This window comes from Methylocystis sp. SC2 (genome assembly GCF_000304315.1).
GTDB lineage: Bacteria > Pseudomonadota > Alphaproteobacteria > Rhizobiales > Beijerinckiaceae > Methylocystis.
The window spans coordinates 2,002,373-2,912,314 of record NC_018485.1; the positions used below are offsets into that span (position 1 = coordinate 2,002,373).

General features: G+C 63.0%; 883 protein-coding genes, 6 tRNA genes, 8 pseudogenes and 3 riboswitches (2 of these 900 only partly in view). Of the genes and pseudogenes, 530 read left to right on the forward strand and 367 right to left on the reverse strand.

The genetic code is table 11. The annotated features are described in order from the left end of the window. From BN69_RS09690 to BN69_RS09715, 6 genes are all read right to left on the reverse strand, one after another. Positions 1-1,377, reverse strand: the 5' portion of a protein-coding gene (locus tag BN69_RS09690) for an acetolactate synthase 3 large subunit (protein ID WP_014891417.1). It extends 396 nt beyond the left edge of the window; 1,377 of the gene's 1,773 nt are visible here — the first part of the coding sequence; it begins with the start codon at positions 1,375-1,377; the stop codon falls past the left edge of the window. A gap of 238 nt (positions 1,378-1,615) precedes the next feature. Continuing rightward, positions 1,616-2,380 (reverse strand): glucose 1-dehydrogenase, encoded by a 765-nt coding sequence (locus BN69_RS09695; protein WP_014891418.1) that lies wholly within the window; start codon positions 2,378-2,380, stop codon positions 1,616-1,618. Between the two features lie 85 nt (positions 2,381-2,465). Continuing rightward, entirely contained in the window at positions 2,466-3,083 is a 618-nt protein-coding gene (locus BN69_RS09700) for a glutathione S-transferase family protein (protein ID WP_014891419.1), read from the reverse strand. 62 nt (positions 3,084-3,145) lie between these two features. Beyond that, a complete protein-coding gene (locus BN69_RS09705; RefSeq protein WP_014891420.1) occupies positions 3,146-3,577 on the reverse strand; it encodes a hypothetical protein in 432 nt (143 codons plus the stop codon). A gap of 144 nt (positions 3,578-3,721) precedes the next feature. Then, positions 3,722-3,916: a hypothetical protein gene (locus BN69_RS09710; RefSeq protein ID WP_041926912.1), complete on the reverse strand. Its 195-nt coding sequence runs from the start codon at positions 3,914-3,916 to the stop codon at positions 3,722-3,724. 230 nt (positions 3,917-4,146) lie between these two features. After that, positions 4,147-5,820, reverse strand: a complete 1,674-nt coding sequence (locus BN69_RS09715; protein ID WP_014891422.1) for an acyl-CoA dehydrogenase family protein — start codon at positions 5,818-5,820, stop codon at positions 4,147-4,149. Between the two features lie 497 nt (positions 5,821-6,317). Between BN69_RS09715 and BN69_RS19195 the strand changes: the two genes are divergently transcribed. Then, positions 6,318-6,683: a DUF3592 domain-containing protein gene (locus BN69_RS19195; RefSeq protein ID WP_148277081.1), complete on the forward strand. Its 366-nt coding sequence runs from the start codon at positions 6,318-6,320 to the stop codon at positions 6,681-6,683. A gap of 200 nt (positions 6,684-6,883) precedes the next feature. On the opposite strand, the gene BN69_RS09720 is transcribed toward BN69_RS19195, so the two are convergent. The 4 genes from BN69_RS09720 to BN69_RS09735 form a co-directional block, all read right to left on the reverse strand. Then, positions 6,884-8,242, reverse strand: a complete 1,359-nt coding sequence (locus BN69_RS09720; RefSeq protein ID WP_014891423.1) for a cytochrome P450 — start codon at positions 8,240-8,242, stop codon at positions 6,884-6,886. A 274-nt stretch (positions 8,243-8,516) separates the two neighbouring features. Next, positions 8,517-9,968 carry a DUF3526 domain-containing protein gene (locus tag BN69_RS09725; RefSeq protein WP_244434908.1) on the reverse strand — a complete coding sequence of 484 codons (1,452 nt, stop codon included), beginning with the start codon at positions 9,966-9,968 and terminating at the stop codon, positions 8,517-8,519. A gap of 8 nt (positions 9,969-9,976) precedes the next feature. Further along, positions 9,977-11,455 carry a DUF3526 domain-containing protein gene (locus BN69_RS09730; protein WP_014891425.1) on the reverse strand — a complete coding sequence of 493 codons (1,479 nt, stop codon included), beginning with the start codon at positions 11,453-11,455 and terminating at the stop codon, positions 9,977-9,979. Continuing rightward, on the reverse strand, positions 11,452-12,168 hold the full coding sequence (locus tag BN69_RS09735; RefSeq protein ID WP_014891426.1) for an ABC transporter ATP-binding protein: 717 nt from the start codon (positions 12,166-12,168) through the stop codon (positions 11,452-11,454). Before BN69_RS09735 ends, BN69_RS09730 begins: the two co-directional genes overlap by 4 nt. A 210-nt stretch (positions 12,169-12,378) precedes the next feature. Between BN69_RS09735 and BN69_RS09740 the strand changes: the two genes are divergently transcribed. After that, complete coding sequence (locus tag BN69_RS09740) at positions 12,379-14,334, forward strand: multicopper oxidase domain-containing protein (protein WP_014891427.1); 1,956 nt, start codon at positions 12,379-12,381, stop codon at positions 14,332-14,334. A 20-nt stretch (positions 14,335-14,354) separates the two neighbouring features. On the opposite strand, the gene ccrA is transcribed toward BN69_RS09740, so the two are convergent. Both ccrA and BN69_RS09750 read right to left on the reverse strand, forming a co-directional pair. Further along, a complete protein-coding gene (ccrA, locus tag BN69_RS09745; protein ID WP_041926913.1) occupies positions 14,355-15,608 on the reverse strand; it encodes a crotonyl-CoA carboxylase/reductase in 1,254 nt (417 codons plus the stop codon). A 138-nt stretch (positions 15,609-15,746) separates the two neighbouring features. Then, positions 15,747-16,727: an acyl-CoA desaturase gene (locus BN69_RS09750; protein ID WP_014891429.1), complete on the reverse strand. Its 981-nt coding sequence runs from the start codon at positions 16,725-16,727 to the stop codon at positions 15,747-15,749. 227 nt (positions 16,728-16,954) lie between these two features. On the opposite strand from BN69_RS09750, the gene BN69_RS09755 reads away from it, so the two are divergent. From BN69_RS09755 to uppP, 3 genes are all read left to right on the forward strand, one after another. Continuing rightward, the gene (locus tag BN69_RS09755; protein ID WP_014891430.1) at positions 16,955-18,934 is read left to right on the forward strand and encodes a protein meaA; all 1,980 of its coding nucleotides are present in this window, start codon (positions 16,955-16,957) and stop codon (positions 18,932-18,934) included. A 231-nt stretch (positions 18,935-19,165) separates the two neighbouring features. Next, positions 19,166-20,887: an OFA family MFS transporter gene (locus BN69_RS09760; protein WP_014891431.1), complete on the forward strand. Its 1,722-nt coding sequence runs from the start codon at positions 19,166-19,168 to the stop codon at positions 20,885-20,887. A 117-nt stretch (positions 20,888-21,004) separates the two neighbouring features. Beyond that, positions 21,005-21,877, forward strand: coding sequence for an undecaprenyl-diphosphatase UppP (gene uppP, locus BN69_RS09765; RefSeq protein WP_014891432.1), 873 nt, complete (start codon positions 21,005-21,007; stop codon positions 21,875-21,877). Positions 21,878-21,967: 90 nt separating this feature from the next. Here uppP and BN69_RS09770 read toward each other — a convergent pair whose 3' ends face one another. The 5 genes from BN69_RS09770 to BN69_RS09795 form a co-directional block, all read right to left on the reverse strand. Next, positions 21,968-23,140, reverse strand: coding sequence for a site-specific DNA-methyltransferase (locus BN69_RS09770; RefSeq protein ID WP_014891433.1), 1,173 nt, complete (start codon positions 23,138-23,140; stop codon positions 21,968-21,970). Between the two features lie 146 nt (positions 23,141-23,286). Beyond that, positions 23,287-24,027, reverse strand: coding sequence for a ribonuclease HII (locus BN69_RS09775; RefSeq protein ID WP_014891434.1), 741 nt, complete (start codon positions 24,025-24,027; stop codon positions 23,287-23,289). Positions 24,028-24,083: 56 nt separating this feature from the next. Continuing rightward, positions 24,084-25,211 carry a PA0069 family radical SAM protein gene (locus BN69_RS09780; RefSeq protein ID WP_014891435.1) on the reverse strand — a complete coding sequence of 376 codons (1,128 nt, stop codon included), beginning with the start codon at positions 25,209-25,211 and terminating at the stop codon, positions 24,084-24,086. Between the two features lie 962 nt (positions 25,212-26,173). Continuing rightward, positions 26,174-27,607, reverse strand: coding sequence for a homospermidine synthase (locus tag BN69_RS09790; RefSeq protein WP_014891437.1), 1,434 nt, complete (start codon positions 27,605-27,607; stop codon positions 26,174-26,176). A 385-nt stretch (positions 27,608-27,992) separates the two neighbouring features. Further along, entirely contained in the window at positions 27,993-31,451 is a 3,459-nt protein-coding gene (locus BN69_RS09795; RefSeq protein WP_014891438.1) for an acyl-[ACP]--phospholipid O-acyltransferase, read from the reverse strand. Positions 31,452-31,655: 204 nt separating this feature from the next. On the opposite strand from BN69_RS09795, the gene BN69_RS09800 reads away from it, so the two are divergent. Beyond that, on the forward strand, positions 31,656-32,282 hold the full coding sequence (locus BN69_RS09800) for a TetR/AcrR family transcriptional regulator (protein WP_014891439.1): 627 nt from the start codon (positions 31,656-31,658) through the stop codon (positions 32,280-32,282). Positions 32,283-32,307: 25 nt separating this feature from the next. After that, on the forward strand, positions 32,308-33,048 hold the full coding sequence (locus tag BN69_RS09805; RefSeq protein ID WP_014891440.1) for a sulfite exporter TauE/SafE family protein: 741 nt from the start codon (positions 32,308-32,310) through the stop codon (positions 33,046-33,048). Positions 33,049-33,066: 18 nt separating this feature from the next. Here BN69_RS09805 and BN69_RS09810 read toward each other — a convergent pair whose 3' ends face one another. From BN69_RS09810 to BN69_RS09880, 14 genes are all read right to left on the reverse strand, one after another. Continuing rightward, the gene (locus BN69_RS09810; RefSeq protein WP_014891441.1) at positions 33,067-33,666 is read right to left on the reverse strand and encodes a DsbE family thiol:disulfide interchange protein; all 600 of its coding nucleotides are present in this window, start codon (positions 33,664-33,666) and stop codon (positions 33,067-33,069) included. After that, complete coding sequence (gene ccmD / locus BN69_RS09815; RefSeq protein ID WP_014891442.1) at positions 33,667-33,822, reverse strand: heme exporter protein CcmD; 156 nt, start codon at positions 33,820-33,822, stop codon at positions 33,667-33,669. It abuts the gene before it with no gap. Next, on the reverse strand, positions 33,819-34,583 hold the full coding sequence (locus BN69_RS09820) for a heme ABC transporter permease (RefSeq protein ID WP_014891443.1): 765 nt from the start codon (positions 34,581-34,583) through the stop codon (positions 33,819-33,821). The genes ccmD and BN69_RS09820 overlap by 4 nt, the downstream gene beginning before the upstream one ends. 49 nt (positions 34,584-34,632) lie before the next feature. Continuing rightward, positions 34,633-35,997 carry a S41 family peptidase gene (locus BN69_RS09825; RefSeq protein WP_014891444.1) on the reverse strand — a complete coding sequence of 455 codons (1,365 nt, stop codon included), beginning with the start codon at positions 35,995-35,997 and terminating at the stop codon, positions 34,633-34,635. Then, positions 35,994-37,346, reverse strand: a complete 1,353-nt coding sequence (locus tag BN69_RS09830; RefSeq protein ID WP_244434910.1) for a murein hydrolase activator EnvC family protein — start codon at positions 37,344-37,346, stop codon at positions 35,994-35,996. Before BN69_RS09830 ends, BN69_RS09825 begins: the two co-directional genes overlap by 4 nt. Beyond that, a complete protein-coding gene (glgX, locus tag BN69_RS09835) occupies positions 37,321-41,541 on the reverse strand; it encodes a glycogen debranching protein GlgX (RefSeq protein WP_014891446.1) in 4,221 nt (1,406 codons plus the stop codon). Before glgX ends, BN69_RS09830 begins: the two co-directional genes overlap by 26 nt. Positions 41,542-41,695: 154 nt before the next feature. Next, positions 41,696-43,156, reverse strand: a complete 1,461-nt coding sequence (gene glgA / locus BN69_RS09840) for a glycogen synthase GlgA (RefSeq protein ID WP_014891447.1) — start codon at positions 43,154-43,156, stop codon at positions 41,696-41,698. Then, entirely contained in the window at positions 43,153-44,415 is a 1,263-nt protein-coding gene (gene glgC / locus BN69_RS09845) for a glucose-1-phosphate adenylyltransferase (RefSeq protein ID WP_041926915.1), read from the reverse strand. Before glgC ends, glgA begins: the two co-directional genes overlap by 4 nt. 225 nt (positions 44,416-44,640) lie before the next feature. Next, complete coding sequence (glgB, locus tag BN69_RS09855) at positions 44,641-46,857, reverse strand: 1,4-alpha-glucan branching protein GlgB (protein ID WP_014891450.1); 2,217 nt, start codon at positions 46,855-46,857, stop codon at positions 44,641-44,643. 219 nt (positions 46,858-47,076) lie between these two features. Continuing rightward, on the reverse strand, positions 47,077-49,584 hold the full coding sequence (locus BN69_RS09860; protein WP_041926916.1) for a glycogen/starch/alpha-glucan phosphorylase: 2,508 nt from the start codon (positions 49,582-49,584) through the stop codon (positions 47,077-47,079). A 118-nt stretch (positions 49,585-49,702) separates the two neighbouring features. Beyond that, the gene (locus BN69_RS09865; protein WP_014891452.1) at positions 49,703-50,557 is read right to left on the reverse strand and encodes an OmpA family protein; all 855 of its coding nucleotides are present in this window, start codon (positions 50,555-50,557) and stop codon (positions 49,703-49,705) included. A gap of 59 nt (positions 50,558-50,616) precedes the next feature. Continuing rightward, entirely contained in the window at positions 50,617-51,735 is a 1,119-nt protein-coding gene (dnaN, locus tag BN69_RS09870) for a DNA polymerase III subunit beta (protein WP_041927287.1), read from the reverse strand. Positions 51,736-52,269: 534 nt separating this feature from the next. Then, positions 52,270-52,563, reverse strand: a complete 294-nt coding sequence (locus tag BN69_RS09875; RefSeq protein ID WP_014891455.1) for a helix-turn-helix domain-containing protein — start codon at positions 52,561-52,563, stop codon at positions 52,270-52,272. Continuing rightward, positions 52,563-52,871 carry a type II toxin-antitoxin system RelE/ParE family toxin gene (locus tag BN69_RS09880; RefSeq protein WP_051013268.1) on the reverse strand — a complete coding sequence of 103 codons (309 nt, stop codon included), beginning with the start codon at positions 52,869-52,871 and terminating at the stop codon, positions 52,563-52,565. Before BN69_RS09880 ends, BN69_RS09875 begins: the two co-directional genes overlap by 1 nt. Positions 52,872-53,140: 269 nt before the next feature. Between BN69_RS09880 and BN69_RS09885 the strand changes: the two genes are divergently transcribed. Next, positions 53,141-55,396: a transglycosylase domain-containing protein gene (locus BN69_RS09885; protein ID WP_014891457.1), complete on the forward strand. Its 2,256-nt coding sequence runs from the start codon at positions 53,141-53,143 to the stop codon at positions 55,394-55,396. 33 nt (positions 55,397-55,429) lie between these two features. Here BN69_RS09885 and BN69_RS09890 read toward each other — a convergent pair whose 3' ends face one another. The 3 genes from BN69_RS09890 to BN69_RS09900 form a co-directional block, all read right to left on the reverse strand. After that, positions 55,430-56,263, reverse strand: a complete 834-nt coding sequence (locus BN69_RS09890) for an FTR1 family iron permease (RefSeq protein ID WP_014891458.1) — start codon at positions 56,261-56,263, stop codon at positions 55,430-55,432. A 2-nt stretch (positions 56,264-56,265) separates the two neighbouring features. Then, positions 56,266-56,607 (reverse strand): cupredoxin domain-containing protein, encoded by a 342-nt coding sequence (locus tag BN69_RS09895; RefSeq protein WP_014891459.1) that lies wholly within the window; start codon positions 56,605-56,607, stop codon positions 56,266-56,268. 123 nt (positions 56,608-56,730) lie between these two features. Further along, positions 56,731-57,072, reverse strand: a complete 342-nt coding sequence (locus BN69_RS09900) for a hypothetical protein (protein WP_014891460.1) — start codon at positions 57,070-57,072, stop codon at positions 56,731-56,733. A 171-nt stretch (positions 57,073-57,243) separates the two neighbouring features. On the opposite strand from BN69_RS09900, the pseudogene BN69_RS18475 reads away from it, so the two are divergent. From BN69_RS18475 to BN69_RS19200, 5 genes and pseudogenes are all read left to right on the forward strand, one after another. Beyond that, positions 57,244-58,433 (forward strand): annotated as a pseudogene (locus BN69_RS18475) (DUF2235 domain-containing protein). Between the two features lie 189 nt (positions 58,434-58,622). Further along, positions 58,623-58,814: a preprotein translocase subunit SecE gene (gene secE, locus BN69_RS09915; protein WP_014891463.1), complete on the forward strand. Its 192-nt coding sequence runs from the start codon at positions 58,623-58,625 to the stop codon at positions 58,812-58,814. Between the two features lie 24 nt (positions 58,815-58,838). Further along, complete coding sequence (nusG, locus tag BN69_RS09920) at positions 58,839-59,369, forward strand: transcription termination/antitermination protein NusG (RefSeq protein WP_014891464.1); 531 nt, start codon at positions 58,839-58,841, stop codon at positions 59,367-59,369. Between the two features lie 150 nt (positions 59,370-59,519). After that, a complete protein-coding gene (locus tag BN69_RS09925; protein WP_014891465.1) occupies positions 59,520-59,867 on the forward strand; it encodes a hypothetical protein in 348 nt (115 codons plus the stop codon). 26 nt (positions 59,868-59,893) lie between these two features. Further along, positions 59,894-59,974 (forward strand): annotated as a pseudogene (locus tag BN69_RS19200) (transcription termination/antitermination protein NusG); the annotation flags it as partial. A gap of 3 nt (positions 59,975-59,977) precedes the next feature. Here BN69_RS19200 and BN69_RS09930 read toward each other — a convergent pair. Further along, positions 59,978-60,238, reverse strand: coding sequence for a hypothetical protein (locus BN69_RS09930; RefSeq protein WP_014891466.1), 261 nt, complete (start codon positions 60,236-60,238; stop codon positions 59,978-59,980). A gap of 99 nt (positions 60,239-60,337) precedes the next feature. Between BN69_RS09930 and BN69_RS09935 the strand changes: the two genes are divergently transcribed. The 7 genes from BN69_RS09935 to BN69_RS09965 all read left to right on the forward strand — a co-directional run bounded on the left by BN69_RS09935 (position 60,338) and on the right by BN69_RS09965 (position 68,006). Next, entirely contained in the window at positions 60,338-60,685 is a 348-nt protein-coding gene (locus BN69_RS09935; protein WP_173370392.1) for a hypothetical protein, read from the forward strand. Between the two features lie 256 nt (positions 60,686-60,941). Beyond that, entirely contained in the window at positions 60,942-61,388 is a 447-nt protein-coding gene (rplK, locus tag BN69_RS09940) for a 50S ribosomal protein L11 (RefSeq protein WP_014891468.1), read from the forward strand. Between the two features lie 4 nt (positions 61,389-61,392). Next, positions 61,393-62,097, forward strand: coding sequence for a 50S ribosomal protein L1 (gene rplA, locus BN69_RS09945; RefSeq protein WP_014891469.1), 705 nt, complete (start codon positions 61,393-61,395; stop codon positions 62,095-62,097). Positions 62,098-62,350: 253 nt separating this feature from the next. Then, the gene (gene sucD / locus BN69_RS09950; RefSeq protein WP_014891470.1) at positions 62,351-63,235 is read left to right on the forward strand and encodes a succinate--CoA ligase subunit alpha; all 885 of its coding nucleotides are present in this window, start codon (positions 62,351-62,353) and stop codon (positions 63,233-63,235) included. Positions 63,236-63,304: 69 nt separating this feature from the next. Then, positions 63,305-66,292 (forward strand): 2-oxoglutarate dehydrogenase E1 component, encoded by a 2,988-nt coding sequence (locus tag BN69_RS09955; RefSeq protein WP_014891471.1) that lies wholly within the window; start codon positions 63,305-63,307, stop codon positions 66,290-66,292. Positions 66,293-66,319: 27 nt separating this feature from the next. Continuing rightward, a complete protein-coding gene (gene odhB / locus BN69_RS09960; protein ID WP_014891472.1) occupies positions 66,320-67,633 on the forward strand; it encodes a 2-oxoglutarate dehydrogenase complex dihydrolipoyllysine-residue succinyltransferase in 1,314 nt (437 codons plus the stop codon). Positions 67,634-67,736: 103 nt separating this feature from the next. Beyond that, entirely contained in the window at positions 67,737-68,006 is a 270-nt protein-coding gene (locus BN69_RS09965) for a BQ00720 family protein (protein ID WP_083858728.1), read from the forward strand. Between the two features lie 69 nt (positions 68,007-68,075). On the opposite strand, the gene BN69_RS09970 is transcribed toward BN69_RS09965, so the two are convergent. Next, entirely contained in the window at positions 68,076-69,386 is a 1,311-nt protein-coding gene (locus BN69_RS09970; protein WP_014891474.1) for a hemolysin family protein, read from the reverse strand. Positions 69,387-69,582: 196 nt separating this feature from the next. Further along, positions 69,583-70,008 (reverse strand): Hsp20 family protein, encoded by a 426-nt coding sequence (locus BN69_RS09975; protein ID WP_014891475.1) that lies wholly within the window; start codon positions 70,006-70,008, stop codon positions 69,583-69,585. A 173-nt stretch (positions 70,009-70,181) separates the two neighbouring features. On the opposite strand from BN69_RS09975, the gene BN69_RS09980 reads away from it, so the two are divergent. The 3 genes from BN69_RS09980 to BN69_RS09990 are packed head-to-tail and all read left to right on the forward strand — an operon-like array spanning position 70,182 to position 71,262. Next, positions 70,182-70,616 (forward strand): hypothetical protein, encoded by a 435-nt coding sequence (locus BN69_RS09980; RefSeq protein WP_041926918.1) that lies wholly within the window; start codon positions 70,182-70,184, stop codon positions 70,614-70,616. A gap of 36 nt (positions 70,617-70,652) precedes the next feature. Then, on the forward strand, positions 70,653-71,060 hold the full coding sequence (locus BN69_RS09985) for a DUF6460 domain-containing protein (RefSeq protein WP_014891477.1): 408 nt from the start codon (positions 70,653-70,655) through the stop codon (positions 71,058-71,060). Between the two features lie 7 nt (positions 71,061-71,067). Then, positions 71,068-71,262 (forward strand): hypothetical protein, encoded by a 195-nt coding sequence (locus tag BN69_RS09990; protein ID WP_041926919.1) that lies wholly within the window; start codon positions 71,068-71,070, stop codon positions 71,260-71,262. On the opposite strand, the gene BN69_RS09995 is transcribed toward BN69_RS09990, so the two are convergent. Next, the gene (locus BN69_RS09995; protein WP_014891478.1) at positions 71,226-72,182 is read right to left on the reverse strand and encodes an extensin-like domain-containing protein; all 957 of its coding nucleotides are present in this window, start codon (positions 72,180-72,182) and stop codon (positions 71,226-71,228) included. The two genes, BN69_RS09990 and BN69_RS09995, sit on opposite strands and share 37 nt — an antisense overlap. A gap of 1,375 nt (positions 72,183-73,557) precedes the next feature. Here BN69_RS09995 and BN69_RS10005 point away from each other — a divergent pair. After that, positions 73,558-74,043: an SH3 domain-containing protein gene (locus BN69_RS10005; RefSeq protein WP_158491307.1), complete on the forward strand. Its 486-nt coding sequence runs from the start codon at positions 73,558-73,560 to the stop codon at positions 74,041-74,043. Between the two features lie 118 nt (positions 74,044-74,161). Here BN69_RS10005 and BN69_RS10010 read toward each other — a convergent pair whose 3' ends face one another. From BN69_RS10010 to BN69_RS10035, 6 genes are all read right to left on the reverse strand, one after another. Then, complete coding sequence (locus BN69_RS10010) at positions 74,162-74,572, reverse strand: DUF2852 domain-containing protein (RefSeq protein ID WP_041926921.1); 411 nt, start codon at positions 74,570-74,572, stop codon at positions 74,162-74,164. 277 nt (positions 74,573-74,849) lie between these two features. Next, positions 74,850-75,170 (reverse strand): cell division topological specificity factor MinE, encoded by a 321-nt coding sequence (gene minE, locus BN69_RS10015; RefSeq protein ID WP_014891483.1) that lies wholly within the window; start codon positions 75,168-75,170, stop codon positions 74,850-74,852. Then, positions 75,167-75,982, reverse strand: a complete 816-nt coding sequence (minD, locus tag BN69_RS10020) for a septum site-determining protein MinD (RefSeq protein ID WP_014891484.1) — start codon at positions 75,980-75,982, stop codon at positions 75,167-75,169. Before minD ends, minE begins: the two co-directional genes overlap by 4 nt. 13 nt (positions 75,983-75,995) lie before the next feature. Then, positions 75,996-76,796, reverse strand: coding sequence for a septum site-determining protein MinC (gene minC / locus BN69_RS10025; RefSeq protein ID WP_014891485.1), 801 nt, complete (start codon positions 76,794-76,796; stop codon positions 75,996-75,998). 105 nt (positions 76,797-76,901) lie between these two features. Then, positions 76,902-77,522 carry a TetR/AcrR family transcriptional regulator gene (locus BN69_RS10030; protein ID WP_014891486.1) on the reverse strand — a complete coding sequence of 207 codons (621 nt, stop codon included), beginning with the start codon at positions 77,520-77,522 and terminating at the stop codon, positions 76,902-76,904. Between the two features lie 43 nt (positions 77,523-77,565). Further along, on the reverse strand, positions 77,566-78,312 hold the full coding sequence (locus BN69_RS10035; RefSeq protein ID WP_014891487.1) for a YebC/PmpR family DNA-binding transcriptional regulator: 747 nt from the start codon (positions 78,310-78,312) through the stop codon (positions 77,566-77,568). Between the two features lie 124 nt (positions 78,313-78,436). Between BN69_RS10035 and BN69_RS10040 the strand changes: the two genes are divergently transcribed. The 8 genes from BN69_RS10040 to BN69_RS10075 all read left to right on the forward strand — a co-directional run bounded on the left by BN69_RS10040 (position 78,437) and on the right by BN69_RS10075 (position 85,874). After that, a complete protein-coding gene (locus tag BN69_RS10040) occupies positions 78,437-79,375 on the forward strand; it encodes an LOG family protein (RefSeq protein ID WP_014891488.1) in 939 nt (312 codons plus the stop codon). Positions 79,376-79,453: 78 nt separating this feature from the next. Beyond that, the gene (locus BN69_RS10045; protein ID WP_473086663.1) at positions 79,454-79,864 is read left to right on the forward strand and encodes a YidB family protein; all 411 of its coding nucleotides are present in this window, start codon (positions 79,454-79,456) and stop codon (positions 79,862-79,864) included. A 210-nt stretch (positions 79,865-80,074) separates the two neighbouring features. Next, positions 80,075-81,058: a GDP-mannose 4,6-dehydratase gene (gene gmd / locus BN69_RS10050; RefSeq protein WP_014891490.1), complete on the forward strand. Its 984-nt coding sequence runs from the start codon at positions 80,075-80,077 to the stop codon at positions 81,056-81,058. A 19-nt stretch (positions 81,059-81,077) separates the two neighbouring features. Continuing rightward, positions 81,078-82,067 (forward strand): NAD-dependent epimerase/dehydratase family protein, encoded by a 990-nt coding sequence (locus tag BN69_RS10055; RefSeq protein WP_014891491.1) that lies wholly within the window; start codon positions 81,078-81,080, stop codon positions 82,065-82,067. Next, positions 82,064-83,491, forward strand: a complete 1,428-nt coding sequence (locus BN69_RS10060) for a glycosyltransferase family 4 protein (RefSeq protein ID WP_014891492.1) — start codon at positions 82,064-82,066, stop codon at positions 83,489-83,491. Before BN69_RS10055 ends, BN69_RS10060 begins: the two co-directional genes overlap by 4 nt. Before the next feature lie 187 nt (positions 83,492-83,678). Next, positions 83,679-84,209, forward strand: coding sequence for a hypothetical protein (locus tag BN69_RS10065; RefSeq protein ID WP_014891493.1), 531 nt, complete (start codon positions 83,679-83,681; stop codon positions 84,207-84,209). A gap of 163 nt (positions 84,210-84,372) precedes the next feature. Continuing rightward, positions 84,373-85,374: an adenosine kinase gene (locus BN69_RS10070; protein ID WP_014891494.1), complete on the forward strand. Its 1,002-nt coding sequence runs from the start codon at positions 84,373-84,375 to the stop codon at positions 85,372-85,374. A 62-nt stretch (positions 85,375-85,436) separates the two neighbouring features. Continuing rightward, positions 85,437-85,874 (forward strand): FKBP-type peptidyl-prolyl cis-trans isomerase, encoded by a 438-nt coding sequence (locus BN69_RS10075; RefSeq protein WP_014891495.1) that lies wholly within the window; start codon positions 85,437-85,439, stop codon positions 85,872-85,874. Between the two features lie 126 nt (positions 85,875-86,000). Here the strand turns inward: BN69_RS10075 and BN69_RS10080 are convergent, their stop codons facing one another. From BN69_RS10080 to ubiE, 4 genes are all read right to left on the reverse strand, one after another. Beyond that, entirely contained in the window at positions 86,001-86,402 is a 402-nt protein-coding gene (locus BN69_RS10080) for a DUF1398 domain-containing protein (RefSeq protein WP_014891496.1), read from the reverse strand. Between the two features lie 28 nt (positions 86,403-86,430). Next, a complete protein-coding gene (locus BN69_RS10085) occupies positions 86,431-86,886 on the reverse strand; it encodes a MarR family winged helix-turn-helix transcriptional regulator (RefSeq protein WP_041926922.1) in 456 nt (151 codons plus the stop codon). Positions 86,887-86,978: 92 nt separating this feature from the next. Further along, positions 86,979-88,538 carry a 2-polyprenylphenol 6-hydroxylase gene (ubiB, locus tag BN69_RS10090; RefSeq protein WP_014891498.1) on the reverse strand — a complete coding sequence of 520 codons (1,560 nt, stop codon included), beginning with the start codon at positions 88,536-88,538 and terminating at the stop codon, positions 86,979-86,981. 125 nt (positions 88,539-88,663) lie between these two features. Next, positions 88,664-89,434, reverse strand: a complete 771-nt coding sequence (gene ubiE, locus BN69_RS10095) for a bifunctional demethylmenaquinone methyltransferase/2-methoxy-6-polyprenyl-1,4-benzoquinol methylase UbiE (RefSeq protein ID WP_173370417.1) — start codon at positions 89,432-89,434, stop codon at positions 88,664-88,666. Between the two features lie 108 nt (positions 89,435-89,542). Between ubiE and mutM the strand changes: the two genes are divergently transcribed. The 6 genes from mutM (at position 89,543) to BN69_RS10125 (ending at position 95,785) form a co-directional block, all read left to right on the forward strand. Continuing rightward, complete coding sequence (gene mutM / locus BN69_RS10100) at positions 89,543-90,412, forward strand: bifunctional DNA-formamidopyrimidine glycosylase/DNA-(apurinic or apyrimidinic site) lyase (RefSeq protein WP_014891500.1); 870 nt, start codon at positions 89,543-89,545, stop codon at positions 90,410-90,412. 40 nt (positions 90,413-90,452) lie between these two features. Next, positions 90,453-91,217, forward strand: coding sequence for an ABC transporter ATP-binding protein (locus tag BN69_RS10105; protein ID WP_014891501.1), 765 nt, complete (start codon positions 90,453-90,455; stop codon positions 91,215-91,217). Next, the gene (locus BN69_RS10110; RefSeq protein WP_014891502.1) at positions 91,214-92,026 is read left to right on the forward strand and encodes an ABC transporter permease; all 813 of its coding nucleotides are present in this window, start codon (positions 91,214-91,216) and stop codon (positions 92,024-92,026) included. Before BN69_RS10105 ends, BN69_RS10110 begins: the two co-directional genes overlap by 4 nt. Before the next feature lie 2 nt (positions 92,027-92,028). Continuing rightward, on the forward strand, positions 92,029-92,757 hold the full coding sequence (locus BN69_RS10115) for a TlyA family RNA methyltransferase (RefSeq protein WP_014891503.1): 729 nt from the start codon (positions 92,029-92,031) through the stop codon (positions 92,755-92,757). Then, positions 92,754-94,022 carry a class I SAM-dependent RNA methyltransferase gene (locus BN69_RS10120; protein WP_014891504.1) on the forward strand — a complete coding sequence of 423 codons (1,269 nt, stop codon included), beginning with the start codon at positions 92,754-92,756 and terminating at the stop codon, positions 94,020-94,022. Before BN69_RS10115 ends, BN69_RS10120 begins: the two co-directional genes overlap by 4 nt. A 338-nt stretch (positions 94,023-94,360) precedes the next feature. Beyond that, positions 94,361-95,785, forward strand: a complete 1,425-nt coding sequence (locus BN69_RS10125; RefSeq protein ID WP_014891505.1) for an FAD-binding oxidoreductase — start codon at positions 94,361-94,363, stop codon at positions 95,783-95,785. On the opposite strand, the gene BN69_RS10130 is transcribed toward BN69_RS10125, so the two are convergent. Together BN69_RS10130 and BN69_RS10135 are read right to left on the reverse strand one after the other, a co-directional pair. After that, a complete protein-coding gene (locus BN69_RS10130) occupies positions 95,782-96,066 on the reverse strand; it encodes a hypothetical protein (RefSeq protein WP_014891506.1) in 285 nt (94 codons plus the stop codon). The genes BN69_RS10125 and BN69_RS10130 overlap by 4 nt on opposite strands. Position 96,067: 1 nt before the next feature. Then, positions 96,068-96,517, reverse strand: coding sequence for an RT0821/Lpp0805 family surface protein (locus tag BN69_RS10135; RefSeq protein WP_014891507.1), 450 nt, complete (start codon positions 96,515-96,517; stop codon positions 96,068-96,070). A gap of 101 nt (positions 96,518-96,618) precedes the next feature. Between BN69_RS10135 and pdxH the strand changes: the two genes are divergently transcribed. The 4 genes from pdxH to BN69_RS10155 all read left to right on the forward strand — a co-directional run bounded on the left by pdxH (position 96,619) and on the right by BN69_RS10155 (position 99,697). Next, the gene (gene pdxH / locus BN69_RS10140; protein ID WP_014891508.1) at positions 96,619-97,233 is read left to right on the forward strand and encodes a pyridoxamine 5'-phosphate oxidase; all 615 of its coding nucleotides are present in this window, start codon (positions 96,619-96,621) and stop codon (positions 97,231-97,233) included. Then, complete coding sequence (locus tag BN69_RS10145) at positions 97,230-97,859, forward strand: TIGR02301 family protein (RefSeq protein ID WP_244434912.1); 630 nt, start codon at positions 97,230-97,232, stop codon at positions 97,857-97,859. The genes pdxH and BN69_RS10145 overlap by 4 nt, the downstream gene beginning before the upstream one ends. Before the next feature lie 197 nt (positions 97,860-98,056). Next, positions 98,057-98,311: a hypothetical protein gene (locus tag BN69_RS10150; RefSeq protein WP_014891510.1), complete on the forward strand. Its 255-nt coding sequence runs from the start codon at positions 98,057-98,059 to the stop codon at positions 98,309-98,311. Between the two features lie 291 nt (positions 98,312-98,602). Then, positions 98,603-99,697, forward strand: a complete 1,095-nt coding sequence (locus BN69_RS10155; RefSeq protein ID WP_014891511.1) for a histidine phosphatase family protein — start codon at positions 98,603-98,605, stop codon at positions 99,695-99,697. Between the two features lie 39 nt (positions 99,698-99,736). On the opposite strand, the gene BN69_RS19655 is transcribed toward BN69_RS10155, so the two are convergent. Together BN69_RS19655 and BN69_RS19660 are read right to left on the reverse strand one after the other, a co-directional pair. Next, entirely contained in the window at positions 99,737-100,237 is a 501-nt protein-coding gene (locus tag BN69_RS19655; RefSeq protein WP_198408137.1) for a cupin domain-containing protein, read from the reverse strand. After that, entirely contained in the window at positions 100,210-100,842 is a 633-nt protein-coding gene (locus BN69_RS19660) for a cupin domain-containing protein (protein WP_014891513.1), read from the reverse strand. Before BN69_RS19660 ends, BN69_RS19655 begins: the two co-directional genes overlap by 28 nt. Before the next feature lie 366 nt (positions 100,843-101,208). Here BN69_RS19660 and BN69_RS10165 point away from each other — a divergent pair, with 366 nt between their 5' ends. From BN69_RS10165 to gcvPB, 7 genes are all read left to right on the forward strand, one after another. Next, positions 101,209-102,540 carry an Nramp family divalent metal transporter gene (locus BN69_RS10165; RefSeq protein ID WP_014891514.1) on the forward strand — a complete coding sequence of 444 codons (1,332 nt, stop codon included), beginning with the start codon at positions 101,209-101,211 and terminating at the stop codon, positions 102,538-102,540. Positions 102,541-102,631: 91 nt separating this feature from the next. After that, positions 102,632-103,675: an HpcH/HpaI aldolase/citrate lyase family protein gene (locus BN69_RS10170; RefSeq protein WP_014891515.1), complete on the forward strand. Its 1,044-nt coding sequence runs from the start codon at positions 102,632-102,634 to the stop codon at positions 103,673-103,675. Between the two features lie 93 nt (positions 103,676-103,768). After that, entirely contained in the window at positions 103,769-104,101 is a 333-nt protein-coding gene (gene hspQ / locus BN69_RS10175; protein WP_014891516.1) for a heat shock protein HspQ, read from the forward strand. A 102-nt stretch (positions 104,102-104,203) separates the two neighbouring features. Beyond that, positions 104,204-104,294, forward strand: a riboswitch (glycine riboswitch). 154 nt (positions 104,295-104,448) lie between these two features. Further along, positions 104,449-105,606, forward strand: coding sequence for a glycine cleavage system aminomethyltransferase GcvT (gene gcvT / locus BN69_RS10180; RefSeq protein WP_051013273.1), 1,158 nt, complete (start codon positions 104,449-104,451; stop codon positions 105,604-105,606). Continuing rightward, the gene (gene gcvH / locus BN69_RS10185; protein ID WP_014891518.1) at positions 105,603-105,977 is read left to right on the forward strand and encodes a glycine cleavage system protein GcvH; all 375 of its coding nucleotides are present in this window, start codon (positions 105,603-105,605) and stop codon (positions 105,975-105,977) included. Before gcvT ends, gcvH begins: the two co-directional genes overlap by 4 nt. A 105-nt stretch (positions 105,978-106,082) precedes the next feature. Then, on the forward strand, positions 106,083-107,423 hold the full coding sequence (gene gcvPA / locus BN69_RS10190) for an aminomethyl-transferring glycine dehydrogenase subunit GcvPA (protein WP_014891519.1): 1,341 nt from the start codon (positions 106,083-106,085) through the stop codon (positions 107,421-107,423). Further along, entirely contained in the window at positions 107,423-108,964 is a 1,542-nt protein-coding gene (gene gcvPB, locus BN69_RS10195) for an aminomethyl-transferring glycine dehydrogenase subunit GcvPB (protein WP_014891520.1), read from the forward strand. The genes gcvPA and gcvPB overlap by 1 nt, the downstream gene beginning before the upstream one ends. A gap of 3 nt (positions 108,965-108,967) precedes the next feature. Here the strand turns inward: gcvPB and BN69_RS10200 are convergent, their stop codons facing one another. Both BN69_RS10200 and BN69_RS10205 read right to left on the reverse strand, forming a co-directional pair. Further along, on the reverse strand, positions 108,968-110,050 hold the full coding sequence (locus BN69_RS10200; RefSeq protein ID WP_041926923.1) for a cytochrome-c peroxidase: 1,083 nt from the start codon (positions 110,048-110,050) through the stop codon (positions 108,968-108,970). Positions 110,051-110,153: 103 nt separating this feature from the next. Then, positions 110,154-110,798, reverse strand: coding sequence for a S24 family peptidase (locus BN69_RS10205; RefSeq protein WP_014891522.1), 645 nt, complete (start codon positions 110,796-110,798; stop codon positions 110,154-110,156). A gap of 166 nt (positions 110,799-110,964) precedes the next feature. Here BN69_RS10205 and BN69_RS10210 point away from each other — a divergent pair, with 166 nt between their 5' ends. Continuing rightward, positions 110,965-112,347, forward strand: coding sequence for an anion transporter (locus BN69_RS10210; protein ID WP_014891523.1), 1,383 nt, complete (start codon positions 110,965-110,967; stop codon positions 112,345-112,347). Between the two features lie 7 nt (positions 112,348-112,354). Here BN69_RS10210 and BN69_RS10215 read toward each other — a convergent pair whose 3' ends face one another. Together BN69_RS10215 and BN69_RS10220 are read right to left on the reverse strand one after the other, a co-directional pair. Next, on the reverse strand, positions 112,355-114,211 hold the full coding sequence (locus BN69_RS10215; RefSeq protein ID WP_014891524.1) for a cation:proton antiporter domain-containing protein: 1,857 nt from the start codon (positions 114,209-114,211) through the stop codon (positions 112,355-112,357). Between the two features lie 235 nt (positions 114,212-114,446). Beyond that, the gene (locus BN69_RS10220; protein WP_014891525.1) at positions 114,447-115,649 is read right to left on the reverse strand and encodes a glycosyltransferase family 4 protein; all 1,203 of its coding nucleotides are present in this window, start codon (positions 115,647-115,649) and stop codon (positions 114,447-114,449) included. A gap of 137 nt (positions 115,650-115,786) precedes the next feature. On the opposite strand from BN69_RS10220, the gene BN69_RS10225 reads away from it, so the two are divergent. From BN69_RS10225 to BN69_RS10245, 5 genes are all read left to right on the forward strand, one after another. After that, positions 115,787-116,605, forward strand: coding sequence for an alpha/beta hydrolase (locus BN69_RS10225; protein WP_014891526.1), 819 nt, complete (start codon positions 115,787-115,789; stop codon positions 116,603-116,605). A 103-nt stretch (positions 116,606-116,708) separates the two neighbouring features. Next, positions 116,709-116,996: a ribbon-helix-helix domain-containing protein gene (locus BN69_RS10230; protein ID WP_014891527.1), complete on the forward strand. Its 288-nt coding sequence runs from the start codon at positions 116,709-116,711 to the stop codon at positions 116,994-116,996. Beyond that, on the forward strand, positions 116,993-117,256 hold the full coding sequence (locus tag BN69_RS20070; RefSeq protein WP_014891528.1) for a type II toxin-antitoxin system RelE/ParE family toxin: 264 nt from the start codon (positions 116,993-116,995) through the stop codon (positions 117,254-117,256). Before BN69_RS10230 ends, BN69_RS20070 begins: the two co-directional genes overlap by 4 nt. Before the next feature lie 32 nt (positions 117,257-117,288). Continuing rightward, positions 117,289-117,804, forward strand: a complete 516-nt coding sequence (locus tag BN69_RS10240) for a hypothetical protein (protein ID WP_014891529.1) — start codon at positions 117,289-117,291, stop codon at positions 117,802-117,804. 6 nt (positions 117,805-117,810) lie between these two features. Then, a complete protein-coding gene (locus BN69_RS10245) occupies positions 117,811-118,683 on the forward strand; it encodes a Kiwa anti-phage protein KwaB-like domain-containing protein (RefSeq protein ID WP_014891530.1) in 873 nt (290 codons plus the stop codon). 604 nt (positions 118,684-119,287) lie between these two features. On the opposite strand, the gene BN69_RS18805 is transcribed toward BN69_RS10245, so the two are convergent. Further along, the gene (locus BN69_RS18805; RefSeq protein WP_083858733.1) at positions 119,288-119,521 is read right to left on the reverse strand and encodes a type II toxin-antitoxin system TacA family antitoxin; all 234 of its coding nucleotides are present in this window, start codon (positions 119,519-119,521) and stop codon (positions 119,288-119,290) included. Positions 119,522-119,934: 413 nt separating this feature from the next. On the opposite strand from BN69_RS18805, the gene metX reads away from it, so the two are divergent. From metX to BN69_RS10285, 7 genes are all read left to right on the forward strand, one after another. Then, on the forward strand, positions 119,935-121,107 hold the full coding sequence (metX, locus tag BN69_RS10255) for a homoserine O-acetyltransferase MetX (protein ID WP_148277249.1): 1,173 nt from the start codon (positions 119,935-119,937) through the stop codon (positions 121,105-121,107). Then, positions 121,104-121,772: a methionine biosynthesis protein MetW gene (gene metW / locus BN69_RS10260; protein ID WP_014891534.1), complete on the forward strand. Its 669-nt coding sequence runs from the start codon at positions 121,104-121,106 to the stop codon at positions 121,770-121,772. Before metX ends, metW begins: the two co-directional genes overlap by 4 nt. 182 nt (positions 121,773-121,954) lie before the next feature. Then, positions 121,955-122,767, forward strand: a complete 813-nt coding sequence (locus BN69_RS10265) for a Crp/Fnr family transcriptional regulator (protein WP_244434913.1) — start codon at positions 121,955-121,957, stop codon at positions 122,765-122,767. Then, positions 122,752-123,537, forward strand: coding sequence for a M15 family metallopeptidase (locus tag BN69_RS10270; protein WP_244434914.1), 786 nt, complete (start codon positions 122,752-122,754; stop codon positions 123,535-123,537). The genes BN69_RS10265 and BN69_RS10270 overlap by 16 nt, the downstream gene beginning before the upstream one ends. Before the next feature lie 50 nt (positions 123,538-123,587). Next, positions 123,588-123,881, forward strand: a complete 294-nt coding sequence (locus tag BN69_RS10275) for a YARHG domain-containing protein (protein WP_014891537.1) — start codon at positions 123,588-123,590, stop codon at positions 123,879-123,881. Positions 123,882-124,051: 170 nt separating this feature from the next. Beyond that, on the forward strand, positions 124,052-124,528 hold the full coding sequence (locus tag BN69_RS10280; RefSeq protein WP_014891538.1) for a hypothetical protein: 477 nt from the start codon (positions 124,052-124,054) through the stop codon (positions 124,526-124,528). 143 nt (positions 124,529-124,671) lie between these two features. Then, a complete protein-coding gene (locus BN69_RS10285) occupies positions 124,672-125,034 on the forward strand; it encodes a DUF1636 family protein (RefSeq protein WP_014891539.1) in 363 nt (120 codons plus the stop codon). Between the two features lie 2 nt (positions 125,035-125,036). Here BN69_RS10285 and ppa read toward each other — a convergent pair whose 3' ends face one another. Beyond that, the gene (gene ppa / locus BN69_RS10290; protein WP_014891540.1) at positions 125,037-125,570 is read right to left on the reverse strand and encodes an inorganic diphosphatase; all 534 of its coding nucleotides are present in this window, start codon (positions 125,568-125,570) and stop codon (positions 125,037-125,039) included. A 152-nt stretch (positions 125,571-125,722) separates the two neighbouring features. Then, on the reverse strand, positions 125,723-126,244 hold the full coding sequence (locus tag BN69_RS10295; protein WP_014891541.1) for a GNAT family N-acetyltransferase: 522 nt from the start codon (positions 126,242-126,244) through the stop codon (positions 125,723-125,725). Between the two features lie 445 nt (positions 126,245-126,689). Here BN69_RS10295 and BN69_RS10300 point away from each other — a divergent pair, with 445 nt between their 5' ends. The 4 genes from BN69_RS10300 to BN69_RS10320 all read left to right on the forward strand — a co-directional run bounded on the left by BN69_RS10300 (position 126,690) and on the right by BN69_RS10320 (position 133,144). Beyond that, positions 126,690-128,267 carry a 2-isopropylmalate synthase gene (locus BN69_RS10300; protein ID WP_014891542.1) on the forward strand — a complete coding sequence of 526 codons (1,578 nt, stop codon included), beginning with the start codon at positions 126,690-126,692 and terminating at the stop codon, positions 128,265-128,267. A gap of 431 nt (positions 128,268-128,698) precedes the next feature. Further along, positions 128,699-130,531 carry a trypsin-like peptidase domain-containing protein gene (locus tag BN69_RS10310; RefSeq protein WP_014891544.1) on the forward strand — a complete coding sequence of 611 codons (1,833 nt, stop codon included), beginning with the start codon at positions 128,699-128,701 and terminating at the stop codon, positions 130,529-130,531. Between the two features lie 18 nt (positions 130,532-130,549). Next, entirely contained in the window at positions 130,550-131,428 is an 879-nt protein-coding gene (locus BN69_RS10315; RefSeq protein WP_014891545.1) for a PP2C family protein-serine/threonine phosphatase, read from the forward strand. A gap of 3 nt (positions 131,429-131,431) precedes the next feature. After that, complete coding sequence (locus tag BN69_RS10320) at positions 131,432-133,144, forward strand: serine/threonine-protein kinase (protein ID WP_014891546.1); 1,713 nt, start codon at positions 131,432-131,434, stop codon at positions 133,142-133,144. Here the strand turns inward: BN69_RS10320 and BN69_RS10325 are convergent. After that, positions 133,119-133,460, reverse strand: coding sequence for a hypothetical protein (locus BN69_RS10325; protein WP_148277083.1), 342 nt, complete (start codon positions 133,458-133,460; stop codon positions 133,119-133,121). The genes BN69_RS10320 and BN69_RS10325 overlap by 26 nt on opposite strands. Positions 133,461-133,812: 352 nt before the next feature. Between BN69_RS10325 and BN69_RS10335 the strand changes: the two genes are divergently transcribed. The 3 genes from BN69_RS10335 to BN69_RS10345 all read left to right on the forward strand — a co-directional run bounded on the left by BN69_RS10335 (position 133,813) and on the right by BN69_RS10345 (position 138,252). Then, positions 133,813-134,853: an alpha/beta hydrolase gene (locus BN69_RS10335; protein WP_014891549.1), complete on the forward strand. Its 1,041-nt coding sequence runs from the start codon at positions 133,813-133,815 to the stop codon at positions 134,851-134,853. A 156-nt stretch (positions 134,854-135,009) separates the two neighbouring features. Further along, a complete protein-coding gene (locus BN69_RS10340; protein ID WP_041926926.1) occupies positions 135,010-137,061 on the forward strand; it encodes a L,D-transpeptidase family protein in 2,052 nt (683 codons plus the stop codon). Between the two features lie 144 nt (positions 137,062-137,205). Then, positions 137,206-138,252 carry a class I SAM-dependent methyltransferase gene (locus BN69_RS10345; RefSeq protein WP_014891551.1) on the forward strand — a complete coding sequence of 349 codons (1,047 nt, stop codon included), beginning with the start codon at positions 137,206-137,208 and terminating at the stop codon, positions 138,250-138,252. Positions 138,253-138,311: 59 nt separating this feature from the next. Here BN69_RS10345 and BN69_RS10350 read toward each other — a convergent pair whose 3' ends face one another. From BN69_RS10350 to BN69_RS10360, 3 genes are all read right to left on the reverse strand, one after another. Next, positions 138,312-138,800, reverse strand: a complete 489-nt coding sequence (locus BN69_RS10350) for a cupin domain-containing protein (RefSeq protein ID WP_244434915.1) — start codon at positions 138,798-138,800, stop codon at positions 138,312-138,314. A 12-nt stretch (positions 138,801-138,812) separates the two neighbouring features. Continuing rightward, positions 138,813-139,514 carry a VIT1/CCC1 transporter family protein gene (locus tag BN69_RS10355; RefSeq protein ID WP_014891553.1) on the reverse strand — a complete coding sequence of 234 codons (702 nt, stop codon included), beginning with the start codon at positions 139,512-139,514 and terminating at the stop codon, positions 138,813-138,815. Between the two features lie 139 nt (positions 139,515-139,653). Beyond that, positions 139,654-140,778 carry an NAD(P)/FAD-dependent oxidoreductase gene (locus BN69_RS10360; RefSeq protein ID WP_014891554.1) on the reverse strand — a complete coding sequence of 375 codons (1,125 nt, stop codon included), beginning with the start codon at positions 140,776-140,778 and terminating at the stop codon, positions 139,654-139,656. 352 nt (positions 140,779-141,130) lie between these two features. Here BN69_RS10360 and BN69_RS10365 point away from each other — a divergent pair, with 352 nt between their 5' ends. The 21 genes from BN69_RS10365 (at position 141,131) to BN69_RS10465 (ending at position 161,092) form a co-directional block, all read left to right on the forward strand. After that, positions 141,131-141,694, forward strand: coding sequence for an SIS domain-containing protein (locus BN69_RS10365; RefSeq protein ID WP_014891556.1), 564 nt, complete (start codon positions 141,131-141,133; stop codon positions 141,692-141,694). A 9-nt stretch (positions 141,695-141,703) separates the two neighbouring features. Beyond that, complete coding sequence (locus tag BN69_RS10370; protein ID WP_014891557.1) at positions 141,704-142,243, forward strand: D-glycero-alpha-D-manno-heptose-1,7-bisphosphate 7-phosphatase; 540 nt, start codon at positions 141,704-141,706, stop codon at positions 142,241-142,243. A gap of 9 nt (positions 142,244-142,252) precedes the next feature. After that, positions 142,253-143,026: a transaldolase gene (locus tag BN69_RS10375; protein WP_014891558.1), complete on the forward strand. Its 774-nt coding sequence runs from the start codon at positions 142,253-142,255 to the stop codon at positions 143,024-143,026. Beyond that, complete coding sequence (locus tag BN69_RS10380; protein WP_014891559.1) at positions 143,023-144,036, forward strand: NAD-dependent epimerase/dehydratase family protein; 1,014 nt, start codon at positions 143,023-143,025, stop codon at positions 144,034-144,036. Before BN69_RS10375 ends, BN69_RS10380 begins: the two co-directional genes overlap by 4 nt. Next, complete coding sequence (locus BN69_RS10385; protein ID WP_014891560.1) at positions 144,033-145,043, forward strand: NAD-dependent epimerase/dehydratase family protein; 1,011 nt, start codon at positions 144,033-144,035, stop codon at positions 145,041-145,043. Before BN69_RS10380 ends, BN69_RS10385 begins: the two co-directional genes overlap by 4 nt. Positions 145,044-145,138: 95 nt before the next feature. Further along, entirely contained in the window at positions 145,139-146,692 is a 1,554-nt protein-coding gene (locus BN69_RS10390; RefSeq protein ID WP_014891561.1) for a PfkB family carbohydrate kinase, read from the forward strand. Positions 146,693-146,696: 4 nt separating this feature from the next. Further along, the gene (locus tag BN69_RS10395; RefSeq protein ID WP_014891562.1) at positions 146,697-147,647 is read left to right on the forward strand and encodes a Gfo/Idh/MocA family protein; all 951 of its coding nucleotides are present in this window, start codon (positions 146,697-146,699) and stop codon (positions 147,645-147,647) included. After that, positions 147,644-148,960: a UDP-glucose dehydrogenase family protein gene (locus tag BN69_RS10400; RefSeq protein ID WP_014891563.1), complete on the forward strand. Its 1,317-nt coding sequence runs from the start codon at positions 147,644-147,646 to the stop codon at positions 148,958-148,960. Before BN69_RS10395 ends, BN69_RS10400 begins: the two co-directional genes overlap by 4 nt. Then, a complete protein-coding gene (locus BN69_RS10405) occupies positions 148,960-149,841 on the forward strand; it encodes an NAD-dependent epimerase/dehydratase family protein (RefSeq protein ID WP_014891564.1) in 882 nt (293 codons plus the stop codon). Before BN69_RS10400 ends, BN69_RS10405 begins: the two co-directional genes overlap by 1 nt. Before the next feature lies 1 nt (position 149,842). Beyond that, positions 149,843-150,499, forward strand: a complete 657-nt coding sequence (locus BN69_RS10410) for a class I SAM-dependent methyltransferase (RefSeq protein ID WP_014891565.1) — start codon at positions 149,843-149,845, stop codon at positions 150,497-150,499. A gap of 32 nt (positions 150,500-150,531) precedes the next feature. Further along, positions 150,532-151,527, forward strand: a complete 996-nt coding sequence (locus tag BN69_RS10415; RefSeq protein ID WP_014891566.1) for a GDP-mannose 4,6-dehydratase — start codon at positions 150,532-150,534, stop codon at positions 151,525-151,527. A 30-nt stretch (positions 151,528-151,557) separates the two neighbouring features. After that, entirely contained in the window at positions 151,558-152,424 is an 867-nt protein-coding gene (locus tag BN69_RS10420; protein ID WP_014891567.1) for a transketolase, read from the forward strand. Beyond that, a complete protein-coding gene (locus BN69_RS10425; protein WP_014891568.1) occupies positions 152,421-153,341 on the forward strand; it encodes a transketolase family protein in 921 nt (306 codons plus the stop codon). Before BN69_RS10420 ends, BN69_RS10425 begins: the two co-directional genes overlap by 4 nt. After that, positions 153,334-153,864: an NUDIX hydrolase gene (locus BN69_RS18480; RefSeq protein ID WP_014891569.1), complete on the forward strand. Its 531-nt coding sequence runs from the start codon at positions 153,334-153,336 to the stop codon at positions 153,862-153,864. Before BN69_RS10425 ends, BN69_RS18480 begins: the two co-directional genes overlap by 8 nt. A gap of 164 nt (positions 153,865-154,028) precedes the next feature. Next, positions 154,029-155,024 carry a class I SAM-dependent methyltransferase gene (locus tag BN69_RS10435; RefSeq protein ID WP_041926927.1) on the forward strand — a complete coding sequence of 332 codons (996 nt, stop codon included), beginning with the start codon at positions 154,029-154,031 and terminating at the stop codon, positions 155,022-155,024. Beyond that, the gene (locus BN69_RS10440; protein ID WP_014891571.1) at positions 155,021-155,953 is read left to right on the forward strand and encodes an SDR family oxidoreductase; all 933 of its coding nucleotides are present in this window, start codon (positions 155,021-155,023) and stop codon (positions 155,951-155,953) included. The genes BN69_RS10435 and BN69_RS10440 overlap by 4 nt, the downstream gene beginning before the upstream one ends. Before the next feature lie 4 nt (positions 155,954-155,957). Then, a complete protein-coding gene (locus BN69_RS10445) occupies positions 155,958-156,653 on the forward strand; it encodes a class I SAM-dependent methyltransferase (protein ID WP_014891572.1) in 696 nt (231 codons plus the stop codon). A 109-nt stretch (positions 156,654-156,762) separates the two neighbouring features. Continuing rightward, a complete protein-coding gene (locus BN69_RS10450; protein WP_014891573.1) occupies positions 156,763-157,992 on the forward strand; it encodes a TIGR04372 family glycosyltransferase in 1,230 nt (409 codons plus the stop codon). A 321-nt stretch (positions 157,993-158,313) separates the two neighbouring features. Continuing rightward, positions 158,314-159,060 carry an electron transfer flavoprotein subunit beta/FixA family protein gene (locus tag BN69_RS10455; protein ID WP_014891574.1) on the forward strand — a complete coding sequence of 249 codons (747 nt, stop codon included), beginning with the start codon at positions 158,314-158,316 and terminating at the stop codon, positions 159,058-159,060. Positions 159,061-159,062: 2 nt separating this feature from the next. After that, a complete protein-coding gene (locus BN69_RS10460) occupies positions 159,063-160,007 on the forward strand; it encodes an electron transfer flavoprotein subunit alpha/FixB family protein (RefSeq protein ID WP_014891575.1) in 945 nt (314 codons plus the stop codon). 203 nt (positions 160,008-160,210) lie between these two features. Continuing rightward, positions 160,211-161,092: a 3-hydroxybutyryl-CoA dehydrogenase gene (locus BN69_RS10465; RefSeq protein WP_014891576.1), complete on the forward strand. Its 882-nt coding sequence runs from the start codon at positions 160,211-160,213 to the stop codon at positions 161,090-161,092. 25 nt (positions 161,093-161,117) lie between these two features. On the opposite strand, the gene BN69_RS10470 is transcribed toward BN69_RS10465, so the two are convergent. Then, positions 161,118-161,660: a Dps family protein gene (locus BN69_RS10470; protein ID WP_014891577.1), complete on the reverse strand. Its 543-nt coding sequence runs from the start codon at positions 161,658-161,660 to the stop codon at positions 161,118-161,120. Positions 161,661-161,771: 111 nt separating this feature from the next. Beyond that, on the reverse strand, positions 161,772-162,479 hold the full coding sequence (gene trmD / locus BN69_RS10475; protein WP_014891578.1) for a tRNA (guanosine(37)-N1)-methyltransferase TrmD: 708 nt from the start codon (positions 162,477-162,479) through the stop codon (positions 161,772-161,774). Positions 162,480-162,586: 107 nt separating this feature from the next. Here trmD and BN69_RS10480 point away from each other — a divergent pair, with 107 nt between their 5' ends. Next, entirely contained in the window at positions 162,587-163,198 is a 612-nt protein-coding gene (locus BN69_RS10480; RefSeq protein WP_244434918.1) for a hypothetical protein, read from the forward strand. Positions 163,199-163,220: 22 nt separating this feature from the next. Here the strand turns inward: BN69_RS10480 and rimM are convergent, their stop codons facing one another. From rimM to BN69_RS10500, 4 genes are all read right to left on the reverse strand, one after another. Next, a complete protein-coding gene (rimM, locus tag BN69_RS10485) occupies positions 163,221-163,757 on the reverse strand; it encodes a ribosome maturation factor RimM (protein WP_014891580.1) in 537 nt (178 codons plus the stop codon). 246 nt (positions 163,758-164,003) lie between these two features. Further along, positions 164,004-164,357, reverse strand: a complete 354-nt coding sequence (gene rpsP / locus BN69_RS10490) for a 30S ribosomal protein S16 (RefSeq protein ID WP_014891582.1) — start codon at positions 164,355-164,357, stop codon at positions 164,004-164,006. Between the two features lie 97 nt (positions 164,358-164,454). Then, a complete protein-coding gene (gene ffh / locus BN69_RS10495; RefSeq protein ID WP_014891583.1) occupies positions 164,455-165,990 on the reverse strand; it encodes a signal recognition particle protein in 1,536 nt (511 codons plus the stop codon). 290 nt (positions 165,991-166,280) lie between these two features. Further along, the gene (locus BN69_RS10500) at positions 166,281-166,580 is read right to left on the reverse strand and encodes a hypothetical protein (protein WP_014891584.1); all 300 of its coding nucleotides are present in this window, start codon (positions 166,578-166,580) and stop codon (positions 166,281-166,283) included. A gap of 129 nt (positions 166,581-166,709) precedes the next feature. Between BN69_RS10500 and BN69_RS10505 the strand changes: the two genes are divergently transcribed. From BN69_RS10505 to BN69_RS10530, 6 genes are all read left to right on the forward strand, one after another. Further along, on the forward strand, positions 166,710-167,006 hold the full coding sequence (locus BN69_RS10505) for a hypothetical protein (protein WP_041927301.1): 297 nt from the start codon (positions 166,710-166,712) through the stop codon (positions 167,004-167,006). Beyond that, entirely contained in the window at positions 167,003-168,577 is a 1,575-nt protein-coding gene (locus tag BN69_RS10510) for a RecQ family ATP-dependent DNA helicase (protein WP_014891586.1), read from the forward strand. Before BN69_RS10505 ends, BN69_RS10510 begins: the two co-directional genes overlap by 4 nt. A gap of 71 nt (positions 168,578-168,648) precedes the next feature. After that, positions 168,649-170,085: an MFS transporter gene (locus tag BN69_RS10515; RefSeq protein ID WP_014891587.1), complete on the forward strand. Its 1,437-nt coding sequence runs from the start codon at positions 168,649-168,651 to the stop codon at positions 170,083-170,085. 91 nt (positions 170,086-170,176) lie between these two features. After that, positions 170,177-172,888, forward strand: a complete 2,712-nt coding sequence (gene acnA, locus BN69_RS10520; RefSeq protein ID WP_014891588.1) for an aconitate hydratase AcnA — start codon at positions 170,177-170,179, stop codon at positions 172,886-172,888. A gap of 154 nt (positions 172,889-173,042) precedes the next feature. Next, the gene (locus tag BN69_RS10525; RefSeq protein ID WP_014891589.1) at positions 173,043-173,324 is read left to right on the forward strand and encodes a hypothetical protein; all 282 of its coding nucleotides are present in this window, start codon (positions 173,043-173,045) and stop codon (positions 173,322-173,324) included. 330 nt (positions 173,325-173,654) lie between these two features. Continuing rightward, positions 173,655-173,888 carry a hypothetical protein gene (locus BN69_RS10530; protein ID WP_014891590.1) on the forward strand — a complete coding sequence of 78 codons (234 nt, stop codon included), beginning with the start codon at positions 173,655-173,657 and terminating at the stop codon, positions 173,886-173,888. A gap of 65 nt (positions 173,889-173,953) precedes the next feature. Here the strand turns inward: BN69_RS10530 and BN69_RS10535 are convergent, their stop codons facing one another. The 5 genes from BN69_RS10535 to BN69_RS10555 all read right to left on the reverse strand — a co-directional run bounded on the left by BN69_RS10535 (position 173,954) and on the right by BN69_RS10555 (position 182,027). After that, positions 173,954-174,430: a hypothetical protein gene (locus BN69_RS10535; RefSeq protein WP_014891591.1), complete on the reverse strand. Its 477-nt coding sequence runs from the start codon at positions 174,428-174,430 to the stop codon at positions 173,954-173,956. Between the two features lie 156 nt (positions 174,431-174,586). Further along, positions 174,587-175,987, reverse strand: coding sequence for a TolC family outer membrane protein (locus BN69_RS10540; protein ID WP_041926928.1), 1,401 nt, complete (start codon positions 175,985-175,987; stop codon positions 174,587-174,589). A 9-nt stretch (positions 175,988-175,996) separates the two neighbouring features. Beyond that, positions 175,997-179,212 carry an efflux RND transporter permease subunit gene (locus BN69_RS10545; protein ID WP_014891593.1) on the reverse strand — a complete coding sequence of 1,072 codons (3,216 nt, stop codon included), beginning with the start codon at positions 179,210-179,212 and terminating at the stop codon, positions 175,997-175,999. 88 nt (positions 179,213-179,300) lie between these two features. Then, positions 179,301-180,500, reverse strand: coding sequence for an efflux RND transporter periplasmic adaptor subunit (locus BN69_RS10550; RefSeq protein WP_041927302.1), 1,200 nt, complete (start codon positions 180,498-180,500; stop codon positions 179,301-179,303). A gap of 216 nt (positions 180,501-180,716) precedes the next feature. Beyond that, a complete protein-coding gene (locus BN69_RS10555; protein WP_014891595.1) occupies positions 180,717-182,027 on the reverse strand; it encodes a replication-associated recombination protein A in 1,311 nt (436 codons plus the stop codon). 307 nt (positions 182,028-182,334) lie between these two features. Here BN69_RS10555 and BN69_RS10560 point away from each other — a divergent pair, with 307 nt between their 5' ends. Next, positions 182,335-183,018, forward strand: coding sequence for an AAA family ATPase (locus BN69_RS10560; protein ID WP_014891596.1), 684 nt, complete (start codon positions 182,335-182,337; stop codon positions 183,016-183,018). Between the two features lie 41 nt (positions 183,019-183,059). On the opposite strand, the gene greA is transcribed toward BN69_RS10560, so the two are convergent. The 3 genes from greA to BN69_RS10575 form a co-directional block, all read right to left on the reverse strand. Then, positions 183,060-183,527, reverse strand: coding sequence for a transcription elongation factor GreA (gene greA / locus BN69_RS10565; RefSeq protein WP_014891597.1), 468 nt, complete (start codon positions 183,525-183,527; stop codon positions 183,060-183,062). A gap of 166 nt (positions 183,528-183,693) precedes the next feature. Then, positions 183,694-184,158, reverse strand: coding sequence for a nuclear transport factor 2 family protein (locus BN69_RS10570; RefSeq protein ID WP_014891598.1), 465 nt, complete (start codon positions 184,156-184,158; stop codon positions 183,694-183,696). A gap of 43 nt (positions 184,159-184,201) precedes the next feature. Beyond that, positions 184,202-185,203, reverse strand: a complete 1,002-nt coding sequence (locus BN69_RS10575) for an MDR family oxidoreductase (RefSeq protein ID WP_041926929.1) — start codon at positions 185,201-185,203, stop codon at positions 184,202-184,204. 287 nt (positions 185,204-185,490) lie between these two features. Between BN69_RS10575 and BN69_RS10580 the strand changes: the two genes are divergently transcribed. After that, positions 185,491-185,898, forward strand: coding sequence for a Ros/MucR family transcriptional regulator (locus BN69_RS10580; protein WP_014891600.1), 408 nt, complete (start codon positions 185,491-185,493; stop codon positions 185,896-185,898). Between the two features lie 84 nt (positions 185,899-185,982). Here BN69_RS10580 and BN69_RS10585 read toward each other — a convergent pair whose 3' ends face one another. Then, positions 185,983-186,348 (reverse strand): TIGR02300 family protein, encoded by a 366-nt coding sequence (locus BN69_RS10585; protein ID WP_014891601.1) that lies wholly within the window; start codon positions 186,346-186,348, stop codon positions 185,983-185,985. Positions 186,349-186,511: 163 nt separating this feature from the next. On the opposite strand from BN69_RS10585, the gene BN69_RS10590 reads away from it, so the two are divergent. The 5 genes from BN69_RS10590 (at position 186,512) to BN69_RS10615 (ending at position 192,953) form a co-directional block, all read left to right on the forward strand. Beyond that, positions 186,512-186,585, forward strand: a tRNA-Gly gene (locus BN69_RS10590). Between the two features lie 652 nt (positions 186,586-187,237). After that, entirely contained in the window at positions 187,238-190,408 is a 3,171-nt protein-coding gene (locus tag BN69_RS10600) for a helicase-related protein (RefSeq protein WP_014891603.1), read from the forward strand. 105 nt (positions 190,409-190,513) lie between these two features. Then, a complete protein-coding gene (locus BN69_RS10605) occupies positions 190,514-191,926 on the forward strand; it encodes a mannose-1-phosphate guanylyltransferase/mannose-6-phosphate isomerase (protein WP_014891604.1) in 1,413 nt (470 codons plus the stop codon). 26 nt (positions 191,927-191,952) lie between these two features. Next, entirely contained in the window at positions 191,953-192,279 is a 327-nt protein-coding gene (locus BN69_RS10610; RefSeq protein WP_014891605.1) for an antibiotic biosynthesis monooxygenase family protein, read from the forward strand. Then, complete coding sequence (locus BN69_RS10615; RefSeq protein ID WP_148277085.1) at positions 192,276-192,953, forward strand: phosphoribosylanthranilate isomerase; 678 nt, start codon at positions 192,276-192,278, stop codon at positions 192,951-192,953. The genes BN69_RS10610 and BN69_RS10615 overlap by 4 nt, the downstream gene beginning before the upstream one ends. A gap of 6 nt (positions 192,954-192,959) precedes the next feature. Here the strand turns inward: BN69_RS10615 and BN69_RS10620 are convergent, their stop codons facing one another. Next, positions 192,960-194,039: a Fic family protein gene (locus BN69_RS10620; protein WP_014891607.1), complete on the reverse strand. Its 1,080-nt coding sequence runs from the start codon at positions 194,037-194,039 to the stop codon at positions 192,960-192,962. Between the two features lie 164 nt (positions 194,040-194,203). On the opposite strand from BN69_RS10620, the gene trpB reads away from it, so the two are divergent. Further along, positions 194,204-195,442 (forward strand): tryptophan synthase subunit beta, encoded by a 1,239-nt coding sequence (trpB, locus tag BN69_RS10625; protein WP_014891608.1) that lies wholly within the window; start codon positions 194,204-194,206, stop codon positions 195,440-195,442. A 55-nt stretch (positions 195,443-195,497) separates the two neighbouring features. Here trpB and BN69_RS10630 read toward each other — a convergent pair whose 3' ends face one another. The 3 genes from BN69_RS10630 to BN69_RS10640 form a co-directional block, all read right to left on the reverse strand. Next, entirely contained in the window at positions 195,498-196,442 is a 945-nt protein-coding gene (locus BN69_RS10630; protein ID WP_014891609.1) for an acetyltransferase domain-containing protein, read from the reverse strand. Next, complete coding sequence (locus BN69_RS10635; protein ID WP_014891610.1) at positions 196,439-197,437, reverse strand: hypothetical protein; 999 nt, start codon at positions 197,435-197,437, stop codon at positions 196,439-196,441. Before BN69_RS10635 ends, BN69_RS10630 begins: the two co-directional genes overlap by 4 nt. 251 nt (positions 197,438-197,688) lie before the next feature. Further along, positions 197,689-198,240 (reverse strand): L,D-transpeptidase, encoded by a 552-nt coding sequence (locus BN69_RS10640; RefSeq protein ID WP_014891611.1) that lies wholly within the window; start codon positions 198,238-198,240, stop codon positions 197,689-197,691. Positions 198,241-198,397: 157 nt separating this feature from the next. Here BN69_RS10640 and mepA point away from each other — a divergent pair, with 157 nt between their 5' ends. Further along, the gene (gene mepA, locus BN69_RS10645) at positions 198,398-199,336 is read left to right on the forward strand and encodes a penicillin-insensitive murein endopeptidase (protein ID WP_014891612.1); all 939 of its coding nucleotides are present in this window, start codon (positions 198,398-198,400) and stop codon (positions 199,334-199,336) included. 2 nt (positions 199,337-199,338) lie between these two features. Here mepA and msrA (BN69_RS10650) read toward each other — a convergent pair whose 3' ends face one another. Together msrA (BN69_RS10650) and BN69_RS10655 are read right to left on the reverse strand one after the other, a co-directional pair. Then, positions 199,339-199,989: a peptide-methionine (S)-S-oxide reductase MsrA gene (gene msrA / locus BN69_RS10650; protein WP_014891613.1), complete on the reverse strand. Its 651-nt coding sequence runs from the start codon at positions 199,987-199,989 to the stop codon at positions 199,339-199,341. Between the two features lie 32 nt (positions 199,990-200,021). Continuing rightward, complete coding sequence (locus BN69_RS10655; RefSeq protein WP_014891614.1) at positions 200,022-200,339, reverse strand: hypothetical protein; 318 nt, start codon at positions 200,337-200,339, stop codon at positions 200,022-200,024. 128 nt (positions 200,340-200,467) lie between these two features. Here BN69_RS10655 and BN69_RS10660 point away from each other — a divergent pair. Then, positions 200,468-200,557 (forward strand) — tRNA-Ser (locus BN69_RS10660). A 176-nt stretch (positions 200,558-200,733) separates the two neighbouring features. Here the strand turns inward: BN69_RS10660 and BN69_RS10665 are convergent. From BN69_RS10665 to BN69_RS10680, 4 genes are all read right to left on the reverse strand, one after another. Further along, a complete protein-coding gene (locus BN69_RS10665; protein ID WP_014891615.1) occupies positions 200,734-201,489 on the reverse strand; it encodes an HvfC/BufC N-terminal domain-containing protein in 756 nt (251 codons plus the stop codon). Continuing rightward, complete coding sequence (gene bufB / locus BN69_RS10670) at positions 201,479-202,594, reverse strand: MNIO family bufferin maturase (protein WP_158491309.1); 1,116 nt, start codon at positions 202,592-202,594, stop codon at positions 201,479-201,481. Before bufB ends, BN69_RS10665 begins: the two co-directional genes overlap by 11 nt. 113 nt (positions 202,595-202,707) lie before the next feature. Continuing rightward, positions 202,708-203,955 (reverse strand): MFS transporter, encoded by a 1,248-nt coding sequence (locus BN69_RS10675; protein ID WP_014891617.1) that lies wholly within the window; start codon positions 203,953-203,955, stop codon positions 202,708-202,710. A gap of 51 nt (positions 203,956-204,006) precedes the next feature. Further along, positions 204,007-204,465, reverse strand: coding sequence for a cupin domain-containing protein (locus BN69_RS10680; RefSeq protein ID WP_148277087.1), 459 nt, complete (start codon positions 204,463-204,465; stop codon positions 204,007-204,009). A gap of 255 nt (positions 204,466-204,720) precedes the next feature. Here BN69_RS10680 and BN69_RS10685 point away from each other — a divergent pair, with 255 nt between their 5' ends. From BN69_RS10685 to BN69_RS10695, 3 genes are read left to right on the forward strand one after another with little or no spacing between them, the layout of a single operon-like run. Further along, the gene (locus BN69_RS10685) at positions 204,721-205,542 is read left to right on the forward strand and encodes a 3-hydroxybutyrate dehydrogenase (RefSeq protein ID WP_014891620.1); all 822 of its coding nucleotides are present in this window, start codon (positions 204,721-204,723) and stop codon (positions 205,540-205,542) included. 32 nt (positions 205,543-205,574) lie between these two features. Further along, positions 205,575-206,711 carry a patatin-like phospholipase family protein gene (locus tag BN69_RS10690; RefSeq protein ID WP_014891621.1) on the forward strand — a complete coding sequence of 379 codons (1,137 nt, stop codon included), beginning with the start codon at positions 205,575-205,577 and terminating at the stop codon, positions 206,709-206,711. Positions 206,712-206,742: 31 nt separating this feature from the next. Beyond that, positions 206,743-207,504, forward strand: a complete 762-nt coding sequence (locus BN69_RS10695) for a peroxiredoxin-like family protein (RefSeq protein WP_148277089.1) — start codon at positions 206,743-206,745, stop codon at positions 207,502-207,504. Here the strand turns inward: BN69_RS10695 and BN69_RS10700 are convergent. The 9 genes from BN69_RS10700 to BN69_RS10740 form a co-directional block, all read right to left on the reverse strand. Continuing rightward, positions 207,466-208,359, reverse strand: coding sequence for a LysR family transcriptional regulator (locus BN69_RS10700; protein WP_014891623.1), 894 nt, complete (start codon positions 208,357-208,359; stop codon positions 207,466-207,468). The two genes, BN69_RS10695 and BN69_RS10700, sit on opposite strands and share 39 nt — an antisense overlap. A 175-nt stretch (positions 208,360-208,534) precedes the next feature. Beyond that, the gene (locus BN69_RS10705) at positions 208,535-209,353 is read right to left on the reverse strand and encodes a rhomboid family intramembrane serine protease (RefSeq protein ID WP_014891624.1); all 819 of its coding nucleotides are present in this window, start codon (positions 209,351-209,353) and stop codon (positions 208,535-208,537) included. A 55-nt stretch (positions 209,354-209,408) separates the two neighbouring features. Continuing rightward, positions 209,409-210,836, reverse strand: a complete 1,428-nt coding sequence (locus BN69_RS10710; protein WP_014891625.1) for a lipopolysaccharide biosynthesis protein — start codon at positions 210,834-210,836, stop codon at positions 209,409-209,411. Further along, positions 210,837-213,971 carry an isoleucine--tRNA ligase gene (locus BN69_RS10715; RefSeq protein ID WP_014891626.1) on the reverse strand — a complete coding sequence of 1,045 codons (3,135 nt, stop codon included), beginning with the start codon at positions 213,969-213,971 and terminating at the stop codon, positions 210,837-210,839. It abuts the gene before it with no gap. Between the two features lie 336 nt (positions 213,972-214,307). Next, positions 214,308-214,583 carry a hypothetical protein gene (locus BN69_RS10720; protein ID WP_014891627.1) on the reverse strand — a complete coding sequence of 92 codons (276 nt, stop codon included), beginning with the start codon at positions 214,581-214,583 and terminating at the stop codon, positions 214,308-214,310. Between the two features lie 64 nt (positions 214,584-214,647). Beyond that, positions 214,648-215,619 (reverse strand): bifunctional riboflavin kinase/FAD synthetase, encoded by a 972-nt coding sequence (locus tag BN69_RS10725; RefSeq protein ID WP_014891628.1) that lies wholly within the window; start codon positions 215,617-215,619, stop codon positions 214,648-214,650. A gap of 17 nt (positions 215,620-215,636) precedes the next feature. Continuing rightward, positions 215,637-216,122, reverse strand: coding sequence for a MaoC family dehydratase (locus BN69_RS10730; protein ID WP_014891629.1), 486 nt, complete (start codon positions 216,120-216,122; stop codon positions 215,637-215,639). A 60-nt stretch (positions 216,123-216,182) separates the two neighbouring features. Continuing rightward, the gene (locus BN69_RS10735; protein WP_014891630.1) at positions 216,183-217,091 is read right to left on the reverse strand and encodes a TIGR01459 family HAD-type hydrolase; all 909 of its coding nucleotides are present in this window, start codon (positions 217,089-217,091) and stop codon (positions 216,183-216,185) included. Further along, the gene (locus tag BN69_RS10740) at positions 217,088-217,804 is read right to left on the reverse strand and encodes a carbonic anhydrase (RefSeq protein ID WP_014891631.1); all 717 of its coding nucleotides are present in this window, start codon (positions 217,802-217,804) and stop codon (positions 217,088-217,090) included. The genes BN69_RS10735 and BN69_RS10740 overlap by 4 nt, the downstream gene beginning before the upstream one ends. Positions 217,805-217,960: 156 nt before the next feature. Here BN69_RS10740 and BN69_RS10745 point away from each other — a divergent pair, with 156 nt between their 5' ends. From BN69_RS10745 to BN69_RS10755, 3 genes are all read left to right on the forward strand, one after another. Further along, on the forward strand, positions 217,961-218,830 hold the full coding sequence (locus tag BN69_RS10745; RefSeq protein WP_014891632.1) for an HpcH/HpaI aldolase/citrate lyase family protein: 870 nt from the start codon (positions 217,961-217,963) through the stop codon (positions 218,828-218,830). Positions 218,831-218,898: 68 nt separating this feature from the next. Further along, a complete protein-coding gene (locus BN69_RS10750) occupies positions 218,899-220,260 on the forward strand; it encodes a COG4223 family protein (protein WP_014891633.1) in 1,362 nt (453 codons plus the stop codon). A gap of 15 nt (positions 220,261-220,275) precedes the next feature. Beyond that, positions 220,276-221,679 (forward strand): heme biosynthesis protein HemY, encoded by a 1,404-nt coding sequence (locus BN69_RS10755; RefSeq protein ID WP_014891634.1) that lies wholly within the window; start codon positions 220,276-220,278, stop codon positions 221,677-221,679. Here BN69_RS10755 and BN69_RS10760 read toward each other — a convergent pair. From BN69_RS10760 to BN69_RS10770, 3 genes are read right to left on the reverse strand one after another with little or no spacing between them, the layout of a single operon-like run. After that, the gene (locus tag BN69_RS10760; RefSeq protein WP_014891635.1) at positions 221,676-222,230 is read right to left on the reverse strand and encodes a Smr/MutS family protein; all 555 of its coding nucleotides are present in this window, start codon (positions 222,228-222,230) and stop codon (positions 221,676-221,678) included. The two genes, BN69_RS10755 and BN69_RS10760, sit on opposite strands and share 4 nt — an antisense overlap. Further along, complete coding sequence (mltA, locus tag BN69_RS10765; protein WP_014891636.1) at positions 222,227-223,342, reverse strand: murein transglycosylase A; 1,116 nt, start codon at positions 223,340-223,342, stop codon at positions 222,227-222,229. Before mltA ends, BN69_RS10760 begins: the two co-directional genes overlap by 4 nt. A gap of 2 nt (positions 223,343-223,344) precedes the next feature. Continuing rightward, positions 223,345-224,046 (reverse strand): Tim44/TimA family putative adaptor protein, encoded by a 702-nt coding sequence (locus BN69_RS10770; protein ID WP_014891637.1) that lies wholly within the window; start codon positions 224,044-224,046, stop codon positions 223,345-223,347. 115 nt (positions 224,047-224,161) lie between these two features. On the opposite strand from BN69_RS10770, the gene BN69_RS10775 reads away from it, so the two are divergent. Both BN69_RS10775 and secB read left to right on the forward strand, forming a co-directional pair. Continuing rightward, positions 224,162-224,623 (forward strand): FxsA family protein, encoded by a 462-nt coding sequence (locus tag BN69_RS10775; RefSeq protein WP_014891638.1) that lies wholly within the window; start codon positions 224,162-224,164, stop codon positions 224,621-224,623. Positions 224,624-224,702: 79 nt separating this feature from the next. Then, positions 224,703-225,179: a protein-export chaperone SecB gene (gene secB / locus BN69_RS10780; RefSeq protein ID WP_014891639.1), complete on the forward strand. Its 477-nt coding sequence runs from the start codon at positions 224,703-224,705 to the stop codon at positions 225,177-225,179. Here secB and dnaQ read toward each other — a convergent pair. The 3 genes from dnaQ to BN69_RS10795 are packed head-to-tail and all read right to left on the reverse strand — an operon-like array spanning position 225,176 to position 227,124. Beyond that, complete coding sequence (gene dnaQ, locus BN69_RS10785) at positions 225,176-225,892, reverse strand: DNA polymerase III subunit epsilon (protein ID WP_014891640.1); 717 nt, start codon at positions 225,890-225,892, stop codon at positions 225,176-225,178. The genes secB and dnaQ overlap by 4 nt on opposite strands. Positions 225,893-225,895: 3 nt before the next feature. Then, positions 225,896-226,486 (reverse strand): dephospho-CoA kinase, encoded by a 591-nt coding sequence (gene coaE, locus BN69_RS10790; RefSeq protein ID WP_041926930.1) that lies wholly within the window; start codon positions 226,484-226,486, stop codon positions 225,896-225,898. A gap of 11 nt (positions 226,487-226,497) precedes the next feature. Then, entirely contained in the window at positions 226,498-227,124 is a 627-nt protein-coding gene (locus tag BN69_RS10795; RefSeq protein WP_014891642.1) for a Maf family protein, read from the reverse strand. 395 nt (positions 227,125-227,519) lie between these two features. Here BN69_RS10795 and hemE point away from each other — a divergent pair, with 395 nt between their 5' ends. From hemE to rho, 3 genes are all read left to right on the forward strand, one after another. Next, positions 227,520-228,551, forward strand: a complete 1,032-nt coding sequence (gene hemE, locus BN69_RS10800; RefSeq protein ID WP_014891643.1) for a uroporphyrinogen decarboxylase — start codon at positions 227,520-227,522, stop codon at positions 228,549-228,551. 2 nt (positions 228,552-228,553) lie between these two features. Then, positions 228,554-228,973: a protoporphyrinogen oxidase HemJ gene (hemJ, locus tag BN69_RS10805; protein WP_014891644.1), complete on the forward strand. Its 420-nt coding sequence runs from the start codon at positions 228,554-228,556 to the stop codon at positions 228,971-228,973. Between the two features lie 265 nt (positions 228,974-229,238). Beyond that, the gene (gene rho / locus BN69_RS10810; protein ID WP_014891645.1) at positions 229,239-230,504 is read left to right on the forward strand and encodes a transcription termination factor Rho; all 1,266 of its coding nucleotides are present in this window, start codon (positions 229,239-229,241) and stop codon (positions 230,502-230,504) included. A 45-nt stretch (positions 230,505-230,549) separates the two neighbouring features. Here the strand turns inward: rho and BN69_RS10815 are convergent, their stop codons facing one another. Together BN69_RS10815 and BN69_RS10820 are read right to left on the reverse strand one after the other, a co-directional pair. Continuing rightward, positions 230,550-231,311 carry a class I SAM-dependent methyltransferase gene (locus tag BN69_RS10815; protein ID WP_041927308.1) on the reverse strand — a complete coding sequence of 254 codons (762 nt, stop codon included), beginning with the start codon at positions 231,309-231,311 and terminating at the stop codon, positions 230,550-230,552. Between the two features lie 504 nt (positions 231,312-231,815). Next, the gene (locus tag BN69_RS10820) at positions 231,816-232,349 is read right to left on the reverse strand and encodes a GNAT family N-acetyltransferase (RefSeq protein ID WP_014891648.1); all 534 of its coding nucleotides are present in this window, start codon (positions 232,347-232,349) and stop codon (positions 231,816-231,818) included. Positions 232,350-232,408: 59 nt separating this feature from the next. On the opposite strand from BN69_RS10820, the gene BN69_RS10825 reads away from it, so the two are divergent. Genes BN69_RS10825 through BN69_RS10850 form a run of 6 tightly spaced genes read left to right on the forward strand, consistent with a single transcriptional unit; the run spans position 232,409 to position 238,169 of the window. Continuing rightward, positions 232,409-232,603 carry a hypothetical protein gene (locus BN69_RS10825; protein WP_014891649.1) on the forward strand — a complete coding sequence of 65 codons (195 nt, stop codon included), beginning with the start codon at positions 232,409-232,411 and terminating at the stop codon, positions 232,601-232,603. Then, positions 232,600-233,898: a tRNA uridine-5-carboxymethylaminomethyl(34) synthesis GTPase MnmE gene (mnmE, locus tag BN69_RS10830; protein WP_014891650.1), complete on the forward strand. Its 1,299-nt coding sequence runs from the start codon at positions 232,600-232,602 to the stop codon at positions 233,896-233,898. The genes BN69_RS10825 and mnmE overlap by 4 nt, the downstream gene beginning before the upstream one ends. A 27-nt stretch (positions 233,899-233,925) precedes the next feature. Then, a complete protein-coding gene (gene mnmG, locus BN69_RS10835) occupies positions 233,926-235,779 on the forward strand; it encodes a tRNA uridine-5-carboxymethylaminomethyl(34) synthesis enzyme MnmG (protein WP_014891651.1) in 1,854 nt (617 codons plus the stop codon). Beyond that, complete coding sequence (locus tag BN69_RS10840; RefSeq protein WP_014891652.1) at positions 235,776-236,411, forward strand: 16S rRNA (guanine(527)-N(7))-methyltransferase RsmG; 636 nt, start codon at positions 235,776-235,778, stop codon at positions 236,409-236,411. Before mnmG ends, BN69_RS10840 begins: the two co-directional genes overlap by 4 nt. After that, a complete protein-coding gene (locus BN69_RS10845; protein ID WP_014891653.1) occupies positions 236,408-237,220 on the forward strand; it encodes a ParA family protein in 813 nt (270 codons plus the stop codon). The genes BN69_RS10840 and BN69_RS10845 overlap by 4 nt, the downstream gene beginning before the upstream one ends. Before the next feature lie 55 nt (positions 237,221-237,275). Next, entirely contained in the window at positions 237,276-238,169 is an 894-nt protein-coding gene (locus BN69_RS10850; RefSeq protein WP_014891654.1) for a ParB/RepB/Spo0J family partition protein, read from the forward strand. A gap of 170 nt (positions 238,170-238,339) precedes the next feature. Here the strand turns inward: BN69_RS10850 and BN69_RS10855 are convergent, their stop codons facing one another. Continuing rightward, positions 238,340-240,040, reverse strand: coding sequence for an OmpW family outer membrane protein (locus BN69_RS10855; protein WP_014891655.1), 1,701 nt, complete (start codon positions 240,038-240,040; stop codon positions 238,340-238,342). A 343-nt stretch (positions 240,041-240,383) separates the two neighbouring features. Between BN69_RS10855 and purL the strand changes: the two genes are divergently transcribed. From purL to BN69_RS10890, 8 genes are all read left to right on the forward strand, one after another. Then, positions 240,384-242,630: a phosphoribosylformylglycinamidine synthase subunit PurL gene (gene purL, locus BN69_RS10860; protein WP_014891656.1), complete on the forward strand. Its 2,247-nt coding sequence runs from the start codon at positions 240,384-240,386 to the stop codon at positions 242,628-242,630. A gap of 1 nt (position 242,631) precedes the next feature. After that, on the forward strand, positions 242,632-242,862 hold the full coding sequence (locus BN69_RS10865; protein ID WP_173370393.1) for a BolA/IbaG family iron-sulfur metabolism protein: 231 nt from the start codon (positions 242,632-242,634) through the stop codon (positions 242,860-242,862). Positions 242,863-242,948: 86 nt separating this feature from the next. Further along, positions 242,949-243,179 carry a hypothetical protein gene (locus tag BN69_RS19205; RefSeq protein ID WP_148042997.1) on the forward strand — a complete coding sequence of 77 codons (231 nt, stop codon included), beginning with the start codon at positions 242,949-242,951 and terminating at the stop codon, positions 243,177-243,179. A gap of 42 nt (positions 243,180-243,221) precedes the next feature. Further along, positions 243,222-243,455, forward strand: coding sequence for a hypothetical protein (locus BN69_RS10870; protein ID WP_041926931.1), 234 nt, complete (start codon positions 243,222-243,224; stop codon positions 243,453-243,455). Positions 243,456-243,486: 31 nt separating this feature from the next. Beyond that, positions 243,487-243,834 carry a Grx4 family monothiol glutaredoxin gene (grxD, locus tag BN69_RS10875; protein WP_014891659.1) on the forward strand — a complete coding sequence of 116 codons (348 nt, stop codon included), beginning with the start codon at positions 243,487-243,489 and terminating at the stop codon, positions 243,832-243,834. A gap of 221 nt (positions 243,835-244,055) precedes the next feature. Further along, positions 244,056-244,292 carry a hypothetical protein gene (locus tag BN69_RS10880; protein ID WP_014891660.1) on the forward strand — a complete coding sequence of 79 codons (237 nt, stop codon included), beginning with the start codon at positions 244,056-244,058 and terminating at the stop codon, positions 244,290-244,292. Positions 244,293-244,442: 150 nt separating this feature from the next. After that, positions 244,443-245,444 (forward strand): 4-hydroxythreonine-4-phosphate dehydrogenase PdxA, encoded by a 1,002-nt coding sequence (gene pdxA, locus BN69_RS10885; protein ID WP_014891661.1) that lies wholly within the window; start codon positions 244,443-244,445, stop codon positions 245,442-245,444. Continuing rightward, the gene (locus tag BN69_RS10890; protein ID WP_014891662.1) at positions 245,445-246,401 is read left to right on the forward strand and encodes a ribosomal RNA small subunit methyltransferase A; all 957 of its coding nucleotides are present in this window, start codon (positions 245,445-245,447) and stop codon (positions 246,399-246,401) included. Here the strand turns inward: BN69_RS10890 and BN69_RS10895 are convergent. The 4 genes from BN69_RS10895 to mltG form a co-directional block, all read right to left on the reverse strand. After that, positions 246,395-246,754, reverse strand: coding sequence for a DUF488 domain-containing protein (locus BN69_RS10895; RefSeq protein ID WP_014891663.1), 360 nt, complete (start codon positions 246,752-246,754; stop codon positions 246,395-246,397). The genes BN69_RS10890 and BN69_RS10895 overlap by 7 nt on opposite strands. A gap of 31 nt (positions 246,755-246,785) precedes the next feature. Then, positions 246,786-247,427, reverse strand: coding sequence for a guanylate kinase (gene gmk / locus BN69_RS10900; RefSeq protein ID WP_014891664.1), 642 nt, complete (start codon positions 247,425-247,427; stop codon positions 246,786-246,788). A gap of 72 nt (positions 247,428-247,499) precedes the next feature. Beyond that, on the reverse strand, positions 247,500-248,387 hold the full coding sequence (locus tag BN69_RS10905; protein WP_014891665.1) for a YicC/YloC family endoribonuclease: 888 nt from the start codon (positions 248,385-248,387) through the stop codon (positions 247,500-247,502). A 75-nt stretch (positions 248,388-248,462) separates the two neighbouring features. After that, positions 248,463-250,151: an endolytic transglycosylase MltG gene (gene mltG, locus BN69_RS10910; protein WP_371212347.1), complete on the reverse strand. Its 1,689-nt coding sequence runs from the start codon at positions 250,149-250,151 to the stop codon at positions 248,463-248,465. 163 nt (positions 250,152-250,314) lie between these two features. Here mltG and BN69_RS19835 point away from each other — a divergent pair, with 163 nt between their 5' ends. Then, entirely contained in the window at positions 250,315-250,788 is a 474-nt protein-coding gene (locus tag BN69_RS19835; RefSeq protein ID WP_244435102.1) for a hypothetical protein, read from the forward strand. Between the two features lie 266 nt (positions 250,789-251,054). Here the strand turns inward: BN69_RS19835 and fabF are convergent, their stop codons facing one another. From fabF to fabG, 3 genes are all read right to left on the reverse strand, one after another. Then, complete coding sequence (fabF, locus tag BN69_RS10915; protein WP_014891667.1) at positions 251,055-252,317, reverse strand: beta-ketoacyl-ACP synthase II; 1,263 nt, start codon at positions 252,315-252,317, stop codon at positions 251,055-251,057. A 93-nt stretch (positions 252,318-252,410) separates the two neighbouring features. Then, positions 252,411-252,650, reverse strand: a complete 240-nt coding sequence (locus tag BN69_RS10920) for an acyl carrier protein (RefSeq protein ID WP_014891668.1) — start codon at positions 252,648-252,650, stop codon at positions 252,411-252,413. Between the two features lie 298 nt (positions 252,651-252,948). Continuing rightward, positions 252,949-253,686 (reverse strand): 3-oxoacyl-[acyl-carrier-protein] reductase, encoded by a 738-nt coding sequence (fabG, locus tag BN69_RS10925; protein ID WP_014891669.1) that lies wholly within the window; start codon positions 253,684-253,686, stop codon positions 252,949-252,951. Positions 253,687-254,109: 423 nt separating this feature from the next. On the opposite strand from fabG, the gene BN69_RS10930 reads away from it, so the two are divergent. Then, positions 254,110-254,883, forward strand: coding sequence for an outer membrane protein (locus BN69_RS10930; RefSeq protein ID WP_014891670.1), 774 nt, complete (start codon positions 254,110-254,112; stop codon positions 254,881-254,883). A gap of 187 nt (positions 254,884-255,070) precedes the next feature. Here the strand turns inward: BN69_RS10930 and fabD are convergent, their stop codons facing one another. Then, positions 255,071-256,018: an ACP S-malonyltransferase gene (gene fabD, locus BN69_RS10935; protein ID WP_014891671.1), complete on the reverse strand. Its 948-nt coding sequence runs from the start codon at positions 256,016-256,018 to the stop codon at positions 255,071-255,073. 101 nt (positions 256,019-256,119) lie between these two features. Here fabD and BN69_RS10940 point away from each other — a divergent pair, with 101 nt between their 5' ends. Further along, entirely contained in the window at positions 256,120-256,695 is a 576-nt protein-coding gene (locus BN69_RS10940) for a nucleoside deaminase (protein WP_148277093.1), read from the forward strand. Positions 256,696-256,818: 123 nt separating this feature from the next. Here BN69_RS10940 and BN69_RS10945 read toward each other — a convergent pair whose 3' ends face one another. From BN69_RS10945 to BN69_RS10965, 5 genes are all read right to left on the reverse strand, one after another. After that, entirely contained in the window at positions 256,819-257,034 is a 216-nt protein-coding gene (locus tag BN69_RS10945; RefSeq protein ID WP_014891673.1) for a hypothetical protein, read from the reverse strand. Between the two features lie 195 nt (positions 257,035-257,229). Then, on the reverse strand, positions 257,230-257,805 hold the full coding sequence (locus tag BN69_RS10950) for an SOUL family heme-binding protein (protein ID WP_014891674.1): 576 nt from the start codon (positions 257,803-257,805) through the stop codon (positions 257,230-257,232). A gap of 141 nt (positions 257,806-257,946) precedes the next feature. Further along, positions 257,947-259,095: a DNA sulfur modification protein DndB gene (locus tag BN69_RS10955; protein WP_014891675.1), complete on the reverse strand. Its 1,149-nt coding sequence runs from the start codon at positions 259,093-259,095 to the stop codon at positions 257,947-257,949. Positions 259,096-259,362: 267 nt separating this feature from the next. Then, on the reverse strand, positions 259,363-261,291 hold the full coding sequence (gene acs, locus BN69_RS10960) for an acetate--CoA ligase (RefSeq protein WP_014891676.1): 1,929 nt from the start codon (positions 261,289-261,291) through the stop codon (positions 259,363-259,365). 137 nt (positions 261,292-261,428) lie between these two features. Continuing rightward, positions 261,429-262,073 carry a Crp/Fnr family transcriptional regulator gene (locus tag BN69_RS10965; RefSeq protein WP_244434919.1) on the reverse strand — a complete coding sequence of 215 codons (645 nt, stop codon included), beginning with the start codon at positions 262,071-262,073 and terminating at the stop codon, positions 261,429-261,431. A 128-nt stretch (positions 262,074-262,201) separates the two neighbouring features. Here BN69_RS10965 and BN69_RS10970 point away from each other — a divergent pair, with 128 nt between their 5' ends. The 6 genes from BN69_RS10970 to BN69_RS10995 all read left to right on the forward strand — a co-directional run bounded on the left by BN69_RS10970 (position 262,202) and on the right by BN69_RS10995 (position 267,891). After that, complete coding sequence (locus tag BN69_RS10970) at positions 262,202-262,717, forward strand: DUF2243 domain-containing protein (RefSeq protein WP_014891678.1); 516 nt, start codon at positions 262,202-262,204, stop codon at positions 262,715-262,717. Between the two features lie 88 nt (positions 262,718-262,805). Then, a complete protein-coding gene (gene leuD, locus BN69_RS10975) occupies positions 262,806-263,411 on the forward strand; it encodes a 3-isopropylmalate dehydratase small subunit (RefSeq protein WP_014891679.1) in 606 nt (201 codons plus the stop codon). Positions 263,412-263,543: 132 nt separating this feature from the next. Then, on the forward strand, positions 263,544-264,533 hold the full coding sequence (gene lptB, locus BN69_RS10980) for an LPS export ABC transporter ATP-binding protein (protein WP_014891680.1): 990 nt from the start codon (positions 263,544-263,546) through the stop codon (positions 264,531-264,533). 322 nt (positions 264,534-264,855) lie between these two features. Continuing rightward, positions 264,856-266,421: an RNA polymerase factor sigma-54 gene (gene rpoN, locus BN69_RS10985; protein WP_041926932.1), complete on the forward strand. Its 1,566-nt coding sequence runs from the start codon at positions 264,856-264,858 to the stop codon at positions 266,419-266,421. Positions 266,422-266,671: 250 nt separating this feature from the next. Next, positions 266,672-267,259 (forward strand): ribosome hibernation-promoting factor, HPF/YfiA family, encoded by a 588-nt coding sequence (hpf, locus tag BN69_RS10990; RefSeq protein WP_014891683.1) that lies wholly within the window; start codon positions 266,672-266,674, stop codon positions 267,257-267,259. Positions 267,260-267,426: 167 nt separating this feature from the next. Further along, complete coding sequence (locus tag BN69_RS10995; RefSeq protein WP_014891684.1) at positions 267,427-267,891, forward strand: PTS sugar transporter subunit IIA; 465 nt, start codon at positions 267,427-267,429, stop codon at positions 267,889-267,891. Positions 267,892-267,903: 12 nt separating this feature from the next. Here the strand turns inward: BN69_RS10995 and BN69_RS11000 are convergent, their stop codons facing one another. Then, positions 267,904-268,182, reverse strand: a complete 279-nt coding sequence (locus tag BN69_RS11000) for a con-10 family general stress protein (RefSeq protein ID WP_014891685.1) — start codon at positions 268,180-268,182, stop codon at positions 267,904-267,906. Between the two features lie 156 nt (positions 268,183-268,338). Then, positions 268,339-269,154 carry a response regulator gene (locus BN69_RS11005; protein ID WP_014891686.1) on the reverse strand — a complete coding sequence of 272 codons (816 nt, stop codon included), beginning with the start codon at positions 269,152-269,154 and terminating at the stop codon, positions 268,339-268,341. Between the two features lie 323 nt (positions 269,155-269,477). On the opposite strand from BN69_RS11005, the gene BN69_RS19840 reads away from it, so the two are divergent. The 8 genes from BN69_RS19840 (at position 269,478) to BN69_RS20075 (ending at position 278,562) form a co-directional block, all read left to right on the forward strand. Continuing rightward, positions 269,478-269,720, forward strand: a complete 243-nt coding sequence (locus tag BN69_RS19840) for a NepR family anti-sigma factor (protein ID WP_244434920.1) — start codon at positions 269,478-269,480, stop codon at positions 269,718-269,720. Beyond that, positions 269,717-270,286, forward strand: a complete 570-nt coding sequence (locus tag BN69_RS11015) for a sigma-70 family RNA polymerase sigma factor (protein WP_014891688.1) — start codon at positions 269,717-269,719, stop codon at positions 270,284-270,286. The genes BN69_RS19840 and BN69_RS11015 overlap by 4 nt, the downstream gene beginning before the upstream one ends. 63 nt (positions 270,287-270,349) lie before the next feature. Continuing rightward, positions 270,350-271,747 carry a class II fumarate hydratase gene (fumC, locus tag BN69_RS11020; protein WP_014891689.1) on the forward strand — a complete coding sequence of 466 codons (1,398 nt, stop codon included), beginning with the start codon at positions 270,350-270,352 and terminating at the stop codon, positions 271,745-271,747. A gap of 288 nt (positions 271,748-272,035) precedes the next feature. Then, a complete protein-coding gene (locus tag BN69_RS11025; RefSeq protein WP_014891690.1) occupies positions 272,036-273,433 on the forward strand; it encodes a M20/M25/M40 family metallo-hydrolase in 1,398 nt (465 codons plus the stop codon). Between the two features lie 44 nt (positions 273,434-273,477). Further along, positions 273,478-273,681: riboswitch (cobalamin riboswitch) on the forward strand. 111 nt (positions 273,682-273,792) lie between these two features. Beyond that, complete coding sequence (locus tag BN69_RS11030) at positions 273,793-276,297, forward strand: TonB-dependent siderophore receptor (RefSeq protein WP_014891691.1); 2,505 nt, start codon at positions 273,793-273,795, stop codon at positions 276,295-276,297. A 79-nt stretch (positions 276,298-276,376) separates the two neighbouring features. Then, positions 276,377-276,970: a DUF7676 family protein gene (locus BN69_RS11035; protein WP_014891692.1), complete on the forward strand. Its 594-nt coding sequence runs from the start codon at positions 276,377-276,379 to the stop codon at positions 276,968-276,970. Positions 276,971-277,024: 54 nt separating this feature from the next. Continuing rightward, positions 277,025-277,579 carry a hypothetical protein gene (locus BN69_RS11040; RefSeq protein ID WP_014891693.1) on the forward strand — a complete coding sequence of 185 codons (555 nt, stop codon included), beginning with the start codon at positions 277,025-277,027 and terminating at the stop codon, positions 277,577-277,579. 326 nt (positions 277,580-277,905) lie between these two features. Next, positions 277,906-278,562, forward strand: a complete 657-nt coding sequence (locus BN69_RS20075; protein ID WP_041926933.1) for a sensor histidine kinase — start codon at positions 277,906-277,908, stop codon at positions 278,560-278,562. Positions 278,563-278,747: 185 nt separating this feature from the next. Here the strand turns inward: BN69_RS20075 and BN69_RS11050 are convergent, their stop codons facing one another. After that, positions 278,748-279,713, reverse strand: coding sequence for a LysR family transcriptional regulator (locus BN69_RS11050; RefSeq protein ID WP_014891695.1), 966 nt, complete (start codon positions 279,711-279,713; stop codon positions 278,748-278,750). Between the two features lie 247 nt (positions 279,714-279,960). Between BN69_RS11050 and BN69_RS11055 the strand changes: the two genes are divergently transcribed. The 4 genes from BN69_RS11055 to BN69_RS11070 are packed head-to-tail and all read left to right on the forward strand — an operon-like array spanning position 279,961 to position 282,846. Continuing rightward, the gene (locus BN69_RS11055; protein WP_014891696.1) at positions 279,961-280,620 is read left to right on the forward strand and encodes a DUF938 domain-containing protein; all 660 of its coding nucleotides are present in this window, start codon (positions 279,961-279,963) and stop codon (positions 280,618-280,620) included. A gap of 25 nt (positions 280,621-280,645) precedes the next feature. Beyond that, the gene (locus BN69_RS11060; RefSeq protein ID WP_014891697.1) at positions 280,646-281,392 is read left to right on the forward strand and encodes an SDR family NAD(P)-dependent oxidoreductase; all 747 of its coding nucleotides are present in this window, start codon (positions 280,646-280,648) and stop codon (positions 281,390-281,392) included. 33 nt (positions 281,393-281,425) lie between these two features. Continuing rightward, positions 281,426-282,049 (forward strand): DUF1326 domain-containing protein, encoded by a 624-nt coding sequence (locus tag BN69_RS11065; protein ID WP_014891698.1) that lies wholly within the window; start codon positions 281,426-281,428, stop codon positions 282,047-282,049. A gap of 17 nt (positions 282,050-282,066) precedes the next feature. Next, a complete protein-coding gene (locus BN69_RS11070) occupies positions 282,067-282,846 on the forward strand; it encodes a DUF2182 domain-containing protein (protein WP_014891699.1) in 780 nt (259 codons plus the stop codon). Here the strand turns inward: BN69_RS11070 and BN69_RS19210 are convergent. After that, entirely contained in the window at positions 282,837-283,094 is a 258-nt protein-coding gene (locus tag BN69_RS19210; RefSeq protein WP_014891700.1) for an ATP:cob(I)alamin adenosyltransferase, read from the reverse strand. The genes BN69_RS11070 and BN69_RS19210 overlap by 10 nt on opposite strands. Before the next feature lie 106 nt (positions 283,095-283,200). On the opposite strand from BN69_RS19210, the gene BN69_RS11075 reads away from it, so the two are divergent. After that, positions 283,201-283,923 (forward strand): L,D-transpeptidase, encoded by a 723-nt coding sequence (locus tag BN69_RS11075; RefSeq protein WP_014891701.1) that lies wholly within the window; start codon positions 283,201-283,203, stop codon positions 283,921-283,923. 78 nt (positions 283,924-284,001) lie between these two features. On the opposite strand, the gene BN69_RS11080 is transcribed toward BN69_RS11075, so the two are convergent. After that, positions 284,002-284,526 (reverse strand): cob(I)yrinic acid a,c-diamide adenosyltransferase, encoded by a 525-nt coding sequence (locus BN69_RS11080; protein ID WP_014891702.1) that lies wholly within the window; start codon positions 284,524-284,526, stop codon positions 284,002-284,004. A gap of 324 nt (positions 284,527-284,850) precedes the next feature. Between BN69_RS11080 and hemA the strand changes: the two genes are divergently transcribed. Continuing rightward, positions 284,851-286,137, forward strand: a complete 1,287-nt coding sequence (gene hemA / locus BN69_RS11085; protein WP_014891703.1) for a 5-aminolevulinate synthase — start codon at positions 284,851-284,853, stop codon at positions 286,135-286,137. A 161-nt stretch (positions 286,138-286,298) separates the two neighbouring features. On the opposite strand, the gene BN69_RS11090 is transcribed toward hemA, so the two are convergent. Further along, positions 286,299-287,603: a UDP-glucose dehydrogenase family protein gene (locus BN69_RS11090; RefSeq protein ID WP_014891704.1), complete on the reverse strand. Its 1,305-nt coding sequence runs from the start codon at positions 287,601-287,603 to the stop codon at positions 286,299-286,301. 173 nt (positions 287,604-287,776) lie between these two features. Beyond that, positions 287,777-290,059 carry an NADP-dependent malic enzyme gene (locus BN69_RS11095; protein WP_041927311.1) on the reverse strand — a complete coding sequence of 761 codons (2,283 nt, stop codon included), beginning with the start codon at positions 290,057-290,059 and terminating at the stop codon, positions 287,777-287,779. A 300-nt stretch (positions 290,060-290,359) separates the two neighbouring features. Between BN69_RS11095 and BN69_RS11105 the strand changes: the two genes are divergently transcribed. Beyond that, entirely contained in the window at positions 290,360-291,283 is a 924-nt protein-coding gene (locus tag BN69_RS11105) for a hypothetical protein (RefSeq protein ID WP_014891706.1), read from the forward strand. Between the two features lie 135 nt (positions 291,284-291,418). Here the strand turns inward: BN69_RS11105 and BN69_RS11110 are convergent, their stop codons facing one another. Continuing rightward, on the reverse strand, positions 291,419-292,459 hold the full coding sequence (locus BN69_RS11110) for a DUF3616 domain-containing protein (protein ID WP_158491311.1): 1,041 nt from the start codon (positions 292,457-292,459) through the stop codon (positions 291,419-291,421). 123 nt (positions 292,460-292,582) lie between these two features. Here BN69_RS11110 and mutS point away from each other — a divergent pair, with 123 nt between their 5' ends. Together mutS and BN69_RS11120 are read left to right on the forward strand one after the other, a co-directional pair. Next, complete coding sequence (gene mutS / locus BN69_RS11115) at positions 292,583-295,264, forward strand: DNA mismatch repair protein MutS (RefSeq protein ID WP_014891708.1); 2,682 nt, start codon at positions 292,583-292,585, stop codon at positions 295,262-295,264. A gap of 241 nt (positions 295,265-295,505) precedes the next feature. Continuing rightward, positions 295,506-295,928: a hypothetical protein gene (locus BN69_RS11120; RefSeq protein WP_014891709.1), complete on the forward strand. Its 423-nt coding sequence runs from the start codon at positions 295,506-295,508 to the stop codon at positions 295,926-295,928. A gap of 26 nt (positions 295,929-295,954) precedes the next feature. Here the strand turns inward: BN69_RS11120 and rsmD are convergent, their stop codons facing one another. Both rsmD and BN69_RS11130 read right to left on the reverse strand, forming a co-directional pair. Continuing rightward, entirely contained in the window at positions 295,955-296,512 is a 558-nt protein-coding gene (rsmD, locus tag BN69_RS11125; protein ID WP_014891710.1) for a 16S rRNA (guanine(966)-N(2))-methyltransferase RsmD, read from the reverse strand. A gap of 3 nt (positions 296,513-296,515) precedes the next feature. After that, a complete protein-coding gene (locus BN69_RS11130) occupies positions 296,516-298,504 on the reverse strand; it encodes a pseudouridine synthase (protein ID WP_014891711.1) in 1,989 nt (662 codons plus the stop codon). 58 nt (positions 298,505-298,562) lie between these two features. On the opposite strand from BN69_RS11130, the gene BN69_RS11135 reads away from it, so the two are divergent. Then, positions 298,563-299,009 (forward strand): nucleoside deaminase, encoded by a 447-nt coding sequence (locus tag BN69_RS11135; RefSeq protein WP_148277095.1) that lies wholly within the window; start codon positions 298,563-298,565, stop codon positions 299,007-299,009. On the opposite strand, the gene BN69_RS11140 is transcribed toward BN69_RS11135, so the two are convergent. Then, entirely contained in the window at positions 298,994-299,854 is an 861-nt protein-coding gene (locus tag BN69_RS11140; RefSeq protein WP_014891713.1) for a patatin-like phospholipase family protein, read from the reverse strand. The genes BN69_RS11135 and BN69_RS11140 overlap by 16 nt on opposite strands. Continuing rightward, positions 299,851-300,735: an alpha/beta fold hydrolase gene (locus BN69_RS11145; RefSeq protein ID WP_014891714.1), complete on the reverse strand. Its 885-nt coding sequence runs from the start codon at positions 300,733-300,735 to the stop codon at positions 299,851-299,853. Before BN69_RS11145 ends, BN69_RS11140 begins: the two co-directional genes overlap by 4 nt. A 206-nt stretch (positions 300,736-300,941) precedes the next feature. Between BN69_RS11145 and BN69_RS11150 the strand changes: the two genes are divergently transcribed. Next, positions 300,942-301,526, forward strand: coding sequence for a carbonic anhydrase (locus tag BN69_RS11150; protein WP_014891715.1), 585 nt, complete (start codon positions 300,942-300,944; stop codon positions 301,524-301,526). Between the two features lie 99 nt (positions 301,527-301,625). Here BN69_RS11150 and BN69_RS11155 read toward each other — a convergent pair whose 3' ends face one another. From BN69_RS11155 to BN69_RS11175, 5 genes are all read right to left on the reverse strand, one after another. Beyond that, the gene (locus BN69_RS11155) at positions 301,626-301,967 is read right to left on the reverse strand and encodes a rhodanese-like domain-containing protein (protein ID WP_014891716.1); all 342 of its coding nucleotides are present in this window, start codon (positions 301,965-301,967) and stop codon (positions 301,626-301,628) included. Positions 301,968-301,984: 17 nt separating this feature from the next. Then, positions 301,985-302,338, reverse strand: coding sequence for a carboxymuconolactone decarboxylase family protein (locus BN69_RS11160; protein ID WP_014891717.1), 354 nt, complete (start codon positions 302,336-302,338; stop codon positions 301,985-301,987). Continuing rightward, the gene (locus BN69_RS11165) at positions 302,335-305,571 is read right to left on the reverse strand and encodes an efflux RND transporter permease subunit (RefSeq protein WP_014891718.1); all 3,237 of its coding nucleotides are present in this window, start codon (positions 305,569-305,571) and stop codon (positions 302,335-302,337) included. Before BN69_RS11165 ends, BN69_RS11160 begins: the two co-directional genes overlap by 4 nt. Continuing rightward, positions 305,568-306,545, reverse strand: coding sequence for an efflux RND transporter periplasmic adaptor subunit (locus tag BN69_RS11170; protein WP_014891719.1), 978 nt, complete (start codon positions 306,543-306,545; stop codon positions 305,568-305,570). The genes BN69_RS11165 and BN69_RS11170 overlap by 4 nt, the downstream gene beginning before the upstream one ends. A 122-nt stretch (positions 306,546-306,667) precedes the next feature. Then, entirely contained in the window at positions 306,668-306,907 is a 240-nt protein-coding gene (locus BN69_RS11175) for a high-potential iron-sulfur protein (RefSeq protein ID WP_014891720.1), read from the reverse strand. A gap of 193 nt (positions 306,908-307,100) precedes the next feature. Between BN69_RS11175 and BN69_RS11180 the strand changes: the two genes are divergently transcribed. From BN69_RS11180 to xth, 12 genes are all read left to right on the forward strand, one after another. Then, positions 307,101-307,460: an ArsR/SmtB family transcription factor gene (locus BN69_RS11180; protein WP_014891721.1), complete on the forward strand. Its 360-nt coding sequence runs from the start codon at positions 307,101-307,103 to the stop codon at positions 307,458-307,460. After that, the gene (locus BN69_RS11185; RefSeq protein ID WP_014891722.1) at positions 307,457-307,657 is read left to right on the forward strand and encodes a YgaP family membrane protein; all 201 of its coding nucleotides are present in this window, start codon (positions 307,457-307,459) and stop codon (positions 307,655-307,657) included. Before BN69_RS11180 ends, BN69_RS11185 begins: the two co-directional genes overlap by 4 nt. A gap of 66 nt (positions 307,658-307,723) precedes the next feature. Continuing rightward, entirely contained in the window at positions 307,724-308,413 is a 690-nt protein-coding gene (locus BN69_RS11190) for a Crp/Fnr family transcriptional regulator (RefSeq protein ID WP_014891723.1), read from the forward strand. A 97-nt stretch (positions 308,414-308,510) separates the two neighbouring features. Next, on the forward strand, positions 308,511-309,794 hold the full coding sequence (locus BN69_RS11195) for an NAD(P)/FAD-dependent oxidoreductase (protein ID WP_014891724.1): 1,284 nt from the start codon (positions 308,511-308,513) through the stop codon (positions 309,792-309,794). A gap of 53 nt (positions 309,795-309,847) precedes the next feature. Beyond that, positions 309,848-310,006: a cytochrome oxidase putative small subunit CydP gene (gene cydP, locus BN69_RS11200; protein ID WP_014891725.1), complete on the forward strand. Its 159-nt coding sequence runs from the start codon at positions 309,848-309,850 to the stop codon at positions 310,004-310,006. A gap of 19 nt (positions 310,007-310,025) precedes the next feature. Then, positions 310,026-311,600, forward strand: coding sequence for a cytochrome ubiquinol oxidase subunit I (locus tag BN69_RS11205; RefSeq protein ID WP_014891726.1), 1,575 nt, complete (start codon positions 310,026-310,028; stop codon positions 311,598-311,600). A gap of 14 nt (positions 311,601-311,614) precedes the next feature. Then, the gene (gene cydB, locus BN69_RS11210) at positions 311,615-312,754 is read left to right on the forward strand and encodes a cytochrome d ubiquinol oxidase subunit II (protein WP_014891727.1); all 1,140 of its coding nucleotides are present in this window, start codon (positions 311,615-311,617) and stop codon (positions 312,752-312,754) included. A 17-nt stretch (positions 312,755-312,771) separates the two neighbouring features. Beyond that, the gene (gene cydX, locus BN69_RS18810) at positions 312,772-312,876 is read left to right on the forward strand and encodes a cytochrome bd-I oxidase subunit CydX (protein WP_014891728.1); all 105 of its coding nucleotides are present in this window, start codon (positions 312,772-312,774) and stop codon (positions 312,874-312,876) included. A 92-nt stretch (positions 312,877-312,968) separates the two neighbouring features. Then, complete coding sequence (locus tag BN69_RS11220) at positions 312,969-313,154, forward strand: YgaP family membrane protein (protein WP_014891729.1); 186 nt, start codon at positions 312,969-312,971, stop codon at positions 313,152-313,154. A gap of 131 nt (positions 313,155-313,285) precedes the next feature. Beyond that, positions 313,286-314,893 carry an urease accessory protein UreH domain-containing protein gene (locus BN69_RS11225; RefSeq protein WP_014891730.1) on the forward strand — a complete coding sequence of 536 codons (1,608 nt, stop codon included), beginning with the start codon at positions 313,286-313,288 and terminating at the stop codon, positions 314,891-314,893. Between the two features lie 70 nt (positions 314,894-314,963). Next, a complete protein-coding gene (locus BN69_RS11230; RefSeq protein WP_014891731.1) occupies positions 314,964-315,515 on the forward strand; it encodes a cytochrome c in 552 nt (183 codons plus the stop codon). A 112-nt stretch (positions 315,516-315,627) separates the two neighbouring features. Continuing rightward, positions 315,628-316,428, forward strand: a complete 801-nt coding sequence (gene xth, locus BN69_RS11235; protein ID WP_014891732.1) for an exodeoxyribonuclease III — start codon at positions 315,628-315,630, stop codon at positions 316,426-316,428. Here xth and BN69_RS11240 read toward each other — a convergent pair. Continuing rightward, positions 316,407-317,222: a sulfite exporter TauE/SafE family protein gene (locus tag BN69_RS11240; protein WP_014891733.1), complete on the reverse strand. Its 816-nt coding sequence runs from the start codon at positions 317,220-317,222 to the stop codon at positions 316,407-316,409. The two genes, xth and BN69_RS11240, sit on opposite strands and share 22 nt — an antisense overlap. 130 nt (positions 317,223-317,352) lie before the next feature. On the opposite strand from BN69_RS11240, the gene BN69_RS11245 reads away from it, so the two are divergent. After that, positions 317,353-318,240: an MBL fold metallo-hydrolase gene (locus BN69_RS11245; protein ID WP_014891734.1), complete on the forward strand. Its 888-nt coding sequence runs from the start codon at positions 317,353-317,355 to the stop codon at positions 318,238-318,240. A gap of 10 nt (positions 318,241-318,250) precedes the next feature. Here BN69_RS11245 and BN69_RS11250 read toward each other — a convergent pair whose 3' ends face one another. Beyond that, a complete protein-coding gene (locus tag BN69_RS11250) occupies positions 318,251-319,273 on the reverse strand; it encodes a tetratricopeptide repeat protein (RefSeq protein WP_014891735.1) in 1,023 nt (340 codons plus the stop codon). A 258-nt stretch (positions 319,274-319,531) separates the two neighbouring features. Between BN69_RS11250 and BN69_RS11255 the strand changes: the two genes are divergently transcribed. The 7 genes from BN69_RS11255 (at position 319,532) to metH (ending at position 329,466) form a co-directional block, all read left to right on the forward strand. Beyond that, a complete protein-coding gene (locus BN69_RS11255; protein WP_014891736.1) occupies positions 319,532-319,909 on the forward strand; it encodes a c-type cytochrome in 378 nt (125 codons plus the stop codon). 159 nt (positions 319,910-320,068) lie between these two features. Continuing rightward, positions 320,069-320,701 carry a 7-carboxy-7-deazaguanine synthase gene (queE, locus tag BN69_RS11260; RefSeq protein ID WP_014891737.1) on the forward strand — a complete coding sequence of 211 codons (633 nt, stop codon included), beginning with the start codon at positions 320,069-320,071 and terminating at the stop codon, positions 320,699-320,701. A 3-nt stretch (positions 320,702-320,704) separates the two neighbouring features. Further along, entirely contained in the window at positions 320,705-321,079 is a 375-nt protein-coding gene (locus BN69_RS11265; protein WP_014891738.1) for a 6-pyruvoyl trahydropterin synthase family protein, read from the forward strand. A gap of 174 nt (positions 321,080-321,253) precedes the next feature. Continuing rightward, the gene (locus BN69_RS11270) at positions 321,254-323,215 is read left to right on the forward strand and encodes an acyl CoA:acetate/3-ketoacid CoA transferase (RefSeq protein ID WP_014891739.1); all 1,962 of its coding nucleotides are present in this window, start codon (positions 321,254-321,256) and stop codon (positions 323,213-323,215) included. Between the two features lie 622 nt (positions 323,216-323,837). Beyond that, positions 323,838-324,848 (forward strand): ArsR/SmtB family transcription factor, encoded by a 1,011-nt coding sequence (locus BN69_RS11275; protein ID WP_014891740.1) that lies wholly within the window; start codon positions 323,838-323,840, stop codon positions 324,846-324,848. Further along, the gene (metF, locus tag BN69_RS11280) at positions 324,848-325,747 is read left to right on the forward strand and encodes a methylenetetrahydrofolate reductase [NAD(P)H] (protein WP_014891741.1); all 900 of its coding nucleotides are present in this window, start codon (positions 324,848-324,850) and stop codon (positions 325,745-325,747) included. The genes BN69_RS11275 and metF overlap by 1 nt, the downstream gene beginning before the upstream one ends. Next, complete coding sequence (metH, locus tag BN69_RS11285; protein ID WP_014891742.1) at positions 325,744-329,466, forward strand: methionine synthase; 3,723 nt, start codon at positions 325,744-325,746, stop codon at positions 329,464-329,466. Before metF ends, metH begins: the two co-directional genes overlap by 4 nt. 278 nt (positions 329,467-329,744) lie before the next feature. Here metH and BN69_RS11290 read toward each other — a convergent pair whose 3' ends face one another. After that, on the reverse strand, positions 329,745-330,788 hold the full coding sequence (locus tag BN69_RS11290) for an IS110 family RNA-guided transposase (protein WP_014889743.1): 1,044 nt from the start codon (positions 330,786-330,788) through the stop codon (positions 329,745-329,747). Between the two features lie 210 nt (positions 330,789-330,998). On the opposite strand from BN69_RS11290, the gene BN69_RS11295 reads away from it, so the two are divergent. Both BN69_RS11295 and BN69_RS11300 read left to right on the forward strand, forming a co-directional pair. Beyond that, on the forward strand, positions 330,999-331,460 hold the full coding sequence (locus BN69_RS11295) for a DUF1810 domain-containing protein (protein WP_014891743.1): 462 nt from the start codon (positions 330,999-331,001) through the stop codon (positions 331,458-331,460). 5 nt (positions 331,461-331,465) lie between these two features. Beyond that, positions 331,466-332,893, forward strand: coding sequence for a multicopper oxidase family protein (locus BN69_RS11300; RefSeq protein ID WP_148277096.1), 1,428 nt, complete (start codon positions 331,466-331,468; stop codon positions 332,891-332,893). Positions 332,894-332,991: 98 nt separating this feature from the next. Here BN69_RS11300 and BN69_RS11305 read toward each other — a convergent pair whose 3' ends face one another. Next, complete coding sequence (locus BN69_RS11305) at positions 332,992-334,542, reverse strand: MFS transporter (protein WP_014891745.1); 1,551 nt, start codon at positions 334,540-334,542, stop codon at positions 332,992-332,994. A 278-nt stretch (positions 334,543-334,820) separates the two neighbouring features. Between BN69_RS11305 and BN69_RS11310 the strand changes: the two genes are divergently transcribed. Together BN69_RS11310 and BN69_RS11315 are read left to right on the forward strand one after the other, a co-directional pair. Continuing rightward, complete coding sequence (locus tag BN69_RS11310) at positions 334,821-336,914, forward strand: carbon starvation CstA family protein (protein ID WP_014891746.1); 2,094 nt, start codon at positions 334,821-334,823, stop codon at positions 336,912-336,914. Then, positions 336,880-337,107 (forward strand): YbdD/YjiX family protein, encoded by a 228-nt coding sequence (locus BN69_RS11315; protein ID WP_051013278.1) that lies wholly within the window; start codon positions 336,880-336,882, stop codon positions 337,105-337,107. Before BN69_RS11310 ends, BN69_RS11315 begins: the two co-directional genes overlap by 35 nt. A gap of 17 nt (positions 337,108-337,124) precedes the next feature. Here BN69_RS11315 and BN69_RS11320 read toward each other — a convergent pair whose 3' ends face one another. Further along, a complete protein-coding gene (locus tag BN69_RS11320; RefSeq protein WP_014891748.1) occupies positions 337,125-339,107 on the reverse strand; it encodes a hybrid sensor histidine kinase/response regulator in 1,983 nt (660 codons plus the stop codon). Between the two features lie 19 nt (positions 339,108-339,126). Then, the gene (locus BN69_RS18490; RefSeq protein WP_014891749.1) at positions 339,127-340,044 is read right to left on the reverse strand and encodes a response regulator; all 918 of its coding nucleotides are present in this window, start codon (positions 340,042-340,044) and stop codon (positions 339,127-339,129) included. A gap of 34 nt (positions 340,045-340,078) precedes the next feature. Here BN69_RS18490 and BN69_RS11330 point away from each other — a divergent pair, with 34 nt between their 5' ends. Beyond that, positions 340,079-341,011, forward strand: coding sequence for a uracil-DNA glycosylase (locus BN69_RS11330; protein WP_244434921.1), 933 nt, complete (start codon positions 340,079-340,081; stop codon positions 341,009-341,011). Positions 341,012-341,143: 132 nt separating this feature from the next. Here the strand turns inward: BN69_RS11330 and ispG are convergent, their stop codons facing one another. After that, a complete protein-coding gene (gene ispG / locus BN69_RS11335) occupies positions 341,144-342,454 on the reverse strand; it encodes a flavodoxin-dependent (E)-4-hydroxy-3-methylbut-2-enyl-diphosphate synthase (RefSeq protein WP_014891751.1) in 1,311 nt (436 codons plus the stop codon). 319 nt (positions 342,455-342,773) lie between these two features. On the opposite strand from ispG, the gene BN69_RS18815 reads away from it, so the two are divergent. Continuing rightward, positions 342,774-343,013, forward strand: a complete 240-nt coding sequence (locus BN69_RS18815) for a type II toxin-antitoxin system TacA family antitoxin (protein ID WP_014891752.1) — start codon at positions 342,774-342,776, stop codon at positions 343,011-343,013. Positions 343,014-343,049: 36 nt separating this feature from the next. On the opposite strand, the gene BN69_RS11340 is transcribed toward BN69_RS18815, so the two are convergent. From BN69_RS11340 to BN69_RS11360, 5 genes are read right to left on the reverse strand one after another with little or no spacing between them, the layout of a single operon-like run. Then, complete coding sequence (locus tag BN69_RS11340) at positions 343,050-343,913, reverse strand: SDR family NAD(P)-dependent oxidoreductase (protein WP_014891753.1); 864 nt, start codon at positions 343,911-343,913, stop codon at positions 343,050-343,052. Then, positions 343,910-345,280: a thiamine phosphate synthase gene (locus BN69_RS20080; protein ID WP_014891754.1), complete on the reverse strand. Its 1,371-nt coding sequence runs from the start codon at positions 345,278-345,280 to the stop codon at positions 343,910-343,912. Before BN69_RS20080 ends, BN69_RS11340 begins: the two co-directional genes overlap by 4 nt. A 3-nt stretch (positions 345,281-345,283) precedes the next feature. Continuing rightward, a complete protein-coding gene (locus BN69_RS11350) occupies positions 345,284-346,078 on the reverse strand; it encodes a thiazole synthase (protein WP_014891755.1) in 795 nt (264 codons plus the stop codon). Between the two features lie 6 nt (positions 346,079-346,084). Then, positions 346,085-346,228, reverse strand: a complete 144-nt coding sequence (gene thiS / locus BN69_RS11355; RefSeq protein WP_244434922.1) for a sulfur carrier protein ThiS — start codon at positions 346,226-346,228, stop codon at positions 346,085-346,087. After that, positions 346,203-347,261 (reverse strand): FAD-dependent oxidoreductase, encoded by a 1,059-nt coding sequence (locus tag BN69_RS11360; protein ID WP_014891756.1) that lies wholly within the window; start codon positions 347,259-347,261, stop codon positions 346,203-346,205. Before BN69_RS11360 ends, thiS begins: the two co-directional genes overlap by 26 nt. Before the next feature lie 311 nt (positions 347,262-347,572). On the opposite strand from BN69_RS11360, the gene BN69_RS11365 reads away from it, so the two are divergent. Together BN69_RS11365 and BN69_RS11370 are read left to right on the forward strand one after the other, a co-directional pair. After that, positions 347,573-348,166: a hypothetical protein gene (locus BN69_RS11365; RefSeq protein WP_014891758.1), complete on the forward strand. Its 594-nt coding sequence runs from the start codon at positions 347,573-347,575 to the stop codon at positions 348,164-348,166. 88 nt (positions 348,167-348,254) lie between these two features. Beyond that, positions 348,255-348,905, forward strand: coding sequence for a glutathione S-transferase family protein (locus BN69_RS11370; protein WP_041926936.1), 651 nt, complete (start codon positions 348,255-348,257; stop codon positions 348,903-348,905). A 104-nt stretch (positions 348,906-349,009) separates the two neighbouring features. Here BN69_RS11370 and BN69_RS11375 read toward each other — a convergent pair whose 3' ends face one another. Beyond that, positions 349,010-349,393 carry a cell division protein ZapA gene (locus BN69_RS11375; RefSeq protein WP_014891760.1) on the reverse strand — a complete coding sequence of 128 codons (384 nt, stop codon included), beginning with the start codon at positions 349,391-349,393 and terminating at the stop codon, positions 349,010-349,012. 1 nt (position 349,394) lies between these two features. Beyond that, on the reverse strand, positions 349,395-349,718 hold the full coding sequence (locus tag BN69_RS11380) for a DUF4164 family protein (RefSeq protein WP_014891761.1): 324 nt from the start codon (positions 349,716-349,718) through the stop codon (positions 349,395-349,397). A gap of 225 nt (positions 349,719-349,943) precedes the next feature. Between BN69_RS11380 and gap the strand changes: the two genes are divergently transcribed. Beyond that, positions 349,944-350,951: a type I glyceraldehyde-3-phosphate dehydrogenase gene (gene gap, locus BN69_RS11385; RefSeq protein ID WP_014891762.1), complete on the forward strand. Its 1,008-nt coding sequence runs from the start codon at positions 349,944-349,946 to the stop codon at positions 350,949-350,951. A gap of 73 nt (positions 350,952-351,024) precedes the next feature. After that, a complete protein-coding gene (locus tag BN69_RS11390) occupies positions 351,025-352,230 on the forward strand; it encodes a phosphoglycerate kinase (protein WP_014891763.1) in 1,206 nt (401 codons plus the stop codon). Positions 352,231-352,285: 55 nt separating this feature from the next. On the opposite strand, the gene BN69_RS11395 is transcribed toward BN69_RS11390, so the two are convergent. Then, positions 352,286-352,771, reverse strand: coding sequence for a peroxiredoxin (locus BN69_RS11395; protein ID WP_014891764.1), 486 nt, complete (start codon positions 352,769-352,771; stop codon positions 352,286-352,288). Positions 352,772-352,940: 169 nt separating this feature from the next. Here BN69_RS11395 and BN69_RS19220 point away from each other — a divergent pair, with 169 nt between their 5' ends. Next, entirely contained in the window at positions 352,941-353,444 is a 504-nt protein-coding gene (locus BN69_RS19220) for a hypothetical protein (RefSeq protein ID WP_148277097.1), read from the forward strand. Between the two features lie 23 nt (positions 353,445-353,467). Here BN69_RS19220 and BN69_RS11405 read toward each other — a convergent pair whose 3' ends face one another. Beyond that, entirely contained in the window at positions 353,468-353,902 is a 435-nt protein-coding gene (locus tag BN69_RS11405; protein ID WP_014891766.1) for a GlcG/HbpS family heme-binding protein, read from the reverse strand. 71 nt (positions 353,903-353,973) lie between these two features. After that, a complete protein-coding gene (gene tlpA, locus BN69_RS11410; RefSeq protein ID WP_014891767.1) occupies positions 353,974-354,702 on the reverse strand; it encodes a thiol:disulfide interchange protein TlpA in 729 nt (242 codons plus the stop codon). Between the two features lie 23 nt (positions 354,703-354,725). Here tlpA and argH point away from each other — a divergent pair, with 23 nt between their 5' ends. From argH to BN69_RS11430, 4 genes are all read left to right on the forward strand, one after another. Then, a complete protein-coding gene (gene argH / locus BN69_RS11415; RefSeq protein WP_014891768.1) occupies positions 354,726-356,111 on the forward strand; it encodes an argininosuccinate lyase in 1,386 nt (461 codons plus the stop codon). After that, complete coding sequence (locus BN69_RS11420) at positions 356,108-356,719, forward strand: thiamine phosphate synthase (RefSeq protein WP_014891769.1); 612 nt, start codon at positions 356,108-356,110, stop codon at positions 356,717-356,719. Before argH ends, BN69_RS11420 begins: the two co-directional genes overlap by 4 nt. 137 nt (positions 356,720-356,856) lie before the next feature. Continuing rightward, the gene (locus BN69_RS11425; RefSeq protein WP_051013285.1) at positions 356,857-357,753 is read left to right on the forward strand and encodes a tetratricopeptide repeat protein; all 897 of its coding nucleotides are present in this window, start codon (positions 356,857-356,859) and stop codon (positions 357,751-357,753) included. Continuing rightward, entirely contained in the window at positions 357,750-358,649 is a 900-nt protein-coding gene (locus tag BN69_RS11430; protein ID WP_014891771.1) for an alpha/beta hydrolase, read from the forward strand. The genes BN69_RS11425 and BN69_RS11430 overlap by 4 nt, the downstream gene beginning before the upstream one ends. A 25-nt stretch (positions 358,650-358,674) precedes the next feature. Here the strand turns inward: BN69_RS11430 and BN69_RS11435 are convergent, their stop codons facing one another. From BN69_RS11435 to BN69_RS11450, 5 genes are all read right to left on the reverse strand, one after another. Next, on the reverse strand, positions 358,675-359,109 hold the full coding sequence (locus BN69_RS11435) for a DUF2023 family protein (RefSeq protein WP_244434924.1): 435 nt from the start codon (positions 359,107-359,109) through the stop codon (positions 358,675-358,677). Further along, the gene (fldA, locus tag BN69_RS11440; protein ID WP_014891773.1) at positions 359,088-359,570 is read right to left on the reverse strand and encodes a flavodoxin FldA; all 483 of its coding nucleotides are present in this window, start codon (positions 359,568-359,570) and stop codon (positions 359,088-359,090) included. Before fldA ends, BN69_RS11435 begins: the two co-directional genes overlap by 22 nt. Before the next feature lie 357 nt (positions 359,571-359,927). Continuing rightward, complete coding sequence (locus BN69_RS11445) at positions 359,928-361,040, reverse strand: M48 family metallopeptidase (RefSeq protein ID WP_014891774.1); 1,113 nt, start codon at positions 361,038-361,040, stop codon at positions 359,928-359,930. Between the two features lie 35 nt (positions 361,041-361,075). Next, a complete protein-coding gene (locus BN69_RS18820) occupies positions 361,076-361,492 on the reverse strand; it encodes an endonuclease domain-containing protein (RefSeq protein ID WP_083858739.1) in 417 nt (138 codons plus the stop codon). 107 nt (positions 361,493-361,599) lie between these two features. Further along, entirely contained in the window at positions 361,600-362,160 is a 561-nt protein-coding gene (locus tag BN69_RS11450) for a LemA family protein (RefSeq protein ID WP_014891775.1), read from the reverse strand. A gap of 169 nt (positions 362,161-362,329) precedes the next feature. Here BN69_RS11450 and def point away from each other — a divergent pair, with 169 nt between their 5' ends. The 3 genes from def to truA all read left to right on the forward strand — a co-directional run bounded on the left by def (position 362,330) and on the right by truA (position 364,758). After that, positions 362,330-362,896 carry a peptide deformylase gene (def, locus tag BN69_RS11455; protein ID WP_014891776.1) on the forward strand — a complete coding sequence of 189 codons (567 nt, stop codon included), beginning with the start codon at positions 362,330-362,332 and terminating at the stop codon, positions 362,894-362,896. Between the two features lie 15 nt (positions 362,897-362,911). Then, complete coding sequence (gene fmt, locus BN69_RS11460; protein WP_014891777.1) at positions 362,912-363,838, forward strand: methionyl-tRNA formyltransferase; 927 nt, start codon at positions 362,912-362,914, stop codon at positions 363,836-363,838. Between the two features lie 179 nt (positions 363,839-364,017). After that, positions 364,018-364,758 (forward strand): tRNA pseudouridine(38-40) synthase TruA, encoded by a 741-nt coding sequence (gene truA / locus BN69_RS11465; protein WP_014891778.1) that lies wholly within the window; start codon positions 364,018-364,020, stop codon positions 364,756-364,758. 19 nt (positions 364,759-364,777) lie between these two features. Here the strand turns inward: truA and BN69_RS11470 are convergent, their stop codons facing one another. The 4 genes from BN69_RS11470 to BN69_RS11485 form a co-directional block, all read right to left on the reverse strand. Beyond that, entirely contained in the window at positions 364,778-364,993 is a 216-nt protein-coding gene (locus BN69_RS11470) for a hypothetical protein (RefSeq protein WP_014891779.1), read from the reverse strand. 187 nt (positions 364,994-365,180) lie between these two features. Continuing rightward, positions 365,181-365,390 (reverse strand): hypothetical protein, encoded by a 210-nt coding sequence (locus tag BN69_RS11475; protein WP_014891780.1) that lies wholly within the window; start codon positions 365,388-365,390, stop codon positions 365,181-365,183. A 108-nt stretch (positions 365,391-365,498) separates the two neighbouring features. Continuing rightward, positions 365,499-366,230, reverse strand: coding sequence for a molybdopterin-dependent oxidoreductase (locus BN69_RS11480; RefSeq protein ID WP_014891781.1), 732 nt, complete (start codon positions 366,228-366,230; stop codon positions 365,499-365,501). Then, positions 366,227-366,850 (reverse strand): cytochrome b/b6 domain-containing protein, encoded by a 624-nt coding sequence (locus BN69_RS11485; RefSeq protein ID WP_014891782.1) that lies wholly within the window; start codon positions 366,848-366,850, stop codon positions 366,227-366,229. The genes BN69_RS11480 and BN69_RS11485 overlap by 4 nt, the downstream gene beginning before the upstream one ends. A gap of 282 nt (positions 366,851-367,132) precedes the next feature. On the opposite strand from BN69_RS11485, the gene BN69_RS11495 reads away from it, so the two are divergent. Further along, complete coding sequence (locus BN69_RS11495; protein ID WP_014891783.1) at positions 367,133-368,143, forward strand: NAD-dependent epimerase/dehydratase family protein; 1,011 nt, start codon at positions 367,133-367,135, stop codon at positions 368,141-368,143. Between the two features lie 78 nt (positions 368,144-368,221). Here the strand turns inward: BN69_RS11495 and BN69_RS11500 are convergent, their stop codons facing one another. Then, a complete protein-coding gene (locus BN69_RS11500) occupies positions 368,222-368,497 on the reverse strand; it encodes a DUF3303 domain-containing protein (protein WP_014891784.1) in 276 nt (91 codons plus the stop codon). 293 nt (positions 368,498-368,790) lie between these two features. Here BN69_RS11500 and BN69_RS11505 point away from each other — a divergent pair, with 293 nt between their 5' ends. After that, on the forward strand, positions 368,791-369,630 hold the full coding sequence (locus tag BN69_RS11505) for an alpha/beta hydrolase (RefSeq protein WP_041927323.1): 840 nt from the start codon (positions 368,791-368,793) through the stop codon (positions 369,628-369,630). Positions 369,631-369,642: 12 nt separating this feature from the next. Here the strand turns inward: BN69_RS11505 and lysA are convergent, their stop codons facing one another. Both lysA and lptM read right to left on the reverse strand, forming a co-directional pair. After that, positions 369,643-370,908 carry a diaminopimelate decarboxylase gene (gene lysA / locus BN69_RS11510; protein ID WP_014891786.1) on the reverse strand — a complete coding sequence of 422 codons (1,266 nt, stop codon included), beginning with the start codon at positions 370,906-370,908 and terminating at the stop codon, positions 369,643-369,645. A gap of 4 nt (positions 370,909-370,912) precedes the next feature. Continuing rightward, complete coding sequence (gene lptM, locus BN69_RS11515; RefSeq protein ID WP_014891787.1) at positions 370,913-371,203, reverse strand: LPS translocon maturation chaperone LptM; 291 nt, start codon at positions 371,201-371,203, stop codon at positions 370,913-370,915. A 417-nt stretch (positions 371,204-371,620) separates the two neighbouring features. Here lptM and BN69_RS11520 point away from each other — a divergent pair, with 417 nt between their 5' ends. The 6 genes and pseudogenes from BN69_RS11520 to BN69_RS11540 all read left to right on the forward strand — a co-directional run bounded on the left by BN69_RS11520 (position 371,621) and on the right by BN69_RS11540 (position 379,636). Further along, positions 371,621-372,097 (forward strand): L,D-transpeptidase, encoded by a 477-nt coding sequence (locus BN69_RS11520; protein WP_244434925.1) that lies wholly within the window; start codon positions 371,621-371,623, stop codon positions 372,095-372,097. Between the two features lie 150 nt (positions 372,098-372,247). Next, the gene (dxs, locus tag BN69_RS11525; RefSeq protein WP_014891789.1) at positions 372,248-374,176 is read left to right on the forward strand and encodes a 1-deoxy-D-xylulose-5-phosphate synthase; all 1,929 of its coding nucleotides are present in this window, start codon (positions 372,248-372,250) and stop codon (positions 374,174-374,176) included. Between the two features lie 132 nt (positions 374,177-374,308). Then, a complete protein-coding gene (locus BN69_RS11530; protein WP_014891790.1) occupies positions 374,309-376,564 on the forward strand; it encodes an alpha/beta hydrolase in 2,256 nt (751 codons plus the stop codon). A 127-nt stretch (positions 376,565-376,691) separates the two neighbouring features. After that, positions 376,692-377,045 (forward strand): annotated as a pseudogene (locus BN69_RS19855) (GIY-YIG nuclease family protein); the annotation flags it as partial. Between the two features lie 204 nt (positions 377,046-377,249). Continuing rightward, entirely contained in the window at positions 377,250-378,743 is a 1,494-nt protein-coding gene (hisS, locus tag BN69_RS11535) for a histidine--tRNA ligase (protein ID WP_041927324.1), read from the forward strand. 74 nt (positions 378,744-378,817) lie between these two features. After that, a complete protein-coding gene (locus BN69_RS11540; RefSeq protein ID WP_014891792.1) occupies positions 378,818-379,636 on the forward strand; it encodes a universal stress protein in 819 nt (272 codons plus the stop codon). Positions 379,637-379,746: 110 nt separating this feature from the next. Here BN69_RS11540 and BN69_RS11545 read toward each other — a convergent pair whose 3' ends face one another. Both BN69_RS11545 and BN69_RS11550 read right to left on the reverse strand, forming a co-directional pair. Next, positions 379,747-380,235 carry an META domain-containing protein gene (locus BN69_RS11545; protein ID WP_244434926.1) on the reverse strand — a complete coding sequence of 163 codons (489 nt, stop codon included), beginning with the start codon at positions 380,233-380,235 and terminating at the stop codon, positions 379,747-379,749. 65 nt (positions 380,236-380,300) lie between these two features. Then, on the reverse strand, positions 380,301-381,296 hold the full coding sequence (locus tag BN69_RS11550) for a 2-hydroxyacid dehydrogenase (RefSeq protein ID WP_014891794.1): 996 nt from the start codon (positions 381,294-381,296) through the stop codon (positions 380,301-380,303). Between the two features lie 226 nt (positions 381,297-381,522). Between BN69_RS11550 and BN69_RS11555 the strand changes: the two genes are divergently transcribed. Next, the gene (locus tag BN69_RS11555) at positions 381,523-382,098 is read left to right on the forward strand and encodes an SH3 domain-containing protein (protein ID WP_014891795.1); all 576 of its coding nucleotides are present in this window, start codon (positions 381,523-381,525) and stop codon (positions 382,096-382,098) included. Here the strand turns inward: BN69_RS11555 and BN69_RS11560 are convergent, their stop codons facing one another. The 3 genes from BN69_RS11560 to irrA form a co-directional block, all read right to left on the reverse strand. Next, entirely contained in the window at positions 382,099-382,473 is a 375-nt protein-coding gene (locus BN69_RS11560; protein ID WP_014891796.1) for a response regulator, read from the reverse strand. It abuts the gene before it with no gap. Continuing rightward, entirely contained in the window at positions 382,470-383,456 is a 987-nt protein-coding gene (locus BN69_RS11565; protein WP_014891797.1) for a sensor histidine kinase, read from the reverse strand. The genes BN69_RS11560 and BN69_RS11565 overlap by 4 nt, the downstream gene beginning before the upstream one ends. A gap of 96 nt (positions 383,457-383,552) precedes the next feature. Then, on the reverse strand, positions 383,553-383,999 hold the full coding sequence (gene irrA, locus BN69_RS11570) for an iron response transcriptional regulator IrrA (protein WP_014891798.1): 447 nt from the start codon (positions 383,997-383,999) through the stop codon (positions 383,553-383,555). A 313-nt stretch (positions 384,000-384,312) separates the two neighbouring features. Between irrA and fabA the strand changes: the two genes are divergently transcribed. The 4 genes from fabA to BN69_RS11595 all read left to right on the forward strand — a co-directional run bounded on the left by fabA (position 384,313) and on the right by BN69_RS11595 (position 387,462). Then, complete coding sequence (gene fabA, locus BN69_RS11580) at positions 384,313-384,837, forward strand: 3-hydroxyacyl-[acyl-carrier-protein] dehydratase FabA (RefSeq protein ID WP_014891799.1); 525 nt, start codon at positions 384,313-384,315, stop codon at positions 384,835-384,837. A 45-nt stretch (positions 384,838-384,882) separates the two neighbouring features. Beyond that, positions 384,883-386,106 carry a beta-ketoacyl-ACP synthase I gene (fabB, locus tag BN69_RS11585; protein WP_014891800.1) on the forward strand — a complete coding sequence of 408 codons (1,224 nt, stop codon included), beginning with the start codon at positions 384,883-384,885 and terminating at the stop codon, positions 386,104-386,106. 227 nt (positions 386,107-386,333) lie between these two features. After that, positions 386,334-387,143 (forward strand): enoyl-ACP reductase FabI, encoded by an 810-nt coding sequence (gene fabI, locus BN69_RS11590; protein WP_014891801.1) that lies wholly within the window; start codon positions 386,334-386,336, stop codon positions 387,141-387,143. Between the two features lie 4 nt (positions 387,144-387,147). After that, positions 387,148-387,462, forward strand: a complete 315-nt coding sequence (locus tag BN69_RS11595; protein ID WP_014891802.1) for a c-type cytochrome — start codon at positions 387,148-387,150, stop codon at positions 387,460-387,462. Between the two features lie 33 nt (positions 387,463-387,495). Here BN69_RS11595 and BN69_RS11600 read toward each other — a convergent pair whose 3' ends face one another. The 4 genes from BN69_RS11600 to BN69_RS11620 form a co-directional block, all read right to left on the reverse strand. Next, entirely contained in the window at positions 387,496-387,843 is a 348-nt protein-coding gene (locus BN69_RS11600) for a four-helix bundle copper-binding protein (RefSeq protein WP_014891803.1), read from the reverse strand. 488 nt (positions 387,844-388,331) lie between these two features. Continuing rightward, positions 388,332-388,544 (reverse strand): alkylphosphonate utilization protein, encoded by a 213-nt coding sequence (locus BN69_RS11610; protein ID WP_148277265.1) that lies wholly within the window; start codon positions 388,542-388,544, stop codon positions 388,332-388,334. A gap of 96 nt (positions 388,545-388,640) precedes the next feature. Beyond that, a complete protein-coding gene (locus BN69_RS11615; RefSeq protein WP_041926941.1) occupies positions 388,641-388,844 on the reverse strand; it encodes a hypothetical protein in 204 nt (67 codons plus the stop codon). Between the two features lie 105 nt (positions 388,845-388,949). Continuing rightward, positions 388,950-390,353 (reverse strand): sensor histidine kinase, encoded by a 1,404-nt coding sequence (locus BN69_RS11620; protein WP_148277098.1) that lies wholly within the window; start codon positions 390,351-390,353, stop codon positions 388,950-388,952. Between the two features lie 502 nt (positions 390,354-390,855). On the opposite strand from BN69_RS11620, the gene BN69_RS11625 reads away from it, so the two are divergent. From BN69_RS11625 to dinB, 5 genes are all read left to right on the forward strand, one after another. Further along, entirely contained in the window at positions 390,856-391,572 is a 717-nt protein-coding gene (locus tag BN69_RS11625) for an RNA polymerase sigma factor (protein ID WP_244434927.1), read from the forward strand. 2 nt (positions 391,573-391,574) lie between these two features. Next, positions 391,575-391,820 (forward strand): hypothetical protein, encoded by a 246-nt coding sequence (locus BN69_RS11630; RefSeq protein ID WP_014891808.1) that lies wholly within the window; start codon positions 391,575-391,577, stop codon positions 391,818-391,820. A 214-nt stretch (positions 391,821-392,034) separates the two neighbouring features. Then, complete coding sequence (locus BN69_RS11635) at positions 392,035-392,400, forward strand: group I truncated hemoglobin (RefSeq protein WP_014891809.1); 366 nt, start codon at positions 392,035-392,037, stop codon at positions 392,398-392,400. A 4-nt stretch (positions 392,401-392,404) separates the two neighbouring features. Next, positions 392,405-393,352, forward strand: a complete 948-nt coding sequence (locus tag BN69_RS11640) for a 2Fe-2S iron-sulfur cluster-binding protein (RefSeq protein WP_014891810.1) — start codon at positions 392,405-392,407, stop codon at positions 393,350-393,352. Between the two features lie 298 nt (positions 393,353-393,650). After that, positions 393,651-394,799 (forward strand): DNA polymerase IV, encoded by a 1,149-nt coding sequence (gene dinB, locus BN69_RS11645; protein WP_148277099.1) that lies wholly within the window; start codon positions 393,651-393,653, stop codon positions 394,797-394,799. 179 nt (positions 394,800-394,978) lie between these two features. Here the strand turns inward: dinB and BN69_RS11650 are convergent, their stop codons facing one another. The 22 genes from BN69_RS11650 to BN69_RS11755 form a co-directional block, all read right to left on the reverse strand. Then, complete coding sequence (locus BN69_RS11650; protein WP_014891812.1) at positions 394,979-395,281, reverse strand: HypC/HybG/HupF family hydrogenase formation chaperone; 303 nt, start codon at positions 395,279-395,281, stop codon at positions 394,979-394,981. Between the two features lie 22 nt (positions 395,282-395,303). Further along, entirely contained in the window at positions 395,304-395,531 is a 228-nt protein-coding gene (locus BN69_RS11655; RefSeq protein ID WP_014891813.1) for a hypothetical protein, read from the reverse strand. Position 395,532: 1 nt separating this feature from the next. Then, a complete protein-coding gene (locus BN69_RS11660; RefSeq protein ID WP_014891814.1) occupies positions 395,533-396,123 on the reverse strand; it encodes a HyaD/HybD family hydrogenase maturation endopeptidase in 591 nt (196 codons plus the stop codon). 3 nt (positions 396,124-396,126) lie between these two features. After that, the gene (gene cybH, locus BN69_RS11665) at positions 396,127-396,846 is read right to left on the reverse strand and encodes a Ni/Fe-hydrogenase, b-type cytochrome subunit (protein ID WP_014891815.1); all 720 of its coding nucleotides are present in this window, start codon (positions 396,844-396,846) and stop codon (positions 396,127-396,129) included. An 11-nt stretch (positions 396,847-396,857) separates the two neighbouring features. Then, positions 396,858-398,729 carry a nickel-dependent hydrogenase large subunit gene (locus tag BN69_RS11670; protein ID WP_014891816.1) on the reverse strand — a complete coding sequence of 624 codons (1,872 nt, stop codon included), beginning with the start codon at positions 398,727-398,729 and terminating at the stop codon, positions 396,858-396,860. A gap of 25 nt (positions 398,730-398,754) precedes the next feature. Next, positions 398,755-399,837 (reverse strand): hydrogenase small subunit, encoded by a 1,083-nt coding sequence (locus BN69_RS11675; protein ID WP_014891817.1) that lies wholly within the window; start codon positions 399,835-399,837, stop codon positions 398,755-398,757. A 216-nt stretch (positions 399,838-400,053) separates the two neighbouring features. Then, positions 400,054-401,505, reverse strand: a complete 1,452-nt coding sequence (locus tag BN69_RS11680) for a nickel-dependent hydrogenase large subunit (RefSeq protein WP_014891818.1) — start codon at positions 401,503-401,505, stop codon at positions 400,054-400,056. Beyond that, on the reverse strand, positions 401,502-402,509 hold the full coding sequence (locus tag BN69_RS11685) for an NADH-quinone oxidoreductase subunit B family protein (RefSeq protein ID WP_014891819.1): 1,008 nt from the start codon (positions 402,507-402,509) through the stop codon (positions 401,502-401,504). Before BN69_RS11685 ends, BN69_RS11680 begins: the two co-directional genes overlap by 4 nt. Then, on the reverse strand, positions 402,506-403,888 hold the full coding sequence (locus tag BN69_RS11690) for a sensor histidine kinase (RefSeq protein WP_041926943.1): 1,383 nt from the start codon (positions 403,886-403,888) through the stop codon (positions 402,506-402,508). Before BN69_RS11690 ends, BN69_RS11685 begins: the two co-directional genes overlap by 4 nt. After that, a complete protein-coding gene (locus BN69_RS11695; protein ID WP_014891821.1) occupies positions 403,875-405,317 on the reverse strand; it encodes a sigma-54-dependent transcriptional regulator in 1,443 nt (480 codons plus the stop codon). Before BN69_RS11695 ends, BN69_RS11690 begins: the two co-directional genes overlap by 14 nt. Before the next feature lie 30 nt (positions 405,318-405,347). After that, a complete protein-coding gene (gene hypE, locus BN69_RS11700; RefSeq protein ID WP_014891822.1) occupies positions 405,348-406,400 on the reverse strand; it encodes a hydrogenase expression/formation protein HypE in 1,053 nt (350 codons plus the stop codon). Further along, entirely contained in the window at positions 406,397-407,542 is a 1,146-nt protein-coding gene (gene hypD / locus BN69_RS11705) for a hydrogenase formation protein HypD (RefSeq protein ID WP_014891823.1), read from the reverse strand. The genes hypE and hypD overlap by 4 nt, the downstream gene beginning before the upstream one ends. After that, a complete protein-coding gene (locus BN69_RS11710) occupies positions 407,539-407,769 on the reverse strand; it encodes a HypC/HybG/HupF family hydrogenase formation chaperone (RefSeq protein ID WP_041926944.1) in 231 nt (76 codons plus the stop codon). The genes hypD and BN69_RS11710 overlap by 4 nt, the downstream gene beginning before the upstream one ends. Further along, the gene (gene hypF, locus BN69_RS11715; RefSeq protein ID WP_014891825.1) at positions 407,760-410,042 is read right to left on the reverse strand and encodes a carbamoyltransferase HypF; all 2,283 of its coding nucleotides are present in this window, start codon (positions 410,040-410,042) and stop codon (positions 407,760-407,762) included. Before hypF ends, BN69_RS11710 begins: the two co-directional genes overlap by 10 nt. A gap of 5 nt (positions 410,043-410,047) precedes the next feature. Further along, the gene (hypB, locus tag BN69_RS11720; protein WP_014891826.1) at positions 410,048-410,968 is read right to left on the reverse strand and encodes a hydrogenase nickel incorporation protein HypB; all 921 of its coding nucleotides are present in this window, start codon (positions 410,966-410,968) and stop codon (positions 410,048-410,050) included. Next, on the reverse strand, positions 410,968-411,309 hold the full coding sequence (hypA, locus tag BN69_RS11725; RefSeq protein WP_014891827.1) for a hydrogenase maturation nickel metallochaperone HypA: 342 nt from the start codon (positions 411,307-411,309) through the stop codon (positions 410,968-410,970). The genes hypB and hypA overlap by 1 nt, the downstream gene beginning before the upstream one ends. Then, complete coding sequence (locus tag BN69_RS18495; RefSeq protein WP_014891828.1) at positions 411,302-412,387, reverse strand: nickel-dependent hydrogenase large subunit; 1,086 nt, start codon at positions 412,385-412,387, stop codon at positions 411,302-411,304. Before BN69_RS18495 ends, hypA begins: the two co-directional genes overlap by 8 nt. Positions 412,388-412,409: 22 nt before the next feature. Further along, a complete protein-coding gene (gene hybE / locus BN69_RS11735; RefSeq protein WP_041926945.1) occupies positions 412,410-412,934 on the reverse strand; it encodes a [NiFe]-hydrogenase assembly chaperone HybE in 525 nt (174 codons plus the stop codon). Continuing rightward, positions 412,918-413,136 carry a rubredoxin gene (locus BN69_RS11740; protein WP_014891830.1) on the reverse strand — a complete coding sequence of 73 codons (219 nt, stop codon included), beginning with the start codon at positions 413,134-413,136 and terminating at the stop codon, positions 412,918-412,920. The genes hybE and BN69_RS11740 overlap by 17 nt, the downstream gene beginning before the upstream one ends. After that, positions 413,133-413,990, reverse strand: coding sequence for a hydrogenase expression/formation protein (locus BN69_RS11745; RefSeq protein ID WP_041926946.1), 858 nt, complete (start codon positions 413,988-413,990; stop codon positions 413,133-413,135). The genes BN69_RS11740 and BN69_RS11745 overlap by 4 nt, the downstream gene beginning before the upstream one ends. 3 nt (positions 413,991-413,993) lie before the next feature. Beyond that, the gene (locus tag BN69_RS11750; protein ID WP_014891832.1) at positions 413,994-414,431 is read right to left on the reverse strand and encodes a thioredoxin domain-containing protein; all 438 of its coding nucleotides are present in this window, start codon (positions 414,429-414,431) and stop codon (positions 413,994-413,996) included. 634 nt (positions 414,432-415,065) lie between these two features. Next, positions 415,066-415,581 carry a DUF1801 domain-containing protein gene (locus BN69_RS11755; protein WP_083858811.1) on the reverse strand — a complete coding sequence of 172 codons (516 nt, stop codon included), beginning with the start codon at positions 415,579-415,581 and terminating at the stop codon, positions 415,066-415,068. 345 nt (positions 415,582-415,926) lie between these two features. Between BN69_RS11755 and BN69_RS11760 the strand changes: the two genes are divergently transcribed. The 6 genes from BN69_RS11760 (at position 415,927) to BN69_RS11785 (ending at position 419,839) form a co-directional block, all read left to right on the forward strand. Beyond that, a complete protein-coding gene (locus tag BN69_RS11760; RefSeq protein WP_014891835.1) occupies positions 415,927-416,271 on the forward strand; it encodes an ArsR/SmtB family transcription factor in 345 nt (114 codons plus the stop codon). After that, the gene (locus BN69_RS11765; protein ID WP_041926947.1) at positions 416,255-417,157 is read left to right on the forward strand and encodes an SRPBCC family protein; all 903 of its coding nucleotides are present in this window, start codon (positions 416,255-416,257) and stop codon (positions 417,155-417,157) included. The genes BN69_RS11760 and BN69_RS11765 overlap by 17 nt, the downstream gene beginning before the upstream one ends. A gap of 164 nt (positions 417,158-417,321) precedes the next feature. Then, positions 417,322-417,729, forward strand: coding sequence for an SRPBCC family protein (locus BN69_RS11770; protein ID WP_014891837.1), 408 nt, complete (start codon positions 417,322-417,324; stop codon positions 417,727-417,729). Positions 417,730-417,740: 11 nt separating this feature from the next. Beyond that, positions 417,741-418,265, forward strand: a complete 525-nt coding sequence (locus BN69_RS11775; protein WP_014891838.1) for an SRPBCC family protein — start codon at positions 417,741-417,743, stop codon at positions 418,263-418,265. Between the two features lie 198 nt (positions 418,266-418,463). Further along, positions 418,464-418,802 (forward strand): antibiotic biosynthesis monooxygenase family protein, encoded by a 339-nt coding sequence (locus BN69_RS11780; protein ID WP_014891839.1) that lies wholly within the window; start codon positions 418,464-418,466, stop codon positions 418,800-418,802. 23 nt (positions 418,803-418,825) lie between these two features. Then, positions 418,826-419,839 carry a sigma-70 family RNA polymerase sigma factor gene (locus BN69_RS11785; protein WP_173370395.1) on the forward strand — a complete coding sequence of 338 codons (1,014 nt, stop codon included), beginning with the start codon at positions 418,826-418,828 and terminating at the stop codon, positions 419,837-419,839. Between the two features lie 12 nt (positions 419,840-419,851). Here BN69_RS11785 and BN69_RS18825 read toward each other — a convergent pair whose 3' ends face one another. Further along, positions 419,852-420,814, reverse strand: coding sequence for an AAA family ATPase (locus BN69_RS18825; protein ID WP_158491312.1), 963 nt, complete (start codon positions 420,812-420,814; stop codon positions 419,852-419,854). A gap of 1,386 nt (positions 420,815-422,200) precedes the next feature. Continuing rightward, entirely contained in the window at positions 422,201-422,578 is a 378-nt protein-coding gene (locus BN69_RS19470; protein WP_158491313.1) for a hypothetical protein, read from the reverse strand. A gap of 114 nt (positions 422,579-422,692) precedes the next feature. Here BN69_RS19470 and BN69_RS19475 point away from each other — a divergent pair, with 114 nt between their 5' ends. The 27 genes and pseudogenes from BN69_RS19475 to BN69_RS11935 all read left to right on the forward strand — a co-directional run bounded on the left by BN69_RS19475 (position 422,693) and on the right by BN69_RS11935 (position 453,344). After that, positions 422,693-423,577, forward strand: a complete 885-nt coding sequence (locus BN69_RS19475) for a sugar transferase (protein WP_158491314.1) — start codon at positions 422,693-422,695, stop codon at positions 423,575-423,577. Between the two features lie 156 nt (positions 423,578-423,733). Beyond that, entirely contained in the window at positions 423,734-424,042 is a 309-nt protein-coding gene (locus BN69_RS20085) for an undecaprenyl diphosphate synthase family protein (RefSeq protein WP_083858745.1), read from the forward strand. A 1,027-nt stretch (positions 424,043-425,069) separates the two neighbouring features. After that, positions 425,070-425,969 (forward strand): tyrosine-protein phosphatase, encoded by a 900-nt coding sequence (locus tag BN69_RS18840; protein WP_014891847.1) that lies wholly within the window; start codon positions 425,070-425,072, stop codon positions 425,967-425,969. A 477-nt stretch (positions 425,970-426,446) separates the two neighbouring features. After that, a complete protein-coding gene (wecB, locus tag BN69_RS11820) occupies positions 426,447-427,634 on the forward strand; it encodes a non-hydrolyzing UDP-N-acetylglucosamine 2-epimerase (protein ID WP_014891848.1) in 1,188 nt (395 codons plus the stop codon). Further along, positions 427,631-427,993 (forward strand): hypothetical protein, encoded by a 363-nt coding sequence (locus BN69_RS18500; RefSeq protein WP_014891849.1) that lies wholly within the window; start codon positions 427,631-427,633, stop codon positions 427,991-427,993. Before wecB ends, BN69_RS18500 begins: the two co-directional genes overlap by 4 nt. Before the next feature lie 12 nt (positions 427,994-428,005). Then, positions 428,006-429,274: a glycosyltransferase family 4 protein gene (locus BN69_RS11830; protein ID WP_014891850.1), complete on the forward strand. Its 1,269-nt coding sequence runs from the start codon at positions 428,006-428,008 to the stop codon at positions 429,272-429,274. A gap of 200 nt (positions 429,275-429,474) precedes the next feature. Next, positions 429,475-431,019, forward strand: a complete 1,545-nt coding sequence (locus tag BN69_RS18505) for a heparinase II/III family protein (RefSeq protein ID WP_158491315.1) — start codon at positions 429,475-429,477, stop codon at positions 431,017-431,019. A 4-nt stretch (positions 431,020-431,023) separates the two neighbouring features. Next, positions 431,024-431,209, forward strand: a complete 186-nt coding sequence (locus BN69_RS11840) for a hypothetical protein (RefSeq protein WP_014891852.1) — start codon at positions 431,024-431,026, stop codon at positions 431,207-431,209. Next, entirely contained in the window at positions 431,206-433,335 is a 2,130-nt protein-coding gene (locus BN69_RS11845) for a bi-domain-containing oxidoreductase (RefSeq protein WP_014891853.1), read from the forward strand. The genes BN69_RS11840 and BN69_RS11845 overlap by 4 nt, the downstream gene beginning before the upstream one ends. A gap of 7 nt (positions 433,336-433,342) precedes the next feature. Continuing rightward, positions 433,343-434,299, forward strand: coding sequence for a glycosyltransferase family 2 protein (locus tag BN69_RS11850; protein ID WP_014891854.1), 957 nt, complete (start codon positions 433,343-433,345; stop codon positions 434,297-434,299). Between the two features lie 14 nt (positions 434,300-434,313). Further along, positions 434,314-435,498, forward strand: a complete 1,185-nt coding sequence (locus tag BN69_RS11855) for a glycosyltransferase (protein ID WP_014891855.1) — start codon at positions 434,314-434,316, stop codon at positions 435,496-435,498. A gap of 2 nt (positions 435,499-435,500) precedes the next feature. After that, positions 435,501-436,664, forward strand: a complete 1,164-nt coding sequence (locus tag BN69_RS11860) for a CgeB family protein (RefSeq protein ID WP_083858747.1) — start codon at positions 435,501-435,503, stop codon at positions 436,662-436,664. Next, positions 436,661-438,166: a hypothetical protein gene (locus tag BN69_RS11865; protein WP_014891857.1), complete on the forward strand. Its 1,506-nt coding sequence runs from the start codon at positions 436,661-436,663 to the stop codon at positions 438,164-438,166. The genes BN69_RS11860 and BN69_RS11865 overlap by 4 nt, the downstream gene beginning before the upstream one ends. After that, positions 438,160-438,642 (forward strand): acyltransferase family protein, encoded by a 483-nt coding sequence (locus tag BN69_RS11870; protein ID WP_014891858.1) that lies wholly within the window; start codon positions 438,160-438,162, stop codon positions 438,640-438,642. The genes BN69_RS11865 and BN69_RS11870 overlap by 7 nt, the downstream gene beginning before the upstream one ends. Beyond that, the gene (locus BN69_RS11875) at positions 438,642-439,355 is read left to right on the forward strand and encodes an O-methyltransferase (protein WP_014891859.1); all 714 of its coding nucleotides are present in this window, start codon (positions 438,642-438,644) and stop codon (positions 439,353-439,355) included. The genes BN69_RS11870 and BN69_RS11875 overlap by 1 nt, the downstream gene beginning before the upstream one ends. Then, positions 439,355-440,077, forward strand: a complete 723-nt coding sequence (locus tag BN69_RS11880) for a class I SAM-dependent methyltransferase (protein WP_041926953.1) — start codon at positions 439,355-439,357, stop codon at positions 440,075-440,077. Before BN69_RS11875 ends, BN69_RS11880 begins: the two co-directional genes overlap by 1 nt. 36 nt (positions 440,078-440,113) lie before the next feature. Then, positions 440,114-440,920: an FkbM family methyltransferase gene (locus BN69_RS11885; protein WP_014891861.1), complete on the forward strand. Its 807-nt coding sequence runs from the start codon at positions 440,114-440,116 to the stop codon at positions 440,918-440,920. 12 nt (positions 440,921-440,932) lie between these two features. After that, positions 440,933-442,057, forward strand: a complete 1,125-nt coding sequence (locus BN69_RS18510) for a glycosyltransferase family 4 protein (RefSeq protein WP_014891862.1) — start codon at positions 440,933-440,935, stop codon at positions 442,055-442,057. A 276-nt stretch (positions 442,058-442,333) separates the two neighbouring features. Beyond that, positions 442,334-443,161, forward strand: coding sequence for a class I SAM-dependent methyltransferase (locus BN69_RS18515; protein ID WP_014891863.1), 828 nt, complete (start codon positions 442,334-442,336; stop codon positions 443,159-443,161). A gap of 148 nt (positions 443,162-443,309) precedes the next feature. Further along, a complete protein-coding gene (locus BN69_RS11900) occupies positions 443,310-444,593 on the forward strand; it encodes an oligosaccharide flippase family protein (RefSeq protein ID WP_041926954.1) in 1,284 nt (427 codons plus the stop codon). An 88-nt stretch (positions 444,594-444,681) separates the two neighbouring features. After that, on the forward strand, positions 444,682-445,680 hold the full coding sequence (locus tag BN69_RS11905) for an FkbM family methyltransferase (protein ID WP_041926955.1): 999 nt from the start codon (positions 444,682-444,684) through the stop codon (positions 445,678-445,680). A gap of 75 nt (positions 445,681-445,755) precedes the next feature. Then, positions 445,756-446,178: pseudogene (locus BN69_RS19865) on the forward strand (asparagine synthase (glutamine-hydrolyzing)); the annotation flags it as partial. A gap of 284 nt (positions 446,179-446,462) precedes the next feature. Next, entirely contained in the window at positions 446,463-447,629 is a 1,167-nt protein-coding gene (locus BN69_RS11915; RefSeq protein ID WP_083858749.1) for an asparagine synthetase B family protein, read from the forward strand. A 259-nt stretch (positions 447,630-447,888) separates the two neighbouring features. Next, positions 447,889-448,713, forward strand: coding sequence for an FkbM family methyltransferase (locus tag BN69_RS11920; protein ID WP_014891868.1), 825 nt, complete (start codon positions 447,889-447,891; stop codon positions 448,711-448,713). Between the two features lie 52 nt (positions 448,714-448,765). Continuing rightward, the gene (locus BN69_RS11925) at positions 448,766-449,629 is read left to right on the forward strand and encodes an FkbM family methyltransferase (protein ID WP_014891869.1); all 864 of its coding nucleotides are present in this window, start codon (positions 448,766-448,768) and stop codon (positions 449,627-449,629) included. A gap of 24 nt (positions 449,630-449,653) precedes the next feature. After that, positions 449,654-450,937, forward strand: coding sequence for a glycosyltransferase family protein (locus tag BN69_RS11930; RefSeq protein ID WP_148277104.1), 1,284 nt, complete (start codon positions 449,654-449,656; stop codon positions 450,935-450,937). 58 nt (positions 450,938-450,995) lie between these two features. After that, positions 450,996-453,344 carry a hypothetical protein gene (locus BN69_RS11935; RefSeq protein ID WP_148277105.1) on the forward strand — a complete coding sequence of 783 codons (2,349 nt, stop codon included), beginning with the start codon at positions 450,996-450,998 and terminating at the stop codon, positions 453,342-453,344. 78 nt (positions 453,345-453,422) lie between these two features. Here the strand turns inward: BN69_RS11935 and BN69_RS11940 are convergent, their stop codons facing one another. From BN69_RS11940 to BN69_RS11965, 6 genes and pseudogenes are all read right to left on the reverse strand, one after another. Beyond that, the gene (locus BN69_RS11940) at positions 453,423-454,445 is read right to left on the reverse strand and encodes an NAD-dependent epimerase (RefSeq protein ID WP_014891872.1); all 1,023 of its coding nucleotides are present in this window, start codon (positions 454,443-454,445) and stop codon (positions 453,423-453,425) included. Between the two features lies 1 nt (position 454,446). Beyond that, on the reverse strand, positions 454,447-455,724 hold the full coding sequence (locus BN69_RS11945) for a nucleotide sugar dehydrogenase (RefSeq protein ID WP_014891873.1): 1,278 nt from the start codon (positions 455,722-455,724) through the stop codon (positions 454,447-454,449). Between the two features lie 53 nt (positions 455,725-455,777). Beyond that, positions 455,778-456,273: pseudogene (locus BN69_RS20090) on the reverse strand (transposase); the annotation flags it as partial. A 554-nt stretch (positions 456,274-456,827) separates the two neighbouring features. Further along, on the reverse strand, positions 456,828-458,138 hold the full coding sequence (locus BN69_RS11955; RefSeq protein WP_014891875.1) for a tetratricopeptide repeat protein: 1,311 nt from the start codon (positions 458,136-458,138) through the stop codon (positions 456,828-456,830). Between the two features lie 44 nt (positions 458,139-458,182). After that, positions 458,183-460,507 carry a GumC family protein gene (locus tag BN69_RS11960; RefSeq protein WP_014891876.1) on the reverse strand — a complete coding sequence of 775 codons (2,325 nt, stop codon included), beginning with the start codon at positions 460,505-460,507 and terminating at the stop codon, positions 458,183-458,185. Positions 460,508-460,526: 19 nt separating this feature from the next. Continuing rightward, positions 460,527-461,285 carry a polysaccharide biosynthesis/export family protein gene (locus BN69_RS11965; RefSeq protein WP_014891877.1) on the reverse strand — a complete coding sequence of 253 codons (759 nt, stop codon included), beginning with the start codon at positions 461,283-461,285 and terminating at the stop codon, positions 460,527-460,529. A gap of 749 nt (positions 461,286-462,034) precedes the next feature. Between BN69_RS11965 and BN69_RS11975 the strand changes: the two genes are divergently transcribed. The 11 genes from BN69_RS11975 (at position 462,035) to phoB (ending at position 472,283) form a co-directional block, all read left to right on the forward strand. After that, positions 462,035-462,481 carry a hypothetical protein gene (locus BN69_RS11975; RefSeq protein ID WP_148277106.1) on the forward strand — a complete coding sequence of 149 codons (447 nt, stop codon included), beginning with the start codon at positions 462,035-462,037 and terminating at the stop codon, positions 462,479-462,481. Positions 462,482-462,802: 321 nt separating this feature from the next. Continuing rightward, the gene (locus tag BN69_RS11980; protein WP_158491316.1) at positions 462,803-463,975 is read left to right on the forward strand and encodes an O-antigen ligase family protein; all 1,173 of its coding nucleotides are present in this window, start codon (positions 462,803-462,805) and stop codon (positions 463,973-463,975) included. A 128-nt stretch (positions 463,976-464,103) separates the two neighbouring features. Continuing rightward, complete coding sequence (locus BN69_RS11985; RefSeq protein WP_014891881.1) at positions 464,104-464,373, forward strand: hypothetical protein; 270 nt, start codon at positions 464,104-464,106, stop codon at positions 464,371-464,373. A gap of 288 nt (positions 464,374-464,661) precedes the next feature. Then, positions 464,662-465,735: a lysylphosphatidylglycerol synthase domain-containing protein gene (locus BN69_RS11990; RefSeq protein WP_041926961.1), complete on the forward strand. Its 1,074-nt coding sequence runs from the start codon at positions 464,662-464,664 to the stop codon at positions 465,733-465,735. Continuing rightward, positions 465,732-466,829 carry an ATP-binding protein gene (locus BN69_RS11995; RefSeq protein WP_014891883.1) on the forward strand — a complete coding sequence of 366 codons (1,098 nt, stop codon included), beginning with the start codon at positions 465,732-465,734 and terminating at the stop codon, positions 466,827-466,829. The genes BN69_RS11990 and BN69_RS11995 overlap by 4 nt, the downstream gene beginning before the upstream one ends. Before the next feature lie 149 nt (positions 466,830-466,978). After that, positions 466,979-468,028, forward strand: a complete 1,050-nt coding sequence (gene pstS, locus BN69_RS12000) for a phosphate ABC transporter substrate-binding protein PstS (RefSeq protein WP_014891884.1) — start codon at positions 466,979-466,981, stop codon at positions 468,026-468,028. 147 nt (positions 468,029-468,175) lie between these two features. Beyond that, positions 468,176-469,165: a phosphate ABC transporter permease subunit PstC gene (pstC, locus tag BN69_RS12005; RefSeq protein ID WP_051013453.1), complete on the forward strand. Its 990-nt coding sequence runs from the start codon at positions 468,176-468,178 to the stop codon at positions 469,163-469,165. Between the two features lie 12 nt (positions 469,166-469,177). Further along, a complete protein-coding gene (pstA, locus tag BN69_RS12010) occupies positions 469,178-470,020 on the forward strand; it encodes a phosphate ABC transporter permease PstA (protein ID WP_014891886.1) in 843 nt (280 codons plus the stop codon). Continuing rightward, positions 470,017-470,802: a phosphate ABC transporter ATP-binding protein PstB gene (gene pstB, locus BN69_RS12015; RefSeq protein WP_014891887.1), complete on the forward strand. Its 786-nt coding sequence runs from the start codon at positions 470,017-470,019 to the stop codon at positions 470,800-470,802. The genes pstA and pstB overlap by 4 nt, the downstream gene beginning before the upstream one ends. A gap of 24 nt (positions 470,803-470,826) precedes the next feature. Next, positions 470,827-471,540, forward strand: coding sequence for a phosphate signaling complex protein PhoU (phoU, locus tag BN69_RS12020; protein ID WP_014891888.1), 714 nt, complete (start codon positions 470,827-470,829; stop codon positions 471,538-471,540). Continuing rightward, positions 471,537-472,283: a phosphate regulon transcriptional regulator PhoB gene (gene phoB / locus BN69_RS12025; protein ID WP_014891889.1), complete on the forward strand. Its 747-nt coding sequence runs from the start codon at positions 471,537-471,539 to the stop codon at positions 472,281-472,283. The genes phoU and phoB overlap by 4 nt, the downstream gene beginning before the upstream one ends. A gap of 18 nt (positions 472,284-472,301) precedes the next feature. Here the strand turns inward: phoB and BN69_RS12030 are convergent, their stop codons facing one another. Beyond that, positions 472,302-472,820 (reverse strand): GcrA family cell cycle regulator, encoded by a 519-nt coding sequence (locus BN69_RS12030; RefSeq protein WP_014891890.1) that lies wholly within the window; start codon positions 472,818-472,820, stop codon positions 472,302-472,304. A 290-nt stretch (positions 472,821-473,110) separates the two neighbouring features. Here BN69_RS12030 and BN69_RS19970 point away from each other — a divergent pair, with 290 nt between their 5' ends. The 8 genes from BN69_RS19970 to prfB all read left to right on the forward strand — a co-directional run bounded on the left by BN69_RS19970 (position 473,111) and on the right by prfB (position 481,083). After that, complete coding sequence (locus tag BN69_RS19970) at positions 473,111-473,239, forward strand: hypothetical protein (protein ID WP_256364781.1); 129 nt, start codon at positions 473,111-473,113, stop codon at positions 473,237-473,239. After that, entirely contained in the window at positions 473,236-474,432 is a 1,197-nt protein-coding gene (locus BN69_RS12035) for an aspartate aminotransferase family protein (RefSeq protein ID WP_014891891.1), read from the forward strand. Before BN69_RS19970 ends, BN69_RS12035 begins: the two co-directional genes overlap by 4 nt. Next, positions 474,432-475,376: an ornithine carbamoyltransferase gene (gene argF, locus BN69_RS12040; protein WP_014891892.1), complete on the forward strand. Its 945-nt coding sequence runs from the start codon at positions 474,432-474,434 to the stop codon at positions 475,374-475,376. The genes BN69_RS12035 and argF overlap by 1 nt, the downstream gene beginning before the upstream one ends. Then, the gene (locus BN69_RS12045) at positions 475,376-476,347 is read left to right on the forward strand and encodes an Hsp33 family molecular chaperone (RefSeq protein ID WP_014891893.1); all 972 of its coding nucleotides are present in this window, start codon (positions 475,376-475,378) and stop codon (positions 476,345-476,347) included. The genes argF and BN69_RS12045 overlap by 1 nt, the downstream gene beginning before the upstream one ends. A gap of 27 nt (positions 476,348-476,374) precedes the next feature. Beyond that, positions 476,375-477,082, forward strand: coding sequence for a fumarylacetoacetate hydrolase family protein (locus BN69_RS12050; RefSeq protein WP_014891894.1), 708 nt, complete (start codon positions 476,375-476,377; stop codon positions 477,080-477,082). 118 nt (positions 477,083-477,200) lie between these two features. Beyond that, positions 477,201-478,697, forward strand: coding sequence for a pyridoxal phosphate-dependent decarboxylase family protein (locus BN69_RS12055; protein ID WP_014891895.1), 1,497 nt, complete (start codon positions 477,201-477,203; stop codon positions 478,695-478,697). A 67-nt stretch (positions 478,698-478,764) separates the two neighbouring features. Next, positions 478,765-479,856: a CorA family divalent cation transporter gene (locus BN69_RS12060; protein ID WP_014891896.1), complete on the forward strand. Its 1,092-nt coding sequence runs from the start codon at positions 478,765-478,767 to the stop codon at positions 479,854-479,856. 98 nt (positions 479,857-479,954) lie between these two features. After that, a protein-coding gene (gene prfB, locus BN69_RS12065) for a peptide chain release factor 2 (protein WP_148277109.1) occupies positions 479,955-481,083 on the forward strand; the annotation gives its coding sequence in 2 pieces (ribosomal slippage) (positions 479,955-480,023 and positions 480,025-481,083; 1,128 coding nt in all). A gap of 6 nt (positions 481,084-481,089) precedes the next feature. On the opposite strand, the gene BN69_RS12070 is transcribed toward prfB, so the two are convergent. Then, positions 481,090-481,479 (reverse strand): PIN domain-containing protein, encoded by a 390-nt coding sequence (locus tag BN69_RS12070; protein WP_014891898.1) that lies wholly within the window; start codon positions 481,477-481,479, stop codon positions 481,090-481,092. Between the two features lie 4 nt (positions 481,480-481,483). Further along, entirely contained in the window at positions 481,484-481,720 is a 237-nt protein-coding gene (locus BN69_RS12075) for an antitoxin (protein WP_014891899.1), read from the reverse strand. A gap of 244 nt (positions 481,721-481,964) precedes the next feature. Here BN69_RS12075 and BN69_RS12080 point away from each other — a divergent pair. After that, positions 481,965-482,054 (forward strand) — tRNA-Ser (locus BN69_RS12080). 263 nt (positions 482,055-482,317) lie between these two features. Here the strand turns inward: BN69_RS12080 and BN69_RS18525 are convergent. The 5 genes from BN69_RS18525 to mutL form a co-directional block, all read right to left on the reverse strand. Beyond that, entirely contained in the window at positions 482,318-482,851 is a 534-nt protein-coding gene (locus BN69_RS18525; RefSeq protein ID WP_256364782.1) for an RNA polymerase sigma factor, read from the reverse strand. Then, the gene (locus BN69_RS12090) at positions 482,835-483,086 is read right to left on the reverse strand and encodes a carboxymuconolactone decarboxylase family protein (RefSeq protein WP_014891901.1); all 252 of its coding nucleotides are present in this window, start codon (positions 483,084-483,086) and stop codon (positions 482,835-482,837) included. The genes BN69_RS18525 and BN69_RS12090 overlap by 17 nt, the downstream gene beginning before the upstream one ends. 232 nt (positions 483,087-483,318) lie before the next feature. Then, positions 483,319-483,993 carry a peptide-methionine (S)-S-oxide reductase MsrA gene (gene msrA, locus BN69_RS12095; protein WP_014891902.1) on the reverse strand — a complete coding sequence of 225 codons (675 nt, stop codon included), beginning with the start codon at positions 483,991-483,993 and terminating at the stop codon, positions 483,319-483,321. A gap of 10 nt (positions 483,994-484,003) precedes the next feature. After that, positions 484,004-484,531 carry a peptide-methionine (R)-S-oxide reductase MsrB gene (msrB, locus tag BN69_RS12100; RefSeq protein ID WP_371212348.1) on the reverse strand — a complete coding sequence of 176 codons (528 nt, stop codon included), beginning with the start codon at positions 484,529-484,531 and terminating at the stop codon, positions 484,004-484,006. A 69-nt stretch (positions 484,532-484,600) separates the two neighbouring features. Next, on the reverse strand, positions 484,601-486,379 hold the full coding sequence (mutL, locus tag BN69_RS12105) for a DNA mismatch repair endonuclease MutL (protein ID WP_014891904.1): 1,779 nt from the start codon (positions 486,377-486,379) through the stop codon (positions 484,601-484,603). A gap of 244 nt (positions 486,380-486,623) precedes the next feature. Here mutL and BN69_RS12110 point away from each other — a divergent pair, with 244 nt between their 5' ends. The 3 genes from BN69_RS12110 to BN69_RS12120 all read left to right on the forward strand — a co-directional run bounded on the left by BN69_RS12110 (position 486,624) and on the right by BN69_RS12120 (position 489,620). Further along, positions 486,624-486,887, forward strand: a complete 264-nt coding sequence (locus BN69_RS12110; RefSeq protein ID WP_014891905.1) for a type II toxin-antitoxin system TacA family antitoxin — start codon at positions 486,624-486,626, stop codon at positions 486,885-486,887. Between the two features lie 3 nt (positions 486,888-486,890). Then, a complete protein-coding gene (locus BN69_RS12115) occupies positions 486,891-487,406 on the forward strand; it encodes a GNAT family N-acetyltransferase (protein WP_014891906.1) in 516 nt (171 codons plus the stop codon). A 123-nt stretch (positions 487,407-487,529) separates the two neighbouring features. After that, the gene (locus BN69_RS12120; RefSeq protein WP_014891907.1) at positions 487,530-489,620 is read left to right on the forward strand and encodes an AAA family ATPase; all 2,091 of its coding nucleotides are present in this window, start codon (positions 487,530-487,532) and stop codon (positions 489,618-489,620) included. On the opposite strand, the gene BN69_RS20095 is transcribed toward BN69_RS12120, so the two are convergent. The 6 genes from BN69_RS20095 to BN69_RS12145 all read right to left on the reverse strand — a co-directional run bounded on the left by BN69_RS20095 (position 489,558) and on the right by BN69_RS12145 (position 494,076). Further along, positions 489,558-490,004 (reverse strand): recombinase family protein, encoded by a 447-nt coding sequence (locus tag BN69_RS20095; RefSeq protein ID WP_371212349.1) that lies wholly within the window; start codon positions 490,002-490,004, stop codon positions 489,558-489,560. The two genes, BN69_RS12120 and BN69_RS20095, sit on opposite strands and share 63 nt — an antisense overlap. After that, positions 489,934-490,236 carry a type II toxin-antitoxin system RelE/ParE family toxin gene (locus BN69_RS12125; RefSeq protein ID WP_014891908.1) on the reverse strand — a complete coding sequence of 101 codons (303 nt, stop codon included), beginning with the start codon at positions 490,234-490,236 and terminating at the stop codon, positions 489,934-489,936. The genes BN69_RS20095 and BN69_RS12125 overlap by 71 nt, the downstream gene beginning before the upstream one ends. Positions 490,237-490,240: 4 nt before the next feature. Then, a complete protein-coding gene (locus tag BN69_RS12130) occupies positions 490,241-490,501 on the reverse strand; it encodes a type II toxin-antitoxin system ParD family antitoxin (RefSeq protein ID WP_014891909.1) in 261 nt (86 codons plus the stop codon). 111 nt (positions 490,502-490,612) lie between these two features. After that, positions 490,613-491,077 (reverse strand): NfeD family protein, encoded by a 465-nt coding sequence (locus tag BN69_RS12135; RefSeq protein WP_014891910.1) that lies wholly within the window; start codon positions 491,075-491,077, stop codon positions 490,613-490,615. Continuing rightward, the gene (locus BN69_RS12140; RefSeq protein WP_014891911.1) at positions 491,078-492,070 is read right to left on the reverse strand and encodes an SPFH domain-containing protein; all 993 of its coding nucleotides are present in this window, start codon (positions 492,068-492,070) and stop codon (positions 491,078-491,080) included. Positions 492,071-492,246: 176 nt separating this feature from the next. Continuing rightward, positions 492,247-494,076, reverse strand: coding sequence for an extracellular solute-binding protein (locus BN69_RS12145; protein ID WP_014891912.1), 1,830 nt, complete (start codon positions 494,074-494,076; stop codon positions 492,247-492,249). Positions 494,077-494,443: 367 nt separating this feature from the next. On the opposite strand from BN69_RS12145, the gene BN69_RS12150 reads away from it, so the two are divergent. The 6 genes from BN69_RS12150 (at position 494,444) to BN69_RS12175 (ending at position 499,987) form a co-directional block, all read left to right on the forward strand. Beyond that, on the forward strand, positions 494,444-495,178 hold the full coding sequence (locus BN69_RS12150; RefSeq protein WP_014891913.1) for an invasion associated locus B family protein: 735 nt from the start codon (positions 494,444-494,446) through the stop codon (positions 495,176-495,178). A gap of 250 nt (positions 495,179-495,428) precedes the next feature. Next, positions 495,429-496,256, forward strand: a complete 828-nt coding sequence (locus BN69_RS12155) for a cytochrome c oxidase subunit II (RefSeq protein WP_014891914.1) — start codon at positions 495,429-495,431, stop codon at positions 496,254-496,256. 115 nt (positions 496,257-496,371) lie between these two features. Then, positions 496,372-498,138 (forward strand): cytochrome c oxidase subunit I, encoded by a 1,767-nt coding sequence (locus BN69_RS12160; RefSeq protein ID WP_014891915.1) that lies wholly within the window; start codon positions 496,372-496,374, stop codon positions 498,136-498,138. Continuing rightward, positions 498,135-498,845 carry a cytochrome c oxidase subunit 3 gene (locus BN69_RS12165; RefSeq protein ID WP_014891916.1) on the forward strand — a complete coding sequence of 237 codons (711 nt, stop codon included), beginning with the start codon at positions 498,135-498,137 and terminating at the stop codon, positions 498,843-498,845. The genes BN69_RS12160 and BN69_RS12165 overlap by 4 nt, the downstream gene beginning before the upstream one ends. An 81-nt stretch (positions 498,846-498,926) precedes the next feature. Then, on the forward strand, positions 498,927-499,586 hold the full coding sequence (locus tag BN69_RS12170; protein WP_244435092.1) for a heme-copper oxidase subunit III family protein: 660 nt from the start codon (positions 498,927-498,929) through the stop codon (positions 499,584-499,586). A gap of 20 nt (positions 499,587-499,606) precedes the next feature. After that, on the forward strand, positions 499,607-499,987 hold the full coding sequence (locus BN69_RS12175; RefSeq protein ID WP_014891918.1) for a cytochrome C oxidase subunit IV family protein: 381 nt from the start codon (positions 499,607-499,609) through the stop codon (positions 499,985-499,987). A 194-nt stretch (positions 499,988-500,181) separates the two neighbouring features. Here the strand turns inward: BN69_RS12175 and BN69_RS12180 are convergent, their stop codons facing one another. The 6 genes from BN69_RS12180 to dgcA all read right to left on the reverse strand — a co-directional run bounded on the left by BN69_RS12180 (position 500,182) and on the right by dgcA (position 509,206). Beyond that, positions 500,182-501,609 (reverse strand): MFS transporter, encoded by a 1,428-nt coding sequence (locus BN69_RS12180; RefSeq protein WP_014891919.1) that lies wholly within the window; start codon positions 501,607-501,609, stop codon positions 500,182-500,184. After that, positions 501,606-502,460: a polyphosphate kinase 2 family protein gene (locus BN69_RS12185; protein ID WP_014891920.1), complete on the reverse strand. Its 855-nt coding sequence runs from the start codon at positions 502,458-502,460 to the stop codon at positions 501,606-501,608. The genes BN69_RS12180 and BN69_RS12185 overlap by 4 nt, the downstream gene beginning before the upstream one ends. Positions 502,461-502,491: 31 nt before the next feature. Continuing rightward, on the reverse strand, positions 502,492-505,053 hold the full coding sequence (locus BN69_RS12190) for a plasma-membrane proton-efflux P-type ATPase (RefSeq protein ID WP_014891921.1): 2,562 nt from the start codon (positions 505,051-505,053) through the stop codon (positions 502,492-502,494). A gap of 120 nt (positions 505,054-505,173) precedes the next feature. Continuing rightward, entirely contained in the window at positions 505,174-506,364 is a 1,191-nt protein-coding gene (locus BN69_RS12195; RefSeq protein WP_014891922.1) for an HlyD family efflux transporter periplasmic adaptor subunit, read from the reverse strand. Between the two features lie 39 nt (positions 506,365-506,403). Then, positions 506,404-507,966 carry an efflux transporter outer membrane subunit gene (locus BN69_RS12200; protein ID WP_014891923.1) on the reverse strand — a complete coding sequence of 521 codons (1,563 nt, stop codon included), beginning with the start codon at positions 507,964-507,966 and terminating at the stop codon, positions 506,404-506,406. A 139-nt stretch (positions 507,967-508,105) separates the two neighbouring features. After that, positions 508,106-508,167: riboswitch (Fluoride riboswitch) on the reverse strand. Between the two features lie 55 nt (positions 508,168-508,222). Then, positions 508,223-509,206 carry an N-acetyl-D-Glu racemase DgcA gene (gene dgcA / locus BN69_RS12205; RefSeq protein ID WP_014891924.1) on the reverse strand — a complete coding sequence of 328 codons (984 nt, stop codon included), beginning with the start codon at positions 509,204-509,206 and terminating at the stop codon, positions 508,223-508,225. A 216-nt stretch (positions 509,207-509,422) separates the two neighbouring features. Here dgcA and BN69_RS12210 point away from each other — a divergent pair, with 216 nt between their 5' ends. From BN69_RS12210 to BN69_RS12225, 4 genes are all read left to right on the forward strand, one after another. Beyond that, a complete protein-coding gene (locus BN69_RS12210) occupies positions 509,423-510,571 on the forward strand; it encodes an ABC transporter permease (RefSeq protein WP_014891925.1) in 1,149 nt (382 codons plus the stop codon). A 7-nt stretch (positions 510,572-510,578) separates the two neighbouring features. After that, entirely contained in the window at positions 510,579-511,436 is an 858-nt protein-coding gene (locus tag BN69_RS12215; RefSeq protein WP_014891926.1) for an ABC transporter ATP-binding protein, read from the forward strand. After that, positions 511,409-512,311, forward strand: coding sequence for an MlaD family protein (locus BN69_RS12220; protein WP_014891927.1), 903 nt, complete (start codon positions 511,409-511,411; stop codon positions 512,309-512,311). Before BN69_RS12215 ends, BN69_RS12220 begins: the two co-directional genes overlap by 28 nt. A gap of 96 nt (positions 512,312-512,407) precedes the next feature. Further along, positions 512,408-513,004 (forward strand): ABC-type transport auxiliary lipoprotein family protein, encoded by a 597-nt coding sequence (locus BN69_RS12225; RefSeq protein WP_041926962.1) that lies wholly within the window; start codon positions 512,408-512,410, stop codon positions 513,002-513,004. A 22-nt stretch (positions 513,005-513,026) separates the two neighbouring features. On the opposite strand, the gene BN69_RS12230 is transcribed toward BN69_RS12225, so the two are convergent. Further along, a complete protein-coding gene (locus BN69_RS12230) occupies positions 513,027-513,833 on the reverse strand; it encodes a methyltransferase domain-containing protein (RefSeq protein WP_014891929.1) in 807 nt (268 codons plus the stop codon). 235 nt (positions 513,834-514,068) lie between these two features. On the opposite strand from BN69_RS12230, the gene BN69_RS12235 reads away from it, so the two are divergent. The 5 genes from BN69_RS12235 (at position 514,069) to BN69_RS12255 (ending at position 517,904) form a co-directional block, all read left to right on the forward strand. Continuing rightward, positions 514,069-514,458: a 2Fe-2S iron-sulfur cluster-binding protein gene (locus tag BN69_RS12235; protein ID WP_014891930.1), complete on the forward strand. Its 390-nt coding sequence runs from the start codon at positions 514,069-514,071 to the stop codon at positions 514,456-514,458. A 189-nt stretch (positions 514,459-514,647) separates the two neighbouring features. Further along, the gene (locus BN69_RS12240; protein WP_014891931.1) at positions 514,648-515,697 is read left to right on the forward strand and encodes an NAD(P)/FAD-dependent oxidoreductase; all 1,050 of its coding nucleotides are present in this window, start codon (positions 514,648-514,650) and stop codon (positions 515,695-515,697) included. 38 nt (positions 515,698-515,735) lie between these two features. Beyond that, the gene (locus tag BN69_RS12245) at positions 515,736-516,422 is read left to right on the forward strand and encodes a 4'-phosphopantetheinyl transferase family protein (protein ID WP_014891932.1); all 687 of its coding nucleotides are present in this window, start codon (positions 515,736-515,738) and stop codon (positions 516,420-516,422) included. Between the two features lie 63 nt (positions 516,423-516,485). Next, a complete protein-coding gene (locus BN69_RS12250; protein WP_014891933.1) occupies positions 516,486-517,073 on the forward strand; it encodes an SRPBCC family protein in 588 nt (195 codons plus the stop codon). Positions 517,074-517,199: 126 nt separating this feature from the next. Continuing rightward, the gene (locus BN69_RS12255) at positions 517,200-517,904 is read left to right on the forward strand and encodes a sulfate transporter family protein (RefSeq protein WP_014891934.1); all 705 of its coding nucleotides are present in this window, start codon (positions 517,200-517,202) and stop codon (positions 517,902-517,904) included. 17 nt (positions 517,905-517,921) lie between these two features. Here BN69_RS12255 and BN69_RS12260 read toward each other — a convergent pair whose 3' ends face one another. Then, positions 517,922-518,953, reverse strand: coding sequence for a complex I NDUFA9 subunit family protein (locus BN69_RS12260; RefSeq protein ID WP_014891935.1), 1,032 nt, complete (start codon positions 518,951-518,953; stop codon positions 517,922-517,924). Positions 518,954-519,138: 185 nt separating this feature from the next. Between BN69_RS12260 and BN69_RS12265 the strand changes: the two genes are divergently transcribed. Then, a tRNA-Leu gene (locus BN69_RS12265) sits at positions 519,139-519,223 on the forward strand. A 158-nt stretch (positions 519,224-519,381) separates the two neighbouring features. Next, the gene (locus BN69_RS20100; protein WP_371212350.1) at positions 519,382-519,510 is read left to right on the forward strand and encodes an Arm DNA-binding domain-containing protein; all 129 of its coding nucleotides are present in this window, start codon (positions 519,382-519,384) and stop codon (positions 519,508-519,510) included. Positions 519,511-519,558: 48 nt separating this feature from the next. On the opposite strand, the pseudogene BN69_RS12270 reads toward BN69_RS20100, so the two are convergent. Next, positions 519,559-519,969 (reverse strand): annotated as a pseudogene (locus tag BN69_RS12270) (type I restriction enzyme endonuclease domain-containing protein); the annotation flags it as partial. Between the two features lie 156 nt (positions 519,970-520,125). On the opposite strand from BN69_RS12270, the gene BN69_RS12275 reads away from it, so the two are divergent. Beyond that, on the forward strand, positions 520,126-520,755 hold the full coding sequence (locus tag BN69_RS12275; RefSeq protein ID WP_014891937.1) for a sensor histidine kinase: 630 nt from the start codon (positions 520,126-520,128) through the stop codon (positions 520,753-520,755). Between the two features lie 166 nt (positions 520,756-520,921). Here the strand turns inward: BN69_RS12275 and BN69_RS12280 are convergent, their stop codons facing one another. The 5 genes from BN69_RS12280 to BN69_RS12300 all read right to left on the reverse strand — a co-directional run bounded on the left by BN69_RS12280 (position 520,922) and on the right by BN69_RS12300 (position 527,536). Continuing rightward, complete coding sequence (locus BN69_RS12280) at positions 520,922-523,015, reverse strand: TonB-dependent receptor (protein WP_014891938.1); 2,094 nt, start codon at positions 523,013-523,015, stop codon at positions 520,922-520,924. Next, positions 523,012-523,332 (reverse strand): hypothetical protein, encoded by a 321-nt coding sequence (locus BN69_RS12285; protein ID WP_014891939.1) that lies wholly within the window; start codon positions 523,330-523,332, stop codon positions 523,012-523,014. The genes BN69_RS12280 and BN69_RS12285 overlap by 4 nt, the downstream gene beginning before the upstream one ends. 38 nt (positions 523,333-523,370) lie before the next feature. Beyond that, positions 523,371-524,588 carry a PepSY-associated TM helix domain-containing protein gene (locus BN69_RS12290; protein WP_014891940.1) on the reverse strand — a complete coding sequence of 406 codons (1,218 nt, stop codon included), beginning with the start codon at positions 524,586-524,588 and terminating at the stop codon, positions 523,371-523,373. A 63-nt stretch (positions 524,589-524,651) separates the two neighbouring features. Further along, a complete protein-coding gene (locus BN69_RS12295) occupies positions 524,652-527,039 on the reverse strand; it encodes a TonB-dependent siderophore receptor (RefSeq protein ID WP_014891941.1) in 2,388 nt (795 codons plus the stop codon). An 83-nt stretch (positions 527,040-527,122) separates the two neighbouring features. Further along, positions 527,123-527,536 (reverse strand): hypothetical protein, encoded by a 414-nt coding sequence (locus BN69_RS12300; protein WP_148277110.1) that lies wholly within the window; start codon positions 527,534-527,536, stop codon positions 527,123-527,125. 262 nt (positions 527,537-527,798) lie between these two features. Here BN69_RS12300 and BN69_RS12305 point away from each other — a divergent pair, with 262 nt between their 5' ends. The 11 genes from BN69_RS12305 (at position 527,799) to BN69_RS12355 (ending at position 544,274) form a co-directional block, all read left to right on the forward strand. Next, positions 527,799-528,491 (forward strand): response regulator transcription factor, encoded by a 693-nt coding sequence (locus BN69_RS12305; protein ID WP_014891943.1) that lies wholly within the window; start codon positions 527,799-527,801, stop codon positions 528,489-528,491. Beyond that, positions 528,488-529,912, forward strand: coding sequence for a sensor histidine kinase (locus BN69_RS12310; RefSeq protein ID WP_014891944.1), 1,425 nt, complete (start codon positions 528,488-528,490; stop codon positions 529,910-529,912). The genes BN69_RS12305 and BN69_RS12310 overlap by 4 nt, the downstream gene beginning before the upstream one ends. A gap of 661 nt (positions 529,913-530,573) precedes the next feature. Next, positions 530,574-531,806 (forward strand): alpha-amylase, encoded by a 1,233-nt coding sequence (locus tag BN69_RS12315; protein ID WP_244434931.1) that lies wholly within the window; start codon positions 530,574-530,576, stop codon positions 531,804-531,806. 97 nt (positions 531,807-531,903) lie between these two features. After that, positions 531,904-532,476 (forward strand): ANTAR domain-containing response regulator, encoded by a 573-nt coding sequence (locus BN69_RS12320; RefSeq protein WP_173370421.1) that lies wholly within the window; start codon positions 531,904-531,906, stop codon positions 532,474-532,476. Beyond that, on the forward strand, positions 532,473-533,621 hold the full coding sequence (locus BN69_RS12325) for a CmpA/NrtA family ABC transporter substrate-binding protein (RefSeq protein WP_014891947.1): 1,149 nt from the start codon (positions 532,473-532,475) through the stop codon (positions 533,619-533,621). Before BN69_RS12320 ends, BN69_RS12325 begins: the two co-directional genes overlap by 4 nt. Before the next feature lie 325 nt (positions 533,622-533,946). After that, a complete protein-coding gene (locus BN69_RS12330) occupies positions 533,947-535,179 on the forward strand; it encodes an NAD(P)/FAD-dependent oxidoreductase (RefSeq protein ID WP_051013295.1) in 1,233 nt (410 codons plus the stop codon). A 1-nt stretch (position 535,180) separates the two neighbouring features. Beyond that, the gene (locus tag BN69_RS12335; protein WP_014891949.1) at positions 535,181-536,935 is read left to right on the forward strand and encodes a NirA family protein; all 1,755 of its coding nucleotides are present in this window, start codon (positions 535,181-535,183) and stop codon (positions 536,933-536,935) included. Further along, entirely contained in the window at positions 536,932-538,521 is a 1,590-nt protein-coding gene (locus tag BN69_RS12340) for a sulfite reductase subunit alpha (RefSeq protein WP_014891950.1), read from the forward strand. Before BN69_RS12335 ends, BN69_RS12340 begins: the two co-directional genes overlap by 4 nt. Before the next feature lie 8 nt (positions 538,522-538,529). After that, positions 538,530-541,310 carry a nitrate reductase gene (locus tag BN69_RS12345; RefSeq protein ID WP_014891951.1) on the forward strand — a complete coding sequence of 927 codons (2,781 nt, stop codon included), beginning with the start codon at positions 538,530-538,532 and terminating at the stop codon, positions 541,308-541,310. Beyond that, positions 541,291-542,553, forward strand: a complete 1,263-nt coding sequence (locus BN69_RS12350) for an MFS transporter (protein ID WP_014891952.1) — start codon at positions 541,291-541,293, stop codon at positions 542,551-542,553. Before BN69_RS12345 ends, BN69_RS12350 begins: the two co-directional genes overlap by 20 nt. 14 nt (positions 542,554-542,567) lie before the next feature. Further along, a complete protein-coding gene (locus tag BN69_RS12355; RefSeq protein ID WP_014891953.1) occupies positions 542,568-544,274 on the forward strand; it encodes a bifunctional protein-serine/threonine kinase/phosphatase in 1,707 nt (568 codons plus the stop codon). Between the two features lie 12 nt (positions 544,275-544,286). On the opposite strand, the gene BN69_RS18850 is transcribed toward BN69_RS12355, so the two are convergent. Next, positions 544,287-545,233, reverse strand: a protein-coding gene (locus BN69_RS18850) for an IS630 family transposase (protein ID WP_148277111.1) whose coding sequence is annotated in 2 segments (ribosomal slippage) — positions 544,287-544,894 and positions 544,894-545,233 — 948 coding nt in all. Because the reading frame shifts where the segments join, the coding sequence is not laid out codon by codon here. Positions 545,234-545,553: 320 nt separating this feature from the next. Here BN69_RS18850 and BN69_RS19480 point away from each other — a divergent pair. Then, entirely contained in the window at positions 545,554-545,697 is a 144-nt protein-coding gene (locus tag BN69_RS19480; RefSeq protein WP_158491317.1) for a hypothetical protein, read from the forward strand. A 48-nt stretch (positions 545,698-545,745) separates the two neighbouring features. On the opposite strand, the gene BN69_RS12370 is transcribed toward BN69_RS19480, so the two are convergent. From BN69_RS12370 to BN69_RS12430, 15 genes and pseudogenes are all read right to left on the reverse strand, one after another. Then, positions 545,746-546,594, reverse strand: coding sequence for a hypothetical protein (locus BN69_RS12370; protein WP_244434932.1), 849 nt, complete (start codon positions 546,592-546,594; stop codon positions 545,746-545,748). A gap of 165 nt (positions 546,595-546,759) precedes the next feature. Beyond that, a complete protein-coding gene (locus BN69_RS12375; protein WP_014891957.1) occupies positions 546,760-548,310 on the reverse strand; it encodes a CYTH and CHAD domain-containing protein in 1,551 nt (516 codons plus the stop codon). A 77-nt stretch (positions 548,311-548,387) separates the two neighbouring features. After that, positions 548,388-548,702 (reverse strand): hypothetical protein, encoded by a 315-nt coding sequence (locus tag BN69_RS19230; RefSeq protein ID WP_014891958.1) that lies wholly within the window; start codon positions 548,700-548,702, stop codon positions 548,388-548,390. A gap of 844 nt (positions 548,703-549,546) precedes the next feature. After that, positions 549,547-551,919: a DUF7024 domain-containing protein gene (locus BN69_RS12380; RefSeq protein WP_014891959.1), complete on the reverse strand. Its 2,373-nt coding sequence runs from the start codon at positions 551,917-551,919 to the stop codon at positions 549,547-549,549. Between the two features lie 63 nt (positions 551,920-551,982). Next, positions 551,983-552,147 (reverse strand): annotated as a pseudogene (locus BN69_RS19485) (IS256 family transposase); the annotation flags it as partial. Between the two features lie 102 nt (positions 552,148-552,249). Beyond that, positions 552,250-552,621 (reverse strand): transposase, encoded by a 372-nt coding sequence (locus tag BN69_RS19240; protein ID WP_014891961.1) that lies wholly within the window; start codon positions 552,619-552,621, stop codon positions 552,250-552,252. A 209-nt stretch (positions 552,622-552,830) separates the two neighbouring features. After that, the gene (locus BN69_RS12395; RefSeq protein WP_014891962.1) at positions 552,831-553,718 is read right to left on the reverse strand and encodes a diguanylate cyclase; all 888 of its coding nucleotides are present in this window, start codon (positions 553,716-553,718) and stop codon (positions 552,831-552,833) included. A gap of 198 nt (positions 553,719-553,916) precedes the next feature. After that, positions 553,917-555,923, reverse strand: a complete 2,007-nt coding sequence (locus BN69_RS12400; RefSeq protein ID WP_041927359.1) for a hypothetical protein — start codon at positions 555,921-555,923, stop codon at positions 553,917-553,919. A gap of 270 nt (positions 555,924-556,193) precedes the next feature. Beyond that, complete coding sequence (locus BN69_RS12405; protein ID WP_014891964.1) at positions 556,194-556,883, reverse strand: response regulator transcription factor; 690 nt, start codon at positions 556,881-556,883, stop codon at positions 556,194-556,196. Continuing rightward, entirely contained in the window at positions 556,880-559,579 is a 2,700-nt protein-coding gene (locus BN69_RS12410; protein WP_014891965.1) for a sensor histidine kinase, read from the reverse strand. Before BN69_RS12410 ends, BN69_RS12405 begins: the two co-directional genes overlap by 4 nt. A gap of 27 nt (positions 559,580-559,606) precedes the next feature. Further along, positions 559,607-560,206 carry a potassium-transporting ATPase subunit KdpC gene (kdpC, locus tag BN69_RS12415; RefSeq protein ID WP_014891966.1) on the reverse strand — a complete coding sequence of 200 codons (600 nt, stop codon included), beginning with the start codon at positions 560,204-560,206 and terminating at the stop codon, positions 559,607-559,609. Positions 560,207-560,217: 11 nt separating this feature from the next. Beyond that, positions 560,218-562,266: a potassium-transporting ATPase subunit KdpB gene (kdpB, locus tag BN69_RS12420; RefSeq protein ID WP_014891967.1), complete on the reverse strand. Its 2,049-nt coding sequence runs from the start codon at positions 562,264-562,266 to the stop codon at positions 560,218-560,220. Positions 562,267-562,278: 12 nt separating this feature from the next. Then, a complete protein-coding gene (gene kdpA / locus BN69_RS12425; RefSeq protein ID WP_014891968.1) occupies positions 562,279-563,988 on the reverse strand; it encodes a potassium-transporting ATPase subunit KdpA in 1,710 nt (569 codons plus the stop codon). Between the two features lie 33 nt (positions 563,989-564,021). Next, complete coding sequence (gene kdpF, locus BN69_RS18860; RefSeq protein ID WP_083858754.1) at positions 564,022-564,144, reverse strand: K(+)-transporting ATPase subunit F; 123 nt, start codon at positions 564,142-564,144, stop codon at positions 564,022-564,024. Between the two features lie 394 nt (positions 564,145-564,538). Next, positions 564,539-565,258, reverse strand: coding sequence for a TetR/AcrR family transcriptional regulator (locus BN69_RS12430; RefSeq protein WP_244434933.1), 720 nt, complete (start codon positions 565,256-565,258; stop codon positions 564,539-564,541). Between the two features lie 268 nt (positions 565,259-565,526). Between BN69_RS12430 and BN69_RS12435 the strand changes: the two genes are divergently transcribed. The 22 genes from BN69_RS12435 (at position 565,527) to murI (ending at position 602,581) form a co-directional block, all read left to right on the forward strand. After that, on the forward strand, positions 565,527-567,215 hold the full coding sequence (locus BN69_RS12435; protein WP_014891970.1) for an efflux transporter outer membrane subunit: 1,689 nt from the start codon (positions 565,527-565,529) through the stop codon (positions 567,213-567,215). Between the two features lie 28 nt (positions 567,216-567,243). Beyond that, entirely contained in the window at positions 567,244-568,386 is a 1,143-nt protein-coding gene (locus BN69_RS12440) for an efflux RND transporter periplasmic adaptor subunit (protein ID WP_198408151.1), read from the forward strand. A gap of 16 nt (positions 568,387-568,402) precedes the next feature. Beyond that, positions 568,403-571,486 carry an efflux RND transporter permease subunit gene (locus BN69_RS12445; protein WP_014891972.1) on the forward strand — a complete coding sequence of 1,028 codons (3,084 nt, stop codon included), beginning with the start codon at positions 568,403-568,405 and terminating at the stop codon, positions 571,484-571,486. Between the two features lie 89 nt (positions 571,487-571,575). Beyond that, positions 571,576-571,749, forward strand: coding sequence for a hypothetical protein (locus tag BN69_RS19490; protein WP_158491318.1), 174 nt, complete (start codon positions 571,576-571,578; stop codon positions 571,747-571,749). Positions 571,750-572,099: 350 nt separating this feature from the next. After that, the gene (locus BN69_RS12450; protein WP_014891973.1) at positions 572,100-572,411 is read left to right on the forward strand and encodes a hypothetical protein; all 312 of its coding nucleotides are present in this window, start codon (positions 572,100-572,102) and stop codon (positions 572,409-572,411) included. Further along, positions 572,408-573,322 carry a hypothetical protein gene (locus BN69_RS12455; protein ID WP_014891974.1) on the forward strand — a complete coding sequence of 305 codons (915 nt, stop codon included), beginning with the start codon at positions 572,408-572,410 and terminating at the stop codon, positions 573,320-573,322. The genes BN69_RS12450 and BN69_RS12455 overlap by 4 nt, the downstream gene beginning before the upstream one ends. Then, complete coding sequence (locus BN69_RS12460) at positions 573,322-575,016, forward strand: EF-hand domain-containing protein (RefSeq protein WP_014891975.1); 1,695 nt, start codon at positions 573,322-573,324, stop codon at positions 575,014-575,016. The genes BN69_RS12455 and BN69_RS12460 overlap by 1 nt, the downstream gene beginning before the upstream one ends. A 306-nt stretch (positions 575,017-575,322) precedes the next feature. Beyond that, complete coding sequence (locus BN69_RS18865; protein WP_014891976.1) at positions 575,323-576,492, forward strand: lysozyme inhibitor LprI family protein; 1,170 nt, start codon at positions 575,323-575,325, stop codon at positions 576,490-576,492. A 162-nt stretch (positions 576,493-576,654) separates the two neighbouring features. Continuing rightward, positions 576,655-584,334 (forward strand): DUF4214 domain-containing protein, encoded by a 7,680-nt coding sequence (locus BN69_RS18530; protein WP_158491319.1) that lies wholly within the window; start codon positions 576,655-576,657, stop codon positions 584,332-584,334. A gap of 533 nt (positions 584,335-584,867) precedes the next feature. After that, complete coding sequence (locus tag BN69_RS12475; RefSeq protein ID WP_014891978.1) at positions 584,868-587,057, forward strand: type I secretion system permease/ATPase; 2,190 nt, start codon at positions 584,868-584,870, stop codon at positions 587,055-587,057. Then, positions 587,057-588,550, forward strand: a complete 1,494-nt coding sequence (locus BN69_RS12480; protein ID WP_014891979.1) for an HlyD family type I secretion periplasmic adaptor subunit — start codon at positions 587,057-587,059, stop codon at positions 588,548-588,550. Before BN69_RS12475 ends, BN69_RS12480 begins: the two co-directional genes overlap by 1 nt. A gap of 10 nt (positions 588,551-588,560) precedes the next feature. Next, positions 588,561-590,057, forward strand: coding sequence for a TolC family outer membrane protein (locus BN69_RS12485; protein WP_014891980.1), 1,497 nt, complete (start codon positions 588,561-588,563; stop codon positions 590,055-590,057). Positions 590,058-590,171: 114 nt separating this feature from the next. Continuing rightward, positions 590,172-591,074, forward strand: a complete 903-nt coding sequence (gene cysD / locus BN69_RS12490) for a sulfate adenylyltransferase subunit CysD (protein WP_014891981.1) — start codon at positions 590,172-590,174, stop codon at positions 591,072-591,074. Then, complete coding sequence (gene cysC, locus BN69_RS12495; RefSeq protein ID WP_014891982.1) at positions 591,074-592,975, forward strand: adenylyl-sulfate kinase; 1,902 nt, start codon at positions 591,074-591,076, stop codon at positions 592,973-592,975. Before cysD ends, cysC begins: the two co-directional genes overlap by 1 nt. A gap of 374 nt (positions 592,976-593,349) precedes the next feature. Beyond that, a complete protein-coding gene (gene rfbD / locus BN69_RS12500; protein ID WP_014891983.1) occupies positions 593,350-594,231 on the forward strand; it encodes a dTDP-4-dehydrorhamnose reductase in 882 nt (293 codons plus the stop codon). Positions 594,232-594,468: 237 nt separating this feature from the next. Next, the gene (gene rimP / locus BN69_RS12505; protein ID WP_014891984.1) at positions 594,469-595,224 is read left to right on the forward strand and encodes a ribosome maturation factor RimP; all 756 of its coding nucleotides are present in this window, start codon (positions 594,469-594,471) and stop codon (positions 595,222-595,224) included. A 2-nt stretch (positions 595,225-595,226) separates the two neighbouring features. After that, the gene (nusA, locus tag BN69_RS12510; protein ID WP_014891985.1) at positions 595,227-596,822 is read left to right on the forward strand and encodes a transcription termination factor NusA; all 1,596 of its coding nucleotides are present in this window, start codon (positions 595,227-595,229) and stop codon (positions 596,820-596,822) included. A 16-nt stretch (positions 596,823-596,838) separates the two neighbouring features. Continuing rightward, complete coding sequence (locus tag BN69_RS12515; protein WP_173370396.1) at positions 596,839-597,492, forward strand: RNA-binding protein; 654 nt, start codon at positions 596,839-596,841, stop codon at positions 597,490-597,492. A 37-nt stretch (positions 597,493-597,529) separates the two neighbouring features. Further along, positions 597,530-600,154 (forward strand): translation initiation factor IF-2, encoded by a 2,625-nt coding sequence (gene infB / locus BN69_RS12520; protein ID WP_014891987.1) that lies wholly within the window; start codon positions 597,530-597,532, stop codon positions 600,152-600,154. A 150-nt stretch (positions 600,155-600,304) separates the two neighbouring features. Further along, positions 600,305-600,733 (forward strand): 30S ribosome-binding factor RbfA, encoded by a 429-nt coding sequence (gene rbfA / locus BN69_RS12525; RefSeq protein ID WP_083858757.1) that lies wholly within the window; start codon positions 600,305-600,307, stop codon positions 600,731-600,733. After that, the gene (truB, locus tag BN69_RS12530) at positions 600,730-601,632 is read left to right on the forward strand and encodes a tRNA pseudouridine(55) synthase TruB (protein ID WP_014891989.1); all 903 of its coding nucleotides are present in this window, start codon (positions 600,730-600,732) and stop codon (positions 601,630-601,632) included. Before rbfA ends, truB begins: the two co-directional genes overlap by 4 nt. A gap of 127 nt (positions 601,633-601,759) precedes the next feature. Next, positions 601,760-602,581, forward strand: coding sequence for a glutamate racemase (murI, locus tag BN69_RS12535; protein ID WP_014891990.1), 822 nt, complete (start codon positions 601,760-601,762; stop codon positions 602,579-602,581). On the opposite strand, the gene smbP is transcribed toward murI, so the two are convergent. Continuing rightward, complete coding sequence (gene smbP, locus BN69_RS12540) at positions 602,578-602,916, reverse strand: small metal-binding protein SmbP (protein ID WP_014891991.1); 339 nt, start codon at positions 602,914-602,916, stop codon at positions 602,578-602,580. The genes murI and smbP overlap by 4 nt on opposite strands. 127 nt (positions 602,917-603,043) lie before the next feature. Further along, positions 603,044-604,306 (reverse strand): cytochrome-c peroxidase, encoded by a 1,263-nt coding sequence (locus BN69_RS12545; protein WP_014891992.1) that lies wholly within the window; start codon positions 604,304-604,306, stop codon positions 603,044-603,046. Positions 604,307-604,610: 304 nt separating this feature from the next. On the opposite strand from BN69_RS12545, the gene BN69_RS12550 reads away from it, so the two are divergent. Together BN69_RS12550 and folE are read left to right on the forward strand one after the other, a co-directional pair. Next, on the forward strand, positions 604,611-605,726 hold the full coding sequence (locus BN69_RS12550; RefSeq protein ID WP_244434936.1) for a hypothetical protein: 1,116 nt from the start codon (positions 604,611-604,613) through the stop codon (positions 605,724-605,726). Between the two features lie 160 nt (positions 605,727-605,886). After that, positions 605,887-606,459, forward strand: a complete 573-nt coding sequence (gene folE, locus BN69_RS12555) for a GTP cyclohydrolase I FolE (RefSeq protein WP_014891994.1) — start codon at positions 605,887-605,889, stop codon at positions 606,457-606,459. A 58-nt stretch (positions 606,460-606,517) separates the two neighbouring features. Here folE and BN69_RS12560 read toward each other — a convergent pair whose 3' ends face one another. The 3 genes from BN69_RS12560 to leuB all read right to left on the reverse strand — a co-directional run bounded on the left by BN69_RS12560 (position 606,518) and on the right by leuB (position 608,930). Further along, positions 606,518-607,231: a hypothetical protein gene (locus BN69_RS12560; RefSeq protein ID WP_014891995.1), complete on the reverse strand. Its 714-nt coding sequence runs from the start codon at positions 607,229-607,231 to the stop codon at positions 606,518-606,520. A gap of 1 nt (position 607,232) precedes the next feature. Continuing rightward, complete coding sequence (locus tag BN69_RS12565; RefSeq protein ID WP_014891996.1) at positions 607,233-607,700, reverse strand: hypothetical protein; 468 nt, start codon at positions 607,698-607,700, stop codon at positions 607,233-607,235. Positions 607,701-607,820: 120 nt separating this feature from the next. Beyond that, entirely contained in the window at positions 607,821-608,930 is a 1,110-nt protein-coding gene (gene leuB, locus BN69_RS12570; RefSeq protein WP_014891997.1) for a 3-isopropylmalate dehydrogenase, read from the reverse strand. Between the two features lie 245 nt (positions 608,931-609,175). On the opposite strand from leuB, the gene BN69_RS12575 reads away from it, so the two are divergent. The 4 genes from BN69_RS12575 to BN69_RS12590 all read left to right on the forward strand — a co-directional run bounded on the left by BN69_RS12575 (position 609,176) and on the right by BN69_RS12590 (position 613,591). After that, positions 609,176-609,655 carry a hypothetical protein gene (locus BN69_RS12575; protein ID WP_014891998.1) on the forward strand — a complete coding sequence of 160 codons (480 nt, stop codon included), beginning with the start codon at positions 609,176-609,178 and terminating at the stop codon, positions 609,653-609,655. A 166-nt stretch (positions 609,656-609,821) separates the two neighbouring features. Then, a complete protein-coding gene (gene secG / locus BN69_RS12580; protein WP_014891999.1) occupies positions 609,822-610,787 on the forward strand; it encodes a preprotein translocase subunit SecG in 966 nt (321 codons plus the stop codon). Positions 610,788-610,903: 116 nt separating this feature from the next. Beyond that, on the forward strand, positions 610,904-612,532 hold the full coding sequence (locus BN69_RS12585) for a CTP synthase (protein WP_014892000.1): 1,629 nt from the start codon (positions 610,904-610,906) through the stop codon (positions 612,530-612,532). 105 nt (positions 612,533-612,637) lie between these two features. Further along, positions 612,638-613,591 (forward strand): hypothetical protein, encoded by a 954-nt coding sequence (locus BN69_RS12590; RefSeq protein WP_014892001.1) that lies wholly within the window; start codon positions 612,638-612,640, stop codon positions 613,589-613,591. A gap of 288 nt (positions 613,592-613,879) precedes the next feature. Here BN69_RS12590 and BN69_RS12595 read toward each other — a convergent pair whose 3' ends face one another. Further along, positions 613,880-614,170: a GIY-YIG nuclease family protein gene (locus tag BN69_RS12595; RefSeq protein WP_014892003.1), complete on the reverse strand. Its 291-nt coding sequence runs from the start codon at positions 614,168-614,170 to the stop codon at positions 613,880-613,882. A gap of 155 nt (positions 614,171-614,325) precedes the next feature. On the opposite strand from BN69_RS12595, the gene BN69_RS12600 reads away from it, so the two are divergent. Next, the gene (locus BN69_RS12600; protein ID WP_014892004.1) at positions 614,326-614,583 is read left to right on the forward strand and encodes an AbrB/MazE/SpoVT family DNA-binding domain-containing protein; all 258 of its coding nucleotides are present in this window, start codon (positions 614,326-614,328) and stop codon (positions 614,581-614,583) included. Positions 614,584-614,633: 50 nt separating this feature from the next. Continuing rightward, positions 614,634-614,966, forward strand: a complete 333-nt coding sequence (locus BN69_RS12605; protein WP_014892005.1) for a type II toxin-antitoxin system ChpB family toxin — start codon at positions 614,634-614,636, stop codon at positions 614,964-614,966. A 336-nt stretch (positions 614,967-615,302) separates the two neighbouring features. Here the strand turns inward: BN69_RS12605 and BN69_RS12610 are convergent, their stop codons facing one another. Next, positions 615,303-615,701, reverse strand: a complete 399-nt coding sequence (locus BN69_RS12610; RefSeq protein WP_014892006.1) for a carboxymuconolactone decarboxylase family protein — start codon at positions 615,699-615,701, stop codon at positions 615,303-615,305. 33 nt (positions 615,702-615,734) lie between these two features. After that, the gene (locus BN69_RS19975) at positions 615,735-615,866 is read right to left on the reverse strand and encodes a hypothetical protein (RefSeq protein WP_256364783.1); all 132 of its coding nucleotides are present in this window, start codon (positions 615,864-615,866) and stop codon (positions 615,735-615,737) included. A 330-nt stretch (positions 615,867-616,196) separates the two neighbouring features. On the opposite strand from BN69_RS19975, the gene BN69_RS12620 reads away from it, so the two are divergent. The 5 genes from BN69_RS12620 (at position 616,197) to BN69_RS12640 (ending at position 620,219) form a co-directional block, all read left to right on the forward strand. Beyond that, positions 616,197-616,499, forward strand: coding sequence for a hypothetical protein (locus BN69_RS12620; protein WP_244434938.1), 303 nt, complete (start codon positions 616,197-616,199; stop codon positions 616,497-616,499). Positions 616,500-616,717: 218 nt separating this feature from the next. Further along, positions 616,718-617,167, forward strand: coding sequence for a baeRF12 domain-containing protein (locus tag BN69_RS12625; RefSeq protein WP_014892009.1), 450 nt, complete (start codon positions 616,718-616,720; stop codon positions 617,165-617,167). 242 nt (positions 617,168-617,409) lie between these two features. Beyond that, positions 617,410-618,627, forward strand: a complete 1,218-nt coding sequence (locus BN69_RS12630; RefSeq protein WP_014892010.1) for an alpha/beta hydrolase — start codon at positions 617,410-617,412, stop codon at positions 618,625-618,627. Positions 618,628-618,763: 136 nt separating this feature from the next. Further along, a complete protein-coding gene (locus tag BN69_RS12635) occupies positions 618,764-619,660 on the forward strand; it encodes a hypothetical protein (protein ID WP_014892011.1) in 897 nt (298 codons plus the stop codon). Positions 619,661-619,718: 58 nt separating this feature from the next. Continuing rightward, positions 619,719-620,219, forward strand: coding sequence for a TspO/MBR family protein (locus BN69_RS12640; RefSeq protein ID WP_014892012.1), 501 nt, complete (start codon positions 619,719-619,721; stop codon positions 620,217-620,219). Here BN69_RS12640 and BN69_RS12645 read toward each other — a convergent pair. The 6 genes from BN69_RS12645 to BN69_RS19245 all read right to left on the reverse strand — a co-directional run bounded on the left by BN69_RS12645 (position 620,216) and on the right by BN69_RS19245 (position 628,552). Then, positions 620,216-621,418: an alpha/beta hydrolase domain-containing protein gene (locus BN69_RS12645; protein WP_083858759.1), complete on the reverse strand. Its 1,203-nt coding sequence runs from the start codon at positions 621,416-621,418 to the stop codon at positions 620,216-620,218. The genes BN69_RS12640 and BN69_RS12645 overlap by 4 nt on opposite strands. Continuing rightward, positions 621,327-621,995, reverse strand: a complete 669-nt coding sequence (locus BN69_RS12650) for a UdgX family uracil-DNA binding protein (protein WP_014892014.1) — start codon at positions 621,993-621,995, stop codon at positions 621,327-621,329. Before BN69_RS12650 ends, BN69_RS12645 begins: the two co-directional genes overlap by 92 nt. 135 nt (positions 621,996-622,130) lie before the next feature. Beyond that, a complete protein-coding gene (locus BN69_RS12655; protein ID WP_014892015.1) occupies positions 622,131-623,888 on the reverse strand; it encodes a di-heme-cytochrome C peroxidase in 1,758 nt (585 codons plus the stop codon). 132 nt (positions 623,889-624,020) lie between these two features. Then, positions 624,021-624,566 (reverse strand): RBBP9/YdeN family alpha/beta hydrolase, encoded by a 546-nt coding sequence (locus BN69_RS12660; RefSeq protein ID WP_014892016.1) that lies wholly within the window; start codon positions 624,564-624,566, stop codon positions 624,021-624,023. Next, complete coding sequence (locus BN69_RS12665; RefSeq protein ID WP_014892017.1) at positions 624,566-626,248, reverse strand: lysine--tRNA ligase; 1,683 nt, start codon at positions 626,246-626,248, stop codon at positions 624,566-624,568. The genes BN69_RS12660 and BN69_RS12665 overlap by 1 nt, the downstream gene beginning before the upstream one ends. Positions 626,249-626,461: 213 nt before the next feature. Continuing rightward, positions 626,462-628,552 (reverse strand): alpha/beta hydrolase, encoded by a 2,091-nt coding sequence (locus BN69_RS19245; RefSeq protein ID WP_014892018.1) that lies wholly within the window; start codon positions 628,550-628,552, stop codon positions 626,462-626,464. A gap of 509 nt (positions 628,553-629,061) precedes the next feature. On the opposite strand from BN69_RS19245, the gene BN69_RS12670 reads away from it, so the two are divergent. Then, entirely contained in the window at positions 629,062-630,354 is a 1,293-nt protein-coding gene (locus BN69_RS12670; protein WP_244434940.1) for a carbohydrate porin, read from the forward strand. 16 nt (positions 630,355-630,370) lie between these two features. Next, positions 630,371-630,571: a hypothetical protein gene (locus BN69_RS19250; RefSeq protein ID WP_148277112.1), complete on the forward strand. Its 201-nt coding sequence runs from the start codon at positions 630,371-630,373 to the stop codon at positions 630,569-630,571. A 338-nt stretch (positions 630,572-630,909) separates the two neighbouring features. On the opposite strand, the gene BN69_RS19255 is transcribed toward BN69_RS19250, so the two are convergent. Further along, positions 630,910-631,347 (reverse strand): hypothetical protein, encoded by a 438-nt coding sequence (locus BN69_RS19255; protein ID WP_148277113.1) that lies wholly within the window; start codon positions 631,345-631,347, stop codon positions 630,910-630,912. A gap of 47 nt (positions 631,348-631,394) precedes the next feature. On the opposite strand from BN69_RS19255, the gene BN69_RS12680 reads away from it, so the two are divergent. Continuing rightward, the gene (locus tag BN69_RS12680; RefSeq protein ID WP_014892020.1) at positions 631,395-632,132 is read left to right on the forward strand and encodes a YkgJ family cysteine cluster protein; all 738 of its coding nucleotides are present in this window, start codon (positions 631,395-631,397) and stop codon (positions 632,130-632,132) included. Positions 632,133-632,163: 31 nt separating this feature from the next. Here the strand turns inward: BN69_RS12680 and BN69_RS12685 are convergent, their stop codons facing one another. The 5 genes from BN69_RS12685 to BN69_RS12705 all read right to left on the reverse strand — a co-directional run bounded on the left by BN69_RS12685 (position 632,164) and on the right by BN69_RS12705 (position 638,998). After that, positions 632,164-633,564 carry an ABC transporter ATP-binding protein gene (locus BN69_RS12685; protein ID WP_014892021.1) on the reverse strand — a complete coding sequence of 467 codons (1,401 nt, stop codon included), beginning with the start codon at positions 633,562-633,564 and terminating at the stop codon, positions 632,164-632,166. Beyond that, entirely contained in the window at positions 633,561-634,868 is a 1,308-nt protein-coding gene (locus tag BN69_RS12690; RefSeq protein WP_014892022.1) for an ABC transporter permease, read from the reverse strand. Before BN69_RS12690 ends, BN69_RS12685 begins: the two co-directional genes overlap by 4 nt. Positions 634,869-634,999: 131 nt before the next feature. Beyond that, on the reverse strand, positions 635,000-636,652 hold the full coding sequence (locus BN69_RS12695) for a hypothetical protein (protein ID WP_014892023.1): 1,653 nt from the start codon (positions 636,650-636,652) through the stop codon (positions 635,000-635,002). A gap of 154 nt (positions 636,653-636,806) precedes the next feature. Then, complete coding sequence (nagA, locus tag BN69_RS12700) at positions 636,807-637,946, reverse strand: N-acetylglucosamine-6-phosphate deacetylase (RefSeq protein WP_051013460.1); 1,140 nt, start codon at positions 637,944-637,946, stop codon at positions 636,807-636,809. 20 nt (positions 637,947-637,966) lie between these two features. Next, positions 637,967-638,998, reverse strand: a complete 1,032-nt coding sequence (locus BN69_RS12705; protein ID WP_014892025.1) for an SIS domain-containing protein — start codon at positions 638,996-638,998, stop codon at positions 637,967-637,969. 176 nt (positions 638,999-639,174) lie between these two features. On the opposite strand from BN69_RS12705, the gene BN69_RS12710 reads away from it, so the two are divergent. Continuing rightward, entirely contained in the window at positions 639,175-640,131 is a 957-nt protein-coding gene (locus tag BN69_RS12710; RefSeq protein ID WP_014892026.1) for an N-acetylmuramic acid 6-phosphate etherase, read from the forward strand. A 3-nt stretch (positions 640,132-640,134) separates the two neighbouring features. Here BN69_RS12710 and BN69_RS12715 read toward each other — a convergent pair whose 3' ends face one another. Together BN69_RS12715 and BN69_RS12720 are read right to left on the reverse strand one after the other, a co-directional pair. Continuing rightward, positions 640,135-641,166 (reverse strand): glycoside hydrolase family 3 N-terminal domain-containing protein, encoded by a 1,032-nt coding sequence (locus tag BN69_RS12715; protein ID WP_014892027.1) that lies wholly within the window; start codon positions 641,164-641,166, stop codon positions 640,135-640,137. 150 nt (positions 641,167-641,316) lie between these two features. After that, positions 641,317-642,552, reverse strand: coding sequence for a DUF3047 domain-containing protein (locus tag BN69_RS12720; protein ID WP_014892028.1), 1,236 nt, complete (start codon positions 642,550-642,552; stop codon positions 641,317-641,319). A 142-nt stretch (positions 642,553-642,694) separates the two neighbouring features. Here BN69_RS12720 and BN69_RS12725 point away from each other — a divergent pair, with 142 nt between their 5' ends. After that, positions 642,695-643,708: an AraC family transcriptional regulator gene (locus tag BN69_RS12725; RefSeq protein WP_014892029.1), complete on the forward strand. Its 1,014-nt coding sequence runs from the start codon at positions 642,695-642,697 to the stop codon at positions 643,706-643,708. A gap of 250 nt (positions 643,709-643,958) precedes the next feature. Here the strand turns inward: BN69_RS12725 and BN69_RS12730 are convergent, their stop codons facing one another. Further along, entirely contained in the window at positions 643,959-644,576 is a 618-nt protein-coding gene (locus BN69_RS12730) for a LysE family translocator (RefSeq protein ID WP_014892030.1), read from the reverse strand. Positions 644,577-645,395: 819 nt separating this feature from the next. Between BN69_RS12730 and BN69_RS12740 the strand changes: the two genes are divergently transcribed. From BN69_RS12740 to fba, 3 genes are read left to right on the forward strand one after another with little or no spacing between them, the layout of a single operon-like run. Continuing rightward, positions 645,396-646,271, forward strand: a complete 876-nt coding sequence (locus tag BN69_RS12740; RefSeq protein WP_014892032.1) for a phosphoribulokinase — start codon at positions 645,396-645,398, stop codon at positions 646,269-646,271. Continuing rightward, on the forward strand, positions 646,268-648,292 hold the full coding sequence (gene tkt / locus BN69_RS12745; RefSeq protein ID WP_014892033.1) for a transketolase: 2,025 nt from the start codon (positions 646,268-646,270) through the stop codon (positions 648,290-648,292). The genes BN69_RS12740 and tkt overlap by 4 nt, the downstream gene beginning before the upstream one ends. 19 nt (positions 648,293-648,311) lie before the next feature. After that, positions 648,312-649,394: a class II fructose-bisphosphate aldolase gene (gene fba, locus BN69_RS12750; RefSeq protein WP_014892034.1), complete on the forward strand. Its 1,083-nt coding sequence runs from the start codon at positions 648,312-648,314 to the stop codon at positions 649,392-649,394. 75 nt (positions 649,395-649,469) lie between these two features. On the opposite strand, the gene BN69_RS12755 is transcribed toward fba, so the two are convergent. Further along, positions 649,470-650,258 (reverse strand): class I SAM-dependent methyltransferase, encoded by a 789-nt coding sequence (locus BN69_RS12755; protein WP_014892035.1) that lies wholly within the window; start codon positions 650,256-650,258, stop codon positions 649,470-649,472. Between the two features lie 243 nt (positions 650,259-650,501). After that, on the reverse strand, positions 650,502-651,164 hold the full coding sequence (locus BN69_RS12760; protein ID WP_014892036.1) for a class I SAM-dependent methyltransferase: 663 nt from the start codon (positions 651,162-651,164) through the stop codon (positions 650,502-650,504). A gap of 197 nt (positions 651,165-651,361) precedes the next feature. Here BN69_RS12760 and BN69_RS12765 point away from each other — a divergent pair, with 197 nt between their 5' ends. From BN69_RS12765 to BN69_RS12775, 4 genes are all read left to right on the forward strand, one after another. Beyond that, positions 651,362-651,544: a hypothetical protein gene (locus tag BN69_RS12765; protein WP_014892037.1), complete on the forward strand. Its 183-nt coding sequence runs from the start codon at positions 651,362-651,364 to the stop codon at positions 651,542-651,544. Then, the gene (locus BN69_RS19870; protein ID WP_244434941.1) at positions 651,534-651,626 is read left to right on the forward strand and encodes a type II toxin-antitoxin system YafQ family toxin; all 93 of its coding nucleotides are present in this window, start codon (positions 651,534-651,536) and stop codon (positions 651,624-651,626) included. Before BN69_RS12765 ends, BN69_RS19870 begins: the two co-directional genes overlap by 11 nt. A gap of 11 nt (positions 651,627-651,637) precedes the next feature. Next, positions 651,638-652,321, forward strand: a complete 684-nt coding sequence (gene rpe, locus BN69_RS12770) for a ribulose-phosphate 3-epimerase (RefSeq protein ID WP_014892038.1) — start codon at positions 651,638-651,640, stop codon at positions 652,319-652,321. 67 nt (positions 652,322-652,388) lie between these two features. Beyond that, positions 652,389-652,463, forward strand: a tRNA-Gln gene (locus BN69_RS12775). A 257-nt stretch (positions 652,464-652,720) separates the two neighbouring features. On the opposite strand, the gene BN69_RS20135 is transcribed toward BN69_RS12775, so the two are convergent. Beyond that, a complete protein-coding gene (locus BN69_RS20135; RefSeq protein ID WP_473086664.1) occupies positions 652,721-652,915 on the reverse strand; it encodes a recombinase family protein in 195 nt (64 codons plus the stop codon). A gap of 138 nt (positions 652,916-653,053) precedes the next feature. On the opposite strand from BN69_RS20135, the gene BN69_RS12780 reads away from it, so the two are divergent. The 4 genes and pseudogenes from BN69_RS12780 (at position 653,054) to BN69_RS12790 (ending at position 657,185) form a co-directional block, all read left to right on the forward strand. Then, a complete protein-coding gene (locus BN69_RS12780; RefSeq protein WP_158491320.1) occupies positions 653,054-654,865 on the forward strand; it encodes a glycosyltransferase family 4 protein in 1,812 nt (603 codons plus the stop codon). A gap of 18 nt (positions 654,866-654,883) precedes the next feature. Then, a pseudogene (locus BN69_RS19875) lies at positions 654,884-655,035 on the forward strand (transposase); the annotation flags it as partial. 146 nt (positions 655,036-655,181) lie between these two features. Continuing rightward, positions 655,182-656,144, forward strand: coding sequence for a PAS domain-containing protein (locus BN69_RS18535; protein ID WP_148277114.1), 963 nt, complete (start codon positions 655,182-655,184; stop codon positions 656,142-656,144). 291 nt (positions 656,145-656,435) lie between these two features. Continuing rightward, positions 656,436-657,185 (forward strand): L,D-transpeptidase, encoded by a 750-nt coding sequence (locus BN69_RS12790; RefSeq protein WP_014892041.1) that lies wholly within the window; start codon positions 656,436-656,438, stop codon positions 657,183-657,185. Positions 657,186-657,336: 151 nt separating this feature from the next. Here BN69_RS12790 and BN69_RS12795 read toward each other — a convergent pair whose 3' ends face one another. The 4 genes from BN69_RS12795 to BN69_RS12810 form a co-directional block, all read right to left on the reverse strand. Further along, positions 657,337-658,413, reverse strand: coding sequence for an alkene reductase (locus BN69_RS12795; RefSeq protein ID WP_014892042.1), 1,077 nt, complete (start codon positions 658,411-658,413; stop codon positions 657,337-657,339). Positions 658,414-658,549: 136 nt separating this feature from the next. After that, positions 658,550-659,302 (reverse strand): hypothetical protein, encoded by a 753-nt coding sequence (locus tag BN69_RS12800; RefSeq protein WP_148277115.1) that lies wholly within the window; start codon positions 659,300-659,302, stop codon positions 658,550-658,552. Positions 659,303-659,558: 256 nt separating this feature from the next. Continuing rightward, entirely contained in the window at positions 659,559-660,053 is a 495-nt protein-coding gene (locus BN69_RS12805; protein WP_244434942.1) for a DUF302 domain-containing protein, read from the reverse strand. Positions 660,054-660,300: 247 nt separating this feature from the next. After that, on the reverse strand, positions 660,301-660,720 hold the full coding sequence (locus BN69_RS12810) for a DUF3617 domain-containing protein (protein WP_014892045.1): 420 nt from the start codon (positions 660,718-660,720) through the stop codon (positions 660,301-660,303). A 156-nt stretch (positions 660,721-660,876) separates the two neighbouring features. Here BN69_RS12810 and BN69_RS12815 point away from each other — a divergent pair, with 156 nt between their 5' ends. Next, positions 660,877-661,530, forward strand: coding sequence for a pentapeptide repeat-containing protein (locus BN69_RS12815; RefSeq protein WP_041927371.1), 654 nt, complete (start codon positions 660,877-660,879; stop codon positions 661,528-661,530). Positions 661,531-661,641: 111 nt separating this feature from the next. After that, positions 661,642-662,514 (forward strand): c-type cytochrome, encoded by an 873-nt coding sequence (locus tag BN69_RS12820; RefSeq protein ID WP_014892047.1) that lies wholly within the window; start codon positions 661,642-661,644, stop codon positions 662,512-662,514. A 1-nt stretch (position 662,515) separates the two neighbouring features. Here the strand turns inward: BN69_RS12820 and BN69_RS12825 are convergent, their stop codons facing one another. Further along, complete coding sequence (locus BN69_RS12825) at positions 662,516-663,493, reverse strand: trypsin-like serine peptidase (RefSeq protein WP_244434943.1); 978 nt, start codon at positions 663,491-663,493, stop codon at positions 662,516-662,518. Positions 663,494-663,711: 218 nt separating this feature from the next. Between BN69_RS12825 and BN69_RS12830 the strand changes: the two genes are divergently transcribed. The 12 genes from BN69_RS12830 to BN69_RS12885 all read left to right on the forward strand — a co-directional run bounded on the left by BN69_RS12830 (position 663,712) and on the right by BN69_RS12885 (position 674,127). Then, entirely contained in the window at positions 663,712-665,586 is a 1,875-nt protein-coding gene (locus BN69_RS12830; protein ID WP_014892049.1) for a methanol/ethanol family PQQ-dependent dehydrogenase, read from the forward strand. 110 nt (positions 665,587-665,696) lie between these two features. Beyond that, positions 665,697-666,602: a methanol oxidation system protein MoxJ gene (gene moxJ / locus BN69_RS12835; RefSeq protein ID WP_014892050.1), complete on the forward strand. Its 906-nt coding sequence runs from the start codon at positions 665,697-665,699 to the stop codon at positions 666,600-666,602. Positions 666,603-666,636: 34 nt separating this feature from the next. Further along, positions 666,637-667,218, forward strand: a complete 582-nt coding sequence (gene moxG, locus BN69_RS12840) for a cytochrome c(L), periplasmic (RefSeq protein WP_014892051.1) — start codon at positions 666,637-666,639, stop codon at positions 667,216-667,218. A 68-nt stretch (positions 667,219-667,286) separates the two neighbouring features. Further along, positions 667,287-667,577: a methanol dehydrogenase [cytochrome c] subunit gene (locus BN69_RS12845; RefSeq protein ID WP_014892052.1), complete on the forward strand. Its 291-nt coding sequence runs from the start codon at positions 667,287-667,289 to the stop codon at positions 667,575-667,577. A 129-nt stretch (positions 667,578-667,706) separates the two neighbouring features. Then, positions 667,707-668,738, forward strand: coding sequence for an AAA family ATPase (locus tag BN69_RS12850; RefSeq protein WP_014892053.1), 1,032 nt, complete (start codon positions 667,707-667,709; stop codon positions 668,736-668,738). Beyond that, the gene (locus BN69_RS12855) at positions 668,735-669,580 is read left to right on the forward strand and encodes a DUF58 domain-containing protein (RefSeq protein ID WP_014892054.1); all 846 of its coding nucleotides are present in this window, start codon (positions 668,735-668,737) and stop codon (positions 669,578-669,580) included. The genes BN69_RS12850 and BN69_RS12855 overlap by 4 nt, the downstream gene beginning before the upstream one ends. 32 nt (positions 669,581-669,612) lie before the next feature. After that, a complete protein-coding gene (locus tag BN69_RS12860; RefSeq protein ID WP_148277117.1) occupies positions 669,613-670,485 on the forward strand; it encodes a nonribosomal peptide synthetase MxaA in 873 nt (290 codons plus the stop codon). Further along, positions 670,482-671,483 (forward strand): vWA domain-containing protein, encoded by a 1,002-nt coding sequence (locus tag BN69_RS12865; protein WP_014892056.1) that lies wholly within the window; start codon positions 670,482-670,484, stop codon positions 671,481-671,483. Before BN69_RS12860 ends, BN69_RS12865 begins: the two co-directional genes overlap by 4 nt. Next, a complete protein-coding gene (locus BN69_RS12870; RefSeq protein WP_014892057.1) occupies positions 671,480-672,088 on the forward strand; it encodes a hypothetical protein in 609 nt (202 codons plus the stop codon). The genes BN69_RS12865 and BN69_RS12870 overlap by 4 nt, the downstream gene beginning before the upstream one ends. Then, a complete protein-coding gene (locus tag BN69_RS12875; RefSeq protein ID WP_014892058.1) occupies positions 672,088-673,092 on the forward strand; it encodes a vWA domain-containing protein in 1,005 nt (334 codons plus the stop codon). Before BN69_RS12870 ends, BN69_RS12875 begins: the two co-directional genes overlap by 1 nt. Next, the gene (locus BN69_RS12880; RefSeq protein ID WP_014892059.1) at positions 673,089-673,613 is read left to right on the forward strand and encodes an SRPBCC family protein; all 525 of its coding nucleotides are present in this window, start codon (positions 673,089-673,091) and stop codon (positions 673,611-673,613) included. Before BN69_RS12875 ends, BN69_RS12880 begins: the two co-directional genes overlap by 4 nt. A 7-nt stretch (positions 673,614-673,620) precedes the next feature. Beyond that, entirely contained in the window at positions 673,621-674,127 is a 507-nt protein-coding gene (locus BN69_RS12885) for a hypothetical protein (protein WP_014892060.1), read from the forward strand. A gap of 118 nt (positions 674,128-674,245) precedes the next feature. Here BN69_RS12885 and BN69_RS12890 read toward each other — a convergent pair whose 3' ends face one another. After that, positions 674,246-674,878, reverse strand: coding sequence for a response regulator transcription factor (locus BN69_RS12890; protein WP_014892061.1), 633 nt, complete (start codon positions 674,876-674,878; stop codon positions 674,246-674,248). A 106-nt stretch (positions 674,879-674,984) separates the two neighbouring features. Here BN69_RS12890 and BN69_RS12895 point away from each other — a divergent pair, with 106 nt between their 5' ends. The 4 genes from BN69_RS12895 to BN69_RS12905 all read left to right on the forward strand — a co-directional run bounded on the left by BN69_RS12895 (position 674,985) and on the right by BN69_RS12905 (position 677,718). Continuing rightward, positions 674,985-676,376 carry an ATP-binding protein gene (locus BN69_RS12895; protein WP_041927373.1) on the forward strand — a complete coding sequence of 464 codons (1,392 nt, stop codon included), beginning with the start codon at positions 674,985-674,987 and terminating at the stop codon, positions 676,374-676,376. Positions 676,377-676,533: 157 nt separating this feature from the next. Next, positions 676,534-676,611 carry a pyrroloquinoline quinone precursor peptide PqqA gene (gene pqqA, locus BN69_RS20105; RefSeq protein ID WP_083858813.1) on the forward strand — a complete coding sequence of 26 codons (78 nt, stop codon included), beginning with the start codon at positions 676,534-676,536 and terminating at the stop codon, positions 676,609-676,611. A gap of 307 nt (positions 676,612-676,918) precedes the next feature. Next, on the forward strand, positions 676,919-677,188 hold the full coding sequence (locus tag BN69_RS12900; protein ID WP_014892063.1) for an usg protein: 270 nt from the start codon (positions 676,919-676,921) through the stop codon (positions 677,186-677,188). 74 nt (positions 677,189-677,262) lie between these two features. Beyond that, a complete protein-coding gene (locus BN69_RS12905) occupies positions 677,263-677,718 on the forward strand; it encodes a hypothetical protein (RefSeq protein ID WP_014892064.1) in 456 nt (151 codons plus the stop codon). Positions 677,719-678,049: 331 nt separating this feature from the next. Here the strand turns inward: BN69_RS12905 and nifA (BN69_RS12910) are convergent, their stop codons facing one another. Continuing rightward, positions 678,050-679,804 carry a nif-specific transcriptional activator NifA gene (gene nifA / locus BN69_RS12910; RefSeq protein ID WP_014892065.1) on the reverse strand — a complete coding sequence of 585 codons (1,755 nt, stop codon included), beginning with the start codon at positions 679,802-679,804 and terminating at the stop codon, positions 678,050-678,052. A gap of 703 nt (positions 679,805-680,507) precedes the next feature. On the opposite strand from nifA (BN69_RS12910), the gene BN69_RS12920 reads away from it, so the two are divergent. Then, positions 680,508-680,714, forward strand: a complete 207-nt coding sequence (locus BN69_RS12920) for a TOBE domain-containing protein (RefSeq protein ID WP_014892067.1) — start codon at positions 680,508-680,510, stop codon at positions 680,712-680,714. Positions 680,715-680,737: 23 nt separating this feature from the next. Here BN69_RS12920 and BN69_RS12925 read toward each other — a convergent pair whose 3' ends face one another. Further along, complete coding sequence (locus BN69_RS12925) at positions 680,738-681,163, reverse strand: group III truncated hemoglobin (protein ID WP_014892068.1); 426 nt, start codon at positions 681,161-681,163, stop codon at positions 680,738-680,740. Between the two features lie 44 nt (positions 681,164-681,207). Further along, a complete protein-coding gene (locus tag BN69_RS12930) occupies positions 681,208-681,645 on the reverse strand; it encodes a response regulator (RefSeq protein ID WP_014892069.1) in 438 nt (145 codons plus the stop codon). 480 nt (positions 681,646-682,125) lie between these two features. Between BN69_RS12930 and BN69_RS12935 the strand changes: the two genes are divergently transcribed. The 7 genes from BN69_RS12935 to BN69_RS20110 all read left to right on the forward strand — a co-directional run bounded on the left by BN69_RS12935 (position 682,126) and on the right by BN69_RS20110 (position 688,469). Beyond that, a complete protein-coding gene (locus BN69_RS12935) occupies positions 682,126-684,642 on the forward strand; it encodes a TonB-dependent receptor (protein WP_041926967.1) in 2,517 nt (838 codons plus the stop codon). Positions 684,643-684,655: 13 nt separating this feature from the next. Further along, positions 684,656-685,339 carry a Fe2+-dependent dioxygenase gene (locus BN69_RS12940; protein ID WP_014892071.1) on the forward strand — a complete coding sequence of 228 codons (684 nt, stop codon included), beginning with the start codon at positions 684,656-684,658 and terminating at the stop codon, positions 685,337-685,339. Positions 685,340-685,344: 5 nt separating this feature from the next. Continuing rightward, a complete protein-coding gene (locus BN69_RS12945; RefSeq protein ID WP_014892072.1) occupies positions 685,345-686,028 on the forward strand; it encodes a Fe2+-dependent dioxygenase in 684 nt (227 codons plus the stop codon). Beyond that, positions 686,025-686,837, forward strand: coding sequence for a tonB-system energizer ExbB (gene exbB, locus BN69_RS12950; RefSeq protein WP_014892073.1), 813 nt, complete (start codon positions 686,025-686,027; stop codon positions 686,835-686,837). The genes BN69_RS12945 and exbB overlap by 4 nt, the downstream gene beginning before the upstream one ends. A gap of 3 nt (positions 686,838-686,840) precedes the next feature. Then, positions 686,841-687,266, forward strand: coding sequence for a TonB system transport protein ExbD (exbD, locus tag BN69_RS12955; RefSeq protein ID WP_014892074.1), 426 nt, complete (start codon positions 686,841-686,843; stop codon positions 687,264-687,266). After that, positions 687,263-688,054 (forward strand): energy transducer TonB, encoded by a 792-nt coding sequence (locus tag BN69_RS12960; RefSeq protein WP_014892075.1) that lies wholly within the window; start codon positions 687,263-687,265, stop codon positions 688,052-688,054. Before exbD ends, BN69_RS12960 begins: the two co-directional genes overlap by 4 nt. A gap of 250 nt (positions 688,055-688,304) precedes the next feature. Further along, on the forward strand, positions 688,305-688,469 hold the full coding sequence (locus BN69_RS20110) for a NepR family anti-sigma factor (protein WP_371212427.1): 165 nt from the start codon (positions 688,305-688,307) through the stop codon (positions 688,467-688,469). Positions 688,470-689,033: 564 nt separating this feature from the next. Here the strand turns inward: BN69_RS20110 and BN69_RS12975 are convergent. After that, a complete protein-coding gene (locus BN69_RS12975; protein WP_014892078.1) occupies positions 689,034-689,231 on the reverse strand; it encodes a CsbD family protein in 198 nt (65 codons plus the stop codon). 383 nt (positions 689,232-689,614) lie between these two features. Beyond that, the gene (locus BN69_RS12980) at positions 689,615-690,079 is read right to left on the reverse strand and encodes a J domain-containing protein (protein ID WP_014892079.1); all 465 of its coding nucleotides are present in this window, start codon (positions 690,077-690,079) and stop codon (positions 689,615-689,617) included. Between the two features lie 225 nt (positions 690,080-690,304). On the opposite strand from BN69_RS12980, the gene BN69_RS12985 reads away from it, so the two are divergent. The 3 genes from BN69_RS12985 to BN69_RS12995 all read left to right on the forward strand — a co-directional run bounded on the left by BN69_RS12985 (position 690,305) and on the right by BN69_RS12995 (position 692,720). Beyond that, the gene (locus BN69_RS12985) at positions 690,305-690,775 is read left to right on the forward strand and encodes an SRPBCC family protein (RefSeq protein WP_014892080.1); all 471 of its coding nucleotides are present in this window, start codon (positions 690,305-690,307) and stop codon (positions 690,773-690,775) included. 57 nt (positions 690,776-690,832) lie between these two features. After that, the gene (locus tag BN69_RS12990; protein ID WP_014892081.1) at positions 690,833-691,936 is read left to right on the forward strand and encodes an aminotransferase class III-fold pyridoxal phosphate-dependent enzyme; all 1,104 of its coding nucleotides are present in this window, start codon (positions 690,833-690,835) and stop codon (positions 691,934-691,936) included. A 133-nt stretch (positions 691,937-692,069) separates the two neighbouring features. Beyond that, on the forward strand, positions 692,070-692,720 hold the full coding sequence (locus BN69_RS12995; protein ID WP_014892082.1) for a cysteine dioxygenase family protein: 651 nt from the start codon (positions 692,070-692,072) through the stop codon (positions 692,718-692,720). A gap of 32 nt (positions 692,721-692,752) precedes the next feature. Here the strand turns inward: BN69_RS12995 and BN69_RS13000 are convergent, their stop codons facing one another. The 3 genes from BN69_RS13000 to mtnC form a co-directional block, all read right to left on the reverse strand. Beyond that, positions 692,753-693,001 (reverse strand): hypothetical protein, encoded by a 249-nt coding sequence (locus BN69_RS13000; RefSeq protein ID WP_244434944.1) that lies wholly within the window; start codon positions 692,999-693,001, stop codon positions 692,753-692,755. Between the two features lie 125 nt (positions 693,002-693,126). Next, positions 693,127-693,456, reverse strand: coding sequence for a 2Fe-2S iron-sulfur cluster-binding protein (locus BN69_RS13005; RefSeq protein WP_014892084.1), 330 nt, complete (start codon positions 693,454-693,456; stop codon positions 693,127-693,129). 59 nt (positions 693,457-693,515) lie between these two features. Continuing rightward, positions 693,516-694,202, reverse strand: coding sequence for an acireductone synthase (gene mtnC / locus BN69_RS13010; protein ID WP_014892085.1), 687 nt, complete (start codon positions 694,200-694,202; stop codon positions 693,516-693,518). A gap of 165 nt (positions 694,203-694,367) precedes the next feature. Here mtnC and BN69_RS13015 point away from each other — a divergent pair, with 165 nt between their 5' ends. Continuing rightward, entirely contained in the window at positions 694,368-694,994 is a 627-nt protein-coding gene (locus BN69_RS13015; protein WP_014892086.1) for a class I SAM-dependent methyltransferase, read from the forward strand. 20 nt (positions 694,995-695,014) lie between these two features. Here BN69_RS13015 and BN69_RS13020 read toward each other — a convergent pair whose 3' ends face one another. Together BN69_RS13020 and BN69_RS13025 are read right to left on the reverse strand one after the other, a co-directional pair. Continuing rightward, the gene (locus tag BN69_RS13020) at positions 695,015-697,042 is read right to left on the reverse strand and encodes a thioredoxin domain-containing protein (RefSeq protein WP_014892087.1); all 2,028 of its coding nucleotides are present in this window, start codon (positions 697,040-697,042) and stop codon (positions 695,015-695,017) included. A gap of 203 nt (positions 697,043-697,245) precedes the next feature. Then, positions 697,246-697,548: a hypothetical protein gene (locus BN69_RS13025; RefSeq protein WP_014892088.1), complete on the reverse strand. Its 303-nt coding sequence runs from the start codon at positions 697,546-697,548 to the stop codon at positions 697,246-697,248. A gap of 347 nt (positions 697,549-697,895) precedes the next feature. On the opposite strand from BN69_RS13025, the gene BN69_RS13030 reads away from it, so the two are divergent. The 12 genes from BN69_RS13030 to BN69_RS13085 all read left to right on the forward strand — a co-directional run bounded on the left by BN69_RS13030 (position 697,896) and on the right by BN69_RS13085 (position 709,154). Next, complete coding sequence (locus tag BN69_RS13030) at positions 697,896-698,375, forward strand: hypothetical protein (protein WP_014892089.1); 480 nt, start codon at positions 697,896-697,898, stop codon at positions 698,373-698,375. Between the two features lie 250 nt (positions 698,376-698,625). Beyond that, positions 698,626-700,410, forward strand: coding sequence for a nif-specific transcriptional activator NifA (gene nifA / locus BN69_RS13035; RefSeq protein WP_244434945.1), 1,785 nt, complete (start codon positions 698,626-698,628; stop codon positions 700,408-700,410). Positions 700,411-700,674: 264 nt separating this feature from the next. Then, positions 700,675-700,869, forward strand: a complete 195-nt coding sequence (locus tag BN69_RS13040) for a 4Fe-4S binding protein (protein WP_014892091.1) — start codon at positions 700,675-700,677, stop codon at positions 700,867-700,869. A 35-nt stretch (positions 700,870-700,904) separates the two neighbouring features. After that, positions 700,905-701,651: a 4Fe4S-binding leucine-rich repeat protein gene (locus BN69_RS13045; protein ID WP_244434946.1), complete on the forward strand. Its 747-nt coding sequence runs from the start codon at positions 700,905-700,907 to the stop codon at positions 701,649-701,651. A 12-nt stretch (positions 701,652-701,663) separates the two neighbouring features. Next, positions 701,664-703,151 carry a Fe-S cluster assembly protein SufB gene (gene sufB / locus BN69_RS13050; protein ID WP_014892093.1) on the forward strand — a complete coding sequence of 496 codons (1,488 nt, stop codon included), beginning with the start codon at positions 701,664-701,666 and terminating at the stop codon, positions 703,149-703,151. A 26-nt stretch (positions 703,152-703,177) separates the two neighbouring features. After that, the gene (sufC, locus tag BN69_RS13055; RefSeq protein WP_014892094.1) at positions 703,178-703,936 is read left to right on the forward strand and encodes a Fe-S cluster assembly ATPase SufC; all 759 of its coding nucleotides are present in this window, start codon (positions 703,178-703,180) and stop codon (positions 703,934-703,936) included. Positions 703,937-703,939: 3 nt separating this feature from the next. Beyond that, complete coding sequence (gene sufD, locus BN69_RS13060) at positions 703,940-705,262, forward strand: Fe-S cluster assembly protein SufD (RefSeq protein ID WP_014892095.1); 1,323 nt, start codon at positions 703,940-703,942, stop codon at positions 705,260-705,262. Between the two features lie 477 nt (positions 705,263-705,739). After that, positions 705,740-707,251 carry a nitrogenase cofactor biosynthesis protein NifB gene (gene nifB / locus BN69_RS13065; protein WP_051013311.1) on the forward strand — a complete coding sequence of 504 codons (1,512 nt, stop codon included), beginning with the start codon at positions 705,740-705,742 and terminating at the stop codon, positions 707,249-707,251. 35 nt (positions 707,252-707,286) lie between these two features. Continuing rightward, positions 707,287-707,511 carry a 4Fe-4S binding protein gene (locus BN69_RS13070; RefSeq protein WP_014892097.1) on the forward strand — a complete coding sequence of 75 codons (225 nt, stop codon included), beginning with the start codon at positions 707,287-707,289 and terminating at the stop codon, positions 707,509-707,511. Positions 707,512-707,522: 11 nt separating this feature from the next. Continuing rightward, positions 707,523-707,861, forward strand: a complete 339-nt coding sequence (locus BN69_RS13075; protein WP_014892098.1) for a HesB/IscA family protein — start codon at positions 707,523-707,525, stop codon at positions 707,859-707,861. 11 nt (positions 707,862-707,872) lie between these two features. Next, on the forward strand, positions 707,873-708,406 hold the full coding sequence (locus BN69_RS13080; RefSeq protein ID WP_014892099.1) for a tetratricopeptide repeat protein: 534 nt from the start codon (positions 707,873-707,875) through the stop codon (positions 708,404-708,406). Beyond that, positions 708,399-709,154 (forward strand): 4Fe4S-binding leucine-rich repeat protein, encoded by a 756-nt coding sequence (locus BN69_RS13085; protein WP_014892100.1) that lies wholly within the window; start codon positions 708,399-708,401, stop codon positions 709,152-709,154. The genes BN69_RS13080 and BN69_RS13085 overlap by 8 nt, the downstream gene beginning before the upstream one ends. A 56-nt stretch (positions 709,155-709,210) precedes the next feature. Here BN69_RS13085 and ygfZ read toward each other — a convergent pair whose 3' ends face one another. Further along, positions 709,211-710,041 carry a CAF17-like 4Fe-4S cluster assembly/insertion protein YgfZ gene (gene ygfZ, locus BN69_RS13090; RefSeq protein ID WP_014892101.1) on the reverse strand — a complete coding sequence of 277 codons (831 nt, stop codon included), beginning with the start codon at positions 710,039-710,041 and terminating at the stop codon, positions 709,211-709,213. A 509-nt stretch (positions 710,042-710,550) separates the two neighbouring features. On the opposite strand from ygfZ, the gene nifH (BN69_RS13100) reads away from it, so the two are divergent. The 9 genes from nifH (BN69_RS13100) to fdxB all read left to right on the forward strand — a co-directional run bounded on the left by nifH (BN69_RS13100) (position 710,551) and on the right by fdxB (position 719,202). Further along, positions 710,551-711,438 carry a nitrogenase iron protein gene (nifH, locus tag BN69_RS13100; RefSeq protein WP_014892102.1) on the forward strand — a complete coding sequence of 296 codons (888 nt, stop codon included), beginning with the start codon at positions 710,551-710,553 and terminating at the stop codon, positions 711,436-711,438. A gap of 78 nt (positions 711,439-711,516) precedes the next feature. Next, the gene (gene nifD / locus BN69_RS13105) at positions 711,517-713,019 is read left to right on the forward strand and encodes a nitrogenase molybdenum-iron protein alpha chain (protein WP_014892103.1); all 1,503 of its coding nucleotides are present in this window, start codon (positions 711,517-711,519) and stop codon (positions 713,017-713,019) included. 66 nt (positions 713,020-713,085) lie between these two features. Next, the gene (gene nifK, locus BN69_RS13110) at positions 713,086-714,645 is read left to right on the forward strand and encodes a nitrogenase molybdenum-iron protein subunit beta (protein WP_014892104.1); all 1,560 of its coding nucleotides are present in this window, start codon (positions 713,086-713,088) and stop codon (positions 714,643-714,645) included. Between the two features lie 78 nt (positions 714,646-714,723). Beyond that, positions 714,724-716,394: a nitrogenase iron-molybdenum cofactor biosynthesis protein NifE gene (nifE, locus tag BN69_RS13115; protein WP_014892105.1), complete on the forward strand. Its 1,671-nt coding sequence runs from the start codon at positions 714,724-714,726 to the stop codon at positions 716,392-716,394. Between the two features lie 4 nt (positions 716,395-716,398). Beyond that, positions 716,399-717,775 (forward strand): nitrogenase iron-molybdenum cofactor biosynthesis protein NifN, encoded by a 1,377-nt coding sequence (gene nifN / locus BN69_RS13120; RefSeq protein ID WP_014892106.1) that lies wholly within the window; start codon positions 716,399-716,401, stop codon positions 717,773-717,775. Between the two features lie 19 nt (positions 717,776-717,794). Next, positions 717,795-718,190 (forward strand): nitrogen fixation protein NifX, encoded by a 396-nt coding sequence (gene nifX, locus BN69_RS13125; protein ID WP_014892107.1) that lies wholly within the window; start codon positions 717,795-717,797, stop codon positions 718,188-718,190. Positions 718,191-718,199: 9 nt separating this feature from the next. Next, positions 718,200-718,670 (forward strand): NifX-associated nitrogen fixation protein, encoded by a 471-nt coding sequence (locus tag BN69_RS13130; RefSeq protein ID WP_014892108.1) that lies wholly within the window; start codon positions 718,200-718,202, stop codon positions 718,668-718,670. 8 nt (positions 718,671-718,678) lie between these two features. Further along, the gene (locus tag BN69_RS13135; protein ID WP_014892109.1) at positions 718,679-718,879 is read left to right on the forward strand and encodes a CCE_0567 family metalloprotein; all 201 of its coding nucleotides are present in this window, start codon (positions 718,679-718,681) and stop codon (positions 718,877-718,879) included. A gap of 23 nt (positions 718,880-718,902) precedes the next feature. Continuing rightward, complete coding sequence (gene fdxB, locus BN69_RS13140; protein ID WP_014892110.1) at positions 718,903-719,202, forward strand: ferredoxin III, nif-specific; 300 nt, start codon at positions 718,903-718,905, stop codon at positions 719,200-719,202. A 55-nt stretch (positions 719,203-719,257) separates the two neighbouring features. On the opposite strand, the gene BN69_RS13145 is transcribed toward fdxB, so the two are convergent. Genes BN69_RS13145 through BN69_RS13160 form a run of 4 tightly spaced genes read right to left on the reverse strand, consistent with a single transcriptional unit; the run spans position 719,258 to position 721,206 of the window. After that, positions 719,258-719,572: a hypothetical protein gene (locus BN69_RS13145; protein WP_173370397.1), complete on the reverse strand. Its 315-nt coding sequence runs from the start codon at positions 719,570-719,572 to the stop codon at positions 719,258-719,260. A gap of 2 nt (positions 719,573-719,574) precedes the next feature. Continuing rightward, complete coding sequence (locus BN69_RS13150; protein WP_014892112.1) at positions 719,575-719,829, reverse strand: hypothetical protein; 255 nt, start codon at positions 719,827-719,829, stop codon at positions 719,575-719,577. Positions 719,830-719,844: 15 nt separating this feature from the next. Beyond that, positions 719,845-720,702 (reverse strand): sulfurtransferase, encoded by an 858-nt coding sequence (locus BN69_RS13155; RefSeq protein ID WP_014892113.1) that lies wholly within the window; start codon positions 720,700-720,702, stop codon positions 719,845-719,847. A gap of 48 nt (positions 720,703-720,750) precedes the next feature. Beyond that, positions 720,751-721,206 (reverse strand): hypothetical protein, encoded by a 456-nt coding sequence (locus BN69_RS13160; protein ID WP_014892114.1) that lies wholly within the window; start codon positions 721,204-721,206, stop codon positions 720,751-720,753. 145 nt (positions 721,207-721,351) lie between these two features. Here BN69_RS13160 and BN69_RS13165 point away from each other — a divergent pair, with 145 nt between their 5' ends. Together BN69_RS13165 and BN69_RS13170 are read left to right on the forward strand one after the other, a co-directional pair. Then, complete coding sequence (locus tag BN69_RS13165) at positions 721,352-722,959, forward strand: flavin monoamine oxidase family protein (RefSeq protein WP_014892115.1); 1,608 nt, start codon at positions 721,352-721,354, stop codon at positions 722,957-722,959. Then, positions 722,956-723,414: a Rieske (2Fe-2S) protein gene (locus BN69_RS13170; protein ID WP_014892116.1), complete on the forward strand. Its 459-nt coding sequence runs from the start codon at positions 722,956-722,958 to the stop codon at positions 723,412-723,414. Before BN69_RS13165 ends, BN69_RS13170 begins: the two co-directional genes overlap by 4 nt. Before the next feature lie 237 nt (positions 723,415-723,651). On the opposite strand, the gene BN69_RS13175 is transcribed toward BN69_RS13170, so the two are convergent. Next, positions 723,652-724,242: a hypothetical protein gene (locus BN69_RS13175; RefSeq protein ID WP_014892117.1), complete on the reverse strand. Its 591-nt coding sequence runs from the start codon at positions 724,240-724,242 to the stop codon at positions 723,652-723,654. Positions 724,243-724,508: 266 nt separating this feature from the next. On the opposite strand from BN69_RS13175, the gene BN69_RS13180 reads away from it, so the two are divergent. The 12 genes from BN69_RS13180 to BN69_RS13235 all read left to right on the forward strand — a co-directional run bounded on the left by BN69_RS13180 (position 724,509) and on the right by BN69_RS13235 (position 731,030). Continuing rightward, the gene (locus tag BN69_RS13180) at positions 724,509-724,829 is read left to right on the forward strand and encodes an iron-sulfur cluster assembly accessory protein (protein ID WP_014892118.1); all 321 of its coding nucleotides are present in this window, start codon (positions 724,509-724,511) and stop codon (positions 724,827-724,829) included. A 64-nt stretch (positions 724,830-724,893) separates the two neighbouring features. Beyond that, a complete protein-coding gene (locus BN69_RS13185; RefSeq protein WP_014892119.1) occupies positions 724,894-725,193 on the forward strand; it encodes a NifU family protein in 300 nt (99 codons plus the stop codon). 12 nt (positions 725,194-725,205) lie between these two features. Continuing rightward, on the forward strand, positions 725,206-726,393 hold the full coding sequence (gene nifS / locus BN69_RS13190; RefSeq protein ID WP_014892120.1) for a cysteine desulfurase NifS: 1,188 nt from the start codon (positions 725,206-725,208) through the stop codon (positions 726,391-726,393). A gap of 36 nt (positions 726,394-726,429) precedes the next feature. Beyond that, positions 726,430-726,645, forward strand: coding sequence for a putative nitrogen fixation protein NifT (nifT, locus tag BN69_RS13195; protein ID WP_014892121.1), 216 nt, complete (start codon positions 726,430-726,432; stop codon positions 726,643-726,645). Between the two features lie 5 nt (positions 726,646-726,650). After that, positions 726,651-727,514 carry an SIR2 family NAD-dependent protein deacylase gene (locus BN69_RS13200; protein ID WP_014892122.1) on the forward strand — a complete coding sequence of 288 codons (864 nt, stop codon included), beginning with the start codon at positions 726,651-726,653 and terminating at the stop codon, positions 727,512-727,514. Positions 727,515-728,023: 509 nt separating this feature from the next. Then, complete coding sequence (locus tag BN69_RS13205) at positions 728,024-728,326, forward strand: nitrogen fixation protein NifZ (RefSeq protein WP_014892123.1); 303 nt, start codon at positions 728,024-728,026, stop codon at positions 728,324-728,326. A gap of 11 nt (positions 728,327-728,337) precedes the next feature. Continuing rightward, positions 728,338-728,577: a nitrogen fixation protein NifZ gene (locus BN69_RS13210; RefSeq protein WP_014892124.1), complete on the forward strand. Its 240-nt coding sequence runs from the start codon at positions 728,338-728,340 to the stop codon at positions 728,575-728,577. A 17-nt stretch (positions 728,578-728,594) separates the two neighbouring features. Then, the gene (locus BN69_RS13215) at positions 728,595-728,951 is read left to right on the forward strand and encodes a DUF3024 domain-containing protein (RefSeq protein ID WP_014892125.1); all 357 of its coding nucleotides are present in this window, start codon (positions 728,595-728,597) and stop codon (positions 728,949-728,951) included. 22 nt (positions 728,952-728,973) lie between these two features. After that, on the forward strand, positions 728,974-729,240 hold the full coding sequence (locus BN69_RS13220; protein ID WP_014892126.1) for a hypothetical protein: 267 nt from the start codon (positions 728,974-728,976) through the stop codon (positions 729,238-729,240). Next, entirely contained in the window at positions 729,237-730,448 is a 1,212-nt protein-coding gene (locus tag BN69_RS13225; RefSeq protein WP_014892127.1) for a DegT/DnrJ/EryC1/StrS family aminotransferase, read from the forward strand. Before BN69_RS13220 ends, BN69_RS13225 begins: the two co-directional genes overlap by 4 nt. A 29-nt stretch (positions 730,449-730,477) precedes the next feature. Continuing rightward, positions 730,478-730,786, forward strand: a complete 309-nt coding sequence (locus tag BN69_RS13230) for a 2Fe-2S iron-sulfur cluster-binding protein (RefSeq protein ID WP_014892128.1) — start codon at positions 730,478-730,480, stop codon at positions 730,784-730,786. A gap of 13 nt (positions 730,787-730,799) precedes the next feature. Further along, on the forward strand, positions 730,800-731,030 hold the full coding sequence (locus tag BN69_RS13235) for a hypothetical protein (RefSeq protein ID WP_014892129.1): 231 nt from the start codon (positions 730,800-730,802) through the stop codon (positions 731,028-731,030). Positions 731,031-731,098: 68 nt separating this feature from the next. Here BN69_RS13235 and BN69_RS13240 read toward each other — a convergent pair whose 3' ends face one another. Then, positions 731,099-731,374 (reverse strand): aldehyde dehydrogenase, encoded by a 276-nt coding sequence (locus tag BN69_RS13240; RefSeq protein WP_148277277.1) that lies wholly within the window; start codon positions 731,372-731,374, stop codon positions 731,099-731,101. 213 nt (positions 731,375-731,587) lie between these two features. Here BN69_RS13240 and BN69_RS13245 point away from each other — a divergent pair, with 213 nt between their 5' ends. Both BN69_RS13245 and BN69_RS19540 read left to right on the forward strand, forming a co-directional pair. Then, the gene (locus BN69_RS13245; protein ID WP_041927378.1) at positions 731,588-732,028 is read left to right on the forward strand and encodes a Rieske (2Fe-2S) protein; all 441 of its coding nucleotides are present in this window, start codon (positions 731,588-731,590) and stop codon (positions 732,026-732,028) included. A 42-nt stretch (positions 732,029-732,070) separates the two neighbouring features. Continuing rightward, a complete protein-coding gene (locus tag BN69_RS19540) occupies positions 732,071-732,232 on the forward strand; it encodes a hypothetical protein (RefSeq protein WP_162137822.1) in 162 nt (53 codons plus the stop codon). 33 nt (positions 732,233-732,265) lie between these two features. Here the strand turns inward: BN69_RS19540 and BN69_RS13250 are convergent, their stop codons facing one another. Both BN69_RS13250 and BN69_RS13255 read right to left on the reverse strand, forming a co-directional pair. Next, a complete protein-coding gene (locus BN69_RS13250) occupies positions 732,266-732,532 on the reverse strand; it encodes a hypothetical protein (protein ID WP_014892133.1) in 267 nt (88 codons plus the stop codon). 24 nt (positions 732,533-732,556) lie between these two features. Continuing rightward, on the reverse strand, positions 732,557-732,799 hold the full coding sequence (locus tag BN69_RS13255; RefSeq protein WP_014892134.1) for a hypothetical protein: 243 nt from the start codon (positions 732,797-732,799) through the stop codon (positions 732,557-732,559). Positions 732,800-732,948: 149 nt separating this feature from the next. On the opposite strand from BN69_RS13255, the gene BN69_RS13260 reads away from it, so the two are divergent. After that, complete coding sequence (locus tag BN69_RS13260) at positions 732,949-733,431, forward strand: hypothetical protein (RefSeq protein ID WP_244434947.1); 483 nt, start codon at positions 732,949-732,951, stop codon at positions 733,429-733,431. 41 nt (positions 733,432-733,472) lie between these two features. On the opposite strand, the gene BN69_RS13265 is transcribed toward BN69_RS13260, so the two are convergent. Beyond that, positions 733,473-733,796 carry a hypothetical protein gene (locus BN69_RS13265; RefSeq protein WP_014892136.1) on the reverse strand — a complete coding sequence of 108 codons (324 nt, stop codon included), beginning with the start codon at positions 733,794-733,796 and terminating at the stop codon, positions 733,473-733,475. A gap of 158 nt (positions 733,797-733,954) precedes the next feature. On the opposite strand from BN69_RS13265, the gene BN69_RS13270 reads away from it, so the two are divergent. After that, entirely contained in the window at positions 733,955-734,383 is a 429-nt protein-coding gene (locus BN69_RS13270) for a Rieske (2Fe-2S) protein (protein WP_041927379.1), read from the forward strand. A gap of 206 nt (positions 734,384-734,589) precedes the next feature. Here BN69_RS13270 and BN69_RS13275 read toward each other — a convergent pair whose 3' ends face one another. Together BN69_RS13275 and BN69_RS13280 are read right to left on the reverse strand one after the other, a co-directional pair. Further along, a complete protein-coding gene (locus BN69_RS13275) occupies positions 734,590-735,303 on the reverse strand; it encodes a dienelactone hydrolase family protein (protein ID WP_014892138.1) in 714 nt (237 codons plus the stop codon). A gap of 157 nt (positions 735,304-735,460) precedes the next feature. Beyond that, positions 735,461-735,829, reverse strand: coding sequence for an SUF system Fe-S cluster assembly protein (locus BN69_RS13280; protein ID WP_014892139.1), 369 nt, complete (start codon positions 735,827-735,829; stop codon positions 735,461-735,463). 225 nt (positions 735,830-736,054) lie between these two features. Between BN69_RS13280 and BN69_RS13285 the strand changes: the two genes are divergently transcribed. After that, positions 736,055-736,405, forward strand: a complete 351-nt coding sequence (locus tag BN69_RS13285; protein WP_014892140.1) for a (2Fe-2S) ferredoxin domain-containing protein — start codon at positions 736,055-736,057, stop codon at positions 736,403-736,405. A 14-nt stretch (positions 736,406-736,419) separates the two neighbouring features. On the opposite strand, the gene BN69_RS13290 is transcribed toward BN69_RS13285, so the two are convergent. From BN69_RS13290 to BN69_RS13300, 3 genes are read right to left on the reverse strand one after another with little or no spacing between them, the layout of a single operon-like run. After that, positions 736,420-736,860: a SufE family protein gene (locus BN69_RS13290; RefSeq protein ID WP_014892141.1), complete on the reverse strand. Its 441-nt coding sequence runs from the start codon at positions 736,858-736,860 to the stop codon at positions 736,420-736,422. Next, entirely contained in the window at positions 736,857-737,327 is a 471-nt protein-coding gene (locus BN69_RS13295; protein ID WP_014892142.1) for an ankyrin repeat domain-containing protein, read from the reverse strand. Before BN69_RS13295 ends, BN69_RS13290 begins: the two co-directional genes overlap by 4 nt. 55 nt (positions 737,328-737,382) lie before the next feature. Then, entirely contained in the window at positions 737,383-737,814 is a 432-nt protein-coding gene (locus BN69_RS13300; protein ID WP_014892143.1) for a response regulator, read from the reverse strand. 374 nt (positions 737,815-738,188) lie between these two features. Between BN69_RS13300 and nifH (BN69_RS13305) the strand changes: the two genes are divergently transcribed. From nifH (BN69_RS13305) to BN69_RS13355, 11 genes are all read left to right on the forward strand, one after another. Next, positions 738,189-739,076 carry a nitrogenase iron protein gene (gene nifH, locus BN69_RS13305; RefSeq protein ID WP_014892102.1) on the forward strand — a complete coding sequence of 296 codons (888 nt, stop codon included), beginning with the start codon at positions 738,189-738,191 and terminating at the stop codon, positions 739,074-739,076. A gap of 72 nt (positions 739,077-739,148) precedes the next feature. Then, entirely contained in the window at positions 739,149-739,850 is a 702-nt protein-coding gene (locus tag BN69_RS13310; RefSeq protein ID WP_014892144.1) for a nitrogen fixation protein NifQ, read from the forward strand. 137 nt (positions 739,851-739,987) lie between these two features. Continuing rightward, positions 739,988-740,308: a HesB/IscA family protein gene (locus BN69_RS13315; protein WP_014892145.1), complete on the forward strand. Its 321-nt coding sequence runs from the start codon at positions 739,988-739,990 to the stop codon at positions 740,306-740,308. Between the two features lie 95 nt (positions 740,309-740,403). Further along, a complete protein-coding gene (gene nifV, locus BN69_RS13320; RefSeq protein ID WP_041927380.1) occupies positions 740,404-741,591 on the forward strand; it encodes a homocitrate synthase in 1,188 nt (395 codons plus the stop codon). A 26-nt stretch (positions 741,592-741,617) separates the two neighbouring features. Further along, positions 741,618-742,385, forward strand: coding sequence for a serine O-acetyltransferase (gene cysE, locus BN69_RS13325; RefSeq protein ID WP_051013463.1), 768 nt, complete (start codon positions 741,618-741,620; stop codon positions 742,383-742,385). Further along, positions 742,382-742,723: a nitrogenase stabilizing/protective protein NifW gene (gene nifW, locus BN69_RS13330; protein WP_014892148.1), complete on the forward strand. Its 342-nt coding sequence runs from the start codon at positions 742,382-742,384 to the stop codon at positions 742,721-742,723. The genes cysE and nifW overlap by 4 nt, the downstream gene beginning before the upstream one ends. A gap of 29 nt (positions 742,724-742,752) precedes the next feature. Next, positions 742,753-743,595, forward strand: a complete 843-nt coding sequence (locus BN69_RS13335) for an electron transfer flavoprotein subunit beta/FixA family protein (protein ID WP_014892149.1) — start codon at positions 742,753-742,755, stop codon at positions 743,593-743,595. Between the two features lie 22 nt (positions 743,596-743,617). Continuing rightward, positions 743,618-744,721 carry an electron transfer flavoprotein subunit alpha/FixB family protein gene (locus BN69_RS13340; protein WP_014892150.1) on the forward strand — a complete coding sequence of 368 codons (1,104 nt, stop codon included), beginning with the start codon at positions 743,618-743,620 and terminating at the stop codon, positions 744,719-744,721. Between the two features lie 11 nt (positions 744,722-744,732). Further along, on the forward strand, positions 744,733-746,040 hold the full coding sequence (locus tag BN69_RS13345) for an FAD-dependent oxidoreductase (protein WP_014892151.1): 1,308 nt from the start codon (positions 744,733-744,735) through the stop codon (positions 746,038-746,040). 31 nt (positions 746,041-746,071) lie between these two features. Continuing rightward, positions 746,072-746,368, forward strand: a complete 297-nt coding sequence (locus BN69_RS13350) for a ferredoxin family protein (protein WP_014892152.1) — start codon at positions 746,072-746,074, stop codon at positions 746,366-746,368. Between the two features lie 40 nt (positions 746,369-746,408). Further along, positions 746,409-747,026: a glutathione S-transferase family protein gene (locus BN69_RS13355; RefSeq protein WP_014892153.1), complete on the forward strand. Its 618-nt coding sequence runs from the start codon at positions 746,409-746,411 to the stop codon at positions 747,024-747,026. Between the two features lie 122 nt (positions 747,027-747,148). Here BN69_RS13355 and BN69_RS13360 read toward each other — a convergent pair whose 3' ends face one another. The 4 genes from BN69_RS13360 to BN69_RS13375 form a co-directional block, all read right to left on the reverse strand. Continuing rightward, a complete protein-coding gene (locus BN69_RS13360; RefSeq protein WP_014892154.1) occupies positions 747,149-747,571 on the reverse strand; it encodes a group II truncated hemoglobin in 423 nt (140 codons plus the stop codon). Between the two features lie 11 nt (positions 747,572-747,582). After that, positions 747,583-748,452, reverse strand: coding sequence for a xanthine dehydrogenase (locus BN69_RS13365; RefSeq protein ID WP_014892155.1), 870 nt, complete (start codon positions 748,450-748,452; stop codon positions 747,583-747,585). Positions 748,453-748,532: 80 nt separating this feature from the next. Continuing rightward, on the reverse strand, positions 748,533-748,847 hold the full coding sequence (locus BN69_RS13370) for a hypothetical protein (RefSeq protein ID WP_014892156.1): 315 nt from the start codon (positions 748,845-748,847) through the stop codon (positions 748,533-748,535). Between the two features lie 56 nt (positions 748,848-748,903). Next, positions 748,904-749,236, reverse strand: a complete 333-nt coding sequence (locus BN69_RS13375; RefSeq protein ID WP_014892157.1) for a monooxygenase system ferredoxin subunit — start codon at positions 749,234-749,236, stop codon at positions 748,904-748,906. Positions 749,237-749,316: 80 nt separating this feature from the next. Between BN69_RS13375 and BN69_RS13380 the strand changes: the two genes are divergently transcribed. The 3 genes from BN69_RS13380 to BN69_RS13390 are packed head-to-tail and all read left to right on the forward strand — an operon-like array spanning position 749,317 to position 750,232. Then, complete coding sequence (locus BN69_RS13380; protein WP_014892158.1) at positions 749,317-749,559, forward strand: hypothetical protein; 243 nt, start codon at positions 749,317-749,319, stop codon at positions 749,557-749,559. Further along, positions 749,556-749,774 (forward strand): type II toxin-antitoxin system HicB family antitoxin, encoded by a 219-nt coding sequence (locus tag BN69_RS13385; protein WP_014892159.1) that lies wholly within the window; start codon positions 749,556-749,558, stop codon positions 749,772-749,774. Before BN69_RS13380 ends, BN69_RS13385 begins: the two co-directional genes overlap by 4 nt. Next, complete coding sequence (locus BN69_RS13390) at positions 749,771-750,232, forward strand: hypothetical protein (protein ID WP_014892160.1); 462 nt, start codon at positions 749,771-749,773, stop codon at positions 750,230-750,232. Before BN69_RS13385 ends, BN69_RS13390 begins: the two co-directional genes overlap by 4 nt. A 120-nt stretch (positions 750,233-750,352) precedes the next feature. On the opposite strand, the gene BN69_RS13395 is transcribed toward BN69_RS13390, so the two are convergent. From BN69_RS13395 to BN69_RS13405, 3 genes are read right to left on the reverse strand one after another with little or no spacing between them, the layout of a single operon-like run. After that, positions 750,353-750,955 carry a DUF938 domain-containing protein gene (locus BN69_RS13395; RefSeq protein WP_014892161.1) on the reverse strand — a complete coding sequence of 201 codons (603 nt, stop codon included), beginning with the start codon at positions 750,953-750,955 and terminating at the stop codon, positions 750,353-750,355. Between the two features lie 16 nt (positions 750,956-750,971). Then, positions 750,972-752,669, reverse strand: coding sequence for an AAA family ATPase (locus tag BN69_RS13400; RefSeq protein ID WP_014892162.1), 1,698 nt, complete (start codon positions 752,667-752,669; stop codon positions 750,972-750,974). Further along, positions 752,666-754,321 (reverse strand): SagB/ThcOx family dehydrogenase, encoded by a 1,656-nt coding sequence (locus tag BN69_RS13405; protein ID WP_014892163.1) that lies wholly within the window; start codon positions 754,319-754,321, stop codon positions 752,666-752,668. Before BN69_RS13405 ends, BN69_RS13400 begins: the two co-directional genes overlap by 4 nt. 275 nt (positions 754,322-754,596) lie before the next feature. On the opposite strand from BN69_RS13405, the gene BN69_RS13410 reads away from it, so the two are divergent. From BN69_RS13410 to BN69_RS13420, 3 genes are all read left to right on the forward strand, one after another. Further along, a complete protein-coding gene (locus BN69_RS13410; protein WP_014892164.1) occupies positions 754,597-755,559 on the forward strand; it encodes a PDR/VanB family oxidoreductase in 963 nt (320 codons plus the stop codon). Between the two features lie 196 nt (positions 755,560-755,755). Beyond that, positions 755,756-755,944, forward strand: coding sequence for a photosynthetic reaction center cytochrome c subunit family protein (locus tag BN69_RS13415; RefSeq protein WP_158491322.1), 189 nt, complete (start codon positions 755,756-755,758; stop codon positions 755,942-755,944). 197 nt (positions 755,945-756,141) lie between these two features. After that, positions 756,142-756,474: a hypothetical protein gene (locus BN69_RS13420; protein ID WP_244434949.1), complete on the forward strand. Its 333-nt coding sequence runs from the start codon at positions 756,142-756,144 to the stop codon at positions 756,472-756,474. A gap of 98 nt (positions 756,475-756,572) precedes the next feature. Here the strand turns inward: BN69_RS13420 and BN69_RS13425 are convergent, their stop codons facing one another. The 14 genes from BN69_RS13425 to BN69_RS13485 form a co-directional block, all read right to left on the reverse strand. Further along, complete coding sequence (locus tag BN69_RS13425; protein WP_014892168.1) at positions 756,573-756,866, reverse strand: hypothetical protein; 294 nt, start codon at positions 756,864-756,866, stop codon at positions 756,573-756,575. Further along, positions 756,863-757,504 carry a cytochrome c oxidase subunit 3 gene (locus tag BN69_RS13430; RefSeq protein WP_014892169.1) on the reverse strand — a complete coding sequence of 214 codons (642 nt, stop codon included), beginning with the start codon at positions 757,502-757,504 and terminating at the stop codon, positions 756,863-756,865. Before BN69_RS13430 ends, BN69_RS13425 begins: the two co-directional genes overlap by 4 nt. Continuing rightward, on the reverse strand, positions 757,497-759,110 hold the full coding sequence (locus BN69_RS13435) for a cytochrome c oxidase subunit I (protein ID WP_014892170.1): 1,614 nt from the start codon (positions 759,108-759,110) through the stop codon (positions 757,497-757,499). The genes BN69_RS13430 and BN69_RS13435 overlap by 8 nt, the downstream gene beginning before the upstream one ends. A gap of 2 nt (positions 759,111-759,112) precedes the next feature. Further along, complete coding sequence (gene coxB, locus BN69_RS13440; RefSeq protein WP_014892171.1) at positions 759,113-760,069, reverse strand: cytochrome c oxidase subunit II; 957 nt, start codon at positions 760,067-760,069, stop codon at positions 759,113-759,115. After that, the gene (locus BN69_RS13445) at positions 760,066-760,734 is read right to left on the reverse strand and encodes an SCO family protein (RefSeq protein WP_244435095.1); all 669 of its coding nucleotides are present in this window, start codon (positions 760,732-760,734) and stop codon (positions 760,066-760,068) included. Before BN69_RS13445 ends, coxB begins: the two co-directional genes overlap by 4 nt. After that, on the reverse strand, positions 760,679-761,239 hold the full coding sequence (locus BN69_RS19880; protein ID WP_014892173.1) for a hypothetical protein: 561 nt from the start codon (positions 761,237-761,239) through the stop codon (positions 760,679-760,681). Before BN69_RS19880 ends, BN69_RS13445 begins: the two co-directional genes overlap by 56 nt. Before the next feature lie 5 nt (positions 761,240-761,244). After that, a complete protein-coding gene (locus tag BN69_RS13450) occupies positions 761,245-762,282 on the reverse strand; it encodes a hypothetical protein (protein ID WP_014892174.1) in 1,038 nt (345 codons plus the stop codon). Further along, positions 762,279-762,764 (reverse strand): c-type cytochrome, encoded by a 486-nt coding sequence (locus BN69_RS13455; RefSeq protein WP_014892175.1) that lies wholly within the window; start codon positions 762,762-762,764, stop codon positions 762,279-762,281. Before BN69_RS13455 ends, BN69_RS13450 begins: the two co-directional genes overlap by 4 nt. After that, complete coding sequence (locus BN69_RS18540) at positions 762,761-763,294, reverse strand: DUF3341 domain-containing protein (protein ID WP_014892176.1); 534 nt, start codon at positions 763,292-763,294, stop codon at positions 762,761-762,763. The genes BN69_RS13455 and BN69_RS18540 overlap by 4 nt, the downstream gene beginning before the upstream one ends. After that, positions 763,291-764,694 (reverse strand): NrfD/PsrC family molybdoenzyme membrane anchor subunit, encoded by a 1,404-nt coding sequence (gene nrfD / locus BN69_RS13465; RefSeq protein ID WP_014892177.1) that lies wholly within the window; start codon positions 764,692-764,694, stop codon positions 763,291-763,293. Before nrfD ends, BN69_RS18540 begins: the two co-directional genes overlap by 4 nt. Then, the gene (locus BN69_RS13470; RefSeq protein ID WP_083858762.1) at positions 764,691-767,573 is read right to left on the reverse strand and encodes a 4Fe-4S dicluster domain-containing protein; all 2,883 of its coding nucleotides are present in this window, start codon (positions 767,571-767,573) and stop codon (positions 764,691-764,693) included. The genes nrfD and BN69_RS13470 overlap by 4 nt, the downstream gene beginning before the upstream one ends. Beyond that, positions 767,561-768,214, reverse strand: coding sequence for a cytochrome c3 family protein (locus BN69_RS13475; protein ID WP_014892179.1), 654 nt, complete (start codon positions 768,212-768,214; stop codon positions 767,561-767,563). The genes BN69_RS13470 and BN69_RS13475 overlap by 13 nt, the downstream gene beginning before the upstream one ends. Positions 768,215-768,373: 159 nt before the next feature. Then, entirely contained in the window at positions 768,374-769,660 is a 1,287-nt protein-coding gene (locus BN69_RS13480; RefSeq protein WP_371212428.1) for an MFS transporter, read from the reverse strand. Positions 769,661-769,663: 3 nt separating this feature from the next. Continuing rightward, entirely contained in the window at positions 769,664-769,957 is a 294-nt protein-coding gene (locus BN69_RS13485; protein WP_014892181.1) for a con-10 family general stress protein, read from the reverse strand. Between the two features lie 550 nt (positions 769,958-770,507). Here BN69_RS13485 and BN69_RS13490 point away from each other — a divergent pair. The 5 genes from BN69_RS13490 (at position 770,508) to BN69_RS13510 (ending at position 776,850) form a co-directional block, all read left to right on the forward strand. Then, positions 770,508-770,873: a hypothetical protein gene (locus BN69_RS13490; protein WP_193787630.1), complete on the forward strand. Its 366-nt coding sequence runs from the start codon at positions 770,508-770,510 to the stop codon at positions 770,871-770,873. Between the two features lie 450 nt (positions 770,874-771,323). After that, complete coding sequence (locus BN69_RS13495; RefSeq protein ID WP_244434950.1) at positions 771,324-771,857, forward strand: sensor histidine kinase; 534 nt, start codon at positions 771,324-771,326, stop codon at positions 771,855-771,857. Further along, positions 771,854-772,474: a response regulator FixJ gene (gene fixJ / locus BN69_RS13500; RefSeq protein ID WP_014892184.1), complete on the forward strand. Its 621-nt coding sequence runs from the start codon at positions 771,854-771,856 to the stop codon at positions 772,472-772,474. Before BN69_RS13495 ends, fixJ begins: the two co-directional genes overlap by 4 nt. A 140-nt stretch (positions 772,475-772,614) precedes the next feature. After that, positions 772,615-773,058, forward strand: coding sequence for a response regulator (locus BN69_RS13505; protein ID WP_014892185.1), 444 nt, complete (start codon positions 772,615-772,617; stop codon positions 773,056-773,058). A 405-nt stretch (positions 773,059-773,463) separates the two neighbouring features. Then, positions 773,464-776,850: a PAS domain S-box protein gene (locus BN69_RS13510; protein ID WP_014892186.1), complete on the forward strand. Its 3,387-nt coding sequence runs from the start codon at positions 773,464-773,466 to the stop codon at positions 776,848-776,850. A 120-nt stretch (positions 776,851-776,970) separates the two neighbouring features. Here BN69_RS13510 and hmuQ read toward each other — a convergent pair whose 3' ends face one another. Beyond that, on the reverse strand, positions 776,971-777,312 hold the full coding sequence (gene hmuQ, locus BN69_RS13515) for a heme-degrading protein HmuQ (RefSeq protein WP_014892187.1): 342 nt from the start codon (positions 777,310-777,312) through the stop codon (positions 776,971-776,973). 374 nt (positions 777,313-777,686) lie between these two features. Here hmuQ and BN69_RS13520 point away from each other — a divergent pair, with 374 nt between their 5' ends. The 16 genes from BN69_RS13520 (at position 777,687) to BN69_RS13590 (ending at position 801,913) form a co-directional block, all read left to right on the forward strand. After that, positions 777,687-779,909 (forward strand): heavy metal translocating P-type ATPase, encoded by a 2,223-nt coding sequence (locus BN69_RS13520; protein ID WP_244434951.1) that lies wholly within the window; start codon positions 777,687-777,689, stop codon positions 779,907-779,909. A gap of 173 nt (positions 779,910-780,082) precedes the next feature. After that, a complete protein-coding gene (locus tag BN69_RS13525) occupies positions 780,083-782,515 on the forward strand; it encodes a TonB-dependent siderophore receptor (protein WP_014892189.1) in 2,433 nt (810 codons plus the stop codon). Between the two features lie 15 nt (positions 782,516-782,530). Continuing rightward, a complete protein-coding gene (locus BN69_RS13530; RefSeq protein WP_014892190.1) occupies positions 782,531-782,818 on the forward strand; it encodes a hypothetical protein in 288 nt (95 codons plus the stop codon). Next, positions 782,815-783,099, forward strand: coding sequence for a hypothetical protein (locus BN69_RS13535; RefSeq protein ID WP_014892191.1), 285 nt, complete (start codon positions 782,815-782,817; stop codon positions 783,097-783,099). Before BN69_RS13530 ends, BN69_RS13535 begins: the two co-directional genes overlap by 4 nt. Positions 783,100-783,114: 15 nt before the next feature. After that, positions 783,115-784,716 carry a PepSY-associated TM helix domain-containing protein gene (locus BN69_RS13540; protein ID WP_014892192.1) on the forward strand — a complete coding sequence of 534 codons (1,602 nt, stop codon included), beginning with the start codon at positions 783,115-783,117 and terminating at the stop codon, positions 784,714-784,716. Continuing rightward, positions 784,713-786,077, forward strand: a complete 1,365-nt coding sequence (gene fes, locus BN69_RS13545) for an enterochelin esterase (protein ID WP_014892193.1) — start codon at positions 784,713-784,715, stop codon at positions 786,075-786,077. Before BN69_RS13540 ends, fes begins: the two co-directional genes overlap by 4 nt. Positions 786,078-786,081: 4 nt before the next feature. Next, a complete protein-coding gene (locus BN69_RS18875) occupies positions 786,082-786,306 on the forward strand; it encodes an MbtH family protein (protein ID WP_083858767.1) in 225 nt (74 codons plus the stop codon). 43 nt (positions 786,307-786,349) lie between these two features. Then, on the forward strand, positions 786,350-793,549 hold the full coding sequence (locus BN69_RS13555) for a non-ribosomal peptide synthetase (protein ID WP_014892194.1): 7,200 nt from the start codon (positions 786,350-786,352) through the stop codon (positions 793,547-793,549). Positions 793,550-793,552: 3 nt separating this feature from the next. Next, complete coding sequence (gene entS / locus BN69_RS13560) at positions 793,553-794,971, forward strand: enterobactin transporter EntS (RefSeq protein ID WP_014892195.1); 1,419 nt, start codon at positions 793,553-793,555, stop codon at positions 794,969-794,971. A gap of 60 nt (positions 794,972-795,031) precedes the next feature. After that, positions 795,032-796,222 (forward strand): isochorismate synthase, encoded by a 1,191-nt coding sequence (locus BN69_RS13565; protein ID WP_051013470.1) that lies wholly within the window; start codon positions 795,032-795,034, stop codon positions 796,220-796,222. Continuing rightward, positions 796,213-797,835 (forward strand): (2,3-dihydroxybenzoyl)adenylate synthase, encoded by a 1,623-nt coding sequence (locus BN69_RS13570; protein WP_014892197.1) that lies wholly within the window; start codon positions 796,213-796,215, stop codon positions 797,833-797,835. The genes BN69_RS13565 and BN69_RS13570 overlap by 10 nt, the downstream gene beginning before the upstream one ends. An 18-nt stretch (positions 797,836-797,853) precedes the next feature. Continuing rightward, positions 797,854-798,741: an isochorismatase family protein gene (locus tag BN69_RS13575; protein WP_014892198.1), complete on the forward strand. Its 888-nt coding sequence runs from the start codon at positions 797,854-797,856 to the stop codon at positions 798,739-798,741. 17 nt (positions 798,742-798,758) lie between these two features. After that, positions 798,759-799,505: a 2,3-dihydro-2,3-dihydroxybenzoate dehydrogenase gene (gene dhbA, locus BN69_RS13580; RefSeq protein ID WP_014892199.1), complete on the forward strand. Its 747-nt coding sequence runs from the start codon at positions 798,759-798,761 to the stop codon at positions 799,503-799,505. Between the two features lie 208 nt (positions 799,506-799,713). Continuing rightward, positions 799,714-800,823: a transporter substrate-binding domain-containing protein gene (locus BN69_RS13585; RefSeq protein WP_014892200.1), complete on the forward strand. Its 1,110-nt coding sequence runs from the start codon at positions 799,714-799,716 to the stop codon at positions 800,821-800,823. 145 nt (positions 800,824-800,968) lie between these two features. Continuing rightward, the gene (locus BN69_RS19885; protein WP_371212429.1) at positions 800,969-801,109 is read left to right on the forward strand and encodes a GCG_CRPN prefix-to-repeats domain-containing protein; all 141 of its coding nucleotides are present in this window, start codon (positions 800,969-800,971) and stop codon (positions 801,107-801,109) included. A 342-nt stretch (positions 801,110-801,451) separates the two neighbouring features. Further along, positions 801,452-801,913: a Ros/MucR family transcriptional regulator gene (locus BN69_RS13590; RefSeq protein ID WP_014892201.1), complete on the forward strand. Its 462-nt coding sequence runs from the start codon at positions 801,452-801,454 to the stop codon at positions 801,911-801,913. Positions 801,914-801,988: 75 nt separating this feature from the next. Here the strand turns inward: BN69_RS13590 and BN69_RS13595 are convergent, their stop codons facing one another. Continuing rightward, a complete protein-coding gene (locus BN69_RS13595; protein ID WP_014892202.1) occupies positions 801,989-802,615 on the reverse strand; it encodes a ParB-like protein in 627 nt (208 codons plus the stop codon). Between the two features lie 804 nt (positions 802,616-803,419). Continuing rightward, positions 803,420-804,190, reverse strand: a complete 771-nt coding sequence (locus tag BN69_RS13605; protein ID WP_014892204.1) for a class I SAM-dependent methyltransferase — start codon at positions 804,188-804,190, stop codon at positions 803,420-803,422. 86 nt (positions 804,191-804,276) lie between these two features. Between BN69_RS13605 and BN69_RS13610 the strand changes: the two genes are divergently transcribed. From BN69_RS13610 to BN69_RS13625, 4 genes are all read left to right on the forward strand, one after another. Beyond that, complete coding sequence (locus tag BN69_RS13610; protein WP_014892205.1) at positions 804,277-805,044, forward strand: helix-turn-helix domain-containing protein; 768 nt, start codon at positions 804,277-804,279, stop codon at positions 805,042-805,044. Positions 805,045-805,222: 178 nt separating this feature from the next. Then, positions 805,223-805,642 (forward strand): MAPEG family protein, encoded by a 420-nt coding sequence (locus BN69_RS13615; protein ID WP_014892206.1) that lies wholly within the window; start codon positions 805,223-805,225, stop codon positions 805,640-805,642. A 150-nt stretch (positions 805,643-805,792) separates the two neighbouring features. Further along, on the forward strand, positions 805,793-805,984 hold the full coding sequence (locus BN69_RS19270; RefSeq protein WP_148277122.1) for a hypothetical protein: 192 nt from the start codon (positions 805,793-805,795) through the stop codon (positions 805,982-805,984). Beyond that, positions 805,981-806,385 (forward strand): VOC family protein, encoded by a 405-nt coding sequence (locus BN69_RS13625; protein WP_014892208.1) that lies wholly within the window; start codon positions 805,981-805,983, stop codon positions 806,383-806,385. The genes BN69_RS19270 and BN69_RS13625 overlap by 4 nt, the downstream gene beginning before the upstream one ends. Before the next feature lie 63 nt (positions 806,386-806,448). On the opposite strand, the gene BN69_RS13630 is transcribed toward BN69_RS13625, so the two are convergent. Beyond that, complete coding sequence (locus BN69_RS13630) at positions 806,449-807,006, reverse strand: carboxymuconolactone decarboxylase family protein (RefSeq protein WP_014892209.1); 558 nt, start codon at positions 807,004-807,006, stop codon at positions 806,449-806,451. 10 nt (positions 807,007-807,016) lie between these two features. Further along, complete coding sequence (locus tag BN69_RS13635; RefSeq protein ID WP_014892210.1) at positions 807,017-808,741, reverse strand: thiamine pyrophosphate-binding protein; 1,725 nt, start codon at positions 808,739-808,741, stop codon at positions 807,017-807,019. A 230-nt stretch (positions 808,742-808,971) separates the two neighbouring features. On the opposite strand from BN69_RS13635, the gene BN69_RS13640 reads away from it, so the two are divergent. Further along, positions 808,972-810,006 (forward strand): ligase-associated DNA damage response exonuclease, encoded by a 1,035-nt coding sequence (locus BN69_RS13640; protein ID WP_014892211.1) that lies wholly within the window; start codon positions 808,972-808,974, stop codon positions 810,004-810,006. Further along, entirely contained in the window at positions 810,003-811,760 is a 1,758-nt protein-coding gene (locus BN69_RS13645) for an ATP-dependent DNA ligase (RefSeq protein WP_014892212.1), read from the forward strand. Before BN69_RS13640 ends, BN69_RS13645 begins: the two co-directional genes overlap by 4 nt. A gap of 68 nt (positions 811,761-811,828) precedes the next feature. On the opposite strand, the gene eutC is transcribed toward BN69_RS13645, so the two are convergent. Further along, positions 811,829-812,614, reverse strand: a complete 786-nt coding sequence (gene eutC / locus BN69_RS13650; protein WP_014892213.1) for an ethanolamine ammonia-lyase subunit EutC — start codon at positions 812,612-812,614, stop codon at positions 811,829-811,831. Positions 812,615-812,616: 2 nt separating this feature from the next. Next, positions 812,617-813,996: an ethanolamine ammonia-lyase subunit EutB gene (locus BN69_RS13655; RefSeq protein ID WP_014892214.1), complete on the reverse strand. Its 1,380-nt coding sequence runs from the start codon at positions 813,994-813,996 to the stop codon at positions 812,617-812,619. A gap of 160 nt (positions 813,997-814,156) precedes the next feature. Here BN69_RS13655 and BN69_RS13660 point away from each other — a divergent pair, with 160 nt between their 5' ends. Beyond that, positions 814,157-815,047, forward strand: a complete 891-nt coding sequence (locus BN69_RS13660; protein WP_014892215.1) for a choline kinase family protein — start codon at positions 814,157-814,159, stop codon at positions 815,045-815,047. Then, positions 815,044-817,491, forward strand: a complete 2,448-nt coding sequence (locus tag BN69_RS13665; protein ID WP_014892216.1) for a GcvT family protein — start codon at positions 815,044-815,046, stop codon at positions 817,489-817,491. The genes BN69_RS13660 and BN69_RS13665 overlap by 4 nt, the downstream gene beginning before the upstream one ends. Before the next feature lie 9 nt (positions 817,492-817,500). Here BN69_RS13665 and rocD read toward each other — a convergent pair whose 3' ends face one another. Beyond that, positions 817,501-818,742 carry an ornithine--oxo-acid transaminase gene (gene rocD, locus BN69_RS13670; RefSeq protein ID WP_041927392.1) on the reverse strand — a complete coding sequence of 414 codons (1,242 nt, stop codon included), beginning with the start codon at positions 818,740-818,742 and terminating at the stop codon, positions 817,501-817,503. Between the two features lie 127 nt (positions 818,743-818,869). Here rocD and amaB point away from each other — a divergent pair, with 127 nt between their 5' ends. The 9 genes from amaB to BN69_RS13715 all read left to right on the forward strand — a co-directional run bounded on the left by amaB (position 818,870) and on the right by BN69_RS13715 (position 832,489). Beyond that, positions 818,870-820,408 (forward strand): L-piperidine-6-carboxylate dehydrogenase, encoded by a 1,539-nt coding sequence (gene amaB, locus BN69_RS13675; RefSeq protein WP_014892218.1) that lies wholly within the window; start codon positions 818,870-818,872, stop codon positions 820,406-820,408. Between the two features lie 78 nt (positions 820,409-820,486). Then, complete coding sequence (gene hglS, locus BN69_RS13680) at positions 820,487-821,938, forward strand: 2-oxoadipate dioxygenase/decarboxylase HglS (RefSeq protein ID WP_014892219.1); 1,452 nt, start codon at positions 820,487-820,489, stop codon at positions 821,936-821,938. 50 nt (positions 821,939-821,988) lie between these two features. Continuing rightward, positions 821,989-822,981: an NAD-dependent epimerase/dehydratase family protein gene (locus BN69_RS13685; protein ID WP_014892220.1), complete on the forward strand. Its 993-nt coding sequence runs from the start codon at positions 821,989-821,991 to the stop codon at positions 822,979-822,981. Then, positions 822,965-824,218 (forward strand): aminotransferase class I/II-fold pyridoxal phosphate-dependent enzyme, encoded by a 1,254-nt coding sequence (locus BN69_RS13690; protein ID WP_083858770.1) that lies wholly within the window; start codon positions 822,965-822,967, stop codon positions 824,216-824,218. The genes BN69_RS13685 and BN69_RS13690 overlap by 17 nt, the downstream gene beginning before the upstream one ends. A 62-nt stretch (positions 824,219-824,280) precedes the next feature. After that, positions 824,281-825,600 (forward strand): cystathionine gamma-synthase family protein, encoded by a 1,320-nt coding sequence (locus tag BN69_RS13695; RefSeq protein WP_014892222.1) that lies wholly within the window; start codon positions 824,281-824,283, stop codon positions 825,598-825,600. A gap of 76 nt (positions 825,601-825,676) precedes the next feature. Beyond that, entirely contained in the window at positions 825,677-826,009 is a 333-nt protein-coding gene (locus BN69_RS13700; protein WP_014892223.1) for an STAS domain-containing protein, read from the forward strand. Positions 826,010-826,038: 29 nt separating this feature from the next. Beyond that, positions 826,039-826,464, forward strand: a complete 426-nt coding sequence (locus BN69_RS13705) for an ATP-binding protein (RefSeq protein WP_014892224.1) — start codon at positions 826,039-826,041, stop codon at positions 826,462-826,464. A gap of 76 nt (positions 826,465-826,540) precedes the next feature. After that, complete coding sequence (locus BN69_RS13710; protein WP_244434953.1) at positions 826,541-829,885, forward strand: NAD-glutamate dehydrogenase domain-containing protein; 3,345 nt, start codon at positions 826,541-826,543, stop codon at positions 829,883-829,885. A 3-nt stretch (positions 829,886-829,888) separates the two neighbouring features. Further along, positions 829,889-832,489 carry a PAS domain S-box protein gene (locus BN69_RS13715; protein WP_014892226.1) on the forward strand — a complete coding sequence of 867 codons (2,601 nt, stop codon included), beginning with the start codon at positions 829,889-829,891 and terminating at the stop codon, positions 832,487-832,489. Between the two features lie 16 nt (positions 832,490-832,505). Here BN69_RS13715 and BN69_RS13720 read toward each other — a convergent pair whose 3' ends face one another. From BN69_RS13720 to BN69_RS13730, 3 genes are all read right to left on the reverse strand, one after another. Beyond that, complete coding sequence (locus BN69_RS13720; protein ID WP_014892227.1) at positions 832,506-832,985, reverse strand: ferritin-like domain-containing protein; 480 nt, start codon at positions 832,983-832,985, stop codon at positions 832,506-832,508. A gap of 87 nt (positions 832,986-833,072) precedes the next feature. Beyond that, positions 833,073-833,978, reverse strand: coding sequence for a ferritin family protein (locus BN69_RS13725; RefSeq protein WP_041927394.1), 906 nt, complete (start codon positions 833,976-833,978; stop codon positions 833,073-833,075). 1,073 nt (positions 833,979-835,051) lie between these two features. Next, positions 835,052-835,453 carry a VOC family protein gene (locus BN69_RS13730; RefSeq protein ID WP_014892230.1) on the reverse strand — a complete coding sequence of 134 codons (402 nt, stop codon included), beginning with the start codon at positions 835,451-835,453 and terminating at the stop codon, positions 835,052-835,054. Between the two features lie 355 nt (positions 835,454-835,808). On the opposite strand from BN69_RS13730, the gene BN69_RS13735 reads away from it, so the two are divergent. Next, entirely contained in the window at positions 835,809-836,117 is a 309-nt protein-coding gene (locus BN69_RS13735) for a hypothetical protein (protein WP_148277123.1), read from the forward strand. A gap of 159 nt (positions 836,118-836,276) precedes the next feature. Here BN69_RS13735 and BN69_RS13740 read toward each other — a convergent pair whose 3' ends face one another. After that, positions 836,277-836,747: a VOC family protein gene (locus tag BN69_RS13740; protein WP_014892232.1), complete on the reverse strand. Its 471-nt coding sequence runs from the start codon at positions 836,745-836,747 to the stop codon at positions 836,277-836,279. Positions 836,748-837,118: 371 nt separating this feature from the next. Between BN69_RS13740 and BN69_RS13745 the strand changes: the two genes are divergently transcribed. Beyond that, positions 837,119-837,607, forward strand: coding sequence for a MarR family winged helix-turn-helix transcriptional regulator (locus tag BN69_RS13745; protein WP_014892233.1), 489 nt, complete (start codon positions 837,119-837,121; stop codon positions 837,605-837,607). Next, on the forward strand, positions 837,591-838,079 hold the full coding sequence (locus tag BN69_RS13750; protein ID WP_041926975.1) for a VOC family protein: 489 nt from the start codon (positions 837,591-837,593) through the stop codon (positions 838,077-838,079). The genes BN69_RS13745 and BN69_RS13750 overlap by 17 nt, the downstream gene beginning before the upstream one ends. 159 nt (positions 838,080-838,238) lie before the next feature. Here the strand turns inward: BN69_RS13750 and BN69_RS13755 are convergent, their stop codons facing one another. After that, entirely contained in the window at positions 838,239-838,508 is a 270-nt protein-coding gene (locus BN69_RS13755) for a hypothetical protein (protein WP_014892235.1), read from the reverse strand. A 175-nt stretch (positions 838,509-838,683) separates the two neighbouring features. Between BN69_RS13755 and ftsY the strand changes: the two genes are divergently transcribed. From ftsY to BN69_RS13785, 6 genes are all read left to right on the forward strand, one after another. Further along, positions 838,684-839,745 (forward strand): signal recognition particle-docking protein FtsY, encoded by a 1,062-nt coding sequence (gene ftsY / locus BN69_RS13760; RefSeq protein WP_014892236.1) that lies wholly within the window; start codon positions 838,684-838,686, stop codon positions 839,743-839,745. A gap of 5 nt (positions 839,746-839,750) precedes the next feature. Next, on the forward strand, positions 839,751-840,353 hold the full coding sequence (locus tag BN69_RS13765; RefSeq protein ID WP_014892237.1) for a septation protein A: 603 nt from the start codon (positions 839,751-839,753) through the stop codon (positions 840,351-840,353). Positions 840,354-840,571: 218 nt separating this feature from the next. Next, positions 840,572-840,715 carry a hypothetical protein gene (locus BN69_RS13770; RefSeq protein WP_014892238.1) on the forward strand — a complete coding sequence of 48 codons (144 nt, stop codon included), beginning with the start codon at positions 840,572-840,574 and terminating at the stop codon, positions 840,713-840,715. A 50-nt stretch (positions 840,716-840,765) separates the two neighbouring features. Continuing rightward, entirely contained in the window at positions 840,766-841,719 is a 954-nt protein-coding gene (locus BN69_RS13775; protein ID WP_014892239.1) for a tyrosine recombinase, read from the forward strand. A 96-nt stretch (positions 841,720-841,815) separates the two neighbouring features. Next, on the forward strand, positions 841,816-842,379 hold the full coding sequence (locus tag BN69_RS13780; protein WP_014892240.1) for a bactofilin family protein: 564 nt from the start codon (positions 841,816-841,818) through the stop codon (positions 842,377-842,379). Positions 842,380-842,453: 74 nt separating this feature from the next. Continuing rightward, positions 842,454-842,529: transfer RNA gene (locus BN69_RS13785), tRNA-Glu, on the forward strand. Positions 842,530-842,541: 12 nt separating this feature from the next. On the opposite strand, the gene BN69_RS13790 is transcribed toward BN69_RS13785, so the two are convergent. From BN69_RS13790 to BN69_RS13810, 5 genes are all read right to left on the reverse strand, one after another. Next, the gene (locus tag BN69_RS13790) at positions 842,542-843,645 is read right to left on the reverse strand and encodes a tyrosine-type recombinase/integrase (RefSeq protein WP_014892241.1); all 1,104 of its coding nucleotides are present in this window, start codon (positions 843,643-843,645) and stop codon (positions 842,542-842,544) included. A 2-nt stretch (positions 843,646-843,647) separates the two neighbouring features. Beyond that, the gene (locus tag BN69_RS13795) at positions 843,648-843,896 is read right to left on the reverse strand and encodes a helix-turn-helix transcriptional regulator (protein WP_014892242.1); all 249 of its coding nucleotides are present in this window, start codon (positions 843,894-843,896) and stop codon (positions 843,648-843,650) included. 154 nt (positions 843,897-844,050) lie between these two features. Further along, the gene (locus BN69_RS13800) at positions 844,051-846,042 is read right to left on the reverse strand and encodes a prohead protease/major capsid protein fusion protein (protein WP_014892243.1); all 1,992 of its coding nucleotides are present in this window, start codon (positions 846,040-846,042) and stop codon (positions 844,051-844,053) included. Between the two features lie 61 nt (positions 846,043-846,103). Continuing rightward, positions 846,104-846,604 carry a hypothetical protein gene (locus tag BN69_RS13805; protein ID WP_041926977.1) on the reverse strand — a complete coding sequence of 167 codons (501 nt, stop codon included), beginning with the start codon at positions 846,602-846,604 and terminating at the stop codon, positions 846,104-846,106. 334 nt (positions 846,605-846,938) lie between these two features. After that, positions 846,939-847,343, reverse strand: a complete 405-nt coding sequence (locus BN69_RS13810; RefSeq protein ID WP_041926978.1) for a hypothetical protein — start codon at positions 847,341-847,343, stop codon at positions 846,939-846,941. 53 nt (positions 847,344-847,396) lie between these two features. Between BN69_RS13810 and BN69_RS18885 the strand changes: the two genes are divergently transcribed. The 3 genes from BN69_RS18885 to BN69_RS13825 all read left to right on the forward strand — a co-directional run bounded on the left by BN69_RS18885 (position 847,397) and on the right by BN69_RS13825 (position 850,487). After that, complete coding sequence (locus BN69_RS18885; RefSeq protein WP_244434954.1) at positions 847,397-847,624, forward strand: ribbon-helix-helix domain-containing protein; 228 nt, start codon at positions 847,397-847,399, stop codon at positions 847,622-847,624. 470 nt (positions 847,625-848,094) lie between these two features. Further along, positions 848,095-849,090: a CBASS cGAMP-activated phospholipase gene (locus tag BN69_RS13820; protein ID WP_014892246.1), complete on the forward strand. Its 996-nt coding sequence runs from the start codon at positions 848,095-848,097 to the stop codon at positions 849,088-849,090. Between the two features lie 2 nt (positions 849,091-849,092). Further along, entirely contained in the window at positions 849,093-850,487 is a 1,395-nt protein-coding gene (locus BN69_RS13825) for a cyclic GMP-AMP synthase DncV-like nucleotidyltransferase (RefSeq protein WP_014892247.1), read from the forward strand. A 45-nt stretch (positions 850,488-850,532) separates the two neighbouring features. Here BN69_RS13825 and BN69_RS13830 read toward each other — a convergent pair whose 3' ends face one another. After that, complete coding sequence (locus tag BN69_RS13830; RefSeq protein ID WP_148277124.1) at positions 850,533-851,198, reverse strand: hypothetical protein; 666 nt, start codon at positions 851,196-851,198, stop codon at positions 850,533-850,535. 697 nt (positions 851,199-851,895) lie between these two features. On the opposite strand from BN69_RS13830, the gene BN69_RS19275 reads away from it, so the two are divergent. Beyond that, positions 851,896-852,942, forward strand: a complete 1,047-nt coding sequence (locus BN69_RS19275; RefSeq protein ID WP_014892250.1) for a hypothetical protein — start codon at positions 851,896-851,898, stop codon at positions 852,940-852,942. Between the two features lie 247 nt (positions 852,943-853,189). Here BN69_RS19275 and BN69_RS13845 read toward each other — a convergent pair whose 3' ends face one another. The 4 genes from BN69_RS13845 to BN69_RS13860 all read right to left on the reverse strand — a co-directional run bounded on the left by BN69_RS13845 (position 853,190) and on the right by BN69_RS13860 (position 855,921). Further along, entirely contained in the window at positions 853,190-854,347 is a 1,158-nt protein-coding gene (locus BN69_RS13845) for a glutathionylspermidine synthase family protein (protein WP_014892251.1), read from the reverse strand. Further along, positions 854,347-854,694 carry a hypothetical protein gene (locus BN69_RS13850; RefSeq protein ID WP_014892252.1) on the reverse strand — a complete coding sequence of 116 codons (348 nt, stop codon included), beginning with the start codon at positions 854,692-854,694 and terminating at the stop codon, positions 854,347-854,349. The genes BN69_RS13845 and BN69_RS13850 overlap by 1 nt, the downstream gene beginning before the upstream one ends. A 1-nt stretch (position 854,695) precedes the next feature. Next, entirely contained in the window at positions 854,696-855,079 is a 384-nt protein-coding gene (locus BN69_RS13855; RefSeq protein ID WP_014892253.1) for a DUF350 domain-containing protein, read from the reverse strand. Between the two features lie 221 nt (positions 855,080-855,300). Then, positions 855,301-855,921, reverse strand: a complete 621-nt coding sequence (locus BN69_RS13860; RefSeq protein WP_014892254.1) for a methyltransferase domain-containing protein — start codon at positions 855,919-855,921, stop codon at positions 855,301-855,303. A gap of 442 nt (positions 855,922-856,363) precedes the next feature. On the opposite strand from BN69_RS13860, the gene sucC reads away from it, so the two are divergent. Further along, entirely contained in the window at positions 856,364-857,566 is a 1,203-nt protein-coding gene (gene sucC, locus BN69_RS13865; protein WP_014892255.1) for an ADP-forming succinate--CoA ligase subunit beta, read from the forward strand. Positions 857,567-857,820: 254 nt separating this feature from the next. Further along, a complete protein-coding gene (locus BN69_RS13870) occupies positions 857,821-859,566 on the forward strand; it encodes a tetratricopeptide repeat protein (RefSeq protein WP_014892256.1) in 1,746 nt (581 codons plus the stop codon). Here BN69_RS13870 and BN69_RS13875 read toward each other — a convergent pair whose 3' ends face one another. The 3 genes from BN69_RS13875 to BN69_RS13885 form a co-directional block, all read right to left on the reverse strand. After that, positions 859,567-859,986, reverse strand: coding sequence for an EVE domain-containing protein (locus BN69_RS13875; protein ID WP_014892257.1), 420 nt, complete (start codon positions 859,984-859,986; stop codon positions 859,567-859,569). Further along, positions 859,986-860,267 carry a YciI family protein gene (locus BN69_RS13880; protein WP_041927397.1) on the reverse strand — a complete coding sequence of 94 codons (282 nt, stop codon included), beginning with the start codon at positions 860,265-860,267 and terminating at the stop codon, positions 859,986-859,988. The genes BN69_RS13875 and BN69_RS13880 overlap by 1 nt, the downstream gene beginning before the upstream one ends. Before the next feature lie 320 nt (positions 860,268-860,587). Continuing rightward, entirely contained in the window at positions 860,588-861,610 is a 1,023-nt protein-coding gene (locus BN69_RS13885; RefSeq protein WP_244434956.1) for a coiled-coil domain-containing protein, read from the reverse strand. Positions 861,611-861,900: 290 nt separating this feature from the next. Here BN69_RS13885 and BN69_RS13895 point away from each other — a divergent pair, with 290 nt between their 5' ends. After that, positions 861,901-862,323, forward strand: coding sequence for a hypothetical protein (locus tag BN69_RS13895; RefSeq protein WP_014892261.1), 423 nt, complete (start codon positions 861,901-861,903; stop codon positions 862,321-862,323). Between the two features lie 39 nt (positions 862,324-862,362). Here the strand turns inward: BN69_RS13895 and BN69_RS13900 are convergent, their stop codons facing one another. Both BN69_RS13900 and cysQ read right to left on the reverse strand, forming a co-directional pair. Beyond that, complete coding sequence (locus tag BN69_RS13900; RefSeq protein ID WP_014892262.1) at positions 862,363-862,959, reverse strand: DUF1134 domain-containing protein; 597 nt, start codon at positions 862,957-862,959, stop codon at positions 862,363-862,365. 126 nt (positions 862,960-863,085) lie between these two features. Next, positions 863,086-863,943 carry a 3'(2'),5'-bisphosphate nucleotidase CysQ gene (gene cysQ, locus BN69_RS13905; protein WP_014892263.1) on the reverse strand — a complete coding sequence of 286 codons (858 nt, stop codon included), beginning with the start codon at positions 863,941-863,943 and terminating at the stop codon, positions 863,086-863,088. Between the two features lie 188 nt (positions 863,944-864,131). On the opposite strand from cysQ, the gene chpT reads away from it, so the two are divergent. Beyond that, on the forward strand, positions 864,132-864,818 hold the full coding sequence (gene chpT / locus BN69_RS13910; RefSeq protein WP_014892264.1) for a histidine phosphotransferase ChpT: 687 nt from the start codon (positions 864,132-864,134) through the stop codon (positions 864,816-864,818). A 183-nt stretch (positions 864,819-865,001) separates the two neighbouring features. Here the strand turns inward: chpT and BN69_RS13915 are convergent, their stop codons facing one another. Next, a complete protein-coding gene (locus BN69_RS13915; RefSeq protein WP_244434957.1) occupies positions 865,002-865,571 on the reverse strand; it encodes a DUF4142 domain-containing protein in 570 nt (189 codons plus the stop codon). On the opposite strand from BN69_RS13915, the gene BN69_RS19890 reads away from it, so the two are divergent. Continuing rightward, complete coding sequence (locus BN69_RS19890; protein WP_244434958.1) at positions 865,543-866,256, forward strand: ribbon-helix-helix domain-containing protein; 714 nt, start codon at positions 865,543-865,545, stop codon at positions 866,254-866,256. The two genes, BN69_RS13915 and BN69_RS19890, sit on opposite strands and share 29 nt — an antisense overlap. Then, positions 866,256-866,450: a type II toxin-antitoxin system RelE/ParE family toxin gene (locus tag BN69_RS13925; RefSeq protein ID WP_014892267.1), complete on the forward strand. Its 195-nt coding sequence runs from the start codon at positions 866,256-866,258 to the stop codon at positions 866,448-866,450. The genes BN69_RS19890 and BN69_RS13925 overlap by 1 nt, the downstream gene beginning before the upstream one ends. A gap of 138 nt (positions 866,451-866,588) precedes the next feature. On the opposite strand, the gene ctrA is transcribed toward BN69_RS13925, so the two are convergent. Continuing rightward, complete coding sequence (ctrA, locus tag BN69_RS13930; RefSeq protein ID WP_018407261.1) at positions 866,589-867,290, reverse strand: response regulator transcription factor CtrA; 702 nt, start codon at positions 867,288-867,290, stop codon at positions 866,589-866,591. Positions 867,291-867,749: 459 nt separating this feature from the next. On the opposite strand from ctrA, the gene BN69_RS13935 reads away from it, so the two are divergent. The 18 genes from BN69_RS13935 (at position 867,750) to dapE (ending at position 882,442) form a co-directional block, all read left to right on the forward strand. Continuing rightward, on the forward strand, positions 867,750-868,343 hold the full coding sequence (locus tag BN69_RS13935; RefSeq protein ID WP_014892270.1) for a TetR/AcrR family transcriptional regulator: 594 nt from the start codon (positions 867,750-867,752) through the stop codon (positions 868,341-868,343). A 63-nt stretch (positions 868,344-868,406) separates the two neighbouring features. Beyond that, positions 868,407-868,676 (forward strand): DUF4242 domain-containing protein, encoded by a 270-nt coding sequence (locus BN69_RS13940; protein WP_014892271.1) that lies wholly within the window; start codon positions 868,407-868,409, stop codon positions 868,674-868,676. 21 nt (positions 868,677-868,697) lie between these two features. Then, complete coding sequence (gene mtoX / locus BN69_RS13945) at positions 868,698-869,981, forward strand: methanethiol oxidase (protein ID WP_014892272.1); 1,284 nt, start codon at positions 868,698-868,700, stop codon at positions 869,979-869,981. Beyond that, positions 869,978-870,661 carry an SCO family protein gene (locus BN69_RS13950; protein WP_014892273.1) on the forward strand — a complete coding sequence of 228 codons (684 nt, stop codon included), beginning with the start codon at positions 869,978-869,980 and terminating at the stop codon, positions 870,659-870,661. Before mtoX ends, BN69_RS13950 begins: the two co-directional genes overlap by 4 nt. Continuing rightward, positions 870,658-871,818 carry a cytochrome-c peroxidase gene (locus BN69_RS13955; protein WP_014892274.1) on the forward strand — a complete coding sequence of 387 codons (1,161 nt, stop codon included), beginning with the start codon at positions 870,658-870,660 and terminating at the stop codon, positions 871,816-871,818. Before BN69_RS13950 ends, BN69_RS13955 begins: the two co-directional genes overlap by 4 nt. 278 nt (positions 871,819-872,096) lie before the next feature. Next, positions 872,097-872,231: a 50S ribosomal protein L34 gene (rpmH, locus tag BN69_RS18890; protein ID WP_083858773.1), complete on the forward strand. Its 135-nt coding sequence runs from the start codon at positions 872,097-872,099 to the stop codon at positions 872,229-872,231. A gap of 32 nt (positions 872,232-872,263) precedes the next feature. Continuing rightward, entirely contained in the window at positions 872,264-872,689 is a 426-nt protein-coding gene (gene rnpA / locus BN69_RS13960) for a ribonuclease P protein component (protein WP_014892276.1), read from the forward strand. Next, a complete protein-coding gene (yidC, locus tag BN69_RS13965) occupies positions 872,686-874,467 on the forward strand; it encodes a membrane protein insertase YidC (protein WP_014892277.1) in 1,782 nt (593 codons plus the stop codon). The genes rnpA and yidC overlap by 4 nt, the downstream gene beginning before the upstream one ends. 74 nt (positions 874,468-874,541) lie before the next feature. After that, positions 874,542-875,204, forward strand: a complete 663-nt coding sequence (gene yihA / locus BN69_RS13970) for a ribosome biogenesis GTP-binding protein YihA/YsxC (RefSeq protein WP_014892278.1) — start codon at positions 874,542-874,544, stop codon at positions 875,202-875,204. Between the two features lie 198 nt (positions 875,205-875,402). Continuing rightward, the gene (gene argB, locus BN69_RS13975; protein ID WP_014892279.1) at positions 875,403-876,269 is read left to right on the forward strand and encodes an acetylglutamate kinase; all 867 of its coding nucleotides are present in this window, start codon (positions 875,403-875,405) and stop codon (positions 876,267-876,269) included. A gap of 174 nt (positions 876,270-876,443) precedes the next feature. Next, positions 876,444-877,139, forward strand: coding sequence for an NAD-dependent deacylase (locus BN69_RS13980; protein WP_014892280.1), 696 nt, complete (start codon positions 876,444-876,446; stop codon positions 877,137-877,139). 115 nt (positions 877,140-877,254) lie between these two features. After that, positions 877,255-877,956 (forward strand): pyrimidine 5'-nucleotidase, encoded by a 702-nt coding sequence (locus BN69_RS13985; protein WP_014892281.1) that lies wholly within the window; start codon positions 877,255-877,257, stop codon positions 877,954-877,956. Between the two features lie 69 nt (positions 877,957-878,025). Next, on the forward strand, positions 878,026-878,997 hold the full coding sequence (locus BN69_RS13990; RefSeq protein ID WP_014892282.1) for a DUF4238 domain-containing protein: 972 nt from the start codon (positions 878,026-878,028) through the stop codon (positions 878,995-878,997). 443 nt (positions 878,998-879,440) lie between these two features. Beyond that, the gene (dapD, locus tag BN69_RS14000) at positions 879,441-880,298 is read left to right on the forward strand and encodes a 2,3,4,5-tetrahydropyridine-2,6-dicarboxylate N-succinyltransferase (protein ID WP_014892284.1); all 858 of its coding nucleotides are present in this window, start codon (positions 879,441-879,443) and stop codon (positions 880,296-880,298) included. Continuing rightward, positions 880,298-880,777, forward strand: coding sequence for a hypothetical protein (locus BN69_RS14005; protein WP_014892285.1), 480 nt, complete (start codon positions 880,298-880,300; stop codon positions 880,775-880,777). Before dapD ends, BN69_RS14005 begins: the two co-directional genes overlap by 1 nt. Positions 880,778-880,849: 72 nt before the next feature. Next, positions 880,850-881,077: a DUF1902 domain-containing protein gene (locus BN69_RS14010; protein ID WP_041927400.1), complete on the forward strand. Its 228-nt coding sequence runs from the start codon at positions 880,850-880,852 to the stop codon at positions 881,075-881,077. Next, entirely contained in the window at positions 881,077-881,271 is a 195-nt protein-coding gene (locus tag BN69_RS14015; RefSeq protein WP_014892287.1) for a type II toxin-antitoxin system HicA family toxin, read from the forward strand. Before BN69_RS14010 ends, BN69_RS14015 begins: the two co-directional genes overlap by 1 nt. Position 881,272: 1 nt before the next feature. Beyond that, a complete protein-coding gene (gene dapE / locus BN69_RS14020; RefSeq protein ID WP_014892288.1) occupies positions 881,273-882,442 on the forward strand; it encodes a succinyl-diaminopimelate desuccinylase in 1,170 nt (389 codons plus the stop codon). Here the strand turns inward: dapE and BN69_RS14025 are convergent. The 3 genes from BN69_RS14025 to BN69_RS14035 form a co-directional block, all read right to left on the reverse strand. After that, positions 882,405-882,860, reverse strand: coding sequence for a protein tyrosine phosphatase family protein (locus BN69_RS14025; RefSeq protein ID WP_158491323.1), 456 nt, complete (start codon positions 882,858-882,860; stop codon positions 882,405-882,407). The genes dapE and BN69_RS14025 overlap by 38 nt on opposite strands. A 36-nt stretch (positions 882,861-882,896) precedes the next feature. Then, complete coding sequence (locus BN69_RS14030; RefSeq protein WP_014892290.1) at positions 882,897-884,114, reverse strand: LL-diaminopimelate aminotransferase; 1,218 nt, start codon at positions 884,112-884,114, stop codon at positions 882,897-882,899. A 203-nt stretch (positions 884,115-884,317) separates the two neighbouring features. Continuing rightward, positions 884,318-885,313: a L,D-transpeptidase gene (locus tag BN69_RS14035; protein WP_014892291.1), complete on the reverse strand. Its 996-nt coding sequence runs from the start codon at positions 885,311-885,313 to the stop codon at positions 884,318-884,320. Positions 885,314-885,677: 364 nt separating this feature from the next. Here BN69_RS14035 and BN69_RS14040 point away from each other — a divergent pair, with 364 nt between their 5' ends. Further along, on the forward strand, positions 885,678-886,703 hold the full coding sequence (locus BN69_RS14040) for a GlxA family transcriptional regulator (RefSeq protein ID WP_014892292.1): 1,026 nt from the start codon (positions 885,678-885,680) through the stop codon (positions 886,701-886,703). A 189-nt stretch (positions 886,704-886,892) separates the two neighbouring features. Beyond that, the gene (locus BN69_RS14045; RefSeq protein WP_148277126.1) at positions 886,893-888,737 is read left to right on the forward strand and encodes an enoyl-CoA hydratase-related protein; all 1,845 of its coding nucleotides are present in this window, start codon (positions 886,893-886,895) and stop codon (positions 888,735-888,737) included. A gap of 269 nt (positions 888,738-889,006) precedes the next feature. Here BN69_RS14045 and BN69_RS18895 read toward each other — a convergent pair whose 3' ends face one another. From BN69_RS18895 to BN69_RS18555, 3 genes are all read right to left on the reverse strand, one after another. Continuing rightward, positions 889,007-889,363, reverse strand: a complete 357-nt coding sequence (locus tag BN69_RS18895; protein ID WP_014892294.1) for a hypothetical protein — start codon at positions 889,361-889,363, stop codon at positions 889,007-889,009. A 274-nt stretch (positions 889,364-889,637) separates the two neighbouring features. Then, positions 889,638-890,528, reverse strand: a complete 891-nt coding sequence (locus BN69_RS14050; protein ID WP_244434959.1) for a tRNA nucleotidyltransferase/poly(A) polymerase-related protein — start codon at positions 890,526-890,528, stop codon at positions 889,638-889,640. A gap of 375 nt (positions 890,529-890,903) precedes the next feature. Next, positions 890,904-891,257 (reverse strand): hypothetical protein, encoded by a 354-nt coding sequence (locus BN69_RS18555; protein WP_014892297.1) that lies wholly within the window; start codon positions 891,255-891,257, stop codon positions 890,904-890,906. 140 nt (positions 891,258-891,397) lie between these two features. Between BN69_RS18555 and BN69_RS18900 the strand changes: the two genes are divergently transcribed. Further along, positions 891,398-892,474 carry a DUF262 domain-containing protein gene (locus BN69_RS18900; RefSeq protein WP_014892298.1) on the forward strand — a complete coding sequence of 359 codons (1,077 nt, stop codon included), beginning with the start codon at positions 891,398-891,400 and terminating at the stop codon, positions 892,472-892,474. 56 nt (positions 892,475-892,530) lie between these two features. Beyond that, a complete protein-coding gene (locus BN69_RS19295; protein WP_014892299.1) occupies positions 892,531-893,400 on the forward strand; it encodes a HEPN domain-containing protein in 870 nt (289 codons plus the stop codon). 10 nt (positions 893,401-893,410) lie between these two features. On the opposite strand, the gene BN69_RS14065 is transcribed toward BN69_RS19295, so the two are convergent. Continuing rightward, positions 893,411-894,379: a beta-ribofuranosylaminobenzene 5'-phosphate synthase family protein gene (locus BN69_RS14065; protein ID WP_014892300.1), complete on the reverse strand. Its 969-nt coding sequence runs from the start codon at positions 894,377-894,379 to the stop codon at positions 893,411-893,413. 117 nt (positions 894,380-894,496) lie between these two features. Here BN69_RS14065 and BN69_RS14070 point away from each other — a divergent pair, with 117 nt between their 5' ends. The 7 genes from BN69_RS14070 (at position 894,497) to BN69_RS14100 (ending at position 901,299) form a co-directional block, all read left to right on the forward strand. Continuing rightward, positions 894,497-894,874, forward strand: a complete 378-nt coding sequence (locus BN69_RS14070; RefSeq protein WP_014892301.1) for a 4a-hydroxytetrahydrobiopterin dehydratase — start codon at positions 894,497-894,499, stop codon at positions 894,872-894,874. 12 nt (positions 894,875-894,886) lie between these two features. Beyond that, the gene (gene folP / locus BN69_RS14075; protein ID WP_014892302.1) at positions 894,887-895,732 is read left to right on the forward strand and encodes a dihydropteroate synthase; all 846 of its coding nucleotides are present in this window, start codon (positions 894,887-894,889) and stop codon (positions 895,730-895,732) included. A 2-nt stretch (positions 895,733-895,734) separates the two neighbouring features. Further along, positions 895,735-896,214, forward strand: coding sequence for a 2-amino-4-hydroxy-6-hydroxymethyldihydropteridine diphosphokinase (gene folK / locus BN69_RS14080; RefSeq protein WP_014892303.1), 480 nt, complete (start codon positions 895,735-895,737; stop codon positions 896,212-896,214). A 577-nt stretch (positions 896,215-896,791) separates the two neighbouring features. Continuing rightward, a complete protein-coding gene (amoC, locus tag BN69_RS14085; protein WP_014890337.1) occupies positions 896,792-897,562 on the forward strand; it encodes a bacterial ammonia monooxygenase, subunit AmoC in 771 nt (256 codons plus the stop codon). Positions 897,563-897,838: 276 nt separating this feature from the next. Then, positions 897,839-898,597 carry a bacterial ammonia monooxygenase, subunit AmoA gene (amoA, locus tag BN69_RS14090; RefSeq protein ID WP_014892304.1) on the forward strand — a complete coding sequence of 253 codons (759 nt, stop codon included), beginning with the start codon at positions 897,839-897,841 and terminating at the stop codon, positions 898,595-898,597. Positions 898,598-898,758: 161 nt separating this feature from the next. Next, entirely contained in the window at positions 898,759-900,021 is a 1,263-nt protein-coding gene (gene amoB, locus BN69_RS14095) for a bacterial ammonia monooxygenase, subunit AmoB (protein ID WP_014892305.1), read from the forward strand. A 315-nt stretch (positions 900,022-900,336) separates the two neighbouring features. Beyond that, a complete protein-coding gene (locus BN69_RS14100) occupies positions 900,337-901,299 on the forward strand; it encodes a nickel/cobalt efflux transporter (RefSeq protein WP_014892306.1) in 963 nt (320 codons plus the stop codon). A gap of 2 nt (positions 901,300-901,301) precedes the next feature. Here the strand turns inward: BN69_RS14100 and BN69_RS14105 are convergent, their stop codons facing one another. Genes BN69_RS14105 through BN69_RS14115 form a run of 3 tightly spaced genes read right to left on the reverse strand, consistent with a single transcriptional unit; the run spans position 901,302 to position 905,510 of the window. Beyond that, positions 901,302-902,177 carry an SDR family oxidoreductase gene (locus tag BN69_RS14105; RefSeq protein ID WP_014892307.1) on the reverse strand — a complete coding sequence of 292 codons (876 nt, stop codon included), beginning with the start codon at positions 902,175-902,177 and terminating at the stop codon, positions 901,302-901,304. Between the two features lie 55 nt (positions 902,178-902,232). After that, on the reverse strand, positions 902,233-904,986 hold the full coding sequence (locus tag BN69_RS14110; RefSeq protein ID WP_014892308.1) for a heavy metal translocating P-type ATPase: 2,754 nt from the start codon (positions 904,984-904,986) through the stop codon (positions 902,233-902,235). Between the two features lie 38 nt (positions 904,987-905,024). Next, complete coding sequence (locus BN69_RS14115; protein ID WP_014892309.1) at positions 905,025-905,510, reverse strand: methyltransferase family protein; 486 nt, start codon at positions 905,508-905,510, stop codon at positions 905,025-905,027. Between the two features lie 144 nt (positions 905,511-905,654). Between BN69_RS14115 and BN69_RS14120 the strand changes: the two genes are divergently transcribed. The 4 genes from BN69_RS14120 to BN69_RS14135 are packed head-to-tail and all read left to right on the forward strand — an operon-like array spanning position 905,655 to position 909,050. Continuing rightward, positions 905,655-905,999: a ClpX C4-type zinc finger protein gene (locus BN69_RS14120; RefSeq protein WP_014892310.1), complete on the forward strand. Its 345-nt coding sequence runs from the start codon at positions 905,655-905,657 to the stop codon at positions 905,997-905,999. Positions 906,000-906,016: 17 nt separating this feature from the next. Then, positions 906,017-907,150, forward strand: coding sequence for an 8-amino-7-oxononanoate synthase (locus BN69_RS14125; RefSeq protein ID WP_014892311.1), 1,134 nt, complete (start codon positions 906,017-906,019; stop codon positions 907,148-907,150). Then, positions 907,147-907,782, forward strand: coding sequence for a dethiobiotin synthase (gene bioD, locus BN69_RS14130; protein WP_014892312.1), 636 nt, complete (start codon positions 907,147-907,149; stop codon positions 907,780-907,782). The genes BN69_RS14125 and bioD overlap by 4 nt, the downstream gene beginning before the upstream one ends. After that, a complete protein-coding gene (locus BN69_RS14135) occupies positions 907,779-909,050 on the forward strand; it encodes an adenosylmethionine--8-amino-7-oxononanoate transaminase (protein ID WP_014892313.1) in 1,272 nt (423 codons plus the stop codon). The genes bioD and BN69_RS14135 overlap by 4 nt, the downstream gene beginning before the upstream one ends. 8 nt (positions 909,051-909,058) lie before the next feature. Here BN69_RS14135 and BN69_RS14140 read toward each other — a convergent pair whose 3' ends face one another. Then, on the reverse strand, positions 909,059-909,942 hold the 3' portion of the coding sequence (locus BN69_RS14140) for an AMP-binding protein (RefSeq protein ID WP_041927401.1). The gene runs 874 nt beyond the window's last position; the window shows 884 of its 1,758 coding nt (coding positions 875-1,758); its start codon lies beyond the right edge, outside the window; its stop codon occupies positions 909,059-909,061.

Here is a 909,942-nt window from a genome sequence, read left to right on the forward strand (position 1 = left end):
TTCCTGAATGCACATCAGAATCGAGGCTTCGCCGGCGATGTCGATCACGAGCGAACCGGGGTGCGCGAGCTGCGCGCCGATCGCCGCCGGCAGGCCGTAGCCCATCGTGCCGAGTCCGCCCGACGTCATCCAGCGGTTCGGCTCTTCGAAATGATAATGCTGGGCGGCCCACATCTGATGCTGCCCGACCTCGGTGGTGACATAGACGTCACGGTCCTTGGTCAGCGCATAGAGCCGCTGCACCGCATGCTGCGGTTTGATCGCCGTTTCCGAATTGCGGAAGGCCAGCGATTTGCGCGCCCGCCATTCGTTGATCTTCGCCCACCATTCATCGAGCGGCTGCTTGTCGGCGCTCATCGCCTCGGCGCGCCACAGGCGCACCATGGCTTCGAGCACGTGGGCGCAATCGCCGACGATGGCGAGATCGACCTTGACGTTCTTGTTGATGGACGAACGATCGATGTCGATGTGGATCTTTTTCGAGCCCGGCGAAAAAGCGTCGAGACGTCCGGTGATGCGGTCGTCGAAACGCGCGCCGACCGCGATCATCAGATCGCAGTCATGCATCGCGTGATTGGCTTCCCAGGTGCCGTGCATGCCCAGCATGCCGAGCCAGTTTTCGCCCGACCCCGGGTAGGCGCCGAGCCCCATCAGCGTCGAGGTGATGGGAAAGCCCGTCAGGCCGACGAGTTCGCGCAGCAGGGTCGACGCCGCAGGTCCGGAATTGATGACGCCGCCGCCGGTGTAGAAGATCGGACGCTTGGCCGCCGCCATCATGCGCACGGCCTGCTGCATCGCCTCCACGTCGGCGTCGAGCTTGGGATGATAGGTCTTGTGCGCGGCGCTGCGCGGCGGGGCGTAGACGCCGCGCGCGAACTGCACATCCTTGGGGATGTCGATGACCACGGGTCCGGGCCGGCCGGACGAGGCCACATAGAAGGCCTCGTGCAGCACGCGCGGCAGATCGGCGATGTTCTTGACGAGATAATTATGCTTCGTGCAGTGGCGGGTGATGCCGACCGTGTCGCATTCCTGAAAGGCGTCGGAGCCGATGAGATGCGTCGGCACCTGGCCGGTGATGCAAACGATCGGAATCGAATCCATCAGCGCGTCGGTGAGGCCCGTCACCGTATTGGTGGCGCCCGGACCCGAGGTGACGAGCAGCACGCCGACCTTGCCCGAGGAGCGCGCATAGCCCTCCGCGGCATGGGCGGCCCCCTGCTCATGGCGCACGAGAATGTGCTGCACCTTCTCCTGTTGGAAGAGCACGTCGTAGATCGGAAGGACGGCGCCGCCCGGATAGCCGAAAAGAATCTCCACGCCCTGGTCCTTCAGGGCTTCGACCACCATTTCGGCGCCGGACATTTCTTTCGACATCATCATTTTCCGTCTTGCTTCTCGCGGCGGGCGACTAGGATGCTTTTCGTCTTCGGGCAACAAAAAAGGCCCTCTTGGGGCCTTGGGTCAAGCGCCATTGGCGGAAGGCCGGGCCTAGCCCTGCTCCGTCCCCGGCGCTTCAAATACGAGAATTGCGTTCATTTACGCGTTCCGCCCCTTTGTTCACGGGCGACGTTACGGGAGGCGCGGCGGAGAATCAAGGGCGGAGCGCGAAACTTCAGCGGGCGATCCATCCGCCGTCGACGACGAGGAGGTGGCCGACGATGAAGCGCGCCTGCTCGGAGCACAGGAACAGCACGGCCTCCGTCAGCTCCTCGGCCTTGCCCATGCGTCCGATGGGAAACAGCTTCCCGGCCTGCTCAGGGCTGATGTGCTCCTTCTCCATCCATTGATGGAAGACGTCGCCGGGGGCGTCGATGCCGCAGGCGCAAATGGCGTTGACGCTGATATTGTCCTTGGCGACCTCGAGCGCGACCGTCTTGGTCAAGCCGTCGACGCCGCCCTTGGAGGCGGCATAGGCGCCTTCGGCCGGATTGCCGGTGAGGCTGCCGGTGATCGACGACTGGTTGACGATGGCGCCGCCGCCGTTCTGGCGCATCTGCCGGATTTCGTGCTTCATGCAGAAGAACACGCCGCGCAGATTGACGTCGATGTGGAAGTTGAAGCCCTCCTCCGTCTCCTCGGCGATGGGCTTGAAGCGCACGACGCCGGCGTTGTTCACCGCGCAGTCCAGGCGACCGTAGGCTTCGACCGTCTTCGCGACCATGGCTTCGACGTCCCGCTCGATCCGCATATCGGCGCGCGTAAAGAGCCCCTCGCCGCCTTCGGCGCGGATCATATCGAGAGTCTCGCGCCCGCCAGCCTCGTCGAGGTCGGCGATCGCGACCCTCGCCCCCTCGCGCGCGAAGGCCAGCGCCGTCACCCGCCCGAGGCCTCTCGCCGCGCCGGTCACGAGCGCGACCTTACCGTCAAATCGAGCCATGAGCCTCTCCCAAGCTTGGCGGCAGTTCACGCTTATCGCGACGATCGTCGCGGTCAAGCTCGCGAGAGGTCGTCGGAAAAGTTTGTCAGGCCCCTTCCGCCGCCAGCGCGCGCTTAACCCCCTCGTCCGCCGCCATCATGTCGTGGTGCTTCTGAACATTGGGGTATTTGGACAGACCGTCCTCAAGCATCGCCGCGGCCCAGCGCTCCATCGGAAAGACGTAGGCGTCGACATAGCTGCGCCTGTCGCCGACCATGTAGCGGCGACCCGACAGATGCGCGTCGAGAATGCCGAACTTCTTGCGGATCAGCGCCTTGGCGGCCTCGCGCACATTGTCGAACTCTTCTTTCTCCCGGGCGCGCGTATAGCGGTCGGGCAGGAACAGCGGGAAAAAGGCCGGGTGGAGATCGCCGGTGATAAAGGATGCCCAGCGGTCGGCCTCGGCCTCGTCGCGCGGCGAACCGTCGGGGGCGATCCCCGAGCGCGGGAAGCGGCCGGCGAGATAGCGCAGCACGGCCGCGGCCTGGGTCAGAATCCAGCCTTCGCCGGTGTCGAGCGCCGGCACTGCGCCCGCGGGATTGATCTTCAAATAGTCCTTGTCGCCGAACTCGACCGCCTTGGTCTCGTAGGGCGCGCCAATCCATTCGAGCGCGATATGCGGCGCGAGCGAACACGCGCCTGTGTGATAGTAGAGCGTGAGCATGAGGGCCTCCCCTTGAGAGCGTCGCTCTTAGAATAGGGCGGCGGCCCGCGGGAGGGTCGCGTCTATTCCTCGCCGCAATCGAGAATCCAGGTCTTGTCGCAGAAGGCGACATAGAGGCGCTCCTGCCCGAGCGCCGCCCCGAGTTCGCCGGCGAGTTCGTTCAGCATCGCCTCGATCTGCGCGTCGGGAAGGCCGCCGAGATAGGCGTGCACGGCTTCGCCGGTGAAGATCGCGACCGGCTCGCGGTCGGAGCCGACCGTGCCGTCGTCCCTGGGCCAGGCGTAGGTGACCTCGCCGCGGGTGAACATGCCGGAGAGCGCGGGCTGGCCCGTTTCGACGCGGCGGCGCATCCAGGCGCGCGCGCAGCGCACCGCCTCGGAGACGTCATAGACGCGGCCCTCGGCCTCCCAGCCCTCGCGGAGCCCGACGGTGATGCGAAAATCCCGCCGCGGCCCGCGCGAGCCGTCAACGAGGCGATAGACGCGCTTGCTCATGAGCGGAAGGTAAGGCGCCGGGCGCCTGCGAGAAAGGCGGTGAAACCAGATGCGCCGCGCCGCCTAAGGACTTCGATTTCGCCCGAGGCGATGCCGAACAGGCGCTTTGCCCATTCGTCGAGCGCGCGGCGGCGCGATGGCTTGTCAGCGCTTGCCCGTCCATGTGGACGCGAGTTTTTGCAGCGCCTTGTCCGCTTCCTGCTCGGCCTCGCGCCTGGTCGCGTAGGAATGCGGGGACCGCAGATGAATCTGTGACCCCTCGCAGACGGTCCAGCGGAACCGCCCCGCGTAGAGGGGGTCGGGCTCGATTCTGGATGTGAAGAGATCTGTCTCGCGCATGGCGGCATTATGCGCGCCGCCGCCGGTTTATTCCAGAGCGCTCACGCAGCGCGATGCAAAGCTTCAGTCTGAGACGGCGGCGAATGAGCGCGCGTGGATGCCCGCGACAAGCGCGGGCATGACGCGGAGGAGTTGCGCTTCTTGATTCAGTCGTCCCGCGTTCATGGCGGCCTTTACGGTCACGGCCGGGCTTTTCCCGGCCACCCACGCGCTATGCGGCGCTAGCCCGCTCACCCCTCCAGCAGCCGTCGCGCGATGACCTGCGCCTGAATCTCCGCCGCGCCCTCGAAAATATTGAGGATGCGGGCGTCGCAGAGCACGCGCGAGACCGGATATTCGAGCGCGAAGCCGTTGCCGCCGTGTATCTGCAGGGCGTTGTCGGCCGCGGCCCAGGCGACGCGCGCGCCCAGGAGCTTAGCCATGCCGGCCTCGAGATCGCAGCGCTTGCCCGCGTCCTTCTCGCGCGCGGCGAAATAGGTGATCTGGCGGGCGACGTGAATCTCGACCGCCATCGAGACGATCTTGTTGAAGACGCGCGGGAAGGAGAACAGCGGCTTGCCGAACTGAATGCGCTCCTTGGCGTATTTCAGGCCGAGGTCGAGGGCGCATTGGGCGACGCCGAGCGCCCGCGCCGCCGTCTGGATGCGCGCCGACTCGAAGGTCTCCATGAGCTGCTTGAAGCCCTTGCCTTCCTCGCCGCCGAGAAGGTTTTCCGCCGGCACTTCGAAATTGTCGAAGCCGATCTCGAACTCCTTCATGCCGCGATAGCCGAGCACTTCGATCTCGCCGCCGGTCATCCCCTTGGCGGGGAAAGGATCGCTGTCGGTTCCGCGCGGCTTTTCCGCGAGCAGCATGGAGAGGCCCTTGTAGCCCTTCTCATTCGGATTGGTGCGCACGAGCAGCGTCATCAGATCGGCGCGCACCGGATGGGTGATCCAGGTCTTGTTGCCAAAGACCTTATAGGCGCCGCCTTCCAGCGTCGCGCGGGTGCGCAGCCCGGCGAGATCGGAGCCATTGTTGGGCTCGGTGAAGACGGCGGTCGGCAGGATCTCGCCGCTTGCGATCTTGGGGAGATATTTCTCCTTCTGCGCCGGCGTGCCGCCGACGAGAATGAGTTCGCCGGCGATCTCAGAGCGCGTGCCGAGCGAGCCGACCCCGATATAGGCGCGCGACAATTCCTCGGAGACGACGCACATGGCGATCTTGCCCATGCCGGAGCCGCCGAATTCTTCCGGAATCGTCAGGCCGAAGACGCCGAGTTCGGCGAGGCCGGAAATCACCTCGAGCGGAATGTAATCGTTCTTCAAATGCCATTCATGCGCATGGGGGACGACAGTGTCGGCCGCGAATTTGCGCATCTCGCTGCGGATCGCCTCCAGCGTCTCGTCGAGGCCGGAGGCGCCGATGGTCTCGGCCGCGGCGTGATGGTCGATGAGTTCGGCGAGGCGGGCGCGGTTCGCCGGCGTGTTGCCGGTAAGGATCAACCGGTCGACGCAAGCGGGACGCCGGGCCGCGATCTGCTGGCCCGTGAGCCCGAAATCGCTGAGCCGGACGATCTCGCCCTGGCTCATCGGAATGCCGCCGTAAACTTGCGCGAGGAATTCGGCGAAGCCGATCCGGTTCAAAAGCTCTTCGGTCTCGCCATAGGCGCCCTCACCGGAGAGGCGCTCGGCGTAGTCGACGAGTTCGCGCAGGCCCTGGATATAGGTCGCGAGCCAGGCGAGCCCGTGCGCGGCGTGCTGGTCGGCCTCGATCAGCTCGCTGGAAAGCTTGCCGTCCTTGGTGACGCGGGCGCGCACGCTCGCGAGCGCGTCCTTGTAGAGCGCCTCGACGGCGGCGAGCGCCTCTTTCGCGTCACTCGTCCAATCGGCGGCTTCAAGTTTCGTCGCGACGGCTGCGGTCATTTTGCTTTCCGAAATTAAGAGCCCCAAAGGGGCGGGACCTTCACACTCCCCTCGCAAACCGGGTGTTCCCGGTTTGCGCATTTTAAATTGGCCAAAGTCGGCAACAGCCGACTTTGGCTGGGGGAGGGTCGAACCGCGTCAGCGGTTCGGGGTGGGGTGATACAGCCGAGCAATCCGGGCCGCCACCCCCACCCGATCGCCTCCGGCGATCGACCTCCCCCATCAAGGGGGAGGTGTTTGCGGCCTACATGCCGACATTTGGCCTGAGACGCAACCGCGCCGGCGGGGAATAGCGCTTTCAATTTGAATTTCGGCGTTGGGGTGAAAAACTGAAACTCTTGATTGGCGGGCGGGACGGCCACTTAGCGCCGCCAAAAGCGAACCATCGCGCTGGCGACCGCTTTGCACCAGGAAGGGATCATCGCCGCTTGCGCTTCTTGTAAACTCAAGACAGGAGCATATTCTGCCTGAAAACCGGCCATGTTTAGGGATGTTACATGAAGGATTTTATCGTTATTTTTGTGTTGTGCATAATTGCCCTCCCCATACTTAAGCGATGGGTATATTTTCGACGGTCCGTAATGGTAAAGGGAACCGTTGTCGATTTTCGACCTGTATACACCGATGATGGCAGAATGTGGTGCCCAAACATCGAATATGTGGGTCTTGATGGAGAGAAGAAAATATTTGAGTCAGGGACAGGCGCAACATATAGAATGTGGAAAATAGGAGAGACTGTTGATGTGGCTCTCGATCCCGTTCGCGATTCGGCTCCAGAAGTTTACTCAATAGGTTTTGAACTAATTATAGGAAGTATATTTCTATTTATCCTATTGGCGGCAGTTTATGATGCGCTAAAATAGCAATCAACCTTGTCCGAAGTTCTCGATGGAGACGCGCCATCCCCACTAAGGCGTCGGCCACAATACGTCCACTTCGGTCATATATAGCCATTCATTATCCACTCGGCAGCCGACTGCGATGGGTCCCAAGCCGAAATTCAAACTGAGGACACTGCTGGCCGCGCTTTATCAAGCCGCTGCCCGATGGTGCAGCAGCGCCCTTACAGCGGCCGGACATGTAGCGGCAGGCCGCCCTTCGCGCGCGTCGTGAAATCGGGCGCCAGTTCGAGGCGGTGGCCGTCGACCGGCGTGAAGCGAAATTCCCGAACGAGCGTCGCAAGGATCGCGACCATCTCCAGCATCGCGAACCCCATGCCGATGCAGATGCGCGGGCCGGCGCCAAACGGCATGTAAGCGCAGCGATGGCGCGTCTTGGCTTTGTCCGGCGCGAAGCGGTCGGGGTCGAAAGCGTTGGGCGCGTCCCAGAGTTTCTCGTGACGATGCAGCGCCCAGAGCGCCGCATAGACCGGCTCGTTCTTCGAGATTTTATGCGGGCCAAGCATCATGTCTTCGCGCGGCTGTCGCCCAATCGCGGCGGCCGGCGGAAAGAGGCGCATCGATTCCTGTATCACCTGCTTTGTAAATTGCAGTTTTTCGATCGTATCGTCGCTGATGTCGGCGTCGCCGGCGATCGCGCGCGCTTCTTCCCGCACGCGTTCCTGCGACGCCTGATCCTTGGCCAGCAGCCACAGGCTCCAGCCGAGCGCGACGGCCGATGTTTCATGCCCAGCGACCAGAAAGCCATAGAGATTGGCGATGAGTTCGGCGTCGGTCATCGACCGGCCGCTTTCGGGGTCCTTGGCGGCAAGCAGCCGATCGATGATCGCCTGCGTTCGCCCGCCTGACGCGCGCCGCGCCGCGAGGAGGCGCGCGGTCTCGTCGTAGAGGTAGCGCATGTCGCGATTGATTTTCGACGAACCGGGAAACGGCAGCCGTGTCGGCAGTCGAAGCAGGATGAAGATTCGCTGCCAGGAGATGGCGGCGAAACTCTCCTGCAAGGCGGCGACAAATTTGCCGCGATCGAAGGCGCCCGTGACGCCAAGCACGGCTTTCTCGATGACCGCGAGAGTGACGTTCGACGTGGCGTTCATCACGTCGACTGGCGTAGCGTGAGGCGAGGCGCGCAAAACCTCCGCCTGGGCTTTGGCGCAATCGACGAATGTCGGCGTGAGCGCCAGAAGATTGTCGTGTCGGAAGGCGGGCGCGAGCGCGCGCCGCTGCCATTTCCAGTCCGCGCCTTCGACAAAGAACAGCGCGTCGCGGTTGATGACCGACGACAGCGCGCCGATTGTGATGAAGTCGCGCGTAAAACTCTCCGCGCGCGTGATCAGCATGTCTTCGATGAGTTCGGGATCAGCGAGATAATGCGTGCGCCCGACGAACGGCCAGAAGCCGTCAAGCGTGAAATAGGTTTCGCGATAGGCGGCGGGCGGCCAGTTTTCGAGAAAATTGCGCTTGGCGGAGCGCCAGGACGGGCGCTCATTGGGCGCAAAGGGCATGAAATCCGGATCGTGAAACATCGCAGGGCCTCCTGCGTCCCGAAGATATTCGCTTCAATGACGCAGACGAACCTGCGCAGGCGGATCTGGCGAATATTGTTCCTCACCCTCATCCTGAGGTGGCCTCGAAGAGGCCGTCTCGAAGGACGAGGGTGAGGAAAACTATGCGAAATCGGGCTTCCTCGTCCTTCGAGACGCGTGCTGCGCACGCTCCTCAGGATGAGGAAGCCCTTCACCCGATCGGCCTGCGAACCTGCGCGAAAAACCGACGCAAAAAAAAAGCGCGCCGCGCCCGTCAAATCCGGCAGCGGCGGAAGCCCCGCCAAGCGAAAACAGCGAGAATCAGCATCGGCAGCGCGACGCCGATGAGCGGGCCGGCAAGTCCGGTCGGGGCGCGCGCCATCAGTTCCTCGTCCGCCTGCGTAAATTTCGGCATGGCCCCGTAGTCCTGCGCCGTCAGCGACGCGCCGGCCTTGGCGCGGGACAGGAAGAACGCGCGCCAGTCTACATGGAAGTCGCGAATGCGGTCGAGAAAGGCGCGATAGCGCGCCTCCCCGGAGCCGGCGATGTCGGCCATCGCAGCATAGATCAGATAGGCAGGCGAGAGATAGCCGAGCCTGTCCGCCATGTCGCGCTGGCGGGCGAGCTGCGCGTCATGTTCGGCGACGATCGCTTCGACCCGCTGAAACGCCGCCTCCTGCGTCGCCAGACGCCGCAGCGTCATCTCCTGTGGGCCGCCCGCAGGCTTGGCGCCGCCGCCATGTTCGTCGGCGTAGCGCGCGAGCGAGGCGTCGCGGGCGCGATCGGCGTCGGTCGAGGCGGCGCGCGCCGCAAGGACCATATCGATGCGCGACGGCGCCGGATGCGCGAAGGCGGCGATACTGTTGATCGCGGCCGGCAGAATCATGGTGATCGCCACCCAGGCTCCGATCAGGGTCAGCGCGTTGAAGGCCGAGCCGCGGCCGAGCCCGTCGACCGCGGCCGCGAGCGCCGCCCAGAAGAGTCCATAGAGCAGCACCCCAATGAGCAATGCGGCGAAGCCCGGCGAAGCGAGCCGCTCCCAGCCGGCGAATATCCAGACGCCCGCCGCGACTGCCAGCAGCATCGCGGCGATCGGCGCGGCGATTCGCGCGGCGAGCTTGCCGGCGAGCGCGGCGCTGGGCCGGCGGGCCGAGGCGAGCGTCATCGCCAAGGTCCCCTGCTCGCGTTCGCCGGCGAGCAGATTGAAGGCCATCGCCAGAATGACGAGCGGATAGACGAAGACCACGACGAAGGCGAGATCGGTCGCGCCCGACATCAGATTGGCGGGATTGTCGATCTCGTCGGCGAAGAGAAAACTGTCCTTCGAGCCCGTCGTCACCCGGATCGCGGGCGGCAGAAGGTCGCTTTGCCCCGTCGCGACGAGCGCCAGGGGCGCGGGGGCGAGTGCGGCCACCGTGGCGGCGGGCCCGCCGCCCATGAAGGCGGCGTTGCGCGGATCGCGATAGGGCGGCGGCTCCGGCGCGGGCTTTCCGGACGCGTCGGCCTGCTGCATTTGCGCAAGAGTCTTCTCAAGGTTTGCGATGCGCTGCGTCTCGTCGGCGCGGGCGGCGGCGATCGCCGCCTGCTGCGCGGCGACGCGCGAGGCGCCCATGGCGAGGGCGAAGAGCGCGACGCCCGCCAAAGCGATGAGCGCGAACCAGATGGCGCGGTCGCGGCGCATCATGCGCGCCTCGAAGCGCAAGCCTGCGAGGAAAGCCGAAGACATGGGCGCGCTCATACCGGGCGCAGACGCCGCGCCGCGAAGAGCGCGAAAGCGCCAGCCAGTGCGAGCCAGCCTAGAAGACCAACGATCGGAAGGATGCTGTGGTCGAGCGCGAAGGCCGCGCCGGGCGCCCGATAGGCGAAGGAGGAGATCTTTCGCCACAGCTCCGGCCCGGCGACGTAATGATTGTCGTGGGCGAAATGGATCATGTTGTCGCTGACCTGATTTTGGATATCGCGCCGATGCGCCTCGGCGGCCGTGGCGAAATCGAATTGGCTGCGGCTGTCGACGCCGGCGAAAGCCATCGAGATCGGCCGCAGCGCGAGAAGCGGAAACAGAAAGCCGGGCGCAGCGCGCAGCGCGTCCTGCCGGTCGAAGGCCGATTGCAGCGCGCCGAAATGGCGGTCGAAGATCGCATAGCCGTTTTCGTCGTCCTTGCGCAGCGTCAGGCCGCGGAAGCTCACCGGCAGATCCTCGATACGCGAAACGCCGTATTTCTTCAGCGTCTCGTCACGAAAGGCGAGGAAGGCGGGATGGCTTTCGTCATGACCGAAGGTCTGCGCTTTGTCCTTCGCGATGGCCGCGCGAAACGCCTGCGAGGTCGGCGTCGGCGCGAAGGCGCGGGCGGCGTCCGTCGCAAGCCGCGGCGCGAGGAAGGAATTGGCGAGCCAGAAGGCGAGCAGCGTCACGAGCGCGGCGCGAGAATTTCTGGCGAGCGCCGAAACGCCGAGCGCGAGGAAAGCGAAGCCGGCGAGATAGGCGGCGTAGGCGCCGCCGAGCGCGGCGAGCCGTATGAATTGATCGGCAAGCGACAGGCGCTCGCGATCGACGAAAAACAAGAGGGCCAGCGCCGCGCCGACGAAGGCCGGCGCGAGCAGCGCGAAGATGGCGCCGATCAAAGCCATCGCCTTGCCGGCGAGAATGTCGCGCGGCCGCGCGCCGACGCTGAGCAGCTGTTTCAGCGTGCCGCTTTCGCGCTCGCCCGAGAAACTTGCGAAGCCCATCAGAATGACGATGAGCGGCGCGATCGTCTGCAGGATGAAGGCGAGCGAGAGCGAACCGAGCCGCGCGCCGACGCCGCCGTCGCGCGCCTGTTTGAACTGGGTCTCGTTCTGCTTATGCGCCTCGAGCCACACCGCCGAGCCGACATAGGCGTCGACGCCGGGATCGGCGAGCGCCAGCGGGCTCAACGGCTTGAAGGCGTATTGGCCGAAATGCGCGGCGGCGTGCGGATTCTTGGCGCTCTGTCCTACCCAGAGTTCGCGATCGGCTTGCGCCGCGGCGTCGCGCTCGCGCAGGATGCGGGCGTTCTCGACATAGCCGAAGGCGAGCGCGGCGAGCATCAGCGCCACGACGAAGGCGCAGAGCCAGACGAGGCGCCGGTCGCGGAACAGCTCCAGCCATTCCTTGCCGGCGACGGCGCGCACGACGCGCCAGCGGCTCTTCGCCGGCGCGGTCGTGGCGAGCGGGGCGAGAGCGAGATCGCTCACGCCGCCGCGCTCGCGAAGAGATCGAGATAGGCGCGCTCCAGCCCGAGATGATCGACGTCGTCAGCGCCGAAGACCGATGCGAGACGCCCCTGCGCCATGATGCCGATCTTGGTGCCGCATTGCTTGGCGAGGAAGAGGTCGTGCGTGACCATGAGGACCGCCATGCCCTCCTTGCGCAGCCGCTCGATGAGCGCGGCGAATTCATTGGCCGCGAGCGGATCGAGGCCGGAGGTCGGCTCGTCGAGCACCAGCGCCTGCGCGCGCCTTGCGAGCGCGATGGCGACGCCGACCTTCTGGCGCATGCCCTTGGAATAGAAGCGCACGGGACGCTGAAAGGCGTCGCTCGGCAGACCGGCGGCGGCGAGCAGCGAGAGCAGCGTCTCGCGCGGCGCCTCGGCGCCGGAGATTTCGGTGAAATATTGCAGATTCTCGATGCCGGTGAGCGCCCCATAGAGCATCACCTGTTCGGGAATATAGGCGAGACGCGCGCGCGCCGCCGAGGGATCGAGGGCGGAGTCGATTCCGCAGACGAGCGCCTGACCTGCAGTGGGTTCGATAAAATTCAGGAAGAGATTGACGGTCGTCGTCTTGCCGGCGCCGTTCGGACCCAGCAGGCAAAACACTTCGCCCGCCGGCACGGTCAAATTCAAACGATCGAGCGCCGGCGCGTCGGCGCCGTCGTAACGCTTGGTGAGATTGCGCGCTTCGAGCATCGCCGCTCCGCCTTACAGCCCCCCGACTCGGCGCGCGTGGCCCCGCGCCTGTCGAGTATGATCTCTGCGTCGAGACTGCATCTTTGCGCGGGGGCGGTCAAGCGCGCCACGCCGCCGTCTCCCGCCTCGTCTTGCATCGAGATCAATTCTACCAAGAATGGATCGAATAGGCGGCGCATGTCCGTCAGCCGATGATCGAGAGAAGACGATATGCATTCGCTCCTCCTCTTGCCGATCGACTATTTTCTTGCCGCATGGTTTGCGGTGACCGCCGCCTGCACGCTCTACGTCGCCATCGACGGCTACAAGAATCCCGAACCGGTCGTGATGAAATGGGGGTTCATTCTCGTCACGCTCTATACGGGACCTTTCGGCCTTCTGCTTTATGTCATCGCCGACAAGGAGCCGCGGCCCGAGGCGCATGAGCAATTCGTGCGGCCGCTGTGGAAGCAGGGCGTCGGCTCGACGATCCATTGCGTCGCCGGCGACGCGACAGGCATCATTCTGGCCGCCGTCATCGTCGCCTGGATGGGTCTGCCGATGTGGCTCGATCTCATCGTCGAATATCTCGCGGGTTTCGCCTTCGGCCTCTTCATTTTTCAGTCGCTGTTCATGAAGGAAATGATGGGCGGCTCCTATTGGGAGAATGTGCGGCGCAGCTTTTTTCCTGAATTCATCAGCATGAATTTCATGATGGCCGGCATGGCCCCGGTCATGAGCTTCCTGATGATGGGCCATGACATGCGCGCCATGGTTCCGACCGAACTCATCTTCTGGGGCGTGATGTCGCTTGGCGTGATGGCGGGCTTCGCCACAGCCTATCCGTCAAATGTCTGGATGGTCGCGCAGGGTTTGAAGCACGGGCTCATGACCGAGCGAAAGCGAGGCGTTCCCTTTGAGAAACCCGGCGAACGTCAGGCGACTGAGCACGTGCGATCGGATGCGGCGAGTCACCAGCATCACCATCACGGCGAACATTCCGGCATCAGCGAGGGCGCCGCGACGCATCCCGAGAATGGATCGCGCGCCGACTCCGGCGCGGCCCCGAAGCATATGCATGCGACGCCAGAGGCGACGAGCGCCCAGATCGCCGCTTTCAGCCTGACGTCGCTCGTCCTTCTCGCCACCGGCATGCTCGCGCCCGCCAATTGGGTGAACATGCGGCTTTCCGCGCATGAGGTGGGCGGGCTCATCATGCCGCCGGGAATGCTCATGTATCGGGACACGACCGCCGACGCGATGCGCGAGATGAGCTTCGCGGATTCTCGGCGCGTGCGCGCGAGTTTTCCTATCGACGCGCGCGGCGATCGGGAGCTGCCCTTTACCATGGACGCCGGCGTCAAGGTCTTTGAACTCGCCGCGTCCGTCATCCGCTGGCGCATCCTGCCCGATGTGGCCGTCGACGCCTATGCCTACAACGGTCAGATACCGGGACCCCGCATCCATATTCGCGAAGGCGACCGCATACGCATCAGGGTGCGTAATGATTTACCCGAGGGCACGACCGTCCACTGGCACGGGCTCATTCTTCCCAACGCCATGGACGGCGCGAGCGACATCACCCAGGCGCCGATTCCGCCGGGCGGAGTCTTCGATTACGAATTCACCGCGAAGCAGCACGGAACCTATTTCTACCATCCCCACGCCGAGCCGGACCGCACGCAGGCTCTGGGCCTCTACGGCGCGCTGATCATCGATCCCGCGGCGCCCGCCGAGGACGCCGCCGATCACGACTATGTCATTCAGCTTCAGGAATGGCTCTGGCGCGACGGCCTGACGTTTCCGGCGATGCCGATGGACGGCATGCAGCCGAATTATTTCACCATCAACGGCAAATCCTATCCGTCAACCGAGACGATCCGCATGAAGCGCGGCGAAACGCTCAAAGTGCGCTTCATCGGCACCAACAACGGCTTCATTCATCCGATGCATATTCACGGCGGCCCGTTTGAAGTCGTGGCGCGCGACGGCGAGACGCTCGCCAGGAGCGCGCGCTATCTCGCCGACACGGTCAATGTCGGCCCAGGGCAGCGCTACGACGTGATCTGGCGGGCGCAGGAGCGGGGAAAGTGGCTGATCCATTGCCACATCCCCCATCACACCAGCAATGACAACGCCGAGACGAAAGGCGGCGGCGGGCTGATGGCGATCATCGAGGTCGAGTAGCTCATCGACCGCCGAAGCGCCTACTTCTTCTCATAGGCTTCCGTCACATCCTCGACCGTGCGCAGACCGGGCTTGGGCGCCATCACCAGCACCGCCATATTGCCGGGCGCATGTTCGTTCTTCCACATCTTGGTGTGGGCGAGCGGAATCTTCTCCCACGGGAAGACTTCCGACATGCAGGGGTCGACGCGCCGATCCAGGACGAACCGATTGGCGGCCGACGCCTGCTTCAAATGCGCGAAATGCGACCCCTGGATGCGCTTCTGGCGCATCCACACATAGCGGGCGTCGAAGGTGAGGTTGAAGCCCGTCGTGCCGGCGCAGAACACCACCATGCCGCCGCGCTTCACCACGAGGCAGGAGACCGGGAAGGTCGCTTCGCCCGGATGTTCGAAGACGATGTCGACGTCCTTCTTGCCGGTGATGTCCCAGATCGCCTTGCCGAAGGCGCGGGCGTTCTTGGTCCATTCATTGAACTCGGGCGTGTTGACCTTCGGCAACTGCCCCCAGCATTTGAAGTCCTTGCGGTTGATGACGCCCTTGGCGCCGAGCGAGAGCACATAGTCGCGCTTGCTCTCGTCCGAGATGACGCCGATGGCGTTGGCGCCCGAGGCGGCGCAGAGCTGCACGGCGAAGACGCCGAGCCCGCCCGAGGCGCCCCACACCAGCACATTGTCGCCGGGCTTCAGCTGATGCGGCGCATGGCCGAAGAGCATGCGATAGGCGGTGGCGAGCGTTAAGGTGTAGCAGGCCGCCTCTTCCCAGGTGAGGTGCTTGGGGCGCTCCATCAGCTGGCGGTCCTGCACGCGGCAAAACTGGGCGAAGGAGCCGTCCGGCGTCTCATAGCCCCAGATGCGCTGCGAGGGCGAGAACATCGGATCGCCGCCGTTGCACTCCTCGTCGTCCCCGTCGTCCTGGTTGCAGTGAATGATGACCTCGTCGCCGACCTTCCAGCGCTTCACCTTGGAGCCGACCGCCCAGACGACGCCCGAAGCGTCGGAGCCGGCCACGTGATAGGGATTCTTGTGAACGTCGAGGGTCGACACCGGCTCGCCCAGCGAGGCCCAGACGCCGTTGTAATTGACCCCGGCCGCCATCACCAGAACGAGCACGTCGTGACTGTCGAGCTCCCAGGTCGGCAAGACCTCGAGCTGCATGGCGGTTTCCGGCGGACCGTGCCGCTCCTTACGGATCGCCCAGGCGTACATGTTCTTCGGCACATGCCCCAGCGGCGGAATTTCGCCCATCTCGTAAAGGTCTTTTTTATCGGTCAAGGTTTCGCTCCTCCGCCCCTGCTCTTGCGGCGATTAAAGTTCAGGCGGAGCTTATAATAGGCCGGCGCCGCGCTTCATAGCGCGAAAATTCTATTGGATCGGCAGGGTGTATCTATGAAGCAGGCAGACCGTTGCTGATCATTTCACGTTGAGTGAAGCGTCTAGATGCTGGACATTCCACACAAGGCCCATTCGTTCCAACGCCAGCACCAGGAACCCTGTTGGGTCAATTTCGAAAGGGCGAATTTTCGTCGTGGCCGCCCGCGGATAGGCGTGGTGATTGTTGTGCCAGCCTTCGCCGAGCGTCAGGTAGCCGAGCAGCAGGTTGTTGCGCGACTCGTCTTGCCCTTTGAAATTTTGGTAGCCGAAGCGATGCCCAAGACTGTTGACCGCCGCGATCGCATGCAGCGCCAAAGCCACACGCAGGAATCCGGCGACCATCACCGATCCGGCAACAGCGTCGAATCCGCCGAGCGCCAATCCCCACAAAGCTGGAATAACGACAACCGAGACGGCGAACCAGACATAACGCGTGCGATGACACCATTCGATCACCGGGTCGCCGACGATGCCTCGGCCGAACATGTCCATATTGGTTGTCGCCTCGCCGTACGCCCAGCCGAGATGAGCATGTTTAATTCCTTCCAGCCCGGATAGCGGACGGCCGTAATCGTCGAAATACGGGCTGTGAACGTCGCCCGGTCTATCGGCCAATAGGTGATGCCGACGGTGATCGGCGCACCAACGCTTAAGCGAGCCGTAGACGCCGCATTGAGCCAATATGCCCAGCGCATATCGCATTGGCGTCGACGTCTCGAAGGCCTTGTGGGTAAAATAGCGGTGATAGCCGAGCGACATGCCGAGCACGTTCAGCACGTAAAACAATGTAAAACCGGACCACTCGACCCAGCCCGTCGGCCGCAGCGCAATCCAGACGACGGCGACCAACGCCCCGCCTTGTTTGACTGCAGCGTAGAAGAGATGCTCACGCCTTCGGCCCCACGCGTCAGGCTCGCCATAACGCACCGCCGTCTCCCACCGCCCGGCCCCCGGAGATTTAACGGCGGCGGGCGAACCGGCCTCCACGACTTCGCAATGCGATGGTTGGGGCATCAACATCGGGCTCGTCCCAAAGTTTCTAAAAATATCCCGAAGTCCAGCATAAAGGCCGCCCTCGCGCAAGCCGCTCGATGAGCGTGATCGTCCCAAGATCGCGCGGTACGACGCCGAAGCGGCGCAATTTGAGCGCGCGAAAGGCAAGGCCGGTTTGGCTGCTGCGCCTGCCGTCTTTCGCCGACGCCCACCCCATGCTAGCAACGGCTGGAGGAGCCATAAAAGTGAACGACATGTCCGCTGAGAAGAGCCGGAACGCTGGCCGCGATAAGCCCTGGATGTTTCGCACCTACGCCGGCCATTCGACGGCCAGCGAGTCCAACAAGCTCTATCGCTCCAATCTCGCCAAGGGCCAGACCGGTCTCTCCATCGCCTTCGATCTGCCGACGCAAACCGGCTACGACAGCGACCATATCCTCTCGCGCGGCGAGGTCGGCAAGGTGGGCGTGCCGGTCTCGCATCTGGGCGATATGCGCACGCTCTTTCACGGCATCCCGCTCGGCGAGATGAACACCTCGATGACCATCAACGCCACCGCCGTGTGGCTGATGGCGCTCTATATCGCCGCCGCGGAAGAGCAAGGCGCGCCGCGCGGCAAACTGCAGGGCACGACGCAAAACGACATCATCAAGGAATATCTCTCGCGCGGCTCCTATGTGTTTCCGCCTGCGCAATCGCTGCGGCTCACTCAGGACCTCATTCTCTTCACCACGAAGGAATGCCCGAAGTTCAATCCGATCAACGTCTGCTCCTACCATCTGCAGGAGGCGGGCGCGACGCCGTCGCAGGAATTGGCCTATGCGCTCGCGACCGCCGTCGCCATTCTAGACGGCGTGAAAGCCGCGGGAATGCCTGAGGAAGACTTCGCTCAGGTCGTCGGCCGCATCTCCTTCTTCGTTAACGCCGGCATGCGCTTCGTCACCGAACTGTGCAAAATGCGCGCCTTCGCCGAGCTTTGGGAGGAGATCACGCGCGAGCGCTATGGGGTGAAGGACGAAAAGCTTCGCCGCTTCCGCTATGGCGTGCAGGTCAATTCGCTCGGCCTGACCGAGCAGCAGCCGGAAAACAACGTCTATCGCATATTGATCGAGATGCTGGCCGTCGTTCTCTCCAAGAACGCCCGCGCCCGCGCCGTGCAGCTTCCGGCCTGGAACGAGGCGCTCGGCCTGCCCCGGCCCTTCGACCAGCAATGGTCGCTGCGCATGCAGCAGATCATGGCCTATGAGACGGATCTGCTCGAATATGGCGACATTTTCGACGGCAATCCCGAGATCGCCCGCAAGGTCGCCGAACTGAAGGCCGAGGCGAAAGCCGAACTCAAGAAGATCCAAGAGCTCGGCGGCGCCGCGGCGGCGGTCGAAATCGGCTATATGAAGGGCAAGCTCGTCGAGGCCAACACCGCGCGCCTCGAGTCGATCGAGGCCGGCGAGCAGATCGTCGTCGGCGTCAACAAATTCACCGGCGGCGAGCCCTCGCCGCTCGCCTCGGGCGACGACCAGATCATGGTCGTGCCGGAACATGTCGAAGCCGAGCAGATTTCGCGGCTGAAGGCCTGGCGCGAAAGCCGCGACCAGAAGGCCGCGCAGGAAGCCATCGAAGAGCTGGCCCGCGCGGCGAAAGAAGGCCGCAATATGGTCGAGCCGTCCATCGCCGCGGCGAAGGCGGGCGTCACCACCGGCGAATGGGGCAATGTTTTACGCGGCGTGTTTGGGGAATATCGCGCGCCGACGGGCGTCTCTTCGACGGCGCGCCAGGTCGGCGGCGCGCTCGACGCGGTGCGCGGCGAGGTCGAGCGCGTGTCGCAAAAGCTCGGCAAGCGGGCGAAATTCCTGGTCGGCAAGCCGGGCCTCGACGGCCATTCCAACGGCGCCGAGCAGATCGCGGTGCGCGCCCGCGACGCCGGCTTCGACGTGATCTACGCCGGCATCCGCTCGACGCCGGCCGAACTCGTCGAGGCGGCGAAGAAGGAAGGCGCGCATTGCATCGGCCTCTCCATTCTTTCAGGCTCGCATGTCACGCTCGCCCATGAGGTGATCAAGCTGATGAAGCAGGAAGGCGTCGACGCGCCGCTGGTCGTCGGCGGCATCATCCCGCCGGCCGACGAGAAGCTCCTGCGCGACGCCGGCGTCGCGGCGGTCTACACGCCGAAAAACTACGACCTCAACGCCATCATGACCGACCTCGCCCACATCATCGAGAAGGCGGCGGTTTAGGGTGCGAGATCACCCTCTCCCACGGGGAGAGGGCGGCTGCGGAGCAGCCGGGCAAGGTGTATCCAAGTCGATAGTTAGCTGGCTTGACGCCACGCTCGCCAATCAGCGTTGCAACCCCTCACCTGGCCGGCTTCGGCGTCCCCTCTCCCTTAGGGAGAGGGTTACACGCGGGCTTGTGCCGCGCACAGCGCTTGCGCAATATTGCGCCGCAACATCGCCGCAGGAGCCTTCATGTCCGCCGACGCCATCGCCCGCCCGGATTTCTTCAGCCGGGCTCGAACCGTCGCGTCCCCCGCCTTCAATCGCTGGCTCGCGCCGCCGGCGGCGCTGGCCATTCATCTGTGCATCGGCATGGCCTATGGCTTTTCCGTTTTCTGGCTGCCGCTGTCGCGCGTCATCGGCGGCGCGCAGCCGAAGGTCTGTCCGGAAACGCTGGGGTTTTTCGCGACGCTCGTCGCCACCGACTGCGACTGGAAGGTCAGCTGGCTGGGGTGGACCTTCACGCTCTTCTTCGTCCTGCTCGGCTCCTCGGCGGCGGTCTTCGGCCATTGGTTGGAGACGGCCGGACCGCGCAAGGCCGGACTCGCGGCGGCCTGCTGCTGGTGTGGCGGCCTGCTCATCTCGGCGCTCGGGGTCTATCTGCATCAGATCTTTTTGTTGTGGATCGGCTCCGGCGTGATCGGCGGCATCGGCTTGGGGCTCGGATATATCTCGCCCGTCTCGACGCTCATCAAATGGTTTCCCGACCGGCGGGGCCTCGCGACCGGTCTCGCCATCATGGGCTTTGGCGGCGGCGCGATGATCGGCGCGCCGCTCGCGGACCGGCTGATGGGCTTCTACGCCACGCCGAGTTCGCCAGGCGTCTGGCAGACCTTCGTGACGCTCGCGGCGATCTATTTCGCCTTCATGGTCGCCGGCGCGCTCAGCTATCGGGTGCCGCCCGAAGGCTGGGCGCCCGAAGGTTTTGCGCCGCCCGCGGCGGCCAGGAACGCCATGGTGACGCATCGTCATGTGCATCTCGACGTCGCATGGAAGACGCCGCAATTCTGGCTGCTCTGGGCCGTGCTCTGTCTCAATGTGTCGGCCGGCATCGGCGTTCTGGGCATGGCCTCGCCGATGCTGCAGGAAGTCTTCGGCGGCAGGCTGATCGGCCTCGACATCGGTTTCGATCAGCTCGACGCCGATCAGAAAAAGCAGATCGCGGCGATCGCGGCGGGCTTCACCGGCCTCTTGAGCCTGTGCAACATCGGCGGGCGCATCGGCTGGGCCTCGGCGTCCGATAAATTCGGCCGCAAGCTCACTTACGCGATCTTCTTCGTCGTCGGCATTGCGCTGTATTCGGCGATCCCCTTCGCCGCGAGCGGGGCGATGGTCGGCCTCTTCGTCCTGCTCTTTGCAGTGATCATCACCATGTATGGCGGCGGCTTCGCGACGATCCCCGCCTATCTCGCCGACATCTTCGGCACCCATCATGTCGGCGCCATCCATGGCCGGCTGCTGACCGCCTGGTCGACGGCCGGCGTGCTCGGCCCCGTGCTCGTCAACTACATCCGCGAATATCAGCTGAGCGTCGGCGTCCCGCGCGAAGCCGCCTATAATCAGACGATGTTTGTGCTCGCGGGCCTGCTGCTCTGCGGTCTCGTCTGCAATCTGCTGGTGCGGCCCTGCGCCGAGAAATTTTACATGAGCGACGAAGAGGTCGCGGCGCAAAAGCACGTCACGGTCGCCGAAGTCGTCGAGGAAGAGGACGATATTCACGCTGACTTCGAGGATTTTGTCGAAGAGGGATTGGAGCCGGCTGCGCCCGACGCCGCTCCGCCGATCGCCGCGCGCGCGCCGCCCGGCGCAAAGGGCGGATCGCCGCTGCTGGTTCTCGCCTGGGCGGCCGTCGGCGTCCCCCTCGCCTGGGGCGTCTGGACGACGCTCCTCAAAACCGCGGCGCTGTTTCACTGATTTGGGCGTGATCGCCAGCAGCTCGCCTTGATCGCGACCGGCTTGTTTGCCAGAAGTCGGAGTCGCTTGGCGCCTTCGTGATTCGTCGCGGGGCCGACAAAAGAGACGAGGGCCTCTATGGCGACCGCTTGCACGAATGGGCTCGACACCGGTTTTGTCGATCTCGGCTATATGAAAGTCGCCGTCCTTGGCGTGGTGCAGGGCATCACCGAGCTTCTGCCGATCTCCTCGACGGCGCATATGCGCATCGTGCCGGCGCTTCTCGGCTGGAAGGACCCCGGCTCCGCCTTCTCCGCGGCGATGCAGCTCGCGGCGCTCGCCGCCGTCGTCAGCTATTTCTGGAGCGACATCCGCGCGCTCGCCGAGGGCTCCCTTCGCGCCCTCGTGCGGCGCGACTTCAACGACTGGACCTTCCGTTTCGTCGTCTGGATCGCGCTCGCGACCGTGCCGATCGGCATCGCCGGCCTCGCGCTGTCGCATACGCTCAACACCTGCGGCTCGCCCTTGCGCACGCTGCCGGTGATCGGCGTTTCCTGCATCGTCATGGCGGCGCTGCTCGCCATCGCCGAACTCTACTGCAATCACAAGCGCACGCTTGAACATGTCAGCCTGAAGGACGCGATGATCGTCGGCTTCGCCCAGGTCGGCGCGCTCATTCCGGGCGTCTCGCGCTCGGGCTCGACGCTGACCGCGGCGCTGTTCCTCGACCTCAAGCGCGAAGAAGCGGCGCGCTTTTCCTTCCTGCTCGGCCTTCCGGCGATCGCCCTCGCAGGCCTGAAGGAATTATGGGAGCTGCACAAGGCGCAGCTCGATTTCCACGGCTGGGCGGTGCTGACGCTGGGGCTCTTCGTCGCCTCGCTTTCAGCCTTTGTCGCGATCTGGGGCCTGTTGCGGATTCTCGAACGCTTCTCCGCCTGGCCCTTCGTCTTCTACCGCGCCTTCATCGGAATCGTGCTGCTCGTGGGGTTCTACGCAGGCTTCCTCGCATAACGCGAATGTCGTTCCCGACGCGCGCAGCGCGATCGGGAATCTATAGGCGGCGCCCGCTATGGATTCCCGCTTTCGCGGGAATGACAAGCGCTACTCCGCCGCCACTTTGAGCCGCGCGCGCGCCTCAGCCCGCAGATCGTCGATCGGCGTCAGCCGGCCCTTTTCTTCGTAATGCCAGAAGGTCCAGCCGTTGCAGGCTGGCAGGCCCTGCGCCAGCGCCCCGGTCTTATGGATAGAGCCGACGAAGCCCGAAAGCGACAGCGCGCCGTCGGCGCGCACCACCGCGCGATGGCGCCGCCTGGCGTCGACGAGCGTCGCGCCCGGCGCGATGAGCCCCGCTTCGACGAGGCTCGCGAAGGCGATGCGCGGCTCCGAGCGCTTCGACGGGGCCGTCGCGACCGCTTCAGGCGGCAAGGGTTCGATCGCCGCGATTCGCGCCCGCGCCGCGGCTCGATAGTCGCCGTCGCGTTCGATGCCGAGCCAGTCGCGCCCCAAACGCTTGGCGACGGCGCCGGTCGTTCCCGTGCCAAAGAAGGGATCGAGCACCAGATCGCCCGGGCTCGAGGCGGCGAGAATGACGCGCGCGAGCAGCGCTTCCGGCTTTTGCGTCGGATGGGTCTTGCGGCCGGCGCCATCCTTGAGACGTTCGGTCCCGCCGCAGATCGGCAGCAGCCAGTCCGACCGCATCTGGCAGTCCTCGTTCGCCGCCTTCAGCGCCTCGTAATTGAAGGTGTAGTTCTTGGCGCTCTGGTCGCGCGCCGCCCAGATCATCGTCTCATGGGCGTTGGTGAAGCGCCGGCCGCGAAAGTTCGGCATCGGATTGTTCTTGCGCCAGACGATGTCGTTCAGGATCCAGAACCCGAGATCCTGCATGATCGCGCCGACGCGAAAAATATTGTGGTAGGAGCCGATCACGAAAATCGTCGCCGTCGGCTTCATCACCCGGCGCGCCTGCGCGAGCCAATCGCGCGTGAAGGCGTCATAGGCGGCGAAATTCGCGAATTTGTCCCAGTCGTTGTCGACCGCGTCGACGAGACTTTGATCCGGGCGATGCAGACGATTGGCGAGCTGGAGATTATAGGGCGGATCGGCGAAGACGAGGTCGACGCTCTCCTGCGCCAGTCGCTCCATCGATGCGACGCAGTCGCCGCTGAGGATTTCGTTGCGCGCCGACGCGCGGAGCGGCCCTTCATTTGTGCGCCCGATACGCGTGACCTGATTTCGGGCTTTGAGGCGAGCCGCCCCGACGCGCGCGCTACGCATGAACTGAACACCATCAACGCAACCAACATGCGGGATAGTGAAGGAGGGAGGTAAAGGGGGCGTTTAGATCGACGAAACGCCAACGTCTCTTTTTCGAACGGAAGTCTCAAAGAAATAAAAAGGTTAGCGAATGGTTGACGAAGGCCTCACGCCTCCCGCACGGGCGCGAAGCTGACGCGGTGCGCCGGGCTCGCGCCGTGCAGCGCCAGCGCGTCCAAGTGACGCTGGACGGCGTAGCCGACATTGGTCTCAAACCCATAGTGCGGATAATGGACGGCGAGGCGGCGCATCATGGCGTCGCGCGCGACCTTGGCGACGATCGAGGCGGCGGCGATGCTGAGCGCCGTCGCATCGCCCTTGACGATCAGCTGGCAGGGACAGTTGACGGGCGGCCGGTCGTTGCCGTCGATGAGAAGATAGGCCGGCGTCTGGGAAAGGCCGGCGACGGCCCGCGCCATCGCCGCGAGCGACGCCCGGCGGATATTGATGCGGTCGATCTCGGCGGGGGCGACGAAGGCGACGCTCACGGCGAGCGCGCTGGCCATGATCCGCTCAAACGCTTCTTCACGCTGCGCCTGGTTCAACGCCTTCGAATCATCGAGCCCCCGCGGCCGTCGTTCGGGATCGAGAATCACCGCCGCCGCCGCCACCGGACCCGCGAGCGGCCCGCGTCCAACCTCGTCGACGCCGGCGATCGGCCAGACGCCCTTTCGGCGCAGCTGCGCCTCCAACCGAAAATGGGGCCCCTTGGCCGTCACAAACGCTCCCCCGGGCGGATCGCTAAGGGTCCCGCGCGACAGCGGCGTCAGCGCGGAACCGCGCAGCGAATAAAGCGCGGCGGGCGGGCGGCTGGCAACCGGAAAGACGGCGCTTGCGGCGGCGTCCAAAGAATTCTCGGCCCCGCGCGCGCGATAGGCTCGCGGGAGACGAGCCCAAGATCGGCTCAGAAAAGGCTGAGCTGCTGCGGCGAGCGGCGGGGCGGTTCGAAAAGATCGGTACGCAATCTTGTTTTCTGCGCAAAGCCGAGCCGGCCGGCCGCGAGTTCAAAACGCCGGCCGATCATCCAGGCGTAGGGCCCCTCGCCTTTCATGCGGGTCCCGAAGGACGCTTCGTAGAGCTTGCCGTCGCGCGTCGAGCGCATGAGCGCGAGGGCCCGGCGCGCTCTGTCGGGAAAATGCGTCGCCAGCCATTCGGTGAAGAGGTCGCGCAATTCGAGCGGCAGGCGCAGCAGCACATAGCCGGCCTCGCGCGCGCCGGCGGCGTGCGCCCGCGTCAAGATCCGCTCGATCTCGTCGTCATTGATGGCGGGAATGATCGGCGCCGTCATCACCGCCGTCGGCACGCCGGCGGCGCTGAGCTTTTCGATGGCCTCAAGCCGCAATTCGGGCGTCGCGGCGCGCGGCTCCATGAGGCGCGCGAGCTTGCGGTCGAGCGTCGTCACCGAGATCGCGACCTTCGCGAGACCCTTGGCCGCCATGGGCGCAAGCAGATCGAGGTCGCGCAGGACGAGCGCGGATTTCGTCACGACGCCGACCGGATGATTGGCCCGCGCCAGCACTTCGAGAATCGAACGCATGATTCGATGGCTCTTCTCGGCGGGCTGATAGGGATCGGTGTTGGTGCCGATGGCGATTGTCTTCGGCGCATAGCCCGGCGCTGACAACTCACGTTCGAGAAGCTGCGCCGCGCCTTCCTTTACAAAGATCTCGGTTTCGAAATCGAGGCCGGGCGAGAAGCCCATATAGGCGTGCGTCGGCCGCGCGAAGCAATAGACGCAGCCATGCTCGCAGCCGCGATAGGGATTGATCGAGCGATCGAAAGAAATGTCCGGCGAATCATTTCTGGTGATGATCGTGCGCGGCTTCTCGATGTGGAAATTGGTCTTGAGCGCCTGCAGGCTCTCGAGCGAGCCCCAGCCGTCGTCGGCCTCCTCGCGAGTCTCCTTTTCGAAACGGCCACTGCGCTTCGACAGCGCGCCGCGTCCGCGCCGGCGATCGGCGTCGACGAGGGCCGCAGCGTCGATCGGCTGCGGCGCGCCCTTTATCTTTGTCGATGCCTGAGCCGCACCCATGTTCGCAACCTCTGCCCAGCGTCGCGTCGAGCGTCGCTGCGGCGACCGCTTAGAACTGACGCTGAGCTAGAACATATAGAGAACATTTCCGGCGCGCAAGGCCGAGTCCCATAAATGCGCAGGCGATCGGACGAAGGGCGGCGAGGCGTTGAACGGCCCTGGGCCGGCTGACCCGAGACTGAGTCTCGCGGTTTTATGGCGAAGAACGGGTCATCGACCAAAGAGCATCGCGGCGCGCGCCGCGATCAACCTCGCGAAAAGCCTCAGGGGAAATCCTCGATAGCTGGGGGCGTCGCTCGGCAGTTCGGTCTCGGACCTTCGATGTTGTGTCTTGGTCCGCATCTCGATGGGCGGCGGATCGCCCTGACGGGATCGATAGGTGGAAACCCAAAACCCTGGATCGAACTTCAAAAACATGCCTGAGTTACAGCAGGACGCGACGACCCTGCGCGTTGGGGATCGAGGTTTGAGCCTGTAATCCACCAAGAGGTTCTCGCCCGACAAGACCTGGAATCGGTCATCGCGATAGGTGAGATATGGCGTGCCGCCATCTGGATCGCGGATGCGTGCGGCGTTCGGTAGCGCTTCGATCCGCCGGCCGCCGTCCTGACAATCGAGACAATAGCAAACGCCGCTCAAGATCGGCGCGCCGATGGCTTCGCATTGAACGCGACCGCAAACGCACGACAATCTTCTTACGGTGAAGGCCATTTTGTAAGTCCGACGCGTCGTAAGTCAGATGATATTCAATTGAAACACTACTGCAAAAAGCGGCCCTTGCGAGCGGTCGTCGAGCCGTTCGCCGAGCGCGTCATCCCCGACGTGCGCAAGCGCGATCGGGGATCCAGAGCAACATCCAAAAAGTCTGGATGATGGACTCCCGAACGCCCGCTTTGCGAACGTCGGGAATCACAGCCCATCGTTCAGTTGATTATGGCGTCGCAGGGCGGTGGGACGTCGCCTTAGCGCACCAATATATTCCTGAACTGCCACGGATCGCTTTCGTCGATGTCTTCCGGAAACAGCCCGGGACGCCCCTCGAGCGGCGTCCAATCCGTGTAATAGCCCTTCACCGGGCCGAGATAGGGCAGCTGCACCTCGAGGCAGCGCTTGTAGTCGACTTCGTCGGCCTCGACGATTCCCGCCTGCGGATTCTCCAGCGCCCAGACCATGCCGGCGAGCGCGGCGGAGGACACCTGAAGGCCCGTGGCGTTCTGATAGGGCGCAAGATCGCGGGTCTCCTCGACCGAGAGCTGCGATCCGTACCAATAGGCGTTCTTGGCGTGGCCGTAGAGCAGCACGCCGAGTTCATCGATTCCATCAACGATTTCGTGTTCGTCGAGAATCTTCCAGCTCTCCTGCATCTTGCCGGCGGCGCCGAACATCTCGTGCAGGGACAGCACCGCGTCGTCGGCGGGATGATAGGCGTAGTGACAGGTCGGACGATAGATCGCCTGTCCCTTCTCGTCGCGCAGCGTGAGATAGTCCGCGATCGAGATCGACTCATTGTGGGTGACGAGGAAGCCATATTGCGCGCCGGGCGTCGGGCACCATGAGCGCACGCGCGTATTGGCGCCGGGCGACAACAGATAGATCGCCGCGCCGCAGCCGGCCGGATGCGTGCGGCCGATGTCGGGCAAGGATTTTTCATGCGTGCCCCAGCCGAGTTCGGCGGGCTGCAGGCCCTCGGAGACGAAGCCTTCGACCGACCAGGTGTTGACGAAGACGTTGCGCGGCTTGGGGTCGCGCGCGCGCTGGGTGTCGCGTTCGGCGATATGGACGCCCTTGACCCCGAGCTTTTGGGCGAGCGCGCCCCATTCGGCGCGCGTTTCCGGCTCCTTGTCGAAGGCGCCCGTGTCGCGGGCGATATTGACGAGCGCCTGCTTGACGAACCAGGACACCATGCCGGGATTGGCGCCGACGCAGGAAACCGCCGTCGATCCGCCGGGGTTTTTGCGACGCTCATCGAGCACCGTCTCGCGCAGCGCATAATTGGTGCGCGCTTCATTGGACATGGTCTTGTCGAAGTAGAAGCCCGGCCATGGCTCGACCACCGTGTCGACGCACAGCGCGTTCAATTCGCGCGCGAGCTTGATGATCGCGAGCGAGGATACGTCGACCGAGAGATTGACGATAAAGCCCTGGCCGCCGCCCTTGGTCAGCAGCGGGGTCAGGACGTCGCGGTAGTTCTCCGGCGTCAGCCTGGTTTTGAGAAAAGCGATGCCGCGCTCGTCGAGCAGACGGCGATGCGTATCGACCGGGTCGATGACGGTGACGCGCGATTTGTCGAAATCGAAATGGCGCTCGATCAGCGGCAAAATGCCTCGGCCGATGGAGCCGAAGCCGATCAGCACGATCGGACCGGTGATTTTGCCGTAGTTTGGCCAAGTCGACATGAGGCGCAGCTCCCGAGAAAGATATTGCGCCGCGATAAAGCAAGCGCAGATGTATTAATCAAGAGCTTGAGAGATTGGCGGCGGGCGCATGGCGTGGCGCTGCGCCTGCCTTTGCAGGCGCTCGGCCAAAGTCCTGCTGGACCACACTCGCCGGCCGCCCGAGCTTCGGGCTTGGTCAGCGCTCCACGAATGCTGTAACGCCAGCGGCCCCTCGTCCTTCGAGACGGCCTCTTCGAGGCCTCCTCAGGATGAGGGGCCTTGGGGTTCTGGCGTCTTGGATGAAGCAAACGACATGTTGGATAAGCGGTCCTCATCCTGAGGAGCCGCCGAATGGCGGCGTCTCGAAAAGGATCGCAGCACGATTGGAAGTTAAATTCCCGGAATTTCACGCGGACGCGGCGGCGTTGCCGTCGATGCGCCCGTGCAGACCATTGGGCAGGCGCGGATTGGACAGAATATAGCGCCCGCGCTCGCGCACCATTTTCGTCACCGCCGCGAAATCGAGCTTGCCGGAGCCTAGAAGCGGCACCTGCTCGACGATCATGATCTCCGCCGGAATCATCAGGTCGGACGCGCCCTTCGATTTGGCGTAGGCCTGGAAATCGGCGCGCGTCGCGTCCTTCTGCTGCGTGATGAGAGTGATTCTCTCGCCCTTGCGCGGATCGATCTCGGTCGCCGCCGCCGACAGCGCGTCGGGCCAGAGTTCCGCCGCCAGTTGTTCGATCGCCGCGAGCGACACCATCTCGCCGCCGACTTTGGCGAAGCGCTTGGCGCGCCCCTTTATCGTCACATAGCCCTGCGCGTCGATCGTGACGATATCGCCCGTATCATGCCAGCCGTTCTCCGGCGGCTGCACCACGCCGGGCTTATCGATCTTGAGATAGCCCATCATCACATTGGGACCGCGCACCAAGAGCCTTCCGCCGTCCTCCACGCCCGGAACCGTCTCGAGCCGATGTTCGACGCCCGGCATCAGCCGTCCGACCGCGCCGAATCTGTTGAACATCGGCGTGTTGAGCGCGAGTACCGGCGAGGCTTCCGTCACGCCATAGCCTTCAAGGATGCGGACGCCGAACTTCTCCATCCACAGATCGCGCGTCGATTGCTTCACCGGCTCGGCGCCGGCGACCACATAACGGATCGACCGGAAGTCATAGGCGTGCGCCGGGCGCGCGTAACCGGCGAGAAAAGTGTCGGTCCCGAACAGAATCGTGGCGTTTGAGCCGTAAACGAGCTCCGGCACGATGCGATAGTGCAACGGCGAGGGATAAAGATAGATCGGAACGCCGGAGATCAGCGGCAGCGTGAAGCCGACCGTCAGACCGAAGGAATGGAACATCGGCAGCACGTTGAAGACCTTGTCCGTGCGTCCGAAGTCGATGCGCGCGGCGGCCTGCGCGGCGTTGGCGAGCATGTTTCGATGCGACAAGGCGACGCCCTTCGGCGCGCCTTCCGAACCCGAGGTGAAAAGGATCGCCGCCATCTCGTCGGCCTTGCGCGGGGCGACGGGCTTGCGGAAGCGTCGCAACGCGTCGAACTTATCTGCAAGAGAGATGCTCGCGCGCATGTCTTCGAGATAGACGAGCGCGACCTTCTCTTCGAGCGCGGCGACAAGCTTGTCGAGCTTGGCCTTCTCGACGAAGCCGCGCGACGTCAGAATCGTTCTCGCCTGCGCCGCCTCGCAGCCCGCCAGAATATTGGCGGCGCCGGCGGTGAAATTGATCATCGCCGGCGCGCGGCCGGCCGAAATGACCGCGAGGAACGCGATCCCCGCGCCATTGGCGTTCGGCAGCATCAGTCCGATCGCGTCGCCCGGCCTCCCGATGCGCGCAATCTTGCCGGCGAGCGCGCGCGTCCCGATCAGCAGCCTGCGATAGCTGAGCTTGCCGGCGATCGGGTCTTCGAGAGCGACGCGCGACAGCCCGTGCGTGCGCGCGGCTTCAACGACGGCTTCAAAAAGCGTGCGATCGACGTTCGTCGCGCGAAAGACGAGATCCGACATGATCTGATACAGCGCCGCGCCGGCCGCCATTCGCCGCGCCTTGCCTTTCAGCGCGTCGTCGACCGTCAGGCGAATAGGCGCGAGCACGGTGAGGGTGAATTTCGGAAACCAGCGCCGGCGCGCCTGTTCGCGCGTCAGCCGCGAGAACATCGTCGCCTCGGCGCCGTCGATGTGCACCGGGACGACCATCGCGCCGGATTTTTCCGCGATCAGCCCCGCCCCGTCATAGACCTTCATCAGACTGCCGGTGACCGTGAGCCGGCCTTCCGGGAAGATGACAAGCGGATTCCCGTCCTTGACCGCATTGATCAGCGCGCGCGCGCCAAGCGGATTGGCTGGATCGAGCGGGATCACGCGCATGAATCTCAGAAACGGCTGCGCCCACCATGTCTTCGAGATCGTGCGGTCAATGGCGAAGACCGGCTGCTTCGGCATGACGGCGAAAATCGCCGCGGCGTCGAGAAAGCTCACATGGTTGAGCGCGACGATCGGATTGGGACCCGCCGTCTCGAAATTTTCCAGTCCCTTCGCCTCGAGACGGTAGAAGGCGCGAAAGTAGATGGAGAGCAGATCCTGCAGCGGCGAAGCGACCACCGTCTTGACGATCCAGATCGACGCGACGAGCGCGACGACGGCCAGGCCGATCAGCAGCGCCGCGAAAGAAACGCCCAGGCTCTGCAGACCCGCAACCCCGACGCCGCCAAGCGCCATGAAGGCGGCGTTCTGCACATTCACCGCGGCGATGGTGCGGGCGCGCTGCTGAGGCGCGCTCTGCGCCTGAATGGCGGCGAAGGACGGAACGATCATCAGCCCGCCGGCGACCGCGAGCAGTGAAAGATCGATCGCGGCGCGCCAGGCGAGCGGCTGAGCGAAATAGGCCTGCGGCGACAGCCCCAGCGCCGCCTCCGGCGCCGGCGAAAGGAGCAGCGCGAGGCCGAGGTCCGCGGATCCAATAGCGACGAGCGCCGCGCCGACGGCGGTCGGCAGCAGCACGATCTTGCCCTTGAGCAGGAAGGCGGCGAGCCCCGATCCGATGGCGATGCCGACGGCGAACAGCGCCAGATGGATGCTGACGAGGATCTCCGCGCCATGCAGCGTCTGGGTGATGAGCGAGGGCGTAAGCGACATGGCGATGGAGCCGAACAGCCAGAAGAGGCTCGTCACCACGGCCAGCCGCCGCAGTTCTATTTGGCCACGCAGATGCCGCAGCAATTTGAAGGTCGAGCGGAAGACGTTGGCGTCTATCGCAAGATCGGGATCGGCGCGCCCGGTTGAGGGAATGAGCCACGCCGCGCCAAGAGCCAGCGCCGCGACGCCCATGACTCCCGCGGCGAGGATCACCCCGTCGCCGACATGCAACGCCATGCCGCCGGCGACCGTGCCGCTGAGAATGGCGAAAAAGGTCGCGCTCTCGACGAGCGCATTGCCCGCCGGAAGCTCCTCGCGCGTCAGATGGTCGGGCAGGATGCCGTATTTGACCGGGCCGAACAGCGCGCCGGTGACGCCGAAGAGAATCAGCGCGCCAAACAGCGTCGGGATATTGGCGAACAGAAAGCCGGTCGCGGACAACGCCGCCACGGCGACCTCGGCGACGCTGAGCCAGCGCACGACGCGCGCCTTGTCATATTTGTCGGCGAACTCGCCGCCGATCGCCGACAGAAGAAAGAACGGCGCGATGAAGGCGGCGCCGGCGAGCGTCACAAGCGACGCGCCGCTCTCGGCCGCATGCGCCAAGATCAGGAGCACCAGGGCGTTCTTCAAGAAGTTGTCGTTGAAGGCCGCGAAGAACTGACGCCAAAACAATGGCGCGAACCGCCGCGAAGCGAGAAGCGAATGCGTCATGTCGAAGCTTCCGGGAGATGCGTCGTGACTTTCGCCGATGACCCTTAAGGATCGGTCAAGTCCGGCGCGTTGCAATTGGGCGTTGCGATCGGGTTGAAGGTCAGCCTTTCGCCATGAACTATGTTCAATATGGAGACTGCAGCGCTTTTGCTCTGCCGTCAATAGAATAATGAACGACGTTCATGCTGAAGTGGGGGACGTTCCTTGAACGAGAATGACGCCGACGCGGGATCGGACCGCCGGACGCAATTGCGTGACCGGCTTATCGACATCGCGCAGGAGACGGTGGCGGCGCAGGGTCTCGCCGGACTTAAAGCGCGCGATCTCGCCGCCGCGGCCGGTTGCGCGCTCGGCGCGATCTATACCGCTTTTCATGACCTCGACGAGCTGATCCTGCGGGTCAACGCGCGCACTCTGGCGCGCCTGGAGGCCGCGCTCGACGCGGCCTTCGTGGACGCGGAGGCGGAGCAGGCGCTGGAAGCCATGGCGCGGGCCTATCTGAGCTTCGCGAGAAACGACGAGCCGAGCTGGCGCGCGCTGTTCGAGCACCGATTGCCGCCTGGCGCGCCCGTGCCGGGCTGGTATGCGGACGCGCGCAACCGCCTGTTCAGCCGGTTGGACGCGCCGCTTGCGCAACTGCTGCCGGGCAGGGACGCGACGGCGCGCGCCGCGCTCGCGCGCACGCTGTTTTCGGCCGTGCATGGAGTCGTCGCGCTGGGGCTGGAGGAGAAGATCGCCGAGACCCCGCCAAAGGTGCTGGATGAGCAGCTCGGCGTGCTGATACGGCTTCTCGCGGCCGGACTGATGATGGAATCGGCCCGCTTGCTTTGAGCCGCGCGAACTGACATAGGCGCGCATGACTTTCATTCTGCTGTTTGCCGTAGCGACATGGGCGGGCGCGCAGAATGCGCTTGCCGGCGGCGGTTCGTTCCTCACCCTTCCCACACTGATGTTAACGGGCATGGACGCGCTCGCCGCCAATGTCACGTCATGCGCGGCGCTGTTTCCGGCGCAGGTCGCGACGGGTTGGACGGTCCGCAAACTGGCGAGGGGCGCCAATGGGCTTTCGCTGCGCACGCTGTTTGTGATCAGCATCGTCGGCGGCGCCGTCGGCGCGGCGGTGCTGCTGGGCACGCCGCGCGGGCTCTTCGCGCGTCTCGTGCCATGGCTCGTGCTTTTCGCCACCATCATTTTCGCCTGGGGCAGTTTCTTCCGCAAGCCCGTAGAAACGCATAGCCGTCTCGGCGCGCCGCGCGCAGCCCTCGCGCAATTTCTGATTTCGGTTTACGGCGGCTATTTCGGCGGCGGCATCGGCTTCCTCATGGTCGCCGCGCTCACCATGGCCGGACAGGGCGTGCGCGTCGCCGCCGCCACCAAAAACGTTCTGGCCGCCGTCATGAACGCGTCCGCTGTCGCGATCTTCCTGTTCTCGCCGGATCTGCACTGGCCGCAGGCGCTGGTGACGAGCGCCGGCGCGACGATCGGCGGGATCGTCGGCGCCCGGCTGATCCATCACATCGACGAAAAAATCCTGCGCATCTCGATCATCGTGGTCGGCGCGGCGCTGACCATCGGCCTCTTCCTCAGAGCGCCATAATCCGGGCGCCCGACGCGTTCAGCGCGTCGTGGTGGCCGACCCGCCCGCCATCGCCTTTTCGATCTCGGGAATGAGCGTCGTCGCGATGGCCGAAGGGGTCAGCGGTCCGACGAATTTATAGGCGATGGTTCCGTCGCCCTTGATCACGAAGGTCTCCGGCACGCCATAGACGCCGAAGTCGATCGCGGTGCGGCCGGCGGGGTCGACGCCGACGCGCGCGAAAGGATTGCCGCCCTCCTCAAGGAAGCCCAAGGCCTTCGCCGTCTCATCCTTGTAGGAGAGCCCGTAGAGTTCGACGCCCTTGGCCTTGAGCGCTTCGTCGGCGGCGATCGCCATGAGCGCCGGATGCTCCTGTCGGCAGGGTCCGCACCAGCTGGCGAAGACATTGACGAGGCTCACGTGACCCTTGCGCAAATCTTGCGTCGAGAGACCGGGAACGCCGGCCAATCCTTCAAGCGCTGGCAGATCGAAGGCGGGCGCCGGCTTGCCGATCAGCGCCGACGGGATGCGCGACGCGTCGCCCGCGAAGAGCCGCACCAGGAAGACGAGCGCCAGCAGCGCGAAGAGCGCCAGCGGCAGAAAGCGCAGCGCCGAGCGCGGCGCGACGGCGTCGCTCACTTAGCCCTCTCCTTCATCGCGCCCGCCAGCCGCGCCGAAGCGCGCCAGCGCCGCGCGCAGCCGGCGAAAGTCGAGGACGATGCGCAAGGTCACGAGGCCGAGCGTCGCCGCCGTCACGCCATAGGCGGCGGCGATATAGAACCAGTGATCGCTCACTCGGCGGCCTCCATGCTTTCCTCGCCGGCGATTTCACCGGCGCGGACGGCCTGCATCGAGAGACGCGCGAGCCGCCGGCGCAGGATTTCATTGCGGATCGCCATGATATGCAGCGTCGAAAACAGCAGCGTCGCGGCGAGCGCCATGACGATCAGCGGCCACAGCATCGAGCCCGATATCGCCGGTCCGTCGATGCGGAACACCGAGGCCGGCTGGTGCAGCGTGTTCCACCAATCGACCGAATATTTGATGATCGGGATGTCGATGGCGCCGACGAGCGTCATGATCGCCGCGATGCGCGCGCCGCGCGGCGTGTCGTCCATCGTCTGCCTGACGGCGATCAGACCGAGATAGAGAAGAAAAAGAACCAGCATCGAGGTGAGGCGCGCGTCCCACACCCAGAACGTCCCCCACATCGGCTTGCCCCAAAGCGAGCCGGTGACGAGGCAGATGAAGGTGAAGGCGGCGCCGAGATTGGCGGCGGTCTTCTGCGCCGCGTCGGCAAGGGGATGACGCCACACCAGAACGCCGAGCGACGCCGAGGTCATCACGACATAGGCGAAGATCGCGAGCCAGGCGGATGGAACATGGATGTACATGATCCGCACGGTCTCGCCCTGCTGATAATCGGGCGGCGCGGTGAAAGCGCCGTAGAGCCCGATCGCGAGCAGAAGCGCCGTGGCGCTTGAGAGCCACGGCAACGCGCGTTCCGCGAAACGCAGAAAGCGCGTTGGATTGGCGTAAGTGGACAGAAAGCTCATCGACCGCCGGAAACTCCCGCCGACCGTCTAAGCCGCACGGCCATCAGCGTCAATTGGCGGCTTTGGACGGCGGCTTGGTCGTGTCCTTGGCGACCTCCTTGGTCTGGTCGGCGAGGATTTGCGCCCTCGGCTTGCCGTGCAGAAGTTCGACCGCCGCGTTGAGCTGCTTGTCCTTCGTCTCATCCGGCGGCACATAGGCCTGCGAGCCGGTCTTTTCCTCGTCGCCAGTCTTGAGATGGCCCTTGAGCGAGGCTTCGCCCTTGGTGTCGTCCTTGCCTTTGAGTTCGTCCGGCACGTCCTGCAGGATGATCATGTCGGGATCGATGCCCTTGGCCTGGATCGTGCGGCCGGACGGCGTGTAGTAGCGCGCCGTCGTCAGCCGCAGCGCGCCGCTGGAGCCGCCCAGCGGGATAATCGTCTGCACCGAGCCCTTGCCGAAGGAGCGCGTCCCGATCAGCGTCGCGCGCTTGTGATCCTGCAAGGCGCCGGCGACGATTTCGGACGCCGAGGCCGAACCGCCGTTGATCAGCACGACGACGGGCTTGCCCTTTGACAGATCGCCGGAGCCGCGCGCGTTGTAGCGCTGGGTTTCATCGGCGTTGCGGCCGCGCGTCGACACGATTTCGCCCTTGTCAATGAAGGAGTTGACGACCTGAATGGACTGGTCCAGCAGGCCGCCCGGATTGTTGCGCAGATCGAGGATGTAGCCTTTGAACTTGTCCGCCGGGATCTCCTGCTGCGCCTTGGCCATGGCGTTGCGCAGGCCCTCCGCCGTCTCCTCGTTGAACTGCGAAATGCGGATATAGGCGATGTCGTCGCCCTGTTTGCGCGAGCGCACGGATTTGATGTGGATCTCGGCGCGGACGAGTTTGACCTCGACCTTGTCCTTGTTCTTGCCGCGGAACAGCGTCAGCTTAACCGGCGTGTTGATCGCGCCGCGCATTTTGTCGACGGCCTGATTGAGGGTCATGCCCTGCACGGTCTCGTCGTCGATGGCCCCGATGAGATCGCCGGACATGATCCCGGCGCGCGACGCCGGCGTGTCGTCGATCGGCGTGACGACCTTCACCAGTCCGTCTTCCTGCGTGACCTCGATGCCGAGGCCGCCGAATTTGCCCTCGGTCTGCGTCCGCATATCCTTGAACGCCTTGGCGTCAAGGTAGCTCGAATGCGGATCGAGCGAGGTCAGCATGCCGTTGATGGCGTTTTCGACGAGCTTCTGCTCATCGGGCTTCTCGACATAGTCGGCGCGCACCTTGTCGAACACGTCGCCGAACAGGCTGAGATTCTTGTAGGTGTCTGCGGAAGCGGCTTGAGCCGGAGCGCCGATGACGGCGCGCGCCTGCTGGCCAAGCGTGGCGCATCCCGCTCCAATTGCAATTCCTGTGGCGATAAGGGCTGTTTTGCGAATCATCCGCCGACCTTCCGACTGTCTGACTTTGCCCACCATGGGCCCGAGTCGATTGACGCTCCGTCCTTGCGGAACTCAACATAAAGAATGGGTTGTTTCGCGCCGATTGCGATGGTCGCCGCGGTTTGCGCGGCTCCGTCTCCCATGCTGGCAACCGGCTCACCTGCGAGAACGAACTGTCCCACGTTCACATTGGTGCGACTCATGCCGGCCAGGACCACATAATAACCGCCGCCGGCGTTAATGATCAAGAGTTGTCCATAACTTCGGTAAGGCCCTGAAAAAGCGATCCATCCGTCGCAAGGAGCGATAACGACGCCGTTTTCGCGCGCCGCGATCGACAGGCCCTTCTCCTTCCCTCCAGATCCGTCGGGCGCGCCGAAACGCCGCACGACCGGTCCCGCCGCCGGCGTGGGCAGACGGCCTTTAAGATCGATGAAGGCGACGGCGGGCGCAAGCCGCGCCGGATCCTTGAACGGCGCAGACAACGCTTTGAGCCGCTCCCGCTCGGAAAGCCTTGCTTGAGCTTGGGCCCGCTCGTCGTCGGCCTTGCGCGCCGCCTCCGCGGCGCGTCGCGCCGCCGCGCTGTCCGCCTCCATGCGCGAGATCAAATCCTTGAGGCTCGTGGCGCGCTGCGCCAGCGTGCGCGCGCGCTCCGTCTCCGCCTGCAAGGCGCTCTGCGCAGAGGAAAGCGCGTCCTGACGTTCGGCGATCATCGGCGCGAGCCTTTCGCGCTGAGCGCTGAGACTCGCTTGCTGCTCCGCGAGGCGTTCCCGCTCGCGCCGAACGCCATCGCGCAGCTGCTCAAGTTCCGAAAGATCGCGCTGCAGCTGGCGCGCTTCGGCGCGCATCTGCGGCAACAGGGCGCCGAGCGCGAGCGACGCCCGGACCGCCTCGAGAATCTCGTTCGGGCGCGCGATCAGCGCCGGCGGCGGCTTCCGGCCCATCCGCTGCAGGACGGTGAGAATCTCCATGATCAATCCGCGGCGGCTCTCGAGCGAAGCGACGACCGTGCGCTCGTTCTCGGTAAGCGTTGAAAGCCGCGCTTCGATTTCAGCCGCGCGCCCTTCCGTCTCCTGCAGCCGCAGCGTCGCTTCGATGAGCGCGCCATTCAGCCTTTCGCGCGCCGCGGCGTGATCGACAAGCTGCTCTTCGAGCCGACGCGCGCGCTCCTGGGCGGCGCCCATCGTGTCCTCGACGCCGCGCAATTCTTGTTGCCTTGACGAAATGTCTTTTGCGTCCGGACCTTTTTGTTCGGCTTGGGCGGTAAAAGCGAAAGAAATCGCAAAGAGCGCCGCAGAGATGAGCCCGCGCTCGGTGGCTTCGTTACCCGCCATGCTCGAAACGCTCATGTCCGTCCGCGGCATCAATTTCGCCCGGAGGCCGATATGCGCCCGGAATCGCGTCCAGATTGCGGCAAAGCCCGGCGAGGATCGCGCGCGCGCGGCGCGAATCGACGAGCGCGTCGATCGATTCTGGAAGTCTGCGTCGCCAGTTCAAGCGTTCGCGATCGGTGCCGGGCAAATTGATCGCAAGCGTTTCCCCTGCAAGGTCATCGAGTTGCGCCATGGCGAGCAAGGACGGCGCGCGCGCGATGAACGCATGAAGCGCCTGCGCCAATGAATCGTCGAAGCGATTCGACGGCTGGCGCGCGTCATCAATGAGCGCCTGCGCGCGAAGCGCTTCGAGGAGCGCGTTTTTTTCCGCGCGCCGGGCGGCGCGGGCGGCGTCAGCCGCCTGGGCCGTCAGCAGACCTAACGCTTCCCGTTCGGCGATGTCCGCCGCCGCCCACCAACCTTCGAGCGTCGGCAGATCATGCGTCGAGGCGCAGGCCATGGCTTTCCGGGGATAGAACGCCGGCGGCGCGAAGCCCTCGCCCGAACGTTCGAACCAAAGAACCCGGTAGCTCAGCACGTCGGCGCGTTCGATGCGCTCGCGGAAGCCCCAGGGCGCCGTGCCGAGATCTTCGCCGACGACGATGCATTGCGCGCGTCGGCTTTCGAGCGCGAGCTGACCCAGCAAGGTCTCGAACGGATAGTTAAGATAGGCGCCGGCCGCAGGCCTTTCGCCGTCCGGAACGACGAAAAGCCGCGCGAGACCCATGACATGGTCGATGCGCAGCGCGCCCGCGTGGCGCATGTTGGCGCGCAGCAGCTCCGCGAAACCGGCGCCGCCGCTTTTTTCCATTGCGATCGGATCTGGCGGCGGCAAGCCCCAATTCTGGCCCTCCCGACTGAAGGCGTCGGGCGGCGCGCCGATCGAGAAGCCGTCCACGAAAGACCCCGCGCGGCTCCAGCTCTCGGCGCCGTCGGGCGCCGCGCCGATGGCGAGGTCGCGGCAGAAGCCAAGCGACAGTCCCGCCGCGCGCGCCTCCTGCGCGGCATGGGCGAATTGCGCATCGGCGAGCCATTGCAGAAACTGATGGAATTGGATGCGCGTCGCATGTTCGTTCGAGAAGGCGCTCAGCGCCGAATCGCGCGCATCGCGCAGCTCCTGCGGCCACGTCCGCCGGCTTTGGCCGTTGCGCGCTTCGCTGATCGCTTCGAAGAGGCAGAAGCGCGCCAGCGCGGCGCCGTCTCGCGCGATAAAGCGCTGAAACGATGCGGCGGGCGCGGCGTCAGGCTGGCGGCGCGAGAGATCAAGGAAGACTGCGAAAGCGCGTTCGAGCGCCGCCATTTTCAGCGCATGCACGCCGGGATAGTCGACATGCGCGGCGGCGCCGAGAGCCGCCGCGGTGTTGTGTTCGAAATCAATCGACGCGCCGAGCATGCGTCCCAGTTCCGCGAGGTCAATATAGAGCGGATCGAGGAAACGCCGGTCGGACGGATAATACGGGCTGGCGCGGGTGCGATCTTGCGCAAACAGCGCGTGCAGCGGATTGATCGCGATAAGCGCGGCGCCCGCTTTCGCGCCGACGCGCGCGAGCTCCGCGAGCGTCGAAAAGTCGCCGATGCCCTGATCGCCCTCGCGGCGAACGGAGTAAAGCTGCGCGGAGAGGCCGACGTCGCGGCGCGCGTCGTCGGGCAAGTAGCAGCGCGCGGGCGCGACGGTGAGCGCGCAGGCCTCGCCGCTCTCGAGCGCCAAATGATGGCGGCCGATCGGCAGCGGCGGCAGCCGCGCCTCGACGCCGTCGCAGCCGCGTCCGTCCGTTCCGCGCCATGTGACCGGCGCGGCGTTTTCCGCGCGCAGCGCGACGCGCGATTGGCTTCCGTCTTCCTGCGTGACGACGATCCAGCCTGGCGTGCGTCCGTCGCACGCGGCGAGCCGCAGCGTCCACGGCGCGCCCTCCTGCGCCGACAGACTGGCCGGCAACGCGCGTCTGTCGCGGAACTCCGAAAGCCGCGCGAGACTCTCGCGCGCGTCATCGAGCGTGTTTGCCGGAAAGCCGAGCTGCGCCAATAGCGCGCAGATCGTCTCGCGAGGCGCGTCGTGCAGCGCGCCGTCGACGTCGCGCCATCGCCTTTCGACGCCTGTCGCCTCGGCGAGACGCGAGAGAATCTCTTCCGAAGCAGGCGCAATAGACCGGCGCAATGCGCCCCTTTCCTCGACGAGAAGCGCGACGGAGCGCGGCGCGACCGAAACGCTTTCTTCAACGTCTTCGCTCGCGTTCGCCTTCGCCGAATTGAACGCCCATCTCCAATCGTGATTGTCGCGAGCGGGCGGCGGCCGCATGATGATCTCGTCAGCGCCGCCATGCAGAATGACGAGGACGCGATCGTCCTCGGCGTAAAGCGCGACGACAAGCGTTCGCGCCTCGTCGTCGCGCCAGTCGTCTTCGCGCATCGGCGCGCCGTCAGGACGCAGCCATTCGACGTCCGGGATGAGCGTCGCGTCATGCGGCTCGGAGTCGAGAAAGCGGTCTTCCCGCAAAGCCGGACGCCGTTTGCGCAGCGCGATCAGTTTCGCCGTCGTCTCGATCAGTTCGTCGTCGGCTTGCGGCCATTCGATCCAGGAAAGCGCGTTGTCCTGCGCATAGACGTTATTGTTGCCGGACTGGGTCTTGCCGAGCTCCGAGCCCATCGCGAGCATCGGCGTTCCGCGCGAGAAAAGCAGAGTCGCGAGCAGATTGCGCGCATCCCGCGCGCGCGCCGCATGGATCGCGGCGTCTTCGCTCTCGCCTTCGACGCCATTGTTCCAGGAAAGATTGTGGTTCGAGCCGTCGCGGTTGTCTTCGCCATTCGCTTCATTGTGCTTATGCGCGTAAGAGACGAGGTCACGCAACGTGAAGCCGTCATGCGCCGTGATGAAATTGACGCTGCGCGAGGGGCGCCTGCGCGCAAACATGTCCTGCGAACCGGCGAAGCGCGTCGCGAGTTCGGCGACGCCGCAGGAGTCGCCGCGCCAGAAGCCGCGCGCGCCGTCGCGATAGCGATCGTTCCATTCAGCGAAAGGCTCGGGGAACTCGCCGAGCCGATAGCCGCCTGGGCCCATGTCCCAGGGCTCGGCGATGAGCTTTAAGTCCCGCAGCACGGGGTCTTGCAGGATCGTAGAAAGAAATGGCGCGTCACGATCAAATCCAGAGTGAGCGCGCGCGAGCGTCGTCGCCAGATCGAAGCGAAAGCCGTCGACGCCGCCATAGAGCGCCCAGGCGCGCAGCGCATCCATGATGAGCCGCACGACAGGGCGGCGGTCGCAGGCGAGCACATTGCCGCAGGCCGAGTCATTGACGTAGCGCGCGGGATCGTCGGCAAGGCGGTAATAGCTGGCGTTGTCCAGTCCGCGAAAGGAGACGGTCGGACCGAATTCGTCGCTTTCGCCGGTATGGTTGAACACGACGTCGAGAATGATTTCGAAGCCAGCGTCGTGAAGCCTAGCGACGGCTTCCCGAACGTCGCGCCAGCCGCCCGGCGCAAGACGCGGATCGGGCGCCATCATGGCGATCGGATTGTAACCCCAATAGTCGGAGAGCCCGAGCGGCGGCAGATGGCGCTCGTCGATCCATGCGGCGGAGGGCAAAAGCTCCAGCGTCGTCACGCCGAGCCGCTTCAGATGCGCGATCGCAGCGTCATGCGCGAGACCGGCGAAGGTCCCGCGCATCTCTTGCGGAATGTCAGGATGCGTCGCGGTGAATCCCTTGACGTGAAGCTCATAGATGACCGTATCGCGCCAGGGATGCTTCGGCCGCGTCGCCTCCGCCGGGACCGGCTTCGTGACAATCGCTTTCGGCAGATGCGCGGCGCTGTCGACGCGCGCCGCCTCGCCATAGGCGAAAAGCGACGGATGCAGCGCGAAAGGGCGATCCAGCGCCAGCGCGTAAGGATCGACAAGCAGTTTCGCCGGATTGAAGCGTTGGCCCGCCTCCGGAGCATCGGGTCCGTAAGCGCGAAAGCCATAGCGCTGGCCTTCTTTGAGGCCCTCGATGTGGCCGTGAAAAACGTCGCCGCTGCGCGCCGGCAATCTTATGCGGGCGAACTCTTCATCGGCGTCATCGAAGAGACAGAGCTCGATCGCCGCGGCGTGCGCGGAAAACACCGCGACATTCGCGCCGCTCGTATCCGGCGCGACGCCGAGCGGCTCCGGCGCGCCGTCCGTGAGGCGGCCGATCATGCCCCCTCCCCTACCCTCCCCCGCTGCGCTTCGCTTGCGGAAGAGGGAGGAAGACGCGGCGCAGGTCGCGAAACCCGCGCTACGCCAATCGTTAGGGTTCCCTCTCCCGCGAAAGCGGGGGAGGGACAGGGAGGGGGCCTCGTCCCAGCAACGATCACGCTGACTGCGCGGCGGCGACCGCGTCCTCAAAAAGCTTCGCGTATCGGCGCGCCGGATTGCGCCAGGAGACGTCCGTTTTCATGCCGTTGATCTGAATCTTGCGCCATGCCGCCGCATCGCCAAACAGCCGTTCGGCATCGCGCAGCGCGATGGCGAGCGCTTCCGCAGTCGTCGGCGAAAATTGCAGGCCCGTCGCGACTCCCGCCTGCAGCGCCATTTCATTGGCGTCGATGATCGTATCTTTGAGCCCGCCGACGCGCGAAACGATCGGGACGGCGCCGTAGCGCAGCGCATAGAGCTGCGTCAGCCCGCAAGGCTCGAAGCGCGAGGGAACGAGAAAGCCGTCGGCGCCGGCCTGAACCATATGCGCGAGTTCTTCGCTATAGCCGATATGGACGCCGACTCGTCCAGGATGCGCCACCTCGGCGGCCGCAAATCCTTCTTCGAGCGTCTTGTCGCCGGCGCCGAGCAGCGCCAGTTGCGCGCGGCCGCGCATCAGCTGCGGCAAAACGTCAATCAGCAGATCAAGACCTTTTTGCCAAGAGAGGCGGCTGACGACGCCGATAAGGAAGGCGTCGGGATCGACGCGCAGTCGCAGACGTTGCTGCAAGGCCGCCTTGTTCCTGGCGCGCGACGGCAGACTCCAATGATCATACCGCGTTCCAAGATGCGCGTCGGTCGCCGGATCCCACGTCTCTTCATCGACGCCGTTCAATATGCCGCTCACGCGATCCGAGCGCGCCCGCAACAGGCCCTCAAGGCCCATGCCGAATTCCGGCGTCTCGATCTCGCGTGCATAGCTTGGCGACACTGTCGTGATGCGGTCGGCGAGTTGCAGGCCGGCCTTCAGAAAGCCGATCGCGCCGTAATATTCGACGCCGTCGATGTCGAACGCGCGCGGCGGCAGTCGTAACGGCGCCAGCAGCTCCTTGGAGAATTGTCCCTGGAAGGCGATGTTGTGGATGCTGACGACCGTCGCCGGCCGCGGCCGCTCCGCATAATGCATATAGGCCGGCGCAAGCGCCGCCTGCCAGTCATGCGCATGCACGACGTCCGGCGCAAATTCATCGAGCGCGCCGAGCCCGATCTGCGCGCCGGCCCAGGCGAGCGCCGCGAAGCGGAAGGCGTTGTCGGAATAATCGGCGCCGTCCGCTCCCGTATAGAGTCCGCCTTCGCGCGCATAAAGATGCGGCGCGATCAGCGTGTAGATGACAACGCCGTGATGGCGCGCCTCATGAATCCACGCCGGGCCGCCGAAGAGATCATCGAATTCAAGAACCGTTTCGCCGGCGCGCAGCGCGTCGAGAACGCCAGGATAGCCCGGAATGAGCGTGCGCAGCTCGATGTTTTCGGCGGCGAGCGCATGCGGCAGCGCGCCGACGACATCGGCGAGTCCGCCGGTCTTGACGAAAGGCGCCATTTCCGAAGCGACGGCCAGCGCGCGCAACACGCTCATGCGCCGAGCCTGTCGATCATCGGCTGGGTGATGAGACAGATCCCGCCCTCGGTGCGGCGGAAACGCGCGGCGTCGAACGCCGGGTCTTCCCCGACGACAAGGCCCTGCGGGATCTGCACGCCGCGGTCGACGACGACATTGGCAAGCCGCGCCGAGCGGCCGACGTCGACATAGGGCAGGACCACGGCGTTCTCGACGGTCGCGTAGGAATTCACGCGCACGCCGGTAAAGAGCAGCGTTCGGCGCAGCGTCGAGCCGGAGACGATGCAGCCGCCCGAGACGAGCGACGAGAGCGCTTGCCCCCGCCGACCGACCTGATCATGCACGAATTTCGCCGGCGGGGTGATTTCGGCATAGGTCCAGATCGGCCAGTTGCGATCGTAAAGATCGAGCTGCGGCGTGAAGTCGGTGAGATCGATGTTGGCCGCCCAATAGGCGTCGACCGTGCCGACGTCGCGCCAATAGGCGTTGGGCTCGCTCGCCGCGCGCACGCAGGAGCGCTCGAAATGATGCGCGACCGCCTTGCCGTGCGAGACGATGTAGGGAATCACATCCTTGCCGAAGTCATGCGTCGAGCGCGCGTCGGCGGCGTCGCGGCGCAATTGCTCGTAAAGGAACTTCGCCTCGAACACATAGATGCCCATGCTGACGAGGGCGCGGTCGGGATGTCCCGGCATCGCCGGCGGATCGCTGGGCTTTTCGATGAACGACAGAATCCGGTCGTTTTCGTCGACATGCATGACGCCGAAGCCCGACGCTTCGGCGCGCGGCGCCTCGAGACAGCCGATCGTCACATCGGCGCCCGAGTCCACATGCTGCTGCAGCATGGGCTCATAGTCCATCTTGTAGACGTGATCGCCGGCGAGCAGCACGATATATTTGGGATCATAGCTCTCGACGATGTCGAGGTTCTGATAGACCGCGTCCGCCGTGCCGAGATACCAATGGTCTTCCGAAACGCGCTGGCTCGCCGGCAGAATGTCGAAGCTCTCGTTGCGCTCGGTGCGAAAGAAGCTCCAGCCGCGCTGCAAATGGCGGATGAGGCTGTGCGCCTTGTATTGCGTCGCCACGCAAATGCGCCTGATGCCGGAGTTGAGCGCATTGGAGAGCGCGAAGTCGATGATGCGCGACTTGCCGCCGAAATAAACCGCGGGCTTGGCGCGTCTGTCGGTCAATTCCATCAGCCGCGCGCCGCGGCCGCCGGCGAGGACATAGGCCATGGCGTGGCGCGCGAGCGGCGGATTGTCAAAGACGGACATCGCTACTTCCCATCAAGCCGACGCGTCCATCATCGGGCGAATGGCGCAACGTCGGCCTCATGCTGAGCAGCCGGCGAAGCAGGCGTCTCGAAGCGCGGGGGCGACGCTTGTCGCTTCTCGGAATTTCCTCCTCATTCGAGACAGTCTCTTCGGGACACCTCAGGATGAAACCCTTGCCCCAGTCTCTTGAAGCGGACATCTTCATCGTCCCACGCGATTCGATCTTCATTTTAGTTCATCGCTTTCGAATGCGAAGAAGAGAGTCGAGAGCGGCGGCAGAAGAATTTCGGCGCTTGCCGGAAAGTCGCGGAACGGTTCGGCGCGCGCATGAATGGCGCCGAGATTGCCAAGTCCAGAGCCGCCATAGATAGCGGCGTCGGAATTGACGAGCTCGCGCCAGCGACCCGGACGCGGCAAGCCGATACGGTATGCGTTACGCATCACCGGCGTGAAATTCGACACGACCACAATGGCGCGAGAACGATCGGCGCCGAACCGCGCGAAGGCGAATGCCGAGCTCTCCGCGTCATCCGCGACGATCCATTGAAAGCCTTCGGCCTCGCAGTCGCGCGCGTAAAGCGCCTCGTTTTCGCGATAGATGCGGTTGAGATCGCGGATGAACGCCTGAAGTCCGCGATGTGGGCGAAAATCGAGCAGGCGCCAGTCGAGCCCGCTTGCGAAATTCCACTCGCTCGTCTGACCAAACTCCTGGCCCATGAACAGCAGCTTTTTGCCGGGATGGCCCCACATGAAGCCATAATAGGCGCGCGCCGTCGCGAAGCGGCGCCATTCGTCGCCGGGAATCTTGCCGACGATCGCGCCCTTGCCGTGCACGACCTCGTCATGAGAGATCGGCAGCACGAAATTCTCGGTGAAGGCGTAGAGCAGACCGAAGGTCATCTCGTTATGCCGCCATTTGCGATGGACAGGGTCGGATGAGAGATAGCGCAGCGTGTCGTTCATCCAGCCCATGTTCCATTTCAAGCCGAAGCCGAGTCCGCCCGCAAATGTCGGCCGCGTCACGCCGGCCCAGGCGGTCGATTCCTCGGCGATGGTCACGACGCCGGGATACAGCGCGTAGACGAGCTCGTTGAACCTTTGAAGAAAGGCGACGGCGTCGCGATTGTCGTTGGAGCCGTCGGGATTGGGCGACCATTCGCCCGGCTTTCGCGAATAGTCGAGATAGAGCATGGAGGCGACGGCGTCGACGCGCAGCCCGTCGATGTGGAAGCGGTCGAGCCAATAGAGCGCGCTGGCGATCAGGAAATTCGCCACTTCGCGCCGCCCGTAATCATAGATCGCGGTGTTCCAGTCGGGATGAAAGCCGCGCTTGGGATCGGCATGCTCATAGAGCGGCCCGCCGTCGAATTGCGCGAGGCCATGTTCGTCGGTCGGAAAATGCGCCGGCACCCAGTCGAGAATGACGCTGAGGCCCGCCTGATGCGCGCGATCGACGAAACGCCGGAAACCATAAGAGTCACCGTGCCGCCGCGTCGGCGCGAAAAGCCCGATCGGCTGATAGCCCCAGGAGGCGTCGAGCGGGTGCTCATTGATCGGCATCAGCTCAATATGGGTGAAGCCGAGATCGGCGACATAGGGCGCGAGCTGATCGGCAAGCTCGTCATAGGTGAGAAAGCGCCCATCCTCGCCGCGCCGCCACGACGGCAGATGAACCTCATAGATCGACATGGGCGCGCGTCGCGGATCAACTTCGGCGCGCGCGCGCATGTGACTCTCATCGCCCCAGTGATAGGGCGCGTTCGATGCGACGACGGAAGCTGTCGACGGCCGCAGCTCCGCCTCGAAGCCGAGCGGATCGGCCTTGAGCGGCAAGAGCGCGCCGTTACGCCCGATAATTTCATATTTGTAATTCGCGCCGGCGCCGACGCCGGGAACGAAGATCTCCCAGACGCCGCTGTCGATCCGCTTGCGCATCTGCGCGCGGCGCCCATCCCATTGGTTGAAGTCGCCGACGACGGAGACGCGCTTTGCGTTCGGCGCCCAGACGGCGAAATGCGTTCCTTCGACGCCTTCATGCGTCAGCACATGCGCGCCGAGCTTCTCGTAAAGCTTCTGATGCGCGCCTTCGACGAGAAGATAATCGTCCGTTGCGCCAAGCACGGGCGCGAAGGAATAAGGGTCGGCGAATGCCCATCGCGCCGCGTCATTCGAGGCGACAAGGCGATACGGCGCGCGCGCCTTCAGCGGCGTCAGCCCTTCGAAAAAGCCATCTACGCGCATGCGCTCAAGCGGCGCGATCACGCCGCCGTCCGGCGCAACCGCCTCCACCCCCGTCGCGCCGGGAACGAAGGCGCGGATCGCCCATCCGGCAGGCGTTTCATGCAGGCCGAGCACCGCGAAGGGATCGCCATGGCGCGCGCCGAGGATGGCGTCGATGTCGTCCGCAGAAGCGCGCCAGTCGGCCTCGGTCATTTCGTTCATTCAAGCGAGCCCCCCTTCTCCCGCTCGCGGGAGAAGGCGTCATGCGAAGCGTGACGGATGAGGGAAATTGCAAGCGCCCTCACCCCACCCGGCTTCGCCGGGCCACCCTCTCCTGTCTTACGGGAGAGGGAATGCGCGAACTAATTTGCTCTGTGGAAGTTAGCATCGCTGAAGGCGCCGCGACAGTGAAAATGCGCGCCTCATCATCGAGGGCCGGCCTCACACAGCGACATTCCAGATCTCTTGCGCATATTCGCGGATCGTGCGGTCGGAGGAAAACCACGCCACCCGCGCCGTGTTGAGAATGCTCGATCGCCGCCACGCCTTCTGATCTCGCCAGCGCGCGTCGACGCGGCGCTGCGTCTCCCAATAGGCGTCGAAATCCTTCGTAACCAGAAAGTGATCGTAATAGGTGAGCGTATCGACAAGCTGCGCATAGCGGTGCGGATCGTCGGGCGAAAAAACCCCGGCGGCGATGGCCCGCAGCGCCTCGGCGAGACGCGGACTGGCGGCGATCGTCGCGCGCGCGTCGATGCCCTTGGCGCGGCTCGCCTCAACCTCCTGCGCGGTGAGGCCGAAGATGAAAATATTGTCGTCGCCGACCCGCTCCAAAATTTCGACATTGGCGCCGTCCAGCGTGCCGATGGTGAGCGCGCCATTGAGCGCGAATTTCATATTGCCGGTGCCCGAGGCTTCCATTCCCGCCGTCGAAATCTGTTCCGACAGGTCGGCCGCCGGAATGATCGTCTCGGCGAGGCTCACATTGTAGTTCGGCAGGAACACGATCTTTAAGAGGCCGCGCGTCGCGGGATCGGCGTTCACGACCTTCGCCACGTCATTGGCGAGCTTGATGATGAGCTTCGCCTGATGATAGCTCGCGGCGGCCTTGCCCGCGAAGATCTTCACCCGTGGCGCGAAGTCGCGCGCCGGCTGCGCGATGATGTCCTGATAGAGCGCGACGGCGTCAAGCACGTTCAAAAGCTGGCGCTTATATTCATGGATGCGCTTGATCTGCGCATCGAACAGCGCGGCAGGATCGACTAAGACGCCGACGCGCTCGAAGATCGTCGTCGCGAGACGCGCCTTGTTCTCGCGCTTGGCCGCCGCGCACCGGTTCTGGAACTCCACGTCATCGGCGAACTTTTCGAGTTCGATCAGTCTTTCCGGCTGATCGAAGACGCTGGCGCCGATCGTTTCAACAAGCAGTCGCGAGAGCGGCGGATTGGCCTCGAGCAGCCAGCGGCGGAAGGTGACGCCATTCGTCTTGTTGACGATGCGGTCGGGGTAGAGCCGATGGAAATCCTTGAACACCGTCTCCTTGACCAGCGCGCTATGCAGCGCCGAGACGCCATTCACCTTATGCGAACCCAGAAACGCGAGATGGCCCATGCGGACATGCCGGCCGTTATGTTCGTCGATGAGCGACACCGAAGACAGCGTTGCGGGATCGCTGGCGCCTTTGGCGCGCAACGAGTCGAGATGCATGGCGTTGATGAGATAGATGATCTGCATGTGGCGCGGCAGCAGCCGCTCCATCAGCTGCACCGGCCAGGTTTCGAGCGCTTCCGGCAAGAGCGTGTGATTGGTGTAGGAGAAGGTCGCCTGGGTGATGCGCCAGGCCTCTTTCCACTCCACGCCATGGACGTCGACGAGAAGCCGCATCAGCTCGGCGACGCCGATCGCCGGATGCGTGTCGTTAAGCTGAATCGCCACCTTGTCGGCGAGTCTGTGGATGTCGCCGGTCTGTCTCAGGTGGCGGCGGATCAGATCCTGCAGCGAGGCCGAGGCGAAGAAATATTCCTGCCGCAGCCGCAGCTCCTGTCCCGCGGGCGTCGCGTCGCTTGGATAAAGAACCTTGGAAATCGCTTCGGCGCGGGCCTGCTCCGATTGCGCGCCGACGTGATCGCCCTGATTGAAGGCGTCGAGGCGCAGCGCGTCGGGCGCGCGCGCCGACCACAGGCGCAGCGTGTTGACGTGCTTGCCGCGCCACCCGACGACAGGCGTGTCATAGGCCACGGCGACGATGGTTTCGCCCGGCCGCCATACATGCGCGAGCATTCCATCGGCGAGGCGCGAACTTTCGACATGGCCGAAGAAGCCGACGTCATAGGTGATTTCCGGCCGCGGGAATTGCCAGGAATTGCCGAAGGAGAGCCAGTCTTCGGGATATTCGTGCTGCCAGCCGTCCTTGAGCGTCTGGCGGAACAGGCCGTGGTCGTAGCGAATGCCATATCCCATGGCGGCGATTTCGAGAGTCGCCATGCTGTCCATGAAACAGGCGGCGAGGCGCCCCAGCCCGCCATTGCCGAGCGCCGCATCGGGCTCCAGCGCGCGCAGCACATCGAGATCGACGCCAAGTTCGGCGAGCGCGTCGCGCATCGCCCGGGTCAGGCCGAGATTGGTCAGCGTGTCGATGAGCAGACGGCCGATGAGAAATTCGAGCGAGAGATAATAAACGCGGCGCCGGTCTTCCCGATAGTTGCGCTTCGTCGACTCCAGCCACGAAGGAACGAGCCGGTCGCGGGTCGCGAGCGCGGTCGCGACGAACCAGTCGCGCGGGCTGGCGTCGGCGTTGTCCTTGCCGACCGTATAGGTGAGACGCCGCTGCACGTCGTCGCGCAGCGCGGCGACGACGGCCTTGTGAGCGGCCTCGGGCGGGTCGAAAGCGTTCAAGGCGATCCCTTCGCGACGGACCGGATTTCCGGTCCAAGATGTCTCAGATGGCATGTCTCAAAAGAAAATGTCTCAGAAGCGGCTCGATGAGAACCTGCTCCACCATTTTGATTTCGAGCGATTCCTAATCGATCACGTGATTCCATGCGATCGGGAAGCGCTCCAGCCGCGATCATCGAACCTCAAAGGTGAGGGCGCGGTTTTCCGCCTGATCCGGTTCGCCATGGGATGCGACGAGGCGGCGCCCGCCGACGCCCCGACCCTCGAGATATCCCATCGCCGCCTCTGCGCGCCGCTGCGCCAGCGCGTCATTGGGCGCCCTGGCGCCCGAACCCCGAACGTGGCCGCTGATCTCGATCGTCGCATATTCCGGGCACCGGCGAATGACCGCCGCCGCCTTGTCGAGCGCGCGCGCCGACAAAGACGTCAGCCGCGCGCTGCCTTTGGCGAAGGCGAGTTCGCCAGGCGTCGAAGAGGCTTCAAGGGCGGTCCGGCAATCGGCGAGCGTCATGCCGCCGGAGACGGCCGCCGTGGCTGACGCGCTCGGCCCTTGCGCGCGGACAGGCGAAATGGCCGCGCCGGCGGCGGCCGTTTCATCGGCGGGCGGCGACGTCGCGGGCGGCATGTCGGCGCCCGCGCTGTTTGTCGGCGCGGCGAAGCGGCGGCGCTCGTCCGGGTCGGACTGGCCGATCACGACCGCTCCGACCCAGAGCAGCGAGGCGGCGACCAGCCCGACGGCCCAGCCCTCATGCGCCCAGATCGACCGATGCCGCGCCAACGCGCCGAGCGCGGCGCCGATAATCAAGACGGCATAGGCGGCGAGCGCGCCCTCGACCAAAGGCGCGGCGGCGGCGAGCGCGCCGAGACGAACCACAAGCACGCCGACGCCGAAAGCGAGCGCGGTCCACACCAGCCAGCGCGCGACGACGCCGTTTTCGGGCGCGCGTCGAGTCAACGCCCCGGCGGCGGCGCCGATGGCGAAACAGGCGAGCAGCCACGGCCAGAGGCGAGAGAATTCAACAAGCACGCCCCGACCCTAACGGGCTGGAGGCGTCTCTCCAAGACTTAAAGGCGTCGTTCCGAGACTTAAACGCGCATCGGCATCAAGACATAGAGCGCAGTGGCCCCGTCGCGGTCCTGCACCAGCGTCGGAGAGCCGGGGTCGGCGAGCTTGAACAGCGCCGTGTCGCTGTCGAGCTGCTGGGTGATGTCCAGGAGGTAGCGGGCGTTGAAGCCGATATCGAGCGGCGGCCCATCATAATCGGCTTCGAGCTCCTCGACCGCCGAGCCCTGGTCCGGATTGGTGACGGACAGCACGAGCTTGCCCTCGGAGAGCGAGAGCTTGACGGCGCGGCCGCGCTCGGAGGAAATCGTCGAGACGCGGTCCACCGCCTTGGCGAAGACGTCGCGCTCGACGGTGAGCCGCTTGTCGTTGCCGGCGGGAATGACGCGCCCGTAATCGGGGAACGTGCCGTCGATCAGTTTGGTCGTCAGCAGCGCGTCGCCGAATGTGAAGCGCATCTTGTTGATCGAAAGCTCGACCGAAACCTCTCCTTGCGCATCCTCGATGAGACGCTGCACTTCGGTGACGGCCTTGCGCGGCAGGATGACGCCCGGCATGCCCGCGCTGCCTTGGGGCGCAGGAAGCTCCAGCCGCGCCAGACGGTGGCCGTCGGTCGCGACGGCCCGAAGCATCGGCCGGCCCTCGACGTCGAGCGTGTGGAGATAGATGCCGTTGAGGTAATAGCGCGTCTCTTCGGAAGAGATGGCGAACTGCGTCTTTTCGATCAGCCGCTTGAGATCCGCCGGCGCGAGCGCGAACTTATGGCTGAAATCGCCGGAGGTGACGTCGGGAAAATCGCTTTCGGGAAGACTCGACAGATTGAAGCGCGAACGCCCGGAGCGCAGCGTCAGCTGCCCGGCGTCGCCGGTCGCCTCCAGCGAGACCTGCGCGCCCTCCGGCAGCTTGCGCACGATGTCATAGAGCGTATGCGCCGGCAGCGTCGTCGCGCCCGGTTGGGAGACCTCCGCCGTTGTCCTCTCAGTGATTTCCAGATCGAGATCGGTGGCCTTGAGCGTCAGCGCGCCATCCTTGGCGGAGAGCAGCACATTCGCCAGGATCGGAATGGTCGTGCGCCGCTCCACCACGCGGTGAACATGGCCGAGCGCCCGCAACAGCGCCGCTCTCTCGATGGTGACCTTCATCGCCGGGAAATCCGTCCGCATATTATTCTTGCGGCGCGGCAGGTCGCCGCGTCGGGGCGGAGACTTTGGCGCGGCAGGGGCGGAAGCGCAAGGGCGGGCGATGGTCTAAGCGAATGATTGTGCATAAGTGCGGGGGGCAGCGGAGCCGAACCGCCGGGTCGCGCATGCCGGGGACATTCGCCATCGAATGGGGAGAGCGCTTTGAAAGCTTCGCAACCACGCTCCGCGGCGGACTTGTCCGCCCTCGACGCTTTCTTTGATGCTCAGGGCTTGCCTTGATGAGCTGGGCTTGCGCGAAGCGTTTCAGACCGGGGCGATTAAGAGGCGCTGGCGTGGCGGCTGGGCGCAGCCATGAAAGCGCAAAAGCTCTCGCGCAAACGCATGGCCGAACGCATGGGAACCAGCCGCAGCTTCATCGCGTTGGATGGCGGGTGAGCTTCGGCGGTCGCCCCATGTGAACGCCCTGCGCCTTGGCCCGGCTGCGGCCGTCGCTTTGCCCATCCGTCGACACTCGCGCTTCGCCGTAATTCATGCTCACACCAATTCGATACGCAGCGAACGGCCAACGGCCTGCGCGGCGCGGCGCAGCGTGTCGAGCGTGACAGACGGGATGGCGGGGTCGAAAAGGCGGTCGAGCTGGCGGCGGCTGGTCTTCATCCGCGCGGCCATCTGAACCTTGGTTAGACCTTGCTCCGCCATCGCGGCGGCAAGCTGCTCCGCAATCATTTCCTTGATGGCGTGGTCTTCGCAGGCTTCCAACATGCCTTGGCTGGCGAGAAATTCATCGAAGGTCTCCTCGCTCACGCCGCCTTTCTTTTTCTGCGCCATTAGCTCACCTCCTTCTTGCGTTTCAGGGCAAGGTCTATGTCCGTCTGCGGCGTCTTTTGCGTTTTCTTGATGAAGCCGTGCAGCAAAATCATATGGCCTTCGCCCATGCAGAAAATCACCCGCGCAATGCGGCTGCTGTCCAGCGCACTGCGCACTTCCCACAAACCATGTCCAAGAGGCGCGCAATGCGGTCGCCCGATCGGCCACCCAAATTCCACTCTCTGAATGTCGACGCCAATCCTGTGACGGTCGGCCTGCGGCAATTCGAGAATCCACTCTCGGACAGGCATCCGGCCTGCCGGGTTCATATAGAACCGCGCCGGCAATTTTTTGGTGCGGTCAATCAAGTGGCTGAGTGTGCCAAAATTGACACATTAATGCAAGCAATTTCTTCGCTGTGAGCCGCGCCATCGTTATGTTTCGCACGGAAATATCCGACCATCCTCATGATTGGCTTTTCCTAGAATCATAAGATCACACGACAAAGGCCCGCCCGCCCTTAACCGGCCCTTAAACGGCCTTCGTTACGCTTCATCAGGCACTTCGGCCCGTGCGGCGGCGACAGGCGAGCAATCCGATGGCGCGCAGCGATAAGCGTCGCGAACCGCGGTTCGACGACGACGAAGACGGCGAATTGCGCGCCGAGCGCCGTCCGCCGCCGCGCCCGCGCGCCCGCGCCAAGTCACGCCGACACTCCCGCTCGCTCTTTGGCGCGCTCATCTATTGGAGCTTCACGCTGGCGCTCTGGGGGGCGATCGCCGGAGGCGGCCTCGCCGTCTATTACGGGTCGCGGCTGCCGCCGATCGACCAGCTCGCGGTGCCCAAGCGCCCGCCCAATATCGCCATCCTCGACATGAACGGCGAGCTTCTGGCCAACCGCGGCGACACGGGCGGCGCGGCGGTCCGGCTCGCGGACCTCCCGCCCTATGTCCCCAAGGCCTTCATCGCCATCGAGGATCGCCGCTTCTATTCGCATTGGGGCGTCGATCCGATCGGCATCGGCCGCGCTATCGTCCGCAACGTCACGGGGCGCGGCGGCATGCAGGGCGGCTCGACGCTGACGCAGCAGCTCGCCAAAAACCTGTTCCTGACGCAGGAGCGGACCATCTCGCGCAAGATCCAGGAGGCGATTCTCGCGCTCTGGCTCGAGCACAAATATTCCAAGGACCAGATCCTCGAACTCTACCTCAACCGCGTCTATTTCGGGTCGGGCGCCTACGGCGTCGAGGCCGCGGCCGAGCGCTACTTCGGCCATGGCGCGAGAACCATCACTCTGTCCGAAGCCGCCGTCCTCGCCGGGCTGATGAAGGCGCCGAGCAAGCTCGCGCCCGACCGCAATCCGGAGGGAGCGGCCGAGCGCGCGGCGCAGGTGATCGCCGCCATGGCGCAGGAAGGCCACATCAGCGAGTCTACGGCGACGACGGCGCTGTCGCATTCTGCGCGCGCGCGGAGCGACATCGGCGCGGGGTCGATCAATTACGCGGCCGACTATGTCATGGACATGCTCGACGACACGATCGGGGCCATCGACCAGGATATCGTCGTCACGACGACGATCGACGCGCGCATGGAGATGGCGGCGGAAGGCGCGCTCAAGCAGGAGCTCGACGACAAGGGCGCCAAATTCGGCGTCGCTCAGGGCGCGCTCGTCGCCCTCGATCCCTCCGGCGCGATTCGCGCCCTTGTCGGCGGACGCGACTATTCGGCCAGCCAGTTCAATCGCGCGGTCTCGGCGAAACGCCAGCCGGGCTCCGCCTTCAAACCCTTTGTCTATCTGACGGCGCTCGAACAGGGGCTCAGCCCTGAGTCCGTGCGCGAGGATGGTCCGCTCGACGTCAAAGGCTGGCGGCCCGAAAACTACAGTCATCAGTATCTCGGACCCGTCACCCTCACCAAGGCGCTGTCGCTGTCGCTCAACACCGTCGCCGTCCGCGTCGGCCTGGAAGTCGGCCCCAAGGCCGTGGCCAAGACCGCGCATCGCCTCGGCGTCCAGTCCGACCTGCAGGCGAACGCCTCGATCGCGCTCGGCACGTCGGAGGTCACGCCGCTCGAACTCGTCGCCGCCTATACGCCCTTCGCCAATGGCGGGATCGGCGTCCAGCCGCATGTCATTCTCAAGGTGAAGACCGCCGCCGGCAAGACGCTCTACCAGCGCAAAAATGCGTCGCTCGGCCGCGTCATCGCGCCGCAATATGTGGCGATGATGAACGACATGATGCGGGAGACGCTGCTCACCGGCACCGCCCGCAAGGCCGAGCTTCCGGGGTGGGACGCCGCGGGCAAGACCGGCACGAGCCAAGATTTCCGCGACGCCTGGTTCGTCGGCTACACGGGCCGGCTGGTCGCCGGCGTCTGGCTCGGCAATGACGACAACTCGCCGACCAAAAAAGCTTCCGGAGGCAATCTGCCGGTCGAAATCTGGAGCCGCTTCATGAGCGTCGCCTTGAAGGGCCAGCCAGCGGCCGGACTGCCCTCGGGCGCCTGGCGGTCGGAGAATATTGCGCTCCCCGAGGAGATCGCCAAGCCGATCGATGACCTCATCGGCTTGTTCACCGGGGAGTCGAGGCCCGCGCCCCGGCCGCAATCCGCCAGAACGGCGCCAGCGCCGCGCCCGCCCGCCCCAATCCCCGCCAACGCGCCCGAGCAACCGCCTGTCGCGCAGGCGCAGCGGGCGTCGCCCGCGCCGCGCGACGCGCCCATGCCGCCGCCGCGGGCGATCGACGATCTTTTGCCGCCCGAAGACATCCCGACGGTCGGCTCCATCGAACGGCCGCGGCAGAGGCGCGGGGCGCCGGAACGAAGCGTTTTCCAGGATCTCTTCGGCGGCGGCTGAGACAGCGGTCGATCGCCGCGCCGCGACCGGCCGCTACTCCGCCGGAGCGCGCGCCGTAGCCGAGGGCGGCCGCGCGGCGAAAAATTTGGTGGCGGCGACAATGGCCGCGAGCGTCGCCAAATACACCGCGACCTGCATGCCGGAAGGCTGGTCGGCGTAGCCGATCAACGTGTGCAGCACCCGGCCGACGATGCTCTTATCCGACAAAATCCATGACGTGTCCCAGGCGGTGTCGGAGAGCGACGTCACGAAGCCCGCCTGCTGCAGAAAAGCGACGCATTGCGCCGCAAGGCCCGAGGCGAGCAGCGTGATGAGCCATGTCGTGACGGCGAACAGGCGACGCGGCGGGATCGCGACGAGCCCATAGAATGTCGCGACGCTCGTGACGGCGCCGAGCGCCAGTCCGGCCAATCCCCCGGCGAAGACGCCCCAGCCGGATTCGCCAGAAGCGAGAACGCCGTAAAGAAACAGCGCCACCTCGGCGCCTTCGCGCAGCACGGCGAGGCCGACGACGGCGGTCAGCGCAAAGAGCGTCTCGTCGCCGCGCGCGACCGCCCGCCCGACGTCGGAAAGGTTCTGCGCCAGCTCGCGCCCATGCTGCGCCATCCAGATATTGTGCCACACGAGCATGACGACCGCGACCGCGAGGATGGCGGCGTTAAAAAGTTCCTGGCCGCTGCCGGCGAAGGCTTGCGAGACCCGGTCAGCGAAGGCGGCGACGATGATCGCGCCCAGCGCGCCGACCCCGACGCCGGCGGCGACGAAGCCGCGCGACCCGGCGACGCCGCGCGTCACGGCCAGAACGATGCCAACGATGAGGCCGGCCTCGATGGCCTCGCGAAAGACGATGATGAGCGCGCCGAGCATGGCTATTCCACGATGACCTCGCCCTTGGCGGCGTCCTCGTGGAACTCGCCGACGAATTTGTAGCGGCCGGGTTTCAGCGACCGAAGCGTGAAGGTCGCCTCGCTGTTGCCGGGGATCACCTTTTCGATCCGAAGGCCCTTGCTTTCAAACTCTTCGGGCGTGGCGTCGAGATTCTTCACCGTCAGCGTCGCCGACTGATTGGCTGGAACGCGAAGTTCGGCCGGTTCGAAGCGGTGATCCTTGATCGTGAGCGTGAAGGCGTTCTCGGCCGCAGCGGCGGAGGAAATACCCAAGACCGAGGCCACGAGGACCCCCACAAAATAGTCGCGCTTCAAAAACCGCATCTCCCGAGTTTGCTGAGCGCCGATGGTCCCGCCGCGTCTCCAGCAAAAGTAAGAACGCCGAAACATGAGGTCAATCAATCTAGTCTGGAGCGCTTCCAAGCTGATGTCGCAGGGCCGCGCGCCTTACCCCGGATAGCCATGCCGAGATTTCGAGGCGCGCAGCAGCGACAGCGCGCGGCCGTCGGCGCCGCTGGAGCAGGCCGACGCCGCCTCGCCGATCTCATTCGAGATCTGGGCGTGGACGCTCCGGTTGACGTGTCCCATCGCGAGATCGTTGTCGATGACGGCGCGATAGCGCGCCACGGCGCCGGCGCAGCCCGGGGCGTCCGGCGGAGGCGCTTCGCCCATCCGCGCCGGCGGCGGGCCCGCAGGTCCGGGAGGAACGATCTGCGGTTGGCGCGCGGCGTTGCAGCCGGCGAGGCCGGCCGCGGCGCATGCGGCCAAGAAAAGCAAAGCTGCGCGCATCCGTTTCTCCGATGCTCGGCTGAAGTTTGGCTTCTCTTAACGGCGAGCGCCCGTCTTGGGCAAATATTTCCTCTTCGCTTGCCGACGCCGCCAAACCGCGTCAGCATCGCCATGCGCCCTGACGCTCTTTTATCGACGGTTGCTCAAGCTTCCCAAGTTGTCGGAGGGAAAATGATTCGCAAGATCGTCCTGCTCGACGGCACATGGAACACGCCGCGCGATTTCACCAACATCTGCAAGAAATCCTGGGACGGGAAAGTCGCCGAAAAGCTCATCCCGCCGAAAGGCGCGGACGGCGTCGAACAGAATGTCCGCTACTTCTCTGGCGTCGGCGCGCAAGGATTCAAGATCGTCGGCGGCGCCGCAGGCCTCGGCCTGCGGACGATCGTGCAGGACGCCTACAATTGGGTCGTCGACAATTATCGGGACGATCAGGAGCTGTACGTCACGGATTTTCGCGCGGCGCCTACGCCGCCCGCGCCTTGGCCGGCCTGATCGGCGACTGCGGCATTAGAAAAACCAGAGACATCGGCATCGCGCGCGCCAACAAGAGCGCGAAAAAGGCCTCCCGGTCGGGCGCGCCGCCGAGCGGTCCCGACATTCAGGCGAACAACCGCATCAAGCTGCTCGGCGTGTTCGACACGGTCGGCTCCTATGGGGTGCCCGCGGGGTTCAGCGGGCTGGCCCCGCTCGGCCGCTACGTCACGCTGATGGCGTTCGGCGGGTTCGAGGATACGCAGCTCGGGGCGCATGTCGATCACGCGCTGCATGCGATCGGGGTCGACGAGCGCCGCCGTCCATTTACGCCGACCTTCTGGACGGTGAAGAAGGGGGAGCCGCATCCTTCGAACATCGAGCAGAACTGGTTTCCCGGCGTCCATTGCAACGTCGGCGGCGGCTATCCGGAATCGGGGCTTTCCGACATTGCGCTGATCTGGATGATCGCGCGCACGCAGGCGCTGACGCGGCTCTCCTTCGACACGGCCGCGATCAGGCGCGCGCTGAAGCCCGATATCGACGGCGACATTCCAGACTCGGCCGAGAAATTTCCCATCGACAGGAATTTTCCGCGCAGCCGCGAGATGTTTCCGGCCGGGGCGCCGGCGAATAGTCTTGTCAGCGCCGGCGGGGACCCCGGGGAGGAGCAGGTCAACGAAAAGGTCCATTGGAGCGTGCTGGCCAAGCTCGGCCGCAGCTGCAACATCTATGGCGCGGCGAACGCCCGTTACGACCCTCCGAATCTGAAGACGGCGATGGCGCGGCTTGGCCCCGATCTCGCGGGAAAGATCGCCGCGCTCACGCCGGAAGAGCGGGATCTGCTGCCGCCGGCGCTGGCGTCGCTTGCCCGGGTCAGCGCGTGACCGCTTCGGCGCGATCGTCCCGCCCGATCGTTTTTCCGCTTGGCGGCGTGGCGGCGAGAGGCTATAAGCGTTAGAATTCGTGGCGCGCGGCCGGCAGGTCCCGCGCCGCGATCGTTTTGCGGCGCGAGTCATTCGCGACGCGAGTCAGAAGGGCGGATCGCACGCCCTCCCGCACAGCCCGGTAGCCGAATGGTCAATCCGTTTCAATTCCTACAGGAAGTCCGCGCCGAAGCGGGCAAGGTCACCTGGCCTTCGCGGCGCGAGACGCTCATCACGACCGGCCTCGTCATCCTGATGGTGCTCTTCGCAAGCTTGTTTTTCGTCGTCGTCGATTCGGCGCTGCGTTTTGGCGTTGGGCTGATGCTGGGCGTCGGTCAATAGACAATTGGAGCTAGTCGCGCCGCTATGAGCATGCGCTGGTACATCGTTCACGCCTATTCGAACTTCGAAAAGAAGGTCGCCGAGGCGATACGCGAGGGCGCGGCGCAGCGCGGACTCGCCGACCAATTCGAAGAAATTCTGGTCCCGACCGAACAGGTCATGGAAGTGCGGCGCGGACGCAAGGTCTCCGCCGAGCGCAAATTCTTTCCCGGCTATGTGCTGGTGAAATGCGAACTTTCCGATCAGGTGTTCTCGCTCATCAAGAATACGCCGAAGGTCACGGGCTTTCTCGGCGCCGACAACAAGCCGATGCCGATCAGCGAGGAAGAGGCGCTACGCATCAAGGGCCAGGTCGCCGACGGCGTCGAGCGGCCAAAGCCGACGATGATGTTCGAAGTGGGCGAGACGGTGCGCGTCGCCGACGGGCCTTTCGCCTCTTTCAACGGCCTTGTCGAGGAGATCGACGAGGCGCGTTCGCGCCTCAAGGTCGCCGTGTCGATCTTCGGCCGGCCGACGCCGGTGGAGCTGGAGTTCGGCCAAGTCGAGAAGGTTTAGCCTTTCACGCTACCCCTGCCGGGAGGGCGTTATCCCTCCCCTTGAGGGGGAGGAAGAGACTCTCGGGTCAACTGGGTTCGTCCCGCGCTTTTTGCAAAATCATGATATGAAGGATTTGCCGCCCAGTGTTCGGCGGCGATGGGAGCCGCGATGAGCGACGAGCCCGAAAATTTCACGCTGGCGCTGCTGCGCAAGATCGACGCGAAGGTGGATACGCTTCGCGAAGACGTGTCGGATATTCGCAAAGTGATGGCGACGAAGAGCGACATCGCCGACGTCCGGTCGGAGCTTCGCTCCGAGATTCATTCGCTGCGCGCGGACGTGGCGTCCGACATGATGGCGCTAGAAAAACGTCTTGGCGATCAGATTTCCGGGCTGCGCCGCTCGGTGATGGAATATCATTCCTCGCAAATCGGGCATGGCGTTCTGCTGACCGAATTCGAAGAGCGCCTGCGCCGCCTTGAGGAGCATGTCGGCCTCACGCCCGAGGGGCATTGAGGCTTCGTCGAGGAAATCAACGAAGCTCGCGGCTTCAGCTCGCCGTTTCGATCTTCGGCCGGGCGACGCCGGTGGAGCTGGAGTTCGGTCGGGTCGAGAAGGTATAGAGCCTAGCGCGCAGGCGCTCTATCCGGCCCGCTTTGTCCCTTGGCGCCGCCGTCCGCGGGCGCATCGTTCCGCTCAGGAAGCGCCACGGCGCAACGCTGCGCTCGGCACGCGGGGCAGACGCCGCGCCATCCGTAATAATAGAGGCCGATCCCCGCGAGCAGGCCAGCCCAGCCAAGCGGCGTCTCGCCCAAGTACAAATTGGAAAAGATCATCGCCGCGAGCCCAGCGGCCATGAAGGCGAGGCGCTTTGCGTAATCCGACATGAACGCTTCCTTTCCTCGATGGAGGTGGGAAGCCGGAGACAAAGGCGCAATGCGACGCTATGTTGGGTCGGCGCATTTCCGCAGTCGATGGAAGCCGCGATGAGCGACGAGCCCGATAATTTCACGCTGGCGCTGCTGCGCAAGATCGACGGGAAGGTGGACGGCCTTCGCGAAGAGATGGCGACGAAGCGCGACGTCGCTGACCTCCGCTCCGAGATTCATTCGCTGCGCGCGGATGTCGCCTCGGACATGATTAATCTCGAAGAGCGCATCGATGAGCGCCTTAAGGCGCAGGAGAAGCGCCTGAGCGACCAGATTTCCGGGTTGCGCCGCTCGGTGATGGAATATCATTCCTCGCAAATCGGGCATGGCGTTCTGCTGACCGAATTCGAAGAGCGCCTGCGTCGCCTCGAAGAGCATGTCGGCCTCACGCCCGAGGGGCATTGAGGCGGACGCTTGGCGGCGCCGTGAGAGGCATGCATATCAGCCAGTCGTCCGAACGCTTCGCGCCCCTCCCCCATCCTTGCTCTTTCTGCCGCCTTCCCCTAAGAACCGCCATTCCTCGGACGGTCCCGCCGCCCGAGGAGATCATACGTGGCGGGTCTGCCCTGACGCCATCGGGGAGCTCCAGACCGGACCACGACCTGCAACCGGCTCCGACGCGTGAAAGATCGCGGCGGGCGCCTTTCGTTGGAGAAAGCAAATGGCGAAGAAAATCGCCGGCTATATCAAACTGCAAGTGCCGGCCGGCGCGGCCAATCCGTCGCCGCCGATCGGTCCCGCGCTCGGCCAGCGCGGCCTCAACATCATGGAGTTCTGCAAGGCGTTCAACGCCAAGACGGGACAGATCGAGAAGGGGACGCCCATCCCCGTCGTCATCACCGCCTATCAGGACCGCTCCTTCACCTTCGAAATGAAGCAGCCGCCGGTCAGCTTCTTCTTAAAGAAGGCCGTGGGCCTCAAGATCGGCAAGAAGCCGGCCTCCGGCTCCAAATTGCCGGGCCGCAACGTCGTCGGAAAGATCACCCAGGCGCAGATCCGCGACATCGCGGAAAAGAAGATCGTCGATCTCAACTGCGCCTCGATCGAATCGGCGATGTCGATGATCGCCGGCTCCGCCCGCGCGATGGGCCTCGAGGTGGTGGAGTAAGACCATGGCGCACATCGGAAAACGCATTGCCAAGTCCCGCGAGGGCATTGAACGCACCAAGCTCTATCCCATCACCGACGCGGTGAAGCTGGTGCGCGAACGCGCCAAGGCGAAATTCGACGAATCCGTCGAGATCGCCATGAATCTCGGCGTCGATCCCAAACACGCCGACCAGATGGTGCGCGGCGTCGTCAATCTGCCGAACGGCACCGGCCGCGTTCTGCGCGTCGCGGTCTTCGCGCGCGGCGCCAAGGCGGATGAAGCCAAGGCGGCGGGCGCAGACGTCGTCGGCGCCGAGGATCTCGTCACGACGGTTCAGGGCGGCACGATCGACTTCGACCGCTGCATCGCGACGCCGGACATGATGCCGCTGGTCGGCCGTCTCGGCAAGGTGCTCGGCCCGCGCGGGCTGATGCCGAACCCGAAGGTCGGCACGGTGACGATGGACGTCGCCGGCGCGGTGAAGGCCTCCAAGGGCGGCGCGGTCGAGTTTCGCGTCGAAAAGGCCGGCATCGTCCAGGGCACGGTCGGCAAGGCCTCGTTCGACGACGGCAAGCTCGTCGAGAACATCAAGGCCTTCGTCGACGCGGTGGCCAAGGCGAAGCCGCAGGGCGCCAAGGGCACCTATATTCAGCGCGTCGCGCTCAGCTCCACCCAGGGGCCGGGCGTGAAGGTCGACGTTGCGAGCCTCGGCGCAGCCCCGCACTGAGCGGAGACCTCTCGATAAAAGCCGGCGGGCGACCGCCGGCTTTTTGTTTTGGTTCATCCAACGTAAAGACTCGCCGCGCCAAAACAGAGGGCGAAAGCGCGACGCGGCCCCCTGTCGCAGGGGCGTTCGCCGCCTTGTGCGGCTGAGCTTTTGTCAATAGGTTCCGCGCGGGCGACGACGGGCGGCGGCTCCGGTTTTTCGCTTCATTCAAAGGCGCGCGCGCCGTTTTCGCTTGCTCCGGGATTTGCGCTTCATGTCCGTGCTGATCGACAAGAACACCAAAGTCATCACCCAAGGCTTCACCGGCAAGACCGCCACCTTCCACTCCGTCCAGGCCCTCGACTACGGCACCAAAATGGTCGGCGGCGTCTCGCCCGGCAAAGGCGGCTCGATCCATCTCGATCTTCCGGTCTTCGACACGGTTCTCGAGGCGCGCGAAAAGACCGGCGCCGACGCCTCCGTGGTCTATGTGCCCCCGCCGGGCGCCGCCGACGCCATCTGCGAGGCGATCGAGGCGGAGATCCCGCTGATCGTCTGCATCACCGAGGGCGTTCCGGTTCAAGACATGATCCGCGTCAAGCGCGCGCTCTGCGGCTCGAAGTCCCGCCTCATCGGGCCGAACTGCCCGGGCGTCGTCACCGCCGGCGAGAGCAAGATCGGCATCATGCCCGCCAATATTTTCTCGCCGGGCTCGGTCGGCGTCGTGTCGCGCTCCGGCACGCTCACCTATGAGGCGGTGTTCCAGACGACGCGCGAAGGCTTAGGCCAGACGACGGCGGTCGGCATCGGCGGCGATCCCGTCAAGGGCACGGATTTTATCGAGGTGCTGGAGTTGTTTCTCGCGGACGAGGCGACTAAGTCCATCATTATGATCGGCGAGATCGGCGGGGCGGCGGAGGAAGACGCGGCCCAATTCTTGAAAGACGAGGCCAAGCGCGGCCGCAAGAAGCCGATGGTCGGATTCATCGCGGGCCGCACTGCGCCGCCCGGCCGCCGCATGGGCCACGCCGGCGCGATCGTCTCGGGCGGCAAAGGCGACGCCGAAAGTAAAATCGCAGCCATGGAGTCGGCGGGCATCAAAGTGTCGCCCTCGCCTGCGAGGCTGGGAAAAACCTTGGTCGAAGCGCTGAAGGGCTAGCGCTGGCCCGCTCATCGCTTCGAAAGTCGTCGGCGCCCTTGAGCGCCGGCGCTTTTAGGAAAGATTGAGATGGCGCGTTTTGAAACCAATGGCGGCGCCGGACCCGCCGCGCCGGTGGGCGCGCGCTCGCCGCAAAATGACTTTCTCGCTTCGACATCCTTTCTGCAGGGCGCGAACGCCGGCTATCTGGAGAGCCTGCTGGCGTCCTATGAGGCTGATCCCGCCTCGGTCAGCGCCGATTGGCGCAATTTCTTCGCCGAGATGGGTCTGCGCCCACAGGAGAAGGTCGCCGACGGCCCGAGCTGGGCGCGGCGCGACTGGCCGCAGCCCCCAAACGGCGAATGGGTGAATGCGATCGTCGGCGAGGCGCCGGCGCCTGTTAAATCGCCAGTCGCTCCCGTCCCCGCGCCGACGCCCGGCGGCGAGGACGTGTTGCGGGCGACGCGCGACTCCGTCCGGGCGCTGATGATGATCCGCGCCTATCGCATGCGCGGCCATCTGCACGCCAATCTCGACCCGCTCGGGCTTGAGCAGCGCTACGATCACGGCGAGCTCAATCCGCAGACCTACGGATTCACCGACGAGGATTACGAGCGGAAAATCTTCCTCGATGGCGTATTGGGCATGCGTTACGCCACGCTCTTCGAGATGGTGACGATCCTACGCCGCACCTATTGCGGGACGATCGGCTTCGAATTCATGCATATCTCCAATCCGGAGGAGAAAGCCTGGCTGCAGGCGCGCATCGAAGGCCCGAAGAAGGAGATCGTCTTCACGCAGGAAGGCAAACGCGCCATTCTCAACAAGCTCGTCGAGGCGGAAGGTTTCGAGAAGTTCCTCGACGTCAAATACACCGGCACCAAGCGTTTCGGTCTCGACGGCGCCGAATCCATCGTTCCGGCGCTGGAGCAGATCATCAAGCGCGGCGGCGCGCTCGGCGTGAAGGAAATCGTGCTCGGGATGGCGCATCGCGGCCGGCTCAACCTGCTTTCGCAGGTGATGGCGAAGCCGCATCGCGCGCTGTTTCACGAATTCAAGGGCGGCTCCTTCCTCCCCGATGAAGTCGAAGGCTCCGGCGACGTCAAATATCACCTCGGCGCGTCGTCGGATCGCGTGTTCGACGACAACAAGGTGCATCTCTCGCTCACCGCCAATCCGTCGCATCTCGAGATCGTCGATCCGGTCGTGCTCGGCAAAGTGCGCGCGAAGCAGGATCAGCATCATTGCGCCGACGGCGACCGCCGCTCGGTGATGCCGCTTCTCATCCACGGCGACGCGGCCTTCGCCGGCCAGGGCGTCGTCGCGGAATGTTTCGGCCTTTCCGGATTGAAGGGCCATCGCACCGGCGGCTCGATCCACTTCATCATCAACAATCAGATCGGCTTCACCACCTATCCGCGCTACTCGCGGTCCTCGCCCTATCCGTCCGACGTCGCGAAGATGGTCGAGGCGCCCATTCTTCACGTGAACGGCGACGACCCGGAGGCGGTCGTTTTCGCCGCCCGCGTCGCCGCCGAATTCCGTCAGCAGTTCCAAAAGCCCGTCGTCATCGACATGTGGTGCTATCGCCGCTTCGGCCATAATGAGGGCGACGAGCCGGGATTCACCCAGCCGCTGATGTATAAGAAAATCCGGGCGCATCGCACGGCGCTCGACATCTATGCGGACCGTCTGATCGCGGAAGGGGTGACGACTCGCGAAGACGTCGATCGCATGAAGGAAGACTGGCGCACGCGGCTCAACGAAGAGTTCGAAGCGGGCCAGAGCTACAAGCCCAACAAGGCGGATTGGCTCGACGGCCGCTGGGCGGGAAAGAAGTCCGGCTGGCAACTTTCCGAGAACGAGCGTCGCGGACAGACCGGCGTGGCGCTCGAGACGCTGCAGCACATCGGCGCCGAGATCACGTCGACGCCGCCCGATTTTCACGCGCACCGCACGATCCAGCGTTTTCTCGACAATCGCAAGGCGGCCATCGAACATGGCGGGCCGATCGACTGGGCGACGGCCGAAGCGCTGGCGATCAGTTCGCTGCTCTATGAAGGCTACAATGTGCGGCTCTCCGGACAGGACAGCGAGCGCGGCACTTTTTCGCAACGTCACAGCGTGCTCATCGATCAGGAGAACGAGGCGCGCTATCTGCCCTTCAATCACATCGCCGAAGGCCAGGGCCGCTACGAAGTCGTCAATTCGATGCTTTCCGAAGAGGCGGTGCTCGGCTTCGAATATGGCTATTCGCTGGCCGAACCCGACGCGCTGGTGTTGTGGGAGGCGCAGTTCGGCGATTTCGCCAATGGCGCGCAGGTCGTCTTCGACCAGTTCATTTCATCGGCCGAGCGCAAGTGGCTGCGCATGTCGGGACTCGTCTGCCTCTTGCCGCATGGCTACGAAGGCCAGGGTCCGGAACATTCCTCCGCGCGGCTCGAGCGCTATCTGCAGCTGTGCGCCGAAGACAATATGCAGGTCGCGAATTGCACGACGCCCGCGAACTATTTCCATATCCTTCGCCGTCAGCTGCACAGAAGCTTCCGCAAGCCGCTGGTGCTGATGACGCCGAAATCGCTGCTGCGCCACAAGCGCGCCGTCTCGCGGCTCGGCGAAATGGGGATGGCCTCGAGCTTTCAGCGGCTGCTCCTCGACGACGCCGAAACGGCGCCGAACGAGACGTTCATCCTCAAAGCCGACGAAAACATTCGCCGCGTCATTTTGTGTTCGGGCAAGGTCTATTACGATCTGCTGGACGAACGCGAGAAACGCGGCGTCGACGACGTCTATCTGCTGCGGGTCGAGCAGCTCTATCCTTTTCCGCTCAAAGGCCTCGTCGCGGCGCTCGGGCGCTTCAAGAACGCCGACGTCGTGTGGTGCCAGGAAGAGCCCAAGAACATGGGCGCCTGGTCCTTCGTCGACTCCTATCTCGAATGGGTGCTGACGCAGATCGGCGGCAAGTCGAAGCGCGCCCGCTACGTTGGACGCGCCGCCTCGGCGTCGACGGCCACGGGCACCATGTCCCGGCACCTCGCACAGCTGAAATTGTTCCTGGAGGAAGCGTTCGCGCCTTGAGACGCGACGCGAGCGAAGAGAGAGCCGATGGCTGAAATACGCGTGCCGACCTTGGGCGAATCGGTGACTGAAGCGACGATCGGCCGCTGGTTCAAGAAGGCGGGCGACGCGGTGCGCGCGGATGAGGCGCTCGCCGAGCTCGAGACCGACAAAGTCACGCTCGAAGTCAACGCTCCCGCCGCCGGCGTGCTCGCCGAGATCGTCGCCAAGGAGGGCGAAACCGTTGGCCCCGGCGCGCTGCTCGGTCAGATCGCCGAGGGCGCCGCGGCGCCGACGAAGAGCGGCGAAACCGCCGGCAAGGGCCCGGCGCCCAAACCGGCGCCGGCCCCCGCAGCGCCCGCCCCCGCAGCGCCTGCGCCCAAAGCGGCCGCGGCTCCGGCCGCGCCGGCCCCGCCGGCCGCGACGACGATGCCGCCGGCGCCCTCCGCCGCCAAGATCGCCGTCGAACAGGGGATCGACATCGCTCAGGTTCCCGGGAGCGGCAAGCGCGGTCAGGCGCTGAAATCGGACGTCGTTCAATTCGCCGCGCGTCAGGCGGCCGCCCCGCAGCCCGCGCAAGAAGGCCGCGTCCAGGAGCTTCCGGCGCAGGAGGCGCGAGTCGAGGCGCCGGCGCCCCGCTTCCCCATCCCGCAGGAAGACGCCCGCCGCGAAGAGCGGGTGAAGATGACGCGCTTGCGTCAGACGATCGCCCGCCGGCTGAAAGAAGCGCAAAACACCGCCGCCATACTGACGACGTTCAACGAAGTCGACATGTCGGCGCTCATCGAATTACGCAAACGCTACAAGGAGGCGTTCGAGAAGCGGCATGGCGTCAAGCTTGGCTTCATGGGCTTCTTCGTGAAGGCCTGTTGCCAGGCGCTGGAGGAGATCCCCGCCGTCAATGCGGAGATCGACGGGACGGACATCATCTACAAGCGCTTCTGCCACATCGGCGTCGCCGTGGGCACGGAGAAGGGACTCGTCGTGCCGGTGGTGCGCGACGCCGACCGGCTGTCGCTCGCCGAGATCGAAAAAACCATCGCCGAACTCGGCCGCAGCGCGCGCGAGGGCGCGCTCGACATCGCCGATCTGCAGGGCGGCACCTTCACGATTTCCAACGGCGGCGTCTATGGTTCGCTGATGTCCACGCCGATCCTGAACGCGCCGCAGTCGGGCATTCTCGGCATGCACAAGATTCAGGAGCGCCCCGTGGTCGTCGACGGCAGGATCGAAGCGCGGCCGATGATGTATCTGGCGCTGTCTTACGATCACCGTGTCGTCGACGGAAAGGAGGCCGTGACTTTCCTGGTGCGCGTCAAAGAGTTGCTCGAAGATCCTGCGCGGCTGGCGCTCGGCTTGTAGCCGCGACCCCTTCAAAATCTCCAAAGGCTACACATCTAATTTCAGACGGCGCGCCGCCTAAGGGCGCCGTCGGCGGGGCGAAAGGACCGCCATGGAGGTAGAGATGGAAATGAAAACCGCCACCGAAACCAGAGAGTCTCCGCTGACGGCCGAGCAGTTCGCGCAGCTTGGCGATGGCCTCATCGCTTATGTGCGGTCAATGCGCTCGGAAGACGTCAATCGGCTTTACCCGCAGGCGCCGCAGATCGCGCCAGGGCTGACGATCTTTGCGCTTTTCGGCGCGGATGGCGCGCCGATCGTGCTCGCGGATTCGGAAGAAGGCTGCATCGGCAACGCCCGTGAAAACCATCTCCAGATGGTGAGCCTGCACTAACCACTCCCACGACAGAGGCGCGCCGCCGGCGCGCCTGCCGGCCAGCCCAAATCAAGCGCGATTCATCGGTTAGCTTCTCTGCTGTGCGCCATTGTGGCTCTCGGCGGCAAGCTTGGACGCGAGCACTTTGTCGAGTCGGCGTCCGTCGAGGTCGATGACCTCGAAGCGCCATCCGAGCTTCTCCACGGTTTCGCCGAGAGTCGGAAAGCGAATGAGCCCGTCGAGGACAAGGCCGGCCACCGTTTCGAAGCTCCTGTTCTCGGGAAGCGAAACGTGCAGGAGCTCGGCCATTTCGTCGACCGGCATCCAGCCGGCGAGCAGCCAGCTGCCGTCTTCGCGCTGAAGCGCTTCGGGCTCCTCGTGCCCCTCGTCGGACCTGAACGCGCCGGCGATGGCGTCGAGAATATCGGCCGGCGTCACCACGCCTTCGAAATGGCCATATTCGTCGTGCACGAGCGCCATCGGCGTCTCGGCTTCGCGCAAGACATTCAGCGCGTCGAGCGCGTCGATCGAATCGGGCACGACCGGCGCCGACCGAACATGGGATTCGAGGTCGAGCGGCTCGCCGCGCAGCGCGGGCCCGAGCAGGTCTCGGATCAGCAGGACGCCGATCATGTCGTCCATGTCGCCGCGGCTGACGGGCAGGCGCGCATGGGACGTCTCGATGAGCTTCTCGCGCAGTACGTTCTCCGGCTCGCCGAGATTGAGCCAGTCGACCTCCGTGCGCGGGGTCATCAAGGCGCGCGCGGCGCGGTCGCCCAGGCGCAGCACGCCAGCGATCATCTGCTGTTCGTCGGCCTCGATCGCCCCCGCCGAATGCGCCTCGGCGACGAAGGTCTTGATTTCCTCGTCGGTGACCGAGGACTGAACCTCATTCGCCTGGCCGACGAACAGCAAGATGAGCTTCGTCGACTCATCGAGCAGCCAAACCACCGGCGTTCCCAGCGTGGAGAGCAACGTCATCGGCGCCGCCATGCGGCAGGCGATGGCTTCCGCATGGCGCAGCGCGATGTTTTTTGGCAGCAACTCGCCGATCACGACGGAAAGATAGGTGATGACGCCGATGACGCCGCCATAGCCGATCCAATCCGCCGCAGTCGCCGATACGCCAAGCGCGCGCAATTCTTGCGAAAGCCGCTGACCGAGCGCGGCGCCGGAAAAGGCGCCCGCGAGGATTCCGACGAGCGTGATCCCGATCTGCACGGTGGAGAGGAAGCGCCCCGGATCTTCCGCCAGCGCCAGGGCGGCGGCGGCGCCGGCGCGACCTTCGGCGGCCAAAGTCTTCAGCCGCACTTTGCGCGATGAAACGATGGCGAGTTCGGACAACGAGAAAATCCCGTTGATGAGGATCAACACAAGCGCGACGGCAAGTTCGAACATGACTCCTGATAGGGCTTTCTGCGCAGGCTCTCAAGCAAATGGCGCCGTCGCGCGCTGACGGCGACGACATTTGTCCCTGCAGGGTCTATTCCGCCGCAGAGACGGCCCTGGCCGGTCGGGAAAACGACGATTTGCCGCGGATCGTCGTTCGGCCGACCTGGCGTCGATCACATGAGTCGATGTGATCGGGAAGCGCTCAGTCGCGCGCCGCGATTTCGATCTTCTTGACCACCCGCTCCGGCTCGGGCCGCGCCAGATCGATGGAGAGCAGCCCGTTGACGAGATCGGCGCCGAGCACCTGCATCCCTTCAGCCAGGAGAAAGGCGCGCTGAAACTGCCGCGCGGCGATGCCGCGATGCAGGAAATGGCGCTCTCGGTCTTCGGTTTGGCGCCCGCGAATGACGAGCTGATTTTCTTCGAGCGAGACGTCGAGCTGATCGCGGGTGAAGCCCGCGACGGCCAGGGTGATCCGAAGCCGCTCCGGCGCGCTCTCGACGCGCGGAATGCGCTCGATATTATAGGGCGGGTAGCCGTCGGAGGCGGAGCGGGCGACGCGGTCGAGCGCCCGTTCGATCTCGTCGAAGCCGAGCAGAAACGGCGAATTGAGCGGCGGACGCGACATGTCGTTGAAGCCCTGTTGGCGCCTCTTCGGCCAGAGCCCGTAAAGCGCTCCGGCTACAGCTATATGGCCGGGCCGGCCGCGCCATTCAAGCGCGGCCGATGCGCGCCCCCGCCATTGACGCGCGAACGACAAACGCCCATGTGCGAGCAAGCTTTCCCTTCAGAGCGGCGACCATGGGCCGAGCACAGCATCTCTTCCTCGCGATCATCCTCGCCGCGTCATTCGGCGCGCCGGCGGTCGCCGAAACGCCGCCGCCGATCATCGCGCCCGACGGCGAACGCTTCACGCTGACCCCCGCCGAGGGCGGCTACGTCCGGCTGAATAAAGAGACCGGCGCTTTGTCCTATTGTGCGGTGAAGGACGGCGTCACGGCGTGTCGGCTCGGCGCCGAGGAGCGCGCCGCGTTTGAGGCGGAGATCGACCGGCTGCGCAAGGAGAACGCCGCGCTCAAAGCGCGCGCCGAGGCCGCGCCCGTCCCCCCGGCGGCCAGGCCGAACATGGCGCCGAGCGAGGAGGAGTTCGAACGCGCGCTCTCCTTTACCGAGCGCTTTCTGCGCCGCATAATGCGCCTCTTCCGCGAAGAGGCGTCGCCCGGCGGCGCTCTTTGAGGGCCAGAGGGAAGATGCATCCGCAGGAGCGCCCCAATGGCTGATCAGGGACCTTTCGCCAATTGGCCGCATCTCGACAAGCCGGGCCGGCTTGAGCGGCCGGAGGACCCGCGCGACGCGCCGCTCCTGCCGAGTTCCGACAAAATATCAGAGGAAACCAACCAGATGGCGTCGAACAACACGCTTGAAAACTTCCTCGGCGGCTCGCCGCTCAACACTTTCGCGCGGTTGCTCGTCATTTCGCTGGTCGTGGGCGCCCTGCTGATGTGGCTGGAACTGCGGCCGATCGACATTTTTCGCGGCGTCCAGGCGTTCTTCGACCGCATCTATCAGCTGGGCTTCGGCGCGGTGCGGGAGCTTGTCAGCTATGTGCTCGCCGGCGCCATTTTCGTCGTGCCGGCGTGGCTCGTCCTGCGGCTGATGAATATGGGCGCGAAGCGGTGAGGCGGCGATGAAACTGACTGTAGAGACCGAACAGGAAGCGGACGGCCGCTGGATCGCGGAAATCATGGAAATACCGGGCGTGCTGACCTATGCAGCCACCCGCGACGAGGCGCTCGCTCAGGCGGAGGCGCTCGCCTTGCGCGTGATCGCCGACCGCATGAGGACCTATAATCTCCTCCCCCGGCCGATGCTCGACGTCTGATCCGAATCGTCGATGAGCTGGCCGATGCCGTCGCGTCGCGGCGGCAGCGGCGGGGACGGCGGCGGCGCGTAGGCCTCGGGTCCGGCAAGCGATCCAAGCCCGTCGCGCGCGCCGACTCCTGGTCCCTCGAAAGCGGCGAGCGGCGGCTTGCCGGTCGTGTCATTGTCGGTCTCTTCCTCGGAGCCGGGCGCTGGCGCGCGACCTTGCGCGACGAGCGGCGAGGACTCCGGCGGCGGCAGCGTCTCCTGCGGCTCCGGCTTGCAGATGCTGCGTCCGGAGCGGCCGTGCAGCGCCAGATCGACGTGAATATGGTTGTAGTGGAAGGCGTTGGAGCCTGGCGACAACACCGTCGAGAAACGGCCGCAGGCGCCGCGATGCACGTCCATCAGAAAGGCGCGGGTCTGCGGGTCGCCGCGCCCCCAGTCGCGGACTAGCGTGATCTCGCGGCCGTCGGCGAGCGCGAAGCCGCCGATGTCCAGCGCATTGCCGAAGGAATGTTCAGACAGCTGCGCGCCGCGCTGATTGTTCATGCCGCGGCAGGCGTAGGAGCCCATCGAATTGATCTGAACCACCTGCTGTCCGAAGCGCGCCTGAGCGGCGGGCTGCACGGTGTCGGCGAGCCAGGCGTCGAGTTCCGCGACCATCGAACAGTCGAGCGTCGCGGTCGCATTGAAAGCGACGGCGCCGCCCTGAAGCGCCGTCACCTTGAACGGCCTGGTGAGGCCGCAAATGCCCGGACCGTCGACTTCCGGCGCGAGGGCGATGTATTCGGACGGGTTGACGCGTCTTTCCGCGAGACAGGCGTTTTCAGCCTGCGTGCGCCAGGCCGGCCGCTGCGGCTTTTGCCCGATCGAACAGCCGGACAGCGTCGTCGCGACGAGCGCCGGCACAAGCAGCGAGTGATGGGCGCGGCGGACCATGCCGCGAGGATGGGCGCCGGGCCGTTAATTCAGGGTCGAGAATTGTGGTTAACGCTCAAATATTTGAGGACTGTGGCGGCCGATCCACACGCCCGCACGCCGCACGGGAGGCGCTGCGCATGCGCGCGGCGGCGTGATCAGCGAGCAAATTTGCTCAAGCGCCGCTTCCATGTTTCGCCGGCCCTGAGTTCAGTCTTCAAAACCCATTTCCTTCGAATCGGCCTGATCGCCCGCGACGATGTCTTGTGAACGACTTCCGGTTCCGGTTCTTTCGCGCGCTGCGCCGTGAGAACCGGGGTTCCCGGTGCTGGCTGCGGCTTCACCTTTTTGGGCTCCGCAGGAACAGCCTCTGCAACCTTGGCCGGCTGCCGCACGCGGCGCGTCCGCGTTGATGCGCCTCTCGCCGGAGGATCGCTCATGACGTCCTTTTCCAGCAGGTTCGGGAGCACGCGCCCCCGGGGGCCATTCGGCTCCGGCGGAATTTGGGACCGTTCAGCCGCTCTGCCGCCGAAAACCGCGTCCGCCGCGTCTAGAGCCGCCAAATAGGTGGCGTCACGTTCGGCCTCGAGGGTCGCCGCAGCGCTCGGGTCCCTAAGACCCGGGTCTCTAAGAGATATGCTCCCAGCAGCATTCTCCGCCTCTTTGATCTTCCAGGGATTGGAAATCCGAGATTTGGGAGACCGACCTTTATATGCCGTTATGAACGGACGCGTGGGTTGGCGCATTGAAGCTGAAGTTCTTTCTGTTGACGTATATGGCAAGGAAGATCGTTTGAAAGACCCGCCTCGGCACAAGCGAAATCGAGTATTGACGCAACGCTGGGGCGTGACGCTCAGTCCAAGCGTCTGGGACGAAGGACGTCTGCTACATATAACGGAAAGGGCGCAACACGTCACCGTCAAGGCGCGCTGATGGCGTAAATCGGACATCGCCGATTGCGCCTTGTTCAGATCCTTGAAACAATTGCGCGCGCCTTTTGCTTGCCTTTGCTGGCGGCGACCCGAGCTTCGATCGACGAGACGCGCTTGGCGGACAATATAGAGTCCGAACCGAAATTCATCTTTCCCAAGACTAGCGCGCTCGCATCCGTTTTGAGCCGATCCGTCAGGCTGCGGACATACGCCGCGGCTGCGGGGTTTCGTCTTCCCGTCTCGGAAATATTGCAACCCCATCTAGAAAAGCTTCAGGTCTATCCTAACTGAAAAACCATCAAGCGCTGCGGTTTGTCTTTTTCTTGTCTCCTGAACAACGAATGAGCCGGAGCGTTGCTGAAAGACCCTCTAAGCGGATCTCAGTAACACCCACCATCCGCTCGCCTGATGTGTCGCACGATGTGAAGTCAGAGGTCAGTTGCGTTCATTTGGGAGATTTAACGATGCGAAACATGCTCGCTGCAGCGACGGTCGGCCTCGTCGCTTTTCTTGTCCAGGACATCGCTCAGGCGGCCACCGCCCAAAGTCCGGCCGTGCTACGCTCCGGACCAGGAACGTCGTGGCGTAGAATCGGTCAGGTTCCGGCGGGAGCCGATGTGCAGGTGTTGAGCTGCAACCCGGGCTGGCGTCACAGCTGGTGCCAGATCCGCTACGGTTCGAAGACGGGGTGGGTGAACGCGCCTGCGCTGGGGACGTCCGGATCGCAGGTCGTCATCGCCCCGGTCGTGACGACCGACGCAGCCAGTCTGAAACGGCGCGCCAGCATGTTTTCCTCGGTTATCACCGTGATTCCCGGCGGCAAGAAGGTCGATGTCCTGCGCTGTAGAAGTGGACTCGGCAGGGGCTGGTGCCGCGTGTCCTATCAGGGCAGGACCGGATTCGTCAGAGGGGGTCTTCTGACGCGCCAACGCTCCGTCATTCCCCGTTAAGAACGCGTGCGCGGCGAGAAAACCCAGCCGCGACGCCGGCGCGAAACTTCAAGGCGCAAATCGGACATCGCCGATTTGCGCCTCTTCTGTTCAGGTCAGGCTCGCTCCCCTTGAGCGACTACGCGCCTTTATCCTCGCCCTTACGGCCGCGCATAAAGGATTCGAACTCTTCGCGGTCGCGGGCGCGGCGCAGCTGGTCGATGTGCTCGGCGAAGTCGCGTTCCGCTTCGGCGAGCTTGCGGCGCTCTTCCTCGAGGCGCGCGAGTTCGCCTTCGCGCCATTCGTCGAAGGCGACATTGCCGGTCGAGCGCATGAAGGAGGGGCCGCCCCAAGCGGCCGAACCCTCCCGAGCGACGCCGCTCACGGCGTCTTTCACCCGCGCGCCCTGCTCCTGCGCGAAGGCGAAGAAATCGCCCTCAAAGCCCTGGCTGCGCTGCCAAAGCTTCCAGACCAGCAAAGCGAGGCCGAGCGGCCAGAAGATGAAAAAGCCAAGGATCACCGCCGCGATCTCATAGGGCCTCCAGGACATTCGTCCGCAATGCCAGGAGGGCGATCCGCCCGCTCCGGATGACGACATGCGAGAATAACGATGGCAGCTCATGATGGGCTCCAGTTGGTCAACGGCGCGCCCGCGCCAAAGCGGGGCCGACACCAATGTAATATGCATTAACATAGGCGCAAGGGAAAGCGCCGCGCGACGAAAATCGGCGCGGCGCCGTCACGCGCTTGCGGTCGACGGGCGCGGAGGGGTTGTCGAGCCGCGCCGCCGGAACGGCTCGGAAGCGGAGGCGTCTCGCGTCGAAAAGTCAGGCCGCCTGGCCGCTCAGATCATCTTCAAGCACGGCGTCGTCGGCGAACGCCGCGTTGTTTTGGCGCGTCGCCTCCGGCTCGATTTCGATGTCGATTTCGAGCAGCGACATGTCTTCCTTGCGATGCATCTTCACCATGACCTTTTCGGGGTCGACGCTGATATGCTTGGAGATCGCGATGAGGACTTCCTTGTGCAGCACGGCGATGAGATCCGAATCGCGCGCCGATTTGCGTTCATGCGCGAGAAGGATCTGCAGGCGCTCGCGCGCAACCGGCGCGGTGGCGCCGCGTCGCCCGAACAATCCGAAAATATTCATGCCGCCCTCCGACCAAAGAGCCGAACGAAAAGTCCCCTCTTGTCAGCGGGAATGTTCACCGGCAGTTTTTCGCCGCACAGCCTCTTCGCCGCTTCCGAATAGGCGCGGGCCGCGGGGCTCATGGCGTTGTGAAGAATGATGGGCGCGCCGACGTTCGAGGCGCGCAGAACGTCTTCGCTCTCCGGCACGATTCCAAGCAGCGGTATCGAGAGAATTTCGAGCACGTCGTCGACGCTGAGCATCTCGCCGCGGCCCGCGCGCTGCGCGTCGTAGCGCGTCAGCAGCAGATGCTTCTCGACGCGTTCGCCCTTTTCGGCGCGTTCGGTCTTGGCGTCGAGCAGTCCGATGATGCGATCGGAATCGCGCACCGAGGAGACTTCCGGATTGGCGACGACCACCGCGACGTCGGCGAAGCGCATCGCGAGCGTCGCGCCGCGTTCGATGCCGGCGGGACTGTCGCAGACGATCCAGTCGAATTTTTCGCGCAATTCGCCGATGACGCGCTGCACGCCCTCTTCGGTCAAGGCGTCCTTGTCGCGCGTCTGCGACGCCGGCAGCAGATAGAGATTGTTCAAGCGCTTGTCGCGGATGAGCGCCTGATGCAGCTTGGCGTCGCCCTGGGCGACGTTGATGAGATCAAAGACCACGCGCCGCTCGGCGCCCATGACGAGATCGAGGTTGCGCAGACCGACGTCGAAGTCGACGACCGCGACCTTATGACCCTGTTGGGCCAGCGCGGCCCCGAGAGCCGCGGTTGACGTTGTCTTTCCGACGCCCCCTTTGCCGGAGGTCACCACCAAAGTCTTGGCCATTGTTCGTCCTCTCTTAATCGAGCCGCGCGATCTTAACCGTCTCGTTTTCGAGCCAAGCCTGAATGGATTGGCTCTGAACATTCGCCGAGATCTCGTCAGCGGTGAGATAAACGCCGCAAACCGAGAGCAACTCGGCTTCGAGCTTGCGGCAGAAAATTCGCGCGCGCTTTTCGCCATAGGCGCCGGCCATCGCGCGGCCGCGCAGCGTTCCGTAGATGTGCACGGAGCCGCCCGCCATGATTTCCGCGCCCGACGCGACGGAGCCGATCACGGTCACGTCGCCGTCCGGGTGATAAATCGACTGACCGGAGCGCACCGGCTCCAGCAGAATTAGCGGCGCAGCCGATGGAGCCGGCGGCTCCGACGGTTTGACGTCGACGGCCGGCGCGCCGCCGGCGCCGAGCGCGTTGGCGATATCCTCGAAGGCTGCTTCTTCGCTTGGGGTCAGCGTTCCAGGATTTACGTCTTTGGCGCGCGTTGCGCCGACGTCCGGCGGCGGTTGCGGGGTGGCGCGACCGCCGGCCAGAATCGGCGGCAGATCGTCGCAAGCCCAGGACGGGTCGACGCCCGACAGTCCCATGACGCGAATGCCGCGCCGGGCGAGATTTTCGAGGAGTTCGGTGAGTTGCGGTCGCTCGAGCGTCAATTTGGCGAGGTCGATGACGATCGATTTCCGGCTGAAGAAGGCGGGCGACTGCTCAAGCAACGCGTCCAGCTGCTCGAACCAGCCTTCGATCGGCTGCTCTGGCTCCAGCGTCAGAACGGGAAAGGACCTGCCTCTGAAGCGGATATGTCGGGATGACGCTTGCGGCACGGGAGCCCTCACGCAATTAAGATTTGCGTTATTTGAGGGCGTTAACGTTAATGAAGGATTAAAGCGCGCGGGTAAATTTGACGCTCATCGCGTTTTATCAAGAGATTATGCCGGCGCGGCTTTGGCGCGCGCCGCGGCGCTCTCCATGACGCCTTGCGCGGCGCTCTCGAGCACCAGCGCCGGATCCGCGCTTTTGACAGGGTCGAAATGGCCGGAAATCGTCAGCATCGCGACGCCATGCGCCAGCGACCATATTTGCAGCGCCGCATAGCGCGCGCCTTGCGCCGGCGCGCCCGCCTGCTGCAGCCAGGCGACCACGGCGCGCCAAAGGATTTCGAGCGCATGATCGGCGGCGCCGCCCGCTCCCGGATCGGCGAGCGTCTGCGCCTGCGCGAACATCGCCGCGTAGAGCCCCGGTTCGTCGCGTGCGAATTTGAGATAGGCGGCGCACATGGCGCGCATCGCGCTTTTGGCGTCGGGCCGGCCTTCGTCCCACGCCGTTTCGATTCGCGCGCCAAAGGTCTCGAAACCGCGGCGCGCCAGTTCGCTCATCAGCGCGTCGCGGCCGCTGAAGTGACGGTAGGGCGCGGCGGCTGAAACGCCGGCGCGGCGCGCGGCTTCGGTGAGCGTCAGCGCCGATGGTCCGCCTTCGGCGAGAATCTCCAGAGCGGCGTCGATCAGCGCCTGTTTGAGAGACCCGTGGTGATAGCCTCGCTTATTGCGCATCTCTCACCCCGGCGCGGATCGGCGTCATCGCCCCGTCGCCGGGTTATCCCGAGAGCTTGGCGACGAGCGCGTCGGAAACCTCGAAATTGGCGTAGACGTTCTGCACGTCGTCATTGTCCTCGAGCAAGCCGACGAGCTTGAGGATTTTCTCGCCCGACTCATCGTCGACCTTGATCGTGTTCTGCGGGCGCCAGACGAGCGCCGCCTTGCGCGGCTCGCCGAATTTCTCCTCGAGAGCCCTGGCGACGTCGCGCAGCGATTCGACGGACGTGATCACTTCATGGGCTTCGTCGGTCGTCGAGACGTCGTCGGCGCCGGCGTCGATCGCCGCCTCCATCATCGCGTCCTCGGTCGCCGCCTTCTTGTCGAATTCGACGAGGCCGACGCGATCGAACATGAAAGAGACGGCGCCGGTCTCGGCGAGCGCGCCGCCGGCCTTGGTGAAATAGGAGCGCACCTCGCCAGCCGTGCGGTTGCGATTGTCGGTCAGGGCCTCGATGATCACCGCGACGCCGCCGGGCGCGTAACCCTCGTAGCGCACCTCATCGTAATTTTCGGCGTCGGCGCCCGAGGCCTTCTTGATCGCGCGCTCGATATTGTCCTTTGGCATGTTCTCCGCCCGGGCGGCGAGAACGGCGGCGCGCAGCCGCGCGTTCATATTCGGGTCGGGCAGTCCCATCTTGGCGGCGACGGTGATTTCTCGGGCGAGCTTTGAAAACAGTTTGGAGCGGATCGCGTCCTGCTTGCCCTTCTTGTGCATGATATTCTTGAATTGACTATGCCCGGCCATGCGCTTCCGCCCTGCTCCTCGATCAATCTTCGCCGTCCGGCGTCCGGCGGGTCATATACGCCGGACGTATCCGGAAATAAAGAAAAGCGCCAAGGAGAGATATGAGACGCCAAGGAGAGCATGGTTGAGCGCAAACGATGAAGAGCGAGATTTTCGGCCTGAGCCCGATGGGCGGGCTCCGTCCGCACTCCCCGCGCCGCACATTCCTGACCTCGCCGCCGCCAAGCGCCTGCAGGCGATTCTGTCCAGCCCGTCCTATCGCAAGGCCGACGAGGACATTCATTTCCTGACTTCGGCGGAAGCCCGCGGCCCCCGACTGGAGCTGGAATATCTCAAGGCCGAACTGCTGCTGCGGCGCCATGGCGTCACCGATACGATCGTCGTCTTCGGCTCGACTCGCATCGTCGAACCCGCCTTGGCCGAAAGCCGCCTCGCCGAAGCGCAGGCGCGCGCGACGGCCCATCCCGAGGACGCGACCCTCGCCGGACAGCTGACGGCGGCGAAACGCGCCCGAGAAAATTCGCGCTATTATCAGATCGCCCGCGAGTTCGGCGGGCTCGTCGGCGCCGCGCGGGAGAGCGGCGACTGGCCGCGCCTCGCGATCGTCACCGGCGGCGGACCGGGCATTATGGAGGCGGCGAACCGCGGCGCCTTCGAGGCCGGCGCGGAGACGGTGGGGCTCAACATCACGCTCCCCCACGAGCAGTTGCCCAACAGCTATGTCACGCCGTCGCTTTGCCTGCGCTTTCGCTATTTTGCGCTGCGCAAGCTGCATTTCATGCTGCGCGCGCGGGCGCTGGTCGCCTTTCCGGGCGGCTTTGGCACGTTCGACGAATTGTTCGAGACGCTCACGCTGGTGCAGACCGGCAAGGTCAAGCCGATCCCGATTATTCTCGTGGGGGAAAACTATTGGCGACGCGCCTTTGACGTCGATTTCCTGGTCGACGAGGGCGTGATCGACGCGCAAGACCGCCATCTTTTCCGCTATGCCGAAAGCGCTGCGGACATTTGGGCGGAAATCCGGCGCTGGGGCGAACGCAAGGAGGATCTCCTATTCGAATGAAGGCCTTGGCCTGCGTCGGCGATCGCCGCCCGATCGCCCGCCCGGTTCCCTGCCCGATCGCCCGCCATTGTAAAGCCTATGCCCCGCCTTATCTCAGCTAACGCGGCGCAAGGCGCGCGCCTTGTCAAAAAAGGGAGATTGACCATGAGTTGGCTCAAAGCCATCGCGGGCGGCGTGATCGGCGCCGAAGCGCTGAACCTTATCAAGGATTATGTGGAGAAGCAGGGCGGCCTCGACGGCGTCGTCAAGAATTTCGAGAACTCCGGACTGGGGAAGCAGATCCACTCCTGGGTCGGGCTCGGTCCCAATGAAAAGATCAGCGAGATGGACATCAGCAAGGTGATCAACGCCGACAAGCTGATGGAAATCGCCAAGAACGCCGGCGTCGACATCGACAAGGCGAAAGCGCTTCTCGCCCAGTATTTGCCGGAAGTGATCGACAAGGCGACGCCGGAAGGTAAACTGCCGCCGCCCGACAAGCCGGCCTAAGCGGACCAGCGCCGTTCTCGACGCTGCCGGCGGCGGGGCCTGCCGCCGTCCGGCCTGTTCTCGCCCACGCTCTTGCTTCAGGCGCCTTGATTCTGTAATTGCGTCGCGCGCCCCCTTTTGCGCCCGCGCCAGGGCGGGAAACGCCATGAGGCCGCGCCGCGGCGGGGGTTTCGCCTTCGCCACGGCCCGCCAATTTGAATAGGACCATTAATGACCAAGCGCGCGCTGGTGACCGGCGTTACAGGACAGGACGGCGCCTATCTCTCGCAGTTTCTTCTCGACAAGGGCTATGAAGTGCATGGCGTGGTGCGGCGCTCGTCGCACCGGGGAGTCGAGGACCATCGCCTGCGTTGGCTCGGCATCAGCGGCAAGCTGAATCTGCACGACGCCGATCTCGCCGATCTCTCCAGCCTGCTGCGCACCGTGCAGGAGATTCAGCCGGACGAAATCTACAATCTCGCGGCGCAGTCCTATGTCGCATCTTCCTGGCGCCAGCCCCTCCTCACCGCGAACGTCACCGGCGTCGGCGTGACCAATGTGCTTGAGGCGATGCGGCTCGGCGCGCCCAAAGCGCGCTTCTACCAGGCGTCGTCCTCGGAAATGTACGGACTCATCCAGGAGCCGATGCAGAGCGAGAAGACGCCCTTCTACCCGCGCAGTCCCTATGCCGTGGCGAAGCTCTACGGCCATTGGATCACGGTGAACTATCGCGAGAGCTTCGGCCTTCACGCCTCCTCCGGCATTCTCTTCAATCATGAAAGCCCGCTGCGCGGCGTCGAATTCGTCACCCGCAAGGTGACGACCGGCGTCGCCGCAATCAAACTCGGCCTCGCCACGGAGTTGCGGCTCGGCAATATCGACGCCAAGCGCGACTGGGGGCACGCCAAGGATTACGTGCGGGCCATGTGGTTGATGCTGCAGCAGGAGAAGCCGGACGATTACGTCGTCGCGACCGGCGTCACCACCACGGTGCGCGATATGTGCCACATCGCTTTCGAGCACGCCGGCCTCGACATGGAGAAATTCGTCATCATCGACCCGGCGTTCTACCGTCCGGCCGAAGTGGACGTCTTGCTTGGCGATTCGAGCAAGGCGCGGCAGGTTCTTGGCTGGAAGCCGGAGATCGATCTTCGCGAAATGATCTGCGAGATGGTCGACGCCGATCTCGCGCGGCTGCGGCGCGAGTCGGCCTAACCTGAAAAGGGCGCCCGCAATGGCCGCCTTCGAGCGCATCTTGGTGACGGGCGGCGCCGGATTTGTCGGCGGCCACCTCTGCGCGGCGCTGGCCGCGGCCTATCCGCAGGCGACGCTGTCGCTGCTGCTGCGTCCAGGCGAACGCGGCGGCCATCCAGCCTTTGAAGCGACCGCCGCCGACCTCACCGACGAGCCGGCGATCGACGCGCTGATTGCGCGGGCGCGCCCCGATCTCGTCGTGCATCTTGCGGGTCAGGCGTCGATCGGGCAGGCGCCGCACGCCGCCGAAATGACCTGGCGGGCGAATTTTCACGGCTCCTTCGCGCTCGGCTCGGCGGTCGCCCGGAACTGCCCGACGGCGGCGTTTCTCTTCGCCTCGACGGCGGCCGCCTATGGCGCGAGCTTTCGCGACGGGGTCCTGAACGAGGACGCTCCGTTGCAGCCGATGGACGTCTACAGCCGCTCCAAGGTCGCCGCCGAGAGCGCGCTTTGCGATCTTCTCGCCGCCAAAGCGCGGCTCATTGTGGCGCGGCCGGTCAATCATTCAGGACCCGGCCAGCGCAATCGCAATTTCGCTCTCGCCTCCTTCGCCGCCCAGATCGCGGCGATCGAGACCGGCCGCGCCGAGCCCCGCCTCATGGTCGGCGATCTCTCCAAGGCCCGCGATTTCCTCGACGTGCGCGACGTCGTCGACGCCTATATGCGGCTGATCGAAAAAGCGCGGGATCTGCCCGCCTCCGTCTCTATCTTCAACATCGCCTCCGGCACGGCGCATCGCCTGGAAGCGCTGCTCGAGCGGTTGCGGGGGCGGGCCAAGGCGCAATTTGCGATCGAGGTCGATCCGACGCTGCTGCGCCCCGCAAGCGACATCGCCAGCGTCGCCTGCGACGCGACGAGACTGATCGAAGCGACCGGCTGGCGTCCCCGCCACGACATTGACGACATGCTGCAGGCGCTTCTCGACGACGCCCGCGCGGCCCAAACGCAGGCCGCAACGACGACGTCATGAGCGAGCGGCAAAACCGAGATCCCGAGCAGGCGCGCGAACGCATCCGCCTGCTCGAATTTCAGCTCGATCATTTGCGCGCCGAACTCCTGCACCTGACTCATGAGCGCCATCGGCTGATCTACTCGGTCTCCGGCCACATCTATCGCTTTCTTCGGCCCATCGAAGCCTTCCTGGCCGACGCCGCGAACGCTCTCGTCGCGCGCTTTCGCCCAACGCCGTCCGACGCGACGACGCCATCGACGTCCGGCGCGGGCGCGCCGGCCTTTCGAGGCGCGCCGCTGCCGGCGCGACGGCTGCTGGTCGATGTCACGGGAACGATCAAGCGCGACGCCGGCACCGGCATTCAGCGCGTCGTCAAGGAAGTGACGCGCGGCCTCTCTAGCGGCGAAAGCTTCGATATGCCGGCGCTGGCGGTTCGCTGCGAGTGCGGCCGGCTGCTGACCGCCAACGGCTTCGTCGCGGAACTCGTCGGCGGCGACGCCGCGCCCGACTCCGAGATCGCGATCGCCGGCGGCGACCGCTTTCTGATGCTTTCCGACAGCTGGAACGCCTTCGACGAACTCGCGCCGATTTTCGCGAAGATTCGGGACGAGGGCGGCGAGGTCGTCACCTGCGTCTTCGATCTCATCCCAGAGCTTTATCCGCACGCCTGCCACGAGGTGACGGTGCCGCGCTATCGCGCCTGGCTGCGCAAGGCGCTCATCGAAAGCGACAGTTTCCTGGCCATTTCGCAAACGGTCGCCAATGAACTCGCCGACTATGTCGCCGCGCAGGGGCTGCCGCATCGTCCCGGCCTCAAGATCGGCTGGTTTCACTGCGGCTGCGATCTCGCGCTGCGGGCGGACGCCGCGCCGCGCGACAAGGTCAAAGCGGCGGTCGCCGGCGACGCCCCGCTCTTTCTCGCCGTGGGCACGATCGAACCGCGCAAGGGTCAGCGCGTCGCGCTTCGCGCCTTTGAAGAACTCTGGGCGAGGGGCCGCGACGTCCGCATCGTCTTCGTCGGCCGGCGCGGCTGGTTTGAAGAAGCGGTGGCGAGCGAAATTCTCGAACACGAAGAATTCGGCCGTCGGCTGTTCTGGTTCGACGATTCGGACGACGACGAGCTTTCGTTTCTCTACGATCGCGCGGCGGCGCTGATCTTCCCGTCCTATGCGGAAGGTTTCGGTCTGCCGATCGTCGAGGCGGCGCGGCGCGGCCGGCCGGTGATCTGCAGCGATATCCCGGTCTTTCGCGAGGTCGGAGGGGCCGGCGCGCTGTATTTTCGGGTCAATGACGCGAGGGCGCTGGCCGAGACGATCGCCGACTTTCTCGACGGCCGCCGCGTCGCCGACCCGGACCTGGTCCTGCGCGTCGCCTGGCGCGACGCCGCGCGGCGCATCGTCGAGGTGGTCGCGCGCGAGGACTGGAGCCGGCGCCTGCGTTAGCCTGCCGGTTTGCGTTGCAGCATGAGAATCGCCGCATTTCCGCGCTCCGTGAAAGCATGGTAGAGAGGCGCCAATTGGTCGTGCGGCCCGGCCAGCGCCCGCGCGGCGCGCTGGGCCGCACGACTTTTCGCTTCCAATGCGGGTAGGGCCTTCGCCTTCTCCCACGCCACAAACGGAAACGTTCTCCATGCCGATCAATATTCCGCTTCTCAATCAGCAGACGCCGCAGACCGTGCTCAAGATGATCAATCTCGAAGCGTCGCAGCTCTCGCTGCCGGACTCGCGCGAATTGATGTGGGGCGCTTTCGGCGCCTATGGCGTGCTTCAGGCGATCGCGCAGTCGTTCAACCACTCGCTGCTCGGGAGCCTGATCTACGGCGTCATGAGCGTGGTCCTTCTCTACGGCGGAACGTACGCTCTGCTGCGCGTGCTGAAGGAGGACGCAAAGTTTCAGCGCACCGCCACGGGGCTCGCCATCATGAGCGGGCTTGCGGCGCTCGCCTATACTGTCCTGCACCTGCTCTTCGGCATCGCCCTGCCGCCGCCCCTGCCGACTGAAAAGCTGTTGCGCTTTCTGCTCTTTCCGATTCTGATTTGGATGGTGTTCATGTACGCCTTCGTGTTCCGGCACGTGTCGCTGCGCCCGGCGCCGGCTTTCTTCGCGGCGGCGCTGTTCGTCATCGTCATCGAAGTGATCCTGTCGCCGATCAGCCGATAGCCGCGAATCCATACTCGGAAGGCGCGGCGCTCGATCGCCTGAGTTCGCGGATTTCGCGAACGCCCGCCACGCGATCGACGGGACCGCGGCGCAATGCTAGACAACGCGCCTGCGGCGCGCAGACGCCTCGATTGCCCCCTTACTAAACGGATTAACGACGCGCATGACCTTATCGTTTGATGTTCTGGGCATCGGCAACGCCATCGTCGACACGATCGCGCGCGCCGAGGACGACGATTTGCTGCAGGCCGGACTGCGCAAAGGCGCGATGACGCTGATCGACGAAGCGCGGGCCGCTGAACTTTATGCGGCGATGGGTCCGACGACGATCATTTCCGGCGGCTCGGCCGCCAACACCATGGCGGGCCTCGCGAGCCTGGGGCGCGCCGCGGGATTCGTCGGCAAGGTCAAGGAGGACGACGCGGGGCGCGAATTCGCGCATGACATCCGCAAGGCCGGCGTCGCCTTCGACACGCCGGCGGCCGCTGACGGCGCCGCGACCGCGCGCTGCTTGATCTTCGTGACGCCGGACGGCCAGCGCACGATGAACACGTTTCTGGGCGCCTGCCAGGCGCTCGCCCCCGCGGACATCGACGAAGCGGCGGTCGCGCGCGCGAAGGTCCTCTACATGGAGGGCTACCTCTGGGACCCGCCCGGCGCCAAGGAGGCTTTCCTCAAGGCGGCGAAGATCTCGCGCGCCAACGGACGCAAGGTGGCGATCACCCTTTCCGACAGTTTCTGCGTCGATCGCTATCGCGGCGAATTTCTCTCTCTCATCCGCGACCGTGTCGTCGACATCGTTTTCGCCAATGAAAGCGAATTGCACGCGCTCTATCAGACCGGCGATTTCGAGACGGCCCTCGCGGCGCTGCGCGCCGAAGAAGACCTGCTGGGCGTCGTCACGCGATCGGAAAAGGGCTGCGTCGTCGTCGATGGCGCGAGCGCCCTCGCCGCGCCGGCCTGTCCGGTCGATGCGGTGGTCGACACGACCGGCGCCGGCGACCTCTTCGCCGCCGGCTTTCTCGCCGGCTATACGCAGGACTTGCCGCATGAACGCAGCGCCATGCTCGGCGCGCTCGCCGCGGCGGAGATCATTTCTCACGTCGGCGCGCGGCCGCAGAAGGATCTGCTGCAGCTCGCCCGCGACGCTGGCGTGCTGGAATAAGTTCGGGCTCCTCGACGTGAGGCGCTCGGATCGGCGATTCAAACAAGCTGGAGGAACGAAAGATGCGCCTTGTCTCCAAAACAGTGCTGGCCGCATTCGCCGCAGTCGCGAGCCTCGCGCTCGCCGTCGAGGCGCGCGCTGAAGAGCAGATGACGAAAAGCCTCACCGGCCTTCAGTACAAGGACACGAAGGTCGGGACCGGCGCGACCCCGAAGATCGGCCAGACCGCGGTCGTGCATTACACCGGCTGGCTCTACAACAATGGCGAGAAGGGCAAGAAATTCGACTCTTCCCGTGATCGGGGCGAGCCGTTCGCATTCCCGCTCGGCCAGGGCCAGGTGATCAAGGGCTGGGACGAGGGCGTTGAAACCATGAAGGTCGGCGGCAAGCGCACGCTGGTCATTCCGCCGGAACTCGGCTATGGCGCGCGCGGCGCCGGCGGCGTCATTCCGCCGAACGCCTGGCTGATCTTCGATGTGGAGCTGGTCGGGGTGAAGTAGCGCCGGGCTGCCTATTCACCGAACAGGCGCCGCCCGATACGCCATGCGGGCGGCGCGAAGCCGTAGTGGCGGCGAGCGCCCTCGCGGCGGCCGAAAGCTAACGATAGGCTGCGCTGGAATCGACCCCTACTGAGGGAAGTGTTCGATATGCGTCTCGGCGGTGCGGCCAAAATAAACGGCGCGGCGACCGGAGAACGACACAACATATCCCGCGCAACCGCCCGCCATGACCTTCCTGCAGAATCCCAAATAGGTGTAGCCCGGCGCAGATTGTTGGGCTTCCCTTATGGCGGCGCCCACAATGTTCGTATCGAGCGCCGGAGCGATCGGCGCTTCGAGCCGAGGCGTGGAAAAAACCACGCTTTCGCCATCCGGCAGGTAATAGGTCGCCGTCGCGCGGCGGAAATCGATCGCATAGCTCTCAAACCCCGCCTGCATCAGCTTCCCGACGATTTCAGGAAAGCTCATGCTGTTGCTTTCGGCCCCGCGCAGACAGCTTTCGGCGATTTCCATCGGTTGAGCGTTCATGGCGTCTCCTCTGTTGAGCAGAGAGTTCTCAGTCGAGCGGCATTCGCGTCAGACCAAGTCGCGCAACGGTCTGTTTCAGGATTCGTTCGAGCGCGCGTCGATCTTCGGCGGCAAGGTGCGCGAAACATTCGACCTCATTTCGGTCAGCCAGCGCCGCGAGCTCCGGTACGAACTTCGCGCCTTTGGCTGAAAGTCTTAGCGTTTGAGCGCGCCGGTCGTCCGAGCTGGCCTTGCGGACAACCAACGCTTTCGCGATGAGGCGGTCAGCAAGCTTAGTGACCGCGCCGCGCGTAAGACCCATTTCACTCGCCAAGAGGCTGGGCGCCGTCGGCTCCCTGCCGTGAAGCATGCGCATCAATCCCCATTCCGCGACTGTTACGTCCCTGGCGGCGAGCTTTCGAGCGAAGCTCTGCGACACATGATTCGAAACCTGGCGCAGCCAGTAGCCAAGATGATCGGTGAGTTCGGGAACGCGTGACACGATCGGGAGCCATGAGGTTTACTAGGCAACTACATTCTATAAGTTGCCTTGTCAACTATTTGGGTCAGCGGGACCCGCCCTGCTCCGTCGTCCGATTAAAGTAGCCAGATCGCTAAAAGCGCCACGGCGATCACCGCCAGCACGAACCAGCGGTCGGACCGGCGTCTCATTTCCTCAAGCGCGCTCAGCGAGCGGTCCGACAATTCGACGCCTTCGTCCGCCATCTTCGAAAGCCGGTGGATGGCGAGCTCCGCCTCGGCCAGCGTTCGCGGCAGATGCGTCGCGAGTTTGGCCAGTTCAGTGACGCTTCTGCTCGCGTCCTCGATCTTCGCCTTGACTCCGAGATTCTCCTCGATCCACGAGCGCACCACCGGATCGCAGGTCTTCCAGATGTCGAGCTTGGGATCATAGGCGCGGGCGACGCCTTCGGCGACGACCATGGTTTTTTGCAGCAGCACCAACTCGGTGCGCGTGCGCATGTCGAAGAGCGCCGTCACTTCGAAGAGCAGAGTCAGCAGCCGCGCCATCGAAATATCGGCGGCGTTGATCGTATGCATCGGCTCGCCGATCGCGCGCAGCGCCTGCGAAAATTCTTCGATCGAATGCTTGGCCGGAACATAGCCCGCCTCGAAATGAACCTCGGCGACGCGCTTGTAGTCGCGAATGATGAAGCCGTAGAGAATCTCGGCGAGGAACCGACGCTCCTTCAATCCCAGCCGTCCCATGATGCCGAAGTCGATGGCGACGAGACGGCCCATCTTGTCGACGAAGAGATTGCCCTGGTGCATGTCGGCGTGAAAAAAGCCGTCGCGCATGGCGTGGCGCAGAAAAGACTGCAGCACATTGCGGCCAATCGCCTTGAGGTCGTAGCCCTCGGCCGCGACGCGCTCGATATCCGAGAGAGGAACGCCGTCGACCCATTCGAGCGTCAGCACTTCGCGATCGGTGCGGCTCCAGTCGACGCTGGGCACGTGGATCTCCGGATCGCCGGCGACATTATCGGCGAATTCGGACGCGGCGGCCGCCTCGAGACGAAAGTCGGTTTCAAGCCTGACGGTGCGCGCGAGCGTATCGACGACCTCGATCATACGCAGCCGGCGCGCCTCGGAGGAATAGCGCTCAGCCAGTCGCGCCACGCGATACATGTCGCGCAGATCGAGCGCGAATCGGCCTTCGATCCCCGGCCGCAGCACTTTCACCGCAACCTTGCGCACGCCCTCCTTGTACTGCGCCTGGGCGACATGCACCTGCGCGACGGAGGCGGCGGCGACAGGCTCGCCGAAAGACACAAACAGCTCGTCGATGCTGCGGCCCAGCGCTTTTTCGACGATCGCGACGGCCTTGTCGCGGCCGAACGGCTCCATCCGATCCTGCAGCGCGGTCAGCGCATCGGCGATTTCGCCGCCGACGATGTCGGGGCGCGTCGCCAGAAACTGCCCGAGCTTCACGTAAGAAGGGCCGATCTGCGCCAGCGCGCGCACCAGCGCCCGCCCGGCCCCGTCGCGCTTGCCGCCCGCGAAGAGATTGGCGAAGCGCACGAGCGGCGCCGCCGCCGGCGGCAGAAGCGCCGGATCGAGAAGCGCAAAGACGCCTTCGCGCGCCATGATGTAGCCGGCGCGCGCCAGACGATAGAAATGACCGACGCCAAGGATCACGAACGCCGCCGCCCTTTAGATCACGCTGCATTCGGGCGGAATCGCCCAAACTATCGTGATCGAATCCAAAAGATTAGAGCGCGGCGTCACCGGGTCCCGATTTTTCGCAGCGCGCTGTTGAGAGATCAGCTCTTCCAGCCCGAATGGATCGCCACCACGCCGCCCGTCAACCGCTCAAAGCCGGTGCGCCGAAAGCCCGCCTTGCGGATCATCCGTTCGAATTCTTCGGCGCTGGGGAATTTGCGAATCGATTCGACGAGATAGCGGTAGGGCTCCGAATCTCCCGCGACAAGCTTGCCGATGGCCGGAATGACGTTGAAGGAATAGGCTTCGTAGAGCTTGTCGAGGCCCGGAACGGCGACCTGCGAAAACTCAAGGCACAGGAAACGGCCGCCGGGCTTCAGCACGCGATGGGCTTCGGCGAGCGCGACGTCGATGCGCGGCACGTTGCGAATGCCGAAAGCGACCGTGTAGCTGTCGAAATGCGCGTCGGGAAAAGGCAGCGATTCGGCGTTGGCCTGCACGAATTCGACGCCGGAAACGCCGCGATCGCGCGCGCGGTCGCGGCCGACCTCAAGCATGTCGCCATTGATGTCGAGCACGACGATTTCGGCGTCATGCGCCGCGCCGGCGGCGATGCGGAAGGCGACGTCGCCCGTGCCGCCCGCGACGTCGAGATGGCGAAAGTCCTTGCGCCCGCGCGCATGGACCTTGGCGGCCAGCGTGTCCTTCCACAGCCGGTGCATGCCGCCCGACATGAGGTCGTTCATGATATCGTAGCGCCGCGCAACCTTGTGGAAGACGTCGTCGACGAGGCCCTGTTTCTCGTTCAAGGGAACCTCGGAATAGCCGAAATGGGTCGAGCCCTCTCGCTCGGAAGTTCGATCAATCATCAGGCGCTCGGGTGACGAGGAAGGAAGGGGACGGTATAGCCTGTCGCCGAGCCGGTGGCTACGCCCGCGCCGTTCCCGCCCGCCGGCGCTTTGACGGGGTCAACCCACTGCATGCCAGAGCTGCCTGAAGTCGAAACCGTGCGACGGGGATTGGCGCCCGCGCTCATTGGCGCGACGATCGAGCGCGTCGAGCTGAGGCGCCGCGATCTGCGCTTTCCCTTCCCCGAACGCTTTGCCGCGCGTCTTCAGGACCGGCGCGTCCTCGACCTTCGCCGCCGCGCGAAATATCTCCTCGCCGATCTCGACGACGGCCATTCGCTGATCATGCATCTTGGCATGAGCGGCTCGTTTCGCATCGACGAAGAAACGCCAGGCGCGTTTCATCACAAGCGCGACAAAAACGCCGCGCATGACCATGTCGTCTTGCATCTCGGTCACGCGCGGCGCATCGTCTATAACGACCCGCGCCGTTTCGGCTACATGCTGCTCATCGCCACGCATGCGATCGATGCGGACAAGCTCTTTCGCGGCCTCGGGGTCGAACCTTTGAGCGGGGCGCTCGACGCCGCGTTGCTCGCCCGCGCCTTTCGCGGACGCGCGGCGCCGGCGAAGGCGCTGCTGCTCGACCAGCGCCTGATCGCCGGCCTCGGCAACATTTACGTGTGCGAGGCGCTGCATCGCGCGCATATTTCGCCGCTGCGCGCGGCGGGATCGCTCGTTCTCGCCAGCGGCCGGCCGACGGCGGCGCTGGCGCGGCTGCCGCAGGCGATCAAGGATATTTTGACGGATGCGCTGAAGGCGGGCGGCTCGTCCTTACGCGATCATCGCCAGATCGACGGCTCCCTCGGCTATTTCCAGCATAGTTTCCGCGTCTACGACCGCGAAGGCGCCGCCTGCCCGACGCCGGGCTGCAAGGGCACGATCGTGCGCGTAGTTCAATCGGGGCGCTCGACCTTTTATTGTCCTGCGTGCCAGACGTGACGCCCTTGCGAGGCGGCCCGCGGCGAGCTTAATAACCTCCATGTCCCAAAATGCAGTCGCGCCAAGGCCGACGCTCGCCGTCGCCGGCCTTTCGAAGAGTTACGACAAGCGCAGAGTGGTCGGCCCGCTCGACTTCTCGCTGGAGGCCGGCTCCGTCACCGGATTGCTCGGCGGCAATGGCGCCGGCAAGACCACGACGATCGGCATGGTGATGGGGCTGATCGAACCGACGCAAGGTTCGGTCCACGCTTTCGGCTGCGACATGTCGCGCGAGCGCTATGGCGCGCTCGGCCGGATGAACTTCGAAAGTCCCTATGTCGACATGCCGCATCGCCTCACCGTGCGGCAGAATTTGCGCGTCTTCGGCATGCTCTACGACGTCGCGGATCTTGACGCGAAGATCGAGCAGCTCGCGAAGGATCTCGCGCTTGGGGATTTTCTCGACCGGCAGACCGGACGTCTTTCCGCAGGCCAGAAGACGCGCGTCGCCATCGCCAAATCGCTGATCAACGACCCGCAGCTCCTGCTGCTCGACGAACCGACGGCCTCGCTCGACCCCGACACGGCGGACTGGGTGCGGGCGCGGTTGGAGGCGCATCGGCGCACGCATAATTGCGCCATTCTGCTCGCCTCCCACAATATGAGCGAGGTCGAGCGTCTGTGCGACCGGGTGCTGATGCTGAAGGACGGGACGCTCGTCGACGATGATTCGCCCGCAAGTCTCCTGGCGCGCTACGGCCGCGACACGCTCGAAGAAGTGTTTCTCGACGTCGCGCGCGGGCGCGTCGACGGAGCCCCGGCATGAATTTTTCTTTCAAGCGCATCGGCGCGATGGTGCTGCGCTATTCCTATCTCTTACGCGCGTCCTATACGCGCGTGCTCGACATCATCTATTGGCCGGCCGTTCAGCTCCTCACCTGGGGATTTCTGCAGACCTATCTCGTGCGCGCCGGCGCGCTCGCGGCGCCGGGCGGGGCGGCGCAGGCCGCCGGCACGCTGATCGGCGCCATACTTCTGTGGGACATTCTGCTGCGCGGACAACAGGGGTTCTGCTTCTCCTTCATCGAGGAATTGTGGTCGCGCAATCTGCCCAACATTCTGATGAGTCCGCTGCGGCCAGCGGAATTCGTCGGCGCGCTTGTCGCCATGAGCCTCATTCGGCTTGCCGTCGGCGTGCTTCCCGTCACGATCATGGCGATCCTGTTTTTCGGCTTCAATCTCTGGGCGCTCGGGATCGCTTTCGCCGCCTTCTTCGTCGTGCTGATGCTCTTCGCCTGGAGCATCGGCCTCTTCGTCTCCGGCGTTCTGCTGCGTTATGGACTTGGCGCGGAAAACCTCGTCTGGTCGCTGATGTTCTTCGTGCAGCCGCTCGGCGCCGTCTATTATCCGGTGACCACGCTGCCCAACTGGCTGCAGCCGATCTCCTGGATGCTGCCGCCGACCTATGTCTTCGAAGGGCTGCGCGGCGTGTTGATCGATCACGTCGTCCGCTGGGATCTGCTGGCGCAGGGCTTCGCGATCGACGTTTTTCTCTTCGCGGCCGCATCGGCGGCGTTCGGCCTGCTGCTGAAAAGCGCGCGGCGCGCCGGCACGCTGCTGCAGACGGGAGAGTGACGATGGCCGGGAGCCGCGCCGACGCCGCGCTCCATGCGCGAGGGCTCTTCGAGAGTCGCGCCAAGGCGCGCGAGGCGATCGAAGCCGGTCTGGTGAGCGTTGACGGCCGCATCGTCAAAAAACCCTCCGAGCCGATCGCCGCCGACGCACATATTGTCGCGCGCGCGGCCTATCCCTGGGCGTCGCGCGGCGGCGTGAAGCTCGCGCATGGGCTCGAACAGTTCGGCGTCGATCCGACAGGGCGCTACTGTCTCGACGTCGGCGCCTCGACCGGCGGCTTCACCGACGTTCTGCTGACGCGCGGCGCGCGCCATGTCGTCGCCGTCGATGTCGGTCACGGACAATTGCACGAAAGGCTGCGCGGCGATCCGCGCGTGACCTCGCTTGAAGGGCAGGACGCCCGCACGCTGACGGCTGAGCATCTGACCGAGGCGCCGAGCCTGATCGTGATCGACGCGAGCTTCATTTCGCTGGCGGCGCTCTTGCCGCACGTTCTTTCGCTCGCCGCGCCGCGCGCCGACCTTGTCGCGCTGATCAAGCCGCAGTTCGAAGCGGGGCGCGCCGCGGTGAAGAAAGGCGTGGTGCGCGACCAGAAAATTCACGCAGAGGTTTGCGCGCGCATCGAAGGCGAAATCGAAGCGCTCGGCTGGCGCGTGTCCGGCGTCATTCCTTCGCCGATCGAGGGCGGCGACGGCAACCGCGAATTTTTGATTCACGCGGCGCGATCATGAGCGTTGAGCGTCTCGTCATCGAGCGGCTCGGCCATCGCGGCGAGGGCGTGGCGCTGCTCGGCGGGCGACGCGTCTTCGTTCCTTATGCGCTTGCCGGCGAGACCGTGACGGCGGAGGTCGACGGCGCGCACGCGCGCCTCGTCGACATCGTCGAAGCGTCGCCGCAGCGCATCGCGCCGATCTGTCCGCATTTTGAAGATTGCGGCGGCTGCGCCGTTCAAACGCTGCGCGCCGACGCCTATGCGACGTGGAAGCGCAGTCTCGTCGAAACGGCGCTCGCAAATGCGGGGCTGACGCTCGACGTCGCCCCGACCGTCGACGCGCATGGCGCCGGCCGGCGGCGCGTAACGTTCCACGCCCGGTTCGACGCTGGAAAGGCGCGGGTCGGCTATATGGCGGCGCGCTCGCATCGGATCGTCGAGATCGAGGCCTGTCCCTTGCTCGCGCCCGAGCTTGCCGGCGCGCTGCCCGCCGCCCGGGCGATCGCCGCGATTCTCGCGCCGCGCGGCAAGCCGCTCGACATCGCCGCCACGGCGACGCTCGGCGGTTTGGACGTCGAGCTGCGCGGCGCCGGGCCGCTCAATGATTCGGAAACAGGCGCGCTGATCGCCGCGGCTGACGCGCATGATCTCGCGCGGCTGACGAATCACGGCGCGCTTGTCGCCCTGCGCCGGGCGCCGCAGGTCAACGTCGGCGAAGCGACGCTCACGCTTCCGCCTGGCGCATTCCTGCAGGCCACCCAGGCCGGCGAAGAAACGATCGCGGCCCGCGTGTTGAGCGCGACGGCGAAAGCGCAAAACGTCGCCGACCTGTTCTGCGGCGTCGGCGCCTTCGCGCTTCGGCTGGCGCGGCGCGCGCAGGTGAAAGCCTATGATATGGACGCCGGCGCGCTGGCGGCGATGCGCGCCGCGGCGCATGCGACGCCAGGCCTGCGCGCGCTCGACGGCTTCGCCCGCGATCTCTTTACGCGTCCGCTCAGCGCCAAAGAACTCAATGGGTTCGACGCCATCGTCTTCGATCCGCCGCGCGCCGGCGCCCCGGCCCAGGCGGCTGAAATCGCGCGATCGGAAGCTCCAGTCGTGGTCGCCGTTGCCTGCAATGCACAAAGTTTCGCCCGCGACGCCGCAATTTTGCTCAAAGGCGGGTACGTCATCCGGGACATCACGCCGCTGGACCAGTTCCGCTATGCGGCGCATGTCGAGATCGTGGCCGTTTTCGAGAAGACGAGCGGACGCACATCCGCAAAACGGCGGCTGCTTGGATGAAATTGTCGGCGCCTGCGTCGCTCGTGCGTGCCAAGAATGTCACAGGATCGTCAGGAAACGACCGGGAGGGGGCTGGAGCGGCCAAAGCGGAGTTGCCGCCCGCCCAAATCAGGCATAGGATTTGCGAGTGGTCCAGCGTAGCCGGAAATTCAAATGATTTCCGTAGTCTGGAAGGAGAACGTCATGATGAATGCGCTTATCGCCGCGACATTATGCAGTATCGTCCTCGCAAGCGCGCCGGTCGCCATGCGCGCTTATGTCTACGCTCGCCGCAAAGATGATCGCCGCCGTCACTATCGCTAAGGACAGCGCGACAAAAAGGGCGCATCCTACTGACTGTGACAGCCATTCGGTCTGACGCGCCTCTTTTGCTTTCTCGTCTCGCGGCGATTGTCGGCGAGGCGGCCGTCGTGACGGATGCGACGGCGATGTCCCCTTACCTGGCTGAGCCTCGCGACCTCTACCATGGCCGCGCGCTCTGCGTTCTCAAGCCAAGAACCCCGCAGGAAGTCGCGCGAATCCTTGCGCTGTGCAATGAAACCGGCGCGTCCGTAACGCCCCAGGGCGGCAACACGGGGCTCGTCGGCGGCCAGACCCCCGACGCAGGCGGCGGCGCCGTCGTGCTTTCGCTCGAACGCCTCAATCAGATTCGCGCCGTCGACGCGACGGCCGACGCGATGACGGTCGAGGCCGGCGCGACGCTGGCGCAGGCGCAGGACGCCGCGCAGGCCGCCGACCGCTATTTTCCGCTTTCGCTGGCGTCCGAAGGCAGCTGCACGATCGGCGGCAATCTCGCGACCAACGCCGGCGGCGTGCATGTCCTCGCCTATGGCTCGATGCGCGATTTGGTGCTGGGCGTCGAGGTCGCGCTCGCCGACGGCCGGCTGCTCTCGACGCTGGGCGCGCTGCGCAAGGACAACACCGGCTATGATCTGACGCGGCTTTTTGTCGGTTCGGAAGGCACGCTCGGCGTCATCACCGCCGCGACGCTGAAGCTTTTCCCCTCCCCGCGCTCCCACGCCGTCGCCTTTCTGGGGCTCCGCGATCCGGCTCAGGCGCTTTTGCTCCTGAACTTCGTCAAAGGCCGCGCGGGTCCGATGCTCAACGCCTTCGAACTCGTATCGCGACTGGGGCTTGAGTTCGTCCTGCGTCACATTCCCGGAACGCGCGATCCTCTGGCGCACCCGCACGACTGGTATGCGCTGATCGAGCTTGCCGCCTTCGCCGATGGCGAAGCCGAGCGCGCCGCCGCCGAGATTCTCGCCGCCGCGATCGAGGCCGAATTGGCGCAGGACGCGACCCTCGCGCAATCGCTGGATCAGGCGCGCGCGCTCTGGAAGCTGCGCGAAAGCCTGTCCGAATCGCAAAAGCGGGAAGGCGGCTCGATCAAGCACGACATCGCCGTGCCGGTGAATACGATTCCGCGCTTCATCGAGGAGGCTGGGCGACGGCTGCGCGCCGCCTTTCCGCAGGCGCGGCCGGTGCCCTTCGGCCATATGGGCGACGGCAACATCCACTATAACGTCTCGCAGCCTGTCGGCGCCGATAGAGCGGAATTCATCGCGCATTGGGCGGAGGTCAACGCCATCGTCCACGGCGTCGTGCATGAGTTCGGCGGTTCGATTTCCGCCGAACATGGGATCGGACGGCTGAAGCGGGATCTCCTGCGAGAGACGAAAGACCCGGTCGCGCTCGACGCCATGCGCGCCATCAAGGCGGCGCTCGATCCGAACGGCATTCTCAACCCGGGCGTGCTGCTTTAGCTTGGGCGTTGCGGACAGACGACCTTCACCGTGATCCCGTCCCTATAAATGAAATATTCAACGCAGGACTGGCCGTTGACGTCGACCGGCCGCTTGCCCACGTCGGCGGCGCGCAGGAAATCCGCAAGCGACGTATGGCCCTTGTCGTCCCAATCCATTTCCGCCCAGTCGTAGCCTTGCCGCCAGGCGGTGATGGCGCGCGCGACGAAAAAGAACGCCGGAATCGCCAGGATCGCGGCGATGGTCGTCACAATGAGTCGTTTGCCGAAGGGCGCCGACATGTCATCCTTTCCTGGAGCGCTTCACCTCGGTGAGCGCCCATTCGGCGGTTTTTTCACGACAGGCCGCGCCCTGAAGGCTTTCCTGAGTCTCGTTCACGAGGATGTCGCCATGGAAGGCGCGGCAGATCCTGCCTTCCAGCGGATAGGGCTGCCCCACCGGGGTGAAGGAGCCTTTCGCGCCGCTCTGCGGATTGTCCCAATTGACGCTCGCGCCGCTTCCTTGCGGATCGAGCGCGGTGCTCAGCGCCGCGATGGCCCGGCGCTGATCTTCCGAATCAAGCGCGCCGGACAGTTTGGGGGGAGACTTTGGGATCGCGCTTGTGACGTCCGACGCGACGCGCTCCGAATTCCACATGACGGAAGGGTCCGAGGCCATGGGCACGGCGATCGAACAGCCGGCGAGGCCGCCGGCCGTCGCCGCCAGGACGATGAGCCTTGCGCCGCGCGACATTTGAGCAATGACGCGAGCGGCGGTATGTCTGACGCACAGGAAGTGCAAAGCGCCACCTTTAATGCGCCGATCTTTGAATCGGCTTGAGAAAGGATTCTCGCTTGAACGCGTTAACGCCGGGTGACTTTGTCGAGGCCGCCGAACCTTTCGCATTGTTTGGGCAATGGTTCGAGGAGGCCAAACTCAAAGAGCCGAACGATCCCGAGGCGATGGTCTTGGCGACGGCCGACGCTCAGGGCCTGCCCGACGCGCGCATGGTGCTCCTGAAGGAATGGACGCCGGAGGGCTTCGTCTTCTACACCAACGCCGAGAGCGCCAAGGGACGGCAACTCGAGGCGAACATGCAGGCGGCGGGGCTGTTTCATTGGAAGTCGCTTCGCCGGCAGGTGCGGCTGCGCGGGCCGGTCAGCCGCGTCAGCGACGCCGAGGCGGACGAATATTTCGCCAGCCGTCCGCGCGACTCTCGCATCGGCGCTTGGGCGAGCCAACAGTCGCGCCCGCTGGAAAGCCGCTTCGCGCTCGAAAAATCTGTCGCCGTCTTCGCCGCAAAATATGCGGTGGGCGGCATTCCCCGCCCGCCCTATTGGCGCGGCTTTCGAATTGCGCCGGTCGCGATGGAATTCTGGTCCGATCGGCCGTTCCGGCTCCATGACCGCGTCCGCTTTTTCCGGGCGAAGCCGGGCGAGGATTGGCGAAAGGAGCGGCTCTACCCATGACGGAACCCAGGACGGAACCCATGAGGGCGCTCAAGACGGCGCGTGCAAGGCGCACGACGGCGGCGCTCGCGGCGGCGGCGGCCGCGGCGCTCTTTTCGGCCGAGGCCGCCGCGCAGGACCCTTTCGATTTCCTCTTCGGCGGCGGCTTCGACGGCCCCCGCCGCTACCGGCGGGCGCCTGAACCGAGGCGATCCGAGCGTCCGCCGCCGCGCAAGCGGGACGGCGCCGCGCAGACCCAGACGAAGCGACAAGATCAGCAGGCGCCGGGGGCGCCGGGGACGACCGGAGCGCCGGCGGCGCCGAGCGGGCCGGAGGGGCCGCCGCCGCCCTATGACCCCCAGATCACGCGGCTCTCGGAGGTCCTCGGCGCGCTGGCCTTCCTGCGCGACCTCTGCGGGTCGGGCGACGGCGAGGAATGGCGGGGGAAAATGTCCGCCCTGCTCGACGCCGACGCCCCCAGCGGCGCGCGCCGCCAGAGGCTCATGGCGTCGTTCAACCATGGGTTTCGGGGCTATGAGTTGACCTATCGCGCCTGCACGCCCAACGCCAAGGCGGTGATCTCCCGCTATCTGGCGGAGGCCTCGCGGCTGACCCGCGACATCACCTATCGCTACGGAAACCCTTAGAGCGCTTCCCGACCGCATGGACTCATGTGATCGATAAGGAATCGCTCTAAATCAAAATATTGGAGCAGGTTCTCATCGAAAAAGTCGGTCAACCTTTTCGGAACCCGCTTGTCTCATGACTTTCCGCGCCGATGCGAAATTAACCTTCCGGCGAGCGTCGCCTCGCGCGGCGCGGGCGGCTTCTTTAGAGTGGAGGGATGAACGAATTGAACGTCGCCTCGCTCTATGACTTAGGCGGGGACCAGCACCGAGCGGCTCTCGCCTATGTCACCGAGGCCTTCGCCGAGGCGATTCTCGCGGGGATCGAAAGCGATTCCTTCGCGCATGCCGCCCTTTGCGCGGCGCTGCGCGAACTGGTGGCGACCTATGGCGAGGAATCGGTGGCCGCCTTCGCGGAAACGCTGCCCGCGAGGCTGCGGGCGGGGGAATTCACCACCGGCCTGAGACATTAGAGAGGTTCCGAAAAAGTTGACGGACTTTTCGATGAGAACCTGTTGAGGCTCCACATCTAGTCACGCCGCATTTGGGCAAAATCGCTCGAATCTCAGAAGATTAGAGCGCGCTCCACGCCCAAAAGGCCGCCACTTTTGCGCAGCGCCCGGCGCGGCGCTTGCGGTTATTCGCCGCGACCGCGCGAATGCGGACTGACTTTTGCACTGCAAGGCCCTAGAACGCCGGACGCCGCGGGCGGAGACGCCCGGCGGCTTTGCACAGCGACTCCCGCGCCTTAAATCCGAAACGACATGCCCCGCACGCTTCTGTGTCTCGCACGGCACGGCGAGACCAACTGGAATATCGAAAGGCGCTTTCAGGGCCAGTTCGACATCGCGCTGAATGCGCGCGGACGCGCGCAGGCGGCCGCGCTCGCGAAGGAGCTCGCCGGCGCGCATTTCGACAGGGTCTATTCGAGCGACCTGCGCCGCGCGCTCGCGACAGCGACGCCGATCGCGGGCGCGCGCGGGCTCGAAGTCGCCAAGACCCCGGCCCTGCGCGAGAAGGACGACGGCGTTTGGCAGGGCCACACCCATGCGGAAGTGCAGGCCACGCACGCCGACATCTATCCGAACTATCTGACGCGCAGGCCGGATTTCGCCGCGCCGCAAGGCGAAAGCCTGGAACATTTCGCCGCGCGGGTGCGCAAGGCCTTGACCCAGATCGCCAGGGAGAGCGCCGGCGAGACCGTGCTCGTCGTCGCCCATGCCGGCGTGCTCGACATCGCCTGGCGCCTCGCCGCCGGCAAGAGGCTCGACGAAAAGCGCGAGCATCCGGTGCTCAACGCCACGCCGAATTGGATCGCCTATGAGGACGGCAAATGGTCGATTGTCGACTGGGCGACGCCGGAGGGGCGGGCGGAAATCGCCGCGCCATGGGACGGCCGTGAACTGCCGCGCCGCGAGGCCGCGCGCGCGCTGATCGTCGATCAGGATAACGACGTCCTGCTGATGCGTTACGCCGGCGGGCTCACGCCGCATTTTCTGGCGCTCGGCCATCATCACTTCTGGGCGACGCCGGGCGGCGCGGTCATGGAAGGCGAGGACTTTGAGTCGGCGCTGCGCCGAGAAGTCTATGAAGAGACCGGCCTCACGCTTCTCGATCCCGGTCCGGTCGTCGCGACCCGCGAATTTCCGATGGAGATCGGCGACGACTGGCATCAGGCGGTGGAGCGCTATTTTCTCATCCGTACCCAACGCTTCGCGGTCGAGCCGCGCGACCTGACGCCGGAGGAAAAAATCCATGTGCTCGGCTGGCGCTGGTGGAGCGCGGACGAGATCGCGGTCTCGCACGATCTGATCTTCCCCGAAGGGCTCGAAGCGCTGCTGCGAAAAGTCAGCAAGTGAAGGGCGCGGTCGAGGCGCGCTCGCACGCGCCTCTTTCGGCTATTTCGTCATGAAGACGTCCCTGCGCGGGAATTTCTCGAAGACCGAGGGATCCTGCCCGAAATTCGTCGCGAGAATATCCGTCGGATTGCCGGCGATCCATTGCGACAGATCGATCGTCTGATAATGCGCGTTATTGAAGACGATGAGCACGCGCACCGTATCGGTCCCGACATTTTCGAGCGAATGGCCCATGCCCTGGGGAATATAGCCCACGTCGCCCTTCGAGAAGGTCTCCTGGCGCCAGCGGCCCTTTGACCCAAACAGCGTGACGCATAGCTGGCCGCTCAGCACATATTGCCATTCGGAGGCGTTGGGATGCCAATGCAGCTCGCGCAGCGCGCCCGGCTCCATTTCCAGAACGACGCCGGTCATCGTCGTCGAAATCGGGAATTGCGATCCGTCGACGCGCCATTCGATTCCGCCGGGAAACGTCTCATAGGGCTTTTGCGACAGAAGGCTGTATTTGTGGGTCAGCGGCGGCGGCTTCCATCCCTGCAACGGTCGCGAGGGGATTTCAGGCGGAATATTCCCCCTGGCGAAATAGACCTCCTGCTTGGGGAAACTGTCGAAGGTCGACCCGGGACGCCGAAATTCTTCGCCAGCAGCTCCTTGGGCGCGTGGCCGATCCAATCGCTGATGCTGAAGGTGCCGAACTCCGAGAAATAGCCATTGTCGAAGACGAGGATGAAATGACACAGGTCTTTTCCCAGCGTCTCGATGACATGGCCATGGCCGCGCGGAAAATACCAAAGATCGCCCGCCTCGAAGTCGTTGGTTTCCGAGCAGCCGGCCGGGTCGATGACGGTGGTGCGCACGCGTCCCTCTGTGACGAAGCCCCATTCGGCCGCGGTCGCGTGCCAGTGAAGCTCGCGCATGACGCCCTGCTCCATGCGCATCGAAACGCCGGCGATATCCTTGGAAATCGGCAGCTGAGCGACGGTCGCCTCCTTGCCATAGCTGGCGCCGTCGACGCGTCCTTGAGATTTTTCAAGCTCGAACTTGAACGTCGGCAGCTCGGCGCCCGAGGTCACGGGATCGGGCACATTATTATGGAAGCTCGTGTGACCGCCTTCCGAGCTTATCGGGATCGTCAATGAGAACATTACCAGCCCTCGCTGTTCTGACTGTGTGTCGCAATCGAAACGGCGATCGCCGTCCCCGTGGTTCCGCTTCGAGCGCTCGGCCAAAGCAACGACGCAGCCCATGAACTCGTCGCATGACAAGCGCATCGGCTGATTCTGAATCGCGACGGCTCAGCTTGCGAGCATGCCTGCTCGGAGGGCGCGCGACAAGCCGCGGCTGCGGCCGCCGCGCTTGGCCCGCAGATGACATTCTTCCGTCGCGATTTACATTGGTGACAAGGGGAAGCCTTAAGACGAAGACATCTTGCGCGGAAGCGGCCCTTCCCGGCCTTGCCAAGAAGCGACCTTTGCCGAGAAAATCCTGTGTCCGGCCGCCGCCGGCGCCTCATGGAGACAAATGTGACGCCAGCGACGACCGCCAACGCGCCCGCTCCGCAACGCGGCGATATGCGCCGCTCCGTGCATGTGCCCGAAGGCGGCAAATTTCTCCGGCGGCTCTTTGTGTTTCTGGGTCCCGGCTATCTCGTCGCCACCGGCTATATGGACCCCGGCAATTGGGCGACGGCGCTCGCCGGCGGCTCCAAGTTCGGCACGGCGCTGCTGTTCGTCGCCGTGCTGTCGAGCCTGATGGCCATCGTTTTGCAGTCCCTTGCGGCGCGGCTCGGCGTCGGCGCGGAGCTGGATCTGGCGCAGGCCTGCCGGCGGCATTATCCCTTCCCGGCCGCGGTCGGGCTCTGGCTGCTGGCGGAAGTCGGCATTTTCGCCACGGATCTCGCCGAAGTGATCGGCACCGCCATCGGGCTGCAATTGCTGTTCGGCCTGCCGCTCGCGGTCGGCATCCTCATCACGGTGCTTGACACCTTTCTGGTCCTCGCTTTGGAGCGGGCCGGCTTCCGCAAGATCGAGCTTTTCGTCGTCGCGATGCTCGCGCTCATCGCCTTTTCCTTCCTCGCGCAACTCATCATGGCGCGCCCTGACATGGCGCAGGTCGCGGCGGGTCTCATCCCGACGCGGCGCTTTTTCACTGACCCCGAGATGCTTTACATCGGCCTCGGCATTCTCGGCGCGACGGTCATGCCGCATAATCTCTTTCTGCACTCTTTCGTCGTGCAGACGCGCGCCGTCGCCGAGCCGCTCGAAAAGAAGCGCGAGGCGATTCGCTTCGCGGTGATCGACAGCACGCTGGCGCTGTTTCTCGCGCTGTTCGTCAACGGCGCCATTCTCGTTCTCGCCGCCGCTGTCTTCCATGCGAGCGGCCATACCGAAGTCGCGGAGCTCGGCGAGGCGTATCGGCTGATCGCGCCGCTGCTCGGCCAGCCGATCGCGGCGACGCTCTTCGCCGTCGCGCTGATCGCCTGCGGGCTGAATTCGACCGTGACCGCGACCCTCACCGGCCAGATCGTCATGGAGGGATTTGTCCGGCTGCGGATGAAGCCGGCGACGCGCCGGCTCATCACCCGCTGCATCGCCATCGCGCCGGCGATCGGCGTGACGCTTTACGCGGGCGAGTCGGCGACGGCGCAGCTGCTTGTGCTCAGCCAGGTGGCGCTGAGCGTGACGCTGCCCTTCGCCGTCGTGCCGCTCGTGGCCTTCACGGCGCAGCGCAGCGTCATGGGAGAACTCGTCGCGCCTCGGCGCACCACCGCGCTTGCGGCGATCATCGCCGCCGTCATCATCGCCCTCAACCTGAAGCTGCTCTGGGACGCCGCCGCCGGCTGAACGGCTTACGGCTGTGACAAACTGCCGAGCATTGCCAAGCCGACGCATCTGGCTTAACTCGTCGCAACTTTTCGCCGGAGTCGCGACAGAAATGAAACTCCCCAATCAATTCTACCGTCCGCTCGCCATCGGCGCCCCGGCGCCGCTGCGCGAACCGCCCGTCAAGGTCGAGCGGATGATCCATTTCGTGCCGCCGCATCTTGAGAAATTCCGCGCCAAGGTCCCCGAGCTCGTCAAACAGGTCGACGTCGTGCTCGGCAATCTCGAAGACGCGATTCCGGCCGACGCCAAGGAAGCCGCTCGCGCCGGCTTTATCGAAATGGCCAAGGCGACCGACTTCGGCTCGACCGGCCTGTGGACGCGCATGAATGCGCTCAATAGCCCCTGGGCGCTCGACGACATGATCGAAATCGTCGGCGCGGTCGGCGACAAGCTCGACGTCGTCATGCTCCCCAAGGTCGAGGGCCCCTGGGACATCGCCTATCTCGACCAGCTCCTGGCGCAGCTCGAGGCGCGGCATGGCGTGAAGAAGCCGATCCTTATTCACGCCATTCTGGAGACAGCGGAAGGCGTCAAGAATGTCGACGCCATCGCTTCGGCCTCACCGCGCATGCATGGCATTTCGCTTGGACCGGCCGATCTCGCCGCCTCTCGCGCCATGAAGACCACCCGCGTCGGCGGCGGCCACCCGGACTATAAAGTGATCGCCGACGCCGAGCCCGGCCAGGGCCTTCGCGCCTCGTTCCAGCAAGACCTTTGGCATTACACCATCGCCAAGATGGTCGACGCCTGCGCTTCCGCCGGCATCAAGGCCTTCTATGGCCCCTTCGGCGATTTCTCCGACGCGCCGGCCTGCGAAGCGCAATTCCGCAACGCCTTTCTGCTCGGCTGCGCCGGCGCCTGGTCGCTGCATCCGTCGCAAATCGCCATCGCCAAGAAGGTCTTTTCGCCCGATCCGCAAGAAGTCGCCTTCGCCAAGCGGGTGCTCGAAGCGATGCCGGACGGGACCGGCGCGGTGATGATTGACGGCCGAATGCAGGACGACGCCACCTGGAAGCAGTGCAAGGTCGTCGTCGACCTCGCCAAGCAGGTCGCCGCCAAAGACGCCGACCTCGCCAGGATCTACGGATTTTGAAAGGATTTGACTGTGGCGCGACATCCGATTGACGGCTGCGCCCCTGCTGCTGTACTAACAGACGAGTAAACAGCGTGGTAAAGGCGCTTTCGAATGCCGCGAGAGAACTTCGCTAAATTCGCTATTGGCCAAGTGGTCAAGCATCGCCGCTATCCCTTCCGCGGCGTGATCTATGACGTTGATCCGGTGTTCGCCAACACCGAAGAGTGGTGGCTTTCGATTCCCGAAGAGCTGCGTCCGAACAAGGATCAGCCTTTCTATCACCTGTTCGCCGAGAACGCCGAAACCGAATATGTAGCCTATGTGTCGGAGCAGAATCTGCTGCCCGACAACACCAACAGGCCGGTGCGCCATCCGCAGGTCGACGAGACCTTCGAACGCGATGGCGATGGCGTTTACCGCATGCGAGCGCTTAAGCGCCACTGAGCGGCGCTTCCGTTCAGTCCGAACTCTGCCGCATTGCAAAAAAAACGCGCAGCCGTTGGGATTGACGATCGCGCGAATCAACCACATTTTGGGTGTAGGTCGAACTTCATCGCGGGAGAGACCGGCGCTCGCGCCGGCGCCGAAGGCGAAACCGCCCCGGAAACGCTCAGGCCCAAAGGACCGCGACGAAGTAGAAACTCTGGAAAGCGGCGACGCGCGCAAGCGTTTCGCCCACCGAAGGGCGTAACCTGTCGCTTTTAGCGCAGGGAAATCTCTCAGGTCACCGGACAGAGGGGGCGCGTAGCAAAGTTTAAGCTTTGCTGCGCCAACCTTGTCTGGCGGAGTTGTTGGTGACCGAACTCGACGTCGCGACCGCTGCGCCTCCCGCGCTGTCCAAACTTCCGCTCGATGCGGCGCATCGACGGCTTGGGGCGCGGATGGCGCCTTTCGCCGGGTACGATATGCCGCTGCAATATGAGCAGGGCATCGTCGCCGAAACGCTCCATACGCGTCGTCGCGCAAGTCTGTTCGACGTTTCGCATATGGGTCAGGCGATCCTCGCCGGCGCGCGCGCCGCACGGGCGCTTGAAAGCCTGACGCCTGCGGATTTGGCGTCGCTTTCGCCAGAGCGCACGCGCTACACGCAGCTGCTCAACGAGCGCGGCGGCATTCTCGACGATCTTCTCGTCACCCGCCTACCAGGCGTCGAGGAGCGGCTGCTGCTTGTCGTCAACGCCTCGCGCAAGCAAGCCGATTTCGCGCTTATCGCGGCTGCGTTGCCCCAGTTCGATTTTAATCCTTTGGACCGCGCGCTGCTCGCCCTTCAGGGCCCGCGCGCGGCCTCGGTCCTCGGCGCACTCCTCCCCGGCGCCGAGGACCTTCCTTTCATGGGCTGGCGCGCCTTCGACTTCGGCGGCGCGCCGCTCTTCGTGTCGCGCAGCGGCTATACGGGCGAAGACGGATTTGAACTGTCGCTGCGCGCCGAGCATGCCGAAGACCTTGCGCGCCTGTTGCTGTCGTATGAGGACGTTGCGCCGGCGGGCCTCGGCGCGCGCGACGCTCTGCGTCTTGAGGCGGGCCTGCCGCTCTATGGCCACGACCTCGATGAAACCACCGATCCGGTTGAAGCGGGACTCGGCTGGTCGATCGGCAAACGCCGGCGCATCGAAGGCGGATTCCCCGGCTTTGAGCGCATTCGGATTGCGCTTGAGCAGGGTCCCGCCCGCAGGCGCGTCGGGCTCGAGCCGCAATCCAAGGCGCCGCTGCGCGAAGGCGCGGAGCTTTCAGCGCGCGACGGCGCGCCTGCCGGCCATGTGACGTCGGGCGGCTTTTCGCCGACGCTGCAACGCCCGATCGCGATGGGCTATGTCGCCAGCAGTAACGCCAACCTCGGCGCGACGCTTTCGGCGCCGCTGCGCGACAGACGCGTCGACGTCACAGTGGCGGCTTTGCCCTTCGTCCCGCATCGCTACTTCAAAACGCCGGCTGGAAAGGATGCGAGATGACTGATCTGCGCTACTCCAAGGATCATGAATATGTCGCGCTCGATGGCGATCTCGCGACGCTGGGCATATCGGACTATGCGCAGTCGCAGCTCGGCGACATTGTTTTCATCGAACTGCCCGAAGTCGGCAAGAAAGTCGCAAAGGGCAAAGAGATCGCGGTCATCGAGAGCGTAAAAGCCGCGAGCGAAGTCTATTCGCCGGTGAGCGGCGAAGTCGTCGAAGTCAATCCGGAGCTTGGCGAAGCGCCGGCGCTCGTCAACGACGATCCGCTTGGACGCGGGTGGCTCATCAAGGTGAGGGTCAGCGACCCTGGTGAATGCGCATCGCTGATGGACGACGCCGCCTATTCGAGTTTCCTGAAAACGATCTAGAGCAGGTTCGATGGGAACCTGCTCCAGCATTTTGATTTCGAGCGATTCCTATCGATCACATGATTCCATGTGATCGGGAAGCGCTCTAAGCGCAAGGAAAAGACGATGCGCTATCATCCGCTGTCAGAGGCCGACAGAAGCGCAATGCTCGCGACGATCGGCGTTCCGTCGATGGAGTCGCTCTACGCCGATGCGCCGCCGGAGACGCTATTAAAGGCGCCGCTCGACCTGCCCAAGGGCAAGTCCGAGCTCGACGTCCAGCGTTTTTTCGCAAGGCTTGCCGCCCGCAATATGCCTGCGTCGCGCGCGCCGTTCTTTGTCGGCGCCGGCGCCTATAAGCATCACATTCCCGCGAGCGTCGATCATCTCATTCAACGTTCGGAGTTCTTGACGAGCTACACGCCCTATCAGCCGGAGATCTCGCAGGGCACGCTGCAATATCTCTTCGAATTCCAGACCCAGGTCGCTCTGCTCACCGGCATGGAGGTCGCGAACGCTTCCATGTATGACGGATCGACCGCGACCGCCGAAGCCGTGCTCATGGCGCATCGCGTGACGAAGCGGCGCAAGGCGCTGCTCTCCGGCGGGCTGCATCCGCATTACGCCGAAGTGGTCCGCACCATCTCGCGGCTCGCCGAAGACGAAGTCGAGACGATGGCGCCCGACATTCGCGCCGCCGAAGATCTCATCGCGCGCATTGACGACACGCTTTCTTGCGTCGTCGTGCAGACGCCCGACGTCTTCGGCAATTTGCGCGATCTGACGAAGATTGCCGAAGCCTGCCATCGCAACGGCGCGCTTCTCATCGCCGTCTTCACCGAAGCCGTCTCTCTCGGTCTGCTTAAAACTCCTGGCGCGATGGGCGCCGACATCGTCGTCGGCGAGGGCCAGTCAATCGGCAATTCGCTCAATTTCGGCGGGCCTTATGTCGGGCTCTTCGCCACGCGGCAGGAATTCGTGCGGCAGATGCCCGGCCGCCTCGCCGGCGAAAGCGTCGACGCCGACGGCAGGCGTTCCTATGTGCTGACGCTTTCGACGCGCGAGCAGCATATCCGCCGCGACAAGGCGACTTCCAACATCTGCACCAACTCCGGCCTCTGCGCGCTCGCCTTCACCATCCATCTGACCTTGCTTGGCGAAGCCGGACTGACGCGGCTCGCGCGCGTCAATCACGCCAACTCGGTCTTGCTGGCGCAGATGCTCGCTGACGTTCAAAACGTCGAGGTTCTCAACGAGACCTTTTTCAACGAGTTTACGCTTCGCGTCGAAGGCGACGCCGCCGCGCTTGTTGAGAGAATGGCGGCGCGCGGCGTTCTCGCAGGGGTTCCCGTCTCGCGTCTGTTACCCCACGCCGGCCTCGACAATCTCCTCATTGTCGCCAGCACCGAAGTCAACACGGATGAAGATCGCGACGCCTTTGTCGCGGCGCTCAAGGAGTCGCTCTGATGCTCGACAGACCCGCAGTCGTCGAACCGCTCGACGACGACAAAACGCCTGCGACCTTCACCGGCAATCGCGGGCTCGATCAGGAAGAGCCGCTGATCTTCGAGATCGGCCGGCTCGACGCGACTGGCGTCGATGTCGACGATCCGGCGCCCATCGCGACGCGGCTCGGCGCGCTTGAGCGCAATGCGCCCATCGGTCTTCCGGGACTCACCGAACCGGAGACGATGCGCCATTACGTGCGTCTGTCGCGCAAGAATTATTCGATCGACGCCGGGCTCTATCCGCTCGGCTCCTGCACGATGAAGCATAATCCGCGCAGCAACGAGAAGATCGCGCGCTATGAAGGTTTCGCGGATCTGCATCCGCTGCAGCCGCAGTCGACCGCGCAGGGCGCGCTGGAGTTGATGCAGATTCTCGCCGACTGGCTGACGACGCTCACCAACATGCCGGCGGTGGCGATGTCTCCGAAGGCCGGCGCGCATGGCGAACTCTGCGGCATGATGGCGATCAAATCTGCGATCGCCGCCAGAGGCGAAAGCGCGACGCGCAATGTCGTCCTCATTCCGCAGTCGGCGCATGGCACCAATCCGGCGACGGCGGCGCTGCTCGGCTTTTCGGTGCGCGTCGTTCCGGCGGCGGCGGATGGAACCGTGCGGGCCGAGGCTGTTAAAGACGCGCTCGCTTCGGACGTCGCGGCGATCATGCTGACCAACCCGAACACTTGCGGGCTGTTCGAGCGTGAGATCGTCGAGATCGCCGACGCGATGCACGAGGCCGGCGGCTACTTCTATTGCGACGGCGCGAATTTCAACGCCATCGCCGGCGTCGCGCGGCCCGGCGACTTCGGCATCGACGCGATGCACATCAATCTGCACAAGACCTTCTCGACGCCGCATGGCGGCGGCGGCCCTGGCGCAGGTCCGGTCGTTCTCTCGGAACGTCTCGCGCCTTTCGCGCCGGTCCCGTTCATCCGCCGCAACGGCGACGCGTTGCAGCTGGTGGAAGACGCAGAAGGCACGCAGAGCTTCGGACGGCTCACCGCCTTCCATGGGCAGATGGGCATGTTCGTGCGGGCGCTTGCCTATATGCTCGCGCATGGGACCGACGGGCTTGCGCAGGCCTCGAAAGACGCCGTGCTGTCGGCGAACTATGTCCGCGCGTCGCTACGTGACGTGATGACCCAGCCGTTCGGCGATCGCATCTGCATGCATGAAGTTCTGTTCGACGACGCCTGGCTGCGCGGAACCGGCGTGACGACGCTCGACTTCGCCAAGGCGATGATCGACGAGGGCTATCATCCGATGACGATTTATTTCCCGCTCGTCGTCCATGGCGCGATGCTCATCGAGCCGACGGAATCGGAATCGAAAGCCTCGCTCGATCTCTTCATCGCAACGCTGCGCGATCTCGCGCGGAGCGCCAAAGCCGGCGAGGTCGCGCGCTTTGGCCCCGCGCCGCGACTGGCCCCGCGCCGGCGCGTCGATGAAGCGCTCGCCGCGAGAAAGCCGGTGCTGCGCTGGACGCCGGGCGCCGCAGCCTGATCGTCACTGAGCCTGGCTAAACGGCGGCGCGGTGCGCGGCGGCAGAATCGGCAGGACCACCTCAGGCTGGCGCCCGGTTAGCGAATCGAGGAAGGCGACGATCTTATCGGTCTCGTCGGCGCTGAACTCGACGCCGAGCTGGCTTTCGCCCATCACCGCCACGGCCTTCTTCAAATCGAAGGTCGAGCCGGTGTGGAAATAGGGCGCCGTCAGTTCGACGTTGCGCAGCGAGGGAACCTTGAAAGCGTATTTGTCGGCGATCGCCTTGGTGACCGCGAAGCGGCCCAAGTCGTCCGGCGGCAGAAATTCCGCGGTCGGCTGTTTGACGACGCCGAAACGCGCATACATGCCGCCGCCGACGTTGACGCCGTTGTGGCAACTCGCGCAGCCCTTCTCGATGAAGAGCTTCAACCCGTCCTTCTGCGCGTCGGACAGCGCCTGATCGTCCCCTTTGAGCCAACGGTCGAACGGCGCGTCGGGCGTGATCAGCGTCGCCTCGAACAGCGCGATGGCGCGGCCGATGTTGGCATAAGCGACGGGATCGCTCTGTTCGGGAAAGGCCTGTTTGAACGCCGCCACATAGCCCGGGATTCCCTTGAAGAGTTCGACCGCGCGCTGCTTTGCGGCCGCATGTTCCGTCGGATTGATCGGCATCGGGCCGCCGCGGGTTTTCAGCATCGCCTTGGGATTGGCCATCACCGAATTGACCACCTGGTCGGAAAGATTGGCGGCGCGCCCATCCCAATATTGGGCCGTGTTAAAAATGGCGTTCATCACCGTGAGCACTTCGCGGCCGGCGAGCTGCGCATTGTGGCCCCCCGAGAGCGCGCCGCCGTCGACGCCGCCCATGCTCAGATTGTGACAATCGGCGCAGCTGATGTCGTGGGTCTCGGAAAGGCGCGGCTCGAAATACAGCATCTTGCCGAGCGCGAGTTTTTCGGGCGTCGCCGTCTCTCCAGGAATCGCCGGCGGCGCTGACGGAATTGGCTGGAAAAGCTCCTTCGCCCGGTCCCTCAGGCCTGCGTCGGCAAACGCCGGGCCGCCGACAAGAAGCGCGATAAGAGAGACGATCGAAGAAAGACGCATGGCGGATTTCACCCGGATGGAAGCGGCGCAAGAGGTTGAAGCTTATACCACAGCTGCATCGGCGCGAGGCTAGATGCGTCGGTCGGCGGCTAAGCGTCACACGTCATTGGCTCGCCCAGAGAATGCGCGCCATCCAGCTGACCTCGTCGCGCGGAATCGTGCGGTCCGGGTAGGCGGGATTGACTGAACGCAGTTCGATCGTTCGCGCCGTCTCGCGCTTGAGCTCCTTGGCCATGATCTCGCCCGAGGTGGTCTTGACGACCACCCGATCGCCGCGCCGCACCGGCGCGGCCGGCGAGACGATAACCACATCGCCGTCGCGATACAGCGGCGCCATGGAGTCGCCTGAGATCTCGAGCGCGTAGGAATGTTCGTCGGCCTCGGCCAAGACGTCGATCTCGTCCCAGCCGGCGCCGGTGGCGAAGCCGGCGTCGTCGAAAAAGCCGCCGACCCCCGCCTGCGCCAGGCCGATCAGCGGCCGCGTATGGCGCAACCGGCCGGCGGCGCTGTTGGCCGTCACCAGCGACATGAATTCGTCGAGCCCGGCGCCGGTCGCCGCCAGCACCTTGGCGATCGATTCGGTCGACGGCCAGCGCTGGCGCCCGCGCGCCGTTTCGCGCTTGGAGCGATTGAAGGTGGTGGGATCGAGGCCGGCCTTGCGCGCCAGGCCGGACGGCGTCATGCCATATCGCTCGCCGAGCGCGTCGATCGCCGCCCAGATCTGAGCATGGGTGAGAATGTCGGACATGGCAGGCCGCGACTCGGAAGAGTTTCCTAGGGGATAGGAATATATCTATTAACTATGCCGCACAATAGGAAATCGGCGGCGCCGGCTTGGCGCGCGCAAGGCCAGGCGCCATAACCCCTCCTCCCAGCGTCGTCTTTCGCGCGCGCGCTCTAACTTGCCGGGTTGCATGCCCTCCTCGCCCGAGCCCGCGCCCAATCGCTTGCGCCACCCTTTCCTCACGCTCTGGCTTGGGATTCTTGCGGCCATCATTGTCGCGGGGAGCGCGGCCTTGGCCGCTGTCGCGATCCTGGGGCTCGGCGAATTTCTGTCCCTGCTCGGCCGACTGCCGACGCCGACGCCGCAGACGGCGGCGGTCGGCGCGATCTTCGCGGCGACCTATCTCGTGCTCGCGATCGGCAGGCTGCCCTATTATCGGCTCGACCGCGCCGGCGGCGCGCTGCTCGGCGCGAGCCTGATGATCGGCGTCGGCGCCTTGACGCTGGACGAGGCCTATCGCGCCATCGATTTCGACGCCATCACGCTGCTGCTCGGCATGATGATCGTCGTCGCCAATCTGCGCCTTTCCGGCTTTTTCCGCCGCGCCGCCGACTGGCTGGCGGACGTCGCCCGGCGTCCGATCTTCCTGCTCGTCGCGGTCGCGGCGGCGACCGGATTCTTTTCCGCCTTTCTCGTCAATGACGCGATCTGTCTCGTCATGCCGCCGCTGGTCATCGACTTGGCGCGGCGCCTGAAGCGCGATCCGACGCCCTATGTGCTGGCGATCCCGCTCGCCTCCAATGTCGGCAGCGTCGCGACGATCACCGGCAATCCGCAAAATATGATCATCGCCGCCGCCTCCGGCGTTTCCTACGGCGATTTTTCAGCGGCGCTCTGGCCGATCGCCTTCGCCGGCGTCGCGCTCACGATCCTTTTGGTGGCGCTCGCCTTTCCGCGCGAATTCTTCTCGCGCGAGAGGCTGACGCCGATCGTTGCGGCGCCCCGCCCCTTTCATGCGGCGCTCGCCTCAAAGGCGCTGCTGATCACCGCGGCGATGATCGGGTTCTTTTTCGCCGGCGTTCCGCCCGCCAAAGCGGCGATCGTCGCCGGCGGCCTGCTGCTGCTCACGCGGCGCATCGGCTCGAAGAAAATCTACAGTGAAATCGACTGGCCGCTGCTCCTGATGTTCGCCGGACTCTTCATCGTCGTCGGCGCCTTCGACAAGGTGGTGCTGACGCCAGGAGAGATCGCGGACGTCGGGCGGCTCCGGCTCGATGACGCGCCGACGCTCGCGCTCATTTCCGCCGTGCTGTCCAACATCGTCAGCAATGTGCCGGCGGTTCTCGCGTTAAAACCGTTCATCATCGGACTGAGCGATCCGAGGCGCGCCTGGCTGATTGTGGCGATGGCCTCGACGCTCGCCGGCAATTTCACGCTTGTCGGCTCGATCGCCAATCTCATCGTCGTCGAGCGGGCGCGCGCGCTGGGCGTGACGATCGGCTTCTGGACCTATTTTAGGGTCGGCGCGCCGCTGACGCTGGCGACAATCGCGCTGGGGCTGTGGAGGCTGTAGAGGGGCCCTATACCTCCTCGCCGCTCTCTTCCGCGGCGCGGCCCGATATGCGCCGGCGCGTATGCTCGCGCCTGATCTTTCGATTGCGCTCCGCATGCCGCGCGCGCGTCTTGTCGTCGGACGGCTGCAGCAGCTTGCGAAACTCGTCGCGCTTCTCATGGATCGAGGCGATGACGAAGCCCATCGGCACGCCGATATCGACGAGCACGGTTTCGGCGAGCTGCAGGCTGGCTTCGACCGTTTCGGGAATCGCGTCGGTCGCGCCGAGCTTGTAAAGTTCGGTGGCGTGGTCGGCGTCGCGCGCCCGCGCCACGATGGTGAGATCGCCGCGGATGTCATGCGCCAGACGGACGATCTCTCCGGCCGCGTGAACATTCTCGATCGTCACGACGAGCGCGCGGGCCTGCGCCACGCCGCAACGCATCAGGAACTCGCGCCGCGTGGCGTTGCCCCAGTAGATTTCGACGCCGTCCTCGCGCCCCGCGGTCACCAGCGACACGACGTTTTCGACCGCGACGAACGGAATGTCGTGGCGCTTCAGCATTTCGCCGACAAGGCTGCCGATTCTGCCAAAGCCGACGATCACGACGCGGTCCCCGGCGATTTCGGCCGCCGGCGCGAGATCCGCATAAAGCAGTTCGTCCTCGGCTTCCGTCGCCGGCGGAACAAGCGCGGCGCCGATCCGGCCAAGAAGCGGAATGGCGAAAATGCTGATCGTGACGACGATCATCGCGTCGGCGCCATAGTGGCCCGGCAGCACGCCGACGGCCATCGCCGAGGTCAGCAGCGCGAAGGCGAATTCGCCGCCCGGCGCCAGCAGCAGCGACGCCTCGGCCGAGGGGCGCCATTCGACGCCAAAGAGCCGCGCAAGAACGAAGATGATCGCGCCCTTAACCGCGATCAGCCCGGCGGCGTATAGGAAGATCGGAAAGGGATCCACGGCGACGGCGCCCATGTCGAGACCGGCGCCGACCGAAACGAAGAAGAGCCCGAGCAACAGGCCCTTGAACGGCTCGATCGTCACCTCGACCTCGCGCCTGAACTCCGTCTCCGCCAGCAGCAGCCCGGCGATGAAGGCGCCAAGGCCCATGGAGAATCCGGCGGCCGCCGAAAGCGCCGCCTCGCCGATGACCACCAGAAGGCAGGCGGCCATGAACAGTTCGGTCAGCTGCACGGCCGCGACCATGCGAAACAGCGGACGCAGCAGCAGCCGTCCGATGAAGATCAGCGCGCCCATGGCGAGGAAGGCCCGCCCAAACGCCCACGCCGCCTGTTCGCCCGTGAAGCCGCCGTTCTTGGCTTCGGCGAGCGCGGAAACCAGAAACAGCGCCGGCGCGACGGCAAGGTCCTGAAACAACAGCACCGAAAAGGCGACGCGCCCCGAGGTCTTGTTTAAGCGCCGCGCTTCGGCGAGCACCGGCAGCACCACCGCCGTCGACGACATCGCGAGGGCGATGCCCATCAACATCGAGGGGCCAAGTTCGACGCGGAAGTAATAGAAGCCCACAGCCGCGAGCACGCTTGCGCACACCACGACCTGCGCGAGCCCCAGTCCGAAGACGAGCCGCCGCATGCGGGCGAGACGCTCCCAGGACAGTTCGAGGCCGATCATGAACAGCAGAAAGACCAGCCCGAATTCGGCGAGATTGGAGACGCCCTCGACATTGGTGATGGTGAAATTGCGCGCCCATTCATGGTCGCTCGCCAGTCGGCCCAGACCAAACGGCCCAAGCACGACGCCGGCGAAGAGAAAGCCCAGCACCGGCGAAATCTTGATGCGGTGAAACAGCGGGACGACGACCCCCGCCGTGGCGAGAAAGACCAGCGCCTCGCGATAGGATTCGAGATGAATGGAGTTCGTCATGCCGCCTCGTTGCTCGCGCGCTGATTCTAGCGAAGGATAAATGGGTCAGGCGGCGATTGGCGATGAAACAGCAAGAGTCGCGCCGCCGGGCGAGCTTAGGGGAAGCCCAACTGGCGCGACCATGGCGCTGCGCGCGCGACCCGTCCGATTGACGGCCGCACTCTAGCCGATTCGCTTTTGGGCGCGCTGCGCTTTTTCAGCCGCCGCGCCTGAGCCAGGCTTTGGTCCAACGTGGCTAAAGCCCAAGCAGAAGCTCATAGACCTGCAGCGTCGCGCGCTGCATCTCCTCCACCGAAAAACGCTCCTGCGCGTTTCGGCGCGCCCGCAGCGCCAGATCGTCATGCGCCGAGGCCTGCAGGCTCAGCGCCTCGGCGATGGCCTCCGCCAAGGCCGCCGGATCGCCCGGCGGCGTCCGCCATCCAGTCGCAAGATGGCGCGGGGTCTGCGGCGGCGCCAGGACGATCTCCGGCGCGGCGCCGATATCCGAGATGATCACCGGCGCCCCCATCGCCTGCGCTTCGACGGCGATCCGCCCGAACGCCTCCGGCTCCGTCGCCGGCGCGACAATGACGGCGGCGGCCATATAGGCGGCCGGCATGTCTTCGCAGTAGCCGGCGTTGCGAATGACGTCGCGCAGGCCGGCGTGCTCGATCTGCGTTTCGAGGGCGCGGCGAGTGGAATCGCTGTGCGGGTCGCCGACGAAAATGACGCGCAGATCGCAGATTCCCTGCTTGATCAGCCGCTTGGTCGCCTCGACCAGAACCGAATGGCCTTTGCGCGCCGAAAGCCGCGACGGCAGCAGCACGACGCGATCATGCGCCGCGACGCCCCACGCCGCGCGCAGCCGCTCGACCCGGCGCCGGTCGACGGCGGCGGGCGAGAAGGCGCGCAGATCCGCGCCGCGCGGGATGACGACGATGCGATCCGCGCTTTCCGGATGCAATTCGCGGATGCGCTGGGCGGCGAATTCCGAAATGGCGATCACCGCGTCGCCCGCCGACATGATGGCGTTGTAGCGCTGCTTGACCGGCGACGCGCCGCTATAGGCGCTGTGATAGGTCGTGACCAGCTTTGCGCCGGTCTGACGCGCCGCGTAATAGGCGACCCAGGCGGGCGCGCGCGAGCGCGCATGCACGATGTCGACGCCTTCGTCGCGGATGATTCGCGCCAGCCGCACCGAATTCAGCGCCATCGCGAAGGGATTTTTCGTCGCCGCCGGAAACGGCGCCCAGACGCCGCCTTTCGACTGCAGCTCGCTGACCATGCGGCCGCCGCGCGACGCCACCAGACAGCGGGCGCCGACCCGGCTGAGCGCCTCGGCCACGTCCACCGTCGCACGCTCCGCCCCGCCCGACTGGAGATCGGGCACGATCTGCAGGATCGTTCGTCCGGACAGTCGCTGGCCGGGGGCGGCGATCGTGGCGGTTTGTTGCGACATCGCTAGGCTAACGCGAGCCCCGGACAGAATCGTCCGGCTGCGGCATTCTGTTGCGAGATCCTTTACCAACTATGAGCAAACCGCTTATTTTCAATCGCGTCGCCTCTTCGATCCTTAGTGAACCCAAGTGAACCTGCTTGTCGGACACGTTCGACTTCCTCGACATTCCCAGTCCGGCGGGCGGCGCCTGGCGCATCGCGCGGCGATGGCGCGCCGCGACGGCCGCGGCCGGAAACGCGCCGGGCCTCGTCTGGCTTGGAGGCTTCGCCTCCGATATGGACGGAACCAAGGCGAGCTTTCTCGACGCATGGGCGAAAGCGCGGGGGCGCGCCTTTCTGCGCTTCGACTATTCGGGCCATGGCCGCTCGGCCGGAAAATTCGAGGAGGGCTGCATCGGCGATTGGCTGGAGCAGAGCCTCGCGGTTTTCGAGCGCTCGACGCAGGGGCCGCAGATCGTCATCGGCAGCTCGATGGGCGGCTGGATCGCGCTGCTTCTGGCGCGGCGGCTGGCCGAAAAAGGCGAGAGCGCGCGGCTCGCCGGACTGATCCTGCTCGCGCCGGCGGTGGATTTCACCGAGGCGCTGATGTGGAACTCCTTCGACGAAGCGACGCGCCGCGAATTCTTGGAAAAAGGCGTCCTGCCCGCCAAGGAGCCGGATCACGGGCCGGTCACAAGGCGGCTGATTGAAGAGGGGCGCCATCATCTGCTGCTCGGCGGCCTCATGCGCGCTTATGGGCGCGTGCATATTCTGCAGGGCATGCGCGATGACGCCGTGCCCTGGCGGCATGCGCTGACGATCGTCGAGCATCTGAACGCCGATCCGGTGACGCTGACCTTCATCGCCGACGGCGATCATCGGCTGTCCCGTCCCGAAGATCTCGCACAGCTCGCCGCCGCGGTGGAGACGATGAGCGCCCCGCCGCCGGGCGAGCCGCCGCCGACGCTGTTTGATTGAGGGGGGCACGGCGCATTGGTGCGCGTTCGCGTCGTCGGGCGCATTGCGTTTCCATTTGCCTCATAAGTATGATAAAGTATGAACATTGAGAAAGGGGCAAAGCGTGGCCGATATCGAACGATTGACCATCACCCTCCCAGCGGACATGGCCGCCGTCGTTAAGGCCGCCGTCGCCGAGGGGAATTACGCCTCGACGAGCGAGGTTGTTCGAGAGGCGATCCGCGACTGGAAAATGAAGCGCGCCTTGCAGCTTCAGGAACTGTCCGCGCTCAAGGCCGACATCGACAAGGGGTTAGCCGACGTGGCCGCCGGTCGCGTAAAGGATTTCGACGCCGACGCCATCGTTGCGCGAGGGAGGAAGCTATTAGCAGGCCGGCCCGCCTCCGTTTGACGGACGCGGCGGAAGCCGACCTCGCCGAGATTTGGGCCTACGTCGCCGCCGACTCGGAATCCGCCGCAGCCCGCTTGCTCGATAACATCAAAGCGACATGCGCGCGGTTGCTCGACTTCCCTTCTTCGGGGGTTTCGCGCGAACAGTTGGCGCGCGGTCTTCGCGTTGTGCTCCAAGGCAATTACGCCATATACCGGAAGACAGGTGCAAGCGCGATAGCTCAAATGGATCGTATAAAATCAGCGCAAAACCAGAATTGAACGTCTTTATCGGTAAAACTTAGAGCGTATAGATGTTGAGCGGTATTGCACGCCTAATGCTGACAGCATCCTCGATGGCTCCCATCGGGTTCACATATGCTTGGGTTGCGTTCACACAAAATGAAAAGGTCGTTGCGGTAATAGCTGCGTCATTTAGCGTGATAGCGGTCATTTCGTGTGTGTTCACGATCTCATATGCGAAGAAGTTTCTAGAACGCATGAACTTTAAGGCCGCAGCAGTCGAAGCGGCTGACAAAGAAAATATCGGGTTCATGCTTTTATATTTGCTTCCGCTCTTTACAGATAAAATTAACACGCTGAATTGGCAGCTATGGATCCCCGTAATTGGAATATTTTCTGTTATAACCGCGACGGGGTATTCGTATCACTTCAACCCATTGCTTGGCCTGATGGGGTGGCACTTTTATAAGGTTGAATCAACAGACGGTGTAACCTTTGTTCTCATAACGAAGAAACACCTAAGAACTGCGGCTAATAAACTGGTTGTTGGCCAACTTACGGAGTATATCCTCCTGGATATGGAGTGAATTCGAATGACAAACCTATTTGCATTTTGCAGACAGGCGAATCAGCCGGTTATCAAACGCGTGAGCGTTACTGGCCCGGTACAGGCAAAAATTGGCGGCATCTTTCAAGGGCAGGAGGCTGCATTTCTTGAAGGGGTTTCCGAAGAGGTGGATTTTGGTGGAGACTGGAAACCGGATGACGACGAGATACTTGTGATTGACGCACCAGACGAGGCGCAGCTTTTGGCTGCCGCAGTCTCTGGAAATGCGATGTCGTATCCAGCAATTGATGCCAATAATTTTCTCAGCGAGGCGATAAAAGCTCTGTTTATTTCCGTAGAAGATGGGGCGAACCATAGAATTCTAATTCAGAAATTTTCAGCCCAGCAAATATTAAATAACACTAAATTCTGCCTTATGCTTGACGGTAATACATTTAAGGAATTGACTGAAAAAGCATTCTCGCTAGACAATCATATAACTGCTATAATTGATGGTAATAGGCTAAAATTCAAAAGCTTCTTTATGGTGAAGCGTATTTTTCAATTAAACAATTTATATATTGCGGCGACAGATGATGAGCTTGATACATTTTGTACTCATGATAGTCTTCAAGTGACGAGCGCGGATGCGTTTAAAGCGCTTGCCGATGAAAATGTCAGGAAAATGGTGCATGCTATAACACGTACAAACGTTCTGCATAACTGTTCTGTTGATGAGATTTCCGAAAAGGCCACGGCTCTAGGTTTAGATATAAGCGTTGAAGGTGGAAAAATAGTAATCCCGAGCGAGAAGAAGCGCATCAAGGAGCTTTTGCGATTTCTAGACGACGGAATTTTCGAAGCGCCGCTTACATCGAGAAAATATATCGCTAATTCCAAGAGGCCGTTTGGCGTGTAAGTGTCGATTAGTGCCTGCCGCTAAATAATTGGAGAGAGATAGATGCAACCGCACATTCCCGAGCGTCTGACTTGGCCGCGCAATTTATCAACGCTAAAGGGTGGCGGCCTTTCGACGCTGGCAGGTGGCGGTATGTGCACACTGCAAGGCGGCGGTGCGTCGACCTTACAGGGCGGCGGAATGTCGACGTTGCAAGGTGGCGGGATGTCGACCTTGCAATGTGGTGGTCTCTCGACGCTCCAGTATGGCGGCCTATCGACACTCCAATACGGAGGGTTGTCCACGCTGCAATACGGCGGTCTCTCCACACTCCGATATGGTGGATTGTCGACATTGCCAGGCGGCGGAATGTCTACCCTTTCTGGAGATGATTACAGGAGCAATATCCCCCCGTGGCCTGTCTTTCTTCGCGAACTAGAGAAGAGAGGATTACATCAAGCGGCCGACCTTATCAGGGGGCGCCTGCCGAAAGCCTTATGGCCTGAAAATCATTCGCTCACGAAGCAGCCGGCGATGCGCCGCTTGATGTCCTGAAGCGCCTCGACGCCGGAGTGAAAGCCGTTGCGATCGTGATCGCGGCTGAGGATCGCGGTGACAAACGCCTTCAACGAACCGCGCAAATAAGGCGGCGGTGACTGGCGAGGGCGCGCTTCAACCCTTCCGACGGCGCGGACGGTTTCAGGATCGCGTCGGCGAAAGCCCGCTGACCGGCGACCGGGAGGCGGATGATTTCCGTTTCCTCAATGGCGCGGTGGGCGGCTTCCTGCGCGGCGCTCACGACAAAGTCGCTGACGCTGCGCCCCTGAATTTCGGCGGCGCGCTTCACAAGGGCAAGCACATCGGGCGCGAGATGCGGGCGGTGCGGGCGGTTTCTTGAGGAATCGCATTATCCTCGCTTCGAGAGGGTCTCCCTGGTTGATCGGGCGAAGGGCTTCCTCACCCTGAGGAGCGTGCGCAGCATGCGTCTCGAAGGGCGAGGAAGCCCGTTTTCGAGTATTTTCCCTCACCCTCGTCCTTCGAGACGCCGCCTGCGGCGGCTCCTCAGGATGAAGGTGAGGAAAACAATCCTTCACACAATTGCCCTGGGGCTTCCATTTCCTCATAGCACATGTGCGGGAATATGCCGGACATATCAAGACGGCGAGAAACATTGTGCGCCGCCGCGCGGCGCTTGACACCTCCGCCCGCCCCATCGATGTTGCCGAACGAATTGTTCGGCATATCGAACGCTAGGAAGATCGCTTGTCCGTCTTGTCAGAAGCGCGGCCCGCCTGCGGCGAGGGCTTCGCGCCGAAAACCGTCGTCTTTCAGCCCGACCGACCGCTTCTGACCGACGGGGGCGGCCGCATCGCGCCTCTGTCCATCGCCTATGAGACCTACGGCCGCCTCAACGCCGCGCGGACGAACGCCATTCTGCTGTGCCATGCGCTCACCGGCGACCAATACGCCGCGGGCGTTCATCCCGTCACCGGCAAGCCCGGCTGGTGGGAAGCCATGGTGGGACCCGGCAAGCCTTTCGACACCAATCGCTATTTCCTGATCTGCTCCAATGTCGTCGGCGGCTGCATGGGCACGACCGGCCCGGCGTCGATCAATCCGACGACCGGCAAGCCCTATGGGCTCGACTTCCCCGTCGTGACCATCCGCGACATGGCGCGGGCGCAGGCGATGCTCATCGATCATTTTGGAATCGAGACGCTGTTTTGCGTCGCCGGCGGCTCGATGGGCGGCATGCAGGTGCTGCAATGGGCGGCGAGCTATCCGGAGCGGGTGTTTTCGGCCATGCCGATCGCCACCGCCGCCAAACATTCGGCGCAGAACATCGCCTTTCACGAAGTCGGCCGACAGGCGGTGATGGCCGATCCGGACTGGCGCTCGGGGCGCTATCAGGAGCAGGGCGTGCGGCCCGAGAAGGGACTCGCGGTGGCGCGCATGTCGGCGCATATCACCTATCTCTCGGAAGCGGCGCTGCAGCGTAAGTTCGGCCGCAAGCTGCAGGACCGCAGCGCGCCGACCTTCTCCTTCGACGCGGATTTTCAGGTCGAGAACTATCTGCGCTATCAGGGTCTCGCCTTCGTCGAGCGCTTCGACGCCAACTCCTATCTCTTCGTCACCCGCGCCTGCGACTACTTTGATCTTGCCGCCGACTATGGCGGTTCGCTGGCCATGGCCTTCAAGGACACCAAGACGCGCTTTTGCGTCGTCTCCTTCACGTCGGACTGGCTCTATCCCACCTCGGACTCGCGCGCCATCGTCCATGCGCTCAACGCCGGCGGCGCGTCGGTGTCTTTCGTCGAAATCGAATCCGACAAGGGGCACGACGCGTTCCTGCTGCACGAGCCGATGTTCATTGCGACGACGCGCGGCTTTCTCGATTCAGCCGCAAACGCGCGCGGGCTCGCGCCTGACGGGACCTCGCAATGAACGACACGCCTGCGGCCGAGACGCCTGAGCGGCTCGCGCAGCCGCTCGAGCAACCGCGTCTCGATCTCGCCGTCATCGCCGAGATGGTCGCGCCCGGCGCGCGCGTTCTCGACGTCGGCTGCGGCGACGGCGCCTTGCTGCAGCTCCTGGCGCAGAAGAAGGGCGTCGACGGCCGCGGCGTCGAACTCTCGCAGCGAGGCGTCAATGAATGCGTCGCGAAAGGACTTTCCGTCATTCAGGGCGACGCGGACACCGACCTCGCCGATTATCCGGACGACGGATTCGATTATGTGATTCTCTCGCAGACGCTGCAGGCGACAAGGCGCCCGCGCGCCGCGCTCGCCAATATGCTGCGCATCGGTCGGCGCGCCATCATCTCATTTCCCAATTTCGGCTATTGGCGCGTGCGCGCGCAGCTCGCCTTCAGCGGCCGCATGCCGGTCACCGGGCGACTCGACTATCACTGGCATGACACGCCGAACATTCATCTTTGCACCGTCCGTGACTTCGTCGAGATCGTCGACGAACTCGGCGCGCACATCGAGCGCGGAGTCGCCTTTGATCGCGCCGGCGCGCCGATCCGCTTCAGCGCGCCCTGGTGGGTGTGGAATCTCTTCGGCGAACAGGCTGTGTTTCTGCTGGAGCGCGGCGACCAACGACGCTAACCCATGCGACGGTTTGTCCCGCGTGCCTCGCCTTTCGCGGGTTGACGGTTCGCGTTAGCCTTCCCATTGGCGGCATTAAGAGAAACATGCGCGGGAGGGAGCGGCGGCGCCTCCGCTTCATGCGTCGTGTCATCCCTCCGGTGACGCGCGTGAGTCCGCGCGCTTCGGAAGGAGGCGCGAGTTTGACTGTCGACACCGGCCCCGCCATGCGAAGCGGTGACAACGCCTCGCAGAAGAGACGCGCCGTTCCGTGCGCGCCGCAGCCGGCAGGCCCGGGGGAGCTGCGCAGGGCTTCGCTCTTCGCCGAGGTCGACGAAGCCACATTGTCGCGTCTGTCGGCGGACGCCAGGATCGAGTCTCTCCAGGACGGCGATTCGCTTTTCCATCAAGGCGCTATGGTCACAGACCTCGCATTCGTTTTGAGCGGCCATGTGAAGCTGCTGCGCCTTTCGTCTTCGGGACGCCAAACGCTCATCGGCATTCGCTCGGTCGGCGAAATGGTCGGCGAGGCGCCGACCGACGCCGATGAGATTCACACGCTCTCCGCCAAGGCGGTGGGCGCGACGCGCGCGCTCAAGCTGCCGGCGGCGCTCTTTGCTCGGCTTCTTCGGGAGTCGCCGTCGCTCTGCGCCGCGGTGATGCAGGACTCCAAGGAGAGCATCGCGCGTCTCATCGGCGAGGTCGAGTCGCTCAAGAGCCAGAACGCCGATCAGCGCCTCGCCCTTTTCCTACTTGACCTCTGCCCGCCCGGCGAAGACCGGTGCCGCTTCCGACTGCCCTATGACAAGCGCCTGATCGCCGCGCGGCTCGGCGTCAAACAGGAGACGCTGTCGCGCGCCTTCGCCAAGCTCCGCGCCCATGGCGTGCGCACGGAGACGCGCAACGTGCATGTCGAAAGCGTTTTGCGTCTCGCGGACCAGTGCGATCGGCTCGGTCGGCCGTCGCGCCTGTCTTTGGGACGACGCAAGGTCAAGACGCAGTGCGACGCCGCTTAAAGACCGGCTTGCTCCTCGCGGGCGTCGAATTGCTTTTCCTTTCCATCGGCGCTCGTGGGCAGGCGATTTCGCCCGACGCGTTGACGCACGCCTATCCGGATCAAATCGCCGGTCGCGACGACGCCGCGATCATCTTCCGCGACGGAACAAGACAAGATCTCTCCGACGGCAGGACCGACAAAAGCTTCGACGAGAAGCTGAAAAACGCCTCTCTCCTGGATCAGTTGAGCCTTCCCTATCCCAAGGGCGCGCTGACCAAGCCTCCCGGACCGCAGGACGATCCGGGGCGATTCCGCAACGCCGCCTTCTTCGACAAAATGTATGGGGATTGCGACAAGCGCGAAACGCAGAAGCATTTGACCGATATTCCCTGGTTCACCGGCAAGGTGCGAGTCACCACGATCAACGGCGTCGCCGAAAGACTGCGCGCGGTCGCCGCGGAAATCGACCGTCTGCCGCAGGACATCAAGCGTCATGCTTATCCGAGCGCCGGCGCCTTCAATTGCCGCGTTGTGAAGGACACCGGCAAACGCAGCATGCACGCCTATGGCGCGGCGATCGATCTCAACACCGACTTTTCTGATTATTGGCTCTGGCGCAAGGGCGGTTACCGCAATCGGATTCCCTACGAGATCGTGGAGATTTTCGAACGCCATGGGTTCATCTGGGGCGGCAAATGGGGCCATTTTGACACGATGCATTTCGAATATCGGCCGGAATTTTTTGACGCGCCGCCAGGCGGCGAAGAGAAAAAACGCGACGGAGATTGAAAAGAATGGCGTAGATCGTACGTACCCCCAATTACAGGAGGGGACTTCCGATGAGACCACAGAAGATTTTTACCGCGCTTAGCCTTATCGGCGCGATTGGCGCGGGATCGATGGAAGTCGCCGCGCCGACCCCGGCGGCGGCGCAGGATGCGGCTTATATGTCTTGCGAGGAACTCTGGTACGCGCGCAATCGGATTTACGCGCGTAACGGTCATTGCTTCAACACCGACCGGGCGCGGGCCGTCTTCGGCGCTGGCTGTTTTCCGCCGTACGGGCGACTGAGCGGCTGGGAGAAAAGCCGCGTCAACCAGCTTCAAATGTGGGAGCGCCGTAAGGGGTGCTGAGCCGCCGTGCGGCGGTTCAATCACCGTCGCCTCGACGAGCCTCGACGGAGCGCGCTTTTACGCTCGCGCAAATGGCGGATAGACTCGCCGCCGTCGACTGAACGCCTGCGCCGCACTTTCGTCGGGGGCTCGTCGTCAATTGCGCAGTTCCATTTATCGGAGGATTCGCCATGATCGCATACAAGACGGTTGGATTGGTCTTCTTATCCGCCCTCGCGCCGGCGGCGGCTCAATCGGGCGCGAGCAGCGGCTCGAGCGCGCTGGCGCTTTCGGCGATCGTCGGCGAAGTGTCGCCTCAAACGAGCGTCGCCGACAAGAGGCTGCTCGCGGCCTATTTCGCCGGACGCGCCGAAGCGCCGCACGCCAAGGGCCAGCGCGTCGCGGTGAAGGCCGACGCCATCGACTGCCGCGCCGGCAATGTGGACATCACGTCGCGCGCCTGCGAACTGACTTTCGGCGGCAAGAAGATCGAATTGAGCGGCCGCAAGGCGAACGAACTCTACGCGACCTTGATCGAGAATGGCGTCGTGGCGGAAGGCGCGGCGGGCTCTTCGCATGCGTCGATCACGGCGCTCGACTGCATCGTCGACGCCGATGAAGTCGCGGAGAAGGCCGGCGGCGGCGCGCGCTGCGCCTTCACGCCATAGAACGCGCTGCAAAAAATCGGGACCGGTTTTTCGCATGGAGCGCGCTCTGAACTTTTGAATCGATCACGTTACCTGAGTGGCGGACGCCCTTGTCTTTGGCGCGGCCTTGGTCGAGAAGACGAACTCAGCGACAGGAGTTCGATATGGCTGCGCCGGGCGTCACGGTCTTTGTTTGCGTCTCATGCCGCGACGGCGGCGACGCCGACATGCGTCCCGGCGCGCTTTTGCTGGAGGCGCTGCGCGCGCGCCTTACCGAGCGCAAACTCGATATCGCCGTCGAGCCGGTGGAATGCCTCGCGGTGTGCAAGCGCCCGGCGACGGTGGCCTTCGCCGGCGACGGCAAATGGACCTATGTGATCGGCGATCTCGACGGCGGCGTCCATGTCGACGAACTGATCGACTCGGCGCAAAGCTTCGCTGCGACCGACAACGGCATCGTCGCCTGGAAGGACCGGCCGGCGTGTTTCAAGAAGGGCGTGGTGTCGCGCACGCCGCCGCTTCGCTAAGGTTACTTCGCCGCTCGCGCCCGTTCGATCGCCTCGCTGATCAGCGCGCGCGCGTCGGCGGCGTCTCCCCAGCCCGCGATCTTGGCCCATTTGCCGGGCTCGAGATCCTTATAATGCACGAAGAAGTGCTCGATCCGTCGCCAGGTCATCTCCTGCAGGTCGGTGTAATTCTTGACGTCGATGTAGCGTTGCGTGAGTCGCGCCGACGGCACGGCGACGATCTTTTCGTCGCCGCCGGCCTCATCCGTCATGCGCAGCACGCCGATCGGCCTGACCGCGATGACGGCGCCCGGCGCCACGGGACGGGTGTTGGCGACCAGCACGTCGCAGGGATCGCCGTCGTCCGAAAGCGTATGCGGAATGAAGCCGTAATTGCCGGGATAGCGCATCGCCGTATAGAGGAACCGATCGACGAAGAGCGTGCCGGAAGCCTTGTCGAGCTCATATTTGATCGGCTCGCCGCCAAGCGGCACTTCGACGACGACATTGACTTCGTGCGGCGGGTTCGCGCCGATGGGAATGGCGTCGAGACGCATTCAAGTGCTCCGATTGCGATAGACCGCGCAGCCTGAACGGCCGGCGCAGCACTGGGTTATGTTGAGGAAGGTCGCGCGACGACTGGCGAGGATCGCGGCGCTCCGCGGTCTGTATCCTCACATTGCTTCGCGTTTATGTCGCCAAATTTTACTTACCGCACGGGCGCGGAAACGAAGCCGAAAGCGACGCGGGTCAGCATGTCCGCGCCGAAGCGCTCCTCGGCGCGGCGGACGGTCTGGCCGCCGAGGCTGCGATAGAAGGCGAGCGCCTTCTCATTATCGGCGAGCGCCCAGACGATGGTGGAGAGATAGCCGTGCTCGGCGAGTTCGCGCCGGGTGGCGTTGAACAGCCGGCGTCCCAAGCCAAGTCCTTGCTGCTCGGGAGACAAATAGATCTCGAAGATCTCCCCCGAATACGGCATCGACGGCACGCGATTGCGCCCATAGGTCGAGTAGCCGACGATATCGTCATCGAAGTCGAGCACGAGAAGACCGGTGCCGCGCACGATCGCCGAATGCCACCAATTGGGGCCGCGGCGGGCGATCATCCGCTCAAGCTCGGCGCCGGGGATGACGCCGCGATAGGCGTAGCGCCACGAGGCGTCGTGAACGCGCGTGATCTGCTCTGCGTCTCCGGGACGCGCATGGCGGATGGAGAAGGCGGTTTTGACCATAGTTGAATGTTAGGTCCCATCGGTTCGTTTCGGCAAGAGCCATAAGCGTTTCAGGCTCAAAAATTCTCTTCGTCGAGACGCTTAGGCGTTTGGCGTCATTGTCTGTTTCACTTTAAGACCGCCCGCGCGCCGCGCGCCCGGGAATATGGCGAGGCGGCGCTTGCGGCGAGGGGCGTTCTTGCGCTATTCTTGCGGCGATTGCGGCCAACGCCGCCGGAACGGGACGAGATCGTTGCCCTACGCAACCGCCTTTGCGAATGACCACGCGACGCCGGCGCGCGCGCGCGGATTCGCTCGGCCGCGTTCCCTGCCGCTTTTCGGCCTCCTGCTTCTTAGTCGCCCCTGAGCGCCCGACGGGCTCGCGCCCAGGCTTTCAGGGGACATGTCATGCAGTCAGACGACAAGAGCCCCTCAGCGGGCGCGGCAAAGCAGGATTTCAAAACCGATGAGCCATACGTCACAGCCCGGCGCCGTCGCGGATAACGACGCGCGCGTCCTGATTTTCGACACCACCCTGCGCGACGGCGAGCAATCGCCCGGCGCCTCGATGACCCTGGAAGAGAAGCTCGAGGTCGCCGATCTCCTCGACCAATTGGGCGTCGATATCATCGAGGCCGGCTTTCCGATCGCCAGTCCCGGCGATTTCGAGAGCGTCAGCGAAGTGGCGCGCCGCGTGAAGAACGCCTCCGTCGCGGGGCTGGCGCGCGCTTCCGAGAAGGACATCGACCGCTGCGCCGAAGCGTTGCGGGAGGCCAAGCGCCCGCGCATCCACACCTTCATCTCCACCTCGCCGGTGCATATGAAATACAAGCTCCAGCTGGAGCCGGCGCGCGTGCTGGAGTTGGTCTCCGCCTCGGTGACGCGCGCGCGCAATCACGTCGCCGACGTCGAATGGTCGGCGGAGGACGGCACGCGCACGGAGTTCGATTTTCTCTGCCGCTGCGTGGAGGCCGCGATCAAGGCCGGCGCGACTACGATCAATATTCCCGACACCGTCGGCTACAGCACGCCGGCGGAATATGAGCAGCTGTTCCGCGCCGTGCGCGAGGGGGTGCCCAACTCGGACAAGGCGATCTTCTCGGTGCACTGTCACGACGATCTGGGGCTGGCCGTCGCCAATTCGCTCGCCGGCGTGCGTGGCGGCGCGCGGCAGGTGGAATGCACGATCAACGGCATCGGCGAGCGGGCCGGCAACGCCGCGCTCGAAGAAATCGTGATGGCGATGAAGACGCGCGCCGACGCGCTGCCGTTCTTCACCAATATCGACGCGAAGCTCTTGACGCGCGCCTCGAAGCTCGTGTCGGCGGTGACGTCGTTCCCGGTGCAATACAACAAGGCGATCGTCGGACGGAACGCTTTCGCGCATGAGAGCGGCATCCATCAGGACGGCATGCTCAAGAATGCCCACACCTATGAGATAATGACGCCGGAGAGCGTCGGCGTCTCCAAGACGTCCCTCGTCATGGGCAAGCATTCGGGCCGCCACGCCTTCCGCGAGAAGCTGAAGGAGCTCGGCTATGATCTCGGCGAAAACGCGCTGCTGGACGCGTTCAACCGTTTCAAGGATTTGGCCGACCGCAAGAAATTCGTCTATGACGAAGATCTGGTCGCGCTGGTCGACGACGAGATCGTCAACGCGCATGATCACATCAAGGTCGAGGCCTTGATGGTGATGGCCGGGACGCATGGCCCGCAGTCGGCGGCGCTCACCCTCGACGTCGACGGACAGAAGCTGACGCATCAGGCGACCGGCAACGGCCCTGTCGACGCGATCTTCAACGCCATCAAGGCGCTCGCGCCGCATGAGGCCACTCTGGAGCTGTTCCAGGTCCACGCCGTCACCGAAGGCACCGACGCGCAGGCGGAAGTCTCCGTGCGCCTGAGCGAGAACGGCAAGTCGGTGACGGGCCGCGGCGCCGATCCCGACACGCTGGTCGCTTCGGCGCGCGCCTATGTCTCGGCGCTCAACCGGCTGATGGCGAAGCGCGCGCGCGGCAAGCCCGAAGCCATGCAGGCGATCTAAGCGCGAGACGCGTGACGCATTAGGATGGCTGCGAGCGGACCTGACGATCCCGCTCGCGGCGCCGATCGCCGTTCGGCGGCACGTAGCGCGGCGCCGCGGCGAACCTGTTGGCGGGACGCCCGCGCGCCCGCGCAACCGCAAAAAAATCAAAGCCTCCATCGGCGAAAGAACGCGAAAAACGGCAGGATGCGTGCGCGTCGACAAGACGCGCGACTAGCCTCCAGAAATCGTTGAAGAAATAACGCGGCGCTCCGCCAAGTTCCGAGCCGATCGGCTCCGCCGGCCAAGAAGCGCTTGCGTGCGCCCTCAGCAGCTGCGGCCCAGCGACCTTGCCTCCCAAGGAAAGTCGGGTCTATCCTCAATTTGGGGGTATGCGTTCATTTTAAAATGGGCGTAAGACGAGCGCGCCTTTTTGGGCGCAGGGGGCTGAAATGACGACTCCAATCGAGCGTATTATCATACGCCATCTATCGGGCTCCAAAGCCAATCAGATCGAACAGCTGCCCGTCGGCGACTCGCGCGAATTCACCATCGGCCGCGATCCCGCGTCGAAGATCGCTTTCGATCCCGTCGGCGACAGCGTCGTCAGCCGCAAACATGCGCTCATCCGCATCATGGGCGAAGGCGACAATGTCTCCTTCAAGCTCACGGACGCCGGCAGCAGCAATGGCACCTTTCTCAATGGCGAGCGGGTGAACGGCGAAGTCGAACTTCTTCCCGAAGACACGATCGAACTTGGCGCCAAAGGTCCGAAATTCACCTTCGACGTGCAGCCGCGGCCCGCAAATTTCGCGGCCCGAACGAAAGTGATCGGCGTCAGCGACACGGCGGCGACCCGCGTCATCAAGACCGCCGAAGCCGCAGCTTCGACGGCGGTGAACGCCGCCGCCACCGGCGCCAGCACGGCGGCAGGACCGAACGCCGACGGCGGAGCGCCGAAGAAGATCGGAATCGGCCACGAAACTGTGCAGCGGCTCATCGGCGAAGAGCGCGGCAAGGCCAATCGAACCGTGACCGGCGCGATCGCCGCGGTGGTCGCCTTTTTCGTTCTGGGCGGCGCGGCGCTCTACTGGGCTCAGCATCGCGAACTGGAGCGAAGAGACGCGGAAGACAAGCTCGTCCAAAACGAGACCGAAGAAAGGCTGTCGCGCATCCCGGGCGACGTCAACCTCAAGATCGGCATGAAGCCGCGCGAGATCTATGACAAGTTCGCGAAGGCGACTGTCCAAGTCGGCATGATGTGGCGCCTGTATGATAAGCAGACCGGAAGGCCCATTCAGCACAAGACCGTCGACTACAAGGGACGGCGCTATCCCGCCTATGTGCAGCTGCCCAACAATCTTGGCGTCGTGCGCTGGCTGACCCTCGAGGACGATCACATCACCAATCTCATGGTCGGCGGCGGCGGCTCGGGCAGCGGCTTCGTCATCAGCGAGCAGGGCTATATTCTCACCAACAAGCATGTCGCCGCCGGCTGGCAGGTCGCCTATGGCGCCGAAGGCGGCAGGGACGGCATCCTCTATGACTATGTCGTCGTCTCATCGGGAAAGAAGCGTAAAGCCAAAATCAAGGAGCCGAAGCTCATCGATCTCTATGATTCGGCCTATGCCGACGTGTTTCACTGGATTCCTGAATCCGGCGGCTACATTTTCAAGACCGACGATCCAACGACCGCGCTCGCCGGCAACACCCCTGATCCGAACTCCAACAACAAGGCGTCTTTCGTCGGCCGCAACGAGGTTCTCGAGGTCAAGTTTCACGGCAGCCGCTTGGGCGTGAACGCCAGTCTGGTGAGGACGTCTCCCGACGCCGACGCGGCGCTCGTCAAGATCGATTCGCCTCAGACTTTGACCAAAGTGGAAATGGCGCCCAACGCCGCCGTCGAAATCGGCGAAAACATCACCGTGCTCGGCTATCCCGCCGTCTCGGTCGAAAATTTCGTGCTGCGGCAAACCGAAGAGCGCGGCCGCATTCGCAGCCAGCTGGAAAAGATCACCGAGGCGACCGTCACCGAAGGCATCGTGTCCAAGACCGCGAGCGGCGTGAAGTCGACGGAGGGCGGCACCTTCGCCAGCGACATGGGCGACGTTTACCAGCTCAGCGTCGTCGCCACCGGATCGGGCAACAGCGGCGGTCCGGTGTTCAACTCCTCCGGCAAGGTCATTGGTCTGTTCACATACAGCCGTAATGTTGGCGACACCAAAGCGACCATGGCGGTTCCGATCAAATATGGCGCGGAGCTCACCCAGGCGCAGCGCGAATAGTAAAGGGTCCGTCTTGCCATGACGGCGAACCGGCCAGCAGCCCCGTTGCGCATCGCAGGCGCCATCCGCACGGATGTCGGATGCGTCAGGCAGCTCAACGAAGACTCCGTCGCCTTCATCGCAAGCGCCGGCCCCGCGCCGGCGCGCGATGACGGCGCGCTCGCGCTTGTCGCCGACGGCATGGGCGGCCACGCCGCCGGAGAGGTGGCGAGCGCGCTCGCGCTCGAAGTCGTGCGGCGCGTCTATTATTCGCTCGATAGGATCCCGTCCGAGGCGCTGCGCGCCGCTTTTGACGCCGCCAATCGGGCGATATTCGACTATGCCGCCCAGCATCCGGACTGCGCCGGCATGGGAACGACCTGCACGGCGCTCGGCGTGAGGGACGGTCTTCTGTGGCTCGCGCATGTCGGCGACAGCCGCGCCTATCTGATGCGCGACGGGCGGCTGACCCAACTTTCCGACGATCAGACGCTGCACGCGCAATTGGTGCGCGACGGCGTGATGTCTCCGGAGGACGCAGGCAAAGGCGCCGGAAGCAATGTCATTCTGCAGGCGCTCGGCACGCGTCTCGACGTCGAGCCGACAATCTGGATGGAAGGCCTGCCGCTGCGACAGGGCGACATCATGGTCTTGTGCTCCGACGGTTTGACCAATCTCGTCTCCGACGCAAGGATCGCCGAATTGGTCTCAAAAAACCCGCCGACGGAGGCCTGCCGGCTATTGATCGAAGCCGCGCGCCGCGGCGGCGGACACGACAATATTTCCGTCGGCGTCTTCGTGGCGGAGACCGACGCCGCCGATCGGACGGCCGATCAAGCGGCGACGAAGCGGATTAACGTCGCCGACCCGCCGACGGGCGCCCTGACGGCGAAGATCGACGCCACCGCAGAGGGTTGAGCCATGACCGACCCGCAGATGATTGGGCACTATCGCATCGTCAAGCTGCTCGGCGTCGGCGCGATGGGCAAGGTGCACGCCGCGCTCGACACCTTCCTCGAGCGCGACGTGGCGATCAAATCGCTACGCGCGGAACTCACCCAGGATCCTGATTTCGTCGGACGATTCCGCGCCGAAGCGACGAGTCTCGCCAAACTCAACCACCCCAACATCACGACGCTTTATTCGCCGGTGCTGGAGGGCAACGACCTTTTCATGGTCATGGAGCTCGTGAACGGCCGGCCGCTCGACGAGATATTGAGGGAGCGTGGCAAGCCGCTCGGCGTCAAGGAAAGCCTCGCCGTCATCGCGCAGGCGGCGGACGGTCTCGCCTATGCGCATCAGATGGGCGTTATCCACCGCGACATTAAGCCGTCGAATCTCATGGTCGCCGACGACGGGCGAATCAAGATCATGGATTTCGGCATCGCGCGGGTGCGCGGCAGCGTGCGTCTGACTCGCGCCGGCACGGCGGTCGGCACGCCGCTTTACATGTCGCCCGAGCAATGCCGCGGCGGCGAAGGCGATGAAAGAAGCGATCTCTATTCATTGGCCGTCGTGCTTTACGAGATGCTTGCGGGCGCGCCGCCCTTTTCCGGCGCGACCGAATATGACCTCACCCAGGCGCAGATCCACGCCGAGGCGCCGCCGCTCGTGCCGCGCATATCCGGCGTGACGCCGGAACTTGAATCGGCGATCATGACGGCGCTGTCGAAGCGACCGGAGCAACGCTTCCCGAATATGCGCGCCTTCAGCGACGCGCTCGGCGCCACGGCGCTGCGCATCGACGCCTCGAGCATTGTTCGAAGCGCGGGACATCTCGTCCAGGATTCGACGGCCGAGCGCGAGGTGCCGACGCCCGAGCACATGTCGACGAAGCTTATCGCCCTTGCGAAAAGTCGCAGCGCGACGCTCGTGCGCCGCTTCAAGCGGCTGCATCCCGCGGCGCAAGGCGCTTCTCTCGGCATCGCGGCCGCGGCGCTCGCCACCTTGGTCTTTCTCGCGCTGATCGAGCCGTCGTCGCCGCCGACGCGGGACGAACGCCAGACCCGAACCGATCCGGGCGATGGCGACCAACGCCCCATCCGTAAAGTCAATGATGAGCCCCTCCAAACGCGCGGCGACTGCAATTCTCAATTCGCGACGCGCAACGATCCATTGGGCTGCAATTGGCGCCAGCCGTCCTCTTCGAACTCGAGCGCGTCAATTTCCGAGCTGCGCGCGGCGATGAAGGATCGCAGCCGATGGGACGTCGCCTTCCCGCTTGCGCAAAAACTGGCTGAATCCGGCGATAAGGAAGCGCAATATTACCTCGCCACTCTCTACGCCAAGGCGCCGGGCCGGCAGAATTTCTCGGAGGCTTTCAACTGGTTCAAGAAATCGGCGATGCAGGGCTATGCCGACGCGCAAGCCTCGCTCGGCGTCATGTACAAGGACGGCATGACGCCCGACGGCAGGCAAGACCCGGCCGAGGCCTTGCGTTGGTTTCAGCAGGCCGAAACGCAAAACAACGGCAGAGCCCAATATTGGCTCGGCGAAGCCTATGAGAAGGGCTTGGCCGGACTGGACGTTAGTCGCAGCAAGGCCGAAGAGCTCTATTACAAGGCGAGTCTCCAGGACGTCCCCGACGCCGCCGAAGCCTTGCAGAGACTCAAGCGGCGACGCGGCCGGCGTTAAAGGCCGCCTTTGCTGAACTGTCCGCCGCCGCCACCCCCGCCGCCGCCATCGCCACCCCCGCCACCGCCGCCGCCATGACGGCGATGGTGCGCGACACGCACGCGTCCGCGATGACGCGCGTAATGGCGGCGCGCATGATAATGATGGTAGCCGCCGGAATGGCGGCGGTGAAACCGGAAACGAAACCCTCCGAGCATCGCGCCAATGAGACCCAGCTGCGCGGATGCCGGCTCCGGCTCCAAAACGACAAGAGGCAGCGTGAAAGCGCCGAGCAACAGAGCTCGGCGCGAAAGCCGACGGTCGACGCCGTCGTCATTGTCAGTCATGGAATTCGCCCCCGCAGACGGTAGGCGACGATATTGTTCTCGCGGCTGCGTCCTGTCAATTTGCGACGCGCTTCGTCCAGGGCTCCGAATCCCGGTTAACGAGGGGTCATTTCACGGCGTCATGGCCGCCCTTGTCGCGGCGGTCCACGCGACGACAGGAAAATGTGACGATATGGGCCGAACGCGCCGTATCCGCGTGAAGCGTTTCGCGGTTGACCGGCGTGGACGCCGCGTCGATTCTTGAAAGATCGCGCTCAGGCCGACGGACGGCGTTGGCCCCGCCTTTCACATTGTGTCGTGAGCGCGCAGTATTCCTGAAGCGCAAAATTTGGAGAAGAACGCATGGGCGACATCGAAAATGGCCGCGCCGCGCCGTCCGATTTTGTCGATGAGCGCGCGGATGGACCCGGAGTCGTCAACGTCGCCGAAAATGATCCGGCTGCGCCCTTCTATCGATTGCTGTCGAAACTGCGCGCGCCCGTCGCGATGCGAGACATGATGATGGCGCCGGTGCGCGCCTGCTACAGAGGCGAGGGGCTGGCGATCGACCCGGCGGAACTGCCGCCGAGCGCCGCGCAGCTCTATCCGCAGGTCTTCGTCTCGACTCTCGCCGTTCCTTCGGACGCAGGTCCGATCCGCTGCGAATGCTACGCGCCGCCCGGCGGCGGTCCGAAACCGATGATGCTGTATGTGCATGGCGGCGGCTTTGTCGTCGGACGATCCGAGGACACCGCCTATGTCACCAGCCGCATCGCCGCCGAAAACAACGTCATCGTGGTCAGCGTCAATTATCGCTGGGCGCCTGAATGGCCCTTTCCCGCCGCCCTCGACGATTGCATGGCGGTTTTGCGCTGGATGCGCGATCGAGGCGCCGACATCGGCGGCGACGCATCGCGCATCCTGGTCTGCGGCGATTCCGCCGGAGGCAACCTCGCGGCGGCGGCGGCGATAAGGAGCCGCGAGGAACGCCTATCCCTTCTCGCGGCCGTGCTCTTTTGTCCGGTCACGGATTTTCACTTCGAAAAATTTGCGTCCTACGAGCGGCTTGCCCCGACGGGCGTCGTGATCGACGCGTCCTTCATGGGATTTGCGCGCGGCGCCTATCTTACGAAATCGCAGCAGTGGCGGGACCCCTGGGCGAGCCCGGCGCTCGGCGATCTGAACGGCTATCCGCGAACGCTGCTCATCAGCGGAACCGCCGATCCGCTTGTCGACGACAATCGCGCCTTCGCCGAGAAATTGACGGCGGCGGGCGTGGAGGTCACGCATTTCATCGGCGAGGCCATGCCGCACGGCTTCTATTTCTTCCCCGGCGTCTTGACGGTGACCGACGCCGCCTTCGCGGCGATCATGAGATTCATCGCCATTGCGCTGCAAAGCTGAGTCAAGACAACCCTCTCTTCACCGCGCTCGAAGCAAAGCTCAAGCATTGCATCTTGATCTTGGTCGCTGTTTGGCCACGTATTAGCCATTCATTATCGATTAAATAACAAATTCGCCTTAGTACCGAAGGTGCTCAACCGCAGTTTGGAGCGGCACATGCGCTTGCGAACGTGCTCTCGCGCCCGGCTTTTTTCGAAGGTGGCGGTCACCGCCGCCGCGGCGCTCGGCTTTGCGCGGACGCCCGTCATGGCGCAGGGCTATTATTTCTGGGGCGACCGCGAGCCTCTCATCAGCGCCGTTCCAGCGCCAGAGCGCGTCGTTCGGCCGCAACGCCCCGCTGGGCGAAAAAAAATCTCCCGTCCGGCGACGGACAAGAACGGCGCGGCGTCTCCGCCCGACGCCAAGCCCGAGGCTGCAAAGCTCGACCGGCCGCTCTTCGTCATCGCCTCCATCGCCGACCAGCAGGTGTCGATCTACAACCACAGCGGCCTCGTCGCCCGTTCGGCGATCTCGACAGGCATCGCCGGACATCCGACGCCGAAAGGCATTTTCACCATCATCGGCCGCGAACGGTTCCACCGCTCCAACATCTATTCCAGCGCGCCGATGCCGTTCATGCAGCGGATCACCTGGTCCGGCATCGCCATGCATCTTGGGGTCGTGCCGGGGCATCCCGCCTCGCACGGCTGCATCCGGCTTCCCGCCGCATTCGCGGCGAAGCTCTGGGGCATGACCAGGATCGGCGAGCGGGTCGTGATCTCGCCGCATGACGTGTTTCCCGCCGAATTCGAACACCCGCTGCTGCCCGCGCCTAAGATGCGCGCGTCCGCGGAAGCGGAAAAAGGCGCGCCGGCGGCCGGCGCCGAACCGCCTCTCAACGTCGCAGAGGATCGCCCCGCGATCGCGCCGCAGCCGCAGGCGGAGCAGCCCAAAGCCGACGCTGCCGGCAAAACGGCTGGAGCCGCCGCGCCGACCGCCGATCTGCAACAGCCCTCCGCCGTCGAAGCCGACGCGCCCGCCGCGCAGTCGCAGCAACAAGCGGCGCAGCCCCAGCTGGAAGCCGGCGACAAGATTGCTGCGGGCGATGCGGCCACGCCCGCTATAGGGCAGCAGCAGCCGGCGCTCGACGCCGCCGACGCGCCCGCCGCTAAGATCGAGCAGAATGCGGACCAGCCCAAACCCGGAAATCTGGCGGAGAAACCCTCCTCCTCGGCTCCCCCGAGCCCGCCCGCCGTCGCCGAACGGCTGATGGTCAATCCGCACCAATATGCCCAGCGACTCAAGGCCAAGGCCGTGGCTGAAGCCGCCGCCGCCAACCGCGCCGTCAAGGCTTTGTCAGCCGATGCGGGCATCAAGCAAAATGAGGCCGCGCGCGCCGCGGCGGCGCTCCGCGCGGCGCAAGCCGCGCAGGCCTCGGCCCGCGTCAGAGCGGACGCGGCCGCTGCATTGTCCGCCGCTGCAACGGCGGCGGCCGACAGCCAGCAGGAACCGGCCCTGACGGCGGAACGCAGCGCGTCGGCGGGCGATGCGCTGGCGAAAGCCAACGCCGACCGCCTGACGAGAGCCTATGGTAAGGCGCTCTTCACTCGGGACGCGGCGCTGCAGGCGAAGCTCAACGCCGACTCCGCGCTTGCCGAAGCCACGGCGAAGCTCGAACAGGCGCGAACGGCCTTCGCCGCCAGCGACGCGGATCGCGCCGACGCCGACCGGCGCCTGGATGAGGCGAGAACGACCGCCGCCGCCGCCGCAACCGCTCAAAAGGAAGCCGAGCGCCGCATGACGCCGATCTCCGTTCTGATCAGCAAGAAGGATCGGCGGATCTATGTTCGCCAGGCGCTTTCGCCGCTTTTCGATGCGCCAATCGAGATCCGCGATCCGGACGCGCCGCTCGGCTCGCATCTTTATATTGCGACGGCGGCCAAGGAGGACGGGAGCTCGCTCAAATGGTCGGTCGTGTCGATGCCGGAGGCGCAGACGGCGCGCCGGAAGGATTTGGCCTTAGCCGATGCTAAAGCCGACATATCCTTGGATTGGCGCCCGGCGGGCGTGACCCCATCCGAGGCGCTCGAGCGCGTCGACATCCCAAAAGACGTTCGCGAACGAATCGCGGAGCGGCTGTGGACTGGGGCGTCGCTCATCATCTCGGACCAGCCGGTCAGCGGCGAGACCGGAAACGACGGCACGGATCTGACGATTAAATTGCGCTAGCTAGCGCAGCGCACCGCTCGGCGATCGGACGTCGCGCCTGTATTCTCCCGACGTCATGCCGACGCGCGTGATGTCGCGCGCGATGTCGACGCAGGGGCGATGGCCGAAAGCGCGCCCCGCGTCCATCCACATGAGAGGTAAGCGATGAACCTGGACATGAACAAGCTCGACTCGCTGCTTGGAACGGTCGTCAATGAACTCGGCGCCGCGTCCAATGCGGCTCTGGTGATCATCGGAGACAAGCTCGGCCTGTTCCGCGCGCTCTCGCAAGGAGCCGCCACGTCCGCCGAACTCGCCGATAGGACCGGCACGCATGAGCGCTATGTGCGCGAATGGCTCTCCGCGCAAGCGGCCTCCGGATTCGTCGATTATGACGCCGAGGCGCGCAAATTTTCGATGTCTCCCGAGCAGACGGCGGTGTTTGCGGCCGAGGACAGCCCCGCCTTCATGGTGGGAGGCTTCAGCCTGATGTCGGCGATTTTTCACGACGAACCCAAACTCGCCGAGGCCTTCAAGAGCGGCAAGGGCATGCATTGGGGCGACCATTGCAATTGTCTGTTCTGCGGCGTCGAGCGCTTCTTCCGGCCGGGCTACCGGACGCATCTCGTCGCCGAATGGCTGCCGGCGCTTGACGGCGTCACCGCCAAGCTCGAGCGCGGCGCGAATGTCGCCGACGTCGGCTGCGGACATGGCGTCTCGACCTTGCTCATGGCCGACGCCTTTCCGAATTCGGAATTTGTCGGGATCGACTACCATGAGGGCTCGATCGCGCATGCCAGGGAGAAGGCCGACGGTCGCAAGAACGTGCGCTTCGAAGTGGCGCGGGCGCATGATTTCGCCGGCGAACGCTACGACTTGGTGACGATGTTCGATTCACTGCATGACATGGGCGATCCCGTCGGCGCCGTCGCGCATATCCGCGAGGTTCTGGCGGAAGACGGAACGCTGATGCTGATCGAGCCCGCGGCCGGCGACAGCCTCGCGGAAAATCTGAACCCCGTTGGACGCGTCTATTACGCCGGTTCGACCCACATCTGCGTGCCGACCTCGCTCAATCAGGACGTCGGGCTCGCGCTCGGCGCCCAGGCCGGCGCAAAGCGCATCGGCGAGGTCGTGCGCGAAGGCGGCTTCTCCCATTTCCGCAAGGCGGCGGCGACGCCGTTCAACATGATCCTGGAGGCGCGGCTCTAGCGCGACACTAAACGCCCTAGCGACGTCTAACGTACGCGCGGTCGTGTGCTGATCCGCCGTTACGGCGCTGGCCGGTTGACCGTGACGTCGCCGCCCGGCGGCGACTGATCGATGACCAGCAGTTTGACCGGAACGGCGCCGACCGTCGCGCCGAAATGCCAGCGGTCGACGCTCTCAATGACGAATTCGCCAGCGCGATAGACGCGCGAGGAGGATTCGGCCTGCTGGACCATCAGTTCGCCTTCGAGGACATAGGCATAGCGCTGATACGGATGCTTATGTTCCGGCAATCTGACGCCGGGCGCCAGAGTGTAAATCGACGCCACGACCTCCAAGGGCCCCTGCGGCAGCGTGATCGGCTGCCCCGTGGCGGTTTTCGTCGCCCTGGCGATTTCGGTCACGATTTCGACAGGCGCAGGCTCCTTCGCGACGGCCACGCCGACCATATTGAAAGCGACGCTCAGGACCGCGACAAACCGAAGGCGAAACATCTGCTGCTCCATGCGCAATCTGATTCTTGCGTTCGCCATATAGAACCGTTTCCGCAAGCGCCGGTTCTTTTAAACCGCCATGCCGAAAATTTTGCCGACGCCCGCCGTCAGCGCCAGCGCCAATGCGCCCCAGAAGGTCACGCGAACCGCGGCGCGCAGGACGCCGGCGCCGCCGGCCCTCGCGCCGATCGCGCCAAGCAGCGCCAGGCACCCGAGAGAGGCGGCCGAGACAACGGGAATGAGCGCGTCGCGCGGCGCGATCCCGACGATGAGGAGCGGCAGCGCGGCGCCAGCGGCAAAGGTTGCGGCCGACGTCAAGGCCGCCTGCACCGGCCGCGCGCGGGCGATGTCCGAGATGCCCAATTCGTCGCGCGCATGCGCGACCAGGGCGTCCTTCTCCATCAATTGCGAAGCGACCTGCCGCGCGAGGTCAAGGTCGACGCCGCGCTCGACGTAAATATGCGCCAGCTCCTCCCTTTCGAGTTCGATTTGCTCGCTCAATTCCTTGCGTTCGCGCGCGAGGTCGGCCTTTTCGGCATCGGATTGCGAGCTGACCGACACATATTCGCCCGCGGCCATCGACATGGCGCCGGCCACTAAGCCCGCCGCGCCGGCGATCAGCACCTCGCTGCGCGTCGCGGCCGCGGCGGCGACGCCGACGATCAGGCTCGCCGTCGACACGACGCCGTCATTGGCGCCGAGCACCGCCGCCCGCAGCCAGCCGATGCGCTGAACGAGATGACTCTCCCGGTGCATGCGAAGTCGGCTCATGACGGTCCTTCGTTAGCGTGCGCGCGAGCGCATGCGCTGTTCCCCGCGTCGGGTCGATCGCGAAATCAGGGGGCGCGCCAATCGAGGGCGCGTCGCGCCTGCAAAAAGGCCGGGGGCGCCTGCATCAGATCTCCGCGCGTCAAGGCGTCTCACCGAGGCGATCGCGGACCAGCTCGGCGAGAGCGAGCGAGGCCGTCAGTCCCGGGCTTTCGATTCCGAACAGATTGACGAGGCCCTCGACGCCGTGTTGGCGCGGCCCGTCGACGCGAAAATCTGCGGCAGGTTTCCCCCGCCCCGAGATTTTTGGTCGAATGCCGGCGTAGCCGGGAAGCAGGACGCCGTCTAGAAGGGCGGGCCAGTAGCGACGAATTTCGTCATAGAAGGCCTCGGCGCGCCGCGCGTCCACGTTGTAATCGACGTCATCGATCCATTCGATATCAGGGCCAAACCGCGCCTGTCCGGCGAGGTCGAGCGTAAGATGAACGCCGAGCGCGCCCTCCACGGGAACGGGATAGATGAGCCTGGAAAAGGGCGCACGCGCGGAGAGCGTGAAATAGCAACCGCGCGCGAGATAAAGTTGCGGCGTCATGGAGTCCGGAAATCCGTCGATGGCTCGGGAGAGCGTCGTCGCGCCGAGCCCGGCGGCGTTCACGAAAGCCCTCGTCTCAAGCGAGGAGACCTCGGCGCTGGCGCGGTCACGAATTTGGAGCGCAATCCCGCTTTGCGTCACCGCGCCGCCCACGACTTTGGCGTTGAAGGCGAAGGTCGCGCCGAACTCTTCAGCGTCGCCCTGCAGCGCCAACATCAACCCATGACTGTCGACAATGCCGGTCGACGGCGACAGGATCGCGCCGCAGCACGCAAGACTCGGTTCGAGCTTGCGCGCCTCCGCCGCTTCGAGGCGAATGAGGTCTCGAACGCCGCTCGCAAGCGCGTTCGAAGCGATCTGATCGAGTTTGCCCTGCTGATCGGGCTGCGTCGCCACGATCAGCTTTCCCAGTCGCCGGAATCCAACGCGGCGATCGAGGCAATAGCGGTAGAGCAACTCGGCGCCTCGCCGACATAGTTGCGCCTTCAGACTGTCGGGCGGATAGTACAGACCGGCGTGAATGACCTCGGAATTGCGCGAGCTGACGCCCGAACCAATCGTCGGAGCGCTTTCGACAACCAGAACCTTGTATCCCGTCTCGCCGAGCGCGCGGGCCACGGCGAGACCGACGACGCCGGCGCCCGCGATGACAACGTCAAAATTCGCACCGCTCATCTTTGCTCGCCCGCCTCGCGTTCTTGTGCGCCCCGCGCGTCATTGGCTTTCGTCGTCCAGTCCGGCGCCCTCTGCCGACAGTCCGCCCATTTATAGGACGCATGTTGTATTTTCGGGGCGAAAGACGGATTAGCATTTCGGCGACGCCAAGTCGCCAATGACCTGATTACCCGCTCGACATAGGGCGTCGGCTTTCGCTGGTTTGCTCTTGCAGCAAGTGATTGCGCGGCTAAAATGAAGTTGAGACGCCATCGATTCGACGCGTCGCCTGGATTGACTCTCACAGGGCGATATTCTAACCAGCTTTTGCTTATTAAACAGGAGCGCCGCCCTGTCGCATGTCGTTAATTTCATGGAGCAGGTGCGAGAAGTTGCAGGACTTCTTGACGCCGGCGTCGTCGAGCGGCTCGCTCACGAGTTGAGTCAATTGCGTGAGCGCGAGGGACGGCTCTTTTTATTGGGCGTCGGGGGCAGCGCGGGGAATTGCGGCCATGCGGCGAATGATTTTCGAAAATTGTGCGGGATCGAAACCTATGCGCCGACGGACAATGTTTCGGAGCTGACGGCCCGGGCTAATGATGAGGGATGGGATACGATTTTCACCGGATGGCTTGAAGTCAGCCGGCTGTCCAGCGGCGACGCAATCCTTGTCTTTTCAGTGGGTGGCGGGAACGCGGCGCGCAATGTCAGCGTCAATCTTGTGAAGGCCATCGATCTTGCAAAGCAGCGTGGCGCCCGCGTTTTTGGGATCGTGGGCCGCGCCGACGGCCACGCCAGCGCCCATGGCGACGTGGTGGTCGTGATTCCGCAGGTCGACGCCGGCCGCGTGACGCCGCTTTCCGAAGCATTTCAGGCCGTCGTCTGGCATTGCCTCGTGTCTCATCCGGCTCTTCAGTCGCGCGGGACGAAGTGGTAGGAGCCAAGGATGCCGCGACGCGCCGTTTTTTTGGATCGCGACGGCGTTCTCGTGGTGCCGCAGTTTCGCGAAGGCCGCAGTTTCGCTCCGACGACTCTCGAGCAATTCGCGATCTATCCGGACGCGCCGAGTTGCGTTGCAAGGTTGAAGGAAGCAGGCTTCTTCACCGTCATCGTTACAAACCAGCCGGATGTGGGGGCGGGCCGAATCGCGCGTGAGGTCGTCGACGAAATGAGCCTCCGACTTCGCCAGGCGATGCCTCTGGATGCGATAAAGATCTGCTGCCATACAAGCGCGTGCGCCTGCCGCAAGCCGCAGCCTGGAATGTTGTTGGAAGCTGCGCGCGAACTTACGCTCGATCTCAAGGAGAGCTTCATGGTAGGCGATCGAGCGAGCGACATAGAAGCCGGCGCTGCGGCTGGGTGCCGCACCGTGTTCATAGATCTTGGCTATACGGCGGAACGGCCCCCCGAACGTCCGGATCGAATCGTCGGCTCGTTCTGCGAGGCCGCCGACTGGATCCTATCATTGCCTCAAAGAGACAGCTGAAAGTCGCTCATGTCGAAAATTTTCATCAAGCTCTTTGCCGACGGCGCCGATCTTGGCGAAATGATCGCCATGTATCGCGATCCGAGGATCGTCGGCTTCACGACGAATCCGACGCTGATGCGCCAAGCCGGCGTGGCCGATTACGAAACATTCGCGCGCAAGGCGCTCGCGGCGATTCCGGATCGTCCCATCTCGTTCGAAGTGTTCGCCGACGACTTCTCCGACATGGCGCGCCAGGCGCGCGCCATCGCCGGTTGGGGCCCGAACGTCAATGTGAAGATTCCCGTCGTCAATACGAAAGGCGAGTTCACCGGCCCTGTTCTGAGCGCGCTTTCCAAGGAAGGCGTGACGCTCAACGTCACCGCGATCATGACCGTGGAGCAGGTTCGCGACGTCGCCGCGGCGCTCGCGCCCGAAACGCCGGCGATTATTTCGGTCTTTGCCGGGAGAATCGCCGACACCGGCGTCGATCCTGTTCCTCACATGAAGGCCTGCCGCGCGGCGCTTGCGTCGCGCCCGCGCGCGGAGCTGCTCTGGGCCAGCCCGCGCGAATTGCTGAACGTTTTTCACGCGCAGGAGGCGGGCTGCCATATCATCACCGCCACGCCCGGCATTCTTTCCAAGCTAGAGTTGGTCGGAAAGGATCTCACGCAGTTTTCTCTCGAGACGGTGCAAATGTTCTATCGCGACGCGACGGCTTCGGGATTCGAAATCGACGTTGCGCAGCAAGAATCGGCCGCCGCGGTCGGCGGGGTAAGCGACATACGCGAGGATGTTCGATGACGCGACTGTTCGAACGTGTTTTCATCACCGGCGGCGCCGGCTATTGCGGGAGCCGTCTCGTTCCACAGCTCCTTCGCTCCGGTTACAAGGTGACCGTGTATGACGTCATGTATTTCGGTTGTGACTTCCTGCCGAAAGACGACCCAAACCTGACCGTGATTCAGGGCGACATACGCGACCAGGCGAAGCTCGCCGCCGCGGTCGCCGGCCACGACGCTTTCTTGAGCCTCGCCTGCATCTCCAATGACGCCAGCTTCGAACTCGATGAACGGCTCTCGACCTCGGTGAATTTGGAGGCCTTCGAGCCGATGGTGCTCACGGCCAAGAACGCGGGCGTCAAGCGCTTCATCTATGCGTCTTCATCGTCGGTTTATGGCGTTTCCGACCAGCCCGAGGTGACGGAAGACCATCCGCTCGTGCCCCTGACGCTTTACAACAAATACAAGGGCATGTGCGAGCCGCTGCTCAACAAACACATCGACGACGGTTTCACGGGCGTCACCTTCCGTCCGGCGACCGTGTGCGGCTACGCGCCGCGCCAGCGATTGGATCTCTCCGTGAACATTCTCACCAATCACGCCGTGAACAAGAACAGGATCACGGTGTTCGGCGGCTCGCAATTGCGACCGAACCTGCATGTTCAGGACTATGTCGACGCGGTGGAGATGTTTCTCCAGGCGCCTGCGGAAAAGATTCAAGGCGAGATCTTCAACGTCGGATATCAAAATCTCTCTTTGATGCAAATCGCCGAACTGGTTCGCAAGGTCGTGCTCGAAGAATATCCCGAACGCGGCGATCTCGAAATCGTGACGACGCCGAGCGACGATCTGCGCTCATATCACATCAATTCAGGCAAGATCGCACGCGTGCTGGGCTTTCAGCCGCGGCGCACGATCGAGGACGCGGTGCGCGAACTCTGCGTCGCCTTCCGAGAAAATCGCTTGCCGAACAGCTTCGACGACGACTCCTATTTCAACGTCAAGCGGCTGCAAAGATTGAAAGCAGCATGAACGGCAAACCTATTGCTGTGGTGACAGGCGGCGCGGGCTTCATCGGGAGCCATATGGTCGACCTGCTGCTGGATCGCGGATTTTGCGTTCGCGTGATCGACGACTTGTCGGGCGGGCGCGAGGCGAATCTTGCGCATCATGCGCAGAACTCGGACCTCGCCTGTCATTGGAAAGATATACGCACGCTGGCGCCGGGTGATCCGATCTTCTCGGACTGCCGCTATGTTTTCCATTTCGCAGGCATTGGCGACATCGTTCCGTCAATCGAACGCCCGATCGAATATATGGACATCAATGTCCAGGGAACGGTCCGCGTGCTCGAATGCGCGCGCGCCGCAAAGGTGAAAAAATTCGTCTATGCGGCGTCTTCATCCTGCTATGGCCTCGCCGCGACGCCGACCCGCGAGGATCACCCGATCGCGCCGCAATATCCTTACGCTCTCTCAAAATATCAGGGCGAGCAAGCGGTGTTTCACTGGGGAAACGTCTACCGGCTCCCCGTCAATTCGATCTGCATATTCAACGCGTACGGCCTGCGCGTGCGCACCACGGGCGCCTATGGCGCCGTCTTTGGCGTCTTCTTTCGCCAGAAACTCGCCGGCAAGCCGTACACCGTGGTCGGCGACGGGTCGCAATCACGCGACTTCATTTACGCAACGGACGTCGCCGAAGCGTTTCTCGCCGCCGCCGAAACGGATATCGTCGGCGAGCGCTTCAATGTCGGCGCCGGCGCTCCGAAATCAATCAATCAACTCGTGTCCCTGCTCGGCGGCGACGTGGTCTATGTGCCTAAGCGGCCCGGCGAGCCCGATTGCACCTGGGCGGACATCACGAAGATTTCTACGCTTCTCCATTGGCGGCCGAAAGTTCCGTTTGAAGAGGGAGCGCCGAGGATGATGCAGCAGATACATCTTTGGCAGGATGCTCCGCTTTGGGATCCCGAGTCGATCGCAAAGGCGACGAAGACGTGGTTCGAATTTCTTGGAGGCGACGCGGCTCGGATATGAGTCGGCGCGCGGAGTCGTTTGCTACAGACTCGCGACGCGCAGGGACCCAACGAAGCCTTCACTCCAACCGATGACGCTTTCTCGCAGAGTTGCTCATGCCCAACAGCTCACTCAATCAACTCTATGGCCGCAAAATCAAGACGCCGGAAGAGTTGCGCGCAATCCTCGGTCCTATGCCGCGCGAAAAGCGCGCAATAATGTGCCACGGCGTTTTCGATGTGGTTCATCCCGGCCACATTCGGCATCTCGCTTACGCCAAGGGCAAAGCCGATATTCTGATTACGAGCATAACAGCCGACGCGCACATCACGAAGGGGCTGCATCGGCCGCACGTGCCGCAGGACTTGCGAGCGCTCAATCTCGCCGCTCTCGAGATGGTCGACTATGTGGTCGTGGACGTCAATGCGACGCCGCTCGCCAATCTGAAACTCATTCAGCCTGACCTCTTCGCAAAAGGCTACGAATACACAACGACCGGGATGCCTCCGAAGACCGCGGAGGAAGCGGAAGTCGTGCGCGCCTATGGCGGCGAGATCGTCTTCACGCCCGGCGACATCGTTTATTCCTCTTCGAAGCTCATTGAACTCGAAGCTCCGAAGCTTCGCTTCGAAAAGCTCCAAATCATCATGGAGAGAAAAGGAATTTCCTTCGAAGACCTGCGCCGCGCGATTAACGCGCTTTCCGACTATCGCGTTCATGTGGTCGGCGACACGATCGTCGACAGCTACACCAATTGCGTCATGATCGGAGGCCAGACCAAGACCCCGACCTTGTCCGTTCTGTTTGAGTCGAAAACGGACTATGCAGGAGGAGCGGCGATCGTCGCGAAGCACTGCCGCGCCGCCGGAGCGAATGTTTCTTTTTGCACCGTGCTGGGCGATGACGCCGACGCCGAATTCGTTCTGAACGACCTTCAGCAGGCCGGCGTCGCTGTCTCGGTCGTGACGGAACGCGGTCGTCCCACGGTGAACAAGAACGCAATCGTCGTCGGCGGCTATCGGCTTTTGAAAGTCGACACGCTCGACAACAACTCAATCACCGACGCCATGTGCGCCAAGATGACCGATACGGTGCGCAACAGCGGCGCCGATGCGGTGATCTATGCCGATTTCCGTCACGGTATCTTCAATCGCCGCACGATACCCAATTTCATCGAGGCGATTCCGGCGAATGCCTATCGCGTCGCCGACAGCCAGGTCGCGAGCCGCTGGGGAAACATCACTGAATTTCGCGGCTTCGATCTGATTACGCCGAATGAGCGCGAGGCGCGATTTGCGCTGGCCGATCAGGACTCAGGCATTCGACCTCTGGCGTCCGCGATATTCGATGAGGCGCAATGTAAATTGCTGATCCTTAAGCTCGGGCAGCGCGGGGTGCTCGTCTGCCAAAGCGCAGATCACGAATCGCTGGATAGTTTTTTCGTGCTCGACAGCTTTGTCGAGACTCTCGTCGACCCCGTCGGCGCCGGCGATGCGCTCCTTGCATATTCGACGCTCGCCATGCTCGCCACGAAGGACCCGACGCAGGCGACCATCATCGGTCTGCTCGCGGCCGCTTGCGAATGCGAATGCGACGGCAATACGCCCATTGCGCCCAAGCAAATTTTAAAAAAGCTGGACGCGGTGGAAAAACAAACGAATTACGTGTAGCGCCATGAGAGTGATCGTTGTCGGCCTCGGGGTGCAGGGACATAAAAGGCGTGCGTTTGCCGGCGAAGACTTCGTCGCGACCGTCGACCCCTACAATGCCGCTGCGGACTATCGAGAAATAAAAGACATTCCGCTCGATAGCTTCGATGCGGCGCTGTGCTGCATCCCCGATGAGCCGAAATTCGAAATCCTCGAATACCTGCTGGCGAATGGAAAGCACGCGTTGGTCGAAAAGCCGCTATGGACGCGCACGGCCTCGGAAATTGACGAACTCGAGCGCCTCGCGCGCGCCGCGAACGTCGTTTGCTACACGGCTTACAATCATCGCTTCGAACCGCATTTCGTGCGCATGCGCGATCTCATTGCGTCGGGCGAACTGGGGCGCATCTATTCCTGTCGCATGTTCTACGGCAATGGAACGGCGCGCCTCGTGCGAAATTCGGAATGGCGCGATAGCGGGGCCGGCGTGCTTCCGGATCTTGGCTCGCACCTTCTGGACACATGCCGCTTCTGGTTCGGCGACATCGACGCGAGATTCAAACTTGTCGCCGTCAACTGCTTTGAGAACAAGTCGCCCGATCACGTCATTATCGGCAATGAAGACGGCGCATGTCGCATCGAGCTCGAAATGACGCTGCTGTCTTGGCGCAATCACTTCGCTTGCGATATCTTTGCGGAAAACGGCAGCGCTCACATTGAATCGCTGTGCAAATGGGGTCCGTCAACTTTTACGATGCGACGGCGAATTCTTCCGTCGGGTCGCCCGCCGGAGCAGGCGGTCACGCTCGTGCAGGACGATCCGACTTGGAAGGTCGAATACGAGCATTTCAAGGGCATGTGCCAATCTCGAGCACAGACCGACCTCTCAAACGACATATGGCTGCGAGACGTGTTGGCGCAACTCGAGGATGTGGTTCTCGAACAATTGCGGCGACGCCGCGGGCAAGACGCATGACTTCCGCAATCAAGCACGCTTCGGATATTGTCGTCGGCTTCGCCGGCATGACCCACCTCGGGATCGTCTCCGCGATCTCCGTCGCGGCGAAGGGTTTTAAGACGATCGGCTATGATTCCGATTCTCAACTTGTCGGGCGGCTTTCGGCGGGACAGCCGCCGATCGAGGAGCCGGATCTCGATGATCTGCTGCGCGCCAATGGCGCTCGGCAAGCCTTCACCAATGATCTTTCGCGGCTCGCCGAATGCGACATCGTCTATATTTCATACGACGTGCCTACCGACGATAGGGGCCAAAGCGATCTTAGCCCGATCGTCGGCATTATCGAGGCGGTGGCGAAGGCGTTGCGCCCCGATGGGATTCTCGTCATTCTTTGTCAGGTGCCTCCGGGTTTTACGCGGGGCGTGCGCGCGGTTCCGCCGGAGCGGCTTTACTATCAGGTCGAAACGCTCGTGTTTGGCCGCGCCATGGCGCGCGCGCTGCAGCCGGAGCGAACGATTATCGGATGCGCGGATTCCGATGCGCCCCTGGAGCCGCGCTACAAGGCGTTGCTCAGTGCGTTCGGATGTCCGTTGATCCCGATGAGTTACGAGAGCGCCGAACTCTGCAAGATCGCGATCAACTGCTGCCTGGTGTCGTCAATCAGCGTCGCCAACACGCTGGCGGAACTTTGTGAAAATATAGGGGCCGAGTGGTCCGAGATCGTTCCCGCGTTGAAGCTCGACGCCCGCATCGGCCCAAGCGCCTATCTCTCGCCGGGATTGGGGATCGCAGGCGGCAATCTCGAGCGCGACCTTGCGACGGTCATTGCTTTGTCCGAGCGTTTCGACACGGACGCGGGCGTCGTCCGCGCATGGATCGACAACAGCCGGCGGCGCCGCGATTGGGTGCGTGGCGCGATCACGACCGCTCTGCTTCGCGAAAAGCCCGAGGCGACGATCGCCGTTTGGGGCCTCGCCTACAAGGAGAACACGCATTCAATCAAGAATTCGCCGTCCGTCGCGACGATCATGGGTCTGCCGGAAACGCGATTCGTCGCGCATGATCCTGTGGTGCAAGCCAGCGCAATTTCTCACGCGCGACTGACGGGCGTCGACTCGCCGCTCGCGGCGCTCGAAGGCGCCGACGCCTTGATGATCTTGACGCCCTGGCCTGCTTATCGTCGAGTTGGCGTTGCGGACATATCTCGGACGATGCGGGGCCGCATCGTCATCGATCCCTATCGCCTGCTCGATCCACGCGCCGCCGCGGCGGCCGGCCTCGATTACTACACGCTCGGGTCTCGCCATAACCCAAGCGCGGGAACCCTCTAATGCTGCGCCATCTCGCTCCCGCGCCGATGGCTCCCGCTCGCATCGTTGTCATCGGCGGGAGTGGATTTGTCGGCGGCGCGCTCTGTCGCCGCATCGCCCGCGCGCAAATTCCCGTATTGGCGATCAACCGCCAGCAGATCGATCTTCTTGCCGACGACGCCGACAAGCAATTGCGCGCGATTTTGCAGCCCGGCGATGCGGTCGTGGCGGCCGCGGCGCGCGCGCCTTGCCGCTCTCTCGACATGCTTGTCGAGAATGTCAAAATGACGCGCGCGATGGTCGCGGCGTTAAAGGATGCGGCGCCGTCGCATGTGATCAACATCAGCTCGGACGCCGTCTACGCCGACGAGCCGGTTCCGATTGACGAAGAGACGCCCACCGCGCCCGGAACGCTGCACGGCGTCATGCATCTTGCGCGGGAAATCGCATTTCGCTCGGATATCTCGGCGCCGTTGACGATCGTGCGTCCGACCCTTCTCTATGGTCTTGAGGATCCGCACAACGGTTATGGCCCCAATCGCTTTCGTCGCCTCGCGGCGGCCGGTGAGAATATCGCGGTTTTCGGCGCGGGCGAGGAGCGACGCGACCACGTTTGGATTGACGATCTCGCCGAGATCCTTTTCCGGATATTGACGCGGCGCTCGATCGGCGTGCTCAATGTAGCGACCGGCGACGTGCATTCGTTCCGCGCGCTGGCGGAAGCGGTGGCCGGCGCCGCGCGGCGTAAAGTAGCGGTCGAAGAGACGCCGCGCGTTGGACCTATGCCGCATAACGGCTATCGTCCGTTCGACATCGCAGCGACGCGCGCCGCCTTCCCAGATTTCGCCTACGCGCCGGCCATAGAGACCGTCGCGAAACTACAATCATTCGCGGAGCGATAGCATGGCGGAAGTCGATCTGTTGCGCGCGCTGCCGAAATCCCGGCGCAACATCACGCAGCGAGGCGAAGCGAAGTCGCCCGAGATCATTGCGCTTTCACGAGAATATGGGGAGCTCTATTTCGACGGGCCGCGAGAATTTGGCTATGGCGGCTATCGCTACGATGGGCGCTGGCGACCGGTCGCGCAAGATATCATCGCTCATTTCGGTCTCGCGGCGGGCGCGCGAATTCTCGATGTCGGATGCGCCAAGGGCTTTCTTGTCAAAGACTTGATGCTCGCGGAGCCGGGGCTGGAGGCCTTCGGTCTCGACATCTCGCGTTACGCCCTCATGCACTGCGAACCGGAGGTCGTGGGCCGTCTGCACCTCGGCTCCGCCGACGCGCTGCCCTTCCCCGACAAGAGCTTCGATTGCGTCGTGAGCATCAATACGATTCACAATTTCGACCGCGCCGGCGCATTGCGGGCCTTGCGTGAGATCGAGCGCGTGTCTCGCCAAAGCGCATTCGTCCAGGTCGATTCGTATCGTACGCCCGAACAAAAGAGTCTTTTCGAAAGTTGGGTGCTGACGGCGAAATTCCACGACTATCCGCAGGGCTGGATCGAAGTCTTTGCCGAAGCCGGCTATACGGGCGACTATTATTGGACGATCGTCGAGTGACGTGACGCTCCTGAAGAAGCGAAGGCGAACACATGTCGAATAAGACCTATGCAATCCTTGGCGGCGGAGGCAGCTTCGGCATTCACGCCGCATTCTGGCTGCTCGATCACGCTAACCCGCGAAAAGTGATCGGCATTGGTCGCAATCCGCTGCGGGAGCGCGCGTTCTCGCTGGATATCGATCAGCGCGACGGTTACGAATATCATGCTCGTCACGTGACCTACGAGATCGATCTGCTGCTCGAACTGCTCGATCGCGAAAAGCCGGAGATCATTGTCAATTTCGCAGCGCAGGGAGAGGGCGCCGTCTCCTGGAAACACTCCTGGCGTTTTTTTGAAACCAATTCGATGGCGCTCGCGCGCCTTTGCGAAGAACTGATGAAACGGGATTGGTTGGAGCGTTTCATTCAGATCGGGACGTCGGAAATGTACGGGTCCGTCGATCGCCCCGTGACGGAGGACGAGCCGATCAAGCCGTCGAGTCCTTACGCCGCCTCCAAGGTCGCTTTCGACATGCATCTTCTGTCGATAGCGCGATTCCTCAAGTTCCCGATGAATATTTTGCGGCCGTCGAACGCCTATTGCCCCGGGCAGCTTTTGCATCGCGTCGTGCCCAAGGCGATCGTCTCGGGCCTGCTTGGCGAGAAACTACCCTTGCATGGCGGCGGCAAGGCGGAAAAATCCTATATTCATGCGCGCGATCTCGGCCGGGCGATTCATCTCGTGGCGGAAGGCGCGCCGCTCGGCGCCGTCTATAACGTCGGTCCGAGCGAGCCAACGTCTATTCGGCGCGTCGTCGAGCTTTGCGCGGAGGCTGTCGGCGTTCCGTTCGAACAATTGTGCGAGGTCAGCGGCGATCGACTCGGGCAGGACTCTCGCTACTGGCTCGACTCATCAGCGATCAAGCGCGACGTGGGCTGGGAGCCCCGCATTGACTGGGCGGAGGGCTTGTCCGAAATGGTCGACTGGGCGCGAGCGAATCTTCCCGCTTTGAAACGCGCGCCTCGCGATTACACGTTAAGGGCATGATCGACCGCAACGAGTTGGGCGGAACGTGAAATGACAAACGGACTCATGCTATGTCAGCGCGACGAGCGACGGCGCAACAGTTTCGACGCCACTGCGGCGAAGGAACGCTGCCGCCGCTATCGCCGGCGCATTCTGGAAATCTCGCGACAAGTTTCCGCGCTGCATGTGGCGCCGGCCTTTTCCTGCGTCGAGATCGTCGACTTGCTGTATAATGGCGCGATGCGGCGGGACGCGAACGGTGCGTATTGCGACATCTTTCTGATGTCCAAGGGTCACGGCTGCATGATCCAATATGTCGTGCTCGAGGAGCAAGGCGTATTGTCGCGCGCGGACCTCGACGCCTATTGCAAGCCCGGCGGGCGGCTCGGCGCGCATCCCGATTACGGCACGCCGGGGATTGCGGCTTCGACCGGATCGTTGGGACATGGGTTGGGAATCGCGGTCGGACAGGCCTTCGCCGAAAAGCTGAAAGGGAGCGACGCGCGGGTCTATTGCGTCCTATCGGATGGCGAATTTCAGGAGGGCTCGACCTGGGAGGCGATGATGGCCGCCGCAAATCTCGGTCTCTCCAATCTTGTCGCGCTGATGGACAACAATGATTTTTCCGGCCTCGAACGCATCAGCGAGGGTCACAAGGCCTTTTACCCCCTGCTCGACAAAGCCCGCGCTTTTGGATTTAGCGTGGCTGAAGTCGCTGGACATGACAGCGCGGAGATTTTCGCGGCGCTCGACAACGACTGTTCGAATGACGCAACCCCTCGCCCGAGGTTGATCGTTTGTCGCACGACGAAGGGCAAGGGCGTTTCGTTCATGGAGAGCGTTCCGATCTGGCATTACCGCTCGCCCAATTCGGAGGAATATGCGCAGGCGTTGAACGAGATCGAGAACGCCCCATGAGGAATAGATTTGCGGATACATTCTATGAATTGGGCAGGGAGGACGAGCGCCTGTGCCTTGTCGTAGCGGACATATCTCCTGCCGGCAGCATCGAGAAGTTTCGCACGAAATTTCCGCAGCGCTTCGTGAATACCGGAGTCGCCGAGCAGATCATGATCGGCATGACCGCCGGAATGGCGCAGCGTGGTCTGCGGCCCTTCGCCTACACGATTGCGACCTTCTCGCTCTACCGCCCGTTTGAAATGGTGCGAGACGATCTGTGCTACCAAAATCTATGCGTCACCGTGGTCGGCATCGGCGGCGGCCTCACCTATTCGACGCTCGGCGCGACGCATCACGCGCAAGAAGACGTAGCGATCGCCTGCGCGATTCCTAACCTCACAGTTATCGCGCCTTGCGACCCGGCGGAAACCGAAGCGGCGACGCGCTGGTGCGCCACGCAGGAGCATGGGCCGGTCTATCTGCGCCTCGGCAAGGCGGGAGAGCCGGACTTCACCAGCAACGCGCCGCAACCCTGGACCTTCGGCAAGCTGCGGCGAATTCGCCCGGGCGCGGACGTTTGCATTCTTACTTACGGTCCTATCATGAAACGCGCGTGGGCCGTGGCCGAGCGGCTCGAGGCGGCCGGCCGCAGCGTGGCGATCAATTCGGTTCACACATTGAAGCCGCTCGACGTCGGCGGAGTCGCCGACGTGCTGACGCAATTTTCCTCTGTCGTCGTTATCGAGGAATGTGCGCCGACCGGCGGTCTCGCAATGCAAGTCAAAGCGCTCGCCTTCGATATCGGCGCACGAACAAGGCTCCTTTCATTCACGCTTAAGGATGAGTTCATTCACTGCTACGGAAGCCATGACGACATCCTCGACGCGCACGGTCTTTCGGTCGAGGATATGACGCGGCGAATTCTCAGTGAGTGACCGCGCCCCAGACTATTTCCTCAGCGAGGGACCGCTGACGCCGGGCGATGCGGCGGTCGCGCTGCTTGTCCTCGACGACGGTCGCTATCTCATGCAGCTTAGGGATGAGAAGCCCGGCATTTTTTTTCCAGGCCATTGGGGCCTCTTCGGCGGCGGCGTCGAACCCGGCGAAGGGGCCGAGGCGGCGTTGCGGCGCGAACTGCGGGAAGAACTGGGATACGACGCCCAGACCATGGTCTGGTTTACGACGATGACGCTCGATTTCACCGCCTTAGGCGGCGGCCCTGTCGAGCGCCATTTCTACGAGACGCCGCTTGCGGCCGCACAGATGGAGAAGCTTATCCTCGGAGAGGGGCGCGCGATGCGCGCGTTCGAGGGCCCCGATCTGCTTGCGAGGGAACGCGTGACGCCATACGACGCATTTGCGCTCTGGATGCATCTGACGCGCGCGAGCCATGAGCGCGCGCGGCGCTCGGTGGAATTGAGTGGAGAAGCGCGGCGGCTCCAGGAATTTCCTCGATGACCCTAATGCTGTCGGCGGGCCATGCTTGTCAGGTTTGCGGATCGGAAAGATTGCGCGAACTCGTGTCCTTCCGCGAGTTGCCGCGTGTCACCTCTGACGCTCGACCGTGGCCAGCAGGCGGAAGGCTTGCGTGTTGTGAAGAGTGTGGCGCCGCTCAAAAAATCGTGGACGACGCCTGGCGCGCGGAGATCGCGCAGATCTACCGGAATTACGAATTATACCACCAGTCTCAGGGCGACGAGCAACCGATCTTTTCGGGTCAATCGACCGGGCCGCAACCTCGCTCCGCCTTGATAATAGACTATCTCGATGGCGCGCTCACGCTTCATGAGGACGCGCGCGTCCTGGATTTCGGATGCGGAACCGGCTCGGCGTTGAAGACCTTTTCAGGTCGCCATCCTCGCTGGCGCCTTTACGGCGCCGAAATCCGCGACGATGCGCGCGAGCGTCTTGCACAACTGCCGAATTTCGTCGAGCTCTATACCTGCGATCTTGACGCGATCGACGCGCGCTTCGACCTCGTCACCCTCATCCACTCGCTTGAGCATCTCATCTCGCCGGTCGACACATTGATCGAGCTGCGGCGTCTCATCGGGGACGATGGGCGCGTCTTCGTGCAGGTTCCGGATTGCGCAATCACGCCATTCGATTTCGTTATCGTCGATCATCTCACGCACTTCACTGTCGAGTCGCTCCGCCGCCTGGGCGAACGCGCTGGCTACGAGACTGTCGCAGCCCACGACGCCTTGCTCCCCAAGGAATTGAGCTGGATCGGTAAAGCCGTCGCATCCCGCGACGGACCCGCGGCGACGCCTCACAAGGGCATGGATGAAATCCGCGCTCAGGTCGACTGGCTGAACGCGCAAGTGCGCAACTCGCGAGAGCTCGCGCGTTCGAGCGCGAATTTCGGTATTTTTGGCACCTCCATCTCCGGAACGTGGCTCGCGGGCGCGGTCGGTGACGAGGTCGACTTTTTCGTGGACGAAGACCCTCAGCGCATCGGGCGAGAGCACATGGGCAGGCCCATCATCGCTCCTGCCAACGTCGCCGAGAATTCCGATGTCTTCGTTCCGCTGATTCCGAAGGTCGCCGCCGCAGTAAAATCCCGCTTGGCGAGACAGGGCGTGCGTTACCACGCTCCCGCGGACATCGTCAGATGAGCGCCAATGCCAGCGCGCGATATTGCGTCATCGGAGGAAGCGGAGCTATTGGCTCCGCTTTGATGAAAAGCTTGAGCGCGCAACGAAAAGAAGCGATCGCGTCGACCAGACGTCAGCCGGTCGATCGCCAAAACGAATTTTATCTCGACCTCGGCGCCGATCTGCCCGAGCTTTCATTCTCAGCGCGCGACGTCGTCATCCTTACGGCGTCGATGACGCGACTGGCGGAGTGCCGATCGGAGCCGGAACGCGCTCGAAGAGTGAACGTCGACGCGCAGGTTCTTATTGCGGAGCAAGCGGTGAAGAAGGGCGCTTTCGTCGTTTTTCTTTCGACGAACCAAGTGTTCGACGGAACCAAGAGCGGCGTGGGTCCCGAGGAGCCGCGCTCGCCTCGATCCGTCTACGGAAAGCTGAAGGCCGAGGCGGAATCGGCATTGTCGCGCTTGGGCGATTCTGTCGCGATCGTCCGCCTGAGCAAAGTCGTTGGTCCGCATCTCGATTTATTCCAGCGATGGCGCCGCGAATTGTCGCGGGGCGAAACCATCGAGGCCTTCGACGATCTGCTTTTGGCGCCAATCGCGATGGCGAAGGTCGTGGCAGGGGTCGAGCTTATCGGTCTTAGGCGGCTGGGCGGCGTCTGGCATCTGGGCGGTTCCGACGAAATCAGCTATCTGCAAGCAGGACGCCACCTTGCTTGCCGTCTTGGCGCTGACGCGCGATTGGTCGTCTCGGTCAGCGCCGCGAAGGCGGGAATTCCTGTCGAGGAGCGGCCGCCGCGGGTCTCCATGGCGCCGGGTAACCTAGAAACCGCTATTGGCGTTCGAATCGGCGACGCCTTAGAGGAACTCGACATCGGGTTGGGGTTTGCCGATTGGACGCGAACCGATATTTGTTCTCGAAGCGGCGAGATTATCCCTCAAGCGATGTAGAATCATGACGGATCAGGTGGAGCGCGAAGGCGAAAAGCAATACGCGGAATTTGTCGCCGAGATTCGCAAGCACGGCCATCAGCGTATGGGTTTGATGACGAGCTGGGCCTATCTCGACGATCCCAAGCGCCTCGCTTTTATGATGGCGCGTTACAAATTCGTGGCGAAGATGCTCGAGGGAGCCGACCACGTTCTCGAGGTTGGCTGCGGCGACGGGTTTGGAACGAGGATCGTAGCTCAGGCGGTCAGGAAAGTGACGGCCGTTGATTTCGACCCGGAATTTATCGACGACGCTCGATCTGTCGCCGGCGATCGTTACCCCATTTCGTTTCACCGCCACGACATGGTTGCGGCCCCTTTTCCCGATCGTTTTTCGGGCGCCTATAGTCTCGATGTTCTCGAACATATCGATCGCGCCAACGAACACCGGTTTATTTCAAATATCGTAGCGTCACTGACGCAAGACGGAGTTTGCGTCATCGGCGCGCCATCGCTCGAATCGCAGGCCTATGCGTCGCGGATGTCTCGTTTGGGCCATGTGAACTGCAAGACCCAGGCCGAGCTGAAAGACACGATGCTTCGCCACTTTCGAAACGTCTTCATGTTCGGCATGAACGACGAAGTTCTTCATACGGGTTACGCAAAGATGACGCATTACAACATCGCGTTATGCGCCGGGCCGGTCGCGGCGAATAGTTAGTGGACCGAGACGGATACGCCGGCTCGTCGCTCGCGCGATAGGGTCTTCTGGATTAATTGGAACGAACGCTATTATTCGCTTGCAAACTTAAGGGACGGGATCAATTGGGATGAATGGCGATCGAACAGGCCTCACCGAACAAAAGTTGGGGCGTCACGGTCTTTATTTTTATCCAATTTATGCCCTTTTGGCGCGAATCCTCGGCCGCTTGGGGTATCGCTTTCTGCACACCCATATCTGGCTGATCGAAGATTTCGGCCAGCTCGCGATGGACCCGGACGTCTATTTAAAGCGGCAAATACTCTCGGGACGAAAGGTCAAACCAATCCTCCTGGTTGACGGTCGCACGCCCGCCAACGAGGCGCTTTTGGCGCATTGGACGCGTTATATTCATGTCGTGCGCTCACGCGCGATGAATTCCCTGCTGCGGCCATTCTTGCAGTTTCCGGAGGTCGTCGACGTTATTCCGGCCTATTCCATTGCGCGGGGGGGCGCGTCGCATAATCACGAAATTCAGCGCCTCTGGGGTGACCGGCCTCCGCTTTTGCAGCTTTCCGAAGCGGAAATCGCCAAGGGAGAGGAGCAGCTGCGGGCCTGGGGCATGCCGGAAGGGGCTTGGTTCGTATGCGTGCATTCGCGTGAAGGCGGCTTCAAGCCCGTCCACGACTGGGCGCATAATTTTCGAAATTCACGGATCGACGGTTACCAAGAGGCCATGCGGGAAATCGTTGCTCGCGGCGGCTGGTGCATCAGGGTCGGCGACGCGACGATGGAGCCGCTGGCGCCGGCCCCAGGGATTGTGGATTATGCGCGGTCGCCTGCGAAAAGCGCTTGGATGGATGTTTTTCTCCTCGCGCGGTGTCGCTTTCTGCTCGGCAATACCTCTGGGGTTTTCATCATCTCCGGAATTTTTGGCAAGCGGTCGGCTCTCGCCAATATGGCGCCGATTGGCGCGGCCTATTCGCTTTTTCCGGGCGATATAACCATTCCCAAATTGCTTCAGGACGCGAGCGGACGCATTTTGTCTTTTGGCGAGGCGCTGGCGGACGCCTCGTCCGAATACCACCTTGCCACGCAGTTCGCCGAACGGGGCTTACGCCATATTGACAATACGCCGCAGGAAATCGGTGAACTTGTCCTGGAAATGATGGATCGGCTCGAAGGAACATTCGTCGAAGAGCCGGAAGACGCCGAATTGCAGGCGCGGTTCCGCGCCTTGATGCGGCCGGAGCATTATTCGTGGCATTCCGCAGGTCGAATCGGGGCCGCTTTCCTGCGTCGCCATCGCAATCTGCTCGACGCGCAGGCGCCCCTTGAGAAAGACGCCCATGGCGTCTAGAGCAGGCTCCGAAAAAAGTTGACAGACTTTTACGAGGAGAACCTGCTCCAACGGTTTGATTTTGAGCGATTCCTTATCGATCACATGATTCCATGTGTCGGGAAGCGCTCTAGGCCGTCGGGCTGCGCTCGGCCAGCGGCGGTTTCGATTGCAAACCTCAGCTCGGGCCGTTATCCGGACCGTGGCCGCCGCCGCCTTGTTTGACTTGCGCGCGCGCCCCCGCTACCAGACCGCGCGACGGCTTTAGCCAGAGTGGCGCGCGCGCAAGCGGCGCTCCGACACCGTCTCGCCAAAGGGTCAGAAGGACCAAGGGGTCGCGCGATGAAGATTCTCGTGCCCGTCAAACGGGTCGTCGATTACAACGTCAAGATCAGGGTGAAGGCGGACGGGTCCGGCGTCGATCTCGCCAATGTCAAAATGTCGATGAACCCCTTCGATGAGATCGCCGTCGAAGAGGCGCTGCGGCTCAAGGAGGCCGGCAAGGCGACGGAAGTCATTGTGGTCACGATCGGCCCCGCCAAGGCGGACGAGACCTTGCGCACCGGCCTCGCCATGGGCGCCGACCGCGGCATTCTGGTCAAGACCGACGAGACGGTCGAGCCGCTCGCCGTCGCCAAGATTCTCGCCAGGATCGTCGCCGAGGAACAGCCGCAGCTCGTCATCATGGGCAAGCAGGCGATCGACGACGATTGCAATCAGACGGGCCAGATGCTCGCGGCGCTGCTCGGCTGGGGCCAGGGCGCCTTCGCCTCGAAAGTCGAGATGGCCGACGGTTCCGTCGACGTGACGCGCGAGATCGACGGCGGGCTGCAGACTGTCAGCCTGAAACTGCCGGCTGTCGTCACCACGGATTTGCGCCTCAATGAGCCGCGCTACGCCTCGCTGCCCAACATCATCAAGGCCAAGAAGAAAGAAGTCGCCGTGAAGGCGCCGGCCGATTACGGCGTCGACATTGCGCCGCGCCTCGAAGTCTTGAAGACCGCCGAGCCGGCGAAACGCAAGGCGGGCGTCAAGGTGGGCTCGGTCGTCGAACTCGTCGGCAAGCTCAAGGAAGCGGGAGTGCTTTAAAGATGACGATTCTGCTTCTTGCCGAAACCGCCGGCGACGCGATCGCCCCGGCGACCGCCAAGGCGCTCACCGCCGCCAAGGAGATCGGCGGCCCCATTCATGTCCTCATCGTCGGGCCTGGACTGAAAGGCGCGGCCGAGCAGGCGGCGAAGCTCGCCGGCGTCGAGAAGGTCCTCGTCGCCGAAGACGCCTCGCTCGATCATGTTCTGGCCGAGACGGTCGCCGCGCTCATCGTCTCGCTCGCCGGCGCGTATGACGTCATCATCGCGCCGTCGACCTCGGCGACGAAGAACGTGCTGCCGCGCGTCGCGGCGCTGCTCGACGTGATGCAGATCTCGGACATCATCAAGGTCGTATCGGCCGACACTTTCGAGCGGCCGATCTACGCCGGCAATGCGATCCAGACCGTGCGCGCGAAGGACGCAAAGAAAGTGATCACCGTGCGCACCACCGCCTTCGCGGCGGCCCCGGAAGGCGGCTCGGCGCCCATCGAGGCGATCGCGGCGCCCGCCGATCCCGGCGTTTCCGCCTTCAAGAGCGAAGAGCTGGCGAAGTCCGAGCGCCCCGAACTCACCTCGGCGCGGATCATTCTCTCCGGCGGGCGCGCGCTCGGGTCGGCGGAGAATTTCCAGAAGGTGCTGGATCCGGTCGCGACGCGGCTGAACGCCGCGATCGGGGCGTCTCGCGCCGCGGTCGACGCCGGCTATGCGCCAAACGACCTGCAGGTCGGCCAGACCGGAAAGGCGGTGGCGCCGGATCTCTACATTGCCGCCGGGATTTCGGGAGCGATCCAGCATCTCGCCGGCATGAAGGATTCGAAGGTGATCGTGGCGATCAACAAGGACGAGGAGGCGCCGATTTTCCAGGTCGCCGACTATGGCCTCGTCGCCGACCTCTTCACGGCCCTGCCGGAGCTTGAGGCCGAGCTGGCGAAGATCGGCCGCTGACCGAAAAAAAGCGGCCGTCGCTTCGGTCCCCATGGTCCGGCGCGGCGGCTTTGAACTTGGCGGAGCGTCGGCGCTCGGAGCTTCGCAGTTTCTTTTCTTTGTTTTCTTTGCGAAGGATCGCAAGTTATATTGCACTGCGGCACGCACTCTGCGCGGGCGCGCCGCTTGCTATCCGGCGCGAGCTTGGCTGACGGTGGTAAAAAATGGGCTTCGAAATTCGCAAGATCGGCGTCATCGGCGCGGGCCAGATGGGGAAGGGGATCGCCCATGTCTGCGCGCTTGCCGGCTATGACGTCGCCCTGAACGACATTTCGCAGGAGCGTATCGACGCCGGCATCGCGGATGTCGCCGCGCAGATGCGCCGCGCCGTGGAGCGCGGCCAGATCGACGCCGCGGCGGTCGAACCGGCGCTGGAGCGCATCTCCGGCGCGCCAACAATGGCGGACTTTGGCGACGCCGACATATTGATCGAGGCGGCGACCGAGGTCGAAGACGTCAAGCGGAAGATTCTGACCGAACTCGCGCAATTCGCAAAGCCCGGCGCGATCATCAGCTCCAACACCTCGTCGATTTCGATCACGCGCCTCGCCGCGGTCACCGGTCGGCCGGAGCGCTTCATCGGCATTCATTTCATGAATCCGGTGCCGCGCATGCAGCTTGTCGAACTCATTCGCGGCATCGCCACCGATGACGTCACTTTCGAGGAGACGAAGGCGTTTGTCGCCAAGCTCGGCAAGACGATCAGCGTTTCGGAGGATTTTCCCGCCTTCATCGTCAACCGCATTCTGCTGCCGATGATCAATGAGGCGATTTACACGCTCTACGAAGGCGTGGGCTCGGTCGACGCCATTGACACGGCGATGAAGCTCGGCGCCAACCATCCGATGGGTCCGCTGCAGCTCGCCGATTTCATCGGCCTCGACACCTGCCTTTCGGTCATGCAGGTGCTGCATGAGGGCCTGGCGGATTCGAAATACCGCCCCTGCCCGCTGCTGGTGAAATATGTCGAAGCCGGCTGGCTCGGCAAAAAGACCCAGCGCGGCTTCTACGACTATCGCAGCGGCACGCCCGTTCCGACGCGCTAGCGTCTCGAGAGAGGCGCGTCCTCGCTCAGTGGCCGCCGGGGCCGGCGCCGCGCGCCGCCTCGAACAGGAACCAGGTTCGCTTCTCGGTCTCGTCGAGAAAAGTTTCGAGCAGGCTCGCCGTCGCGATGTCTTCATTGTCGTCGCACACCTTATGGGCGTTGCGCAGCGACTCGGCCATCCCCTTATTGTCGTCGAGCAATTCGCACAGCATGTCGTAAGGCGAAACGAATTCCTCGTCATTGTCCTTGATGCGGGACATTTGCGCCACCTGCCCGATCGAGCGCAGGGTCGGCTGGCCGAGCTTGCGCACGCGCTCGGCAAGCGGATCGACCGTGGCGTAGATCTGCGACGCCTGCTCATCCAGCAGCAAATGGTAGTCGCGGAAATGCGGGCCGCTCATGTGCCAATGGAAATTCTTCGTCTTGAGATAAAGCGCGAGGGCGTCGGCGACGAGTTTGTTGACCTCCGCGGCGACCCTCATCGTCGACTGTTTTTCAAGATCGGTCGGCGTATCCAGCGCCGAACGTTCGGTGTCGGGCTTCATCGGCGTCTTGGCTTTTTGCTGCATGAGCGGGCCTCCTTACGCGCCGGCTCCGGGCGGAAGCTCGGGGGAACTGTTCATTAGCTAGATCGCGCGCGCTGGCGGACCAGATGAAAAATCGGGCAGAGCGGAGAGATTTTAGCGGCGGCGGGAAGCGTCGCCTGTCCGGGGCGCCAAGAGGTCCGGGCGTCGGGCGCGGGTGAGCGCCAAGGCCTGGTCATGGCGCCATTTGGCGATTTTCGCATGATCGCCGGAGAGCAGCACGTCGGGGATGGCGCGTCCCTCGAAGTCGCGGGGCCGCGTGTAATGCGGATATTCGAGGAGGCCGGCCTCAAAACTTTCCTCGTCGCCTGAGGCTTCTTCGCCCATCACGCCGGGGATCAGCCGCACGCAGGCGTCGATCAGCGTCAGCGCCGCGATCTCGCCGCCCGACAGCACGAAGTCGCCGATCGACAGTTCTTCGAGCCCGCGCGCGTCGATAATGCGCTCGTCGACGCCCTCGAACCGGGCGCAAAGAACGATCGCGCCGGGGCCTTGGGCGAGGTCGCGCGCGCGCGCCTGCGTCAGCGGGACGCCGCGCGGGCTCATCAGCAGGCGCGGGCGCCGATCGCCCTCGGGCGCGGCGGCGTCGATCGCCGCCGCCAGCACGTCGGCGCGCATCACCATGCCGGGGCCGCCGCCGGCGGGCGTGTCGTCGACGGCGCGATGACGGCCGAGCCCGTGCTCGCGAATCTGTTTCGTCTCCAGCGCCCAGACGCCGCGCGACAGCGCGTCGCCGGCGAGCGAAAGCCCCAAGGGACCTGGAAACATTTCAGGAAAGAGCGTCAGGACCGTCGCGCGGAACATGAAGCGGTTATGGCACGGCGTTCGCGGAGGCGAGAAGCAGTTTCGTTCTTGCTGAGATCAAGTCTCAACCATAGTGTCGCAGACATTGCGACGGCTTGGAGCTGATCATGAAGTTCTTTCTTCGAATAGGCTTTCTATTATTGGCATTCGGCGGCTTCTTTGCAGCGCGCGCGACGCCGATTGACTCGCCGCCAACGCTCACGGTCGGGCAGATGCACGGCAGTTGTCAGAATACCTGTTGGGCCGTGCGCGAGGGCGCGAAGGGCTCCGAGTCGCTGCGCGATTCGCTGACTTTGACCTGCTTGAACGCGTGCTTCAAGTGCTTCCTGCAACTGCGAAGCTGCAGCCAATCCAATGCGAACTCGGCGCCGTCGGAATGCGCCGCCGCCTTCCTTCAGTGTTACAAACAGAGCTTCGCCGAAAGACTCAAATCAAAACCGCTCGTGAGTTTCGACGGCGGCGACGGCCACAGCCGCGAAATGGCTGTGAAGATCGTGGGCGCGGCCAATTCCCTCGAAGGGGTTCCGGCGGAGGATTTCTGGATTCAACTGAAGCATCCCGGCTGGCGAAAAAAGGAGCGGCGCTTCGTCAAAGAGGGCGGATTTTATGACGTCATCGTGTACGACACGCCGAACGGGCCGCAGACGGTGTGGTTCGACGTTAAGGACTTTTACGTAAAGAATGGCGAGGAGGACTTGCGCCTCTTGGCGCCTAAATAAGCCGAGCAATGCGCCGCTGAGCCTAGCGTAGATCCGGCTGGGCCGTGACCTCCGCCGGCGGCGTGATCACCACGCGCCCTTGAGCGATGTCGACGACCGGAACGACGGCTCCGGTGAAGGGGTAGAGCAGCGTCTCGCCACTCTCCACCGGCGCGATTTCGAGAATGTCGCCCGCGCCGAAATTGCGCACCGCGACGATCGTTCCGATTTCGACGCCCGCCGCCGTTTCGGCGCGAAGGCCAATGAGATCGGCGATATAGAATTCGTCCTCTTGCGGCGCTGGGAGCTTGTCGCGCGCGACATAGAGTTCGACGCGGTTTAACGCCTCGGCGCCGGCCCGGTCGTTGACGCCCTCGACTTGCGCGACAAGCATGTCCTTGCCCTGCGGGCGCACGGCCCGCAACCTGAAATGGCGCGTCCCGCTTTTATCGGTGAGGCCGTCATAGGCGGCGATCGCCAAAGGATCGCCCGTGAAGCTCTGCAGCCTGATTTCGCCGCGCACGCCATGCGGCGCGCCGAAGCGGCCGAGAAGGACGAGACCTTTCGCAGGCCCTTTCATTCGATTTCCTCATCCTGAGGAGCGAGCGAAGCTCGCGTCTCGAAGGACGAGGAAATCGCCCCGCGCGCTGTCCGCCCTCGTGCTTCGAGACGCCGCCTTCGATCTCGGGCCTGCCCGAGATCGACATTAACATGCGCAAGTCGGGTAAACCCAACTTGCGGGCGGCTCCTCAGCATGAGGGCGAATGAAACATCGCGCATGGCGCTGCGCCAACTCGCTCTCGAGGGCGAGGCAAGATGCGCCCCGCTACGCCGCCGGCGATTCCGCCGCGCCTGCGGCCGCCGCCGCGGCGCGCTCCTGCGCCTTCTTCTTGGGCTGCGCCTTCTGCGGATTGCTGCGCGCTTCGCGCTTCATCACGCCAAGACCATCGAGCAGTCGCGCGACGCGATCGGTCGGCTGCGCGCCTTTCTCCATCCAGGCTTTCGCCTTTTCCGTGTCGAGCACGAGGCGGTCGGCCGCGTCCTTTTCCTTCAAGGGATCGAAATAGCCGATCTTCTCGATGTAGCGGCCGTCGCGCGGCGAGCGCGAATCGGCGACGACGACGCGATAGAAGGGACGCTTCTTGGCGCCGCCGCGGGAGAGACGAATTTTGAGCGACATGTGTTCTTTCCTGTTTCGTTGCTTATTCAAGGCGATCGGTCTTCGGCAGTGGGCAGTCGGATGAGTCCTCCTGCCGATTGCCGAAATCCGACCGCCGTCACTTCTTCTTTCCGAAGGGGTTCAATCCGCTGAGCAGGCCGCCGCCGAGGCCGGGCAGGCTCGGCTTGGCGAGAAGATCGGGCGGCGGCGCCGCCGGAATGCCGCCGGGCGCGCCTTTCGGCGGCTGCACGCCAAGCTTCGCCTGCAGCTTTTGCAGCTCTTCCTGTGACGGCATCTGCATGCCGGGGCCAAGCCCCATCATTTGCGCCGCCTTGCCCATCATCCCGCCGCGTTTTCCCGCGCCGAAGGATTTCATCAGATCGGCCATCTGCCGATGCTGCTTGAGGAGCTTGTTCACCTCCTCGACCTTGACGCCCGAACCCGCGGCGATGCGCTTCTTGCGCGAGGCTTTCATCAGATCGGGATTGCGCCGTTCCTTGGGCGTCATCGAGAGAATGATCGCGCGCTGGCGCCTGACCATCTTGTCGTCGAAGCCGGATGCGGCGATCTGGTCCTTCATCTTGGCGACGCCGGGCAGGAGGCCCATGATGCCGCCCAATCCGCCGATCTTTTCGACCTGGGCGAGCTGATCGCAAAGGTCCTGCAGATCGAACTTGCCCTTGGCCATGCGCTCGGCGGCCTTGCGGGCCTGTTCGGCGTCGATCGCCTGGGCGGCCTTTTCGACCAGCGCGACGATGTCGCCCATGCCGAGAATGCGGTTGGCGATGCGCGTCGGCGAGAATTCGTCGAGCGCGTCCATCTTTTCGCCGACGCCGATGAGCTTGATCGGCTTGCCGGTGACATAGCGCATGGAGAGCGCCGCGCCGCCACGGCCGTCGCCGTCCATACGCGTCAATACAATGCCGGTGAGCCCGACCCGTTCATCGAAATTCTGGGCGAGATTGACGGCGTCCTGGCCGGTGAGGGCGTCGGCGACGAGCAGGATTTCATGCGGCTTGGAGGAGGTCTTGATCTCCGCCATCTCGGCCATCAGCGGCTCGTCGATATGCGTGCGGCCGGCGGTGTCGAGCAGCACCACGTCATAGCCCTGCAGCCGCGCCGCCTCCATCGCGCGCTTGGCGATCTGGACCGGCGTCTGGCCGGCGACGATCGGCAGCGTGTCGACCTCGACCTGACGGCCGAGCACGGCGAGCTGCTCCTGGGCCGCCGGGCGCTTGACGTCCAGCGAGGCCATGAGCGTGCGCTTGCCGTGGCGCTCCTTGAGGCGCTTGGCGATCTTGGCGGTGGTCGTCGTCTTGCCGGCGCCTTGCAAACCAACCATCATGATGGCGAGCGGCGGCGCGGCGACAAGGTCGATCGGCTCCGCGTCCTGGCCGAGCGTCTCGATCAGCACGTCATTGACGATCTTGACGACCATCTGGCCGGGCGTCACCGATTTGATGACGCCGGCGCCGACCGCGCGGTCGCGGACCTTGTCGGTGAAGGAGCGCACGACGTCGAGCGCGACGTCGGCCTCGAGCAGCGCGCGGCGGATTTCGCGCAGCGCCTCATTGACGTCGGCTTCGGAGAGCGCGCCGCGCCGCGTGAGCTTGTCGAAAATGCCGGAGAGCTTGTCGGAAAGGCTCTCGAACATGGCGTTCTCCTGGGGGGAGGAGCGGTGAGGTCGTGAGTAGTGAGCGGGCGCGGGCCCTACTTACTATTCACGATCTCACCACTCACCTTCACAAAGCATATCGCGCCCGGGGGCGCATCGCGCTGCCGGGCGTTGGCCTGCCGCCTCTCGGGCGGCTGGGCGGGTTAGGGTTCTCTTGCGAGATATGCGCCGTTGTTTAGGCGCGGCGAGCGCGGGAGTCAACGTCGGGCGGCCATGTTGACGGCTTCGTCGCCGCGTCGCCAATGGGCCGTCGGTTTGGACCGCGCCGACTATTTCCTTTCGGCCTGCTTCAGTCGAAACGCCGCGCATTCCCGAACGTCCTTCGAAAATTCATCCGGGAATTTCAATACGGCGCTCTCGATGGTCCATTCCTTCAGCCCAAGCTGGCAGAGCCGATTGAATCCACTCTGAATATCGCCGCTCACGACAAGGCGCGAGATTGCGGCGAGCGTGCCATGCCTTTCACGCATGCCGACAAAGGTCGTCGGATAATATTTGTGCTCGGCGGCGCGTCGAATAGTCTCGCCGATGAACGCCTCCAAACCGGGGCTGGCTTGTCGCGGCGACATTGATTTCCCCCGCTTTGCGCCAAGGATAATGCTGAGGTGCGCGAGCGCGCATCAAGACCTCGAAATGCAAAGTGAGATTTTACCCCGTTTGCCGCTGAGATGGCGCTCTTTTGAATGTTGAGCGAAGGCATGACCCTCGACGCTTTTCTCGAATCGCTGTCCGCATCAGAGCCGCCGGCGCTCCCGCCGCCGCTGCGGGCGCTGTGGTTCGACGCCAAGGGCGACTGGAACGCGGCGCATAAATGCGTCGACGACAAAGCCGACCCCGAGAGCATGTGGGTCCACGCCTACCTCCATCGCAGGGAAGGCGATCTCTCAAACGCCGCTTACTGGTATCGGCGCGCGCAGCGGGAGCCGTATAAAGGCGCGCTCGAAGACGAGTGGCGCGAGATCGCCGGGGCGCTGCTGTCGCAAGCGGCGCCATGACGGGGCTGTCCGCGCAAGAATTGCTGCGCAGCAAATTCGGTTTTGCGGACTTCCTGCCGGGTCAGGCGGAGATCGTCGAGGCCGTGCTCACTGGGCGCGACGTCATCGCCATCATGCCGACGGGCTCCGGCAAATCGCTCCTCTATCAGCTGCCGGCCGCCGCCCCCGGGCGCGGACTCGTTCTCGTCTGTTCGCCGCTCATCGCGCTGATGCGCGACCAACTGCGAACGCTCGCCGGTTCGGGGGTCGGGGCCGTCGCGCTCCATTCCATGCAGGAGGACGATGAGGCGGCGGCCGCGATCGACGCCGTCGCGTCGGGCCGGGCGAAGCTGCTTTACGCCGCCCCCGAGCGTCTCGCCCAGGACGGAATGCAGAATTTATTGCGCAGCATGCGCATAAAACTCTTTGCGGTCGATGAGGCGCATTGCGTCTCGCATTGGGGCCATGAGTTTCGCCCCGACTATCGCGCGCTCGGCGACATTGCGCGAAAGCTCGGCGCGCCGCCGATGCTCGCCGTCACCGCGACGGCCGGTCCGCGCACCCGCGACGACATCGCCCGCACCCTGTTTTCACGGCCGCCGCAGATCTTCCAGCGCTCCTTCGCGCGGCCCAATCTTGCGCTCGATTTTACGCAGAAGCGCGCCGGCCTGCGGCAGATCGTCGATTTCGCGCGCAAAGGCCGCGGCGCCAAGGAAAGTGGCATTATTTATTGCAATTCGCGCAACAAGACCGATGCGCTGGCGCGCGAACTCTCGCGGCTGGGGTTCGATGCGCCGCCCTATCACGCGGGGCTCGACGCCCACACGCGCTCGGTGAGCCAGGACGCCTTCTTTACCCGCAAGGGCGCGGTGATGGTGGCGACCATCGCCTTCGGCATGGGCGTCGACAAGCCTGACGTGCGCTTCATCATTCACGCCGATCTGCCGACGTCGGTCGAGGGCTATTATCAGGAGATCGGCCGGGCCGGACGCGACGGCGCCCCGGCCCGGGCGCTGACGCTGTTCTCGCCGGCGGAGCTGGCGCTGCGCTGGCGCATTCCGGAAGCGGCGCAAGACACTGACGCGGCCGCCGGCGATTACGCCAGGCGCCAGGCGATGGCGCGGCTGGCGGCGGCGCCGGGCTGCCGATTCCAGCGCCTCCTCGCCGAATTTGGCGAAGCGAGCGGCCCCTGCGGCAGATGCGATCATTGCCGCGGCGGGCCGCTGGCGTGGCCCCGCCGCCTCTCATCCTTCGCGCTCGGCTGGCGCGCGGCGCTTGCCAGCGGCTTCGCCGCGCCCGCCGATCTGTCAGAAAGCGAGGCCGATCTGCCTGAACTCGCGCCTGCGCCGATCGACGCGCCGAGGCGGCAGGAGGAGCCGTCGCTGACGGTGGCCGAGGCGCGGCTGCTGCGCGCGCTCGAGGCCGAGCGGTTCGCCATCGCCAAACGGCGCCGCTTGCCGCCGCGCATCGTGGCGTCCGAACAGGCGCTGCGCGCCCTCGCCCGCGAAAGGCCGCAAAGCGCCGACGATCCGCTGCTGCGCGGTCTCGAAGACCCGGCGGCGCTGCTGCGGGTGATCCGCGAAGCCCTTTAAAGCCGGGGTGAGGGTTTCGTTCGGCGCCGCAACACTATAGTTAGGGCTCCCCGTGCTGCTCCCCCGAGGCCATGTCCGCTCACCCGCCGCCAAATCCCGCCGAACTGCCACAGGTCATGTTCGGGCTCGGCCTCGCCATGCTGCTCTCGGCCCTCGATCAGACGATCGTGGTCACGGCCATGCCGACCATCGCGGCGGACCTCGGGGATCCCCAGGATCTGCCCTGGATCGTGACCGCCTATCTCATCGCGGCGACGGTGGTGACGCCGCTCTACGGCAAATTCGCCGACGTCTACGGACGCCGGCGCGTGATTCTCATCGGTGTGACCACTTTCGTGATCGGATCGGTCGCCTGCGCCTTGGCGCCCAGCATGGCGACGCTCGCCGGGGCCAGGGTGATACAGGGACTGGGCGGGGGCGGCCTGATTTCACTCGGCCAGACCATCGTCGCCGATCTCGTCTCTCCGCGCGAGCGCGGCCGATACCAGTCCTATTTCGCCGTGGTGTTCATCACCTCCAGCATCGCCGGTCCGGCGCTCGGAGGGGTTTTTGCGCAATATTGGCATTGGTCGCTAATCTTCTGGATCAACCTGCCGCTGGGTCTCGCGGCCCTCTTCATCGTCAATGCGCGCTTGAAGCGTTTGCCCGAGCGCAGTCACCCGCACCGCGTCGATTATCTCGGCGCGCTCTTCCTGATCGCCGGCTCCGGCCTTCTCGTGCTGGCGCTCGGCTGGGGCGGCGTGCGCTACCCGTGGCGATCCGCCCCGATCCTCGGGCTCATCGCGGCTTCGGCGCTCGCCTGGGCGCTTTTCGCCTGGCGCACGGCGCGCGCCGAGGAGCCGCTCATTCCGCTGCGCATTCTCCGACTACGGATCGTGCGCGACGCCATCTTGTCGAGCTCTTTCGGGCTCGGCGGATTCGTCGGACTTTCGGTCGTGATGCCCATTTATTACGAAATCTGCGGCGGGATGAATGCGAGCGAATCGGGGCTGACGCTCATCCCCCTGATGGTCGGCACCGTCGCCGGCGCCACAGTGTCGGGACGATTGATGGGGCATTTGACGCATTATAAGACGGCTCCGCTCCTCGGGCTCGGCGCCGGCGCTCTCGCCGCGCTGGGCGCCGCTGCGATGATGGGATCGGGCCGCTCGCTGCTTTTGCTCAACGCCCTGCTCACCGTCACGACCTTCGGGATCGGCGCGATGCTGCCTGTCGCCACCGTTTCGGTGCAGAACGCGGTCGATTCGCGCGATCTGGGGACGGCGACGGCCTCGATGCAATTTTTTCGGCAGCTCGCGGCCGGGGCGGTGGTCGCGCTTTTCGCCGCCTTGGCGATTGGCGGCGGCCGCGCGCAATTGCTTGAGGAGATGAAGACGGACGTCGACGGCGCCGCTTTGTTTTCCAGCTTTCGTCTGGTTTTTCTGGCGCTTGCCGGTTGCGTGGGCCTGTCCCTGCTTTTCCTCGCGCGCATGGAGGAGCGGCCGCTGCGCGGCGAGCGACGCAGCTGACGGTCGATTTTGCGCGCGTCTTTTCTATTTGCCCCCATGGCATGGAATTTTCTAGAAAGATTCCGCCTTCCAGCGCCGCAAGGACCCTTCCATGGCTTCGCTCAATAGTTTCAACGCCTGCCAGACGCTCGTCGTCGGGAATCGGTCCTATCAATATTTCTCCTTGAGGGCGGCTGAGCGAAACGGGCTTCGAGACGTCTCTCGCCTGCCCTATTCGCTCAAGGTCGTCCTGGAAAATTTGCTGCGCAACGAGGACGGCCGTTCGGTCGCCAGGGAGTCGATCGAAACCTTCGCGAAATGGCTCGAGGAAAAAGGCAAGACGGAGCGCGAAATCGCCTTCCGGCCGGCGCGCGTGCTGATGCAGGATTTTACCGGCGTGCCGGCGGTCGTCGATCTTGCGGCGATGCGTGACGCCGTCGTCGCGCTCGGCGGGACCGCGCAGAAGATCAACCCGCTGGTTCCCGTCGATCTTGTCATCGACCATTCGGTGATCGTCGACAGTTTCGGCACGCCGCAGGCCTTCGCCCGCAACGTCGAATGCGAATATGAGCGCAATGGCGAGCGCTACCGGTTTTTGAAATGGGGACAGTCGGCGTTCGACAATTTCCGCGTCGTGCCGCCCGGCACCGGCATCTGCCACCAGGTCAATCTCGAATATCTCGGGCAGACCGTCTGGACGCGCACCGAGCGCATCGACGGCGAGACGGTCGAACTCGCCTATCCCGACACGCTGGTCGGCACCGATTCGCATACGACGATGATCAACGGCCTCGCCGTGCTCGGCTGGGGGGTCGGCGGCATTGAGGCCGAGGCCGCGATGCTCGGCCAACCTTTGTCGATGCTCGCCCCGGAAGTGATCGGCTTCAAGCTCACCGGCGCGCCGAAGGAAGGCGTGACGGCGACGGACGTCGTCCTGACCGTCACGCAGATGCTGCGCAAAAAAGGCGTGGTCGGAAAGTTCGTGGAGTTCTTTGGCGAAGGGCTCGATCATCTCAGCCTCGCCGATCGCGCGACCATCGCCAATATGGCGCCCGAATATGGCGCGACCTGCGGCTTCTTCCCCATCGATCAGGAGACGCTCGCATATCTACGCATGTCCGGGCGCGCCGACGACCGCCTCGCGCTGATCGAAGCCTATGCCCGCGCGCAGGGAATGCTGCGCGAATCCGGCGCGCCCGATCCCGAATTCACCGACACGCTGGGCCTCGATCTTTCGGAGGTGACGCCGTCGCTCGCCGGCCCAAAGCGTCCCGAGAGCCGGGCCGCGCTTTCCGACGTCGGCTCGGCGTTTCTCGGCGCGCTGGCGAGCGAGTATAAGAAGGAAGACGGGCTCGCGCAGCGCTATGGCGTCGAAGGCGAAAGCTTCGATCTCGGCCATGGCGACGTCGTCATCGCCGCCATCACCTCCTGCACCAACACGTCCAACCCCAGCGTGCTCATCGGCGCGGGATTGCTGGCGCGCAACGCCGCCGCGCGCGGACTGAAGGCGAAACCTTGGGTGAAAACCTCGCTCGCCCCGGGCAGTCAGGTCGTCGCGCAATATCTCGCGAAGTCCGGATTGCAGAAATACCTCGACGATCTCGGCTTCAACCTTGTCGGATTCGGCTGCACGACCTGCATCGGCAACTCCGGCCCGCTGCCGCCGGCGATCTCCAAGACCATCAACGAGCATGACCTCGTCGCGGCCTCGGTGCTGTCGGGAAATCGCAATTTCGAAGGCCGGGTCAATCCCGACGTCCAGGCGAATTACCTCGCCTCGCCGCCGCTCGTCGTCGCCTATGCGCTCGCGGGCACGATGGCGATCGATCTGACGAAAGAGCCTCTCGGACACGACAGCGCCGGGGCGCCGGTCTATCTGCGCGACATCTGGCCGTCGAACGCGGAAATCGCGACCTTCGTCCGCGATCAGGTGACGCGCAATCTGTTTCGCGAGACCTACGCCAACGTCTTTTCGGGCGACGCGCATTGGCGCGCGGTCGAAGCGCCGAGCAGCGAGACATACGCGTGGGACGGCCAGTCCACCTATGTGCGCAACCCGCCCTACTTCGTCGGCCTGCAGCGCGAACCCAAGCCTGTGGAAGATATCGTCGGCGCGCGCATCCTCGCGCTCTTTGGCGACAAGATCACCACCGATCACATCTCGCCCGCCGGCTCGATCAAGGCGGCGTCGCCCGCCGGCAAATGGCTGATGGAGCATGGCGTCGCGCCGGCCGATTTCAATCAATACGGCACGCGTCGCGGCAACCATGAAGTGATGATGCGCGGCACTTTCGCCAATATCCGCATCAAGAATCACATCATGCGGGATGCGAAAGGCCTCACGCCGGAAGGCGGATTGACCAGGCATTATCCCGGCGGCGAGATCATGCCGATCTATGACGCCGCCATGCGCTACCGAGACGAGGGCGCGCCGCTGGTCGTCATGGCCGGCGCCGAATATGGCAACGGCTCGTCACGCGACTGGGCGGCGAAGGGCGCCATGCTGCTTGGGGTTCGCGCGGTGATCGCCAAGAGTTTCGAGCGCATCCACCGTTCCAATCTCGTCGGCATGGGCGTCGTGCCGCTCACCTTTGAAGAAGGGACAGGTTGGGACACGCTCGGACTCAAGGGCGATGAGACCGTAACCATCCATGGCTTGCGCGAGGGACTTGCGCCGCGCAAAACTCTGGTCGCTTCGATCTCGTTCTCGGATGGGTCCACCAAGACTGTGCCGTTGCTTGCGCGCATCGATACGCTCGACGAGTTAGAATACTTCAAGAATGGCGGCATCCTTCCTTACGTGTTGCGACAACTCGTCCCTTAGATCTCGTCAAAAAAACCATTGACTCAAAGAGAGTCCTCCGACAGCGTTGCCGGCGCTTTGCGTTGAATTCGAGCCGTTGCGGATCTCAATGTCTTCAACGCAGCGCTCTAAAAAAAACAAAAAACTCACGACGCGAAGAAGAGGAAATCAACATATGCATAAATACGCCCTTACGGCCGTCGCCGCCCTGTTTCTGGCGACGACCGCGCCGTCGTTCGCCTTCGACGCCGGCGTTGGTCTGCGCGCGCCGAACCAGGCGACGCGCATCAGCTGCGACACGCATGCCGAGGACGATCAGGCCGTTTGCGCCAGCAAGTGCGAGGACGCCTATCTCAAGGACCAGCAGGGCTGGACGGCGGACATGAGCAAGATCAAGTCCGCCAAGAAAGCGTGCGACGACAAATGCGGTTGCCCGGAGAACTCGAAGGGCCTTTAAGGCTCTCATCAGTCTGAGCCCGACACGTAAGGGCGCGCGTGATCGCGCGCCCTTTTCGCATTGCGCCGATCATACGAAAGTCAGGCGTCGCGCCCGCGTCCTCGTGTTCGTCAAGAGCGTGGAAACAATAAGCTTTTCGGGAACCGCGCCGTCCGACGACGAAGCGGCTCAAGACGTCGCGCCCGTGACGCGCAATTGACATGGGCGGCCACATACGACATCGTCCGGCCGCTTATTGCGTGATGTGACGCCGTTGCTGTTCCATGGCGGGAGGGGTCGAGCGCAAGCGCAGTTTAGATGCCCAACGGGCTAGTTAAGGAAGCGACCAAAATGAGAAAATACGCCATTGTAACGGCGGCGGCTCTTGTCGTCGGGATGATCAGCCCGGCGTTCGCGGATTGCGACGTACGCAAGGCCGACGAAGACAAGCAGGCCAAATGCGCGGAAAAGTGCGACGACGAATTCATCTCGCGCAAGATGAATTACGGCGCCAACCAGAGTGAAGTCCTCGCCAATAAGAAGGCCTGTGACGCCGCCTGCGGCTGTCCGCAGAACACCAAGTAAACCGAGCCTCGCGAGCGAGGTCGGTTGAGACGGGGCGCGCATTCAATGCGCGCCCGTTTTTTTGGTCAGTCCGCCGTATAGACGTTGCCGTCCGGGCCTTTCCAGCCGCTGCCCGCTTCATAAAAGCGATATTCCTCGTCGAACAGAACCGTCGACCCAGGCGCGATATATTGCTTGCCCGGCGGATCGGAACTGCGCGGCGCAGTCACATAATGACTGCTCGGCGAACAGCCGTCGGGAATTTTTCCAGCCTCGGGCTTGCATTCGAGATTGCCGCCTTCCGGGAACTCGACCCGCGCATTGAAGAAGATCTCGTAGCCCTTTTCTCCGGTAGCGTGCATCTCGAGACGCTCGGCCATCGTCTGTTTGAATTCGACGATCTTGAACGGCTTGTCGACGCGCTGCTTCAGCAAATTCTCAAAAATCTGCCGCGCATGCGCTTCGGTCGGATAGCAGCCGAACATGCAAAAAGCATTTGCCGGGATCGCCGAAAGCAACGCCAGCAGCATCGCAGCGGCGAATGTGGTGAAAGCGCCTCGCATGATGTCCTCTCCCTCGCCCTTTATGATTTCGCGCCCCGGCGGCGCGTCTTTCTTAAACGATAGCATGTTATCGCAGCATCGCTGCGCGTCCCAAATCTTAGAGCGCTTCCGATCGCATGGAATCATGTGATCGATGCGACTTTTTTGGAATTTGCTCTAGCGGTCTGGCGTGGTCGGGTCGCCCCAGAGATCCTTCACCTGCTCGAAATGGATCGCCGGATCATAGCCGCCGGGCGTAAGACCGAGCCAGTCCGAAGACAGCCGCCCGAGCGAAGAGAGCACGGCATAGGAGGCGACGACGCGGTCGCGCTGCGCGATGAGGAGCGCGATGCGCGCGTAAAGCAGCTCTTGCTGCGCGATAAGAATTTCAAGCGTCGTGCGCTGACCGGCCTTGGCTTCTTCTCGCACCCCGTAAAGCGCGCGCTCGGCTGCGGCGATTTGCGTTTGCGCGGCTGAAATCTGAGTTTTCGCCGCCTGCAGCGCGCCCCAATAGGCGCGCACCAGCGAGAGAACTTCGGCGCGCGCGACGTCGGCGTCGAACCGTCGCTGCCCGGCGGTTTCCTTCGCCTGCCGCACCCGGGAGGACGTCAGGCCGCCCTCATAAATCGGCACGTTGAGGTGTCCGAGGACTTTCGCGCCGACATTGCGGTTGCCGACGCCGGAAATATCGGTCTGCGTAAAAACATCGCCGACGATCGACAGTTTGGGCATGAAGTCGGCTTCGAGCGCCTTGATGTCGAGATCGGCGACGTCGGCCTCGTGAAGGGCCGCGAGGATGAACGGATGTTCGTGTTGCGCGATGCGTTCCGCCTCTTCGCGCGACTTCGGCAGCAATCGGTCGATCGGCGCGCCCGGCGCGAGCCTCGTCGGCTCGACGCCGACCGTCTTGCGATAGACGCCGATGCTGGCGTCGAGCGTGGCGCGCGCGGCGCCGGCGAGAGACGCGCCGCCGGCGAGCCGCGCCTCGACCTGCGCGACATCCGTCAAGGTGATCTGTCCGTACTGATAGCGCTCCCGCGTTTGGCGCAATTGCTCCTTCAGGACCGCGACGTTGCTTTCCTGAAGTTTGAGCGCCGCCGTGTCGCGCAGGACGTTCATATAGGCGGTGACGGCGTCGAACAATATGCGCTGTTCGGTCAGGCGCAGCCGCTCGCGTCCGGCGAAGACGCCCGACTCCGCCGCGCGCGTTTGGTTTTGTGTCTTGAACCCGTCGAATATCGGTTGCTCGAACGTCAGGTGGGCGGAGCGCGGAATGCTGCCGCCGTTCTGAATGTTCTTCGTGACGGAGGTATCCGTCGGATCGTTGATGTTGACGTCGCGCTGCTTGGTGACAAGCCGATTTTGCTGGACGCCGAGGTAGGCGTCGCCGGAAACGCGCGGCCGCATGCCGGCCTCCGCCTGCGGCACTCTTTCGTCGATGGCGCGCAGTTCGGCTCTGCCGGCGTTAAGCTGCGGATTGGCGTTATAGGCGCGACGCATCGCGCCCATCAAGGTTTCCGCATGCGTCGCGCCGCCGCTCAGAAAGAAGCAGATCAGGACCGAGGCGACGCCGCGCATGCTCACCGGTCAGCCTCCGCTTTGCTGCGCGGTCGTTGACTCTGGCGAACGACAGAAAAACGCGTAAAGCGCAGGCAGGACCACAAGAGTCAGCGCCGTGGCGCTGATCAGGCCGCCGATGACGACCGTCGCGATCGGCTTTTGCACTTCGGCGCCGGTGCCCGTCGCGAGCGCCATCGGCAGAAAGCCGAGCGACGCGACGAGGGCCGTCATGATGACCGGCCGCAACCGCGTCATCGCGCCTTTGAAGATCGCCTGGCGTTCGGGCATGCCGCCTGCGATCAGTTGCGAAATATAAGTGCGCATGACGAGGCCGTTGAGCACAGCGACGCCCGAAAGCGCGATGAAGCCGACCGCCGCCGAGACGGACATGGGCATGCCGCGCAGCCACAGCGCGGCGACGCCGCCGGAAAGCGCCAGCGGCACCGCGGTGAACACCAGCAGCGCGTCGCGCGTCGCGCCGAGCGCCGAATAGAGCAGCAGAAAGATCAAGAAGAAGCAGGCCGGCACGACGATCATCAACCGCGCCCGGGCCGCCGCGAGGTTTTCGAATTGCCCGCCCCAGGCGATCCAGTAGCCGGGCGGCAGCGTCACCTTCGAGGCGATTTTCGCGCGCGCCTCTTCGACCACCGACGCGATGTCGCGCCCGCGCACATTGGCGCTGACCACGACGCGGCGATGGCCGTTTTCCCGCGAAATCTGGTTCTGGCCGTCCTGGATGGAGAATTTCGCCACCTGCTTCAGCAGCACGACGGGCGTGGCGCCCGCCGCCGAGGGAAGCGCGACCGGAATCGACTCCAAAGCCTGCGCGTCCTCGCGCAGATTGTCCTGCAGACGAACGACGATGGGGAAGCGACGGTCGCCCTCGAACACCACGCCAGCCCTTTGCCCGCCGATCGCCGCGCCGATCACGTCCTGCACCGCGGCGACGCTGAGGCCCAGGCGCGCAATCGCGCCCTTATCGACGGCGATGTCGAGAATCGGGAGGCCAACCACCTGTTCGACCTTTACATCGCTCGCGCCTTTGACCGTATTGAGAACGCCGGCGATCTGATTGGCCGCCTTCAACAGAACGTCGAAATTTTCGCCGAACACCTTGACCGCGATGTCGCCGCGCACGCCGGCGAGCAGTTCATTGAAGCGCAGTTGAATGGGCTGCGAGAACTCGTAGGCGTTGCCCGGCAGTTGCGCGAGCCGTTCCTCCATTTTTTCGATCAGCGCCGCCTTGTCGAGGCCCGCGTCGGGCCATTTGTCGCGCGGCTTCAGCATTATGAAAGTATCGGTCAGATTCGGCGGCATCGGATCGGTTGCGATCTCGGCCGTGCCGGTTTTGGAGAAGACGTAGTCGACCTCCGGGAAACCGCGCAGCGCGCGTTCGATCTCGAATTGCATCGCCTGCGCCTGCGTCAGCGACGCGCTCGGGATGCGGTTCGCCTGCATGGCGAGGTTTTTTTCGTCGAGCGTCGGAACGAATTCTTCGCCCAGCGTCAGATAGAGACCCGCGGCGAGAACGAAGGCGCCGGCGCCGAGCGCGATCGGCTTCAAAGGCGCGGCCATCGCCCATTTCAACATCGGCTCATAAGCGCGCTTGAGCCCTTCGACGACGACATTTTCGGATTCGCGCACGCGGCCGGAAAGCGCGATGGCGATCATTGCCGGGAAGAATGTCAGCGACAGAACGAATTCCGACGCGAGCGCCATGATGACGGTCATCGCCATCGGATGGAACATTTTCCCTTCGACTCCGGAAAAGGTCAGAATCGGCACATAGACGAGAATGATGATCGCCTGGCCGTAGACCGTCGGCCGCCGCATCTCGACCGCCGAGTCGATGACGGTCGTCAGCCGTTCCTCCAGCGTGAGCGTGCGGCCGAGGGCGTTCTGACGCTGCGTCAGGCGACGCAAGCAGTTCTCGGTGACGATGATCGCGCCGTCGGCGATCAATCCGAAATCGAGCGCGCCGAGACTCATCAGATTGGCGCTGATCTTTCCAACATGCATGCCGACGCCAAGCAGCAGCATCGTCAGCGGTATGACCATCGCCGTCACGAGCGCCGCGCGGAAATTGCCGAGCATGACGAAGAGCACGAGGATGACGAGCGCCGCGCCCTCGACGAGATTCGTGGCGACGGTCTTAATCGTGGCGTTGACGAGCACGGTGCGGTTCAAGATCGTGCGCACTTCAACGCCGGCCGGCAGCAGCCGGCGGATCTCGTCCATCTTCGCATTGACGGCGCTCGACACTTCGCGACTGTTGGCGCCGATCAGCATCAGCGCGGTGCCGATCACCACCTCTTCGCCATTCATGCTGGCGCTGCCCATGCGCAGCTCGCGTCCGACGCCCACCTCCGCGATGTCTTCGAGTCGCACCGGGGTGCCGCCGCGCGTCGAGACGACGACCTTGGCGATGTCATCGATCGACTCGAGCCGTCCCGCGCTGCGCACGACGAGACCCTCGCCGTTGCGTTCGACATAGCCCGCGCCCCGGCTGATATTGTTGCGTTCGATAATGCCGGCGAGATCGGCGAAAGACAGTCCGAGCGCGTAGATCTTCGCTGGGTCCGGCTGGACGTGATATTCCTTGACGTAGCCGCCAAGCGAGTCGACGCCGGCGACTCCCGGCACGGTGCGCAACTGCGGCTTGATGATCCAATCCTGCACGGTGCGCAGATAGGCGGTCCGTTCGAGCGAATTGCGCAGCCTCTGCCCTTCCGGCGTGAGATAATCGCCGTTGCGCTGCCAGCCGGGCTTCCCGTCCGGCGCCGGTTTCTCGCGAATTCGCGGCGCGTAGTCGACCGACCACATGTAGATTTCGGAAAGGCCCGTGGCGACCGGGCCCATATGCGATTCGACGCCAGGCGGAAAAATCTCCTTGGCGAGCGTCAGGCGTTCGCCGACCTGCTGGCGCGCGAAATAAATGTCGACGCCGTCGGCGAAGACGGCGGTGACCTGCGCGAAGCCGTTGCGCGAAAGCGAGCGGGTATATTCGAGGCCCGGAATTCCCGCGATGGCGTTCTCGATCGGATAGGTGACCTGTTTCTCGATCTCGAAGGCCGAAAGCGCCGGCGCGAATGCGTTGATCTGCACCTGATTGTTCGTGATGTCCGGCACCGCGTCGATCGGCAATCGCATCAGCGACCAGACGCCGAGCGGAACGACGAGCGCCGTCAACAACACGACGAGCCAACGGCTTCGGACCGAGAAGGCGATGAGATTCTTGATCATCGGCGGCCGCTAGCGCTCAGGGCGACAGTTCGGGGGCGGAGTCGAAGCGTCGTCGATGGCGTCGAGGAAGGAAAGCCGCCGACTCGCATCATTCCTCCGGAATGTTCTGCTTGCCGAGCTCCGCCTTCAGCAGAAAGACATTGGAGACGGCGATCTGCTCTCCCTGCTGCACTCCGGAGACGACTTCAACCGAACCATCGTCTCCCCGTCCCAGTTCGACGTCGCGCCTGGCAAAGCCCTCTGGCGTGCGAACGAAGACATTGGGCTTGCCGTCGATGATCATCACCGCCGAGCGGGGGATTTTGAGTTTCACCCGCGCCTCTTTGAGGGAAATTTCCGCCTCCACGAGGCTGCCCGGACGCAGCGAGAAATCCGGGTTGGGGAAGCGCGCAAGAATCTGACCCGACCGCGTCTCCCGGGTGATCATCGCATTGACATAGGTGATCTTGCCTTCGAAGGCGCGTCCTTCGGCGTTTTGAATCCGAACCTCCTGCCCCTCGCGCAACAGGGCGAGATCGGCGGCGGGCACGGCGAGTTCAGCCTCGACGACGGAGAGATCGGAGATGACGTAGAGCTCCTTGGCCTGACCCTCGCCGCCGACCGGCTGGCCGACGCTCACCAGACGCTCGATGACGCGCCCGGAGATCGGCGCGCGGATCTCCTTGCGGCGAAGATCGGCGATCGGCTGAGACGGCAGTGCGGCGATCTCCTGCTCGCTCATGTCCAGCGCGGCGAGTTTCTGGCGCGCAAGATCGAGCTTCACTTTGGCTTCCATGAAGACCGTTTTGGCCTTCAGAAACAGCTGCTCTGCGGTGATCTTCTTCTCGAACAGTCCTTTTTCGCGTTGAAAAAGCACATTCTGCAGATCGAAATTCGCCGATGCGGCGAGATACTCGCTCTTCGCTTCGGCCACTTCACGGGAGTCGATAATCGCGATGGTTTCGCCGCGCGCGGCCTGGTCTCCAAGGCGCTTGCGCATCTCTTCGACCACGCCTACGACCTTGGCGGCGACGCGCGCGATTTTGTCCGGATCGGGTTTGATCGCGGCAGGCGCCGTAATCCGGCGCGTAACGACGCCAGGGCCGACCATCGCCGTCGCGATCTTGGAGGCTTCGATCTGAGCGGCGGAAAGCCGGACTTCGCCGTCGGCGGGCTCGGGCCGGATCGCCTCGCCTTGGCGGTCGGGCGCGACGCGGCTGCGCATGGCGCCGAAGAGCGACGGCAGCGCGGCGCCAATCGCCAGGCTCGCGAGAACGGCTATAACCAGAACGGACCTATAACGGGTCATGATCGCGAAGTCAGCTCCGTCACGAGCGGTCTGAAGGGCGTAGCATTGGCGCGCCGCTCGCGCCATTGACCGCCGCGGCGCAAGTGGGGGATATCGCGCGTCCGGCGTTGATTCATCTCTCTTTAAAGGAGTTGGCCGACCCGGTCCATGCGGCGGTTCGCGGCTCTTTCGCGCATGCCGCAGTTCTTAAAAAGAAAAGCCCGGACGCCGCCCCATTTATGAATCGCCGCGCTCTTTGCGCAGCCGCTCCCAATAGTCGAGGCGTTTGGCGATCTCGCGCTCAAATCCGCGCTCGACCGGTCTGTAGAACTTCTGCCGCGAGAGCGAATCAGGCCAGTAGTTCTGGCCCGAGAAGGCCTCCGGCGAATCATGATCATATTCGTAGTTCGCGCCATAGCCTTCTTCGCGCATCAACTTCGTCGGCGCGTTGAGGATGATTTTCGGCGGCGTCAGCGAGCCCTTCTCCTCCGCGACGCGCTGCGCGCGCTTGAAGGCGACATAGGCGGCGTTGGATTTGGGCGCGGTCGCCACATAGATCACCGCCTGCGCCAGCGCGAGTTCGCCCTCGGGGCTGCCGAGAAAATCATAGGCGTCCTTGGCGGCGTTGGCGACGACGAGCGCTTGCGGATCGGCCAGGCCGATGTCTTCGACCGCCATGCGCACGATGCGGCGTGCGAGAAACAGCGGATCTTCTCCGGCGGCGAGCATGCGCGCGAGATAGTAGAGCGCGGCGTCCGGGTCCGAACCGCGGACGCATTTGTGCAATGCGCTGATGAGATTGTAGTGGCCTTCCTGCGCCTTGTCGTAGATCGGCGCGCGGCGCTGCACGAGGTCGACGAGCCCCGTCCGATCGAAGATTTCGCCGGGCTTGGCGGCGCGCCAGATTTCCTCGGCGAGCGTCAACGCCGCGCGGCCATCGCCGTCGGCCATGCCGACAAGCGCGGCGCGCGCGTCGGATTCGAGCGGCAGCGGCTTGCCTTCGACGTTTTCGGCGCGCTTGAGCAGCTGTTCGATCGCCGCTTCGTCGAGCGCCTTGAAGGTCATCACGCGCGCGCGCGAGAGCAGCGCGGCGTTGAGTTCAAAGGATGGGTTTTCGGTCGTTGCGCCGATGAGCGCGATCGTGCCGTCCTCCATCACCGGCAGGAAGGAATCCTGCTGGGCGCGATTGAAGCGGTGAATCTCGTCGACGAAGAGCAACGTTCCCTGGCCGGCGGCGCGTCTGGCGCGCGCCGCCTCGAAGGTCTTCTTCAAATCGGCGACGCCGGAGAAGATCGCCGATATCTGCACGAAGGCGAGCTTGGTTTCATGCGCGAGAAGCCGCGCGACCGTGGTCTTGCCGGTGCCGGGCGGACCCCAGAAGATGAGCGAGCCGAGCGCGCCGGCGCGGATGAGGCGCGTCAGCGCGCCCTCGGGTCCAAGCAGATGATCCTGTCCGGCCACCTCATCGAGACGCGTCGGCCGCAGCCGGTCGGCGAGCGGACGCGGCGCGTCGTTTTCGAGCTTCGCGGCTTGGAACAGATCGGACATCGTCACTGATTAACATAGCGAAGCGGCTCGCTTGCGAGAATCTCTGGAGCCGAAGAAAAGGGGAGCGCGCCGCAAACGGGGCGGAACGTGCGCTGCGGACGGCCCGGACGCTCCCGGTCCCCGCGCTTGACGATCAGCCATCGCAGCGTCGACTGTCATCGGATTCTCGTCGACTGAAGCGGAGCCGTTAACCGCCGGTTAACCTTGCCGCAAGTATTACGATTCCGTGAATGAATTCGGGCTGGGATCTCATTCGTTAAGCTTCGCGTGCAGAGCGTCGATATCAACCAAAACCGGACCGTCGCACATGCGCACCATCGCTTTCGTCACCCAGAAAGGCGGCGCCGGCAAGAGCACGCTCGCCAGCAGCGTCGCCGTCGCCGCGCGCCAGGCTGGGGAACGCGTGTTCATCATCGATCTCGACCCGCTGCAAACCCTCGTCCGTTGGTCGCGCGCGCGCGGCGCCGCCGACATCGCGGTCGAACACGTGCCGCCGGCGAAGCTGAGCAAGGCGCTCGCCGCGCTCGCCGCAAAGGGCGTGACGCTCGCCATTATCGATGCGCCGGGCCAGGAGGGCGACTATTTTTCGGCGGCCGTGCGCGCCGCCGATCTTTGCGTCATTCCGGCGCGTCCCAACGCCTTCGATCTCTGGGCGTCGGACGTCACCCGCATGCGCGTGAAGGAGAAAGGCAAGGATTACGCCTTTCTGCTCAACCAATGTCCGCCCGCCCAACAGAGCGCGCGCGTCGAACTCGGGGCCAAGGCGCTGCAGGCGATGGGCGGTCTTCTCGCGCCGCTCGTGTCGTCGCGCGTCGATTACCAGGAAGCGGCGCGGCTCGGGCGCGGGGTCGGCGAATACAACCCCGACGGCGTCGCGGCGGAGGAGATGCGGGAGCTTTGGGCCTCGATCAAGCGCAGATTGAAAAAACCGGTCGGCGCGGCCAAGACGGCGCCCGCGAAGCCGACGAAGGCGGTCAGGAACGCCGCCTGATCGTCAACGAAGAGACCCCCGCCGCGCGCAACGGCAGCGCGCTAATTGATCTCCACGATCCGCGCGCTGTGGTGGATGACCTCCGCCTTGTCGCCGACGGACTTGCCCATCAGCGCCTTGGCGAGCGGCGCGACATAGGGAATGAGTCCCTTGGTCGGATCGGCCTCGTCTTCGCCGACGAGCCGGAAACTGCGGCGTTCGCCGTCCTCGAGCTCGACGATGACGCGGTGGCCGAACCGCACATGCGAATGATCGGGGATCGCCCGGATGACTTCGGCGCTGGCGCGACGCGCCGACCAATAGCGCAGATCGCGTTGCGCCAGGGCGAGCGCGTGATTGTCTTCGCTCGCCGTCGCGCGTTCGATCTCCTTCTGCAGGCGCGCAAGCTCGGCTTCAATCTGTTCGAGGCCCTCGGGCGTAACCAGATTGCGATGCGGACTGACCGGCCGGTCCGGCAGATCCTCGCGCGGATTGTCGTCGTCCTGTTCTTTCGTAAAAGCCGAACTCATGCTTTTGACCTTTGGTTCGCCGCGCCGATGCGGCGAGCGTCTTCAACAAAAATAATCGGCCCAAGCGGGCCGTCGTGGCATTAGAGCCGAGACGGGCGCGCTTGTCGAGAAATTGACGCTGAAATGCGACGATTCGCGCGCGCTTACCAAGGCTTAGCTTGGCTGCTCAAAGACCGAGGTCGGAAAGGCCGGGATGATCCGCGGGACGCGGGCCCGCCGGCCAGCGATACTTCCGCTCGCTCTCGCTGATCGGCAGGTCGTTGATGCTGGCGAGTCTGAGCCGCATCAGGCCGTCCTCGTCGAACTCCCAATTCTCATTGCCGTAAGCGCGGCGCCAATTGCCCGAGTCGTCATGGCATTCATAGGCGAAACGCACCGCGATCCGATTGTCGCGAAACGCCCAGATCTCCTTGATCAATCGATAGTCCAATTCGCTGCGCCATTTGCGGGTGAGAAAGGCGACGATCTCGTCGCGGCCGACGAGAAATTCCGCGCGATTGCGCCAGCGGCTGTCGACCGTGTAGGCAAGCGACACGCGCTCGGGATCGCGCGTGTTCCAGGCGTCCTCAGCCATGCGCACTTTCTGCGTGGCGGTTTCGAGCGTGAAGGGCGGCAGGGGCGGTCGCGACACGGGCGGTCCTCATCATTTGAACGACGATCTTACCACCTGCATCTTAGAGCGGAAGATGCAGGCCCATATCGATGACGACGCGTCCGCGAATCTTTCCTCCGACGATCGAGCGGGCGCGATCCAGCGCCGCATCGAAGGAGATGATTTCGCTCATGGCGTCGAGCGCGCAAGAATCGAGGTCCCGCGCAATTCGAGCCCATGCCGTACGCCGCAGCCCGATGCGCGGGCGCACGCTTTCGACGCCGAGCAGCGAGACGCCGCGCAGAATGAAAGGCGCGACAGTCGCCGGAAGCGCCATGCCGGCGACATTGCCGCAGGCGGCGACGGCGCCGTCGAAACGCGTCTGCGCAAGAAGATTGGCGAGCGTGACGCCGCCGACAGTGTCGACGCCGACGGCGAAGCGCTGCTGCTGCAGCGGCTTTCCTGGAGCGGACAATTCGTCGCGGCCGATGACTTCGGACGCGCCGAGGCCTTTGAGATAGGCGTCTTCGCGCGCATGTCCGGTGACGGCGGCGACGCGCCAGCCAGCCTTGGCGAGCAATGCGACGGCGAAAGAGCCGACTCCCCCCGTCGCGCCCGTCACCACCGCGAGCCCGTCCTCGGGCCGGGCGCCATGGCGCTCCAGCGCAAGCACGCAGAACATGGCGGTCAGCCCCGCGGTGCCAACCGCCATGGCGCGCGCCGGCGTCAGCGGCGGCGGCAGTTTCGCGAGCCAGTCGCCCGGCAGCCGCGCCTTTTCCGCAAAGCCTCCATAATGCGCTTCGCCCAGGCCGCAGGCCGTCGCAACCACAATGTCGCCGGGCGCAAAGTCGGGATGCGCCGAGCGCGTCACGCGGCCGGCGAGGTCGACGCCCGGGATCATCGGGAAGCGACGCACGACCGGTCCCTTGCCGGTGACGGCGAGACCGTCCTTGTAGTTGATCGCCGAGAAGGCGACGTCGACGTCGACATCGCCCTGCATCAGATCTTGCTCGCACATGATGACGTAATCGGCGTGTTGGCCGTCGCGGTCGTTGTCGATGCGAATGGCTCTGAAGTCAGTCATATGGCCGCGCCTCCGCCGTTGGCTGCGCCAAACCAGCGCTTTTTCGCGGAAAAAAGAAGACAAAAAAAGGAAAACATAAGGCCGCCACGGCCGTAAAGCGCGAAATTCTGATTTATCAACTATGCAGAATTGGGCGGCGCCAATAGTGCATAATATTTCTTGATGCAGTCGCACTATTCTGTTACGCAGTCAACAAGTAACGGCAGGGCGACGATTCTATGCATCAAAGCATTGAACAAGGGCGGCGGGGGCGGCGTCCGTCTCAACAGGAAGTGGTGAGCAATCCGATGAATCAAGCCAACAACATTGAACTCGCGGCTGACATCGTCTCCGCCTATGTGAGCAACAACTCCGTTCCCGCCGGAGAGTTGCCTGGGCTTATCAGCGAAGTCTACAGCGCCCTGTTGCGGGTTGGCGCGGGCTCCGCGGCGACGCCCGCCGAGCCGCCGAAACCGGCGATTCCGGTCAAGCGTTCGGTGACCAATGATTACATCATCTGCCTTGAGGACGGGAAGAAGTTCAAGTCGTTGAAGCGCCATCTGCGCACGCAATATGGTCTTTCGCCTGAAGACTATCGTGATAAGTGGGGCCTTCCGGCCGACTATCCGATGGTTGCGCCCAACTACGCCAAGGCGCGGTCTAACCTCGCCAAGCAGATGGGACTCGGCCAGCAGCGCCGGCGTCGCGGCAAATAAAAGGCGGCCAAACGGCCGCCTTCTCCACTTGACCTGAAAGCCGCGGCGCGCGCTGTCGCGCCAGGTCAGCGACGCCTCGACGATTCAGGTCTCTTCGTCAGTTTCAATGTCGCCGTCGATCAATCCGGAAACATCGTCGTCGGCCTCTTCCTCCTCGAGGAAGGTGTCGTCTTCGGCGTCGTCTCCCTCGATCTCCACATCATCTTCGACATCGATCGATTCCGCCACGGCCTCCGTCTCCTCGACTTCTTCGAGCGACACCGTTTCGGGGTTCTCCTTTTCGAGTTCGCTCTCTTCTTCTTGTTGCGCGCGCGCCGCCGCGCGCGTCAGCGCCACAATCTGATAAACCGCGCCGCATTTCGGACAGGTGATCGGGTCCTTGTTGAAGTCATAAAACTTCGTCCCGCAGGACTGACATTGGCGTTTGGCGCCGAGTTCGGGTTTTGCCACGGTCGATTGGTCCTCGAGAAGCAGCGTGGGCACGCCCCGCCTGTATTGAGAGACTATGTGGGCGCTCCGGTTAGTGGCGTCCCGCCTCGCTGTCAAATGGGAAATGCATTGTCTGCGCGCCCATTGCCAAGCGCCGCGCAGATTGGCATAGAATCACCCTCACGCGGGTGTAGCTCAATGGTAGAGCAGCAGCCTTCCAAGCTGAATACGAGGGTTCGATTCCCTTCACCCGCTCCAGCCCTTCCGGTGAGCTTTCCTCCGCGCGAACGATTGCGGCCCGCCGGTTCGCTCCGCTCTAAGAGTCGCGCCAAACACGCGAATCGACCTCGGCGTTTACCATTGCGCATAGAGGCGCGCCGCGCAAAGCCGCCGCGACGTCGAGAAGCCGCGCATGCGAACGTCGCGCCGCCTCGTCCAGGCGTCCCAGAGAAGGACGCGGCGTTAAGCGTTCGCGTTCGTTTTCTCCTGGCTCCTCGTAGCGACGCGGCGGCTGACGCGCTCGAGGGTCGCGCAAATCCGCCGGAACGCAACGCCAACCGCGATCGAACGCTGATTCGTGCCTGCTGCGTTCCCGATTGATCCCAAAGCTTAACCGCAAGCCGCCAAACCGGCTAATCTTGGTCGTTGACAGCAGCGACGAAAGGAGTCCGCCTGCGGCTCTTTCGCGAAGACCAGACGCGACGCCATCGACGAGCCGTTCTCGCAACTTCTGGCGTTTCGATTTGGCTGCGCGTCCATATATTGTTGGAACAGAGCGTGACTCGGCGAGAGTCAGCGATTCGGGCGCGATTCGTTCCCAGGCTGTTCAGAAGGTAAAGTCGCGCCCTGCTCGAAGTTTCGATATGAAACGAAGGCGCGCCGCGGCGCGCGTCAGGCAGCAAAGAAGAACATGACAGTCGCGCCGTCTTATCCGGCGAGCCGCGCCGCCCCCCGCGCAAGACCGTTCGACAGGGGCGTGGCGGCGGTGCTCGGCCCCACCAACACCGGCAAGACGCATCACGCCATCGAGCGTATGTTGTCCTTTCCCTCCGGCGTCATTGGGCTGCCGCTGCGCCTGCTCGCCCGTGAGGTCTATAATCGCGTCGCCGCGCGCGTCGGCGCGGACAATGTCGCGCTCATCACCGGCGAGGAAAAGATCAAGCCCCGGGCGCCGGCCTATTGGGTCGCGACCGTGGAAGCCATGCCGCGCGACGTTCAGGCGGATTTCGTCGCGATCGATGAAATCCAGCTCGCCGCCGATCTCGACCGCGGCCACATTTTCACCGACCGTCTCCTCCACTGGCGCGGACGCCAGGAGACTCTCCTGATCGGCGCCGCGACGATGGCGCCGCTCGTCACAGAACTCTTTCCCGGCGCGCCGATCTTTACGCGCCCGAGGCTTTCAAAACTTTCCTTCGCCGGCGACAAGAAGATCTCGAGGCTGCCGCCGCGCAGCGCCATCGTCGCCTTTTCCGCCGAAGAGGTTTACGCGATCGCGGAACTGATCAAGCGCCAGCGCGGCGGGGCGGCCGTCGTGCTCGGCGTGCTGTCGCCCCGCACGCGCAACGCGCAGATCGAGCTCTATCAGGGCGGCGACGTCGACTACATTGTCGCGACCGACGCCATCGGCATGGGGCTCAATCTCGACGTCGATCATGTCGCCTTCGCCTCCGATCGCAAATTCGACGGATTGCGTCATCGCAGGCTGACGCCGGCGGAATTTGGACAGATCGCCGGCAGAGCGGGTCGCCATATGAGCGACGGCTTTTTCGGCGCGACCGGCCGCTGTCCGCCCTTCGACGAGGAATTGATCGAGGCTTTAGAGGACCACCGCTTCGATCCGGTGAAGACTCTGCAATGGCGCAGCAGCGTCCTCGATTTTTCTTCGATCGACGCGCTGATGCATTCTCTCGACCAGGTCCCGGCGCATCCCGATCTGGTGCGCGCGCGGGTCGCAGACGATCAACGGGCGCTCGAAGCCGCGAGCCGTGACGACGTCGCGCGCCGCAACGCCAAGACGACGGCCGATGTCGCGCGGCTGTGGGAAGCCTGCCAGATCCCAGATTACCGCAAGACGTCGCCTGCCGCGCACGCCGAGCTCGCGCTGGCGATATTCGCATTCATCGCCCGGCGCGGCAAGATCCCCGAGGATTGGATGGCGCGGCAGATCGAAGCGGTCGATCGCATCGACGGCGACATCGCCACGCTGTCGAACCGCCTCGCGCAAGTGCGTACCGCAAGTTTTATCGCCAATCGTTCCGGCTGGCTCGACGACTCTCAGCATTGGCAGAGCGTCGCGCGTCGGGTAGAGGACAGCATATCCGACGCGTTGCACGACAGACTGACGCAGCGTTTCGTCGACCGCCGCACCAGCGTGCTGGCGCGCCGCTTAAGAGAGAATGCAATGCTTGAAGCCGAAATCAACGCCGCCGGCGACGTTCTGGTCGAAGGCCAGCACGTCGGAAGCCTTCAGGGATTTCGCTTCACGCCGGATCCCGGCGCGGCGGGCGAAGCGGCCAAGACGTTGAACGCGGCGGCGCAGAAGGCGCTTGCAGGAGAATTCGAGGCGCGGGCGACCCGCGTCTTCGACGCCGTCGACGACGCCTTCGCGCTCGGCAATGACGGGCTGATTCGCTGGCTGGGCGAGCCTGTGGGGAAAATCGCCTCCGGCGCCGGCGTGCTGGCGCCGACGACGCGCGTGCTCGCCGACGAGCAGCTGACAGGACCGGCGCTGGAGAAGGTCAAGCAACGCCTCGACCTCTGGCTCGCGCAACACGTCAAGAAGCTGCTCGGGCCGCTCGAGCAGCTGGAGAAGGGCGAAGGTTTGGAAGGGGTGACGCGCGGCGTCGCCTTCCAGCTCGCCGAAGAATTGGGCGTGCTCGACCGCGCGCGCGTCGCCAAGGACGTGAAGGCGTTTTCCCAGGAGGATCGCGCCGCGCTGCGCAAGCTCGGCGTGCGGTTCGGGGCCTATCACATCTATGCGCCCGCGCTGCTCAAGCCAGCGCCGCGCGCGCTTTCCGCCTTGCTTTGGGCGCTGCATCACGGCGGTCTCGAGAACGTGAAGGGGCTTGAGGAAGTGCCGCATCTGGCAGCCTCCGGACGCACCTCCTTCGCCGCCGACGCGTCGATCCCGAAAGGCTTTTATCGCGCCGCCGGTTTTCGAGTCTGCGGCGAGCGCGTCGTACGCGTCGATATTCTCGAACGTCTCGCCGATCTCATTCGGCCGGCGATCGCCTATCGTCCGGGGCTCAGCGCGGGCGAGCCGCCGCCCGGCGCGGCCGACGCCGACGGCTTCGTCGTCACCGTCGCGATGACCTCGCTCACCGGCTGCTCCGGCGAGGCTTTTTCTTCGATCCTGAAATCGCTCGGCTATGCTTCGACGCAGCGTCCAGGACCGGCCATCACTGTACCGATCGTGCCGGCGGCTCCGATGGCGCCTGTGACGCCGAAGACCTCGGCCAAGCCGGCTGAAGCCCCGAGCGAAGACGTTCCGGCCGAAAGCGCCGCCGCCGAGGCGCCTGCCGCCGCCGAAGCGGAGGCGCCTGTCGCGCAGGAACCGGCCGACGCGCAGGAAGCGCCGGCCGAGGAACGCGCCGCCGCAGCGCCGACGATCGAGACGCCGGCGTCCGCCGCCGCGCAAGAGGGCGCGGAGGCGAGCGAAAAAGAGGCGACCGCGGCCCAAGCGCAGGAAGAGCCAGCCGCGGAGACTGCGCCGGCCAAAGCCGCGCCGACCGAGCTGGAAACGATCGAAATCTGGCGTCCGCAGCGCCACGTGCATTCCGCGCCGCGCCGCGAGGCCGGCGCGCATCGGCAGGCCCCCGGTCAGGGCGCCGAGGACAACAAGCAGCAGCGGCCGCCGCGCCGCGACCACCAGCGGCCCGGCAACGCGCCGGGCAAGGAGGGGCGTCCCGCCGGAAAGCCGCGCGTCGAGGGCCGTCCGCCGCGCGACGACGCCCGCTCCCGTCGCCCGGGAGGATTCGCCGCGCCGGAACGGCGCGAGCGCGAGCGTCAGCCCGATCCGGATTCGCCTTTCGCCAAGCTTGCGGCGCTGAAGGCCGAGCTTGAGAAGAAGGGGAAATAGCAGCGCTTGCGCTTCTGCCCATAGCTTCGCCATCGTATTGCCAATAGTCAGGCTGACAACTATTGCTGCCCCGGGGGCGGGCGCGGCCGAGTGCGAGAGGGGCTTATGAAGAAGATATTGCCCGTTATTATGTGCGGCGGATCGGGGACGCGGGTGTGGCCCGAGTCGCGCGAGACGCTTCCCAAGCAGTTCATTCCGCTCATTGGCGAGCGCTCCACCTTCCAGACGACGATGGCGATGCTGGCCGACCCGGCGTTCGAACGGCCGATCGTCGTCTCTAATTTCGACTACCGCTTCCTCATCGCCGACCAGCTGCGCGAGATCGGCGCGCAAGCCGACGTCGTGCTGGAGCCTTCGCGCCGCGATTCGGGTCCGGCGGTGGCCGTCGCGGCGGGCCTCGCCGCGCGCCGCGCGCCCGACACAGTCGTCGTCGTGCTCGCCGCCGACCATGTCGTTCGCGACACGGCGGGCCTCGTCGATCTGTGCAAGCGGGCGAGCGCCGCGGCGGCCCAAGGCTATATCGTCACGCTCGGCGTCAAGCCCGACGGCCCCGCGACGGGCTATGGCTATCTGCGCCCCGGCGCGCCGCTCGAGTCCTGTTGCGAGGTCTACAAGCTCGACGCCTTCGTCGAAAAGCCGGACCGCGCGACGGCGCAGGACTATGTCGACGCCGGCTATTTCTGGAACAGCGGCAACTTCATCTTTCGCGCCGACGTCATGCAGTCGGAGATCGCACAGTTCGAGCCGGGCATTTTCGCCGCCGCCGAAGCGGCGATCGAAGCGGCCCGCCAGGACCTCGGCTTCATGATTTTGAACGCCGAGGCCTTCGCGCATGCGCCGAAGAAATCGATCGACTACGCGGTGATGGAAAAGACCGAAAAGGCGGCGCTGATTCCGGCCGACATCGGCTGGTCCGACGTCGGCACCTGGCGCGCCGTGTGGGAATTGTCGGAGCGCGACAAAAACGGCAATTCGGTGCGCGGCCATGGCGTCGTCATGAACGCCCGCAACGTCCATGTGCGCTCCGAGGACACGCTGACCACCGTCGTCGGCGTCGACGACATCATCGTCGTGACGACCCAGGACGCCGTGCTGGTGCTGAGCCATGAGCATGGCGATCAGGTCAAACAGCTCGTCGAGAAGCTGCGCAGCGAAAACCGGCGCGAGGCCGGCGAACATAAGCGCATCTTCCGGCCCTGGGGGTACTACCAGGGGATCGACGAAGGCCAGCGCTATCAGGTGAAGCGCATCGTGGTGAAGCCGGGCCAACGCCTGTCGCTGCAGAAGCATTTCCACCGCGCCGAACATTGGATCGTCGTGCGCGGCACGGCGGAGGTTGGGCGCGACGAGGAAATCCATCTCGTCCACGAAAACGAATCGATTTACCTGCCGATCGGCAGCAAGCACCGCCTGACCAATCCCGGCAAGATCGATCTGGAGCTGATCGAAGTGCAGACCGGCTCCTATCTTGGCGAAGACGACATCGTCCGCTTCGAGGACGCGTATAATCGGGGGTGACGCTGCGACGCTTTTGAGAGAGCGGTATGACTGGTTTCGCGAAGACGCCATGCCCGCCCTACTACGCTGTGATTTTTACGTCGCAGCTGCACGAGACTGACGCCGCCTATGATAAAATGGCGGCTGCTCTGGCGCAGAAGGTGCGCGCGCGCCAAGGGTGCTTAGGCGTGGAAAGCGTGCGCGGCGCCAACGGCTATGGGATTACGGTCGCGTATTTTTCGGATCATTCCGCGATCGCGAGTTGGAAAGCCAACGCCGAACACCAGGAAGCCCAGCGACTCGGCAAGGAGCGCTGGTATGAAAAATACCAGGTGCGCTTTGCGCGGGTTGAGCGCGACTATGAAGGGCCGTGACGGAAAAATCCCACGTGATCGTCAAAATCTGCGGCCTGTCCTCGCCCGAGACGCTGCTTGCGGCGATCGAGGCCGGCGCCGATATGGCGGGCTTCGTCTTCTTCGAGAAGAGCCCGCGCCATATCGATCTTGAAACCGCGCGCACGCTCGGCCTTCTCGCGCAGGAGCGCATCGCCAAGGTCGCGCTCGCCGTCGACGCCGACGACGCCGCCCTCCAAGACATTATCGACGCGCTCGCGCCAGACTATCTGCAGCTGCATGGCAAGGAAACGCCGGCGCGGGTCGCCGAGGTGAAGGCGCGTTTCGGCCTGCCGGTGATCAAGGCGGCGGGGGTCGCGACGCCCGACGATGTCGAGGCGGCGCGCGCCTATGAAGACATCGCCGACGTCATTTTGTTTGACGCCAAGCCTGCGCCGAACGCCGCGATTCCCGGCGGCGGCGGCGTGGCCTTCGACTGGAATCTGCTGTGCGGCGTGACGGCGAAAAACTGGATGCTTTCAGGCGGACTCGATCCCGGGAACGTCGCGGCAGCGATGCGCCTGACCGGCGCCCGTGCGGTGGACGTCTCTTCCGGCGTCGAGCGCGAACGCGGCGTCAAGGACGCGGCGAAGATTGCAGCCTTCCTGGCCGCCGCTCGGCCTTCTTCGGGTGGCATAATGGGGGTAATAGCCTGATTCTCATTACCCTGTTTTTTGATTTGCTACCTCATTAATAATTTTGCGCCACCTTGCGCCGCGCCCTTTGCCGATGGATTGAAGGCGCCCAGAATCGCGCTCATTGCGCAGAACATGTCGAACCATGTCCCAGCCGACGCTCGGGCAACGCTCGTGTAGTTCGGAAATCGAGAAATCTCCGACCATCTGAGCAATCGCTTGCAGCACGAGCTGAGTCTTGACCCCTCTGCCGTCCTTCAGATCGCCGACATTGCGGGCGAACTCTTCGTATGCAGCGCGAATGACACTCAAAAAATAGGCGACCCAGGGACTCGGATCATGTCGACTTTCGTGCCAGCCCTGCGACGCTGAGTACAGCGTTTCATAGTAGCTTGCTTTTGTCCGTTCTATTAGGCGTTCGAGGGAAACGTAGCGAGCAACCTCATAGTCTTCGCGATACAGCAGCAAAACCGTAAGCAACCGCACCATACGCCCGTTTCCGTCAGAAAAAGGGTGTATGCAAAGAAAATCAAGGATGTATAGCGCAATCAGAATTAGGGGGTCGACATTTGTGTCCGCAGCCGATGCAAAATCCCGATGAAGCCCCGCCATCGCTTCAGGCGTCTTCCAAGCCGGCGTAGGCGTAAATCTCAAAAAAGTCGCGCCATCTGGTCGCCGCTCACTAATGACATTGTCCGTCTTTTTCCAATCGCCAGTATTGCCGCCGCCTGTGAACTTAAATAAATCGCGGTGAAGTTGAAGGACAAGGCTCGTCGTAAAATCCATGAAGCCGTGCCGCTCATGGATCAGGCCTAGAACATAGCGGTACCCCGCCACCTCGCCCTCCGACCTATTCGTCGGTTGCGGTTCGCCGTCGCATCGCACCAGTCGTTCGAGGACAGTGCGTGGCAGAGTAATACCTTCCAACCGATTCGACGATTCTGTGCTTTCAATAATTGCGATCTGCCTGAGATTTTCGAGAACTTCCGGCGCTCGCTCTTTGAATAGATCTTGCTTGCCCTTTCCTTCGCCAATCTCACGGACGGCGCTCACGACTTCGTGCGGCAGCGAAAGTGAATCGAGGACTTCTGGCTTGAAACTCGTCATCAGGCGCGTCTTTCGCAGAATGCCGGCAATTTCGATCGACCTAATGTAAGTTGATAAGGTTGAGGCGCAAGGAAGAGACGGGGCGGCCCGACATTTTTACAGTTGGCTTCCGTCCCCCAGACAAAACGTCTATTTAAAAGAAAAAGAGGCCAAGGGATGGTTCCGTGAACAAGCCGCTACCCAATTCCTTCCGCGCCGGCCCGGATGAAAACGGCCGCTTCGGCATTTTCGGCGGGCGTTTCGTCGCCGAAACGCTGATGCCGCTCGTGCTCGATCTCGAAGCGGCCTATGAGAACGCCAAGAACGACCCGGCTTTTCACGAAGAGCTCGCCGGGCTTCACAAATATTACGTCGGGCGTCCGTCGCCGCTCTATTTCGCCGAGCGCATCACCGACTATGTGCGTGAGCGCGCCGGCGAAGGCAAAGGCGCCAAGGTCTATTTCAAGCGCGACGAGCTCAACCACACCGGCGCGCATAAGATCAACAATGTGCTCGGGCAGATTCTGCTCGCGCGGCGCATGGGCAAGAAGCGCATCATCGCCGAGACAGGCGCCGGCCAGCATGGCGTCGCCACCGCCACCGCCTGCGCGCGCTTCGGATTGGATTGCGTCGTCTATATGGGCGCGGTCGACGTCGAGCGGCAGAAGCCCAACGTCTTCCGCATGAAGATGCTCGGCGCCGAGGTCATTCCCGTGCAGTCGGGCGCGCGCACGCTGAAAGACGCCATGAACGAAGCGCTGCGCGACTGGGTGACCAATGTCGCCGACACTTTCTATTGCATCGGCACGGCGGCGGGGCCGCATCCCTATCCGGCGATGGTGCGCGACTTCCAGTCGATCATCGGTAATGAGACGCGCGTGCAGATGCAGGAGATGGAGGGGCGCCTCCCCGATTCGCTCGTCGCCTGCATCGGCGGCGGCTCCAACGCCATCGGCCTGTTTCATCCGTTTCTCGACGACGCCAGCGTCGAGATCTACGGCGTCGAAGCTGCGGGCCATGGCGTCGACGTGCCGAACGGCCATGCGGCCTCGCTCATCGGCGGGCGCCCGGGCGTGCTGCACGGCAACCGCACCTATCTGTTGATGGATGACGATGGCCAGATTCTCGAAGGCCATTCGATTTCGGCGGGCCTCGATTATCCCGGCATCGGTCCCGAACATTCATGGCTGCATGAGATCGGCCGCGTGAAATATCTGAACGCCACCGACAAGGAGGCGCTGAACGCTTTTCAGCTCTGTTCGAAGCTCGAGGGGATCATCCCGGCGCTTGAACCTTCTCACGCGCTGGCGAAAGTGTTCGAACTCGCGGCGCAAAAGCCGCGCGATCATCTGATGGTGATGAATATGTGCGGCCGCGGCGACAAGGATATTTTCACGGTCGCCGAGCATCTCGGCGGGATGTGAAAGGGGGCGTGACGGATGAGGACCCTCATCCGACAGCATGAGGGCAATGCAAGGCTCATCTGTCCTGCGCCACACACTTTTGCGCGATCTCATTGAGCCTTCGCCCGCGCTCGATCTCATCGGTTACGCCGGCGAGCGCCCTGCTGCGGATCGTCTCCCGCGCCGTGCACTGGCAGGCGTCGTGGCAAGCCTTTCCTTCTCCGCCGTCCTCCAAGCAGCGCGCTTCGCATGAGGCGATGAATTCCGTCGCGTCGACCGCGGGCGGTACGAGATAGGCGATGCCCATAAGGAACGCGAAGAGCGCCGGCTGGTGCGCGAGATAGATGAGCAGGCTGTGCCGGCCGAGGAAGGGAAGCCATTCCCTCTTAGCAGGTGTGGGGAGAGGGTTAGCGCCCTCGCCGCTCGCACTCGCCCTTACCCCGTAAATGGGGAGAGACAGCTTTCCCGCCGCGACGCCGAGCAGCAGCGCGCCGGCCCAGGGAAACAGCGGGCGCCAGTCCTGGGTCATCGGCTCGCTGGTCGACAGCCCGAGCCATTGCAGCGAATCGGCGTTGAAGGCGGACGAGGTGAAGAACGCCCCGCCGACAAGGAAGAAAGCGCCGGCGGCGAGCGCGACGGGCCAGGGCGCGAGCAGAAAGGGAACCGCGATCAGGCTTGCGACCGCGATGCAATGCAGAATGCCGAAGAACACAAAAGCGTTGGGAAAAAGCGCATAGGTGCCCGCGCTCACCAGCGCCGCCGCCGCGCCGATGAGCGCCAAGCGGCGCCAGAAGGCCGACCAGCGGATATGAGCGCGATTCGCCAGGACCAGCGCAACGCCGGCGATGAAGAGAAAGGCGAAGGCGATCGAATGGCCGAAGATCCTGACCGGAGCCGTCCAAGGAAGATTGGCCGGCGCATAGCCGAAATGCGCGAGATCCCAGATGACGTGAAAAACCACCATCGCCAGGACGGCGATCCCGCGCGCCGCGTCGAGCGCCCGCCAGCGGCCCTGACTCATCGCCGCGCGGCCGCCGGCGGCGCGCCCTGGAACTTGCTGAACACCATGTCGGGCGCGGAAAGATTGTGGCGCGAAGGCAGATGGCGGCCGACCCACGCTTCCGTCGCGCTGGCGCCGGGGAAGCGAATGACGGGCGCCTCCTCCCAACTCTTGCCGCGCTTGCTGCGCCAGGCGACGATCGCGGCGTCGCTCATCGTCTCCATGGCGTACATCGACCGCAGCGCCGCGAAGGGCAATCCGTTCGGCATCGCCTGGCTGAAGGAGACATCGAGCGTTATCCGGTCCTGATCGACGCTCTTGATCGAGAGGCGGCCTTCGCCGCCGCGCCTAAATTTGAGGATCAGGCTGCGCGATTCAGGCTCGAAGACGATTTCCTCGATATCGACGATCGGCCGCTCCTGCGTCTCGACCGGCCCGACGAGAAAGGACGAGCCGTAAGCCGTCCAGCGCATGTCTTCGAAGGGCAGCGGCCGCGCCCGCCAATAGCCGTCGGGCGGGTAGAGCACCATGATCTCTTCGGCGCGCTCGCGATACCACATCCAGAATTGGATGAGATGGAATCCCCGCTCCACCCGATCGCCGACGCGGATCGGCACGTCGTTCGGCCGCCAGAACGAGGGAAAGGTGTAGCCCGTCAGCCAGAATTCCGGCGTCTCCCAGAAGGTCTTGCGGCGCGCCTGTGAAAACGCCTTGGGGTCGACGGTGAAATCGCAGCTCGACCAGTCGGGCGCCCAGCGATCCGAGGCGATCGTGTTGATGTAGGAGGGGTGCACCGCCTGGATTTGCAGACTGCGCACGCGCGGCGAGATGAAGTCGAGCTCGACATTGTCCTTCTCGGCGCAGAGCTCCGGCGCCGAATTATTCTCGACGCGAACCTGCAACTCTTCGGCCGCGTCCGGAGCCTGCGCCGCGGCTGAGCCGGCGAAGGCCAAGCCGCCAGCCCCCAAGCCGCCGGCTCCCAAAAGAAAGCGGCGGCGATCGAATGTCGTCGTCAAGCGGAAGATTCCCTGTTGCTTTTGAGGTCCTTATCGCGCGCAAAGGAAGCGCGCGGCAAGCGTCCGATGCATTAACGGACCGCAAAAGGCGAAAACAAGGAGTGGGCCCGCCCAGCGAGGACAGGCCCTTGCATAGAGCAGGCTCCGAAAAAATTGGCGAAGGTTTTCGATGAGAACCCGCTCCACCATTGCGAGCTTGAGCGAGTCCTATCGATCACGTGATTCCCTGCGACCGGGAGGCGCTCAGGCGTTCAGAACGGGCCGCCGCCAAAGAGGGCGGCGAAAGGATCGGCGACGGCGTATCCATCGCCATAGGAATGACGTCCCCGCGATCCCGCATAGGCGACGCCGCTCGCCCGCCGCGCGCTGGCGTAGTATTGGCCATGCGGCGGCGCGCCGGTGATCGAAATGCGGCCGCCTTCATTCTGCACCATCTGATACAGCATCGCCGCGTGGCCGGGCGAGAGGCGCACGCAGCCGTGCGAGGCCGGTCGGCCGAGCATCCCGGTCTCATAAGAGCCGTGAATCGCGTAGCCGCCGCGGAAAAAGATCGAGTGGGGCATGGGCGACATGTGATACTTTCGCGAATAATGCATGGGCTGCATGCCGGTGGGCGCAAACGAGCCGCGCGGCGTAGAATAGCCGGCGCGGGCGGTCGACACCGGCCACGAATAGCTGCCCGACGAAGACTGCACATGCATGGTCTGCGTCGAAAGATTGATGTGGATGTGGGCGGCGGCGTTCGCCGCGCTCGCCCACGCAACCGGACAAAGGATGAAAGGAAGGATGACGCGAATACGCATGATGGACTCCTAACCCAACGCGCGGGCGCCTCGCCGGGCATTTTGCTGTGGCTTGGCGCTCCATAAAGCTAAATGAAGCGGTAAGCTTTCCCGGCAAGGATGAATCGCAAACCTTTGCGCCGGCGACGCGCGCTTCGCGACTGGGGGCGAAACGCCCATGACGACAGATTCGATATTGCGCGCGCTCCGCGCGGCGCTGTTCGCCTTACCGTCCTTGACGACGCTGACGCCGATGGACGGCGCTCTGGCGCAGGATAAGGGCGCGATCGACCCGAAGCCGCTGCCGCCGCTCGCCAATCCGTCCAGTCCGGTGACGCCGGCGCGAGAGCTGTTCGGCCGCGCGCAGGCGGCGGCGCCGCTTCATCCCGATCCGATCGGCTTCTATTCGCGCGGCTGTCTCGCGGGCGGCGAGCCGCTGCCGATCAACGGCCCCCACTGGCAGGTCATGCGCCTGTCGCGCAACCGCAATTGGGGACATCCCAATCTCATCGCCTTTCTTAAAAACTATTCGTCGAAAGCGGCGAGGGAGTCGGGCTGGCCGGGCCTGCTCATCGGCGATCTGTCGCAACCGCGCGGCGGGCCGATGCTCTCCGGCCACGCGTCGCATCAGATCGGGCTCGACGCCGATATCTGGCTTGCGCCGATGCCCGACCGCGAACTCACCCGCGAAGAGCGCGAAGAGCTGATGTCGACCGACGTCGTGCGCGACGACGGGCTCGACGTCCGCCCCGAGGTCTGGAGCGCCGGCCACATCGCCGTGATCCGGGCGGCGGCGATGGAGCCGGCCGTGCAGCGCATCTTCGTCAACGCCGCGATCAAACGCGCGCTCTGCCGCTCGGCGCAGGGCCAGAACTGGATGCACAAGGTCCGGCCGATGTGGGGGCACAACTACCACTTCCACATCCGGCTTCACTGCCCGAACGGCTCCAACTGCCGCGATCAGGACCCCACGCCCGCCGGCGACGGCTGCGACGCCTCGCTCGCCTGGTGGTTCCAGGACGGGGTGCTGCACGCGAAGAAATCAGGAAAAAGCTGGCCGCCGATGACCATGGCGGGCCTGCCCGCCGCCTGCCGCGAGGTGCTGCGCGCGCAGTAGCCTCAGCCGGAGCAGTCGCCGAGCGGGCAGGCGACGCCGGTGCCGCCCAGTCCGCAGTAGCCGCCAGGATTTTTGGCGAGATACTGCTGGTGATACGCCTCGGCGTAATAAAACGGCGGGTTTTCGAGGATTTCCGTCGTGATCGCGCCGAGGCCCGCCTGCGTCAATACGCGTTGATACATGGCGAGCGACTCCTTCGCGGCGGCGAGCTGTTCCGGCGTCGAGACGTAGATCGCCGAGCGATATTGCGTGCCGGAATCATTGCCCTGGCGCATGCCCTGCGTCGGGTCATGGCCCTCCCAGAAGATGCGCAGCAGCTGGTCGAAGGTCATCATCGGCGGCTGGTAGACGACGCGCACCACCTCCGCATGGCCGGTGCGGCCGCTGCAGACGTCCTCATAGGTGGGATTTTTCGTCGTTCCGCCGGCGTAGCCGACCGCCGTCACAAAGACGCCGTCGCCCGCCTGCCAGAACTTGCGCTCCGCGCCCCAAAAGCAGCCCATGCCGAAGAGGACCTGTTCGGACCCGAGCGGAAACGGCGGGTCGAGCGGCCGCCCGCTGACGAAATGAAGCGCCCCATGCGCCACGGGCGTTTCGCGGTCGGGAATGGGCCCGAGCAGTTTGGAAAGACCGAGTTCGTCGAAGATCGTCATGACGCCGATATAGTGTGGCGGCTCGCGGGAGACTAGCGGCGGGCGTAGTAGAGCGGCGCCGACCGCCGATGGCTGAGCAGGATCAGCAGGGCCCCGACGCCGCCGAAGGCGACGCTGACCGGCGCCAGCATCAGCGTGGTCAGAACCGGATCCCACAGAAAGGCCGAGACGCTCTCGACGCTCGACTGCAGCGACTGATAGAGGCCGGGAAACACCGTGGACGCGCCCCTGTTGATGCTCGTCACCATGACGCGGCCGGCGGCGATCGAGCGCGTGCCGTCGACGATGAGGGCGATGAAGCCGCCGGCGAGCAAGAGAAGGCCGATCAGTCGGATGAGGAGTCGCAGCATGGTCTCTTCGTGCGAACGTAGATGTTGCGATGGGTTCGAAAAAGCGTGGGGAGAATAGGCGCCGCGGGCGCGTCTGTCCATGCTTGGCGTTGCGTTCCGGTCGCGCGTGAATATAGTGCGCGCTTCGCGGAGGGGTGGCCGAGTGGTTGAAGGCGCACGCCTGGAAAGTGTGTATGCGGGAAACCGTATCGCGGGTTCGAATCCCGCCCCCTCCGCCACGTCGGAACTGTCCGGACCGAGGACATAGGCGACAGTCCGTTCCTAAGACATGGGTGACAACCTCGGGCCGAACGGGTTGTCCGCATCGCAAGAAGCGTCTCGCCAACGCCGCCGATGAAGGCGAGATCCGATTGGCGAAGTGACGCGTCGCGCGCATCGACATTTGTCCCGGACATCAGTTCAGCTCCATTTTCTCGAAATAATGGATCGCGCCGCTGTCGAGCAGGCGCTTGAATGGCGCGCCGACATTCTCTTCAGGATGAGCTTTCGCGGCGCGAAGGGCGGCGTCGGCGACGCTTCGACCTTGCGCCAATCCGTGCAGCAAGAGGAATTCGACGCGATCAATCACCATCGCCTCGACGGCGCCAAACGGCCGCGTCAGCAAGATTCCGCTGGCGCCGCGCGGCGGCGAAGCGACGTCTTCGATCGCGTTTTGCCGGAGCGCCAACCAGGCGATTGGCGCGGGCGTCGCGAACCAGCGAAAGCGCGTCGCGGAATGCAGAACCGCCTTCGCCTGAGCCCATTCGACGTCGGCGATCTGAGAGACCGTTAGTCCCGCCGCGTCGGGCGGATCATGCGCCAGATGCGATTCGATTTGCATCCGGTCGATGCGGGCGATGTCCGTTAGACACGGAAAACGAGCGGAGCGCGTCCGCAAATCGCCATGCGCCGCAAATCTGTCGTCATAGGAAGCCAGCACCGGATTTGTCGGCGGATTCGAGCGGAAGAAGTCCAGCGCCAGCATGCGAAAGCCGAACTCTCCGAGAATCTTGCGCACGGTGGGATAGGCGCCGGCAAGCGCCTCGATCGCCGCCATCGCCGAATTGTTGCGGTAGACGGCGAATCCGGGCCAGCGATCGAATTCACTTTCTCCACCGGACAGGATCGCGGCGGCGAAATCGCGCTGGAACGTTGCAAGATCAGCATGCATGGGCGAACTCCCCGCGATCGGCGAGATAAGCCGCGGCGCGATCGCGCTCCGCGAGCAGGTTGGAAAACGGCGGAACGTCGCCGTCGCGTTCGAGTAGAACGGGAACTTCGCCGACCCGGGAAAGCAGCGCGCCGAGAAGGCGCCAGACGGGTTCCGCGACAGGCGCGTCATGGCTATCGATCAGCAGGGCGCCGCCGTGGACGGCGTCGGGGCGATGGCCGGCGATATGGATTTCTTCGATATCGCGCGCCGGCAGCGCGTCGATATAGCGCCGCGGCGAGTAGCCGAGATTGTTGGCGCTCACCCAGACATTATTCACATCGACAAGCAGTCCGCAGCCGGTTCGACGAACCAGTTCACGAAGAAACGCCGGTTCATCCCAGTCGTGATCCGGGAGCGGCATATAGTGGGAGGGGTTCTCGATCAGAATCCGTCGCCGCAGCGCCTCCTGCGTCTGATCGATATTGCGGGCGAGGCATTGAAGCGCCTCATTGCTCCGCGGGGCCGGCAGCAGATCGGGCAGACAGGTTTCGCCGACGCGCGACCATGCGAGATGCTCGGATACGAGAAGCGGTTCGACCCGTTCGACGAGATCGCGCAAGCGCGCCAGATGTTCCGGATTGATCTTCTCCGCCCCCGCGAGCGACAGTCCGACGCCATGCAGGGACAAGGGTCGTTCGGCGCGGAGCGCCTCCAGCATGGCGATCCGCGGACCGCCCGCGACCATGTAATTCTCGGCGTGAACCTCGAACCACAGGCCGGCCGCCGGACAGGCAACCGCCTCTTCGAAATGAATGGGCTTGAAGCCTATGCCGGCGGTCGGACGCATGACGATCAGCCCTTTTGCGGCGTGAGCGAACCCATCCTTCGGCGTCTTGATCGAGACGCAGGCGCCGGCGTCGACATATTTCCAGGCGTCGCCCTGATAGTTCGCCTTGGACGTGCCGGCGCAGCTCGTGCCGGGGCCGGCGGCGCAGTCATTCTTGCCGGCGAGCGCGACGCCGTAGCACTTCTCCTTGCCGGCCTGCGGCGCGACCGGTCCCGCCTGCGCGGCGGCGGTCAAAGCGGCGAGGACGCCGGCGGCGATAGCAGCGGTGTTGTTCATCGTTTTGCTCCTCTTGATGCGCCGTCGCGGCGCACATCGACTTTCGCCGCTAATGAGAGATAAATCCGCTGCCAAAAATGCATGACTTCGATGCATGCCGCGCAGCCGACGCGTCACGCGGACGCATTCTCGACGAGTCCAGCCGCGAGCAGAGACGCCAACGCAAGCGAGATCGCGACGCCGGAGGCGGCGCCGCTCCAGCCAAACTTCTCGTAGAGCGCGCCGATCGCCGCCGCGCCGGCGAGGCCGCCCGAATAATAGGCCGAGAGATAAAGGCCGCTTGCAGCGGCGCGCTCGAATTTCGCGGCTCTCCCAACGAAGCTCGTGACAACGGCCTGCGCGACGAACGCGCCCGACGAAAAGAGCGCCATGCCAAGAAGAATTACCGGTATGTTGGCCGCCAGCGACAAGAACGCGCCGATGACCGCGGATAAAAGCGCGAACGCCGCCGCCGTCGCCGTCCCTAGGCGCGCGCTCAAAGGACCGGCCAACGGCGTCGTCGCGAGCGAAGGCGCAAAGCACAGGAACGCCAGGCCGGCCGCTTTCATCGATAGTTCGCCCGCAGGCGCGGCGAGCGCGAACCCGACATAGCTGAACAAGCCGACAAAGCCGAAGAGGATCAGAAAACCCACGGCGTAAGCTCGTCTCAAGGCCGGGTTGCGGAGGTGCCGCGCGAACACCGCCACAAGCTCCCGCGCCTCCACGCGGAGCGGCAGCGGCGCGACGTGAGTCAGCGTCACGAATGCGAGCAGCGCGCCGGAAAGATTGAGCGCTGTGAGCGCAAGGAATGCGGCGGGGGCGCCAAATTCCTCGGCGACATTCGAGGCGATCAGCCTGCCGAGCAGATTGGCGAGAACGCTTCCGGTGACATAGGCCGCGAGCGCGCGCGGCATGTCGTGCTTGCTGCATCTTTCGGCGAAATGCGCCAGGGTCAGCGTAAAGGCGCTCGCCATGAACACGCCTTGAAGCACCCGAAGCAAGGTGAATGACAGTAACGTCGGCGCAATCGCGAGCAACGCCGTCGGCGCCGCAAGAAGCGCGAGACTGACCCAGATTCCGGCGCGACGCGACAATCCGCGCACGGCCCCGGCGGCGATCGGGCCCGCGACCGCCATGCCCAGCGTGCTTGCATTGACAGCGAGGCCTATTTGGGTCGGGCCCACACGATACAGATGCATGAGTTGCGGAAGAATCGCCTGGGCGGCGAAGAGATCAACGAGCGTCAGAAAGCCGATGGAGCCGATGGCGAGGGAACGCACGCCAGGACTCGCTTGCAGCTCCGACGGCGGCGAAGGTTTTTGGGCAGGCTGATGCATCAGGCTCTCCGGATAGAAAAACGCCACGCGCGCGATGGAACGCATGCGTAGCGCCCTGCTCGGCACTGTCGATCGATCGAGTCCGGCCCGAGCGATCTACTCGCGTCCCTTCACATCCGCGGAGAGCAACTCCACGACCGTCTTGCCGCGATTGACCCAGTAATGCGTGACTTCCGCGGTTTCGTTCACCGTTTCGCCGGCGCGATGAACGATCGGCATGCGGCAATTGCTGGCGTATTCGAGAATCTCGCCCTTGAGCGTGATGATGATCGCCGGCCGGCCATTGTGGCTGTGGAACGGGACCACGCCGCCGGGCTGAATAACGAGTCTGCGCAGACGAAGGTCGCGCCCGTTCACCCCGAGCTCCTGGCCGAGGTCGATCGAACCGATCACCTTATCGCTCACGCCCTTCGGCGCGGTCGGATGATCCGCGAGCGCATTGGCGCCCTCCTGTCCGGAAGGACACTGGCCGGCTTGGGAAGGCGCGGCGGACATGCTCGCAAGAGCGCAGCCCGCCATAGCGCCGACGATCAAGAATTTTTTGAAAGTGGTCATTTCATTCTCCTCGGGTCTGGAAGACGATCGGTATCGCGCCTTCGATGTTCATCAACACGAGGGGAAGTTATCCGCGGGGAGCGTGCGCAACCATTCGAATGTCCGCATCAAGTCGATGCAAAAAGCGCATGGCGAAGCGAGCGCGCATAACCATCGGCTATCGAGATTAAAACGAGACGGCATTTCAAAACATCTCGGCCGCGGCGCATGGTTCGGCCATCGCCGCCATGCGGCGTAAGAGATGGAGCCGAAATAATGGACATGCAGGTTCTCGAAAACCCTCGCACGTCGGGACATCTGTCCGGCCGCATCGCGGTCGTCACGGGCTCGACATCGGGAATTGGGCTCAGCGTCGCGCGCGCGCTCGCACGCGCCGGGGCCGATATCGTGATCAATGGACTCGGCGATCGACGGGACATCGATCGCACTTGCGAGGAGCTCGCCGATGAAAGCGGCGTGAAAGTCATTTTTGACGACGCGAATCTCGTGGATCCGGTCGAAGCGCGCAATCTGATCGTCCGCTCGGTGTGGAAATTCGGCAAGGTCGACATTCTCGTCAACAATGCCGGCGTCCAGCATGTGAATCCGATCGAGAATTTTCCCGACGATAAGTGGGATACGATCATCGCGCTCAATCTTTCCGCCGCCTTCCACACGATCAAGGCGTCATTCGGCGGGATGAAGGCGAACAATTTCGGCCGCATCGTCAATGTCGCCTCGGCGCATGGTCTCGTCGCCTCGCCTTTCAAGAGCGCCTATGTCGCCGCGAAGCACGGCGTCGTCGGACTGACTAAGGCGGTGGCGCTGGAAGGCGCGGAATTTGGGGTCACCTGCAACGCCATCTGCCCCGGCTATGTCTGGACGCCGCTCGTCGAAAATCAGATCGACAGCACCGCGATGGCGCGCGGCCTGACGCGCGAAGAAGTCATACGCGATGTGTTGCTGGCGGCGCAGCCCACCAAGCGCTTCGCCGAAACGGAAGAGATCGCGGCGCTTGCCGTGTTTCTCGCGAGCGACTCAGGCAAATCGATCACCGGAGCCGCATTGCCGATCGACGGCGGATGGACCGCGCATTGAAGCAATGCGCAACAATTTTAATGAGGAACGCCATGACAAATCTTGCATCCGAAATCAAGGAATTCGGGCAGCTTGTGCTCGTCCTGCAAGGCGGCGGCGCGCTTGGCGCCTATCAGGCGGGCGTTTACCAAGCCTTTCATGAAGCCGGGCTGGAACCCGACTGGGTGATCGGCACCTCGATCGGCGCGATCAATGCGTCGATTATCACCGGCAATGCGCCGGAAGCGCGCATGGAGAAACTGCGCGAGTTCTGGAAACGCGTGGAACATGCGCATTTTCTTCACGCGCCCTCTACCGCTTTTTTCGGCGCGCTGCTTCGCAACAGCTTCGCGATAAGCGCCGGCATTCCAAGTTTCTTCCGCCCCAATCTCGCGGCTTTCGTCAGTCCGCATACGCCGCTCGGCGCCGACCAGGCGGCCTACTATTCGGTCGAGCCGTTGAAGGAGACAATGCGCGACCTCGTGGACTTCGGCCGGATCAACGCCGGCCCGACGCGCCTGACGGTCGGCGCCTGCGACGTGCAAACCAGCGAAATGCGCTATTTCGACAGTCGCGAGGAACGCCTGACATTCAATCACATATTGGCTTCCGGCGCGTTGCCCCCGGCTTTTCCGGCCGTCCGCATCGATGGCAGACTTTACTGGGACGGCGGCATCCTCTCCAACACGCCCGTCGAAGCGGTGTTCGACGACGCGCGCCGAAGAAGCGGAATCGTCTTTGTCGTGCATCTATGGAACCCGCATGGCGCCGAGCCGCGCACCATTTGGGAGGTCATGAACCGGCAAAAGGACCTACAATATTCCAGCCGCGCGGGGACCCACATAAAGCGGCAGCGACAGCTTCACTATCTGAGGCATGTCATCGCGGAATTATCGCGCAAATTGCCCGCGGACATACGCCAGGATCCGGAGGTCGAACGACTCGCCCAATACGGGTGCCTGACCAGGATGCATGTTGTGCGCCTCCTCGCGCCCCAGCTTGATAATGAAGACCACACGAAGGACATCGACTTCAGCGCCCACGGCATCAGAAGCCGTTGGGAGGCTGGCTATCGCCACATGCGGGCGACGCTGGAAAGGCCGCCCTGGCGAGAGACTTTCGATCCGGTCGAAGGGTTCATTCTTCACGAAACGCGCGGCGACGGCGCCTCGCTGCCGCCAGGCAATTGATATGGTAGGCTCGGGCGAGGAGATCGTTCGAATGGAAGTTTCGCAACTTCTTGCCGCGCTCGAAGACGCCTTTCTTCGCATCGGCAGCGAGAATGCCCCTTTGGGCGACAAGCTCAAATATATCGCCGACGAGGTTCGGCGGTTGAGTCCCGTTTTCGCCGGGGCCGTCGACAATTTCGTCAATCGGCTGGAGCAAGTCGCCGCCGGAAGCCTCGCGCCGCGGATCGGAGAGAAAATGCCCTCCTTCCTGCTGCCGGACGAGCAAGGTCGGCTCGTCAGCCTTGACGCGCTGCTGCGCGCGGGCCCGGTCGCGATCGCATTCATCCGCGGACATTGGTGCCCCTATTGTCGGTTGAACGCGGCGGGGCTGGCTCAAATCGAAGATGCGATGAAGCCGGTTCAGCTCGTGGCGATCTCGGCGGAAACGCGGAAATACACGCGCGAGATCAAACGCGAGGCGAAGGCGCGCTTTCCTTTTCTTTCCGATGTCGACAATGGTTACGCCCTGGCGCTGAATCTCGCGATCTGGGTGCCTGACGACATGTCGTCGCTCATCGCGGCGGCCGGTTGGGATGTGCCGTGTTACCAGGGGGGATCGGCTTGGATACTGCCGGTGCCGTCCGTGTTTCTTCTGGATCGGGAGGGAGTGGTCCGGTTTCGTCACGTCGATCCCGACTATCGGCGGCGGCTCGAACCGTCGGCGCTGATCGCCGCGGCCGCCGACATGGCCTCGTCATCGGCGAAATGCGCGACTTTATCCGAGAACCATGGTCCAGTCGGCGCCGCGCAATAGGTTAAGCAGCGCCATGGCCTCGCGCGAGCGCGGGCGTCCCGATATCATGCAGACGGAGACAGGGCGCTCGACGTCGATGCTGTGGATTCGCAGGTGACGAATGCCGCCGGTCCGCAGCGCGCTCGCAAGCGTGAGACCGACGCCAAAGCCGGCGCGCACCAGCGCCTCGAGGTCGCCGAGCGAATCCACCTCATGGACGTTGACGAGCGAAAGACCCGCCGACGTCAGACGTTCGACTTCGGCGTCGGTGGCGTCGACGCCTTTATGCAGCAGGAGCCGATACGCGCATAATTGAGTCGGCTCCAGCGCCGCGCCATTGCCGCGCGCGAGGTCGTGTTCATCGCAGGCGATGATGTCGAAATAGTCGTCGAACATGCGCCAGGAATCGAGACGGTCCGACCCCTCGCCGAATGCGCTTCCGATCGCGAGATCGACTTCCCCTTTCTCCAGCATCTGTCGGATGGCGGGCGAGCCGCCCCTCTTCAGCCTGAGCAACAGCTCGGGGAAGGCGGCATACATTTCGCTCAGCGCCGGCATCAGCAACGCGATGTCGACGGCGCTCGCGACCGCGACATTGAGGGTCGCGATCTCGCCCTTCTTCAGGGACGTCGCCAGCGCCTTCGCGGTGACGGCGCTTTCGTGGCACTGGCGGAGGAGCGGCACCATGCGCTGCCCGAGGTCGGGCAGGTGGGACAGCCGTCCCTCCCGGCGGATCAGATCGCCGCCGAGTTCATCCTCCAGCAGCTTGATGGCGCGCGTCAGCGCCGGCTGGGAGACATTGCATTGCTCCGCCGCCCTGGTGAAATTGAGGGTCTGGGCCACGGCCAGGAAATAGCGAACCTGCTGCATTTCCATTGAAGGATGTCCACGTCGGCCCCGTTCGCCTGCTGGCCCGCATCGCACCAATTGATTCACGGGAGGAGCGTGACGCGCCAATGTCAAGCTTAGCACGAACCTCTCGATCAACGCATATCCGCCGCGCAGTTTCTCGACGTGAGCGCTCGGCGGACACGCAGATCAAAAACTGCGATCAGGGCGCGTCGTCGCCGGCGTCCGGCGGGCGCGGCGCGGGGGCGAGCGGGCCGCCGCGGTCGAACAGCCTGTGCCGGCGGCGCTTGAACGCCGGCGTCAGCACCAGGCCCGCGGCGATGCCGCCGACATGCGCCATCCAGGCGACCGCGCCGCCCTCGCCCATGGAGGCGTTGATGAGCTGCATCACAATCCAGGCGCCGACGAAAAGCCAGCCCGAGGCGACAAAGGAGAAGAGCGGCGCCCGCAGCCCCAGGATCGACTTCAGGCGCGTCCCCGAGAGCCAGGCGCCGAGCCAGATCGGCGCAAGCGCCAGCGAGAGCGGCGGAAAGATTCCCGCCACCGTGGCGCGCGGATGGAGCAGCAGAAAGGCCGCGCAGACCCCGGAGATCGCGCCCGACGCGCCGACGAGCGGCAAGATCGAATGCGGCGTGGCGTAGATGTAGAAGACGCCGGAGGCGACGCCGCAAGAGAGATAGAACAGAAGATAATGGAGCGACCCCATGGCGTCTTCGACATTGTCGCCGAAGACATAGAGGAACAGCATATTCGAGCCGAGGTGCATCCAAGACGAGTGAAAGAACAGCGCGGTGACGAGCGTCAACGCCGGCGGAGGACCGACGATCCAGTCGGCGAGCTGGGCCTCGCCGAAGAGCACGCGCGGGATGATCGCGAAGCCGCGCACGACGGTCAGCGGATCGCCGAAGATCTCGCTCTGCACGACGAGGAAGATGACGACGTTGAGCGCGATCAGCGTCCAATTCACGATCGGCCGCCGCAAATAACGCAACGGCGCGTCGTCATAGATCGGCATCACCATGGGCGCGCTCCTTATCAATCGCTAGCCTAACATATGGCGACGCCGACGGGCCGCGTCACGAGCGCGCAAACCGCCGGTCGAGCCACGTCGTCGCAAGCACGCCCAGACCGGCGATGTCGAAGGCGACGGTCAACAGCCCGTAAACCGCCGCGCCGGTCGGGACCTGAACGATGAGCGCCAGAATGCCCGGACTCATCTCGCGCAGGGGCGTGAGCGCGAGCGACATTGCGCCCGTCGCCACAAGCGCGGCGAACATGTCCCAGAACGACGGCCAGACCGGCTGCGTGCGCAGCGCGAAATAGACCGTCGCCACAAGCGCCGCGATATAGGCGCCGGCTTGCGCGATCGCGAGATTGGAGGCGTCCGCGCCCCAGGGCAGGATCAAGAGCAGCGCCAGGCCGAAGGCGACCGCCGCAAGCGCCGCGACCATCAATGGCGCCGTCTTTTTTTCGATCTGAAAGACGGGATTGACGCCGAACAGAATGACGCCCATCGCGAAAAGTCCCGGAAGCAGCAGGCCGAGGTAATGGCCGAAGGGACCGCGATATTGCGCCGGCACGATGAGCGCTTCGATCGACGGCATGACGAACCAGAGGCCGGCGCACGCCGGCAGCAAAAAGGCGACGACGACGCCCATGTTGCGCGCGATCTGCTGCTTGGCGCGGTCGACGCCGTGGCGTTCATGCGCGGCGACGGCGATTTGAAACAAGAGCACGTCGAGCGCCGAACCGAGCGCCTGCACCGCACGCACGCCAAGATCATAGGCCAGCGCGAACTGGCCGGTTTCGGCGAAACCGAAGACGCTCGCCACGATGGAGCGCGCCACAAGCGGCATCGCCTGATAGAGAAGATGCGCGGTCACGATCGGCGCGCTATAGGCCGCAAGCGCACGCGCATTCTGACTCGAGGCGGCGCGAATGTCGGCGCCGGGATCAAGCAGCGCGCGACGTCCGAGAATGACCGTGCCGAATAGGCTCGCGACGCCGCCGGCGAGCGCCACCGCAGCCGAGTGAAAGATGAAGGCGCCGCCGCCAATCAGAACAAGCGACAGCGCGTTCTTGGCGAGCATGAGGCGCACATAGGCGTGATCATGAAAACGCGCGCGAACCAATGCGGTGCAATAATCGAAAAGCCCGTTGGCGACCGACGTCAGCAGCGCAAGCAGAATGAGGTTGGTTTCGAAGTCGAGCGGCGGCCCGGCAAGCGCATAAGCGCCAGTCGCCAATGCAAGGAAGAGCGTGACGGCGATGAAGGCCGCGTCGAGCGTCGAGCGCACCACCGGCTCTTTGTTGCGCGTGCGCTTTGAGTAAAAGCGAGTCGCCGAAAGACGCAGCCAATCATAGAGCGCCGTCTGCACGACCACCGCGATGGAGAAGGCGAGCGCGAAGCGGCCATATTCCTCGGGGCCAAGAAATTTCGCCACCGTGAGGCCGATGACGAAATTTACGATCGTATTGGCGAGAAATGCGAGAAGAACGTTCACTTACGCGCCTGCCCCGCTCCAGCGGCCGAGCGCGACAAGCTCACGCAACGCCTGTGCGTCGCGCGGCGTCACGTCGGGATAATCCGGGTCCGCCGCCGCGGGGTCGAAATATTTCCACGAGCGGGCGCATTTGACGCCCGCCGCGCGTTGCGAAACGACGCCGACGCCCGGCGCTTCCGGCAGGCGGAAGGCGTCCGTCGGCGCTTCTCCCGGCAGGACGCGAATATCCGAGGCGATGCAGATTTCGGCGAAATCGACGCCCTCCAACGCCGCGCGCAACGACTCATCCTCGACATAGACGATCGGCGCCGCCTCCAGCGAAGAGCCGATGCGCTTTTGCGCGCGTTCGATTTCGAGCGCGCCGGTGACGACCGAGCGGATCTTGCGGATCTTCTCCCATTTGGCGGCAAGCGCGTCGTCGCGCCAGGCGTCGGGAATGGTGGGAAAATGCTCAAGATGCACGGATAGCGCGTTCGGAAAGCGCGAAAGCCACGCCTCCTCGGCGGTGAAGACGAGAATCGGCGCGAGCCATGTCGTGACGCTGCGGAAGATGCGATCGATGGTCGCGAGCGCCGCCTTGCGTTTCACGCTCGAGGGCGGATCGCAATAGAGCGCGTCCTTGCGCACGTCGAAATAGAAAGCCGACAGCTCGCTCGTCATGAAATGGGTGAGCAGCGCGACGACGCGCTTATAGTCGTATGCCGCATAGGACGCGCGGATCGACTCGTCGAGCTGATGCAGACGATGCAGCATGAGACGCTCGAGCTCTCCCGCCTCGCGCATCGCCGCATCGTCATTTGGCTGATAATGCGCCAGCGCGCCGATCATCCAGCGGCTCGTGTTGCGCAGCTTGCGATAAAGCTCGACGAAGGTCTTCAGGATTTCAGGTCCGACGCGCAGATCGTCGGCGTAGTCGGAGGCGGCGACCCAGAGCCGCATGATGTCGGCGCCGGAATCGGCGATGATCTTTTGCGGCGCGACGACATTGCCGAGCGACTTCGACATTTTGCGCCCCCGCTCGTCGAGCACGAAGCCATGCGTCAGCACGGAATCGTAGGGCGCCCGGCCGCGCGTGCCGCAGCTTTCGAGCAGCGAGGAATGAAACCAGCCGCGATGCTGGTCGGAGCCTTCGAGATACATGATCTCGTCGTCGCCGCCGTCGCGCTTGCGGCGGATGCCGGCGAGCATCGGGAAATGAACGGGGTCTTCGAGCGTGAAGGCGTGGGTCGAGCCCGAATCGAACCAGACGTCGAGAACGTCGGCGATTTTGTCGTAATCCGCCGCGTTGTAATCGGGTGAAAGAAAACGCTCGGCGGCCTTCGCTTCATACCAGGCGTCGGCGCCTTCCTTTTCGAACGCCGCGATGATGCGGGCGTTGACGCGCGCGTCGACGAGCGGCTCATGCGTCCCCTTCCTGACGAAGACGGCGATCGGCACGCCCCAGGCGCGCTGGCGTGACACGACCCAGTCGGGACGATTGGCGATCATGCCGCGAATGCGGTTCTCGCCCGCCGCCGGCGTCCATTGCGTGCGGGCGATTTCCTCAAGCGCGATCTCGCGAAGCGTGGGGGCGTTGCCCACCTCCCTCTTGAGGGGGGAGGTCGCGTCGCGCAGCGACGCGGGCGGGGGTGACGATTTCGATCCCGCGCCGCGTTCACCCCACCCCGCGCCTTCGGCGCGACCCTCCCCCTCGAGGGCAGGGTGGGAGAGCGGTTTATCCATCGCGATGAACCCAGACGCGATGGATTTATCCATCGCGATGAACCATTGCGGCGTGTTGCGGAAGATCACCGGTTTCTTCGAGCGCCACGAATGCGGATATTGGTGCTTCAATTTTCCGCGCGCGATCAGATTGCCGGATTGAACCAGCGCGGCGATCACCGCTTCATTAGCGTCGCCCTTGTCGCCCTTGTCGGTGATGACGCGCTTGCCGGCAAAGCCCGGCGCGTCCGTCGTATAGAAGCCGTCCTCGTCGACCGTATAGGGAATGCGCGAATCGATGCCGCGCGCCTGCAGCGCGCGCGCGTTCGCCATCCAGATGTCGAAGTCCTCGCGGCCGTGTCCCGGCGCGGTATGCACGAAGCCCGTGCCCGTATCGTCGGTGACATGTTCGCCGTCAAACAGCGGCACGTCGAAATCATAGCCAAGATGCGCAAGCGGATGCGCGCAGATCAGCTCGGCGAGCATTGTTGCGGGAACGTCGTGCAGGCGCTCGTAGCCGTCGACCTTCGCCGCCTTGAAGGCGTCGCTCGCGAGCTTGTCGGCGATGACGAAGGTCGCGCCCGGCAGCGCCCAATTGCCCTCAGGCGCATGGGTGACCCGGTAGAGTCCGTAGTCGATCTTCGACGAGAAGGAGATCGCGCGATTGCCGGGAAGCGTCCAGGGCGTCGTCGTCCAGATGATGATGCGCGCGTCGCTCAGTTCGCCTGCGGCGCCCCGCGGGATCGGAAACGCCACCCAGACCTGATCGCTGGTATAATCCTCATATTCGACTTCGGCTTCGGCGAGCGCCGTCTTTTCGACGACGCTCCACATCACCGGCTTCGAGCCGCGATAGAGCAGGCCGTTCGCGGCGAATTTCATGATCTCGCGGGCGATCGTCGCTTCCGCCGGATAGGCCATCGTCGAATAGGGATGATCCCATGCGCCGGCGACCCCTAAGCGCTTGAACTCCTCGCGCTGCACGGAAAGCCAATGTTCGGCGTAGGCGCGGCACTCGCGCCGAAAGGCGATCATCGCGTCGGGATCGGTGAAATCGGGCTTCTGCTTTCCTACGGCGCGGTAATTCTCCTCCTCGATCTTCCATTCGATCGGCAGGCCGTGGCAGTCCCAGCCCGGCACATAGACGCAGTCCTTGCCCGTCATGCGCTGGCTGCGGGTCACCAGATCCTTGAGGATTTTATTCAGCGCATGGCCGATATGGATGTCGCCATTGGCGTAGGGCGGGCCGTCGTGGAGCGTGAATTTCGGACGGCCTTCGCCCGATTCGCGCATCTTCTGCTCCAGGCCGATCGTCTCCCAGCGCTTGAGGATTTCCGGTTCGCGCTGCGGCAGGCCGGCGCGCATCGGAAAATCGGTGACCGGCAGATAGAGGCTTTTCGAATAGTCGGGCCCGTTCGGGCTGTCGTCGTTCATCGTCGTGAAAACCGGCTGGGGCGGACGCGGGCGCCCTAAGCGCCGCTATTGCCGCGCTGATTAGAGGATTTGTGGAAAGAGCGCCAATCCGCGCCGCGCCCGGACCCTGCGCGAGCCTTTAGCTCAGGAGCGCGCTGCGAAAAAGCGGCGCCTGGTTTCTCGCATTGTGCGCGCTCCAAACTATTCAGAGCGATCACGGCGTCTGCATTTGGGCGATCGCGCCCAAATGCAGCGTGATCTCGCGCGGGCCGGGGCCGGTAATTCGAATGGCGGTCAGGAAAGGCATCTGGTCCTTAATAGCAGCGCAAGCCGAACGGGAAAAGACGGCCGGCGCTCCTAGCGGGGGCGCCTCAGCCCCAGCAGTCCGGCGAGAAAGGCGAGGCCGCCCGCCGCGACGGCGATGACGAGCAACACCAGAAACGCCCCGGACAGCAGCGTGAACCCGATGAAGAGAAACAGCAGCAGCGCGGCGGTGACGAACAGGCTTTGCCAGGGCGAGAGCTTGACGACCTTGACGCGACCGCCGCCGCCCGTTGCGACCCAGATCCGAGAGGCGTCGGTCTCCTCGCCCGGCAAGATGATTTCGACCCGTCCCTTGGGCTCTTCGTTCATAACGGCTCCCTCCTGTCGAGGACGATGTCTCCAAGCTAGATCGCGCGCAAATTATGGCAACAGATCATTCGCCCTGCGTCGACGCGCCGCTGTCGGCCAAGAGTCTTCGCGCCTCTTCGACGTCGACGCGCATTCTTTCGACGAGCGCCTCGACGCTGTCGAATTTTTGTTCCGGCCGAATGAAGCCGTAGAAGGCGACTTCGACCTCCTTGCCGTAGAGGTCGCCGTCGAAATCGAAGAGGAAGACTTCAAGCAGCGGCGCGCCATTGTCAAAGGTCGGCCGGCGTCCGAAGCTGGCGACGCCCTGATGAACCTTCCCCTCGACCTCGATCGTCACCGCATAGATGCCGTGCTTGAGCCGATTGGCGGGATCGAGCGCGATATTGGCGGTGGGAAAGCCCAATTCGCGTCCGCGCTTGTCGCCGTGCCGCACGACGCCGCGAATGAAATAGGGATGGCCGAGAAGCCGGCGGGCCAACGCCGCGTCGCCGCGCTCGAGCGCTTCGCGGGTCGCCGTCGAGGAGACGGCCTCCAGGCTGCCTTCTTCGTCCTGGGTGATGCGGTCGACGATCTCCACGATCATCCCGAGCCGTTCGCCTTCGGCGCGCAGGAACTCCGGTCCGCCTTCGCGACCGGCGCCGAAACGAAAATCATAGCCCGCGACGACCGCCGAAAGCTGCAGGCGCTTGTGCAGGATCTCTTGCGTGAAGACGCGCGCCGGGCTCTGCGCGAAGTCCTTGTCGAAGGTGAGCACGATAATCCCATCGAGGCCGAGCCGGGCCGCCTGCGCCGCCTTTGCGTCGGGCGGCGTGAGGCGAAAAATCACCGTCCGGCCCGCAAAAAAATCCGCCGGATGCGGCTCGAACGTCAGCAGAATGCAGGGAAGCGAGAGTTTCGCGGCAAGCGCCTGCGCCCGTGCGATGACGCCGCGGTGGCCTCGATGGAGCCCGTCGAAATTGCCGACCGCCGCGACCGCGCCTTCCAGTCCAGGCGGCGGCGCTTGAGGGTCGCGCGCGACAATGAAGGAGGCGGACACGGCCCGGGCCGGAAGAATCAAGCCGAGGCCGGCTTCGCCTCTGCTGGCGCCGGCGCCGCGGCGCGCATCACCTGCTCGCGACTGGGCACCATCACGAAGGCCTCGCCGTCGAGCACGACCTTGCCGTCGACGAGACATTCGCATTTGAGTTTGGCGCGCCGGCCTTTTTCAATCAGCTCCACCACCTCGACAATGACGGTGATGACGTCGCCGATCTTCACCGGCGCGCGGAAATTCAGCGTCTGCGACAGATAGACGGCGCCGGGGCCAGGCAGATACATGCCGATGACCGTCGAAATGAGCGAGGCCGTATAAAGGCCATGGACGATGCGCTCGCCAAAGCGCGTCTTCGAGGCGAAGTGATCCGACAGATGAATCGGATTGCGGTCGCCGGAAAGATCGGCGAAGGCGATGACGTCGTCGTCCATCACCGCCTTCATCAGCGTCTCGCGCATCCCGACGCTCAGATCTTCGAAATAGTAGATTTTGAACGGCGTCGACATGGAAGCCACCGGAAAGTTGCGTCGCGGATCTGACCGCAGGAGAGGCCTGCGCAGCCCCTTTTACCAGAAAAGCTCGCGAGCCAAAGCCTTGGGACGGGCGCCGGCGCGCGCGAAGAGCGATTCGAGCGCCGCTTCGTCAAGCGCGCCGCCGCCGGGATGCAGTTCGGCGCGATGCACGCCATGGATGATGAAGAGGCAGTCGAGCCCGGCGCGGCCCGCGCCGGAAAGGTCGGTGAAAGCGCCGTCGCCGATCGCCAGCGTGCGCGCCTTGTCGACATCGCCGCCGCGCAAATTCCTGAGCCGCTCCAAGGCGGCGGCGTAGATCGGGGCGTGGGGCTTGCCCAAGGTCAGAACCCGGCCGCCGATCGCCGCATAGCGTTCGGCGATGGCGCCGGCGCAGTAGACGAGATCATTGCCGACGGCGACGACAATGTCGGGATTGGCGCACAGCATCGTCAGATCGCGCGCCTTCAGCTCCGCGAGTTCCTCGTCATAGTCCGAGGGCGCTTCGTTGCGCTCGTCAAAGAGGCCGGTGCAGACGACATAATCGGCGGCCTGCGGCCCGACGCGCATGACCGGCGCGCCGAGACGCCGCGCGGCCGCGCGGAACAGACCGTCGTCGCGTGCGGGGCCCAGGTGGTAGACCGCCTGTCCGGCGCGCGCGACGATCTCGCGCAGCGCCAGCTCCCCCGCCGAGAGGAGATCGTCGAAACAGTCCTGCGGAACGCCGAGGCCCAGGAGCTGGCGGCGCACTTCTTCGTCCGGGCGCGAGGCGTTGGTGATCAGCACGACAAGCCCGCCTTGCGCGCGGAAGCGCCGCAAGGCCTCGGCGGCTTCCGGGAAGTGGCGCCGGCCGTCGATCAGCACGCCCCAGCCGTCGCACAGAATCGCGTCATATCCGTCGGCGATGTCGCGCAGGCCGGCGATGAACGGAATGCGGCCGCGGTCCGCCGAGGCGCCCGCCGTCAAAAGCGCGCCTCGGCGAATGCGGCGGCGTAGGCTCCATCGCAGACGGGATTGAAGACCCCCGTCGATTCGTCGAGCAGGAACAATCGCCCGTCCATGATTCGAAACAAGGCGCCGTGCAGCCGCAGATGCCGGTGATGTTCGAGCACCTGGATCATGGGAAAGGAGCGCAAGTTGCGCAGCGTCTGCCTCACCGACTCGAACTCCAGACGCTCCACATAATGGGCGTCCTTGGGATCAGGCCGAACGCCCAGGCGATCAGCCGCGGGGCCAAGCATTTTGATCCAGTCGCCGATAAAGTCGCTGTGGCTCAGCCGCGGCGTGTCGGGATCCGCGGCGATCTCCGCATAGGCGCGCACCCCGCCGCATTGCCCATGGCCGAGCACCACGAGATCGGAAACCTTTAGCGCCATGACGGCGTATTCCAGCGCCGCGGAAGCGCCGTGATAGTGATCGTCGGGCTCGTACGGCGGCACTAGCGCCGCGACGTTGCGCAAAACGAAAAGCTCGCCGGGGCCAGCGTTGAAGATGGTCTCGGGCGCGACGCGCGAATCGCAGCAGCTGATGATCATCGTTTTGGGCGTCTGGCCCCTGACCGCCAATTCTTCGAATCGGTCGTGATCGGCCATGAAACGCCCGCGAATGAAGGACTCATAGCCCTCAATGAGGGTTTCCGGCAGACCGGTCGCGCCGAACGACTGCTCGTGATCCGCCATTTAACGTTCCCTTCGCGCGCCTGACCAGGTCGGTCTCGGCAAGTCCGCCTTGGCTAAGTTCGCCTTGGTCAAGCGGATGGCGGACCCTGGGGTTATTGTGTAGATCACGCGGCGGGGTCAAGAGCAGGCCGAATCGTTTCGATGCTGGAGTTTTGAATGATTTCGCGACTAAAGCGCAGCGTGCTGGCGATGCCGGGCTCGAACGCCCGAGCGCTGGAGAAGGGCAAGACGCTCGCCGCCGACGTCCTGATGTTCGAACTTGAAGATGGGGTCGCGGACTCCGCCAAGGCGACGGCGCGCGCGCAGGTCGCGGCGGCGGTGGCCGGCGGCGGCTATGGCGCGCGGCAGCTCGTGGTGCGGGTCAACGCCCGCGGCAGCGAGTGGTATAAGCCCGACATCGCCGCCATCGCGCCGCTCGGGCCAGACGGGATCGTCATTCCCAAGGTCAGTTCACGCGACGAGATTTTGAAGGCGGCCGCCGATCTCGTCGCCGCCGGCGCCCCGTATAAGACGCGCCTCTGGGCGATGATCGAGACGCCGCGCGCCGTCTTGGACATCGATAAAATCGCCAGCGCCGCGGACGATCGGGCCTCGCGACTCGAGGTCCTGGTGCTTGGCCCCAATGACATCGCCAAATCGACGCGCGCGCGGCTCACGCCCGGACGGCCGGCGCTGTCGTCCTGGCTTTCGGCCGGCGTGCTGGCGGCGCGGGTCCACAACATCGAGATCATCGACGGGATTTACAACGACTTCAACGATCTCGACGGGCTACGTCGCGAGGCGGAGCAGGGGCGCGACTTCGGCTTTGACGGAAAAATGCTCATTCATCCGGGCCAGATCGGTCCGGTGAATGAAATTTTCGCGCCGAGCGCCGAGGAGGTCGATTTCGCCCGCCGGATCATCGCCGTGTTCGACGAACCGGAAAACGCCGACAAGGGCGTGGTGCAGATCGACGGGAAGATGGTCGAACGTCTGCATCTCGACATTGCGCGCCGCACGTTGCAGCTTGTCGAGGCCTCAGGCTGAAGACCGCCTGTTTTGCGGGCGCCGAACGCATCAACTATAAGGATGCGCGGGACAGCAAGGATGAGCCAATGGTCTTGCCGAACGACGAAGAACCGAAGCGCGTGGAATCTTCGGAAGCGCCCATCGATCATACAGAATCGCCGTCTGAGCCGCCGCCGCCGGTCAGACGCAAACGGCGCTCCTTCTTCGGCAGGCTGACGTCGACGCTGCTGCTGCTCGTCCTCATCGCGGGCGCGGCTCTTTACGCGGCCATCGCGTTCAAGGACCGGGACGAGCGGCTGAAGATCGTCGCGGACTATGCCGAGCCTTACGTCGGTCAGGCGAGCGGCGCCTTAGGAGAGCTGAAAGACCGGGTCCGCGCGCTGGTGGGCGACGGCGAACCGACGCAGACGACGGCGATCGCGCCTGAGCCTTCGTCAAGCGATTCGCCCAAGTCCGGCGTGGAAGCGCCTGCGCCCTCCGCCGCGCCGGCGAAGCCTGCCGAAACGGCGGTCGAACGGGCGCCGCCGGCGCCATCCGCGCCGGCGCAGAACGCCGCCATTGAGTCGCAGAACGCCGCGATCGAATCCCAAAAAGCGGCGGTCGCGGCCTTGCACGTCCGGGTCGATTCGGCCGAAGAACTGGCGCAACGCGCCTTGCGCGCCGCCGAGTCCGCCGAGGCGGCCGCCAACGCCGCCAAGAGCGCCGCCGAAGCGGCGGCGAAGGCGAGCCCGGCGACTGCCGCTACCGCCGCTACCGCCGAACAGGGGGGCGCGCTAACCGCCAACGAGCAGGTGACGGCGCTTGAAGGCCGCATCGACGAACTCGGGAATGAGACCAAGGCGCTGCGCGAGCGCCTTGAATCTTCGAAGGGCGAGACGCGCGCGGCGCCGGAAGCCACGGCGGCCACGGCGGCTAAAACTCCCGACGGCCCTGCGGCGATCGTCGTCGTCGCCTATGCGCTGCAACGCGAGTTGGAGGCGGGCCGGCCTTATGCGCTCGAGACGAAGGCGCTGGCGCGGCTCGGCGCCGATCCCGCCGCGCTGGCGGCCCTCTCGCCATTCGCGGAAAAGGGCGCGCCGACCGCGGCGCAACTGAAGGCGGACTTCGCGCCGGCCGCCAAGCGCATTCATGCGCTTGAGAGCGGCGCATCCGGCGATCTTACCGAGCATCTGATGAAGGGCGCGAGCAAACTCGTGCGCGTTCGTCCTTCCGGTCAAGCGCCGACGACCGAGGCTCAGACGGTGGAAGAAAAAGTCGCTCACATCGAAGCGGCGCTCGCCCATGGCGATCTCGCTCAGGCGAACGCCGTTTTCGCGGCGCTCCCCGAAGCGGCCCAGAACGAAGCCAAGGACTTCGGCGCGACCTTGCGCGCCCGCGTCGACGCAGGACGGGCGGCCGACGATCTGCTGCATGGCGCGATCGCCGCGCTCGGCGCAACGAAAGAGTAAGCGGGATCCATCGCCATGCTGTTTCTCTTGTTCTTCATCATCGCGCTCGCCGCGGTCGCCTATGGACTCGAATGGCTGATCGAACAGCCCGGGTCGCTCACGCTGGATTTCGCCGGCTATCAGTTCGAAGCGTCGATACCGGTGGCGGTGGCGGGTCTGCTGCTGGTCATCGCCGCGACGGTCGTCCTCTGGGCGATCGCCATGGCGCTGCTGCGGCTGCCTGGCCGTTGGAGCGGCGGGTCGCGGACGAAGCGCCGGGACAAGGGATTCGACGCGCTTTCGCAGGGATTGATCGCCGTCGGCTCCGGCGACGCCGCCCGCGCCCGCAAGGCCGCGCATGTCGCCGAACGGCTGCTGCCGAGCGAGCCGCTCACACAGGTTTTGAAGGCCCAGGCGGCGCAGCTCGCCGGCGATCGGCGGGTCGCGGAAGAGACCTTCCACAAGATGACGCTGAAGCCGGAGACAAAGCTGCTCGGCTTGCGCGGGCTGCATATCGAAGCGCGCCGACGCGAGGACGCCGACGCCGCGCATCATTTCGCCAAGGAGGCCCATGACATCGCGCCAGTGCCCTGGGCGGGCGCCGCGATGCTCGAACATCTCGCCGCGCAAGGCGACTGGCAGAAGGCGCGCGAAGCGATCGAGGCCAGTCTGACCGCCAAGGCGATCGACGCGCCCACGGCGCAGAACCTTCGCGCCGTGATCGAAACCGCCATGGCGATGGAAAAGGAGCGCGATCATCCGCATGACGCGCTCCATCTCGCACGCCAGGCGCTAAAGCGCCGGCCGGGCTTTGCGCCCGCCGCCGTCGCCGCGGCGCGGGTGCTCGTCCGCCATGGCGACCAGAAGCAGGCGCTGAAGCTGATCGAAACGGTCTGGGCGACGAAACCGCATCCTGACCTCGCCGCCGCCTATCTCGAGGCGCTGTCGGGCGAATCGAATATGTCGAAGCTCGCGCGGGTGGAGAGGCTCGCCCGCGCCGCGCCCAATGCGCCCGAGAGCCGGCATATCGTCGCCGAGGTCGCACTGTCGGCGCGCGACTTCGCCAAGGCCCGCGACGCGCTCGCGCCGCTCATCGCCGCCGGCCGTCATCCGACGGCGCACACCTGTCTGATGATGGCGGAGATCGAAGACGGAGAGCACGGACCGTCAGGTCCGGTGCGCGAATGGCTCGCCCGCGGCTCGCGCGCGCCGCGCGATCCTGTCTGGATCGCCGATGGCGTCGTCTCCAAGAACTGGCTGCCGATGTCGCCGGTCACCGGACGTCTCGACGCCTTCGAATGGAAGCCGCCGCCGGACTCCGCGCAACATCTGACCGAGGAAGGCAAGCCCAACATTCCGGCCGCGTTCCTCACGCGTCCTGCGGAATCAATCGCGCTGCCTGCGGCCGAGGTCTCGGGCGCGGCCGGGCAGCAGGCTTAGCGCGCCCGATCGGCGCGGCGGATGCGCACATAAAGCGCGCCTTCGCCGCCGTGATGGCGGGCGGCTTCGCCAAAGCCCACGACGACGTCGCGCAGATTCGGCGCTTCGAGCCACATCGGCACGACGCGCCGCAGCACGCCCCCTTCGTCGCGCGTCAGCCCCTTGCCCGTCACGATGATCGCGATTCGCGCGCCATTCGCCTGACATCTGCGCAGGAACGCCGTTAGCGAGCGCTGCGCCTCCGCCTGCCGCAGCCCGTGAAGATCGAGCTTGGCGTCGACGTCAATCCTGCCGCGCTTGATCTTCACGAAGGTGCGCGGGTCGATGTCGATCGGCCGCGGCGGCGCCTTCGGCGCCCCTGGGCGATCGCAGACCGCCGAAGGCCCCGAAGGGGGCGATGGCGCGGCGTTTTCAGCGGCCGGCGGCGTCGGCGACACGGGCTTTTGGGGACGCGCCCGAGCAGGTCGAACGTCGGCCGTCGCCATCATCCAAAGCTCGGCTTCGGCCTGCGACAGCCGGCGCGCATATCGACGGGAATTCTCCTCGCTCACGGATCGTCCCCAACGTCCTTCGGCAGCAGCACGATCATGTCGGCGCCGTGGCGGATGTCGCCGGCCCGCCGCCCCGCCGCTTCGCCCGCGCCGAAAAAAAGATCGGCGCGCGCAGGACCAATTATGGCAGATCCGGTGTCCTGCGCGATCATCAGGCGACGAAAGGGCGTTTCCGCCTCTCCTTGCCACGGAATTCGCGCGGCGATCCAGAACGGCAGGCCGTAGCACCAGATCGAGCGATCGACGGCGATCGAGCGGAACGGCGTCAGCGGCGCGCCCTGGCCGCCGATCGGTCCGATCCTGCGCCGCTCCGACGCGTCGATCTCGAAGAACACATAGGAACGATTCTGCTGCATCAACCGGCGGCCCGCTTCGCCGGGACCGGCGCCGAGCCGCCGCAATGTCTCCTTCAAAAGTTCGAGCGACATCTCGGCTTTCGTCACCAGGCCGCGCTCGATCATCAGCCGGCCGACGGACGTATAGGGCCAGCCGTTGCGCCCGGCATAGGTCAACGCCATGACGCCGCCGCCGGGCAGTCGCAGCCGCGCCGAACCCTGCACCTGGATGAGGAACAATTCGACCGGGTCGCGAACATAGGCGAGAGGATGCGCGCTCGGCGCCGCGCCTTCCTCTTCGATCGCGCGCCGATCCGGATAAGGCACGAGCGCGCCATCGGCCCGCCGTCGCGCGCTGGTCAGCGTCTCGCCGGAGGACAGGGAGAGCGGCGAGTCGTTCAAAGTGACGAGATCGCGCGGACGCGACAGGACCGGGGTCGTGAAGCCCGGCTCGGGCGACAATCTGGCGTCGACCTCCACCTCGTAATAGGCGGTGACGAAGCCCTGCGTCTTAATGGCGTGCGGGCGAAACCAGTCCTGAAAGAAGCGGCCAGGATGATCGATTGCGCCGAGCGCCGCCCGCGCGGCGGCGACGAGCGAGGGGGGCGGCGCGACGGCGCTGCGTTGTTCTTGCGCCTTGGCGTCGATGATCTCGGCGGAGCGCCGGAAGGCGTCGAAAGCGGCGGCGAGATCGTCGGCCGCAAAGCCGTCGATCTCTTCAAACTCTATGTGTTGCAGCAGATCGGACGCGGAAAACTGCGGCGCATTCCGCGACATGCTCAGTCTTCAGATTGCGTCGCGATGAGCTTCCAATTCGGATCATTCGCTTTTGCGTCGCGTGCGAAGGTCCAGCGCTCGACGACCTTGCGCGTCTGCCCGCCGTCGATCGTTTCGCCGGCCTTGTCACGCCGCACGCTCATCAGCCGAACGACGAAACGGACGGTCACCTCATTGCGGCCGGCGATGGCGCGGGCGGCGTCCACCGTCGCCGAGTCGATCGCGACGACCGCGGTCTCCATGCTTTCGCCCTGCTGCTCCCGCCGCGCGATCTCCGCCGAAAACCCGTCGAAGACGTCCTGCGACAGCAGCGGCCTCAAGGTTTCCCGGTCGCCCTTGGCGAAGGCGGTGACGATGAGCTCATAGGCGCGGCGCGCGCCGCTGACGAAGGATTTGCCGTCGAAATTGGGATCCGACGCCGCCACCGCGTCGAGGCCGCTCCAGGCGGCGGCGACGCCTTTCTCAGCCACGCCCTCCCAACGCTCGGCCCCCATGGGGCGCGCGCGCGCTTCGACGGGCGGCGCGACGTTCGACGCGGGCGCGACCGCCGCGGGGGCCGGACCGCGGGGCGCGAAGCGCGCGGGGGGCGGCGTATCGCGATCCACCCGCATTCCGAGCACCGAGCGCAGTTTCCAGATGACGAAAACCGCGAGCGCCGCGAAAACGATAAGGCTGGGATCGAAGAGATCGCCGGAGGCCGGCATTGGCAACTCCCGAATAAATTTGTCGTCGGGTATCATGTCGCTTCGAACATGTCACGAATCAAGGGGCGGGCGTATCGCCGCGGGGCGGGTAGGGCCGCAAAGATCGGATGATTCGGTGAAATCTAAGCTTGTCGGCGCCGTCCTCGCAACATGGATCGTGCTGGAGATTCTCTGTTTCGCGCTCGTCGTCCACGCCGTGGGGCTTCTCGCGGCGATGGCGCTCGCCATCGGCGCGTCGCTGCTTGGCCTCTCCGACGTGCGGCGCCTCCTCGATTTCGTCCGCGCCGGAGTGGCCGCCAAGGCGAAAGGCGAAAGCGCCGCCAAGCTCGACGGCGCCATGCTTGACGGGGCGATGCAGGCGCTCGCCTCGATCCTGCTCATTCTTCCCGGCTTCGCCTCGGATTTCGTCGGGCTGGCGCTGAAGTCGCCGTCCGTGCGGCAGAGCCTGGCGCGGCGGCTGCGGGCGCGGTCCGGGCGCGCAGACCCGCGAATCATCGACCTCGACCCGCGCGAATGGCGGCGCGAGGCGCGCGGCTCCAGGGGAAGGCCGCGCCGAAGCACGGCGAAGCAGGACTAGCGCAACGCCTTGTTCGCTTCTGACAGACGTGTTAGGCGGGCGCGAATTCTCATGACAACGGCTTTGCTGGAGATCCTACATGACCGACACCAATGGCAACGGCGCGCAAGGAGCGCCGGGCGGCGCTCCGGCCCTCAATTCGCTTGCTCAATATCTGAAGGATTTCTCCTTCGAAAATCCCAATGCGCCGCGTTCGCTCGGCGCGCAGGAGAAGGCGCCGAACATCTCGATTCAGGTCAACGTCAACGCCAAGCAGCTGGCGCCGACCGACTTCGAAGTCAGTCTGACGCTCGACTGCAAGGCCGGCGAGGGAGACGGACTCCTCTTTAAGCTCGACCTTGAATATGGCGGCGTGTTCCGACTGATGAACATTCCCGAAGAGCAGGTGCATCCGATCGTGATGATCGAATGCCCGCGCATGCTGTTCCCCTTCGTGCGCCAACTTGTGGCCGACGCGACGAGCAAGGGCGGCTATCCGCCGCTCTATATCGATCCGATCGACTTCGTCGCGCTCTATCAGCAAAAGGCCGCCGAAGCGGCCGCTCAGGGCAATTAGCGAACGACGCTCGGCGCGGAATCTTCGTCGCTTGCGATATAGCGCTCCCAGATCGGCGATTTGATCGTCGCGACAAAGGCGGAGTGGGCCGTCTCTTCGACCGCGCTTAGTCGCGGCGGGAGCGGCTCGGGGCGACGGCGCAGCAGATCGTTCAAGGCGGCGATGCGCACCGCGTGAACGGTCTGAAGCGACAGCGCCGACTGCCGTCCGCCGCAAAGCTCGGCATAGACCTCGGCGAGGAGATTGGCGTCGAGCAGAGCGCCATGCTTTTCGCGCCGCGAGAGATCGATCGCGTAGCGCTGACACAAGGCGTCGAGAGAATTCGGGCCGCCAGGATGACGGCGGCGCGCCATGGCGAGCGTGTCGATGATGCGCCCGCCGCCGAGCGGCGGCAAATTCATGAGCGCGAATTCGGCGTTGAGAAAGCGCGTATCGAATTCAGCGTTGTGAATGACCAGCGGCGCATCCTCGATAAAGTCGAGAAATTCAGCGGCGATTTCCTTGAAGATCTTGTGCTGCGCCAGAAATTCGCGCGAGAGGCCATGCACCCGGAAGGCCTCGTCCGGCATGTCGCGTTCCGGATCGACGTAGCAGTGGAAATGCCGGCCTGTCGGGATGAGATTGGAAATCTCGACCGCGCCGATTTCGACCACGCGATGCCCGCTCGACGGATCGAGCCCCGTCGTTTCAGTATCGAGAACGATCTCCCGCATTTTTCACCCGAGCCGCGCTTCAAGCGCTTTGACGATGTTTCGCACCTCTTGACGCGCTGCGTCCAGACCCCGGTCGGTATGGACCACGAAATCGGCGCGGGCGCGTTTTTCTGAATCAGGCGTCTGCTTCGACAGAATGGACGCGAATTTCTCGGTCGTCATGCCTTCCCGGGCGAGAACGCGCGCCTTTTGCACATCTTCCGGCGCGGTGACGACGACGATGACGTCGAAGTCCTTTTCGGCGCCGGTTTCAAACAGCAGCGGGATGTCGAAGACGACGATGCGGTCGCCCTGATTGCGGCGTTCGTCGATCAGCGCGTCGCGCGCCGCCCACACCATCGGATGCACGATCGCTTCCAGGCGCTTGAGCGCCGCGGGATCGTCAAGCACGCGGGCGGCGAGCCGCCGACGGTCGACGACGCCATTGACGACCACGCCGGGAAAGGCGCGCTCGATTTCGGCGGCCGCCGGTCCCTTATAAAGATCATGCACGAGCTGATCGGAATCGAGAACCGCGACGCCTTCGACGCGAAACATGTCTGCCGTCGTCGACTTGCCCATGCCGATCGAGCCGGTCAGCCCCACGCGCAACAATTTTGGCTGTGTCACGAGAGGAGCGCCCCTTCGCGCCGAAGCGCTTCGAGAAGCTCCAGCAGCGGAAGCCCCATGATGGTCCAGTAATCGCCTTCGACCTTGGAAAAGAGTTGCGCGCCCAGGCCTTCGATCTGATAGGCGCCGGCCGACGTCAGGGCGGTCTCTCCGACCGCCGTGAGATAAGCGGCGATGAAGTCCTCGCTCAGCGCGCGCATGGCGAGCTCGGCGACGACGACCGTCGCAAAGACGACGGCGCCGGCGCGCGCCAAAGCGATCGCCGAATGCAGGCGGTGCCGCCGGCCGGAGAGGAACCGCAGAAGCGCTTCGGCTTCCTGCATCGTCGCAGGCTTGCCGAATATCCTGCCTTCGCAGCTTGCGACCTGATCGGCGCCGAGCACGAGCCGGCCTTCGGAAGGAATGGCGAGCGCCTTGGCGCGCGCCAACGCTAAAGCGATCGCGTCGGCGTCGGCGCCGACCAGCCGCGATTCGATCGCCCGTTCGTCGACATCCGCCGGAATCGACTCGAAAGGAACGCCCGAATGCAGCAGCGCCTGCCGCCGGCCGGCGCTCTTGGAGGCGAGAATCAGCGGCGCCGATTCGCGCCAGAAGGCCGCAGTTGAGGTCGCCGTCACGTCCACAGCCCTCCCGCATAAGCCGAAGAGCGGGGATAAAGCGCGGTCAAAAAACGCTCCGCTTCGGTTAGCGGGCACAGAGCCCCCAAACGCTCAACAGGAGAAGCCCTGTCGAACGGATTCGCGCCGACGCCGGTACAGAAGGGATTCACAGGCCATCCACAATCCCTTGCGCCGAGAACGTCCGATACGTCCATGATTCCGTTCGCTGTCTGAATTTTTACCGCAATTGCCGGCGTGACCGGTTCTTCGCGGCTCGCCTGTGGGCGACTGGTTAATGAAAATTAACTTTCGTCCGCTGCGCGATACAACTGAAGAATCAATTCTTATTAAAATGAATTTTGTTTTAATGGCGTTTCGCGCTACCCCGCTTGTCGAGGACGACAGACGGAGCGAACGCGATGGCGGAAGAGAAGGCGCTTCTTTCGGTTCTACGCAGACAATCGCGAAGCGTTCCGCCGCTGTGGCTGATGCGTCAGGCGGGCCGTTACCTTCCCGAATATCGCGACGTGCGGGCGACGACGAAAAGCTTTCTCGATTTCTGCTATTCGCCGCGGAAGGCGGCGGACGTGACGCTGCAGCCGATCCGGCGCTTTCACTTCGACGCGGCGATTCTCTTCTCCGACATTCTTGTGGTGCCCGACGCCATGGGCCAACGGGTTTCCTTCGAGAGCGGCTCGGGTCCGCGGCTTGACCCGATTGAAACCCCGGAGCAGGCGCAGCGACTCGGCCCGTTCAGGATCGAGCATCTGTCGCCGGTGTTCGAGACGATCGATCTCGTCAAAACCGCGCTGCCGTCGGACGTGGCGTTCATCGGCTTTTGCGGGGCGCCGTTCACGGTCGTGAGCTATATGATCGCCGGGCAGGGCACGCCCGATCAGGCGCCGGCGCGTTTGTTCGCCTATCGTTATCCCGACGCTTTCGCACAGCTGATTGATCGCGTCGTTGAGGCGTCGATCGACTATCTTGCGCGGCAGATCGAGGCTGGCGTCGAAGTCGTGCAGATCTTCGACAGCTGGGCCGGCGTCTTGCCGGCGAACGAATTTCAGCGGTGGTCGGCGGCGCCGGTGCGGCGGATCGTTGAAGGCGTCAAAGCGCGCCATCCGCAAACGCCGGCGATCGCCTTCATACGCGGCGCCGATGCGCATCTGCCCAAGCTCACGCAGATGATCGGCGCCGATGCTTACGGGATCGATACGGCGCTCGATCCCGCATGGGCGGTTGCGCAAACCGAATCGAACGTGCCGCTGCAAGGCAATCTCGATCCTCTCGCGCTTGTCGCCGGCGGAGAAGCGCTCGACCGCGAAGTCGATTCAATTCTCGCCGCCTTCGAGGGCCGTCCGCATATCTTCAATCTTGGTCACGGCATCCTGCAGCAGACGCCGATCGAAAATGTCGAGCGGCTTGTCGCGCGCGTGAGGCGGGGGGCCTGACGATGTACGTTTGGATCAAGGCGCTGCATGTGATCGCCATCATCGCTTGGATGGCGGGGCTTCTCTATCTGCCGCGTCTCTTCGTCTACCATGCCGGCGCGGCCGCGGGGACGCTCTCAGAGACGTTCAAGATCATGGAGCGGCGGCTCTATCGCTACATCATGACGCCAGCGATGCTCGTCGCCTGGATGAGCGGAATCTATCTGGCGATCGAGGGCGGGGCGCTGACGTCAGGATGGTTTCATGCGAAAGCGACGCTCGTCGTGCTGCTGACCGCCGCGCATATTCACGACGGCGCGCTGATGCGCCGTTTCGCGGAAGACGCCAATGTTCATTCGCCGCGCTACTACCGCATCTTCAATGAACTGCCGACCCTGCTGATGATCGGCGTCGTTATTCTGGTGATCGTCAAGCCGTTTTGAGGTTCGGAGCGATTTCACGCGGCGCCTTCGCCTGGCTTCGCCAGCGGCGCGTCCCCGTTTGGCGCGTTAGGGCCGCTTTAACGGAACTCTTGATTCATGACTGGAAATTGTCTAAGTGAACCCTATCCCTCTGAGGCCCGTGTCTGCTTGTAGCGGCATCGCCGGATTTTTGCCGGCGCTCCGGTAAGGCCGCCTCCCCCGCCCCACCGCTTCTCTCCGGCTCGTTTCCATCTGCGCGCCGGCTAATACCCAAGGTTCCTCCTGAATGCGGGAAATTAAACTTTCGGACTTGAAGGCCAAGTCCGCCGCCGAACTCCTCGCTTTCGCCGAAGAGCACGAAGTCGAGAACGCATCGCTCCTGCGTAAGCAGGAGCTCCTCTTCGCGATTTTGAAACAATTCGCCAGTCGCGACGTCGAAATCGTCGGCGTCGGCGTCGTCGAAGTGCTGCAGGACGGCTTTGGCTTCCTGCGGTCGCCCGACGCGAATTATCTCGCCGGTCCCGACGACATTTACGTCTCGCCCTCGCAGATCCGAAAGTTCGGCCTGCGCACCGGCGACACGGTCGAGGGCATGATCCGCAGCCCGAAAGAGGGCGAACGCTATTTCGCGCTGTTGAAAGTCAACAGCATCAATTTCGAAGATCCCGAGAAGGTGCGCCACAAGGTGCCCTTCGACAATCTGACGCCGCTCTATCCCGACGAGCGCCTCAAGCTCGAGATCGAAGACCCGACCCGCAAGGATCTCTCGTCGCGCATCATCGATCTCGTCGCGCCGATCGGCAAAGGGCAGCGCGCGCTGGTCGTGGCGCCGCCGCGCACCGGCAAGACCGTGCTCCTGCAGAATATCGCGCAGTCGATCACGACCAATCATCCCGAGTGCTATCTCATCGTGCTGCTCATCGACGAGCGGCCTGAGGAAGTCACCGACATGCAGCGTTCGGTGAAGGGCGAGGTCGTCTCCTCGACCTTCGACGAGCCGGCGGTGCGCCACGTGCAGGTCGCGGAAATGGTGATCGAGAAGGCGAAGCGTCTCGTCGAACACGGCCGCGACGTGGTGATCCTGCTCGATTCGATCACGCGGCTCGGGCGCGCCTACAACACCGTCGTGCCGTCGTCCGGCAAGGTGCTGACCGGCGGCGTCGACGCCAATGCGCTGCAGCGGCCGAAGCGCTTCTTCGGCGCGGCGCGCAATATCGAGGAAGGCGGCTCGCTGACGATCATCGCGACGGCCTTGATCGACACCGGCTCGCGCATGGACGAAGTCATCTTCGAAGAGTTCAAGGGCACCGGCAACAGCGAGATCATTCTCGACCGCAAGGTTTCCGACAAGCGGATTTTCCCGGCGCTGGACATCACCCGTTCCGGCACCCGCAAGGAAGAACTGCTCGTCGCGCCCGACATCCTCAAGAAGATGTATGTGCTGCGCCGTATCCTCAATCCGATGGGCACGGTCGACGCGATCGAATTTTTGCTCGGCAAGCTGCGCGAGACGAAAAACAATCAGGGCTTCTTCGATTCGATGAATACGTAAGAACAGCCGCTGAGCATCCAGGCGAAGCCGGTCGCCGGACCGCTGTTATGTCCTGTCTCGCACGAATATCTCGGCGCGCGCTTCGACGATTTCATTGAGCAATCCGTCCCGTGCGAATGGCGCCAAGGCGTCGAGCACGGCCGCTCGCATTTGCTCGACCCGAACGCCGAGCCGCTCTTTCGACGAGGACGATCTCGACAATACGCGCTCGACCAGCAGCTCCATAGGAGTGATCTGTTCCGTTTCCGAAATAATGGCTCGGCTGCGGCGGAAGCGGGCGCCGCTAAAAAATGCGCAAGGATCGTGCTGATAGCGTTCCGCGCCCGCCGTCTCGGTCCAGCGCCGGCGCGCCTTGTCATAGGCCGATAGCCAGGGATTGCGGCCGTCGTCGACGCTGGCGGCTCGGCAGATGAGAATACGGCCCTCAGGCGCGACGACGCGTTCCAGCTCCGCGCGCGTCGGATCGGGCTTCATCCAATGCAGCGCGCGCCCGATGGTCACAATATCAAAGGTTCCGGCGGCGAGCGGCAAGGCTTCCGCCCGACCGCGGATGAGGCGCAGTCTGACCCCTTCGCGTCTTGCGGCTGCGCGGGCGGCCTCGATCATCATGGGCTCGGGGTCGACGCCGATGATTTCGCCGACGAAAGGCGCGAAGCCAATCGCCAGCAGCCCCGGACCGGCGCCAAGATCGAGGAGACGATCGTTGCCGGCGAGGCCGAGGCTGCGCGCGGCCGTTTCGAAAAAAGTCGCGCCGTAAGGCTCTCGCGCGCCCTCATAGAATGGAATTGTTGAAGCGAACCGTCCCACCGGATTTATCCTCCGCCATCGGGAAGTATGGCGTTCGCGTCGGATCGACAGCGCCGGTGCCGCGCCTTTCGAAACCTTCATAAAATGACCGCAAAAAAGCGCGCGCCTTTATGAAATCCGCAGTCGTTCCCGAGAGAGCCAATGGATCGTCGCCCGATGAAAATTCTGGCCGCTGTTTTGTGGTTCTTCTCCGAGGTCGTCGCGGCGCGCGCCTTGGACGGGCCGAGTCAAACGCAGCCCGCGGGGGGAGGGGGCGCAAGACGCCTCGCCCTTGCCCTCGTCGAGCGCTGTCGAAAAGGAAAACAGCTCGCCTGACCCCGCGATTAAGCCGACAGCCAATCTTGATCCCGGCCCACTTCGCCAGGTCCTTATCATGCGGGCGTCGTCTACCCGTCAAACGGAAATGCGGTCACGAATAATTCTCGCGGGGGCGTCAGCCTTCAGCTTCCGTTTTAGAGCTCGCCATCAAAAGGACCGTCGTCACGACGCGGGATAGAAGCAAGTCTATTCTTTGCTCGGCCTGTTTAGATCGTTCAAACGAAGCGCCATCAGCGTTTCGTCGAGATAATCGCCGTCGCCGTTTTTGGCTGAGCGCTCCTCGACGCCATAGGCGCGAAATCCCCATCGTTCATAGAAGCGCAGCGCGCGAAAATTCGTCGAGACGACGGTGAGCGTCACGATCTCGACCCCGCCGCGCGCCGCCTCGATCAGTCTTTTCATGATGTCGTCGGCGGCGCCGGACCCGCGCGCGGCGGCCTTCACATACATGCCGTAGAGCAGCGCCTTGTGGCGGGTCTTCACGCCGTCGCCCCATGCGAGTCCGCCGACGCCGATCAATTGTGAATCGCTTGCGTCAAAGGCGCCGATCACGAAGTCGCGTTCAAGGCGCGCGGCGACCGGGTCGCGGGCGACATGCGCTTCATCTTCCGGCGCGTAGTGAAAGGCGCGGGGCTCCCGTGTAAAGCTCTCAAGTCGCAACGCTTGAAAGCGGTCGGCGTCCGAGCCGTTGAGCCGGCGACATAGTGCTCGCGTTCGCATATGTCTTTGTGCCGGAGCGGCCTTGCGAACGCCAGCGGCGAAGGAAATAAGCGGCGCGCATGTTCAAGGATTTCGCCAATGTGTGGACGATGCTCGGCGTTGCGCGCGATCTGAAGCCCGCCGGCGGCGCGTCCTGCGCGTTCATGGACCGCGGCCTGCGTTTTGTGCGCTGCAGCATTTTTTGTTCCGACGCGTTGAACGCCGGCAGGCGGTCGGGGATCATCATTGCAGTCCCAGAGGCCGCCGGCCAATGACGGCGCAGGACACGATTTTCGCGCTCGGCACAGGGGCCGGGAGGGCCGCCATCGCCGTGATCCGGATATCGGGGCCGGGGACGGGGGAGGCGCTTACGGCGCTCGCCGGCAAGCGCCTAGAGCCGCGTCAGGCGAGTTTTGCGGTGCTGCGCGATCCCCAGACCGGGGAAATGCTCGATCGGGGGATCGCGCTGTTCTTTCCTGGTCCCGCGTCCTCGACGGGCGAAGACTACGGCGAGCTGCAGCTGCATGGGGGCCGCGCGATCGTCGAGGGCGCGCTCGCCGCTTTGCATCGGCGCCCCGGCCTGCGGCCCGCCGAACCCGGCGAATTCGCCCGCCGCAGCTTCGCCAATGGCAAGCTCGATCTCTCTCAAGCGGAGGCGCTCGCCGATCTCATCGATGCGCAGACAGAGGCGCAGCGGCGGCAGGCGCTGCGCGTCGCCGGCGGCGCGCTGCGGCGCAAAGTCGAGGGCTGGCGGGCGGCCTTGGTGGAGTCGCTGGCCGTGGTTGAGGCCGAACTTGACTTCAGCGACGAAGCGGATGTCGGCGCGTTTTCGCCGGCGCGGCTCAGCGCGCTGCTTTCGCCGCTCGCGGAGGACATGCGCGCCGCGCTGCGGCTCGCGCCGGCGTCGGAGCGCATGCGCGACGGGTTCGTCGTCATGATTCTCGGTCGGCCCAATGCCGGCAAGTCGACGCTGATCAATGCGCTGACGCGGCGCGATCTGGCGATCGTCTCGCCGATTCCCGGCACCACGCGCGACATGATCGAAGCGCATCTCGAGATTGGCGGATTGCCGGTGACGTTGATCGACACGGCAGGTCTGCGCGAGGCGGCCGACGCAATCGAGCGGATCGGCGTCGATCGGACTCTCGCGCGGGTCGAAACCGCCGATCTGGCGCTGTGGCTGTCGGATTCTGCGGAGGCGCCGCCGGGCAGTGATATTGAAACGATCCGCGTCGCGACCAAAATCGATCTGACGCCGGCGGCTGAAGGCGCGATCGGCGTTTGCGCCTTGAGCGGCGAGGGGCTTGAGACGCTGGCGGCGGCGATTGCCGCGCGCGCCCGGGCGCGGCTGGGCGACGGCGCGACGGCGCTGATCGTGCGAGACCGGCATCGGCACGCTCTGGAGCAAGCCGTTGAAAGCATTGGCGCTGTTCTGGCGGGCGGCCAAGCGCTCGAACTTCAGGCCGAGGAGCTCCGCCGCGCCAGCGTCGCGCTCGGCCGGATTGTCGGCGCGGTCGACGTCGAGGAAATCCTCGACGCGGTTTTCTCGCGTTTTTGTATTGGCAAATGATATGTTTCACGTGAAACAGGCCAGGCCATGAATTCCGGGATGAAGCAATTCGATGTCATTGTAATCGGCGGCGGCCACGCCGGCTGCGAGGCGGCGGCGGCGGCGGCGCGCCTTGGCGCGCGCACGGCGCTCGTGACCCAGAGCCGCGCAAGAATCGGCGAAATGTCCTGCAATCCGGCGATCGGCGGGCTCGGCAAGGGCCAGCTGGTGCGGGAGATCGACGCGCTCGACGGGTTGATGGGGCTCGTCGCCGACGCCGCCGGCATTCAGTTCCGCGTGCTCAACCGCTCCAAGGGGCCGGCGGTGCGCGGTCCGCGCGCCCAGGCCGACCGCAAGCTCTATCGCGCGGCGATGCAGGCGGCGCTGGCCGAAACTGAAAATCTGACGATCGTTGAAGCCTGCGTCGAAGATCTGCTGGTCGAGCGCGGCGCCATTCGCGGGGTCGTCACGCCTGACGGCGCGCTTCGGGCGACGAGCGTGGTCATCGCCACCGGCACATTCCTGGGCGGCGTCATTCATATCGGCGATGAGCGCACGCCCGCGGGACGGATGGGCGACGCGCCGTCCAACGGCTTGAGCCGCCGGTTGCGGGACGTCGGCTTTGCGGTCGCTCGGCTCAAGACCGGCACGCCGCCGCGGCTCGACGGGCGAACGATCCGCTGGGGGGCGCTCGAAGCGCAATGGGGCGACCCCACGCCCGAGCCCTTCTCCTATCTCACGACGGCGATCGCGAACCGCCAGATCGCCTGCGGCGTCACCCGCACGACGCCGGCCGCGCATCGGATCATTCTCGACGATCTGCATCGCTCGCCAATGCGCACAGGGGCCATCTCGGGCCCCGGACCGCGCTATTGCCCCTCGATCGAGGACAAGGTGACGCGTTTCGCCGACCGCGACGCCCATCAGATCTTTCTGGAGCCCGAAGGGCTCGACGACGACACAGTCTATCCGAACGGCGTCTCGACCTCGCTGCCGCTGGCGACCCAGCAGGCCTTCATCAACGCCATTCCTGGGCTTGAGGAGACCCGCATTCTGCGGCCGGGCTATGCGATCGAATATGACTATGTCGATCCGCGCGAACTTTCGGCGACCCTCGAAACCAAGCGTTTTCGCGGACTTTTCTTCGCCGGGCAGATCAATGGCACCACCGGTTATGAAGAGGCCGCCGCGCAGGGGCTTCTCGCCGGGATCAATGCGGCCCGCCACGCCGCGGCTGCGGGCGCAATCATCTTCGATCGGGCGGAAGCCTATCTCGGCGTCATGGTCGACGATCTCGTCACCCGGGGGGTCAGCGAGCCCTATCGCATGTTCACCTCGCGCGCCGAATATCGTCTGTCGCTGCGCGCCGACAACGCCGACGAGCGCCTGACGGCGCGCGGAATCGAGATCGGCTGCGTCGGCCCTGCTCGGGCGTCGCACTACACAGCGCGCGCGGCCCGCCTCGAAGCTGCGCGCGCCCTGGTGCAGACGCGCGAATTGACCTCGGCCGCGGCGCGCCGGCACGGTCTGCCGGTCAACCAGGACGGGCTGCGCCGCAGCGCCTATGCGCTGCTGGCCTTTCCGGACATCACGTTCGATCGCCTGGCGTCGATCTGGCCAGAATTCAGCGGAATTGACCTGCAAACCGCCGAGCGGCTGGAGACCGAGGCGCGCTACGCCGTCTATCTCGACCGCCAACAGGCCGATATTGACGCGTATCGACGCGACGAGCGCCTGGCGCTGCCGGAGGGGCTGGATTATGCGGCGATCGCCGGGCTCTCGGCGGAACTGCGTGGGAAGCTGAGCTATCTGCGGCCGCGCACGATCGGCCAAGCTCAGCGGATCGATGGCATGACGCCTTCGGCGTTGACGCTGCTGGCGGCGCGGGCGCGCCGCGCGTGAGAGACGGATCTTGCCGGAAAGAGGCGCTCGGACTCTTCCCGGAACTCGAATCGATCGAAGCGGAGCTTGAGGTCTACGAGTCTCTGCTGCGTCGCTGGCAGGCGAAGATCAATCTGGTCTCCGCGGCGACGCTCGACGAGATTTGGCTGCGGCACTTCGCCGATTCGGCGCAGGTTCACGCCGTCGCGCCTCAGATCCGATGTTGGGCGGACATGGGCACCGGCGCGGGCTTTCCCGGGCTGGTGACGGCGCTCTTATTGAAGTCGACGCCGCAAGCGGTCGTGCACCTGATCGAAAGCGATCAGCGCAAGGCTGGATTCCTTCGTGCTGTTTCACGTGAAACAGGAGCGCCGGCGATCATTCATGCCGAGCGGATCGAAAGCGTTTTGCCGAATATCGCCGCCGACGTCGGCGGCGTCAGCGCGCGCGCTCTCGCGCCGCTCTCGCGTCTCGTGCAGCTTGCCGAAGCGCCGCTAAAAAAAGGCGCCATTGGCGTGTTTTTAAAGGGGGAAGAATGGCGAGACGAATTGACCGCGGTCGAGGCGCTCGGTAGCTTGAGCTGCGAATCGGCGGACAGCCGCACCCGTAAGGGCGCGCGCGTCGTCGTCGTCAAGCACAAGGCTTCCCAGTGACCGCTTCCGCTTCGCCGCGCATTTTTGTGCTGGCCAATCAAAAGGGCGGCGTGGGCAAGACGACCACCGCCATCAATCTCGGCACCGCGCTCGCGGCGGTCGGCGAGGAAGTTCTCGTCATCGATCTCGATCCGCAGGGCAATGCGTCGACGGGCCTCGGCGTCGACCGTCAGCATCGAACGATTTCGACCTATGACGTGCTGCTCGGCGAGTCGAGCCTCGCCGACGCGATCATCGCCACGGCGGTGCCACGGCTCTCGATCGCGCCGTCGACTCTGGATTTGCTTGGCGTCGAGCTCGAGATCGCCAACGACAAGGATCGCGCCTACAGGCTGAAGCGCGCCTTCGCCGAACTGGCGGCCGATCATGATGATGAGCGGCGCTACAGCTATATTCTGATCGACTGCCCGCCGTCGCTAAATCTATTGACAATCAATGCGTTAGCCAGCAGCGACGCCGTCGTCGTGCCGCTGCAGTGCGAATTCTTCGCGCTGGAAGGCCTCTCACAGCTCCTCTCGACCGTCGAACAGGTTCGACAGACTCTTAACCATAAATTGTCCATCCACGGCGTCGTTCTGACGATGTACGACCCCCGCAACAATCTCGCCAATCAGGTCGTCGCCGACGTGCGTCGTTTCATGGGCGAGAAGGTCTATCAAACGATGATCCCGCGCAACGTCAGGGTCTCGGAGGCCCCGTCACATGGCAAGCCGGTGCTGCTCTATGATCTCAAATGCTCGGGCAGCCAAGCCTATCTGAAGCTCGCCTCGGAAGTGATTCAGCGTGAGAAGCGGTTGCGCGCAGCCTAAAGAGCCGGACAGCCCAAAGCCGAGCGGCGCAAGAGCCAAGAAGGAGCCTTACAAGATGGCGGATGAATCGCGGCGCCGGCTGGGCCGGGGATTGGCGGCGCTTCTCGGCGACGCCGCCGCCGAGGCCGCCCCGACCGAGCGGCCGCGCGGCCCGCGAAAGGCGCCGATCGAGTTTTTGCGCCCCAATCCGCGCAATCCGCGCATTTCTTTTCGCGAAGAGGATCTGGCCGAACTGACCGCATCGATTCGCGAGAAGGGCGTGATCCAGCCCATCATCGTGCGCGTCATCGTCGGCGTCGCCGACGCCTATGAAATCATCGCGGGCGAGCGGCGCTGGCGCGCGGCGCAGATGGCGGGGCTCTCGGACGTGCCGGTCGTCATTCACGAGGCGAACGACAAGGAAGCGCTCGAACTCGCGATCATCGAGAATGTGCAGCGCGCCGACCTCAACGCCGTCGAGGAGGCGAAGGGCTATGAAAGGCTCGGCGCCGAGTTCGGATATTCCCACGCCGACATTGCGAAAATCATCGGCAAGAGCCGGTCTCACATCGCCAACACCATTCGCCTGCTCAATTTGCCGGAGGAGGCGAAAAAGCTGGTGGCCGAGGGCGCGATTTCGGCCGGTCACGCGCGCGCGCTGCTCGCCGTCGCCGATCCGGCGGCGGTGGCGCGGCGCATCGTCGAAAAGGGACTGACGGTTCGCGACGTCGAGCGATTGGCGAAGGATCACGCCGAGGAGGCCGGCCTGTCGAGACGTTCGCCGCGTTCCGCCAAGGCTTTCGCTAAGGGTTCCGCCAAAGACGCCGACGCGCGGGCGATCGAAAAGACCTTGAGCGACGCCCTCGGGATGCGTGTCGAACTTCGCGCCGAGGATGAAAGAGGCGAGCTTCGGATACGCTATGAATCATTGGAGCAGCTTGATTCGATTTGTGAGCTGCTGACCAAATAGATTTCCGCTTGAATACGGATTCTGCGTCAAATTGCGTCGGGTGCCAGAGCCAGATGGATGGCCGGCGTCCTCTTCAGCGACGCCCTGGCAAATAAAAACCCCCGGCGTGAGCCGGGGGTTTTTGTAATCTGAAACCGACCCGCAGGGGCCGGTTTCATGTGACCGCTCATTTAGAACAGCGGCGAGAGGAGGCTGCCGCCGAAGCGATAGGTCAGACCCGCGGAGATGACGATCGGATTGATCGGCAGCGACACCTTGACCGGGATGAAGATGGCTCCCGCTGCAGGCGCCTGGGGGGCGAAGGAGATGACGGTGGAGTGCACCATCGGATGCAGCCCGATATATTTGACGTCGAGGTTCAGGCCCCAATGGTCGTTGAGCATGTAGTCGAAGCCAGCCTGTCCGACCACGCCCCAGGACGGGGCGACCGTGGCGTATTGGAACGTGCTGAGCACGGCCGGAACGCCGAGTGTGGAAAGGAAGGAGCCAGGCGCCATCGGGATGCCCCAAACGTCGTTGTTGACGCGGGTGTTCCAGAAGGTGGTGAAGTTCACGCCGACGCCAAGATAGGGCTGGAACGCGCCGAAATTGGTGACGTGATACTGCAGCATGACCGACGGCGGGAACAGCCAGGCGCGGGCGAAGTCGCTGGCGATCGTGCCGGTGCCCTGGATGTGATGCGGCGCGACGCAGCAGATCGCTTCGATCGCCCAGTTCTTGTTGAGATAATAGGCGACGTCAAGCATCGGGATGATCGCCGTCGAGGTGTTGGTGCTCGCGCCGGCGATCACGCCATTCGCGCCGGTCAGGCCCGAGCGCACGCCAATGGACCCCAAGCCGGCCGCAAGAGTTCCGGCGCCCGAGTCATACACCGTGCCATGTCCGTCCAGCGGAATGACGCCGGCGACCTTCAGGCGGACCTGAAACGGCTGATAGCTGTCGACGAAGGCCGGCGGGGGTCCCTTGACGGACGGAAGAGCGCCGCTCGTGCTCGAAGGCGCCACAACCGCGAAGGGGTCGAAGTGCCAGTTGATGCCCGCGCGAACCGTGTGAAAGCGGGTCGGCGAGTTCTGCGTCGCTGCGAACAGCGGCGTCGTGACGCCGATGAGCGCCGGAGTGCCGCCATTGAGCGGGACCGAATTCGCGCGCGTCGAGCCGAGATCGACATAGAGATATTCGGCCTTGAGCGACCATGACGGGAACATAGAAGGCGACCATTCGAGACCGCCGCCCGCCGCCCAGCCTACGCGGGTGTTGTCGTAATAGCCATGGCCGAGCGAAGAGACTGTGGTGCCGATGAAATTATCGGCGAAGCCGGCATTTTGGACGACCTGGCCATAGGCGAAGCCGCCCGTGCCGTAAACCATCAGATTGGGCATGGATGGCAGCGTGAAGCCGACCCGGCCGCGCACCGTGCCGAACCAATCGACCTTCTTCGCCGAGTTTACTGACTGGATGTGAGGTCCGAGGGCGTCGGCGATTCCCACCACGGCGTTGCCGTGGGATCCAATATCGGCGGCCTGGATGTCCGCCTCGGCGCCAAGGACGAGCCAGGGGTTGAACTGATAATTGTAGCCGAGCTGTCCGCCGCCCACGACGCCTTGCAGATTCTGTCCGGTGGTCCAGGCCGAGCCTAAGGGCGCGGCCGGAGCGAAGACGCCCCCGTTAAGATAGCCGAGACCGCCGGTTTCCTGAGAGCTGGCGCCGAAGGCATACCCGATGTTGACGCCCCCGTAGAGACCCGTCCAGGTGAAGGCCGGCGGAAGCGGCGGCGGCGGAGCCTTATGGCTGGGGAGGTCGGCGGCCTGGGCGGCGGCGCCCACGCTCCCGACCAAAAGAGCGGCCAGCGCGCCGCGAACATAATTCTTCATCGGAACCCCCGGATTGATCTGCGGTAGACGGTCGACGACGAAGGCGCCGAAGTCCCTTTCACGTTGCTATAAAATTTTTGTAATGCAACTCAGTCTGATGCAAAATTAGGCTGTGGCGTGCTCATTCTTGGCCGCTGTGGCTCTCGGGCAACATTCCCTTGAGATTCATGTGGGATAGCAAACATCGCTTTGCTGCAACCGCTGCCGTTGGCGGCGTCTTGGACGCGACTTTAGGCATAAGCGTGGCTTGCCGCGCCAGACGGCGCACAGTAATCCTTGCGCCGCCGCAGCGCGGCGAAGACCTTCGAAGCGCAGCCCAGATTTCACGTCAATGCGAGGTTAAGTGAGCGCGACCGAACCCGCCGTTACGCCGGAGCTCGCCGCCGCGCATGGCCTCAAGCCCGATGAATATGCGCGCATCCTGACTCTCATCGGCCGCACGCCGAGCTTCACGGAACTCGGCATATTCTCGGCGATGTGGAACGAACACTGTTCCTACAAGTCTTCGCGCGTCCATCTGCGCAAGCTTCCGACCAAAGCCCCTTGGGTGATTCGCGGTCCGGGCGAGAACGCCGGCGTCATCGACATTGGCGATGGCGACGCCTGCGTCTTCAAGATGGAGAGCCACAACCACCCCTCCTTTATCGAACCTTATCAAGGCGCGGCGACCGGCGTCGGCGGCATCCTTCGCGACGTGTTCACGATGGGGGCGCGGCCGATCGCCTGCTTGAACCTCCTGCGTTTCGGGCGCCCTGGGCATCCCAAGACGCGGCGGCTGGTGGCGGGCGTCGTCGCCGGCGTCGGCGGCTACGGCAACAGTTTCGGCGTGCCGACGGTCGGCGGCTCGACGGAATTCGACGCCTCCTACGACGGGAATATTCTCGTCAACGCCATGGCGGTGGGTCTGGCGCGGGCCGATTCGATCTTCTATTCGGCCGCCGCCGGCGTCGGGAACCCGATCGTGTATCTGGGCTCCAAGACCGGCCGCGACGGCATTCACGGCGCCACGATGGCGTCGGCCTCCTTCGAGGAGGACGCCGAAGAAAAGCGGCCCACGGTGCAGGTCGGCGACCCCTTCTCGGAGAAGCTGCTGCTCGAGGCCTGCCTCGAGCTGATGGCGTCCGGCGCGGTCATCGCGATCCAGGATATGGGCGCGGCCGGGCTGACCTCCTCGGCGGTGGAGATGGGCGCCAAGGGCAATCTCGGCATAGAGCTCGACCTCGACGCCGTTCCCTGCCGCGAACAGGGCATGACCGCCTATGAAATGATGCTCTCGGAGAGCCAGGAGCGCATGCTCATGGTGCTCAAGCCCGAACTCGAAGAGCAGGCCGAAGCGATCTTCAAAAAATGGGGGCTCGACTTTGCGATCGTCGGCAAAACGACGGATACGCTGCGCTTCGTCGTCAAGCATCAGGGCGAGGTGAAGGCCGATCTGCCGATCAAGGAGCTGGGGGACGAAGCGCCCGTTTATGACCGGCCGTGGACGCGAACGCCGAAACAGCCGGCGCTCGATGCGGCCTCGATCAAAGCGCCCCTGTCGAACCGCGACGCGCTATTAAAACTCCTGGCGACGCCGAATCTCTGCTCGAAGCGCTGGGTCTGGGAGCAGTACGACCACCTCATTCTCGGCAACAGCGTAAGCTCGCCCGGCGGCGACGCCGCCGTGATCAGGGTGAAGGAGGGACCGAAAGGCCTGGCGCTGACCACCGACGTCACCGCGCGCTATTGCGCCGCCGATCCTTACGAAGGCGGCAAGCAGGCGGTCGCTGAAAGCTGGCGCAACATCACCGTGCGCGGCGCGACGCCGCTGGCGCTCACCGACAATCTGAATTTCGGCAATCCGGAGCGGCCCGAATATATGGGCCAATTCGTCGGCTGCCTGGAGGGGATCGGCGAAGCCGCGCGGGCGCTCGAATTCCCGATCGTTTCCGGCAATGTGTCGCTTTACAACGAGACGCAGGGCGCCGGCATTCTGCCCACCCCTGCGATCGGCGGCGTCGGACTGATCGCCGACGTCGCCAAGGCGGTGCAAACCGGCTTCGCGCGAGACGGCGACGCGATCCTGCTCATCGGCGAGACGAAGGGCTGGCTCGGCCAGTCGGCCTATGCGCATGATCTGTGCGGGCGCACGGACGGCGCGCCGCCGCCGGTCGATCTCGACGCCGAACGGCGGAACGGCGACTTCGTTCGGGGACTGATAGTTTCCGGGCGCGCCAGCGCGGCGCATGACCTCTCGGATGGCGGTCTCGCCGTCGCGTTGGCGGAAATGGCGCTCTCCGGCGACAGGGGAGCCGACATCACGGCGCTCCCATCGGGTCCGGGACATGCGACGCTGTTTGGCGAAGACCAGGCCCGCTATCTCGTCGCCATTCCCCAGGGCGAGGACGCCGCGGAGGTCGTCCGAGAAGGCGCGGCGGCGGGGGTGCGCGTCCTGGCGATCGGCCGCGCCGGGGGCGACGCCTTGATCCTGCCCGACGAGGCGCCGATATTGCTGACCGAGCTGCGCAAGGCGCATGAAGCCCCGCTGCCGGCCTTCATGGCCGGAGATGACAACGCGCTTTCGGGCGCTTTCCCGACACAGGTGTCATAAAATGCCCATGCCCTCCGCTGAAATCGAGCGTCTCATCAAGGCCGCCATACCCGACGCGCAGGTGGAGCTGACCGCGCTCGTCAACGACGATGATCATTGGGCGGCGACGGTCGTCTCCGAACGCTTCCGGGGTCTCCCCCGCGTCAAGCAGCATCAACTGGTCAACGCCGCGTTCGGCGACCGGCTCGGCGGCGAGTTGCATGCGCTGCAGCTGACGACGCGGGCGCCATAAAGCGTTTAAGCGTTTAGCCCCGTTGAAGCGGACTGCCTGTGACATATGTGTGACACGTAGCCTTCGCTCAGCTGGGGAGCTTTCAGATGATCAAACGCGTGGTGTTAGCGGCGGTTTTGGGCCTATCCGCCTTGAGTCAATCCGCGCTCGCGGATCACAAGCGTCATGTGTCGCCGGACCGCCATCCGAGCCACGCCGCTTGTGAGCGCAGCGGATGGAATCATCGTTCCTGCGCCCATCTCGGCCACTATGGAGACAGCACTCACTACTACTATCACCATGATCGGCGCCGGCATCACGGAATGGCGCTGGACTGATCCGCTTGGGGCGAAGGCGCGCTCAAGAGTCGGAGATAGGTCATGAGGAAGACAGTGACGGTCGCGCTTCTCGCCCTTGTTTGCGCGCTCTCAAGTGGCAACGCTTTTGCACAGCGTTGGCGCGGGCCTTGCTGCGCGCCGGCGGCGCCGGCGTGGGTGCAGTATCAGCAATGGGCCAACGGCTATTTTCTGGGCTGCAATTATTTGCGGCAGCTGTACAAATACGGCGATGACGTCGACGCAAGGCGCGCCTGTCAGGGGATGATGTTCGACTGACGGGCGCCGAACAGGCACTGCAAGGAGGCACATGAGCACGGTAGATACGAACACGCGCATCAAGAATGAGATCGAGTCGTCCGACGTCGTGCTCTTCATGAAGGGCACGCCGCAGGCGCCGCAGTGCGGCTTCTCCATGCAGGTGGTTCAGATCCTCAACCACCTCGGCGTGCCTTACAAGGCGATCAACGTGCTCGCCGATGGAGCGATACGCGACGGCATCAAGGCCTATTCCAACTGGCCGACGATTCCGCAGCTTTACGTGAAGAACGAATTCATCGGCGGCTGCGACATCGCCAAGGAAATGTTCCAGAGCGGCGAGCTCGTCGCGCTGCTCGACAAGGAAGGCGTGCCGCACGCCCAGGCCAGCAAGGCCTAGCGCGCGTCGCAACACACCTCGGTCGAATACGTCTTCGGAATAATCCGGCGCGTGGCGGACATGCACGCGCCGGATTTTTTGCGCGTGCGTGGACCTACGACAATTTCGGGCGGCGCCCCTACCACAGTTTTATGACAGGGATATTACAGTGAGGGTCGAGCCTCCGAGCGTCGGCTTTCCGGCGCCCCAGGCGGATGAGCTTCGACTGAAGGAGCGCCCCCATGAAACGCATGCTTACGGTTGTCGCGCTGGCGGCTTTCTTTGCGCCCGCATCAATCGCCTCGGCCGTCGCCCAAGACAATTATGGCTCCGCTCGCGCTCGTCACGCCGCCCATGCCAGCGGCCGAGCGACCTTGGATCAAGACCCCGCGCAGTGGTCCGCCACCGCTCCGCGCCGCGAGACCTATGCTTGGCCGGATCAGCGTTACTACGGCGTCCATGGCATGATGTACGACTGAATAGGGCGGCTGCGCGCGTCCTGGCTTCTGACCCGCCAGGACGCGATCCGGGCTGGAGCGATTTGATTTCCGGACTGCGTTGCGCCAATTTCGCGCCATGTCTTCTTGGCGCCAAATCGACCTTCGCGCGTCGCGGCGTTTCGCGGCGAGATGAACGCCACGGCGCCCGTCGCCCTGACTCAAGGCGACCCTTCAGGCATCGGGCCGGAGCTCGCGCTGATGGCCTATGTGTTGCGCGACTCGCACGATCTGCCGCCGTTTTTTCTGCTCGGCCATCCCGCCTTTATCGCTCGCGTCGCGGCCGCTCTCGCGCTCGAAATCCAGATTGAAAGCACAACGGCGGCGCAGGCCCGCGATGTCTTCTCCCGCGCGCTCCCTGTCGTCGATACGGGGCGTCATGTTGTCGCCGGCGCGCCGGGCCGTCCCGATTGTCGCGACGCTCAATCAACAATCCGCTCGATCGAGCAGGCGGTGGAGTGCGTCGCCAAGGGCGAAGCGCGCGCCGTCGTCACCAATCCGATCGCGAAGTCGATACTCTATGACGCCGGATTCAAACATCCCGGGCACACCGAGTTTTTGGCGGCGCTCGCGCATCGCCATTATGGCGGCGATTACCGCGCGGTGATGATGCTGTGGTCGGAGGAACTCGCCGTGGTTCCGATCACGATTCACATTCCGCTTGTCGACGCGCCCAAGCGCCTGACGCGCGAACTGATTGTCGAGACGGGAGAGATTGTGGCGCATGATCTGCGCGCGCGTTTTCACATCAGCACGCCGCGCCTGGCCTTCGCCGGCCTCAATCCTCATGCGGGCGAAGACGGCGCGCTTGGCCGCGAGGAGATCGACATCATCGCGCCGGCGATCGCCGAATTGCGCGCGCGCGGCGTCGATGCGTCTGGCCCTTTTCCGGCCGACACGATGTTCCACGACTCCGCTCGCGCGAAATATGACGTGGCGCTGTGTCCGACCCATGATCAGGCGCTCATTCCGATCAAGACGCTCGCTTTTGAGCGCGGCGTGAATGTCACGCTCGGCCTGCCTTTCGTGCGCACGTCGCCCGATCATGGAACGGCCTTCGACATCGCCGGCAAAGGAATCGCCGATCCGACGAGCCTGATCGAGGCGATCAAGCTTGCAGGACGCATCAGTTAAGTGGTCGACGCGCTGCCGCCGCTGCGAGAGGTCGTCGCCCGTTACGGGCTCGACGCAAGAAAGTCGCTCGGACAGAATTTTCTGTTCGACCTCAATCTCACCGCCCGCATCGCCCGCGCGGCCGGACCTTTCGATGACACGATCATCGTCGAGATCGGTCCCGGTCCCGGCGGGCTGACGCGTGCGCTGCTCGAGCAAGGCGCGCGAGTCATCGCCGTCGAACGCGATCCTCGCTGTCTGCCGGCGCTCGAAGAGATCGCGGCGCATTATCCAGGTCGGCTGACGATCGTCGAAGGCGATGCTTTGGAGATCGATGTCGCGGCGCTTGTTCGAACTTATGCGTCTGTCATTCCCAACGAACGCGCAGCGGGCGATCGGGAATCCCATGAAAAACCCGATAGCGCCGTTGCGCTGGAGTCCCGATCAGGCCTCCGACCCGCCGGGAATGACAACCGAGCGTCTGCGCGCATTTGCGCGAATCTTCCGTACAACATCGCGACGGCGCTGTTGACGAAATGGATCGCAGCGGAACCCTGGCCCTCGGTCTTCGATCGCTATGTGCTGATGTTTCAAAAAGAGGTCGCGCTGCGCATCGTCGCGACGCCGAAGGAGCGCGCCGATTATGGTCGGCTCGCTGTGCTGTGCGGCTGGCGCACGAGGGCGCGCATTCTGTTCGATGTGTCGCCCGCAGCTTTCACGCCGCCGCCGAAGGTGACGTCGTCGGTCGTCGAGCTTACGCCCAATCCCGAGCCGCTTGCATGCGATCCGCGCGCGTTGTCGCGCGTCACGCAAGCGGCCTTCGGACAACGCCGGAAGATGTTGCGGCAAAGTTTGAAGCCGCTTGGCGTCGACGCGGCGGCGCTGCTTGCTTCCGCTGGGATAGACGGAACCAAACGCGCGGAAGAAATCGACGTCGCCGGCTTCGTGGCTCTGGCGAACGCGCTTTCGGCTCAATGACGCTTGCGCAGATCGTCTCGCAGCACGACGGCGTTGTTCATCGATTCATCGCGCGCCGCATAGAGCAATGTGACGCGGCCCTTGCGCGTCATAGCGCGAAGCGCCTCGACCTGCGGCTGCGCCTCCGGCGCGGCGAGCTCGGCGCGATAACGCTTTGCGAATTCTTCCCAGCGTTCCGGTTTATGGGCGAACCAGCGCCGCAGCGCGTCGCTTGGCGCAACGTCTTTCGCCCAGAAGTCGATGTGCGCTTTGTCCTTGCGCAAGCCGCGCGGCCAAAGCCGATCGATGAGCACGCGCGTCCCGTCTTCCGCGTCGGCGGGTTCGTACACGCGCTTGAGAGCAATAGGCGCCATGGCGACAAGATAGCGCGCGGCGGGCGAAGCGCTATTCGTTTAACAGCTTGGCGACGAATTGCTCGATTTCCTTGTCGCGCCTTGGCCGTCGCTGCCGTTCGGCGCGCAGGATCGCGATCAGATCGTCGAAGGCGCGCTGCAGATCGTCATTGACGATCACATAGTCGTAATCTTTCCAGCGCGCGATCTCCTTTCGCGCATTCTCCAGCCGTCGCGCCATCGCCTCGCGCGAATCTTCCGCGCGCCGCTCAAGTCGGGCGCGCAATTCATCCATCGACGGCGGCAAGATGAAGACGGTGACGGCGTCAGCGCCCATCTTCTCGCGCACCTGGCGCGTGCCCTGATAGTCGATGTCGAAGAGGCAGTCGCGGCCTTGCGCAAGAATGTCTTCGACCGGCCCGCGCGGCGTGCCGTAGAAATTGCCGTGAACCTCGGCCCATTCCAAGAGTTCGCCGGCGTCGCGCATGGCGGCGAATCGGCGCTCGGGGATGAAGCTGTAGTGGATGCCGTCGACTTCGCTCGAGCGTCTAGTGCGCGTCGTCACCGAAATCGACAGCGTCAAGTCGAGATCGCGGTCCTGCAGCAGCATTCGCGTCAGCGTCGTCTTGCCCGCGCCGGAGGGCGAGGAAAGGATGAGGACAATGCCGCGGCGGCTGGATGGAGTCGGAAGCATGACTTTTCGAGAGCGAGTAGCCAATAGTGAGTAGCGAGTTAGCGAGTAGCGGCCTCGCTGTCCACTCGCGACTCACTCGATGTTCTGAACCTGCTCGCGCAGCTGCTCGACCTCGATCTTCAGTTCAAGCCCGATCGCCGAGAGTCCGGCGTCGTTCGATTTGGCGCATAGCGTGTTGGTCTCCCGGCCAAGCTCCTGCGCCAGAAAATCCAGGCGACGGCCGATCGGCCCGCCCGCGACGAGAAGTTTGGACGCGCTGTCGACATGCGCTTTCAAACGATCGAGCTCCTCGCGAATGTCGGCTCGAACCGCAAGCAGCGCCGCCTCCTGATGCAGCCGCGCTGGATCGAGGGAATCGGCGTTCTCCAGGAGGCGCGCGAGCTGCTGCTTCAGCCGCGCGCGAATCGCTTCGGGCTGGCGCGCCGGCGCCGCGTCGGCCTGCGCGGCGAGGATCGATATGCGGTCGAGCCGCTGACGAAGAACGCCCGCCAGAGCGCCGCCCTCCGCGGCGCGCGAGGCGGTCAGCGCGTCAAGCGCTTCGTCCAGGGATCCGAGAATCTGCGCGTCAAGTTCTGCGCGCTCCGCCTCGGATAGTTCCGGCTCGACGATCTCGACCACGCCGCGCACCGCGAGCAGGCCGTCGAGCGTCGCAGGGCCGATATGGGCGGGCGGCGGGCGTTCGGAGAGCGCGGCGAGAAGGGCGTCGAGAGCGGCGCGGTTGAGGCGGGCGACCTGGCTCTCGTCTTCGCGCTTTGCGACAAGATTGGCGAACACCGCTCCGCGCGCGAGCCGCGCGGCGATTTTTTCCCGCGCCTTGATCTCCACCAAGTCGAAATCGGGCGGGGCGCGCAGACGCAGGTCCAGTCCCTTGGCGTTGACGCTCTTGAGCTCCCACGCATAGCGAAAGGCGGCGACGGCGCCCTGAACGCGAGCGAATCCCGTCATGCTGTGAATGCTCATTTGCGGCGGCGACTCCGAGAGGGCGATTCGGCGGGAGGCCGACATGCGCCTCGCCTGACTATCGCCGCGCCGGCCTTACCGCAAATCGCTCGCCATAGGGACTGTCTTAGCCGAGGTGAGATCCCAGCTCTTGTCGCGCAGCGGGTCGAGCGGCGTGCCTTCCGAGGCGTCGAAGGCGCGCGGACGAAGGGGCCGACCGCCGGTCGCGGCCAAAGCCGTGGCGCCCGCCGGCGGCGGGGCGTCCTGGGCGAGCCGTCCGCCGAGCGCTTCGCCGGGAAGCTCGTCGGAGCCTGCCGTAAGTCCAAGACGCGCCGCGCGGGCCCTCTGTTCGGCGCGCTGCGCCGGCGAGACCGGATAGGCGGCGATGTCGCCGCCGTCGTCAGGCTCAGCGTCCGGACGATCGCTCGCGACCGTCGTCATGTCCGGATTGAGCCGCTCCTCCTCACGGGGCGCCGGGCGGCCAACGAGAAGCATCGGATCAAACAGCGTCTTGGCGCGCAGCTGCACGGACTCCTCGGTAAAAAATGGCCGGGCCCGCCTCAAGGCGGCAAATTCAGCCGCCTGGACCCGCGTGCGGTCGCCATAGCCGCCGAGGAAAAAATCGGCTTCGGCATAAGCGAATTTGCCGAGCCGGTGAGTCGGGCCGTCGTCCGGCGCCATCGCCCGGTTCGGCGGAAAGTCTTCGTGACTCTCGGCGAGCGTGACGAGACGTCCGATGGGCGCCTGCGTGCGCTTGTCCGGTTTAGGCGCGGCCGGCGCGGGAACGCCGGGCGTGGCGCGATCAACCGCGCCATCGGTCCTTTCCTTCTCCAGTCGCCGCCAGTTCTGGACGTTGCGCGAATGCTGGTCGAGCGATTCGGAGAAGACATGGCCGCCCGTGCCGTCGGCGACAAAATAAAGATCGCGCGTCGGCGCCGGATGCGCGGCGGCTTCGAGCGCCGCGCGGCCGGGATTGGCGATCGGTCCCGGCGGAAGACCGTCGATGGCGTAGGTGTTGTAAGGCGTCCACTTCTCGATTTCGGTGCGCAGGATCGGCCGGCCGAGCGTCGCTTTTCCGCCGACGAGGCCGTAGATGATCGTCGGATCGGACTGAAGGCGCATGCCCTTGCGCAGCCGGTTGACGAATACGGCGGCGACGCGCGGCCGCTCTTCGTCCTTGCCGGTCTCCTTTTCGATGATCGACGCCAGCGTCACCAGTTCGTAGGGCGTGCGCAACGGCAGGTCCGGGGAGCGCTTCGCCCAGATCGCGTCGAGCGTCTTGCGCTGATCCTCCTGCATCTTCGTGAGGAGACGCGCCCGAGGGTAGCCGCGCGGGAACTTGTATGTCTCGGGCAGCAGAGCGCCTTCCTTCGGCAAGTCGACGACATCGCCCGCAAGCAGTTCTGCCTCTTTCAGCTTTTGGACAATTTGCTCCGACGTCAGACCTTCCGGAATGGTCACGCTGTGCATGATCTGGCGGCCCGAGGCGATCTGATTGATCACGTCGCGAAGGCTGATGTTTTTCTTGAAGGCGTATTCGCCGGGCTTCAGCTTCCCGAGCTTGCCTTCGAGAACGATCCCGAACTGCATGAGCGTCGAATTGGCGATGACGCCTTCGCGCTCGAGTTGGGAGATGATCTCAAGCAAGTCGCTGCGCGGCGGAATATAGACGACCTTGTCGGCCGCGAGCGGCCCCGGTTCTTTCAGCTTGTGCAGGGCGGCGATGACGCCGAAGACGCCGGCGACAAGCGCGACGAGCACGAAACTCAGGAAGCCGCTCGCCACTGAAAGCGTTCCTTCGCGGCGCTTACGCTTTTTGGGCGGGGGCGCGGCTTCCGCCTGCTTAGCGCTTTGCCGCGTCGCGCGCCGCCCGAAGATGCCGCGGGAGGGGGCGTCGGGCCTTTTCGCCGAGGGCTGACCGGGCGATTGAAGCGGGGGCGCTTCAGGTTTGGCTGCGGGCGACGGCGGCGGCGCTGTCCTGGACGCTGGCGACGCCGGAGAACGCTTTGCGGTTTCGCCGGGGGGCGCGACGGAGCCGTTTAGCGCGGCCGTTGGCGCCTGCGCCCGGGGCGGCGGCGCGCTCGCCGGGGCTGGAGCCGCGGGCGGCTGGGAGAGTGGCGATTCGCCCTTTGCCGCGAGGGGCGGCTGGCTTGGGGCGGTCGGCGGCTTTGGCGCAGACGCCGCCGGGATCGGTTCGATGGTCTGCGGCGGAACCGGCTTGATGCTTTCAGCCGATGGCGGGGCGGGTTGTGTGGGCGGCTCGGGAAGAGGCGCTTCGGCCTTCGCCGCGGTGGGCGGCTGGCTTGGCGGCTCCGACGCGGATGCGGCCATGGCCGGCTCTTTGGCCGGCGCGGCGTCGGGCGGCGAAACTTCCGTCGGCGGCGCGCCAGAGTCCTCTGCGGGCGCGTTCAGGGTCGGTTGAACTGTGAGGTCTTCGCCCGGCGGAGCGGCGGCTTCGGCGTTCTTGACCGACGTCGGCTCGGCCGGCGGCGTCGCTGCAGCGTCTATAGGTTTTCCGGGCGCGTCTTTTTCATCCGCTTCGCTCATCGCAATACGCCCACCAAACGTCGAAGATCTCACGCCGACTATCGCCCAGCGCTTACACTATGCCTCATTGTGGCGAATTCAGGAAAGCGCCGTTTCTCGGGCTTTGGCGCTTAGCGAGAATGCGCCGGATGAGCTTCATGCTCAGGATGCGCGGCGAAACAGCAGCGAGGCGTTCGTGCCGCCAAACCCGAACGAGTTCGACAAAGCGATGTTGATTTCCTTCTCGCGGGCTTTGTGCGGCACGAGGTCGATCGTCGTCGCGACCGAGGGAGCGTCGAGGTTGCGCGTCGGCGGCGCGACATTGTTTTGCATCGCCAGGATCGAATAGATCGCTTCGACGGCGCCGGCGGCGCCGAGCAGATGGCCGATCGCGGATTTCGTCGACGACATGGCGAGCTTGGGTTCGACGTTGCCGAGAAGACGTTCGACCGCCTTCAGTTCGATCTCGTCGCCGAGCGGCGTCGACGTGCCATGGGCGTTGACATAGTCGATGTCCTCGACCGAAACGCCCGAACGCTTCAAAGCCGCCTTCATGCAGCGATAGGCCCCATCGCCGTCGGGCGTCGGCGCGGTGATGTGATAGGCGTCGCCCGACATGCCGTAGCCGATGAGTTCGGCGTAGATCTTCGCGCCGCGCGCCTTGGCGTGCTCATATTCCTCGAGCACGACGCAGCCGGCGCCTTCGCCAAGCACGAAGCCGTCGCGGTCCTTGTCATAGGGCCGGGAGGCGGCGTCGGGGCGATCGTTGAATCCGGTCGACAGCGCGCGGCAGGCGGCGAAGCCGGCGACGCCAATGCGATTGACGGGCGATTCGGCGCCGCCGGCGACCATCACGTCGGCGTCGCCCATCGCGATGATGCGCCCCGCGTCGCCGATGGCGTGCGTGCCGGTGGCGCAGGCCGTCACCACCGCATGATTGGGGCCCTTCAGGCCATGCATGATGGAGACATAGCCCGCCACGAGATTGATGATTCTGCCCGAGACGAAGAACGGCGACACGCGGCGCGGCCCCTTCTCCCTCAACGTGACGGAGGTTTCGTAGATGCCGCCGAGGCCGCCGATGCCGGAGCCGATCAGAACGCCGGTCGATTCCTGCTTCTCGGGGGTGTCGGCGACCCAGCCGGAGTCTTTCAGCGCCTGCGTCGCCGCGCTCGCGCCATAGATGATGAAATCATCGACCTTGCGCTGCTCTTTGGGATCGAACCAGTCGTCAGGATTGAACGTGCCGTCCTTGCCGTCGCCGCGCGGCACGACCGCCGCGATCTGGCACGCGAGATCGGAGGCCTCGAATGTGTCGATGCGTTTGAAGCCGCATTCTCCCGCGGCGAGACGGCGCCAATTGGCGTCAACGCCGCAGCCCAAAGGAGATACGACGCCAAGACCGGTGACGACCACCCTGCGCATGGCTCTACTCTCGAACTTTTTCTTGTTGTCGGAATGGCGGCGTCGGCGAAGTCTCGCGAGAGAATTCGCCGCGCGCTTGGATCTTTAAGTTCGTCAGGCGGCTTTCGCCTTTTCCAGGAACTTCACCGCATCGCCCACAGTGAGAATCGTCTCGGCGGCGTCGTCGGGAATCTCGACGCCGAATTCTTCCTCGAAAGCCATGACGAGTTCGACGGTATCGAGCGAATCGGCTCCCAGATCGTCGATGAAATTGGCTTTGTCGACGACCTTGTCGGCTTCGACGCCGAGATGCTCGACAACAATCTTTTTCACGCGCTCGGCGACATCGCTCATCTTCTTTGATCCCTGTCTGCGTTTGGCGCCTCACGCGCCGTGTGGCGATTTAGAGCAGGCCTGCTGGCGCGCTCCATGATCGCCCTTCATCCCTTGTAACGTGCAATCGCGCGCCGATCGCCCTGATGTCCGCAAGACGCCTTGGCGGCTTGCTTTCCGGGTTGAAATCGCGGCGACGCCGCCCCTCAGCGGCGAGGTCTGGTAGCATACTTCCCAGAGCATGGCGAGAGGCGCCCCCGCGTTCTCACGGACGCGGCGAAACGTCGCCGCGACGCGTTTTCCAGGGGATTCGCCGCTCCTAGATCATGGCCATGCCGCCATTGACGTGCAGGGTCTGGCCGGTGACGTAGCCCGCCTCGGCGCTCGCCAGAAAGACGCAGGCGGCGGCGACGTCGGCGCCGGTCCCGAGCCTGCCGGCGGGCACCATGCGCAGGATCGCTTCCTTCTGGGCGTCGGTCAGCGCGTCGGTCATCGGGCTCTCGATGAAGCCCGGCGCGACGCAATTGACCGTCACCCCGCGCGAGGCGACCTCGGCGGCCAGCGACTTCGACATGCCGATCATGCCGGCCTTGGCGGCGGCGTAATTGCCCTGCCCGGGATTGCCGGTCACGCCGACGACCGAAGTGATCTGGATGATCCGGCCGAAGCGCTTTTTCATCATCCCGCGCAGCGCCGCGCGCGACAGGCGAAACGCCGACGTGAGGTTGACGTTGATGACGGCGTCCCAATCCTCGTCCTTGAGGCGCATGAACAGCATGTCGCGGGTGATGCCGGCGTTGTTGACGAGAATGTCCAATCCGCCCATCGCCGCCTCCGCCGCCGGGACGAGCTTCTCGGTCTCGTCCTTTTGCGAAAGATTGCAGGGCAGAATATGCGTGCGGCCGCTCAATTCGCCGGCAAGCGCCTCGAGCGCCTCCTGCCGCGTGCCGGAAAGCGCCACGGTCGCGCCGGCGGCGTGAAGCGCGCGCGCGATCGCCGCGCCGATTCCGCCGCTCGCGCCCGTGACCAGCGCAGCCTTGCCGTTAAGATCAAACATATTTTCCTCTCCTCCCCAGCGCCATCGGCGCGAGCTTTATAGCTCAGTTCGGGGGAGTGGGCTTTTTTCCGCCGCGGTTCAACTTCAAACGACCGCCTCCCGACGGCGGACGCCGCCGACGCCGGTCGGATATTGGGGTGAAAGTGGGCGCCCATCCGGCTTCGTTTCGCAAGCGACGGATTCAAGACTGAAATGCTCGACGAGGCATCGGAATCGGCCTCAAATTTCATTGTGGCGCAACTGCAACAGTCGAAATCTTTTGGGTCTTTTCGGCCCGATTTTACCTTCTGTTTGTTGTTTCCCGCGTGAAATTTGCGCACAGTCCGCCGTGCTTGGGGGTCAGCGTCCTTAAACGTCCGAGAGAGTCACGGGACTGACGCGCACCTATTAATTCTAAGTTGGCTCGAAATGAAGGATAGAGAGATGAAGACAGCGATCTCGGCCCTGGCTCTGGCGACGGCGCTTTTCGCCGGCGCCGCGAACGCCGCCGATCTACCCTCCCACAAGGCTCCTCCGCCGTACATTCCCCCGCCGCCGATCATGACCTGGACCGGGTTCTACGCCGGTCTTAACCTCGGCGGTGGCTTCTACGCCAGCAATTCCTCCAATCAGGGCTGGAACTGGGGCTGGAACAACGGCAACAACAACACCGGCGGTGTCATCGGCGGCGGTCAGCTCGGCTATAACTTCCAGGTTACGCCGATGTTCGTTGTCGGCGCCGAAACCGACTTCCAGGGCACCAGCCTTGGTTCGGGCGGCGGCAACAACAACAACTGGTGGCTGTTTGGCGGTTTCGGCGGCGGCGGCGCTTCGGCGCGTCTGAACTGGTTCGGCACCGTTCGCGGCCGCATCGGCATCACCCTGCTGAGCCCGCAACTGTTGGTCTACGGCACGGGCGGCTTCGCCTATGGCGAAGTGCAGCGCAATGGCTGGTGGAACCAGAACAGCGCCGTGCAGACGGGCTGGACCGCTGGCGGCGGCGCCGAGTGGATGTTCTTCCCGAACTGGTCCGCGAAGGTCGAGTATCTGTATACGCAGATCAGCGGCACCGGGAACAACAACAACTGGCTGTGGGCGTTCAACCCGGGTTGGGGCCTCAACAGCACCAACAACCGCACGCGCTTCCACACGATCCGCGCGGGCATCAACTATCACTTCAACTTCGGCTCCCCGGCGCCGGTGTTGGCCAAGTACTAATCTTACCGATCGGCCTGACGGTCGAGAGAATGGGCCCGGTCCTCGCGACCGGGCCTTTTCTTTTGGCGCTTCCGTTTCTCTTCCGCGCCTCTTGAGCAGGTTCCGAAAAAGTTGACCGACGTTTTCGATGGTTTCGATTTTGAGCGATTCCTATTGATCACATGATCCGATGTGATCGGGAATCGCTCTAGGTGAAGCTGCGGTAGGAGTCGAAATCGGCCGGCGCGCCGACCGAAATGCCGGCGGCCTGCGGCGCGATCCGCTTCAACAGCCCCGCGAGAACCTTGCCCGAGCCGCATTCGACGAATTTCGTCGCGCCCTGACTCGCCATATAGGCCACGCATTCGCGCCAGCGCACCGCGCCGGTGACCTGCTCGACGAGCAGTCGGCGAATCGCCTCCGGATCCCGCGTCGGCTCCGCCGTCACATTGGCGACGAGCGGCGCGCACGGGGCGCTGATCGCCGCTCCGGCGAGCGCCTCGCGCATGGCGTCGGCGGCAGGCTGCATCAAGGCGCAATGGAAGGGCGCGGAGACCGGCAACAGCATCGCGCGCCGGATCCCCTTCTCTTTGGCGACGTCGATCGCTTTCTCGACGGCCGCCTTGGCGCCCGAAATCACCACCTGGCCGCCGCCATTGTCGTTGGCGACCTGACAGACGCCTTTCGCCGTCGCCGCCGCCTCCTCGGCGATGACGCGCGCTTGATCAAGGTCGGCGCCGAGCAGCGCCGCCATGGCGCCTTCACCGACAGGGACCGCCTTCTGCATGGCGTCGCCGCGAATCCGCAGGAGCCGCGCCGTATCCGAAATCGTCAGCGCGCCCGCGGCCGCGAGAGCGGAATATTCGCCGAGCGAATGGCCGGCGACGAAGCCCGCCTCGCGTGCGAGATCGAGCCCGCATTCGGCTTCCAGCGCCCGAATCGCGGCGAGCGACGCCGCCATCAGCGCCGGCTGGGCGTTGGCGGTGAGCGTCAGTTCCGATTCGGGGCCTTCGAACATCAGTTTCGAGAGCGGCTGCGACAGCGCGTCGTCAACCTCGGCGAAAACCGCGCGCGACGACGCAAAAGCGTCGTAAAGCGCCTTGCCCATGCCGACCGCCTGAGATCCCTGACCTGGAAAAATGAAAGCCTTAACCATGCGTAACCGTCCCTGCTTATTATTGTTTGGGTCGCCGCGTGTGGCGCCGGGGGGTTCGCTGTGTCAAGTTGGTGACGTCGAAAAGCGGGCGGGAGCGGGAGATGAGCCAATGGACATGCGGCGGCGACGCCGGCCGCTTCAATCGGCGCGCCGCGCTGGCGACGATGGGCGCAGGTTTTGGGTTAGCCTTTGGCGCCGCGCCGGCGCAGGGCCATGCCAAGCGCGCGCCGATCCGGCCGGAAGACGAAGGCTTTATGCGGATGGCGATCGCGGAAGCCGCCAAGGGCGACTTTCCCTTTGGCGCCGTGATCGTGCGCGACGGCAAAGTCGTCTCGACGGGGCGCAATCTCGGCGTCACGAACAATGATCCGACCGCGCATGGCGAGATGGTGGCGATCCGCCGCTTCGTCGCCGACAATCCGGCCAAGGATCTCAAGGGCGCGACGCTTTACACGTCGGGCGAGCCCTGCCCGATGTGCATGGGCGCCATCGTCTGGTGCGGCATGGGGCGCGTCGTCTACGCCGCGTCGATCGCGCAGCTTGAGACGCGAATCGGCCAGATCATGATCACGAGCAAAGCCGTGGCGCAGGCCGCGCCCTTTCTGACCGTCGCCATCACCGGCGGCGTGCTGGCGACGGAGGCGCTCGCGCTGTTCGACAAGAAAAGCGGCCGCTAGCGCGGCGTTTTAACGTTCCGGCGCTACGCTGAGACCCCTCTTCTTGGAAGAGGGGTCTCAGGTTTGGAATGGAGATGGGTGTTTCGCTGTCTGTCAGGAACGGGCAGGACACGGCAAGGGCGATTATGAGCCCTTGCCCCATCTGCGCTTCTGCTTGAGGCAGCCGTTGCCGAACGTGCCCCAGGACGCGGGGTTCTTCTTGCCGCAGCGCCACGAGAGGGCGGCGTTTTCGACAGAGTCGCCCGGCGCCTTCAATGAAGCGTCCATCGGCGCGGCGTTCGCGTCGACGCTCAAAGCGCCGGCCGCAATGGCGGCGGCGAGTAACAATGCGGTCTTCATGAAATGTCTCCAAAAATGAGGTCCCAATAACGTTTGCGGCGAACGCGAAGGCTCTCCGCATACGCTTGTCTTGCGATTGCAAGACGAGGCGACCTTACGACTCGAAAGCGCGGACGAACGTGCGGCGGCGCACGGGGCCGCGCATGGCGATTCTTCGGCGGCGCGAGGCGTCGGCGAAGATGTCTGCAGGAGCGCTCACTCGCGGGAGATTTCGACCAGGACTTCGTTGCGCCGGTTCCAGGGCGGCGTCCAGGGCGGGTCGTAGAAGACGTATTGCGGCGCGTCCTTGGGCGAGAGCCCCTGCTGCTTCAGATAATCGAGCAGCTTCGCCTGATTTTCGGCGAGGGCGTCGTCGCCGGCGAGTCCCGAGAAGCGGATCGCCGCCATGCGCTTGCCCGGCGCGGCGGCGAGTTTGACCTCTGCGCTGTTGGGCTTGGGCAGGCTCGCCATGTCGTATTCGGCGGGCATGGTGAAGCGCACTTTCCAATCACGGCCTTCCGGCGCCTGTCCGACGGGCGCGGTCATGGCGATTTTTTGCTGCGGGGAATTGTCGCCGAAAATATAACCGGCGAGGCGGCGGAAGCCTTCGCTGATGGCTGCGCCGCGCTCGCCGGCGATCGTCGTCTCTGCGACGATCTGCGGCGCGTAGTCGCGAATTTCGATGGCCCCTGTCGAGGCGACCACCGAATATCGCGCATGCTCCACGTCGGAGTCCGCGCGTGCGGGGGCAACCGCGATCAGCCCGACGAGGATGGCAAGAAAGCGCCGCATCTCCTGGGTCCTCTGTTGTGAAGAGGTAAGATGAGACGTGGCAGGGCGGCGAAACAGGCGGCAGGGCGCCAATGAGGGGCGGATTTTCGCCAGACCAAAACCGCCGGAGCAACCCGGCGGTCAATGGCCTATTGCAGAACTTCAGGCTGCGACCTGATGGTGCACTCGCACAGTATGGAAGCCCGAATCATTGGGGTCCGTGAGAGCTGAGTAGACAGCGTAAGCTGTTTCCTTTGCGCCGCCGACCGCGAAAGCACCTTTCGGAGTATATTTGCCGGCTATGCCTTCCCAGCGTTTCCCACGCTCCCACTTAACGTTTCCTAAAGAAGCAGCCAATTGGCGCGCTTTCGCCTTGCGGTCAATCTCGTTCGGAATTTCGACGAGAGGATTGCCTACCGCTCCAAGCGCAGCCAAGATCGAAGGAGCGGCTGCAAGCTTGTTTTCGCGGTCTTCCATGGCGACGCCAATCACTTCCGTAAGAGCAGTGAACCAATCTACCGCAGCAGCTTCGACAGCACAGAGTTTCGCGTCATCGATTGGAACGGGTCGCGCTCCGTATTGAATTCCGTTGATGCCTTTCGCCAAGGTTACGCACGCTCCGCGCAAGGCCGTGATTGTTACGACGTCAGTGTCCGTGGAGCGTAGCTGACGGCGCACCTTATTTACCCGGCCTTTAAAGAATGGCACGTGCCGCTCCACGTCACGGCAAACGCGCGTCAGAGGATCGCGGGCGTCCATGCCAATACTCAACGCAGCGTTCGGGCGAACACCAAGCGTGTTGAGATCATGGAATGCTTGGCGCGCCCATAATTTGTCTCGCCCGTGGCAGAGATAGATCGCAACGAACTCGTTTTTCGTCTTGGGCTCGAGATTTGCTGCCTCGTGGCGCGCAGCGAGTTGAGTTTCACCGTCGATCGCGATGAGTTGCTCACCCCAGGGAATTTGAATGAAGCAGGTTCCGTCCGGTTGCTCGTCTACCTCCAACTGAGTCTCGCTGAAGAGGGTAATGGGAGGAGTGATCCCATCCTCGCCGTTATGCAGTCCCACGATGTAGTCCGCATACGCAGACACGTTCTTTTTCTTTTGACCCTCGAAGAGGCGCTGAACGTCCTGGCGGATGTCGTAGAGGTCTTGCACCTCTTTCGAGGCATCCAGCTTCTTTTTGTCTTCGGTTGCGCGGGGATCGGGCGCGAGCTGAAAAAGCTGGGCAGCTTTGACTCGGCCAACGAATCGATTTTCGTCGACGCGAGTTCCCGCAATGATGTGACCATTGGTAGGGTTAAGCGGCATATCGGCATTCCTTGTTGCCTATGGACAAATGCCGGTCCGCGCACCTATGCTGGGCTTGTCACCACTCAGCGGCATGTCCGCTGGACCGGAGCCCGAAGCGGAAACGCTTCGGGCTTTTTCTTTATGCCGAGCTTTGGTCTGCCTGTCAACTCGAGTTCGACATATTCATACTCGAGTTATTGAATTTAGCAATACTGGCCACCTGAGTGGCTTACGAGCAGATTTATAAACGCGATATCGCCCAGTGCTTTGCCCCGAGATTCACCCTCACGGCCGCTCCTTCACCAGCTCCTCAACCACCCCCGGATCGGCCAGCGTCGAGGTGTCGCCGAGCGCGCCAAATTCCCCTTCGGCGATCTTGCGCAAGATGCGCCGCATGATCTTGCCGGAGCGCGTCTTGGGTAGGCCCGGCGCGAATTGCACGATATCGGGCGTTGCGATCGGCCCGATCTCATGGCGCACCCAATGCACCAGCTCCTTGCGCAGATGTTCGCTCGGCGTCACGCCCTGATTGAGCGTGACGAAGGCGTAGATGCCCTGCCCCTTGATGTCGTGCGGATAGCCGACGACGGCGGCTTCCGACACTTTCTCATGCGCGACGAGCGCGCTCTCGACTTCCGCCGTGCCGAGGCGATGGCCCGAGACATTGATGACGTCGTCGACACGGCCGGTGATCCAGTAATCGCCGTCAGAATCGCGCTTGGCGCCGTCGCCGGTGAAATATTTGCCCGGAAAAGCGGAGAAATAGGTCTGCGCGAAACGTTCGTGATCGCCATAGACGGTGCGCATCTGCCCCGGCCATGAATCCGAGATCACGAGCAAGCCTTCGCACGCGCCTTCGAGAACATTGCCGAGCGGATCGACGATTTCGGGCGCGACGCCGAAGAAGGGCCGCGTCGCCGAGCCGGGCTTCAGATCAATCGCGCCGGGCAATGGCGAGATCAGCACGCCGCCCGTTTCCGTCTGCCACCATGTGTCGACGATCGGGCAGCGGCCCTCGCCGACGACGCGGTGATACCATTCCCAGGCTTCAGGATTGATCGGCTCGCCGACGGAGCCGAGCAGACGAAGCGACTTGCGGCTGGTCTTTTTCACCGGCGCTTCGCCTGCCGCCATCAGCGCGCGAATGGCGGTCGGCGCCGTGTAGAAAATATCGACCTTATGTTTGTCGACGATTTCCCAGAAGCGCGACACGCTCGGATAATTCGGCACGCCTTCGAACATCAGCGTCGTCGCGCCATTGGCGAGCGGCCCGTAGAGAATATAGCTGTGGCCGGTCACCCAGCCCACATCCGCCGTGCACCAATAGACGTCGCCCTCACGATAGTCGAAGACGAGTTCATGAGTGAGCGATGTGTAAACGAGATAGCCGCCGGTCGTATGCAGCGCGCCCTTCGGCTTGCCGGTCGAGCCTGACGTATAGAGGATGAACAGCGGATCTTCCGCGTCCATCTCCGCATAGGGACAATCGGCGGAAACGCGCGCGGCTTCTTCCTCATAGCGGAAGTCGCGGCCGGGCTGCATGTCGATCTCGCCGCCGGTGCGCGTGACGACAATGACCGTCGTCGCGGAAACCTTGTCGAGCGCCGCGTCGACATTGGCTTTCAGCGGAATCTTCTTGCCGCCGCGCAGGCCTTCGTCGGCGGTGACGATGACCTTTGATTCAGCGTCCGCAATGCGCCCCGCGAGCGAGTCCGGCGAGAAGCCGCCGAACACCACCGAATGAACGGCGCCGATCCGCGCGCAGGCGAGCATGGCGAAAGCGGCCTCGGGAATCATCGGCAGATAGATGGTGACGCGGTCGCCTTTTTTGACGCCATGTTTCTTGAGCACATTGGCGAAGCGGCAGACTTGCTCATGCAGTTCGGCGTAAGTGATGTGGCGGCAAACGGAAGGATCGTCGCCCTCCCAGATGATCGCGGTTTGATGCGCGCGCGCCGGCAGATGCCGGTCGATGCAATTCATCGCGACATTGGTCGTGCCGTCCTCGAACCAGCGTATCGAGACATTATGCGTGTCGAAGCTCGTGCGCTTCACGTTCGAGAAGGGCGTGATCCAGTCGATGCGCTGCGCCTGCTCGGCCCAGAAGCCGTCCGGGTCTTTGATGGAGCGTTCGTAGAGCCGGCGATAGGCCTCTTGGTCGACGCGCGCGCGCTTTTTCCAGTCATCGGAGACGGGGTAGATTTTTTGCGACATTCGTTTCTCCATCGACGCATTCCGTAAACGCCCGCCCGTCATGGCCGGGCTTGTCCCGGCCATCCACGTCTTATGGCGACGCCAAGTGCGGGCATGACGCGGAAAGGGGACGCTTACCGGCACGGAATGGGGAGCGTTCATCCTTTGCGGGCGCGGGCGAGCTCCACATTATGCTGCATGCGCTGAACCATCAGCCGCATCAGGTAAAAGCCGAATTGCGGCGTCTGCGCCGCGAGCTGCAAGAGATCGTCATAGCGCACGCAGAGAAGCTCGACGTCGGTCGCGGCGACCGCGGTGGCGGTGCGGCGGTTTTCATTGGTGAACATGCCCATCTCGCCAAAAAGCGCGCCGGGCTTCAGCGTGACGTCGGGCTCGCGCAGATGGATTTCGCCCCGCACCAGGAGATAGGCTTCCTCGGACAGATCGCCGAGGCGATGCAGGACGAAGCCTTCGGAAAGCTTTATGGGCCGCATATAGGGACGCAGCCATTCGAAATCGAAATCCTCGGAGGCGGCGGCGCGAATGTCCTGGACAAGCCGCCGGATCTGCCGGAGCCGCACGATGTTGACCGGGACCAGAAAGGCGTTGAGGGCGAAGAGCGGGTAGAGACCCTTGAGAAAGAAGTAGGCGGCGAACAGCGCATTGGCGAGGATCGCCGCGATCCGCAGCGGAATCATGGTGTTCGACACATAAACGAACACGCTCGCCGCCGCGGCGAGATAGCCGATCGCTTCGATGATCAAACCGTTCAGCGTCGTGGGCAGCGTGATGGGCAGCATCATGGCGAGATCGCTCGGACTTCAGCTTCGCCCAACACCTTTAGCAGAAGACTTTGTAATAATGCGAGGGCCGGAACACGCGGCCGCTCCGGGCGTTTGCAAAGGTCTACGGACGTGGAGCAGGAAACGCCATGACGCAGTCCGCCAGCATTCGTCCCGTCCGCGCCCGGGCTGCTTTTCCGACCGCCGCCGCGATCATTCTTGGCGTCGGGCTTGGCGTTTTCTTTGATGGAATCGTTCTTCATCAGCTGTTGCAATGGCATCATCTGGTCAGCAACTGGAGCCCCGCCGCGACTGTCGAGGGCATGGAATTCAACACCTATTGGGACGGGATGTTGCACAGTTTCGCTTATGTCTGCGTCGGCGTGGGGCTGTTTTCTCTTTGGCGCGCCTCGCGCCGCGCCGGCGGCATGTGGTCCGGCCGGCGGCTGGCGGGCGCGCTGCTGATCGGCTGGGGCGGATTCAACCTCTACGACGGCGTCATCAACCACCTTGTCCTCGGCATTCATCATGTGAATGAACGAGTCGATCGCGCCCAGTGGCCGATCTATGACGCGGGCTTCATCATCTGGGGCGCCGCGATGTTGCTGGCCGGCGTTCTGCTGCTGCGCGGCGCGCGGCGGGAGACGGCGCCGCAGGAGGCTTGAGCCGCGCCTAGGTCCGTTTGGCGCTTTGCCCTTGCTGCGGCGATTTGGTAAAGGGCGCTAGACTTCCTCGCGCCACACCGAAAGAAACATGGACAAATTCACCACGCTGACGGGCGTCGCGGCGCCGTTGCCGATCATGAACGTCGATACGGACATGATCATCCCGAAGCAGTATCTCAAAACCATCCAGCGCACCGGCCTCGGCAAGGGCCTGTTTTCGGAGATGCGCTATCGCGACGACGGTTCCGAGAATCCCGATTTTGTCCTGAATCAGCCGGCCTACCGCAACGCCCGCATCCTCGTCGCCGGCGACAATTTCGGCTGCGGCTCGTCGCGCGAACACGCGCCCTGGGCGCTGCTCGACTTCGGAATCCGCTGCATCATTTCGACGAGCTTCGCCGATATTTTCTATAATAATTGCTTCAAGAACGGGATCTTGCCGATCGCGGTCGGCGAGGCCGAGCTCGACAGGCTGATGGACGACGCCAAGCGCGGCGCGAACGCCACCCTGACCGTCGACCTGACGGCGCAGGAGATTCGCGGGCCGGACGGCGGCGTGATCACATTCGACATCGATCCCTTTCGCAAGCACTGCCTGCTGAACGGTCTCGACGACATTGGGCTGACTCTGCAGAAAGCCGACAAGATCGACGAGTATGAAAAGCAGGCTGCGGCGCAGCGCCCTTGGGCTTGACCGCGACCCAGCGCCGCAGCGCGGCGCCGGGTTCATGTTTCCGAAGCGGCGCTTATGGGATAGAGCACCCCTGACGGGGCGGCGAGCGTCGCTTCCAACCGCTGAACGCCCAGAGCGACGGACAAGGCGCGCTTGAGTTATCTTTCCGCCCTTTCCCTGCGTTTTCGCGCCGCCGGCCAGTCGCTGGCGCGGCTCGCCCAGGGCGTGAGCCGCTCGCGGAAGCCCGACGACATCGCCGAAGGCCAATGGCGTGACGCCGGCGCCCAAAGCTTAGGCGCCGATTCCGAGGAGGCGGCGCGCGACGCAAGCTTCTGGGGACCCGCGCCGACGAACGAACAGGCCGAGCCGCCGGCCTTCGCGCCGGGCTCCGCCTATCGGGAACCCGCCGGATTCGACGGCCAGGGCCTGCTTTCGATCCACAATCTGGCGAAGTCCTATAAAGCGCGTCGCGTCGTCGAAGACGTGAGCCTGCATGTGGCGCGCGGCGAGGCGGTCGGGCTGCTGGGCCCCAACGGCGCCGGCAAGACCACGGTTTTTTATATGATCACCGGGCTGGTGAAGCCCGACAAGGGCGTCATCTCGCTCGACGGCTATGATGTGACGCCGCTGCCGATGTATCGCCGCGCGCGGCTCGGAATCGGCTATCTGCCGCAGGAGGCGTCGGTGTTCCGGGGCCTCTCGGTCGAGGACAATATCCGCGCCGTGCTCGAGATCACGCAGCCCGACGCCAAAAAGCGCGAGGAGGAGCTGGAGGCGCTTCTCGAAGAGTTCCGCCTCACCCGCATGCGCCACACGCCCGCCGTGGCGCTTTCCGGCGGCGAACGGCGCCGCTGCGAGATCGCCCGCGCGCTCGCCGGCCATCCGTCCTTCATGCTGCTCGACGAGCCTTTCGCCGGCATTGACCCGATCGCCGTGGGCGGCATTCAGGACCTCGTGCGGCATTTGAAAGCGCGCGGCATTGGCGTGCTCATCACCGACCACAGCGTTCGCGAGACTTTGGGCCTCACCGACCGCGCCTACATCATCTACAACGGCCATGTGCTGACCGAAGGAACGCCTGACGAAATCGTCGCCAATCCGGACGTTCGGCGCATTTATCTTGGCGAAGATTTCCGCATGTAGCGCTGCAGGCGCCGTTCCTTCAGAGACGGCGCCTTCGCGCTGGCGCGTTCAAGCTTGTTTCGCGCGGCGGCGAAGCCGCGTCCCGCAGCGCCAGGGTTGCGCTCTCCGCGCCCGACGGGCGTTCTCCCAGAAGGGTCGCCTGTCGCCCGTTCGGGAGCGGGGGCAAGTCGTCGCATGCGACAGATTGGTGATTAAGGCTTGGGCGGTTTGCTCGGCGGCGCGCTGCTTTTTTGGCCCTGTGCGCGCGGGCCCGAAGTGATATAAGCAAGAACCGCGCCGCGAAGTGGCGGCCGAAATAGCGTTTCGAGTGGGCCGAGCGAAGATGGCGATTTCCACCAAGTTGATGATGCGTCAGGGCCAAGCCCTGGTGATGACGCCGCAGCTGCTCCAGGCGATCAAGCTGTTGCAGTTTTCCAATTTGGAGCTTGCCGCCTTTTTGCATGATGAGCTTGAGCGCAATCCGCTGCTCGAAGCGCAGGAAGGCGATGGCGGCGATGCGGCCGATCATCCCTCGCAGGGCGCCGAGCCGAGCGGCGCCGAGGCCGTCGACGGGCCGCAGGAGGGCGATTGGGCGCAGCAGGATCTCGCCGTCGACTCCGCGACGCTCTCCGCCGATCTTGGCGCCGACATGAGCAACGCCTTTGAGCCCGAGGGCCCGGCGATCGGAGAGCGGGCGCGCGATGACGCCCCCGACGGCGCCGGACTTTCGGCGACTTCCTGGACCGGCGCCGCCGGCGGCGGGTCGGCCGACGGCGAAGCGCCCAATCTCGAAGCCTATATCGCCGACCGGCAGAATCTCCACGAATATCTCGCCGAACAGCTGGCGCTCGCCTGTCCGGATCCGCGCCACAGAATCATCGGCCAGGCGATCATCGACGCGATCGATGACAGCGGCTATCTGCGGGAGGAGCTTGGCGAGATCGCCGCCCGTCTCGAGGCGGACAGGGCGGAGGCCGAGCGCATTTTGGCGACGATCCAGACCTTCGATCCTTCCGGCGTCGGCGCGCGCGATCTGGCGGAATGCCTCGCGATCCAGCTTAAGGAGCGCGACCGTTATGATCCGGCGATGCAAGCGTTCGTCGCCAATCTTCCGCTCGTCGCGCGCCGCGATTTTGCGCAACTCGCCAAGCTGTGCGGCGTCGACGACGAAGACATCGCCGACATGGCGGCGGAGCTGCGGCGGCTGGAGCCGAAGCCCGGCCGAGCGTTCGGCGGCGCCCCGATTCAGCCGCTCGTCGCCGACGTCATTGTTCGCGCCGCCGCGGACGGCGCCTGGCATGTGGAGCTCAACGCCGACGCGCTGCCGCGCGTATTGGTCAATCACAGTTACGCGGCGCAAATCAGCGGCGTCGCCGCCGGCCCTGCGGACAAGAGCTTCATTTCGAGCTGCCTGCAGAACGCCAACTGGCTGACCAAGAGTCTCGAGCAGAGAGCCCGCACCATTCTACGCGTCGCTTCTGAAATCGTGCGACTGCAGGACGCGTTCCTCACGCATGGCGTCGAACATCTGCGTCCGCTGAACCTGCGCACGGTCGCCGATGCGATCGGCATGCATGAGTCGACGGTCTCGCGGGTGACGTCGAACAAATACATGATGACGCCGCGCGGCGTCTTCGAGCTGAAATATTTCTTCTCCGCGTCGATCGCCACGACGAGCGGCGCCGCCGCGCATTCGGCCGAAGCGGTGCGCTTTCGCATCAAGCAGATGATCGATCGGGAAACGCCCGACGGCATCCTGTCGGACGACGCGATCGTCGAACGGCTGAAGGCGAGCGACATTGAAATCGCGCGGCGCACGGTTGCGAAATACCGCGACAGTTTGCGCATTCCGTCCTCGGTCGATCGCCGCCGCGCCAAGCTTGCGCAGGCGCGCATGACAACCAATTAATTGTCCTATGTCGTCTTCAGGCGCGAAGCTTCGCCGCGGGACGACTCCATTGACTTCGCACGCCGAGGCTTCTAACGCTGCGCGGAATTTCCGCTCTTTGGTTAGATGGCGGGCGATTCGCTGACCCCTCAGGCGGAGTTCCAGGGCGGATGGGGGCGCGTTGGCGGTTGGTCTGACGGCGGCGCGGCAGGCGCGCGGCTGGCCCTTTCCGCGCCGAAACTTCGCTCGCAACGAAAGTTCGGATTGCAAAATGTCTCTCAGGGTTTCCGGCAAGAACATCAACATCGGCGAAGCGCTTCGGGCTCATGTGACGCAGAGGCTTGAGACGGCGGCGTCGAAATATTTCGACGGCCGAGTCAGCGGCCACGTCACCATCTCGCCGGAGGGCTCGGGCTTTCGCGCCGACTGCAACCTGCACCTCGCCTCCGGAATCGTGCTGCAAGCCGACGGCCGCGCACAGGAGCCCTACGCCTCCTTCGATCAGGCGGCGGAACGCATCGAAAAGCGCCTGCGCCGCTACAAGAGCCGGCTTAAGAGCCATCACGAGCATGGCCATGGCGATGGCGCTCAGGCCGAGGTCGTCGCCTATCACGTGCTTGAGGCCCCCGATCCGGAAAATGAGGCGTCGGCGGAGTTCAGCCCCGCGATCATCGCCGAATCCACCACGCAGTTGCGCCGGCTGTCGGTTTCGGCGGCGGTGCTCGACCTCGATCTCACCGGCGCGCCGGTCGTGGTGTTCCGGCACGCCAACACCGGCCGGGTGAATGTCGTCTACCGGCGCGGCGACGAAAATATCGGCTGGATCGACACCCCCGAGTCGGAAGGCGATGCGCGCTGAAGCAAAAACGTCGTGGGACGGCCATAATAACGGCCTCCTCGGCACGTATCTTGCCATTTTCCCACGTCCCTTCGGGTTTGGCGAAAATAGCGAGACGTTGAAATTTCAAGGATGGTCTGGGCCTTCGGCGGCCCTAGACCTCCCATGAGAAGCAGGATGATCGTCGCATGCGGCCAACGGACTTGGTTTCGCCGGATTCGGTTTGCGCCTCGCTGAAGGCCACGACGAAGAAGCACCTTCTCCAGGAGCTCAGCGAGAAGGCCGCGAAGATTTGCGGGCTTCCGGCGCGCGAGATCTTCGATGCGCTGCTTCATCGCGAGCGGCTGGGTTCCACGGGAATTGGCGAAGGCATCGCCATTCCACATGGAAAGCTCGCGAAATTGAAGGGGATTTACGGGGTGTTCGGCCGTCTTGACCGGCCTGTCGACTTCGGGTCCCTTGACGGCGCGCCGGTCGATCTTGTGTTCATGATCCTAACGCCCGAGAGTTCGGGCGCTGATCATCTCAAGGCGCTTGCCTGCGCGGCCCGGATGCTGAGGGAGCAAGGCCTCGTGGCGACGCTCCGCGGAACGCGCGACGACGATGCGCTCTATTCGCTGATCGCACAGCGCTCGAAGCCGTTTGCGGCATAGTAGCGCCGCACCTTAGAGCGGCGCGCTGCGTTTTTGGGCGCCGCCTCCATGCGAGGCGTGTCCGCCTTTGCGGCCGGCTTCCGAAGCGAGCGCATGATCGCGCGAGAAGCTCCGCTTGGCCGGATTCACGCTTTGACCGCCCTTGCGCCCTGCCCGGGCGGCAAGATCGGGGTTCTGCGAGAAACTTCGTTTCTCGTCAGGAACGCTCTGGCCGCCTTTGCGCGCAATGGCCCGCTGCTTTTCGGGATCCATAGACGCAAAGCCACGACTGGATTTTTTATTCTCCTCCATGGGCCGCCTCTCAAAGTTCCCCCAGCGCCTTCGGCTATAACTCGCCGGCTCGGCCAATGTTTCTGGTAGGCGGCGATTTATCTTCGCAGTCTCGAAGGAGCCTCCGCCGGGAAGGCGAGGGCGAAAAAATTTAATGTTTGCAATGAGATCAGAGACTCACATGCCGACCCGCGGCGCGCTTTGTTCGCGGCGTCCGGCGCGTCGCTCAAAAAACAGCGCCTGGCTGATGACGGCCTTGAGGCTTTCGACATTGAAGGGTTTGGCGATAAGAAAGGCCGGCTCGGGCGGCTCGCCGGTCAAAAACCGCTCAGGGTAGGCGGTGACGAAGATCACCGGGATGGAGAGAGAGACGAGGATCTCGTTTACGGCGTCGAGCCCGGAACTGCCGTCCGCGAGTTGAATATCGGCGAGAATCAGTCCCGGGTTGCCGTCTTGGATGGCCGCCACCGCCTCGCCGTGCGTGCGCGGCATGCCGACCACTCGATGTCCCAGCTCCTCGACGATGCTCCTCAGGTCATGGGCGATCAGGGGCTCGTCCTCGATAATCAGCACGTCGGTCGCGATCTGGTCGGCGATCTCGCCGTTCGCCGCCTCGATCAGGGCGCCAGCCTCGACCTCCGAAACCTTTAGAGTCTGACCGATCTGGTCGAGATCGAAGCCTTCGAGCGCCTGCAGCAAAAAGGCTATTCGCGGCTTCAGCGAAATCGCGTCGAGATTGCGTCGACCGTTTTCCGCCAGCGCCCCGGAGCGATCGGTGTGGGCGTTGATCGGCGACGCCGCCCAGACGTCCAGGAACAGACGGTATACAGCGATGCGCAGGTCATCGGAATCTGCGATGCGGTTGGGTTCGGCGACCACCGTTTCGAGAGTGGCCAGCACATAGGCGTCGCCGCCTTCCCGATCGCCGACCAATGCGCGCGCAAAGCGTCTCAAATAGGGAATATGCGCTGAAATTTCCTTTGACGCCGACATGTCTTACAACTCCAGCAGCATCGAGCCTCGCAGAGGAGAGGAGTGCGGGCTAAGCGGATTCAAAACCTGGACAATACGTCAAAACTGCTCGGCATTTTAGGGAACCAATCCTTCAGCGGTGCGTTTTGCCTATCGTCCTTGCGGCGCAGTATAACGCGGCGGCTCCAGAAATCATGCATATTAAAATAGAGGGCTCCATGGGGAATAAGAATCCGGAGAATATAGTTGCGCGCGCGAAAGCAGACGACGACGCTTTCGCAGGCGACGGGCGGTATTCTTCGAGACCGGGCCCTCGCAGGGTGGAGACGTTTGCAGGGTGGGTGATGACACGTGACGAATTCGGCGAGCGTCGCCGAGGAGTAGGGGAGGCGCACTGCGGCGCACAGCCGGCCCAGCGACCGCGGCCGGTGGAATTTCAGGACTCGATCGGAAAGGAACTCCGCAATCTCTATGATGATGTCGTGGCCCAACCGGTTCCCGATCGGTTTCTGAAACTTTTGAACCAACTCGAAACGAATGTGCTATCCTCCCCGGCGACGTTAAGCGCGCCGAGGAAGAGTGAGTGAAGGCAGGCGAAGAAGCGCATTCGGCAGGACAGGGATTGAAGGCTGATCTGATCTCAGCCATCCCGAGCTTGCGCGCGTTCGCTGTGTCGATTTGCGGAAACTCCGATCGCGCCGACGACCTCGTTCAGGAAACGCTGGTCAAGGCCTGGGGCAGCCTCGCGACCTTTTCGGAAGGCACCAATCTCACCGCCTGGCTGTTCACGATCCTGCGCAACATCTACTACAGCGAATTTCGCAAGCGCCGACGCGAGGCCCCCGATCCGGACGGGGTGATCGCCGGACGATTGGTCGCGCCGGAATCGCAGCACGCGCATATGGATTTTCTCGACTTCCGCGACGCGATGCAAAAATTGCCGCTCGATCAGCGCGAGGCGCTGATCCTCGTCGGCGCCTCCGGCATGTCATATGAGGAAGCGGCTCAAATCTGCGGCTGCGCGCCCGGCACGATGAAGAGCCGGGTGAATCGCGCCCGCAATCGGCTCTCAGACCTGATGGCGGCGCCGCCAAGCGCCGAGCCGCGCGAATGGTCCTCGGCCGAGCAGCTCTCCGCAGCCACGCGCGATTGAACGCTGCTCGGAAATGCCGCATAGGGAGGCGCGCGAAACGCCCCTTCCGATGCGAGCGAGCCGATGACCGACGATCACAGAATTGAACGCGACTCCTTCGGCGACATCGCCGTGCCGTCCTGGGCCTATTGGGGCGCCCAGACCGAACGCTCGCGCGAAAATTTTCCGATCGGCGGCGATCGCATGCCGATCGAGATCGTGCATGCGCTGGCGCGAATCAAGCTCGCGGCCGCCAAGGTCAACGCCAGGAAAGGCCTGCTCGAGCCTGAAATCGCCGACGCGATCGTCGCCGCCGCGCGCGAGGTGATCGACGGCAAGCTCGACGAGCATTTTCCGCTCGTCGTCTGGCAGACCGGCTCCGGCACCCAGACCAACATGAACGTCAATGAGGTCATCGCCAATCGCGCCAATGAAACGCTCGGCGCGCCGCGCGGCTCGAAATCGCCCGTTCATCCCAACGACCACGTCAATCTCGGGCAGTCGTCGAACGACAGTTTCCCCACCGCCATTCATATCGCCGGCGCCACGACGATCTCCGGTCGGCTGATTCCCGCCGTCGAGCGGCTGCATATTGCGCTGAACGCCAAGGCGGTGAAATTCGCCGACATCATCAAGATCGGCCGCACCCATCTGCAGGACGCGACGCCGGTGACGCTCGGCCAGGAGTTTTCCGGCTATGCGGCGCAGGCCGAATACGCGGAAAGGCGCATCAGAACGACCCTCGCCGACCTCCTGCAGCTCGCCCAGGGCGGCACGGCGGTCGGCACCGGCGTCAACACGTTCAAGGGCTTTGGCGAAGAGGTCGCGGCCGACATCGCGGAGCAGACCGGACTGCCTTTCGTCTCGGCGCCCAACAAATTCGAGGCGCTCGCCACTCACGACGCCATCGTCTTCGCGCATGGCGCGCTCAACGCGCTGGCGTCGGGCCTCTACAAGATCGCGAGCGACATTCGCCTGCTCGGCTCGGGGCCGCGCGCCGGCCTCGGGGAACTGAGGCTTCCCGAGAACGAGCCCGGCTCGTCGATCATGCCGGGCAAGGTCAATCCGACCCAGGTCGAGTCGCTGACCATGGTGTGCACGCGGGTTTTCGGCAATAATGCGACGATCACCTTCGCCGCCTCGCAGGGCCATCTCGAACTCAATGTGCTGAAGCCGGTCGTCGGCTTCGCGCTGCTCGAATCGACGATCCTGCTCGCCGACGGAATCAATAGTTTCGTCGCGCGCTGCGTCGACGGCATCGAAGCGGATGAGGCCAATATCAAGCGCTTCCTCGATCGCTCGCTGATGCTCGTCACCGCGCTGGCGCCGAAGATCGGCTATGACGCAGCCTCGAAGATCGCCCGCGCCGCGCATAAAAACGGCACGAGTCTCAAGGAAGAGGCGCTCGCGTCCGGCAAGGTGACGGAAGCCGAGTTCGACGCAATCGTGCGGCCGGAGAAGATGCTCGCGCCGAACGCGTGAGCAACCAAAGCAGCTTGCGCAAACACCCTCCCCTTGATGGGGGGTGGCTTGCGCAGCAAGCCGGGTGGGGTGATCGTCTTTTCTATCTCTCGTCTCTTAATGTCACCCCCACCCGCGCTGCTGCGCAGCGCGACCTCCCCCCAATGCAAGTCGGATGTTTCCGACTTGCGTTTTTAGGAAGACCGAAATCGGCTACGCCGATTTTGGTTGGGGGGTGAAACACACGCCGCGTCTTCCCCTCGCCATGCATCCGCACTAGTTTCGGCTCCTCATTGAGGAGCTCAATTCATGGCCGCGATCGAAGCCGTCCTCCAAACGATAGACGCCAATCTCGACGCGTCGAGAGAACGCCTGTTCGATCTCTTGCGCATCCCCTCGGTTTCCACCGATCCGGCCTATCAGGCGCAATGTTTGCGGGCGGCGCACTGGCTCAGGGATCAGCTCAACGGCCTTGGTTACGACGCGCAGGTGCGCGAGACGCCCGGCCATCCGATCGTCGTCGGCCACGCCAAGGCGAAGCGCAAGGATGCGCCGCATGTGCTGTTCTACGGCCATTATGACGTGCAGCCGCCGGATCCCTTGGATCTGTGGGAAACGGAGCCCTTCGCGCCGCGGCTGACCGAGGGCAAGGACGGCCAGGAGAGAAAGGATATCGTCGCCCGCGGCGCCTCGGACGACAAAGGCCAGCTGATGACCTTTCTCGAAGCCTGCCGCGCCTTCGAGGCGAATGGCGGACTGCCCTGCAACGTCACTTTTCTGTTCGAGGGCGAAGAGGAGACAGGGTCGCCCTCGCTGCCGGGCTTTCTCGCGGCGCATAAGGACGAACTCTCGGCGCCCGATCTCGCGCTCGTCTGCGACACCAGCATGTGGAACGCCTCGACGCCGGCGATCACGGTGATGCTGCGCGGGCTCGCGCTCGAAGAGGTGATCATCAAAGGGCCGAGCCATGATCTGCATTCCGGCATGTTCGGCGGGCCGGTGCTGAACCCGATTCATGTGCTGGCGAAAATCATCGCCGATCTGCACGACTCCGAGGGGAAGGTGACGCTGCCGGGCTTCTACGCCGGCGTGCCGGAGATTCCCGAAGACATCGCCGAGCAATGGCGCGCCATCGACTTCGACGAGGCCAAATGGCTCTCGGACATCGGCCTCACGCGCGTCGGCGGCGAAACGGGCCGCGGAATTATCGAGCAGATCTGGGCGCGCCCGACCTGCGACGTCAATGGAATCATCGGCGGCTACACCGGCGCGGGATCGAAGACGGTGCTGCCGGCGCAGGCGTCGGCGAAATTTTCCTTTCGCCTCGTCGGCAAGCAGGACGCGAAAGCGATCCTCGAAAGCTTTCGCGGCTTCGTGCGCGAGCGTCTGCCGGCGGACGCCAAGGCCGAATTTATTTCGCATGGCGCCTCGAACGCGCTGCAGCTTCCCTTCGGTTCGGAAGCGCTCAACCGCGCGCGGCGCGCGCTGGCGGAAGAATGGGGGAAGGAAGCGGTGCTCGCCGGCTGCGGCGGCTCGATCCCGATCGTGGGCAGTTTCAAGCGCGACCTTAATATGGATTCGCTGATGATCGGCTTCGCGCATGACGACGACCGCATTCATTCGCCGAATGAGAAATATTCCTACACGTCCTTCCATAAGGGCGCGCGCTCCTGGGCGCGCGTGCTGCACGCGCTCGCGGCGGCGTGAAGCGATCAGCTACAGCGACGCTCTTGACCTGCGGCGCGATCCGCTTCTATTTTGCGGCAGACGGTTCCCAACGGGATCAAAATGGGAATGCGGTGAGCGCGCTCTTCGCGCGCGATTCCGCGGCTGCCCCCGCAACTGTAAGCGGCGAGCCGACGACCACTAAGCCACTGGAGCCATAAGGCTCTGGGAAGGCGGTCCAAGGCGACAACCCGCGAGCCAGGAGACCTGCCGTCGCTTCGTGGTCACGCGCGAAAGCGTCGGGCGGGGTGCACCGATGCGGCCGAAGCCCTTCGCCTTTATTCGGCGTATGGGCGGAGACCTTTCGCAGTGACGGCCCACGTCTGCTGCGAGTCCAGCTTATGAAATCCCAATTCCTGAAAGGCGGCGTTTGCGTCGCCGTGCGGCGCAATTCGTCCGTCCTGGTCCTTTCTACAGCCCTCTCGTCCTCCGCTTTCGCCCAAAACGCGCTTCCGGTGATTGAAATCGGCAGGCCGGGGCCAAGCGTCATCCATGGCTTGGAAGGCCCGGTCGCTGCGCCCGTCGGCGACAACGGGACCGAAATCGGACCCGGGGACAACGGCCAGCTTTGCGCCGAAGGCGTCTGCAACGATCCGACGTCCTACGCCGCGCCGATCCAGTCGGTCGGCACCAAGGTCAATACGCCGATCATGGAGACGCCGGTCACGACGCGGACCGTCACGCGTCAAATGCTCGAAGACCAGCAGGCCATCACGATCGACCAGGCGTTGAAGAACGTCAGCGGCGTCGCCTTGTCGGGCGGCGGCGACGCGGCTCTGGGCAATTCCTTCAGACAGATCATTCTTCGGGGATTTCCGACCCAGAATTATTTTCGCGACGGTTTCAGAGTCGACAGCTTCGGCCTCAACTTCACCGGCGCCAGCAATCTCGAAATGGCCAATGTCGAGAGCGTCGAAGTTCTGAAAGGCCCCGCGGCCATTCTATACGGCGCGGTGGAGCCCGGCGGCATCGTCAACATCAACACGAAGCAGCCCCTGGAGAAGCGCGTCTTTTCCCTGCAGCAGCAGATCGGCAGTTACGCCTCCTACCGCACGACGCTCGACGCCACGGGGCCCGTGACCGAGAACAAGGACCTGCTCTATCGCTTCATCATGTCCTATGAGAACGACGGGTCGTTCCGCGCCTTCGGCTACAATCGAAATTTGATGATCAACCCGGTCGTGAAATGGCGTATCGACGGCGACACCTGGGTTCGAGCGTCCACGCAATTCCAGCAGAACAGTCTCAATCAGGACTGGTATTTCGTGCCTTATTTCGGGATGTTCAACCCGCTTTGGCTCGGACGCAGCTTCAACTGGGGACCGAATTCACCGTACAATCAGCAGCAAAATTTTACCGAGTTCACCTGGCATCACGACTTCAATAAGGACTGGTCGATCCAGCAAACCGCCTTCATGCAATTGTTGCGTAGCGACTGGCAAAACGCCGGCGGCTTCGGCTCTATCAGCGACTGCATAACGCCCGGAAGCACGTCTTGCTTCTCCTTCCCATCGCCTAGCAATGTCACGCTGAACTGGGGCGCGTTTCCGTCGGACAACAGGCAGGCGGAATATGCGACGACGGTCAATCTCGTCGGGCATTTCGACACCGGCGAGCGTCTCAATCATACGCTGCTCGCCGGCGCGGACTATTACCGCTACAATTTCAGAGGCCGGAACCTGAATGCGGCGAATTACAGTTCGACGCTCCTTCTCGGCGCGCCGCAGCCGCCGACGCCGATCTCCGGTCTTTATGCCTTCGCCGCGACCGAGCAATACGCCGACAATCTGGGCATTTATCTGCAGGATCAGATCAAGCTGCCCTATGGCTTCACCGTGCTCGGCGGCGCGCGCTTTCAATATATCGACAGCAGAACCGGCGCCACGGAGAATTCGAAATTCTGCGGGCCGTATTCCGAGAATGCGTTTGCGGGACTGGTGATCCCCTGCAACTTCGATACGATCACGGCGCGAGCGCAATTCGTCAATCAGAGAGTGACGCCGCGCGTCGGGCTCTTGTGGCGGCCGCTCGACTGGATGAGCTTCTACGGCAATTACGCCGAATCCTACAGCCCGAATTACAACGGCAAGCTGGTCTTGAACACGAACGACCCGACGCCCCCGAGCGCCGGCGCGCAGGTAGAAGGCGGCGTCAAGCTTTCCGTGTTCGACGGGAAGCTTCAGGCGACCGCGGCCTATTATCATCTGGTCAAGACCAATATTCCGATCGGCATTCCGAACGACTTCAACCATGTGATGCTGATCGGCGAAGGGCGCTCGCAGGGTCCTGAACTCGACATCCAGGGCGAGCTCTCGCCCGGCTGGAGCGTCAACCTCGCCTACGCCAACACCGACGCGCTCACCACCAAGTCAAATCCGCTTTATCTCGGGGTTCCGACCGCCGGATCGCCGATCCCCTTCGTTCCGCGCAATGTCGGATCGCTGTCATCGGGGTATGAATTCAAGGACGGCCAGATGAAGGGTCTGAGAGTCGGCGCGCGCTACGATTACACCGGCTATATTCCCTTCTCCCATTGGGCGAATGACGGAAGCTATATCTATGGCCAGTCGACGCCGAGCTATGGAATCGTCGGCCTGTTCGGAGCCTATGAGCTCAATCTCGCCGACTACAAGCTCGTCGCGCAGCTCAATGTGAGCAATCTCTTCGACAAGACCTATTTCACCAGCGGCGGCCTGGGGCCGCAGGCCTTCGACGCCGCGCATCCGTTCGGTTACGCGGTGCCCTACACCAACCCGATTCAGGTGGGCTGGAACCTGCCCGGGTACAATTACAACGTGATCGGGGCCCCGCGGACGTTCCGCGGATCGATCAAACTGTCGTTCTAAACGCGCGCAGCGACATCTTCGCGCGCATAGGAGCGCGCGAAGATCGCTTCCGCCTCGGTTCGCTACAAACAGAAAGCGCATGGCCATGACAGCAATCGCCGACTTAGCGCCTAAACGAATCGTCGAGCCCGATGGCGCATCGCTCGATGTCTTCTCCCTGCCGACGGACACGGCGAGTCTCGAAGAATTGTTTCGCGATCTTTTCGAAAATCACTGGCGCGACATCGTCTTCGGGCCGATCATTCAGGGCGCGGCGTGGGAGATCCACGCCGACCGTCCGCCGACGCGCATCAGGCTGCTCGACGGCTATCTGACGGTCGCTTTCGGCGTCACGCATTTTCACGTCTGCATCGGCGAGAACAAGGGATCGCGCGCGCGGCCGACGTCGCCGGAACTCGCGAAGCTCAGGCGAACGTCACGCGCCGAACTCTATCGCCGGCGCAACACGAGCTGCGTGCCGATGTCCTGGGGACTGCAGCTGTTCAACGGCGCCGGCGAGCAGCAGATCACCGTGCTGCTGCCCAATCCCTTCCTCGACGCGGTGACGGATAAAGTCCTGAAAGAACCCGATTGGTCGCGCCTCGCGCTGTGGGACAAATTGCGCGCGCGCTGGTTCGGTCTGCACGAACCCGATCCCATCGATCGCTCGGCAGGCCGGTCGCGCGGCGACTGACGCGCCGCGCTTTCGAATTCGACTTCCCTTGTCTTCACTTGAAAGGAGAACCTCATGTCGCTTACGCTTTCCACTCTTCCGACGACAAACCGCCGCGCGCTCTGGGCCGCGACCTTCATCGCCGCGAGCGTCATTTTCAGCTTCAGTTGGGCCTGCGCCGTTCCGCTCGCGGGCTTCGCCGCCGTCGCGGCGCTCACCAGCGCGCGTCGCGAGGCCCTGCTGCTGACGGGCGCAGTCTGGTTCATCAATCAGGCTGTCGGCTTTCTCTTCCTGCATTATCCGACGGACGCCATGACGCTGTTTTGGGGCGGCGCGCTCGGCGTCATCGCTTTGCTGTCTTGTGAGAGCGCCGGCCTGCTCGCGCGCCGCTTTTCTGGTTTCGCCGGCGGTCTCGCCGCTTTCCTCGCGGCCTTCGTCGTCTATGAGAGTCTGATTCTGGCGGTCACGGCGGCGACGGGCCCCGGCGTCGATCATTTCACTGCGCCGGTCGTGACGCGGATCTTTTTGATCAATCTCGGCGCCTTTGTCGCGCTGTTGATGTTGAAGGCCGCAGGCGCCGCAATGGCGAATCGCGATGTGACGAAGGCATTCGCCTCGCGCCCGATCTAGGCGCGAAGGAGCCATGGACGAAGGTGGTCGCGACCCTTAGCGGACGTTTAATGCGGCTTTGGTTGAGTCGCTGACCGGTGAGGTCCGGGAAGAAGGAAAGAACAAGGACCAACTCGCGATGGCCTTGTTCTTTTCGCCGAACACGGAATCGTCGCCAGCGCGTTCACGTCGCCTCTGACCCTCTGCACAACGCGACCTACACGTCTGAGTTTGCTTCGAAAATTATCTGAACATAAAACAGCCAAGATAAATATGCTTGATACCAAAACAACTTACGGGATTGAGGCATAATCCTTTTGAATGTTGCATCAGACGGACCGCCGGAATTGAGGCGGGAAATAGCCTCGCTGAGAGCGCAGCTGGCCGCGTCGCAGCAGCGCTACGAAGAGATTTGCCATCGGATCAGAAACGAATTGCAGGTCTTATCGGCTCTCTTCGCCGCGCAGCGGAGACAGTGTGGCCATCCGGTACAATGCGACATCTGCGTTTCACGCATCTGCGCGACCGCGGCGCTCCACGGCGCGCTCGATACGAATGAGCATGAGATTTGCAGCCTCGGCTCTTTCGTCAGGCTTCTCGCCGAAACTCTGCATTCGGCATTTGACAGTCGTTATGAGAGCAGCGTGACCATAGACGGGGACTTCGAAATTGACTGCGCGCGCGCCAAAAGCGTCGGGCTTGTGGTCGTCGAAGCGACGGTAAATGCTCTTAAATACGCCTTCGTCGGTCTCGAGAAGGGCAGGATCGAAACGCGCGTCCGGTGTTTCCGGGGAGAGGTCGAGCTTGTCGTTGAAAACAACGGAGCGCCCTTTCGTTTGCAAGCATTGTCTCAGTCGACCAAAATTTCAGGAAAGGGCCTCACGCTCATGCGTGATATTGCGGCGCAACTCGACGGAGCCTTGGAGATCACGCCGAGTCCCATGGGAACTGCCCTGCGGCTCACTTTTCGGGTCGCTCCCGCAGCGATGCTAGGGGTTCGATAAGCCACGGCGATTTGCTCAAGCGCGCATTGCGGACGAACGCGCCAGCGCCAACAGGAGATTGCTCAGTCGATTGAGTCAGGCCGCGACCCGACGCGAGGGCGGGCCGCGTTCCCGCAGCGTGTCAATACAGCGCCTTCCAAGGCGACTGAGATCGCGCTGACTTGGCGCCTCGCAGAAATTCGGCCTTAGTGAATATGCGCCTTGGCGCCGCCGCCGGCGCTCGCATCGGCGTCGCTGTCGCGGCGGCAGGCCATCCGCACGCGTTCCCGCAACCACATATGCGCGTGATCTTTTTCGTGGCGCGGATGCCAAAGCATCATCAAGGCGTAGCGAGGCAGGTCGATCGGGATCGGCAGGATTTTGAGCGGAGCCAGTTTTACGAACTGCTCGGCCATCCGCTGGGGCAGACAGAGCATGAGGTCGGTCTTTTCGAGAATCCAGGGCGTCGTCAAGAAGTTCGGCAGGACAAGAAATATATTTCGACGGAGCCCCAACTTCGCGAGGCTGTCGTCGATGAGGCCGGTCCCAGCTTCCCGCCAGCTGATCAGCACATGCTTGCATTCCAGAAATTGCGCCAGACTGATCTCATCGCCCGGGACTGCCGCGTTGGATTTTCTTGTAAGGCAAACGATGCTCTCGCCCATCAATGGCTGCGAACAGACATGCGGCGCGCTGCCGAAGATTGCGTCGAAGCCGATCGCCAGATCGATATTGTCTTTCTCGAGCACGATGTGGAGCGGCCCGGTTATCGGCTGTCGAATTTGCACCTCGATATGCGGGGCGGTGCGGATTATCGACTCGGCGAGCGTCGGCAAGAGGGCGAAGCCGACGTAGTCGCTTGTGGAGATCACGAAGCGTCGCCGGCTGGTCGCGGGATCAAATTCTGGCGGCGGTTCGACGATCCTTTCGATCTCCCGAAGCACGGCCGCCGTCGGCTCCAGCAACGCAAGCGCGCGCGCCGTAGGGACCAGACCCGATGCGGACTTCACCAGTATCGGATCGTCGAGCTGGTCGCGCAGCCTGCGCAAAATATGGCTCATGGCCGGCTGGCTTAGACATAGCTTTTCTGCGGCGCGCGACACGTTCTTCTCTTCGAGAAGCGCCTTCAGCGCCAGCAACAGATTGAGGTCGAAAGACTTGAGATTGACCATCCTGTTGCCGCCTCTAGCGAATTGCGTCTGCTGTTCCGAACTCGTCGACGGCAGCTCGTCTAGGGGTTTCATTCCCCGAATGAGTTCATAAGATTTTTGAATTTTACCGCGTCGGCGCCGATCGATAAAGCTTTTGCCTGCTAGCCTGGAACAACACCCAAGAATGAAGGGCCGCGAAGCGTTGGAACCGCGCTTCCAGGCCGCGAGGCGAGCGGCGCAAAGCGTCGCGGTAAGCCGAGGAGGACCCATGTCCGTCAATGTGCCTGCAGACCGTCCGCCGATCGATCCGCATCCGCTCAGCGCCTATGTTGCATGGGCGGGGAATCGAAACCGTGATCCCATTCTCAACATGTTCAGAGTGATCTTTCCGAAAAGCGGCAATGTGCTGGAACTTGCGAGCGGCGCCGGCAACCACATCAGCTATTTCGCGCCGCATTTCCCGAATCTGTCGTTTCAGCCTTCCGACTATGACGTCCAAGTGTTCGATTCGATTAAGAAGAAGCGTGACGAAGCAGGCAGCAAGAACATCTTCGATCCGATCAAAATCGATCTGACGGAACCCCAGACCTGGCCCAGCGCGAGCGATCGGCTCTACGACGGCATTTTCGTGGTGAACCTTTTCCAGGTCGCGCCGGTCTCGATCTGCGACGGCATCGCTCAAGTCGCAGACCGCGTGTTGACCAAGGATGGCTTTCTCGCGATCTACGGACCCTTCAAGGTTGACGGCAATTATACGACAGAATCAAACGCCGCTTTCGATCAGGAGATTCTCGCGCCCAAGATCGCCGAATGGGGCCTTAAGGACGTGCGTGACCTCGAACGCGCCGCCAACGCACACAAAATCGCGCTCAAGAAAATCATGGACATGCCGGCGAACAACTTCATTCTTCTCTTTGGGCGCGCATGAGGGCGACCAAGAGAGTTGAGGCGCTATGACGCAAGGGGCGACGGCGAATAGAGGCGCCGCAATCGTGATTGGCGTCGGCGCCGCGTCGGGCCTCGGCGCGGCGCTGGCGCGACGTTTCGCGCGCGAAGGGCTCCGCGTCACGATCGCGGGCCGAACGCCGGAGCGGCTGCGGATCGTCGCCGAACAAATCGCCGCGACGGGCGGCGCGGTCGCGATCAAAGCCGCCGACGCTGCGCGCGACGCCGACGTCGCCGCGCTCTTCGACGAAGCGGACCGCGACGGCGACCTCACGCTCGTCGCCTACAATGTTGGGAATAATGTCGCCGCATCCGCTCAGGACACGACGCCCGAACTCTTCGAGCGCCTTTGGCGACAAAACGCTCTCGGCGGCTTCGTCGTCGGGCGGGAGGCCGCGAGGCGCTTCTCCCAGCGCGGGCAGGGCACGATCCTGTTCACCGGCGCGACGGCGTCCTTGCGCGCGCGTCCGCCCTTTCTTGCCTTCGCCGCCGCCAAGGCCGCCTTGCGAGCCGTCGCCCAAGGCCTTGCCCGCGAGTTCGGCGCCAAGGGCGTTCATGTCGCCCATATCGTCGTCGACGGCGTGATCGCGGGCGAATATGCGGCGACGACTTTCGCCGACTACGCGCGCTCGAAAGGCGCGGACGGCGTCCTTGCCGTTGACGACATCGCCGACGCCTATTGGGCGCTGCACTGTCAGAAGCGCAGCGCCTGGACTCACGAAATGGATCTTCGGCCCTTCAAGGAGCCTTTCTAGGTCCACACGTTACCGCGGCGGAGAAAGCAGAAAATGGCGACGCGAACAAAGTGGCGCTTTGTCGGCGACTATCTCGAGAACTGCAATTGCGACATCGTCTGTCCCTGCCTGGTCTCGACCAAGGCGATGATGGCGACGCCGACGCAAGGGTGCTGCGACAATATTTTGGCGTTCCACATCGATAAAGGCCATTATGGCGACGTGGCGCTGGATGGGCTGAACGTCGTGCTTGCGGCGCATGCGCCGGGCCCGATGGCGGAAGGCGACTGGACGCTCGCCGCCTATATCGACGAGCGCGCAACCGACGAACAGACCGCCGCTCTGGGCGCAATTTTCGGCGGCGAGGAAGGCGGACCGATGGCGGCCTTCGCGCCTTTGGTCGGAACCCATCTCGGCGTCAGGAAGACCTCGATCCATTACACGATCGAGGGCAAATCGCGTGCGGTCGAAATTCCGGGCGTTCTCGCCGTCGCCGTCGATCCGCTGGCGAGCATGCATCCGAGCGGCGAAATCTGGGGCATGACCGGGCATCCGCTCGCGCCGGAGAAAATCGCTTTCGGCGTCGGCCGCACGGGCAACCATTTCAGCGACCACGGCATGGACTGGAATAATTCAGGCCGGAACGGGCATTACGCGCCGATCGAGTGGTCGAATTGACGGATGGCGTCCCCCGCATGGAACAGACGCGCGTGGACCTGATCGCGCTTCAGCGCAACGCGATCCTGGCCATGCTGATCGCCTTGTCGGTCGCGGCCTGGGCGCTTCTGATCTGGCAAGGCGCAGGTCCTGACGCCCATGGCGGCATGGCCTCGCCGTCCATGGGACTCGGCGCGCCGCTCTTCATCGCTGTCTGGCTGGCGATGACGATCGCGATGATGTTTCCGACGGTGGCGCCGATGGCGCTGACCTTCCACAAGACGCAGGCCGCGCGCCGCAAAAGGGGACAGGCTTTTGTCGGCACATGGGCCTTCCTCGCCGGCTATTCTCTCGTCTGGATGGCGTCCGGCCTCCTCGCGTATATTGGCGCGCTCGCCGCGGAGGCTGGCGCCGCGCGTCTGGATCTTTCGGCGCCGGCGCAGGGGCGCATCGGCGGGTTGATCCTCATCGCCGCCGGGCTCTATCAGCTCACGCCGTTGAAAGAGCTCTGCCTGACCAAATGCCGCACGCCGATCGGCTTCATCATGACCTCCTGGCGCGAAGGGACGCTGGGCGCATTGCAGATGGGCGCGCATCACGGCGCCTGGTGCCTTGGCTGCTGCTGGCTGCTTTGCGCGATCATGTTTCCTCTCGGCATGATGAACGTCGCCGCGCTTGCGAGCGTGACGGCGATCGTTTTCGCCGAGAAGACCCTGCCATGGGGCCCCGCCGTGGCGCAGGCTATGGGCGTTATCATCTTCGTCTATGGTCTCTTGATGATGATCCAGCCTCAGGCGCTTCCGATTTTTCATGGATGATGGGGATCGCTGGGCCGCGCATGTCCGCTTTGCTGATCGGCAAGCCGCGCCAGCACGAACAATAAATCGCTCAGGCGATTGAGATGGCGAGCGCGCTCTCGGGCGCGGGCGACCGCTTCGAGCGCCGCGGTTTCGGCGCCGCCAGATGCCGGATCGAGCCGCCGCGCTTTGGCGTCGACGAGGCGCTGATTTGTAAAATCACCGCCACAGAATGACCGGAATTTCCGGTCAAAGCCGAGGTTCTTCACATTCCGAAAAGCAAGTGATGGCAAGGTCTCGGCTCAGCAAAGTCGTTCAGCGAGTTCGGGCCGGAGTATTCTTTGGTCGGCAACTGGACATGGGAACTCCAAAATCATGATCACGGACAATGGGATCGCCGACGCCGGCGAAGGAAACGTCGACGCGCCGCGCGGGCTCGCCCCGGCGCGTCTCAACCGCCGATCGTTTCTGGTCGGCTCCACCGCCGGGCTTGGCGCGGCGGGTCTTGGCGCGGCAGGCCTCGCCGGCTGCGCGTCCGACGACTTGGGCCGCGCCGAGGCGGCAAGGTTTTACGCCGCCGTGCCCAACGACAAATACCCGATCCCGGCGGTCGACATCGGCAAGCTTCATCCCAAATATTTTCGCAAGACCGTGCGCTACGAAACCAAGGAAGCGCCCGGCACGATTATCGTCGATCCCGCGAATTATTATGTTTACCGCGTCGAGGGCGACGGCAACGCCACCCGCTACGGCGCTAATGTCAGCCGTCCGGGGTTCCTGTGGAGCGGCGAGGTTTATGTCGGGCGCAAGGCCGAATGGCCCACCTGGACGCCGCCCAAGGAAATGATCGCGCGCCAGCCGGAGGCGCGCAAATATGCCGGCGGCATGCCGGGAGGTCTGGAGAATCCGCTCGGCGCCCGCGTGCTGTATCTATACAAGAACGGCGTCTACACAGTCTACACGATCTACAGCACCAGCGACCCCGAGACGATCGGGCAAGGCATAACGAGCGGCTGCACCGGCCTCCTCAGCCAGGACATGATCGACCTCTATTCGCGAACGCCGATCAAGACCAAGGTGGTCATGCTGCCGGCGTAGCCAACGGCGGCAATCCCCGGTCCAGGCGCCGGCGCCGGCCGCGCAAAGCGCTGCCCCGGCGCTGCGGCCCAAAGATCCTCATCCGCCGAGCATCCGGTCCGCGTGTCCACTGTGCAGATCCGCGAGCCGCGCCAGCGCGAACAATAAATCGCTCAGGCGATTGAGATAGGCGAGGGCGTTCTCCGGCGCCCGCGGTTCATCGAGCGCGGCGAGGCTGCGCTCGGCCCGCCGCGCGACGGCGCGGGCCATGTGGAGTCGCGCGCTCGCCTCGGCCTCTCCCGGATAGATGAAATCGCGCAAGGGCGGCAGCGCGTCGGTGGCGCGATCGATCTCGGCTTCGAGCGCCGCGGTCTCGGCGTCGTCGAAGACAAGATTAATCTGCCGCGCTTCGGCGCTGACGATGGCGCTGATCGTGTAGAGCGCCTTTTGCGCGCCGCTCAAAAGATCGTTCCCCTCGGGGAAGACGACGCGCGCGAGACCCAGGCTCGCGGACAATTCATCGAGATCGCCGACCGCCGCCACGCGCGGATCGAACTTCGCCGCCCGCCGGCCTGAGAAGAGACTCGTCTGGCCTCTGTCGCCTTTTTTCGTATAGAGCTTCATCGCCGTCACGCGCACCTCCGTCGCTTCGTCACCTCACGCGAGGCCGGATGGTCATCCCATAAACGCTTCCCGCGAAAAAGCCTCGGCGACGGCGGGGCGGGCGCCGCTTTGACGCCGCTGGGCGACGGCGCCATTGCGTGGCGCCATTGTTTTCATTGGCGGTGGCCCGGCGTTGCGCAAGAAAAGGGGCGTGGGCGCGTCATTCGGCCACTCGCCTTTCAGCTGCGGATCGGCTATGTAAGAAAACGTCCAAACTAGACGGCGGGCAGGACGGGGGCCCGTCGTCGGTTTCAGAGGCAAAGAGAAAAATCAAAGGGTTGGAGCATGGTCTATCGGCGTTACTTCGAGGCCGCCGTCTCCCGTCTAAAGGACGAGCGCCGCTACCGCGTCTTTGCGCATCTGGAGCGCGACGTCGAAGCTTTTCCACTCGCCAATTGGCATCGCGACGACGGCTCGGTCGAGCCCGTGACCATATGGTGCTCGAACGACTATCTCGGCATGGGTCAGCACCCTGACGTGATCGCCGCGATGGTCGACACGGCCGGCAGGGTCGGCGCGGGCGCCGGCGGCACCCGCAACATTTCCGGCACCAGCCACGCCATTGTCGAGCTTGAGCGCGAACTCGCCGATCTTCACGGCAAGGAAGCCGCGCTCGTCTTCACCTCGGGCTGGATCTCCAATCTCGCGGCGATCTCGACCATCGCCGACCTGCTTCCCAACTGCGTCATTCTGTCCGACGCCTCGAATCATAATTCGATGATCGAAGGCGTGAAGCGCTCGCGCGCCGAGAAGAAGATCTTTCGCCATAACGATCTCGCGCATCTCGAAGAGCTGCTGATCGAGGCGGGCGATCGGCCCAAGCTCGTCGTCTTCGAAAGCCTCTATTCGATGAACGGCAATATCGCGCCGGTCGGCGACATCGTCGCGCTCGCCGAGCGCTATGGCGCGATGACCTATGTCGATGAGGTGCATGCGGTCGGCATGTATGGCGCGCGCGGCGGCGGCGTCTGCGAACGCGAAGGCGTGATGGCGCGCGTCCATGTGATCGAAGGCACGCTCGCCAAGGGCTTCGGCACCATGGGCGGCTATATCGCCGGCGACGCCGTGATCATTGACGCGATCCGGTCCTACGCGGCCTCCTTCATCTTCACGACGGCGTTGCCGCCGGCGGTCGCCGCCGCGGCCTGCGCTGCGGTGCGCCTGCTCAAGCGCCGGCCGGATCTGCGCGCGGCGCATCAGCGCGCCTCGCATATCACCAAGCACGCCCTCGCCGCCGCCGGCCTGCCCGTATTGGAAAACGGCTCGCATATCGTGCCGGTGATGGTGCGCGACGCCGAGCTCTGCAAGGCGGCGAGCGACATGCTGCTGGATCGCCACTCGATCTACATCCAGCCGATCAACTATCCGACGGTGGCCAAGGGAAGCGAGCGGCTGCGCGTCACGCCGACGCCCTGCCACACGCCCGCGCATATCGCGAACCTCGTCGAGTCGCTCGTCGACGTCTGGCGCACGCTCGGCATTCCCTTCGTCGAGCCGCCGGCGCATCTCCATGTCGAGGAGAAGAGCGACGGGAAGTGCACCTATCCCGAGATCAAACTCGCGGCGCAGTAGGCGTCGCTCACAGACGCAAAAAAGCGCTGGCCCATGGCCGGCGCTTTGTTCTTTGTGAGGTCGCCGCGAGAGGTCGCCCGCCTTGCGGGAGACCATCCACGCATCGAGCAGCTCGCGAACGGCTCTCGTCCGTCATTCCGCAAGCCTCCGCGCGATTCCTCTCACGTCCGCCCCACGCTCACATAGGTGAAGCCGCGCTTGCGCACGTCGCCCGGGCGATAGACATTGCGCAGATCGACGATGATCGGCTGCTTCAGGAGGCTCTTCACCCGGTCGAGATCGAGCGCGCGGAAGGCGTCCCACTCGGTGACGATCGCAAGCGCGTCGGCGCCTTCCAGCGCCGAATAGGCGTTGTCGTGGAAGGTCACCTCCGGCATCAGCGGACGCGCCTGCGCCATGCTCTCGGGATCGTAGGCGTGCACCTGCGCGCCGTCGCCGGCCAGCGAGGCGACGATGGCGAGCGACGGCGCGTCGCGCATGTCGTCGGTGTTGGGCTTGAAGGCCAATCCCAGGAGCGCGATCTTTTTGCCGCGGACCGAGCCGCCGAGCGCATGAATCACCTTGCGCGCCATCGCCCGCTTGCGCGCGTCGTTGACCGCGACCACCGTCTCGACGATGCGCAGCGCCGCGCCTTCGTCCTGTCCGGTCTTGATCAGCGCCAGCGTGTCCTTCGGAAAGCAGGAGCCGCCATAGCCCGGGCCGGCGTGCAGGAATTTCGCGCCGATGCGCTTGTCGAGGCCGATGCCGCGCGCGACCTCCTGCACGTCGGCGCCGACCTTTTCGCATAGATCGGCGATCTCGTTGATGAAGGTGATCTTGGTCGCAAGAAACGCGTTGGCGGCGTATTTGGTGAGCTCCGACGTGCGGCGCCCGACGAAGACCAGCGGCGGCGCGTTCAGCGACAGCGGACGATAGATTTCCTCCATCACCTCACGGGCGCGCGGATCCTCGACGCCGATGACGACGCGGTCGGGGCGTTTAAAATCCTCGATCGCCGCGCCTTCGCGCAGGAATTCAGGATTGGAGACGACGGTGAAATCGGCGTCCGGATTGACTTCGCGCATGATGCGCTCGACCTCGTCGCCGGTGCCGACCGGAACGGTCGATTTGTTGACGACGACCGTGAATCCTTCAAGCGCCTTGGCGATGGTCTGTGCGGCGGCGTAGACGAAGGACAGATCCGCATGGCCGTCGCCGCGCCGCGACGGCGTGCCGACCGCGATGAACACCGCGTCGGCGCCTTTGACCGCCGGTTCGAGTTCGGTGGTGAAGGACAGGCGGTTCTGTTCGACGTTATTGGCGACGAGTTCGTCGAGGCCGGGCTCAAAGATCGGAATCTCGCCGCACTTCAGGCGCTCGATCTTGCTCGCATCGGCGTCGACGCAAATGACGTTATGGCCGAAGTCGGCGAAACAGGCGCCCGAGACCAGACCCACGTAACCAGAGCCAATCATCGTAATGTTCATCAATCGCCTCTTTGCTGACCGCCGCATGACGCGCCGGTCTTCCCATGCTCAGGATACAGTGGCGCCGCCGGGAGCAAAATGATCGCCGCGTCGCGGATAGCCAGCTTACAGTCCGAAGGAGGAAATCCATTCCGTCCGCTGACGCGAGCGATTCATTCTCTTGCGCAAACGAATCACCCGCCGACGCCGAAGGCGGCGAGCGCCGCCATATTGACGATCTCCGTGTCCGTCGCGCCGAGTTGGACGATTTGAACCGGTTTGTCGAGTCCGACGATCAGCGGACCGAGCACGGTCGCGCCGCCCAGTTCCTGTAACATTTTTGTCGAAATAGCCGCCGAATGAAACGCTGGCATGACAAGGACGTTCGCCGTATCGGTGAGTCGCGAAAACGGATAGGCGCTCATGAGATCCTTGTTGAGCGCGATGTCCGCGCCCATCTCGCCCTCATATTCGAAGTCGACGCGCCGCTGGTCGAGAACGTTGACCGCCTGATGCACGCGCGCCGTGCGCTCGCCCGGCGGATAGCCGAATGTCGAAAAGGCCAGCATGGCGACTCGCGGCTCGAGTCCGATGCGGCGCGCAACGCCGGCCGCCTCGATGGCGATTTCGGCAAGTTCGTGGGCGTCGGGCATTTCGGTGATCGCCGTATCCGCGACGACGACGACGCGGCCGTTGGCGAGAATGATCGACGCGCCGATGACGCGATGGCCAGGCTTGTGGTCGATGACGCGGCGCACGTCTTCAAGCGCATGGGAGAAATTGCGCGTCACGCCCGTCACCATGGCGTCGGCGTCGCCCTGCGCCACCATCGCGGCGGCAAAATGATTGCGGTCCTGATTGATCAGCCGTTGGCAGTCGCGCATCAGAAAGCCCTTGCGCTGCAGGCGCTCGAACAGGAACTGCGCATAGACGGCGTTGCGGTTCGAGAGTTTGGCGTTGTGGATTTCGATCTCTGCGGGAAGTTCAAGGCCGGCGTTTTCCGCCGCCTCCACGACCCGATCCTCCCGGCCGACAAGCACGGCGCGTCCAAAGCCCTGATTGACGAAGGCGAGCGCGGCGCGGATCACCTGCTCCTCTTCGCCCTCGGCGAAGACGACGCGCTTGGGATCACGCCGCACGCGTTCGTGAATCGTCTGCATCAGCCCGGCGATCGGATCGCGGCGCGCCGATAGCTCGGCGCGATAGGCCTTCATGTCGACGATGGGGCGGCGTGCGACGCCGCTGTCCATCGCCGCCAGCGCCACCGCGGGCGGAATGATGGAGATCAGGCGCGGGTCGAAGGGCGCCGGGATGAGATAGTCGCGGCCGAAACGCGGCCGGGCCCCACGGTAGGCGTTGGCGACTTCGTCCGGCACGTCCTCGCGCGCGAGATCGGCGAGCGCCTTCGTCGCAGCGATCTTCATCTCCATGTTGATCGTCTTGGCGCGCACGTCGAGCGCGCCCCGGAAAATGTAGGGAAAGCCGAGGACGTTATTGATCTGGTTGGGGTAGTCGGAACGGCCGGTGGCGATGATTACGTCGGCGCGCGTGGCGCGCGCTTCTTCCGGCGTGATCTCGGGGTCGGGGTTGGCCATGGCGAAGACGATCGGATTATCCGCCATGCTGCGAAGCATGTGCGGCGTCAGGGCGCCCTTGACGGAGAGTCCGTAGAAGACGTCGGCGCCTTCCAGCGCCTCGGCGAGCGTGCGCGCTTTGGTGTCGACGGCGTGCGCGCTCTTCCACTGGTTCATCCCCTCCTGGCGGCCGCGATAGACGACGCCCTTGGTGTCGCACAGGATGACATTGCGCGGATCGAAACCCATGGCCTTGGCGAGATCGAGACAGGCGATGCCGGCGGCGCCAGCGCCATTGCAGACGAGTCTCGCCGATCCGATATCGCGGCCCGTCAGCAGCAGCGCGTTGAGCATGCCGGCGGCGGAGATGATCGCCGTGCCGTGCTGATCGTCATGAAACACCGGGATGTCCATGAGGTCGCGTAGCCGCTCCTCGATGACGAAACATTCCGGGGCCTTGATGTCTTCGAGATTGACGCCGCCGAATGAGGGGCCGAGATACCGCACGGCGTTGACGAAGGCGTCGACCTCCTTGGCATCGATCTCGAGATCAATGGAGTCGATGTCGGCGAACCGCTTGAACAGCGCGGCCTTGCCTTCCATCACCGGCTTCGCCGCCAGCGCGCCGAGATCGCCGAGCCCGAGGATCGCGGTGCCGTTGGTGATGACGGCGACCATATTGCCGCGGGTCGTGTAATCGAACGCCGCGGAAGGATCCTTGGCGATGGCCAGCACCGGCGCGGCGACGCCCGGCGAATAGGCGAGCGACAGGTCGCGCTGAGTCGCCATCGGCTTCGAGGCGACGACGGCGAGCTTGCCGGGCCGGCCGCGCGAATGAAACAGCAGCGCCTCCTTATCCGATATCGTCGCGCGCTGTTCCCCTTCCGCACGATTACCCGCCATGTCGTCGGCCATCTCCGCCCCTTTGCTGTTGCGACGCAACACGGCGACCATAACCGGAGCGTGGCGGCGTCCACAAGCGCTCGCCGATCAGGGCGGCCGCGCAAAGCGGCACGGAACAATGACGAAGCGTCAGCGTTTTAGGGCATGCGCGGCTGTCCATGCGGCGGCCGAGGTCAGGATTCCGAAAAGCAGCGGTCGAAGCGGAGGTTTCAAAATGAATGGCATCATTTATCTCGTCGGACTCATCGTCGTCGTCCTGGCGATTTTATCCTTTCTTGGTCTGCGCTGAGGAGACATCAGATGACTGACTTCGCGCAAACCGGATTCGGCGTCAGGCCCCGCGGCGAAACGGCGGCCGTGACGGCCGCCCAAGAGATGTCGGGCCGCTCGACCAACACGGATTGGGCGGCCATCATCGCCGGCGCCGTGATCGCCGGCGCGATTTCCTTCATCATGGGGGCGTTCGGTTCGGCGATCGGCCTGTCGATGACGTCGCCTTATGGCGGCGCGTCCTTGATTGTCCATCTGATCGCGCTGACGCTCTGGGTGCTCTGGGTCACCGTTTCGAGCTTTGCGGTCGGCGGCTACGTCACGGGACGGCTGCGCCGGCGCGCCGGAGACGCTTCGCAAGAAGAGGTGGAAGTGCGCGACGGCGTCCATGGCCTGGTGCTCTGGGCCGCGGCGATCGTGGTGTTCGCGCTGATCGCTGGCGCCTCGATATTCCAGCTTGCGAAGAGCGGCGTTTCCGCCGCGGCGTCTGCGGAAGGCGCAAGAAGCGAAACGTCAGCGCTTGCGCCCACGGTGACTCCGGTCGAGGAGCGTGTCGATTTCTTGTTGCGCGGCGATGGCGACGTGAACGCGCGGGGCGTGACGATGCCGGCCGAATATCCGCGCGCGATCGTCAAGCGCATCGTCGAGCGCGGCTTGGCGACAGGCGAAATCTCCGGTGAAGATCGCGCCTATCTCGTCAATGTTCTCGCTTCTCGCTCCGGCCTCGCGCCGCTGGAAGCGGAAAGGCGCGTGGATCTGAGCGCCGAACGCCTGCGCGAAGATCAGGCGAAGGCGAAGGAGGCCGCCGAGACCGCGCGCAAAACCGGCATCCTGCTCGCCTTCCTTTCCGCGGCGACAATGCTCATCGGCGCGGTGGCGGCTTGGTACGGCGCGACGCTCGGCGGGCGCCATCGCGATGAAAACGTCGGCGTCGCGGCGTTCTCCCGCTTCTAACTGGAGGTGTGAAATGTTCCGCTCAATCTTGCTGTGGATGCTCGGGATTCCGATACCGATCATCATCCTGCTGGCGCTCTGGCGCTAACATATGATGCGAGAAAGCCCCGGAAGCGCGTTCTTCCGGGGCTTCTCTTATGGCTTGCGGGGAATGTCGAAGACCAGCGGCGCGCCGTCTTCGCCGCCATCCGAGAGCACGAGAAGGCGGAAACGCTCGGGCGTTGCGTCGAGCGCCGTGACGGCTTCAGGCTTGATGAGGTAGTTCTTCTTATCTCGGGGCGCACCGTCCAAATCCAGGATCGCAAGTTCGCTTGCTTGCGCGACGCCTTGACGAGGCTGCTCAATTCTGAAAATCGAATAGCTCGAGGCCTGCTCGTCGTCGTCCGGGCCCACAAGCGCGAGGAGCGCGTCGCCGGCGAATGTCAGATCGCGAATGGCGCGTTTTTTTCCGACGCGTATGCGGCCAACGCTCGGCGCGGCGTCGCCGCCTTCAAACAGGGCTTTCGCGTCAACGCCGACGATCAACGCCTCGCCGTTGATCGCCGGGCCGCGGAAGCCAAAATAGAGTCGTCCGTCCTTGGCCGCGACCCCTTCTATGTTGACGCCCTGTTTGCCTTTCAGATGTTTCGCATCTTTAGGCGGGTCGTCGCCGAGGCAGGCCTGCGGACCGGCGTGACCGGCGAATTCCGGCAGCCGTTCAATGATGTTCCAGAGCTCGTGTCTGGGCTCGATCGGTCCCGGCAGTCGCTTTGCGCTATCGGCGCGAAAACGTAGCACGGTCCTGTTCGCGAGATGGTCCTCGCAGGTCTTTCGCTTCACCGAGTGGGATCCGACAATATAGAAAAAATTGCCGTCGGCTGCGGCGCCCTCGGCGTCGAATTCCTCTGAAGCGATCGGCAGTGAAAAAGGCGAGCCGGGCGTCAATCGCCCCTCCGTCAAGCGCGCGAAAGCGGCCTCATGTCCTTCGTCTGTGACGATGAGGCAAAAATCCGGCGCGTTCGGCGCGCAGACAAGGCCGCTGACGTTCGCCCGCTCCTTGCCCTCTGGAAAGACAGGCGGTGAAACGCGCCACGGTTTGGGGGATTCCGGCGCGATGCGCTCCGCGGCGAAAGCGGCCGAAGACAGCCAAGCGGCGGCCATCACAATTACGAGAAGACGAGAGACGACGCAAATCATCGTTGTCTCCAATAATAAAATGACAAAGCAATACGCCAGTCTAAGCGGAAATGGACCCGTCGTCCACATGCAAGCGCATGCCTCGCGTGGCGCTCGCGCGGCGAGGACGTTACACTGGCGGAGATGAAGCACGCCGCGCCCGCCTCAGCCGAAAAGCCCCAGGACAGAACGCCGACGCAGGCGACGCCGATGATCGCCCAATATATCGAGATCAAGGCGGCGAACGCCGATTGCCTGCTCTTCTATCGCATGGGCGATTTCTACGAACTGTTCTTTGAAGACGCACAGACGGCGTCGCGGGCGCTCGGCATCATGCTGACGAAGCGCGGCAAGCATCTGGGCGAAGACATTCCGATGTGCGGCGTGCCGGTGGAGCGCGCCAACGACTATCTGCAAAAACTCATTGCGCTCGGACATCGCGTCGCCGTCTGCGAGCAGATCGAAGATCCGGCGGAAGCTAAAAAACGCGGGGCGAAATCGGTGGTGCGGCGCGACGTCGTGCGGCTTGTCACGCCCGGCACGATCACCGAAGACGCGCTGCTCGATCCGGCGCGACCGAACGCGTTTTTGGCGATGGCGCGCTTGCGCGGGGAGGACGGGCGCTGGCGATACGGACTTGCAAGCGTCGACATCTCGACAGGCGCCTTTACGGTCTGCGAGCGCGAAGAGAATGCCCTTGGCGCCGAGATCGCGCGTCTGGAGCCGCGCGAAATCATCGCCGCCGACGCGCTGTGCAGGGATCCGTCGCTTGCGGCGGTCTTCGAAGCGACAGGCGCGCCCATCGCGCCGATCGGCCGCGACGTCGGCGACGGCGCCGACGCGGCGCGACGCCTCATGAATTTCTATGCCGTCGCGACGCTCGAAGGTTTTGGCGCCTTCAGCGACTGTGAACTCGCCGCCGCCGCGACGGCGATTCTCTATGTCGAGCGCACGCAAAAGGGACAGCGCCCGGCGCTTTCGCGTCCGGCAAGTCTGCGCGCGCTGACGGCCCTTGAAATCGACGCGGCGACGCGCTCCAATCTCGAACTGACGCGCACGCTGTCCGGCGCGCGCGAGGGCTCGCTGCTCTCTGTCGTCGACCTCACCGTCACGCCCGGCGGCGCGAGACTCTTGGCCGAGCGGATCGCGGCGCCCTTGACCGACGCGCGATCGATCGCGGCGCGTCTCGACGCCGTCGCCTGGCTTTTCGAAAAGTCGGATCTGCGCGCCGCGCTTCGCGCCAAGCTCGCGCGCGCGCCGGATCTTTCTCGCGCCGTGTCGCGTCTTTCGCTGGAGCGCGGCGGCCCGCGCGATCTTGCAAGCGTCGGCGTCGCGCTGGACGCTGCGCAGGACATTGCGGGCCTTTTCGCGCAGCTCGATCCCCCAATGGAGATCGCTGCGGCGGCCCAAACGCTGTCTCACGCGGACATCGCGCTCGCCGGCGAAATCGCCGCGGCCTTGAAAGACAGCCTGCCGCTCGACAGGCGCAACGGCGATTTCATTCGCGAGGGGCGCGACTCCGAGTTGGATGAAGCGAGACGGCTACGCGACGCAAGCCGTAAGGTGATCGCCGAGCTGCAGGGGCGATATGCCGAACTCACCGAGACGAAGCTCAAAATCAAGCACAATAATTTTCTCGGCTTCTTCCTAGAAGTGTCGCTGGCGCAAGGCGAAAGGCTGCTGCGACCGCCTTTCGACGCGACCTTCACGCATCGTCAGACCATGGCCGACGCGATGCGGTTCTCGACGCGCGAACTCGTCGAACTCGAAGCGAAGATCGCTTCGGCGGCCGATCGCGCCCTGGCGCGCGAATTGGCGATCTTCGACGCGCTGGTCGCGGGCGTTTGCGCGCGCGCAGAGGACTTGCGGCGTCTCGCCGAGGCGTTCGCGCGGCTCGATCTCTACGGCGCGCTCGCCGAAGTCGCAGAAAAACGCGGCTGGACCCGGCCAATGATCGACGCGTCGCTCGATTTCGAGATTGTTGGCGGCCGACATCCTGTCGTTGAAGCTTCGCTGCAGTCGCAAGGCAAGGCATTCGCCGCGAACGACTGTGATCTTTGCGGAACCGAGGGCGGCCGAATCGCCGTCGTCACCGGGCCGAACATGGCCGGCAAGTCGACCTATCTGCGTCAGAACGCGCTCATCGCGCTCCTCGCGCAGACGGGCTCCTACGTTCCCGCGCAGTCGGCCCGCATTGGCGTCATCGACAGGCTGTTCTCGCGCGTCGGCGCCTCGGATGATCTCGCGCGCGGGCGCTCGACCTTCATGGTCGAGATGGTCGAAACCGCGGCGATCCTGAACTGTGCGACGCCGCGCTCGCTAGTCATTCTCGACGAGATCGGACGCGGCACGGCGACGTTCGACGGACTGTCGATCGCCTGGGCGACGATTGAACATCTGCATGAAGTCAATCGCTCGCGTGCGATCTTCGCCACGCATTTTCATGAGCTGACGCAGCTTGCGAAGCGGCTGCCGCGGCTCGTCAATCTGACGATGAAGGTGACCGATCACGCCGGCGATGTGGTGTTTCTGCATGAGGTGATCAGAGGCGCGGCCGACCGCTCCTATGGCGTGCATGTCGCGCAGCTCGCCGGCCTGCCGGCGAGCGTCGTCGCGCGTGCGCATGCGATCCTCGCCGAGCTGGAAGCGGCCGACCGACGTGCGCCGGTCGAGACCTTGATCGACGATCTGCCGCTCTTCGCCCGCCTCGCTGAGGCGTCGGCGCCGAAGGACGCGCTGCGCGACGCGCTTCAAGAGATTGATCCGGACCTGATGAGCCCGCGCGAAGCGCTCGCCGCGCTCTATGAATTGAAGAAAAAACTCTGAAAGCTTTTTTGTGGTTTTAAGCCAAGCTTAAGGGCTCGTGACTAAGTCGCAGACCGCGCTGCGTTCGAAGCACACACTCAAATCCATCGAGCCCCGTTGCGTTCTTCCATCGACGCCAGGACGCGTCGAATGAAGGCGCAAGGATTGGGCCTATACGCCGGCGCCGCCTGCGGCCTTCGCTACGCATGTCCGTCTCTCATTCGACGGCGCCACAAAATACTCTGACATCGGAGAACGAGTCATGATTCTCGTGTTGATCTTCGTCGGCGTCGCTTTGGCGACAGGCGGCGTGCTCTCATTGTTCGACGGACAGTTTAGGGTCAGCAGGGTGACGGCGGTCATGGCCTTCGTCGGCGGATTGATCATGGTCGTTGGCGCTGAAGCGGGGCTGATCGGCTCCAGTTCGTCCTTCTTCAAAGCGCAGCAGATTAGGACGTCGGCCTGCGAATTGGACGGCGAGTCCGCATATCCTGAAAATCGCCGCTTGGATCCAGATCATCTGATCCGCAAATATATTTTGGGTTGCATGGCGCAGTCCGGCTATGCCTGGACAAGCGATCATGAACACTGCAAGGAAGCGCCGCTCGCCACCAATCCGCTGTGCTATTTGCCGACAGGCCTTTTCGATCGCGCGGTGACGAGAGTCCAAGTCGCTTTTGAATAGGGCGCGCTACGCGGTAGCCGCCAACGCTAATGAGAATAGCGCGCGAAGACGAATTGCGTGTCGCCGTAGCGGCGTTCGTCTTCGCGCAGCAATTTCGGCGGCAGGTCGATTTGCGCCTTTGCGCTCTCCTCGATGACGACGAAAGCGCCCGGCGCCAGCCAGCCGCCGTCGAGGAGCGCCGCGAGCGCCGGCGTCGCGAGATCCTTGCCATAGGGCGGATCGAGAAAGGCGAGCGAAAATTGCTCGCCCGGCGGCGCGGCGCCGAGCTTGGTGGCGTCCCGGCGAAAAATGCGCGTCACGCCGCCAAGTCCCAGCGCTTCGATATTGGCGCGCAGCAGCGCGCGCGCCTCGGCGCCGTCATCGACGAAAAGCGCCCGCGCCGCGCCGCGCGACACGGCCTCAAGCCCCAGCGCGCCGGCGCCGGCGAAGAGATCGACGACATGCGCGCCCGTTACCGGATCGCCGAAGCGATGCGCGAGAATGTCGAAAACCGATTCGCGCAGCCGTTCGGAGGTCGGTCGAATCGCCTGCGAACGTGGTCCCGAAAGCGCGCGACCGCGCAGGGCGCCGCCAACGATGCGCATGGCCTATGCGCCGCGCGGCTTGCGTGGTCCCTTGAAGGGTCCCTTGGGTGGTCCTTTGCGCGGTCCCTTAGGGGGCCCCCCTTTGGGCGGTCCGTTGCGCGGCGCGCCCCGACCGCCCGCGGGACCTTTGTCTGGCCCGCTGCGTGGACCTTTGTGCGGAGCACGAGACGGTCCGCCGCTGCGCGAGGGCCGCGCGTCTCCGCCCGAGCGGGGCTGATCGAATTTGCGCTCGCGGGGCGCGCGGTCGCCAGCCGAAAAGTCGCGCTCGCCGCCGCGGGCCGGGCGCTTGTCGAATGTCCGCGGCCGCTCCTGGCGCGTCGCGCCGGCTCCGCGCGCATCCCGTCGCGCCTCGTCGCCGTCGCGTCGCGGCGGACGCCTGTCGAAACCCGCGTCATCGCGATTGGCCGTGCGGTAATTTCTCTGACCGCTCGCGCGGCCGTCGTGCCGCTTCTCGAATCTCTGCGTGTTGCGCGGGTGTTCGTCGCGTCCCTCGGCTCCCCGCTCGCGCGTCGCTCGCGTCGCTGGACGCGCCCCGCGCTGTTCGTCGAAGCGCGGCGCAGGGCGCCGCTCGGGCGCGGCGCGCTCGTCGCGGCGGCGTCCGTCCTCGCGCGGGAAACGCTCGCCGCGCGGCGCGCTGTCGCGCGAGGGACGTTCCGATCGCGCCTTCGGCGGACGCGGCCCGGCGTCGGCGCGCATCGCGTCGAAGCGCCGGGCGTTGCGCGAAGGCGCCGCCGCCTCGTCGCGCCGCCGCGTCGGAGTCACCCGTTCGACGGCGACGGCGCGGCCCTTGCGATCGGCGACCGCGCCGCGCGTCACGCGCGCCCGGGGTCCCGCGTCGCGTCGCTCGTCCTGCTCTTTGCGCAGCGTGGAGACATGTTTGCGCGGCCGCTTCTCGGCGCGCGCACGAATCTCCTGCTGCTCCGCCGGCGCCTTCTCGCGCAGCGGCGCGGCGAAATCGACGCCGGCGAGTTCGGCAAGCGATTTGCCCAATTGCTCGCGCAGCGTTTTCAATCGCACTTCTTCGACGGCGCCTTCCGCGAGATCGCCCAGCTGGAAAGGTCCGTATGACACGCGAATGAGCCGCGTCACGTCGAGCCCGAGATGCGCCATGACGCGCTTGATCTCGCGGTTCTTGCCTTCGGTGAGATTCATCGCGATCCAGACGTTGGCGCCTTGTTCGCGTTCGAGCCGCGCCTCGATCGGCGCATAGTGGACGCCGTCGATCGTCACGCCGTCGCTCAATGAATCGAGCTGCGCCTGATCGATCGCGCCATGCGCCCGCACGCGATAGCGCCGCGTCCAACCGGTCGCGGGCAGTTCGAGCGTGCGCGCGAGCCCGCCGTCATTGGTGAGCAGCAGCAGCCCTTCGGTATTGATGTCGAGCCGGCCGACGCTGACGAGCCGCGGCAGGTCCGGATGGCGTTCCTCTAGAAATGAGAACACCGTGGCGCGGCCTTCCTCGTCGCGCGCGGTGGTGACATAGCCGGCCGGCTTGTGGAACAGAAAGAGTCGCGTGCGCTCGCGCGCCTGCATCGGCGCGCCGTCGATCGTGAGCTTGTCGCTGTCGCGCACATTGAAGGCGGGACTCGTTTGCACGCGGCCGTTGACGGCGACGCGGCCTTCCGCGATCCAGCGCTCCGCGTCGCGACGCGAACAGACTCCGGCGCGCGCCATAACCTTGGCGATGCGATCGCCTTCGAAGGCGCCTTCGCGGGGCGCGGGCGCAGGCGCGGCGACGCGCTGCTTGGCGGGGGACTTGTCGAGGGACTTGGCGGGGGATTTGACAGGGCGCTTGCCGCGCGCGCTTTCGGAGTCGCGCGCGGCGGGTTTGTCGAAGCGAGGTTTCTCAAGGCGCGGTTTGTCGAAGCGCGGCTTTGCAGGCCTCGCATCTTCGCGCGCGGCATGCGCGGCCGGCGTCTTCTTGGCGGGCCGGCGCAAGGGCCGATCGCCGCCGGCGGAGCCGGCGCGGGTATTTCGGTTCTTTTCGGTCATGGGTTCTGATAGCAGGCGTCACGCGGGCTTTGAAGCGGGGTTCGCTTAAGAGATGCAAATGAATGGCACCGACCTTTTCGCCGCCGCCTTCGAGCAGGCGCGGGCTGCGGCGGCGGCGGGCGAAGTTCCGGTCGGCGCGGCGCTTGTGCGCAATGGCGAAATCATCGCCGCCGCCGGCAACCGCACGCTGCGCGATCGCGATCCGACGGCGCATGCCGAAATGCTTGCGATTCGCCAGGCCTGCGCCGCGATCGGCTCGGAGCGCCTCGTTGACTGCGACCTCTATGTGACGCTCGAGCCCTGCGCCATGTGCGCGGCGGCGATTTCCTTCGCGCGCATCCGGCGGCTCTATTATGCGGCAAGCGATCCGAAGGGCGGCGCCGTCGAGCACGGGCCGCGGTTTTTCGCGCAGCCGACCTGCCATCATCGGCCTGAAGTCTATGGCGGCATTCGCGAAAGCGAGGCGGCGCAGCTGCTTCGCGACTTCTTTCAGGCGCGGCGGTGAGCTTCTAAGCGCAGCGCCGCCTGCGCCAGTCCCTGGCGCAGCGTGTCGCGGCAGGCGTCGCCGGCGGCGAAAATGCGCGACGCCTTGAAGAGGTCGAGCGCGAGATATTGATGCACTTCAGGCCGTATCAGGACGTCGGGCGGCCGCTCGGCGATCATGCGCGAGCTGATCGCGTTCATCATGATTTGGCTGGCGACGATCATCGTCTCGAAGGCGGACGGCGGGCCCTTGCCGGTCTCGACGCCGAAATTGCCGGAGACGTCGACGGCGATGACGATATCCGCGAGCCCCCACAGATGATCATAGGGGAGCGGATTGACCAAGCCGCCGTCGACGAAATAGCCGTGATCGCTTGCGGCGGCGCGCACCACGCCCGGTATCGCCATCGACCCAGCGACGGCGGGACGCAGTGGTCCCGTCGCGAAAACCGCCTCGATGCGACGGCGAAAATCGGTGGCGACGACCTGCAGCGGAATGCCCAGCTCTTCGAAACGCTCCGGCATGCCATGCGGCCAAAAGGCCTGAAGAAAGCGCTCGCCGTCAAACAGCAGCGGATGCGCCACGCGCGACAGCAGCCGCTTTCGCCCGCGCGCCCGCGCATGAAGCAGCCGGCGCGCGAGTCCGATGCGGTTCTTGAGGATGGCCTGAGTGTGGGCGCGCAGCTCCGCGCCCGAGAAGCCCGCGGCATAGGCGGCGCCAACGATGGCCCCGATCGAGGCGCCGGCGATGGCCACCGGCCGCACGCCCAGCTCATCCAGCGCTTCAAGCACGCAGATATGCGCAAGTCCGCGCGCGCCCCCGCCCCCAAGGGCGAGCGCGACGGTCTTGCCGCGATAGAGGCTCATAGGAATTTCTCCAGCGCGGCAAGCGTCTCCGCCGGCGCCTCCTCCGCCGGATAAAGGCCGGACTCGATGCGCGCCTCGGCGATATCGTCGCCCCATTCACGCCATGCCGCGACCAGCGAAGGGCCGTTCGCCGGGAATGTCGCCTCGCCTGAGATGATCAGCGTCGGCGTCACGAGTTTCTTGCCCTCGGCCTTGTCGGCCGCAAGCTGCTCGCGATCGATGGCGGCGCCGGCGCGAAAATCCTCGCAAAAGGCGTGAATGCGCGCCGGGTCGTTGAAGGCCTGGCGATAGGCGGCGAGCGCATCCGCTCCAAACACGTCAAGCGACTTCGCCTTCGTTCCGTTTATCAGCGCATCATCGAGAAAGCCGATCGGATCGAGGCCGATCAGCTCCTCGGGCTTCGGCGCCTCGGCGGCGAGGAAGCGCGCGCGTCCGACGCGCTGCAGATCTCCGGCGCCGAAATCATCGTCGATCGGCGCAATGTTGACGAGCGCAAGTCGATCCACTCGGCCAGGCTGATCGAGCGCGAGGCGCTGGCCGACGCGCGCGCCTCTATCGTGCCCGACGAGGGCGAAGCGCACATGGCCGAGCGACTCCATGACCGCCACGACGTCGGCGGCCATTTCCCGCTTGCTATAATTCTCACCCTTCTCGCCCGCCGGAACCGCCGACCAGCCATAGCCGCGAAGGTCCATCGCGACGACGCTGAAGCGTTTGGCGAGCGCCGGCGCGATCTTGCGCCAGGCGACATGCGTCTCGCCGAACCCGTGCAACAGAACCACGGGCGGGCCCTCGCCGTGGACGCGGGCGAATATCTTTCCTGCCGGCGCATCGATCCAATGCGAAGCGAATCCAGGAAAAAAATCTGCGGAATCGGACATTCGGTACAACCATCTCCCTTACACCTGCGCGCCTGCACGAACGTTATACAGTATCAGCGCCGACGCTCCCGAAATATATATCGCGGATCGTCAAGCGACTATGTCACGAAGATCGCCTCCCTTGTCTGCTTGAAAAGGAAGCTGAAGCGCTTCTATGTTGAGGAAGGTCAAAAACTTCGAAGCAACACGGGCAAAGGGAGAGACACATGGCAAGCCAGATCGTCAACGAGGTCGTAACGGCGAACAATGCTTACGCCGCCAATTTCGGAAGCAAGAGCGAACTGGCGCTGCCGCCGGCGCGCGGTTTCGCGATCCTGACCTGCATGGACGCGCGTCTCGATCCCGCGAAATACGCCGGCCTGTCGGAAGGCGACGCGCATGTGATCCGCAACGCCGGCGGCCGCGCCTCGGACGATGCGATTCGCTCGCTCGTCATTTCTCACAAGCTGCTCGGCACCAAGGAGTGGTTCGTCATTCACCACACCAATTGCGGCATGGAGCTCTTCTGCGACGAGATCATGAGCGACTTGCTGGATGACAATCTCGCGACGGCGAGTTTCGATGGCGAGAACTGGTCGAATCCGCAACATGGCGGCGGCTGCGCGGCCGGCCATTTCATCAAATGGCACACGATCGAGAATCAGGAGGAAAGCGTCGCGCAGGACGTCGCGCGCATCCGTTCGCATCCGCTGGTGCCGAAAAACATCCCGATCTACGGCTACATCTATGATGTGAAGACCGGCAAGATCAACGAGGTCTCGGAAGCGACCAAGCTCGGCAAGGCGGCGTAACAGGTCGCTCCGAAGAAGCGAACGCGGGTTTTGCTTGTTCTGGATCCCCGATCGCGCTTCGCGCGTCGGGGATGACAGAACGCCATGGTGGCTCGGCGCCTACTCCACCGCGCCGCCGCGCGCGCGCCAGCCGCCGGTGCCCGGCGCGTAATGGCGAAGATCCGTCCGTCCCAGGCTTTGCGCCTGCGCCAGCGCCTTGGCCGAACGCCCGCCCGCCTGGCAAATCAGGACGACGTCGCCCTTCGGCAGCTTGGTCGGATCGAAGCTCGAGAGCGGCATGTTCTTGGCGCCCGGCACATGGCCGGCGCCATATTCATGCGGCTCGCGCACATCGACGATGGCGCAGGATTTATCCGCGACGATGCGGCAGAAATCATCATGCTCGATCGTCGGCGCCGCGCCGCCGCCCGCGAGTTTCGACAAGAGAGAGCCAAAAGCCATTCTTCGTTCCTTTCTTCTCAGGCTTGCTTTTCGGCGTTGAACTGGGTGAAGGCCGCGAGCGCATGGCTCGCATACATCACCGATGGTCCGGCGCCCATGTAGATGCTCATCGCGAGCGTCTCCATCACCTCCTCGCGCGTCGCGCCGCGCTGTGATGCGGCCTTGGCGTGGAAGGCGATGCAATCGTCGCACCGCACCGCGACGCTGACCGCAAGCGCGATCAGTTCCTTTGTCTTGGGCTCGAGCGCGCCTTGCGCGCCCGCCGAGATCGCCATCGCCGAAAAGGCTTTCATCGTTTCCGGCGAGCCGACGCGCAATTCTCTGATGTCGGCGGAGAGCTTCTTGGCGAGCGCCGCCCAGTCTTCGATCATGACGCACTCCTTGGAACTTCGTCGTCCCGCAAGACGACATAGATCGCGGGGATCACAAGCAAGGTCAGCGCCGTCGACGAGGCGAGGCCGAAGACCAGCGAAATGGCGAGGCCCTGAAAGATCGGATCGGTGAGGATAAAGGCCGCGCCGATGATCGCCGCCGCGGCGGTGAGAAAGATCGGCTTGAAGCGCACCGCCCCCGCCTCGATCAGCGCCGCGCGCAAATTCATGCCGCGCGCCCGCAAATGCCGGATGAAGTCGACGAGCAGGATCGAATTGCGCACGACGATTCCGGCGAGCGCGATGAAGCCGATCATCGAGGTGGCGGTGAAGGCGGCGTTGAACAGAATATGGCCGATGACGATGCCGACGAGCGTCAGCGGCACCGGCGCGAGGATAACGAGCGGCAGCTTGAACGAGCCGAACTGCGCGACGACGAGCAGATAGATGCCGAGCAGCGCCACCATGAAGGCCGCGCCCATGTCGCGGAAGGTGACATAGGTCACCTCCCACTCGCCGTCCCAGAGCAGCGTCGGCTTGGAATCATCGATCGGCTGGCCGTGATATTTGATCGTCGGGGCGCCCGAAGCGCCCCAATCGATCTTGTCGATCGCGTCTTCGACCGCGAGCATGCCGTAGATCGGCGCTTCGAAACGACCGGCGACTTCGGCGCTGACCATTTCGGCGAAGCGGCCATTGTGCCGGAAAATCGGATAGGAGCCGAGCTCGCGCGTCGCCTTGACGACGTCGCCGAGTTCGACATTGGCGCCCTGACGCGCCGTGCCGCCGGCAGGCAGCGGCGTCGACAGGATGCGTTCGCTCGGCGTCATGGCGCCGCGCGGCAGCGCCACCGAAATATCGATGGGCTTGGCGCCGCCGCCCTTTTGCGAAAAGCCGATTTTCACGCCCCCGACCAGGGCGCCGATCGTGTCATAGACGGCGCGCTCTTCGACGCCGTGATATTCGAGCGCTTCCTGATCGATCTCGAAGCGCAGGCGCTCGGCGCGCTGGCCGAAGCTGTCGTCTGTATCGACGACGAAATCGACCGCGTCAAACGCCTTGCGCACTTTCGCCGCAAGATCGCGCCGCGACTGCGCGTCGGGTCCGTAGATTTCGGCGAGCAGGGTCGACAGCACGGGCGGGCCCGGCGGCACTTCGACGACCTTGATCGCGGTGTGTTCGGGCGCGGGCAGGCCTTCGAGCCGCTTGCGAATGTCGAGCGCGATCGCATGGCTCGCGCGGCTGCGCTCGCCCTTCGGCTGCAGATTGATGGCGAGATCGCCCATCTCTGGCGCCTTGCGCATATAATAATGCCGCACGAGACCGTTGAAGTTGAACGGCGCGGCCGCGCCGGCATAGGACTGAACCGAGGTCAGCTCCGGAATATCCTTCAGACGCTCGGCCGCCGCCGTCAACACCCGATCCGTTTCTTCGAGCGACGCGCCGCGCGGCAGATCGACGACGACCGCGATCTCCGACTTATTGTCGAAGGGCAGCAGCTTCACGCGCACGGTTTTCGTCACGAAAAGTCCCATGGAGAGCAGCGTCGCGACCCCGACGGCCGCAAGAAACCATTGCGAGCGTTTGCGGCCCCGCAGCAAGGGCGTCGCGACGCGCACATAGAAATTGCCCATGGGCCCGCGTTCATGCCCATGATCGACGCCGTCGCCGCGCTCCTGTTCGAAACGCTTGCCGGCGACTTTAAGCAGAAGCCAGGGCGTGATGGTCATGGCGACAAAAAAGGAAAAGATCATCGCGAGCGAAGCGTTTGCGGGGATGGGGCTCATATAGGGCCCCATTAGACCCGAGACGAACATCATCGGCAGCAGCGCGGCGACGATGGTGAGCGTCGCGACGATCGTCGGATTGCCGACTTCCGCCACGGCTTCGACAGCCGTGTCGATCAGGCTGCGGGAGCCGCGCATTTGCCAGTGGCGCACGATGTTCTCGACGACGACGATGGCGTCGTCGACGAGAATGCCGATCGAGAAGATGAGCGCGAACAGGCTGACGCGATTGATCGTGTAGCCCATCAGCCATGAGGCGAAGAGCGTGAGCAGAATCGTCGTCGGGATGATGACGAAGACGACGACGCCCTCGCGCCAGCCGACCATCACCACGATGAGCGCGACGATCGAGACGGTCGCGAGCGCGAGATGGAAAAGCAGCTCATTGGCCTTTTCGGTCGCCGTCTCGCCATAGTCGCGCGTCACCGCGATCTCGATATCGCCGGGAACGATGCGGCCCTTAACGGCCTCCAGCCGATGCATGATCTCGTCGGCGACGATCACGGCGTTGGCGCCCTTGCGCTTGGCGATGGCGATGCTGACGGCGGGGCGTTTGTCGAGACCGCCCGCCGCGTTCCGGGTCATGGTCCAGCTGCGGCGGTCGGGCTCGGCGGCGCCGACGCGCACATCGGCGACGTCTTTCACATAGACCGGCCGGCCGTCTCTTGTCGTCAGCAGCAGCAGGCCGACATCGGGAACGCCCTGCAGGGTTTGGCCGGCGACGACCGGCACGGCGCGATTGGCCTCGCGAAACGCGCCGACGAGAAAGGAGCGGTTGGCGTTGGTCAGCTTGTCGATGAGCTGATTCAGCGTCACCCCATATTGCGACAGGCGCTCCGGATCGGGTTCGACGCGAATCTGATTGGGGCTGCCGCCGACGATGTAGCTCAAGCCGACGTCGTTGACCTTGGTGAGGTCGTGCTGCAATTCCTCGGCGACCTGATAGAGGCCATTGTCGGTCCATCGGTCGGCGCGCTCCGGCTTCGCCGAGAGCGTCAGCACGACGATCGCCACGTCATCGATGCCGCGGCCGACGATCAGCGGCTCGGGAATGCCCTTCGGCAATTCGCCGATATTGGCGCGTATCTTGTCGTGAATGCGCAGCACGGCGTTGTCCTGCGGCGTGCCGACGTAGAAGCGCGCGGTGACGACCACATTGTCGTCGCGCGTCTGCGAATAGACATGTTCGACGCCGTTGACCCCCTTGATGATGTCCTCGAGCGGGCGGGTGATGAGTTCGATCGCGTCTTCAGCCTTATAGCCGTTGGCCGACACCATAATGTCGACCATCGGCACCGAGATCTGCGGCTCCTCCTCGCGCGGCAGCGAGCGCAGCGCGATCAGCCCGACGAGAATCGAGGCGAGCAGCAGCAGCGGCGTCAGCGGCGAATTGATGAAGGCGCGCGTCAGCGTTCCCGAAATGCCCGGGCGAAACTCCGCGCTCATGGCGTCGACACCACGTCGCCGTCATGCAGGCCGGAAAGAATCTCGACCCGGTCGCCATGCGCGTCGCCAAGCTGAATGACGACTTCCTCGCCGGAGGCGAGTCGGACGAAATCCACGCCGGCGCGTCGATAGACCGCGTTGCGCGGGATGATGATCGTGTCGCGCTTGCCGGTCGTGACGTAAACCCGCGCCCGTTCGCCGACGAAATAATCGCCGAGCCCCTCCACGTCGACGTCGGCGATGACGCGGCCGCCCTGAATTTCGGGATAGACGATGCGCACGCGACCCTGTTTGCGCCCGCCGCCCGCTTCCGCATGCAGGCCGCGCGCGCCGATCTCGACCTTGTCGCCGGCGCGCATGAAACGCGCATGGCGCTCGGGCAATTGCAGACGCAGGATATATTTGTCTTCGGCGATCGTCGCGATGGTTTCGCCCGGCATGACGACGCGGCCGACGGAGGCCGGAATGGTGAGGATGCGGCCAGGGCCCGGCGCGCGCACCGAGCCTTCCGCCGCCTGCTGCTCGATCACGCTGCGGTCGGACCGCAAGGCCGAAAGGTTGCGGTCGGCGACGTCGAGCGCCGTCTTCGCCTGATCAAACAACGCCTTGGTATAGACGCCGCGCCGAAACAATTCCTGCGCGCGGTCGAAATCGCCCTGCGCCTTGTCGCGCTGCGCCTGCTGAGAGCGGATGCGCTGATCGAGCGCCTGCATCTGCAGAAAAAGCTTCTGATCGACGACCGACGCGATCTCCGCGCCGCCGGCGACGTCATCGCCCTCTTTGATCTTGAGCGCGCTCACGGTGCCGCCGATGCGGGCCCGCGCCGTCAATTGATGCGCCGGCTCCACCGAAGCGACGACCGCCTTGAGGTCATCCACCGGGGCGACCCGGATCGTGATTTCTCCGGCGTTCGCGCCCAACGAATGCGTCAGCGCTGCGAGGAGCGCCGTCGGCGCGAGATAAGAGCGGCCCATCTGTCTCATACGCTCAGTTATATGCGGAAAACATAAATTAGCAATAGCGAATTTAATGACATGCGCGCCTGTTCAAACAAAAGCGGAAAGGGCGGCGCGCCGCGCTCCCGTGCGAGGCTTTGTCATCCCCAGAGGTTGCACCAGCCGCGCGCGCTGACGGCGCCGCTCACCACGCCGCATCCCGATGGTGGGTTGAAGTAGGAACAATTGGCGCAGCTTTGCCGGCCGTTGGGCGCGCCGCGATAGGCGGCGGCGGCTTTGCTCGTCCTGGCTCGCGCCGGCGTCGCCGCGCCGATCCCTGCGATCGCGGCGCCCAAGAGCGCAAGCAATGAGCGACGCGTCCGCGCGCGAAATCCGACCATCTTCGCCTCCCCGGCCAATTCGCCCGCTCTTGGACGATTCAATAAATTAGGTTTAAGTAATATACCGCGCGGGCCTGCCGAATGAATGCGACATATCGCTCTCGATGACTCTTGCGGCGCTTTCGGCGTCTCGCCTTGGCGTCCGCGTCCGGCTGGCTTGACAATTATATTCAATAATCGTAATTTAGCTAGTATGAATGTAAATCTGCTTGCGCTCGCGCCGAAAGCTGCGGAAGCTGAGAGCTTTCTCAAGGCGCTGGCTAACCGCCATCGGCTGATGGTGCTTTGTCAGCTGCACGGGGGCGAGTTGTCGGTGACGAAGCTGCAGGAGGCGATCGGGCTCAGCCAATCGTCGCTGTCCCAGCATCTTGCCCGGCTGCGCGAGGACAAGCTCGTCAAGACCCGCCGCGAATCGCAGACGATTTACTATTCCTTGGCCGACGGCAATGTCTCTCGGATCATCGGACTGCTCTATGAAATGTTCTGCGCCGAGCAGTGCGGCAAGTCGACCAAACCGCGCGCACGCGCCAAATCGAAGGAACTCACGCGATGAGCATTGATCGCATCGTTATGGCTTTCGCCGGGACCATGGTGCTCCTGAGCCTGCTCTTGGCGCAGGTGTTCAGTCCGTGGTGGCTGTTGCTGACCGCTTTCGTCGGCGTCAATCTGCTGCAGGCGGCCTTCACCGGCCTTTGCCCGCTGGCGATGGCGTTGAAGCGCTACGGCGCCAAGTCAGGCGCCGCCTTCTAAACGTCATCGACGTTCAGCATGGGCGCGCTAATCGTTTGCGGCGCGTTCAAGTGAAGACTTTGGATCGTGAGCGACGAAGGGCAGATGATGGCGTCCGATTGGGTCGACGAAACGCCTTCCTTGCGCAGCCTTGACGCTGCGACGAAGACTCTTCTGCGCGACTCGGTCGTGCGCAAGCACATCCCGCGCGGCGCGGTGCTGTTTCGGCCGGGAGATCAATGCGTCCATTTTCCGCTGATCGTCTCGGGCTCCGTGCGCGTGCAGCGGGTGACCGAATCGGGCCGGGAAATCGTGCTCTACCGGGTCGGCGCGAACGAAACCTGCATTCTGACGACAGCCTCGCTGCTCTCCGACGACGCCTACGCGGCCGAGGGGGTCGCCGAAACTGACGTCATCGCCTATGTCGTGCCGGCCGATCGCTTCAACGCGCTGATGAACACGTCCGAAGCTTTTCGTGGGCTGGTGTTCGAAGGCTACGGCAAGCGTCTCGCCACGCTGATGTCGCGCATCGAGGAAATCGTCTGCACCCGCATCAATGTTCGCCTGGCCGAACGTCTTCTGGCGCTGCGCGGCGCAGGCGACAAGATCGCCGCCACGCAGCAGGCGCTCGCCGCCGATCTCGGCACCGCGCGCGAAGTCGTCGGCCGCACGCTGAAGGCGTTTGAGCGCTGCGGCTGGATAAAATTGTCGCGGGGCGGCGCCGAGATCGTCAATCTGGCGGCGTTGCGTTCGCTCTGCGACGCACAGCGTGACTAAGTCGCGGACATGGACTCGATAAGCGTGCATGTCGTCGCCAACGCGCGCAACCGTCAGCGCGAAACGTGATGCGCGCAACGCGCAAGGGGGGACTTACATGGCTCATATCGTCGTCATGGGCGCGGGGATCGGCGGCGTCGCCGCGGCGCTCGAAGTCCGCGAGGGACTTGCAAAGCAACATCAGGTTACGGTCGTTTCGGAGCTTGAGAATTTCCAGTTCACGCCGTCCAATCCCTGGCTCGCCGTGCAATGGCGCAAGCCGGAAGAACTCAAGGTGCCGCTCGCGCCGGTCTTCAAGAAGAAGAAGATCAATTTCATTCCCGTCGGCGCGAAGCGCGTTCTGCCTGACGAAAACCGTCTCGAACTGCAGAATGGCGAGAGCGTCGCCTACGATTATCTCGTTATTGCGACCGGTCCGAAACTCGCCTTTGAGGAATTGCCGGGACTTGGACCGCACGGCGGACACACGCATTCGATCTGCACCCTGCAACATGCCGAGATCGCATCGAAAGCCTATGAGGAGTTCTGCAAGAATCCCGGCCCGATCATCATCGGCGCGGCGCCCGGCGTCTCCTGCTTTGGTCCGGCGTATGAATACGCCATGATCCTTTCCACCGACCTGCGTCGGCGCGGCATCCGCGACAAGGTGCCGATGACGTACATCACGTCCGAGCCCTATGTCGGCCATCTGGGTTTGGGCGGCGTCGGCGATACGAAAGGGATGCTCGAATCGGCGTTCCGCGATCGCGACATCAAATGGATCGTCAACGCCAAGACGACCGCCATCGAACCCGGCCTTCTCAAATGCGTCGAGCTCGATGATCTGGGACAGGTCAAGAAAGAACACGAAGTGCCGTTCAAATTCGCCATGGTGATGCCGGCCTTCAAAGGCGTCGACGCGCTGATGGGCGTCGAGGGACTGGTCAATCCGCGCGGCTTCGTCATCATCGACAAGAATCAGCGCAATCCGAAATATCGAAATGTTTTCGGCGTCGGCGTCTGCGTCGCCATCCCGCCCGTCGAGGCGACGCCGGTGCCCACTGGCACGCCGAAGACCGGCTATATGATCGAGTCGATGGTGACGGCGACGGCGCATAATATCGCCGCGCTGATCGCCGGTCGCGAAGCAAAGGAAGAAGGCACGTGGAATGCGGTTTGCTTGGCGGATTTCGGCGACAAGGGCGTCGCCTTCGTCGCGAAGCCGCAAATTCCGCCGCGTAACGTCAACTGGTCGAGCGAGGGGCGGTGGGTGCATCTCGCCAAGATCGCCTATGAGAAATACTTCCTGCGCAAGGTCCGCAAGGGACAGAGCGAGCCTGTTTACGAGCGTTACATCATGAAACTGCTCGGCATCGAACGGCTGCGCCGCGCGCTGTCATAAGACGGCGCCGCAGCCATGCAACGCTAGGGCGTGCAACGCGAGGGGATGAGTCGATGCGCACAAGGCCTTTGGGACGCGAGATCGCCATCGCGCTTGGGTTCAAGCTGCTGGCGCTCATTGCGCTCTACATCGCGTTCTTCGGTCCCGCGCATCGCATTAGAGTGACGCCGGCGCAGATGGCGGAAGCGCTGTCCGCCACCGCGCCGCGCTGACATCGATCAGGAGCTCAAAATGTTCGAACTCGACGTCGTCACGCTCTCGCGCCTGCAGTTTGCGCTAACGGCGATGTATCACTTCCTGTTCGTGCCGCTGACGCTCGGCCTCGCCCTGCTGCTCGCCATCATGGAGAGCGTCTATGTGATGACGGGGCGAAAGGTCTGGAAAGAGGCGACGCAGTTCTGGGGCACGCTGTTTGGCATCAATTTCGCCATGGGCGTCGCCACCGGCGTCACCATGGAATTTCAGTTTGGCACCAACTGGGCCTATTACTCGCATTATGTCGGCGACATTTTCGGCGCGCCGCTCGCCATCGAAGGGCTGATGGCGTTCTTCCTCGAAGCGACCTTCGTCGGGCTGTTCTTCTTCGGCTGGAATCGCTTGGGCAAGGTGCAGCATCTCATCGTCACCTGGCTCGTCGCGCTCGGCGCCAATTTCTCGGCGCTGTGGATTCTCGTCGCCAACGCCTGGATGCAGAACCCGGTCGGCGCCGCGTTCAACCCGCAGACGATGCGCATGGAGCTGACCTCCTTCACGGAGGTGCTGTTCAATCCCGTGGCGCAGTCGAAATTCGTGCACACGGTCAGCGCCGGCTATGTCACGGGCGCGATGTTTGTCATGTCGATCGCCGCCTATTTCATTTTGAACCGACGTCACGTCGATATCGCGCGCCGCTCGCTGACGGTGGCGGCGAGCTTCGGCCTCGCTTCCGCGCTTTCGGTCGTCGTGCTCGGCGATGAGAGCGGCTATACGGCGGGCGAGAACCAGAAGATGAAGATCGCCGCGATCGAGGCGATGTGGGAGACGGAGCCGCCGCCGGCGTCCTTTACGGTCTTCGGCTTTCCCGATCTCAAGAGTGAAACGACGAAAGACGAAATTCGCATACCCTACCTTCTGGGCCTGATCGCGACGCGCTCGCTCGATAAGCCGGTGGAAGGCGTGAAAGCGTTGGTCGAGCGCGCGGAGACGCGCATCCGCAACGGCATGGCGGGGTATCAGTGGCTCGCGAAAGAAGGCGGCCATCCCAACGCCGTGGTTCCGCCGGAACTCGAAGCGTCGATGCGCGACGTCGGCCATTCGCTGCTCGTCAAGCGCATTCGCCCCGACATCGAAAATGCGACCGACGCGCAGATCCATGAAGCGGCGATGTCGACGATCCCCGACGTGCCGGTGCTGTTCTGGTCGTTCCGACTCATGGTGGCGCTCGGCTTCTATTTCATCGCGCTCTTCGCCGTGGCGTTTTACCTCTCGAGCCGGCGACGCTGCGGGAAGCCCTGGTTCCTACGCATGACCATGTATAGCCTGCCGTTGCCCTGGGTCGCCGCCGAACTGGGCTGGATCGTCGCGGAATATGGCCGGCAGCCGTGGATCATCGACGGCACGATGCCGACCTTCCTCGGCGTCTCCAACATCCCTGCGTCGAATGTGGCGGCGAGCCTCGCGGCCTTCGTGCTGTTCTACAGCGCTCTCGCCGTCATCGACGTCGCGCTCATCGTCAAATATGTCCGCATCGGCCCGCGCTCGGAGGTCGAGCCCCAAACCAGCGGCGCGCCGGTGCTACCCGCGCCGGCGCCGGCGCAAACCCGATAGGAAAGGCGAAAGCGATGTTCGACTATATGACGCTTCGCTTCATTTGGTGGGCGATTCTCGGCGTCCTGCTCGTGGGCTTCGCGGTCATGGACGGCTTCGACATTGGCGTCGCCATGCTGCATCCTTTCGTTGCGCGTAATGACGCGCAGCGGCGCGTGAGCCTGAACACGATCGGTCCTGTCTGGGAGGGCAATCAGGTCTGGTTCATTCTCGGGGGCGGCGCGGCCTTCGCGGCGTGGCCGCCGCTTTATGCGGTGTCCTTCTCCGGCTTCTATCTTGCGATGCTGCTGGTGCTGATCGGTCTCATTCTACGGCCGGTGGCGATCACCTTCCGCGACAAAAGACCCGAGAGCGGCTGGCGCGAAACCTGGGACTGGCTGTTCTTCGCGTCCGGCTTTGTCCCCGCGCTGATTTTCGGCGTCGCCTTCGGCAATCTTCTGCAGGGCGTTCCCTTTCATTTCGATCAGCAGCTGCGCGCGACCTATGAGGGCGGTCTCCTGGGTCTGCTCAATCCCTTCGCCTTGCTCTGCGGCCTCGTGAGCGTGGCGATGCTCGTGATGCAGGGCGCCGCCTGGCTGAGCGTCAAAAGCGAGGGCGAGGTTTCCGTCCGCGCCCGGCGGTATGGCGCGCTCGCGGCGATCCTGCTTGTTCTGCTCATTTCCGCTGCGGGACTGTGGACGATGCTTGGCGTCGAAGGATTTCGCATCGACAGCGTCATCGAACATGCGGGGCCCTCGAATCCGCTGGCGAAAACTGTGACGCGCGAAGCCGGCGCCTGGTTCGACAATTATCGCGCCTACCCCTGGATGATCGCGGCCCCCGCGCTGGCCTATGCAGGCGCGCTGGTTGCGGCGCTGGCCTTCGTCTTCTCGGCGCGATGGATCGCGTTTCTCGCCAGCAGCCTTTCGGTTGCGGGCGTCGCGACCATGGCGGGCTTCAGCATGTTCCCCTTCCTGCTGCCGTCGTCGACCCATCCGAGCCAAAGCCTGACGGTCTGGGACGCATCGTCGAGCAAAGCGACGCTCTCGCTCATGCTCATTGCGGTGATCGTCTTTCTGCCGATCGTCCTTGCCTACACCAGTTGGGTCTACTACGTGCTGCGCGGCGCAGTGAGCGAGGCGGCGATCCGTCGCGGCGACGATTACTATTATTGAGCGGGAGAAAGCGTGCGATGTGGTATTTTTCCTGGATATTGGGACTTGGGCTCGCCTGCGCCTTCGCCATTCTCAACGCCATGTGGCTCGAACTCGACGACGACGACGACAGGCGGAAATAAGCGGCGCCGCCTCCAGCGAGACTTAGTCGCTGTGCGATCTCACGCGAGGCGATAGCCTGACATTACGATCGCCGCAGAGAAGGGAGACAGTCATGGTCGCTAATATCGGAAGGACCGATCGGATCATCCGCATCGTCGCCGGACTCTTCTTGCTCAGCCTCGTCTTCATCGGTCCGCAGACATTGTGGGGACTGCTCGGGCTCATCCCGCTGACCACGGCCTTCTTCAATTTCTGCCCGGCGTATAAAGTTCTGGGCATGGATACGCTCGGCAAGTAGTCGGGCAAGTAATCGGGCAAATAGATCCATCTCGCGCGCAGGTCACGGCGCGAAAATGGAACGAGCAGTGCGGCCGACGCTCGCGACGCCAGCCGCAATCAGACGCCGCGCGGCGAGGCGTTGAAACTTAAATGAACGAAACGGCGATCACGTTTCACGCCCGCGGCATGCATTGCCACGGCTGCGAGCATGTCATCGAGGGGGCGGTCAAAAAGCTCGCCGGCGTGCGCAGCGTTTCGGCCAGCTATCCGACCGAGACGGTCGTCGTCGACTATGACGCCGATGCGACCAATTTCAGCGCGATTCGCAACAGCGTCGAGCAGAACGGCTACCGCGTCGTTCTGACGGAAGAGGCGCGGCGCCGGCGTTCGCCTTTCATCAGACTGGCGATCATCGTCGCGGCGCTCGCCGGACTCGCCGCCTTGATTCTGTTCGATACGCGCTGGATCAGCGCCGAGGGCGCGCCCGACGTCGCGCAGCATATGAGTCTCGGCCTGCTGTTTCTCTTGGGGCTGCTGACAGGCTTCCACTGCGTGGGCATGTGCGGCGCTTTTGTCGTGAGTTACGCGGCGGCCGATGCGCGGGCGGGACGCTCGTCCTTCGTCTCACATCTCTCCTATGGCGCGGGAAAGACGCTGTCCTACACCTTGATCGGCGCCGCGTTCGGCTGGCTCGGGGCCTTCATCGCCTTTACGCCGATGCTGCGCGGGGTCGCGGGAGTCGCGGCGGGCGCGTTCCTCCTCATCTTCGGCCTCAATATGCTTGGCCTGTTCGCGCCGCTGCGCCGCTTCCGGCTCGGACTGCCGGGCCCGCTGCAGAATTGGGTGAATCGCGAGGCGGGCGGCGCGCGACATCGACCCTTCGTGATCGGTCTTCTCAACGGTCTAATGATCGCCTGCGGGCCGTTGCAGGCGATGTATGTGATGGCGGCCGGGACCGGCAGCCCGGTGGAAGGCGCGAAGACGCTCTTCGTCTTCGGCATTGGAACCTTGCCGGTGATGCTCGCCTTCGGCGCGCTGACGACGGTGCTCTCGGGCGCCGTGACGCATCGCCTGCTGACCGCGTCGGGCGTGATCGTCGTCGCGCTCGGCGCGGTGATGATCAATCGCGGATTGATCCTCACAGGCTCGGGCGCCGATCTCGCGTCGCTGATGACGAGCTGGCGAAGCCCGGCGCCCGTTGAACGCGCCCAGCCGCAGCAGGATTCCGCCGTGCCGAAGACGCAGACGATCGAGATGGAGGCCAATGGCCTTGGCTTTACGCCCAGCCGCTTCACGCTGCTGCGCGGCGTTCCGGTCAAATGGGTGATCAACGCGACGCAAGTGACGACCTGCAATAATCGTATCCTGGTTCCCTCCTTGAAGCTCGAATTCGACGTCAAGCCGGGACGGCAGACGATTGAATTCACGCCGGAAAAGACGGGCGTCATTCCTTGGAGCTGCTGGATGGGCATGTTGCGCGGGGAGTTCGTCGTCGTCGACGCAAAGCCGGACGCGCTATCCGCCCCTGTCGCCTCCGCCGATCAGGGCGCGCCTCAGGCGACGCAAAGCCCGCCAGCGGCGGCCGCCGTGCAGAAGACCTATAGGGCGCGACGCGGCGACACGCTGCGTTCGATCGCGAAGCGACTCTATGGCGATGAAAAACGCTGGCGCGACATCGCCGCCGCCAATCCGGCGCTCAATCGTAAAAAGTTGCGGCAGGGCCAAATCATCGCTCTGCCCGCCGACGCGCGGCCGTGACGATTCGTCCCGCGCGCGGCGGCGCCTGGCGCGCTACGCTCGTCGTCGTCACATGAAGGGGGAGGCCAGAATGGGAAGATTTTTCTTCGCCGCGGCATGCGGGCTCTCGTTGTTCGCCGCCGCCGCCGCGATTGCGGGCGACGATACCGACGATCACAGCGCGCATATGAAGCAGATGAACATGGAGCATATGAAAATGTCGCCGAAGATGAGCGACACGCGCCAGGAGGTCGACCTTCCGGCGCCGATGCGGGCGCATATGCTCGCCAATATGCGCGGACATGCGGAGGCGGTCGCCGCGATTCTCGCGGCCCTGGGCAAGGGCGACGGCGCGGCCGCCGCGAAAATCGCCGACGCGCGTCTCGGCATGGCGTCTCCCGGCGCTGCGGCGTGCAAGCCGAACGCCAAGAGCGGCGAACTCGGCGATATGCCGGCGATGATGGCGCATCACATGCCCGACGAGATGCGCGCCCTCGGTCTGACGATGCATGAGCAGGCGAGCAAATTCGCGCAGGAGGCCGCCAAGTTCGGGCCCGGCGGCGACATGCGTCCTGCGCTTGCCGAAATGTCCCAAGTCGTGCAAGCCTGCAACGCCTGCCACGCCGCCTATCGCCTCGATTAGGGCGCGCGGCGCTGGAGCGCGCTCGCGAAAAAGTGGACGCCGGTTTTCGCGCAAAGCGCGCTCTACATTTATGTGAACGATCACGTCATCTGGATTTGGGCGATCCAGCGTGATGCAGGAGCCGACGGTGCGCATCGCGACTTGGAACGTCAATTCCGTCAGGCAGCGCCTTGCGCCGCTTCTCGCCTTTCTACGCGAGGCCGCGCCGGACGCGCTCTGCCTGCAGGAAACGAAGTGCGAGGATCACGTTTTTCCGCGCCTCGAAATCGAAGACGTAGGATATAACGTCGCTGTCCACGGGCAGAAGGGATTCAACGGCGTCGCGATCCTTTCCAAATCGCCGCTTCAGGACGTCACGCCCGGTCTGCCGGGCTTCGACGGCGAGGCACAGTCGCGCTACATCGAAGCGGTCGTCGAAGACGGCGCCGGCGGCGTCATGCGAATCGCCTCGATCTATGCGCCGAACGGCAATCCGCCGCACACGCAGAAATATCTCTACAAACTCGCCTTCATGGAGACGCTGACGCGCCACGCGGAGGCGCTGCTTGGGCTCGAAGAGCCGACGGTTCTCGCCGGCGACTACAATGTCATTCCGGAGGCGCGCGACGTCTATGAGGCGTCGGCCTGGATTGGCGACGCATTATTCCTGCCGCAGACGCGGGCCGCCTATCAGCGCCTGATCAATCTCGGCTATGCGGACGCTCTTCGAGCCACGTCGGATGAAGGCGGGCTCTATACGTTCTGGGACTATCAGGCTGGCGCCTGGCAGAAGAACAAGGGGCTTCGCATCGACCATCTTCTGCTCTCGCCGCAAGCGTCTGATCGGCTGGCGCGGGTGGAGATCGTCAAATCGATGCGGGCCGGCGAAAAACCTTCCGATCACGTCGCGATCTACGCCGATTTCGCCGCGTGATCGAGTAGCCCGAGCGCGCCGCCGCTGCGCCAGAGCACATAAAGCGCCACAGCGAAGATCACCGTCGCAAAGACGGCGCTCAGCGCCCCGCGCATCTTCGACAGATGTCGCGCCGCCGCGGCGCCGATCAGCCCGCCAAACGCGCCGCCGAGCACGAGCGTCGCGGCAAGCTCCCAGTCGACGAGGTCCGAAAAGGCGTAGTTGGCCGCCGTCGTCACCGCGAAGGCGGCGACGGCGACGAGCGACGAACCGATGGCGTTCAGGATCGGCATGTCGGACGCAAACATCAGCCCCGGCACGATAAGGAAGCCGCCGCCGATGCCGAAGAAGCCCGAAAGCGCGCCGGCCGTAAGGCCGGCGCCGACGAGCCGCGGGAAATTCTCGCGGTTGAGCCTGACGCCTGGATAGCCCAGCGCACCCCGGCGCCGGAGCATCAGATAGGATACGACGACCATCAGCAGCGCGAACAGCGCCAGCAGCTTCTCGCCGTCGATGATCTTGCCGAGCGTCGATCCGCCGAATGCGCCAGCGACCCCGAACACCGCGAAGACGGAGGCGCAGCGCCATTTGATGGTCCGTGCGCGCGCATGATTGGCGAGACTCATCAGCGCATTGACCGCGACCGCCGCGGCGCTTGAGCCGATCGCGACATGCGGATTGGGCACGCCGACGAGATAGACGAGAAGCGGCACGGCCAGCACCGAGCCGCCGCCGCCGACGAGACTCAAGGTGAAGCCGACGAGTCCGCCGGAAATCAGACCCAGCACGGCGTCCAGAGGAAGAGCCGTCAGCATGTCGCTCCTCGCGCGTATAATATTAGCTATTGCTTATTTAGCTATAACGCATATATCTGACGGCGCAAGCAGGAAAAGGCGAAAGCACGAAGGAAGAGAAGTGCTTGAGCGCTGCAAGAAGGAGAGATCGATGCCGCAGGCGCCGTCCGTCAGGGCCTTCTTTGACGAGCCCACCAACACGATCAGCTATATCGTCAGCGACCCCGTCACGAAGCGGGCGGCGATCGTCGATCCCGTGCTCGATTATGACCCGGCGAGCGGCGTCGCCGATTCGCATTCCATCGACGCCATCCTCGCCGAGGCGGCGCGGGAAGGATTAACGATCGATTGGGTTCTCGAAACTCATGCGCATGCCGATCATCTCTCCGCGGCCCAGATCGTCAAGGCGGCGACGGGCGCGAAGATCGGGATCGGCGAACATATCGACAAGGTCCAAGCGATCTTCAAGCCGGTGTTCGGGGCTGAGGACGTCAAGGCTGACGGCGGCTGCTTCGACCACCTGTTCAAGGACGGCGAGCGGTTCAGAATCGGCGAACTCGATGGCGAAACGATCTACACGCCCGGTCACACGCCGGCCGACGTCGCCTATAAGATCGGCGACGCGGTGTTTGTCGGCGACACGCTGTTCATGCCCGATTATGGGACGGCGCGCGCGGATTTCCCGGGCGGCGACGCGCATGCGCTTTACCAGTCGATCCGCCGCATTCTTTCGCTGCCCCCGCAGACGCGGCTCTTCATGTGTCACGACTACAAGGCGCCGGGACGAGAATCCTACGCCTGGGAGACGACGGTCGCCGAGCAGCGCGCCAAGAACGTGCAGATCAAGGACGGCGTCAGCGAGGAGGACTTCGTGGCCGGGCGACGGAAGCGGGATCAGGAGCTTGCCGCGCCGCGGCTGCTGCTGCCGTCGATTCAGGTGAACATTCGCGCCGGCAAGTTTCCGCCGCCGCGCGGGGATGGCGCGCGCTTCCTGAGCATTCCGGTGAAGTTCAAAGGCGCTGCGGCCCAAGCCGGCTGAACGTTGAACGTCAGTTGCGTTCGCGCAGATAGCCTTCGAGCATGGTGACGGCCGCGCTACGGTCGGCGTCGCTGGCGGCGTTCAGCGCTTCGGCGTGCAAATCCGCGATCCATTGGTCGCGGCTCGCGCCGCCGGCTGCGTCGCGCGCCAGCGTCAGAAACATGAGTCCGCGCGCGCGTTCGGGTTCGCCGCTCGCTTCGCCGGTGAACATCATCCGGCCGAGCATCGCCTGCGCCTGCGGATGGCCCTTGCGCGCCGCGAGCTCCAGCCAATTCGCGGCCTGGCGGACGTTCTTCTTCACGCCGGTCCCTTCGAGATACATGCGCGCCAGATTGTACTGCGCGTCGGCGTTGCTGAAATACGTCGCCGCATAACGGAACAGATCAAACGCGCGATCGAGATCGGGCTTGATCTTTGCGCCTGGAACGCCGTCACGCAGATAAACGCCCACGGCGACGAAGGCGCTTGCCGCCATCGACCGTTCGCGCGGGTCCGGCTCGTCGTCGGCGTAGTGGTCGACGATTTGCGCGAAATATTCATAGGCCTTGGCGTCGTCGCGAACGACGCCGTCGCCTTCGGCGTACATGCGGCCAAGCTTCCATTTGGCTAGCGGCTCGCCGCCCTCGGCGGCGTAGCGCAGCGCGGCGATGGAGGTCGCGGCGTCGCCGGCATGGTAGCTTTCGAGTCCGGCGCGCAGCGCAGCGCGCGGATCCTTGAACATCGGCAAAGGCTGCGAATCGGCTCTGGCGTCCGTTCGAGGCGCGTCCAGAGCGGGCGCCGGCGCGACAAAAGCCGTCAGCAGCATGCCAAGGCTCGTCGCGAAAAGGCACAGCGGCAATGCCGCGCGCTTTTTGCGCCTAGAGGCTGAAATCACGCCCGTATGAACGCTTCCGACCATAATGTTCCGACTTTCCTCACCCCAGAAGACGCCCGACGTCTTTAAGGCCATACGCCAGCCGTCACCGCTGATCAGCGAGAAGGAAAGAAGGAACCTGCGGCCGAAAAGGAAATCTTTCGGCGCCTGTCTCCGCATCTCGAATGAGCTTGTGACCCGATCACCTTAGCTCAGCTTTTGTGTCTGAAAAGGGGCTGGCGCAGCGACAATCGTGAGCAAAATGCTAATCCGCCATACTGTTGCAATCAGATCACATGACTGTTGCAAAAATGCAGCAGCGCCTCGAGGCGGCGCGTCGTCCTGACGCAAGCTCGCAGCGGCGGCGCCGATACCCAGCGGGCCGCGCTTGTGCTTTCATATGAAGCGAATCGACGGCTCCCCGCTCAAGGAAACCACATGCAGCTTCGACGCCTTTTGCTCGCTACGGCCCTCGTCGGCGGGAGCGCCGCTTTCGCAACCTTGGCGCTTGCGGCGGGCGACGCCCAGCGCGGCGCGACCGTCGCGAAGCGCTGGTGCGCGTCCTGCCATGTGGTGACGTCGGATCAGACCAGCGCCTCGGCCGACGCGCCGTCCTTCTTCGATATCGCCCAGCGCCGAACCGACAGGAAGAAGCTCGGCCATTTCCTGATGGATCCGCATCCGCCGATGCCCGACATGCATCTCTCGCGCAGGGAGATCGATGACATCGTCTCCTATATCCGCAGCCTCGACCCGCGCCCGCAGCCGCCGTCCGAGCCCGATGGCAAGGACAAGGAGCTTCCCAAGAACGGGTAAGCGTCTTGCCTCGCTTTACGTCGCGCGGCGTCCGCGTTAGAGCGGGGCTCGCAAAAAAGAAGCCGGCTCTTCGCGTAAAGCGCGCGCTAGAACTTTGAGATCGATCACGTTACTGCATTGGGCGATTTCGCCCAAATGCAGCGTGATCTAGAGCGGGCAATGGCCTACATCGTCAAGGAAGCCTTCAAGACCCTGCAGGGCGAAGGCGTTAACGCGGGCCGCGCCGCGGTCTTCTGCCGTTTCGCCGGCTGCAATCTGTGGAGCGGGCGCGAAGCGGATCGCGCCGGCGCGCAATGCCAGTTTTGCGATACCGACTTCGTCGGCTTCGAGGGCGAGGGCGGGGGAAAGTTCCCGGACGCCGCGGCGCTTGCCGGCCATTTGGCGGGGCTGTGGGGGGAGGGCCGCGAGCGGCGCTTCACGGTGCTGACCGGCGGCGAGCCGATGCTGCAGATCGACGAGGCTTTGGTCGCGGCGCTGCATGGGCAGGGTTTTGAGATCGCGATCGAGACGAACGGCACGCTGCCCGTCCTCCCGGAGATCGACTGGATCTGCGTGTCGCCCAAGGCCGGCGCGTCGCTGGTCCAGACGCGCGGCGCGGAATTGAAGCTGGTCTTCCCGCAGCAAGGGGTCGACCCCGCCGCCTATGAGCGCCTCGACTTCGAGCATTTTCTGCTGCAGCCCATGGACGGGCCGGACGTTTCGCGCAATACGGATGCCGCGGTCAGCTACTGCCTTACGCATCCGCGCTGGCGTCTATCCGTGCAAACCCACAAGGCCATCGGGGTGAAGTGAGAAGTGTCGACGTTCGAAGTCTTCCGCGAATTCTATTTCGAGGCGGCGCACGCGCTTTACGACCCCGAAGCGCCGGAGGGCGGCAAATACCGCAATCTGCACGGCCATTCCTTTCGCGTGCGCGTCACCCTGCGGGGCGAGCCCACGCTCGAGGAGCAATGGGTGATGGACCTCGGCAAGCTTGGCCGCAGGCTCGCCGAGCTGCGCGAACGTCTCGATCATTCCTTTCTCAACGATCTCGAAGGGCTTGGAAAGCCGACGCTGGAAAATCTCTGCGCCTATGTCTGGCGCGACCTCGCGCCCGACCTGCCAGGCCTCGCCGAGGTCGGAATCTTTCGCGACAGCTGTTTCGAGGGCTGCGTCTATAGAGGGGACTGACGGCCAATCTCCCGCCCGCGGGCGAGGTTGCGGCCCGTCTGCGGCGCATCGCCGCTATTGCGCGAGGGCGACGCGGTCTCTACGGTTGAGCGCTCGTTTTGAGCAAAACGCCCACCAGAGCGGCGACGTCAACGGTCCGCAACCAAGAGTGGGGAGCGAGGGAACCCTGAGGACATGGCGAACAATAAGGTCATTACCGCCGACGAGGCGATTGCGCTCATTCGCGACAATGACGTCGTAACCACCACCGGCTTCGTCCAGAGCTGCATTCCGGAAGCCCTGCACGCCGCTTTGGAGAAGCGCTTCGTCGAGAGCCAACATCCGCGCGACCTCACGCTGATCATGACGGCCGGCGCCGGCGACTCCAAGGGTCTCGGCACGGGACGTTTCCATCATGAAGGTCTGCTGCGCCGGGTGATCGCCGCCAATTTCGGCCGCATGCCGAAGGTCGCCCAGGCGGCGCAGGAGAACAAGATCTGCGGCTATAATCTCCCGCAGGGCGTCATTTCGCAGCTCTACCGCGCCTGCGCCGCCGGCCAGCCGGGCCTCTTCTCCAAAGTCGGCCTCTACACCTATGTCGATCCGCGCTTTGGCGGCGGCAAGGTGAACGACCGCACCAAAGAGGACATGGTCAAATACCATAACATCCAAGGCGAAGAGTGGCTGTTCTATATCGCCACCAAGATCGACGTCGCCTTCATTCGCGGCACCTCGGCCGACCCTTCCGGCAATATTTCGATGGAGCGCGAAGCGCTCGTGCTCGACAATCTCGCGCAGGCGATGGCCGCCCATAACAATGGCGGGCTCGTCATCGCCCAGGTCGAGCGCATCGTCGAACAGGGGTCGATCAAACCGAAGGACGTGCATGTGCCCGGCATTCTGGTCTCGGCGGTCGTCATCGCCGATCCGCCGGAAATGCACCGGATGAACTATGGCGTGATCCATAATCCGGCGCTTTCCGGCGAAATCCGCGTGCCGGTCGAGAAATTCGCCAAAATGCCGCTCGACGAGCGCAAGGTCATCGCCCGGCGCGCCAGCTTCGAGCTGCCGCCGAACGGCGTCGTCAATCTTGGCGTCGGCGCGCCGGAAGGCATCGCCGCCGTCGCCAACGAAGAAAAGATGACGCCCTACATCACGCTGACGACGGAAGCCGGCGCGATTGGCGGCGTGCTCGCCGCCGGCTCGAGCTTCGGCGCCGCGACCAACGCCGACGCGATCATCCAGCAGAACCAGCAGTTCGACTTCTATGACGGCGGCGGTCTCGACATGACCTGCCTCGGCATGGCCGAGTGCGACCTGCAGGGCAATGTCAACACGTCGAAATTCGGCGGACGCCTCAACGGCTGCGGCGGCTTCATCAACATCAGCCAGAACGCGCGACTCGTCGTTTACGCCGGCACCTTCACCAATGGCGGGCTGCGCGTCGAGATCGCCGACGGCAAGGTGAACATCCTGCAGGAAGGCAGGAACAAGAAGTTCCTCAACGCCGTCGAGCAGATCACCTTCTCCGGCAAATTCGCGCAAAAGCGCAAGCAGCCGGTCTATTACGTGACCGAGCGCTGCGTGTTCAAACTCGTCGACAAGGGGCTTGAACTGATCGAGGTCGCGCCGGGGATCGATATCGACAAGGACATCCTGGCGCATATGGATTTCAAGCCGATCGTCGAACATCCGGAATTGATGGACAAGCGCATCTTCATCGACGAGCCGATGGGGCTGCTCAATGACCTCATCAATCTCAACATGTCGGATCGCGTCACTTACGACGCCGACCGCAACATCCTCTTCGTCAATCTCGAGGGCTGGCACGCGCGCACCAAGAAGGACATCGACGATCTGCGCAAGACTTTGATCCAGGCGTCCGAAAAGGTCGGCAAGCGCGTCAACTCCGTCGTCAATCACGACGGCTGGAAGATCAATGAGGCGCTTTACGACGATTACGCCGAAATGATCGATGATATGAGCCAGCATTATTATCTGACGACGACCCGCTATGCGACGAGCGCCTTCGCGCGCCTGAAGATGAAGGAGGCGCTGTCCAAGCGCGGTCTGCAGCCGCATGTGTTCGAGCGGCGCGAGGCTGCCGAGAGCTTCCTCGAAGTCGTCGGCAAGGAAGAAGAAAAGGCGCCGGCCTAGAGCGCTTCCCGATCGCCTGGATTCATGTGATCGACAGAGAATCGCTCAAAATCAAAACGTTGGAGCAGGTTCGCATCGAAAAAGTCTGTCAACTTTTTCGGAACCGGCTCTGAGCCGGCCAGTTTCTGACTTTAGCTGCTGAAAAATAAACAGGCCCCGTGGCGTAAGCTCACGGGGCCCTTTGCTTCGCTTGGAAGCTAGTCTGGATTGTCCAGTCCATGATCGGGCGCCCGATGCTTGGCCTTTGCGTGCGGCCGCCCGCAAGATTGTCGATGTGTCTCAGAGGATGGACGGATCAAGCAGCTGCTCCTGATCGCCCAGTGACCGGAACCAAACGCCGGTCAATTGGTCTGACCCGGTGGCGTCATGCTCCTCTCGCAACGCTGTTGCTCGGTTCGGCCCATCAACAGGGGATTTCTGGGCCTATCCTGGATCGCGTTCGCATCGAGGTCCCGCCCGAGCGAGCCTGCCGATCATGCTGTCGGATCGACAGGTGCGATACAACAAAAGATGAACCTGGTTTGGGATTCGGTCAAGAACATTCCGTCGTCCAAAACGGCGAGCGTGGTTGCGTCCGACAAATTTGACGTATATAGATATCTTTATGTCTAACGTAGAACTCATGAAGTCCGTCGCCAAATTGGCCCTCGACCCGACGCTCGCGGCGCTGAACGCCGCCGGAGAGGAGACGCGCCTGCGTCTTCTGGCGTTGCTCGCCCAGTCGGAGCTGACGGTGAGCGAGGTCGTGGCGATCCTGGGCCAGTCCCAGCCGCGCGTCTCGCGCCATCTCAAGCTCCTCGTCGAAGCGGGCCTCGTCGAGCGTCGCCGCGAAGGCGCCTGGGCCTTTTTCCGTCTGTCGCCGGCCGGCCCGGCGGGCGCCCTCGCGCGCGCCATCGTCGGATGGCTCGAGGCTGACGACGCGCTTCTTGCCGGCGATCGCGCGAGACTCGCCCAGGTGCGTCAGGCGCGCGCCGAAAACGCCGCGCGCTATTTCGCCGCGCATGCCGAGGAGTGGGACCGCATTCGCGCGCTGCACGTCCCCGAGGAGAGCGTCGAGGAGGCGATGCGCGAGGTCGTGGGCGAGAGACCGGTGCGCAATCTGCTCGATCTCGGGGCCGGCGCCGGACGGATGCTGGAGCTTTTCGCGCCCCAGGCGGAGCGCGCCGTCGGCGTCGATCTTTCCTCCGCCATGCTCGGCGTCGCGCGCGGCCGTCTCGAAGAGACCGGCTTCGATAATGTGCAGCTGCGCCAGGGCGACATCTACGCGCTGCCGATCGAGCGCAACTCCATCGACCTCGCGATCATGCATCAGGTTCTGCACTTTCTGGACGATCCGGGCCGCGCCCTGCGCGAGGCGGCGCGGGTGCTCGCGCCCGGCGGCCGGCTGCTCGTCGTCGACTTCGCGCCGCATCAGGAAGAGACGCTGCGCGACACGCACGCGCATCGCCGCCTCGGCTTTTCCGACGCTGAAATCACGGGACTGCTCGCGCAGGCGGGCCTCGACATTGTTCAGCGCCGGCAACTGGCGCCCGACCCTAGCGAAGGCGCAAAGCTCACCGTCTCCTTGTGGCTGGCGCGCGATCCGCGCGTCATCGCCGATCCCATTCCCACAGCATCTTATGAGACAGCCTGATGTTTAACGCTCTTCATCCCACGGCGTCGCCCAACCAATTTGCGATCTCCTATGAATTCTTTCCGCCCAAGACGCCGGAGATGGAGACGCAACTCTGGCAGACGATCAATCGGCTGGCGGCGCTCAAACCGCATTTCGTCTCCGTCACCTATGGCGCCGGCGGCACCACCCGCGAGCGCACCCATTCGATCGTCGCGCGCATCGTGCGCGAGACCGAAATGAAGCCCGCCGCGCATCTCACCTGCGTCTCCGCCGCGCGCGAAGACGTCGACGCGATCCTGCGCGACTATTGGGACGCCGGCGTTCGCCATATCGTGGCGCTGCGCGGCGATCCGCCGACAGGCGTCGGCTCGCATTTTGAGGCGCATCCGAGAGGCTACGCCAATTCGACCGATCTCGTGCGCGGCATTCGCCGCATCGGCGATTTTGAGATTTCCGTGTCGACCTATCCCGAAGGCCATCCGGAAAGCGCCTCGATCGAACAGGATCTCGACGCGCTTCAGGCGAAGGTGGACGCGGGCGCGACGCGCGCCATCACGCAGTTCTTCTTCGACAATGACGTCTACTTCAAATTTCTCGACAAGGCGCGCGGGCGCGGAATAACGATTCCAATCGTTCCCGGCATCATGCCGATCCGCAATTTCAAACAGGTCGCGGGTTTTGCGCAAAAGGCCGGAGCGAGCGTGCCGCGCTGGCTCGCCGAGCGCTTCGACGGACTGGACGAGGACCCGGAGACGCGCGCGCTTATCGCCGCCACGACGGCCGTCGAGCAGGTGATGAGCCTGGCGCGCGCCGGCGTCAATGAATTCCACTTCTACACCAATAATCGCGCCGACCTGGTCTTCGCCATTTGCCATTTGCTTGGCGTGCGTCCCGTTCGTGAAAGGGCCATCGCATGATTTTCGACAAAGCTTACGGCCCAAAAATTCTCCAGACTTTGGAAGAGGCCGCGTCGCGCCGCATTCTCATTCTCGACGGCGCCATGGGCACGATGATCCAGCGCCACAAATTCGAGGAAGCGGATTTCCGCGGCGCGCGCTTCGCGGATCACGCCAAGGACCTGCGCGGCAACAACGACCTGCTGACGCTGACGCAGCCGGACGCGATCAAGGCGATCCATGTCGCCTATCTCGACGCCGGCGCCGACATCATCGAGACCAACACGTTTTCGTCGACGACCATCGCTCAGGCCGATTACGGGCTGGAACATCTCGCTTTCGAGCTCAATTGCGCGGGCGCGCGGCTGGCGCGCGCAGCCGCCGACGAAGTCGCGGCGAAGACCGGCGTGCGCCGTTTCGTCGCCGGTTCGCTTGGCCCGACCAATCGCACCGCGTCGATCTCGCCCGACGTGTCGAACCCAGGCTTTCGCGCCGTCACCTTCGACGAATTGCGCGCCGCCTATAAGGAAGCGGCGCTCGGCCTCATCGAAGGCGGCGCCGACATTCTGCTCGTCGAAACCGTCTTCGACACGCTGAACGCCAAGGCGGCGCTCTATGCGCTCGAAGACGCGTTCGACGAGGTTGGAACGCGTTTTCCGATCATGATTTCAGGCACGATCACCGATCTTTCGGGTAGAACGCTCTCCGGCCAGACGGCGGTCGCCTTCTGGAATTCGCTCGCCCACGCCAAGCCGTTTTCGATCGGCTTCAACTGCGCGCTCGGGGCCCGCGAGATGCGTCAGCACATCGCCGAGATCGGCCGCGTCGCCGACACGCGCGTCTGCGCCTTCCCCAACGCCGGCCTCCCCAATGAATTCGGGCTCTATGACGAAAGCCCCGAATATATGGCGGAGCTCGTCGGCGAATTCGCGACCGCCGGTCTCGTCAATGTGCTTGGCGGCTGCTGCGGCACGACGCCGGACCATATCGCGGCGATCGCCGGCGCGGTGAAAGGCGTCGCGCCGCGCGCGATTCCGACGATCGAGCCGATGCTGCGGCTTTCCGGATTGGAGCCCTTCGCGCTGACCAAGGACATTCCCTTCGTCAATGTCGGCGAGCGCACCAATGTCACGGGGTCGGCGAAGTTTCGCAAGCTCATCACCAATGGCGACTATGCCGCGGCGCTGGACGTCGCGCGCGATCAGGTGGCGAACGGCGCGCAGGTCATCGACGTCAATATGGACGAAGGCCTGCTCGATTCCGAACGCGCCATGGTGGAATTCCTCAACCTCGTCGCCGCCGAGCCCGACATCGCCCGCGTGCCGGTGATGGTCGACTCCTCCAAATTCGCCGTGATTGAAGCCGGCCTGAAATGTCTGCAGGGCAAGGGGATCGTCAATTCGATTTCGATGAAGGAGGGCGAAGAGAAATTCATCGCCGACGCGCAAAGGGTGCGCCGTTATGGCGCCGCCGTCGTCGTGATGGCCTTCGATGAACAGGGCCAGGCCGACACGCTCAAGCGCAAGACCGAGATATGTACGCGGGCCTATAAAATCCTGACCGAGATCGTCGGTTTTCCGCCCCAGGACATCATCTTCGATCCTAATATTTTTGCGGTCGCGACCGGCATCGAGGAGCATGAAAACTACGGCGTCGATTTCATCGAAGCCGCGCGGGTCATCAAGCGCGATCTGCCGCATGCGCATGTGTCTGGAGGCGTGTCGAACCTGTCCTTCTCGTTCCGCGGCAACGAACCCGTGCGCGAAGCGATGCATTCGGTGTTCCTCTATCACGCCATTCAGGCGGGGATGGACATGGGCATCGTCAACGCCGGTCAGCTTGCGGTCTATGGCGAGATTGATCCCGAGCTGCGCGAATTATGCGAAGACGTGGTCTTGAACCGCCGCAAGGAGTCCACCGAGCGCCTCGTCGAACTCGCCGAGAAATTCAAGGGCGCGGCTGGCAAAACTCAGGAAAAGGACGCCGCCTGGCGCGACAACACCGTCGAGAAGCGTCTCGAATATGCGCTGGTCAACGGCGTCACCGATTACGTCGAAACGGATGTGGAGGAAGCGCGTCAGCGCTCCACGCGCCCGCTCGACGTGATCGAAGGCCCGCTGATGACGGGCATGAATGTCGTCGGCGATCTCTTTGGCGCGGGCAAGATGTTCCTGCCTCAGGTGGTCAAATCGGCGCGCGTGATGAAACAGGCGGTGGCCTATCTCATGCCCTTCATGGAGGCCGACAAGAGCGAACGCTCCACCGCCGGCAAAATCCTGCTGGCGACGGTGAAGGGCGACGTTCACGACATCGGCAAGAATATCGTCGGCGTCGTGCTCGGCTGCAACAATTTCGAGGTGATCGACCTTGGCGTCATGACGCCCTGCGCGAAGATTCTCGAAGTCGCCAAGAAGGAAAAGGTCGATCTCATCGGTCTTTCCGGGCTCATCACGCCCTCGCTCGATGAGATGTGCTTCGTCGCCTCCGAACTCGAGCGGGAAGGTCTCGAAACGCCGCTGCTTATCGGCGGCGCGACGACGAGCCGCGTGCATACGGCGGTGAAGATCAGTCCCAATTATCGTCGCGGCCAGGCCGTCTATGTCACCGACGCCAGCCGCGCCGTTGGCGTCGCGCAGGCGCTCGTCTCCGAAAAGACCCGCCCTGACTATGTCGCTCAGACGCGCGCCGAATATGAGCGCCTCGCGGAGGCGCACGCCCGCGCGCAGGCCGACAAGCTGCGGACGCCGCTCGCGCAGGCGCGCGCCAACGCTTATAAGATCGACTGGGCGGCCTATGAGCCGCCGAAGCCTTCTTTCAGCGGCGCGCGGGCCTTTGCGAGCTATGACGTCGGCGAGCTTGTTCCCTACATCGACTGGACGCCGTTCTTCCAGACCTGGGAATTCAAGGGCCGCTATCCGTCGCTGCTCGACGATCCCGAGCGCGGCGAGGCGGCGCGCACGCTGTACGACGACGCCCGCGCCATGCTGAAGCGGATTGTCGAAGAGCGCTGGTTCACGCCGAAAGCCGTCATCGGCTTCTGGCCGGCGAATTCCATCGGCGACGACATCGCGCTCTACAACGGCGAGTCGCGCAATGAAAAGATCGCGACGCTGCACACCCTGCGCCAGCAATTGCAAAAGCGCGACGGCAAGGCCAATCTCGCGCTCGCCGATTTCATCGCACCCAAGGAAAGCGGCAAGGCGGACTATATCGGCGCCTTCGTCGTCACCGCCGGCGCGGAAGAAGAAAAGATCGCGGCGCGCTACGCCCGCGCCAATGACGACTATGGCTCGATCATGGTCAAGGCGCTCGCCGACCGCATCGCCGAAGCTTTCGCCGAACGCATGCATGAGCGCGTGCGCAGGGAATTTTGGGGCTATGCGCATGAAGAGAATTTCGCGCCCGAAGCGCTGCACGCCGAGCCTTACGCCGGCATTCGTCCGGCGCCCGGCTATCCGGCGCAGCCGGATCACACCGAAAAGGCGACGATCTTCGATCTGCTCAATGTCGAAAAGCGCACCGGCGTGAAGTTGACCGAAAGTTTCGCCATGACGCCGGCCGCTTCCGTCAGCGGACTCTATTTTGCGCATCCGAGCGCGCATTATTTCGGCGTCGCCAAGATCGAGCGCGATCAGATCGAGGATTACGCCCGCCGCAAGGGCATGGAGGCGCGCGAGGTCGAACGCTGGCTCGCGCCGATCTTGAACTACGCGCCCGTCGCCGCGGAAGCGGCGGAGTGATATCGAATCGATCGGCTTGTCATATGTGGACGGCCCCGCTTGGCAAGCGGTTTTTTGTCGGCGCGGTGAACCTGGTGGCGGGTTTCGGTCATATGTCCGGCCTTTTGGCGCGGCGCGTATGTCCGCTGGCCCTGATGAAGTTCGACTGCGAAGGCTCCTGATCATTCCCGCGAGCTTTGTGCACGTGACACGTAGCGGAGTGTCCTTCGTCGTCGTTTCCGACCCTGTCGTTCATCACGTCGATGTTTCGCCCTCGCCAAACTGGATGGTTCGAACGGTTACGCCATCGAGGGCTTCCCTGCGCGCGCCATGATCTGGGTTCGGAAGGCCTCGCCGGTCGTCATCATGGCCCAGATGATCCGCGCCAGCTTGTTGGCGAGCGCGAGGCTCACGAGCCGCGCCGGCTTCCTGGCCAGGAGGGCGACGAGCCAATCGCGCAGAACGCCGTTGCGTTTGCCGGCCACGCGCAACAGCGAGGTCGCGCCGAGCGTCAGCAGCTTGCGCAGATAGCGGTTGCCCTGCTTGGTGATGGCGCCGAGCTTTTCCTTGCCGCCGCTGGAGTTTTGCCTGGGCGTGAGGCCGAGCCAGGCGGCAAAGTCGCGCGCGGATTTGAAGACGCTGGGGTCCGGGACGCTGGCGACGATCGCCGTGGCGACGATCTTGCCGACGCCGGGGACGCCGGCGAGCAATTTGCTGATCTCGCTTTGCGCATGGACGTTGGCGATCTCTTTATCGAGCGCGACGATCGCGGCGCTGATCGCCTCCAGCTGCTGGACGAAAATCTTTACGGTCGCCTTGGCGATTTCTGGAAGCGTCGCGTCATTCTTGGCTTTTTCCAGCAGTTCGCCCGCATGGCCGACGCCCTTGGCGGCGACGACGCCAAACTCCGCGAGATGTCCGCGCAGCGCATTGACGCTCATGGTGCGCTGCTTGACCAGAAGCTCGCGCGTCTTGTGCAGCATCAAGCTCGCCTGGTTCTCGGCGCTTTTGATCGGCACGAAGCGCATGTCTGGCCGCGACACGGCCTCGCACACCGCCGCGGCGTCGACCGCGTCGTTCTTGCCGCGCTTGACATAGGGCTTGACGTAAATCGGCGGGATCAGGCGCACGTCATGGCCCATGGCGCGCAGTTCGCGTCCCCAATAATGCGCCGAGCCGCAGGCTTCCATGCCGATCAGGCAGGGCCCCGCCTCGGCGAAAAAAGCAAGAAAACCATCCCGCCGCAGCTTGCGCGTGACGGCCCGCCCATCCTCGCTCACCAGCGCGTGAACTTGAAAATACCGCTTGCCCAAATCAATCCCGATTCTGATAAACTTCTTCATGGACGGCCTCCCTCTCTGTGGCGCTCCGGCGACCACGTCTTGGCACTTTAGATGCCGTTGAGGCGGGGCCGTCCACCCCATCATTCCCGGCGGACCGGAGGTCCGACCGGGAATCCAGAGCCAGTTCAAGAATGCTGGTCTTGCTCTCGATTCCCGATCGCGCGCGCTGCGCGTCGGGAATGACAGCGGCGTTGATCAACGGATTTGGTCATGCCGGAGGCGTCGGGCGATCCTTACGATCTTAATCGCTTCGTTGAAGCGCAGGACTTGATCTATGCGCGAGCTGCGGCGGAACTCGCCGCCGGATGCAAGCGCAGTCATTGGATGTGGTTCGTCTTTCCGCAGATCGAAGGTCTCGGAAAGAGCGAGACAGCGCAGCGCTACGCCATCCGCTCGCTCGATGAAGCGCGCGCCTATCTCGATCATCCATTATTGGGCGTGCGGCTCAAGGAATGCATCGGCCTCGTCAATGAAGTCGAAGGCCGTAGCGCGCATGAGATTTTCGGTTCGCCCGATGATTTGAAGTTTCATTCGTCGATGACTCTGTTCGCGGCCGCCGCGCCGCAAGAGCCGCTCTTCGCTGACGCTTTGCGAAAATATTTCGATGGCCGGCGCGATCCCTTGACACTCGCAGCATTAAGCGGTTCGGGTGAGAACCTGTTGAACAGGTGACCGTCATGCTGTCACGTCGATCCGCCCTGCTCGGCGCCTTTTCCTCCTGCGTCGCCTTGCCTCATCGCTTGCGGGCGCAGCCGACTTCGGTCGGCCTGGGGGAAAAAACTGAAGCAGTTACAATCCTGCGCGTCGAGCGGCGCAACATTGAAGTGAACGGAAAAGCGGCGTCGACGCTCGGCATTCGTCAGCCCGACGGCGCGTCGGGCCTCGTGACGGAAGTGGGGCGGCGGTTCCGGGTTCGCGTCGACAATGGACTCGATACGCCGACTCTCATCCACTGGCATGGCATGGCGCCGCCTTGGCGCCAGGATGGCGTTCCGGGCGTTTCCGGGCCTCCGATCTCTCCCGGCGCCAGCGCCGAATACGACTTCCCGCTGCGCTTCGGGGGCACGTTCTGGATGCATTCGCACGAAGGTCTCCAAGAACAATCGCTCCTCGCAGCGCCGCTCATCATTCGCGACGAGCGCAACCCGCCGGGCCAGCAGGAAGCGACGATCATGCTGGCGGATTTCAGCTTCACGCCCGCCGCGCAAATTTACGCGGAGCTGCGGAACAAGCGCGCCATGCCTGGCCTTCAGTCCGAAATGCCGGAAATGGCGAACGCAGGGGAAGTTCTAAGGCCGGACCTGAACGACGTTACGTATGACGCATATCTCGCCAACGATCGTACGCTCGCGGACCCCGAAACAATCCGCGTGGAGCCAGGCGAACTGATTTTGCTGCGCATCATCAACAGTTCGTGCATGAGCGCATATCACGTCGATCTCGGCGCGCTGAGCGGCGATCTTATCGCCGTTGACGGATTCAGCGTGCGCCCAATCACGGGACGGCGCTTTCCGATCGCGGTCGCTCAGCGCCTCGATATCCTCGTCAATGTTCCGCGCGGTCCTGCCGCCTTTCCCGTGCTCGCGATTTTGGAAGGCGAGCGTCGACAGACCGGCGCGATCCTTGTTGCAGGGCGCGCTCCGGTAACCCGCATTCCGGAATTAGCGCCGACGCCATCGCCTGCGCTCACCCTCGACCTGGAAAGTCGGCTGCGCGCCACGAGGCCGCTCGCCAATCGCAAGCCGGACCGCATTCATCACATCGATCTGACCGGCGACATGACCGGATATCACTGGTCGATCAACGGCGTCGCCTGGAACAAGGACGTGCCGCCCCTGCCTGTTGCAGAGGGGGAGCGCGTCGAACTGGTGCTCAAGAACAGGACGCTCATGCCTCACCCGATGCATCTTCACGGGCACCAGTTCCAAGTGGTGGAGATCGACGGCGAGCGGTTTCCCGGCGCGGTGCGCGACACTGTGCTGGTGACGCCCCGGAAGCGCGTCGTCATCGCTTTCGACGCGAATAATCCCGGTTGGTGGGCGTTTCACTGTCATCTCCTTTACCACCAGGCGGCAGGCATGTTCGCCACGGTGCGCTATATATGACGCCGCCGATCCGAGCTAATCGCATCCGCGACGCTCGGCGCATGAATGACCCTCGCAAACTATGGATTCGCGACCCGGCGTGATCCCCCGCCGCCGCTTCACGCCTGTCCAGGGAACGGGGGCGCCGCCGATCCGGCCTCTTCGGGGGACGCTTGTCGGACGGCTTCCGCGCCCACCGCGTCGAGACTGAGGCCAGCCGTCTCAATGCGAAACAGCCAGGTGACGAGCGCGCCCAGAAGCGATGTCCCGACCAGCATGTAAAGCAGCCGCGAGGCGCCGAGATCGGCGAGCAGGATGGGAAACAAGAACGCTGTCAAACAGGCGCCGATCTTTGCGAATGACGCGGCGAAGCCCGCGCCCTTGCCGCGAATGGCGGTTGGAAACACCTCGCCGGCAATCAGATAGGTCTGCGCGTTGGGACCGAGATTGGTCATGAAATTGAACAGCATGAAGCCGACGAAGATGAGCGTCATCCGCGCGCCGCCGTCAACGCCGACCGATTGGGCCGCAATGAACAGGCCGATGGCGCAGCCAATAAAACCCGTGATCTGCAGCGGAATTCGACCAAGTCGGTCAGCCAGCAGCACGGCCGCCAGGACGCCGACCAGCAGCAGGATGTCGATGAACGCCGCGCCTTCTGCAGCGATCAGATCGTTGGAAACGAGATCGGCCACGCTTTGCGCATGCTCGCGCTGGTGTCCAACGGCGGCGGCGAGAATGGTCGGCGTGAAAATGCCGATGCCGTAGGTTCCAAGGTCCTGCAAGAACCAGGGAACGGATGCGAGCACGGTCGCGCGCAGATTTTTGGCGTGGAAAAGAGCGGCGTAGCCTTTCGAACGCCTGGTCTCGTTTCTCTCGGCGGCGGCGGAGAGTCGGACGACGCTCGGATAGCGAGGCTGGCGCTGTAACAGCCGGCCGAGCGTTGTTTCGGCCTCGCGCTTGCGGCCGCGAACGGCGAGCCAGTGCGGGCTTTCGGTGATGAACAATCGTCCGACGATGACCAGCGCCGCCGGGATGATGGCGGTGGCGTACATCCAACGCCAGGATTCCAGATCAGGATAATTGGACAGGATGAGATAGCCAACGGCGGTGCCGATCAGCGCGCCCGTCGCCTGGAATCCGAACGCCGCAAGCACCAGGGCGCCGCGGCTGTGCGTCGGCGTGCTTTCGGAGATAACGAGGTGGGCGGTCGGATAGTCGCATCCGAGTGCGAGCCCCATGCCGAACAGGCACACGAGCAGCCATGGGAAGTTTGGCGTGAAGACGATCGACACCAGAAAGAAGGCGAACAAGATCATTTCGAAGATGAAGAGCGGTTTGCGGCCGAAATGATCGGACAGTCCCCCCAATGCGCTTGCGCCGATCAGAATGCCGAACAATGTCGCCGCGCCGACCGCGCCGTGCTCGGCGGCGCCGAGGTCGAATTCCTTGACGATCAAAGGCAAGGCGACGCCGGTCATGAACACGACCAGCCCCTCGAAAAACTTGCCGGCGACCGACAGCCACCAGATGCGCCACTGCATCTCCGTCAGCCGTGAAGGGGGAGCGACGGTCCCGTCGGCCCATTGGGGTCGTTCGTCGATATAACCCTGGACTGTCGTTTCACGCGCTATTCTATCAGCGCCCGAGTTCAAGACGCTCTGCTCCATGTGCGTCGATCCTTATGCTCGGTCGGCACTATGGGCGTTAGGCCATATCGCTATTGTGACTGCGCTGAGCGTTCGCCCGACGATGAGCGGGACCCCATCCATGCGCTAGCGCGCGCGGAGCGTGATTTCCGGCCGCAAAAGGTTTCGTGTAGACATATTTCCCGCATCAAAATATCTCGCTAACAATATGGGCGTCTCATTCGGGAAATACGCCCGCCGCCTCACCCTTCGTCTCTCCCCGCTTGCGGGAGAGGGAGATAGCCAAAGATCGCGCAATCGTGTCGACTAATCTCATACGCTTCCCCGTCGCCTTCAAGACGCTCCTCATCTGGACCCCAGTCTTCGCCCTCGCGCTGTTCTCGCTCTATACGCTTGCGGTTTCGCGCGGCGAGAACGTCAACGCCATGTGGCTCGTCACGGCGGCGGTCGGGACCTACGCCATTGGCTATCGCTTCTATTCGCGCTTCATCGCCGAGCGGGTGCTGGGGCTCGACGCGCGCCGCCGCACCCCCGCGCTGCGCCGCAATGACGGGCTCGATTATGTGCCGACCGACAAATTTGTGCTGTTCGGCCATCATTTCGCGGCCATCGCCGGCGCCGGACCGCTCGTCGGCCCCGTGCTCGCGGCGCAAATGGGCTATCTGCCGGGAACATTGTGGCTCTTGACCGGCGTCATCTTCGCCGGCGCCGTGCAGGATTTTCTCGTCCTGTTCATCTCGACGCGTCGCGACGGCCGCTCGCTCGGCGATCTCATCAAGACCGAGATGGGGCGCGTGCCCGGCGTCATCGCCATGTTCGGCATTCTCACCATCATGATCATCCTGCTGGCGGTGCTGGCGCTCGTCGTCGTCAAGGCGCTCGCCGACAGCCCCTGGGGCGCGTTCACGGTCTTCGCGACGCTGCCGATCGCCGTCTTCATGGGCGTCTATGGCCGCTATCTGCGCCCGGGACGGATCGGCGAAATGTCGGCCATCGGCTTCGTTCTGCTGCTGTTGAGCATCGCCTTCGGCCGCACCGTGTCGGAGAGCGCGCTGCTGGCGCCGCTCTTCTCCTTCAAGGCCGAGACCCTCGCCTTCATGCTGATCGGCTATGGCTTCGTCGCCTCCGTCCTGCCGGTGTGGCTGCTGCTCGCGCCGCGCGACTATCTCTCGACCTTCCTGAAGATCGGCACGATCCTGTCGCTCGCGATCGGCATTTTCATTGTCTGGCCCGATCTCCAGATGCCGGCGATCAGCCGTTTCATCGACGGCACGGGGCCGGTCTTCGCCGGCAGCGTCTTCCCGTTTCTGTTCATCACCATCGCCTGCGGCGCGGTGTCGGGCTTTCACGCGCTCGTATCTTCCGGCACGACGCCGAAGATGATCGCCGACGAGACGCAGACCCGCTTCATCGGCTATGGCGCGATGCTGATGGAATCCTTCGTCGCCGTCATGGCGCTGATCGCCGCGAGCGTGCTGGAGCCCGGCGTCTATTTCGCCATGAACAGCGCGCCGGCGCTGATCGGCGTGACGCCCGACTCGGCCGCGGCGGCGATCTCCTCATGGGGGTTCGCGGTGACGCCGGAGACGCTTTCGGGTGTCGCCGCCGAAGTCGGCGAGAAGACGATTCTGTCGCGCACCGGCGGCGCGCCGACGCTCGCCGTCGGCATGGCGCATATTCTCTCCTCCGCGATCGGCGGCTCGACGGCGAAAGCCTTCTGGTATCATTTCGCGATTCTCTTCGAGGCGCTGTTCATCCTCACCACCATCGACGCGGGGACGCGGGTCGCGCGTTTCATGATCCAGGACCTGTTCGGCGCCTTCTTCCCCGCTTTCGGCAACACCCGCGCCTGGGCGCCGAATCTCGCGGCGACCGCCATCGCGGTGAGCGGCTGGGGCTATTTCCTCTATCAGGGCGTGATCGATCCGCTCGGCGGCATCAATACGCTGTGGCCTTTGTTCGGCATCGCCAATCAGATGCTCGCCGCGATCGCGCTGACGCTGTGCGTCGTCGTGCTCTATCGGATGAAACGCGAGCGCTACGCCTTCGTCGCCATCGCGCCGACGGCGTGGCTCTATATCTGCACGCTGACGGCGGCCTTCGAGAAAATCTTCCATGAGGATCCGCGCATCGGCTTTCTGGCGCATGCGAGAAAATTCGCGGCCGCCGCCGATAAGGATCAGCTGCTGGCGCCGGCGAAGACGCTCGCCGAGATGCAGCGCGTCATCTTCAACGATTATGTCGACGCGACGCTATGCGCGATTTACGTGACGCTGGTTCTGGCGATGCTCGGCTTCGCCATTAGGGCCATTCGCGCCGCGCGCGCCGCTGAGCATGTCACCACGCGGGAGACCGAGGATGAATTGCACGATCTGCAGCCTGCCCGGGCTTGATCTCAATGGCCTCGCGCGCAAGCTCCGCGACGGCGCGAAGCTGATGGTCGGTCAGGGCGATTACGACGCCTATGTCGCGCATGTCCGCGCGCGCCACGATGGCGAGGCGATCATGACGCGCGACGAATTTTTTTGCGCGCGCAAGAATGCGCGTTTCGGCGCTTCGGGCGAACGCGCGTTTCGCTGCTGTTGAACGCGTCGCGAGCCGATTCACGCCGCCGAATCGTCGCACAACAAATCCGCGACGAGGCGGATGTCCTCCGGCGCAAAGGGTTTCTCTATGATTGGACAGCCCGAACGCGCGATGAAGCGATCCGCGCCGGGACCCAAAACGTCGCCGGTGACGAAGGCGATGCGGTTGGTCATATGCGGATGTTCGACGCTGAGCCAATCGTAGAAAGCCGGGCCGTCGCCGTTGGGCATGCGGATGTCGCAGAGAATGAGGTCCGCCGGCCGCGCGGCGATCGCTTGCTTCGCGTGGTCGCCGCTCGTCGCGATCTCGCAGTCGAAGCCGAGCCGTCGCAAAATTTCGCCGAGCAGGCCGGCGATTTCGACTTCGTCGTCGACGATCAGCGCACGCCTCCGCCTGGTCGTCCGCGGCGTCGCCATCGCTGTATTTTCGGCGACGGCGGCGTTTTCGACGCTCAATGCGTCGATGGGCAGCCTGATCGTGAAAACAGCGCCCGCGCCCGGCTGCGGCGGCTCCAGAGTGAGCGAACCCGCGTGCGACTCGATGAGACCGCGCGAAACGGCAAGTCCGATTCCGGTTCCCACTCCCTGGGGCTTGGTCGTGAAGAAAGGATCGAAAATGCGGCTGCGGATCGCCTCGGGAACGCCCGGCCCATTGTCGGAAATGTGGAGATCGAGCGTCTGCGCCGCTCGGTCGGCGCGCGCGACGATCGAGATCCGCCGAGGCGCCGGCTGCGATTCGAGCGCCTGCTTGGCGTTCACCACCAAATTGAGCAGCACCTGATGCAATTGGTCGCTGTCGGCCAAGAGCGGCGGCAGGTCCGCTGGGACGTCCTTGGTCACCTCGATGCCGGCCGTCCGCAGTCCATATGAAAGCAGTTCGAGCACGCGCTCGACGAGATCGGGAATCTCCACCTTGCCGCGTTCCGCCTCGCGCTGACGGGCCATCGCCAGGAAAACCTTGACGATTCGCGCGCAGCGGTTGGCGGCTGTCTCGATTTTCGCGCCGCGTTCCGCAAATTCCTCAAAATGCTTGTCGAAACTCGCATGCGACTGAGCCGCCTCGCGCAGCATGAGCGCCTGTCCGATGACGATGGAGAGCGGATTGTTGAGTTCATGCGCCACGCCGGCGAGGAGCGACCCAAGGGCTGCGAGCTTTTCGTTTTGGTAGAGCGCTTCTCTTTGACCTTCGATTTGCGCCTGCGCTTCTCGCGCTGGACGTAGGTCGCGAAGATGCGCCGTGAAGAGCGCGCCTGGACCCGAACCGACCGCCGTGATCGCCAATTCGACGGGGATGCGCGAACCGTCGGCGCGCATCGCCTCCAATTCGACGCGTCGCCCAATCACGGAGGACGGCCCGCCCGCTCGGAAGCGCTCAAGTCCGCTGTTGTGATGATCGCGCAATTCCACGGGGACGATCAGCTCGGCGACGGTCCTGCCGATCGCATGCTCGCGCGAATAGCCGAATGTCGTCGAAGCCGCGGGGTTGAACTCGACGACGCGGCCTTGCGCGTCGATGACGACGATACAGTCCAGAGCGGAGTCGACCACCGCCGCATGAATCGCCTCCCGCGTCCTGTGCGATTCCAGCAATTCCAGCCGATCGCTTTCGCACTGCTCGGCGTCGGCCAGCGGACGCGCGACGCAGACGACGCCCTGCATGACCCCGCCCGGCGTGAACGGCCTGAGCTCCTCTTCGATCCAACGAGGGGCGCCGTCCGCGTCGTCAACGAAACGGCGCAGGCGTTGCGGCGCGTTCGCCGAAAGATCCTGCATCGCTGCTTTGTAGAGACTGGCCGCCTGGGCGCCTAAAACGTCCTCGACGAACCTCCCGATGACGCATTCCTCCGTCGCGCCGAGCGCTAAAAGAAACTCGCGATTGACGTAGCGATAGCGTAGCTCCACGTCGAGAAAGGCGGCGCGGCCTGGCATCGCGTCGAACAACGCCTGCAGCAGCGCGCCGCCGGTCGCCGGCGCTTGCGTCGCCCCTTGCTGGATATTCATGTCAGGCGCTCTCTCAATTTTATGCGCGCTCCGTGAGCGCCGCGCTGGAGGTCTCGTGCAGCCACAATTGCATCGGCTCGGCGATGTTTTTGAGCGCGTGCCGTCGCGCCACGAAATCCTTGCGAATATTCCCGCGCGTCATTGCGTGCGCCACATCCGAAATCATCACCGCGCCGGCCGGCGCGGCTTCCTGTATGCGCGCGGCGAGCGCCACGACTTCGCCGAAGCGGTCTCCGTTCCGAACGACCACGTCGCCAACCGCCACGCCGATGCGCAACTGCAGCGTTTGCGCATGCCCGTGCGCCATCGCATAGGCGCGGGTTTCCGTCTGGCATTCCACCGCCCATTCGACCGCGTTATGCACGCTGGCGAAATCGATCAGCGCGCCGTCGCCGAGCATCTTGAACAAACTTCCGGAGCGGCGCGGAAGCGATTGCGTGACGACGTCGCGAAAGAACCGGTCGATGAGCGCCAATCCGTTATGCTCGTCGTATTGAATCAAGCGCGTATAGCCGACGACGTCGATCGACGTGATCGCCGCCAGCCTTTTGCCGGCGAGGGCGGCGCGCGCCATCTTTCTGCGCCGCAGCAGGCCGCGGATGCGCGCCAGCATTTCGCGCATGTGATACGGCTTGGTGACATAGTCGTCGGCGCCCGATTCGAGCCCCACGATGCGGTCGATCGCCGAATTGACCGCCGTCGCGAAGATGATGCCCGTCGAGCCGCGCGCATTCAGCCATCTCGCGAGCGACAGCCCGTCTTCGCCCGGCATGTTGATGTCGAGAATGGCGAGATCGATCGCCTCGAATTCGACCATGGCGCGGAATTCGGCGGCGCTCGGCGCCGCGAGAACGCGATAGCCGTTCGTCGCTAGAAACTCGGCGAGCAATTCGCGCAAGTCCTGTTCGTCTTCGGCAATCGCGATGGTCTCGTGCATCGGCCGATCTGTCTCATCGAGAGAGAGCCTTGATTTGGCGCAATATAGATTGCGCGTATCGCCGCCGCAAAATGTGCCGCTCCACACCGCTTCGGTTGATCTCGCGGCAGCTTCGTTTAGTCTCGACGCCATGCGCGCCGACCTTCCGGAAAACGCCAACGCCCTCATGGCCTTGCTCGACTGGCACGTTCAAAGCGGCGTCGATCTCGCGCTCGACGAGGCGCCGCACGACCGCTATGCGGACAGCGCGCGCGCGGCGTCGCTGACCGAGCCAGCCGAATCGACGGCGACGCTTCGAACCTTCCCGCAGCCGACGGCCGCCGAACGCCCGCGCCGCGCCGCGGCGCCGATCGCCGCGCCGGATGAAGCCATTCGCGCCGCGGAGCAGGAGGCCTCCAGCGCGCGCGATCTAGACGAACTCGCCGCGCGTCTCGCCGATTTTCCGCACGCGCCGTTTCGCGACATGGCGCAGCATTTTCTGTTCGGCGCCGGCGCCCCCGGAGCGCGGCTCATGGCGTTCGACGCCGCCCCGGGCGTGACGGAAGAAACAAGCGGCGAGGCGTTCAGCGGGCTTTCGGCGAAGCTCCTCGACAATATGCTGGCGGCGATCGGCTTTGACCGCTCCAGCGCCGCTCTCGCCTATGTCTCGCCCTGGCGCTCGCCCGGCGATCGCACGCTGTCTCCGCATGAAGCGGCGATCTTCGCGCCATTCGCGCGACGCCGGGTCGAATTGGCGCGGCCGGACGTTCTGCTGATTTTTGGCGAAGCGCCGGCGCGGATCATGCTGACGACGAATGAGCCGGTGGGAAAGCTGCGCGGCAAGGCCTTTGAAGCGCGCTGCGGCGCGCATGTGGCGCGCGCCTTCGTGTTTTCCAGTCTGGAAGCGATGCTGAAAAGCGCGGCGCTGAAGCCCGCCGCCTGGCGCGATCTGCGAAGGGCCGCGGAGGCGTTGCAAGAGCATCGCTAGCGCCCCCCACCCTGTCCCTCCCCCGCTTCGCGGGAGAGGGGACGCAAACGATCAGCGTTCGCGTTGTTTTAATGAGGGCGGACTCTGCTCCCTCTCCCGCGAAGCGGGGGAGGGCTGGGGTGGGGGCGGGACTTACTCCGCGGCTTCGCCCTTCGCGCCGCCGCCGAAGCGGCGCACGATATAATCGTCGACGATGCGGGTGAATTCCTCGGCGATGCCCTCGCCGCGCAAGGTCATCGCCTTCTTGCCGTCGATGAAGACCGGCGCGGCTGGAGTCTCCCCGGTGCCGGGCAGCGAAATGCCGATGTCGGCGTGTTTCGACTCGCCGGGACCGTTCACGATGCAGCCCATCACCGCCACATTGAGCGTCTCGACGCCGGGATATTGCGCGCGCCAGGCCGCCATGCGCTCGCGGATATGCGCCTGGATGTCGCGCGCGAGCTCCTGAAACACGGTCGAGGTGGTGCGCCCGCACCCCGGGCAGGCCGCGACGAGCGGAACGAAGGTGCGAAAGCCCATGGTCTGCAGTATTTCCTGGGCGACGCGCACTTCGAGCGCGCGGTCGCCGCCGGGTTCGGGCGTCAGCGACACGCGGATCGTATCGCCGATGCCGTCCTGCAGCAGCACGCCGAGCGCGGCGGCGGAGGCGACGACGCCCTTCGAGCCCATGCCGGCCTCGGTGAGGCCAAGATGCAGCGCATAGTCGCTGCGCTGCGCCAGCATGCGATAGACGGCGATGAGGTCCTGCACCGCCGAGACCTTCGCCGAAATGACGATGCGGTCCTTCGCAAGGCCGACTTCCTCGGCCCGCTTCGCCGACATCAGCGCCGAGCGGACCAGCGCCTCGCGGGTCACGGCGCGCGCGTCGAGCGGCCGGTCCGAGGCGTGGTTCAAGTCCATGAGATAGGTCAACAGCTCCTGGTCGAGCGAGCCCCAATTGGCCCCGATCCGCACCGCCTTGCCGTGCTTGGCGGCAAGTTCGACGATCGAGGCGAACTGCTTGTCCTTCTTTTCCTTGAAGCCGACGTTGCCGGGATTGATGCGGTATTTGGCGAGCGCCTCGCCGCACGCGGGATGATCGGCGAGCAGCTTGTGGCCGATGTAATGGAAATCGCCGACGAGCGGGACGTGGCATCCCTTCTGCGCGAGCTTCTCGAAAATATGCGGCACGGCGGCCGCCGCCTCGTCGCGATCGACGGTGATGCGGACCAGCTCCGAGCCCTGCTGCGCCAGCGCCAGAACCTGCGTCACGGTCGACTCGACATCCGCCGTGTCCGTGTTGGTCATCGACTGAACGACGACCGGCGCGCCGCCGCCGACCACCACAGCGCCCGGGCCCGCGCCAACAGCCACCGCGCATGTGCGGTGGCGGGGCGCCGGTTCGGCGACGACCGGATCGGGCAGGCGGGTCTCTGGAGCCTCGATCAAAACGGCGTCGGTCATGGTTTCTCGTCGCGGCTGATTTTGGAGTCGGCTCTAGGTCGCGCGGAACGGCTTCAAGGTCAAGCGCCCCAAGCAAGCAGCGCCGACGCGACAAGCTACGCTATAGAGCGCGCAATGCTGCGAGATGAAGTTTCAGCTTGGCGCCAAACTCGAGGAAGATTCGAACGCGCTCTAATTTGAGAGATATTTTGGCAAAAATTTGCAGCATTTTCCACGGCTCCCGATTCGCTGGCGGTAGGAGCGTAGGCGAGGGGGCGTTTGCGGCTTGCGACGTGATGAAGGCATCTGGCGAAGACCGCTGAAATTAGGGAGAAAACCCTTGATACGCAATCGTTTAAAGCCCGAACTCCTCGCGCGCGCCGCGCGGTATATAGGCAAAATGGGCGCCGAGTTTCTGCTCGAAGTCGGGCCCCGCGCGGCCCAGGACGCCCTCCTGGATCGAACGCTGTTCGATATTAGCCGGCAAGACCATGCGCGTTTCGTCGAGCGGCTCGATGCGCCGCCCAGGCCGAATGAGAGGCTGCGGCGCATGATGACCACCAAAGCGCCGTGGGAGTGACGCTCGCGTCGCAATCCAATCAGGCGAGCCAAGCGCTCAGCCTCCCGCCTTCTCCTTCAGCAGCCCCAGCCTCCGCGCCATCAGCCAGTCGACGAGCCGCGCCGGCAAGAGGCTGCGCAGCGTATAGTCCGTAAAGCGATTTCTGACGACCGGGATGCGGATGGGCGGGCGCGGCGCCGTCAGACCCCGCAACACGGCGCGCGCGACGACCTCGGGACCGGGCGCGCGGCGGCCGGCCTCGACAAGCCATTCCAGCATCCTGCGGCCTGGCGCGGCATAGGCCGTGCCCTCGAACAGAGTGAGATCGGTCGCTTCGGCCTTGTCCCAGATCGGCGTCGCGATCATCCCCGGCTCGATCAGGACGACGTCGACGCCATAGATGATCAGCTCCCGGCGCAGCGCGTCCGACATGCCCTCTAACCCGAATTTCGACGCGGCGTAGGCGCCAAGAAAAGGCGCGGCGGAGCGACCGGCGACCGAACTCATATTGACGATGCGGCCTGGCGCGCCGCGTCGCGCTTCGCCGGCGCCGAGCAGGGGCGCAAAGGCCTGAATGACTTGAAGCTGCGCAATGAGATTGATCTCGATCTGGCGCCGGAAGTCGTCGATCGGCAGATGCAGCAGCGGTCCGGGGACGGCGACGCCGGCGTTGTTGACCAGCCCCGCGAGCGTTGCGCCATCGAGCCGCGCTTCGACCTCGCGCGCGGCGGCCGCGATGGATTCGGCGTCGGTCACATCGAAGAGGAGCGGCGCCACGGAGGCGCCATGACGCGCGACAAGTTCGGCGGCGTCGGAGTCCTGACGGACCGACGCGAACACCAGAAACCCCTTCTCGACCAACAGGCTGACGCAGGCCGCGCCGATTCCCGTCGAAGCGCCCGTCACGACGACGGCCTTCATACAGGTTCTCCTAACGCCGCCAGGAGATGCGCAAGCGCCACGCGCGTTTCGCCGTCGGCGCGCCCGTCGACCTTCGCGGGGCGGAAGTGGCGCTGAAACGCCTCGACCGCCTGGACCGTCTGCGCGTCATAGACGCCGGTTTGCTCCACGCGATAGCCGTAAGCGGCGAGGTCGCGCTGGAGCGAGGCGACCTTGGCGCCCGCATCGCCAAGCGAGACCGTCGTCGCGCCCGCGCCGATACGCTCATCGACAACCCGCCCGACGCCATGGCGGGCGAGCTCCTTCCAGGGAAAGAACTCGCCCGGGTCCCGTTTGCGCCCCGGCGCAATGTCGGAATGCGCCAGCACGCGTTCGGGCGGTATCGCCTGGCGCCGGCAAATGTCCTTCGCGAGCGCCGCCGTCGCCTCGATCTGGGCCGCCGGATAGGGTCTGGGGTCCTCGTGACCCGGATGAACGACTTCGATGCCGATGGAGGCGGAGTTCATGTCCGTCTCGCCGGCCCAGAAGCTCTTTCCGGCGTGCCAGGCGCGTCGCGACTCCGGCACGAGCTGCAATATGCTTCCGTCTTCGTTCACGACATAATGCGCCGAGACCTCAGAGCGCGGATCGCAGAGCAGGGCGAGCGCCGATTCCGCGGTCGGCATGCCCGTGTAATGCAGCACGAGCGACGAGATCGGGCGCAGGCGTTCGCCGTGATTGGGCGAGGGGCAGACGCGCGCGCCGGCGTGGTCCGGCTCGAAAAAACCCTCGCGCTCACGCCAGGGCTGCGTCGCGGAGAGCCATTCCTGCGCGCGCGCCTCGGGATCGGCGTTGCGCAAAATGTCGGTGACGACGCAGGCGCTGTCGGCGCCGGCGGCAAGCGCCGCGACGGCGCGTTCGGGGGTCAGCCCGCCGATCGCGACGAGAGGCGTCGCGCCGATCTGCGCCTTCCAGGTCCCGATCCGGGCGAGGCCTTGCGGGGCGAAGGCCATCTGTTTCAGCAGCGTGGGATAGATCGGCCCTAGCGCGACATAATCCGCGGCAAGAGACAACGCCCGGTCGAGTTCGGCTTGGTCATGCGTCGACACGCCGATCCTGACGCCGGCGCGGCGCAGCGCGGGAATGTCGGCCAAATCGAGATCGCCCTGGCCGAGGTGGACGAAATCGCAGCCTTCCTTGATCGCCAGCCGCCAATAATCGTTGACGACGAGCTGCGCGCCATGTCGCGCGCAGATGTCCCGCGCCATCGCGATCTGCGCCCGCACGTCAGGCTCGGCGCGATCCTTCAGCCGCAGCTGCACGAGCCTGACGCCCTGCGGCAGCAGGCGGGGAAGCCAATCGGCGTCGTCGACGATGAGATAGAAAGGGTCGAGCCTCAGCGCCGCCACCCGTTACGCCAGTCTGTCGAAGGGACGGCCGATGATCGGCGTCGAAGGCTCAGCCATGTCGCGCGGCGTCATCGGCTGCGCGCGGAAGCCGGCGCGGCCGGCTTCGATCGCCATGGCGAAGGCGCGCGCCATGAGGACGGGGTCGCCGGCGCGGGAAACGGCGGTGTTGAGCAGCACCGCGTCATAGCCCATCTCCATCACCAGCGCGGCATGGGAGGGCGCCCCGAGCCCCGCGTCGACGATGAGCGGCGTGTTCGGAAAATGCGCGCGCAGCGCCCGCAACGCGAAAGCGTCGTTGACGCCGCGCCCGGAGCCGATCGGCGCCGCCCAGGGCATCAGCACCCGGCAGCCGGCGTCGAGCAGCTTTTCCGCCACCACCAGATCGTCGGTCGTATAGGGAAAGACCTTGAAGCCGTCGTCGGCGAGCGCGCGCGCCGCCTCGACGAGGCCGAAGACGTCGGGTTGTAGCGTGTCCTCCTCGCCGATGACTTCAAGCTTGATCCAGTCGGTCGCAAAGACTTCCCGCGCCATTTGCGCGGTGGCGATCGCCTCCTTGGCGGTGCGGCATCCGGCGGTGTTGGGGAGCACGCGCACGCCAACGTCGCGGATGAGGCTCCAGAACGCCTCGCCCGCGCGCGCCCCGCCGGCCTCGCGCCGGAGCGAGACGGTGACGATCTCGCATCCCGACGCGCGAATGGCCTCGGCCAGGATTGCCGGCGACGAATAGCGCGCGGTGCCGAGCAGCAGCCGCGAGGCCAGCGCGACGTCGTAAAGCGTCACCGTATCATCATGGATCAAGCTCGCTCACCCGCCCTGTCTCGGCGTTACGATTTCAACGGCGTCGCCTTCGCGAAGCCGCGTATCGGCGCGGTCCTTGGCGCGCACGAATTCCTGGTTCAAAGCGGTGCCGACGGTCTTTTCATCATACCCCAGTTCGTCCAGCAGCATTTGCAACGTCGTCGCGCTCACATCCTGCGGCCGCCCGTTGATTTGAATCAGCATCCATCACCTCTGGGAAATGCCCGTCGTTTACAATGACCTCGGCCGCGCGGCGCGCCAGCGCCGGCGCAAGCAGGAACCCGTGGCGGTAGAGCCCATTGATATAGAGTGTGCGACCCCGCTTCAAAAGACGTGGCAGATTATCGGCGAAGGCGGGCCGAAGGTCCGAGCCCATCTCGACGACTTCGGCCTCGGCGAAGGCCGGGTGGACCGCAAAGGCGGAGTTGACGAGTTCGACGACCGACCGCGCGGTGACCCGCGCGCGCTCCTCATTCTCGATCATCGTCGCGCCGACCATGAACAGCCCCTCGCCGCGCGGCACGACATAAACCGGCCGGCGCGGATGCAGCATGCGTATGGGACGCGCCAGGGAAATCTCCTCGCTGCGCAGAATCAGCATTTCGCCTTTCACGCCGCGCAGGCCGGGAAGCGCGTCGCGCGCGGCGAAGCCGCGGCAGTCGATTATCCAATCGGGACTCGTCTCCAATCCGGCGGCGTCCTGCTGAAGATGCAGCGTCACATTCGGCGCTTGCGCGAGGCGCTCGGTCAGCGCGATGAGCGCCGCCCTGGGATCGAGATGCGCTTCTTGCCGAAAAAACAACGCGGCGTCGAAGCGCCCGGCGAGATCCGGCTCGAGCGCCGCGATTGCCTTTGCGTCCAAGGATTCGAAATTGCGCGTGCGCCGGGCGAAGTCGGCGAGCTCCGCCCGCTCCCGAGCCGGCGTCACGACAAGACTGCCGGCGACCGTCGCGACGCCGAGCTCGCGCGACCAGAAGTCGAGCGCCTCTTGCCCGAGCGTCGCGATCAGGGGCTCGGCGCTTTCCAGTTCGCACCAGGGGGCGATCATGCCGCCGGCGAAGCGCGAGCAGCCAAGGCCCGGCGCGAAGGCGCGCTCGACGATCTCCACGGCCACGCCCTTGCCGGCGAGCGCATAGGCGGCGCAGAGCCCGGCGACGCCGGCGCCGATCACGCGCGCGAGCATGAGCGCCGCCTTTTGGGAAATTTCGCTGACACCATCCCTCCGCCAGTCTCAACTGGACCAGGTTCGAAGGGTCGCCGCCCCCCGCGTTTTCGCGCGTCTTGCGGCCTCTCAGCCCCGTGGCGGCGTCGTTGGCGCGCCGCCGGGCGGGCTCCCCCGGCGGACGTAGGCTGGCGCGAAGCGCAGGGGCAGTCAAGCGCTGCGCATGACTCTTATTCGCCGCCGGGCGCTGGCACTTGCCAGACGTCAAACGATGGCTCAGGTTGCGCAAAGAAAAGCGCGCTCGAAGAAGCGCTGCATGCCGGGAGAAAATCATGAGCCTCATCAGCAAAACGGCCAGCGTCCGCAGGACATTGGCCGGCGCTGTCTTTGGACTGCTCGTCTGCGCTATTTCTGCGGCGCCGGCTGGCGCCGCGAAGCTCGGCGAATATTTTCCCATTCCGAATTCGCTGAGCCTCAGCGGGGTTCCGCGCGACTCGCTCCTCAAGATCCAGTCGAAATGGCTGCAGAACGGCCTCGACAATCTCAAGAAGGCGCGCGCTGAAGCCGATGCGGCGCTCGAAAAGGCCAAGTCCGGCGCATCGGACCAGGTCGCGGCGGCGGAGGAGAAGGTCACGAAGCTCGATGCGATGATCGCCGAAACTCAGGAAGAACTCGCGCTGTCGGAGAACAATGATTCGTCGCATGAGATTCAACAAGCGCGCAAACGCAACTTGCTGCTCGCTCTCAATCAGTGGATCAATGAACTCAATCGTCTCGCCACAGAGCAGATGAAGATCGCGATCATGAAGGACGGCGCCGAGGCCATGGCGGCGCAAAACCGAAATTACCAATTGTCGGAACAGGCCGACAATCTCGAAAAGGCCAAGCGCGACCCGAGTTTCGAAGATTGGGGCGCGACGAAGTAATCTTAAGCGGACAATCCGGGTCTGCACTCATTGAACGAGTGCGCCGCCGATGAGTTGAGGAGACGGGCGGCTGTCCGGCGCGCTTTCCATAACTCCTATCCTTACCGCCTTTGAACGATCGCCCGACGGCGGCAAGGGACTGGCGCGCGACATGCGCGTTCGCTGGGCGCTCGAAGAAGTGGGCCAACCCTACGACGTTCGGCTTCTTTCATTCGAAGCGATGAAGGATCCCGCGCATCTCGCGCTTCATCCCTTCGGGCAGATTCCGACCTATGAAGAAGGCGATCTCGCCCTATTCGAGTCGGGGGCGATCGTGTTCCATATTGCGGAACGCCATGCCGGCCTGCTGCCAGACGATGCAAATGCCCGGGCGCGCGCGATCACATGGATGTTTGCGGCGCTCAGCACGATGGAGCCGCCGATCATTGATCTTGCATTCGCCAGGCTTCTGGAGCGCGGCGAGGCCTGGTACGAGCAGCGTCTGCCTGTCGTCGAGGAACGCGTGCGTCACCGGCTGGGCCAACTTTCCCTTCGCCTTGGCGACGCCGACTGGCTCGATGGTCCGTTCAGCGCCGGCGACCTGATGATGGCGTCGGTGCTGCTCAGGTTGAAAGCGTCGGGTCTATTGGACCAATATCCGAACCTCTCCGCCTATGTCGCCCGCGGCGAAGCGCGGCCCGCATATAAGCGCGCGTTCGAGGCGCAACTGGCGGTTTTCACCGCCGCATCCCGGGCCTAGAGCGCTTCCCGACCACATGGAACATGTGATCGATAGGAATCGCTCAACATCGAAATGTTGGAGCAGGTTCTCATCGAAAGTCTGTCACTTTTTCGGGACCGGCTCTAGAGACCATCGTCCGGCGATGCGGCGGGCGGCGACAGTTCGCCAGTGAGCTTCACGATCCGGCGCGTCGCGTCGCCAAGCGCCTTGGCGGCGCGCGCCGACGCGGCGTCGTTCGCTCTGCGCGCGGCCTCGAGTTCGGCGCGCAGCGCAGCGATCTCGGTTTCCGTCCCCTGCGCTTTGGCGCGTGCGTCCGTCGCCTCGTCGGCGATCGCGAGCGCGGCCATCACGATGATGCGCTGCTCGCCGATCTCGCCGAAGCTCTCGCGCATCGACTGGATCTTGCCTTCCACGTAACGCGCGAGTTCTTCGATGCGCTGCTCCTCGCCCTCCTCGCAGGACATGCGATAGGTGCGACCGGCGATGGCGACGACGACGGCGGCCATGTCAATCCTCTTGAGTCGAGGCGACGCCCGCTGCGCCGAGCGCCGCGGCGACGCCTGCGCTCGCGGCTTCAAGCCTTTGCAGCACCTCGTCGCGGCTCTTCTCCAGGGCGTTCTGCCGCGCGAGCGCGGAGTCGAGATCGAGAGCGAGACGCGACCGATCGTCTTGCATGATGGCGAGTTCTTCTTCGAGTTCGGCGCTGGACAGCTCGTCTTCGAGCTTTGCGGCGGCGGTGCGCTCCAGCTGAGCGAGCGCTGTCTGCAGCTCGGCGACGGCGGCCTCGAGCCTCTTGGCGTTTTCTTCGTCGCGCTTATCTGAATGGTTCATCGCCCGTCGCAGAATGTGCATGGCCTGACGGCGCGGCGAACGCGCCGAACGATTCGCTTGCTAGCCTGTTCCTAGCATGAATCGCGCAAATCGAAACCGCGCCAAATGGCGCGGCCTTGGCGCGTTGACAGGGGGGCGCGAGGTGCTATCACACGCTCGCCTCCAGAGCCCACAGGCTCGATGGCGAGGGCCGCGGAGTTCCGGCGGCGCAAGGAGATTTTCCAAATGACCGTGAGAGTGGCGATCAACGGATTCGGGCGCATCGGCCGCAACATCCTGCGCTATATCATCGAGACCGGACGCACGGACCTCGACGTCGTCGCCATCAATGATCTCGGCCCGGTCGAGACCAATGCGCATCTGTTGCGATATGATTCAGTGCACGGCCGCTTCCCGCATGAGGTGAAAGTCGCCGGAGACACGATCGACGTCGGCCGCGGCCCCATCCAGGTGACCGCCATCAAAAATCCGGCCGAGCTTCCCTACAAGGACCTCAAGATCGACATCGCGCTGGAATGCACCGGGCTCTTCACCGCGCGCGACAAGGCGAAATTGCTGCTCGACGCGGGCGCGAAGCGCGTGCTGGTTTCTGCGCCCGCCGAAGGCGCCGACATCACGGTCGTCTTTGGCGTCAATCACGATAAGATCACCAAGGATCATCTCGTGATCTCCAACGCGTCCTGCACGACGAACTGTCTGGCGCCGGTCGCCAAGGTGCTGCATGAAGCGATCGGCATCGACAAGGGGATCATGACGACGATCCACTCCTATACGGGCGATCAGCCGACGCTCGATACGATGCATAAGGATCTCTACCGCGCCCGCGCGGCGGCGCTGTCGATGATTCCGACCTCGACCGGCGCGGCGAAGGCCGTCGGGCTCGTGCTGCCCGAACTCAACGGCAGGCTCGACGGCTACGCCATTCGCGTGCCGACGCCCAACGTCTCGGCGGTCGATCTGAAGTTTCTCGCCAAGCGGGCGACGACGAAGGACGAGGTGCACGCCGCGATCAAGGCCGCCGCCGACGGACCGCTCAAGGGGGTGCTCGGCTATACGAGCGAGAAGCTCGTGTCGATCGACTTCAACCACAATCCGCTCTCGTCCTGCTTCCATCTCGACCAGACGAAGGTCATGGACGGTAATCTCGTGTCGATCCTGTCCTGGTACGACAATGAATGGGGCTTCTCCGGCCGCATGACCGACGTGGCGAGCGCGATCGGCAAGCTTCTGTAAGCATTGTTCCACCAGCCGGGCGCGGACCTTCGGGTGCGCGTTCGGGTTTTCAGGCCGCGATTGGACGCCCGACATGACCGCCTTCCGCACTCTCGACGACGTCGACGTCAAAGGAAAGCGCGTGCTGCTGCGCGTCGATCTCAATGTGCCGATGGAGGACGGGCGCGTCACCGACGCGACGCGCATCGAGCGCGCGCTGCCGACGATCAATGAGATCGCCGAAAAAGGCGGCAGAGTCATTCTGCTTTCGCATTTTGGCCGGCCGAAAGGCCAGCGCCTCGATGCGGATTCGCTGCGCCAGGTCGTCCCGACGCTCGAACATTTTCTCAAACGCAAGATCGCCTTCGCCGACGACTGCGTCGGCGACGCCGCGGCGAAGATCGTCGACGCGCTCAAGGACGGCGACGTCGCCTTGCTCGAGAACACGCGTTTCCACAAGGGCGAAGAAAAGAACGCCGCCGACTTTACCGACGCGCTCGCCCGGAACGGCGACATTTTCGTCAGCGACGCCTTTTCGGCGGCGCATCGCGCGCACGCCTCGACGGAAGGCATAGCGCACAGACTGCCGGCCTATGCCGGCCGCGCCATGCAGGCGGAGCTCGAAGCGCTCGAATCGGCGCTCGCCCATCCGCAGCGGCCGGTCATGGCGATCGTCGGCGGCGCGAAAGTTTCAACCAAGCTCGAACTGCTCGGCAATCTCGTCGCGAAGGTCGACTATCTCGTCATCGGCGGCGGCATGGCCAACACCTTCCTGGCGGCGCAAGGCAAGGCCGTCGGCAAATCGCTATGCGAACATGATCTCGCCGGCGCCGCGCGGGAGATACTCGTCAAGGCCGAAACGGCGGACTGCAAGATCGTGCTGCCGATCGACGCCACGGTGGCGCAAAAATTCGAGGCGCATGCGCCCTCGCATATCGTCTCGGTCGATCATGTCGGCGAAAACGACATGATTCTGGACGTCGGGCCGAAATCGATCGCCCATGTCGAATCGCTGCTCGCTGCGTGCAAGACGCTGGTGTGGAACGGCCCGTTCGGCGCGTTCGAACTGCCGCCCTTCGACGAAGGCACCAACGCCGTCGCGCAGACCGCGGCGCGGCTCACCGTCGAGGGCAGGCTGCTCTCGATCGCCGGCGGCGGCGACACCGTGGCGGCGCTCAACCAGGCGCATGTCGCCCAGAAATTTTCCTATGTGTCGACGGCCGGCGGCGCCTTTCTCGAATGGCTCGAGGGAAAGACGCTGCCGGGCGTCGCGGCGCTCATGCAGTCTTCACAGCGCTGAGACGGCGACTGCTGCGCCCGGTCGATCACATGATTCCATGCGATCGGGAAGCGCTCTAGAGATTGGCGAGCGTCGCTTCAGCGGTCGAGACCGTCGCTTCGCTCGAATTCTCCTCGACATTGATCCATTTGACGACGCCGTCGTCGATCAGCGCCGAATAGCGCTTGCCGCGCACGCCAAGCCCCGCGTCGGTCAGATCGAGTTCGACGCCGAGCGCTTTGGCGAAAGTCGCCGAGCCGTCGGCGAGCGCCTCGATCTTGCCGTCGCCGCCCGACTCCTTCACCCAGGCGTCGAGCGCGAAAATGTCGTTGACCGCCGTGACCGCCACCGCGTCCACGCCTTTCGATTTGATCTCATCCGCCTTGGCGATGAATCCGGGCAGATGCTTCTTGTGGCAGGTCGGCGTATAGGCGCCGGGAACGCTGAAGAGCGCCACCCTGCGTCCCGCAAAAAAGTCTTTCGTGACGACCGGCTCAGGTCCATTCTTGCCCATGACGGTCAGCTTCACGTCGGGGAGTCGGTCTCCAGCTTTAATGGTCATGCACAATCTCGCTCTGATTTGGGGTAAGGCCCAGACTAGATAGCGCGCTTCCCGGCTTTGTGTCGCCTGCGCGGCGCGACCTGCTTCCAGCGCACTTGTGAGCTTCGCCGAGGCGAGGCAACATGCGCAAGCGGCCGGCGCAGACGATTCGCCTCTGGAGGACGGGCCAATGTCGGATTCTCGGAATGGAGGCGGCGGCGAGACGCCGCCCTCCGCATGGGTATGGAGCCAGTATCGCGCCGTGTCGCCTGATTCGCCTGATTCGCCTGCGCGGCGCGCGCCGGTCCTCACCAAGAGGAGCGTGCAAACGCCGCCGCCGCGGCCCGCATCCGATCCGCCGCCGCCACGACGCTCCGGCGGGAGCGGAGGCGGAATCGCCTTTTTGGTGGCGCTCGCAATTTTGACTCTTGCCGCGGCGACGTGGTGGTTCGCCGCCTCGCGGTCGCAGCCTCCCGCTCCCGATGCGCAGCCCGTCCAAGAGAGCGGGACGCCGAGCGCGCCGCCGCCCGAACCCCAGGTTGCGCCGCCGTCCGAAGCCGCTGCGCCTTCACCGCAGGAGGCCGCCCCGCCGGCGCAGCCTTCGCCGCCGGCCGCGGCGCCGTCCGACCAGCAGGCGACGCCGGGCGCGACCACCGGCGCTAAGCGGAAAAAGCCGAAGAAAAAGCCGCACTGAACGGCCGCGCCGACGCGCGCGGTTCAGGTGCGCCAAGGATGCTCGGGAAGATCCCAAACGCCGAGCGTCTCGACGCCCGCCTGCGCGACCGCATGATCATTCTCGACGGCCGAACCGCTGACGCCGATGGCGCCGATCATCACGCCGTCGGCGTCGACGATGGGGAGTCCGCCGGGAAAGGTGATGAGCCCGTCATTCGAATGCTCGATGCCGTAGAGCGGTCCGCCCGGTTGCGACAGCTTGCCGATCTGCCCTGTCGGCATGCCGAAGAACACGGCGGTCTTCGCCTTCTTCATCGCAATGTCGATGCTGCCGACCCAGGCGTCGTCCATCCGCTCGAACGCCTTCAGGACGCCGCCGGAATCGACGACGGCGATGCACATCTGCGTGCCGAGCTCCACGGCCTTCCGCCGCGCCGCGGCGATCGCCCTGTCCGCCTGTTCAATCGAAACATGCATTCGCCGATCTCCCTTTTGAAAAAACAGGACTCCGGCCCCGCAGGCGGCACGCCGCGTCGCCGGCTTTGCGATTAATTCGAAGGCGTCTCGAGCGCGCGGGAGATCAGCGCCTTGGCGTCCGCGCTGTCCCAGGCGGCGGGACCGTTCATCAGCCCGATCTGGCAGCCGTCAGGGCCGATCAGCAGCGTGGTGGGGAGACCCAGCGCTTTGCCCGACTGTTTCATCTCATAGAAGATGTTGGCCTTCGGATCGCCGTAATAGGTCAGCGACTTGACGCCGGTCTCGGCGAGAAACGCCCTCGCCCTTTCAAGACGGGTCGTATCGACATTGACGGCGACGACCTGGAAATTCTGCCCGGCGAAGGCCTCTTGCAGCCTGTCGAGCGCCGGCATCTCGGCGCGGCAGGGCACGCACCAGGTCGCCCAGATATTCAGGAGCGTCGTCTTGCCCTTGAAGGAGGCGAGCGAAACCGGCGCGCCGTCGGGTCCGTCGAAGGCGTAGTCCGGCATCGGCTGAGGCTGTGTGGCGATCGTCATCGCCGCGACTTCGCCCTTGGCGAGATCCTTCAACGTGGCGGCGATCTTGGCCGATGTCGCGCAGGCCGCGTTGACGTCGGCGGCCGGAGCGGCGCTCTGATCGGCCGCGCCCGAGGGTGCGCCTTCATCCACCGCGCGTTCAGGCGGTTTCTTGCCGCCCATGCTGCCGATCACGTATAGAAACGCCACGCTTGCCGCGATCGTTATCAGGGCCGCCTTCGCGACAAACAGGAAAGATCGCGGGGGCGGCGGCGGTTTCGACATCAGGCGCAGGCTCCGGGGATAAAATGACGAGCAAGATATGGGGCGGGCGCTTCAAAAGCGCAACCGACGCGGTTCTGGAGGCGATCAACGTCTCGATCGACTTCGACAAGCGCCTCGGCCTGCAGGACGTCCGCGGCTCGCTCGCCCATGTCGCCATGCTCGGCGAAATGGGGATCGTGTCGCGCGACGACGCGGCGAAGATCGCCGATGGATTGGAGCGAGTCAAAGCGGAAATCGAGAACGAGCGCTTCCATTTTTCGCGCGCGCTCGAAGACATTCACATGAACGTCGAGTCGCGCCTTGCCGAGCTGATCGGTCCGGCGGCGGGGCGTCTGCACACGGCGCGCTCGCGCAACGACCAGGTGGCGACCGATTTCCGCCTCTATATCCGCGATCAGATCGACGCGCTTAACGTCGAGCTCGCCGATCTGCAGCTGGCGCTCGCGACCCGCGCGCGGGAAGAGGCGGGAAGCGTCATGCCCGGCTTCACCCATCTGCAATCGGCGCAGCCGGTGACGCTCGGCCATCATCTCCTCGCCTATGTCGAAATGATCGCGCGCGACCGAGGGCGACTGCGCGACGCCCGCGCGCGCCTGAACGAATGTCCGCTCGGCGCGGCCGCGCTCGCCGGGACGAGCTTTCCGATCGACCGCGCGATGACGGCGCGCGCGCTCGGCTTCGATCGCCCGACGGCGAATTCGCTGGACAGCGTCTCCGATCGCGATTTCGTTCTGGAGACGCTGAGCGCGGCGGCGATCTGCGCCACGCATCTGTCGCGCTTCGCCGAAGAGATCGTGCTGTGGACGACGCCGCAGTTCGGCTTCATCGCGCTGTCCGATAAATTCACCACCGGCTCGTCGATCATGCCGCAGAAGCGCAATCCCGACGCCGCCGAACTCGCGCGCGGCAAATCGGGCCGCGTCATCGGCGCGCTTGTCGCGCTGCTCGTCGTCATGAAGGGCCTGCCGCTCGCCTATTCGAAGGACATGCAGGAGGATAAGGAAGGCGCCTTCGACGCGCTGGACACGCTGTCGCTTTGCATCGCCGCCATCGCCGGCATGGTCCGCGACATGCGCGTCGACCGCGCGCGGATGAAGGCGGCGGCGGGCGCGGGCTACGCCACCGCGACCGACCTCGCCGACTGGCTGGTGCGGGCGCTGTCGCTGCCGTTTCGGGAGGCGCACCACGTCACCGGCCGCATCGTCGCGCACGCCGAAGCGCGCGGCGTCGGTCTTGAGGATTTGACGCTCGAGGAGATGCAAAGCGTCGAACCGCGCATCAACGCCGATGTCTGCGACGTGCTTGGCGTCGAGAAGTCGGTGCAAAGCCGCAGGAGCTTCGGCGGCACGGCGCCCGACAATGTGCGCGCCGCCGCGCAAGCCTGGCTCGACAGATTGAAGGACGAATGAACGATATTGCGCCGCGACTCTACCTCGCGACCCCGCCGCTCGCCGACGCGGCGGCTTTCGCGCCTACGCTTAACGAGGCGCTCGCGGCGGGCGACGTCGCGAGCCTGCTCATTCGTTTCGCCGATGCCGACGAACGCGGCCAGGAAGCGATCCTGCGCGCTCTGGCGCCCGGCGCGCAGGATAAAGGCGTCGCGGTTCTTGTCGCGGCGGCGCCCAATGTCGCGCTGCGCGCCGGCGCGGACGGCGTCCATGTCGCCGGCTGCGGCGAAGCGCTTGCCGACGCCATCAAGAAACTCTCGCCGCGCTACATCGTCGGCGCCGGCGATATCGAGACGCGCGACGACGCCATGCGCGCGGGCGAGTTGAGCGCCGACTATGTGATGTTTTCGGATCTTGACCGCGAAGCGCTCATCGAGCGGGTCGCCTGGTGGGCGGAGCTGTTCAACACGCCCTGCGTCGCCCGCGCGGCGACGCTCGACGATGTCGCGCCGCTGGCGCAGGCGGGCGCAGACTTCGTTCTGCTGGACGACGCCGTATGGCGCGACGCCCGCGGTCCGGCGGCGGCGGTGGCCGAGGCGCAGGCGAAGCTTGAGGGAGAACAGCAGTGACCGGAGGGCGATCGAGCGAAAGGCTTCCTCATCCTGAGGAGGCCCCGAAGGGGTCGTCTCGAAGGACGAGGAAGCCGCTCACTCTTTTATTTCCATTCGCCCTCGTGCTTCTAGGCTCGCTTCGCTCGCGCCTCAGGATGAGGGCGAAGACCGAGCGATTGTTCGCGACGCTCGTGATCGTCGCCATTTTGGCGCCTGCCGCCCGCGCCGCCAATGATGCGCCGCCCGCGCCAGACTTCGCCTTCGGCGCCTATCAGCGCGGGGATTATCTGGCCGCGATGAAGGAGGCGAAGAAGCGCATCGCCGCCAATCCGAAGGACGCGGCCGCGCTCACCCTTATCGGTCAGCTTTACCTCGAAGGCGCGGGCGTGGGGCGCGACCTCTCGACCGCGATGGAGTGGTTCAAGCGGGGCGCCGACGCCGGCGATAAAGAAGCGGCTTATCTCTACGGCGCCGCGGCGCTCAATGGCGCCGGCGCGCCGAAGAACCGCGCGCTCGCCCGCGCCTATCTGGAAAAGGCCGCCGCGCAGGATCAGCCCGCGGCACTCCATCTTCTCGGGGAGATCGCGCTCGAAAATGAGGGCGCGCCGTCCGATTTCGGCAGAGCGTACGACTATTTCCGCCGCGCCGCGGCGAAGGGGAACGCGGATTCGCTCTACGCGCTTGGCGTGCTCTACAAGACCGGCAGAGGCGTTCCAAAGGACGAGCGCGAAGCCGCGGAGTGGTTCAGGCGGGGGGCCGAGCTGGACTTCGCGCCGGCGATGGTCGAATTCGCCGTTCTCCAGTTCAATGGCGTCGGCGCGCCGCGCGACCGCGCCGCGGCGGCGCAATGGTTTCGCAAAGCGGCGGCCAAGGGCAACGCCGTCGCGCAAAACCGCCTCGCCCATATCCTCGCCGAAGGCCTCGGGGTCGAGGCCAATCTCGCCGAGGCGCGCGAGTGGCGCGATAAGTCGCGCGACGCCGGGTTGAACGATCCCTCGCTCGATTATCTCTCGAGCGCGTCCGCGCCGGCGAAGCCGAACGCCGTAAAATGAGCGTCGGCGGCGCGAGCGCGGCGACGCGGCGGACCGTCGCCTTTCTTCGCCGTTTCGTTAAGCCGCGCATCTTGGCGTTGACGGCGCCTTTGCGCAGCCTCCAGCGGCTCTTCGAAATGCTGTCTCCCGAAGGGCGCGCGCCCTTCGCGAAACAGATTCCTGGCGATTGGACTCCTGCTTCAGGCAGCGCGATTGCGACGCTGTTCTATCTTCACGGCGGCGCCTTCCTCATCGGGTCGCCGCGGCTATTTCGTTATGCTTCACGCCTGTTCGCCCGCGCGGGCTTCGACGTCTTCGCGCCAGCCTATCGGCTCGCGCCGGAGCATGTTTTTCCCGCCGCGCTCGAAGATGTCTTGCGCGCCTATCGGACCCTCATCGAGGCGCGGCCGGGCCCCTTCGTCATCGCCGGCGATTCGGCCGGCGGCGGGCTTGCGGTGTCGCTGATGCTGCGCATACGCGAGGAAGGCTTGCGGCCGCCCGTCGCCGCGGCGCTGTCCTCGCCCTGGGTCGATCTCGCCGCGACCGGCGCCTCGATGCGCGAGAATGAAAATCGTGACCCGCTGTTCACGCGCAAGGACATTCTGCTCGGCGCCCGCGCCGTGCTGGGACGCCACAGCGCCAGAAATCCGCTCGCGTCGCCGATCTTTGCCGATCTGTCCCGCCTGCCGCCAATGCTCGTTCACGTCGGCGCGGACGAAGTGCTGAGAGATGATTCGACGCGGCTCGTCGCGCGCGCGCGGCAGGCGGGAGTCGAGGCGGCGCTCGAGATCTGGCCTTGCGTGCCGCATGCCTGGCAGCTGATGAGCTTTCTCCCCGAAGCGCGCCAGTCGCGGGCGAAAGCGATTGCATTTTTTAAGGCGCGGGTCGCTCAGGCGCCCTCCAACGCGGCCGGCTGATCAGGCCTGGCCCCGGCCCGATCCATCATTCGGCCGCCAGAGGCAGGTCCTCCGGCATGTCTCGACCCGAACGCGTGAGAAAGCGGCGGCACTGCTGCTCGCGATCATAGCCGAGCAGCGTGCCAAGCATGAAGTCTTCCTCCGGCGTGAGCGCGTTGAGCGGACGCGTGACGATCGAACGCGCCACGGCGACGAAGGCGGGCCGGCCAAAGAAGAGGTTCACCTTGACCGGATTGAGCTCCTGGACGAAGTGATGGATGCCTTGCCTTTCCAGCTTGCCGAGCGTCAATTCCAGTTCCCGACGGCTAAGGGTCATCAGAAACAAGCCGCGAACGCCCCGCCCATATTCGTAGATGTTGTGATGGAAGAGCCGGAGCACCGGCGCAGCATCGGCGCAGCGACAGCGCGTCGAGGACGGAGCTGGAGCGCTCTCGTCGATCAAAGTAACTGGCTCAGCCATGCGGTCACTCTTTTTTCGGTCATGCCGGACTGAGTGTCCTGGTCCAGGGCGAGGCCCACGAACTTGCCATCCCGATCGGCGGTGGAGCCGACATAGTCATAGCCGGAGGTTTCGGTGAAGCCGATCACCTGGGCCCCGAGCGCCGAGACCTCGTCATAGAGGATGCCCATCGCGTCAACGAAGGAGAGCGGATAGGTCTGCTGGTCGCCCGTGCCGAACAGGGCGACTTTTTTGCCCTTCAGATTGGCGTTGCGCAGCTTGTCGATGTTCTCTTCCCAATCCGTTTGCAAGGTGCCGTCGCCATAGGTCGGAGAGCCCAGGATCAACAGATGGCAATTCTCGAAGTCGTCGATCGTGGCGTCCTTGATGTCCACAGACCGTCCCTGGCACTTCTTTGAAATTTTTGAAGCAACCCCCTTCGTCGCGCCGCCGTCGGAACCGAAGATGACCGTGATGCTCATGCCCGCGCCTCTCCCGCGAATTGGACGATGAAGTCAGCGGTTAAGCCAAGAAAAGCCTGAAGAGCCATTCTACCTAAGCACACGCTGCCGATGAGCCGTGTATAGCGCAAATCTATTGATCATAAAATTCATATATTCTGGAATGTATGTAATGACAAATGTTGTTACTTTGTATTTATTGTAATTACGAAGCGCAAACTTCTCCGAACGGACGATCCGGCTAGCAGGTTCTCATCGAAAAAGTCTGTCAACTTTTTCGGAACCTGCGCTGAGGCGCTGAGGAGCGGCCGCACGGACGGCGTCACTGGGCCGCTGGATTGGATGGCTGTCGCGGGAAGATCGGCGTCGCCGCGCGGCTCAGCGCCGGGCGCCCCAGGGGCCGCGCGGCCAGAGCGGATGGCGTCCGTCCTTGGGCAGGAAGGCGGCCTCGTCGCCGCGCGGCGCATCGATCGCCTCGCGTTCTTCTTCTAAAGCCGCGACCGACACGTCCCGGCCGCCGCCGAATTTGACCAGGGCCGCGACACGCGCATCGACGCTCGGATGGGTCGCCAGCCAGCCGAACTCCGGATGCAGCGCCGGCGATTCGATGAAGAAATACTGCATGCGCGAGGGCATGTTCGGAATCGCCGCATGCGCTTCGATCTTGCGCAGCGCCGAGATCATCGCGTCGGGGTTCTTCGTCAGTTCGACGCTGCCGGCGTCGGCGAGGAATTCGCGCGAACGCGACAGCGCGAAGCGGATCAGCACCGAGGCGCCCCAACTCAACGCGATGATGAACAGCGCGATGACAATGGCGAGCGCCGCGCCGCCATTGCCTCTTCGGCCATTGTCGCTTTCGGGGCGATGCGGCGAAAAGCCGAAAGGAAAATTCCAGCGGCGGATCGTCAGATCGGCGACGAAGGCGAAAATGCCGGCGAAGATCACGGCGATCACGAGAAGCTGAACGTCGCGGTTGCGAATATGGGTCAATTCATGCGCCAGAACCGCCTCGAGCTCGGCGTCGGTCAGATAGCGCGTCAGGCCGCGGGTCACCGCGATCTTGTACTGTCCCTCCTTGAGCCCGGAAGCATAGGCGTTAAGCGCGTCGCTCTCGATGAGCTGCAGAGCGGGAATCGGCACGCCGCGGGAGATGCAGAGATTTTCGAGCAGATTGTAAACGCGCGGCGATTCGGCGCGCGATAGGGTCGCGGCCCCGGTGGCGAAGTCGATCATCTTCTGATGAAAGAGATAGGCGATCACGAACCAGACGCCCGCCGCGATGACGCCGATCGGCCAGCCGCGTTTCAGATCATCCCATGCAAGCGCCAGGATGTAGTCGAAAGGGGCGCCGGGCCGCGCGCTCATCGCCTCGATCAGCAGCGCGAAGGAGAACATCAGCGCAAGAAGCAGAACGACGAAGCCGGCGAGCAGAAAGGCGGAGCGCAGTTCGTTGGCGCGAATGTGGGAATAAAGGCCGTAGGCTTTGAACATCGAATAGCCTTGCTTTGCCGGCGCGTTGCGAAGATTTAGGGGCCCACCTTCTCCCCTTGCGGGAGAAGGTGGCCGGCGGAGCCGGCCGGATGAGGGGGAGTTCGCTTCGCCGCTTCCATGACTTTTTGGACCGCGAGTTCGGGTGAGCCTATCACGAGGTCATTTTCCAGTCGCAAAAGGAAGAAGCCTTGGTCGCCGAACCAACGTTCCTTGGCTTTATCGCGCTTCTGTTGTTCTTCACTGGCGTGCGATGGCCCATCGACCTCGACGACAATCCGGCGCTCGAAACAAACGAAATCTGCGATATAGTCGCCTATCGGAACTGGACGGCGAAATTTCAGTTGCTCTTTGCGCGCGCGTAAAGCGCGCCAAATAATCGTCTCCGCTTTCACTGCATTGGCGCGCTGAACCTTCGCCAAGCGCAACATCACGTTTCGTGGAATGCGGGACATGATTTGCTTCGGTTCCTCTACTCACCCCTCATCCGACCCTCGCTAAGCGAGGGCCACCTTCTCCCGCAAGGGGAGAAGGCGCAACCGACAACGCACGTCGACACCCCTTAGAACTGCACCTTGGGCGGGGTTTCGATCGCCTTCTGCTGCGCTTCGTCCAACTCGAAATAGTCGAGCGGTTCGAAGCCGAAGCGTTGCGCAATCAGGAAACCGGGAAAGCCCTCCCGCGTGGCGTTGTATTCGGCGACGGTATTGTTGAGGAAGCGCCGCGCCGCGGAAATCTTGTTTTCGATGTCCGAAAGTTCGCTCTGCAGCTGCTGGAAGTTCTGGTTCGCTTTCAGATCCGGATAGGCTTCCGACAGCGCGATCAGCCGCGAGAGCGCGCCGGTCAGCGCGCCCTCGGCCGCCCCGATCTGCGCCGGACCCTGCGCGGTCACCGCGGCGTTGCGCGCCTTGACCACGTCATCAAGCGTGCTTTTCTCATGGGTGGCGTAGCCCTTCACCGTCTCGACGAGATTGGGCACGAGATCGTGCCGCTGCTTGAGCTGCACATTGACGTCGGAAAAGGCCTGCTTGCCGCGCTGGCGCAACGCCACGAGGCCGTTGTAAACGCTGACCAGCCAGAAGGCGACGGCGGCGACGAGGCCCAGAAAAATCAGCAAAGACATGGCGCGCGCTCTCCAGGCGCCGCGCCGCTCCGCGCGGCGGCGATCATTTTGGCCCTGCATGTTAGCCGCCTTTGGCGCTTAGGCAAAGGCGCGCGGCTCGCTTTCGATTTGACGGACGCGCCGGTCGCGCCTATCTCATGGAAACGCAAAGAGCCACGGCGAAAATACAATGGCCATTCTGCCGATCATCACCCTTCCGGATCCGCTGCTGCGAAAGATTTCCGAACCTGTCGACCGCGTCGACGACGAGGTGCGGCGTCTGCTCGACGACATGCTGGAGACGATGTACGAGGCGCCCGGCGTCGGCCTCGCGGCGATCCAGGTCGCGGTGGCCAAGCGCATCGTCGTCGTCGATATCGGCAAGACCGAGGAGACGCGCGCGCCGCTCTTCCTCATCAACCCGGAAATCATCTGGGCGTCGGAAGAATTAAGCGTCTATCAGGAAGGCTGCCTGTCCGTGCCCGACTATTTCGAGGACGTGAAGCGGCCGGCGCGGGTGCGCGTGCGCCATCTCGACCGCGAAGGCGCGGTCCAGGAATTCGACGCCGAAGGGCTGCTCGCGACGGTGGTGCAGCATGAGCTGGATCACCTCGAAGGCGGGCTCTTCATCGACCATCTCTCGCGCTTGAAGCGCGAGCGCGTGGTCAAGAAGTTCAACAAGGCGGCGCGCCATGACGAGATCGCCGCCCAGCATCGCGCCGCCATGGAGCGTCAGTCGGAACAAGCCGGAGCCTGACGATTGCGCGATAGAATGCGCGTCGTCTTCATGGGCACGCCGGACTTCGCCGCCCGTCTGCTGACCGAAATCGTCTCACGGGGCCACGAGGTCATCGCGGTCTATACGCAGCCGCCGCGGCCCGCGGGACGCGGCATGGCGGAGAAGAAGTCCGCCGTGCACCTCTTGGCCGAGAGCGTCGGCCTTCCCGTCCGCACGCCGAAAAGCCTCAAGAGCGCCGAGGCGCAGGCGGAGTTCACGGCGCTCAACGCCGACGTCGCCGTCGTCGCCGCCTATGGCCTGTTGCTGCCTCAGCCGATCCTCGACGCGCCGCGATACGGTTGCCTCAACCTGCATGGGTCGCTGCTGCCGCGTTGGCGCGGCGCCGCGCCGATACAGCGCGCGATCATGGCGGGCGACGCCGAGAGCGGCGTCATGGTGATGAAGATGGAGGCGGGTCTCGACACCGGCCCCGTCGCCCTGACGGCGAAAACGCCGATCGGCGCCGAGATGACGGCGAGCGAGCTGCACGACCGACTCGCGGAACTCGGCGCGCCGCTGATGGCCCAGGCGCTCGATCTGCTGGCGAAAGGCGAACTGCGCTTCACGCCGCAGACCGAGGACGGCGCCTGCTATGCGCGCAAGATCGAAAAGGCTGAAGCCCGGATCGATTGGCGCCGATCGGCGCAAGACCTCCACGATCTCGTGCGCGGCCTCTCGCCCTTTCCCGGCGCTTTTTTCGAAGCCGATCTCGGCCATGGCGTCGAGCGCGTGAAGGTTTTGCGCACGCGCATCGAGGAGGGGACCGGAACGCCGGGCGCCGCGCTCGACGACGCCGGCCTCATCGCCAGCGGCGCGGGCGCGCTGCGGCTGCTACGCGTACAACGCGCCGGCAAGGGCGAAATGGAATTTGAAGAATTCGCGCGCGGCCGTAAGCTGACGCGCGGCGTGGCGTTGGCATGATTTTGATGGGCGACGTGCGCCTATCACCCTCCCCTCGAGGGGGAGGGTCGGCCCGCAAAGCGGGCCGGGGTGGGGTGAACTCCACGTTCATTCGGCCGTCACCCCCACCCGGGCGCCTTCGGCGCCCGATCTCCCCCCTCGAGGGGGAGGTGAGGCTGCGCCATGCGCGAGCGCATTGAATGCCCCGCTTCGCGCTGACGATCGAATATGACGGCGGGCCTTTCGTCGGTTGGCAGCGGCAGGCGAATGGCCTTTCGGTGCAGCAGCGCCTCGAAGAGGCCGTGGCCGCGATCAATGGCGGCGCGCGCGCCGTCGTTCATGGCGCGGGCCGCACCGACGCCGGCGTGCATGCGCGGGGGCAGATGGCGCATGTCGATCTTGCGCGCGACTGGCGCGTCGACCGGCTGCGCGACGCGATCAATGCGCATCTGAAGCCGGACCCGATCGCGGTGCTCGCCGCGCGCGCGGTCGGCGAGGATTTCGAGGCGCGCTTTTCCGCCATTCGCCGCCATTATCTCTATGTCATCGACAATCGCCGCGCGCCTTTGGCGCTGAACCTTGGCCGCGCCTGGCACGTCAAGCGGCCGCTCGATGCGCAAGCCATGCATGACGCGGCGCAGTCTCTCGTCGGCCGTCACGACTTCACGACCTTTCGCGCCTCGGAATGCCAGGCGAATTCGCCGATGCGCACGCTGGAGCGTCTCGACGTGCGCCGCGATGGCGAGCGCATTGAGATCGTCGCTTCGGCGCGCTCCTTCCTGCACAATCAGGTGCGCTCCATGGCCGGCTCGCTGGAGCATGTCGGCAGCGGCAAGTGGCGCGTCGAGGATCTTGCGCTGGCGCTTCACGCGAAAGACCGTGCGCGCTGCGGACAGGTCGCGCCGCCGCACGGTCTTTACCTTGTAGCTGTCGATTATTAGCGATGCGCGAGGACGCTCGCTACGGCTTGTCGCCCGCGCCTTCCTCGTCACCCGGCGTCGGTTTGTTTGCGTCCTGCTTCGGCGCCGGCGGCTTCGCCGGCTTCTTCGCCGCATGTTTCGCGGCGCCGGGCGCGTTGGCGGATCTTTGTTCCTTGGCGAGCGCGCCGTGAATGGGAAGGAAGCTTGCCGATAGCACGGCGGCCAATATGCCGTTCACGCAGGATCGCTGATTCATCACTGGATGGTCCCCTCGAAGTGAGAGCCCCCGCCGAATCAACCGGCCCGCCCCGCAGGCATCTGGCCGGTCAACGGTGATGAAGTTGGGTCGCCGCCACGCCTACGCTGCGGTCATTTCATGACGGAATTCGCGCAGTTATCGACTGTTTGACGAACTGGTTAGCGAATCCTAAAAAATTGCGGCGTCATTCGCCGTCGGCCGCTTCCTTTTCCTCCGGTTTGACCGCCTCTCCCGCAGAGATCTCGTTCTTCACCGGCAAAGAGGCGGGAAGTTTGACGGCCGGCCGTTGTGCGGTCGGCGTTTTCTCCTGCGCGAGCGCGCCGTGAAGGGGAATAACGCTGGCGGACAGGACCGCAGCGAGAATGCCGTTAACACAGGGTCGACGATTGGTCATGTGTCCCCCCTCGACGTTGCGGCGCCGACTCAGCTGCCGCCGCGGCCATAGAGCGTCAAAAAAGTGGCGAGAAAGCGTCGAGCTTAGGTATGCGGGCCGCGGCGCAGGTCAAGAGCCGCTGAACCAATTGTAGCCCTTGTCCTCCCAATAGCCGCCAGGATCGTCGTTCGTCACGAAGATCTCGCCGATGAACTTCGGATTCTTGAATCCGAGTTTCGTCGGAAGCCGCAGGCGCAGCGGGTAGCCATATTTGGCGTCGGAAAAGTCAAGCGCCAGCAGCGTTTGCGGATGCAGCGCGCTCGGCATGTCGATGCTCGAATAATATTTGTCGGCGCATTTGAAACCGACGTAACGCGCCGTGAGATCGGCGCCGATCCGTTCGAGAAAATGGCGGAAGGCGACGCCGCGCCATTGGCCGATCGCGCTCCAACCCTCGACGCAGACGAGTCGCGTAATCTGGCTGGATTGCGGCAGCGCGCGCAAATCGCCGAGGCTCCAGGGCCGCCTGTCGGCGATGAGGCCCGAGAGCTGCAGTCGATAGCTCTCGCCGTCGATGAGCGGAATATCCTTTTCTTCATAATAGGCGTTGAACGGGAAAGGCGTCGTGACGTCCGCCCCGGAATAGGTCGGCGCGAGCTTTGCGGGATCGAAAAGCGCCGCCTGAACGCGGTCGTTGAACCGCGACATGGCGATCAGCAGCCGGTCGACGGCGTCGTCGTCCTTCAACGTGCAGCCCGAGAGCAGCGACAGCGCGCCCAGCGACAGGCCTTGCTTGAGAAAGAGCCGGCGTTCGAGCCGCGCGATCTGCGGTCGAAACAGGGAAAGACGGGGCGGCTTCATCGGGGCGCCTCCGCGCGGCCGGTGAACATTGACGCGAGAACGCCTTTGACGCTGACGGCGAGTCCGATGTGAACGACAAGAAAAGCGACGATGGCGGCCATGGCGAAGAAATGCACGCGCCGCGCCGCCTCATAGCCGCCCATCGCCGCCGTCAGTCCTTGCAGCTGCACGGGCTTCCAGATGGCGAGACCCGAGAGAATGGCGACGATCACGGCGAGAATGACGCCGACATAGAGCAGACGCTGCGCGGCGTTGTAGCGGCCGGCCGCATGATCGAGCCGGCCGCGGCTGGCGAGAAGAACATCATGGAGGGCGCCGCCGAACGAGATCGGCAGAAAGCTCCTTCGGAAGTGGCCTGAAACCAAGCCGTAGGCAAGATAGGCGAATCCATTGAGGGCCAGGAGCCACATGCCGGCGAAATGCCACGCGAGCGCGCCCGCCAGCCAGCCGCCGAGCGTGAAATCCTTGGGAAATTCGAAGCCAAACAGCGGCGAGGCGTTGTAGATGCGCCAGCCGCTCAGCACCATGACGAAGATCGCGAAAGCGTTCACCCAATGCGTCACTCGAATGAAGAGCGGGTGAATCGCACGCGGCGTCGTCGCGCCGGCCGCATCGACCATGGCGGGTCCTCCTCAGTCGGCGCCGCGAATTAAATGCGCCAGCGCCGGCCTGTTCGCAACCATGCGGGCCTCAAGGCTCGCCGTCCAGGATGCGCCCTGGACCGCGGAGCCTCCTGGCTCGCCCAAGCTCCGGCGACGGACTCGGTTGCTCCATGCGCGTCGCCTGCCGCGCCAACATATGGCTTTTGGGCCAAAACCCAAGGCGTCGCGCCGGCGCGTTGACAGGCCGGTCGCCTTCGCCCATGACGGCGACGCTTTCATCACGCGGGAATATGGCGGCTCATGCGCGTCTTCGTGACCGGCACGGCCGGCTTCATCGGCTTTCATCTGGCGAAGCGTCTGTTGGAGGCCGGGCATCTCGTCGACGGCTTCGACGGCATGACGCCCTATTACGATCCTCGGCTCAAGGAGGCGCGGCGCGCGATTCTGCTTCGGACCAACGGCTATCGCGACACGATCGCCATGCTGGAGGACATGGAGGCGCTGACCCGCGCCGCCGAACAGGCGGCCCCGGACGTCATCATCCATCTCGCCGCGCAGGCGGGGGTGCGCTACTCGCTGCAAAATCCGCGCGCCTATGTCGACGCCAATCTCGTTGGCGCGTTCAACGTCATGGAGATCGCCCGACTGCTGAAGCCGCGGCATTTTCTCTGGGCTTCGACGAGCTCGGTCTATGGCGCGAGCCCCACCGTGCCCTTCCACGAGAGCGACCGAACCGATTTCCCTTTGACCCTCTACGCCGCGACGAAGAAAGCCGGCGAAGCGATGGCGCATTCCTACGCGCATCTGTGGTCGATCCCGACGACGATGTTTCGCTTCTTCACCGTCTACGGACCCTGGGGCCGTCCCGACATGGCGCCGTTGAAGTTCGTCGACGCGATCGAAAACGACCGCGTCATCGACATCTATAATCACGGGGACATGTCGCGCGATTTCACCTATGTCGCAGACCTCGTCGAAAGCGTCGTGCGGCTGATCGATTGCGTTCCCGAGCGCGATTCGGGCGACGACAGCGTGTCGCCCGTGGCGCCGTTGCGCGTCGTCAATATCGGTCGCGGCGCCCCGGTGAAGCTGCTCGATTTCATCGAGACGATCGAACGCGCGCTCGGCAAGAAGGCCAAGCGCAACTATCTCGACATGCAGCCGGGAGACGTGCCGCGGACCTTCGCCAGCGCCGATCTGCTGGAGCGCCTGACCGGCTATCGCCCACAGACGTCGCTTGACGAAGGCGTCGCGGCCCTCGTCGACTGGTATCGGGCGTATCGCCGCGCGCATGGAGAACTGGCGTATTGAGAGCGGCCGCTCGACGCCTGCGTCGCGGCCTTCCTGTCGTCGCCGTCGGCGAGCGGGGGGGCGCGCTCCGCAGCGCGCCTACTTCTTGTTGGCCGAGAGGAATCGATGCGCGGCGTCTTCGTCGAAGACCGGCGTGATGTGATTGACGTTGAGGTCTGTCCAGGATTGGAAGAGCTTGCCGAGATCGGCGATGTCATTGGCTTCGACGATGCTCCAGCCCTCGAGCAGCGTGACGGAAAGCCAGTTTCCGACGACTTTCATTCCCTCTGGCGCGGCGTCGCCGAGTTTCTGAAACCGCTTGAGAACTTCGTCGCGATGTTCGGGCGTCATTTCATAATAGATCGCAAACAGCATCGGTCGTCGTCCCTTCGGTTGAAATGCAACTTTCGCCAGATTGACGGGAATGGGCGCTCAAATTGCCGCAGTCCGACGTCACATACAACCTCAGATGGTCGGTTCGCCCGATCCAGTCGGGCATGCCGTCGAGCGTCATGATCTCCTTGACGCTTTGCGCCGGCGGATGACGGCGGGCGGAATTTGTTCCCGGCGAGGCCGGCCGATATTTTCCATGCGCGCGCTCGTTTCATGGCGTCGCGACGACGGCCCCGCCCTTGGCGTCCTTGGCGCGCATCGCGATGAGGGACTTCATGACGCGCTATCTGAGACATGCGGTCGCCGTTCTTTTCGCCGGCTATTTCGCCGCGCTCGCCGGCCTCGTCGCCTTTCAGCGCGACGTCCTCTTTCGCCCTGACGCGCTGCGCGCCGATCCCGCCGCGGCCGGGCTGGCCGAGGCGCAGGAAACGACGCTCAAGACGCGCGACGGCGAAACGCTCGTCGCCTGGCGGCTTCCCGGCGCCTGCGGCCGGCCGTTCATTCTTTATCTTCATGGCAACGGCGGCGCGCTTCGCGATCGCGTTCCCCGGTTCAAGCGCTTTGTCGAAGACCGGTTCGGCATGCTCGCCATCTCCTATCGCGGCTATGGCGGTTCGACGGGCGCGCCCGCGCAGGAGGGCCTCTTCCTCGACGCCGAAGCGGCCTATGCGGAGGCGGTGAGGCTCGGCTACGCGCCCGAGCGGATCGTCATCATGGGCGAGTCGCTCGGAACGGGCGTCGCCGCCCATCTCGCGGCCGCGCATCCTGCGGCGGGACTGGTGCTCGATTCCCCCTATTCCTCCATCGTCGACGTCGCGGCGGAGCGATACGCCTGGGCGCCCGTCCAGTATCTGGCGCGCGATCCGTTTCGCTCGGATCAGGAGATCGGCAAGGCGCGGGCGCCGGTCCTGATGGTCCATGGCGAGAATGATTCCGTCATTCCGATTCGCCTCGCGCGCCGGCTCTTCGATCTCGCCAATGAGCCGAAGACGTTCCTTTCGGCGCCCGGCCGCGACCATCTGGCCCTGCTCGATGCGAACGTTTATCCCCGTGTGCGCGACTGGATCGAGGCGCACGCCGCCGGCGCCGCTTGCGCGAAGGCTGGCCCCGACTGAACGCGGCGCGATCTAAAGCCAGTCCGGGACGCTGTCCATCGCGATGATCTCCTCGACGCTTTGGCGCTGGCGGATAATGGCGTAGCGGCCGCCATCGACCAGCACTTCGGGCACGAGCGGCCGCGTGTTGTAGGTGCCCGACTGCACGGCGCCGTAAGCGCCGGCGGTCAGTACCGCGAGCAGCTCGCCGGCGCGCGGCTCCACCATTTCGCGTCCATGGGCAAGATAGTCGCCGGTCTCGCAGACCGGCCCGACGACGTCGGCGACGATTCTTTGCCGATCCGCGCTCTGGCGCACCGGGATGATGTCGTGCCAGGCGTCGTAGAGCGTCGGACGGATAAGATCGTTCATGCCGGCGTCGACGATCACGAAGGTCTTGGCGTCGCCATGCTTCACATAGGTGACGCGCGTGACGAGCATGCCGGCGTTGCCGACGATGAGCCGCCCCGGCTCCAGCACCAGCCTGCAGCCGAGCCCGCCGAAACGCCGGCGCACGATCTCGGCGTATTTCTCTGGATGGTAGGACTGCGGATCGTCGCCGTCGTGATAGGGAATCCCCAGCCCGCCGCCGAGATCGACATGCGAAATATCGTGCCCGTCGGCCCGCAGCTCGCGCACCAGTTCGGCGAGCAGCGAAAAGGCCTCGTCGAAGGGCGCGAGGTCGGTGAGCTGGGAGCCGATATGCATGTCGGCGCCGGCGAGTTCGATTCCCTTGAGCTTGGCGGCGAAGGCGTAGACCTCCCGCGCCCGCGACAGCGGCACGCCGAATTTGTTTTCGGCGAGGCCGGTGGAAATCTTCTTATGGGTGCGGGCGTCGACGTCCGGGTTGACGCGGAGCGACACGCGCGCCGCGCGCCCGAGAGCGACCGCCGCCTGCGACAGGGCTTCGAGTTCCGGCTCCGACTCGACGTTGAAACAGAAGATTCCGGCGTCAAGCGCCGCCGCGATCTCCTCGCGCGTCTTGCCGACGCCGGAAAAGGTGATTTTTTCAGGCGCGACGCCGGCGGCGAGCGCCCGGGCCAGTTCGCCGCCCGAGACAACGTCCATGCCTGCGCCCTCTCGGGCGAGAAGCCGAAGCACGGCCTGATTGGAGTTGGCCTTCACTGCATAGCAGACAAGCGCGTCGAGACCGGCGAAGGCCTGCGAAAACACCCTGTAATGGCGCCGGATCGTCGCCGCCGAATAGCAATAGAAGGGCGTGCCCACCTCGTCGGCGAGCGTCGCCACGGCGATCTCCTCGGCGTGGAGCGCGCCGTTCCGATAATCGAAAAGATGCATCGGCTTACAGCAGCGGATCGAGCGGGAAGGGATATTGCGCCGGCGGTCGATTGCCGATGGTGCCCGGAATAGGCGGCGGCGGGAGAGAGGTTTCAGGAGCGCCGGGCGCCGGCCGGGGCGCCCCGCGCGCCGCTCTTGCTTCCGCCTCCGCCCGCAGGATCGCCCCTCGCGCCTGCGTTTCGGGCGGCAGCTCCACAGGCCCGCGCCGGCCGCAAGCGCCGAGGCTCGCGGCGACGAGCGCCAGCGCAAGAACCGCCAAGCGGCGGCGGGTGAGGAGCGGCAATGGAGGCGTCACGGCGATTCGTCCCAGGGGAGAGCCCGCGCACTATAGCGATGAAGTAAAAAAAGGCGAGGGCGGGGGCGTGACGAAGATCGGCTTCTTTGCGGGCGAGGGAAAGTCCGGCGGTCCGCGCGCCGCTCAGGTTGCGTTAGCGCCTCGCCGGCGCCCGAGCTTGGCTGTCCGATCAAGGGAACCGGCGGCGCGTCGGACAGCGCGGATGACGCCCGCCGCCGGCGGCCCCCAACTCGGCTGTGCTGGACGCGGCGCCGAAGGAGCCCAATTAACCGAAAAGCGCCAAAAGCCGGGTCTTTCCTCGGCGCGCCTTTACGATTTGGCGTCTGCGTGTTTAGGTCAAGCATGGTCAGCGTTCCGCGTTTATTCGCAGCTCTCGCCGCGGCTGTTCTCTTCACGGCGGCCCCAGCAGGCGCCGCGGTGCGCGTCCGCATCGACCTTGCGGCGCAACGGCTCGAGGCGGTCACGCCGCAGGGCGAGACTGTCACCTGGAAAATCTCCAGCGGCCGCCGAGGGTATGAAACGCCGACCGGAACCTACAGCGTCATGCGCATGGAGGCCGATCATCATTCCGACGAATATGATCAGGCGCCGATGCCCTACGCCATCTTCTTTTCGCCCCGCGGCCTCGCCATTCACGGGAGCTATGAGCGCGGTTTAGGCCGTCCGCTCTCCCACGGCTGCGTGCGGCTTGCGGTTCCGAACGCGCGGCAACTCTTCGACTGGGTGGAAAAGCACGGGGCGACGATCGAAATCACCGGCGGCGCCCGCCGGGCGGCCGGTCGCCAGGAGGCCGAGCGCCAGGAGGCGGAGCGCCCGCGCATGACGCGGCGGCCGCGCCCTGTTTACGAAGAGCCGTCCTTCGGCTACGGCATGGAGAGCTACTCCCCTTACTAGGTCCGCCGGCTCGCGCAGCGCTCGCCGTTGCATCTGAGCAACACTCTCGGATTGAATCGACATGGATGCTGCGGCGCGTTTGCGGGGCTGCTTATTAACGGGTAATGCTCGGATTTCTGGCGCTTGTTGTCGACGAGCAGAGTAGAGACATTGACGACATCCAAAACCCCCCTTCTCGATCGCATCGCCTCCCCCGAAGATCTGCGCAAGCTCCGTCCCAACGAGCTCAAGCAGGTCGCGGAGGATTTGCGGCGCGAGACGATCGACGCCGTGTCCGTGACCGGCGGCCATCTTGGCGCGGGTCTCGGCGTCGTCGAGCTGACGGTCGCCCTGCATTATGTTTTCGACACGCCGCGGGACAAGGTGATCTGGGACGTCGGCCACCAGACCTATCCCCACAAGATCCTCACCGGCAGGCGCGACCGAATCCGCACGCTGCGCATGGGCGGCGGCCTGTCCGGCTTCACCAAGCGCGCCGAAAGCGAATATGACGCCTTCGGGGCCGGCCATTCGTCGACCTCCATTTCCGCCGGCCTCGGCATGGCCGTCGCGCGCGATCTCGCCGACGGCGATAATCACGTCGTGGCGGTGATCGGCGACAGCTCAATGTCGGCCGGCATGGCCTATGAGGCGCTGAACAACGCCGGGGCGCTGCACTCTCGCCTGATTGTCATTCTGAACGACAATGACATGTCGATCGCCCCGCCCACGGGCGCCATGTCCGCCTATCTCGCCCGGCTGGTTTCGGGCGGCGCCTACCGCTCGATCCGCGAGGCCGCCAGACAGCTCGCCAGCCATTTGCCGCGCTTCATCTATGACAAAGCCCGCAAGGCCGAGGAGTTCTCGCGCAGCTTCATCACCGGCGGCACGATGTTCGAGGAGCTCGGCTTCTATTATGTCGGGCCGATCGACGGCCACAATCTCGACCATTTGCTGCCCGTCCTCAAGAACGTCCGCGACAAGGACGACGGGCCTGTCCTGGTTCACGTCGTCACCCAGAAGGGCAAGGGGTTCGGGCCGGCGGAGGAATCGGCCGACAAATGCCACGCCGTCAATAAATTCGACGTCGCGACCGGCGTCCAGATCAAGCCCAAGGCCAATGCGCCGACCTATACGAATATTTTCGCCAAGGCGCTGGTCGCCGAAGCCGAACATGACGACAAGATCGTCGCCATCACCGCGGCGATGCCGTCGGGCACCGGCCTCGATATTTTCGGCAAGGCCTTCCCGCATCGCACCTTCGACGTGGCCATCGCCGAGCAGCACGCCGTCACTTTCGCGGCCGGCCTCGCCTGCGAGGGCTACAAGCCCTTCTGCGCGCTGTATTCGACCTTCCTGCAGCGCGGCTACGATCAGGTCGTCCACGACGTGGCGATCCAGAACCTGCCGGTGCGCTTCGCCATCGACCGCGCCGGCCTCGTCGGCGCCGACGGTCCGACGCATGCCGGCGCCTTTGATCTCGCCTATCTCGGCTGCCTGCCGGGTTTCGTCATCATGGCGCCCTCCGACGAGGCCGAGTTGATGCATATGGTGGCGACGGCGGCGGCCTATGACGATGGCCCCAGCGCCTTCCGCTATCCGCGCGGCGAAGGGCTCGGCGTCGACGTCCCGGAACGCGGCGACATTCTCGAGATCGGCAAGGGCCGTATCCTGCGTGAAGGGTCCAAGGTCGCGATCCTCTCGCTCGGCACGCGGCTCGCGGACTCCTTGAAGGCGGCGGCGGAGCTCGAAAGTTACGGCGTTTCGACCACCGTCGCGGACGCCCGCTTCGCCAAGCCCATCGACCGTGACCTGCTGCGCCGGCTCGCCGCCAACCACGAGGCGCTTATCGTCGTCGAAGAAGGATCCATCGGCGGTTTTGGCGCCCAGGTGTTTCAGGCGCTCTCAGAAGATGGGCTGCTGGACGGCGTGCGCGGCGCGTTCAAGTTCCGCAGCATGACTCTGCCGGACGCCTACATTGATCATGACAAGCATGAGTTGATGATCGCCAAGGCGATGCTCGACAGCAAGGCGATCATCGGCAAGGCGCTGGAGCTCTTGGGCGACGAAAAGGCCGCGGCGCGGGTGATGATCGCGTAAGAGAAACCTAGCCGCGTCGCCCTTCGCAGACGCATAAATGAATAAGTATTGAGCCATGGCGCAATTTGCGCCAGACTGCCTGCGCTCGCCAAAAGAAATTAATTCCCTATCATTACTTATTGTGAGGCAAGTATGAATTCCTCTTTTCTGAATTTGAATTATCCTGACCCATTCTTCACCTATGCGCCGCACGCTAAGAGACTCGTTGTCATACTGCATTCAATCTCGTCGCCGCACGACCGTCTGGCGGACGCAAAGGCAGCTGCGCAAGATGCTTACGGCGAAGATGGGGTCGACATATACGCACCCATCCTCCCTTACTCCCAACGCTTCGATCGTACTGGTGCGAGTGCAACCGTCGTAAACCTCGTCGCCGACCTCGACGCCGTCTGGGATAACAAAGACGGCAAAAAGTACGAGAAGGTTGTGCTCATCGGCCATAGCCTCGGCGGCATTCTTTTGCGACGTGTTTTCCTCGCGGGATCGCTAAATCCACCGGACTACGCCGTCGGTGATTTCCACAAACGCGACGATCTATGGGGCCCGATTGCAGAAAAAAGAAACAAAGAACTTCCCTGTGAGTGGGCAAAGCGGGTCGAGCGTATCGTTCTACTTGCAACGTGGGATAAAGGTTGGAGCATATCCGATCGCATCGGCTGGCTTTATTCGAGCGGTTTGAATGTGCTGGGATTGATTGGGCGCTTATTGGAGCTTCTTGAAGGGATCAATATCAAAATTAATGCTCCGGGCCGCACTATGCTCGACGTGCGCAAAGGCGCGCCCTTTATCGTGCAGACGCGCTTGCTGTGGATGGCCTATCGGCGATGGCACAATGGGCGGCTCCGGAACCTCTACAATGAAGCAGGTCCGCTGACGCGTCTTGCCGAACCAGATCCGGCGCTCACCGCAAATCCGCTCGTTGTTCAGATCATCGGCACTCTGGATAATTTTGTTTCGCCACAAGATCAGGTGGACATGGACGTCGAGGCGATGGCCTGGAAGGAAGGCGACGGAGCAGATCAGAATAAATGTTATTTTTTATTTCAAATGCGGGCTACCGATCACGCTGGCGTAGTTGATTTTAGCAACAAAATCGGGAGAACGTGTGGATTGCGAAAAAAGCCGATTGAGGAACAGCCGGAAGTTCTCGCTCACCGGCGGCAGGTCCTGTTAGACGCGCTGACCATGCCACGATCAGAGCTTAGCCAGAGATCCCTCAATCCCACGCTGATGTTTGATCAGTTGTCAAAATTCGATCTTAAAACTACAGATGTCGTCCTTGTTATGCACGGCATCCGGGATGACGGTTACTGGACGCATCGGATCGTAGAAGCAATCAAGAACGCGGATGAAGACCGACGAAAGGGATCTTCCGCGGCATCCGAGCCTATCGAATCATGTGCGCCGACCTACGGCTATTTTCCTATGGGTGCGTTCATCATGCCGTGGATCAGACGGCAAAAGGTCGAATGGTTTATGGACCTTTATGTTCAGCTGCGCGCCCGATTTCCGCGAGCAACGTTGCATTTCGTCGGCCATTCTAACGGCACTTATCTCGCCGCCGATGCTCTAGCGCGCTATCCAGCTGCGCGTTTTGGGAGGATTTATTTCGCCGGCAGCGTCGTCAACCCGACGTTTGACTGGGCGAGAATGGTAACCGAAGAGCGGGTCAAGCAGTTTCATAGTGCGCGTGGCGGAACGGATTGGGTGGTGGCTTGGTTACCCAAGAGTCTTGAGTTTTTTACTGACCTCGGCGGCGGGGGATTTGACACATTCGAGTCCGCCGCTCGTGGGAATCCAAAGATCACTCAATCGGCTACCTTTGCCAGAGGCGGTCATAGTGGCGCAATCGAAGAGCCGCATTGGCCTCAGATTGCCAAATTCATCAATGAAGGCGCTCAACCATTCGCAAACGATGAGAAGACGGGCGAGCACGAGCCTTTTATGGAAAGGCCCGATGGCTGGATCGAAGGGTTTTCAAAATTTCGCGTTGGCGTACCTCTGGTCTTTTCTATTGCTGCGCTCTTCGCGCTCCTAGCGTTTTCACTCTGGCTCCCCTTCGAGAACTGGCGATGGGGCCCGACGGATCTATCGATCTTTGGGGGTTGGGGTTCACACTTGTGGATCATCGCGCTCGCGGCGTTCCTTGTTTTGCAGTACGCGACGAAGCAGGTGCCACGCGGCAAACTCGCCATTTTGCTCACTGTTCTGTTCGCTTTTTGCACATTAGGGGTCGCCAACTTTGTCTTGACTTCATTCGTCCGAGAATCTCAGCAATTCGGACTACTGAATCCTGTCGAATATTCGGTAGCGCTCCGAACAGCTGGTGCCTTCGTGACGTTGACAGGGCTGATCGCGGCAATGCGCTTTGTCCTGACACGCTTTTAGCAGTTGCTCCCCCTTTCCTTTAGAGGAGCAGCGCCTGGAGAACGCGGCTAACGAGGCATCTCAACGACGCGCTCAATACCACTATTGGGCGCTTCCCTTCTGGGAGGAGGGGAGGACGGCGGGGCAGATGATTTTTTGCGCCTCCGCCGCCTTCGCCGTCGCTGCTCCGGGCGCCTATGCCCTCTGGCTGCGTCTTGAGCGGCCTCTCGAGGTTCAGGCGGGAAAGCGCAAGGGCCTGCTTCCCGCCGGCGATTATCTCTACTGCGGATCGGCGAACGGTCCCGGCGGTCTGCGCGCCCGGCTCGCGCGGCACATGCGGAAAGACAAGCGCGCGCATTGGCATGTCGATCAGCTGACGCGGGCGGGGCGAATACTCGGCGCCTTCGTCGCGGAAGACGGCGACGAATGCGCGCTCAACGCCGCGCTCGCCGATCTGCCAATCCCGATCGCCGGCTTCGGCAGTTCGGATTGCCGTCGCTGCGCCGCGCATTTGCGTTTCCTGCCAAAGGGCGCGGCGCTTCCTTCCGACTGGGAAAATGCTAGGAAGGCGGCCACCTCCCCCTTGAGGGGAAGATCGCGCGGCGTAGCCGCGCGGGAGGGGTCGCGGGCGCTCACCCGACCCCCCGCCTTCGACGCGACCCTGGCCCTAAAGGGGAGGGTGGCGCGCGCATCGGAACAGGTCTGGATGTCAAAAGAAGAAAACAAAACCAAAGTTGAGGCGCGCACGCCGCGCGGGCTCGGCGACCGCGAGGCCGGCGAACTCGCCGCCACCGCCCGGATGCTCGACGTCATCCGCGAGGTCTATGAACTTTATGGCTTCGAGGCGCTCGAGACGCCGGCGATCGAATATACGGACGCGCTCGGCAAGTTCCTGCCCGACCAGGATCGCCCCAATGAGGGCGTCTTCTCCTTTCAGGACGATGACGAGCAGTGGCTGTCGCTGCGCTACGACCTGACCGCGCCGCTGGCGCGTTTCGTCGCGCAGAATTTCGATCGCCTGCCAAAGCCCTATCGGTCCTATCGGGTTGGCCCGGTCTATCGCAACGAAAAGCCGGGGCCGGGGCGGTTTCGCCAGTTCATGCAGTTCGACGCCGACACCGTCGGCTCCGCCTCGCCGGCCGCCGACGCCGAGATCTGCATGATGGCCGCGGACGCCATGGAGCGCTTAGGGATCGCGCGCGGCGACTACGTCATCAAGATCAACAGCCGCAAGGTGCTCGACGGCGTGATGCAGTCGATCGGCCTTGCCGGCGAGGAGAACGCCGGCCGCCGCCTCGTCGTGCTGCGCGCCATCGACAAGCTCGACCGGCTCGGCCCCGACGGCGTGCGGCAGTTGCTTGGCGAGGGCCGCAAGGACGACAGCGGGGATTTCACCAAGGGCGCGGGGCTCCCTCTGCCGGCGATCGACACGATCCTCGCCTTCAGCCTCGGGGGACAGTATCGGAACGGCGCGCCGGCCTTCGATCTCTTCGGCCTGCTCGGCAAGAGCGAGGTCGGCGCGCAGGGCGCGGAGGAGCTTCTGGAGATCGAGGATCTCGCCCGCGATGCGGGCTTTGGGCCGGATCGCATCCGCGTCGATCCTTCCGTCGTGCGCGGCCTCGAATATTACACCGGCCCCGTTTTCGAGGCCGATCTGACCTTCGAGACCCGCGACGAGAAGGGCAATCCCGTGCGTTTCGGCTCGGTCGGCGGCGGGGGCCGTTACGACGGGCTCGTCGGGCGGTTCAGATCGGAAAATACGCCGGCGACAGGCTTCTCGATCGGCGTCTCGAGGCTCTTCGCGGCCTTAAAGCTCATCGGCAGCCCGATCGTCTCCGCGCGTCCCCATGTCGGACCGGTGGTCGTTCTCGTCCTCGACCGCGACAGGCTCGCCGATTATCAGCGGATGGCGGCGCAGCTGCGGGGCGCCGGGATCGCCGCCGAAATCTATCTGGGCGGCGCGGGCATGAAGGCGCAAATGAAATACGCCGACCGGCGCAACAGCCCGCTGGCGATCATCCAGGGCTCCGACGAAAAAGCGCGCGGCGAGGTGACCATCAAGGATCTCGTCGCCGGCGCGAAGGCCGCCGCCAATATCGCCACCAACGAGCAATGGAAGGCGCTTCGTCCCGCCCAATTCGCCGTCCCGGAAGCCGAATTGGTCGAAGAGGTCCAAAAGGCGCTCAAGGAACAAATTTAACCTGCGGCGAAGCTGATCATTGCCAGGCGCGCAGGCGCGTATAGTTTTGCGAAGGGATAGAGGAGCAAACGCAGATGAATGGCGACACGCCCAGATCAATCGTCCATCCCACCGATCTCTCCTTCGCAAGCCAGGACGCCTTCGCGCATGCGCTGCGCATCGCCGTGGCCTGCAAGAGCATGTTGCACATTCTGCATGTCGAAGCGCCCGAGACCGAGGAGGACGATTGGGATCGCTTTCCGCAGGTGCGCGAAATGCTGGCGCGCTGGAAGATGATCTCGCCGACCGCGACGCGCGCCGAGGCGGCCGAACAGCTCGGCGTCAAAATCGTCAAGGCGGCGGTCGAATCGGAATCGCCCGTCGCCGGCGTCGCCGCCTATGTCGAGCGGCACCTGTGCGATCTTCTCGTGATGATGACCCGACCGCGCAGCGCTCTGGAGCGGCTGCTCGCCAGCTCGGTCGCCGAGGAAACGGCGCGCGAGACGCATGTGCCGGCGCTGTTCCTGCGCGAGGACCAGAAAGGCTTCGTCGACCAGGAGACGGGCGCCGTCTCGCTCAATACGGTGCTGATGCCGGTCGAGGCGACGGTCTCGCCGCTCGACGCCTTCCGCCACGTCGCGGCAATCGCGCATTGTCTCAACCCGGCCGCCGACGTCATGATGCTGCATGTCGGCGAAGACCTGCCGCTTTTTGAAGGGCTGCTGCCGCACATCGAGTTGCGCCGCGGGCCCGTCGTCGAAACCATTCTCGCCTATGCGCAGGAGATCAAGGCCGACATGATCGCCATGCCGACGCGTGGCCGAAAGGGCCTGCTGGAGGCGCTGCGCGGCTCGACGACGCGGCGCGTGCTGCACGAGGCGCCCTGTCCGCTGCTGGCGTCGCCGGTGCGATGAACGCCGGCGCTCACTCCCGAGAGGCCGAAGGCCGGATCGGGACGCCCGTCGCGATCAACATTCTGGGCTCCGATTCGGGAAGGTCGCTCATCGCGAGCGACTGACCCGCTCTATAGCGAGCGCTGGAAATGCAGCACGCCGCCCTGCGCGCCCTTCAGGATGAGGTCGTCTCCCTTCGTGTCCCAATAGGGGCCAGAGAGCAGCACCCCCCAATAGTCGCGCTCGAAGGCGGCGAGCGGGCCTTCACATTTGCGTTCGTTGACCGCCGGCATGGTGCGCGGTCCGAGCCGGTTGGGGCCGATGATGAAGATGCCCGACCAGTTCTTGCAGCCCGAAAAACCGTTGGCGCGGCCGGTTGAGTCGATCGAGATCCACATCTCCACCGGCGGCGCTTTGCCGTTGATCTCCTTGAGCACGAAGTTCTGGTTGTGCGGGAACGGCTGATAGCGCGGAATGCCGCCCGTCTCCTTGTTTTCGTCTTCCGGCTGCTTCTGCTCCGCGCCCTGAGGCGGTTTTGCGCGGCTCTTGGCGTCGGCTGGCGCGGCGGCGAGCGCAATGGCGCAGAGCGAGGCGGCTAAGGCGAGCAAAATCCTGTTCATCGCGTCAATCATCCTCCCCATAAGGCGACCCGCGCCTGTCGGTCCCGGGCCCGCGGCGCAGCGCCTTATAGCATGCTCGGCAGGACGCGGTCAGGCGGCCGGTGGCCGTCCATAAAGGTTTTGATGTTGATGATCACTTTCTCGCCCATATCGATGCGGCTTTCAATGGTCGCCGAGCCCATATGCGGAAGCAGCGTGACTTTTCCGGCTTTGGCGAGCTTCAATAATTTGGGAGAGACGGCGGGCTCATGCTCGAAGACGTCGAGGCCGGCGCCGGCCATCTCATCCGCCTCAAGCATGCGCACCAATGCGTTCTCGTCGACGATCTCGCCGCGCGCGGTATTGATCAGAATGGCGTGCGGACGCAGATGCGCCAGTCTGCGGGCGGAGAGAAGATGATAGGTCGCCGGCGTATGCGGACAGTGGATCGACACGACGTCGACCCGCGCCAGCATCTGATCGAGCGACTCCCAATAGGTCGCCTCCAATTGCTCTTCGAGATCGGCCGAGACCCGTCGGCGGTTGTGGTAATGAATTGAAAGTCCAAAACTTTTCGCGCGCCGCGCCAAGGCTTGGCCGATCCGGCCCATGCCGACGATGCCGAGCCTCTTGCCGGTGATCCGATGGCCGAGCATCCAGGTCGGCGACCATCCCGCCCAAGCGCCGTCGGGAATGGCGCTCGCGCCTTCGACGAGACGACGCGCCACCGACAGGATCAGCGCCATCGTCATGTCGGCGGTGTCTTCGGTCAGAACGCCGGGCGTGTTGGTGACGGTGATGGAGCGATCGAGCGCCGAGGCGACGTCGATATTGTCGACGCCATTGCCAAAATTGGCGATCAGCTTCATCTGCTCGCCGGCCTGGGCGATCAGATGCGAATCGATACGGTCGGTGATGGTCGGCACCAGCACGTCGGCCGTGCGCATGGCCTCGACGAGTTCGTCATGAGTGAGCGGCTTGTCGCTTTCGTTGAGGCGCGTGTCGAACAACTCGCACATGCGGGTTTCGATGACCTCGGGCAGCCGGCGCGACACGACAACGAGCGGCTTCTTTTTCGGCATATCCCTGGTCGTGCCTCCGCGTTCATGTTGTGTTGCAGCAGCGTTTCTGCGATTGCGCTATGATCGTCGCCGCGTCGCCGCAACGGATGAAAAGACGCCGGCGAGTTTCGCCGGCTTCAACCGGGTCTTAACGACGGTCGGCGACAAAACCAATACGCCTCCTCGGCGGACGCATTCGACTTCCTAGCAGATGACGGGCCAAAGACAAGCGAGCGATCAGTCCACCATGTCGCGAATAAACATAGAATCTGCGCCAATTTCGGCAGCCTTCTCAAACGCTCAGGAACTTTTCCAAAGGCGTCGCCGCACGGCTTTCGCCGCGCTCGTAGGCGCGCTTTTTTGCGCAGCGCACGCCAATGCTCTGGAGCCGCAGAAGGGCCCGGTGAGCGGCCTGCCCTTGCCCCGCTACGTCAGCCTCAAATCGGATCGGGTCAATGTTCGCGAGGGGCCGAGCAAGGAACATCCGACTCTGTGGATCTACGAACGCGCCGCGCTCCCCGTCGAGATCACCGCCGAATTCGAAACCTGGCGCAAGATCCGCGATTCCGAAGGCGCCGAAGGCTGGGTGCTGCACTCGCTGCTCTCCGGACGGCGCACCGCCTTGGTCGCGCCGTGGAAAAAGGAGCCGCAACTGCTCGTCGCCGCCGATCATTCAACGCCCGCGGCCAAGCTCGGCCCCGGCGTCATCGGCAATTTGCGCAGCTGCGACGGCAAATGGTGCCGCATCGCCGGCAAGGGCTTTGACGGCTATATGCAGCAGGAAAATCTCTGGGGCGTCTATCCGGGCGAAACATTCGAATAGTCAGCCGATCGGACCGCCCGGCAGGCGGCTCTTGAGTTTCTCCAACGCGGTCGAAATGGCGTCCCGACTGAAGGGCTTGGCGACGACCGGCGCATCGGCATGCGCCTCAAGCACGCCCTGTTCGCCGTAACCGGTCACGAAGGCGAAGGGCTTATGCCGGCGCTCAAGGACGCCGGGGAGAACATGCGCCTTCTGGCCATTGAGGTTGATGTCGAGAAAGGCGATGTCAAAATCTTCGCTGGTCGCCTTTTGCAGCGCCTCCTGCACATTGCCCGCTGTGGCGACGACTTGCGCGCCAAGCTCCTCGAGAAACATTTCGAGCGCCATGGCGATCACGGCCTCGTCTTCGACGATCAGGACGCGAGGCGCGTTCATTTGAGCACTTCCACGCCCAGGGGAATGTCCATCTCGCAACGGAATCCTTCACAGGGGAATTCGACCGCAATCCGCGCGCCCGCTTCGGACGCCAGCGTTTTCTCGATCAGGCGCATGCCAAATCCTTTGACCGATGGGGGCGCGATCGGCGGTCCGCCGCATTCGCGCCAGACAAGATGGAGCTTAGGCGTGCGCGCCTTGGCGTCAATGCTCCACTCAACGGCGACTCGTCCGTTCGGCGCCGAGAGCGATCCGTGTCTCACGGCGTTCGTGCATAATTCATGCAGCGTCATCGCCAGGGCCGCCGCGATGCGCGGGCAGACGTCGACAGACGCCCCTGAAACGTCGAAATTCTCCTGGCCCGCCGGGGCGATGGCGGTGCGCACGAGTTCGTCGACCCGCGCCTTCGTCCAGTTTTCGCGGGTCAGCACGTCATGCACGGCGGCGAGCGCCAGCAGACGATTCTCAAAGAGCTCCACCGAATTCTGCTTCAACTCGCGCAGCGAATGCAAAGCGATCGAGTGAACCGTCGCCAGCGTATTCTTGACGCGATGGTTGAGCTCGTGGATCAGAAGCTGCAAGCGTTCGCGGTCGCGTTCCTGTTCGGTGACGTCGGTGTTGGTCCCATACCAGCCGACGATGGCGCCGTTCTCGCGCAGCGGCTCGATGCGCGTCAGAAATGGCCGGTAGAGTCCGTCGGCGCCCCTCAGCGGGAAGATCATCTGGAAGAATTCGCCGTGCTGGATCGCATGCGTCCATCGCTCCAGCATTTTCGGGAGCACGTCCGGGTGATGGACCGATTGCCAACCCCATCCGGCCATCTCCTCGGGCGTCGTGCCGGTATATTCGTACCAACGATCATTGTACCAGAAAATCCAGCCGTCGGGACGCGCCATCCAGGCCAGATTCGGTATGGAGTTGGCAAGCGCCTTGAACTGCGCGTAGGTGATCTCGGATTCCTGTTCGGTCGCCCGCTGCGACATTGCTCCCGCCCCACCCTGGTTTTCGAAGAGGTCTCGACGGCCTTGCGGCGAATTCGAGCCGCTTCGAATGTGTCGACAACAGAATATAGGGCGGGCTTAGGCGCGGCGAAGTCGCACCACGACATCTACGCGTGCGACGCGCAAACCATCGGGCGGCTGGGGAAGATCGGAGACCGAGACATTCGCGCCGGCGATGTCGTAAAGCTCTCCGTCGTCTTCGAGAAGAAAATGATGGTGGTCGGCGGTATTGGTGTCGAAATACACCCGGGCGCCGTCGACGGCGATCTCCCGCAGCAAGCCGGCCTGGGTGAACTGGTGGAGCGCATTATAGACGGTCGCGAGGGACACGGAGAGATTGGCGGCGAGCGCCTCTTCGTAGAGCCGCTCCGCCGTCACATGGCGATCGCCGCTCTGCCCGAACAGCAACTCGCCCAGCGACAGCCGCTGACGGGTCGGCCGCAGCCCGGCGTCGGCCAGCAACTCTGCGACGCGCTTGCGCGGCGCACAGTCAGGCGGAACGGTCGAATTCGGCTCGGCGTCCATTGCAGCGGCTCGCGGTTTTCCACTCTCGCGGTTTTCTACAGGGCATCATAGGGAGAATGGCGGGAAATTCAACGCCGCTCGGCTGTTGCGACCCCGCTTGCGACAGCGCTTCCGGCCCGGGCGAGGCTATGTTACGGATCGCTTCGCCCGGGAGCGGCCAAGAGCGGCCAAGAGCGGCCACAGCGGCCAACAGCTGCCGCTGAGAGCCGCCAAGAGCGGCGCCGCCGACGCGGCGCCAACAAAGATAAGGCGCGCCTTGCAGAGGCGCTTGGGAGGACGGGCCGAAAGGCTCCAACGCGAGGAACATAGGACGATGGGCGAAAGGCGCTCCTCATTCGGCTACGAGGATTTACTGGCATGCGGCGAGGAGAAGCTGTTCGGCCCGGGCAACGCCCAGCTGCCGCTGCCGCCGATGCTGATGTTCGACCGGATCACCGAGATCTTCGAAGACGGCGGCGAGCACGGCAAGGGCTACATGCGCGCCGAACTCGACATCAAGCCGAGTCTTTGGTTCTTCGACTGCCATTTCAAGGGCAATCCCGTGATGCCGGGCTGCCTTGGCCTCGACGCGCTGTGGCAGATGGTCGGCTTCTATCTCGCCTGGCTCGACAATCCGGGGCGCGGCATGGCGCTGGGCGTCGGCGAGGTGAAATTCAGCGGGCAAGTTCGCCCGACCGTGAAAAAGGTGACCTACGGCATCGACTTCAAGCGCGTCTTCAAGGGCAAGCTTGTGCTCGGCATCGCCGACGGCTGGGTCGCGGCGGACGGCGAGCGCATCTATGAGGCGAAGGATTTGAAGGTTGGCCTCGCCAAGGCCGAGGCGCCGGCAGCCGCCTGAAGCGCACACCAAGGCGCGGGGAAGCGCCGCCAAGGAGTTGGACCAATGAGACGAGTCGTCGTCACCGGCATGGGGATTGTGTCGTCGATCGGCAACACCACCCAGGAAGTGATCGCTTCGCTGCGCGAGGCGAAGTCTGGCATCGCCCGCGCGGAGAAATACGCCGAACTCGGCTTCCGTTCGCAGGTGTACGGCATGCCGTCGCTCGACCCCTCGACGATCGTCGACCGCCGCGCCATGCGGTTCCATGCGACAGGCACGGCGTGGAACCACGTCGCCATGGATCAGGCGATCGCCGACGCCGGGCTGACCGAAGCGGAGATCTCCAACGCGCGCACCGGAATCATCATGGGGTCCGGCGGCCCTTCGACCCATACGCTTGTCGAATCCGCCGACATCACGCGCACGAAGGGGCCCAAGCGCGTTGGTCCCTTCGCGGTGCCCAAATGCATGTCGTCGACCGCCTCGGCGACGCTTGCGGTCTGGTTCAAGATCAAAGGCGTCAACTATTCGATCTCGTCAGCCTGCGCCACGTCCAATCACTGCATCGGCAACGCCTACGAACTGATTCAGTATGGCAAGCAGGACATGATGTTTGCGGGCGGCTGCGAGGAGCTGGAGTGGGAGCTGTCGGTCCTCTTCGACGCGATGGGCGCCATGTCCTCCTCTTATAATGATCGTCCGGCGACGGCCTCGCGCGCCTATGACAAGAATCGCGACGGATTCGTCATCGCCGGCGGCGCCGGCGTGCTGGTGCTCGAAGAACTCGAACACGCCAAGGCGCGCGGCGCGAAGATCTACGCCGAAGTCGCCGGCTATGGCGCGACGTCCGACGGCCATGACATGGTGGCGCCCTCGGGCGAGGGCGCGGTGCGCTGCATGCAGCAGGCGCTCGCGACGGTGAAGTGCCCGATCGACTACATCAACCCCCACGCCACGGCGACACCGGTCGGCGACGCCAAGGAAATCGAGGCGCTGCGCGAAGTGTTCGGCGTCGGCGACAAATGCCCGCCGATCGCCGCGACCAAATCCCTGACCGGCCATTCGCTCGGCGCGACGGGCGTGCAGGAGGCGATCTATTCCTTGTTGATGATGCAGAACGGCTTCATCTGCGAAAGCGCCAATATCGAAGAGCTCGATCCGGATTTCGCCGACATGCCCATCATGCGGACGCGCCGCGACAATGTGAAGCTTGGCGCTGTGCTGTCCAACTCATTCGGCTTCGGCGGCACCAATGCGACATTGGTGTTCAAGCATCCAGACGCCTGACGCTGATCCCTCGCGATACGTCATGGCCGGGCGTGTTCCGGCCATGACGTCGAGACATGCAACGGCGTTTAGGAGAAGGCGATTCTCCCAGTTGCGAACGACGCCAGCGGCGCTCGTGAACAGAAGTATCGCCGACACGGCCCACAGCGTCGTTCTTCTTTGCTGTCTGCGTCTACGATAGGGCTTAGGCCCAAACTTTCGATCTCTCCTACGATGACAATCGCCATATGACAGTTTCAACCGGTCTCATGCAGGGTAAGCGCGGCCTCATCATGGGCGTCGCCAATGATCATTCAATCGCCTATGGCGTCGCGCGCGTTCTTGCGCGCCACGGCGCGACGCTCGCATTCACCTATCAGGGCGAGGCGCTCGGCAAGCGCGTCAAGCCGCTCGCGCAGGAGCTCGGGTCGAACCTTGTGCTGCCATGCGACGCCGAGGATATTTCAACCGTGGATCAGGTGTTCGCGCGTCTCGAACACGACTGGGGCGATATGGATTTTCTCGTCCACTCCATCGCCTATTCCGACAAAAGCGAATTGAAGGGACTCTACGCCGACACCTCGCGCGAGAATTTCATTCGCACGCTTGTCATTTCCTGTTTTTCCTTCACCGAAGCCGCGCGCCGCGCCGCCAGGCTGATGAAGAATGGCGGATCACTGCTGACGGTGAGCTTTGGCGGCGGCACGCATGTCATGCCGAATTACAACGTCATGGGCGTCGCGAAGGCGGCGCTCGATTCATCGGTGCGCTATCTAGCGGCCGACTTCGGCGATCGCGGCATTCGCGTCAATGCGCTGTCGCCCGGTCCGGTGCGCACCATGGCGGGCGCCGGCATCACGGGCGCGCGGGCGATGGGCGCGTTCCAAAAAAAGCATTGTCCGTTGCGTCGGATGATCACGCTGGATGAAATCGGCGGTTCGGCGCTTTATTTGCTGTCGGAGCTTTCGGGCGGCGTGACGGGCGAAGTCCATCTTGTGGACGCCGGCTATAATATCATGTTGCAACCGCGTCCCGAGGATCTCAACGGCGAGGAGTAAGGCAATGAGGATAGCGCTGTCTTTAGGCTTGGTCTTCATTGCGGCGCCGGCGATGGCGGCGAGCGCGGATCCGACGACCGGCGCGCAGATCGCCAAAGCCGAATGCGCCTCATGCCATGCCGTTGGATCCGACGCAGAGGCCAAGAGCCCGGATCCCAAGGCGCCGCGCTTTATCGATGTGGCGAAGATGCCTTCGACGACTGAACTGTCGCTCAAGGTTTTCCTGCGCTCTTCGCACAAGAATATGCCTAACATCATTCTCGCCCGCGAAGAGATCGACTCGCTGGCAAGCTATATTTTGGGGCTTGGCGGCAAATAGCCGCCAAGCTGATCGAAAGCTGTCCGCGCGAAATTATGCGGCCATTTTCTGTCCGGACATTCTGCGGCATTCCTCGGCGCAGCGACGGCATTCGTCGGCGCATTCCTTCATGTCCGGAATCGGATCGCATTCCTTGGCGCAGGTTTCGCAAGCCTCGGCGCAGAGCGCGCACATCTGTTTCGCCAGCGGCGAATTCATCAGCATCATTTGCGTGCTGTTGCGGCACATATCGGCGCAGGCGATCATCGCCCGGAAATGTTTGGGCTTCACATGCTCGCCGCCTTTCTCGAGGCAATGGGTCATCGCCAGGCCGAAGCACATCTGATAACAGTTCAGGCAGGCGTCGATGCAGGCCTGCATTTCCTTCGGGATCATGTGCATGATGGATCGTTCCTCTTAAGGCTTTCCGCCTCGCCGCCCCGCAGGCAGCTAGTTCACCGGCCTCGCAGGTCAAGATTTACGGCGAAAGCGCAGGACCGACAGTCAAGTTCCGGCACGCCGGCTGATTTCGGGTTCTGACCACTAAAGCGCTTCATGATCACATGGAATCATGTGATCGATAAGGAATCGCTCAAAATCAAAACGTGGAGCAGGTTCTCATCGAAAAAGTCTGTCAACTTTTTCGGGACCTGCTCTAAGCGCGAGCAGCGGAGTTTTCGCTGGGACTTCTGCTGTTGGGCCGCCGCGCGCCAAGGCCGCAAAGGCCGCGCATGAACGGGCGTCTCCGCGGCGCGGGCTCATCGCCAAGGCGCGCTATTCGCGCTGGTCGCGCTTGCCATCTTGAGCGCAGCGCCGCGCGCCCGCGCCAAGGCAATCGTCGATATCGAGACATTCGACGGGTCCGCGCGTCCTGCGCCATTCGAAGGCGGCTAGGCTTTCCTGACGAACTCCGTCCGCAGCACGAGGCCTTTTACCTTCTCGGCGCGGCAATCGATCTCAGCCGGATCATCCGTGAGCCGGATATTTTTGATCAAGGCGCCGCGTTTCAAAACGACCGACGAGCCCTTGACCTTCAAGTCCTTTATCAAGATCACGGAATCGCCGTCCTTGAGTTCTGCGCCATTGCTGTCTGTCACAACCACCGTCATCAGGCGCTCCGAGCGTTCCATAGCTGATCATGCGCATCCTTATATTCGCCGAGGAGACGGTTTGCATCCCCCACGCGATCATTCGCTCATCTAGATGCCGCCTTGCCGCGCGATATTCCGCTTCTTCGTTTGGATCGAGTCGTCCAGAACGTCTCCTTCTGCGATCGACCGCTGATCACCCAGCCGTCCGTCGATCTTGAGATCGACTTCGTCGGATGCTAGCGGAACAAGCATGTCGCCGAACTGATTCACTTTCTTCGTCATAGCGTCGGCGGCCTGCCAAGAGAGCGGCATATGCTCGCCTGGCTCAAATGACCGGCGCTCAGAGAGAAGGTCGCCTCACATACTGGCGCTTAGAGGGCTGCGCCTGCGCGCGGCGCGCTCGTCTCCTCGCATGAGCTAGGCGCTGTCTACGCCCGCGTTGTCGGTGACGGAAGCAAGCGGCAGATGGAGCTGGTAGGACAGTCCGCTTGGCGGATAGGTAATGGTCGTCCTGCCATCAAATTGCTTCGGCCATTCCTCGATGATGAAGCTGCCAAATCCTTTCCTGGAAGCGGCTGTCACAGGAGGACCGCCTCTTTCCTTCCACTCAAAGGTTATGAATTTCTCTCCTTCGATATCTTCGACTCGCTTATCGATCAGCACTCGCCCGCTGGGGGTCGAGAGCGCGCCATGTTTCACCGCGTTGGTGACAAGCTCATTGATAACGAGGGCAAATGCTTGGGCGGCTTTTGCGGAGAGCGAAACATCCAGGCCTTTGGCTTCTATCTGATCTCTGAACCCGGCGATATCCGTCTCGAGTAACTTATCCATTGAGACTTTTTGAAACATCGCCTCGGAGGCGACAGCGTGAACCTTCGCGAGGGATTGCACCCGCCCCGTGAGGATTTGTTCCGCTTCCGATATGCTCCGGCCCGTTGTTAACGTCCTTCGGATAATAGCTAAAATAAGCGCGAAGAAATTGCCGACTCCATGCTCGAGCTCCCTTGCAAGTATCCGCTGCCGCTCCTCGTGCTGCTTCCGCTCAGTTATATCTGTGATTGTCGCCAGCACGGCGGGCTCGTTGCTCCATTCCAAAGGGTTGAGGCCGATCTCCACTGGAAATTCGTCTCCGTCTTTTCTGCGCGCCCGCAGATCACGGCCTGCGCCCATGGGGCGAGTCTCTGGCGATCGTTGAAACGCCTCCCGCACGACTTTGTGCGTGACCGATGCTCTTTTCGGGACGAGCATTTCAACTGACCGCCCAAGGAGCTCTTCGCGCCGATACCCGAAAAGTCTCTCCGCGCTCGAATTAGCCGCGAGCATTTTGCCGGCTCTGCCGACGACGATGATGCCGTTTGGGGCCGACTCAATAAGAGAGCGCTCCTTTTGGGCTTCAACGGCGACGCGTTCAATCGCAATCTTGAGGAGGGCGACGGCCGTCACTATTGCGAGCGACGCCAGCAGAAGAAAAAGCAACGAACCAGCGATGCGAGGGCCGAAGGCTTGGAGAGATGGAGAATTTAAAAACAGCGGCCGAGCTATGGCCACAGAAAGGGCCGCAGCGAATAGCCCTGCGCGAGAACCGCCAAGCGCGGCGGCAACGACGATCGCAGGCAAAAATGCAACGACCGGCAAGCCCTCAACCAGCCAATCTTGCACGAACCAGCCGATCAGCGCCGACAGCCCGACAGCTAAGGACGCTGTGGCGTAAGCCGTAAAATTTACCCGCATTTGGCTCCGATCGATCGCGCTGCTGGCGGCCTTGGAGAGAACCAAGTTCGAATCAAGATAGGAAGCGGCGGACGCAGAGCCATCCATCATCACAAGGGGTTTTCTGGTCCAGCTTGCCAAGGGAGGCGGGCGGGCTGGCGATTTCGTCGGTTTGGCGGAGCGAAGTTGATCGGTTCGGCGGCGTCCCCTGGCTTCACTTTTTCAATGGCGCGGGGCCTCGCATAGTCCGGCGTCGCCGTGGCGCCATTGACGGGCGGAGTAACGGGACGCCATCAGAAACCGCTCGCAGGCGGCGAGCAACGCGCGCTTTATCGGCTTGGACGATCGCGCCGAAGCGGAATCAACCGCCACGCTCGAGACCGTCGCCGTCGCCACGCGCGCGCTGCGCTTTTCGCGTCGCACGCTCTGACCGTTGGGGCTTAGGAACAATGACGCGGGCGTCGCTGGGCGATTTTTATCGAGCGCCGATCCAAATCTCTTCCGACCGGAGAGGGCTCTCCAAACGTCGGAGGACCGATGGATAGCGTCGCTTCGATGTTGATGCTAACCTTTGCGCGCACGCCGTTTTCCTGTCTGTCATCCGTACTGCGAAATGAGACAACGATCAAACGCCGAGTGGTTATTGGCCCTACGGGCAGGCGATCAGAGTCAGGCTGTCGCGCTGGCTGAGCTGCGTGAGCTCGTGCTTGGCGCGATCATCAAATTTCTCTCGCGAAACGAAACGCCCGGAGGTTCGTCGCTCGGCCACGATTTGCATCAAACGGCGGAGGACTGCGCCCAGGAGGCCATTATCCTCATTCAGTCGAAACTCGATCAATTTCGTGGCGAGAGCAAATTTACGACATGGGCCTATTCGATCGCGGTTCGCGTCACTCTTGGGGAGCTTCGACGACGACGCTGGCGGAAGGCGGTCGTGAATAGCGCGCGTCTTGGCGAAGATATGCCGGTCTGGCCGACCGATGCGCCAGAACCCGAGCGTAGTCTGGAACGGCGACAAGCGTGGGCTTTGTTGGCCCGCCTTATCGAGAACTCTTTGACGCCACTCCAGCGAAAAGCGCTTGTCGCTCACGCGTTTCAGGGCATGCCGCTTGACCTTGTCGCCGAGTGGCTCGGCGGCAATCGCAATAGCGTATACAAGCTTATTCATGATGCACGAAAGCGCCTCAAGGCCGCGCTACTTTCCGAAGGCGTTACGCATCAGGATATCATAGCTACGTTCGACTCATCCCGGCGCAAAACTTATCTCAGCGATGAGGGTAAGATTGTCGCGTCACAGAGCGTCTCACATACGGTTGAGTCCGGAAGCTAGGAATGAAACAAAAGGAATTTGTCCGCCTGCTCGATACGATCTTCGCCGCCAAAGGCGGGGAAGAGATGTCGTGTACGGATTATTTCGATAGTCTACCGCGCTACGCCGAGTTGGAAGCCTCCGGCGTGGACGCCGCCGCCGCCCTTCCCGAGGTGCGTCACCACATGCATCAATGTCCGGAATGCGAAGAGGTGTATCTCGGCTTGCTGGCGCTTGTGCGCGCCGAAAAGGCGGCCGATCGCGGGTGAGCGGGCGCGATCGTTGTTGATCGATCGAGTCAGCGGCGACAGAACGAATTTCGTCACGCATTTTCGCATGTGAGTTGGATTTCCTGCGGGAGGCGTTTCTCCGAGCGAAAAAATCTCGTCGGTCGAGGTAAGATTCTCCGTGCTGCGGCGTCTAAGAGACGTCCGAGCCGAAAAAGTTGGCTCGCTAAGGTCGGCAACAAGGAGAACGCACGGCATGTCAAATCTCTACGAGCGCCTCGGGGGCGAGAACGCCGTTAACGCCGCAGTTGAGCTTTTTTATCGCAAGGTTCTCGCGGACGGTCGCATCGCGCAGTTTTTTGACGGCGTCGACATCGATCAGCAAATCGCCAAACAGAAATCATTCCTGACCATGGCGTTTGGGGGCCCGAATAATTACACGGGAGCCGACATGCGCAATGCGCACAAGCGTCTCGTCGCCCAGGGCCTCAATCATTCCCATGTCGACGCGGTGATCGAAAATCTCAACTACACGCTTCGCGACCTTGGCGTGCCGGAAAAGGAGGTTAAGGAAGTCGCGGCGCTGGCGAACTCGGTACGTGATGACGTATTGAACCGTTGATCCGATGCTGAAGTTCGAGGATCGTTCGGTCGAACTCAGGCCAGGTGAAACAGTGCTCGAAGCGCTGGAGCGGGCCGGCATCGACGCGCCTTCGTCGTGCCGGTCCGGCGCTTGTCAGACCTGTCTGCATCGCGCGGTCGAAGGCGTTCCTCCGCCGGAGTCTCAAGTTGGATTGACAAAGGGTCAGCAGGCGCTTGGTTTTTTTCTGCCCTGTGTCTGTTTGCCGACGTCGCCGCTGACGATTACGCGTCCGGAGGACGCCGGAGCGCGCCGGGACGCCGTCATTCGAGCGATTGAGCCGCTCGCGCCCGATGTGATCCGACTGCGCGTCGACGCAGATGATTTCGCGTATCGGCCAGGTCAGTTCCTCGAACTTGTCGCGGATGGCGATTTAAGACGTCATTACTCGCTCGCGAGCCATCCCGAGGACGATCCATTTCTCGAGATGCATATCCGACTGCATGAAAATGGCCGAATGAGCCGACGGCTTGGAGAATGCAAGCCAGGCGACCGCTTGCATGTCGCGGGTCCGTCCGGGACATGCTTTTACGAAGGCGTTCACGAGGATCAGCGCCTGCTGCTGATCGGCGCCGGGACGGGTCTCGCGCCACTCTATGGCGTGTTGCGAGACGCTCTGAAGCGGGGCCATCTCGGTCCAATCCGTCTCTACCACGGCGCGCGCAGCCGTGAAGGTCTCTATCTTGATAAAGAGCTGAAAGCGCTGAGCCGGACGCGGGCGCAAGTCGACTACCGACCATGCCTGCTTGATCCACATGCGCCGGCTGGAGGAGACGTTGCGGCGACGGCCCTGGACGCCGAGCAAGACGTCAAGGACAGCGCAATTTTTCTGTGTGGCGGCGAAAATCTCGTGAAACGGCTGAAGCGTGACTTCTTCATGCGCGGCGCCAGCATGAAAAACATCCGATCGGATGCGTTCACGCCGTCGGGCTGACGTTTGGCGGATCGAGGCGAAGCGGCAGCTTCGGGATTGACGTATCCTTGACGCCGCGCGCAGGTTAGCAAGAGTGGAGATTCGATCCGCGCCGCCATCGGCCGAGGCGGGCGGCTACGTGTATGGACGGTCGCGGATGCGAGCGCTCGGCTGCGAAGGCGCTTCGAAGAGGAAGGCGCCGCGACCTGAGGATGTATCGCGTCGTTGTGACGGACCGCCCCCGCTGACGTCGATCGGGCGACCTCCGGATTGCGCAAGGGGGGAAGAAAGACGAGGGAGGCCTCGCGGCCTGACGATCATGCCGGCGCCGAACCAAGTCTTGGACCAGGAGAAGAGCAACCTCGAAACGCGGGATCGCGATATCGCCGTCGCGCCTCCTCGGCAACGCAAGATTATCCACGTCGATATGGACGCCTTTTACGCCTCCGTCGAGCAGCGCGACAATCCGGAGCTGCGCGGCAAGCCGGTCGCCGTCGGCGGATCGCGGGAGCGCGGCGTCGTCGCGGCGGCAAGCTACGAAGCGAGAGCCTTCGGCGTGCGCTCCGCCATGCCGTCGGTCACCGCGAAGCGGAATTGCCCCGAGCTTATTTTCATGAAGCCGCGCTTCGACGTTTACAAGGACGTGTCGCGGCAGATTCGTTCAATTTTCGCCGAATATACGCCGATCGTCGAGCCGCTGTCGCTGGACGAGGCCTATCTCGATGTGACCGAGAATTTGAAGGGTATGGCGACGGCGACACGGATCGCCGAGGACATACGGGCAAGAATTCGCGCCGAGACCGGCCTTACCGCTTCGGCGGGCGTTTCCTATAATAAATTCCTGGCCAAGCTCGCCTCGGATTACAGGAAGCCCGACGGCCTCTTCGTCATCACGCCGAAGATGGGGCCGGCTTTCGTCGAGGCCCTTCAGGTGGGGAAATTCCATGGCGTCGGGCCGGCCACGACGACGAAGATGAATCGGCTTGGGATCGAAACCGGGCTCGACCTCAAAGCGCAGACTCTCGCTTTCCTTCAGCGTCATTTCGGGAAATCGGGAGTCTATTACTATTGGATTTCGCGGGGCGTTGACGACAGGCCGGTCCGCCCTGACCGCGCGCGCAAGTCGATGGGCGCCGAAACCACCTTTGTCGAGGATCTCTTCAGCTTCGCGGCGGCGCGCGCCGCGCTCCAGCCGATCATCGAAAAGGTCTGGCGCTACTGCGAGAGCGCGGGAATACGTGGGCGCACTGTCACATTGAAGGTGAAATATCCCGATTTCCGCCAGATCACGCGCAGCCGCACGGGCGCCGCGACGATTGCGACACAAGCGGAACTTGCTCAGCTCGTCTTGGCTCTGCTCGGACAGGTGTTTCCCGCGCCAATGGGAATCCGGCTGTTGGGCGTCACGCTGTCGTCTCTCAGCGACGAGCAATCTGGACGCGACGATCAATTCAGCCTGAGCGTTTAGCGCAAGCCACATCACAAGAGCGAAGCGCGGCGCGGCCTATGGGCTTTGAAACAAGGTTCACTCCGACCGCAGCCGACGAGGACGCGGGGGGGGGGGCGCCACGCGTGAGCGCAGGCCTAGTTCGCCTGCGTCGACGATGATTCTGATACGGGTTGTTCCGGCGCCGGAACATCAGGATCTTATTCGTCGGACGGCGCCAGATGGGCGGGCAATTGCGGCTCGCGGTCGATAAGATCGGCGAAATGCGCTTCAAAGGAATGTCCGGCAAGCGCCGCGTCAAGGCCTTTGAGCGCGGCCGCGATCAGAGCGGCTTCTTCTTCCTCAAGCACGCGCATCGCCGTGCCGAGATGGACGAGCACATGCGCGCCCGGAGGCTGCGCGCCGATCAGCAGCATGGAAATGCGCTCGGACCGGCCGGCGCCTTCGCAAAGCGCCGACATGTCGTCGCCGTCGATCACGCGCATCGGCACGCCAAGACACATGGGAGTCCGTCCGTCCGGCGCCTTAGTCGTCCGCGCGCAAAACTTTGCGGCTCGCATAGGCGACGCCTAGCGCGCCCATGGCGACGATGGAGATCCAGCCGAAAGCGACGGCAAGCGCGAGAAGGTGATCGGACTGGGTGGCGATATGCGCGAGGCTTTCGGCCAGCCCATAGGGATGCGGGCCCGGATGCGCCTCCGCCATGACGGGCGCGAGCGCCGCCGCGACGACGATCATTCGCAAGAAGCTCATGTCAATCCCTCCATTCGCCGGCGGCGTCCGCGCCTCTCCGGCTCTCGTAGCTCTGATGGTCTAGGTCATGTCCAAGCAGCGCCAAGTCTGGGGACAATGGTTTGGCGCGCGACGCGCAATCGACGCCCCATTCCCGCAAAATGTCATGCGCCGCCGCGACGGCGGCGTCGATCGCGCCGCGCACCGGCTCGGTGAGCGGACCGCCCCAGTTTTCGAGATCGAGCGGCTGGCAGCCGACAAGCGCAAGGCGCGACGGATAATCGCCTAAGAGGTCGGCGGCGCTCAGCACTTCTTGAAAGCCGGTCTGATGCAGGCTCATCTTTTTCGAGCCGGTGAATTTCGGCACTTCGCCATCACGCACGATCTTCAGCGTTCCGGGCGCAAGGCCGTAATCGATGGCGTCGAAGACGAGAAGGTCGTCCGCCTCGCGGACAAACTGCACGAGATAAAGCCCCTGCGTTCCGCCGTCGAGAATCGTGACGTGTTCCGGAAGGGCGTAGCGGCGATGAAACGCCTCCACCGCGCGCACGCCGAAACCTTCGTCGCCCCAAAGTATGTTGCCGATGCCAAGGACGAGCACGCGCCGCGCCACGGCTCAGGCTCCATCCTTGAAATGACGCTCGCCTGAGATCATCGAAGAGATGATGCTCTGGCGCGACATGATGTCTTCGCGCACAGCCGCGTAGATGTGGATGATGATGAACGTGACGATCACATACATGCCGAGGTGATGCCAAGTGTGCACTTCCTGGCTGTTGGGCCAGATGTAAAAGACCCAGCCGAAGAGCTTCGCCTCCCAACTGTCGGCCCCCTCGCCTTCCGAATAGAGCGCGAAGCCGGTGACGATCATGAACGCCGACATTAGCGTATACATGGCGAACATCGCCGTCTGCGCCAACGGATTATGGCCGACATATTTCATCGGCGCCTTTTCGAGGAAGGCGTACCAGCGGATTTCATGCGCAAGCTCCTTCCAGAAGGAGGCGCGCCAAATAGGCACGAAATAGATCTGCCGCGAATGTTCATTGCCCATGAACGCCCAATAGCCGCGCAGCAGAAAGCCGACGGCCATGATCTGCCCGGCAGTGAAATGGGCGAAGCGGATATAGCCCATGACGAAATGCTGCGACGCTTCGCCGGCGACCGTCGGCAAGGGGGAGCCGATCAGATAGCCGGTGACGATGAGGACAAGGATGGCGAGGGCGTTGACCCAATGCCAGAGCCGCACCGGCGCCTCATAGACATAGACGGTCGGCTGCGCCACCACCTTCTCGCCGTGAGAATCGGCGACATCGATGCGCGAAATGTCGGTCATGCACCCCTCCCTTAGCGCACCTGCACCTTCGCCATCTCTTGTCCGTCTTCGCTCATCACATGCGTCGAACAGGCGAGACAGGGATCGAAGGAGTGGATCGTGCGCAGGATTTCGAGCGGCTGCGCGGGATCGACCATCGGCGTGTTCATCAACGAAGCTTCGAAGGCGCCGATATTGCCGGCGGGATCGCGCGGCGAGCCGTTCCATGTGGTCGGAACGACGCATTGATAATTGTCGATCTTGCCGTTCTTGATCTTGATCCAATGCGCCAGCGCGCCGCGCGGCGCCTCGGTGAAGCCGACGCCTTTCGTCTCCGTCGGCCAGCTCTTTGGCTCCCACTTCTCGACATTGGCGGTCGCAAGATCGCCGGCCTTGATATTGGCGATCAGCTTGTCGAAGAAATGCCGCATCTGATAGCCGGCCCACTGGCTCTCCAGCGCGCGCGCCGCCGTGCGACCGAGCGTCGAGAAGAGCGCGGAAGTGGGCAGCCCGAGATCGTGCAGCACTTTTTCGACCGGCTCCTTGAATTGCGGCTTGCCCTGCGCATAGCCGACGACCCAACGCGCCAGAGGGCCGACTTCCATCGCATGGCCGCGCCAGCGCGGCGCCTTGATCCAGGAATATTTGCCGCCCTCGTCGAGCTCGATGATATTGGTCTTCGTGCCCTTGGCGTTCGGTCCGAGTTCGTAATGCGGCTCGGTGACGCCGTCCCAGGGATGCAGGCCCTTGGTCTCGTCGCCGTATTTATACCAGGAGTGCGTCACGAACTCCTGTATCTCCTCAGGGTCGCGGTGATCGACGGGATGGATCTCGTCGAGCTTGCCGTTGATGATCGCGCCGCGCGGCAAGAGCAGGTTCTTGTCCGTATAGTCATTGGCGTGTTCCGGCACGTCTCCATAGGCAAGCACGGATTTGCCGGAGAGGCCGCCGCCATAGAGCCAGTCCTTATAGAAGGAGCCGATGGCCATAATGTCGGGGATATAGACCTTGTCGTTGAATTCGATCAGTTGATCGATGATGCTATCGACGAGGTTCAGGCGTTCCATGTTGATCGCGCCGACTGCGCCGGTTCCGTCGATGTTGATCGCGCAAGGAACGCCGCCGACGAGCCAATTGGGATGCGGATTCTTGCCGCCGAAGATCGTGTGGATCTTCACGATCTCCTTTTGGAAGTCGAGCGCCTCGAGATAATGCGCGACGGCCATCAGATTGGCTTCGGGCGGCAGCCGATAGGCCTTGCTGCCCCAATAGCCGTTCTTGAAGGGGCCGAGCTGGCCGGACTCGACAAACTTTTTCAGGCGCGTTTGCAAGTCCTTGTAGTAGCCGGGGGAGGACAGCGGCCAGCTCGAAATCGATTGCGCGAGAGCTGAAGTGGCCTTCGGATCGGCGCTGAGCGCCGAAACCACATCGACCCAGTCGAGCGCATGAAGGTGATAGAAATGCACGATGTGATCGTGCACCTGCAGCGCGAGCTGCATGAGATTGCGGATCGAATTGGCGTTCTCCGGGATGGCGATGCCAAGCGCGTCTTCAACGGCGCGCACCGAAGTGAGCGCATGCGTGCCGGTGCAGACGCCGCAAATCCGCTCGGTGAAGGCCCAGGCGTCGCGCGGATCGCGATTCTTCAAGATCACTTCGATGCCGCGCCACATCGTTCCAGTCGAGACCGCATTGCGGATGACATTGTCGGAATCGACATTCACTTCGACGCGCAAATGGCCTTCGATGCGCGTGACCGGATCGACGACGATGCGCTTGCCGCTGTTGTCGAGCTTAAAGCCGTTAGGCGTGTCGACGCCGGCGGAAGCCGTCGCGGCGACGGCGGGAGCGGCGGCTGGGGCCGCCTGGCCCGCGCGATTTTGAGAGATGCGCTGCTGCGTCATGGCTGTTGTCCTGAGGAGAGCGGCGTCAGGCCGAGTGATCGTTGTTCTTCGAGACGATGCGCTTGACGGCGGTCGCCGCGGCATGCGTCGCGACCGCCGCGCCGACGACGCCGGCAGCCGCAAGCCCGATCTCATCCGCGTTCTTCTCGACGCCGAATTGATGGATATTGGTCAGGCGTTCATAGAAGGGCCCCTTGTCCCAAAACCCTTCTTCCGAACAGCCGATGCAGCCATGACCCGATTGGATGGGGAAGGAGACGCCGCCGTTCCAGCGCACCGTCGAACAGGCGTTATAGGTCGTCGGCCCTTTGCAGCCCATTTTGTAAAGGCAGTAGCCCTTCCGCGCGCTTTCGTCGTCCCATTGTTCGACGAACTGGCCGGCGTCGAAATGCGGACGGCGGTAGCATTTGTCATGGATGCGCTGCGAGTAGAACATATTCGGCCGGCCCTGCCGGTCGAGTTCGGGCAATCTGCCGAAGGTCGTAATATAAGTGACGACGCCGGTCATGACTTCGGCGATGGGCGGGCACCCCGGCACCTTGATGATCGGCTTGTCGTGGATGACCTTGTCGATGGGCGTCGCCTGCGTCGGATTGGGTTTCGCCGCCTGCACGCACCCCCAAGAGGCGCAGGCGCCCCAGGCGATGATCGCCATGGCGTCCTCCGCCATCCATTTCAGCTTTTCGACGAAAGGCTTGCCGCCGTCGATGCAGAACATGCCGCCTTCATTGAGCGGCGGATTGCCCTCCACGGCGAGAATATATTTGCCTTTGTATTTCTCTTTCGTCTCTTCAAGGATCGCTTCAGCCTGATGGCCGGCGGCGGCCATGATCGTATCGTCGTAGTCGAGCGAAATCATCGACAGAACGACGTCCTTGACCAGCGGATGCGCGGAACGGATAAAGCTTTCCGAACAACAGGTGCATTCGAGCCCATGCATCCAGATGACCGGCGTGCGCTCCTTGGTTTCGAGCGCGTTGGCGATCTTCGCAGCGCCGATCGGGCCCATGCCGAGACTCGCGGCGGTCAGGCTGCAAAATTTCGTGAAGCTTCTGCGCGTCACCCCCTGTCGGCGAATGACGTCGTAAAAAGTCTCGATTGCGGCCATTCCCGCTCCTCCTGATGGCGTCTTCGTCCCTTCGTCGCGATCTTGCGTCGCGCTTTGTTTTCAAAGGAAGAGCAAGGTCTGGGCCAAGCGCCGCCGGTTGATTGAAATTGATGTAATTCCAATAAGCTAGGAGAGTTCGAGGCGCGTCTCGATGAGAATTTTCGCGCGACAGCGGCTAGTCGATTTTCAATCGCCGGAAAGGCGCTTGCCAGCCCCTCAATGCGCCGTGCAGACCATGCAGGGATCGAAAGAACGGATGACATGCTGCACGGAAGCCGCGCGCGCGCCTTGGCCGGCGAGCGGCGCGCCGACAAGCGCCTGCTCGACCGGGCCGGCCACGCCGGAAGCGTCGCGCGGCGAGAAATTCCACGTCGTCGGCGCGATGATCTGATAGGCGCGGATCTTGCCCTTCTGCGCGCCGAGCCAATGGCCAAGCGACCCGCGCGCGGCTTCGACAAGGCCAACGCCCTCGCCATCCTCATCGTGCGGCGCCACAACGCAGAAGGGCGCGTTCAACGCCAACGCCTTCGCCCAGCCTTCCGTCGCCTCCGCCACCATCGCAAGCTCGATGAGCCGCGCGACGACGCGCGCGAAAACATTGGAGCCGCGCGACCGCGCAAGCAGGGCGCGCACAAGCGGATGGCCATGGACCGCCAGCCGCGCCAGCGCGCCGACCTCCGCCGGCCGGCCTTGAAGACGCGGCGCCTTCGCGAAAGAGTACGCGTCAGGCTTATCGACATAGGGTTCGGTGCGCGCGAGCGACGGCTCTTCCGGACCGTCACGCATATAGGCGTGCGACACGTCCTCGCGGATCGCATGCGCGTCAAGCGCCGACAGCGCGCTCGCAACGGGATCGAATACGCCCGCGTCGAGAAAAGCGCCCGTCTCGTCGCGATAGGCGCCATAGCTCATCAAGGGATTGGCGGCGCGGCCCAGATTTTCGAGATCAAGCGCGCGCGCGATGCGGCAGAAGGCGGCAAAATCGCCATCGGCTCCTTCCCCTTCGCAATAACGCTCCAGCTCTTCGGGCGTCTTGAGGCTCAGCGGCGCGGCAAGCGGCGCCGCGAAGACCGTCGTCTCAAGGAAGCGGCGAAAGTCGCGCGCGATCGCGACAAGTTGCGCCTTCTGCCCAAGATCGATGGCGCTTGTCGTTCCCCCCGGCTGAAAGGCGAGGCTGTGCGGCCATTTGCCGGCGAGTATCCCCATGATTTCGAGAAGCCGCCGGCGCGCCTGCAGAACCTCATTCGCCGCCGCGCCTTCAATCGCCTTGAAACGGCGCGTCGCGGATTCATGCCAGCTCCGGCCGGCGTATTGCGCGCGCGCGAAATCCGGCATGAAGAAAATATAAAAATGCGTGAGATGATCGGCCATGTTCTCGGCCGCATGCGCGAGATTGGCCGCGAGAATGCCATTGCGCGCCGGCGCGATTCCATAAAGCGCGCGCAGCGCCGCCGCCGCCGCCATGGATTGCGAGACGGAGCAAATGCCGCAGATGCGCGGCGCGATGGCGAGGGCGTCCGCGATCGGGCGGCCGACGAGGATTTGCTCGAAGCCGCGATAGAGCGGCGTCGTCACGCGCGCGCAAGCGATCGCGTCGTCTTCGATGTCGAGCGCGACTTCAAGATCGCCCTCGACGCGATTGAACGGGCCGACGAGAAGGCGCGTCATTCCTTTTGCTTCCTCGGGCCGCGCGGCGGCACAACGACATGATCGGCCGTGGCGTTCTTTCTCACGCGTTGCGGCGTCGCCGATTTCGACAAGGCCGCGAGCGCCATGAACCAGGCCTTCGGCATGTCGAGCGGCAGCCCTATGGGCACGCCGCCGATCTTCGGCGTGCGGTGATAGTCGCGAATATCCTCGAAGCCGGGAGACGTGCAGGCGATACAGGCGAAGCCGCCTTTGGTGCAGGAGCCGGAACCGTTCCAGCCGCGCTGATTGCAATCGCCCGCGGCCTGCGTCGCCTTGCAGCCAAGATGCTCCATCAGACAACCGCGCTGCGACAAAGTCTCCGCGCTTGCCTTGAATTCGTAAAATTCATTGCGGCTGCATCCGTGATGCGCGAGATGATCGACATAGAATTTCGGCCGTCCGAGCGCGTCGAGATCGTCCGCCGTCAGAACGTCCAGCGCCAACGCCGCGAGCGTCTCCATGATCCAGCCGGGATGCGGCGCGCAGCCCGCGACATTGATGACGGGCAGGCCGCGCCGCGAACGATAATCGGCGCCGAGAGCGCCGCCCGCCACAGACTTGCGATATTGAAGGCCGGCCGCGTCAGTGGGATCGGGATCCGCGGCGGGAACGCCGCCAAAGGTCGCGCAGGAGCCGATGGCGACGCAATAATCCGCCTTGGCGGCGAGCGCGCGCGCCCAGTCGAGCATGGCGCGTTCCGTGCCGGCGAGACGATTGAAGAAACCCGTTCCGTCGGGTCCGCAGAGAATCGCGCCTTCGATGCAAAGCGCGTGAAGCGGCGTTTCCCCCGTCTCGACGCGCTCCAGAACGACGCGGGCTTCCGTTCCGGTCTCCTCGCTGACGCTTGGATGCCAGAGGAGGTTGAGGCCGAGCGTCTCCAGCTCGCGAAACCATCCGCCCGAACCATGTTCAAGCATGGACATGGTGCAGCCGCCGCAACTTCCGGCCTGAAGCCACAATATGTTGAAGGAGCCCGCGCTCATCCGCCTTGATCCGCCCGCGAGTGCAATTGCGCGCTGTTCATCGGCAGCTGCACAGTGAACATCGCGCCTCCGGCCGGCCGATTGGCGACGACAATGGAGCCCCCATGTTCCTTGACGATGGAATAGCTGATCCAAAGGCCAAGGCCCGTGCCTTCGCCGACGACTTTAGTGGTGAAAAAAGGTTCGAACACCTTATCGAGCACGACGTCCGACATGCCGCGGCCATTGTCCTCGACGATGATTTCTGCGTGCGCGCTCGTCTTGCGGATCGCGACGCGAATGCGCGGCGCAGCGACATCCTTCGTCGCATCGAAGGCGTTGTCGATCAGATTGACGAGCACCTGATGAATCTGGCCCTCATGCGCATCGACAACCACGTTCTCGTCACAATCGAAAATGATTTCCGCGCGCGTCTTCTTGCTGCGCGCCGCCCAATTCGCCGCCGTGCGCGCGATGCGTTCAAGATCGACGCGCTGGGTTTCGGCGGGCCGGCTGAAGGAGAGGCGCCGCAAATTCCTTACGATGTCGCTGATGCGAACGGCGCCGTCCATCGTCCCTTCGATGAGCGAGGGAAGATCGGCGAGAATGGCGTCGATTCTGTAGCGGCGCCGTAACGCGTCATCCTGCGCCTTCACGCTGGATTTCTCGAAATATTCAGCGAGCGCCCCGCGATATTTGTCGAGCGTGTGGATATTTCCATAAATGAAACTGATGGGATTGTTGAGCTCATGCGCGACGCCCGCGACGAGCCGACCCAGGCTCGCCATTTTTTCCTGCTCGACGAGTTTGCGCTGCGCCTGCTGCAATTCACGATGCGCGTGGTGCAGCGCCTCATAGGCGCGCTTCAACTCGCCGATCGGCCGTCCAGTGAGCACGGCGCCGACGCGCCGACCCGTATGATCGAATCGAGCAGAGCAATTGATCGCCATGAGGTCGGAGGCGCCGTCCCCGGCAAAAAAACGCAGCTCGCATTCCGTGACCTTGCCGGCGACGCCTTCAGCGATCTTCTGCAAAGCGCTCGCGCGGTCCTCTTCGACCAGGAAATCCGCAAGGCTCGCGCCGAGCAAGTCCATTTGGCTCAAGCCCGTGATGCGCTGAAAGGCGGGATTGACCTGAAGGATGCGGCCCTTCTCGTCGCATACGACAAGGATATCGGAAACCGAAGCGATAACGCTTGAAATGAACTGCTGCGCTTCCTCAAGCTCGGCGTTCTTGATCTCGAGATCTGATTCATAACGAATGAGATCTGAATAAACCTCGTCAACCTTGTGAATGACTTCGAGCCACATATTCTCGGTCTGCGCGTCGTCCGGCAATCCCGCGCTCTCCGAGAGGAGATCGATCATATTGGTCGGACGGTAGATTTTACTCTTCGTCATCGCGCAGATCCCGCTCAACCCCATAGCGTTCGATCTTGTTGCGCATGCCGACACGGGAAAGGCCAAGCTCCTCCGACGCTCGGCTGATATTGCCGTCGAAGCGGCGCAGCGCGTCCTCGATCATCTCGCGTTCAAGCGCCTCGACGCGGGTCTTGAGCATACGGGCCGCGCTCGCATGCCCATTCGTCAGCCGCGGGGCGAGAATGCGCGGCGACAATAGGCTCGCGGGCAGCAGCCCGTCATTTTCCGAGAGCGTCACCATGCGCTGGATTTCATTATGGAGCTCGCGCACGTTTCCTGGCCACTCGTAGCTCGAAAGGCGCGCCAGCGTCTCGGTCGTGAAGCCTTTGACGCCGCGCCGGAAGCTGCGGTTGACGTCGGCGAGGATGCGCATCGCGATCAATTCTATGTCGCGCGGCCGCTCGCAAAGCGGCGGCAGATGGATTGGAAACGCCGCGACGCGATAATAGAGATCGCGCCGGAACCGTCCCGCGGCCACTTCGTCTTCGAGACTTCGGTTCGTCGCCGCGATCAGGCGCACATTGACCTTGCGCTGCCGCTGCGCGCCGAGCGGGCGGATTTCCCCCTCCTGCAAGACCCGCAGCAGTCGCACCTGAAAGGCGGCGGAGGTTTCGCCGATCTCGTCAAGGAAGATCGAGCCGCCATTGGCGAGTTCGAACAGACCGACGCGATCCTGATAGGCGCCGGTGTAAGCGCCCTTCTTGCAGCCGAAGAGTTCGCTCTCCAGCAGTTCGTCGGGCAAAGCGCCGCAATTCTGCACGACAAAAGGCTTGTCGGCGCGATCGGAGCCGTAATGGATCGCGCGCGCGAGAAGCTCCTTACCGGTTCCCGACGCGCCGGTGATGAGCACCGAGATGTCATATTCCGTCGCCTTGCGCGCAAGCGCCACAACGGGCGCGACGGGACTTTCGGGGTGGTGAATGATGCGGCTGAATTCAAAGAGCCGCTTCTCCTTGCGGCGACGAGTCGCGATCTGCTCCTTGAGCAACTCCGCAGCTGGCTTATTGTCGAGGCCGGCGCCGACTTCCTTCTGGTAGCGATAGAGCTGCGCCGCGTCGCGCACGCTGGCGATCAGCTTCTCCGGCTCCCAGGGCTTGGTGATATATTGGTAGATGCCTGCTTCATTGACGCCGGCGATGATGTCTTCGGACTCGGTATAGCCGGAGATGATGATGCGAATCGGATCGGGCCAGGAGATGCGCGCGCGCTTCAGGAAATCGACGCCTGACTCGCCCGCCATTCTGTGATCGCAAAGAATGACCTGCACGAGTTCGCCGTCGAGGACGCCTTCCGCCTCCTTCGCTCTTGAGACGCAGATCACGTCGAATTCGTCGCAAAGGACGCGTTGCAGCGCCTCGCGCGAGCGAAGCTCGTCGTCGATCACCAGCACGGTCGAAGAAGAAGTCATTGCGTCATCCGGTGCGCGGCGCGCCGCGTCTCAACATATTCGGGGAAGCTGTTCTCCAGACAGCCAGTCGACGATGCGCCCGCCGCCAAAGCGCGTCGTCATCTCGACGAAGTTTCGTTCGTCTTCGACGACATGTCCGATCAAGGCCGCATCACGTCCGAGCGGATGAGCGCGCATGGCGTCAAGCAGCGTCCCGGCCGCGTCGGGCGCGCATATCGCCATGAGCTTTCCTTCATTCGCGACATAGAGGGGATCAAGACCGAGGAATTCGCAAGCGGCGGCGACCTGCGGCTTCACCGGAATCAGCTCCTCGTCGACCATGAAGCCGACGTTCGATTGATGCGCGATTTCATTCAGCGCCGCGGCGAGGCCGCCGCGCGTCGGATCGCGCATCACGCGCAAGGCGCCGCCCGCGGCGTCGACCATGGCGGCGGTGAGTCCGTGCAGCGCCGCGGAGTCGGACAGGATCTCCACGCCGAATTCAAGATTTTCGCGCCGCGACATGATGGCGACGCCATGATCGCCCATGGAGCCGGAGACAAGGACGGCGTCGCCGGGGCGCGCTTTGTCGCTCGACAGCGACAGGCCGTTCGGCAAGACGCCGACGCCTGCGGTCGAGATAAAGACGCCGTCCGCCTTGCCGCGCTCGACGACTTTCGTGTCTCCGGCGACAATCGGAACATCGGCGGTCCGCGAAGCGTCGCCCATGCTCTGAGCGATGCGTTTCAAATCGCCGAGCGCAAATCCTTCCTCGATGATGAAGCTTGCGGAAAGATATTTCGGCGTCGCGCCAGCCATGGCGATATCGTTGATCGTGCCATGCACGGATAGAGAGCCGATGTCGCCGCCCGGGAAAAACAGCGGCGAAACGACGTAGCCGTCGGTCGTCATCACGAGACGGCCGTCCTGCTGGCCGAGCAATGCCTGATCGTCGTTGCGACTCAACCAGTCATTGCCGAAGGCGTCGTGAAAAATATCGGCGATGAGCTGCGCCATGGCGCGCCCGCCCGAGCCATGCGAAAGATCGACGCGCCCATTTCGCACGTCGAGCTTGCGGCGGACGGGTTTCATGACGAGGCTCATGAGGCCGCCCTTTCCATCCGCGCGCGGCTGCGGTCCCGGAACCGGCCATAGGCGTAATGCGCCGCGCAGGAGCCCTCCGACGACACCATGCAGGAACCCATCGGCGTCTCCGGCGTGCAGAGCGAACCGAAGAGCTTGCAATCCGTCGGCTTCTTCGCGCCGCGCAGAATGGCGCCGCACTCGCAGGCCGGATTGTCGGTGGCGGCGACCGTATGAATGTTGAAGCGCTTCTCGGCGTCGAAGGCGGCGAAAGCGTCGGCAAGGCGAAGCGCGCTATGCGGCACCATGCCGAGACCGCGCCACTCGAAGCTTTCGCGCAATTCGAAGACTTCGCCCATCTCCCTTTGCGCTCTTGCGTTGCCATCGTGCGTCACGGCGCGGAGATATTGATTTTCGACGGCGCAACGGCCCGCGTTGATTTGGCGGATGAGCATCAGGATCGATTGCATCACGTCGAGCGGCTCAAAGCCGGAGATGACCACGGGCTTCCCATATTCATGCGCGACGAATTCGTAGGGACGAGCGCCGATCACCGTGCTGACATGCGCGGGCCCGACGAGCCCGTCGAGCGGCGTCGCGCCGTCGCTCTCGCCCGCCAATATGGCGCGCATGGCGATCGGCGTCAGAACATGATTGCAGAAGACGGAAAAATTTCGTAGCCCCTTCGCCTTGGCCTGCTTGAGCGCAAGCGCCGTCGGCGGCGTCGTGGTTTCAAAGCCGATGGCGAGGAAAACCACTTCTCGCTGGGGCTCGGCCTCGGCGATGCGCAAGGCGTCGAGCGTCGAATAGACCATGCGGATGTCGGCGCCCGCCGCGCGCGCTTTCAGCAGACTCGCGCCGCGCGACGCCGGCACGCGCATCAGATCGGCATAGGTGCAGAGCGTCACGCGTGGATCGGAAGCGAGCCTGATCGCGTCATCAATGCGCCCCACCGGCAGGACGCAGACCGGGCATCCGGGACCATGGATCATCGCGACATTCTTCGGCAGCATGTCCTCGACGCCATAGCGCGAAATCGCATGCGTGTGTCCGCCACAAAACTCCATGAAACGGTAGCTTCTCCCCGAGTCGACTTCGGCGGCGATCGCCGCCGCGACGCCCTTTGCGAGTTTCGGATCGCGATATTCATCCACATATTTCATGACGGCGTCTCCATCGCCGCGACCTCGCGCAACAGCGCCAAGGTGCGTTCGGCCTCCGCGGCGTCGATCTTCGACAAAGCGTAGCCGACGTGAACGACGACGAAGTCGCCGACCGCGACATCATCCACGAGCGCGACGCTGATCGCCTTGGACACGCCGTCCAAGTCGATGCGGGCCATGCCGTCGTCGAGCAGCACCGTCACTTGGGCGGGGATCGCTAGACACATAGGGAAAGATCCTGGGTATTGCGAGTTGACTCGAAGGCGCGCGCCATAGCCGCCTGCCCCAGCGAGAGGCCGCCGTCGTTGGGCGGCAGCTTTCGGGCGAGCAGAGGCCGCAAGCGCAGGCGTTGCAGCCGTTCCGTCAGACCTTCGGCGAGAATGCGATTCATCATGCAGCCGCCGCCAAGCGCGACGACGTCGAGCTTCTGCGCGGTCGCGGCCCTCGCGACGAATTGCGCGAGCCCTTCGATGAGCGTGCCGTGAAAGAACTCCGCGCCTTCGCGCGGCCCCATACGCCCGTCGGCGAGAGCGTCAAGAAGCGGCGAGAAGTCGAGTTGATCGCCATTTATGCGAAAGCCGATTTCCATCGCGCGGGACGCATCGACGAGCGCTTCCATCTCCATCGCCGCCTGCGCTTCATAACGCTGCTGCGTCGAGAGCCCAAGGAGAGCCGCCGCCGCGTCGAAAAGACGGCCCGTGCTGCTCGTCGCCGGCGGCGCATATCCTTGGTCGATGAGCCGCGCCATCTCCAGCGCGCGCGGCTCATGAGCGAAGAGGCGCGTCGCTTCATTAAGACGCCCGAGCTTTGCGAGCGCGCCGACGCCCATCCGCCAGGGCTCGCGCGCGGCGCGGTCGCCGCCCGGCGCCGGCAGCGGCGCAAGCCCGCCCAGTCGTCGCCATGATGCGCCGTCGAGGCGCATCAATTCGCCGCCCCAGGACTGTCCGGCGTCGCCAAGCCCGTGTCCGTCGAGCGCAAGGCCGAGCGCGGGCGCCTCGATGCGATGCTCCGCGAGAACGGCGGCGAGATGCGCCGCGTGATGCTGTGTGCGGATCAGCGGCAGTTCCTGCTCCTCCGCCCAGCGCGTCGAATGATAATCGGGGTGCAGATCGCAGGCGACAAGCTGCGGCGTCACGTCAAGAAGCTCGATGAGCCGCCGCGCCGTCTCGCGATAGAAGCGCAATGTCGCGGCGTTTGAGAGATCGCCGATATGCTGCGAGACGAAAGCCTCGCGGCCGCGCGTCACCGTGATCGTCGCCTTAAGATGCGCGCCGGCGGCGATGACGCAGGGCCCATCGGCGCCAAGTTCGATCGGCTCCGGAACAAATCCGCGCGCGCGGCGCAGAAAGGCCGGCGCGCCGGCGACGACGCTCATGACCGAATCGTCGACGCGCGTCACGATCTCGCGATCATGCGTCACGATCAGATCGGCGATCGACGCGAGGCGCTCCTGCGCTTCGCCATTGTCCTTCACCAGCGGATCGCCGCCGAGATTGGCGCTTGTCGCGACAAGAACGAGTTCCTGCGGCGCATCGCGCCATGAGCGCGTTGCAGGCGCGCCCGCCGCCGCATGAAAAATGAGATGATGGAGCGGCGTATAGGGCAGCATGACGCCGATGCGATTGAGGCGCGGCGCGACGGCCTCGGGCAGCGCGCCTCTACTTTGCATCAGCACGATGGGCCGCGCCACGTCCTGAAGCAAAGCGAGTTCCTGTTCCATCGCGCGCGCGATCGTCGCGACGGAGGCGACATTGGCCGCCATGACGGCGAAGGGCTTCGCGTCCCGCGCCTTGCGACGGCGTAATTCTTCCACCGCAGCTCGGTTACGAGCATCGCACATCAAATGGAAGCCGCCCACGCCCCTCGTCGCGACGATCTTGCCGTCGCGCAGCGCCGCGACGATCTCCGCCGGCGAAGCGGAAAGTTTTGGTCCGCAGGCCGGACAGCACAAGGGCTCCGCGTGAAAGCGGCGAGCACCCGGATCGCGATAGTCGCGCGCGCAATCGTCGCACATCACGAAGGGCGCCATGGAGGTCCGCGCGCGATCATAAGGGAGCCGCCGCGTCAGCGTATAGCGCGGCCCGCAATGCGTGCAGGTGACGAAGGGATAGAGATAAAAGCGGCCCGCCGGATCGAAGAGGTCGTCGAGGCAATCTTCGCAAACCGCCGCGTCGGGGACGATGCGCGTCTCGCTCTTGCCTTCAACGGAGTCGAGAATCGCGAAGCTCGAAGACTCGCGCGGGGCGAGTTCTTCGACTTCCATAGCGTCGACGCGCGCGAGCGGCGGCGAACGGCGCGACAACGCCTCGAGGAAAGCGCCGACGCGCTCGCCCTGAACTTCGAGGAGGACGCCGGCCGCGTCATTCTTCACGAAACCGTCGAGCCGCATGCGCGTCGCAAGATCATAGACAAAGGGTCGAAACCCGACGCCCTGCACGGCGCCGCGCACGCGCACCCGCAGGCGCTGCGGTACGGCTCGGGCGGCGTCGGCTTGGGCCATTCGCTTTACTCCGCGACCGCCACGCGCGCGGCGCGCGCTTCGATCCAGGCGTAGAAGGCCTGCATGCCTTCGCCGCTTCGCGCCGAAACGACGAGCGTCTGCAGATCGGGATTGACCGTCAGCGCCGCCGCGATGCAAGCGCCGACATCGAAATCGAGATGCGGCAGAAGGTCGGCCTTGTTGAGCAGCATCAAGTCGGCGGCGGCGAACATATCGGGATATTTGAGCGGCTTGTCCTCGCCTTCCGTCACCGACAGCACGACGACCTTATGCGCCTCACCGAGATCGAAAGCCGACGGGCAGACGAGATTTCCGACATTTTCGATAAAGAGCAGCGCATTCCTTTCCGGCGCGAGCGTATCGATCGCATGGCCGACCATATGCGCGTCGAGGTGACAGCCCTTGCCGGTGTTGATCTGCAAGGCGCGCGCGCCGGTCGCGCGAATGCGCTGCGCGTCGTTCGACGTCTGCTGGTCGCCTTCGATCACGACGATCTCGCGTCGCGCCTTCAAATCCTCGATTGCGCGCACGAGAAGACTGGTTTTTCCCGAACCGGGACTGGAGACGAAATTCAGCGCGAAATTGCCGTTGGCCGCGAGGCGATGACGATTCTCGCGCGCATAGGCGTCGTTCTTCGACAGAATGTCGCGCTCGATCTTGACGATGCGCGCCTGGCTGAGGCCGGGCGCATGAACGCCCGCTAGTCCCGCGCCGTAATCGATCGACTCATCGCCATGACTCGCCACGCCATGGTCATGATGATCATCGTGATGTTCATGGCCATGATGATGACCGTGGTCGTGATCGTGATCATGCCCATGGTGATGATGGTGATGAGCGGCGTGGTCATGCCCATGCGCGTCGCGTTTTTGGGTCTTGTCATTACCTTCGACGACGCTCGTTCCGCAACCGCAGACAGTGCACATCAGGCGACCTCCAGTTCGATGAGGCGAAAATCGTCGCCGCGGGTCATTTGAACGCGATGACGTCCGCATTCGGGGCACGCCCCGAAACGCTCGGTCAAGGCGACTTCCTTGCCGCAGTCGAGACACCAGCCGGCGCCTGGAACGTCCTGCAAATCCAGGGCGGCGCCCTCGCACATCGAGCCGCGAACCACGGCCTCAAAGCAAAAGCGCAAGGCGTGCGGATCGACATGGCTCAGCGCGCCGACGGCGACGCGCAGGACGTCGACGCGGCGCGCGTCGGCCTTGCGCGCCTCCTCCTCGGCGAGATCGATGAGGGCTTCCATCAGCGACATCTCATGCATGCAGCGCCTCGCGAAGTCTGATGTCGCAAGATGCGCAGGGATCGAACAGCGCCGCAAGCGTCGCGACAAATCGCCGGGGCTCGGCGACGTCGAGCCTCGTCGCCGCGAGCGCTCGGACGAAAGGTCCGGCGGGATGGAAGTTCCATTCCGTCGGCGCGAGAATATCATATGCCGTCACGGCGCCCGATGCGTCGATTTCGACGCGATGGAACAAAAATCCGCGCGGCGAATCCACCATGGCGAAGCCTTCGCCGGGCCGGATCGAACGCGCGACGACGAGATCGCTTTCGCCCGCCAAGGGCGTGCTGCGCGCCAGCGCGTCCAAAGCATAAGCAATATCGAGAAAGCGCGCCTGAAGCCTAGCCGCGAGCAGCCCGACATTGCGGCGCAGGTAAGCGAAGTGACGCGCGAAAGGCCCGGTTTCGGCGACGCGTCCCGGCAGTTGCGGGCGGGCAAGAAAATTGGCGTTTCGCTCGCGTAGGGCGCGATGCACGGTGTCTGCGTCGCCTATCGCAAGGAAGTCGGCGTCGCTGGAGCAGGGCGCGACCCGCGCAAATTGCAAGGCGTCTCGCCATAATTCGGCGAACCAGCCTGTAGGATTTCGACCCGCGTCAAGCGGCGCGCCGATTTCGCTTGCCGCCTCCTTCAAAGCGGCGTGGAGAGAATTGTCGTCCTTCTCGCCGGCCGCGCGCGCGGCCGCAAGCGCCTTGCGCAAGGCCGGCAGATGCGCAAGACGCCGGGGGTCGCTTTTCTCGCCCGGCCAATCCAGCAGACTCGCGCGCAAATGTTCGGCGATCCGCTCGGCGTAGAGCATGCGTCTCCAACGCCACCGCAAGGCGTCGGGCGTGGGCCGCGCCTGCGCCGCCGCCACCGCAGCTTCGCTTGCGATGCGCTGCGAGGCGGCGCAGAGGGTGAAGACCGAGCCGATCAGACTCGGCGCGCCGCTCGCCGCCTTGCCATAGAGAATTCGCGTGGCGTCGACCTGTCGTCGCGGCGTGACCCTTGCCGCTTCCACTCTGTCATCGATGCGCGTCACCTCGACGCCAATGCTCGTCGACATCTCCGGCAATTCGCTCATGACTCGTCGCTCATGGGGCGACTCATGGCGCGACATGCGCTTCGTCGCGCTTCGCGCCAAAAATGAGCGAACGTCGATCCAGCACAGCGGGTCTGCGCGCCGCGGCCTCCCGCGCATCTGTCGGAGCGGGATCGAACAATTGGTCGAGCGCGGCGAGCGCGACGGCGCGCGCCGCGGCGTGATCGGCAAACTCGTCCATCGGCGAAAAGAGCGAGCAGCTGTCGACGCGGCCGAAGCCTTCGAGCCGTCCAACGACAAAGCCCACGCGCCCGGCGGTCAGCGGCCAATAGGCCGTTTCGCCTGGAGCCTTCGGCGGGAGTTCCTCGGCGTCCGCGGCGCAGATCATAAGGTTCATGAACCAGGGCGTGAGAATGACGCCGAGCGCGTGGCCGCCATAGGGCCGGAAGCCGATCGCTTCGATCTCCAGCGCCGGATTGCAGATCGGCAGATCGCGCATCGCTACATGGACGCGCCGGTAGTGATCGGCGAGCCGCGCGCCGGCGAGCGTCGCCGCCGCTTCGCGCGCGGCGTCAACCATCGCGCTCATCGGCGAGCCTCATGAATTTCGCCTGCGGCGCGTCGCAATTCGGACAGCGCCAATATGCGGGCAGCGCGCTGAAGGAGACGCCGGGCGGAATCTGCCAGACGTCGTCGCCAGCGGCGGGATCATAGACATGCCAGCACACGCCGCATTCCATTTTGGCGCCGCCGTCCAAATCGCGAGGCGCATCGAAATTCTCGAAGCTCATTGGAAATAGGCCTCATGAATCTCGCGGAGCCGCTCGCTCGAATCATGAAAATCCTCGGTCGCCGCCAAAGCGACGACAGGCACGCCGCCGATTTCGAGCGTATCGAGAACGATCTCGTCCATGGCGTTGAAATATTGCACGGACCAGACGTGGCGCGTCGCCGTCGCATGAATGCGGCATTTGCCGTAGCCGCGCGACACAAGGCCGACAGGCCCTTCGCCGAGCGACGTCTGCAGAAAGCCCATGTCCTGCGGCGTCATCGGAAACAGCATGAAATTGACGATGTGAGACGCGTCTCCTGGCGTGAAGGACATGACCCGCCCACGGATTTCCGCCAGCAGCGGCATGACGTTCATGGCGCCTTCGGGCGCTTCGCCAAAGGAAACGTCGCGCGCGTTGACGATCGCCGCGCGCTTCACAACCTCGGGGACGTCGCCGACCTCGAGATAATCGCCGACAAGCCGATCATCGGCGTCGCTGAAGCGCACGCGCCAAAGGCCGGCCATGGTCGACTCCGCGATTTGCGCGGTGACGCCGTCCGGCAGCGCGACGACGCCGCTCACCTCGCCCGCGCCGAGCGCCTGGTCAAGGAGTTCGCGCTCGTCCGCCGTGCGATCGGTGATGTCGAAGAGACGGCCTTGCTCTTCCGCCTTCTGAAGGGCGAGCGCCTGCGCGAGTTCGAGGAGAAGGCTTCCAACATCGGCGCAACGACGAATGAGGTCTTCCGACTCTCTTTTCGCGAGGCCCCCGAGACGTCGTCTGGCGCCCGCGGAAAGATCCTCGTCGAGGCCGATCGGCGCGATCGTCATCGCCTCTTCGGCGCCTTCCGGCGCCACCCAAAATCCTGCTTTCACGGGTCAGGCTCCCGCGCTGAAGGAAATCTCGACCTGCGGCCTCTTCGGCCCGGCGAGCACAGGCGCGCAAGGGTCGAGAAAACCCTCGATCTTCGCGATGTAATCGGCCCAGTCCCAAATCTTCGGGAGGACGCCGACGGGATCGCGGCCGCGCATGACGACGAGGCTTGGCGACACATAGGCGTGAAGCCGCGGACGCAGTCTATCTTCGGCTTCGGGCGCGATCACGGCGCCGCGCAGCCGATCCGAAAAATGCGCCAACAGTTCCGGCAGCACGACCGCGACATCGCCGGTCTCGGGACGATTCGCGCCCTCGCCGGAAAGGAACAGCAGGGCCTGCGCGCGCTCCTTGGACACGCCATCGAGAAACGCTTCGAGGCTCAACTCGTCCACGAGCGGCAGCCGCGCCTGTTCGATCAGGCGCCGCAGCAAAGGCGACATCGGCACTCCTCCCAACTTTCTTTTTTGGAGAAATTGCAATCAAGGCGCCAAGGCCGGCGCCAGTGGCGCATTTTTAACTAATCATTGAAATTAAAAGTGTTTTTAAGACTTTTGAATTCATGAGCCGCTGTTAAGATGGAAGATTACTTTTCATTTAGATAAGAAAGTTTCCAATCGGTTCAGCGGAGGAGGATACTTGGGCGTTGTGGGGAAAGGCGGTAGCGCTCCTCCGCATCGTCTTCCGGTTCTGGTTTGAGATATTGAGGCAGAACAGCCGATATCTTCGTGACGGCCTGCCTTGCGGGCGGCGTGAGACAGCCCGTCGCCCGTGCCGCGCGCCACCCATTTGGCGCCGAGCGCGAGAGGATCGATTTGTTCCTCCGACAACATCATCGGCGCTCATAGGGCGCGCCCAGGGAAACGCCGGCTCGCGCGCGTTCTTTCTATTTCGCGCGCTACGCCACCAATTTAAAGCTCACATCTAGAGCGCTTCCCGATCACATGGAATCATGTGATCGAAAAGGAATCGCTCAAAATCAAACCGTTGGAGCAGGTTCTCATCGAAAAAGTCTGTCAACTTTTTCGAAACCTGCTCTAAAGGGCGCGACCGGAGCGCCCACACTTGTGAGCCCCCTCAAATTTTCTCCCCAGGCAACCGACTCGCCTGCCGGACCCAATCGGCGAATTGCGCCTCGTCGATTGCGTCGCCCTCATGGATGTCGAGGTAGCGGACGTGCTTCTGCGTGGAGGCGCCTGGTGGCGGCGGCGTGAGATCCGCGCCGCGGAAGAACGCCACCCTCACGTATTTTGTGAAGCAGTGAAAGCTCAGGCTCCAGACATTGTCCTCGACGCCATAGAAGGGGGAATTCCATTTTACGGCCTTCTTCATCTCTGGTACGGCCGCGATGATGAGTCGATCGAGCCGACGGCCGACGTCCTGTTTCCAGCCCGGCAAGGCGACGATGTAGGCCTGGACGAAAGCGTCGCCGTAGCCCTTCGGGATCTGCGGATTGCCGCCCGCAAGGAGGGCGGGTTTGACGGCGTAGGCATTGGTGTGCGTCCGATCGGTTGTGGTCGTCTTCCCGACCGTCGACACGCCGGAATTCTTCTTGCCCACCCCTTTCGATTTGCCGGAGGACTTGTCAGCCATTTGTGTCGCCACTTCCATGTAGGTTTGGACGGACTCGAATCCGGCGTCGACGCACTGGCGCTTCGATTCGGACATGGGCATTTCGCTTCGGCGACGTCAATGCGTGATTGATTGAGCGTAAAACCCACGCGCGCAATCGCCCGGAAGAACGGCCTCCAGGTGCGGCGCGCAAGCGACATGGCGGCCCGGTCCGAAAATGCGCCGATCCGCAGCCGCTTCGATATCTGCTTCCAGCGTCTCGGCAGGGCGCCACATGCTCCAGCGGCCGCGAAACAAATTCGGAGCTTGACGCCGGCGATCAGGCCATTTATTTAACCTTAGAATTATATAACCGATAGGAAAATTATGCCAGACCCTCTGAGCGCTACGCTCGCCGCTTTGGCGGACCCGACACGGCGCGCCATCCTGGCCCGGCTGGCGCAAGGCGAGGCGTCCGTCAACGAACTCTCCGCGCCCTTTTCCATCAGCCAGCCGGCGATTTCGAAACACCTCAAGGTTTTGGAGCGTGCTGGCCTCATCAGCCGCGGGCGGCTTGCGCAGTCTCGGCCGTGCCGGTTGGAGGCGGCGCCGCTGCGCGATCTGTCCGGGTGGCTGGAGACCTACCGTCGCTTCTGGGATCAAAGCTTCGACCGTCTCGACGCCTATCTGAACGAACTGCAGAAGGGGAATCCCGATGAGCCTCGCAACTGACTTGTCTTGCCCGACGCTTGTCGTTTCGCGTCATTTCGCCGCGCCGCCGGAGCTTCTCTTCGACGCCTGGTTTGATCCGAAGGCCGTCGGCGCATGGCTGTTCGCTACGCCTGGCGGCGTCTCGAAACATGTCGAGATTGACGCGCGCGTCGGCGGCGGTTTCGCGATTCAGGAGCAACGCGGCGAGATATTGGCGACGCATTTCGGCGAATACCGCGAAATCCTCCGTCCCCGTCGAATCGTTTTCACTTTCGGAAGCAGCAAGGATGGTCCCTTCAGCGTCGTGACCGTGGACATCAAACCAGACGGCGCAGGAAGCGTCCTCACGCTCACGCATCGCCTCTTGCCGGAATGGGCGTCGGTCGACGTCAGCGTGCGCGCCGGCTGGGAAAGCGCTCTCGAAGGATTGGCGCGCGCTACGGGTGAGGACGGCGACGGCCATACGTTGGTCATACATCGAACCTTCGACGCACCGCGAATTCTCGTGTGGAAGGCTTGGACGGAAGCCAACCATCTGCTGCGCTGGATGTGCCCTGCGGCGTTCAAGGTGCTGTTCGCCGAGAATGATCTGCGCATCGGCGGCAAATGGCGTTCGGGCATGCGCTCGCCGGAAGGCGAGGACTTCATCCATTGCGGAGAATATCTGGAAATCGAGAAACCTTCGCGTCTTGTCTTTACGCACACATGGGAGAGCAACCGCCTTGAACCGCGCGCGAACACCAAGATCACCGTGGTTCTCAATGAAATTGGCGGCAAGACCCAGATGATCTTCATCCATGCAGGCCTCGCGACCGAAGAGTCCGCGTGCTCGCATCAACATGGCTGGACCGGCGCGTTCGAGAATCTCGCGCAACTTGCGAGCGAACTCGTCCAGAAAATTCACTGAAGGCGTCTCGACATGCAACCAAGCGGCTATTGTCGCAATGGGTGGGCCGTTAGGCAAACGCATTTCACGCATTTCCCTGGAGGATCCATCGAAGTGATGACGCCGATGCTTCCGATACCAGGCGGCTAATCGCCCTTTGATCGTCAACACAGGAATCGAACACGATGAAAATTACGGTTGAAGCGACGGTGGCATCGCCGATCGAACACGTCTGGCGCGCCTATACGAACCCTGACGACATCAAACGATGGAATGCCGCGTCCGACGATTGGCACACGACGGCTGCAACGGTTGATTTGCGTGAGGGAGGAATGTTTTCTTCGCGCATGGAAGCCAAAGATGGCAGCATGGGTTTCGACTTTGCCGGGACCTACACGAAGATCGTTGCGCCAAGACTCATAGAATACCTCTTCGGCGATCGAACGGCCTCGGTCGAATTCACTGACGCCGAAGCGGGCGTCAATGTGCGGGTGACATTTGACGCGGAGGCGACGCATTCGATCGAGCAGCAGCGCGGCGGTTGGCAGGCGATCCTCAACAACTTCGCTCGCTATGTCGAAAGATCGCACTAAGGAGATTCGTGATGCTCATATTCTTCGCCTGCTTGGTCGGCCTTCTCGGCGCAGTGCTGTTTTATGCTTCGACAAAGCCGAACGAATGCAATTTTTCACGGTCGATCCACATCTTGGCGCCGCCCGAGAAGATATTTCCGCTGATCGACGATCCGCGCGCCATGAACGAATGGAACCCTTTCGTGAAGGCCGATCCAAACATCAAGCTCTCCTATAGCGGCCCGCCAAACGGAGTCGGCGCCGCCAATGATTTCGACGGCAATAACAAGGTCGGCGCCGGCCGGGCGGAAATCATCGAGTCTGCGCCTTCGTCGAAAGTTGTCGTGGCGCTGCGCATGGATCGACCGATGAAATGCCAGAACCGTGTCGAGTTCACGATTGTCCCGAACGGGAACGGCACCGACGTCACTTGGGCAATGAGCGGCAAGCAACCATTCATGGGGAAGTTGTTCAGCGTTTTCGTCAACACCGAGAAAATGGTCTCGAGCGCTTTTGAGACCGGTCTCGCCGATTTGAAGGCGAGAGCTGAAGCTTAAATCATTTGTGGAGCACGCCGACGGCCCCACGCAAAAGGTTCGCGGCTGTCTCCGGTGCGACACGAGGCCAAGGAAGCAGCCAGCTTTATGTCTCGCTCATTCCTAATTCGCGCATTCCAAAAAAATTTCGCCACGCATGTCACGCTGAGGATAGCTGTCTTGTCATGACTTTGCCGACGCCTGTCGAAGGAGATTACGATGGCCAGTCACGAAGTTGCGAAAATTGACGCCGACGCCGCCTGCGTGACGCTCATCAATGTCTACGAAGTGGAGCCGGAAAAGCAGGCCGACCTTGTGCGCCTGCTGTCCGAGGCGACCGAGACGGTCTTCCGACGGCAACCGGGCTTCGTCTCAGTCAGCGTCCACAGCGCCATGGACGGCAAGCGGATCGTGAACTATGCCCAGTGGGCGTCGAAGGAGCATTTCGAGGACTTCATGAAGAAGCCCGAAACCCAGCAAAAGTTGAAACAATTCGCGGCCCTTGTGAAAACAGTATCGCCTGGTCTTTACAAGGTGAACGCCGTGCACGCGGAATGATCGTCAAAGAGCGTCAACCCGACATGTCGGAAATGAATCCCGACAGGGTCTTTGCGCGCCAGCGTCCGCGGTTGGTTCGGCTCGCCTACCGGATGTTGGGAACGATCGCGGACGCGGAGGACGTGGTTCAGGATGCTTGGCTGCGTTGGCTCGCGACGGATCGAGAGGCGGTGCGCGATCCGTCGGCCTTCCTGCGCACGATCGTCACACACCTTTGCCTGAACGAACTCAAATCCGCGAGGCGCCGGCGCGAGATCTATATCGGACCATGGTTGCCGGAGCCGATTGTCGAACCGGAAAACGCGGAAGACGGGATCGACGACATCACGTTGCCGCTGATGGTGGCGCTGGAAAGCCTGTCGCCGCTGGAACGGGCCGCCTTCCTGCTGCACGACGTGTTCGGCGCCGGTTTCGACGAGGTCGCTGAAACGATCGGCCGCGAAACGGCGACCTGTCGAAAACTGGCCAGTCGCGCGCGAGAACGACTTCGCTCGGCCCGGCCACGGTTTCCAGTCGCCAAGGAGCATGGCCTGAAGATCGCGTCCGCCTTCTTCGCCGCCTCCCGAAGCGGCGACATCGAAGCGCTGCGGTCGCTGCTGGCGGAGGATGTCGTCGCCTATGCGGACGGCGGCGGCAAGGTTTCCGCGTCGCCGCAGCCGCTGGTTGGCCTTCGTAGAGTGCTGGAGCGCCACGCAGCCCTTGCTCGCGGTTTCACGGTGACCCCGTCTCGACTGATCCGCTATGGCGTCATCAGCGGCTTGCCAGGATTCGTCTCGATCGAGGCCGAGGGCGTCCTGCAGACGACGGCCTTGCAGATCGAGCAAGGGAAGGTCGTCGGCCTCTACGTCACGCGAAATCCCGACAAGCTGCGACATTTGCGGATGTTTTCGCAGGAGGTGATGGAGGCGCTGGCGCTTGGCGCCAAAGGCGCGGCGGCGGCGCGTCCAGAATATGCGCGCACCAGCCGCCGAGAACGCGGGCGGTTTCGAATAAGCGCTACCGGGGGCGGGGAGGGGGTGGCGGTCGGGCCGATTTAAAATGAATCCGCTCTAATCACTGCGCCTGTTCAACGCCTGTTTTGAGTTGATTGCGCTCATTAAAAGGATGTGTTCGTCCACCTGCCCCGTCGCCGCGGCGACGTCTTCTACGGTTATTACGTTCCTTTTGTGAGACAAAGCCAAAAGAGCGGCATGCTTGCCGATAACCTGGCAGGAGTAAGGGAGCCCGCAGCTTAATTCCATGGCGAGCGACAGAGCATCGTCCATTATCTCGAATCCGCACTGCCTCCAGCGATCCGATAGGAATTCCTGCACGTTCGCAGGATCAAGCTCGTCCAAGGGTATTATCTGCAAATGCCTTTGAACAGATATGTGCGCTCTCTTAAAGAGTGTTGCAGCTCCCGGCGATCCAACCAATATGAGCTTAGCGTCCACGGCATTATCGCAGATTACCTTTATCAAATTAGCAAATTTGGCTAAGTCTTCTAGGTTTGATACTTCATCAAAATCATCGAATACAAGCAAGAGAGGCGATTTCACACAGGCCAATTCGAATTCCACGTCAAGGCGTGAAAGATCAACGTTATCAAATTGGGTCGGCGCTCTTCCCTGGAGCGCCAGGATTCTTTTTAAAACCTTACTCCAGATCGCCTTAAAACTTGAGTTTTCACAGTTCATGCGAACGCATGTGATTTGAGGGGCTGCTCTGCTCGCGCAGTCTAAAAAGCAGCTGATCATCGACGTTTTGCCGGCTCCCCGTCCGCCGACGACGAAGGCATGCCTTCCTGGACTGGCGACGACACGGAGCAGTTCGCGCAGGCTGGCTTCGCGGCCAACCAGTTCTGCGAGGGAGGAAATAGGCCTTCCAGGAGTAAATGTCTTTTCTACAGTATGTATTCTAGCCCGTATATCGTCTGGGGTCGGACCTGGGTTTCCGGTTGGCACAGGCGTAACCTTAGCGGGATTTGAGGCTTCGCAGCCGTCCGCATCCGCGGCGCAAAAAAAATCAGACAATAGCCAAGCTAAAGCTATTTGGCGCGCACAGCAACGGTTTTCCCGGTAACTGCGTTGCCGCCGCAAGCGACAGAGCTATGACGCGGGACCCTGCTCCTCGAAATGGAGCAGGGCTTGGATCGCCCCCGCGATGACCTGTCGGCCCTGCCCGAATGGGCGGCTTTCTCGCATTTTCGGAAGCTTTCGCGTGGCGCCGGCCGGCCGGTCCCGCTCAATATCAGCACGTCGCCTGACGTCCCGCGCCAGAGGTCCTTGACCGAACGCGCGCAAAAATGGGATGGCCGTCGTGCAGTCGAACCTGCGCTGATTTGGGGAGGCCTCGAAAAGTCCGATCCGCGACGTTCGAATGCGACAGCGAGCGTTTCGCGTAGCGCTTCATCGGTCATGTTTCTGGGCGGAGCGCCCGCCCCTGAATGCAGCGGGAACCATGAGGCCCGTTGCGCGTTTTGCGTGAGGCGCAGTTTGCGTGTCGTTTTGTGCTCCGATCGGCGGGAGCCGCTCGCAAGAGGCCGACAAGGAAAGAAGAAAATGGCGCTCGCAGAAAGGTTCCTCCTCACAGCAAGACCCGCCTTACCGCGGGGCAGGATGCTGGACGTCGGCAGGCTGGCGCTCGTGGCGACGGCGCTGGCGTCTGTAGCGGCTATCGTTCTGCGGATTTTTGCGCTTGGCCATCCGGTCATGGCCTTGTGGTTGGCGGCCGCTTTTTGCGCGTGGGCATTTATTTTCGGGGCCGCCAGAGCGTCGGAGACGTCGGGTCGCCCACGTAGAAGCGGACCGCTCGCCTAGCGATTGAAACTCTTCGGTCGTCTTTACGCCACGCCGCCGCGCGGCCTCTGATCAAAATTAACAGGGCGTTAGTCGCCCGAGGTCTAGGAGGCCTGCGCCCGGAGGATCGCGCGCACGCATCAAGGGAGCGCGCTCCGCCGGGCAAGGGATGGGACGATCGTAAAGCGCCTAACGGTGCGCAAGGCCGCCGCGTCCGTCCAACAGCGCCCGCGCCTGGACTTATGGACAGCGCCGCTGATCTCTCTGCGCCGCCAGCCCTCTCCCCCGAGGGCTTGCTGTTGGGTGTGGCGCCACTTTGGACGTCAAGGCGCATGAGAAATTCGCTTATCGCTAACCAATCCGGATAATAAATGCAAAGGGCGGTTCGAGCGGCGTGCAATGTTTTGCCGCAATTGAGGCATATTAAGTAGGGGATAAAGTTACATATTTGACGGAAAGCTTATCATGCGCATGCACGTTCCCACATCTAAGGCGGGCTTCTCGAAACTCGCGCCGCTTGACGTTTTCTGGGCGATTGCGGCCCCAATCGTCGCTTTGGCGTTGCGCGATCCGAACTTTCTCGAAGCTCACGATTTAACGGAAGGCATCCCTGCGAGCTATCTATATGTGCTCGTCACCATCATCTGTGCGATCCCCGCCTTCTTGGTGTTCCGGATCAGCGATGGCATGAACCATCTGTTTTCCGTTCACGACGCTTTCGCCGTTTGTGGCGCCGTCGCAGCGACGGTCGCTTCCAGCAGCCTTTTCCTGTTCGTTTTGACTCGCCTGGATGGCGTGCCGCGCTCTACGCCGCTCATTTGCGGACTGGTCCTGGGCGCGGGCTTGATTGTCGATCGGGCGATCGCGCGAGTCTATCATCAGAAGCTCAATGCGCACAAAGCCAAGCGCTGCGCCATTGCAACGCCGCAGGATTTGCGCCGCATCGTCCTGATTGGAGCCGATCGCTTTTCGGCGTTGACGATAAAGTTGCTGGACCATCAGCGTCCCCGGACGACGCAGGTCGTCGCCGCGCTCGATCCGCGGGACGCTTTAATCGGGCGCGCTATCGCAGGGGTAAAGATCGTCGGACTGGTCGAAGATTTCGAAGCCATCGTGGACGAATATGCGGTACACGGCATTGAGATCGACGAGGTCTGGCTCTCGGATGACGTGACGAGTTTGTCCGATGACATTTTAGAGCGGGTGAGCGAGCAATGTGGGGAGCGAGGGCTTAGATTTACGCGAATCTCCGAAGCGCTGAATTTGGCGCCTTCGGTCGTTCGCGCTTCCGGCGACTGGCGTAGCGATGCCGATGACCCGATGCGACTCGGCGGTTATTTCAAGTTGAAGCGTATTATCGATCTCATAGGAGCCGGCGCACTGCTCCTGGCGCTTATGCCGCTGACGCTAATCGCCGCATATTTGGTGCTCGTCGATGTCGGGGCGCCGATGATTTTTTGGCAACAGAGAATCGGCCAAAACGGGCGTAGATTTCTGCTCTACAAATTCCGCACATACCACGCGCCTTACGATAAGCACGGCCGAAAAATTCCGGAAGACCAGCGTCTTTCCAAAATTGGCCGCGCCATCCGCGCTGCGCGACTGGATGAAATTCCGCAATTGTTGAACGTGCTGATCGGCGATATGTCGCTCATTGGCCCACGTCCGCTTCTCCCTCACGACCAGCCCAGCGATCCGCGTCGGCGCCTCTTGGCGCGGCCAGGCATAACTGGATGGGCGCAGCTCAATGGCGGAACGATCGTGACGCCTGACGAAAAAGACGCGCTGGATATTTGGTACATCCATCACGCGTCGATATGGCTGGATCTCAAGATCGTGGTGAGCACCTTCTTGTTCGCGTTTAAGGGCGAGAAGGTGAACGATCTTGTTTTGCAGCAGGCGATGCGCTGGCGCAACGAGAATGCGACCGTGACGAGGTTCGTCCAGGCAGAGCAGTTCGCGCCAGAAAGCTTGCTTGAGGCGCGTTCTCGCTATTGAAGCTAAGCAGCAGGCGATCAAGTTGCGCGAGAGATCAACGCTGCTCGCAATCAGTTAATTTTTCGTTCATGGCATCGCGTCTCGCCGTAGCGATTGAGGTCTAAAGCTTGGCGTAGCAGGCAAAGCCCTCTCTTCGTGGTGGGGGTCAGAGGCTCCATGCCGGCGGACGCTCTCGCTGCGGATGCAAGATCAGCAAAAATCTATGGACCGGATTTTCCAGATCCCGATCTGATCTTTGGAGCGTCGCGAGACCAGCGGCTTGCGAACTTTCTTCTCCGGCAGGCCGCCGACGCAGAATTCTATCTCCTGCCCTTCGCTTCGCCCGAATTGACCAAACGGCGCTTGGAAAGTGCGAGTGAGGATGACGCCCGCGCGCGCCGTCGCGTCGGGAGTTGCCAGCGGCTCGTCGCTCCTGTCGATCAAGGGCGTGGCCATCTGGGTTCGCTGCCCACTGACCGAACGTGAGGTCTCACGGCGGCTATAGGTCGAACGAACCTAGCGATCTCTTTGTCGACGAAGCGGAGAAACTGTCGCTTGCTCGTTGAGTCTGGAAATAAAAGGTCGACCAGTTCTGTGGTGTTGAGAAAAAAACGAACCATTCGCTCATTGAGCGAATCTGCTCGCGAAATGTCTTTCAAAGCTATTCGCCTGCGCCACAGCGTCGGATAGCCAAGATGCGGAAACAGCCTGCGTGGAAACGAAATCTTCTGCGCATCTGCGCGAATTCCGATCGCCTCGGCAAGAAGCGCTTGGGCGCTAAAAAGCGCCACGAGGCCGGAGAATACCCGATAGTTTAGAGTAAAATCTTGATCAGTAGGTCTGACCAGTAAAAGTACTAAAATCGGTCCAATGACGAATACTGACCAAAAAACGCAACCCTTCCAGGATCTGACGGCTCCGCTCCCCTCCAGCATTGGTAATTCCTGCTATTTAATCAGTGTTGATAATCGGGTAACGGAACGCACTGCCGTGAAGCGGCAGCTTTACAATATAAGCCATCGTCCTGATAAGCTTATTTTCCGAAAAGTCCTAGCCTTCCTCCGTTGCGCCGTCAATGCCCTGGGCTCACGCCGGCTCGCGCATTGCGCCCTCCGATTCAACGGTCCTTTCGAAGACTAAAAAGGCCGATCGCGAAACTTCAGCGCAAGAACAAGATGAGAGTTATCGCCGATGAGAAAATGAGACCGTCGCGCAGATATCCAACGCAGGACGCGAGCAGAAGCTGAGCCTTCTCGTTGGAGCCCGACTGCGTATCTTGCGCCGGAAGCGCCCACGACGGAGCAGTCCGCCGACTGCACGCGAGCTTCCTCCAGGATGGAAATCTGCGGCGCCAGCTTTCTTCTCATCGACCAAGCGATCGAATCTCAATCCGATAGCGCCGAGCGTCGCTGCCGCGCTCAAGGCGCGCTTGGGGCGGCGGTCATGTCAAAGAAAAGGCATTATCTGATGCGATGTTACCTTTGTTCGCAAGCCGAGCGTCGAGGTTCATTTCATGATTGATCTCCATTCGCACATTTTGCCCGGAATTGACGACGGCGCCGCCGATGTCGACATTGCTCTCGAGATGGCGCGCATCGCCGTCGCCAATGGCGTCACCGTTCAGGCTTGCACTCCCCACATCTTTCCTGGCGTCTATGATAATTCCGGCCCGCAAATTCGATTGGCGGTCGACGAATTTCAGCACTGCCTGGATGAACATGAAATTCCTTTGCGCCTGGTGACCGGCGCCGACGCCCATATCGTTCCAAACATGGTTGAAGGATTGCGATCTGGCGCAATCCTATCGCTTGCTGACACGAGATATGTGCTCGTGGAGCCGCCGCATCACGTTGCGCCGCCACGTATTGAATATCTGTTCTTTGAACTCCTCAGTGCGGGCTACGTGCCAATTCTCACCCATCCTGAGAGATTGACGTGGATAGAAAGTCGTTTCGAGACATTCGTTCAGCTCTTCCACGCTGGCGTTTGGATGCAACTTACCTCCGGTTCAGTGACAGGCTCCTTCGGCAAGAGACCTCAATATTGGTCTGAACGAATGTTGAAGGAGGGGATGGTTCATATCCTGGCTTCGGACGCCCACGGAGCAAGGCGCCGTAGGCCTGACCTTGCCGAGGGACGCGCGGCGGCGGCGAAATGGCTGGGCGAGACAGAGGCGGATCAGCTTGTTCTTATTCGTCCGCGCGCAATTTTGGAGAATGTCGCTCCATGTAGCGTGACCCCTCCTGGCCGCGCACAGCATTCGAACTCGGGCGAGCCCTATAACGTAGAGAGCCGTACTCGCGGGCCGCGGTCCCGATGGACCGGGGCTCGGCGCGACAGCGGGTCGGGAGAAAAGCGCCGATACGGGGCGGATCGCGGTTTCTCAGGGTTGCTCGACCGCTTTTTTGGATAATCGAGCCGTGAACGCACAGCTTGGCTGCTTGCGTGAACGCTTGCTCCGCCTGACCATTGGATCCGACTGCGTCGAGGCGCAGAACGCCGTCGAGATCATCACGAGGGGCTGAGCGCGGGTTGAGCATCACGGCTTTCACAATCGACGAAGAGACGTCGCCGCGTTTGTGCGTTCGCAGCGGCGACCATCCTGGGAACGCCGTCGTCCTTCTGCCCGGGGCGAGTCGCGTCCGACGCGGAAGGTTTCGATATCGCAGCGTTTTTCGACCTTGCGCCGCATAGGGACGGCGGGTAAACTTTCGAAAGGTTGCACATACAGTGAGTCTTCGACACATCCGTCAGCGTAGCGACGGCATATATGGCAAGCACATTCTTGGACAGTGGACGCCTCTTCGCGTCCTTGTCACGGTGTCGGCGCAATAGTGCGGAATCGAACCGCTGCCGGCATGAAGAACGCTAGCGACCAAGGGTTAGTTAGATGTCATCTCAACCGCGCCTGATTGATTGCATCGTTGGCGCACGTCCAAATTTCGTAAAGATTGCGCCGATCATGAAGGCGCTCGCGCGGAGAAGTAACTTTTCCACCCGCCTCATTCACACAGGCCAACATTACGACGTCGCGATGAACGAGGTGTTCTTCGCGGATCTGCGAATCCCAAAGCCCGACCTCAATCTGGAGGTTGGCTCAGGCACGAGCACCGCGCAGACGGCGCAGGTGATGCTCAAGCTCGAACCAGTGACGGCGTCGCGGCGTCCCGATCTGCTCCTCGTTGTCGGCGATGTTAATTCGACTCTTGCGGCGGCGCTCGTCGCGGCGAAGCTGGGCGTGCCGCTTGCGCACGTCGAAGCGGGCCTGCGCAGCAACGATCTGACAATGCCTGAGGAAATCAATCGCATCGTCACCGATCGCCTTTCTAATCTTCTGTTCACGACAGAGCGCGCCGGCAACGAAAATCTCATCGAGGAGGGCGTCTCCCCGGAAAAGATTTTCTTCGTGGGCAACGTCATGATCGACTCTATGCTCGCGTCGCTGGAGCGCGCCGAGCCGGCGAGCGGCACGCTGAGCGAACTTGATCCCTCGAGCGCCATTGCGGCGGACGCCGCTAACGGCTTCGCTTTCGTCACGCTACATCGACCCTCCAACGTGGACGACCCCGAAAAGCTCGCAGGGCTTCTCAAGGCGCTGTCGACGATCTCGCGCGACATCCCGCTGGTGTTCCCGATGCATCCGCGCACCAAGGCGGTGATCCAGAACGCCGAACTAGGAAATCTGTTGCAAGACTCTCGGGTGCTGGTCGCTCCGCCGTTGAGCTATTTGCGCGCGCTCGGGCTTATGCGCGAAGCAAAATTCGTCATTACCGACAGCGGCGGCGTTCAGGAAGAAACGACCGCGCTCGGGGTCCCCTGCCTGACGGCGCGAGAGAACACCGAACGGCCGATCACCATAGACGAAGGGTCCAACACGCTCATCGGCACCTGTCCCGACGCGATTATCGCCGCGGCGAACGACGTCTTGCGCAATGGCGGCAAAGGCGGCCGCATTCCGGCTTTATGGGACGGCAAGGCGTCTGAACGAATAGCCGACCGCATCGCGGCGTATCTTGACGCCCGCGTCGCGACGAGCGGGCCCTTGAAAGAGTTTTCAGCGGTTGGAAACGAGGCATGATTCAGTGGGGCTGCAACGACGAGGGAAGAATCATGCGACGCGGCGACGCGAAATTTGGGGCGTTTTTCAATCATGCCGATCTTGAGACGCGAATATGGAAGTTACGTCTTCCGCAGGCAACCCGCCGGCGAGGCGGGGGCGAGATCGCGTTTGGCGCGATGCAAGCGACGCTCGACATGGCATGCGCCTCGACATCGACCGCATGGCCCTGCAGCGGCTTCGACGAAACGGACGATATGTCGAGAGAGAAAAATCCTGAATTGCGAGCCGACAGATCAATCACTGTCCAATTCAAATACGACAGCAGCGACGAAAACATCCTCAGAGAGACGCGGGATGGTTTTTCGACCGCCTGTTAAGCGTCAGCTGCCATGCGGATCATCTTTTTCTCCCACTATTATCCCCCGGAGGTGAATGCTCCTGCTTCCCGCACGTCTGATCACGCGCGCATCTGGGCGCGCGCCGGCCATGACGTGACGATTGTGACCTGCACGCCTAATCACCCGGACGGCGAGGCCTACCCTGGCTATGCGAACAAACTCTGGCAGGAGGAAACGATTGACGGCGTCAAAGTCGTGCGAGTCTGGACCTTCCTCGCCGCGAATGAAGGCTTCGCGCTGCGCGCGCTCAACTATGCATCGTACATGTTCTCAGCATGCCAGGCATTGCTGAAACTCAAAAGGCCCGATGTGATCGTTTCGACCTCCCCACAATTTTTCTGCGGGCTCGCCGGGCTCATCGCGCAGGCCTATTGGAAGCGGCCCTGGGCGCTCGAAGTCCGCGACTTGTGGCCCGAAAGCATCGTCACGGTCGGCGCCATGGGCAAGGGTAAATTGATCGAGGCGCTGGAGCGTATTGAGTCGCTTGCGTATCGCAGGGCGAACAAAATCATCTCCGTCACCGATTCCTTCGTGCCGCACATCGCCGCGCGCGGCGGCGCGAACAAGGTCGTGGTGATAAAAAACGGGGCCAATTTAGAGCTGTTCACGCCTTCGAATGACGACGGAGGGCTGAGAGCGCGTCTGGGGCTCGAAGGTCGCTTCATCGGCGCTTATGTCGGAACCCTTGGCATGGCGCACGGGCTCGACACCATTTTGCAGGCCGCGGCGCTTCTACGCGACGATCCCCGCATCGCCTTCTTACTCGTTGGAGGCGGCGCCGAACGGGAACAACTGGAGCGACGCAAGGCGGAAATGGCTCTCGACAATGTCGTCCTGCTCGGGCAGCAACCCAAGGATTCGATGCCCCGCATTTGGGCCGCCACCGACGTCAGCCTGATCCTGCTGCGCCGTAACGATCTTTTCAAGAAAGTGCTGCCCTCAAAGATGTTCGAGGCCATGGCGATGCGCCGGCCCATCATTCTTGGCGTGGAAGGGGAGGCGCAAGAACTGCTTCGCGAAGCTGGCGCGGCGATTTCCATCACCCCCGAGAGCGCCGAAGAGCTTGCGGCGGCGATGAAGAAACTCGCCGACGACCGATCGCTCGGCGAAAAGCTCGGCGCATCCGGCTGCGCCTTCGTGAACGAACATTACAACAGAACCAAGCTCGCTGCGCAGTACATCGAGGCGCTTGAAGAGACGGCGAAGGCGCCAGCTTGCGACACAGATGTGTCGTGCGAAAAAATCGAAGCCGGCTCGTGAGCCAGCGTTCTCTCATGCGCGAGATTCCCCGAGCGCTGGCGTTCGCTCGCCACATTCCGCTCAGGAAAGTTATCCGCAGACTTACGCTCGACGCGAAACGCCGCATTGCGCAAAGCTCGCATAATGTCGCCCCAGCGCCGCCGCCTCCTGTGGGCGCATGCAAAGCGCTGAGGCCGCCGTTTGCCCCGCGGCGCGGCAAGGTGCGGCGCGTCCCCGAGGGACGGGTTTTCGAGTTTCTCGGGCGTCGGATTTATGCGGGCGACATCATCGACTGGCGCGCCGGCGGAGAGGGTTCGACGCACCAGCTATGGCGGATGAACCTCCATTACATGGAATATCTTGAGGAGGTCGACGACGCGGATTTCATCGATTTGGTCAGCCAATGGTTCGACGCCAATCCGCCTTACCGACCGCATTACTGGGCCGATAGCTGGAACAGCTACGCACTGTCGTTACGCATTGTCGTCTGGATGCAGCAGTTCGCCTTGCGCCAAGAGCGGCTTGGCATTGAGATGCGCGACAGGCTTCTTTCGTCGCTCGCCCAGCAGATTCGGTTTCTCGAAAACAATCTCGAGACCGATATAGGCGGCAACCATCTCGTGAAGAATCTCAAGGCGCTCATTCTCGCTTCGACCCTGTTTAAGGGCGACGAGGCGCTGCGATGGCGCCGACGGGCGCTGCGGATGCTGGCGGAAGAGATTTCCACACAGATCTTGCCTGACGGCGTTCATTATGAGCGCTCGCCATCTTATCACTGCCAGGTGTTCGCCGATCTCCTCGAATGCCGGCACGCCTTGGGGAATGATCCGCTCGAGGGCGCGCTCGACGCGGCGCTCGACCGTATGGCGCAGGCGACGGCTGATCTTGCGCATCCCGATGGCGGCGTCGCGCAGTTTAATGACGCGGGATTGACGATGGCCTATTCGCCAGCCGAGTGTCTCGCCGTCTATGGCAGCATCTTCAACCGTCAGCCGGCCGCGCGCGCGCACTTTGAATTTCCGCACGCCGGCTATTTCGGATGTAGATCCGGCGATAATTATTTCATTGCGGATTGCGGGCGGATCGCGCCGGATGACTTGCCTGCGCATGGTCACGGCGACGTCCTGTCCTTCGAATGGTCTATCGGTGGTCGCCGGTTCATTGTCGACCAAGGCGTATTCGAATACCTGGCGGGAGAGCGCCGACGCGCGGCGCGAAGCGCGGCGAGCCACAATACGCTTTGCCTCGCCGGCGCGGATCAGGCGGATTTCTTTGGAGCATTCCGATGCGGGCGCAGGCCCAACATTGACCTGCGTCTTTGGCGACCTCACGCAGAGGGCTTCGTTCTCGAAGGATCGCATGATGGTTACAGTCATCTGCCGGGCCGGCCAATTCATCTGCGGCGTTTCGAGATCGGTCCGGGCGAACTTGACATCACAGATCGAATTTCGCCGAGCAGTGTGCAGGGCGGCGCGATCAGCTTTCTCCTCCACCCGGAGGTCGTTGCGACGATCGAAAACGGCCGTTGCGTTCTGGAGTGTGGCGGCAAGCAGATAAGTTTCACGTCGAGCTTGCCGGCGACCAAGGAGCCCGCGGTCTGGTGGCCGGACATGGGGACCGAGTGCGCAACAACCCGTCTGGTCATAAAATTGCCGCCGGGTGTGGAAGAGTCGCAAATTCGATTTGCGCAGGACCATCAAAATCTTGAGCGAGGTGCCGCATTTTCCGCCACGGCGCTGACCGCAGAATTGCAACAAGAGGGATAAGCGGATGCTACGTAGCGTATATGAGCACAGCCCCTATCGCTTTGCAGACAAGGGGCAGCCGCTCGACTCGATCAATGTTTTCCTAGAGCAGCGTGGGTACAAAGTTAGCTCCGCGCGCCACAATGAAATGAACGTCGAAGAATACGACGATTTCGTCGCGGTAAGGGCGTCCAACGAGATGTCTTCATGAAACAGGTTGAACAGAATTATCGTTCAGGGGAACTGCGCGTCGCCGAGGTGCCTGCGCCGCGCGCGGGCGCCGGCCAAATTTTGGTGGCGACCCGTGTGTCGCTGATCAGCTCCGGCACCGAGAAGCAGCTGATGGACCTTGCGAAAGCCTCGCTCGCCGGCAAGGCGATGGCGCGCCCTGATCTCGTGCGCCGAGTGGCGCGCAATGTTCAGCGCGACGGGCTGAGGCCGACGATCGAGAAGGTGTTCGCAAAACTCGATACGCCAATTCCGCTCGGATACAGTCTCGCTGGCGAAGTCATTGAAGTGGGCCGCAACGTCACCGGCTTTTCTGTCGGCGATCGCGTCGCCTGCGCCGGGGCGGGATTCGCGAATCACGCCGAGGTCAACGTCGTTCCCAAAAATCTTGCGGTGCGCATTCCAGAAGGCGTCGACGACGAGGACGCGAGTTTCGCGACCCTCGGGGCTATTGCGATGCAAGGCGTGCGCCTCGCCGAGACCACGCTCGGAGAACGCGTCGTCGTAATGGGCCTCGGCCTCATCGGCCTCATCTCCGTGCAGTTGCTCAAAGCCTGCGGATGCCGTGTCTTGGGTTTCGATCCGATGCCGGAGCGGGCCGCGCTTGCGCAAGAACTCGGCGCGGATGTCGCGGTGAGCTCCGCCCTGACGGAGAGCGTGGCGAACTTCACGCGCGGCTATGGCGCGGATGCTGTGTTGCTGACCGCCTCGACCAAATCCAACGAGCCAATCAATGTCGCGGCGGAGATCAGCCGCTTGAAGGGGCGAGTGATCGTTGTCGGTCTCGTTGGCATGACTCTCGATCGCGAGCCCTTCTACAAGCGGGAGCTCGAACTGAAGCTCTCATTGTCCTACGGTCCGGGACGCCACGATCCGGCCTATGAGATTTCGGGGCATGACTATCCTCTGCCTTACGTTCGCTGGACCGAGCAACGCAATCTTGAGTCGTTCCTCGAACTGATCGGCGCGGGCCGGGTGACGCCGAAGCGGCTCCTGACGCATCGCTTCACGATCGCCAACGCAGAATCCGCTTATAGAGTGATGGAGAAGGGCGAGCCGCATCTCGCCATGCTGCTGACGTACCCCGAGGCGACCCCAGAAGGCGTCACGCGGCTGATTCAACGCGCGGCGCCAAAGAAGGCGAAGAAGGACGGAAGTCGCGTGTCCTTCATAGGACTGGGGAATTACGCCAAGAGCGTCCTGCTTCCCGCCGTGCGCAAGGCGGGCGGGGTCACGCTGAGCCATGTGGCCACATCGACCGGACTGAGTGCGGGGCATGCAGGCGAGAAGTTTGGATTTGCGTCTATCGCGACGGACGGCGACGCGATTATCGCGTCCGAGGACACGGACACGGTTTTTATCGCGACGCGCCACGATTCCCACGCGAGACTCGCCGCCGATGCGTTGATGGCTGGCAAGCATGTGTTCTGCGAAAAGCCAATGGCGATGAATGGCGACGAATTGGCCGAGGTCGCCGCGGCGGCGGCGGCGGCGGACACAATTTTCACCGTCGGCTTCAACCGGCGCTTCTCGCCGCTCCTGATGAAGGCGAAAGCGGCGCTCAGTCCGCGCGCCGGGCCGCTGGTGATGCTTTACCGAATCAATGCCGGCGCCATTCCCGGCGACAGCTGGATCCAGCGAGACGAGGGTGGCGGCCGAATCGTTGGTGAAATATGTCACTTTGTCGATACGCTGACTTATCTTTGCGGCGCGCTCCCCGAGGAAGTGTCAGCGGTCGCGGCCCGTGATCTCGCGGATGCGGTTTCGATACTGATCAAATTCGCGGACGGATCGACGGGAACGATCGTCTATTCTTCCGTCGGCGATCCCAACGTGCCGAAGGAGTATCTCGAAATCTTCGCGTCCGGCCGCGTCATTTTGCTCGACGACTATCGTCAGCTGCGCGTCACCGCCAACGGGAAGTCGACCTCGACGAAGGGCGCGCAGGACAAAGGACAGCTGGCGCTCGTCGACGCTTTCCTTAAGGCCGCACGGGGCGGCGAGGACGCGCCAATCCCCCTTCGGGAGCTGGTCGCTGTGACCGAGACGACTTTCGCGATCGAGGAGGCGATCCGCACCGGATCCGTCATTGTCATCGGGACCCAATGAGGCGGTGATGAAGCCAGGGGCTGCGATCGAAGCTGTATGTGACAAGACGACGGACGATCGACTGTCGATCACCGCGATTGTCCTCGCATTCAACGAGGAGATCCATATTCGCCGTTGCCTCGAGCGAATTCTTCCGCACGTTCAGCGCGTCGTCGTCGTCGATAGCTTCTCCACTGACAAAACGGTCGAAATCGCGCGGGACTTGGGCGCTGAAGTCCTCCAACACCCGTTCAAGCATCAAGCCGATCAGTTTCAGTGGGCGCTCGATACGCTGGACATCCAGACCGACTGGGTGCTCAAGCTCGATTCAGACGAATATCTCGAGCCGAGCGCCCAGGAGTGGTTGCGGCAGAAGCTGGTGGACGTTCCTGCCGACGTTACGGGACTCGAGTTCAAGAGGAAGGTCATTTTCCAGGGACGATTCATCCGTCACGGTCGGTACTATCAAACCGTGCTCTTGCGTCTGTGGCGGCGCGGCTGCGGCGCCATCGAACAGCGCTGGATGGACGAACACGCCATTCTTCTTCATGGGCGGTCGACTAGGGTCGATGCTGGCGATCTCGTTGATGACAATCTCAACGATATGACCTACTGGATCGATAAACATAATCGCTACGCGACCCGCGCGATGGTCGACTTCATCAACCGTGAGCATCCCATATTCTGGAAGGATGAGCGGATCAAAGATACCGACTCATCCGCGGGCAAAAAGCGCTTCCTGAAGAATAGCCTCTACGCTCGCGCGCCCCTTTATCTTCGCGCCTTCCTCTTTTATGCGTATCGCTATATCTTCAGACTCGGCTTCCTCGACGGTCGTGAAGGTCTGGTCTTTCACTTCATGCACGGCTGCTGGGTCTTCATGCTGATCGACGCAAAGATCGACGAGGCGCGCCGTTTCATCCGTGCGCATGGGATCGAAGCGTTTAAGCAACATCTCGTCGACCGGCATCGAATACAACTTTGAGAGGCTGAGCGGCGATGCAATCCGCGAGCGCAGGCCAGAAACCCGTCGTCCTGACGTTGCTCGGCGCCTATTGGCCGGGGAACGATGCGGCCGGTCCAAATCAAAGCTTCAAGGGCCTGGCGACCGCGTTGAAAGAGCAGTTCGACTTTCTCGTCGTCGCGCGCGACAGAGCCTTCGGCGCCGACAAGACGGCTGCTTCGACCGGGCGGTGGGTCGATTGCGGCTTTGCGCGCTTTTGCTATTGCGACGTTTCCCCGCTCACGGGCGCGATCGCGCTCGGCGAGATCATGCGTTCGACGCCTCATGACCTCGTCATGATGAACGGATTTTTCGACCGCGAGTTCACATTGCCCGCGCTCGCGATGCGGCATTTTGGACACGTGCCGCGCAAACCCACAATCGTTTCGGCGCGCGGTGAATTCGGATCAGGCGCCCTCGGCTTGAAATCGCTGCGGAAGAACATGATGCTGACGCTGACGCGCCGTGCCGGCCTGCATCGCGACGTCTGGCTGCACGCCACCGGGCCGGCCGAGGCCGCCGACATCGCGCGGGGCTATCCACACAGCAAGGGCGTGGTGGTAGCGCCGAACGTCCGGGTTCTCGGACCGCTCCCGCCGCGGCCTGAACGAGCAAGACAAGGAGCGGAACTGCGCCTCGCTTTCGTCGGACGAATCTCGCGCGTCAAGAATCTGGACTACGCCATCCGCACGCTGAGAGACGTGCGGACGCCGGTCACATACGACATTTTCGGGCCTGTGCAGGACGCCGACTACTGGGCGGAATGCCAGAAGCTGATCGCCGCATTACCGGCGCATGTTTCGGTGAGGCTGAAGGGCGAAGCGCCCAATGAGGAGATGACGCGCATCCTCGCCGGTTATGATCTCTTCTATCTCCCGACAAAGGGCGAGAATTTCGGACACGCAATCCTGGACGCGCTGGAGGCAGGCACGCCGGTGCTGATCTCCGACCAGACGCCGTTTCGCAATCTTGAGGCCGCGCAAGCCGGCTATGATCTGCCCCTCGAGGAACCGGCGCGCTTCTCCGCTGCAATTGACGCGTTCGGCGGCAAAGACCCGGAGACGCAAGACAAGTGGCGCAGCGCCGCCCGGGCCGCGGCGGAGCGGACGGTGCAAGAGAGCGACGCGCGCTCGCGGAATTTGGCCATGCTGAAAGCCGCCTTGAGGCAAATCGGAGATTAGCAATGGAAATGATACGCCGAACCGTGGACAAGACATCTGGGAGTTGCGGCGAATCCGCCTCTCTGCGCATTCTTTTTGAGGGTGCGCTTTGGAGTGGCAGCGACTCGTATGCGTATGTGCGGGCGTTGCGTCGGGCCGGACATTCCGTGACTGCCATCGAGGCGGCGAATTTTCTACCGACAGGATGGCGCTCCAAATGGCTGCGCGGCCTGCGCCGCATCCTGGAGCCTTGGCTCATTGCGGAATACGAGCGGGCGCTGATCGACATGGCCCGCCATCTGTCGCCGCAATTGTTCATCGGCTTCAAGGCCAATTACGTCACGCCCGCCGCGATGCATGTGATCAAAGATACGGGCGCGGTCGCGATCAATGTCTACCCGGATGTGAGCTTCATGGCGCAGGGTCCGCGGCTGCCGAAGACCCTGCCCTTATACGACTGGGTGTTCACGACGAAGACTTTCGGACTGAAGGATTTGGAGTCGACGCTCGGCGTCCGCAACGCCTCGTTTTTTCCACCGGCGTATGATCCAGAGGTTCATGCTCCCTGTGAGTTAGATGCGGCGGACCGCGCACATTACCAAGCCGATGTCTCGTTCATCGGAAGCTGGTCGCCGAAGAAGGAAATGGTGATGGCGGCCCTGGCGCAGGCCATGCCGGACGCTCGTATTCGTATCTGGGGCAACACATGGGATAGGGCTTCATCCGAGAGCCTTCGAAGCGCGATTGAAGGGCGCGTCGTGACTGGGCTCGAATACGCAAAATGCGTCCGCGCGTCACGCATCAATCTTGGGTTACTCAGTGAACAGGTGCAGGGGGCGTCGAGCGGAGATCTTATTACGCACCGGACCTTTGCAATGCCCGCCTGCGGAGGATTCATGCTCCACGAACGAACCGCTGAGATCACGCAATATTTCGAGGAGGGGATCGATTGCGCGCTATTCAGCGACAACGAAGACCTCGTCGCCAAAGCGCGGTATTACCTCGACCATGAATCTGAACGCGCCTTTGTGGCCGAAGCAGGCCGGGCTCGGGCGCTTCGCTCAGGATACTCCGTCGACGCACGCATTCAGGAGGTGCTCTCGCGGTTTGAAATCATCGCGGCCCGGAAGCGTCGCTCCTCAGGGGTTTCCGAATCTGACAACCCTTTCAACCGGGGAACAGGATGACGGTCCAAAGCGGGTTTCTTCAAGAACAGGGTGAAAGCTCTCGGCGCGACCGCTCGCTCGAGACGACGGGCGCGGAGTTTGCAGCGCTCAGTTGTCTGGCCGGCGCTTACGCGATCAGCGAAGGATTTTTGGGGCCGGAGAGCTATGATTCCGTGAACTTCTACGGACCTATGGCGCTCATGGCCATCCTGGCGCGGGGGGCATGGCGCATGCTCAGATCGAACTCCGCGAACATCTGGGCGGCGCTTTTCTGGTTTAGGATTTCCACGATCGTATACTTTGGATTTGGCCAGTTCGCGCCTTTTATCATGAACGATGCGTCGCTCCTCTATTTGAACAAATACTATGCGCCCCAGCCACAAGAGATATTAAAGCTCAATCTGTTGGTCGCCTTGGGCGTCATCGCAGTCCTTTTGGGCGCCCAAATTTACGCCAAGATCGCCCCTCCGCGGTTTCAACAGATGATGGCGACGCCGCAAGAACATGCGCAGAGCATGCGGCGGACCGGCTTGCTGCTTCTTTGCATTGGCGGCGCCATTAAATATCTCTATGTCTTTCCCCAGGCGATGGGCTGGACCACAGACGTGCTTCCCGGCGCTGTCGCGATGCTGAGTTCGCTATCGCTCGCCGGCATTTATTTGCTCACGCTGTGGGCGCTTTCGATACGTAACTGGACGGCATTGTTTTTTATTTCCACATTTGTCATCGTGGAAATGACATCCGGCCTTCTTTTGTTTACCAAGGCCGAAGCGATGCTTCCGCTGATCGTCTATCTCATTGCGATCATCTCACAAAAAGCATCGCTCCAAAGGTTTTTGTTGGCGGCGGCGTCCCTCGTTTTCCTGTTCATGTTTTTGGTGCCGATCGTTACCCAGGGACGAGATGAGATCAACCGCCGCAGCCCGGAGCGGGGCCAGGTCAGCATTGCCGAGCGTTTAGAAATTATCTGGAGCGTGGTGACTGCTCCCGAGCAGTTCGGGGAAGAGCAGAATAGCCTGCTGCGGATCAGTTATCTGAGCCCCGCAACATTTGCGATCGCGCGCTATGACGCCGGACAGCCGGCTGCGACTCTGGACCTTATTTGGGTGATCTTCATTCCTCGTTTCATTTGGCCCGAAAAACCAATACTTGATATTGGCAAGGCATTCTCCACCGAATACTCAGGAATGATACGAGAGAATTCGGTGGCGCCCGGAATTTTCGCCGATCTGTATTGGAGCATGGGGTGGTATGGCTTAGTATTTCTTGTCATGCCCTTCGGCTTATTGTTCGCTTATTTCTCGCGCTTTGCTCAGAAAGTTATGCATAAAGCACAATATACCTATATGCCAGTCCTTTTTCTCATGATGCGCTGGGGCCTGACGATTGACAACGCGACATTAGGCTTATTAGGAGGCGCCATTCTAATATTTGCGCTGCAAGCCCTCCTAATGCTCGTCGAGCGCGCAAGGTTAATCACTTCTGTTCGTGGCGCAACTATGCATGGAGCCCGGGAGTGTTAGAAACTCTATTTTGTAAACGAGCGCGGGGCCAGATCCATGCTTTGCAGGCGTTACGCGCAGGTACCACGAGATTCGTGGTCATCCTTTGGCCCGCGGCGACCGAGGACGCTCCACGCACAGCTTGGGTCGCAGTGCTGAAATTCGTCACAAAGTGCGGCTACGGCATCGCGTCGACGGCGCTTGTGATCGGCGGGACACTGTCAGATTGGCGCGCAAAGGTGCTCGGCGCCAGCATTGTTCTGTTATTGGGCGACGTGTCTTTTAGCATCTACCTCATCCATCACCCGCTGATTGGCCTTCTCTCCCACGCAATGAGTCACCGCGATACGTCTCCTCTTTTCGCTTGGACGGCTTTCGCCATAATGATGACGGCGAGCGCTGCCGCGGGCGTTGCTTTGCATATCTGGGTCGAGCGCCCTCTTATGAGCTTTTTCCGCAAACGCGCGCCCCTTTACAACACGGCAGGATCAACTTAATGACTTCATACATCCACAAGGCCTTCGCGCCGCTAAAGGACATTCTGCCGAAGGGTGCCTGGCAGCCCTTGCGGCAGTTGGGGACCGCGCTCTTCACCCCTTTGCGCTTCGCGTTCAAGACAGGGCATTTTCGCTCGAGCCTTCTCGGTAAGGCCTGCACGCCGGACGGCGAGCCGCAACCGTGGTATACCTATCCGGCTATCGACTTCCTTGCTCCCCGTGACTTCACGGGCAAGCGCGTTCTGGAATTCGGCGGCGGCCAATCGACGCTCTGGTGGTCGAAGCGCGCGGCGCGCGTGGTGACGGTCGACTCCGACGCAGATTGGGCCGCTTACGTGCGCGCTAACGTCGGCTCCAATGTCGAGGTGCATCACGTGCCGATAGATCGTACGACGCGCACGGTCGAGCCGATCCGCGAAATCATCAAAAACTCAAGTGTGGAAAAGTTTGACGTCATCGTCATAGACGGACATTTGCGCGAGGAGCTCGTCGCGTTGGCGTTCGACCATATTGCGCCAAACGGCGCCGTCATCATGGACAACGCCGAAGAATACCGCTTCGTTGAACTTCTCCGCGGCCGCAACTGCCGCCGAGTAGACTTCTTCGGTTTCGTGCCGGGGTGGTCGATGCGCAGCTGCACGTCGATCGCCTGGGTGAATGATTGTTTCCTTATCAGCGCGGACGCGCCGATGCCCGCCCCAGAGGTTGGATAATGGTCGATCAGACTGATTCCGCGCCTCAGATTCGGGACGCCGTCGACTGGCATAGCGGGATCGCCCTCCGATTCGACGAGGGTTACACGAAATCGGCAGCGTTCATGGAGCGCTTGGTCGTGTGGCGCGAGTTGATTGGACGATACGCCCGCCCCGGCGCCCGCGCCCTCGACGCCGGCTGCGGCAGCGGCGTGCTGTCTTTCGTCGCGGCGCAGCATGTGCGCTCGGTCCTCGCCTTTGACGCCAGTCCGGAGATGATCCGCATCGCGCGCGAAAAGCAAGCGCGATCGGGCGGAATCGAGAATGTGTCGTTTCGTGAAATGCGAATGGAAAATCTCCAGGCGTTGGACGGCGAGAGCTTTTCTCTCGTCATGTCGTCGAGCGTTCTCGAATATCTCGACGATTTTTGGGGCGCGATCGACGCACTCTCATCCTTGATGGCCCCCGATGGCGCGCTGATTTTCTCCGTACCCAATGTGCAAAGTCTGTATCGCCGTTTCGAGCGGACGATATTTGACATGACGGGACGGCCACGCTATCTCGCCTTCGTGAAATTCTGCTTCAACCATACCGAGATAGCTGAAGGTCTCAAGGCGCGCGGTCTTACGCCTGTCGATGTGCGTTACTATGCAGCCGCGCCGTTGTTGTCCGGTCCCGCGCGCGCGGTTGGACGAGCGGAATACGCCGACAACCTTATCGCATATGTCTGTCGAAAATCATGATTCTTGATTTCCTGTAATAGCGAAAAGTATGACGCCATGAACCCGTTCGCCCGCTTGGTCTTGGAGCTTGGTCAGCTGCGTCAATCGCTCGATATGGGGGATTTTCTCGGCTATTGCGCGGCTCTCGCGGGGAACGCGGGCGCCGTGGTCAAGTACCGCACGCTCGCGCCAGTGGACAAGGCGATGCGCGGCACGATCGCTTTCGTTGTTGAAGGCGTGCGCATTCTGGTGCCCCTCGACGCAATGGCCCGAATGTTGAACGGCCACGACGAGACGCCGACCTTTGGCGGCGCACGAGAGATGTACGCGAGCAATGTGTATCTCCGCGCGTTCCGCAAGGGACTGAAGGCCGACACGGTCGTCGATCTCGGCAGCAATCGCGGGCTTTTCCTGCTGCTCGGGGCGAAGGCTCTGGGCGCGCGCACGCTGGTGGGCGTCGAACCGCAGTCGTTCTACACGCCGGTGTTTGCGGCCGCAGCCAGCGCGAACGGCCTGCAGGCTGGCGATTACACGCGCTATGAGCGCTTCGCTTCGGCGACCCTGCGCGCCGATACGATCACCTTGCGGGAGATCATGGAGCGTCATGGCCTCTCGCGGATCGGCTTCCTCAAATGTGACATAGAAGGCGGCGAGTTCGACGTCTTCCTCGGCGATCCAGACGCATTGAGACAGGTCGACAACATCGGAATGGAGCTTCATCCGAAAGAGGGGGACGCCGATGCGCTTGTCCGGACATTGAAAGACATGGGCTTCACAGTCGTCGTCACCGATCAGTTCGCTAATTCCGTCGCGCCGGCGAAAGGGCACTATCTCTACGCCTCGCGGACCGGCGATCTCGCCTGAGCAGGGAAGCTGATGAATTTCTCGCCCCCGCGTCAGCCTTCGGATACTGCGGCGGAACGCCGGGCGCTGGCTGGCCGCCCCGTAACGCTCGGCTCGGCCTATCTGACGCCTGGCATGGGGGGCATTTCGCGGCTGGCGCGCCTGACCGCTTTCGCTGTCGCAAAGAGCGGGTGCGACCTGAGCCTGCTCTCGCTTCTCGATCCGCAGCCGGTGGCGTTGGACGGCGTTTCCGCCAGGCTCTGCAAGGGAAGCAAGGCCGCCTTCGCGGCGCGATGTCTCATCGACGCCCTGCGGCCCCGTCATTTCATCTATGAATCTGCCGGCGTTGCGCGGGGGCACGCGCGGCTTGGCCCCTTTACCCGTCCCTGCGCCCTCTGGATGTGCGGGATCGAGGTTTGGAGCGGTCTGCGCCCGCAAACGCACGCGACGCTGAGGCGCGCAGACGCGCGCTTCGCCATCTCTCACTTCACGCTCCAACGCCACCGGGAATTACATGGCGATCCCGGCCCGGCGTCTGTTTGTTGGCTGGCGACAGACGAGGACCACGCGCCCGACGTCGCGCCCGGATTCGGCGGTCCCCCGACAGCGCTGCTGCTCGGCCGCATCGACGAACTCTCAAGCTTCAAAGGACATGCGGAAGTCGTCGAGGCGTGGCCGAAAGTCGTTGCCGCCGTGCCGGAGGCGAGACTGGTGTTTGCGGGCGGCGGCGCCGGGCTTCCTCGCCTCAGGGAATTAGTGGCGCAATCGCGCGTCGCGAGCCAAATAGAGGTCAAGGGCTTTGTCGCCGAGGAGGCGCTGCCCGATTTATGGCGGCAGGCGCATGTGCTCGCCATGCCAAGCCGCAAGGAAGGGTTTGGCTTCGTTTACATCGAGGCGATGCGGCAGGGGCTTCCGGTGATCGCGTCGATCCATGACGCAGGCGCGGAGGTCAATCTCGACGGGGAGACCGGTTACAATGTCGATCTCGATCGACACGCGCAGCTTGCCGACGGCCTGATTGCGTTGTTGCGCGACCCGGATAAGGCGCGTGCGATGGGCCAGGCCGGCCAGCAGCGTTGGCGGGAGCACTTCCGCTTTTCGTCCTTCATGAAAAGATTCGAGCCGCTGCTCGCGAAATTCGTCGAGATAAATCCATGATGGCGCTCTCCCGTTTCGATCCCGGCGGTCTGGCGCTGGCCTTTTCGCAATCCGGTCGTTGCAGGGAATTCGGTCTCTTTCGCGCCGGGCGATGAAACAGGCCGGGGGGGGGGATCGCTTGAGTCCACGAGACGAAGCTGAGATACAACTCGACGGACTGATGGGGAACAATGTCGATCACGCCAATAGACAGAACGAGCGTCTCGAACGAACTTTACTGATACGCCTCGTGTCGGTAAAGTTTGGTGTCGATTTCACTTTCTGAGAGATTTGGATATGGTTGCGCCCGTTGATGCCGCCCGGTTGTTCGGCCGTTTTGTTCGGACGATCGCTTCCGACCCTCGGATTGCGAAAATGCTGGAGCCGGCGGCTCGCGGCGTCCGCTATGCAAACGAGAAGTTTGTTGAGGCCAAAAAATCGACCATGTCGGAGCAGCCGGCTGAGTCGAACCCTCTGCTAGGCTATTTCCTGGCCCATGAGGAGGGGCCCGGCATCTTCAAGGTCATGCATTATTTCGACGTCTATCACCGGCATTTCTCCCGTTTCAGAGGTAAGAAAGTGCATGTGATGGAAGTTGGCGTGTATAGCGGCGGCAGCCTTGGCATGTGGCGCGAATACTTTGGCCCGGACTGTACCGTTTATGGTGTGGACATCGAGCCTGCCTGCCTGTCCTACAAGAGAGATGGCGTCGAGATACTCATCGGTGACCAGGGAGACCCGAGCTTCTGGAAGCAGGTGAAGGAATCCGTGCCGGAAATTGACATTTTCATAGACGACGGGAGCCATTTCCCAGAGCACCAGATCGTGACGCTGGAAGAGATGCTGCCTCATGTCGCGCCGGGCGGAGTCTTCCTGTGCGAAGACGTCTACGGCTATCCTGCAGGATTCATCCCTTATCTTTTGGGGCTATCAAGTGCATTCTACAACGGGACGGACAATGATTTCCTTAAAGCCGTCGACTCGATCCACTTGTATCCCGCCATCGGCATAATCGAGAAGGCGGCGCGGTACGGAGAGCACCGGTCGCCGATGGAAGCGCTCCGTCGCGGCACTCAGTGGGCGCCATTCGACTCTTACGCGCGGAAGGGCCGGGGCCTCGCCTAAGCGCGCTAGGGCTCACGCGCTTTGACGGTTAGGGACACGCATGAACACTAGCGTCGCTCGATGCGTCAAATGGTCTGTCTCGACCGCCGAATATTTTTTTGGAGTGCTTGAAAGATTCGCGCGTCGGCGGGGAGCAGACGAGCTCGCATTGCTGCTTCTGAAAAACGTTGCCTGGACGACGGGCGCGCTGGCGTTCGAGAGGGGCGTTTCCCTCATCCTGGCGCTGTATGTGGCGCGGCTCTTGGGCGTCGAGCTGTTCGGCAAGTATGGCCTTCTTTTTTCAACCGTCGGGATCATATCCGGGCTCGCAGGCCTGCAGCTCGGACTAACCGCATCGGTCCATATCTCCCGTTACCGTAGCGTAGATCAGGCGAAGGCCGCTGCGGTCATGCGCCTTTGTGAGGCGGTGAGCTTCGGTCTTGCGCTCCTCGCGACAATCCTGCTCGCGGCGCAGCCGGCCTTAGTCGCGTCGCTTCTTTTCAATTCGTCGCAGGATGCGGATGTTATGGCGGCGGGCGCCGCTATTGCGCTCCTCTCGGTGTTGGGAGGCGTACAAGAGGGCATCCTGCAGGGATTCGAGGAGTTTCGTAAACTGACAATTGTTCGAGTTACAGTCGCGGTGAGCAACCTCTTGCTGCTATTACTCATCGCCCGGCCTCACGATCTGTTTTCGGTAGTTGTTGCGACGATCGGCGGCGCCGGTCTTCGCGTCACTATGTTGTTCCTTTTCAAGGAGCAGACATTACGCCGGCACAAGCTCCGAACGAACATGGCCGCGATGTGGAGGGTGCGCCATATCATCATGAATTTCAGCGTGCCGTCGCTCCTGACGAGCCTGACCGGGCTCTCAAGCTGGTATGGCATGCTGATCCTCGGCAAAAGCGCCGAAGGATTCAAAATGTTGGGCTATGTCACGGCAGGAACTCAGTGGCGGGGCACGGTGTTGTTCGTCACATCGGTTCTGGCCACCGTTGCGATCCCCATGATGAGCCGTATGCTCGGACTAGGCGACACCGCGGGAGCCAGTCGCCTCCACAACATCAATCTTCGACTGAACTTGTTCACCGGACTTGTAATAGTCGCATTGACGAGTCTTCTATCGCCGCTAATCCTGCAGGCTTATGGCAGTGGTTTCAGCGAGGGCCGCTTGCCGTTTATCCTGATTGTCGCATCGACAGCGCCGGCGGCCTATGCAAACGTCTTTCTGCAATATCTCGTTAGCAGTGGGCGGATGTGGGAAACGTTGGCTTGGCAGGCTGGCCAAAACGCACTCCTGCTCATATTGATGGCAATTATCGTGCCCACTTTCGGCGTCGTGGGCTTCTCTTTAGCCACGCTTCTTGTTGCCGCGGTCTTTGCCGTCGTCATCCACCTCTGCCTCGTAGATCAGATTTCTGGAGCAGTTGGGAAGAATGTCAATTCAGAATTCTGACGTGTTTTCTCACGCGGTTTCGTTGTGAAGCTAAGGTATCGCGCTCGCGTTCAGCATTGGTCTCGGCGCGACAGACAAGTTGGATGAGATGATGGCCGCAAACGACATTTTTTCGGATCGCGTGATCGCAGCGGCGGGAACCGATCCCCTCGTCGTTCTGGACCTCGGCGCCCGCGGCGCCGTCGACGGCGACTTGCTCGCCCTGGCCCCGGCTGTTTCCATCATCGGTTTCGAGCCGGACCCCGAGGAAGCCGCGCGTCTCGCCGCCCAACAGAAAGGCCCATGGCGCGAACTCCGAATCCTGCCCTTCGCCATCGGACGCGCGCGCGGTCTCGCGACGCTCCACGTTCCGCGGGAACCGGAGGGCGCCTCCCTTCTCCCGCATAACGACGCGATGATCGAGCAATTCGGACACGAAGGGCTGCACCGCACGATCAAGAAGATCCCGATCGAAGGTCTCTCCCTCGACGACCTCGAGAGCGACGCCGGAGTCTGCAGCGTCGATTATCTGAAGATCGACATCGAAGGCGCCGAATTGGATGTTCTCGAAGGCGGCGCCAAAATGCTGGCGAACGCGAAAGTCATCAAGGTCGAATGCTCTTTCCTTGAGCAGCGCCTCGGCCAGCCTCTCGCGGCGGAAGTGATATGCTGGCTGGCGGAACGCGGTTTCGATCTGATCGACATCCGCGCCATTCATCACTGGCGCAGGCGCCCGCTGCCGTCCCACCCCTATTCCATAGGCTTCGACTTTCCCTACTCGCGCGGGCGAATCGCGCAGGCCGACTTTTTTTTCCTGCGCCGCCTTTCGCCCGACGCGCCGGGACGCGACGTCGCCACCGCTACGCTCATCCTTGCGGCCATCGGCCATATCGATCTCGCCATGACGGTGCTGCGCCGTTGTCCATCTGGAGAAAGCTGGTGGCGCGAGCACGGCGTGGACATCGAATCGGAACTCAAGGCCGCGTCGGGCGCGCTCGGACGGAAAGAGCTGCGGGCCGCGATCGCGGCCCAAATCCGGGGAGCCGTTCCGCTTGTGAAATCCTGGTTTGGGCTTTTGAGCTTCCGGGCTCCAGAACATCGGTACTGACGAATGTGCGGCATTGTCGGCGCGATCACTCGTGAAGGCTCGGGTCCCCGCGATCTCACGGACGCCCTTACCCTCATGTTCCATCGGGGACCCGACGGATGCGGGCAATGGGGCGAAGCCTACTCCGAGCGCCACGCCGTCGCGATCGGCCATCGCCGGCTTTCCATCATCGACCTGTCCGACGCCGCAAGCCAGCCCATGGTCGACGTCAGTGGACGCTACTGGCTAACGTTCAACGGCGAGATATACAATTACATCGAATTGCGCAACGAACTGAAGGCGATGGGCGCGCGGTTCCGAACCGCGTCGGACAGCGAAGTTATCCTCGAAGCCTACAAGGTCTGGGGAACCGACTGCGTCACGCGGTTCAACGGCATGTATGGGTTTGCGATCTGGGACACATCGGCGCGCCGCCTCTTCGCTGCGCGGGATCGCTTTGGCGAAAAGCCCTTCCTGTTCGTCGCCAAACCTGAGCTCTTCGCCTTCGCCTCCGAATATAAGGCGCTGCTGACGATGCCCGGCGTCTCGCGCGCGCACGACGATTTTCGTCTTCTGCGATTCGCGACGAATCCGTCGACCGGCCTCGACGGGGAAGGCAGACAGTCTTCGACGATATTCATCAGCTTCTGCCGGGCGAAGCGCTGGAGATCGGTCTCGACGAAGACAAGCCGCGCATCTGGCGCTATTACACGCCGCGATTCGACGCCACGCGCGCTCAAAAGTCCGACGCGGATATTTTCGCCGAGTTTCGCGAACTCCTCTTTGACTGCGTCCGCCTGCGGATGCGCAGCGACGTCAAAGTCGGCTCCTGTCTCTCAGGCGGCCTGGATTCGAGCGCCATTGTCTGCATCGCCCGCCGCTTACTCGGCGATGACGCCTCCTACCATACTTTCACCGGCCATTTTCCGGGCACGGACGCAGACGAAGCTCATTTCGCCAGGATCGTCGTCGAATCGGAAGGTGTCGAAAATCATCTCGTGGAGCCGACTGTCGACCGCTTCATAGACGAATTGCCGAATTTCATGTGGCTGAACGAACTGCCGGTGGGCGGGGCGAGCCAATTCGCACAATGGTGCGTCTTCGATCTCGCAAAGCAGCATGGCGTCACCGTCCTCCTCGACGGGCAGGGTTCGGACGAGCTCCTTGGCGGGTATGAAACTTATTTCCGTCTCTACGTGCAGGCCCTCGCGGAAACGGGTGATCTGGACCGCCTCAGCCGCGAGCGGCCGGAAATTGTCGCACGCTACCCTGGCGTTCTCGCCACGCCCGCTCAGAGCCTGAAAGAGCGCATCCCCTACCGACTGCGTCACATGCTCGCGCGACTGTCCGGCGCCGGCAGCAGCATCCTTTTCGGGATGCGCCCCGATCTCGCCGCATTGATCACCGAAGCTAATACACGCGAGCGCGTCGATGGATTTCACGCGCTTTCAAGCGCGCTCGTCGAGGATAGTTTCGGCCGCTTTCTGACGACGCTGCTGCGTTACGGGGACCGCAACTCCATGGCGCATTCGCGAGAGGTACGCCTACCCTTCTGCGATCACCGCATCCCCGATCTGGCGCTGTCTCTCCCGCCGCACCTGCTGATGGGCGAAGCCCAGAACAAGCGTTTGCTGCGTGAAGCCATGCGCGGGGTCCTGCCCGAATCCATTCGCACCCGCTGGCGAAAACAGGGGTTCAATCCGCCCACGGACCTCTGGCTGAGTTCGCCAAGAATGCTGACGCTGGCGCGGGAGACTTTCTCCTCCGATTCATTCCGCGCGTCGCCTTTTTGGATCGCCCCGGTCTGGGAGCGGCTCCTCAGCCGGATAGAGAAAGGCGAACGGGGACTCGGTTGGACGCTGTGGCAGCCGCTGATGTTTGAATTCTGGAGAAAATATTTCCTCGAGGCCCTGCCGACGAGCGCTCATACAGCGGAGGCGTGTCGGATGCGCGCATATTCAGAACAATAGTTGCACGGAAATGTCCTTTCGCAGGTTCGATCTCTGCGAGATCGTCTCTTCTCAAAAAGTGAGCAGGCAAAGCTCGCGCACTGTATACAACCGGATAAGGACCTTCGCGATGAACATCCCCAATTTCTTGTTGCGACTTCAGTATCAGTCTTCTTATTCTAAGAAGACAAGATGCGCCATTGGCTGTGTATGCTTAAGCCTCGCGAAGTAACACATCACCTTGTTACACGAGTTGTGAAGTGAGAGGGGAGTTATCAGCATGTTCAGCCAACAAGCGCGTCACACGTTGCTCCAGAAGCTGTTCTGGAATTCTGCCGGCGCCGCTCTCGTGCGCCATCTTATCCGATATGAGACGCTGTTCGACACGGTCGTTCGAAACTATTCGCTTATCACGGGCTCCAACGGGGAGCGGTGGCTCTCGACTCTCATAGACGAAACGCCCGTCGTGTTCGATGTCGGATTCCACGATGGCACGTCCACGGACGAAATTTTCAAGCTTCGCCCCAAGGCGCATGTCTATGGCTTCGATCCCTCGAGGTTCGGAGCCGAGAGCTATGCAAAGCGCTTTAAGGACGATCCCCGCGTGACTTTTTCCAATGTCGCGCTGTCGGAAAAGCCAGGCGAGTTGCAGTTTTTCGACTATGAAAATATGTGCAACAGCCTTGCCTCGCGCAAGGAAATGCCGGGCGCCGTTCCGACGGTTTATACCGTTCCTGTCACCACGCTCGACGCGTTCTGCAGCTGCAGGGGGATCGAGCACATCGATATGATGAAGATCGACGCCGAGGGCTACGACCTGAACGTGCTCGAAGGCGCAAGCGATCTGCTTAATCGCCAAGCCATCGACATCTTCATGTTCGAATTTGCGAGCGGTTGGGCCGCGAGCAAACGGTACCTCTGGGAAGCCGTCGAGTTCATGGAGCCTAAGCCATATCGCTTGTTCCACCTCTTCAACGGTTTCCTTTGTCCGCTCGTCTACGACATACGCAATGACAGCTGCACGACCCGGTCGGCCATGTACGTTGGGGTGAGCGATAAGCGCCTGGCGCGCGGCGATATCCCAATGCGCGATTATCGATTCTGAGATAAGCACCACTCTGCATGAGCGTAAGGCGTCTCTTTAAGGCCGACGATAAATGACCAATGTGATAGATCGTACCGTTATGGGCCTCTGCGCGCGCCTGCCGCGTGGCGGTTACGCCCTCGCGAAAATGGCCGCCGAATTGCGACCGAGCCTACGCCATTTTCCGGCGAGTCTGCCTTTTGCGGACTTCGAGCTGAAGGGAGACGTCAGCCACAACGTCTTCTATCCTCTCGCCACGTGTGGGTTCTATCGACACCAACTGGTCGAAGACGATATCCTCGCGCATTTGGCCAAGAGGTCGAACACGATCATCGACGTCGGCGCCAATATTGGGTTCACCGCCGCGCTTCTTGCCGCCTCGGCGCCAAAGGCGCGAGTCATCTGCTATGAACCTCTGCCCGTCTGTCAGCCCTACCTCCAGCAAGTCGCCGAATATTTTCGAAACATCGAGATTGTTCGCAAGGCCGTGGGCGACGCGCCCGGAGAAGCGCATTTTTTGCAGCGTCAGTCCATCGACCGCTCATCCCTGGCCGGCAAGGGCGAGGCGCCCGTCACGGACACAATTGCCGTTGAGGTCGTCACTCTGGATTCCCTACATTCCGGAGACATGGTGGACCTTCTGAAGATCGATGTGGAAGGTTTTGAACCGGCCGTGTTGGGCGGCGCCCGACAAATGATCGAACGGTGCGCGCCGATGGTCGTTTTCGAAGCCTATGAGGCTGACGTCTTGGAGTTTTGCCGCAAATTCTTCCTCGACATTTCGGTCGGCTATGATCTGTATGCGATCGCGATGACAGGCGCGCTGCGTCCCCTCGACGTCGATGCCGCAGAGCCGGAAACATGTAATTTTCTTGCTTGGTCGACGAGCCGCGGCCCGCTGTCCGATTTACAGATCCGCCCGAGCTACCGGCGTTAATTTCTCTCCATGGCTGAGAAGGCAATGAAGGCCGTTTTCGTCAGCGACGTAAGTCCCGCCCGGGGCCATATCTATGGCCTACGAGTCTCTTCCTTTGCGCGCGCTATGGCGCGGCGCGGGCACGGCGTCGTCGTGCTTTCTCCCACTTACGAGCCCGAAGACGTTCCCGTCGCTCCCCAAGATCTTGCGGCGTTGCTTCAAAGCCATGATTGGGCCGCGCCTTTATTCGTCACCGCCCCCCCCGAAATGGTCCCGCATATTGAAGCATCCCGGAACGAGAACGCGCCGGCGCCCTTGCGTAGAATGCTGACGGCTTATCTCCTGGCTTTCGAAGGCGGCGTGCATGGAGATTGGGAACGTGGAGCTCGGCCTCTCGCCCGTGCGCTCGCCGCCGAGTTTCGTCCTGACGCCGTATGGGCCGTGTTTGGAAACGCGAGCACGCTCGTCGTCGCGCAGAAACTGGCGCGCGCGGCGGGCGCGTCCTGGTTTATGGACATCAAGGATAATTGGGAAATCTACACGCCGGCCGCAGTTCGCGGCTTGATGACGCGCCGATTCAAGGATGCCGCCGGCTACACCAGCAATGCATATTTGCATGCCGACATCGCTGCCCGCTTCCTGCCGCATCGGCGAACGATACTCTACTCCGGCGTCGCAGATGTGATGGCCGCTCCACCCGACGCCGAAGCCCGGAGCGACCGATTCCTCCTCACTCTTGTCGGAAGCACATATCGGGATGAGATGCTGGCGCATTTCCTGTCGGGGCTCCAGCGGTGGCTCACGACCCTCACTTCGAGCGATCGCCAGAAGGTGTCGCTGCGCTACGTCGGAATTGCGCGATCCGCCGTCGATCGGGTGTTGTCGCGCGCGAACGTCAGCTGCGCGACCGAAACGAGTGGAAATATTCCCCATGCCGAGTTGGCCCAACTCTGCCAGTCCGCTGCGGCCAACTGCTATCTTTGGGCGCCTTACGGGTTCCACCATAAGCTTCTGGAATTACTTTCGACCCGTCGCCCGGTCATCTCTTTTCCGGGCGAGCACGACGAATCCTGCCGTCTTTCACGAGAAGTGAAAGGCGAGTTGATCGTCTGTTCAGACGAGGAAAAGCTCATCGCCGCCTTCGACGCCATATGGAGACGCTGGGGAGCAGGCGACATATCCGCCAATGCCTGCGACATCTCCAGACTGAATTGGGACGCAGGCGCTGAAAAGCTCGAGAAATTCTTGCAATCGGCGCTTCCGAGAAGTGGGCGATCGCGGCAGTCTGAGGCCGTCGAGGGACTTCTGGACCCGTTAAGCGAAAGCTAGAAGACGCACCGTTTACGGGAACCGCCGGTTCGCGAGCACATTCCAATGGAGCGCGCCGATGACTTCGAAGAATTCTCGTTCGCGGCGGGTGGTCATGGCGGGCTTGATCGCTGCGCCCGTGGCGGGAGGCATGTCTTCTCGGGCAATCGCGGTAGACGGCGAGTGCGCCCTCCCTTTCACGCCGAATATGCCTATCGTCAATAGCATTGACGCTCTGCGCTGCGCTCCGCGCAAGGTCAGAGCAATTTACTTGATGGACTCAGACGTTGAAGCGAGTCGCAGCGGCGTGTTTGTCTGGGACTCGACCATCAGCGCCAAGACGCACCAAATCGACGCGATCGACGACGACGGCGTAGGCCAAGGCATATTCGTGGCGCCGCGAGCCGATAAGGACGGCGCGTGGCGCCGGGTTCACGACGGCGCGATCGACCCCCGCTGGTATGGACTCGAAAAAGGAACCGGCAAATCGCCGGAAGTGTGGGAGAAGAACCGGCGCGCCATCCAGCGCGCGATCGACCTCATCCAACTCGGCGCGGCGCAAGGCTACGTTTCGATCCCGGCCGGAGATTACGAATTCAGCGGCACCATCCATCAAGGTTACGGCGTCTCCTACACTACCATCGTCGTCAAAGGCGCGGGCCGCCGCTATGGCTCTGTGCCTGGAAGCGGCACGATCCTCTGGCATCGGGGATCGACCCATTACCAAGCCTGGAACATGCAGGGCCAAAGAGAGCCGCGACTGAGCCATCTTTCGATTCGAGGTTCGCTCTATGACGCCATCAACCAGACGCTTTTCTCGCTTGCCGACAAAAGATTGCACGAAGAGAGCTACAATGTCGCGCCCGACAGATCGGATGGCGGCGACGGCCGCTACAATCCTTACGCCGGCGTCACCATCGACGCATTCGCGGGGGATCGCCCGCAAGCTTCTTACCCCGATGTGGCGTACGACAAATCACTCGGCGCCGTGCCTCAATATGGCAAGCGCTTTTCTTCTCAAATGACGCTCGACGACGTGGATATTAGCGGCTTTATAGTTGGCGTTTGCGTTCAGCCGTGCGACGCGGACGGAAATGGCGATTACCTGCTGCTGGACAGATGCTCGGTCAACTACAACAAATTCGCGATTAGCGTCGGCAATGGACAGTCTCGGATCGTCGGCGCGCGCAATAGTCTCTTCAACGGCGCATTCTGCGCGCTGACGAACTCTCGGCACGGGCGCCAAATCGGTCAATTCGGAGGAGAGTTTTCAACCTGCGAAATAAGCATCGCGGTCTGGCTCGGCGAAATGAATCTGAGCTTCTCCACTAATCTGAAGTTCACGGGCTGCAAGAGTGAATCCGTCTGGGCCTGCTTCAAGACGACTGGAATTGGCGGATCTATTTCATTCGAAGCTTGCGACCTTAATTTCAGCTGGCAACTTGACCCCGGGCTTGGCGTCCCGCCGCATGTGATTGCGGGAGATGGCGCGAACGTCGAGTTCAATCGCTGTTCCCTGCGCTACGCCACGGTCTTCTCAAGCGAGGCGAGGCTGTTAAGGTTCGTCGGATACGGGCAGCTGTTGGCGTATAGCAACATGAAGCCGATCCAACCGTGGTCGATCCCGAGCCACCAGGCCTTTCCCGCAGGTGTTTTCGCAGGAGGGGCCTCGAACGCCCCACAAGAAATTCGTTATCGGGCTCACAAGCTCAGCCCGGATCGGACGAAGGGAATAGAGATCGGATGGCGTTCAACCAGTGGCGCCGACGGCTTGACGCTTGGCCGTAACGAGTTCCTTCCCTATTTCCAGCAGCATTCACAGCCCCGTCAAACTGATTACGGGCCGGAACAGAAAACCATCATTCGGCCTCGTTGGTCGAAGCTCGCGCCAAAAAAGCGCACTCGTTTCGAACTCTCGGAGCGGCGGCTCATCTTGAGGTTGCCTCATGAGATAGACGACTCGCAGGCGATGTTCGACGGCTTCTGCCCCGGGGACCTGTTGAGATGCCGAGAGACGGGGACTGTCTTTGTCTGCAAAAGCCGCGTCGGCGCTGTGTTGGAATACCAGCAGGAAAGTAATTTTCGGAATTCTGGCGGCGGCTGCATCGAAGAAATACAAAATGACGGCGTTTGGGAGTTTATCAATTGCAGGGTTTATCAGTTTTGCGATGGCTACGTCTCGGTCGCGGCCCAGGCTGGAAGCCCGCATCTTAGAATCGACGGCGGGGCGTTCCCATCGGAGCTTGCGCCCGCCGACGCTCTTTTGCTCTGCTTTGAAAGCCGAGCTTGGCTCGCCCAAAAGCCAGAATCGATTGTCGCATCGGTTGATCGCGAGAATGGCGTGATTACGATGCGAGGCGGAGCCCGCGAGACGGTCAGCGGCGTCACCACCGGTTTTGCGATCAGCGCGCCGCCGCCGAATGGTTGACTTTGCTTCCGCCGCTTGCTGTCGAGCACCGGGGAGCGCGCTTTCGCGATCAATCTAATCCTGACGTGAGTGGGCCGGTCAGACGCCATAGTAGCATCTGTACCACTCGACAAAGTTCGCGACGCCCTCGCGCACCGGCGTTGCGGGCTTGTAGCCGGTGCATTTCAGAAGTTCCGAAACGTCTGCGTAGGTATCGGGCACATCGCCGGGCTGGAGAGGGAGAAGCTCCTTGATCGCTTTACGTCCAAGGCGCTCCTCCAATGCATCGATATATTCCGTCAATTTTACCGGCGCATTGCTTCCGATATTGAGGATTCGAAATGGCGCGTTCGAAGTCGCCGGGTCGGGATCGTCGCTCGACCAGTCGGGGTTGGGCAGAGACGGTTGATCGCTCACGCGGATGACGCCTTCGACGATGTCCGAGACATAGGTGAAATCGCGGGTGTGATTGCCATGGTTGAAAACCTTGATCGGTTCGCCCGCTAGAATGTTTTTCGTGAACAGGAACAGCGCCATATCGGGGCGCCCCCAAGGCCCGTACACGGTGAAAAAACGTAGACCGGTCGTCGGCAGATGAAACAAATGGCTGTAGGCGTGGGCCATGAGTTCATTCGCACGTTTGGTCGCCGCATAAAATTGGAGAGGATGATCGACGCCTCGGTGCTCCGAAAATGGGAATTGCGTATTTGCGCCGTAGACGCTCGACGTCGATGCATAGGTCAGATGCGGGGTTTCCGCATGCCGGCACATTTCTAGAATGTTCGTGAAGGCGACGAGGTTCGACTCAACGTAATCTTGCGGGTGCGTGATGCTATGCCTGACGCCGGCCTGCGCGGCGAGATGAATGACGCGGTCGAAAGAGTGCGCCCGGAAACACCGATCGAGGGCCGTCTTGTCAATTAGATTCGCCTGCACGAACGCGTAGCTTCCGCCACTCGTCTGCGCGATTTTTTCGAGCTCCGCGAGACGCGCCATCTTGAGCGCGGGATCGTAATAGGCGTTGACGCTGTCGAACCCAACGACGTCATCGCCCCGCTCGAGCAGCGCCTTCGCCGTGTGAAACCCGATGAAGCCGGCGCTGCCGGTTACGAGGACTTTCATCTCATAGTCTCCCGTCGCTTTCGGCGCGCGCGAAAATCCCTTTAGTGTCGAAAAGAATTGCTCGAGGTTTGCCTAGCGCCCGCAGCCGCTTCGGGCCCATTTCGATGAACTCTTTATGCGCGGTTGTGACAATAATGGCGTCGTAAAGCATGCCGTCCGGCAGCGATGTGATTAGCTTGACGCCCGTCTCATGTTCGGCTTCCTCCGCGTTCGCCCACGGGTCGAAGACGTCAACCTCCGCATGAAACTCCCTTAGAGATTCGATAACGTCGACAACCTTGGAGTTCCTCAAATCAGGGCAGTTTTCCTTGAATGTCAGGCCCATCACCAAAATGCGGCTCCCGACGACAGGAAATTGGTTGCGCATCATTAGACGCGCAACCCTGTCGGCGACATAAGGGCCCATTCTGTCGTTAATGCGTCGCCCTGCGAGGATGACTTCAGGATGGTAGCCGACCTCCTGGGCGCGGTGCGTCAAATAATAAGGGTCGACGCCGATGCAGTGACCGCCGACCAGGCCCGGCGTGAACCGGAGGAAGTTCCATTTGGTTCCCGCCGCAGCCAGAACGTCTTGTGTGTCGATGCCAAGCTTGTGAAAAATGATCGCGAGTTCGTTCATCAAGGCGATGTTGAGGTCGCGCTGAGTGTTCTCAATCACTTTAGCCGCTTCAGCGACTTCGATGGAGCTCGCTTTGTGCGTGCCGGCGACGACAATGGATTTGTAAAGAGCATCCACGGCGTCGGCCGCTTCCGGCGTCGAGCCGCTTGTCACTTTGGTGATTGTCGGCAGACGGTGCATTTTGTCACCGGGGTTGATGCGCTCGGGACTATAGCCGACGAAGAAGTCCTTGTTGAAGGCGAGGCCGGAAGTGGCTTCAAGGATTGGCACGCAAATCTCGCGCGTGCATCCTGGGTATACAGTCGATTCGAAGACGACGATGCTTCCCCTTTCCATGACGCGTCCAACCGTATCGGAAGCCTTTTTGAGTAGGGTCATGTCAGGACGTTGGGCCTGATCGACGGGCGTAGGGACCGCCACGATGAAAATGCGGCAGCATTTCATGTCATTGGGATCTGAAGTATAGGTCAGGTGCTGGGCGCCCGCCAATTCGCTACACTCAACCTCGCGAGTGCTGTCATGGCCTGAACGGAGTTCAGCGATGCGATGGGGCTGAATGTCGAAGCCCACGACAGGACGAATTTTACCGAATTCCACGGCGATGGGCAGTCCGACGTAGCCAAGTCCGACGACGGCTATCGTTTCGTTTTCAAGATGCATATTTCTTCCCCACACACTTCGATGATTTTAAGATTCCGTTTTGAGAACGTCGTTCAGCGAGCAATCCTTCGCAAGACGAGGCCACCCATTGTGACACGGATCATGGCTGTTGAGACGTCGATGCGCTTTTCGAAAGCTCGCGCGCCGCCCCGCCAGCCGGTCACCCACCCGAAGATTCACGCGACGACCCAGCGTCGCGGCAGAACTTTAAAGCCCGGATCGGCGTCGATCCTTCGCACGATCTCTATTACGAACTCCTCGAACGACGTCCATGAATTTTCTGCGATCATAGGCGCCATCGGCGAAGACATGGTTGACCGCGCCAGCGCTTGCGGAAGGCGTCCAGGATATACTGCGCTCCCGCGGAGTTGGAAACATCCGCTGTAACAGATTGACGATGAGCAGCCGTCCGCATCGACTGCCGCAATGTGGCGCTTGCGCCCTTTGAGTTTCTCGCCGACGTCGCACGCCGGCGGCTTTGACCGATTGGTCGTCGATGACGCCCGCCGAGGAACTCGTCGGGCGCCCTGTGCGTTCGCGGTCGATCATCGGCGCCAGTCGATCGTCTCGAGCGGAAGGCTGCTGATTCCGATCGAAGCCGTCAATCCTTGTGCGGCATAAGCCCGCGGCGGTCGGCCGAAGCGCCTGCGCGACGAAGTTCGAGACCAAGCGAGCGTCATTTGGATGCATGCGCGGGCCATCGGTATCGAAAGTCGGACGACCTTCGCCGCCACTTCGCGCTGGCGGACGCACAAGTGTCTCAGCGCAGCGCTCGCCTTGTCGTAGCAGGAGCGAAATCCGATACATCGCCCAATGATTTTCGGTTTGGGAGTGAACAATTAGAACGCCATAAACTTCTGACGTCGACGCTTGCAGGATTTTAGCCTGCACGCGCCAGGCAAGGCTCAGCATGTCGATCACGCTCATGATGCTGGTCTTGGTCATTTGGGCCGGATCAAACTGAGGGTGAATCGGCGCGCTGCCGAGGACGCCAAGTGTAGATCTCGTCCATTCCGACTGCGGGAGAGTTACGTCGCGGCAAAAGTTCCAAGTGTCGCGCGCCTGTAAAATAGTTAAAGATGAACCCAGGGCGGCTCAATGCGCTACTTGACTCGCTCGATTGCGACATCGCTATAGAAAACTATCCCGGATGCGAGCTGCTCTGACGCTGAACGCGCGGCCAGGGTGAGCTTGGCGATTTGCGCCTGACATCCAACGTCAGGGACGCTGAACGCGAACTCAAACGAACGCGGCTCGGGAAAATCGCCGACGGCCATTTTGCTTTCGCCGAGAGAGAGCGGTCGTGGTGAGGTTCCAGCGCAGGTGACGAGCCATTTCAGCCCGCGCGGCCCCGCGACATTTCCTCTCAGCATACCTTTGAAGCGATAGGCGCCCGGCGCGAGCACAATCATTTGCGATACGTCCAATTTTTCTGTGCGGCCAGGCCCCATCTCGATTCGCAGCGTGGGTTTTCCGTCTGTGTCGGGATCCTTCACAATGTCGGCGTCAACGTCTCCTCGCGTGCGAATCGTCCAATCAAACGGGACTCCCGAAGGCTTGGAGTCGAACCCGCCGTTGAAGAGAAACCCGGCGTTTTTCTGCTCCTCCGGAGAGAGGAATTGGAGCCAGACCTCGTATGCGTAGGGATAAAGCTTTTGCTTGACCAGAAAGTCCAAATAGAAACGGACCTCTTCCGATGTAGGCGCATAACCTTGGTCCTTCATCGCGATCAGGAGGTTGAAAGGCGTTCGCGCGTCGGTGATGGCTTCGCCAATCATGTCGAAAAACGCTCTCCGCCACGCGGGCGTGGCGACGAGGAGTTGAACGACGAAGGGTCTCGCCTGCTCCTGCTCGGCCATAAGTCCAAGTGCTGGAATCACGTCTTTCATCAGCTGCGGTTGGCTCCGCAACGCCGCGTCCGCGAAATAAGCCGCAGCAGAGTAGTTCCTGCGTTCGAAGTTTCGGCGCATAAGCCAGAATGCGGCGAGGGATTGTCCTATGGATAGTCGTGTAGCCTCTCGCATCATCAGCTCAGCGGCGTCAGGATGTTTCTGAACGTCCGCAATCTGGCCTAAGAGACGAAATGCGCGGGGATTGAGCGGATCCTCGAGAATCGCTTTTTTCAAAAGGGGTTCTAGGCGGCGCGCGACCGACTGACGCGTTGCTTCATCGGTCGATAAAAACTCGGGACCGTTCAACTGGCGATCCGCGAGCGCGACGATCGCAGCCGGAGCATTGGCCCTGATCGATAGGGCCCACTCCGGATTCCGTTCCGCAAGATAGGCGACCAGATTGTGCCTTAAAATCAACCCGAGGAGCAGGGTGCAGACTGCGGCGAGCAGCACTGCGCGGACCCACGGGAAGCGCGATGGCGGTGGCGTCGCCACGCCATCTATGCCGAATTGTGCATCCATGCGACGCTCACTCGTCTGCTCAACGCTCGCGCGCAGCCTTGGAGTTAATTCTTTGGTCCCAATAACTTCTTGGCCCGCTCGAAACCGGATTGAAGCATTTTCCCGAAGACTTCCCGCTCAGGCTCCTCAGATCTCTGTCCGTAACCCTCACCATAGCCATAGCCATAGCCATAGCCATAACCATAACCATAGCTTCCAGCTCGCGAATCGAATTTGGTAAGGACCGTTCCTATGACGTACGCCCGCGCCATCGCGAGGCGCTTAAGCGAGTTGCGCAAAGCGCCGGTTCTTGACTGGCCGGCGCAGACAACGAAAACCGTCGCGACCGTGGCGTTGGACAGAATCAGCGCGTCTGCAAGTCCCATGACGGGCGGACCGTCGACAACGATCAGATCAAAAACTTGCTTGCCGCGCGAAAGCAGGTTCACGAGTTTGGGACCGCCGAGGAGTTCGGCCGCATTCGGCGGGAGCGGCCCAGAAGCCATAAAAAGCAGGTGCTGAAGGTCCGTCGTTTGAATCAAGTCGGAGAGAGAGCTGCTGCCCGTCAGGTAGTTGCTGAGGCCTGGGCTGTCGGTGAGCCCCATCCTTTTGTGGAGCGACGCGTTACGCAAATCGGCGTCGATTATCAACACTTTCAAGCCCATGGCAGAAAAATGCCGAGCGATCGCGAGGGAGGTTGTGGACTTGCCTTCTCCGGGACTCGAGCTCGTGACAAGCAGCGTTCTCGGCAAGCCCGCGGCCGTCGAGAATTGAAGCGACGTACAAAGCGATCGGTACGACTCGGCGATCGCAGAGCGCGGATCGGTGAGTTCGCCCTCCAAGGTTTTGGGAGGCATGACCTTCGGAATCATGCCGAGAGTGGCGAGCGCGGATATTCGTTCCGCGTCGTCCGGCGAATGGACAATGTCATCCAGCCGTTCGAAGAGATAGGCGGCGCCCAGGCCCACGAGCAGACCGAGCAGTAAACCAAGGCCGACCGCCCGCGATTTGCTGGGCCAGGAAGGTGAGCGCGGCAGTTCCGCGTCGTCAACAATGAAGACGTTGTTGGCGCTCACGCCTCCTGCGATGTCCACCTCCTTGTAGCGCTGGAGGAGCCCTTCGTACAGCGAGCGGGTCGTATCGACCTCACGTTTGAGGATGTTGTATTGAATGCTTCGCTTCTGCAGATCCAGAGCCTCCCCGCGTAAGGCTTCGATCCGCTCAATCATTTTTGTTTCTTGGCTTGCGGACGCTTCGTAGGCCGCCTTGAGCATCGACTTTATGCTCTTCACTTCGAATGCGAGCTGGCGGTCAACCTCCTTTATTCTATTTTGGAGCTGCACCATCGACGGATAGTCAGGGCGAAACGTCTCTGACTTCTCCTCAAAGTCAGTCGTTAGCGCGTTTCGCTTTGCGCGAAGATCGTCAATGACCTTATTCGTGAGAAGTTGCGGAAAATTAATCGCCGTCGCATTCTCAATTTGCCGCCACAGTTGTTCGTTCTTGATCCGCTCAGCGACGATGGCGCCAAGAGCCGAATTCGCCGCCTGAAGGTTGGACTCGGCGATAGATGTCTTGTCGTTGCCCTGAACGATCTGCTCCTTTTCCGCGAAGGAGAGCAGAACTTTTTCCGACTCCTCCAGCCGCGTCTTGAGCTGGTGAATCTGATCCTCAAGAAAGGTTTTGGCGTAGGAGCTCGCCTGGAACCTCTTGTCGAGATTAGCCGCAATGAACGCCTTGCCGAAAGCGGCCGCCACTTTCTGAGCTCTCGCCGGCTCCGGATCGGAATACAAAATGTCGACGAGGCGAGATCCCGGCACCGGCTTTACGATGCGGTTCGCCAGGATGTTTGCCGTGGCGTCTTGGTCGGACACCTTCTGCTCTTCCTTCGCGGCAGATTTCTTCCCTCCGCCAAACACAGTTTCGAGCAGCCCGGGCTTGTCTGCCGCCTGACTTGACGGGCTTCTTGTCATGGACGCGACGCGCTGCGCTAGACTGCGGCTCTGCAGCAACTCGTATTGTGTCCTGAGAAACTCGCTGTCGCCCATCTCTGTAGGCGTTACGTTGCCGCTTTCAATGATCTTCGTGACGCTCCGCTCGATCTGAAGACGTAACGTAGCCGTATAAAGCGGCCGCTGAACGAGCGCCCAGACAAGCGCTACCACGGTGAAAGCAGCTGTGATGCTTGCGATCAGCCGCCACCGCTTTAGGAGCATCCTCAGAATTTCGCGCAGGGCGCGACTGGTGTCCTCGGATGCGTCTTGCACAAGGGGCGGCGCGAGATAGCTTCGCCGCTCCGAGGTAACGGCGAGCAGGCGGCGCTCCTCTTCATCCTGGCTGGCGTCAGGAGGCAGGTCGCCGGAATTATTTTGGATGTCTTCGTCTTTCACACTATTCACAAGGCCTGAGCTACAGCGCTGTTCCCAGCAGAACGAGTGGGCTAGCTACGGGAGTCAACGCCTTGAGATATTGAAACGCCGCTTTCGTTGACGAGTCTTCGACAACGATTACGTCCCCCATTTGAACTTCGGGGTCGGCGACGGCGCCGGAACGAATTTGGGCGACGTCATAACGAAGCATCTGTCGCCCACCGTCGCGGAAGATCGCGACGTTGGTCGAGGAGACCTCCCGATCCAGTCCCTCAGCGCGCGCGATGGTCTGCATCAAACTGTCATTTCCGCGGACAGGATAGACGCCTGGTCTTTTCACGGCGCCCTCGATGGTCACGCGCTGACTATTGTATTCCTTGATGAATACGGACACCTGCGGCGACTTCACATATTTTGCGCCCAGTCTCCCCTCGAGGTCGCGCTCAAGGCCGTTCGCCGTCTTTCCCGATACGGAAACCTCGCCGATCAAGGGCAGATTGACCATGCCGTTTTCAGTGACCTGGACGCTTTTCGAGAGTTCCGGCACTTTGAAGACTGTGACTTCCAAGACGTCTTGCGGACCGATCTTGTAACCGGCGCTTTTGCGATTCGAGGCGCTTCCATAGCGATCCGCGAACTGCGCGAGCTTGGCGCGATCCGGCTCCGCCGACAGGGGCGACGCGTCGTCGCCGGAATAACCGTTGCAACCTCCCAGCAAAACCGCCAAACCGAAAAGAACGGCGGGGCACAGCGCGCTAGCGGTTCGGATCGACCATGGGCAAAGGTTTAAAACTATCATAAGTCACCTGCCTAGCCATGCCTGGGCCGCCGGCATTAGCGGCTCGACGGACAGAAGTCATGGAGCGCGCCGAGTGGCGCCAACCGATGCTTTTCGCGCCGCCCCTCGCCAACTAACATTAATGAAAGAACTTAATTAAGTGCGTTGGTGGCCAGAATATGGCGGCGAGCTGGAGAGGAGTCCCGCGGAGGAGGCAAGAAGCGGAATTCGGCGTAAACTTACAGCTGGCTTCGCAAATTCCGGATAGCCGCTTGAGGGGAGTTTCTCTGACGGCGGCATGGGCTTTCGCTGCGGGTCAGAAGCGATCGACGACGAAGCGAAGGCGCCTCACGCATGCACCGGCGCGCAAGGCGAAAGCGACCTTTGCCGCGATAAAGCGACCTTTGCCGCGATCAAGGGGGCGAGACGGCTCGCGCCGGGCTGGCGCAGCAGTTCGCAGCGAGGGCGCCTGGACGCGAGCGGGCTAACTATTTCTTATCCTTAGAGAGATGAAACCAAAAGACGCCGCGATGTTGCATTCGTACAACACCTGTGAGAAGCGCCTGAAATTGGGACGTTTAGTTCGTCTCCGCCAACCGCTTAACCCGGTTAAGGCTTAGATTTAACGCGCGGTTGGCCGAACTACGGTCTTGCACAATTCCGTTCTGTAGCGAATAGTCGTAGCTGCATTGTGGGGAAGCAGGGGGCTTCGAGAAGACCTGAGGAATGAGGTCGTCTGAATTGTGGGCGTCTTTCGGATGGAGACAGCTATGAATAAGGTTTTTGTGGCAATTGGTATGGTAGCTTCGGTCATTGCGAGTTGCCCGGCGGGCGCAGCGACCATCGAGAATATTGCGGGCGGCATCAAGGTCAATCGCGGGTCGGGCTTTTCCGCGCAGACCAGTCCGACCGACCTGGCGCCCGGCGATCGCATTATGGTGAGCAAGGGCGGCTCCGCCCATCTCCTTTACGCAGATGGCTGTCGTATGAAATTGGCGCAAGGCGTTACGACTGTTCCGTCCGCGTCTCCCTGCTCCTTCAACGCCCAGTTCAACGACGGGGCCGGCGGCGGCACGAACCCTTACCTCTTGGCCGGCGGCACGGTGCTGCTCTTCGGCGGCGGCATCGCGGCCGCATTCGCGCTGTCGAACAACGGCAACGGATGCTCCGCCGCGTTGATTCCGCTGAGCCGCGGCACGGGTGTGATCTGTCAGTAGTAAAAGATGGCCGTCTCTGGAATGGTCGCCCACCAGGTTGAAAAAGAGCGGGTTCGCCCGCTCTTTTATTTTTGCGCCGTTGGCCTACTCGCATGTTTGGCGCTTGGGGGTGGCGCGGGTTACGGCTTTTTATCCGAGATCATTCTCGAAGTTCTCTGCCTGCCCCTCATCTTCGCGGGATTATGGATGCAGTTGGACCGGGACGCCCCTCGACTCTCCCGAGGGCCTGTCCTTTTCTGCGCGGCGGTCGTCGTATTGGCTCTGCTGGAGTTGGTTCCGCTTCCCCCGATCATTTGGACCCATCTCCCGGGGAGGGAGCCTGTGGTTTCCGCCTTAAAGCTCGTCGGAGGCGAATCCACATGGCGGAGCGTCAGCCTGAGGCCGGACGCCTCATGGCTCGTGGCGCTTTCCCTCATTCCTGCTCTGTCGGTTTTCCTGTGCGCGCTCGCTCTTGGCGCAAAGGAGCGTCGTCTTCTGACGCTTGTCGCACTCGCTGGCGCGGTGTTGAACGCGCTTCTCGGGCTCGCGCAAATCAGCGGCGGACCCGACAGTCCGCTGAGATTCTATGAAGGGACCAGCACCGAAGCGGTAGGATTTTTTGCCAATCGCGATCACTTCGCGGCTTTGCTTTATGCCTCCGTGCCCTTCGTCGGCGCCTGGGTCCTGAGCCTTAGCCACGATGCGCTGAGAAGGCAGTCGTCGGAGACGCGGTTGAACGCGTTCATGGCGCTCTTGCTTGGCGCTTGCGTCTCCATCATCCTGCTAATAGCCGAAGTCATGGCCCGCTCGCGTGCAGGCATCGCGCTGATTTTTGTCGCTCTGGTCGGGGCCGCCTTGCTCCTATGGCGTGAGAGGCGGTCAGCGGGAATTGTTTCCGGCGCTGGCCTCGCCGTCGCCGTCATCGGCGCAACAGCTACCCTTCTCATATCCAATTATGCGATCAGTCGGCTGGCTTCCCGTCTTGGGGGGAGCCTAGACGTGCTCCAACGCGTAGCCCTCGCAGGAAAAACCATATCGGCTGGGTTGTCGGTCGCGCCGCTCGGCGCCGGGGCCGGCGCTTTTGTGCCATTATTCGCGATGTTCGAGCATCCAAGGGATCTCATCGCGAATGTTTACGTCAACCACGCCCATAACGATCTTGCAGAGATCTGGGCGGAAACAGGCGTCGTTGGCGTCTTCCTCATCGGGGTCATGTTCGTCTGGATTTTTCGCCGCGCAATCGACGTCTGGCGCCAGCCTATAGAAGAAGGGGTCGCCCCGATCGACGTTTTGCTACCCCGCGCGGCGACGATCTCGATCGTGCTGCTCTCGGTCCACTCGCTGGTTGATTTTCCCTTACGAACGAGCGCCAATCTCTCAATATTCGCGGTCGCCTGCGCGCTTCTGACTGCGCCCCCCGGCTGGGGCAAAACGGGAGCGGCAAATCGTACCACGCCAGCGCCTTTTGAGACAAAGCGAGCGAGTCGGACGGCCGGGCGTCATAGAACGTCGTGAGTCGTAAGGACTCCGCGCCCGCCTTGGTCGCCGAACACATGACGTCGTTGTAATCGATCGCCCGCCCCAATTCGGATTGGATCGGCGATGTGCGCTGCGACCGCCGTGTTCGCGACAGTTGATCCCAAATGCTCGACGTCATGTCGATGCGCCAGTTCTTGATCCTGACGTCCGACCTCATGACGTCCGACCTGCTCGGCTCGTCGCTAAGGCCGGCGGCGATATCGGGTACGACTGATCGGCATCTCGTCACGCGCGATCAGCCATGCGACGGTCCGCAGAACCAGATGGCGCTCTTCATACGCTCAATATTCGATGAGCATGTGCTCAATTTTCAGATGCTCAAGAGCGTGGCGATCGGCGGCGCGGCATTGCCAAGCAGACGCTTTACGTGGTGAGAGCAGGCGACGGGTCACGGGCTCGACGCTCTGGGCGAGCATCATGCCTGCAGGCGCGGGCTTGACGTCGCATCGCGGAGCGCCAACTTTTTAAGAGGCGCAAGCGACCGGGATCGTGCTAGTCATCGCCACGTCAATCGTCGCAACGCCAGTCATCGCCATGACATGATCGAGGGATTGAACCGGATGACGCTTGCAAGAAGACAAAGGCAAGCTTCAAGCGATATGACGAGTGCGAGGGTTGTGCATTGAAGGCTACGAGATTCGGACGTTGGGCGCGAGGGCGACGTGACTCCGCGCAATAACGACGTGTTCGAAGCCGCAACGCCGGGGCTGCCCGTCGCGAGGCCACAAGCAAGCGGCGGATTTTTCGAGTCGCTGCGCCAACGGCTGCCGAGAGGCGCGCTGGGCGCGCTGGGCGTGGCGGCCAGTCTCGCCGTCTTTGCGCTCGCCGCTTATATTCTTGGCCGAACGCTCTCAAGTCTCAGCTACGCCGATTTGCTGAATGCTTTTCGCGCGACGAGCGGCGCGCAGATTTTAGCGTCGTTGGCCCTCTCCGCGCTCTCCTATCTCTTTCTGACGGGTTACGACGTCGTCGCTCTTTATCATATGAAAACGCGCGCGCCGTACAGGGTCGCCGCGCTCGCGTCCTTCGCAAGCTACGCCATTTCCTTCAACCTTGGATTTCCCGTCATCACCAGCGCGGCCGTGCGCTACTGGATTTACTCTCGCGTCGCGTTGAGCGCGCTGCAGGTCGCCAACATCACGGTTTTCGCCGGCGTCACGTTCTGGCTCGGGATGACGCTGGTGATGGGGATAGGCTTTATTTATGGCGCGGCGGCGCTTGAGACGCTCGACGGCTTGCCGGCCTTCCTTCACATCATTCCCGGCGTTCTCATACTCGCCGGCGTTCTCTTCTATTTCGCCTGGGTGACGGTTGACCGCCGCACGATTCGACTTCGCGGCCACGCGCTGGAGTTGCCGGGTTTTATCCCGACCGCGGCGCAGTTTGCGCTTGGGGTCGCCGACCTGTGCTGCGCCTCGGGCGCGCTCTATGTGCTGCTTCCCGAGGGCGTCCCGCTGGACTTCGTGCCATTCGTCGCGGTCTATGTCGTCGCCTGCATCCTCGGCGTGATCAGCCATGCGCCGGGCGGCATCGGCGTCTTTGAGGCGACGATGCTGCACGCCATCCCGGCGGCGTCGCATGAAAGCATTCTGGCGTCGCTGCTTCTGTTTCGCATGATCTATTATTTTATTCCATTCGTTGTCGCGCTTGCGCTTCTCGGCGCCGATGAGGGCGCGCGCCGCTGGGCGACGTTGCGGGATGCGATCGCGCGCATTTTGGAGGAGCGCTTGAATTGAACGGCGCCGGACCAGTCGCCACGACCCTGTCGACCCAGCGCCTCAAATGGCGCGACCAGGCGATAGATCTCCTGGCGCCCGTCATCAACGCGCTCCCGGAGCCGATCTTCGTGATCGACTCCGAAACCCATGTCGCCGCCGTCAATGCCGCGGCGCAGGCGCTCTCGCCGGCCATTCGGCCGGGCGAACCGCTCTCCCGCAGCCTTCGCTCGCCCGACATGCTGGACGCTGTGGCGCGCGTGCTCGCCGGAGGCGAGACGGAGAAGACCGTCTGGGTCGAACGCCTGCCGGTCGAATGCTGGTTTGAAGCGCATGTCGCGCCGATGCAGATCGAAGGGTTCGAGGCGGCCGCCGTCGTGAGCCTGCGCGATCTGACCGAATCCCGGCGCGTCGAGCGCATGCGCGTCGACTTCGTCGCCAACGCCAGCCATGAACTGCGCACGCCGCTCGCCTCGCTGCTGGGTTTTGTCGAAACTTTGCAAGGTCCGGCGCGCGAGGACGCCGTCACCCGCAACAAATTCCTCGGCATCATGCGCGAACAGGCGCAGCGGATGGCGCGCCTCGTCGATGATTTGCTGTCGCTGTCGCGCATCGAGCAGCACATGCATCTGCGGCCCGCCACGCCCGTCGATCTCACGCTGCTCGTCGCGCATATCGTCGACACGCTGTCGCAAATGGCCGAAGACAGGGGCGTCGCCATCAATCTCGATCTGCAGCCGAACGTCGTCGCGCCTGGAGATCGGGACGAGCTTGCCCGGGTCATCGAGAATCTCGTGGAGAACGCCCTGAAATACGGGTGCGGCGACGACGGCGGCTGCAGGCCCATCGACATCTCGCTGGCCCGCAAGGGGGCGCTCGTCGTTCTCTCGGTGCGCGACTATGGTCCCGGCGTCGCGCCGGAGCATATTCCGCGTCTGACGGAGCGCTTCTATCGGGTCGACGCCGGCAAGAGCCGCGCCAAGGGCGGCACCGGACTGGGCCTCGCCATCGTCAAACATATCGTGCTGCGCCACCGCGGCCGGCTCGGAATAGAGTCCGCGCTTGGCGAGGGAACGCTGTTTCGCGTCATACTGCCGGCGAGCGATTCAGCCTAAATCTGATAAGCACTTAAAATAAAACGGCATTTGCTGTCATCATACTGTAATATTTTTGTCACAAAAAGCTGTTGTCGGACCAGTAGTTTCTGCCGCGTGATGACGCGGGGCGCATCGCAAGTCCATTCTCGAGCAAAAGAGACCCTCAAATGATCTCGACGATTTTCAGGCGCGGCGCTGGCGCGGCGTTGGCGCTCGCCATCATGTGCGGCGGGGCCGCCGCCATAGACATTTCCGGCGCCGGCGCGACCTTCCCCTATCCGATCTACGCCAAATGGGCCGACGCCTATAAGAAAGAGACCGGCAACGGGCTCAACTACCAGTCGATCGGTTCGGGCGGCGGCATCAAGCAGATCAAGGCTAAAACCGTGACGTTCGGCGCGTCCGACATGCCGCTGAAGCCGGACGATGTGAAGTCTTCCGGACTCGTGCAGTTTCCGACGGTCGTCGGCGGAGACGTCCCCGTCGTCAATCTCGAGGGCGTGAAGCCTGGCGAACTGGTTCTTGACGGTCCGGTCCTCGCCCAGATTTTCTTGGGCGAAATCACCAAGTGGGACGATCCCGCGATCAAGAAACTCAATCCCAAAATGAAGCTGTCGAATTTGCCGATCGTCGTGGTGCATCGCTCGGACGGTTCGGGAACAACCTTCATCTGGACCGACTATCTTTCGAAAGTCAGCGATGTCTGGAAAAACAAGGTCGGGGCCAACACGTCAGTCGAATGGCCGGTCGGCATCGGCGCGAAGGGCAATGAGGGCGTAGCGAACAACGTCATCAACACCAAGGGCGCGATCGGCTATGTCGAATACGCCTATGTCAAACAGAACAAGATGACCTTCACCAAGGTGGTCAACAAGGCCGGCAAGCCTGTCGCGCCGAATGCGGACAGCTTCCAGGCGGCGGCCGCAAGCGCGGACTGGGCCAATTCCGACAGCTATTATGTGATCCTCACCGACGAACCCGGCCCCAAATCATGGCCGATCGCGGGCGCCACCTTCATCCTGATGCATAAGCAGCCCGCCGATCCAGCGGTCTCGGCCGAGGCGCTGAAATTCTTCGCCTGGGCGTATACCGCGACTGGCGACAAGTTGGCGGAGGAGCTTGACTATGTTCCGATGCCCGACGCCGTCGTGGCTCAGATCAAGAAGACCTGGGCGACCGAGTTCAAGAACGACGACGGCAAGCAGTTGTGGCATTAGCCGGCGCGTTCACGCCGCAATGATCATCCGGAGCGGCGCGAATGCGCGCCGCTCCGAGGTTGGGCGTAGCTCTTGGCGAGAATGGTGGGGTTGGCCGGAATGCTCGAGGTCGAGACAGATCGGCGTTTGTCAGGCGGAGAAGTCGACGTGTCTGATGTTGTGTTGGAGCAGACGGCTGCCCGCGAGGTGGCGATAGATCGTACGCGAGTTCTGGCGCGCATCGCCCGAACCGACCGTATCTTCTTCCAAACGACCCGCGCCGCGGCCGTGGTCGTTCTCCTTATACTAGGCGGGGTCATTGTCTCTCTTGTGCATGGCTCTCTGCCGGCGATACGCGCGTTCGGGATAGGTTTCCTATTCTCAGACGCTTGGAATCCGGTCACCGAGAATTTCGGCGCGCTGCCGGCGATCTACGGCACGGTCATGACGTCGATCATCGCCATGCTGATCGCCGTGCCCGTCGGCCTCGGCATCGCGATTTTCCTCACCGAGCTTTGCCCCTATGTTCTGCGTCGGCCGATCGGCACCGCGATCGAGCTGCTGGCCGGAATTCCGTCGATCATCTACGGCATTTGGGGCCTCTTCGTTCTGGCGCCGTTTCTCCAGTCGCATGTCCAGCCTGCGCTGATCGCCGCCTTTGGCGATATCCCGGTGTTCTCGACGCTGTTCGCCGGCCCGCCTTACGGCATCGGCATGCTGACCGCGGGCTTCATTCTCGCGATCATGGTGCTGCCCTTCATCGCCTCGATCTCGCGCGACGTCTTCGAAACGGTGCCGCTGGTGCTGAAGGAAGCCGCTTGGGGCATCGGCAGCACGACATGGGAAGTGACGCGCTACGTGGTCATCCCTTACACGCGCGTCGGCGTGATTGGCGGCGTCATGCTTGGACTGGGACGCGCGCTGGGCGAGACGATGGCGGTCACTTTCGTCATCGGCAATGCGCACAAGATTTCCGGGTCGCTGCTCGCGCCCGGCACCACGATTTCGGCGACGATCGCCAATGAGTTCACCGAGGCGGTCGGCGATCTCTACACCTCGGCGCTGATCGAACTCGGCCTCATCCTCTTCTTCATCACCTTCGTCGTTCTGGCGGCCGCGCGTTACATGCTGATGCGCATCGAACAGAAGTCGGCGTAAGGGAGGCGCTTCATGTCTCTTTATGCATCTCGACGCAGCGCAAACTCCATCGCGACGACGCTCTGCTGGGTCGCGGCGATTTTCGGGCTGTCCTGGCTTTTTGTGATCCTTGGGGTGCTTCTCTATGAAGGCGTCCGCGGTCTGTCGCCGGCGGTCTTTGTCGAAATGACGCCGCCTCCCGGCAGCGCCGGAGGACTGCTCAACGCCATTGCCGGCTCGCTGGTCATGACCGCGATCGGCGTTGCGGTCGGCACGCCGCTCGGCATGCTGGCCGGCACCTACATGGCGGAATATGGACGCTATACGAAGCTGACCTTGGTCGTGCGCTTCATCAACGACATCCTGCTTAGCGCCCCGTCGATCGTCGTCGGCCTCTTCGTCTACACCATTCTGGTGCATCCGATGGGCCACTTCTCGGCGATCTCCGGCGCCGTGGCGCTGGCGCTGTTGGTCGTCCCTGTCGTCGTGCGAACGACCGAGGACATGCTGCTGCTCGTGCCGGGATCGATGCGCGAAGCGGCGACCGCGCTTGGCGCCCCACGCGCGCATGTCGTCGGGAAGGTCGCCTACCGCGCCGCAAAAGCCGGCCTCATCACCGGCGTGCTGCTCGCGGTGGCGCGCGTCTCGGGCGAGACGGCGCCGCTGCTTTTCACTGCGCTCAATAACCAGTTCTGGAGCACCGATCTTGCCGCGCCGATGGCGAGTCTGCCGGTCGTCATCTTCCAGTTCGCGCTATCGCCGTACAAAGACTGGCAGCAACTCGCCTGGACGGGCGCGCTGCTCATCACTGTCGCTGTTCTTGCCCTATCGATCGCCGCGCGCGCGCTCAGCGCCGGCCGGAGGAAACCGAAATGAACGCCGCTGTCCAAGCCACCAAAGAGCCGCCAACGAAAGTTTCGGTCCGCTGCCTCGATTTCTATTACGGCGCGGATCGTTCGCTCAAGAACATCAGCCTGCCGCTGCGCACCAACAAGGTGACGGCGTTTATCGGGCCTTCCGGCTGTGGCAAGTCGACCCTGCTGCGCGTGTTGAACAGGATGTACGATCTTTATCCGGGTCAGCGCGCAGAGGGCGAGGTGCTGCTCGACGGCGAGAACATCCTCGACCCGGCGATCGATCTCAACGCCCTGCGCTCGCGCGTCGGCATGATTTTCCAGAAGCCGACGCCTTTCCCGATGTCGATCTATGAAAACATCGCATTCGGCATTCGGCTGTATGAAAAGCTGTCGCGCGCCGACATGGACGCGCGCGTCGAAAGCGCGCTCCGCGGCGCAGCGCTTTGGGACGAGGTGAAAGACAAGCTGCATACGAGCGGTCTCGGCCTCTCAGGCGGACAGCAGCAGCGCCTCTGCATCGCGCGCAGCGTCGCGGTGCAGCCGGAAGTCATCCTGTTCGACGAGCCGTGTTCGGCGCTCGATCCGATCTCGACCGCGAAAGTCGAGGAGCTCATCGACGAGCTCACCCACCGCTACACGATCGCAATCGTCACCCACAACATGCAGCAGGCGGTGCGCGTCTCCGACTACACCGCCTTCATGTATCTCGGCGAGCTCGTCGAATTCGGCGAAACGGACGACGTCTTCAACAAGCCGAAGGAAAAGCGGACGCTCGACTACATCACCGGCCGTTTTGGCTAAACCAGCGATTCAAGGACGGCGCTCATGAGCGATCATATTGTTAAATCCTACGACCGCGACCTTGAGGCGCTCGGACGTCGCATCGCTGAAATGGGCGGCGTCGCGGAGAAGATGCTGGCGGAGGCGATGGATGCGCTCTCCGGCTTCAACGTCGACCTCGCCCATCGGGTCGTCTCCAGCGATCCGCGGCTCGACGCGCTGCAGCGAGAAATCGAAGAGAACGCCATTCTCACCATCGCGCGCCGACAGCCGCTCGCCGTCGATCTGCGCGAATGCATCGCCGCGATCCGTATTTCCGGCGACATCGAACGCGTCGGCGATCTCGCCAAGAACATCGCCAAGCGAACGCTCAAGATCGTGTCGGAGGCGCGCGTCCCGCGCGCGATCGTCGGTCTAAAGTCGATGCACGAAATCGCCGCGATGCAGCTTAAGGACGCGCTGGACGCCTACGCCTTGCGCGACACCGAGCGGGCGCGCGCGGTGTGGCAGAACGATTCCGATCTCGACGCGCTGGAGGACTCGGTATTCCGCGATCTGCTCACCTTCATGATGGAGGATCCGCGCAATATATCCTTCTGCACGCATCTGCTGTTCTGCTCAAAGAACCTGGAGCGGATCGGCGATCACACAACGAATATATCGGAGACGATCGTTTATCTCGTCACCGGCGAGGCGATGCCTACAGAGCGGCCAAAATCGCGCGTCGCCGACTTCGGGAAGGATGAGGCGGCCCAATGAGTGACGTGACGTCCGCCGTTTTACAGCGGAGCGGGAAAAGCGATCGGGCGCCGCGCATCCTCGTCGTCGAGGACGAAACGTCGCTCGCGACGCTGCTCGTGTATAATCTCGAAGCTGAAGGCTATCAGGTCGAGCATGTCGACAATGGCGACGAAGCCGAGCTGCGGCTCGCGGAGTCGCCGCCGGATCTCGTCATTCTCGACTGGATGCTGCCCGGCGTTTCCGGACTTGAAATCTGCCGACGCCTGCGCGCGCGGGACAGCGCCAGAGACATGCCTGTCATCATGCTGACCGCGCGGGGCGAGGAAGGCGAGCGCGTGCGCGGTCTTTCCGTCGGCGCCGACGACTATGTCGTCAAGCCGTTTTCGACTCCGGAGCTGATGGCGCGGGTGCGCGCGCTGCTGCGCCGGGCGCGCCCCGAGCGCGTCGCCTCACGGCTGACTCTCGGCGATATCGACCTCGACCGCGACACCCGTCGCGTGCGGCGATCCGCCCGCGAAATCCACCTCGGTCCGACCGAATTCCGGCTGCTCGAATATTTTATGGAGAAGCCCGGACGCGTGTTCACGCGCGCGCAGCTGCTCGACAGCGTTTGGGGCATGTCGGCGGAGATCGACGAGCGCACGGTCGACGTCCATGTCGGACGGCTCCGCAAGGCGCTGATCCGCGGCCGCGAGAAGGATCCGATCCGCACGGTCCGCGGCGCGGGCTATTCCTTCGACGAAACCTTCGGACACGAGTGACGCGTCCGCCGACGCAGATTACGCGTAGCGCTGCGTTCGGAGCTGATCGCGCGCGCGGCGGCGATCCTGGGCCGGCTGATAGGCGACGCGCGCATGATAGGCGCAATACGGCCCGCCGCCAACAGTCGACTTGCAGCCGCAGAAGCGGAACTCCGGCGACGTCGGATCGCCCATCGGCCAGCGGCACATGGATTCGCGGAGCTCCATGATCGTGACGCGCTCCGAAATCGGGATCACCACTTCTTCTTCAGGCGCAAGCCGCGGCGCCGCCAGCGCATGCGGCGTGAACGCGAGCGCCAGATTGCCGTGCGAGGCGACGCCGTTCATGCGCGGGTGCGTCGGGCGAGGAGCTTTGGCCGCGCGCGGCCGCTGCGCGCTCGCCGTCTTGGCGCGTTCGGCGAGTCCGAGACGATGGATCTTTCCGATCACAGCGTTGCGGGTGATGCCCGGTCCAAGTTCAGCCGCCACTTGGCTGGCGCTTAGACCATCGGTCCAGAGCTTGCGGAGCAGTTCGACGCGTTCGTCGGTCCATGACATCAGGCTTCTCCATTCTTTCGGGTCGAGCGCGGCTCGGATGGTTCTTCCGACCGCAGCGCAGGCCTGAAGCCCTGCGGCGATGTGATTGCGCATCAACACTCGAGAGAACACGCCCAAACGAACTACGCGGGCGCCGACTAGAAACTTTCTATTTACTTTGAATCATGCGCGAGTCGCGCTGGCAAGCGTGCGCTGGCGTTCTCAACAGGCTTTCGGCGAGACTGTTGCTCGCAGGACTCACCCTTGCGCAGCCGCGCCCGCCGCTTTGACGCGAATGATCGAACCGCGCCATGGATTTGACCGCGTCGGGCGGCGCGCTTAAAATCCGCTCTGAACTGCCGCCCGAAAAGGGCGGCGCTTTGTTTTTCGAGCTTCCTCTGGCTAAAGCCAGCGACGGGAGCATGGAGCAGGGCTTTTGACGTCAGCGCTTTATCCGACCTATCCGCGCGCCGATCTTGCGTTCAAACATGGCGAAGGCGCGTGGTTGACTGCGGAAAACGGCGACCGCTATCTCGATTTCAGCGCGGGCGTCGCCGTACTGTCGCTCGGCCACAATCACCCGCGCCTCGTCGAGACCTTGAAGCGCGCGGCGGAAGAACCGTGGCATGTCTCCAATCTCTTCCGCATCCCGCAAGCCGAGCGGCTCGCCGAGCGGCTCTGCGACGCCACATTCGCCGATCTGGTCTTTTTCACCAATTCCGGCGCGGAAGCGGTGGAGTGCGCGATCAAGACCGCGCGTAAATTTCACGCGGTCAACGGGCAGCCGGAACGCTATCGGCTGATCACTTTCGAAGGCGCCTTCCATGGCCGCACGCTCGCGACGATCGCCGCAGGCGGCAATGCGAAATATCTTGATGGGTTCGGGCCGCCCGTCGAGGGCTTCGATCAGGTTCCTTTCGGCGATTTCGACGCCGTCGAGGCGGCGATCACGCAAGAAACCGCGGGCGTCCTGCTCGAACCGATTCAGGGAGAAGGGGGGCTGCGCGTCTTTTCGCCGGCGTTCCTTGCGCAGCTGCGGGCGCTGTGCGACGCGCGCGGGCTGCTGCTGGCGTTCGATGAAGTCCAATGCGGCGTCGGCCGCACCGGCAAGTTCCTCGCCTGCGAACATGCCGGCGTCGCGCCCGATATCGCGGCGCTCGCCAAGGGGCTGGGGGGCGGATTTCCGATCGGCGCGTGCCTCGCGACGCGCGAGTCCGCCAAAGGCATGACGCTCGGCGCGCACGGCTCCACCTTCGGCGGCAATCCGCTGGCGACGTCGGTGGGCGGCGCCGTTCTCGACGTCGTGCTCGCGGAGGGCTTCCTGGCGCGCGTCGCGCAGCTTGGCGCGCTGTTGCGCCAGCGGCTGGCGGAGCTCGAGGACCGCTATCCGTCGCTCATCGAAGAAATCCGCGGCGAAGGGCTGATGTTCGGCCTCAAGACGCGGATACCGAACGGCGACTTCGCCGCCGCCGCCCGCGCCGAAGGCCTGTTGACGGTGCTCGCCGGCGACAATGTCGTGCGTCTTTTGCCGCCGCTCGTCATCGACGAGAGCGACGTCGCGGCGGCGTCGTCGCGCCTTTTCGCCGCATGCGCCCGGCTCGCCGCGCCCGTTGAAAAGCTCGGAGCCGCGTGATGACCGCCCATTCGCTGACGCGGCCGCGCAGCTTTCTCGATCTTTCCGATCACTCCGGCGAAGAGCTGCGCCGCATTCTCAATCTCGCGACGTCGCTCAAGGCGCGCCGCGTCAAAGGCGTCGCGCCGACCGAACGACCGCTCGCCGGCAAATATCTCGGCATGGTGTTCGACAAGCCCTCGACCCGCACGCGCGTCTCCTTCGACATCGCGATGCGCGAACTGGGCGGCGAGACGATCATGCTCACCGGCGCCGAAATGCAGCTTGGCCGCGGCGAGACGATCGCCGACACGGCGCGCGTGCTCTCGCGGTTTCTCGACGCGATCATGGTCCGCATTCTGTCGCACCCCGATCTCATGGAGCTGGCGCGCTTCGGCAATCTGCCGGTCATCAATGGCCTCACCAAACAGTCGCATCCCTGTCAGGTGATGGCGGACGTGCTGACCTTCGAGGAGCATCTCGGACCAATCGAAGGGCGCATCGTGGCCTGGAGCGGCGACGCCAACAATGTGCTCACGAGCTGGGTGCACGCCGCTGGCCGCCTGGGCTTCACGATCAATGTGGCGACGCCGGCGAACTTCGCGCCCTCGGAAGAACTGATGGGCTGGGCGAAAACCAATGGCGCGAAGATCAATCTGACGCGCGACGCCTATGAGGCGGTGGCCGGCGCCGACGCCGTCATCACGGACTGCTGGGTGTCGATGGGCGACGCGGACGAGGACCAGCGCCGCGCGGCGCTCGCGCCCTATCAGGTCGACTCGAAACTGATGCGCGCGGCCGCCAAGCACGCCATCTTCATGCATTGCCTGCCGGCGCATCGCGGCGAGGAAGTCACCGCGGAAGTCATCGACGGACCGCAGTCGGTGGTCTTCGACGAAGCCGAGAACCGCCTTCACGCCCAAAAAGGCGTGCTGTGCTGGTGTCTCGCGCCGGGGCAATTCTAATGGCGCCAGACGGGGGCTCGGCGCCGAGCCGGCCAGTCGCGCTCCATTCCGAGGATGACCGGGTGCTGCCCTTCGCCGTAGAAGCGCTCGACCTGCGCGGCCGCGTCGTGCGTCTCGGCCCGACGGTCGATTCCATCCTCAATCATTACGCCTATCCGCCGCAGGTCGCGCGCCTGCTCGGCGAAGCGGTGGCGCTCGCCGCGCTGCTCGGCTCGATTTTGGAATCGCACGGCCGCTTTCAGCTGCAGACGCGCAGCGACGGCCCGGTCGACATGCTCGTCGTCGACTATGACGCGCCGGGGAAGCTGCGCGGCTTCGCCCGTTTCGACGCCGAGCGGGTCGCGCAAATGCGCGACGCCTCGCCGGCGGCGCTGTTCGGACGCGGTCATCTGGCGCTCACCATCGAACGCGAGGAAGACGCCGCGCGCTACCAGGGCGTCGTGCCGCTGGAGGGCGAGAGCCTCGCCGAGGTCGCGCATATTTATTTCCGACAATCGGAGCAGATCCCGTCCTTCGTCAGACTCGCCGTCGCCGAAATCGTCACGCCGCAGGGCGCCGGCTGGCGCGCCGGCGGACTGCTGCTGCAATATTTGCCGCCCGGCGGGGCGCGCGCCCGCGATCTTCCGCCCGGCGACGCGCCTGAGGGCGCGGAGGAGCCTTCCGAGAACGACAGCGATCATTGGACCGAGGGCCAGGCGCTCGCCGCCACGCTCGAGGACCACGAGCTTGTCGATCCGGCGCTTTCGGGCGAGCGCCTGCTCTATCGCCTTTTCCATGAGCGGGGCGTCAAGGTTTTCACCGAACGCGCGCTCGAGGAATTCTGCCGCTGTTCGAGCGAGCGCATCGACAAGCTGTTGAGGAGCTTCTCGCCGCAAGAGCGCAGCGATATGATCGGCGACGACGGCCGCATCGGCGTCACCTGCGAATTCTGCGGCACGCTGCGCAGCTTCGACCCGACCGATTTCGACTGATCAGCCGCCAAGCGCAAAGCCGATAGAATGTCCGCTGAGTTTATCTTTCCGCCGCCGCCCTTCCCAAGCGTCGCCATCGCGCAGGATGCGCGGCGATTTCCCGTGCGGCGGATCTTCTGCATTGCGCTGAACTACGCCGCGCACGCCCGGGAAATGGGAAAGGACCCTGCCGAGGGCGCGGACGCGGAGCCGCCGGCGTTCTTCTCCAAGCCCGCCGACGCGGTGGTCGAGAGCGGCGCGACGATTCCCTATCCGACGCTGACGCATAATCTTCACCACGAGATCGAATTGGTTGCGGCGCTGGGCAAGGGGGGCGCCGATATTCCCGCCGAGCGGGCGCTCGACTGCGTCTTCGGCTATGCCGCGGGCATCGACCTGACCCGGCGCGACCTGCAAGCCGCGGCGCGCGGCGCCGGGCGGCCGTGGGACATGTCCAAAGGCTTCGACCATTCGGCGCCCATCGGCGCGATCAGCCCCGTCGCCGCCATCGGCCATCCGACGCGGGGGCGCATCGCGCTCTGCGTCAATGGCGCGCTGCGACAGGCGGGCGACCTTGGCGATCTTATCTGGAGCGTGCCGGACATCATCGCGGCGCTGTCGCGAAATGTCACGCTTGCGCCCGGCGACCTCATCTTCACCGGCACGCCCTCGGGCGTTGGACCGCTCCTTCCCGGGGACATTGTCGACGGCGAGGTGGAACATGTCGGCTCCGTGGCCGTAAGCATCGGAAAATAACCGAGGTTGCGCCAAGCAGGGAAACCCGGCTATTTGCACAGGCGTGAAACGCCTTCGCGCGATCTTGCGCAACCGTGGTTGCGCCTCCACTGAGCCGCCGGCGCGCGAGGCTCTAGACATGCCGGTCAATCTCGACCCCGAAAACTGGGACGACTTTCGCGCCGAGAGCCATCGCGCGCTCGACATGATGCTCGACTATCTGCGCGACATCCGCGAGCGCCCCGTCTGGACCGAGCCAAGCGAAGAAGCGCGGGCGCGCTTCAAACGCGACCTGCCGCAAGAGGGCCGCGACCTCTCCGCCGTGCTCGAGGATTTCGACCGCTACATCAAGCCCTTCGCGACCGGCAACACCCATCCGATGTTCATGGGCTGGGCGCAGGGCGCGGGCACGCCGGCCGGCATGATCGCCGAAATGCTCGCCGCGGGCATGAACTCCAACTGCGGCGGACGCAATCACATCGCCATCGACGTCGAGCGCCAGATCGCCGCCTGGATGGCGCAGGCTTTCGGCTTTCCGCCCGACGCGAGCGGCGTTTTCGTCACCGGCACCTCGATCGCCAACTTCCTGTGCCTGCTCGTCGCGCGCGACCAGGCCTATGGCGACAAGGACGTTCGGCTTAACGGGCTCTGCGCGCTTCCGGGCCAGCTCATCGCCTATGCGTCGCGAGAGGCGCATAATTGCGTGCGCCAGGCGATGGAGCTGGCGGGCCTCGGCGCGCGGCATCTGCGCCTCATTCCTTCGGACGAGCGGCGCGCGATGAAGGTGCGCGATCTTCGCCGCGCCATCGCCGCCGACCGCGCGGCGGGGTTCAGGCCGTTTCTGATCGTCGGCACGGCGGGCACGGTCGACACTGGCGCCATCGATCCGCTCGACCGGCTCGCCGACGTCGCGCACACCGAGGATTTATGGTTCCATGTCGATGGAGCCTTCGGCGCGCTGGCGGCGCTCTCGCCGGCGCTGAAGCCGCTCGTCAAAGGGCTGGAGCGGGCCGACAGCGTCGCCTTCGACTTTCATAAATGGCTGCATGTCCCTTATGACGCCGGCTTTTTTCTGGTTCGCGACAAGGAAGCCCATAAGCGCGCCTTCGCGGCGAACGCGGCCTATCTGACGCGCGCGCCGCGCGGCCTCGCGGCGGGCGACACCTGGCCCTGCGATCTCGGCCCCGACCTGTCGCGCAGCTTTCGCGCGCTCAAAGCCTGGTTCACCATCGAAACCTTCGGCGCCAAGCGTTTGGGCCAATGCATCGAGCAGACCTGCCGCATGGCGAAGCGGCTCGAGGCGTGGATCGCGCAATCGGACGCCTTCGCGCTGCGCGCGCCGGTGACGCTCAACATCGTCTGCTTCGGCGTCAAGGACGATGAGGACGGGTCGCTGGCGCGCGAAATCGTCATGGAGCTGCATGAGCGCGGCGAGGCGGCGCCGTCGCTGACGATCCTCGACGGGATTCCGGCGATCCGCGCCGCGATCATCAACCACCGGACCGAAGAACGCGACATCGACGCCTTCACCGAGTTTCTCGACGCGGCGCTACGCCGCGCCCGCAAGGAGCCGCATGATTTCGGCGCGCTGATCGAACCGCACGGGCCGGGCAAGACCCGGCTCTCCGAAGATTGACGCCGCTTGTCGTGAGCCTGTCATATTTCGCCGGGCTCTCTTTTCGACCCTTCCCGTGAGCGCCGCCATGATCCCAGACCGCCTCGCACAGCCGCCGCGCGCCGCCATTCCCGGATGTCTCTGGTTCGTGCGGTTCGACGGCGCCGGCGAAGCCGCGCCCGGAACGGCCGAAGACTTCGAAAACATCGGCGCGCCGCGCGAGGGATTTTTGTGGCTGCACATGGATCTCGCCGACGTGCGCTCGCGCCCGCTGCTGGCGCGCATCGCGGCGCTTTCCGAAGACGCCCGCGATTCGCTGTGCGACCCCGTCGACCACCAGCACCTTGAATATTCAGAAGGGTTGGTCAGCGGCGCGCTGCTCGACTATGAGCGCGATCTCGGCGGCCCGACCTCGCGCACCGACTATGTCCGCTTCGCCGCCGGCGCAAGCTTTTTCATCAGCGCGCGACGGCTGCCGATGGACAGCGTCGAGGCGACGCGCATCGCCATCGATCGCGGCGCGCGTCTCACCTCGCCGATCCATCTGTTCGAATTGCTGACGGATGCGCTGATCGACGGGCTGGCGCGCAAGGCGGCCGAACTCGGCGCCGCCTTCGATCGCGTCGAGGATCGCATCATCGATCAGCGCGGCCGCCAGGCGCGGCCGGCGCTCAGCGCCGCGCGGCGCGACGCGGTGCGTCTGGCCCGCCAGATCAGCGGCCTGTCGTCGACGGTGGCGCGCCTCGAAACGATCGAGGAGGAGGCCGACGAACAGCGCGACAATGATCTGCGCGACGCCGCGGCGCGGCTGGTTCAACACGCTGCCGCGCTGACGCAGGACGTCACGAGCCTTCAGGAGCGCGCCCGTCTCCTGCAGGACGAGCTCAACGCGCTGCTGAGCCTTGAGACCAATGACCGGCTGTATGTCTTGACCTTGACCACGATGCTGCTGCTGCCGGCGACCTTCGTCACCGGTTTTTTCGGCATGAACACCAGGAACCTGCTCTTTTCGGAAGACGACAACGGCACGTTCTACGCGACGATCCTTTGCGTGCTCGCCTCGGCGACGGCGCTTTTTCTGATGCGCCGCTGGGGACTCGCCGGCGCGCCCGAGAGCGAGGACCCGCGGTCGGCCGCGCCGGAGCGTCGGGACGACCGGCCGGCCGACAGGAGTTTTTGACGTCGGCGTCGAGTGGCGGGGTTTACAGGCGTGTGCGCGCCCCCTAGTTTCCGCGCCGACAGGGCGAGACCGCCCGCCGAGTGAAACCTGGGAAAACCATGCGCGCCGAACCGCTTGCGCTGAAAGCCGACATCGAGCAGTCCATCGGACTGCTGAGGAGGCATCTTTGACGTCGACGCCGCGCAACGGCGCCTCGCCGAACTGAACGTCCGCGCGGAAGATCCCGCGCTCTGGAACGACCCCGAAGCCGCCCAAAAAATGATGCGCGAACGCACCCAGCTCGAAGAGCAGATGGGCGCGCTGTCGAGCCTCGAACGCGAGCTCGACGACGCGCTGACGCTCGTCGAACTCGGCGAAGCCGAAGGCGACGCGGCGACCGAAAAGGAAGGCGTCGAGGCGCTCAAGAGCATCCTGAAGCAGGCGCGCGCGCGCCGGACCGAGGCGCTGTTCGCCGGCGAAGCCGACGCCAATGACACCTATATCGAGGTTCATTCCGGCGCCGGCGGCACCGAGAGTCAGGATTGGGCGCGCATGCTGTTTCGCATGTACGCCCGCTGGGGCGAGCGCCACAAATTCCAGGTCGAGGTGATCGAGGAGACGCCGGGCGAAGAGGCCGGCATCAAGTCGGGCACGCTGCTCGTCAAGGGCCATAACGCCCATGGCTGGGCGAAGACCGAGTCCGGCGTGCATCGGCTGGTGCGGATTTCGCCATTCGACTCCAACGCCCGCCGCCACACCAGCTTCGCCTCGGTCTGGGTCTATCCGGTGGTCGACGACCGCATCGAAGTAAACGTCAATGAATCCGACTGTCGTATAGACACGTATAGATCGTCAGGCGCCGGCGGCCAGCACGTCAATACGACCGATTCGGCGATCCGCATCACCCATATTCCTACCGGCATCGTCGTGGCGTGTCAGGCGGAACGCTCGCAGCACAAGAACCGCGCCACCGCCTGGAACATGCTGCGCGCGCGGCTCTACGAGCTGGAGCTCGAAAAGCGCGAGGCCGAAGCCAACAAGGTTGCGGCGTCGAAGACGGAGATCGGCTGGGGCCATCAGATCCGCAGCTATGTGCTGCAGCCGTATCAGCTGGTGAAGGATCTGCGCTCCGGCTTCACGTCCGGCACGCCTTCCGACGTTCTCGACGGCGAACTCGACGATTTCATGCAGGCCTCTCTCGCCCAGCGCATATACGGCGGTCCAGAGAGCGTCGAGGACGTCGAGTAGCGGCGCTCACGCCCATTTCTCAACCGTCAGGCCGGGGATATCGTCGAAATCCTCGCTGTTCGCCGCGACCAGCGTGAGCCGGAGATCGAGCGCCTGCGCGGCGATCATTCGATCCAGCGCGCGGCGGCGCTTCGGGTCGAGTTTGCGCAGCAGCGCGCCATAGGCGTCGGCGGCGCCGCGGTCGAAGGGCAGGACATCCAGATTCTCGGCGAGCAGCGCAATATTCTCCGCGAGCCGTCCGTTATGTTCGGCGGCTGCGGCGGCGCGCGTTTCGGCGAGACTGATCGCCGAGACCGCCACGTCGCCGACCTCCAGCGCGGCGAGCCGATCGAGCACGCCGGGAAGTCCCAGCGCCGCGGCGATGAGGATATTTGTGTCGAGGAGGTAGCGCGCCATCGCGCTAGCGGACGTCGAACAGCCGCTTGGGCGCCTTGAATTCGGGTCGGGCGACCGAGGCCGGCGGCGGCGCGGCTTTCAGCCGCGCGACGAGTTCCGACATCGTGAGCCGCGCCGGCGACACCACGAGACTTCCGCCTTGGCGTCGGACGACGACTTCGGCGCCCTCGTCGAAAGCGATTCCACGCGGAATTCTTACCGCAAGACTGTTGCCGGATTTGAAAATGCGGGTGGAGCTCATGACGTCAGTCTGCCAAGCACGGCATGTTCTGTCAATCTGAGTATATACATTATTCACCGAGCGGCCGCCACGGAATTGGGGCCCGTCCGACCCCGCGACCAGGCCGCGGTCACGGCGATTTTTGAAACGGCGCAGCGCTTGATGCGGCGGGCCGACGCATTTAACTGCGTGCGCGCGCATGGCGCGCGGCGCTTGATCCCTCGGGCAAGCGCGTGTTATCTGCGGCGCGCCACGCGTGCGTTGCGGAGAGGTGGCTGAGTGGTTGAAAGCACCGCACTCGAAATGCGGCATACGGGCAACCGTATCGGGGGTTCAAATCCCTCCCTCTCCGCCAATGGCGCTGTCCTCGAGCGTGGCTGGCGGCTCGAAACTCGTCGTGGATGAGTCGGCCGCTATAGTTGAGCATCCGCGAATGGCGGCATAGGGTGAAAGCGCGCTCGAATGGCGCCCAGCGCAAAGATTCGTCGAGAAGATTGAGGTCCGGCGCGACTTAGACGCGCCGGCGGCCGCCGACGTAGTCAGCGCGAATATGTCGACGACCGATCGATCGGCAGGACTGGAAAGACCCGGCCATCCTTCAACATAGCGCTGAAGCGCTTACCGGCGTTCGCATGGGATATCGTCGCCGAAATCAAGGATGCATTCACGGCCGAGGCTTGTGCGCAGGGCGGTCAGGCCGCGATGGAGTATGACGCGGGCGTTGCCCTCCGACACTCCCAAGCTCGCCGCCATTTCGCGAAGGCCGAGGCCGGCGAAATAGTGCAGCAGGACGGCCTCGCGCTGCCGTTTCGGCAGCCGCTCCACCTGGCCGAGGATGCAGCCGGACATTTCGGCCCGTAGAATGTCATCCTCGGGCCTATCGGAAGCCGGCAGGTCTTCAGCCTCGTCGATCAGGGTTGATGGCGGAGCCCGTTTGGCCGCGCGGAAATGATCGCGCGCGAGATTGAGGGCGATTGCAGTGAGCCAAGTGGCGGGGGCCGCCTGGCCCCGCAGGCCGGCGTGGGCGCGGATCGCCCGCAACAAGGCCTCCTGGACCAGATCATCGGCCAGCGCCTCGTCCCGCACGAAACGGAGGAGGACTCCGCGCACCATCGTTCGGTGCGCGGCGAATTGCTCAGGAGCTACAGCCACAGCTACTGGCTCCGCCCGTCCGGCTCTCGGCCTTGCCCAGCAGGGCGTCGAGCTTGTCGCGGGTCTTGGCCGCCGCGCCGCGGTTGACCATCAGGCCGACCTCCGCCGCCGCCTTCACCTGTGCACGGTCGATGCCGAGGCGGTCGCATTCGGCAAGGTGGTGTTCGATGCAGGGGTGACAGTTCACCGCCGCCGATGCTCCAATGGCGAACAATTCCTTCATACGCTCGTCCATGGGGGGACTCCTTTCGCTAAGGTCTATCGCTCCCTTGGACGAAGGCGGGTAGCGTTTCGTTACGGCTTCTCCGCAGCTTCGTCCGCGAATGAGCGCCTCGCGACCAGCACTACCGGCTTTCCTGCATCATCAACGCATACCCTCGCGCGAGGTAACATCCGCTATCGATAGACATGTCACTTCGGAGTTGATGGCGACTATTCTGACACTGTAGGGTCGACACCCTGAGAGATCAGTTGGTCAGCGCCGGACGATCGCGATAGAGCGATGGGAAGAGGCGCTTGAGATCGTCGATCTTCGGCAGGTCATTGTAGACGATGTACGGCTGCGCGGGATGGCGAAGGAGATAGTCCTGATGATAGGCCTCCGCCGGGTAGAACGCCCTGAGCGGTTCGAGCGTCGTGACGATCGGCGCCGAGAAGGCCTTTGAATCAGACAGCTGCGCAACATAATCGCGCGCAGTCTTCTCCTGCTCGGCGTTCGCGACGAAAATCGTTGAACGATATTGCGCGCCTGCGTCAGGGCCCTGGCGGTTAAGCTGCGTCGGATCATGCGCGACCGAGAAGTAGACGCGCAGCAGTTCTCCAAGGCTCACGGTCTTCGGATCATACGTGATTTCAACCGCTTCCGCATGGCCCGTGTCGCCCTGCGCAACCCTGTCGTAGCGCGCCGTCTCCTTGGCGCCGCCGGCATAGCCGGACACGGCGCGCGAGACGCCCTTGACGCGCTGAAACACGCCCTGCACGCCCCAAAAACAGCCGCCGGCGACGACGAGCTTCTGTTCGCCGCCGCTCGCGGCCGGGGGATCGTAGGCGGGCGCCGGCAAGACGATGGCGCGTTCGGCGGCGCCGGCATGCAGCGGCGCAAGAATCGTCAGAACGGCGATGAGAACAGCGGCGCGCCTCATGAGGAATTTCCTACGCTTGTCCGCGACCGACGAAACGCAGCGCCACGCCGTTGATGCAATAGCGCAGCCCCGTCGGCTTTGGTCCGTCGGTGAAGACATGGCCGAGATGGGCGTCGCAGCGTTTGCAGGAGACCGCGACGCGCCTCATGCCGAACGACATGTCGGCGCTTTCAACGACATTCGCCTTGGAAATGGGCGCAAAGAAGCTCGGCCAGCCTGTGCCGGAGTCATATTTCGTCTTTGAGTCGAACAGCGCCGTATCGCAGCAGACGCATCGATAAAGACCGTCGGCGTGATTGTCCCAGTTGGGTCCGGTGAAGGCGCGTTCCGTTCCGTCCTTGCGGGTCACCTCAAAAGCGAGCGGCGAGAGCTGCGCGCGCCACTGCGCCTCGGTCCTGACGATTTTTTCCAGGCGCGAACGTCCAGCGCTCCCGCCGTTCAAGTCGAATGTTTCGATCTCGACCGATTCGGCGGCGGCATGCGCGTTTCGAGCGAAGGCCAGAAAAAAGGCGCCAGACATAAGGCTGCGACGATTCACGATCGACTCCTGCGTTCCGACTGCTATTCGGCCGCAGTCCGGAAAAAGTTACGCCGCGCCAGCGATCCTTCACCGGCGTCCGAAGAGCTTTTCGATGTCGGCGAGCTTCAGCTCAATATAGGTGGGCCGGCCGTGATTGCATTGGCCGGCGCCGGGCGTCGCCTCCATTTCGCGCAGCAGCGCATTCATCTCGGGCGCCGACAGCCGCCTGCCGGCCCGCACGGAATGATGGCAGGCGCAGGTCGCGAGCACATGATCGAGCCTGCGCGACAGCCCGCGCGCGTCGCCTTCTTCCGCCAAGAGATCGGCGACGTCCTCCACGAGACGCTTGCAGTCGACCTCGCCGAGCAGCGCCGGGGTCTCGCGCACCAACATGGCGCCGGGGCCGAAAGGCTCAAGCGCCAGACCGAGCGCCGCAAGTTCGTCCAGCGCCGGCGCAAGCGCGTTCATGCGCGACTCGTCGAGTTCGACGACGGCGGGGATCAGCAGCATCTGACGTGCGACGCCGGCCTCCTCGCGCTGGCGCTTGAGCTTCTCATAGACGATGCGCTCATGCGCCGCATGCTGGTCGACGATGACGAGACCGTCCTGCGTCTGGGCGATGATATAGGTTTCGTGCAGCTGCGCGCGCGCCGCGCCGAGCGGCGACTCGGCCTCTTGCGCCGGCGAATCATGCGCGCGCGAATCGGCCATCGGCGCGCCGGCGTCAAAAGCGGCCTGCGGCTGATCTTCGAAGCCGGAAGGCGCGTAAGGCGAGCGCGGCAGGCTCCAGTTCGCCGGCGCCGGCGCGCGATATTGGGCGCCATCGCCGCGCGCCAAAGCGTCGATCGCCGCGCGGGCGCCCGTGTTGGCGCTACGGCCGCTCTTTTCGGCAAGCGCCTGCTTCAACGCGCCGACGACGAGGCCGCGCACGAGGCCCGGATCGGCGAAGCGCACTTCCGCCTTCGCCGGATGGACATTGACGTCGACGCTGCGCGGATCGCAGTCGATGAAGAGCGCGGCGACGGGATGGCGGTCGGCGCTCAGAAAATCGAGATAGGCGGCGCGAATGGCGCCGGCGAAGAGCTTGTCGCGCACCGGCCTGCCATTGACATAGACATATTGCAGCTGGACGTTGCCGCGACTGTAGGTCGGCAGGCCGGCAAGGCCCGAAAGGCGCACGCCGTCGCGTTCCGCTTCGAGCCGAAACGCATTGGCGGCGAATTCTTCGCCAAGGATCTGGAAGATGCGCCGCGCCGAATCGTCGCCGCAGGGCGGATAGTCGAAGAGCGCGCCGCTGTCGGCGGACAGCGAGAACCGCGCCCGCGGATGGGCCATGGCGAGTCGCTTGACGACATCGACGATCGCCGCGGTTTCGGTGCGCTCGGTCTTTAAAAATTTGAGCCGCGCCGGCGTCGCGGCGAACAGCGTGCGCGCTTCAATCTTGGTGCCGCGCGGCCAGTTCGAGGCGCAGAGTCCGCGCTTTTCGCCGGCGTCGATACGGATTGAACAGCCGTGCGGGGCGCCCGTCGCCCGGGTGTCGATCGACAGATCCGCCACCGCCGCGATCGACGGCAGCGCCTCGCCGCGAAAGCCGAGCGTCGCGATCGCGGTCAGATCGCCGTCGGGGATTTTCGAGGTCGCATGGCGCTCGATGGCGAGCGCGAGGTCGCGTTCGTCCATGCCGCATCCGTCGTCGATGACCCGGATCAGCCTTTTGCCGCCCGCTTCGATCGCGACGTCGATGCGCGTCGCGCCGGCGTCAAGCGCATTCTCGACGAGCTCCTTGACGGCGGACGCCGGCCGCTCGACCACTTCGCCGGCGGCGATGCGGTCGACGAGAATGGGATCGAGACGGCGAACGGGCATGTGAATCGGCTCAGCGGGCCAGGGGTCAGGATTATAGCGGTTTTGGCGGAACAATCGCTATGAGCGACGCTTAGGGGCGGAGCGCACAACAGTGATGGAAGCCGAAATGACGAGCCCCCCGCGTTCGGCGGCGGATTCGGTTCACGACAGGGCGCCGGAGCGGAAATTTCTTCGCGTAACCCATTAAGACTCAATTGAACCCTACTTTATGTATGCTAGTGTCATACAGATGAGAGAACAGCCCTTGAGCAGCTCTGTCCTAAGCGTTCGGGTTTCCGCCGAGGAGCGCGCTCTTCTGGAAGAAGCGGCGGCGCAATCGCACACCACCTTGAGCGAATTCATGCGGCGTCGCTCGATCGAGGCGGCGGAAGCAGAGGTTCTCAATCGCTCCAACATCACCATTCCGGCCAAAGACTGGGCGGCGTTCGAAGCATGGATTGGCCGCCCTGCGGAGGCGGTTCCTGCGCTTGCGGAACTCGCGCGCCGCGCCCCGTCCTGGAAAGGCTAGCGCATGGCGGCGGTCACGCCGCCCCGTCCGCTCGCTGAAAGCGACGACCGCAGCCAATTCGACTGCGGGCGGGAATCCCTCAATAGCTGGTTTCGGCGCCATGCATGGGCGAACCACGCCAGCGACATGTCGCGCGTGAGCGTGATCGCGGATGCGACGAGCGGGCGCGTCGTCGGCTATGTCGCCCTGAGCGCCGCGCAAATCGAGCGTGCCTATCTGCCCAAGCCTCAGCAACGCAACCGCCCTGACCCCGTGCCCGTCCTGCTGCTCGGCCGGCTCGCGGTCGATAAGGCCTGTCAGGACAGAGGCTATGCCGTCGACCTGCTGCACTACGCCCTGAAGACCGCGCTACGGGTTTCCGAAAGCGTCGGGAGCATGGGCGTGATTACGCACCCGCTCGATGACGGCGTGAGGGGCTTCTATGCGCGATGGGGATTTCAGGAGCTGCCCTTCGACCCGCGCCGCGCGATGATTGTCCGCATGGCGGACTTGCGGGCGAATTTCAGCAACAAATCATAGTTGCTTAATTGCTGGCAATGCAGCAATTGTATTTCAGATATTGTGAAAGCTAGAGTTTTTGCCGTGGCATTCTTTTTGCCGACTGTGTAACCTTTTGTCGCTTTCCTATGAGGGGAATCATCGATGCGGCTAACAGGATTTCAGGTCAAAAATTTTCGTTCTGTCGTCGATAGCGGGTGGATTGAAACTGACGGAGTAACCGCCCTCGTTGGCGTGAACGAGTCCGGCAAGACAAACCTTTTGCTGCCATTGTGGAAACTAAACCCCGCACAAGAGGGGGAGCTGAAGCCCACGTCGGATTACCCAAAAGCTAATTATGGAGCGGTTCGCGCTAATCCCTCCGAATTCCAGTTCATCACCGCCGAATTTGATTGCAGTGAGCTAGCTAGTGACCTCGCAAAAATGTCAGGAGCGCCGAAGGAAGCGTTAGATATTGTTCGTGTCTCTCGTAATTTCGATGAGGAATATTCTATTTCGTTTCCAAAGCACCAACAGGTGCGGTCGCGTAAAGCCTCTGACATACGAAGCTTAATTGAGGGAGCAATATCCGAGATAGAGGGGATGCAGCCGCTTGCGAAGGAAGCTGCCACCAAGCCAGAGCTGCTCAAGGCACTGGCGACGCTGAATGCAGAGATAATAGTTGATGAAATCGGAGCTGCTGAAATTGCAGAGCTCCTCAGCATCCTAAAGAAGTCAAATCCGTCGAGCCCAGCCTCAACGAGCACTATTGTTCCCCGCTACGCTCGTCTTGCTGAGGAATTAGCTGAAATTGCGGAAAAAATTAACGCTCCCGCTCCCTCGGATGTCGAAGGTGTTCTTGACTATGTAATCGAGCGTATTCCCCGCTTTGTCTATTACTCCAACTACGGGAATTTAGATTCCGAGATTTATCTTCCTCACGTCGTTGATAATCTCAAGCGAACCGACCTTGGTGCACGCGAAGCTGCTAAAGCCCGAACACTTCGGGTGCTGTTTAGCTTTGTTCGCTTGAAGCCCCAAGAAATTTTAGAACTCGGCAGAGATTTCAGCGATGCACAAGGCAGACAGCCAACTCCTGCTGAAATCGAGGCTATCGCTGAGAAGAAGCGGGAACGCACCATCCTGCTAAATTCCGCTGGCACCGACCTGACAAAAAGATTCAAGGACTGGTGGAAGCAAGGCGACTACACATTCGAGTTTCAAGCTGACGGCAACCATTTCCGCATTTGGGTTAGTGACGCTCGCCGTCCTGAGAAAGTTGAGCTCGAAGACAGGAGCACGGGCCTTCAATGGTTTCTGAGCTTCTATCTCGTGTTTTTGGTTGAGAGCCGCAAAGATCACGAAAACGCAATTTTGTTGCTCGATGAGCCGGGCTTGTCCCTGCATCCCCTAGCACAACGTGATTTGTCCGCTTTTTTTGAAAATCTCTCCGCAACAAACCAAATTCTCTATACGACGCATTCCCCTTTCCTAGTGGACGCGGACATGTTGGACCGAGCGCGTAAGGTGTTTGTGGCGGGTGACGGCTCTACGAAAGCTTCTGCCGACCTCCGGCGGGGTAACGAAGACCCACGAAAGTCCGGCGCGACTTACGCTATCTACTCGGCCCTCAACATGAACGTTGCGGAGAGCATTCTTTATGGATGTCACCCCGTGATTGTCGAGGGGCCGTCTGACCAACATTATCTTGCGACAATCAAGATGCTCCTGATACGGACGAAAAAAATAAGCCCAAAACGCGAAATTGTTTTCCCACCCTCTCATGGAGCAAGAAACGCCAAGGTGGTTGCTAGCATTCTGAGTGGTCGGGATGAAGTTCTTCCATTTATGCTTCTAGATGGTGACGAAGCCGGAAAAAAGATGGCAACGGATCTACAGAATGGGTTCTATCAAAAAGCGAAAGACCACATAATGTTGACAGACAGCTTTGTGGGTTTTGAAGATTCCGAAATCGAAGACTTGTTCCCTCCTGAATTTTTGGCTGATGTAATCGACCGTTGGGAGCGCCGTTCCGATACGCCGTTTGCAGACGTAGTGGAAAAGGGAAAGCCTATTGTCCCTCAGATTGAAGCATGGGCGGCAAGTCAAGGAATCACATTGCAAGAGGGCTGGAAAGTGGACGTTGCGCGAGAGGTCAAGAAGCGAGCCCTCGCGGTCGGGTTGGACAAGTTTTCAGGCGTTTTGGATAATTGGAAGAAACTTTTCGAGAAGCTCCTGGCTTCTGACGGAAGCTAAAGCCGCGCAATCGTCCAGCCGCTCACATTTTAGCCGAGGCCAATTTCCGCAAGCGTTTCCGAGCCTTTGTCGGCGGATGGCTTCGTTCTTCTGATCGTCGGTGAGGTTCGGTTTGCGCCCCAGCTTCACAACCCGCGCCTTGGCGCGGCTGCCCCCTTCGCTGGTGCGCGCGCGGATGAATTCGCGCTCGAACTCGGCGAGAAAGACGGTGAGCATAAGCCGCCCGTGCGGGGTTGTCGTGTCCGCCCATGCGGCTTGCGAGCGAGCGGATTTCGGCTTCTGCTTTCCCGATACGGCGCGCGGCAAGCCGCCTTTATTCCGGCGTCCATTCGATTGCGGCAAGATCGCGCGCGCCGTCGATGATTCGCACGATCTGTGCGCCATATTCGGTGAGACGGTAAAACGCCAGCCAACGCTCGATCACCCATACCCGCGCGTCGGGCGCAATCTCCGGACGCGCCTGTCCGATGTGCGGATGCCGTGCGAGATGGGCGCAACCTTCCTCGATGCGGTCATAGATCGCGTCGGCAATCGCCTCGCTATTCCTTGCAGCAATGTAAAGCCAGATATCCAAGAGGTCTTCGCGCGCGCGGCGCGTGTAATGGAGTTTGGCCACGCGATCAGTCTTTTGCGGCGGCTTGGCGCGCGCGCGCTTCCTTCTTCAATTCGGAAAAGTCCAGCTCGCCGACGTCGCCGCTGTCAACGCCCTGCCGCCAGGCTTCCCGCAGGAGCCGCAGTTTTTCAGCCTCCTGCCGCTCGGCCTTCTCCATCATCCGCAGCGCTTCGCGGACAACCTCGCTCGATGAGCTGTAGCGCCCGCCCGCGACCTTCGCCTTGACGAATTCCGCCAGCTCGTCGGTCAAGGACACGTTCATATTCATTGGGATGCCTCTTGGGTGCGCCTAACGACAAAATACCGCGAAATAGCAAATTTTGCTAATATTAGGCATCTAGAGGCGTCAGATCCGCAAATTTCGTCAAGCCGCCAAACCTCACGCGAGCGGCGCCAGCACCAGCGCCAAATTCTCCACCGCCACGATTCGCGCCCTGGCGCCGGGCGCGAGGCTCTCGACCGGCGACTCTTGCGCAAGTCGCGCCTGCCATTCGACGCCGGACCAGAAGACGACGCCATGCGTCTTCGTCACCTCATGCGTCGTCGTCAGTTCGCGCCCGATCAGATCGCTGCTCTTATCTTCTTCGATGTCGGCGTTTTGAAACCGCTGCAGCGGCTTCCTGCCGACGATGGCGATCAAGAGACTGGCGCCGGCGACGATCGCCGCGGTTTCGACGAGCGGCGGGCGCCAGCCGGTGGCGTAGAGAACCGCGCTGGTCAGCAGCGCCCCGACCGCGACGAACATCACCGGCGAGAGGCCGATCACCACAATGTCGAGTCCGAGCAGGATGAGGCCGGCGATCAGGCTCGCATTGGCGGGATCATAGAGAAAGGCGGTCTCCATCTATTCCGTTTCCCGCCAGGGCTGCGCGCGGCGCTGCTGCGCGTCGCTCGACGCGGGGCTGGCGTTGACGGCCTTGAGCACCGCCATCGCCTTGGCGATCCAGCCGGCGGGGTCGGCGCCGTCGCCCATCAGCACCAGGGAATTGCCGGCCTTGGCGAGGCGGCCATATTGCTCGATGGCGCTTTTGGCGACTTCGAGCTGCACCGCCTGATCGCCGCCCTGCTGGGTGATTTGCGTGCGCACCAGTTCGATGGCCTTCGCCTGGCCTTCGGCGCGCAGAATCGCCGCCTGTTTCTCGCCGTCGGCGCGGTTGATCTCGGACTGTTTCACGCCTTCCGATTCGAGCACCGTCGCCCGCTTGTCGCGCTCGGCCTTCATCTGCCGCTCCATCGACTGGCGCAGCGATTCGGGCATGGCGATGTCCTTGATCTCATAGCGCGTGACATGCGCGCCCCAGAGCTGGGCGGCGTCGGAGACGGCGCGCACGACCCGCTCGTTGATCTCGCTTCGGTTCTCGAAGGTCTTGTCGAGCTCCATCGAGCCGATCGCCGAGCGCATCGAGGTCTGCGCCAGATTGATGATGGCGCGGCGGATGTCCTGCGCGCCATAGGCCGCGTCCTTGGCGTTGACGATCTTGTAATAGAGAACGCCGTCGATGGTGACGGTGGCGTTGTCCTTGGTGATCGCGTCCTGCTCCGGCACGTCGATCACCTGTTCGCGCAGATCGAAAGTGTAGGCCACCCGCTCGACGATCGGCCAGACGAAATTGACGCCGGCGGTCAGCGATCGGTTGTAGCGGCCCAGCCGCTCGATGACGAGCACGGTCTGCTGGCGCACGAAGCGCACCATCGTCGACAGCGCCAGCAGCGCGACATAGGCGAACCAGAACAGCGGATTTTGGAAGAGGCCGATCGGCAGGCCGAGGTTGAAGGATCGGTCGATGATCAAGAGGCCGATGGCGGCGGCGCCGACGATAAAAAGTGCGAAACCCATGGAATGAACCCTCCGCGATAGGCGCGTTGAGAGAATGTCATCGAGCGACAGAGACACGGGCGCTCCTATTCATGGCGCATGGGGGCGGCCTTCCCGCGAAGGCGCGCCCTGGGCGCCGGTCGAGATCTAGCGCGCCAGACACGCTGAAGGCGTGCGCCGGCGCATGTGTTCGATGCTCAGCGCTGTCTCCACCAGCTTTCGAGCGTCGGACCGAACATCGGCGATGCATAGCGCGGCAGTCGCGCCGGGCGCGCGATGTCGGTCGAATGCGCCAGCCATTGATCGGACGCATGAAACAGCGGCACGACGTAGAAGCCGGACAGCAGCACGCGGTCATAGGCGCGAACGGCGGTGATGAAATCGTCGTGGCTTGTCGCGGCCAGCAGGGCGGCGATGAGCGCATCGATCGCGGGCGAAGCGGCGCCGGCCAGATTGAAGGAGGCTTCCTGGTTTGCGCTCGACGACCCCCAGCGCATGCGCTGCTCATTGCCCGGCGACGCCGAGGCGATCCATTGGCCGAGCATCATGTCGAAATCAAACTTCTGGCGGCGGCGCTGATATTGCACCTCGTCGACGAGGCGCACGCGGGCGTCGACGCCGATGCGCTGCAGCGAGCCGGCGTAGTTGAGCGCAAGCCGCTCCTGATTGCGGTCCTTGACCATGATCTCGAAGGCGACGGGCTCGTCGTCCTTGCGCAACACGCCGTTTTCGATGCGGTAGCCGGCGCTCTCGAGCAGATCGAGCGCGCGCTTGGCCATCTCGCGGTCGCGGCCGGAGCCGTCATTGACCGGCGGTCGCCAGCGGCCTTCCAGAATGTCGTCGCGCACGGCGCCCGGAAACGGCGCCAGCAAAGCGCGCTCCCCGGCGGAGGCCGGGCGGCCGGAGGAGGACAATTCGGATTCGTCGAAGAAGCTTTTGGTGCGGGTGTAGAGGCCGGCGTAGAGATTGGCGTTGACCCACTCGAAGTCGAACATCATGCCAAGCGCTTCGCGCAGGCGGATGTCCTTGAACAGGGGACGGCGCGTATTGAAGACGAACCCTTCCATGCCTTTGGGGTTTTCGTTCTTGAGCGTCTCCTTCACCACGCGTCCGTCGGCGAGCGCCGGGAAGTCGTAGCCGCTCGCCCAGCGCGTCGTGCTGGTTTCGTCGCGATAGTCGAGCAGGCCCGCCTTGAAGGCCTCGAACAGGGAGTTGCCGTCGCGGAAATATTGAATGTCGATCTCGTCGAAATTGTAGAATCCGCGCTGGCTCGGCAGGTCGGCGCCCCAATAATCCTCATTGCGGCGCAGCAGCAGGCGGGCGCCGACTTGCGCGTCGGCGATCACATAGGGGCCGGAGCCGACGGGCTTGGCGAGCGTCGCTTCGGAAAAGCGTTCGACGTCGGTCGCGTGTTTGGGCAGCACCGGCATGATCGCGAGGATGAGCGGCAGCTCCCGGTCGCCGACGCCTGAGAGGTCGTAGTGGACGGTGTGCGCGTCGGGCGCGTCGATCGATTTGACCAGCCCATAGGCGATGCGCTGCTGCGGCCGGCCCTTCGTCTTCAAGAGATCGAAGGAGAACAGCACGTCTTCCGCGGTGATCGGCTTGCCGTCGGAAAAGCGCGCGCGCGGGTCGAGATGGAAGGTCACCTGCGAACGCGCCGGATCGACGTCGATCGAGCGCGCGATCAGCCCATAGAGGGTGAAAGGCTCGTCCTGCGAGCGGGCCATCAGGCTTTGGAAAACATTGCCGACAAGGCCCTGCGCGGCGGTTCCCGACTTGAGATTGAACGGGTTGAGGCTGTCGAAGGTGCCGGCGAGGCCGACGCGAAGTTTGCCGCCCTTGTTCGCGCCCGGCTCGGCGTAAGGGAAGTGATGGAAATCGCTCGGTAAAGCAGGCGCGCCGTGCATGGCGATCCCATGCGTCGGGCAGGGCGCTTCGGCCGCCCGGGGAGGCGGCGCGGCGCCCGAAGCGGGCGCGGCGATAAGGAGCGAGAGGGCGAAGCTGAGCGCGCGGCGCCCCCGCATTGGCTGTTCGCCGCCGCCGCTGGCGGGGCGTCTTGCAGGAATCGGGTGAATCTTCATCGGCGGACCATAATCCAACGTCCTGTCGCAAGAAGCGAGTCGCGCTTAAGTTTTCGGTCATTTTTTTGAGATAGTTGTGGGCAAAAAGCGCCGACTCCAAGCATTGAGCGCTCCGTCCGGCTGGAATTTACTGCCGCGACCATGTAAGAGCGATGCCGTCGCCTCGTCGGCGTCTCGCGATCGCGCTGGAACACGGGCTGGTCTAGTTCCATGGCGCTGTGGCGCGAAGGCGGCTCCCGTTATGACGCGATCTTGAAACTATCCGGAGCCGGAGAGCGCCGGCCAGCAGGACAATCGAAAGGAACTTCCGATGTCGACCCATATCTCGCGTTCTTGCGCGATCGCCCTTGCGGGAGCGTTGCTGTTCGTCGGCGGCGGCGCATTGGCTCAGCAGGCGCCCGCGGGCGGCGCAGCGCCGCAGCAACAACAGCAGCAGCAGCAGCCTCAGGGCCCGATCGCCGCCGAACTCGTCGCTGTCCAGCCGGACTGGACCAAGGTGTGCGGCGCCGATCCGCAGACCAAAAAGGAAATGTGCTACACGACGCGCGACTTCGGCGTGTCGGCGAAGGAGGGCGAGGCGCCCCAGCCGCTGCTCGCGCTCGCGATTTACGATCCCAAGGGCGACGATCAGAAGATCATCCGCCTGCTGCTGCCGCCGGGCCTCATGCTGAAACCCGGCTTCCGCTTTGCGATCGACAAGGGAGCGCCGGAAAGCGGCGCGTTCGAAATCTGCTTCCCCAATGGCTGCTTCGCCGAAGCGAAGGTCAAGAAGGCGGTCGTCGACGGTATGAAGAAGGCCGAGAAGATGACGGTGGTCGTCAAGAATCAGGCGAACGGCGAAGTCACCTTCTATCTGCCGCTCGCCAATTTCGGCAAAGCCTTCGACGGCCCCGCCGTCGACCCGAAGGTCCTCGAAGAGCAGCAAAAGAAGCTGCAGGAAGAACTGCAGAAAAAGGCCGAGGAGGAGCGCAAGAAGCTCGAGGCTCAGAAGGGCGCCGCCACCGCGCCCGCGCCGAAGCCCGCGCCGGCCGCCACGAAGAAATAAGTTTGTAACGAGCCCGAGACGAACGCCCGCGCGGGACGCTCCCGCGCGGGTTTTTTTTAAGGGCATGGCCTTGGGCGCGAACCGCGCGCGGCGCAGCGCCGCCGTTCCGGCCCCTGGTTTTCCGGGAGATTCGCTGAACGCCCGACGAGTCGCGCGTAACGACAGCGTCACTTTGACGCGCGGCGATTAGCCGGTCTATATAGGCCGTCCGGCCCTATCGATCGCAACCACCGGCGAGGTCAAAGCACGCATGTCTATCGCCATCGCCATGGTCCTGGTCGTCGCCGGTTCGATCCTGTTTCACGTGTTGAGTCCCTGGCGGGCGACGCCGATCGCGTCGAACTGGGGCTTCATCGACGACACGATGGGGCTGACCTTCCTGGTGACGGGGGCCGGTTTCGTCGCCGTCATCCTGTTTATGGCCTATTGCCTCTATCGCTTTCGCCATGTGCCGGGCCGGCGCGCCGCCTATGAGCCGGAGAATCAGAAGCTCGAAGCCTGGCTCGGCATCGTCACGACGGTCGCCGTCATCATACTCCTCGCGCCCGGCCTGCTTGTCTGGGGCCAGTTCATCACCGTGCCTAAGGACGCGATGGAGGTCGAAGCGGTGGGAGTCCAGTGGAACTGGAGCTTCCGCCTGCCGGGCGCCGACGCCCAGCTCGGCTCGAGCGATGTGCGCTACATCGATTCAACCAATTCGATGGGTCTGAGCCCGGCCGATCCGAAGGGACAGGATGATCTGCTGATCTCAAGCGGGGAGCTGCACCTGCCGCTCGGCAAACCGGTCAAGCTCCTGCTGAGATCGATCGACGTCCTACATGACTTCTATGTCCCCGAGATCAGGGCGAAGATGGACCTCGTGCCGGGCATCGTCACATATTTTTGGTTCACGCCGACCAAGATCGGCGAATATGAGATACTCTGCGCCGCCTATTGCGGCACGGGGCATCCGCAGATGCGCGGCAAGATGGTCATAGAGTCGGAGGCTGACTTCGAGACCTGGCGCACGGCGCAGCAGACGTTCGAGCAGTCGCGCAAGAGCGCCGCAGGCCAAGACAAGCGGGCCTCTGCTCAATGACGCTCACCGATGCGAGTTGCGCCGCTTTGACATTCATCGCCGCTGATCGAGCGCCGCTGCGACGGGGCTCGATCGATCGCCGGAAGCGCGATCGCGGCGAAGGGAGGAACGTTCCATGACCGACGCCAGCGTACCACAGAACGTCGCGCCGCCGCCGGCGGAGGTGCCGGACGTCGAACTCTATCACGCCCACAGCTGGATCACGAAATATGTGTTCAGCCAGGACGCCAAGGTCATCGCCATTCAATACGCCGGCACGGCCATCACCGTCGGCATTCTGGCCCTGGCGCTGTCATGGGTGATTCGCCTGCAGCTCGCCTTTCCGGGCGCGATCCCCTTCATTGACGCCAATGTCTATTACCAGTCCGTGACCATGCATGGCATGATCATGGTCGTCTACATGCTCACCGCCATCTTTCTCGGCGGCTTCGGCAATTATCTCATTCCGCTGATGGTCGGCGCGAGGGACATGGTGTTCCCTTACGTCAACATGCTCAGCTACTGGGTCTATCTGCTCGCGACCCTCGTTCTCGTCTCGAGCTATTTCTTCCCGGGCGGGCCGACCGGCGCCGGCTGGACCCTTTATCCGCCGCAATCGATTCTGACAGGCACGCCGGGCCACGAATACGGCATCATCCTGATGCTCGTCTCTTTGATCCTGTTCATCGTCGGCTTCACGATGGGCGGACTGAATTACGTGGTGACGGTGCTGCAAGGGCGCACCCGAGGCATGACGCTGATGCGCATGCCGCTGACGGTTTGGGGGATCTTCTCCGCCGCCGTCATGGCGCTTCTCGCCTTCCCCGGCCTCTTCGTCGCCTGCGTCATGCTGCTCCTCGATCGCACGCTGGGCACGAGCTTCTTCATGCCGTCGCTCGTCGAACTCGGCGAGCGCAAGGACTATGTCGGCGGCAGCCCGATCTTGTTCCAGCACCTGTTCTGGTTCTTCGGCCATCCGGAGGTCTATATCGTCGCGCTGCCGGCCTTCGGCGTCGTGTCCGATCTGATCAGCGTGCATGCGCGCAAGAACATCTTCGGCTACCGAATGATGGTCTGGGCGATCATCGCCATCGGCGTGCTCAGCATGGTGGTCTGGGGCCACCATATGTATATCAGCGGCATGGACCCGTGGTTCGGGTTCTTCTTCGCGGTGACGACGCTCGCGATCGCCGTGCCGACCGCGCTGAAAGTGTATAATTGGGTGCTGACCCTTTGGCACGCCGACATCCACTTCACGACGCCGATGCTGTTCGCGCTGGGGTTCCTCGTCACTTTCGTCAACGGCGGCATCACCGGCCTCTATCTCGGCAACGTCATCGTCGACGTGCCCTTGTCGGCGACGCTGTTCGTCGTCGCGCATTTCCACATGGTGATGGGCATCGCGCCGGTGCTCGTCATCTTCGGCGCCATCTATCATTGGTATCCGAAGATCACCGGCCGCATGATGGACGAGCGGCTCGGCAAGATTCATTTCTGGATCACCTTCCTTGGCGCCTATGCGATATTCTTTCCGATGCACTATCTGGGCGTGCTCGGGATGCCGCGGCGCTTTTATGAGATGGGCGAAACCGCCTTCGTTCCCGCATCGGCCGCCACGCTCAACATTTTCATCACGGTCATCGCGTTGGCGGTCGGCTTCGCGCAGTCGATCTTCTTTTACAATCTGTTCAAGAGCCTGAAATACGGCGCCCCCGCCGGCGGCAATCCCTGGCGCGCCGCTTCGCTCGAATGGCAGACTCCCGAGACGCCGCCGGGACACGGCAATTGGGGTAAGCAGCTTCCGGTGGTTTATCGCTGGCCTTACGCCTACAGCGTGCCCGGCGCGCCGGAGGATTATCTGCCGCAGAACGCGCCGCCGGTCAGAGGAGAGCGTTCGCCATGAGCGTCATGGGGCTCTTCTTCATCTTTATCGCCACCGTCTCCGTCATGTGGTTGGTCCGCCAGGGGGTGATGGAGTCGCCTTGGCTCGAGGAAGGCGAGGTTGCGCATTATCGTCGCGCCGGCGGCGCCGAGCCGCCGACGGCCGGGAGAGTGGGGCTCGCGGTCTTTCTCGCTGTCGCAGGCTGTCTATTTTCTCTGCTCGCCGCGGCTTTTTTCATGCGCGGCGACGCGCCTGACTGGCAGATGCCGCCGATCCCCCGCGTTCTTTGGGTCAACACTTTCCTTCTTGCCGCCAGCAGCGTCGCCCTGCAGGTCGCGGTCTTCGCCGCCCGGCGCGCCGACGCCGAGCGGGTCAAGACGGCGCTGCTTGTCGGGGCCGTAACCGCGGCGCTTTTCCTGATCGGTCAAATCTGGGCGTGGCGCGAACTTCTCGAGCTGCGTTTCTTCGCCTCGAGCAACGCCGCGAACGCCTTCTTCTATCTGCTGACGGGCGTGCACGCGCTGCATCTCATTGGCGGTCTGGTGGCGCTTGCGCGAACCACCGACAAGGTGCGTGGCGCCGAGCAAGTCACCAAGGCGCTGACGACGCGCGTCGAGCTCTGCGCCATCTACTGGCATTTTCTGCTGTTCGTCTGGTTGCTGATGTTCGCCATGCTGATCGGCTGGGCCGATGGTTTCGGCGCCATCTGCCGGCGTCTGCTTTCGTAAAGGGAACGCGCTATGACGGCGGAGCCTGTCACGACTGAACATGTAACGACTGAGCCCAATCTGCGGAGCAGCCTGATCGGCATGGTCTCGGACTGGTCCTCGGATCAGCGCTCTTTCAAGAGCGCGTCCTGGGGCAAGGCGATGATGTGGATCTTCCTCGTCAGCGACACCTTTGTCTTCAGCTGCTTTCTGATTTCCTACATGACGGTGCGCATGTCCACGACGGTGGAATGGCCGCACCCGAGCGAAATCTTCGCGCTGGAGATCGGCGGCAAAAAAATTCCGCTCATCCTGATCGCCATCATGACCTTCGATCTCATCACGAGCTCGGGCACCATGGCGATGGCCGTCAACTTCGCCTATGCGCGCGAGCGCAGGAAGGCGGCGATTTTGATGCTGGTGACGGCGTTCTTTGGCGCCGCCTTCGTCGGCATGCAGGCCTTCGAATGGACCAAGCTCATTCACGAAGGCGTGCGGCCCTGGGGCAATCCCTTCGGCGCGGCGCAGTTCGGCTCCAGCTTCTTCATGATCACTGGCTTCCACGGATTCCACGTGTCGATCGGCGTGATCTTCCTGCTCATCATCGCGCGCGCCGTCTGGCGGGGCGATTATGACGTGGGGCGACGCGGTTTTTTCACGAGCCGCAAGGGTCGATACGAGATCGTCGAGATCATGGGCCTATATTGGCACTTCGTGGATCTCGTATGGGTGTTCATCTTCGCATTCTTCTATCTGTGGTGACGTCTCCGACGGGGGAACTGATGACGGCGACGACGGAAAATTCGAGTCACGGACATGCGCCTGTCGCGCAAGCGGCCCAGCCAGCGGCGCAGGCGCATGGCCAGCAGCATCCTATCAAGCTCTATCTTCTGGTGTGGGGGCTGCTCTTCGTTCTGAGCGCATGCTCCTATCTCGTCGATTATTTCGACTTTCAGGGCTATCTGCGCTGGTTCCTGATCGTCCTGTTCATGCTGCTGAAGGCCGGGCTCATCGTCGCCATCTTCATGCACATGGCGTGGGAGCGGCTGGCGCTGGTCGTCGCCATTCTGCTGCCGCCGCTGGCGGTGCTGGTGCTCATGGCGATGATGGCGTGGGAAGGCGACTACACCAATTATCTGCGCGTGGTCTTTTTCGGCGCGTGACGCGCGTTCGCTCGCGCCGCCTGAACGAGTCGCGCAGATAGCCATCGGAGAAAATCGCGAATGCGAAGGGACGATCAGCGCGTCGCCAATAAGGCGATCCTCATCGTGCTTTCGGCGCTCTGCCTCGTCATGATCATTTTTCTCGGCGCCTGGACGCTCGTCGCCCATCTGCAGTAGCGCGGCTTCTGCTACTCCTATTCCTCGAGCACGCCCTCTTCATTGACCGCGTGCGCCAGGCCGGCCGTCGTCATCAGCCCTGCGACGCTAACGGCGACCATAAGCGCGACGACGCCCGTCAGTCCCCAGCCGGCCTGCAGTTGCGGCACCACGAATGTGCCGAAAGTGGCGCCGACCTTGGCGCTCGCCGCCGCGAAGCCGCTCGCCGAGGCGCGAATCGCCGTTGGAAAAAGCGTCGGCGCGAGGGTGAAGGTCGTCGCGTTGGGTCCGGCGTTCATCGCGAAATTGAACAGCATGAAGCCGCCGATGACGAAGGCGAGATGCGCATTCGCGCCATTGTCCGACATCGCCGCGAAGAGCAACAGCAGCATGCCGAGCCCCATGCCGCTAAATCCCGCGACCTGCATGGTGATCCGCCCGAAGCGCGGAACGGCCCAGAGGCTCGCCACAAAGCCGATGATGAGAAAAGCGTCGACGATGGCGCTGCCTTCCGCATCGGCGAAGTCGGCCGCGATCGAGCCGGCGTCGGCGGCGCCAAGATGCATGGCGCCGAGAATGACCGGGGTGAACAGGCCGACGCCGTAGGTCGCGACGTCCATCAGCATCCATGGCAAGGAGACGAGCATCGTGCGTGCGCGATAGGCTTGGCGGAACAGCGTCGAATAGCCGACGTCCTGCCTGACCGGCGTAGCGTTCGGTCTGGCGTTCGCCAAAGCGACGCCTTCCGCGCGAAGATCCATCGGCTTTTCGCCGAACTCCGTCGACAATCTCTTGAGCAGCGCCGCCGCTTCGCCGATCCGCCCCTTCGCCACCAGCCAGCGCGCGCTTTCCGGCGCCCATATGCGCGCGGCAAGAAAAAGCAGCGCGATGGCGCCGCCGGCGCCGAACAGCAGCCGCCAGTCTTCCGTCGAGGGGCGCAGCTTCAATATCGCGAGGCCGGCGAGCGCCGCCGCCGCCATGCCGACCGACTGCAGGGAGATCGTCGCCACGGTCATTCTGTTGCGCGACGCGCGCGGCATCAGCTCCGACACATAAGCGCCGCTCGTCGGAAAATCGATGCCGACGCCGACGCCAAGAAGAAACTGCGAGAGCAGGATCAAGCGGGCGTTGGGCGCCGCCGCGCCGATGAAGCAGGCGAGCGCGATGATGGCCATGTCGGCGATGAAGACGCGCTTGCGGCCGAATCTATCCGCGCCGATTCCGCCGAGCGCCGAACCCGCGACCGCGCCGAGCACCAGCGCCGATCCAATAAGGCCGACGAAAAGCGGGCTGATCGGAAAGTCGCGCTTGAGCAACGGCAGCGCGACGCCCAATCCTGACACGGAGAAGCCGTCCAGAAGGGCGCCGCCGCTCGCCGCGAGCCAATAGGCGTAATGACGCCATGTCATCGGCGCTTCGTCGAGCGCGGAAAAAATCGAGGCGGCGTTTACCGGCGACGCCGTCACCGGCCTTTGCTCCTTTCCTCTTCGCTCTTTGCTTGATCGTAAAGCTTGCGAATCTGCTCGATGTCGACGGAGGGCTTGGGCAGCTTCAGATTGAGATCGTCGAGCGTATCGGCGATGATGCTGGAAACCGCGAGATTGCGAAACCATTTGTGGTTCGACGGGATCACGAACCAGGGCGCATGGCCGGTCGAGCAGCGCGACAAGGCCGCCTCGAACGCCTTGATGTAATCGTCCCATTTCTCCCGCTCGGAATAGTCGCTGGCGCTGATCTTCCACTGGTGCGCCGGATCGTCGAGCCGCGCCTTGAAGCGCTCGAGCTGTTCTTCTTTTGAGATATAGAGAAAGAACTTCAGAATGGTCGTCTTGTTTTCTACCGCCAGCAGCTTTTCCCATTCATTGATGAAGTCGTAGCGCGGCTTCCACACGTCTTTTGGCGCGAGCTTATGCACGCGCACGACGAGCACGTCTTCGTAATGCGAGCGATTGAAGATCGAAACGTAGCCGCGTTGCGGCGCATGCGGATGAACGCGCCACAGGAAGTCGTGCGCTTGTTCCTCGGGAGTCGGCTGCTTGAACCCCGTCACTTGCACGCCTTGCGGGTCCATGGCGCTGATGACGTGCCAACAGGTGCCGTCTTTGCCGGCGCTGTCGATCCCTTGCAAAACGATCAGCAGAGAATGCGTGCGGTCGGCGTAGAGTTTACGCTGCAGCTCGGTGATGCGCGCGAGATTGCGCTGCAACGCCTGCGCCGCTTCGGCATCATTCGCATAGTCGCCATGAAAACCCGGATCGATCGATTCGAGATCGACGTCCGAGCCGGGCTCGACGCGGAACCTCTTGACGAAATTCATGTGCTCCGCCTCCTTCGACCTGTCGCTCCAGTCAACCGGCGAGGGCGACGCGACCGGCCGTCAGGCTCTTGTCGCGCCGGCCGGCCAGACGCCAGTAGATCATCTTCACAATCTCGGTCACGACCACCCAAAGGAGGCAGTAGAGCCACACGCCGACGATCGCCGCGCCGGGAACGGCGTCGACGCCGACTCCGTAAAGGCAAAGCAGCACGGCGACGACCTGAGTCGCGGCGATCGCCCAGAACAGTCTGGCGCTTGGATAGGGCGGCGCAAAAATCGCGTTTTTGGTGCGCACGCTGAAGAGCAGCAGATGGCCGCCGACGGCGAGCTGAAGAAACAGCAGCGTCTGAAGCTGGCCCGGATCGATCGGGATCATCGTCTGCAGCGCATCGTCGAGCGTCCAGCGCATGCCGATCAGCAGAAAACCGAAGGTTTCGGCGACCGCGATCAGACCCATCAGCGATGCGAAAATGAAGATGCGCCGCATGTCCCATCTCACCGGCTGCGGCGCGACGGGGACATTGTCATAGGCGATCGTCATGATGGGGATGTCGTCGAGCAGCGCAAGCGCGACGATCATGATGGCGGTCAGCGGTTGAAAATCGAAAAACACGATCGACGCGACGACGACGATCATGATGTCGAGCGTCATCGCGATCCGATAGTAGATGTAGCTTTCGATGCGCTGGAAAATCTGCCGCGATACGCGGATCGCGTTGACGATGGTCGAAAGTCCCGGCGCCGTGAGGATCAACGCGGCGGCGCTCCGCGCCGCATCGGTCGCGCCGCTGACGGCGATGCCGCAGTCGGCTTGTTTGAGCGCCGGCGCGTCATTCACGCCGTCGCCGGTCATCGCGACGATATGGCCGACCGACTGAAGCGCCTTGACGATCTCATATTTGTGTTCCGGGAACACTCTGCCGAATCCGTCGGCCCGCTCCACCGCGTCGACGACGCTGCGCGGCAGGGCGCTGGCCTTGACGTCGCCTTTGAAGACGTCGCTCGCGACGAGAAGATGCGAACCCATGCCGAGCTGCGCGGCGATCTCGTCGCCGATGGCGACGTCATCGCCGGTCACCATCTTGACTTGCAGCCCGAGCCTGCGGGCCTCCGCGATCGTCGACTTGGCGTCAGCGCGCGGCGGGTCCATGAGCGAGATCAGGCCGACCAGCTGCCACCGCGCGCCATCTTCCGACATGGCGACGCCCAGTGCGCGTTGGCCCTTGGCGGCGAGCGCCGCCACGTCGTTTTGATAGCGCTGCAACGTCTGAGAGTCGGGCCGCACCAGCGCGGATATCGCCTGCGGCGCGCCTTTGGCGTAATGGCGAACGCCGCCAGTAGCGTCGGCGACCGTCGAGATTGTGCGTTTGCTGACGGGATCGAATGGCGTGAAAGCCTTCTGCTTGAAGCCTTCAAGCGCATCATGCGCCGGCAGCGCCGCCATCACCGCGAGGTCGATCGAGTCTTCGCTGCTCTTTTCCGTCGCCAGCGCGGCGAAGAGCATTACGTCGTCGCTCTTGAACGCCCCATAGGGAAGGGCGCTTTGCACGGTGAGCTTGTTCATCGTCAGCGTGCCGGTCTTGTCGCTGCACAGCACGTCGACTCCGGCAAGCTCCTCGATCGCGTTCAGGCGCGAAACAATGGCTTTCTGCAAGGAGAGCGCATAGGCGCCGATCGCCATCGTCACCGACATGACCGCCGGCAGCGCGACCGGAATCGAAGCGATCAGCAGCACCAGCACGTATTGGGCGATGGAGCCGACGCGATCCCAACTCCAATCGTCCGTGGCGATGACTTCCCGATAGAGTTGCGCGCCGACGAGGATCAGCGCCAGAAAAAATGCGAGCACGAGGAGAAAGTCGCCGACCTCCGTCACTGCGCGTTGCGAATGCGAAACGGCGCCGGCGGCGCCGACGAGCTTCGCGGTGCGGCCGAAGAAGGTGCGCTCGCCCGTCGCCGTAACGACGCCTGTCATCGCGCCTTGTTTGGCGATCGCGCCCGAATAGGCGTCGTCGCCAATTTTCTTTGAGACGGGCAGCGATTCGCCGGTGAGCGCCGCCTGATCGCAGCTCAAATAATCGCCTTCGATGAGCAGCAGATCGGCGGGGATGATTTGGCCCGCGGCGACGCTGACGATATCGCCCGGCGTCAGTTCAGCGGCGGGAATCGAGGTCCAGGCGCCGTCGCGCAGCACGCGCGCGCGGGGCGCGAGGTTTTTCTTCAGGGCCGCGAGCGCATTCGCCGCCTTGTTGTCCTGCCAGAATCCGACCACGGCGTTATAGAGGAGAAGACCGGCGACGACGCCGAAATCGGGCCAGTCCCGCCGCAGGGCGGAAATGACCGCGGCGGCTTCGATGAGAAACGGCAGCGGCCCCCAGAAATAGTTAAGGAGACGGCGCCACTTGCTTTCCGTCTTGTCCTCTAGCGTGTTCGGGCCGTATTCCGCGAGCCGTCGCGCCGCTTCGGCGGCGGTGAGGCCGCTCTCGGTCGTCTTCAGCGTCTCGAGTCGCTGCGAGATTTTGATCTGCGCCGGATCTAGGGAAAGCGCTGGCGAAGATTGGCCCGCCGGCGATTTCGCGCTGACGTCCGGCATGCTTGCTCTCCCCATCAGATCATCAAAAATATCCGAAACCGAATCTTACGGCGTGATCCGAGTCTCGCCAAGAGACACGCTCAAAAAGGCGAGCGCGAGTCGAAATTAACCGTGCACAGCCTATTCGGCGGCGGTGCAGGCGGCGCCGTCGTTCGACGCGCCTATGGCGTTGTCCTTCACGATCTTGTCGGCGCGGGCCTTCGCATCTGCGAGATCCTTGTCATAGACGTCGGTCAGATATTCATTCGTCGTCGTCTTGACGATCGAGTGATTCGGCGATTGCAGCGGGCCGGACACATTAATCGAGGCGACCGTCGACAGGCCGGGACGCAAGGGCTGTTTCTCGAGTTCGTCCGCCCGCAAGGCGATGCGCACCGGAATGCGCTGAACGATTCGAATGAAGTTGCCGGTCGCGTTATCGGGGGGCAGAGCCGCGAAAACGGCGCCGGAGCCCGGAACGAGCCCCGCCACTTCTCCGTGGTAGATGTGCTCCGATCCGTAGAGATCGACCTTGATCGTCGCCGGCTGCCCGGGACGAACCTTGGCCATCCTGTTTTCCCAGAGATTCGCTTCGACCCACAGATGGTCGAGCGGCACGATATTGAGGATGGCGTCGCCGGGGCGCACCCGCTTGCCGACCTGAACGCTGCGCTTGGCGACATAGCCGGTCGCCGGCGCCCGAATGTTCTGGCGCACGAATTCGACGTAAGCGTCGTTGTATCGCGCCTTGGCGGCCTCGATGTCGGGATGGTTCATCCGCGTCACGCCGACGACGCGCGCCTCGACCGACTGATATTCCGCCTGCGCCTCGCGCAGATCGGCTTCCTGCGCGGCGAGCTGGTCCTCGGTGTTCTGCAGCACCTGTCGCGAAGCGGCGCCGCTCAGCGTCGCCTCGCGATATCTTGCGAGATCGTGGCGCGTCCTGTCGCGAAGCGCGGCGCGGGAAATGACCTTTTGGCAGACCTGGCGGCGCTGCGCGTAAAGCGCGCCGACGGCGCGAACCGCGCGGCCCAGTTCGGCCTCCGCCTGCGCGAGCGCCGCTCTTGCGCGTTGGCCGTCGAGGCGAACGAGCACGTCGCCCTTCTTGACGAGCTGCGTTTCTTCAGCGAGCACGGCGGCCACGACTCCCGTCGCGTCCGCCTGAACCGGAATGATGTTGCCGGTGATGAAGGCGTTGTCCGTCGTCACCCAGTCGCGGTCGTAAAAATACCATCGCGAGAGCGCGATCAGCGCGCCGGCAAGACCCGCCGCAATGACGATCTTGAGCAGGAACTCTCTGCGGGAGCGGATGCTTTTGCGGGATAGCGCCATCGATGGGGTTCGCGTTCTTCTGATGGAGGCGTGACGCGTTCAGCCGCCGCCAAGCGACTGGATCGTCTCGACGGCCGGCGTCAACGGGTCGGTTTCGGGCGCCGGCTTCGGCGCGGCCGGCGGCGGACCATCGGCATAGCCGCCGCCCAGCGCCTGAAACAAGTCGACGGCGGCGATCAGTCTGTCGCCTTCAAGCGCGCGCTGCGCGAAGCCGGACTCAAGAAGGTCGACGCGCTCGGCGACGGTTTCGCGGCGATCTTTAATGCCGTCGCGCAGCCGCGATTGCGCGAGGTCATATTGCATGCGCGCCGCGCGCAGATAGCGGCTCTGCGCCTCATATTCGGCGCGCGCGCGCTTGAGATTGGCGATGGCGTCGGCGACCTGCTGCGCCGCTTGCAGCAGCGTCTCATTATACGAGTCGACCGCCTGATCATAATCGGCGCGCTGAAACTCCAGATTTCCGCTCAGGCGGCCGCCCTGAAAAATGGGCAGGCGCAGTCCGGGCGAGACTGCGTAGCCGATCGCCGAGGGCGTGAAGAGATAGCCGGCGAGCTTGCTGATCTTCGTCGAGGTCACCGAGCCTTCGAAGCCGCCGGTGATCGCGAGATCGATCGAGGGAAGAAACATCGTTTTGGCGACGTGAACCCGGGCCGCCGCCGCCTCGGCGCGGCGCAGCGCGGCGGCCAGATCCGGACGGTGCGCGAGCAGTTCGATCGGCAGGCTGCGCGGCAGCGGCGGCGACGCCGGCGCTGGCGCGCTTCGGCCGGCGTAAAGGTCGCGCGCGGCGTCGGGGCCTTCGCCCATGAGCCGAGCGAGCGCGTCCTTCTGCAGCGTCACGAGCGCCTGTGCGGCCGCTTCGCGCCGAACGGCGTTTTCGAAGTCGGCGCGGGCGATCTGCACCCCGTCCAAGGAGTCTAGCCCGGTGCGGTAGCGGGTTTCAGCCAGCGAAACCAAGTCGCGGCGCAGACGCGTCAAAGCTCTGGCGACCTCGAGCTGGCGCGCCGCGGCGTAGCCGCGCAGGTAGGCGCGCGCGACCGAGGCGGTCAGCAGCAGGCGCGCCTGCGCCCATTCAGCCTCCTGCGCCGCCGACTCGCCGATCGCCGAGTCGAGCAGCGCCCGGTTTTTCTGCCAGAAATCCAGCTCCCAGGTCAGCGCAAGCGGATTGATGAAGGCCATGGTCTTCTCCAATCCGCCCTGCGCTGGATTGTAGGAGGCCACGACGCCGTGCAGCGGGTTGCGCGACTGCCGCATGCCGAAGGTCGCCTGGACCTCGGGCAGAAGCCGCGCGCCGGCGACCTGCACGATGGCGTCCGCGCCGCGTAGAGCGTCTTCCGCTTTCTTGAGGCTTTGATTGTCGCGCAACGCCTTGTCGATGACGCCGTCAAGCTCCGCGCTGCGGAACCCGCGCCACCATTCATCGCGCGGCCAGGCCGTTTCGCCGGCGGCGGCTTTCAAGCCGGATCCGGCCAGCGTGCGCTCCATCGCCGGCGCGCCGAGAAATTGGGCGCGCTCCACCGGCGTTGTGGGCGCGCAGCCGGCGAGAAAAAGCGCGATCGGGGTCCCGCAGCACAGCCGTCGACGTCGCGTCCCGCGCCGAATCACGCCGACGCCCCAAGCGGCGACGCCACACGCGGCGACGCTCCCGCGGCCAGGACGCAGGCGGGAAGGCGCACGACGGGTGCGGGCTCTCTATGCAACAGACACTCCTACCCTGCGCCGGCGATGTTAAGAAGGCGGCGGCGAGTTCGCAGGAGTCATCAGCCTTTCGGCGGTTATCGGGGGAACCCCATCCCCATCCGTTAAAACTTAGTTTACGACTTAGCCGCGGGTCAATAAGTCCAGATCGCGACCGCGCGCGCTATCCCCAGAGCTCCGGCGCCGGCGGCATGAGAGTCGATCCCTCATAGGACAGCCCGGGGATGCGATCGCGGGCCAGAAGCAGAGGCCCGTCGAGGTCGACGAAGGCGGCGATCTGCCCCACGAGGACGGCCGGCGCCATGGCGAGAGACGTGCCCACCATGCAGCCCGCCATGATGGAAAAGCCCATCTCCTGCGCCGCGCGCGCCAGCGCCAGCGCTTCGGTCAGGCCGCCGGTCTTGTCGAGCTTGACGTTGATCGCATCGTAGCGGCCCTTGAGCGGCGCGAGCGAGGCGCGGTCATGCACGCTTTCGTCGGCGCAGATCGGCACGGGGCGGGGCATGGTCGCGAGAATGGCGTCCCCACCCGCCTGCAGGGGCTGCTCAACGAGCGAGACGCCGTGATCGGCGCAGGCGGCGAGCTGGCGGGGAAGGGTTTCCGCCGTCCATGATTCATTGGCGTCGACGATAAGGGCCGATTCGGGGGCGCCCGCGCGCACCGCGGCGAGCCGCGCTGCGTCGCCTTCTCCGGCGAGCTTGATTTTCAAGAGCGGGCGATCGGCCGCCCGTTCCGCCGCGGCGCGCATCTGATCGGGCGCGCCGAGCGAGATCGTGAAGGCCGTCACAAGCGGCGAGAGCGCCGCGAAACCTGCCGAGACATGGGCCGGAACGCCCGAAAGCTTGGCCTCGAGGTCCCAGAGCGCGCAGTCGAGCGCATTGCGCGCCGCCCCCGCCGGCAGCAGGCGCTGCAAGTCGGCGCGATCGGCGCCGCCTTCGAGGGCGTCGCGCGCGCCTTCAATGGTCGCGACGACGCTTTCCACGCTTTCGCCGTAACGGGCGTAGGGCACGCATTCGCCCCGCCCGACGCCGCCGTCTTGCGCCAAGGTCGCGGTCACGACGACGGCTTCGGTCTTCGCCCCGCGCGAGATCACGAAGCTGCCGGCGATCGGGTAACTCTCTATGGCGACTGATAGTTTTCGCTTCAAATCTCTCTCCGCCGCCCGCGAGGCGCGGCCGTGTTCGGCGCTTGCGATGTGCGCTGATGCGCTTGCTGACGTCAATTCACGAAGTTATGACGTTTTTGCAAGAGGCGGCTTTACAAGCGGCGGCGCGCCGGCCCGCGTCAGCGGCGCGCCACAATCGTCGGATAGGATGACGCCATCAATGAGCCGATCACTGACTCCAGCGCGGAGCGAAGCCCGATGACCGTCGCGGCGATGCAGCGTCCGCCCAAAGTCGCGCGCCAGTCCTCGGCGGCGGGCGTGCGCCTTGCGCTTTCGGGCGACTGGACGCTCTTCGCCTCGCGCCGCCTGGAGGAGGAGGGGAGTCGAATTGTCGAGGAGGCCCGCCTCGATCGCAAGGTCGCGATCGATCTTTCGCAAGTCTCGCGACTCGACACGGCCGGCGCCTGGCTGATCAACCGCGCGCGGCATGATCTGGCGCGCCGCGACGTCGCGGTCACGCTCGAAGACGTGCGCCCTGAATATTCGACCCTGCTCGAAGAAACGCATTACCGCGCCTTCGCGGGGCCCTCGCGGCTGCGGTTCAATGTCTTCTTCGTTCTGCTTGCGGACTTCGGCGAATCGATCGTGGATGCGCTTCGCGAATTTTACCGCGGCGTCGGCTTTCTCGGCGAATTCGTCTCCTCGATGATGTATGTGGCCGCCAACCCGCGGCGGTTCAGGCTCACGTCGCTCGTCGCGCAAATCGAGCTGGTCGGCTTTCGCAGCGTCCCCATCATCGTGCTGATCAACGTGCTGGTCGGCGGGATCGTCGCGCAACAGGGCATATTTCAATTGCTCAAGTTCGGCGCGTCCAGCTACTCGGTCAGCCTGATTGGCATTCTTGTCTTGCGCGAACTCGGCGTGCTGCTGACCTCGATCATGATCGCCGGCCGCTCAGGCTCGGCGATCACCGCCGAACTCGGCTCGATGAAAATGCGCGAGGAGATCGATGCGCTGCTGGTGATGGGACTTTCACCGATCGAGGTGCTGATCGCGCCGCGCGTGCTCGGTCTCGTGATCTCTCTGCCGATTTTGACCTTCATCGCCGACATAGCGGCGCTCTTTGGCGGGATGGTCGTGTCCTGGTGGTACGGGGGGATCAGCCCGGTGGCGTTCGCGTCATTGCTCAAAGAGGCGATTGCGCTGCATACTTTTCTTGTCGGCATCATCAAGGCGCCCTTCATGGCGCTGGTGATTGGCCTCATCGCCTCGATGGACGGACTCGCGACGCAGGGCTCCGCCGAATCGCTTGGCCGTCAGGTCACCTCCTCGGTGGTGAAATCGATCTTTATGGTCATTGTGATGGATGGGTTGTTCGCCGTGTTTTTTGCGGCGATCGACTATTGAGCGCGCGATGACCAGTTCCTCGACTCAAGCCAACGACGTCGCTCAACAGCGCCTCAACCGCGATGTCATCATCAGCGTGCGCGACCTCGTCGTCGGCTTTGGCGACAAAACCATCATGAAAGGGCTCAGCCTCGACGTTTACCGCGGCGAGGTGCTCGGCTTCGTCGGAGGATCTGGGCAGGGAAAATCGGTGCTGACCCGCGCGATTCTCGGACTCGTGCCGACGCGAGGCGGAGCCATTCGGGTTTTTGGGCAGGATCGCGACGCGCTCGCGCCGCTCGAGCGGCGTGCGCTGGAACAGCGTTGGGGCGTGCTGTTTCAGAACGGCGCGCTGTTTTCGGGCCTCACGGTGAAGCAGAACATTCAGATGCCGATGCGCGAAATGCGCGACCTCTCTCAGCGACTGATGGACGAGCTGGCCATGCTGAAGCTCGAGCTTGTTGGCCTTAGTCCCGACGCCGCCGACAAATTTCCGTCAGAATTGTCTGGCGGCATGGTGAAGCGCGCGGCCCTGGCGCGCGCCTTGGCGCTTGATCCCGAGCTCGTGTTCCTGGACGAGCCGACATCGGGACTCGATCCTATCGGGGCCGCCGAGTTTGACGCGCTGATCGGCACATTGCAGCAGACCCTCGGGCTGACCGTGTTTATGGTGACGCACGATCTCGACAGCCTGTACTCTATCTGCGACAGGGTGGCCGCGCTCGCTGAAGGTCGGGTCATCGCCGCAGGGCCGCTGGAAACCTTGCTGGCGTCCGACCACCCGTGGCTGAAAGCCTATTTCCACGGCGTGCGCGGCGGCAGACTGACTGCGGCGCGCGTTGAGCAGAAGGACGAACAATGGAAACCCGCGCCAACTACGCCCTGATCGGCGCTTTCACGCTGGCGGTCGCCTTCGCCGCCTTCCTCTTCGTCTACTGGTTTTCGGGACCGAGCCAGCTCGGCCGGCAGGAAACGTTCCAGATTGTCTTCACCGCGGTTTCAGGACTGACCCGCGGCTCCTCGGTGCTGTTCAACGGCGTGAAAGTCGGCGAGGTCACGCATCTCGGCATTTCCGAACAGGATCCGAGCAAGGTCGACGTGCTCGTCAGGATCGACAGCAGAACGCCGGTCAAGACGGACACGCGCGCGCGCCTCGAGACGCGGGGCTTTACGGGCGTTTCCGACGTCCTGCTCGTCGGCGGCACGCCTGGCGCGCCGGCTCTGACGGCGCAAGTCGGCCAGAAATATCCCCAAATTCAGGCTGAGCGCTCCGAAATCCAAAATTTGCTGGTCAACGTTCAGAGCCTGTCGACGAAGGCCGCCGAACTCCTTACGAAACTCGACAAGCTCATTGACGATAATGGTCCGGCCATCACCGCGACGCTCAAAAACGCTGAAACCGTCAGCAAGACTCTCGCCGACAACTCCGCTTCGATCACGAGCTTCATCCGCGACGCGTCCGATATCGCGCGATCGATGAAACCGGCTGCGGCGCGGCTTGATCAGCTGCTCGCGGCCGGCGAGAAGACGATCAAGGCGATCGACCCCAAGCAGATCAAGGCGATCACCGGCAATATCGCGGGGGCTTCGGAACGCATCAATCGTTTCGCCGCGACGGGGCTGCGCGAATATGAACAGCTTGCAGTGGATGGGCGCAAGGCGGTCGACTCATTCGATCGCACGCTGCGTTCGGTCGAGAAGAACCCGTCACAATTCATCTTCGGGCCGTCCCAGTCCGTGCCGGAGTATCAAGGCCGCTAAATCAATCCAAGGCGTGGCTTTGAGCCGATGCGCGGATCGTTTAGAAGAACGACGCGCCCGACGGGGCGCGCGGGCGAAATGGGGCGACGGGTCGGCATGAAACGGAAGGCGTCCGCTGCGACGCAACGAAAGGTCGCGCAGGCCACGGCGATCGCCTCGCTTGCGTTTCTCATGACCGCCTGCGCCCAAGCGCCCCGCGAGACGTTCGATCTGACGACCGAGACCGGCGTTTTGCGAAGCGTCGCCTTGCGCGGCGGCCCCGCGGTCTTCGTGCCCGAACCCGCGGCGCTCGCGCCGACCTCCTCAGATCGCGTCGTGGTTCGCGCCGGCGATGACAGCGTGGCCGTTCTTCCCGGCGTCCAGTGGTCGGATCCGATGCCGCGTCTCTTGCAGCGCCGCTTGATCGAAGCGTTGCAGCAGTGCGGTCTTTCAGCCTCTGCCAACTTTGGCGGGCAAACAACGCTGCAGACGGATGTGCGACGCTTCGAGATCGACGTCGCCCGCAATCTCGCGGTCATTGAAATTTCCGTCCAGCTCGTCGATTCGGCCGGCGGCCGGGCGAAGGCGGCGCGGATCTTTGTCGAGGAGACGCCGGCCCCGGAACACACCGGCTCGCCAGCCGTGCGGGCGCTCGGCGAGGCGGCGGCGCATGTCGCGCTGCGCATTGGCCAATGGACGCGCGCCCGGCTGTAGCGACGCCGGCGGGCGCAATCGCTCAGTCCGGGATCGAAGCTTCCCACAGCATGATGTTCAGGCATGCGAGAAAGGCGCCGTTTCGGGACGCCGCTTTAGATGCGCTCGACCAGTCTTCCGCCTCGTCTCGCGTCAAGACGCCGGCGGACACGCAGTTCTCCGTCACGCGCGTAAGGTCGAAAATGATCTCCGCCGCGTCCAGGCTGCCGACGGTGAGCGCATGCGCCCGGCAGTCGATGTTTTCGACGCCGCACTTTTGCAGCAGAACGCCGATCTCTCGGCCGATGTAGGGATTGGCGAAAGACTTCTCCCATAGTTCCGCCATTTTCGCCCCGGTTTCGAGCCTCCCGTTGTAGACGAAATATGTTCCCCAATCGGGCTCGGCGACGACGATCCTGCCGCCCTTGCGCGTCACCCGGACCATTTCGCGCAGCGCCTCGATGGGGGCGGGAATGTGCTGCAAGGAGCGGTCGATTCGAACGCCGTCGAACTGGCGATCGCCGAAGGGGAGGCTGCGGGAGTCGCCGGCGACGAAAAGCGCATTGGGAATCCCCTGCGCCCGTTCGCGCGCCAGGCCGAGAAAGCCATGCGCCGAGTCGAGCCCGAAGACGTCGACGCGCGGGAAGCGCCGCGCGAGTCCGATGACGTCGAAGCCGACGCCGCAGGCGACGTCCAATATCTTGCTGTTCCCGGATATTTGCAGCGCGTCCCAGGTCTCCTGCTTGTAGCGCTGGAAAAAAGGCGTCGCGTTCATGAAATCGAGACAGCCGGTCAGTTCGGACCTCAGCGCGCCGTCAGCGTTGCGGAAGCTTAAAGCGATGTCTGTCATATGCGCCTCTTTCGGCCTTCGCCGCTGAATTCCACAGAATGTGGCCTACGGTCGCGCGCGTCCGGGAGGGGCTAGCGCCGCAAACGGACGGGTGCTAACTGAACGGCGACAATTTGGGCAGCGCTGGCGGCGCAACCGCACGACGCGCGGAAGAACAGCGGCTCGCGGCTTCCCGCTTCAAGCACAGTCGGGAGCGCCGCGAAAGTCGAGCATGCATGAGGAAGAGACAGGCGTCATGGCGAAGATGAGCTTTGAGGATGCTGCGACCCGCTATGGCGCGGAACCGGGGGGCGGCGCGCCGACAAAGGTCAAGATCACCTTCATCGATTCCCAGGGTCAAGCCCGATCCGTCGAGGGCGAGGTCGGCTCGACCGTGATGGAGACAGCCCGACGCAACGATATTCCCGAGATCACCGCGGAATGCGGAGGCGCCTGCGCCTGCGCCACCTGCCACGTCTATGTCGATGAAAAATGGGCCGAAAAGACGGGCAAGGCGTCGCAGATGGAAGAGGATATGCTCGATTTCGCCTTTGACGTGAAGCCGAATTCGCGGCTGTGCTGCCAGATCACCGTGAGGCCGGAACTGGACGGGCTCGTCTTGACGACCCCCGCTCAGCAGGGCTGACGCGCAATTTTTCCAGACTGCGCGCGCGCGGGTTTGAATCTCTCGACAAATGCGATAGACGAACCGGCAGGGCGAAATTTGAGGCCGGCCGCCGCGCAAGACGCGCGCATCGCGCGGGCCGGCGACGCACACGCGGCGCGAACGGCGTCTTCGACCTTCCGCGTTTGAGGATTTAGTCGGGAATTGACGATGAACCAGCTTAAAGAAGCCGCGATCGAAACCGATGTGGTCATTGTCGGCGCCGGTCCGGCGGGTCTTTTTTCGGTGTTCGAACTCGGCCTGTTGGACATCAAGGCGCATGTCATCGACATTCTTCCGCGCGCCGGCGGCCAGTGCTCGGAACTCTATCCCGAAAAGCCGATCTATGACATTCCCGGCCTGCCGGTCTGCACCGGCCAGGAGTTGACGGACAATCTCCTGAAGCAGATCGAGCCGTTTCATCCGACGTTTCACTTCAACGAAATGGTCGAGACGCTCGTATCGCTCGGCACGGCCGAAAAGCCGGAATTTCGCCTCAGCACGGACGCTGGAAAAATTTTCCACGCCAAGGTCGTCTTCATCGCCGCCGGCGGGGGATCGTTCCAACCCAAGAAGCCGCCGATCCCGAAGATCGAGTCCTATGAGGGGACGTCGGTGTTTTACGCCGTGCGCCGCATGGAGGACTTCCGCGACAAGAACGTCGTCATCGTCGGCGGCGGCGATTCGGCGCTCGACTGGACGCTCAATCTGCAGCCGGTGGCGAAAAGCATCACGCTCGTTCATCGCCGCGACCAGTTCCGCGCCGCGCCGCATTCCGTCTCGGCGATGCAGGAGCTCGTGGCGGCGGGCAAGATCGACTTCAGGCTCGGCCAGATCACCGCGGTCGAAGGCGAGGATGGCGAATTGGCGCGGGCGGTCCTCAAGGGCAATGACGGCGTCGAAGAGAAGCTCGCCTGCGAGCGCCTGATGCCGTTCTTCGGCCTCACCATGAAGCTTGGCCCCGTCGCCGATTGGGGACTGCAGCTCAATGAAAACCTTATCCCCGTCGACACCGAGAAATTCGAAACGAGCCATCCCGGCATTTTCGCCGTCGGCGACATCAACTCTTATCCCGGCAAATTGAAGCTCATCCTTTCGGGCTTTCACGAGGTCGCGCTCGCCGCGCAGAAGGCCCATCGTTACGTCCATCCCGACAAGAAGCTTTTGTTCCAATACACGACGTCATCGACCAATCTGCAAAAGAAGCTCGGGGTCTCCTGACGTCGGCCGACGCCGAGACCTCCGCCGCCTGCGTCGATGTGTTCATCATCGACGTCGCGCAGATCGCCGCCGACGAATGGCCGAAGCTCGTTGCGCTTCTCGACGAAGCCGAAACAGCGCGGGCGGCGCGTTTCGCTTTCGAAGCCGATCGCCGCGCCTTTGTCGCGGCGCATGCGCTGTTGCGCGCAAGCCTTTCCGAGCGCGCGACTTGGGTTGCGCCCGCCGCGTGGCGATTTGGCGCGACGCCGCACGGCAAGCCCTTTCTGCTGTCGCCGCGCATGGGCCTTGACGTCAGCCTGTCGCATACGCGCGGCATGGCCGCCGTGGCGATCGCCTCGGGGCGGGAGGTCGGCGTCGACGCCGAGTCCTTTCTGACGCCGCGCAACGCGCTCGGTGTCGCGGAGCGCTATTTCGCGCCTCAAGAGGCGGCGCTGTTGCGCGCGGAGACCGATCCGGCGGCGCGGAGCGAACTCTTCTTTGCGATCTGGACTCTCAAGGAGGCTGTCTTGAAGGCGGACGGGCGCGGCCTGGCGCGCGGGCTCGACAGCTTTGTCGTGAGCCTGTCGCCGCTCGCCGTTAGCAGCGGTCCGGGCGAGCGCTACGGCGTCGCCCAGTGGCGGCGCGCGGGATTCTTCGTCGCTGCGGCGGCGCGCGGCGACGACGTCAGTTTCCGAATCGAGGAAGCGCGCGCGAGCGCGCTGATCCGGGCGGGGCAAATCGTTTGAAGCCTGACCCCGGCGCGCTAGTTCTGTCGCGGGCTCCTGTCGCGCAGGCATTGGAGGAAATTCATGTCCACCTTGCTGTTCATCGTCATTTGCTATGGCGCCGCTTTGCTCGCGTTGGCCGTTTATCTTCAGCCGGATAGTTTCGTCGTGCGGCGCGAGGCGGTCATCAATGCGCCGCCGAGGAAGGTTTTCGCGGCGATCAACAATCTGCGCGATTGGGAATCTTGGTCGCCCTGGGCGAAACTCGATCCCAACGCTGAAATCCGTTACGAGGGGCCCGCCGCCGGCCCCGGCGCCGCCTTCGAATGGGCCGGCGACAAGAATGTCGGCGCAGGGCGGCTGACGATCGTGGACAGCCGGCCGACCGAGCGCGTCGACCTCAGGCTCGATATGCAAAAGCCCTTTGCCGCGGCCAATGAGGTGACCTTTTTTCTCGCTCCTGACGGCGAACTGACGAAAGGTCGCTGGCTCGCGCGCGGGCTGGGTTTGGGCGGCGATTCCGCGGCGCATAAGACTCATGTCGTGTGGAGCATGTCCGGCAACGCCGGTCTGGCGAGCAAGGCGATGAACATCTTCGTCAGCCGCGACAAGATGATCGGCGATCAGTTCGAGAAAGGCCTCGAAAATCTCGGCGCGCATCTCGGCGCTTAGCGACAGACGCCGACCCCGCGCGGCTCTTGCGTCGCGCGCTGCGAAACGCCATCTGGATGGCGGCCGCAACGCGCGCGCCGATTCTTCGGCGCGACCGCCGTGATTGATGCAGGACATTGACTCATTATGACCGAAATGTTCGAGGCCGCTTTGGCGGCGCTGCGCCAGATCATGACGCCGCCGTTTCGCGCGGTCCTCGTCAAGAGTCTGGGCATGACGTTTCTGTTGCTGGCGCTCGCCTGGGTGGGTCTCGACAAGCTCGCCATGTCCTTCGTGGTGGTCGAGCATCCTTGGCTGCGGACCGCGCTGACCTATGCGACGGGCGCCGGATTGTTCTTCCTGATGGCGTTTCTCATCGCCCCCGTCTCCGTGCTGGTTTCGGGATTATTCCTCGACGATCTCGCCGATCACGTCGAAGCGGATCTCTATCCGCCGGGACAGCAGGGTCGCGCCATTCCGGCGACCCAGGCGATTGTCATGGGCCTGCGCTTCGCCGGGATTTCGGCGATCGTCAATTTTTTCGCGCTGTTGCTGCTGTTCGTGCCGGGAATCAACGCCGCGGCTTTTCTGCTCGCCAACGCCTATCTCTTCGGTCGCGAATATTTTCTCTTCGCCGCGACGCGATTTCGCTCGCTGCAGGAGTCGGAGGCGTTGCGGCGTCGCCATGCGCTATGGCTCTTCGTCGCCGGACTGTTCATCGCCGTCTTCGTCGCGACGCCGGGGCTGAACGTGCTGACGCCGCTCTTCGCCGTCGCCTTCATGACCCGCATCCATCGGATGCTGTCGCCAAGCCCGCGTGGAGAAACGGCGCAGTCCGCCCGCGGGCGCTAGCTCAGAAAGCGACGTCGTCAACGCGAGGCGGATTCGCCCAGCCGCTGCGTCTGATATTGCCCCGCCTTGCGATAGCGATAGAGATAGGAGGGCGCGATCGCCTCGATCGATTGCGGCTCGGCGATTCCGAGGCCTGAAAGCGTGCGCGCTTCCGCCTTCGCCGCCTCGCTGACGACATTGTCGTGCTTGAGCAATTCGACCTGATCGCGCGTCATGCGCAAAAGCTTCGGGAACAGTCCGAGCGAAAGCTTGGTCAGCAATTGCGTCACGCTGGCCATAAGCTTGCCGGTTCCGAAGGAGAGTTTCAGGATTCGGCGCTGGCGCTGCGTGACCTTCAGAACATAGTCGACGATCTCCGCGAAGCTTTTGACCTCCGGACCGCCGAGTTCATAAGCGACGCCCGGCTTGGCGCGGCCGGCGAGCGCGATCGCCACCGCATCGGCGACGTCGCCGACATAGACGGGTTGGAATTTCGTCTCGGCGCCGACGATCGGCACGACGGGAAAGTAGCGCGCCATCGTGGCGAAGCGGTTGAAAAAATCATCTTCCGGCCCGAAAATCACCGAAGGGCGCAGGATGACCGTGGAAGGAACCGCCGCAAGCATGGCGGCTTCGCCCTCCGCCTTGCTGCGGCCATAGGATGAGGGCGACTGCGGATCGGCGCCGATGGCGGAGATGTGCACGACATTGGCGATGCCGGCGGCTTTCGCCGCCTCGGCGATCACGCGCGCTCCGCGGGCCTGCACGGTCGCGAATTTCTGCGCGCCGGTTTCAGCCAGGATGCCGACAAGATTAACCACCGCCGAGGCGCCGCGCAGGGCCGCCGCAATCGACTCCGGACTGCGCACATTCGCCTGCACCGCCATCACCTGGCCGACGCGGCCGAGCGGCTGAAGAAAGAAGGCGAGGTCGGGCCGCCGGCAGGCGACGCGCACGCGCCAGCCGTCGCGCGCCAGCGCCCGGACGACGTAACGGCCGACAAAGCCGGAGCCGCCGAACACCGTCACCACCCGTCCTTCGCCAATGGTCTGGTTATTGTCGCCGATCATTGCGATTTGCTCCGCTTGCGCCGCGCCGGCTCCCGCCGGAAAAATGGTCGCTAAGGCTCTAGCGAAATTTGACGACGAAGGAAATGCGCGAGGCGGGCGCCGCGGCGGCCGGGGCGGCCATGCGGTTTTGGCGGAAAGCGCACATTGACACGAGGCGTCCGCTGACCCTATGAGACGCGCTCTAAGCCCAGGTGGCGGAATTGGTAGACGCGCTGGTTTCAGGTACCAGTGGTGAAAGCCGTGGAGGTTCGAGTCCTCTCCTGGGCACCAAATCAACGCTCGCGCTCGTCCAAATTCATCCGGGATTGCAAGAAAAATAAAGGCTTGGCGCTCAGTTGGGGCCAAGGCAGTCCTAGGGCGTCCGTTGGTATCCTGGGAGTTGGTATATTCGTTGGTATCGCGCGGCTACCAACCGTCCAGACACCAACATGGCTCTTACACACATTTCCATCCGCGCCGATAAGCCTCGCCCCCGTCTTTTCAAATTGTCAGATGGCGGTGGCCTCCAGCTGTGGGTGACTCCCGACGGCGCCAAGCGGTGGCGGCTCGTTGATTAGCTCGACTGCCGAAATCGCGTTCACATGATAGCGCGCGACCGCGTCTTCGAGGCGCTTGGAGAATTTCTGGGCTTCGACCAAATTGCTTTGCGACCGGCTGCGGATTTCGCCGTTGAGCAGCTTCTTCAGCGCCTCCAGCGCGAGATTCTTGCGCGTCATGCCCTTGATTTCGGCGAGAAACTCGTCGGACGGAATCGAAATGTCGGGCGACGTCACGCCTGCCGCTTTGAGGATGTCGACGACTTCCGATGAGGCGATGGCGCGGTCGATGAGTTGTTGCACGGCGAGGGCGCGTTCGGCCTTGCCGATGCCGCCCTTCAGGGTCGACTTGGCGATTGCTGCACGGACAGTCTGGAAGAAGCCCACCTCGTCACGGATGGCCGCCGCTTCGTCGCTTGCCGAGGCCAGCGAATAGGCCTTGGACAGCTCCAGCACCAAAACCTTAGGGGCGATGGGCACGCTTCCTGTCCTCGTCGCTCGTCTTTTTCGCGGCCTCGCCCTCCTGCCACTTCAGCACCCAATCAATGGCGCCGGCGAGGGTCACAAGGCGCTGAACGCCAACGTCGCTTTCTGGCCAACGCCGCGCATGAATTGCGAACGCCTGTCGCCATTTTGATGGAACGTTTGGACGGTCCCGACCAGCCTGGGCTGAAGAAAGAGATCCAGCGCGACGCGGGCCGCATCGGCAATGTCGTCGAACAGCTTCTCGCTACGGCCAGAATCGACAGGCGCGGCGGCGACGTCGAGGAGACCGTCGATCTGGTGGAAACTGTCCAGTCAGTGATCGACGATCACGCGCTGCTCGCAGTGAGAATGCAACGTCATTTGGCTCTTGAGGGAGATGAGGGATCTGTTTTGGTGCAGGGGGAACGCCGAGCATTGGAAAGCGTCCTCGCCAATTTGATCGACAACGCCCTGCGCGCGGAGCCGGAAGGCGGGACGGTATTCGTTAAGGTTGGGCCGAACGCCGACGTGGCGGTGATCGACCATGGCGAAGGCGTCGCGCCGGCCGATCGTACGAAGATTTTCGAAGCTTTCTGGCGCAAGAGCGAAGCGTCCTCCGGCACGGGCCTAGGCCTCGCCATCGCCAAGGAGCTGGTGGAAAAACTCGGCGGCCGCATCTGGGTTGAAGACACGCCCGGCGGCGGCGCGACGTTCAAACTGGCGTTTCCTGTCGCGAGAACAGCATCGTCCGACATGGCGGACGCGACGAGTTCTTCTCAACGCGCCCGCGCGTCGCTTTAGGCGGCGATTTTCTTCGCGTGTTTTTCGTGCAGCGGATTTGCTTAGGTCGGCGACCGATCTGCTGACGGCGTTGGCCAAGCGATGGGCGCGCGATTGCTGCGGGGAGCCATGCGCGATCAGGCTTTAGCGGCGCTTGCTCGCCGCCATGCGCGAATTTCGACAGCCATCAGTATTTATACGAGAGGCTGGCTGCGATGGTCCGCGGCTCGCCATGGTAGAGCGCGCCGTTTGATGTCCAGTTGGACTGGTTTGTTAGATTTGCTGCATTGATTTCGAGCTTGAGATTGTCGTTGAGGGCGTAGCCGAGCGAGGCGCCGAGCATTTGCTGCGGGGCGAGCGTGAAGCCATAGGTGTTGGGCAGCGTCGCTTCGAGGCGGCTCGCGTAATAATAGCTGACGCCGAGTTCGAGCCCTTTGAGATCGCCCGTATTGAATGCGTAATTGGCGGAAAAATTATAGACGCGCCGCGGCGCGCCCAGAAGATCGCTGCCTTGCTGCGAAGGGATGTTGTCGTCTTTCGAGACAAGCGCATGCAGAAAGGTGGCGACGGCGTTGATCTTGAGATTGGGTAAGATCTCGCCGCCGAGATTGACCTCGATCCCATGGCTGTGCTGCTGACCGGTGACGACGGAGTAGAAGCCAGACGGATTGGCCGGATTGGGGATCGCGACATCGTCGCGGGTGATGTCGAAGAGCCCGACCTCGAAGCTCATCTTGCGATCGAGAAACTCGCGCCGGAAGCCGATCTCATATTGGGTGTCCTGTTGCGGCGGCGGCGCTTCGCCGCTTTGAATCCGCACGCCGGTGTTGGGGATCAGCGATTTGCCATAGGCGGCGAAGAGCTGCGTCTCTTCGTCAGGCCGATAGAGAATGCCGGCGCGTGGCGAAAAATAGCCCTCGGTCCCTTTGCTCAAGCTCGATGTCGGCTCGACGGTCAGCGCGCCGAAAGGATCGAAGACGCGTTCGCGCTGCGCGAGCAGATCGTAGCGCCCGCCGATCAATATGCGCCAGTTCTCGTTAAGGTCGATGAGGTCCTGGCCATAGACCGAGCGGCTGATCGCGCGCGCGACGCCATTCGACCAGAAGGCTCCCGCGTAACTGACGCCCGGCGAATAGATGGGCGCGAAAATATTGAGCGGCGCAGCCTCATAGCGGGCGATGTCGTTGTTGTAGCCGAAATAGAAATCCCATTGTTCGAGACCGAGAAAGACCGTGTGCGACAGGAAGCTCGTGTCGAAACGGCCGTTCAGGCGCAATTGCGCATCGAAGCTGCGATTCGCGGTGCGGGCGCGCACCGGATTGCCGAAGACGACGGATTGAAATCCGTCATAGCCCCAGCCGGTGAACCACCCCCAGCGGGTCGCATAGAGGAAATAGTCGACGACCGCGGCGATCTTCCAGTCGGCGTTGAAGGCGTGCTCATAGCGCAAGGTGAAATCGTCGAAAAAGGGGGTTTCATGTTCATTCGCCGGCAGGCCCGCGTAGAACTCGCGCGGGATATGCAAGAAGATCGGTTCGGCGGGCACGCCGTCGCGCCAGACGAGTCTCGCGCCATTGTGCTCGGCGCGCAAGCTGACGCGGTCGCCATTATCGGCGGTGAAGGCGAGCATCGGCGCGATGTCGAAGCTGCGGGTGCGCGTGAAATCGACGAAGCTGCCGAGGCTCTGCGCGGAGCCGGTCATGCGAAAGAGCAAGCTCTTGTCGTCATTGAGCGGCGTATTGACGTCGGCGGTGAATCTTGTGACGGCGAAACTCGCCTTGGTGGCGACGGCATGGGCGAAGGTCTCTTGCGTCGGCGCCTTGCGGATGTAATTGGCCGCGCCGCCGTAGCCCCCGAGCGCCTTGCCGAACAGCATGGCGCTTGGGCCCTTGTAGAACTCGACGTGATCGACGGTGGAGAGATCGACGTCCTGGGCGGTGAAGCCATGCGCCGCGCCATCGAACAGCGTCACGCCGGCGGGAAAACCGCGCATGACGAAACCTGGCGAATAGGCGCTGTTGGCGGCGGGCGCGTTGACATAGACGCCGCTCTGGTCGCGCCCCAGCGTCTGGGCGTTGGGCGCGTCGGCGCGCCGCTCGACTTGGCTGCGCTCCGTGTTGGTTTCCTTGTTCTGCTCTTTGGCGCCGCTCTTCTCTTTGCCGCGCCTCTTGCCCGCGCTTTGCAGCGTCTCCTTGCCTTCATCCTCTCGCAGCGCTTCGGCGCGCGCTTGCGCGGCGCCGACGCATAGGCAGAGCAAAGCAACGAGCGCCGTTGTCCTCATGCCGCGCCAGGCGACTGCTGCTGCCGGCGGCGCCCGGCGCGCAAGCGGGCGGAATGTCTGCGCTCCAGCGCGACTTGCGCGAGCGGCGCGATGAAGCTCGAGGCCTCGCGAACCTCGGCGATGGCGAAGCGGCACATGAGTCCGCCTGCGTCGGCGGCGTCGAACACGTCGAGCACGACCAGCCGCGGCGCGGCGCGCGTGACGACGCCGCGTTCACGCAGGAAAGCCATGAGCGCCTGTTTAGGACGCGCCGACAGCGGCAGCGCGCGGCGCAAATTGTGGATGTAATGATCCCGGTTGATCTGATCGAAATCCATTGTCTCTCCATCGGCACGTAAATGCGCGCGCATCGAAATCACGCCGGCGTTCGTTCCGCCGGCGCAGGACGCGGCGCGCTTCGCCGCGCCTGCGCCATTCGCGCGGCGCGCTTTTTCCACCAGACGTAAACGCCGGTGACGGACAGCATCGCGACGACGAGCCCGAGCGCGCAGACGAAGATGCGGTAGGGAAGGCCGAAGAGATTGGCGGTGTGCAATTCGACGAGCCAGGTGGTCAGCGTCGTTCCGCTGCGATGGCCGGTCGGCAGGCTGATGGTCTTTAGTTCGCCCGAGCGCGAATCGAACAGGATCGAGGTTGACCCCGCCTTGTCGCCGATGTCGCGCGACGAGCGCACGCGATATTCGTAAAGGCCTTTGTCGCGCAGATGATAGAGCGCCAGCGGGCGTTCGATCGCAAAATTGTGCTCATGCGCCTGCTCGGCCATCAGCCGTTCGCCGGTCGCCTGCGCCGCCTCCCATGCCATCGGCGGACGCGGATCGGCCTGCGGCGTTGCCGCCTGCGCCCAATACGGCGGTTCGAAATCGAGAACCAGCTGCGTCGCGCGCGTATAGAAATTCGGCAGCGTGAAATACACGCTCGACCAGGCGTAGACGAGGAGCATCGCCCAGAGCCACAGGCCGCTCGCGCGATGCAGATCGAAATTGACGCGATAGAAGGAGCTTTTCAGCTTCACCATCCACGACGGCTTCCAGCGCGCGAGGAAGCTCTTTCGCGAACGCTCGCCGCGCACGGGCAGCGTGAGATAGAAGCCGACGAAACAGTCGAGCGTCCAGGTCAGCGCCACTGCGCCGAGAATCCACTCGCCGATCCCGCTCATCGCGAGAAACATGTGCAGGCTATAGACGAAGGGCATGATGTCGTTCTTGCCCGCGGGCAGACCGCGCCATGAGACGCGACCGAGTTCATGGCCGTCGATCGGATCGAGATGGATGAATTCGAAGTCCAGCGGCGGCGCGCCGTCGCGCGCCGCCATGCCGATCTGAGCGGAGCCGGGGTAGCCGAGATACACGGTGCGCGCTTGCGCGCCCGGAACCAAGGTTTCGGCGCGCTTTACGAGTGCCGCCGCGTCAAGCGCTATCCCGGCGCGGGGGCCGGGATAGAGTTCGGGCGTCAGCCAGTGATTGATCTCGAGCCAGAAGGCGAGCAGGCTTCCGGTCAAACCGACGAGGATAAGAAACCCCGCCATCGCAAGACCGGCCCAGCGATGCAGCCAGACGAAAAAACCGCGAGTCATGCCGCACTCCTCGGTTAAACGAGCGCTTTCCCGTTGCGAATGGCGGGAAGTTGGTTGGCTGCATCACCACTCCAATCGCAGCGAACCCACCACGGTGAACGGCTTCGCCGGGAAGGCGCTGACGGGCAGCGTGAAGTTGTTGAAGAAGTTGTCGGGCCCGGTGAAGTAGCGGGCGTTGTTGATGTTCTTCAGATTGACCTGCGCGGTCAGCTTGTGTCCGTCGAGCAGCGTCGCATAGCTGCCAAAGGCGTCGAAACGCGCCCAGCCGGGAAGGATGAACGTATTCTGGATGTCGCCCCAGGCGTGCGATTGTCCCGTGACGCCGCCGCCGACGCGAAAACCCAGCCCGTTCTCGCCAAAGTCGTAGGTGAGAAACACTTTGCCCAAATGACGCGGCACGTTATCGCGATGGTTGCCGAGCAGGCCGCTCGGCGGACCATAGATCGCCGGATCCAACAGCCCAAATGGATTGAGTCGGTTCACGACATCGTCGGAAATCACTTTGGCGTCGATATGCGAATAGTTCGCGATAATGGCCAGCCGGTCGGTAATGGCCCCCGTAACGTCAAGTTCGACGCCGCGGCTGCGTTGCAGGCCTGAAATAACAGAGAGGCCAAAGCCCGAGGAAAGGGTCGGCACGGGCACGCCTGAGCGCGTGATCTGATAAAAGGCGAGCGTCGCGGTCAATCCCGGCAGCGGCTCGGCCTTCAGGCCGACTTCCCACTGCTGGCCACGTTGCGGCGGCAAGGGCTCGCGGTTCGTGCCCAGCCCGTTGTTCAGCCCAAAAGACCTGGAGTAGCTGCCATAGACGTTCAACTGAGGGAGAATGTCGAAGACGACGCCGGCTCTAGGAGTCCACGCTCTGTCGATCGCCGTCCGTGCGTCGAGACGATTCCGTATCGCCTCTTCCTTCGTCGCGCTGTAATCGAAAGCCGGATCGCCGGAGCAACAGGTGAAGACGCTGCCATTCGTCTGATCGGCGACGTCATATCTGACGCCCGCCAAAACATGCAGGCGATCGAACCAGGTCACATAGTCCTGAACATAGAAGGCCTTCTGTTGCGTGACCGACGACAAATGAAATTTGTATCCCGAACCCGCGACTCCCGCCTGATAGAAGGATGACGGCACGAGCCCATAGACGGGCGCGAAAGGATTGAGCGGAACGAGGTTGAACGGAACGTTCGCCGGCGAGAAACCGTCGTATGACGTCGCCGCGTAGTAGCTGGAATTCCCACTGTAATAGTCGAGACCCGTCAGGAAAATGTGATTTCCGCCAAGCGCCTGGAATTTGCCCTCGATGTCGATGTTGGTCGAGAACGAATAGTTATTGAGCGACTGAGCCGCGGCCTGTCGTTGAAATTGGAACGTCGTCGGATCGATGCAGAAAAATGGTTGGCAAGCGACCGTCAGGACCGAGTTGGCGGGCGATCTCAACTGCGAATAGAGAAAGCGATTCGTCACCTTCCAGTCTTCGTTCAGATTTTGACGGAAACGATAGCCGACGTAGAGTTGATTGCTTCGGGTCTTCGGCTCATTGGGCTCATTGAGCGAAACATTGAGCGGAATGTCCGGCAGATTGGGACCGATCGGGGGTAAACCGACTTCCGCAGCGGTGCTTTGTGTTTGAAATTGTGCGTCGGCGGTGAAGTCCGTCCACTCTGTCGGCCGGTAGCTCACGACCGGCGCGATGAAGAATTTCTGTGAACCGTTCCGAAAGTTGCGGAACGAGCCCCAGTTCTGGTAGGCGCCGGTGACGCGATACGCAAGCCCTTCCGCTTGCTGGACCGGGGCGGACACATCCCATTGGGTGCGGTACCAGTTGTAATTGCCGACCTGCTGCTCGATGACGTAGCGCGGCTGGGCCAAAGGCTCTTTGGTGATGAGATTGATCAGGCCGCCGGGCTCCGCGCGGCCGTAAAGCACTGACGCAGGTCCTTTCAATACCTCGATTCGCTCAATATTCGCCGTATCGAAGGCAAATGCCTCCGTGCGCAAATTGTTGCGATAAATATTCAGGCTCTGGAAACCGCGGATGTTGAAGTTATAGCCGGCGTCGTCATTGCTGTTCGACGTCACGCCCGACACGTTTTCGAGCGCGTCTTGAACCTGCGTGATGTTTTGATCTTTCAAAACCTGTTTCGGAATCACCTGAATCGAGACAGGCAGCTCTCGAATCGGGATGTCCACCTTGGTCGCGGTCGACGCCTCGCGAACGACATAGCCTTGCGTCGGCGTCTTGGGCTCGGTTGCGAAACGTGTTCGGACCGCGGCGGCGTCGGCGTTCGACGATCCCGGACCCGGCGCAGGAGCGCCGCGGGGCGTCGGCGTCGGGCGCCGCTGGCCGCCGACGTCGATCGTCGGCAGCGATTGCTGCGCGTGAGCCAAGGAAGAGAGGGCGAGCGTCAGAGCGCCGGCGGACACGCCGCGCGAAAGGAAGGCGGGCAACATCTTTCTATTCTCCTGATGCGGCGCGAAGGCCGTCGTGATCGCAGATGCGCTGAGGCGCGCGCGGCCGAGAGCGGCCGAGTCGATCAGGAGAAAAGCGGCGGCGCCTGCGACGACCAGGATGTCGCCCAGCCCGACGGCGCGCTTATCGGGACTTCGGGAACGCGCGCCAGAACATCAGAGATCGCCTCCAACGCCGCGAAGGGCGCCAGCGCCCAGGTCGCGCTCAGCCCGCCGAACGCAAAGGCGGCGGGACAGAAGATGCAGCAAGCCGCGTGAGAACAGCTTTCGTGTCCGGCGTTTCCGTTGAGATCGTTGTCGGCGCAGGGACGGTCGTTCGACGAGAGGGCGAATCCGGCCTCGGCGCCCATGGCGCCATTGGCCGGCCGCAGGCCGACCAAAGCGACAATGCTCTGCGTCAGGAACAAAAGCGCAAAGAGGGCGGCGAGCGGGCGCGGCATGGCTTTGCGCCAGCTGCTTCCTCTCGCCCCTCTGATCATGTGATCCGCTCCTGCGTCAGTCGCCGGCGTCGTCCAGAACACGCGGCCGATCTGTCGCTTCCATCCATAGCGATGAAAGGTCGCGGGAACCTCGCAAAAGGAAGAGAAGCCAGCAAAAGTCGATACTGTTGCTAAAGCGCAACAGTAACGCCTTCGCGCCATGCGCAGGCCTAGACGCTGACGTCTTGAGCTTGCCAGCGGCGCGCGCTCGGCTATGAAATGCTTCGACGCCCTTTTGCGGCGGCGTTTGGGAGCGGCGCCCATGCGAATTCTCTTGGTGGAAGACCAAGCCAGCTTGGCGCGCCAGGTTGCTGAGAAGATCCAGCGCTCGGGTTACGACGTCGATCAGGTCGAGACGATCGAAGAGGCGCTGCGCGCGCTCGACAGCTGCGCCTATTCGCTCGCTCTGCTCGACCGGCGGTTGCCGGACGGCGACGGCGTGGCGCTCGTATCCCGGATTCGCAAGCTGCAGCCTGCGACGCGGATTCTGATGCTCACGGCGCTCGACGCCATCGACGATCGAATCGAAGGGCTGGAGGCCGGCGCCGACGACTATCTGACGAAGCCGTTCAATCTCGACGAAATGATCGCGCGGATCCGCGCGAATCTGCGCAAGCACGGCGCGAGCCTGGCGCCGCCGGTCGCGATCGGCGCCATGTCCTTCGATCTCGAGCGAAGCGAGGCGTTTGTCAAAGATCGTCCCTTGCTGCTGTCGCGTCGCGAACTGATCCTGCTCGCGACTCTCGTGCGGCGCGCGAATTGCGTCGTCTCGCGCGAGGCGTTGAACGCCGAGCTCTATGGATTTGGCGAGGAGGTTCAGGATCACGCGCTGACCTCGCTCGTGTCCCGCCTGCGCACGCGACTGGCGGCGTCCGACGCGCGAGTCGAAATCTATTCAGCGCGCGCGCTGGGCTATATCCTAAGGGAGATGAAGGAGAATGAGGGCGACGCGTGACGCGGGGCTCGTCGCTCGCGCGCCGGACGGTCGGCTACCTCATGCTCGCGCAGATTTCCGCCTTCGTTCTCGCCTGGGCGATCACGCTCGGTCTCGGCCTCTCCGGCGTTGAAAGATTTACCCAGTCATGGGACGAACTCGCCGCCTTCCGCACCGCCGAACTCGTGATTGATTCGCTCAAACCTGACGAAACCGGCGACGTCCATATCGTTCCTACGCCCCAACTTGAATCCGAGCTGAAGCGACTCCCGAGATTTAAATACGCGGCCTTTGACTTCAGGACGAAGCTGCCTGTCGACGGCTCCTCGCCGGAGCTCGTCGCGACGCTAAAGGATGTGGTCGCGGTGAGTCCGACGCATTCGCATTTCGTGTTGCCGGGCGATCCCGATACGCCGACGCTGGGTTTCATGGGTCCGTATCGGACGCCCTATGGAAGGTTTCAGATCGCGAGCTATCGGGCGAAATTCCGGTGGGACGACATTTTCCTTTCGATGCGCGAAGATCTTCTGAGCGTCGCGGCCTATCTCGTCGCGGCCGCTTTGCTCTCCGGCGCGACCGCATGGCTCGCGGTCCGACAGGGGTTGACCCCCTTGCGCAGCGCCGCCGCCGAAGTGGCGCAAATCGACATGAACTCATTGAACAAGCGATTGCTCTCGGACGACGTTCCGGTTGAAGTGGCGCCTTTCGTCGACGCGGTGAACGAAGCGCTCAAGAGACTCGACGCCTGGGCGGCGCGTCAGCGCCGGTTCACGGCCAACGCCGCGCATGAACTGCGCACGCCGCTGGCGATCATGCGGGCGCGACTGGAGAATGCGAAAGCCTCGTCGCTCAAGAGCGAATTGCTCGGCGACGCAAGCCAGCTGCGCTCGATCGTCGAAGAAATGTTGGTTGCGGCGAGATTGACCGAGGGTCAGGCGCCGCTTGACCAGCACGTAGATCTCTCCGTCGCCGCCCGCCGGGTCGTCTCGGATCTATTGCCTCTCGCGATCGAGCGCGACCGCTTCATCGATTTCGACTGCGTCGCGAACGCAGAAGCGCGCGGCAATCAGCGCGCGATCGAATGCGTCCTGACCAATCTCGTCGACAACGCCCTGCGCGCCGAGCCGCCCAAGGGATCGGTCGTCGTTAACATCGACGGCGATAGAGTCGTCGCGGTCGTCGATCACGGCGAAGGGATCGCCGCCGCCGACCGCGAGATGATCTTCGAGCCCTTCTGGCGAAAGAGCGAAGCCAGCCCCGGCACCGGCCTGGGACTCGCCATCGCCAGGGAGATCGTGGACGCGCACGGCGGCCGTATTTGGGTCGAAGAGACGCTCGGCGGCGGCGCGACGTTCAAATTATGGTTTCCTGCCGCGGCGTCGGAGACGCACGCCAATCCGAACGAGGAGCATTCTTCTTCGCGCACGAACGCTCCATCTTAATAATCAATTCATTTTGTTGTAAATTCGAGTCCTCTCCTGCGCCAACGCTCGCCAGCAGGTTTGAAGACGTCTCGTTAGCCGTTTTGGTCTACGGAGGCGGCGCCGTGGATCCTCGCCCCGGGACTCGGAAGCCCGGCGGCGGCTCGCCGACCCCTCCGATATTCATCGGGCGCGAGGGCGGCTGCGGTAGCCGCACGCATCGCTCGGCGTCAAGTTCATCGATGCTGACGATCTCCGCATTTTCCTTGTCGAACTCGTCGCCGATACTTCACCGTCCCCGTCATTCAGCCCGCCAAGACAGGCCGAGCGGCTGTCGCTGTTGGCGGCAGAATGCAAATTTTTTCAGCGTTCGCTGCCGCCTCTCAAGCAAAGCGCGTCACGCGAATGGTTCCTCGCGAACGTCTCGCTTGCCAACGTTCGTAACCGCGAACGCTCGCAAACCTGCCGTCCAGAGCGATTAGGCGGATTAGCGCCATACGGCTCGGCTGTAGGTGGCGCCTTCATTGCATCCGTTTGGCCTGAGGGCGTCGCTTGCGACGTCACCCGGTCCACAGAAGGGCCCCCAGCATCGCCGCTGTCCTGAACGTCTGCTTCGCAGGCGTTCAGGCAGCGGCTTTTTTCGTTTCTGGGGCGCGCAGCCGAGATGCAGATGAGGTTCGCGATGAAGAGAGCACAGCCGCAATTGATGCGCCGACAGGCGCCACGGCGCGGCGCAAGTTTGATCGTCGTGGCGGCCGCGCTCATTGCGGCCGACGCGAACGCCGCGCCCCGCAAGAATGCGCCGTCCGAGGCGGCGGCGATACGACTTCAAGCGCCGCCGCCGCCCCTCGCGCCGGTCGCGCCGCCTCCGCCGCCGCCGGCGCCCATGGGAGTGTTCGGCGCCGATATGCCGGCCGCCGGGAAACTCATTTTTTCCATCACGCCCGTCTTCGCCAATCTGTCGGGCATCAAAATGGGAACGCGCACGGTCTCGAACGAATATATCGTCACGACGGTGCCGTTCTTTCTCAATCCAAGGCAGACCGTGCGCATCATTCCGCAAAACATCGCGGTCGCGACGCAAATTGCCGGCCTGAGCTATGGCGTCACGAAAGATTTCGCGGTGGTTCTCACGGCCGGCATGATCGAGAAAAATCTCAACGCGCTAACCTTCAAGGGCGCGTCGGGCATTCTGCCGCTCGGCAGGAGTTTGCCGGGAACGACGAGCCTTGCCGACGTCACTTTGTCGGGCGTCTATCGCATCTATCAGGACGAGGTCCACCGCATCCAGCTCTCGCTTGGCGTCTCCTTCCCCGCCGGCAGCTACACGGCCACCTTCAAGGACTTTCTGCTGCCGGACGGAACCCGCCGCAACATCCGAGGATTCTATGGCATGCAGCCCGGCACGGGCACGTTCGATATTTTCCCGGGCATCGTCTACGCCGGCTATCTGGGACCGTGGTCGTGGGGCCTCGGCTATCGCGGGCGCTTCCCTCTGGCCGCAAATTCGCTGGGCTATTCCTGGGAATATCTGCTCGAATATCGCCTGCGCTTCCCGCTCGGCCCCAATCCCACCGGGGGCTACCGCTGGGGCGATCTGCATGAATTCAACGCCTGGGGCGGCTACACCTGGACGCCCGGACTCACCACCACCTTCCGCGTGAGCGGTTCGACGCAGGGCCCGATTCGCGGCTTTGATCCGGAAATCCGCGGCCCGGCCGTGCCCGCCAACCCGGCCTTCTATGGCGGACAGCGGGTCGAACTCTTCGGCGGCGCGACGATCAGCGGCAAATTTATCGGCTATGAGAATGCGACGGTCGCGGTCGAGGCCGGGTTGCCTGTTTATCAGAATCTCAACGGTCCGCAGATCATGAAGAACTGGCAGGCGGGCATGTCGTTGCGGTTCAAGATATAACGTGCGTTGGTCGCGGCCCGGCGGGCGGATCGCAGAGACTTACGGCGATGCGCCGCCGCTGGCGCGACCTATACATGCGCTCACTGGACGTCGGGAATTGAAGATCGTCATCGTCGACGAAAGCCCCATTCGCTCGCTGATCCTGGAGGAGGGGCTGCGTGACGCCGGCTTCACGCAGGTCGAGCGCATCAGCGAGATGCACAATCTGCTGAAGCACATCTACGCCAGCGACCCTGACGTGATCCTGATCGATCTGGAAAATCCTTCGCGCGATACGCTTGAACAAATGTTTCAGGTCAGTCGCGCCGTGCGTCGGCCGATCGCCATGTTTGTCGATCAGAGCGATACGGCGTCCATTCAAGCCTCGGTCGACGCTGGCGTCTCGGCCTATATCGTCGACGGGTTGAAAAAGGAGCGCATCAAATCGATCCTCGATCTGTGCGTGTCGCGATTCAACGCCTTCTCGAAGCTTCAGGATGATCTCGAACAGGCCAAATCCGATCTCGAGGAGCGCAAGACGATCGAACGCGCCAAAGGCATATTGATGAAGGCGAAGAAGCTTTCCGAAGAAGACGCCTACAAATTGATGCGCGGCGCCGCCATGCGCGAAAATAAAAAAATCATCGAAATTGCACGCTCGGTCATCACTGCGGCGGAGATGTTTAAATGACCGGCGAAGCGCATGTGAAAATCGGCTTCATTCCGCTCGTCGACGCCGCTGCGCTGTTGATTGCCGCGCATAAGGGATTCGCCAAGGCGGAAGGTCTCGACATCGAACTGATCCGCGAAGCGTCTTGGGCGAATATTAGAGACAAGCTCGCCATTGGCCGCTTCGATGCGGCGCATCTTCTGGCGCCCATGGCGGTCGCGTCCACGCTCGGACTGGGCCATGTGCGAGTTCCGCTTGTCGCGCCGATGAATCTCGCGATGAACGGCAATGCGATCGCGGTGTCCACAGCGCTCTATGCCGAACTCGCCGCGCAAGGCGAGGTCGCGCATCCGGCGCAAACCGCGCGTGCGCTCGCCAAGCTCGTCGCGCGGCGAAGGTCCGAGGGACGCGAGCCTTTGACCTTCGGCATGACCTTTCCTTTTTCCATGCACAATTATCAGCTGCGCTACTGGATGGCGGAAGGCGGCGTCGATCCGGATGAAGACCTGCGCCTGATCGTTCTGCCGCCGCCCTACATGGTGGAAAATCTCGCGCGCGGCCAGCTCGACGGCTTTTGCGTCGGCGCGCCCTGGAGTTCTGTCGCGGTCGACGCCGGCGTTGGCGTCATTCTGCATTTCGGCTGCGAGATTTTCGCCTGCGCGCCCGAGAAAGTCCTAGCGCTGCGCGAAAGCTTCGCCGACGATGACCATCATCTCGTCGCCGCGCTGATCCGCGCGATCGATAGGGGCGCCGCCTTCGTCGACGAGCCGCAAAACCTAGGCGAGGTTTCGCACATTCTCTCGCGCCCGGAATATGTCGGCGTCGACGCCGAGATCATCCGCCGCGTGCTCACCGGCAATTTGCGCGTCAAGGCGCGCGAGGAGCGAAGCGACGCCAATTATCTCATCATCGGAAGAGACGGCGCCATGCGGCCGGATCCGCGGCAAGCCGAATGGATCTATGCGCAAATGCTGCGCTGGGGGCAGACGCGCCATGCGCCAGAGATGGCCGATCGCGCGAAGAGCGTCCTGCGCCCGGACCTTTTCGACGCCGCCATCGATTGCGCGCACATTCAGCGCGAAATCGGAGCCTTTGCGGGACCCGCTTTCGGCGACAGAAGTTACGCGGACTATCTCGCCGAATTCGATATCGGACAGCGCCTGTGAGCGCTGAACTGATGTTCAAAAGGGACAGCCGTTAGGCGCCTCTCGCCTAAGCATTCGGCGCCGCAAAATGCCGCCTGCCGCCCTCGGTCAGCGCCAAACGCCCGCATTCTACAGGAAAAACCACGTCTGCGCCTCTGGCCCGAATTGTGCAATCACCTCATTGGTCAACGACGACCGCCGGTCCGCCGGAACGAGCCCAAAGCTGGGTTCCGTCACAGAAGCGATTTCGCAATTTGCGTCGCGCTTTGGTCGTCTTGCCCGTTCTCACCCCACAAGGCGGAGCGACCTGTGACCGGACCGTTTGGCCGTTCAGCAGAGTCGACACATGACTGGATTGCAGGATTGCAGAAGTCGCGAGAAGCTTGTCGTCGTCGGCGCCGGCATGGCGGCGACGCGTTTCGTCGAGGAGCTGACGAAGCGGGCGCCGGATCGATACGACATTCTCGTGATCGGCGATGAACCGCGGCTTGCCTATAATCGCGTGCTGCTGTCTTCGGTGCTGGCCGGGGAATTGTCGGTCGACGACATCGAGCTTAAGCCCCGGCAATGGTGGCGCGCCGCCGGCGTTGAGCTCCTGAGCGGCTGCAAGGTCGTCAACATCGGCGCCGCCGCGCGGCGTCTTCTTCTCGATAATGGCCGGAGCGTCGACTATTCGAAGCTCGTGCTCGCCACCGGTTCGCGCGCAGTAAGGCTGCCGATCGGGGGCGCCGATCTTCCGGGCGTTCACGTGTTTCGCGACGTGGAGGACGTCGATGCGCTGTCGCGGCTGGAAGGCGAAAGCGCGCGCGCGCTCGTCATCGGCGGCGGCCTTCTTGGGCTTGAAGCGGCCTATGGCCTCGCTAAACGCGGCGTCGACGTGACGCTGGCCCATGTCATGGATCGGTTGATGGAGCGCCAACTCGATGCGGCCGGCGCCGACATCCTGCGCCGCCTCGTCGAAGAGAAGGGCGTGCGCGTGCTGCTGAACGCCAATGCGACGCGCATCAGCGGTTCGGGCCGAGTGGAGAATGTCGAGTTCGCCGACGGCCGAACGGTTCCAGCCGACGCCGTGGTTTTCGCCGTTGGCATTCACGCCAACGCCGATCTTGCGCGACAGGCGGGTCTTGACGTCGGACGCGGCGTGATCGTCGACGACGGTCTTGAGACGAGCGAGTCAGGGGTCTTCGCCATCGGCGAATGCGCTGACCATCGCGGCGTCTGTTACGGGCTCGTCGAGCCGGCCTATGAGCAGGGGCGCGTTCTCGCCATGCGCCTCGCCGGTGAAGACGCGTCCTATGGCGGCAGCGTCGTCTCCACCAATTTGAAAGTCTCCGGCGTGCGTGTCTTTTCAGCCGGGGATTATCTCGGCGAGGTCGACGCGCGCCGCATCGTCTGCAAGGATCCGCGCATGGGGATTTATCGCAAGCTTGTCATGCGCGACGACAGGCTGGTGGGGGCGATCCTGATCGGGGATACGCGCGGCGCCGCCGACATCCTCGACCTCATTCGCTCCGGCGCGGACGTTTCATCTATGTGCGACGAATTGATGTTCGGCGCGCCGATGCAAGAGGCGGCCTGACATGTCCGTCGATTTCACGCTTGACCAGAAGCGCTATCTCGAAGGCTTCGCCGCCGGCTTCTCCGCGCGCGGCGGACAAAAAGCGCCGCCCGCGCAGGGGCAGCCGATGGGGCCCGACGCCGCGCATTTATCCGCGCAGGACCGCGTCACGGCTGCAGGCGGCAAGCTCAACGATCAGGAAAAATGGAAGCGCGAAGAGCATCCATTCGACGCCTGGCCGCGGCTTGTCGCTCAAGCGAAGGAGAACGCGCCGCCAAAGCCCCCCGACAATTTCCGCTGGCGCTACTATGGGCTCTTCTATGTCGCGCCGGCGCAGGACGCTTACATGTGCCGGCTGCGCATCCCCAATGGCGCGCTTAATCACTGGCAGTTCGCCGGCCTCGCTGATCTCGCGGAAAATTACGGCGGCGGCTATCTGCATGTAACGACGCGCGCCAATATCCAGATCCGCGAAATCGCGCCGAAGAACGCCGCCAATATTTTGGAGGCGATTCAGGATCTGGGACTGTGGAGCAAGGGTTCCGGCGCCGACAATATCCGCAACATCACCGGCACGCCGACCGCCGGCGTCGATCCGCAGGAGCTCATCGATACGCGCCCCTATGCGCGCGCCATGCATCATCACATCCTCAACGATCGCTCGCTCTATGGCCTGCCGCGCAAGTTCAACATCGCCTTCGACGGCGCTGGATTGATCGGCGCGCTGGAGGACACCAATGACATCGGCTTTCAGGCCGTTCTCGTGCACGACCAGCATGGCGTCGCGCCGGGCGTCTATTTCCGTCTCGCGCTCGGCGGCATAACGGGTCACAAGGATTTCGCGCGCGACACGGGCGTGATCGTTCCGCCGGATGAGGCGGTGGAGGTCGCCGACAAAATTCTGCGGGTCTTCATCGAGCATGGCGATCGCACTAACCGCGCCAAGGCGCGGCTCAAATATGTGCTCGACGCTTTGGGCTTCGACAAATTCCTCGCCGCCGTCGAAGAAAAGCTGGGCCGCAAGCTGCTTCGCGTCGACGCGGCGGCGATCGCCGTCCGTCCGCGTCAGGACCGCGCCGCGCATATCGGCGCGCATCGGCAGAAACAGGCGGGCTTCAATTGGATCGGCGTCGTTCTGCCGGTCGGTCGTTTCACCCCCGAGCAGGCGCGCGGTCTCGCCGAGATCGCGCGCCAATTCGGCGACGGCGGCCTGCGTCTCACGGTCTGGCAGAATGTGCTGATCACCGGCGTCGCCGACGCGCGCGTCGCGGAAGCTGTCGCGATGATCGAGTCGCTCGGGCTTTCGACGCAGGCCTCGCCGATTCGCGCGGGGCTCGTCGCCTGCACGGGAAATTCCGGCTGCCGCTTCGCCGCCGCCGACACCAAGCGGCATGCCGAAGAAATCGCCGCCTATTGCGACGCCGCGGCGCCGATCGACACGCCGATCAACATTCATCTCACCGGCTGTCATCATTCATGCGCGCAGCATTACATCGGCGACATCGGACTGATCGGCGCGCGCGTGCCGGTGAACGAGGAGGGCGACACGGTCGAAGGCTATCACATTCTGGTCGGCGGCGGCTTCGCGGAAGATGCCGGCATTGGCTCCGAGTTTTGTCAAAATGTGAAAGCGGAAGAGGCGCCGGAAATGGTGGCGAAAATTTTGCGCGCCTATCGAAAGAACCGGGCGAACGCGCACGAAACCTTTGTCGGCTTCGCGCGCCGTCATGACATCGAGACGCTGCGCCGTCTCGCCAATGAGGAGAGCGCGGCGTGACCCATATCTCCTCTCCGCCGTTTCTCATTCCGCCGAACGCGCCTTTCACGCCCGAGCAGCGCGCCTGGCTCAGCGGCTTCTTTGCCGGCTTCGCCGCGCCCGATGACAGCTCGATTACGCCGCTGTCGCCAGAGGCCAACGCCGCCGTCATGGCCGGCGCCGAAAACGACGATGGCGAGGCGCCGTGGCATGACCAGACGCTGGCGATCGAATCGCGCATGCAGCTCGCGCAAGGTCGGCCGCTGCGTCGCCGCCTGATGGCGGCGATGGCGCAACAGGACTGCGGTCAGTGCGGCTATATTTGCGAGACCTATGCGGACGCGCTCGCGGCGCGCAAGGAGGCGCGCCTCAATCTCTGTGCGCCCGGCGGCAAGGACACGGCGCGCATGCTGAAGGCGCTTGCGGCGGAGCTGGATCAGCCTTCGTCGGCGCCGACCACTGTCGCCCTGATCGAACCCATGATCGCTTCGGCGCCCGGCTGCTCGCGCGACAATCCGGCGCGGGCGACTTTCCTTTCACGCCGTCGGCTGAACAAGGAAGGCTCGGAAAAAGACACCTGGCACATCGAGTTCGATCTCGGCGCCGGCGAACTCAGCTACAAAGTTGGCGACAGCTTCGGCGTGTTTGCCAAAAATGATCTCGGCCTCGTCGATCAGATCATCGCCATGCTCGGCGCCTCGCATGTAACGCCGGTAAGAGACAAGACTCTGCGCGAAGCATTGCTGAGCGACGTCTCTCTCGCTCCCGCGCCTGACTCGCTTTTCGAACTGATCTCCTTCATTACCGGCGGCGCGCAGCGCGAGAGGGCGCGTTTGCTGGCGCAGGGCAAGGATCCTGACGGCGACGCCGCGACGCTCGACGTGCTCGCGGTGCTGCAGAAATTTCCAGGCGCGCGGCCACATCCGGAAGCCTTTGTCGAAGCGCTGGATCCGCTGCAGCCGCGCCTTTACTCCATCTCCTCGTCCCCCAAGGCGACGCCGGGGCGCCTGTCGCTGACTGTCGATGCTGTTCGATATGTCGTCGGCAAGCGCAAGCGTCTTGGCCTCGCCTCGACCTTTCTGGCCGAGCGCGTCGCGCCAGGCGACAGCCTTCCGGTCTATGTGCAGCCGGCGCATGGCTTCGCCCTGCCAGATGATCCCGCGACGCCGATCATCATGATCGGTCCTGGCACCGGCGTAGCGCCATTTCGCGCCTTTCTGCATGAGCGCGCGGCGACCCGCGCGTCCGGCAGGAACTGGCTCTTCTTTGGACACCAGCGCTCGGCCTGCGACTTCTTCTACGCCGACGAATTCGAAACGATGAAGGCGACAGGTCTGCTCACACGTCTGTCGCTCGCCTGGTCGCGCGATGGCGCGGAGAAATTCTATGTGCAGGACCGCATGCGCCAGACCGGCCGTGAATTATGGGCCTGGCTCGCGGAAGGCGCGCATTTTTACGTCTGCGGCGATGCGCAGCGCATGGCCAAGGATGTCGAACGCGCGCTTGTCGACGTCGTCGCCGAATTCGGCGCCCGCAACGCCGATGAAGCGGTCGCCTTCGTCGCCCAACTCAAGAAGAGCGGGCGCTATCAACAGGACGTCTATTGAGGCCGCTCATGCTCGATGAAGTCCTGGCGCTCGCGCCGCTTGAAGATCTGCACGGCAGCGTCGCGCCTGTTCAGGCGACCACGACGCGCTCGACCTGCCCCTATTGCGGCGTCGGCTGCGGCGTGCTCGCATCCGCGAATGGCGCCGAAGTGGTTGGCGATCCGGCCCATCCTGCGAACTTTGGACGGCTCTGTTCGAAGGGCTCCGCGCTTGGCGAAACGCTCGGGCTCGGCGGCCGCCTTCTCCATCCGATGCGCCGCCAGGCCGATGGCGCCTTCGCGCGCGTGAGTTGGGATGCGGCGCTGGACGAGGCCGCCGGCGGTTTTCGTCGCATCGTCGACGCGCACGGTCCTGACGCCGTCGCGGTCTATCTCTCGGGGCAATTGCTGACCGAAGATTACTACGTCGCCAACAAGCTGATGAAGGGCTTCATCGGCTCCGCCAACGTCGACACCAATTCGCGCCTGTGCATGGCCTCGACGGTCGCCGGCCACAAGCGCGCCTTCGGCGCCGACGTCGTGCCGGGCTGTTATGAGGATCTCGACCAAGCCGACCTCATTGTGCTCGTCGGCTCCAACGCCGCCTGGTGCCACCCCATTCTGTTCCAGCGCATCATGCGCAACAAGGAGGAGCGCGGCGCCAAGCTCGTCGTCATCGACACGCGCCGCACGCCGACGGCCGAAAACGCCGACCTGTTTCTGCAGATCAGGCCAGGCGCGGATCAGGCGCTGTTTTGCGGCCTGCTTGTCAATCTCGCGAAACTTGGCGCCTTCGACACGGATTACGTTGGCCGTCATACGGCCGGCATGGAGCGCTCGCTGACGGCCGCGCGGAGCCTCGCGCCGTCGATCGAAGCGGCCGCATTGTCGACCGGACTGCGCGAGGTCGACATTGCGGCCTTCTTCGAATGGTTCGCGCAAACGCCCCGAACGGTCACGGCATTCTCGCAGGGCGTCAATCAATCGGCGCAGGGGACCGACAAGGTCAACGCCATCATCAATTGTCACCTCGCGACAGGCCGCGTTGGCAAGCCCGGCGCGTCGCCCTTTTCGCTCACGGGTCAGCCCAACGCCATGGGCGGGCGCGAAGTCGGCGGCCTCGCCAACAGCCTCGCCGCGCATATGCACTTCGAGCCCGCAAACGTCGATCGCGTTCGCCGTTTCTGGAATGCGCCGCGCATGGCGACGCGCGAGGGGCTGAAGGCGGTGCAGATGTTCGACGCCATTGCGCGCGGCGACGTTAAGGCGCTGTGGGTCGTCGGCACCAATCCGGCGGCGTCGCTTCCAAACGCCACTGCGGCGCGCGCCGCTCTTGGCAAGCTCGAACTCTTCATCGTCTCCGACAATGTGAATTCAAACGACACAATCAACAGCGGCGCGCATCTGCTCCTGCCGGCGCAGGCGTGGGGCGAAAAGAGCGGCGCGGTGACGAATTCCGAGCGCCGGATCTCGCGTCAGCGCGCCTTCCTGCCAACGCCGGGAGAGACTCGCGCCGACTGGGCGATCTTCGCGGATGTCGGGCGACGCATGGGCTTTGCAGGCTTTGATTACCGCTCATCTGCAGACGTTTTTCGCGAACACGCCGCGCTTTCGGCCTTCGAGAATGACGGAGCGCGCGCATTCGACATCGGCGGACTTTCGCGCTTAAGCGACGCGGAATATGACGCGCTCGAGCCGACGCAGTGGCCAATCCGCGATGGCGACGGCAAGGGCCGCGCCCGCCTCTTCGCCGATGGCGCGTTCTTCTCGCAGGGCGGACGCGCCACATTCATCGCGCCGGCGAAGCCGACGTTGGCGACCACATTGACGAAGGATTTTCCGCTTCGGCTCAACACCGGCCGCATCCGCGATCAATGGCATACCATGACGCGCACGGGCGAGAGCCCGCGCCTTGCGCGACATCTTCCTGAACCCTTCCTGGAGATCAATCCGTCGGATGCGACGGACCTTGGCGTAGAAGACGGCGGATTCGCGCGTGTCGCAACGCCCTATGGAAGCTGCGTCTTGCGCGCGGTGGCGACGGACCGCCAGCCCGCCGGGCATGTTTTCGCGCCGATCCACTGGACCGATGAAACCGCCGAGGATGCGCGCATCGGCGCGCTCGTCGCGCCCTTCGTTGACCCTTTCTCGGGTCAGCCGGAATCCAAGGCGACGCCCGCCATCGTCACGCCTTTGCGCTTTGCGCGCCAGGGCTTCCTCCTCTCGCGCGGCTCGATCACGCCGCCCGACGGCGTATGGTGGGCGCGGGTCGCCGTGGGCAATGGCTACGGCTACCGCGTCGCCGGCGACCTGTCAGACGACGGCTGGACAGACGTCATCCGCGCCGCGTCGACGAGTGAAGACTTCATTCAATTGATCGATGAAACGAAGAGCCTTCTCTCGGGCGCAGCCTTCGTCGGGGAGCGCGCAGCGCTCATCTGGGCGCTGGCGCCTGTTTCGCCATCCTGGGATTTGGCGCTCGAACTCTTCGCCCGCGATCGTCTCGATCAGTCAGCGCGGCTTTCGCTGTTGTCCGGTCGCTCGGGCCGACAGCTGACGGATGACGGTCCGCTCGTCTGTTCATGCTTTAGCGTCGGCCAAAAGAAAATCGAAGCCGCGATCCAGCAAGGCTGCCGCTCGGCGCTCGACGTCGGCAAGGCCACCCGCGCAGGCACCAATTGCGGCTCCTGCCGACCGGAAATTCAACGTCTCATCAAGGTTTCTCTCGCGCCCGAGTCTGCGATGGATTCGGCGCGAGAGGACCAAACAAGCATGAAAGAAGGAGCATCTGATGAATCTGTCGGATTTTAAAAAGGCCGGTCATTGGCCGACGCTGCTCGCGGCCTTCCTCTACTTTGACATCAGTTTCATGGCTTGGGTCTCGCTCGGGCCCCTGATGATTTACATCAGCAAAGGCATGCCGATTTCCGTCGAGGACAAACTCTCGCTTGTCGCGATTCCGGTTCTCGGCGGCGCCTTCTTTCGCGTTCCGCTCGGCCTCCTCGCCGATGCGATCGGTCCGAAGATGACGGGCATCCTCGCGCAGGCCATCGTGATGTTCGCCGTCTCTCTGGTGTGTGTCTTTGGCCTGAGCAGTTCGATCGCCATCGCGCTTTTCGGCTTGTCTCTCGGGCTCGCCGGCGCGTCCTTCGCTGTCGCTTTGCCGCAGGCCGGCCGCTGGTATCCGCCGCAATATCAGGGTCTGGTGATGGGCATCGCCGGCGCCGGCAATATGGGGGTCGTGCTCGACACGCTTTTTGCGCCGTCGATCGCGGAGGCGTATGGCTGGCGAACCGTTTACGGCGTGCTGCTCGCGCTGATGGTTTTGGTGCTGCTCATTTATGCGCTGGCCGCCAAGGACGCGCCCGGCGGCAAGACAACCATTGCTCTTGCCGACTACGGCAGAATGCTCGCGGATTCCGATAGCCGCTGGTTCATGTTTTTCTACTTCATCACCTTCGGCGGCTTCGTCGGCCTTGCTTCGGCGCTTCCGCTCTATTTCACGACGCAGTATCACGCCACGGGAGTCGCCGCGGGCCTCATGGTCGCGCTGATCGTCGCCTTCGGTTCGGGTTTCAGGCCCGTCGGCGGCTATATCGCGGACCGCATCGGCGGGGTGAAGACGTTGTGCTTCCTCTTCGTTGTCGTTTCCGCCTGCTATTTCGCCGTCGCCTTTCTTCCGGCGGGACCGGCCCCGGCGAAAGGCGTTGCGGGTTGGGGTTTGACGCAGCTGCCGCCCGTCGCCTTTGCAGCGGTGGCGCTGTTCTCCGTCGGCGTGTTATCGCTCGGCATGGGCAATGGCGCGGTGTTTCAGCTGCTGCCGCAACGTTTTCGCCGTGAGATCGGCGCGATGACGGGCCTTGTCGGCGCCGCAGGCGGGTTCGGCGGATTTTTTCTCGCCAAGACTCTCGCCTACTCCAAAGGAGCGACCGGCGGCTTCACCGCCGGGTTCGTCTTCTTCGGTTTCCTTGCGCTGCTCGGTCTCGTCGGTTTGATCTTCGTGAAGACGCGTTGGCGGACGACCTGGGGCGCCGTTTCCGGCGCGCGAATCTGAGCCGAGGAACAGCCGTGTCGGTCCGCGTCGTTCATGATCTTCGAATCGAAGCGGGCTTTGCGACGCAAAAAGGCCGACGGCCCGACAATCAGGACTATGTCGCATTTTGCCTGGGTTCAGGCGGCGCCGGCGCCTTGCAGGGCGTCGTCGCCGCCGTCGCCGATGGGGTCGGCGGCCACAAGGGCGGACGCGCGGCGGCTGAGACCGCCGTGCGCGCCTTCATCGACGGCTACTATGCGCAGCCGGAGACTTTGGGCGTCAGTCGCGCCGCCGCCCGCTCGCTCGAAGCGGCCAACAGCTGGATCGCGGCGCAGTCGAGAGTCGATCCGGCTTTGGAAGGCATGGCGACGACGTTCAGCGCGTTGATCCTGTCGCGTCGAAGCGCCTTTATTCTTCATGTCGGCGATACGCGCGTCTACCGACTCGCCGGCGCCAGCCTCGAAAGACTGACGAAAGATCACACGCTCGGTCGCGGCGATTTCGCCCATGCGCTCCTTCGCGCCGTCGGCTTCGACGATGCGCTCTTGTTTGATCAGGGAACGCACAGTCTCAATGTCCATGATCGATTTCTGCTGTGTTCGGATGGCGTTCATGGCGCGTTGCCGGACGCGCGGCTGCGTGCGCTGCTCGCCGAAAGGGGCGGGCCGCAGGAAACGTCGGAGAGGATTGTTCAGACGGCGCTCGAGGCGGGCAGCCAAGACAATGTCACTGCGCTTGTCATTGACGTCGTCGATGTGCCGCCCGCCGACGAGCGCGCCCTGTCGCGCGCCTTCGCGGCCTTGCGGATTGGCGAGCTGCCGGCGATCGGAGATCTTGTCGACGATTTTCGCATTGACGGCCTCCTCTCCGAAGGGCGCTACAGTCGGCTGATGCGGGCGACGGATACGCAGAACGGAAAAGCGGTCGTTTTGAAATTTCCGCATCCGCACGTCGCCAATGACGCGGCCTACCGGCTCGCCTTCGTCAATGAAGCTTGGGTTGCGGCGCGGGTAAGAAGCCCGTTCATCGGCGAAGTCGTCGAACTGCCGCCGGCACGACAAAGCCGGCTCTATTCGGTGATGCCATATTACGATGGCGAGACGCTGGAGCGGCGCCTGCGCCGCGAACCGCGCATCGATCTTGCCGAGGGCGCCTCGATCGCCACGCGCCTGTCGCGCGCCATCGCGACCCTGCACCGTTGCGGCGTCATCCACCGCGACGTCAAACCGGATAATGTCATATTGCTTAAGGACGGCGGGCTGCGCCTCGTCGATCTCGGCGTCTGTCGTGCGCCGAACCTCGAGAACTTGCCGGAAATACACGCGCCAGGCACGCCGAGCTATATGGCCCCCGAGCTTTTCGACGGCGCCGCCGGCGATGAAGCGTCGGATCTTTATGCGCTCGGCGTGACGGTCTATCGCATGTTCAGCCGTTGCTATCCTTACGGCGAAATCGAGCCCTTCAGCCGACCGCGCTTCACCAGGCCGCCGCCGCTTGCCCACAAGCGGCCCGACCTTCCGTCCTGGCTCGACGCCGCCATCCTCAAAGCGATCGCCGTCGAGCGCGCCGATCGCTTTGGCGACGTGTTGGAGTTTGCCTTCGAGCTTGAAAACGGCTCGGCGCGCGCGCAGCCGTTGACGCTGCGCAAGAAACCCCTTTACGAACGCAATCCGGTCCTGTTCTGGCAAACGCTCTGTTTGCTGCTGGCGCTCTTATTGGCGATCGCGCTGTTCTATCGCTAGAGCGGATTCACATTAAACCGGCTCATATCCTGCGGCGGCGAAGAAGTTCGCGCATTCCTGCGGCGTGAACTCTTCGAGCACGGCGGCGATCCTATCCCAGAGGGCGTCGACGGTTCGCTCAGCGGCCTTTCGCAGCAGCGCTTTGAGTTTCGAGAAGGCCATCTCGATCGGGTTGAAATCCGGACTGTAGGGCGGGAGATAAAGCAGCCTTGCGCCTGCCGCCTCGATCGCCTTGCGCACGCCAGCGCCCTTGTGGCTGCCGAGATTGTCCATGACGACGATGTCGCCTTTGCCTAGCGTCGGAACGAGAACCTGATCGACATAGGCCTGGAACCAGAGGCCGTTGATCGGTCCGTCGAGGACAAAAGGCGCCGTTAAGCCCGTGTGGCGAAGACCGGCGACGAAGGTCGTCGTTTTCCAATGTCCATGCGGGACGCTGGCGCGCAGCCTCTCGCCCTTCGGGGCGCGCCCGCTCTTGCGCGCCATGTTCGTCGTCGCCCAAGTCTCGTCGATGAAGATGAGCCTCTCGGGATCGAGATCGAGCTGACCATCGAACCAGTCTTGGCGTCGCTTTATGATGTCCGGCCGGTTTTGCTCGCTCGCATGGGCGGTCTTTTTTTGAATGTCAGACCGCAGCGGTCGAGAAACGTCCATAGCGTCGCGCGACTGGCCTTAACGCCGCGCTCGGCGAGCAGCCGCCCCAAGAGTTCGCTGATGGTCAAATCCGGCGTCGCCTTGATCAGTCCTAGCAGATAGTCGCGGTGCGGATCGAGCTTCGAGCGTCGCGGCTGCCCCTGCTTGCGCGCCGTTCGCTCGCCCGTCTCGCGCGCCCGCCGCACCCACACGATCGCCGTCGCGTCGCCGATCCCAAACCGCGCTGCGGCGTGGCGAGCCGGCAGTCCCGCCAACGCGGCGTCAATCACGCGATCACGCAAATCCTGGCTGTAAGCCCGCGCCATGCTTCGCCTCCATCGCTGTCGCAATGAAGGAATCACTGTTCACCCGATTCGGGAATCCCACACAGAATCGGAAAACGACGAACGTGCTCTAGATCACGCCGCATTTGGGCGGAGTCGCCCAAGTGCGGATAAAATGATCGATTTCCGTCGCTTAGAGCGCGCTCTACGCGCAGCGCTTTGGACGAGCGATCGTCGCTCATTCGACGCGGCCGCGCATTCGCTTGAGCCGGGCTTCTTGGCCGCTTGAGGCTTGTGCGTCGGCGCACAGCCCCATCGCGCGTCTCTCCTTAACGTCTGATTAACGCAGAAAGGAGAACGTCATGCGACAGATCTTCATGGGACCGATCATCACGACAGGAATTTTCGGAGTCGTCGCCATCGCATTGGCCGCCGAAGCGCTCAACATCGCCATGGCTCTTGGCGAATTCAGTCACATCGCCGCTTATAATGCGGGGCTCTTCTGACGCTTCGCCGAGCGCAGGCGGCGCTGGCCGAGGCGCGGAACGCGACCGTCATCGATCGCGGCCGAGCGTGGGGAAGAAACCTTTTCCGACATGCCGGGCGGCGACGTCGCCCAGAACGTCGCGCCACATGCGATAGGGATCGTTGAAAACGCCTTCTCCGAGATCCCTATCGGCGAGCGCCGCAGCCAAACACGCCATGGCCTGAGGCAGATCATGCGCATTCTCGAGATAGAGAAGCCGCGTTCCGACCGACTCTTCGCCCATCAACGACATGGCGGCTGCGATTTCGACATTGTCGCGGCGTCCAAAGGCCACGCCGCAAACGCAGACAAGACAGGTCTCCCAAACGGCCGGGTCGGTCTCGTCGATGAAGCCGTGCAAGCCTCTGACGATGGATGCGTAGACCGCCTCTCCCACCGCAGTGATGATCTTTTCAAGTTCGACCTGAACCTTTTCGAGAGCGTCCGGGAGCTCCGCGGGCGTCGCCATCTGACCTGCGGCCCAGTTGAGCGAGAGCTGAAGCAGCTGACCGAGAACGATCTGCGCGGGGGACACGAGTTCGGCGGGCAGCTCATGCGACAGATGCGAGACAGCCTCCTCCAGCGCCCTATTCAGGCGCGCCGCCGCAAGCCGTGCGGATTCGAGGTCTTTTCCGCGCACCAGGCGCGCCCAGGTTCCCTGGACGCCGATGACAGCATGCATCAGCGACTTGATCTGCGAGAGCCACGGCGTCGGCGGATAGGATTTAACGACCGCGCCATGCTCGATACGCCAGATTTCGCCGGTCCCGATCAATGTGATCGCCGAGAGCGGCGTCGATGCGAACACCTCGTCGCGATTTGCGCCATAAAGCGTTCGGAAGGTGGCGTTGATCTCGCTGAACGGATCGCTCTGCATAGATTTCAGTCTCCCAATATCGGACATCCATCATCAAGACAGCGCGAATCGCATCGAGCGCCGCAATCTTCAACCTCCAACCATTTAATGGCCATGTAACCTAGCGCCAAGGGCAATCCAAAGATCGCCAAGGAAACGCCCATTGGCGCTGCGATCGCGAGAGCGTCATTTCCAGAACGGGCGGGTCTGTTCGAGATCTTTCCAGAGCGCCTTGGCGCCGATCCAGCCCAATTCGGCGCGCGCCTGACTCGCCCCGATCATCCAGCCGACGGCGCGCTGTATCGATGGAGCGTCGGCGCCGGGAACATCCGTTCCCGTGAACATGGTTTTCATCGTCGCCGCGTCGTTGAGGTCGCCGAACACGTTCTGCAGCTTCTTAAGCCGCTTCAAGAAGGGATCGATTCGTTTCTCCGGATACAAGGAGCAAAAGAACTCGACGGCGTAGCGCAGCTTTTTGAGCTCTTTGCGCAACTCGTGGCGCTGTTCGACGGTCAGCGTCGCAAGTCCCCGAGCATGCTTGGCGGTCTTCTTCCAGCGCTTGTTGAGAGACTGGCGCGCTAAGGCCGCAATCGGCGCCGCTAGCCGCTCGGTCTGGCCGAAATCCTGCGCGACAAGCCAGCCGCGCGTCTCGACGAACCGCGCAAGATCAATCAGGAACGCCTGCACGCGGGAGCCGGCAAGAAGCTTGCGCAGCTGCTCGCGCCGTTCTCGCGCCTGCCGCGCGACCACATCGGCGAGGGCCGAAAGTCCAGGCTCGTCGGGATGAGTTTCGGCTTCCCGGCGCGCCATGTCGTTCGCCACCACGTCGAGATCCCTGAGGCTCCCGACCTCCCGGCCAAGCCAACGCGCCTCGTCGTCGAGCCGTTCCATCGCCGCATTGCCCAACACGGAAGCATAGACCGAGAATGCGCTGCGCAACCGCCGCAGGCCGACGCGCAGCTGATGCGGTCCTTCGTCGTCGTCCAGCTGGCGAACGACGAGCACATTCGTGGCGATCTGGTCGAGGCATTCGCGCAAGACGTCACGCGCCGCTTGCTCGGCGGTCTGCGCCGGATCGAGTATAATATTTCGCGCGTTGCGGGGCGCGAGCGGCTGATCGATCCGACCCTCTTCGGCTAACAAATAGCCGCGGGCGGCCTTGGACAGTCGGGAGAACTGCAACCCGCCATCGGGCAGCAGGATCAGCGCAATATCGAACAGTCCGCCTGCATTGCCTGCGAGGAGTTCGATTTCCAACTCGGAGAGTTCGGCAGAGCGTTCGCCGGCCCGCACTTCGCCAACGTCGAGCGCGAGCTCCGCGCGCGTGCCGTCCGAAAGCATCAGCTCGCTCGTCCTGCGCGTGATCACCGTCTCGCAAACGGGCTGAAGCGAAGCGCCGTTCACGCAGTCAGCGATCTCTTCCCGAATCGATGAGTCAGAAATTGCATCGAGACACAGGCGTCCGCCAGGCGCCGGGTTCTCGAGCTCGCCGACCTGCGAAAGGCCGCCATGCAACGCCGCCCTGGTTTTGACGCCCTGAATCCACCGCCGCCCGTCGCGCCTGAGCCTCAGCGCAATTCCCGCTTTGTTGAGTGCGTGCTCGGGCGTATCGAGATAAATGCTTCGGAGCGTTCTCGTCACCGGAGCGCCGTGAGCCAGCTTCGACGCCTTCACGCGCGCCCAAATCTCACTCGACTTTGTCTTGTCCAGCAGGAGTTTTAGCTCGATCTCGCTCATGTGACGAATTTATATCATTTTTGTCGCGGCGCGTAGCGCCCGACAGGCGCTCCCGCGGCGGGGCCGGTCCGGAACGACTATGGCTGTGCTTGGTCGGCCCCTTTTTTCTGCTTCTTTTTCTTCAGCACGATCGTCAGCCTATCGCCGCTTTTTGAAACCTCTACAGATTTCAACTGACTCTCTCCAAGAGAGATGCTGCCGCCGACAGCCTCATCCACTGTCGCAAAATTTCCGCTTCGGTTTTGTCGCTGTCTGTCATGTCGTCCTCTCGAACCCCTGCTTTGCATGGAATTGACGATCTGAGCCGAGTCAGCGTCGGCCGCGATCGATTGGAAACCTAAGTTATTCGCCTGACGACGCAGAATGGCAACGTCATAAATGGCGAGAACCACAGCTTGGTCCTTTTGCTTTTTAAGAACCGCTACAAAACCGCCTGCACGACATCCTTCCGAGGCGCGGATGGACCGGCGCCGCGATTGAACGGCGTTCAGCGCTAAATATCCTCGCAGGACCGGGTTCGTCGACCTCCGGCTCCCGTGCCGCCAAAGTTAGCGATATCATAGGGTTGAACAAAGTTCCTGGATTGCGTGGAGGCTTCATCTAGAAACATGCGAACGTTGCGGCAAGCGTCGCCTGACGACGATGTTTTGAGTTGATGCGCAGGAGCCGCCCTCCAAACCCGACAGGACCCTGTCCGCGTTAGGTCCGGGATCGCGCCTATTCGTCACGCTCTCCCGGCGCAGCAGAAAGCCCCGCCGACGCGGCGCCGGCGGGGCGGAAATTTCCCGGTTTTGAAAGCCGCTTCGCTATCGCCTGTCGGTTACGCTGTCGTGACGGGCGAGTTCCGCCGCTCGCCAACGGGTGCGCCGCGGCGGGGGGTTGCTGCGCGCCTCGGCGGCGCGCGCGAGCTCGCCACCCGTGCCGAGCTAGGTCGTGTGGACAGTTATCGCATCCACAGGACGATTGCGGCGATTGTTGCGACTGCCTGATAGTTTTGGGCGACCTTCTCGAAACGGGTTGCGAGGCGGCGGTGACCTGCCTCCGAAAGCTCGGACCGGAGTGAGCTGTGAAATTCTAATTTATCCGTCCTGGCCGGGCGGAGGGTTTTTATGAACAGGTATTGCAGTTGGATGAAAGTTCAGGGGCAGGTCGGGAGGACCGCTAAAAAACGGCGCCTTTGCCGAGATTGAGCTTCATGAGACGCTTCGAGAGCGATGTGGTTTATTGGATTGTCGATCACTTTTTCCACGCATTGAGGCTGATCAACTTAGAAAAAACAAACCTGGCTGAGGCCACTGGCGTATCAAGCGCTTGAGTGCGTCGATGGCGGCTGTCAGTTTCAGCGCTGTCGCGGTCTTCCACTATCTCGAGTTGAGCCAGTCCAATGCCCAGACGCCGCCGATCATTCGACCTGCGCAACTCCGCTGGCGACTTCGGATTTGGAATCCGAAACAGGATGAAGTCAGCGGCATCGTCATTGTGGATTTTAACGGTGTAAATTTCGTCATTTATCTCCGCACACATCACCAAAGTCGCTTCACTCCCGCCGACGACGACAGTAATCGGCCTTTGGTGATTGCTCTCAAACGCCCGTCCATAAATTTTCAAAGTGAAACACTTTGGCAGCGGATCGCGAAACCTAAGGAGCATCTCATGTCCTATTGTCCAGCGGCCCCATGTTTCGCGATGGGAAAGCCCTTTTGCTTCCGCCAAATATGCGGGAAGTTTGGAAAGTGAAAAATTGATATTGTATAAGGAGCCCTCTTCGGTACCAAGCTCTAATACGGCGTCCTGAACGGACGAGCCTGGATCTTCGCGAGCGCGATACTGTTGATGGTCCACTCTGCCCCGGGAGAGAACGTCGCTTCCTTGGAAATTTCCCGGGAACGTTAGCTGCGACAATCTTCTATGCATGTGCTCGCCATTGATGGCCCATTGGTCTTGGGATATGGCGATCGACGAGTTGTCAGCGGACTTCGAGCGCCAGTTCCAAATTGCCGAAACCGTGCCGGAGAAGAGGAATCGGTGACGGCTTGCGAGCAAGAGATAGAAGTACAAGTCTTCGGCTACTTCCAACTCCGGATCCTCCAACACGGCAGGGGTGAGAACTTCCGTCCTGGCGAGCCACGTGTTCGACTGAATATAGTTATCAAAACGCAACAGTCGGTCGAGGTTGAAGTCGTCGAAGCATTGTAGAACGCGGCGTTCCGGGATGTCGGCGCCCATCTCACCCGCAAAGCGCGCATGATCGTTCAAAAATCCGCCGTCTTCCTCTTGACGAATTACGCCAGTGTAGACGAACGGAACCTCGGGATTGTCACGCAACAAGGCGACCAGATCGGACAGGTGATTTGGCAACCACTCATCGTCGTCGTCGAGCATACAAAAGAGTTCCGTGCGGACCTCCCGGAACCCCGCCCACATGGCTCGGCTCCGAACGCCGCCGCCCGGGCAGGCCAGATCGACCGTGAAAAGCAACTTCCCGCTCTTTGACAGGTCAGTCAGCCAGTTCTCAAATCCCTCGATCTCAGCGTAGCGTGCGAAGATGACGCCAACTCGCTTGTAGGTTTGGCTCGTGAGCGAAGCTATGGCGCGTTGCACCAGTGGCAGCGGCCGCGACCCACAGCGAAGGATAACGGTCACTGCTGGACCCTTAACAGAGCCCGCCGCCCTTACCCGCTCTGCGATGTGGCGGGAGACATCCTCCACGAGCGCCGTGAGCAGCCTTTCGAGCGAGGCTTTGGACCTGAATACTTCATCAGCCCGAGCAATCATCCCTACGTAGCGTTCGGGATGCTTTCGGTATCCCTCCATGAGCTCCGCTATATAAGTGGCGACTGCTTTAGGGCTGCGCCACGTATCTACATATTCTAGGCTGTCCCCAAACAGATTCTCGAGCGGTTTCAGCGGATCGGTGATCACCAGGCACTTCGCGGCGCATGCTTCGAAAACACGCATGCTGGGCGTGTTATCTTCGACATGCGAACTTTTGTGTATCGCCAGCGCCGCTCCGTGTTGATTAAAGGTGTAAATGACGGCCTCGCCGTCAAATGGAATGGATCCGCGATAATTCTTCGACAGAAATTCCCAGGCTTTCGGCGGCCCATAGACATGCAGATCGACGACCTCAGCGAGGGCGCGAAACAGTTGATTCTGCCTTTCCCCGTCCCAGGTGCCGACGTACGCCAAACTCAATTTCGAATGGTCAGGAAACGACAAGTCCGTGACTGGGGATGAAGGGTAGAAGTCCAGATCGCTGACGGACTCGCGCCGTAGAGGGAAGTGAACATCCCGCGCAAAACGGCGTGTCTCCGCGTTCACGGGCGCCACCAGGTCCCACGAACGAATCGCCTTCACCCGATCCGGGTCGGACTTGTAGAACTGAGTTGGACTCCAGAGGAGTCCAACGGTGTAGTGAGACGTCAGTTTCGGAACGAACTCATGGGTCACAATGACGAATGAAGGATCGAAGTCTATTATTTCACCGGATGTGACAACGGCGACAGCCTCATGACCTAGCCGTTCAAACGCAGCGATCGAACGATTTATGAACTCTCGTTCAGCCGAGTGCGCAAGATTAGGAAATGCATTCAGAAGGGCGATTTTCATTTGCAAGTCTGCTAAAGGTCGCTAGATGCTAGGAGCTATATTGTATTTCGGTGACGGCGTGGATCAAGCGGCAGACTTTTCTTCACTTACGACTTCGATGACGTCGCGGATTGTTACATCGCTGACAACCTTCGGCAACTGATTTTGAGCCTGAAGTCGTCTCCAGGTTTTCGCCGCCGCGATGATCAGCTTTAAGACCATGAGGCGCGCCGTGTCCTGGGAAAGCGCACGGCTTGCTTTGTGAGGTTCTTAACCCGTCTTATTCGCCCCTGCCGACACGCAATTCTGATTTTCTGGGTGACATAATTGCGGGCGCAATTCCGCGTCGCGTTATTTTGGCTGCATTGATCTGCACATCTTGAACGCGCTGGAGCTGAATGGATGGGTGATCTGGGGCTTGCGGACACTGTCTCTGCCCCGTCGCGACAGCATCCAGGGCCTGTTGAGATTCATGACGGCGGCGGCGATGTGGATCATGGCGGCGAAGCTCTGATCGGTTTTGTCGGTGCGGAGCGCGATGCGTTTGAACTCCTTGAGCGTGCCAAAAAAATTTTCGATCAAATGCCGCCATCTGTGCATCCCATCGTCGATGGCAAAAGGTTTCGCCCGGCGCGGATGTTGGGAGATGACGACTTTGGCGCTCCGCGCGTCGAGATCGGCGATGATGGCGTTGCTGTCGAACGCTTTGTCGGCGATGAACACGTCGAAAGCGACGCCTCAAGGAGCGGCGCAACGCCCATCGTATCGAAACGCTGTCCGGGCATGGGCGTGAAGCGTACGAGATTGCCGAGCGGATCGGTGAGCGCCAGGATTTGAGGGTCATGCCGCCTTCTTACCCGGCCGATGGCCTGGCTCGAAGTCCCCTTAAATTTCAGCCAAGCTCAGGTGAGAATCCCAAATCTCAACAGACCCTAGTTTGGCGCCTGCCAATTCGCGATCCGATCGCGACCTGCGGCTTTGGCGGCGTGCAACGCCTGGTCGGCGCGCTCAATCGATTGCTCGACCGGAACGGAAGGATCGAGGAGCGCAAGCCCGAAGGACGCCGTCACCGTGAGCGGCAAATAGCCTTCGACGAAAAATTCCCTGTCCGATAAGCCTTTTCGTAGCTGCTCTGCGATGGCGCGACCCTTTTCCAGGTCCGCATCTGCGGCGCAGTAGAGGAACTTCTCGCCTCCAAAGCGAAAAAACTCATCATGGGGCCGCAAGTGGGACATGACGAATTCTGCGTATTGCACGAGAAATTCATCGCCGAGCGTATGGCCGTAGGTGTCGTTGACCTCCCTGAAGTGATCCAGATCCATCATCGCGAGACATGTGGGTCTCGGCGCGAGGGCCTGCCGCTCGCTCAACGCCGTCAGCATCGCGATATGGTTCCCCGCGCCTGTCAACGGATCGCGATTGCGAAGCGCATCCTCGAGTTCGTGCTTGATGGTCACCAATTGGGCGCGAACCTGCTTGAGGGCCGACAGGAATAATTCATAGTCGTCGAGAGGAATGGACCGATGCTCCGACGCGGTCCGCAGCATGATCGCCGCGCGCCGGTGCATAAGCTCATGCGCGAGCAAAATCTGGGAAAAACTTTGGTGCGAACCCAGACGACTGGCGCCGGCGCCATGCAGCCATTGTCCGAGCGGCCATCTGTGATTCGCGTCTTCCTGGAGGTCCCGCTCGTCGGGAACCTGATCGCAAATGATCGTTCTGTTGAGATTCTCGCACCAGAGTTCGTGCTGAAAAAGCGACTGCCGGAGCTCATTCAGAGTCGTCCGCGTTTGCTCGCGGCTCAATTTGGCAAAGGGCATGGGGCACCGAAGTTTTCAGCGTTGCTTGCGCCACGCGTGCGGCGGCAGAATATTCCAATTCGGTGTCACATTCTTGAGAAGGGACCTCTTGTGGCGGGCCGGGGGGCGACGTGGTTCAGCGGCTCTGACGAGAGAGCGGAGACGGCGTTCTCCAGCGCTTGTCCGGGCGAGCGGCCGCAAGCCGCGCGGCCTTGGCCATCAACGTCCAAATAAACCGCGCATCGCCGCAAAAAGGCCCTTCGACCGCTCCTGAGCCGGCGGCGCCTGCGCGAGGCTATCGGCTTCGAGCCGCGCGGCGTCGAGTTCGACGCCGGCGCGCGCGACGAGCGCGGCGAGAGTCGGCGCTTCGTGCGGCGGCGTCCAGCCGCCGGCGCGCCGTAGGTCAAGATAGGCGTCGAGCGTGTCGGCGGCGTCCCTCGCGCCAGCTTCCGCAAAATGCGCGCGCGCCCGCTCGACCGCGGCGGCGTCGATGATGAGTCGCGCCGCCTTCGCCGCTTCGCGCCGGACGCCGTCGTCGATCGCCAGAGCGACGCGCGCCTCGCGCAACGCGGCGACGTCCGGCTCCTTCAACAGCGCGCGCATGAGCCGCGCCTCCTGCGTGGCGTCGACGCCCGCCGGCGCCATGCCTTGCGCGCCGCAGGCGTCGAGATAGCGCGCAAGCAGAGAGGCCGCGCCGCGCGCAGCGGCGGCTTCGGCGGAAAGCCGCGCGGACTGCGCAAATTCGCCGCCCTCCGCAATCACTGCGCCAAGCGACGGGTCGGCGCAGAAGGCGCCATAGCCGCCGAGCTGCTGCAGACGCGCGCGCGCCGGCCCCGTGTCGCCGATGACGAGCGCGGCGAAGCTCGCTTGCGCCAAGGGCTCGAGCGCATCCCACAGGCCCGGCGGCTCGAAACGCGCAGCGACTTCCGCGCGCGCCAGAGCGCCGTTCAGCGATGCGACAAATTTGTCGCGCCGGCCTTTCAGACCTGCGGCGCGTTCCGCCACGGCGCGGGCGGCTGCGCCGGTCGCGGCGCGCGCGGCGTCGGCGGCGCGGCGCATGAGCTCGTCGAGAAGACCGTCGTCATCCGTCGCGCGGCGCGGCGCGAGCCCGTCGCCTTCAACGCGAAAAAGCCGCGCGAAGGCGGGGCCGCCGGGATCGCTCGGGGCGATGCCGAGATCGCCGGGCCCAGCGGCCGGGCAAACGACGCCAATGTCATCGCCAAGGGCCGCGCCGTAAAATTCGATCTCCGCGGTTTCGCCCATGCCGGGGGCGCTCTTCTCGCGGCTGCGGCGCAAGGCGATTCCATCGACCTCCGCCTCTTCGGAATCGAGAAGCAAGGCCAAGAGATTGCCGACGACGACCGGCTCCGCCGTTTCCGCCGCGTCCGGATGTTCCTGCGGATCGCCCGTCGCCTGCCGCAGGTCGTCGAAGGTGAGCGGATCCACGGCGGGTTCTCCCGCCGACCGCTGCTCGAGCGTCCAGCCTTTCAGCCGCCGACGCTGGTTCATCGCCAGCGCGACGCTGCATCGGCCGAGCAGGGTGGCGCTCTCTTCGATCGAATCGGGAATTCGCAGGCGAAGGACAATGCGCGGCGCGCCGGATTCGCGCAGCCAATGCTCCATGATGGCGAAGGGCGCCTCGCGCGCATCGGCCGCCGCCGTCGATTCGAACGGCGCCGCCTCCAGGACGAGCCGGCTTTGATAGGCCGGGAAGACGCGGCGCGCCGGCGCGAGGCGGATGACGACGGCGTTGTCGGCGCGTTCGACGACGCGGCGCTGGCCGATCGCCCATACCAATCGCGCGCCGGCCGCCGCGGTCTGCTCGCGCGACAGCCGTTCGACGTCGCCCCGCGCCGGAAACGCCGCCAGCCGAAAGGCGACGGGGTCGGCGCCGCCGGCGTCCGGCAGCAAGGTCAGGAGCAGACGCCAGTCGCCGCCCTTGGGCAGCTCGCGCTCCGCGGAGAGCGCCAGGATGAGTTCGGCGCCGTCGGCGGCGGTCAGTCGGACGAATCGATGCTCAGCGGGCACATCAACGATAATGATGCGGGCGCGCCAGCGCGCGACGCCGATGACGTCGACGAGCGTGGGCGCGCTCGTAAAGCGCTCGTCGCGCGCCGACACGACCGTGAGTTCCGGCCGGACCGCCGCGCGTTCGGCGCCGTCGAACCAGCCGATGGCCAGCCGGCGCCGCCCATCCCAGTAATAGTCGAATTGCTCTCTCCACATTGACGGCCGCGCCCGAGCGTGAGGCATGGCGCCGTAGCCATGCGAAGCTGAAGTCCGGGGAAGCATATCCGCGCGCGCGGCAATCGCGCAATTCAGCGCCGTCGCGCGCGCGGCCGCGCGACATTCCGATGCCGCGCCATGACGTCGTTCCGCCATAGAGTCCGCGTAAATGGCTTGAGACTATGAGTTAATCGCCGGTTAAAGCCTGTGAATTCGATAAAGGCGGAGTCTTGCGTTTAAGCTCAGCGTGACGCGGCCAATAAATCTCTCTCACTCGGACTCAATGAATCGATAGCCGACGCCGGGTTCGGTCACGATGATTTTGGGCGTCGCGGCGTTTTCTTCTATCTTCGCCCGTAGCTGGCCGATGAAGACGCGCAAATATTGGCTGTCGTTCTGATGCGCAGGCCCCCAAACGGTCTTGAGGATGTCCCGGTGCGTCAACGGTCGGCCCGAATGCCGCGTGAGAAAGGCCAAAAGGTCGAATTCCTTCGGCGTCAGTTTCACCGGCGCGCCGTTTTTCGTCACCATGCGTCTATGCAAATTCACGACAAGCCCGTCGACCGCGACGCTGCCCGACTCCAAAGTCTTATCCTGCGCATGACGTAAGGCCGTGCGCATGCGCGCCAGCAGCTCTCCCATGGCGAAGGGCTTCTCGACGTAATCATCCGCGCCGAGGTCGAGCGCGGCGATCTTTTCGGATTCCCGGTCGCGCGCCGAGAGAACGATCACCGGCGTTCGCGTAAGGATTCGCAGCTTTCGCAGCACTTCCTTGCCGTCCATGTCGGGAAGGCCGAGATCGAGGATGATGAGATCGGGCGAATATTCGCCTATGGCCGCCAGCGCCTCGCGCCCTGTCGCCGCAGCGCGCGCCTCATAGCCGCTCGCCGCCAGCGAAGGCCGCAGGACGCGCTGTATTTGAGGTTCATCGTCGACGACGAGGACGCGCGCGCCGCTCATGCCGCCACGCCCCGTCTTGATTCGCCCGCGGCGGGAAAACGCATGATGAGTCTCGTGCCTCGACGGCGAGCGGCAGGGCTTTGCGCGACGATGGTTCCGCCCATGGCCCTGACCAGTCCGCGGCAGATTGAGAGTCCGAGGCCGGTGCCGGCCTTGCGGCCGTCAACACGCCCGCTGCGATAGAATTTCTCGAAAATGCGCTCGATGTCGGCCGTCTTCACGCCGGGCCCCTCGTCGGTCACGGTGATGACGACGTCGCCGCCTTCGCGCCGGGCGTGAACGATCGCGCCGGCGGGTCCGCCATATTTATGCGCATTGTCGATCAGATTGAAGAGAACCTGTCCGAGCAGATTGGCGTCGCCGCGAATAGGCGGAAGGTCGGGCGCGATGCTGATCGACGTCTCTTTGCCTGGGAAACTTCTCTTGGCTCTCTCGAGGACGCTGCGGATCACCTCGGCCACATCGACGAGATCGCTGCGCGGCGCCAGCGCGCCTGACTCGATGCGCGACATGTCGAGCATATTGGCGATGAAGCGCGACAGGCGCCCGGCCTCTTCTTCAATCGACAGCAGAAGATCCTTGCGATCCTCGGGCGGAAGCTTCTCGCCAAGTTCGCGCAGGCTCGTCACCGCGCCGGTGATCGAGGTCAGCGGCGTGCGCAGATCATGCGACAGGGCGGAGAGCAGAATCGTCCGTAGCTTTTCGTTTTCCTCGAGAGCCGCCGCCTTGACGGATTCGCCGACGAGCATCGAACGGTCGATCGCGATCGCGGTCTGTTCAAGCAGTGAAGAAATCGTGCTTTCCGCGGCGGCGGAAAGCGGCTCCTCGGGCGTCTTGGGCTCGATCCCGCAAACGGCGACGACGCCGCGCGCCGTCGCGAGCGGCCGGAATTGGAAGCGCACATTCGGCAGCGTGTCCGTCCGCCATCCGGCGGGCTCGGATTTTTCGAGCGCCCAACGGGCGGCGGCAAGTTCGCCGGCGTCCATCCGATCGACCGGCGGCCAGGCCGCCGACACTTTCAAACCGCCCTCTTCGGGGATCAGCATGATGACGCTGGACGCTTCGCCGGCTTTCTGAATCTGCAGCGTGGAGGCCCAGAGAATGTCGTCGAGCGTCGTTATCGTGGAGAGTTTGCGAGAGAATTCGAACAGCGACTGCACGGCTTGAGACCGCTGCCGCATGTTTTGCGCATAAGTGCGCATTTTGCTCGCGAGCATTCCCGTTATGACGGCGACCACCAACGCGACGACGAGCGTCAGGAATTCCTGCGGTTGCGAAATGGTGAGTTCATAGCGCGGACTGAAAAAGAAAAAGTCGCAGGCGAGAAAGGACAGAACCGCAGCAATGATCGCGGACCACATCCCGAGCCACACGGCGCAAAGCACGACGGGAAGCAGAAAGACGACCGACGGATTAACGAGGCCGAGCCAGCGCTCTAGCCCATGACCGACCAGGACCGTCATCATGACGGAGACCGCGGCGCCGCCGAAGCCGAGCCATGTCTGTGACAGGGTCGGCAATTTCCAAGCCTGTCGGCTTTGCGGCGGGCCGTCCTCCTGCACGACGACGTGAACCGCGATATCGGTCGACCGCCGAAGAATCTCGTCGGTCAGCGAGCGCCGCAGCAGTCGAGAAAAAGGCCGCGCGCGCGAGCGGCCCAAGACGATCTGCGTGATATTCTCGCGTCGCGCGAAACTCAGCGCTTCGCCTGCGAGATCGTCGCCTGGCGTGCGGGCGATTTCCGCCCCCAGCCGTTCCGCGAGCCTGAGCGCCTGGTCGACGCTTCGCACGACTTCAGCAGAGTCTTCGTCCTGGCCGCCGCGCTCGACGTAAAGCGCGATCCAGGTGGCGTTGAGGGCCGTGGCGAGGCGCGCGCCGGCGCGAACCACCGCCTCGGAGTTTGCATCACGGCCGACGCAGACAAGCAGGCGTTCCGACGTCGCCCAGGGGCCTTCGATCGCGCCTTGCCGAAGGAAGTCGACCATCTGGTCGTCGACGCGTTCCGCGGTTCGACGCAGCGCGAGTTCGCGCAGCGCCGTGAGGTTGCGCGGCGTGAAGAAATTCTGCGTCGCGCGTCTCGCGGTCTCGGGAACATAGACCTTGCCATCCTTCAGTCGCTGCAGCAGTTCTTCCGGCGTGATGTCGACAAGGATGACGTCGGCGGCGTTCTGGAGGACTCGATCCGGCACCGTCTCACGCACTGCGACGCCGGTGACGCGGGAGACGACGTCGGCGAGGCTTTCCAGATGCTGAACATTGAGCGTGGTCCATATGTCGATGCCGACATCCAGCAGCTCTTCGACGTCCTGCCAACGTTTGGGGTGCCGGCTATCGGGCGCGTTGGTGTGCGCGAGTTCATCGACGAGGATGAGCTGAGGCTTTCGCGCGAGCGCCGCGTCGATATCGAATTCCTCGATGATCCGACCGCGATAGTCGCATTTGCGGCGTGGCAGAGTCTCAAGACCGTTGAGGAGCGCTTGCGTCTCGGCGCGCCCGTGCGTTTCCGCTACGCCTACGACAACGTCGACGCCCTCAGCCTTGGCCGTCTGCGCGCGCGCCAGCATCGCATAGGTCTTGCCGACGCCGGGCGCGGCGCCGAGGAACACACGAAGTTTCCCTTTGCTCTCCTTGTCGCTCAGGGCAAGGAGCGCATCGGGGTCGGGTCGTCGGTCGAAATCTCCGTCGTCGCGGGCCAAAGACGTCTACCTTCTCGGGCGTCACCTCTATTGTAAGCGATCAAGAGCCAAATTCAGCAAGAGCACATTTACGCGCGGCTCGCCGATCGCGCCAAGAAGGCGCCCTTCGACATGCGCTTCGACAATAGCGCGCACCTGCGACTCGCTGAGATTGCGCGCCCTGGCGACGGCCGCCGCCTGAGCCAGCGCGAACTGTGGCGAAATATGCGGATCAAGGCCGGAGGCGGATGTCGTTGCGGCGTCGGCGGCGACGACGTCAATTCGGCCGGCGGAAAATTCCGCCTCGATCGCGGCGTTGACGCGGTCGACGAGCTTCTTCGACGTCGGCCCGAGATTGGAGCCCATCGAGTTCGCCGCATTGTAGGGGGCCTCGACGGTCTTGGAAGGATCAGCCGGGTCGGCGCCTGTCGTCGCCGAAGGCCGGCCGTGAAAATAGCGATCGGAGGCGAAGTTCTGTCCGATCAGCGACGAGCCGACCACTGTTCCATCGCGTTCGATCACGCTTCCATTCGCCTGCGTCGGCAGGGCGAGTTGGGCGACGCCGGTGATCGCGAGCGGATAAGCGAGTCCGGTCAAGGCGGTGAAGAGAACGATCATGACGATCGCCGGGCGAATTTGGGAGAGCATCCGAGAGCTCCTTACGCGAGATGAATGGCCGAGACGGCGAGGTCGATGAGCTTGATGCCGATGAAGGGCGCGACAAGCCCGCCGAGCCCGTAGATCAGCAGATTTCGCCGCAACAAGGCGGCGGCGCCCACGGGCCGGTAGGGGACGCCCTTCAGCGCGAGCGGGATGAGCGCGATAATGATGAGCGCGTTGAAGATCACCGCCGAGAGGATGGCCGACTGCGGCGAGGCGAGCTTCATGACGTTGATCGCCTCCAGTTCCGGATAGGCGACGACGAACAGCGCGGGGATGATCGCGAAATATTTGGCGACGTCGTTGGCGATCGAGAAGGTGGTCAACGAGCCGCGCGTCATCAGCAGCTGTTTGCCGATCGCGACGATTTCGATGAGCTTTGTCGGGTCGCTGTCGAGGTCGACCATATTGCCGGCTTCGCGCGCCGCCTGCGTGCCCGTCTGCATGGCGACGCCGACATCCGCCTGGGCGAGCGCCGGCGCGTCATTGGTGCCGTCGCCGCACATGGCGATCAGGCGGCCGCCCTGCTGCTCCCTGCGGATATAGGCGAGTTTGTCTTCGGGTTTGGCTTGCGCGATGAAATCGTCGACCCCCGCTTCGCCGGCGATCGCCGCGGCGGTGATCGGATTGTCGCCGGTGACCATCACGGTTTTGACGCCCATCGCGCGCAAGGCGGCGAAGCGCGATTTTATGTCGGGCTTGATGATGTCTTTGAGATGAATGACGCCCAGCAGCATGCCGTTTTCCGACACAGCGAGGGGCGTGCCGCCCGAACGCGAGATGCGCTCGACCGCGCCTTCGAAATCAACGGGAACGGACTTAGCGTGCGCCGCGACCGCGTCGACGGCGCCCTTGCGCAGCGTCCGGCCGGGAAGGTCAACGCCGGAAATGCGGGTGTGCGCCGAAAAGGCGACGATTTGCGCGTCCGGTCCGAGGTCTGGCGCCGAAGAGCCAAGCGCGCTTTTGGCCAGAGCGACGATGGAGCGCCCCTCCGGCGTTTCATCCGCGAGCGAAGCAAGCAGCGCCGCTTCGACGAAAGCATGTTCCGAAACGCCTTCGACCGGAACGAACTCGTCGGCCATGCGATTGCCGAAGGTGATGGTGCCGGTCTTGTCGAGGAGCAGCGTGTCAACGTCGCCCGCCGCCTCCACCGCGCGACCCGAGGTGGCGATGACGTTGAAGCGGATCAGCCGGTCCATGCCGGCGATGCCGATCGCCGACAACAGTCCGCCGATCGTCGTCGGGATCAGACAGACGAGCAGCGCAATCAGCACGGTGACCGAAATCGCCGCGCCGGAGTAGATCGCAAGCGGCCAAAGCGTCACGCAGACGATCAAGAAAATGATGGTCAGCCCGGACAGGAGAATCGACAGCGCAAGTTCGTTCGGCGTTTTCTGCCGCTGCGCGCCTTCGACGAGCGCGATCATCCGATCGATGAAGGTCGAACCGGGCGCCGCGGTGATCTTGACCTTGATCCAGTCGGAGAGAACCGTCGTGCCGCCGGTCACGGCGGAACGGTCGCCGCCCGCCTCGCGGATGACCGGCGCGGACTCGCCTGTGATCGCCGACTCATTGACCGAGGCGACGCCTTCGATCACTTCGCCGTCGCCGGGGATGAGTTCGCCCGCCTCGACCAGCACCAGGTCGCCGAGTTTGAGATCGAGCGCCGACACGCCTTCATAGACGTCCTTCATGCCGCTCTTGTTCTGCGGATCAAGCAACCGTTTGGCGTGTGAATCGCTGCGCGTCCTGCGCAAAGCGTCCGCCTGCGCCTTTCCGCGTCCCTCCGCCACCGCTTCGGCGAAATTGGCGAAGAGCACGGTGAACCACAGCCAGGCGGCGATCTGTCCCGAGAAAAAGGCGGCGCCGTTCTGCGCAATGAGATCGCGCACAAAGAAGGCCGTGACGACCGCCGACACGATTTCCGTGACGAAGATCACCGGATTGCGGGCGAGGCGTCTCGGATCGAGCTTCTTGAAGGCGTCGATGGCGGCGCGCTTGGTGATCGCGGCGTCGAATAGACCGGGAGCGGCGACCTTATGCGACATCTGGCATGCTCCTTAGAAGGTTTTTCCGGCCAGCAGCGCGAAATGCTCGACGATGGGGCCGAGCGCGAGCGCCGGGAAATATTGCAGCAGATAGAGGATGACGATGACGCCGAGCAGCAGGCCAATGAAGAGAGGCCCATGCGTCGGGAAGGTTCCCACCGAGGCGACGCCCTTCTTTTTCGCCGCGAACGCGCCGGCGATCGCCAACACGGGAATGACGAAGGCGAAGCGTCCGAGCAGCATGGCGACGCCGAGCGTCGTGTTGTACCAAGGCGTATTGCCCGTCAGGCCTGCGAAAGCCGATCCGTTGTTGTCCGTGGTCGAAGCGAATGCGTAGAGGATTTCGGAAAGCCCGTGCGGGCCGGCGTTGTTCAGACTGGCGAGGCCGGTCTGAAGCATGACTGAAACGCCGGTGAAGACAAGCACGCTGAGCGGATAGATCAGCACCGCCAGCATCGCGAGCTTCATCTCGCGCGTCTCGATCTTCTTGCCGAGATATTCCGGCGTGCGGCCGACCATAAGCCCGGCGATGAAAACGGCGATGATCGCCAGCACCAGAAAACCGTAGAGCCCGGCGCCGACGCCTCCGGGCGCGATGCTGCCCATCAGCATGTTGAACAGGGGCACGAGACCGCCGAGCGGCATGAAGGAGTCGTGCATCGCGTTGACGGCGCCGCAGCTCGTGCCTGTCGTCGACGCGGCGAATAGCGCGCTCATCGCAGGGCCGAAGCGGACCTCCTTGCCTTCCATATTGCCGGGCGACGGATCGACGCCGATCTCGGTCAGCAACGGATTGCCGCCCGCCTCGGCCCAGTAAGCGACCAGAACGCCCGCGACGAGCACGATCATCATGGTGACGGCGATCGCGCGACCCTGTCGATAATCAAAGACGGCGCGCCCGAAGGCGAAGGCCGTCGCGAAGGGGATGACGAGCAGAGCCCAGATTTCCAGCATGTTGGAAAGGGCGTTCGGGCTCTCGAAAGGATGCGCGGAATTGGCGTTGAAGAAGCCGCCGCCATTGGTGCCGAGCTCCTTGATCGCCTCTTGGCTGGCGACCGGGCCGATGGCCAGCGTCTGCTTGGCGCCCTCGAGCGTCGTCGCTTCGATCGAGCCTTGCAGCGTTTGCGGCACGCCGAGCGCGACGAGGGCGAGCGCGACGACGATCGACATCGGCAGGAGCACGTAAAGCGTCGAACGCGTGAGGTCGACCCAGAAATTGCCGATGGTCGGCGATTCGGCGCGCGAGAAACCGCGCACCAGCGCAAACGCCATCGCAAGGCCCGTCGCGGCGGACACAAAATTATGCACCGTGAGGCCGAGCATTTGCGTCAGATGGCTCATCGTCGACTCGCCGCCGTAGTTTTGCCAATTGGTGTTGGTGACGAAGCTTATCGACGTGTTGAAGGCGAGGTCGGCGGGAACCCCGCCAAAGCCCTGAGGATTGAGCGGCAGATAAGCTTGCAACCGCTGCAACGCGTAAAGCGAAACAAAGCCGATCACGCTGAAGGCGAGCATCGCCATCGTGTAGGCAAGCCAGTTTTGCTCCCGCGCAGGATCGACGCCCGCGAGTCTGTAGAAGACGCGTTCGATAGGCGCGAGCGCCGGCGTCAGCAGGTTTTGCTCGCCTGCGAGAACTCTTGCGACATAGCCGCCGAGCGGAATCGCGGCGACGATGACGGCCACGAGGACGATGGCGATCTGCGCCAGCCCAATCGGAGTCATTGGCGAAACGCCCGGCTTTTCGCCGGGCCTCCTTTAGAATTTTTCGGGGTGAAGCAGCGTGTAGACGAGGTAGACGCCGAGCAGAACGGCGACGATCAGTCCGATGACAGGTTCAAACATGCGGTTCTCCCTAAAGACGCCCGCAGGCCCGCGCATAGGCGCCAACGACCGCAAAAAGGAAAAGACCGAGGCCAACGTATAGAATATCGAGCATGTGTCCTCTCCGCGCTCACCGGCGCCGTGAATCAACGCGCGCACGCCGCGCGCGCCTCTCCTGAACCAGATTATTCGCGATCACAAAGATAAAGGCCGCGACGCCGAGGCCAATGAGGGATAGAGGCATGAGCGCATCTCACTTTAATGTCGCGCTCTCGCTTCGGTCTTCACCAAACGAGAATGACGAACCGCAAATTGCGCGGGAACGATGTAAAGGCGCTATTAGGATTTCGGGCGGGCGAGGCCGCTCACCGGGCGCTCGCTCGCGGGTCGTCTCGGGCGGCAAGCAGATGGATCGATTAGGCGGCAACCAAACGACAGTCGCATCGTATAATTAGTTTGACGCGGACCTGTTGCGACATCGCGTTGCAGCGCGCGAAGTTTCCTCTCGCCTGTAGGCTCTCAGAAATGCGTCAATTCCGGCGTCGACCATTGCGTTAACGGAGGCTTCGGCTCTCGGTTCGAGACCGAGCGCCGTGTGAAGCGGCAGGTCCCCGCGGACGAGACTCAAAAAATGGCTAGCGGCTTCAGTCGCGTCTGAGAACGTCAGGAGGCCGCGGTCCTTGGCCTCTTCGAGCAACGCCGCGACGCGCATGAGCTCGTTTTTCGGCCCGCTTTCAAAGAAGAGCCTGCAGAGTTGCGGAAAGCGCATGCGCTCACTGGAAATCGCCTGAAAAAACGCCATCGACTCCGGCGTCAAATACACCTCGACAAATTGACGCGCGAAGCTGCGAAGCGCCTCGACAAGGCCGATGTCGAGATCGGGCATCTGCAGCCTGCTCGCCTTCAAGCGGCATTCCGCTTCGATCAAATGGGCGAACAAAGCTTCCTTGCTTGGAAAATAAGCGTAAAGCGTCGCCTTCGACACGCAAGCGGACCGGGCTATCGCGTCCATGCTCGTCTCGGCGAAACCCTGTTCGAGGAATAATTTTCGCGCGGCCGCGATCACGGAACATTCCTTCCGTCCCGCAACATGCGCCTCTGTCGATCCCGCCGCCGCCGCATGATCCGTCGACGGGCTCTTCAAGGCGGGTTCCTCGATTCCAGTCTTCATCGCGGCCACGCCGCCGACTCTTGCTTCAAGGCTCTGCCTCCGCGCCATACGCTCATTTCCACGCCTCCACCGAGGCAAAATCGGCAAAGCCGATGGCGTGACATATCTATCGGCCCACTTTTGAAAAGTTTCAAACTAAACGACCCAGTTCAATTTTAGCGTTGACATGCGCCAAAGAGCAAGCATAAAACTGAACCGTTCAGTTTAACCTGGGTCCGACATGAGCTGGAGGGCGCTTCAAATATTCCGGCCGTTGCCCAACCCTCACGTGGGGGATCGCCTTGCTCTTACGCTCGAGGGCCCGAAGGCGCGAAACATCGCCCAGAGCGATCGACGCCAAGGGACATTGATCAGCTCAAAGGGCAGGGCGGCAGCGCTGGGGCTTCTGCTTGCCGCGTTTCTTTCCGGCTGCGCAGTCGGCCCCGACTTTGTCGCGCCCGATGCGCCCCTGGGTGCGGGCTATGCGGTAGGCAAGCCCTCCAACATCACCCAGTCGGCGGCCATCGCGGGCGGCGGCGCGCAAAGGCTTGCATCTGGCCGCGACATTCCGGGGGAATGGTGGCGACTGTTCCGCTCGAAGCAGATTTCGGCGCTCGTCGCCGAGGCGGTGGCGAATCATCCAAACATCGCCGCCGCCGAAGCGGCGCTGCGCCAGGCGCGGGAGACCACGGAAGCCGATGTGGGCTCCTTCTTTCCGTCGGCCACTGTGACCCAGAGTGTGGCGCGCACGCAAATGACGACGGCGCAATTCGGCGGCCTCGGGCAAAGCTCCTCGTCGAGCGGATCGCAAAGCTCCTCGTCGAGCGGACCGACGGCGCTCATCTATACGCTCCACAATACGAACGCCGCCGTGTCGTTCACGCCCGACGTCTTCGGCAAGACGATGCGTACGGTCGAGGGCGATGTCGCGGCGGCCGAATATCAGCGATACCAGCTCGAGGCGACCTATCTCGCGCTCACCGCCAATGTGGTGACGGCGGCGATCACCGATTCCTTATATGCGTCTCAGATCAAGGTCACGCGCGATCTCATCGCCGCCTATCAGAAGCAGCTCGACATATTGCAGAAGCGCTTCGAACTCGGCGCCGTGAGCGCGGCCGACGTCGTCTCGGAAAAGGCGCTCGTCGCTCAGGCGCAAGCGACGCTGCCGCCGCTCGAAAAGGCGCGAGCGCAGACGCGCAATCAGCTCATGGCCTATCTTGGCCGCTTTCCCAATGACGACAAGGGCGAGGCGATCGACGTCGAGCATCTGCATCTGCCGCGTGATCTGCCGCTTAGCCTGCCGTCCAATCTGGTGCGCCAGCGTCCCGACGTTCTTTCGGCGGAGGCGCAGTTGCATCAGGCGAGCGCCAATGTGGGCGTCGCCACGGCGAATATGCTGCCGCAGCTCACGCTGACGGGCAATGGCGGCAGTCAGGCTTCAAATTTCTCGCAATTATTCTTGCCGCAGACCTCGGTCTACAATCTTGCGACGCAGCTCTCCGGCCAGGCGTTCGACGCCGGCAGATTGTTTCACCAGCGCGAGGCGAAGCTCGCCGCGCTCGAACAGGCGGAAGCGCAATATCGCGCGACCGTGATCAGCGCCTTCCAGAACGTCGCCAACGCCTTGCAGGCGATCAAGCATGACGCGGAGACGCTGCGCGCGCAGGTTGCGGCGGAAAAGGCCGCCGCCGAAAGCCTGGATATTTCGCAAGCCCAATATGCGGCCGGCTCGACCACCTATCCGACGGTGCTCAACGCCGCGCAGACCCTGCTCAACGCCCGGCTCAATCGCGTCCAGGCGCAGGCCGCGCGCTTCTCCGACACGGCGGCGCTGATGCAGGCGCTCGGCGGCGGTTGGTGGAATCGCATCGACGAGACGCCGGCGTCGCTTCCCAAACCCACCGACCTCATTTCAACCCTGCCGATCGCGGCGGCCATACGCGCCGAGGCTGAGGAACGCTCCCGTGCCCGTTAACACGCTTTTGCAAGACCGTCTCGGACCGATGTTCAAGCCCATGATGATCATGCTGGCGAGCGTCGCTCTCGTGTTCGCAGCCCTTTACGGCTTCGTCAGCTTCCGCTCGATGATGATCGGGCGGTTCCTCGCCTCCATGGCCAATCCGCCGCAGACCGTGTCGGTGACGACGGCCGCCTATCGCGAATGGCGCCCGAAGTTTTCAGCGATCGGCACGTTCCGCGCCGTCAATGGCGCGGACCTCGCGCTCGAAACCTCCGGCATCGTTGAGAAGATCCACTTCCAGTCGGGCCAGGACGTCGAAGCGGGACAAGTTCTCCTCGAGCTGCGCAAGGATACGGACAATGCCCGGCTCGAAGCGTTGAAAGCCACGGCGGAGCTCAACGCCATCAACCTGCGCCGCGACCAGTCGCAACTCAAAATCAAGGCCGTGAGCCAGGCGACGGTGGATTCGGACGTCGCCAATCTGAGAAGCGCCAACGCCCAGGTCGTGCAGCAGGAGGCGGTGATCGCGCAAAAGACTCTTCTCGCGCCCTTTGCCGGACGGCTCGGCATCCGCCAGATCGATCTTGGCCAATATATCGGCGCCGGAACGGTGATCGTCACCTTGCAGGCGCTCGATCCGATTTTCCTCGACTTTGTCCTGCCTCAGCAGGATTTGAATGGCGTTTCGGTCGGACAAACGATCGCCGCGACCGTCGACGCCTTTCCGGGCCACAGCTTTACGGGCAAGATCGACGCGATCAGCTCCAAGGTGGATCTCGCAAGCCGCAACGTGCAGATCCGCGCGAGCCTCGCCAATGGCGAGCGCAAGCTGCGTCCCGGCATGTTCGCCTCGGTGGAAATCGCGACCGGCAAGCCTCAGCGCCTCATCACGCTGCCGCAAACGGCGATCGTCTATGCGCCTTTCGGCAATTCGGTGTTCCTTGCGCAAAAAAGCGAGGAGAGCGCCGATAAGAAGGCGCCGCAAGGCTCCGGGCTTATCGCGCATCAGGCCTTCGTTCGGCTCGGCGAAACGCGCGGCGACGAAGTCTCGGTGCTCGAAGGGGTGCCGGAAGGCGCGACGGTCGTGACGGCGGGTCAGGTCAAGCTGCGCAACGGCGCGCCGCTCGCCATTTCGCAAGAGCCGCCGCCGCCGGTCGACGCCTATCCCAAGCCCGTGGATCAGTGAGCGGAGATTTCGCAAAATGCGTTTCACTGACATTTTCGTGCGCCGCCCGGTGCTCGCCAGCGTGTTGAGCCTGCTGATCCTGGTGCTTGGCCTGCGCTCGCTGGCGACTCTCTCCGTGCTGCAATATCCGCGCACGCAAAACGCCGTTGTCACGGTGACGACGGCCTATTTTGGCGCCGATCCGGCGACCGTCGCCGGTTTCGTCACGACGCCGCTCGAAAACGCCATCGCGCAGGCGAACGGCATCGACTATCTCACCTCGACGAGTCAGATCGGGGTGAGCACGATCACCGCCAATCTGCGGCTGAACTATGATTCCGGCAAGGCGCTTACCGAGATCAGCACCAAGATCGATTCGGTGCTCAACCAATTGCCGCAGGCCGTGCAGCGTCCCGTCATCACCGTCAAGATCGGCCAAACGACCGACGCCATGTATATTGGCTTCAACAGCGACATTCTCACCCCGAGCCAGGTGACCGACTATCTCATCCGCGTCGTGCAGCCGCGTCTGCAATCGGTGCCGGGCGTGCAGACGGCGGAGCTGATCGGCGGCAAGACCTTTGCGCTCAGAGCCTGGCTCGATCCGGTGAAGCTCGCCGCCTATGGACTCACCGCCAGCGAGGTGGCGGCGTCTCTCCAGAGCAATGACTATATCGCCGGCCTCGGCTCGACCAAGGGCCAATGGGTTCAGGTCAATCTCTCGGCGGCGACGTCGCTCCATTCGCTCGAGGAGTTTCGCAACCTCGTCGTCAAGCAGGCGAACGGCGCCAATGTGAAGCTGCGCGACGTCGCCAATGTCACGCTCGGCGCGGACGATTATGAATCCTCGGTCTCGTTCGACGGCAAGCAGGCGGTCTATATCGGCATTCTCGTGGCGCCCAACGCAAATTTGCTCGACGTCGTCAAAGGCGTCAAAGACGCCTATCCCGACATCGTCAAAGCGCTGCCGCAAGGCTTGAACAGCGAGATTGTCTACGACACGACGAATTTCGTGAACAGCTCCATCGACGAGGTGATTCACACGCTCGTCGAAGCGGTTCTCATCGTCACCGCCGTCGTCTTCGTGTTTTTGGGATCATGGCGCTCGGTGCTGATCCCGATCATGGCGATCCCGCTTTCGCTCATCGGCTCGCTGACCTTTCTCCTCGCTCTCGGCTTCTCGATCAATCTGCTGACGCTGCTGGCGCTGGTGCTGGCGATCGGCCTTGTGGTCGACGACGCCATCATTGTCGTCGAAAACGTCAACCGGCATCTCGGCGAAGGTCTGACGCCTGTCGACGCCGCGCTGCTGGCGGCGCGGGAACTCGCCGGGCCGATTATCGCCATGACGATCGTGCTGATCGCCGTCTATGTGCCGATCGGCTTCCAGGGCGGCCTCACCGGCGCGCTTTTCGTCGAATTCGCTTTCACTCTGGCGGCGGCGGTCACCGTGTCGGGCGTCGTCGCGCTCACTCTGTCGCCGGTGAGTTGCGCTCTCGCGCTCAAGCCCCCGAAGCGAGGCGAGGAGACGCTTGAGTCGCGCATCGTCGGCTATATCGACGCGCGGATGGACGCCGTCCGGGATCGCTATCACCGCCTGCTGGACTCTTCCCTCAATTACGTCCCGGTGACGCTCGTCTTCGGCGGGCTGGTGCTTTCGAGCATCTATTGGCTCTACGCCAGCGCCAAGAGCGAACTCGCGCCAAACGAGGATCAGGGCATCATTCTGGCGCAGGCGACTCCGGCGCCCAACGCCACTCTCCAACAAAAGCTGTACTACGCCGATCAGGCATATAAAATCATCGCCAAGCATTCAGAGACCGACAGCGTGTTCCAGATCAATTCGCCGGCGGCGAATCTGTCCGGCGTCGTGCTCAAGCCCGCGGATGAGCGCAAGGTCGGGGCGGAGCAGTTGCAGCAGATGCTCCAGCAGGAGCTGAGCGCCGTCGCTGGCGTGCGCTTCGTCGCCTTCCAGCCGCCGCCGCTCCCCGGCTCGATGGGCTTGCCGATTCAATTCGTCTTCCAGAGCACCGACCCGTTCGAGAAGATGGACGGCATCTCCCGCGAATTCCTGTCGAAGGCGCTTGCGACGGGAAAGTTCATGTTCCTCGACACCGACCTCAAGATTGATCAGCCGCAGTTGTCGCTCGTCATCGACCGCGAAAAGACCGCGCAACTCGGCCTGAGAATGATCGACGTCGGCGGCGCGCTCACCACCGCGCTCAGCGGCGGCTATACGCAATATTTCGGGCTCGCCGGCCGTTCGTACAAAGTCATTCCGCAGGTCGCCCAGCGGTTTCGACTGAATCCGGATCAGATCTTGAATTATTACATCAAGACGGCGGACGGCTCCTTGGCGCCGCTTTCGACCGTCGCCAAGCTCCAAACCGCCATCGTTCCCGAGTCGCTCAATCATTTCCAGCAGATCAATTCGGTGACGATTTCGGGCGTGGCCGCCCCTGGCGTCATCGCCGGCGAGGCGCTCGACACGCTCAAAGAGATCGCGCGCCAAACATTGCCCGCGACCTATACGATCGACTACGCCGGACCCTCGCGTCAGTTCATTCAGGAGTCGAGCGGCTTCGCGGTGACGTTCGGCTTCGCCCTCATCATCATCTTTCTGGCGCTGGCCGCGCAATTCGAGAGCTTCCGCGATCCGCTGATCATTCTCGTATCCGTCCCGATGTCGATCGCCGGCGCGCTGGTGTTCATCATGCTCGGCTTTGGCGGCGCGAGCATCAATATCTACACCCAGGTCGGCCTCGTGACGTTGATGGGCCTGATCAGCAAGCACGGCATCCTGATCGTGGAATTCGCCAATGAATTGCAACATGGCGGCCTGTCGAAACGGGAAGCGATCCTGCAGGCCACGTCCATTCGCCTGCGTCCGATCCTTATGACCACCGCGGCGATGGTGCTCGGCGTCTTCCCGCTCATCATGGCGACGGGCGCGGGCGCGGCGTCGCGCTTCAACATGGGTCTGGTGATCGCCTCGGGCCTTTCCATCGGCACCTTGTTCACGCTGTTTGTTCTGCCCGCGGTCTATCTCGTCCTCGCGGCGGACCATTCGGGGTCGCGCAAGAAGGCCGCGCTCGATCTCGTGTCGCCAGCGCATTCATGAGTGCGGTCGTAGATCGTTGCTAAAGCCGATCCATGGACGCGTTGTGCGCGCGGCTTCGGAGACCTGATCCTTGTTACCGATCCGGCGCGATGTTCTGGCTCAAGATCGAATGCCCCGACTTATCGCTCGCCAGCGAAAACGCCGCTGACCCCGACGGCTCCATGGTCGCGACGCCGATCGACGGGACCGCGGGCAGGGTTAATCTGTATAATTCTGTATTGAGCGGGAAAAACTCCCGATTTATCTATCTGAAAGCGGCTTGACGATATTAAACCCATAAAAAACAGACTTCTCTTGAGAGTGCGTGACAAAAATCTGACGGCGGGCGAACAGTTTAGCATGCACTCGTCGCGATTTGCGCTTGACTGTAGCAATAGCTCCGCTAGCGTTGCGGCCTGGTGAGGCCGAAATCCATTGAGCGCCTCCGAAGGAATTTTTTGATGCTAAAGCGCGGCGGCTCCGGAAGAATATCGATTGCAGTTGCACTGCTTGCGCATCCCTCGCGGCGGCTGAATTAGTTCGCCCGGTCGCCGATTTGCGGCCTCGAAACGAAAACGACGCGCGAGAGAACAGTCATGTCCTCCTCGACAAGTGAATCGACGCGGGCGATCGCATGACGGCCGGCGAGGAGTTTCCGAGCAATGCGGGTTTGGCGCAGGCGATAAAGGCGCGGATTCCGAATATCGTAATCCCTTCCGAGATTCTCGCCGACCCTAAGGGAACGCTCGTTTTCCTCTATGAGGACTACATGTTCGCTGTCGGGAAGGTCGACGCGCCGTGCCCGATTTCGAAAGATGACCCTTGCGTGCAATTCGCCTGGTATTGGCCGGACGCTTGGGAAGTGGTTTCAAAACACAAGGCGCATCTGCTGGCGAGCGTCAGCGGCGGCGCCGGCGATAGGCGGCCGCGGGAGCGCTCGCTTTGATCGCTCTCATTCGTAAAATTCCGCTCCTGGGCTTTTTCGCGCGGATTCGCGTGCGCTCGGCTTCGCTCACATCCTTGCTTTCCGGCATTCTCTTCCTCGCTGGCGCAGTGGCTGCTGCGGCCGGCGACGATTGCATCCCTAACGAACGCTTCGTCAATGATCCGGACGGGCGTCGTTTTCTCGAACTGCGCTGGCTGATGGACCCGCCCGGCTGGCGCGTCCGCCTGCGCGTGCCCGCCGAATATGTGACATGGGCCGATGTCGGGTGCGTGCCCGCCTTGGGGCGCGGATATCCAGATCCGAACTATCGGGACGTCTATGTGCATGGGTTTAGCATCGGCGTGGATCTGCCGGATTTCACGGTTCTGCATCCGACCGATCGACACATCTGGAATCGAGGGCTCGACACGACAAAGATGGTTGTGAGGCTGGATTCCGAAGTAAAAGTGCAGGGTGGCGAGGCTGAAAAGGTTCAAGCGCTTCAGGAAATGTTCTATGGCAGACAACGGATTTCTCTTGATCCCGATAGTGTGTCTTTGAAATCAAGCCACCTGACTGTTGGCCCAAAGCCGGACAAGTTCAATTTGAAGCGCATCGGCGTCATCGGAGATATGAGCCGCTACAAGACCGAGCTGGGGGGGGGAGAGGCCGTCGATTACTACTATGTCGACAGAAAGCCGATCGATCTCTGGTTCGAGTGTCAGGCGGAAGAAATCAAGGATCACACGGAAGACTCGGGATGGAATCGTCGCCCCGAATGCCAGATGTTTTTCCGCTATGCGCGCCTGGACGCTGTAATTAAAGCCAGGTTCCCACGAATATTCATGCCGATGTGGCCGGAGATCAAGCTGAAGCTTGATCGGCTTTTGGACACATTCGAAGTTGGCGAACTGAATGAAGGACAATTGTGATGACGGCGCTCAATCGTACGGACATTGTTATGCTCGACGCCTATGCGAGAGCGGGCGATCGACATGGCTATTATTCTTATCTAGCGAGCTTCGGCGACGGCTACGCGGGTCTAGCGCGTGATGTCGTGACAGGTCACACACTATCTGGTTACGTCGCGAATAATTACATGGAAACCGCTTTTCGCGAGCGTGGAATCAGCGTCACTCCCGATTTGATGAATAGAGTTGGTATTGAATTGATGCGCGAAGATTTGAAGGTGCGTCAAGACGAGGTAAAAATCGGCAAGTCCGGTCTGAATTTGGACTCGAATATTATTGCCGAATATCACAGGAGCGTTTTCGAAAAGTTCTCAGGAGGGAAAGTCGGCCTTGAGGCTTGGACAGCCGGTCAGCCGTTGAAAGATGCGTTGGCTGCTGGCGCCGCCACGGGAGATTATACGAAAGCCAATCAGGAATTTCGCTACATCCAGGAGCATCCTTGGTGTTACGGCATCGAGCAGGTCGGCAAACATAGTTTTCAGGACGGGATTGGCACTCAGTGGGGCACATGGGTGCAACGCAACACTATCGGCTTTATCCAATACCTAGCGAGAGGCGGCGAAATCCTCGACACAGCCGTTGAAGCGGGCGCCATTCCATTCCAGCCGCCGTTTTATCCATTCCAGGGAACATTAATTGATACATCGGCTCGCACTGGTCAAAACTATTCTTTTGCGGACGTCCCAATAAACGGCTCAGTTCAATTCCTTGAGGACGGCAAGGCAGGTTCTAACGGCGCCTCCAAATCCCAACTCGACGTGACGCGTCCGGGGAACTCCTCCTTCGGCAATGATTACGGCGACGGCAATCTGCCAGGAAACGGAACGGGTTTTTCCGTCTCGGCGGGCAACTCGGTCACAACCGGCTTCGGAAGCGGTCTCTTCGGCGACGCGACGAGCGGGCTGAGCGGTCTCTTCGGCGACGCGACGAGCGCGCTGGGGAATCTCCTCGGTTCGGGCAATTATTCACTGGGCTTTGTCGACAACGGCTTCGTGTTCAACGCGAACTTTGGCTATCAGGGGCAGAATATCAATTTGCCCGACTTCGGAAAGCCTGTGCTGCCCTTCGATGGCGGCGGGTCGGAGAGCGGAATCGGCTTCAACAGCCTCGGCGACCTCGGCCGCATGTTCGGGGGACTCTGGTCGGATGTGAAGAGCGTCTTTTCGAGCGTCGGCAATTTCTTTGACAATATTTTCGGCGGCATCGGCGATTTCTTCAGCAGCATCTTTCCCGTGGCGCTCGATTTGAACGGCGACGGCGTGCAGCTGACGCCGGTGACGTCGTCGAACACTTATTTCGACATGGCGGGCGACGGCTATCAGCATTTGACCGCCTGGGCCGCTCCGGGCGACGCGCTTTTGGCCTATGACGCCAACAATGACGGGAAGATCGACCAGCAGAACGAAATCGACTTCACGCAATGGGACCCGACGGCGACCTCCGACATGCAGGCGCTGCGCGACGTGTTCGACACCAACCATGACGGCAAGCTCAGCGCCAGCGACGCGAAGTTCTCGCAGTTCAAGCTGATCGTCAGCAACGCCGACGGCTCTACAGTCGCGACGCCGATCGACGGGACGGCGGGCAGGCTTAATCAGTGTAATTCCCAAACGAGGGTGAAAAAATCCCGATTTACTTATCTGAACGCCGCGTGACGATATTAAACCCATAAAAAACAGACTTCTCTTTAGAGTGCATGACAAAAATCTGACGGCGGGCGAACAGTTTAGGATGCACGCGTCGCGATTTGCGCTTGACTGTAGCAATAGCTCCGCTAGCGTTTCGGCCTGGTGAGGCCGAAATCCATTGAGCGCCTCCGAAGGAATTTTTTGATGCTAAAGCGCGGCGGCTCCGGAAGAATCTCGATTGCAGTTGCACTGCTTGCGCATCCCTCGCGGCGGCGGAAATTGGCTCGCCCGGTCGCCGATCGCGACCGCGAAGCGTAAACGACGCGCGAGAGCATGGTCATGTCTTCCTCGACAAGTGAATCGACGCTGGCGATCGTCATGACGGCCGGCGAGGAGTTTCCGAGCAGAGAGGTTAAAAGGAGTCTCGCTCGACGCCATGAATTCTTAAAAGAAGAAAATATCTTGGATCACAATAAGCGAAACTATCTGGCAGCGGGGATAAGCGCATGCGTCTTGGCTATTTCTTTATTTTGTTCTGCTGCGCCTGCCAGGGCAATTGATTGCGCGCTTGCGCAAACCCGAGCGGATAAAGCGATTTGCGCCGATACAGAAGCTCGCGCTGCCGATGAGTTGTTGGGTCTCGCGTACAATCGCTTGCGAGAAGAGCTTACAGCAAAGGAACGGTCGGCTTTAAAGCAATCTCAAACTGACTGGATCCAATGGCGTAACAACTCATGTGAAGAACAACGTGAGACCGCGCCATTTATAAAATGCTTGATTGAAGACACCAAGCTAAGGGAGACCTATTTGGCGGGGCGCGCAGCCTCAGGGAGCGGCGGCCACTTGGTTGCGGGAAGGCCCTTTTTCATGCGCGTTCCGGCCGCGAAGGGCCAGGCTAGACTGACTATTGAAGCCTTTCATTTTCGTCCCGGCGCGGCGTGGATGGCGGACGCAAACAGGTTTATCGATGAACATATACAAAGAGCTATTGGTGATTCAAACTTGCGTGATGTCGATGCATCTCTGATGCGGGGAGCGGAACTTTTTGTGGACCTGTCGGTGCAGTTAAGTTATCTCTCTGCGAACATTGCCTCTATTGGCGTCGCATATGAAAACTATATTGGTCAAGCGCATCCGTTCCGCTATTCAGTAAATAGGGCATTTGATGTTAATTCCGGGCGTGTTTTAAATTTTAATGATTTATTTGATGAGGCCGGCGCAACGGAAATATTGCAGCTTTGCGCGCCACAAGTAAAAGAGCAAAAAGATAAACGTGAGTCCACGGGAGAAAAGTCATCGGTTAGGGAGAATCTAAGCGACGATGAGCGGGGGGAACTTTCAGATAGGACACGCGATCTGGAATCCTGGAGTTTTACAAATTCGGCTGCAGAGATTTATTACGGGGATTATGCCTTTGGCGGATTCGGAGAATGCATGTGTCAGTGCGAGTTACCATATTCAACCTTAAACAAGATCATAAAAAAGGAATATATCCTGCAGTAGAATTTTACTATAAAACATCCAACATATTCTTTCGGAGATGCTCTCATGACGTATATACTTACAATAAATCAGCTTTTCGCGATCCTGACAGCGACTGAGGGCGCTAAGAAAAATACAGTATCGTATCCTGTTCCTGACGCAGAATTCGGTCACGAGCCTCCGATGAATCAGCGTGGTAGATATGGAGGAAATCATTCTGGGTTTTCCTTTGGGCGCGTCCAATTAGATATTGGAAATAATCCGATCGCTCGGGAGGCATATGAACAAATTCTGCAGTTAGGTCTCTCTAACGGCTTGATAAACAATGAACAGCAGTTGTTTTTGAGCAAATTTTCGGTTATGCGTCCAGATGCGAATCGTAATTTCCCGGATTTGCACCAAAGTTGGCGTGAGGCCAAATCTTTATTGAATGACAAACTCTTTGGGCCGGATAGTCCTTTAGCTGATCAAGTTAGCTCCATAATTAGTGATGCGCAACATAGATGGCTTGAGAAGGGAGCTCTGCCCAACATCAATAGATTTCTTAGTAATCATTCCACGGGCGTTTTCAATCAAAACTCCCCGGATTTCGCCCGGGCTATCGCTGTAATTTCATCGCTCCAAAATCGGTCCGGTAATCTCGATCGTTTCACGGCTGCCTTTGGCAAGTCAGGAGAGACTTTATCGGACTTGAAGACCGCGTGGGCAACGCAGTTGGGAGACGGCCGCGGGCGCGACGACTGGTCGCTTATCAGCAGGGGCGCGGCGGTATTTGAGAACCTTAATCTGGGTGGCCAGCAGCTCAACTCAGTATCTGGGTTCGACCCTGCGGCGATCGCTCGTTTTTTAGATTACACGCGGCCGATATCGGGAAGTGTTGAATTTCTCCCCTCTGGACAATTCTACCCCTATTCGGGCGGATCCAACGGCTTTTCCAGATCCCAGCTCGACGTGACCGGCCCAGGGAGTTCGTCCTTCGGCAATGGTTACGGCGACGGCAATCTGCCAGGAAACGGGAGTAGTTTCTCCGTCTCGGCGGGCAACTCGGTCACGCCCGCCTTCGGAAGCGGTCTCTTCGGCGATGCGACGAGCGGGCTGGGCGGTCTCTTCGACGACACGACCAGCGCGCTGGGGAATCTCCTCGGATCGGCCAATTATTCGCTGGGCTTTGTCCCGAACGGCTTGATGTTCGGCGCGAACTTCGGCGATTCGGGGCAGGCCAACATCAATCTCCCCGGCTACGGGGCGGGCTTCCATTTGCCCTCTTATGGCGGCGGGTCGGAGAGCGGGGTCGGCTTCAACAGCATCGGCGACCTCGGCCGCCAGGCGCGGGGATGGGTGAATAATTTCGTCTCGGATGTGAAGAGTGTGTTTTCGAGCGTCGGCAAATTCTTCGGCAACATTTTCGGCGGCATCGGCGATTTCTTCAGCAGCATCTTTCCCGTCGCGCTCGATTTGAACGGCGACGGCGTGCAGCTGACGCCGGTGACGTCATCGAACACTTTTTTCGACATGGCGGGCGACGGCTATCAGCATCTGACCGCCTGGGCCGCTTCGGGCGACGCGCTTTTGGCCTATGACGCCAACAATGACGGGAAGATCGACCAGCAGAACGAAATCGACTTCACGCAATGGGACCCGACGGCGACCTCCGACATGCAGGCGCTGCGCGACGTGTTCGACACCGACCATGACGGCAAGCTCAGCGCCAGCGACGCGAAGTTCTCGCAGTTCAAGCTGATCGTCAGCAACGCCGACGGCACGCGGACGCTGCAGACGCTGGCGCAGGCGGGGATCGCCTCGATCAATCTCATCGAGGACCAGACCACCCGCGCCTTCGCCGACGGCTCGTCGATCGACGGCCAGACGAGTTTCACGCGCACCAATGGAACGACGGGAACGGCGGCGACGGTCACGCTCGTCTATGACGCCGCGGGCGCCGCCCTGCGCTCCACGACGACGCAAAACGCCGACGGCTCGAAGACCATCGACAATAAGTCGCTCAACGCGGATGGAAGCGTCGCCAGCGAGCGCATTCTGACCACCTCGGCCGACGGCAAGACCAAGACGCTGTCGGTCGATCTCGATGGCGACGGGGTGATCGACCAGATCCAGACCTCCGTTACGGTGGTCAACGCCAATGGCTCGAAGACCGAGACGGTGACCGACAAGACAGCGGGCGGCGCGGTTCTGGCCCGCCGGGCGACGACGACCAGCGCAGACGGAAAGTCGATCACGATCCAGACCGACCCGGATGGCGGCGGCGCCTGGACCCGCGTCGAGACGATCGTCGTGGCCGCCGACGGCTCACGCACCAACACGGTCTCGAATCTCAACGTCAACGGGTCGCTGATCGACAAAACGATCGTGACCACGAGCGCAAACGGGCTGACAAGCCAGACGAAGACGGATGTCAACGGCGACGCCGTTTTCGATTTAACCACGAACGAGGTCATCGTGGTCAACGCGGACGGCAGCCGCACGGAGACGGTCAGGGAAACGAACGCCAATGGCTCGCTGCGCGACGCATGGGTGAAGACCACCAGCGCCGACGGACTTTCGAAGACGACGGTCTTCGATCTCGACGGCAATGCGACGACCGATCTGACGACCACGGAAGTCGTCGTGAAGAACGCCGACGGCTCCTACACGACCACGACCACGAACAATAATGGAAACGCCTCGCTCCGCGATCAGACGAAAACCCTGCTTTCGGCCGACAATCTGTCGCGGACGACCCAGTCGGACGTCAATGGCGACGGCGTCTGGGACGTGACCACCACGGACGTCACGACGATCAACGCCGACGGCGGCCGGACGCAGACCGTCACGGATTTAAACGCGGATGGCTCCAAGCGCGACAAGACGGTGATCGCCAAGGCGGCGGACGGCCGGTCGAGGACCATCCAGATCGATCAGAACGGCGACGCGATCTGGGACAGCGTCGAAACCATCGTCGTCGCGGCGAATGGCTCGAGCGTCGATACGACGACCACCTACAACAGCAACGGCAGCATCATCGACAAGTCGATCGTCTCGACGAGCGCCGACGGGCTGACGCGAACCAGCCAGGTCGACGCCAATGGCGACGCCATCATCGATCTGATCACGACGGAGACGACGGTAAAGAACGCCGACGGCTCGTCCACCCAGACGACCGCCAACAAGGCGAACAACGGCGCGCTGAAAGACAAAACGATCACGACGACGAGCGCGAACGGGCTGAATGTCTCGACGCAGCTGGACATCGACGGCAATGGAACGATCGACCGGACGATTGCCGATGTGACGGTGGTCAACGCCAACGGCAGCCGCACGGAGACGATCACGCAGACGAACGGCAATGCGTCATTGCGCGCGAAAACGGTCGTGTCGACCAGCGCCGACCACAAGACGGTGACCACGACCACGGATTTGAACGGCGACGGCGTGACGGATGTCACAGAGAGCGTCGCGACCGCGACGAACGGCGTCACGACCGACACGGTCGCGGAATTCAATCCGAACGGAACCTTGCGCGCCCGGACAGTTTCAACCGTCAACGCCACGGGCCTGTCGAAGACCGTGCAGAGCGACGTGAACGGCGACAGCGTGTGGGACACGACGGTTACGGACACGACCGTGCTGAACGCCGACGGCAGTCGCACCCAAACGGTGCTGACCAAGAACGCCAATGGTTCGCTGCGGTCAAAGGTCGTCGCGACAATCAACGCCACGGGCCTGTCCGTCACGACGCAATCCGACGTCGACGGCGACGGCGTGAACGACGTGACGACGACGGATGTGACCGTGCTCAACGCCGATGGAAGCACGAGCGAAACCGTCGCTGACTTCAACGCCAACGGGACGAAGCGCGATCAAACGGTCATCGTGACCAGCGACGACGGGCTGTCGGTCACCACCTCCGTGGATCTCGACGGCAATGGGAGCGTCGACCGAATCCGCACCGACGTCACCACGCTGAACGCCAACGGCAGCCGAGTGGAGACCATTACGGACAAGAATGGCGACGGAACGCTGAGGGACAAGATTTCAATTTCGGCGAGCGCAGACGGCCGGTCGAAGACGATCTCCAGCGACCTCAACGGCGACGGGCAAAACGACAGCGTCGAGACGATTGCGGTCGGCGCGGACGGCTACACGGTCGATACGGTCGTCAATTACAATCCCAATGGCTCGCTGCGGGACAAAACGGTCGTGCAGACAAGCGCCAATGGCCTGTCGGGGCGAACGCAAACCGACGTCAACGGCGACGGCGTGTGGGACGTGACTCGGACGGATGTGACCGTCCTCAACGCCGACGGAAGCACGAGCGAGACGGTCACCGACCTGAACGCGAATGGCTCGACGCGCGCCCGGACAGTCATCTCGACGAGCGCGAATGGGCTCTCGAAGACTGTCCAGACGGACATCAACGGCGACGGAATATGGGACACGACGGCCGCGGAAATCGCCGCGCTGAACGCCGACGGTTCGCAGACGCAGACGTATTCGGAGACGAACGCCAATGGTGCGCTCCGGGGCAAGTCCGTCACGACGACGAGTTCTGACGGCAAAACCACCTCGATCAGCCGAGACGTCAATGGCGACGGAATAACCGATCAGACGGAAACCACCGTCCTCCAGGCCAATGGCGACGTCATCGACACGCTCACGGACCTGTCCAGAGAAGGCGCGCTGCAGAGCAAGCGCGTCACGACGACCAGCGCCACTGGGCTCGCGAAGACCATCGCCTATGACAATAATGGCGATGGAGCTGACGACCGCACGGAAACTGACGTCACCGTCCTCAACAGCGACGGGAGCCGCGTGGAGACCTACACGGACTACAACGGAACCACGGGCGGCGGCGTCGTCGAGCGGATCGTGAAGACCGTCAGCGCGAACGGACTGATCGTGACGACGGAACGTACGGGCGTGAACGGCTATGAGACGCTCAATTCTTATGCGACGGATACGATCGTTCTGAACGCCGACGGCTCGACGACGGAGACGGTCTCCGTGTCGGCGACGTCGGGCGGCGCGCTCAAGACCAAGGTCGTCACGTCGACGAGCGCCAGCGGCCTGTCGAAGACGACCCAAACCGACGTCAATGGCGACGGGCGGTTCGACGTGACGGATACGACGACGACCAGTGTCGACGGCAGCCGGGTCGAGACGCTTATCAATCTGAACATGGACGGGACGCTGCGCCAGAAGGACGTTTTGACGACGAGCCATGACGGCCTGACGCAGGGCCTTCAGCGCGACACGAACGGCGACGGCGTCTTCGATCATTTTGAAACCAAATCGCGTAACGCCGACGGCTCGACCTCCGACATCGTCTGGGACACGACCGCCGCTGGCGCGTTGACCTCAAAAATCAGCACGACGCTGAGCGACGACCAGTTGTCAAAGACGATTTCGATCGATTCGAACGGCGACGGCGTGGTGGATTTGAGCCGGAGCCAGACGACTGCGCTGAACGTCGACGGCAGCCAAACGATCACCGTCGCCGATTACGGCGCCGCGGGGATTTTGCGCGACCGGACGGTGACGACGGTGAGCGCCAACGGTCTGACCAAGGTGTCGAAGATCGATGTGAATGGTCGCGGAACATCTCTCGAGACGCAGAACGACGTCACCGCGCTGCACGCCGACGGCAGCAGCACGCGCACGATCACCAACGCCTACGCCGACGGAACGATCAAGGATCAGACCATTGCGGCCACGAGCGCGAATGGCTTGACGACGAATATTGTGACGAGGGGGTACGGGGCGGTCCCAGACGTTAACGAGACGATCACGATTGCGGCCGACGGCGCCAAAACCGATACGCTCTCCTTGAGCTATGCGAATTCGAGCTTGACGACGACCGTCACGACGACCACGAGCGCAGATGGATTGATCGTCACCTCCCATGAAACCGGCACGGGGATCGGATGGCAACAGGGTCCTCCGCTTTACGTTTATGGCAACCCGATCCCGACCGTTGGCCTAGCGGTCAAGGGCGTCGACGTCACGAGCACGAAGGTCTACGTTCCAAACTCCAACGGAAGCTATGCTTGGTACGTAACGTCCCCAGACAGCTATTCGATTAACCTCCTCGGTCTCAGTTCGGGATATCTGGGCGCTTATGCGTCGCATTCGATCGACGAGAATGGAGTGGACACCTGGGTCTGGAATGAAAGCCCGACATCGACCTTTAGCCTGTATGGATACACATTCAGCACCTACAACGGCGGCGGGGCCAAGTCGATTACCATTGACGTTGCGTCCGAGCAAAAATTCGTCGCGATGGCCGAGCGGATGTATGACACGCTTCTCAATCGCGACATGACCGAGAGCGAAAAGCAGTTTCTCGCCGACTATATTACGACGAGCGGCGCTGGCGCGGAGTTCAATCTCAATAAGCTCGCTGCCGATGTCATGACGAACAAGGCCTATTTGGCGGCTCCGCCGGCGACGGTCGTCATCGGGAACACGCCGCCGCCGACGGAATTTATCGGCAAATATGGCGCTCTAACGGACGCCGAATTCATTGAACAGATGTCCCAGAACGCTCTTGGCCGCTATGCTACGCTCGCGGAGCTGAATAAATATCTCTCTCAGCTCAAGGCGGGGACGGTTACGCGCGCCGACATCGCCGTCGCCCTGTCGGAAAGTTCCGAACATCTCGCCGACGGCAACGTCCATGAGACGACAAACAACACGCTGAGCGGCGGGCAACTCGTTTCTATCGATCACACGACCGACAAGCAGGTTGCGACGGATATTCTGGGGCAACTCTATTATGCTGCGTTAAAGCGGACCATGACCGGCGCTGAAATCGCCGCGCAGCTGCCGCGGATTCTCAACGGATCGGCGACGGAGGTGCAGATCGCCGGCGAACTCATCGCATCTTCGGAATTCACGACGAAATACGGAACGACGACCGACGCCGCCTTCGTCAATCTCGTCTTTACCAACGTCTATGGCCGAGCGCCGACGTCGACGGAGTCTCAAACCTGGGCCGGCATGCTGACCGCCGGGACGATTTCAAGGGCGGATTTTCTTGATTCGGTTGCGCGCGCAATCGATCACGCCAGTCTTGGCGGCGTCGGCGTCACGGCGATCGCCGTGACGAATACCGGCGCGACGGTCAACACGGCTTCGACGCCCGTGATTTTCGAAAATGGATCTGGCGGAACGGTCTCGAGCAGCGGAAACGCCATCACCCTCAAATCGAACACAAATGTCACGGTCAATGGCTCCGATGATCCGGTCGCCGTGATAGGGACCGGCAATCAACTGACCGTGAGCTCCGGAAACGTCACCATCGACGCCTCCGCCAGCGCAACTGTCACCGGATCAGCCAATAAGCTCGCGACCGACGTAAATGCGACTTTGTCGGTCGCGGGTCAAGACAACGTCGTCAACGCCGCCGGCGGTTCGACAGTGAACGTCGCGGGCGGCGTCATTAGCACTGTCGTAATCGGCTGGTACTGGGTCTGGGGGTGGCCATTCCCGATCTATGGCACGGAGAATCATACGAATACGATCAACATCAGTGGCGGCAAGGTCAACATCGCCGCCGGCGACACCGATACGATCAACGGTTCAAATAATGACATTACCCTGCTCGGGTCCTCAACGATCACGGAGAATGGCAACAACAACAATTTCGTTTTCCATCCAGGGTTCGGGACGGATGTGATCTCCGGTTTCGACGCGTCGGACACGCTGCAATTTGACCATGCGATCTTTGCGGATTGGTCGCATCTTCTTGCCGCTTCATCTCAACAAAACGCAGATACGCTCATCACGCTCGACGCGAATAACACCATCACGCTCCAGAACGTCGCTCTGTCGAGTCTGACTCCGTCGCAGGTGCAATTCGTGTAATCAGAGGAGACGCCGGCGAAGCTCTAGAGCCCTTCCTGATCACATGGAATCATGTGATCGATAAGGAATCGCTCCAAATCAAAACGTTGGAGCAGGTTCTAATCAAAAAAGTCTGTCAACTTTTTCGGAACCTGCTCTCATGGGCGACATGAACGACTTTTGCGAAGAGCAGGAGTCGGTTCTGGGGGAGCGACTGACCAAATGCGGCGATTAAGCTTGCATGGTCTATGCGAGGCCGCCCATTGTCATCAAGCAATCTGATCGCGCGAGTTAGGGCGGCTTGGAGTCGCGGCCGCAGCGCGCCGCGTCGGATGCAGGATATCAGTCCTAAGCGGTCCTCTCGGCTTTCTCTGTGACTCATCTAGGCTGTCGCCATCCTGCGTGGATCATGCGCAAGGCTTTTCGGCGCCTTCAAAAGCCTTCCCGTCATCAGGTCGGTTCAAGAGGTATGACATGCGTAGGCGAAGTCTCTTTACATGTGAGGCCGGAGGGAATAACCGGAAGCGGATCATAGGTTTAAGGTTCGGCTGAAAATGCACGACGCCGTGACGGATGAACCCGCGCCGACCGACGGAAAGCCCCATGAACAGTCGGGGCGCTATGAAGACTCCGGTTTGCAAGGCCTTTGCGGGATCGCCGCCTATTATCGCATTGTCGCGAGCCCTGATCAGATCCGGCGGGAACTCGCGCTTCACGGAAAGAGCGTCAGTTGCGAAGACCTCGTGCGAGCCGCCGCTCTTATCGGACTCAAAGCGCGCGTAATTCGTCCCATACATAAGCAAAGGCTTGCCGCCCTCCCTTCGCCTGCGATCGTTCGAACGCGCGCTGGTCGATTTGAAGTCTTTGGCGGCAAAATGCCGGCCGGCGATTATCGCCTCGTCGATCCGATCACGCGCTCGGATCGTAACCTTCCCTTAGATCAAATTCATGAGGCGCTCGACGCGGTCATTCTTGTTTCTCGTAGACTCGGCGGCGCCGGCGTCGAGCCCAAGCATTTTAGTCTTCGCTGGTTTCTTCCTTCGATTTGGCGCTATCGTCGGCCGCTGCTTCACGTCCTCGTCGCATCGTTCTTCGTGCAGATCTTTGCGCTGGTGACGCCGCTGTTCTTCCAGGTCGTCATCGACAAGGTCCTCAGCCACAGGGGCTATGATACGCTCTTCGTTTTGATCGGCGGATTGGCGGTTATCGGCGTTTTCGACGTTGTGCTTCAGTATTTGCGCACTTATGCGCTGTCGCATACGACCAATCGGATTGACGTCGAACTCGGGCGCCGCCTGTTCTTTCATCTCTTCCATCTGCCGATGGCGTATTTCGAGACGCGATCCGCCGGGCAGACGGTGGCGCGCGTAAGAGAGCTCGAGACGATTCGCGCTTTCTTGACGGGCCAGGGGCTGTTCTCGCTCTTGGACATCTTTTTCACCATCGTCTTTCTCGCGGTTCTTTGGGCCTACTCCTGGAAACTAACCCTGATCGTCATCGCGTCGATACCGCTTTACCTTATCGTCGCGGCGTTCATTCGGCCGATCCTCCAGGAAATGATCAAGGAGAAGTTCAACCGCGGCGCCGAGAGCCAGCAGATGTTGGTGGAAGCGGTCGTTGGCGTGCAGACGATCAAGTCGACCGCTGTCGAGCCCTCGATGCAAACGCAATGGGAGGAGAAGCTTGCTTCATATGTATCGAAATCATTCGATACCGGATTGCTGGGGGCGGGGGGCCAGTCGGCGATTCAATACATCAGCAAGCTCACGAACGCGCTGCTGCTGCTGTTTGGCGCCAAGGCGGTTATCGACGGCGAGTTGTCTGTCGGCGAGCTCGTCGCGTTTAACATGATTTCCGCGCAAGTCGCGCAGCCCATCTTGCGGCTCTCGCAAATCTGGCAAGATTTCCAGCAGGTGCAGATCTCCATCGAGCGTCTGGGCGATATCCTGAATGCGCCCATGGAGCCGTTAAATCTGGCGCATGGGAGTTTGCCGCCGGCGAAGGGCGAGATCGAGTTCAGGAACGTCACCTTCCGCTATCGGCCAGGCTCGCCCGAGATATTGAAAAACATCTCGTTTACAATAAAGCCGGGAGAAGTCATCGGAGTGGTCGGACGCTCCGGATCAGGCAAGTCAACCCTCGCAAAATTGATTCAGCGCTTTTATGCGCCTGAAGAGGGACAGATTCTTGTCGATGGCGCTGACATTATGCAGGTCAACCCGGCGTGGCTTCGCTCGCAGATCGGCGTCGTGCTGCAAGAGAATCTGCTCTTCAACCGCAGTCTTCACGATAATATCGCGCTCGCCAATCCTGCGATGTCTCGGGCTCAAGTCGTGGCCGCGGCGAGAATGTCCGGAGCGGATGAGTTCATCAGTCGGCTCGCCAATGGCTACGACACGATGGTGGAGGAACGGGGAAGCAATCTTTCCGGCGGACAGCGACAGAGAATCGCGATTGCGCGCGCGCTTGCGATCAATCCTCGGATCCTCATCTTCGATGAAGCGACCAGCGCCCTGGACTACGAAAGCGAACGCATCATCCAGAAAAACATGTTCGAGATCGTCAAGAGCCGCACTGTTATCATCATCGCTCATCGTCTGCAGGCCGTCCGGAGATGCGACAGAATCATCAGTCTCAGCGACGGGCGCATTCAAGAGATGGGTGCGCATGATGAACTCATCCGCAATCCCAACGGTCTTTACGCTCACCTCTGGTCTCTTCAGAACGATTTGGAAAACGTTTGATGCGTCTAAAGAGGGGAAGCAATCTGTCGGAGCCAAGCGCTGACGGTCTGCCTCGTCTCCGCGCTGCGGCGGAACGGCTCGCGCTCGTGAAGTGGGCGCGTTCCGACGGAGAGTTTCTTCCGGCGGCCATCTCGATTCTGGAAACGCCGCCGTCGCCTGTGCATATTGGTCTGCTCTGGGCGATCTGTTTGCTGTTGAGCGTCGCGCTGACGTGGATGTATTTTGGCCATATCGACATCATCGCAATTGCGCAGGGGAAAATTCAGCCGGCCGGCCGCGTAAAAACCATCCAACCGCTCGAGACCGGCCGCGTCGTCGCGATCCATGCAGAGAACGGGCGGCATGTCACTGCCGGAGAGGTCTTGGTGGAGCTCGATCCGGCGGAAGCAGTCGCGGACGAAAGGGGATCCTCGATCGTCTATTTGGCCTATGTCGCGGAGAAAGCGCGCCGGAAAGCCGCTTTGAACGCGATCGCCAATAATTCCTACGACAAGGAAATAGCCGTTGACTGGCCGGCGGAAATTCCAGACCAGCTCAGGGAGCGCGAAGGTCGCATCCTCAGAGGCGATTTAAGACAGCTTCTGAGTTCGTTGAAGAGCATCGATGCGCAGCTCGAACAAAAGGAAGAGGAGCAGAAGCGCCTCAAGAATACGATCGCGAGTCAGGAATCGCTGCTCGCGACTCTCAAAGAGCGCGTCGTTATGAGGAAGGGGCTGCTCGCCCGCGGATCGACGCCGAGGGCGGCGGTCATCGATTCGATCGAGGCGCTGCAGGTCCAGCAAACCAACCTTGCGACCCAGCAAGGGCAGCTCACGGAAGCTCAGGCCGCGAGCCGCGTGCTGCGGCAAGAACGAGCAAAGCAAGTGGACGCATTTGTCGCTGAGAACGAACAAAGGCTGGGCGAAGCTGAGCGTCAGATCGATGATTTTGAACAAAGGCATAAGAAGGCGCACGAGAAAACCGAACATATGACGATTAGGAGCCCAATCTCCGGGACCGTCTTTGGCCTGTCGGTCACCACAAGAAATCAGGTTCTTGCGACGGGCGAAGAACTCATGCGGATCGTGCCGGATGACGCCGATCTTGAGATCGAATGCTATGTGCAGAACAAGGATATCGGATTTGTAAAGAAGGACCAGCCGGCCGTGGTGAAGGTCGAATCATTTCCCTTCACGCGCTATGGCTCGCTTGACGCGATGGTGACGCGTGTTGCGCATGACGCGATACCCGAGCCTGACGCTCAAGCGCTCGAAGGCAATCCGGCGCGGCCCGCCAAGAATAACTACTTCGGCGGCGCGCAACGCACCCAGAATCTCGTCTTTCCGGTGACCCTTCGCGCGCAGCGTTCGACGATGAACATCGATGGCGTCGACGTTCCATTGTCTCCAGGCATGGGCGTCACCGTAGAGATAAAGACCGGACGGCGCCGCATTCTTGAATATTTGTTTTCTCCACTGCTCGAAGTGGCGTCTCGCGCGATGAAGGAAAGGTAGTTTTAGCTCGATGTGCAGGCTTGGAAAAACGCCAATATGCGCATGCGCGCCGAGCGATCAGCCGCGCCGGCGACATTTTCTTCTGGCCTGGATTGCGTGCGGTATATTTTATGCGCCGGCGCAGGCGCATGGAGATACGATACACGGCGCGTTAGAGAAGGTTTACACGACAAACCCCGAAATCGACGAACAGCGAGCGAATGTTCGCGTGCATGATGAAGAGGTCTCAAAGGCCTATTCCTACGCGCGGCCAAAAGCCAGCATATCCGCAACGGGGGGGCCGCAGAGAACGCTGATCCGCGCTCCGGCCGGGATTGATCAGTTCAGCAGCAGACAATATCAGAGCGACAAATATTCGGGCAAGCCGCTGAATGCGACCTTCGCTTTTCAGCTGCCCGTGTTGGATGGCGGCAAGGCGAGCGCGAGTCTAGGTCAAGCGGAATCCGGCGTATTGGCCTCGCGGGCGGTTCTTCGTGACGCCGAGCAGCAGGCGCTCTTAAAGGGCGCGACCGCGTATATGAATGTGCTGCGCGACGCCGCTGTCGTTCGTCTCAAGAAGAATAACATCGGCGTTCTGCGCGAACAGTTGCGGGTGACAATAGATCGCTTCGATTTCGGCGAAGTGACCCGCACCGACGTCGCTCAAGCCGAAGCCGCGCTCGCCCAATCGCAAGCCGATCTGGCCGCCGCGTTCGGCGCCCTTGAAAATAGCGCCTCGGTCTATCGTCAAACGATCGGCGAGGAGCCAAAGCTGCTGCAGCCGGCGCCCTCGCTCGAGGCGCTTCTTCCAGAAAGCCGCGACGACGCAATTGCGGTCGCTCTCGTCGATCACCCGTCCATCGTCGCCGCCGTTCACCAGATCGATGCCGGAGAATCGGCCGTCAAAATTGCGGAAAGCGCGATCCTGCCGACGGCGTCGGTCGGCGCTCAAGTCATTCAACAATTCGATTCATATTTTGGCTATCCAAAAACCAGGCAGTTTGGCGCACAGGTGTTTGGCCAATTGAACGTGCCGCTTTATCAAGGCGGCGGCGAATATTCGGCCATACGGCAGGCGAAAGAGCAGCTCGGTCAGGCGCGTATTCACGCCGACGTCGTCAAGAATTCCGTCAGGGCGGCGGTCATTCAGGGCTTCAGCCAATTCACGACGGCGAAGGCCGCCGTTTCATTCAACATGAAAGCCGTCAAGGCCGCCGAGGTGGCGCTGCGCGGGGTCAGAGACGAAGCCGCGTTCGGACAACGCACGACGCTCGACGTGCTGAACGCGCAACAGGCGCTGCTGACTGCTCGCGTGAATCTTGTGACGGCGCAACGGGATAGGGTTGTCGGCTCCTATGCGGCGCTTGCGGCGATCGGGCGCCTCTCATATGCGACTCTCGACCTCGACGTCATGCCTTACGATCCGTCGGCGCATCTGGAACAAATTCAACATAAGTGGATCGGCGTCTCCGTTCCCGGGGAGCAGCAGAATGAAGCTCAGTCAATAACCGATCGCCTCTTCCCGTAAGCGCCAAAGAAAGGCTCCTGTCTTGCGCGATCGATCTGCGGTCTGGGCATGGGGGGCTGCGAACCGGGAGCAATCGGGGAGCGCGTCATGCCGCATTTGAAAGATACGGATGGAATGCCCCTTACGCCGCATCTGCGCCGGCTCGAAGCCGAAGCAATTTTCATATTGCGAGAAGCCGTGGCCGAATTCCAGCGTCCGGTGATGCTCTATTCGATCGGCAAGGATTCGAGCGTGATGTTGCATCTCGCGCTCAAGGCCTTTTTTCCGGCCAAGCCGCCCTTTGCGCTGTTGCATGTCGACACCACGTGGAAGTTTCGCGACATGATTGCGTTCCGCGATCAAACCGCGGCGCGCGTCGGAATGGATCTGATCGTTCACACAAATGAAGATGGGCTCAAGCGCGGCGTCTCGCCCTTCACGTGCTCTTCATCCGCTTATACGCAAGCCATGAAAACCGAGGCGCTCAGGCAGGCGCTGAACGAAGGCGGATTTGACGCGGCGTTGGGCGGCGCGCGCCGCGACGAGGAGAAAAGTCGGGCGAAGGAGCGAATCTTCTCGCATCGAACCGCCTCCCACGGTTGGGATCCCAAGAGTCAGCGCCCCGAGCTTTGGCGGATATTCAACACGCGCCTCGGCGCCGGCGAGACCATGCGAATCTTTCCGCTGTCGAATTGGACCGAGATCGACATCTGGGATTACATCGCCGCGGAAAACATCCCGGTCGCGCCTCTGTATCTCGCAAAGGAGCGGCCGATCGTCCGCCGCAACGGCGCTTACGTCATGGTCGACGATGAGCGGTTTCCGCTGGCGCCGAATGAGGTCGTCGAATCGCGGCGCGTGCGCTTTCGAACGCTGGGCTGCTATCCATTGACCGGCGCCATCGAATCGGAGGCGGACACGCTGGAGGCGATCATCGCGGAAATGCGACAGGCCTCGACCTCTGAACGTCAGGGCAGGCTGATCGACTTCGATGAGTCCGCGTCCATGGAGCGAAAGAAGCGCGAGGGGTATTTTTGATGACCGCTCCCTTTATCGCAGATGCGGACATCCTCTCGACAGCCCAGCCGAACCCGCCGCGACCCACTTTGCGGGTCTTGACCTGCGGATCGGTCGACGACGGCAAGTCGACGCTCGTCGGGCGTCTTCTCTATGAACGTCGGCTGATCTTCGACGATCAACTTGTCGCTCTGCGCAGCGACTCGCTGCGGCATGGGGCTCTGGGCGGGGAGATTGATTTCGCCTTGCTGGTCGACGGACTCGAGGCCGAACGCGAGCAAGGCATCACGATCGACGTCGCCTACCGCTATTTCTCCACCCCCGCGCGTTCGTTCATTCTGGCCGACGCGCCCGGCCATGAGCAATATACGCGCAACATGGCGACGGGAGCGTCAAACGCCGAACTGGCCATACTGCTCGTCGACGCCCGCAAGGGTCTGCTGACGCAGACGCGGCGACATGCGACGATCGTCTCTCTCCTTGGCGTTCGGCACATCGTGCTCGCCGTCAACAAAATGGATCTTGTTGCTTACGACCAAGCCGTGTTTGAAAGAATTGTCGGCGAATTCGAAAGCGTCGCGGCGTCGCTCGCCTTTAGCGCCGTCGAAGCGATCCCGATCTCCGCCCGCCACGGGGACAATGTCGTCGCCGGCTCGGCGAATATGCCGTGGCGCGACGGCCCCAGTCTCCTGGCCTATCTCGAAAACGTCGAAGTCGAGACGGATGGCGCCGATGCGCCGCTGCGGCTGCCGGTGCAATGGGTCAATCGCCGAAGCGACGCCTTCCGCGGCTTCGCCGGCGCCATCGCTTCCGGCCGCCTCCAGGTCGGCGATGAAATCGTGGCCGCCGCTTCGGGACGGAAAACCAAGATCGCGCGGATCGTCGCGATGGGCGGAGACCTGTTCAGCGCCGCTGCGCCGGACTCGGTCATGGTGACCTTCGCCGATGAAATCGACGCGTCTCGCGGCGACGTTCTCTGCCATCCGACAATGCGCCCGAACGTCGCCGACCAATTCGCCGCGCATCTGATTTGGATGAGCGACGACGCCCTTCTGCCTGGCCGTTCCTATCTGATCAAGATCAACGGCCGGTGTCTCGCCGCGAGCGTGACGGAGATCAAGCACAAGCTCGACGTCGACACTGGCGCAAAGAGCGCCGCCAAGACGCTGAGCCTCAATGAGATCGGCTTTTGCAACGTCGCCACCGCCGCGCCCGTCGTCTTTGATTCATACGATGAAAACCGCACGACGGGCGCTTTTATCCTGATCGACCGCTTCACCAATGCGACCGCCGCCGCGGGGATCATCGCCTTTCCTCTGCGCCGCGCGACGAATATCCATCTCCAGGAGCAATCCGTCTCCAAGGCGACGCGCGCGCGTCTCAAACATCAGACGCCTGCGGTCCTATGGTTCACCGGGCTTTCCGGCGCGGGAAAATCGACGATCGCCAATCTCGTCGAAGCGAAGCTTGTCGAACGTCACGCCCATACGCTGTTGCTCGACGGCGACAATGTACGGCACGGCCTCAACAAGGACCTCGGCTTCACCGAAGCGGATCGCGTCGAAAACATCCGTCGGGTGGGAGAAGTCGCGAAACTCATGGTCGAAGCGGGCTTGATCGTGCTTTGCGCCTTCATTTCGCCCTTCCGCGCCGAACGGCGAATGGTCCGCTCGCTCGTCGGAGAACAGGAATTCATCGAGATCTTCATCGATGCGCCGCTCGATGTGTGCAAGGAGCGTGATCCCAAGGGATTGTATAGGCGCGCGCTCGCCGGCGAGATCAAGAATTTCACCGGCGTCGATCAGCCGTACGAAACGCCGGAATCCCCAGAGTTACGGCTCAGTTCCGCCGAGCGCTCGGCCGAAGCCATCGCCGACCAGATCATCGCCTATCTTGAGGCGCGCCACTTGCTGAGCGTATAGCGGCGCAAGGCGGCCGGTCGAGCGGTTTACAGGACTTCGCAAAACCTTTGGCGGCAAGCGCGATCCGCTCGGGCGCCTATCGGGCGAGCGCCTCGGCGTGCTGGCCGAGCAAGATGAAGAAGCCGTCGCCTGACGCGCGACGGGGACGGTCCGTCGGATTCGCGCATGGCGTCGTCGCGCTCGAGCCCGATTAGGAAGTCGCCGAGAAGGTGACGAACTTCCATTCGCCGCAGTATGATCGCCGCGTCGCCTGGGACGAGCCTGACATCGGGATCGCGTGGCCGGCCGGCGCCGGAAGCGCCGCGCCGTCGGACAGGATCGCAAATGGCCACGGCTGCGGGATCTGGCGGAGGTTTTTGGGTGAAGTGGGCAAGATGAAGCGCATCGCCGTCACCGGGCTCACCGGCCAGGTCGTCAGCTCCCTCATCGAGCGCGCGCCGAGAGGCGTCGAAATGCTCGCGCTCGGCCGTCCGCGCTTCGACCTTTCCTCGCGCGACATGGTTCTCGCATCGCTGCGCAGCGTGCGCTGCGACGCCATCGTCAACGCCGCCGCCTATACGCAGGTGGACAAGGCCGAAAGCGAACCCGATGTCGCGATGCGCGTCAATGGCGCGGGCGCGGGCTTCGTCGCCGAAACCGCCGCCGAACTGAAGGTGCCGTTGCTGCATCTTTCGACCGACTATGTCTTCGACGGAACGCTTGATCGCCCCTATCGCGAAGACGACGAACCCGGCCCGACCGGCGCCTATGGACGTTCGAAGCTCGAAGGCGAAAGGCAGATTGCCGCGCGCTGCGAAAATTCGGTCATTTTGCGCACCGCCTGGGTTTACAGTCCGTTTGGAGCGAATTTCGTCAAGACGATGCTAAGTCTTGGCGAAACGCGCGATGAAATCGGCGTCGTCGCCGACCAGATCGGCAATCCGACGAACGCGCTGGACATCGCCGACGCGCTGCTCGCCATCGCCGAAAGGCTGGTCGACGATTCCGATCCGCGTCTGCGCGGCGTTTTCCACATGACCGGGCAGGGCGAGGCAAGCTGGGCGGATATGGCGGACGCGATCTTTGCCGCGGCGGAGAAGCAGGGCCGCAAGCCCGTGCGCGTCAAGCGCATCAGCACTGCAGACTATCCGACGCCGGCCCGCCGTCCGGCGAATTCACGGCTCGACAACGCCAAGCTCGACGCCAGCTACGGCGTCGCGCTGCCCAAATGGCGCGACTCCGTCAACGCCTGCGTCGCCCGATTGCTTCCTCGCTGAACAGGATTCTGACGCGCGGAATCTGTCCCGTCCGCCACCGCGGGTGAGGAAAACAATCCTTTATCAGATTCCTGCGATTGGTTTTAAGAGTCTTGATTTCCTGCCCTTCCCCTGCCATATAGGGCTCATCTTCATCTCATAACGATCATTCTCGGGTGATCGCCGATTGAGAGTGGGGCCCCCCGGGGACCCGCTCTTTTTGTTTTGATCGGCCCAGAGCAGCTTCAAGGACAAAGCTTGACGCAAAACGCCGCCGCCATCACGACATTTGACGAGCCGCGTCTCGTTGGTGAGACCGGCGTCGCCGCGCGCGTGGCGCATCTTGTAGAGCCGGTGCTGGCGCAGCTGGGCTACCGACTCGTGCGCGTGCGGCTCTTGCAGCAGAACGGGCAGACTCTGCAGATCATGGCGGAGCGTCCGGACGGAACGATGACCGTTAATGATTGCGAGGCGGCGAGTCAGGCGCTGTCGCCCGAACTCGACGTCGCCGATCTCATCGCCAGTGAATATCGCCTGGAGATTTCTTCTCCGGGCGTCGATCGTCCGCTGGTGCGTCTGTCGGATTTTCACCGCGCGATCGGTCATGAGGTCAAGATCGAACTGACCCATCCCGTGGCGAGCGGACGCAAGCGCTTTCGCGGCGTCATTCGCGGCGTCGAAGGCGAGGGACAAGGCGCGATGCTCGCGCTGGAGCGCACCGACGCGCGCTCGGACGAGGAAAAAACCGTATCGCTGCCGCTCGCCGATCTTGACGAAGGCCGGCTGGTGCTGACTGAGGCGCTCATTCGCGAGTCGCTGCGGGCCGGAAAGCTCCAACAGACTGAAGACAAGCAGGAGGAGGCGGACGCGGAGGAACGTCCGCGCCGCGGACCGGGACGCTTTCGCGGCCCCGCGCAAAAGAAGCAAAAACCGCTGGCTCCGGCCGGCGTTCAAACCCAGTTCAAGAAGGCCGGCGGCAAACCAAAGCCCCCCGGCCGTTCGAGGGGAGACTAACAATGGCCGTCAGCGCCAACCGACTTGAGATTTTGCAGATCGCCGACGCCGTCGCGCGCGAAAAGTCGATCGACCGATCGATCGTCATCGCCTCGATGGAGGATGCGCTGCAGAAGGCGGCGCGCTCGCGCTACGGCCAGGAAACCGAGGTGCGCGCCGAGATCAACGCCAAGACCGGCGAAGTTCGCTTCTCGCGGCTGCTGCTCGTCGTCGACGAAGTCGAAAATGACTCGACGCAGATTTCGCTCGCCGAAGCGCGCAAGCGCAATCCGGCGGCGCAGTCCGGCGACTGGATCTCCGAAACGCTGCCGCCTTTCGACTTCGGCCGCATCGCCGCGCAGTCGGCGAAGCAGATCATCGTGCAGAAAGTGCGCGAGGCCGAGCGCGACCGCCAATATGAAGAATACAAGGATCGCATCGGCGAAATCGTCAACGGGGTGGTCAAGCGCGTCGAATACGGCAATGTCGTCATCGATCTTGGCCGCGGCGAAGCCATTATCCGCCGCGACGAGATGATCCCGCGCGAAATGTTCCGCCCGGGCGATCGAGCCCGCGCCTATGTCTATGATGTGCGCCGCGAGCAGCGGGGCCCGCAGATCTTTCTCTCGCGCACCCATCCGCAATTCATGGCGAAGCTGTTCAAACAGGAAGTGCCGGAGATCTATGACGGCGTCATCGAGGTGAAGTCGGTCGCGCGCGATCCCGGGTCGCGCGCCAAGATCGCCGTGGTGTCGCGCGATTCCTCGATCGATCCGGTCGGCGCCTGCGTCGGCATGCGCGGCTCGCGCGTCCAGGCGGTCGTCGGCGAGCTGCAGGGCGAACGCATCGACATCATTCCCTGGTCCGCGGACGCCGCGACCTTCATCGTCAATGCGTTGCAGCCGGCCGAAGTGGTCAAGGTCGTCCTCGACGAAGACAGTTCGCGCATCGAGGTCGTGGTGCCGGACGATCAGCTGTCGCTCGCGATCGGCCGGCGCGGCCAGAATGTGCGTCTCGCCTCGCAGCTGACCGGCTGGGACATCGACATTCTCACCGAGGCCGAAGAATCGGAGCGCCGGCAGAGGGAATTCGTCGAGCGCACGAAGTCGTTCATGAATGCGATCGACGTCGACGAGGTCGTCGGCCGGCTGCTGGCGTCCGAGGGCTTCCGCTCGGTCGAGGAGCTCGCCTATGTCGATCTCCCCGAACTCGCGACGATCGAAGGCTTCGACGAGGATACTGCGGCGGAAATTCAGAACCGCGCCAAGACCTATCTGGAGCGCATCGAGGCGGAGAACGAAGAGCGCCGAAAGGCGCTAGGCGTCGCCGACGAACTGCGCGAGATCGAGGGCCTGACGAGCGCGATGATGGTCAAGCTCGGCGAGAACGACGTGAAGACGATGGAGGATTTCGCCGGCTGCGTGCCGGACGACCTCGTCGGCTGGAGCGAGAAGAAGGATGGCGAGACGGTCAAGCACGAGGGCTTTTTCGAGGGCATTGACCTGTCGCGTGAAGAGGCTGAAGCGATGATCATGTTCGCGCGGGTGCGCGCCGGCTGGATCGAGGAGCCGGTGGCGACAACCGAGGTCGAGGCTGAAGCTCAGCCGGAAGGCGAATAGCGGATTGATCGAGGGCATGACGCGCGAGCCGCATGTTTCGGAGAGGACCTGCATCGTGACGCGCCGGAGCGGCGCGCCCGAGGCGATGATCCGCTTCGTTCGCGGGCCGGATGGCGCGCTTGCGCCTGACATCAAGGCGCGGCTCCCCGGCCGCGGCGTCTGGGTGACGGCGCGCGCCGACGTCGTGGCGCAGGCGGCGCAAAAGCGTCTGTTCGCGCGCGCGCTGAAGACGCAGATCGACGCCGCGCCGCAACTGGCCGAAGACGTCGACCGATTGCTCGAAGCCGATTGTCTGCAGATGCTGTCGCTGGCCAATAAGGCGGGTTCGGTTGTGGCCGGCTTCGGCAAGGTCGCCGACGCCCTCGCGCAAGGTTCTGTCCGCGCCCTTATCGAAGCGCGCGACGGCGGCGAAGACGGCAAGCGCAAGCTTGCCCAAGCCGCCCGGCGCGCCGGATCGACGACTCCCGTCATCGGCTTATTTTCATCGCTGCAATTGGATTTGGCGTTGGGCCGCACAAATGTGATACATGCTGCCCTCGCCGGGAGCGGCCCGACGACGGCTTTCATCGGGCGATGCCGTCGACTCGCAGCCTATCGGGGCGTATGCATCGACGGCGCGACGGCGATGGGCGACGAAATCGAAGCGAAGCCGAGCGGCTGCGCAGAGTGAAATTAACGGGTCGTAGCGACCCAGGATTGGGAACTGGATGAGCGAAGGCGAGAACAGCGGCGACAAAACTCTGACCGTCGCGCCGTCGAAGACGTTGCACTTAAAGCAGCGGCCGGTCGAGCACGGCATGGTCCGTCAGAGCTTCTCCCATGGCCGCTCAAAAGTGGTCGTGGTGGAGAAGGTGAAGCGTCGCGCGCCCGGACAGGCCGAACCGGCGAAGCCGGCCGGCGCGGCGGCCCCGATCGCGGAGTCGCCGACCCCGCCGCCGAAGACCGCGCCGAAATCCGCGACCCAGCGTCCCGCGCCCGCGCCGCGCTCCGGCTCCGGCGTCGTGCTGCGCGCGTTGACCGATGAGGAGCGCGAAGCGCGCGCCCGCGCGCTGGTCGACGCGAAATCGCGCGAAGAGGAAGATCGCCGCCGCGCGGAAATCGACGCCAAGGCGCGCAACGAACGCGAGGAGCGCGAACACGCGGAGCGCGCCGCCGCCGACGCGCGCAAGCGCGAGGAAGAAGAGCGTCTCGCGCGCGAAGCCGAATCGAAACGCAAGTCCGAGGAAGAGGCGCGTCGTCGGCTGCCGGCGGACGCCGCCGGCGCTGCGGCGCCGCGGAGTCCTCCCGTCGGGGCCGCCGCGCCTAGTCCGGCCGCCGCGCCGCGCCCGCCCGTTCGCACCGAGGGCGAAACCGCGGTGCGTCGTCCGCCGGTGCGCACCATCGGCGGCTTTACGCCGCCCCAGCCGCCCCGCCCGACGCCCTCGCGCGGCGGCGCGATGAAGGATCGCGGCCGTCTGACGGTCGCCACCGCCACCGCCGGCACCGACGAAGAGCGCACCCGCTCGGTCGCGTCATTCAAGCGCCGCCAGCAGCGGCTGTTCCGCGGTCAGGTGGAGCAGAAGGAAAAGGTTCTGCGCGAGGTGATCCTTCCCGAGACGATCACCATTCAGGAACTCGCGAACCGCATGTCGGAGCGGGCCGTCGACGTCATCCGCCTGCTGATGAAGCAGGGCGAGATGCACAAAATCAACGACGTCATCGACGCCGATACGGCGCAGCTCGTCGCCGAAGAGATGGGCCACACGGTCAAGCGCGTCGCCGAATCCGACGTCGAGGAAGGCCTGTTCGACACGCCCGACGTCGACGCCGATCTGACGGCGCGTCCGCCGGTCGTCACCATCATGGGCCACGTCGACCACGGCAAGACGTCGCTGCTTGACGCCATTCGCCAGGCCAATGTCGTCTCCGGCGAGGCCGGCGGCATTACCCAGCATATCGGCGCCTATCAGGTGACGGCCCCGAACGGCCACGCCATCACCTTCATCGACACGCCCGGCCACGCCGCCTTTACGGCGATGCGCGCCCGAGGCGCCAAGGTGACGGACATTGTGGTGCTGGTCGTCGCGGCCGACGACGGCGTCATGCCGCAGACGATCGAGGCGATCAATCACGCCCGCGCCGCACATGTGCCGCTGATCGTCGCCATCAACAAGATCGACAAGCCGGACGCAAAGCCGGAGCGGGTGCGCACCGAACTGCTGCAGCATGAAGTGCAGGTCGAGACCATGGGCGGCGAGACGCTCGAAGTCGAAGTTTCGGCGAAGCAGAAGACCAATCTCGACAAGCTGCTCGAACTGATCGCGCTTCAGGCCGAGGTGCTCGACCTGAAGGCCAACGCCGAACGCGCCGCGGAGGGCACCGTCATCGAGGCGCGCCTCGACAGAGGCCGAGGTCCTGTCGCGACCATGCTGGTGCAACGCGGCACGCTTCGCGTCGGCGACATTGTCGTGGCGGGAACCCAATGGGGCCGCGTGCGCGCGCTGCTCGACGATCAGGGCGTCGCGCGTCCCGAGGCCGGACCGAGTTTCCCCGTCGAGATTCTCGGTTTCAGCGGCACGCCGGAAGCTGGCGACCGCGTCGCTGTCGTCGAGTCGGAAGCCCGCGCCCGCGAGATCGCGGAATATCGCGAGCGTATGAAGCGCGACAAGATCGCCGCGCGCGGCGGTTCGGCGCGCGGTTCGCTTTCCGACATGATGAGCCAGCTCAAGACGGCGGGCCGCAAGGAATTCCCGCTCGTCATCAAGGGCGACGTGCAGGGCTCGGTCGAAGCCATCGCCGCGGCGCTCGAAAAGCTCGGCACCGACGAGGTCGGGGCGCGCATCGTGCATGCCGGCGTCGGCGGCATTTCGGAGTCCGATATTTCGCTCGCCGAAGCCTCCAACGCCGCGGTCATCGGCTTCAACGTGCGGGCGCACAAAGAGGCGCGCGACGCGGCCGAACGCTCTGGCATCGAGATCCGCTACTACAACATCATCTACAATCTCGTGGATGACGTGAAAGCGGCGATGTCCGGGCTGTTGGCGCCGACGCTGCGCGAAACCCTGCTCGGCAATGCGACGATCCTCGAGGTCTTCGACATTTCGAAGGTCGGCAAGGTCGCCGGCTGCCGCGTGACGGATGGCAATGTCGAGCGCGGCGCCAATGTGCGGCTCATCCGCGACAATGTCGTCGTGCATGAGGGCAAGCTCTCGACGCTCAAGCGCTTCAAGGACGAGGTCAAGGAAGTCGCCGCGGGACAGGAATGCGGCATGGCTTTCGAGAACTATCAGGACATGCGCGCCGGCGACGTCATCGAGTGCTATCGCGTCGAGGAAATCAAGCGAACGCTGTAGGCGACGCTGCGCCGCCGCAAAACATCATGGCCGGGCGCGTCCCGGCCATCCTCGTCGCGCTGAGCCGCGCTACCTTCATTCGTTACGCTTCATGCGCGGGATGTCCGCCACAGGCGCGGCCGTGAGACGACTGCAATCATCGGGTCCAAAATGTCCAGAGCTCATCACTCACAGGCGGGCGCGCCGTCGCAGCGCATGTTGCGCGTCGGCGAACTCGTGCGCCACGCCGCCGCGCGGCTGCTCGCGCGCGGCGAAATCAGCGATCCGGTGCTCGAGAAGCATGTCGTGACCGTTTCGCGGGTGAAGATGAGTCCAGATCTCAAGCTCGCGACGATTTACGTCGTTCCGCTGGGCGGCAAGGATGAGCCGGAGGTGCTCGCCGCGCTGGATCGCCACAAGCGATTTTTGCGCGGGGAGATTGTGCAAGAGGTGAATTTGAAGTTCGCGCCCGAAATCCGCTTTCGGATCGACGACACATTCGACAATGTGTCGCGCATCGACGCGCTGCTCAGTTCCGACCATGTGAAGCGCGATCTCGCCGATGGCGACGACGCCAAAGAGGGTGGCGTTGAGGAATGAGCAAGAAAAGATCGGACCGCGTTGTCGTCGACGGCTGGGTGGCGCTGGATAAGCCTGTCGGACTCACGTCCACGCAGGCGGTGTCGCGCCTCAAGCGCATCTACAACGCCCAAAAGGCAGGCCATGCGGGCACCCTCGATCCGCTCGCGTCCGGCATTCTTCCCGTCGCCTTCGGGGAAGCGACAAAGACCGTGCCTTTCGTTCAGGACGGCGAGAAGGCCTATCGCTTCACCGTGCTTTGGGGCGTCGAGACCGATACCGACGATTCCGATGGGCGCGCGATGCGGGAGAGCGCCGTGCGGCCGGAGCGCGCCGCGATCGAAGCTCTGCTGCCGCAGTTCGTCGGCGAAATCATGCAGACGCCCCCCCAGTTTTCGGCGATCAAAATCGCCGGCGAGCGCGCCTATGACATCGCCCGCGAGGGCGAGCTGGTCGATTTGAAGCCGCGAGCGGTCACGATCCGTTCGCTGACGCTGATCGACGCGTCCCGCGACGAGGCGACATTCGTCATGGAATGCGGCAAGGGCGCCTATGTGCGCGCGCTGGCGCGGGATCTCGGCCGGATCTTGGGCTGCTTCGGCCATGTCACGGCGCTGCGGCGCACCCGCGTCGGCCCCTTCGTTGAGGACGACGCCTATACGCTCGACGAGATCGAAAATCAGAACATGGCCGCTGAGGCGCTGCTGTCGGTCGAGGCCGGATTGGCCGAACTGCCTTGCGTCGTCGTCGATCGCGACACGGCGGCGCGGCTGCGGCGCGGCGGCTCGGTGATTTTGCGCGGCCGCGACGCGCCGCATGAGGGCATTGTCTACGCCGCCTGCGGCGGCGTGCCGGTCGCCTTCGGCGAAATCGTCCAGGGCGCGCTCGCGCCGGCGCGGGTGTTCAATCTGCCGTTCTGACCAAGCGTGTCTCGCCGACTGCCGATGACTCGCGAGGACAGGCGCGCCAGGCGCCTGACGCCGCATTTTCGGCGATGTTGATCTTGTTCCTCGAAGCTTGTCCTATGGGCTACGAGATTCGCCGCGCATGACACGTCCGCCCAAACTCCTCATCTTCGACTCTGGCCTTGGCGGCCTCACGGTCTTCGCCGAGACCGTCAAGCTGCGCCCGCACGCGGATTATCTGTATTGCGCGGATGACGCCGGCTTTCCTTATGGGTCCTGGAAGGAGCCGGAGCTCGTCGAACGCGTGATGGAGCTGATGGAGAGGCTGATCGCAGAGCACGCGCCGGACATCGTGGTCATCGCCTGTAACACCGCGTCGACGATCGTTCTGCACTCTTTGCGCGTGCATTGGCCCGCCTTGCCTTTCGTCGGCACGGTGCCGGCGATCAAGCCGGCGGCGGAGCGCACACGGTCAAAGATGATTTCCGTGCTCGGAACGCAGGGCACGGTGGCGCGCGACTATACGCAAAACCTCATCGCGCAATTCGCCGCGCATTGCTCGGTGACCCTCGTCGGCTCGAAACGCCTGGCGAGTCTCGCCGAGAGCTACATGCATGGGGAAAGCGTGAGAGACGCCGACATCGGCGCCGAGATCGCTCCCTGTTTCCAGGAAGAAGGCGGCAGGCGCACGGACGCCGTCGTTCTCGCCTGCACGCATTATCCGCTGCTGGTCGATGAGTTCAAACGCCTCGCGCCCTGGCCGGTCGAATGGATCGACCCCGCGCCGGCGATCGCGCGGCGCGCGGATCAATTGCTCGGCGAGCGCTTCGGCCCCGACGCCGCGGGAGACCGCCAGGGCTCCCGCTGCGCCAATTTCACCAGCGGCGTCCGTCCGCTGGCGCCGCTCGCCGCAACGCTCGGGCGCTACGGCCTTGCGTGGGCCGCCGTCGCCCCTACCGTTTAGTGCGGCGCGTGGTCGAGTTTCGCGAGCGCCTCTTTCGCATGCTTGACGCCGCCCTTGGCGTCGCCCTTTTCGCCAAACTTGATCGCCTGCTTCAAATGGACGATGCCGGCGCGCACGAAGCGGTTCGACTTTTCCTTCTGGGCGGCCTGAGCGTGCGTCAAAGCTTCCTTGCCGTGTTCGACGACCCCTTCGGCCTTGCCTTCCAGACCGGCGTCCACCGCCTGGCGCGTATGGGTGATCGCTTCGGCGACATGATTTTCCTGCGCGAGGGCGATTGGCGAGAACAACGCCGCGACCGATAGCGAGACGAGGGCGATGAGCGTTCGGCGGATCATAGTTTTCCCTCCCAATAACCTTGCTTAAACGCGGACTTGACCGTTACCGTCAGCTCCGCTTTTGCAGATTAATGCGCTCACGGTCCCGCGCAAGAGCCGCGACGCCGGCGCGTCTCGCCGTCGCGCGTTAGGGTCTTGGGCGATCGGTCAAGGTTTCGAGAAAAGCGACGATGGCGTCGATGTCTTTTTCGGACAGCCGCGGCTTTTCCCCCGGCTTGCGATCGTAGGGAACCTCTTCGACATTGACGTTTTCATGCGCGGAGGCTGGCAGGTCGTCGTATTTTTTCGGCTTGCCGCGCGCGTCTTTGGGATACCAGCGGCCGGGATCGGTGTCGCGCGTCGCGTAAAAGGCGACGACGTCGCGCAGCTTGTCGAAGACGCCATTGTGCAGATAGGGGCCGGTGACCGCGATGTTGCGCAATGTCGGCACTTTGAACGCGCCGCAAACGCTCTCGATCTTGAAGCCCGCCGGCGCCGCATCAGCGAGTCCCGGTCGCGCGCACAGGCCGAGATCAGGAGACGAGCCGGGTTGCGCAGCGCTCGGAATCGCTGCGTTTTTAGGGCCGCCGAGCGCGTCATAGGTGAAATCGGTAAAGAGCCAATCCTCGGGATTGCGCGACTCTTCCTTGCCGGCGTGGCAGGCGAGGCAATTGCCTTTCTTTGGATCCTTGAAGAGCTTGAAGCCCTTCTTTTCCAGCGCCGTCAGCTGCGTTTCGCCGCGCAGATAATCGTCGAATTTGGAGGCGAAGGGATGAAAACGGGCGCTCGTCTCAAAGGCGACGACCGCTTGCGCGAGTTTCGTGAAGGCGGCGTCCGGATCGGCGAAGACTTTGTCGCCATAGACCTGGCGGGCGAGGTCGGCGTAGGGGCCGCCCTGCACCGTCTCGACGATGAAGCGCTTTGATGGCGCGTTCATTTCAAGCGGGTCGAGCATGGGTCCTTCGACCTGAGCGACGAGATCGCGCGCGCGGCCATCGAGGAACTGTCCGCCCGCCGGGATTTTTTCGATCTTCCCCGACTCTTCATCCTTATCGTCAATGAAGTCGAAAGGCGGCGCGAAGGACGCATACATGATCGACGGCGTGTTGCGCTTGCCCAGAGACGTCGGCAGCGAGCCCCGCGCCACGGCCGGGACGCTCGAACCATTATTGCCCTGAAAGGCCGTCGCCGCGTCGTGGCAGGAGGCGCAGGAGACGCCCGCCGGACGCGACAGGCGCGCGTCTTCGAACACGCGCTTGCCGAGAAGTTCGAGCGCCGTCAGGCCGCGTTCATCGCCCGCGCCGCCGGCGCCCGATGGCGCGGGCTGTGCGTAGAGCGGGGAGGAGCCGAGCAATGCGAAGACGACGCAAAGCGCGGCTCGGCGCGCCTCGCGTAGATAGGAAAGGGTCACTTGCAGCAGCCCGTTGGAGAAGAAAAGCGCGCTTCTCGCGCCCCGCGAAACTTTAGGAATCGCGCGGCGCAAAGGTCAATTTCGTTAATTTGGATATCTTCCAGCAAGGCTGCGAATTTACGCCGCATGCGGCGCGCCGCGCCGTAAACTTGCATTCCAAGAGATTGAAATTAACCAGGTTTAATGTCCTCAAAGCAACCCGGCGCAGTACAGCCACATTTTAACGTTTGTCTGAGCGCGGATGGTGCGACCGCGCGCGACTCATCGCGCAGTCCTGGCGCGCGGCCAATGAAAGGGTTCAGGCATGATGGATATCGGCGACGATAAGGAGCTGATGGCTGAATTTGCCGAGTTTAAAGAGTTGCTGCGCCGCGACTTCGGCCACGCCCCCGAGCCAACCGCGGCGCCGGCTCAGGGCTTCGAGCGCCCGGCGGCGACCAATCCAGGTCCTTCTCCTCAGGCGCCGCGCGCAGAGGAAGCTTGGAGCGCGGTCCATGCGTCCGAGGAAGAATTCTACGACGAGCCGGAGGACGAACGCGAAGGCGGCCGTCGGGCCCTGTTCTTCGCGGCGGCCGCGGTGGTCATCGCCGGACTCGCGGCCTTGACCTGGGTCTTGGGGCCGTGGAGCACGGTCGAGCCGAGCGAGGATCCGGCGCTGGCCACGGCGCCGCCTTTGGCCGCTCCGGAAGCCGCTGAACCCGTTCTCGGCAGCGCCGCGTCGCAACCGCAGGACGCCGCGTCGACGGATGGAGAGACCGCCAAAGCGCCCGCGCTTGAGGAAAGCGCCAAAGCGCCGGCCGAGCCTTCTTCGGCCGATCCTGCGCCGGCGGCCGCCGCCGCCATCGAACCCGCGCCTGGCGCGGACCCTCTATCGGAGCCGGCGCCGTCGGCAGGCGCCGCGATGACGCCGACGAGTCCGGCGACTGCGCCGCTTGGCGCAACCATTCCTGTTCCCGCCGGCGCCGCCGCTGCGCCGCAACTCGCGCCGCTGCCCACGGCGCCGCTGTCCACGACGGCGACGGCGCCAACGCCGCTAGCGGCGACGCCAAAGTCCACCTCGGCGCCGGCGGCCCCGGCGCCGACGTCGCCGCCCGCCGCCGTTCCGCCGAAAGCCGCGGCGCTGGAGCCGCCGCAGGCGGCTGCGCCCGCCGCGCCGGTTTCGAAGCCGCCTCCCGCCGCGGCCGAGACGGCCGAAACGCCAAAACCCGCGCCGCGCGCCAAGGTCGTGAAGCAGAAGAAGCCGCCGAAGCCGGTCGCCAGCCGGGCCAAGCCGGCCGCCGAGGCTCCGCCGCCGGTGGCCGTCGCGACGCCCGAGCCCGCCCCCGCAGCTCCGCCGCCGCCTCCCCAGAGCGACGGACCGCTCGGCTTCGTCAAGCGCACGGTGAACAGCGTCGGATCGGCGATCGGACTCGGGCGCTGAGCGAGAACGCGCGGAGCCATCGAAACGCCGGCGTCTCTCGCGCCGGCGTTTTTCATTTGAGGAATAGGCCGGCTGTGGCCTTTGCCAAACGCCAAAGCCTGTGACTTTATCCAGCGACGGGGCGGCGCGATCCGCCTCGACGATCCTGGAGAGCTAAGGCATGGCCAAGCCCACTCAAGCTGATGCGGAAGCGGCCGTGCGGGTTCTCATCGAATGGGCGGGAGACGATCCTGGTCGCGAGGGGCTGATCGACACGCCGGAGCGGGTGGCGCGTTCCTACCGCGAGCTTTTCGCCGGCTATGAAGTCGACCCGCGCGACTATCTGAAGCGCACCTTCGACGAGGTCGGCGGCTATGACGAACTCGTCGTCCTCAAGGACATTCGCGTCGTCAGCTTCTGCGAGCACCACATGCTGCCGGTGACCGGGCGCGCGCATGTCGGCTATCTGCCGAACAATCGGGTGGTCGGCATCTCAAAGCTCGCGCGGGTCGTGCATGGCTTCGCGCGAAGGTTGCAGATTCAGGAAAAGCTCACCGCCGAAATCGCCGAAGCGATCCAGGATATTCTGGAGCCGCAGGGCGTCGGCGTCGTCATCGAGGCCGAGCACAGCTGCATGACGCTGCGCGGCGTCAACACAACCGGCTCGCTCTTAACGACGAGCCGCCTGCTCGGCGTCATCCGCGACGACCCCCGCACCCGCGAGGAATTCCTCGGCATGGTGCACGGGAAGTAGATCAACCTCGTTTCAAATCCGCGGCTGCATTTTGTCCATTTGATCAGCAAGACGCCGCTTAGAATTTCGAGTAGACGACGGAAATGAGGGTCTGAATGTGGCTGCCTACGGTGACTTCTTCAAACGAATGTGAGTTTGGATGCCCTGCTGTATTGCGGCGATTGAGACAACCCGTTAGCTCCTTGGACTGAGCGTTCGTAATCACTTTAATGTGCTCGAGAACACTTAGGAAGTCGCCTTCTTTTAACGATGCAAGGTCGTCAATTCCTTTGGCATCGCTGTGCTTCTGCCATCGCCTGCGCACTTCTGCATTAAACTCTTTGAGCTTGTGAGACAGGACGTAGTTGTAGAGCAGGTAGACAGCACCAACCCAAGAGAGAACGATCGCTGCACGAAAGGCTTTGTTTCGCACGCATTGAACCGCTTCCTCAATAAAACGCGACTTATCGGAATCGTGAACATCTAATAGATATTTCTCAAGGGCAGCTACAACAGGCGTTAAAATACCAGAGTGCAAGACAATCTTGCGCTCTTCGAGGCTTACTCGCCCTTCCGTTGTCAAGGCCCAGCCGTTTGGCAAAGAGACCGCATACTTGCTCTTGTTGAGGAAAGGCGACGGCTCAGAAGTCGACCCATCGCGCCAACCGTTATTTTTGGCAATCGCCTTAATCTCGCGCGTGGTGATTGGGCCGTCGTGGCTTGCGACGATCAGCAGATATTTGTCTGTCTTGCTTAAATCTCGTCGGGCAAGTCCATCGCGAAGCTCGGTCACCTTAAGCCCTCGCCCTGAACTGCTCCAGCACCTCATGCGAAAGCGTGTACTTGCCCGATGATGGCTCGTTTATCTCACGTTTATTGAGAAGAGAAGCGATACTTTTGCTCAAATTACTTTGCATCGCCTGCTTATAAAACTGCTTTGCATTTTTCATCTCTTCCAGGACTTGCAAGTGGGTCGCCTCTTGAAGATTATCACTCAGGTGAAGCTTCGCGAGCGCGACTTTAAACAAATCCGGCCCAGTCTTCGGTTGGATTTTCGCTGCAAGAGAAGCAGTAGTGAAGGTCGCTTGTCCGTTGCCGGACATCGGCGGCTCAACTTCCGGAGCATTCTCTATAAAGCCGCTATCGCCAATCGCTTCTATGATAGCGCCGACCAGACCGGGCAATTCTGACTTTAGAAATTCGACCTCTCCTTCCCACTCTATTTCAATTCCCTTTGTCCTAATTCTCAGCTTGGCGGTCATGGCTTTTCTCGCGAATCAGCTTCAAAGCTTCGCGATATTACTCCCGCTGATGGTGAACGAGTCCGATCGCGCCAGAGCATGTGGAAAACTCACTGCATGTTGACGCAACGAGGGAAAGGCTTACCCCAACACTTTCTTCAGCTCCGCGACAATCGCGTCGCCCATTTCCTTGGTCGAGACGGTCGACGGCGCGTCGCCCTTGATGTCGGCCGTGCGCAGACCCTTGGCCAGCACATTGGCGATCGCCGCGTCGATGGCGTCGGCCGCTTTCGGCAGATCGAAGCTGTAACGCAGAGCCATGCCGAGCGAACCGATCATGGCGATCGGATTGGCGATCCCCTTGCCGGCGATGTCGGGCGCCGAGCCGTGGCAGGGCTCATACATCGCATGGCGCTTGCCCTTTTCATCCGCGGCGCCGAGCGAGGCCGACGGCAGCATGCCGAGAGAACCGGTGAGCATCGCGGCCTCATCCGACAGCATGTCGCCGAAGAGATTGTCGGTGACGACGACGTCGAACTGCTTGGGCCAGCGCACGAGCTGCATCGCCAGCGCGTCGGCGAGCATATGTTCGAGCGTCACGTCGGCATATTCGCGCTTATGCAGCGCGGTAATGACCTCGCGCCACAGATAGCCCGACTTCATCACATTCGACTTCTCGGAAGAGGTCACCTTGTTCCCGCGCTTGCGCGCCATCTCGAAGGCGACCCGGCCGATGCGCTCGATCTCATAGGTCTCGTAGACCTGCGTGTCGACGGCGCGTTTCTGGCCATTGCCGAGATCGGTGATCTCCTTGGGCTCGCCGAAATAGACGCCGCCCGTTAATTCGCGCACGATCATGATGTCGAGGCCGTCGACGATGTCGCGCTTTAAAGACGAAGCGTCGGCCAGCGCGGCGTAGCAGATCGCCGGGCGCAGATTGGCGAAGAGGCCGAGGTCCTTGCGCAGGCGCAGGAGCCCGGCTTCGGGCCGCATGTCGTATGGCACGCCGTCCCATTTCGGCCCGCCGACGGCGGCGAGCAGCACGGCGTCGGCCTCAAGCGCGCGCGTCATGTCTTCTTCGCTGATCGCTTGCCCGTGCGCGTCATAGGCGGCGCCGCCGACGAGCCCCCGCTCGACCTCGAAGCGCGCGACGCCCGCTTCGTTCAGGAGGGCGAGAACCTTCTCGGCCTCGGCGGAAATTTCCGGACCGATGCCGTCGCCCGGCAGGAGCAGAAGCTTGTATATGGCCATGAACGCCTCGTCGTCGGCTTGTAAACTCGCGCCGTCAATAGAGCGCGCGACAAGGCGACGCAACCGCGCAAAATCTCTTTTGGTCGTGCGACAATTCGCCTGCCGCGCCGCCCTTGCCGCAACGCGTTAAGCCGTGCAGCTTGAAAAATGTCAAACGCAAGGGGGCTTCGCGCGAGACGCGTCAATCAACGAGCGACGTCCGCGGGAAGCGATGCGCAGACTGTGCGCAGTTGGGAGACGCAAAGATGAAGAGCTATAAATCGATCATGCATATCATGGCGCTTAGCCTGTTCGGCGCCCTCGCCGGGGCCGCGCCCGCCAAGGCCTTCTGCCTCATCAATTGCGAGCCCAAGCCCGACGACGCGAAGAAGGTCTTCGAAAATCTCATTAAGAAGAAATTCGACAAGGACGCGGTGATCGAGGACTTCAAAGTCACGCGCTTCTGGCCGCTCGACGTCGAAGGGGCCGGTCACGCCGGCTATGAGTTCTACTACACCGCGAAAGTGCGCTTCCCGAACGGCGCCAATCTCGAATGCAAGCCGGACGGCGGCGCGGTGAAGCCCGGCTGTTCAGACAATACGAGCTATTATTCGACGACGATCCAGAACCAGATGATCAAGGACAAGCAATATATCGACCCGGGCAAGGTCATCGAGTTCAAGGACGAGACCCGCTTCGACGAGGAAGGCTCGAAGTGGAAGGGCCAGGACGGCAATTTTTATTGAGCCGCGTCCGCGACGCTGGCGATCGCGAGCCGCAGGGCTCGCGATTCTTCGTTTAGACGGCTGATCGCACGGTCTTATCCCCTTCCTTGCGCGTGGCGCTTGGTGTAAAAGGCCGCCCAACGGATTGCGCGTCGAGCGTGGCTCAGGCGCGGCTGGAAGGGTGCACATGCAGCAGGTCATTATCGCGATCCACCTGATGGTGGTGACGGCGCTCGTCATTCTCGTGCTTTATCAAAAGTCGGAGGGCGGCGCGCTCGGCATGGGCGGCGGCAGCGGCGTTTTCACCGGCCGCGGCCAGGCCAATGCGCTCACCCGCGCCACGGGGATTCTCGCGACGATCTTCTTCATCACCAGCATCGCGCTCACCGTGCTGCCGGCCTGGGAGCGGCGCAGGGAGGGCGGCGACGACTGGACCAAGGCGCTTGACCCGGGATCGATCCAGCTCAAGGAGCTTCCGAAGACCGAAGGCAAGGGCGAGCAGGGCGGTCCTGAAAAGGCGCCCGAACCCGGCAAGGACAGCATTTTCGACCAGCTCCAGCGCGCCCAGCAGAAGCGCCAGCAGAGCGCGCCGGTAGAGGCGCCGCCGGCCGCCGCGCCGCCGCCGGCCGCGCAGACGCCGGCTCCGCCGCCTCCGGCCGCGCAGACGCCGGCTCCGCCGCCTCCGGCCGCGGAAGCCCCCAAGCCCGTCGCGCCGCCTGCCGACGCCCCGAAGGCGGAAGCGCCCAAGGCGGAAGCGCCCAAGCCTGAAGCGACCAAGCCTGAAGCGGTTGCGCCCGCCGCGACGCCGCCCGCCGCCGAAGCGCCGAAGCCCGACGCCTCGAAGAGCGAGGGCATGAAATGGGAAGCGCCGAAGACGGACGCCCCGGCTCCGCAGGCCCCGGCCGCTGAAGCCCCGAAGCCCGCCGAAGCCCCCAAGGCGGACGCCATTAAGCCCGAAGCGGTCGCGCCTTCCGCGACGCCGCCGGCCGCCGAAGCGCCGAAGCCCGACGCCTCGAAGAGCGAGGGCATGAAATGGGAAGCGCCGAAGTCGGGCGCCCCGGCCGCGCCGGACGCGAAGCCGGCGGAGTCGAAGCCCGCCGCGCCGGAAACCAAGCCCGCGCCTTCGACGATCTGGAAAGCGCCGACCCAGTAGCCGGCGTCAAATCCGCCATCCGATGATCATCCGATAATCTTGGCTGGGGGCGACCGCCCCCGGCCCGATAGAATCCGCTATCAGAATCGCTGGAAAGGCGTTAGGCGTTAGGTCCCATGGCGCGGTACATCTTCATCACCGGCGGCGTGGTCTCCTCACTTGGCAAGGGTTTGGCGTCGGCGGTGCTCGGCGCGCTGTTGCAGGCGCGCGGCTATACGGTCCGGCTGCGCAAGCTCGACCCCTATCTCAACGTCGATCCGGGCACGATGTCGCCCTATCAGCACGGCGAGGTCTTCGTCACCGACGACGGCGCGGAGACCGATCTCGACCTTGGACATTATGAGCGCTTCACCGGCCGCCCGGCCTCGAAGCAGGATAACGTCACCACCGGCCGCATCTACCAGGACATCATCAGCAAGGAGCGGCGCGGCGATTATCTCGGCGCGACGATCCAGGTCATTCCGCATGTGACCAACGCCATCAAGGAGTTCGTTCTTGATGGCAATGAGAACGTCGATTTCGCGCTGATCGAGATCGGCGGCACGGTCGGCGACATCGAAGGCCTGCCGTTCTTCGAGGCGATCCGCCAGCTCAAGAACGATCTGCCGCCGCATCACTGCATCTATATCCATCTGACGCTGCTGCCGTACATTCCGAGCGCCGGCGAGTTGAAGACCAAGCCGACGCAGCATTCGGTGAAGGAGCTGCGCTCGATCGGCATTCAGCCCGATATTCTGCTCTGCCGCACCGATCGCGAGATTCCGCGCGAGGAGCGCCGCAAGCTCGGACTCTTCTGCAATGTGCGCGAACAGGCGGTGATCGAGGCGCGCGACGCCGCCAACATCTATGACGTGCCGCGCGCCTATCACGCCGCGGGGCTGGATGCGCAGGTGCTCGCCGCCTTCGGCATCGAGCCGGCGCCCAAGCCCGACATGAGCCGCTGGAACGCGGTGACGCAGCGCATCAACAACCCCGAGGGCGAAGTCACCATCGCGGTGGTGGGCAAATACACCGAGATGAAGGACGCCTATAAGAGCCTCATCGAGGCTTTGGCGCATGGCGGTCTCGCCAACCGCGTCAAGGTCAATCTCGACTGGATCGAATCGGAGATTTTCGAGAGCGCCGATCCGGCCGCGCATCTTGAGCATGTGCACGGCATTCTCGTGCCCGGCGGCTTCGGCCAGCGCGGCGCCGAAGGCAAGATCCTCGCGGCGCGTTTCGCGCGCGAACGCGGCGTGCCCTATTTCGGCATCTGCTTTGGCATGCAGATGGCGGTGATCGAAGCCGCCCGCGCGCTCGCTGGAATCGATAAGGCGAATTCGACGGAGTTCGGCCCCTGCGCCGAGCCGGTCGTCGGCCTGATGACCGAATGGCTTAAGGGCAATGAATTAGAGAAGCGCGGCGTCGGCGAGGGTCTTGGCGGCACCATGCGGCTTGGCGCTTTTCCGGCGCTGTTGAAGCCGGATTCGCGCATCGCCGGCATTTACGGCGCGACGGAGATCTCCGAGCGCCACCGCCATCGCTATGAGGTGAATTTCGCCTATCGCGAGCGCTTAGAGGACTGCGGGCTGCTGTTCGCCGGCTCTTCGCCCGACGGGCTGCTGCCCGAGACGGTCGAAATCCCGGGCCACCCCTGGTTCATCGGCGTGCAATATCACCCCGAATTGAAGTCGCGGCCCTTCGAGCCGCATCCGCTGTTCGCAAGTTTTATCGCCGCGGCGAAGGCGCAGAGTAGGTTGGTGTGATTTTCAGTTTGACGGATTCAATTTCTGGACATCGGACATGGCCAAGAGACCTGTCGTAACCCCGCTAGCTAAACATACGATGATCCGGCAAACGGGGGCGCAAGAATGGAATTGATCGCAGCGCACATCATCTACTTCATCCTAGCCGGATTGCTTTTTGGCTTAGTCAATTGGATCGGCGAGCATGCCACTGACTTTGGCTATGCAAGCACGACACTTTTCGAAGAACCAAATGAGTCGCTGGCGCTCAATTTTTTCATCAGAGCGCTTGCTCCGACCGTGTTCATCGTGGCGCTGTCAGCCGCGGGTGTCGCCGCCGGCCATGCAGACCTTCGCGTGGGTATTTATTGGATCGCGATCTATTATTATGCGCTTCGCTTTATTTACATCTTAGCCATGAACATGCACCAGCTTGTCAGCTGGCCACGTTTCGTCTTTCATTCGGGCATCGGCTTGGCTGCTGCTTGGCTGGCTTACGAAAACCTGATCCTTCCCAATCGATCCCTGCTTCCAAATCTCGATACGGCTGGGAATGAGCTGTGGCTAGCCATTTTCGCCTTCCTATATGCGGTCGCCAACAACGTGACTGTTTCTGGTGGGCCAGGCGCTAGAAGGCGCAATGCTTTCATAAGTCGAGGCTATGATCGGGCGGAACTCTCATATGGCGCGCTCATCAATGGGATAATTACCGACGACAAGCTGCAGTTCATAACCTATGCCATCCTCATCTATGAGGATCACTGCCGACCGCCTTTTGTGCGGTTCCTAGAACGTCTTTGCTTCTGGAAGAAGGAGCGCACGACCGGTATTATGCAAGTGGCTTCCCCAACAGCTTTAACTGATGAAGAAAGTGTAAAGCTGGGAGCGGAGAAACTGTCTGCGTCATGGCAACGCTTCGTTGGAGAAAGGTTCTACGATAGAACGTTTTCAACCATCACCGACTACAACAAGGATAGCGACTATGCGTTCAGGGTCTGGGAGGTAATGGAGATCCTTGCGAAGCGTGCAGCGCCCCGGTTCCTGCCAGCTTATAATGCCATCATGAAGTCACTTCGCTAATTGAGCTTCGACACGTCGGGCTGGCGGCGAAGCCAGATGCCGAATTGCCAATTACCGTGGCTGGTTACGAATTGCCGAATTACCCGGCTCGCATCGACGTTTGGATTGCGAATGAGAGCGCTGCTTCGCACATGGAACACCAACGCTTCCCCCGCGTCATGGCCGGGCTTGTCCCGGCCATCCACGCCGAGAGGCTGCGCAAACGTGGCGAGGGTTTACGCAGCGGCGGCGCGTGGATGCCCGGCACAAGGCCGGGCATGACGCGGAGAGATTGCGCCTTGTTGCCGATCAGTTCGGCAAGTCCTCGTATAAGTCATGCCAATCGGGATTCATTTCGAGTATGAGCCGGACCTTCCATGCGCGCGGCCAGTGCTTCATTGTTTTTTCGCGCTGAATCGCCGTGCGGATGTCGTCATGCGGTTCGTACCAGACGAGGCGCTTGAGGCCATAGAGTTGTGTGAACCCGCGACTACGGCCTTCACGATGCTCAAGGGCGCGGCGCGCGAGGTCGTTCGTGACGCCGAGATAAAGCGTTCCGTTTGGCCGATTGGTCATGATGTAAACCCAGCCGCCGCGCATCAGCGCAGGGTGCTGGCATTCTCAGTCAGGAGACAACCCACGTCATGGCCGGGCTTGACCCGGCTATCCACGCCGAGAAGCTGCGAGAACGCCATGAGGCTTGCCGCCGGGAACGCATGAGTTATATTCATATATAACTTCTCGTGAGACCCATCATGCACACCACCTCTCTGCGCAAAGTCGGCGGCTCGGTCATGCTGGCGGTGCCGCCGGCGATTCTCGACCTGCTCAATCTTCGGGCCGGGGCGACGGTGGGCGTCTCGGTGGACAACGGCCGGCTGATCATCGAGCCGGCGGCCAGGCCCCGCTACACGCTCGAGGAGCTTCTGGCGCAATGCGACGCCTCGGCCGAGCCGTCTGAAGAAGACCGCGCCTGGCTCGACGACAGGCCGCAAGGGTCAGAGCTGATTTAGCGCAAATCCTTTTTCAAAAAGCCGCTTCACACTTTTTTACGGATGTGCGCATGGAGCGCGGCGACATTTATCTCGTTTCGCTGGATCCGACCTCGGGGCACGAACAACAGGGCGCCCGGCCGGTGCTCGTCATCTCGCCCGGCGCCTTCAACCGGCTGACGAAAACGCCGATCGTTCTGCCGATCACGAGCGGCGGCAATTTTGCGCGCACCGCAGGTTTCGCCGTTTCGCTGATCGGCGCCGGGACGCAGACGACCGGCGTCATCCGTTGCGACCAGCCGCGCGCGCTCGATCTTGGCGCGCGCCGCGCCCGCCGGCTCGAAGCCGCGCCGCCAGAAATCGTCGAAGAGGCCTTGGCGAAACTCGCGGCGATATTGGAATAGGCGGCGCGCAGACAAGCGCGGACATGACGCATAGAGGGTTCTATCAGGCGGGCGAGCAAGGCCGTTTCAACTGCGCAACCCAAGCCCCTCATCCTGAGGAGCGTGCGAAGCGCGCGTCTCGAAGGACGAGGGGCGACTTCAGTGACGAGAATTTCTGGTCGCCGCAGTCCTCGTCCTTCGAGACGGCTCCTCGATCTCGGGCTTGCCCGAGATCGACATTCATATGTGCAAGTCGGGTATACCCGACTTGCGGAGCCTCCTCAGGATGAGGACTGCTTGGTGGCGTAAGGCCCAGTGCGCCTGGTCCATTGGAGCGCGCGCACTCCCGTCCTGCGCTCACGCCACCTGATACTCCTCGTCGATCGGCACGCCGAGCGCGGTCACAAGCCGGTTCGTCTCCGACGCCATGCCGACGATCGCCAGCACTTCGCGATATTCCGCTTCGCTCATCCCCTTCGCGCGGGCGTTCGCCGTGTGCGAATGGATGCAATAGGGACAGGCGTGGGCGATGGAGACGGCGATGTAGAGCATCTCCTTGACCTTCGGCTCCAACACGCCCGGACCCATCACCTCTTTGACGCTCTCCCAGGTGCGCTTCAGCGTCACGGGATCATGCGCCAGCGCGCGCCAGAAATTATTGACGAAGTCGCTTTTGCGCGTCGCGCGAATGTCGGCGAAAACGTCGCGCGCCTGCGGCGAGAGGTCTTCGTCACTGAGCAGTCGAACCGTGGCCATGATGTTTCCCGTTTTCAGCGAGACAGCGAGACGTCACTTGTTGGGCGCGTTCGGCGCGGCGGGCCATGTGCGCGGGCCCGGATTGACATGATAATTCACGCCGCAGCCCGAGAGCGCCAGGGCGACCGCGACAAGCGACATCAATTTGGCGAGCCTTGTTCGCATCTTTCCTCTCCCGTGGCGTTTAAGCTCCTTTTTGTCAGAAAAACGCCATCGGCGCGCGAGGAATCGCTGCGTTTTCGGCCTCCGACGATGGCGCGCATTTTGCTTTGCGCGGCCGGCGACCGCGCGCATGACAGGGAGGGGCACGCAGACGTCAGCTGGTCCCGCTCGCCGAGTTTTCTGCCTCATTTCAAAGCGGTGCGCCATTTTGACCGAGCCCCCGCCGGTTGACGCGCGATTTGTTGCAGCGCACAATGTTCGCCATATGCCGGCGCTACACGATTCGACGGGCGGGGCGCGCGCCCGTCGAATTCTCCGCGCGGCGAGGAGGTCATGATGGAATCGGTCAAACAGTGGTTTCAGGACTGGTCGGACGCGTGCGAATACGCCAAGGAATGCGCCCCCGACTTTTCCTTCCTGTCGTCTTTCGCCCTTGGCGAACCCTATACGGCGCTCATCAGCATCGCCGGCGTCTGCTGGCTGATCTGGGCGTTCAATGAGCGCGCGATCAAGCGCAAAGCAGCAGCCCTGCAGGCGAGCGCGGCGGCGCAGTCCGGCGTCGCGCTCGGCGCCGCGCTGCGGGAGTTGACGCGGGCGCCCGGCAAGGAAGCCAAGGAAGAAAAGCTCGCCGCGTGACGCCGCGAAGCGCGGATTGAACGCGCCCGGCCGCGCGCTATCCTTGCGTGAGAGCGCTCTTCCAAAAAGGGGGCGCGTAACGGCTGTCGGGCTTGTGACCGAACTCCCGCGAGGATACGAGACGCTTGCATGAGGCGCCGGCTTCGGCCGCCGCAACCGGGCGGCCTCGCCTGACGCCGAAAATGATAAGAACGGACGTTGGAAGGCGAGGGAGCATCATGAGCGAATTTTCCGTCGGCAACGGCGCCTGGGTCCTGGTCGGAGACGGCCGCCGGGCGCTGTTTTTTCAAAACCATGGCGACGCCGAACTCCTCGACCTTCGCGTCGTCGAAACGCGAATCGACGACAATCCGCCGACGCATGAGCAGGGAACGGATCGTCCCGGCCGAAGCTTCACGTCCTTCTCGCCCGGCCGCAGCGCCGTGCAAAATGTCGACTGGCATGAGCTGGAGGAGGAGCGCTTCGCCCGCGCCATGGCGGACCGCATCAATCAGGCGGCGGAATCAGGAGAATTGGACGCCATCGCCATCGTCGCGCCGCCAAAGGCGCTCGGCGAAATCCGCAAGGAGCTGTCCGTCAAGGCGCAGAGCAAGGTCGTCGGCGAACTCGCCAAGGACCTGACCCGCCATCCGCTCAAGGATATCGAAAAGGCGCTGACCCGCGGTTGAAAGGCAGGGGAAAGTTTTTGAGGCTTTCCCCTGCGCAGTCGGAGGCGATTCGTCCCAGCCCCGCCTCCGACGCTCGCCTCTCGGGCGAGCCTGTCGATATTGCCGCATTCTTCCCAAGAAATCAGTGCGATTGCGCACAGCGCGGGCAAACCGTCGCATTTGAGCCGCAATGATGAGGGACGGAGCGGTTAGCTTCGCCTGAGCGGCGGCGCGCAGTCGGATGGTGAGAGCACGGGCGGCGTATGGGGCGCGGGCGGATCGTATTGGCGGCGCTTCTGGCGTTCGCATTCAGCGCTTGCGGGAGCCGGCCGCACGGCACCCTTATCGCGACGAATCAGGTCGCGCCCGGCGCCAGCATCGTCGATCTTCTGGTCGTCACGACCAGACAGCCGGATGACTCCGAGCCCGGCGTGATGTTTTCGGGCGAACGCGGACACGGCATGCACTTCGCCGATATCGCCGTCTCGATCCCGCCCGACCCCTCCCGCGTGATCGGCGAAGTGCAGTGGCCGGATGGGCCGACTCCCAACCCGGCCATCCAATTCGCCACCGTGCGCGCCGAGGTGCTGAGCAGGGAGGCGGCGCTCGCCGACTTCAACGCCCGCATCCGCAAGACGCCCAAGCGGCAGGTGCTGCTGTTTGTCCACGGCTTCAACACGCGTTTCGAGGAGGCGGTCTACCGCTTCGCGCAGATCGTCCACGACTCGCGCGCCGACGTCACGCCGGTGCTGTTCACCTGGCCGTCGCGCGGCCGGCTGCTGCAATACGGCTATGATCATGAGAGCGCCAGCTATTCGCGCGACGCCCTGGAGCGCGTGCTGCAGGCGCTGCAGCGCGACCGGGACGTCGGCGAGATCTCGATCCTGGCGCATTCGATGGGCAATTGGGTGACCCTGGAAGCGCTGCGCCAGATGGCGATCCGCAACGGCCAGATCGGATCGAAAATCCAGAATATCATGCTCGCCGCGCCGGACGTCGACTTCGACGTGTTCCGGCGCCAGATCGCCGAGATCGGCATACGGCCGTCCGTCTTCACGCTGTTCGCCTCGCGCGACGATGACGCGCTTGCCGCGTCTCGCCGCTTCTGGGGCAATACGCGACTGGGCGCCGTCGATCCGCGCGTGCAGCCCTATCGGGAAATCCTCGACCGGGATCAGGTCAGAGTCGTCGACTTAACGGGCATCGCCTCCAGCGATCCTTTGGAGCACAGCAAGTTCGCCGCCTCTCCGGAGGTCGTGCGCTCGATCGGCGCGAGGCTGGCGCAGGGTCAACCGCTGCGGGACGGACAGGCGGGCGTCGGCGATCAGCTCGGGCTGGCGACGGCCGGCGCGGTTTCGGCGGTGGGCGGCGTGGCCGGGGCGGCGGTCGCCGCGCCCTTCGCCATTGTCGATCCGGCGACGCGCGAGAATCTGAGCGAACATCTGGGCTCTGCCGCTCAAAAGCTTGATACCCAACACTAATTTAACTCAGCTGTGAGTTCGATGTGGTCGGATGAACCTATTTTGGAGGGCTGTTGCCGCAATGTCACAGCCAGCGAGGCTGAAGCCCGTTAGGGTCAACCGCTCGCGACGATCACCGCACGGGACCTCAAACGCAATGTCATACAAGCGTCAGCTTCTCGCCGTTCTGGCGGTCGGCCTCGCTGCGTCCTCAGCGCGCGCCGACAATCCGAGCTGGTGGAAGCCTCCGCTCTCGGAAAACCCTGGACCCAAGCGCGCCGTCGACGGCGTCAACGGCAAGCTCGAAGGTTTTGGCGGCGGCTCCGACTGGTTGGGCTTCGCGCGGTTGAACAACGCCTCGGCCGGCGGGATGGGGTCGATCACGGCGCCGGTCGGCGATCGTTTCGGCTTTCAGGTCGACGCGATCGCGGCGGCGCATCGCGGCTTCTTCGTGAGCGGCGGCGCCGGACACGCCTTCTGGCGCGATCCGAGCGTCGGTCTCCTCGGCGGCTATGGCGCGATCGCTCACGACAAGCGTCTCGACGACACGCGTTTCCGCGTCGGCGCTGAAAGCGCCTATTACTATGGACCGTTCTCGTTCTCCAGCATCGCTGGCTATGAGGAGAGCTCGGGCCATTTCTTCACGCCGCTGGGCTATGGACCGGGCTATCTCGCCTATCAGTGGCAGCCGCGACGCGGTCGCTTCTTCGACATGTTCGATATCAGCGTCTATCCGACCTACAACGTCAAAATCTCGGTCGGCCATCGTTACGTCGGAGGGCGGCATGCCGCCGCGCTCAGCGGCGAGGCGCTCATCTGGAATCTTGGCCATTCTGCGATCACCGGCTTCATCGAAAGCCGCGTGGGCGAGAATGATTACAAGGCTGTCTGGGGCGGCATTCGCATCTATCTCGGCGAGAGCGACAAGACTCTCATCAGCCGCCACCGCGAAGACGACCTGCCCAATTGGCTGAAGGACGACATGTTCGCATCGCAGAACAGCGTCCGCGTCGGCGCGACGCCGGTCTTTTTCCCGACCCTGCAGCATCCTTGAAGCCGCCGCGCGGCGCCCGATATGCGGGACGCAGCGTGAGCAGGCGCGAGGAGGCCCTGTGAGCAGTTCGACGTCCCATCCGGAACGCCGGTCACGGCTCGCCGCCGGAATCGCCGCCGCGGCGCCTGTGCTCGCCGCCGCGCTGCTAGGCAGTTTCGCGACCACGCCGAACATTCCCTGGTACGAGACGCTCGCCAAGCCGCCGCTGACGCCGCCGAATTGGGCGTTCGGCCCGGCGTGGACCACCCTCTATGTTTTGATGGCCTACGCCTTTTACCGCATTCTACGGCTCGGGCCGGCGACGCGGGGGCGAAGCGCCGCGATCTTCGTCTTTCTCGCGCAGCTCATTCTGAATGGGGGATGGTCCTTCGCCTTCTTCTTTGCGCGAAGCCCGCTGCTCGGACTCATCGTCATTCTGCCGATGGCGGCGCTTCTCGTCGCCGCGATCGTCCTGTTCTGGCGGCTTGATCGCGTCGCGGCATACGCGCTTGCGCCGACCGTGTTCTGGGTGGCCTTCGCCACCTATCTCAACGCCGGGATTTTTATCCTCAATCGCTAGAAGGGCGCCGAACGCGCGGCGGCGACATAGGCGTCGGCGTCTTGCGGCAACAGCAGCCGCTCCTTGACGAGCTTGTCGGCGATGACGCGCATCGTCGCGACGAAATAGGCGCGCGATCCGTAGCGCTCGACGAGCGCGGGACGCGGATCGGCGTTCTTTTCGCGATCCGGCTTCGTCGCCGCGAAGGGAATCGCGGCGCCTGCGGCGCAAGCCGGGGCTTTCTTGTCCTTTTGCGCGTTGAAGCCCGTGAAGGTCGCGATCGGGAGCGCAAGGTCGGGCAGGCGTAGGCCGGCGATCTCATTGCCGTCGGAGTCGATCTTGGGAACGCGGCGCGCGCCCTCAAGCGGCGCGGGCAGACCGGGAATTTTCGGCCATTTCAAATCCTGCGAGGACGCCAGATCGGCGTCGAGCGGCGCGTGCGAATCGGGCGGCGCGACGCCCTTGGCCGTCCACGCGTCGAGCGCAACGAACAGCGCGCGCAGCGCGGGGGCCGAGGGGCGCGCGTTCACAGGCGCGACGCAAGTCGCCGTCGCGGTCGACGCGGCGATGCCGGCAAGATAGAAGCGCCGACCGTTCGCCGGCGCGCCGCTCGCGAATTCGACGCGCGGCTTCTCGCGCCAATAGGCGTCGGCGCCCCAGGTCGCGATAAAGCGCGTCGGGGCGGCGGGCTCGCGGCTCGCGTCATGGAGCAACAGGCCGTCGAATGCAGAGGAGGCGCCCGACATCGCATCGGCGTCCGAGCCCTGTGCGCGGCCGAGCACGCGTTTCATCTTGAGCGCGCCGCGCAGATGGCCGACGACATCGCGCAAGGCCGGCGCTCGAGCTTTGTCCGGGAGCTTGCCAAGATCGAGCGTCAGCACGGCGAGTCCGCGCTCGAGCGCCAGCGGTTTCACGTCGTCGCTCGCTTGCGTCTCGAACAGAAGCGCCTTTGCGCCGCTTGGCGGCTTTGCCGGCTTCGCGAGCGTTCCGGCGATGTCGTAAGACGCTCCGTCGAGCTTCACCGTCGCTTGAACCGCCTCATTCACGCCGTCGGGACGCGTCTCGAATTTCAGCAGTTCGGCGTTGGCGCCGCAAGCGAAGGCCAGCGACCCGACGAGCGCAGCGCCTCTAACGGGCGCGCGCGTCCTTTTCGATCCAGCTGGCGATCTTGCGAAGGTCGGCGAGGAAGCCCCGCCATGCTTGGCGTTTATCCGATTCATCCTTCAAGCGTAGCAGAGAGGAGGGGTGAACGGTCGCCAGGAATTGCGCGCCGTCGTCAAGGTCAATGATGTCGCCGCGCAGACGCGACACCGCCTCGGATCGGCCGAGCGCGCCGCGGATCGCGGTCGCGCCGAGCGCCACGATCAGTCCGGGGCGAAGCAAAGCGCGTTCGCGATCGAGCCACCAGCGACAGGCGTCGATCTCGCCGGCGTCGGGCTTTTTATGCAGGCGGCGCTTGCCGCGCGGCTCGAATTTGAAATGTTTGACGGCATTGGTGACGAAACATTTGTCGCGGGCGACGCCGGCGCGCTGCAGCGCGACGTCGAGGAGCTTGCCGGAAGGCCCGACGAAGGGACGTCCCGACAAATCTTCCTGATCCCCCGGCTGTTCGCCGATCAGCAGCACGCGCGCATGCGGCGGTCCTTCGCCGGGCACGACCCGCGTGGCGTTCTTATAGAGGGGACAGCGGGTGCAGCCGGCTTCCTGCTCAGCGAGCGCCGAAAGCGAAGGGGCTTCGGCGAACAGGCCGACCGCGGGCGCAGGCTTCGCCCGGAGAACGAATTCGGATTTCTCCACCTGTCCCTTCCTCCGCGTCGAGCGACGCCAAGAAGGTCGATATAGGCGGCGCGGCTGCGCGGAGAAGCAGATTTCGGAAAAAGGCGCCGCGGCGCTGGGACGCGTCTCGGGAGATTGAGTCCCGAGACGCCCCGATCACAGCGTCTTCAGATATTCGAGCAGGGCGCGCTTGTCCTCCGCGCTCAGCGCCGTTCCATAGTCGTGGCCGCAATGGCTGACGCCTGAGCCTCTGTTGCAATCCGTTTTCATCAGGAAGGTCGACTTCGGCTGTTCGGCGGCCAGGCCGACAGCGGAAATGTCATAGGCCGGACCGACCTTGAAATCGGCGACGCGGTCCTGCGGGGGCTTCAAGAGTTCGGCGAGCGACGGCGCCGAGGCGTTGTGCAGATAGGGGGCCGCCGCCCAAACGCCTTCCAGGACGCGGGCTTCATACTTGATCTTGCCGTCGGTTTCCGGCGCGCGCCGGCAAGCCCAGCGTCCGGCGCCGGGCGTGCCCGGAATCTTGTAGACGCCCTTCAGTTCTTCAACCAGGGGCCGCAGAAGCGCGAGCGCCACGTCGGCCCTTTGACGCTCGACCGAATTCACCGTGACCGGAATGAAATGTTGCAGGATCGCGCCGCGCACCGCGGTCGCCAACACAGAGACCGGCGCGTCTTTCCTGTCGAGCGGCTGGGAAACGAAGGGAATGAAGGCGCCGGTCAGCGCGCCGGTGTCGACCTTCCAGTCCGGCGCGAAATATTGATATTCGCGCGCGTCGGTGCCGACGTCCTGAACGGGCGTGCACCAGGTGTCCGGATTGAGCAGACGCGGCTGCCCTCGATCGATTCCATGGCAATCGGCGCATCCGCCCTCTTCATAGGGACGCTCGTAGATGAGCTTGCCCTGAGCGGCGAGCATCGTGTCCACGGGCCACGGCCATTTCGGCGGACCGATCCGCTCGACGAGCCGCTCCAATTGGATCAGCCCTTTGAAGTCGACCGAATTGGCCTTGACGTAGTTGAAACCCAGGAGATGCGTGGCGTCTTTCTCCGGGAAGAATTCGCCGAAGACGCCATAGACCTGTCCGACGTTTCTGGCCATGGCCAGAATGCGGTCGCCATTGTCGGCGAAGCCCGGCCATTGCGTATGGTCCTGCCGCGGCGCGTTCCACAGGAAGGGCGGGCGCACCGGCGCGTCCGCCTTCCGCATATTTCCCAAGATGAGATGCGTCGGGCCGGGTCCGATATCGAGGCCGGTCACCCGGTTGAGGATCATGCCCACGGCGTCGATGCGGCCGGCGCCCCATGGCTTGTCTTTGGGCAGGCCGGCCTCGGTGATGGCGTGGTGGCGCGCATACCAGAGATCGACTTCGCCGCGCAGCTTGGTCTCTTTTTGCGGATCATAGCCGCCGCCGAGAACCGCCTTGGCGAATTCCGAAAACGCAGCCTGGCTCGCGACAACCTGGCCTACCGCCGCGTCGAGATCGGCCCAGAGCGCGCCCATGTCGGCGAGCGCCGGGCCGCCGTCGATGCGATAGGCCTTGCCCTCGACCTCGATCTGCCGCGTATGGCACGCGGCGCAGCTGGGTCCCAAGACGCCGTCGGCGACCACGAAGCCGACCGGCAGCCCCGGCGTCGGGCTCGCGGGATTGGCCAGATAGCCGTAGCGGGCGAGTCCATCCGCAAGGAAGGGCTGGCCGTCAGCCTGCTTGAGCGCTTTGATCCAGTCCCAGGGGATGAGGCGGGAGCCTTGGCTCGTGCCGTAAAAGTCGTTCCAGGCCTTTTCGTCCCAAGGACCGGCGCCGGGAATGGAGGAGGGCTGTTCGACCCGTTCCACGGCCAGCGAAGCCGGCGCGCTTGCGAACAGAACGGCGACAGCAAGCGCAGCGAAGCGGAATGTGTTTTTGATGCTCATCTTGCAATCTTCTCAATTAACGGCTGTTACAAAATCGCGGCGACGCCGATACAAAAACGCCTGGGAACAGCGCATTGCGTCAGGGTCGGCGATCGCCAGTAGCGTGTCAATACTCCGAACTGATGACGCGCGTTAGAGTTTCGCCATGAAATTGGCGAAGGCGAGGGAGCCTTCCGGCCAGGGCCCATGGCCGCTGTCGGCATTGATGTGGCCGCTCGCGCCGGCGTCGATGAAGGCGGCGCCGATATCGCGCGCGAGATGCCGCGCGAACAAGAGATCGGCGTATGGATCGTCGCTGCTGCCGACCACAACCGCCGGGAAGGGCAGGCGGGCGCGGGGCGCCGGCGCAAATTCGGGGTCGATCGGCAGTTCCAGCATCACGCTGTCGGAGGGCGGCGCAACGAGAAAGGCGCCGGCGACTTTTTCCGCGATGCGCGGCGCCGCATGCAACGTCGTGATCACGCCGAGCGAATGGGCGATGACGACGACGGGACGCTCGGAGACGGCGATGTCGCGGGTCAGCGTGTCCACCCATTCCGCGCGCGACAATGCGCTCCAGTCGCGCTGCGTCACGCCCCGCGCGGTGGAGAGCTTCTTCTTCCAGCGGCTGTACCAGTGATCCTCCGTGCCGCCGGTGAGGCCGGGATGGATCACAATGTCGGCGTCGGCTGCGCGCATCAGGCCGTTTCGCGCGCGAAGGCGCCGTTGAGCGCATCCTCGATCAGCTTGCGCGTCTCGGCGACGCCGTAAAGCGCAATGAAGGAGCCAAAGCGCGGCCCCTTCTTCTCGCCGAGCAGCACTTCGTACAGCATGTTGAAGAAGTCGTTGGAGACGCCGGGGCGCTCCGGCGTCGCGCCCTTGGCGGCAAAATCCTGGTAGCGCGGCACGGCGCGGGCGACGTCATAGAGCGCCGTCTGAATCGCTTCGGCGCTTGCGTGCTCCATGCCGGAGAGCGTCTCGTCGATCTTTTGCAGCACCGCGCGCTCGACCTCGTCCGCCGCGCGATAGGTTTTCGCCGGCTTCACGAAATCGCGGAAATAGGCGACGGCGTAGCCGACGAGCCTGTCGAGCCGCGGATGATTTTCCGGCGTCGCGGACGGCGCATAGCGGCGCAGAAAGCCCCAGAGCAGGGCGGGGTCTTCGGCGTTGGCGACGGCGGCGAGATTGAGCAGCATGGAGAAGGAGACGCTGGTTCCCTTCGCCTCGCCCGTGTGTACGAGTGTTTCCGCCTCCGGCGGATCGCCCGCATGGATATGCCAGACCGGATTGCCGAGACGGTTCTTCCAATCCTGGCGCGGATAGGCGTCGAGGAAATTCAGATAATCATCGACCGCGCGCGGGATCACGTCGAAATAGAGCCGCTTCGCCGCCGTGGGCTTCTGGAACATGAATTGCGCCAGGCTCTCGGGGCTGGCGTAGGTCAGCCATTCCTCGATCGTCAGGCCATTGCCCTTCGACTTCGATATTTTCTGGCCCTTTTCGTCGAGGAAGAGTTCGTAGTTGAATCCTTCCGGCGCCCGCCCGCCGAGCGCGCGCACGATGGCGCCCGAGAGCTTCACCGAGTCGATGAGGTCCTTGCCGGCCATTTCATAATCGACGTCGAGCGCATACCAGCGCATCGCCCAGTCGGGCTTCCATTGCAGCTTGCACTGGCCGCCGGTGACGGGCGTGACGAATTTTTCGCCCGTATCGGGATCGGTCCAGGAGATCGTTCCGGCTTCCGCGTCGTATGAATCGAGCGGAACCTGCATGACGATGCCGGTCTTTGGATGTACGGGTAAAAACGGCGAATAGGTCGCCGCGCGCTCCTCGCGAAAGCTCGGCAGCATGATCTTCATCACCGCGTCGTAGCGCGCCAGCATGTGCTTTAGCGCCGCGTCGAAACGGCCGCTTTTGTAATATTCCGTCGACGACGCGAATTCATATTCGAAGCCGAAGGCGTCGAGAAAGGCGCGCAGCCGCGCATTATTATGCGCCCCGAAACTGTCATGCGTGCCGAAAGGGTCCGGCACCTGCGTCAAGGGCTTGCCGAGATGGGCAGCGACGAGTTCTTTATTCGGGATGTTGTCGGGGACCTTGCGCAGCCCGTCCAAGTCATCGGAGAAGGCGAGGAGGCGCGTGGCGATCCTGCCCTCGGTCATGACTTCGAACGCGCGGCGCACCATGCTGGTGCGCGCGACCTCGCCGAAGGTGCCGATATGCGGCAGTCCCGAAGGGCCATAGCCGGTCTCGAACAGCACGCTCTTCTGACCGCTCGCCTCGACCCGTTTGACGAGCTTTCGCGCCTCTTCGAACGGCCAGGCGGGCGAGACGCGCGCGGCTTCGACGAGTTCGGGCGACAATAGGAGCGATGCGGACATGGGATGCGAACTGGCCAATCTGTAGCGGGAAGCGCGGCACAGTAGGGAGCGCGGGAGGGAGCGTCAACGAAGAAGCCGGCTGCGCAGCGGGTCGATTTGAATGCCGCGAAGCGCCAAGAACAGAACTGCAACGGAGTTGAAAACTATAAGCATAGGTAGGGTCATAACGCGATCGTCCGACGCGCCCACCAAAATTTTGCTTCGATTTGGAAATCAAAATACAAATAATAACACTGCTAATAACACGCAAAATGCGAGCCACGACGATACAACGCCTAGGCCCACCAAACTCTGAATAATACCCACTATCCAAAAACCGATTGCTATTATAAATCCGGTTGCCGCTATGATTAGTAAAACGCTGAATTTGGATAGCCAAATAATCCAATTGGACTGTCGTGAAGCAAGTTGATTAGAATCGACATTCGAGTGACCCGACACCAAAAATTTAGCAAGAGAGGAGAAATTTGTAGGAGATAACGCGGCCCCGTGTCCTCCAGAGAAGAATTTATTTTCGAACTCGTGAGCCGCGTTATTGGTAAAACCATGAAACCCACTGGTTCCGATTTCCCCAAACGTTCCCATCGTTACCGCGAGATTTTCACTGAAAAATTCGAAGAAGCTCCCAAAAACGCCAACCACCCAATCATCCGAAGCAACGTCGTTACGGATAGCTTTAACTCGACCCTCCGCGACATAAGCATCCCAAGGGAATTTCCGAGGCATTATGGAGCCCAATAGCGCAATATTCTTTATCTTGACAGTTGCATAATTTTCCAATGCACTGGACAAAATGTAAGAGCCATTGCTGTGCCCAACGAAGCTGATTTCCCGTCCTGGATTCGAAACAATCGACTCCGTATACCAGTCCATGAAGAGAAGGACGTTCCGACGCCTTGATCCAAGAAATAAGAACCTGAGAATGGGGAAATAACCATAACCACTTGTGATAATTTTTGTATTATCGTTCAATCTTTTTATTTCGTTTTTTAGCTCTGCAGTCCAATGTCCAAAATCTCGAATCCCGTGCAAGATAAAAACAACGTCTCCCGCTTGTTTTAAATCATCACTGAGATACGCCTTTTGAATTTTTATTGGTAACGTCTCAATATTACGAGTATCGCTTTGAAATTCATTTTGCAACATTGCTATTGGCTGTGATAGGGCTTTCAAGAATTTCGAAGTTCGGATTTGACCTATTTCACCTTCATGAAATTTAACGATGCTGGCATGTCCGCTAGAAGGGACCGGGATAAATATGAACTTGGAAGAAGCCAAAATATCTTGGTGATCATCTTGACTCACCATGTCATCGGTGTCGCCTAAAAGTAAGATAACCGGCGCGACAGCATCGGGCTGCGCTACACACATTCTCGTCCATTGCAGGCGTAAATTCGATACAAATCCCGTCCCCCTTTTTAGACTTCGAACAAGACGAGCCGATCCAGTGGCTTGCCCCGCACCCATAATAAACGAATAAAATATGAAATTTATCCAGGTCATATGTTTGGGTTTGGGAGAGAGACTCCATCCTCTGTTCATTGGCGCTAGAAGGATTAAGCGTTCCACCCTTGTTGTCCAAGGCCGCTGCTTTGTGGTTCTCATGTAAACTGGGTGATCCTCGGTCGCTCCAAGGCCGTACATGTATGCCTTTCGTATAATTAGCGCGCCAATACTGTGGCCTACCAATATAATCTTTTTATACTCTCTACCGCGTTTCTGCCTCTCTTCAAATTTGCTTTGGAGTAATTCGTCCAATCTGCTCGCAAGAAGGAATGCGTCCGCGTTGGAAAAAATAGCAGCATCATAAAATGGAACGAGCAGATCAGCATCTGGCAAAGCTTTCGAAACAGATTCCATGAGGGAGCCTAGGCTGTCATTCCAAGCAAAAGCGTCATCGCCAGCTTCTTCAGAAGCGGGATTAGTTGAAAGCGCTAAGATAAATGATCCGACTAGGCAAAAAAACATTACAAGCAAAACGCTTAGGCCACGAATTATGAGACTCACAATCGATTTTATCGAATCAATAACTGAAGAAAAATTTAATGACCAAGAATTAGTCCATAATATATATGAGAAGTACAAGCAAAACAAAATAAACAGCGCAAACAAAATGTATAATATCGAATTGCTAGATTTTTCAGAAGTTTCGCTAATATTTAAATCTTCTCCGGTAATTACTTTGGCGATAGCGCTCACATGTTTCTTTGTAAATGGCCCCCAGCCATGTAAAAATACGATCAATTCTTCTGACAAGCCGCTTGGATAAAATAAGGTGTGCTCAAAAATACTTGTGCTTGACATGGTATTGTTCCTTCGCCCGGATTGCCCCGGTGTTCACTTGAGTTTTCGTGGTGCGAAAAGGTGAGCCCAGGCTAGTCTTTTAAGCGCAAATCTGCATCCATTTTGGTGTCGTAGCAAGCTAGCGCAATTCGGCTGCGATTCGCTGGATCGCCTCCAGTTCCGCTTAACCGTCAAGTCATTGACATCCGACGATGGTCAAGAAAGGCGCGGACAAGGGCAAAAGCTCAACGACCGCTCAGTCACAACCTGAAATTCAAGCAAACTTAAAATTCGAACTGACCCGCCGCCGCCGGCTGAGGTCGGCATGCCGGCCCAAATACACGACCGCCTGGGCCATTTCGGACAAGGAAAGCTCGCGACTGTTGCGCGCCGTCAATAGACAAGCGCGGCGGCGTAAGCTCGAATGCGTATTTGATTCACCATCCGGCGCGCGGGGCCGAAGCGAGATGTGGCGACGGAGACGAACGAGCAGGCCGCCCGCCCCAAACAGACGACCGAGCTGGCGCAGCTTGCTCGCCGCAGCCGGCGCCAGCCTCGCAGCCCTTGTCGGGACGATGGGCGCCCCCGCCCGCGCCGAAGACAACGCCGTCTCTCTCGCCAAGCAGAAGTCGCTCACCGACACGCCGGGCGGCCCCAAGGATCAGCTGCGCAAGTTCGGGATCGACGTCGACGTCTGGATCACCCAGTTCTACCAGGGCATCACCGCCGGCGCGATCGATCGGACGGCGCGCTACGGCGGCAAGATGGACATGTTTCTGCGCGTCGACGGCGAGAAGCTCGGCTTCTGGAAAGGGCTCAAATTCAACGCGCAATATGAGCATTACTTCGGCCGCAATTTGAACCGGCAGGATCTGGCGCTGCTGCCGGTCAATGTCGCCCAGGCGTTTATCGAGATCGACGGCTATCACTCGGCCTTGTCGATGACGCTGACGCAGGAGCTCAGCGAAGACCTTTCGGTGACGATCGGCAAGTTCAACATGCTGACCCTCGCCGCGCAGACCCCGCTGGTCGGCGGCGGCGGCATCGACACCTTCATGAACCGGGCCTTCGCGCTGCCCTCGACCGGCATCGGCGTCAGTTCGCCGGAGAGCGTCGCCGACCGGCTGATTATCGCGCCGCCCTATCTCCTCGGCGGCGTCGCCGCGCTCAAGACCAAATATTTCGACCTCAGGGTCATGGTCGCCGATCCGCGCAACGCTCAGCAGGCGCGGGTCATCACGCGGCCCTTCGAGCGCGGCGTCGGCGCCGGTCTGATGGCGAGCGTCCCCATCGAGATCGGCGGCCTCAACGGATACCACACGCTGCGCGTCGCCTACAGCAATGCGCGCGGCTTCGACCTCGACGACATCGGCGAAACCCGACAGTCGATCGCGCGCCTTCGCGGCTTGACGAAAAAGGGCTTCTGGTTCGTCTCCTACGCCGTCCAGCAGTATCTGATGCAGAGCGAAACGGACCCTAAACTCGGTTGGGGCCTGTTCACGCTTGCGACTCTGTCGGACGGCAATCCCAATCCGGTCAGATGGAGCATGATCGTCGGTCTCGCCGGCTACAATCTCATGGCCGGTCGTGAGGACGATCGCTGGGGCGTCGGCTTCTATCATTACGGGCTGACCCAGCCGCTCCTTTCCGGACTGGCGGCGCGGCGAATCAATCGTCGCAGCGAAGGCGGCGTCGAGGCCTTCTATAATTTCGCGGTGACCCGATGGCTGCGGCTCTCGGGCGACGTCCAGATCATCGATCCGTGGAATCCGCTGCGGGCGCGGGCGAGCTATCTCGGCCTGCGTCTGCAGACGATATTCTAGGGGACAGATTTGACGATTGAGTCCTTGGGATTTCCCGTCGTCGACGTGCATGCGCATCTGCGCGACGCGCAGGGCGATCGCCAAAGCCTGTCTTCGGCCGATCGGCGCCCCGCTCCCCGCGCATGACGATAAAAGGATCGGAACGACCATGTCGTTCACGCCGCTCACGCGCGCTTCACCTTTCACTTGGGGCACGACCACCGGCGTCGTGCAGTGAAACGATAATAGTCCAGAGGACAGAACAGATCAGAAATAGTATTCAATCACCGAGACTTATCCTGAAAAAGCGAAATAACTAGACCGTCGCGCCAGAGTCGGCTACAATGACTGTGGATAATGATCCGGGTAGGGAATCGGCTCTTGAAGTCTGACGCGGCGGATCGATACGGAGCCGTCTTTTCTTTCGTGGCGGAGTTCGGCGCACGCTCGCATCGAGTGGCGAAAAGCAGCAGGGCCAGGGACGCGAAGAAATAGATGCGACCGCATTGCCTCCGCCTCGGCGGCGCCACCGCAGACTCCAAACGCTCGAATGGCGCGGCGATCGCTCCCGAAAGGTCAGGCGGGGCGTTGGGCTTTCCGCAACCAAATCCGCACGGCGAATATTGCGGGCGTCTCGTCAAGCCGGTTCTTGCGCCAGAGCGACAAAAGCTCCGATCGCAGCGCGACATTGATGACGATGCGCATGATGCGGCTCGGCGACCGGTCACGGCGACCAGCCGAGACGACGGACCTCAGCTTGGTATTTTTCTTTGGGGCGCCGCAATGATCATCTTCTGGATGGCGCTTGCGTTTTGGTTTTTTCTTGAGCGTGGCCCCAAGGCGTGAGCGGCGCCGAGTTTGGCGCGCCGCTGCGCCTGATCCCTTTCCATTAAAGCGGCGCCGCAGGCCTTGAACCTCGCGCGCCCAGAGCAGACGCGATACGCTGGCTGTGCGGCGGGATGGATCGACGCTCAACGAGATTGGGCGTTCGCCACCGAGGCCGGCGCGGGCCAAGCCCGGCCGCCGCTCATCTCACCAGCGCAAGGGTGGAGAAGATACGAGTGAGCGCAGATGTCAGCCCTTCCGCCTTCTTCAAGGCCGCGTCGCAAGGCTTCAGCGAAACGATAGGCTCCTGCCGGGGTCGCCCAGAGCTCGTCGGACTGCTCTGCGGGCAAGCTTTTGACAGCTTCACGCAAAACGTCGCCCTTCAGGCGGAAGGCGCGCCAGCCCTCGCCTGTCAGGGAGAATGCGCGGCCTGTTGCCGCCTTCGCGTCGTCGCGACGGCGCCGGAAATATTTCTGCTCGCGCGCTTCATTTCCGTCAACGCCGCCGCCTTTCGGGAGCGTGGCATCATGCTCCGCAAGCGCATCGCCGACGCCGATCAGGCCGTTGGCGGCCTGTCCGAAGAACAGCGGCTGACCGCCCAGCATGCCTGCCCGCTGATCGAAGGCGAATTATGCCTCGCCTATAAAATTCGTCCGCTCGCCTGCCGCGGTCATGCGGCCTTCGATAAGGCCTTATGCCTTGCGGCGGTGAGAGGCGAAGCCGTCGAAGCGCCGATCTCCACGCCGCATCTGGTTGTCCGCAGCCTCGTTCAGAACGCCCTGATGGCGGCGCTGCGGCGCGCCGGACTGGCTTGGGGACTCTATGAGGTCAACAGAGCGCTTAATTGCGCGCTCTCCGCGCCGCAGGCGCTCGAACAATGGATATCAGGCGAAGATCCCTTGGCCAACGCGCGGATTCCCGACTTCGACCTCAATGAAGCAGCGGCGATCTTGGACGCCGCCGCCACCGCATAGAGGGCGATGGCGCTGGTCGGAGGGAGAGACGTCAATGCGGCGGCATCCAGATCCAGAGCGGAGGCGGACCGGGAAATCGGACATCCTTTGCGATCGTAGTGTCGTCTACATTGTCCGGTTTCAGATAGACGTAATAATGATCGACGCGTTGAAATAACTCATTGGTGGGCGTGCTCTCGGGACTGACAAGCATGGTGTTGCTGAAACGCACATGCATGTAGTGGGGCAACAACTCGGTGAATTTCGCGAGGCGGGCCTCAAGAACGAAGCGGTAGAGCTGCCGGCCTGTGACTTTCAGCACTGCGGCGGTCGCGTCCTCGATCGGCGTGAGCGGCGCTTCCTGCCAGCCGACTCCCACCTGCACGAAACCCTGCACGCTCGGCGACATGACGTAGATGGGTTGTTCGGCTTTTGTGTTCTCCAGATAAATCGTCACCTCGTAACGGCCGTCGCCGAGCTGCGTAATCGACGCGATGTCGCTCTGCAAAGTCGACGTCGCAAGTTCTTCGAGCGCGGCGAGTCGCTGCCGACCGGCGTCAAGCTCATACTGCTGGTAGCGCGCGACGCCGTAATTCGCCGCAGACGCAATGACGAACAACAGCGCCGCGGCGGCGAAGATGCGTCCCGCCGTCGCCCATAGCGTCTTGCCGAGTTTTTCGAAATCGCGCGCGCCGCCTGCATCGGCGCCGACCGGCGCGGGCGTTTTTGGCGCGGGCGGTTGGGGGCGCCGGATCGGCGCAGGGGCGACGCCGCGCGGCGCGTCGCTCGGGAGGAGAATTCCTTGCCGCATCTCGAACATGCGATCGGCGCGTTGGGCCAGCGCATGGTTATGCGTGACGAGCGCCACGGCGAAATTTTCTTCTCGTCGCAAATCGTCGAGCAGCGCGAAGATCTCTTCTTCCGTCTCCTCGTCGAGATCGCTTGTCGGTTCGTCCCCAAGAAGCAGTTGCGGCTCATTGATCAAAGCCCGAGCGATGACGACGCGACGCTGCTCGCCGCCGGACATCTGTCCCGGAAAGGTCGTCATCCGCTCGCTCAGGCCGACGCGGGCGATAAGGCCTTGCGCGCGCGCATAGGCGCGTTCTGGCGTGACGGTGTCGCCGAGGAGGGCCGGCAAGGCGACGTTGTCGATGGCGCGAAGATTCGGGAGGAGGCTCGGGAACTGAAAGACGAAGCCGATCCGCTCCCGCCTGACGTCGGCAAGCTGCGCCTCGGACAGATCCCAGATCTCTTTCCCCGCCAGTTGAACCCGGCCCGCGGTCGGCGCCGTCAGCCCGCCGACCATGGCGAGCAGCGTCGATTTACCCGAACCGGAACGTCCGACGATCGAAACGAACTCGCCTGCGCCGACGATCAAATCGGCGGAGATCACCGCGTCGACGCCAGGATCGCCGCCGTAATGCTTGCGCAACCCCTTCGCGCAAAGGATCATCGCGCGCTTTCCATCTGGATCATCGCATAGGGTTCGAGACGCCGCGTCCGCCAGGCGGCGACGAAAGCCCCTCCGACGCCGATCGCGACGCCGCAGAGCGCGGCGGCGCCCGCCGCGATCCCTATGATTCCTGCAGGCGGGGCGTCGAAGGGCACGCCGAGAGACGAGAAGTAAAAACCGAGAGAACGGGCAAAAACGAAGATCAGCGCGAAACCCGCGCCGATGCCTAACAGGCCGCCAAAGCCTGTGATGAGACCCGCCTCGATAAGCGTGATCGATATGATCTGCGCCGGCCGCGCGCCCATGGCCCGTAGCACGCCGATTTCGCGATAGCGCTCCTGGACAATGGCGGAAAACAACAACGACACGAGAAAGAAGATCGCCAGCATCAGCAAGCCTGCAAAGATCGCCACGCCCCAGAAAAGACTGCCAAGCGATTGGCGCGCAGCGGTGAAGATCGGATTGCCCGTGACAATTTTGATTGCCGGGATCTGTCCGATGGCGAAACGCGCTTGCTCCGCCGAGGCGCCGGGCGACAGCTGCAGGAGAAATGCAGAGACACGATCCCGCGCGATTGACGGAAGGCATTCAGGCCGTCCTGCGGCGTGATCATGATGCGTCGCATCGACCTCTTCCGAAGGCGAAGTCGCGGGCGGATGAACAGGAATGTTCGCAGGGCGCGCCCGGATCGCGGCGGCGACAAGTTCGTCGAGCGCGGAAAAGGTGATGAAATAAGATTCATCGAAGGGGCCCACGCCGGTTCGGCCCAATCGGCCCGTCACGACCAGCGAACGGCCACAAATCGTCAGGGCTTCGCCGGTCTTCAGCGCGACCCGCTCCCCAACAAGCAGGCCCCCCGTGGCCGCTACGGGTTTCTCCCCCGCGGGCAGCCAGGATTCGACGGTGAAATCGGTCGCTTGATCATAGGCGATCAGATTGATCGCGCGCCCCTCGACGCTCGCGCGGATGAGACGCTGCGCGGCGACCTTCGCCACGCCGGGAACGGCTCTGAGCTTGTCGCCCAGCGCAGCATCCAGATCGAGATCCGTCGGCTGTATCGTGAGCAACGTGCTGGTGATGTTCACCAGGGCGCCACGCGGCACGACAAGGAGATCGGCGCCCATTCGTGAAAAGGTCGTCAAGATTCCTTCCCGCAACGACCAGCCGGTGACGAAGCCGGAGAAGACGACCCCGACGGCGATCATCACCGCCAAGCCGAGCAGGAGACTGCGCAGCAGCCGACGGCCGACGTTCTGAGCGCCGAGCCGCACCAGCAGGAAGCGCGCGCGATGGCGTTTCGTCATAGCGGAACCGTTGTCTGCAGGTCGATGCGGCCTGGCGTATGAGGCGGGGCCGCTTCGTTGAGTAGGCGCGATCGCTTGAGAGGCTCGTCGCCGGACGCAAGCGAGAGTCGTCTTCGCGGGTTCCGATCCTGTCAGACCGTGGTGCAGCGGCTGTGGATCAATTCTTCGTTGTTCCGCGGAACAATGACGCAGTCGTGGTGACCGCCAAAGTTCGGGATATAACCGACGGGCTCCAGCGTATCCTGCGTAAAGATGAAGGTTCCTCCTTCGAGCCGCTGGAATCCGCTGAAGATCGCGAGCACATATTTGCCGTCATAGGTGACATGCATGGTCTGCAGGTCAACGCCAACGTTCTCGAAGCGCTTGATCGTCGTCCAACTATTGGTGTCGACGACGACGATGGCGCTTTTCGCCGGCTTGCGATGCAGCTCGGAGACAAACATCTTTGAGCCGTCCATCGAATAGGTGATGTGGAACGGGCTCGGCGTCGAGCCGACCCAGTGCGAATCCTTGAACTGGGTGACTCGCTTCCAGTTGCGCGGATCGCGGTCCGAACAATCGAACACGCCCATGCTGTTTTGTCGGGTGTTGTTCGTCATCGTGAACCATTTGCCATGCGGCCCAAAACCGCATTCGTGTCCCGACGACACGACATTATCCAGCTTAATGTCCCAAATGCCGTCGGCGATTTTCTTGACCGGAATGCTTTCCTTGGTCGTGCCGTCCGGAGAAGAGATGCACGCAACCGGCTCCATCGTCGTGCGGTCGATGACGACGCCGACGGCGAACATGCGAAGCGTCACCAGCGAGAGCGGATGGATGGGATGGTGGACGCAATTATCGGCGCCGGTCAGCGTCTTCACCGAGTCGCCCGGAAGCTGTCCCGAATAGGCGAGATACTCGCCCATGGGCACCATCTCCCAATCGAGTTTGTTTCCCCTGACGCCGCGATAATCATAGAGCCCGGTGTCAGGCGCCTTTACGAGACGGGAAACGCGAACGGTCCCTCCCTTGAACCAATTGTCCTCGAGCACGCCGTCCGGCTCGTTTCCACGCCAGTCGAAACGGAAGGCGTCGATCACCGTCGTCTTCTGGTTTCCGGTCGCGCGATTGAAGAAGGCGACCACATCCTTTTGCCCGTCCGCGACCGTGAAGCCAGACGCATCCGGGAAGATGACGGTGTGCACGCCAAGTCCGATCCCCGTGGTCTCGGCGACATTCTCGAGCAAATTCATCTGCTGCCCGTCGAAGCCGACGCGATAGATCTGATTGCCCTGGCCCCACAAAGGATCGAGCATTCCATGTTCTCGGATCTGCGTGGGGATGCCATAAATCAGGACGTTCTGCGCACCCTGAGTCGAGTTTACGAACTCGAAGCCCTTGCGCGGGTCGGCCGAAGGGAAGGCCGCGAGATGATGGGCGATCGGGCAGCTGTCGCCATAATTCCAATATTCGATCCAGGCCATTGTCTTGCCGGTCGCAAGATCCTGCACCTGAGCACCCCCGCCGAGCTTCGTCGGGGTGAGCCAGACATAGTCGCCGAGCGTCGCAAGACGCGGCGCATTCGCCTCCGCCGCCGACGCTGAGTCTCCCATCAGCCGTGAGAACAGCCCTGTCGCGTTAGCGGATTTGCCGCCTAAGATGGTCCCGATGATTCCGGCCGTGGCGGCGCGCAGCACTTCTCGGCGTTCCACCCGGCCACGCTGATCGTGAGCCCGCGCAACCTGCGGCGCGGCGATCTCCGACGCCACTTTTTCCGACGGGAAGTTTTGATCGGTAGTCATCGGTCTCTCCCTAAGCGCGCAGCGAGCTTGATCCCATCCATTGGATCGAGACGTCGAAAAGGTCTGCGATATAGTTCTTCGCCCGGCAAGCATTTTTGTCGATGCTCAAGATTCGCTTGAGCGAGGTGGTCGCGCTTCTGACGCGGCCAATGAGCTACGCCCCCGGACAATAATCCGATCTTTCGCCCGCGACCCAAGCGGCGGAAACCGAAATATCCGTCGGGTCGAACGCTATCATGTCGGCGCGATATCCCGGCGCGAGCCGCCCGAGCGAGCGTCCGAGCCCCAGAAACTCGGCGGGGTGGCGAGAGGCGCAGCGCAGCGCCTGCTCCAGAGGCAGGCCGAGAAGCCGCACGCAGTTGCGCACCGCGCTCGCCATCTCGATCGACGATCCTGCAAGCGCGCCCTCCTGCGTCCGGCAACTGCCGTCGCGCACAGTGATCGGCGCGCCAAGGAGATCGAACTCCGCCTTTATCCCGCCGACCGGCGGCATGGCGTCGCTCACCAGCATGGGGCGCCCGACGCCGCGCATCGCCAATCCTAGCATTGCGGGCGCGACGTGCTCGCCGTCGACGATCATCCCGTAAAAGGCGTCGGGCGACTCGAGCGCCGCCGCGACAGGTCCGGGCTCGCGGGCGGAAAGCGGACGCATCGCGTTGAACAAATGCGTGAAGCCCGTCAGGCCTTGCGCCATCGCGGCGCGGGTTTGCGCATAAGTCGCCATCGAATGACCGAGCGAGACCTTCGCGCCCGCGGCGACAAGTTCGGCGATGAAGCCGTCGGGCGCCTCCTCTGGCGCGAGCGTCACGAGCAATACGCCCGCGCGAAACGCGCCGAGCATCTGGCGATGATGGGCTTGCGGGCGGCGGATAAACGCGCGCCGATGAACGCCCGGCTTTTCCGGCGACAGAAAAGGGCCCTCGAGATGGATCCCGAGAACGCCGGGCTCGCGCGGCATGATTGCGCTGACGGCGCCAAGCGCCGCCGCCATCGCCTCATCGCTGTCGGTGATGAGCGTCGGCAAAAGCGACGTCACGCCGAACTTGCGATGCGCCTGCGCCATCTTCGCCAGAGCGGCGGGCGTCGGATCGGCGTTGAAAAGGACGTCGCCGCCGCCGTTGACCTGAATGTCGATAAAGCCGGGCGCGAGCCATGCGCCTTGAGGGACGTCGTAAACGTCAATCGAAGAGGGGACATCCGATCTCGGCGTCAGCGCCGCGATTTGCATATCTTCGATGACGACGGCGAAGTCGTCATGTTTTTCGTCGCCGTCGAAGACGACGTCCGCGGCCACCGCGCATCGAGAGCAGCCGTTCATCGCGTGCGCGTGATCTTGCGCAGGTGGCGCGGCCGGTCGGCGTTCTTTCCGCGCATCGCCGCCAGGCGGACGACCATGGCGTAGAAGCTCTGGATCAGACAGATCGCGTCGGTTTCGGGATGTTGGGGAGGCAATGCTGGAAGCCGGTCCGGAGTCCGCTCGTTCGAGGAGGTGATGAAGACCGCCGCTCCCTTTGCCCTGAGATCCGCGGCAAGCTGCGTCATGCCCGCGGCGGCGGCGTCGGTCGGCGCAAACATGAGCACGGGATAGTGAGGCGCCACCAGAGCGACCGGGCCGTGGAGGAATTCGGCCGACGAAAAGCATTCCGCATGCAGATCCGAGGTTTCCTTCAGTTTCAGGGCGGCCTCGCGCGCGATGGCGAGCGTCGGACCGCGTCCGATCGTGACGAGGCTTTCGGCGCCTGCGATCTTCTCCAGGACGCCGCTCCAGTCGAGGTCGCCGGCGGCGGCGAGGCGATCCGGCAATGACACCAGCGCGTTCGCGAGCGGCTCGTCCTCGGCCCAGAAGGCCACCAGTCGGGCAAGCGCCGCAACCGATGCGACGAAGGTCTTGGTCGCAGGGATGCTGAGCTCGGGGCCCGCCGTCATCGGCAACACGAATTCGCAGGCCTGCGCCAGCCCGCTCGCCGGGTCATTGGTGATGCAGGCGGTCACCGCGCCGCAAGCGCGCGCCGCGGCGGCCTGTTCGATGATGTCGCTGCTTTCGCCCGACTGTGAAATCGCGAGAAAGAGCTGGTCAGTCAGGCGCAGAGGCCGATGATAGATGGTGGTGATGCTGGGCGCGGCGGGCGCCGTCACGACGCCGAGGTATCGCTCGATCAGATGCTTGCCGAAGGTCGCGGCATGCGCCGAACTGCCGCGCGCGCAGGTGACGACGACTTGAGGCGGCGTGCGGCGTAAGCGATCCGCGAGCATAGGGAGAACCTCGGCGAGCCCGTCACCCTGCCGTCGCACGGCCGCCGGAGCCTCTCGCATATCGGAAATCATCTGCGCGTCGAGGACGGTCATTGGTTGAGGCTTCCGGTCAAACCCATCAGCACAGAGATTGAGCCGGACGCGCGGGAAAGCAAGTTCCAGCGCAGCTCCCGCGTCGGCGCCGGCGTCATGAGCGGGCTGACAGGAAGCTTAGCTTGAACTCTTCCCAGCATTTGGCCATATGCGCCATATCAGCTGGAATTGCGCCGATGTGCCCGACGGAGACCGAACGCCAAAGTCCGCGCTATGCCAAGATCGACGTCTGGGAGCCGGCCGAGATCCTGGATTCGATGATCGAGGGGCAATTTTCCGCCGTCGCCGCCGTTCGCGCCGCGCGACCGGCGATTGAGCGGGCGGCGCTGGCGATTGAGCGCCGGCTGCGCGGGCCTGGACGGCTCGTTTACGTCGGCGCGGGCACATCCGGTCGTTTGGCCGCCCAGGATGGGGCGGAGCTCATGCCGACCTTCGGCTGGCCGCAAGATCGGCTTCTGCTCCTCATGGCGGGCGGACAAACCGCCCTGCTGCACGCCGTCGAAGGCGCCGAAGACCAGGACCACCAGGCGGTCGAACTCGTTCGGCGGCATGAGATCGGGGCGTCCGATGTGACCGTCGCGGTGGCCGCAAGCGGCACGACGCCATTTACGCTCGCCTGTTTGCGCGAGGCGAAAAACAGAGGCTCCTTGACGATCGGCGTCGCGAACAATCGCGGGACGCCGCTTCTCCAGGAGGCCGACCATGCGATTTTTCTCGAAACCGGCGCGGAGCCGATCGCCGGCTCGACGCGGATGAAGGCGGGTACCGCCCAGCGAATTACACTGATTCTGCTCTCGTCGCTCGTCATGATCCTGCTCGGGCGCGTCTACGACGGCCTCATGGTGGATGTGCAGGCTTCGAACAAGAAACTGGTCCGACGGAGCGAAAAAATCCTGTCGCGGCTGACCGGCCGCGGCGACGAGGAGATCCATGAAGCCTTGCAGCGCGCCGGCGGGAGCGTGAAGCTCGCCTTTCTCTTGCTGCAGGGCCACGGGCTCGCCAAGGCGGCGGCGGCGTTGGAAGAGGCAGAGGGCCATTTGCGTCGCGCCATGAGCTTGATGGTCGAGCGGCCAAAGGCGGCGGACCTTCGAGAGAGCCAGCCGTATATTCGTGAAGACGCGACGCACGAATAGGGCTTAATCGCGCCGGTTTAGACTCTGCGCGCTCGCGCTGCACTCGGATTTCAGCTTCCGTATGCGTGTGATCGACGCCTCGGCGTGCGCCCGCATCGACGCATCCTGCGCGTAGGCCTGGAGCAGCCGACGGGCGAATTCCGCCGCCTGGTCCTGCTCGTCCTTCAAGTTGTTGCCGATGAGGATCAAATCCGCGCCGGCGTGAACCGCCTTGGCGCAGGCCTCGCCCGTCGACATCAGCTTTTGCACGCCCTGCATTTGCAAATCGTCGGTCAGGATGCAGGCGTCCGGCGCCCAGGCGCGCATTTTATCCACCGCGACGGCGGAGAGGCAGACGGGCGTGTCTCTCTCCCATTGATTCACGATGCCATGGCTGAACAGGACCATCGGCACGCGTAAGATCAGCTCCTTGAACACATTCACCTGCGCATCGGTCAGGCAATCGGAAAGATCCATGACATGGTCATGGGGGTTCACCTTCGCGCCGCCGGTTCCGGGGAAGTGCTTCAAACAGAGTTTCAAATTCACCGAAGCAGCGACTTCCGCCAGCGCCTCCGCGCATTCTTTGACAACCTTCGGATCGCTCGAATAGCTGCGCTGGACGGACCCCACATCCGGGCTGTCGGGGTTTATGTCGAGATCGACGACCGGCGACAGGTTCACATCGATGCCGATCTGTCGCATCTGCGCATAGGAGGGACGTAATACCTCCCGTCGTTCTGAGTCTGTCAGTCGACCGAACTGGCGAGCGCTGGGCAGCGCAATAAAGCCGCGCTCTTCCTTCAGCCGGCGGACCTTGCCGCCTTCTTGATCGATAAAAATCAGCGGACGCGAGGGGAGAGCGTGAAGTCCCTCGCAAAGCTCCTCGAGCTGAGCCGGGTCAAAGACGTTCCGTTCGAATTTTTTATCGGTACAGTCGTAATCGAAAAGAATGACTCCGCCCAAGCCGAAGCTACGGGCGAAATCCCGCAGCCAGCCAGGGATGAGCGGGTCGCGAAAACCCAAGATGAACAGTTCGCCGATCGGGAGGTCCATGAGCGTAAGATGGTAAGGGCGAGAGGACTGTCAAAGCAGTCGCTCGACGCCATCCACCTCGATGTTGCGCTGATCAGCTGATGTCAGACTCAACTACATGTCGGAGGCTCGTTAAGGCGGCGCATCGTCCTCAACTCTGTAGCCGCGATATCAGAGTTTGCGCACAGCGCCGTCGGCTGTCTCGACCCTGATGTCGGCGAAACGGCATGCGCCGCGGCGGCGCTGGAACGGCGTGATCGCCAACAGCCAGACATGGCTGATCGCCTTGGCCGATCCGGCGATATGGGCGGCGTAGTCGGAAGCGACGTCCCGTTCCAGCTCCCGCCACGATCCGAGGCCCTTCGTGCCGGAAGCGACGATCATATGGGTCTCGATGGCGTTCCAGCCGGCCAGCGGACAGCGGAAAACCTTGCCCTCGGGCAGCGCCGCGCTCCAGATATAGGTGAGGTCCTGCCCGTCGTCGAATTTCACGCCGATGGACAGATAATCGTGAACGGGCGCCTGATCTTCCGGTACGGCAGACGGCAGCTCGTCGATCTTCCAACGCCAGCCGAGTTTCGGAGCGGAGGCGAGTGGAAGAGTCAGCGGCCGCTCGATGATGGAAGCGGCTCCCGCGCTCTCGCAGACGATCTCGCCGTTCGCGTCCCAGACGAAGCTCTCCTCGCCGCCGCCGAGCAAAAAGAGATTGGACCAGCCTTCCGGCAGCCTGCGATTACGGCGCAGGCGCGCGAGCTCCGTCGCCATAAGAGCGCCGACGTCGCCACTCGCGGCGGCAAGGCTCGCGAGAAGGCTCGCGAGGCCAGTGGCGGCGTCGCCGCGCCATAGAAGCGCAAGGCCGGTCATTCTCACGTCGTCCTTGCGATAAACGTCCGCCGGAATCGTAAGTCGGCCGTCCGCGTCGGCGTACAGCGTCGCCAAGCGGGCCACCTCGACGGGACCGTCATGCGACGCGGTCATGGTGCTCGTGTCCGTGCCCGGACTAAAGATCGGCTGTCGATTCCGCACGCGCGCGTGGAAGGCGAGACCGGGACGAAACCACAGGTCATGTTGACGAGACAGCCACCATCGTCCGGCGACGAGAAAAGTGATCTGCTGACCTTTCACGGCCTCAAGGCCGAGATCGATCCACGGCGGATCGGAGCCGTTTATCTCGAAGACGCGATAGTCCGCGAGTTCGGGCGAATGCGCTCCGGCGAGAAGATCCTCGATCCCCTTCCTGAAATCCGCCGGCGCGGGAACGCCCTGCTCGGCGGCGAAGACGGCCTCGGACGCGAAGGGCGCGGCGACGCCGAGAGCCATCGCGCGCCGCAAGATGTCGCGCCGCGAAACGCCGCCCCACGCCGTTCCATTCGCAGCGCGAGAAGGATTGAGACAATAAACGCACATTGGCTTTCTTTCTGATCTTTCGCCGAAGCGGCGTGACTGGCGCGGGTTCATCAGCGGAAGGCGGAATGTTATGCTTCACGCCGAAGAACTGCATGCCAGGACATGCCGAAAACCGACGTTTGGTGGCGCGCGAGGGCAATCGATGCGACGAACGGGATATACGCGCGCGAGCACGCTCGGACCGATCGCGGACGTCGTCGCCGCGAACGGCGGCTCGATCGAGCGGGTCTTTCGCCGCGCCGAGCTTCCCCTCGGTTTGCTGGAATCGCCGGACACGCTTCTGCCTCTGCGCGACCATTTCCGGCTGCTCGCGATCTGCTCGCGCGAATTGCGGGACGAGGCTTTCGCAGCCCGGCTCGGCCGCCAGACGTCGATCGCGGGCTTAGGAGTCTATGGCAAGTGGGTCATCCAAGCGCCCACCTTGTTGGAAGCGATCCATCGCGCGGGAACAAGCCTGCCGCACATGATGCAGAGCGCGACGCGGCTCACCGTCCGACGAGACGGCGACGACGTGCACTGGTCATATGAGTTAGCCGACCCCGCTACGGATGGACGTCCGCAGAACGAGATTCTCGCGCTCTGGTACATGATCGTCATGATCCGCCATTTCGTCGGCGCGGGCTGGCTGCCAAATCGAATCGTAGTTGGGGGTCTGCCCGCCAACGCCCGGCGTCGCATCGACGAGCAGATGGGCGTCGATACGGTAATCTGCGACAGACCCGGCGCGATCGTTTTCGATCAACGGCTGCTGATGGCCGTGAATCCGCATCTCGATGCGAATCGAGGTCTCAGCGCCGACGAACTCGATCGCATCTTCGACATTCCGGATCCGGATGACATGCCGGGCAATGTCGGCGCCTTGATCGATCTTGAGCTTCTCGACGGTCGCCCCGACCTTTCCCGAATTGTTCGTCGGGCGGGCTTATCGCAGCGAACGCTGCAGCGCCGGCTCGCCGAATCCGGGCTGAGCTTCTCCGATCTCTTGAAGAATAAACTGCAACGACGGGCGATGAGTCTGTTATGCCAATCCTGGTCGATCACCGAGATCGCCTTGATGCTCGGCTATCGTGACTCCGCGCATTTCAGCCGCGCCTTCGAGCGCTGGAGCGGAGTGGCCCCCAGTCGATGGCGGGATCTGGCGAAGCCTGGCGGATGAGCGTTTAATTCCGCCGTCATCATCTTCGCTGCGTTCGCAGCTCGCGCAAGAAAGCGTCGACCAGCGGCGAAGCCAGACGCCTGCGCGGTGAATTGAGCGGATATCGCCCGATTATGCGCGGATTCGAAATCTCGCGTCATGACTCAGCGCGCCATGACCATGTAAGGCGCGTCGGTTCTGCGTGCGTCAGAGGCCGCGATCAACGACGCGCGTGCAGCGGACCAGCCGGCTCGACGATATGCGTCTCGCATCAAGTTCGAGAGACGACGAGAACGCCTGTTCCGATCATGGCTGAACCCGCGGCTCGGTTCATCAGCTTGATGCGCTGCGGCGAATGAAAGAACCCGCGCGCCCTGAAGCTTGCAAACGCGTATGCAAAACAGACGGTCAGATCAACGCATAGGATGATCAGGGCGACGACGAGCGCGTCGACCATCGTGAGATGGCTCATATCGAGGAGCAGGGGAATCATTCCCGCATGGAAAAGCATCGCCTTTGGGTTGCCGAGTGAAATCATAACTCCCATGGCCAAATTTCGAGCGAACCCAGCGCTGCTGCTATCGGGACCCTGCGGCTCATTGCTCGTCGAAGACAGCCACAGTTTCAATCCGAGCCAAACCAGATAGGCGGATCCCACGACCTTGATCGCCAGGAACATCCATCCCAGGGACTGGGCGACGAACGCCAATCCAAACAGCACAAACATCGCCAGGGGCGCATCGCCGATCGCGACGCCCAGCGCCAATCCCGAGGCGGCCTTCCAGCCTTTGGTCATCGCGGTCGCGATAATCGAGACGATCGCAGGTCCGGGCGTTGCGGCCGCGAGCGTCAAGGCGCCGGCGTAAAGGATGAGCGAAGTCATTGTCATGGCATATTCACTTTCGATTCCCCTGTCGGCCCGCCCAGCCTCGTTGCGGATGCTGGATTCAGGTTGTTGCAGCGGCTCGGCCGCGCGGTCCCAGCGCGAGGCTGAGACATTATCTCGGAAACTGTCGAGACGATCCGCGCCTCGATCTCGACGGCGCCGAACATGTAGATGGGATCGACAGATATGACGTGCGCGCCTAACGCCGTGGCTTCAGCGTTGAAGCTGGCGGGCCCATCTCCGCAACCCAGCGCCCGTCCTCGCAGATCTGCGTCGGACAGCGCGAACATTGCGCGATATTCCGCAAAGCTTCGTCCCCGCGGAACGAACTCGGACAAGTTCATGGCGCTCTCCAGTTACAGGAGCCGCCGCACCGCCGCTGGGATCGAGGAATTTTGGAGAGAGTAGGACCACGCCCGCGGAATCACGGCGGCGATGGTCGATCTTCATGAAATGACGACGCGCCGCTCTTCAGAAAGAGCGCCACCAAAGAAATTGGCCGAGAGTCGCGATGATGATCATATGAAGCCAATGTCACGCCGAACGGTCGGCTGTCAATAGGCGCGTCGCCGACGCAAGCCGGCGGAGAGCTCTCAACCATTCCGCAACCGGCGCCGGCAAGGCGCGCCCGCTACGAGCAGCAGCCGACACGTCTGCGCGCGCCGCCGTCCCACGCCGTCGCGCCTCCCAGCGCCCGCAGGGAGAGCGGGAGCCTTTCCTTTGCCCGCGCGCCGTGCGACAAGCCGGCGGAGCCCCCGCGGTCGGCCGGCCCGCCGCAGGCCGTCCAGTTCGCCTTGCTCGTAGGGTCCGGGTCGCGCGCCCATGTCGGTCAGACATCCGATCATCTCCATCACCGGCTCGTCCGGCGCCGGCACCAGTTCGGTCAAGGCGACGTTCGAACAGATTTTCCGCCGCGAGCGCATCGAGGTCGCCTATGTCGAGGGCGACAGCTTCCATCGCTACGATCGGGAGGAGATGAAGGCCAAGCTCACCGAGGCGCATGCGGTGGGAAACCAGAATTTCAGCCATTTTGGTCCCCAAGCCAATCTGCTGCCCGAACTCGAGACGCTGTTTCGCGAATATGGCGAGACGGGCTCAGGCCGCTACCGCCATTACGCCCATGACGAAAACGAGGCGGCGCGGCTTGGCGTGCCGCCCGGGACGTTCACCGATTGGGAGGAACTGCCGGCCGATACCGACGTGCTGTTCTATGAAGGGCTGCACGGCGCGGTCGTCACCGATGACGTCAATGTCGCGCGCTACGCCGATCTCAAGATCGGCGTCGTTCCGGTGATCAATCTGGAGTGGACGCAGAAGCTGCATCGCGACCGGCATTCGCGCGGCTACACGACCGAGGCCGTCACCGAGACGATTCTACGGCGCATGCACGATTATGTGCATTATATCTGTCCCCAATTCTCGGAAACGGACATAAATTTCCAGCGCGCGCCGACGGTCGACACCTCGAATCCTTTCGTCGCCCGCTCGATTCCGACGCCCGACGAATCGATCGTCGTCATTCGCTTTCGCGATCCGCGAGGGGTGGACTTTCCCTATCTTGTGGCGATGATCGCGGGAAGCTGGATGTCGCGCGCCAATTCCATCGTCATTCCAGGCAATAAGCTTGATCTCGCAATGCAGCTGATCCTTACTCCAAGGATCCTCGAACTGGTCAGACGCAGGAAAGGCGTGACGTGAACGACACTATATTGACGGCGGCCAAGGAGGCCTCCGCGGCGGCGGCCGGCGCAAAATCCGGTCCGACGCATAGCGCCAACGCCATACGCGCCTTGGCGATGGACGCGGTCGAGAAGGCGAAATCCGGCCATCCCGGCATGCCGATGGGCATGGCTGACGTCGCGACCGTGCTGTTCCAGCGTTTCATGAAATTTGACGCCGCGCGGCCCGACTGGGCTGACCGCGACCGCTTCGTGCTCTCGGCCGGCCACGGCTCAATGCTGCTTTACGCGCTGCTCTATCTGCTCGGCTATCCGGGCATGGGCCGCAAGGAGCTGGAGAATTTCCGCCAGCTCGGCTCGCCGACCGCCGGCCATCCCGAATATGGCCACGCCGCCGGCATCGAGACGACGACCGGCCCGCTCGGCCAGGGGCTCGCGACCGCGGTCGGCATGGCGATCGCCGAACGGCTCACGGCGGCGCGCTTCGGCGACGAACTCGTCGACCACTTCACCTATGTGATCGCGGGCGACGGCTGTCTGATGGAAGGCGTCAGCCATGAGGCGATCGACCTTGCCGGACATCTGAAGCTCTCGAAACTGATCGTCTTCTGGGACGACAATTCGATCTCGATCGACGGGCCGACGAGCCTCGCGACCTCGATGGACCAGATGGCGCGTTTCGCCGCCGCCGGCTGGCATGTCGCCCCTATCGACGGCCATGATCCGGAAGCCGTCGCCGAGGCGATCGCCGCCGCGCAGGCCGATCCGCGGCCTTCGCTCATCGGCTGCCGCACGCTCATCGGCTATGGCGCGCCGACCAAGCAGGGCAAAGAAAGCTGCCACGGCGCGCCGCTCGGGGCGGCGGAGATCGACGCCGCGCGCGAGGCGCTCGTCTGGCCGCATGCGCCCTTTGAACTGCCGGACGAGGTTCTGGCGACGTGGCGGGCGGCGGGTCGTCGCGGCGCGAAGGCGTGCGACGCCTGGGAGGCGCGACGCGCCGCTTCGCCGAAGGGCGCCGCTTTCGAGGCTTTCATGAAGGGCGACGTCGCCGCAGAGGTCGCGACGCCCCTCGCCGAGTTCCGGGCGACGCTCGCCGCGGAGAAGCCGAAAGTCGCGACCCGCAAGTCTTCGGAAATGACGCTGGGCGTCATCAACGCCGCGATGGCGGCGACGATCGGCGGCTCGGCGGATCTCACCCATTCGAACTTCACCATCACCAAGGGCATGGGAGAGGTCGCGCCGGACGATTTTTCCGGCCGCTACATCCATTACGGCGTGCGCGAATTTGGCATGGCGGCGGCGATGAACGGCATCGCCCTGCATGGCGGCTTCGTTCCCTATGGCGGCACCTTCCTGGTCTTCTCGGACTACGCCCGCGGCGCGATCCGCCTCTCGGCGCTGATGGGTCTGCGCGTCATCTATGTGCTCACCCATGATTCGATCGGCCTTGGCGAAGACGGCCCGACCCATCAGCCGATCGAACATCTCGCGGCGTTGCGCGCCATGCCGAATCTCAACGTCTTCCGTCCCGCTGACGCGATCGAGACCGCCGAATGCTGGGAGCTGGCGCTCGCCAGCCGCCATACGCCCTCCGTCTTGAGCCTGTCGCGGCAGAATCTGCCGACGCTGGAGCGGTCCGTCGCCGAAAACCTTTCCGCCAAGGGCGCCTATGTGCTGCGTGAAGCGGCGGGAAAGCGCGACGTCACGCTGCTCGCCACGGGCTCCGAGGTTGAAATCGCCCTCGCCGCGGCCGACATTCTGTACACGCAAGGAATCAAGGCGGCCGTGATCTCCATGCCCTGCTGGGAGCTGTTCGAGGCGCAGTCCGAGGCCTATCGCGCCGAAGTGCTGGGCGGCGCCCCGCGCGTCGCGGTCGAGGCCGCGGCGCGGCTCGGCTGGGACCGCTGGATCGGCGAGCGCGGCGCCTTCATCGGCATGACCGGCTTTGGCGCGAGCGGGCCGGCGGGCGAACTCTACAAGCGCTTTGGAATCACGGCCGAGGCTGTGGCTCAATCTGCTCGGACGCTAGTTAAGACATAAGACGTAGCGGAGGCGACAAATGGCTCTCATCACCCTGCGGCAATTGCTCGATCACGCCGCCGAGCACGACTACGGCGTTCCGGCGTTCAACATCAACAATATGGAGCAGGGCCTCGCGGTGATGGAGGCGGCCGCCTCGGTCGACGCGCCGGTCATCATCCAGGCGTCGCGCGGCGCCCGCAGCTACGCCAACGACATCATGCTCGCCAAGATGATCGAGGCGCTCGCCGCGATCTGGCCGGACATTCCGCTCGTCATGCATCTCGACCACGGCAACGCCGAAGCGACCTGCGCCACCGCCATCCGCTTCGGCTTCACCTCGGTGATGATGGACGGGTCGCTCAAGGCCGACGGCAAGACCCCCGCCGACTACGACTATAATGTGCGCGTCACCCGCAATGTGGTCGACATGGCGCATTGGGTCGGCGCTTCCGTCGAAGGCGAACTTGGCGTGCTGGGGTCGCTCGAAAGCGGCATGGGCGAGAAGGAAGACGGCCACGGCGCCGAGGGCAAGCTCTCGCACGACCAGCTTCTGACCGATCCGGCGCAGGCCGAGGATTTCGTCGCCCGCACCAAGGTCGACGCGCTGGCGATCGCCATGGGCACCTCGCATGGCGCCTATAAATTCTCGCGCAAGCCCGACGGCGCCATTCTGGCGATGAAGGTCGTCGAGGAAATCCATCGACGCCTGCCGAGCACCCATCTCGTGATGCACGGCTCGTCGTCGGTGCCGCAGGAGCTGCAGGACGCCTTCAACGCCGCGGGCGGCCAGATGCCGCAGACCTGGGGCGTGCCGGTCGCCGAGATCCAGCGCGGCATCAAATATGGCGTGCGCAAGATCAACATCGACACCGACAATCGCATCGCCATGACGGCGGCGATCCGCGACGTCCTCGGCAAGAACAAGGGCGAGTTCGATCCGCGCAAATATCTGAAGCCGGCGATGGAGGCGATGCGCGCGGTCTGCAAGCAGCGCTATGAGGAATTCGGCACCGCGGGCCAGGCCTCGAAGATCAAGCCGATCCCGCTCTCCGAAATGGCCAAGCGCTACGCCAGCGGCGCGCTCGATCCGCAATTCGCGAGCAAGAAGGCGGCGGAGTAGCTTGCCTGCGCTCGGGGGCAGACCAAGGACGCATCGCAGACGCCTCCTTGGCCAGCCCCGTCAGCGGCCGCAGGGTCAGGACGGCTTGACCGCCCTCAGCACGACCGATTGATAAGAGACGACGACGCCTTCGTCGCTGCGCCGCGCGCCCATGCCGAGCGCGTCGCCCTCGACGCTGCTCTCAATCAAGGCCAACAGCCCCGAGCGGTCGTCGCCTTCAGGGAAAGAGGCGTTGACGAGATCGGCGGCGAGATAGGGCACCTGGAACATCCGCGCCTCCGGTTCGCCAAGACCCGCGTCGACAAACAGCCGCCTCAGATAGGCGAGAGTCCGGAATTCCATGGTCGAAGGGTCTCGAAAGCGCTCCATGGCGTTGAAGGCGAGCGCTTTCGCCGGATCATCGGATGCAAAGCCGTCGCAGAGGACGATGCGGCCGCCCGCAGCCGTCAGCCGCGCCATCTCGGCGAAAGCCTTCGGCGGGTCCGTAAGATGATGAAAGGCGAAGCGGCAGGCGACCGCCGCGAATGCGCCGTCGTCGAAAGGCGCAGCGTAAATGCTGCCCTCGATCCATTCGACATTTGAAAGATCGCGGCTTGCGGCGCGTTGGCGCGCCTGATCGAGCATCGCCGGCGTCGAGTCGAGGCCGACCACATGGGCGGCGCGTTCGGCCAGGGCGCAGGCGACGGAGCCGGGGCCGCACGCAAGGTCGATGGCGGCGCCGTCGCGATTGAGCGCCGCGGCGTCGACGACCAGTTTGATCACATCGTCGGCGTGCAGTTCCGGCTTGGTCGCGAAGCCGGGCGCTTGTCTGGTGAATTGGTCGACGATCGCGCGATCATGCGCGGAAGCGATTTTGCGGGTCATGGAATTGGCTCCGAAGGGAAGGGCAAACGACGATCACCGACCTTCCGTAGAAGGCCGGTCAGCTAAGTCGGAGGACTTTGCACAGCGGAGCCATGTCGCTGCACATCTCAAACCAACCCTGAACAGTCAACTGAAAATTCGGCAGCCCAACGAAATTATGGAACTTCGCATTCGACGGCGATTTTTCCGAGTCGGCGGAGATTGAAATCAGTCCGATCCGACTGTCGGCCCTGCAAACTGCTTTCAGCAACGCTCCGAAATCAGCAGCAGCGAGGCGGGCGTCTGCGCCGACGGCGCTCTGGGCTCCATGATTTTCTTCAACGCCCAATTTGGCGCAAGCGCATCGATCCACGAGGCGAGCGTTCGAGCGTAGTACGGCATGGGCGCCCAGCCTGGCTCGCCAAATCCCTCGAAGCGCTCGATGCGCCATCCGTCCTCATAGGGCGTCAGCGCGAGCGGATGAAGCGTTTGAATGAGAAGTCTGGCTTCGGCGTCGGCGATCGTCGCGAGCGCGCCGAGCAGCGCCTCCGCCCTATCGTCAAGCAGCGAAAAATTGCAGATGATCGTATCGAAATCTTTTCCGACCGTCGCAGGCGTTTCGGCAAGCTCCGCGTAGCTCAGAACGAGGTAATTCGCCCCTCCCGCTTCGCGGGCGCGCGCGACGAGTTCGCTTGAAGCGTCGACGCCGACGACCTCAACGCAGTCTCGGCGCAATTCCCGGCAAAGCCACCCCTCGCCGCAACCGACGTCCAGCAGCTTTCCGATCCGACCGGCGCGCGCCGCCGAGAGGATCGCCGCGTCGGTCGCCTCGCGGCGGCTGGGGATCTTTTGATCGCGCACCGCCTCCGTCCATCGCTCGGCGTTTTCGGACCAGCTGGCGACCTGCGCCTCGCTCGGATCGGTCATTGGAGCGCTCGATTGCATCTCGCCTGTGACTTGGTCGCTCGAACCATTGAGTCTCCATGCTCCGTCGCCAGCGCTAATTTTGCTTTGGCGGCCGCTGCCCGCCCGCATCTGACCGCCCTTGCCGGCCGGAAGCCGATCGAATCTTGAATACCCCCATCCCGGGGCTAATATGCCATGGAACCGCCAGGAGGCGCCCCATGTCGGCAGATGACATCGTCCAGGCCAGGATAGACCCAGAGACCAAACGGCGCGCCGCCGCTCCGCCTTTCGAAGCCCGCGCGCCCAACGCCGAAAGCGTCGAAGTGATGAACGAATTGGCCGAGAGGAAAGGCGAGCGTTTCGATACCGGCGAATCCCTGTTCGAAGACCTTGGCCTCTGACTGGCTCTTGCGCTATCGCATCGAAGGCGATGAATTGAAGCTTGCCGGCGCCGGAACGCACGCCGATCTCTTCGACGAGTAGGACCAAACGACTTGCCGCCTGACATTCTCATCGCCCCCTCGATTCTCTCGGCCGACTTCGCGCGGCTGGGCGAGGAGACGCGCGCGATGGCCGAGGCCGGCGCCGACTGGGTGCATCTCGATGTGATGGACGGGCATTTCGTGCCCAACATCACCTTTGGGCCAGGCGTCGTCGCGGCGCTGCGGCCGATGACGACCCTGACGCTCGACGTGCATCTGATGATTTCGCCGGTCGACCCCTATATCGCCGCTTTCGCAGAAAGCGGCGCCGACGTCATCACCGTCCATGCCGAAAACGGCCCGCATCTCCACCGCTCGCTGCAGGCGATCCGCGCGCTCGGCAAAAAAGCCGGCGTGTCGCTCAATCCGGCGACGCATGAGAGCGCGCTGCAATATGTGCTCGACGATATCGATCTGATCCTGGTGATGAGCGTCAATCCGGGTTTCGGCGGCCAGAGCTTCATCCCATCGCAGCTCGGCAAGATTCGCGCGATCCGCGAGATGATCGGACGGCGCGCGATCCATCTTGAGGTCGACGGCGGCGTGACGCCGCTGACCGCGCCGCAGATCGTCGAAGCCGGCGCCGACATTCTGGTCGCGGGCTCGGCCGCCTTCCGCGGCGGCCAGCTCTGCTACGCCGACAATATCGCGGCGCTGCGGCGGGCGGCGGCGAGCGCCGGCGCGATCGCCGTGTGAGCGGCTTCGCCGCGCCGCCCGGCAGTTGATTGTCGCGGCGGGGCGCGCTATCGCCTCACCTGCGCATTGGGGCGTCGCCAAGTGGTAAGGCAGCGGATTTTGATTCCGCCATACGGAGGTTCGAATCCTCCCGCCCCAGCCAAAAAAATCAATAACTAAGTGGTGGCTCTATTTCGAACCGGATGCCCTGGCTACCATCAGGCTACCGCTTCGGTCCATTTGGAGCGGCGATCGCTTCTCAGGGCGGGGCTTGGCTCTGATTCGCGGGATGTGCCGAGGATGCGCGGTCGGCGAACTTGGACGGAAGCAACGAGCTAGGCAACCTAGAGCGAATCCTTTTCGATCACATGGAATCATGTGATCGGGAAGCGCTCAAAATCAAAACGTTGGAGCAGGTTCTCATCGAAAAAGTCTGTCAACTTTTTCGGAACCTGCTCTAGTCTCATTCCTAACCTGCAATGCTCTTTGAGCGCGAGCCAGCGCATTCCGTACCGTCATGGGATGCCACCTGCCGCCGCGCGCGGTCGGAGCGCCTCGGGCATTCAGGGCGTCGGCAATCTGGCGGATTAGAGTCGCCGATATCGCGGAACGCATCGTGGCCAGCCGTCAATGCCCCCACACAAAGGCCGGACATATGACTGCACCGTCCCGCGGAGTTCACTTCTCACGAAGCGCCTCGCCAATCCGGCCGTTCCACATATGAGTCAGAGCCAAATAGTCGATTCTTGGAATATGAAAAAATCACGTCTCCTGATCGTCACCGACGACGCCAATGTCGGGGGCACCTACCGTGTGTCGGAGCAGCTTGTATCGGGACTGACCAGATTTTTCGATGTGCAGTTCGCTTGCGCATTCAACTCGAAGAACGCGGCATCGCGCATCGCTATCGCAACCGCTGGCGTTCGGATGCATGATTACAAAGTCTCTGAAGGAAATTTGGAGAGGTCGACATTTGCATTTTCTGAAGCGGAAGAGCTTCTCGAAAATGCCGATCCGGAAATGTTGCTTTTGATCGAAGCTGCGGAGATCTGGTCGCTCCTGGCTCTTAAAGAGGCGGCCAAGCGCCGGGCGATCCCTTACGTGACCGCAATCAATCTCTTGTCCGCCGATTGTTTGGAGCGCTTTACGCAGTTGCGCGAGCAGGCGATCGAAGCGATGCAAGGGGCTCATGCGATCATCTTCGTTTCGAATGCGAGCAAGCTCAGGTTCGAAGCGTTGTTTCCTCAGATAGGCGGCCACCGATATGCGATCGCCAATAGTTGCCCAGACCAGTTTTTTCTCCGGGCTGGAGACGAAGTTAGACGGGCGGTACGGAAAGCGCTGGCGATCGGAGACCACGAACTCGTCTTTTCGACGGCCGCACGGGTCGAACCGCGCAAGGGGCAAATTCTATGTCTTGAGGCTCTCGAGCGAATCCGAAAGAGCGGCGGCATTTCCGGGATCCGTCTTCTTCTGGCCGGAGGCGGTGGGACAGGTCATGTTCGCGAACTTCAAAAGGCTATCGAGACAAAGGCGTTGTCCGACCATGTTATCTTTCTGGGACCTCGCGACGATATCCCAAAATTGCTAGAAGCCAGCGACGTCTTTGTTTTGACCTCCCGCGCCGAAGGCATGCCGTTGTCGATCATTGAGGCCATGGCGAAAGGCTGTCCGGTGATCGCGACGGATGTCGACGGCATCCCCGAGCAGATCGACCAGTCGTCGGGAATTTTGGTTCCATCGCCTTCTTGGTCAGAAGCAGCTTGCGTCGCCGCTATCGCGGACGCGATGACGTTCATGCAGCGAAATTTGGAAGCCCGTCTCGGCATGGGAAAATGCGCCAGGGAGCGTGCTATGCGCTTGTTTGGCGAGGATCGTATGATACGCGAATATGCGGACGTTCTTTTTACAGCGGCGCCGTCCGGACAAGACTTGGAACGCGAGCGCAAGGGCTCTTGGCACAGACGCTTCTCAGGACCGGAAAAGGCCTCTGCAATCTCGTCGATCTCCGATGTGCTGAGTGATTTTAGACAAACCCTAACCTCGATGGTGAATGGGAAGCCCGGTCGTCTCGCGGGCGCGGAACAATATGCGCGCTGGGAGTTGAAGAAGGGGGCCGTCATCGACTTTTCCGACCCAGTTCAATGTTGGAGCCATGCCCGGAGCGGATGGCATCAAACCGAGCCGGACGGAGTCTGGAGCGACGGCACGGTTTCCGTGATCAAATTAAAAATGCGACGAAGAACGAAAAATTTGAGGATAACGTTTGATTTGACGCCGTTTGTTCCGCCAGGACACCGTCAAAAGACGGATGTCGTAATCAACGGCCGAGAAGTCGCCTCTTGGGATTTCGATGTCCACGCCCGAGCGCTCCGCACGGTAGATGTTTCGATGAGGCGAGAGGGAAGGCTAGCCGAGATCCAGCTAATTCACCGAGCGCCGACGTCGCCGCAAGCAGTCGGCTTCGGAGATGACTCTAGAGAAATAGCTGTCTTTCTTCATGAGATCAGACTCGAATTGGACACGCACTGGATCAGCCGTGTTCTGGGCAGATTCCTACGCTGAGCGAGGGCGACATGTCGTCTCGACAACCTCGGTAGCCACAAGGGCAAACCCTACGCGACGCCGTTCGGGCCGCCGGAGCCAAGCGCTTCTTCCTGTCGCCCCGCAGCCCGGACTCAAATCCCATCGGGCCGGTTTTCGCAAAACTCAAACACTTGATGCGAAAAGCCGCTCGTTAGACGCGCCATGGAGACGCGCCGACGTCCGGATGGACAACCTATAGAAACCTCACAGCTAGAGCGTTTTGCAATTATGTTGACTCGGAAGAGAAAGGCGAAGCGCGCTGGGGCGGAACAAGGTCGCGCAGCTGACGTCGTCATTGGCGGCGCCCGCTGGCCAGCGGGTTGATATTGCACTAACATTTCAACCCGGCCGTCCCTGGGAAAGACCGATCTATGATAACTATCAAGAGATTACGGCGGACAAGGCTGCAATGACGCAGCTGGGGCGGAAAGCGAATTTGAGACTTAAGGCCGCCCATGACGAACGGGCGCGACGCAATGAACTTGCGCTGCGCCTGGCGCTGCGCGCGGTTCCCATGATCAGCTTTGAGTGGGACATCGTGCGGGACATCGTGCGGCGGTTTGATCCCTTTGACTCCGACACATCCTCGAGCGCAGGCATGTTCAGCCGTTTTGCCGCGGTGCGGGATGCTGTCCATCCGGACGATCGAGCGCGATTTTGCGCAGATATCGAAGCAGCGCTGCTCGGCGAGACTGAACGGTTCGAGACCGAAATCCGAATCCTTGGTCCGGATGGAATGACAACATGGTACCGCGAACGAGGGGTCGTCGAGCGAGACCAGCGAGGGCGTCCGCTTCGCATGATCGGGGTCGCACATGATGTCACCGCGCAACGCGGTAGGCCCTCATTGCAAGCGGCGTCCGCCCGCACGGCCGCGAACGCAAGCCCGTCGCTCAGGGCTCTCGTGATCGATGACAATCGTGACGCCGCTGACGCGCTTGCGCTGCTGCTTGGAACGTTCGGGGTCCGTGTCCGGCTTGCTTACAGCGGCGCGGGCGGCCTCGCCGCGCTGAATGAATTTAAGCCGCCGCTGGTGTTTCTGGACACTGGCATGCCGTATCTGGACGTCGTCGATCTGATCCGTCGCACCGAAGGCGATAGAATCTCTCTCGTCGCCCTCAGCGCTTCGCGCGCCGAGCGCACGGTTCAGCTCGTTAAGGATGTCGGCTTCGACGGTCTATTGACCAAGCCGGTCCGATTTGAAGCGCTCCTCGATCTGCTGGAGGAGTTGTCTTGCCTTGAACCAAAGCGGGGCTAAGGCGCGACGGCGGACCTGAGCGCTGGTCGATCGCATGGAATCATGTGATCGATCAGGAATCGCCCAAAATCAAAACGTTGGAGCAGGTTCTCGTCGAAAAAGTCTGTCAACTTTTTGGGAGCCTGCTCGAGAGATCAGCGGCACTGCCGGCGTTCCCCCAAGCCCTGGCCCGATCAGACGTCTGCAAAGTGATCGGTCCCGCCGAGCCCGCGAAGCCGAGCCGCCGGGCGAATTGGTTAACGGCGCGGATTTGGCTATATTGGCGCAAGCAGCCGAGGACGGGGATCGCCGATGCCTTCCAAATTCCGTCATATCCTGATCATATTCGCCTCAGCGGCGGCGGGAGCGGGTCTTGCCGGATGCGCCAGCACGCAGACGCGCCCGACACTGAGCGCCTCCGCGGTTGCGCCGACGCCTCGCAGTGATCCTGCCGCGCCGGCGGGAAGCATCGACGCAGTCCCCGTCCAGGAGGGCAACCTCTATGGCGAAATGAAAGACGCCGGCTTCATCGTTCCAGCGGTCAGACCGGGCCAGGTCGATTCAGCATTCCATCGCAAGAACGTCGCCTACTCGACCAGAGAAGCTCCAGGCACAATCGTGGTCGATCCCGCCGGGCACTATCTCTACTACGTCGAGGCGGGCGGCCGGGCGACCCGCTATGGCATCGGCGTCGGACGCGACGGGTTCGCCTGGTCAGGGGAAGCGACGATCAAGAGTAAGCAGGAATGGCCTGACTGGTATCCGCCGAAAGAAATGATCGAACGCAGGCCCGACCTTAAAAAGCAGCTGGTCGAGCTGCAGAGCGGTCTTGGCATGCATGGCGGTCCCGGCAATCCGCTAGGGGCCCGCGCGATGTATCTCTGGCAGGGGGACCGAGATACGCTCTTTCGCATTCACGGGACGAATGAGCCATGGACAATCGGGAAGAGCCAATCGTCTGGCTGCATCCGGATGATCAATCAGGACGCGATGGATCTCTACCAAAAAGCGACCCCTGGAACCCGAGTCGTCGTTCTTCCCGCCAAAGTGGCGCGCCGGTGAGCCTCTCCGGCTAAGGCCCCGCCAGCCGGCCGAATGCGGATGGGGTTTCGGCGGCGCCCCTGATGATCTCGCGCGTTAGAGAGCAGGTTCCGAAAAAGTCGACGGGCCTTTTCGCTGAGAACCCGCCGCACCATTTTGATTTCCTTATCGATCACATGATTCCATGTGATTGGGACGCGCTCATGGCCGGATAATCCGTGTAGCCCACCGGACCCTTCGTATAGAAGGTCGCCGGTTGGGGTTCATTCAACGCCGCATGCCGGCGAAGACGCTCGGGCAGGTCGGGGTTGGCGATGTAGAGCTTGCCAAACGCCACCGCGTCGGCGTCGCCCGCGACGATCGCCGCTTCGGCTGTTTCTGCGGTATAGCCCTCATTGACGATATAGGGGCCGCCGAATTGCTCCTTGAGAACGCGCCCGAGCGCGTCGGGCCCCGCATGTTCGCGGGCGCAGATGAAGGCGACGCCCCGCTTGCCCAGTTCACGCGCGACATATCCGAAGGTCGCCTTCGGGTCGGAATCGCCCATCGAGTGGGAATCGCCGCGCGGCGCCAGATGCATGCCGACGCGGCCGGGTCCCCAGACGGCGATAGCGGCGTCCGTCGCTTCAAGCATGAGGCGCGCGCGGTTTTCGACCGAACCGCCATAGCGGTCCGTTCGCCTGTTCGCGCTGTCCTGGAGGAACTGGTCGAGCAGATAGCCGTTGGCGCCGTGCAACTCCACGCCGTCGAAGCCGGCCGACTTGGCGTTTTCCGCAGCGCGCCGATAGGCCTCGACGATTTCCGCAATCTCGGGAAGCGTCAGCGCGCGGGGAATCGGATAGGGCTGGTAGGGACGCAACAGGCTCACATGTCCGGCCGGCGCGATCGCGCTTGGCGCCACAGGAGATGCGCCGTCGAGATAGATCGGATGCGACACCCGGCCGACATGCCAGAGCTGCAGCATGATCCGGCCGCCAGAATCGTGGACCGCCTCCGTGATCCGTCTCCATCCTTCGATCTGCGCGTCCGACCAAATCCCCGGGGTGTCGGGATAGCCGACGCCCATCGGCGTGACGGATGTTGCTTCAGTGAGGATGAGGCCGGCGGAGGCGCGCTGCACATAATAGTCCTTCATGAGCGCGTTGGGAACGCGCCCTTCGCTGGCGCGGCAGCGGGTGAGCGGCGCCATGATGATGCGGTTCGGCAATTCGATCTCGCCGAGACGCACGGGCGGAAACAAGATCGACATTCGGATGCTCTGCCTAGGGGAGGACGTAATTTGATCGGAAGGGGTTCACTTGCTCGGCGCCGCACGCCGATCTTTACAAATGTCAAACATCGACCCAGCCTTAAGTTTTGAACCGTTGAGACGCGCCTGAAGGTTTCTACGGGATTTTACGATGCTGACAATGCCCCGCGAGGTGTTTGATCTGGCGAACACCGAGAGACTGGAGTGAAAGATGAGCAAGACCCTTCTCAGCGACTGGACTCTCGCCGCATTCAAACAAAGGGAGGAAGAGCGTCGTAGAGAAGAAAATCGTCGTGGAAGAGCGCAGGGCGATGCGGCTCGGCTCGCCCCCGCCGAGGCGCCGCCGCGTGACAATGAGACGCTGCGCAGCGAGTGGACGATCGTTGCTCTGCAAAAACGATTTGCCGCTTTGGAGCAAAGACTCGCCGCCATGGAACAAAGAGAAGAAGAACGCCGGCGATCTGAACGCGTCGAGGCCGCGGCGCGCGCCCGGCGAGAGGAAGAGCAGCAACAGATCGTTGTAGGCGCCGCGAACGACGTCGCTCCGGATCAGAGTCCTGCGCACTGGCGCGAGATCGATCAACCGCAATTTGTCCAAGAGGCGTTTGAACCGCAAGAGGAGGGAACGATCTTGCACGCCCAGGAGCAGGTTTTCGAGCAAAATGCTCCGGAGGTTGTAAGAGACGCTCAAGGATACGACAGTCATGCCGACGTCCGTTCGGCGCGCGGTCGCGGGACCGTTCAGACGATCGTGTACGGGTTCGTGTCTCTCGTCATCACCGCTTTGATCGCCGCGGCGATAGGTTTTGGGATCGCCATCTTCACGGCGCCGATCGAGAAAGCGACGCAGTTCCATAGCTTCGTCAATCGCACGCTCGACGGTTTGCACGACAAATATCGAGCCGAGCGGCGGACGCCTCCCACGACTCCACCCGATCAGGGACGTTCGTCATCCCCCGGTGGATCTCGCTGAGACGGGCAAGAAAGAAGATAAACGAGGATTGCGTCGGCATACCAAGCGCGCGCCGTCTTGGAGCAGGTTCCGAAAAAGTTGACAGACTTTTTTCGATGAGAACCTGCTCCAACGTTTCGATTTTGAGCGATTCCTCATCGATCACATGATTCCATGTGATCGGGAAGCGCCTCTAAGCGGCCGCCTGGAGCAATGCAGCTTCAAGCGCGGCGTCGAGATATCGGCCGACCTCAGTTACGCGTTCATCGTCGAACTGCCCGAAGAGCGATGAGGGCTGGTCATATTCAAAGACCGACCTCCCATCTTCATCTTCAAACAGCACGACGCGTAGCGGCGCATAGAGAGCAGCGGCAAGACGGTGACGCGTCATTTTGGATGCGGTTAAGGGATTGCCAATCTCGTATTGAATCGCATTGCGGCGTCCTCCGGCGATTTGCAATAACGCGCCATGGTCCCGGACAAGGAAAATCGATAGCTTGGGCCCGGCGTCTCCGTACGCTTTGGCCGCTTGCTCGTCGCCCTTGTTTAATTGTTCGACGATTTGCGCATCGAGCTTTGGCAGCGCAGCTTCGAATTTTTCACGAACCTGCGCAAACGTCTTTGCCGAGCGAATCTTGATGTGCCTGATGGCGACTGTTTTTGACGTGATCTGTGCTTTCGTCATCATGCTATCTCCTGTTCGTGGCGTTGCAGTTGAAATGCGAACATCATCGAACGCTGAGGCTGAAACGGCCCGGTCCGCAGGTTAGTCCGGAAAGATGCGTGCGGGATTCGCCCAGTCAAACGGAGCCAATGCCTAAGACCTATGACGGCATCGTCATCGGAGCCGGAAAGGAACGGCCTCGCCTGCGCCGGCTATCTCGCCAGAGCAGGGCTTTCGGCGCCGCAGTCCCGACTGGGCTTGTCGGGGGCGGCTAGTTCGTGCAGCGTTCGGACAGAAATTTCGCGTCGATCGTGAAGCCCGAGCGATGGGAACGCGCCGTCGTTTTCGACTGCGCGCGATACCAGCTCTGGAAATCGCCGGTGAACAGCAGACTCGTGACGTCACGCGCGTCCTTCGGGCCGCATTCGATGGTGACGATGATCTGATCATTCGCGTGCGCGACAGAAGGCTTCGCGCAGCTTTCGTCCTGGGCGCCGATGATGCTGTCGCCGTCTTCGATACAGACGTCATTGGTTTGCAGCCCGATCTCCGGCGAGATCGTCGAAATGCGCCACAGGCCCGGCCGGCGCTTTGGCAATTCCGCGTCGCTCGCCACGGCGGGCGGACGCGCGCCCGCCAAAAACAAGAGAGCGACGACGAGACCGGGGAAAACAATTTGCGCGCGTTGCATCTCCATTCCTTATCGTGAAAGCGCATGGCGATCTACGTCCTGCCGGCGCCGAGGCCATGCCTGCCGCTATTTCCCTGCGTGTCCAGGAGATTGTCCTGTTGCGTCTTTGCGCCGCCCTACATAGCTTTGCAGAGCCATATGCCGGGGATTCGCGTGATGAGGTCGCCCAATCAGAAGTGGATCGGTCGCGACCTTTTCATCGCCGCGAGCGCGCTTCTTTCCATCGCGGCGCCGCTGTGGGCCTCAGCTGCGGAGAGTAGTCGGGCAGAGATCGAACAAAAGCTCGCCGAAGCGCATGGTGAGCCGATCGATCTTTCAAATCTCGATCTCTCAGGCGTCGATCTGTCCGGCCTCAACCTGCATGGCGCAGACTTCTTCTCCACCAAGCTCGCGGGCGCGAAGCTGGCGAAGGCCGATCTGTCGGCGACGAATTTCACGCGCGCCGATTTGCAGAACGCCGACTTCTCGGGCGCGCGGATGAACGCCGCGACGCTCTATGCCGCGCTTCTCGACGGCGCGACATTTGCCGACGCCGACCTCTCCAATGCGCGCATCATTGGCGGCGGGAAGGGCGTGAACTTCCGCAATGCGAAGCTGATCGACGCGGATCTCGGCGCCGATCCCGCCAATCAGGGCATGGCGCCCGTGCGCGCCGAACTCCCGGACGCCAATTTCGACGGGGCGGACCTTACGCGCGCCAATCTCACGCATGCGGTTCTCACTGGCGCCAATTTCACCGCGGCGATCGTCTCCGGCGCACGCTTCGACTATGCGGTCCTCGATGGCTCGAATCTTTCTCTCGGGCGCTGAGGCTTGCGGCGTCCTTGCCGAAATGTCCCGCCCAGTGCGGGAATATTTCCGTGAGACGCACAGAGAAGCTTGCATTAACCGCCCCGTATCCGCCAACAGCGCGTCTGCATCATGAGCGCCAAAGATTCGCCATTGCGTCCGGCGGCGCCAATCGCTCTGCTCGCCTTCTGCCTGATCGGTCCTGCGGCCGATGCAGGCGAAATCGAACGCGGCCGCTACCTCGTCGACGCGCTGGCCGCCTGCGACAACTGCCATACGCCGCGCGGCGCGGCGGGCTACGATTTCTCCAATCGCTTTAGCGGCGGCGCGCAGACATTTTCCGACAAATCCTATGTCGTGCGCGGCTCCAACATCTCGCCGGATAAGGACACCCGAGTCGGGGCGTGGACCGACGCAGAATTGTGCGCCGCCATTATCGACGGCGTCGGCCGGAAGGGTCGCCTTGCGCCCGTCATGCCGTCGGACTCCTATAAGCCGCTGACGTCAAGCGATCTCGACGCGATCATCGCCTTTCTGCGCTCGGCGACGCCGATCCGCGCGCCGCTTCAGGCGCCGCAGCAGCGCAGCGGCGAATGGGCGCCCCACCCGATGCCCGGAGCGGCGGCGCCCTTCGATGAAGCGTCTCTTGCCGACAAAAACACGCGCGGCCTCTATGTCGCGTCGCTTGCCCGCTGCCTGTCTTGCCACAGCGAGGAAATCGACGGCGCGCCCGATTATCAAGATCGTCTCGGCGCGGGCGGGAAAACCTTCCGCAACGCCGCCGGCGTCGTCGTCGCCTCCAACATCACGTCGCATCCGGCAAAGGGCGTCGGCGCTTGGTCCGACGACGAGTTGAAGCGCGCGATCACACAAGGCGTGGCGCGTGACGGCGCGCCGCTGAGGCCGCCGATGTCGACGCTCTCCAAGGCGCATTTTTCGAAAATGTCGCCCGATGATCTCGATGCGCTCGTCGCCTGGATACGGACGATTCCGCCAAAAGAATGAGCTAACGCGGCTTCGACGCGGCGTCACGGATCGCCTCGGCGAGTTCGCCTTCGAAAAGCATCGCCGAACCGAAATGCGTTTCGATATCGAAAGGCCGCTTCTGATTCATGTCGAGCGAAGCGCTGTGCATGGCGATCAGACGGCCGTCTTCGGTGAACAGGCCGGAACCCGAGCCGCCATAGCCGTCATTGCAGTCGTGACGCACGCGACGAGTGTGGCCTTCTGTGGGTTCGTCGACGCGATAAACATCGCATGACTCAGTGGTGGCCATGAGGCGGGAATTGGAATGTCCGGCCGGCGAGACCATCACGACCTTGAAGCGTGCGCCCGTGGCGATATCGCTCGCTTCGGGCGCGGGCTGCGGTTTGACGTCTTGGGGCGTCGGCTGCAGCAGGCGCAGCAAGGCCCAGTCGTCGGTGATGTGCAGGGCCTTCGATTCGACGGATGCGCCGATGCGCAGGCTGTCCTCATTGAAATAGTAATCGCCGCCCGCGATCCTGAAGAAACAGTTCGTCACCGGATGCGTCGGGGCGAGACGCCGGTCGACGAAATTATGCGCGTTCATCACGACGAGGTCATGCGACCCGATGAGCCAAGCCGCCGCCGCACGCTCCAGCGTTCCGAAATCAGAGTAGCACATGAGCACGCCGGCGCCGGCAAAGCGACTGGCGTCAGCGTCGGTCATCGCCTGGCGCTTGTCGTCGCTGTAAAGCGCGGCAGGGCCTGTCTGCGCGCCGATGCGCGCCAGCGTCGCGCAGAGCAGCATGAGCATGATCAGGATGGTAGGAAGTGCGAACGAGCGCAGGTCCGCCGGAGCGAACAGGCGATGGCGGCGCGCAGGCGAATACATTGGCTCAAGAGATTTCGGCATTCGACGCTTCTGCTGAGGAGGGGATGATCGCCCTTCAACAAAATCTGTGTGCGATTTTGCGTCAAGCGCCACGGCGCCGGGACATATTGGTAACAGATATACCAACATTTCCCGAGACACATTACCGATAAATCGTGAAGACTCGGCCTTGCGCTTAAACTTATATGCCGGCGGATCGTCTCTCGAATTTGCGCGCGAACGCGCAGCGAGAATAAGCGACCGTCAATGAACCATGGCGGCTTGCATTTTGCCGTCTATTTGCGGGGCGACGTCGCCATCGAAGACGCCGTGAAGGCGTCCGGGCGAGGTTGCAGGAGGACTCGTCGATGAGGAAATTGCTGAATTCCGTGTCCCTGTTGTCCGTGCTGATCGCGGCGCCGATCGTGACGATGTCCGCTGCGACTGCCGAGGATAAGCTCGAAGCTCTGACGAAGAGCGAAGACAACTGGGCCATGCAGGGCAAGAACTACAGCTCCAACCACTACAGCACGCTGACCCAGGTCAACGCTGATAACGTCAAGAACCTAAAGGTCGCCTGGTCGTTTTCGACCGGTCTGCTCAGCGGTCACGAAGGTTCGCCGATCGTCGTCGACGGCAAAATGTATGTTCACACGTCTTTCCCCAATAATACTTTCGCGCTCAGCCTCGACGATCCGACTCGCATTCTCTGGCAGCATAAGCCCAAGCAGAACGCCGCGGCGCGCGCCGTCGCCTGTTGCGACATCGTCAACCGTGGTCTCGCCTATTGGCCTGGCGACGGCAAGGCGCCCGCGCTGATCGTGAAGACGCTGCTCGACGGCCATGTCGTCGCGCTGAACGCCAACACTGGCGAGGAATACTGGAAGATCGAAAACTCCGACTTCAAGGTCGGCTCCACGCTCACCGTCGCGCCGCACATCTATAAGGACATTGTGCTCATCGGCAGCTCGGGCGCGGAACTGGGCGTGCGCGGCTACATGACCGCCTATGACGTGCGCACCGGCGAGCAGAAGTGGCGCGCCTATGCGACCGGTCCGGATTCGGATGTGCTGATCGGCGACGACTTCAACAAGGCCAATCCGCACTATGGCCAGAAGGGCCTCGGCACAGCGACCTGGGAAGGCGACGCCTGGAAGATCGGCGGCGGCACCAATTGGGGCTGGTTCGCTTATGATTCGGGCACCAATCTCGTCTACTACGGCAGCGGCAATCCGGCGCCGTGGAACGAGACCATGCGTCCCGGCGACAACAAATGGACGATGACCATTTGGGGCCGCGACCTCAACACCGGCGAGGCGAAGTTCGGCTATCAGAAGACGCCGCATGATGAATGGGACTACGCCGGCATCAACTTCATGATGCTCAGCGAGCAGAAGGACAAGGACGGCAAGCTGCGCAAGCTGCTGACCCATCCCGACCGTAACGGCATCGTCTACACGCTGGACCGCACCGACGGCACGCTGGTCTCCGCCGACAAGATCGATGACACGGTCAATGTCTTCAAGAAGGTCGATCTGAAGAGCGGTCTGCCGGTGCGCGATCCGGAATATGGCACGCGGATGGATCATCTCGCGAAGGACATCTGCCCCTCGGCGATGGGCTATCACAACCAGGGCCTCGACTCCTATGATCCCAACAAGGAGCTGTTCTTCCTCGGCGTGAACCACATCTGCATGGACTGGGAGCCCTTCATGCTTCCCTATCGCGCGGGTCAGTTCTTCGTCGGCGCGACGCTCAATATGTTCCCGGGGCCGAAGGGCGACCGTCAGAAGGGTGAAGGCCTCGGCCAGATCAAGGCCTACAACGCCATCACCGGCAAGTTCAAATGGGAGAAGATGGAGCGCTTCGCTGTTTGGGGCGGCACCGCCGCCACCGCCGGCAATGTCGTCTTCTACGGAACGCTCGACGGCTTCATCAAGGCCCGTCACAGCGACACCGGCGAACTGCTGTGGAAGTTCAAGCTGCCGTCCGGCGTCATCGGACATCCGATCGTCTACCAGCACAAGGGCGTCGAATATCTCGCCATCATGTATGGCGTCGGCGGTTGGCCGGGCGTCGGCCTCGTGTTCGACCTCCAGGATCCTACGGCCGGTCTCGGCGCGGTCGGCGCCTTCAAGCAACTCGCCAACTACACGCAGATGGGCGGCGGCGTGATGGTGTTCTCGCTCGACGGCAAAGGCCCCTACGACGATCTGAGCGTGGGCGAATACAAGGCGAACTAATCGCCGTTCGTTCCATCGATCGCATCCGCCTAAGGCGGTTACGAGACGCCTGTTCGGACGCGCCCCCATGCGTTCGAGCAGGCGATCGAAATGATCACGGAAAGAAAGTCATGTCGCGATTCACTCGCTTTCCCGTCGGCGCATGCTGTGCGGTCTTCGTCGCTCTTGCGGCGATGAGCGCAGAAGGCGCTTCGCTCGGCGTTTCCGGCGACGCCGTCTCGAACGCCGCGACCTCTTCGACGGCATGGCCGTCCGATCCCAGTACGCTTCGCATCTGCGCGGCCAAGAACCAGCCGCCGCTCTCGATGGAAGACGGCTCGGGACTTGAGAACAAGATCGGCGTTGCGCTCGCCGACGCCATGAAGCGTAAGGCCCAATTCGTCTGGTCGCAGCAGCCGGCGATCTATCTCGTGCGCGATTCTCTCGACAAGAAGCTCTGCGACGTCGTCATCGGGCTCGATACCGGCGATCCGCGCGTCGCGACGTCGAAACCCTACTATCGCACCGGCTATGTCTTCGTCAGTCGCGCTGATCGCGACCTCGACATCAAATCCTGGTCCGATCCACGCCTGAAGAAGCTTGGTCACATCGCCGTGGCTTTCGGCTCTCCGGGCGAAACGCTGCTCAAGGACATGGGCCAGTATGAAGATAACATGGCCTATCTCTATTCGCTGGTGAATTTCAAATCCGCGCGCAATCAATACACGCAGATCGATCCCGCCCGCATGGTCGGGGAGGTGATCAGCGGCGCCGCCGATGTCGCGGTCGGCTTCGCGCCCGACGTCGCGCGTTACGTCAAGGCGTCGTCGGCGCCGCTGCGGATGACGCTGATTGAAGACGATGCGGCGAAGAGCAATGGCGAAAAAGTGCCGCAGCGCTTCGATCAATCGGTCGCGGTGCGGCGCGACGACAAGGCCTTGCTGGCTGAAATCGATCAGGCGCTCGTCGCCGCTCGGCCAAAGATCGAAGACATTCTCAAAGCGGAAGGCGTTCCACTTCTTCCCGTCACCCAGTGATGCGCCGCGCGCAAACGAAAACAGGACGAAATACGTGTCGAATAAAAAAAGAAGCGTTTCCCTGTCCCTCATTGGCGCTGCGGCCTCTCTGGTTGCTCTCGGCGCCATCGCGCAGACCGCAGGGATCACATTCCGCAACACGATCACGGGCGAGGTGTTGAACTTCAATGACGCGCTGCCTGAGGGAAGAGACACCGCGGGCGTCAAGGAATTCATGGCGTCGGGCAAGAATCCCTATAATGAGGACGCGAGCTGCCTGAAATTGGGCGAACAGCTCTTTCTTTCCGCCTGCTCCGGCTGTCACGGCCACCTCGCCGAAGGAAAGATCGGCCCCGGCCTCAACGACGCCTATTGGACCTATCCGCAGAACGAAACCGACGAAGGGCTGTTCTCGACGATCTATGGCGGCGGCCAGGCGTCGATGGGGCCGCAGTACCAGAACCTCACGCTCGACGAGATGCTGAAGGTCATGGCCTGGATCCGACATCTCTTCAAGGAAGCGCCGGAGAAGGCGAGCTGGCTCACTGCCGAGCAGCAGAAGACCTTCAAGCCTTACGCCGGCCATGAGTCGCTGCCGGACAACCCGACTGGCAAATGTCAGGAAAAGGCGAAGTAAGTCCCACGCCGCCGTCGCCGGAGGCGCAAACACCGAGGCGCAAGCCTCGCAAAAAGGAGGAAGCAGGGATGCGTAAGATGCATTTCGCCGCGGCGCTCACCGTCGGCATTCTATTCAGCGCCGGAAGCGCGCTCGCCTATGACGGCACCAAGTGCAAGGCGCCCGGAAATTGCTGGGAGCCCAAGCCAGGCTTCCCGGACAAGGTCGAGGGGTCGAAATACGATCCCAAACACGACCCGAAGGAAATCGCCAAACAGCAGGCGTCAATTCAGGGCATGGAAGAACGCAACAAGAAGCGGGTCGAGAACTTCAAGAAGACCGGCAAGTGGGAATATGACGTGAGTAAGATTGCTCAATGAGTTTCATCGCGACAAAAGCGCGATGATCTAGCGGCCACGATCTGGTGCCGGCGTATTCGACAACAGCGCATCGGTCCCATTCCCGAGATCGTGGCCGCCTTTTTATGTTTGGCGCGCTAAGGTCAGGCCTTGAACGAAACTCTGCACGTCGACCAGAAGCTCTCCGATTGGCGCGTGCGCGCCCTTGAGTTTGAACAGGAAATTCAAAAGGCGGTCATCGGGCAAGCGCGCGTCGTCAGGCTTGTGACGATCTGCATTTTCGCGCGCGGCCATGTGCTGATCGAGGGCGACGTCGGCGTCGGCAAGACGACGCTGCTGCGTTCCGTGTCGCGCGCGCTCGGCGGCGATTTCGCTCGCGTCGAGGGCACGGTCGACATGATGCCGAGCGACATTCTTTATCATACCTATCTGGGAGAAGACGGTCGCCCGCGCGTCGACCCTTCCGAGCTTCTGCGCCTGGCGGAAACGCTGCCGGTCTTCTTCTTCAATGAGATCAACCGCGCGCGCCCGCAGGTTCATTCGCTGTTGCTGAGGCTGATGGCCGAGCGCAGCGTGTCGGCGTTCAATCGCGTGCATCACTTCCCCTATCTCAATGTGTTCGCTGATCGGAACATGGTGGAGCGGGAAGAAACCTTCGAACTGCCGGCGGCCGCTCGCGACAGATTTTTTATGGAAATTCTCATGGCCGCGCCGGACGATGAGGACGCGCGCCGCAGGCTGGTTTTCGATCCGGCGTTCCACGATACGGAAACGCTTCTCGAGAGGGTGAGCCCCGGAACGCTGGACTATCGCGAGACGCCCGCCATCGCGCGCGCGATCCAGACACATGTGAGATCGAGCGAGGCGCTCGAACGCTATGTGCTGAACCTCTGGCGGGCTCTTGTCGATCCAAGTTCGGCCGGCGTGTCGCTGCCGGACGTCGACCTCGACAGTCTCGTCAAGGGCGGCGCGAGTCCGCGCGGACTGGCGGCGCTTGTGCGCGCCGCGCGGGTGCGCGCCTGGCTCGAAGGGCGCGATTATCTCATTCCGGAAGACGTGCGCGATGTCTTCATCGAAGTCATGGCGCATCGCATCTTTGTCGACCCGATCCATGCTCTGCGCGGCGACGATATCGTCAAGCGGCTGTGCCGCGCGGCTTTCGACGCGACGCCCGTTCCATGAATAGGATCGTCGATATCCTATTTCGACCGCGCGGACGCTTCGCCGCCAACCACGTCGGCGCCCATACGTCGAGCGAGGTCGGCGGCTTTGGAGTCTTCCGCGATCAGGCGGATTTTATGCGCTATCCGGACGCTCGCCGCATCGACCTTCGCGCGACGCTGCGCGATCCGTTCGGCGCAACCGTCGTGCGCCGCTTCGAGCAAAGGGCGGCGATCGACGTTTACGCGCTTGTGGACCTTTCCGCCTCGATGGGGTTCGCTGGAGCCGTCAACCGATTTCAGGTCGCCGTCGATCTTTGCGGCGCGCTGGCGTATTCGGCGACGCGCAACGGCGATCGCTTTGGCGCGTTCGCTTTCAGGGAGTCGCTGATCGGTCGCGCGACGCTGCCGGCGACCCGTTCGAGAAGGGCGGCGCTCGCCGCCGTCGAAAGGATCGGCGTGGAAACGCCCAGCGGATCGAGCGCCAAAGGCGTGCTCGACGCCGCGGCGGCGCTCGGCGCCACGCGCAAGCTCGTGCTTCTCATTTCCGATTTTCGCTGGCCCGCGCATTTGATCGAGCAGGCGTTCGATGCGCTTTCACTGCATGATGTCGCGCCGCTCGTTCTGATCGACTCTTTAGAAGCCGCGCCGCCGAAATGGGGCGTGCTGGAGCTTTGCGACAGCGAGAGCGGCCGCCGGCGGATCCTGGTGATGAGGCCCGCGCTCCAACGGCGCTGGGTCGAAGCGGAGCAGTTCCGTCGGCGAAGTCTCGCCCGCGCGTCTGCAAGACGCAGCCGCGCGCCGATTTTTATTCAGGACGGTTTCGACGCCAGCGATCTCAGCCTGCGGCTGACGGCGGCGTGAGGCCTGCGATGCGCATCGCATGGGTCGCCCTCATGCTAGCCGCGACGCTTCCTGTATGTGCGCAGGAAACGACGGTGCGCATTCATTCGGCGCGCCCGTTCGGCTATTTCGTGGGCGATCTCATCCATGCGCGCATCGACGTCGCGGCGCCCGCGGACGCCGTGCTGTCGCGCGCCTCCTTGCCCAGTCCCGGTCCGCTCACCGGTTCGCTCGATCTAAGGGACGTCAAACTTAGCGAGACGTCTGAAAACCGCGCGCGCCTGTGGCGTCTCGATCTCACATATCAGAATTTCTATGTCGCGCTCGATGCGCGCGAGATCGAGATTCCTGGTTTCGAACTCTCTCTTTCGACGGCGACGGGCGCGCAGACGGTGGCCGTTCCCGCATGGCGGATTGGCGTTTCTCCTTTGCGCGAGATTGCGCCGCAGAAGCAAGAACAGGCGTCGGATTATCTGCGTCCCGACGGTTCGCCGGCGTTCGTTGACGAAGCCACGCCGCTCAATCTGGCGTTCGCCGCCGCCGCCGCCGCCCTGCTGGCGCTCGCTTTTGTCGCGCGGGATCGCGCCTGGCCGCCCTTCCAGCGACGGAAGGCGCGAATCTTCTCAGCGCTTGCGCGTCAGATCTCGACGCGGCGCGGCGCCGAGGACGGCAATTTAGCCGCGACGATTCAATTGGTGCATCGCGCGCTCGATCAGGCCAATGGCGCAATTCTGCTGTCAGGCGACGTTCCGGAGTTCCTCCGCAAACATCCGGAATTCAAGCCGCTGCGCGTCGACTTCGAGCGATTTTTCGAAACCTCGAGGCGGCGTTTTTTCGGGGGCGAAAGCTCGATGGACGACGAGTTCGCCGCCGAGCAGCTCGCGCAATTTGTCAGCAGGCTCGCCAGGCGGGAGCGCTCAGGATGAGCGCCGTCGGCTTCGATCACCTCGAGGCGCTGCTCCTAGCGCCTCTGGCGCTGCTTCCACTGCTGCGGTCGGTCCTGCGCGGCGCGACGATACCCTCGCTCCTCGCGGCGCCCGCCGACAGTCTTTCCGCCGTCGTCCGCAGCGTCATGAAGCTTGGGGGCGTCGTTGCGATTGGCGCGAGCCTATTCGGCGCGGCGGGCCCCTTTGTCGCGGGCGCGGAAGTCGAGCGCTTTTCCGAGGGCGCGCAGATCGTCATGCTGATCGACCGCAGCGGCAGCATGAACGAGACCTTTGCGGGGCGAACGCCGTCTGGGGGCGAAGAGTCGAAAGCGGCGGCGGCGAAGCGCATTCTCAAGCGCTTTGTCGAAGCGCGCCGTCACGATCTCGTGGGCGTCGCGGCGTTTTCGACGGCGCCGATGCTGGTGACGCCGATTTCGGACCACATCGGCGCCACCGAAGCCGCCATCGACGCGATCGACCGCCCGGGCCTCGACTATACGAATATTGCGCGCGGGCTCGCCATGGCGCTCTCGATGTTCAAGACCAGCGAGGCTGATCTGTCGCGCGCGGTCCTGCTGATATCCGACGGCGCCGGCGTCATCGATCCAAAGCTGCGCGACGATCTGAAGGCGGAATTCCGCAAGACGAACGTCAGCCTTTACTGGCTGTTCCTACGCACCCAAGGCAGCCGGGGCATCTCCGATCAGCCGGCCGGCGAGGATGAGTCGCCACAGGCCGCGCCGGAACGCCATCTCGATCTCTTCTTCAAGTCGCTCGGCGTTCCCTACCGGGCCTTCGAGGCTGAAGGCGTCGAGGCGACGGAGGAGGCCTTAAAGCAGATCGACAGGCTCGAACGTCATCCCGTTCGATATGTCGAGATATTGCCGCGCACGGATCTGAGCGCGTGGGGCTTCGGGCTGGCGCTCGCCGCGACGCTGCTTCTCCTCGCCGCAAAGCTCGCCGAGGTCAGGCTGAGCGTCGGGGACAATGCGCGATGAGCGCCTTCGAGACGAGGATCGCGATCCTGCGCAACAAGGCGCGCGCGCTTTGGCGAGAAGCAAAATCGTCGCTTCTGGCGGCGCTTTTTTTCGCGCTTATCGTCACGACGGCCGCATTGTTCGCCGAATGGCGCGGCGCCGTCGACGCCAACGATACGATCGAGGCGTTGCGCGAAGGCCGTGACGTCGCCGTCGACGCGAATGGCAGGCCGGAAGCGATTCTCGCGCGCGTCGCCTTTCTTGCGGCGCGAAGCGAAGTCGATCGCGCCCGAGCCTTGGTGGAGGCGCTCGACCGTAGCGGGAGCGTCGAGGCGCGCGCGCGGGGTCATTATCTCTTGGCGAACGCGCTGCTGCGCAAGGCGTTCGATCACATCGAACGCTCGCAACTCGAAGCGGCCAACCCATTCGTCAATCTCGCCAAGCGGGAATATCGACGTGCGCTGCAGCTCGCGCCCGACTATTGGGACGCGAAATTCAATCTCGACGTCGCGGCGCGGCTTGTCCGGGATTTTCCGGATTTCGAGCGAAAGAGCGGCGACGAATTGAGCGCCGATCCAAAAAAACTCTGGACCGATATTCCCGGCAAACCGAAGGGATTGCCGTGATGCGCCCGGATGTGCGCGATCCCCGCGTCACTCTTCTCGCGCTGGCGACGCTGTCGCTCGCCGCCACGTTTTTCGCGCCAAAGATTATGCTTCGGCGGCCGTCATTCGATTTTCTCGCCATCGTCGACATCACCGGCAGCATGAACGTTCGCGATTACGCTGTCTCCGGCCGGCCGGTCAGCCGTCTCGACGCCGTGAAAGCCGCGCTTCGCGCCATGCTCGCGGAAATGCCCTGTCCATCGCATGTCGCTCTTGGCGTCTTTACCGAACGCAGGCCATTCCTGCTGTTCGAACCGATCGACGTCTGCGCAGATTTCACGCCTGTGCAAGCTTCGATCGAGGCGCTCGACTGGCGCATGGCCTGGGAAGGCGACAGCCGAATTTCGGCGGGCTTTTTTCGCGCGATCGATATGGCGAGGGAATTGAAAAGCGACCTGCTGTTTTTCAGCGATGGCCAGGAGGCGCCGCCGCTTCCAGCGCGCGGCGCGCCGACGTTCGAAGGGCGTGCGGGCGAGGTGCGCGGCCTTGTCGTTGGCGTCGGCGGCTACGAGCTTTCGCCCATCCCGAAATTTGACGACAGGGGCCGAGAGATTGGATTCCACGGCGTCGACGACGTTCCGCACGAGAGCCGCTTCGGCTTGCCGCCTGAAGGCGCGGAGCGGCGCGAGGGCTACAACGCCCGCAACGCCCCCTTCGGCGCGGCGGCGGCGGTCGGCGTTGAGCATCTGTCTTCCGTAAAGGAGGAGTATCTTCGCTCGCTCGCCGAAAAGACCGGGCTTGCCTACGCCCATCTCGAAGACGGCGCGCGACTGTGGAAGGACTATGCCGCGGTCGCCTCCGTCCGGCCGCGCGAAGCGGCGCTCGACCTGCGGCCGTTCTTTGGGGCCGCCGCGGCAATTCTCACGTTCATGGCCGCCGCCGCAACTTTTTTCGCGCAGGCGTTCATTCAGATGCGCCGCGCGGCGCCGTTCTACCGCTTTCCCCAACCAAGGAGATCCAAATGAGGAAGCTGCTGGGGCTCTTCGCCCTTCTGATTTGCGCGCCTGCGCTCGCGCACGGTCCGACGCCGATAAAGGTCGACGAGTCGATCGTCATCGCCGCCGATCCCAAGGCCGTATGGGCTGTGGCCGGTAAATTCGACGGGCTCGCGAACTGGCATCCTGACGTTCAGAGCGTGACGGCCAAGGGCGGAGACGCCGCCGGCGCGGAGCGCGAAATCACCCTCAAGAAGGGCGGCGTTCTGAAGGAAGGGCTCGATGAATATGACGCTTCGGCGTTCAAACTGTCCTGGCGCATGTCAGATCCAAATCTCGATGCGCTGCCTGTGAGTTCCTACACCGTCACCTTCACGATCGAACCTGCGGCGGCGGGAGGGAGCATGGTGAAATGGTATGGCCGTCTCTATCGCGGCGACACAAGCAACGAGCCGCCGGAAAACCTCAATGATGACGCCGCGCGCGCGGCGATGGCGAGCTACTTGCGCGACGGTCTCCAGGGCCTGAAGAAGAAAGTGGAAGGGAAGTAGCTCTGCGATGCGCTTGCGCGAAGCGATCATTCTTGCGGGCGTCTGCGCGCTCTTCGCCTCATGCGGCGAAGAGCGGCGCGCCGCCGAGCCGGATGAGCTGATCGAGTCCGAGGCCCGTAAGGGCGCCGACGTCTGGTTGCGCGCCACCGATCGCATTGAACCTGCGCTCTGGCTGGCGCAACGCGAAGCCGGCGGCGCCGTCGGCGTGCGCGAACCTGCGGTCGAGCGCATACGCGCGGCGCTGCTCTCGGCGCAGCCGCATTTTCTCGAGTCCGACCGCATGCTCGCCAATCGCACCGCTCAGGTCGAGCAGATGCTCGCGGCCGACGGCCATGCCGAGGATTATGCGCAGCTGATCGCCTCGCTCGTGGAGGTCGCCGTGACCGCCGGCCAAAAGCAAACCTATGGCGAGGTCTGCCAGCATTATTACAATCTGCGCCACAGCGGGGTTGAACGGCAGGATGCGCTGAGGATGCTCGCCGCCCGCTACCGAACGCAGAAGCAATTCAGATAGCGGCGCCTGGAGCGCTTATCGATCACATGGAATCATGTAATCTATAAGCAATCGCCCAAAATCAGAACGTTGGAGCAGGTTCTCATCGAAAAAGTCTGTCAATTTTTTCGGAACCCGCTCAGACAAGTTTCATCGCAACCTTGTTTTCGACGGCGATGCGCAGAAGATCCGCTTTCGAACGCGCGCCGAGCTTGCGCTTCAGCAGAATGCAATTGTTCGCGACGGTCTTGTAGGAGACCTTAAGAATATGCGCGATCTCGGTCATATCCTTGCCGTCGGCGAGATTGCGCAGGATCTCGATTTCCCGGCCGTTCAGCGCGTCGAGGGGGTTGCTCGCGCGGCTCTGGTCGGCGAATGCGAGCTTGAGCGCGAGAGTGTTTGACAGGTAGCGCTCGCCCGCCGCAACGGCGCGGATCGCCTTGATGAAGACGCGCGGGTCCTCGTTCTTCGCGACATAGCCGCGCGCCCCGCCCTCGATCGCCCGCGCCGCGAACACCGGATCGTCGTTCATGGTGAAAACGATGATTTGGGCGTTCGCGTCCCGCTTCAAGATGCGGCGCAGCAGTTCGAAGCCGGAGACGCCGGGTAGATTAATGTCGAGCACCACGACGTCGGGCGCTGCGGACGCGTACGAGTCAAGCGCCTCGTTGGCGTCATGCGCCTCGAGCACTTCGATGTCTTTTTGTCCCGAAAGCATGCCGCGGCAGCCCTCGATCACCATGGGGTGGTCGTCGACGATGAGAATGCGCATCCATATTCGCTTGTTTGAGAGCCTGATCCTATGTTGTGAAAACCGCTAGTCTTGTCAATCGACTGTAAATGGACGTCAACGGTCAAGCATGGAGATGAGGGCGTTGATGATGCGCGGGGTTTCGCTTAAAGCCAGACTGGGCGGATTAATCGGCGTCGTGCTCATCGCCACCTTGCTGATCAATCTTGCAATCCAGCTGCTTCACGCCGGCCCCCGCGTGCGCGCGGAAGCGGGAAGCAATCTCAGATTGATGCGGGAATTTGTCTTAGCAACGATTGCAAATCTTCCCGAAAACGAAGATCCGCTCCCCGCATTGCGGCGTCTCTACGGGTCGCTGGGGAGCCTTCGCCATGCCGATGTCGAGATCCTCGCCGCCAACGAGACCGCGCCGCGCGATTGGCTGGAGAAGATCCGCCATTCTGGCCAGGACGTGCCGGAATGGTTTGTGAAGCTCGTCGGCGCCTCGCCGCGCGTCCTGACGATTCCGGTGACGGTCGGCGGGCGCGCCTACAGCAATATTGTGGTGATCTCGAATCCCTTCGACGAGCTCGAAGAGATCTGGTCCGACATGCTATGGCTTGCGGCGATCAGCCTCGCCGTCACGATCATCTTTCTGACGCTCGTGCTCCTGTTCCTGCGCCACTCGCTTGCGCCTTTCGATGCGCTGAAGTCCGGCCTGGCGCAATTGGAGGCGGGCAAGAGCGGCGTGCGCCTGTCGGTCAGCGGCGCGACGGAATTCCGATCGATCGCCGCCGCGCTGAATTCGCTCGGTGCGACGCTGGATCGCGTCAAGCAGGAGAATCGCGAACTCGTCGACAGGCTCTTTCAGGTGCAGGAAGGCGAGCGCAAGGATATCGCGCGCGATCTGCATGACGAAGCCGGTCCTTGTCTGTTTTCGATCCGCGCGACGTCCGCGGCGCTACAGGAGCTTCTCTCGCAACCTGCTCCTGACATGAGCCGACTGAGACAGATGAGCGTGACGATCGACAAGGCGAGCGAGTCGCTTCAATCGCTGTTCAGAGGCCTGCTCGGCCGGCTGCGGCCAAAAGGCCTCGAGGAACTTGGTCTGGAACCGGCGCTGAAGGCGCTCTTCGCCTCATGGGCGCTTACCCATCCTGAGGTCGATCTGCGGCTCGTCGCGCGCCACGATCTCTCGTCCCTCGACGAGGAGACGGCGCTGGCGGCCTATCGTGTGGTGCAGGAGGGCGTAACCAATATTTTCCGCCACGCGGGCGCGGATAAGGGCGAGGTCACTTTGGAATTCGGCTTGGACGCGTCGGCGGACTCCTCCGGGTTCGACGCCGAAGCGCCGCCGCAATTGAAAATCACGATCGAGGACAATGGCGTCGGCATTTCGGAGCGCTTTGCTCCAGGCATGGGTCTGCTGGGCATGAACGAGCGCGTGCGCGCGCTGGGCGGCGCGCAGCGAATGGAAAGGCGGGAGTCCGGCGGCACGCGGATTACGGTGTCGCTTCCGCTGAGGGACGACGGCGAGTGATTGAGAGAAGGCGCATCGGCGCGGGACGCTCGCACCGAACGGGAAAGTTTGGAAGCGTGGAAGGCGAAATTTTGAAGGTGTAACGATACGCGCCCTTCATTATTCTCTACCGGAGCCGTCATGTCAGGCGGACTAAGTAAATTGGAGGAGCAACGCCATGGCCTGGTCGCAACCGATCATCGTCGAAATCTGCGTCGGTATGGAAATCACCAGCTACGAATCGGCTGAGATCTGATCAGCCTGTCGCGGCGGTCTGGATCGCGCGCGCCTAACCTGAAGCAACAGGCCGCGCGGGTCTACCGAGCAAACTGAGCTGGCGCCGTCGCTTGCGACGGCGCAGCCGTATGCCGCTGCGATGCGAGCTGCGGCGTTGCGGAACGCAGAGGTGCTCTGACCTGCGCGGGCAGTGAGCCCTGCATTTTTGGCACTCACCCGCGGGTGCTGATAGCATATTGTTTTTTCAGGCCTTTGCCTTTCCTGGCGCTTGCTCTCCGCGGATTTGCTCCTAATCTGAAAGGAATCAGATCGTCAAGGAGCAGGCCATGGCCTCCAGCGGCTTCCGTTTGCAGCTTCAAGGCTACGGCCTGACGACGGCGCATATTCTCTATCGTCTGCCGGACTATCCGAAGATCATCCAATCCTACGTCTGGCAGGAATATGATCTTCATCCCGAGTTTCCAGAGCTGCGCAAATTTCTCGATTTCTGGATGCGCAGCCTCGATGGCCCGCTGCATTCCGTCACCGTCGCGCATTCGAACCTCATCAAACCGGCTGAGTTAAAGCTCCTCGACAAGGAGTTCAACGTGCATTGAAAAACTAATATGGCCGGCGTCTTGCGCAACGAGCTTGGTCGAGACAAAATCGAGCGGGTTGGAGCGAGGGCGCCGTGAGGGACGAGAGCGATACGAAATCGTGGATAGGAGTCTGGGAAGCGGCCGCGCTGATCCTTATCGTGGCGACGTCTTTCCTTCTTGCAAGGCACTATCGGGAAAGCCTTAACGTCGATGAGCCGCTGGAGCCTCTTTCGGTGGCTTTGGAACGCGAGGCCGCAGAGGTGAACGCGACGCTTCCGGAAATGGTCAGCGAGGGCGTTCGTCTCGACAAGGCGACGGCGGGCCCCGGCAACGCCTTTAATTACAGCTATACGATCGTTGACGATGAAGCGGCGAGAACTCTGATCGGCAACGCCAAGAAGCTCGCCGAATTGAAGACCCAGCTGCAGGAGCGCGTGTGTCTGACGATGCCGAATCACCGCTCGAGCGGCGCCATCATCAGATATTCGCTGAAGGACAATAAGGGCGAGATGATCGCCGACGTCCCAATTGATGCGGGCGACTGCTGAACGGGCGAGGCGCGCCGGCTTTGAGCGCGACCGCGCCGGTCCACCCCCGCCACGGGAGCCTGATCCGGGGATCTGCGTCGTCTCAAGCCATGCGGGCGTCGTTCGCGCCCGCCGCGCTCGGCCTTGAGCGCATCTCTACGGCCGGCGCGCAACCAATATACGGGTCGGCGGCGCCATGATTGTCGCCTTTCCGTCAAATCGCCGAGGCCCTGGCGGCGCCGAGGCGCTTAGAGCAGGCTCCGAAAAAGTTGATAGACTTTTTCGATGAGAACCTGCTCCAACATTTTGCGATTCCTTATCGATCACTTGTTTCCATGTGATCGGGAAGCGCTCAGAACTTCTTTACTTCGACGCCATGCTTTTGCAGCGCGTAGCCGATCTGACGAGGGGTGAGTCCAAGCAGCCGCGCCGCCTTCGCCTTGACCCAGCCCGCCCGCTCCATGGCGTCGATCAAACGTTCGCGATCGGAGGGCGCGTCGCGCTCCACGGCGGCGCAGTTTTCGGCGCCGGGACAGGTCTCGGGCGAAGTGTCGGCTTGGGGGCGCTCACTCGTCGTCATCGGCGGCGGCGGCGGCGCAGGCGCAGGCTGGCGGTCGCGCGGCGGCGCCAGCGTCGGCAAGATTGCGACGGGCGCATGAGGCGCTGAACGCTCCAGCGAGCCGCTCCAAAGCACCGAAGAGAGACAGCCGTCGTTGCGACAGGAGAAGTCCTTGTCGGTGATGACATTCCCTTGCGCCAAAGTCGCCGTCCGAAACACGCAGTTTTCCAGCTCTCGGATGTTGCCGGGAAAGGCGCAGGCGGTGAGCACATGCAGGGCCGACTCGGAAAAGCTCAGCCGTCCGCCTTGCTCCGCATTGAAGCGACGCAGAAATTCATTGGCGAGAGGTTCGAGATCGCCCTTGCGGTCGCGCAGCGGCGGGACGAAGATGGGCACGACGCTGATGCGATAGTACAAATCGGCGCGAAATTCATTGCGCTTGACCGCCTCTTCGAGATTTTTGTTCGTCGCGCACACGAGTCGAACGTCGACCTTCTGCGTGCGCGTGCCGCCCACCCGTTCGAATTCGCCTTCCTGTAAAACGCGCAGCAGCTTTGCCTGAAACGCCGGCGTGATTTCGCCGATCTCGTCGAGAAACAAGGTGCCGCCGTCAGCCAGTTCGAAACGGCCTTTGCGCATGTTCACCGCGCCGGTGAATGCGCCGCGTTCATGGCCGAAGAGTTCCGACTCCAGCACGCTCTCGGGGAGCGCCGCGCAATTCAGCTTGATGAAGGGTTTTGAGCGGCGCGGCGAGAGATTGTGGATCGCCGCGGCGAACAGCTCCTTGCCGGTGCCCGATTCGCCGCGCAGCAGGACGGTGGACTTGGCCTTGGCGACGACGCGAATCTTATCGATCACCGCGCGCAGCGCCGGGCTGTTGCCGACGACGCCGTTGATGCCGCTGATCTTGGCTTCAATCTGCGGAAGGCGGTCGCCTTTTTCGAGCCAGGCCTTTTCCTGCATCAAACGTTCACGGTCGCGTGCGATGAGCTTGTGCAGTCGAAGGGTCTGGCCGACGAGATTGGCGATCATCGTCAGGAAGCGCACGTCATGGTCGAACAGCGTCACCGAACGATCGTCGTAGACGCGGTCCACCGTCAGCGTGCCGACAACGGCGTCGCCCTCCTTGATAGGGACGCCGATCAGTGAGAAGGGCCGGCCGTCGGTCGGTCCCCATTCGGAAAAGTCGGAGCCTTGGAAGAGCGGCGAGGCTGCGACGTTCTCGACGACGAGCGGCATTTTCGTCGCGACGATCTGCCCCACGGCGCGTTCGGGCAGCCGGTCAAAGAAACGCTTGGCGGAATCTTCGCTCCAGCCCGATCCGACCACAACCTCGGGCCCGCCCGCCGCGTCAAGCAGCGCGACCAAGCCATGGCGCATATCAAGAAAACTCGAAAGCAGCGCCAGCACGCCCGCAAGCGTGGTTTCCAGACGGTTTGGCGACGCCAGGAGCTTCGATATTTCGTAGATGCCGACGAGAGCGGTGTCTCTCACATCGAATTCGCGCGCCTTCGGCGCGCACGCGCCGCCTGCCAGCTGCAAACCCATACCTTTTAGCCTCACGGCATGCGTGGGTGTTTTCGACAGTTTTGACGCAAACATCGTGCCATGCCGCCCGCATTCCCTTAGCTTCGTGAAAACAACGGCCTGCGACGGCCTGGAAATCAGCGTCGGCGCGCATGCTTGATCAACTCTTGCGCCTTCTGCCGTCTCCTCCGGCGCCGCCGCCCGATTGATCGGCGACCGGCTCATCGAAGCCGTGCTCTCGCCGCAACCGACATTGACGCCGCTGGACGCCGGCGGAGAGATTTGCGATGCGCGACGCGCCGCGCGCATCGCAACAAACCGGTCGCGGAATTGCAGGGTTTCAGCGCGTTATGCGGCATTTCGCCGCCATGGCGCGGTTTTGTCTTTCCAGCGCGCTCCGACGAACGCAGCGGCGCGATGCGTCGAGCGCAATCATTGATGAATTGGGCGCGAAGGGCCGGACATGCGGCCGCTGTTCTACGAGGATTGTTGCTTGGGAGCGCCGCTGCCTAGATTTACAACAGACTGAATAGTTATTGGTCGCTTATTGCGGCGGGCGTTTGGTATGCCCCGCGCATCGCCGATGATATAGACGCGATCGTGCAGTCCCATTTCATCGAAGGAACCGGCTCGTGCGGCTGATTATTGTGCCGCAGCCGTAACGACGTCGGTCGCCGCCGAGGGGAAGCCATAGCGAAAACCACTTTTCTTAGGAGCCGACGGCATGAAGATTTCCGCGCGTAACTGCCTTCCCGGGACGGTCAAGCACATCCAGAAGGGGGCGACAACGGCGCATGTGACGATTGACGTCAACGGGTTGACGGTCACAGCTTCAATCACCAACGAATCCGTCGAGGAGCTTGGACTCCGCGAAGGGTCCAAGGTCAAAGCGGTCATCAAGTCGTCGGATGTGATGATCGCGGTCGACTGACGCTCGTGGGCGGCCGATGGACGCTATTGCGCCGGAACGCGCGACGGCTTTCCATCGGCGTCGACGAAGGGAAACAGCCCCGACTGGAAACATTGCGTCATGTGGGCGGCTTTGGCGATCGCCTGCGCGGCCTGCGTCTTCGGCAGCGCTTCATTGGCGCTTTCGCTGAAGAGTTCGAGCCAGCGCGTAAAATGCTGAGGCTCGATCGGCAAATTGATATGCGCGGCGAAAGGCTGGCCCTGATAGCGCTCCGTGCCGAGCAAGGTCCTGGACCAGAAATTCGCGACGATCCCCATATGCTGGTCGAGACCGTCGATCGTCGCGAAGATCGGAGCCAACAGCGGATCTTCGGCGCCCTTCGCGTAGAACCGACGCACGCAATCGTCGATCGCGACCTCTAACCTCTCGCGTTCGGCGGCGTCCTCTATCGGCGGAATGGCGGGCTCCATGGGGACCTCCCTGCAATAAAACTCGCGTGGCGGCGATTCCGGCGCTAACGCATGTTCAGAACGGCGCGCGGGATTGCGACGGCCTTCTTTCTGGCGCTCAGCAGCGATTCGACCGCGTCGCGCAGCCGTTCAATGTGCAGCGGCTTCGCCAGAAAGCCGTGCGCGCCCTCAGCGACGCATTCTTGGCCGAATCCGCTCGAAATTTGATCGACGATGACGATGATTTTGGTTTCGGGAACGCGCGCCAGAAACTCCTGAATGAGATCCAAGCCATTGACGCGGATGACGCCTTCGGCAAGCATCAGGAGGTCCGGCCGTATTTGCTCCGCTTTTGCGAGCGTTTCGGTCGCGCTCGCAAGTTCATGCGCCTCATACTCGTCGTGGAGCATGAACTCGATCGCCGCGCGAAAGGCTTCATTGTCGTCCACGACAAAAACGCGCTTGCGTTCGATGACTTTCGCCATCTTTACGCCGATCTGCATGGCAGCCTCGCGCGGTGATTGACTCACGATGATGAAAGCAAGTCGCATGCCGCGCATGGAGCGCTGCGAAGCGGCGCGACCGCTATGGCGTGTCGACCGGATCGCCATCGTCGCACAGCTGTTTGCAGCAATGGCCGCATAGATTTGGCGGGCTTACGCCGACGGCCAGATCAGTCAAACGAGGCGCCCTCCCGCCGCGCCTCACGGCGCGATCCTCTGCGCCATTCGACGCCATGCACACAATATCTCTCTGAAAGTAGCGCCAGATAGTTTGGAATTAAAACGTTTCCAAACTAGACGTGTGGCAGAAAGACAACAATCATCAAAAAAAATGTTGTATGTGTCTGAAACTATACAGATTACAATACTTCCATTCAACGTTTTGATCAGTTGACCCCGCCCGGCGCCAAATTTAGCTTTGATCAACTTCTTCGCACGAGGCGAAAGTAGACAACGCATAACTCTCCCTGGCGGTTCCCGATGAGCGACGTAAAATCTCCGATTTCCCTACGCATGCTGACACAGTCGCTTCCGCGGACTCGTGCAGGAGATCTGACGTCGGTAAAGGCGTTGAGCGTTGCTGCGGCGCTTGCGTCGAGCGTCAGCGCTTCGGCTCTGGCGCAGTCCGCTTCGACGACGTTGCCGCCCGTTAAAGTCGATGCGCCGCACGAGAAGCCGCGCGCCGCGGCGCCGGCGAAACCCAAGCCCATCGCCGTCGCTCAGCCGCATCCGGCGCATCATCCGGCCGCCAACCAGGCCTCGGGACAGCGGCGCGGGGCGCCGGGCGCTTCGAGCGCCGGCGGCCAGGGCGCGGGGAGCGGGGGCCTTCCGATCTTCGCTACGGCGCCCAACGCCAATCCTTACGCCGATCCGGTTGCGCCCTATAAGGTCGACCGCCTGTCGTCGCCGAAATTCACCGAGCCGGTGCTCAACACGCCGCGCACCATCACGGTGCTGACCAAGGAAGTGCTCGACGACAAGAACGCCTTCACGCTGCGTGAAATCGGCCGCAGCACGGCGGGCGTGACGCTGGGAACGGGCGAAGGCGGCAACGCTTTTGGCGACCGCTTCTTCATTCGCGGCTTCGACGTTCGCAACGACATCTTCGTCGACGGCGTGCGCGATCCCGGCGTCAGCATTCGCGAGAACTTCTATACCGAGCAGGTCGAAATTCTGCGCGGGCCGGGGTCCACGTTCGCCGGTCGCGGCACTGCGGGCGGCGCGATCAACATCGTCACCAAACAGGCGACCGACCGCGACTTCGTCGAACTCAAAACCATCGGCGGCTTTTCCGACCACATGAAGCGGGTGACGGCTGACGTCAACAAGGTGATCAGCCCGATCCTCGCGGTGCGCGTCAACGCGCTTTATCACGACTCGAATGTCGCCGGCCGCAGCTTCGTCACCGACTATCGCGACGGCGTCGCCGGCTCAGTGGTGTTCAAGCCGCTCGACGACCTGACGCTGACCGCTCAATACACGCATGTCTATCAGAATGGCTTGCCGGACTTCGGCGTGCCGTACAACCGGATCTGGAACAGGCCGTTCCCCGAAGGCGTCATTCCTCGCTCCAACTGGTATGGCTTCCTCGACCGCGATTTCCAAGTTGCGCTGCAGAATTTCGGCACCTTCACCGCCCACTATCGCTACAATGACAATCTCGTATTCGACAATCGTTTCCGGCAGAGCCGCTCCGTCCTGGATTATATCGGATCGCTGACCGGGAGCGCGGATCTGTTCGCCTCGACGGTGAGAATCGGCGCGCAAAGCCGCTACCAGGTGGTGAATACGCTCGACAACCAGACGGAGGCGACGCTTAAAGTCGAAACCGGCCCGGTCAAACACGCGCTGGTCGCCGGCGTCGAATTCGCGCGCGAAGGCGTCACGCGCACCAATTATCAGGGACTCGCCTCCGAGTTGAATGGGATTCCCACCGGCAACACGGTGACCTGCAATCTCTATCTTCCGTGCACCTATCTGCCGTTCCTGAACACCCCCTACCGCAACACCAATCCGACGCGGATCGCGGTCGATACGAAATCGGGCTATCTGATCGAAACCGCGAACTATCAGGACGTCGTGATCGTGAACGGCGGCGCGCGATTTGACGATTACAACATCACGAGCCGCACTGAGACCCTTTCGACATTCGCCAAGAACCATTCAGGTCTCTTCAATTGGAACGCCGGCGTCGTCTTCAAGCCGCTGCCGAACGTCAGCGCCTACGCCGCCTACGCCACCTCGGCGACGCCCGTCGGAGCCGAGCTTGACGGCGGCGCGGCGAATTACGGCGGCTTGAACACGGCGTCGCAAATCTTCGCTCCTCAACTCAACAAGGCGGCGGAGGTCGGTCTGAAGTGGGAGCTGTTCGACAGGCATCTGCTCGCGACAGCCGCCTTCTTCAAGACGGATGTGAGCGGCGCGAGAGAAGTGAACTCCGGCGTCACCACCGGCAACGCGTCCTATTACGTCCAGGGCGTCGATCTTGAGGTTGCGGGCAACGTCACCGACAAATGGATGGTGCTTGGCGGCATCGTGTTGATGGACTCGCGGGTGACCAGCTCCTACGCGCGAACGAATATCGGTCTTCAACTCGCCAATATCGCGCATGAGTCCTTCAGCCTGCTGTCGAAATACAAATTCGGCGACTTGATCGGCCTTGCTCCGAACGCGCTCGAATTCGGCGGCCAGGCGATCTATCGTTCCAGGATCTATGGCGGCAACAATATTGTCGCCAATGGCGGCACATCGTTCAACGCGTTTGGCTTGCCGACTCCGACCGCCACGAATCTCTTGAACGTTCCGACGATCCTGCCTTCGTACTGGCGCTTCGATATTTTTGCGGAGGCGAAGATTGGCCAGAACATCACGATGAAGTTCTCGGTCAACAATCTCTTCGACCGCACGATCTACGACGCCTTCTATCAGACGGCGACGCCCTTCGCGCAGATGTCGCCCGGCCGCTCGGTCTATCTCGAAACCAGCATCTTGTTCTAAGGGAGCGCCTCGCATGCTTGCTCACATACAGGGCGCGCTCGATCGGAAGGAGGTTAACGCTCTTCGCGAGGCGATGGCGCAGGCGGCGTGGGAGGACGGCGCCTCCACCGCCGGAGCCAACGCCGGCGAGGCGAAGCGCAATGAGCAGCTCCCGCCCGACTCTGAGATCTCGCGCGCGCTCGGCAAGCGGCTGCTCTCGTCGCTCCTCGCCAATGCAGCTTTCGTTTCGACGGCTGTTCCGCTGCGCATCTATCCGCCATTGTTCAACCGTTATGGCGTCGGCGACCACTTCGATCCGCACGTCGACAACGCGATACGCGGCGACGCCATGACCGGCGCGCGTATCCGCGTCGACCTCGCCGCGACTGTGCTTCTTTCTGATCCCGACGAATATGAGGGCGGCGAACTGATTGTTGAGGACATCTACGGATCAAGGCGGTTCAAGCCGCCGGCGGGCGATCTCATTCTTTATTCGGCCGGCAGTCTGCATATGGTGACGCCTGTCGCCAGCGGCCTACGTCTCGCCTCATTTCTGTGGCTGCAAAGCATGATCCGCGCCGACGAGGCGCGCAGCCTCGTTTGCGATCTCGACGAATCGATACAGGAGCTCGCGCCGCGGGTGGGCGCAGACGATCCGGATTTGCGCAAGCTGGTGACCGTCTACCACAATCTCATCCGCTACTGGGGGGAAGCATAGCGCTGATGCTTATTTGCATACCCGAAGTTCTCTCCAAGCAGCAGGTGGCGTTCTTTCGCGCGGCCATGGACAGAGCGGCGTGGGAGGATGGGCGCGCGACCGCAGGTTCGCAGTCCTCTCTGGTGAAGAACAATCTTCAACTGCCGCAGGCCAGCGAAGCCGCGCGCGAACTCGGCGAACATGTGCTCGAGGCGCTTGCGCGGTCGCCGATGTTCGTCTCCGCGGCGCTGCCGCACAAGATCTTTCCGCCGCTCTTCAATCGCTATGGCGTTGGGCACGATTTCGGATTGCACGTCGATAATGCGATCCGCGGCATTCCCGGAACGCCGATTCGCATTCGCACGGACCTTTCATGCACGCTGTTCCTCTCGGAGGCGGAGGAGTATGACGGCGGCGAGCTTGTGATTGAAGATCGGGTCGGCCAGCAGGAAGTGAAACTTCCCGCAGGCGATCTCGTGCTTTATCCTTCGACGAGCCTTCATCTTGTCAAAGGCGTCACGCGTGGTGAGCGAATCGCCTCGTTTTTTTGGATGCAGAGCATGATTCGCGACAATGTGGCGCGCGCTTTGCTCTTCGACCTCGATCAGGCCATCCAATCCCTGACGACTCGGCTGGGCGCCGGCGATCCTGCCTGCGTCAAATTGTCGGGCGTTTATCACAATCTGATCCGAACATGGGCTGAAGCATGAAACGTCCTTTGCAGTTTCTCGTGATCTCAATCATTGCGCTTCTCGCTGCGCAGAGCGTCGCAGCCGCGCCAGGGTCGCCAGCGCTCGACGCAGCGATTGCGGCCACCAAGCCTCATGATCTTTCCGTGTGGACGATGTTCGTCAACGCCGACATCGTCGTGAAGTTCGTGATGGTCGGCCTGTTGCTGGCGTCCGTCGCGACATGGACGATCCTCATCGCCAAAACGATTGAACTGAAACGGGCGCGCGAGCGCGTGATGACGGCGATAGGTCGCCTCTCGGAAGCGCGCGGCCTCTCCGAGGCGCGGCTGGCGCTTGGCGGCGGCGATCGTTTGACGCAGGCGCTGCTTGGCGAGGCGACGCGGGAGATGAAGCTTTCGTCCGATATCGTTGCCGCGCCCGGCGTGAAGGAGCGCATTGCAGCCTGCTTCGCGGAAATCGAACGCGCCGAAGCGCTTTCGATCAAACGGGGCACCGGACTGCTCGCCTCCGTCGGATCGACGGGGCCCTTCATCGGACTGTTCGGCACCGTCTGGGGCATCATGAACAGCTTCATCGGCATTTCCAAAGCGCAGACCACCAATCTGGCCGTCGTCGCGCCCGGCATCGCCGAAGCGTTGCTCGCAACGGCGATCGGCCTCTTCGCCGCCATCCCGGCTGTGCTCATCTACAATCATCTTGCGCGCCAGGCGTCGGCCTATCTCGAGCTCGTTTCTAATCTCTCCGGCGAATTGCTTCGCATCGTCTCGCGCGATCTCGACCGCGCCGGACATGCCGCCGCCACAAACAAGATTCACGCGGCGGAGTAGATCATGGCCGTCCATCTCAAAAGCGATCTTCAGGAAACGCACGAAATCAACGTCACACCGTTCATCGACGTGATGCTCGTGCTGCTCATCATCTTCATGGTGGCGGCTCCTCTCGCCACCGTCGATCTGCCGGTCGATCTCCCGGCTTCCAACGCCGCGCCGCATGAAAAGCCTGACAAGCCGATTTACGTGACGATCCAGGGCGACCTCGCGCTGGCCCTGGGCGAGACGCCCGTCAAGCGCAACGATCTCGTTTCGGCGCTCGACGGGCTCCTGGGCGACAAGTCGAAACGCATCTATTTGCGGGCCGACTCCAGCGTGCCCTATGGCGAAATGATGGCGATCCTGGAGCGTCTGCGCGCCGGCGGCTATTTGCGCGTCGCGCTCGTCGCGCTCGACGCCGGCGGCAAGGAGCAGGCGCCGCAATGAGCGCCGCCGCCGCTCTTCAGAAGCCGCAATCGAACGGCAAGCTCTGGGGCGCCGCAGTCGCCCTCGCCCTGTTTCTGCACGTGGGCGGCGCCGTCGCGGCGCTAATAACCTTACAGGGCGATCTCGACGAGAGCGCCTCCGGCGCGCCGGCGATCGAATTGTCTCTCGAGCCCGCCGCGCCGCGCGACGCCGAGGCCGCGGATCTGCCGCCGGGCCCCGTCTCGGACGAAGCGGCCGCCGCTGCGCCTTCCGTCGCCGCCTCGGAGGCGAAAGAGACGAATGAAGAGCGGATCACCCACGCCGAGTCCGAAGACGCCGAGCTCACGCACAACGTCCGCCCAGATAAGCCGATCGAGGAGGAGAAGACGCATCAGGCGCAGCCGGTCGTCTCGGCCGAGTCCGCCGCTTCGGAAGCGACCGCGCCGCCCAAGTCTGAGGCCGAACGACAATCCGACAGGCCGGTCGCGCCTGTTCAGGGGGCAGACGCCGTGGCCAACGCCGTGAAGCTCACGTGGCAAAAGGCCTTGCTCTCGCATCTCAACCGACACAAGCGCTATCCGGGCGCGGCCGGTCGCCGATCCGCTGAGGCGAGCGTTTCCTTCACGCTCGACAGGCGCGGCCATGTCGTCAGCTACAGCATCAAACGTTCTGCGGGACATCCGCTCTTCGACGACGCTGCGCTGGCGATGATGAAGCGGGCCGACCCGGTCCCGCCGCCGCCGCCGGTAATCGCGGACGAGGGGCTGACCTTCGAAGTGCCCGTGCAATTTCGCGTCGGCAAAAGATAGTGATGCGGCGGTCGAATGTTGTTCGATCGCCGCACGATTTCCGACCCGGCTAGGACGAACTCAGCTGCGACTGAAGCATGTGGAGATTAGTTTGGAGTTCTCCACAACCCTTCTTCGCGGCTAAGCTTTTCTATTCGTTAAAAAATTTGGAGCATTGTCGGAACAGATTTTCGAATCGGCGCTTCATTCCCCGTGTGGAGAGCTGCTCATGCCGCCACATGACAACCGAGCGAGATTGACAGAGACGACAATGCGAGGAAATCGATACACACGCGATGCGGTTGATGTGGAGCCGAGCGTGAGGCGGCTCGGCGAGCAGCTTAGACGCCAATTTTCCGATATTGCCTCGGAGCCGCTGCCGGACGACATGCTCGCGCTTTTGGAAGAGCTTAGTCAGGCGAACGCCGTCGAGTAAGCGACAGGCGGCGAGGCCAATCTCACTGCGTCTTGTTCGGGCGATTCGCGACGTCCAATTTGACGAGGAGATCTTTCAGGCCCTGGGGCGCCGGCTTCATGATCAAATCGAGATATAAAAGCGAGAAGCGCTTTCCAAGCGCCTCGCTCATCGAGCGTCGCAGCAGTGCTCTCTTGCCCCTTCTATGCTCGAATTTTGGAGGCGCGGCGGTCATATCGAGCGCGCCTCCTGCTTGAACAACGACCGCCACGCGGAGCGTGCGCCGCGCATGTCTTTGCCCGCGGACGCACGTTCGGCGGACCGATCCGTATAGCGGAATGCGCCGCCGCTTCGTGTGGGCGATCTGCCGCGTTTCGATCGATATTCGACGGTGAATGGGCGAACGGCTTTCTTCATTGATAGATCTTCGTCTTGAGGGGCTCCCTTATAAAACCTCGGCGTCACGTCAGATGTTCCAGCCTTCGAACGCTGACGCAAAATGCCGGACACAACTCTCGCGTCGCATTTGCAAATAAAAACGCCGGCGAGGTCGTCTCGCCGGCGTTCTGCAATGATGCGCTGGAGCTAGTGGCGCGACATCCAGCTGTCGACCTGTTCCTTCGCCTTGTCCTTGGCGACGCCGTAGCGCTCCTGGATCATGCCTTCGAGCTGCTCGCGGTTCCCGTTGATGCGCGCAATGTCATCATCGGTGAGCTTGCCCCACTGCTCCTTCACGTTTCCGGTGAACTTCTTCCAATTGCCTTCGATCGTGTCCCAGTTCATGAATTCCTCCTTGACAGGAGGCGGCCGCAGTCGCGGCGACGCCTTGGAAAGCCGAGCCCGGGCCTAGCTTTCACGAGCATTAAACCTTTCGCCGGCCAAGTTGTTCCCCATCGACTTGCGCCTTCGCTCCGAAATCGCAGTCTAGCCTCTGTCTGAAGCGATCGCTTCTAGCTCGCCAAGCTTGAGAATTCCTGATGTGTTTCCGCACTATATTAAAAAGCGCCGCGCGAGCGCTCGCAACGAAACTGGGATTTGATGTCAAATGACGCCCCAAATCACGAGAGAACTGCAAAGTTCATTTCGCAAAAAGCGGCAGCTGTCGGATGTCGATTGCAGTTGGAGGCTGGGCCTCGCCCACGCTGTCGTTCGATGATGACGATCCATTAGGGGAATTGCTTCATCAGCGCGTCGCGCGCCTCGACGATACGACGGTACTGTTCGTCGCTGCCGCCGGCGTCCGGATGCGCGGTCTTGGCCAATTGTCGAAAGGCGGCGTTGATCTCGGACGGATTGAGCCGGCCTTCCAACGGCAGCCGTAAGACTTCGCGATGTTCATGGTCATCGTCGATATCAGTCCGCAACAATAGCGTGCGGCGCTTTTCTCGCGCCGCGAGACGCAGAGTGAGCTGATCTTCCCGCCAACGCTCGCGCGACATAACGAGACATTCGCCAAAGGCGATTCGGCCGAGCGTTTCGAGTTCGTCAAGGTCGAAGGGCCCCACGACGCCATAGGGCGGCGCCAGAGACGCCTTCCTGCCGTGCTCGTCATGTTGAATATCGCCGATCGTCGCCATATCCAATATTCCCATCGAGCCGTTCCAGACGACCCATTCCTCTTTGTCCGTCATACGCAGCGCTCATGGATGGACTGACCCCGCGCTTCGCCTTTTGTCCAAAAGCGTTCACAAGAGCTGGGCCATGAGGCATGCAGGTTCGAAGCCAAAGGCGCGGGCTACGCGCGAACCCGAGCCGCGGGATCGTGCTTCAATTGAGACAATCGCATGATGTTGGATTCCGCGCCCCGCGCCTTGGCGTGAGCCTTGCTTGTCACCCGCTAAGGGGAGCAAGACTCGGTGCTTGACGCTAGACAGACACGCAGCCTCACGACGGAGAAGGACCTCGAACATCCGATCGAGGCCGTTTGGCGGGCGATGACCGATTCCGAATGGCTCGCCGTTTGGTTCTTTCCAAATGACGTTGAGCCGGTGGTCGGTCACAAGTTCACGATCTGGAGCCGGCCCATCGAGCGCTGGGACGGCGAGTTCAAATGCCAGGTGCTCGCGGTGGAGCCCGGCCGTATGTTGCGTTTCCGCTGGTCGGGCGGCGATGACGAGCTGAAGGGTTTTGGCCGATATATCGACACGACAGTCACCTGGACGATCTCGCAGCTGCCGAATGGCGGCACGCATTTTGTTTTCGTCCAGGAGGGAATCGACGCCGCCGCCACGGCGGACGCGGTCTATGACGTCATGCTCAAAGGCTCGCAGAGCGTGTTGAACTCTCTTGCTAAAAGACTCCCTGACCTCATCGAGCACGGCGCCTGAATCGCCGCGCTTCTCCGAGCTCATCTGAGCGGCGACCAATGGCGAGCTCAGAGCAACATGTCAGTCACATTTACAGAGTCGACGCGCGAGCCTAACCGACACATCCAACCCGCCGTCGGCGATACAGTCGACGCCGGCGCGCCGCTCGACTTTTCCGGCGCATCGCTCTTCTTTCCGGAGAATTCTACAGGATCAACGCCGCGCATGGATGCGCCAATGGATTCGCCGCAATCGGCGCCGGAAGCCGCCGCGCCTTCCGACGCTTTATGCGCGAAGATTTCGCCCGTTTCTTTTGGCGACCGCGTATTATTGTTTCCCACCGAGCCCGACGCCTGGCGTTCCGCCGTCGCAATGGTTCGGCGTTACCATGCCCTCGTCGGTCGTCCCAAGCGCCGCCGGTTCATCATCTGCGTCGGGCCCGCCGATGGAACGGCGAGCCTTCCGCCTGGCCTTGAGGGCGATGACGAGATCGTCATTCTCCGAACGGACGATCACGCCGCAGTGCAGGCGGAAGTCGACGTGAGGACCGCGGGAATTTTGATCGCTCCGGTTCGAACGCGCGCCGGTTTTGAGGTCGTCCCAGGAAGCGTGCTCGCCCGGCTGCGCGAGACCGCAGACGAATATGGGCTCATGCTCGGGTTCGACGAGACCATTTGCGGCCTTGGCCGCTCGGGCATGCTTTGGGCGCACGAATGGACAGGCGTCACCCCGGACCTGATGGTCGCCAGTCATGCGCCTGCAGACGCCCCGCCGCTGGCCGCGCTCGTCGTCACGCAAAGACTGGCGCGAGGGGCGCTCGGCGGCTCGGCGCTGGTTCAGGCGGCCGCGCTTCTGGCCGGTCATGCCCTTTTCGACGCTCTGTCGACGCCAGGCTTTCAGGAACGCGTGCAGAACCGAAGCTGGTATCTCGAAGACCAACTGTCCGCGTTGTTTTATCGACGTCGTGCAGCCTTTACGGCGCTGGATGGCCTTGGCCTGATGCAGGCGCTAACGCTTGCGGGAGACGCGGAGCCCCTGTGCGCGAAGCTGGCCGAACACGGGCTCCTCACGCGCGCGATGGGGCCGGTCCTTGGTCTATTCCCTCCGCTCACAGTTGCGGAAAGCGACGTCGATGCGGCGATATCCGTCATTGATATGGTTTGCGCGCGGGAGGAACGATGAGCGCGCGAGTCGTTTGCCTCCGCCTCACTGTCGTGGACGCGCCGTCCAATCCGGCCGGAACGGCGTCGGCGGCTCTCGGCGCGACCTCAACGAAGCGCGCGCGCATCCCTCAAATCGTGGACCATTCAACATTATGACCGAGATAAATGCGGCTGATCCGAATTCGCGAGTCGTCAAGCGAGATCCTGTTCCCCCCGCTCTGCGGCGATTCATCTGGGACATTCAGTCCATGGTCGAACTCGCCGAAAGCGAGCGGGAGGTGTTGCTGATCGGCCGCGATCTCATGGCCCGGCTGTTTACGACGGACGATTGGCTGCCAACGGTCTTCGCCGTCCCAAATCCCGCCGGAGGCGAGCAATTCCAGATTTATCGCGACGTGCTGGATCGCTTTTCGCTCGTGAGCACAATTTTGTCAGGCGGCGCCTGCGTGACCATCTTTCAGCCTTCGGTTTGGGAGATTGCCGGCGTGTTGCGCGGCGCGGTCAACCGCCAGCAACCCGAGGCTTCTTCGACGAAGAGCGCTCAGGCCGGCGTGTCCCGTCTGTTGCATGCGCCCGCCGTGGAAGCCCGCGCGTCCGGGAGCGGGGAGGTCGTGGAGCTTTGCAACGCGCTGCATGATCGGACATCCATCGTCATTCATGTTTATGGCGGCGACATCGGAGCGATCACTCGCCGAACCGGCGCGTCACGCGAAAGTATGGACGCGCAGCCATTGGGCTACGCCAATGCGGAAAACGCTCCTCCTTACGATATCTTTTCAATTCAGAATGAGCTCCGGGATTGAAGAGAATGATCCAAAGGAGAAAGCGACAATTCCTATGAGGGATCGAAATATTCGATCTTTTGACCTGGGTCTCTGTTCGGGCAGGGAATTTCCTTGAACAGAACTTCGGCGAAGGCTTTGAGGCCCGTATTCGTGCGCAGAGACAGGCGATTGGGGTCGGAGGTCCAGCTTTGATAAGTGACGATCCCACGGGTGATGCTGATCACCGTGTATTTTTCCGAGTTGATTTCGCCGCCCTTCGTTCGATAGCACTTCCCGGGCAGAACGCTTTCTTCCTTCATTGGCATGGATGCTCACCTCGCATCTTGGCGCCGCGTGCACGGTGGGTGAGCAAGTTCCAGACCATATAGAATTTCCCGGGAGCGTTCGTTGCGGCGCCGTTGACGTTCGAACCCATGCGGGAGGATTAGAAGCCGGTCGCATCCTCGGGCGCGATGCGGATTTCCATTCCGTCCAAAATGTCATCGAACCTGATTTGACAGGCGAGACGCGAATTGAATTTGCGGTGGCTGGCTGTCGCAAGCATCCGGCTTTCTCCGGGTCCGGAGCTGGCCATTTCAATCCCTTGAGGCAAGGTGAGATAGACATGGCAGGTCGCGCAGGCGCAACTGCCGCCGCATTGCGCGACCAGCTCTTCGACGCCGGCGCGCCGAATCAGTTTCATCAGCGAGACGCCATTCTTGCCGGCGATGTCCTGTCTGGCGCCGTCACGGGTTTCAAGAGTGAACTTTGCCATCTTTCTCCATCCGCCCGACGGCGTTAGCGATGTTTTCCTTGGCGCAGCGCGGCAGCGCGTCACGATCCCAAATTCAGTGACGCGAAATCAGGGCAAACCGTATGGCGACTGTCTGCAGGACCCTCTCGCGCGATGAGCGTCGTCGCAAGGCCCGCCGACTGCGCGGCGTCCAATTCCTCCCCATCGCCCGACAGCGCCAGCACCGTCTCCGAAGGCAAATCGAGACGCTCACAGATCGCGCGGTAGGAGGCGGGTTCGATTTTCTGACCGATGGACGTGTCGAAGAAATCCTCGAACAGGCGTGTGAGGTCGCCCCAGGCGCCGTGGCCCAGCATGAGTTGCTGCGCCAATCTCGAATTGGACGAGTAAACAAACAGGCGACGGCCCGACGCAGCCCATGATCCCAGCGATTCCGCAACGTCGGGATAAAGCTCGCTCTTGATCGCACCCGCTGCATAACTCTCTCGCCAGATCAGGCCCTGTATCGTCTTCAGCGGGGTCGCCTTGCGGTTCTGCTTCATCCAGCGCAGCAACAGCGCTTCGGCTTCCTCGAGCTTCAAGTCGAATCCGCCGAGGAGACGCCCCGTTTCCTCCAAGGCGTCTTCCACATCCGGGTCCGAGGCATGTTCCGCGATAAAGGCGCCGAGCCGCGCCTGCGCGAGCGGCATGAGAGTCCCGGTCACGAAAGCCATCGGAACGGCGGCGCCTTCGAGCTCGATCAAAATGGCGCGCACCGGTTCATTCATCGCAGGTCCGTATGGTGTAGACTTGTCGCAACCGCGCCACGGATCGCCGACGCTTCAGCTGTTCCCAAAGTTGCGCTCTGGCAAGCATCTTATGTGCCGCATTCTCGCTCGCCAGGCTCTAATGCGATGGTGTCGCGCCGCGCGCCACTGTTCGGAGGCCCCACGATGGCTCCAATCTCGGAAGATTTGAAAGCGGTCACGGGCGGCACGCTGCGACACTATAATCAACGCGCCGAGGCGTTCTGGGAGGGAACGCGCAGCCACGACGTCTCGCAAAATATCGCGGCGATGCTCAGCCACATTCGCGGCGAGCCTCCTTTCACCTTGCTCGATTTCGGTTGCGGGCCAGGACGCGATTTGAAGGCGCTCGCGGCGCTTGGCCATGTCGCGATCGGGCTTGATGGAGCGCCGCGCTTCGTCGAAATGGCGCGCATTCACAGCGGATGCGAGGTCTGGCTGCAGGATTTTCTCGCGCTCGATCTTCCTGAACGCCACTTTGACGGTGTCTTCGCCAATGCGTCGCTGTTTCACGTGCCCCGCAGCGAATTGCCGCGCGTCCTGCGCGCGCTCCACGCCGCTTTGAAGCCGGGGGGCGTCCTGTTCAGCTCCATTCCGCATGGCGCGGATCAGGAAGGATGGAGCAATGAACGCTATGGCGTGTTTCATGCGCCCGAAAGCTGGCGCGCGTTCGGGTCGATGGCGGGCTTCGTCGAGGTCGAGCGCTATTACCGGCCCAGCGGCGCGCCGCCGGGCGAACAGCCATGGCTGGCGAGCGTATGGCGACGCGAATAGGCGGCGCCGCGAGAACCGCGTCACGTCTCGCGCAGAGCCGCCGCAAGCGCGTCGGGCTCGATGATCGGCAATGAGCAGACCATTCCGCGACAAACATAGGCCGTGGCGCGCGCGCCGAGCATGGTTTTGCCGAAAGCCGGATGCGCGCGAGGCAGCGTGGCCGCGGGCGCGATGACGTTCAAGACCCGACCGGGCTGACTGACGCCGTAGATCACGCGCTTCAGCGCCGCCGTATCCGCCGCGTCGTTTTCGCCAATCACGACGATCTGCAAGGCCTCTCGCAGCATTTCCATGCCGTTCAACAAAGACGAAAAACCAAGAATGCGCTCGCGAATTGTCCCGGCAAAATCCTGCGCGATCGCCTCGGCGCGTTCCCGGTAGACGCTCTCGCCCGTCAAATAATAAAGCTGCGCCAGCGCCTGCAGCATCATGCCATTGCCGGAGGGAAGCGCGGAATCCTCGGCGATTTTCACGCGCGCGATCAGCGTATCAGCGTCGTCGGCGGCATAGAAATAGCCGCCGGTTCGATCGCGGTAATGATGCTCCACATGCTCGACCCAGCGTCGCGCGCATTCGAGATAAGACGGCGCGCCGGCGGCTTCGTAGAGCGCCAGCGCGGCGCGGCACATCGCGCCGTAGTCGTCGAGGACGGCCATATGACGGGCGCGCGCGCATCGCCAGGAATGCAGCAGACGACCTTCGTCCGTCGTCATCGCGCTTTTGACGAAATCGAAGGCCGCGATGGCGATATCGAGCCAGTCCTCACGCTCAAACACGCACGCCGCCTTTGCGATGGCGGCGATCGTCAATCCATTCCAGTCCGCCAGAACCTTATCGTCGCATCCGGGCCTCACGCGGCGCGCGCGCGCCAAGAACAGGGCGGCGCGGTCTCGCGCCAGCGCCGCCTCGGTCTCCTCGTCCAGCAGCTCGATTGATCCGAGGCGATTGAGAACGGATTTGCCGTGCTCCCAATTGCCTTCGCGGCTGACGCCATAGGCGCGTTCAAAGAATGGCGCGCGCGCGCCGAGCGCTTCTCGTATCTCGGTTTGGCTCCACGCGTAGAACTTGCCTTCTTCGCCCTCGCTGTCGGCGTCGAGACTGCTGGCGAACCCGCCGCCGGGCGCGCGCATCTCGCGCGTCATCCACTCGATCGTCTCTGTCACGCGCAGGCGATACAGTTCACGCCGTTCGTCTTGCCAGACCTCTGTCAGCAGTTCGATCAGCTGCGCGTTGTCGTAGAGCATTTTTTCAAAATGCGGCACGAGCCATCGATTGTCGGTCGAGTAGCGCGCGAAGCCGCCGCCCAAATGGTCGTAAACGCCGCCTTGCGAGATATGATCGAGCGTCAAAACGACGGCTTGCCGTAACGAGTCGCGGCCCGTTCGCTTCCAGGCCCTCCAGAGAAAGTCGAGGCTGGTCGTCTGCGGGAATTTTGGCGCCGCCCCGAAGCCCCCGTCGACGCGGTCGAGCCGTTGCGCCAACTGCGCGCAAATGCTCTCGACGAGGTGGGGAGAGACCGGCTCTCCGGGAGTCGTTTCTGAGAGGCTGGCCAGTCCCGCGCTGAGCTCGGCGACATTATGTTCGATGGCGTTGGCGCGCGCGCGCCACAGCTCCGCGATGGTTTTTAGAAGCTCGGCGAAGCCGGGTCTCCCGCCCTGCGCAAAGGGCGGAAAATATGTGCCGCCCCAGAAGGGCTGGCCCTCCGGCGTCAGAAACATCGTCAAAGGCCAGCCGCCGCGCTGACCCATCATCATCAAAGCCTGTTGATACAGATAGTCGACGTCCGGCCGCTCTTCGCGATCCACCTTCACATTGATGAAAGATTCATTCATCAACGCCGCGATTTCGGGGTTCTCGAACGATTCATGCGCCATCACATGGCACCAATGACAGGCGGCGTAGCCGGACGAGAGCAATATCGGTTTGCCCGTCTGCTTGGCGAGCGCGAGCGTTTCCGCGCTCCACGCCTGCCAGTGCACCGGGTTGTGCTGGTGCTGCAGTAAATAGGGGCTGGTCTCTTGACCGAGCCGATTGGTCTCGATGGTCATGGAGCGGTCCTCCGCGCCTCGATGACATATGGCTGCCGGACGTCAAGCGCCATTCGCCGCCGGCGGATCTCGTCGATGCGCCGCGGGCCAGGGATTTCGCCGGGCGCAAAACGCTGAACGGCTGGGAAGAGGCGTATCGGGGGAGGGAGAGTCGCGCGCGGCGCCTGGTTCCGCCTGATTGGCTCAGGGGCGCCGCGCGTCGATCAATGTGGGGCGACTTCGTTGCTGGGGAGCACGTCGCGGATACGCTTGCCTTCCACCCAGACGAAAGCGCCGTCGGCGTCGGCGCAGGCGATGTCCTGTTCGGCGATCAGCTTGTCGCAGAGCATGATGCAAATGGCGTCGATCGGCGCGTCTCTGTCGTTTTCTTCGGTCATGCGGTCGATGGAGATTTCACCCATCTCCTCGTCGTCGACCAAATGGATGATAAACACTTCCTCATGGCCCGGAGAGCCGTGCGCGTTCACCCGGAAGGTTTCCCCCTTGTAGCGGAATTCGCGTATCATTCCTGGCCCTTTTTTTCATTTGCTTGATGTGTCCGCGATTGCGCGCCTTGGCTTTTCGGGCGGCCCCCGCGTGCCCGGCGCGCACGCAAACTGCGTGCCATTTGTGCGTCGTTGACCTTCGTTTTGCGCGAAGAGTCGCGGAAATTGCTTTTGAATGAGGCAAGAGGCGTTGAGAAGCATAGAAAAGCGCCACGCCCATCCCGCCGAAGACGTCCCTCTAATAAGCGTGAACGGCGTGGCCGGCGCGGCGCGATTTCGCCGGACGGTCTTCTCGCTTGTGATCGACCGCGGCCGGCGCGAAAGCGATGTCGCTCATTATGTGGCTCAGCGATTGCTTTGAGCCGGCCATGAACACTCCGCGCGCCGATGCTGACGTCGTGAACTTTGGCGAACTCGACCCAAAGACCAACGAACTCCTGCAGCAGGGCGTCGTCGCCTATCGGACCGACCGAGAAAAGGCCGACAGTCTCTTCAAGCAGGCGCTGGCGCTGACGCCGCAGGAACTCGCGCCCTATTACTGCCTGTACAAAATTCACACCTACATGGGCAGTCTCGACTACGCCGCCGACGTCGCGGCGCAAGGCATGAAGGAGGCCACGCGTCAGGCGGGTTGGCCGAGCGATCCTACGGCTTGGCCGGCGACGGCCGAGGCGCATGACGGGCCGGCGCGCTTCGCGCTCTATACGCTGAAGGCGCTGAGCTTCATCGAATTGAAGCGGGGCCGCAGCGAAACCGCAAAGGAATATCTCGATATCCTCTCCCGCGCCGATCCGCAGGGCAGCGTCGGCTGGAAGGTGATCGAGGAACTGGCGCAGGGCAGCGTGTAATCGATGCGCAAGACACGGCCATGTCGCAACCGCAACAAAAATTCCCGCCAATGTCACGCTTCGGCCGCTGCCGCGTCGACCTTGTCGTAAACCAGACAATGCGCGCGGCGCTGGGGCGACACGGCGCCGCTTTGCGTGGTTCTTGCATCAAACAAACTATGAACCGCGCGAGACGATCGGAATCGATCCTCGCATGTGCGAACGGAAACCGTGGCTCCAGGCTGACGGCGGCTGTTCGAGGAAGGCGGCCATGGACGACGTAGCCACTTCACGCTCTCTGCTCACGGAAGGCATGGCGGCAAAGCCGCCGCGGGCGAGACCCCCGTCCGCCGATACGGCGCTGCTCGGCATTTATGAAATCTCGAAAATCCTGACCGCGCCGGCCCGTCTCGAGCAGACGCTGGGCAATGTCGTCGCCGTGCTCAGCTCTTTCCTCGATATGAAATTGGGGATGATCACGATCCTTGATCAGCACGGCAATCCGGAGATCGTCGCGACCTCGGGTTGGACCAGCCGCGACGGCGGCAGGCCGATCGACACGCTGCCGACCAAGGTTATCGACCGGCTTGTCGCCACCGCCATGCCCGTCATTGTCGAGGACGTGTCCCGCGACCCCTTGTTCGCGACGGCCGCGGGGACGATCACCCGGGCGATCGGCGCGAAAGTCTCCTTCCTCGCCGTTGCGATCAAGAGCGATAGCCGCGTCGTCGGGACGCTGTCGATCAATCGCACGTCAGAAGATTGGATCTCCTACGCGTTCGACGCCGATCTGCGCTTATTGACGATGATCGCCAATCTGATCGGCCAAACGGTGAAGCTGCACCGCATGTTTTCGGCCGACCGGCAGCGGCTGCTGAATGAATGCAGCACGCTGGAGAAGGCGCTGGTCTCGTGCCTGCCCAAGGAGATTCGTGGAGAGCGGCCCGACGTCCCCGGCATCATCGGCGAGAGCCCGGCGATCATGGAAGTGCTCGACACCATCGCCATCGTCGCGAAGTCCAATTCGACCGTGCTGCTGCGCGGCGAGAGCGGCACAGGCAAGGAGCTTTTTGCACGCGCGGTGCACGACTTGTCGCGCCGCAGCGCCAAGCCCTTCGTCAAGCTGAACTGCGCCGCGCTGCCGGAAAGCGTCCTCGAATCGGAGCTGTTCGGGCATGAACGGGGCGCGTTCACGGGCGCCGTCGCGCAGCGCGCGGGGCGCTTCGAACTGGCCAATGGCGGCACGCTGCTGCTCGACGAAATCGGCGAAATCTCTCCCGCCTTCCAGGCGAAGCTGCTGCGCGTGCTGCAGGAAGGCGAATTCGAGCGGGTTGGCGGATCGAAGACCTTGAAAGTCAATGTCCGATTCGTTTTCGCGACCAACAAGAATCTCGAAGAGGCCGTCGACAAGGGCGAGTTCCGCGCCGACCTCTATTACCGCATCAGCGTCGTGCCGGTGTTCCTGCCGCCGCTGCGCGAAAGGCCTGGCGACGTTTCGCTGTTGGCGCAGAATTTCATCGAGAAGTTCAACAGCGAAAATGATCAAAGGCACGAACTCTCGGCGAGCGCCATCGAGACGCTGCAACGCTGCTACTTCCCGGGCAATGTGCGCGAACTGGAAAACTGCGTGCGCCGCACGGCGACCTTGGCGCGCGACGAAACCATCGTCGATCATGATTTCGCCTGCGCCTCTGGCAAATGCCTTTCGGCGTTGCTGTGGACCAGCAGCGCCAGCGGCGCCTATCAGCATGCGCATGCCGAACCGTCCGGCCTGCGCGCCCCCGCTCCGCCTGAGGAGATCGCGTCGGCGAGCCGCGGCGCGGCTGCGTCGGCGTCGACCTTCGTCGGAGAGGCCTCGTCGCGGCTGGACGCCGCCGGGGAGGAGGAGGGCGACGGGTTTGCGTCCTCCCGCAAGATGATCGACCGCGAGCGCCTCATCGAGGGCATGGAGAAGGCCGCCTGGGTCCAGGCCAAGGCTGCGCGTCTGCTCGGCCTGTCGCTGCGCCAGGTCAATTATGCGCTGAAGAAATACAACATCGAAATAAAGCGCATCTGACCGCATCCGGCGATTGTCGTATTTAGAACATTTGTTCAGTTCCTGCGGCCAAGCGGGCTGCATCGTTCCACCCGAAGGGGACGAACGAACGAGCCTTGAGGCGGCCGGGCTAAACTGACCTTGACCCGCGAGTTTGCAGGCGCGCATGCGATCGTCGGCCATCGTCCCGCGGCCTGCGGGTGGGGCAAACCGGCGTGACGCGCGACTGGCATGCGATTTGAAGGGAGTGGAAAAGCTTGCAGTGAATCCATGAGGAATCGCGACATGGCGTACAAAATTATCGCCTCACAATGCACCGTGTGCGGGGCTTGCGAATTCGAATGTCCGAATGCGGCGATTCGCCTCAAGAACGACATGTACATCATCGACCCGAAGAAATGCACCGAGTGCGAGGGGCATTTCGACACGCCGCAATGTGCGGTCGTCTGCCCCGTCGAAAACACATGCGTGCCGGCATAGCGCTCTAAGCGCGGCTGAGCGGGGCGATGCATCGCATGGATCGCATGGACGCCGTCGACTGGCTTGGAAACTTCCTGTCCTGCCGCGATTGTCCGCATGTGGAGATTCGCGAGAAAGGCCTTTGTGATCTCGGCCAGGTTTGCGTGCGCGACCGAAGGGCGCGCCGCATAGATCGATTCTTCGCCGCGAGTCCGCAAGAGTCTGCGAAGTATCTCGATCATCCCTATTTTGAACTGCGCGTCGGCGCGGTGAAATATGCGAGCGTCTTTCAATTGCGCGCGCTGATCGATGATGAGGAGCCAGACGTCAGAGCCATGGTGGCGCAACGTCTGCCGTTGCGTCTCGCCGAAAAACTGATCGTCGACAGCGACCGCAAGGTGCGCATGGCGATGGCCCAGCGAGTCGAGGGCGCCGGCCTCGTCAAGCTGCTCTTCGATGAAGACAGCGGCGTGCGCCTGATTGCGGCGCGTCGCGCGCCGCCCGATATTCTCGCCGGCGCCACGAATGACGACGACCCGCAGGTGCGCTGCGAAGCGGCGCGTCGGATCGCCCTCGACAAGCTTCCGGCCATGGCGCGCGATCCCGAACCCCGCGTGCGCATGATTATTGCAGAGCGGTTGGCGCCGGCGCAGCTGGAACTGCTCGTCGCCGACGACGATTTACGAGTCCGCTTCCTGGTGGCGGAGCGATGTGGGACGGAATTGCTGGCGCGTCTGCGCGACGATCCTGATCCGGAAGTGAGGCGCCTCGTCCAGGCGCGCCTGGACGAAGCGCAACAGTGAACGGAGAGCAAAATGGCGGCGGTGCAAGAGACAGTTGAACAGGTTCGCCGTGTCGGCGCCGATCAATATAAATACGGTTTCATCACCGACATCGAATCCGACCTCGCGCCGAAGGGTCTTTCCGAAGAGGTGATCCGCTTCATTTCCGCAAAGAAAAGCGAGCCGGAATGGATGCTCGAATGGCGGCTGGAGGCCTATCGCCGCTGGCTGACGATGACCGAGCCGAAATGGGCGCGCGTGGACTACCCGGCGATCGACTATCAGGATCTCTACTATTACGCGGCGCCGAAATCGACGGCCGGCCCGAAATCGCTCGACGAAGTCGACCCAGAGCTGCTGCGCACATATGAAAAACTCGGCATTCCGCTGCATGAGCGCGAAATTCTCGCCGGCGTCGAACGACCGGAGGGCGAAGAGCGCCCGCGCGTCGCGGTCGATGCGGTATTCGACTCCGTCTCCGTCGCAACGACATTCAAGGAGGAGTTGAAGAAGGTCGGGGTGATCTTCTGCCCGATCTCGGAGGCGCTGCGCGAGCATCCCGAGCTGGTGCGCAAATATCTCGGCACCGTGGTGCCGACCTCTGACAATTTTTTTGCGACGCTGAACAGCGCGGTGTTTTCGGACGGCTCTTTCGTCTATATCCCGCCCGGCGTGCGCTGCCCGATGGAATTGTCGACCTACTTCCGGATCAACGAAAGGAACACCGGACAGTTCGAGCGGACGCTCATCATCGCCGACCGCGGGTCCTATGTCAGCTATCTCGAAGGCTGCACCGCGCCCAAGCGCGACGAGAACCAGTTGCACGCGGCGGTGGTCGAACTCGTGACGCTCGACGACGCCGAGATCAAATATTCGACCGTGCAGAACTGGTATCCGGGCGACGAGAACGGCAAGGGCGGAATCTATAATTTCGTCACGAAGCGCGGCGACTGCCGCGGAGCCAATTCGAAGATCAGCTGGACGCAGGTCGAGACCGGTTCGGCGATCACCTGGAAATATCCGAGCTGCGTGTTGCGCGGCGATAATTCGCGCGGCGAATTCTACTCCATCGCGATCTCCAACGGTCGCCAGCAGGTCGACTCCGGCACCAAGATGATCCATCTCGGCAAGGGGACGACGAGCCGCATCATCTCCAAGGGCATTTCCGCCGGTCGCTCATCGAACGCCTATCGGGGCCTCGTCTCGGCGCATCGCAAGGCCGAGGGCGCCCGCAATTTCACGAATTGCGACTCGCTGCTCATCGGCGACGCCTGCAGCGCGCACACGATCCCCTACATCGAAGCGAAGAACCCGTCCTGCGTGTTCGAGCATGAGGCGACGACGTCGAAAATCTCGGAGGACGTCTTGTTCTACTGCATGCAGCGCGGCCTATCGCAGGAAGATGCGACCGCGCTGGTGGTCAATGGCTTCGTGCGCGACGTGTTGCAGCAACTTCCGATGGAATTCGCGGTAGAAGCGCAAAAGCTGATCTCGGTCAGTCTCGAAGGCAGCGTCGGCTGACGCCTCTATAGAGTGGGAGTGGTGGAATGACGGCGCTACTGGAAATTCGGGACCTCAAGGCCGAGATTGCCGGCAAGCAGATCCTGAACGGCTATGACCTCACCGTGAAGGCGGGCGAGGTGCATGCGATCATGGGGCCGAACGGCTCGGGCAAATCGACGCTGTCCTATGTGCTCTCCGGTCGGCCCGGCTATAACATCACCGAGGGGCAGGCGCTGCTCGCAGGGGCCGATCTGTCGCAGATGAGCGTCGACGAACGCGCCGCGGCCGGACTGTTCCTCGCTTTTCAATATCCGCTGGAAGTGCCGGGCGTCGCGACGATGACGTTTTTGCGCGCCGCGCTCAACGCGCAGCGCAAGAAACGCGGCGAGGAGGAAATGTCTTCGCCCGATCTGATCAAGCGCGTCAAGGAACTCGCCAAGATCCTGGACATGGACATGGAGATGCTGCGGCGTCCGGTCAACGTCGGCTTCTCCGGCGGCGAGAAGAAGCGCGCCGAGACGCTGCAGATGATGCTGCTCGAACCCAAGCTGTGCATCCTGGACGAGACCGATTCTGGACTGGACATCGACGCGCTGAAAGTCGTCTCCAATGGCGTCAATCAATTGCGCTCGAAGGACCGAGGCATTGTTGTGATCACCCATTACCAGCGGCTGCTCGATTACATCACGCCGGACGTCGTTCATGTGCAATCGGCTGGCCGCATCGTGCGCACCGGGGGGAAGGAGCTTGCCATGGAGCTTGAGGAAACGGGCTACGCGCGCTACCAAAGCGAGGCGGCTTAAGTCATGGGCGACGCACCGATCACTCCCGCGCGCAAACTCACCGACGCCGAGGCGCGTCTGGCGGAAATCTTCGCCATGCAGCAAAGCGCCGGCGCGCCGCAACTTGCCAAGCTGCGCACCGCCGCCTTCGACGCCTTTGCGAAGACCGGCCTCCCCAATCGACGCGATGAGGCATGGAAATACACGGATTTGCGCGCTCTGCTGCGCGACGTGAAGCCCCTGGCCGCGCCGCCGGAAGATAGCGCCAAGCAAGGCGCGCGCAATGCGGCGGTTCTTGAGGGCGTCGCGTCGCGACGCGTCGTCTTCGTCGGCGGCTATTTCGTTCCGGAGCTTTCCGATCTTGGCGATCTGGAAGCAGGCCTGAGCGTCGTGTCGCTGTCGGAGGCCTTGGCCAAGGGCGACGCTGCGGCGATGACGCAGATCGGCAATGTGGGCGAGGTCGACGATCCGGCCTTCGCGCTCAACACCGCCTTCATGGGCGAAGGCGTCGTCATTCGCATTGGCGCGGGCGTCTGCGTGGACAAACCGATACAATTGGTTTTCGTCGCGGGCGCGCAGCCGGCGACCTATTTCCTGCGCTCGCTTGTCATCGTTGAAAAAGGCGCGCGGGCGACGCTGATCGAGAGCTTCGAGGGCGAAACGGTCCAGGAATATCATGTGAACGCCGCGACCGAGGTTGTGCTGGAAGAGGGCGCGTCACTGGAGCGGCTCAAGATCAGCCACGAAGGCGCCGCGGCCATGCATGTCTCGACATTCGTCGCTTCGCTCGCCGCCGACGCCCGGCTGAGCGACTTCGGGTTCAATCTCGGCGGCGCCGTGTTGCGCAACCAGTCCTTCATCAACATCAACGGGCAGGGCGCCCATGCCGGCCTGCGCGGGGCCAACCTGTTGAAGGGCAAGGAGCACGCCGACGCCACCTTGTTCCTTGATCATGCGGCGGAACGCTCGGAGAGCAAGGCGCTGTTCAAATCCGTGCTGGACGACTCGTCGCAGGCGGTGTTTCAAGGGAAGATCCTGGTGCGGCCCGGCGCGCAAAAGACCGATGCGCGCATGATGGCCCGCACGCTGCTGTTGTCCGAAGGGGCGCAGGCCAACTGCAAGCCGGAGCTGGAAATCTTCGCCGACGACGTGCAATGCGCGCATGGTTCGACCGTCGGCGCGCTGGATGAGAACTTGATTTTCTATCTGATGGCGCGCGGGATTTGCCAGGCGGAAGCGCAATCGCTGCTGACGGAAGCCTTCGTCGGGGAAGTGATCGACGCCGTGGAGAATCGGAGCGTGCGAGACGCTCTATCGGCGCTCGTTTCCGAGCGGCTGAGAATGTGACGATATCCCACACCGGCGGGCGACGCATTCATGACGTCGCTCGCTCGGTTGCGTCGGGACGTTCCGACCTGGACGCAAAAGGTTCACGGTAGCCGCTCGTCTATCGGGATCGTGCGGCGTACGCGCAAATGTCTCGACATGGATAATGCGGCGGATGCTCGTCTGAGCGCATGAGCCGCCCGGCGCCGCCCAACCTCTCCACGATGTTGAATCTGTAACAAGCGTCGTCACACAGAATGTAGGAACGTGTTTGAATATTTACATTGTTGGTTCACGATACGCCTTTGATTTATATAGGGAACTAATAGTTGAGGCGCTGGCATGGTTGTTGCGATCCCTCCGACAAACTGATGCAACGGTGCGTCTCCGCCGAGAGTCGGCATAGGCGACTTTGCAGCGACAGAAGGAAGCAAAGCCATGACGTCTCTGGATGTTGGAACGGCGGAGGCAGCTGAAGGGGTGAACGCGGCGGTCGCCATGGGCGACGTGATGCAGAAGATCGCCGAGCACAAGGGTTGCGGCACGTCGGGCGGCAGCGGCAAGGCGAGCTGCGGTTCGGGCGCCGGCGAGGGCGACCTGCCGACCGAGATTTGGGAGAAGGTCAAGAACCACCCCTGCTACAGCGAAGAGGCGCACCACCATTATGCGCGCATGCATGTCGCCGTCGCGCCCGCTTGCAACATCCAGTGCAACTACTGTAACCGCAAATATGATTGCGCCAATGAATCGCGCCCGGGCGTCGTCAGCGAGAAGTTGACCCCGGAGCAGGCCGCGAAGAAAGTTTTGGCCGTCGCCTCCACCATTCCGCAAATGACGGTTCTGGGCATCGCCGGCCCGGGCGATCCGCTCGCCAATCCGGAAAAAACCTTCAAGACCTTCGATCTGATCTCGCGCACCGCGCCGGATATCAAGCTCTGCCTGTCGACAAACGGCCTCGCGTTGCCGGATCACGTCGATACGATCGCCGGCTACAACGTCGATCACGTCACGATCACCATCAACATGGTCGATCCGGAAGTCGGCGCCAAGATCTATCCCTGGGTGTTCTGGAAGCATAAGCGCTACACCGGCGTCGAAGCGGCGAAGCTGCTCACCGACCGGCAGCTGCAGGGCCTGGAAATGCTCACCGAGCGCGGCATTCTGTGCAAGGTGAATTCGGTGATGATCCCTGGCATCAACGACAAGCACCTCGTCGAAGTGAACAAGGCCGTCAAATCTCGCGGCGCGTTCCTGCACAACATCATGCCGCTGATCTCGGCTCCTGAGCACGGCACGGTGTTCGGCCTCAACGGCCAGCGCGGTCCGTCGGCGCAAGAGCTGAAGGCGCTGCAGGACAGCTGCGAAGGCGAGATGAACATGATGCGCCACTGCCGCCAGTGCCGCGCCGACGCGGTCGGCCTGCTCGGCGAAGATCGCAGCGCTGAGTTCACCACGGAAAAGATCATGGCGATGGAGGTCGATTACGATCTCGAGTCGCGCAAGGCCTATCAAGAGAAGGTCGAAGAAGAGCGCGTCGCCAAAGTGGCCGCGAAACAGGAAGAGCTGGCGACGCTGGCCGGCGCGGCGAGCGACATCAAACTGCTGATCGCCGTGGCGACGAAGGGTTCGGGCCTCATCAACGAACATTTCGGTCACGCCAAGGAGTTCCAGGTTTACGAACTCTCGACCTCGGGCGCGAAATTCGTCGGCCATCGTCGCGTCGACCTCTACTGCCAGGGCGGATATGGCGACGAGGACAGCCTCGAGACCGTCATCCGCGCGATCAACGACTGCCATGCGGTGTTCGTCGCGAAGATCGGCGGCTGCCCGAAGAACGACCTGATCAAGGCCGGGATCGAGCCTGTCGATCAATTCGCCCATGAGTTCATCGAGAAGTCGGCGATCGCTTGGTTCAAGGCCTATCTCGATAAGGTGAACAGCGGCGAAATCGAACATCAGGAGCGCGGCGACGCCGAAATCCGTCAGGGCGCGCTCATCAACGCGGCCTGAGAGATGCGTCAAGGAACCAAGCCAAGGAGCAAGACATGACGCTTAAGATCATCGCGTCGCAGTGCACGAGCTGTTCGGCCTGCGAGCCGGAATGTCCGAATGTGGCGATCACCGAGAAGAACGGCACATTCGTGATCGATCCCAAGAAATGCACGGAGTGCATCGGCCATTTCGACGCGCCGCAATGCGCGGCCGTCTGCCCGGTCGATAACACCTGCGTGATCGACAATGCGTATCCGCGTTACCAAGCGCCGGCTTGAGGAGGCCTGCAATGAAATTTATGCTTACGCCGGCCGCACAAAAATTCATCCGGCGAATGATCCAGTTCAGCGCCAATCCAGGCGGCGGCTTTCGCTTGATGGTGTCGCCAGGGGGGTGCTCGGGGCTTAGCGCGCTGTTCGACGTCGAAGCCGCGCCGCGCGCCGGCGATCAGGAATTCATCGTCGAAGGCTTGAAGTTCTTCCTGCCGGCCGAAAGCCGCCTGCTGCTTGATGGCGTGACGATCGATTTTGCTGATTCCTCTTCGAGCGGGGGACTCGTTTTCCACGATCCAAAGAACACGGGATCGTGCAAGAGCGCCGCCGGGCCCCTCGTGGAGCATGCGCATTAAAGGCGGGCGTCATGGTGAATGGCGAGCAAGCCGTTCTGAGCCCCGACGAGAAGGAACTTCTCGCCGGGGCGCTGCTTGGCGAGGGCCTGCCGGAGGAAGCCGAAGAGTTTCTCCATCTCGCCAGCGAAACCTACGCCGACTCTGAAACGGCCGAGCGCTATTTACGCCAAGCCCAGCAATGGGCTCCGGATCACGCCGCGGTGCTGATCGGCTTCTATCGCTTTTACTTTTACAAAGGCAGATTGAAGGAAGCATTGGAGATCGCCAACCGCTGTCTTGAAAAAGCGGCGCGTGAAAACAACATGCCGCGAGATTGGCGACGCGCCTCGGCGCAGGACGCGGTTTTTGATCGCTACGACGAAATGCTGCCGCGGTTCTTTCTGTTCACCTTAAAGGGCTACGCCTATTTGCAGATGCGCCTGGGCGCGCTCGAGGAAAGTCGGGTCGCAATCGCCAAGCTTCTCGAACTCGATCCGACGGACAAGATTGGCGCCAAGGTTCTTCTCGGCGTTCTCGATAGAATCGGCCTCGAAGACGATGCGTGAGATCGATGAAGCGCGCGACTGGCGCGGGTTGGATATCGATTGCGCGAATTGTGCGCATCGGGACCTGCTGGCCGCAGGGCGATGCGAACTGCGCAAAGCCTGCGTGCACGACCGATATGCGCGGCGTATCGATCGCTTCTTCAATTGGAATCCCGAACTCGCCGACGGCTATCTTTCGCATCCGCATTTCGAAGTGCGCGCCATAGCGGCGAAATTCGCCAATCCGTTTCTCCTGCCGCGCCTATTGTCGGATCCCGATGAAACCGTGCGTTGGGAAGCTGTGCGGCGATTGCCTGCGCGCTATCAATGCGAATTGCGCAACGATCCGCATCGCGAAGTGCGCATCCGCGTCGCCACTCTGCTCGATGATCCAGACCTTCTGCCGATGATGCAGGACGAGGATTATTACGTGCGGATCGTCATCGCGCGGAAGGTCGCGCCGGCGCTGCTGGTGATGATGTTCGACGACCCGGAAGTGGAAGTCCGACGTATTGTCGCGCAACGGATCGACGCCCAGTGGCTCGGGCGCGTGTGTCGAGATTCCAACGCCGAAGTGCGCCTTGAAGCGGCGCAAAGACTGACGCCGGAACAATTGTTGGACTTGCGAGACGACGCCGACTGGCGCGTGCGCCATTACGTCGCGACCAGACTGAACGTGGAAGAAATTGGACATTTGATCAACGACAGCGATCCGCTCGTCGCGGAAGCAGCCCGCGAGCGTCTTGCGGGCGCGGCCTTGAAGGGATGACTTCTCCGGCGCCCGCGTCGCGCCATTGACGTCGCCGCGTCGGTTTTAAGCCGGCGTCAACTCGCTCCGACGTCGAACTCCAAGGACGCGCCGCCGGCGGTCAGGACCGTTCCCGCCGCCCTAGCGTCGGCGAGCCTGTCCAGGCGGATCAAGGCAAGGCCCCGATCGCCGCTGTGCGACCCCGCCACGCCGATTTCGATCTCGCCCGCCATGACTTTCGTTCCCGGCACTGGCGCTGCGCCTTCAACATGGTAAGGCCTCACGCGCTTGCGTGCGAGGTTGCGATGCTTCGTGCGCGAGACCACTTCCTGGCCGATATAGCATCCCTTGGTGAAATCGACGCCGGCGAGCAGGTCCATGTTCGCTTCGTGCGGAAATGCGGCGCCATAGGCGAAATCGACGCCGCCTTGCGGAACGCCGGCGGCGATGCGCGCCGCCTCATAGTCTTCGCGGGCGTCTTCCGCCGGCGCGCCGCGCGGCGCGATCAGTCGCCAGCCCAGCGTCTTGGCGCGCGGGTCCCGCGCTATGGCCAGCGCGGGAGTTTCCGGCCGCGCCTCCCCGAGGACCGCGAAGGCGGCGAATTCGTCGCTCTTGGATGTGACGCTGACCGCCGCGCGCAATTTGTACTTGGCGAGGCGACGCAGGAGATCCGGCTCCAAGCCGATCGGGCAGTCGAGCAAATAGCGGCGCGACTCGCCCTCGCCTTCCGCAAAGACCAGGAAGTCGACCAAGATCTTCCCCTGCGGCGCCAGCAGCGCGCAAAATCGGGCTTCCCCCGGGGCGAGTTTGGCGATGTCGTTGGTGACGAGATTATGCAAGAATTTCGTCGCGTCGGCCCCGGCAATTTCGACAATGCCGCGATCCTGCAGGCTGATGACGGCTGACATTGTGTCTTATGCTCCAACCGCGTCTGTAAGCCGCCGCGGTTTGTCATTCGCGCGCGACTCGCTGGATCGATTCAGAAAGCAACGATCTTGCCACGGCTGAAATCTGAGCCTGAACGCGCATGGCGTGCTTCTCGTTCGCGGTTCGTCGTCGCGCCGCCTTTCTCAAGGAAGCGGACATTTAAAAACTACGCCCCAACGCCGCGAAAAAACGCCCAAAAACATACGACCGAACCGGCAATGACTTTGTCGCCCACATCACATGGGTTGTTAGCTTCTTGACATCGAACAGCCTGTCGCCGCTTATCCACAACAGCTTGAATATGCGAATGTTTCTTATGACGACCGCACTCCGCAAGCGCTGGCATGGACATTGCGAAAGAGGGACCGGCTCGAAAGAATCGAGGGCCGTCGAAGAGAACCTCTTACTGGAGTCCTTCTCTAACTCGGCAGCGAAGCAAGGCGCCGCGAGAGAGCTGCGGCAATGAGTAAGGGCCCAAGAGGAGACAGACATGTCGTCACTACGGCAAATCGCATTTTATGGCAAAGGGGGCATCGGCAAGTCGACGACGTCCCAGAACACGCTCGCCGCTCTGGCCGAGATGGGTCATCGCATTCTGATCGTCGGTTGCGATCCGAAGGCGGACTCGACGCGCCTCATTCTGCACGCCAAGGCGCAGGACACCATCCTGAGCCTCGCCGCCAACGCCGGCAGCGTTGAGGACCTCGAAATCGAAGAGGTGATGAAGGTCGGCTATCGCGACATTCGCTGCGTCGAGTCCGGCGGTCCGGAGCCGGGCGTCGGCTGCGCCGGCCGCGGCGTCATCACCTCGATCAACTTCCTCGAGGAGAACGGCGCTTACGAGGACATCGACTATGTGTCCTATGACGTGCTCGGCGACGTGGTCTGCGGCGGCTTCGCGATGCCGATCCGCGAGAACAAGGCGCAGGAGATCTACATCGTCATGTCCGGCGAGATGATGGCCATGTATGCGGCCAACAACATCTCCAAGGGCATTTTGAAATACGCCAATTCCGGCGGCGTGCGCCTGGGCGGCCTGGTCTGCAACGAGCGCCAGACCGACAAGGAGCTGGAGCTTGCGGAAGCGCTGGCGAAGAAGCTCGGCACGCAGCTGATCTATTTCGTGCCGCGCGACAATATCGTTCAGCACGCCGAGCTGCGCCGCATGACGGTTCTGGAATATGCGCCGGAGTCCCAGCAGGCGGGGCATTACCGCAATCTGGCGACGAAGATCCACGCCAATCAGGGCAAGGGCATCATCCCGACGCCGATCACGATGGACGAGCTCGAAGACATGCTGATGGAGCACGGCATCATGAAGGCGGTCGACGAGAGCCAGATCGGCAAGACCGCGGCCGAACTCCAGGCGATCGCCTAACCCGTCAACGCATGAGCGTCGGCCTCCCGCATGCGGAGGCCGGGCTCAAGTTCCGAAAAGCATTAAAGGAGACATCAAATGAGTGTTTCGCCCACATTGAGCGTCGCGGAGATCAAGGACCGCAACAAAGCGCTCATCGAAGAAGTTCTGAAGGTTTATCCCGAGAAGACCGCCAAGCGCCGCGCCAAGCACCTCAACGTGCATCAGGAAGGCAAGCCGGATTGCGGCGTGAAGTCGAACATCAAGTCAATCCCCGGCGTGATGACCATTCGCGGCTGCGCTTACGCCGGCTCGAAGGGCGTCGTCTGGGGTCCGATCAAGGACATGATCCACATCAGCCATGGCCCGGTGGGCTGCGGCCAGTATTCCTGGGCGGCGCGCCGCAACTATTACATCGGCACGACCGGCATCGACACTTTCGTCACGATGCAGTTCACGTCCGACTTCCAAGAGAAGGATATCGTCTTCGGCGGCGATAAGAAGCTCGCGAAGATCATGGATGAGATCCAGGAGCTGTTCCCGCTGAACAACGGCATCACCGTTCAGTCGGAATGCCCGATCGGCCTCATTGGCGACGACATCGAAGCGGTGTCGAAGGCCAAGTCGAAGGAATATGATGGCAAGACGATCGTCCCGGTGCGTTGCGAGGGCTTCCGCGGCGTTTCTCAATCGCTGGGCCACCACATCGCCAACGACGCGATCCGCGATTGGGTGTTCGACAAGATCGCTCCCGACTCCGCGCCGCGTTTCGAGCCGACGCCTTATGACGTCGCCATCATCGGCGACTACAACATCGGCGGCGACGCCTGGTCGTCACGCATCCTGCTCGAAGAAATGGGCCTGCGCGTGATTGCGCAGTGGTCGGGCGACGGCAGCCTCGCCGAACTGGAAGCGACGCCGAAGGCGAAGCTGAACGTTCTGCACTGCTACCGGTCGATGAACTATATTTCGCGCCACATGGAAGAAAAATACGGCATTCCGTGGTGCGAATACAACTTCTTCGGCCCGAGCAAGATCGCCGAGTCGCTGCGCAAGATCGCCAGCTATTTCGACGACAAGATCAAGGAAGGCGCCGAGCAGGTTATCGCGAAGTATCAGCCCTTGATGGACGCGGTGATCGCCAAATACCGTCCGCGTCTGGAAGGCAAGACGGTCATGCTGTTCGTCGGCGGCCTCCGTCCGCGTCACGTGATCGGCGCCTATGAAGACCTCGGCATGGAAGTCGTCGGCACGGGCTATGAATTCGGCCACAACGACGACTATCAGCGCACCGCCCAGCATTACGTCAAGGACGGAACGCTGATCTACGACGACGTGACCGGCTACGAATTCGAAAAATTCGTCGAGAAGATTCAGCCCGATCTCGTCGGCTCCGGCATCAAGGAAAAATACGTCTTCCAGAAGATGGGCGTGCCTTTCCGCCAGATGCACAGCTGGGATTATTCGGGCCCCTACCATGGCTATGACGGTTTCGCGATCTTCGCGCGGGACATGGACATGGCGATCAACTCGCCGGTCTGGAAAATGACCAAGGCGCCGTGGAAGACCGAGGAACTGCCGCTGCTCCAGGCCGCGGAATAAATCAGCGCCGGCGCGTCGCGAAGGCGCGCGCCGGCTCCCCCAAATGCATGACGCGAGGGTTCGACCATGCCGCAGAGCGCAGAACACGTCCTAGACCATTTCGACCTCTTTAGAGGTCCAGAGTACCAGCAGATGCTGGCGAACAAGAAGAAGATGTTCGAAAACCCGCGCGATCCGGCCGAGGTGGAACGCGTTCGGGAATGGGCCAAGACCCCCGAATATCGCGAGAAGAACTTCGCTCGCGAGGCGTTGACCGTCAATCCGGCCAAGGCCTGCCAGCCGCTCGGCGCGGTCTTCGCCGCCGTCGGCTTCGAGCAAACGATACCCTTCGTTCACGGGTCGCAGGGCTGCGTCGCCTATTACCGCAGTCATCTGTCGAGACACTTCAAGGAGCCGAGCTCCTGCGTCTCGTCGTCGATGACCGAGGACGCGGCGGTGTTCGGCGGCCTCAACAACATGATCGACGGCCTGGCCAACACCTACAATATGTACAAGCCGAAGATGATCGCCGTCTCCACCACCTGCATGGCGGAAGTCATCGGCGACGATCTGAACGCCTTCATCAAGACCTCGAAGGAGAAGGGTTCGGTTCCGGCGGAATACGACGTTCCCTTCGCTCATACCCCTGCCTTCGTCGGCAGCCACGTCACCGGCTACGACAATGCGTTGAAGGGCATCATCGAGCACTTCTGGGACGGCAAGGCCGGCACGGCGCCCAAACTCGAGCGCACGGCGAATGACAAGATCAACTTCATCGGCGGCTTCGACGGCTACACGGTCGGCAACATGCGCGAAGTCAAGCGCATCTTCGGCTTGATGGGCATCGACTACACAATCCTCGCTGACAACAGCGAAGTCTTCGACACGCCGACGGACGGCGAGTTCCGCATGTATGACGGCGGCACGACGCTGGAAGAAGCCGCGAGCGCGATCAACGCCAAGGCGACGATCTCGATGCAGGAATATTGCACCGAAAAGACGCTGCCGCTGATCGCCGCGCATGGTCAGGAAGTCGCCGCCTTCAATCATCCGATCGGCGTCTCTGCGACTGACAAGTTCCTCATGACCCTGTCGCAGATCACCGGCAAGCCGATCCCCGAAGAGCTGGCGCGTGAGCGTGGTCGTCTCGTTGACGCGGTGGCCGATTCAAGCGCGCATATTCATGGCAAGAAATTCGCGATCTACGGCGATCCGGATCTGTGCCTCGGCCTCGCCGGTTTCCTTCTGGAGCTTGGCGCCGAGCCGACGCATATCCTCGCAACGAATGGCGGCAAGGCCTGGGCGGAGAAGGTGCAGAAGCTGCTCGACTCCTCGCCCTTCGGTCAGAATTGCCACGTCTATCCGGGCAAGGATCTCTGGCACATGCGTTCGCTGCTCTTCACCGAGCCGGTGGATTTCCTGATCGGCAACACCTACGGCAAATATCTCGAGCGCGACACCGGCACGCCGCTGATCCGCATCGGCTTCCCGATCTTCGATCGCCATCATCACCATCGCTATCCGGTGTGGGGTTATCAGGGCGGCCTGAACGTTCTGGTGTGGATCCTCGATCGCATCTTCGAATCGATCGACGCCACCACCAATGTCCCGGCGAAGAGCGACTATAGCTTCGACATCATCCGCTAAGACGACGTGGCTCCCGCCCTAGGGCGGGAGCCGCAACTTGCTCGCAGTAGCGCTGTCGCAACGTGAGGGAGAAGAGGCATGAGTTCGCTTTCGGCCACGATCCAGGACGTTTTCAACGAGCCGGGCTGCGGCAAGAACGCGAACAAATCGGAAGCCGAACGCAAGAAGGGATGCACCAAGCAATTGCAGCCCGGCGGCGCGGCCGGCGGTTGCGCCTTTGACGGCGCCAAGATCGCTCTTCAACCACTCACCGACGTCGCCCATCTCGTGCATGGCCCGATCGCCTGCGAGGGCAATAGCTGGGACAATCGCGGCGCGAAATCCTCCGGCTCCAATCTGTGGCGCACCGGCTTCACCACCGACATCAATGAGACCGATGTGGTCTTCGGCGGCGAGAAGCGACTGTTCAAATCCATCCGCGAGATCATCGAGAAATATGATCCGCCGGCGGTCTTCGTCTATCAGACCTGCGTGCCCGCAATGATTGGCGACGACATCGACGCGGTGTGCAAAGCGGCGCGCGAGAAATTCAACAAGCCGGTCATACCGATCAACTCCCCCGGTTTCGTCGGGCCGAAAAATCTCGGCAACAAGCTCGCGGGCGAAGCGCTGCTGCAGCATGTGATCGGCACCGAAGAGCCGGAATATACGACGCCCTATGACCTCAATATCATCGGCGAATACAATCTTTCCGGAGAATTGTGGCAGGTGAAGCCGCTGCTCGACGAACTCGGCATTCGTATCATGGCCTGCATCTCCGGCGACGGCAAATATAAGGAGGTCGCCTCTTCGCATCGCGCCAAGGCCGCGATGATGGTTTGCTCGAAGGCGATGATCAATGTGGCGCGCAAGATGGAGGAGCGCTACGGCATCCCCTTCTTCGAAGGCTCCTTCTACGGCATTGAGGACAGCAGCGACTCGCTGCGCGAAATCGCGCGCATGCTGATCGAACGCGGCGCGCCGGCCGAGTTGATGGAGAGAACCGAGGCGCTGATCGCGCGCGAAGAGGCCAAGGCCTGGGCGGCGATCGCCAAATACAAGCCTCGCTTCCAAGGCAAAAAAGTGCTGCTGATCACCGGCGGCGTCAAATCCTGGTCTGTCGTCGCCGCGCTGCAAGAAGCGGGTCTCGAACTCGTTGGCACCTCCGTCAAGAAGTCGACCAAGGAGGACAAGGAGCGCATCAAGGAGCTGATGGGTCAGGACGCCCACATGATCGAGGATATGACGCCGCGCGAAATGTACAAGATGCTCAAGGATGCGCGCGCCGATATCATGCTCTCGGGCGGCCGCTCGCAGTTCATCGCGCTGAAGGCGTCGATGCCCTGGCTCGACATCAATCAGGAGCGGCATCACGCCTATATGGGCTATGTCGGCATGGTGAAGCTCGTCGAAGAGATCGACAAGGCGCTTTACAATCCCGTTTGGGCGCAGGTGCGCAAGCCCGCGCCTTGGGAAAAGTCGGGCGACAATTGGCAGAGCCGCGCGATGGCGCAGGCGGAAGCCGAGGCGGCGGCGCTCGCGGCCGATCCGGTGAAGGCGGAAGAGGTTCGCCGCGCGAAAAAGATTTGCAACTGCAAGAGCGTCGAACTCGGCGTGATCGAAGATGCGATCATCGCGAGCAACCTCTCCACGGTCGAGGGCGTGCGCGACGCGACGAACGCCTCAGGCGGCTGCGGCGCCTGCGCCGTGCGCATCGAGGAAATTCTTGAGCGGATGGTCTCGGCGTCTCACGCGATCGCGGCGGAGTAACGCAATGGCGACCGTCACCGTCAGCAAGAAGGCCTGCTCGGTTAACCCGCTCAAGATGAGCCAGCCGATCGGCGGCGCCCTCGCATTCATGGGACTACGGGGCGCGATGCCGCTCCTGCACGGCTCGCAGGGCTGCACGTCTTTCGGCCTGGTGCTGTTCACGCGGCACTTCAAAGAAGCCATACCGATGCAGACGACCGCGATGAGCGAAGTCGCGACGGTCCTCGGCGGCTATGAAAATGTCGAGCAGGCGGTGCTCAATATCTACAACCGCACCAAGCCGGAGATCATCGGCATTTGTTCGACCGGCGTCACCGAGACGAAGGGCGACGACGTCGACGGCTATATCAAGCTTATTCGTGAAAAAAACGCGGCGGTCGCGCATCTGCCGATCGTCTATGTGTCGACGCCCGACTTTAAGGACGCCTTCCAGGACGGCTGGGAAAAGACGGTGACGCGCATCGTCGAGACGATGGTCGAGGCGCCAAGGAGCGCCGCACGCCGCGATCCGACAAAAATCAACGTGCTGCCAGGCTGTCACCTGACGCCCGGCGACCTCGATGAATTGCGCACGATCATCGAGGATTTCGGCTTGGAGCCGACCTTTCTGCCGGATCTCGCCGGTTCGCTTGACGGCCACATACCGGACGATTTCACCCCGACGACGATCGGCGGCGTCGGCGTCGAAGAAATTTCGATGATGGGTCAGGCCGGCTGGACGATCGCGATCGGCGCCCAAATGCGGCGCGCCGCCGAAGCCATGCAGCAGAAGACCGGCGTTCCGTTCCGGTTGTTCGAGCGGCTGTGCGGGCTTGAGGCCAATGATGCGCTGATGTCGTTCCTGACGGAGATCAGCGGCCGGCCCGCGCCGATGAAATATCGTCGCCAGCGCGGCCAGCTCGTCGACGCGATGCTGGACGGTCACTTCCACATCGGCGGCCGCAAACTCGCGGTCGGCGCCGAGCCGGATCTGCTCAATGAGATCGGCGGGCTGCTGACCGAAATGGGCGCGCAATTGCTTGTCGCGGTGACGACCACGCAATCGCCGGTGCTCGAACGTCTGCCGACCGAAGAGGTGCTGATCGGCGATCTCGAAGACCTGGAGAATTTGGCGAAGGCCAAGGACTGCGATCTGATGGTCACCCATTCGCATGGAAGGCAAGCCGCTTCTCGCTTGAAGATCCCCTTCTTTCGCATGGGCATTCCGATGTTCGACCGTCTCGGCGGCGGCCATCAACTGATGGTCGGCTATCGCGGCGGGCGCGATCTGATCTTTGACATCAGCAATCTGTTGATGGCCGATCACGAGGAAAACCACGAACCGACACCCGACAGCTGGCGCGATGGCGTCGGCCCGTCGCACGCCGCAACCTCGCACTAGGGGCGACAACGGAGGCGCTATGAAAGTCGCATTCGCAACCCAGGATTTGAAACGCGTCGACGCGCATTTCGGCTGGGCCAAGAACATCGCGATCTATGAGATCGGCCCGGAAGGCTACGAATTCGTTGAGGCCATCCAATTCGACGGCGATCTCAAGGAAGACGGCAATGAGGACAAGCTCGCGCCGAAGATCGATGCGATCAAGGATTGCGCCATTCTCTACGTCGCGGCGATTGGCGGGTCTGGCGCGGCGCGAGTCGTCGCCAACAACATTCATCCGATGAAGGTCAATCAACCGGAGGCCATCTCAGATCTCCTGGACAAGCTCCAGGAAGTGTTGAGAGGCGTGCCGCCGCCATGGCTGCGCAAAGCGTTGACCAAGGGAAAAGAGCGCGTGCTCGATTTCGAAGAGTGAGGAACGCCCATGTCTGAACCTACCGCCGTGCTGGAGAAAACTTCGGTTTCCGAGCTTCCCTTCATGAAGGAGCTCATCAAGATCTGGCGCGCCCAGGACACGCATGGGACCTGGGAGACGAAGTCCGACCTCGATCTCTTGGCCCCCTATGTCCTCGACAAAGAGGCGCGCCGCGCGCTGCCGATCATTGGCGATCCCGACCCCGAGACGATCTGGCGGATGGAGCTCTTCTTCAACGCCGTTGCGCTCTCCATCGAACGCGCCACGGGCGTCATGATCTCGCCCATGCTGAAAATGAGTCACGAGGGCTTCGGCCGCATGGTGCTGATCGGCGGACGCTTGATCGTCGTGAACAAGCAGCTGCGCGACGTGCATCGCTTCGGATTCGACAGTTTCGAGAAGCTCGCGGCGGAAGGCGACAAATATGTTCAGTCTGGCGTCGAGATGATCGAAAAATTCCCGGACGTCGCAAAATACTGAGGTGAGCGATGAGTGAGATCGACGATCTGAAGGCCGAAATCAAAAAGCTTTCGGCGAAGGCCATGCAGGCCAAAATGGATCTGCATGATCTTTCGGAAGAACTGCCGATCAATTGGCCCACTATCCCCGAGGTCGCGCAAAAGGCGCATGAAGCTTTCGCCGAGCTGGAGAAGAAGCGCGCGAAGTTGAAGTCCCTGGAGACGGTCTAACTCGAGAAAGAAAGCATACGGCCATGTCACAAGCGACGCGCGATGGGCGCGATTGGTGTCCAGAATACCTTGTTGCGATCGATCCCGGTAAATGCATCGGTTGCGGACGCTGTTTCAAGGTGTGCGGTCGCGACGTGATGACGCTGAAAGGTCTCAACGAAGACGGCGAGCTGGTTGCGCTGGACGACGATGAGGACGAAGAAGTCGAAAAGAAAATTATGGTGATGAATGATATCGGCGCCTGCATCGGCTGCGGCGCCTGCGCGCGTGTGTGTCCGACCAATTGTCAGACCCATGCGGCGGAAGATGTAGCGCTGGTCTGAGTAAGAAAATGCGAGCCTCCGTGCAGGAGGCTCGCAACATAAAGCCCAAATCGCGCTACTCGATTCCCTGCTCGCGCGCCTTCCACATGGCGGCGATGCGGAAGCGCTCGGCGATCGCGATCGGATCGGCCAGCATCATCGCCTGAGCGTCGGCGAGCGCCTTCCTGACGGTCGCGGTCTCTTCCGCGTTCAGCGCCACGCGGCCGGCGACATGGGTCGCGTCCGGCATGATCGACCAGATTTTTCGCTTCGCTGGGTGCATCTTCACTTCTGTGAGATCGACAGCTTCGAGAACGCCGTCAAGATAGAGCGCAAAGCCCTTCACTTCGAGTTTTCGTCCGTCTTCAGTGATCTTCACGAGAGTCGTCATCGTCACTCTTCCTGTTGCGCGAGCCAGCCATAGCCGCCCTGATCCCAAAGTTGGGCGAGCAGCCTATCTGCATTCCAATCGGGAAATTGAATCTTCAATTCCTCATAGTCCTTGAGAAAGCGCGCGGCGTCGTCGTCGCGCAGCTCGGCGATCATGCCGTCGGCCTTGTTGTGGAGCGTGAAGCGCGTCCGATCGGCCGCGGCGGAGAGAGCATATTCGTCTCCCGTTTCGAGCTCATGGTCGTCGCGAACGCTCACACGCTGCACTCCTTGTTAAGCCGCGGCCGCCGCCGCTTGGTCGGCGCGCTCCCATTCCGCCCATGATCCGTCGTAGACCGGGACATCGGTCCGTCCGAGGAGATAGAGCGCCAAGGCGTCCATGCAGGACGTCATGCCCGAAGCGCAGGTGGTCACGATCGGCTTGCTAAGATCGACGCCGGCTGACTCGAACCGCGCGCGCAACGCCTCGGGGTCGAGGAGCACGCCTGTCTGCGGATCGACCAGATCGGCCCAAGGCACGTTCACGGCGCCCGGAATATGTCCGAGTTTCTTGAAGGGAAAGACATCGGTCTGCGAGCCGTCGAATTTGCCTGGTCCGCGCCCATCGACGATCTGCTCGCCGCCGTTCGCGACAGCGCTCTTCACTTGATCGAAATTCCGCACGAGTTCCGGCTTGAAGGTCGGCGTGAAGGTCCTGGGCTGCGGACGCACCGGCGACATTTCAGTAGGATGTTTGGCGGCCACCCATTGGTTGAATCCGCCATCGAGCATCGCGACATTGTCGTGGCCGAAGACGCGGAACATCCACCACACGCGCGCCGCCGCCGAACCGCCGAAGAGCCGGTCGTAGACGATCACGCGATCGCCGTCTCCGACGCCGAGCAGTCCGACTTTTTTGGCGAAGTCCGCTGCATCCGGCAGCATGTGCGGCAGATCGGAATTCGGATCGGCGACGTGATCGACGTCGAAATGGACGGAGCCCGGCAAATGCCGGCCGCGATATTGATTGCGGCCGTCGAGATTGGTGCTCGGATGGTGCCATGTGCAGTCGAGAATGCGAATGTCGCCGTCGCTCAGATGCTCGGCGAGCCATGCCGCGCTGACGAGCGCGCCGGTCAGGGGTTCAGCCATCGGTCGGACCTCTTGTCTGCAAGTTCACAATAGTCGCGCGTCCATGCGTCACGGGGCGACGGGAAGCGGATAGCCGGAACGCGGACGCGTGCCGTAATAGTCGGGCCGCTCGGGCCAGTCGCCCTGCTTGATGGTGAATTTGACCACCTTCACCGGGGCGCCGGGCGAGCAGGAGACCTCGGCGAATTTGATTTCGCGATCGCCGCTGCCGGCGGAAAAATCCGCGACCACCGTGCCGTCTGCCTTGCGGGCGCGCGCAAATCCGGGCGTGCCCGTCGTGGACGCCGGAACGGAATCGGCGACGAACAAGGGCGTCTCAACGCCGTCGGCGGAGGGGCCAAAGGCCGGCGAGGCGAAAGTAAAGACCGCCAGCACGCCACTGCGGTCGACCGCTATATCCGCCGTCGCGGGGCGCGCGACGGAGTAGACAGTCAACGTGCCGCCGCTCAGCAATTCCTTCAACTCGTCCGGCGCGCAGTTGGCGAATTCGGTGGCCAGATTCATCTTCGACTCCTTAGCTGTTCAACTCCAGCCGAGAGGTTCAAGTTTCATGCCATGATGACTTATAGTTTTTCGCGTTCGCGCGTCGCCGACTATCTTGCACATTAATTGCTATCCACTGCAGCGAACAGGGAGCGGACGACGCAACATGTTGGACGTGGCGATCATCGGCGGCGGTTTATGCGGTTTGGCGCTGGCGCGAAAGCTCCATCTGCGCGGACGAGAGGTTGCGATCTTCGAGGCGCGCGATCGGCTTGGCGGGCGAATTCTCACGGTCGCGCGCGGCGACGGCGGCGGCTTGGACCTCGGCCCGACGTGGTTTTGGCCGAAGACGCAGCCGCTGATCGCGCAACTCGTCAAAGACCTCGCGCTGCCGGACTTGGCGCAGCATGACGAAGGCGCCGTGCTGCATTTGCGCGAGGCCGAAAAAAGCGCCGAACGCATCGAAGACAAGCGCCTCTATGACGACGCGCGGCGTCTGCACGGCGGGATGGCGATCCTGGTGGAGGCTTTGGCCGGCGCATTGCCGGCGGCCAGCGTACATCTCGGTCACGAACTTGCGAGCCTGCGCGATTGCGGCGACCATGTCATGCTCGCTTTCAAGACGGGCGAAGAACCCATGGAGGTCGCGGCGCGCCGCGTCGTGCTTGCTCTGCCGCCGCGCTTGCTGCGCGAGACCGTTCGCTTCACGCCGGCTTTGGATGAGACGACGTACCAAGCCATGCTTGGCGCCGAGACCTGGATGGCGGCGCAGGCGAAGGTTGCAATGGAGTATCGCGACGCCTTCTGGCGCGAGCAGAATCTCTCCGGCTCCGCTTTCGTCACGCATGAGCAAGCCGTGATCGGCGAAATCTTCGACGCCTGCGACATGGCGGCGGGACTTCATGCGCTCGGCGGCTTTCTTGCCCTCGACGCCGACTTGCGCGAGTCCTTCGGCGTGGGTCTGCCGGTGCTGCTCGAGAGCCAAATCTGCAATGTCTTCGCCCGCAATGTCGAGCCATTGCACATTCACTATCAGGATTGGGCGAAGGAGCGGCTAACCTGCAGCGCGGCCGACCGCGCGCAGCAGGGCGGCGAAGGCACGCACGACGTGGCGAACCCTCTGTTGCGCCAGGCGCTGTGGGATAAGAAGCTGTTTCTCGGCGGTTCCGAAACCGCGGCGCGCAACGCCGGTTACCTGGAGGGCGCCTTGGACTCCGCGAGACGCATCGAGCGGGTCTTGGCGGCGATCGAGGCGAAAAAGGCGACCTCCGGCGACGCCCTCTTTGACGATATGCCGGTGAACGAGGCGAGTCTGGCGCGTTTCTCCGCTTGGGTGGACGCGCGCGCCGACGAGGTTTTCGAAAATTATCGCCGGCGGCTCAATCGCGCCCTGGCGTCGCAAGAGCGCGACAATCTCACGCAGGTGGCTGTGCTCGGGGCGATGGAGGAGGTGTTCCAGCAGGCGCTGAGCCTGTTGGCGACGCTGCCCTTCGACATGGACGACGTCGTGATCGAACGCGGCCGAACGGCGCTGACGCCGCGCATCCAAAAGCCCTTTGGCGACTTGCTGCAGTCGATCATGGACGACGTTGTCGCCTTCAACCAGACGTCCTGCGCCCTTTCCAATTTCCCGGGCGAACATAAATTGTCTCAGGATTACACTCGAGTCATCATGCAGGACATCGCCGCGGCCTGGCGGGAATTTTCGCTTGCGGCGAATGGACTGTTGCTGGCGAAGCGGCGCGAAGCGCAGGAGCAGGAGATGTCGCGATGAGCGAGCAGGGTACGACGATCGAGCGGGACGAGGCGGCGCCGGAAGTCGTCGTCTACGCCTTTTGCGCGATGAGCGACATTCCGAGTCAGAAGGCGCGCGGCTTCAACCTCGTGCGGATTGACGACAACGGCGAAGAGAAGCCGTTCCCGATCGTCGTCGTGCGCTGGGGCAAGCAAGTGTTCGGCTATCAGAACAAATGCCCGCACGACGGAGTCAATCTCGATTGGGAACGAAATACGTTCCTCGAGCCGAATTACGGCCTCCGCTTGATGTGCGGCAAGCACGGCGCGCTGTTCGAGCTTGGCACCGGCATGTGCATCGAGGGCCCGTGCAAGGGACGCGGCCTCGTTCCGGTCGATCTCGTGGTCGTCGACAATGACATCTGCGTCGTCGGCGTCAAATTGGCGGAAGACGTCGACGAAGACGCCGAGGAAGGGGAATGCGCAGGCGACTGATGCGGAGGAGATCCGGCTCCGCCTTTCCATCGGCCGAAAGGTCGCGCCGATGCGCGGAGCTGGACAGGGGGCGAAGGCCGCGCCCTCTCAACCTTCGCGATTGAAACTGTACTCTAGCGCGCGCCTCTCGCGCCCGTCTCCACGTTCTTGCGGCGCGCTCTCGCGCAGCGGACAGGAGCGGCGGGCCGCCGGGGCCGTCGGCCTAAACCGCCGACCCCCGGCTCCATGGCGTGCGTGTCAAACCGGGCGGTTTTCGTTGCGGTTCTTGACTGGCTCCATACGCTCGACGCCTTGCTGATAAGCGATGACTTCGTATGCGTCGTTGAAGTTCAGCGCGGTGTCGAGAAGAACGTCGAGCTTGCCGCCGGTGTCGAGCTTCTTGATGTCGTTCTTGTCGACCATGGCGAGATCCATCATCTCTTTCCAAACCGTCGACTCGTCGCAGGGCAGCACATTGTATGTGATCTCGCCGAGCTTGACGCGGAATTTCGCGAGCAGGTCGATATTGTTGCAGAACATGAAGTAAGCGCCAGTCGGCGAGAGAAGATCGCCGATCACTTCATGGGCGGCTTCGAGATAGGCGAAATTATGCAGATAGCCGGCGAGGATCGGGATCGTCGCTTCGCCTTCGTTCGCGTAGGTGAGCACCTGCTCGATGCTAAAGTCCGGCGGCCGCTTCTCGTCCGCCACCTGCGCCTGGAATTTGAGCGCGATATCGCCCCGAAAACCGAAACGTCCCGGCTTGCCGGTCGGCCCCTTAAGCACTGCGTTGAGCAGGCGGCCCTCCCGATCCAGCCGAGCAAGGGCAGTCTTCTCAATTTGAGTCATCGACAGTTCTCCGCTTTGCAATCCGTACGCAGCATCCGCGCGGGGGATCCTTCGTCACGCCGCGCCTCATGCAAAAACTTCGCCGCAGTTTCGCTGCGTCCCTGGCGCGATCGGCGCGATGGAAGCGACACGGAGCGGCGAGCTATGTACGAAACATGACAAAACCACCCGATATTCCGCGGCTCGCGGGCTGTTTAGCGCGCGATTGTCGCGGCACATGAATTGCTTTGAGTGAGGCAGCCGCATTTGGATACTGGAAGAGCGACATGATCAACCTGACCGACAGCGCCCTAAATGCAGTGCAGACGGCTATTTCCAGCGCCGCCGATCCCGTCGATGGGCTGAGAATCATGGTGGAGGCCGGCGGCTGCGCTGGCTATCAATACAAAATGGGCCTCGTGCGCGAAGCCAGTCCCGACGACACGGTGATTGAGCGCAGCGGGGTCAAGGTGTTCATTGATAACACCAGCCACGAACTCCTGACGGGCACGACCATCGACTATGTCGTCGCGGTGCAGGGTTCGGGTTTCACCTTCGACAATCCGAACGCGCAATCGAGCTGCTCCTGTGGCAAGTCGTTCGGATAGGTTCGGCCCGACTTCACAATTCATGAGAGCGCGTCCGCGGGACTGCGTTGCGGAGGACGAAGCTATGCTGCACGACGATCAGAAGAACGAAGAGGCCGGCCAGCTCGAAACGGCCCTGTCGCCGGAGCGCGAGCAGGTCATTCGCGCCGTCATCGACGAGATTCGTCCCAATCTGCGCCGCGACGGCGGCGATTGTGAGCTCATCGAGATTTGCGGCAACAAGATCATGGTGCGCCTCACGGGCGCCTGCGTGCTCTGCAAATTGAGCAGCGCGACGCTCGAGGGCATCCAGGCCAAGCTGATCGAAGAGCTCGGCGAATTCGTGCGGCTGGTGCCTGTGCCGGGCGCGGCGGCGCGTCTTTGAGCGAGAGTGCCGATGCGGCGCGTCTATCTCGATAATAACGCGACGACGCGCACCGACCCCGAGGTCGTGGCGAAGATGCTGCCGTTTTTTAGCCAGGAATTCGGCAACGCTTCGTCATCGCACGGCTTCGGCGTCGAGGTCTCGGGCGCGGTCCGGGAGGCGCGGCGCAGCGTGCAGGCGCTGCTCGGCGCGGCGCATGATCACGAAATCGTGTTCACCTCGGGCGGTACGGAATCCGACAATGCGGCGATTTTGGCGGGGCTCGCGGCGCGCGAGGGTCGCGACGAGATCGTGACCACCGCCGTCGAGCACCCCGCGATCCTGTCGCTCGTCGAGCATCTGCAAGAAACGCGCGGCGTCGCCGTCCATCTCATTGGCGTCGACGCGCGCGGGCGCATCGATCTTGACGCCTTTCGCGCGGCGCTGGGGCCGAAGACCGCGATCGTCTCGGCGATGTGGGCGAACAATGAAACCGGCACGCTGTTTCCCGTCGCAGAATTGGCGCGTCTCGCGCATGAGGCTGGCGCGCTGTTTCACACCGACGCCGTGCAGGCGGTCGGTAAGATTCCGATCGATCTGAAAACGACGCAGATCGATTTCCTCTCGCTTTCCGGACATAAGCTGCATGGCCCGAAGGGAATCGGCGCGCTTTATGTGCGTAAGGGGACGAAATTCGCTCCGTTCCTTCGCGGCGGCCATCAGGAACGGGCGCGCCGCGGCGGGACAGAGAATACGCCGGGGATCGTTGGACTGGGGGCCGCCGCCGAATTGGCGCGAACGCGCCTGGACGAAGACGCCGCCCATATCGCGGCTTTGCGTGACAGGCTCGAATGCGGCGTCACGCAGCGGATCGGCCAATGTCAGGTTTCGGGCGACGTCGACAATCGGCTCGTCAACACATCCAATATCGCCTTTTCCGACATAGAGGGCGAAGCGATATTGACCCATTTGGATCGCGTCGGCATCGCCGCTTCGACCGGTTCGGCCTGCACGGCGGGATCGACAGAGCCTTCGCATGTGCTGCGCGCGATGAATGTGCCGGAAGAGGCGTTGCATGGCGCGATACGCTTCTCCCTGTCGCGAGAAAACACGATTGAAGAGATCGACGATGTGCTGGAGACGCTGCCCGGCATCGTCGCCAAGTTAAGGGAAATCGCGCGGGCGTCGCGCCATACGGAAGCGCAGCTGCTCTCGAACTAGCGCGGGCGCGATGACCGCGCCAAAGGAGTCGATGTAATGAAGATCATGATCCGCCGTTCGCCAGAGACCGGCTTGTCGATCTACGTCCCCAAAAAGGATTTGGAAGAGCCGATCGTCGAATCCGAGCACGAGAGCCTGTGGGGCGGCTGGATCAAGATCGCCAATGGCTGGGTTCTCGATCTGCCCGAAATGGCGGCCGGCACTTCGCTCCCGATAACGGTCAATGCGCGCAAGCGCGGCGAAGCGGAGTGAAAGCGATGAACGCGCCATTTGACAGCTATGCCATCCTTGAAGGCGAGAAGGCCGAAGAGGCGCTCGGCAAAATCGCCGCTGAGCTGAAGACGGGGACCGTCATTCCCTATATTGGTCCTGGGTTGACGCAGCTCTCGCCAACCGAGGCGCCGATGACGCCCGAAGCGCTCGCCGCGTTTTTCGGGACCAAGGTGGCGCTGCCCAAACGCGCCAAGGGCAACGCCTGGGCGAGCGCGCAGCACATCGAGAACATGAAGCATCGTTCGACTGTCTCGACGTTGATGTCGCAAGCCTTCAACGACAGCATCGCGCCGACGCCGCTGCATGTCTATCTTGCGTCGCTGCAGTTGCCCATGATCGTTGACAGCTGGTACGACGCGACGATGCGGTCGGCGCTCGAAGGCCGTAGCGACTGGGGCGAGATCCAGGGCATCACCCGCGCCGGCATTGGCGAGGACCGCTGGTATCGGTTCTACGAAGCCGACGGAACGGAAACCACCAAGGAAAAAGCCGACGCCTGGAAGACCGTTCTCTACAAGCCGCATGGCAGCATTGCGCCCGCCAATAATTTTCTGATCTCCGACGCGGATTACGTCGAGGTGCTGACAGAGATCGATATTCAGACGCCCTTGCCCGAGGCGGTCAAGAATCGCCGGTCCGAGCGCAGTTTCCTGTTTGTAGGCTGTCGCTTCCACGATCAATTGTTGCGCACCTACGCCCGGCAGATCATGAAGCGCTCGACGACGACGCATCACGCCATCGTCGATCCGGCCGTGCTGACGAAAAACGAGCTGAAATTCCTCACGATCCAGGGAATCATACCGATCGCGCTGCCCATCGATCGCGCTTGCGAGATCCTGATCCGCTAAAGGATCGCGCCTTACGCTCACGCCTGGCGCGGCGGCTCGCGTGCCGCCAAAGCGCGAAAGCGATTCCGATCGCATGGAATCATGTGATCGATGAGGAATCGCTCAAATCGAAATGTTGGAGCAGGTTTCATCGAAAAAGTTGGTCAGCCTTTTCGGAACCTGCTCTAAGTGAATTCGAGCGCGTCGGCGGTAGATGCATGGCCGAAACTGCCACGCCTTCAGCATTGATGCGCAGCCAAATCAATTTCGAAGGATGTTGCATTTTTTACATTCATTCTTGAATGCCGCGTCGCGCTTGTCGGCAAAGGCACATCGCCGGAAGGCCGCTTCGGTTAATCTCTTCCTATTGCAGCGTGGCACGCATGTTGCCTCTTGTCTGGCGTAGCGACAAACGCCGCATTCCGGCCATCACGTCGTTCGACGGCGCCGACCCAGGTCGATAACGAGACCGATTCCCGGCGGCTTGAGCAGCGTGCAACTGCGGGCCGACAGCACGGAAGAACACAGCGATGAGCAACATCGTTCGCGACAGCGAAGTTTGTGAACTGACTGCGCCGCCCGTCTTTTCCTTCGGCGAGAAAGTGAAGGCCAAACGTACGATCCGCAACGACGGGACATACGCCGGCAAAGAGATCGGCGAGGTTCTCGCGAAGAAAGGCGAGGAAGGCTACGTCGTGAGCATCGGCACGTTTCTCCAACAATTCTACATCTACGGCATCGAGTTCACCGAAAGCGGCAATCGAGTCGGCATGAAGCGCAAGGAGCTCGAGTCGGCTAATCCGCGCGACGACGTCGATTTGCCGCTGCCCTGAGGAGTGTGAAGGTGTTCGAACCGCGACTGCCGAAATATCAATGGGGTCAGAGAGTGAAGACGCTCGTCGATCTCGTCAATGATGGGAGTTATCCCGACGCGCAACCGGAGGCGCTGCTCGTCGCCACCGGCGGCCTGGGCGAAATCGTGCAGGTCGGATCGCATACGGACACGAATACGCCGATCTACCTCGTGGAATTTCCCGACGGCCGCGTCGTCGGTTGTCTCGAGGAAGAGATCGCGCCGTTGTAAGAGGAGCGACGGCGAGCATGCGATCGACGGTCACGACATATGGTGGCGCCGCATCGGCTCAGCCGAATGAATTCGACTACAAGCGCATCGTGCGCGCGTTGGAACAACGGCGACGCTATCGCTACGTCACGCCGGTCGTGCTGAAAACTGCGAACGGCTATCGCATTCAGAGCCCTTGTTGTTCGCGGAACGTCGATCCCGACGGGGGCGTCATCGACATCGCCTTGTTGCTCTTCGACGAACGCAAAGGCAACTGGCGCCTTCTTCGCAAGGACCATGCAGTCGGCGTCTGGGAGCTGGACAGCGAATTTCCACGTCTTGCGGAGTTGCTCGACCATCTCAAAGAAGACGCCGAGCGGCGTTTCTGGCAGTGAGTTCGATCTCGACAGGGGATAGATGATGGCGATCAGCGACGTGGAATTGACGGAGATCGAAAGACTGCTCGGGGCCGAGGCGACGCCGGCGCTTTCGGAGCTGCGCGCGAAATTCTCCCATCTCTCCTGGACGCGCTGCGACGTGTCGGACGTGATCGAAACGCCCTTCCGCAGCTTCACGACCTGCGACGTGCATTTGCTCGACGGCGCCGATCATTGCGTGACGGTGACCGACGATCCGGCGCGCGCGACCGGCGTTATCGTCGCCTTTCGGGGGAGTTTGCGATGAACGCGCGGGCCGAAGTGGACGACAAATTCGATGCGAAGCCGCCGGCGCCGGCCGAGGCTTCGGGCGGCGATCTCATTCCGCTTTCCGACCCCGACATCACGCTTGACGACATCGCCGCGGTCGAAGCGGTGCTGCGCTCCAGCCGCTTGTCGAGCGGCCCGGTGATGGAGGCTTTCGAAGCCGCCTTCGCCGCCTATCTTGGGCGCAAATACGCCGTGGCCGCGCCAAGCGGCACGATGGGGCTGCTGCTCGCGCTCGCAGCCTATGAGATCGGTCCGGGCGATGAAGTGATCGCCTCTCCGCATTCCTTCCGCGAAACCGTGCATGCGATCGCGCTCGCCGGCGCCAAGCCGGTGTTCGCCGACATCGATTATTGGTCCGGCGTCATCGCGACCGGCAAGATCGAGGCGCTGATCACCGACAAAACGCGCGCGATCGTGGCGAGCAACACCAACGGCCATCCGGCGCAATGGGCGGAGCTGCGCGAAATCGCCGACAAGCATCGGCTCGTGCTGCTCGAAGACTCGACCGAAGCCATCGGCTCGAAATACAAGGGCGCGCTTGTCGGCACCTTCGGGGACGCATCGGTGTTCGACTTCTCGCAGCCCGGCCCGCTTGTCTGCGGCGAAGGCGGGATGGTGGTGACCGACGACATCGACGTCGCCGTGGCGATGCGGCGCTTCCGCGCGCATAAACCGAGCGAGAGAGCGTCGGTCGTGGTGGGCTCCAGCGCGCCCTATCAGGCGGCGATGAGCGACATGAGCGCGGCGCTGGGCATGGCGCAGCTGCGAAGGCTGGAGGAGATCCTCGAGAAACGCAAGCTCATCGAGCACTACTACTTCAAGCACGTCAAATCCTTCGAAGGCATCAAGGATCCCTTCATCGGGCCAGAGGTCGACGAGGTGCACTGGTTCCTTTACGTCGTTCATCTCGGCACGCGCTTCAGCAAATCCAGCCGCGACTCGATCGTCGAGGATTTGCTCGTCGAAAAGGTGGAAGCCGCCGCCTACAGCAATCCCTTGCACACGCAGCGGCGCTATTTCGACTACGGCTATCGTCGCGGCAGTTTTCTCGTCGCCGAAAAGGTTTCGGACCGCGCCGTCGCGATGCCGTTCCACGTCCATCTGCAAGAGCGCCAAATCGCATTCATCGTGCAGACGATGAAGGAAGCGTCGATCAACGTCGGCGCCGGCGCCGCCATTTACTAATCGTCTAGATCCCAACCAGGAGTACAGAAATGCCGACCGTAACCATCATGCCCTCCGGAAAGACGGTGGACGCCGCCGAGGGCGCCACCTTGCTGCAGATCATCATGTCAAGCGGCGAGGAGATCAATCACAAATGCGAAGGAAAGGCGCAATGCGGCTCGTGTCACATCTACGTGCATGAAGGCCGCAAGGGCATTTCGAAGATCGCGCGCGAGGAGAACGAAAGGCTCGACACGATTGTCGGCATTGGCTCGAAGTCGCGCCTGGCGTGCCAGGCGAAGATCCTCGGCACGGAAAACATCAAGGTCGAACTGCTCGGTTTCGCGTCGGGCCTATAAGGAGGAGGGAGAAATGTCTTCCGACATCGTCATGCTTCATGTCCGCTTTGCGCCCGACGGCGGCGTCGTTGAAATCAGCGAGCGGCCGGCGCCCAATTCCGCGCAGGCCTGGTTCGACTGGATCAGTCTGAACGCGCCGGACGCCTATCAGGCGCTTTCCGGCGGTCGTGGCGTGTTCCGCATTCCTCGCGACAAGCTCGATGAACTGCGCGCCGGGATCGCCGCCAACACTGCGGCGGCCTGATCCGGCCCAGCGGGTCGCGCAAAATGATCCCTTCCGCGAAGGACGTCTCGCGGAAGGGAAGCTTGGTTTCAGGTCAGGAAGGTTTCGGCGAAACGGGCGCGTTTTTCGTCCGTGTCGAGACCCTTCGCAAGGGGCCATTTATTGTCGTAAAAAAGCGAATTGACGGCGCGGCTGACCTCCTTGCCGCGCAGATACCAGCGCGCCACGCCATCCGGAAAAATCACCGCCGGACCGTCTTCGCGATGCACTTGGCCGTCTTCGACGCTGATCTGCGTCCCGGCGTAGAGATAGCAGCCGGCAAGGCGCGAGAGATCGTCTTGATTGCGTTCGTCGACCTGGAGCATGACCACGTTTCGCCTCCGCTGATTAGCCATCGATCCATACGACGAAGCAATAATCGCGCTTGGCGGAGGGATCGGCAAGAATAATGCTTGTTCGCGACTTGGACGCTGCGCCAGGTCGATTGTCGCCTTTCAGACACTGTCGCGCGCCGAAAAGTCGGCCTGGAGCGCGCTGAGCGCGCGAGGCAGCGGATGGATGTCGGCGGAGAGTTTGGCATGCAGGACGATGTGAGTCTCTACGTCATTTGCGCGCTCGACAATCTGGTGCGCGGCCAAGCGACGCCCTTCAGCCTGTCGCGCGTCACGGATGAAGGTGAGACACGCCCCTTTTCGATTTTCGTCGTTCGAACCGAAAATGATCATTGCGTGGGCTATGTGAACATCTGCCCGCATCAAGGCTCCTGGCTCAACATCGGCGACGGCCGATTCTTTAGCGATGACGGTCAAAGGTTGCGTTGCGGCAGGCACAAGGCCGAATTCGACGTAGAAACGGGCGTGTGCGTCAAGGGGCCGTGCGTGGATAAAATGATCGAGCCGGTCGCGCTCGTCGTGATGGATGGCGACGTTTGCCTGTGCGGCGTTAAACTCGCCGAAGAAGAGATTTCCGACGACGACGATCTGGATGAAACGATGGAGATCATGATCCATCCAGGCTGAGCGGCGCGGCGGATGGCAAGTAATGAAAGGCGCCTGATGACTGTGGCTGAATTGATCGTGAAATTGGCGGAACTGCCGCAAGAGGCCGTGGTGCTGATCGACAGCGACGGCGGACTTTCTCGCGTCAGCGGATTGGATTTTGTCGAGGGCCAAGGGCCTGGCGCCCCGGCGGAAGTCATTCTCGCGCCGAGCCTCGACGAATAAAGCTTCGCTTCCCGCCGGCGGGCGCCGGTGCGGTCACTCGGGGTTCGTTGAAATTTCTCCGTGCAGCGGTATTCCAAAGAACGCCTCGTCGTCGCCGCCCCATGCCTTATGCAGCGCGAAAGCTTCGCGCCACCGGATTTGCTCGGCTTCGGTCGCCGCGCGATGGGTCACTTTCCCGGCCGGCTTTTCGGCGAGGAGAAACGCCTTACCGTTGCGCAAGAATCGATTGAGGTCCTTCGTGTCGATCGGGCGCACAACGCAGCGCGGGTCTTCATCGATCAGAATGGTCGTCGGCAGCATGCGCACAGCTCCCGTTGCGATGGATCAAAAGCCTTCCGCCTTGCTTCCCCAGGGATGCGAGCCGGGGACGAGCGATGCCTTGATTCCCGCCTTTTCGATGTCGGCGAGGGTCTTGTAATAGGTGCCTTCATGCATGAGCGCGCCGCTCTTGGTCATGATCGCCACATAGCGCGCCACTGTATCGGCTTCGCATAAATAGCCGCCGCCCGGATCGCTCGTGCTGCGCGCATTGCCGTCCCAGTCGATGAAAAAACCTTCGACAGCCATGTTCCCTCTCGTGTTGATGTGCGGATCGCCGCATCGGCGGCAGCAAGTTTCTTGCCAAGGTCTTCGTCCGTGGAGCAGGGAACGAGACTTGCTTGCTGAGGGCGCGTTCGCGCGCAAAGCATCCAAACGCGCAATCGAAGGAGAAGCAGGTGGCTGACCTCGCGCATAGAAATGCGTCGCTTGACGACATGAAAGACCTTTGGGCCTTGATGCGGCAAACGGCCGCCGACATTCCGTGTTCGATCGAAAGCGAAAGCGATCAGGAGCGGGCGCTGACGGAGATCATGAAGTGCTGCACGGCCGAGTTCTCGCCGGTCGTTCTCGACGCGAAGCGCAATGTCGTCGGTGCCTTGCTCGCGCGTCGCGATGAACTCGATTGGGGTTTGCGTAACATTGAAACGATCAACGTCTCGCTGGCGGCGGTATCCGCCAGCCATCGCGAGGACGGCGCATTCAAAGTGCTGATCGACGCGATATTGAAGCGCAATGCGCCGGTCTATGTCGAAGTGAAAGCCGGCGACGCGCAGGGGTTGGCCGCGGAGCTCAAAGGCTGCGGCTTCTCCTTGACGAAGACGGAAGACGGCGCAGAACTCTATAAATGGGAGCCGGCGGCGGAAGCCAAAGCCGCCTGAACATCGCTTCTAGCCGCGGGGCGGGCGTCTCGCGCCGCGCTCTAGGCGCTCTCGTCTTGCGCGCCATAATCGGCGTAGGCTTTTTCCAGCAAGGCGACACAGGTCTTCAGACGCTGATACTCCGCCTTGTCGACCAGGACATTCTCCGCATCCGACGCCGGGCCCGGCGTCGGTGGTTTGGCGGCCTGGATCGCCTCGAACATGGCGGCTTGCAGGCGGAAGATGCGCTCGCTGGCGCGTTCGAGATAGGGCAGCGGATTGGCGCGAATATTCGCCTCATGCAGCGCGTCGAGTTCCAGCAATTTGCCGAAGCGCCGCTCCGTGAGGCGGTTCGCTAAGCCAAAATCATGTTCGATGACGCTCATGATCGTCGCTCCTTGTTTGACCGGATCCTTGGCCCGTGGCTGCAATGGGCTTCGATCCGCGCTTCACGGCGCGCAATGCTTGGCTCGTCATTTGCACGGCTGACGCGTCGCTTAGGCGCATGGTTTTGCAAGGCGCGCGCCAACGGGGAGACGGCGGGATGAACGAGCTCTACGCGATTTGCCAGACGGGCGAGATCGAGGACGGCGACGCCGTCGGCTTCGTTCTGATGCGAATCGGAGAGACCGGCGAGCCAAAGCCATGGCCTATTCTGATCACGCGCAAAGGCAATAATTTCTATGGTTTTGAGAACGCCTGTCCACATGAGGGCGAGCGGTTGGACGCAGAGAAGGGGCGATTTCTCGACGAAGAGGGGAATTTCCTGACCTGCGGCCATCATCAGGCGCAGTTCGATCTCGACACGGGACATTGCTTCATCGGTCCCTGCCAGGGCAAGACGTTGCAGTCCATTCAAATCATAATCGACGACGGCGACGTGTGCTTCACCGGCGTGCAGCTCGCGGAGGAGGACGGCTTGGGTCTCGAAGAGCCCGACGAGGCTCCTGAAGTCATGATCACGTCTGACTGAGGCAAGACCGCTAGCTTCGATCATGTGTCTTGACGGAGCCTTCGAAAAGGCGCCGCCAACCTGCCTCACATCGGGGCCAATGTAGCTGCGAGCGATTTATTCGAACCGCGCAACCTGACGAGCCCTTGGTCGCCAAGCTCGCACTCAAATGACGTCGGTCGAAAATGGCGCCGCATGCGCCAAGGCGCTTGCGGCGAAGCGCGTCCTCACGCGTCCGGCGGACCCATGTCGTCGCCGCCCTTCTTCTTTTTCTTGTCGACTTTCGCCTGCGCATAGGAGCCGGAGTTCTTCAGCGCGATCGGCTTCTGGCCCTCGACATACTGCGAAATCCAAAACAAAGTGCGCTCGCGCGCGGATTGCGCGGCGGCTTCGTTGAAACTTTCCGCGGCGTCGAAGTTGAAGCCGTTGCGCGCCTCGGGATAGGAGAAGGCGCTGACGTCGGGTCGTTGGGCGCGAAATTGGATGATTTCTTCGATCGGCAACGACGGATCATTCTCGGGCAGGTGCAGCAGCGTCGGAATTTTCCGCTTCACCCAGCGTTCCTCTGAAATTCCGGCCGGATAATAGCCGATCGCGCAGGCGACGTCGCTGAGACGGTTGGCCGAAACATAGGCGAGATAGCCGCCCCAATCATAGCCGACGATCGCCACCTTGCCGACGCCCTTCACCGAGTCGACAGTGGCCTGAATGTCTTGCAGGGCCGTCGTGACGGAAGGACCGTCGCTCTCGCCCTCCTGAGGCGCAAGCGCTGGCGCGATCGCGACATAGCCCTCGGCCGCGAAGCCTTCGACTTCCTTTTGGAGATGTGGCGTGACGCCGTAGACGTCGGGCAGCACCACGACGGCGCCCTTGGGGGCCTCAGTGGGCTCGGCTCGATAGGCGGAAAAACTGCGCCCATCTCCGGAAGTGAGTTCGATCATGACGGCCTCGATGTGCAGCAAAGTGACGGAAGCTCTCGAACGAGAGACGGCGGAATCATGTCACGCCTGCACATCCCATTGCGAATATCATGCCTGCATGATGAGACGCATCGTTCGACGTTTAGCTAAGCGACTCTTGTCTCAAGGGACTCTCGGCTCAAGAGTCGAAAAATCCCAATTCCAGCTTCGCTTCGTCGCTCATCATGCGCTGATGCCACGGCGGATCGAACACGAGATTGATCTTTACGCTCCCGACGCCGTCGATCGCATCGACGGCCTTCTTCGTCATCCCGACCATTTCGCCGGCGACGGGGCAGCCGGGCGCCGTCAACGTCATGTCGATGTCGATATCGCGTCGATCGATAACGTCGATGCGATAGATCAGTCCCAGATCGTATATGTTCACCGGAATTTCCGGATCGAACACGGTCCGCAGCGCAACGACGACTTCTTCATAAAGCGCCTGCGCCTCGGGCGAGGAATCGCTGCGGCCGATGCGACTGTTCGGCTCGGAAAGCTGGGTCATGTCGCTTCGTGGCTCCATCTGAGTATCCTGCATGGCGAGAGTCGAATTCTCCATTGCGCGTAATCGACCAGCAAGTAAGGCGCCATTCAGCTTTGCTGAGGCTGGACTGAAATTTGCAATCATTCCACGTCCACGATCCGCGGCCTCATGGTTGAGCGCCTTCGTTTGCGAAGCGCATTTCTCACAGAGCGCCGTGTTACAATCCTCACAAAGGCTCGGTGCAGTATGTCGGATACGCCTGAAGAAGAATTTGAGCTGCCGCAACTTTACAAGCGACATGTCTTTGCTTGTTTCACGCAGCGGCCGCCGAACCATCCGCGCGGCAGCTGCGGTTCGCTCGGCGCGCAGCCGCTTTGGGAGCGACTCGGCAAACGCGTCGAAGCGGACGGCGGCGGCGAGATCGGCTTCACCTCCGCAGGGTGCATGGGCTTTTGCTCGGCGGGGCCGCTGATGGTGGTTTACCCAGAGGGCGTCTGGTATCGGCCGACGACGGCCGAAGACATTGACGAAATTTACGACTCGCATCTTAAGGGCGGCAAGCGCGTCGACCGCTTGGTGATGATCCTGTCGCGCTGAACACGCTCGAGCGTTCAGGACACCGCGCTGGAGGCTGCGAGCAACTCGCGCGCCTCCGCGTGGATGCGCCCCACCATCGACTTGAAGCCGTTGGAGCGCTGCGGCGTCAGATGTTCGCGCAGGCCGAGACGCTCGAATAAGGCGACAGGATCCGCCTTCAGAATTTCCGCGCCGGTCTTGCCGGAGCAGAGCGCCAGCAAGATTGCAACGAGGCCGCGCACGATATGCGCGTCGCTGTCGCCGCGGATCATCAACGCCGGTTCGCCGTCATTTGCGTTGCAAATCGTCGTCGCCAGCCAGACCTGGCTGGCGCAGCCGGAGACCTTATTCTGATCGTTCTTCAACGCATCGGGAAGCGGCTCGAGCATTTTGCCAAGCTCGATGACATAGCGGTAGCGGTCTTCCCAATCGTCGAGCAGCGAGAAGTTTTCGATGATGTCGTCGATCGTCGTCATGTTTCGACCATTCCTTCAGCTTTGAGCCGATCGCGGCGCTGGCGGGACGCGACGCGCAGCACGTGCAGGCATTCGATGTTCGCCGCGAGATCAAGCGCCGAAAATCCGTCGACATTCTCGTCCAGGGGATCTGCGCCCAGCGCAAGCAAGAGCGTCACGACCGCGGTCTTGCCCGCCGACGCCGCATAGATCAGCGCCGTCGAGCCGTCGGGATTGCGATGGTGAACATTGGCCCCGGCGGCGGAGAGCAGTTCGATGGCCCCCACGCTGTCCTGCTTGCACGCCAACCAAACAGCGTTGTTGCCGTCACGGGTCAGGGCGTGGAGATCCCCGCCCTCTGCGATGATTTCGCGCAGCGCCGGGACATTCGCCTCGGCCGCAGCTCGAAGAAGCGGCGTGAGGCCGTCGACGCCGACGGCGTTCACGCCTCCGGTCGGAAAGCCTTGCATCGTCAACCATTGCGACAACTGCGGGGTAATGCCGTCACTCCATCGCAGCGCCGACGAGACGTCGGCGTATTGACTAAAGCAGTCCCAATTGCACGAGCGGCTTGGCGCCGCCGCGCCCGAGCACCGTGTCGACCTTCTGCCGCACATTCTCGATCTTCAGTGGTTTCACCAATGTGCCATGCGCGCCATGTTTCATGGCGTCGACCGCGAGCGGCTCGTCAGCCTTGTCGCAGACGATCAATATGCGCACGCCGCCGAAGCGCTCCGCGAGTTCCGCAAGGACCGAGACGCCATTGCTCTTTAGAAAGGAAGCGCCGAACAGAACGACATCGGGCTTCAGCCAACCGACGCCCTTGTCATAGGCTTCCTGGATGCTGGCGATTTCGTGGGTTTCGATCTCGTCATGCAGCATGAACTGAAGCGCGGCCCGCACGATCTCGTCTTCGTCGAGGACGAACACCCGCCGTTGATCGACCGCCTTCGCGGTTTCGACGCCAATCTGCATTCCTGCTCCTTTCGAAGATACGCCGCCAAATGCCGTGCGGAAATAAGAAGCAAGCTCTGTTCCAAATGTCGCGGATCAACGCGCTGCGTGCGATGTTCTGTTCACAACAATGTCGCGACTGTCGGCTTCCTCCACATAAACAGCCGATGTGGGATGCGCTCATCGATTGATCAAATCACAATAAAACAAGGAACTAGACCCTAATGCCGCACTGGCACGGCCGTTGCTACCTGTCGAATGCGAGTGAGGGCTGAACGCACGCCTACGTTACGCCGAGCGATGTGTTCCTTCCCATAACCCGCGACCAGTTTCTGATGCATAGGAACTGCCCAGCATCTCTGGGTAGCTGTCGAAGGGCTCAAGAGGAGACAGACATGTCGTCACTACGGCAAATCGCATTTTATGGCAAAGGGGGCATCGGCAAGTCGACGACGTCCCAGAACACGCTCGCCGCTCTGGCCGAGATGGGTCATCGCATTCTGATCGTCGGTTGCGATCCGAAGGCGGACTCGACGCGCCTCATTCTGCACGCCAAGGCGCAGGACACCATCCTGAGCCTCGCCGCCAACGCCGGCAGCGTTGAGGACCTCGAAATCGAAGAGGTGATGAAGGTCGGCTATCGCGACATTCGCTGCGTCGAGTCCGGCGGTCCGGAGCCGGGCGTCGGCTGCGCCGGCCGCGGCGTCATCACCTCGATCAACTTCCTCGAGGAGAACGGCGCTTACGAGGACATCGACTATGTGTCCTATGACGTGCTCGGCGACGTGGTCTGCGGCGGCTTCGCGATGCCGATCCGCGAGAACAAGGCGCAGGAGATCTACATCGTCATGTCCGGCGAGATGATGGCCATGTATGCGGCCAACAACATCTCCAAGGGCATTTTGAAATACGCCAATTCCGGCGGCGTGCGCCTGGGCGGCCTGGTCTGCAACGAGCGCCAGACCGACAAGGAGCTGGAGCTTGCGGAAGCGCTGGCGAAGAAGCTCGGCACGCAGCTGATCTATTTCGTGCCGCGCGACAATATCGTTCAGCACGCCGAGCTGCGCCGCATGACGGTTCTGGAATATGCGCCGGAGTCCCAGCAGGCGGGGCATTACCGCAATCTGGCGACGAAGATCCACGCCAATCAGGGCAAGGGCATCATCCCGACGCCGATCACGATGGACGAGCTCGAAGACATGCTGATGGAGCACGGCATCATGAAGGCGGTCGACGAGAGCCAGATCGGCAAGACCGCGGCCGAACTCCAGGCGATCGCCTAACCCGTCAACGCATGAGCGTCGGCCTCCCGCATGCGGGAGGCCGACATTATGTCGTCAGCGGAGCGTGACGTGATGGTGCACGCATTCCCGAACATCGACAGCGGCGGTTGCGCATCCGCAGGAGCGGAGAGTGGGCGAAGCGTTACTGACGCGGCGCGCGTGTATCGCGACCTGACCGGAGTTTTGCCCGAAGCGGCGAATATCGAAGGCGATGCGAATTTCGACCGCCACCTTCTGGCGTCGATCCTCGCCTTGGCGTCGAGCGAGGGCGGAAGTCTCGCGGCGCAAGTCGGTCTGACCGACGCTGAACTCGGCGAACTCTTTTCTCACTGCTTTCCCGCGCGAGGCGTCGAATCCTGCGGCGACCACGCGGCGAGCGTCGTGGACGCCGACGAAATCGAGATGGTGCGGGAGCTCCTTCTTGAGAATCGCTCCAGCGAGGGCGATTGCGGCCGCTGGCTCGCCGCGATGATTGCGCGCCGCGCCATGGAGCCCAACCATCTTTGGGAGGACCTCGGGCTTCGCGACAGATCCGAATTGACGCGGCTGATGGCGCGCCATTTCACGCCGCTTGCGAGGCGCAATGACAAGAACATGCGCTGGAAGCGATTCATCTACCGAATGATGTGCGAGAATGACGGTTTCGTCATGTGCAGCACGCCGGTGTGTTCGAACTGCGCCGATTACGCGCTTTGCTATGGCGCGGAAACCGGGACGAGCCGCGTCGCATCGGCGGCGCAGTCGCCCGTGACGTCCGCCGAACAGACAGTGTAAGTTCATTCGAACAACATTTGTCGAGTTTTCGACAATCTCATAATTTGCTGGCCGGACTGGCGGTTTTTGCCCGCATTGGGGGTGGCATGTCGATTGCTTGATACAAGCACAGGCAAGTTCATCTCGGAGGCTCCAGTATGATCACGGTCTCGCAGGCAGCCGTCGCCGCGGTAAAGGATGCGATGGCGCGGGCCTCTCAACGAGAGGGTGGTCTGCGCATCCTGGTCAAGGAAGGCGGCTGCGCGGGTTACGAGTATGTCGTCGATCTTGATCCGCAGCAGAGAAACGACGACATCGTCGTCGAGGCGGACGGCATACGCGTGCTGATCGATCCGGCCTCGCGCCCGCGTCTGGAAGGCATGACGCTGGGCTATCGCCAGGATCTCGCCGGATCCGGCTTCACCTTTGAGAATCCCAACGCAAGCTCCACCTGCGGCTGTCAAAAATCCTTCAACTGAAGGAGCGCGCGAATGCGTGGAATGGTCGTGCAGTTGTTCCTTCGTTGCATGGAAGCGAGCGCCTTGAGCGTTCGTATGAGTCGATGACCGCATATATGTCCCGAAGGAGTTCGCTCTCCCCCGTCGCTTCGCTACCGCGGAAAGCGCTGGATGTGGTCTTGAACGACACCACGCTTCGGGACGGCGAGCAGGCCCCCGGCGTCGCGTTCACCTGCGCGGAAAAGCTCGAAATCGCGCGCGCCCTGGCGCGCGCCGGCGTGACCGAACTCGAAGCCGGAACGCCGGCGATGGGCGACGTCGAGATCGCGATGATCCGAGCGATCGTCGACGCTCAATTGCCGCTGCGCGCGATCGCCTGGTGCCGGATGCGCGTCGAGGACGTGGATGCGGCGCTGGCGTCGGGCGTCTCGATGGTCAATCTCTCCGTGCCGGTTTCCGAGACGCAAATCGACGCGAAATTGCGCGGCGGGCGCGCCCAGGCGCTGGAGATGACGCGACGCGTCGTCGCCTACGCGCGAGATAAGGGCCTCGACGTCGCGGTTGGCGGCGAGGATTCGTCGCGCGCCGAGCCGGAATTCCTGATGGAGACGATGGCCGTCGCGCAAGCCGCCGGCGCGCGTCGATTCCGGGTCGCCGACACGTTGAGCGTGCTTGATCCTTTCGCCGCTTACGATCTGATCGCTAAACTGCGCGCGCAGAGCGACCTCGAGATCGAAATCCACTGTCATGACGATCTGGGCCTCGCCACCGCCAATACTCTGGCGGGCATCAAGGCGGGCGCGACGCATGCGTCCGTCACCGTCATTGGACTTGGCGAGCGCGCCGGCAATGCGCCGCTCGAGGAAGTCGCCGTGGCGGCGCGTCAGCTGCACAAATATGAAACCGGCATTGTGCTCACCGAATTGCGCAACGTCGCGGCGCTCGTCTCCGCCGCGGCGCGTCGGCCGATCCCACTCAACAAATCCATCGTCGGCGAGCACGTTTTCACACATGAATCCGGCATTCACGTCGACGGGCTGCTCAAGGACCCGCGCACCTATGAAGCCTTCGATCCGAGCATGCTCGGCCGCGCGCATGAGATCGTGATCGGCAAGCACTCCGGCTCGGCGGCCGTCACCGCGATGCTGCGGCGATTGGATCTGTCGGTCAGCGTTGAGGAACTCGGCGAGATCGTCTCCTGTGTGCGCGCCCATGCGCTTGATCACAAGGGGCCGGTCAGCGGCGAGGCCTTGACCTCGATCTGGCGCAGCGTCTGCGCGAGCGCTCACGCGAGAGGCATGTGAGAGTCATGCTCGAACGAGTCGCCACGATGACCAGCCAGGCCGCGCAGACGAAGGCGGCGCCCGAGCCGACGCGTCTGCAACTGATCCGCGAGGACCTGGCGTGTGTGGCGACGCGCGATCCCGCCGCCCGCGGACGTTTCGAGACGCTGCTCACCTATCCCGGACTGCACGCCGTCATCTGGCATCGCCTCGCCAATTGGCTGTGGACCAACGATCATCGCTTCTGGGCGCGTCTTCTCTCCTGGTTCGCGCGCTTTCTGACCAACGTCGACATCCATCCCGGCGCGACGATTGGTCGACGCTTTTTCATCGACCATGGCGCGGGCGTCGTCATCGGCGAAACGGCGGTCGTCGGCGACGACGTGACGCTCTATCACGGCGTGACGCTTGGCGGCGTGTCCTGGTCGCCGGGCAAGCGCCATCCGACGCTCGAGGATGAAGTGATCGTCGGCGCCGGCGCGAAGATTCTCGGTCCCATCACGATCGGCCGCAATGCGCGCGTCGGCGCCAATTCCGTCGTGATCGAAAGTGTGATGCGCGACGCGACGGTGGTCGGCATTCCGGCGAAGATCGTGCATCGCGACATCGGCCGCTGTACGTTCGATGGCCGCATCAACCTCAATCACCATCTGATGCCGGATCCGGTCGGCGAGGCATTCTCGGTCCTGCTCGATCGCGTCGAGTTTCTGGAGACGCGCGTGTCGCATCTGCAGAGGCGTCTGCGGGAGCGGGAACGGACGCTCAGGGCGCCCGATGGCGCTGCGCCAAAGACGGAGCCGGCGGAAATCACATGAAGGAGACCAAAATGTCAGAGCCCGCCGTTCTGGAGCAATTGAAAAAGGCGTCCTGCGCCGAAGAGTTCTTCGCGCTGCTCGGCGTCGACTACGATCCGAAAGTGGTCAATGTCGCGCGCCTGCATATTCTGCGGCGCATGGGCCAATATCTCTTCAGCGAGGATCTGTGCGAACTGGACGACGCGACGGTGACGCAGCGCTGCAAGGACTTTTTGGAGCGCGCCTACCAGGACTTCTTGACGTCGACGCCGATCGACGAGCGCCTGTTCAAAGTCCACAAGGACGCCGTCAAGCCGGCGGCGCCGCCGTCATTGGTGCAACTCAATGTTCTGAAGTGAACGCTTAAGGATCGATGGGGACAACTCGAATGCATATCGTCGTCTGCATGAAGCAAGTGCCCGACTCGGCGCAGATCCGCGTTCACCCGGTGACCAACACAATCATGCGCCAGGGCGTTCCGACGATCATCAACCCCTATGATCTCTTCGCCATCGAAGAAGCGCTGCGGCTGCGCCAAAAATTCGGCGGCGCGGTCACCATTCTCACCATGGGCCCGCCCTCGGCCGAGGACAGTCTTCGCAAGGCCCTGACTTTTGGGGCCGATCGCGCCGTGCTCTTAACCGACCGCTTTTTCGCGGGCGCCGATACGCTGGCGACCACATATGCGCTCGCGACGGCGATTCGCAAGATTGGCGTGGAGTTTGGGCCGCCGAACATCGTCTTCACAGGCAAGCAGACGATCGACGGCGACACGGCGCAGGTGGGACCGGGCGTCGCCAAGCGGCTCGGCCTGATGCAGCTCACTTATGTCTCGCATATCGACAGCGTCGATCTTGAGGCGGGCACGATCGACGTCGAACGGCGCAGCGAAGGCGGCGTGCAGAAGTTGCGCAGTAAGATGCCCTGCCTGATCTCCATCCTCGAAGGCGTCAACGAGATGCGCATTGGTTCGCTGAGCGACGCGTTGGCGGCGGCGCGCGCGACGATTATCAGATGGAGCGCGCAGGACGCCGGCGTCGAGGACATCACCAAATGCGGACTGCGTGGCTCGCCGACGATCGTCAAGCGCGTCTTCGCGCCGAAGCCGCGTGCGGAAAAAGCTGAATTCATCGAACTCGGCGACAAGCCGGGGGACGCCTTCGTGGATGAATTGTTCAAGCGCAGGCCGAAACTCGAAGCCGAGCTTGGGCAATTGACGCGCGGCTATTGATCTCGAAACAGGAGCGCGACACATGAACGATAAGGCAAAGGCTCCTGCTCCGGCGGGGCGCGCGGCGGCCAAAAAAGAGCTGCCCGAACATCTCAAAGCCTACAAGCACGTCTGGGTCTTCATCGAGCAGGAGCGGGGACTGGTGCACCCCGTGTCCTGGGAGCTCATGGGCGCGGGGCGGATTCTCGCCAATAAGCTCGGCGTCGATCTCGCCGCGGTCGTCGTCGGCGCGCGCAATGAGGCGACGCAGGCGGTCGTGCGGGAAAGCTTCAACTATGGCGCAGACCTCGCCTATCTCGTCGCGGACGATATTCTCACGGATTACCGCAATGAGAGCTACACCAAGGCGATGACCGATCTCGTCAACGCCTATCAGCCCGAAATTCTGCTGCTGGGCGCGACGATTCTGGGACGCGATCTCGCCGGCTCGGTGGCGACGACGCTGCTGACCGGCCTCACCGCCGATTGTACGGAACTCGACGTCGATGCGGAAGGTTCGCTCGCCGCCACGCGTCCGACGTTCGGCGGCTCGCTGCTCTGCACGATCTTCACGCTCAATTATCGCCCGCAAATGGCGACCGTGCGCCCGCGCGTGATGCCGATGCCGGAGCGCGTCGAAAAGCCGATCGGCCGCGTGATCGAACATCCGCTGGGCCTGGTGGAAGATGACATTGTCACGAAAGTATTGTCGTTCCTGCCCGACCGCGATTCGACAAAGTCCAATCTGGCGTTCGCCGACGTTGTCGTCGCGGGCGGCCTCGGCCTCGGCTCTCCGGAAAACTTCCAACTCATCCGTCAGCTCGCGAGCGCGATCGGCGCGGAATTCGGTTGTTCGCGCCCGCTGGTGCAAAAGGGATGGGTCAGCTCTGACCGGCAGATCGGCCAGACCGGTAAGACGATCCGACCCAAGCTTTATATCGCCGCGGGCATTTCCGGCGCGATCCAGCATCGCGTCGGCGTCGAGGGCGCGGATTACATCGTCGCGATCAACACCGACAAGAATGCGCCAATCTTCGATTTCGCCCATGTTGGAATCGTCACCGACGCGGTACGGCTTTTGCCTGCACTCACGGAAGCGTTCTCGAAACGATTGTCTCCGCATCAGCGCGACCGTCTAGCGAGCTAGGGGAGATAGGCATGATCGAAGAAAGATTCGACGCGATCGTTGTTGGCGCGGGCATGGCCGGCAACGCCGCCGCCCTGACGCTGGCGCGTAAGGGCCTCAAAGTCCTGCAGTTGGAGCGCGGCGAATATTCCGGCTCCAAGAATGTGCAGGGCGCGATCCTCTATTCCGACATGCTCGAGAAGCTTGTGCCGGATTTCCGCGAGGACGCGCCGTTGGAGCGCCATCTCGTCGAGCAACGCTTTTGGATGATGGACGACAACGCCCATACGGGTCTCCATTACCGCTCGGACGAATTCAACGAGGAGCGTCCCAACCGCTACACGATCATCCGCGCGCAATTTGACAAATGGTTCTCCAAGAAGGTCCAGGAGGCCGGCGCGGTCGTGCTGTGCGAAACAACCGTCTTGGAGTTGTTGCAGGACGCCTATGGAAAAGTCATCGGCGTGCGCACGGACCGCAAGAACGGGCAGGTCGGCGCCGACGTCGTCGTGATCGCGGAAGGCGTCAGCGGTCTGCTCGGCACGCGAGCCGGACTGCGCAAGACGCCGGACAAGAACAACGTCGCTCTGGCGGTGAAGGAAATGCACTTCCTGCCGCAGGAAACCCTGGAAGCCCGCTTCAATCTGCAGGGCGACGAAGGCGCGGTGATCGAGGCGGTCGGCACCATCTCGCAAGGCATGACCGGGATGGGCTTCATCTACACCAACAAGGAATCGATCTCGCTCGGCATCGGCTGTCTCGTCGCGGACTTCGAGAAGACCGGGCAGACGCCCTATGGGCTCTTGGAAAAGTTCAAGCAGCATCCATCGGTGGCGGCGCTCATCGCGGGCTCGGAAGTCAAGGAATACGCCGCGCATCTGATCCCCGAAGGCGGTTTCAAGGCGATCCCGCAGCTCTATGGCGACGGCTGGGTCGTGGTGGGCGACGCCGCGCAGTTGAACAACGCCGTGCATCGCGAAGGCTCAAATCTGGCGATGACGTCCGGACGGCTCGCCGCGGAAGCGATCTTCCAGATCAAATCGCGCCGCGATCCGATGACCAAGGAGAACCTGGCGCTCTACAAGAAGATGCTCGACGAATCCTTCGTCATGAAGGATTTGAAGAAGTATCGCGACATGCCGGACCTGCTTCACATTCAGGCGCAGAACTTCTTCCTGACCTATCCGCAACTCGTCTCCAAGGCGATGACGAATTTCCTGCGCGTCGACGGCACGACAAAGCGGGAAAAAGAGAAGACCACGTTCCGCTCCTTCGTCGCGGCGCGTTCGCTGACCGGACTGGTCGGCGACGCGTTTCGGCTGGCGCGCGCGTGGAGGTAGTTGGGATACGCTCGAGCAACGGAGAAGGACAATGAGCGCAGAAGCAGCCGTCCGGGTAGAGGACAAGCTTTACCTCAATCGCTATCTCGTCGACGCCGGCCGCGCCCACATCAAGGTGCGTCCGCACACCACGCCCTCGCCGCAACTGCTCAGCCTGTTGAACGTCTGTCCGGCGCACTGCTACGAAATGAACTCGACCGGGCAAGTCGAGATCACGACGGACGGCTGCGTCGAATGCGGCACCTGCCGGATCATCGCCGAGCCGAGCGGCGACATCGAATGGAACTATCCGCGCGGCGGCTACGGCGTGCTGTTCAAATTCGGCTAAGATCGATCGACGCCGACCAGACGCGCAAGGCGTGCCGGGAATGAAATTCTACATGACGCCCGGATCCTGCTCCACGGGCATACACATCCTGCTCGAAGAGATCGGGCTGGTCTTCGAGGCCTATATCGTCAATCTGGTCAAGGGCGATCACCTCAAGCCGGATTATTTGGCGATCAACCCGAATGGGACGATCCCCACTCTCCTGCGCGACGACGGCGTCGCGTTGACGGATTTTTACTCGATCGCCCTATGGCTTGCGGAGGCCTATCCACGCCGCAAGCTCCTGCCGGAGCGCGCGGATGCGCGCGACGCGGCGTTGGCCGCGATGCATTTTTGCGTTCAGCATATCCACGGCGAAGGCTTTCGACGCGTGTTCACGCCGGAGCGCTATGCCGGGCGGCAGGCCGACATCGAGGCGATCAAGGCCGAAGGACGCGAGATCGTCGTGGCGGCGCTGATCGCGATCGATACGGAACTCGCGGGCAAGGATTATGTCGCCGGCGGGTTTTCGGTCGCCGACGCGGCGCTGTTCTATGTGGAGTTTTGGGCCGACAAGACGGGCATGACGCTGCCGCGCAATTGCCAGGCGCATTACGCGCTTATGAAAACGCGCCCGGCCGTCCGGCAGGTCCTCGCCGAGGAGGGCTATCGCAGCTGATCCGAGGCGCGCGCTTGGCGGGGGGCCGTGTGAGAGGCGCGCGGTTTTCCATGCCTTACGACAGCGCTGCCAGCTTCGCCGACAGCGCGCGCGCCCCAACATTGGCGGGCGCGCCGCTGCCGTCAGTGGCGCTTGTCATGCGCATTGTCCGGATCATTGCGCATCCAATCGGCCAGCTTTGCAAAATTTTCGCGCAGGCCTTCACGTATGCCGACGTCTTCGATCGTCGCATCCAGCGCGCCGTTCATGCATAGCATCCAGGCGTCGCGCTCCGCCGGACCGATGCGCAAATGGCTATGCCGCATGCGCAGGCGGGGATGTCCCTTCTTGGCGGAATAGTCCTTCGGGCCGCCGAGCCATTCGGCCAGATAGACCTTCAAGATCGCGCGCGTCGGACCAAGATCGTCGGCGTGAACGGCGCGTATGCCGCGCGCTTCCGGTAATTCGTCCATGTTGCGGTAGAAAGCGTCGACGAGCCGGTCGACCGTGTCGAAGCCGCCGATGCGGTCGTATATGGATACGCTGTGGTCGATAGTGGTCGTCACGGACTCGCGCCTCAGTGATAACTTACGGTGACGGGCCGCGCCCAATGGCGTGCGTGGGCCGCCCTGGCGATCACGCGATAGGCGGCGTCCGCTATGGCGCGCCCATATTCGTCGGTGCCCGTCCAAGTCGCGGCGCGTCCGCGCGGATCGACCTCGACGAGTTTCACGTTTTGCGGCACGACGACGCCGTCGCGGGCGATGCCGCGCAGGAAGCCGTCCATCGGCGAAAGGACGCGGTGACCGTCGAGGAGGCCGAGGAGGTAATCCTTGAAGATTCTGGCGCCGACGTCGAGCGGCGTGCGCCAAACGCCATCTCGGGCGGAATAGACGAAGCGGCCGCGGCCGACGCCGCCAAGATAGCGTGGAACATGGTCGTTGGGCCGGCTTTCGCCGGTTTCGACGAGGTCGCCGGCATGGTCGGGATGCGTCTCGATGGCGACGTCACAGTTCAGCCCGGCAGCGAAATGCGGGCCAAGGCCGATGGCGAGATTCGCGATCTTGCGCAGATTGGTGGTCATGCGGTTCTTTTGCATTCGCGCGTCGATTAACACGTCGGGCGTGCGGAGCGCGAGGAGATCGGTCAATTGCAGCGAGGTCACGGCGACGACGCCGGTCACCGTCAACACCCGTATGATTTCCAGCGCAGTCTCGCCGCGGTAGCCCTGAATGCCGTCGACCTCGGCGCGATCTTGGAAAAGAGCGTCGTGGAATGACATGCCACGCCGAATTACGGGTGGGTAGGCGTCGTGACTGAGCACGACGCGGTAGCCCTCCCGCGTCAGACGCGCAGCAACCGCGGAAGCAATCTCATTCGCGCCCAAAACGATCACGAAGGGCGCGCTTCGATTGGACAGAAATTCGCAGAATCGCACCTGTGTCATCGTCCCCTCGCAACTCGGCGAAAGCAAGACGCACGCCAGCGACTGAAGCGGCGCGCGGCTTCGCCGCCTCGCCGAATGCGCTACAAAGCCACGTAAATGAATTTGCCGGCCTTGAGTTCTGGATAATTTTCGCGCAGCGCGGTTGCGATTTTTCCGACGAGCGTCTTGTCGGCGGCGGCCGATGCGCCGACGAAGTCAGTTCCCTGCATCCAGGTTTCGAAGAAACAGTGCAGCGTTTCGTCGTAATCGGAGCCGGTGGGATTGGCGGTTTTGTCGCTAAGATCGGCGACGCCCGCGGCGCTGACCTCAAGACGCCAGTCGCGGTCGTCTTCGACGGACGCCATCAGCCTGGCGAGATCTTCATTCGTCCAATCGGTCTTCAGATCCACCGCCATGCTCGCCCACCTCCCCTTGCGCGACCGCCGTCTCGCAATATACGGACCAGCGTCGCTCAGGGCTCCGCGAAGATCGGCGCGACGCCTTCGGCGTCGATATAGACGACGCCGCCTTCGATCCGCACCGGATATTCGGCGAGCGGCGTCGCATGCTCGTGGGTGGGTTGACCGCTGTTCAGGTCCCACGACCAGAAATGCAGCGGACAGGTCAGCGTCGTCCCGTCGAAATCGGCGTCCGCCAGGGGGACGTTGGTATGCGGACAGACTCCCTGAAACGCCTTTACGACGCCGTCTTCCGGCCAGGCGAGAACGATGAGTTGCGAGTCGGCGATGACGACGCGCATTCCGCCTTCCATGATTGTGTCTTCCTTGCAGACCCGAACGAACATGAAGGCGCTCCGTAAGGCTGGCTGCGAATTTGCATCGACGGCGAGCAAGATTCGAGCCGTGACCCACGGGAGGCGACGCCGTGCATAACAAGCGCTTGGAGGCGTTTCGCAATGATCCGGCCGGCGCCTGGACGCCCGCCGATTTCGAAATCACCGCCTCGCAATATGCGATCAAGTTCCGCAAGGTGACGGGAACGCATGTCGTGTTCACGCATCCTTCGGTGCCCAATTGCGTCGCCATCCCCATGAAGGCGCAGGTGAGAAGCGTTCACGTGAAGGCCTTCGTCGCGATGGTGGACCTCATGGACGAGTTGGACAAATGAGCGAGGCGCCCGTCTATCGAACGGAGCTGAGCCGTGGACCGCCAGAGGAGGGCGGCTATTACGTCGTGTCTTATCCGGAGATTCCCGGCTGCTTTGGCGTCGGCGATACGCAGGCGGAGGCGGTGGAGGATGGGCGCCGCGCGCTGATCGCCGTGCTCGATGCGCTAAAGGCGGTCGACCGGCCGCCGCCAGAGGCGCGGGGGGAGAGCGCGTGAGGACGGAAACGCATGACTCCGACACGGCGGCGCTGCAGGAATCTGCGGGCTGCATCAACGCCGTGCCGGCGCTTTCCGTTCCGATGGGGTTCCGGCTGCTGGCGCTGCGTTGCTTTCACAATGATCCTGATCCGCCGGCTTTCGCCTGGCTCAATCAGCTCATCTTTCGCACGCCCGACCGCATGGGTCGGCACGGGCTGTTTTTTGGCGCCGCTTTTCGGCCGGAGATCATGGATTGGCTGATTGCGCGCGTCGGACGGCCGTCGTCGCGCGAGAGCGGCAGGCCGCAGCGCAATCCCGACTGGCCAAACATCTTCTGGCGTAGCGCGGAACGGACCTGGCCTGACGAGACGCGCACCACGGAATGGTCGATCGAGGTCGCCTTTGCGAGCGAGGATATGGCGAACGCCTTTCGCGAGCGCTGGCGCGAGCGACTGTCCGGCGGATTCGACGGCTGAAACGGGCTTGGAGCGCGCTGCGAAAAAGTGGGAACCGGTTTTTCGCATAGAGCGCGCTCAAACATTGGATATCGATCACGTTATCTGCATTTGGGCGATTCCGCTCAAATGCAGCGTGATCTACGCGCGGCGAAAGATCACGCTGAGATTATTGGCCGGCATTTCAAGGACGGCAGGGTCCGCGAATCCGTTGCGCGCGGCGCAGTCGGCGACAGCCTCCAAGTCGCGCAGTCCGAAGCCCGGATCTTTCGCCTTCAGCCAAGCCTCGAATTCAATATTGCTCGGCGCCGTCTCGACGCCCTGGCGCCGATAGGGGCCATAAAGATAGAGCGGCGCATTGCTCGAGAGGATTCTCGCCGCGCCTCTGAACAAGCCTTCCGTCGCCGACCGGGGCGAGATGTGCAGCATGTTGATGCAGACGATCGCGTCGGCTGCGTGGAGGGGCCAATCGTCCTCGCGCGCATCGAGCGCCAATGGCGCGCGAAGATTGGCGAGACCGAGCGATTGGCGCCAGGCCGCGATGCTGCGACGCGCCGCGGCGTCGGGATCGGAAGGCCAAAAGACGAGATGCGGCAAATTTTCCGCGAAGAACGCCGCGTGTTCGCCCGAGCCGCTGGCGATTTCGAGCACGACGCCTTGCTGCGGCAGGAGCGGACGCAGCACGTCAAGGATCGCTTCGCGATTGCGCGCGACCGAGGGCGACTTCAGCCGCGCCTCATCCATGCTCACGTCCTAACCGCTATGCCGCATGCGCCGTGTCGAGCCCGCGGAAAATGGCGCAGCGGCGGAAGACGGCGAGGCTCGGCGGCACATTCTTCTGGTGGCAGAACTTCGCCGTGAGCTTCGCCAACCCCTTTATATCGCGGCCCGTGGCGGCGGGGAAAATCTCGACGAGTTCGTCGATGAGCGCATCATCTACCTTGAGCGCGAATTGCTCGGACATCACGCGCCAGATACGGCGCTTCGCGTCAGCGTCGGGCGGGTTGTATTTGATCAGCGCGATGCAGCGCGAGACGATCGCTTCGTCGATGTCGTCGACGCGGTTCGTCGTCAGAAAGAGCAGGCCGTTGAAATATTCGAGCACGCGGAGAAAGACGCCGACGACGGCGTTCATCGCGATATTGTCGTCGCGGCGCTTGATGTAGACGTCGGCCTCGTCGATCAGCATCACCGCTCCCCAGCGCTGGGCCCGGGTTAGAATCTCCTTCAGCGCCGTCTCCATCGTGGAGACATTGAGGCCCAATTGCCCGGAATGCACGCGGTACAAAGGACGCTGGATGATTTCCGAATAGACTTCCGCGGTCAGCGTTTTGCCGACGCCGGGCGGGCCGGCGCAAAGCACCGTGGTGCCGCCGGATTTGCCCTGGACGATGTCGTCCATCAGCACGTCCATTTCGGCGGTCAGTATGTCGATCAGATCCGTCTGCTCTTCCGGCAGCACCAGCTTGCTCTTCAACTCGGGCTGATAGCGATAGCGCCGCATCTCGTCGACATGCACCCAGACGTGATGATGCAGATCGAGATGGAACATCAGAATGTAGGGATGCACGGGAATCTGCGTGAAGAGTCCCGGCGGAATCTGCTTGCGCAGCTCTGTGATCTCGTCCTCGCCGGAGAAATTGTTGCTCTTGCCCGCCTTGCGCAGGAAATGCCCGAGCACGTCGCCCGGCGCCTCCAGCGTCAGGCTGCGCGCCGAGAGCACCGCCTCGTCGTTGACGAGTCGCGCCTCGCCGCCGCTCGTCGAGAGCACGATGACGTCCTTGCGCGTCCAATCGGTGTCGCGATGCGTCGCATTTGGGTCTTCGGCGTGAAAGCCGGAGCCCTTGCCGGAGAACTGCGCGCCATAGCGGCCGCGCCAATCGAAATAGGTCTCGCTCGCCGCGTCGAAGGCCTCGATCAAGGCCGGCGTCTCGCGCAAAAAGCCCTTGGCGGCGAGGATTTCGCTGATCGTTCGGCCGACGATATCGGGCGCCATGATGCGCATGAGATTGGTTTGCAGCGCGCCCTTGGCGTTGGCCTTCAATTCCACGAGAATTTTGCCGGCTTCGTCGTTGGAGGCCGGCACATAGTCGAAACGCGTCACGACATAGGGGAGCGCCTTCGCGGCGACGCTCGCCGTGAACAGCCAGCCGCGCAGCCCGTCGGTCGTCAGATATTTCACCAGCGCCGGCAACACGTCTTCGAGATCGCCCGCCTCGAAGCGTTTGCCCTGCGATTCGAGCGCCGAGCGCAGCGTCGCGAGCTGCGCGGCTCTGGCGCGCAATTCGGGACCCGATTGCTGATAGAGTTCTTCGAGGAAATCGAATTCGGCGCCGGAGAGATGCGCGAGATCGAGTTCGACTCTGTCGCCGAAACGCAGTTGCGACGAGAGCCCCGAATGGGCGGGAAAGCGCGCAATCAGCGCTTCGACATGCGGCCTTTCGATTTGGATGTTCATGTTCGCTCGCGCATCTCTTCAGGGTAGGCGGGGAGCGTCAGCATGCGCTGGTCTTCCAGCGCGGCGCCGACGGTGAAGTGGTAGACGTCCTGAAAGGCGTATTGCTCTGGCGACAGACCCAGCATCGCGTGGATCTCGTCGTCGAAGAAGCAACCGATTCCCGTGCCGGAGAGGCCGGTGGCGCTGGCCCAGAGATAGAGCGCCTGGCCGATCGCGCCGGCCTCCCAATGCAGCCGGCGATAGCCGAAGCCGCCGTCCTCTTGAAGCGTGCGATCGAAATCGGCGATCATCGCGACGGCGAAACAGCCCTTGCCGGCGATCGCCTGGCGGCAGGCGTTCATGCTCGCCTCGCGTTCGACGGCGCCTTGCCGCAGGCGAAAGAGTTTAAGCGGTCCGATCTCGATGGGCGTCCAAAGCAACGCCAGCGCCGACATCTCGCGCAGCCGCGCCGTGGTGTCAGCGTCGCGCTGCAGCAGATACAGACCAGGCTCCACGCTCTCGACGCGATGCACGAAGAGCAGCAGATTCAGGCGTGGCGGCCAGGGGAAGGGCGCCATGCAAGGCTCGGCGCCCGGAAGCGTCGACGTCAGCATGGCGCGAAACGCCTCCTGTGAGAGGCGGGCGACGCCGTCCATACGCTGCGCGCTGCGCCGACGCCGCACCACGCGCCCGATGTCGGGCAACGGGAAGGGGAAGGCAGGCTTGGGCGCAATTTGCGCCGCGCGCTCCATCGTCGGCGTTCGCGACTTGACGCAGAGCCGCGCCGCCATGTCGACAAGCGGCCAGCCGTCGTGATCTTCGCTCAAGCGATTCGCGGCGCCCGTCCACGTTCGCGACGCGCGCGCAAGGTTCGAGACGTCGATGGCGGGAGGCGCGTTCCCATCCGCGGCGATCCACAAGAGCGCGTCGGGATGTTCCTCCTCGCGCCGATGAGAAGCGTCCGGCCGATCGAGGCCGAGCAGCGCGGCGATGTCGGCGTCGCCGGGTTCGCACAAAAGATGCGCGCGCCAGCCCAGCGCGGCGGCGGCCTGCGCGGCGGCGCCGATCGCATGGCCGACGTCGAGCTGGCAGTAGCGAAACGCCCGCTCGCCATATTTCCAGCTCTCGCGCCAGGGGATCGAACTCAGTCCGAGCAGAAAGCCGCCCTCGGGCAGAACGACTGGCGTTTCAAAGCCAGCGCGCCGCTCCAGCGCATGATCTTCCTGCGCATAGTGATAAAGCGCGGCGGTCTCGCCGAGTCCCTCGGCGGCGTTAGCGAGGAGATAGGTTTCGGTCGGATGCAGATTGCCGGAAGAGGGATTGTTGCGCAGCGCCCATGTCGAGCCTTCGTAACTTTTCCACGCGCTTAGCCCGAAGCCGAGCTCCAGGAACAGGCCGAGCGCCATGCGGTCGAGCAGGGCGGGGCGCAATGCAGGGCCGGGGAAAGGCGCGGTCTCCTCGCGATCGCGCAGCGGCAGTTCGATCCGCGGCGCGCCGTCGAAGCGCCGGAAGGGCGAGGGCTGCGAGGTCCAATCGAGAAAGGCCGGCCCAAGCGCATAGCGCGTCGGCGCATGTTTCGTGCGCCGGTGATAGCCGCGGATGTCGCTCGGCAGGGCGTCGGCGTCTCGCATTCGGTCGTTCAGAGTACGGAGTTCGATCTCGGCTTCAGCCATGCGGCCTCCTCGTCGACCTCTTAATTCAAGAAGGGCGCCCAGTTTGGTGGGTTGAGAACAGCCAATGAGGTCAATGACTTTTACAGATCCGCGGAGGACTGCGCCGAGAGGGCGGACAAGACGTGTCGCACAACATCGCATAGTGGAGACGCAACCCCAGGCTTTTGGCCGATAGCTGACATTGTCCGTCCGGCGCGGCTCGGGTCTGCGGCGACCCAAGGGTATGCTTCTTGCTACTTTCTGCGCTCTGTTCCGCATCTTGATCGGACGACGCGATGGACGATACTCTGCGTGAAGTCACAGTGACCAAGAAGACGGACGAGGCCCATAATATGGCCTCGTTCGAGCTGGTCGATCCCACCGGCGCTGAACTGCCCGCCTTCTCGCCTGGCGCGCATGTCGACGTCACGCTTCCCGGCGGCTTGGTGCGGCAATATTCCTTGTGCAACAGCGCCGCGGAACGCCATCGCTACGTCATTGGCGTGTGGAACGACGCCAACAGCCGCGGCGGCTCAAAGGCGCTGCATACGCTGGTGAATGTCGGCGACAAATTGCAGGTGGGCTTGCCGAGAAATCGGTTTCGCGTGCCGCGGCAAACGAAACGCGCGATCTTGATGGCGCGCGGCATCGGCGTGACGCCGATCCTGAGCATCGCGGACCACCTCAAGCGCCAGGACATTCCCTTCGATCTGCACTACGTCTACGCAATGATGTCGCCGGGTTCATTCAGCGAGATGATCGCGACATCGAATTTCGCGGAGAATACGAAATATTATTATGAGGCCAGCGAACTCAATCAGCTGCTCAATCCGGTGACCCTTCTGCAGGATCAGCCGGAAGAGACGCAGCTCTTCATCTGCGGCGTGGATTGGTGGCAGGATCCGATCATCCACCTCGCCGAGCAGAAAGGTTGGGCGAAGGAGCGAATCCACGTCGAGAGATTCACCGCGAAAGTTCCGCCGGCCGTGCTCGACAAGGTCTTCGAAGTCAAGATCGCCAGCACGGGCGCCGTTTATAAGGTTCCCGGCGACAAGACCGTCACGGCTTTCCTCGAGGAGCAGGGCGTGAAGATTCCCACGTCCTGCGAACAGGGCATGTGCGGAGCCTGCAAGATCCAGGTTATTGAAGGCGAGGCGGACCATCGCGACAAGCGTCTCTCCGATCAGGAAAAGGCGGACGGCTTTTTCCTGGCGTGCGTCTCGCGCGCCAAGAGCGACCTGCTGGTGCTGAATCTTTAAACGCCGCACGCCGACGTCGTCGCGCGGCGGACGCAGACAGTCGCGCCATTGATTTCGCCGATCGAGGCGATCACGCCGCCTGCCGGGAGGCCTTCGGACAGGCCTCGCGTTCTTGCTTTGCTGGAGCGATTGGCGTGGGCTAGGAGGGCCGTCGCTACGGCGGTGAATTGCACCTTCTACGACAATGATCGAATTCTTGGAATGGCTCAGCGTGCGTCGCAGCGCCACCACCGCCTTGAAAGGTTTGCAGATGATGCGCGAGGTGAACGCCGTCTATTTTGAGACGCTGAATTCGCTCAATCCTGTCAATTGTTTAGGGCCGCTCAGCGCTGGCGCGAAGGACAATTGCGGGACCTGTCATCTGGGCGTGAGCAAACCGCTTTAAGGTTAGAATAAGTCGAAGGACTTCCCCAAACTCGGCGGCAAGGCCGCGCGCTGACCGTCGGCTTTCGCCCGGCCGACGGCCACGTCGGCCGGGCGCTTTTTAGCCATTTTTGACAAGGATGGTCGCGCACGTCTCAATACCGGCAGTTTGGAGCTTTGCTTTCGTTTCGCTGGGCGCAAAGCAGGGAGGATGACGCCGTGTGCACAGTGGACAGCGCGCTGCAAGATGAGTGCGTCAGCGTCGTTGAAAGGCAAGACGACGAAGGCGCCTATATGATCCGGATCGGGACGCTCGAAACTGTCGTCACCATTCGATTGCGCCGGACCTGGGGTTCGCGCACGGCCTATCGCCTGAGCCACGCAATCAAGACGCCGCGCCAGCCGAGCCCCTTTTGGAGCTGCGTGTCGGAGGCGGATACGCCAGGCGACGCACTGCGGAAGGCGATCAGCGGCTTCACGATGCATTATCGCAAGGCCGTCGGCGAGGGCTATGCGCCAGCCGAAGACTGGCTCGTTCCGGCCGGAAGCTAGGCGCGCGTCTTCAAAAACGTCGCGGCGAAGCGGCGCGCCGCACACGGCGGATCAAGAGCCGCCATTTGCGTGATGGCGTTGGGTCCGATCCGAAGGCCCTAGGGGACGGCGATGACTGTCGGATAAAGTGTGCGCGTCATCGGATCGAGGGCGCCGAGGCCGAGAAGAATGACGAGCCACAAAAGCGCTGCGGCGGCGAACAACCGGACGACAACGCCTTCTTGACGCAGGTCCATGAATCCGAACGCGGCTATGCCGACCATCGCCGCCGCGATGACCGCGACGCCGCTGCGTCCCCAACCCGGGAAGGAAAAGGTCGCGGCAAGCTCTGCGGCGAGCAGCGCAAACATCAGCGACGCGACCGAGATGAGACGAAGGACGACTGCGGTCATGAGGCCCGTCCGACGAGATAGATGAGCGGAAACAGAATAAGCCAGATGATATCGATAAAGCTCCAATAGAGTCCGACCACGCGAACGGAATTATGGCGCTCCGCGGTGAACCGCGGCGCCTTCGAGATAATCCAGGCGAGAAGCGCAAGTCCGACGAGAAGATGAACGCCATGAAGCGCCGTGCTGAAGAAGTAGAAGGCGAAGAAGAGCTGGGCGCCGCTTCGCGACGGTCCGTGGACTGAGAAGTTCGCGCCTGGGAACAGACCTTTCTCGAGATCCATTCGCCATTCCACCCCGAATTTGAGGCCGATGAAAGCGGCGCCGAGCGCCCAGGCGATCAGCAGCCACACAACCATTCCGCGACGGCTTCCGAATTCGATGCAGGCGAGGCCGATGCTGTAGGCGAAACTGCTCGCGATCAGCAGCGCCGTATTCGTCACGCCGATCGTCAGCTCGGTTTGTCGGCCGCCGGCGTCGAAGGCGCTTGGATCGGCGAGACGGGCATAGATCCACGCAAGGAAGATCGGGCCGAAGAACAGCGCCTCGGTCGCGAGAAAAAGCCAAACCCCCGAGATCGCCGTTTCGCGCTGATGTTCTGCGCTCGAGAACTGAAATTCGTGAGCGGCGGCGTCACTCATGGCTCACAGCCTCCGCTTGCTCATATTGATAGGGGGCTTGCGTGACGATCGGCGTGACGGCGAAATTTTCCGTGGGGGGAGGAGATGGCGTCGTCCATTCGAGCCCCGTCGCGCCCCAGGGATTCGCCGATGCGCGTTCTCCATAAAGCAGCGACCAGGTGAGATAGCCCAGCGGCAGAAGATAGCCTATGGCGAGCACCACGGCGCCGGCGGAAGACAGCAGGTTCAGCGCTTCGAACTGTTGCGGGTAGGCGAAATAGCGCCTCGGCATGCCGAGATAGCCCAGCACGAACTGAGGAAAGAACGTCAGGTTAAAACCCACGAAGATGGTGATCGCGCCGGCGCGGCCCCACATCTCCGGATAGAGACGCCCGGTGATTTTCGGCCACCAGAAATGAAGACCGGCGAAATAGGCCGAAACCATGCCGCCGACCATCACATAATGGAAATGCGCGACGACAAAATAGGTCTGCGTGAGATGCACGTCGGCGGCGAGCGCCGCGACGAAGAGGCCGGTCAGTCCGCCCGTCGTGAACAGGCCGATGAAGCCGATTGCGTAAAGCATCGGCGAGTCGAAGCGGATATAGCCTTTGTGCATCGTGCCGATCCAGTTGAAGACTTTAATGGCTGACGGCACCGCAACCATATAGCTGAGCAGCGAAAAGACGATGGCCGAAAAGAGCGAGGTTCCGGCGACGAACATGTGATGACCCCAGACGAGAAAGCCGATAACGGCGATCGCGACGCTCGCCCAGACGACGAATTTATAGCCGAACAGCTCCTTGCGGGAGAACGCCGGCACGATCTCGCTGATGACGCCGAAGCCCGGAAGAATCATCACGTAAACGGCGGGATGCGAATAGAACCAGAAGAGATGCTGAAAGAGCAGCGGATCGCCGCCGATCGCCGGATCAAAGACGCCAATCCCAAAAATGCGTTCAAACGCCAGCAACAGCAACGTCATCGCGAGCACTGGAGTCGCGAGGACGAGGATGACGCTGGTCGCATAGAGCGACCACAGGAAGACCGGCATTCTATACCAGCCCATGCCGGGCGCGCGGAGCTTATGGATTGTAACGATGAAATTGAGTCCCGTCGCGATCGACGAAAACCCGGCGATAAAGATGGCGATGATCGCGGCGACGACATGTCCCTTCGAGTAGAGAGACGTCAGTGGCGTATAAAACGTCCAGCCGGTGTCGACGCCGCCGGCCACGACGGCGTAGAGCGCGACGAAGCCTGCAGCTATGAACAGATACCAGCTCAGCAGATTGAGCCGCGGAAAGGCGAGGTCCCGGGCGCCCAGCATCAGCGGCGTCAGAAAATTGCCCAGCGTCACCGGCACGGCCGGGACGAGGAAGAACCACACCATCAATATGCCGTGCATCGAGAAAAGCCGATTATATGTCTCGGCCGACCCGAGCAGCCCATGCGAAGAAATCAGATTATAGCGCATGAGAGAGGCGGCGACGCCCCCCGCGAAGAAGAAGAAGGTGATCGCGACGAGATAGAGAATCGCGATGCGCTTATGATCGGTCGTCAGCAGCCAGCTGCGCAGCGTATGGCCATCTTCAAGATAGGAAACATGCGCCGCCGAATGCGTCATGTTCAGCTCCCCGATTTGAGCGATTTGATATAGGCGATGAGCCGCAGCACTTTTTCGTCGCTGATCTGTCCTGAGAAGGACGGCATGATCTGCTGATAGCCGGCGACCGGCGTCTTGTCGGGCGTAAGGATGCAGTCGCGGATGAATTTATCGTCCGCCGTTACAGTCGCGCCGGTCTGCAATTTGACGGAGCGGCCATACAGTCCGCTCAACGCCGGCGCGGCTACGCCGGTCGTCTCCGGCGATCCGCCCACCCCGCCTTCGCCGTGACAGCCGGCGCATCCATGCGCCGTGAAGAGTTCTTTGCCGGCGGCCGCCATGTCTTCGTGGCCTTCAGGCCCTGCGCCGCTTGCCAGCCACTTTTCAAAATCCGGCTGCGACATGGCGACGACCTCTCCCGTCATCGTGTAATGGCCGACGCCGCAAAGCTGAGTGCAGAAGAGCTGGAAGACGCCGGTCGTGTCGACCTGAAACCAGAGGGTTTGGTAGCGGCCCGGCAAAACGTCATGTTTGATGCGAAACGCCGGCACGGCAAAATCATGAATGACGTCTTCCGAAGTCATTACGAGCTGAATCGGCCGGTTGATCGGTATGTGTAGCGCGTTGATCTCGCGCTGGCCGCCCTGATGCTCGACCTTCCACATCCATTGCTTGCCGACGAGGTAGATCTGCAAGGCGTCGCTGGGCGGCTGGAAAAGGCGCACGTAAAGATCGCCGCCCCAAATAAACAGGGCGAAGAAGATTGCCAGCGTCGCTACTGTCCAGCCGATCTCGAAACGCCAGGTCTTGCGCGAGCGCGCGCCGCGAGAGGCGCCGCTGCCGGCGCGATATCGAATCATGTAGAGAAGGATGAGCCCGAAGACGAGGGCGAGAACCGCGCATGACACCAGCAAAAGCGCGAGGAGCAGAACGTCGACTTCACGTCCTTCGACCGTGGCGCTTGGCCAGTAGCCATTCATGCGCGCGCGCCTTTGCGGAACTCGCGATAGATCATCGCCGCGAGCGCGAGCGCCATACCGACCGCGCCGATCCGCAGGAATTTCATGATGGCGAATGTGTATCGGCCGGTCGTCGAATCGAAATCGAAGCAGAGCAAGAGCGCCGGAGATGCGCGCGGCGCAACATTCTGCGTCGCGGCGGCTTCGATCGCGCCGCGCACCTCTTCGTGAGAGGAGCCAATGCCGGAGAGATAATTTGAAACGACGCCGTGCGCCGTAATGATAGCGGCGCCGATCGGATGAACGAAGCTCTGCGATCGCGCGCCGCTGCGATAGCTAAATCCGACAGCCTCGGCTACGGCGCGAATGTTTTCCGCGGTTCCGGTAAGATAGTGAATTCCCTCAGACGCGCCGATCGGCGACGCCGCGTCGAATTCGATCTCGCGCGCCTGTCGTGCGGCGTCGGCCGTTTCTGTCGGATCGATGCTGATCGCGATGAAGACATAGTCAGAGCCCGCCGACAATCCCGCTTTTCGCGCCGCGCGCAACAGCGCGGGGCGCGTCACGCCGCAGAGCTTGTCGCAATGGAAGTAGCCGAGCACGAGAATGACCGGCGCGCGATCGAACGCATCACCAATGCGAACGTCTTGTCCGTCCGCGTCGGTGAATGCGCTTTCTAACGGCAGGCGCGCGCCGAGCTTCTGCTTGTATGCAACGCCCGTGACGTCCGGCGTCCGTTGCGCATAGGCCGGGAGGCTGTTGAGAAGCAGCAACGCCAGCAGCGTAAGAAGCGGCTTCATTCGCATTCTCCTTTGGTGACGGAGAAGTGAGGGGCGCGGGGGCCGGCCAATCCGCGATGCCTTCTTGTGCGATCTTTCGCATCGCTGCAGCAATTGGAATATGCGCTGCGCCTTTGGCCTGATCAATCCAGCCTGCGCTGTTCAAGCGCGTCAATTCGCGTCGGTGAAAGTCCGTCCAGTCTTCCGCCGGATCGATCTGCAGCCGCGGCTCGGGGAATGACGGCAGCGGCAAATTCATCGTCCTGTCAATCATGGCGTCGGGATAGAGCGCCCATGCGACAAGGGCCAAAAAGATGATGCCCAGGATCGTCGAAGCGAAGCCGATGGCGATAAAGCCGCCGCTGATATCGCTGCCTTCGTGCGAAGCTGGCGCAAGGTCTTTTTCGTCCATTGCGCTCACGCCTCGACCCAGGTCCGAATTCGCTTGGTCAGCCGAGGGGCCAGCGCCGACGTGCAGGCCATGGCCAGCAAGGCTGAAATCGTAAGCAGTGAGATCACTCCTGAACGAGCCCCGGCCGCCGGAGCCACCAGCCAGAACTGATGAAGAATGCCGCCGACGATGGTCGACGCCGCGGCGAATCCCACGGCCTTCGACGAATGTTGCGCTTTGGCCGAGAGCAGCGTGAAGAACGGCGCGACAAAATGCGTAAGCACGATAAGCCCGGCGATCACGCCCCAGCCCTGGCGCCAGCGCGGGAGATACCAAGCGACCTCATGCGGCAGATCGGATTGCCAGACGATGATGAGTTGCATGAGCGCCAGATAGCTCCACAGCATGACCAAGGCGAGAAGCAGGCGCGCAAGCTGGCGCAAGGCCTCGAGGTCTGGCGAGGACGAAAATATGAGGGCGAGCGTCGCGGCGGAGAGAGCGAGCGCGCCAATCTCGCTGATGAAGCCGAGACCAAAGAGGCTGGAGGCGAAAGTCGGATCAAGCGACATGACGGCGTCGATGACGGCGAAGGTCGTCGTCAGCGCGAGAAGGATGAGCCCTGCCGGCGCAAGCCCCGCGAGCTCCTTGGCGTCATCGTTGGCGCGCGTGACGAGCACGGCGAGAATGAGCCAGATCAGCAGATAGATCACGCCGCGAAGCACAAAGGCGGGACCATTCAGATAGGGCGCGTTGTCGAACTGCGGCGCGCCGCTTTGAAGCCACGGATAGACCAGATTGGCTGTCAGCGCGTAAGGAACGACGAACAGCGGAGCGAGAAACACGCTGCGCACGCCGGCGGCGAGGACGCCGTGAACGGCCTTTCCCCAGCGGCCGCCTGTCAGCGCGTGAATCAGCATCAGCGCCATGGCGCCGAGCGGCCAGGCGATCCAGATGCTGAGCGCCGTCAGCCAAGCGAATCCAAAACTCCCCGGCGCCAACGCCCATCCGAGAAAGGCCCCGGCATAGCCCATGGCGCAAACCAGGATCAGGAGGATGCGGCTCACGGCGCGGTCTCCGCTTTTGCGGCTGCAAGGTCGGTCGCCGACGCATTCTGGCTTTTTTGCAGGGCGCGAATATAGGCGGCGATCGCCCACCGATCGGCGGGCGGCACGCGCGCGACATAGGAATACATAGCGCCGTGGCCTTGAGCGATCACATCGACGAAATGGCGCGTCGGCGCTTGGAGCAGTCGTTCGCTGTCATAGGAGGGCGGCGCTGGAAAGCCGCGCTGGACAATCATGCCTTGGCCGTTGCCGAGCTCGGAGTGACAGGGCGTGCAAAATATTCGATAGCGCTGCTGCCCCCGCTCGATGAGCGCGAGCGTCAGTGGTGGCGCGCTCGGTTCGCGATAGAGAAAGGCGACGGCGCCGGGCGGCGTCTGTGCTGGCCCAACGAGCGGCGAATAGCTTCGCTGCTTGGGCTGATTGCTCATGTCGCTGCAGGCGCCCAGCACGCAAAGGGCGATGACGGCGATGGCCCGGTTCACAGCTCGGCCTCTTCTATCATGCGCGCGTCGCAGTCTTGCATAATGTCACGCGACCGCGCCAAAGCGTCGGAATTGACCGCGCGCACGACGATCACCCAACGATCGATCATCGCGTCGCGGATGGCCCTGGTTTTATCGACGGAGTCGTAATAGCGGGTGAAGCCGCAGAGCGCGCCAGCCGCAATGATCGTGGCGAGCACGGCGGACAAGACGCCCACCTCGAAAGCGATGGGGATGAACGAAGGCCAGGAAAACGGCGGACGCCCGCCGATATCCAGCGGGTAAGCGACGACATTTGCATAGGTCTGCAGGCCGAAGGCGACGCCGGCGCCGAGCAGACCCAGCGCGAGCGCGACGGCGGGGAGACGCGTCGGCCGGGGCGTCCGCTCCGGCGCGAGGGGGCTGAAGAGCTGCGTCTCGCCAACATTCGCTTCGTCCAGGCGTGCGAGCGCCGCGACCGACGCTTCTTCCGACAGGAAGGTCGCCGCCAGACCATTCGGCGCCGTTAGCGCTTTGTCCTCGGGACTCATCGATCTCGCCCCACGTTGCGAAGGATCACTTCGCGCATTTCGAACATCGAAACCGTCGGCAACAGGCGAATGGCGATCAGAAGGCCGGCGATGAAAAGACCGACAGTGCCGAAAAGCGTGAGCCAATCCCAGATCGTTGGCGTATAGCCGCCCCAAGCGGAAGGCAGATGCGTGCGCCGCAAGCTCATCACGACGATGACATAGCGCTCGCACCACATGCCGACGATCACGGCGAGGCTGACGATAACGACGAGAAGTTCGTTAAGTCGGACGCGCCGCCACCACATCAATTGCGGCGTCAACACGTTGAAGAGGATCGTCGCCCAATAGATCGGCGCCAACTCGCCCGCGACCTTATTGACGAAAAGCCGCTTCTCCGCCGCGTCGGGCCCGTAGAAGGTCGTGAACGCCTCCATCAGATAGGCGTAGCCGACGCAAAGGCTGCTCGTCAGCAGAAGCCTGCCGAGAATGTCGAAGTGTCGGCCGGTGATGAAATCCTCGAGGCCAAGCAGCCGACGCACCGGGATAGCGACCAGCATCACTGCGGCAAAACCTGACAGCAACGCCCCGAACACGAAGAAGGGCGGGAACAGCGTCGAATGCCACCCAAGCGTCGCAGCGCCGGCGAAGTCGAGGCCGACAATGCTGTGCACCGAAATGACGAGCGGCGCCATCAGCGCCGCCAGCAAACCATAACCGACATGATAGTAGCGCCATGTGTTTTCCGAGCCACGGAACCCCAAGGCGAGGACGCCATAGAAGCGGCGCTTATGCGGCGCGTCGGCCTTGTCGCGCATGGTCGCAAGGTCTGGAACGAGGCCGAAATACCAGAAGAGAATCGAGGCGACGACATAGGTGAGGATCGCCACAAAGTCCCAAAGCAGAGGGCTTCGGAACTGCGGCCAGACGGTCATTACGTTCGGATAGGGAAACAGCCAGTAGAACAGCCAAGGCCGTCCGAGGTGCAAAATCGGATAGATGGCCGCGCAAGCGGCGGCGAAGATGGTGATTGTCTCGGCGATCCTGTTGAGCGCGTTGCGCCACTCGACCTCGGCGAGATAGAAGAGCGCCGAGATAAAGGTTCCGCCCGAAGCGATGGCGATCCACCACACGTAATTGATGATCGCGAAACCCCAGACCACCGGCCAGTCGATGCCCCAGACGCCGACGCCTGCATAAAACAACCAGCCGATGGCGATGGCGAGGATAACGACCAAGAGCAGCGCCGCGGCCAGACTGAGCTTCCACCATAGCGGCCATTTTTCCCGCAGCGGCGGCGCGCATATCATCGCCGTCATCGTCGATATGGTCTGCTCCGGCGCAACGATCGGATCGTTCGCGTGCGGACGTCCGTCGTCCGCGAAGACTGCGAGCGTCGAATGGGCCTGGAACAAACTCATTTCGGCGTCTCTTGAGTTTTATCGACATTGAAAATATGCGCTTCATAGGTGACGCGCGGCTTTGTATTCTGTTCCGCCAGCAGCGCGTATGACAGCGGTCCGGCGCGACGCGCGGCGACCTCGCTCCCCTTGGCCGCAAGATCGCCGAAGGTGAAGGCCCGCGTCGGGCAGGCGGCTTCGCATGCGGTCACGACTGCGGACGCCTTTTCGCCCTCGCGATCGGCGACGATGCGCGCGGCGGCGATGCGTTGCAGACAGAAAGTGCACTTCTCCATCACGCCGCGGGCGCGTACGGTGACCTCGGGATTTCGTGATTCGATTGCCCGGCGTTCTTCATCCGCGAAGTCGAAATAATTGAAGCGACGAACCTTGTAGGGGCAATTGTTCGAGCAGAAGCGCGTGCCGATGCAGCGGTTGTAGACCATCACATTGAGCCCTTCGGCGTCATGCATCGTTGCGCCGACCGGACAGACCGGCTCGCAAGGCGCTTCCTCGCAATGCATGCAGAGAACGGGCTGAAAGTTGAACTTCGGCGACTCCGGCGTGCCGTCGTAATAGCGGTCGATGCGCAGCCAGTACATCTCGCGCCCGCGCAGCATTTCGGTCTTGCCGACCACCGGAATATTGTTTTCCGCCTGGCAGGCGACCACGCAGGCGTTGCAGCCGATGCAGGCGTTGAGGTCGATGCTCATGCCCCAAGCCGCGGGACCCTGCGGCCGCCACTCATAAAAGGAAGGCCGCGGTTCATCGCTTCGTCGAACGAATTGAGGATCTGCGAGGAACTGCGACAGCACGCCGTTTCGCGCGAAGACTCCGCCTTCGTCGAACATCGTGGCATGGCGCTGCGTGCTCGCCAGCTCTTCTGTAGCGCCGGTTTTTTGTATGTCCGGCGCGCCGCACGAGCGCCCCGCAAGCTTGAAGAAGTCGACGCCGACATTTTGCCCCACGGGGCCCGCGTGGCGTCTACCGAATCCAAGAAGGGCGACGAAGCAATCATCCGACTGGCCCGGGGCAATGGCGATCGGCGTTGTCATGTGCGCGCCGTCGACCGTGATCCTGACGACGTCGCCATTCGCCAGCGACAGCTCACGCGCCCGCCGGGGCGATATCAAGAGCGGATTGCCCCAGCTTATTTTGCTGAGCGGCCGCGGCAATTCCTGGAGCCATGGATTGTCGGCATAGCGGCCGTCGAGGAGATAGGGATCCGGGCGAAACAATAGGACCGTCGCGGCTGGGGACGGCTCGGGGAGCCGCGCGCGCGCGGCCGCGTCGCGCAGCGGCCGATGACTCACCGGACTGGCGCTGTTGGGGATGACGCCTTGAGCCAGCGCGTCGGCCCATGCGTCGTCGACGTTCGTCCCCAGCCGATCCTTCCACGTTCGCCGCACGAGATCGAGAGCGCTCGGCGGATCAGGCCGGAGCAGCAGCTCCAGCAGTTGATGCGCTTCGACGCCCTGAAACAGGGGCAAGGCCTGCGGCTGCATCACGCTCGCCGTTCCGTCGAAGGCGCGCGCGTCGGCCCAGCCTTCCCACGGGTGAATCATCGGCGCGGCCCAGAGCGACGCGGCGGTCGTCTCGTTTGGCGTTGCGCTGAGGCACAGGCTGAAGTCCACGCGACCCAGAGCCTCCACGAAGTTGAGGGCGCCGGGAGCGGCATAGACAGGATTGCTGTCGACGATCAGCAGCGAGTTCACCCGACCCGCGCGCATGTCGGCGACAAGCGTCGCGAGGGAGAGCGAGTCGTCGGACGAAGCGTGCGTGACGGCGTCGACGAGCGTGTATACCGCGCCGCGACCGCCGAGCGCCTCGTTCATCGCACATACGAGCGCATGCGCTTCCGGCGCGTGATCCGGTCCAAGATGAATGAAGGCGCGCCCGCGATGGGCCTTGAGATCCGATATGATCCTGTCGAGCCATGGCGGATTTTCCACGGGCGCTCCGCCGAGCAACGCTCCGGCGAGCGCAAGCAGGATGCGGTGCGTTTCTCGCGGTCCGGCGATAAAGCGCTCGTCGGCGACGGCGCCGGTGAGCGACGGCGTGGCTTCGATCGCGTAGAGCCGATTCATTTGCGCCCGCGTAGGGTTTCGTCGCGCCGCGAATTCGCGCGCGATGCGCAGATGGCCCGGCGCGGCGCTCAAGAGATCGCTGTCGATGGCGAGAATGACGTCGGCGTTTTGGAGGCGTGGGTTGAGTTCAAGGCGCGCGCCATAGGCCAGCGCGACGCCGCTGTCGACGTTTGCGCGCCCGATCGCCTCCCAGTGCAGCCAGCGTATCTGCGGATAGGATCTTCTCAGCGCGTCGAATTGGGCGGCGAGCGTTGGCGACGTCGACGCGCCGGTCAGAATGACGAACCCCGCGCCGCCCGTCGCCGCCAGCTTGTCACGCTGTTCGCCAAGCGCTTGCTCGAGCGCCGATCGGCTTCGCGGAAGATTCGCTTGCATTACGCCCCAGGAGCGGCGCGGGTCGTAGAAGTCGAGGAGCTCGGCCTGCGCGATCGGGCTCGTCGCGCCGAGGCTGGCCGGGTGAAAGGGATTTCCTTCGACTTTGATCGGCCGCCCCATGAAATGTTTGACGACGGTTCCGGCGGCGTAGCCGCCCTCGATATGCGCGGCGCTGTAATGATCCGGCATGCCAGGAACGACGCCGGGCGGCATGCGAACGGCTGGAATCAACTGTCCTTCCGGCGCGCCGTCGCATCCGCTAAGTCCTGCGCCGGCAAGCGCCAACGAGGCGGCCATGAGCGCCAACGCTTGGCGGCGGTCGCGCGGCGCCGTTAGCGCGGCGCCGAGCATGGGAAACTCCTGCTCGATCCGCGACAGGACGTTCGCGTCTTGCGCAAGCTCCTCGAGGCTACGCCATTGCGCATTCACCTGTGACATATCGAACAGTCCGTCAGGTTTCTCTGCGGCGCGCCGTATTGGGCGCGCAGGACCTCAGGCGCGGGCGTGGTCGCGTCGCGCGTCCAACTGGTGTCGTAGATCTTGTCTTTTGGCCTAAGGCGCGGGCCAGGATCACGGTGACAGTCAAGGCAAAACTGCATCGTCAAGGATTTGGCCTTGTAGGTCAGCGCCATATTGGCCACGTCGCCGTGACAGCTCGAACAGCCGACGCCTTTGGCGATATGAATGCTGTGATCGAAGTAGACGAAATCCGGAACGTCGGTCACACGGCGCCAGACCAGCGGCCGGCCGTCCTTCAGACTGTTGCGCACCGGCTCAAGCAATGCGGCGTTGGTCCAGATCTGCGAATGGCAGGTCATGCAGGTATAAGTGGGCGGCATGCCGGCATTGGCGGAAACTTCGACGGCGTTATGACAATACCGGCAGTCGATCCCCAATCCGCTGACGTGATGTTGATGGCTGAAGGGGACCGGCTGCGCGGGAGCCCAATTCACGCGTCGCGCAGAATCGCTGTTCGGCCAAAGCCAAACCACAAGCGAAAACGCCACAAGAGCGAGCGCCAACAGAAGGAGCGCCAGCGAAGCCCACAAATTCGCGGCGGGTCGAAAGACTGCGCCCATGAGTCGCCCCAAGAATCGCTCCGCTTCCGCCAGGCGCGCCCTTCGGCGGCGGCTAGACCAAGCCTACAGGTGGTTCAGCACGCGCCTGCGGCAAGCGCCGTGGCTCAAGGGGCGATGGCGCTGCGGGAGAGGATCGGACCGGCGCTTAGGGTTTAGGGCTCACGGGACGGTCTGAGGTTGGGCGCGCCGCGCGAAGATGTAGCTGGCGATCAGTCCGAGCGTCGCGAAGAGGGTGACGACCGAGAACAGGTAATTATGCCCCGCCGCCCCGGGCCACTGGTCGAGCAGATAACCCATGAGCGGTCCCATAAAAATATCCGGCGCGTAGCCGACCACCGATAGCAATCCAACCGCGCTCCCCGTGTGCTCCATCGGAATTTTGCCATCTTGCATGATCGCGAAATACAGGCCGCGCAGCGCGAAGACGCCGATGCTGGTAAAGACGATCGTCAAAACAAACGTCCATACCATGCCCGCGCCGATCGCGCCGGAAGCCAGCACGGAGTTCCCGGCTGCGAGAAGCACGAAACAGCCGACGATCATGCGGGGCGCGCCAAACCGCTCAGCCAAATAGCCGGCGCCAACGGCCGCAGCCGGTCGTATCCAGAGCGATGCGACGCCGACCCGCGCCGCCTCTACCTCATTCAGGCCGATGACCTGATTCGCGTACAGCGAAAAGTCGTCGATCGCCTTAAAGCCCACGTAGGCGCACAGGATCACCGCAGCCTGCAGCCAGACCGACCGCATGGCGAACACCTGCGCGATGTCGCTTATCGAGACCGCTCGCGGCGCCGGCGTTCTGCGTTCCGGTAGCGCCAGCCAGATGAGCAAGGCGGCTCCGCAGGTCATCGCGAACAACAGCAGTATGATCAGTCGCAATGATTCCGTGCGCCGCGCGAGACTGGCCGTCTCGCTGTCGTTGGGCAGCAGCGCGGCGAATAGAACCACCATGGTCGACGCCATGACGGCCGCCAGCGCGCCTCTGCCGCCTTCGAGCAACCCGAAGGCGCGGCTTTGGGAATAGTTGAGCCCCCACTCACGCGTGGCGCGAATCAACGGCGCCCAGAACAGCGTGATCGTGGTGATTCCCCAGTACCCATATAAGATCGCCAGTGCCGACGGGGACGGAATCGCCATCATCACAAGGCCGCCGACGGCGGTGGACGTCAATGCGATAGTCAACATTGTGCGTGCGGGGTATTTGTCGGCGAGCGGGCCGCCGAACAAATACGCGGCCACTGCTACGACGCCATAAACCGCATAGGCGGCGCCGAGTTGGAGATTAGTCGCGCCGAACACATCGAGGAGCGTCGGCCGGAATACGCGCGCCAAGACGAAGGGCAGCAGAAAAGCCGATTCCCCGGCGACAATCAGCGCCGCGATCGCCAGTCCCCGCTGTCGCGCCTGGCGCGCGTCACGCGCCAGCAGTGGCGCCGGCGCGATGATTCGTCATGCGCCTCCGGATATGGCTTCATCCTCGGAGCGCGTGTTGCGCGTCGCATGCCCGCCTTTTTTGCCGGCCTGTGACGCGAGCTGTCGATCGACAGAAAAACTGCGCTTTGACGCGCTGACTGCAAGTCCGCCTTTGCGTCCCGCCGTCGACGCAAGGTCGGGGTTTTTGGCGAAACTGCGATGTTCGCCGGGCACGCTCTTGCCGCCCTTACGCGCAATTTCGCGTTGCCGCTCCGGCGTCATCGACGCGAAACCCCTCCGGGACTTGGTGGTCGCCGAAACCGTATCCATGCATCGCGCTCCAATTCTGCGTCGAAAATTCCTCCGCAACAACCGAAGCGGCAGAGGCCGCTCAGCAGACCAGGCAAACGACGCCGGCGCTGTTTACCTTTAGAAAAGGCGGCTGAGCGAAGGCCATTTTCGCAAAGACTAAGCGGCTGCCAAGCTGGTAATCTTACGTAGAAATGGCATTTTTCCAGCCATCAGAGTCTGTCAGTGTTCCAGGGCGTTTCGCGAGATCTGGAGGACCGACTTATGTGTTGAGAGCGGCTTTGAGAGTAAGACTTCGTTAAAGGCTCGCTCTGGTCGGTCGGATACTGCATAACGGAATCATTTCCGTCCCAGAGCGGTCTGTTCTCTTGCTTTCCGTCGGCATTCGCCGGATCTCTTCTTGAATACAATAAAATGGCTTATCCAATATTCCACTTACGTAAGTCTACCAATTTTGCTTCGCGCGCGAGCATGCTCTTATGGAGTTGGCGTCGATCTCTCCAAGTAAAGGCCGCCGGAAGAGCGGCGACAGCGCCTTGAGTAGAGCACGCGAACACGACGGGAGCGTCTAATGTTGTCGGCGTCGCGGCAGAGGGAGCAGTCGGGTCTCGCGTCACGCGAAGTGGCTGCGATGCTTTCACTCAAGCAAAAACAGTTGTTTGCGAGCTACGAGCTCAGCCTACAAAAGGGCGAGTGGTTCGTATTCGAATTGATGGTGTCGGATATTCAGGGTCTTATGGATCTCGGCGCGCAGGCGCTTGCGACAGACGTGCTCGTCGTCCTCCGCATTTTCATGCGGGACCGTCCGCAATTCGACGCCCATGCGCGGCGCACCCCCGCGTTTAGAGGCTTGTACGGGAATCGATCGACGCGGCGGACGCTCGACTCGCTTATTGCGGGTGCGGGGGAGGCAAAATCATTCTGCAATTCGCACTGAGTGGGACAAACAATCACTGGCGTGAGCTCTGCCGCCGCTGGTCTTCCCGCGCATCCGGAACGGCGCGATCCGACTGAAGGGGCGGACGCGCCGCAAGGCAATGACGACGGCGTCTGTGCGCTGTCACGCATACGGCGTCGTAGATCGCAGGCTATTCCGGGGGTCCGCTTGCCGCTCATGCGGCGCATGGCGCGAATGCGAGGGAATATATGATCGAATCAGGCCAATAGGATCGCTTCGGTGGATGATGCTGATCCCAATGTATTTGGCGTTAGTCGTGGAGAGCTCGAACGGCTGAGAGCCATCAGCAGATTGGCTGCGACTTTCGCCCACAATATCAATCAACCGCTGACTGCGGCGAGCGCCTATCTCAGGGCGGCGCAGCGCCTCGCAGGAGGGCTTCCAAAGGAGTCGGTCACGCCGCTCATTGGCGCGCTCGACAAGGCTGTCATGCAGATCATGCGCGCCGGGCAGGTCGTCCGCAGTCTGAGCGAGCTTGTTGCGCAGGGCGAGCCAGACAAGACGCTCTTTAGCGTTAATCTATTGATCGAGGAGACGCTTTCACTCGTCGCTGCGGAGGCCGCCGAGGTTGGCGTCTCGATCAGCAAGCGGCTGACCAAAAACGACGATCTCATCGTCGCCGACCGGCTCCAGATCAGACATGTTCTGGCCAACCTTTTGCGAAACGCAATTGAAGCGATGCGGGATTTGCCGCGACGCGAGCTGTTGGTCTCCACGGCGACGCAAGCTGCAAACGCCATACGCGTTGAAATTCAAGACACCGGCTGCGGACCGGCCGGAATGGAGAAAGCCGATCTGCTTGATCTTTTTGCGACGCGGAAAGATGGAACGGGCATCGGGCTGTCGATTTCCCGGGCAATTGTCGAAGCGCACGATGGCCGACTATGGGCTAAGGTCAACCCCGAAGGCGGCGCTATATTCTCCTGTGATCTTCCATTGCGCGGACGAGATTTCAGCGGATGAACTCGGGAACGGTTTTTATCGTGGACGATGATGCGGCGGTGCGCGATGCGCTTCAGCTTCTACTCGAATCTGAGGGGTTCGCCGTATCGAGTTTTCCGTCGGCGCCAGCGATGCTTTCATCCATCGGGCCGGAAAGCGCTGGGTGCGTCATCGCTGATGTCCGCATGCCGGAAGTGAGCGGACTCGACCTGATCCTCGAGATGAAGAACCGAAATCTGCATCTGCCGATCATTATCATCACGGGCCATGGCGACGTGCCTCTCGCCGTCGAGGCCATGAAGCGCGGCGCTGTCGATTTTCTCGAGAAGCCGTTCGATGACGATGCGCTCTTTGCAGCCGTCAAGGGTGCGCTGTCGAAGCACGAAGCTGTTCAGTCGCGCTGCGCGGAAGAGCGGCAGATCTCTGAAAGACTTATGTCCTTGACGAAGCGGGAGCGCGAAATTCTCGAAAGGCTCGCGCAAGGCCGCTCGAACAAGGTCATTGCTCATGATCTTGGCATCAGCGTGCGCACGGTGGAGGCGCATCGCGCCAATGTCATGGCGAAAATGCGCGTCAAGAACCTCGCGGAGCTGGTCCGAATTTTTCTAAATGGTCGGAATATCAGCTTTGGCGCGTGACGTCGCCAAGCGTCATTCGCGAACATCCGCGTCGTCCATCACGCGTCGCGTCGATTTGGGCGCGCGGAGGCTGCCTTGCCAAACTGCGCGCGCTAAGTATTCAAGTGGAAACCGCCGAGCGCTAGAGGAGCGAATTGGTCATGCGAGCGCCAACCTCCCCGGCAGACGCTGTCCAACTGAACAAGTTCTCCGTTTCGACGCCCTCGGCGCGGCGTGTTCTCGTCATCGACGACGATAGGGACGTCGCCGACAGTCTGGCGATGCTGCTGGAAGTCCTGGGATGCGACGTGAGAACGGCCTATAGCGGAGCGGTGGGCGTTTCGCTCGTGTCCGCTTTCCAGCCGAGGATCGTGTTCCTAGACCTCGGCATGCCCGAGATGAACGGCTATGAAGCCGCGCGTCGCATTCGCAACGAGCCAGCCGGACGGCGGGCGCAGCTGATCGCGCTCACCGGCTGGGGCCAGGATTTGGACAAGAAGCGCACCCGCGAAGCGGGGTTCGACCGCCATCTGGTTAAGCCGGCCGATATCGACATTTTGGAAGAAATCCTTGCCGCCTGCGGCGAGGACTCGCAGCAAGTTTAAGCGACATATCGGCGCATGCCTCTTTAATTCCGCCTAGTTAGCGAGTGAGCGTTTCGTCAGGACTCGCCTCGTCATTCCGCTTGGCCCCTGCCGCCATCGAGGCGGCTCATGCGATGCGCAGCCGCAGCGGGAGCGCGTCGCTAACGCTACGCTTCAGCTGGATTTTCCTGGGACGCTGGCGTTAGTAGCGTTGCGGCGGAGGACCACATCTTGGCGGGAACATCGCGAGGCCTGAGCGCTCCTGGCGCGGCTGCGCGAACTGAGGGAAAGCAGGGCGCGATTACGCTTGCGGTTAACGTTTGCAGGACGGCCAACAGAAGCCTCGGGATTGCGCCGGCGGACGCTGGAACAGCGCGGGAGCGCTTCTGTTCGGCGTCTTTCCCAATTCTGTCCGTTGGATAGCAAATGACCTTTTCGCATATGGACACGTTCTGGGTTGTAAATTGGACGACGGATGTCGCAGGACAATGCGATTATATCGACCGGCAATGGCCAAGAATTACAGGCCAAACGGCCGAAGCCGCGATGGGCGGAGGGTGGCTCGACGCCATCCACCAGGACGATCTGGAGCGGGTGAAGGTCGAGCTAGGTCTGGCGAGCGGCTCCGAGCGCCCGTTCCAGATCGTGGCAAGGCTCAGACGCCAGGATGGTCAGTTTCGCTGGGCGTTGGCGGTTGGCGCGCCGCGCTATGATGCGCAAGACGTATTCATTGGCTACAGCGGCTCCATCATCGATTTTCATGATCGGACAGATATAACCGAACGCAAAGAGCGCTTGGACGCGTTGCGGGCAAGCCAAGAGCGCGATCGTCCGCTTTTTGAGACGAGTCGCGACGGCATCGTCACCGTCGATATGAGCGGCCGCATTCTCGAGGCCAACCCCGCTTACCAGAAGATGCTCGGCTACACGCTCGAAGAGCTGAAGCGTCTGACTTATCAAGAACTGACCCCAGAAGTTTGGCATGACATGGAAGCGGCGGTCGTGCGGGAGCACATTCTTCCGCGCGGCGAATCTGCCGAATATGAGAAGGAATATATCCGCAAGGATGGAACCGTATTTCCGATAAGTCTGCGAACGTGGACCGTCGTCGACGAAAGCGGCCATATCGTCGGCATGCGCGCCTTCGTGCGCGACATCACCGAACGCAAGCAGGCCGAGGCGGCGCTGCGCGACAGTGAGGAACGGTTCCGCGTATCCTTCGCCAACGCTTCGATCGGCTTTGCGATGAACGGGCCGGACGATACGCACCTGGACGCCAACCGCGCCTATTGTGTGATCACCGGCTACACGCGCGAGGAACTTCTTGCCCTCAAGGCGTCGGAGCTGATCCATCCTGATGATTGGCCAGCCAATCGGGCCTTGTCCGAACGGATGCTTGCCGGCGAGATCCCTGGCTTCGTCGTCGAAAATCGTTACGTTCGAAAGAACGGCGAAAACATCTGGGTCCGCAAGAGCGTCTCGCTCGTTCGCTCGGCCGACGGCGAACCAAGGTGGATCATCACTCTCGTCGAGGACGTCACCGAGCGCAAGCTGGCCGAAGAGGCGCTGCAGCAAAGCCGCAACGATCTCGACCGCGCCCAGGAGGTCGGAAAGATCGGCTGGTGGCGCCTCGACGTGCGCCGGAACGTTTTGACCTGGTCGGACGAGAACCACCGGATCTTCGGCGTGCCGAAGGGGACGCCGCTGACCTACGATAGTTTTCTTTCTATCGTGCATCCCGACGACCGCGCCGACGTCGACGCAAAATGGCAGGCCGGTCTGCGCGGCGAACCCTACGACGTCGAGCACCGCATCATGTCCGGGGACGAGGTCAAATGGGTGCGTGAGAAGGCCTATCTGGAATTTGACGCGGCGGGCGCGCTTCTTGGCGGCTTCGGCATTACACAGGACATCACCGAACGAAAGCAGGCGGAGGAGGCGCTCCGCGAGAGCGAGGCTCGGCTGCGGTTGGCGACCGAGGCTTCGAAGATCGGCGCGTTCGACTGGCGCATTCCGACGGACCTGAACATCTGGACGCCGGAATTAGAGGCGATGTATGGGTTGGCGCCGGGCGAATTCGGTCGGAAGCGGTCGGCCTGGGAGCAGCTGGTGCACCAGGACGATCGGGCGGGCGCGGTCGCCAAGGTTAACGAAACGCTGGAGACGGGCGAGCCCGTCGAGCATGAGTGGCGAGTCGTCTGGCCGGACGGCAGCGTGCATTGGATTGCCGGGCGGTTTCAGGGTTTCAAGGACGCGGTCGGCAAGCCGGTGCGCCTCACCGGCGTGAACATCGACGTTTCCGAGCGCAAGCGGGTCGAGGAGGCGCTGCGCAAAAGCGAGCTGCGCTATCGTTCTCTCGTCGAGGCGGCGAGCGCAGTCACTTGGAGCTGTCAGCCATCGGGACTGCATCAAAAGCCGCAACAGGAATGGATGGCCTTCACGGGTCAGACGGCAGAGGAAATGCTGGACGACGGCTGGACCAAGGTCGTTCATCCAGATGACCTCGAGGCAGTGGCGGCGAAGTGGCGAACAGCCGTCGCGCGCGCCGAGCCGTTTTGGAGCGAGCACCGCATCCGCCGACATGATGGCGAGTGGCGCTGGATGCGCGTTCAGGCGGCGCCCATTCGCGACGCAACGGGCGAGATCGTCGAATGGTTCGGCAGCAATACGGACATCAACGATCTCAAGCAGGCTGAACTGGCGCTGCGGGAAAGCCAGCAGCAGCTCGCGCTGGCGTTGGAAGCCGGCCAGTTAGGATTCTGGGACTGGCATCTGCCCAGCGGCCGGGTCCAGTTCGGCGGCAGTTGGGCGTCCATGCTTGGTTATGAACTCAGCGAAATGGAGCCCGATGTCCGAGCTTGGGAAAGGCTAATTCATCCCGACGAGCGTGAAGCCATCGCCGCTCGATTATCGGACCATCTGGAGGGCCGCGCCGAAATCTATGAATGCGAGCACCGCTTGCTTCACAAAGACGGTTCCTGGCGCTGGATTTTGGACCGCGGACGGGTCGTGGAGCGGGACGCCGCTGGCCGTCCGATAAGGGCGATCGGCACTCATGCCGACGTGACGGCGCGCCATGAGGCCGAAGCCGCGCTGCAGGACGCCGACCGCCGCAAGGATGAGTTCCTCGCCACGCTGGCGCATGAGTTACGCAACCCGCTCACTCCGATCCGGAACGCCGTACATATTTTGAAGAAGAAATATGGTCCGCAATTTCCTGACACTCCGCTGCTCGCTATGGTTCAGCGACAGGTCGATCACCTTGTTCGCCTCGTCGATGACCTTCTCGAAATCTCCCGGATCAGCCGTGGCAAAGTCGACCTGCGCAAGGAAAATGTCGCCGTGTCGGATTTCTTGCGGCATGCCTTGGAGTCCTGTCAGCCGCTCATCGACAACAAGAGCCACCGCGTAATCGTGAATATCGCGGATGAGCCGCTGCGGGTTTTCGGCGACTCCGTCCGCCTGGCGCAGATTGCGGCCAATATCATCAACAACGCGGCGAAATACACGCCGTCGGGCGGGCGCATCGAAATCGACGCCGCGCGCGGCGGCGATGAAGTCGTTCTGCGGGTTCGCGACAATGGCGTCGGCATCAGCGCCGACATGATGCCGCGAGTTTTCGATCTCTTCGCGCAAACGGACGGCCAAATTCGGCTTTCCGAGGGAGGGCTCGGCATTGGTCTCGCGCTTGTCCGCAGCCTCGTGGAGGTTCACGGCGGCCGGGTGGAAGCGCGCAGCGAGGGCGTCGGCCGGGGCAGTGAATTCGTCGTCAGTCTGCCGCTCGCGGGCTGCCGCGGCCCCCGCCTCCGCTGAACTGGTCGGCCCCGAGGCGCTTGCGGCGTGTCGACACGCCGCGGCGAGGAATTGATCGCGCCTGTTCGGCTGCGTCACCAACCCGGAGGCCGACGGCTCATGTGTCCGGCGGCATCAATCCTATTCTGCGGCGGTCGGCGCATAGTTTGGATTGGATTCGGTGAGAATCGCGTCGAAGCCTTCGAATTCGGGACCGCCCAGATAGAGATCGCGGTTCTGGCCAGCGTTTTTGTGAGCCTCGCGGAAATGTTCGGAATGCGTCCAATCGATGAAGTGCTGCCGAGTTTCCCACAGCGCATGCGACGCATAGAGAACGTGGTCCTCCCGCTCGGGCCCCTTGAGCAGATGGAAGACGATGAAGCCGGGCCTTTCCTTAAGCCGCGACTGACGCGACCGCCAGACGTCCTCGAAGGCCTGTTCCTTGCCCTTGACGATTTTGAAGCGGTTCATCGCGACAAACATGACTTGGCTCCTGTCGTTGGGTTCGGCGGGCGCCGCCGGCGTTCTTAGCTAATCGTCCTCGAGGCGAAAGGCAAAGAAGCTGGTTGCGGCCGCCTTGCGGCAGCGCGGCTTGCGCTCGAGGGGCGCCGATGCGAGAGCAAAGTTCTGTGAAAGGACGCCGGCGACAGGCGCCGTTGCGCGGCAGCGACTCCGCTCAGATCGCAACCCATCTGTGGACCATGGCGCAAAACTGCGTTAGGAGCGAAATTTAGCGGCTGCGTGAAGGCGGAGTCGCAGATCGACGCCTCGGCCCAGATCCGCGAACGCGCAAAGGAGCCTCCGCGCTGAGCACGGCGATTGTAGAAATTGTCCATGAGTTGGACAAGCGACTGCGGTTGCGGCTTTTGTCGAATGCGGACGATTTCACGCAGACGGAAGTTGCGCTGCGACAGCTGCCCGGCGTCGCGTCCGTGCGCGCCAATCGCGCCTGCGCATCTTTAACGCTGGCGTATGACGGAAAGCCTGAGGTCCGCGACGCCATTCTCGCGACCGCGCGCCGAACGCCATCGGCGCCCGCGGATACATGGCGGCCTCCGCCAGAGGCCAGCGCCAAGCGCGTGACTCTCGCGGCCGGCGCGATCGCCGCCGCGCTCCTCCTTCCCGCGCCGCTCGCCGCAGCGATCACTTGGCTCAATATCGCGGGCCTCCTCGCGCGCGGCGTCCTTGCGGCGTCGCGCGGCGAGCTGAAGACAGACGTTCTTGATGCGCTCGCCGTCGGCGTGCCGGCGGCGCGCCAGGAATATGTCACCGCCAGCGTGACCCGCTTCCTGCTCGCGCTGGCGGAGCATATCGAGGCCGCCACCGTCCAGCAGTCCGACGAATTGCTGCGCTCGCTCCTGCGCCGGGCGCCTGGCGACGTCTGGGTGGAAGGTCGGAACGGCGAACTCGCGCGAGTGGCTTTCATGCAGCTCAAAGGCGGTGAGCGGGTCGTCGTCGGCGCCGGCGAGACCATTCCGGTCGACGGCCAGGTGATGGCCGGCGCCGCCTATGTCGATCAGTCGTCGGTGACCGGCGAAAGCCTTCCCATACCGCGCGCGGTCGGAGATCAGGCGCTCGCGGGCGGCGTTGTCGCCGACGGACGGCTCGTGGTCCGGGCTGAGCGCGTGGGCGAAGACACCACGACGGGACGGATTTCGCGCTACATCCAGGACGCTCTCGACCGTCCGGCCGACATCCAGACTGTGTCCAGCGTCTTTGCGAATCGGCGCGTCGGCATTACGCTGGCCACAGCTGCGGTGGTGTTCGCGCTCACACGCGACTGGCGCCGGATCGAATCCGTCTTCATGGTCGACTATTCCTGCGCCGTGAAGCTCGGCACGCCGATCGCGATCAAGTCGACGATGTATCGGGCCGCGCAGGAAGGCTGTCTGGTCAAGAGCGGAACGGCGATCGAAACGCTTGCCGGGGTCGACACGGTCGTTTTCGACAAGACCGGCACGCTGACCCACAACACGCTTGAGGTCACGGACATTTGTCCGCTGGACCCCGGGATCGACGAAGAACGGGCGGCGGCCATGGTCGCCTCGCTCGGCGAGCACACGAGCCATCCCATCGCGCGCGCCGTTGTCGGGCTCGCGCAGCAGCGCCGGCTCGCCCATGTTCCGCACGAGGCCGTCAATTTTATTGTCGGCCACGGCGTGGAAGCGAATGTCGATGGACGTCGCATTCGGTTTGGCAGCCGGCATTACCTCGAAGACGACGAGCACATTTCATTCGCGAACGCCCGCAAGACCGTGCGCGCGCTTCAAGAACAGGGCAAATCGCTTCTCTATGTCGCCGCCGATGAGCGCCCGATCGCCGTCTTCGCCTTGCGCGATCGATTGCGACCGGAGAGCGTGAGCACGCTTGCGCAGTTGCGCGCCTTAGGAGTCAAGCGCCTCGTGATGATCACAGGCGATCGCCAGGCGCCGGCGCTGGCTCTGGCGGAGACGCTCGGCATAGATGCTGTGCATTATGAACAGCAGCCGGAGGACAAGGCCAACATCATAGAGGCGCTCAAGAAGGAGGGCCGCCGCGTCGTCTATATCGGCGATGGCGTGAACGACGGTCCGGCATTGATGGCGGCGGATGTCGGCGTCTCAATGCCGCGCGCCGCCGACATCGCCCGAGCCAGCGCCGACATTGTGTTGCTGGAAGACAGGCTGGAGTCCGTCGCCACGGTGCTCGCGGTCGCTCAAGAGGCGATGCGCTTGATCCACTCGAACTTCCGATTCGCGGTTGGGGTGAATTCGGCGATTCTCGCCGCCGCGGCGTTCGGGCGTCTTTCTCCGCTCGCCGCCGCCACGCTGCACAATGGGACGACGATCGCCGTCCTCGTGCGCGCCCTGCTGAGCGGACGCGCGCGCAGATCCCTCGCGGAGAAAATCGACGCGATTCGGTCGCGCTCGAGCGCAGCCGGGCGCACGAACAATAGCGGAGCTCCTTCAGCTCGGCGACGTAAGCGCCCGCCGGGTGAAGCGTTGCGCCCGACCACAAGATCCCGCCGCATGATTGCGCTCTGTTGGCTTCGGCGCTGCGCCGACTACGCGCGGTCATTTTGGTTACAACTTAAGCAATGAAGTACTAGCTACTTTGGAATGAGAATAAATACACGTAATGTATGGTACATATGTCACATCGCGCTTAAAATACTTCTGAAATGACGGTTACATAATTGACGGAAAAAAAATATTCGAGCTATCTGCAGCATACAAAGCGAGGCGTCGCGCTACACAATAGTAGAGGCGGAAGAATGACCAAGAAACATTCCAGATTTTCCTGCCTGGACATCTCAGTGATCGGGAAAAAATCCCTGCTTGTATGTAGTCTCGGCGCGCCGGTCGTGATCGCGCTCGACGTCGCATCGGCCCTGGCGCAGAACGGCTCGCAAACGTTGCCTCCGGTGACCGTGGACGCCCCGCGCGAAAAGTCGCAAGCCAAGCCGCGGCAACAAACGCAACGCCCCGTCGCATCGAGCGCGCGTGCGAGCAGCGTTCACCCGAGCGGCCCGAGACCGCATGTGGCGTCGACGCAGCACAGAGCGGCGTCCGCCGCGCCGCAGGTCGGTCCTTCGCTGCTCTCCGGCGCAAGCGGCGTCGCGCCGTCGCCGCCAACGGGCGAAATCGGCAATCTTCCGCCGGCCTACGCCGGCGGCGAGGTCGCGCGCGGCGCCCGGCTCGGCATGCTCGGCAATCGCGATTTCATGGATACGCCGTTCAACGTGACAAGCTACACGTCGGCGCTGATCGAGAACCAGCAGGCGCGCACGCTGCAGCAGGTCTTGGAGAACGATCCGTCGGTCCGCATGACCACCTCGGCCGGGCATATTCGCGAGAATTTCAGAATTCGCGGCTTCCCCGTGCTTGGCAGCGAGCTTGCGCTCAATGGCATGTATGGCTTGGCGCCGGACGGCCATGTGGCGACCGAATTCCTGGAGCGCGTCGAAGTGCTCAAGGGGCCGGGCGCGCTGCTCAACGGCATGGCGCCCTTCGGCGCGGTCGGCGGCTCGATCAACCTCGTCACCAAACATGCCAGCGACGCGCCGATCACCAGCGTCAGCACGGATTACACGTCGAGTTCTCAGTTCGGCACGCATATTGACGTCGGGCGGCGCGGCGGCGACCACAATCAGTTCGGCGTTCGCTACAATGGCGTTTACCGCAGCGGCGGCACTGCGCTCGACGAACAGTGGAAAGTGCGCGGCCTGAATGCGTTGGCGCTCGATTACCGTGAAGAGCGCGTGAGGCTGTCGATCGACGCCTATCACAGCCAGGAAATCTTCAAGAATGGCAGCGCGTTCTTTGCGAGCTTCAGCGGCATCGGCGCGGCGGCGGCGCCAAGCGCAACCAAGAATCTGTTTATCGGTTCAAACGGCCGGTTTGAGAACGCCGCGGTCATGGCGCGCGGCGAACTCGACATCGCCGAGAACGTCACGGTTTTCGCGGGCATCGGCTTTTTGGACAGCCGAAACTTCGGCTTCACCAATGGAACCAATGCCCCCAGCGTGAATCTGCTCGGCAACTTCACCGGACCGCGTATCGTCAATCTGCGCGGCTACACCAATACGCTGTCGACGCAGGGCGGCATTCGCGGCCAGTTGGACACGGGCCCTCTGCGCCATCAATTCGTGCTGAGCGCCTCGGCGCTAAAATTTAGCCAAAGTTCCGAGTTCGGATTCAGCGGGTCTTACAGATCGAACATTTATCTGCCCGTCGTGCCGCCTCAGGCGCCTCCGCCGCCGGTTGTTCCGAACACCGCGTTCAATCCCAGTCGGCCGTATTTCGTAACCGATCCGAGAAAGACCGGAGAGAACTATCTGGCGAGCCTCGCCTTCGCCGACACCATTTCGGCCTTCGACGAGCGCATCCAGCTCATCGGCGGGCTGCGCAGCCAGCGCGTGATGACCAAGACATTCCAGGCGAATACCGGCATAGAGACGAACGCCTATGACAGCCATCGTCTCTCGCCGGCCTTCGCGCTGATCGTCAAGCCATTCGACAACCGCCTGTCGCTTTACGCCAACTATATCGAGGGCCTCAGTCAGGGGTTGCGAGTCACCAATCCGCTCGCAACCAATTTCAACGAGTCGTTTCCGCCTTTCGTCTCCAAGCAGATCGAAACCGGCGCGAAGCTGGATTTGGGCGTTCTCGCGAATACGCTGAGCTTTTACGAGATTACGCAACCCACTCTTTCGACCGTGACCAGCGGCGGCCTGCTCAGTTACAAGCCCGTCCGGCAGCGCAATCAGGGCATCGAGTGGAACGTCTTCGGCGAGCCGATCCCGGGCGTCCGCGTGCTCGGGGGCGTCTCTTATATGATCGGCGTCATCACGCAGAGCGCGGACGGAAAGACCACCGGAAAGAACGCCTTCGGCATCCCGCGATGGCAGGCGAACTTCTATGGCGAATGGGATATTCCCTATCTGGTCGGGGTGACCGTGGAAGGCCGCGTCATCTATACGAGCGCCCTCTATGTCGACTCGTTGAACTACTACCGAATTCCTGAATGGGCGCGCTTCGACGCAGGCGCGCGCTACAACACGAAGATCTACGGCACAGACATGACGCTGCGGGCGAATGTGAACAATCTGTTCAACCACAGCTACTGGTCTGGCGCCTTCAACGACGGCTTCGCCACGCTCGATGCGCCACGCACCGTCCTGCTGTCGGCGACGTTCAACTTCTAAGGATAGGAGCGGACGATGAACCTCTCGCCCGCAGCTATTCAATTCGCCGCCTGCGCGGCCATCGCAACGGGCGCCGCCAGCCTCTATCTCGGCGCGAAGAACCAGCGCTGGCTGTCGCGGCCGCTGCCTGGGTTGTGGAGCGGCGTCGCTGGCGCGGCGCTGCTGCTTCTCGGCGTTTTTCTGTGGAGTCAGACGGTTCAGCTTTCAACCGCCATTTTCGGGACGCTCGCTCTGGTCATGCTTCTGTTCATCGCCTTCCCGTGCCTGGGCGCGCTGCGGACCTTCATCAGGAACGCGCCATGAGTCAGATCCGACGCGATTGGGTGAGCAAGACCTCGGCCGGCGCCATTCTGGGCCTCAGCCTCGCGATCGCGCTTGCGGGACTCTTTGCGTGGCTCAGTCCCGGCGGACTGACGACTCCAAATAAATTCCAGCTCGTGATGTGGCTGATCGCGCCGATCTGGCTGACGACGCTGAGTCTCTGTTTCTTCTTTTCGAGCGGCATACGCGCCTGGCTTTGGCTGGGCGGCGCGAATTTACTGGCGTACGCCGGCCTATTCGCCTGCCGCCTTCTCCTTCGCTAATCGGGACAACGCACGATGCGCGCCGACGTTGTTCGACTCTATAAGGTTGTCCATACGTGGACAGGCATCACCGCCGGGATGTTTCTGTTCATCGCCTTTTACGCCGGCTCCATCACGGTGTTCGCCGAGCCGCTCGCGCGCTGGGTTTCAACCCCCGCTCCAGTCCGCCTCACCGCGCTTGCCCGATCGGATGAATTGATCGCGCGCACGCTTGCCGCTCGGCCCGACGCCGCCAAGGAATTCACGCTCCATTTGGGCGAAACCGAAGATCTTTGGGCGCGGCTCACATGGCGAAAAGGCAAGGACGACAGGACGCCGTGGTCGGCCGAACTCTCTCCCGAAGGCGACTTGCGCCTGGCGCAATCATATCGCTCGAGCGTTGTCGACTTCGTCGATAATATTCACCGAACCGCGGGCATTCCAGGCGCTAATGACATCGGCGAGACCGTCATGGGCGTCGTGAGCGCCGTTTACGCGGTCGCGCTTGTGTCGGGCTTGATCATCGTTCTGCCTTCGCTCGTCAAGGATCTATTCGCCCTGCGAATAGGCCCCAATCTCAAGCGCATGTGGCTCGACGCGCATAATGTCGTGGGCGTCGTCAGCCTGCCGTTCCACATCGTCATCGCGCTGAGCGCGGTTGTTTTCTGCCTGCACGACCAGCTGTACGACGCGCTCGACTATGTCGTCTATGACGGCCGTCTGAAGTCGGTCATGGCCGCGAGCAACCCCTTCAACTCTATCAAAAAGGACGAACGGCCCGCGCCGATGCTCCCTGTCAACACGCTTCTCGAGCGGGTGAAGGCGGCATCGCCGAGTTTCGTCCCCGCCGAGATGCGTTACCGAAACGCTGGGCTTCGGGGCGCCTCGGTTCAGGTTTGGGGTTATGACGCCCGCTATATGACGAGAGGAAAGGGGTTCGCGGTCGTCAGTCCGGTCACCGGCGAGATCGCCAACACGGACTATCTTCCCGGCCGAGAGGGAACTTGGACGGGCGTCGTGGCGACGTTTTTCGCGCTGCATTTCGCCACCTTCGGCGGCGATGTCGTGCGCGTCTGCTATTTTCTTCTCGGCATTGCGGGCGCCTTCCTTTTCTATTCCGGCAATTTGCTTTGGATTGAATCTCGTCGGCGAACTGAACGGCGAAACGGCGGGCCTGTCATTCAGAAGACATCGACGCGGCTGATGTCCGCCGCCACGGTCGGCGTTTGTCTCGGCGCCATCTGCGCGATCTCCATCACCATCGTGGCGGCGAAATGGTTGAATGGCCGTGTCGCGAACATCGATGTGTGGCACAATGGCGTTTATTACGCCGTGTTCCTGGCGAGCGTCCTTTGGTCGTTCCTCAGGGGAGCGGCCGCGGCCAGCGTCGAGCTTCTCTGGCTTGCCGCGATAACCGCCGCTGCAATTCCTTTAACCTCGCTGCTCAGCTGGGCGTCGCCTGCGCTCGGCATGCAAGGTTCGGCGAGCATGGCCGCGCTCGGCGTTGATCTGGTCGCGCTTTCCGCCGCCTTGTCCTTCGTCTGGATGGCGCGCTCAGCGGCGCATCGCGTGGAATATGGGCCTGCCGACAGCGTCTGGGCCGCATCCCGCCGGCGACTGCAGGAGGCGGCGCGATGACGACGTCTTGCGAGCAATTGTTGAAAGGCCGCTTCGGCCATGACGTGGGTTCCGATCGCTGGTGGCGTCGGGTCGCCATCGAAGGCTGTCCAATTGTCCAGGCGATAGGCGGGGACCGGGCGCGCGTCTCGTTCTTATGGCGTGACCCTGAAGGCGATGCGACGACCTCAAGGACTCGATGTGTCTATATCGATATCTGCTCAGTCACTGATCATCATAGCAATGAACACGCCTCTTTGCAGCGGATCGTCGGAACGGACGTCTGGCATTGGTCATTCGAGGTAGAGGCTGAATGGCGCGGAAGCTATTGCTTCATTCCTCTCGATGACCACTGTCTCAATGGCGCCCGCGGCGCTGACGGCGACTTGTCGCCAAGTGCGTGGTGGCGCGCAGCGCTGAAGTTCGCTCAGCCCGATTCGTTGAACCCCAACCTTTGCCATGTCGGCCCGCGCGGACAGCCGGTGTCCGCCGCGCATCTTCCCCAGGCGCCAATGCAAACGGCATGGCGAGACGTCGATCGCAACAGCCGCCCCGCGGCCGATCAGAGCCGCCTCCATCGAATGGAATGGAACAGCGCTCGGCTGCGCAACAGCCGCCGTGTTTGGGTTTATCGCACCGGCGCGACGCCTGAAGAAAGCAAGCTTCCTCTCGTCGTGCTCCTGGACGGCCAATATTGGGCCGAAGCCATGCCGGTCTTCTCAGCCCTGGACCATGCCACGCGCGCCGATTCGCTTCCGCCCAGCGTCTATGTGCTCGTCGATTCGCTCAGTGCAGACACGCGTCGTCGCGAGCTCACATGTGACGAAGCCTTTCTGGAGGCGCTTCAGCAGGAGCTTTTGCCAATAGTGGCGGGCCTCGCGCCGTGCGGCCGCGATCCGAACAAGACCGTCATCGCTGGACAGAGCTTTGGCGGACTCGCCGCGCTTTTCGCCGGTCTTCGCGCGCCAGAATGCTTCGGTCGCGTGCTCAGCCAATCTGGCTCGTTTTGGTGGCCGGGAGCTTATGCGCGGGAGGAGCTGCGGCCGCACGTTCCTGATACTCGCGGTCATGCGCGAGACGTCGTCGCCGATTTGATCGAGAGGAGCAGGAGTGGCGCTTCCCGTCTTCGCGTCTTTCTAGAGGCTGGAAGCTTCGAGAAAATCATTCGCGTCGCCAACGACCGCGTTCATCGGACTCTCGTCGATGCAGGGCACGACGCCCACTATCGCGTCTATTCGGGCGGGCACGATCCGCTCTGCTGGCGTGGCGGATTGCTTGACGGCCTGTCCCTTCTGCTCGCCGATCGTCGTGCGGCGCCGGCTGGCGCTACGGCGTCTCGCGCGCAGGCCTCAAGATTAGCAATTACAGACGCGACGGAGTGAATGTGTGAATGACGCGCAGCCAAACCCATTCGACGACGAAAACCTTACGTTTCTCGTTCTGGTCAATTCCCAGGGCCAACACAGTCTCTGGCCGACATTCGCCCCGCAGCCTGCAGGCTGGCGGCGGCTCTTCGGTCCGAGCGATCGGAACGACTGCGTAAAATTCGTCGATGAGCATTGGACCGACATGCGCCCGCAATCTCTTCGTGACGCTTCCCGTCGGCGCTAACCGAATGACTTCGTAGGCCGCTTTTCTTTCGAGGGAACGACAAGTGCTTCTTGCTCCGCCTTTGCGGCCTTCCTCGCCGATCGCGCTTGAGCTTCCGCTCATCGCGGCGCAGCCGGGCATCTGGATGGGGGACCAAGTGTCCCCGACGCGAAACGCTTTCATCGTCGCGCAATACGTAGAGTTGAAGGGCGTCGTGGATGTCGACTCTTTCCGCGCGGCCATTCGCATCGGACTTTCTGAGGCTGATACCGTTCATGCCCGGTTTATCGAGTCCGAGGGGCGGCTCTCGCAAATCATTCCTCAACGCCGAAACGCCGGGGAGTCGCCCGATCCGGACGTCGTTGACGTCAGCGAAGAACCCGATCCGGAGGCTGCGGCGCTTGCCTCCATGCGCGCCGATCTGGCCGCGGATCTGCCGTTGGACGGCGACGCGTCGCTTTATCGGCATGCGCTGATTCGTCTTGGCGAAACATTGAACGGCGAACGATGGTTCTGGTATCAGCGATACCATCATTTGATGGTCGACGGTTTCAGCTTCGCCGCCATCGCGCGGCGCATCGCCGATATCTACACGGCGCTAAGGCGCCGTACGCCTTTCGGGGATTCGCCTTTCACCTCCTTCGCCGAGGTCGTCGAAGAATACCAGTCCTACGAGGGTTCGAAAGCGCAGGAAGCCGACCGATCTTTTTGGCAGGACCACGCCCAAAATCTCCCAACACCTATCGCCTTGTCGCCGCCGAGCGCAAGGACGCCCCAGGCCGGGGCTGTGTCCTTGCCGCTGCGGCGAAGAATATCTCTTCCGCCAGACGTCATGACGGCGATGGAGACGCAAGGCGCCGTGGTTCGCGTCTCCGGCGTCGAAATGGCGATGGCCGCCGTCTTTGTTTATCTGCATCGGATGAGCGGCGCGACGCGATTGACGGTCGGCATGCCCTTCATGCGACGCATGGGATCCATTGCGCTCTTCGCCGCAGGTCCTGTCGTCAACGTCCTGCCTGTGCAGCTGAGTGTCGAACCTTCGATGTTACTGTCGGAGGCGGCGACAGCGCTTGCCTTGGAACTGAGGGCGGTGCGGCGGCGGCAGCGGTATGAAGCCGAACAGCTGCGGCGAGATCTCGGGTTGGTCGGTTCGGATCGATCTCTCTACGGGCCGATGCTCAATCTCAAAATGTTCGACTATCGCCTCGATTTCGATGGCGTCGCCGGCGTGACGCATCAGCTGGCGTCAGGGCCCGTCGAAGACATGGAAGTCGACCTTTATGTCGACGACGGCAGACTGACGATCGATCTCGTCGCGAATTGCGACCGCTACGACAAGCAGGATCTGGAACTGCACGCGAAGAGGCTCGCCTGTCTCGTGGAGCGTCTCGCGGAAGATCCGAAGCTTAGGATCGGCGCGGCGCCGCTCTTGACCGAAGGCGAGCGCGCGCTGATCGCGGCGGCGAACGACACGGCGAAAGATGTTCCACCGCTGACATTATGCGACATGCTCGCAGCCCAGGCGGCAAGAACGCCAGACGCAATCGCGCTCCTGGATGCCGACCATAGGTTCACCTATCGAGAGGTTCGGCGCCAGGTTTCTCGACTTGCGCATATGCTTGCAGATGCGGGGGTGGTCGCCGAGGATCATGTCGCCGTGGCGCTTCCGCGTTCCGTTCATTTGAGCCTGGCGATCATGGCGGCGCTTGAAACGGGCGCCGCCTACTTGCCCCTCGACATCAATTATCCCGACGAGCGACTGGCTTATATGGTCGAAGACGCCGCGCCGCGATTGATCATCACCAGTGAGACCCTGCGAAGCCGCTTCGAAAAAATGGGGCCGGTTCTGATCTTCGATGAGCTTGCGTCCGGCGTCGAAGAACATTCGTTCGCGCCCAAGACGGCGCTCACACCCGGCCACCCGGCCTATATCATCTACACGTCAGGCAGCACCGGGAAGCCGAAGGGCGTCGTGGTCTCTCACGGCGCGGTCGTCAATCTCCTCTACTGGCTTCAAGACGAATATTCGCTCAGCGCCGATGACGTTGTCTTGCAAAAGACGCCCTGCAGCTTCGACGTCTCCGTCGGCGAGTTCTTCTGGCCGCTGACATGCGGCGCGCGTCTCGTGATGGCGCCCGAAGACGTGGACCGCGATCCGGAATCCCTGCTTCACGTCATCCGCGACTATCGGGTTACGACGATGAATTTTGTGCCGTCGCTGCTCGCCGCCTTTGTCGCCGGCGTTCGGGCGTCGGCGAACGCCGCGTGTGACGCTATGAGCCTGCATGCTGTGTTTTGCATTGGCGAGGCACTATCGAAGGAGCTCGCTGAAGCATTCGAGAACCTGTTTCACGCCCCGCTGCATAATGTTTATGGACCGACCGAAGCCACGGTCGAGGTGACCTATCAACCTGCGTTCGGACAAGCGCTCGCGTCGGCGCGGGGTCCGGGCGTGCCGATCGGACGTCCGCTGTGGAACACAGGCTTGCGCATATTGGACGCGCGCTTGCGTCCTGCGCCGATCGGCGTCGCCGGCGATCTCTATCTGACGGGGGCGCAGCTTGCGCAAGGCTATTGGCGCCGCGCGTCGCTGACCGCAAGCCGGTTCGTCGCTGACCCGGAAGCCAATGGCGAGCGCATGTATCGCACCGGCGACATCGCGCGCTGGCTGCCCGACGGAACCGTCGATTATCTGGGTCGCAGCGACGATCAGCTCAAAATTCGCGGCCAGCGAATCGAACTCGGCGAAATTGAAAGCGCTCTGCGAGATCAGCCCGGCGTCGGACAGGCGGCCGTCATCGCGCGCATTCTTGGCTGCGGGAATGCGCCGGCGCTTGCTTCTGATGCTCGACAACTCATCGGCTATGTCACGCCGGCGACGCTCGGCGACGAACTCGACGGCGAAGCGTTGCGCGCGGCGCTGGGCAAGCGCCTTCCCGCCTATATGACGCCTGTTGCGATCGTGGTTTTGAGAGAATTTCCGCTGAGCGCCAACGGCAAGCTCGATCGGAAGGCTTTGCCCGATCCGTCCGAGTCGGCTCAATCAAAAAGTCGTCAGCCGCTCCCTGGACCCGAAGCGATGCTGGCCGAACTTATCGCTGACGTCTTGCGCGTGGACCGCGTCGGCGCCGATGACGACTTTTTCTTTCTCGGCGGCGACAGCATTTCCGCGATAGGCCTCTGCGCGGCGCTGCGTCGGCGGGGCGCTCTGTTGCGCCCGCGAGACATCTTCGAATGCCGAAGCGTCGCCCGCATGGCTCAGGCGCTCGACTCACGGGCGCCCGCGCCCACCGTAGCGACGCTTGACTCCAACCAAATCAGCGACGCGGAGCTCGATGCGCTGCGGGAGCGTTATGGTCCAATCGCCGCCGTACTGCCTGCATTGCCGTTACAAGAAGGATTGTTGTTCCATGCCCGGCTTGGCGAGCAGGCCAGCCGCTACAACGCTATCTCGCGCTTTGACATCGCAGGTCCGCTCGATGTCGAAAGACTCAAGGATGCGCTGGAGACGCTGCTCCGCCGTCACCCCCAATTGGCGGCGGTCTTTGACGTTCAACGGGGCGCCGCGCTGCAAATCCTTCCGCTGCTCGATGAGAACTCCCGTCTACGAAACTGGCCATGGAAGCTTTGTAAGCTCGACGCATGCGATGAAGAGCGGCAGGTCGCCGAACTCGATCGTCTCGAGCGGGCGGAGCTCGATCGGGATTTTCTTGGTGCCGAGGCGCAGGAACGGATGATGGCGCAGGCGACGCTCGTGCGCCTTGCCGCCGACAGACATGTTCTGCTGATCTGCTCGCATCATTTGATCGGCGACGGCTGGTCTTCAACGATCATGCTGCGAGAGCTGCTCGGCGCCTATGCGGGTCATGCGTTGCCGCCTCTCACTCCCGATTATCAAACGGTCGTGCGTCGCCTCACAAGCCGTGATCCGGACCCGGCGCGTTTCGCCTGGCGAGAGGCGCTGCAAGGCGTCGCGCCGACAGTGCTGTTTGAAGAGACGAAGCGCTTCGGCGCCATTTATGAACTTTCGCTTCGCTTTCGGCCAGGACTCATTGAACAGCTCGAGGCGCTGCGCCGCAGCCGCGGCCTGACGCTCAACACGCTGATGCAAGGCGTTTGGGGAGCATTCCTTGCAACAATGACGGGTCGCAGCGACGTCGTCTTCGGGTCGCCAATGTCGGGCCGTTCCGAGGCGATCGAAGGCGTCGAAGCGCACATCGGACTTTTCACTAATACGCTGCCTGTCCGCTTGCAGTTATGTCCCGATCAGCCGCTGCTCGAGCAGCTTGTCGATGTGCAGCAGCGACAAATTCGGCTGCTGGAGCATGACGGCGTTGGCCTTGGCGAAATCCAGCGGCTGTGCGACGTTCCGAACCTGTTCGACACATTGCTCGTGGTCGAGAATTATCCGGAAGACGCGAATCTGTTCGCGGCGGACTTCGGCGGTCTGCGATGCGTCGGCGCCCGCAACCGCGGCTATACGCATTATCCTTTGACGCTGATGGTTCTGCCGGGCAGGGAGCTGGAGCTGCGGCTCGAATATCGCGAAGGCGTCGAGGAGCCGGAGCGCATCGCCCGCCGTGTGACAAGACTGCTGGAGCAGATCGTCGACCGACCCGACGCGCCGCTCTCTGCGATGGACGTTTTGCTGCCCGAGGAGCGAGATCTGCTCGCGCGCGTCAACACGACGAAGGCGGCGAATCATCCGAGCACTCTATGTGAGCTGCTGGCGGACCAGGCGCAGTGCACGCCGGACGCCATTGCGCTGGTCGACGCCGATCATGCGCTGTCCTACCGCGAGGTTCGGCGACAAGTGACGGCGCTGGCGCGCATCTTCGTGGGCGCCGGCGTCGCGACCGGCGACATCGTCGCGATTGCGCTGCCGCGTTCTGTGCGACTCGTCATCGCGCTGATGGCCGCGCAAGAAGCGGGCGCCGCCTATCTGCCGCTCGACACCAGCTATCCGGAAGAACGTCTTACGCACATGGTGCAAGACGCTCGACCTCGCCTCATCGTCACGACGCAAGAGTTGCAGGATCGCTTCGAGCGCCTAGGCGCATCGCTCGTCTATGAAGAGCTGTTGGATGGTCCAAACGAGGACAGCTTAAAGAGCGTCATCCGCTCAAGCCCCGATGATGCGGCCTATGTCATCTACACCTCCGGCTCGACAGGCCGCCCCAAGGGCGTGACGGTCTCTCACAAGGCGATCGTCAACCGTTTGCGCTGGATGCAGCACGAGTACCGATTGAGCGCTGACGACGTCGTTCTGCAGAAAACCCCAAGCAGCTTCGATGTTTCTGTGTGGGAGTTCTTCTGGCCGCTGATGACGGGCGCGCGTCTCGTCGTCGCGCCGCCCGACGCGCATCGCGATCCACGCGAGCTGCTTCGGCTCATTCAGGAGCACCGCGTCAGCGTGATCCATTTCGTTCCATCCATGCTCGCGACCTTCGTCGCGACGGCCAAATCCGAGTCCGGCCATGCGGCGGACTCCAGCAGTTTGCGCCTCGTATTCTGCAGCGGCGAAGCGCTGTCGAAGGAATTGACCCGGTCCTATGGGACGTCGTTCGGCGCGCCTTTGCATAATCTCTACGGTCCGACGGAGGCGGCCGTCGACGTCACCTATCAGCAGGCCTGCGGAGTCGGCGCGGACGACGCTGCTGAAGCGGCCAGCGTTCCCATCGGCAGGCCTGTGTGGAACACCGCCTTGAGGGTTCTCGACGGTTGGCTGCGGCCGACGCCGATCGGAGTCGCAGGCGAACTTTATCTTTCGGGCGTCCAGCTTGCCGATGGTTACCTCGGCCGCCCGTCGCTTACGGCCAGTCGTTTCGTCGCCGATCCTTTTGCGGACGGCGAAAGAATGTATCGCACGGGCGACATCGTCCGCTGGCTCGGGAACGGAACCGTCGAATATCTTGGTCGAGGCGACGACCAGATCAAGATCCGCGGTCAGCGGATCGAACTCGGCGAAATTGAAAGCGTGCTGCTGGAGCAGCCCGACGTCGCGCAGGCCGCGGTCTTGGCAAGAGCGACGGGCGAACGAGTCGGCGGCGGCGCCGATGAGCGTCAGCTGATCGGCTATGTCGTTCCATCAAAAAATATGGAGCTCGATGGCGAGGCGTTGCGCCGGGCGCTTGTGCGGCGTCTCCCGGGCCATATGATTCCGACAGCCGTCATCTGCATGAAGGAGTTTCCGCTCAACGCCAGCGGCAAACTCGACAGAAAGGCGTTGCCGGCGCCGGGAAGCGCGCTTCATCGCCAAGGCCGCAAGCCGCTTCCGGGAATCGAGACGACTCTCTCGGAAATATTTGCGCGCGTTCTCGGCGTAGATGGGGTCAACGCCGACGACGACTTCTTCGCGCTCGGCGGACATTCTCTGCTCGCCATGCAGCTTGCCGCGGCGTTGGAGACGGAATTCAAGACGCCTGTCTCCGTCGGCGAAGTCATCGTCAATTCGAGCGTCGAGCGGCTTGCGCGCGCGCTTTTCGAGGAACAAGCCGGCGAAGAGCGCAAGGCCGGTTTCGGCGAAGTGCTGCATCTGCGCTCAGGGGCCGGCGCGCCGCTGATCTGCATTCATCCCGCTTCCGGCTTTTCGTGGCAGTTCAGCGTCCTCACCCGCTATCTCCAAAGCGACTGCCCCGTGATCGGACTCCAGTCGCCGCGGCCGAACGGAGTCATCGCCGTCAGCGATACGATGGACGAGGTCTGCAAGAAACATCTCGAAACGATCCGCAGCATACAGCCTCATGGGCCTTACCGGCTGCTCGGCTATTCGCTCGGCGGCGTGGTGGCGCAGGCGATCGCCGCGCGACTTGTCGAAGAAGGCGACGCCGTCGAATTCCTCGGATTGCTCGACACCTATCCGCCAGAAATTCAGGACTGGAGCAGACCGCCCACGGAAGACGAAGAGAAAGAGATCGAGAAGGAGCGCGCGCTATTCATGAACGCCTCCAAAGACGCTCTCGACTCGGCTTTGGCGAAGGAGAAAGTCGAGATGTTCGGCAATATCATGCGGAACTACGAAGATTCAGTGCGTCTACTCTCCACCGCGAAGACGGCGCGCTATTCCGGACCGGCAACGCTATTCGTAGCGAGGCGGACCTTGCCGGCCGGAATGGACGTCCAGGAGACCTGGCGTCCCTATGTGGGCCAGCTCAACGTCGTCGACCTGGACTGCGCCCACACGGACATTGTCTCTCCGCGCTCCTTGCAGGCTTTGGGACCAATTCTCAATAGCCTGCTGCGCGACAGTGAGGCGAGGAGCTAGGGCATGGACACTCAGCGCTCCCCAAAAGCGTCGCAAGAGACGCCCAACGAAGGCCATGCCGTGTCGCCGGATTCTTCTCGTGCGCCGGCTCACGCCAGCGCCGAGAACAAACCCTCAAAGAGCAAACCGTCCCTCCTGTTGGACCTTAGCCTGCTGCGCGACAACGCAGCATTTCGCACCGTCGTCATCGCTCGAACGCTGTCGGTGTTTTCGCTGGGCATGCTGACAGTGGCGGTCCCGGTTCAAATCCAGGGATTGACCGGTTCGCCTATGCAAGTCGGCATAGCCATGGCGCTGGGCGGCGGCGGCGCCTTCGCCGGGCTGTTGGCGGGCGGGGTGTTCGCGGACCGGTGGGATAGGCGCAAGCTCATCCTCTTTGCGCGATCCGTCTGCGGCCTTGGCTTCGCGGCGCTCGCCATCAATGGCTTTAGCTCGTCGCCGTCAGTGCTGGCGATCTATGCGTTGGCGTTGTGGGACGGATTTTTCAGCGCGCTGGGCGTCACGGCGCTGCTCGCCGCAACGCCTTTTCTCGTCGGCCGCGAAAATCTGGGCGCCGCCGGCCAGTTCAACATGCTGACGGTTCGCATGGGCGGAATTCTCTCTCCGGCGCTTGGGGGGATGGTGATTGCGTCTTTCGGCGTCGGCTGGAATTACCTCGCAGCCGCGATCGGCGCGCTGCTGACGGTCGCTCAGCTCATGCGGCTTCCGCCGATGCCTCCCGCCAAACGCGAACCGCAGCACCCGTTGCGCGCGCTCGGGGCGGGCATAGGCTATCTTTTCGTTAACAGGCTTGTCGGCGCCGTCGTCGCGGTGGGCGCGCTTGTCAGCCTGGGCGGCGGCGTTCGCATTCTGTTGCCGGCGCTTGCCGAGGACATATACCGCGTCGGGCCGTCGGCGGTGGGCATGATGTATGCCGCTGCGCCGCTGGGCGCGACGGTGGCCGCCTTGACGGGCGGTTGGCTCGGCGGCTTTGCTCGTTCCGGAGCGCTGCTGCTCGCGAGCGGCGCGGCGGCTTTCGTCGCGCTGGGGTCGCTCGGATTTGTCAGCGATCCTGCATTCGCTTTTGTGGCTCTCGCGGGCTTTGGCTATTTGAGCTCGATCGCCTCGCTTCTGCAGTTCACTCTCGTCCAACGCCACACGCCGGAGCATTTGTTGGGCCGGGTCAATGGTCTATGGGCCGCCCAGGCGGTCACCGGCGACGCGTTTGGCGCGCTCGCGCTTGGCGGCCTGACTCGCGTTTTTCCGCTGACGTCCACCATTCTCATTTTCAGCCTTGTCGCGCTTCTTTCGAGCGCGGCGATGGCGATCGGATTTCGCTCGCTTCGTTTCGCCTCGTTAGAGAAAAGCGAGGATTCGCCTTCGACCGCCGACGACAAGAGCGAACGGCCGCAGCCTCAACTCTTGAAGCGCGAGAAGGCTTGATGCGCAGGCCGCGCATGTAACGTCTTGATGAAGAAATTCGACAGCAAGAGAGGTGCGACGATGAATGCGGTTAGTCTTCCTCCACCAATTCCAAGCGTTGAAGCGAATCCCACCTTCTTATTCACCTCGCCGCACCGTAGCATCAAAGCGTTCGGCGTCGCCGAGAGCATTTCCCTTTCGGCGTGCGGCGCGGCGCATTCGGATAGTTTCCTGCAGACGGCCGTGCAGGGGGCGATTAATCGGGCGCGGCAGGCCGGACAGGCGAATCCCATCGTTGCGGGCGCCATTCCTTTCGACGTTCGGCAACCCTGCTCACTGTTCGTGCCAATGAGCTATACGGCTTTCGCGAGGGAGTCGCTGATGGTTGAAGCGCGACGCTCGGAGCGAGCGCCCACGGTGCTCGGCATGCGCAGCCTCCCCGACAAGGACGCATTCAAAGACGCCGTCACGCGCGCGATCACAAGCTTTCGCGCCGGGAAAATGTCGAAAGCGGTTCTATCCCGCATTCTCGAGATCGAACTCGCGCAACCGGTCGACGTTGCAGCGATCTTGAACGCCTTGGTGACGCAAAATCCCAGCGGCTATCATTTCAAGGCGACTTTGGGCGATGGCGCGATATTGCTTGGCGCAAGTCCAGAGCTCCTGATCCGAAAGGACGGCGCCGCCATTCGCTCTAATCCCTTGGCCGGTTCGGCCAAACGCAGATCGGACCCGGACGAGGATCAGCTGGCGAGCCGCACGCTGCTGCAGTCGAACAAGGACAATTTCGAACACAGGCTCGTCGTGGATGAGATCCAGGAAGCGCTGGAGCCCGTATGCAAAGCTCTAACGACGCCCACTGAGCCAGCGCTCATGAACACGTCGACGATGTGGCATCTCTCGACATTGATCACCGGCGAACTCGCGAACCACCACACGTCGGCGCTTCAACTTGCCTGTCGGCTGCATCCGACGCCTGCGGTCTGCGGCTATCCAACCGCCGAGTCGCGGTCGCTGATCAGCGCTCTGGAGCCATTCGACCGCGGGGTCTTCAGCGGCGCCGTCGGATGGTGCGATTCAGCGGGCGATGGCGAATGGGCGGTGGCGATAAGGTGCGGAACGGTTCACGACAAAGCGATTCGACTCTTTGCCGGCGCCGGCATCGTCGAAGCTTCCGATCCGGAATCGGAATGGGCGGAAACTGAAGCCAAGCTCGGCACGATGCTGCGCGCCTTCGGAATAGAAACCGGGGAGCGCCCGGCATGCCGATAGAGTTCACGCCCTGGCCCGAAGCCTTTGCCCGCAGATATCGCGACAAAGGCTATTGGCGCGGCGAGCCGCTGACGGAAATTTTGCGCTACGCATGCCGGCGTCGTCCGGACGGCGTGGCGCTGATTTGCGGCGATCGCTCGTTTACTTACGCGGAGCTCGACGCCAAGTCGTCGCGACTGGCGTCGAGCCTCGCCCGGCGCGGAATCGCGCAAGGCGACACGGCGCTGGTCCAACTCCCCAACATCGCCGAGTTTTACATCGTCTTTTTTGCGCTGCTCAAAATGGGAGCGGCGCCTGTCAACGCGCTGTTCAGCCACGACAGGCTGGAGATCGCCGCCTATGCGCAGCAGCTCCAGCCCAAGCTTCTGATCGCGTCCGCCGAACATCATCTCTTCGCGGATGACGTCTATGTCACAGGCTTGCGGAGCATCGCGCCCACATTGAGCGTCGTCGCCATCCATGGACGAACTGAATACGCTGAAAATCTTCAGTCGCTGTGGGAATGTGACTTAGACGGCGCGGCGGACGAACCGCGTCCATCTGCGGCCGATCAGGTGGCGTTTTTCCAATTGTCGGGCGGCAGCACCGGCGTTCCCAAGCTCATTCCGCGCACCCATGACGATTACTACTACAGCGTGCGGCGAAGCGCGGAAATCTGCCGCCTCACATCCGAGAGCCGCTATCTGTGCGCGCTTCCAGCGCCCCATAATTTTCCACTGAGTTCGCCCGGCGCGCTCGGCGTCTTTCACGCCGGCGGAACGGTGGTGATGGCGCGAAATCCGAGCGCGGATCTCTGCTTCGATCTCATACGCCGTCACGAGGCGAACTTCACGGCCATCGTGCCGACGATTGCTTCGTTATGGCTTGACGCCGCCGCCAACGACTCTCTCGAAGCGCCAAATCTCACAGTGATGCAGGTCGGCGGCGCGCGACTGAGCGAGTCGGTCGCCCGCCGAATTGTCGCGACCTTCGGCTGCCGGCTGCAGCAGGTTTTCGGCATGGCGGAAGGCCTGGTGAACTACACGGGTCTTGACGATGATCCCGAGCGCATTTTGACGACTCAAGGGCGGCCGATGAGTCCCGATGATGAGCTGAAAATCGTCGATGCAGATGGCGAAGAGGTCGCCGCGGGCGACGTCGGAGAGCTGCTGACTCGCGGTCCCTACACGGTCCGGGGATATTATCGCTGCCCAGAACATAACGCCCGCGCATTCGATGAAGACGGATTCTATCACACAGGCGATCTCGTCGAAATGACGGCGGACGGATATGTGCGAGTCGTGGGTCGCATAAAGGATCAGATCAACCGCGGCGGCGAGAAGATTCCCGCCGAAGAGATCGAAAATCTGCTGCTGCAACACGGGGCGGTCGTGCACGCGGCGCTCATTTCCATGCCCGACTCTCTGATGGGAGAGAAAAGTTGCGCTTACATTGTCGCCAGCGACGCCGCGCTAAGGCCGATCGCCTTGCGAAAGCATCTGCGCAGCCAGGGAATTGCGGAATTCAAGCTCCCCGATCGTTTTGAATTCGTCGATCAGATGCCGCTTACGGCCTTCGGTAAAGTCGACAAGCAAATGCTGCGCGACGACATCCAGGCAAAGCTCAACGTCTAAAGCAAACAGGAATTGACCATGGCCATACAATCCCTTGCCTCCTACGCAATGCCGGGCCCGGACTCCTTCCGAATCAACAAAGTCAATTGGAGTTTTGCGCCCGAGCGCGCGGCGCTGCTGATCCACGACATGCAAGACTATTTCGTCGGCTTCTACGGCGAGGAAAGTCCGCTCGTCGATCAGCTCATCTCGAATATTGGAAGGCTGCGCGCCTTTTTCAGGGACCGCGGCGCCCCGGTGATCTATACGGCGCAGCCCGTTGAACAGAGCGACGAAGATCGCGGCTTGCTGAATGACATGTGGGGATCTGGTCTGAACGCCCAACCGCACCGACGCAACATTGTTCAGCCTCTATTGCCGGACGCAGGCGAGACAGTGCTGACGAAGTGGCGTTACAGCGCGTTCAAGCGCTCGCGATTGGCCGAGATGATGAAGGAGATGGGCAGAGATCAACTGGCGATCTGCGGCGTCTACGGCCACATCGGTTGTCTGACGACGGCGCTCGACGCGTTCATGCATGACATCAAGCCTTTCATGATCGCCGACGCCATCGGCGATTTTTCGCTCGAAGATCATCTCATGACTTTGAACTATGTCGCGGGACGCTGCGGCATGGTGGTCGGCGTCGACGACGTGCTCGCCGCGCGAAACGCGCATTCTGCTCCGCTGACCAGAGAAGAAATCAAGAAACAGCTCTTGTCGGCGCTCGATGTCCTGGAATCAGAGTTCGACCCTGACGAGAACCTTATCGATTACGGCCTCGACTCGGTGCGAGTCATGATGCTGGTCACGGAATGGCGCAAACTCGGCATAGATGTGGGTTTTGACGAGCTGGCGAAAAAGCCGACCTTGAACGGCTGGTGGGACATCATCGATCGGCGGCTCGCCGCGGTGGTCTCCGCGTGATATCTCGGCGGTTGCGAATGGATTTCTCAGGAAAGCGGATCTGGGTCACGGGCGCCGGCCAGGGAATCGGCTATGCGACGGCCGCCCAATTCGCGGCGCTCGGCGGCGACGTCGTCGGGCTGGACAAGACGTTCGCGGCCTCGAGCTATCCTTTCGCGACCGTGCGCCTCGATGTCACCGAGCGCGATCAGGTACAAGAGACCTGTCGAGTCTTGCTGAAAGAACGTCCGAGACTGGATGTGCTGGTCAGCGCCGCGGGCGTGCTGCGCATAGGTTCGACGGAAGAGCTGAGCTTTGACGATTGGTCCGCGTGTATGGACGTCAACGCGTCCGGCCCATTCCACCTGCTTCAGCAGACCATTCCGCAGTTCAAACGGCAGCGCTCGGGCGCGATCGTCAGCGTCGGCTCCAACGCCGCGCATACGCCGCGCGTGCTGATGAGCGCCTATTGCGCCTCGAAGGCGGCGCTGACCAGCCTGACGCACTGCGTGGGCTTGGAGCTCGCGCCTTATGGCGTGAGGTGCAATCTCGTCTCCCCCGGCTCCACGGACACCGCCATGCAGCGGTCCATGTGGCGTTCGGCGGACGCAGAGAAGCAAGTGATCGCCGGAGATCTTGGGTCCTTCAAATTGGGAATTCCGCTGGGAAAAATCGCAACCCCAGCGGAGATCGCAAGCGCCGTCGTGTTTCTTGCGTCGGATCTCGCCAGCCACATTACGCTTCAGGATCTTGTCGTGGATGGCGGCGCGACGCTTGCAGCTTAACGGCTGATCGACGCGCGGGCCGCCGAACTGCCGACATGCCTGCCCGGCGTCCGTACGCCGTCATCCCGTCCCTCCGACCGAGGCAGGGCGAACGCACGACTGACATCTGGCCGGGCCTGGTCTTTGGCGAGACCGCTTCGACACGCTATAGATCGCCGAGCGCGACTGCGACACTCAAGCTTCAGAGAGCCAGCCCCCGGCCAGAACGATGATTAAAATCAACTTCTTGCTGTCCATTATCGTAACCTGCTTCGCCATCGCTCTGTCCACGCCCGCATGCGCGGAAACCGCCTCCCCTCCGGCAAAAAAAATGCAGGTTGTGGTGTTGGAAAGTCCTCCGTTCGTAATGAAGACTGACCAGGGATTTACTGGATTTGCGATCGACCTGTGGGAGGAGAGCGCCAAACGCATGGGCTTGGATTACGAATACCGGGAAGCATCAACCCTGCAAGAGCTTCTCGATTCGATAACCATGGGAAAATCCGACGTTGCGGTCACCGAATTGACCATAAACGCCGAGCGGATGGAGCGAATGGATTTTTCCCAGCCCTGGTTCGATGCGGGCTTGCAGATAATGATTCATCAAGCGCCCCCGACCGGTTTTTGGAGTTTCTTCCAGCAGCTTGAGGAGAATGGCCATCTTAAAGTGTATCTTTGGATGGGGCTCGGCGTGATCGTCGCCTCTTTTCTCCTTACGGCGCTGGATAGGCGCCTCGACCCAGAGTTTCCAACGGAGTGGAAACAGGGCTTCTCCGAGAGTTTTTATCACGTCCTCTCAGTTCTGACTTCGGGGAAAACAAATCACAAGCTGCTGTTCGGAAGTTACGGGACAATGATCGCGGCTGTGTGGCTCGTCATGGGCGCGGGCGTTGTAGCTTACATAACGTCCTCGATCACCAGCGTCATGACTGTAAACTCTCTTGAGCGGCGCATATGGGTCGCTGACAAAGACAGAATCGACGATTTGACGGATCTCAAAGGCAAGATCGTCGGCACGCTGAGCGGGAGCGTCGCGAGCATGTATGTCGCGAAGGCGGGCCTGTCCGGCAGGGGGTTCAGCACCCTTGGCAATCTCGTCAAGGCGCTGGCGGAAAATCGCGTGGATGCGATCGTCGGCGACCAGCCTTCCCTCGTTTATCTCTTACATCAGCGCCCCGATTTGCCAGTGATTCCCGTGGGCAACGTCATAAGACACGAGAAGTATGGGTTCGCCCTGAAGTCCGGCAGCCCAATCCGTCTGAAGCTCTCGAAACAGGTGATGCTCGCCTGGGAGACCGGCCTGATCGACCGTTTACGAAAAAAGTATTTTGGCGGCTGAGAGCGCACGAAACGCGTGGCGCAATGGCGAATTTGGAGATAGCGTGTCGCCGATAACTACAGGAGAAGTTATGGCACACTTTCGGATTTTGCTGACCGCTACACTTGGTCTTGGTTTTGCTTTCGCGCCTACAGCATCGAACGCCATGCCGGCGGCCCCGGTGAATGCTGCGGTTCAGGCTCCGGTTGAGAAGGTCTATGGGGGATGTGGCGTTTACGGACACCGTGGCCCTTATGGCGGTTGCCGGGCCGGCGGGCAGGCTGGCGGATGGCGCTATCGCCGCTAAGCGATCTCTTTAGCCAATGTAGAGCGCGCCCCGAGGACTTAGCTCCTCCGGGCGGTAAACTTGAGAATGGCGGTATTGGCTTTCTCGTCCTTCGAGACGCGCGCCGGGCGCACGCCCTCCGGACGAGGAAGCCCTTCGTCCGATCGCACCGAGGGCACACAGGCTGCTGCGCCCTTAAGTCTTTGGGTTTTAGGAATGGGCCTCGGGGCGCGACGATCAGAAACCCTCGTCGCCCAGAGTTTGGAGCCGCGTTATTTGCGGCGCAAGTAGAACGGCGCCTATCGACGTGGAAGCAATGTCGGCGTATCGAGGGGGTGCGTACGACCGCTTCGAGGGATTTCCGTGACATCAAACGCAGAACAGCCGAATACGACCGAGCTCGCCGCCGAAATCGTGGCGGCCTTCGTCTCTCGCAATTCGCTTCCCGTATCGGAGCTCCCCGCTCTGATTTTATCCGTGGATGCGACATTGCGTCGCCTCGCGACGGGCGCGCCGGCGACGATAGCTTCGCCGGCGGAGCAGCCCACGCCCGCCGTCTCCATCCGCAAGTCGGTCACGGCGGACCATCTGATCTGTCTGGATGACGGGAAGCGGTTCAAATCGCTCAAGCGGCATCTCGCGACGCTGGGGATGACGCCGGAGGAGTATCGCGCAAAATGGGGCTTGCCCGCCGACTATCCCATGGTCGCGGCGAATTATGCAGCTCGGCGCTCGGATCTGGCGAAGAGCATGGGGCTCGGTCAATCGCGCGACAAGGCCGCCCCTCCGGCGAAGCGCGGGCGCAAGCCGAAGACGAGCGCTTAGATCGTGGAGCGGCTGGCGATCTGAGACGCATCCCCCGTCGCAAACGCTTGTGATCGACCTTCTCTGCCAAGACCCCTATGAAACCGCTTCTTCCGTGCAGCGGCATTCAGCGCATGGGTCTTTGCACCACGCGTCGCGAATCAGCCTTTTGGCTGCTTTGATCGCGAGGGCAGGGTCACTTCGATGTAAATCGAATTTGATATGGGTCCGTAGGAAATCGGCCCAGCGAAATTCGGCGAAAGGCGTAGGATCCTTCGGGCATCCGCAGTCTCGGCGCAGGCGGGCGATCAGGCTCCGGTAGGGATCGTCCGCCAAGTCCTGTAGCGCGCGCGGCAACTCCGCAAGGGTCTGCGGCGCGCCGCTAGAGCAAATTAAGCCGCGTTTCCCAAGCGCCACGAAAAACTGATGTGCGCCGAGGCCGGACAGATCTTCGATCTGACGCACTGAAACCAGTTCGACTCTTTCCCGAAGAAGCGCGAGAGCCATGTGGTGACCGTCGATCAGGAAATATTGCGCGCCAGGCCCGTATACCGCGGGAAAAGGGTGAGACTCGAGAAAACGGCGTTTTTCTCCAGCCGACAGGGCTCGCCACGTCGAGCGCTTGGCGTCGACCGCCTCATATCCGACCCTTAACTGAGTCGGTCGCAGCTGTGCGAGCTTGACTGAAACAGTTGTCGCGGCCGCATCCATTTTGGCAACCATTCTGACGCCGTTTTTGACGTAGCCACGCCGGCCCCGCGCGCGTAATGCGCTTGCTGGGGCGCGGGAACCGTCTGGCTAACGCAAATCCCGCCGAAGAAAACGCCCAGGCTGGGCGCGCGCGTTTCAGCAGGGATTAGCCCATCCTGGCTGAGGACCGCCGTCTGCCGCAATGCGGCCATTCGACGCGAGTCGGCATGAAGAGCCTTGGCGACGCTTTGGAAAGCGGCGGGCGACAGGGTCACTCTAAGGAGGGAGTTTTCGCCCGCGCCGACGCGCGAATCGGCGTCCAGGTCAAAAGACGCCGTCGCCGAGCCGCTTCGAGAGTCTCGCATTCGAAGCGAGATTCGGCCACGGGAAGCTCTTGTCGCACGATCGCGTCGAACAACGCAATGCGCGCGACGGCGACCCTTACTCTTTGAATTGGATCGTCGAACAAGGCATAGGCCAGCGCCCCACACTCGGCGCAAAAGTGGAACTGGACGCGTCCTGAAGCAAATGTCGTGACGCTCGTGCGGTCGTCGGCGCGAAAAGCGATCGAACCGTTTGGGTCCGAAATCCAAACGCCGTCATGCGCGCGACAAAACCGGCACGTTGTCGCGTCCGATCGCGGTCTGAAGTCTCCGGGGGCGAGTTCGCTGCACAAGATTACTTCGACCTGTCCGCATGGGCAATTGCCGCGATACTCGGTCATGAGAATCTCCGTGCAGGTTTCTTGAAATCCAAAGCGTTGGACTTTCAGAGCTCCATTGGCGGCGGATTGACGTCTGCCGCATAACGCGTCCCACTCCAGATTCGGCGAATGCGTCAACGCTCCGCCGCCTTCACGCTGACGAACATAACGCCAATCGCGAAGGAGCCGTCGGACTCAATCTCAAAATGCGCCTTCGTCGCCGCCGAGGCAGTGAACTGCAAGGAGCGGATCGCCTGAACATTTTCGTCTGGCGTTCGCATCCGCGCCGTCCATACGGGAAAGTCCATGCGCAGCCGCGATGTCTGGAGCCGATCGATCGCGAAGCCGGCGTCGGACAGGGCGGCGGCCCATTCGGCCAGTGTGTAGTTTCGCACATGAGAGGCGTCGCGGAGCAGTTCGACAGCTTGCAGATGCGTGTCGAAGAGCGGCGATGTGGGCGCACAGACGTCGACGAACACCGCTTGGCTTCCCTTTTTCAATACGCGGCGGGCCTGGCGCAGGCCCGCGTCGAAGCGGCGCCAGTGATGCGCGGAGTAACGGCATGCCAGAAAATCGAAGGCGCCGTCGGCGAACGGCAAGGCCTCCGCAGACGCTCTCACCGTCGTGATGTTCGACAGACCCTTTTCTCGCGCGATCGCCGAGACCGCGGCGAGCATCTCGCTCGACAGGTCGACCGCGGACACGCGATCGGCGAAGCGCGCCACTCGATAGGAGACGTGGCCGCCGCCGGCTCCAAGGTCGAGGGCGTTCTTGGGGCGGATCGCCGCAACGATCTCTTCGAGGGCTTTCAGGTCCGCCCCGTCCGCGTGAACTGCGCTCTCGACATAGGCCTTGGCGCGGGGTCCGAACTGCGCCTCAACCACGTTTTCGTGGGGTCTGTTCATCGGTCAGCTCCTTTCGCAAGGAGCGCAGGCTGCAGCCCACGACGACCTATTACAATAGTCATCGTTATCCTATTATATTTGCTTCCATGCTCGACGCGGATGAAAGACGACTTCTGGGGAATTTCATCCGTGCGCATCGGGAGCGGGCGCGGCCCGACATCGCGGACGGCAGACGGCGCACGCCTGGCTTGCGGAGGGAGGAGCTGGCCGCGAGGGCCGGCATCAGCGCGACCTGGTGCGCCTGGATCGAACAGGGGCGCGCCGTCCAGGCGTCGCCCGAGGCCCTCGTCCGCATCGCGCAAGCGCTCTCTTTGACGCCGGCGGAGCGCTCTTATTTGTTCGAACTCGCCGGACGGTTGGATCCCAAGGCGGCCGCGCGGCCGCAAGAGGAGGCGCCCGCGTCGCTACGCGCCATAATTGGCGCCCTCGAACACCCCGCCTATGGCCTCGACTGCTGCTGGAGCGCGGTTTGCTGGAACGACTCAGCCGCGCGGCTCTTTCGGGGCTGGCTCGATGGCGACCATCAACGCAATCTGCTGCGCTTCGTTTTTCAGGAAAGCAGCGCGCGCGATCTTCTCCCAAACTGGGAAGACCGAGCCCGCCGACTGCTCGCAGAGTTTAGGGCGGACTATGGGCATATGTTTCGCGACGAGCGGGTGAAGCGCTTTGTGCACGCCCTACGGCGTGACAGCGAATTCTTTTCGAGAGCATGGGACGAGCAGGGGGTTCGGTATCGCGAGGGAGGATTGCGAGCGTTCCGCCACCCGCAGCAGGAGCTGCTGTTCGAGCAGCATTCCTACACGCCGTCGGACGCTCCCTGTTACAAGCTCGTCACGCTCCTCCCCGTGGGTTAGCCGTGGGTTAGCATCGTACCGACGCCGCTAGCTGTCCACGGAGCTTATGGCCGACCATCGACGTAGACCCTCGATGCTCTGCCTGTTCTCTTGCTCGAAACGGAACGGATCAGCTAGAGTTGCGCACACGTCGGCGTTCGCGCTGGCTTCAGCGCAACTTGCTTGGGGACGCTTTGATATGACGGGGCTCCTGACGCCCGTTTTTGTGCTTGTCTCATTGACCTTCGCATTGCTGTTCTGGTTGGGAGGATCACGCTATTTGAGCATCCGAAATCGGGAGGTGAGAATTTCGGATATTGCGCTGGGCCAGCCCGCATGGCCGCGCCGTCTGACTCAGATCGATCGCGCCTATCACAACCAGTTCGAACTTCCCCTCCTATTTTATGCGCTCGTGTGCCTCGTCATCGTAACCGGCGCGCACCCTGCGGGCTTCCGATTTCTCGAGTGGCAATTCGTGGTCCTGCGTCTTGCCCATGCCTATGTTCACGTGACATCGAACCAGCTGCGCGCAAGATTCTTACTCTTTGCCGCGGGGGCGATGACGCTGCTCGCGATGTGGGTCCTGTTTGGCGTCGGCCTTTTAGGCAGCGGCGATTAACTCTCGGCTTGCGGCCTCTGCAGCAATCGCCGCCGCCTTGAGCCGCGTCGCGCCATGTCATCATGCTTGGGAGTCCGGCGCCGCGGCAACTTTGTCGAGCCGCGCAATGCCGTCTCGGGGGAGCGCCTAGACCGTCGCCTTGAGACTGTCGTGAAAATGTTCGATCGACAATGCGCCGACGACAACAAAAATGTCGGGCGATCGCAAAGGCCGGACGCCGCCAAGGCGGAACGAACGGAAGGCAGTAGGATGTCCACCGCGTTGATTGGCCTGGTCGCGGCGAAGGATGACGACTTCAGCAGTCGTGCAGATCAATCGTCGCTTGAGGAGCAGTTGTCATGATCCGCATCCGAGAAATCGACCATCTCGTGCTTCGCGTCGTGAACCTTGATGCAATGCTGAAGTTCTATTGCGATGTTCTGGGATGCACAATTGAGCGGCGGCAAGAGGCGATTGGCCTCATACAGCTGAGGGCGGGCCGGTCGCTTCTCGATCTTGTGTCGGTCGATGGCGAAATCGGCAGCGCCGGAGGCGAGGCTCCGGGGAAGGGCGGGCGGAACCTGGATCACTTCTGCTTCCGTGTAGATCCCTTTGATGAGCCCGGCATCCGCAGACATCTTGAGGCCAACGGCGTCGAAGCCGGCCCGACCCGCATCCGTTACGGCGCCGAAGGCGACGGACCTTCTATCTATGTCACGGACCCCGAGCGAAATGTTGTCGAACTCAAGGGTCCCTCAGGCTAACTGTTCGCGGACGCATTGATGCGCGACAGCGGAGCCCAAGCGCCATTCCATTCGACGGGCGATTTACTGGAACGGCTTCTCGACGCCTGGCGGCAATGCGACGTGGAAACCCTGGTTGATCGCCGAAAACATCTGATAAAAACCGGACAGGACGACGAGTTCGATAAACCCTTCGACGCCGAACCTCTTGATGGCTTCGTCCTGTACGTTCTGCGGAATGTTTCGCCAGGACAATGTCGACGCCAGCACCGCGGTGACGAGATCATAGGGCGACGACGCGACGGCGCCTAAGTCTTCGCCTTTTTCCAGGGCGCTGATCAAGGAGGATGGAACGCCCGCCGCTTCGGCGTGCTGAACGTGATCGACCCATTCGAAGGCTGCGCCCGTGCGGCGCGCGACGAACAGCACGACGAATTGATAGACGTCGCGCGGCAGATGGCCCTGGAACTTAAGGTAGTACCCCAGATCTTCGATTTTTTCGCATAGTTGCGGATGATTCATCAGCGCGGCGTAAGGACCGCCGAAGCCTGCGCCTTGCGCCTTGCGCCGTTCGACCATGCGATCATAGCGGGCGCGAGCGTCCGGCGACAATGTTGACGGATCGAAGGGCAGCTGAGCCATCGGCGTTCTCTCACTCGTGGTAGGAATAGGCGGCGATCGCCTGCGCCCAGTCCTTCACCGGCGTCGTGAACGACTTATCGGCCTTGACGTCGATGAGGCAGGGGCCTTCGCCCTGCAGCGCTCGCTCGAACGCGCCGGCAAGATCGCCCGGCGAGCGCACCGTCTCGCCGCGAGCGCCCAAGGCCTGCGCAAAACCTGCCCAGTCATGATCCGGCAAGCGCGTCAGTTCGTCGGGCGTGGGGCCGAGTCCATGCGCGCGCAACCAGACATTGCCAAGCGCGGCATTATTGATGACCACATAGATCACCGGCAGCTGGTAGCGCGCCGCGGTGGCGATTTCCATGCCGCCCATGCGCATGCATCCATCGCCCGTGATAACCGCCACGCGACGGCGCGGCTGTGCGCATTGCACGCCGATCGCGGCGCCGATCGCCCAGCCCATCGGGCCGAGATTGGTGGCGGAAACGTAGGTCTTGGCTTCGTAGGCTTCCCAGTAATGGCCGGCGAAAGCGCGATGGGCGCCGGAATCCACCACCAGAACGCCGTCGTGCGGGAACGCCTTTCTCAGCTCGCGGATGACGCGGGCCGGATGAATCGGAACCGCGTCGCTCTCGCAGTTTTCCGGGTCCTGCAGGCGGGGCTGCGAGCGGATCTCTGACATCCAAGCCGCGCGTGCGGAGATTGTCGGCTCGAGAGCCGCGCGCAACGTCTCGTTTTGATCGAGCAGATAGCGAAGATAGGCGCCGCAGCTGCCGACGATCCCGCCGTCCTGGACATGCATCCCGATTGCGGAGGGCAGCAAGTTCACGCAGATCGTCCTACCGGGTTTGACTTGGAGCGCCCAATGCATTGTGTCGCGCTCGTTCAGTCCCGACCCCAGAATGATCAGCAGATCGAGCGAGGGGTCCATCAAGGCTGCGCGGGAGTGGTGCGTCCCCGCGTAGCCGAAGACGCCGAGCGAAAGCGGATGGTCCTCCGGGAAGACTCCCTTTCCGCGCAGCGTCGTGGCGACGGGAATGCGCCAAGTCTCGGCGAATTCCTTCAGCGCATTGGCGGCGTTCGAGTGCTCGACGCCTGCGCCGGCCAGTATGGCGATTTTGACATGCGGTTTGCCGCCAGAGCCGCCCTGGAAATGTTGCAACGACGATTCGGCGGCCGTCATCGACAGCGCGTTATAGTCGAACAGCGCCTGGTCGATCGGAGAATGATTGACGGAGATCTCCGCGGCCAAGCAGTCGCCTGGCAAGGAGAGATGTACGGGCGCAGCGGGACGGGTACGAAGCTGCAGCAGAGCGTGCTCAAACAAATGCGGCATATTCTTCGGATTGTCGATCGAAGAGGAATAGCGCGTCAGCGGCTTCATGATCGCGACGTCGTCGAGCGTCTGGGGGCTTGCGTCCTGAAACACGCCCAAGCCCTCGAGGGCCGTCGTCACTTCGCCGCTCAATAGGAGAAGCGGCGAGCCATCGGATTGCGCGGTCGCCACGGCGGTGACGGTATTGGTCAGGCCGGGTCCGCCGATGCAGAGCGCGGCGCCGAAATTGCCGCTCGCCCGCGCGTAGCCATCCGCCATATAGGCGGCGCCGCCTTCTTGCGCGGCGACGATCGGGGTGAGCGCTTGCTGGCGTCCGAAAGCGGGCAGAAAAGGATCGACGAGGCCGCCAGGGACCATGAATACATGGTCGAGTCCTTCGCGCGCCAGCGCCTCGAGGATAAAATCGACCCCTAGGGACATGCCGGCTCCAATTCTCGATCATGCGCCTTGCGCGCCGCCTTTATTCTATAGTCGAGCGCAAGCTTACGGATCAACCTGCAATAACCTGCAAGATGGGCCGCCGCAGCGCCGCGCCAGAAGCGCGAACTCGGTCGTCGCCGTTCGCGGTGAATGCGCGTGATCACGTTCCTATCTAAGCAGTCGGCGACCGCTCCAACATCAAGCGGCGCGTCAGTTTTGCACAAGGCGAGATGACCAAGGATCTGATCGTTCCTGCCGCAGAGGGCCTCTGCTGCCCTCCTGGAAAATTCCACATCGACCCCTGGCGCCCGGCGGCGCTGGCGGTGATCACGCATGCGCACGCCGATCACGCGCGATGGGGTAGCGGCGCCTATCTCTGTCAAGAGGATTGCGCGCCGATCCTGCGCAGACGGCTCGGCGACGTTCGTATCGAAACGTTGCGCTATGGTGAGAGCCGAGAAGTTGGCGAGGTGCGGCTCTCCTTGCATCCAGCCGGCCATGTTCTCGGCTCGGCGCAGGTGCGCGTCGAGCATCGCGGCGAGGTCTGGGTCGCGTCCGGCGACTACAAGCTCGAAGCGGACGGCGTCAGCGCGCCTTTTGAGCCTGTTCGATGCGACGTCTTCATCACCGAATCGACCTTCGGGCTCCCGATCTATCGCTGGCGCCCGCAAGCCGAAGTGATGGCCGACATCAACGCGTGGTGGGCGGAAAATGCGCGCGCGGGACGCGCCAGCGTCATGCAGGCCTACGGGCTCGGCAAGGCGCAGCGCCTCCTCAAGCATCTTGACGCGCGTATCGGACCCATCGTCTGCCACGGCGCGATCGAGCCGCTCAATCAGATCCACCGCGAACTCGGCATAGCGCTGCCGCCCACGCTCAATGTCGGCGCGCTCGACAAGGCGGGCCTTTCGCGGTGCTTTGCGCTGGCGCCTCGTTCAGCCATCGAGAGCCCATGGATTCGCCGGTTTGGCGCGCATTCCGACGCTTTCGCCAGCGGATGGATGCAGCTCCGCGGCAATCGTCGGCGTCTCGGCGTCGATCAAGGCTTCGCGCTTTCGGATCACGCCGACTGGCCGGGCTTGCTGCAGGCGATCGCCGCGACCGGCGCCGAGCGTATCTTTGTCACGCATGGAAGCGGAGAAGCGCTCTCGCGCTATCTGCGCGAGAGAGGATATGACGCGCGTCCCATGGCGACGGAATATGGCGATGAAGCTCTGGAAGGCGAGGCGGGGCCGAACGCCGAGGCCGAAACAGACGACGCATGAAAACCTTCGCCACGCTTTACCGGCGCATCGACGCCGCGACCTCGACGCAGCATAAGAGACAGGCGCTGACCGACTATCTACAAGCGGCGATCGGCGCGCCCGAGCAATACGCCAGCGCCGCCTGGACGGTCTATTTTCTCGCCGGCGGCAAGCCGCGTCAGATGATCGCGACCAAGCTGCTGCGCCAACTCGTCTTGGACGCGACGGACCTGCCCGAATGGCTCGTCGATGAGTGCTACCACAGCGTCGGCGATCTCGCCGAGACCCTGGCGCTCCTGCTGCCGCCGCCAACCTTCATTGAAGACGTCCCGCTCGACGTTTGGATGAATGAACGGCTCCTGCCATTACGCCAGCTTGATGAAGGCGCCCGCCTGTCCGCGCTGCGCGACTGGATCGACGCGATGCCGGTTGAGGACCGCTTGCCGTTCTTCAAGCTCGTCACCGGCGAATTGCGCATCGGCGTGTCGAAGCTGCAAATGACTCAGGCGATCGCCGAGGCGACGCAGCTTGACGCCAAGCTCGTGGCGCAGCGGATGATGGGCTACACGCAGGCGAACCGCGCGCCTCAGGCGCAAGATTTTATCGCGCTCGTCGCGCCGGCCGAAGCGGGCGAAGAGGGGCGGCCGCTGCGCGGCCAACCCTATCCATTCTTTCTCGCGCATCCGCTGCAGGCGCCGTTGTCCGCTTTCCCGGAACTGCTCGGTCCTGTCGATGATTGGCTGGTCGAATGGAAATTCGACGGCATACGCGCGCAATTCATTCATCGCGCCGGCGCGTGGTGGCTGTGGTCGCGCGGCGAGGAGCTTGTCAGCGACAGCTTTCCGGAGCTTGGCGCGCTTGTCGATTTTCTTCCCGACGACATCGTCATCGACGGCGAGCTTGTCGTCGTCGCGCCCCGTTCGGACGCGCGTTCCGCAATGGACGATCTTCGCGACCTGCGCCCCTTTTCTGAATTGCAGCAGCGTCTCGGACGCAAGGTTCTCACGCCGAAAATGCTGCGCGACAGGCCGGTGGCGCTGATCGCTTATGACCTGCTTGAGAAGGATGGCCACGATCTGCGCGAAAAGCCGCAGCGGGAGCGCCGCGCGCTTCTCGATGAGGTCGTGTCGCGCGCGCATTTTTCCGCCATGCAGGTCGGCGCCGATCCGCCGTTGCGTCTGAGCCCCGCGCTGACGCAGCCCGATTGGGAAGCCTTCGCGCGGCAGCGCGAGGAGGCGCGGGCGCGCGGGGCCGAAGGCATGATGCTCAAAGCGATGGGCGCGCCCTATGGCGTGGGGCGCCAGAAGAGCGGCGCCCATCTCTGGTGGAAATGGAAGCTCGATCCGATGAGCGTCGACGCCGTGCTCATCTACGCCGCGCGGGGACATGGGCGACGCTCCGGCGTCTACAGCGACTACACCTTTGCGGTGTGGAGCGGCCCGCCCGAGCAGACGGACCGCACGCTGCTGCCCTTCGCCAAGGCCTATTCCGGTCTTTCGGATGAGGAGATGCGCAAGGTCGACGCGACGATCAGAAGGACGACGATCGAGAACTTCGGGCCGGTGCGCAGCGTGCGCCCGACGATGGTTTTCGAGCTCGGCTTCGAGGGAATCGGCGCCAGCAATCGCCACAAAAGCGGCATCGCGGTTCGCTTTCCCCGCATGTTGCGCTGGCGACAGGACAAGCCCGTGGAGGACGCCGACACGATCGACGCGCTACGCGCGCTGTTGCCTGGCGGCGCAAGAGTGGACGACGCGCCGAACAATCCGCCGTGATGCCCCTATTCGCGGCGATGACGATCATGCCGATACGTTTGCGCGTGCGCCGCGCGAGAGCGGGCCAGCTAACTCTTGGCGTCGATCGCGCGCGGTTCTCCCGATGGGAGCGTATCGGCGTCGTCTTTGAGGTCGACGCCGGTCAGCTGGCGTCGGCGCGATTCGTTGCAAAGGTAAAGAAGCTTGCGCGCGGCGTCGTCGTAAGAGAGGCCCTGAGGGCGGATATTCGAGAGGCAGTTGCGCTCGGCGTCGGTGCGGCCGACACGGGGAGAATAAGTGAGATAGGCGCCCATGCTGTCGGGGGAAGAAAGGCCCGGCCGCTCTCCAATGAGAACAACCGCCAGCCTGGCGCCAAGCGTTTCGCCAATGTCATCGCCGAGCGCCACGCGCCCCTGTTCGGCGAGAACGATTGGCGCGACCTTCCACGATGTTTGACAAAGAGATTGCAGCGCTCTTTCGAGCACTGGAATTGCGTGCCGGGCGATCGCGCGGGCGGAAAGCCCTTCGGCGATGACGAAGGCGATGTCGTAATCGCCCGCCAGGTGTTTCAGCCGCTCGCGGGATTCTTCGTCCAGCCTTCGGCCAAGGTCCGGGCGAAGCAGGAAGCTGCGCCGATCGCGCGCGGCGCTCCTGACGCGGACGGCCGTCAGCCCTCGCGACGTCAGTTCGTCGGAGAGCGCGTCGACATCGAGTCGCTCTTCCACCGCATCGCGCGCTTCGGCATGCGCCAGCTGGAAATCGAGAGTGGCGCGCGTCGTCAGCGCCGCCCCGGCGCGCGGAAGAAAAATTCTCGCGGGCGTCGCCGAACGCAGCATCGACATCTTATCGAGAGGCGTCGGGCGATCTTCGGCCATCCTCAGGCTCTTTCGAGAAGCGGCGCAAAGGATGCAGGCAGCGCCGGCCCCTGCGCTTCGCCGGGCGCATCCGTCAAACCGACGTCCGCGAGCCATTGCGCGAATTCCGGCGCCGGCGCCAGATCGAGCATGCGCCGAACGGCGAGCACGTCATGATAGGAGGTGCTTTGGTAGTTCAGCATGACGTCGTCGGCGCCCGGCACGCCCATGACGTAATTGACGCCGGCGACCGCGAGCAGCGTGAGAATGTCGTCCATATCGTTCTGGTCGGCTTCGGCATGGTTCGTGTAACAGACATCGCAGCCCATCGGCAGTCCGAGCAGCTTACCGCAGAAATGGTCTTCGAGCGCCGCCCGGGTGATCTGCTTGCCGTCGAAAAGATATTCCGGGCCAATGAACCCGACGACCGTATTGATCAGCAGAGGATCGAAGACCCGCGCGACGCCATAGGCGCGCGCCTCCAGCGTTTGCTGATCGCAACTCCAATGGGCGTTCGCGGAAAGCGCCGAACCCTGGCCGGTCTCAAAATACATGACATTGTCGCCGATCGTTCCGCGCCTGAGCGCCAGCGCCGCCTCGCGCGACTCGCGCAACAACGCGAGGTCGATCCCGAAGCTGGTGTTGGCGGCCTGGGTGCCGCCGATCGACTGGAACACCAGATCGACGGGCGCGCGTCGCTCCATCAGCCGCAGGGTCGTCGTGACATGGGCGAGCACGCAGGATTGCGTCGGAATATTCAGCGTCTCGCGCAATTCGTCGAGCAGGCGCAGGAGTTCGTAGCATTGTTCCGGACTGTCGGAGGCCGGATTGACGCCGATGACCGCGTCGCCATTGCCGAGGAGAAGCCCGTCGATCGCGCTGGCCAGAACGCCGCGCGCGTCGTCGGTCGGATGGTTCGGCTGAATGCGCGACGACAACCGTCCGCGCAGCCCGAGCGTGTTGCGAAATCTGGTGACGACGCGCCGCTTGGCGGCGATCAGGATGAGGTCCTGGTTGCGGCAGATTTTTGAGACCGCCGCCGCCATTTCAGGCGTCAGCCCGAAGGTCAGAGCGGCGAGCGCCTCCTCATCGGCGGCGTCGGAGAGAAGCCAGTCGCGAAATTCGCCGACGGTGAGGGAGGCGATCGGCGCGAAGGCGCTCCGATCGTGACTGTCACAGATCAGTCGCGTGACCTCGTCTTCTTCATAGGGAACGAGCGCCTCATTCAGGAATGCGTTGAGAGGCAGGTCCGCGAGCGCCATCTGCGCGGCGACGCGCTCGGCCGCGCTCGCCGCGGCGATTCCGGCGAGGCAATCTCCCGAACGCAGCGGAGTGGCCTTCGCCATCAGCGATTTGAGATCGGGAAAATTGTAGCGCGTTCCGCGAATCGTCGTCCCATACATGGCTCGACCTCGAAGGACCGTTTCTCAAGGCTAGGGCGCCGATGCCGACATGTCACCTTGCGGCCCTATGGTTTTCCCCAGCGCCGTCGCTGCCCATGGCCTTTGCGCCCGGTCCGCATATACTGGCGAAGTCAAAGTTTGTTTCGTCCCGCCGGAGCCGATGTCAGCCCCTACCGCAGACCCCGAAACGTTTATACGCGCGCTACCGCTCTGGCGCGGGCCGATCGACATCGCGCCTTTGCTCGGCGGCATCACGAACAAGAACTACATCGTCATCGACGGCGGCCGTCGCGTCGTCGTTCGCCTTGGCGGCGACATTCCGGTCCATGGCGTCATGCGGTTCAATGAACTGGCCGCCAGCAGGGCCGCGGGCGCCGCCGGCGTGTCGCCGAAAGTTCTTTATTCGGCGCCGATGGCGCTGGCGCTCGAATTTATTTCCGGCCGTACTTACAACGCTGAGGACGTGTGTCAAAACCGCAAACGCTGCGTCGATCTCATCAAACGCGTGCATCACGAGGTCGCGCGGCATTTGCGCGGGCCGACTCTGGCTTTTAACGTCTTTCATATCATTCGCGACTACGCCCATACGCTTGTCGAGGACAAAAGCCGGATATCGGGGGAACTGCCCCGTCTGCTCGCCGCCGGCGAGGCTTTGGAAAAGGCGACGGGCCCCATCGATCTCGTTTTTGGCCATAATGATCTCCTCGCCGCCAATTTCATCGATGACGGGCGCCGTCTCTGGCTCGTCGACTGGGATTATGCCGGATGGAATACGCCGCTCTTCGATCTTGGCGGGCTCTCATCCAACAATGGCTTCAACGTCGCGGACGATGAGGCGATGCTCGAAGAATATTTCGAAGCGCCTGCGACCGACGCGCTGCGCCGGCGGTTCAAGGCGATGCTGTGCGCCTCGCTCTTGCGCGAAACGCTTTGGAGCCTTGTCTCGGAAAGCCGGTCCACGATCGATTTCGACTATGTCGGCTATTCCGATCAAAACATGAGTCGTTTCGAGGCCGCCTGGGCGGCGTTCCAGCAGATGGAAATCGCATGACAGAGCTCCCTCGAAGCGCGCAGATTGTCGTTATCGGCGGGGGCATTGTCGGCTGCTCGGTCGCCTATCATCTCGCCAAACGCGGCGTCGAGACGCTGCTGCTGGAGCGATCCCAACTGACGTCGGGTTCGACATGGCACGCCGCGGGACTGATCGGCCAGTTGCGCACCAACGCCAATATTACGAAGCTCCTTGGGTATTCGGTGGAGCTTTACGATCGGCTCGAAGCGGAGACGGGCTATGCGACGGGCTGGCGGCGCAATGGCGGGCTGCGTCTCGCCTGCAACGCCGACCGATGGATCGAGGTCAAACGCCAGGCCACTTCGGCAAGAAGCTTCGGTCTGGAGATGCAGCTCCTGAGCGCCAAGGAGGCGCAGGCGCTCTGGCCGCTGATGAATGTCGATGACGTCGTCGGCGCGGCCTTCCTGCCCACCGACGGTCAGGCCAATCCGTCAGACATCACCCAGGCGCTGGCGAAGGGCGCACGGCTCGCCGGCGCGAAGCTGATCGAGGGCGTCGTCGTCAGCAACTTCATCATCGAGAACGAACGCGTGCGCGGCGTCGTCACAAACCGCGGCGCCGTCGCTTGCGAAAAGCTGGTGCTCTGCGCCGGCCTTTGGACCCAGCCGCTCGCGGCGCGCGCCGGCGTCGCCATTCCGCTCTCGGCGGTTCACCATCAATATCTCGTGACCGAAAAAATCGAGGGCGTGACCAGCGATCTGCCGACGCTGCGCGACCCGGATCGGCTGACCTATTACAAGGAGGAGGTCGGCGGCCTCGTCATGGGCGGCTATGAGCCCAATCCCGTGCCCTGGTCGTCGGGCGCCGTGCCCGAGGATTTCGCCTTTCGGCTTCTCGAAGACGATTGGGATCATTTCGAGCCGATCATGAATCTGGCGCTCGGCCGCGTGCCGGCGCTCGCCGAGGCCGGCGTCAAGCAGATGATCAACGGCCTCGAAAGCTTCACCCCCGACGGCAACTGGATGATCGGCGAGGCGCCCGAGGTAAGGAATTTCTTCGTCGGCGCGGGTTTTAACGCCTTCGGCATCGCGTCAGCCGGCGGCGCCGGCATGGCGCTCGCCGAATGGGCGGCGGACGGCGAACAGCCCTTCGATCTCTGGCCCGTCGATATCCGCCGCTTCGGGGCGCCGCATCGGGATCCGAATTGGGTGCGGGTGCGGACGCTCGAAGCCTACGCCCGCCACTACAGCATCGCCTGGCCCTTTGAGGAGTTCACGTCGGGCCGGCCGCTGCGGCGCTCGCCGCTCTACGACCGGCTCAAGGCGAAGGGCGCCTGCTTCGGCGAAAAGATGGGCTTTGAACGGCCGAACTGGTTCGCCGATTTGAATGCCGGCGAGGAGCCGCGCGATCGCTATTCCCTCGGCCGGCCCGGCTGGTTCGACGCCGTCGGACGCGAGCATCGCGCCTGCCGCGAAGCCGCGGCGCTGTTCGACCAGACGAGCTTCGCCAAGGCGCTCCTCGTCGGCAAGGACGCCGAAGCGGCGCTCTCCTGGATCGCCGCCAATAATATCGCCAAGCCGCCGGGCGCCGTCGCCTATACCCAGCTGTTGAATCGCAAGGGCGGCATCGAATGCGATCTGACGATCACGCGGCTGGCGAGCGACCGCTTCTATGTCGTGACCGGGACGGCCTTCGGAACGCATGACTTCGACTGGATCAGGCGATCGATTCCTCAAGGATTGGACGCGACCCTCGTCGACGTCACTTCGGCGAATTCCGTGCTGGCGTTGATGGGTCCGCGCGCCCGCGACATTCTGCAATCCTGCTGCGACGATGATTTGTCGAGCGCCGGTTTTCCTTTCATGAGCGCCCGCGACATCCGTCTGGCCGGCGCGCCGGTGTTGGCGATCCGCGTGACCTATGTCGGCGAACTCGGCTGGGAGCTTCATATCCCTGTCGAATTCGCCGTCTCCGTCTATGACGCGCTCACCCAGGCGGGCGCGCCGTTCGGACTTGTCGACGCCGGCTACCGGGCGATCGAATCGCTGCGTATCGAGAAGGGCTACCGCGCTTGGGGCGCCGATATCGGGCCGGATCATACGCCCCCGATGGCCGGCCTGGACTTCGCCGTGAAGATGAAATCCTGCGCGCCATTTCAAGGGAGAGAAGCGCTTGTTGAGGCCGCGAGCGCGCCCTTGCCGCGCCTTCTTGCCGGCTTCGTTGTCGATGACCCTGACACCACGCTGCTCGGGCGCGAGACGATCTATCGCAATGGCGCGCGCGTCGGCTGGTTATCCAGCGGCGGCTATGGCTATTCGATCGGTAAGGCGATCGGTTATGGCTATGTTCGAAACGCCGACGGCGTCGATCCGACTTTTGTGCTCACTGGCGACTATCAGCTCGAAATCGCCGGCGAGCGCCGGCCGGCAAGCGTTTCGCTTTCGCCGTTCTATGACCCGAAAGGCAAACGCATCCGCGGCTAGCCGCTGCGCCTACGCTTCAAGCGAATGGCCGACGTCGGCGGCGCCACGGAGGTTGCGCGGCGCGCGAAACGTCGAGATCGTTTCCTCAACGGCGTCGAGCGCGAGATCGAGGTCGTCTTGCGAAATGACGAAAGGCGGCGCCAGCCGAACGACCGTATGATGCGTCGCGGTCGTCAGCACGCCCTTGTTGAGCAGGCTTTCGCAGATTTCCCGCGCGCTGGCATAGCGCGGGTCGATGTCGACGCCGGCCCATAGGCCGCGCCCGCGGACTTCGCTGATCGCCGGGGCGCGCACTCCGTGCAGCCGTTGCAGCATTCTGGCGCCAAGCGCCTGGCTGCGTTCGACCAGCCGCTCGTCACGAAGGACATGCAGCGCCTCTAAACCGACGGCGGCGGCAAGCGCATTGCCGCCGAAGGTCGATCCGTGCGAGCCGGGCGTGAAGACATCCATGACTTCGCGCTTCGCGACAAAGGCGGAGACGGGCAGCACGCCGCCGCCGAGCGCCTTTCCCAGCATGACGCCGTCGGGAAGGACATTCTCATGCTCAAAGGCGAACCAGGCGCCGCTGCGCCCCAAACCTGATTGAATTTCGTCCAGCAGCAGCAAGACGCCGCGCGCGTCGCACAGTCGGCGCAGCCCCGCGAGCCAGCCGTCCGGCGGCACGATGACGCCCGCCTCGCCCTGGATCGGCTCGACGAGAATGGCCGCCGTGTCTGGTGTGACGGCGGCTTCGAACGCCGCGAGATCCCCAAAGGCCGCCGCGCGAAAACCCGGCATGAATGGGCCAAAGCCGTCCCGATACTCGCGTTCCGAGGAGAAGCTGATGATCGCAGTGGTGCGGCCATGGAAATTGCCGGCGGCGACGACGATCTCCGGACTGGCGATCCCTTTGACGCGATTGCCCCAGCGACGCGCCGCCTTGATCGCCGTCTCCACGGCCTCGGCCCCCGAATTCATTGGCAGAGCGGCGTCGAGCCCGGTGACTTTGCACAGTTCGTCGAGAAATGGGCCGAGCTTGTCATTGAAAAAGGCGCGGGAAGGCACGGCGAGCCGCTGCGCCTGCTCTGCCAGCTTTGCGAGAATCCGGGGATGCGCGTGACCGAGGCTCACGGCTGAATAGGCGCTCATCATGTCGATGTAGCGCCGGCCTTCGACATCCCACAAATATGCGCCCTCTCCGCGCGTGAGCATGACGGGCAGAGGGTCGTAGTTGGGCGCGACGTGGGGGTTCCTGAACGTGGAGCGATCCATTTCCGAGAGCTTTTCGCGCGCATCCGCATTAGATAGATGCGTGCGGGCATTTGCGTGATTATGCATACATAGGAAGACGCAACCATGGCGCCAGCCGCGTAAGCCTGGGCGAACAACGGGAGGCGAAATGGAGTCGCGCGTTCCGCAGGCCAATATTTCCGCTGAAACTGCAGCCATTCTCAATGGTTTCGGGGTAAGATCGCAGGTCTTCGAGCGCGGCGCGCTGACCACGCGCTCGCCGATCACCGGCGAGATCATCGCGCGCGTCGAGACCGCTAATTCAGCAATTGCTCAGCAGACCATCGCGCGCGCCGACGATGCGTTTCGCGTCTGGCGCAACGTTCCGGCGCCGCGCCGCGGCGAATTCGTGCGCTTGCTCGGCGAAGAGCTGAGAGCGGCCAAGACCGAGCTGGGGCGGCTCGTCACGATCGAGGCCGGCAAAATCACGACAGAGGGTCTCGGCGAAGTCCAGGAGATGATCGACATCTGCGATTTCGCGGTCGGCCTGTCGCGTCAGCTTTACGGCTTGACCATCGCCACGGAGCGCCGCGGCCACCGGATGATGGAGACCTGGCGCCCGCTCGGCGTCGTCGGAGTCATCACCAGCTTCAACTTTCCTGTCGCCGTCTGGGCCTGGAACGCGGCGCTTGCGCTCGTCTGCGGAAATACGCTGGTTTGGAAGCCTTCGGAAAAGACCCCGCTTGTCGCTCTGGCGACGCAGGCGCTGGTCGCGCGCGCCGCGGCGCGTTTCGGCGAGGCTCCTGACGGGCTTTCAAATCTCCTCATGGGCGGCCGCGACATCGGCGAAGCGCTCGTTGAGGACGCGCGCGTTCAACTCGTTTCGGCGACCGGATCGACGGCGATGGGCCGCGCCGTCGCGCCGCGCCTCGCGTCTCGCTTTGCGCGATCGATTCTGGAGCTTGGCGGCAACAACGCCGCTGTCGTATGCGCCTCCGCGTCCCTCGATCTCGCCGTTCGGGCGATCGCCTTCGCGGCGATGGGCACGGCCGGCCAGCGATGCACGACGCTGCGGCGGCTGATCGTGCATGAAGAGGTCTACGACGCGCTTCTCGCGCGGCTCAGGCGCGCTTACGCCTCAGTTTCAGTTGGCGATCCGCGTGACGGCGCCTCGCTCGTCGGGCCGCTCATCGACAAGAGCGCCTATGACGCGATGTGCGCCGCGCTCGACGAGGCGCGCGGCGCGGGCGGCGTCATTCTCGGCGGCGAGCGCGCGCTTGCTGAAAAACATCCCAGCGCCTTCTACGTGCGCCCGGCCCTCGTCGAAATGCCGGGGCAGACGGATGTCGTGCGGCGGGAGACGTTCGCGCCCATCCTCTATGTGCTGAAGTTCCGCAGCCTCGACGAGGCGATCCAACTGAATAATGGCGTGGCGCATGGCCTTGCGTCATCGATCTTCACCGCGCGTCTCGACGAAGCCGAGCGCTTCATGGCGGCTGACGGGTCGGATTGCGGCATTGTGAACGTCAACATCGGGCCGTCCGGCGCCGAGATCGGCGGCGCCTTCGGCGGCGAGAAGGATACGGGCGGCGGTCGCGAGGCGGGATCGGATTGCTGGAAGTTCTATATGCGCCGCGCCACCAACACGATCAATTTTTCAGGGGAGCTGCCGCTCGCCCAGGGCGTCAAATTCGATCTCGCGACTTAGCCGCAGCGTCGCTATGCGATGATTTCCGGACGCCGGCGACTTACATATGGGGAGCAACCATCGACGGTCGGAGCTGCGATGAATGAGTCTACGGCTTCCGCTGACGCCACTCGCGCGATGTTCGCCTCGGCAATTTCGGACATGTATCAGACCGAAGCGCCGCAGTATCGGGCGATGAAGGCGCTTGTCGTCGAGGTGAATCGACAGACTCTCGCCAGAGATGCTCCGCTCGAGCGGCGCCTTCTTGAGGGCGGGGAACTCGCACGGCTCGACGTCGAGCGTCATGGCGCCATTCGCGTCGGAACGGCCGAGGAGCTTTCGACGCTGCGCCGGCTCTTCGCGATCATGGGAATGGCGCCCGTCGGCTATTACGATCTGTCGATCGCCGGCATTCCGGTGCATTCGACGGCGTTCCGGCCAATTGGCGAAGCCGCGTTGCGGGCCAGCCCGTTTCGAATCTTCACGTCGCTTCTCCGGCTGGATCTCATCTCTGACGCGGAAGCGCGTGAGATTGCGACGAAGGTTCTCGCTCGGCGAGACATCTTTACGCCGCGTTGTCGGGAGTTGATCGATCTCTACGAAAGGCGCGGGTTCGACGATGACGAGGCGCGCGCGTTCGCTGTTGAAGCGGCAAAAATATTCCGCTGGAACGGGCGGGCGACGGTTTCATCGGCGGTCTATGGGACGCTGCATGCGACGCATCCGCTGCTCGCCGACATCGTTTGTTTCAAGGGGCCGCATATCAACCATCTCACCTTGCACGCGCTCGATATCGACGCAGCGCACCACGCGATGGCCGCGCGTGAGATGAGCCCGAAAGCGATCATCGAAGGGCCGCCGCGTCGCCGCTGCCCGATCCTGTTGCGCCAGACGAGCTTCAGGGCGCGCCCCGAGCCTGTCGAATTCATCGAGGAAGACGGCCGGCGCGTAACGGGCGCCCATGCGGCGCGTTTTGGCGAGATCGAGCAGAGAGGCGCAGCGCTGACCGCGAAGGGACGCGCGCTTTACGACCGGCTTCTCGCCGAAGCTCAGGCTGCCGTTCCGCTGGCGACAGACGGCGCCAATGCGCGCGCCTTCAACGAAGAGCTAGCGCGGCGCTTTGCGGCTTTTCCCGACGATGGCGACGCGCTGCGAAGGGAGAAGCTCGCCTTCTTCCGCTATTCGGCCGATCCACGCGCGAGCGCAGGGGAGTCCTCGTCTTCCGTTTCATTGGAAGATCTCCTGCGCTCCGGCGTTCTGCGCGCCGAACCGATCGCTTACGAGGATTTCCTGCCGGTCAGCGCCGCCGGCATTTTCCGCTCCAACCTCGGGGAGCAAGGCGCGGAGGAACGCATCGAGCGCGCCGACCAAAGCGCCTTCGAGGCGGCGCTCGGCGCGCCGGTCCTCAATGAGCTTGCGCTTTATGAGGAAGCGGAGACGCGCTCCTTAGAGGCCAGCCTGCAGGCGCTTGGCGTCGATCGCGCCGCTTCGGTTCAACCGTCAAAAACGGGCGCCGCGCCTATTGGCGCGGCGGAAACCAGCCATAACTGAGGAGTAGGCGCTCGACGCATGGGCGGAGGCGCCGCGGTATCGGAAGGCGCATGCGACGCATCCTGGTTACGGGCGCCCTCGGCCAGATCGGCGCCGAACTGACGCCGGCGCTGCGCAAGCGATATGGCGCGGCGCGGGTCATCGCCTCAGACCTCGCAGAGGCGCGGCCATCTGACGATCTTTATGAGCGCCTCGACTGTACGCAGGCCGACGCGGTCGCCGATCTGATGCGCCGGCGCGACATCGACGTCGTCTACCATCTCGCCGCGCTGCTCTCGGCCGTCGCCGAGGACAGGCCGCAAGACGCCTGGAGCGTCAATATGAGCGGCCTCTACAATGTGCTGGAGGCGGCGCGCCGCTTTGGCTGCAAGGTTTTCTTCCCGAGCTCCATTGCGGCGTTCGGCCCCTCGACGCCGCGCCGCGGCACGCCGCAGATCACGATTCAGCGGCCCACGACCATCTACGGCGTCACCAAGGTCGCCGGCGAATTGCTGTGCGACTATTACGCGACGCGCTTTGGCGTCGACGCGCGCGGATTGCGCCTGCCGGGTCTCGTTTCTTCCGCGGCGCCGCCGGGCGGCGGCACGACCGACTACGCCGTCGAAATGTTTCGCGCCGCTGTTCGGCGCAAGCGCTATTCCTGCTTCCTCGCCGCAGAGACCCGTCTCGACATGATGTATATGCCGGACGCGACGCGCGCGATCATGGAGCTCATGGAGGCTGATCCCGAGCGCCTGCGGTTTCGCAATGCGTATAACGTCACCGGCATGAGCGTCACGCCGCGCGACATCGCCGCGCAAATTCGCAAACACGCGCCCTCCTTCGCCGTGGACTACCGCATCGACCCGCTACGCCAAGCGATCGCCGACTCCTGGCCGCAGTCGCTCGACGCCAATGCGGCGCGGGAAGATTGGGGGTTTGCGCCGCGCTTCGATCTCGCCGCCATGACGCGGGATATGCTCGCGCGTCTTGGCGCGGCCACAGATCCATTTGACGATCCGAATTCTGACGAGGTCCCCAATGCCAATGCAGGGTTTGGCTAAGGCGCTCGCCGCGCAGCTCGGCGAACTCTCGCAGGCCGGGCTGCTCAAGGGCGCGGAAAGCGTGCTCTGTGGCGTCGTTGCGCCGCGTGACGGCTACGGTCCGCGCTTTTTCATCGAAGGCGAAGGCGACAAGCCGTTCCTGCGCATGAACGCCAATAACTATCTCGGCATGTCGCTGCGCGAAGAGGTGATTGACGCCGAAGACGCGGCGGCGACGAACTATGGCGCCGGGCCCGGCGCGGTGCGCTTCATCAGCGGAACTTGGTCGCCTCACGTCGCCTTGGAGCGTCGGCTCGCCGCCTTTCATTCGCGTCCGGCCGCGATCATCTTTTCATCCGCCTATGCGGCGGTCACGGGACTCATTCCGCAGCTCGTCAGCAAGAAGACCGCCGTCATCAGCGACGAACTCAACCACAATTGCATCATCAACGCGATCTCGCTTGCGGCGCCTGCGGAGAAACGGATCTACAAACATCTTGATATGGGCGAACTCGAGCGATGTCTCGACGAGACCGCGAAATCATGCACCCGCGCCCTCATCGTGACCGACGGCGTGTTCAGCATGCGCGGCGATCACGCGCCGCTCGAACGCATCATGACGCTGGCGCGCAGTCGCGATAACGCCTTCGCGGAGGGCGCGATCGTCGTCGTCGACGATTCACATGGCGTCGGCGCGCTCGGCGCGACCGGGCGCGGCGTGGAGGAATATACGCGGTCAGCGCCGGTCGACATTCTGGTGGCGACGCTCGGCAAGGCCTTCGGCGTCAATGGCGGCTATGTCGTCGGCGACGAAATCCTCATCCGCTACTTGCGCGAGCGCTCGCCCTTCTACGTCTACTCCAACCCCATCACGCCGGCGGAAGCCGCCGCCGCGCATAAGGCGATCGACATCCTGGACAGTCCGAACGGCCTGTCGTTGCTCGAGCATCTGCGCGCCATGACCGCACGCTTCAAGGCGGGGCTTGTCAGGCTTGGCTTCGAGACGCTGCCCGGGGAGCATCCGGTCGCGCCGCTCGTGACCCGCGACAGCGCCCGCACCGTCGCGCTTGTCGAACATCTGCGCCGGCGCGGCGTTCTGGTTACGGGGCTGACCTATCCGGTCGTGCCGCGGGGCGACGAAGAAATCCGCTTCCAGATCAGCGCGGATCACACGGCCGCCGATATCGACGCGGCGTTGGCGGCGCTGGCCGAGGTGGCCGAGGCGAATGTTCCGCGGGCGCGGGCGAAGCCGATTTAGCGCGCTATTTACTGTGGCGGCGCCGCCTGATCTCGAGCGCGGCGACAGCCGAGGAAACATCCATGGACAGCGCGCGTTACCATAAGGCGAGCATCGGAAACCGCTTGCTTCAGCCGGAAACGCTGATGCTCGGCTACGGCTATGATCCGACGCTCTCGGAAGGCGCGGTTAAGCCGCCGGTGTTTCTGACGTCGACCTTCGTGTTTCGAACGGCCGAAGAGGGACGCGACTTCTTCGACTATATGGCCGGCCGTCGCGCGCCGCCGGAAGGCGAAGAATCCGGACTGGTCTATTCACGGTTTAACCATCCCAATCTCGAGATCGTCGAGGACCGCCTGGCGATCTACGAGCACGCCGAATGCGGTCTCGTCTTTTCCTCCGGCATGTCGGCGATCGTCACCACGATTCTTGCCTTCGCGCGCCCAGGAGAAACAATTCTGCGCAGCCGTCCGCTCTATGGCGGCACGGAAGTTCTCATCGACAAGACGCTGGCGCCGTTCGGGCTGACCGGCGTCGGTTTCACCGATGGGCTCGACGAAGACAATATCCGCGCCGCGGCCGCGCGCGCGATGGACGTCGGACGCATCGCGATGATCTTCATTGAGACGCCGTCCAATCCGATGAACAGCCTGGTCGATATCGCGCTGGTGCGACGCATCGCCGAAGACATCGCGGAACGACAGGACGCGAGGCCGGTCATTTGTTGCGACAACACGCTGCTCGGCCCCGTTTTCCAGTCGCCCCTCCGGCACGGCGCCGATTTGTCGCTCTATTCGCTGACGAAATATGTCGGCGGGCACAGCGATCTCATCGGCGGCGCGGTCGTCGGCTCCTGCGCGCATCTGAAGACCATTCGCGCGATGCGCAGCGCCATCGGCACGCAGCTCGACGCGCATTCCTGCTGGATGCTTGGCCGCTCGCTCGAGACATTGTCTTTGCGCATGAACCGGGCGGCGGAGAATGCGGCGATCGTCGCGGATTTTCTCGCCGCTCATCCCAGGGTGGCCCGCGTTCACTATCCGCCGCTGCTGCCGGCGGATCATCCCGAGCGCTTGTTGATGGCGCGCCAGTCGAGTTCCGCCGGCTCCACCTTTTCTTTCGAGGTCGTGGGCGGACAAGCCGAAGCCTTCGCCTTCCTCAACCGGCTGCAGATCTTCAAGCTCGCCGTCAGCCTCGGCGGCACCGAATCGTTGGTTTGTCATCCGACGACCACCGTGCATTCCGGACTCACCGAAGAGGCTCGGCGGGAAATCGGGATCACGCCCTCCCTTGTTCGCGCATCGATCGGCATCGAACATCCGGACGATCTTATCGCCGATCTGGCCCAGGCGTTCGAGCAAGGAAGCTTTGTCGAAGCGTCGGCGCCGCAAGCTGGGCGCTAAGCCCTGTTAATCGGGCGCCGCAGACATATCTATTCCAAGGAGCCCTTGTGGCCATGAACCGAGCTGAGACTGGACAATGAGAGTAGCGAAGGAAGTGCGAGACGACCGAACCGTTCTGAGCATCCAGGAGGATCGCATCGATGCGCACAACTCGGGCGAGCTCAAGGACGTGGTGCTAAAGACGCTCGAAGGCGGCGCTCAAAACGTCGTCATTGATTTGGCGCGCGTTCAATTCATCGACAGCTCCGGGCTGGGGGCGCTGCTCTCCGGCTACAAAAATGCGAGTTTGCGCTCGAGCGGGTTCGCTTTGGCGGGTCTGCAGCCGCGTGTCAGGTCGATGTTCGAACTGACGCGACTGCATCGTGTTTTCGATATCTATCCAAGCTTGCAGCTGGCGCTGAGCGCGTGAGTGCGCGAATGGGGTGGGCGGGGATCGAGATGTGCGAGACAATCGTCAATCTGGACATCGTCGTTCCCAACCAGACGCGATATCTGCGTTTCATTGGCGCAGTCGCCGAGCAGCTTGCGAAAGAGCTGGACGTTCCGGAGGACACGCGCGACACCCTCGCGTTTCACCTTAATCTTGCGCTGACCGAGGCCGTCGCCAACGCCATTCAATATAGCTCTGCGGCGAATTCGACCGACTCCGTTCGGATCTCCTTTTCGCTGGAGGACGCCGACCTTTTCGTTCGGGTTTTCGATCACGGCGGAGGTTTCGACCTTGCGGCTCTGCCGACGCCGGCGTTCGACGAACTTCGCGAACGCGGCCGCGGCATATTCTTCATTCGCTCTGTGATGGACTCTGTTCAATATCACAAGACGGAGTCGGGCAATGTTCTCGAAATGCGCAAGAAGATCGCCTAGCTGATGGTCGCCTGTGCTTCGCTCTCCGGACACATTGACGTCTGAAACGCCCCGCGTCGGGGACTGGGATTCTGCGGTGCGGGATTTCCTCCGCCGCGCCGGTCGCCGTTCTGGGCTGAATCTTTCCGGCGAGGCGCTTGACGCATTGCCCAAATCCTATCGCTACCTGGTGCCGGCTTGGCGCGCCGCGCGCGATCTCGCGCTGATCGCGGCCAACCGAGACGAGCGCGAGATCGTCGAATTGCGTCGGCTGCGCGGCCTCGGAGCCGATGTCGCCCGATATGAAATTCGCCTGATCGGCGCCAAAGACCATGCGCTGGATGAACTTCTGCCGATGCTGCAGAACCTCGGACTGCGCGTCGCAGATCAAATTCAGCTCGCACTCAATCTCAGCATCGGGCCGCGGTTTATTCGAAGCTTCATCGTCGAGCCCGCCATGCGGAGCGGCGCGAGCGTCGCGCGATCGCATGGTCGATTGTTGGAGGCGCTCAAAGCCGTGCTCTCAGCCGAGGTTGAGAGCGACGCCTTGAATGGCTTGATCCTGGTCACCCAGCTGGATTGGCGGCAGATTGATCTCTTTCGCGCCTACGGCAACTACTATCAGCAGCTCGGCCTGCGGATCGGACGCGCCCGCATTTATCGCGCGCTTTTGCACAGTCCGGCGGTCGCCCAGCTGCTCTATCGTTACTTCGAAGCGCGGTTCGAACCGGATCGCGGCGGACGCGACTCCTTTGAGATCGAGCTGGAGTCGCTCACGCCGATCAGGGCGCAGCTTGTCGACGTATTGGACAAGGTCACGGATAGCGGCGATGATCGCATTCTTCGCGACCTCTTCAATCTCATCGACGCGACGGTGCGCACCAACTTCTATTTTTGCGGCGATTGGGCGCGGAAGTTCATTGCTCTAAAGATCAGCAGTCTCGGCGTGTTCAACATGCCGGCTCCAAAGCCTATGGCGGAGATCTATGTTCATTCGCCCTCGATGGAAGGCGTGCATCTGCGGGGCGCCAAGGTGGCGCGCGGCGGGATACGCTGGTCCGACCGGCCCGAGGATTTTCGCGGCGAAGTCCTGGCGCTGATGCAGACTCAGATGATCAAGAACGCCCTCATCGTGCCGCAGGGCGCCAAGGGCGGCTTTGTTCTGAAACTTCCCTTTGTAGACGCGACGGAGCGCCAGCGCCTCGGGAAGGAGGCATATTCGCAATTCCTGCGCGGGCTTCTCGATCTCACCGACAATCTGAAAGATTCACAGATCGTCCGGCCGCCGGCGCTCGTCGCCTATGACGGCCCTGATCCTTATCTCGTCGTCGCGGCCGACAAGGGCACCGCCACCTGGGCCGACGTCGCCAATGAGATTTCGCAATCCTACGACTTCTGGCTCGGCGACGCCTTCGCGAGCGGCGGCGTACATGGCTATCATCATAAGCGACTGGGCATTACCGCGCGCGGCGCCTGGGTCTGCGTAAGACGACACTTCCATGAACTCGGCCGCAATGTCGATGCGGAGCCGATGACCGTCGTCGGCGTCGGCTCCATGGATGGCGACGTCTTCGGCAACGGCATGCTGCACACGCCGAACATTCGGCTGCTGGGCGCGTTCGACGGTCAGTACATCTTCATCGACCCCAACCCGGATCCGCTCGTTTCTTTCGCCGAGCGACGCCGTCTGTTCCAACTGCCGCAGTCGACGTGGCGCGACTACAACCCGGCGCTGCTCTCACGCGGTGGAGGCGTCTATCGGCGCGACGCCAAGGATATACCGCTAAGCCCCGAGGTGCGGGCGTGGCTTGGCGTGCGGCATAGCGCGATCGACGGCGAAGCGCTGGTCCGCTGGCTCTTGATCGCGCCCGTGGATCTGTTGTGGATGGGCGGGGTCGGCACTTATGTCAAGGCGAGCTCGGAGACGAATGAAAGCGTCGGCGATCGCGTCAACGACGGCGCGCGCGTCGATGCGCTGCAGCTTCGCGCCAAGGTCGTTGGCGAAGGCGCCAACCTCGCCTTTACGCAGCGGGGACGCATTGAATACGCCCTGAGAGGCGGCCGGATCAATACCGACGCGGTCGATAATTCGGCGGGCGTTGATCTCTCCGATCACGAAGTCAATTTGAAGACTCTGCTGCACACGCGGCCGGACCAAGACACGCCAGACGTCGCAGATCCCAATCGCTTGCTCGAATCCCTCACCGAGGAGGTTTGCGCGTCCGTATTGCAGGACAACGACCGACAGAGCCTTTGCCTGTCATTGGACCAAGCGCGGTGCCGCATCAATCTCGATCCCTTCATGGATCTCGCGGAGCAACTTGAAAACGCCGGCTATGTCAATGCAGCGGCAGAAGCCTTCCCGACACGAAAAGATGTCTCGGCGCGCGAGACGAAGGAGCTGACTCGACCGGAGCTCGCCTTGCTGATGGCCAGTTCGAAGCTGGCGCTAAAGCAGAGGCTGCTGGAGGACGAGGCGTTTCTGCAGGGTTCCTGGTCGTATGAATTTCTGGCGAGCTATTTTCCCGAATATCTGCGGTCTCATTTTTCGGAGCGGATCAGGAGTCATTCGCTCGCGCGGGACATCGCCGTCACGATGATCTGCAACAAGGTCGTCGATCAGGCGGGAGTTTGCTTCCTGCTGCTGGGCGAGGGATTGGTCCCAACTCTGCTCAGCTATGCCGTCAAGCTCTATCTGTCCTTCGATCGAATCTTCGAGGGCGACCGATGGCGCGCCAGTTTTCGCGAAAGCCGCGAATTGGACGCCGCGCGTCAGTATGGGCTGATCCTCCAGCTCGAAGCGGCTTTGGCGTATATGTGCAACTGGGCCATGCGACGCGGGCATCGGCTGAGCCCAGACGACGAAGACATCGAGCGCTGGCGTTCCGATCTGCGCGCCTATCGCGAACGCGTAGGCGTGAGCGAAGCGCCGGGCGATCCGTCCGCGGCGGCGCCCTATTTCGATCGGCTGCGGGATTTTCCTTTCCTCGTCGCGCTGACCCGCGAATCGGGAGCGGATATGCGAGTCGCCGGCGCATATTTTGATAAGGCCGCCACGCTATTTGGATTGCAAAAGCTGGCCGCCCTTCTCGCGGACGTGAAGCCGAGAGACCTTTGGGAGCAGCAGTTGCAGGCCGCGCTCGACGCGCGAATGCGGGACGCGTCCGCGCGCATCGCGTCCATGCAGTTGCTGAGCGGCGTCGCCGACGCGCGGGCTTTGTTTCGACATGTCGGGCTCGAGTTTCGCCTCGCCGGGCTTGAGCGGCTGGTGTTCAAACTGGAGGCGTCGCTCTTAACGACGCTGATGCCCTTCGCAGCCTTCGTCGCCGAGCTGAACGCGCTGGTCGATGCGTGCGACGCCGCATATCGCAGCCGCTCGGCGGGGGACGCGGACAGGGCGCGGAAGCCAAGCCGCGCGTCCTCGGACGCAGGAGCTTCGTAGCGCATGGAAACCGTCGCGGCCGATCGCGCCATTCTCGACGCTTTCGATGAGGCTCTTTGCATCCTCGAGGCTTCAGGCGCCCTGCGATCGATGAACCGAGCCGCCGAACGTCTCACCGGCTATTGCGAGAGGGAGCTTCGCGGCCAGCCTTTCTTTCCGCGGCTTCTCGCGCCAGACGCCGATGATTGCGCGCCTCCGACGCCGTCGCCGCGCGCCCGCGAGCGGCTGTCCCTGCGCATACGGCGCAAGGATGGACGAACGCTTGACGTGCGCTGCGAAATTGACGCGCTTTCCGGCAATGGCGATGGCGGATCGTTGGTCAAACTTCGTTCGCTCGACGGGCCGAATGAGCCAAATGCGCTCGTCGAGACGACGAAAAAGCTGGATACCATCTTCGGCGGCATGGTCGATGGTCTCGTCGTGATCAACGAGGCCGGCGACATATTGCTCTTCAGCAGAGGCGCGGAGAAGCTGTTCGGCTACCGCGCCGAGGAAGCGCTCGGAAGAAACGTCAAGCTGCTGATGCCGTCGCCCTATCGCGAGGCGCATGACGGCTACCTCTCGGCCTACAAGGAAACCGGCGTCAAGAAGATCATCGGCGTCGGCCGCGAGGTGGTCGGCCGGCGCAAGAACGGCACGACCTTCCCGATGTATCTCTCGATCGGCGAAATCCGGCTCGACGGCACGCGCTACTTCGTCGGCGTCACCCATGATCTGACCCGGCTCAAGCGCGCCGAAGATCGGCTGTTGACGCTCTCCGCCGCCGTCGAACAAAGTCCGATCGCGGTGATGATCACCAATAAGGATGGCGAGATCGAATATGTGAACAGCCGTTTCGCCAGCCTCACCGGCTATCCGCCGCATGAGCTCATCGGCCGGAATCCGCGGATGCTTCAGTCGAAGCGGACCGAGGGCGATCAATATCGGCGGCTTTGGGAGAGCATTCGCGCCGGCGTCGAATGGCGCGGTCAGATCCAGGACAGAAGAAAGGACGGCAAGCTCTATTGGGCCTCCGAAATCATCACGCCGCTGCGCAATGCGAACGGCGAGATCACGCATTATCTGGCCATTCAGCAGGATATCACCGAACAGAAGCGCGACAAGGAGGCGCTGTTCGAGAGCGAACAGCGTTTCCGGCAGATCGCCGACATGGCCGGCGATTGGCTGTGGGAGCAGGACCCGGACGGCCGCTACACGTATAGCAGCGGCGCCGTCGAGGACGTGCTCGGCATGACGCCCGAAGAGGTCGTCGGCAAGACCTATCTCGATCTCTTCGCCAAGGAGAGCGCGGAAGACGCCGCTCTCAAGACGGCGCCGAGCGCCATCGCGCTGCGCCGGGCCTTCCATCGCGTCGTCAACCACTATCGGCACAAGAACGACGGCGACGTCTTCACCGAGTCGACCGGCGCGCCGATCTTCGACGAAGCCGGCCGACTGGTGAAATGGCGCGGCGTCGACCACAACATCACCTCGCGCAAGACGTTCGAAGACGCGCTGCGCGTGCGCAACCGCGCCATCGAATCCGTCCCGATCGGCATTGCGGTCTGGGACGCGCAGGCGCCCCGCGTTCCCAACATCTACGTCAATCCGGCGCTGAGCCGGATCACCGGCTTCACCCGCGAAGAGCTGCTCGGACACAGCTTGCATCTGCTGCGCGGGCCGGAGACGGATCCTGCGGCGCTCGAAGAGATCCGCAACGCCATCGTTCATCGCGCCAGCTGCCAGGTGGTGGTGAAATTCTACCGCAAGGACGGCAGCTCCTTCTGGGACGAGCTCTCCATCTCGCCGGTCGCCAATGAGGCGGGACGCATCACCCATTTCGTCAGCGTCCACGCCGACATTTCCGATCGGCGGCGCGTGGAAGAGAATCGCCACGAACTGGAAATCGCCAAGCAGATCCAGCTGTCGCTGCTGCCGAACGCGCCGCTGCGCACCCCGCATATGGAGATCGCCGGAATCTGCGTGCCGGCGACGCATGTCGGCGGCGATTATTTCGACTATTTCGAGAATTCCGGCGTGATCGACATCGTCATCGCCGACGTTTCCGGCCATAGCGTCGGCGCCGCGCTGATCATGACCGAAGTGCGCAGCACGCTGCGCGCCGAAACGCGAAAGGCGACCAACGCCTTGAGCGGGCCGGCGGAGCTGTTGCGCGACCTCAATGAGCTGCTGCACGAGGACCTGACCGCCGCGGACCTCTTCATCACCATGTTCTATTGCCGCTTCCTGCCGCAGACGCGCACGCTGCAATACGCCAACGCCGGCCAAAATCCGCCGCTGCTGCTGCGCGCGGACGGCGCCGTGTGCGTGCAGCTCGACGCCGACGGCCTGGTGCTCGGCGTCGTGCGAGCGGTCGACTTCAAGGAGGGAAGCCTCGAACTCGCCGCGGGCGACAAGCTGCTGTTCTACACCGATGGAATCACCGAGGCGCAAAACCGCCAGGGCGACTTTTTTGGGCTCGAACGCCTGTCCGCCGCGTTCATGCAGCATCGCCGCCTCTCGCCGCGCGACCTCATCAAGGCGGTGCTCGCCGACGTGCGCGCCTTCCGCGGCGAGGCGCCGGCGTCGGACGACGTCGCCATGGTGGTGGCGCAAGTGCGCTGATGTCGAAACGATGACCTCAAGGATCGACGGTCAGCATTTTCCCGGCTTTGTTCGCGGCGATCCACCTGTTCAGTTCAGCGACATGACTACGCTCTTCTGCGACAAACTCCTCGGCGAGGGTCTTGATCTCGGGGTCGGTCGTCGTGTCGAGGACATGTTTGTAATAATCGAGTCCTGCCGTTTCCGCGTCGAGCGCAATCTCAAGAGCCTTTTCGCGTCCAATAAACGGATCGGCGGCCCAGATCGCCGCTGTCTCCGGGCTCTCCAATCCGGGCCATACGAATTCATCCGGCTTCATCTTTGGCAGTTCGCGAAAGCCGCCGCGGGCCTGCGCCTCGGCCAGGTGCAGTCTGGAATAATCCGCCAATCGACGAAACAGTTTGCCGACTTCGTGATTGCCGCCTGACTCCATGGCGTCGGCCAATTCCCCGTAGCGGCTGGCCGCTTCGAATTCGAGATGGATTGCATAAGCGAGAAATTCCTCGACCGATTCCATGTCTCCCCCTCGCGCGCTGAACTCAGATTTGCAAGCGAGCGGCGGCCAAAAAGGCCGCCCCCGCCTCAAGCCGATTAGGCTCCTCGCTCAAGCGTTGGCGCTTGGCGGGTTCTTTATCGTCCATTCTTCGCGCGTGATCCAGGCTTCGAGAATTTTGACATGCTCGGCCTCTTCCTTGACGAATTCCTTCGCCATCGCTTCGATCTCCGGCGATTTGGTTTTGGCGGCGACGGCCCGATAGAACTCGTAGCCTCGCCGTTCGCCCTGCAGGGCGGCTTTCAAGCCGTCGAGCCGCGATAGCGTTGGATCGGCGGCCCAGATTTCGGTGCGCTCCGGGGTCGCATGATTTGGCCACACGTAATCGGGCGGAATGACCGCCGAAAGGTCGATCGATCCCGCGCGCTTCCTGGCCTCGGCGAGATGCAGACGTGAAAAGCCGGCGAGCTGTCGAAACAGTTTGGCGACTTCCGCGTTGCCGCAGCTTTCCATCATGCCCGCGAGTTCGTCGAAATGGATCGCCGCGTCCTCTTCGACCTTGACAGCGTATCCGATGAATTCATCCACCGTGGCGATCTCGATGCCGCCGGTGAAGCGCTTCGCGGCATGGGTGATATGGGCGCCTTGCGCCGGCAGCGTTTGATCGCCCTCGAACTTGACGAGGATGTCCTCGTTACGGACGAAACACTGGCACGCCAGGCGATAGCGCGGCGGCATGTCGCTCACTTCGGCGGCCTCGATCTCGGCTTTGGTGATCTTGCCGAGCTGGCGCAGCATCTCCTTTTCCTTCTCGGTCAGCGCGATCCCGTATTTGGGATTGCGACTGAGTTGCGTGACCTCGACAAGGCAGGAGCCGCATTCGCCGTCCTGACAGTCGAAGGGAATGGGGATTTTATGGGCCTTGGCCACAGCCAGGATCGTGCCCCGGTCTCCAGCGATCGCATAGACAGTAATGTCTCGCGCAAGGACGGGTGATGAGAATGTCACGTTGGCCACGATTTTCGCTCCCTTTTGTCTGAACTCAGACATGGTTCGGCGTTTAAGGGACAAGCCGGGTCAAACGTAAGCTCACCGGAGTTGTTCTGAGCGGCGGCCGGGCCCGTTATCTTGCCGGAGACTTGGCAAAGCAGAAATCTCGCCAATTAATACGATGCGCTGTAGGACGCATTGTCGCACGCGTGCGGTATTACTGATGCGCGCGACGGCGCTGACGCGACTCCGATCATTGCGGCGGGGCGACGGCGCGACCGATTGCGTGGCCATGGCGGCGCTGAAAACGCGCCGATAAGGGCGCGCGAGCGGTCCGGGACGCCCCCGGCCGTCGCTGGCCGCAGCGCAAAGAAGTGTCTTCGACGGCCGGTTTCTCCCGGACACGGATCGCGTCGTCTCGCCGCCTCCGGGCTGAGGGAGCCGCTCCCCATCGTTCGGGTAACCGACGCCTGCGCCATCCTCGCACCGCGTCATGGCCGCGCTTGTCGCGGCCATCCACGCGACGACGTGCTGAGATGTGAGAGCATGAGCCGAACGCGCCTTTTCGGCGTGAATCTTCGCGATGTCCTGGCGTGGATGGCCGGGACCAGCCCGGCCATGACAACTGAAATGGAGCTAAATAAACCTGAGTTCCGACTCCTGCGTGGCTGAGCAGGCTGCAGGTTTCGAAAATCAATTCGCATCGGCTGGGGACAATAACACCGGCGATTTAAATGTGGCTCGCCGGCAAGCGCGCGCGTCGGGAATGTCAGTTTGCTTGCGCATTCCCAACCGTCGATTGTTCACGCGAGGGCCATGCTTGATGCCGGCCGCCGGAACAATGCCTTGAGGCGTCTCCGTCGGTCGTTCCGAAGCGCGTCGCAGTCCGGGAAACGTTAAACTGATATTCGGCGCCCGACCGCGCAGCCGCCGATGTCGCGATATGTGTTGCGTAATCTCCGTGGCAGCGTCACGCCGATTCCCCCTATTGGAACCACGCGGAGATTACGCCGTTCTCAAATTCAAACCGCTACCGTTACGTTACGCCACATTTTGATTTTAAGCGATTCCTTATCGATCACATGTGATCGGGAAGCGCTCTAGGTGTTTTCTCTGATGGCGAAGTGATTGTGATCCGGGTCGTCAAAATATGACAGGAGAACGCCTTCTCCTTGAGGTTCGGGGTCGGTCACGACGACGCCCTTCGCCCTCAAATTGGCGACGGCTTTCTTAATGTCGGTGACGACGAAAGTCGTCACCTCGTATTTTGGCTCTTTTGTTGGCCCCTCCTTGGCCGCTTTTGTCGGGGGGGAGCTATTCAGCCCGATTTGAAAACGGGGCAACTCGTTAGAATATACCTGCGCCCAGTAGTTCTTGACGAAATATTTTTCGTTGAGCTCCAAATCTAATTTTTCTTTATACCAGGCGATGCTTGCATCCTGGTTCGTGACGTCGACCCTCACGAGGAGTTCATACTCTTGGAATACGGCAGTCAGGCTCATGATAACCTCTTTGGCAGTACAGGTTGGAGGAGATATTTACAACGTTTCCAGCATAGAAATAGGGGGTAATCGCGCGCCAATAACAAACTGCGCGTTGTTTCTATAATATTCGTGCGGTTTGTCAATGGCTTGGGGAAGAGCGCCCGTTCGTCTGAGGCGGATATAGTGTAAACAAGTTTGATTATATTTGCGTGACGACTGACGTTCAGCGCCCGATCCGCTCCGCCCTCATGCGCGCATCGGGGGAGTGGGCGCGCCTTGCGCGGCCGCGGCGACGGTCCCGCCATCCCTCTTGACGCGGCGCTTGCGCAGCCAATTTCACCGAGATGCGCCCAGCGCGAGCGAGGGTCAGACGATGACGATTTATCGTGTTCGCGAAGTCAAATTCATCGAGACCGAAGGCGGCCATGTGAAGCTGAAGCCGCTGCGTGAATATGAGCGGGAATCCTCCGACGCGGCGAGCGTCATCGCCGAAGTGAGCCGCTTCTTCGAGATGGAGCTCTCCAGTCCCAAGGCGCTCGACGTCGTCGATTTCGACGAGGTGATCGTTCTCGACGAAAGAGGCGCGGTCGTTGCGCGTTTCGGCGTCGCCGACTTCTGGGAGCAGGAGTGGAACGCCGTCGCCGCGAAAGGCGACGCCGCGCCGATCGCGCGCTCGGCTTAAGGCGACGCCAAGACATAAGTCTGTCGGTCGCAGGCGCATTGGCCAGCCTGAAGGCTTGCGGTCCAAAGCGCGCATCAAGCGTGGCGCATCCCGGACCGCGAGCCTCCAGACTTGCCTGGTTGCGAAGCAGCCCCGGCGGGCGTTCTATTCGCCGCCGGATTAAGGGGCGTCGCCGCGAAACGCCGCTTCGACCGCGGCGAGGTCGATCTTCACCATGCCGAGCATCGCCTGAAAGGCGCGCTCGGCGGCGGCGCGATCGTCATCCATGAACATGCGCGGCAAGGCTTCCGGCACGATCTGCCAGCGGACGCCATAACGGTCTTTCAACCAGCTGCATTGAATCTCGGCGCCGCCGCCTTCGAGCAGCTTGTCCCATAGATCGTCGGTCTCGCGCTGATCCTTGGTCATCACCGAGATCGAAAAGGCTTCATTGTGGCTCGGCTCGCAGCCCATGTTCAGCGCCTGATAGGGCGCGCCGGCGAGGGTGAAGGAGACCAGCAGCGCCGGCCCGTCCGGCGCGCGGCGGAAGGCGCTTTCAAACGCCGAATTGGGAATGACCGAGACATAGAAGCGCGCCGCTTCCTCCGCCTGATCCTTGAAGGCGATACAGGTTCTGACTTTCGACTGCATGGCTGCTCCTATTTCGCGTCTGAGATTTCCAATGAGCGGTCGGGTGAAGGTTCCTCATCCCGAGGAGCGCGCGCAGCACGCGTCTCGAAGGACGAGGAACCTTCAGGCGCCGTGTTCTGGAGCTCGCCCTCGTGCTTCGCGACGGCTCCTGCGGAGCTCCTCAGCAGGAGGGCGAAGGGCGGGCTTTCGAACTCATGGCTGCTCCTGGTTGTTTTGCTGGCGCTTCGCCGCGGTCGTTTTGGCGATACGCCTGTGGGGGCAGAGGTTTCCATCCTTCGAGACGCGGCCTTCGGCCGCGCCTCAGGATGAGGCGACGGTTTGCTGGAGCGCTCGACAAACGCAATAAAAGTTGATATCAACATAACGACGCCATGTCAAAGAAGCTGCCGATCGAGGTCGTTCATGAGGTTCGCGACTCCTGTCTCTGCCTCGCGGCGCAACGCGCGGCGCGCACGTTGGCCCGGCGCTTCGATCGCGCCTTCGCGCCGCTTGGACTCACCAATGGCCAGTTCTCGCTGATGATGTCGCTCAACGCGCCGCGGGCGCCGACGCTCGGGCGGCTCGCGCAGGCGCTGGCGATGGATCGCACGACGCTCACCGCCGCGCTGAAATCCTTGGAGCGGCGCGGACTCGTCGAGACGCGACTTGACGAGAAGGACCGCCGCGCGCGCAGATTGTTCCTGACCGGCGCCGGCGCCGATCTGCTCGCGGCGGCGCTGCCGATCTGGCGCAAAGAACATGCGGCGCTCGACGCGCAGTTTTCACAAAGCGAAGCGCAAAAGCTTCGCAAGGCGCTGCGTAAGTTAGGGGCTGAAACGCCTATTGAAGAAAGGGACCCACAGCATGAACGCCACTGTTGAGAATGATCGTCAATGCATGCGATCGATCACGCCGCATCTCATCTGCGCCGGCGCTTCCGATGCGATCGAATTTTATAAGAAGGCTTTCGGCGCGCAGGAAATGATGCGCCTGCCCGGTCCCGACGGAAGACTGATGCATGCGGCGGTGCGGATCGGCGACTCCATGCTGATGCTGGTCGACGAAATGCCGGAATGGGGCGCGCTCGGGCCGAAGGCCTTGAAGGGTTCGCCCGTCACCATTCATCTCCTGGTCGACAATGTCGACGAGGTTTACGCGCGCGCCATCGCCGCCGGGGCGAGCGCGAAAATGCCGGTCGCCGACATGTTCTGGGGCGACCGCTACGGGCAGATCGTCGATCCGTTCGGCCATGTATGGTCGATCGCGACGCATATGCGCGATCTGACGCCGGAAGAGATCGCGGCGGCGGGGCGCGCGGCGATGGCGAAGGGCTGCGCCGAGGCGTCGGCTTGAGGACGCAGGGAATCGGGTGAGGAAAAATACGCGAAAGCGGGCTTCCTCGTCCTTCGAGACGCGTGCTGCGCACGCTCCTCAGGATGAGGAAGCCCTTCACCCGATCGCTCGGCAGAGGAAGCAAGCGGGCCGGGACGCCGGCTCGTTCACGCCGGGCGCTCAGTCGTCCTCGAGTCGGTAACAGGAAAAATCGCGGTCGGTGAAGCCGGTGCGCCAGTCTTTCAGATCGTAACGGTAGCCCGGCGGATAGGGGAATCGGCAGTCTCCCGCATAGGCGGGCGGCCGCGCCCGTCCATGCCAGCCGGGCTGGCCAGAATATCCCGGGGGCTGCGCCAAGCCCGTGTCGGCCGAGACCATCATGGCCGCCATGGCGCCGATCGGCGCCAATGCAAATGCGCCGGCGAAGCGCTGTCGCGGCCTGGCTTGCATTGGCGCCTCCCGTCGAACCATCGGATGCGAGAACAACCGGGCGTCCCACGGGATGTTCCGGCGCCATCGCGAGGGCGGCCCTTTTTGCGGGCAATTTGTTCCTTCGCGCCAGGCGCGCGGCAAGGGGCTCCGCCCGCTAGCCCTTTCGCCGCAACTCGTGTAGGCCATCCCGTGAATGAGCCAGGAAACCGAAGGCAAAAAGCGCGGCATGTTCTCCCGCCTGTTTGGCGGCGGCCAGCGCGCGCCCGCGCCCGAGGCGGCGCCCCAGCCCGAGCCCGAGGCGGCGCCGCAGGAGGAAAAGCGCTCCTGGTGGTCGCGCCTGTCCGGCGGCCTCTCGCGCACCTCGCAGGCGATCACGCAGGGCGTCGCCGACGTTTTCACCAAGCGTAAGCTCGACGCGCTGACGCTCGAGGAGCTCGAAGACGTGCTGCTGCGGGCCGATCTTGGCGTCGGCGCCGCGACGCGCATCACCGAGTCGGTCGGCAAGGCGCGCTACGAGCGGGACATCGAGCCCGAGGAAGTGCGCGAAATCCTCGCCCGCGAAGTCGAGCGCGTGCTGGCGCCGGTCGCGCAGCCGCTCGTCGTCGACGACAGCAAAACGCCCTTCATCATCCTCGTCGTCGGCGTCAACGGCTCGGGCAAGACGACGACCATCGCCAAGCTCGCCTCAAGATGGACCGGCGAGGGCAAGACGGTGGTGCTCGCGGCGGGCGACACGTTCCGCGCCGCCGCGGTCGAGCAGCTCAAGGTCTGGGGCGCGCGGCTCGGCGCCGAGGTGGTTTCGGGCGCGGAGGGCGCCGATGCGGCGGCGCTCGCCTTCGACGCGATCAAGCGCGCGAAAGAGCAGGGCGCCGATATTTTGCTCATGGACACGGCGGGCCGACTGCAAAATCGCGCCGAACTGATGGCCGAGCTTGAAAAAATCGTCCGCGTGATGAAAAAGGCGGAAGCCGAGGCGCCGCATGCGGTGCTGCTCGTGCTCGACGCCACCGTCGGACAGAACGCGCTGCAGCAGGTGGATGTTTTCGAGCGGGTCGCCGGCGTCACGGGCCTGGTGATGACCAAGCTCGACGGCACCGCGCGGGGCGGCATTCTGGTCGCGATCGCCGAGACTTACGGCCTGCCGATCCACTTTATCGGCGTGGGCGAAAGCGCCGACGATCTGGAGCCGTTCGCGGCGCGCGACTTCGCACGGGCCATCGCGGGGCTTGAAGAAACGTCAGAGGCGGAAAGCTAAGAGAGATGACGCAGGAAACGGCCATCGCGGCAAAACGAAAGCTCAATCCCTGGCTGAAGCTCGCATTGGAACTCGGACCGCTGCTGCTGTTCTTCGTCATCAATTCCAAATATGGCATTTTCGCCGCGACCGGCGTGCTGATGGCCGGCGTCGTCCTGACGCTTGCCGTCTCATGGGCGATCACCCGACATCTGCCGGCGATGCCGGTGGTCACCGCCGTGCTGGTGCTGGTTTTCGGCTCGCTCACTTATTTTCTGCATGACGAAACCTTCATCAAGCTGAAGGTGACGATCCTTTACACGCTGTTCGGCGCCGGCCTGATCGGCGCGCTCTATTTCGGCAAGCTGCTGCTGCCGATCGTCTTCGACATGGCGATCCACATTGACGACGCCGGCTGGCGCAAGCTCACCATCCGCTGGGGCCTGTTCTTTTTCGCGCTGGCTGGTCTCAATGAAGTCCTGCGCCGAATTCTGACGACCGACGATTGGGTGAATTTCAAGGTTTTCGGCATATTGCCGCTGACGCTCGTCTTCGCGCTGTCGCAGGCGCCGCTTATCATGCGCCACGAAATTCGCCCCGAGGACGAAGACTCCGAAGCGCATTTCTGATTTCGGCGCGCTAAATTCGATCGCATCGCCGCACGCGCGCATTTACGCGCGAATCGCTCAGACGCGTTTCCGCTCGAAGATGGACGCTTCTTTCTGACCAGCCGCGCCTCAGCGATGATGATTTCTGGCGCATGCGCGCCGACCATCGCGCGCGGGTTGCAATCGACGCGCGTTCGGGCGAAGAGAGTCTTCGGGTTTATGGGGGCTGAGTCGAATCCTTGCCGAGTCTCATCCGCTTTCTGATCGTCGTCGGGGCCATCGTCGCGATCGTCTACGGCGTCATGGTCGCGCTCGTCGCTTATGTGACGCCGCAACCGCGCCAGATGACCTATACGATCCCGGCGCAGCGGTTGAACAAGTGACGGCTGTCATTCGTGACGCCTGTGCGGAATGATGCTGGGGAGTTAAGCGCATGAAGGCCGGCGCGGCGCGCCAGCTCGACGCCTTTCTCGACATGCTCGCCGCCGAGCGCGGCGCGGCGCGCAACACGCAGGACGCCTATCGGCGCGATCTTTCCGATTACATCGCGCATCTTTCCGCAAAGGGCGGCGATCCTGGCGCGGCGACGACGGAGGACATCCGCGCCTATCTCGCCTCATTGGAGCCGCGCGGCATGTCGGCGGCCACTGTGGCGCGGCGCATTTCGGCGATTCGCCAGTTCCACAAATTCCTCTACGTCGACCGTCATCGCGACGACGACCCCGCCTCGGCGCTCGACGGACCACGGATGCGGCGCAGCGCGCCCGGCGTATTTTCCACGGCGGAAATCGATCGGCTGCTCGCGGTCGCGAGCGAAGGTCTCGACGACGAAACGCGGCCTGCCGGCGAGCGGCTGCGGGCGGCGCGCCTCTATGCGCTGCTCGAAACGCTCTACGTCACCGGCCTGCGCGTCTCGGAACTCGTCTCGCTGCCAAAAACCGCCGCGCATTCGCGCGATCCTTTTATCGCCATTCGCGGCAAGGGCGGGCGCGAGCGTTTGGCGCCGCTGACCGATCGGGCGCGCCGCGCGCTTCTTTCCTACCGCAAGCTGCTTGAGGAGATGGCGCCGGAGCGCGCCGGCTCGAGCTTTCTCTTCCCCGCCGACAGCGACAGCGGTCACCTCACCCGCCAGGCCTTCGCGCGCGATCTCAAGGCGCTGGCGCGCGCCGCCGGCCTGCCGGCCGCCGACATGCATCCGCATGCGCTGCGTCACGCCTTCGCGAGTCATCTGCTGCAGAACGGCGCCGATCTGCGGGTGGTGCAGGAACTGCTCGGCCACGCCGACATCTCGACGACGCAGATCTATACGCATGTGCTCGACGAGCGCATGCGGGCGATGGTGCGCGATCTGCATCCGCTGTCGGAGACGACGGAAAAGCCGGGTTGAGCCGCGCTGAGCCGCCTTGGGCGCTTTTTCCGTTGGATATTGAGGCGCGCCCAACGTAAGCTTTTCCGCGCATTTGAGCGACCGAGGAGCTTGGCGATGGCGAAGAACGCGATGGACTTTCGGCCCGAGGAAGAGAATGTCGCCTATATCGGCGCCGGCGTGACGCTCAAGGGCGAAATCTCGGCCTCGGATCTCATCATCGTCGACGGCGCGATCGAGGGCGACGTCTCCGCGCGCGTCATTCAGGTCGGGCAGGGCGGCGTCATCCGCGGCAACGTCAGCGCCACGGAAGCCGACGTCAGCGGCTGGATTTCCGATCATATCGAGATCAAGCAGCTGCTCGTCGTGCGCGCCAGCGGGCGCGTCGAGGGTAAGATCACCTACGGCGAGATCGAATTGGAGAAGGGCGCCGTCATCGCCGGCGATCTGACCGCCATCGAGGATTATCGCGCCGCGAAGCCGGCGCAGGCGCCCAAGCCCGCCGCCGAACGCGTGGAGATCGCCGCCGCGCCGCCAAAGCCCTCGTCGATCGACCGCATCAATGAGGCGGTGCGCGGCGCCAAGGGCGCCAAGGGCGCGCTCTATCTCGCCGCCGAGGGCGAGGAGAAGCGCGTCGCGACGCGAACGCTGCTCGGCCGCAAGACTTCGGCGGGCGCGTGAGGCCGATCCTTGCGCTGCTCCTTGCGGGACAGCTTGCTCGGCGGGCGGCGGCGGTCTATAGAACGCTCCTTCCCGCTCCCTTCGTCTAGCGGTCTAGGACGTCGCCCTCTCACGGCGAAAACAGGGGTTCGAGTCCCCTAGGGAGCGCCACGTTCTTTTGTATCACTTTGATTTTCCTTTCGTTTTTGGCGCAATTCCCAAACCCTTCGGGGCGGGGTTGGGCGATTTGTTCCCTCTTCGCCCTGTTTCCAGTCTCACGATGGCCGCTTCAGCGAGGCGCCATTGATCGGCGTCACGCGTATAGCGTTCCGCCTCGCTTAAGGTCTTGTGACCGAGGATCGCCATGATCTCGCGGGCCGTGCATCCGGCCTCGGCGAGACGCCTGCCGGCGGCCTTGCGCAGGCCGTGCGGTTGGCATTCGAGCGGGAGGTCGGCCGCAGCGATCGCGTCGCGCATGAACTGCGAAAAACCGTCGACCGTGAAAGGCCGCCCGAATGCGGTGTTGAGGATCGTCACGTGATCGCGCGGCGCGCCGGCGAGAATGGCGCGCAGCTCGGCATGCAACGGAATGACGAGGCGCGCGCCGGTCTTCTGTTGGGTCAGGGCGATCGTCGTCGCCGTCGTTGTGGCCCAGGTCATGCGGTGGACGTCGGAGCGACGTTGGCCCGTGTAGAGCATCAGCGCAAAGGCCAGCCGTTCGCGCGTTCCAATCGGCCAATGCCGCTCGAATTGCGCAATCTCGTCATCCGTCCAGGAGCGAATTTCCCCGACCTTGGGGCGCTTTATGCCGATTGACGGGTCATGCTGCAGCCATCCGATGCCGATCGCGTGGCGGATCAGGACACGAAGCATTTTTAGGATGGATAGCGCCGCGCCGGGGCGGCCGGCATAAGGCGCGAGGATCTTCGTCACGATGCCTTCGCGCGTCATGCCGGAAAGCGTGCGGTGCGCGTGCTTGGAGCGCAATGCCTCGATGCGCGATTGGTAGCCCTTCTTCGTCGTCTCGCGCAGCTCGATATAGCCCGCGCTCTGCTGGTAGGAGAGGATCAAGGCGCCGACCGTGCCAGGACCGGCGGTTTCCCGCTTCTCCCTGCGCGCGGCGACATTGCCGGCGAGCGCCGCCGCATAGGCCGCGCGGAAATCGTCTGAATTCACGTCATTCGGAAGCGCGACGCGGGCACCCTTGCCGCGTCGGAAATAGACACGCAGCTTGCCGTGGCGATCATCCCAAATTTCGACGTGCGGCGGGAGCTTGCGCGGCGACATGCTCAGTCGCTCCAAGTTTCGTCCGGCCGCGCCGCGGCGTCATGCTGCAGCGAGTCGGCGAGGGCGTCGAGATCATCGCGATCCCAAACTTTGAAACTGTGCAGCTTCTTGGGCGCCGGCAAAACGCCGTCCTTGACCAGCTTGTCGAAGCTCGGCGGGGACATGTCCAAATAGGCAGCCGCGCGCTCTCGCCGCAACAGGCGCGGCGTGATCCCTAGCCGTCGACGATTTTCCGCAACTGTCATCGTCACGCCCGTTCCGGTGTTGTGTCCCCGCGCGCCCCGATTTCCGGGTCGGGGCGCGCGGGCAGCGCGATCTATCTCGTTCCGCCCAGCCGAGGCTAACCGATAGGCTCGCGCTCGCCCTCGCGCGCGAAATGTCGAAAACCCGCGCGAGGGAAGCTTTTTACGCGCCGGCGTTCAGATACGCCCCGCGCCAGTCGGTCGCGCCGCAGCCGAAGTCGAGGACGGCGCGGAACTCGACGCCGAGCGTCGTCCATCCCTCCCGCGTTTCCAAAATGGGCCCGCTGCGGCCGTTCAGATAGGCATAGGAGACGATCGCCTGCTGCGCGGGATCGGCGAAGACGCGCCAGGCGTTGCCGGTGAAGCGCGGCTCAACGAGCACGTCCAGCTTGCCGCTGAACGGGTTGGCGTTGCTCACCTGGTTGGCCTGGATCTGCGAAATGACTTGCTCTGCGATTGTCTCATAGGCAGGCCCAACGAGAATGTAGCGCGGCGTCAGACCGATCGGCGTCACGCCGTCCAGTCCCTTCGTCTCGCGCAGCGCCTTCCGTGCGTTGGAGAGCGTCGTCACGTCGATCGCCGCGCCGCTTGCCGCCTTGTTGCCGCGCCCCGTCGTAAACAGCGGCTGGCCATCAGAGAGGTTCGCGCCGTTGCCGCTGTTGACGGTGAACAGCGCGACCATCTGCTTGGCTTCCGTTTCCGCCGCGGCGCGGCCGAACGCCTGCAGGAATTCGGCGAAGGCGCCGAGATCGTCGTTGGTATAAGCCTGCCGCGAAAGGCTGAAGATTTTCGCAAAGGTTTTGACGCTGAACGCCTCCTTTTCCTCGCCACGCGATCCGTATGTGACCTCGCCCGACTCCTTAACCTCTTCCAGCGCTGGAGCTTCCGAAACCTTCAGCACATTGACAGGGCGGAAGTCGGCGCTCTGACGTTGGCGGCCGAGCAGCAACAAGGGCGACTGCGCGACCTGATACTGATCCTGCAAAACGCGATTGCCGGAGCCGAGCAAGAGGTTCGGAAAATCCGACGTCGTGTGCATTCCGCGTTCGCCGCCAAACCATCTTCCATGCCCGCGCGAGAGCCAAGAGCGGCGCTCGCCGCTTGCCTCGGCGAGAATGTCGTCATAGGCCGAGAGTGGCGCGCCGATGAATTGACGCGCCGCGCCTTCCGGCGGCTTGCCGGTCATTCGCGCATAGAGCGCGTCCTCGAGCGACTGACGAACGAAGTGCGGATTGTCGAGTGTCTGCGCGTTCGCGGGCATGTAGGATCGTCCCCTGTGATTTTCGTCGGAGCGATCGCCGAGCGCCGCCCTGCTCATTTCTTCGTGGAGATTGGCGCGCGGCCCGCCGATGGACGTGGCAACATCGACAGCGCGGCGGCGCGATTCCTGAACGGCCTGCATAACGGTCGCTTCGTCATGGCCCTGGCGGACCATGCGCTCCGCGAGTTCGCGTTCGCCATAGAAGTCTGCCCGGTCGATCAGGTTCATCGCCTGGCGCGCCGTCATCGCGCTCGGCATATCGCGCCCGCGGTCATCGTCTTCGCTCGGCGCAGAGCGCACTAGGGCGCCAGCGTCGGCCGGAACGGCGACAAGCGATGCTTCCATGAGCGCCCATTTGTCGGCGCGCCAGGTCTCGACGTCGCCAGCCGAGACATTCGTCCACTGGTCGACGCGATAGCCGATCGAAACGCCCCGCAAATGGCCGCTAGCGATATCAGGCTCAAGCGCGCGCGCGGCTTCCGACGTGGAGAGCTCCACGGTTCCGACAAGTCGCCCGGCCTCAAAACGCGCCGAAGTGATCGTTCCGAGCACAGCGCTCGCCGAGCCCTGATTATGGCTGTCCAAGAACTTCACCTGGCCGAGCCCGACGCGCGATAGGTCGACCGCCGCAGGATCGATAGCCAACTCTTCGTTGAAGCCGAATCGCTTGACGGTCGCGCCGGTCGAGAGAACGACTTGAAACGTCCGCGTTGCCTTGTCGTATGAGCCAGGCGAGAGGCTTACCGCGCGCGACTGATTGGCGCCGGGCGGCCCCTTGCGCGCCGCGTTCTCGCGGGGCGATTCGCGCGTCATCAGCGCGATGGTCGACGTATGCATCTCGACAGGCGCGAGCGGCGGAGAGGGAAAGCGAGATTTCTTCAGCATGGCCTTCATGTGCTCAATTCCTTTCGTTGCTTAGAGCGGCGCAACAAACATCACTGTGCGCGTCACAAGATCAGTTCGCCGCATTCACTGCGCGCTCGCTATCGATCGATGTGAGCGAGGCCTGCAGCCGCCTCATGAGATTCCCCAAGTCGACGACGACCGCAGATGAAATCTCAGGCCGAGAAAAAAACTGAGTGAGCCGCTCGCGCTGCACGAGCTCGCACGCCCACCAATACCGGTCGATTTGCACAAGACCCGCTTCAATGTCCCTCTCGTCTTGTGCTGGGAGCCCCGTAGGAATGCTCTTGTTTTGAAACACGACGAAGAAGCAGTCCGGAAATTCGTTGTCGGCTGCAACGCGGCTAAAGCTAGCTGCGATGCTAACGCCCACCTTCGACTCTGCAATTTCCGCAGTGAGAGCGACCCGAGCCACGTCTCTGAATTCCCACTCGCGAGCCAGACCCAGAGCCGGTCTATTTGGGTGGTCGAAGACACCGCGTGAAATCCACTGATCTATTCGGGCCCTCGAAAGGCCCAACGCTCTGGAAATTTGTTTGATGCTGTAGGTCATGGTCGATCCTCTGACGCTCGTCAGTGGTGACGCTAACACGTAGGTCTGACATCTGTCAAATGTCCGCCGAGGCGACTGTGAACAACCGCGCGGCTGCGTTTCACGCGAAGTTGAGCGGGGAGGTGCGAAGCGATCAACGGGCATGCCGGCTGATCGTCGCGCCGCTCAGTTTTCCGATTCGCGCTTGCCGCGATCGTCACGGCCGCGCCGCAAATCAGCTGGCGAAAATCCATTCGCCGAGCGCATCACAAGCTCGCTCGGCGTGCGCGGCCCATATCGCGAATTTCATACGCCAGACGCGCGCCAAAAGATGGGCGAATGGTGGCAGGCGCCGTCACTGTTGCGACTCTTGTTGGCGCTCGAGCCAGTTCTCGGCTTGGAACGCCTCGGAGAGTCTCTCCATTGCGGTGGCAATGTCGTTGGTAAGCTGCAGCACGCCTGCGTTTAGAGCGCCGCCGTCCTCACCCAAAACGTCGCCGGCCGCCGCGACGAGCCCCCAAAGACGCCGCGTCATGATGCTCAGTTCGTCTGAGAACTGGAAGGGCGCAATGGGCCTCTGGCCGTCGTTGGGGCAGTAGAAAAGCCGCGCCGCAGTCGCTATCGCCTTCGCGCGCTCGGTTTCAATGCACTCGAAGGTTTTCGTGACAAGCTCCCGCTCGACGCCGGCGGAAAGAAGCATATCAACGAGATCCGATGTGCGCGCCGGCGCCTCTGTTCTGCTATTTTCCGAATCAGCCATGGTTCGCTCCTGAGGTGAACTGTGGTTAGGGCCGAGTGAGAGGTGGCCGCCTCTTGCTCGGCTCGCCTCTTTTTTGTAAGACACTATTTATGGCGAAGTCAATTCCCGTCTTACAAAAAAAGCGAGGTCGGCCGGCTACTGGCCAAGACCCGCTTTTGAACTTCCGCGCGCCTCTCGAAATGATCGAACGCATCGACGCATGGGCGGCGAAGCAGAAAGACGCGCCGTCGCGATCGGAAGCCATCCGCCGCTTGCTCGAAAAAGCGCTCGCCAAAAAGTGAATCGTGGGCTCGGCGCCTGCGGCTCTAACGCGCGTGCCATGGGCAAGCGGGACTGAAGAAGAATCCAAACGTGGCTCAGAAAACGAAAATTGAAGCCGAAAGCGCTATCCGCCAACTGGCTCACCAATGGACAAGGGAGCGGCGAATCGATCTAACGACCGATCATCCAAGCTTCGCCGAGTTCAAGGCGTGGCTAGGTGACAGGGGGTATAGCCATTACCTCGATTTCCGGTCCGAAGCTGGATCCGAATACGACGCAGAGAGATGGTTCGATCAAGAATTGAAACAGACTTGGCGACGATGATAAATCGAGACTTTCCGGGCAATCAACCGCAGCAGATGCAATCGCGCGCAGCGGCGCGGCGCATGCGCAGTGACCGCGGCTTTGACGCGCTGTTTCGCGATCGTCTATAGTTAAGCGAGAATCTGAAGAGTTCGTTCAATTTGTTCTAGCGGGACATTATTCAGGCATGGGTGAGCGGTTTAATATCCTTTCCTTGAGCGGGGGCGGATTCCTAGGGCTTTACTCCGCAACATTGCTCACGGGCCTCGAGGATGCCGCTGGCACGCCGCTCGCGCGCTGCTTTGATCTTTTGGCCGGCACATCGGTTGGTGGAATCATAGCCCTTGGGCTCGCGGCCGAGAAACCGGTAGCGAAAATTGAGGAGGCGATCGCCAGCAACGGCATAGCGATCTTCTCCGATCGGCCGAGCCCCTCGGGAGGCATCGGCTCAGCCCTCGACTTCTGGCGCTCTTTCCGCAAGCCAAAATATCAGGCTGATGCGCTACGCAGCGTCATCGAAAGCTTGGTGGGCGCCAAAACCAAAATCGGGGACCTGCCTCACAGAGTCATTGTGCCTGCAGTCAATCTGACGAAGGGGCTGCCCCAGCTCTTCAAGACACCGCATCACCCCAGCTTCAAAACCGACCTCCACTTAAGAGTGGTTGACGTTGCGCTCGCGACGGCAGCGGCGCCCACCTACTTCCCCATCGCCGAGATTGACGATGCACTGTTCGCTGATGGAGGCCTTTATGCAAACTCGCCTGATCTTCTAGCGGTCCATGAGGCGGAGCACTTCCTCGGGCAGAGGATTGACGACATTCATCTGCTAAGCATTGGCACAACTACCGCACAGTTCTCCTTCGCGCACGCCCACGGGCGACAACTCGGAATTTGGGGTTGGTCACGTGATCAACGGCTCGTCAATGTCATCATTGCGTCTCAGCAGCATTCTGTGAACTACATGATGTGCCACCGACTCGCTGATCGTTACATTCGTTTGGATGCGATTCAGTCTAAGGAGCAAGAGCGGCACCTCGCGCTCGATATTGCAACCGAGGCGGCGCAGAAGACAATCCGGGGGCTCGCGTCCGCCACACTGCAATCGAGCATCAATATTCCCCTCTTGCAGCACTTTCTCGCACATCGAGCTCCCCCTCCCGCATTCCATCATAAGGTCCGTTGACAATGGGATCCGCCGCGACGCTCTTCTTTAACGCCAACGACTCAGAGAAGCAGACGTTACATAGGCGCATCACCCCCTCCGATGAGCAGTTTGAAGAGCAGCAGGAGCGATGGAACGTCCTGGCCGACCATCTGACGTCTGACCTAAAGGAACGGAGTGGCCATTCAATCCGGACTTGGCTTCAGGGCTCATATAAGTTCGGCACGCAAATTCGTCCCGTGCACGTGGGCCACGAGTTCGACATTGACCTAGGCATTTATTACCAATGGGAAGGCGAACCTGAGGAAGGCGCACACGGGCCGTGCACGCTCAAATCTTTCGTTCAGAATAGCCTGAAGGATTACGCGCGGGATAACGCTGATAGCGTGCTCGAGGTCTGTCCACCAAAGACCAGATGCTGTCGGATTCGCTACAACAACAGCTTCCACATCGACGTGCCGGCTTACCACCTCGATCCCGATCGCGACGCTCGGACACTGGCGACCGAGGAACGATGGGAGGGCAGTGATCCGAAGGCCATCTACGTATGGTTTAAGGACCAATTTGAGGATGCCATTCGGGCAAGGGTCCGTCGCCAGATCAAATACCTCAAATCATGGGCCGCCCTAAAATTTGACGAAGACGGCCGGCCTTCCTCGATCCTGCTCACGGTGCTCGTCGCCGACGCCGCAAAGTCAATTGGTGCAGCCGGAATCGTGGCCGACGACGATACACTTCGCAACATTCTTGAGAGCCTCGTTGCGCGACTGGACGGCGACAAGCACGTCCCCAATCCGGTCAGTGAGACTGAGAACCTTGCGCGACTCTCAGATACTGAAATGAAAAGTTTTATCGAGAGGCTGAAGGGCCTCCTTGAGGTCGCCAATCGAGCCGTCGCGAGCAGCACGGAGTTGGCCGCTGCGGACGTATGGCAGGAAGCGTTTGAGCACCTATTCCCTATGCCAGCAGTTACCGAGGTTCTTACGGAAGCCGCGAGGCTTCTTCCGGTTCCCCTCACCATGCCCGAGATTCGGGTTACGGCCATTTCTCGAGACAACGCGGCGCTCGGGAAATATAACGGAGTAAACAAAATCGGTCCAATTCCAAGGAATTGCGATATCCGTTTTGAGATCATCAATGGCCACGCGTTACCGCGCGGCGCCCAAATATTTTGGATCGTGCGCAACGAGGGTAGAGAAGCCGAGAACATAAACGATCTTGGGCATTTGGCCGGGACTGGTCTGGTCTCGACCGAGCACTCAGCCTATCGGGGAACCCACTACATGGATTGCGTGGTTAAAGTGGCAGGACAGACTGTCGCTCTGCGGCGCGTTCCCGTGGACATCACAGGCCGGGAGCTGCCACGCCGCAATCCGCTTCAAAGGCCGGATTGGGTTCGGCTTCGCGGGCGTCGATAACAGCGCTCTGCTGTCGTGATAGGAGATGGCCTCTCCGGCGCGCCATCAATTTGGCCGCGCTGGCGGCTCGCTGGCTTCTTCCGCCGCGAGCTTCAGCAAACCATCTCTGGCGGCGCTAGTGACGCGGTCGACCTCATCGGAAAGGATCACTCGCACGGCGTCCTCTCCGCCGGCTTGAGCGGCTGCATAGAGCCTTCCGGCGATGTGCTTCAGGGAGGCAACATGCTGCGCGATCGTCGTGCCGACTTGCACGGCCGCATCGGCCAGTTCGCGCGCCGGAACGAGTTCAGCGCGCCGGCGCGCCAGTTCCATCTCCGCCATGGCGGCTTTGGCGTTCTTCTCGCGCGTAGAGGCATCGTCATAGGCCGATGCGTCGGCACGCCCAGATGGCGCCGGCGGTCCGCCCTCATCAGCGTCTGGCGCGCTCGCCGCGTCGATCGACCCTACAGTCTCAGCCGGGTGCTCGCCCTTCACGTGACGCAGCCGAAGATCCTGCGCCGGGTCGTGCGCCGCCGCCGCGAGTGTGTCGAATGTAGGCCGATGAACGAGCTTTTCCTTACCGAGGCGGCGCGTCTGCAGGAGCCCCTTGCTCATAAAGAACGCGACGCGCTTTGAGACCGCCTGATGCGACACGCCCCTGATGGCGGCGAGGCGCTTGACCGAAATCCAGTCCTCTTCGTCCGCATCTCTATCGCTCGCGCAACCATTCATCGTTCCCGCAACCCCTTCAATCGCTCGCGCAACCCGCATCAGCAACGCAACCCAAAACACGCAACTCTGTTTGAAATAGCGATTACGTTTCCACCCCCGGACCCCCGCTATCCCGTCTTGCGGCGGCGCGGGAAGGACCCGCGCTATCCTGTCCTGACGTTCAAGCGAGCGCCCGACGATCGGACGCTGATCTTCCAGCCCTTCGCTTTGATCCATCGGCGCGCATCAGGTGCGGCCATGCGCCCGCTCGAGCGCCTGGCCTTCGCTAAGATGGCAGCGCACCTGATCGCCTCTTCGCACTCGGCAGTGGTCAGCTTTTCGAATTCAGCCCGAGCTGCCGCCCGTCGGTAGGGCACAGGATCAAACGGCCACGCGGCTGAAAAACGCTCCCATGCGTTCGCAGCATCGACAGGCGCTTCAAGCGGCAAATTTGCGGCTTGCCCTTCCGCCGCCCTAGCTGCCTCTGATGGCTGTGAGAGCTTCATGCTCGCCTCCTCCACCTCGTTTGAGGAGGTCCTGAGCCTCTCCGCTGCTCCTTTTCGCCAGACCTATTTTTTAAATATGTGCTCTTGGTCGGGCTCACCGAAGTTTCATCGCGCCGCAAATTTTTTTGTGCAAACGGATTGGACCCTGTCCGTCCGGGGCGATGCGCTGACGGCCCGCGCTTGATCCATGTGAGCCATTCGGCGGAAACGATGTGCACGACGTTGGTAAGGTTCTTCCGGCCTGGCTGCGGGCGTTCAGTCACTTTGATGTGCCCAAGCCGTCGCGCCTCATGCAGAGTCGTCTGCACGGTCGTGCGAGAGACGCCGGCGAGCGCGGCGATCTTGTCGATCGCCAGATCACAGAGGCCGTGGTGCTTCACCTCTCCGGCGAGGATGCACGCCACCGCGCGCTGACCTTCGGTGTAGTGGCAGCGGAGATTCGGCGGCATGACGGCCGATCCGCCGAGCGTGCGTCGACGCTCGCGCGACGCTTGGTGATTGTGCGACCTGGCGCGCTGGCGCGGCACGAAGCGGCTCACGAGCTTCGCGACCCCGCGTCCACCTACGCCGCGTATCCCGCAAGCGAGCGGTCGCCGGCGCTCGGCGAAGGACTGCAGAAAGTCGGCGTCTCCCTCATCGATCGCGCCATGCACGACGCCTTGCCACACTTGGCTGACGAGCTGGTCAAGATCGTCGGACCCGGTTGCGGTGCCGATGACTATGTAGAGGGTAGCCGCCGCCTCGCTGGCGAACGTCCGCGGCTTTGCATCGCAAGCGCCAAACTGCGGCGCTCGCTCTTTCGGGGCGAGAGCGTTCATCGCGCGCCCTCCCCAAGGAAGGCAAGCAGCGACGCGACGTCCGCCCCAGAAGCGCCGCTGGCGTCATCGCGCCATCGGCCGGTAAATCGATTGATCTTCAGCGCGGGCCACTTGCGGGCAAGCGTGGCGCGGCTCGGCAATACCCGCGGATCAAAGGTAACGGGCGGATACTTTTTAGCGTCGGGCGCGGAAATGGGGCCGCGATGGCCGATCAAACTTTCGCGATGTAAGTTTGAAATCACGGTAACGCTGCTTGACCGTGATGCTGAAGTCGTGTCGCGCGACTCGGGACCGCCGATCAAGCCATCGTGTGGACAGTCTGATTTTGCGATTGCGGAAAGGCCGGCGCGGACGTATTCTGAATCCCGAAAGTTCGCTGCTTTCACCTCTGTTTTGCCGCCGCGCTGGGATCCGACCCCCTGCGCGGCGGTTTGCTTTTGAGGCGTCGAAGGTTTGGGCGACGTTCCAGAAACGCCTTGTTTTTCAAATGGGGGTGAACTCCCCAAACTTGTGGTTAAATGCCTGAAATCATTTGCTGCGCTCGCATCCCTAGGGAGCGCCAAGAAAACCTACCCGCTGGGCGAGCGCGCGCGACGGCGCCGGCCATTCGTTTCAGACGATCGCGTTACCTGCCTCAGCAACTGGCTAAAGGGCAGCCTCAAGGCGTCGCCGCCTTGGCGCGTAGATTTCAACCGACGATCGCATGCGGCGTAAAGCGCGAGCGATTGGAGGTGATGAGCGCGCTATCTTCGCGAATGCCGAGACCCGCCGGCGCATCGCCAACGAGCCAGCAGCCGAGGACCGGACGCTGGCCGTCAAAAACGGGCAGGGGGCAAAGCGCCTGGCGCACATATCCTTCGCGCCCATAGCCGTCTGTCTCGCCGCGGGCGATGACGCCGCCGTCTAGCAGCTCGATGTCGGCGCCCTCGCGCGAGTAGAGCGGCTTTCGCGCATAATGGGCGCCGAGCCTCTCCGCGCGCGGATCGTCCTCGAAATAGCAGGGCAAGAGATTCTTGTGGCCCGGCGCCATGTCCCAGAGCAACGCGAGCGCGCCCTTGTTCGATAGGATCATCCTCCAGGGCGGCTCGACGAAGCTCGTCCGACCGACGGCGGGGGATTTGCCGAAAGGGTCGGCGAACATCCATTCCCAGGGATAGAGCTTGAAGAGGAATCTGATCTTGCGCAGGTCTGGATCGACGAATTCCTCACGTCGCAAACCTATTCCGCTGATGTCGAGAAGCTTCGTCGCAAGCCCCGCCTCGCGCGCGCATTCCGCAAGATAAGACGTTGTTCCCGCATCTTCCGCGCTTTTCGACATGCAGCACAGGTGCAGCAAACGGCCCTGCGCAAGCTCTCCAAAACGCGCGACAAGCTTCTCGTGCAGCGAGTTGAACTGATCGGCGTCTGGCGGTAGCTCGCCCCGCGCGATCTGCGATTGAAGCCAGTGCCATTGCACGACTGAGGATTCATAAAGGCTCGTCGGCGTGTCGGCGTTGAACTCGAGGAGCTTGGGATCGCTCTTCCCGTCATAGGCGAAATCGAAGCGTCCGTAGAGCGAAGGGTCGCGCCGAATCCAGCTTGCGCGTATCACGTCGAACGCGCATTCCGGAATTTTTAGGCGCCGCATCAGATCGTCCTGTTTGACGACCTCCTCGACGAGAGAAAGGCACAGCGCATTTAGCTCGGCCGTCGTCGCCTCGAGCCTGTCCTCTATCTCCGCCAGCGAAAGGACGTAGCGGGCGCTTTCTTCCCAATAAGGTTCACCGTCCGCATAGGCGTAGTCGAAGCCTATCTTTTTAGCCTCGGCTTCGAAGTTTGGACGCGGCGACGAGGCCTCGCGCTTCACTAGCCGCCTCCGCCATGCCCGGCGCCGAAGGCCCCGAAGCCGCCGAATCTCGCGGCCCATTCACCTCCGCCCCCGCTGCCCCCGCCGTGGCCGGAGGATCCCGAAGAGTCGGAGGAGCAGGCGGTTTCACTGGTCGAGTCCGCGCACCTGGATTGTTCGATCCACTGCACGACAATGAACAGCACAAACGCCGCCGCGAGAGGCGCGCCTAGGGCGATGTAGAGCGCTTGTCGCTGCTCTGCGTCGCTCGAGCCTGGCGGCGCACCCGCGAAGCCTTCTGGCGCGTTGGAGATGATCGGCGGCGGTTTGACGCCGCGCTTGCCGGACGTTCCGTCTGCCTCCGTCATGTCACGGGCTCATGCAAGCCGCGCTAAGGATGCCGGCCGAAATCGACACGGCGGCGACCCAGAGCGCGGCGGCGATCGCGTTCTGCTGAATGGCGTGCGACAGACCTGGGTGCCCAAACTTGGCTAGGCGATAGGCGAGCACTTGGACCGCGAAAGCGACGAAGCCCCAGGCCACGAACTGGAGCGGCGCCTGTGTGTTGTGGATCGCGCCGGCGAGCGCGATGGAAAAGCCGATAAGGCTGCCCCCGAGCGCGATCGCGGCCGAGGCGTTGTGCTCGCGAACGATGAGCTGGAACTCGCGGTGCGGCGTCAGCCAAACATAGGTGATGCAAAAGGCCACGCAAAATGCGATGGCGGCGGCAAAATAGGCTGCGAACGCAAGCAATCCAGAAAGAAAGTCGTTCAGCGTCGCCCCCGAAAATCGAGAACCATCCGCCCCGCGAGGGCGCGGGCGTCGTTCCGGACAAGCTCCGGCCAACCCCGTCTACATGCCACTAACTTCCCCTAGCTTTATTGACAAGCCGGATCGGTGGTGGAAAATTTCTACAAAGGCGCTAACCGAAGCCGCCTATTTGCGGTCGCTCAAATTTCGCTTTGCAATGCCGCTCACGCCACCGGCGGATAATAAGCCGTCCGGAACAGAACGCGCGTCGCGTCCCGCGACTCTCGTACGACGGTTTCGGGCGGCAGCTCGCGCAATTCGTCGGCGGAAAAATTCACTGGCAGTCCGACGGAAACGGCGATCCCCGACTGGATCGCCTTCTGGATGAGCGGCAGCGGATTCGGTGAAAAATCCCGCCAGCCGAAGCGCGTCTTCTTAAAATACTCCGGTCCGCCCCAGGGCGGATCAATGTTCAATGCGTCGAACGAAAGGTCGGCATAGGCCTCCATGACGTCGGCGTGAATGAATTCGATGCGCGCTGAGACGCCGTAGATCTCAGCGTTATGCTTCGCGATGGACAGCCTGTCGCGATCGATGTCGACGGCGATGACGCGCTTTCCGCATCTGGCGAATGCGATCGCCGAGCCGCCGATGCCGCAAAAGGCGTCCAATACGGTGTGACCGGTGAGGAGATTGCCGATCTCCAGTGCAAAGCGCTCCGGCTTGACGGAGAACAGCCCCACCTCATCGGTTTCGACGCCCTCATCCCATTTCGAAAACAGCTCGTAGCGACGATCCCAGTATTTTTGGGCGCGTTCGCCGAAGGGGCTTTTCAGGCTGGTCATAGGGAGAACAACGGGGCGGGGAGCGCAAAGGAGCTGGGCTGTTCGCACTCGATCACGTGGATCAATCCGAGGCAAGGGAGGAAAGCCTCGCGCTCACCAAACGCCTCGGCTCAAGAAAAAGCGCCCGGCCAGGTTGACCGAGCGCAGTCTAAGGGGGGAGAGGGGAGCTCCGTGCCGATGGAACCCAACGGGCTAGGAATTGTTCCAAGCGGCGCAGTATCAGAACGGGCATGGACGCGCGTTTTACTGTCGAAGCTTTAGGTTTTGCTAAGAAGTTTCCTTTGCAGGCGAGGACGCGACGCGACGGGCTCGAATAAATCCTCGCTGCTCGCGCCGCCTCCCCCGCGTCCTCCCGCCGCCTTGACGAAACGGCTCCGCCTATGCCCTTTGAGCGCGATTTTTCGCCGCGCTGCCGCGTCCTTGCGCCAGGGAGACATAGCCCATGAACATCCACGAATACCAGGCCAAGGCCGTTCTGCGCGCGTTCGGCGCGCCCGTCGCCGACGGCGTCGCCGTGCTGCGCGCAGAGGACGCCCGCGCGGCGGCCGAAAAGCTCCCCGGCCCGGTCTATGTGGTGAAGGCGCAAATCCACGCGGGCGGGCGCGGCAAGGGCAAGTTCAAGGAGGCGTCCGCGGGCGACAAGGGGGGCGTGCGCATCGCCAAATCGATCGACGAGGCCGAAGCCTTCGCCAAGGAAATGCTCGGCGCGACGCTCGTCACCCTCCAGACCGGCGAGGCCGGCAAGCAGGTCAACCGCCTCTACATCGAGGACGGCGCCGCGATCGACAGGGAATTCTACCTCTCGATGCTGATCGACCGTTCGACCTCGCGCATCGCCTATGTGGTCTCGACCGAAGGCGGCATGGACATCGAGAAGGTGGCGCATGACACGCCCGAGAAGATCGTGACCTTTTCGGTCGATCCGGCGACGGGGCTGATGCCGCATCACGGCCGCCAGGTCGCCGCGGCGCTCGGCCTCACCGGCGATCTCGCCAAACAGGCGGGCGCGCTGACCGAAAAGCTCTACGCCGCTTTTGTGGCCAAGGACATGGAGCTTCTCGAGATCAATCCGCTGATCGTCACCAAGGACGGGAAGCTGCGCTGCCTCGACGCCAAGGTCAGTTTTGAGAACAACGCGCTCTATCGCCACCCCGACATGGTCGAGCTGCGCGACAAGAGCGAAGAGGACGAGAAGGAGATCGAGGCGTCGAAATACGACCTCGCCTATATCTCGCTCCCCGGCAATATCGGCTGCATGGTCAATGGCGCCGGCCTCGCCATGGCGACGATGGACATCATCAAGCTCTACGGCGAGTTTCCGGCGAACTTCCTCGACGTCGGCGGCGGCGCCACGACCGAGAAGGTGACGGCCGCGTTCAAGATCATCACCGCCGATCCGAATGTGAAGGGCATCCTGGTCAACATCTTCGGCGGCATCATGCGCTGCGACACCATCGCCGAAGGCGTGATCGCGGCCGTAAAGGAGGTGGGGCTCAAGGTGCCGCTCGTCGTGCGGCTCGAGGGCACCAACGTCGATCTCGGCAAGAAGATCATCAATGAATCGGGCCTCAACGTCATTCCCGCCGACGATCTCGACGACGCGGCGCAGAAGATCGTCGCCGCGATCCGAGCGGTCGCGGCGTAGCTTTGGGCGGCGGGCAAGTTCGTCCTTCTCCCGCAAACGGGAGAAGGAGTCGCGTTGAAAGCCGCGATTGAGCTTGCTTCATCGGGGCTCTTTCTTCCGCCTTGCGTCATCGGCCCAAAAGGGCCATCTTTAGGCGCGATCTTGGACTTTTAGGCCGCTGTTCCCCGTGGGGCGGCCTTTGCGCGCGATCGTCGCCTTTTAGGGAAGCGCCAGTGCCCAATTCAGCTCTTCTGTTTGCGTCTCCGGCCAGCCGCGTGAGACGCGCGCTGGCGCGCCTGTCGTGCATCGTGCTTGCCGGATCCGCGGCCTTCGGCCTCTCCTGCGACAGCAGCCTCGCGGCGCGGGAAAATATCATCGTCGCGCGGCCTTTCGAGGTCGGCTCCAGCCTGTCGGGCAATTATCTCGCCGCCATCGTCGCCGGCGCGCAGCGCGACACGCTCGCCGCCTCGACCTTCTTCCGCGAGGCGTTGCGCGACGATCCCAAAAACTCCGATCTCGCCGACCGCGCCTTCGTCGCGGCGCTCGCCAACGGCAATATGTCGGAGGCGCTCTCGCTGACGGGCCGCGTGATCGCCCATGACCGCACGAATGGGCTGGCGCATCTCGCCCGTGGCGTCGATCAGATCAAGAACCGCAAATACGCCGCCGCGCGCGCCGAACTCGCCAAGGGCGGCGGCGACCGTCGCCGCGACATCACCTCGACGCTGCTCTCCGCATGGAGTTACGCCGGCGCCAAGGACACGCGTCACGCCCTGGCAACGCTTGATACGCTCACCGACGACGCCTTCGTCGTGTTTCGCGACTATCATGCGGGCCTGATCGCCGACCTCGGCGGCGACAAGGCGGAGGCTGAAAAGCGTTTCAAGTCCGCCTATGCCGCCGAGAAGAACACGCTGCGGCTTGTCGACGCCTATGCGCGCTTTCTCGCGACGCGCGGGCGGCGCGACGAGGCCAAGCAGCTCTACCTCGCCTTCGACGAGGTCGCGCCCAATCACCCGATCGTCGTCGCCGGCCTCGCCGCGCTCGAGGAGGGCAAGCCGCTGCCGCCCTTCGTGCGCACCGCCGACGAAGGCGCGGGTGAAGTGCTGTACGGGCTGGGCGCCGTCGGCGGCCGCCAGGGCGACGAACTCGCCTCGCTCATCTATCTGCGCCTCGCGCTGCATCTTGCGCCGGAGAACGCTCTCGCCATCGTCACGCTCGGCGACGTCTATGAGCGCATGAAGCAGGAAGAGGCCGCCATCGATCTTTATCAGAGCGTGCCGAAAGACAGTCCGCTGCGCGTCAACGCCGACGTGCAGGCGGCGCTTCTGCTGGAGACGCTCGGCAAAACCAAAGAGGCGAGCGAAACGCTCTCCGCGATCGTCGCCGCCAACCCCAAGAATCAGGAGGCGTTGACGGCGCTCGGCAATCTTCAGCGCTCGCGCAAGGCTTTCGCCGACGCCGCCGTGACCTATACGCGCGTGCTCGATTTGCGGTCCAAGGCGGACAAGAGTCTGTGGCTGCTCTACTATTATCGCGGCATCGCCAATGAACGGCGCAAGGATTGGCCGGCCGCGGAAGCCGATCTCAAAAAGGCGCTGGATCTCAATCCCGACCAGCCGCTGGTGTTGAACTATCTCGGCTATTCCTGGGTCGACAAGGGCTCCAATCTCGACGAAGCCTTCAAGATGCTGCGCCGCGCCGTCGATCTGCGGCAGCGCGACGGCTATGTCGTCGACAGTCTCGGCTGGGCCTATTACCGGCTGGGGCGCTATGACGACGCCGTGCGCGAATTGGAGAAGGCGATCGACCTGAAGCCGTCAGACCCGGTGATCAACGATCATCTCGGCGACGCCTATTGGCGCGTCGGCCGCAAGCTCGAAGCGCATTTCCAGTGGAACCATGCGCGCGACCTGAATCCCGAGCCCGACGAACTGCCGAAGATTCTCGAGAAGATCAACCACGGCATGGCGGATAGTCCGACGCTCGCCCATGACAAGGCGGCGCAGAACGGCGGGTGATCATCCCTTCTCGCCCGCCATCTCCAGCACGACGCGCCATTCTTCCTCGCTCACCGGCTGCACGGAGAGGCGCGAATTGTTGACGAGGACCATGTCCTTGAGGCTCGGCTCGGCTTTGATCTCGGCAAGCGTCACCGGCTTTTTCAAAGCCTTCACGGCCTTCACGTCGACCATGCCGAATTTGCCGCTCTCGTCGGTGTGGTCGGGATAGTAGGTCTTGATGATCTCGACGATGCCGACGACCGCCTTGTCCTCGTTTGAATGATAGAAGAAGCCTTTCTCGCCCTTCTTCATCGCCATCAGATTGAGTTTGGCCGAGTGATTGCGCACGCCGTTCCAGAAAGTGCCCTTGGCGCCGGCCTTCACCTGCTGATCCCAGGACCAGCTCGACGGCTCGCTTTTCAACAGCCAGTGCGCCACTAGAGCTGCGCTCCCACTACGCGTTTCCAGGGTTTCAGCTCCACCGAGGCGAACAGGCCGGCGGCGGCGTAAGGGTCTTCGCTGAGCAGCGCGCGCGCCGCCGCCTCATTCTCGCAGTCGAGAATGAGCATCGAGCCGACGGGCGTTTCGCCGTTGAGAAAGGGCCCCCCGAGCTTTACGCGCGCCGCATGTCTTTCGAGAAAGGCGAGATGCGCGGCGCGGGTCGACATGCGCAAATCGACGTGATCGGGCTTATCCAGGCAAAGGGCGACGAAGAGCACAAGCGGCCTCGCGTAAGCGTGATGAACGCGCAACTTGTTCCAAAGCGCGCGACGCGGGTCAACAGCGCCGCCGCCGAAATGACGATTTCATATTCACGCCGAGGTCTTCGGGAAATGGAAGGCGCCTGAAGGGCTTCCTCATCCTGAGGAGCGTGCGCAGCACGCGTCTCGAGGGCGAGGAAGCCCGTTTTCGCGTATTTTTCCTCTCCCTCGACCTTCGAGACGCCGCCTGCGGCGGCACCTCAGGATGAAGGCGAGGAAAACAACCCTTCACCCGATTCTCTTGGGCGATGCGCGCTTCAGGCGCGCGTCGCCGGCGCCTAAAGTTCCTGCGCGACGACGCGGTCGCCAAAATCGATGATGGCTTCGCGCAATGCGGCGATTTCGGCGTCGCTCGCGGCGACCGGAACAGCGGACAAGGCCTTGGACCCGTTGACGGCGCGGCGCAGATTGGCCCGTTCCGCGCGCAGCGCCTCGACGGCGCCTTGCAGCATGGCGTTGTCGGCGCGCGCCGATTCGAGCTTTCCGGCGGCGTCGCTCGCTTCGGCGCGCGCAACGCGCAGCGCGCCCTCCAGCTGGTCGCCGTCGCTCTTTTGGCGTTCTTCGGCGGCTTTGAGCTGCGCCCGCGCGGCGTCGAGCTCGCCGGCGAGCGTCTCGCCCAGCGTGCGGGTCGCGGCAAGTTCGCCCGAAATGCGCGTCAGCAGATCTTCAAGCTCCGTCGCCCGCGCGCCCGACTGCGCGGCGCGCGCATGCTCGTCGCGCAAGACCTGCAGCTCGCGCTGCATGTCGCTATTGTGCTGATGCAGCGCCGCGACGCGCGATTCATAGGCGGCGACGAAACCGTCCAGCTGCGCCCCGGCCCCTTCGTCTTGCGCCGCCGTCTCCGATCGAATCAGGCGCAGTTGCGCGACGCGGCCCTCGGCGCGGTCGGTCATTTCATGCAGCGCTCGCTCGGTGGCGTTCAGAAGCTCGGTGCGCTCGCCCAAAACCTTCTCCGCCTCATTGACGCGCAGGTTCATGTCGCGATTGTCGGCTTCGGCGCGGTTGAGCTGCGTTTCGAGTTCGGCGATCCGCGCGACGTGGCGGCCGACCGTCGCGAGATCATGCGCTCGCGCGGCTTGCGTCGCCTCCATCGCTTGTTCGAGCCGCCGCTCGCGCACGGCGAATTCCGCGCGCAGCAGATCGCGCTCGGCGACGACTTCCTCCATCGACATCGGCGCAAGCATCTGCAGCCGTCGCATCGAAAGACGAAGCGCGCGCCGCCAGAAAGCGGGGAGGAACATCAAGGCGAAAAGCCCGGCGACGAGGAAGCCGAGCGCGAAATACATCGCTTGTTCGATCAAGACGCAGCAATCCTTGATCCGTCTCAAGGCGGACGGCGCTGCGGATTCTGCCACGTAATGACGCAGAACGCAAAGCACGAGCTGCGGTTCTTCGGCTCGGCGTCGCCAACGACGACCGCGGCTCGCCGCGTCGTCCATTCGGATGACGACTTTCCCCGCAGCGGGCCGCAGAACGGCGGACGCAACGGCCGCGGGCTCGCGGCGAGCAGGAGAAGCCAAATGACGTTATCCGCTGGCGTTTTTTGCGGTGGCCGCGCGCGCGGCGCGCCGCGATTGCGGCGGGCCCGCCGATGAGCGCCCTGCGCTGTCCGGGCGCGCCCGCGCTTCTTGTCGGCGACCCGGCCGAACGGCGCCCGCAAGCCGCCAATGAGAGAGTCTTCGCCACCACGCTTGCGGCGGATGAAACCGTTCTCGCCGCGCAAACGCAGGCGGCGCCGGCCGCGCGCAGCCGATTCGCGCCGACGTGCGTTGAAAACGACTGCGCGCATTGGAGCGGCGGCGGATGCGCCTTGCTCGGCCGCATCGCGCAGCTGCTCGCCGAGGCGGGCGCGCCGGTGAAGCCGAGCCCGGCCTACGACTGCAGCATTCATCATGATTGCCGCTGGCGCCGGCAGCGCGGCGACGAGGCCTGCGGCATCTGCGGCTTCGTCGCCCGGGAGCCGCTAGGTTCGCCTCCGCCGCGCGCCGGCGCGCGCCGCCAGCCGGTCTTTTAATCGGGCTCGTGCGCGGCAGGCCGGCGCCTAAGAATCGGATCAGAACGGGTTCCAGGTCGATTCCGGCGTGAATTTCAGATAGCCGAGATTGAGGCCGAGCCGCGCGCCAAGTCCCGAGCGCACCGGCATGACGACGACCTCGTCACTGTTGAGCGCGGTGAACCCAAGGCCGCCGACGAGATAGGCCGATCCGGCGGCGCCGGAGAACCGCCGATAGATCGAGTCGACGGACGGCAGATTATAGACGAGCATCATCGTCCGGGCGCCGTCGGCTCCGGCGTCGATGCCGATCGAGGGGCCTTGCCAAAACACGCGCTGCTGACCGGCGTTGCGCGTATACATCGTGCCCTCGCCGTAGCGGAGCCCGCCGACGAAGGCGCCGCCCGCCTCCTGGCCAAGGATATAGGCGTTCGGACTGCCCCACTGCCGCGATGCGCGCTCGACGCCTTCGGCGAGGCCGCGGGAAATGGAGCCAAAGAAGCGGTGGCCGTTCTCGACGATCTCGCCGCTGGAATAGGTTTCGGGCCGCTGCGCAGCGCGGGCGAAAGATCCAGGAGCCGCCCACGCGCAGGCCGAGGCGGCGGCGAGGCGAAACAGGTCGCGGCGCGAGGCGGCGTTGAACGAAGCTTTGCTCATGACGACGAACTCCAGGACGAACGTGTTCAAGCGCCATGCGTCGGCGTCAACGATGGCCGACCCGGGGCGCAGTTGCGTCGCAAAGGCGACAGGAGGACTTGCGCCCGCCAAAGTCGCGCGCGCTAGTTAAGGAAGCGTTGCGGCGGCTTCGCGCGCGGCCGCGTCGGCCCAGGCGATGAACGGACCATTGCGATAGTCGTCGGCCTTCTTGCCGTAGCGCAGCGGCGCGCCATCCGGATCCAGCGTGACGCCGCCGGCCGCGCGCAGCACGGCGTCGCCCGCGGCGGTGTCCCATTCCATCGTCGGACCGAAACGCGGATAAACGTCGGCCTCGCCGTTGGCGAGCAGGCAGAATTTAATCGAGGAGCCGACGGGCGCGCTGCGCGCGATGCGCTGTCGCGAGAGAAACGCCTTCGTCGCCTCGTCGAGGTGAGACTTCGAAATCAACGCGACCAGCCCTTCGGCGGGACGCCGCCGCGCGCGCAGCGGACGCCAATCCTGCGATGGCGGCAGCGATCCGCCAGGGACCGCCCGCGCTTCATAGCCGCGTGCGCCGGCAAACCAGACGCGGCCTTGCGCTGGCGCGTAAACCGCGCCGGCGCGCGGCGCGTTCTTTTCCGCGAGCGCCACATTGATGGTGAACTCGCTGCTGCGGGCGAGAAATTCGCGCGTGCCGTCGATCGGATCGATCAACAAAAAGGCGTCGCCGGCGCCGAGCGTCGCGCCGCGCGAGACGCTTTCCTCCGCCAAAAAGGGCACGCCGGGCAGCGCCGCGTCCAGCTCGCGGAGCAGATAGGCCTCGATCCGCTCGTCCGCCTCGGTCACCGGCGACGTATCGCCCTTGAGGCGCGACTCGATGTTCGCATTGGCCAGCGTCTCCATCGCCAGGGCGCCCGCTGCAACTGCGATGTTCGCGAACAGGCGCGCGAGGTTCTCGATGTCGTCGAGCGCGCCCGCCGGCTGAAAGATTTTCTCCGCCGCCATCGTTCAATTCCTCAATGTTCGTTGACGATTCAGGCGCGCATCATTTGCAATCCGCGCGGCGCCAGCTAGTTTCGTTTTAGCCTGAACGCAGTGATTCGCGCGCCGCGTCAGTCCGCCGCGCATCATACAGGAAGACGGGATCAAGCTTCCTTGAGACGTCGCCGCCTTCACCCGCTTTGGATGGCATCATGACCAAATTCTCGCTCGACCCTCTCGATCTTGCCGCGCTCCTGTCCTCGCGGGTCTGCCACGACGTGATTTCGCCGGTGGGCGCCATCGTCAACGGTCTTGAAGTTCTCGAGGAGGAGAAGGACGCGGAGATGCGCGGCCACGCGCTGGCGCTGATCAAATCGAGCGCCAATGAGGCGTCGGCGCGGCTGCAGTTTTGCCGGCTCGCCTTCGGCGCCGCGGGTTCGAAGGGGGCGTCGATCGACACCGGCGACGCCGAACTGGTGACGCGCCAGCTGATCGCCGACGAGCGCACGCAACTCTTTTGGAGCGTTCCGCGCGTGCTGATGTCCAAGAACAAGGTCAAGCTGCTGCTGAACCTTTGCGTCCTGGCCGACGCGGCGATTCCAAGAGGCGGCGTGATCGCCGTCAGCTCAACGGGCGAAGACGATCGGGTGACGTTCAGGATCGAGGCGAAAGGCGTCAATGCGCGCGTCGCGTCGAATGTTCCGCGCCTGCTCGAAGGCGAATCGGAAGAGGGCGCCATCGACGCCCGCGCCATTCAGGCCTATTACGCCGGTCTCGTGGCCAATTCCTGCGGCATGCAGGTCGTGGTTTCCAGCGAGCCGGAACTTGTGACGATCGAGGCGATCCCTGTCCAGGCGGCGGCGGGGGCGGCTGCGTCCGCCGAGAGCGCCGTCGCCTGAAGCCAGGGCTGCGGACCCGCGCGAGATCAGCGCGGATCCTGCCGGTTTTCGATGAAGCCTATCAGCTCAGCGCAGAGCGCTTCCCGATCACATCGAATCATGTGATCGATAAGGAATCGCTCAAAATCAAAACGCTGGAGCAGGTTCTCATCGAAAAGTCCGTCAACTTTTTCGGAACCGGCTCTAATCGGCGCGGGTGCTTCGCTGCGTCGCGCGCGGCAGCGCCTTGGCGTCGCGCAAATGGTTCTCCAGCATCGGAATGCCGTTCTGCGCCCATCGCTTCAGATCGGCGTTCTGACCGTTCCTGGCGTAGTTCTCGAAAAGCCTCAGCGCCTTCTCGTGTCCGTCGATTTGCTGCGTCCGAAAGCGCTCTTCGAAGCGCGCGCCAGTCATCGAGGACAATTGCTGCAGTAGAGCCTGGTGTTCCTTGTCGAGCGCGTTCGGCGCGTTAAGGCCCTCTTGCCGCAGGATGGGCTTCAGTTCGTCGTCCATGTTCGTATGATCTCTCACGATCCTACGGGCATAGTCGAGGAACTCCTGAGTGTTCGCCTTGTTCTGAGCTTCGCGTCCGGCCTGGATTTCAAAATTGCCGATGTTCCACGCCTTCTCCACGAAGTTCTGGGTCGTGGCGTCGGCTCGGTTTGACCGGGTCGTAGTGGCCGTTGAGCCGGACTTTGACCACGAGGCGGCAAGCGTGTAGCCGGGCGCGACAAGCGCAAGCGCCATGGCTCCCGCCAGCAGGGGTTTCCTCATCTTCGTCTCCTCGACGTTCGGCCCCCGCACCGTAAACCGATCGCGCACACGCCTGTTCCGCGAGATGTTGCAGTCGGCGAAAGAAAAAGGCCGCATCCTCGGACGCGGCGTTTCGCCTGGCGCTCGCGATCGCGCTTTTGCTTCAACGTTGGCGATCCGCCTCTATCAAGCCGTGATGGGTTCTTACGGATATGGCGCCAAACCGACCAAGGCAAGAATGCCCGCGCGGGATATCGTATCGGCTGTGCCTGCGTTTCGGCCCTCGAAGGTTGGCGGCAAGGAGATTCATGGCCTCGACGACCCACGAACTCTTGTCTCGCTAAGCGAAAAGGCAAAGGCTCGTTTTCAGCGAGAGCTGAAGAGCCGCAAGCAAGGACAAACTTTTGCCTGTCAAAACAGGCGTAATTTTTGGTATGAGACAGTTATGTCAATCACGCTCACCCCCGAACAAGAGGCTTGGATTAAAGCCCATATTGCGACCGGCGATTTCGCCTCGATTGAGGAGGCGGCCCGTCAGTTGATTGACGACCGCATTGCCGAACTCGCCGCCGAAGACGACGACGACATGGCGTGGGCGAAGCCGTTAGTCGATGAAGCGCGGGCCGCAATCGCGCGGGGCGAATTTGTCTCCCTTGAGGAACACAAAGCACATAACGCGGCGCTCCTTGCGTCTCTCAAGGATTAATGGCGCGGCTTATCGTTTCCTTACTGGCGCAAGCCGACACGGCCGACATTCTCATCGATCTTCGAGACAAGGCGGGGCGCGCCGTCTCCCGCGCATACGCCGCCGCTTTTGAAAAACTCTATGAACGCCTGATGCAGCATCCCGACAGTGGCGCGCCCCGCCCGCCATTGGGAAGCATGTCCGCATTGGCGTGATCTCCCCTTACGTCGTGATCTACGAGCATATGGCCGCCGACGACACCGCGATGATTATGCGGATCGCTCATGGACGGCGCAAAATCACCCGCAAATTTTTGCGGAGCGCGTGATGGCGTCATGTCTAGCGGGGCCGTCTCAGGCGGTGATGCGTTCTTCCGCTTCGCTGGGCTCTCGCAGCACATAGCCGCGGCCCCAGACGGTCTCGATGTAGTTGCGGCCTTCGCTGGCGTTGGCGAGCTTCTTGCGCAATTTGCAAATGAAAACGTCGATGATCTTCAATTCGGGCTCGTCCATCCCGCCATAGAGATGATTGAGGAACATTTCCTTGGTCAGGGTCGTGCCTTTGCGCAGCGAAAGCAGCTCGAGCATCTGATATTCCTTGCCGGTCAGATGCACGCGGGCGCCGCTGACCTCCACCGTCTTCTGGTCGAGATTGACGATGAGGTCGCCGGTGATGATGATTGATTGCGCGTGGCCCTTCGAGCGGCGCACGATGGCGTGAATGCGCGCGACGAGTTCGTCCTTATGGAAGGGCTTGGTCAGATAATCATCGGCGCCGAAACCGAGGCCCTTCACCTTGTCTTCGATGCCGGCGAGTCCGGACAGGATGAGGATCGGGGTCTTCACCTTGGCGACGCGCAGCGTGCGCAGCACCTCATAGCCGGACATGTCGGGCAGGTTGAGGTCGAGAAGAATAATGTCGTAATCATAGAGCTTGCCGAGGTCGATGCCCTCTTCGCCGAGATCGGTCGTATAGACGTTGAAATTCTCGGATTTGAGCATGAGCTCAATGCTTTGAGCCGTCGCGCTGTCGTCTTCGATCAATAAAACGCGCATGTTGGTTCCCCACCGAGCTCCATCGTCCGCGACCGACCGCGCCAGGGACGCGCGCCGGCGGCCGGCGAGAGTCCTCGCCCCAGCGACCTGACCGACCATTCCAGCGAAGGTAAGCGGAATTGGTTAATAAACCTTCACTTACGCCTCAAACGCGGCCCTAAATCTTAATCTCGGGCGGTAAGCAAGGCGGACGCGTCACGCTACGTCTGGAAGGACACGGACACGACGCGAATCACGCGTCATTTCCAATCTATACGCCGCGGCGAGTCCGGGGGGCAAAGACAAAATACGCGGCGCGTAATGAAATGCGCGGAGGCCCCCGCGAAGCTTCGCGCGCGCGATTCTCGCCTCATCTGCGTCATGATTCAGTCCCATGCGCGGCGTCACCAGGCGGGGCGACGATACGCGTGCGATACGCGCCGCTTGCCAAACTGAGACGACTGGTCGTATTATGGCTCAATGAGCCGACGCGACGTCAAAGAGCTGAGAGAGAAGCTTCTGGACCGGGGAGTCGCGCTACTGATGGAGCAGGGCTATCACGGCACCGGGCTGCAGGAGCTGGTCAAGAGCGTCGGCGTGCCGAAAGGTTCCTTCTATAATTATTTCGACAGCAAGGAGGCCTTCAGCGCCGAAGTCGTCAAACATTACATCGATCCGTTCATCAAACGGCTCGACGCCCAGCTTCAGCGCAAGGATCTTGGGGCCGCGGCGGCGCTGCGGGCCTACTTCGATGGACTGATCGAAGAGACCGAACGCCTGGATTTCCGGGGCGGATGCCTGCTCGGCAATCTCATCGGCGAAATCGGCGACACGAGCGATCTTTGCCAGACGTCGCTGCGCGAGGCCGTGCACCGCTATCGCGACAAGCTGCGCGAGGGAATCGCCCGCGCTCAGCGGGAAGGCGGTTTCCGCGCCGACATGGACGCGAAGGAAATGGCCGACCTTCTGGTCAATTTCTGGCAGGGGGCGTTGCTGCGCATGAAGATCGAGCGCTCGGTGCGTCCGCTCACGCAGTTCTGCGACATGCTGCTCAACGGCTACTTCAAGGCGTGATCGATTTGCGCCGCGATGAGACGACCGGTCATATTAGTTTGGGCTCTAATTAGGGGGAGGACGATGCCGAAATTCATCATCGAACGGGACATCCCCGGCGCCGGGGAGATGACGCAGGCCGAACTCCAGGCGATCTCGCAGCGCTCCTGCGCCGTCCTGCGCGCGCTCGGCCCGCAGACGCAATGGGTCGAAAGCTATGTCACCGACGACAAGGTCTACTGCGTCTACATCGCCGAGAACGCGGCGGCGATCAAAGAACATGCGGCGCAAGGAGGCTTTCCGGCCAACCGGATCAGCGAAGTCAGGGCGATCATAGACCCTGCGACGGCCTAACCAACAAGGGAGAGTGGTTGAATGAAACGCTTGCCGTTGCGCGCAGCAGTGTGCGCGCTTGTCTCCGCCTGGGCGCTTGCGCCAGCTGTCGCGGATGAGACCTGCAATTCGCCCTTCATGAGCGGGCTGATCAAGGGACAGGAGCAATATCTCCACGTCTGGACGCTCGGCGAGAAGGGCGTCGGCGATGGATCCGACAAGCTCGTCACGATCGACGTCATTCCCGGCTCCGCAACCTACGGAAAGGTGATTCACACGATCGCCGTCGGCGGGCGCGGGGAAGCGCATCACATGGGATTCACCGACGATCGCAAATATCTCTGGGCGGGCCGTCTCGACGACAGCAAGATTTTCATTTTCGACGTCGGCTCCGATCCCTCGAGCCCGAAGCTCGTCAAGACCATCGACAATCTCGCCGAGAGCACGGGCTATGTCGGACCGCACACATTCTACGCGCTGCCCGGCCGCATGCTGGTGCAGGCGCTGTCGAACAAGAAGGATCACGGCGGCGTCACCGGCTTGATCACCTACAACAACGCCGGCGAACTCGTCGCGACGACGCCGATGCCGCTCACTGACGGCGGCGACGGCTATGGCTACGACATCGCCATCAATCCCGCCCAGAACCGCATGCTGACGTCGAGCTTCACCGGCTGGACCAATTACATGATGGATCTTTCCCAGCTCATCCAAGACGATTCCGCAATGAAGAATTTCGGGAACACGATGGTGATGTGGGACCTGAAGGCGATGAAGCCTCTAAGGGTGTTTTCCGTTCCCGGCGCGCCGCTCGAAATACGCTGGGCGCTGAAGCCGGGCGCCAATTGGGCGATCACCGCCGGCGCGCTCACCTCGAAACTCTACCTGATCAAAGAGGACGACAAGCACGCGTGGCAGGCGAAGGCCGTCGCCGACATCGGCGATCCAGCCAAAATTCCCTTGCCCGTCGACATCTCGATTTCGTCCGACGCGTCGTCGCTCTGGGTCAACACCTTCATGGACGGAACGGCGCGGCTCTTCGATCTTTCCGATCCGGAAGCGCCCAAACAGGTCTATGCGAAAAAGATCGGCGCGCAGGTGAACATGGTTTCGCAAAGCTGGGACGGGAAGCGCGTTTATTTCACGACCTCGCTGCTCGCCAATTGGGACAAGAAGGGCGCCGACAACGAGCAGTTCCTCAAGGGCTACTCATGGGACGGGAAGGAGCTTCGGGAAGATTTCGTCGTCGACTTCCACAAGGAGGGACTCGGCCGCGCGCATCATATGAAATTCACCGCGCGCGCCCAGAAGGCCGAGTTGCCGTGAGCGCAAGCTGCAACATCGCGAGGGGGGCGGTCGCCGTCGCCCTCGCGCTCGCCGCGCCATCGGCCTTTGCAGCGGACCCGGCGGTCACAAGACTGCCGGCGCCCGGAAGCTATGCGCTGCATCCGATCCAGCGCGCGCCGGAGGCCCTGCTCCTCGATACGCAAGGCGAGCGGACGCCGCTTTCCGCTTACACGCGGGGCGCAGTGACGGCGCTCGGCTTCTTCTATTCGCGCTGCGCCGATCCTCTCGGCTGCCCTGTCGCCTGGTCGACTTTCGAGGCGGCGCGAAAAGAGGCCGAAACCGATCCGTTGCTGAAGGGGAGGCTGCGTCTCGTCTTCATCAGCCTCGATCCGACGCGCGACACGCCATCCGTCATGCGCATGCTGGAGACGGAAGAGAAAGGCGGCGACGTCCCCTGGGTCTTTCTGACCGGCGCGAGCGAAGGCGAGATGACGCCGCTCTTGGCCGCCGTGGGACAGGACATCGCCCATGTGAGGGATCGCGCCGGCAGGCGCACGGGCGCGATCAATCATATGCTGAAAGTGTTCTTGATCGATCCCGAAGGCTGGGTCCGCGAGATTTACAGCACGGCGTTCCTGACGCCGGATGGCCTGCTCAATGACGCGCGCACGCTCGCAATGGAATTTCCCGGCGCCAGCAACGCGGTCGCCGTGAGGTGAGCTTCGCGCCCTTCGCCATCCGTAGGCGCGCGGCGACGACGCCGTCCCGGAGTCCCCCGCCCGCGACGCCAGGCGTCGGAGCCGCCCTACGAGGGGGAGGCTTCGCGCGGGTCCTGCAGGCGCTCGCGTTGCTGGTCTGCGTCGGCCACGCCGCAGCGGAGGACATCAAATCGCCGTTGGGGCTTCCTCCCGTTGCCGTAACGGTCGCGGGAACGCCCGCCATGCGCAGGCTCGGCGAGAAACTGTTCTTCGACCGCGGCCTTTCCGCGAACGGCACATTGTCCTGCGCCATGTGCCACATTCCCGCGCAGGGCTTCGCCTCCAACCAAAGCGCGCTCTCGATCGGCATGGAGGGGCGGTCGCTGCGGCGCAACGCGCCCTCGCTCTATAATGTCGCTTTCAAGAAATTCCTGTTTCACGACGGCCGCGAGACCGATCTTGCCGCGCAGGTCTGGGGGCCGCTGCTCGCGGCCGACGAGATGGGCAATCCCGGGATCGGTCCGCTTGTCGAGCGGCTTCGCGCCGACGCCGATTATGGGCCGTTGTTCGAGGCGGCCTTTCCGGGCGAGGGCGCGACGATGATGACGCTCGGGCGCGCCATCGCCGCCTATGAAGCTTCGCTGCTGCGCGGCGGCGGGCGTTTCGATCGCGCCGTCTATGGCGGCGAACGCGCGGCGCTGACGCCTCAGGAGTGGAAGGGCTACGAGCTTTTCACCGGCAAGGCCGGCTGCGCCGCCTGCCATGCGATTGGACCCGAGGCGGCGCTTTTTACGGATCAGTCCTGGCACAACACAGGCGTCGCGTTTCGGACCGGGCAGGCGGGCGGCAAAAGGCTGGTGCAGCTCGCGCCCGGCGTGCTCCAAACTGTCGACCTCGCGGCGGTCGGCCTCGCTCAGACCGGCGAGCCGAAGGACGTCGGCCGTTTCGAGATCACCAATGCGCCCGCGGATCGCTGGGCCTATACGACGCCGATGCTGCGCGGCGTCAGCGAGAGTGCGCCCTATATGCACGACGGAAGCTTGAGGACCCTTGCCGAGGTGATCGAGTTCTACGATCGCGGCGGGGGAGCCAATCCGTCGCTCGACCCGAAAATCCGCCCTCTGGGTCTGACCGCGCAGGAAAAAGCGGCGCTCGTCGCCTTTCTCGAGGCGCTTTGAGATCCGATTCCCCGCTCGTTGGTCTCGGCGGGTTTGGCCTGTTTTGGACGGGCGCAGGCGCAAAACGCCCGCGACAAACATTGACTTGAACGCGCGCTTTCTCCTATATGCCTGCGATCGGCGCCGCTCCAAAAGGGGCGGCGAATGTTTTGTGACGGCTGTGCGTCGTCGCGGGCGCCGAAACTTTTTTGAGCCTTCTGCGGCGCGGCCGCCGACGGCGACAGACGAGACGAGCGCGGGAGCTGGGCGCAAGCCCCTTTCGCCAGCGGAGAAGAACGGTGAAACGGACATTTCAGCCCAGCAAGATTGTGCGCAAGCGTCGTCACGGCTTTCGCGCCCGCATGGCCACGGTCGGCGGCCGCAACGTCATCGCCGCGCGTCGCGCCCGCGGACGCAAGCGTCTCTCGGCCTGATCCGGCTCAATGCGGACGAGGCGGATGACTGCATGAAGGCGCAAGTCCCCGCCGAAGATGAGAAATCCCCGCGCCCGGAGACTCTGCGCCGGCGCGCGGATTTCGTGCGCGCGGCGCGCGGCGCGCGCGTCGCCCTGCCCGCCTTCACGGTGCAGATGGCCCCGCGGGAGATCAGCGACTCGCATGCGCCGGCCCGTTTCGGCCTCACCGTCACGCGGAAGGTCGCCGGGGCGGTGGGCCGCAACCGCATTCGCCGTAGGCTGCGCGAGGCGCTGCGGCTCGGCGGCGCCCTTGGCGCGAAGCCGGGTCGCGATTACGTCTTCGTCGCGCGGCCCGTGTCCCTCTCCGCGCCATTCGCCGAACTGCTCGCGCAGATGACTGAAGGACTCGCCAGATTGAACGATCGCGGCGCGGCGCATCCGAGACGCAAACAGGAAGACAGGCTTACGCGGCCATGAGTGAAAACGTTAAGAACATGATCCTCGCCGCGGCGCTGTCGCTGGTCTTCATCGGCCTGTGGGACTATTTTTACGCCTTCCCCGAGATCGACAAGCAGCGCCGGGCGCAGACGCAGCAGGAGCGTCTGGCGCAGGTTCCCAAGCTCGGCGCGCCCGAGCAGAAGACGGCGGCCGCGCCGCCCGTTAAGGTCGCGCCCAAGACCCGCGCCGAAGCGCTGGCGCTGAGCCCGCGAATCGCCATCGACACCCGATCAATCTCCGGCTCGATCGCGCTGAAGGGCGGGCGCATCGACGACGTCTCCTTGAAGAATTATCGCGAGACCGTCGACCCCTCGAGCCCGATCATCACGCTGCTCTCGCCCGAAGACGGGCCCAGCCCCTATTACGCGGAGCTCGGCTATCTGACCGCCGAAACGGAAAATGCGCCGGTTCTGCCGACCACCGAGACGCTTTGGACCGCGGATGCCGACGTGCTGACGACGGCAAAGCCGGTGACGCTGACCTGGGACAATGGCCGCGGCCTCGTTTTCAAGCGCGTCATCTCGGTCGACGACGAATATCTCTTCACCGTCAAGGACAGCGTCGAAAACAAGGCGGCCAATCCCATCACGCTTTTTAACTACGCGCGCGTGAGCCGCGTCGGCCACCCGCCATCCGCGGGCTATGCGGCGTTGCACGAAGGCTTCGTCGGCGTCGTCGGCGATGCGGGACAGGAAGTCACCTACGACAAGATCGAGAAGGAAGACAACGCGGTCAAGATCTTCAAGGGGGTCGGCGGCTGGGTTGGGCTGACGGACAAATATTGGGCGGCCGTCGTCGCGCCCGACCAGAACCTGCCCATGGAGGCGCGTTACGCCTCGATGGGCGGCGCGGTGAAAACCTACCAGGCCGATACGGTCAGCGACCAGAAGACGGTCGAGCCCGGGAAATCGGCGGAGGCGACGACCTATGTCTTCGCCGGCGCCAAAGTCGTCGACGTGCTCGACGCCTATAAGACGAGTCCTGGCCTGAAACGCTTCGATCTTCTGATCGACTGGGGATGGTTCTACTTCATCACCCGGCCGATGTTCCGGCTGATCGACTTTCTCTATAAGCTCCTAGGCAATTTCGGCCTCGCCATTCTGGCGGTGACCGTTATCGTCAAGCTCGCCTTCCTGCCGCTCGCCAACAAAAGCTATCAGTCGATCGCCAAAATGAAGGCGATTCAGCCAAGGATCAAAGAGCTGAAGGAAAAATACGGCGACGACAAGCACAAGTTCAACATGGAGCAGATGGAGCTCTTCAAGCGGGAGAAGGTTAACCCCGCGAGCGGCTGTCTGCCGGTGATCGTGCAGATCCCGGTGTTCTTCTCGCTCTATAAGGTGCTGGTCGTGACGATCGAAATGCGTCACGCGCCGTTCTTCGGCTGGATCAAGGACCTTTCGGCGCCCGACCCGACCAACGTCTTCAACCTGTTCGGGGTGCTGCCCTTCGACCCGACGCATGTCGCGATCTTCGGCCCCTATCTCGCGCTCGGCGTCTGGCCGCTGCTGATGGGCGTCTCGATGTGGCTGCAGATGAAGATGAATCCGGAGCCCGCCGACGAGATTCAGAAGACGATGTTCGCCTGGATGCCGGTGATCTTCACCTTCACCATGGGCGGCTTCGCCTCCGGCCTGCTGATCTACTGGACGTGGAACAATCTCCTGTCCATCGTGCAGCAGGGCGTCATCATGAAGCGCGCCGGCGTGAAGTTCGAGTTCTGGGACAATCTGCGCAAGACGTTTCAGCGGGCCTAGGGACGGCAGTCGGGCTTAGGCGGTCGGCAGTAGACAAGCCGACTGCCGATTGCCGAACGCCGACTGCCGATCTCATGCAAGAAACAGCCGAGACCGACTTCACCGAGCAGGGCCGCCTCCTTTTCGCCGGCCCCTGCGACTTCATTTTCGCGAGCGCCAAGGCGAGCGATCTGCCGGTCATCGGCCCGCCGGAGATCGCCTTCGCCGGGCGCTCCAACGTCGGCAAATCCTCGCTGCTCAACGCCCTGACGAAGCGCAAGACGCTCGCCCGCGTCTCCAACACGCCGGGGCGCACGCAGCAGCTCAACTTCTTTGCGCTCGGCGGCGGGCCGGACGCGGAGCGGCTGCGCCTCGTCGACATGCCCGGCTACGGCTATGCGGCCGTCGGCAAGGAAAAGGTCGCGAACTGGTCGCAGCTGATGCGCGACTATCTGAGGGGGAGAGCCAGCCTCGCCCGCGTCTTCGTGCTCGTCGATGGGCGCCGCGGCGTGAAGCCTCTCGACGAAGAGATGTTCGATCTCCTCGATCAGTCGGCCGTCTCCTATCAGGTCATTCTGACCAAGCATGACGAATTGAAGATGGCCGAGCGCGCGGACGTCATCGCCGCGACGACGAAAGCGCTGGAGAAGCGCCCGGCCGCCTTTCCTGAAGTGATTTTCACCTCGGCGCACAGCGGCGAGGGGATTCCCGAACTTCGCGGCGCCGTGGCGCGGCTTCTTTCCGAACGAAACGCTTGAATGCGACGGGCGCGGCGGGCTAGTTGGGCGCATAACCCTCTCCCGTGGGGAGAGGGTGGCCGCGAAGCGGCCGGGTGAGGGGCGCCCCTCGCTTCGGCCGGCGCAGCGTATGTGCAACAAGAATTCATCCCCTCACCCCGGTCCTCCGGACCGACCCTCTCTCTTTAGAGAGAGGGTGGCGCCCCGCGAGGCTCCATGATGACCGACGCCGTTGACACCGCGCTCCAGCAAGCCCGCATTCTCATGCAGGCGCTGCCGCATATGCTGCGCTACGACGACGCCATCGTCGTGGTGAAATACGGCGGCCACGCCATGGGCGACGATCAGGTGGCGCGCGATTTTTCCCGCGACATGGTGCTGCTCGAACAGTCCGGGGTGAATCCTGTCGTCGTGCATGGCGGCGGGCCGCAAATCGGCGCGATGCTGAAGCGGCTCGGCGTCGAGTCGCGCTTCGCCGACGGCCTGCGCATCACCGACGAAGAGACGATGGACGTTGTCGAAATGGTGCTCGCGGGCTCCATCAACAAGCAGATCGTCGGCTACATCAATTCGGAAGGCGGACGCGCCATCGGGCTGACCGGCAAGGACGGCCGCATGGTCACCGCCAAGAAGCTCGAGCGCCCCGACGGCGTCGACCTCGGCTTTGTCGGCGAACCCGACAAGGTCGACACGACGGTGCTCGATCAGGTGCTGGGTCGCGAGCTCATTCCGGTGCTGGCGCCCGTCGCCGAAGGCCCGCGCGGCGAGAGCTATAACGTCAACGCCGACACCTTCGCCGGCGCGATCGCCGGCGCGCTTCACGCCAAGCGCCTCATCTTCCTCACCGACGTGCCGGGCGTGCTCGACAAGGATAAGCAGATCATCCAAGAGCTGAAGGTCGGCGACATTCCCGGCCTCATCGCTGAGGGCGTGATCACCGGCGGCATGATTCCGAAGGTCGAGACCTGCATGTACGCCATCGAGCGCGGCGTCGAGGGCGTCGTCATTCTCGACGGGAAACTGCCGCACGCCGTGCTGATCGAATTGCTGACCGATCACGGCGCGGGAACGCTGATCACAAGGTGACGAACGAAGCCCTCATCCGTCGCCACTGCGTGGCGACACCTTCTCCCGCTTGCGGGAGAAGGAAGAACGGCGACGCTTCGCCATTGCGTTTGCGGCGATGATTGGCGCTTGCCCTTCTCCCGCTTGCGGGAGAAGGTGGCCCTCGCGTAGCGAGGGTCGGATGAGGGCCATTCAGTGAACCTCTTCATCCTCACCGGCGCGGGCGTCTCCGCCGAAAGCGGCCTCGGCGTCTTTCGCGGGACGGGCGCGGCGCTGTGGAAGCGCTACGATCCGATGCAGCTCGCGACGCCCGAAGCCTTCATGCGCGATCCGGCGCTGGTGCATGAGTTCTATAATGCGCGTCGGCGCAATCTCATCGCCGCTGCGTCAAACGCCGCACATATTGCGCTGGCGCGGCTCGAGGCGGGGCTCGCGCAGCGCGGCGACTCAATGACTTTGGTGACGCAGAATATCGACGATCTGCATGAGCGCGCCGGTTCGAAGCGCGTCATTCATATGCACGGCGAATTGCTCAAGGCGCGCTGCGCCTCATGCGGCGCGGTGCGCGATTGCCGGGAAGAGCTGTCGACCGATTCGCGCTGCGGCTGCGATGGCGCGTTGCGGCCGCATGTCGTTTGGTTCGGCGAGACGCCGCTCTATATGGAAGAGATCTATGCGGCGCTGGAGAGGGCGGATCGCTTCGTCGCCATCGGCACGTCGGGCGCGGTCTATCCGGCGGCGGGCTTCGTGCGCGAGGCGCGCGCAAGAGGTCTGCGCTGCTGCGAGGTCAATCTCGAACCCTCGGAGAACGCCGCCCAATTCGACGAGCGGCGCTATGGCCGCGCCAGCGAGATCGTTCCGTCATGGGTCGAGGAGATACTAGCGCGATGAATCAGCGTCATTCCCGACGCGCGAGGCGCGATCGGGAATTCAGGGCAGCCACAACGATCGCTCGCCTTGCACTGGATTCCCGCTTCCGCGGGAATGACCTGCGGCGACTGATGCAATGACCAAACTCTCGCCCGAGACATCGCGCTTCGCCGAGATCGACACCTGGGTGTTCGATCTCGACAATACGCTCTATCCGCAGACCGCCGACCTCTGGCCCAAGATCGACGCGCGCATCACGCTGTTCATGATGCGGCTGTTCGGCCTCGACGCCATTTCGCTGCGCGCCTTGCAGAAACACTATTATCGACAGTACGGCACGACGCTGCGCGGGCTGATGACCGAACATGGGATCGACGCCGAGGCCTATCTGGCCTTTGTGCACGACATCGACCGCTCGTCGCTGGCGCATAATCATTCGCTGGCGGAGGCGATCGCCGCGCTGCCCGGACGCAAGCTCATCCTCACCAATGGCTCGCGCCATCACGCCGTCGAAACCGCGAAGCAGCTCGGCATCGACCATGTTTTTGAGGATATTTTCGACATCATCGCCGCCGAGTTCATCGCCAAGCCGGATGAGGGCGCCTATATGCGCTTTTTCGAGAAGCTGAAGATCGAACCCACGCGCGCCGCGATCTTCGAGGACATCGACCGCAATCTCGTCGTGCCGCATGCGCGCGGCATGACGACGGTTCTGGTGCTGCCGGCCCATGACGAAGGTCCCGAGCGCGAAGCCTGGGAGATCGCCACCGGCGACGAGCCGCATGTGGATTTCGTCACGGATGATTTGGTGGGATTTTTGGAGGGGTTGGTAGGATAGTGTCGCCTGCACCCATCGTATGCCGACTCTAGCAAAAAAACGTCCTCAGGTCAGATAATAGCTATTCGTATGTCGACCGCTCGCCGCCACCACTATATTCCGCGCTTTTATTTGAAAGGCTTCAGCAAGCCCCGCAAACGTGGACGCGAGCATTATGTGCACGTCTATGAACGTGGGGGGAGGACCTATCAATCGAATATCACCGGTGTCGCTGTCGAATACGACTTCAACACCATCTCTGTAGATGGGCACTCGCCCGATGCCTTTGAGAAAGGTATGGCGGCATTTGAGGCTGAAGTAGCGCCGGCGCTTTTCCGCCTGCTCGAAACCGGGAGGTTCCAGAATGACGAGGACCGTATCCTTGTTATGAACCTAATAGGTACAATGGCAATGCGTAATCCACGCTTGCGTGAAGTGTGGCGTGATTTTCACGAAAGAGTTTCTTACGTGATTCTCGATATCTTGACGGCTAACAAGGATAGATGGGAACGACACCTGGAAAAAATGAAAAGAGATGGATACGAACCGGGGCATGAGGTTCCTTATGATAACGTCCGCAAGATGGTCGAGGAGAAGGGATTCAAACTGGAATTGCAGAACGAAGCTCATATTAAAATGGAGGTACATAGTTTAGATACTTTGTTACCGCTCCTTATTTGCAGGAAATGGATGATCTTGAGAGCTCCTTTGGCATCGCCGGGATTCCTTACATCTGACGATCCCGTCTGCTTGACGTTGGACGACCCCGAATTTCGGGGTGGTCTATATCGACCTGGCTTCGGGCTCCGCAACACGTCGGTAACTGTGCCCTTAGGACGACATCTCGCAATTGTTGGCAAATTCGAGGGACAAGAGGAGTGCCTACCAATAAACGAAAAGGGAGTTGCACATGTGAATTCGATTATCATCGCGCACTCGGATAGGCGCGTATTCGCAGCAGACAATCATTTCTTTTACATGAGTGGAATGGACGAAGAGCTAAGGCCAGCCTCGAAGTTACCGACCGACGCGCATTTTCGTCCGCGAAAGAAAAACTCTTAGCTAAGCCAACAGCGCTCTTGCCTTCGCGAGCGCCAACGCCACTTCCACCTTCGTCGCTGCGCCTTTCTTCTTGCCTTGCGCGCGCGCCAATCGAGACTCTTCACCTGATCGGCGAGCGCGGCGGAGGGCTTCGCGCCCGCGAGCGCGACTTCGAACGGATAGCTTTTCGCCGCGGCGCTGGCGCACTGTTTCCGCGTCATGGCCGGGCTTGTCCCGGCCATCCACGTCGGGACGTCGCGCCAATGCCGCGGGACTTGCGTCACGGCGCCGCGTGGATGCCCGGCACAAGGCCGGGCATGACGCGGAGAGGGCGCGCCATGTTTCTCTTCATTGCGCGACCATCATCATCGCCTGTGGTCCGGCCATCCGCGCCCCGTGTTGAACTCCCCTCGCCATAGTCTTACAACCGCGCCAGCCTTCACCGCATCATTTTCGGGAATTTCATGCCGCACACGGGACTTGAGACGCTCATCACCGCCGCTTTCGAGGATCGCGCCAATATCACCGCCGAGACCCAGGGCGACATCCGCCGCGCCGTCGACAGCGCGCTGCGTCTGCTCGACGCAGGCAAGCTGCGCGTCGCCGAAAAGATCGAAGGCATGGAAGGCGCTGAAAGCTGGCAGGTCAATCAATGGCTGAAAAAGGCCGTGCTGCTGTCCTTCCGCCTCAATGACATGGCGGTGATCGCCGGCGGGCCGGGCGGCGCGACCTGGTGGGACAAGGTCCCCTCGAAATTCGTCGGCTGGGGCGCGGCCGAACATGGCGCTGCGGGTTTTCGCTCCGTGCCCGGCGCGATCGTGCGCCACTCCGCCTATGTGGCGCCCGGCGCGATATTGATGCCCTCCTTCGTCAATCTCGGCGCCTATGTCGACAGCGGCACGATGGTCGACACCTGGGTCACCGTCGGCTCCTGCGCGCAGATCGGCAAGAATGTGCATCTTTCCGGCGGCGTCGGCATTGGCGGCGTGCTGGAGCCGCTGCAGGCGAACCCGACCATCATCGAGGATGATTGCTTCATCGGCGCGCGCTCCGAGGTCGTCGAAGGCGTTATCGTCGGCAAGGGTTCGGTGCTGTCGATGGGCGTTTTCATCGGCGCCTCGACCAAGATCATCGACCGCGCCACCGGAAAGATCCATGTCGGCTATGTGCCGCCCTATTCGGTGGTCGTCTCCGGCAGTCTGCCGGGCAAGCCCTTGCCGGACGGGACGCCTGGCCCGTCGCTCTATTGCGCAGTGATCGTCAAGACGGTCGACGCGCAGACGCGCAGCAAGACGGGCATCAACGAGCTCTTGAGGGATTGATGGACGCGGAGCGCCTGCGCTTTCTCTATCAAACGGAACAGGGCCGGATCGACCGCGCGACCTGGCGGCGCGGCGCCGGCGCGCTCGTCGCCGTTCTCTTGCCGCTGACGCTGATCTGGTTCGCGCTTGCGCCCTATTCGGTCCACGATCTGGCGACGACGCCCTTCTTCGCGCCGATGACGATCCTCGCCTATGCCTATGTCATCTTTTACGCCTTCGCCGTGATGTTGATCGTCGTGAGCTTCATCAATCTTTCGGCCAAGCGCTGTCGCGACCGCGGCCTCAACCCGCCGCTCGGCCTCGCGAGCCTCGCGCCGCTTCTTGCATTGCTTGCCGGCGCCGCGCATTTTCTGCAGCCGCGCGTCGCCGAGGTCATGTCGCGCTGGTATGTCTGGGGCGTCGACGCGCTCTTTGTCGCCGCCGCTCTGTGGACCATCTATGAATTGGGTTGGCGGGAGGATGATGCCGCTGCGCAATGAGGAAACGTTCGTTCCGCTTGAGCGCTGCCGTCGTTACTTGACATATTGGTCGCTCCGACCGATTTTTCTCGCATGACCACGCCGATCCAGATTGACGCCCGCTGGGACGACGATGTGCACGTCTGGATCGCGACTAGCCGCGACGCGCCGGGACTGGTCGTCGAGGCGGCCTCCTGGCAGTCGATGATCGACGAAGTTCGCGCTGTCTTGCCTGAGTTGCTCGAGCTCGACGCGGCAGGCTTGCGGGAAGTTTCGCTTTCTTTTAAGGCGGAGACGCATCTCGCGCTCGCCGCCGGCTAATGGCCGAGTTCTATCCGCAGATCGTAGCGCTTCTTGTCGCCGCCGGGTGTAATTTGGTGCGCGCTGGCAAGGGCAGCCATGAGATCTGGCATAGTCCGATCACGAACCGGAATTTCACATTGCCTCGCACGACCAAATCGCGTCATACGGCGAATGAGGTCTTGAAACGGGCGGGGCTGCCGAAAGCCTTCTAGAATGACCGAATCCCGCGCTGTCGCGCTCACGCGCGAACTCATTCGCTGCCCGTCCGTGACGCCGGCCGACGCCGGCGCGCTCGACGTTGTCGAGAAGGCGCTGAAGTCGGCGGGATTCGAGACGCATCGCATCGTCTTCTCCGCGCCGGGCACGCCCGACATCGACAATCTCTTCGCCAAGATCGGATCAGGCGCGCCGCATCTCGCCTTCGCCGGCCATACCGACGTCGTGCCGCCGGGCGATCCCGCGCGCTGGCGCTTCGAACCCTTTTCGGCAGAAGTTTCCGACGGGCGCGTCTATGGCCGCGGCGCCTCCGACATGAAGGGCGCCATCGCCGCATTCGCCGCCGCGGCGCTCGCCTATGTCGAGCGGCGTGGCGCGCCGCACGGAACGCTCTCGCTGCTCATCACCGGCGATGAGGAGGGCGTGTCGATCAATGGCACGGTGAAGCTGATTGAATGGGCGGCGGCGCGCGGCGAGCGCTTCGATCACTGCATCGTCGGCGAGCCAAGCAACGCCTCGACGCTCGGCGACATGATCAAGATCGGCCGGCGCGGTTCGCTCAGCGGACGCATTCGCGTCATTGGCAAGCAGGGCCATGTCGCCTATCCGCAGCGCGCCGAAAATCCGGCGCCGATCATCGCGCGCATCGTCGCTGCGCTCTCCGGGCACGAGCTCGACAAGGGCACGACGCATTTCGAGCGCTCCAATCTCGAATTCTCGACGATCGACATCGGCAATCCGGCCGTCAACGTCATTCCCGGCGAAGCGCGCGCGCAGTTCAATATCCGCTTCAACGACGTCTGGACGCATGAGTCGCTGAAAGAGCGCATTCTGCAGGTGATCAAGGAAGCGGCGCCGACCGCGAATGTCGAAGTCGAATTCCCGCCGTCGAACGCCCACTCCTTCATCACCAAGCCCGGCCACTTCACCGAACTCGTGGCTGACGCCGTGCGGCAGGTGACGGGCCGGACGCCCGAACTCTCGACGACCGGCGGCACCTCCGATGCGCGCTTCATCGTCAATTATTGTCCGGTGCTGGAGTTCGGTCTCACCAATGAGACGATTCACGCCGTCGACGAGAACGCCCGCGTCGCCGATATCGACGGGCTCTGCGCAGTCTATGCGCGCATCATTGAGCGCTATTTCGAGCCCGCATCCGCTCGATGAAGGCGGCCCAAACCGGGTTGGGCGTCCATATTTTGTCGAGGTCGGCGCGGGCGCGCGCCTCTTCCATGCCTGCGCTGATTCGATAAAGATAGAGGAAAGCCGAGACCCGGTAGTTGGCGATGCAGTGGACATGCGTCGCTGAGTCGCCGGCGGCTTCAAAAACCGCGCGGAAGCGATCGAAATCCTCTTCTGTGGGATTTTGAAAGTCGACCGGAATATGCGTGTAGCGCAGGCCGAGCGCCGCCAGAATCTCGGCTTCGTTCTTGAGCGCCTTCTCACTGGTCGCGGGAGCGAGATTGATGATTTCGCGCACGCCAAGCGCGGCGATCTCATCGAACTGCGCTTGCGTCGGCTGGCCGGACGTGGTGGTGCGTTCATCGAGACGCAGCCAGTTATAGATGTCGTTGGGATCGGCCACTGGCGCTCTCACGCGTTGCGTTTCATTGCGACGGCGTCACCCCCGCGCGGCGAGCGGCACCACATTGTGGAGCTGCGTATCCGCCGATTCGAAGAAGCGGCGCAGGTTACGCGCCGCCTGGCGGATGCGCTGCTCATTCTCGACCAGCGCGAGCCGGACGAAACCCTCGCCATGTTCGCCGAAGCCCTCGCCCGGCGCGACCGCGACGTCGGCCTTCTCGATGAGGAGCTTTGAAAATTCGAGCGTCGAAATATTGCGGAAGCGCTCGGGCGCCGGCGCCCAGGCGAACATCGAGGCGCGCGGCGCCGGAATATGCCAGCCCGCCTGCGCGAAGCTCTCGACCATCACGTCGCGCCGCCGCTTGTAGATCGCGCGCATCTCGCGCACGCAATCGTCCGAGCCGTTGAGCGCCGCCGCCGCCGCCACCTGCACCGGGGTAAAGGCGCCATAGTCGAGATAGGACTTCACCCGCGCCAGCGCCGACAGCAGCCGCTCATTGCCGACGGCGAAGCCGATGCGCCAGCCGGCCATCGAGAAGGTCTTCGACATCGAGGTGAATTCGACCGTCACATCCATCGCGCCCGGCACCTGCAGCACGGACGGCGGCGGGTTGTCGTCGAAATAGACCTCGGCGTAGGCGAGGTCGGAGAGCACGAAAATTTCGTGCTTCTTCGCGAAGGCGACGAGGTCTCTGTAGAAGTCGAGCGAGGCCACCTCCGCCGTCGGGTTTGACGGAAAGCAAACGATGACCGCGATGGGCTTGGGAATCGAGTGGATGATCGCGCGCTCCAGCGCGACGAAATAGTCGGGCGTCGGCGCCGAGGGCACCGAGCGGATGACGCCGCCGGCCATCAGAAAGCCGAAGGCGTGGATCGGGTAGGAGGGATTCGGGACCAGCACCACGTCGCCCGGCGCGGTGATGGCCTGCGCCATATTGGCGAAGCCCTCCTTGGAGCCGAGCGTCGCGACGACCTGCGATTCGGGGTCGAGCGCCACGCCGAAGCGGCGCGCGTAATAGCCCGCCTGCGCCCGGCGCAGCCCGGCGATGCCCTTGGAGGCCGAATAGCGGTCGGTGCGCGGCTTGCCGGCGGTCTCGACGAGCTTGTCGATGACATGTTTGGGGGCGGGCAGGTCGGGATTGCCCATGCCGAGGTCGATGATGTCGGCGCCGCCGGCGCGGGCGCGCGCCTTGAGGCGGTTCACCTGCTCGAAGACATAAGGGGGCAGACGCTTGATGCGATAGAAATCCGACATACTGGCTTTGTTCCGGAAGGCGCGAAGCGGGAAGTCTAGCGCATTTTGGCGCGGGCGTCAGGGGCGGGCGCCAGGGCTCCTGGGCCGATCGGAGGGCTTCCTCATCCTGAGGAGCGTGCGCAGCACGCGTCTCGAAGGGCGAGGAAGCCCGTTTTCGCGTATTCTTCCTCACCCTTGTCCTTCGCCGACGTCCGACGCCCCCATCACTCCGTGGTGACGATGACGAAATCCTTGCCCGAGCGGCTGTCGGGCGACAGCGGCGCGTCGGTCAGCACCATGGTCATGCCGGGATGCATGCGCGCCTGCATCGCCGCGTTGAAAGACGGGTCGGCGCGAAGCCGCTGGATCACATCCTGGTCCGGCGCGAGCGTCGCATCCTCGTGATGATGCGTGATCGCGCTCCAATGCATGCCGCGCGAATTCTGGTCGGCGCCGTTCAGCACGAACACATGCGAGCCGAGCTTGTCGCCGCCCTCCAAGCCAAGGACGGATTTCGCCACCACATGGTCGTTCTCGATCAGCTCGATCACATGATCGGCGGATGAGGCGACGACGCTGGTGACGGGGAAATTCTCGGCTTCCGTCCAGTCGGAGGGATGTTTCTTGCCCTCGAGGCCCGAGAGCACCTGCTCGAACTCCTGTTCGGCATAGCCGCTGAGCACCATGCCGGGATGGGTCAGCTCCCAGGGGTCGGTATGGGCGCCGGCGATGATGACCGGCGTGCCGATATGGGTGACGCCGAACAGCAGTTCGGAGAATTTCGCCGGCAGCCGCACGCAGCCATGCGAGGCCGGATAGCCGGGAAGATTCCCGGCATGCAGCGCGACGCCCGACCAGGTGAGGCGGTTCATGTTCGGCATCGGCGCGTCGTCGTAGAGCGACGAGTGGTGATTGCGGTCCTTCTCCAGCACGACGAAGACGCCGGTCGGGGTCGTATGTCCGGGCTTGCCGGTCGAACAGGTGGAGGCGGCGATGCGGATGCCGTTGCGATAGACATGCACGCGCTGCTGGGGAAGCGACACGACGACGGAGACGGGTCCCTTCAAGGCGAGTTCGGGGCGCCAGATGAACTCGCCCGGCTTGAGCCGGCCGATCTCCGCCATCTTCTCGTCGCCGAACGCGCGGCGCCCGGCGATGACGGCGCTCGCCAGGAGCATCGCGCCCATAAATCTACGGCGGTTCGCTGCAATGATGGTCATGACATGCCCCCAAAAACATGGTCCCCCAAGGTCCACGCGTAACGAATTGCGGGTAGCACGGACAGCTAGGTTAACAAAGTGCGCCGGGGCACAGGCGATGCAACCGAGGCGATCGGAAAGGACGAGTCTGAAGCGGGGAAGCGTCGCGGGTTGCAAACCTCTCCCCATAAGCGGGCGAAGCGAGGGTGAGGGGCGGGGCGTGCAGCGGAACGGCCCGAAGGCTCCGAATCCGCACGTGGCGGAGGGCCCGCTGTGCTCCAAGGGCTGAAGCAGACGCCAGGGCCGCTTTAGGCCCCGACTTCTTGGCCGAAAACGAGGGTATTTTGTCCTTGCGGCGAGTCGAGGCCCGCGTGACGATCACGTCATGGAAAAGGCATTCTCCAAAAAGCGATCCCCTGAAGACGCTCGGTTCCGTCGGGTCGGGTTTTTAGTCTACCCCGATTGCCAGAGCCTAGATCTGTCAGGTCCATTCGAAACGTTCTATTGGGCCAACCTTATGTTGAGCGTGCTGAGAAAGCCGCCGACCTACCACTCCGTCGTGATCGCTCAAACGGCGGGACCTGTTCGGACGATGTCCGGACTGCAGATCATGGCCTCCCATAGCTACGGCGAGATGGTTGAGGGATTGGACACCTTAGTCGTTGTGGGTGGCACGGGTTGCGAAGCCGTCATCGAAGACTCTGCGCTCCTCGAATGGGTGCGGTCGATAGCGCCCAAGACGCGTCGGATCGTTTCGATTTGCACTGGCGCGTTTGTTCTAGCGCGAGCAGGCCTCTTGGACCGCAGGCGCGCGACAACGCACTGGACTTATGCAGACCGTCTGGCGAAGGCGTATCCCTCCATCGAAGTCGACGCGAGCCGCATCTTTGTCCGTGATGGGAATGTTTACACATCAGGAGGGATCACAGCAGGTATCGACCTAGCCCTATCTCTGGTGGAGGAGGATCTGGGTAGGGAAACGATGCTCGGCGTCGCACGCGCGCTGCTGGTATTCCCGAGGCGACCGGGCGGTCAATCGCAGTTCAAGGGGCACGCCGGCGTACTGGACAAGCCTTTACGAGCGGAGGTCAGCGAACTTCAGACATGGATGCTGGCTCATCCTGAAGCGGACCTGAGCGTCTCCGCGCTGGCGGATCGCATGGCGATGAGCGAGCGCAGTTTCTCGCGCCTGTTCCGCAATGAGACTGGTCAGACGCCCGCCGAATTCGCCGAACGAGCGCGCGCGGACGCGGCGCGCTCCAAGCTTGAGCACACGAATTCGTTGATCGAGGTGATTGCGATGGAATGCGGCTTCGGCAACGCCGAGAGAATGCGACGCACTTTTCAGCGCCTTTTCGACGCCAGTCCTGCCGATTACCGAGCGCGCTTCCGATCGACGCTAGACCCCTGACTTAGCCGCGTAACGGCGATTTCGGCGCAAAAAGCTTCATTCAAATTGAGCCAACGACAACATGGGAGGGACCCCGTGCGCATTCTCTTTTTGACTTCCGCACATAACAGCCTCAGCCAGCGGCTCTTTGTCGAACTCGCCGAACGAGGGCACGAGATTCGGGTGAGCGTTGTCGCCAGTGGCGCTGAGATGATCGAATCCGCCGAGCAGCACGCTCCGGATCTGATTGTCGCGCCGATGTTGAAGATCGCGATTCCAACGGAAGTTTATACCCGCACGAAATGTCTGATTGTGCATCCGGGCATCAAAGGCGACCGAGGACCGTCGTCGCTGGACTGGGCCATCACGACCCACGAAAAGTCATGGGGCGTCACCATTCTGGAAGCCGCTGAGGATTTCGACGCGGGGCCAATTTGGGCTTCTTTGGAATTTGCTCTCGATTCAGATCCGCCAAGCAAAAGCAGTCTCTATCGCGGCCCCGTGACTGAAGCCGCTCTGTGCGGCGTGCTCGAAGCGATCGCGCGGATCGAGAGGGGCGAAGTTCAGTCTGGAGGCTGGCGGCCGGAGCCCCTCTCCGAGGCGATGGCATACGCGCGAGGCCGTCTTCGCCCCTCGATGAAGCAGGCGGATCGCTCTATTGATTGGGAAAAGGACTCGGCGGCGACCGTTATCAGGAAGTTGCGCGCCGCGGACAGCGCTCCGGGCGTTTTGAGCAAGTTGCTGGGCATAGACTGCTTCCTTTTCGGCGCTCACGCAGAGGATCGCCTGAGAGGCGCGCCCGCTCAGATCCTCGCGCAGCGTGATGGCGCGATCTGCATCGGCGCCGTCGACGGCGCTGTTTGGATTTCCCATCTGAAGGCGAAGAGCGATCAGGCGCACAGTGACATTTGCCGCCTGGCTCAGATCGGCGCTGGCTGCGAACGATGCGCGGAAGAGTTCTGCGCCGCTGCTGGAATCAAGCTGCCCGCTACTCAGGTGTTGGGTCCGCTCCTTCGCGATACGCCCGACGCGCCACTGGCGATCGATGCGCCGGACGATCATCAGACGTATAGGGAAATCGTCTATCGCGAAGAAGACAAAGTCGGCTATCTCTCGTTTGATTTTTACAATGGCGCGATGAGCACGGCGCAATGCAAGCGTCTGCGCGACGCTTTCCTTTACGCCCGCTCGCGTCCCACCAGAGTCATCGTGCTGCTCGGCGGACGCGATTTCTGGTCGAACGGCATCCATTTGAACGTGATCGAAGCGAGCGCTGATCCGGCTCAAGAGTCGTGGCGAAACATCAACGCCATGGACGATCTGGTGCATGAAGTCATCAACACCATGTCGCATATCGTGATCGCGGGCATGCGCGGCAACGCCGGCGCAGGCGGCGCGATTCTAGCGTTGGCGGCCGATCAGGTTTTTGCGCGGCCCAACGTTGTTCTTAATCCTCACTACCGCAGCATGGGGGAGCTCTACGGTTCGGAATATTGGACCTATTTGCTCCCAAAGCGCGTTGGGCAAAAAAAAGCGCTGGAACTTACGCAGGGCTGCCAGCCTCTCGGCGCGCGGAAGGCTTGCGAGATCGGCTTTCTCGATGAGGTCTTCGGCGAAGAGATGGACATGTTTGAAAAAGAGCTGAGGCTGCGCGCCATGGCGCTGGCGCAGGGGCCCGATTACGCCGCGCGGCTGGTGAAAAAACTCCAGCGGCGGCTGGATGACGAATTGGCCAAACCACTGGCGAGTTATCGCGACGAGGAGCTCCAGTGGATGCGGGCGAATTTCTTTGGACCTGACCCCGCCTATCATGAGGCGCGTCGGCGCTTTGTCTTCAAGGGCGCCCCGCCGATGCGCGTCTCAAGCGAGCAGACTTCGGCGTTCCAGCGCGGCGACGCTAAATTGGCGCGTTGGAGAGAAGCGCGTCAGGCTGGAAATTGTGAAACGACCTTGGGGCAGTCGCTGGAGAATGACCGCGGGCCATTACATCTGGCCCGGGCGTGGACGGATCTGCTGCAGGTCACCATTCGGCGGCTCTTCGCACCGGCTCCATGACGCGAGGACGTGGAACGCCCGCGCGATCGCTGGCGCCACTCTAGGAGTCGTTCTCCGCAATGTCGGCGCGGGCCTTTCGCGCGATCTTCAGCAGCGCCGCCTTCGGGTAAGGCTTTCCCTCGCGGCCGGGGTTGGCGCAAAAATCGGGCGCAAAAATCGGGCGCAAGATCGCTGGCGCAGACAATGCTCAAACCGCTGCGCCGCGCCTCATATTGTAATGAAATACTGCGGCCGATGGCTTGTCTCGGCCGCAGGTTATTTACTACGCTCTATTCAACTATCCCGCGTGCACGGCCGCACGACACTGCGCAGGAACAACCTGTTCCGAGCCATCCGGGCTCGCGGAGCAGGCAGGTCTTCACGCCGGTCGCGCAATAATATCCTTCGCTCGCGACAGGCGCGGCAGCGGCTGCGCCGTAATAGCCGTACCCCGATGGATAGGCGGAGCCGTAATAGCCGTAGTTATAGGGGCTTGTTACCGCCGCGCCGACCGCCATGCCGTAGTAGCCGGGCGCCAAACCCCGACCACAGCGGTGCCATGCGGAAGCTGGGCTCGAAATCGACAGCATCGTGATTGAGATCGCGGCGGCGAGCGCCGCAGTCATGATCTTGCGTGAGGTCGTCATTGGCAAAACTCCTGGGCCGGGCTCAGCCAGGCCCGTGTTGGACACAACCCCAACGCCCACCCTTATAACGCCAGCCCCGCTTTGCTTGTTCCCGCCCATCAGGGCGCGGAACGCAACGGCGGGGTGGCGCGTTGGACGCCAACGCTTGCGCCAGCCTCATTTCAAAAATTGGCGTGACGCCCGGTCCGCAAGCAATGTCCGCAAGCAATGTCCGCAAGCAATGTCCGCAAGCGATGTCCGCAAGCGATGTCCGCTCTTGGCGCTGCTGAGAAAACTACCCCACCTCGCTCGCCCAGCGCTCCGAGCGAAACGCCCGCGCGATCGCCTCGGCGCGGGCGCTCTGGCGCGCCTCAAGGTCATTCTCCGCAATTTCGGCGCAGGCCTTGAGCGCGATCTCCAGCAGCGCCGCCTTGGGGTAAGGCTGGCCCTCGCGGCCTTCATGGGCGCAAAAATCGCTGGCGCAGACCATCATCAAGTCGCGAAATCGCTCCGGCGCGTCGAACGCCCCCAAGCGTTCGAGCATCAAGGCGACAGGGCCGGCGCGCATTTTCGAAACGCGATGCACGCGTTCGCACTCAGCAAGCGCCAGCAGGGCGAGAGCCTTACATTCCGCCGGCGGGCGAAAGCGCGCGCAGATCTCCTCGATGCGCGGGCGCCCGCGCTCGACATGGCGGTAATGCACGGGAAGATGTTCGCGCGGCGAATCCGACTTGCCGACATTCATCGCCAGCAGCGCGAAGCGCACGGGCAGGGATGCGCCGCGTTTGCCCGCCGCATCGAGCGATCGCATCAGATGTTCGCCGAGATCGACTTCGTCCTCGCCATCGGAAATCTGCGGCACGCCAAACAGCGATGCGACTTCGGGGAGGATTTCGACGAGCGCGCCGCAGCCGCGCAGCGTCTTGATCAGTTTCGACGGCGCCGGGCTCATCAGCCCGCGCGCCAGCTCCGGCCATATCCGCGCGGGGTCGGCGTCGACGAGATGGCCGGCCTCGACCTGTTCAAACAACAGATCGAGCGTTTCCTCGTCCGGCTCGTCCTCGGCTTCGGCGAGCAACGCCGCCATGCGCAGAATGGCGAGGCCGGGGTCGGTTTGTCCGTAGTCGAACAGGGAGTCGGGTCCAAAGGCCATGGCGAAGCCTCGTCGAAGGGTTTTGTGCGACATGCAAGGCTCTTGCCGCGCGCCCCCGCCGCAGGGTTCCCGCGCCAGCGCCGCCGCGCATCAAAACTTGTGCAGATGCGAAAGCAGCGGTGGGGCCGAACCGCGCCCTGTTGCAAACTGCCAAGGTTAAATTTTTACCGATGGAGTTTGCAGATGCTTCTCGAAAAATCGGTCGTGCGCGCGGCAAGGGGCGCGGGAGCGCCCGTGGATTTCTCCGGCGACTAGAAAAAAAGAACTCGGCTCGATCGCCACCTTCGTTCAGGAGGGCGACGCTCTATCAGGCAAATATGTGAGCGCGGTGAGCGAGGGCGGCGCGTCCGCGACCGGCGTTCTCAGCGGATTCGTCGATGGCGATCTGATTTCCTTCGTCGTGCGCTGCTAACGGGCGGGCTTGGCCGGCGCGTCGGGCGTGGCGACGCGGCCCCCCCGGCGCCGGTTCTCGGCCGCCGCCGCTTCGAGCCCCGCGCCCATGGCGCGCAGATCTGCAGCCGACTTGCGCTTTGGATCTTTGACCGGCGTCGGGTCGAAGGCGCGATACTGCAACTGCTCGGACCGCGAGTTGCGCACGAAATCCTGCGCCGGCGGCGGCGGGGTGCGCAAACCGGTCGCGTCGAAGAGCCGCCCGATGAAGGCGCCGCCGCTCGAGGGCGCGTCCTGCGCCCGCGCGGCGCCGGCGGCGAGGCCGAGGAATGCTAACGTCAGTCCACAGCGAATAAATGAAGAGGTCGGCATGGAGCATAATCCGCCATGAAATTACGGCACCAGTTGGGTCGATTGTTAGTGACGAGTCTGTAACAGCGTTTTTTCAAATCTTCCCTTTTTGATTGGAGGCGCGTAAGAATTTTAGTCTTCGAAGTTTCGAGATTCGCAATATGGCCGTCGACAAAAATTCACTGCTCACAAGCTTTAACAACGCTCAGGCGCAACTAGTCGTCCAGACAGCTGATCTTCCCTTAGGAACTTTGGCGGACATGGTCGAGAATAAGGCAATTGACCTCGAGCCAGGATTTCAGCGGCGGGAACGTTGGTCCGTGGATAAGCAGTCTGCTTTAATAGAATCCTTTCTCCTTAATGTCCCTGTGCCACCGATTTATTTAGCCGAAGAAAAAGATGGAACGTACACTGCGATAGATGGCAAGCAGCGATTGAAGGCAATTGCAGATTACATCATGAGTAGGTATGCCCTCAAAGGTCTCGAGCGCTTAACTATTGCTGAAGGGACTAGATTTTCTAATCTTCCCACAGAGATAATTAATTCATTGAAATTGAGGCCATTTCTAAGGGTTGTTACACTTCTAAAGCAGACGGATGCATTACTAAAGTATGAAGTTTTTCTTAGACTTAACAGAGGTGGTGAATCCCTCAATAACCAAGAAATTCGTAATGTAGCGTTTCGTGGGCGTCTAAATACGAGAATATATGAACTGTCGTCCCATCACTTTCTCTGTGATAGGTTAAAGATAGACGGAGTTAAATCCGCTGCTTTTAGAGAAATGGACGATGCTGAATATGTATTGCGCTTCCTTACTTTACGGGAACAGGTTAACGGAGGGTTTGGTGGAAGTTTGGGAAAAGAAATGGACAGTTTTATGCAGACACATCAGTATGCGAGTAAGGCGCAGGTGGAGAAATTTGCTTCACAATTTAGCATTGCTATTGAACGTTGCGAAGCCCTCTGGGGTGACAAGGCCTTTCGTCGCCCTGAAGGGAATGATTGGCGCGACCAAACTTTAGCAGGAATGTATGACGCGCAAATGCTCGCCGCATCCTGCGTGACCACAAATGTATACAGAAATGCAGTGAAAAAGACGAAGCAGCTGTTAGCGGGGACTAAAAGGCTCTTCTCGGACACCGAGTTTGATAAGGCTGTTCGAACAGGCACAAATACCCCTGCGCGAATTGCCTATCGTTTCAATAAGATGAAAGAATTATTGGTGCATTTAGGTTAGTTTGGAGCCGTTCAGTGCATAGCGCACGGTACGAATTTTATCGCGATGTCAGGACCATGCTCCGCTTGCTCAAGCATGAACTACTTACGGATAAATTTCCTCCTTCAGACACTCACAACGATGGCGCTAGGATTTTGCGACGGGGGTTATCCGTTTCAGCATTTTCGCTCCTTGAGTGCTACTTGGAAGATCGACTGGAAGAGTTGACAGCAGAATTAAGCAGATGTTGCTTAAATTATTCAGATTTTGGTGAAAAGCTCCAAAAGTTTTTAACCGTAGATGCTCTTTTAGGGCTAGGAACTCGCATTAATTTTGAAAAAAAATCAAGCCGGCAACGGTTAGTTGAATCATTTCTGCCGCGCATCGCGGGATATGCACTAAATCCGCCACTGTATACCGCTATTGGATTTAGTCCAAAGGGCTCTAACGTATCCAAAGACGATATTAAAGCTGTACTATCCGCGCTGGGCCGCGAGGATGCTTGGAACGAGCTGGGAGGTCTAGCCCGATTAATCGGATCATCGCGTATAAGCTTGGATAATGATTATAGTAATCTGGCGTCGACAAGACATAGCGCTGCGCATGATAGCTCCACGAATATTCCGACGAGTGACCTACAGAGCCATCTTGAATCAATAATAGTGATAGGAATAACGTTTGACGTGCTTGCAACAACTCTGGTCAAATCGCATCAAAAGGCAAAAAGTAAGAGTGATCTCCCCATAAGATTAACTTCTTTGAATTTCCCATTCCGGTTTTTGGACGAACAGGTGAATGGCAAATGGTACGAACGGCGAGGCGGTTCTACACGAACAATTAAGGCTTATGCGTCTGAGCCTGAGGCTCGGTTGGGAGCGACTCGTAGAAGAGGCGGTGCATTTGTTATTTTACGCGACCCCAGGCAGATTCCAATGGAACTAATATAAGGCTTTGGCCTTAGGCGATCTGCGCGTAGACCGCGTCGATCTTCGCGCCGCGGTTGAGGCCCCGGCGGATCGAAATGTCGAGCCCTTCTTGGCGCGCCTGCGCGCCGTGGCGCCCCAGCAGGCGGCGCGCCGCCGCGTCGCTCTCGACGAAGGCGAAGCCGGTCGGCCCCCAGGACGTCTGGCCGCCGCCGGTCGCCCCGTCGGCGAGCAGCCGCGCGACGGTCGCCTCGACCTTGCCGCTGGTGAACCGGCGCCCGCCCTGCGCCGGGGCGAAATGATCGCCGACGATCTCCTGAATGCGGGTCACCGCGGCGCCGAAGGGGGCGAGCTCCCTTTCCGCGAGCGCCGGCAGGATCTGCATCAGCACCAGCCGGCAAACCTCGCCGCTCGTCACGGCGTCGAAGGGCGGCAGTTCGGCGAAGGCGTCGCGCTCGTCCGAGCCATGCAGGCCGACGTCGCCCGGATCGCGGACCAGCAGCACGCGCCACGCGTCGGGAAATTCGGCGCGCGCGACGACCGGCGGCGTCGTCGTGTGCGGGCCGCGTCCGCCGTCGACAACGACGCCGCCCAGCTGAAACAGGCCGGCGCCGAGCCCGGAGCGCGCGCCGCGCGCCATCAGCGCCGCGTCGGCGGCCGGGTCGTTCGGCAGGTCCTCGAGACGGCGCAGCGCCGCGCTGACCGCCAGCGCCAGCTGGGTGCCGGAGCCAAAGCCCGCATGGGCGGGAATCGCTTCCTCCAGCGCCAGCCTGTGGCGCTGCGTCAGGCCAAGCGCCTCCTGCGCGCGCGCCAGCAGCGCGGCGGCGCGTTCGGCTTCGGGGCCGTCGACGCAATTTTGATCGGAGCGGGTCAGGGTCAGCCGGGTCGCCGGCGCGTCGAGCGCGAGGCCGACGCCGCCGAACTTGCGCCCAAGGCCGCCGTTCATATCGAGGAAACCCAGATGCAGCCGGGCGCTCGCCGCGACGCTTACCTTTGCCGGCATGCCGCCTCTTTTGGTCCAACTGAAGACTTCGGGTCGGTTTAGGCTATAACGCGTCTCGACGAAAGAATGTTGCGGCGCATGGCGGCGTTGGCGCGCCGCGCAAGAAGGGAGCCTCAGATGGCGAAGGAAGAGCGCGCATATTCCGAAGACGAGGTCGTCGCGCGGCTGAAGCGCGAACTGCCGCATTGGCGCTACGAGAACGGCTGGATCAGGCGCAAGTTCAAGACGCACGGCTGGAAGGGCACGCTGATGGTCGTCAATACGGTCGGCCATCTCGCCGAGGCCGCCTGGCACCATCCCGACATCGCCGCGTCCTACGCCTGGGTCGAGGTGAAGCTTCAGACCCATACGGCGAAGGGAATCACCGACAAGGATTTCGAACTCGCCCAGAAGATCGAGGAGGTCGTCTCCTGGCGCCCTGGCAAAGCCGGCGGCGCGCTCGAAGGCACGCCCGAGACCGATCAGCGCTTCGCCTATGTGAAATACGACGACTGACGGAACGCGCGCGTGGCTTTCGACCTCCAGGCGATCGCGACAGCGCGCGATCGCTTTCTATCGCTGATCGGCGCGCGCCCCGTGATCATGGGGATCGTCAACGTCACGCCCGATTCCTTCTCCGACGGCGGGCGGTTCGCGACGCGTGACGCCGCGCTGGCGCAGGCGCGGACGCTCGTCGCCGAGGGCGCCGACATCGTCGACGTCGGCGCCGAGTCGACGCGTCCCGGCCACACGCCGCTCACCGCGGCGGAGGAGTGGGCGCGGCTGGAGCCGCTGCTCGCCGCGCTGGTGGCGCAGGCGGGCGCGCCGGCGTCGATCGACACCTACAAGGCTGAGACGGCGCGGCGCGCGCTCTCGCTCGGCGTCTGTCTCGTCAATGACGTGTGGGGTCTGCAGCGCGATCCTTCGATGGCGCCGACGATCGCGCAAGCCGGGGCCGCCGTGGTGATCATGCATAATCGCGAGACGACGGAGCCGCAGATCGACATTGTCGCCGACATGAAGCGGTTCTTCGCCCGCTCGCTCGAGATCGCGCGGCGCGCCGGCGTGCCGGAGCGGCATATTCTGCTCGATCCGGGGATCGGCTTCGGCAAGAGCCGCGAGCAGAACTATGACGCGCTGCGCGCCGTTCCGGAGCTGCTGGCGCTGGGATTCCCGCTGCTCATCGGCGTCTCCCGCAAGTCAATCTTCAAGAGCCTCGGCGACGGCGTTCTCGAGGGACGGCTCGTCGGCACGCTGGCGGCCAATCTTCTCGCCGCGCGCGACGGCGCGCAGGTCTTTCGCGTGCATGACGCCGCGGAGCATCGCGCGGCGTTCGACGTCATGCGCATTCTCGCCGCGCGCCCGGGAGGTTGACGATGCGGGTCGGATTTGGGCTTGGCAGCAATCTTGGCGACAAGCCGGCCAATATTCGCGAGGCGCTGCGGCTGATCGAGGCCTGCGGGCTGGCGCGGCTCGATCGGGTCTCCCGGATCTATCGCACGCCGCCCTGGGGCGATCTCGACCAGGGGGATTTCGCCAACGCCTGCGCCATTGGCGATACGGCGCTCGCGCCCTATGAGCTGCTCGCGGCGGTCAAGAAGATCGAGGCCGACATGGGCCGGGCGCCGACGCGGCGCTGGGGGCCGCGGCTGATCGACGTCGACATTCTTTTCCTCGGCGACCATGCGATCGACGATCCGGAGCTGACCCTGCCGCACAAGGAGCTTTTCCGCCGCGGCTTCGTTCTCGCGCCGCTCGCCGAAATCGCCCCTGAGCTCGAACTCGACGGGATCAGCATGCGCGCGGCGCTGGCCGGCGCTGACGCGAGCGGCGTGCGTCCATGGTCGGACGAATAGCCGCCTACCCCGGTTGGTTGCATGTCTTCGCGGCGCAGCATTCGCTGCCGCTCTGGACTTGAGCGCGGATTTCGCAATTCAACAGTCTCCATGATAACAATGACCTATACAGTATTGTGCGCTGCGCCATGGCGCTGCTTGAAGCCCTGCTAGGGTGGGTGATTAACTATCCACTAGGGTTGCATTAGCTATTCGATAGATTGTTTTGCTCTATACTAAGGGGTATTGTGAATATTGGGGGTTATTGGAATGTTGCGGCACGCTGAGCTGGGTCTGCGGTCTGCCCGTTGAAGGGGTTGGATTTGGGATTTTGGCTTAGGCGGCGACGTCGGTTTTCGTCCGATAACAACAAGCAGCCGGGTTCTGGGGATTTTGGAATGATTTGCTCGCCTTTGGGCGGGGGATTTTCTGGAATTTTTCGGGAAGGCTGCGGCAAACAAGGGCGGTTTTGCGTGTTTTTAGAAGAAGACGCGCTTTCGCTTTGCTTTACGAAACGAGGACGAAGCGGCTCCGTTGTGGGAGGCGGAGCGATACCGGTCACGCGCAATTCCCTGGGAGCACATTGGAGGAGAAGGGTATGAGCTCAACGACTGACACAGCAGCCCGGGCTGCTGCTGGCACGGAAGCTGTAGTTGACCTGAAGGGCATGTGGATCGGCCTGGCCGTTCTGAACGGGTTCTATCTGGTCGTTCGCATTTACGAGCAGATTTATGGCTGGCGCGCTGGCCTGGACTCGTTTGCGCCGGAGTTCCAGACCTATTGGATGTCGATCCTTTGGACCGAGATTCCGCTTGAGCTGATCTCGGGCATTGGCCTTGCGGGCTTTCTTTGGAAGACGCGCACGCGCGACTTCTCGACTCTGACGGCGCGCGAAGAAATGCGCCGCCTGGTTGTCGAAGTGCAGTGGCTGGTGGTTTACGCCGCGGCCATTTACTGGGGCGCGTCGTTCTTCACGGAGCAGGACGGCACCTGGCACATGACGGTGATTCGCGACACGGACTTCACGCCGTCGCACATCATCGAGTTCTACATGAGCTACCCGATCTACTCGGTGATCGCGGTCGGCGGCTTCTTCTATGCGAAGACGCGTCTTCCGTATTTCGCCAAGGGCTATTCGGTGGCCTATCTGATCGTGGCGATCGGCCCGTTCATGATCATCCCGAACGTCGGCCTGAATGAGTGGGGCCACACGTTCTGGTTCATGGAAGAACTGTTCGTCGCGCCGCTGCATTGGGGCTTCGTGTTCTTCGGCTGGATGGCGCTCGGCGTGTTCGGCGTCGTGCTTCAGCTGCTGATCAACATTCAGCGTCTGATCGGCAAGGAAGGCGTCGCCCTCCTGACCGAGTAATCCGAGACGTCGCCGCCCGCTTCGCGGCGGGCGGCGTCTGGCTCTGAGCTTTTCGCGAAAAACCAGAGAGCTTTTGCCTGTCGCCTTGGCGCGTGGGTTGGCTTGTTGCGGTCGAGCAGGGTCTTCGGGCGCTGGGGTGATCGGGAGCGAAGGGCTTAAAGCGATGCGGTCGGCGGGATCTCCGCCGTCCGGGCGCCGGCGGCGGGAAGGCCTGCCGGAGGCCATAAGGAAAGAACTCGGGCTTTACGAGTTCGAGAAACACCAAGGAGAAGAGTGATGTCACAATCGAAAAGCGGGGGGGCGGTCGGTCCGTTCAACTCCGTCGCCGAGGCGGCGGGTTGCGTTCAGACGGTCGACTGGATGCTTCTTGTTCTTCTGTTCTTCGCCGTTCTTGGCGGCTACCACGTCCACTTCATGCTGACGGCGGGCGACTGGGACTTCTGGGTTGACTGGAAGGATCGTCGTATGTGGCCGACGGTTGTGCCGATTCTCGGCGTGACCTTCTGCGCCGCGGCGCAGGCGTTCTGGTGGGTGAACTTCCGTCTGCCGTTCGGCGCGGTGTTCGCGGCTCTTGGCCTGCTGATTGGCGAGTGGATCAACCGCTACGTCAACTTCTGGGGCTGGACCTACTTCCCGATCAGCCTTGTGTTCCCGTCCGCTCTGATCGTTCCGGCGATCTGGCTTGACGTGATCCTGCTTCTGTCGGGCTCCTATGTGATCACGGCGATTGTTGGTTCGCTGGGCTGGGGTCTGTTGTTCTACCCGAACAACTGGCCGGCGATTGCGGCGTTCCACCAGGCGACGGAGCAGCATGGTCAGCTGATGACGCTTGCGGATCTGATCGGCTTCCACTTCGTCCGCACGTCGATGCCGGAATATATCCGCATGGTCGAGCGCGGCACGCTGCGCACCTTCGGTAAGGACGTTGTGCCGGTCGCGGCGTTCTTCTCGGGCTTCGTCTCGATGATGGTGTATTTCCTGTGGTGGTTCATGGGCCGTTGGTATTCGACGACCAAGATCATCGACACGATCTAAGCCGCGTCGCGGGCTGCGGCGCTGAACGGGCGCCGCGGCGGCCTGCAAGAAAGAAGAGCGGCGGGCTGGACGCTTATTCAAGAGCGAAGGTCCGCTGCGAGAGACAAGACCGGTTGGCGCGCGAGGCGGCGGCCGGGAAGAGGAACCTGGGAGGTTTATCGATGAAAAAGTTCGTCAAGCTCGCCGCGATTGGCGCGGCGGCGGCTGTGGCGGCGACCCTGGGAGCTGTTGCTCCTGCGTCGGCGCACGGCGAAAAGTCTCAGCAGGCGTTTCTTCGGATGCGCACGTTGAACTGGTATGACGTTCAGTGGTCGAAGACGACGGTGAACGTCAATGAAGAGATGGTGCTGTCGGGCAAGATCCATGTGTTCTCGGCCTGGCCGCAAGCGGTCGCCAATCCGCGCGTGTCGTTCCTGAACGCCGGCGAGCCCGGTCCGGTTCTGGTGCGCACGGCGCAGTTCATCGGCGAGCAGTTTGCGCCGCGTTCGGTGTCGCTTGTTCCTGGCAACGACTACGCCTTCTCCATCAACCTTCGCGGACGTCGCGCGGGCCGTTGGCACGTTCATGCGCAGATCAACGTCGAGGGCGGCGGTCCGATCATCGGCCCCGGCCAGTGGATCGAGATCAAGGGCGACATGAAGGACTTCACCGATCCGGTGACGTTGCTTGACGGCTCGACGGTCGACCTCGAGACCTACGGCATCAGCCGCGTTTATGCGTGGCATCTGCCGTGGCTTGCGGTCGGCGCGGCGTGGATCCTGTTCTGGTTCGTGCGCAAGGGCATCATCGCTTCGTATCTCCGTGTCGCCACCGGCAAGGTTGACGAGCAGGTGACCGACGACGACAAGCGGATTGGCGCGATTGTGCTGGCGTTGACCATTCTGGCGACGATCGTCGGCTACGCCGTGACCAACTCGACCTTCCCGCGCACGATCCCGCTGCAGGCGGGCTTGCAGAAGCCTCTGACGCCGCTCGTTACGGACGGCACGGCGGGCGTCGGCAAGGAGCGCGTGACGAGCGAGCTGAACGGCGGCGTCTACAAGGTTCCTGGCCGTGAGCTGACGATCAACGTCAAGGTCACGAACTCGACCTCCGAGCCGCTTCGCCTTGGCGAATATACGGCGGCCGGCCTGCGCTTCCTGAACCCTGACGTGTTCACGACGAAGCCCGACTTCCCGGACTATCTGTTGGCGGACCGCGGTCTGTCGACGGACCCGACGCCGATCGCGCCGGGCGAGACGAAGGAAATCGCCGTGAAGGTGCAGGACGCGCGTTGGGACATCGAGCGTCTGTCTGACCTGGCTTACGACACCGACAGCCAGATCGGCGGCCTCTTGATGTTCTTCTCGCCGACGGGTCGCCGCTTTGCGGCCGAAATCGGCGGACCGGTCATTCCGAAGTTCGTCGCCGGCGACATGCCCTAAGCGATACTGACGAATTGAAACAACAGCCCCCGGCCCAAAAGGCCGGGGGTTTTCGTTTGCGGCCGACCCGCCCCGATCGTCGAGCGGCGTTCGCCGCGCCCAGAAAAATCCCGCGCAGGGCGAACATGCGCGGCCTTGGCGCCGTGACGCTTCTATTTCTCTGTTTCTACTGGCGCTTGTTTCATCACGCGACGCTCACTATAAAATACGGGGTTAAGGCTGCCTCGTGACCGGCGGAGCATTGGAGCGCCGCCCGGGAGGCCGCGCCCCTTCCACCGCCTCGGCATTGCGCCTGAGGAGCCCACGGCGAACACGATGTCAGACCTCTCCGAAGTCTTTCGCGCCGGCGCGGCGAACGCCTGGATTTTTGCGCCGAGCGCGGTGGCCTTGGGCGCGCTGCACGGACTCGAGCCGGGCCACTCTAAAACGATGATGGCGGCGTTCATCGTCGCGGTGCGCGGCACTGTGGCGCAAGCGGTGCTGCTCGGCGTCGCGGCGACAATTTCCCATACGGCGATCGTCTGGGCCGTGGCGCTGACCGGGCTTTATCTCGGCGCGCAATTGAACGTCGAGGCGAACGAGCCCTATCTGCAGATTGTCTCCGGCGCGTTGATCATCGGCGTCGCGCTCTGGATGATGTGGCGAAGCTGGCGCGATATCGCCGCCAAAGGCGCCGTGACGGCGTCTGCGCGCGAAAGCGGGCTGCTTCCGGCCGGCGCCGGCGCCGCGCATGGCCACGCGCACGACGGAGACCATGTTCACGGGCATGTTAACGGGCATGTCCATGCGCATGTCCATGACGATGTTCACGACGATGTTCACGCCCATGACCGCGGCGTGCCGCATAGCCATCAGGAAGAGGCATTCGAGAGCGAACTCCTCGACGTCGATCCCACCGTCTACGCCGACGCGCATGAGCGCGAACATGCGTTGGATATCGAGCGGCGCTTCGCCAGTCGGCGGGTGACGACCGGACAGATCATTCTCTTCGGCCTGACCGGCGGGCTCATCCCCTGTCCCGCATCGATCACCGTGCTGCTGCTCTGCCTGCAGGTCGGCCGCATCGGGCTCGGCGCGCTGCTCGTGCTCTGCTTCAGCGTCGGTCTGGCGCTGACCCTCGTGCTCGTCGGGGTGGCGGCGGCGCTCGGCATGCGTCACGCCGCGTCGCGCTGGCCGGGATTGGAGGCGCTGGCGGCCCGCGCCCCCTATGTTTCAGGCGCGATCGTCGCCGCGGTCGGCGCCTATACGATCGCCATGGGCGCAGCCGCGCTGGGGTAGCGTTATTTGCCGAGGTGAAACGCCGACTTCGTCACCTTCGCGCTGATCGGCGCGTCGAGGAAAAAGTCGAGCACAGCGTCGACCCTCGGATCGACGGCGTAGGTCGAGAAGTCGGTCATGCCTTCTTCCGCCAGAACGCCGACGTCGATGAAGAAATTGCCGCTGCAGCTCTTTGCGGGACGAATGAGAATGGCGTGCGCGGCGTCCGCCACGATCTCGGGCTTTCGCGACCGGCGCAGCAGTTCGTCGCCGCCCAGAAGATTGCCGACGGCGGCCGTGGCGATCGCGGTCTCCGGCCACAGCGAATTCGCCGCGACGCCGTCGGCGGCGAGATCGCGCGCGAGGCCGAGCGTCACCAGGCTCATGCCATATTTCGACATTGTGTAGGCGAGGTTGGGCGAGAACCACTTCGGGTTCAGATCCAGCGGCGGCGACAGCGTGAGAATGTGCGGATTGGCGGATCGGCGCAGATGCGGCAGCGCCGCCTTGCAGCACAGATAGGTCCCGCGCGCGTTGATCTGATGCATCAGATCGAATCGCTTCATATCGAGCGCGTCTATCCCGCGCAGATCGATGGCGCTGGCGTTATTGACGAGAATGTCGATACCGCCGAAGCAGGACACGGCCTGACTGACCGCCGCTTCGACCTGATCGTCGAAGCGAATGTCGCAGGGCACGGCGAGCGCCTGTCCGCCCGCCGCTTCGATCTCCGCCGCCGCTGTGTAGATCGTGCCGGGAATTCTCGGGTTTTCGGTCACGCTCTTCGCCGCGACGACGACATTCGCGCCGTCGCGCGCGGCGCGCATTGCGATGGCGAGTCCAATTCCTCGGCTCGCGCCGGTGATGAAGAGCGTCTTGCCGGCGAGCGAGCGCGTCATTGCAGGCGTCATGCCGCGCCCGCGCCGTCAGTCGTCCTTGAAAGCGCGCGCCGCCTCACGCGGCGACCTGCGCCGGATAACCCGCTTCGGTGATCGCCTTGGCGAGCGCCTGCGCGTCCTTGGGCGCGGGCGTGACGTCGACCTTGCCGGTGGCGAGATCGACCTTCACGTCGGCGTTCGGCTCGACGGCCTGCACCGCCTTGGTGACATGCTTCACGCACATATTGCAGGTCATGTCTTGTACATTGAACGTTGTCATTGCTTCCTCCTTGAATTCCCTTTGCGCCGCTTCCGTTTCGATCGGCGTCGCCTGCGGGCCGTAGTCGGCGACGGCGATGACCGGAGCCTTGAAACGGCGCAGGCGCAACGCATTGGTCAGCACGAAAACACTCGACAGCGCCATGGCCGCCGCGCCGAACATCGGCGAGAGCAGCATGCCGTTGACGGGATAGAGCGCGCCCGCCGCGACCGGTATGAGCACGACGTTATAGCCGAAGGCCCAGAACAGATTCTGCTGGATGTTGCGCATCGTCGCGCGCGAGATCGCCAGCGCCGCCGGCACCTTGGCGAGATCGCCCGACATCAGCACCACGTCGGCGGCTTCGATCGCGATGTCGGTGCCCGTGCCGATGGCGATGCCGGCGTCGGCGGCGGCGAGGGCCGGCGCGTCATTCACGCCGTCGCCGACGAAGGCGATTTTGTTGGCCTCGCGCAGGCGTTCGAGCGTCGCGACTTTTCCGTCCGGCAACACGCCCGCGACCACCTCGTCAATGCCGAGTCTCGCGGCGATGGCTTTCGCCGTGCGCGCGTCGTCGCCGGTGATCATCGCGGTTTTGACGCCGAGCGCATGAATCGCGTCGATCGCGGCGCGGCTCGTCGGCTTCAGATCGTCGGCGACGGAGAGTATGGCGCCCAGCTTCCCGTCGACCGCGACGTAAAGCGGCGTCTTGCCTTCCTCGGCGAGTCTCTGGGAGTCCGGCGCGAAGGGCGAAGCGTCGAGGCCAAGCGTCGCCATGAAGCGCTCGGCGCCGATGGCGACGGTCTTGCGATCGACGATTCCCGTGACCCCCATGCCCGCCACGGATTTGAACTCGGCGCAGGGCGAAAGCGAAAGGTCAGCGGCCTTGGCGGCGACGACCAGCGCCGCGCCGACGGGGTGTTCGGACTGCGCCTCGACGCTCGCGGCGAGCCGCAGCAACTCCTTCTCCTGCTGGCCGGGCGTCGCGACGAGATCGGTCAGGCGCGGCTTGCCATAGGTCAGCGTGCCGGTCTTGTCGAAGGCGATGAGGCTGACGTCGCGCAGCGTCTGCAGGGCTTCGCCCTTGCGAAACAGCACGCCGAGCTCCGCCGCCCGGCCCGTTCCCGTCATGATCGCCGCTGGCGTCGCCAAGCCCATGGCGCAGGGACAGGCGATGATGAGCACGGCGACCGCGTTGACCAGCGCGTAAGTGAGGCTCGGCTCCGGTCCGATCAGCATCCAGACGACGAAGGTCAGCGCCGCGACGGCGAAGACCGCCGGAACGAAGACGGCGGTGACGCGATCGACCATCGCCTGGATCGGCAGCTTGGCGCCCTGCGCCTGCTCGACCATGCGGATGATGCCGGCGAGCGTCGTATCCGCGCCGACGCGAGTGGCGCGAAAGGAGAAGGCGCCGGAGCCGTTGACGGTCGCGCCGGTGACGGCGGCGCCCGGCCGCTTGGCGACCGGCGTCGGCTCGCCGGTGACCATCGACTCATCGACATGGGACGAGCCCTGCGTGACGACCCCGTCGGTCGGAATGCGCTCGCCCGGCCGCACCAGAACGATATCGCCGACGCGGACGTCGTCGATATCGACGTCGACGGTGGCGCCGTCGCGCTCGACGCGGGCGGTTTTCGGCTGAAGCCGCGCCAGCGCGCGGATCGCCTCCGACGTGCGGCCCTTGGCGCGCGCCTCGAGATAGCGGCCAAACAGGATCAGCGTGACGATGACGACCGCCGCCTCATAATAGACATGCGCCGAGCCGGCCGGCAGCACCTGGGGCGTGAAGGTCGCAACGGCCGAGTAGAGATAGGCGCTGAGCGTGCCGGTGGCGACGAGCGCGTTCATGTCGGGCTGGCGCCGCAACAGCGACGGAATTCCCTTGAGGAAGAACACAAGGCCCGGCCCAAACAGCACGACGCTGGCGAGCAGGAAGGAAATCTCGTGGATCCTCGCCTCGCCGATCACGCTCATCGTCCAGTGATGGACGGCGGGGATGAGATGTCCGCCCATTTCGACTGCGAAGACCGGCGCCGTCAGGACAGCGGCGACGATGAGGCGGAAGCGCAGTGCGCGCATCTCCTCCTCGCGTCGCATCCTCTCGCGATCGGCGCCGCCGGAATCGGATTCGATGGCTCGCGGCTCATAGCCGGCTTGTGAAATCGCCCGGCGCAGGCGGTCGGTCAGGCCAGGCCCGGCGAGCGCGCGCACGGTGGCGCGTTCTGTCGCGAGATTGACCTTTGCCTCGATCACGCCTGGAACGGCGCTGAGCGCCTTTTCGACATGCGAGACGCAGGAGGCGCAGGTCATGCCGCCGACGCCAATCTCGATCGTCTCGACCACCGCCTCGTAGCCCGCATCCGAGACCGAATTGACGAGTTGCGTGAGACTCGCCCCCGGCGCCAGCGAAACCTCCGCCCGTTCGGTCGCGAGATTGACGCTGGCGGCGTTAACGCCCGGCGTATGCGCAAGCGCTTTTTCGACATGCGATACGCAGGAGGCGCAGGTCATGCCCCGCACGGTGAAGTCGAGGCGTTCGCCGCCCGGTAATGGAGTTTGAGCGTTCATGCTTGCCGCCTCATTCGCAACGCCCTCAGCGCATCAGTTTAAAGCCACCGCCGCGTGCGCGCCACATAGGACCGGTAGTCGTCGCCAAATTTCCCAAGAAGATGCCGCTCTTCGGGCTCGATCGCCAGCTTCGTCAGTCCAAAAACGAGAACAGGCGTCAACAACAGCGTGAAGGGCGAGCCGAGGAACAGACCAAGCCCAAAGATCAGGGCGACATGCGACACATAGATCGGATTGCGCGAAAAGCGGAACGGCCCCTCGGTGACGAGAAAGGACGCGGCGCGATGCGGCATGATCGTCGTCTGATGGCGCGAGAGGATGCGAAAGCACCAGACGTCATTGGCCAACGCGAGGACGGCGATCGCTGCGCCGGCGAGCTGCGGCAGCGGGGAGGACGCGCGGTCAACGAGCGACGCCCCTGTCGCGGCGTCGAGCGCGAGCCCGGCCGCCAGGGTCATCGCCATCAGGACCGGCGGCCAGGGAATCTGGGAAGGGGGCGCGCTTGCGCCGATCTGCGCGTTCATCGCGGCTCCTATCGGTGGGAACGCTTCTCTTTAGATCGCGGTTGCGGGCGCGCGTTTCAAGTGCGCAGTTGTCAAGGGCGGCTTGACGGCGGTCCTGCAGGCTGTCAGGATCAGCTTGACACCTCAACGTCCGGGACATGCGAAATGCTGGCGTTGCCCAAACGTAAGCTGCGCTGCTCATTCTGCAAGAAGTCGGAGACCCAGGTCGCGCGGCTCATCGGCGGGGCCGCCGGCGGATTTATCTGCGAAGATTGCGTCGGGGTCTGCAACACGATCCTTGACGCCGCGCCTTCGCCGTTCAAAAGCTGGGACGATCTCACCGACGAGCAGCTGTTGACGTCGATCAAGGCGAGCGAGGCCAGCGTGGCGGCGCTGCATTCGCTGATTCACGCGCAAGTCGCGGCGCTTCGCAAACGCGAGGTGAGCTGGACGGCGATCGGCAAGGCCCTGGGCGTTTCCCGACAGGCCGCCTGGGAGCGTTTCTCCTGATAGAGGATCGATCCTTCATGCTCGAGCGCTATGCGCAGGATCTAGCGAGCCTCGCCGCGCGCGGCAGGCTGCGCGCGCTCGCTTCGCGCGTCGGGATGGATTTCGCGTCGAATGACTATCTGGCTTTGGCCGAGTCGCCGGAACTCGCCGCGGCCGTGACGACGGCGCTCGCGCGCGGCGTTCCCGTCGGCGCCGGCGGTTCGCGGCTGTTGCGCGGCAATCATCCGGAGCATGAAGCGCTGGAAGAGGAAGCGGCGCGCTTTTTTGGCGCGGAAAGCGCGCTCTATTTCAGCGCCGGCTTTACCGCCAACGAAGCGCTGCTCTCGACCGCGCCGCAGCGCGAAGACCTCATCCTCTATGACGCGCTCGCGCACGCCAGCGCCCATGAAGGCATGCGATTGGCGCGCGCCCCGAATGTGAAGTTCGCCCATAATGACGTCGGCGCCGCGGAGGAGGCGATCCGCGCCTGGCGCGAAAAGGGCGGCCGCGGGCGCGTCTGGATCGTGGTCGAGAGCCTTTACAGCATGGACGGCGACAAAGCGCCGCTCGACGATCTCTTTGCGCTCGCCGAGCGAAACGAAGCCTTCCTGCTGATCGACGAGGCGCATGCGACGGGCGTCTATGGACCGGGCGGGCGTGGACTCGCCGCGCGCTTTGAAGGCGCGGAGAACATCGTCACTTTGCATACATGCGGCAAAGCGCTGGGAGTCGCCGGCGGTTTGCTCTGCCTGCCGCGCATGTTGCGCGACTTCATGATCAACCGCTGTCGGCCTTTGATTTTCGCCACGGCGCCTTCGCCCCTCATCGCCGCTAGCGTGCGCGCGGCGCTCAAGATCATCGAAGCGGCCGACGATCGGCGCGCCGAGCTGATGTCGCGCATCGATGTCGCCGGCGCCGAGCTGCGGCGGCTCTGCGCGATCGAAGCTTCGGGCAGCCAGATCCAGCCGATCATCGTCGGCGCCGATGTTCGCGCCACCACGCTTGCATCGCGTCTGCAGGCGCATGGCTATGACATTCGCGCCATTCGTCCGCCAACGGTGCCGAACGGCTCTGCGCGCTTGCGCATCGCCTTGACGCTCAACGTGAGCGATGATGACGTCGCGCGCATGATCGCGCATCTTGGCGAAGAGCTCGCGAGGCTCGAACCATGAAGCGCCGCTTCGTGATCGTGGGAACGGACACCGGCGTCGGCAAGACCGTCGTCTCGGCCGCGATCGTCGGCGCGCTCGACGCCTATTATTGGAAGCCGGTGCAGTCGGGCCTCGATGGCGAGACGGACTCGCAGATCGTCGCGCGTCTTTCCGGCGCGCCGGCCGCGCATATCTTTCCCGAAGCCTGGCGGCTGCGTCGACCGGCCTCGCCGCATCTTGCCGCGCGCGACGAGGGCGTCGAGATCGACGCCGCCGCGCTGAATCCGCCGCCATGCGACGGTCCTCTCGTCATAGAGACGGCCGGCGGCGTGCTGACGCCGCTCAGCGATCGCGCATTGACCATCGACGTGCTCGAACGCTGGCGCCTGCCTGTCATACTCGTCGCGCGCACGCGCCTCGGCACGATCAATCACAGCCTGCTCACGCTCGAAGCCTTGCGCAGGCGCGCTATTCCGGTAACGGGAATCATCTTCTGCGGCGACGCCGACGCCGATGCACAACATTCGATCGAGAGGATCGGCGGCGCGCGCATTCTCGGCCGTCTGCCGAAGGTCGATCCTTTGAATAAAAAGACGCTCGGCGCGGCGTTTAACGCCGCAATCGCGCGCGACGCCTTCGGGAGCGGCGCGTGAGCGTCGTCACTGACTCTCCGATCTGGCGGCCCTTTACGCAGCATGCGCTGCAGCCCGGCGCCTTCAAGATCGCGCGCGCCGAGGGCGCCTGGCTCGAAGCCGAGGACGGCAAGCGCTTTCTCGACGCCATTTCATCCTGGTGGGTGATTACGCACGGCCATCGCCATCCGGCGATCATGCAGGCGATCCGAGAAGCCACCGAACGGCTCGATCAGATCATCTTCGCCGGCTTCACCCATGAGCCGGCGGAAGCGCTGGCGCGGCGCCTTGTGGCGCTGACGCCGCCGGGACTCGACTACGTGTTCTACTCCGACAGCGGCTCCACCTGCGTCGAAGTGGCGATCAAGATGGCGCTCGGATTCTGGCGCAATCGCGGCGAAGCGCGCACGCGCATCGTCGCGCTCGAACACGGCTATCACGGCGATACGATCGGCACGATGTCCGTCGGCGCGCGCTCGCCCTTCAACGCGCCTTACGAGCCGCTGCTCTATGAGGTCTCGCGCATCCCGTTCCCCGCGCGCGGACGCGAGCAGGAGACGCTCGACGCGCTGGAGCGCGCCTGCCGCGACAGACCCGCCGCCTTGCTGGTCGAGCCGCTGATCTTGGGCGCGGGCGGCATGCTCATCTACGGCGCCGAGACGCTCGCGGAGATGCAGCGCGTCTGCGCGCGTTACGGCGTGCTGTTCATCGCCGATGAGGTGATGACGGGCTTCGGCCGCTCCGGAACGCTCTTCGCCTGCGAACAGGCGGACGTCATTCCTGACATCGCCTGCTACGCCAAGGGGCTTACCGGCGGCGCGCTGTCGCTCGCCGTCACCATGTGCAAGCGCGAGATTTTCGAGGCGCATCTGTCGCCGGAGCGCGCGCGCGCCTTCTTTCACTCGAGTTCATACACCGCCAATCCGATCGCCTGCGCCGCCGCGCTCGCCAATCTCGACGTGTGGGCGACGGGCGCGCCCGCCGCGCGTGTGGCGGCGCTCTGCGACATGCAGGCGACGCGTATAGCGGGCTTTGCGAATGACGCGCGCTTCTCCAACGTCCGCCAGCTCGGAATCGTCACGGCGCTCGATCTCAATGTCGCGCAGGGCGGCTATCTGGCGACGATCGCGCTCGATCTCATGCGCTTCTTCAATGCGCGCGGGCTCGTGCTGCGCCCGCTCGGGCCGACGATCTATGTCTTTCCGCCGTACTGCGTCGAGGAAGCCGAACTCGATCTCGTCTATGACGCGATCAGCGAGGCGGCCGATTGCTTCGGCCGATCTGCGTAGCGCGATCGTCAGCCTTTGATCTCCGTGCGCACGCTCTTGCCGCGTCCCTCGTCGGCGACGGCGTTCTTGCGCGCGAGAAAGTCGTCCTTGAGCGCGCGCCGCAAAATTTTGCCGACGTTGCTCTTGGGCAGGCTCTCGCGAAATTCGTAATAGCGCGGAACCTTGTAGCTCGTCAGTTGCTCATGCGCGAAAGCGCGCAACTCTTCGCGCGTGAGGCTCGGATCGCGCGCCACGATGAACGCCATCGGCGCTTCGCCGGAATGTTCGTGCGGCACGCCGATGACGGCCGCTTCCTTCACTTTGGGATGTTCGACCAGCACGCATTCGACTTCGTTGGGATAGACGTTGAAGCCCGAGACGAGGATCATGTCCTTCAGCCGATCGACGATCTTGATCAGCCCGTCCGGCGCCATCACCGCAATGTCGCCAGTCTTGAGAAAACCGTCGGGAGTCAGGGCGTTCGCGGTCTCATCCGGCCTGCGCCAGTAGCCGCCCATCAACTGCGGGCCCTTGACGCAGAGTTCGCCGCGCTCGCCAAGGGGGACGGGCGCGCCCTCGGGCGAACGCACCGAGACTTCCGTCGAGGGGACGGGATAGCCGATCGCGCCGGTGAATTCGGCGATCGTCGGCTTGTTCACCGTTACGATCGGCGACGTTTCGGTCAGTCCATAGCCTTCGACGATCGGCTTTCCCGTCAGGGCCTTCCACTTTTGCGCCACGACCTCCTGGGTCGACATGCCGCCGGAGATGGTCAGGAGCAGATTGGAATAGTCGACCGAGCCGGCGGCGGAATGGTCGGCGATGGCTGCGTAAAGCGTGTTGACGCCGGAGAACAGCGTGAATTTCGATTTGCGCAGCGTCGCGATCAGGCCTTTGATGTCGCGAGGATTGG

Excerpts from the sequence above, each read along its gene's own strand:
- BN69_RS09695 (WP_014891418.1), bottom strand. The coding sequence starts at position 2,380 with ATGGCTCGATTTGACGGTAAGGTCGCGCTCGTGACCGGCGCGGCGAGA.
- BN69_RS09700 (WP_014891419.1), bottom strand. The coding sequence starts at position 3,083 with ATGCTCACGCTCTACTATCACACAGGCGCGTGTTCGCTCGCGCCGCAT.
- BN69_RS09705 (WP_014891420.1), bottom strand. The coding sequence starts at position 3,577 with ATGAGCAAGCGCGTCTATCGCCTCGTTGACGGCTCGCGCGGGCCGCGG.
- BN69_RS09710 (WP_041926912.1), bottom strand. The coding sequence starts at position 3,916 with ATGCGCGAGACAGATCTCTTCACATCCAGAATCGAGCCCGACCCCCTC.
- BN69_RS09715 (WP_014891422.1), bottom strand. The coding sequence starts at position 5,820 with ATGACCGCAGCCGTCGCGACGAAACTTGAAGCCGCCGATTGGACGAGT.
- BN69_RS19195 (WP_148277081.1), top strand. The coding sequence starts at position 6,318 with ATGAAGGATTTTATCGTTATTTTTGTGTTGTGCATAATTGCCCTCCCC.
- BN69_RS09720 (WP_014891423.1), bottom strand. The coding sequence starts at position 8,242 with ATGTTTCACGATCCGGATTTCATGCCCTTTGCGCCCAATGAGCGCCCG.
- BN69_RS09725 (WP_244434908.1), bottom strand. The coding sequence starts at position 9,968 with ATGTCTTCGGCTTTCCTCGCAGGCTTGCGCTTCGAGGCGCGCATGATG.
- BN69_RS09735 (WP_014891426.1), bottom strand. The coding sequence starts at position 12,168 with ATGCTCGAAGCGCGCAATCTCACCAAGCGTTACGACGGCGCCGACGCG.
- BN69_RS09740 (WP_014891427.1), top strand. The coding sequence starts at position 12,379 with ATGCATTCGCTCCTCCTCTTGCCGATCGACTATTTTCTTGCCGCATGG.
- BN69_RS09750 (WP_014891429.1), bottom strand. The coding sequence starts at position 16,727 with ATGTTGATGCCCCAACCATCGCATTGCGAAGTCGTGGAGGCCGGTTCG.
- BN69_RS09755 (WP_014891430.1), top strand. The coding sequence starts at position 16,955 with ATGTCCGCTGAGAAGAGCCGGAACGCTGGCCGCGATAAGCCCTGGATG.
- BN69_RS09760 (WP_014891431.1), top strand. The coding sequence starts at position 19,166 with ATGTCCGCCGACGCCATCGCCCGCCCGGATTTCTTCAGCCGGGCTCGA.
- uppP (WP_014891432.1), top strand. The coding sequence starts at position 21,005 with ATGGCGACCGCTTGCACGAATGGGCTCGACACCGGTTTTGTCGATCTC.
- BN69_RS09770 (WP_014891433.1), bottom strand. The coding sequence starts at position 23,140 with ATGCGTAGCGCGCGCGTCGGGGCGGCTCGCCTCAAAGCCCGAAATCAG.
- BN69_RS09780 (WP_014891435.1), bottom strand. The coding sequence starts at position 25,211 with ATGGGTGCGGCTCAGGCATCGACAAAGATAAAGGGCGCGCCGCAGCCG.
- BN69_RS09790 (WP_014891437.1), bottom strand. The coding sequence starts at position 27,607 with ATGTCGACTTGGCCAAACTACGGCAAAATCACCGGTCCGATCGTGCTG.
- BN69_RS09795 (WP_014891438.1), bottom strand. The coding sequence starts at position 31,451 with ATGACGCATTCGCTTCTCGCTTCGCGGCGGTTCGCGCCATTGTTTTGG.
- BN69_RS09805 (WP_014891440.1), top strand. The coding sequence starts at position 32,308 with ATGACTTTCATTCTGCTGTTTGCCGTAGCGACATGGGCGGGCGCGCAG.
- BN69_RS09820 (WP_014891443.1), bottom strand. The coding sequence starts at position 34,583 with ATGAGCTTTCTGTCCACTTACGCCAATCCAACGCGCTTTCTGCGTTTC.
- BN69_RS09825 (WP_014891444.1), bottom strand. The coding sequence starts at position 35,997 with ATGATTCGCAAAACAGCCCTTATCGCCACAGGAATTGCAATTGGAGCG.
- BN69_RS09830 (WP_244434910.1), bottom strand. The coding sequence starts at position 37,346 with ATGAGCGTTTCGAGCATGGCGGGTAACGAAGCCACCGAGCGCGGGCTC.
- glgX (WP_014891446.1), bottom strand. The coding sequence starts at position 41,541 with ATGATCGGCCGCCTCACGGACGGCGCGCCGGAGCCGCTCGGCGTCGCG.
- glgA (WP_014891447.1), bottom strand. The coding sequence starts at position 43,156 with ATGAGCGTGTTGCGCGCGCTGGCCGTCGCTTCGGAAATGGCGCCTTTC.
- glgC (WP_041926915.1), bottom strand. The coding sequence starts at position 44,415 with ATGTCCGTCTTTGACAATCCGCCGCTCGCGCGCCACGCCATGGCCTAT.
- glgB (WP_014891450.1), bottom strand. The coding sequence starts at position 46,857 with ATGAACGAAATGACCGAGGCCGACTGGCGCGCTTCTGCGGACGACATC.
- BN69_RS09860 (WP_041926916.1), bottom strand. The coding sequence starts at position 49,584 with ATGCCATCTGAGACATCTTGGACCGGAAATCCGGTCCGTCGCGAAGGG.
- dnaN (WP_041927287.1), bottom strand. The coding sequence starts at position 51,735 with ATGAAGGTCACCATCGAGAGAGCGGCGCTGTTGCGGGCGCTCGGCCAT.
- BN69_RS09875 (WP_014891455.1), bottom strand. The coding sequence starts at position 52,563 with ATGGCGCAGAAAAAGAAAGGCGGCGTGAGCGAGGAGACCTTCGATGAA.
- BN69_RS09880 (WP_051013268.1), bottom strand. The coding sequence starts at position 52,871 with ATGAACCCGGCAGGCCGGATGCCTGTCCGAGAGTGGATTCTCGAATTG.
- BN69_RS09885 (WP_014891457.1), top strand. The coding sequence starts at position 53,141 with ATGGCGCGCAGCGATAAGCGTCGCGAACCGCGGTTCGACGACGACGAA.
- BN69_RS09890 (WP_014891458.1), bottom strand. The coding sequence starts at position 56,263 with ATGCTCGGCGCGCTCATCATCGTCTTTCGCGAGGCCATCGAGGCCGGC.
- BN69_RS09895 (WP_014891459.1), bottom strand. The coding sequence starts at position 56,607 with ATGCGGTTTTTGAAGCGCGACTATTTTGTGGGGGTCCTCGTGGCCTCG.
- BN69_RS09900 (WP_014891460.1), bottom strand. The coding sequence starts at position 57,072 with ATGCGCGCAGCTTTGCTTTTCTTGGCCGCATGCGCCGCGGCCGGCCTC.
- secE (WP_014891463.1), top strand. The coding sequence starts at position 58,623 with ATGGTCAATCCGTTTCAATTCCTACAGGAAGTCCGCGCCGAAGCGGGC.
- nusG (WP_014891464.1), top strand. The coding sequence starts at position 58,839 with ATGAGCATGCGCTGGTACATCGTTCACGCCTATTCGAACTTCGAAAAG.
- BN69_RS09925 (WP_014891465.1), top strand. The coding sequence starts at position 59,520 with ATGAGCGACGAGCCCGAAAATTTCACGCTGGCGCTGCTGCGCAAGATC.
- BN69_RS09930 (WP_014891466.1), bottom strand. The coding sequence starts at position 60,238 with ATGTCGGATTACGCAAAGCGCCTCGCCTTCATGGCCGCTGGGCTCGCG.
- BN69_RS09935 (WP_173370392.1), top strand. The coding sequence starts at position 60,338 with ATGAGCGACGAGCCCGATAATTTCACGCTGGCGCTGCTGCGCAAGATC.
- rplK (WP_014891468.1), top strand. The coding sequence starts at position 60,942 with ATGGCGAAGAAAATCGCCGGCTATATCAAACTGCAAGTGCCGGCCGGC.
- rplA (WP_014891469.1), top strand. The coding sequence starts at position 61,393 with ATGGCGCACATCGGAAAACGCATTGCCAAGTCCCGCGAGGGCATTGAA.
- sucD (WP_014891470.1), top strand. The coding sequence starts at position 62,351 with ATGTCCGTGCTGATCGACAAGAACACCAAAGTCATCACCCAAGGCTTC.
- BN69_RS09955 (WP_014891471.1), top strand. The coding sequence starts at position 63,305 with ATGGCGCGTTTTGAAACCAATGGCGGCGCCGGACCCGCCGCGCCGGTG.
- odhB (WP_014891472.1), top strand. The coding sequence starts at position 66,320 with ATGGCTGAAATACGCGTGCCGACCTTGGGCGAATCGGTGACTGAAGCG.
- BN69_RS09965 (WP_083858728.1), top strand. The coding sequence starts at position 67,737 with ATGGAAATGAAAACCGCCACCGAAACCAGAGAGTCTCCGCTGACGGCC.
- BN69_RS09970 (WP_014891474.1), bottom strand. The coding sequence starts at position 69,386 with ATGTTCGAACTTGCCGTCGCGCTTGTGTTGATCCTCATCAACGGGATT.
- BN69_RS09975 (WP_014891475.1), bottom strand. The coding sequence starts at position 70,008 with ATGTCGCGTCCGCCGCTCAATTCGCCGTTTCTGCTCGGCTTCGACGAG.
- BN69_RS09980 (WP_041926918.1), top strand. The coding sequence starts at position 70,182 with ATGGGCCGAGCACAGCATCTCTTCCTCGCGATCATCCTCGCCGCGTCA.
- BN69_RS09985 (WP_014891477.1), top strand. The coding sequence starts at position 70,653 with ATGGCTGATCAGGGACCTTTCGCCAATTGGCCGCATCTCGACAAGCCG.
- BN69_RS09990 (WP_041926919.1), top strand. The coding sequence starts at position 71,068 with ATGAAACTGACTGTAGAGACCGAACAGGAAGCGGACGGCCGCTGGATC.
- BN69_RS09995 (WP_014891478.1), bottom strand. The coding sequence starts at position 72,182 with ATGGTCCGCCGCGCCCATCACTCGCTGCTTGTGCCGGCGCTCGTCGCG.
- BN69_RS10005 (WP_158491307.1), top strand. The coding sequence starts at position 73,558 with ATGCGAAACATGCTCGCTGCAGCGACGGTCGGCCTCGTCGCTTTTCTT.
- BN69_RS10010 (WP_041926921.1), bottom strand. The coding sequence starts at position 74,572 with ATGTCCTGGAGGCCCTATGAGATCGCGGCGGTGATCCTTGGCTTTTTC.
- minE (WP_014891483.1), bottom strand. The coding sequence starts at position 75,170 with ATGAATATTTTCGGATTGTTCGGGCGACGCGGCGCCACCGCGCCGGTT.
- minD (WP_014891484.1), bottom strand. The coding sequence starts at position 75,982 with ATGGCCAAGACTTTGGTGGTGACCTCCGGCAAAGGGGGCGTCGGAAAG.
- BN69_RS10030 (WP_014891486.1), bottom strand. The coding sequence starts at position 77,522 with ATGCGCAATAAGCGAGGCTATCACCACGGGTCTCTCAAACAGGCGCTG.
- BN69_RS10035 (WP_014891487.1), bottom strand. The coding sequence starts at position 78,312 with ATGGCCGGGCATAGTCAATTCAAGAATATCATGCACAAGAAGGGCAAG.
- BN69_RS10045 (WP_473086663.1), top strand. The coding sequence starts at position 79,454 with ATGCCCCGCCTTATCTCAGCTAACGCGGCGCAAGGCGCGCGCCTTGTC.
- gmd (WP_014891490.1), top strand. The coding sequence starts at position 80,075 with ATGACCAAGCGCGCGCTGGTGACCGGCGTTACAGGACAGGACGGCGCC.
- BN69_RS10055 (WP_014891491.1), top strand. The coding sequence starts at position 81,078 with ATGGCCGCCTTCGAGCGCATCTTGGTGACGGGCGGCGCCGGATTTGTC.
- BN69_RS10060 (WP_014891492.1), top strand. The coding sequence starts at position 82,064 with ATGAGCGAGCGGCAAAACCGAGATCCCGAGCAGGCGCGCGAACGCATC.
- BN69_RS10065 (WP_014891493.1), top strand. The coding sequence starts at position 83,679 with ATGCCGATCAATATTCCGCTTCTCAATCAGCAGACGCCGCAGACCGTG.
- BN69_RS10070 (WP_014891494.1), top strand. The coding sequence starts at position 84,373 with ATGACCTTATCGTTTGATGTTCTGGGCATCGGCAACGCCATCGTCGAC.
- BN69_RS10075 (WP_014891495.1), top strand. The coding sequence starts at position 85,437 with ATGCGCCTTGTCTCCAAAACAGTGCTGGCCGCATTCGCCGCAGTCGCG.
- BN69_RS10080 (WP_014891496.1), bottom strand. The coding sequence starts at position 86,402 with ATGAACGCTCAACCGATGGAAATCGCCGAAAGCTGTCTGCGCGGGGCC.
- mutM (WP_014891500.1), top strand. The coding sequence starts at position 89,543 with ATGCCAGAGCTGCCTGAAGTCGAAACCGTGCGACGGGGATTGGCGCCC.
- BN69_RS10105 (WP_014891501.1), top strand. The coding sequence starts at position 90,453 with ATGTCCCAAAATGCAGTCGCGCCAAGGCCGACGCTCGCCGTCGCCGGC.
- BN69_RS10110 (WP_014891502.1), top strand. The coding sequence starts at position 91,214 with ATGAATTTTTCTTTCAAGCGCATCGGCGCGATGGTGCTGCGCTATTCC.
- BN69_RS10115 (WP_014891503.1), top strand. The coding sequence starts at position 92,029 with ATGGCCGGGAGCCGCGCCGACGCCGCGCTCCATGCGCGAGGGCTCTTC.
- BN69_RS10120 (WP_014891504.1), top strand. The coding sequence starts at position 92,754 with ATGAGCGTTGAGCGTCTCGTCATCGAGCGGCTCGGCCATCGCGGCGAG.
- BN69_RS10130 (WP_014891506.1), bottom strand. The coding sequence starts at position 96,066 with ATGTCGGCGCCCTTCGGCAAACGACTCATTGTGACGACCATCGCCGCG.
- BN69_RS10135 (WP_014891507.1), bottom strand. The coding sequence starts at position 96,517 with ATGTCGCGCGGCGCAAGGCTCATCGTCCTGGCGGCGACGGCCGGCGGC.
- BN69_RS10145 (WP_244434912.1), top strand. The coding sequence starts at position 97,230 with ATGACGGAACCCAGGACGGAACCCATGAGGGCGCTCAAGACGGCGCGT.
- BN69_RS10150 (WP_014891510.1), top strand. The coding sequence starts at position 98,057 with ATGAACGAATTGAACGTCGCCTCGCTCTATGACTTAGGCGGGGACCAG.
- BN69_RS10155 (WP_014891511.1), top strand. The coding sequence starts at position 98,603 with ATGCCCCGCACGCTTCTGTGTCTCGCACGGCACGGCGAGACCAACTGG.
- BN69_RS19660 (WP_014891513.1), bottom strand. The coding sequence starts at position 100,842 with ATGTTCTCATTGACGATCCCGATAAGCTCGGAAGGCGGTCACACGAGC.
- BN69_RS10165 (WP_014891514.1), top strand. The coding sequence starts at position 101,209 with ATGGAGACAAATGTGACGCCAGCGACGACCGCCAACGCGCCCGCTCCG.
- BN69_RS10170 (WP_014891515.1), top strand. The coding sequence starts at position 102,632 with ATGAAACTCCCCAATCAATTCTACCGTCCGCTCGCCATCGGCGCCCCG.
- hspQ (WP_014891516.1), top strand. The coding sequence starts at position 103,769 with ATGCCGCGAGAGAACTTCGCTAAATTCGCTATTGGCCAAGTGGTCAAG.
- gcvH (WP_014891518.1), top strand. The coding sequence starts at position 105,603 with ATGACTGATCTGCGCTACTCCAAGGATCATGAATATGTCGCGCTCGAT.
- gcvPA (WP_014891519.1), top strand. The coding sequence starts at position 106,083 with ATGCGCTATCATCCGCTGTCAGAGGCCGACAGAAGCGCAATGCTCGCG.
- gcvPB (WP_014891520.1), top strand. The coding sequence starts at position 107,423 with ATGCTCGACAGACCCGCAGTCGTCGAACCGCTCGACGACGACAAAACG.
- BN69_RS10200 (WP_041926923.1), bottom strand. The coding sequence starts at position 110,050 with ATGCGTCTTTCTTCGATCGTCTCTCTTATCGCGCTTCTTGTCGGCGGC.
- BN69_RS10205 (WP_014891522.1), bottom strand. The coding sequence starts at position 110,798 with ATGTCCGACATTCTCACCCATGCTCAGATCTGGGCGGCGATCGACGCG.
- BN69_RS10210 (WP_014891523.1), top strand. The coding sequence starts at position 110,965 with ATGCCCTCCTCGCCCGAGCCCGCGCCCAATCGCTTGCGCCACCCTTTC.
- BN69_RS10215 (WP_014891524.1), bottom strand. The coding sequence starts at position 114,211 with ATGACGAACTCCATTCATCTCGAATCCTATCGCGAGGCGCTGGTCTTT.
- BN69_RS10220 (WP_014891525.1), bottom strand. The coding sequence starts at position 115,649 with ATGTCGCAACAAACCGCCACGATCGCCGCCCCCGGCCAGCGACTGTCC.
- BN69_RS10240 (WP_014891529.1), top strand. The coding sequence starts at position 117,289 with ATGTTGAGCGGTATTGCACGCCTAATGCTGACAGCATCCTCGATGGCT.
- BN69_RS10245 (WP_014891530.1), top strand. The coding sequence starts at position 117,811 with ATGACAAACCTATTTGCATTTTGCAGACAGGCGAATCAGCCGGTTATC.
- metW (WP_014891534.1), top strand. The coding sequence starts at position 121,104 with ATGAACGACACGCCTGCGGCCGAGACGCCTGAGCGGCTCGCGCAGCCG.
- BN69_RS10275 (WP_014891537.1), top strand. The coding sequence starts at position 123,588 with ATGAGACCACAGAAGATTTTTACCGCGCTTAGCCTTATCGGCGCGATT.
- BN69_RS10280 (WP_014891538.1), top strand. The coding sequence starts at position 124,052 with ATGATCGCATACAAGACGGTTGGATTGGTCTTCTTATCCGCCCTCGCG.
- BN69_RS10285 (WP_014891539.1), top strand. The coding sequence starts at position 124,672 with ATGGCTGCGCCGGGCGTCACGGTCTTTGTTTGCGTCTCATGCCGCGAC.
- ppa (WP_014891540.1), bottom strand. The coding sequence starts at position 125,570 with ATGCGTCTCGACGCCATTCCCATCGGCGCGAACCCGCCGCACGAAGTC.
- BN69_RS10295 (WP_014891541.1), bottom strand. The coding sequence starts at position 126,244 with ATGGTCAAAACCGCCTTCTCCATCCGCCATGCGCGTCCCGGAGACGCA.
- BN69_RS10300 (WP_014891542.1), top strand. The coding sequence starts at position 126,690 with ATGAGCCATACGTCACAGCCCGGCGCCGTCGCGGATAACGACGCGCGC.
- BN69_RS10310 (WP_014891544.1), top strand. The coding sequence starts at position 128,699 with ATGACGACTCCAATCGAGCGTATTATCATACGCCATCTATCGGGCTCC.
- BN69_RS10315 (WP_014891545.1), top strand. The coding sequence starts at position 130,550 with ATGACGGCGAACCGGCCAGCAGCCCCGTTGCGCATCGCAGGCGCCATC.
- BN69_RS10320 (WP_014891546.1), top strand. The coding sequence starts at position 131,432 with ATGACCGACCCGCAGATGATTGGGCACTATCGCATCGTCAAGCTGCTC.
- BN69_RS10325 (WP_148277083.1), bottom strand. The coding sequence starts at position 133,460 with ATGACGACGGCGTCGACCGTCGGCTTTCGCGCCGAGCTCTGTTGCTCG.
- BN69_RS10335 (WP_014891549.1), top strand. The coding sequence starts at position 133,813 with ATGGGCGACATCGAAAATGGCCGCGCCGCGCCGTCCGATTTTGTCGAT.
- BN69_RS10340 (WP_041926926.1), top strand. The coding sequence starts at position 135,010 with ATGCGCTTGCGAACGTGCTCTCGCGCCCGGCTTTTTTCGAAGGTGGCG.
- BN69_RS10345 (WP_014891551.1), top strand. The coding sequence starts at position 137,206 with ATGAACCTGGACATGAACAAGCTCGACTCGCTGCTTGGAACGGTCGTC.
- BN69_RS10355 (WP_014891553.1), bottom strand. The coding sequence starts at position 139,514 with ATGAGCCGACTTCGCATGCACCGGGAGAGTCATCTCGTTCAGCGCATC.
- BN69_RS10360 (WP_014891554.1), bottom strand. The coding sequence starts at position 140,778 with ATGAGCGGTGCGAATTTTGACGTTGTCATCGCGGGCGCCGGCGTCGTC.
- BN69_RS10365 (WP_014891556.1), top strand. The coding sequence starts at position 141,131 with ATGGAGCAGGTGCGAGAAGTTGCAGGACTTCTTGACGCCGGCGTCGTC.
- BN69_RS10370 (WP_014891557.1), top strand. The coding sequence starts at position 141,704 with ATGCCGCGACGCGCCGTTTTTTTGGATCGCGACGGCGTTCTCGTGGTG.
- BN69_RS10375 (WP_014891558.1), top strand. The coding sequence starts at position 142,253 with ATGTCGAAAATTTTCATCAAGCTCTTTGCCGACGGCGCCGATCTTGGC.
- BN69_RS10380 (WP_014891559.1), top strand. The coding sequence starts at position 143,023 with ATGACGCGACTGTTCGAACGTGTTTTCATCACCGGCGGCGCCGGCTAT.
- BN69_RS10385 (WP_014891560.1), top strand. The coding sequence starts at position 144,033 with ATGAACGGCAAACCTATTGCTGTGGTGACAGGCGGCGCGGGCTTCATC.
- BN69_RS10390 (WP_014891561.1), top strand. The coding sequence starts at position 145,139 with ATGCCCAACAGCTCACTCAATCAACTCTATGGCCGCAAAATCAAGACG.
- BN69_RS10395 (WP_014891562.1), top strand. The coding sequence starts at position 146,697 with ATGAGAGTGATCGTTGTCGGCCTCGGGGTGCAGGGACATAAAAGGCGT.
- BN69_RS10400 (WP_014891563.1), top strand. The coding sequence starts at position 147,644 with ATGACTTCCGCAATCAAGCACGCTTCGGATATTGTCGTCGGCTTCGCC.
- BN69_RS10405 (WP_014891564.1), top strand. The coding sequence starts at position 148,960 with ATGCTGCGCCATCTCGCTCCCGCGCCGATGGCTCCCGCTCGCATCGTT.
- BN69_RS10410 (WP_014891565.1), top strand. The coding sequence starts at position 149,843 with ATGGCGGAAGTCGATCTGTTGCGCGCGCTGCCGAAATCCCGGCGCAAC.
- BN69_RS10415 (WP_014891566.1), top strand. The coding sequence starts at position 150,532 with ATGTCGAATAAGACCTATGCAATCCTTGGCGGCGGAGGCAGCTTCGGC.
- BN69_RS10420 (WP_014891567.1), top strand. The coding sequence starts at position 151,558 with ATGACAAACGGACTCATGCTATGTCAGCGCGACGAGCGACGGCGCAAC.
- BN69_RS10425 (WP_014891568.1), top strand. The coding sequence starts at position 152,421 with ATGAGGAATAGATTTGCGGATACATTCTATGAATTGGGCAGGGAGGAC.
- BN69_RS10440 (WP_014891571.1), top strand. The coding sequence starts at position 155,021 with ATGAGCGCCAATGCCAGCGCGCGATATTGCGTCATCGGAGGAAGCGGA.
- BN69_RS10445 (WP_014891572.1), top strand. The coding sequence starts at position 155,958 with ATGACGGATCAGGTGGAGCGCGAAGGCGAAAAGCAATACGCGGAATTT.
- BN69_RS10450 (WP_014891573.1), top strand. The coding sequence starts at position 156,763 with ATGAATGGCGATCGAACAGGCCTCACCGAACAAAAGTTGGGGCGTCAC.
- BN69_RS10455 (WP_014891574.1), top strand. The coding sequence starts at position 158,314 with ATGAAGATTCTCGTGCCCGTCAAACGGGTCGTCGATTACAACGTCAAG.
- BN69_RS10460 (WP_014891575.1), top strand. The coding sequence starts at position 159,063 with ATGACGATTCTGCTTCTTGCCGAAACCGCCGGCGACGCGATCGCCCCG.
- BN69_RS10465 (WP_014891576.1), top strand. The coding sequence starts at position 160,211 with ATGGGCTTCGAAATTCGCAAGATCGGCGTCATCGGCGCGGGCCAGATG.
- BN69_RS10470 (WP_014891577.1), bottom strand. The coding sequence starts at position 161,660 with ATGCAGCAAAAAGCCAAGACGCCGATGAAGCCCGACACCGAACGTTCG.
- trmD (WP_014891578.1), bottom strand. The coding sequence starts at position 162,479 with ATGTTCCGCGCGACGGTCCTGACGCTCTTTCCTGAAATGTTTCCAGGT.
- BN69_RS10480 (WP_244434918.1), top strand. The coding sequence starts at position 162,587 with ATGAAGTTCTTTCTTCGAATAGGCTTTCTATTATTGGCATTCGGCGGC.
- rimM (WP_014891580.1), bottom strand. The coding sequence starts at position 163,757 with ATGAAAGGGCCTGCGAAAGGTCTCGTCCTTCTCGGCCGCTTCGGCGCG.
- rpsP (WP_014891582.1), bottom strand. The coding sequence starts at position 164,357 with ATGTCGCTCAAAATTCGTCTCTCCCGCGGCGGCGCCAAGAAGCGTCCC.
- ffh (WP_014891583.1), bottom strand. The coding sequence starts at position 165,990 with ATGTTCGAGAGCCTTTCCGACAAGCTCTCCGGCATTTTCGACAAGCTC.
- BN69_RS10500 (WP_014891584.1), bottom strand. The coding sequence starts at position 166,580 with ATGTCGCCGCGACAAGCCAGCCCCGGTTTGGAGGCGTTCATCGGCGAG.
- BN69_RS10505 (WP_041927301.1), top strand. The coding sequence starts at position 166,710 with ATGACCCTCGACGCTTTTCTCGAATCGCTGTCCGCATCAGAGCCGCCG.
- BN69_RS10510 (WP_014891586.1), top strand. The coding sequence starts at position 167,003 with ATGACGGGGCTGTCCGCGCAAGAATTGCTGCGCAGCAAATTCGGTTTT.
- BN69_RS10515 (WP_014891587.1), top strand. The coding sequence starts at position 168,649 with ATGTCCGCTCACCCGCCGCCAAATCCCGCCGAACTGCCACAGGTCATG.
- acnA (WP_014891588.1), top strand. The coding sequence starts at position 170,177 with ATGGCTTCGCTCAATAGTTTCAACGCCTGCCAGACGCTCGTCGTCGGG.
- BN69_RS10525 (WP_014891589.1), top strand. The coding sequence starts at position 173,043 with ATGCATAAATACGCCCTTACGGCCGTCGCCGCCCTGTTTCTGGCGACG.
- BN69_RS10530 (WP_014891590.1), top strand. The coding sequence starts at position 173,655 with ATGAGAAAATACGCCATTGTAACGGCGGCGGCTCTTGTCGTCGGGATG.
- BN69_RS10535 (WP_014891591.1), bottom strand. The coding sequence starts at position 174,430 with ATGCGAGGCGCTTTCACCACATTCGCCGCTGCGATGCTGCTGGCGTTG.
- BN69_RS10540 (WP_041926928.1), bottom strand. The coding sequence starts at position 175,987 with ATGCGCGGCGTCGCCTCGGTCCTGATCTGCTTCTTTCTGAGCGGCGGC.
- BN69_RS10545 (WP_014891593.1), bottom strand. The coding sequence starts at position 179,212 with ATGATCAAGAATCTCATCGCCTTCTCGGTCCGAAGCCGTTGGCTCGTC.
- BN69_RS10550 (WP_041927302.1), bottom strand. The coding sequence starts at position 180,500 with ATGACCCGTTATAGGTCCGTTCTGGTTATAGCCGTTCTCGCGAGCCTG.
- BN69_RS10555 (WP_014891595.1), bottom strand. The coding sequence starts at position 182,027 with ATGTCCGATCTGTTCCAAGCCGCGAAGCTCGAAAACGACGCGCCGCGT.
- BN69_RS10560 (WP_014891596.1), top strand. The coding sequence starts at position 182,335 with ATGCGCACCATCGCTTTCGTCACCCAGAAAGGCGGCGCCGGCAAGAGC.
- greA (WP_014891597.1), bottom strand. The coding sequence starts at position 183,527 with ATGAGTTCGGCTTTTACGAAAGAACAGGACGACGACAATCCGCGCGAG.
- BN69_RS10575 (WP_041926929.1), bottom strand. The coding sequence starts at position 185,203 with ATGACTGACTTCAGAGCCATTCGCATCGACAACGACCGCGACGGCCAA.
- BN69_RS10580 (WP_014891600.1), top strand. The coding sequence starts at position 185,491 with ATGAATCAAGCCAACAACATTGAACTCGCGGCTGACATCGTCTCCGCC.
- BN69_RS10600 (WP_014891603.1), top strand. The coding sequence starts at position 187,238 with ATGACAGTCGCGCCGTCTTATCCGGCGAGCCGCGCCGCCCCCCGCGCA.
- BN69_RS10605 (WP_014891604.1), top strand. The coding sequence starts at position 190,514 with ATGAAGAAGATATTGCCCGTTATTATGTGCGGCGGATCGGGGACGCGG.
- BN69_RS10610 (WP_014891605.1), top strand. The coding sequence starts at position 191,953 with ATGACTGGTTTCGCGAAGACGCCATGCCCGCCCTACTACGCTGTGATT.
- BN69_RS10620 (WP_014891607.1), bottom strand. The coding sequence starts at position 194,039 with ATGACGAGTTTCAAGCCAGAAGTCCTCGATTCACTTTCGCTGCCGCAC.
- BN69_RS10630 (WP_014891609.1), bottom strand. The coding sequence starts at position 196,442 with ATGAGTCAGGGCCGCTGGCGGGCGCTCGACGCGGCGCGCGGGATCGCC.
- BN69_RS10640 (WP_014891611.1), bottom strand. The coding sequence starts at position 198,240 with ATGCGTATTCGCGTCATCCTTCCTTTCATCCTTTGTCCGGTTGCGTGG.
- mepA (WP_014891612.1), top strand. The coding sequence starts at position 198,398 with ATGACGACAGATTCGATATTGCGCGCGCTCCGCGCGGCGCTGTTCGCC.
- msrA (WP_014891613.1), bottom strand. The coding sequence starts at position 199,989 with ATGACGATCTTCGACGAACTCGGTCTTTCCAAACTGCTCGGGCCCATT.
- BN69_RS10655 (WP_014891614.1), bottom strand. The coding sequence starts at position 200,339 with ATGCTGCGACTCCTCATCCGACTGATCGGCCTTCTCTTGCTCGCCGGC.
- BN69_RS10665 (WP_014891615.1), bottom strand. The coding sequence starts at position 201,489 with ATGCATGCTGATCTTGCAACGTTCCAGCGCGATTTCGCCGCCGCGATC.
- bufB (WP_158491309.1), bottom strand. The coding sequence starts at position 202,594 with ATGAACAACACCGCTGCTATCGCCGCCGGCGTCCTCGCCGCTTTGACC.
- BN69_RS10675 (WP_014891617.1), bottom strand. The coding sequence starts at position 203,955 with ATGCGTTCCATCGCGCGCGTGGCGTTTTTCTATCCGGAGAGCCTGATG.
- BN69_RS10680 (WP_148277087.1), bottom strand. The coding sequence starts at position 204,465 with ATGACCACTTTCAAAAAATTCTTGATCGTCGGCGCTATGGCGGGCTGC.
- BN69_RS10685 (WP_014891620.1), top strand. The coding sequence starts at position 204,721 with ATGGACATGCAGGTTCTCGAAAACCCTCGCACGTCGGGACATCTGTCC.
- BN69_RS10690 (WP_014891621.1), top strand. The coding sequence starts at position 205,575 with ATGACAAATCTTGCATCCGAAATCAAGGAATTCGGGCAGCTTGTGCTC.
- BN69_RS10695 (WP_148277089.1), top strand. The coding sequence starts at position 206,743 with ATGGAAGTTTCGCAACTTCTTGCCGCGCTCGAAGACGCCTTTCTTCGC.
- BN69_RS10700 (WP_014891623.1), bottom strand. The coding sequence starts at position 208,359 with ATGGAAATGCAGCAGGTTCGCTATTTCCTGGCCGTGGCCCAGACCCTC.
- BN69_RS10705 (WP_014891624.1), bottom strand. The coding sequence starts at position 209,353 with ATGGTGATGCCGATCTATGACGACGCGCCGTTGCGTTATTTGCGGCGG.
- BN69_RS10715 (WP_014891626.1), bottom strand. The coding sequence starts at position 213,971 with ATGAACGACGACAGCCCGAACGGGCCCGACTATTCGAAAAGCCTCTAT.
- BN69_RS10720 (WP_014891627.1), bottom strand. The coding sequence starts at position 214,583 with ATGAACGAAGAGCCCAAGGGACGGGTCGAAATCATCTTGCCGGGCGAG.
- BN69_RS10730 (WP_014891629.1), bottom strand. The coding sequence starts at position 216,122 with ATGTCGACGCCGTTCAAAATCTACTATTTCGAAGATCTGAGCGTCGGG.
- BN69_RS10740 (WP_014891631.1), bottom strand. The coding sequence starts at position 217,804 with ATGGCGGATCACGAGCAGTCGTTCGGCGCGACCGGTCTGCCGGAAACC.
- BN69_RS10745 (WP_014891632.1), top strand. The coding sequence starts at position 217,961 with ATGATTTCGCGACTAAAGCGCAGCGTGCTGGCGATGCCGGGCTCGAAC.
- BN69_RS10750 (WP_014891633.1), top strand. The coding sequence starts at position 218,899 with ATGGTCTTGCCGAACGACGAAGAACCGAAGCGCGTGGAATCTTCGGAA.
- BN69_RS10755 (WP_014891634.1), top strand. The coding sequence starts at position 220,276 with ATGCTGTTTCTCTTGTTCTTCATCATCGCGCTCGCCGCGGTCGCCTAT.
- mltA (WP_014891636.1), bottom strand. The coding sequence starts at position 223,342 with ATGTCGCGGAATGCGCCGCAGTTTTCCGCGTCCGATCTGCTGCAACAC.
- BN69_RS10770 (WP_014891637.1), bottom strand. The coding sequence starts at position 224,046 with ATGCCGGCCTCCGGCGATCTCTTCGATCCCAGCCTTATCGTTTTCGCG.
- secB (WP_014891639.1), top strand. The coding sequence starts at position 224,703 with ATGACCGACACCAATGGCAACGGCGCGCAAGGAGCGCCGGGCGGCGCT.
- dnaQ (WP_014891640.1), bottom strand. The coding sequence starts at position 225,892 with ATGCGGGAGATCGTTCTCGATACTGAAACGACGGGGCTCGATCCGTCG.
- hemE (WP_014891643.1), top strand. The coding sequence starts at position 227,520 with ATGGCGGAAGAGAAGGCGCTTCTTTCGGTTCTACGCAGACAATCGCGA.
- hemJ (WP_014891644.1), top strand. The coding sequence starts at position 228,554 with ATGTACGTTTGGATCAAGGCGCTGCATGTGATCGCCATCATCGCTTGG.
- rho (WP_014891645.1), top strand. The coding sequence starts at position 229,239 with ATGCGGGAAATTAAACTTTCGGACTTGAAGGCCAAGTCCGCCGCCGAA.
- BN69_RS10820 (WP_014891648.1), bottom strand. The coding sequence starts at position 232,349 with ATGCGAACGCGAGCACTATGTCGCCGGCTCAACGGCTCGGACGCCGAC.
- BN69_RS10825 (WP_014891649.1), top strand. The coding sequence starts at position 232,409 with ATGTTCAAGGATTTCGCCAATGTGTGGACGATGCTCGGCGTTGCGCGC.
- mnmE (WP_014891650.1), top strand. The coding sequence starts at position 232,600 with ATGACGGCGCAGGACACGATTTTCGCGCTCGGCACAGGGGCCGGGAGG.
- mnmG (WP_014891651.1), top strand. The coding sequence starts at position 233,926 with ATGAATTCCGGGATGAAGCAATTCGATGTCATTGTAATCGGCGGCGGC.
- BN69_RS10850 (WP_014891654.1), top strand. The coding sequence starts at position 237,276 with ATGGCGGATGAATCGCGGCGCCGGCTGGGCCGGGGATTGGCGGCGCTT.
- BN69_RS10855 (WP_014891655.1), bottom strand. The coding sequence starts at position 240,040 with ATGAAGAATTATGTTCGCGGCGCGCTGGCCGCTCTTTTGGTCGGGAGC.
- BN69_RS10865 (WP_173370393.1), top strand. The coding sequence starts at position 242,632 with ATGCCCATGCCCTCCGCTGAAATCGAGCGTCTCATCAAGGCCGCCATA.
- BN69_RS19205 (WP_148042997.1), top strand. The coding sequence starts at position 242,949 with ATGATCAAACGCGTGGTGTTAGCGGCGGTTTTGGGCCTATCCGCCTTG.
- BN69_RS10870 (WP_041926931.1), top strand. The coding sequence starts at position 243,222 with ATGAGGAAGACAGTGACGGTCGCGCTTCTCGCCCTTGTTTGCGCGCTC.
- grxD (WP_014891659.1), top strand. The coding sequence starts at position 243,487 with ATGAGCACGGTAGATACGAACACGCGCATCAAGAATGAGATCGAGTCG.
- BN69_RS10880 (WP_014891660.1), top strand. The coding sequence starts at position 244,056 with ATGAAACGCATGCTTACGGTTGTCGCGCTGGCGGCTTTCTTTGCGCCC.
- pdxA (WP_014891661.1), top strand. The coding sequence starts at position 244,443 with ATGAACGCCACGGCGCCCGTCGCCCTGACTCAAGGCGACCCTTCAGGC.
- BN69_RS10895 (WP_014891663.1), bottom strand. The coding sequence starts at position 246,754 with ATGGCGCCTATTGCTCTCAAGCGCGTGTACGAACCCGCCGACGCGGAA.
- gmk (WP_014891664.1), bottom strand. The coding sequence starts at position 247,427 with ATGCTTCCGACTCCATCCAGCCGCCGCGGCATTGTCCTCATCCTTTCC.
- BN69_RS10905 (WP_014891665.1), bottom strand. The coding sequence starts at position 248,387 with ATGAGCATTCACAGCATGACGGGATTCGCTCGCGTTCAGGGCGCCGTC.
- fabF (WP_014891667.1), bottom strand. The coding sequence starts at position 252,317 with ATGCGCAGGGTGGTCGTCACCGGTCTTGGCGTCGTATCTCCTTTGGGC.
- BN69_RS10920 (WP_014891668.1), bottom strand. The coding sequence starts at position 252,650 with ATGAGCGATGTCGCCGAGCGCGTGAAAAAGATTGTTGTCGAGCATCTC.
- fabG (WP_014891669.1), bottom strand. The coding sequence starts at position 253,686 with ATGTTTGATCTTAACGGCAAGGCTGCGCTGGTCACGGGCGCGAGCGGC.
- BN69_RS10930 (WP_014891670.1), top strand. The coding sequence starts at position 254,110 with ATGAAGACAGCGATCTCGGCCCTGGCTCTGGCGACGGCGCTTTTCGCC.
- fabD (WP_014891671.1), bottom strand. The coding sequence starts at position 256,018 with ATGGTTAAGGCTTTCATTTTTCCAGGTCAGGGATCTCAGGCGGTCGGC.
- BN69_RS10940 (WP_148277093.1), top strand. The coding sequence starts at position 256,120 with ATGAGCCAATGGACATGCGGCGGCGACGCCGGCCGCTTCAATCGGCGC.
- BN69_RS10945 (WP_014891673.1), bottom strand. The coding sequence starts at position 257,034 with ATGAAGACCGCATTGTTACTCGCCGCCGCCATTGCGGCCGGCGCTTTG.
- BN69_RS10950 (WP_014891674.1), bottom strand. The coding sequence starts at position 257,805 with ATGCGGCGCTTTCTTGCCATCCTCGTCGGGCTGATCGCGGTTGCCCCC.
- BN69_RS10955 (WP_014891675.1), bottom strand. The coding sequence starts at position 259,095 with ATGCCGCTTAACCCTACCAATGGTCACATCATTGCGGGAACTCGCGTC.
- acs (WP_014891676.1), bottom strand. The coding sequence starts at position 261,291 with ATGTCGCAAAAAATCTACCCCGTCTCCGATGACTGGAAAAAGCGCGCG.
- BN69_RS10965 (WP_244434919.1), bottom strand. The coding sequence starts at position 262,073 with ATGATGCTGCCCATCACGCTGCCCACGACGCTGAACGGTTTGATCATC.
- BN69_RS10970 (WP_014891678.1), top strand. The coding sequence starts at position 262,202 with ATGACGCAGTCCGCCAGCATTCGTCCCGTCCGCGCCCGGGCTGCTTTT.
- leuD (WP_014891679.1), top strand. The coding sequence starts at position 262,806 with ATGGACAAATTCACCACGCTGACGGGCGTCGCGGCGCCGTTGCCGATC.
- rpoN (WP_041926932.1), top strand. The coding sequence starts at position 264,856 with ATGGCGATTTCCACCAAGTTGATGATGCGTCAGGGCCAAGCCCTGGTG.
- hpf (WP_014891683.1), top strand. The coding sequence starts at position 266,672 with ATGTCTCTCAGGGTTTCCGGCAAGAACATCAACATCGGCGAAGCGCTT.
- BN69_RS10995 (WP_014891684.1), top strand. The coding sequence starts at position 267,427 with ATGCGGCCAACGGACTTGGTTTCGCCGGATTCGGTTTGCGCCTCGCTG.
- BN69_RS11000 (WP_014891685.1), bottom strand. The coding sequence starts at position 268,182 with ATGGAGGAGAATAAAAAATCCAGTCGTGGCTTTGCGTCTATGGATCCC.
- BN69_RS11005 (WP_014891686.1), bottom strand. The coding sequence starts at position 269,154 with ATGTCGGCGTCAAAGGAAATTTCAGCGCATATTCCCTATTTGAGACGC.
- BN69_RS19840 (WP_244434920.1), top strand. The coding sequence starts at position 269,478 with ATGACACGTGACGAATTCGGCGAGCGTCGCCGAGGAGTAGGGGAGGCG.
- fumC (WP_014891689.1), top strand. The coding sequence starts at position 270,350 with ATGACCGACGATCACAGAATTGAACGCGACTCCTTCGGCGACATCGCC.
- BN69_RS11025 (WP_014891690.1), top strand. The coding sequence starts at position 272,036 with ATGGCCGCGATCGAAGCCGTCCTCCAAACGATAGACGCCAATCTCGAC.
- BN69_RS11030 (WP_014891691.1), top strand. The coding sequence starts at position 273,793 with ATGAAATCCCAATTCCTGAAAGGCGGCGTTTGCGTCGCCGTGCGGCGC.
- BN69_RS11035 (WP_014891692.1), top strand. The coding sequence starts at position 276,377 with ATGGCCATGACAGCAATCGCCGACTTAGCGCCTAAACGAATCGTCGAG.
- BN69_RS11040 (WP_014891693.1), top strand. The coding sequence starts at position 277,025 with ATGTCGCTTACGCTTTCCACTCTTCCGACGACAAACCGCCGCGCGCTC.
- BN69_RS11050 (WP_014891695.1), bottom strand. The coding sequence starts at position 279,713 with ATGGTCAATCTCAAGTCTTTCGACCTCAATCTGTTGCTGGCGCTGAAG.
- BN69_RS11055 (WP_014891696.1), top strand. The coding sequence starts at position 279,961 with ATGTCCGTCAATGTGCCTGCAGACCGTCCGCCGATCGATCCGCATCCG.
- BN69_RS11060 (WP_014891697.1), top strand. The coding sequence starts at position 280,646 with ATGACGCAAGGGGCGACGGCGAATAGAGGCGCCGCAATCGTGATTGGC.
- BN69_RS11065 (WP_014891698.1), top strand. The coding sequence starts at position 281,426 with ATGGCGACGCGAACAAAGTGGCGCTTTGTCGGCGACTATCTCGAGAAC.
- BN69_RS11070 (WP_014891699.1), top strand. The coding sequence starts at position 282,067 with ATGGAACAGACGCGCGTGGACCTGATCGCGCTTCAGCGCAACGCGATC.
- BN69_RS11075 (WP_014891701.1), top strand. The coding sequence starts at position 283,201 with ATGATCACGGACAATGGGATCGCCGACGCCGGCGAAGGAAACGTCGAC.
- BN69_RS11080 (WP_014891702.1), bottom strand. The coding sequence starts at position 284,526 with ATGAAGCTCTATACGAAAAAAGGCGACAGAGGCCAGACGAGTCTCTTC.
- hemA (WP_014891703.1), top strand. The coding sequence starts at position 284,851 with ATGGTCTATCGGCGTTACTTCGAGGCCGCCGTCTCCCGTCTAAAGGAC.
- BN69_RS11090 (WP_014891704.1), bottom strand. The coding sequence starts at position 287,603 with ATGAACATTACGATGATTGGCTCTGGTTACGTGGGTCTGGTCTCGGGC.
- BN69_RS11095 (WP_041927311.1), bottom strand. The coding sequence starts at position 290,059 with ATGGCGGGTAATCGTGCGGAAGGGGAACAGCGCGCGACGATATCGGAT.
- BN69_RS11105 (WP_014891706.1), top strand. The coding sequence starts at position 290,360 with ATGACTGACTTCGCGCAAACCGGATTCGGCGTCAGGCCCCGCGGCGAA.
- BN69_RS11110 (WP_158491311.1), bottom strand. The coding sequence starts at position 292,459 with ATGATTTGCGTCGTCTCTCGTCTTCTCGTAATTGTGATGGCCGCCGCT.
- mutS (WP_014891708.1), top strand. The coding sequence starts at position 292,583 with ATGAAGCACGCCGCGCCCGCCTCAGCCGAAAAGCCCCAGGACAGAACG.
- BN69_RS11120 (WP_014891709.1), top strand. The coding sequence starts at position 295,506 with ATGATTCTCGTGTTGATCTTCGTCGGCGTCGCTTTGGCGACAGGCGGC.
- rsmD (WP_014891710.1), bottom strand. The coding sequence starts at position 296,512 with ATGCGCATCGTTGGCGGCGCCCTGCGCGGTCGCGCGCTTTCGGGACCA.
- BN69_RS11130 (WP_014891711.1), bottom strand. The coding sequence starts at position 298,504 with ATGACCGAAAAGAACCGAAATACCCGCGCCGGCTCCGCCGGCGGCGAT.
- BN69_RS11135 (WP_148277095.1), top strand. The coding sequence starts at position 298,563 with ATGAATGGCACCGACCTTTTCGCCGCCGCCTTCGAGCAGGCGCGGGCT.
- BN69_RS11140 (WP_014891713.1), bottom strand. The coding sequence starts at position 299,854 with ATGAGCCTCTATCGCGGCAAGACCGTCGCGCTCGCCCTTGGGGGCGGG.
- BN69_RS11145 (WP_014891714.1), bottom strand. The coding sequence starts at position 300,735 with ATGTCCGATTCCGCAGATTTTTTTCCTGGATTCGCTTCGCATTGGATC.
- BN69_RS11150 (WP_014891715.1), top strand. The coding sequence starts at position 300,942 with ATGGCAAGCCAGATCGTCAACGAGGTCGTAACGGCGAACAATGCTTAC.
- BN69_RS11155 (WP_014891716.1), bottom strand. The coding sequence starts at position 301,967 with ATGGCTTTTGGCTCTCTCTTGTCGAAACTCGCGGGCGGCGGCGCGGCG.
- BN69_RS11160 (WP_014891717.1), bottom strand. The coding sequence starts at position 302,338 with ATGATCGAAGACTGGGCGGCGCTCGCCAAGAAGCTCTCCGCCGACATC.
- BN69_RS11165 (WP_014891718.1), bottom strand. The coding sequence starts at position 305,571 with ATGAGCGCGGAGTTTCGCCCGGGCATTTCGGGAACGCTGACGCGCGCC.
- BN69_RS11170 (WP_014891719.1), bottom strand. The coding sequence starts at position 306,545 with ATGGGCCGCTCTTATCTCGCGCCGACGGCGCTCCTCGCAGCGCTGACG.
- BN69_RS11175 (WP_014891720.1), bottom strand. The coding sequence starts at position 306,907 with ATGGTCGGATTTCGCGCGCGGACGCGTCGCTCATTGCTTGCGCTCTTG.
- BN69_RS11180 (WP_014891721.1), top strand. The coding sequence starts at position 307,101 with ATGAATGTAAATCTGCTTGCGCTCGCGCCGAAAGCTGCGGAAGCTGAG.
- BN69_RS11185 (WP_014891722.1), top strand. The coding sequence starts at position 307,457 with ATGAGCATTGATCGCATCGTTATGGCTTTCGCCGGGACCATGGTGCTC.
- BN69_RS11195 (WP_014891724.1), top strand. The coding sequence starts at position 308,511 with ATGGCTCATATCGTCGTCATGGGCGCGGGGATCGGCGGCGTCGCCGCG.
- cydP (WP_014891725.1), top strand. The coding sequence starts at position 309,848 with ATGCGCACAAGGCCTTTGGGACGCGAGATCGCCATCGCGCTTGGGTTC.
- BN69_RS11205 (WP_014891726.1), top strand. The coding sequence starts at position 310,026 with ATGTTCGAACTCGACGTCGTCACGCTCTCGCGCCTGCAGTTTGCGCTA.
- cydB (WP_014891727.1), top strand. The coding sequence starts at position 311,615 with ATGTTCGACTATATGACGCTTCGCTTCATTTGGTGGGCGATTCTCGGC.
- cydX (WP_014891728.1), top strand. The coding sequence starts at position 312,772 with ATGTGGTATTTTTCCTGGATATTGGGACTTGGGCTCGCCTGCGCCTTC.
- BN69_RS11220 (WP_014891729.1), top strand. The coding sequence starts at position 312,969 with ATGGTCGCTAATATCGGAAGGACCGATCGGATCATCCGCATCGTCGCC.
- BN69_RS11225 (WP_014891730.1), top strand. The coding sequence starts at position 313,286 with ATGAACGAAACGGCGATCACGTTTCACGCCCGCGGCATGCATTGCCAC.
- BN69_RS11230 (WP_014891731.1), top strand. The coding sequence starts at position 314,964 with ATGGGAAGATTTTTCTTCGCCGCGGCATGCGGGCTCTCGTTGTTCGCC.
- xth (WP_014891732.1), top strand. The coding sequence starts at position 315,628 with ATGCAGGAGCCGACGGTGCGCATCGCGACTTGGAACGTCAATTCCGTC.
- BN69_RS11240 (WP_014891733.1), bottom strand. The coding sequence starts at position 317,222 with ATGCTGACGGCTCTTCCTCTGGACGCCGTGCTGGGTCTGATTTCCGGC.
- BN69_RS11245 (WP_014891734.1), top strand. The coding sequence starts at position 317,353 with ATGCCGCAGGCGCCGTCCGTCAGGGCCTTCTTTGACGAGCCCACCAAC.
- BN69_RS11250 (WP_014891735.1), bottom strand. The coding sequence starts at position 319,273 with ATGCGGAGACAGGCGCCGAAAGATTTCCTTTTCGGCCGCAGGTTCCTT.
- BN69_RS11255 (WP_014891736.1), top strand. The coding sequence starts at position 319,532 with ATGCAGCTTCGACGCCTTTTGCTCGCTACGGCCCTCGTCGGCGGGAGC.
- queE (WP_014891737.1), top strand. The coding sequence starts at position 320,069 with ATGGCCTACATCGTCAAGGAAGCCTTCAAGACCCTGCAGGGCGAAGGC.
- BN69_RS11270 (WP_014891739.1), top strand. The coding sequence starts at position 321,254 with ATGGCGAACAATAAGGTCATTACCGCCGACGAGGCGATTGCGCTCATT.
- BN69_RS11275 (WP_014891740.1), top strand. The coding sequence starts at position 323,838 with ATGAAGTCCGTCGCCAAATTGGCCCTCGACCCGACGCTCGCGGCGCTG.
- metF (WP_014891741.1), top strand. The coding sequence starts at position 324,848 with ATGTTTAACGCTCTTCATCCCACGGCGTCGCCCAACCAATTTGCGATC.
- metH (WP_014891742.1), top strand. The coding sequence starts at position 325,744 with ATGATTTTCGACAAAGCTTACGGCCCAAAAATTCTCCAGACTTTGGAA.
- BN69_RS11290 (WP_014889743.1), bottom strand. The coding sequence starts at position 330,788 with ATGAAGAAGTTTATCAGAATCGGGATTGATTTGGGCAAGCGGTATTTT.
- BN69_RS11295 (WP_014891743.1), top strand. The coding sequence starts at position 330,999 with ATGCCGGAGGCGTCGGGCGATCCTTACGATCTTAATCGCTTCGTTGAA.
- BN69_RS11300 (WP_148277096.1), top strand. The coding sequence starts at position 331,466 with ATGCTGTCACGTCGATCCGCCCTGCTCGGCGCCTTTTCCTCCTGCGTC.
- BN69_RS11305 (WP_014891745.1), bottom strand. The coding sequence starts at position 334,542 with ATGGAGCAGAGCGTCTTGAACTCGGGCGCTGATAGAATAGCGCGTGAA.
- BN69_RS11315 (WP_051013278.1), top strand. The coding sequence starts at position 336,880 with ATGAATTGCACGATCTGCAGCCTGCCCGGGCTTGATCTCAATGGCCTC.
- BN69_RS11320 (WP_014891748.1), bottom strand. The coding sequence starts at position 339,107 with ATGAATATCCAGCAAGGGGCGACGCAAGCGCCGGCGACCGGCGGCGCG.
- BN69_RS18490 (WP_014891749.1), bottom strand. The coding sequence starts at position 340,044 with ATGCACGAGACCATCGCGATTGCCGAAGACGAACAGGACTTGCGCGAA.
- ispG (WP_014891751.1), bottom strand. The coding sequence starts at position 342,454 with ATGACCGACGCCGTTTTGATCGAGGCTCCAGAGACCCGCCTGCCCGAT.
- BN69_RS11340 (WP_014891753.1), bottom strand. The coding sequence starts at position 343,913 with ATGAAGGCCGTCGTCGTGACGGGCGCTTCGACGGGAATCGGCGCGGCC.
- thiS (WP_244434922.1), bottom strand. The coding sequence starts at position 346,228 with ATGCTGCTGGACGAACTGGGGTATGATGAAAAGACCGTCGGCACCGCT.
- BN69_RS11360 (WP_014891756.1), bottom strand. The coding sequence starts at position 347,261 with ATGCTCGCGCGCGTGATCGGCGCCGGCGTCGCCGGGCTCTGCGCCGCC.
- BN69_RS11365 (WP_014891758.1), top strand. The coding sequence starts at position 347,573 with ATGAGCCTCATCAGCAAAACGGCCAGCGTCCGCAGGACATTGGCCGGC.
- BN69_RS11375 (WP_014891760.1), bottom strand. The coding sequence starts at position 349,393 with ATGGCCGCCGTCGTCGTCGCCATCGCCGGTCGCACCTATCGCATGTCC.
- BN69_RS11380 (WP_014891761.1), bottom strand. The coding sequence starts at position 349,718 with ATGAACCATTCAGATAAGCGCGACGAAGAAAACGCCAAGAGGCTCGAG.
- gap (WP_014891762.1), top strand. The coding sequence starts at position 349,944 with ATGACCGTGAGAGTGGCGATCAACGGATTCGGGCGCATCGGCCGCAAC.
- BN69_RS11390 (WP_014891763.1), top strand. The coding sequence starts at position 351,025 with ATGACCGCCTTCCGCACTCTCGACGACGTCGACGTCAAAGGAAAGCGC.
- BN69_RS11395 (WP_014891764.1), bottom strand. The coding sequence starts at position 352,771 with ATGACCATTAAAGCTGGAGACCGACTCCCCGACGTGAAGCTGACCGTC.
- BN69_RS19220 (WP_148277097.1), top strand. The coding sequence starts at position 352,941 with ATGTCGGATTCTCGGAATGGAGGCGGCGGCGAGACGCCGCCCTCCGCA.
- BN69_RS11405 (WP_014891766.1), bottom strand. The coding sequence starts at position 353,902 with ATGCATGTTTCGATTGAACAGGCGGACAGGGCGATCGCCGCGGCGCGG.
- tlpA (WP_014891767.1), bottom strand. The coding sequence starts at position 354,702 with ATGTCGAAACCGCCGCCGCCCCCGCGATCTTTCCTGTTTGTCGCGAAG.
- argH (WP_014891768.1), top strand. The coding sequence starts at position 354,726 with ATGACGAGCAAGATATGGGGCGGGCGCTTCAAAAGCGCAACCGACGCG.
- BN69_RS11420 (WP_014891769.1), top strand. The coding sequence starts at position 356,108 with ATGAACGATATTGCGCCGCGACTCTACCTCGCGACCCCGCCGCTCGCC.
- BN69_RS11425 (WP_051013285.1), top strand. The coding sequence starts at position 356,857 with ATGAGGGCGAAGACCGAGCGATTGTTCGCGACGCTCGTGATCGTCGCC.
- BN69_RS11430 (WP_014891771.1), top strand. The coding sequence starts at position 357,750 with ATGAGCGTCGGCGGCGCGAGCGCGGCGACGCGGCGGACCGTCGCCTTT.
- BN69_RS11435 (WP_244434924.1), bottom strand. The coding sequence starts at position 359,109 with ATGGCTGAGCCAGTTACTTTGATCGACGAGAGCGCTCCAGCTCCGTCC.
- fldA (WP_014891773.1), bottom strand. The coding sequence starts at position 359,570 with ATGAGCATCACGGTCATCTTCGGTTCCGACGGCGGCGCGACGAAGGGG.
- BN69_RS11445 (WP_014891774.1), bottom strand. The coding sequence starts at position 361,040 with ATGTTCAAAGCCTACGGCCTTTATTCCCACATTCGCGCCAACGAACTG.
- BN69_RS18820 (WP_083858739.1), bottom strand. The coding sequence starts at position 361,492 with ATGTCCCGCATTCCACGAAACGTGATGTTGCGCTTGGCGAAGGTTCAG.
- BN69_RS11450 (WP_014891775.1), bottom strand. The coding sequence starts at position 362,160 with ATGTCTTTGCTGATTTTTCTGGGCCTCGTCGCCGCCGTCGCCTTCTGG.
- def (WP_014891776.1), top strand. The coding sequence starts at position 362,330 with ATGGCCATTCTGCCGATCATCACCCTTCCGGATCCGCTGCTGCGAAAG.
- fmt (WP_014891777.1), top strand. The coding sequence starts at position 362,912 with ATGCGCGTCGTCTTCATGGGCACGCCGGACTTCGCCGCCCGTCTGCTG.
- truA (WP_014891778.1), top strand. The coding sequence starts at position 364,018 with ATGCCCCGCTTCGCGCTGACGATCGAATATGACGGCGGGCCTTTCGTC.
- BN69_RS11470 (WP_014891779.1), bottom strand. The coding sequence starts at position 364,993 with ATGAATCAGCGATCCTGCGTGAACGGCATATTGGCCGCCGTGCTATCG.
- BN69_RS11475 (WP_014891780.1), bottom strand. The coding sequence starts at position 365,390 with ATGACCAATCGTCGACCCTGTGTTAACGGCATTCTCGCTGCGGTCCTG.
- BN69_RS11480 (WP_014891781.1), bottom strand. The coding sequence starts at position 366,230 with ATGAAGCCGCCCCGTCTTTCCCTGTTTCGACCGCAGATCGCGCGGCTC.
- BN69_RS11485 (WP_014891782.1), bottom strand. The coding sequence starts at position 366,850 with ATGGTCGATGCGGCCGGCGCGACGACGCCGCGTGCGATTCACCCGCTC.
- BN69_RS11495 (WP_014891783.1), top strand. The coding sequence starts at position 367,133 with ATGCGCGTCTTCGTGACCGGCACGGCCGGCTTCATCGGCTTTCATCTG.
- BN69_RS11500 (WP_014891784.1), bottom strand. The coding sequence starts at position 368,497 with ATGCTGTTTGCGATCTATTATGAAATGACGCCCGAACATCGCGACGAA.
- BN69_RS11505 (WP_041927323.1), top strand. The coding sequence starts at position 368,791 with ATGACGCGCTATCTGAGACATGCGGTCGCCGTTCTTTTCGCCGGCTAT.
- lysA (WP_014891786.1), bottom strand. The coding sequence starts at position 370,908 with ATGCATCTTTTCGATTATCGGAACGGCGCGCTCCACGCCGAGGAGATC.
- BN69_RS11530 (WP_014891790.1), top strand. The coding sequence starts at position 374,309 with ATGAATTCCTCTTTTCTGAATTTGAATTATCCTGACCCATTCTTCACC.
- hisS (WP_041927324.1), top strand. The coding sequence starts at position 377,250 with ATGTCAAAAGAAGAAAACAAAACCAAAGTTGAGGCGCGCACGCCGCGC.
- BN69_RS11540 (WP_014891792.1), top strand. The coding sequence starts at position 378,818 with ATGAATGGCGACACGCCCAGATCAATCGTCCATCCCACCGATCTCTCC.
- BN69_RS11545 (WP_244434926.1), bottom strand. The coding sequence starts at position 380,235 with ATGAACAGGATTTTGCTCGCCTTAGCCGCCTCGCTCTGCGCCATTGCG.
- BN69_RS11550 (WP_014891794.1), bottom strand. The coding sequence starts at position 381,296 with ATGCCGAAAAAGAAGCCGCTCGTTGTCGTGTCGCGCCGGCTGCCCGAG.
- BN69_RS11555 (WP_014891795.1), top strand. The coding sequence starts at position 381,523 with ATGTCGCGAATAAACATAGAATCTGCGCCAATTTCGGCAGCCTTCTCA.
- BN69_RS11560 (WP_014891796.1), bottom strand. The coding sequence starts at position 382,473 with ATGAACGCGCCTCGCGTCCTGATCGTCGAAGACGAGGCCGTGATCGCC.
- BN69_RS11565 (WP_014891797.1), bottom strand. The coding sequence starts at position 383,456 with ATGTCGCAGCGGGCGACCGAACAGGAATCCGAGATCACCTACGCGCAG.
- irrA (WP_014891798.1), bottom strand. The coding sequence starts at position 383,999 with ATGGACGCCGAGCCGAATTCGACCGTTCCGCCTGACTGTGCGCCGCGC.
- fabA (WP_014891799.1), top strand. The coding sequence starts at position 384,313 with ATGGGCGAAAGGCGCTCCTCATTCGGCTACGAGGATTTACTGGCATGC.
- fabB (WP_014891800.1), top strand. The coding sequence starts at position 384,883 with ATGAGACGAGTCGTCGTCACCGGCATGGGGATTGTGTCGTCGATCGGC.
- fabI (WP_014891801.1), top strand. The coding sequence starts at position 386,334 with ATGACAGTTTCAACCGGTCTCATGCAGGGTAAGCGCGGCCTCATCATG.
- BN69_RS11595 (WP_014891802.1), top strand. The coding sequence starts at position 387,148 with ATGAGGATAGCGCTGTCTTTAGGCTTGGTCTTCATTGCGGCGCCGGCG.
- BN69_RS11600 (WP_014891803.1), bottom strand. The coding sequence starts at position 387,843 with ATGCACATGATCCCGAAGGAAATGCAGGCCTGCATCGACGCCTGCCTG.
- BN69_RS11615 (WP_041926941.1), bottom strand. The coding sequence starts at position 388,844 with ATGCCGCTCTCTTGGCAGGCCGCCGACGCTATGACGAAGAAAGTGAAT.
- BN69_RS11620 (WP_148277098.1), bottom strand. The coding sequence starts at position 390,353 with ATGATGGATGGCTCTGCGTCCGCCGCTTCCTATCTTGATTCGAACTTG.
- BN69_RS11625 (WP_244434927.1), top strand. The coding sequence starts at position 390,856 with ATGAGACAACGATCAAACGCCGAGTGGTTATTGGCCCTACGGGCAGGC.
- BN69_RS11630 (WP_014891808.1), top strand. The coding sequence starts at position 391,575 with ATGAAACAAAAGGAATTTGTCCGCCTGCTCGATACGATCTTCGCCGCC.
- BN69_RS11635 (WP_014891809.1), top strand. The coding sequence starts at position 392,035 with ATGTCAAATCTCTACGAGCGCCTCGGGGGCGAGAACGCCGTTAACGCC.
- BN69_RS11640 (WP_014891810.1), top strand. The coding sequence starts at position 392,405 with ATGCTGAAGTTCGAGGATCGTTCGGTCGAACTCAGGCCAGGTGAAACA.
- dinB (WP_148277099.1), top strand. The coding sequence starts at position 393,651 with ATGCCGGCGCCGAACCAAGTCTTGGACCAGGAGAAGAGCAACCTCGAA.
- BN69_RS11650 (WP_014891812.1), bottom strand. The coding sequence starts at position 395,281 with ATGTGTCTTGGCGTGCCGATGCGCGTGATCGACGGCGACGACATGTCG.
- BN69_RS11655 (WP_014891813.1), bottom strand. The coding sequence starts at position 395,531 with ATGAGCTTCTTGCGAATGATCGTCGTCGCGGCGGCGCTCGCGCCCGTC.
- cybH (WP_014891815.1), bottom strand. The coding sequence starts at position 396,846 with ATGACCGACATTTCGCGCATCGATGTCGCCGATTCTCACGGCGAGAAG.
- BN69_RS11670 (WP_014891816.1), bottom strand. The coding sequence starts at position 398,729 with ATGACGCAGCAGCGCATCTCTCAAAATCGCGCGGGCCAGGCGGCCCCA.
- BN69_RS11675 (WP_014891817.1), bottom strand. The coding sequence starts at position 399,837 with ATGGCCGCAATCGAGACTTTTTACGACGTCATTCGCCGACAGGGGGTG.
- BN69_RS11680 (WP_014891818.1), bottom strand. The coding sequence starts at position 401,505 with ATGACGCGCCTTCTCGTCGGCCCGTTCAATCGCGTCGAGGGCGATCTT.
- BN69_RS11685 (WP_014891819.1), bottom strand. The coding sequence starts at position 402,509 with ATGAGCGCGGGCTCCTTCAACATATTGTGGCTTCAGGCCGGAAGTTGC.
- BN69_RS11690 (WP_041926943.1), bottom strand. The coding sequence starts at position 403,888 with ATGACGAAGAGTAAAATCTACCGTCCGACCAATATGATCGATCTCCTC.
- BN69_RS11695 (WP_014891821.1), bottom strand. The coding sequence starts at position 405,317 with ATGACTTCTTCTTCGACCGTGCTGGTGATCGACGACGAGCTTCGCTCG.
- hypE (WP_014891822.1), bottom strand. The coding sequence starts at position 406,400 with ATGAGCCTCGTCATGAAACCCGTCCGCCGCAAGCTCGACGTGCGAAAT.
- hypD (WP_014891823.1), bottom strand. The coding sequence starts at position 407,542 with ATGAAATATGTGGATGAATATCGCGATCCGAAACTCGCAAAGGGCGTC.
- BN69_RS11710 (WP_041926944.1), bottom strand. The coding sequence starts at position 407,769 with ATGTGTCTAGCGATCCCCGCCCAAGTGACGGTGCTGCTCGACGACGGC.
- hypF (WP_014891825.1), bottom strand. The coding sequence starts at position 410,042 with ATGGCCCAAGCCGACGCCGCCCGAGCCGTACCGCAGCGCCTGCGGGTG.
- hypB (WP_014891826.1), bottom strand. The coding sequence starts at position 410,968 with ATGTGCACTGTCTGCGGTTGCGGAACGAGCGTCGTCGAAGGTAATGAC.
- hypA (WP_014891827.1), bottom strand. The coding sequence starts at position 411,309 with ATGCATGAGATGTCGCTGATGGAAGCCCTCATCGATCTCGCCGAGGAG.
- BN69_RS18495 (WP_014891828.1), bottom strand. The coding sequence starts at position 412,387 with ATGAGCGAATTGCCGGAGATGTCGACGAGCATTGGCGTCGAGGTGACG.
- hybE (WP_041926945.1), bottom strand. The coding sequence starts at position 412,934 with ATGAGCGCGATGGTTGACGCCGCGCGCGAAGCGGCGGCGACGCTCGCC.
- BN69_RS11740 (WP_014891830.1), bottom strand. The coding sequence starts at position 413,136 with ATGAGCTTCGAGAATTTCGATGCGCCTCGCGATTTGGACGGCGGCGCC.
- BN69_RS11750 (WP_014891832.1), bottom strand. The coding sequence starts at position 414,431 with ATGTCGCCTTTGCTGCGGCGCCTGATCGAACAGGCGCGGCTGCCGCTC.
- BN69_RS11755 (WP_083858811.1), bottom strand. The coding sequence starts at position 415,581 with ATGGCTGACAAGTCCTCCGGCAAATCGAAAGGGGTGGGCAAGAAGAAT.
- BN69_RS11760 (WP_014891835.1), top strand. The coding sequence starts at position 415,927 with ATGCCAGACCCTCTGAGCGCTACGCTCGCCGCTTTGGCGGACCCGACA.
- BN69_RS11765 (WP_041926947.1), top strand. The coding sequence starts at position 416,255 with ATGAGCCTCGCAACTGACTTGTCTTGCCCGACGCTTGTCGTTTCGCGT.
- BN69_RS11770 (WP_014891837.1), top strand. The coding sequence starts at position 417,322 with ATGAAAATTACGGTTGAAGCGACGGTGGCATCGCCGATCGAACACGTC.
- BN69_RS11775 (WP_014891838.1), top strand. The coding sequence starts at position 417,741 with ATGCTCATATTCTTCGCCTGCTTGGTCGGCCTTCTCGGCGCAGTGCTG.
- BN69_RS11780 (WP_014891839.1), top strand. The coding sequence starts at position 418,464 with ATGGCCAGTCACGAAGTTGCGAAAATTGACGCCGACGCCGCCTGCGTG.
- BN69_RS11785 (WP_173370395.1), top strand. The coding sequence starts at position 418,826 with ATGTCGGAAATGAATCCCGACAGGGTCTTTGCGCGCCAGCGTCCGCGG.
- BN69_RS19470 (WP_158491313.1), bottom strand. The coding sequence starts at position 422,578 with ATGGTCCAGCAACTTTATCGTCAACGCCGAAAAGCGATCGGCTCCAAT.
- BN69_RS20085 (WP_083858745.1), top strand. The coding sequence starts at position 423,734 with ATGCCGGCGGACGCTCTCGCTGCGGATGCAAGATCAGCAAAAATCTAT.
- BN69_RS18840 (WP_014891847.1), top strand. The coding sequence starts at position 425,070 with ATGATTGATCTCCATTCGCACATTTTGCCCGGAATTGACGACGGCGCC.
- wecB (WP_014891848.1), top strand. The coding sequence starts at position 426,447 with ATGTCATCTCAACCGCGCCTGATTGATTGCATCGTTGGCGCACGTCCA.
- BN69_RS18500 (WP_014891849.1), top strand. The coding sequence starts at position 427,631 with ATGATTCAGTGGGGCTGCAACGACGAGGGAAGAATCATGCGACGCGGC.
- BN69_RS11830 (WP_014891850.1), top strand. The coding sequence starts at position 428,006 with ATGCGGATCATCTTTTTCTCCCACTATTATCCCCCGGAGGTGAATGCT.
- BN69_RS11840 (WP_014891852.1), top strand. The coding sequence starts at position 431,024 with ATGCTACGTAGCGTATATGAGCACAGCCCCTATCGCTTTGCAGACAAG.
- BN69_RS11845 (WP_014891853.1), top strand. The coding sequence starts at position 431,206 with ATGAAACAGGTTGAACAGAATTATCGTTCAGGGGAACTGCGCGTCGCC.
- BN69_RS11850 (WP_014891854.1), top strand. The coding sequence starts at position 433,343 with ATGAAGCCAGGGGCTGCGATCGAAGCTGTATGTGACAAGACGACGGAC.
- BN69_RS11855 (WP_014891855.1), top strand. The coding sequence starts at position 434,314 with ATGCAATCCGCGAGCGCAGGCCAGAAACCCGTCGTCCTGACGTTGCTC.
- BN69_RS11860 (WP_083858747.1), top strand. The coding sequence starts at position 435,501 with ATGGAAATGATACGCCGAACCGTGGACAAGACATCTGGGAGTTGCGGC.
- BN69_RS11865 (WP_014891857.1), top strand. The coding sequence starts at position 436,661 with ATGACGGTCCAAAGCGGGTTTCTTCAAGAACAGGGTGAAAGCTCTCGG.
- BN69_RS11875 (WP_014891859.1), top strand. The coding sequence starts at position 438,642 with ATGACTTCATACATCCACAAGGCCTTCGCGCCGCTAAAGGACATTCTG.
- BN69_RS11880 (WP_041926953.1), top strand. The coding sequence starts at position 439,355 with ATGGTCGATCAGACTGATTCCGCGCCTCAGATTCGGGACGCCGTCGAC.
- BN69_RS11885 (WP_014891861.1), top strand. The coding sequence starts at position 440,114 with ATGAACCCGTTCGCCCGCTTGGTCTTGGAGCTTGGTCAGCTGCGTCAA.
- BN69_RS18510 (WP_014891862.1), top strand. The coding sequence starts at position 440,933 with ATGAATTTCTCGCCCCCGCGTCAGCCTTCGGATACTGCGGCGGAACGC.
- BN69_RS18515 (WP_014891863.1), top strand. The coding sequence starts at position 442,334 with ATGGTTGCGCCCGTTGATGCCGCCCGGTTGTTCGGCCGTTTTGTTCGG.
- BN69_RS11905 (WP_041926955.1), top strand. The coding sequence starts at position 444,682 with ATGATGGCCGCAAACGACATTTTTTCGGATCGCGTGATCGCAGCGGCG.
- BN69_RS11915 (WP_083858749.1), top strand. The coding sequence starts at position 446,463 with ATGCGCAGCGACGTCAAAGTCGGCTCCTGTCTCTCAGGCGGCCTGGAT.
- BN69_RS11920 (WP_014891868.1), top strand. The coding sequence starts at position 447,889 with ATGTTCAGCCAACAAGCGCGTCACACGTTGCTCCAGAAGCTGTTCTGG.
- BN69_RS11925 (WP_014891869.1), top strand. The coding sequence starts at position 448,766 with ATGACCAATGTGATAGATCGTACCGTTATGGGCCTCTGCGCGCGCCTG.
- BN69_RS11930 (WP_148277104.1), top strand. The coding sequence starts at position 449,654 with ATGAAGGCCGTTTTCGTCAGCGACGTAAGTCCCGCCCGGGGCCATATC.
- BN69_RS11935 (WP_148277105.1), top strand. The coding sequence starts at position 450,996 with ATGACTTCGAAGAATTCTCGTTCGCGGCGGGTGGTCATGGCGGGCTTG.
- BN69_RS11940 (WP_014891872.1), bottom strand. The coding sequence starts at position 454,445 with ATGAAAGTCCTCGTAACCGGCAGCGCCGGCTTCATCGGGTTTCACACG.
- BN69_RS11945 (WP_014891873.1), bottom strand. The coding sequence starts at position 455,724 with ATGCATCTTGAAAACGAAACGATAGCCGTCGTCGGACTTGGCTACGTC.
- BN69_RS11955 (WP_014891875.1), bottom strand. The coding sequence starts at position 458,138 with ATGGATGCACAATTCGGCATAGATGGCGTGGCGACGCCACCGCCATCG.
- BN69_RS11965 (WP_014891877.1), bottom strand. The coding sequence starts at position 461,285 with ATGATAGTTTTAAACCTTTGCCCATGGTCGATCCGAACCGCTAGCGCG.
- BN69_RS11975 (WP_148277106.1), top strand. The coding sequence starts at position 462,035 with ATGAATAAGGTTTTTGTGGCAATTGGTATGGTAGCTTCGGTCATTGCG.
- BN69_RS11985 (WP_014891881.1), top strand. The coding sequence starts at position 464,104 with ATGCTCGACGTCATGTCGATGCGCCAGTTCTTGATCCTGACGTCCGAC.
- pstS (WP_014891884.1), top strand. The coding sequence starts at position 466,979 with ATGATCTCGACGATTTTCAGGCGCGGCGCTGGCGCGGCGTTGGCGCTC.
- pstA (WP_014891886.1), top strand. The coding sequence starts at position 469,178 with ATGTCTCTTTATGCATCTCGACGCAGCGCAAACTCCATCGCGACGACG.
- pstB (WP_014891887.1), top strand. The coding sequence starts at position 470,017 with ATGAACGCCGCTGTCCAAGCCACCAAAGAGCCGCCAACGAAAGTTTCG.
- phoU (WP_014891888.1), top strand. The coding sequence starts at position 470,827 with ATGAGCGATCATATTGTTAAATCCTACGACCGCGACCTTGAGGCGCTC.
- phoB (WP_014891889.1), top strand. The coding sequence starts at position 471,537 with ATGAGTGACGTGACGTCCGCCGTTTTACAGCGGAGCGGGAAAAGCGAT.
- BN69_RS12030 (WP_014891890.1), bottom strand. The coding sequence starts at position 472,820 with ATGTCATGGACCGACGAACGCGTCGAACTGCTCCGCAAGCTCTGGACC.
- BN69_RS19970 (WP_256364781.1), top strand. The coding sequence starts at position 473,111 with ATGGATTTGACCGCGTCGGGCGGCGCGCTTAAAATCCGCTCTGAACTG.
- argF (WP_014891892.1), top strand. The coding sequence starts at position 474,432 with ATGACCGCCCATTCGCTGACGCGGCCGCGCAGCTTTCTCGATCTTTCC.
- BN69_RS12045 (WP_014891893.1), top strand. The coding sequence starts at position 475,376 with ATGGCGCCAGACGGGGGCTCGGCGCCGAGCCGGCCAGTCGCGCTCCAT.
- BN69_RS12050 (WP_014891894.1), top strand. The coding sequence starts at position 476,375 with ATGTCCGCTGAGTTTATCTTTCCGCCGCCGCCCTTCCCAAGCGTCGCC.
- BN69_RS12055 (WP_014891895.1), top strand. The coding sequence starts at position 477,201 with ATGCCGGTCAATCTCGACCCCGAAAACTGGGACGACTTTCGCGCCGAG.
- BN69_RS12060 (WP_014891896.1), top strand. The coding sequence starts at position 478,765 with ATGATCCCAGACCGCCTCGCACAGCCGCCGCGCGCCGCCATTCCCGGA.
- BN69_RS12070 (WP_014891898.1), bottom strand. The coding sequence starts at position 481,479 with ATGGCGCGCTACCTCCTCGACACAAATATCCTCATCGCCGCGGCGCTG.
- BN69_RS12075 (WP_014891899.1), bottom strand. The coding sequence starts at position 481,720 with ATGAGCTCCACCCGCATTTTCAAATCCGGCAACAGTCTTGCGGTAAGA.
- BN69_RS12090 (WP_014891901.1), bottom strand. The coding sequence starts at position 483,086 with ATGGACGAGCGTATGAAGGAATTGTTCGCCATTGGAGCATCGGCGGCG.
- msrA (WP_014891902.1), bottom strand. The coding sequence starts at position 483,993 with ATGAGGCGCGCCGCTGTTCTCATCGCCGTTCTGACGATTCTTGCGCCG.
- mutL (WP_014891904.1), bottom strand. The coding sequence starts at position 486,379 with ATGCCCGTTCGCCGTCTCGATCCCATTCTCGTCGACCGCATCGCCGCC.
- BN69_RS12115 (WP_014891906.1), top strand. The coding sequence starts at position 486,891 with ATGGCGGCGGTCACGCCGCCCCGTCCGCTCGCTGAAAGCGACGACCGC.
- BN69_RS12120 (WP_014891907.1), top strand. The coding sequence starts at position 487,530 with ATGCGGCTAACAGGATTTCAGGTCAAAAATTTTCGTTCTGTCGTCGAT.
- BN69_RS20095 (WP_371212349.1), bottom strand. The coding sequence starts at position 490,004 with ATGGCGCACAGATCGTGCGAATCATCGACGGCGCGCGCGATCTTGCCG.
- BN69_RS12130 (WP_014891909.1), bottom strand. The coding sequence starts at position 490,501 with ATGAATATGAACGTGTCCTTGACCGACGAGCTGGCGGAATTCGTCAAG.
- BN69_RS12135 (WP_014891910.1), bottom strand. The coding sequence starts at position 491,077 with ATGGAGACCGCCTTTCTCTATGATCCCGCCAATGCGAGCCTGATCGCC.
- BN69_RS12140 (WP_014891911.1), bottom strand. The coding sequence starts at position 492,070 with ATGGGTTTCGCACTTTTTATCGTCGGCGCCGCCGCCATCGGCCTCTTG.
- BN69_RS12145 (WP_014891912.1), bottom strand. The coding sequence starts at position 494,076 with ATGCGGGGGCGCCGCGCGCTCAGCTTCGCCCTCTCGCTCCTTATCGCC.
- BN69_RS12150 (WP_014891913.1), top strand. The coding sequence starts at position 494,444 with ATGTCGACCCATATCTCGCGTTCTTGCGCGATCGCCCTTGCGGGAGCG.
- BN69_RS12155 (WP_014891914.1), top strand. The coding sequence starts at position 495,429 with ATGTCTATCGCCATCGCCATGGTCCTGGTCGTCGCCGGTTCGATCCTG.
- BN69_RS12160 (WP_014891915.1), top strand. The coding sequence starts at position 496,372 with ATGACCGACGCCAGCGTACCACAGAACGTCGCGCCGCCGCCGGCGGAG.
- BN69_RS12165 (WP_014891916.1), top strand. The coding sequence starts at position 498,135 with ATGAGCGTCATGGGGCTCTTCTTCATCTTTATCGCCACCGTCTCCGTC.
- BN69_RS12170 (WP_244435092.1), top strand. The coding sequence starts at position 498,927 with ATGGTCTCGGACTGGTCCTCGGATCAGCGCTCTTTCAAGAGCGCGTCC.
- BN69_RS12175 (WP_014891918.1), top strand. The coding sequence starts at position 499,607 with ATGACGGCGACGACGGAAAATTCGAGTCACGGACATGCGCCTGTCGCG.
- BN69_RS12185 (WP_014891920.1), bottom strand. The coding sequence starts at position 502,460 with ATGAATTTCGTCAAGAGGTTCCGCGTCGAGCCCGGCTCGGACGTCGAT.
- BN69_RS12190 (WP_014891921.1), bottom strand. The coding sequence starts at position 505,053 with ATGCCGGACGTCAGCGCGAAATCGCCGGCGGGCCAATCTTCGCCAGCG.
- BN69_RS12195 (WP_014891922.1), bottom strand. The coding sequence starts at position 506,364 with ATGGCGCTATCCCGCAAAAGCATCCGCTCCCGCAGAGAGTTCCTGCTC.
- BN69_RS12210 (WP_014891925.1), top strand. The coding sequence starts at position 509,423 with ATGACCGTCGCGGCGATGCAGCGTCCGCCCAAAGTCGCGCGCCAGTCC.
- BN69_RS12215 (WP_014891926.1), top strand. The coding sequence starts at position 510,579 with ATGACCAGTTCCTCGACTCAAGCCAACGACGTCGCTCAACAGCGCCTC.
- BN69_RS12220 (WP_014891927.1), top strand. The coding sequence starts at position 511,409 with ATGGAAACCCGCGCCAACTACGCCCTGATCGGCGCTTTCACGCTGGCG.
- BN69_RS12225 (WP_041926962.1), top strand. The coding sequence starts at position 512,408 with ATGAAACGGAAGGCGTCCGCTGCGACGCAACGAAAGGTCGCGCAGGCC.
- BN69_RS12230 (WP_014891929.1), bottom strand. The coding sequence starts at position 513,833 with ATGACAGACATCGCTTTAAGCTTCCGCAACGCTGACGGCGCGCTGAGG.
- BN69_RS12235 (WP_014891930.1), top strand. The coding sequence starts at position 514,069 with ATGGCGAAGATGAGCTTTGAGGATGCTGCGACCCGCTATGGCGCGGAA.
- BN69_RS12240 (WP_014891931.1), top strand. The coding sequence starts at position 514,648 with ATGAACCAGCTTAAAGAAGCCGCGATCGAAACCGATGTGGTCATTGTC.
- BN69_RS12250 (WP_014891933.1), top strand. The coding sequence starts at position 516,486 with ATGTCCACCTTGCTGTTCATCGTCATTTGCTATGGCGCCGCTTTGCTC.
- BN69_RS12255 (WP_014891934.1), top strand. The coding sequence starts at position 517,200 with ATGACCGAAATGTTCGAGGCCGCTTTGGCGGCGCTGCGCCAGATCATG.
- BN69_RS12260 (WP_014891935.1), bottom strand. The coding sequence starts at position 518,953 with ATGATCGGCGACAATAACCAGACCATTGGCGAAGGACGGGTGGTGACG.
- BN69_RS20100 (WP_371212350.1), top strand. The coding sequence starts at position 519,382 with ATGGCTCTTACACACATTTCCATCCGCGCCGATAAGCCTCGCCCCCGT.
- BN69_RS12275 (WP_014891937.1), top strand. The coding sequence starts at position 520,126 with ATGGAACGTTTGGACGGTCCCGACCAGCCTGGGCTGAAGAAAGAGATC.
- BN69_RS12280 (WP_014891938.1), bottom strand. The coding sequence starts at position 523,015 with ATGAGGACAACGGCGCTCGTTGCTTTGCTCTGCCTATGCGTCGGCGCC.
- BN69_RS12285 (WP_014891939.1), bottom strand. The coding sequence starts at position 523,332 with ATGGATTTCGATCAGATCAACCGGGATCATTACATCCACAATTTGCGC.
- BN69_RS12290 (WP_014891940.1), bottom strand. The coding sequence starts at position 524,588 with ATGACTCGCGGTTTTTTCGTCTGGCTGCATCGCTGGGCCGGTCTTGCG.
- BN69_RS12295 (WP_014891941.1), bottom strand. The coding sequence starts at position 527,039 with ATGTTGCCCGCCTTCCTTTCGCGCGGCGTGTCCGCCGGCGCTCTGACG.
- BN69_RS12300 (WP_148277110.1), bottom strand. The coding sequence starts at position 527,536 with ATGATCAGAGGGGCGAGAGGAAGCAGCTGGCGCAAAGCCATGCCGCGC.
- BN69_RS12305 (WP_014891943.1), top strand. The coding sequence starts at position 527,799 with ATGCGAATTCTCTTGGTGGAAGACCAAGCCAGCTTGGCGCGCCAGGTT.
- BN69_RS12315 (WP_244434931.1), top strand. The coding sequence starts at position 530,574 with ATGAAGAGAGCACAGCCGCAATTGATGCGCCGACAGGCGCCACGGCGC.
- BN69_RS12325 (WP_014891947.1), top strand. The coding sequence starts at position 532,473 with ATGACCGGCGAAGCGCATGTGAAAATCGGCTTCATTCCGCTCGTCGAC.
- BN69_RS12330 (WP_051013295.1), top strand. The coding sequence starts at position 533,947 with ATGACTGGATTGCAGGATTGCAGAAGTCGCGAGAAGCTTGTCGTCGTC.
- BN69_RS12335 (WP_014891949.1), top strand. The coding sequence starts at position 535,181 with ATGTCCGTCGATTTCACGCTTGACCAGAAGCGCTATCTCGAAGGCTTC.
- BN69_RS12345 (WP_014891951.1), top strand. The coding sequence starts at position 538,530 with ATGCTCGATGAAGTCCTGGCGCTCGCGCCGCTTGAAGATCTGCACGGC.
- BN69_RS12350 (WP_014891952.1), top strand. The coding sequence starts at position 541,291 with ATGAATCTGTCGGATTTTAAAAAGGCCGGTCATTGGCCGACGCTGCTC.
- BN69_RS19480 (WP_158491317.1), top strand. The coding sequence starts at position 545,554 with ATGCGACAGATCTTCATGGGACCGATCATCACGACAGGAATTTTCGGA.
- BN69_RS12370 (WP_244434932.1), bottom strand. The coding sequence starts at position 546,594 with ATGCAGAGCGATCCGTTCAGCGAGATCAACGCCACCTTCCGAACGCTT.
- BN69_RS12375 (WP_014891957.1), bottom strand. The coding sequence starts at position 548,310 with ATGAGCGAGATCGAGCTAAAACTCCTGCTGGACAAGACAAAGTCGAGT.
- BN69_RS12380 (WP_014891959.1), bottom strand. The coding sequence starts at position 551,919 with ATGAAAATCGCCCTTCTGAATGCATTTCCTAATCTTGCGCACTCGGCT.
- BN69_RS12395 (WP_014891962.1), bottom strand. The coding sequence starts at position 553,718 with ATGCCCTTTGCCAAATTGAGCCGCGAGCAAACGCGGACGACTCTGAAT.
- BN69_RS12400 (WP_041927359.1), bottom strand. The coding sequence starts at position 555,923 with ATGTGGAGAGAGCAATTCGACTATTACTGGGATGGGCGGCGCCGGCTG.
- BN69_RS12405 (WP_014891964.1), bottom strand. The coding sequence starts at position 556,883 with ATGAGCGGCGCGCGCGTCCTCGTCGTCGACGATGAACCTCAAATACAG.
- kdpC (WP_014891966.1), bottom strand. The coding sequence starts at position 560,206 with ATGCTCTCCCAAATTCGCCCGGCGATCGTCATGATCGTTCTCTTCACC.
- kdpB (WP_014891967.1), bottom strand. The coding sequence starts at position 562,266 with ATGTCGCATAAGGTCGCCGCTCCCGGTCTATTCGACGCCGCGATCACC.
- kdpA (WP_014891968.1), bottom strand. The coding sequence starts at position 563,988 with ATGACTCCGATTGGGCTGGCGCAGATCGCCATCGTCCTCGTGGCCGTC.
- kdpF (WP_083858754.1), bottom strand. The coding sequence starts at position 564,144 with ATGCGCGGGCCTGCGGGCGTCTTTAGGGAGAACCGCATGTTTGAACCT.
- BN69_RS12430 (WP_244434933.1), bottom strand. The coding sequence starts at position 565,258 with ATGAAGACTGGAATCGAGGAACCCGCCTTGAAGAGCCCGTCGACGGAT.
- BN69_RS12440 (WP_198408151.1), top strand. The coding sequence starts at position 567,244 with ATGTTCAAGCCCATGATGATCATGCTGGCGAGCGTCGCTCTCGTGTTC.
- BN69_RS12445 (WP_014891972.1), top strand. The coding sequence starts at position 568,403 with ATGCGTTTCACTGACATTTTCGTGCGCCGCCCGGTGCTCGCCAGCGTG.
- BN69_RS19490 (WP_158491318.1), top strand. The coding sequence starts at position 571,576 with ATGTTCTGGCTCAAGATCGAATGCCCCGACTTATCGCTCGCCAGCGAA.
- BN69_RS12450 (WP_014891973.1), top strand. The coding sequence starts at position 572,100 with ATGACGGCCGGCGAGGAGTTTCCGAGCAATGCGGGTTTGGCGCAGGCG.
- BN69_RS12460 (WP_014891975.1), top strand. The coding sequence starts at position 573,322 with ATGACGGCGCTCAATCGTACGGACATTGTTATGCTCGACGCCTATGCG.
- BN69_RS18865 (WP_014891976.1), top strand. The coding sequence starts at position 575,323 with ATGGTCATGTCTTCCTCGACAAGTGAATCGACGCTGGCGATCGTCATG.
- BN69_RS18530 (WP_158491319.1), top strand. The coding sequence starts at position 576,655 with ATGAATCAGCGTGGTAGATATGGAGGAAATCATTCTGGGTTTTCCTTT.
- BN69_RS12475 (WP_014891978.1), top strand. The coding sequence starts at position 584,868 with ATGCACGACGCCGTGACGGATGAACCCGCGCCGACCGACGGAAAGCCC.
- BN69_RS12480 (WP_014891979.1), top strand. The coding sequence starts at position 587,057 with ATGCGTCTAAAGAGGGGAAGCAATCTGTCGGAGCCAAGCGCTGACGGT.
- BN69_RS12485 (WP_014891980.1), top strand. The coding sequence starts at position 588,561 with ATGTGCAGGCTTGGAAAAACGCCAATATGCGCATGCGCGCCGAGCGAT.
- cysD (WP_014891981.1), top strand. The coding sequence starts at position 590,172 with ATGCCCCTTACGCCGCATCTGCGCCGGCTCGAAGCCGAAGCAATTTTC.
- cysC (WP_014891982.1), top strand. The coding sequence starts at position 591,074 with ATGACCGCTCCCTTTATCGCAGATGCGGACATCCTCTCGACAGCCCAG.
- rfbD (WP_014891983.1), top strand. The coding sequence starts at position 593,350 with ATGAAGCGCATCGCCGTCACCGGGCTCACCGGCCAGGTCGTCAGCTCC.
- nusA (WP_014891985.1), top strand. The coding sequence starts at position 595,227 with ATGGCCGTCAGCGCCAACCGACTTGAGATTTTGCAGATCGCCGACGCC.
- BN69_RS12515 (WP_173370396.1), top strand. The coding sequence starts at position 596,839 with ATGACGCGCGAGCCGCATGTTTCGGAGAGGACCTGCATCGTGACGCGC.
- infB (WP_014891987.1), top strand. The coding sequence starts at position 597,530 with ATGAGCGAAGGCGAGAACAGCGGCGACAAAACTCTGACCGTCGCGCCG.
- rbfA (WP_083858757.1), top strand. The coding sequence starts at position 600,305 with ATGTCCAGAGCTCATCACTCACAGGCGGGCGCGCCGTCGCAGCGCATG.
- truB (WP_014891989.1), top strand. The coding sequence starts at position 600,730 with ATGAGCAAGAAAAGATCGGACCGCGTTGTCGTCGACGGCTGGGTGGCG.
- murI (WP_014891990.1), top strand. The coding sequence starts at position 601,760 with ATGACACGTCCGCCCAAACTCCTCATCTTCGACTCTGGCCTTGGCGGC.
- smbP (WP_014891991.1), bottom strand. The coding sequence starts at position 602,916 with ATGATCCGCCGAACGCTCATCGCCCTCGTCTCGCTATCGGTCGCGGCG.
- BN69_RS12550 (WP_244434936.1), top strand. The coding sequence starts at position 604,611 with ATGATGGATATCGGCGACGATAAGGAGCTGATGGCTGAATTTGCCGAG.
- folE (WP_014891994.1), top strand. The coding sequence starts at position 605,887 with ATGGCCAAGCCCACTCAAGCTGATGCGGAAGCGGCCGTGCGGGTTCTC.
- BN69_RS12565 (WP_014891996.1), bottom strand. The coding sequence starts at position 607,700 with ATGACCGCCAAGCTGAGAATTAGGACAAAGGGAATTGAAATAGAGTGG.
- leuB (WP_014891997.1), bottom strand. The coding sequence starts at position 608,930 with ATGGCCATATACAAGCTTCTGCTCCTGCCGGGCGACGGCATCGGTCCG.
- BN69_RS12575 (WP_014891998.1), top strand. The coding sequence starts at position 609,176 with ATGAAGAGCTATAAATCGATCATGCATATCATGGCGCTTAGCCTGTTC.
- secG (WP_014891999.1), top strand. The coding sequence starts at position 609,822 with ATGCAGCAGGTCATTATCGCGATCCACCTGATGGTGGTGACGGCGCTC.
- BN69_RS12585 (WP_014892000.1), top strand. The coding sequence starts at position 610,904 with ATGGCGCGGTACATCTTCATCACCGGCGGCGTGGTCTCCTCACTTGGC.
- BN69_RS12590 (WP_014892001.1), top strand. The coding sequence starts at position 612,638 with ATGGAATTGATCGCAGCGCACATCATCTACTTCATCCTAGCCGGATTG.
- BN69_RS12595 (WP_014892003.1), bottom strand. The coding sequence starts at position 614,170 with ATGCGCGGCGGCTGGGTTTACATCATGACCAATCGGCCAAACGGAACG.
- BN69_RS12600 (WP_014892004.1), top strand. The coding sequence starts at position 614,326 with ATGCACACCACCTCTCTGCGCAAAGTCGGCGGCTCGGTCATGCTGGCG.
- BN69_RS12605 (WP_014892005.1), top strand. The coding sequence starts at position 614,634 with ATGGAGCGCGGCGACATTTATCTCGTTTCGCTGGATCCGACCTCGGGG.
- BN69_RS12610 (WP_014892006.1), bottom strand. The coding sequence starts at position 615,701 with ATGGCCACGGTTCGACTGCTCAGTGACGAAGACCTCTCGCCGCAGGCG.
- BN69_RS19975 (WP_256364783.1), bottom strand. The coding sequence starts at position 615,866 with ATGCGAACAAGGCTCGCCAAATTGATGTCGCTTGTCGCGGTCGCCCTG.
- BN69_RS12620 (WP_244434938.1), top strand. The coding sequence starts at position 616,197 with ATGATGGAATCGGTCAAACAGTGGTTTCAGGACTGGTCGGACGCGTGC.
- BN69_RS12625 (WP_014892009.1), top strand. The coding sequence starts at position 616,718 with ATGAGCGAATTTTCCGTCGGCAACGGCGCCTGGGTCCTGGTCGGAGAC.
- BN69_RS12630 (WP_014892010.1), top strand. The coding sequence starts at position 617,410 with ATGGGGCGCGGGCGGATCGTATTGGCGGCGCTTCTGGCGTTCGCATTC.
- BN69_RS12635 (WP_014892011.1), top strand. The coding sequence starts at position 618,764 with ATGTCATACAAGCGTCAGCTTCTCGCCGTTCTGGCGGTCGGCCTCGCT.
- BN69_RS12645 (WP_083858759.1), bottom strand. The coding sequence starts at position 621,418 with ATGAATCGGATAAACGCCAAGCATGGCGGGGCTTCCTCGCCGACCTTC.
- BN69_RS12655 (WP_014892015.1), bottom strand. The coding sequence starts at position 623,888 with ATGAGCATCAAAAACACATTCCGCTTCGCTGCGCTTGCTGTCGCCGTT.
- BN69_RS12660 (WP_014892016.1), bottom strand. The coding sequence starts at position 624,566 with ATGCGCGCAGCCGACGCCGACATTGTGATCCATCCCGGCCTCACCGGC.
- BN69_RS12665 (WP_014892017.1), bottom strand. The coding sequence starts at position 626,248 with ATGTCCGCATCGCTCCTATTGTCGCCCGAACTCGTCGAAGCCGCGCGC.
- BN69_RS19245 (WP_014892018.1), bottom strand. The coding sequence starts at position 628,552 with ATGTCAAGCACAAGTATTTTTGAGCACACCTTATTTTATCCAAGCGGC.
- BN69_RS12685 (WP_014892021.1), bottom strand. The coding sequence starts at position 633,564 with ATGATCCTTTGCGCGAAGGGGTTGCGCAAGCATTACGGCGGCGATCCT.
- BN69_RS12690 (WP_014892022.1), bottom strand. The coding sequence starts at position 634,868 with ATGACGAAACGCCATCGCGCGCGCTTCCTGCTGGTGCGGCTCGGCGCT.
- BN69_RS12695 (WP_014892023.1), bottom strand. The coding sequence starts at position 636,652 with ATGACTACCGATCAAAACTTCCCGTCGGAAAAAGTGGCGTCGGAGATC.
- BN69_RS12705 (WP_014892025.1), bottom strand. The coding sequence starts at position 638,998 with ATGACCGTCCTCGACGCGCAGATGATTTCCGATATGCGAGAGGCTCCG.
- BN69_RS12710 (WP_014892026.1), top strand. The coding sequence starts at position 639,175 with ATGTGCCCGACGGAGACCGAACGCCAAAGTCCGCGCTATGCCAAGATC.
- BN69_RS12715 (WP_014892027.1), bottom strand. The coding sequence starts at position 641,166 with ATGGACCTCCCGATCGGCGAACTGTTCATCTTGGGTTTTCGCGACCCG.
- BN69_RS12720 (WP_014892028.1), bottom strand. The coding sequence starts at position 642,552 with ATGTGCGTTTATTGTCTCAATCCTTCTCGCGCTGCGAATGGAACGGCG.
- BN69_RS12725 (WP_014892029.1), top strand. The coding sequence starts at position 642,695 with ATGCGACGAACGGGATATACGCGCGCGAGCACGCTCGGACCGATCGCG.
- BN69_RS12730 (WP_014892030.1), bottom strand. The coding sequence starts at position 644,576 with ATGACAATGACTTCGCTCATCCTTTACGCCGGCGCCTTGACGCTCGCG.
- BN69_RS12740 (WP_014892032.1), top strand. The coding sequence starts at position 645,396 with ATGTCGGTCAGACATCCGATCATCTCCATCACCGGCTCGTCCGGCGCC.
- fba (WP_014892034.1), top strand. The coding sequence starts at position 648,312 with ATGGCTCTCATCACCCTGCGGCAATTGCTCGATCACGCCGCCGAGCAC.
- BN69_RS12755 (WP_014892035.1), bottom strand. The coding sequence starts at position 650,258 with ATGACCCGCAAAATCGCTTCCGCGCATGATCGCGCGATCGTCGACCAA.
- BN69_RS12760 (WP_014892036.1), bottom strand. The coding sequence starts at position 651,164 with ATGACCGATCCGAGCGAGGCGCAGGTCGCCAGCTGGTCCGAAAACGCC.
- BN69_RS12765 (WP_014892037.1), top strand. The coding sequence starts at position 651,362 with ATGTCGGCAGATGACATCGTCCAGGCCAGGATAGACCCAGAGACCAAA.
- BN69_RS20135 (WP_473086664.1), bottom strand. The coding sequence starts at position 652,915 with ATGCGTTCCGCGATATCGGCGACTCTAATCCGCCAGATTGCCGACGCC.
- BN69_RS12780 (WP_158491320.1), top strand. The coding sequence starts at position 653,054 with ATGAAAAAATCACGTCTCCTGATCGTCACCGACGACGCCAATGTCGGG.
- BN69_RS12790 (WP_014892041.1), top strand. The coding sequence starts at position 656,436 with ATGCCTTCCAAATTCCGTCATATCCTGATCATATTCGCCTCAGCGGCG.
- BN69_RS12795 (WP_014892042.1), bottom strand. The coding sequence starts at position 658,413 with ATGTCGATCTTGTTTCCGCCCGTGCGTCTCGGCGAGATCGAATTGCCG.
- BN69_RS12805 (WP_244434942.1), bottom strand. The coding sequence starts at position 660,053 with ATGATGACGAAAGCACAGATCACGTCAAAAACAGTCGCCATCAGGCAC.
- BN69_RS12810 (WP_014892045.1), bottom strand. The coding sequence starts at position 660,720 with ATGCAACGCGCGCAAATTGTTTTCCCCGGTCTCGTCGTCGCTCTCTTG.
- BN69_RS12815 (WP_041927371.1), top strand. The coding sequence starts at position 660,877 with ATGAGGTCGCCCAATCAGAAGTGGATCGGTCGCGACCTTTTCATCGCC.
- BN69_RS12820 (WP_014892047.1), top strand. The coding sequence starts at position 661,642 with ATGAGCGCCAAAGATTCGCCATTGCGTCCGGCGGCGCCAATCGCTCTG.
- BN69_RS12825 (WP_244434943.1), bottom strand. The coding sequence starts at position 663,493 with ATGTTGGTATATCTGTTACCAATATGTCCCGGCGCCGTGGCGCTTGAC.
- BN69_RS12830 (WP_014892049.1), top strand. The coding sequence starts at position 663,712 with ATGAGGAAATTGCTGAATTCCGTGTCCCTGTTGTCCGTGCTGATCGCG.
- moxJ (WP_014892050.1), top strand. The coding sequence starts at position 665,697 with ATGTCGCGATTCACTCGCTTTCCCGTCGGCGCATGCTGTGCGGTCTTC.
- BN69_RS12845 (WP_014892052.1), top strand. The coding sequence starts at position 667,287 with ATGCGTAAGATGCATTTCGCCGCGGCGCTCACCGTCGGCATTCTATTC.
- BN69_RS12855 (WP_014892054.1), top strand. The coding sequence starts at position 668,735 with ATGAATAGGATCGTCGATATCCTATTTCGACCGCGCGGACGCTTCGCC.
- BN69_RS12860 (WP_148277117.1), top strand. The coding sequence starts at position 669,613 with ATGCTAGCCGCGACGCTTCCTGTATGTGCGCAGGAAACGACGGTGCGC.
- BN69_RS12865 (WP_014892056.1), top strand. The coding sequence starts at position 670,482 with ATGAGCGCCGTCGGCTTCGATCACCTCGAGGCGCTGCTCCTAGCGCCT.
- BN69_RS12870 (WP_014892057.1), top strand. The coding sequence starts at position 671,480 with ATGAGCGCCTTCGAGACGAGGATCGCGATCCTGCGCAACAAGGCGCGC.
- BN69_RS12875 (WP_014892058.1), top strand. The coding sequence starts at position 672,088 with ATGCGCCCGGATGTGCGCGATCCCCGCGTCACTCTTCTCGCGCTGGCG.
- BN69_RS12880 (WP_014892059.1), top strand. The coding sequence starts at position 673,089 with ATGAGGAAGCTGCTGGGGCTCTTCGCCCTTCTGATTTGCGCGCCTGCG.
- BN69_RS12885 (WP_014892060.1), top strand. The coding sequence starts at position 673,621 with ATGCGCTTGCGCGAAGCGATCATTCTTGCGGGCGTCTGCGCGCTCTTC.
- BN69_RS12890 (WP_014892061.1), bottom strand. The coding sequence starts at position 674,878 with ATGCGCATTCTCATCGTCGACGACCACCCCATGGTGATCGAGGGCTGC.
- BN69_RS12895 (WP_041927373.1), top strand. The coding sequence starts at position 674,985 with ATGATGCGCGGGGTTTCGCTTAAAGCCAGACTGGGCGGATTAATCGGC.
- pqqA (WP_083858813.1), top strand. The coding sequence starts at position 676,534 with ATGGCCTGGTCGCAACCGATCATCGTCGAAATCTGCGTCGGTATGGAA.
- BN69_RS12900 (WP_014892063.1), top strand. The coding sequence starts at position 676,919 with ATGGCCTCCAGCGGCTTCCGTTTGCAGCTTCAAGGCTACGGCCTGACG.
- nifA (WP_014892065.1), bottom strand. The coding sequence starts at position 679,804 with ATGGGTTTGCAGCTGGCAGGCGGCGCGTGCGCGCCGAAGGCGCGCGAA.
- BN69_RS12920 (WP_014892067.1), top strand. The coding sequence starts at position 680,508 with ATGAAGATTTCCGCGCGTAACTGCCTTCCCGGGACGGTCAAGCACATC.
- BN69_RS12925 (WP_014892068.1), bottom strand. The coding sequence starts at position 681,163 with ATGGAGCCCGCCATTCCGCCGATAGAGGACGCCGCCGAACGCGAGAGG.
- BN69_RS12930 (WP_014892069.1), bottom strand. The coding sequence starts at position 681,645 with ATGCAGATCGGCGTAAAGATGGCGAAAGTCATCGAACGCAAGCGCGTT.
- BN69_RS12935 (WP_041926967.1), top strand. The coding sequence starts at position 682,126 with ATGAGCGACGTAAAATCTCCGATTTCCCTACGCATGCTGACACAGTCG.
- BN69_RS12940 (WP_014892071.1), top strand. The coding sequence starts at position 684,656 with ATGCTTGCTCACATACAGGGCGCGCTCGATCGGAAGGAGGTTAACGCT.
- BN69_RS12945 (WP_014892072.1), top strand. The coding sequence starts at position 685,345 with ATGCTTATTTGCATACCCGAAGTTCTCTCCAAGCAGCAGGTGGCGTTC.
- exbB (WP_014892073.1), top strand. The coding sequence starts at position 686,025 with ATGAAACGTCCTTTGCAGTTTCTCGTGATCTCAATCATTGCGCTTCTC.
- exbD (WP_014892074.1), top strand. The coding sequence starts at position 686,841 with ATGGCCGTCCATCTCAAAAGCGATCTTCAGGAAACGCACGAAATCAAC.
- BN69_RS12960 (WP_014892075.1), top strand. The coding sequence starts at position 687,263 with ATGAGCGCCGCCGCCGCTCTTCAGAAGCCGCAATCGAACGGCAAGCTC.
- BN69_RS20110 (WP_371212427.1), top strand. The coding sequence starts at position 688,305 with ATGCGAGGAAATCGATACACACGCGATGCGGTTGATGTGGAGCCGAGC.
- BN69_RS12975 (WP_014892078.1), bottom strand. The coding sequence starts at position 689,231 with ATGAACTGGGACACGATCGAAGGCAATTGGAAGAAGTTCACCGGAAAC.
- BN69_RS12980 (WP_014892079.1), bottom strand. The coding sequence starts at position 690,079 with ATGACGGACAAAGAGGAATGGGTCGTCTGGAACGGCTCGATGGGAATA.
- BN69_RS12990 (WP_014892081.1), top strand. The coding sequence starts at position 690,833 with ATGTCAGTCACATTTACAGAGTCGACGCGCGAGCCTAACCGACACATC.
- BN69_RS12995 (WP_014892082.1), top strand. The coding sequence starts at position 692,070 with ATGACCGAGATAAATGCGGCTGATCCGAATTCGCGAGTCGTCAAGCGA.
- BN69_RS13000 (WP_244434944.1), bottom strand. The coding sequence starts at position 693,001 with ATGAAGGAAGAAAGCGTTCTGCCCGGGAAGTGCTATCGAACGAAGGGC.
- BN69_RS13005 (WP_014892084.1), bottom strand. The coding sequence starts at position 693,456 with ATGGCAAAGTTCACTCTTGAAACCCGTGACGGCGCCAGACAGGACATC.
- mtnC (WP_014892085.1), bottom strand. The coding sequence starts at position 694,202 with ATGAATGAACCGGTGCGCGCCATTTTGATCGAGCTCGAAGGCGCCGCC.
- BN69_RS13015 (WP_014892086.1), top strand. The coding sequence starts at position 694,368 with ATGGCTCCAATCTCGGAAGATTTGAAAGCGGTCACGGGCGGCACGCTG.
- BN69_RS13020 (WP_014892087.1), bottom strand. The coding sequence starts at position 697,042 with ATGACCATCGAGACCAATCGGCTCGGTCAAGAGACCAGCCCCTATTTA.
- BN69_RS13025 (WP_014892088.1), bottom strand. The coding sequence starts at position 697,548 with ATGATACGCGAATTCCGCTACAAGGGGGAAACCTTCCGGGTGAACGCG.
- BN69_RS13030 (WP_014892089.1), top strand. The coding sequence starts at position 697,896 with ATGAACACTCCGCGCGCCGATGCTGACGTCGTGAACTTTGGCGAACTC.
- nifA (WP_244434945.1), top strand. The coding sequence starts at position 698,626 with ATGGACGACGTAGCCACTTCACGCTCTCTGCTCACGGAAGGCATGGCG.
- BN69_RS13040 (WP_014892091.1), top strand. The coding sequence starts at position 700,675 with ATGGCGTACAAAATTATCGCCTCACAATGCACCGTGTGCGGGGCTTGC.
- BN69_RS13045 (WP_244434946.1), top strand. The coding sequence starts at position 700,905 with ATGGATCGCATGGACGCCGTCGACTGGCTTGGAAACTTCCTGTCCTGC.
- sufB (WP_014892093.1), top strand. The coding sequence starts at position 701,664 with ATGGCGGCGGTGCAAGAGACAGTTGAACAGGTTCGCCGTGTCGGCGCC.
- sufC (WP_014892094.1), top strand. The coding sequence starts at position 703,178 with ATGACGGCGCTACTGGAAATTCGGGACCTCAAGGCCGAGATTGCCGGC.
- sufD (WP_014892095.1), top strand. The coding sequence starts at position 703,940 with ATGGGCGACGCACCGATCACTCCCGCGCGCAAACTCACCGACGCCGAG.
- nifB (WP_051013311.1), top strand. The coding sequence starts at position 705,740 with ATGGGCGACGTGATGCAGAAGATCGCCGAGCACAAGGGTTGCGGCACG.
- BN69_RS13070 (WP_014892097.1), top strand. The coding sequence starts at position 707,287 with ATGACGCTTAAGATCATCGCGTCGCAGTGCACGAGCTGTTCGGCCTGC.
- BN69_RS13075 (WP_014892098.1), top strand. The coding sequence starts at position 707,523 with ATGAAATTTATGCTTACGCCGGCCGCACAAAAATTCATCCGGCGAATG.
- BN69_RS13080 (WP_014892099.1), top strand. The coding sequence starts at position 707,873 with ATGGTGAATGGCGAGCAAGCCGTTCTGAGCCCCGACGAGAAGGAACTT.
- BN69_RS13085 (WP_014892100.1), top strand. The coding sequence starts at position 708,399 with ATGCGTGAGATCGATGAAGCGCGCGACTGGCGCGGGTTGGATATCGAT.
- ygfZ (WP_014892101.1), bottom strand. The coding sequence starts at position 710,041 with ATGTCAGCCGTCATCAGCCTGCAGGATCGCGGCATTGTCGAAATTGCC.
- nifH (WP_014892102.1), top strand. The coding sequence starts at position 710,551 with ATGTCGTCACTACGGCAAATCGCATTTTATGGCAAAGGGGGCATCGGC.
- nifD (WP_014892103.1), top strand. The coding sequence starts at position 711,517 with ATGAGTGTTTCGCCCACATTGAGCGTCGCGGAGATCAAGGACCGCAAC.
- nifK (WP_014892104.1), top strand. The coding sequence starts at position 713,086 with ATGCCGCAGAGCGCAGAACACGTCCTAGACCATTTCGACCTCTTTAGA.
- nifE (WP_014892105.1), top strand. The coding sequence starts at position 714,724 with ATGAGTTCGCTTTCGGCCACGATCCAGGACGTTTTCAACGAGCCGGGC.
- nifN (WP_014892106.1), top strand. The coding sequence starts at position 716,399 with ATGGCGACCGTCACCGTCAGCAAGAAGGCCTGCTCGGTTAACCCGCTC.
- nifX (WP_014892107.1), top strand. The coding sequence starts at position 717,795 with ATGAAAGTCGCATTCGCAACCCAGGATTTGAAACGCGTCGACGCGCAT.
- BN69_RS13130 (WP_014892108.1), top strand. The coding sequence starts at position 718,200 with ATGTCTGAACCTACCGCCGTGCTGGAGAAAACTTCGGTTTCCGAGCTT.
- BN69_RS13135 (WP_014892109.1), top strand. The coding sequence starts at position 718,679 with ATGAGTGAGATCGACGATCTGAAGGCCGAAATCAAAAAGCTTTCGGCG.
- fdxB (WP_014892110.1), top strand. The coding sequence starts at position 718,903 with ATGTCACAAGCGACGCGCGATGGGCGCGATTGGTGTCCAGAATACCTT.
- BN69_RS13145 (WP_173370397.1), bottom strand. The coding sequence starts at position 719,572 with ATGACGACTCTCGTGAAGATCACTGAAGACGGACGAAAACTCGAAGTG.
- BN69_RS13155 (WP_014892113.1), bottom strand. The coding sequence starts at position 720,702 with ATGGCTGAACCCCTGACCGGCGCGCTCGTCAGCGCGGCATGGCTCGCC.
- BN69_RS13160 (WP_014892114.1), bottom strand. The coding sequence starts at position 721,206 with ATGAATCTGGCCACCGAATTCGCCAACTGCGCGCCGGACGAGTTGAAG.
- BN69_RS13165 (WP_014892115.1), top strand. The coding sequence starts at position 721,352 with ATGTTGGACGTGGCGATCATCGGCGGCGGTTTATGCGGTTTGGCGCTG.
- BN69_RS13170 (WP_014892116.1), top strand. The coding sequence starts at position 722,956 with ATGAGCGAGCAGGGTACGACGATCGAGCGGGACGAGGCGGCGCCGGAA.
- BN69_RS13175 (WP_014892117.1), bottom strand. The coding sequence starts at position 724,242 with ATGACTCAAATTGAGAAGACTGCCCTTGCTCGGCTGGATCGGGAGGGC.
- BN69_RS13180 (WP_014892118.1), top strand. The coding sequence starts at position 724,509 with ATGATCAACCTGACCGACAGCGCCCTAAATGCAGTGCAGACGGCTATT.
- BN69_RS13185 (WP_014892119.1), top strand. The coding sequence starts at position 724,894 with ATGCTGCACGACGATCAGAAGAACGAAGAGGCCGGCCAGCTCGAAACG.
- nifS (WP_014892120.1), top strand. The coding sequence starts at position 725,206 with ATGCGGCGCGTCTATCTCGATAATAACGCGACGACGCGCACCGACCCC.
- nifT (WP_014892121.1), top strand. The coding sequence starts at position 726,430 with ATGAAGATCATGATCCGCCGTTCGCCAGAGACCGGCTTGTCGATCTAC.
- BN69_RS13200 (WP_014892122.1), top strand. The coding sequence starts at position 726,651 with ATGAACGCGCCATTTGACAGCTATGCCATCCTTGAAGGCGAGAAGGCC.
- BN69_RS13205 (WP_014892123.1), top strand. The coding sequence starts at position 728,024 with ATGAGCAACATCGTTCGCGACAGCGAAGTTTGTGAACTGACTGCGCCG.
- BN69_RS13215 (WP_014892125.1), top strand. The coding sequence starts at position 728,595 with ATGCGATCGACGGTCACGACATATGGTGGCGCCGCATCGGCTCAGCCG.
- BN69_RS13220 (WP_014892126.1), top strand. The coding sequence starts at position 728,974 with ATGATGGCGATCAGCGACGTGGAATTGACGGAGATCGAAAGACTGCTC.
- BN69_RS13225 (WP_014892127.1), top strand. The coding sequence starts at position 729,237 with ATGAACGCGCGGGCCGAAGTGGACGACAAATTCGATGCGAAGCCGCCG.
- BN69_RS13230 (WP_014892128.1), top strand. The coding sequence starts at position 730,478 with ATGCCGACCGTAACCATCATGCCCTCCGGAAAGACGGTGGACGCCGCC.
- BN69_RS13235 (WP_014892129.1), top strand. The coding sequence starts at position 730,800 with ATGTCTTCCGACATCGTCATGCTTCATGTCCGCTTTGCGCCCGACGGC.
- BN69_RS13240 (WP_148277277.1), bottom strand. The coding sequence starts at position 731,374 with ATGCTCCAGGTCGACGAACGCAATCAAGACGATCTCTCGCGCCTTGCC.
- BN69_RS13245 (WP_041927378.1), top strand. The coding sequence starts at position 731,588 with ATGCAGGACGATGTGAGTCTCTACGTCATTTGCGCGCTCGACAATCTG.
- BN69_RS13250 (WP_014892133.1), bottom strand. The coding sequence starts at position 732,532 with ATGCTGCCGACGACCATTCTGATCGATGAAGACCCGCGCTGCGTTGTG.
- BN69_RS13255 (WP_014892134.1), bottom strand. The coding sequence starts at position 732,799 with ATGGCTGTCGAAGGTTTTTTCATCGACTGGGACGGCAATGCGCGCAGC.
- BN69_RS13265 (WP_014892136.1), bottom strand. The coding sequence starts at position 733,796 with ATGAGCGTCATCGAACATGATTTTGGCTTAGCGAACCGCCTCACGGAG.
- BN69_RS13270 (WP_041927379.1), top strand. The coding sequence starts at position 733,955 with ATGAACGAGCTCTACGCGATTTGCCAGACGGGCGAGATCGAGGACGGC.
- BN69_RS13275 (WP_014892138.1), bottom strand. The coding sequence starts at position 735,303 with ATGATCGAACTCACTTCCGGAGATGGGCGCAGTTTTTCCGCCTATCGA.
- BN69_RS13280 (WP_014892139.1), bottom strand. The coding sequence starts at position 735,829 with ATGACCCAGCTTTCCGAGCCGAACAGTCGCATCGGCCGCAGCGATTCC.
- BN69_RS13285 (WP_014892140.1), top strand. The coding sequence starts at position 736,055 with ATGTCGGATACGCCTGAAGAAGAATTTGAGCTGCCGCAACTTTACAAG.
- BN69_RS13290 (WP_014892141.1), bottom strand. The coding sequence starts at position 736,860 with ATGACGACGATCGACGACATCATCGAAAACTTCTCGCTGCTCGACGAT.
- BN69_RS13300 (WP_014892143.1), bottom strand. The coding sequence starts at position 737,814 with ATGCAGATTGGCGTCGAAACCGCGAAGGCGGTCGATCAACGGCGGGTG.
- nifH (WP_014892102.1), top strand. The coding sequence starts at position 738,189 with ATGTCGTCACTACGGCAAATCGCATTTTATGGCAAAGGGGGCATCGGC.
- BN69_RS13310 (WP_014892144.1), top strand. The coding sequence starts at position 739,149 with ATGGTGCACGCATTCCCGAACATCGACAGCGGCGGTTGCGCATCCGCA.
- BN69_RS13315 (WP_014892145.1), top strand. The coding sequence starts at position 739,988 with ATGATCACGGTCTCGCAGGCAGCCGTCGCCGCGGTAAAGGATGCGATG.
- nifV (WP_041927380.1), top strand. The coding sequence starts at position 740,404 with ATGTCCCGAAGGAGTTCGCTCTCCCCCGTCGCTTCGCTACCGCGGAAA.
- cysE (WP_051013463.1), top strand. The coding sequence starts at position 741,618 with ATGACCAGCCAGGCCGCGCAGACGAAGGCGGCGCCCGAGCCGACGCGT.
- nifW (WP_014892148.1), top strand. The coding sequence starts at position 742,382 with ATGAAGGAGACCAAAATGTCAGAGCCCGCCGTTCTGGAGCAATTGAAA.
- BN69_RS13335 (WP_014892149.1), top strand. The coding sequence starts at position 742,753 with ATGCATATCGTCGTCTGCATGAAGCAAGTGCCCGACTCGGCGCAGATC.
- BN69_RS13340 (WP_014892150.1), top strand. The coding sequence starts at position 743,618 with ATGAACGATAAGGCAAAGGCTCCTGCTCCGGCGGGGCGCGCGGCGGCC.
- BN69_RS13345 (WP_014892151.1), top strand. The coding sequence starts at position 744,733 with ATGATCGAAGAAAGATTCGACGCGATCGTTGTTGGCGCGGGCATGGCC.
- BN69_RS13350 (WP_014892152.1), top strand. The coding sequence starts at position 746,072 with ATGAGCGCAGAAGCAGCCGTCCGGGTAGAGGACAAGCTTTACCTCAAT.
- BN69_RS13355 (WP_014892153.1), top strand. The coding sequence starts at position 746,409 with ATGAAATTCTACATGACGCCCGGATCCTGCTCCACGGGCATACACATC.
- BN69_RS13365 (WP_014892155.1), bottom strand. The coding sequence starts at position 748,452 with ATGACACAGGTGCGATTCTGCGAATTTCTGTCCAATCGAAGCGCGCCC.
- BN69_RS13370 (WP_014892156.1), bottom strand. The coding sequence starts at position 748,847 with ATGGCGGTGGATCTGAAGACCGATTGGACGAATGAAGATCTCGCCAGG.
- BN69_RS13375 (WP_014892157.1), bottom strand. The coding sequence starts at position 749,236 with ATGTTCGTTCGGGTCTGCAAGGAAGACACAATCATGGAAGGCGGAATG.
- BN69_RS13385 (WP_014892159.1), top strand. The coding sequence starts at position 749,556 with ATGAGCGAGGCGCCCGTCTATCGAACGGAGCTGAGCCGTGGACCGCCA.
- BN69_RS13395 (WP_014892161.1), bottom strand. The coding sequence starts at position 750,955 with ATGGATGAGGCGCGGCTGAAGTCGCCCTCGGTCGCGCGCAATCGCGAA.
- BN69_RS13400 (WP_014892162.1), bottom strand. The coding sequence starts at position 752,669 with ATGAACATCCAAATCGAAAGGCCGCATGTCGAAGCGCTGATTGCGCGC.
- BN69_RS13405 (WP_014892163.1), bottom strand. The coding sequence starts at position 754,321 with ATGGCTGAAGCCGAGATCGAACTCCGTACTCTGAACGACCGAATGCGA.
- BN69_RS13410 (WP_014892164.1), top strand. The coding sequence starts at position 754,597 with ATGGACGATACTCTGCGTGAAGTCACAGTGACCAAGAAGACGGACGAG.
- BN69_RS13425 (WP_014892168.1), bottom strand. The coding sequence starts at position 756,866 with ATGACCGCAGTCGTCCTTCGTCTCATCTCGGTCGCGTCGCTGATGTTT.
- BN69_RS13430 (WP_014892169.1), bottom strand. The coding sequence starts at position 757,504 with ATGAGTGACGCCGCCGCTCACGAATTTCAGTTCTCGAGCGCAGAACAT.
- BN69_RS13435 (WP_014892170.1), bottom strand. The coding sequence starts at position 759,110 with ATGACGCATTCGGCGGCGCATGTTTCCTATCTTGAAGATGGCCATACG.
- coxB (WP_014892171.1), bottom strand. The coding sequence starts at position 760,069 with ATGAATGGCTACTGGCCAAGCGCCACGGTCGAAGGACGTGAAGTCGAC.
- BN69_RS19880 (WP_014892173.1), bottom strand. The coding sequence starts at position 761,239 with ATGGACGAAAAAGACCTTGCGCCAGCTTCGCACGAAGGCAGCGATATC.
- BN69_RS18540 (WP_014892176.1), bottom strand. The coding sequence starts at position 763,294 with ATGAGTCCCGAGGACAAAGCGCTAACGGCGCCGAATGGTCTGGCGGCG.
- nrfD (WP_014892177.1), bottom strand. The coding sequence starts at position 764,694 with ATGAGTTTGTTCCAGGCCCATTCGACGCTCGCAGTCTTCGCGGACGAC.
- BN69_RS13470 (WP_083858762.1), bottom strand. The coding sequence starts at position 767,573 with ATGTCACAGGTGAATGCGCAATGGCGTAGCCTCGAGGAGCTTGCGCAA.
- BN69_RS13475 (WP_014892179.1), bottom strand. The coding sequence starts at position 768,214 with ATGGGCGCAGTCTTTCGACCCGCCGCGAATTTGTGGGCTTCGCTGGCG.
- BN69_RS13485 (WP_014892181.1), bottom strand. The coding sequence starts at position 769,957 with ATGGATACGGTTTCGGCGACCACCAAGTCCCGGAGGGGTTTCGCGTCG.
- BN69_RS13490 (WP_193787630.1), top strand. The coding sequence starts at position 770,508 with ATGTTGTCGGCGTCGCGGCAGAGGGAGCAGTCGGGTCTCGCGTCACGC.
- BN69_RS13495 (WP_244434950.1), top strand. The coding sequence starts at position 771,324 with ATGCAGATCATGCGCGCCGGGCAGGTCGTCCGCAGTCTGAGCGAGCTT.
- fixJ (WP_014892184.1), top strand. The coding sequence starts at position 771,854 with ATGAACTCGGGAACGGTTTTTATCGTGGACGATGATGCGGCGGTGCGC.
- BN69_RS13505 (WP_014892185.1), top strand. The coding sequence starts at position 772,615 with ATGCGAGCGCCAACCTCCCCGGCAGACGCTGTCCAACTGAACAAGTTC.
- BN69_RS13510 (WP_014892186.1), top strand. The coding sequence starts at position 773,464 with ATGACCTTTTCGCATATGGACACGTTCTGGGTTGTAAATTGGACGACG.
- hmuQ (WP_014892187.1), bottom strand. The coding sequence starts at position 777,312 with ATGTTTGTCGCGATGAACCGCTTCAAAATCGTCAAGGGCAAGGAACAG.
- BN69_RS13525 (WP_014892189.1), top strand. The coding sequence starts at position 780,083 with ATGACCAAGAAACATTCCAGATTTTCCTGCCTGGACATCTCAGTGATC.
- BN69_RS13530 (WP_014892190.1), top strand. The coding sequence starts at position 782,531 with ATGAACCTCTCGCCCGCAGCTATTCAATTCGCCGCCTGCGCGGCCATC.
- BN69_RS13535 (WP_014892191.1), top strand. The coding sequence starts at position 782,815 with ATGAGTCAGATCCGACGCGATTGGGTGAGCAAGACCTCGGCCGGCGCC.
- BN69_RS13540 (WP_014892192.1), top strand. The coding sequence starts at position 783,115 with ATGCGCGCCGACGTTGTTCGACTCTATAAGGTTGTCCATACGTGGACA.
- fes (WP_014892193.1), top strand. The coding sequence starts at position 784,713 with ATGACGACGTCTTGCGAGCAATTGTTGAAAGGCCGCTTCGGCCATGAC.
- entS (WP_014892195.1), top strand. The coding sequence starts at position 793,553 with ATGGACACTCAGCGCTCCCCAAAAGCGTCGCAAGAGACGCCCAACGAA.
- BN69_RS13565 (WP_051013470.1), top strand. The coding sequence starts at position 795,032 with ATGAATGCGGTTAGTCTTCCTCCACCAATTCCAAGCGTTGAAGCGAAT.
- BN69_RS13570 (WP_014892197.1), top strand. The coding sequence starts at position 796,213 with ATGCCGATAGAGTTCACGCCCTGGCCCGAAGCCTTTGCCCGCAGATAT.
- BN69_RS13575 (WP_014892198.1), top strand. The coding sequence starts at position 797,854 with ATGGCCATACAATCCCTTGCCTCCTACGCAATGCCGGGCCCGGACTCC.
- dhbA (WP_014892199.1), top strand. The coding sequence starts at position 798,759 with ATGGATTTCTCAGGAAAGCGGATCTGGGTCACGGGCGCCGGCCAGGGA.
- BN69_RS13585 (WP_014892200.1), top strand. The coding sequence starts at position 799,714 with ATGATTAAAATCAACTTCTTGCTGTCCATTATCGTAACCTGCTTCGCC.
- BN69_RS19885 (WP_371212429.1), top strand. The coding sequence starts at position 800,969 with ATGCCGGCGGCCCCGGTGAATGCTGCGGTTCAGGCTCCGGTTGAGAAG.
- BN69_RS13595 (WP_014892202.1), bottom strand. The coding sequence starts at position 802,615 with ATGGTTGCCAAAATGGATGCGGCCGCGACAACTGTTTCAGTCAAGCTC.
- BN69_RS13605 (WP_014892204.1), bottom strand. The coding sequence starts at position 804,190 with ATGAACAGACCCCACGAAAACGTGGTTGAGGCGCAGTTCGGACCCCGC.
- BN69_RS13610 (WP_014892205.1), top strand. The coding sequence starts at position 804,277 with ATGCTCGACGCGGATGAAAGACGACTTCTGGGGAATTTCATCCGTGCG.
- BN69_RS13615 (WP_014892206.1), top strand. The coding sequence starts at position 805,223 with ATGACGGGGCTCCTGACGCCCGTTTTTGTGCTTGTCTCATTGACCTTC.
- BN69_RS13625 (WP_014892208.1), top strand. The coding sequence starts at position 805,981 with ATGATCCGCATCCGAGAAATCGACCATCTCGTGCTTCGCGTCGTGAAC.
- BN69_RS13630 (WP_014892209.1), bottom strand. The coding sequence starts at position 807,006 with ATGGCTCAGCTGCCCTTCGATCCGTCAACATTGTCGCCGGACGCTCGC.
- BN69_RS13635 (WP_014892210.1), bottom strand. The coding sequence starts at position 808,741 with ATGTCCCTAGGGGTCGATTTTATCCTCGAGGCGCTGGCGCGCGAAGGA.
- BN69_RS13640 (WP_014892211.1), top strand. The coding sequence starts at position 808,972 with ATGACCAAGGATCTGATCGTTCCTGCCGCAGAGGGCCTCTGCTGCCCT.
- BN69_RS13645 (WP_014892212.1), top strand. The coding sequence starts at position 810,003 with ATGAAAACCTTCGCCACGCTTTACCGGCGCATCGACGCCGCGACCTCG.
- eutC (WP_014892213.1), bottom strand. The coding sequence starts at position 812,614 with ATGGCCGAAGATCGCCCGACGCCTCTCGATAAGATGTCGATGCTGCGT.
- BN69_RS13655 (WP_014892214.1), bottom strand. The coding sequence starts at position 813,996 with ATGTATGGGACGACGATTCGCGGAACGCGCTACAATTTTCCCGATCTC.
- BN69_RS13660 (WP_014892215.1), top strand. The coding sequence starts at position 814,157 with ATGTCAGCCCCTACCGCAGACCCCGAAACGTTTATACGCGCGCTACCG.
- BN69_RS13665 (WP_014892216.1), top strand. The coding sequence starts at position 815,044 with ATGACAGAGCTCCCTCGAAGCGCGCAGATTGTCGTTATCGGCGGGGGC.
- rocD (WP_041927392.1), bottom strand. The coding sequence starts at position 818,742 with ATGGATCGCTCCACGTTCAGGAACCCCCACGTCGCGCCCAACTACGAC.
- amaB (WP_014892218.1), top strand. The coding sequence starts at position 818,870 with ATGGAGTCGCGCGTTCCGCAGGCCAATATTTCCGCTGAAACTGCAGCC.
- hglS (WP_014892219.1), top strand. The coding sequence starts at position 820,487 with ATGAATGAGTCTACGGCTTCCGCTGACGCCACTCGCGCGATGTTCGCC.
- BN69_RS13685 (WP_014892220.1), top strand. The coding sequence starts at position 821,989 with ATGCGACGCATCCTGGTTACGGGCGCCCTCGGCCAGATCGGCGCCGAA.
- BN69_RS13690 (WP_083858770.1), top strand. The coding sequence starts at position 822,965 with ATGCAGGGTTTGGCTAAGGCGCTCGCCGCGCAGCTCGGCGAACTCTCG.
- BN69_RS13695 (WP_014892222.1), top strand. The coding sequence starts at position 824,281 with ATGGACAGCGCGCGTTACCATAAGGCGAGCATCGGAAACCGCTTGCTT.
- BN69_RS13700 (WP_014892223.1), top strand. The coding sequence starts at position 825,677 with ATGAGAGTAGCGAAGGAAGTGCGAGACGACCGAACCGTTCTGAGCATC.
- BN69_RS13705 (WP_014892224.1), top strand. The coding sequence starts at position 826,039 with ATGTGCGAGACAATCGTCAATCTGGACATCGTCGTTCCCAACCAGACG.
- BN69_RS13715 (WP_014892226.1), top strand. The coding sequence starts at position 829,889 with ATGGAAACCGTCGCGGCCGATCGCGCCATTCTCGACGCTTTCGATGAG.
- BN69_RS13720 (WP_014892227.1), bottom strand. The coding sequence starts at position 832,985 with ATGGAATCGGTCGAGGAATTTCTCGCTTATGCAATCCATCTCGAATTC.
- BN69_RS13730 (WP_014892230.1), bottom strand. The coding sequence starts at position 835,453 with ATGAGCCTGACTGCCGTATTCCAAGAGTATGAACTCCTCGTGAGGGTC.
- BN69_RS13735 (WP_148277123.1), top strand. The coding sequence starts at position 835,809 with ATGACGATTTATCGTGTTCGCGAAGTCAAATTCATCGAGACCGAAGGC.
- BN69_RS13740 (WP_014892232.1), bottom strand. The coding sequence starts at position 836,747 with ATGCAGTCGAAAGTCAGAACCTGTATCGCCTTCAAGGATCAGGCGGAG.
- BN69_RS13745 (WP_014892233.1), top strand. The coding sequence starts at position 837,119 with ATGTCAAAGAAGCTGCCGATCGAGGTCGTTCATGAGGTTCGCGACTCC.
- BN69_RS13750 (WP_041926975.1), top strand. The coding sequence starts at position 837,591 with ATGAACGCCACTGTTGAGAATGATCGTCAATGCATGCGATCGATCACG.
- BN69_RS13755 (WP_014892235.1), bottom strand. The coding sequence starts at position 838,508 with ATGCAAGCCAGGCCGCGACAGCGCTTCGCCGGCGCATTTGCATTGGCG.
- ftsY (WP_014892236.1), top strand. The coding sequence starts at position 838,684 with ATGAGCCAGGAAACCGAAGGCAAAAAGCGCGGCATGTTCTCCCGCCTG.
- BN69_RS13765 (WP_014892237.1), top strand. The coding sequence starts at position 839,751 with ATGACGCAGGAAACGGCCATCGCGGCAAAACGAAAGCTCAATCCCTGG.
- BN69_RS13775 (WP_014892239.1), top strand. The coding sequence starts at position 840,766 with ATGAAGGCCGGCGCGGCGCGCCAGCTCGACGCCTTTCTCGACATGCTC.
- BN69_RS13780 (WP_014892240.1), top strand. The coding sequence starts at position 841,816 with ATGGCGAAGAACGCGATGGACTTTCGGCCCGAGGAAGAGAATGTCGCC.
- BN69_RS13790 (WP_014892241.1), bottom strand. The coding sequence starts at position 843,645 with ATGTCGCCGCGCAAGCTCCCGCCGCACGTCGAAATTTGGGATGATCGC.
- BN69_RS13800 (WP_014892243.1), bottom strand. The coding sequence starts at position 846,042 with ATGAAGGCCATGCTGAAGAAATCTCGCTTTCCCTCTCCGCCGCTCGCG.
- BN69_RS13805 (WP_041926977.1), bottom strand. The coding sequence starts at position 846,604 with ATGACCTACAGCATCAAACAAATTTCCAGAGCGTTGGGCCTTTCGAGG.
- BN69_RS13810 (WP_041926978.1), bottom strand. The coding sequence starts at position 847,343 with ATGGCTGATTCGGAAAATAGCAGAACAGAGGCGCCGGCGCGCACATCG.
- BN69_RS13820 (WP_014892246.1), top strand. The coding sequence starts at position 848,095 with ATGGGTGAGCGGTTTAATATCCTTTCCTTGAGCGGGGGCGGATTCCTA.
- BN69_RS13825 (WP_014892247.1), top strand. The coding sequence starts at position 849,093 with ATGGGATCCGCCGCGACGCTCTTCTTTAACGCCAACGACTCAGAGAAG.
- BN69_RS13830 (WP_148277124.1), bottom strand. The coding sequence starts at position 851,198 with ATGAATGGTTGCGCGAGCGATAGAGATGCGGACGAAGAGGACTGGATT.
- BN69_RS13850 (WP_014892252.1), bottom strand. The coding sequence starts at position 854,694 with ATGACGGAGGCAGACGGAACGTCCGGCAAGCGCGGCGTCAAACCGCCG.
- BN69_RS13860 (WP_014892254.1), bottom strand. The coding sequence starts at position 855,921 with ATGACCAGCCTGAAAAGCCCCTTCGGCGAACGCGCCCAAAAATACTGG.
- sucC (WP_014892255.1), top strand. The coding sequence starts at position 856,364 with ATGAACATCCACGAATACCAGGCCAAGGCCGTTCTGCGCGCGTTCGGC.
- BN69_RS13895 (WP_014892261.1), top strand. The coding sequence starts at position 861,901 with ATGAGCGCCCTGCGCTGTCCGGGCGCGCCCGCGCTTCTTGTCGGCGAC.
- BN69_RS13900 (WP_014892262.1), bottom strand. The coding sequence starts at position 862,959 with ATGAGCAAAGCTTCGTTCAACGCCGCCTCGCGCCGCGACCTGTTTCGC.
- cysQ (WP_014892263.1), bottom strand. The coding sequence starts at position 863,943 with ATGGCGGCGGAGAAAATCTTTCAGCCGGCGGGCGCGCTCGACGACATC.
- chpT (WP_014892264.1), top strand. The coding sequence starts at position 864,132 with ATGACCAAATTCTCGCTCGACCCTCTCGATCTTGCCGCGCTCCTGTCC.
- BN69_RS19890 (WP_244434958.1), top strand. The coding sequence starts at position 865,543 with ATGGCTCCCGCCAGCAGGGGTTTCCTCATCTTCGTCTCCTCGACGTTC.
- BN69_RS13915 (WP_244434957.1), bottom strand. The coding sequence starts at position 865,571 with ATGAGGAAACCCCTGCTGGCGGGAGCCATGGCGCTTGCGCTTGTCGCG.
- BN69_RS13925 (WP_014892267.1), top strand. The coding sequence starts at position 866,256 with ATGGCGCGGCTTATCGTTTCCTTACTGGCGCAAGCCGACACGGCCGAC.
- ctrA (WP_018407261.1), bottom strand. The coding sequence starts at position 867,290 with ATGCGCGTTTTATTGATCGAAGACGACAGCGCGACGGCTCAAAGCATT.
- BN69_RS13935 (WP_014892270.1), top strand. The coding sequence starts at position 867,750 with ATGAGCCGACGCGACGTCAAAGAGCTGAGAGAGAAGCTTCTGGACCGG.
- BN69_RS13940 (WP_014892271.1), top strand. The coding sequence starts at position 868,407 with ATGCCGAAATTCATCATCGAACGGGACATCCCCGGCGCCGGGGAGATG.
- mtoX (WP_014892272.1), top strand. The coding sequence starts at position 868,698 with ATGAAACGCTTGCCGTTGCGCGCAGCAGTGTGCGCGCTTGTCTCCGCC.
- rnpA (WP_014892276.1), top strand. The coding sequence starts at position 872,264 with ATGAAGGCGCAAGTCCCCGCCGAAGATGAGAAATCCCCGCGCCCGGAG.
- yidC (WP_014892277.1), top strand. The coding sequence starts at position 872,686 with ATGAGTGAAAACGTTAAGAACATGATCCTCGCCGCGGCGCTGTCGCTG.
- yihA (WP_014892278.1), top strand. The coding sequence starts at position 874,542 with ATGCAAGAAACAGCCGAGACCGACTTCACCGAGCAGGGCCGCCTCCTT.
- argB (WP_014892279.1), top strand. The coding sequence starts at position 875,403 with ATGACCGACGCCGTTGACACCGCGCTCCAGCAAGCCCGCATTCTCATG.
- BN69_RS13985 (WP_014892281.1), top strand. The coding sequence starts at position 877,255 with ATGACCAAACTCTCGCCCGAGACATCGCGCTTCGCCGAGATCGACACC.
- BN69_RS13990 (WP_014892282.1), top strand. The coding sequence starts at position 878,026 with ATGTCGACCGCTCGCCGCCACCACTATATTCCGCGCTTTTATTTGAAA.
- dapD (WP_014892284.1), top strand. The coding sequence starts at position 879,441 with ATGCCGCACACGGGACTTGAGACGCTCATCACCGCCGCTTTCGAGGAT.
- BN69_RS14005 (WP_014892285.1), top strand. The coding sequence starts at position 880,298 with ATGGACGCGGAGCGCCTGCGCTTTCTCTATCAAACGGAACAGGGCCGG.
- BN69_RS14010 (WP_041927400.1), top strand. The coding sequence starts at position 880,850 with ATGACCACGCCGATCCAGATTGACGCCCGCTGGGACGACGATGTGCAC.
- BN69_RS14015 (WP_014892287.1), top strand. The coding sequence starts at position 881,077 with ATGGCCGAGTTCTATCCGCAGATCGTAGCGCTTCTTGTCGCCGCCGGG.
- dapE (WP_014892288.1), top strand. The coding sequence starts at position 881,273 with ATGACCGAATCCCGCGCTGTCGCGCTCACGCGCGAACTCATTCGCTGC.
- BN69_RS14030 (WP_014892290.1), bottom strand. The coding sequence starts at position 884,114 with ATGTCGGATTTCTATCGCATCAAGCGTCTGCCCCCTTATGTCTTCGAG.
- BN69_RS14035 (WP_014892291.1), bottom strand. The coding sequence starts at position 885,313 with ATGACCATCATTGCAGCGAACCGCCGTAGATTTATGGGCGCGATGCTC.
- BN69_RS14040 (WP_014892292.1), top strand. The coding sequence starts at position 885,678 with ATGGAAAAGGCATTCTCCAAAAAGCGATCCCCTGAAGACGCTCGGTTC.
- BN69_RS14045 (WP_148277126.1), top strand. The coding sequence starts at position 886,893 with ATGATCGAATCCGCCGAGCAGCACGCTCCGGATCTGATTGTCGCGCCG.
- BN69_RS18895 (WP_014892294.1), bottom strand. The coding sequence starts at position 889,363 with ATGACGACCTCACGCAAGATCATGACTGCGGCGCTCGCCGCCGCGATC.
- BN69_RS14050 (WP_244434959.1), bottom strand. The coding sequence starts at position 890,528 with ATGTCGCACAAAACCCTTCGACGAGGCTTCGCCATGGCCTTTGGACCC.
- BN69_RS18555 (WP_014892297.1), bottom strand. The coding sequence starts at position 891,257 with ATGCCGACCTCTTCATTTATTCGCTGTGGACTGACGTTAGCATTCCTC.
- BN69_RS18900 (WP_014892298.1), top strand. The coding sequence starts at position 891,398 with ATGGCCGTCGACAAAAATTCACTGCTCACAAGCTTTAACAACGCTCAG.
- BN69_RS19295 (WP_014892299.1), top strand. The coding sequence starts at position 892,531 with ATGCTCCGCTTGCTCAAGCATGAACTACTTACGGATAAATTTCCTCCT.
- BN69_RS14065 (WP_014892300.1), bottom strand. The coding sequence starts at position 894,379 with ATGCCGGCAAAGGTAAGCGTCGCGGCGAGCGCCCGGCTGCATCTGGGT.
- BN69_RS14070 (WP_014892301.1), top strand. The coding sequence starts at position 894,497 with ATGGCGAAGGAAGAGCGCGCATATTCCGAAGACGAGGTCGTCGCGCGG.
- folK (WP_014892303.1), top strand. The coding sequence starts at position 895,735 with ATGCGGGTCGGATTTGGGCTTGGCAGCAATCTTGGCGACAAGCCGGCC.
- amoC (WP_014890337.1), top strand. The coding sequence starts at position 896,792 with ATGAGCTCAACGACTGACACAGCAGCCCGGGCTGCTGCTGGCACGGAA.
- amoA (WP_014892304.1), top strand. The coding sequence starts at position 897,839 with ATGTCACAATCGAAAAGCGGGGGGGCGGTCGGTCCGTTCAACTCCGTC.
- amoB (WP_014892305.1), top strand. The coding sequence starts at position 898,759 with ATGAAAAAGTTCGTCAAGCTCGCCGCGATTGGCGCGGCGGCGGCTGTG.
- BN69_RS14100 (WP_014892306.1), top strand. The coding sequence starts at position 900,337 with ATGTCAGACCTCTCCGAAGTCTTTCGCGCCGGCGCGGCGAACGCCTGG.
- BN69_RS14105 (WP_014892307.1), bottom strand. The coding sequence starts at position 902,177 with ATGACGCGCTCGCTCGCCGGCAAGACGCTCTTCATCACCGGCGCGAGC.
- BN69_RS14110 (WP_014892308.1), bottom strand. The coding sequence starts at position 904,986 with ATGAACGCTCAAACTCCATTACCGGGCGGCGAACGCCTCGACTTCACC.
- BN69_RS14115 (WP_014892309.1), bottom strand. The coding sequence starts at position 905,510 with ATGAACGCGCAGATCGGCGCAAGCGCGCCCCCTTCCCAGATTCCCTGG.
- BN69_RS14120 (WP_014892310.1), top strand. The coding sequence starts at position 905,655 with ATGCTGGCGTTGCCCAAACGTAAGCTGCGCTGCTCATTCTGCAAGAAG.
- BN69_RS14125 (WP_014892311.1), top strand. The coding sequence starts at position 906,017 with ATGCTCGAGCGCTATGCGCAGGATCTAGCGAGCCTCGCCGCGCGCGGC.
- bioD (WP_014892312.1), top strand. The coding sequence starts at position 907,147 with ATGAAGCGCCGCTTCGTGATCGTGGGAACGGACACCGGCGTCGGCAAG.